We start from the raw sequence: 922,746 nt of genomic DNA, 5'->3' as shown, positions 1-922,746 counted from the left end.
TGGGAAAAAAGATCAAAAATAGTACAGGTATCCGAAAAGTGACATTGGAACTTGGAAATAACTCCCCGAATATTGTTCATAAAGATGTTGCCGATTTAGACCGGGCTGTACAGCTTTGCGTTACAAGAGGGGTGTCTAATGCCGGACAGGCATGTATTTCCGTTCAGCGTGTTTATGTTCATCAAGATATTTATGATGCTTTCGTGGAAAAAGCGATTCAATTAGCAGCATCATTGAAGGTTGGAGATCCAAGAGATCCACAAACCGATGTGGGGCCATTGATTTCTGAAAATGAGGCCGTTCGTGTGGAAGAATGGTTGAAGGAAGCGCGCGAAAAAGGGGCAACTGTCTATGGGGGAGAAAGAGTTGGTTCTGTCATTCACCCAGCGATTGTCACGAATGTTTCCAATGATATGAAGGTTGTTTGCGAAGAAGTATTTGCCCCTGTTATTGGGATTACTTCATATGAAGAAATTGAAGACGCCTTTAAGATGGCAAATGATACACCATACGGTCTTCAAGCAGGTGTGTTCACGACCAATCTTACTATTGCCATGGATGCAAGCCATCAATTAAATTTTGGCGGAGTGATTATCAATGATGTGTCCACCTACCGTGCGGATGTCATGCCGTATGGCGGGATTAAGAATAGTGGAGTTGGAAAAGAGGGTCCCCATTATGCTATTCAAGAAATGACAGACGAACGAATTATTGTGATTAATCTATAAGTATATGTTTTGAATTTGCCGGTTCGAAGCTAGACACGGATTTCATTATTGGGTTAGGCGGCGGAATTAGTATTGATTTAGCAAAAGTAACAAAAGGGAGCCATCGGTGGGGCTCCTCTTCCCTTTAGCAGGAAAAATCTTCACTCTGGGTAAAAGGAAGGCGGTTGGATTTCCCTTTAGGAGGAAAAATCGGCTCAGATGGTAAAAGGAAGGCGGTTGGTTTTCAAAATGGAAAGGAAGTACTGATAGGTAACTTTTCAGGAGTCATCCTTTCTTGAGCTACAAATGCGATTAAAGGGGGAAGGTATATGGATATAGTAATTCAAAGTGATTTCGCCCATGCAAATTTGGATGAAATGAAGGAAGTGTATGCTTCTGTTGGATGGACCAAACATACAAATGAGATTATCAGACAAGTTTTCGAGGCTAGTAATATTATAGCTTTAGTGAAAGTTAATGGAAGAATTATTGGGATTGGCAGAGGGATGACCGATGGCGTTTTTAATGCCGCCATTTATGATGTCGTGGTTCATCGGGATTTTCAAGGGCAGGGAATCGCTAAGAAAATGATGGAGTTTTTGCTTGATAAACTAAGTCATGTTTCCTGTGTACATTTAATCTCAACAACTGGGAATGAAGGGTTTTATCGACAACTAGGATTAAAAAAGCTGAAAACTGGAATGGCAAGGTATATAAATCCAAGACTAAGTGATGAGTATCTGGAGTGATTTATAAAAGGAAATTAGAGCACAAGAACCGTCCCCATGCACCTTTAGTAAAATATGAAAAAGGGAGGTTGCTAATATGGAAAATTATTTCGTGATTTCTAGCACCCCCTCTACTCCTGAATGGAAAGCTATTTTCACTTCAATTCTTAACCATTGCGACCAGTTTGAAGTGGTTTACCCTGATGCAGAATTTGATCGAGACAATCCTTTAATGGGCGGAAAGTTAGAATTTGAAAAATTGGATGGGACTGTTGTTAAACCATGGGAGGGAATGGAGAACAGTGTAAGTATGTTGGGGAAGCTGACGAGTGTTTCTAGGAGGATATTTTACACATTAGAGGAACCTTCTTTTATGGGGTATATACCCGAACTTTGGTGCTTCAAGTTATTTAAAAATGGCACCTTATTTCTTTCAGTTCAGGATTTCACTGTCTGCCTTTTGGAGCATCATCAGGAGATGATTTCATTATTTCAATATAAAGGAATAAGCATGGATATTTTTTTTGAATAATAGCAAGGATGAGATCATGGTGTGTTATTCTTTTAAAAAAGAAAAACCATGTAAGTGCAACTAATGAGCAAAATAGGCTACACAATCGCATTTGATTCACATAAAATAAAGCAAATTTTAGTTCTGGGGTTGGAAATAATGGAACATCCAAAGAATAAAGGCAATACCAGAAAGGATTCCACCGAGAAAAAAAGCAAGCAAATTTCACGGCTGGAAAAAGAGGTTGCATTAGGGCTTTGGATTCAAGTAATAGGCCAAATCATTGAAATAAAAGGTTTATCAGGGCTTTTGCATATGGAGGAAGATGCTAATACAATGGGTGAACAACAAATACTAACGGGGGTTTGGATTAAGGCGATTGGACAAATATTAGAGGCTGTTTCTGTATCAAGCCAAATAGGAGAAACAGATTTAATCAAACTGCTCCAAGAACAAAAACTCGCCATTACAGGAGATTTGCTTGTGGCAATTGGGTCAGCTTATGAAGTAATTGGAGGAATTCATGTGCTTGAAGAGGAAACAGACAAAATCCCTCGTATAGTTCCATAAAGAATACATGCGCTAGAGAGAAGGCGGAGTTGCGATGGTAACTCTTTTTTTGGTTGAGCGATTAATGAATCACATCAAAAACCTAGCTTTTCAGGCTAGGCTTTAGCATTATTCACCTTTTTCGAAAAGATCATAACAATTTTAAAAATCTATTCCGCCAGTCCTCTGCCAGTTCATTAACGGTTAATATTTTTTCAATCGATGCTTTATCTTGTTTTTGGTGAAAAAGAATTTGGGTGGCGAAAGAAACGGATATTCCTTTGGCGTGTTTTTCCACAAGCGTTATGTCCGAATCAAGATTAATCGCTCCTTCTTCCAATACCCGAAAAAAGTAACCGGTTAGCGTCGTTTCAACCACCTTCTTTAGTAACTCATTTTCCTGATTATAATGGGAGATGGTTATACAAGGTACCCTTCCTTGTGTTACTTGTACAATGGTATCGCCTATTTTATAGATATCACCAATGCAAACCTGTTCTTCCACCATTCCTGTGGCTGTTATATTTTCTCCGAAAGCAGGTAGAATAAGTTCTCTTTGAAAGAACTCTTCCCAGTAAGAATAATGTTCAAATGGATATATACATACTGCCCGGTCAGGCCCTCCGTGAAACTTGTGGTTGGCTACATCATCACCAACAAAGCCTAATTTTTTCAACTCAACAGCTTGTACAGTTGATTTTCCTATTGAGGAAATTTCTTTTTTATTGTTCCATTCAAATTCCCTCGGTTTTCCAACAGCTAAATTTATAATTTTTCTGTCCAATTAGAATGTCCTCCTCTTCCATAGAACTCTTTAAACGAATATTACTTGTATTATAATAGTGCTGCTTGAAAAGGTATATTACTTTTACACACAATGGGGCCATACTTATTATGATTTGACCCTACTTTTTGGGGTAAATTTTTAACATCCCATAACTTAGAGATTTAGTAAGTAGTTTATGTGGAAAAGATATACTAAGGGAAATTCCTTCTTTAAATTAGGCCATTTATTTATTTTTTGAAAGGATGTATTGAATTTCTTGACATACTATAGGGGGGTATAGTAAATTGTGAATATGGAGGTGGGGCTGGATGGATGAAAAAATGAATGATGTTTGTCATCTTTCAAATGAAAGAAAGAGTCATCATTCCGATCAAGTAAAGAAAAACTTGGTTACTCGTTTAAATCGAATTGAAGGTCAAATTCGTGGAATAAAAGGTTTAATTGAAAAAGATACTTATTGTGATGATGTAATTACGCAAATTTCAGCTACACAATCTGCTTTAAACAGTGTGGCAAAAATTCTTCTAGAAGGACATTTAAAAACCTGTGTATTGGAACGAATTAACGAGGGTGATACAGAAGTTTTAGATGAAGTTCTTTTAACAATAGAAAAATTAATGAAAAAATAGGAGTGATTATTTATGGAAAAGAATACTTTAAAGGTTACTGGAATGTCGTGTGGTCATTGTGTCAATTCCATTGAAGGCAGTGTTGGAAAACTTGATGGGGTGAATTCTGTGAAGGTTCATTTAACAGAAGGAACAGTCGATGTTGAATTTAACCCTGCTGAAGTAACCTTAAGCAAGATTAAAGAAACGATTGACGACCAAGGCTATGATGTTGAATAGGATGTTAAAGATAACGTGCGCCTAAAAGCACGTTATCTTTAACAATAAAATATACCCCCTACCCGTATGAAAGAGGTGGATCGTAATGAGTAATGACATAAAAGAGACAACTTTACAAATAACTGGAATGACCTGTGCGGCATGTGCCACAAGAATTGAAAAAGGACTTAAAAAAATGGAGGGTGTGAAAGAGGCCAATGTTAATTTAGCACTTGAAAAGTCCACTCTAAAATTTGATCCGGAAGTGGTATCTGAACAGGATTTCCAAAAGAAAATTAAGGATTTGGGCTATGACGTTGTAAAGGAAAAAGTGGAATTTGAGATAGCAGGAATGACCTGTGCAGCTTGTGCAAATAGAATTGAAAAACGATTAAACAAATTAGATGGTGTTGAAAAAGCGCCAGTCAACTTCGCGTTAGAAACAGTCCTGGTGGAGTATAATCCAGAACAGGTCTCTGTCTCTGAAATGAAGGAATCTATTAAAAAGCTAGGGTACAGCCTTGAACAAAAGAAAGAACATGCAGGTGAACACGTTGACCATCGTCAAAAGGAAATAGAAAAGCAGCAAGGAAAGTTTATTTTCAGTCTGATTTTGTCATTCCCTTTATTGTGGGCGATGGTTAGCCACTTTGAATTTACCCAGTTTATTTGGCTGCCAGACATGTTAATGAATCCTTGGGTTCAATTAGCTCTGGCAACACCCGTACAATTTGTCGTTGGTAAACAGTTCTATGTGGGGGCTTATAAGGCGTTAAGGAATAAGAGTGCAAATATGGATGTGCTTGTTGCACTTGGTACATCTGCTGCCTATTTTTATAGTTTATATTTAAGTATTAGCTCGATTGGCTCCGGCGCTCACATGGTCGAACTCTACTATGAAACAAGTGCTGTTTTGATTACTTTAATTCTATTAGGGAAACTGTTTGAAGCAAAGGCTAAAGGACGTTCGTCTGAGGCGATTAAGAAGTTAATGGGACTACAGGCGAAAAATGCAACCGTTTTTCGAGATGGCCAAGAGATGATGATCCCTATCGAAGACGTTTTAAAAGGGGATATTGTTTATGTAAAACCTGGTGAAAAAGTGCCGGTTGACGGCGAAATTGTAGAAGGCAGGTCAGCCGTTGATGAATCCATGTTAACGGGTGAAAGTATTCCAATGGATAAAACGATTGGAGATACCGTGATTGGTTCAACGATTAATAAAAATGGTTTCCTGAAAATGAAAGCAACAAAAGTTGGCAAAGAGACAGCTCTAGCTCAGATTATTAAGGTGGTTGAAGAAGCACAAGGTTCTAAAGCCCCGATCCAACGTTTAGCTGACGTGATTTCAGGAATATTTGTACCGATCGTTGTAGGAATTGCCATTGTTACTTTCCTTGTATGGTATTTCGCTGTTAATCCTGGTGATTTTGCAGGTGCTCTTGAGAAATTTATCGCGGTATTAGTGATCGCTTGTCCTTGTGCACTTGGTTTGGCAACACCAACCTCGATTATGGCGGGAAGCGGTCGTGCGGCTGAATTTGGGATTTTATTTAAAGGCGGGGAGCACCTTGAAACCACCCATCGCTTAGATACGATTATTCTTGATAAAACAGGTACGGTTACAAATGGTAAGCCATCTTTAACTGATGTTATTTTAGCAGAAGGCGTGAACGAAAGTGAATTTCTAACCCTGGTTGGTACAGCTGAAAGAAACTCGGAACATCCGCTTGCAGAGGCAATTGTGGAAGGTATTAAGGAAAAAGGAATGAACCTAGGGTCATCTGATACCTTTGAAGCGATTCCTGGTTTTGGTATTCAGTCAACGGTGAATAGTAAGCAGTTATTAATCGGGACACGCAGACTGATGGCAAAATATAGTGTCCATGTTCAGGCTGTACTAGCCAATATGGAGAACTTAGAAAAACAAGGAAAAACAGCTATGTTAGTAGCCATTGATGGGAAATATGCAGGTATGGTTGCCGTTGCCGATACCATTAAGGACACATCTAAGGAAGCCATTGCCCGATTACACAAAATGGGCTTAGAAGTTGTCATGATTACCGGGGATAATACCCAAACCGCTAAAGCCATTGCTGATCAAGTAGGAATTAAGAATGTCATAGCGGAAGTATTGCCAGAAGGTAAGGCGGAAGAAGTGAAAAAGCTGCAGCAACAAGGCAAAAAAGTAGCCATGGTTGGAGATGGAATTAATGATGCTCCGGCACTAGCGACAGCTGATATCGGTATGGCAATTGGTACAGGTACCGATGTGGCCATGGAAGCAGCCGATATTACCCTTATTCGTGGTGAATTAACGAGTATTGCGGACGCCATCTTTATGAGTAAGAAGACAATCACCAATATTAAGCAAAATCTTTTCTGGGCCCTTGCCTATAACGTTATTGGAATTCCAATTGCAGCATCCGGTTTCTTAGCACCATGGTTAGCTGGTGCAGCCATGGCATTTAGTTCGGTATCGGTTGTTCTCAATGCACTCAGACTTCAGAGAATTAGGTTAAAGGGTTAATTTTGGAGGTGTTTATATGAAGAAAAGCATAATGATTTGGGCTGTTTCAGCTATCGCTTATCTAGGGATCGTCATTGCTGGTTATAGTGTGTATGCAAGTGCTAATCCTAAATCGGCGGATAATCATACAACTGCTGAACAGGGGATAGAAAGCATGAATCCTCAACATGGTGATCAAGAGCATGAGAATCAGGATGCAAACACCACAAGCGAGGTTACACCAAAAGTATCCTATGCAAATGGAGAAATCACAATTGAGTTAAAAGATAAAAATAATCATGCTCCAGAGCTGGCAGTTTCTCATGATAAATATATGCATTTGATTGTCGTGAGCTCTGACTTAAAAGAGTACCATCATTTACATCCAGAACAAAAGGGCGAAGGAACCTATCAAGTGAAGGCAAATTTAGCAGATCATTCTTATAAAGCTTTTGTTGATATTCAGCCTAAAGGGCTTCACTATGCGATAAGCCCTATTGAGTTTCAGGTTGGTGAAGCCCAACATCCACACGGAGGTAACAAACTCGTTCCAGATACCGATTTCGCCAAGACCATTAATGGTCAAACGGTTGAATTAACCACTCGTTCATTCGAGGTTAACAAAGAGGTTGCCCTTCATTTTGATGTAAAGGGTGAGACACCTGAAGAGTATTTAGGTGCACTAGGGCATGTCGTCATCCTGGATGAAGCAGGAGAGAGATTTATCCATGTCCACCCAGTATCAAATGATCAAACTGTATTTGAAACACAATTTGATAAGCCGGGTATTTATAAGCTTTGGGCTGAATTCAAGTTTCACGGGCAGGTCAATGCCTATCCATTTATTATCGAAGTTAAATAACAAAAAATTTGAAGGGGATCAAAATGGCAAAAGTCTAACAAGAACTATATACAAATGGATAGATAAAGGGGAGAAAGAAATATGGATAATGGGCTAAAAAAAATTAAGATCGCCGTCAACGGAGGAATAGGATTTGGGGCAAAACTTAATTCAAAACAGCTTGTGATGCTTTCAAAATATATGAATGAAGATGAAGAGCTTGAATTAACCACTTTTCAGCAACTGTATATAGAAATCCCGGAAGATAAAAAAGAAGAAATCCAAGAAGAATTTCAAAAGGTTGGATTAGCTTGTTATCCGGTCGGTAACTTTGTAAAGAGCCTGAAAACCTGTAATTTTTGCAAAGGGGAAATAGTAGAAGGGATGCCGGTGGCAAAAGAGTTAAATCGCCGTATAGCAGGAAAACCTGTACCGTTTACCCTGAAGGTTGCTTATACAGGGTGTCCTATCGGTACCGCTGAACCCATGCTAAGCGACATAGGTGTGATGAAAGTTAGAGACCATTACAATTTATATGTTGGAGGAAATCCAAAAGGGAAAGACGCTGAGGTTGGGTCCTTATTAATGGAAAATCTAACTCCACAATATTCTTGCCACAAATTACTCTCTTAAACTAAATTAATCTTAAACTAAATTAATCTTAAACTATTAACTAACGTGCAAGTGTAAAGGAACGGGATCGCTGCGGCGATCTTTTTTTGATCAGTGAAAATAGTGCTTCCTTAAAAAGGGATACCTCTTGTTCAACAGCGGGCAGGATAGTTCAAGAAGGACAAATGAAAGGCTTTGTAGAAATGAATAAAGTAATAGATCGAAATAATCGTTAAAGAGGTATAACAATGACAGTTTCATTGACCCCCCTTGCTAGGGATGAACAGCACATTCTTCAGAATTTATATTCCCTTTATCTACATGATCTTTCAGAGTTTACTGAGAGTTTAGACCTATCCCCTGATGGTTCTTTCAAATTTGATTCTTTTGAAATCATATGGGAGAGGAAAGGAATCACTCCCTATTTTCTAGAAAAAGATAATGCGATTGCAGGGTTTTTATTACTTTTAGAAAGACCTTTTTTAAAAAAAGAATATGATTACAGTATCAATGATATTTTTATATTGAAGAAATATAGAAGAAAAGGGATTGCAAGAACCCTATTAAAAGAATTATTTAATCAAAAAAAAGGAAAATATGTGGTTGTTGAATTAATAAAGAATGAATCGGCTGTTTCCTTTTGGAAAAATCTTTTCAGTGAACTTCATATAGACTATGAGGAAGAACAGAAAATGATGGACAATGAAGCATGCTTGGTTCAATCCTTTCAAACGTAAATGTGCTGCTTGGTTAATTTTTCAGGTAAGAGAGGAACCAATAAGGTTCAATATATTTATAGTGAGGAGTATTAAATGAAATGAATTCCATAAACAAAAGCTACTTCACTATTGAGTGTAAGGATGTCCTTTTGCAAGAATTTAAGATTGAGGATTTAGATGATTTCCATGCATTAACTTGGCAGCCTGAAATATATGAATTTTTACCGGGCTGGAACGTATCTAAGGAACTTCGTGAAGACTGGTTCCTACATTTTGAAATCCCTGAGAACCAAGAGTTTCTAAAGGCTGTATCTGAGAAAAGGGACGTGGGAGAACTCAGATTAAGATTAGGAATCATTTTAAAAGAGACGGGGAAATTTATTGGCTGGTGTTGTACGGGAATAAAGGCTGAATTACCTCCTCCAAATCGAGAAATTGTTTACGGGATTTCCAATGAGTATAGGGGAAAAGGTTATACCACTCAAGCAGTTCAAGGATTACTTACATTTTTGTTTCAACACACGAACATTGAGGTTATTAATGCGATAGCATTAGAACGTAACCTTCCCTCTAATAGAGTCATCCAAAAATCTGGGTTTAACTTTCAAAATAAAATCCAACTAGAAAACGAAACCTATGATTCTTATAAATTGACGAAGAATGATTGGGTTACAAGAAGGTAGTGTTACAACCATAATGGTAAAAGGGGGTTAATAAATTGAACTATAAAACTTCAAACGAATTCTTTAACTGCCTAAATTTTCACGACTGCCCAGCTGATAAGATCATAATTGAAAAAGAAACGATCAGTTTTGATTTTGAATATGTCTATGTTTCCGAAAAGCATCCCCTAAACCCCTATGGTGTAGCAAAATCAACAGGGAGATCCAGACTTACATTTAATGGTGTAATAGATAGTCATGTGGTGATTTACTTTTCTGAGGGGTTAGAAAAACAAGTGCCAATAACAGATTTAGAAAAAATGGAGTTTCTAGAAGTGGTACAGAAACCATCTGAAAATTACTACACTTTTGAAATACGTGGTATCGGTTTTAGAACAAATGATTTTTGTAAAGTTGAAATAAAGGCAAATAGTTTTACATTACAATGGAATGAACTAACAAAGGATGCGTGGTATGTTGGCTGGAATGAAATAGCTGAATCCTTTTTCAAAAATAACCAGTCTGCTGACGGGGACAAGAGGTAAAAATCGGGATGGCCGCGGCGATTCCTTTTTTTATTGCACGAACGGGCAGTTTAGTTGAACAAGGGATTCAGAGGAATAACGTCGAAATATTAGGTAATGTTGCAAATTGGTGTTTTTTGTAAGGGGGACTTTATGGGAATTTTTATTTATTTTTTCATCTTAACTGTGTTGGTAGCTTCAATATTATTTTTTATCTCTAAAAACGAACAACGTCCCAAATTACGAAGGGTTAAATTATTTTATGATGCTGAAGATAAAGGTATAGCTATGTACCTCGTTATAACAATTGTTTCGACTATAGCCTTATTTTGGTTGATTCTAATGAAATTATAAAAAATGCAATCTAATAAATGAAGCTCCTATTTTTGGAGTGTGCTAGTCAAAAAGGATATAGTTAGAAAACAAGAAATATTTATCTAATAGAAAACAAACTATGACCTTTTAATTGAATTGAGGTGGAATATGAAGAAAGAATGGATGTGGAGATTGTTGGTTCTTTCTGTTTTTTTTATAATTACTATTTGAGCAAAACAAAAGGCTTATTAAACTACGGGTTTGACTATCTAGGAAGGATTTTAGCACATTCTTATTATTTTGCAATTTTGGAAAATGACGAAAAAGACGAATCAGTTGTACCAAAAGTAATAAAGCTAATGAGGAGTTATTCTTGATTTTTGAGTAGCCAACAATTAAAAAAATGGAAAAAGATGCTGCTAGGATACATGAGGATGGAAATATTGGACTTGCTAATATAAGTTATGTATCAGACCCAGACTACTTCAAAAAGGGGATATTATCGTTCAGTATGTAGGGGAAAATAAAGTGATTTTAAATCAATTTGAAGAAATATTTGGAGATCAATTTGCTGGTCGCTAATTTTTATAGGATATTGTAACGTTGTACTTAAAGTAACGGGGGCGTTAGTTTAATAAGGAATGAGGAAAAGAGACCTCATATAAGAGTTCTCTTTTCTTTTGCACAAAAATCAACATTATCGTTTAACAGAGCCTAAATATTAAAAGGCTAATGTTTGTAGAGTGTTATACATAATGGCCATTCTAAAGAGAGCTTGAAATGTTAACAAACGCTAATCTTATTTCTGTACGTTTTGATTGATTTTCGCAAGAACTTTTTCCAAAAGGGAGAGTTCTTCTTTCGTTATCCCGTTGCAGACCGTCTCATTAAACTTTTCAATGATGGGAAGGACTTCCTCACCTAATTTCTTTCCCATTTCAGTCAGATAAAGACGTACGGAACGACGGTCATCTTTACAATTCATTCTATTTACAAGTCCTTTTTTTTCAAGACTAAACGCCATTCTCGTGATATTTGTTTTATCCTTATTAAGAAATTCTGCCAGTTGGTTTTGCATTAAGCCTTCTTTTTCCCACAGCAGCATCATAATTAAATTTTGTTCAGGGGCTAGATGATAGGGCTCCAATTGGGCCTTTATATAATTCGTTAGATTGAGATCGGTTTGATGAAGTTTAATACTAATAAAATCCTGAAAAGATAAATTCAATGGATTCACACGCCTTATTTCAATAGTTGCTATACAAACTAGTTTAGTTGAAGATTCTGCAAGATACAATCAGTATGGACCATTTATTTCAGTAAATAAGATGAATTTGTGAAGTGAAGCATTTTATTTGACCCAATAAATCATTTTGAGTATAGTTGTTGGGTCAACAGTTGCTATAGCAACTGTATGAATAAATCTATTAAATAAAAAAGGGGATCATTAAAATGGGAGAAAAACAAGTAGTTATTGATGCCATTATTAATGGCGATAAAGTAAAATCAGAAAAACAAGCACCTCGTGAAAATCCAACACGCCCAAATGAGATTGTTGGATTTGCACCAGTAAATACAAGGGAAGATGCCATTCGTGCAATCGATGCGGCTCATGATGCATTTTCAAGTTGGACTCAAACATCCATTGAAGAACGAGTGGAACGAATGAGAAAAGCAATTCAAAAAATCAAAGATCAAACAACAGAAATCGCTAAATTGTTATCAAGAGAACACGGTAAACCTCTTTATGATGCAATGGGTGAAATTGGTGTTTCATTAGCTTGGATGGAATTTGCTTGCGACAATGCGGTTGAAGTATTAAAAGACGAAGTTCAGGAACATGAAAGTGGAAAAACGATTATTGCCAGAGATGGCCTTGGCGTGGTTGCAGCGATTACACCTTGGAACTATCCATTGTCACTTTCTACTATCAAAATAGCACCTGCGCTATTAGCAGGAAACACCATGGTCTTAAAGCCAAGTCCATTAGCACCATTAGCTGTCAGCAAAGTAGTTGAAATTGTTGCAGAAGAGTTTCCAAACGGTGTTCTCAACCTTGTTCATGGTGAAAGTGAAGTGGGTGTAGAATTAACTTCTAATCCAAAAGTAGCCAAGATCGCCTTTACAGGTGGAACTCAAACTGCGAAACATATCATGAAAGCTGCAGCTGACACCATCAAAAACATGACACTGGAATTAGGCGGTAACGATGCGGCGGTTATTTTAGAAGATTTCGATGTGAACGATGAAAGAGCGATGCGTCGTCTAGTAATCTCTAATTTCTTAACAGCTGGCCAAATTTGTATGATTGCAAAACGAGTATACGTTCATCGTGCTATTTATGATCAGTTTGTTGAAAAATATATTGAAGCAGCCAATAAATGGATTCGAGTCGGAGATCCATTTAATAAAGATGTAACCATTGGGCCTGTAAACAATCGTAGACAAGTTGAATATGTTCAAAGCTTAATTGATGATGCGGAAAGTAAAGGTGCTAAAGTCATCAAATTAGGTAAAGTTTTGGATGAGGACGTATTTAATACAGGCTATTTCATGCAGCCAACACTTGTTTTAGGCGCAGATTACAACGATCGAATCGTTGTAGAAGAGCAATTTGGACCAACTCTTCCAATTCTACCTTTTGATGATGATCAACACGCGATTTCACTAGTGAACGACAGCATCTATGGATTGACAAGCTCTGTTTGGGGCAAGGAAGAACATGCCATTAAGGTAGCGAAACAGATTCAGGCTGGAACAACAATGATTAATACCGCAGCTGTTCAAGGTCTAGATGTACGCTTCCCATTTGGTGGAGTGAAACAATCCGGTATTGGCCGCGAATATGGTAAGGAAGGCCTTCTTGCTTACACTGATACACATGTTATCAATATCCCTAAAAAAGGGGAATTAGTGTATATTCCTGAATAATAAGAGGCAATCGATAAACCCAGTAAATTCATTTTACTGGGTTATTTTTTTTTAGAGAGACTTAAATAATAAGAAAAGGCAATTCATTAACAAAACAATAAGAACGAATCGTTATCTTGGTAACCCATTTTCGTTAAAGGTTTTACTTATTCAATTATCGGGGTGATTCTTCATTTGATGAGGTCGCTTTGAAAAAGATTGTAAATTGTTGTACTTATACTAACGAGCAGTTTAGTTCAATAAGGAAAGGTTAAAAAAGGATAAAGCAGGTGCAATATCGGAGTTTAAATTAAATGCCAACAAGTTTATACCCAAAATATAAGTAGAGGAGAAAAAATTATAATGTTTCAGCTTGAGTTATATAATGCTATATGGTTATTTGTAGTAATATTTATGATTCATGATTTTGAGGAAATTATAGCTGTTGAAAAATGGGCGAAAAGAACGGAAAGTAGAATAACAGGTAACAGTAAATGGATAAGCAAAAAGATTTGGCAATTTTGGAACGTTAATTCTTATTCCTTTGCGAAGAGAGATGTTTTTATATTCTTGCAATGTCTATTATTACCTTCATTAAAATTCAAAACTTAGAAAGTTCATGGAGTTCGATTTTGTATCTATCATTCTTGATATTTGTATTAATACACAATGTAGTCCACGTCTGATTGCTGCGGCAATCTTTTTTGTTATTCAGCTATGACAGGCTAATTTAAGAAGGAAATGAAATTAACGAAAAAGAATAATAAAAGAATTATTAATATTGCGGGAGGGTCGAAATGATTGAAGCAGCTATATTTGATTTAGATGGAACATTGTTGAATAGAGATAAATCAGTTGAAATATTCATAAATGCACAATATGACAGATTAAATAAATTAGTACGTCATATTCCAAGAGAGAAGTATGTAAAAAGATTTATTGAATTAGACCATCGTGGGTATGTATGGAAAGATAAGGTGTACCAACAATTAGTAGATGAATTTGGGATTACTGATATAACCTGGGAAGAACTACTTCATGATTATATTTGTGAGTTTAAAAATAATTGCGTACCTTTTCCTAATCTTATAGAAATGTTAGATGAATTAAAAGGAAGGGGCTGTAGATTAGGAATCATTACAAATGGAAAAGGGCATTTTCAGATGGATAATATAAAGGCACTAGGTATTGAGAAGTACTTTGACACGATTTTGGTTTCTGAATGGGAACGAATAAAAAAACCTAATCCAGAAATATTTAAAAGAGTCTTGGAACAGCTTAATGTTTCACCTAATCAAAGCATATTTGTTGGGGACCATCCTGTAAATGATGTGAAAGCTGCTCAAAATGTCGGGATGATAGGGATTTGGAAAAAGGATTATCAATGGAGTACAGTGGAAGCTGACTTTATAATTGATGATTTAGCCGAATTACCTTTGTTTATAGATAAATACCAGCAAACCCCAATATTGAATCTTTTTGAACTACCATGAAAGTTAACTAATGGGGGCTGTAATTTCACTACCAATGGATAATTTCGGTAGTCCGCTTTTATTTGCGTTAGGTTTTATAGTAGTTATAAAATTCATTTTTAGGGGATGAATGAATTTGTTTGAGACAGAAAGAAGTTATATAAATACCTTTCAAAAATCGGACTTTGAAGATGTTAAAAAACTATATGTCAATCAGGAAGTGAGAAAATTTCTAGGTGGTATACTCCAAGAAGATTCCATTAGAGTAGCATTAAACCAAATGCTTCAATTAAGTGATGAATCATATTACTGGGTTATTAGAGAAAAACTCACAGCTGATTTTATTGGTTTAGTTTCTCTTGACCCGCATCACGATGGCAATTACCTCGAAATCTCATATCAGTTTTTACCGAATTGGTGGGGAGCAGGTTATGCTACTGAAGTAGTTCAAGAAATTATTAACTTTGCCTTTAAGGAATTGAACCTTTCAAAAGTAATTGCAGAAACTCAAACTGCCAATATTTCCTCCTGTAAACTATTGGAAAAATTAAGAATGGAATTAGAAAAAACAATTATCAGATTTGGAGCCGAGCAAGCCATTTATTCAATCCAATCATCATAGCTATAATCAATGGTGTCTCATAATCAGGAGTCTAAAGAAGAAATTCAATCAGATTTTGCTTTATTACTTGCAAGTACAGAAAAAAAAATCTTGATATATTGCTCGGCATTGGGTGCACAATGTCCACACCGACAACGAGATGTTTAACGGAAATAATTAATTTGTTAGAATTGGAACAACAGTAAAAAAGTGGGGTGTATTTATGGCAACATTTGAGGACTTTTTGAAATTGGATATCCGTGTTGGTACTGTTATTAAAGCAGACCTTTTCCCGGAAGCACGAAAACCTGCAATAAAATTAGAAATTGACTTTGGGGAAATTGGCATTAAACATTCCTCGGCTCAAATTACACGAAGATATAAACCCGAACAACTTATTGGTAGTCAAGTGGTTGCAGTAGTAAACTTTCCACCAAGACGTATTGCAGGTTTTAAATCTGAGGTATTGGTAATTGGAGGTGTCCCAGAAGAAGGTGATGTAGTACTTTTAAAACCAGATGGACCTGTAAAAAATGGAACACCAATAGCGTAGAAATTCAAAAACAACCTAATTTTATGAGTAGTTCTTGTTGGACTGTTTAGCTGGGAGAATACAATCGAAGAATAACCCCCCTTTTTACAAAGGATGAATGCATTTTGTTATTTCATTTGGTTTTAACCTTATTCTTTTGATATCAATGACCTGCCATTCTATGGTTTTTTCATTACTAAAAGTGATCGTTACTAAATCATGCGGGGGGCTGTGGGCGCCTTCGAATGTTGTTACCTGCACGGTGACATTAAATAAGTAACTGCCTGTTGGAAGCTGTGTAATTTTGGTTATTTTCCCACACATATTTTGTTTGATTTCGCCATATTGCTTCTTCAATTCCTGCTGAATGGAGGGATAAAGCATGATGAAAATCAAGTCATCCCGCAACTTTACATCATTATTAATGGTTTCAGCTTTAACGGGCGAATAAGTGAAGAGGGTGAAACAGGAAATAAATAGGAAAAGGCTTTTTCTCATAAGAATCCTCCACTTTAAGTTTCTCTTATCATTAACAAGTTAAGAAGTTCTTATTAAGCTGACAGACAGCGACCATCATTTTTCGTGTTGTGCAAACGAACAGTTAGCTGAACAAGAATAATCGTAAATGATCTTTCCAAAACTAAAAGTAGAGTTTAGGAAAAATAAGGAGGTCACCCATTTGGTTTTTTTGGGAATAAGAAATTTTTACGATGAAACAACGTGTCATGTAAGAGAGGACTTTTTTTGTGTAGGAATATCAATATTATGAGGAGATATCATTTTGTTATTCTAGTCATCATTGGATGTTTAATTACCTCATCCAATCAAATGGCTGAAGCAAAGAATACTACCAATCAACGGGTTTCTTTTTTTGAACAATTAATGACGCACTCATTAAAGCATGATGAGGTGCAAGACATTACAATTGAAAATGACTCTGGGCAGCAGCGTGTATTCAGTATTAACGATGGTTTTCAAGAGCGTGTACTTAGAAAAGTGGTACACTGGCTTAATCACTCCAGCCGAATAAATGGAACAATCGAGGATTCTTTCGCTCATCCATCTAATAAATTGACGTTAAAAATGGCAAATAACGAAGTGATTACCATTGAACCTGCCTATACGTGTGTAGCTGACAAAAAACGCAAAACCTGCACGGCTATAGATGGAGAAGTAATCGTTTCGGAAAATAGTCAAAAAATCCGATTAAAGTCACAATCACTTTATGATTGGCTCGTAGTGGGGTGGAGAAAAGAAGTGAACGGACCTACTAAAGAAGAGTTGCTTGAAGAAGCATTGTATACACGTTATTTAAATCATTTAGGTCCAGCTTATTCGGAGTTTTTCATGTGTCCTAAAATTAGAATTGAACCCATTGATGGGGATCCGAGGAGACATCTGATTTTTGCCAGTGCCTTAAACTATTCAGGACACCATGGCAGCGATTATGACAAACTTACCTTTTCTGTAAGCGATTCTAACCTAACTGGGTTACAAGTGACAAATGTAAAAGTAAAGAAACATATTTCGCAAGAGGAAAGCCAAAAACAATGCCAAACATTTGATTAAATATCATTTATACAAAGGAAGAATGGTAAGTCTTCTTCAGCTTAGGGGCGCTGCGGCAGCCCTTTTTTGTTGAACTTTTCTAGGTGAAAGCACATTTTTATGTGAACAAGCTTATAGGTGAATAACCAAAGAATATGATAATTTGAAAATAAATTATAAGGGAGCCCATTTTTATGTATCCTACTCATTTAAATTTGTATTATAACAGTCCGTATGGTCAAGATGCTTATCTTTCTGAAATCCCATATTATGTAGATTACTATTCTCCCCAAGATCCAAGACAATTTGGAGGGCATCAGCCTCCGACAGCACCGCCGCCTGGGCATCATGATCCAGAAGCTGGACCGCCAACATCGCCGCCGCCATCTGCTGTTCCTCAACAGATGCACCAAGCAGAAGCATTTGCAGTAGACCCAGGCAGTATGGTCAGATGTTTACACAGATACACGTATGTATGGCTAAGAGGTTTTGAACAATTCTGGTTTTACCCAACATTCATTGGTCGGAACTCGGTTTCAGGGTATCGCTGGACTGGACGGAGATGGGTTAATTTCGGAATTAGCCTAAGACAAATTCAATCCTTTACTTGCGTTTAATCAAATTTTCAAGATGCAAAATTTCACTTACAATAAAGTGTATAAGCTTAAAATCCGGCTGCCATCTTGGTGGCTTTTTCTTATTGTACTACCATGAAAAGACGGTAAAATGGAACCTTTTTTTGGAAAAGTTGTAAGTATGGTTAATAGATGAAAATGGGGTGAAAGCAGATGAAAAGAGCAGTCATTTAAAACTTGTTGGATTATCCTCTGTATTTGTTTTCTGATTCAACAAATTTTTGGTGATAGTTTTCTATCTTTTATTTTTACTGCTATTGGTTTTTTACTTTCGCCACATATGCAATAGCTATTTTAATAAAAGAGGAGGAATAACGAAAAGGACAATATATACTCAATATAAAATTAAAATGGACTGCGGAGGCCTTTTTCAATAGGCAGCCAAAAATTCTATCAAGTGTCAGACACCAGCACCCCTAACAGTTCCCTGCATGATTTTTTATTTATTCCATTTATTGTAAATATAGAGGAATTCTTTTCTTGTGTGCCGAAATAAACATAAGAGCCACTATTTAAGGATGAAAGCGGGAATTTGTATGCTGAAAAAATGGTCTTTAGCCTTATTAATTATGGTAATTGGTTTCCTCTATATTTTATACATAACTGTACAGCAACAACAGACGTTTGGCTTTGGTGACAAACTATCTAATAGCGGTTATGATAGCCATATTTCCTATTTTTCCAGGATCAATTCTGATATTCTCCGTTTTATTCTTCTCCAATCTGAGGGTGCATTCGAGCTCGGCCCGGCTGGAATTGATTATTATAAAAGCAGTGTGGAAAATATGATTCTAACCGTGCAACAATTAACTGATGAGACGGAACAGACGTCAGTTCCAAAGCCGTACAAACAGGCACATAAGGACTTGTTGCGAGCTTATCAAAATTTCCTTGACGCAGTAACTGTTTATCAAAAGGACTTAAACAAAGATGGTATTACCACTTCAAATATAAAGGGTGTAATCTCCGCTTACCCGCAAATTACAATAGCTTCGGAAAAGTGGTATACCGTTTATAAAAAGAGAGGAGCGGCACCGCGGATTCCCGATAATAGTCAATTTACAGTTCTAGGAAACTTGCAGGACCGGATGTTGTATATAGACAGCACACAAACCCGTATAGAAGGGAACTTGGGCATGATTAAGTCCACTCTTCTTCCGTGGGTCGATAAAAAAGAGTATGATGGCGTATATAAAATGCAGAGTAACTTGGTTCATCATCTTCCAAAGGTAATTTTCTATATGGAAATCATAAAAGTTCCGGAATCTTATTCGACCGCACATCAACACCTTCTTAGTGCCTTAGAAAATTTTCATCATTTAATAAAAGATACCCAATATCAACAAATTAACGATGAATATCTAGAAAAGTTAAAAGGTAGTTATGAGGATATTGAGAAAGCTTGGGAAGAGTGGAAGTTAGTAAAAGTGCCTGTGGCCGCCACTTAGATTGTTTTGAGATTGACTTTACACTGGTGAGTACTGCCAGTGTAGAAGGTGAAGTCGGTTTTCCTACAAAGGAAACCATCAGCCATACCAACAAACATAATACTTCATCAGAACTTTATGATCCGTTCGGTGCATTAAAGCCAAATAAAAAAAGCCCTAAAACAAGGGCTCTTTATTTTTAAAAAATTTAGTTGGATGCTTTTAATTAATAAAAGCAAGTAGCTCCAATGATAATTAACAAAATAAACAACACAACGATTAAGGCAAAACCTCCGCCATAACCAAAGCCGCCGCCGTAACCGTAGCCACCGCAGCCACAGCCGCCAAATCCGCCGCCAAATCCTCCGTAACCGAACATAAGTATCCCCCCTTTCATTAGAATTATTTAATTTTTAATAAAATCCGCCGCCGTATCCTCCACCCATAAAGGACGCTCCAATTATTATAAGCAGGATAAACAATACAACTACTAACGCGAAACCTCCGCCGGCTCCTACACCATCCATTTAATAACCTCCTTTACATCTATTCCATACAAAATATGATTAAATCCAAAAGATGTCAGGGCTCTTGCGAAATAGAAAAAGCCCAATCTTTACTATTAGAGAAAAAATCATTACGCGAAACCGCATTATATAGCTGAAGATGACTACTTAATGCAAAAGTGCTTAGTTAAAATAAAAATAAAAATAAAAATTAATATTAAATGGCTTAACCACCTTGGTTCTTCATATTAGACGGATGCATAATATACAAGGTAGCCGCTAAAAGACCATATCCAAGCAATAGACTTTCACCTTAACAGGGATAGTTTCAATCAAGAAAAGCCCTAGGAAGATGATATTATCCCCTTTAAGTAGACAGTGTAAAAAGCCCGCTAATAACGTGGGAATGATACACTACTACTTGGAGGGGATTTTTTATGGCAAAAAAGGGGACGAAATTTCAATCCTATACAGAAGAATTTAAACGTTTAGCAATTGAAAGATATATTAATGGTGATGGTAGTTACCAAACTCTTTCTGAGGAGTTGGGATTACGAAGCCCAACCCAATTAAAAACTTGGGTAAGAAAGTTTGAGGAAGGCAATCAACTTACCGATCAAAGGGGAAAAACTTCTACTGATAACCCCCTTAAAGGGCGACAAAAAACAAAGTTCAAAAATGTAGAAGAAGAACGTGATTACTATAAGGCTCAGGTTGAATACTTAAAAAAGCAGTATCCAAATCTTCACGGGGAGGTGAAATCAGAAAATCAATAAGGTTTGAGATTATACATGAGCTAAAAGGTATATACCCCATTACCTGGTTAACTGAAATTGCTGAAGTGCAGAGATCTGGCTATTACAAATGGGTAAAAACCATTGAGATTCGTGAAAAGAAAAAGGAAAAGGATCAGGGGTTAATGGATCTAATGCTTTCCATCCACCTCAAACATAAGGAATATGGCTATCCTAGAATGGTAGTAGCCCTGAAGGAGGAAGGATTTGAGGTAAACCATAAGAAGGTTTACCGTTTAATGAAGGAGATGGAAATTCAGTCGGTAATAAGAAAGAAATGGAGATACTTTGGTAAAAAAGGTTCCAAAGTGTTCCCTAACTTGGTTAACAGGGAATTTAAAGAGAGAAAAGAAAATGAAGTCCTAGTAACAGACATAACTTACATACCTTTCCAAAACCGTTTTTATTACCTATCAGTTATTCAGGATCTATATAATAATGAAATTGTTTCTTGGAAGTTATCAGACAGGAATAACATGAAACTGGTATTGGATACTGTGGAGGACCTAAATAAAAAAAGAATCGTGCACGGAACCATTCTCCATTCGGATCAAGGATTCCAGTACACGTCTAAGAAATACAACAAACGATTAAATAAATATGGCATTAAGGGCAGCCACTCTCGCAAAGGAAACTGCCTAGATAACGCCTGTGTTGAATCGTTCTTTTCCCACTTTAAAACAGAAATGTTGTATCAAACCGATTGTAAAACAGAGGAAGAATTAATACAAGCAATAGAGACATTTATGTATGAGTACAATTATAAGAGATTCCAAAAACGACTAAACCACCGTGCTCCAGTTGAATATCGGATCACGATGGCTGCATAGTCTTTTTTAGAGCTGTCTACTTGACGGGTGTAAGTCCAAAGAAAGGGCTTTTTTTAGGTTCTTCTTAGAAACAAATTACTGCTCCGTCCATAATTGATACGAATTAATCTTTGGGATTAAGTTAGGCTAAATGGAGTCTGAAAATTTGGAATGGGTTAACTAATCTTCTAATTCCAACTTAAAGGATATTTTTGGATATGTTAAAATGATTTGAGCAATGCCTTTTTAGGATGGGAGTTGTAAGTATGAAGAAAATTTTTATTTCAGTGGCGGTATTTGTTGTTTTATTATTCGGAATGTCTGCTTGTAGCCATTCATCTAAGGATGTTACATCAACTAAAAATCAATCGGAAAGTACATCAGTTGAAAGCAGCAACTCGCAGGCAGAAGATAATTCAGAGCAAGCTAATGATACAGACAAAAAAGCTTCGACAGATCTAACTAATGAAACAAAAGAAAATGAAAATGTTCGGGAAGATAATCCAACCAATAAAGTAACAAAAATAGTGGGAAAAAGAGAGTTTCTAGCAAGATTAGATAACATCCAAAAAGAACTTGATGCCTTACCGGAAAAACAGGATTCAGATAAAGGTGTAACAAACGCTATGAAAAACTACTACGGAAGGTCTTACGAAATGTATGACCAAGCATTAAATGAGATTTATTCTTTACTAAGGAAAGAGTTATCACCAGAGACAATGAAGGGCTTAAAAACCGAACAAATTAAATGGATCGAACAGAAAGAAGATTTAGCAAATAAAGAAAGACTCAAATATAATGGGGGGACTTTTGAAAATGTCGCCTATTATATGTCTTTATATGAATCAACAAAGGGAAGATGCTATGATTTAGTGAACCAATATATGACAGATTAAAAGATAAAAATACATGTGAGTGAACTGGTTGCAAAACAATGGCAGCCTTTTTTTTAATTAAAATACTGAAGGCCCGGCTGCCATTACGGTGGCCATTTTTTATTGAACTAAAGAGTACTAGGGTACTTAGGAGGCTTTATTAAGATAGTTGATGTGAATGAAGGGAAATGTCGGTAATTAGAGAAATATAAATAAGGAAAGAGTATTGAAAGACAATGAATTTTTTGAGATGGAGAAGCCATTCTGTCTAAATGGCTCTCTTGAGGCACTTTATCGATAAAATTATTAATACTTGTATAGGAGGATATCGTATGACTTGAGGGAATATTTATAAGATATTCGTAAGTATTCTAAAACCACGGCTGCCAGCAGAACCGGCAGCCTGTCGCTTAAGTGAAAAATAGTAATCCTTTTTCTTAGAGAGAAATTGAATATAAATTATATCCATCCAAAATTTAGGAGGAAAACATATGTGGAAGGAATTTGTCAGTTCTATTTCTCAGGAATATCACTTTAAATCCCCTGCAACAAAGTTTGAAATTGCTCAAATTCAAAAAGAATTAAATATTGAATTACCAGAAGAATTATGTGCCTTATTTAATGAAACAAATGGTGTGTTTGACAACTGGAATTGTCCTTTAATTTGGTCAACTTCTCAAATTATAAAGGACAATCTATTTTTTAGGGATTTTGAGGATTATAGAGATATTTTTATGCCATTTGATCATCTTTTCTTTTTTTCAGACGCTGGTAATGGAGATTTATTTTGTTATGCCATTTTAAAAAACGGGACCATTGAAAAAAGCGATATTTATGTTTGGAATCACGAGGATGATAGTCGAACCTGGGTAGCAGCCTCATTAAAACATTTTATTGAAGGTTGGATTACTGGTAAGATTGGTGTTTAGTTGGTTGTTGGAGGAAATTAATAAATGATAAAAAATGTAGGTACTGAAGAGGCGATTAAAAGATGGGATGCCTTTGCAGATAAATATTCAAAAAATCATACCGAACAAGGAGACCTTCATAAAGAAGTTTTTTTAAACCCCACTCTATTGTGCTACTGTGAGACCTACTAGTGAAACATCTAATTAACTAATATGAGCAGTTTGTGAAGTTAAAAGCTCGAAATATACAAAATTAAATAAATAGGTGGGGTATTGTGAATTTAAAGTGTTTAGCTTCAAATATATCAAAAGTGTATATCCGGAACCCAAAGGTTGAAGCTGTGTTACTTGGAGGTTCTGTTTCTCGCAACTGGAATGACGAGTATTCCGACATTGAGTTATTTGTACTTTGGAAAGAAGGTCCAACAGAAGAGGATAGGAAAGTCTCCATTAACTCAGTTAATGGAAGGATTATAGATTTTCATCCTTATGAGGAAGAGGAATGGTCAGAAACTTATTTGACTAACGGTGTTAAATTAGAAATAAGCAACTTTTTGACTTCAACTATTCAAAATATAATTAATGATGTGATTATAGAATTTGATACAGATTTAGATAAACAATGTCTTGTAGCAGCAGTTAATGATGGTATTCCACTTTATGGAGAAGAATTATTAAGTCAACTTAAGAAAAAAGTTGAGATTTATCCAAAAGAATTAAGTGTAGGAATGATAAGAGATCACCTCTACCTTGGTAACCGATGGAATAACCGAGAAGCTTTACTAAATCGGGAAGATTGGTTGATGCTTTATAAAGTAATAGTCTCTGTACAAACAAATCTTATGGGAATACTCTTTGGTTTAAATCGATTATATGTACATCATCCAGCTTTTAAATGGCAAAAACATTCTTTAGATGCTATGGAAATTATCCCAATAAACACATTTAATCGCTTTTCATCTATATTGATTAACCATCCTAAAGAAAGCGTGAGTGAATTGGAGAATATTATACAAGAGGTTTATGAACTAATAAGAACAGAGTACCCATCATTAGATTTTTCCGGAATTATTGAAAAATCACTTTTTTTAAGACCGAAAAATAATTAAAAATAATCGAATGGTTTTTATTAAACAAATAGGAGGCGTTTCTGTTTAATGCGGAAACAAGAAATAATCTTCATATCTCTATAATCCGAAGTTTGTGAAGAAATGTACTTAAACAAACGGATGCTTTTGTTCAATAAGAAGTCGAAGCAGCGACTTTTTTTTGTTTAACTAACGGTGCAGGTTAGTTTAAGGTTAGTAACCAAAAAATAAGGTAAACGTCAAATAATTAGGGGGAGTGTTGCGATATAAAAAATCTAATTGTTATCATCTTATTGTTTGGGTTTATCTTAGTTGGATGTGGTTTAGAGAAAAAGACATTGCCTGAATTTTATAGCAAAGACTTTGGCGATGTATCTAAGATAGTTATAGTAAATGGAAGCACAGGAAATCATAAGACAATTGGTGAAAAAGCTGTTATTGAGGAATTCTTTGATAAGATAATGAATGTAGAGTTCATTCCAGAAAAAAATCAAGAAGAAAGAAAAGGTTGGAGTTATTCAATTAGGCTTTATCAAGATAACCAAAAAACTTTTGAATTTGAACTAACAAAAGTTAATGGAAACTATTATTATACAAAACCAGATATTTATCCAATTGTTGATGATTTTTATGAAAAAATTACTGTTCCAGAAAAATAAAAGTTAATTTTCCCTTTTTCAACTAAACCAGCTAATAGTAAGTTAATATTTTCCAATAAAAGGTTTTGTTGTATTTAGTTAGATTTAGGCCCCACATTATATATCTAAAAAAGTGGAATATAGGTGAAAAATATGAGTAAGATTATTAAATATTACAATCAATTTGATGAGTGGGGAAGACTTGAACGTGAACCAATTGAATTCCAAGTAAATTGGCATTATATAAAAAAATATATGCCCCAAACAGGGTACGTTCTTGATAATGGTGCTGGACCAGGAAAATATTCAATGGAACTTGCTAAAGATGGTTATAAGGTAACACTGACCGATTTAACACCAAGATTAGTTGAAATGGCAAAGGACAAAGCAAAAGAACTCGATTTAGAAGGACAATTTGAAGGATTTTATGCAGCGGATGCCAGAGAACTTAATATGATTGAAGATGAACAGTTCGACTCATCATTAATGCTTGGTCCTATGTACCATTTGCAGGAAGAATATGACCGTATTAAGGCAGTTAAAGAATTAAAAAGAGTGACTAAAAATGGTGGACTGGTTTTTGTTGCCTTTATGCCTAGAATTAGACACGTACTTACATCGCTCTTATCTCCAGATAATTGGAAGCCAAACAATAATATGGATACCATTTTTCAATTTTCTCAATCAGGTTGCTTTAATCACACAGATGAAGGACGTTTTACAGGTGCGTATTATTTTAATATAGAAGACATCAAACCGTTTATGGAAGTAAACGGATTTGAAACTTTAGAGTTAATAGGTTCCAATGTAGGAGCGATATTAAATAATGATAGTTGGGATTACTGGAGAGACAAAGGTGAACAAGAAGTAAAAAAAATAATTGATTTAATTAAAGAAAAAGCAACAGACCCTTATATTCTTGGTATTTCAACTCACTTGCTTTACATTGGTAGGAAAAAGTAAACCTAATATCATTTCATTATGTTCAAGTAGAGTGCGATGTCTTTAACAAGCCATCGCCTTTTTCGGTTTGATTAACCCAGCAGATTGTGAAGTATTGTACTTAAAGTAACGGGTGCGAGAGTTAAACAAATGATCGCTGCGGCAGTCTTTTTCTTGTTGTGCTATCGGGCAGGTAACTTGAAGAAGGATTTTTTAAGGAAATGGTGAATATCATATTTTGAAGGGGTGATTGCAGTGGAGTAAGTGATTTTTATAATCTTGGTTAAATACTTTGAAGAAAGGGATTTATAACTATGAATACAAAACTAATAATAGTAGAAGGTTTACCTGGATTTGGAAAATCAACCACTGCAAAGCTAATAAATGAAATTCTTAACCAAAATAAAATTGAAGTTGAACTATTTTTAGAGGGAAATTTGAACCACCCAGCCGACTATGATGGTGTATCTTGTTTTAATAAATTTGAATTCGATAGATTATTATCTAACAGTGGAGATTTTAAAGAAGTACTTCTTAAAAGAGTTCTAAAAAAAGGAAGCAATTATTTATTACCATATAGAAAGATAAAAAATGAGTTTGGCGACCAGTTTTTGGACGAATTATTTAACACTATTTTTAAAAACGATATATATGAATTACCATTCGATAAAAATGTTGAATTAATTGCTGACAAATGGAATGACTTTGCTGAAATCGCTCTAGAAGGTAATAAGGTTTATATCTTTGAATGTTGTTTCATACAAAATCCATTAACTATTGGGATGATTAAATATGGTGTACAAAAAGAAAAAATAATAAACTATGTCATGAAGGTTGCAAAAATTATAGAGAATTTAAATCCAATGTTATTGTATGTAGAACAAGATAATCTTGAATTTTCATTTAGGAAGGCATTAAAAGAAAGAACTCCAGAATGGTCCACAGGAATTGTCGACTATTACACTAACCAAGGCTATGGGAAAGAATATAACCATTCAGGTGTAGAAGGAGCGATAAAAGTTCTTGAAGCTAGAAGGAATTTAGAGTTAGAAATATTCGATATGTTAAAAATGAAAAAAGAAAAAATCAACAATACAAAATATGAAATTGACTCATATAGGTCTAAGTTAAAAGATAAGTTAGCATTACAAATGGTAAAATAGCTTTTTAAATAGCGTTCTTTTATTAAAGACCCTAGCTGCCCATTGAGGCAGCATTTTTCTTATTGCACTATCATGAAAATAAACTTCTCTAACTCCGAAAAAAGACAATAACAAAGAAGGACGATTGAAATCATATTTAGTATGCATAGGGTGTTTCATTTTTTATTGATTTCCTCCTTTTACATAATAAGTAATTTGATCGTGAAAAATAAGAAAAAAAAGCATGGGGGTAAATTCTATTGGCTCCAACAAATCCTTTAAGCGCATCAGAAGCGGGAACACTTTGGTTAACTTACCAAGAAAAAACACTGATTCTTAGGATGTTAGAATATTTCTTTGAAAAGGCAGATGACCCAAGGGCTAAAAATATTACAGGTGGTTTGTGGGAATCACTGAATTCGTATATTTTAGAGATGGAAAAGATATTTCAAGACCAAGGAATGGTGAAACCTGTTGGATTCACAAAAGAAGATGTCAACTTAGAAGCACCAAAGTTGTATGACAATGGGTTTGATATTATGTTTGTCCGTATTTTAAAAAAAGTTAGTATGGGGATGTACACCATGAATATGAATATGGCTTACAACAACCAAATGATTAAGCTTTATGAGGGGCTTACTTCTACCACTCAAAGAGTTTATTTGTTAGCCACTCAATATTTGCTTGAAAAAGGTATTCTATCTCTTCCACCAAAATCGACCATGCCAAAGTCAACGGAGTTTATTAAAAATAAAAGTTACATGAGTGGATTGAACCCATTTGATTCTAAAAGGGCTTTGAATGACCTAGAACTGGGGATACTTCATCACGCAATAGAGTCAAATAATATTGGATTGCAGCTTATTACAGGATTTGCTCAATGTTCAAGGACCAAAGAGGTTAAAGAATACTTTGTAAAAGGAATAGAACTTTGTAAGAAGCAAATAAGAACATTTCAAGAAATTCTTTTAGAAAGCAATGTTCAGTTTTCCTCTACTTTGGGAAGTACGGTAACCACTTCAACCATTCCCCCATTTTCTGAAAAACTCATGATGCATTGTGTCTACCTTCTAAATGGGTTCTGTATGGTAGGGAGTAGTTTTGGAACATTTTTTACATTAAGAAATGACATATCTTTAAAAACTGCCTTAATTGCAAAGGATATTTATTTCTACGGCGATGAAGGAATTAAAATTAAGATTAAACAAGGATGGTTTGAAGAACCACCACAAACGGAGGATCGGGCTCAAATCATTAAAAATAATCAATAAATTTTATTTTAAAAAAATAATAATAGAAGGCCACTGATTTTTATCAGTGGCTCTTTGTGTGTTTAATGGAAGACCCTCTTACGATTAACTATTTATTCAACCACGGTGGATTTCCAGTTACTTAATTCCATTAATAATTCGTGGACAATGTGTTGTTCAAAATCTTTTGGCTTATCCAAAAGTATCCCTCTTTTTGATGCAACTGCAATTATTAGTCCTAATTCATAGTACATATTTTTAGAAACTAATCCTTTTGAAATCATTTTTTTCATTTCATAATAAAATTGAATCAAAAAATCACTTGGTAATTTTTCATACAAAGACATTTTCGGAAACACCCACTATTCCTACTGTATTAATAGGAATAATATCAAGTAAAACTGAAATTGAAAAGAGTTTTTCGCCAGATTCATAAATTTGTCATTTAATTTACAAATACTTATGACAATAAAGCTTTCTTTTTCTGTAAGGGATCCTAACCGGGTTGAAACATACACAGTTTCAATTGCAATCAATTCCATCATCTTTTCGTATAGAAAAACTTATTAAGAAACATGCACTAGAAAAAATATAAATCATATATAGGTGATATCCCGTTTAAATGGTTGAGGAGGATATCATGAAACCTATGCTGCCTATTGAAAAATATTTCGGAAAGTTTGAACTAGTTTATGCATTTAATGGGGCAATGCCTACAGGTGTTACTGTTTCAGAAACTGGCCGTATTTTCATTTGCTTTCCGAAATGGGGAGACGATGTTAAATTTACGGTGGCGGAAATTGTTGAGGATAAATTGCAGCCTTATCCTAATTTACAAACCAATCTGGTTAACCCTGAGAATATCACCATGACTTTTATCAGTGTCCAGAGTGTAGTTGCTGATGGAAGGGGAACGCTTTGGGTATTAGATACTGCGGCACCCAATTTTTCTGAACCTATTAAAGGTGGGGCAAAATTAGTCGCTGTTGATTTAAAAACCAATACAATTAGAAGAGTATATACCTTTACAGAAGATGTTGTCCTGCCAACAACTTACCTGAATGATGTCCGATTTGATTTTCGTGTTGGAACTGCAGGTTATGCCTATATAACGGATTCTTCTTCCAAAGGACCAGGGGCTATTATCGTCGTAGATTTAGAAAATGGAATTGCGTTTAGACGGTTAAATGGAGCAAATTCAACTTCACCCGATCCCTATTTTATACCGAAAGTAGAAGGTCAAATTTTAATGAATCGAAACAAAGACGGTTCAACTTCTCCGTTTAGATTGGCGTCTGATAGTCTTGCGATTTCTCCCGATGGAAAGATATTATATTTTGCTCCACTAACCAGTCGTCATTTGTTCTCAATCTCAACAGAAGCCCTAAGAGACAGAACGATACCGGACGTGGATTTACCTTATCATGTGGAGTATTGGGGAGAAAAAGGTGCGTCTGATGGAATGATCACCGATGCAAAGGGAATTGTTTATGCTGGAGATTATGAAAACAACAGTATCCGTAAAATATTGCCAAATGGCATAATGGAAACTATCGCACATGATCCGAGAATTTTGTGGCCGGATACTTTTTCAATTGGTTCGGATCAATATTTGTATGTCATTGTGAACCAATTACATCGCCAGCCTAGATTTCATTATGGAAAAGACTTACGACAGAAACCTTATAGTTTACTTCGTATCAAAATTGATGAATTTCCTGCTCCTACCTTTTCATAATAAAAATAGTCAATTAATTGTTTTCATTATATAGTGTAAAACAAACACTAGTAAGCAAGAAGTATTAACTTGATTTACTTCTGCAAAATAAACTCAAAATGGTTTAATAGGAACAGTTTAATTTGGTGAGTGTTAAACTGTTCCTAGGAATTTATAATGTCGGTAAGTTCAATGCTGTATTGATATTATTTAAATCTAAATTGATTTGTTCGTTTGTATCCCAAGCATAGTACCATCCTTTTTCTGCCATATATAAGGATATTTGTTCATGCATATCAAGAGCTTCCATTAAATGGCGAGTGAGCATTTCTTTAATTTCCGGCGTTCCTGCTTCCGTAACTGCCATGGCATAATTTCTAACTCCACTTTTAGCTGATATGAGTAGATCCATTGCAACCACTTGATCCGATAGTCCGTCCATGCCAGTTAAAGTTTCAATGATTGGATTCATGTTCATTCATCTCCTAATTTACTGCTTAGCGTTGGAAAGGATAGAAGCATATTCTTGTAATTGTCTCGTAGATACATCAATGTCTTGCTGCATAATATTTTTTAATAGCTGATCCGTAACTAACGCTTTCATCGTTTTGGATTTAGTTAAACAAGTGGTCTTAAATGCAGCCATCTCATGGACCTCAAGAACTTCATGTAAGGCGTAGTTCATTTTTCATATCTCCTTCCTCAGGGTTTCAACACGACTTTTATACAATCATCCATTTTTGTGTCAAAAATCTCATAGCCACGCTTTGCTTCACTAAGTGGAAGTACATGACTTACGACATCTCCTGGATCAATTTTTCCTGTCGAAACTAATTCAAACATATATGGCATATAGTGAATCACAGGTGCTTGCCCAGAGCGGATATTGATATTTCGCTGCATAATATCTCCAAGAGGGAAACCATTATATCTTCCGCCGTACACGCCAGTAACTTGAATTGTCCCGCCTTTACGCACTGCTTGTGAAGCCATGATAAACGCACTTAATGCACCGCCTTGAAGCTTCATTCCGCTCGCAAGGAACTCCATATCAGTCATTTTACCGTCCATACCAACTGCATCAATGACAACATCCGCACCTCCTTTGGTGATTTCCTTCAGGTAACTTCCTACATTCTCATGGTCCTCAAAGTTAACAATTTCTACTTTGTTGGTGCGCTTGGCGTGCTGCAGGCGATAATTGACATAATCAACGGCAATGACTCGCTTTGCCCCTTTTAGCCAACAGAATTTTTGAGCAAAAAGACCAACCGGACCACAGCCAAAAACAATAACGGTATCTCCATCCTTTACGCCTGCATTGTCAACAGTCCAAAAACCAGTAGTCATCGCATCGGCAATAACTGTTAACTTTTCATCTGGTTCTTCACAAGTCTCTGGTATTTTGAAATGAGTAAAGTTGGCAAATGGCACTCTTAAATATTCAGCTTGCCCACCTGGATAGCCCCCCGTCGTACCAGAATATCCGAAATAGGCACCCATATCACCATTATCATTAGAATTATCACATTGGCTTTCCAAATGGTTTTTACAAAAAAAGCATTCACCGCATGCTATATTAAAGGGAATAATTACGCGATCTCCCTTTTTTAGTTTAGTCACACCTGGACCAACCTCTTCGACAATTCCCATTGGTTCATGACCAATGACATAGTTTTCTTGCAGGTTAGGAATCATGCCATGAATTAAATGTAAATCAGACCCACATATAGCGGTACTCGTTACTTTAATAATCATGTCATCTGGTTTTTCAATCTTTGGATCTGGAACTTCTTTGACTACAACATTTTTAATACCTTGATATGTTACTGCCTTCATTGGTTACAGCCTCCAGTGTTAGTGTTCATCAGGTGTCCGGTCAAACATACCTTTTCTATTGGTCTCAACAGGGAATAGATTCATTTTGCCAATCATCAATGTATTGTTGGCAGAGAGTTGATCTAGTTTATACTGTTCACTTAGTTCGTATGGGTGGAACCATTTTTTACTAATCATTAGGTCTGTAATTTCTTGGTGCATGGCAATCCCTTGCATTAACTGGTTTCGTAAGACGGTTCTAACATCAGGTGATGCAGACTCCGTTAATGCGACAGCAATATTGCGCACACCTTCTTTGGCACGAAGAAGTAAATCCATCGCAAATGTGGTATCTGCTAGCTCTGGTACGTGTAGCGCGTTTATAGGGTCTAAATAGTCCTGGTTCAATGAATTTGCCTCCTATTCAATTTATTATTGGTGTTGGCCGGTTTTGAGGAACTGGAGCTTCAAAAGGTGCGCGTTGATAAATTGCCTGTAATTCTCCAAGTGCTTGCATGGATTGTTCAACATCTTTTTGCATCAATGCTCTTAAATCATGATCAAATACGAGTCCTTGCATTAGTTTTGATTTCGCTAAGCAAAGGGTTTTGAAATTAATTACTTCATGTAGATCCAATGACTCATGATCGGCTAATTTTTGAATGTCCATTTTTGGTCCCCTCCTTATTGACTTAAACAAAGGTATTTTTCCAAATTTACAATAAATCATTCATTAAAAGTTTTTTAAGATAGGAAAAACGCTCATTAAATGGCTGGATTTATATAATGTAGAGAATATTTCAAAAAAAATGATTGTAATGAGTTAAGGATTATAAACACCTTATAGATGAAAGAATAACAAACAAGAAAGAGGGTGTTTGCTATCTTTATTCTATTTTTTCTAACAGTGATAATTGTCCTAATAGTAGCTTTTTGTGTAAAAAGGAGAAAGACCAGGCATGAATTGTTTGCGAGCGTATTATTTGCTTTAATGATGAATTTTGTGTCGGATTTATATCTTGATGTTAAATACCATCTTTATTGGTATTTTGATAAAAAGGAGGTTGATTGGGCGTATTTAATTGTTGCCATGGGACAGGTAGGAGTATTATATATTATTGTTAATTACTTTCCGAGTAACGCTGCTACAATTAGAAAATTAATATATGCCCTGGTCTGTACAGGAATTCTTGTTTTGCTTGAATTATATACTGTAAAAATTGAGGTATTACATTATGGTAAATGGAATCCTTGGTATTCCGCAGCAGTGTATTTTGTGTCATTACAGTTTCTTTATTTTGTATTAAAATACATACAGGATAGTAGAGAGGTTAGTGAAAAAAACGAAATAATTTAGCAAAATTTCCTATGAGAAAAAAGAGTGAGAAATGCCATAAATAAAATTATTTCTCAATCAAATCTACTTTTTCTGTAAGGGATTCTAACCTAACCGGGTTACAAGTTAATGAATTCATGTACATTGCAATCATTTACACAACAGATATTCGAGAATTTCTCCCTTTGGAAGATGATAATTTTGGACTTGGAATTTTATTATTACCCTTAACACTTGTCATGTGGATTATTTTTATGGTTTCAAATTTATCGGTGTCTTAAACAGGAAGAAGGAAGGAGTTTAAATATAGAGTCATATTTTTTCTGATCTCCAGTTTTGGTCTTTTTTAAATTCTAAAGTTTAGTTGAATGAGGAATCAAACCATTATTTTTTAATAAAATTGAATATTCTGAAACAATATACAGCTGATACCGTCTATTATTAAGGGGGGATTCCTAAATGCTTAAAAAAGCATTGGTTCTTATGTTGTTAATAATTTATCCATTAACACTTGTGGGCTGTACTAAGGTTTCCAATAATAATGAAGAAACAGTAAATAACCATCAGGACAAGAGAAACCGAGCACAGAATTGGAATGAAAGTTCTTTTTTTAAAGCTGGTAATTATACTTTAATTGGTGAAAAAGGACGTTTAGGTTTTATTTATGATGATAATGATGTCCTTAGATTTTATCCAAATAAAACCCAAAAATATATGTGGCATTTTTGGGGAAAAGATAAAGAGTTTGAAGGAAAACTAAAGGTTGTCGCCACACACGAAAATGATGGGGAACAAATAACTGTGTTAGAAGGTGTAGATCTGGGTGGACCCAATAATGGCGCAGACCGACACATCCCATCCAATATGTCCCTGCCTAAGAGCGGAATGTGGAAGTTAGATGCTTATATTGGAGAGACACTATTTGGAACTGTATTCATTAAGGTTCATACGAAATAAAAAGGCATTTTGAACTATTGAATCAATAAAAATGATGAAAAATACCATTAAAAGATAATTTTATCACCTAGTAAATTTCGCTATAATGCAATGTAAAGGGGGTGCTTATAGTTGGATAATCACTTAAGAATATCTGGTACTTCTTCCACTCATGCAAAGCCTAGTATTGGAAAGGCGATACTTTGTATGGGGCGAAACATTTATCTTTATCGCTAAACAAGCTTTCTAATATTTTGGCTTTGCACCTTATTTTTTCAAAATCAAAATAAGGAGCGGGCAAAATTGAACTATATTAATGCCAACAAAGTTCTACCAGAACAGCTAATTGTAGAAATACAAAAGTATGTCCAAGGGGAAACTCTTTACATTCCCAAGCCGGAAACGGAGCATTTGAAATGGGGAACCGTAAGTGGTGGGAGACGGAGCCTTGATCGCCGTAATGACACCATTAGAGATTCTTTTAGTAGTGGCAGCAGTATCCAGCAACTGGCTGAGGAATATTACCTATCAACTGAAACCATTAAGAAAATTGTTTATTCACATAAAAAGTAAGCGAACAGCACTGTTGAATATCTTTCAAACAGTGCTGTTTTTATGTAAAAAACGTTTCTAAATCATTTTATCCATTTTGCGGGTTTGCGGCATGGTTTAAAATATAAGGATAAGAGTTGGGAGTAAAATGATTGGAGATATATATGATGACCGAAAAATTTATTAGGAATGAACAGTTGAATTTTATCAGAAAACAGATTGCTTTAATTAAGGACAGCACCAAAAAGAACGTACCTCAGAACGTTTTGGCCGCTGTGATCGAGTTAGCTAATGCTAAAATCTTGGAGCAATTCCCAACGGTATCAAGGGAACAACAAGAAATGCTGGATCTTTCCGGACTGAAAACTGATAAAGAGTATGAGCACTATATAAACCATCTCTCGGACTATTTGCTGCCCTTTCCAAAAATCACTGAGCAGCAACTGAAAAAAATGTTTCCCAAGCATAAAAAATTGAAATTGCCTGATTTATCCACTTTAGACCACAACCAGTTGACCTATTTAAGCTGGAATGACCTAGGCTATAATAAAAAATTTATCGTATATGAGCTAGAGGGAAAAATGGTTGGCATTGAATGTGAATTTGCGCCCACTAATAAAAAAAATTTTTGTTCCTTTTGTAATAGTTTTGGTGAGGTGGCCCATTTTTCCACGGTAACCAAAGCGAAAAAATCTAAAAATCCGGATTATTACAAGTCTATCGGTAATCTTATTTGTGTCGACAGCAGCGAATGCAATAAAAAAATAACGAATGTTGACTATGTAACTACTTTTCTAAAAGATGCACTAGCAAAATGAGGACTTCAGATGGTACTTAACATCAGGGTATAGTTATTGAACCTAGGCTGTCATATTGGCAGTCTTTTTTAGTGCCGAAAAGCGCATTTTAGTTAGACCCCTTATGTCCAATTTGAACCAAATTCAGAAAAAAAGCAAAGGTGAAATTTCTTTACCCTGCTCAGAACATTTAACTATTACAGGCCATTAAAACATTACCATCTAAATCTTTGAAGTTAAAATAGGCAAAATCACCAATACGCTCGATTTCTTTCACAACGATTATTCCTTTGTTCTTAATAAACTGGTACGCTTCATCAATATCTTGGACGAAGAAGTTAAATAAAACGTTATCTGAGGGATTCAATTTAAAGCTTGGGTCAAATGTGTGATCATCTAGGGTAAGGCCAGTTTCTGAAGTTACAGGGACATTGTAAACAGGAGAGTCGACTAAGTCTTTATTAAAGGGTAATCCAAGTAGATCATTGTACCATTCTGCGGATTTTTTTAAATCACTAACATGGATAAATACATTATTTACCTTACATGCAATTGGTGAGACAGTTGATTTCATAAACATTCCACCTTTTTAATTTCTGTATATTAACCATTCAACAGTAATTAAAAATAACCTTTTAAAATTCTAAAGTTTATGTCGTTTTTTACAGCTGTTGTGACAATGTACTTTAGCAACGGGTCAGTTTAGTTAAGTAAATATTTAAGTAATTTGCTAGAATAGGAACAACAAATTTTATGAGCAGTTCTTGTTGGACTAAAACAGCTAATAGCGTTTTTGCTTGGTTCACATAATTAGGCAACATTCTTATATAAGAGTTGTTGCCTGGATAGATTGCCAGGAAGGATTTGGGCACTTTATTGGTGAATTCCTTTAGTGTATGGACGAGGCATTTTTTACAACCATAGATTTTACGAACAGGCAGCCTTTCTTTACTAAAAACGAATTCTCGGAGAGTAGGGGCAAAATGAGATTTGAAAATAAGGTAGCGATCATCACCGGCGGAACGTCGGGAATTGGGCTGGCGGTTGCGCAATCCCTCATGGAAGAAGGAGCGAAGGTAGTCATTGCAGGAAGAAGTCGCCCTAAAGGTGAAGAAGCATTATCCAGATTAAAACAAATCCATCCAGATGTTCTATTTGTTCCAGTTGATGTCAGCAAGTCCAGTGAAGTGGAAAACATGGTACATACAGCCGTAACCACCTTCGGAAAGCTGGATTTCGCCTTCAATAACGCAGGCAATTCCGAAGGAAAACCCGCTCTCACCCATGAATTCAGCGAAGAGGACTTTGACCATATGATGGGTGTTACAATCAAAGGCGTTTGGCTGTGCATGAAATACGAGCTTCGGGCGATGCTTCAGAATGGGGCAGGTGCAATCGTCAATACTTCTTCGCTGGATGCTTTGCTCAGTTCCCCTGGAACTACTGCTTACGCAGCGGGGAAAAGCGGCATCAATACGCTATCTAGGTGCGTAGCCCAAGAGTATGGCAGCCAGGGAATAAGAGTCAATACTCTTACTCCTGGAGCATTTAGGACCCCGATGATTGAAAGGAAGTTTGCCGGCTTATCGGCAGAAGACGCAATAAGATTAGAGGCCAAATATAACAATTTGAATGCTTTAGGAAGAATTGGCAACCCAGAGGAAGCAGCAGCTGTTGTCACATGGCTGCTCTCTGATGAAGCTTCTTACATTACCGGGCAAAATATCATCGCAGATGGCGGAGTGAATTTTGTTAATTGAGGATTATTGAAGAAGTGGTAGATATAAGGGGACTATAGATTGATAGGATTTAATACTGGCGGTCCCCTTTGTGTCCCTTAAAAGGATCTGGCATGTGCTAAAAAACTCCATATGCCCATATTCTCCCGATAATACGCCAGCCGGTCCTCCAGCGTCTCGGTATGAAACTTAAACTTATGACCATCCGGATCCAGGAAATACACCGAATGCTTATCCCGGCCGTGGCGCTCCCGCCCTGGCAGGATTTCCACTCCCACCAAATTCAGCCGACTATCCCGCCAAACTCTGCCTCATCCACCGAAAACGCCACATGCGTATACGACTCCCGGATATCATTGCGTTGGATTCATATTATTTTCTCCTCCTCCTAGAAATACATATTAGTCGGTAACCCCTAACGCTCCTTGTAATCTCATAGGTTCGCTTGTTAAACGGGATCATGGTCCCAACCAGCCTTAATCATGTTTATACAAGCAGGGGGGTGAACAGTTTAGCTGACGAGATCTAGTCCCACGGGGGCTTTAGTTTAAGAAGGGATTGCTGCGGCGATCTTTTTTTGTCAGTAAAGAAAGGTTATTCCTTACATGTATAGAATAAGTAGTTATATTTGTTAAGGTGGTGTTTTGATGCTTCAACATGAATATGGATGGGTTCGACAAACTAGAGGAACCCTGTTAGATTTTTGTGGGAAATTAGATCCTCATCATTTTACCCTTCCAAATGGATTCGGTTGGCAAAGTGTAAGAGACACATTGGTTCATATAACTGATTGCTATGTTGCATGGCTTGGCTCATTTGTTTTATTGAAGACGAAAAAACCACTTACTCCAAAGGAAGAAATACAAAACCTCAGTTTAGAGCAAATAATAGCACGATTTGAACAAGTGGATTCAATTGTAAATGAATTATTAGAACAACATGGACATAATTTAAACGTGCTAATGGAGAGAGAAATCCCTTGGAGAGAAGCACCTGAACTATTATCTATTACTCCATCTAAATTGCTAATGCATACCATCACTCACGAGTTTCATCACAAGGGACAAATAGTAGCCATGCTCCGTCAGATGGGCTATGAGCCGCCAAATACAGATGTATTAGGAACAGAGGATTAACTTATTCAAGAAGTAATTTGGGCGATGTTTAAATGACATTGCCTTTTTAGTTGAAAAAGTTGGTGAAGTACCGTACTTAAAGGGTGGGTTACTTGAAGATCCGGCGGCCAATAGGGCAGCCATTTTTTATTGAACTCAAAGTAGCAAGTTACTTAGGAGGCTTTATTAAGATAGTTGAAGAATAATATATAAAGAAATAGATAAAGGGGTGGAAGGAATGAAACATAACTTGGTTGCACTTTCGATTTTTTGTTTGGCAGTGAGTATCGTTATAGGCTGTCGGTTTATTTCTGACAGTTTAAGCGAAAAGAAAAACTCTCCTACAAAAGAGACTCAAAAACAGCTGCTAACAAAGACAGAGGTAGCCCATTACTTAGGGATAAGTCCAAAGGAAGTTCAAAAGTTAACGGAAATACCCAATGGGGAAACCAGTTTTACGAGTGAAATCCCACATATAAAAATTGATCAAAAAGATTATTATCCTAAAAAGGCAATAGACAAATGGCTTCTAAACACAGAACTTATTGTTGTTCCGTAATGAGCTGGAACTTTAATGTTTATGGGGTATGTTGTTTTTTTTTCGGTATCCAGTTACATAACCAACTAACGGTTAGAATAAATAGCTGAAAAAGAGCACCCTTAGTGCTTTTTTTATTTGTGGTCAATCGTCCCTAAGTCTTGCCCATCTTTCATATAGACGGGCTCCAAATTTCTCTCTGAGTGTACTATATAGTGTAAGTCAGACTATGTCTTCATGCATTAGAAAGGAAGTGTAAAAAATGGTAAATGCCTTACCGATGTCAAATGCCTTACCAAATGCACTACCCAATGCCTTACCAAATGTGTTGCCAAATGCCTTACCAAACGCCTTGCCTAACGTCTTACCGATTACTCCTCTTCCCCAGCCAGTGTCTTACTGCTATGCAGCTCCTGTTTATGCTGATTGTTTTCCTGTACATGGGTGCGGTGAATTTATCCTCATCGTAGTGTTGTTTATTTTATTAATCGTTGTGGGTGCAGTTTGTTTCTGTTAATAGATGTCACTGAGGAGAATTACTTCGGTTTTTTTAAAACTAAGATTGTGAAATGATAAAACTTAAATTTCGGGTGCATTACTGGAACAAAGGTAATGCCTCTTTCTTTTTGAAGGGTCGAGCAAAAATGACCCTTAGCTAACGCATATATTGAATTCCCCAACTTCTCATTGAGGCAATAATAGGAGATCACTTTTTCCCTTGCTCAGTAAGAGAATATTCTACCTTCTTGGTGCTGTATCTTCTACGTATCGCTCTACAATACCATTTGCTTCGAGTTCCCTTAGTTGTAAAGTCAACATCCTTTGAAATACCTGGTATGAGTCTTTTAAGCTCATTAAACCGGACAGAATGATTCGATAGAATATCAATCATATTCCTTTCCATTTTCCACCAATAATGTGTAACGTTATTTCGATCGGACAAGCTTTTTTTACTTCTGTACTACATGCTCCAAAACCAAGGTCCTAGTTGTTTTTTTTACATTAAGTCTTACCACTGTTTAATTCAACTTTCATGAGTATTTGCCCCAATGAAGCAAAACAACTGGAATATGATATAATAATTGGAAAAAACATACAGTGACTTTCGTAAGAAAAAATAGGAGTGTTAAGGGGAAAAGAGAAATGAAAAAAGGAAGAATAGTAGCGTGGGTTGGCTTACTCTTATTGGTAGTAGGATTATATATTCAAATTTTTTTATCAACTCATTGGTTTATCATCGGCATAATCATTGCCTTCTCTGGGTGCCTTTTAAACGGCATTTGCTTATATCTGCCTCATTCAAATGGCGGTGGAGGAGTAAAACTCAAAATAATCAATGTCTTAGGCTGGGTAATTTTTATAACTTGGAGTATAAGTGTGTACTTTTTTAAAGAAGAACTATCTTTCATTACGACTGGGTTTGGTGCACTAATTTGTTTAACTATTAGTATGACGTTAATACCCTATAAAGGTAAGAAAGAATTAGACAAACATTAAATCATCATGTATAAACTTTTTTAATAACAGAAGATTATAAAAACTACTTCTAGTAAGACCTTGTAATGTAATAAAATGGAATCAAGGACTCATTAGTGGGGGATGAGTATGTGTTTCTTTAATAAAGAAGAGATTTATATTGGATATTCAGTGGAAGAATTATCAAAGGTCAGAGGAATTTTAGAAAGTAAGGGTTGGAAGCATGGGTACGCATGGGGACGGTTCTCGTGAATGAAAATCAACTCTAGGAGAATCACAAATAAACGAATAAGGAAGTTGAGAATGATGAGTAGTGAAATTGATGTGATGATAGAAGGGCAATTTCCGTTAGCAGCAACCTTGACCATCCCAGCTGGAGAAAGTAAGAAATTTCCTTTAGTGGTGATGGTCCATGGAAGTGGACCGATCGATCGAGATGCGAATGCTAAAGGAATGCCGATGAATATATTTAAGGAATTAAGTGAGGTAGTGGCGGCAGAGGGGTTTGCGAGTATTCGTTATGATAAAAGGGGCGTCGGAGCGAGTAAAGGGGACTATTATGAAATGGGTGTGTACGATTTAATTGACGATGCCCAAGCGGTACTAGAATTTGCTAAAAGTCATCCAAACATAGACTCTGAAAATGTGATTTTACTAGGACACAGTGAAGGCTGTATTATCGCACCATTCGTCTATGAAAAAGTTCCAGTAGATGGAATCATTCTGCTTGCGGGAATAGCTGAGCCCTTAGCTGTTACAATGGAATGGCAGCGTGAGGAAATGATGAAGGATTTACGATCAATAAAAGGATTCCAAGGATGGCTGCTTCGATTATTAAAGGTAGATAAAAAAATTACCAAAATGAATGATGATTTAATGAAGCGGCTGCAAGCATCGGATGAGCCGGTTATTAAGTATAAAGGGAAAAAAATTAACGCGAAATGGAATCGAGAGACTGTCCAATTTGATGTATCACAACCATTGCAAAAGGTCACTTGTCCTGTTCTGGCCATTACGGGAACAAAGGATGTCAACGTAAGGGTCAGCGATTTAGAAAAAATCAAAGCTCTTGTTCCGGGTCCCTGTGAAACTCATATTATTCAAGATATGACACACATGCTTCGTAAAACCGATGTAGAATACAGCATGAGCAAAATCATGAATAATAATAAAAAGTCACTTAAAAATCCAATCGATGCTGAATTAAAAGATTACCTTATTGGCTGGTTAAGAAGCTGGAAGAATAGTAAGGTTACCATCTGAGACAGTGGGTGCATGGGGACGGTTCTCATGCACCATTTTACATAGGGCAGGTCTTCAATTGACATACTTTTTAGGCATATGTTGGGATTACTTCAAGATTGGGGCGCGTTGGGAAGGTTGCATTTTCCTATAGGAGAATAATGTAAAAGACCCGGGAGCAACATACACTCTCCGGGTCTTATATTCATTTATATTATTACTTTAAATTTAGAGCAGGAAAACCGTCCCCATGATCTATTTGAGCTTATTTAACCTGGCAATTATTTCGTCGGTTACTTCTTTTGTTGTGAATTTTCCGCCGATATCTGGTGTTAGGAAGCCGTCATTGGTTACGCTTTCGACCACATTTAGTAGGGCAGTTCCTAGTTCATTTTCGCCGTAGTGGTCCAGCATCATTTTGGCGGTCCAGATTTGGCCGATTGGGTTGGCAATTCCTTTACCAAAAATATCTGGTGCTGAGCCATGAACGGGTTCAAACATGGATGGATACTTACCATTTACGTTGATATTGGCGGCTGGGGCGATGCCGATGCTGCCCATGATTGCGGCACCTAAATCGGTTAGAATATCTCCAAATAGATTGCTGGCTACGATGACATCAAATCTTTCCGGCTGTGTGACAAAGAAGGCGGATAGCGCATCGATATGCTGTTGATCCGTGCTGATGTCCGGATAATCCTTGGAGACATCTTGGAACACGCTGTCCCAGAAAGGCATAGAAAAGACAATTCCATTTGATTTGGTCGCGCTGGTTACATGTCCTCTCCGCTTGGCTGCTAGGTCAAAGGCGTAGCGCATCGCACGTTCCGTTCCTCTTCTGGAAAAAACAGCATTTTGAATCGCTAGCTCATCTTCACCGTTGTAGATTTTTCCACCGATTGAGCTGTATTCACCCTCACTGTTTTCCCGTACCACAATCAGGTCAAAGTCTTTCGGATTTAAGAGGGGAGATTTGACCCCTTTGAGCATTTTCGCCGGGCGGATATTGATCACTTGTTCAAACTCACGGCGAATTTTGATTAACAGACCCCATAAAGAAACATGGTCAGGAACCAAATCTAGGTTGCCGACGGCTCCTAGGAAAATGCTATCAAAGTCTTTCAATATATCAAGACCGTCTTTTGGCATCATTTCATCATGTTCTAGGTAGTATTCACAGCTCCATGGAAATTCCGTAAATTCAAATTTTAACCCGCCATGTACATCCGATATTGTATGTAGAACATCGATCGCAGCCGGTACGACCTCTTTACCAATTCCATCCCCAGGGATTGCCGCAATTTTTAATGTTTTCATCGTGTCTTCCTCCTATGTCAATGCTGATTTTTTTAAAAAGACCTAGTAATCTAGTTAACTAAACATTCTTAACAAAATGACCGCTAATACAACTGTTGTGGCTCCGCCAATTCTTGTCGATACTTGGGCAAATGGCATTAATTCCATCCGATTGGAAGCAGTTAAGATGGCGATGTCACCCGTTCCGCCTAAGCCGCTATGGCAGGTTGTCACAAGGGAAGCTTCTACTGGATACATTTTCATCAGTTTTCCAATATAAAAACCGGATACGGACATACATACAACAGATGCCACACAAATGCTGACAAAGCCGATGCTAAAGGTTGAAACTAAATTGCCCCAATTCATATAAACCGTACCAAGTCCAACCATTACCGCATAGGTAAGCATGCCGCTGGCAATCTTATATAATTGCTTTACTCCATCTTCTAAATGCTTTGGCAATAATTTAAAATATTTTACAAGTGCTGCTGTGAAGATCATGATAATGGCACCAGGAATTCCAATGTATGGGCTTACAAGAGTACCGAAAACAAAGAGTGTACAGGCGAGAAGCAATCCCGCACCAAGAAGTTTTACATCGTATGATTTATTCTCTTCTTTATCAGCATTAAGGATGTCAGCATCATCACCGGCTTTGACCAGCTGGCCATTTCCCGTAAGATGTGGTTTCTTTTGTCCCATACGTGCTAAAATCCCAGCTGTAATAACAGCGGTCACATTTCCGATCATCGCTGCGGGCACCAGCTGAGCAATCAGCGTATCTTGGGAAACCTTGATGACTTCGGAATATCCTAAAGATAACGGCAAAATTCCTTCGCCAATGCCGCCAGCTATGATAGGAACGATCACATTGAAAAATGATTTATATGGCGTGTATCCGAATAATAAACCGACTAGGATTCCACCGGCTATAGCGGCAAGTGTTCCGACAATTAATGGAACAAACATACTGACAAATCCCTTGATCATAACCTTCCGATTCATTCCCAGAATACTTCCGCACACTAAAATTGCGATAAATAAATACAAGAAGTTGGAAGTTTTCATTAGCATGGTAATCGATTCAACCGCATTTTGATTTAACCAGCCGTAATACACCATGGCAGAAGGAATAAATAAAGTAAGAATGGCAGGTCCGCCTACGTTCTTTAATCCAGGAATGGACGCTCCGATGATTGAAAGCACAAATCCCATTACCGTGATAAGAGCAAATCCACCGATCAAATCTTTAGGCAAAACTCCCTTTGCCGCTGCGAAAAAAATGATCGCTGCCAAAACGATGTAGATGGGTACTGGTATTTCGTTAATACGATACCCTATCATTTTTGCAAATAAATTTTTGTTCGGATCCTGCTTATTGTAACCGTTAACATTTTTTCCCTCAATGATCTCTTTGGCAATAGCCATGTAATTCACTTCCTTTTTTAATTTTACTACAGACCTATCATAGTTTTCTTTTTTTAATAGTTTAAGTTTTTGTAAGTTTTATAATTGTTTTGTAATTAAAGTAAGCGCTTTAATGCTAAAATTAATAGTATATTGGGTTAAAACGCATCTACATGGAGGATTACTAGATGGAAGGTTTGCTGAATCGAATTCGACACCAAAAATTGCAAACGAAAATAACTCTATTAATATGTAGTGTAATTGTCATCGTGCTGTTTACATTAAATACCATGATCAGCAGTAAAATTGCTGCGATTACGACAGAACATATCGAAGAAAATGCCTTTGGGATTGCCCACATTATCGCTGATACGCCATTGGTCATTGACGGTTTAAAAAATCCTTCCAAAAGCGGGGAAATTCAAGACTTTGCAAAAACTATCATGAAATCGGCTCACATTGATATTGTTGTTGTGGCTGATATAAATGGGGTCAGGCTTTCCCATCCAAATGAGGCGAGGATCGGGAAAAAAATAGTCGGCAATGATTATTATCGAGCATTAAAAGGTGCGGAGTATGCTTCCTTCGCAACAGGAACGTTAGGGAAAAATTTGCGAGTGTTTGTCCCCATTTATGATGATCAGACCGGGGAGCAAATCGGGATTGTTTTAGTAGGAAAGCTGCTCAATACCGTGAATCAAAATATTCAGCATAGTAAGGAAGCCATCTACCCGGGTATCATGATTGGGTTGTTAATCGGTATCATTGGCGCTGTTATTTTAGCGAAGAGTATTAAGAAAACGATGTTTAATCTAGAACCTTCTGAAATTGCGAAACTATTGGAAGAAAGAAGTGCGATGCTTAACTCCGTTAGGGAAGGCGTGGTGGCCATCGATACGGATTCCCAGATTACCTTGGTAAGTGATGAGGCAGAAAGGATTTTTCAAAGGGCCGGCATTGCCAATCCACTTGGCGGCCTGGCGGATGAGAGTATCCCCAATACGAGGCTGGATGAGGTTTTAAAAACTGGACAGGCGATTTATGACAAGGAACAGGATCTTAACGGTATCACGATCTTAACGAGCCGGGTCCCGATTGTTGTGAATGGGAAAGTGGTCGGCGCCTTAGCTACCTTTCGCGACAAAACGGAAATTAGTCTGCTGGCGGAACAACTGACAGGCGTAAAACAATATGCCAACGCCCTCAGGGCCCAAACCCATGAATATAAAAATAAACTACATATCATTCTCGGAATGCTTCATATGAAGGCGTATGATAAGCTTTCTGATTATATCAACTACATTGCCCATATGTACCAGGAGCAAATTGGCTTTTTAGTCAGCCGGATTAAAGACCCGGTACTCGCCGGATTTATTTTAGGCAAGATGAGTTATGCCAGAGAGAATAATATGAAGCTGCAGTTGACGGAGGATAGTTACATTCCGGAACCAGTCGACCCTGATTTAACGAATGAGCTCGTCACCATCCTCGGCAATCTCGTGCAGAATGCGATTGAAGCATCCAAAGACTCAAAGGAAAAGACCGTCGTCATGACGCTTTTATACGAGGAGGGTTCGTTGACCATCGAAATAAATGACAGCGGACCTGGGATTAGCGAAGAGCAGAAAGACAAAATTTTTACATTCGGTTACTCCACAAAGGGAAAAAACCGGGGCATAGGGCTTCATTTGGTTCAAGAAAGTGTGGACCGATTGGGCGGGCAAATCGAAATTTTTTCGGAATTAGGGAAAGGAACAGTATTTTCCACGATTCTACCTTATAAGAGCAAGGATGATCAGTGATGATTAATGTCTTAATTGTTGAAGATGACCCGATGGTAATTGAATTTAACAAACGGTACTTGAATCAGGTGGAGGGATTTAAATTGGCGGCCGTCACCCGTTCCTTTGAAGACGCGGTAAAGGTATTAAAAAATAAGGAAATCCACTTAATCTTATTAGATATTTACATGCCTGGTTTAAGCGGTCTGGAATTATTGTCGCAAATAAGATCGGCCGGTGGAGAAGTGGATGTCATTATTGTATCGGCCGCCAGCGACATTCAAACAATCAAAAAGGCCTTACAATATGGTGCCGTTGATTATTTGATCAAACCTTTTGAGTTTGAACGCTTCCAATCGGCGCTTACGGCGTATCGACAACGGCAAGACCTCATTAATCAAAAAGGAAACGGTGGGATTAGCCAATCAGAGCTGGATCGGCTCATCCTCCATAACCAAGAATTAGATTCCGTTTCCTCAGAGCTTCCAAAAGGATTAGATAAAAATACGCTCAAACGAATTTGGGGGCAAATTATCGAGATGCAGGATTACGAGTTTTCCACCAGCGAAATTGCCAGACATGTGGGGATATCGCGCGTTTCGATGAGGAAATATCTCGAATTCCTGCAGGAAATCGGCTCGTTAAAGATGAGAATGGATTATGGTTCGGTGGGAAGACCTATCTATAAGTATAAACATTTGAGTGTTGAAAAAGATGGAATTGATCAGTATTTATAGCTATAAGAACCGAGGAAAAGTCCTTCATGAAGTGGGTGAAGAACAAAACAGAGCGAGCGCGCGGGGATGGTTCCATGCGGCTTTCATGCCTTGGTGGAACAGCTCCTTTTCTCTTTTTCAGGAAAATACAGCTCGCATGGTAAAAGGAAGGGGGCTGCATTACCCTTTAGGAGGAAAAAACAGTTGAAATGGTAAAAGGAAGAGGGTTGCATTACCCTTTAGGAGAAAAAATAGGTTCACATGGTAAAAGGAAGGGGGCTGCATTATCCCTTTTCGAGAATTATTTAAAAAAACCCGGTGTAGTTTACACACACCGGGGCTAATATTCTATCACGTTTTCAACTGACGTCTTTCTGCTAACTTATGGCCATGACCACTCCGGCAATGACCGGCGTTAAGACCATCGCACATTTTAACACCATTTGTGGAGCCACTCTTGTAAACTTAGCCCCAATATACGAGCCAATCATCGTACCTGCGACCACTTCGACTAACAAAGTAAAGTCTAAATATCCCTGAGTGTAATATCCGGCTCCCCCCGCTAAGGCAATGGGTAAAATCACAAGCATGGTGGTGCCAACCGAAATGGTAAGCGGCAGGCCCATAATCATTAATAACCCAATTTGAATGAAAGGGGTTGAACCAATTCCAAATGTCCCTGACAATAATCCTGTCACGACTCCGATCATCGCCGCTTTTTTTATCGAAAAATGAAGGGGTGCGCCAGATTCACGCGTGAGGTTCATTTTTTGCACCATAAATAAACGGACGATTAAGATGACGGCAGAGAGAAATAACATGCCTGCTGTTAACCAGTGCAACGATTGTACCGGAATGATACCGGCAATCTTGGAACCTATATAAGATGCAGCTGCCCCAAATATCCCTACGCACAGCCCCGTTTTTACCGAAACATTTCCTTGCCGAAAATGGCTGTAGGCCCCCGATAATGATGTAAATACCATCGCGGCCAGTGAGGTACCCAAAGCCACATGAATCGGCACCCCAAATACAACAGTTAAAAGGGCAATAATAAAGCCGGACCCGCCTGCCCCGACAAATCCCAATAATAAACCCAATGCCAACATCGTAAGTGCAATTGCCAAGCTAAAGCCCTCCCCGCCAAACTCCATTAAACAAACTTTTCTAGTAATATCTATATCTTAGTATAATCGGCCATCGTTTCATATATTTTGTAAATAAAGAAAGTGGTGCATGGGGCGGTTCTCGTGCACCATTTTACTCTAAGAGATTAAATTGATTTTAAAAGTAGCGCATCGTGGAGCCATCTACTTGTTCCCTTATAATGTATACTCAAGACGGTTGCATTTCCCTATAGGAGAATAACTAAAGACCCGGAAGCAACGTACACTCTCCGGGCCTTTTATTCTTTCCTATTAACAAAAAATACTTCAATTTAGAGCAGGAGAACCGTCCCCATGATCTACCCATGATCTATTTGGACTTCTGTTGTCTGAAAAAACTGTGGTAAATATTCTTTATGTGCTTCAAGCATTTCATCTAAAATTATTTTTCCAAGTTGATCGGAAGGAACAAGCGGATTGATGGTCATCGCTGTAAGTGCGGTCGCATAATCACCTGTTACAGCAGCATCAATGGCCAATCTTTCAAATGATTTGATTTGTTGAACTAGACCGTTTACAGCTACAGGGAGTTCACCCATTGTAATCGGTTTAGGACCATCTTTTGTGATGACACAACTGATTTCAACTGCAGAGTCATATGGAATACCAGCGATAGCCCCTCTGTTTTTGGTATTAACAGGTTGGATATCGCGCTTATCCGTATAAATAGAAGTAATTAATCGAACTGCCGCATCACTGTAATAAGCCCCGCCACGTTGTTCTAATTGAGGTGGCTTAATCGCAAGATTTGGATCTTTGTAAAGTTCGAATAACTCCGCTTCTAATTCTTTCACTACCTCTGCACGTGTTCTGCCTGTAGCGAATTCCTCTAATTCTTTCTTCAGCATGTCTCCCGTTTTGTAATAGTATTGGTGGTAAGGGCACGTTAACACATTTAAACCTTTAATAAATTCTGGCTCCCATCCCATACCGTCAATGTTTTTCACAAAGCTTGAATTTTGTGGATTTGTCATCATATCCATCACTTCTTCTTTTACACTCTTACCGTCTAGGTAAATGTCTAAGCCGTATACCATATGGTTTAAACCTGCAAAATCAATGCGTACACGGGAATGATCCACGTTTAATAATTTTGCAATTCCCATTTCGAGACCGATTGGCACATTACATAATCCAACCACTTTTTCAAATTTACCATAACGGAGAACGGCTTCCGTTACCATTCCAGCTGGGTTTGCAAAGTTAACTAAAAAGGCATCCGGGCACAGTTCTTTCATGTCTTCAACGATAGAAAGGATAACCGGTACAGTACGCAATGCTTTAAAAAGTCCACCAGGTCCGTTTGTTTCTTGCCCGATCACCCCATGACTTAAAGGAATTCTTTCGTCCTTTGCACGAGCATCCAATAAACCGACACGAAGTTGTGTTGTGACGAAGTCTGCATCCTTTAATGCCTCACGGCGATCGAGTGTCAAGTGAATGTCAATGGGTACACCGGCTTTTTCCACCATTCGTTTTGCTAAATTACCCACGATGTTTAACTTTTCTTCTCCAGCTGGAATGTCCACAAGCCATAGTTCACTAACCGGCAGTTCATCATATCTTTTAATGAAACCTTCTACTAGTTCAGGTGTATAACTAGATCCCCCGCCAATCGTTACAATTTTAATGCCTTTCTTCATCGTCTTATCCCTCCGTTTATGGATAAACTTTCATAAAGTTCAACAAATTCTGTGGCTAAATCCTTTACGGTGATTGCGTTCATTAAATGATCCTGAGCATGAATCATTAAAAGCGAGAGTTCTGTTCTTTCCCCTCTGATTTCATTTTGGATAAGCGAAGTTTGGATATGATGGGCCTCATTCAAAGCATTACTCGCCTCATTTAATTTCGCACGAGCTTCTAAAAAATCCCCTTGCTTCGCTGCGGCGATTGCTTCCATGGCAGAGCTTTTTCCGTTTCCGCCGTGTAAAATCACCTGGAATACAATTTCCTCCAGATTTATCATGATTTACTCCTCCTGTAGTTAAAATAGAGGTCCTTTTCTTTACTAGTCTAATTCCTCAAAATCTAAGAATGATAGATTTTGAGGAACAGCCCTCTTCTGTTAGATGATTGCTTTTTTATTCGGTTCAGCAGCAAGTTCCATTTCTTCTTTTGTTTTAATTTTATCCCATAGTTTAAAGAATGGTATATAAAGTAATAAATCAAGGCAGATACTTACTATCTGCATAATAGCACCTGAAATGTGCCCGCCTGTTGCCAAGAATCCTGAAATAATAGGCGGTGTTGTCCATGGAACAGCTGCGACTGTTTTAGCAACAAGTCCTGTATCCATTCCGATATAGGCGGCAATCACATTCACAATTGGTGCAAGGAAAAATGGGATGAATAATAAAGGATTCATCACAATGGGTGTACCAAAAATGACAGGTTCGTTGATCATAAACAGTCCTGCAGGAAAAGATAGTTTTCCTAACTGTTTTAATTGTTTACTTTTTGACGCTATCATAAATAATAATACCAGTGCAATTGTCCCACCTGTACCACCGATTGTTACAAAGCTTCCATAGAACTCATTTGTGAAAATGGCTGTAGGTTCTTGATGATGAGCAAAAGCCGCTGCATTATCGCCTGTTGCTTTTAACCAAATTGGACTCATGATCGTCCCAACGATATTGTCCCCATGAAGTCCTAAGACCCAGAATAAGCTGATTAAGAATACGACAACGATTTGTCCGGCTAAATTTCCTGTTAAAGCACTAAGAGGTTCTGTTAAAACAGCTGCTACCACATCATGTAAACTTGCAGCACTTGTTATGCCAGCTTCATATAGATAATCGATTAAGAGACGGCCCCCCCATGTAATGGCTACAACGATAAATCCTGGTATTAAGGCAACAAATGACTTACTTACTGCTGGTGGTACACCATCAGGCATTTTAATGACAATGTTTTTCTTAAGAACAAAGCGATACACTTCGGTTGCAAAAATACCTATGATAATCGCAACAAATATACCGGCACTTCCCATATACATAGTAGGAATAACATCACCTACTATATACGTATGCTTTGAACCATCCGGAGTAAACACGGTTGTGAAGGGTGTGGCAATCAAGAATGCACACAATGCGATCACACCTGAGTTAACAGCATCGACCTTGTATCTTTCAGCCAAACGGTAGGCCACACCAAATGCCGTAATCAATCCCATCATTCCAAAGGTTGCAGCCTGCGGTATTAATAGTTTTGCACGAACCGATTCGCTTGTGATTAAATACTGGCGGTTTGGGTCATCTCCAAAGTATGGCAAGAAGGCAATAATTAAAAAGAAAGAACCGATGATAATCATAGGCATGGATAACGTAATTCCATCCCTTAAGGCCTGCAAATGTTTTTGTGCCCCAAGCTTTGCCGCAACCGGCATAAAGTGTTTCTCTAAAAAATTTAAAAAGCGGTTCATTTAGGTCCACCCCTTATTATTTAGTTAAACCAACAGCAAATTTTACGACTTCTGCCCCATTCATCATCCCGTAGTGAACAGAATTGATGGAATCAACCGGTATTCCTTTTTCTTCGCCTAATTTTTTGAATTGAGAAAGTAAATAACGAACTTGAGGTCCTAATAATAATACATCCGCTTCGTCAATATGATTTTTTACATCATCTGCACTAACAGCCCATATTTTCCCTTCAAGTCCTTGTTCCTTTGCGTACGTTTCCATTTTTGTTACCAATAAACTTGTACTCATTCCTGCTGCACAACATAATAAGATATTCATTATGGAAATCCCCCTAAAATGTTTTAAGAGATGAGCGTTAGAAAAAAATCTGTAGCAAACGATAGGTTTGCTCTCTCTTGTAATTTGAATTCTACTATTAAAGCGCTTTCATTTGTACGCACTCTTTTTCCGTTGCTCAAAGGAAATGATTATTTGGACTTTGCTGAAAATTCTTGGTAAAAGGATGGGAACCCTTCAAGAGAGAATAGAAGTGTGATAAGATTTTATATTAGGAAAATATTATTTTTCATTGGGAAGGGAGGATTTGCATGCTTCATCCTCGGACGACTTCTATATTACGGGAATTATTGAAAGCGGAAACATTTGTAACGAGTGAGTATTTAGCCCAAGTCCTAACTGTAACTTCCAGAACTATCAGGAGTGATATGAAAGAGCTGGAAGCCATTGTGGCAAATTACGGTGCGACAATTAAATCAATTAGAGGAACTGGATACCAGTTAGAAATACATGATGACCAAACCTTCCGTCAACTGCTGATGGGAATAATAGAGCAAGAGAAAGAAAAATATGATGAAATTCCGACACTGCCGGAAGATCGCGTCCGCTATATTATGCGTCGGCTTTTGCTAGCCGAGGAATATTGTAAGCTTGATGATATTGCTGATGAATTATTTATTAGCCGATCGACCTTGCAAAACGATTTAAAAATCGTAAAAAACATTTTTCATCGATATGGAATTACACTGGATAAACGCCCGAATTTTGGTCTTAAGGTAAGGGGGGACGAGTTCAAACTGCGTTTGTGCATTTCCGACCATCTCTTTGAAGAATTTACGAATGAACTGGAACTCACGGAAACCGATCTGCCGATTTACACAAAGGAAGACTTGATTATTATTCGAACCGTTATCGTCAACCAAATTAACACAAACCAGATTAGTTTGTCGGATATTGGTTTGAATAACCTCATTATTCATATCGCCATCGCCGCACATCGTATCAAAAGCGGGAAATATGTGACCTTACATTGTGACGATTTACTTGAACTAAAAAAGGAAAAACATTATCAAGTGGCAGAGAAAATAGTAAAAGAATTCGAAAGAGAATTAAAGGTTCGCTTTCCTGAGCAGGAAGTAGCCTATATGACCATTCATTTGCTTGGGACAAAGATGGCCACAGAGATGCACATACATGAAAGTACCATTCATGGGTTCATGGATATAAAAATTGATACAGTTGTAAAGAAAATCCTCAAGATCATTGACCATGAACTTAACCTGGGGATACAAGAGGACAAGGAATTGTATGTGGCGATCTGTTTGCATTTGAAGCCGGCTATTCATCGTTTTCACTTTGGCATTAATTTGCCGAATCCTCTCCTTGAGGACATTAAATCCAGTTATCCCGTTGCTTTTCAAGCGGCCGTGATTGCTGGAGCTGTTTTGAAACAGGACTTGAAAATAGATATAAACGAAAACGAAATGGGGTACTTGGCCTTACACTTTGGGGCTGCCATTGAAAATGCCAAAAGAGGTGAAAAACCAAAAAGGTGTTTAATCGTTTGTGCATCAGGAGTGGGAAGTGCACGGTTATTAGCATCAAAAATTCGCTCAAAGTTCGGTGACAAGATAGAAGTCATTGGTACAACTGATTATTACAAACTTAATCAAATTTCCTTACATGCCATTGATTTCATCGTCAGTACCATCCCGATTCATCTGCCAATCCCTGTTATTCAGGTTCATACTATATTAGGCGGAGGAGATTTTGAAAAAATCGAGTCGATTCTAACACGACGAGATCATCAGAATATGCCATTTATAAAAGAAGAGTTGGTGTTTCTTCAACAGTCTTTTGAAACAAGGGATGAAGTTTTGGGCTTTTTAGCTAAACAGCTTCAATCTTTGCGACTGGTGGATGACCACTTTTTAGAAAGTGTTCAGGCCAGAGAAAAACTATCACCCACAAGCTATGGGAATTTTGTTGCCATTCCACATCCTGTCACACCACAGACTGCAAACACCTTTTGGGCGATTTGCACCTTAAAGAATGCAATAGACTGGGGCGGGAAAAGAGTTCAATTCATTTGCTTGTTAAGTGTGGAGAAGAATAGCGGAAATGATTTGCAAAATATGTATGATCATTTAATTGAACTCGTAGATGATAGCCAAGTGGTGCAGCAATTCATTAAATGCAAAACCTATAAAGAATTTGAAGCCATCTTCTCTAGTAAATATAAAAATCTTCTTTTGCCCTAAGCGGGGAGTCCGGGAGGAAAAGGATGAATATTTTATTATGTTGTTGCGCAGGAATGTCTACCAGCCTATTAGTTTCTAAAATGAAGAAAAGTGCCTTAGAACAGAAGCTTGATTATCGAATCTGGGCCATTCCAATTGAAGCCGTTAGCAGGGAAATTGACCAAGCAGATGTTTTGCTTCTCGGCCCGCATGTTCGATATTTGTACAACGAATTTAAGCAGTTAGGTGAAAAAAAGGGGATACCCGTAGCTGTCATTGATATGGCACACTATGGGACTTTTAATGGGGCAGACGTATTGAAAGTAGCAGAAGAACTTTATAAGGGAAAAGACAGGATCAGTCAATGAGATTCTGTCTTTTCTTTTTTCATGCCCCGAACCTTTTATATGTAGGATCAGTCATTTCCTTTGTTCATAGGAAAAAGGATGAATGTAAATAAATGCCCAGTTACAATATAATATATTTAGCCTATAAAGAATTGAAAATAGAGTAAAAGGAATGGACTGATAATAAAAATGAAAAATAAGTTTTTTAGTAAGGTGAAGGATAGGGGAGTATTTATTTGGAAAATCCCTTCATTTCCAAGTCTATTTCTTATTAACTTTATATTTGGGCTCTCGTCATCATTTTTTGTTCCCTTTTCGTCTCTTTTCGGGCTTGATGAAGCAAAAATGAGCAACGTTGGGTTTGGAATTTTTATGACGATAACAGCCTTGGGCGGAGTAATGATTAGCAGCTATCTAGCTAGATTATCGGATATGAATACCAGCCGAAAAAGGTTGTTGATTCTAACTTCCGCTTCAGGTGTAATAGGCTATTCACTTTATGCATTCTTAAGAAATTATTACGCCTTATCCTTTACGGGTTTCTTTATTTTGGGTATTACGGCTGCGGCGATTCCGCAATTATGGGCATATGCTCGGGATGCGCTCAAACATGCCAATATTCCGAATGAAGAAACTCCATTTATTATGAATATTTTTCGAATGTTCTTTGCCCTCTCTTGGACTGCGGGGCCGGCTTTGGGATCAGTGCTGTTGATGAAAACAGGTTTTAAGGGCCTATTTTTATTTGTGGCAGCAGGCTATTTTCTTGCACTTCTGACCATTATTTTTTTATTAAAGGATATTTCAAAACCACAGTTATCGGTTGACAAACCACCTTTGATGAAAGGATATATAAAAAGGCCGTATATTTTTGGCTATCTTGCCGCAGCATTTATGCTTTCAACGGCAACATCCATCCACTTTCTGAACGTCCCGCAATTTGTTACAAAGGTATTGCATGGGACTGAAATGGATGTAGGGATGATATTTAGTGTCCCTCCCATTTTTGAGGTTCCCTTTATGATTCTTGTGGGGGTACTGGCAACAAAAATGAATAATGCCAATCTAATTAGGTTTGGCTTTACACTTGCCTTACTATACTTCTTATCGTTTGGCTTTGTCAGGGCACCGTGGCAAATCTACCCTATTCAGATTTTAAGTGCTGCCCAAGTCTCTATTACAGCGGGAATCGCTATTTCATATTTTCAAGATCTTATACCGGAGGCTCCGGGAATGGCCACTACTCTTTACATGAATACAACCCAAATCGGGTCTACGCTGGGTTACATGCTATTCGGCATCATCTCAGAAGCAGTCAGCTATAGAAATGTTATTTCGATATATACGGTTATTGCTGGCATCGGGCTGTTATTTCTGCTCCTGTTTGGAAAAAGGAAAAAACAGACAGTGGGGACGGTTCTCATGCATCATTCGGATTGAGTATAAGAAGAAAGACTATGGAGCGGTTCTTGTGCATCATTTCGGATAGAGTAAGAAGCACAGCTGCTTTATTCTCTCGACAATCTTTTTAAGCATACCGAAGGGTCATTCCAGGATTGGTGCGGGCTAAGGTTTATTCTAATCAAACGTTTGAGTAGTGTTGAAAGATTGGAAGATTTGTAGAACTGTCTAATATAGCCAAGTTGTTTATGTGGAGATGTAATATGTAAAGCTTAATTTAACTTCTATTAAAAACGATTCGGACACCGAATCGTTTTTTTGTTTTCGTTAATTAGTCAGATTAATTTCTACCTGGGTTCTGTTTGATAAAATAAATAACCAGTTAAACGGAACCTTTTCGCATCTATACAATAATGGGATGCTATTAATTAATCATTTTCTATCAAATTTAGAGCGTAAGACCCTCCCCATGTGTCACGTTTGACACATTTTCTTACATGGATTATTTTCCCTTTTCGTTGAAAAGCAATGTTTTAGGTTTTATAATAGAATAACAGTTTAAATTTTTAAATTATTTTGAAAATTAAAATTGAATGTAGTTGTAGTACCAAATACTGAAGGGAGTGTAGTGAATGTCAACGACCATTGCAAAAGAAAATGCAGTATTGAACATGTCTCCAAAAAATATCCCCGTTCTTCGCGTACAAAATGGGAGTACCGTGGTGTTTGAAACATTAGATTGTTTTAGCAATCAGATTCAGCGTGAGGATCAGCCATTTAGTTCCGTCGGCTGGGATCAAATTAATCCGGCAACAGGCCCTTTATTTGTAGAGGGAGCAGAACCTGGGGATACGTTAAAGGTGGAAATTCTTGATATTAAAATTGAGGACAAAGGTGTCATGACCACAGCCCCTAAGCATGGTGTCTTGGGAGACATCGTGAAAGGAGAAACCACAAAAATCATTCGGATTGAGGAAGGTAAAGTACTGTTTAATGATAAAATACATATTCCTATCAAACCCATGATTGGTGTTATTGGCACTGCCCCAGCCCAAGAAGACATACCAACCGGAACACCTGGTGAGCATGGGGGTAACATGGACTGTAAAAAAATCATCAAGGGTTCTACCCTCTACTTGCCTGTAAATGTCCCAGGAGCTTTACTATCAATGGGTGATTTGCATGCCGTGATGGCAGATGGAGAAATCGTCATTTGCGGGCTCGAGATTCCTGGAGAAGTAACCGTTAAAGTAACAGTTGTCAAAGACAGCAATCTTCCGCTGCCCTTGCTCGTAAGCGAAGGGAAGTTAATAGCGATCGCTTCTGCTCAAACGCTGGATGAAGCTGCAAAAAATGCAACTATTCATATGCACCAATTCTTAGTGGAGGAGTTAAAAATAGAAGTGGATGAAGCAGGTATGCTATTGTCGCTCATTGGCGATTTAGCTATTTGTCAAATCGTGGATCCCCTTATGACCGCTAGAATGGAGCTGCCAGAGTGGGTGTTAGAGAAGTATGAATACAAATTGAAATAATGGAGTTGACCCTATGTTAAACCGAGTATTAGGCAAATGGCTTCTGATGTTTACTGGTTATGCAACGGTCGTAGCCTCTGGTTTTATGATCGGAGTGGGCGGTGCCGCCAATGAAGCTGGGGCACTGTCGATTGTTTCTTACTGGTTGTTTGGTGGAGTCGCAACTTTCGCTACAGCTTTCGTCTTTTCTGAACTGGCCACAATGTTCCCTAAGTGTGGTGGTGTTTGGGAGTACACAAAGCAATCCTTTGGGGACGACCATCCTCTTTCCTTTATGGTTGGGTGGATCTATTGGTTTGCCCTTCTATTTGGCTTAAATGTAGAGTTAGTTTCAGTTGGTATTTACGTTCATGAATTATTACCGGTCATCCCACAGTGGGTGGGTGCCTTAGCAACGTCTGTTGTGTTTGTTCTTCTTAACCTAATTGGAGTACGGTTATCCACCATTATTGAGGCTGGATTCGGTGTGATTTTGATATTATCATCCGCGTTCTTTATTTTACTAGGATTAGGACATTTGGATCTTGGCCTGTTCCAAGATTTTGCACCAAACGGAACAATCGAGCCCCTATTAAAAACCCTTCCGTTTGTCGTGATTGCGTTTTGTGGCTTTGAAGTAGTGGCTACTCTTGCAGAGGAATCCAAGAATCCGGAGAAAGACATTCCAAAAGCATTAATTGGGGCAGCCAGCTTTTTAACCATCCTATTTGGCGGCTTTGCCACCATTCTATTTGGAATTCTACCTGCTGCAGAACTGGCAACAGAGGCACCGTTAATTAAAGCGGGAGGGATGATTTTCGGAGGAATCGGAACTCTGTGGCTGGCAATTCAAAGCTTTACAGGTTCTATGAGTACGGTAAACGGCGGTGTTATGGGTCAAACGCGGGTTTTATATGCAATGGCTAGAGAAGGTTGGTTTAGTAAAGCATTTGCCAAAGTAGACGTAAAAAGTAATGTACCAAAGGGCTCTTTATACTTTACCGCAGGTTCCATGATCATTGTATCTCTTCTTCCAACCATTACAGAAAAAGCATGGGTCTGGGCGGGATTCTTGGGAGTATTTGGATATGCATTAACCTATATCGTTGCGTGCTTCCTCGTTATGTATTTAAGGAAAAAGTACCCTGACATGAAGCGTCCTTATAAAGTTCCTTTTTATCCGTTTACCCCTATCATTGGGATTGTCCTCTATTTATTGGCGATTATTTATTCAGGAATGAACATCATCCTGGTCGGTGTCATCTGGTGTTTGGTGGGTGTTGCCTACTATTACCTTTTTGGGATCCGCTCTCGAAAGAACTATTTATCTATAAACCGCGATCAGAACAGCCTCAATTTATAGTGTGGCGTGGGGACGGTTCTCGTGCTCCAACTTTCATAGTGCACGAGAACACCCCTACTTTACTTTTCGTCACTCTTTTTAAGCTTTGGTTTGATTCAGAACACCCGAAGTGATTTCGAGCCAGCTGAGTCCGAATAAGCCCTATAAAAAAGAAGAGTGCACTTTTGCATACACTCTACACTCTTCTCATGAGATGGTAGCTCGAGAATGAATGGCCATTTACTAAGTAGAGCGCCTATTTTTACGTTAATGCATGGGCTTTTCCCACGCACCGCTTACTTCTACGCCAGTTTCCTTTGCTGCTTTTTCTAGTTCGAGGATTTCCTGGGCTGTCAACTGGACTTCGGCTGCTTTTACAGCATCCTCAATATGGGAGATTTTCGTCACACCAATAATCGGTACGGTCCCTTTTGCAATCGCCCAAGCCGTAGCAATTTGTGCAGTTGAAGCATCGTGTTTGCTGCCGATTTCCCTCATTACTTCAGTTAAGCCTTCGATCTTGGCAAGCACGTCTGAATTAAATGCCTCGCCTCTTCTGGTGCCGCTTGGCAAAGGGTTTTTCGAATTGTATTTGTCAGTTAATGCACCTTGTTCCAACACCATATAAGAAAAGAATACCATATTATTTTCATTGCAGTAATCAATAATTCCGGCCTCTTCTGATGACCGGTAAAGCAAGCTGTAATGGTTTTGGACAGCTGAAATTTTCAGCCCTTCTTCCGCCAGGATGCTAGCTGCCAATTTAATTTCGTTCAGATTATGATTGGAGACACCTACATGTTTTACTTTTCCACTTTTCATTAAAGGGATTAGTTTTGGTGTCCATCTTTTCACATCTTCCGGGCTGTGGATCCAATAAATATCAGCATGATCGACGTCGAGCCGGTTTAGGCTTCCGGTCAAAAATTCCTCAACCGCGTTGTCATTGTCTCCCGCCATTCGTGGAGTGAATTTAGTGGAAATTAGCACATCATTCCGGCCTTTAATGAAATTCCCCAAAATGTTCTCTGAAGCGTTCATCCCATATACCGCCGCTGTATCCCATAAATTGAATCCAGCATCCATTGCCGCGTCAAATACCGGCTTTAAGTCCGTTTCTGAAATATAATTTCCAAAAACCTTATCCCCGCCGTTTGCCCCGGTGCCCCATGACCATGTACCAAGAGCGACCGGAGGAATCGTCATATTCTGCAATTTTACCATTTTCATTCGAATTACCCCTTTCTACATTTTAAAATGGCTATCCTCATTTTAATTTACCCTAAATTGGTTTGCTCCAATATTAGAGAGAATGTACTTACCAACCCCTATATTATCGCTAACATTTTCCTTTTAGCAAACAGGACGAATTGTTCAGGTATCTTGTTGATGCTAGGTTAAGCTTAAGAAACACGCGGTTTCATGTATGTAAAAAAACACGTCTTGTGAAAGTAAAAACTAGAAGCATCTGATTCAAGTGAGGGGAGTAGCTTTTTGCAGTATTTTAGAGCAGAAGAACCGTCCCCATGACCCACCGTGTCGAAGGATGACTGATAAAAGTCGAATAACTACTATTGACAACTGGGCTAAATTATTTTTTAATTAACATGCGAGGTTAGAAAATTCAGAAGATTTTGAAATGTTCACATAGTGAACACGATGTTCGGTTATCGGTCAATTTTAGAAGGACGGAGACAAACTCATAAGCTTAGAGTTTGGGTAAGATTATGTTCACATAGTGAACACTCCGTTCGCATAACGGTTAATTACCTTTTGACCACCACAATAAAGGCAAGAAAATGATTGTTCAGATGATGAAAACCAATCAGGAGGTGATAAATTTGGATTCTTATATGCTGCAAACACTATCAAACGCGATTGATGTGATTAATGTTTTTGAATCGGAACCAAAACCATTAAGCATTCAGGATATTGTCCGGAATACAAAGATGAATCGAACTTCCGTATATAGGATTTTATATACGCTTAGATCAAAGGGCATTCTCGAGATGGATGAAAATACCGGAAAGTATAGTTTAGGCATTAAAATGGTTCAATTATCTTCACTGGTGTTGCAAAGGTTGGACATTAGGCAAATTGCCAGGCCGTATCTTGAAAAGTTATGGAAAGAAAGTAATGAAACCATTCACCTTGTTGTTATGAATGAAAAGAATGCTATTTTTATCGATAAATTAGAAACGAGAAATACGATTTTTATGGGATCACATATCGGCTGGGTTGCCCCTCTTTATAGTACGGCGTCCGGAAAGATGCTATTAAGCTATCAAACTGAAGAATTTATAAACGATTACTTGGAAGCGATTACAATTATCCCTTATACGTATAAGACCATTACGGATAAACATGATTTCAAACATAACTTAAGACTTATTAGGGAAAAGGGATATTCTTTCGACAATGAAGAGATGGTCGAAGGATTGAAATGTATTGCCGTCCCTATCACAAATGCGGGTGGAAAAATAGTTGCTGCTCTTAGTATTTCCGGTCCTACCAGCAGGATGAGTATCAAACAGGATCAGATAATCGACATGATGTTTGAATATGCATCCATGATTTCACATGAGGTGTCAAAAAGTTCAGAGATGTTTATTGGCTCGTAAAGGTTGAATTATTTTTAAAAATAAGGAGGATAAGGGATGGAAAATCAGACTTATGAGTTAGTTCGTAGAATTGGAGAAAATGGTGAATTAGTGGATGAGAGTAAACTAGAATTGTCTGATGGTGAACTTCGTGAATTATACCAAAAGATGTTGAGTGCCAGACTATTTGATGAACGGGCGTTCCGATTGCAGCGTCAGGGTAGGATTGGTACTTATCCCCCGTTTAGCGGACAGGAAGCCGCCCAAGTTGGAAGTACTTTTCTATTAGAAAAAGGAGATTGGTTATTTCCATATGGGCGCGATTTAGCTGCTTGTTTTACTTTCGGAAAAGATATGAAAGGGGCTCTCCTCTACGCAATGGGACACAAGGATGGAAGCAAAGTGCCACAGGATGTAAATATTTTCCCTTTAGCGATCATGATTCCTCCGCAAATTCCCCAAGCAGTTGGAGCGGCTTGGGCAAGTAAATTAAAAGGAGAAGACCGGGTCGCATTGACGACCTTTGGAGATGGAGCTACCTCCAAAGGAGACTTTCATGAAGGACTTAACATGGCGGCTGTGTTAAAGGCACCTGTCGTTTTCCTTTGTCAAAACAATAAGTGGGCGATAAGTGTTCCGATTGAAAAGCAAATGGCTACCGATACGATTGCTCAAAAAGCAATTGCCTATGGAATGAAGGGTGTCAGAGTCGATGGAAATGATGTGTTAGCCGTTTACGATGCAACAAAAGAGGCCATTATTCGTGCCCGCAATGGGGAAGGTCCTACTTTGATTGAAGCGGTTACCTACCGTGTCGGCCCGCATACTACCTCGGATGACCCGACAAGATATCGAGAAGAGTCAACGGCTGAAGAATGGCGTACGAAGAGAGATCCGATTCAGTTGTTTAAGAGCTTCCTTATCAAACGGGGAATTTGGTCTGAACAGGAGGAAGCACAAGTAGTCGAAGTCATGAAAAACGAGATTAATCAGGCTGTAAAGGAGGCAGAGGCCGCCGCGAAAACAACCATTTCAGATATTTTTGAGCATGTGTATGAAACACTAACACCAGATTTAGTCTTGCAAAAAGAAGAAGTAGAAACCAATTTATTCGTAAAAAAATAAGGGGGAATCGAAATGGCACTAAAAACAATTGTTCAGGCAGTGAATGAAGCAATGGATCAGGTGATGGGACAAGATCCATCCGTCATGGTTCTCGGACTTGACGTTGGCACGAACGGAGGAGTTTTTCGAGCCACTGAAAAACTGCTCGAAAAGCATGGGGAAAATAGAGTCATCGATACACCACTTGCTGAATCAGCGATCATCGGCTCCGCTATCGGGCTTGCCGTTAATGGATTTAAACCAATAGTAGAATTGCAGTTTATGGGTTTTATCTATTCGGCTATGGATCAAATTTGTTCCCAAGCAGCGAGGACGCGTTTCCGCTCAGGCGGAAGATTTACTGTACCGATGGTGATTCGTGGCCCATTTGGCGGTGGTGTTCATGCCCTTGAGCTTCACTGCGACAGCTATGAAGCCTTTTTTACCCACACGCCAGGATTGAAGGTTGTGATCCCGAGCAGTCCGTATGATGCGAAAGGGTTATTAATAGCAGCGGTGAAAGACCCAGATCCAGTCATCTTCTTTGAACCAATGAAAATCTACCGATCCATCAAGGAAGAAGTACCTGATGAAATGTATGAAATTCCACTCGGCAAAGCAAATGTTGTCAGAGAAGGAGAAGATATTACCATTATTAGCTGGGGAGCCCCTGTTCCAATTGCTGTGAAAACAGCAGAAAAGCTGGAAAAGGAGAAGGGTTTATCGATTGAAGTGGTTGATTTACGAACGCTAGTACCATTTGATACAGAAACCGTTATGAACTCTGTTCGGAAAACGGGACGTGTGATTGTGATGCATGAAGCTGTTAAAACGGGCGGATTTGGTGCTGAAGTGGCCGCAAGAGTGATGGAAGAGGCTTTTACATACCTCGAATGTCCAGTTGAAAGAGTAACCGGATTTGATACGCCATACCCGTTCCCACAGGTTGAATTTGAATGGATGCCAAATGAAAACAGGCTGATCCATGCAGTCGATAAAGTACTAACCTATTAAAATCATAGGGGGGATTTTTGGATGATATATGAATTTAAATTACCTGATGTGGGTGAAGGAATTGCGGAAGGTGAAATTGTAAAATGGTTTGTCAGTACGGGCGAGGCGATTGAAGAGGATCAGCCTATTGCTGAAATTCAAACAGATAAGGCGGTGGTTGAAATCACCTCGCCAGTCAGCGGTAACGTGAAACAAATCTTTTTTCAAGAAGGCGAGATTGCTCAGGTAAACTCAGTCATTATCAGTTTTCAAACAGCCAATACCACGGGAGGCAGTTTACAAGAACCACCAAATCAAAACAAGCCAGAAATAAGTCAAAGTCAAAATGAGAACGAGCAAGCGCAAACGAGTAGTAAACAGAAGAAAAGCCGAGCGATTGCGACCCCAACGGTCCGGAGAATTGCTCGTGAATTAAATATTGATCTTTCACTTGTCAGTCCTAGTGGTAAAAATGGCAGGGTAATGGAAGAAGATGTAAGGCGGTTTAAGGAACAACAGGAGCAAATGGTTCAATCGGAACAGGTAACAGCACAGAAACAAGCTTCAGCAACAATAGAATTCATCAGTAGTCCACCAACACCACAAATTCCACAGCACAATGAGATGACGACCATTGAACGTGTTCCATTAAGGGGTTTAAGGCGCAGCATCTCTAAGAAAATGACTCAGTCCACTCAAATTGCAGCTCAATCCACCATCGTTGAAGAAATTGACGTAACGCAGCTAGTAGCCCTTCGTAAACAGATGTCAGTCAATGCCAAAGAAAAAGGTGTTCACCTAACCTATCTGCCGTTTATTATGAAGGCTGTCGTATCGGCTTTGAAGGAATTTCCCTACTTAAATTCCTCTATTGATGAAGAGACAGAAGAAATTTTGGTTAAGAGCCACTATAACATTGGGATTGCAACGGATACATCAAAAGGCCTTACTGTTCCCGTTATCAAAAAGCCAGACCAGAAGAATCTGCTTGAGATCGCTAAAGAAATCACGACACTCTCTGAAAAGGCCAGGAATCATCGATTATTAGTGGATGAATTGACAGGCGGAACGTTTACGATTTCCAATATTGGTTCTACCGGTGTGGGGTTATTTGGCACTCCGATTATCAATTATCCAGAGGCAGCCATTCTCGGAATCCATCGTATTCAGAAGAAGCCTGTTGTAACGGAAGCTGAAGAGATCGTAATCCGTGACATAATGGGGGTAAGTTTAAGCTTTGACCACCGATTAATAGATGGTGCTATGGCGTCCTACTTTTTAAAACATATCATTACCTACTTAGAGAGTCCGAATTTATTGTTTATGGAAATGGTCTAACCGATTATTACGATATTAAAAGGAGGATAACAAATTGTTGAAAAAGTCAATTGGATTGTTGATGATGGTGCTATTGCTGCTGACCGCTGCTTGTAGTAATTCCGCAAAACCAACTGCTGTAAAGGAAGCAGAAAAAGGTTCGGGAAAAACGGAAAGTACCTCGGGAGGAGATGTCATTAAAATCGGCTTTATCTCTGATGCCACCGGGCTTGCATCTTCTCAAGGGAAACCAGAAATGGATACAGCTGAATATTTAGAGAAAAAAATTAATGATGATGGCGGCATTAGCGGTAAAAAAGTAGAGTTTGTTAAATATGATTCTGAAAGTGATGAAACAACAGCGGTTCTTGGAATGAAAAAACTAATTAATGAAAAGGTTTCCATTGTGGTTGGCGGCACCATTACGGGAAGCAGTCTAGCCATGCTGGAAATCGCCCAAAAGGAAAAAGTACCTTATATCTCAATGGCAGCAGGTTCTGATATTGTCAAACCAGTAAAGGAATATGTATTTAAAACGGTCCACAACAGTGACCTCATGATCGAACAAACCCTAAAGAGTCTAAAGGAAAGCAATATTAAAAAAGTAGCTTGGATGCACATAAATGATGCATATGGCGAGGATGGTTATAACCACTTCAAAGAGCTGGCTCCTAAATATGGAGTTGAAATCATCGCAAAAGAAACATTTGAAGGCAGTGATACAAGTGTGACACCGCAGCTTTCTAAGATTAAATTAACAAAACCAGATGCTGTCGTCGTTTGGACCCGACCGCCATCCGGCTCCGTTGTTTCGAAGGATTTTAAGCAATTAGGTTTTAAAGTACCTTTAGTACACAGCTATGGTATGGCGAACCAAGCGTATCTTGACCAAGCAGGAAATGTAGCGGATGGCAATTTGTTAGCTAGCGGCAAAATACTAGTTTCCAATACACTTCCAGACAGTGATCCTCAGAAAAAGATCATAGAGGATTTTATCAAGGATCATAAAGAAAAGTTAGGGTACTCCCCTACAAACTTCTCAGGTTATTCTTATGACGGAATTATGCTTGCTACGGAAGCCATCAAAAAGGCAGGTACAGACCGAGATGCGATTAGAGATTATCTAGAGAATAATATTAAAGACTTTGTCGGAGTTACAGGAGTGTACAATATCACGCCTGAAGACCATAGCGGATTAAGCATGGATTCGATTGTCATGATAGAAGTTAAAAATGGCAAATGGACTTTATATAACAAATAGAAAAGTGAAGCAAATGTGTACATGCGGCTGGTTGGTTATTCCAGCCGCATAGACTCTTAAGCGAGGTGTCAAAACATTGGAATATGCATCTTTTATTGTCCAGCTTTTAATTGGCGGTTTAACCATAGGCAGTATCTATGCACTGATCGCCATCGGTTTCGTCATCACCTTTAATGTTACGGGTGTCCTCAATTTAGCGCAGGGTGAATTCGCTATGATCGGCGGTTTGACGGCCACTTCACTGATTGCAGCTGGCTTTTCTTACCCGTTAACATTCGTTTTAGCTATCTTGATTACGATGGTCGTCGGTGCTTTATTTGAACGGACGTCGATTCACCCAGCGCGAAATGCTTCTCCTCTCACACTGATTATTATCACGATTGGGGCATCGATTGTTCTTCGTGGTATCGCCTTATTAATCTGGGGATCCAATCCTCATAGCATGCCTCCGTTAGACAATGGAGAACCCGTCCAAATATTTCAGGCCTTCATCTTGAGACAAAGCATTTGGGCTGTTGTCATCTGTTTAATTATGGTGGTTTTAATGTATTTCTTCTTTTATAAAACGTACTGGGGTAAAACCCTGCGGGCCTGCGTGATCAATCGGCTGGCCGCCAGGGTGATGGGAATTAAACCTACTAAAATGTCATTCTATACCTTGTCCATTAGTGCAGGGCTTGGTGCCTTAGCGGGAATCATTACCACACCGATTACAGGTGCTACCTATGAGATGGGTTTGATGCTGGGCTTGAAAGCGTTCGTAGCTGCAGCGATTGGCGGTTTGACGAATGCTCCAGCCGCGATTGCCGGCGGTTTTCTGATTGGAATAATTGAATCGCTAAGTGCGGGGTTAATCTCATCTGGTTATAAAGATGCGATTATTTTCACTTTGTTAATTATCGTGCTGATTTTTTTACCGAACGGTATTTTTTCAAAATCGTCCGGAAAACGGGTTTAAAGGGGAGACTTACATGAATGCCTTCGCAAGCAAATTAGGGAATTGGCGCATTGCGGCCTTCGTTTTTGTATTAATCGTACTGCCAATCGTGTTTCGAAGTCCATATATTACGAGTGTCCTTGTGATTATTGGTCTTTACGCCATAGTTGCGATGGGATTAGGGCTTCTGCTTGGGTTTACAGGTCAAATATCGATTTCTCAGGCAGCCTTCTATGGGATTGGGGCTTATACATCAGCAATATTAACGGTCACTTACGGTGTTTCTCCTTGGATTGCCATTGTAGCAGGCTGTGTCATTTCAGCCATTGTGGCTCTAATTATTGGATGGCCAACCTTAAAATTAGAGGAAAATTATTTGGCGCTCGCGACACTTGGATTTGGCTTTATCGTTTATATCACTTTTATGCAGATGGTCGAACTCACCGGAGGTCCATCTGGCATCAGACATATCCCGCAATTGTCCCTCGGTTTTATCACGTTTGATACAGATCTTAAATACTATTACTTAGTTTGGGTTGTGGCATTAGGACTATTATTTTTCTCAGCAAAGCTTGTCCGCTCAAGGGTGGGGAGGGCACTCAGGGCGATTCGCGGCAGTGAAATAGCGGCCCAGTCCGTCGGCATTCATCCAGCGAAGTATAAGGTGAAAGTCTTCATGCTGAGCGCTGTATTTGCTTCGATTGCTGGCAGTTTATATGCCCATTATGTCTCATTTATCAGCCCCTCTCCTTTTTATGTCACGGCATCGATCAATTTCGTCATCATCGCCGTCATTGGGGGTCTAACGAATATTTGGGGCGGGCTCGTTGGCGCAGCTGTTATTACTTCTTTAGGTGAATTGGTCCGGGAGGTAGTACCACTGTTTATTCCTAACGCTGGCAGTGAATACGAGATGATTTTATTTGGAGTGATTTTAGTTGTAACGATGATTTTTATGCCTCAAGGTTTATCAGTAGGGGTGAAGGACGGTTGGATGAAATGGTCTGGCCGAAGGAACCAGATTAAGCACGTGAAGGAAGGAGAAATACACAGTGAAAAAGCCATTGCTCGGGATCTCTAACCTTACCAAACAATTTGGCGGTGTGACCGCCGTCAATAAGGTCAACTTTGACGTATTTTCAAATGAAATTGTCGCGGTGATTGGACCAAACGGAGCTGGAAAGACCACTCTGTTTAATATGATTACCTCGATCATCCCAGCCAGTCAGGGGGACATTACCTTTAAAGAGGAATCGATTACGAGGAGAAAAACTCATGAGGTGGCCAAGAGAGGGATTACCAGAACCTTTCAGAATCTGCAAATTTTCAACGATATGACAGTAGTTGAAAACGTGATGGTTGGTTACCACACCCGAACGAAAAGTGGTTTTTTTGCCGGAGGGTTTGGGCTTTCCCGTGCTAAAAAGGATAACCAGCTGGCCTATGAGAAAGCGGTAGAGGCTTTGGAGCTGGTCGGGCTGAAAGAACGGAAAGATGAGCTCGCGATGAATCTCCCCTACGGATTGCAAAGGTTAGTTGAAATTGCCCGTTCTATCGTGATGGAACCAAACCTTGTCTTATTAGATGAACCCATGGCCGGCTTAAACCAAAAGGAATCGATTGAGCTTGTGCGCATTATTCTTCGCCTGAGAAAAAGAGGCTATACCTTTTTGTTAGTGGAACACGATATGGAAATGGTCATGGGAATAGCTGATCGAATCATCGTAGTTGAAAATGGCGTTAAAATTGCGGAGGGAACTCCTGAAGAGATCCAGCGAGATCCTGTCGTTATCGCTGCCTATTTAGGAGAGGAGGCAATCGTACATGCTTAGTGTCCAGAATCTTCATACCTATCACGGTCGTATTCATGTCTTAAAAGGGATTAGTTTTCATGTGAACAAAGGAGAAATGCTCGCGATTATCGGGGCAAACGGAGCAGGTAAAAGTACTCTTTTAGGGACATTATCGGGCATCTATCAGCCGCACCAAGGGGCTGTCCGCTTAGAAGATAAAGATATTACTACTATGCCCATCGAAGAAACAGTCCAGCAAGGGATGGTTTTAGTTCCTGAGCGCCGGCAAATATTCGATGCATTAACCGTATATGAAAACTTGATGCTGGGTGCTTTCCATCGCTATCGGAAGGATAAGAAAAAATTGAAATATGATGTAGAAGAAGTCCTGGAAATCTTTCCACGCTTGAAAGAAATGGTTACTCGATTGGGAGGAAACCTAAGCGGTGGTGAACAGCAAATGCTCGCTATTGGCAGAGGCCTGATGGCGAAACCGAAAATCATGTTACTAGATGAACCATCCCTTGGCCTAGCCCCTTTAATTGTTCAGGATATCATGGAAGTACTGGCAAACTTACGAAAATCAACGGATGCGACGATTATCTTAGTGGAACAAAATGCAAAGGCTGCCATGAAAGTTTCCGATCGTACCTGTGTCATCGAACGGGGACAGATTGCTTTAACCGGAAATTCAAAGGAAATGCTCGAAGACAAAAGGGTAGCATCCTTATATTTGGGTGGAGGCTCAACTGACTTCAAGGCGATTAAAGAGGAAATATTCGCAGAACAATGATTATTTTTCCAATCAACTGACAGGCGGTGTGAAAATGAAAATAAGTATTCTAGGCGGTGCGGGGACATTAGGGGCAACAACTGCTTTTGTCCTTGCCCAGCAAAATCTAGTCGATGAAATTTGTTTGATTGATCTAAAAGAAAATGTCGCAGCAAGCCATAAAATGGATCTTGAACAAGCGATTGCGGAACTTTCCACTACAAAAATTACGAGCGGTGACTTTTCCTTATTAAGGGGAACGGATATTGTCATCAATACAGTTGGTATTCCTGAGAAGCAGGTTGCCTCCCGAATGGACTATTTGGAAGGCAATTATAAAATTATCCAGCAAATAGCTGCTTATTTAAATCAGTACACCACAAATCCAATTATCATTACAGCTACGAATCCTCTAGATATTATTAATTCACTACTCCAGCGCACCGTCCATATCGACCCTAACAGAATCATTGGTTTCTCACTGAATGATACCTTCCGCTTTCGCTGGGCTCTATCCCGGGTTCTCCATCAACCAATTGAGGCAATTGATGCCATTGTGTTAGGAGAGCATGGGGAGGAACAAGTACCGATCTTCAGCCATATTTTTGTGGAGCACAACCCTGTTAGTTTAACGGAAGAGCAAAAACTTCAAGTTCAACAAATAATTAAGAATTGGTTTGCTGAGTATCAATCCCTTAATTCAGGAAGAACCTCAGGCTGGCTTTCTTCTATTAATATAGCGCGAATTGTTAAAGCAATCGTAAATGATACAAAAGAATGTATCCCTTGTTCGGCGATTGGAGCGGACGGTATTTCGATTGGTCAGCCTGTCATTATTGGCAGAAATGGAATCGAAAGAATTCACGAATTTTCGATAGCAGAAGAGGAACAATCAGAGTTTAACAGAATTAAAGAAAAAATTAACAACCAAGTAAACGAGCTGCTTCAAGCTCAAGGGAGCAGCCTATGACTGAACAATTAACGTTTGCGATTATTGGTGCCGGTGCCATGGGCTGCAGGTTTGGAGCCCAGCTTTTAGAAGCAGGTTATCCTGTCACCCTTTATGATGTTTGGCAAGAGCATGTTAACGCCATTCAAAATAAGGGATTGAAAGTAAAACGAGGCAGTGAAGAAAAGACGATCATCATTGAGGCCTATGTGGAGCCTCAAGTAGACCAAGTCTATGACGTGTTAATTATTTTTACCAAGGCGCAATATACGGAGAAGGCACTGAACAAATATTCTTCATTAATTTCGCCTAACACCCATATTTTGACGTTGCAAAATGGACTTGGCAATAAAGAGTCGATTGCCAATTACGTCGGTTTAGATCGGATTATTGTTGGGACAACTACATACAGCAGTGATTTGTTTGGACCAGGGGTAATTGAAATTGGCGGATCGGGAGAGACCTTAATCACCGAGTTGCGAGGAACTTCTCAAGCTGTGGTTTTAAAGGTAGAAGAAGCGCTGAATAAAGCCTCATTACATACACGCATCTCTACTAACACGATGATTGCTGTATGGGAAAAATTAGCCTTTAACGCTGCCATCAATTCCGTAACGGCCTTAACACGATTAACCACAGGGCAGGTTGGAAACCATCCACTTGGTATTCAGATGCTAAGAAACATCGTCGAGGAAGTAGGCAATGTGGCCAGGTACCTTGATATAGAGATAAACGAGGAAAGTGTCATGAATAAATTGCGCGACGTATCGACACCAGATCAAGCAGGAGACCATTACCCGTCGATGGCTCAAGATTTAATGAAGAAAAAGAAAACGGAAATTGAAGCGATTAATGGCGCGATCATTAGAGAGGCAGAAAAATGTCAAATGCACGTTCCGTATAATCAGTCTGTTTATAACATGATTAAAATGCTAGAAGACTATCATGTGCCGCAGCAAACGAATAGATTGGAACAGAAAATTTAACTGGAGGTAACAAGATGGTTGTGGGAGAGGTAGCAATCGAAGTTGATTTACTGATTATTGGCGGCGGCCCCGGCGGTTATGTCGCTGCGATCCGTGCGTCGCAACTAGGGAAAACGGTGACACTCGTTGAAAAGGAAGATCTGGGCGGTGTGTGCCTGAATAAAGGCTGCATACCTTCGAAAACATTAATATCGGCCGCAGATCGCTATCAATCGATTCGCCAGGGATGCGAGCTGGGATTTGAGGTAGAGGGTGTGACGGTTAACTTCTCCAAGGTCCAAAGCTATAAGGAGAATATTGTAAAAAAACTAACGGATGGCGTCTCAGGTCTTCTAAAGGGAAATAAGGTAGAAGTCATAAAAGGTGAGGCCTTTTTTATTAATAAAAATGAAGTAAGAGTACTTAATGGATATGAGAGTAATCGATTTCGGTTTACTGATTGTATCATTGCAACGGGGTCACGGCCGGTTGAAATCCCGGGAATCCCATTTGGTTCACGGATTATCTCATCAACAGAAGCACTTAATTTGCAGGACATCCCACAGAGCCTTGCTGTGATTGGCGGGGGTTACATTGGTGTAGAGCTTAGCCAAGCTTACGCCAAATTCGGTACGAAAGTAACCATTTTAGAAGCACAGCCAGCCATTTTGCCTCAATTTGATAAACGCTTCGTTCAGCTTGTGAAACGGAATATGAAAAAGGAACATATCGATATTATCACAAACGCTAAGGTCACTGATACGGAACAATCTGAAAATGAGGTCACCATTTTATATGAGGTAAATGGTATCAATCACCAGATCACAGCGGATTATTTATTAGTAACAGCGGGAAGAAGACCGAACACCGATGAAATCGGTCTAGAAGTCCTTGATATTCATGTAGACGGGAAAGGTTTTATTAAGGTAGATGAACAATGCCGAACAAGTGAACCAGGGATTTTTGCGATAGGAGATATTGTTGCCGGACCTGCGTTAGCCCATAAAGCTTCATTTGAAGGGAAAGTTGCGGCGGAAGTGATTTGCGGATTGCCGAGCGCAGTCGACTACCAGGCGATCCCATTAGTTGTATTCTCTGATCCGGAAATTGCCGCGGTAGGTTTTTCAGAAGAAGCCGCAAAAAATGAACAATATGAAGTTGAAGTGGGCAAATTTTCTTTTTCCGCTAACGGCCGGGCTCTTTCCATGGGTGCCGCAGAGGGGTTTATGACCATTGTGGCCGAAAAGGAAACGGGGGTCATTTTGGGAGCTGAGATCGTTGGACATGGCGTGTCCGAGTTAATTGCAGAAATTGGTTTTGCGATAGAAATGGGCGGAACGGTCCGAGATATTAGTTCCACCATACATGCACACCCAACACTAGCGGAAGTGATAGTGGAAACAGCTGAAGCCACTTCAGGCAGAGGGATTCATTCACTAGCACAGACGACTCTTGCTCGCTGACAAAAGGCGTCCTCCATTTTAACTAAAGTTATATAGTAAGTAAAAGCGCAGAGTCTCTGTGCTTTTTTTTGTGGTATTCCAGCAAAAAGCAACTTAAAAGCAGATGCCTAAAGGAAAACGCACTCCTCTCATACTGAAGAGGTATTTCCTCACGTCACTTTAGAGCAAAAGAACCGTCCCTATGCATCTTTTAAAAGGAAAAATATAACAATCAGTAGAATAGTTATATAGAAGAAGGGGGAGCTTATGAGAAGATATTTATTGTTTGGGGTAATAGTGGTTATAGCAGCATTAGCAGCTTTTTCAGGTTATAAACAGGTGATGGAAGCGAAAGAGAGGAAGAGGGACTTAGTACACTTAAACTACATTCCTACTGTTCGTGTAGGCGGGCAACAGTTAGAAATCTATGAATATGGCCAGTGCAAAGAGAGTTCCAATAAAGAAGATAAGACGAATATAGGCCCAAGTCCCATTCGTCCAAGTGCTGCTATAGGTCCAAGTTCTTGTGACAGTGTAACAGAGGAAGAAGCATTGAAAGGAAAAACAGCAGTATCATTTGATAAAGAGTCTGTCCTAACTTTAAAAAATAAAATGCCTTCTGGCGAGCTCGAATCCAAAGAGGGCCCTGCCAATGGAGTTAGAAGGATCGTAAGCGGCAGCTATACAAAAGATGGCAAGAGTCTGGGGCCAAGTGATATAAAACCTACTTTCAAGGACATGAAGGATGAATATCTCGAGACAGTTATACTGCCTAAAGAACCTGGTTACTTTGTAGGCAGTATAACCATCAATACTCCCTCAGGAGACAAATATTATGTATATCACTTTTATTTTATTTGAGATTTAGAGAGGGTGATGGAAGCATGTTAAAGGTCATAAACCTGAAGAAAAGAGGCTTTCCCACTTTAGTTTTACTAATTATTTGTTTTGCATTTACATACCAAAAGCCAATATTGGCAACTGAGAAAGCCATAGGTCGTGCAGCTTTGTGTTTGCAATCTCCATCAAAAAGATTAGGAATAGAAGCCGTGGTTATGAATTGGGAAAATATTAAAGCGGAGAAATTTTCCATTGATAAAAAAAGTGGTTTTTTTAATCAGATCACTAATCAACGTGAGTTGAATGTAACACTGAAAACCAAAAATGGCGAAGAACGTACCGTTAGGATGGACGCGTATACTGGAAGGTGCCTTGAAGTGACTGGTCCATTAAATTAATTTTGAATGTTTAATTTTTTTTGCTGAAGATTACAGTAATTTCCAAAAGAACAGCAAGTAATGTTAAATTTCAAGGGATAATCTAAACCAGACTACTCAACATCTTGAACAAATCGGTGTACCTCTTGAGAAGGAACAAGAGAGTAGTGAAATTGGAAAAAGGTTGAAGACCCTAATGGTAGAATGATTGAGTTATGGGAAAAATAAACGAATTGTAATTATTCATATTTTGTTGAAACGGGAGCGATTCTTCAATAAGAAGGATCGTTTTTTCATATTCAGGGAACATGCAGTGTAGTCCAATACTAGAGGAATTCTACAGAAAATGTTGAATTATAGTATGTTGACCTAAATTTATATGAGGATAAATCACTAGATTCAAGGATTGGAGGAAAAAAATGAGGCAAGAACAATTCAACATTTATGAAAAAAAAATAAAGGGAGGAGATGGTGAAAGTAAACAAGGAAGACATTTTAAAGGATGGGATATAGCCGTTTGGATTACTCCTATTCCTATTTTAGGCTATGGTATTACGTTTTCATATGAGTGGGGTGTTTCTCATTTTTATAAATACCCCTCTTCATTTATTAGTTTGGACCCTACGATCATAGCAAGAAATAGCCTGATTTTAATCTTGTTTCCGCTATTTATTTTAATTTTTCCTGAGATCTATCATTTATTTGATCGCTTTACATCAAAAGCAGCTGATAAAATTCTTAAACGCAAACGTGAAAGTAGAGAACGATCAGCAGATGTAGACAGAATTCTTAGTAGTGGCATTATTTTTTTCTTACTAGTTGGCTTGTCGGCTTCAAGTCTTGGAAAGTTCTTGGGATTTTATTTTGATCGTATTTTACAATCTACTCCATTAGATAAGAAACACATAAGTATGTTATCTAGAGCATTTGAAGGCATAAATATATTGGTTGTGATATTCTCCATCTTCATTTTGTTTTTGGGCTGGCGCTTCATTTTTAAAAAGAAAAATTATATCGTTGGGATGTCTATACTTCTGTTTTTTCTTTTAACATTTCCCTACTTTTCCGGATTTGCTAGTTCGGTTAGTAAATCTTCCTATTATGTGATTGAGGGAGATAAGGAAACTTATGTCGTATTGGATTTCGTGAATGATCATATGCTGATCGCTCCTCTTGACGTAAAAAACGGCACCATCACACCAGAATATTCTTTAATTGAAACGAGTACGGTGTTCGAACCACAGGATGAGAAAGATGGGGAACAATTAACCTTTAATCTGGTTAAGACAGGGCCCTTATCAATAGGAAAAGTAGAAACTATTAGAATAGCGAAACCATTATCTGGTGTTGACAAGCCCCCATTCGAGATTGATTTTTCTTTTTAAAGTAGTGCTAACGGTTCCAGTTTTGTTAAAGAATGGAATTTGACTAGAAATAAGAAATTCAAATTTGTTTTTCACACAAAAAAAGCCATTTGTGATTATTTAAAAAGGATCACAAATGGCTTTATTTTTAGAATAACCCGGCTTCCCTTGCGGCAGAAATACTATTTCTAGCAAACTCTTCCGCTGACATGCCAACATTCTCCCAATGAATATACATTAACCGTGGATTTTCAAACAGCCAATGGTTATGAAAAGCTGTTACGATAAGCCTTCTTTTCCTTAAAGCTGCAATAAATCGATTAAGTTCTCTTTGGAGAACTACCGATTCACCAAGATTTAAACCATTATTTTCAAAGGATAACATAAACGGAAGTGCAAGTGGTGAACGTGTGCGGCGGCCTAAAATCGTAGCATTAATATTTCGCAGCCGCATGACCGTACAAACAGGAGCTGCTGAGATAACCTCGCCGCCGATAATATCTGCCAGTCGCTGGCATGTGGAGGTGGATATATCCCTAACCTGACCATGATGATTACTTGTCATTCGTTCGCTTGACTCCTGTCCCATAAGGTTTGAACTAGATTCCATTTCGAAATCCATCTGATTGCTAACCCTTCTGTTAGACTGATGCCCAGTTGTTCTTGAGCTGGATTCAACTTCTACATCCATCTGATTTTCCTCTAAAAGGCTTGGATCGTTATCGCGATTAACAAATCTGAACATATTATTAAAAACGTCTCTTCTTTCCATTAAAAATCACCTCCTTGTTTCTAATCTAATAAGCTGCAGTTTTAGAAAAAGCCTGCTTCTTTTGCTGCTTCAAAACTATTCCTTGCAAACTCAAATGGATCTCCAACGTTCTCCCAATGCATATACATTAACCGTGGCTTTTCAAACAGCCAGTGGTTATGGAAAGCAGTTACGATAAGGCCTCTTCTTTGTAATGCAGACATCAAAGCATTAGCTTCTCTTTGAAGGAGTACAGTTTCCCCAAGATTAAGGGTTCTTCCTCTTACATTGTTTTCAAAGGAAAGGGCAAATGGAAGGGCTAAGGGGGATTCGGTGCGGCGGCCTAAAATCGTAGCATTAATATTTCGCAGTCGCTGAACGACACATGCTGGTGTTGATGCGATGACCACACCCCCGATAATATCGGCTAATTGTTGGCAGGTTGACGTGTTGATTCCACCAACAGAATTACTGTTACTACTTCTCCTTGCAGGCCGCCATACACCAGGTGTACTTGATCCCATTTCATTTTGAAAATTATTTCTTTCCAAATCTATCACCTCCTTGTCCACTGTTCACTTATCAGTTTATTCAGGGAAATTGGACAAGAATAGACGAATCTCAAGTAACAAAAGCCCATTTTCATGTTTTGTTGAGTGATTTAATTATGTGGGGTGACAAAACTATGAAATAAGACTAAATGATTCTTCAGCCGCCAAACTTAAAAGTAGACTTGAAGCAAAAGAAGAAAATGAAATTCCTTTAATTCATAGCAACACAACTTTTCCTTCTTAAGTGATATCATAGACAAGGGAAACCGAACTACATGTAACTTTTTAGAAAATTATGTCGATTTTGTAAGGAGTTGCGTTATAATAGTAGGTATTAAAATAACTTTGGAGGTTTAAAGTGATGAAGCAAAGAATGTTAAGTATGCTGGCGGTCGTTTTGACGCTTGTGCTGGTGCTTGCTGGCTGCGGGCAGCAGGAGGATAAGGGAAGCAAGTCTTCAGGTACGGGGAAGAAGTCTGCTGAAGAGGTTTCTGTTAATATTGGAATGTTAAAGTTAACGAGTTCCGCTCCACTATTTATAGCAATGGACAAGGGATTTTTTAAAGAAGAGGGCATTAAAACGAATATCAAATGGTTTGAGGCGGCTCAGCCCATCGCTGTTGCTACAGCAGGAGGAAGTGTCGATGTGGGCGCCACCGGTATTTCCGCTAGTCTTTACAATATGGTAGCGGGCGGGCAGAAACTTTGGATTGTCGCCGATAAAGGCCGTGAAGCGAAAGGGTTCTCATCGTCAGCCTTGCTCGTGCCAAAGGATTCAGATGTTAGCTCTCCAAAAGACTTAAAAGGGAAGAAAATTGGGATTACCCAAACCGGTTCTACTTTTCACTATATGGCCGGCAGAATTTTAGAAAATCATGGTCTTTCATTAAAAGACGTTCAATTGGTACCACTTAACAGCATTAAAGGGTTGATGGAAGCTTTGAATAGTAAGCAAGTAGATGCGGTTATTTTAAATGAGCCGAATATTTCTACGGTTGTTCAAGAAGGCTATGGAAAAGTGATCACCCAAGTGGGGGATGAAATGGATTACCAAACTTCCGGCGTCTTCTACTCACCAAAGTTTGCTGAAAATAAAGATGCGGCCGTCCGCTTTTTAAAGGCTTATGCAAAGGCTACTCGTTACTACTATGATGCCGTATTAACTACAAAAGACGGGAAAGTTGTGCCAGGTGAGAACTACGATGAAGTAGTGAATATTATCGCCAAATATGTAGACCAAGATCCAGAGTTGATTAAAAAGGGTCTTCCATATATGGATCCAGACGGCAAACTGCTGGAATCTGACATTCAAACCCAAATTGATTGGTATGCAAAGGAAAAACTGATTGATAAAGCCATCGATGCAAAAGAGATTGTCAATACAAAATTGCTTGAGGATGCACTGAAATAGCAGTAAGGAAGTGACTACATGAGAGTCGTCATTGAGAATGTAGAAAAACGATTCGCGGATAAGAAAAAAAATGAAGTAACAGCACTGAAGAATATTAATTTTTCGATTGAGGAACAAGAGTTTGTGGTACTGGTTGGACCAAGCGGCTGTGGCAAATCAACCCTGCTGAATATTGTCGGAGGATTGCTGTCGCCCAGCCAGGGTGAAGTCTATTTTGAAGGCGGGCAGGAAAAGGAGCCCTCGTTAGGGATTGTGTTTCAAGAAATTGCCCTCCTGCCATGGCGCACGGTTTATCAGAATGTCATTTATGGTTTAGAGGAAAGAGGGATGAGCAAAAAGGAATGTCAAGAAATCGGTCAGCGATATATTGATATGGTGGGGCTCACCGGTTTTGAAAAGTCTTATCCCAAACAGCTTTCCGGCGGGATGAAGCAGCGGGCAGGGATTGCCCGGGCTCTCGCGGTAGAACCTGACTTGCTTCTGATGGACGAGCCGTTTTCGGCATTGGATGCGCAGACACGTACGATTATGCAGGAAGAATTACTAACCATTTGGAATCGGACGAAATTAAGTACGCTTTATGTTACCCATAATATTCAAGAAGCCGTGTACTTGGCGGACCGAGTGATTGTTCTGTCGCGGCATCCCGGTGAAATCAAAGAGATTATCAAGATTGACCTGCCGAGAATGGGTCGTGATCAAGAACAATATCGCCAGCAATTCGAGCGATACGCAGACCAGATTTGGAATTTAATCCGTCACGACGCTCAAGCTGCATTAAAGGAGGCGTAAGAGATGGAAAAAACAACAAAGAAGGTTATCAAAAATCGTGTTGCCTTCCTAGAGCAAAAAATTCCAGGTTATGTTTCGGTTGCGGGGATTATTGCTTTGCTGCTCATCTGGGAGCTGGTCTGCCGCTTACAAATCGTGCCACCGCTATTTTTGCCGGCGCCATCCGCGATTATTATGGATGGCTGGGAAATGATTAGCAGCGGGGAATTGTTTAAAAACTTAGTAGCGAGCTTGTATCGGATCCTGGGAGGCTATGTGATTGGTGCCGTATTGGGGATTCTTGTCGGGCTTATGCTTGGGTTTTCTAAATGGGCGGATGCGGTGTTTACACCAATTGTGTATTCGATCTATCCGATTCCAAAAATTGCTCTATTGCCGTTGATTATTCTTTGGTTTGGGATTGGCGAAATGCCAAAAGTGGCGATCATCGCACTTGGGGTATTTTTCCCAGTATTAATTAATACTTTCTCCGGAGTGAAAAGTGTCGACCCGATTCTGATTAAAGCCGCAGTAACCTTTGGATCCAATCATGTCAACGTGATTCGCAAGGTTATTTTACCTGGGGCACTTCCTACCATATTTGCCGGATTAAAACTGGCAGCCGGCACAGCCCTTCTGCTGCTTGTCTCAGCGGAAATGATTGCGGCCCAATATGGAATTGGCGCCATGGTCCTGCACTACGGTAACCTTATGATCACCACCAAACTAATGGCCGGCGTCCTCCTCCTATCACTATTGGGATTACTATTCAATCGGGGACTGCAATGGCTCGAACGCGTCTTGATTCCTTGGAAGTAGGGTGCATGGGGGTGGTTCTCGTGCTCCTCTTTGAGGTAGCGTTGGAAGTTTTGCAAATGAAAAGGCATAACTAGCAGATAAGAGCTAGTTATGCCTTTTATGGTTTCGGAATAGAAAGCCCCAGGTGGTGCAAGGTCGTTGCATTACCCTTTAAGAGGTAAAAGGGGTCATCTTGGTAAATATTGCGAATCTCGGTTAGGGGGATAAAACATAACATCCGAATACATTTATTCCAGCAATAAAATCGTGACTGCTTCAACAAAATAATTCCACCGTATTGTGAGGAAACTGCGATTAGGAATAAAATTATGTATTATTCCATTTGTTCTATACTTTGTTGCACAATTGCCACCATATCATCTTCAGCACCAAGACTAAAGTTAAAAATAACACCTTGTCCCCCACCAGCACCAATTGCTGAAATAAAAATATTACTGTTATGACCGACTACAGTAAGGCTCAAACTTGCTCTGTTTCCATTTCTCATAAAATATTTATCATAAACTCGAACGGCTATTTTAGTATCTCCAATAGTGTAGTTGCTTTCATCAACTAAATTCATACTTATTCCACTATTACCTATATCGTTTTGTAAATGATTTACCACTTCCTCAAATTGACCAATCATAGTCTTTTCATATTTTGCCATAATTAACTCATCCTCCCCTATAGTAATTATTTCGTTAAATTCGTTTTTTACTATTTTTGTCCCCTTGAAGAAAACCGGATTATTAGTAAAACCTATATTTGTAGAATTCCAAACATCATATCTTGGCTATAATGCTTTTATACCAAGTTAGTAAAAATTCCTTTCGATCTGATTCATATCGTTTTTATTTTTAAATTTTTTAAGAGTTAAGATGGTTAATATTCCAAACAATATAATGATCCAAAAAAGATACATCTTCGTATAAAGACTCGGTATAGAGTAGTAATTGGGAAAGAACTGATAACGGGTAAAACCAAGCATGTTAAGAACACTAATTGCTAAGTAATAGGCAAATTTTACCCCAATTGCGATTTCCAAACTATTAGTTTTAGCTGTTATATACGATAGAAGGATTCCTATAACAATATAACTTAACCCCGTATAAACAGGTTCCATGAGATATGGGTCGACATAAATAAGCAGCCCGCCATTAATGAGACCCACAACAATGGAAAGTACAATCTTGTTATTGGTCATTGAGCCAATCCACTGCATCAAGTAACCTCTTAAAAAGAGCTCTTCCATCAAGGTTTGGATAGGTAAAAAGATGATTAATAATCCGGATACCTTTAAAAAGAGCTCGATGGTAAGTCTATTTAACTTATAATCACTTGGAAATAGTAAGTAATCAAAAAAGGTTGTTACACACATTGCCAATAGTAAAATCAAAAATCCCCACCCGATCTTACCCCAATGTACTTTTTTATGGGGGGTGATTAGGGTAATCACACTTCTCCTATGAATCAGCAGCATAACCAACGCAATTCCAATTAAACAAAAAACATTATAAAATTGTAAAAAGGAATAGTTAATATAGGGATTGAACGAAATAGCTTGGCCTACATCAGAACTATAAAAACTAGCGGCACTCCCGTCATGTTCCACATACCACTTGTAGACTTGTACAGATAATTCATCACTTAGTACTACAACAATCAGTAATAGAAAAAAGGAAATAATATAATTCCACCATTTATTAATACCCTTATTTAGTTTGAAAAAATTTTCCTCCAAAAGTTATTCACCTCAACAATTCAAACTACTAAAAAATAATATTCGTGATTATTTGTCAAAACACCTTCTATTGGGCGGGGGTTAAGACACTTTTGTGAAAGGCGTTGCATTTCCCTTTACAAGTGATAATCGTCTTTCAAGGTAAATGGGAGGTGGTTCCATTACCCTTCAATAAAAAAACCGCCTCACAGGGTAAAAGGAAAGGCGTTGCATTACCCTTTAGAAGAAAAAACCGCCTCACAAGGTAAAAGGAAAGGAGTGCATTACCCTTTAGAAGAAAAAAATGCCCCACAAGGTAAAAGGAAAGGAGTTGCATTACCCTTTAGAAGAAAAAACCGCCTCACAAGGTAAAAGGAAAGGCGTTGCATTACCCTTTAGAAGAGAAAACCGCCTCACAAGGTAAAAGGAAAGGCGTTGCATTACCGTTTAGAAGAAAAAACCGCCTCTCAAAGTAAATGCAAAGCCGCTTCGTTCCCTTAAACTAGGAAGATTCCAATGATCTGAACGGATAAAAAAAGGCCGGGCGCATTTTTCGCCCGGTTTAGCTTACTCATTATCGTGTTGCCCAACTCACATCGGACAAGTTCCAGCTGCTTAATGAAGGCTCATGACGCGATGGATGACTTTTGTTTCTAATTCGGACACCTGATGATCGTCTCTTTCCCGCGGCCGCTTGATGGTTACGTTGAGGTCCATTGCGATTTTGCCCTTTTCTAGCAGTAAGACCCGGTCTGCCAAAGAGATAGCCTCAGATACATCATGGGTGACAAGAAATGCGGTAAATTGATGTTCTTTCCAAAGATTTAAAATTAATTGGTGCATTTCTAGTCGGGTAAAGGCATCCAGCGCCCCTAATGGTTCGTCTAATAATAGCAGCTGCGGCTTGCTAATGAGGGCCCGGGCCAGGGAGACCCGCTGCTTTTGCCCGCCTGACAAGACGTGCGGCCATTCATTTTCCCGGCCTTTCAGCCCGACTTGTTCAAGCATGGCTGTTGCTTGTTGTTTCTTTTCCAACTTGGATAAGGATCCTTTGTCTTTTAAGCCAATCTCGACATTTTCCACAACGGTTAACCATGGTAAAAGCCTGGATTCCTGGAACATGACCCGTACCTCAGGATTGATTCCTTTTATCGTTTGGTTATTGAGGTTGATTTCCCCTGTCGTCGGCTCATCAAGCCCTGCTAATAAGCGAAGGAAGGTACTTTTTCCACAGCCGCTGCGCCCCACAATCGAAATAAATTCACCTTGTTGTACCGATAAGTCCAGCTGCTCTAACACCTGAACACTGCCAAATGATTTCGAAATCTTCGACACCTGGAGACCTGCTCTTTGTTCCATTTCTTTCACCTCTTTTTTGCATAGCTTGGATGCCATTTTAACGTTTTTTCTTCGATAAACTTGGCTAAGACATCTGCCAGTTTTCCAAGTAAGGCATAAATAATAATACTTAATATGATGACATCTGTTTTCATAAATTCACGCGCGTTCATCGCCATGTAGCCAATTCCAGAATCCGAAGCAATCGTTTCCGCCACAATTAATGTTAACCACATTAGTCCTAAGGCATAACGAAGACCAACGAAAATGGATGGGAGTGCCCCCGGCAGGATGATTTTTCGAAAAAGCTCCCAAGAACTAAGGCCGTACACTCTTCCCATTTCAATTAAACCGCGGTCCACCGTACGAATGCCATGGTAGGTGTTCACATAAATGGGAAATAACACCCCGAGCGAGACCAAGAAGATTTTGGCCGTCTCACCAATGCCTAACCCAATAATAACCAGCGGTATTAAGGCCAAATGGGGGACATTCCGAATCATTTGAATCGTTGAATCAAAGAATTTACCTGCGAATGGGAACAATCCATTGATTAGCCCAAGGATGAAGCCAATGCCTCCTCCTATGAGTAGACCGACAAGAGCACGGTACGTACTAATTCCTAAATGGTAGAATAGGATGCCGGATTGAATCAGTTCAATTCCCGTTTGCACAATGACAGTAGGTGCCGGGAACAAACGGGAAGGAATCCATTCATTACTAGAAGTAATTTGCCATAAAATAATAAGAGATAGCGGTAGAATCCAAGGCAGTATCCCTTCAATTCTCGTATTATTCTTCTTTATCATTTCTATCACCTATTTAAGACTTTCTGGGAACCATTTTGGATCTTTCGTGATCATATCTGAAACGGAAATCTCTTTTTCTATTAGACCCTCTTGTAAAAATGTATCAGCGATGTCTTGCTGTTCTGCTGCCACGTCATCGGTAATTTCTTGTACTCCGTATGTTCTGCGGTCCACTGTTTTTTGTAGCGCTTCTACTGGAATGCCAAGGGCATCCGCCAGCATTTTGGCAAGTTCTGTCTTATTATTATTTGCCCATTCATCTGATTTGTTCAATTCTTCTAAAATAGTTTTTAATACGTCACTATGATTCTTTGAAAAATCTTCTGATGCAAAATAATAGGTTCTGTTGTTGGTAAACCCCGTTCCATCCAGTAAGATCTTTGGACTGATATCCTTTTCTAATACGGCTAGGAAGGGATCCCAAAACCCTAACGCATCGACACGTTTTGATTCGAATGCTGCTCTGCCTTCAGATGCGTCTTTCACATAGGCAAATTCAACATCTTTCGTCGTGAGACCCTCTTTTTGCAAAGCCTTCATTAACAAATAGTGTGAATTCCAGCCCTTCCCGATGGCGATCTTTTTCCCCTTCAAATCAGCAGCTGTTTTGATTTTTGAGTCTTTTTGGACAATAATTGCTAGACCCTCTGGATTTGGATGTTCAGAAGCCACATACACTAACGGCATCCCTGATGCTTGTGCAAAAACAGCATTGGCATCTGCCGCATGACCAAAGTCAATATTGTTGGTGTTTAAGGCTTCAAGTAAGGCGCCGCCAGTGGCAAGCTCAACCCACTCAATTTTGATATTTTGTTTTTCTAAGGCTTTATCTAAATTTCCTCGTGATTTAAGGATATGTAGAGCATTCCCTTTTTGAAATCCTATTTTAACCGTTTCAACGGTATTAGAGGACTTTGTTTCTTCTTTCTTCGTCCCTGATGCGGAATTTGTCTTTGCATTACATGCTGCAAGTGCAAAGAGCATGAATATTCCTAGTAATACAACTAACCCCTTTTTCATTGTTACTTCCCCCTGTTTTTTAAATTAGAAAATTTTAACTATCCCAAAAATTATAAATTATTACAATCCTTTAAGTCAAATGAGTTTAATCGGTTTTATGCAGTAAATCTTTATCCATTCAGTGGATTAATGTTGACAATATAGGTGGGAATTATTAAAATTTAAAAAAATAAGAAAATTTAATTTTTACTGAAAGTGAGTGAATGAATTGACGAATCAACTGAAGAATACTCAACTGAGCTATGGGCAGAAGGATGCGCCGATCAAGGTGGAAGTGTTCTTGAATTTAACCTGTCCGTATTGCGCGACATTTTTTGGGATGGCCGAAGATGTTTTACAGGAGTACATAGAGAATGGGCAAATAGAATATATTGTGAAACATTATGACAAGCCTAGAGAGATGCTGTTGAACGGGACGTTAATCAATCTTTTCCTAGATTACGAGAATCCTGCACGTGTAAGAGAAATCCTAAAAGAGTTATTTGCCACCCAAGGACAATGGGATCAATTGACCAATCAAGAGATTAAACAGCTATTAGAAGAAAAATATCAATTAAAAGAAGAACCACAAAATACAGAAATTAGCTTAGGCGTAACCGCAGAGGCAATCCAAAGAGGGGTAAAAATGGTGCCGACTGTTTTTATCAACAACAAAGAATATCAATATCCTAAAGAAATTACCGCAGATGAACTAAAAGCAGAAATCGAAGCCGTGCTTGTGTGAGGGTGCATGGGGACGGTTCTCATGCGTCAATTTGCAAAGCGAAAATTTAGAGCAAAAGAACCGTCCCCATGTATTATCTTGTTACTTATTCTTTGCTTCATGGTAAAGAGCAACAATAATATCAATGTTATTATCTATAAAGTTCAGCCGTTCTCTTGAAACCTGTGACCACTCGCTTGATAAATGGCTTGCTGAGAGGATATGTCTAATACTAAATGTATAGGTGTGATGCAATTCTGAAATCACATAGCTAATGCCAGCAAGATGTTCCTTGCTCACAATGTTTTCTATATCCTGTTTTAACCACTCTGGTGCCACCGTAACGGATTTCTTTAACAGTTGTTCATATTCTTCATTAAACATGACTTCTCCTCCACATATAAGTTTTCATCATTTTTTTAATCATACAGCATCTACGGTAAATCTGCTAATAATGTAGATATTAGAGATACAGGGTAATTTTCGTTAATCAAACGAGGAGCGTTTTGCAATAAGCAGGAACTCTTTTTCACTATCACTAAAGAGCCAGAATCGTTGAGAAATTGATATTATGTCACCAATTAATTTATACTTGAAGGGGAGTATTTGGAAGGAGTAGATTGATCATGGAAAAGATAGTACCATTCTTAATGTTTCAAGATGGCAAGGCAGAAGAAGCGATGAATTATTACACATCGCTGATTGAGGATTCTCAAATTACAAGTATTGTTCGATACGGGGCTAATGAATCTGGGGATGAGGGCACTGTCATGCAGGCTGCGTTTACCTTAAAAGGGCAAGAGTTTATGTGCATTGATAGTAATGTAAAACATCAGTTTTCTTTTACCCCATCGTTCTCCCTATTTGTTACGTGTGATACGGAAGAAGAACTTGACCATCTCTTTCAGAAACTCAGTGAAGGCGGGCAAGTTCTTATGCCTTTGGGTCATTATGGTTTTAGTAAAAAGTTCGGTTGGTTAAATGACAGCTATGGAGTTTCGTGGCAATTGAATCTGCCAAACTAATTAAAACCCATCATAAAATACATAATTGTCCCGCTAACGAGCAAATAGAGATTCATCCTTAAACGTTTGTTAAATAATCTTATCTACTATTGTCTGCCATACAAATTATCATATTGTATGGTTTTTTTGTGCGTGTTATGATGATTCAAACTAGTTGGAATAGTGGGATAACTTACCTCAGAAAGGCGGTACCATTTTGTTAGAAAATAAAGCGTTAGACGCTCACTCCGCAAGGTTACAAAGCTATATAAGTTCTTCAGAAAAACAAAAATTATTATACAAACGTACCTTACTTGTTGTCAGTATTTCACAAATTTTAGGCGGGGCAGGGTTAGCAGCAGGCGTGACGGTAGGTGCACTTCTTGCACAGCAAATGCTTGGTACGGAGGCGTTTGCCGGACTTCCTTCGAGTTTACTTACTCTCGGGTCGGCCGGAGCGGCTTTGTTTGTTGGGAGACTTTCTCAACGCCACGGTCGTCGGATAGGTTTATCAGCGGGTTTTATGATAGGCGGGCTTGGAGCCATAGGGGTCATCATAGCAGCTATTATCAATAGTGTGATCTTGTTATTTGCTTCCCTGCTTGTTTATGGGGCAGGGTCAGCCACCAATTTACAAGCTCGTTATGCGGGTACAGACTTAGCGAATCGTAAACAGCGGGCGACTGCTATTAGTATTACGCTGGTTTTTACCACATTTGGTGCCGTTGCAGGTCCCAATTTAGTAAATGTGATGGGGAATTTCGCTTCTTCTATTGATATTCCATCACTTGCCGGTCCTTTCATTTTAGGAGCAGCAGCCTATATCTTAGCAGGTGCTGTCCTTTTCATTCTCCTTCGTCCAGATCCATTGGTTATAGCTAGAACAATTGAAGCGGCCAACCATGAACTTAGTGATAAAGGACATTCGACCACTACCGAACAAGTAGAAAACAAAAGAGGCATCATCGTGGGTGCGACAATTATGGTTCTTACCCAAATTGTCATGGTTGCTATTATGACCATGACGCCCGTTCATATGATGCATCATGGACATAGTTTGGGTGCAGTAGGTCTTGTGATTGGCTTTCATATCGGTGCCATGTATCTCCCTTCACTCGTGACAGGTGTCCTCGTTGATAAGCTGGGGCGTACGGTGATGGCGATTGCTTCTGGAACTACGTTACTTCTAGCAGGTTTACTATCTGCCTTGGCACCAGGGGATTCAATGGTTTTTATGGTCATTGCTCTTTCGTTACTTGGATTAGGCTGGAATTTTGGCTTGATCAGTGGGACAGCTCTAATTGTTGATTCAACTGAAACTGCCACACGGGCTAAAACTCAAGGTACAGTAGATGTTTTCATTGCATTGTCAGGAGCTGCTGGCGGAGCATTGTCGGGAGTGATTGTAGCCGGTACAAGTTATCCAACCTTATCACTTGTGGGAGGGATTCTATCCTTATTATTAGTCCCAGTGGTGATATGGTCTCGTGGAGGTAAAAAATAAGACAACTAGTTTTAGAAAGTATTTTTCAAGATTTTACGTGAAATAAATAGGGCGATTATTCAATGTGAGCAGTCGCCTTTTACTAAAGAGGGAAGCTGAATAAGAAAACCTGATAAAGATGTTCACAAGACAGAGGGGGCAGTACTGAATAACGGTAATGCTTTTACTTATTGAAGTAACGAGCAGATTAGTTGAAGGAAGAAACATATTAATCTGAGTCTTAAATGTATTTGTAAACGTATTATCTTTAAAAGGGGGAGTGTTGTAATGTCAAAAAATAATAACAAGACAATATCCATTGTTTTTTTAAGTTTAATGTTGTTAATGTCAGGATTTTTAATAGGAGCTTGCTCAAAGGCTGATGCAGAAGACACAAATAAACAAGCAATTAAAAAAGTTCTTGAGCATCAGTTTACGGGTCCCAATAAGGAGTTTATGGAACTAATATGGAATCCTAAATATAGGACTGTTGTGAATAATAAAGAAGAGAACAAAGAGTTTGACAAGTATGTAGCAGAGGTATACGGACCTTACTTTTCAGATTCTGGGCTCAGTTCCTTCATAGATACATTTGGTACTCAATACCCAACTTTTGCTTACTACACTGGTTATAAGTTAAGCTTTAAGGGTGTCACGGTTGAGCAAAGTGAGAAAATTCCATATCGTTATACCTTCATAGCAAAGGTCGGTTATCAGAAAAATGGAGACGAAGAAAAAACTGCAAATGTAGAAGGTGAAGTGATCTTCTCTACAAAAGAAGAAGGAAAAATCGGGCGATTCGAATACGGAGACGACGACGGTTTGTCGGATATATTGAGAAAATGAGCAATTGAACAATGACTTTGTTTTTCACGATCGGGTGCCTTAGTGTGAAAATCCAAAAAAGAGCTTAGAGACATTTTCATCACCTCATTAGAGGCATACTACCCTTTTTTCCAACTTTTATTCAAGAACTAGAGCCAGCAAGGCCTATTATATCAACGGTTCCATCCTTACCGTTCAATTCTTTACAAAATCCAATACCCCATTTCACGAACTGCCATATCAGTATTCGCCATTGATTTGAAAAAAAAAGGGGGTGTAACAGTTATGGATTATTTCAATCCCGAATTGTTACACCCCTTTACGTTCCATGTCCACAATCTTCGTTAATGATTAATCTTCTTCTCGTAACAGAAGGGCCTCCTTCGCCATCACCGCAAGTTCGATTCTTTCAAGGGTTTTGCAATAATTATTTACAATCTCTCCATTCAAATCGACTTCTGCATGAATATAATCGAGAACATGCCAATCCTCAAACCAATCTCCGCTCTTCGCATCTTCATGAGGGGTATTTGGCCAAGCGTATTTTAAAGGCGGGCTGTACAGCCGCTGGGCGCCCTTTCTCAACACGCAATTCTTGACCCGTCGTTTATAAAGGGAACGAGGGAAAGATTCATTTACATCATTAAACAAATCAGGCCAATAATCTTTCCGTGAGCCCGTATGAGGGTGTTCATGCGCCCACTTCAAAACCCCCGCCAGAATCTTTTCACGCTCAAAAAGGATGGAATACAATTTTTTTCCGAATAATATTCTTTCCTGGAGCGAGGTGAATTGCCGTGAGGTGGCGCCGATAAGTGAAGTTTTCTCCTTTCTTTCCTCTTCACAGTAGGGAAAAAGAATGTTATTGAGTCGCAAAAAATCATACATTTTGAAGCTGACTGTACCGGTTACGGTATTTTTGAAATGATTATTTTGAATCAATTTTTTTTCCAAATAGCTTTGTTCATTGATCACCGTCGCAATTGCCAATGTATAGCTATCCCCGCTGTACCAGAAATAACGCCACAACGTCTCCATGAAGGTAGAAGTGGACAAGTGAGGTAAAAGGTGGAACATTTCTTGACTGCACCTCACACTTAGGTCATAAACCAAAAATTGGGGATACACATCTTGAAAAATCAACCAGCTGCCGCGTTCTAAAAAGGAAAAAAAAGCTTTCTGATCTCTTTCAGGCAGAAGCTTTGTCAGCAATTCCCCTTTTAAATCAGTCATGTTCCAACCAACGTTTCGCGATACCATATGTCCGAGAAGGGCCCAATGTATTTCAGGGTGCTTAAGGTAAAACTGAAAATAAGCTCGCGTCCGTTCTACATTGTTTTGGTTAAGTTGTCTCGTCTGTCCTCTTATTAGGTAAATATATTGTTTATCTTTTTCTGATAAAGAGGGCAGCAGGCCGGAGGATTTCTTTTTCATTTTTTTTTTCAATTCTTTTTTTACATCTGAGAAAGAGTCCAGCAAAAACGGCATCACCCTTTATCAAAGTTTCTGTTGACTGTCTCGGTCTCCCATCAAAGATGCATATTCATATTGCTTACGGAATATGAATACAAAGAAGAATTTCGGGGGAGAGGATGGGTAATATGAGGCATCGGGTATATATGGAGATGAACAGAATCGCGAATCAGTTTGCCGAGGACCAATCAGCGGACGGCGCCTGGCATTATCCATTCGAGACCGGGGTTGCAACAGACTGTAGTATGATTATCTTATTACGGACATTGGAGATAAATGACGAGGAGTTCATAAAAGAATTGGTGAAACGTATCGCTGGAAAACAGCAGGAAGATGGGTCATGGAAGCTATTTCATGATGAGGAAAAAGGGAATCTGACAGCAACGGTGGAAGCCTATTATGCCCTTCTTTATTCTGGTTACCGGGACCTGAAGGACCGGGAAATTCAGGCGGCAAGAAGGTTTATTATGGAAGGCGGAGGGGCAGCGGAAGTTCATATGTTTTTGAAAATCATGTTGGCCGTAACAGGACAATGTGCGTGGCCTCACTTCCCCATTAATATTGAAGTGATGCTTTTACCAGACTCCTTTCCCATCAACCTTTTTGACCTCTCCGTGTACGGAAGGGCGAACATTATCCCTTTTTTGATTCTCGCCAATACGAATTTTCGTAAGAGAACGCCTCGATCGCCCAATCTCTCCGATTTGTTTCAAAAAAAAGAAGTTCGTTTTTTTACAGAGGATGAAGCAGAAGAGGCCCGTTCGGTGATCAAATCGATTAAACAGGGGATTAAGGGTCTGAAATCCCATGTAAATCTTCGCGAATTGGCATTATATCGTGCCGAAAAATATATGCTGGACCGAATCGAACCGGACGGCACCTATTTAAATTATTTCAGCACGACTTCTCTGATGATTTTTGCCTTATTGGCGAGGGGGTATCCAACTACACATCCGGTGATTACACGTGCGGTGCAAGGTTTAAAAGCGATGACCTGCCGGATTGACGGGGAACTTCACTGCCAGTACACGACGGCTTCGGTCTGGAATACGACTTTAATCAATTATGCTCTGCAAGAATCCGGGGTTCCCTATTCATCCAACACGATTCAAAAGGCAAATGATTACATTCTCTCCCGTCAGCATCTCAAATACGGGGATTGGGTCATTCATGAGCCGAGCCTGTTACCGGGAGGCTGGGGGTTTGCGGACTTGAACACGATCCACCCAGATATTGATGATACAACAGCTGCACTGAGGGCGATACGTACTTTGGCCAAAGAGCAAGTGGAATGCCGGCAAGCATGGGATCGTGGAATAAACTGGCTCATTTCCATGCAGAACAATGATGGCGGTTGGGCGGCATTTGAAAAGAATGTGAACAAGAAAGTGTTGAACTTGTTACCGATAGAGGGTGGAAGAGATTTATTGATTGACCCGTCGACGGTTGATTTAACGGGAAGGACTTTAGAATTCTTCGGAAACTATACCGATTTGGATCAACACCATCCTATGGTGAAACGTGGGATCCGTTGGCTGTTGCGGCATCAAAATTCGGATGGTTCCTGGGTGGGGCGATGGGGCGTGTATATTTATGGCACATGGGCGGCTGTAACGGGAATGGTGGCGGTTGGGGTTTCCACGAATCACCCAGCTATTCAAAAGGCTCTAACTTGGTTGCGGGAAATTCAAAATCCTGACGGTGGGTGGGGAGAATCTTGTAAAAGTGATATCAAAAATTGTTATGTGCCGCTCTGCGAAAGTACCCGCACTCATACCGCCTGGGCCCTTGACACACTCATCTCGGCTGCAACTGAAGTTACACCTGAAATTGAAAACGGTGCAGCTTTTTTAGTGGATAGGAAAGAAAAAGATTGGACGACGACCTATCCAAAAGGAAGGGGAATGGCAGGTTCCTTTTATCTCAACTATCATTGCTATGAATATGTTTTTCCATTGATTACCCTGGCCCATTATCAAAAATTAGCTGGTGGGCAGCTCCTAACAGATTTGTCACACAAAGATGTTAACTAAGGAGTTGTCTATCAAAACTCTCTTGCGTGACCTTTAGCATACTTTTAGATCTTGTCACATAAAATGAACAAACCAAAACAGACGCTAAAATGAAATCTACCCAACGGAAAGGAGGCAGACAAAAGGTGCTAGGGGCTCTCTATCAATTTTTGGATCTTAAAACATTAATTTGGCTGTTTCCCATCATTTTTATTTTCCATGACTTAGAAGAGATTATAACCATTGAATCTTCCATGGCTGCAAATAGAGACAACCTTCCGAAAACAAACTTCGTCAAACAAACATTAAAAATGAGGGAAAAACTAGGATCGACGGCTGCCCAGCTCGCTGTTTCGGCTACATGGATCTTACTGTTTATCTCATTCACTGCATTGATGACCGCCCATTTTTCATCTAACGGTGGGGGCTTTCTTTTATTTACAGCCATTCTCAATTTATTTGTTTTGCAGGCATTCATGCATATTGTTCAAACCATCATGTTCAGGAGCTACACACCTGGCATCATAACTTCACTGTTCCTCCTTATCCCTTACTGCTTCCTTACCTATTATTTTTTAGCCGAAGATGGGCAGATGAACTGGCATTTGATATTCACCAGTCTTCCGATTAGTATGATCATGATCCTGATTTTTCTGGTTGGCAATCTTTTAGGCCGGTATTTTATTCGATAACCAATCGTTATTCCTGTACCCAGCAGCTATGTGGGTCAAGCTGTATGGGCAAAAATTTTTGTCAACCACTATCATTTTGCATGGGAGGGATGGAATGAAGATCGTTATTGCGGGTGGTTCCGGATTTATAGGACAGAAATTGACTGATCTACTTATAAGAGCAGGACATAAAATTATTATCTTAACAAGGAAAGCAAAAAAGAATTCAGGCAATGTTCGTTATGTACGATGGCTTGAAGAAGGAACTTCTCCTGAAGATGATCTTAGAGATTCCGATGTATTTATTAATTTAGCAGGGGTTTCCATAAATAATGGAAGATGGAATACCAACCATAAGAAACAAATTTATAATAGTCGGATGGCAGCAACAGATGAATTATTACGAATAATATCCCTATTACCTAGTAAACCAGCCGTATTCATCAATGCCAGTGCGATTGGCATTTATCCCACGTCAAGAAATGCTATATATACGGAAGATTCGTTAGAAACATCAAATGATTTTCTAGGTCAGACTGTATATGACTGGGAAAACAAAGCCAAACAAGTTGAAACATATGGTACCCGAACAGCGCTTATGAGATTCGGTGTTGTGCTTGGTAAGGAAGGTGGAGCACTTCCCCTAATGGTGCTGCCATATAGATTGTTAGCTGGTGGTAAAGTGGGTACGGGGGAACAATGGGTATCATGGGTTCATGTGACAGATGTTGCCCGAGCAATAGAATTTGTCATGAATCATCCCAATTTACGAGGACCAGTAAATGTCACAGCTCCCAATCCAGTTCGTATGGGGTACTTTGGTAAAACGATTAGTTCTGTTTTACATCGCCCACATTGGTTACCTGTTCCTTCCTTTGTTATGATATTAATTCTAGGACAAAAAAGTAAACTTGTTCTTGAGGGTCAACATGTTGTTCCGAAAGTGTTAAGTGAAAATGGTTTTACATTCATGTTCCCAACACTCCACTCAGCCTTAAAAGATTTACTTACAAAATAAAAGGAATAAACGTACAAGCCATCGCCTAGACTTTATTAAAGATGTCCAAACCCTTGATATATATGGCTTTGGACATTTTTTTATTAAACCATATTTTGCGTTAAGAAGGATTAACGCTTATTTTTTTGTGACTTCTTTAACATTGGAGGGGTATTAATAATTTGAGATTGTGAAGTAGTGTACATAAAGTAAAGTAGCAGGTTAGTTTAATGACAGAACTTGAAAATTGTCTTACTTCATATCCTAAAAAACTTTCTAATTAAAAAGGTGCATCACTATTGTGAATGCACCACAATGTAATAGCTAATCCCAGATACGAATTCTTGGAACGCCTGCTGTTCTTAAATAATCCAATAATTGACCAGTATGAACTGATTCATGATAGGCAACACGTAAAAGCATGTCACCCAAATCTCTTATGTACCCTGAATCAGAGCGGTCAATCTTTATATTTGCCAAGTCTTCTTCAGTAAAGGACTTGATTGTATCTATGAATTCATTTCGAAATGGTTCTGCAAATTCCAATTCTGCTCTTACAGAAGTGAATTTTCTATTTTCGAAAGGGGAGTCGAAAACAGATAAACTCCCTCTCTTTTTAATTGCCAGGTGGTAATAATGTTCGCTTTCCAATACGTGTCTAATCATTTCTATGCAATTCATTGCTTCTTCATCTGGCTTCCATTGGAGTTTTTCTTTAGGAATAGATGTCCAAACCTTAATGCTTCTTCTTCTAACTTCATTAAAGTTCAAAATAATTAAATCAATTGAGTTCAAAATAATTCCTCCTTCGATAGGCATATCATAATTATACACGAATGTACGTTCGTTCCAATATAAAAGAGGGAGATTTTACATATATTTTTGAAACAATTTATTTAACTTGCTTATTCAACTATCGACGGCGTTGATCCAAAAAGGATTAACGCTTCTATTAGAGGATAAAGGCAATGTTGATGGGGAAAGGAGGTTTCTTTTTAGCATTACCAATGTTGGAAAGAAGAAGGCAACATTACAATTTCCTAAACTTGGTTAGAATACAATTTGACGATAACAAACTTAGATAACAAAGAAATACCTTCTAGCGAAATAATAATGAAACACTTAGATTTAATCGAAAACAACAAAGACGGTAGAATATTGGTGTTAGAACATACAAGCAATCGGGACATCCGCTCTTTATCCTGCCGGAATAGGGATGGTTCGAACGTATATTAGCAAAAATCAAAATAGAGTAATCGCTACATTAGCTGTATTTGCCATCACTTCAGCAGCATTTGGACCAACGATAAGTGGATTATTAATTCAGAATGGCGGATGGCCTATTATCTTTTATGTTAACTTTCCCGTTATCATTACGTCCGCGATCCTTGCTTTAAAATATATCCCCAAAGACATAAAGTATGAGGAAAAAACATTCCAATGGGATGTGATCGGGATTATTTTGTTTGCTTCACTCATGTCTTGTTGGATGATTTTTTTACAATCATTAAAAAGTGGGTTCAATATCGGGACTTTCATTCTAGCAATTCTGATTACCTTTATATTTTATTACTATGAAAAAAAGAGAAAAGAGCCATTTATCAATGTTGGTTTTTTAACCAAAAATTTAAATATCTCCTTCATTTATGTTCAATATATTTTAGCAACCCTTGTTTTTTTCTCCATGCTTCTTTTTATGCCTACTTATTTGCAAAATGTACTCATGCTTAACTCCAAAACAGCAGGAATGATGATGCTTTCTCTTTCTGTCTTTGCCATGATGATGACGCCCATTGCAACCCGTTGGATAGAAGGAATCGGATTCAAAACGCCATTACTATTCGGGGCCATAGTTGGGATCGCAGGTGTTGGTCTACTTCTAACTTTTAATAGAACGTCCTCTTTAGTCTGGTTGTTGATAATATTAGCGATTATTGGAGTAAGTAATGGGGTACTTAGCATAGGAACACAAAACCTTCTTTACTCTATTGTTATGACAGAACAAAGTGGAATTGCTTCAGGTTTACTGATGACTTCTAGATTTATAGGGAACATCCTTGCCTCTAGTTTATACGGTGTGATGTTTGCATCTGGAATAAATGATGTGAATAAAAATTCAATGACCTTCATCTTATTAATCGTATCAGTTATTATGATTCCAGGAATCGTATTCATTACAAAGAGAAAAGCTTTAAGGAGTACCTGACTCAATTCTAGAGCGGAAGAACGTCCCCGTGCATCATACTGAAATAAGAAGGGAACCTTAGGACAGTAAAGTTGTCCTTTAGTACATTATGGAGGTTTGATAAAGTTGACTAATAGTGGAGATTCCCAAAACCAAAACTATGTTTGGCAGGATGTTTTAAAAACAGTAAAGAAGTTGGATCCTCATAAACTAGAAATTGTGAAAGCTACTTTACCGGCTGTGCAGGAGCATGGTGAAGCGATTACCAAACGGTTCTATCAACGTTTATTTGAGAGTCATCCGGAATTACAAAATGTCTTTAATATGACTCACCAAAAAACGGGACATCAACCGAGAGCTTTGGCAAATGCTGTCTATGCGGCAGCAGCTAATATAGAGGATATGAGTGCGATTATGCCTGCGTTGGAACGAATCGGGCAAAAACACCGAAGTATGCAAATCAAACCGGAACAATATCCGATTGTGGGAGAAAATCTGCTGAGAGCTATTAAGGAAATACTTGGAGATGCTGCCACCGATGAGGTCATTGATGCCTGGGCAGACGCTTATGAAGTAATTGCAGATGTGTTCATTCGTATGGAAGATAAATTATACAAAACAGCAGAAACGCAGCCAGGTGGTTGGGCTGGATTTAAAGATTTTATGATTGAACGCAAAGTAGAGGAAAGTGACGTTATTACCTCCTTTTATCTCTATCCAAAGGATGGACAGGGATTACCTCGCTTTATTCCTGGTCAATATATCACGATCCACATCAACATACCTGAGGAAAAATATATCCATCAGCGTCAGTACAGTTTATCTGACCGGCCAGGTACAGGCTATTTCCGGATTAGTGTGAAACGTGAGGACCCGAGGGATGAAGGCTTTGCTCCTGGCGTCGTGTCGAACGATCTACATAGGCTTTTTAATGAAGGAGATATACTGCCTGTTTCTGCTCCAGCTGGCGATTTCTATCTGGATATGAAGAGCGATTCTCCCGTTGTGCTCATTAGCGGCGGCGTTGGACTAACTCCATTAATGAGTATGTTGAATACGATTGTTCATGAACAATCGGACAGAAAAGTAACCTTTATCCATGCTGCCATGAATAGTAAAGTCCATGCTTTTAGGGAACATGTTGAAAACACCGCTGCCAAACATGAAAATGTAACCTCTTATGTCATTTATGAGAAACCAACCGATGAAGACAGACGAGCCAATAACTTCGATAAAGAAGGCTACATTACGTTAGAATGGCTGCAGGAAACCCTTCCTTCTAAAGAGGCTCAGTTCTACTTCTGCGGTCCAGAACCTTTTATGAAAGCCGTTAATAACGCCTTACTACAATGGGGCGTTCCATCTGAAGATATTCATTACGAATTCTTTGGAGCTTTTGGTGACTTAGAAAGCAAGTAGAGCATGGGGACGGTTCTTCTGCACCATTTTTTGCTTTGAACTCCATTTCAACTAAAGTTCATCCACCCATTTGGGTGGGTTTTTTAATGGAATAACTACTGAAATAAACCGACCACCCAAACAATCAGATACATCGGAACAGCTACAATAATCATTCCAGCAAGTAAATAGCCAATCGACCTTATTATAAGTCTAAAAATATCAGATACAGCTCCTACTAAATCATCAATAAATCTCAACAACAAAAACCCCTCCCAAAAAACGTGATAAATATATTTTAACATTATTTTCCTTTTAGAGCATAGAGCATGAATACGGTATTGAACCGGACTCATGCCAGTTTTACAATTCTTTCCTAAACCTCTTGCATTAAAAGTGTATTAAGCATATAATACAATCAAACGGGTGTATTATACACTTAATACAGGTGAGCAATGGTTTTTCGACCCTTTTTTTGCCATCAGTGTATTAACTGCGTAATACAGTAAAAATTTTTAGGAGTTGGGTCTATGGACGTGAAGTTTAACAATAGGGATCCGGTTTATGTTCAGGTGATTCGGCACTTTAAGGGACAAATTGCCACTCGGTCTTTTGAACCGGGCCAAGAGATTCCATCGCGAAGAGAACTTGCGAATCAGCTGAAGATTAATCCAAATACGGCGCAGCGTGCTTATAAAGAAATGGAGGAACAGGGATTGATTTTTACGGAGGGAAATTTGCCAAGCCGCATTACCAAGGATGAGCAAGTGTTGAAAAGGGTCCGAGAGGAATTGATTTTAGAGGCAGTCGATGCTTTCGTTCAATCCGTCCGGTCCATCAATGTCCCATTACACGAAGCATTGGATTTCGTGAAGAACGAATACGAGCGGGAAAGTCAGGAATAGGGGGGATTTAGGTGATTGAAGTAAAAAATGTAACCAAGAAATTTGGACGGAAGACCGTGTTAAATGGGGTGTCCTTTACGGCAGAAAAAGGAAAAATTACATGTTTAATTGGCATTAATGGGGTTGGGAAGACAACAATTATGAAAGCAATTATGGCCTTGACCCCGATTAATAGCGGTGAAATATTAATTAACGGAGAAAAAATTCATAAAGGAAGTTATGAAAAAATCACCTTTATCCCGGATGCGATTACGATGCTTCCGCAAATGAAAATCGGCGATGCGTTTTTGTTTATGGCTGACTTTTACGACAGTTGGAATCAGGACAGAGCCAGTGAACTGCTCCAATTTTTCAAACTAAAAGAAACTGATCGGATTTCGGAACTGTCAAAGGGCAACACCGCCAAAGTAAATTTGTTGCTCGGGTTAGCGCTGGATGTGGATTATATCCTAATGGACGAACCTTTCTCTGGAATCGATATTTTTAGCCGGGAGCAGATTGCTGAGGTATTTACAAGTCACCTCATCGAGAATCGCGGGGTCATTATCACGACACATGAAATCAATGATATTGAACATCTCATTGATAAGGTTGTGCTGCTCGATCACGGGGTTGTGATAAAAGAATTTAATACCGAAGAAGTAAGAGAGAAGGAAGGAAAATCCGTCATTGATGTAATGAGAGAGGTGTATACGGGATGAATCGTTTTTTGAAGCTTGTCAGTTTTGAGTTTAATCGCTTTTGGAAACTCTTTGTTGTATTAATGGGAGTGACGGTTCTTTCCCAAATCATGGGCGTGATTGTAGAATCGCGAAAATATATCAGTCAATCCAATCAAATGATCTATAAAGAACTCATGTCGAAGAATGAATATCTCGAACAATTTGGTACCCTGTCGTTTTCTTCTGTTGCGGAGACACTTTGGTTTATCGCGCCGATTGGGCTTTGTTTGGTTGTTTTACTGATTTATGTCTTTTTTATTTGGTATCGTGATTGGTTGGGGAAAAATACCTTCATTTATCGTTTGTTGATGCTGCCGACGGCCCGGCTTCATGTTTATTTAGCCAAGGCAGCCACGATTTTACTCTATACGGTCGGTCTTGTGGCCTTGCAGCTGGTTTTATTCCCGATTGAAAATCGTATTTTGAAAATGATGGTTCCGCAGGAGTTTCGGACAGACCTTTCCGTGTATGAAATCATTAAGATTCCCGATTTTCAGATTTTATTTCCGAATACTTTTACGGAATTTGTTCTTTATTATGGTGGTGGAATTACGGCCGTAATGATTGTATTTACAGCCATATTGTTTGAACGTTCTTATCGTCTCAAAGGGGTGTTTTATGGCCTTCTCTATAGTGCTGCGTCCGTATTCATCTTTTTACTGCCATTATTAGTGAATACTTTTATTCTAAACAATTATTTCTATCCCCTAGAGGTATTCCTTATGGAACTCGGAACTGGGATATTGGTTTTGGCTGGTGCCATTTGGACAGGAAATTTCCTCATTCAGAAAAAAGTAAGGGTTTAAGGGGGCACATACATGAAACGATATTGGAAAATCATCACGCTTAGTATCGTAACGGTACTAATTATTGGCACCTTTTATATACAATCAAGTTTGGCTGCCGTACAGAAAACAACGATTGAATTGGAAAAAGTAAGTGGGAATGAAGAGGAAGTCAATGATGTACTCCTATACGGTGACTATATGGTAGGTAACTTGAATCAATCTTTACAAATCACAAATAAGGAAACGATCAATCAAACGAACCAATCGTTGATTCAAAGATTAACCAGGGCTAGCAACGTACCCATATTTAAAAAATTGATTAAACAAAATCGAAGCTTTATGCGTGGGAAGGAAGTAAATCCTAATGCCTTTTATGAAGATGAAAAACTAGTAGCCTATGCAAACATAAAGGACCCGGACACTTTACATGCAGCTATTGATATAGACATTTTAACTAAAAAATCAAAAGAGACGACTTCTTTTCAGCTCGATGTGCCCAAAAAGGAAACATACGGTTGGATGGATGTGGTGGATGTCCAAGTCATTGATGGGGACATCAATGTGATCACTAGGGGGTTTCGGACAAAGGGTGGAAGCGAACTGAACGTCTACACCATTAACATCGCTGCACAAATGTACGTCAAGAATGAAAAGATTTATACAGCTCCTCCGGTAGAGAATGGTGGGGTAGACCTCTTCGTTATGAATGATGATAATTCTATTCAATCGGAAAAATATCTTTTATTAAAAGTGGATGTTTATGGTGAGCAACCAGCCCAAGATCATGGTGAAATGGGATCAGAGGATGGGCCGCAAGTAGTCACAAGTGAAGTCATGGTGTACGAGTTAGAAACAAATCAGTTGGAGAAAATAGAAGTGCCTGATGAAATGTTAGGATCCATTAACAATTTTGCTGCTATCAGTCAGTCTTCCATTTATATTCCATCCCATACGGAAAAGGGGATAGAAGTGAATACGTATGATATCGAAAATCAGAAATGGGGCAAAAAACTGACCGTTGATATGGTGATGGGTAAAGATGGAGAGAGTACTCCCTATATGAAACTAATAAATGATAGATTATATATTATTCAAGCAACACCAACCGGGCACACCATCCAGGTTCGCAATCTAAAAACAGGAAAATCCTTATATGAAGGAAAACTAAAAGTAAAAAATACAAATCAGGGACAAAAGGATTATCAGCTCTTCATTAATGAAATTGAAAAAATTCAGTGATAATGAACTGGGGGACTGCAGTTAAAAATCCGTGCCCAGAACTAAGGCACAACGAGCACTATTCGCTAGTTGTGCCTTTTTGCGCATAAAACTTCCGATTGTCCCCTATGAGATCCGTCCCTGTGGATTTGAATGAATTTATAGAGTAAGATTTTAAATTAGGAGGAATCTCAGGAAATCTACCACTAACGAAAAATAACCATTAATTGAATGGGAGTGATACGATTATGCCAAAAGTGTCAGATGAGCATAAGGAACTCCGGATTCAACAAATACTGCTAGCAGCCTCAGAGGTCTTCAAACGAAAAGGGTACGAACAGACAACCCTGAAGGACATTGTTGAGGAAGCAGGGATGAGCCGGGGTTGGATTTATTTATATTTTAAGGATAAAATAACGATTTTTTTTGCTTTAATAGATTATTTAGACTCACAGCAAGAGAAGCGGATCACAGCGCTGCTAAAAGAAAATAATGATTCCGCATGGGGTGTACTGCAAAGATTTTTGAAGGAGACCACCCAATCCATTGATAATCTAGAAGACAGCATAGTGCCAGCCATTTATGAATTTTGGACAACTGGGTGGAGGGATCATCAAGTGCGTGAATTCTTCGTGACGCGCTATACCCGTGTGACAGGGCTATTTATGAAATTAATTCTTAATGGTGTGGATGGAGGGGAATTCCAACCAAACCAGTCAGTGGACGAAATCGTAAAGTATATGATATCTGGAATAGACGGAATTATGCTGCATAGTTTGGCGTTTGGAGCACAGCAAATTAATGCGGAGCAGCAAATGAACCAATTGAAGAAACAGTTAATGGAAATGGTTTTTGTGAAATTAGAGAAATAATGGAAAAACATGTTGCAAAATGAACCACCTGTCATTTAAAATAAATGACAGGTGGTTCATTTATTTTCCAGGGTGGTTGGAATAGTTAGTCAGTTAACGGCCGTTTCGATATTCGTCCTTACTCTGTTTTCTATTATCTTGTTTGTGGGATGGATCGTTTTCTTTATAAAGAAAGAAGGAATCTCTGTTAAGCCGATTGTATTCGGGGCGATTCGTTCAGCAAAAAAATAATAAAGGGTGTTGAAAATGATGAATAAAGAGATTGAAGTGGTGATACAAGGACAATTTCCGTTAGCTGCGACAGTAACGATCCCAAAAGGAAGCAGTGAAAAATTTCCTTTAGTTGTAATGGTACATGGAAGTGGACCCATCGATCGAGATTCGAATGCTAAAGGAATGCCTATGAATATTTTTAAGGAATTAAGTGATCTAGCGGCTGCAGAAGGGTTTGCGAGTATTCGTTATGATAAAAGGGGAGTAGGAGCGAGTAAGGGGGACTACTATGAAATGGGCGTGTACGATTTAATCGACGATGCTCAAGCTGTCGTAGAATTTGCTAAAAACCATCCAAACATAGACTCTGAAAATGTGATTTTACTAGGACACAGTGAAGGATGTATTATCGCGCCATTCGTCTATGAAAAAGTCCCAGTAGACGGAATGATTCTGCTTGCCGGAATAGCTGAACCTTTAACAGAAACCATGAAATGGCAGCGTGAGGAAATAATGAAGGATTTACGATCAGTCAAAGGATTCCAAGGCTGGCTGCTTCGATTACTAAAGGTAGATGAAAAATTCACAAAAATGAATGATGATTTAGTAAAGGCGCTGCAAGCATCGGATAAGCCGGTTATAAAGTATAAAGGAAAAAAAATTAACGCTAAATGGAACCGGGAGACAGTACAATTTGACGTATCAAAACCGTTACAAAAGGTCACTTGTCCTGTTTTAGCTATTACGGGAACAAAGGATGTCAACGTAAAGATCAGCGATTTAGAAAAAATTAAAGCACTTGTTCCAGGCGAATGTGAAACCCATATTATTCAAGATATGACTCATATGCTTCGTAAAACAGATGTTGAATACACCATGAGCAAAATCATGAATCATAATAAAAAGTCACTTAAACAACCTATTGATTCGGAATTAAAAGATAAACTTATTGTTTGGTTAAGGAACTGGAAGAATAGACAGGGGGTTGTTTTATGACTTGGTTTACCAACTGGGCGTTACGGAACAAGGCGGCATTAGCTTTCTCTGTAATGGCCTCAATGATTTTTGGTATTTTTAGTTACACCACTATCCCAATGGAGCTGATGCCATCTGCTGATCAGCCTTACGTGACCATTTCAGTGGTTGCAAACGGGATGGATGCAGTAAGCATGGATGAACAGGTCACACAGCCAATTGAACAGGCATTGGCCGGCGTCAAAGGAAAACAAAATGTAGCAGCACAAACAGGAAATAACTTTACTCAGATGACCGTCACCTTTGATTCTGGCATGAATGTGAAAGAGGCAAAACAGCAAATTCAAGAAAGAATTTCAATGGTTAATCTTCCAAATGGCGTCATGAAGCCATACATAATCAACCTCAACACATCTGAAATTCCGATTGTAGAACTAGGTCTTACTTTTGATAAGGAAATTGGCAATAAAGAGCTAACCATCGTAGATAATGAGATTATCCCGATGTTCCAAGACCTCAAAGGAATCGGCAACGTCATCACAAACGGCGGGAGAAATCAACAAGTCATGATCAAAGTTGACCCTGCCAAATTGATGGAAGTAAATTTCCCACTTACAAAGCTTTATACACTTCTTCAAGGAAAAAATACCTCTGTTGCGGTGGGCGAACAAACGTTAAACAACGAAGCAACCAGCATTATCGTAACAGGAAAAATAGAATCTCTTGATGAACTCAAAAACATCGAGCTAAACGGTAACACCAAACTGCAGGATGTTGCAGAAGTTACCATGCAAAAAGATACCGACAGCATCACCCATTTGAACGGGAAGAATTTTATCGACGTTGTTATTCAGAAGGATTCCACCTCCAATGCCGTAACCCTTGGGAAACAAGTGGAAGACGCGGTAAAAAAAATCAACCATGACTACAAGGGAACGCTCCAAGCAACGATTGTGATGAATTTGGGGGATACAGTTCTCGATTCCATTAATTCAATGACTAGAGAAGTATTGACCGGAGCCTTATTTGCCACGCTCATTATCTGGTTATTCCTTCGCAGCCTCCGAATGACCCTGATTACGATTGTCAGCATTCCACTGTCTCTTTGTATCACCATGATTTTACTTTCCTTCTTTGGCGTTACCTTAAACATTCTCACACTCGGAGGAATTGCTGTATCGGTCGGACGGTTAGTTGACGACAGTATCGTGGTAGTTGAAAATATTTACCGAAGAAAGAAAAATAATGAACTAACCCCTAACTTTCTTGTAGAATCCGTAAAAGAAGTGGGAGCAGCCATCACATCATCTACCCTTACAACCGTGGCAGTATTCCTTCCAATGCTGATTGTTTCGGGAGGTTTACGAGATCTTGTTGCCCCGTTCGCGATTACGATTACTTGTTCACTATTATCTTCCCTGCTTGTTTCGCTGACAGTGGTACCAGCACTCAGCGCCCGCATGATGAAAAAGGTAAAGGTGAAAGAACACAAGGCAAATGCCTTCTACCCATCTGTGTTGAAATGGTCGCTTAATCATAAATGGCTTCCTATCATACTAGTAATTCTCGTAGTGGTTGGGTCTGTCGGGTTATTTGTGAGTATGCCTAAAGGGTCTGTCGACCAGAAGGATTCTGCCTATATAGCAATAGGACTCCGCTATCATAGTGGAACTCCATTTAGCGAAATGAAAGAGGGAATTTCGAAAATGGAGAGCCTTCTTTCAAATAAAGAAGGGGTAAAAACCCATATTGCCCTGGCTGGTATCAATGAGGAAGCGGCACAGTACGGCAATCTGCAAGATGCAAACGAAGTTCGATTTATGGTTTTTCCGAAAGAAGGGACCAATTCTGCCCAATTTGTGAAAGACATCCGAAAAACAAAAGAACAGTTTCCAGGTGCGGAGCTGACTGCTGACACAGCTGGTTTGTTGGGAACCAATAAAACGACTGTGTCAGTTGATGTCATAGGCAAGAATGAAGACGATATTAAAAAAGCATCTGATATCGTCAAGAAAGAAATAAGCACCATTGATGGTGTGCAAAAGGTAGAAAGCAATGATCAAAATACAAAGCCAACCGTTACGATTACGGTAAATTCAAAATTATCCAACGCACAGGAAATCGCCCAGTCCATCCATGCCATGATTAAGCCTGCTGCAATTGGCAGCATCAAAATAGATGGACGGTCCACTACCGTTAAATTGGGAGCATTAAAAGAAATCCAAACGGCGGATGATTTTAAGGATCTGCAACTTATGACCCCTGATGGGCCGGTTGCTTTATCAAGCATTGCTAAGATAGAAGAAAGTAAGCAGAAAGGAACCATCTATTCAAAAGAAAACCATCATTATCTTCAAGTAAGTGCTTCTGTTGATCCGGACAAAATGGTCGATGTGACTGGCAAGATTCAACAACAGATCGCTGCTTGGGATAAAAATCATATATTGGGAAAAGAAACAAGCGCCGAAATCACCGGTTCTGCTATGCAGTCCTCGGATGATTTAGTAGAATTGGGCAAGCTTGCCATGTTCTCAATTGGAATTGTGTTTATGATCTTGCTTGTTACTTTAAAGTCGTTCCGTGCCAGCATAGCCATTTTGATTTCCCTGCCGCTTGCTGCTATTGGTTCACTATTAGGATTGGTGATTACTCACTCCAGCATTAATATCTCTTCTGGTATCGGCATGCTGATGTTGGTTGGAATTGTTGTAACAAATGCCATTGTGCTGGTTGATCGTATCCGTCACAATGAGGATAAAATGAGTATTCGTGAAGCGATAATGGAAGCTGGAACTGTACGTCTACGGCCAATTCTTATGACAGCTCTTGCCACTGTATTTGCCATGCTTCCGCTTCTAATTACACATGAATCGGCGATGAGTTTAAATCTTGTTTCAAAGGGACTTGCAGTGGTCGTCATTTTTGGACTCATCGTGTCTACCCTGTTAACGCTGCTTGTCATTCCTACCTTTTATGAATTATTCCATTTCAGGAAGGCCAAAAAACAAAGGCTCCTTGATAACCAAGTAACAGGTACCGTAAGTCAATAAAATATTGAGTTGGTTCAATCATTCAAGTATGGCTGATTTATTCAATTGGTAAAAGGAAGGCCGTTGCATTACCCATCATGCCTTTATTTTCAACCAAAAGGGAAAAGGTTCTATGATGCCAGTATCTATATTGGCATAGGACGCGAAGCTGTAATGAATACAATTATTGGGAAAATCAGCTTGTTTTTATTGAGGAAGAGATCTACTCATTCATTTGAGTAGGTCTTTTTCTATGGGGCTGGGAACCGATCACTCTAATTTGGAATAAGTATGGGATTGGCTGCCTTGTGTTCCAATTTTGGGGTATCTTAATTTATGAGAGTTTTCAAATTTCTATTAACATAAAATATCTAAACTATTAGAATAGACTTAAAGGGTAATATTGAAGGTCGTATATGAGGATCGACAGTATTTGGACCGAATTGACATACAAGAACCTGCCACCGCTAGATAACACTGGACAACAAATTTGAATTCTTTGCTTCATACTATTGGGAGAAGTTTTTATTAAATGAAAGAGGTGAGCGAATTGACCTGGAATATTATTAGCTCTAGTAAAATAAAGGTAGACCGCTTTGAATGTTTAATTGATGAGGTCGAACTTCCAAATGGAGAGGAAAAGACTTTTTCCTATCTGAATTTTGCCAATGGAGTCTGTATCCTTCCGATTACGGAAAATCAGGAAGTCATCTGTTTAAAACAATACCGTCATGCCATCAATAGCTGGGAGTGGGAACTACCGGCCGGGATGATTGATCAAGAGGGCGCTTTACCACTTGAGGTGGCTAAAAAAGAGCTGGAGGAGGAAACTGGCTTTGTCGCTGAGCATTGGCTGGAATTAGGGAGCTTTTATCCTTCCCCCGGCTCAACAACAGAGGAAATTTTCTTATTCGCGGCCGCCAGCTTAACCCCAACCGAGCAAAAGTTAGAAAACAGCGAGCAAATAGAACTTCATTATATCAAGATGGAAGAATTGAAGGAACTGATGATCAACGGGGATTTCAAACATGGAGCGGGGCTTGCCGCTGTCTTAAGATATAAGTTTATGATGGATCGCGTTAAGGAATAAAGGTCGGAATATAGATTCTACTAGGCTTGAAGCGGAGAAAGAGACACTAAAAATGAGTCCGCGGGAATAATCGGAAACTTAGCGGGAATAATGCCCAAACCCGCGGAAAAAACCAAGAGACCCGCGGAATAAACAGATAAACCCGCGGAATCTAAAGACTCCGCGGGGACTACAATGAAGAAAAAAGATACTTCTCTCTTAAAATGGGAGGAGTTCTTTTTACATCAAATTTAAAGGGATGAGAACTGTCCCGTTTCCAACGATTTTTGCCCGATTTTTCTTTTCAGAGCAAGAAGTGTTTGTTAAGCGCTTTTTTCGTCTCCGAAAGTGGAGCCGAACTTCTCCACGATATCTGCACGCTTTTTCTGCATAATTCTTAGATAAACAGCCCCAATGATCACCCATGTGATGATAATATATGGTGCAAGGTTAAAAGGAAATTCAGGAGCCGGATAAATACTTGTGTATAGTGGAAGAGCTAATAGCAAGATTCCGATAATCGGGAAAAGCAAGTGCTTTGTTTTTGAAAACTCCTCCGGATAATTACGCTTGTAAAATATCGGAAGAGAAATAGTGACTAGCGAATAAACAATGATTAATCCCAGTGACATCATACCGCCGAGGAAATTCCAGACTCCCCATCCGCCTAACCAGATACCGACTGCGCCACCTAAGATCATGGAAAGAATGTAGTCAAATACGATTGCGTTCACAGGAACACCATTGTGGTTAGTATGACCGATAAAACGAGGTAGAATCCCTGCACGTCCCAAAGAGAACAAGTTACGTACGATAGAGGTTTGACCTGCAACTGCGTTAGCAAATACACTATTTAGTGCTGTTAAACTAATTAACCAAGCAAAATTGTTGCCCCAGAAATTACGAGCAATGGTATCGAAAGGAGAAGCATTATTTGCTAGTGCCTCCGCATCCCCGTTGAAAGCAATATCTGCAACATATGCACCTAGCACATATAGTAGACCAATCATGATGACAGAGATGGTGATTGCTCTTGGAATTGTCTTGTTGGCATTTATCGTTTCTTCACCTAAGTTAGCAGCTGCTTCAAATCCGGTGAAGGACAAGATTCCGAAAACCATTCCCAACCCAATCGACGAAAATCCGTGAGAAGCGCTTGACATCATGAATGGTTCAGCACTGTTATTACCATTAATAAGAACAGAAGCACAAAGAAGGAGAATAACGATTAGTTCTAATATTAGGAAGATCAAAGTGGTGTTGGTTGAGTGATTAACACCAAAATAAGAAAGTCCGCTGATGACTGCTCCTATGATGACAAAGAATACCACCCAAGAGATATGTACATCGAATTGGCGGCTTAAAAATTCTGACAGCATGACGCCAAATCCAGCGTAGGTAATGGGAGATATCATGGCGTAAGCGAATAGTAAAATCCAGCCTGACTTAAAGCCAGTCTTTGGACCAACACCTTTAGAGGTATAAGAAAAAGCAAAGCTTGCTCCATTTACCTTTTTTGAGAATTGAATGACACTATTGGCAATAAAAAGGACGGCAATCATTGAAATAACAAACGATAAAGGAAATGCTTTTCCAGCAGAATTGGCCGCCGGCACCATATTAAAGAAAATACTAACCGCTGGTCCCATAAATGCGGCGGATAAGGCTAATGCACCTAATAATGAAACACTATCTTTTTTTAAATGAGTTGATGGCTTTCTTTGACCCATATATATGCCTCCTTAGAGTAGTTTACGTGCTCTCTAGGTGTGACTTCATGTTGAAAGATACTTTTTTAACAGGGCTTACCATGCACCATAGTGGCTGCATGCCTCAGCAGCCCACTTGCTTCCCTGTTGCACATGGTCTTTTAGATTGTTAGCAGAATTTACTGCCGAATAAAGGAACCCGGATAGGAAGGCATCGCCTGCCCCAAGGGGGTCAACTACCTCAGAGGTGGAAATAACCGAGTTATAGGAGAAATACTCTTTGTCGTGATAGGCAATGCAGCCTTTTGATCCCCGTGTCGCCACCACATATTTTGGTCCGAAACTAGCAATCTCGTTAATCAAGTCATAAATCTGCTCCTCTGTTTGGACTGAACCGGCAGAAATAAATACATAGTCCAAATATGGCAGCAGCTCAGCCCAATACTTACGATCTTGATCGTGGTAAAAATGGCTGATATCACAGGAAAGGGGAATATGTAAATCCTTCAGTTGCTGGATTAGTTCCACCGCCTTACCTGTAAGGGATAGATGAATCAATGTAGCGTTTTTTCGCAAATACTCAAAAATAGTATCTGTCAGATAATAGGAGTTGCTGACCCCGTACTCCTCATACTTAATAACGTAATCACCATTTTCCAGCGCAATCTCCGTAAGACCTGTGCAACCATCCACCTGGGCTATATAATCTGTAAGAATCCCTTCGTCGCGAAGAGTAGAAATAATCGTATCTCCTCGTTCATCCTTTCCAACAGTTCCAATGTATAAAGCGTTTTGCCCATGTTTTACCAGGTTTGCAACTAGATTGACTACATTACCGCCTGTAAACTTCAAAGCAATTGGCGGCAAGTAATGGTCTATACAGTTATCGCCGATACCAACAATCATCATTTTCCCCCCCAAAAAAATCTTACTATGATAGCGCTATCATAGATAATTATTAATCTAAGCCTTTCTACCCCCTGTACAAGAATTTAAAATATTATGAGAGAATCTTACCAGTGGTAATATTAATTTGTCAAACATTTTTTTATTTTTAGAAATGTAAACGATTTCCATTGGAACCGGTTGTAACAAATTCTCGAAAGTAGTATGATAATAGTTATCTAAGAATTACCAATGGTAACTTACTAATATAAAAGGAATTGAACATTATATGGATAAGAATATGGATTTAGAGAAGGGCAGTTTATCACCGCCGCTATACCAGCAGTTGCAAGAAAAGATATTAAACCAATTTAAGGATCTCTCTCCGCTCACACCTATTCCTTCTGAACGGGAATTATGTGATTTGTTTGGCGTCAGCAGGCCAACTGTAAGAAGGGCATTAGAGGAACTTGAGCAGGCGGGTGAACTCGTTCGTCTTCCCGGCAAGGGGACATTTATTGCTGAAAAGAAAAAATATACTGACCATGAAATGCATTCATTTATCGGATTTCATGAGGATGCGAGCCGGCAAAATAAAAAGCCAACTTCCAGGGTACTTCAGCAAATTATTAAACCAGCACCTCCTGATGTTTCAGAAATGCTTGGGATTCCTGCTGACGCAGAAGTATTTTTATTAGAACGGTTGAGATTTGTCGACGAAGAACCAATTTGTTTAGTTAGCAGCTATATTCCATTAAATATTTGCCCTGAATTATTTCATGCGGATTTTTCCGATCTATCTTTGTATTCATTTCTTAATACATGCGGCATTACGATTCATAAGGCCAAGCGGTCAATTGAAGTGAAAAAGGCAAATATGAGGGAGTCTGTCTACCTAAACATTGAGAAGGACAGTCCCATTGTATTATTTCAGAGTCTTGGATTTACGGAGGACGGGGCTCCATTTGAATTTGTCAAATCCAGATACCCAGGATATAAGGCACGGTTTGAAAGTGAAGTCTACCGGCCTAATGAGATATAGGAACATGGCTGGATCGTTTTGATCCAGCTGTCTAATTACATTGAAAAGTTTCAGAAACTTCCCCTAGTTTAAAATTTTTGAAAAAAGTTATTGATTTTCTTTTCCCGGCCATGATATATTATGACCAGAGGTAACTTACCAATGGTAATAACCAATTTCTAATGGAGGCGAAGAATATGTTTAACTTTGATGTAGAAAGATTTTTAAAGATCCAAAATGGTGCAGTATCATTAAGAGATGGATTTGAAAAAGCCATTGATGAGGCTGTAGAAAAAGGAATCGATAACGTATTTTTCGTTGGTACAGGTGGCGCTGTTATTTTGATGGAGCCAGCTGAGTTTATTTTAAAAACCCACTCAACTCTGCCGGTATTTACAGAAATTTCATCAGAATTGATTTTGATGGATCATAACCATTTTAGCGAGAAGTCTTTAGTCATTCTGCCTTCCCTTTCCGGGACAACAAAGGAAACAGTAGAAGTAGCAAAATGGGCGAAGGAAAAAGGTGCAACCACCATCAGCCTTGTTGGCCATGCGGGGACTCCATTAGCAGAAATAACTGATTATACCTTTGTAAACTTTGCCGAAGATGATACATCGTGTGAGTCTTTTTACATCCAGTCATACTTATTGGCTTTCCGCTTAATGTACAAGCGTAATGAATTCCCTCAATACGAACAGTTTGCTGAGGAATTGAAAAACCTTCCTGAAGCATTATTAAAGGTAAAAGAAGCAACGGAAGAAAGAGCAAATGCCTTTGCATTAAAGCATCAAGACACACCTTACCACATTCTTTCCGGATCCGGAGTTGCTTGGCCACAGGTTCATTATTATGGAATGTGTATCTTAGAAGAAATGCAATGGATCAAAACACGCCCGGTTCACGCATCCCACTTCTTCCATGGTACATTAGAGCTAGTTGAGGAAGATACTAGTATTCTCGTATTTAAAGGAGAAGACAAAACACGTCCACTAACAGACAGAGTAGAGAATTTTGCGTATAATTTCTCTAAAGAAGTGACTGTGTTTGATACGAAAGATTATGAATTAGAAGGCATTTCACCAGAATTCCGCGGCTATGTATCACCAATTGTGTTTGCCACATTGCTTGAGCGTGTAAGCTGCTACTTAGAAAAATATAGAGAACACCCACTGACAACTAGAAGATATTACAAAAAGGTTCCATTTTAATAGATTAATCAGCTGAACTTGTTTGAGGATTTGGGCTCCAGGGTGCTCTGTTTAACAATTGACAGCATATTAATAAAAGAAGCAGTCAGCTTTAATCGCGACTGCTTCTTTTTCATATATATTTCGCTGACTAAAAGGACTTGGTACGCTTTTACCGGTTACGGTATATCTCGATACTGTAGGTGTAGTTATCATTTCTATAATGGTCAATCTCATAAAGCACCGGACGTCCAACTGAATCAAATATGGTCCTTTTCACCGTGAGAGTTAGATCATCTTTATTGATACCCAGGATTTCAGCATTTTCTTTGCTGGCTTTAGATGGTTCTATTATTTCTTCAGCCCGGTACAGCATGACGCCCGTTTTTTCAATTGTTGCATGTAGGGAAGAGTGAGCTAGCACATTGCTCGTAAATGATTCAGGGGCTTCTTTGACTAACCAATTCGGAATGAATGAAGTATGCATTCCAACTGGTTTTCCAGAAGCAAGCAGCCCCCTTTTAAGTAAAAATATCGTAGGGTCATTAAGATGAAGAATCGCTCTTGCCTCTTCTGATACGGCCTCAGGATTGATTTCAATAATTCGATAGCCGGCTTCCAGCCCTGCTGCTGCTGTTACTTCATTGAAACCAGAAAGCCTTGAGAGCCCCTTAATCTTGAAGGAATCCTTTATAAAAGTTCCTTTACCAGGGATTTTCTCTACCAGGCCATCCGTTTCTAAGTCTGCTAAAGCTTGGCGTATGGTGATCCGGCTGATTCCATAGATTTTCCCCAATTCTGCTTCTGATGGAATCCGGTCGCCTGCTTTTAATTCACCGCTGCGGATTTGTTCACGGAGCAGGCTGCCTAACTGCTGATAAAGCGGAATACTCGAGTTTGCGTTTATCATTTTATTTCTCCCTTACCCAAAATACTTCATTCATAAATTATACCATATCACCCTTTGACTGCGCCGTTTGTCATACCAGCTGCAATATAACGCTGTGCAAATATGAGCAGGACGGCAGCAGGAATAGATGCAAGTACGGCGGTTGCCATAACCTTATTCCAATCAGATGTGAACACGCCCATAAACGTATAAATCGAAACCGTTACAGGCTGCATGGCACTGTCTGTCATGATGGTCAAGGCAAATAAAAAGTCCCCCCAGGCAAACAAGAAAGAAAAAAGCCCAGCTGTAATGAGGGCAGACTTGGAAACCGGAAGGATGATACGGAAGAAAACTTTCCACTCACCTGCTCCATCTATACCCGCAGCTTCGATGATTTCTGCAGGAATTTTTGCCATAAAGGTCCGCAATACAAGAATATTAAACGGGATGGATAATGAACAGTCAGCCAAAATAATTCCTAGATAATTATTCGTCAGATTCAACTTATGAAAAATAACGTATAAGGCATTGGCTAAAATGACGCTAGGGACCATTTGGGTCATGAGTACACTAAACAGCATGGCCTTGGAAGAGCGAAACTTAAATTTTGCCAAGGCATATCCTGCAGGTGCAGAAATCAATAAAGATAAAATGACAGTTCCACATGCGATGATAATACTAGTCAGTATATTCGGCCCTTGCAAAGTCAATGCTTCCCTAAATGCATCGAGTGTTGGCGTTGTCGGGATAAATGATGGGGGGGAGGCAAATATTTGTTGATCTGTTTCCAATGCTGACTTCAATGTCCAATATAGTGGAAAAATCATGATGAACATCAGAATAATCCCACCGACTGTTAATAAAACCTTTTTTATTCGTTTCATTTTCATTCATTCCCCTCGCCTAATCATTTTCCTTCGTGCCATACCTCAAGTAAATCAATGAGAAGAGAAGCATAACAACCATCATGATGTTACCGACAGCAGCCCCTTGTCCGTAATTAGAATCTGTAAACGAAAGCGTGTACGAGAATGTCGAAAGGATTTGGGATGAATTTGCTGGTCCGCCTCCGGTTAAGCCTAAGACAAGGTCGAATACCTGCATGGTATAGATAAAGCCAAGCATTAGAACAATGCCAATTGTTGTGCGAAGACTAGGTAATGTGATTTTAAAAAATATTTGAAGTGGAGTAGCCCCATCAATTTTAGCAGCCTCATAGTAATCTTTTGGTATTTCCTGCAGACCGCTGTATAATAAAACAAAATTAAATGGGATCCCTGCCCAAATATTCACCATAATGATGGATATCAATGCCAGCCCCGGTGTAACCAGCCAGCCGACAGGCTCTTGAATGAGATGAAGTGATAGCAATATTTCATTCAATACACCATTTGTTTGACTTAATATCCAGCGGAACGCTGTTGCAGCGACGACCAGCGGCAGCAGCCATGGTAATAGAAGAAGGGTGCGAATCCATCCGCTTAACGGGAAACGGCGGTTGAAATAAAGCGCAAGTCCAAGTCCACAGGAAAATTGTACTAATATGGACCAAAATACAAATAGGGCAGTATTGCGGATCGTATTACCCATAACAGGATTACTCAAAACATCACTATAATTCTTGAACCCGATAAAAACTGCATTACCACGAACCATGGTTGATAATGAGTAGTTTTGAAAGCTGATTAGTAAATTGTAGGCAATTGGCAATACATAGACGAATGCTATGTAAATGATTGCTGGCAGAAGGAATGAAAAACGCAATATTTTACGTTTGTTAATTTTCCCTATCCCATGGGACATGTGAATGTTTCCTTTCATATGAGACATGTTTAATTCCTTATCGGAATAAGCCATAGTACCCCTTCCTTCATCCATAAAATCAGTACGAGGGCAGGAAAGCTTTTGCTATCCAGCCCTCCCTAATACCCTTTATTTAATTTGCTTAACCGTTTTCTGGGCTTCTTCCAACGCTTCTTTAGGAGTTTGCAGATTAGTCATAGCTGATTGAATGGCCGTCCAAAGTGCTTTTGATTTCTGTGGATAGGTTGGACCATAAGCAGATCGTGCACGTCCAGTTTTGATCAGGTCGGCATAGATCTGTAAATATGGCACGTCCTGCACAATTTGGTCGGTTGCTGAACTTAAGCCTGATAGCTGGCCCATATCTACATTTAGTTTTATCTGCTGGTCATGACCTTGGATCCAGTTTACAAAGGTCCATGAAGCATCCATTTTTTCCTTTGAACTTGACGGAATGGCCCACGCTTCTCCGCCAAGTGGTCCAATCACTGTCATCCCTTTTTCTTTTGTCGGCATTGGGACCTGCCCATATTCAAACCCTTTTGTATTATTCAGTGCAGGTGTTTCCCATGAGCCCCCAATCAGCATAGCAGCTTTGCCATCAATAAATTGCTGGACGGTGTCATCCTGCGACCAATTCAGTACTGACTTTGGAGCCACCCCTTCTTTTACAAGGCTTACCCAAAATTCAAGCGCCTCCACTGATTTTGGAGAGTCAAGACTATCAAAGTCGCCGCCGTTAGACCAAAGAATAGGCAGGAACTGCCAGGAACCTTCCTCGTTATTCATTGCCGAGAAGATAATCCCGTGAACCTTTTCGCTATTAAACTTTTTAGCAGCTGCCATTACTTCATCCCAAGTCGAAGGAGGTTCAATCCCTGCTTCTTCAAACATCTTTTTGTTGTAAATTAAAGATAAAGTATTAATGCCACTTGGAAGGGCGTAGACTTTGTCTTTATACAACCCTGTCGAGAGCGGGGCTTCTAAATATTTATCTGTTGGGACTTCTCCCAGATTATCGAATGGTTCAAGAGCCCCTGTTGCTGCTAATTTTGGGACGTCTGTATTATCCATCAATAAAATATCCGGTAAGGATTTAGTGGCTATCTGCTGTTCGATTTTCGGCATAAAAGAGGAATACGGTACATTGATTTGCTCAATTTTAATCTTTGGATGAGCCTTCATAAATTTATTAATTGATGAAGTAAGCAGGTCGGCTTGCCAGCCTGCGTAGTAGTTTACTAGTTTTAAAGTTACCACACCATCTTTATTCTCTTTCGTAGAAGTGCTGCTCGAGCACCCTGCCAACATCATCGCTAGAATCATTACAAGTAGAATAGGAATCGACAAAGCCCTTTTCAAATTTAACAACCTCCTGGTTATCATGAATTTTAATTCCATTCAACGTCTATTTCGGTCTCAGTTTATTGTAATTTTTGTTTTAGCGTATTCAATGCCTGAAGAAAGGCGGAGTCAGGGTCAGGCAAATAAGCAGGGTCAGCAAGTTCGACGGTAAGATAATTGGTATATCCGGTTTGGACTAATTCTTCCAGGTAGGAATCTAAGGGTAAATTCCCCAATCCCCAGGCTTTATGCCCGGATGGACTGCCATCAATCAAATGGATATGTTTCACATTGCCAAAGGCCTCGAAGTAATCTGTGATGGTATCCCCGGCAACGGCCATCGCCACCGTATCAATCATCCCGGTCATATGCGGGGAATCAATCTCTTCAAGCATTTTCTTGAGGAGTTTAAGGTTGGTAATGAGGTTGGTTTCAAAGGGTTGCAGCGGCTCAAGAAGTAGTGTTACTCCCAGCTTGCCGGCCTTCTCTGATAAAATCCCCAGTCCTTCACGGGAACGATTCCACGCCTCTTCCATAGGTCTTCCATAATCACCCCATCCCGAGTTTACTAGCATTAAATCAGTTCCCAATTCGGCTGTAATTTCAATATTCCGCAAAAAGTATTGAAGACTCTGCTTCCGAAGATCGTTATCGACTGCAGCAATATTAAATGGATACGTAATTTGTTCCGGTGTATAACATACAAGTTTCAGATTGCGCGACTCTATCGACCTTCGAATTGTCTTGATCTGCTCCGTGGTAGCAGTTTCGGAATATAAATGCGGAGACCCGCCATACAGCTCAACATTTTGAATGCCAAAGCGTACCATGGAGTCCAAAAAATAATCCAGAGAATACATTCGGTAATGAATATTCATACCTGCAAATTGAGAAAGTGAAATAGTCGACATAAAAAGCCTCCTCCTATTTTGAATATTTTAAAATTTCAAAAAAATAAATTGACGATTCCCCCTTTCAAATGTTATAACAGGTTATAACAAATTATAATTCCCGCAAAGATAGTTCGTCAAGAATTTTCTGAAAATTAAAATTAAGGGAGTGATAATAATTAGATTGCTTAGTCAAACAAAAATATCTTTTTGAATCAAACGCTTCTTTTTACTCTTTCTACATAGTTAGATCCTTCACCCAGACCTAGTTTTTTCCCAAGGGGGTACTTCCTCTATAAAAATATTACGCGGCCAGCGTCCGCTAAAGGAGAGAAAATTCATGATTGATATTCACACTCACCCGGTTCAGGTTGCCGACTTATATGATGGGGACCCAAACCTAACTCGAGCCGTACGCGATGTCTTTGGTTTCTATGTCTCGCCGCAGCCGCTGGAAACATTTATCCACCAATTGGACGAAGCAGGGATTGATCAAGCCGTGCTGCTGCCGGTCGATTGTACGACCACACACGGCTGCAAAGTTGTTTCTAATGAGCAAATAGTTGACTTAATAGAAAAAAGTAACCGCTTTATTGGCTTTGCATCAGTAGACCCCCGCCACCCTGATGCCCTTAAGGATCTTGAAAAGGCAGTAAAGGGTTATGGTCTTCGCGGTTTAAAATTAGATCCATCTCTGCAAGGATTTGACTTGCACGATGAGGAATATATTAATCCATTATTCCAATTATGTGAGGAGTTAGATATACCTGTCCTCCTCCATTGTGGGATGAGCTGGTCACCAATCGGCAGAGCCGAATTAGCCCGGCCAATCCTGTTGGAAAGAATCATCCATCGCTTTCCAAACCTGAAAATCATTATTGCTCATTTTGGCTGGCCTTGGGTGACAGAAGCATTAATGCTCGCCCTTAAATTTCGGAACGTCTATCTAGACACATCTATTTTGTTTAGCGGTACTCCGCCCGAATCCCTTCGTCATGTAGTCGAGAAGGAGATTGGCCTTGAAACATTTGATCGAAGCTTGCATCAACAAGTCCTATTCGGTTCCAACTATCCCCGTGTTGATCCAAAACGAGTAGTTGGGGCTGTTAAAGAACTTGGGTTCAGGAAAAGCCTTGAAAAGAAAATATTTCATGACAATGCAGTAAGACTATTGAAATTGGAGGGGTAAAAGGTATGAAGTCCATCCTTAAAACTATTGGTGTTCAAACTACGAAGGATACTGAATTTATTGATATTACAGATTTGGTAAGAACAACGGCTGAATCCTCCGGTATAGTATCGGGTGTCGTTTATGTTACAACAAAGCATACTACTACTGCGATTACGGTTAACGAAGGACTCGAGGATTTAGAGGATGATATCTCAGAAATGCTTTTCCGGCTTGTCCCAGCAGGACAGAATTATCGTCACGCACGTTTTCTTCACTCAGACGGGCAAATGGCGGTTAATGCTCCTTCCCACCTTAGAGGAGCCCTGCTGGGAATGCAGACTGCTTTTCCAATCGATAATGGAAAGATGGTAAGAGGCGGACGTCAAACAATCTATTTAGTGGAGCTGGATGGCCCCCTTTATCGAGAAATTATGATCCACATAATGGGTGAATAAATAGGAATAAGGGGGGATCCACGTGTCAAAGGTGCTATCAGGAAAGGACTTAAAGATCGCTGTTACCGGTAATCTAAACATTGACCTGATTATACGCGGGGTTAATGCTATCCCTGATTGGGGACACGAAAGGTCGGGGAAGAACTATACAGTAGTGGCATCAGGTCAGGCAGGTTATTTGGCACTAGCCTTGGGTTATCTGGGTCTGCCGCCTGTTGTAGTAGGAAACGTGGGCAATGATCAATTTGGCAGGCTGATTACGAGTGAATTGGAAGCAGCTGGAGTGGAACTTTCTTCGGTCAAAGTATCAAAAGGTGGGACGACCGGGATTACTGTTGGCTTTGTACGTGACGATGGGGAGCGGTCATTTATTTCGGATTTCTCTTGTTTGGGGGAATATGATGAAAAACTTGTAGAAAGGTATTGGTCTAGTCTCTCATCTTGTGGAGTCTTATGCCTTGTGGGACTATTTTGCCTTCCATCCTTTACCATGGATGGAGCGGTATCCATCTTCCAAAGGGCAAGAGATGAAGGTAAGTTGACCCTGCTTGATACCGGTTGGGACCCGAATAATTGGCAGCCTTCAACCATTGCTGGACTGCATAAGCTGTTGGGCGAGACCTCAATCTTTCTACCAAACTCTGATGAAGCCTTAGTTATATCGGGGGAAACCACGATTGAGGCGGCAGCCCAAACTCTAGTAAACTATGGTCCGAAGCTAGTTATTATCAAGTGTGGTGGAAGAGGTAGTTATGCACTGCATGAAGGGAGAGGGGTTTGGGTGCCTGCTTTTCCAACAGAGGTTTATGATACAGTGGGCGCAGGAGATGTCTTTAATGGCGGATTTCTCTATGGTTTTACAAAGGGCTGGGATATTGAAAAGTGCATGGCCTTTGGAAATGCTGCATCCTCTCTCTATATATCTAGGGAAGGCGGCAGGCGGTATCCACTAAATGAGGAAGTTTTTTCATTGGTAAAAAGTATAACAGTCTAAATCTCTAAAAAGAAAAAGCCGTCACCTAGTGATCGCTTTTTCTTTTTGTGGAAAAGGCCTGAGAAAACAATTGATTTCTAATTACCTGTCATGATATTTTATTACCATAGGTAATTTACCACAGGTAACTAAGGTGGAAAGCCCTTACGAAAAAAATAAATGGATTAGGGGACGACTTTCTATGATAAAAAAAATTGCAGTTTTAACAAGCGGCGGCGATTCTCCAGGAATGAATGCGGCCATTCGGGCAGTAGTGAGAAAAGGAATTTATGAGGGTTTAGAGGTTTACGGTGTAAAAAGGGGCTTCCTGGGGCTCGTTGAAGGAGACATGAAGAAATTTGAATTGGGCGATGTCGGCGATTATTTGCAGCGGGGAGGTACATTACTATATTCTGCGCGCTTCCCGGAATTTTCAGAGGAAGAGAATCAATTAAGAGCCATTTACCAGTTAGAGAAATTAGGAATTGAAGCGCTGGTCGTTATTGGTGGGGACGGCTCCTATCGTGGTGCTGAGGCCCTTACAAAAAGAGGGTTTCCTGCTATCGGGCTGCCTGGAACAATTGACAACGATATTCCTGGGACAGACTTTACCATTGGTTTTGATACGGCAATCAATACCATTCTTGATTGCCTTGACAAACTGCGGGATACCGCATCAAGCCATGAACGGACATTTATTGTAGAGGTCATGGGGAGAAATGCCGGAGACGTTGCCTTATGGACAGGGTTGGCAGGCGGGGCAGAAGCCATTCTGATTCCGGAAGAACCTTATGACATCAAGGAAATTGCTGATCGCTTGAATAAGGGAAGGGAACGTGGAAAAAAGCATAGTATCATTATTGTCGCAGAGGGAACTGGTTCTGCGTACGACGTTTCGGAGCAATTAAACCAACTAGACGATTTTCATTCTCGCGTCTCAGTCCTTGGCCATATTCAACGAGGGGGTAAGCCTACCGCACGGGATCGCACACTTGCCAGCATATTGGGCGCTAGGGCAGTAGAGTTACTGATTGAAGGAAAAAGCGGCCTGGCAGTCGGAATTGTTGATAATAAAATAACCGAAAATGGAATTATTGAAGTCCTAAAACAACCACGCAAACTTGATCGGAACTTAATTGAGCTTGCAAAGCAGTTATCCATTTAGTGAGGAAGCACCAGGAGTGACAGGAACGGCGTGTAAAATCGTCATCATGGACTCTTAGTGTCAAAGAAAGCATATATAGTGTCAAAACAACCTTGTGGAAACTAAGTGTAATTCCTGCTTAGGCAAGTAATCATGCAAGGTTTTAAAGAAAAATTGGGCGTGCCACTAAGTTGGCACGCCTTTTGCATTATAAAAGGGCAGGAATCGAAGGAGGATGATCATTTTGAAAGAAACGATGATGACCTATGTACAGGAGGAACACGAAGTATGCCAGGAAATATTAACGAACTATAAGGAAAAACTTTTTCCCTTCAAGGAATTGATGGAGGCTAATAATCCCAAAACCTGGCTGGTGCTTGCCACAGGATCCAGTGCCAATGCCATGCAGAGTGCTAAGTATTACATGGAAAAGGCAGCGGGGATTACCATCGAAATACAAGAGCCGTTCAACTTTACTCATTATGGGAAATTAAAGCCGAGTATTGATTTTATCCTTGCTGTTTCCCAATCTGGGCACAGTCATTCCACTATTGAAGCTATCAAAAAGGTCAGGGCTGAGGGACGGGTTCCAACAGCTGTCTTGACCGCAAACCTGGATAGCCCGATTACAGCGTATGGAGATTCGGCTATCGAGATTGGCTGCGGGGTTGAAAAGGTCGGCTTTGTAACCAAAGGATTTACTGCGACGGTCTTAACCTCGATGTTAATGGGCATAACCGCAGGAATAGCATTAGAGGAATTAACCGAGGCAGCGGCTGCAAAGGAAATCGAAGAGTTTGCTAGGGTAATAGAATTTATTCCGTCTGTTATTGAAAAAACGGAGAGTTTTTATCTGCAGCACGCCGAGGAACTGAATGCTATTCCACGCTTCTCCATCCTCGGCTATGGCCCGACAGTCGGTACAGCAAAAGAGGGTGAAACAAAATTTACCGAAACCATCCGTGTCCCATCGCAAGGATTTGAATTGGAAGCCTTTATGCACGGTCCCTTTTTAGAAGTGAACGAGTCGTATGGATTCATTTTTCTTCATACAAAAAGCCATCTGGCAGTCCGGTCAGGGAAATTAAAACAATATTTCCTGCCATATACGGAGCATTGCTTTACCATTTCATCCGAAGAAGAAGATTCCGATTCGAAAACCTTGTCCTTAGGGCTGGGACTAAGTGAATTAATGAGCCCATTGCTCTTGGCCATTCCGCTCCAAATTTTATCTTACAGAATTAGTGGAGGCCGGGGCATTGACCTTGGGGTTCCCGTATTTGCAGACTTCGATAAAGTTTTAGGCAGCAAGGTTTAACGTACAGCATCACCTTTAGTGTCAAAGAGGGATTAATTAGTGTCAATCCCAGTAGAAAGACAAAAGAGGCAGACCGCAGAGAATCAGGGTTTTTAAGCGGATAAAAATGAAAGCACTATCTTGGCACACTTCTTGCATCTATAAAAGATAGAAATACCAAATAAAAAAATGTCAGGAAAGGAGGAAAGGGGATGCGGCACTTTTTGCTGGCCAGTCATGGGTCCTTCGCTGATGGGATCAAGGGTTCATTAACCCTCATTATGGGAGAACAATCCAATGTCTCGACACTTTGTGCATATGTAGATAAAAATTTTGACTTGAAAAAGGCTGTTAAGGAGGTCATAGCATCCTTACCAGCAAATGAAGAATTAATCGTAATTACTGATATTTTTGGTGGAAGCGTAAACAATGAATTTATGAAACACCTTTCTGATGAACGTATTCATCTGGTGTCAGGTTTGAATTTACCATTATTGATTGAATTGGTAAGCAGCTATAACCAAGACCTGGATACTAAAACATGGTTGAAAGATGCACTTGTCAAGGGCTGTTCTTCTATCCAGTACTGTAATGAACTCATTATGTTAGCGCAATCATTAGAAGAGGAAAATTTTTAGAGGCAGGGATTGGAAATGATTAAATTATTACGAGTGGACCATCGATTATTACACGGGCAAGTTGCTTTTTCTTGGACCAATACCCTTGGCGCAGATTGCATTCTTATTGCCAATGATGATGTGGTAAACGATGAAATTCATAAAACGACCTTAAAGTTAGCAAAACCTCACGGTGTCAGACTCGTGATCAAAAATATCCAAGACTCCATTGATTCCATTCTTAGCGGGGTCACGGATAAATATAAATTGTTTATCGTGGTTGGCTCGATTGAAGATGGATATAAATTGGCAACGGCAGTGGAGGACATTACCTCGATTAACTTAGGCGGAGTAAAGGCAAAGGAGGGAACCAGGGCGATTTCGCAGACCATCAATATTTTACCGTATGAAGAAGAGTTGTTGCACAAATTGATAGATGCAAATGTAGAAGTAGAAATTCGGCAAGTGCCAACTGACAAGAAAATAAATGCAAAAAATGTTCTCAATGGTATAAAAAAATAGAACTGGGAGAGGAAAACTATGTTACTACAATCCATCCTCATCGCACTTGTAACAATGCTGGTAGTATTTGAATGGTGTTTGGGAACAAATCTATTATCACGCCCGATTGTAGCCGGGGTTTTAGTTGGTTTGGTAATGGGTGATCTTAAGACCGGTATTATTATGGGTGCTACGCTTGAGCTAGCATTTATCGGGGCGTTTACCATCGGAGCGGCTCGTCCGCCTGATACAGTGTCTGGAGGTATCTTGGGAACAGCGTTCGCCATTGCCACCGGCAAAGGACCAGATGTGGCTTTAGCCCTTGCCTTCCCGATTGCGGCCTTATTCTTGATTCTTGATAATTTGCTTACCATTTTTGTATTGCCGATGTTTGCCCGTAAAGCTGACCGGTACGCTGAGGAAGGCGATTTAAAGGGAATCGCCCGCATGCATATTATCGGAGGGATCGTGATTAAGAGTATCCCGAGGGGAATTCTGGTCGGTATCGCTTTCTATCTGGGCAGCCCGGCAATGGAATCACTTTTAAACCATATTCCAACCTTTGTGCAAACCGGCATCACCATTGCAACAGGAATCTTGCCGGCATTAGGATTTGGATTGTTGCTGCAAATGATTTTGAAAAAAGAGTTTGTGGTATACCTTCTGCTTGGATTTGCACTCTTTGCCTATTTACAAGTTCCTGTATTAGGAATTGCGATTTTCGCCGGTATTCTCGCTTACATTCTTGTCTCGATTGACAATAAATTTAGAGGAGCACATTTTAAGGAGGTTGCGGCAGATGACGAAGATTTCTGAAGAGCTTGAATCGAAGCTGACAAAAAAGGATTTACGCAGTGTTTTTTGGCGCTCGCTGGCAATGGAATGGTCATGGAATTTTGAGCGTCAGCAGCATATGGGCTTTGCCTTTTCCATGCTTCCGGTGATCAATAAGCTCTATAAGAAGAAAGAAGACCGTGCAGCAGCAGCAAAAAGACATCTGGAATTCTTTAATACCACTCCTTATCTTGCCACTCTCATTCTGGGGATTACAGCCTCGATGGAAGAAAAGAACGCCAATAACAAGGATTTTGACGCTACTTCCATCAGTAATATTAAAACAGCGTTAATGGGACCAATTGCAGGGATCGGCGATTCGTTTTTCTGGGGAACCTTAAGGGTTTTAGCCACCGGTGTGGGGACAGCCTTGGCCCTTAAAGGCAGTATCTTGGGACCGCTGTTATTTGTTTTATTATTCAATATTCCGCATTATATCATTCGATATCTTTGTACATTCGGCGGATATAAGTTTGGTACGAAATTATTACAAAATATTGAGAAGTCCGGTCTCATGTCCAACCTTACCTATGCTGCCTCCATTCTTGGTTTGATGGTGATTGGCGGGATGACGGCCAGTATGGTTACGCTGCATGTAGGGGGGAAGATAGGAAAGGGCGATGATGCCCAAAAGGTACAGCAAATTATTGATAATATCGTACCAGGAATGTTATCGCTCCTAGCGGTTGTAATCGTTTATTGGCTGTTGAAAAAAGGTGTGAAGGTGACTTATATCTTAACGGGCATTTTTGTTCTTGGCATTATCGGTGCTTGGGCTGGATTCCTTGTATAAAGTTTAGAAATATCTAGGAGGCGTAATCATGCTTAAATTTGATGAAAAAGAAATGTTGGAACGGGGAAGCCTTGTTTATGGGCTGAAGGCTGAAATTGAGAAAATAGCTGATGAAATTTCTAATGAAGGCTATGAAAATATCTTTTTTACGGCATCAGGCGGTTCAGTGGCGTTAATGCAGCCGTTTGAATATATGATTGAAACGATTTCCAATATTCCTGTTTACATGCGGATTTCGGCAGAGCTAATTTTAACTGGACATAAGCAACTTAATGAAAAGTCAATCGCGATTTTATTTTCCAAGTCCGGTGATACTCCAGAAACTATTGAGGCAGTAAAATATTTGAATGCAAGAGGGGTAAGAACAATCGGGATCGTGGGAAGCCCGAATACGCCATTAGCTGAGTTGGCGACCTACCCTATTGTCTATCATACTGATGGTAGGCCGCAGGAAATGATGCTATATATATTGGTAGCACGTCTGCTAAGGAATCATGGCGATTTTCCTGACTATGACCAATTTGTCGAGGAGCTGGGATTACTGCCAAATGCCTTGAATCAGGTACGGAAGCAGGCCGATGAAAAAGCATTAGCATATGCTGAGAAATATCAGAATGAACCTTATCAAATCTGGGTTGGCTCCGGAAATATGTGGGGCATTACCTATTCTTATTCGATGTGTGTACTGGAAGAATCCCAGTGGCTTAGAACCAAATCGGTCAGTTCCCCGGAATTTTTCCACGGCACGCTGGAACTCGTCGAAAAGGATGTCTGTGTAACCCTTTTAAAAACAGAAGGGGATACACGTCCGCTTGATGAGCGTGTCGAGAGATTTGCTGTCCAAGTTACCGATAAATTCAATGTCTTTGACACTAAGGACTATGAGCTTCCGGGAATCAGCGAGGAATTCCGTGCCTTCTTTGCCCCTCCTGTTATGTGGGCTGTGCTAGGACGAGTCAGTGTACACCTTGAACACCTTCGGAATCACCCGCTGGAAACACGTCGTTATTACAGAGTTCTTCAATACTAAAATGTTTATGGGACATCAAGTCTATTTGATGTCCCTTTTTAAAAATGACTCTGTTAAAGAACTCCCTAGCGCCGGGAGGCTCTCCGGGATGCACCGGATAGCAACAAACAAGTTTAATAGAGCTTTAAATAGAAAGGGTGTAGAATCAATGTCCATAAAAGTAATTGGATATGGTGATAATGTAGTAGATCGATATGTTAATCAAAAAATTATGTATCCAGGCGGCAATGCCCTTAACTTTGCCGTTAATGCGTCAAAGAACGGAGTCGATTCCGCTTATCTAGGCGAATTTGGCCATGATGAGGAAGGCCGATATATCCAATCGACATTAGAGAAAATTGGACTTGACCTATCCTTCTGCACTATGCCGGAAGATGCAAGAACAGAAAAGGCAAATGTTGCGTTAGAAGATGGCGACAGAACCTTCATCTCTTCGGAGCGGGGAACAAGAAGGCCTATCCATTTAAACGAGAGCGTCCTTCGCTACTTAGCCCATTTTGCCCTTATTCATTCCGGGTGTCATGCAGCAACGGAGCCCCAGCTGCCAAAGCTCGCCGGTCTTCCCATTCTTCGGTCATTTGACTTTTCGGATCCCGCCAAGTATCGGACCGATGAATATCTAAAACTAGTTGCCCCACACATCGATTTTGCTGTATTTTCTTGCTCTGGTGATCCGGAAACGGAAATAAACCGGCTGGTTGAAAGATGCACGGAACAGGGAGTATCATATATTTTAGTAACGCGTGGCAGCGAGTCGCCTTATTTTTATGCTAATAATCGGAAATATGAAGGACATGTGCAGTATTTAAGTCAAGTTAAGGATACAATGGGGGCAGGGGATGCCTATTGCACAGCCTTTATGATCAGCCTTTTACAAACGGGGTGGAACAGAGAATCGGTTCCTGGAGAAGCCCAAATCAGCGAAGCCTTTCGTACGGCAGCGGAATATTCAGCTGGAATTTGCCTGCTTGATGGTTCTTTTGGATTCGGCATTCATTATTAAGCAGGGCATATAGGTAATCTAGAAATTTGGCAACAATAGAAGCAGGTGATGAAATGTTAAAGGATGAATTGCTGGCTTATTTGTCAGAAAAAACAGCTCTTTTCCATTCTGAGCTGGATCCATCTGAGTATACGGCGGCCGAAATGTCTTCTCGATTTGATGTAAAGCGAAATACCATCAGTCATTATTTGAATCAGATGGTAGAAGAAGGAGCCGTCATCAAAATTAATACACGGCCTGTTTATTTCCTGCATCGGGCTGCATTTGAAGAAAAATACTTCACCGTATCCGAAACAATTTTTAATAGTTTCGAGCACCTTTTTTCTTTGTCGCCTAAGGGCAGGAATGATGAGGATATTTTTTCAAAATTAATTGGTTCGGAGTTCAGCCTGAAGCAGGCGATTACCCAAATTAAGACCTCAGTCTTTTATCCATCCAATGGGCTGCCCATCTTGATTGGTGGTCCGACAGGGGTTGGCAAGAGTTTTTTGGCAAGATTGATCCATCAATATAGTATAGAGAGCGGGATTCTGCCTGCTGATGCTCCTTTTGTCGATTTTAACTGTGCCCAGTACTTTAATAATCCTGAATTGCTTTCCAGCAATTTGTTCGGTTATGTGAAAGGGGCGTTTACGGGTGCGGAGAGAACGAAGGCAGGTGTGCTTGATGCAGCCGATGGCGGCATCCTCTTCCTAGATGAGGTACACCGTTTAGACAAAGAGGGGCAGGAGAAATTATTTACCTTTATGGATCAGGGGCTTTTCAGGCGAATGGGTGAAAGTGATGGCTGGCATCAGGCGAATGTCCGATTGATTTTTGCTACAACGGAAAATCTGAACCAGTATTTTCTTGAAACCTTTTTGCGGAGGATTCCGATTGTTGTCACGCTGCCGGGTCTTAATGAACGGGATGTTCGGGAGAAGCAGCAATTTATCTATCAGTTTTTATTAAATGAAAGCAAGCTTCTGGACAAAAATATTAAAATATCGAAGCGGGTTATTGATCTTTTGCAGGATTATCCGTTTACCGGTAACGTTGGCGAATTGCAAAACACGATTAAATATATCTGCGCCACCGCCTATATGAAGAAACGCAATCAAGATGTGGTTTTGATTAATTTAAAGGACCTGCCGGAAAAAATTTTAAAGGTGGCGGCCGCACTTACCGAAACGAGAATCAAGCAAAATCAGGACATCGAAATAAGGCCGGACATGAAGCTCATGCAGCTTTTTAAAAAAGATAAGCTGTTAATCGAACTGATTAGTTCCACCTATCGGCAGATTTATGGGCAGTTTGAAAAATTGAAGCTGAATAAACTGGCACACACACTATTTGAAGACTCTGTTTATCAGGAAATAAACGTCTTATTGGACAAGCTGATTTTTAACCGCAGCCAAAATGATAATGTCACCATGCAGTTTACGACAGCAAGCGTCCAGGATATTTTTCGCTATATCGAAAACAATTACCATGTGAAATTTAATGGAAACAGTATTTTTGCCATTTCCTACTTTTTATTTTATAAAGATGATGATGAATGGGCAGCGAATGAACATTATCACAATCTTCGCCATGAACTGCACCAATATGTGTTAACGCATTATCAGGAAGAATACCAATTATCCAAGCGGTTGGTCACCTTAATTGAAAGTAAAATGGATATCCATTTAACAATAGACGATGAAATTTTCCTTACTTTTTACCTGAAAAGTCTGAGGATTGATACCAGCCAGAGTCACGCGAGAGGGCTGATTTTGGCACATGGCTACGCCACGGCCAGCAGTATTTCCAATGTGGTCAATAGGATGTTGGGAATGAATATTTTTGAAGCCTTTGATATGCCGATTGACATTGATGTGAAAGAGATTTCCGAAAAAGTTATCCATTATATTGAAAATAATGATGTCTCAAAAGGCTTGGTCATTCTCGTGGATATGGGGTCCTTAACAGACATCTACTCCCATGTTAAACATCTAGTGAATTGCCCGGTTATTATCATTAATAATGTGACGACACAGATGGCCTTGCATTCAGGGGAAATGTTGATGAAAAATTTATATTTGGAAGAGGTTATGGACAATTTAAGGTCCAGGCATCAAACAGAATATCGGATAATTTATCCTGAAAAAATAAAACAGAAAGCCATTGTCATTACCTGCATGACCGGGGTTGGAACAGCAGTACAAATCCAGAAGTTGATTGAAGATAGCGTTCCTGAAGAATTGGGAATCAAAATCATTGTCCATGATTTTGAACGACTAAAAAGTAAAGAAACGATAGAGTCGTTGCACCAGCTCTATGATGTTTTAACGATTATTGGCACACATAATCCCGATGTAGAGGGGATTTCATACATTTCCTTAGAGGAATTAATTTCCGGCAAAGGCGAGGATAAATTGGAGCGGGTATTCAGGAAGGTAGTTGATCCCATCACCATCCAATTGATTAACAATAACATTGTCAGGAACTTTTCACTAAAACGAGTGATAGAGTCCCTGACCATTCTCGATTCAGATAAGGTTATTGGTCATATTGAGAAATTCATTCTCCAATTGGAACTTTTGATGAACAAGCGCCTGACTAATGATAAAAAGCTGGCCTTGCTGGTCCATTTAAGCTGTTTGGTTGAGCGCTTAATTCGCCAGGCACCGATTGAAACCTATCCAGACCTCGAAGAGTTCGAGGAAAACCAGCGGGCAACAATTGAAGTGATCAAAGGTGCGGCAAAGATAATAGAAGATATTTATAATGTGAAATTGAATTTAGCGGAAATTGGCTATATCTATAATATCTTGATTGCTGAAAGTGTCGAAGTAGATGAATTTTAAGTGGGGGTCAGACCCCCAGCCGTTTACCTCGGTAAAGTATTGGTTTCACTTTATTTCTGCTATAAGCAAATTTTGCCAGATTTCGCTAGGCATGAAGCGAAGAATGAGACACCAAAAAATGATTTCACGGGAATAATCGGAAAATCCGCGGAGACTAAAAGAGCTGTTGAGACCTTCTTACCAGCTTTTTTAGTATGCTCCTATTTTTGGATATTTATAGTCATCCATTATATGTAGAAGATTTCCTCTTAGCAGGTTGTCGGCCGCTGCACGTTGAGACAAACTATAACCACTGCCACCATTAAGTATTATTTCTAATTCATGGTCGGATAACCTTGAAACTGTTTCATATATCTTCTGAAGTATTATTCCATTTGTTCTATACTTTTTTGCACGATTGCCACCATATTATCTTCCGCACCAAGACTAAAGTTAAAAATAACACCTTGTCCCCCACCAGCGCCAATTGCTGAAATAAAAATATTACTGTTATCGCCCACTATAGTAAGGCTCAAACTGGCTCTGTTTCCATTTCTCATAAAATATTTATCATAAACTCGAACTGCTATTTTAGTATCTCCAATAGTGTAGTTGCTTTCATCAACTAATTTCATACTTATTCCGCTATTACCAATATCGTTTTGCAAATGATTAACCACATCCTCGAATTGACCAATCATTGTCTTTTCATATTTTGCCATAATAAATTTATCCTCCGTGTATTTCCTTTTAGTGGAAAAAGCTGACATCTTGGTAATCTATGGGTTCTTTTGGTTTTTATTATTACTTATATACTACTAATAATCCCATTATTACAGCTAATAAAATATATGGCATTGGTATTAATAGTATTAATAATAGAAATCCTTGAAATTGCCTTTTTGTTTTCTACTCTATAATCACAACCTCTACGCAATAAATTTATTGGAAAAAATGGAATAATTTTGGTTCTATCCCGTGCTATAATCAAAGGTGATTGTTATTTTTATAGATAGATATATGGGGGGGAATAATTGTTGCGGAAAGGTTTTACGATGAAGTTGTTTGGTTCTTCATTACTGGCGGGGTTCCTGCTGGTGTTTTTGTCTGTTCAACTGGTAGAGGCGGATTCACCAACGGTACAACTGCAAAATGTCACGATTGACAAAAATGATGCACAGGTAGGAGACACACTTCATTTATCGATGGAGGTTACTTCTAGTGGTAAAGTGGAGGAGGTCATCGCTATTTATCAACCGGATGGCTACGACAGTTCGGTGGAACAGAGAATTAGTTTGAAAAGCGATGGCAGCACCCCTTTATGGCAGGCAGATGTCCCGTTAACGGACAAGTTTGCTAAAGGGAAATGGAGAATTCGAGCTGTAAGTGTCAAGGTAGATTCCTATTATAATAATATATTTAATAGGGAAATTTTCACTTCAGATGCGGGTGCGATGGATTTAAGCAGCGGCGGATTTTCTGTTGAACAGACTGGGTATGTCCCAGAGTTAAAGAGTATTAGTATTGATAAAAATAAGGTGACGATGGGGGATTTTGTAACGCTTACGGTGGCTATTAACCCGCTTAGTCCAAGCAAAAAGGCATTGGTAGAAATTTTTTACCAATCCCCATCCAATTCAGCCTTGAATAAGAATCTTCAAGTTTATACGGATTCCTCATCTCAATTGAAGGTTTATATTAATCCGTATGATGAGACGGGAACTTGGAAAATTAGCAGGATTAAGGTAAGTGACCCTGCTACTAATAACCAAATCATTTATTATAATCAGGACCTGTCTGATAAGCCTATTGGCATGGATTTTCGTCATGCTGATTATGAGACAGTACCACCAAAAGGATGGGTGATGCTCTGGAATAAATGGTATTACTATGATCCGGTGACAGGAGAAAAGGTTGTTGGCTGGCTTGAAGATCAAGGATATTGGTATTACCTAAATGAAGACGGCGAAAGGTACAGCGGCTGGCTTGAGGAAGAAGGCTATGAGTATCTATTTGATGAGAATGGCAGGATGATTACCGGTTGGGCCTATGACGCAGAGGATGATTCCTATTATTATTTTAGTAAAGATGGGTACTTGGTGCACGGCTGGAATTTGATCGGTGGCAGATGGTATTATTTCGAGGATGATTACGGCGCATTGGTTACTAATAGCTTTATCGATTATATGGGGAAACGCTATTATATCAATGAAAATGGTAATCCTATCTCACCGGGATGGCGACTCATTGATGGTACATGGTATTATTTTACCAGCAATGGCGAAGCACTTACAGGCTGGAGATATTATAATCGTCAATGGTATTACTTAAATGATCAAGGTGAAATGCTGACCGGTTTCTATAAAGTGAAAGGCTCCATCTATTATTCTACTAGCGATGGTGCGATGCAAACAGGGTGGAAGTTGATTAATGGAAAATGGTATTACTTCACTCCGGGTAGTGGAAATGCGGCAGTGGGCTGGCTGAAGCAGGGAGGAGTCTGGTACTATCTGGATTCGAATGGGGCGATGGCTACTGGTTGGAAGCAAATCAATTATAGAAAACAGAATGGCCCAAATCATTTGTTCTGGTTTTATTTTGATAAAAGCGGTGCCATGAAAACAGGCTGGTTATACGAAAATGGCAAGTGGTATTACTTAGATGCGGATGGGACCATGGCAGTCGGGATTACAAAAATTGGCGGGGCAAGGTATTACCTTAAACCAAGTGGTGCCATGGCAGCAAACGAGTGGGCTCTATTTGGAGCATCTTATTGGTATTACTTCCTATCGTCCGGAAAAATGGCCACCGGCTGGCAAACGATCAATGGGAAGAGATATTATTTTGATTCCAATGGTGTTTGGCGGAAATAGCATATGGGGACGGTTCATTCTTGTGGTGCGAAACTAAATTCCTTTGGACTGTGAAAAGAAAAAATCGCTAACGTGATAACTCTATAGAGATTCAATATTTCGAAAAAGTCCACAAAAAAATCAAAAGTATGCTCTTCTTTGGAATGTTTAATTGCCAAATCAAACACCATAGAAGGGCATACTTTTTCAACTGACTAGACGTAATGCCTGGTGCCTGGCACCTTTATTTTGTATCATCCGTAGGGCCGATAATCCACCTCAACCTTATCTTTTTCTTGGAAAGGTGCCAGCATAAAGGCTCCTTTAAAAGCTGTATTGCCCTTATTAATTAAGTAGTGCACTTTCTTGGGTTCCACATGAACAAAATCCCCTTGTTTACATTGGAAAATCTCTTCATCAATGTGAATCTCGAGTTCCCCCTCTAATATATAGAAGTTTTCTTCCATGTAGTTGTGATAATGGGCCGTGAAATCCTGCCCTGGCTGCAGGACCACCACGCCAAAGTTCATTCGGGGTCCTCTTAGCAGGTACTTCGGGCCACTGTCCCCAAATCGGTATTCTCTCTCATTCTCGTTCAACACTGTCATGTTGCTTCACTCCCTTGATCGTAGTTTATAAGCCCGGTGCAATCCACATATGGTCGGTATATCCTTGATCTGCCAGCCCTAATTGAACTTGGTAAATGGCTTCCCATTTTTTATAAAGCTCATCATAAATGGAGCGGTTGGTTTCATTTGGTTCAAAGGTTTTTTCGAATTTGACCACTTGATTGATGGCTTCATTAAAGCTTTCATACACGCCGGCTCCTACACCGGCACAGATCGCAGCGCCCAGAGCGGTGGCTTCTTTTACAACAGGGATTTTCACCTTGCGATGGAGAACATCAGCAAGAATTTGGCACCATAAGTCACTTTTGGATGCCCCGCCGCCAAAAATAATCGTTTCTGGTGACGTATCTAAAAGACTCGAAATGATGTCCATATTGCCCCTTGTGACAAAGGCGGCGTTTTCCATAATCGCTCGATAGAAGGTGGCTTTCGTAAAGGAACTTGTAAACTTAAAGTCTATGAAACTTGGTGCGGCATGTTTCCAGGAAAAATAGTTCATTTTATCGGAGAAGGTGCAAATCATGCCATGGCAGCCTGCCGGTACGTTCAAGGCTCTTTTTTCCATTTGGCTATAAATGCTTTCCCCGCTTTCCTTCGCCAGGAAGGCTTCCAGTTCACAAAAGGTATCTCTAAACCATCGCATGATTAAGCCAGGAAAAAAGGCGATTGCTTCGTATTGCCATGTATTGGGGATGGCATGGCAGTTGACTCGCACGTTACAATCATCCTTGATGCCCACTTGGCGGGTGGTGTATTCATACTGCCAAAAGCTCCCGCCTAAGACAGCCGCATCGCCTTCGTTGATGACGCCCATACCAATACAGCCTAATTGAGCGTCGCCGCCGCCGGCTACCACGACCGTTTCCGTGCTTAATCCGCTCAGGGCGGAAAAACCTGCCGTCACTTTACTAATAATAGTTCCGCTTTCATGAACAACCGGATAAATATCATCTCTCAACCCGACTTTACTTGGAATCGCGGAGTCCCAGCTTCGATTCTTGAGATCGAACAGGCCCGTTGTGCAGCCATTGGAAGGTTCAACGGAAATCACCCCAGTCAAGCGATAGGTAATCCAGTCGTTCAGCATTGACACGTATTTCACTTTTTCATAGGTTTCGGGGATATTCTTTTTCACCCAGAGGATGCGCGGGATGGCTCCTAATGAAAAGGTCTGTCCAGAAATGCGATGGATATCGGTTTCTAGGGAATCGCTTAGTTGATACAATTGCCCAACTTCATCATTGGACCTGGAATCAACGTTGGCACAGGCCCATAGTTCTTTCCCGTTTTCATCGTAGAGGACAATAGCTTCCCGCATGCTGGTGGTGGAAATCGAGACGATGTTTGCTGGGTTGATTTTACTTTTTGCCAAAATGTCTTTGATGAGCTGGATGATGGTTTCTAAATTTTGATCAATATCAAAGTCCATCGAACCGGGATAGCGAGGGTCTTCATGATGGGTCCATTCTGATTGGGTCACACAGACTTCATTACCATATGTGTCAAACAAAATCACTCTGACACTGCCGGTTCCGGCATCAATTGCCATTAAGTATTTGTCCATTAGCACCGCTTCCTTTCATTCAATTAAACTTTTGGCCACCTCTTCGTCGGTAATTAAGACATCAATATAGCCCCCTTTTAATGCCCCGATAATCGCATCTTTCTTTTCCAATCCGCCCGCCACGGCGACCACATGGTTCAGTGATTTTAGTAGATTGATATCAGTACTCACCAGTTGTTTATGCAAGGGCAGCTCTAGTACGTTGCCGTTTTTATCATAAAATTGGCTTAATAAATCTCCGACTGCGCCCATTGATTTGAAAATTTCCATCTCCGTTGTGCTCAAATAACCTTCTTTCACAATGGTGGCCTGTTCGTTGACGGCGCCAATTCCAATAATCGTAATTGTCGAGTGAGGGATCATGTCAAAAATTTTCTTAATGGGTTTTTCCTGAATCAACTGCTTGGCAAGATGTTCGGTGGATGCTAGTAAGGGGGCCGGCATAATGTAATGGTTGAAATTGGGATTATTGTAGTAATCGGACGACGAATCTACACTTGTTGGAATATAGAACCGGACGCCTCCGGATAGGGAGACGAACGTGACTTTATACTTGGTTGGAATGGTTAATTGGCCCAAGGTTCTTGACACGGCTTGCCCATACCCAACATTAATCATCGTGTCGCTCGTAATTCTGTCTTCAATATAGTGGGCTGCAGCTTTGGTCAGACTCTCTACCCGATTTTTACTAGAGGCTGGAACAATATAAACATCTTGTAAATGGTAGCGCTGCTTGATTTTATTTTGCACATCGATGTCGACCAATTGATCCAAGTCAATTTTAAATTGGATGACATGATTGGTCTTGGCAATCTCAAGGTATTTAATCACCTTCATCCTCGATAGATGCAACGACTCGGCAATCTCGTTTTGCGTCAGTCCTTCCATGTAATACTTCCAAGCAATTTTAATAATCAAGCTAGGTTCATAGTTCATCGTCTTCACTCTCTACAGTTTATTTTTGAACAAAAATTTTATGTTAAAACGATTGTGCGACTTTTTGTATTTCTATATTGTAATCAGACAGTAATGAACAATATGCCTAGTTCATATCATTTATGAGAGAAGACCTATAAAGTGAAAACTTAAACGAATAAAATGTTTGTTTGTTAATAAATTGTCTGCATCATTAATAGACTTATAGAAAAAGTAAGCGGTTGCACAAATGGTCCGAGGGTGGTGGGGAGGATGAAAGCACCGAAGAACTTAGTGAAATTGGAGAAGATCCGAAAGTCGTTTAACCGAAACACCGTTTTAGAAGGGGTTTCATTAGAGCTAAACGAGTCCGAGGTCATCTCGATTATTGGCGGGAATGGAGCGGGAAAAAGCACGTTAATGAAAATTCTCACAGGGATCTACCAAGCGGATGATGGGCTGATTGAAGTTAATGGGGAAAAGGTCGATCATTTAAACCCGTTTGCCGCGCATGAACGAGGAATTTATTTAGTGCCGCAGGAGCCGCTGTTATTTCCGAATATGACGGTGGAACAAAACCTGACGATTGGCTTTAGGAAAGAAGTGAGAGAAGAAGCGGAAAAGCTGATTAGCGAATTGGGCTGGAGGTTGGATTTGAAGCGGTTAGCGGCAACCTTGAGTATTGCCGAACAGCAGCAGCTGGAGATTATTAAAGGGCTGTTACGCCAGTCAAAAGTGTTAATTCTTGATGAACCGACTTCGACGTTAACGTTTTCCGAAACAAAGGCGCTTTTCAAGGTGATTGAGCAGCTAAAGAATTCCGGGGTGGGCATCTTCTATATTACCCACCGACTGGATGAAGTTTTTCAAATTTCCACCCACGCCGTTATCTTACGCGATGGAAAGGTAACTTTAAAAGGTAGAATCGAAGAATTTACGAAAGATCTGTTGATTCAAGGGCTGTTGCCGGTCGGAACGGAAACAAGTAATGCTACTACTTTTAAAAAAAGAAATACCAGCCGTGATGGCGAGAAGCCAATTTTAAAAGTGGAGAATATCACCGGCGATGGATTTAGAAATATAAGTTTTGACGTGTACAAGGGGGAAGTGGTTGGTTTTGCTGGGCTTGTCGGGGCGGGCCGGACCGAGATTGCTGAAGCGATTTACGGAGTCAATCCGATTAAGAGCGGAAAGGTTAATCTGGATGGCCGGGACATTACCAATTTGTCCATCAATGAAACGGTCGACAGCGGGCTTGCATACATCCCGGAAGACCGCTTTTTGAACGGTATTTTTTCGATCAGTTCGGTCCGTAATAATATCACTTCGCAAATCATTAAGCAGCACGGTTTTTTTACAAAGAAGAAGTTGGAGGAAGATGTGGCCCAGCGGTATATTGAACGCTTGAGGATTAAGGTGAGTTCCCAAGAGGACGAGATTAAATCGCTGTCAGGCGGGAATCAGCAGAAGGCGGTGATTGCCAGGGCGTTATCGATGCATCCTAAACTGATTATCATGGATGAACCGACAAGGGGAATTGATGCTGCAGCCAGGGCTGATATCTATTCAATCATCACCGAGTTAAAAAACCAGGGCTTTTCGATTTTGCTTATTTCATCGGACTTGGAGGAAATTGAACGAATTAGTGACCGCATCTATGCGGTGTATCAAGGAACGTGCGAGGTGTGCCTGCAATTAGATGAGATTAATGCGGTTAATGTGATGAAGGCTGCGTTTGGAACCTTTGAAGGAAGTGATACGGCCCATGGTTAGGAGTGTGAGCATCCTCAAACAACGGGAATTTAGGACATTTCTATTTTTGATTTTGCTTTTTGTTGTGGTCGGTTTTATCAACTCGGACTATTTATCATGGCAAAATCTCGATAAATCGCTAAAAAGCAGTTTGCTTTACATTATTTTGGCAGTCGGGATGACCTTTGTCTTGTTAACGGGAAATTTAGATATTTCCGTCGGCGGTACGCTCGGCTTAAGTGCCGCCGTGTGTGGAACGATTCTTCGCGACGGGGGAAATGTTTTTGTAGCTGCGATTGCCGCGATTGCGATTGGCGCCTGTATTGGACTCATTAATGCCTTTGGTGTAATTAAGTTAAAAATTTCTTCCTTTATTATGACGTTAGCGATCCTCTCGATTACGAGAGTGGTCCAAGTTATTTATACGGACGGAAAATGGGTGGAAAATATCCCAGCCCATGTAAAAAAGCTTTCGAATGTAGACATCTTTGGTATCAATCTATTATCGATTATTGTGATTGTCGGGGTCATCGCCGTTCAGTTGTATTTATCTAAGAGCAGCAAGGGAAGGTATTATACGGCAATTGGCGATAACGCAGACGGCGCGATTTCGTTAGGAATCCCAGTAAAACGCTATATTGCCTATTCATTTGTCATCTCTGGTGTCTGCGCTTCGTTAGCGGGGTTCATTTTTGTGAGTCAAATTGGCTTTGTCTCCACTAATGCGGGCGCAGGGATTGAACTAACGGTCATTGCCTCGTGTGTGCTTGGGGGAGTGTCGCTGATTGGCGGAATTGGAACGGTGGTCGGGGCCGCTCTAGGGGCAATTATTTTGACCTCGATTAACTCGGCTTTGGTATTTATGAAAGTTCCTGCCTTCTGGAATGATACGATTTCGGGTTCGCTGTTAATCATCATTGTTGTAATTGATGCTTTACTTGCGTTTAAGGCCAGTAAGAAGGCGAAGAAACTCCGCTTAAATGCAAGAGTCCGGCGAAAGGAGGCGTAGACTGATATGTTAGCGAAAATCCCGAAATGGAACCTTACCTTATTCATTATCATCGTGGCGGAAATCATTGTGTTTGGGATGATTAATCCGCGCTTTTGGAACGTTACGATTCTATTAAACAGCTTTAATGATTTTATTGCGGTGGCGGTGATTGGCTTTTTTGTCACATTGGTTGTGATTACTGGAGGCATTGATATTTCGGGTGTGTCGATTATCGGGTTAACGTCTGTCATCACCGGTCTGCTTGCTCAAGAGGCGGGAATGAATATCTGGCTGGCAATTGTTTGTGCACTTGTTATCGCGGGCTTGTGCGGACTCCTTAATGGAGTTCTGATTGCTTACGCAAAAGTGCAGGCGATGGTGATCACTCTTGGCGGGATGCTTTTATATAGCGGGCTTGCGATTGTGCTGGTCGGACTGTCCGGTGTCAGTACGTATGAAGGGATATCCGGGTTTTCGGAGGAATTTAGCACAATTGCCAATGGTGAGCTCATGGGCATCCCGCATGCGGTACTACTTTTTATCATCATGTTTTTGATCGCGTATATCCTTCTGCACCGCACGCGGTACGGCCGATCCATTTATCTAACGGGCATAAATCAAAACACAGCCGAGTACTCGGGGATTGATACGAAAAAAATTATCACGAGTACCTACGTTTTATCAGGGGTGAGTGCAGGGATTGCCGGGGTCGTGTTGACTTCCTATTTAGGCAGCGCTCGAAGTGATTATGGTGCCGAGTATTTGATGCCGATTTTAACAGTTGTGGTTTTAGGAGGAACGCTCATCACGGGAGGTAAAGGAGGTGTTGTCGGGACAGCATTGGCGAGCATTATCTTGGGATTCATGCAGATAGGGCTGCAAATGGCTGGCGTTTCCACCCAGTATATTGGATTAGCTACGGGGGTCCTTCTCATCGTGTCTGTCGCATTCTTGGGAATCAATCCAGAGTTCAGATGGAAGATGAAAAAAATCTTAAACAATGGGGGTTAAGGGACAATGAGAAAATTTAAGGCTTTTAAATTAATGATAATTGTCGCCATTATGATGTTATTTGTTGCTGCGTGCAGTTCCAATGATGATGCTTCTGGGGGCGGAGGCAAAAAAGACGATAAGGACATTCAGGTTGTGTTTATTCCAAAAATGACCGGAAATGCCTTCTTTGAATCTGGTAACGACGGGGCACAGGAAATGGGCAAGAAGGCTGGCTTTAAGGTTAAGTACGATGGTGCACCGGAAGGGACGGTCGCGAATCAAGTTCAAATTATTAATAGTGCAGTTAATAGCGGTGCGGATGCGATTGCGATCTCGTCTGTTTCTTCCGATGGTTTGAACCAAGCGTTGAAAAAGGCATTGGATGCTGGTGTGAAAGTCGTTACTTGGGATTCAGATGTCGATCCTAAATATCGCTCTGTCTATGTGAACCAAGGGACACCGGAAATTTTAGGAAAAATGCTGGTGGATATGGCGGCCGAGCAAATGGATAACCCGAACGATGCAAAGAAAGTCGGCTGGTTCTATTCAAGCCCGACTGTTCCAGACCAAAACTCATGGGTTGAATATGCCAACAAATACATTAAAGAAAAATATCCAAAATGGGAAATCGTTACAACGCAATTTGGTGATGCCAATGAGCAAAAGTCACTGCAAGTCGGCAACAGCATTTTAGATTCGTATCCTGATATTGATGCGATTATTTGCCCGGACTCGACGGCACTTCCAGCGATGGCACAAGCAGCTGAAAGTAAAGGGTTAAAAGCGAATGATGTCATCATTACGGGTTTTGCTTCGCCGAATTCCATGAGGCAATTTATTGAAAACGGAACGATTACCAACCATGGCTTATGGGATGTAAAGGATCAAGGCGCCCTTGCCGTTTACGTGGCATATTGGCTGGCGAAAGGAAATAAGCTGAAAGTGGGCGAATCCATCGATGTTCCTGATATGGGTTCTGTAAAAGTTGAGCCGAACACAATTCAAGGCTACGACTATACAGCGGATGATTCCGGAATTATCGTCTTGCCTGAGCGGATTGTCTTTACGAAGGAAAATACGAAGGACTACAATTTCTAACCGATACCCCCTGGAGTTTGAAACAAAGGAGAGAGAGAAATGGCGGATACAATTGGAAACAAAAACGCAAAAGAATTTGCAGAGAATGTCCCTTTCGCAAATAATGGCAACTACCATGTCAAAGGAGCAAACCATTTAGATTGGGGAATGAAGGACCGTTTATCAAGAATTTTCAATCCTGATTCCGGGAAGACCGTCATGTTAGCATTTGATCATGGTTATTTCATGGGCCCGACTTCGGGATTGGAAAGGCTGGATTTACTGATTCCGAGATTGGCCGATTATGCGGATTGTTTAATGGGAACGAGAGGGGCAATTCGCAGCAGTGTCCCGCCAACCTTTAATAAGGCGATTGCTTTACGAGCCACCTCTGGTTCCAGTGTTCTCCAAGATGACCTCAGCCATGAATCGATGGTGGTCGATATCGAAGATGCAATTAAGATGAATGCAAGTGCGATTGCGATTCAAACCTTCATCGGCTCGGACGGACAAAAGGAAACGATTGAGGAGCTAAACCGAGCGGTTAACCTTGGCTCGCGCTACTCTATTCCGACCTTGGGGGTCGTTGCCGTGGGCAAAGAAATGGAGCGTACAACAAAATTCTTCTTGTTAGCGACCAGGATGCTGGCTGAATTTGGTGCCCAAATTGTTAAAACATATTACTGTGACGACTTTGAAAAAGTGGCTGCCGCCTGCCCAGTCCCGTTAGTCGTTGCTGGTGGCAAGAAGTTACCTGAAAAAGACGCCCTTACGCTAGCCTACAACTCTATTCAAGGCGGTGCTGCCGGTGTCGACATGGGCAGGAATATTTTTCAATCAGAATATCCGGAGCAAATGATCCAAGCGGTACGAAAAGTCGTCCATGAAGGATACACCGATCGAGAGGCCTTTGAATTTTACCAAGATGCTACACAGGGGTGATGGGTTCCCTTATTTATGAAAAGAAGAGTTGCTTCTACTTTTAAGTAGGAGCTTTTCTTTTTCAATAGTGTGGATGCCAAGGGGACGGTTCTGGTGGTTCCCTTGTGGAGTCTTTTATTGTGGGATTTTTTATGAATAGATGGAAAGGTGGAATGGTGATGGCACTTGTTTCAGCAAAAGAAATGGTATCAAAAGCATTAGCGAACGGTTACGCCGTAGGGCATTTTGATATCCACAATCTTGAATGGACACAAGCTGTTTTGGCTGCAGCGGAGGAGGAGAAGTCGCCTGTTATTTTAGGGGTGACTGAAGGGGCTGTTCGCTATTTTGGCGGTTATTCAGTTGTCGTTGATTTAGTAAAAGCGCTGTTAAAGGAAAGGGAGACCACGGTTCCGGCAGCACTCCATTTGGATCACGGATTCAGTATGGAAAGTTGTCAAAAGGCGGTCGATGCCGGATTTACTTCAGTGATGGTTGATGCCTCCCATTATCCATTGAAGGAAAATATCAGCATCACCAAACAGGTAGTGAAATATGCCCATCTACGTGGTGTCTCGGTGGAAGCGGAAGTGGGGAGTATTGGCGGGAAAGAAGATGGGGCTATGGATGCTGCAAGTCCTGTTTATGCAGCTCCTAACGATTGTGAAGAATTAGTGAACCAAACCGATGTAGACTTTCTAGCTCCGGCCTTAGGCTCCGTTCACGGTCTTTATAAAGGAGAACCAAAACTGGGTTTTACTGAAATGGAGGAAATCGCAAAACGGACGAAGGTTCCCCTAGTCTTGCATGGCAGCTCTGGTTTAGCGCCTGAACTGATAAAAAGAGCTATTTCACTTGGAACGGCCAAAATTAACGTCAATGCTGATAATCACTTGGCATTTACAAAAGCCATAAGGAACATATTAATCCGAGATTCTGAACTCTATGATGCTAGTAACTATATTGGCATAGGACGCGAAGCAGTAAAAAATACGATTATTGGGAAAATGCGCTTGTTTGGATCGGCGGGAAGGGGGTGAGAAGAGATATAGAATACTCTTGGATAAGGGGACTGTACTCTCGGATAGAATAGAAATACTCTTGGATAAGCGGAGAATACTCTCGAGAAGCAAAAATACTCTCGGATAGAATAGAAATACTCCTGAATAAGCGGAGAATACTCTCGAGAAGCCCTGTCTACAGTACTTTGTAGAGATCCAAGGCAATTGATATAAACAATAACAGCCAAGAATTACTCTTGGCTGTCCATTCAACGATCAAGTCCCTTAGCTTCCTCTATTTATTTAGAAAATCACTCGACTTTCACTTTAACTTTATCTATAGCATTGTAACCATAGCCCTTTCTGTTCCATACTGCTTCTAGGGGTTGAACATTGCCATTAGAATCAGTTGCTTTTGATAGTATCGTATACTCGCCTTTTTTGTGTGCAGTCCAAGTATAATTCCAGCGAATCCAGGCATATTTCTCAGATGAAGAACGGAGTTGACAGGTATCCCAAGTTTGACCACCATCAGTACTAATTTCTACCTTGGCAATTTGTCCTTCACCTGTCCATGCCATCCCCTTAATATCATAAACTCCTGAATGTAAGAGTTGCCGGTCTAATGGATATTGAATGGTTGAGGTAATGTTAATAGTGGTAACGGGTACATTGCCATTATCGTTTTCTTTGTTTGGGTAGTAAACGTAATCAACCACTTGAAAAGGCCCTTTAAATTCTTTGTCAATTACCATAATTTTTTTTATCCATTTGACCGAAGCCATTGCATACCATCCGGGGACAATTAGCCTGAGTGGAAATCCATGTTTAAAGGATATGGGGGCATTATTATATTCATAAGCTATAATGGTATCCGGATCAAGAGCTTTCTCTATCGGTAAACTCCTTGAGAAGTTATATACTTGATTTGAATCAGGTCTTTCCCCATGGTCATAACCCTCAAACACAATTTCTTTTGCATTTTCAAGCAAACCTGTGGACTGTAATAACGTTCTTAATGAAACACCTTTCCAGATTCCCTGACTAAGTGCACCTTTTCCCCATTGCTCGCCAAACACTTTTGGTTTAAATAACTCTCGCTTATCACCAGAACATTCTAGCACCACTTTTATGGTTTTTGAGGGCATGGAGTAGATCTCCTGTAAGGAAAAAACTCTAGGAGTCTGCACATGTCCCTCAATCGGAAGAAAATAGAAGGATGAGGCAAAGTTGGGATAAGGAAAATGATTTCTTCTATAAAATAATTTATTACTTACAATTTCCCCAGAAACAAAATGAATAGGTGTTTCTTGATTTTCAGGTACAACCGTTTTTGTAATGAGGTAAGGTCTTAAGTTGAGGTGGTTAGAATGACTCACATGACTCCCCTCCTAATCTCTGAATGGTTTATAAGATATATTGAACAATCGGATTCGGTTTATTAAAAGAGAATTCTAGCCTTTAATAATTAATATATTATGCTTTTTCTTGTTAAGTAGAATGGCTACTTTCTAAATGGGCAGCCAAGGGGTTGGTTCTGGTGGTCTGGACTAACATCTAAGCTTGATCGTGACCAAGACGAAAAAATATCTCCCTTTTTTAGTGCTCCCGAACCGTCTCCTGTGGTTCCACTGGCCTTCTTCAGTTATAATTTAACTATAGTATGGTTTATTAGGACGGTGAGTATATGGGGAAAGAAATAACGGTGGAGAACTTGGTTCAGAGGTTTTCGCTGAAGGTATTGGCCGGTGAGAGTCAATTGCAAAAAGTGATTACGCAATCACGCGTGCATCGTCCGGGTCTGGAATTTGTTGGCCATTTTGATTTTTTTCCAACAGAACGTGTACAAATTTTAGGAAGAAAAGAAATTACTTATTTACATAAGTTAAGTAAAGAGGAACGGAAAATCCGGATTGGCAATATTGTTCATTACCACCCGCCCTGTTTTATCGTCACAGCTGGTGAAGAGGGGCTTACCTATTTAAAGCACCATTGTATCGATCAAGGAATACCCTTGTTATTAACCAACCAACCTGAGATCACGTCAGAGTTTATTCCAAAGGTTGATGCCTATTTAATAAAAGAATTGGCACCAGAAATTGCGGTGCATGGCGTCTGCTTGAATGTCTCCGGCATTGGGATTCTGCTTCGCGGTCATTCAGGTGTAGGAAAAAGTGAGACGGCGCATACGTTGATCCGCCGCGGCCACCGGCTCGTAGCGGATGATATCGTGGTCCTCAAGAAGCTCAGCCCGCAAACCATTCTTGGTACTCATGATGAAAAAAATAAAGAGTTTTTAGCCCTTCGCAGTATTGGGCTGCTGAATGTGGTTCGGCTGTACGGCCGCAAGGCGTTTCAAGATGAAACCCGAATTTCTCTTGATATTCATTTAACGAAGTGGGAAAAAGATGCTTTGTATAATGATTTGGACCAGGAACTTCACTATACAGACTATATGGATGTGAAGATTCCATCCATGGAAATCCAGCTTCAGCCTGGCCGTGATGTAGCAGGTTTAATTGAGGCAGCGGCCAATAACTGGTACTTGAAGCAGCAAGGCTACAGTGCAGCAGAAGAGTTCATGAGCAGAATTGAAGCTGACCTTTCGAATTCCAATAATCGTTAGCGAGAGGGAGGAAACTCGGATGACCACTCTTTTAACCGATCACCTGGGGAGGCAAGTGACTATTTCCATTCCGCCCAAGCGGATTATCTCTATTTGTCCCGCGATCACTGAGACCCTATTTGCCTTAGGGCTTGAGAAGGAAATAGTCGGCCGCACAAAGTATTGTATTTTTCCGAAAGGGAAGGTAGAAAACGTTGCCATCGTGGGTGGAACAAAGGAAGTAAATGCGGACGCGGTACGGGCTCTCCAACCAGACCTTATAATCGCTGAAAAAGAAGAAAACACCAAAGAAATCGTGCTGGCACTTGAAAAAATTGCCCCTGTTTTCGTGATGGAGGTTCAAAAGGTTGCCGATTCCTACCGGCTGATGGAAACACTGGGAGTACTGACAAATAGAGAAGAGGCAGCTAGACACCTTATCACATCCTGTCAATCTTCCTTCCCCTCTCATACAGATAAAGACATAAATGCAGCTTATGTTATCTGGAGAAAACCCTATATGGTGGTGGGGGGAACGACTTACATCAATGATGTCCTGCACACGCTTGGGCTACATAACCCCTTCGAATCAGGGGCATCCAGGTACCCGATGGTGACCAAAGAGGAGTTGATCGAGGCCAACCTGGATGTGCTCTTACTCGCTTCCGAACCCTTTCCATATCAAGAAAAACATATCGCCGAGTTCCAATCCTTCCTGCCAGACGCCAGGATTCTCCTAGTAGATGGCGAAATGTTCTGGTATGGCGCGAAAATGCTGGAGGCAGGAGGGTATTTAGAAAACTTGAAAATAGAAATAGAGAGGAGTACCTGAATAGGGGGATAGGCCCTCCTAGTCCTCCCTTGATTCAGATACCCCAAGAGAATCTGCTCGATTCAGCCCTCTGTTCAGACACCATACGCCTTGCCCTCCATGTGCTACATCTGCTAGGAATCACTAGAAGTATTTTTAATGGTCCCGAGGTTTATACTTTTGCTCAAGATCATGCAGCCATCCCCAAAACTATAATTGGCACCAATTATGGAGGAATTGGCTGTGTGGCTGTTTTGCACCGTACCCCCGAAATTTATATTGGCATTGGTAGTAAGAGAATTCACTACAAAGTTATTAATACGAATCGAATTCGCCATGTCAATCACCGTCCTTACTGTCCATCTTATTTTAAAAAAATGAATATGATTGTCCAAATGTCTAATCATGGGTAATCATGGGGACGGTTCTCGTGTGTCAAATTATCCTCAAATAAATCCTAAACCCTACCTAGATAGTAATTTGCGTATCGCGTATGAAAGCTTCATCCGAGAGGTTATTAAAGATTTTTTAAAAATTTCTCAAACTCCCATGACGCTTGTCCAATCAATGAAGGTAATAAGGAAATATATATGATTGTAGAGTTTTTTTCCCCTCTAATATTGTAACGAATGGGAGGTGAAAAGATATGGGTTACGGTTACGGTGGCGGCTATGGCAACAACTTTGTATTAATCGTAGTATTGTTCATCCTATTAATCATTGTAGGAGCTTCTTTTATGAACTACTAAGATAGCAGGAATAAAGGGCAGGTAAAGTTTCCTGCCCTTTATTTCAGAGGAAAGGAGATGGAGCGATGGCATTCTGGGGATTTGGCGGGGGAGGCCCGTTTTTTCGCAACGATTTTAGAAGAAGAGGGTTTTTCCCAATTGAGATTGAAATTGAAATTGAGAGAAGAAGACGGATTGAAATTGAGATTGAAAGAAGAAGACGTTTTGAATTCGAAAGAGCGAGAAGAAGACGTGGCTTTTTCTAAGAAATAAAGTAAGGGTAAAGCGCGGGGACAGTTCTCATGTACCAAAAAGTGGAGCGAATCCTTATCACTCCAAAATTTTTCATGAATCATAATGAAATAAATGGCCGGATTCCACAGCGAATCCGGCCATTTATTAGCAGCATAATGAAGGGGGGATGAGGTTCTTTACTTCGTCATCCAATATGATGCAAGAGAACCGTCCCCATGCACCACGTCACCGGAGGATAAATTTCTCTATTGCGTAGGCGACTCCGTTTTCTTCGTTGGTGAGTGTTACGGTATCGCTCATTTTTTTGACTTCCGGATCTGCATTTCCCATGGCGATGGAGAGGCCGGCTGCTTGAAGCATGGGAACATCATTAAAGTTGTCTCCCATCGCGACTGTATCTTCCATTGGAATGCCGTAGTAAGCGGCAGCCGCTCTTAGGGCAACGCCTTTATTGCCATTTCGGTCCATGATCTCGATATTATAGGGACCCGAGGTTGTTGAGACCACTCCTGTGATCCTTTCCATATAAGCCGTTAGCTTGGCTTTTACTTCGTTATTTAGTGTCAGGACAAAGAATTTTTGAACAGTTAACTGGTCCGTAGCAAATAATTCATGATAATCATGAAAATATTTAATTATATCAGACTGTTGTGGCTTTTCTGTCATGCGCCTAAAGAGTTCTTCTGGAATCCCTTCCACTTTGATGGCATTTCCTTCAAGGACCTTAGCCACTCGGGCTGACCAGTCTGCCGGAACAAAGATTCCATCATTGGTATAGATTCGATAGGGAACCCATTCTTCATCTAACTTCATCACGACTTGTTCCGTGTCGTCCGCATTCATCGAAATATTTTGTATTACTTTTCCATCCAATTTAACAACGGTCCCGTTACTTCCTGCTACCGGGCAAGAGAACTCAGCTTGTTTGAGGATTTGTTCAATATCTTCAGGAGCACGTCCGGAGCAAATCATGATAACGTGGCCAGCGTTTTGCGCGTTGCGAAGGGCTTCGATATTCTCCTTCGATATCTGATTATGCAGGGACAGCAAGGTACCATCCAAGTCTATGGCTATTAGTTTCATGTTAGTCACTTCCTTCTATATACATAATAGTTATCCTTCCAATTTAATCAAATTAAATGCTTGACCACTTAAAAGCGGTCAAGCATCAGATTATCAAACTATCCAATTTTTGATAGAAAAATAAAAGCATAAGAACCGTCCCCATGCACCACACCCATGCATCACACCTTATGCCCGTTTTAATTCTAATCTTCGTGCAATCAGTGATAAGGTATAATTCACGATAAAGTACATGAATGCGACGATGACGAAAACCGGTATGACATAGGATCCATTTTGTGCGTAAATGATTTGTCCGTTGTGCAATAAATCCGGCAATGCGATGACGACAGCCAAGGATGTATCTTTAAGCAAAGAGATAAATTGACTGACAATAGGCGGGACCATTCTTCTAAGAGCTTGAGGCATGATGATATAGCGTAATGTCTGGATATAGTTCAGACCAGACGCGCGTCCTGCTTCAATCTGTCCTTTTTCGATTGAGTTTAAACCGCTTCGAATGATTTCTGATAGCATAGCCGATTCAAACACGGTCAATGCGGCGATTGCTGCGGATGTTATTTCCATCTCAATCCCGATTTCAGGTAAGGCAAAATAGGTAAAGAAAATGATCAGCAGCAATGGAAGGTTACGAATCGTCTCGACAATCACGGCCAGTACTTGTGATACAACCGGTATCCGCGCATACCTAAGCGTACCAATAAGACCGCCAATGATAAAACTGAGCACGATGGAAATGGCTGCGACCTTAAGGGTGATTCCAAATCCTTCTAGTAAAAATTTTAAATTGTCCGGTTTATAGACTTCTATGAATGGTGCTAGAAAATCCATCTCTGCACCTCCTTAATTACTTCGCGCCATGCGTTTTTCTAAATATCCAACGCAAAGACTTAATGGTACCGTTAAAATTAAATAAAATAAGGCCACAAACACATAGGTATCAAAGGTGACGTAGGTCTTTGCCGAGATTAAATCCCCCTGATACATTAAATCTCCTCCTGCAACGACTGCTAATAACGATGAATTTTTAACCAAATTGATAAATTGGTTGCCAAGAGGAGGGATGACAATCTTTATCGCCTGAGGGAGTACGACCATTCTCATCGCCTGACCATACGTTAATCCCGTCGAGCGGGCTGCTTCCATTTGCCCTTTTGGCACCGCCATAATGCCGGCACGAATCGCTTCGGCAATGAAGGCGGCTGTATAGATGGTCAGCCCAATGGTTCCTGCTGTCATCCCGCCAAAGTTTCCGGCCAAAAAAGTAAAAAATACGATAACCAGAACAGGGATATTCCGAATAAATTCAACATAGACCGTCCCGATCCAGTTAAGAGGCTTAAGTGGGGAAATTCGCATGACCGCAAGAAGGGCTCCCAAAATAAAGCTGCATAGCAAAGCTATTAAACTAGCAATAATAGTAATTTTTAATCCTTGTAAAAATAAATCCAAATTATTTGTAAGTATTGAGAAATCCAACAAACGATCTCCTCCTAATAATCAAGAGGAGCAGGGACGTACCCTTGCCCCATCCTGATGAGAAACCTGGTTTAAAAGTTAATTCTTAATCCATTTATCCTTAATTTCATCATACTTGCCTGAATCTTTTAAGCTTTTTAGTGCTTTATTCAACGCATCAACAAGCTCTTTATTTCCTTTTTTCACGGCAATTCCGTAAGGCTCTTCTGTAAATGTTCCACCAACAAGTTCATATGAAGGATCTTCATCAGCCATACCATAAAGGATGGCATCATCTGTTGTTAGAGCATCACCCTTACCAGCCTTTAAAGCTGTAAATGCTTCAGCATAGTTTTCGAATTCTAGAACGGTTGCTTCAGGAGCTTTCTCACGAATATTGATCGTAGAGGTCGAGCCTTTTACTGCAAGTACTGTGGTACCTTTTTTCAAGTCATCAATGCTCTTCACCTTGCTGCCCTTTTTCACAAGTAAGGATTGGCCGGCTTCAAAATAGACATCTGTAAAATCAACTTCTTTTTTACGTTCTTCGCTGATGGTCATGGTTGCAACAACCGCATCAACCTTCCCATTATTCAAGAGGCCAATCCTGGTTTTTGATGTAACCTCAACGTATTCCGGCTTGACATCTTTGCCAAACGCTTCTTCCGCTAGTGCTTTGGATAGATCGATATCGAATCCTTCGACCTCACCTGTAGACGGATTTTTCAATCCAAATAGACGCGTGTCGTGCTTTACCCCAAACACGATTTTCTTATCTTCCTTGATTTGAGCAAGTGCATCCTTACTTTTCTCCGTAGACGCCTTGTCTGTGCCGCAGCCGGCAAGCATAAGTGCTGCCATGGCGGTAACTAATGCTGCTTTTACAAAATTTCTTTTCTTGATCATTCCATTTCCCCCTATTAATTAGTGATTTAATATACGGCTGAGAAATAAGCGAGCCCGTTCTTCACGCGGATTCTCATAAAACTCAGTCGGAACTGCTTCTTCTAATATTCGCCCTTCATCCATAAAGACGATTCGGTCGGCAACCTCTCTAGCAAAGCCCATTTCATGCGTGACGACGACCATCGTCATGCCTTCCTTAGCGAGAGTCTTCATAACATCCAGAACCTCGCCGATCATTTCAGGATCTAGTGCTGAGGTTGGTTCATCGAAAAGCATAATCTGCGGTTTCATAGCGAGACCGCGGGCGATAGCTACACGCTGCTGCTGTCCTCCGGAAAGCTGGGAAGGATAAGAATCAGCTTTATCTAATATGCCTACCTTGTCGAGATAATGTCTGGCTGTTTCTTTTGCCTCTGTTGCCGATTGGCCTAGTACTTTCATAGGAGCAAGCGTGATATTTTCAAGCACTGTCTTGTGAGGATATAAATAAAAATGCTGAAAAACCATCCCAATATTGCGTCTAAGCTTATTAATATCTGTTTTTTTATCGGCTACGGCGATCCCATTTACGGTAAGAGTCCCATCGGAAATCGTTTCAAGATGATTGATACAGCGCAGCAAGGTACTTTTCCCTGAACCGGATGGACCAATGACCACGACTACTTCACCTTGATTGATTGTGAGATTAATATCTTTTAAGACATGAAAATCCCCATAAAACTTATTGACCTGACTAAATACAATCATGCTTGACCTCCTGATCCGAACTAATTAAATAGACAAATCCCATTTTTAGTAATTTTCCGAATATAATAAATTATATGGATATATCGTCTACTTGTCAAATCGTGACAAAGGAACTAGGAGGGTGGAGCATTGATGGGGCATGGGGAGGGTTCTCGTGTACCAAAAACAGGGTCGATAGGAGATATGGACGATTGGATCCCTGTTGAATTTGTTGAAAGTTGTATTATTGTCTGGGAAATTCTTTTACTCATTCCGACAATTCTTTTTTCACCATTACAAGAGAAAGTCTTATTTCCTTGTTATAATTATTCAATAAATAACATTTAGCTAGTTCGTTACACGACCCATAGGATTCAAAAAGACAAGGAGTGATGAAGTGATCAATCGGGTTAAAGAGAAATTGGCAGCTGCCCTGGAAGATTGGGAAATGATGAAGAAAGCTTCAGAGGATGAAAGCGAGGAATGTGCCGAACGGTTTGAGCGGCATTTTTATGAGTTTATTGATGAATTAAAGATTTGGTATCAGCATTTAGAACAACCGCCAACGACGATCGATGAGGCAGAAAATCTTATCGAAATTCGAGAAATCATTGAAAGCTTACCGGCACCGCTAGAACTCAACTTTTTTACAGAACTGGAGTTAATCATTGAGGGGGAAGAGCAGGTTCGCTACGATTAACAATGATGCAAAGGGACGGTTCTTCTGCTCCATCACACAGGATAGTGCAAGAGAACCTTCCCCATGTGGCACTAGGATCGCTCTGAGGAATTTGGTTTTTCGATGAATTTTTGAAAACCGTAGTTTAAAAGAGCTAGTGAAAATGAAATAAGAAAAAGGGTTGTAGAGGTAAACTTTTTTAGTTTATAATGACCAATTTTCTGGAAAAATGCGTTTAAGGGATATGCAAAAACTAGATCCATGATTAAATTACATAGGGCATATAGAGAGAATTTTCCATATGTAAAATGAAAGATCCACAAATTAATCGTAAAAAATGGTCCGAAGATAAAGGCTAAGGCATCGAATATCATGTATTTGGTACCGCCTTTTACTTTCCACCAATTGAAAATGGGGTTTAGCAGTGCTTCTATTAACAAAATACATGAGCAGAATAACGTAACGGGTAAATATTTTTTAAAGGATTGTTTAGGAAGAAATTTGATGACAATAGCCCACAAAATGATGGCGTTCCCTATCCTGAATAAATTTGCTATCACAATAACCATCCCTTATTTTTTATCTTAGGTTGTGATAATTGATTGATATTATTCAATTAAAAGACAGGGGGACGGTTCTCCTGCTCCATCCATTATGGATAGTGCAAGAGAACCGTCCCCGTGTTCCACCCGTGTTACATTTTCCGAGTGGGCCAGATATAGCCAATGACGGCCCCAACGACAGCCGGAAGAATCCATCCAAGGCCAAGGGCATAGAGTGGCAAATTATCTACATAAATCGCTTTTATGGATTCGAACAAAGGGACTGCCGCTCCAGGCAAGCTGCTGACCAAGGTGCTGTATCCATCGAAGAAGCTGACGCAAAACGTGAGCAACATGGATACTGCATACACACTTCGCTTATGGCCAAATAAGGAGGATGTGAGCGCGAGTAAAATCAGCACAATCGCTAACGGGTACAGTAACATTAATACCGGCACAGCGAATTGAATGATATTATTCAAGCCAAAGTTCGCGATAATAAACGATACAAGGCATAGGACGAGCACGAACATTTTATAGCTTACTTTTGGAAAGACACTATTAAAAAATTCGCTGCATGATGTAATCAGTCCGATGCTTGTTTTTAAACATGCTAGTACAATAATGATCGCCAATAAAATCGCGCCGAATGAACCGAAATAGTGCTGGGCGACTTCAGCAAAAATTAGCCCCCCATTGTCGAATGTTCCGATTGCGGTTACGCTCGATGCCCCCATATAGGTAATGAGTCCGTAAATCAGCATCATTAATGCCATCGCAAATACCCCTGATTTCCAAGTGGCCTTCGCAATTGCCTTTGGATCGGTGATGCCTTGTCCCTTAATCGCATGGATAACCACGATCCCAAACGCAAGTGAGGCAAGGGCGTCCATCGTATTGTACCCTTCTTTAAAGCCCGTGATAAAGGCCAAATTTCGATAGTCACCGGTTGGCTGAGTGAAGTGTCCCATCGGCTTGACGATCGCCGTGACAATTAAGATGAATAAAAACACTAAGAACGCCGGTGTTAAATATTTGCCGATATAGTCGATAATTTTCGCTGGATTTAATGAAAAATAATAAACGATTGCAAAAAACACAAAGCTAAAGAGTCCAAGATATAAGGTTCCGTGCGCTGGATTGATATACGGTTCAAACCCGACGACGAAAGGTACCGTGGCAGTACGTGGAATCGCGAAAAATGGTCCAATCGTTAAGTAAAGTGCCATCGCGAAGACAACGCCAAATAGTGGATGGACGCGGCCCGCTAAGTCACGCAGTCCATTACTCCCGGATAACCCAAACGCTAAAATCCCTAAAAACGGCAGGCCGATAGCGGTTACCAAAAAGCCAATTAAAGCCGGCCAAAAGTTCGTGCCCGCAAGCTGCCCCATTTGAATCGGGAAAATCAAATTCCCCGCCCCAAAGAACATCCCAAACAGCATTGTTCCAATTATGGCATAAGTAGAAAAAGATATTTTTTGTTGTTGCATTTAAGTGCTCCTTCTAAGTTGAAATGGTAGAGGGGGACGGTTCCCATGAGTTATTTTCCCCATTGAATGATTGTACTATAATTTATGGGAGATGAACATGGGGGTAGGATTTAAGGCAAGGATAAGACATACTTTTAATGGATTTTGATTGTAAAATTCAGTAATAATACATAGCTGAGTCATAATTGTAAAAGCGGAAGGGTTGCATTTACCATAGAGAGGAAAAAAGAGCTCCGAAGGTAAAAGCAAGGGGATTGCATTTACCTTAGTGAGGAAAAAGGAGCTCCGAAGGTAAAAGCGGAAGGGTTGCATTTACCTTAGTGAGGAAAAAGGAGCTCCCAGGGTAAAAGGAAGGGTCCCCCATTTACCTTAGTGAGGAAAAAAGAGCTCCCAAGGTAAAAGCGGGAAGGGTTGCATTTACGTTAGCGAGGAAAAAGGAGCTCCCAGGGTAAAAGGAAGGGTCCCCCATTTACCTTGGCGAGGAAAAAAGAGCTCCGATGGTAAAAGCAAGGGGATTGCATTTACCTTAGTGAGGAAAAAAGAGCTCCGAAGGTAAAAGGAAGGGTCCCCCATTTACCTTATAGAGGAAAAAAGAGCCCCCAAGGTAAAAGCAAAAGGGTTGCATTTACCTTAGCGAGGAAAAAGGAGCTCCGAAGGTAAAAGGAAGGGTCCCCCATTACCCAAATTAGGAAAAACACTAAGAATTAAAGCCTTCCCGCAAAAATCAGTAGTGTTTAACCAAATTAGATTGATATTTCCTACTCGAAATATCTTTGATGCCTTTGGCCAATCGATGTATAGTTTTGCATTAGGATTCTCCGTATCGCTTTTATAGACCCAACCCCCCCACACCAATCAAAAACCAAATTAGTGGTTATTTTTCGATCAGGAAATAGCAGCTTGATCTCCTCTACACACCGCAAGACCGCAGCATCCAAAGTTTCCTCGTGGCCGCAGGTTTGACAAACCATCTTCCGTTTTTTCACCATGGAAGTGATTAATGTGTCACACACTGGGCAAATACATCCCTTTTTCAGTTGATCATAATGATAAGGTGGGTATCGAGTATAGGGGGATTCGGTTTGATGGAGGGAGACTAATTGATCCGCAAGCATTTTATGGCGGTTGGTTAGTCTTGAAGGGATATTGTTTAACGTTTTCATTAGGGTTTGAAGCTGATTTGGGTGAATAATCGGCTCGTGTAATGGGGCTTGATATAAAGTGAAATTGGGGTTTACAAAGGTTACGGACCCTTCAAGCGGTAATTGGCAGCCGAGATTTTTAAGGACAAAGCGGAGAAGAGATTTCGTTCGTTTTAATTGGTCCAAAGGATTTTTTATTTCATTATTGGACGATTTTGGATAGAATTCCCCGCCATCATACCGATAATCCCCTTCAAAATATTTTATTTCATAAGGATAAATCGTTTGCTGAGAAATAATTAAGGTATCAACTTGAAAACTGGATTTATTATACTCGAGGCACAAATCATTTAAAATGTAAAAATCATTTTGCAGGTGCAACGAGGTTAATTGGTCAAAGAGCACCTCGCCCTTGTAACCTTTTGCAAGGGTGGTATAATGCTGCTTGTCCCTTATTGATAATTCCATTCGTGCGTTTAAGGAACTCAGAACCCTTAATTCCTTTGATTTCGTCCGATATTTGTAAGGCTGCATATTAAACTTCCTTTCTATTAAAATTGTCCATATTTATCTTACAAAAAGAAACATGAAAATTGTTTGAATTCTTTGTTACCATTTAAACTTGGAGGGTTTAACCCTAAATTAGGGCGGGTATGAAAGTAGGAAGAACAAAAAAGGAGGAGCTAGTATGTATGTTGCAGATGTTATGACAACCGAAGTGGATAGTTGTACTCCTGATAGTACTTGCAAAGAAGTAGCTAAAAAAATGAAAGAACTAGATGTTGGGGTTATTCCCATTTGTGAAAATGAAAAATTAGCGGGGATTGTTACCGATCGTGATTTAGTCATCAAGGGAATCGCCAATGACTTATCGGCTGATTCACCTGTTTCTGAATTACTTACAAATATTGTGGTGAAAGGTACGAAAAAAATGTCGATTGAGGAAGCGGTTGAAATTATGTCCCACGAACAGATTCGCCGCCTTCCGATCGTGGATGAATCCGAAAAATTAGTCGGAATGGTCTCGCTTGGTGATTTAGCGATCCATGACCGGTCAAGTGAAAAAGCCGGGGAAGCGCTAAAGGAAATTTCTGATCCAGTTGGACCGGTTAAATGACAACATGGGGAAGGTTCTTTCAGAAAGAACCTTCCCCATGTTTGGTTTATGCTGCTTTTCTGATGGCAACTTCCTTTTGTTTCGTTTCAGGGAAGGTAGCCACCAGGAAGATGTACAAGCTGGAGGCAGCGATAAAGAAGATCATCGCTGGTGTATAGCCGGAATGTCCTAAGATAAAGCTCCAAACGATGGTTGCGATGGTTTGGCCGGCATAGGCAATTGCCCAAAATAACCCGAACATGATTGTCAATCTTTGTGGAGTCATCCCTTTTAATTCATGGGGGAGATTCAAAAAGATTGGATATTGGATATACATCGCAAATCCCGATATGGAAATAAGGGTATAGGATAGCAGCGGAACCTTATTAGCAAAAACGATCGCAAGGGCAAATGTTCCTACCATGACAATACCAGAGAACAGAAGAATCGGCTTGCGAGCCACTCCTTTATTTCCAATTCGAATCCCTGCAAATGTACCAAGAATGCCAAACCCCGAAATTAATAGGTTCGTTACCGATCCATTTAACAAGGTATATTGATCAAAAATGGCCTTAAAGCTTACGAGCGATAATACATACAGTGTTAAAAAGGAAGCGAACGCCAGGCCATAGCGCCAGAGAAATCCGTCCTTGAGCGCATCTTTATAGCCATATTTTTCAGATTCTCCACCCGTTTCTTTTGTTTCAAAGGTCTCTGCTTTCCAAAGCCAGCCGATGAAAAATAAAATCGTTAAAGAGGCAAAAAACGTTAAGGTTAGCCGCCAGTTCACGACCATCTGCTTAGCAAAAACGGTAAATAAAACGGCTACAATAAAGGCACCGACATTATAGGCCACCGTATTAGCCGCATTAATGCGCAGTTTAACTTGTGAATTTTTGACATAGTGTGCCACGATTGGGTTCATGTAGACAATGACCATCGAACCCCCCACGGCCATGACCATTCGAGCGACGGTATAGGCCCAATAATTAGGAAGATAAATGGCGACTAGTCCCATCATCAACAGACCGATGGCGGTGCCGGCTGCTTTTTTTGGCCCTAATTTCATCAGAACAATCGCGGCTAAAATGTTGGCAAATACACGAGCGGTCGTAATCGAGTAATTCACTACTTGAGAAATAATCGGATCCACCGGGCCGCCAAAAAAGGTTTGGGTTATTTGTGGTGTCAAGGAAGAACCGGCCACCCAGTTCATGGCAAAGGTTACATAAGCCAGCCATAAAACGGCCATCATAAAATAACCTTTTTTTGTATGATTCATCGTTTTTCATCTTCTTTCAGTAGGGGTACCATAGGGACGGTTCTTATGGTTCCTTTGACACTAAGATCGTCCCTGTGGAAAGCTTAGATTACAGGCATCATTGTATTTTTTAACACAGTGACTGAGTGGTTAAATAGTTGCTTCTCGGTTTCATTCAGATCAATTTCAATGACTTCACGGATTCCGCCCCGGTTAATGACAGCAGGAACGCCGATAAACACATCTTGTTGTCCATATTGTCCATCCAGGTAGGAAGATACAGTTAAAATACAGTTTTCATTATTTAAAATGGCCTTGGTAATGCGAACGAGCGACATGCCGATTCCGTAGTACGTTGCGCCTTTTCGTTCAATAATATGGTAGGCGGCATCACGGACATTTACGAAAATGTTCTCTAAGCATTCTTTGTTCAGTTTTTCAGCTGGGAGTTCCTCAAGTCTTTCCACACCTACGGAAGCACGGCTCCAAACGGGAAGTTCTGTATCTCCGTGTTCACCAATGATATAGGCATGAACATTGCGTGTGTCCATGTTGAAATGCTGGCCAAGGGCAAAACGGAGACGTGCTGAGTCTAATACGGTACCGGAACCAATGACACGTTCCTTTGGCAGGCCGGACTCTTTCCAAGTTACATAGGTTAAAATATCAACAGGATTGGTTGCGACTAAGAAAATGCCGTCAAATCCACTCGTCATAATGTTTTTTACGATTTCTTTAAAAATTTTCGTGTTCTTTTCGACTAATTGTAGACGGGTTTCACCAGGCTTTTGAGCTAATCCTGCTGTAATGACGACTAAGTCCGCACTTGCACAATCTTCATAAGAACCACTCCATACCTTGATAGGTGAGGGTGCAAATGGAATTCCGTGATTCAGGTCCATTGCTTCGCCTTCGGATTTGGCTTCATTCACATCAATGAGAACTAACTCTTCCGCCACGCCTTGATTAATCATCGAATAAGCATAACTGCAGCCAACAGCACCTGTTCCCACTAAGACAACCCGATTTACCTTTTTATTTCTATTTTCCATGATGATAATCTCCTTTATAAATGAAGTGGAATAACTGTTTAATTTACTAACTTGACGGTGTTAGTATAACACTTACTTTGTGAAGTTTTTCACAATGGATGTGACAATAATTTGAATTGTTAAATGGAAGCCTTTACATTTTTTAGCCGATGTGTTTTGTGCTCATCACTAAGGATATAAGATCCCCTGAGTCGTGTGTTCAGCCTCTCTATCTATTAGGTTGTGGCGTAATTTCATCCTCTTTCTATTTCCGAAATGGCTAGTTTATGAATAAAGTTGGCGTTTTATTCATACTTTAGTGTGACGTCACTCTTTAGTGCAAAGGGGGAAATGAAATGCCATATAGGAAATCCATCATCGGCGGCGTTATTGCAGTTGTTATTATTGTCTTGATTTTTCTGTCAGCTACAACCGTAGCCTCGGGGAATCGAGGAGTTCTATTGCAACTAGGTGCGGTTAAACCCGTTATTTTATCAGAAGGGTTTCATTTCAAGATTCCCTTTATCCAATCCGTTCAGCAGATTGAAGTACGGGTTCAAAAGGAAGAAAGCTCCCAAACAGCAGCCTCAAAGGACCTGCAAATGGTTACGGCCACTGTGGCGGTCAACTATTCGGTTGATCCAGGGGCGGTCAATACCCTCTATCAAGAAATCGGCTTGAATTATCGTTCGAGGATCGTGGATCCCGCGATTGCTGAATCACTCAAAGCGGTGACTGCCCAGTACACAGCGGAAGAATTAATTTCGAAACGTCCGGAAGTGTCGACAAAAGTGAAGGAAATGCTGGCGGGTAAATTAACCAAGTATTATATGATTCTAGAAGACATCAATATTAAAGAGTTTGCTTTTAGCGACGAATTCAATAAAGCGATCGAATCGAAACAAACGGCTGAACAAAATGCCTTACGAGCACAGCGGGATTTAGAGCGGATTAAAATTGAAGCAGAGCAGAAGGTCGCCCAGGCGGGTGCTGAAGCAGAGGCATTAAGGCTGAAAAAACAAGAGGTTACCCCGGAGTTAATTCAATTAAAGCAAATTGAAGTGCAAGAAAAGGCGTTGGAAAAATGGGATGGCCGCCTGCCAAGTGTTACTGGCGGAGCGACGCCCTTTATTGATGTGAATGGGATTACTAAATAATAGATTATGAGGGTGCATGGTGGGCCAGACCTTTACTACTCTTTTAAGTAGGAGGGGCTGGCCCACACTCACTTTGCAAGGAAAGGCCGTGCATTTACCAAACGATCCAATTTTTCATTCAAAAGGTAAAAGGAAGGGTAGTGCATTTACCAAGCGATCCAATTTTTCGAGCAAAAGGGAAAAGGAAAGGCCGTGCATTTACCAAGCGAGCTGAGTTTTCGAGCAAAAGGTAAATGGAAGGGCAGTGCATTTACCAAACGATCCAATTTTTCGAGCAAAAGGGAAAAGGAAAGTCCATGCATTTACCAAACGAGCTAACTTTTCATTCAAAAGGGAAAAGGAAAGACGTTGCATTTACCAACCGAGACCATTCTTCCTTAAAAAGGGAAAAGGGAACAATAGGGCAGAAAGATTAAAGGGAGGATTCATTTGCTTCCTCAAGCAAATGAACCCTCCCTTTTCCAATAAGGACCCATGAGAACAGTCCCCATGGCAACTATCAAATAAACATATTAATAATCAACACCCCAGCAAGTCCAACGAGGGATGCGATGGTTACCATGACGGACCAGGTGCGGATGGTTTTGCCGATGGATAGGTTGAAGTATTCTTTGTAAATCCAGAAGCCGGCGTCGTTTACGTGGGAGAAGGTCATACTTCCTGCCCCAGTTGCGAGCACCATTAGTTCTGGGCTTACGTGTGCAGACGCTACGAGTGGTGCGGCGATACCAGCTGCGGTTAATCCGGCAACAGTTGCGGAGCCTAACACTACCCGTAAGATGGCAGCGATTAACCAAGCTAGGATTAATGGTGACATACTGGAACCAGCCATTAGATCAGCCACATATTTATCGACATGACTATCAATCAATACTTGTTTAAACGCACCGCCTGCTCCAATAATTAAGAGAATCATGGCAATACTGCTGATTGATTCTGTGATTGAGTTCATGACTTCTGGCATTTTTTTGCCGCGGTTTAAACCAAAGGTAAAGATTGCGACAACGACTGCAAGCAATAAGGCAAAACCAGGATTTCCTAAAAATTTAGCAGCAGGTAGAAGGGATGATTCCGGCATAGCGATTTCTACGACTGCTTGGAAGGCAATCAAAATAACTGGAATAAGAGCAGTAAACACGCTAATTCCGAAACCAGGCATTTCTTCCTCTTTAAAATGCTTAGGGTTAAAAAGTCCTTTTGGAATATCTACTTCTAAATCTTCTTTTTTAAACGTTTTTGTATATAATGGTCCGCTGATAAAGACCGCAGGAATGGCAATACAAATTCCGTATAATAATGTTTTTCCGATATTGGCATGATAGACATCGGCAACAGCTGTTGGTCCAGGATGCGGCGGAACAAAGCCGTGCATAGTGATTAACGCTGCAATGACGGGCATTCCGATATACAGAATCGGTACCCCGGCTTCAGCGGCAATCGTAAAGACTAATGGAATCAAGACGACGACACCGGTTTCAAAAAATAGCGCAATACCAACAATCACCGCGGTTAAAACGGCAGCGAGCTGGACTCTCTTTTTACCAAATGCTTTGATCAAAGTGGTGGCGATTCGCTGTGCGCCCCCGGAATCAGCCATCAGTTTACCGAGCATTCCCCCAAATCCAATAACCAGTACGAGATTACCAAGGGTTCCGCCCAAACCGCTTGTGACGGACGTCATGGCTTCAACTGGGGACATCCCCTCCATAACACCGACGAGCAATCCAACAATAATTAATGAGATGAAAGCGTTTAACTTGAAGACGACCATTAATAATAGCAATAGGGCTACCCCTATACAAATATAAACGATTGGCATGTTTCTCCCTCTTTCCCCTTTGAAGGTGAGGAATGCCGTAAAGGCATTCCACTTATTTACTTAAAATCTCAACAACATTTTTTAAATCGTCAACAGTTCCAACATTGCCAGGAAAAATAACATAGGACATGCCTGGATACTTACTTTCATCCCCTGTTCTCCAGACAGGAATCCCCGGTCTAATTTGACCTGCAACGGTTGCTCTTCTTACTTTCAAACCTTTTGTGCCCACATCACTTGAGGTAATTCCACCTTTTGCAACAAGGAAGTTCGGTTTTACCTGTAGTCTGGTGACGATGCTTGTCACGGCATCAGAAATCGCAACGGATAATTTTAACTCTTCTTCTTTTTTATTTTCGCCAAGGTCAAGCCGCTGTCTGCTTGTATAAACGGCAACGGTTTTACCTGAACGGATGAGTGATTCGGTTGTTTCAATCACTCGGTCGCATTCGGCTTTGAATTGCTCTGGTTGTAAAACTAAATGACTATTAAACTCGATAAATTCAATTGTCGTTAACTCTTTTAATTTTTCCAGCTGTTCAGTGGTTTTTTTCACATGAGAGCCGATAATAATTAATCCGCCATTCCCGGTTTCATCTATTATAAGTTCATCTCTTGTGAGCAATTCCTTATCACTGACACCGCCAATCACCTTTGGAAGAGCGGCAGCACTTCTAAATAAGAAGTTCTTCCCAGCGTTGAGTGCTTGAACTAAAGCAATCGTGAATACTTTTACATCGACTTCGTCGATGGCATTGACGACCACTTTATTAAAATCGTTTACTTGTAAAAGTTGTTCGGTGATCGCACCGATTTCCAAAGCTCGTAATTGCTCGAGGGAGATATATAAAGTATTTTTCGCAAGATAAGCGCCCTTTGATTTTTCCTCGATCCATTCTCCTAAATGAGAACTGGAGTAGCCGAAGGTACGGTCTTTAGCAAATTCTGTTTCCCCGGCAGGAACAAGTTCTTCACCGTATTGAACATAGTGGATATTGTTAATCGTCAAACGGCCGCCTTCTTTGAAAAATGGCAGAATGACCTCGCCATCAATTTTCAAATCAGAACCTGCCTCCACAGTGTCTTTCAAAACGGTTGTTTCTAGTGGATAGTGGCCTCTAAGTGTAGAATCGCCACGGCTAATAATCAGGAATTCACGATTTAATTTGGAAGCTACAGTTAAGATGTTAGCGGCAATCTCATGATGAGCTTTTTCGGTTTCTTCCGCTGTAAATCCCCGCGAATTCGTTAAAATGAAAAACATCGATTGTGCTTCATTAAAGCCTTGTTCGATACTTTCCACTGACCAATCTGTGAACACTGAAATATCATGAACAGTTTGGACACCGGTTGGATCATCATCAAGAACAATAATTTTTTTGTTTAAACTCTTAAGTGCGTCTCCTAGTAAGCTGTCCACCTTTTGGCAATCCACTTCAGGAAGAGTTTCTAGATAGTCGACGGATAATCTTTTTGTCTCAGTCATGATTTACGCCTTCTTTACTTCAACATTGGCAAGCTTTTCATAATAGCGAACAATGCTGCCATGGTCGTCTTTAATTTTTCCATCTACCTTTAAGGCATGGAAAATTTCAAGCAACTGGCTGGATAATGGAAGCGGTACGCCAATTTCATGTGCTGTGTCCATGACATTGGTAATGTCTTTCATGTTGATGGCAATGCTGCCGCCCGCAACGAAGTTTCTATCGAGAATCAATGGTACTTTTGCATCAAGGACAGCACTTCCAGCAAGACCGCCGCGGATGGCTTGGTACATTTTTTCAATATCAATGCCTGCCTTGGCGGCAAGAACAAGCGCTTCAGACATAGCGGCAATGTTAAGGTTTACAATAATTTGGTTAGCAAGCTTTGCGGTAACGCCGCAGCCATTGTCGCCGACTAAGGTAACGTCTTTGCCCATTCCATAAAGGACCGGTTTAACGCTTTCAAATACATTCTCTTTACCGCCGACCATAATCGCGAGTGTCCCATCAATAGCCTTTGGTTCGCCGCCGCTGACTGGGGCATCTAACATGCCAACACCTTGTTTCGCTGCTTCTGCTGCTAGCTCCCGAGAGACTTCAGGAGTGATGGAACTCATATCGATAATGACTGCACCTGCTTTTGCTCCAGCCAGGATTCCATTTTCCTTTAAGACAACTTCTTTCACATGTTTGGAGGCAGGTAACATCGTAATAATGACATCGCTGTTTGCAGCTACTTCTTTTGCTGAAGGTGCAGCTACAGCGCCCGCTTCAACGACAGTTTTGACTGCTTCTTGATTTAAATCATTGACTGTAAGACTAAACCCAGCTTTCAATAAATTTAATGCCATTGGTTTGCCCATGATTCCTAGACCGATAAAACCAACTTTTTGTTCCATGATAATTCCTCCTCGTGGGTTTGATTCCTATAATTTTAGCGATTTACTAACTGCAATCGCTTTCTGATATCGTTTACAAAAAGTATTGTACACCGTTTATATAAAATTGTATACATTTTCGTCTAATTTGTGTACGAAAAAAATTACCATTTTGGTCTTCTGTATTTTTTTTACATGAATTTTGTTAAGATAATAGCAGGTATGAAGAGATATTGAGGTGAACAGTTTGGTAGAAGGTAAGCGTTCTCGTCCTGCATCCCATCAATCCTATGAAATTCTTCGAGATAGGATTCTAAGTGGAGAACTTCCGGGTGGTACAAAAATTGTCGAGGAAAAATTAGCCGCTGAATTAGGTGTCAGTCGGACGCCAATCCGGGAATCGATTCGAAAGTTGGAGCATGAAGGACTTATTGTGAATAAACGAGTGGTAAAGCCGTCCGAAAAGGACTTGCGTAATATGTTTCAAGTACGGATGCTGCTCGAGGGCTATTCCGCTCAGTGTGCCGCTTCTTATTTAATAGAAAATGATCTTGAAGAACTGTACCGATGTGTCGAGATTGGAAAGTCAGGAACGGTCGAGCAAATCATGGAGGCGAATGCGCGCTTTCATGAAATTATCGTAGGAGCGACCAATAACCCAGTCATGATTGATATCATGGACAGGATGTCTTCGATTATTTATTTATTTCGTAAAACGGTGGTCTTTTACAACCGGCCCCATCTTATTGATGAACACGAACAAATCTATAGTGCTATTAAAGCGAGAGACGGAGTGAGTGCAGAAAAGCTCATGAAGGCTCATCTAAAAGCGGATTTAGAGTTTTGTTTGCATTTGTTGAGTTAGAGTCATGTGGAGTGCCATGGGGACGGTTCTGCCGGTTCCCCAATCATGATATTCTCAGTTTAGCACGTGCTCAGGCAACCGAAAAAAAAAGGGGGCGGGTACATTTGCTGGGTTAAGCAAATGTACCTGCCCCTTTTACGGTCTAATAGGAGCCATCAGAACCGTACCGGTGGTGCCTCAAGCCCCACTGGGCCAGAATTATATTCTAAAACTTTCTATTAACAACTTCATTGATTTTAGACCTATTTCGGATAATGAGTCTTCCTCATCTAATAAACACCATCTCATATAAACGCCGCTATAATGTTGCAGGGCGGCTACTACTAGTTCGTTGGGATTGTGTTCTGCAGAAAATTCGCCACTTTGTTGACCATTTTCGACTAAACTGAACAATATTCTATATATTTTCCGACTGCTATCCATAACAAACGGGATATCCTCTTTGCCGCTGATTTGACTGATTAAGACGACTCTTAATAACTCTTTACCGATTTCTTCCGTATAGATAAATCCCTCTTTTAAAACTTCCATTATTTTTTCATAGTTTGATAGTTTAGTTGGCAGGGTTTGAAGGACCGTTTCATAATGATCATCGATTTTCTTATAATGTTCAACGACTACTTGATCCTTCGACTTAAAGTGTGTATAGAAGGTTCCTTTGGCCGTACCTACTTCTTTTGTAATATCCGTAATTGATACATTTTCGAAACCGTTTTCAATAAATAGTTTTAAAGAAGCTTTATAAATTTTTTCTTTCGTTTGCCTGGCACTTATTTGGCGTGGTTTCAAAACATTCACCCCTAAAATATTCTGTATTTTCAAAATAATTGTATTGACTCAATTTCATTATAGATTATATAATTAAAAAAAACAATGACCGCGGTCAGTGACCATGGTCACTTGTGAGGTCTACCATCTATTTTTGGAGGTGTTAAAAATGGGAATGACATTAACTCAAAAGATTTTAGCACGCGCAGCAGGAAAAGAAATTGTCAAGCCAGGGGATGAACTAATGGTTTCGCCTGATTATGTTTTGGCTTATGATTTTCCAGGTTATACGGACCGCATTGAGAAACAGATGAAAGAAGAATTTGGATTAACAAAAGTGAAAAATCCAGAAAAGTTTGTTTTGTTTATTGACCATATGACCCCAACGATTACAGCGAAGGAAGAGGCTTTTCATGAACAAACACGGCGTTTTGCCGAAGAGCAAGGGATCACGTTGTATGAACGAAAAGGAATCGGCCACCAGCTTGCTCGTGAGCTCGGATACGCCACACCAGGATCGTTTTTATTTCATTATGACGGACATGTAAGCGCTTTAGGTGCGCTTGGAGCGTTAGCGATTGGCAATCGCCGTTATTTATTTGAAGCTTACTTTTCAGAAAAAGTAATGGTCCAAGTGCCTGGAAGTGTCAAAGTTACACTTACAGGAACTCCCCAAAAAGGTGTAACAGCAAGGGATATTTATAACTACATCCAGTCCAAAATTGGACCTGATGGGTGTTTATCAAATGTAGTAGAAATTGATGGTCCAGCTATTGCACAGTTAAGTATTGATGCCCGGGCCATTATTTGCGGTTTGGTTATGTTTGTTGGAGCTGTAAGCGCCATCATGGTGCCTGATGCACGTGTAGAAGACTATTTAAAGGATCGGGCTTTAAATGACTTTGAACTGCTAAAGCCTGATTCAGATGCACAGTATGTGGATGAATATGTAATAGATTTAACTGATTTGGAACCATTAGTGGTCCTTCCGCCATCTCCTGCCAATGTGGCGCCGCTTAGTACGGTAGTAGGAACTAGAATTGACCAGGGTTACATTGGTTCCTGTGTCGGGGGAACCATTGATGACATGAGGGTTGCGGCAGAGATTTTAAAAGGGAGGAAGGTAAATCCGCACTTTAAGTTGAATATTATTCCTTCATCCAATGAATTAATGCATCAAGCTTCTGAAGAGGGGCTTTTGTCCATCTTCCTTGAAGCTGGCGCCTTTATAGCTGCCCCAAGTTGTGATTTTTGTTTTGGACGAAGTGGGACGATTTCTGCTGGGCAAAAGGCATTATCAACAGCTACCTTGAATGTCCCTGGAAGAATGGGAAGTACGGAGGCTGATATTTTTCTAGTAAGTTCTGCCACTGTAGCCGCATCGGCAATTGACGGAGTCATCACTGACCCGAGAAAGTATATGGATTCAAATTACTTAGTGGAGACAAAGGGGTGATTCTACTTGGAAAGCATTCTTAAGGGCCGCGTCATTTGGATTTTTAATGAATCCCATTTTGATATTGATCGTGTCATAGGAATTGAGAATATTAAAGAAACCAATATTGATAATCTAGTAAAAGTCTGTATGAAACCCTATGAATCTGATTTTGTTCAAAAAGTTCAACAGGGTGATTGGATTTTGGGCGGAAGGAACTTTGGCTATGGGCACCCGCATAAACCGCCGATGCTGGTCTTACGGCATCTTGGAATCGCAGGTATTATTGCAGAATCCTTTTCCCCTGGTTTTTATCGTGGTCAAGTAGCAGATGGAGTACCACTGATTACGTGTAAAGGTATTTTGGAAAAGGTAAAACGCTTCGATCCACTTACGGTGAATTGGAAGGAATCTTATATCATCAACGAATCTACTACTGAAAAGATCTCGTATGAGCCGCTGCCAAAGTCAGATAAACACATCATTGACTTAGGCGGACATATTGCCTACCTGAAACAACGTTTTGCTAATGAACAAAAAATCGGACAATAAAAAGGGGAGCCTCATATGTCTAGTAAAGCAAATGATCTAAGAAAATTGATTAACGAAAAAGAGTTCCTTTACACAGCAGGAGCTTATGATGTTTTAAGTGCCATCATGATCGAGAATGCCGGCTTCGATGCAGTTTTTACAACAGGATTTGGGATTTCAGCCAGTGCCCTCGGTTTACCTGATGCAGAGCTTTATACAGCAACGGAAAATTTACAGGTGGTTGAGCGTATAGTGAATGCCGTAAGCGTGCCGGTTATTGCCGATGCCGATACGGGATATGGGAACGCTATAAATGTCATGCGAACGGTAAAACTGTTTGAAAAAGCAGGGGTCGCAGGAATTACTTTAGAGGATCAAGTCGTACCTAAACGGTGTCCGCTTGGTATTAACTCAAAGCCGGAACTTATTTCGCTAGAAGAAGGAGTGGCGAAGATTCGGGCAGCCGTGGATGCAAGAACGGATAAGGATTTTGTTATTATCGCTCGTACTGATGCGGAGGGAGAGGAAGCGGTTAAACGAGCAAATGCTTATATTGAGGCAGGGGCAGACTTTATCCAGCCATTATCGTATGTAAACGGCGATGAATTTGGTCTAGCGAGGTTTGGCCAAAGTGTGTCAGTTCCACTCTCGGTCCAAATGACTGTATTTGCGCCTAAGGGCTTACCTGAGGAATTACTGCGAGAAATGAATTGTAAATTTGTTCACTTTCCACTAGTCCCGCTGTTACTAGCAAGTGCTGCGGTTCAGAAAGGCTTAAGTGAACTGGTCAGCTTTAGAAAAACAAATGACATGAAAACGGAAATGATGCCGCTTAGTGAATTTAAAGAGTTGATTAAATTTAAGGAAATTGAAAGATTACAAGATCAATATCTTTCCGCATTACAAAAATAATAGCAGTATAAATTCATTTTCCAAAGGGGTATGGCGATGAAAAAATTTATCATGTCATTTCTGGTTCTTTGTTTAGTATTAATGATGGCGGCTTGTGGAGGTTCTTCTTCTACCAGTGGTTCTACTAAAGAAGGGGCAGAAAAGTCATCAACCGATTCTAAAAAGAAAGTTGTCTTAAAGTTTGCCTCACATGAAGCACCGGATGCTTTCTTCTCTAAGACAGTGACGAAGCCGTTTATGGAGCGAGTAGAGGAATTAACAGATGGTCAAGTCAAATTTGAATTTTACCCATCCCAGCAGTTAGGAAATGTGAGCGATTATCTTGATTTAACTTCCCAAGGTGTAACAGATATTGCGTTTTTTATTCCATCGTATACATCTGATAGAATGCCATACAGCAGTTCCGTTGCTGGTTTTCCTGGATTATTTACTTCTAGTAACCAAGGTACAAAGGCCTTCCATAAACTTATTCAGCAAGGGACTGTTCTTGAAACCGATTATTTAAAAAATGGTGTACGGCCATTGCTTGGATATGTGACTAATCCCTTTGATTTATTCAGTACTAAAAAGTTAGCATCATCCCCTAGTGATTTAAAGGGTCAGCAAGTAAGAAGTTCCGGAGCATTTATGAGTGAGTTAATCAAGGAGTTTGGCGGAACACCGGTTACGATTGCGACACCTGAATTATATGAAGGACTTGAAAAAGGGATTGTCGATCAAGTAGGCCAGTATTCCACTACGCTTGATTCGTTTGGATTAGGAGAATTAATTAAATATGGTACACAAGGAGTTAGTTTCGGTGCCGGAAGCTGCGGATTCATTATAAATGAAAATGTTTGGCAATCGCTTCCTAAGAACGTTCAAAAAGCCTTCCAACAAGCAGCAACAGAAGCAGCAGATAGTGGAAGTAAGGCAGATGATGATCAGAATAAAAAAATCATTGGAGAATGGTCAAAGACAATGGAAATCAAAACCCTCTCCGATGCAGAAAAGAAAGATTGGGTAAAGAAGTACGAAAAATTTAATGAAGCATGGGTTGCAGAGCAAGAGAAAAGTGGTTCGAAGATTGGGGAAGTACTAGATCAATTTAAAAAGCTAATCGCTGAACAGAAATAGTGGATAAAAGGGTATTCGTCTTGACTGGCGAATACCCTAACTAGAATAAACTAGATTTGTTCGAACATGGGGGAGTGTATCTTGTCAAAACTTTTTAATAAGGTTGATCAGATTTTGGCGTATATTGCTAGTTTTGCTTTGTTTAGTATGATGTTGCTGATCTTTATTAATGCCGTTTCTCGGTTTCTGTTCAATAAACCGATTACGGGCGTTATTGAATTTACCGGCGAATATTTAATGGTCATGGTTGTTTATCTTGCCATGAGCTTCACTCAAAAAAATGGCGGACACGTTAAAGTGGAGTTATTGCAGAAGTTTCTTTCTGTAAGAATAAAGGCCTTATTAGATATTTTAGTAAAAATCTTATCTGCCAGTATATTTGCTATTCTTACGTATACTTCTTACTTGTTATTTATTAGACATCTTCAACAGGATATTCGGTCTGTTAGTAGTCTAGCTTATCCCCTTACACCAGCCGTATTTATGATTTGTTTAGGATCCTTCATTATGTCAATCAGACTATTAATCTCTATTTTTATATCTAAAATGGACTCAAACGAAAGTCCGATAGAAGGGCCATGATTATTTTTCTAACTATACTAGAAATTTTTGCAGGGGTGAATAAGCGATGAATATATTACTGTTGACGGGGTTATTGCTCCTTCTTATCCTATTGGGTATGCCAATTGGGTTCGTTTTATTAATTATTGGAACAGTTGGGGTATGGCTGGTCTCAGGATGGGATGCATTACTGGGAATTATGGGAACAACCGCATTTCGAAGTGTCAATAGCTTTAGCTACACAACCATCCCCATGTTTATCTTAATGGCGAATTTCATCTCCAAGAGCAGGATTGCCGAGGACTTATTTGATTGTATTCTTAAATGGATTGGACACAAACCAGGCGGCGTAGGTGTGGCGACGGTATTTTCAAGTGCTGCATTTGGTACACTGTCAGGATCAAGTATTGCGGCTACTTCTATTATGTCTAAAGTGGCCATCCCCCAAATGATTAAATCCAAATATTCGGATTCCTTTTCCGCCGGTTTGGTTGCTTCCTCAAGTGGAACGCTGGCAGCACTTATTCCACCAAGCGTACCTCTCATTGTCTATGCTATTCAAACGGAAACATCAATTGGCAGTTTACTAATGTCCGGTATTCTTCCTGGATTGCTGCTTGCCTTTCTATTATGTATAGTGGTCATAGCAGCTGCCATAAAGAATAAGAGTGTGGTAGAAAGGTCAAGTTGGAGTGAGAGATTCCAATCTTTACGACATATTTGGCCGATTCTGCTATTAATTTTGGTTGTTATTGTTGCCATTTATTCCGGTATTGGGACATCCACTGAAGCTGCTGCTTTTGGAGCCTTTGGCGCTTTAGTTATTGGCCTGCTCATAAAGCGGTTAAATTTCAAGTTGGTCATAGATGCATTAATTGAAACGGTCCAACAAACTTGTGTTATTTTTGTTATTTTAATCGGTGCCACCTTGTTTTCTTATTTTATTGCCTTTAGCCGATTAGGAAACTCTTTGATCAGTTATATCGAATCGACTAATATCTCGGCAATAAGTGTCTTACTTCTCGTCATATTAATGTATTTGATTCTAGGGTTATTCTTAGATATGTTTGGGTCGATGCTCTTAACCCTTCCACTTGTCTTTCCTTTAATAACAAACCTAGGTTATGACCCATTATGGTTCGGTATCATTGTCGTACTGGTGTTAGAAATCGGCTTAGTTACTCCGCCAGTGGGCATTAATCTGTATATTACAAGTCAGCAATCCGGCATAAGCGTAAACAAAGTCTTAAAAGGATCCATACCGTTTATAGGCGTCCTCTTATTCACAGTCTTATTACTCATCCTCTTCCCAGAGATAGTCTTGTACCTGCCGTCTCGGATGTGAAGAGTTTGGGCACCATGGGAACGGTTCTGCCGCTTCCCCAATCATGATATTCACAGTTTAGCACGTCTCAGCCATGCCATCCTCGAAAAAAAGGGGGCGGGTACATTTGCTTGTTTAAGCAAATGTACCCGCCCCCTTTTCATTTAATAGAGCCATGAGAACCGTCCCCATGCACCATTATTTAATTTCCGCCTAAGTAACCATTTTTTGTTAAAAGTAAAGTGATATAATGGAATGAAAATATTGCTGCCATCTGTCGGATGATGTAGATTTTTAAGAAATTCAATTTAGTTTGATTTATACGTTAATAAGGTAATCATTTTATAGAGGTGAGAAAAATGCTGACAAGAAGCCAGGATTTAAAGAGAGCACAAAATGAAGAATCTCTACTTATCTAACTATCACGACCAACGTTGGGATTGGACACGTTCAGCGGTAACTAAGTTTAGGAGTGGTTTTAAACGCTTTGATGGTTATGGGGAAGATAAGGAACAAGTCTATATCGGTGTTTATGGACCCACTCAAGTCGGGAAAACAACCTTTATTTTAACACTATTAGGGATTGAATTTGACCGCATTCAATCATTGTCGGATGCACTGCGGGGCGGACGAGCCAAAGGAAAGTCCGCCACGATTACGTGTACCATTTTTACAAAAGCAAATGATGCCAACTTTCATATAACCTGGCCTTCAGGACAAAAGTTTTCTTGTTCGACACTTGAGCAGGTGGAGGAAGTCATGTTTCGTTTGCGAAATGGGATTTATCGAGAAGAGCCATTTTCGCATGTCCCGTTAAGGGTTGAAATTCCGGGCCATTATTTCAATCAGAGTGATATCGACCGGCGAGTTCGCGATTTAGCAATTATTGATTTACCAAGAGATGATAGTAAGGACCATAACGAGATGCATCATGTAAACCGCGTTCTAAAAGAATATCTTAGCCGCTGTAAGGTGTTCCTTATTATGGAAATCGCCAGCCAAATGACGAATCTAACCAAACTCGACAAGGAGTTTATGAAGGATTGGATGGTTCTTCCAGAGCAGTTCCGTATTTTATTAACGCGAAGTGTAACCAATGGTTCAGTGATGCAATCCATTCTAGACGGTCAGGTGTCAACGGTTGAGGAGTTCAAAACAGTTTATCGGAGCGAACTTAACCGTGTCAGCGAAATGGATGATGTCGGAACGGCTGTCTATCCGCTTGAGTTTGGTGATTCTTGGACGGATTTACAGCAAACCCAACCGGATCTTTTCCATCAAACGAATCAATGGATCCAAGCGATCTTTACTGAATTAGTCGAGGATTTAACCCAAATTGATTCGCCCGAACAAGCAATAAGAAAGATTAAATCAATGGAACGCTACATCGTGACAAAACAGCAAAAAGAAGTCGAAGCGTTGGAAGCAGAGAAGAACAAACTCGTCCAAGAACTTGAGGAACAGGAATGGATGGCTAGTCAGCTGGCGAAAAAGCTGGAAAGTGGAAAGGAAAAGATTGTGGGAATGGAAGCCGAATTAGCGACGATCGGCTCCTTTTTCGAGGTTAAAATGCCGCCCATCTTTATTCCTAGTTGGCCGGCATTACACTATGCGGAAAAAAAGGCTTCCTATTTAAGACAGCAATTTGATGCAGAAGTTGAGAATTTAAGTAAGGCGGCACAGGAGTATGTCGAGGAGTTTAATCGGTACAAGAAGAAACTATCAAGACAATATCAAGTGGACCTCCCCGTTATGACATTTCCAAACAAGCTATTTGAAACGTCTCTCTCCATTGATTATAAGCTGGATCGTTATTTTAAAGAGAGTACGTACTCAACGGATGTGACTGTCGCTGAAAGGAAGCTTGAACGTATTTTTCAAGAGTTTATCGATTATACAAAGAAAGACATCGATGAAGTTAAACAAGCTTTACATAAAAAAATGACCTTACAAAATATGATTTGTGATGAATATAAGGAACAACAAAAACAGCAGGTAATTGAAAATAGATGTCTTCAAACTAAAATGAAAGCATTAACCAAAAAAAGTGAGAAAGCCAATAAGGAATGGCAAGAAGATATCGAACGTTCACGGAAGCTAGATCTATTTTTAATGGAAGGTTTTATTGAACAATCCGCTATCTATAAAGGGCTTTTGCTTGATCAACGTACAGCCAAAACAGATAGATGGGTGATCCATCAATATTGGAATCTATTAAAAATTCAGGCCGGGAGGATCATTGACTATGAGTACTAGTACGGAAGTGAATTTTAAACAAGCGTTAAAAGACTTGCAAGAGGTTAATGATCAGCTTTTCTATGGTGAACTGAAGGGTAAGATGGAGCAGCATTTGCATCAGTTAGAGACTGAATATGCTAAAGTGGAGCACACGATGGAGGGTGCTGCGTTTAAATTAGAACGTTTCGAACAAGCAATGCATCAGTTAAATCAAACATTGGCAGAGCGCCAAAAAGAACACTATGAAACCATGGAGTCTGCGTTACAGGGCCATATTGCGAAGCAGCAGGAAATTCTTAAGGAACATTTTGAAATGAATACCCGTTGGTTGGAGCAGCAAATCAATCAGTTCAAAATACTGCTCACCACGCTGACAGACGATGTGTTTAAAAATAACCAGGAAGTAAAATCAGGCTTTAGCTATTTTGAAGCCATCATGAATGATTCGGCAAATGCTTCTCAATTACAGCATGAAATGGCTCAACAATACCTTGAGGCACTTAGAGCTCAACAAGAAGAAGCATTTGCACTAGTTCAACAAAACCAAACCGAACAAAAGCACTCCACAAAAAAATGGATGACAGCCATTGTAGTCATCCAAGTGATCTTAACAGGAGCAGTTGCTGGATTGTATTTTCTTTGATTCATGGGTGATGCAGGGGGACGGTTCTTCTGTTCTATTTTGACTGAAAAGGGTAATTTGGTCATTTGTAACCAATTGCCCTTTTTTTATAGGCTCCTCGGTCACAAATATCTTTTATTGTGACCGAGGAGCCTGCTTTTTTCTGCACACCGGTCACAAAAAAAGATTATTATGCCCGCACCCCCGAATTTCCCGCTGTACCGGTCACAAAAACCGATTATTATGCCCGCGCCCCCGAATTTCCCGCTGTACTGGTCACAAAAACCGATTATTATGCCCGCGCCCCCGAATTTCCCGCTGTACCGGTCACAAAAACCGATTCTTATGCCCGCACCCCCGGACTTCCTGCCGTACCGGTCACAATTCCCTCCATGTCCTCCTTAATGACTATAGATCATGTTCACCCGCAAAAGAAAGTAGTAATAAAGTCTCATTGTAGAGGGATGAGGTCGACAAATTTGGAGAAAAAGGTGTAAAATGGTAAACAATTGGATGTTTTATACTATTTTCATAGTGATAATGGAATAAGTCTAAATCCCGGGGTCGGAATCAAATTTTACATAACGAATAAAGAGGTTGGAAATGAACGTATTAACAGCAGCACATACGGATATTGGAAATAAAAAAGCAACCAATCAAGATAGTTATCTATTAAAAATAGCCGAAACGTCTGTTGGGACGGTTGTTTTAGCGGTCATTTGCGACGGCATGGGCGGACTATCCAAAGGGGAAGTGGCCAGTGCCAGTGTGATTAACGCTTTCTCCGATTGGTTTGAGCAGGAATTGCCCCACCAGCTAACTGCAAATCCGCTCGATGCGATTCAGTCTAGCTGGGAACGGATCGTCCAAGAACAAAACATACGGATCGCAGCCCACGGGCAGAAAGTGAACATTCAGCTTGGAACCACGCTTACCGCACTGCTTCTAATTGACGCAAAATTCTTACTAATTGGTCATGTTGGCGACACGCGGGTTTATCGGATGAATGATCAACAGATGGAAATCCTGACAGAGGACCAGACCGTCGTAGGCAGAGAGGTTAGAAGAGGTACTTTAACTCCCGAACAGGCCAAAACAGATCCGCGAAAAAATGTTCTTTTGCAATGTATTGGGGCCTCTAGAATTGTTGAACCTTCCTATGTTACAGGGCAGCCGGCTGCCGGCGAAGTATTTATGCTTTGTTCGGATGGCTTTCGCAACAAGCTGACAGACAATGAAATTTTTACACAATTCTCGCCACGTGTGTTAGTGGATGAAGCGAGGATGGAGCAAAAAGCTAAGGAATTGGTTGATCTTAATAAGCAGCGGCAGGAGACCGATAACATCACCGTCATGCTTATTAAAATTTTGTAAGGATGGGGAAATGGTTTGGCAGCGATAGGGTCTGTAATCGAAGGAAAATATGAAATACTGAAATTGATTGGAAAAGGCGGTATGTCAAAGGTGTATCTGGCCATGGACAAACGTCTGAACAAGCAGTGGGCGGTCAAAGAGATTGAAAAAAAGGCGCGCGATAAGAACAACGAGGTAGTCATTCAGAGTGCGATCGCCGAAGCCAATATGATTAAAAGGCTTGACCATCCTTCTTTGCCGCGGATTGTCGACATCTTAGATAAGGAAGACGTTATCTATGTCATCATGGACTACATCGAAGGGGAACCACTGAGCAAGATACTAGAAGAGTACGGTGCTCAGCCGCAGGATCAAGTGATTGAATGGGCGAAGCAGCTCTGTGAGGTGCTCGATTACTTACATACGAATAACCCTCCGATTATTTATCGGGATATGAAACCGGCCAATGTTATGCTGAAGCCGGATGGCAATTTAAAATTGGTAGACTTTGGGATTGCTAGAGAGTACAAAAAAGAAAACCTTGCTGACACGGTGAATTTAGGGACAAAAGGATATGCCGCACCTGAACAGTTCGGCGGCAAAGGGCAAACCGATCCTAGAACGGATGTTTATTGCCTTGGGGTCACACTCTATCACATGGTAACAGGGAAAAATCCAAGTGAGCCTCCCTACGAATTATATCCGATCAGGCATTGGAATCCTCAATTATCAGGCGGGTTGGAAAAAATCATTCAAAAATGTACACAGCTTAATCCGGAAGACCGCTATCAATCCTGTGCTGAGCTATTGTATGCTTTGAATCATTATGAAGAAGTCGATGATCTTTTTCGGGCCAAACAAAAGGCTAAGCTTCGCAACTTTAGCATTCTAGCGGGTTCGGCCCTTATCTGCCTGCTAGTCGGCATTACGGGCCAACTCATGAACATCAAGAAGACAGATGACAACTACGACCATAATATCCAGCTGGCGAAGACTGCCACAACGGATTCAAGCAGGGTGGACTATTATTTAAAGGCAATTGAGATTAAGCCTACAGTGAATGATGCCTATATTGGTTTACTTAATACGTTTAAAAATGATACGGCTTTTACCGAATCGGAAGAAGAACAATTTAGGAAAAAGATTGACGTCCATCAAATGAAGCTCCGCGAAAATCCTGATTATGCTGACCTTGCCTTTGAAGTGGGAAAAATCTATTGGTACTACTATGATTACGGAAAAACAGAAGGCAGTGACAATCAAATTACCCGGATGAAAAGTTCTGTCCAATGGTTTGAAGATGCGGTTAAGTACGGTTCTAAGACCAGCCCTTATTACGAAATGGCGGTCATTTATCGAGATATTGGCAAGTTTAATCAAGAAATTACCATGCAAATTGAAGAAGCCTCTGATAAAGGCAAATATGTTCCCTATTGGAAAAGCATCAAAAACCTCATTAAACTAGTGGATCAGAACCCTGATGAAAGTGAAATTGTAAAACTAGAACTCTATAAATTGACGATGTTTTCAGTGGAAAACTATTCGAGAAAGTTTAAATTGGATGGCGTAAAGGAAAGCGACCTTCGTGCAGTGATTGAGTCTGTGCAGCAACGTACAAACAAAATACCGAAAACGTCAGATAAAATTGAAGCCATTAAACAGGAAGTGCTCAATCGCTATGAGGTAACCCAAAGCGCCATTGATCATGCCTATAGAAGCGAATAGGGGGGAATACGTTTGGATGCAACCACTTGGCTCACCATTTCAATCATTGGGTATTCCCTTGCCGGAGTACTGTTTGTGGTCAGCGTTTATCTTTTTATAAAAATGAATATACCGGCCGTAATTGGCAACTTGACGGGCAGAACGGCAGCAAAGCAAATCCGCGAAATCCGGGAACAAACCAGTTCAGAAGGCAAGCGGCATACCCCTAGTCCGTTAGAAAGGATCACGAGGGGGCGTTCAGGCCGGCTGGGGAAAACTGGACCAACCAAGGGTCCCCAATCCATGGCGCCAGTACCAGACACTGTGTTATTAGGCAGTGAGGCGACCGAGCTGCTTGTGGAAGAGACGGATGTGTTAACGTCGCCTGTCACCGAAGAATTGTACCATGGTGATCTCGAAGAAACTACTGTATTGGATGCAACGGTAGTATTAGACAGCGAGGAACCACCGATTCCGACTGTTGCGTTTAAAATCGTGAAAGACATCAAGGTTACTCATACGAGTGAAGTGATATAAGCAAACGGCAGCTCGTTGACTAGCTGCAAATAGATGAATCAAGGGGAGAGGTAAATGATTTTTAAAAAGAAGAAATGGAAGGCAAAGCTCACGCGCGTTGTGGCAGTGGTTTTGGCCATCATGCTGGTTGCGTACAACTTCCCAGCAGGGTTGTTTACGAATGCATTTGCTGAAACAACGGCGGATACTCAGGTGATCACGACTGAGCCGGCTAACGAAAGTGAACCGCCTGTCAGCAATCCAGAAGCGCCGCCAAGTAATCCTGAAGAACCTGCTGTAAATCCTCCAGCTGCAACCCATGCGGTTACCATCATTAGTGAGGGTGAGGGGAGCGGCATCGTAAGCGTTAATGATGTAAAGTATACGGGCAAACCGCTTCAGGTAAAGGAAGGGCCCGTAACGATTAAAATGGATCCGAACGAGGATTCCGAGATCAAGTCGATTAAAATCGGTGATCAAGCTGAGAAAACTGTTTCAAAGGAAGATAAGGATGGTTACACTGAAACCATTTCATCGCTTACGGCTGATACCACGATTGTGATCGAATTTGTGTTAAAAACCTATCCGATTACCTTTGATTCCTATGAACATGGCACCATCAAGAACGATGCCGATGGTCAGGTTATTACACCTGATAAACCAAACAAAGTCAATCATGGAACAGACTATACGTTTACAGTTATTCCAGAACAGGGCTACCATGTAGCAGGGATTACGATTGATACCACCGCGATTGATTTGAAGAATGATCCGCAGGTTACGAAACAACCAGATGGCAGCTATACATACACATTCAAAAATCTAACAGACCAACATAGAGTCAAGGCAGACTTTGCGGTGAACACCTACGTCCTGACCTTTCAATACGATAGTAAGGACGGCGAAGTGAGGGATGGTTCTAATGAAACCCTTATTTCAAACGGCGGAACGGTCACGGTAAATTATGGGGCGATCCCTACTTTTAAGGTGACACCGGTAACCGGTTATCATATTCAGAGTATTACATTCGGTAAGGACTCAATTCCCTTGCCGTCCGATGTGACTACCACGACAAAAGCGCATGAATTCAAAGCGCCAAGAGAAGTGACAGAAGATCAAAAGGTAGTTGTTGTCTTTGCGATTAACACCTACAAGGTGACAGTAGCAGATCCTGATAACGGTGAAGTGACACTGGATAAGGATACCGCCGAGTACAACGGTGAAGCGACAGTCACCATCACACCTGATTATGACTATCAGGTAGAAAAGGTCATCGTGAATGGAAAAGAATTCACGGAAGGCATAAATCCGAATGATGATGGCAGTTTCACTTATACTGTAAAAAATATTACGACGGAAACCAACATCCAGGTGGTCTTAGTCAAAAGTGTCGTTTTAGACGGTTCGTGGCAGGAATACGTCACGATTAAAGCAGATTCTAGTGCCGTTGCGAAAGAACCTTATAAGCAAGGGAATAAAGAAATACGCATCTATTCCCCTAAAGCACAAGTGAGTATGATTCCGAAAGAAGGAACGTCATATAATCGTGTAAGCTATCAAAGTAATAATTTTGGAACGAAATGGAAACCAGAGCATGTCATTAGCAATCCTACTTCCATAGAAAAGATGAAGGTAAGGACTAATGGCCAGCGTCTAAGTGAACGAACAATTATTTTACCTGGTGATATCTACCTTGTATTTGATACGAAAAGTCCGGTTATAAACGACTTGAAATTGGATGGCCCCCATCCTGCTTCGGTAGATAGTAAGAATTGGTTCAGCGGCGCTGTGACCATTTCAGGCACGATTGAAAATGGCAATCAGTCGTTTGAAGACATCTCTTATGCATCTGATATTGATAAAGTTTTCTATAGTAAGGATTCTGAAGGAACAGCAACGGAGATTCCATTTGATAATAAGAAAAATGGTTTTTCCTTCACCACAGCGGATGGAGATTATCAAGGTGTTTATAAAATCTGGGCAGTGGATAAGGCCGGTAATCAATCACAAGTTCAAACTGTCTCTATTAACATCGACCAAACGAAGCCCGCGCTTGCGGATGGCAGAGCCGTTAAAGTAGAGCAAATCAACGACGATCCATGGTCTGAGTTTTTAAATGCGGTTACGTTTGGAATGTTCTTTAATAAAGGCATTAAAGTAACCGTTCAAGCGAAGGATGGTGCTTCCGGAGTTGAGAAGATCGCCTTGAATGCCATTCCAAAGCATACAGGTGATCAACCGGTTGTCCCAAAATTTCTGAGTGAATCTTTTAGTAAAGACGCAAGAACAGCTCAAGCTGAATTCTTGATTGACGAAGAAAGCTTCGAAGGAACCTTTTCGGTCGAGGTGACTGACCGTGTAGGCAATCATGACACCTATGATGTGACAAAGGATAATATCAATCCTGAAGGCAATCCATTATTCATGATAGACCGGAAAAAACCAACAGCGGAAATTACCGTTACTCCGCAAAAAGCAGAAGAACCGTATGTAACGGTTAATGAGTCTACCGGTCAAGAAACGGAATATTATCGTGATGATGTGAAATTAGATATTAAAGCGGTGGATGACCAATCAGGTGTGAAAACCGTGAAGATTGACCTCAACGGCAAGAAATACAAAGAATACGATTTTTCTAAGGGCGAGAATAAGCAAGTGAATCCAGCGATAGATTCAATTGACACTAGCACGCTCACGGAAGAGGGCCGATTATACGATTTCTCCGTTGATGTGAACGATAATGCCGGCAACAAAATCGAGAATCAAGCGAGAAAGACGGTCTATATTGATGAAAATGCGCCAATCCTTGAGGACGGCGAGGCGGTTACTTTTGAGGTAGTCAATGATACGACGATTGCGAAAGTGTTGAACTTCTTGACATTTGGTACCTTCTTCAACAAACAGATTGCCGTGAAGGTCAAAGTGAAAGACGACGCTTCGGGAATTAAGGATCTTGTACTGAAGGCCATTCCTGCTGATGAGGATGGAAAAGCACCGACGCTGGACCGTACCAGCTTTACAAAAGAAGGGTTGACAGCGGAAGCAGCGTACACCCTCGATGCTGACTATTTTAAAGGGACATTCCATGTCGAAGTGACTGACAATGTAAACAATAAGAGTGCGGAACCTTATATGGTGACTAGCGCCAATTCCAATATGAAAGCAAAAGACAGCGGCGTGGTCATGATTGAGAAGTCAGCACCTGAGGCAAGCATTCATATTACTCCGCAAACGGGTGTCACTTCTTATGTGGATGCAGCAAAGAAAGAATTTTACAGTGGCGAAGCGACCTATGATGTGGAGGTTCAAGATCCGGATTCAGGTGTCAATGCCGCTAATGTTCATGTGAATGACCAATTAATTGACGAGTACTATTTTGATGAACAAGATTCGCTACAAAGCAAACCGGACCTAACCGCGGTGAACACAAATGATGCGCGAATTAGCCGAAATGAAGATGGTTCGTACCGTATTTTTGCTGAAGTAGTCGATAATGCGGGAAATGCGAATCAAGCAGAAAGAACGATCTATATTGATGAAACGGCTCCGGAAATCACCGACTTTACGTTCACCAATCGAGAGCACAATGAAAATGCCACCGATACACTAAAAAATGCAGTCGAAAAAACGGATTATGGATTTTATTTTAAAAGTCCAATTCAGGTGACGGTAAAAGCAGTCGATCCAGATAAGGAAAATGATTTTGAAGCAACCAGTAAAGTGAAATCCATGGTGGTTTACCTGCAGGATCACGAAAATGGGAAGTTCTTCGCGGTGCTTGCCAATGGATCATTAAAAGAAATGAAGCAGTCAGAGCTTGGCAGTATTGCCCCTATCGCGACAAACAGTCTGGTTACGTTCAATGTTCCAGCGTCCTTTAAGGGACAAATTTTTGCCAAGGCAACCGATTATGTAGAAAACACGAGTGGGTTTGTCACACCGGATGGCACCGTCATCGAGGATGAAAAACAGCACGCAAAAGAATCACATATTCTGCTAGAAAAAGCGAAAACAACCTATACAGATAACAATAAATTAGAGCTTTATAACAAAGATGTAAATGTGAAGGTCACCGTGACCGATACGTATTCAGGAATTAGCGATATTGATTGGTCGGTTGTGGCGCCATATGATACGGACAAAAACCAAACAGGCCACATCACGATTAATAATGACAAAACCTATGCAGCAGGCAGCACGCCGCAAGGCTGGACGCAAACCAAGACAGATCAGAACCTTGTGACCGAGATGACCAAGACGCTTACAGTGAACCACAATAGTAATGGGATTGTCGTGAAAGTGAAGATAACCGACCGTGCAGGAAACGTAACGGAACAGGAAATGAAGTTCAGCATTGATAAAACAGCTCCGTCCATGAAGGTTACGTATGATAACAACAAGGCCGATCCAGATCACGCTGATTTTTACAAAGAAAACCGAACAGCGACGATTGTTATTACGGAGCGGAATTTCAAACCGGAAGATGTCGTCCATGTGATCACGAATACGGATGGAGCCATCCCGAATTTAGTTGGCTGGACCACATCAGCGAATGCTGGCAATCCAGATCTAACGACGCATACGGCAACGATTAAATACAGTGCGGATGGCGATTATACGTTTGATATCAGCTATAAAGATAATGCTCAAAATCCAGCACCTGCCTTTATTCAGCAGAAGTTTACTCTTGATAAAACGATCCCTGTTATCAAGGTATCGTATAGCAACAATAGCAGCTCAAACGGCAACTATTATAAAGCAGACCGAACAGCGACGATTTCGGTAACGGAGCATAACTTCGATGCAAGCCGGATTAAAGTGGCAGGCAGTGCCACCATTGACGGAAAGGCAGCAGGCTTCCCGAAAACAAGCGGGTGGACCAAACGTGGCGATGTGAACACTGCGACGATTCATTATGGAGCGGATGGCAAATATAGCTTTGACATTGATTTCACCGACATGGCCGGTAATGTCGCAGCTGATTATAAAACAGAGGAATTTTACGTAGACAAAACGGCGCCGGCGCTAGCGATTACTGGTGTGAAGGATCAATCGGCTAATAAAGGCGATGTCACTCCGGTGATTACGTATTCCGATACGAACTTCGATAAAAAGGGCGTCAGTATCAAGCTAGCTGCTGCTAATAACAAATCCGTCAAATTAGCAGGAAGCTATACGGATGTGCCGAACGGTCAGATTTATACGTATAAAAACTTTGAAAAGATTAAGCAAAATGATGATATTTATACTTTAACGGCATCGCTGGTTGACTATGCAGGCAATACCACGACGCAAACGATTCAGTTTTCAGTCAACCGCTTTGGTTCTGTCTATGTATTTGACGATGCTTTGAAAAAAATCGAAGGCAAATACGTACAGAATGAGTCGGATGTTATTGTGACCGAAACGAACGTGGACAGCTTAAAACGCGAAAGTATGAAAGTAAAGGTAACGAAAAATGGTACACCTTCTGATTTAACGGAAGGAAAAGATTTTACCGTCTCTCACAAGGGCGGCAAGGGCCAATGGAGTCAGTATACGTATGTTATTGATAAAGCATTGTTTAGTGATGATGGTAAATACACAGTAGCGTTATTCTCAGAAGACGCTGCGGGGAATATCAATGAAAATATCGATGAGACGAAAAAAGCAGAAATCTCCTTTGGAATTGATAAAACCTCTCCTGTCATCGTGCCGATTGATCTCGAAAGCGGTGAACAGTATCCAGTTGAAACAAAGCCTGTGACTTTTTCTGTCAAGGATAATCTTGTTTTAAATGGAGCAGAAATTTACCTGAATGGTAAAAAGGTAGAGTACAAGGAAGATGGCGAGAAGTATACAATTGCCATCCCTAGCTCGAACTCGAAGCAGGCCGTCAAGGTTGTCGCTGTCGATGCGGCAGGGAACGAATTGACGAAAAAAGTGGATGATATCCTCGTGTCCACGAATGTATTCGTTCGCTGGTATAACAATAAACCGGCATTTGCCGGGTCGATCGGTGGAATAGGCGGTCTTTCCATCGCTGCCGCCGCGATCGTCCTTTACCGTAAACAGAGGAGAAAAGAAGAAGAGACTGAGCGTGTAGAAGGATAATCTAAAAATCCGTTTGATTTTGCAAAATTGGCACCAAAAGCCCCTGCTATGTAGACAGAATAGCTATCTAGTGTCACATAGCAGGGGTCTTTATTGAATATAGTTGATTTATCAGCGAATTTTGAGAGTTTATCAGCGAATCTACCATTATATCAGCGCATTTCACCACTTTATCAGCGAATTTTCACTTTTATCAGCGAATCGCAAAAAGCTACAACCTAAAATACATAATAAAAACAATAGACCATAGCACATTATTAAGTGGTGCAGGGAGAGAAGGAACTTGATTTTAACACTTTTTGATAAAGGTAAAGCATTTAACCTTGTTTTACCTGAGAAAATAACCGGACGATATGTCTTATCCTCAGAGGATGCGAACGGTCACTCCATTGATTTGATGGCGATTGAAGCGGAGGACGGAAAGTGGCACCTGAAGTCCAACAAATTTGCCTACTTAAAGGGACCTGCGGACGAAAGGCCAGCCAAACTAGTGGTCGAACCGTTTCAAACCTATACGATTTATCGAGACCTTGAAAGCCCTGCGCTTTTGTATGTGGAACCATACAGTGAAGACCGAAATGAATTTACCAAACATATGGTGACCACCAATGTGGTCAAAATTGGACGCTCCAAGGAAAGCGATATTTGTTTCAACAATAAATTGGTGTCAAGTTCCCATTGCCGGATTGAGTACCATTCCCAAGGTAAGGCCGTTATTAAGGATGACAATAGTTCAAATGGTACCTATGTGAATGGAGAAAAAATTCAAGTGAAGGAACTTTCGATTGGTGATGTCATTTCCGTGATGGGATTGCGTATCATTTTTAACGGAAAATTACTTTCCTTAAATAATCCGCACCAAATGGTCTTTTTGGATCGTCACGCCTTTAAACCGGTAGCGATGAATCAGCCGATCCTGGAAGATGAAGACGATTTGGATGAGTTTTTGGTGGAAGAACCAAACAATGATTTGTTTTTCCGCTCGCCGCGCTTTAAACGTGATATTGAGAAGAGGACGATTAAGATCGATGCGCCGCCGCAGCCGAATACGTTAGAAGAAACGCCCTTGATGTTAATGCTTGGTCCATCGTTGACGATGGGGATGGGCTCGTTGTTCATGGGAATCTTTACGGTGCAGAATGTGATGCGGAGCAATGGGGATATCAGGAACGCCATCCCTACGCTGGTGATGTCCGTTAGTATGATGATCGGCACGATTCTGTGGCCGATTTTAACGAAACGGCATGAAAAGAAAAAGAAAATCGAACATGAAAAAATAAGACAAGAAAAATATAGTGCGTACCTAAAAGAAATGGAACAGGTCATTGCTGACGAGTGCCGCTATCAACGGGAGATTTTACACGAAAATCACATTTCTCTCGATCGCTGCTTAGAGCGGATTCAACAGCGAGAACGAAATTTGTGGGAACGAGTTATCGGACAAAATGATTTCTTAAAGGTACGAGTCGGGCTCGGCGATTTGCCGCTTGAGGCAGAAATCAAATATCCTGAGAAGAAATTTACCCTCCATGATGATCAGCTCCAGGATGAGCTATATCAATTGGTGGAAACACCGCCGATTTTAAAACAGGTTCCTGTTACGGTATCGCTTATGGAAGAGCGAGTCAGCGGGATTATCGGCAAACGGGAAAAAGTAATCGACTTTGTCAAAGGGATTATTTTTCAACTGGCTTCCTTACATAGTTATGATGAACTAAAAATGGTCTTTATTTATGACGAGCATGAACAAGACAGCTGGAAGTTTGCCAAATGGCTTCCCCATACGTGGGACAATGAAAAGAACATTCGCTTTATCGCCTCCTCTTCAAGCGAGGTGAAGGAGCTGTCCGCCTATTTAGAAAAAGAAATCGCCGCACGGAACGAGATTGCTGAGAGTGAGCTCGATTCGATTACCCAGCATTATGTCGTGTTTTCAATGAGTAAAGAGCTAGCCGGGAAAGCGGAGATGGTCAATTTACTGTTAAAAGAAAAGAAGAACATTGGGTTCAGCTTAATGACGCTTTACAATGAACTGGAAATGCTCCCGAAAGAATGTACGAATGTGGTTGAACTGGGTGAGTCCATTAGCAAAATCTACGATAAAGATGATATTTCAGGGACATACCAGCCCTTCCAAGCGGATATCTACTTTGATCAGGATGCGGAGGAAATGGCGGTGCAATTAGCCAACATCCAGCTGGCCTCATCTGTAGAAGCCTATACACTGCCGGACATGCTGACCTTCTTAGAAATGTTTGGTGTCGGGAAAGTCGAGCACTTGAATGCGCCGACAAGATGGAAGGAAAATAATCCAACCCTGACAATCGAGACACAGATTGGTGTGAACCAGTCGGGAGAACCATTTAAGATTGACCTGCATGAAAAATACCATGGACCGCATGGCTTGATTGCCGGGATGACGGGTTCTGGTAAAAGTGAATTTATTATGACGTTCATTCTGTCGTTAGCTGTGAACTATCATCCGGATGAAGTGGCATTTATTTTAATTGACTATAAGGGCGGAGGGATGGCCAATGCCTTCCTCAACTTACCGCATCTGGCCGGTACGATTACCAACCTGGACGGGGCGGCTGTCAAACGCTCACTCGTGTCGATTCAAAGTGAATTAAAACGGCGCCAGGCTATTTTCAGCGAAACAAGCAGGCGGTTGAATGAAAGTAATATTGATATCTATAAGTATCAAAAGCTATACCGTGAAGGGGTCGTCAAGGAGCCTTTACAGCATTTGTTTATGATTTCGGATGAGTTTGCAGAATTAAAAACGCAGCAGCCTGAATTTATGAACCAACTCGTTAGTGCCGCCCGTATTGGCCGGAGTCTCGGTGTCCATTTGATTTTGGCAACACAAAAGCCGTCTGGTGTCGTCGATGATCAAATTTGGAGTAACAGTAAGTTCCGCATCAGTTTAAAGGTGCAGGAAAAAGCGGACAGTATGGAAGTGATTAAACGTCCGGATGCTGCGGAAATCAAACAAACCGGCCGATTCTTCTTACAGGTTGGCTATAATGAATTATTTGAACTGGGTCAGTCTGCCTGGGCGGGTGCCCCTTATTATCCATCTGAAAAGAGTGAAACCACGAAAGATGATGGCATCGAGGTTATTGATAATTTAGGGCGTGTGCTCAAGTCCGCTCGAATCGATAAACGGAAAAGTAAATATAAAAATCCAACCAGTCAAATTGATGAGATTACGAAATACTTAGCGAATCTAGCAAGCCAGGAACATATTAAAGTGAAACCATTATGGTTAGAGCCTATTCCTGAGGTGATTTATCTAAACGAACTAAAGACGAAGTATCCGTCGGCAGCGAGCGATCGTTTCGAACTCAATCCAGTGATTGGCGAGGTGGACGATCCGGCCAATCAACGTCAGTTAGTGATGCGGCTGCCAATCTCTCAAGAAGGAAATACCGTCATTTACGGTGTAGCGGGCAGTGGTAAAACCACCTTCTTGACGACGCTGATTTATTCTTTAATGGAAGAACATACACCGGAAGAGGTTAATTTGTATTTGCTTGATTTCGGTTCCGAGACCTTAAATTGGTATCGTGAATCCCCGCATGTAGGCGACGTCATGTTGTCCCATGAAGGCGAGAAAATCGACAATCTGTTTAAAATGTTAAATGGTGAAATCGCGGCAAGAAAAAAACGATTCGCCCAATATGGCGGAGACTTCAGAACATACAACCAGCTGTCGGGTGCACCTGTCCCATCTATGGTGATTATGATTCATAATTACTCGGCATTTTCTGAGACGTATGAACAGTATGAGGAAATCATCTCGTATTTAACTCGGGAAGGGATTAAGTATGGCATTTACTTTGTGGTCACGGCCTTAAATACAGGGGCGATTCGCTATAAGCTGCTGCAAAACTTTAAGCAGCTGTATGTGCTTCAGTTGAATGACACGTCGGAATACTCGGGTGTTCTCGGCAATGTCGATGGCGTGTATCCATCTAAGTTTAAAGGAAGAGGTATTTTTAAAGCCGATGGTGTGTATGAATTCCAAACGGCCCATATTTCGAAAGAAGCTTCCAATCTGTATCACTTTGTCACCGACTATTCACGGAAATATCAGCAGCAATGGAACAAGAATGGGGCGAAACGTATCCCAATCTTGCCGGAAAAAGTAGATATGGAGTACCTGCAAGATGAAATCCAGTTTGGGAAGTCGAATATGATCCCAATTGGTGTGGAGAAAAACTCTTTAAGACTCGCGTCGTATGATTTTCATGGTTCTTTTGTTAACCTTGTCAGCTCGGCGACAATGGAAAACAGCTCGCGGTTTATGCAGGGACTGGCAGAAGTCATCGATTTGATGCAATCAGGTGATGAGATTATCGTGATCGACCCAGGCAGCATGTTTGACTATTCAGGCGAGCATTCTTACAAATATGTGAGTGAGCCAGCTCAATTAGAAGAAATGATTGTCTATCTATTTAATACCCTGGTTTTTCGAAACAATACCACCAAGGATGCACTGGATGAAGGCAGGGAAGCTCCGGTATTTGGGAACCTTACTTGCCTGATCCATTCGTTCAGTGAGTTACAGGGGTACCTATCGGAGGACGGAAAAGATAAATTAAAGGTCTTTTTAGAAAGAGGAAATGGTTTAAACGTGACCCTCATTCTATCGGACGCAGGCGACAAACTAAGCTCGTATTCGTATGAGAGCTGGTTCCAAAAACAAGCTTCGCTTAGTGAGGCAATCTGGGTGGGCAACGGCATAACAGACCAGTTTGCGCTAAAAATTAACAAGATTACCAACGATATGTACAAGGAAATTCCTGAAGACTTTGGTTATGTCGTCAGCAAAGGAAAAGTAAAGCTCGTCAAATTGCTGACGACATCTGTGGGTGAAGAGGGGGTACTGGAATATGCATAAGATTCTTGTCGAGATTTATAACCCTGCCAGTCATCACACGTATGATGTGTTCATTCCGATTAAAAGCAAGGTCTATGAAATTGCCTACTTGCTGGCCAATACGGCGTCTGAATTATCGCAGGGTTTCTATAAGGCAACCGAACAAACCGTCCTTTGTGACCGGGTCACGGGGCAGGTATTTGATATCAATCTGACCATTGAAGAACTTGGTTTGAAAAATGGATCGAAGCTGATGCTGCTGTAATAAGCTTGGATCCATCCTAAGCTGCCTCTAAAGGAAGGTGCATGATGAAATTAAAAAAAAGGCTACTATCTATATTTCTTCCCATCACTCTATTAATAGGAGGAACAGGCTGTATGAATGAGAAATCTTCCGAGGACAAAATCGTCAACTATTTAGAAAAAACGTATGACGAAACCTTTGAGGTAGAAACCTTCAAGGAAGGCCATTCTATTTTTAAAAATATGTATGGTTCGGATAAAGTGGTGGTTCATCCAAAAGGAGAGCCGGAGCATGTCTTTTTAGCCGGTGAAAAAAGAGACCATGAAGATGAGTATTTTGATACGTATGTATTGTCTAAATGGGGCGATGAACTGACGAAAAAGTTTGAACCAGACGTGAAAAGAATCATGCCTGGAGACTATGAATATCGCGTTCTATTATATGTTGAAGATGGAAAATATGACAGCTCGATGAAGGACTTATCGGCCCTCGATTATTTTTCAAAAAAGAATAAGGACGCACAAGTGGTGATCCAAATAGCGGCTAAAACGGCGGGTGCCCCAAATCCTGCGGAGTATTATGAGCCGGTTTATCAGCTGCTCCAGTTACTGAAGCCATTAGGTGTAGAAGCTTATGATGTTTCATTGGGGTTTGTTGATACGTCTGCAGATGTGACCGATTATATACGAACTTCCAATATTAATAATGTGCCATGGACCAATTTAGATGCAAAGGTGTATGGAACGATTTTGGTAGATAACCTTGCCAAGATTACCGAGCCAGGTCAAATCGAAGAGTATTACGAGCCGTTTAAGGAGTGATCATCCGATGTCATTGGATAACTTAAATGATGAAGAAAAAAATATCCTTCTGCAATTGTCGTACTTTGATTTACCTCAAGGACGTTATAAAGGTCTTAGTGTCGAGGAAATCTGGCAAAAAGTAAAGCGGGATCCGGACAACGGCGGCGATGCGAGACGACAAGCGTTAGAGGCGTATTTTCAATCCGACCGCTATAAAAACTCGAATCTAGCGAATGTGACGGTTACTGGCTATGAGAATAACAATCCCAATATGGGCGGCAAGTCGGAGTCAGGCTTTGTCGGTTATGCGTGGGGGGATAGTGATGGCAATGCCACTGCCGTGTTTCGCGGCAGTGAAAACCCGACGGACTGGGATCATTTTAAAACGGACTGGGTGTCGAATGGCTCGGCAGGCATTGGCAATGAAATTCAGCAGCAGGAAGAAGCGAACCGCTTTTATCAGCAATTTATTCATACTAGTAATGGTGAAAAGTTTGTCTTCGGCCATTCCAAGGGCGGAAATCTAGCATCCTATGTTTTTGTCCATAACTTAGATGATTCCCTAGGCGGTTATGTCATTAACGGTGCACCGTTATTTTGGCCTAGTTTAACACACGAGCAAAAAGAAGCCTTAAAGGGTGATAAATTTGACTTTATTGCCTACGAAGGGGATTTTGTCCATGACCTTGGCTATGCGCCTTATCTTGATAAGGTCGTCGAAATTAATAAGGATTTCTATTTAGATCCATTTTATCCGCATTATGAAACCAGTGTTGATTTTAAAGATGGCACGTTTGAAAAGGCTCACGATGGCGGCATTCATTCTGCCAGGGATTATATCGGTGAGATTTTTAAATTTGATCTTGTCTATGCGATTGAAGGGGTCAGAAAACTCTATCAAGCTGCTATTTTTTTGAAGGATGCAGCCTTGATGGTGATCCAGGCCACTTGGAAGGGCATGAAGGAAGCAGCAAACAAGGTGATTAATGGATTTGTGACGGCGTATCAAGGTTTGAAGAATGTTACTGCCAAGGCCATTAACGAGGTGAAGAATTTCTTTGATAAGGTCAAACATAAAGTGACTGGTCTCTTAAGCCGGATTGGCCATGCTTTATCGGGCGGCCATGCTGCGGTGGAGCCGTACCTCAAAGTGAATATTCAGCGGTTATTTTATTATGTGCAGAGACTGCAGGCGATCAAACGAAAGACGGCCGAACTAAATAACCGGATTGACTCTTTGTATCTGGAAGCAGGAATCTTTGGCTTGGATAATGTGTTGAAAGCCGACATTTTAACTACCTTTAACGGAACCATTAATCAAAATATCACCTATTTGAACAAAGTGGCCACTCTTTTGGAAAGTGCTGAATCAAAGCTAGTTGCAAAAGCAAGGTCGTTACATTAACCAGCTGGGGGTGCCGTATGGATCAGGATAAAGAAAAGGCTAAGGCGCTGCAGGGTAAGATTAATAGCTTGGTAGTCGATATTAATGCGATCGCTCGTGAGCTGGATGAAATTTCGAACAGCTTAGCGAGTGAGTTTAAAGGGATTGGCGCTGGCAATAGTGCTTTGAGCCTGCAAAAAGCGGCCAATAAGTACCGCAGTGTCACGCGTGAGTTAATGAAAATATAACTTTTTCGTGTGAACAGATGCACTTTAAAGGAGGTGAGAAAAATGGCAAGATCGATCACAGTAGATCCAGCGAAATTAGAATCTGCATCAGCGAAGATTGACCAACAATCCGCTGATTATGAAAGAATCTATAAGCAGCTTTTCAATGAAGTCAGTGCAATGAAGGCAGCTTGGGGCGGCGTGGATAATGTCGCGTACACAACGCAAATTGAGGGCTTCCAAGATGATTTACAAAAAATGACTCAATTAATGAAGCAGTATTCTGAGTTCTTGAAAGTAAGTGCAAAAACTTACCGTGATACTCAATCTGAAGTAGTAAACGCTGCAAAACGTTTAACGAACTAATCCTTTGAGCCATTAAACCATTCATAGTGAGGTGATATTCATGTCAGTAGAAGGAATTAAAATTTCCCTTAATGAAGTGACCAGTACAGCCAACCAAATTCGTACGTTAAACAACAATTTGGCAGCTAGATTGGAAGACATTAAGCGCGAAATGAATGCATTATCAAGTACTTGGAATTCTGATGCGTCTAATACGATTAGAAGTAACTTTAATGCGCTTCAGCCAAAGTTTGAGAATTTCCGTGAAATCGTAACGAGCTATGCTACGTTCCTTGATCAAACGGTCAATAATTATAACTCAGCAGAAGATGCGATTAATAATAATGCCAGTGCTTTTAAATAAAATGGTATCATTTCTTGGCTCTCTCCCTCTTTTTGAAGGAGGGAGCCAGGAATGATTTAAAATTGGAAAAAATGGACCCTTAATGGAGAGATAAAAAATGATTAAACATTTACATTTGAAAGCAGAAAGCTACGGAATCTCGAAGTTCTTTTTTTATCAGGTACCGGCCGAGGCTGAAATTGACAGCGAAGCATTAGAAAAGATCACTCATCTTAAAAATGCTGGATTATTGCCGTGTGCAGTATTGAAAAAAGAGGAAGAGATTTACCTTCGCTACGATGAAATTTCTGATTATACACTCGAACGGCTTTTTTTCCGTATGCTGAATAAAGAACATCTGACTACCTATCTATTAAACCTAGTGGATGGTTTAGCCAGCTTGCAAGAAAGTGGATTGAACCTTGAAAAGATCCTGCTTGATAAAAGGTTTATCTTTCTTGATCACTTTTCAAATAGATTAGTCTTTATCTTTGTGCCGATCAACCATAATATTTTTGAAAAGGTATCAATGAAGGAGTTTTTCCGAGAGTTGCTTGCATCTGTTTCGTATGATGAGACTAGTGATTTGTCGTTTTTTATCAAACTCCATAACTACCTGGCAAGTGGCCCAGAACTTAGTTTGTCAGATTTTAGGGAAGTGCTTACTGCGTTTTCGGATGCTCCGGAACCTCCTCGGAACGCGTTGGAAAGCCAGTCTGCACTGGAGAAAGTTCATTCGAATTTTTACAGCCCTGGGAAAAATTCTAGTGAAACAGCGGCTTCGCTGGATAGCGGGGTGTTAACTTCTGAATACAGCAGCCGGAAGGCAGATAAGAGAACAGGCCAAAAGCTCGAGATTGAAGAAGAGGTCCAATATAAAAGAATTACCCGAACCGAGCTCGGTGAAGGGGACTCGCTGTTGAAGGGGGCGTCCTCGATTGGCGGGGCATCGATTAATATAGTCCCCAATCATGGCAAGCAGGTACCAGAAGAGGAGAACGGCGGGACAACCGTATTGAGTGCGTTTGAAGAGCCCGTACAAGAAGGAACAACGGTGTTAGGGGCAGAGGGCCCGTCATTGTCCCAAGCCTTTTTGCTAACAGCTGATTCAAGTGAAAAAATTGTCTTAACGAAAACGGTATTTAAGCTGGGCCGGGATCCAGAACAGGCGGATTATGTCTCACAGAATCGAGCCGTCGGCCGCGTCCATGCCGAAGTAGTGGTCGAGGATGGAAACTATTATCTTATCGATAAACACTCCACCAACGGCAGCTTCTTAAACAGAAGGAAACTGATGCCAAACGAAAGGGCCAAGCTTAAACACGAAGATTGCATCAAACTGGGCAATGAAGAATTTGTGTTTAGGGTGTATTAGGGGTGCCAGGGGTGTTGCCAGGTTATCAGGGGGACGGTTCTCCTGGCTCCCTAAAAATAGAGAAAACTGCTTATGTTGGTAAGCAGTTTTTTTGTGTCTTAGGAATTAGTGGGGGGCGAGCTGATTGGAGGGTTCCCAGAACAGTCCCCATGCGCCCATGGCACCACAGGGCACCCCTCTGGTTCACTTCACGCCAATCTTGATCGCCATGTACTGTAAGGTATCGTCTCCCGATAAGATGTGGAAAATCGGGGTTACCTGTGTCTTTTTGTTCTCTTCCATATATTCAAATAGTAATTTATAAGCAATTTCAGTGTTAGTTTCGAGATGATCCACTACATTAAGAGACACTATATTCTCAATACTGAAATAACTATGAAATAACATATCGTCTAGGTTCGGTATATTGCTTTGAACGACTGGGATAAAGAATTCCACATTCATGACCTCATCAAGCGGAACGTTATTCAGAGAATAAAATAAAGGCCCATTTACGTCCACCTGAAGGGAGCCAATGTCCTTTAGAAAGTCCTCCATTGCTTCGTACATATCCTTGTAGTGAAACCGATACTTACGTGATAAAACATTCGTATATCTGATGGAGTCGGCAGGATTAATCATCTGCATTCTCCTTTACAATCGGAGCGAAGATGTCAATGATCCCCTCGCCATACACATCCAAGTAGATATTAAAAAATGGCTCCTGAAGTTCAACTTGAAACTCTTTGGCACATTCCCTGAGTATTTCATATGATTCGTCGATCTCATCGTCTAAATCGGCATGCCGCAAAACAAAACCATCTTCAAAGCTCCAAACTTCAGAAAAGCTATATGTATCATTTTCGACTAACTCAAGGGGAGCATTGACTGGCAGATAAAACGTATATTCCATTTCATCCAGGTTAGCGTCAATCTCTCGAACTTGATAAATGACCGGGCCGGTGGCGTATAAGCCATTTTTAATCACCATATTTCGTAAATCCCGTGCCCCGTTATACCAATCATTGATATGGCAGCGTGTCTTCGCACTTAAAACATTATGAAAAACTAACGGTACTCGTTTGATGTTCATTTTTTTCTTCCTCTTTCTGCTTTTGGTTTGATCCGAAATGATTCAAAGCGAAATTTACAGTGAGCCAGCAGAAGGAATTCAGGCCAAGCCATGGCAATCGCATACTGTAAAATCACACATATGAAAAGGAAAAAGTACACGCCAAGCATATTGTTGGATATCGCTTTAAAAATAGCAGTCCCCAGCATCACCGCTGCAAATATAATCGGGATGCTGATATGGGCCTTGGACGTTTGAAAATCATATAACAGCTTGCCACCCTTTTGAAACGCCCCTTTTTTCACTCTCCCGAACGCTCTGATGGTAGAAGCGATTAAGTAGACGATGCCTCCTAATAGAAGGATCAGGGCTATGTTAATGATGGTGCTAGGAGCGTTCCGATCATCACACATAAGAAAAAATACTTGATAGGCGTCAAGTGACAGTTTAAATGAAAGGAAAAGCAAAATCACGACTTGAAACCGCTGAAACTTATAGGCGAATTTATCATTGGTATACAAAATGGCAAATAATAAATGAAACAATAAGATGACTAAATCCAATCCAAGAACAAGATACCAATTGGAACTTAGCATCGGGCTTGAGCCTACTGCAAATAATACCACCACTGTCATGACGGCACTGAATACGAAGGACCCCCAAAAGAAGGCCGTAATGCCACCGGGACTCAATCGTCCGTATGCGAGCAAATCTAATTCATAAAAATCTGATTCCTTACTATTTTTTAACATGTTACTCTCCTATCCAAAAAGATGACCTAGTTTTTTCCCTATTCCGGAAACCGCATTTCCGACATTACTTATTGCATTTGCGGTGCTCTTTCCAATGTTATGTCCGATTTCCTTGGCCTTATTGAATGCAGCCTGTGTTGTTTTGATTGGGTGCTTAGCAAAATCCTTTACATGGTCAACGACACTTTCGGCAGGCGGTCCGCCAAATTTAATGGTAATCGCTGCATTGATGGCAATTCCAGCGCCCGCCCCTACAACGGTTCCGAGTGGCGGCAGGAACAGTGAGCCGATTGCGGCGCCAGCAGCCGTAGCACCAGCCCCCATGCCGACATCCACCGCTGCATCAAGTCCAAAGTTTTTAAGGTTTTCACCGGAAAATCCATCTTTAAAATTGTCTTTCGCGTCGCCCCAAACCATTAAGCCAGTTCCGAGGATACCAAGTCCTTTTCCGACCTTTGTAGCGCTGGTGGCACCTTTCCATCCAGTGAAATCATTCCACACTTTTAATTTGTCAATCGCGGTATCCTTTAAGGTCCTGCCAAAAATCTTGTATTTTTCCTCCCCGAGTTGGGAGACATATTTATTTAACTCGTCAAACTGGGTATGCAGGAATTTATTACGGTTATTTCGATAAAAGACGTTTCTCTTTTCATCATAAAGAGGAATTCCCTCGTTTGCTAACCTGTTAACAAATCTTCTCTCCCATTTGGAAGTACCGCCCAGATTTTCTTTGAGCATGTTGTAGTACTTGTAAAACCCTTGAATATTGGTTAGCTTTCCGTTTCTTACTTTTATAAAAAAAATACCATCATCCTTAAAGAGTCTAAAAGAAAGTCCTTTTTTAAACCATGTCTTCGGATCGATGGTCGCCGCCGTTAAGCCAAGCGCCACATCGCGGCCAAGTTGAATCCAATCATTTTTTCCCTCAATTTCCTTTTCAGCATCCAAGTATTGATTCGTACTCTTTTTAATAAAACTCTGTAATCTACTAAGCTGCGTTTCTATGTCAGTTAGAGTGGAATTAGCCGATCGGATTCTTCCATCAATGTTGCGGCGTGCGGAGACGCGATGATCTAAACTATACGAAGCGGAAGATAATTTAATCTTTGCATCTGACACGTTTGCAGAACATTGCCCGACCTTGGCGGCTGTATGCTCGACGGAATCAATTTTAATTTTAATCAAAGACAACTGAACAACCTCCGATTATTATTTTTGTTTATTTGGTGGTGGAATTAGCTAGATCTTTAGCCTTTGCTTCTGCTTCTGCCTTCGCTTTGGCCTCTTCCTCCGCCTTAGCCTTAGCTTCTGCTTCAGCAATTTCCCTATTAATCTCATTTGCCACAGCAGAAATGTCATGTCCCAATGTATCCAACGTAGTGGATAGTTTAGAAAGTTGATTGGTTATAGAATCCAAGCAACTGTCGACATAGGCCATTTCCTTTGCCTGCCAGTTGTTGTCTAATGCCCCTTTGATGCTCGTTAAATTTGCTTTATACGTGCGAAGCATGGAGCTGACTTCATTTATCTTTCTAAGCTCGAATTGTACATTAACGGGCCTTGTATTCAAGTGTTATCCTCCCTGCATTTATAGATTTTTATATTGTTGACAGTTTCTCAATTGTTGTCAGATATGTATCAATTAATTAACACTATTATTACTATAATAACAGATTTAACCAGTATTTTTAATATTAAAAGAGAACTTCGGAATAGGAGAAAAGACCCTAATTTTGGCTTGGAGTGTGGGGACGTTTCCCGTGATTGAAATGGAGCGTGGGGACGGTTCCTGTGATCGAAATCCTCATTCTATGACACAAGAGAACCGTCCCCATGCACCACCTTGCGCCAAATCGTTGACAGGACAAGTTCTACTATAATATTATTAAACACGGAAATAATTAAACTGTTGAACTATTAACGAGGTGAATGTTTGATGGATGAGAAGTCCCTCAAAGAGCTGGTGGATCAATATATTCATACGACTTTTTCGATTGAGAAGCATGGAGCCAATTTGATTAAAGGGCAGCTTGCAGAGGATTTAACCAATGATCAGCATTATATGCTGAGGTACATGAATAAGGTAGAGGTATGCACATCTTCAGAGCTTGCGGAAGTTTTTCATGTGAAAAAAAGCGCCATCACCGCCATTATTAATCGGCTCTGGAAAAAGGGGCTCATCGAGCGGACTCGTGATGAAAATGACCGCCGTGTCGTTTATTTGACGCTTACCGATGTCGGAAAAGCGTTATTTAATGAGACGGAGCAGCGCATTTATCAGTTAGTCGGATCGTTTATTAAACAATTTGACCAAGACGAAATTGAAGCGTTTATGAAAACATATGAAAAACTAAATCAAATGATTTTAGCTAGCCATGAATCTGCGTTGGAGGAAGAATAAATGAAAACAATCATTAAAGGAAAATGGTTTGTCTTACTCGCTTGGATTGCCATTGCCGTTGGCTTATTTCTAGTTGCGCCAAACATGGGAAACCTTGTTCATGAAAAAGGGGAAATTAAGGTTCCAAAAGGTTATTCCTCTGCATTAGCGGGAGAAATTATGAGCGAGGTCCAAGAACAGAAGAACCTGGGCGATACCGCGACCGTTGCTCTTGTTTTTCATAATGATAAAAAGTTAACGAAGAAAGAAATAGCGGAAGCCGAAAAGGCCGTGCGCGAACTGAAGGATAATAAAAAAGAGCTTGGAATTACTGAGAATTTAAATCATTTTGACCAACCAGCTCTAAAGAAACAATTGGTGTCAGATGATGGAAAAACGATTATGGTTTCTATTAAGCACACCTGGAAAGGTCAGAATGAAGAAAAGGCATTAAAAGACAAGTTTTACAAAGCGATTGATGATGTTAAGGTCGACCATTACTTTACCGGGAATTGGCTCATTAATGAAGCATTAATGACTAGCTCGCAGGAGGGCTTGAAAAAAACGGAAGGCATTACTGTCGTGTTTATTTTAGCGGTACTATTGCTTGTGTTCCGTTCGATTATCGCTCCGTTCATTCCATTAGTAACGGTTGGATTCACCTATTTAACGTCGCAATCGATTGTGGCCTTTTTGGTGGATAAATTCAACTTCCCGATTTCCAGCTATACGCAAATTTTCTTAGTCGCGGTTTTATTCGGAATTGGGACGGACTATTGTATTTTGCTGCTGAGCCGCTATAAAGAGGAGTTATCAGTACAGGAATCGATTACGGAAGCGATTATCGCGACTTACAAAAACGCAGGACGGACCGTGTTCTTTAGCGGATTAGCGGTCATGATTGGTTTTGCTGCGATTGGTTTTTCACAGTTTCAGCTATATCAATCTGCCGCCGCAGTAGCGGTTGGCGTTGCGATTCTCTTGATTGCTTTATTTACGATTGTTCCTTTCTTCATGGCAGCACTTGGTTTGAAAATTTATTGGCCATCGAAAAAGGCTGCCGAGCATAAGGACAATAAACTTTGGGGCGCTGCCGGGAGTTTCGCACTTGCCAGACCGCTTTTGGCCTTATTGATCGTGGCCATCATCTGTGTCCCATTCCTTGTTACCCATGATGGAACACTTTCATTCAACTCACTGGAAGAGGTTAGTGATGATATTCCAGCCATCAAAGGCTTCAATGCGATTGCCGACAGTTTCAGCCCTGGTGAAGCCATGTCGACACAGGTGGTCATTAAGAATGATGAAAAAATGGATTCGGTAGAATACTTGAATCTAGTAGAATCTATCTCTCAAGATTTAGAAAAAGTGAACTTAGTTGATAAAGTCCGTTCGGCCACCCGTCCGGTGGGCGAGCCGATTGAAGATTTATATGTCTCCAAACAAGCGAAAACCTTACAAGAAGGACTTGGAGAAGGCAAAGATGGTATCGACAAAATCAGTGATGGGCTGAATCAAGCTGAAAGCGAGCTGACGAAATCAGCTCCCGAATTGAAAAGTGCAACTGATGGAATTGGGGCATTGGTGTCAGGCACCAACGATCTTAAATCCGGTCTAGGTGAAATTCAAACGAACTTGGCAAAGATTGAAAATGGCATTCGCCAAGGTTCTGCCGGTTCCACTGAAATAAAAAAAGGCTTAGCTGATGCAAAAGCTGGGGCTGAACAGTTATTAGCCGGCCATCAACAGCTGTTAAAAGGCTATCAAGATATCGGCAAAAACCTCTCTGCCTTAAACAGCGGCTATCAGCAAATTGGCGGCGGCTTAGCGAATATTTCTTCGAGTCTATCGCAAATTACCGCTGAAGACTTTTCAAAAATAGAATCAGAGTACCCAGGAATTAATAATTCCCCTGAATACGGTAAAGTGAAAGGGACGGTAACTGCCGTTCAAGGGCCATTAGCAGAATTGTCGAAAACGCTCAACACGTTAAATGCCGGCTTGGCTCCACTATCTGCAGGGGTTAATAAAGCCAATGCCAGCTATGAGACTATCCTTGACAAACAAGCAGGATTATCGACAGGACTGCAGGCGATTATTGATGGAATCACTGCTCAGCAGGCAGGTCTAGACCAATTAGCGAATGGCCAAGGACAAATTGTCAGCAATTTTCCGAAAGTCACCAATGGGGTAACTGACATTAATAATGGTCAGAAGCAATTGCTTGATGGTTTCGGCGGGTTAGGCGATCAAATGAGCCAGTTAACTGACGGACTTAGTCAGAGTGCCGATGGCTTGGATCAAATTTCTGATGGATTAGGATCTGCCCAAGACTACTTATCCGGCTTATCTGTTACGTCTGCCTTCTATTTACCAGAGGAAATGTTAAAAAGTAAGGACTTTGCTCAAGTGCTTGACACGTATTTCTCACCCGATCGTAAAGTGATGACGATGGATGTTGTCTTTAAGGCAAGCCCTTATTCCAATGAGGCGATTAATCAAGTAGATAACATTAAATCGACCGTCAAAGCTGCAACGAAAGGGACAAAATTAGAAAATGCCGTGGTCGCTGTCGGCGGAATTACCAGCACGAATGCCGATTTACAATCCGTATCCAATCAGGACTATACACGGACGGTTGTTTACATGCTAATCGGGATTGCGATCATCTTAATTTTCTTATTCCGTTCAATCATTATGCCGCTTTACTTGATAGGTTCATTGGTGCTCACTTACTATACCACCATGTCTATTAATGAAGTGATCTTTACGAAGATCTTTGATTATACAGGGATCAGCTGGGCAGTGCCGTTCTTCGCCTTTGTTATTCTGATGGCACTCGGAGTAGACTATAGTATTTTCTTAATGGATCGGTTTAATGAATACAAGCAATTATCGGTGGGAGAGGCGATGTTGTTGGCGATGAAAAAGATGGGGACAGTTATCATCTCTGCCGCGATTATCTTAGGCGGAACATTTGCAGCAATGATGCCATCCGGCATGCTCTCTTTACTGCAAATTGCCTCCATTGTCTTAACCGGGCTCTTACTATACGCCTTCGTCATCTTGCCATTCTTCATCCCAGTCATGGTCAAAAACTTCGGCGAAGCCAACTGGTGGCCATTCAAACGAGCGTAGTGCATGATGCATGGGGACGGTTCTCGTGTACCCAAAATGGGATCAGCCTCACCTAGCCAAGGCACTGAATCTTATGAATACATTACGAAAAACACCTAAATGTTGATTTAGGTGTTTTTCGTTACAGGGATATAGAGGAAATTGTTAGATTCGCTGATAAATAATAAAATCCGCTGATATATTGGCAGATTCGCTGATAAAATGGAAAATCCGCTGATAAATCTCCTAAAAGCGCTGATAAAGTGTATTGATAGACAAAATTAGGGATGAAAAAGAGATGGCAACAACCCTACAGGCGAGAATAGCGAGGAGAAACTGAAAAAATCCAGCCACGTGCTGGATTTTTAAGCTTTTGCAAACAGCCAGCTGATTCCCCAAGAAATCAGCCAAACTGTGACAGGACTAAGGTAAATGAGAATTAACACTTGGGTGCGGTCAAGTCGACTAAATGTTAACAGTGAAGCCAGCAGGTCTCCTAAGAACTTTAATAGTTTTATAAAAATAAATAAAAAGAGAATGATACACACTATTGCTAAGACTAAATTTAAGTTTTTATATTGAGTTAGGTGACTTTTAAAGATGAAATCCCATGGTGAAAATATGTATTTGATTGGCATGTAAATAATAAAATAATAGATACCGGCTATGATTTTATTAATAGAGGTATAGTGGTCCCAATTTTCAAGTATTGCTTTTAATTTGTACATCAGGGAAAAAGCAAAAATAATCCCCAATAAACCGATTGAATCGTTATGATTGTCCTCTTTTCTTATATAGACTGCCATCTTTCATCCCCCGTACTTTACTAATATAGGAAAAATGCACTAATTAACTATATATTACCAAAAAGGCACAATAAATTTCCATATTATTCTAAAAATCAGTCGAACTCCATTTTAATTAGTGCATTTTATGGTAACCTCTAGAAAAAACTCCTTCCCACTTGCATGGCAAATTTATATGTGCTATTCTAATTGTGGAACCGGTTACATACGGCAAATAGAGGTGAAGCTTAAATGGTAACAATAAGGGATGTAGCCAAAAAGGCGGGAGTGTCTGTTGCTACAGTATCGCGAACATTAAATAACAAAGGCTATGTCCATGAAGATACCAGGAAGCTGATTAATGATGCGATTGAAGAACTAAATTATAAACCGAATGAAGTGGCTAGATCTTTATATAAGAAAAAATCTAGATTAATAGGCTTGTTATTGCCGGACATCCGGAATCCTTTTTTTCCTGAATTGGCTCGTGGGGTTGAGGACGAAATGCAGGAACATGATTTTAGGTTGATCATCGGCAATGCAGATGAGAAGAAAAGTAAGGAATTGGATTATATTCAAACATTTAAACAAAATAATGTAATCGGTATCATTTCATCGACAAGTCATGCAGATTTAACCCATTACGAGGATCTCTCTCTGCCGGTCGTTTTTCTTGACCGAACATCCGACCAGTTTCCTTCGGTTTATGCCGATGGTTTTAATGGCGGCAGGATCACGGCGAAAGAATTGATTGCTAGGGGATGTAAAGAAATTACCCTGCTACGCGGACCTGTTGAAGCACAAACTGCCCAGGAGCGATTTAAAGGTGCTATTGATGTTCTTTGTACGGCAAATGTTAATTTTAATGTCATTATGACGGACTCATTTGCTTTTGGAAAAGCGGAGAAATGGGCGGCAGAAATTTTTGAAAAATATCCAGAAACCGATGGTGTTATTGCCAGTAATGACGTGGTGGCAGCGGAAATCTTACATGAGGCGCTGCGTCGAGGTAAAACGATTCCCGACGAACTGCAAATCATTGGATTCGATGATATCCCGCTAAGCCGATTGCTATTTCCGCCACTATCCACCATTAGGCAGCCAGCGTATGAAATGGGAAGAGAAGCAGCCATGCTGTTAATTCGCTTAATAAATAATGAACGAGTACTAAATAAGAACATTCAATTACCTGTTGAATTTATTGAAAGACAGACAACAAGAAAGGTTGAGGAAAATGACTAAAGTTACCGTAATCGGAAGTTCTTCGATGGATTTAGTTGTGACGGCAAGAAAACGGCCCGATCAGGGTGAAACAATCTTGGGAGAGTCATTTAAAACCGTGCCTGGCGGGAAAGGTGCCAACCAAGCCGTGGCAGCAGCCCGATTAGGTGCAGAGGTCTATATGGTTGGGTGTGTCGGTGACGATGCATTCGGAGCAGACATCCTAACTAATTTTAAAAAAAATGGTGTGTTAACGACTTATGTGGAACCGGTTACACATATGGAAAGCGGAACAGCCCATATCACTTTAGCGGATGGTGACAACAGCATTATTGTGGTAAAAGGGGCAAATGATCTGGTGACACCAGCTTTTGTTGAAAAGGCACTCGATGTGATTCGTACATCGAATATTGTCTTGATTCAGCAAGAAATTCCGGAAGAGACAGTGGAGTATGTGTGTGACCTGTGCCAACAACTAAACGTCCCGTTATTATTAAATCCGGCTCCATCCAGACCGATTAGTAAAAACGTGATTGCCAATGCGGCCTATATTACCCCTAATGAACTGGAAGCGGCGGTCCTTTTTGAAGATGTAGATCTTCATGAAGCATTAGCGCAAAATCCCAACAAGTTATTTATAACGGAAGGGAAAAATGGGGTCCGCTACCATGATGGCCAAAAAGAGGTAGTTGTTCCGTCTTATACAGTAGAAGCAGTGGATACAACGGGTGCAGGAGATACCTTTAATGCGGCATTTGCCGTTGCACTTGCAGAGGAAAAGAGTTTTAAAGAAGCGGTCCGTTTTGCTAATCGAGCGGCATCTCTATCCGTCACGAAATTTGGTGCCCAAGGCGGGATGCCGACACGTGAAGAAGTAGAAAGGAGTCTGTAAAATGAAGCGTCATGGAATGTTAAACAGTGAGATATCAAAAGTTTTGAGCGACCTTGGCCATACAGATACGATCGTCATTGCCGATGCGGGGTTACCGATTCCCGATGGCGTAAAAAAAATTGATGTAGCGATTAAAGCAGGGATGCCTTCTTTTAAAGAGGTGGTCGACGCCGTGGCAGATGATATGGTGATTGAAGAAATCACGATCGCCGCAGAAATTGAAGCAGGAAATCCGCAAGTCTTAGAATATCTTCAGGAAAAGTTCGGAGATATTCCGCAACAGCAGGTTTCCCATGAAGAGTTTAAACAGCTGACAAAACAAGCAAAAGCCATCATCCGGACAGGTGAAATTACACCGTATGCCAATATTATCTTACGTTCAGGAGTATTTTTCTAATAAATAATCGGGCGATTCCGCTTTTCTACTTTGAGAATTGTCTAGCTCCATCGCCCAGCAGCTAGTGTACTTCGCTCTTCTCCCTACGATAAGTCAACATCGGATCGCTTTCGCTCTCCGTGTTTCCTTTATCTCAGTCGAAGCGCTCCAGTCCATACGCTGCTAAACGGGCGATTCCGCTTTTCTAAATAAATAGAGGTGAAAAAAATGCAAATCACGATGCAGAACATCTATAAAGCATTTGGAACCAATCAAGTATTAACCGGTGTTGATTTTGATTTACATGCCGGTGAAGTCCATGCTCTCATGGGGGAAAATGGAGCTGGAAAATCAACGATGATGAATGTGCTGACTGGCCTCCATTCTCGTGATAAAGGGACGATCAGGATTGATGGCAAGGAAACCTATTTCCAAAATCCGAAGGAAGCCGAACAAAATGGGATTACCTTTATCCATCAGGAGTTAAATATTTGGCCGGATATGACGGTGCTGGAGAACTTGTTTATTGGGAAGGAATTGAAGACTCCGTTTGGCCTTTTAAAAATGAAGGAAATGAGGGAATTGGCGAAAAGGCAGTTTGACCGTTTAGCTGTGTCGATTCCGTTGGATAAAGAGGCAGGAGCCTGCTCGGTGGGTGAGCAGCAAATGATTGAAATTGCCAAAGCCCTCATGACGGAAGCAAAAGTGATTATTATGGATGAGCCAACCGCGGCTCTGACCGAGCGGGAAATTGCTAAGCTGTTTGACGTCATTGCTTCATTAAAGAAAGATGGCGTGGCGATTGTTTATATTTCGCACCGGATGGAGGAAATCTTCGCGATTTGTGATCGGATTACGGTCATGCGTGATGGTAAAACCGTGGATACCAAAGCCATTTCGGAAACCAATTTTGATGAAGTGGTCAAAAAGATGGTAGGCCGCGAATTAACCGACCGCTATCCAAAACGTGAGCCGAAATTGGGCGAGACGGTTCTTCAGGTCAAAGGGTTAACGAAAAAGGGTGTATTTAACAGCATAGACTTTTCCGTTCGTTCGGGTGAAATTATCGGTGTCTCGGGGTTAATGGGAGCGGGCCGGACGGAAATCATGCGGGCGATCTTTGGTCTTGATTCGATTGATAGCGGGGAGATTTGGCTGGAAGGCAAGCAGGTGAAGATTACCTCACCAGATCAAGCCGTGAAATCGGGGATTGGTTTTATTACAGAAGACCGCAAAGATGAAGGGCTTATCTTAGATTTTTCCATAAAAGAAAATATCGTGTTACCGACACTTTACAGCTTTGCGCCGAAAGGCATTATTCAAGAAAAAAGTGAACTTGATTTTGTGAATATGCTGGCCAAGCGTTTAACCGTTAAAACGGAATCCGTTGAAACAAGGGTAGGCGATTTGTCTGGAGGAAATCAGCAAAAGGTCGTCATTGCGAAGTGGCTGGGAATCAGCCCGAAGGTCCTGATTTTGGACGAACCTACCAGAGGGGTAGACGTTGGTGCTAAACGGGAAATCTATCAAATCATGAATGAATTGACCGACCGGGGCGTGGCCATCATCATGGTTTCGTCAGAATTGCCGGAGGTTCTCGGGATGAGTGACCGAATCCTCGTAGTTCATGAGGGCGAAATAAGTGGAGAATTAACCAAAGAAGAAGCGACTCAGGAAAAAATTATGACATTCGCAACAGGAGGTCTGTGAGATGAAAGCAAATAATGAAACTGCTCCAGCAGGCAAAGTCTCTTTTTTAAATAACATGACGCAAAAACTTGGTCCGTTACTTGGATTAATTTGTTTGATTATCATCGTTTCCGTCTTAAATCCAAGCTTTCTAGAACCATTAAATATCTTAAACTTATTGCGGCAAGTAGCCATTAATGCGCTGATTGCGTTTGGGATGACCTTTGTTATCTTAACAGGTGGAATTGATTTATCCGTCGGTGCAATTTTAGCCTTATCGAGTGCTTTAACCGCGGGAATGATCGTTTCCGGTCTTGATCCGATTCTTGCCATTTTAGTAGGAAGTATCCTCGGTGCGGTAATGGGGATGGTCAATGGATTATTGATTACAAAGGGAAAAATGGCGCCATTTATTGCAACATTGGCAACGATGACAGCCTTCAGAGGGTTAACGCTTGTTTATACGAAAGGGAATCCGATCACAGGTCTGGGGGATAATCAGTTATTCCAATTATTCGGCCGCGGGTATTTTCTTGGAATCCCTGTTCCAGCCGTTACGATGATCATTACATTTGCTATTTTATATATCGTTCTTCATAAGACTCCGTTTGGCCGGAAAACGTATGCGATAGGCGGAAATGAAAAGGCTTCCTTAATCTCAGGGATAAAAGTACCACGGGTTAAAATCTTAATTTACAGTCTTTCCGGCTTACTTGCTGCTTTAGCGGGTGCCATTTTAACATCACGTTTGAACTCAGCACAGCCAACGGCCGGTACTTCCTACGAGCTAGATGCAATCGCCGCTGTTGTCTTGGGGGGAACCAGTCTATCCGGGGGAAAAGGAAGAATCTTTGGAACGCTGATTGGTGCGTTAATTATCGGTACGTTAAATAATGGTTTGAACCTGCTTGGTGTATCTTCATTCTATCAAATGGTTGTCAAAGGGATTGTCATTATTATCGCGGTCTTACTTGATCGGAAAAAATCAGCATAAGGAGGGGCTTACGATGAAAAAACTTTTAGTATTCTGTCTATCATTTACACTCTTATTGTTAAGTGCATGTTCGATGCAGCCGCCAGAGTGGGCGAAGCCTGCTAAAAAGGAAAATGTAAAAGATATTAAAATAGGATTATCGGTGTCTACTTTAAATAACCCATTTTTCGTTTCCTTGAAAGATGGTGTGATTAAAGAGGCTAAAGCATTGGGAATGCAAGTGAAAGTGGTGGATGCACAGAACGATTCAGCCAAGCAAATTAATGATGTAGAAGATTTAATCCAACAAGGTGTGGATATCTTGTTGATAAACCCGACTGACTCTGCCGCCATCTCCACTGCGGTTCAATCAGCCAATAACATCAATATTCCAGTTATTACGCTTGACCGTTCAGCCGATAAAGGAAAAGTCGAAGCACTCGTTGCCTCAGACAATATAAAAGGCGGCGAAATGGCAGCGAATTATATTGTCGATCAACTTGGTGAAAAAGTGCAGGTCGCTGAATTAGAAGGCGTTCCTGGTGCTTCCGCTACACGTGAAAGAGGAAAAGGATTCCACAATGTGGCCGATACGAAATTAACGGTAACCGCGAAGCAAGCCGCCGATTTTGACCGGACAAAAGGCTTAACGGTCATGGAAAACCTAATCCAGGCAAACCCTGATATTCAGGCAGTATTTGCTCATAATGATGAAATGGCTTTAGGGGCTATTGAAGCAATCAATAGTTCAGGAAAAGACATTATGGTCATTGGTTTTGACGGTAACGATGATGCCCTGAATGCGATTAAAGCAGGTAAACTCGAAGCCACAGTGGCCCAGCAGCCAATGCTCATCGGCAAACTCGCCGTAGATGCCGGCCGGGATGTCGCCCAAGGCAAAAAAGTTAAAAAAATGATCCCTGCACCGCTTAAATTAGTAACAAAAGAATGATTCACTGGGGATGGTTCTTGTGCATCACTTCATAGCTCTGGTGCCAGTCCCTCCCCGCCCTTCTTTACAACTTGACCACATTTGTTATAGGACCTCACCTGTTTTTGCAGGTGGGTTTTTTTATCCTTCTGGGACAAAGACCCCCTCTGCTTCAGTGGTCCTTGGATAAAATAAAAATAAAAAAAGACACACCATAATAGTGTGTCTAAAAGGACAACTTTTCAATTAAATCCTAAACTTTTCCAGCCCGCTATTGATGTCCTTTGTTTGTTGATAAATCGAACGATAAAGGTGATAGAGTTCATCATATCTAGCTGCTTGAAGCGGGTTCGGTTGATAGGATTTACCTTTATGTATAAAGACTTGTGCACACGCCTCTATCGATGAATACCATTGACAGCCGACTGCTGCGATCATTGCTGCCCCTAAGGCAGGTCCTTGTTCACTTTCTAGTTGGGTGACTTCTACTCTAAACACATCTGCTTGAATTTGCAGCCAGGTTTCATTTTTTGCTCCCCCTCCAATAGAGATAATCGTATTAATCGTCTTACCTGCTTGACGAAGAATGTCTAACGACTCTCTTAATGAAAAGGTAATCCCCTCGACAACAGCCCGCGTAAAATGAGCCATGTTGTGCCTGCTGTCAATGCCAATAAAGCTTCCCCGAATCAGTGAATCTGCATGTGGTGTACGTTCTCCAGTTAAATAAGGAGTAAACAGCAGTCCGCTAGAACCAGCCGGTATCTGGTCGATAGGCGCCAATAACTCATCAAAAGATTGATGGTTTGCAAAGGTGTCTTTAAACCAGGTAAGACTATGACCGGCGGCCAGTGTAACGCCCATTGCATAGAAGGTGTCTGGTTTGCTGTGGTTAAAAAAGTGTAACTGCCCGTTGAAGTCTGTGTCACGGCTCTCTTCACAGGAAAGAATGACTCCCGATGTTCCGATGCTCACCAGGGTCTCCCCCTGCGATAGAATGCCAGCACCCAGTGCTCCGCAAGCATTGTCCGCGCCGCCTGCAAACACCTTTACGGCAGTTGATAAACCACATTGATCCGCGACCTCAGGTAACAGATTCCCGACAAATGTGATGGATTCGACCAGCGGGGGGCAAAGGTTCTCAGCAATATCAAAGGTTTGTAAAATTTCGGAACTCCACTTCTTATTTAGGATATCTAGTAGGAGGGTACCCGCTGCATCAGAATAATCCATCGCCATATGGCCGGTAAAACAAAAACGCAGGTAATCCTTCGGTAAAAGGAATACGGCTGCCTTCCTGTAAATTTCTGGCTCATGGTCCATTACCCATAATAATTTTGGCAAGGTAAATCCTTCTAATGCAGGGTTCTTGGTAATTGCTAAAAGCTTATCACCTAGTGCCTCTTTTATTTGAAGGCATTGCTTGGTGGTGCGGGTATCATTCCATAAAATCGCGTTTCGCAAGACATGGTGGTTATCATCCAAAAGGACAAGCCCATGCATTTGACCAGAAAAACTAATGCCTTCCACGGTTGTTCGATCAATTCCACTTTTTTGCATCAAATCCTGAATCACCGTAATCGCTGCTGTGACCCACTGTCCCGGATCCTGTTCGTTATAACCTGATTGTGGTTGAATCAGGGGATAGGGGAGGGAGCTTTCATCACAGGTTTTTCCATTCTGATCTACCAAGATGGCTTTTACACTGCTCGTACCTAAATCAATGCCAATGACATAGTTCATTTTTGCTGCCTCCTCATTTTGAAAGAAAAGGGGGGTACGTGATTTCCAACAGCAAGGTTTGCGCCTTCAGCTGTGGGAATTCACCTTAAAAAACCTAATTAACCGTTACCCGTGTTTTGGTAAACAGCTGCGCGATGGCCAGTGAGGCGGCACCCAATACGGTGGCATCGTCGCCAAGCTCGGAGAAGTGAATTTGAAGGTCATTTTCATAATAAAGACTTGCCCGCTGTTTCACGACCTCTGTAATGGGCGTATGCAGCCACTGTGCCGCTGTCGCCATTAACCCGCCAATAATGACCATTTCCGGATTGAGAATCCGGACGAGATTGCTGATACCGATGCCGATATTTTTGCCGATTCTACCAAAAAGCTGGATGACTTGTGCCTGGCCTTCCTCAGCAAGCTGAAGGAGCATGTCCATATCCGGCTTAGATTTGCCAAATCGTTGTAAGTGCTCTGCCATTCCTTCCAGCTGTGCCGCCTGGTGTAATAGTGGACGAACGGAAGCATAATGCTGCCAGCAGCCGACATTTCCGCATTCACAAGGGGCACCATTTACATCAAATGTAGTATGGCCCGCCTCGCCGGAAAAACCAAGATGCCCTTTATACAATTCTTTATCAATCATGATACCGGTTCCAATTCCATTGTCGATACTAATATAGAGCATATTGGACGATTCCTTCCCCAGTCCGAATGCCGTTTCACCCTGTGCGCCAACGCGCGCTTCGTTATACACCACGATAGGGAGGGAAAAGTCGCGCTCTAGCATGGTTTGTAAGGGAACGTCTTTCCACTTTAGTGTTGGAGCAATCAAGACATTTCCATCATCATCAATCGTACCTGGGAATCCAATCCCAATCCCTACAACACCGTAGGGGCTTTCCGTGGCTTTTGCAAGTAAGCTTCGAATGGATTGTTTTAATGATTCATAGATTTCCGTTTGTGAGTTTGTGTGGATGGGAGTCTCATATCGTTCGATAACATTTCCTTGTAAGTCTGTTAAAATAGCTGAGATGAGATGAACTTTTAAGTTAATCCCAATCGCAAAGCCGGCCCGATTATTAAACATCAGTATAACGGGTTTGCGCCCGCCGCTGGATTCTCCTGGCCCTGTTTCGTACACATACTGACTCTCGAGTAATTCATTGACGAGATTGGAAACGGTACCTTTATTCAACCCGGTTATTTTGCACACTTCTGCACGGGAGATAGGAGAAAATTGTTTAATTGTCTCTAAAACAACGGTTTTATTTATTTCTTTTACGAGGAATTGATCACCCGTTAATGCCATCATTTCACCTTCTAACCCTTCTCAGGTATATGATTTTTCACTGATCTTGTTCTCATTATAAGTTCTCGAAAAGAATTTATCAAACTTTGTTTATCCTATGGACAAACAAAGTTTAGTTGTGTTACTATTCAGACATAAACAAACTTAGTTCATCCTTTGGAAAAACTAAGTAAGGACATTTAGCTTGTCTAAGTGGTAAGAAATTTATTTTTTTATAAAAAAAGAAAGCGCTTTTAAATGAAAATGGTAAAGGGGAGGAAGAGGTGTCCATTACATTTGGGTGTCATGGTTCAACATGGGAATTAGACTATGATAAAGAAACGGATTATTTAGAACATATCATTGGGGTTGTAAAGAAAGCCGGCTTTAAAGGAATTGATGTTCAGGTGTCATTGCTGGGAAGGTTTAAGGAAGAACCGGAACGTTTGAAGGATGTGCTTGATCAAAACGGTTTGCAGCTTGCTGCGCTGACGCTTCCCTTCAGTTGGTTAAGCCATCAGGAATCAGACCAAGAACGAAACGTGGCTGACTATTATCTGAACTATTTGAAGCATTTCCCTCAAGCTTTGCTGAATGTTGCTCCAAGGGTAGGGCCCAACCGTGAGCATTTGTTAACCAGGCAAAGGGAGATCATCCAATGTGCGAATACGCTAGCCAAGAGGGCACATGATCAAGGAATTGTTTGCTCCTTCCATCCAAGTTCGCCTCCGACTTCGTATTTTCGTACAGAAGACGATTACAGCCTGTTATTTAATGAATTAGATACCCGCTATATTGGCTACACACCGGATGCGGGCCACATTACATATGGCGGGATGAATGCTGTTGAAATTATCCAACGTTACTTGCCGATCATTAAGCATGTTCATTTTAAAGATTGCTCTAATCAACCAGAGTGGAAAACGATGGGGCAGGGAGAAATTGATTTCCCAAAAATTGTCTCAGATCTGACGAGTTATGGCTATAAGGGCTGGATTATGGTCGAGGAAGAAACAAGGGAATCGGAATCCAATCCGGACGAAGCGGTGATGAATATTGGGGGCTATGTAAGAGACCAGTTAGAGCCGATTGCAAAAGGAGTTCGATCTTGATGGGACAGGGCTTATTCATTCCATCGTTACTCATCTCGGAAGTCTATCATCCTTACAGCTTGGAAAAAGGATGTACCGCTGATTTGCTGAAACGGGTCGGTGAAGACGGCTTTTATCAAGCGGTTGAAATTGGTTATGGCTTTTCGGAAATTGAACGAAAGCAAATTTCCAACACGGCCAAGGAGCAGAAATTAACCGTTATCCAGTGGCTGACCACTCTTATTCACGAAAAAAACCTTGATTTGTCCTCAAATGAAACAAAAAAGAGGCAAGAAGCAGTCCGGCGAATCAAAGAAAGTTTATACCTTGCGGCCGAATGCGGTGCTTCAGCCATTGCTTTCATTAGCGGCCCCGATCCTGGTGTTTCCTTTAGACAGGCGGCAACAGAAAGCTTTTATCAGAGTTTGTGTGAAATCTGCGAGGAAGCCGCAACATTCAATCTAGAGGTTTTGATTGAACCGCTCGATCGCGAGGCTAACAAGAAACGCTTGTTAGGTCCAACCGATGAAGCTGTTACGTTATTTGCAAGAGTGAGGGAATCCTTCTCCAATATTGGGTTTGCATTTGATACGGCGCATGCCGCCCTTAACAGAGAAGATATATTCGCGGCATTGAACTTAGCACAATCGTATATTCGGCAAATTCACTTTTCTAATGCTGTCTTGGATCCACATGATGCTTTATATGGTGATCATCATATGCCAATCGGCAAGCCGGGATTTTTAGATATTGAATCCATCAAAGCCATTTTACAAAAAGCAGAGGATTTAGGGCTTGCCGATAATGGGATGCGTGTTGCCGTTGAAGTTCGCGGGACAACCCAGCAGGCGCTTCATGAAAATGAACGAGCAGTAAGATCAGTTCTCGAAACAGTCCTGCCTAGCGTGAAAATTTAAAACCCAATTGGTAACAAAAGGAGTTGATCAAAATGACTAATCCATTAGAAGAAATTAGCCGATCCAAATTAGTGGCGATTATTCGCAGTGATTCAACAACAGGGCTTGAGGATATTGTGAAAAGTCTTGAGGCAGGCGGAATCCGTGCTGTAGAAGTGACCATGAATACACCAGGAGCACTGAAAGGGATTGAACGGATTAAAGAGCTTTTTCCTGATATGCTGGTCGGAGCCGGGACCGTGTTAGATTCTGAGACTGCTAGACTTGCTATTCTTTCAGGGGCAAGCTATTTGCTGTCCGCGACATTAAATAAGAACACAATCGAAACAGCAAATCGCTACAACGTTCCCGTCATTCCTGGCGTTTTTACCCCAACTGAGGCATTAACGGCCTATGAATATGGGGCGAAAATGGTGAAAATCTTCCCCATTCGCACACTGGGACCATCCTATCTTTCCGATTTGAAGGGGCCTTTACCATTTATCCAAACAATGGCAGTAGGCGGTATTTCACTAGAAAATGCGGAGGATTATTTGAAAGCAGGAGCAAGTGCTCTTGGTATTGGCAGTACGCTGGTAAATGATAAGTTAGTGCAGCAAGGTGATTTTACAGAAATAGAGAGACGGGCAGCAAGGTTCGTAGAAATTGTTCGTAAAGTTCAATCACCAAATTGAATTCTGTAGAAAAGTGGTGTTGAATGTGAAGGTGATCCTCATTGATTCGGGGACGACCAATTCAAGAATCAGATTAATAGATAAAGAGTCAACCACCATCCTTGATTCTGAAAAAGTACGAGTGGGTGTTAAAGACACGGCGATTACAGGTGATAACCGAAACTTGATCTCCCAGTTGAAAATGGGAATCGAGCGGATACTCACCCATAATCAGCTCACTCCTGCAGACATCGAGTATATCGCGGCATCTGGGATGATTACGTCGAATTTGGGAGTTTACGAGGTAGCTCATATTGGAACTCCTGCAAGTGCAGACGATTTTGCTACTCATGCAAAAGTGGTCGAGCTGGAAGATTTTTTTCATATCAAATGTATTTTTATCCCAGGAATGAAAAATACGATAAACGTTGATCTTGATGATCATTTACTAGGAATTAATGATTTCGATGTGATGCGTGGTGAAGAGGTAGAATCGTTTGGTCTATTAAAACAGTTTACTGTAGCAGGTAAAGGAATGATGGTTTTACCGGGATCCCATACCAAGTTTGTCGCTGTGGATGATGACCAGTCGTTAACCTTTTGTTTATCGACATTAGGCGGTGAAACGCTTCAAGCCTTGCAAAAGCAAACAATTCTATCGGATTCCCTAGAAGAAAAACTAGTCGAGACGATTGATCCTGATATGCTGGTTAAAGGTTATGAAGCAGCAAGACAGCATGGATTGACTAGGAGTTTTTACCATATCCGTTTGCTTCATTTATTTACGGAATTAACGGCAAATCAACGGGCGAATTATCTAGTAGGGGCTGTCATTTATAATGACCTCCAAGCACTCTTTCAATTAATGAAGGAAAAGGAAGAAATGAAGTGGCTGATCATTGGCGGCTCCAATCCATTAAGGAGCGCATTTACTCAATTATTAAAATACGCCAATAAAGGATGGACGATTATTGAAGCTACTGATCAACAGGTAGATGATTCCCTAGTATTAGGGGCAATCGAAGTGGTATCCCGATACCACCATTTGTGTAAGCAGTAAATGAAAGCGTCCTCTTAAAAAATACAAATATGAGAGTAGGGAAAAATTATATGAAGAAATCTATCAAACACTTAGGAATATTCTTGGCAGCAGTATTATTGCTTGCAATGGTTGGTTGTAGTAACGATACTGCTAGTAGTTCAGGAAAAACAACTGAGAAAAAGTCAGATTTTCCAAATAAACCGATTACGTTAATTGTTCCAAGTTCTGCTGGCGGTGGAACGGATGCAACTGCCCGAGCCTTAACAGCTGATATTGATAAATATTTAGGTCAATCTGTTGGCGTTGTGAATAAGGCAGGAGGAAGTGGCTCTGTCGGAATGACGGAAGGAGCTAACGCGAAGCCGGATGGTTATACCGTTACCATGGTATTTGTGGAATTAACAATGTACAAGCATTTAGGACTTTCGCCGCTTGGACCAGATCAATTTAAGACAATTGGTTTAATTAACTTGGATCCGGCTGCCCTTACTGTTCCAAAGGATGCTCCCTATAACACATTAGAGGAATTTATTGCCTATGCAAAACAACATCCTGGCAAAGTGAAGGTTGGAAACTCTGGTACTGGATCGATTTGGCACATCGCAGCGGAAAGTCTTTCCAAAAAAGCAGGGATCAAACTAAACCATGTGCCATTTGAAGGTGCAGCCCAAGCCGTAACAGCTTTAGTGGGCGGGCATGTTGATGCGGTCACGGTCAGTCCTGCAGAGGTTAAAGCCCAGCTTGATGCTGGAAAAGTAAAGACACTTGCGGTTATGTCAGATAAACGTTCAGATATCATTCCAGATGTACCAACCTTTAAAGAGGCTGGTTTGGATGTTGACCCAGTTGGTACGTGGAGAGGTCTAACTGTTCCTAAGGATACTCCAGATGATGTTGTCGCAAAACTTGAAGATGCATTTATGAAAGCTGCGAAAGAAGAGAAATTCACAAATTTCATGAAGAACAGCGGCTTAGGCATTCAGCTTAAGGGTTCCAAAGAGTTTAAACAATTTATGGATGATAACTACAAACAATTTGGTGATATCATTGCTGAAATTGGTTTGAAAAATTAAAAGCAAGTGAAGTATACAGCTGCAGATTTTTGTAGCGAGGGGTAATAAAAAGTAAAGATTGGGTACTCCCACTCTTTACTTTTTAGGTTTTGTGAAGGGGAGTCGGGGATTCCCTAACATGCTATTAATAGGAACAACAGATGATGTAAGCAGGGGAGTGAAAAGGGATGAAAATACCAAATATAATTTGCGGTTTGTTTATCATGCTTGTTTCGGGAATCTTTTACGCACAGACTTTCTCGTTTCCAAAACTAGATTTAAATGAAATTGGACCAACGGTTATGCCGAGGATTTATTGCGGAATCTTGTTTATATTAGGTGGAATTGTTGTCATTCAAGGTCTATTAGATAAAGGCCCTAAGGAAGAAAAGGAAAATACAATGGGATATTCCGGAGCTGCCATGGGGATTGTTTTAATCTTTCTCATTTTAATCCCGGTTATCGGTTTCTATATTGCCGCAGCCCTTTTTGTTGCAGGCTTATTACTATTTTCTAAAGTTCGGAATTATATTGTCCTTATTTCGATTCCAATTGGAACGGTTTTATTTATTTACGTTTGCTTTGAAAAACTCTTAAAGGTAGCGATTCCTGTAGGATCACTATTTTCATAACCGGGGGTGAAATGAGATGAATTTATTACTAGATGGAATGGCGAATATACTTCAATGGCAAGTGTTATTTGTACTAGTCATTGGAACGGTTCTTGGAATCGCAATTGGCTCGCTGCCGGGATTGACCTCCACCATGGGAGTGGCTGTCATTTTACCTGTTACGTTTGGGATGGAACCCGTCACAGGTATTCTTTTACTCGTAGGTGTTTACTTTGGTTCGGTTTATGGTGGGTCATTAACGGCTATTTTGCTGAATACACCAGGAACCCCCGCCTCCGCAGCAACCGCTATTGATGGATATGCATTGGCAAAAAGAGGCTTGGCCCATAAAGCCTTAACGATTTCTACACTTGCTTCCGCCATTGGGGGAGTATTGAGCGTTATCGTGTTAATTTTAATCGCACCACAATTAGCCAACTTTGCCTTGAAATTTAGTGCGCCTGAATCCTTTGCCCTTGCCTTATTTGGTTTATCGATTATTTCCAGCTTGGCCGGAAAGTCAATGGTCAAAGGGATTATCACAGGCTTTTTTGGACTTTTAATTGCAACGATTGGGTTAGACCCGATGGTAGGAACGCCAAGGTTTACCTTTGATCGAATGGAATTGACCGGGGGCGTAAACTTTATTCCGGTTATGATTGGTCTGTTTGCTGCATCAGAGGCATTTAAATCAATGGAAGATATTTTCTCAGCTCAAAAGGTTACGATAAAAGTTGAAAAAGTAAAGCTGAAGTGGAGCGAATTTAAAACGTTAATTGGAACGATTCTTCGTTCATCTGGAATTGGGACCTTTATTGGGATGATTCCAGGGACGGGTGCAGATATTGCTGCTTTCGTTGCCTATAATGAAGCAAAGCGATTTTCCAAAAATAAAGATGGGTTTGGGAAAGGCGAATTAAAAGGTGTGGCGGCACCTGAATCAGCGAATAACAGTGTGACGGGTGGAGCGATGATTCCATTATTAACATTGGGGATTCCTGGAGATGCAGTTACAGCTGTTTTATTAGGAGCCTTGATGGTTCAAGGACTGCAGCCCGGTCCGATGTTGTTCCAAAACAATGGGCCGATTGTGTATACATTATTTATCGGAATGCTGTTAGCCAATCTTCTTATTGTAGTGATTGGGTTACCGGGGATTCGTTTGTTTACGAAGATTCTATATGTTCCAAAGGCCATTTTAACGCCGCTTATTTTAATTCTTTGTACGGTTGGTGCCTACTCTTTAGGGAATAGCTTCTTTGATGTAATGGTCATGTTTGTTGCCGGTGTGATTGGTTATTTCATGCAGCGCTATGATTTCCCAGCATCGCCGCTTATTCTAGGATTGATATTAGGGCCAATGATGGAAAGTAATTTACGCCGTTCCTTGGTAATGTCTGAAGGACATGTCAGCATCTTTTTCACACGGCCGATTGCTGCCTTTCTACTTATTATTGCAATTCTTACATTATTTGCCCCGCTGTATACTAAATTTTTCAAAAAGAAAAAAGATACTGATCAAGTTACAACTCTGTAAAACGAGTATGGGTGACAGTATCTTTAGATGAAGGAGTTTTTCTAAATGAAAATTCGCAGTTATGAATTGTTTCAACTTCCGCCACGTTGGCTTTTCTTGAAAATTGAAACCGATGAAGGCATTGTCGGTTGGGGTGAGCCAGTCATCGAAGGCCGGGCTTCGACGGTAAAGGCCTGTGTGGAGGAATTAATGGGCTATCTCATTGGGAAGGACCCATTACGGATTGAAGATCATTGGAATATGTTGTACCGCTCTGGATTTTATCGCGGCGGTCCAATTCTAATGAGTGCGATTGCTGGAATTGATCAGGCCCTTTGGGATATTAAGGGCAAATATTTTAATGCTCCTGTCTATCAATTATTAGGCGGGGCCTGCCGTGATTCTATTAAGGTCTATTCATGGATTGGCGGCGATCGTCCGGCTGATGTCGGCTTGGCAGCAAAGGCGGTAGTTGATGCCGGCTTTACGGCTATAAAAATGAATGCAACGGAAGAACTTCAGTACATTGATTCTTATGAAAAAGTTGATCAGGTGTTGGAACGAGTTGCCGCCATTCGTGAAGCAGTCGGCAGCTATGTGGGAATTGGGATTGATTTTCACGGCCGTGTTCATAAGCCGATGGCGAAAATCCTGGCAAAGGAATTGGAACCATTCCGGCCAATGTTCATTGAAGAACCTGTGTTAGCGGAAAATAATGAAGCTTTACGAGAAATTGCGCAGCATACGACGATCCCGATTGCGACAGGGGAGCGGATGTTTTCACGCTGGGACTTTAAGTCTGTTCTAGCAGAAGGTTCTGTCGATATCATTCAGCCTGATTTATCCCATGCAGGCGGGATTACTGAATGTAAAAAAATTGCTTCAATGGCTGAAGCCTATGATGTAGCACTCGCTCCGCATTGTCCTTTAGGACCGATTGCTCTAGCTGCATGTCTTCAAGTTGATGCCACTGCCCATAATGCTTTTATTCAGGAGCAAAGTTTGGGCATTCATTATAATCAAGGCAGTGACCTATTGGATTATATCAAGGATCCGTCCGTGTTTGAGTATAAAGATGGGTATGTCGGAATTCCGCAAGGTGCGGGGTTAGGAATTGAAATCGATGAAGAATTCGTTCGAAAACAAGCTGAAATAAGCCATGACTGGAAAAATCCTGTTTGGCGGCATAAGGATGGAAGTATTGCAGAATGGTAAAATTGTAGGAAAATAGGGTGAAGAGGCTGATTGGTTTGTACAGGGCTGGAGCACTGCACCGAAGGTTATCTTTTATGGATGAGTGTGAACCAGATGAGGTAAGCCTGCGAAACAATATCTGCCAGCTGTGAATCTCGGACGAGGGGGACTTTAAATTGAAACCGAAAGTTTTTATTGCCAAGCGTATTCCTAAAGAGGTTGAGGAGTATATTGCCCGCTATTGTGATTACAGGATGTGGGACCAGAAGGAACCAATCCCAGCGGATTTGCTCCTGAAGGAAGTGGCGGATGTGGAAGGTCTGATGACACCTAAGGGCGTCATTACGAAGGAATTTTTAGAAAAAGCGCCTCATTTAAAAATTGTCAGCAACATTGCCGTTGGGTATGATGCCTTTGATATTGAAGCGATGAAGGAACGCGGTGTCATCGGTACACACACCCCTTATGTTCTTGATGAGGCTGTGGCTGACCTGGTTTTTGGATTAATTTTATCAACGTCACGAAGGATTCCTGAATTTAATCATTTCGTGAAGGCTGGCAAGTGGGAAAAGTCCATTCATGAAACCTACTTCTATGGCCAGGATGTTCACCATGCGACATTAGGAATCATTGGCATGGGGCGGATCGGTGAGAAGGTGGCAAGAAGAGCTTCACTTGGCTTTGAAATGAATGTCTTGTATAACAGTAACAGCAGAAAGCCTCAGTTGGAGGAACAATACGGGATTGAATACAGTGAAGTGAATGATCTATTAGAGCGGGCTGATTTCGTGTTAGTGATGGTGCCATTGAATGATTCTACCTACCACTTTATGGGGGAAGAACAGTTCAATCGGATGAAATCAAATGCTATTTTTATTAATTGTTCACGGGGATCAGTAGTAGATGAAAAGGCCCTCATTCGAGCGCTGCAAGAAGGAAAAATTTCTGGAGCCGGCTTGGATGTGTTTGAGGTTGAGCCTGTCGAAAAAGACAATCCTCTCTTGAAAATGGACAACGTCGTCGTGCTTCCGCATATCGGCTCCGCAACAGATAAAACTCGATTCGATATGGCCATGAAAGCAGCCGAAAACCTTGTCGCAGGCGTTACTGGAAACATGCCAGAGAACGTTGTGCCGGAACTGCGGTGAGGTGTGGAACAGGGGTCATACCCTTCTTAAGTAGCAATAATATATGTAAGAGAAGAACTACTAGTTTCTTCTCTTTTCTTATTGTCGATCCCCTTTTCGTTAAATTCTGGATTAACGCGCAGGTGATAGACTAGCAGAATAGATATTTGCTATAATGTTTCGTAAGCAAAAAAAATCTATTAGAACTGGAGTGAACACGATGCAACTAGCAAATGCAAAAGTACAAAATGTTGACCTTGAGAACTCAACCTTTAATATCCTGCTAACATTCTCTGATACTCATAAAGCGATGTTATATTGCCGAGTAGAAGATCAACATGTTAAAGCATATAATATTGGAATTATGGACACATGCCCTTGCTGCTTTAAGCCGAATTGCCCAAGTCTATTTGCCAAGCGTCAAGAGTTATTAATTGAAGCGCAGAAATTCACCGAACTTCCTAGTGAATTGGTGACTGATGGCGTGTTAGTTACAAATTAATCATCTGAGCAAAAACAAGTTGTTCGATAAAAAAAAGACTAGATAGAAGTTCAACTTCAGTTCATTTTCCTCCTCCGCTTCGCTTAGATGGCGGGGGTGTTTTTATTGTTTAAGAAAATGAGTAGTTTGAGATAGAGCGGCAGCGTTCAAAAACATGGAATTAAAGATGGACAAATCGTAAAACTACTTAACAATGAAAATTAGATGAAATAACATGCTGAAAAATTAAGAACATTGACAGAATTCTCAATTTGATGTAGCCTAATAATATAATTTAATAGTAACCTCACTTTTTTTCAGTGAGGTAGAGGCGCGGTAGTTAACAGTCCTTAGTGGAGTTTGAGAAGCCATGATGCTAGGGAGAAGGAAGTATCGCCGAAGTTTGTAATATTCTCAGTATTACATGCTGGGTCTGCAGTGAAGAATTGCAGGACTGTCTCAATAAACGACCCAGTTTATTGAGTTGTGCTATCTCATTCGGGATAAGGGAGGACTTTAGGGCAACTTATACATATTGCGACCTTGAGTTTATCTCAAGGTCGTTTTTTGTTGTACTTTAGCTCTAACCAAATAGGAGGAGAATGAACATGAGGAAAAAGGCATCATTATTTGTAGTCACATTGCTTTCAGCTATTATTCTATTGGCCGGATGCGGGACAAGTACGAAGACAGCTTCTGGCGCATCGGATGACAATACATTTAAGGTAGGTCTCGAAGCAGGATATGCCCCGTTTAACTGGACTCAGAATGATGACTCTAATGGAGCGGTGAAAATCAAAGGCACTTCACAATATGCAGGTGGTTATGATGTGGAAGTCGCTAAAAAAATTGCCGATGGTTTAGGGAAAGAATTAGTTATTGTGAAAACCGAATGGGATGGCCTTGTTCCAGCGTTAACTTCAGGTAAAATTGATGCAATTATCGCCGGGATGTCACCAACAGCAGAACGGAAGAAAACAATCGACTTCTCGGACAACTATTATAAATCCAATTTAGTGATGGTGGTTAAAAAAGGCGGCAAGTACGACGGTGCTACTTCGATCCAAGATTTCAAGGGAGCAAAAGTGACCGCACAATTAAATACCTTCCACTATTCCGTGATTGACCAAATCAAGGGAGTAACAAAAGCAACAGCAATGGACAACTTCCCAGCGATGAGGGTGGCCTTAGAATCCGGCATCATTGATGGATACGTATCTGAACGTCCTGAAGCAGTCAGTGCTTCATCTGCTAATGATAAATTTGCGATGGTCGAATTTACAGATGGATTTAAAACATCAGAAGATGATACCGCCATTGCGGTCGGCCTTGAAAAGGATAGTAAATTAACAGACAAGATCAATGGGATTTTAAAAGAAATCTCAGAAGAAGAACGCACAAACATCATGGATGAGGCAATCAAGAATCAACCAGCGTCAAAATAATCAGGACATGAAGCCGGCTGTATTTTTTGCAGTCGGTTTTATGATGAAATAGGGGGGAGAAAGTTGAGCTTTGATTGGATAGTAAAAATTATCGCGGAAAATTGGCCGATGTTCCTTCGCGGAGCTGGCATGACGCTGGTGATTGCCCTAATTGGAACCATATTGGGTGCCATCATTGGTTTACTAGCAGGGGTGATCCGCACGATACCTGTTCCGGAACGTGGAGCTAAAAAAGTATTGCTTAAAGTGGTTAATGTTATTCTTTCTATTTATATTGAGTTTTTCCGTGGAACACCGATGATTGTTCAGGCGATGGTCATTTATTATGGTTCAGCCTTGGCTTTTAATATTGATATGAATGTTTTTGCAGCAGCGATCATTGTCGTCTCGATTAATACAGGCGCCTATATGGCGGAGATTGTCCGTGGCGGGATTGTTTCGATTGATAAAGGTCAATTCGAAGCAGCGCAGGCGATTGGGATGAATCATCTGCAAACGATGATGAATGTAGTTCTGCCACAGGTGATCCGCAATATTTTACCGGCAACAGGAAACCAATTTGTTATTAACATTAAGGATACGTCGGTACTGAATGTGATTTCCGTGTCGGAGTTGTATTTCTTAACTAAATCAGTTGCTGGAAACAACTTTAGATATTTCGAATCATTTTTCGTAGCTTGTATCATTTATTTCGTGATGACGTTTATTGTTACAAGAGTTTTGCTTTATTTTGAAAGAAAATTAGAAGGCCCGGACAACTATACGATGCTTGGTGAAGAGGACATACAGGTAACGAAATAACTGACAAAGAAGGAGGAAATCGTATGGAAAAAGTCATTGATATTCAGCATTTAAACAAATCCTTTGGAACGCATGAAGTGTTAAGAGATATTGATTTCTCCGTCAAGAAGGGAGAAGTGGTCAGTATTATTGGTTCTTCAGGTTCTGGGAAATCGACACTTCTTCGCTGTATCAATCTGTTAGAAAAGCCAAGCGGCGGCCAAATTATCTATAATGGCGAAAATATTTTAGATGATCGGCATGATTTATTCACTTACCGTCGAAAAATGGGCATGGTATTCCAACAATTTAACCTATTTAATAATCACAATGTCCTCCACAATTGTGTGGTCGGGCAAGTCAAAGTGCTAAAGCGCTCCAAGGATGAAGCGGAAAAGGTCGCGTTGAAGTATTTGAAAATTGTAGGGATGGATAAATATGTGAATGCCAAACCCAAGCAATTATCAGGCGGTCAAAAACAACGCGTGGCGATTGCTAGAGCCCTTTCCATGGAACCGGATGTCATGTTATTTGATGAACCCACCTCAGCCCTTGACCCAGAAATGGTCGGAGAAGTTCTGAAAGTTATGAAGGAACTGGCTGAACTTGGTCTGACGATGTTAATCGTGACCCATGAGATGGGATTTGCCAGGGAAGTATCCAATCGCGTAGTATTTATGGACAAGGGAGTCATTGCTGAGGAAGGCAGCCCTGAGCAGATCTTCCAACATCCAACGCAAGAGCGGACGAGGGAATTCTTAAAACGGACATTAGCGAGATAATGGGGTCAGACCTCACTTCACTAAGGCAGAGAGCTAAGTTTCTCTGCCTTTTTTATGTTAGTCAAGACGGTTTTTTATACAAGCTTTTTAGGCAAAAGGAGCGGTTTAGAACACGATTAATCAAACAATTGAGGTCAAGAAGAAGAAATAGCAGTATGGTGTAATTTAAAATAGGAACTGGTTCCTATATAGGAATTAAAATAGGGAACCAATGGGGATTACAATTTATCTCCATTTTTTTCATAATGAACTATATACACATTACCTATATGATGAAAGAAAGAGAAAACATAGGGTGCAATTCAAACCATTGTCCTATTAACTTAGGATTTATTGTTTTAAGGGGGCCGGCCGATTGATCGCCAAAGACATGTTAGTGCAGAAACAAATTGATGCTCAACGGGAAAGAATGCAGCCTAATACACTTCACGATTTTAGTATTTATTCCTTAATCTTTAATCAGCATCCGGATGCAATTTTCGCACTGGATCAACAAGGGGATTTTTTAGTTGCGAATCATAAAGTGGATGAGTTTATCGGCTATAAACCAAATGAGTTAACTGGTTCATTTCACCAATACTTGAGAGAAGATCACATAGAAAGAGTCTTTTGCCACTTTGAGCTGGCCTTAATGGGAGAACCACAAAATTATAATTGTAAGGTAATCCATAAAGAGGGACATGATGTCCATTTAAATATTACCAATATCCCGATTAAAATGAATGGCAGCATCATAGGGGTCTATGGATTCGCCAGGAATCTTACTTTGCTCGATCAAAAGGAAGCTGAATTGGTAAAAATAACGAATAACTTAAATTTAGCGCAAGAAATCGCCAAAATAGGCAGTTGGGACTATGAGACTGATACGGATTATGTTTATTGTTCTGATTCTTTTTTGAATATTTTGGGCTTAAATTGCGATGGCACTAGGGTACGTAAATATGAAGACCTTCTAAACATGATCCTTCCTGAAGATCGAACTATTTTTAACGATTTATTTCAACGGACCAAACAGTTTGGCGAGATAATGGAATTAGAATACAGAATTGAAAAACCTAATCAGGTCATGATTACTGTCCATATAAAAGCTGTTCCTAAAAAAAACTCCGCTGAAAAAATCACGCGAATCATTGGTGTACTTTATGATATTTCAGAACAGGTCATGATTGAAAACAGATTGAAGGAAAGTGAAACTCGCTTTAATACCATTGCTGAAAGTCTAGATTTAGGCATATGGTCTATGGATTACGACTCACAGGAATTGGTGTATGCCTCACCTGGACTGGACAAGCTAACTGGATACACACCAAAGGATTTACTCACAGGAGAAATGAGGTGGATCCATCTTATCCATCAAGAAGATATTCCTGCATTTGTTAAAAATCAGGAAAAGCTTCTTCAGGGAGAGAGTGTCTTTCATCAATATAGAATCATTGATGCGAATGGAGAAGTAAAATGGATTGAAGATAAAACCTTTCCGGTCCTCGATTCGAATGGTCATTTAGTAAGGCTGGATGGGGTGGTTCAGGATATAACAGATAGAAAAGGCACGGAGGATGAAATCCATTTTCTCGCGTACAATGACTATCTGACACAATTACCTAACCGGAGAATGTTTGACCAAAAGTTGGAGCAAGTGATTGCCGATTATCAAGGTCACTCCGATCGGTTTGCATTATTTTACCTGGATATGGATCGTTTCAAATTAGCCAATGATACGTTAGGACATGAAATTGGAGATAGGCTGCTTCGTAAAATAGCGAAAAGGCTGTCGGCCGTCGCAGGGAATAATGAGGTTTTTAGAATGGGCGGGGACGAATTCACGATTATCCAAACGAATCTCGACCAGAAGCATCCCGGGTTATTAGCGAAGGAAGTCATTGGTGAAATCAATCGGCCTTTTTATATTGATGGGTATGAAATACATCTTACCACCAGTATCGGTATTGGCATTTTTCCAGACGATGAGTGTTCTTTGAAAAAATTAAAAATGAATGCAGATGCGGCCCTTTACCGTGCAAAAGAATTAGGGAAGAATAATGTCCAGTTTAGTAATAAAACCTTTAATCGTGAGTCCTATAAACGGTTTCAAATGGAGAATGACCTGAGAAAGGCCCTCCTCAAACAGGAATTCGTCTTACATTACCAATCGAGAGTGGATGCTCAAACAGGAGAAATTGTAGGAGCAGAAGCGCTGATTCGTTGGAATCATCCAAAACGGGTGCTTGTTTCACCTGCAGAGTTTATCCCTGTAGCTGAGGAAACTGGTTTTATCAATGAAATGAGCGAGTGGATTGTTGAGCAAGTCTGTAAACAGCTTAGTGACTGGAGGGCAAAAGGGTATCCGCTTGTTCCAATCTCAATTAATCTTTCGGCAAAGACGTTAATGAAGGTGGATTTGGTGAAAAAAATCATGGTGATGCTAGCCGACTACTCCATTTCGCCTAGTCTTATCGAAATCGAGATTACTGAGGAATCGCTCATTAAGAATGAAGGCACAGCGATGGCTACTATTCAATCATTACGAGAGCTGGGGTTTGTAATCGCACTCGATGATTTTGGAACGGGGTATTCTTCAATCGGTTATTTGAAAAAGTTTAAGGTAGATGTGATCAAAATTGACCGCTCTTTTATAAAAGATATTCATGAAAATAATGAGGATTCAGCCATCGTCCAATCGATTATTTTGTTAGCAAAGGGTTTAGGTTTAAAGATTGTCGCCGAAGGTGTCGAGACGGAAAAACAATGGCATCTGCTACAATCTTTAAAATGCCACTATATTCAAGGTTATTTGTTTAGCAAGCCGCAGCCGGCAGAAGAGTTTGTGGGGACGCTTATTATGCCTCAAACGGCCAGCAGAGGAGTTTATTCGCTGATGGATGCGGGATTAAGTTCATGGAGTACTATAAAAGGGTAGAATGCAAATAAGGCATTCATTATCCAAAAGAATAGAAAAGAGGTTGACCCACATTCATAATGGGTCAACCTCATTTGCTATAGCAGGACTGTCTCTTTTTCTAAATAATGGTCATATAGTTCGAGACTCTCCAGAAGTTCATGCCTATATACTAACAACGCTTTTCTAACTACTTTGTTATAATGGCCGCTAGAAAGTTCTTTATTACACTCTTCCAATTCCTTGTTCTTAACGATTCTTAACTCGGTAAACATACTTTCTAAATCTCTCCCCATTTGCCCAGCCTCCAACACTATATTTTTATTATTCTATAATCAAGGATGGACAAATTTTTTATTGTTTATTCCTATTCAGTTAGCATTTATCCGTAATGATTTTATTGGTTGGACAAGTTCTTTGGGGTCTTGCCTTCACCGATGTCAATTTTATACATAAGATAAACTACAGTAAAAGCATCTGAAAGAAGGGAGTGCTAAGACGTGCCTTCCGTTATTAATTTAGGAATGATGAATATCAACTCCCTGCAGCCGAGTGCGGCCGTTTTTGTTGGGGAATCTGTTGTAACTGGAATGGATGCCAATCGTAAATACAATCTAGCCATTGGGGGTATTTATGGTGTAGGAAATGTAGTGGCAGGAAATTTAGCTAATAATGCAGATAGCTTCGAAATGATGGATGGGGTCATTTTTGATCAGGATTTCAAACCGAGTATTGGAGGAAATGCCTAGTTTTTTCGAGAGCTACTGGACGAAGACCTTTAGTATAGAAATTTTTCCAGCTCAATTACGTGCCATTTAGCGGGCAAATAATCTTTATCAGCGCATTTTGAGGATTTATCAGCGAATCAAGCAAATTATAAAAAAACAACAAACCCTTATTGAACCTGGGGTTTGTTGTTTGCTGTTTTGTGTCTTTCTTTCGACGGATGGCTGTTTAAAGAAGCAGTTGAATGGGCAAAGTTGTTGCGGTCCCCATGGATATTTCCTAATCCTTGGCTATGTTTTTTACTATTCTTGAAGTCTTCGATAAAATTGTTGCCGATGCTAAAGCACGAGGCGCTTTCAATCGTTCCAATTTTGATCGAACCGATGTGAAAGGTGGGCGATAAAATGGGGGAAGACATGAATTATTCCTCCTCCTCTGACGCTTTAATATGAATCCACCGATTATGTGTCAGCTTGTTTTCACTTCCCGTCACCGTGCCTACTGCTTCATTGATGGTGGTTTGAGCGGAAAAATGGTGCAAACGGTTCTCTTTCCCGACAAAGATTCCAGACGATGTCGACAGCTGGTCCACTGAAATCGTTCCAAGTGTAAGATCAATCATATGCGGGGCTCCTTTCATTTACTGCTATACTATTCTAAGAAATGGGCGGATGACACTATCTTTTTTTCACCATCGTGAATTCCCTAACATATGGTACAGTATTTAGAACTGCGTGGTGAGTGGGGCAATGAAACATGCTTTTCAATTTAATTTTATGGGGAATATCAATGTGCAAAACATGCAAAGGCAATCGGGGATTTTTATTGGGGAACAAAATCATGCCACCGGCTGGAGTACCCATGGGAAAGAAAATAGTGTCATAGGCAGGATTAGTGGACAGTCGAATTTACTGTTTCAAAACATCTCCATCTTAGATGATCAGGATTTTATCGATACGCCGATTGACGATCGTGATATCAATATTTCAGTGGAGAATCCTAGTCAAGAGGATCATGCGAGCTTTACGCTTGGGGCGGTCAATGTGAATTCAATGCAGCAAAATAGCTCGGTCTTTGTGGGGAAGTCCCATGTGACGGGGATGGATGCTAATGAAAAAGCGAATCATTCCCAAGGCAGTGTAATGGGAAATCTTAATCAGTTTTTGAATAATGTCAATATCAACAATGACCAAGATCTAATCGATGGGGTAATGGAAGATCAAGATATTAAGATTACCCATATCCAAAAGGAAACAGATTAATCATGACGGAAACGAAATCCTTTTTCCGTTTTGGTTATTTTTTTTTGCTCTGATTTAGCCTCAGCTGTTTCCGACATGGTCTGCTTTTTCACATTTTTCTTATCCATTTTTAAAATGACTGGGTCGGATAGGTCCTCCATGCTGCCAATATGATTACCGATAATCAGTTTTCCGCTTAATTCATCAATATCGAGATTGTCCAACCGAAATGTTATGTTTTCTAAATAATCGATTTGGACATGATCAAATTGAATATTTCTGCTTTCTTCCTTCTCTTGTTTTTGCTCGAGCAGCTCTATAATTCGATCTAATTTGGTAAGAAGAGGGTCCAGTTTATTATCTTTTTCAACCTGCTTTTTCTTTGAAAAAAAGTTAAACATAACCTCTCCCTTTCCGATGTGCCTGACACCCACCGAATTTTGTCAAAGATTGATAGAGCAAGAGGATCGCCCTGTGTCCTTCCTTTTTAGTATATTTTCACATTTACCTAATCATACCTGCCTTGGCTTCGTTTCTACCTCCGCTTCCTGTTTAAGTCATCTGACTATCCGCTCAGCCATCATAACTTTCCATTACTAACCTGATAATTTTTGTAACTATTTTCCTATATTCCTCGTCTTAAACTAAGTCTGCCGGAAATATTTGTCAGTCTTAGGTCTTAGATGAGATTACATCAACTGCCCGATGTGAGGGAGTAACTGGGAAACTTATAATAAAAAAGGTAAAAACAGACAAATAGCAAGTTTAGTAGGTTGAGAAAGTAGTTAGAATGAAAAAGGATTTAGTTTTCGGAGGGGGAGAGAAATTATGCAGTCTTGGATTAAGTTTTCTTTAAAGAATGCGGGGGTTATTTTTATTGCAATGCTGATGGTGGTCGCAGGGGGGATTTTTTCAGCTAAAACGATGAAAATGGAGTCAATGCCGAATGTCGACATTCCCTATATGATTGTGCAAGTGCCATACATAGGTGCTACACCTAAGCAGGGATTAGAGGATATAGGTAAGCCGTTAGAAGAAACGTTGTCGGGCATAAAAAAGCTCGATAATCTGTACATTGAAGCACATAGTAATTTTGTTGTCGGAATTTTGGAATTTGAGATGAGCAAGGATATGGATGAAGCGGAAAAGGATGTAACGACAGCTGTCTCGTCCATGAAGCTGCCAGATGGAGCGGAAAAACCTGAAATCCTAAAGGATGGCCCGTCGGCGATGCCAGTTTTTACATTTGCCCTGTCATCGGACAGTGCCAATCAGTCCGACCTCACAGCCTATATTAATGAAAGAATTAAGCCAGCACTAACTGGTATCGATGGGGCGGGAACGATTGATATTTCAGGTGAAACGGAAAAAGAAGTAGCGATCAAGCTCGATCCTGAAAAAATGAAATCGCACGGAATTACGTATGAGGCTGTCAAGCAAGTACTGCAAGCTCATCATTTTTCCTTTCCAGCCGGTCAAGTCAATGTTGATGATAAAACATTGAATGTTCAAGCGGACTTCAAGCTGGGGTCTGTGGAGGATGTCAAAGTCATACAAATGTTAACCCAAGGAACCGAGGGTGTTAAAAAAACAGCCATGGCGGAAATCGCTGACATTTCTTTTACCAACAAAAAGGAAACAGTCTACACACGGTTAAATGAAAAGCCGGCCGTGCTGATTGAGATGAAAGCAACTCCAGGCTCCAATACGGTCGAAGTGGTTAGTCAGGCAAAAGAAAAGCTAGATGCACTCGATCTTCCAGAAGGATTTACGTTAACGAAGTTATATGACACTTCTAAAGAAGTAAAAACGTCTGTGGATGGGATGCTGCGGGAAGTCTTGCTTGGTACCTTGTTTGCGGTCATTGTGACCTTCTTATTCCTTCGCAATATCCGGGCAACGATTGTAGCCGTTCTATCGATTCCGCTATCGATCTTAGCTTCGATGATTACATTGAAATATTTTGATTACAGCTTAAACATGATGACTCTTGCCGGGATTGCGGTCGCAGTCGGACGGGTCATTGATGACTCGATTGTCGTGATTGAAAATGTGTACCGCCGTACCTTAACAAGTCCAAAGCGTGATGAAAAAATGGTACTGACGGCCGCCAAGGAAGTAGGCGAAGCGATCACATCTTCCACACTGACGACGATTGCTGTATTTGGACCGCTGTCGTTTGTTCCAGGAATCATTGGCCGCTTTTTTGCTCCTTTCGGAATTACGGTTATTGTCGCACTTGCGTTTTCTTTGATTGTGTCGTTAACCGTCGTGCCGCTGCTCGCCAAATTATTTTTGCTGGGAATTAAACCGAAAGAAGTTAAGGAAACGATTTTTCAAAAAGCTTATAAGCATACACTATCATGGGTCTTGAATAAACGCGCCATCACGATTGGGCTGGCGCTGCTGATGTTTGTCGGCTCGCTTATACTAGTCCCGATGATTCCTAAAAACTTTTTACCGCAGGAAAAAGCTGTATCATATCGGTTAACAGGGGATTTGCCTGACGGAACCTCGTTAGAGAAGGCGAACCAACTCGCCGTTAAAATAGAAGGGATTTTAAAAGAAGAGAAGCAGATTAAACATTCTCAAACGATTGTGGATGGGGAGCATATTCGCTTTGCAATTGATTTACAGGACGGCATCTCAAAAGAGGAAACAAGTCACTTTGAAAAAAGAGTTCGAACAGAAGTGGAAAAGTTAGATCAACAAATGCAAGTGGCCTTGAGTCCGGTCGGGATTGTCGGAACAAGCGGTGTCACTCTCATTGTAGAGGGTGGGAATGCCAAGGATTTGGAAACGGCAGGGAAGCTGATTACCGATGAAATTAAAGATATCGACGGCTTAGAGAATGTCGAATCCAACCTTTCTGGGGTGAAAGAACAGCTTCAATTGGATATCAATGAGGGGAAAGCAGTGGAAAAAGGGTTAAGCCCGATTATGGTTGCTGGATTTGTCCGTGAGCTCATTTCAGGTGACCATGTGGCCGATATGCAAGTGGACGGAAAAACGACGAGTGTCCATTTGTCATTGGAGGGCGATCCGGCCCACACCATCAAGGGGATTATGAGTCAAACGATGACCAATCCAATGGGGCAGCAGGTCAGCCTCTCAGAAGTGGCCTCACTCGAAAAAGCACCGAGTCCATCAGCGTTGTATCGGTTAAATCAGCAGCCATATGTGCAGGTGAATGGCCGCATTACGACAGACAATGCCTCTGGCGTGCAGGCAGAGGTAGAGAAGCGTCTGAAATCATTGGATTTACCTGAAGGGGTTACGTATCGTTCAGAAGGGCAGGCACAGGCAATGAATGAAGGCTTCACCAATATGATGATCGCCATGGCCGTTGCCGTAGTGCTTGTGTTTATTGTCATGTTGATTACGTTTGGCAATATGGTGATGCCAATCGCGATCCTCTCATCCTTACCATTCTTATTCTCTGGGGGATTACTCGGGTTGTATGTGACCAATCAAGCCCTTGGGATGCCGGCGTTAGTTGGGTTCCTTATGTTAATCGGAATCGTCGTCACCAATGCGATTGTCTTAATGGAACGAGTGAAGCAAAATGAGAAGGCGGGCATGGAGACCAAAGCGGCTTTACTCGAAGCAGGAAAAACACGTTTGCGGCCGATTCTCATGACCGCGCTCGCTACCATTGGTGCATTGCTGCCATTAGCCTTATCGAGTGATGGCGGTCTAATCTCCCGTTCATTAGCAATTGTCGTCATATCCGGATTGTTAACGTCAACCTTACTAACATTGGTGATTGTGCCGACTACGTATCATGTGATGAAGTCGATCAAGGGGAGAATGACGAAAAAACAAAGAGATTTAGAAGTGAAAGAAGAACAAGCAAAAGTCAGACCCTTGTTAGGCTAAAATGATATAAGCAAAAAAGTTAGCGGGGAGCGAACACTCTCCGCTTTTTATTAACTCATTGGGCCTTTTTAGCTACATTTTTATAGTACCAAGGCAAAAGAAGATAGGCGAGCAGATAAAACGGGATAGAGTACCACAATTGCCACCCTTTATATTTCATAACATCAGATTGAACGAGTAAAAATTCAAGTAACAGTGACACAGCCGTCCAGATGACAATCTCGAGCCAATTAGTATCAGTCTTTTTAAAATTTAAAAATAAAATAGCGATTAAAGATGGAACAAATGTGATGAGTGACCAATCCATAAACTCAATCGCCTTCGTTGGACCAAAGTCAAATAAATCCGCCCTGACTCCCATTAGAATATGGGCAATCCAGGCGAAGTACCCAACGGCCGGAAATATAATCAACCCTTCTCTAAGGTTCAGTTGTTTTGGAAAAAAAACAATACATAACACTAGTACGATAATGAGGCCCCAAACGATTAACAACCAACACACCCCCCGAAAAGACTAAGTATTTTCAGTATCTACAATGATGTTTTATTTATGCCCGAATGGGATAAATTATTCTAACAGGGAAATCAGACCCGGTTAGACATGTCCTCATTATTAAAATCCAATCCCAATCATTTACAACAACAGGCTTAAATATACTGATAAAACAATTTATCCTTCCGCTTATAGGAGATTGGCACCATGACAATATTATTAAAAAGGGTCAAGGGATAGAAATACCAACATTTGCGGGTTGCCGATGTCGAAAAAAATCGCTAGTATTAATTAATAGAAACATGGTAAGATAGTGATTAAATACTTTATTAGAAAAACAATACACAGAAATAGATATTACTAGATAAGGAGTTGAAGTGAATGAAAAGAATAAGTTTAGCATGGCAAATTTTCATTGGACTAGTCCTTGGGATTATTGTGGGGGCTATTTTTTACGGCAATCCTCACGCGGCAGAAATTTTACAGCCATTTGGGACTATTTTTATCCGCTTAATTAAAATGATTGTAGTGCCTATTGTTATCTCAAGTATCATTGTCGGAGTTGCTGGGGTTGGCGATGTTAAGTCGCTCGGAAAACTGGGCGGAAAGACCCTGCTTTATTTTGAAATTATTACAACGATCGCTATATTTGTTGGGTTAGTAGCAGGAAATGTCTTTCATCCAGGAACAGGGGTCGATCGGACTCAATTAACCAAAACCGATATTGGCGCGTATGTAGAGACAGCGAAAACGACTGAATCTCATTCGATGGTCGATACGTTTGTCAATATTGTTCCAACTAATATTATTCAGTCAATTGCTAATGGCGATATGTTAGCGATTATTTTCTTCTCGGTTATGTTTGGACTAGGTATTGCCGCCATTGGTGAAAAGGGGACGCCGCTTGTTAACTTCTTCAAAGGAACAGCGGATGCGATGTTCTATGTTACCAACCAAATTATGAAGTTTGCTCCCATCGGTGTGTTTGCGTTAATCGGAGTGACCGTGTCTAAATTTGGTTTATCATCGCTGATTCCATTAGGTAAGTTAGTCTTGGTTGTGTATGGATCGATGATTTTCTTCATTCTAGTGGTTCTCGGTTTGACAGCGAAATTAGTTGGCTTTAATATCTTTAAGCTGTTAGCGTATTTAAAAGATGAATTATTGCTAGGTTATTCAACGGCTAGCTCGGAAACTGTTCTTCCAAAGATTATGGAAAAAATGGAGAAACTGGGCTGTCCAAAAGCAATTACATCGTTTGTTATTCCAACCGGTTATTCCTTTAACCTGGATGGGTCCACTCTATATCAAGCGATTGCGGCGCTGTTCATTGCGCAAATGTACGGTATTGATTTGAGTATCATGCATCAAATCACGTTAGTGCTCGTCTTGATGGTGACTTCTAAAGGGATTGCTGGCGTTCCGGGCGTATCTTTCGTGGTCTTGCTTGCTACGTTAGGCAGTGTCGGAATTCCTGTAGAAGGACTTGCCTTCATTGCCGGAATCGATCGAATCCTTGATATGGCCCGTACGGCTGTCAATATTGTCGGTAACTCCCTTGCTGCGATTGTCATCTCCCGGTGGGAAGGACATAATATCAAAGATGAAGCTGAAGAAATAGCTGCATAGAAAAAAATGAGGTCAGTCCTCCACTGCTAAGAAGTAAAGCAGTCGGGGGGACTGACCTTTTTTTATGATTGGAATCAAATTCTATTCAATTAGTACCATGCTTTATATATAATAAAGCTTAATAATCATAGGAGTGATGTATGAATGAATGTATGGGCAGTAGGGGCTGGTGGATTTTTTGGTGCTATTGTTCGTTATTTGGCGGGAAAGGCGCTGCCTACTCCAGCAGGATTTCCATTAGGAACGTTGTCCATCAATCTTATAGGCTGTTTGTTCCTAGCATGGTTTTTTACCATAACAACAAACCGGTGGAAGATTAACCCGAGTGTAAAGTTAGCGATTGGAACTGGATTTACTGGGGCGTTTACGACATTTTCCACCTTTTCTGTAGAAACGTTGACCTTGATCCACAATCAGGAAAATTTTCTAGCCATTCTTTATGTGCTTCTAAGCATATTAGGAGGAATTGGATTCGCCTTGTTAGGGGCAAAGCTGGCCGCTTTTCATATGTCTCGAGTGGGACAATCAAAAGGGGGCATAAAATAATGCTGCTTGTAGGTTTAGGTGGGATTTTTGGAGCAATCTCTAGATTTTTATTGGGGAAATGGATCATAGCCCAATCAGCTAAGCCGTCCCATTTCGGAACTTGGATCATTAATATAAGCGGGTCCTTTGCACTTGGACTCCTTGCGATATTACATACAGGAAAGAGTATTCCGGAATGGACTTGGCTGCTGCTCGGGACGGGTTTCCTGGGGGCGTATACGACATTTTCCACCTTCGGATATGAAACGATTCAAATGTTACATAATAATCAATTGAGGCATGCTGTCTATTATGTTTCTAGTTCCATTGTGCTAGGTGTTATTTTTGCTTGGCTTGGGTCATTGATGGGGAATGCCTTGGTTTGAGGCTGCAAGTATGAAACAAGCTGAGGCCAGCCAAAAGCTGACTAAGAGTATGACTTAATCAAGAAAAGCAGTTACCCAAGATAAAGGGTAGCTGCTTTTTCTAGATAGTTCAGGAGCGTTCCATGACAGCAAAGTAATTATCTTCATCATCGGCAAAGTTGAAGACTTTACCTGAAGGCATCGTGACCATTTCACCGACAGTGATTTGTTTATTTGTGAAGTCTTGATAGAGATTTTCTATATTATCAGTGAAAAACATTAATGAAGGGGTTCCAAGGTGTAATTCTGGTGACATTTTTGCAATGAATTCCTTGTTGTGAAGAATGATACTTGTTTCAGCACTAGGTGACGGGGCAATCTCAATCCATTTCATCCCTTGACCGTTATCTTCTTCAGAAATGACAGTAAACCCTACTTTCTCTGTCCAAAATTTTACCGCCTCATCTTGGTTGTTGACGTAAACCATTATTTGTCCCACTTGATTAATCACTTTACCTCACTCCCATTCTCTTATTGTTATGATCTTATCATAAAATTATAACATGTCCAAAAGGGGAAATACCTGTTACTCAGTGTACTCGGGAGGAAAACGCAAATAAAACCTGCAGATTCGCAAATAAAACTAGCAAAATCGCAAATAAACTTCCCAGATTCGCAAATAACCCCATTAAATTCGCAAATAAACGTTCTTTAGGGGGTTCAAGATCAAGCAAAAAAGGGTTCAAATTCCCACTGCTTTATAGCAGCGGGGATCTGAACCCTTTTAGTAGTTATGCCAATCTCATCTTAAAGTCTTGATAGCCAAATTCACGTACGACTTGGCAATCTCCGTCTTTTCCTTTGACAGCAATGGCCGGTAGTGGCATGCCGTTAAAGGTAGTATTTTTGACCATTGTATAGATGGCCATATCACCGAAAACTAAGCGATCGCCAAGTTGTAATGGCTGGTCAAAAGAGTAATCGCCAATCACATCGCCAGTTAGACAAGTTTGTCCGCCCAGACGGTAGGTAAATGGCTTCTCTCCTGACTCCCCAGAACCAAAGAGTGGCGGGCGATAAGGCATTTCCAACACATCTGGCATGTGGCAAGAAGCAGACGTATCAAGAATCGCAATATCCATTCCATTTTTCACCGTATCAAGAACTGTTGTTACCAAATAGCCGGCATTGAGGGCAACGGCTTCACCTGGCTCAAGATAGACTTCTAAGCCGTATTTCTCCTGCATTCTTTTAATGCAGCGTTCAAGGCGCGGGATATCATAATCCTCACGTGTAATATGATGGCCGCCGCCGAAATTAATCCATTCCATTTGAGAAAGCCATGGACCAAACTTTTCTTCCACAGCATTTAACGTTGTTTCTAACGCGTCAGAGTTTTGCTGACAAAGTGTATGGAAATGAAGTCCAGACACACCATCAAGCAAATCAGGACGAAAATGTTCAATGGTTACACCAAAGCGGGAACCGGGTGAACATGGATCATAAATGGCATGCCCTTCTTGGGTGGAGCATTCAGGATTGATCCGCAAGCCGACTTTTTTACCGGCTTGAAGTACTTTACCTTTAAATTTTTCCAACTGAGTGTTGGAATTAAAGATAATGTGATCACAGATCTCGACAATTTCATCCATTTCTTCTGCACGATAGGCAGCAGAAAAACAATGATTTTCTTTTCCCATTTCTTCGTAACCTAGACGAGCCTCGAATGGGCCGCTAGCAGTTGTACCGCTTAAATACTCGCCAATCAGTGGGTACAAAGAGGACATAGAGAAAGCTTTTTGGGCTAACACAATTTTACATCCAGTCCGCTTCATTACACCGTTTAGGATTCTTAAATTCTTTTCTAATAGTTCTTCGTCAACGACATAACATGGTGTAGGTAATTCTTCAAATTTCATTTTTTAGTCCACAAGCTCTGGGTCAAAGCTTTCCTTCCAAGGTAGTCCCCATTTATTCAATGCTTCCATGAATGGGTCTGGATCAAACTCTTCTATATTGTATACCCCTTTATAATCCCATGTTCCTGTCATTAACATCATTGCACCGATCATGGCTGGAACGCCAGTTGTATAAGCGACTGCTTGCGAACCAACTTCTCTGTAGCATTCTTCATGATCACAAACATTGTAAACATAGTAGGTTTTATCTTTTCCGTCTTTTTTACCACGGAAGATCACACCAATATTGGTTTTTCCTTTTGTACGTGGTCCAAGAGAAGAAGGATCAGGTAAAACAGCCTTTAAAAATTGAAGTGGAATAATTTGCTTGCCTTCATATTCAATTGGCTCAATTGAAGTCATACCAACATTTTCAAGGCATTTTAAATGTGTAAGGTAGCTTTGGCCAAATGTCATAAAGAAACGAATCCGTTTAATGCCAGGCATGTTTAAGGCAAGAGATTCAATTTCTTCGTGGTGCAATAAATACATATCTTTCTCGCCAATTTCAGGGAAATTGTAGACGCGTTTGATTTCCATTGGTTCTGTTTCGATCCATTCACCGTTCTCCCAGTAGCTGCCGTTAGCAGAGACTTCACGGATATTGATTTCAGGATTGAAGTTTGTTGCGAACGGATAGCCGTGATCGCCGGCATTACAGTCTAAAATATCGATATATTCGATTTCATCAAAATGATGTTTAAGCGCGTAAGCAGAGAATACACCTGTTACACCTGGGTCAAAACCGCTGCCTAGAAGGGCTGTAATTCCAGCTTCTTTAAAACGTTCACGGTATTCCCATTGCCATTTATATTCAAATTTCGCCGTATCTTCCGGCTCATAATTTGCTGTATCCATGTAGTTAGTTTTTGTTGCAAGACAAGCATCCATAATCGTTAAATCTTGATATGGAAGGGCTAAGTTCATGACGATATCTGGTTTTACTTCTTCTATTAAAGCAATTAACTCATCTACATTATTTGCATCCACTTGTGCAGTGGTGATTTTTGTTTTTCCGCCATCTAATTTTTCTTTTAAGGCATCACATTTGGACTTTGTCCGGCTTGCAATACAAATTTCCTCAAATACATCACTATTTTGAACACATTTGTGGATGGCTACTTGAGCGACACCGCCACAACCGATAATAAGTGCTTTTCCCATTCTCTTATCTCCCCTAACTAGTTTGATTTTTGCTAAGCGATGAGCCATTCCCATCTAACTCAGCCTTGCAGGTTGTCTGCAGGGACATGATCCCTCAAAGTGTTTTTACACAACAAAAAAAGCAAGTGCAAAACGCAAACCTGCGCACAACACTTGCTTTCGACATAATCAATATTAAAAATGAGCATATCCATGACCAAGGTCATATCAATACATCTATCATAAAAGTCAAAAGACATTATGGCAGAAAGCTCTTTAATATTCAAATATATCATTTCAGATCAGAGTCTATATAGCAAATAATTACTTTTACTACTCTTATTGACCGTTTCACAAGTTGTGTGCATATGCACTGGTTGTAAAGTAACCAACTTATAAAATTTGAGCTTTTAACTCAATCAATAAGGCAACTAAAGTTGCCAATCGGCATTTGACCCGGCTGTCCGTATGGCCATTCCTTCAATCAAGAAGTGGTCAAAAATTATCTGCTTGGAAAGACTCAAGATACATTGAATAGGCTTTCCAATTTCATGCTACTCAATATTATCAGCAAATAAATCAAATATCAATAGAAAAATTGAAATTAAATTGACGAATTTCGACGTAAATTGATTCCAGTGTTGGAAAAGGGTGTCAGGCACCCTTTACACTACATTTGCAGTGAAATAGGTGTCAGGCACCATTTGCAACACAAGTATAGTGAAATAGGTGTCAGGCACCAATTACACTATCAAAGATCAAAATATCTCCGCAGTAAGTAGGATATCCATTTGTAATGGGGGTGGCTGCGGATGTTTTCGAGTAGTCCTTTTACAATGGCAGGAGGGAATGCTTCTTCAATGAGCTGCTTCTTTAGCAGGATTAATGATTCCTTTTCGATTGAAGGTTCGTCCATTTCTTCGATCTTTTGTTCCAAACTCTCAAGAAGCTGGTCCTTTGATATGTCTTCCGTCGCCGGCTGGTTCACCATCTCAATCAGTTCTTCCGTAATAAATGGAAGGGTTGTATGTTCAACAATCAGATTAGTCTTTTCGACCAGCGATTCTGACAAAACCTCCAAATCAACCAGTACATTATAGAAGAAAAATAACTCCGAATACGCATTCATAAACGCTTTAATACAATAGAGTAAATCATATTTTGTCTGTTTCACCTTATCGCCGTATAACCGTTCAATCATATAAAGGATTGTTTTTTCATTTAAACGATTGTAGTAATGCATTTTTAAAATAAGTTCTTCATTTACAGACTGCATTTGCTCTTTGACGAAAAGCTTAGCAAAGTCCTTATGCTTATGAAAATAATGAAACATCGTGTAATAAAACTCATATAAAAGGTTATCCTCATTGTTAGTATTTCTGACTAATTGGTCAATTTCAGTGGTGATTTGCATCATAAAATGATCGATTATGGCTGAAATCAGCTCATCCTTCGACTTGAAAGAGAGGTAGAAGGCACCCTTAGATATGCCGCAATACTCTGTTATTTGCTGTATGGTAGTAGCTTCAAACCCTTGTTTAGCAAAGAGTTCTAATGCCTTCTCCATAATTAATTGTTTTTTTACCATTATTAGTAATCGCTCCTAGGGTCATATCGTTGACAAATGACTCATTAGTCATTAGTATAAGTAAATGAGCTTAATAAGTCAATTAAGGTAGGTGCGATAGTGAAAGGGTTAGTCAATTTTGTGTTAAAAAATAAATTAGCAGTATGGCTGCTAACAATTATTATTACGGTTTCTGGTATTTATTCAGGGACACGAATGAATATGGAGACCATTCCAGATATCTCGATTCCCTATCTCATGGTTATGGATGTCTACCCAGGAGCAACTCCTGAGAAAGTAATGGGAGATGTGTCCGTTCCGATTGAGAAAGCAGTGGAAGGCCTTGAAGATGTGAAGGCTGTTTACTCCAATTCCTATTCGAATATGTCCAGTCTGCAAGTCGAATATGAATACGGCATCGATATGGACGAAGCCAAACGTGCCTTACAATCGGCATTAGATAGCGTGAAATTGCCAGAGGGTGCACAAGAGCCCAAAATTACTGCCATCAGCATGAATATGATGCCGGTCGTAGCGCTCAGTGTAAGTAGTTCAAAAGAGGACATTGTCGAATTAACGTCGACGGTCCAAGATATCATACTTCCAAAAATTGAAAAGATCGACGGTGTTGCGTCTGCCACGATTACAGGTCAGCACATTGAAGAAGTGGATCTTACTTATAATCAAGCGAAATTAACGGAATTTGGATTAACCGAGGATAAAGTCAAGCAAATGATTCAAGCGAGCAATATGGCCGTTTCATTAGGACTTTACGAGTTTAAAGAGGGCGAGCAAGCCGTTTCTGTCGATGGGAAGTTCATGACCATTGATGAGTTAAAGAACATGATGATTCCAGTGACTCCATCAGCCGCACACCCAACCCCGTTTGTGAAACTTAGCGACATTGCGACCGTAGAAATGGTCGGTAAAGTCCAATCCGTATCACGGACAAACGGTGAAGATGCGATTGCAATTCAAATTGTAAAAGAACAAGATTCGAACACAGTCGATGTGGTTAACAGTGTGAAAAAGGTGATCAAAGACGAGAAAGCAAAGATTGATGGTCTTGTCATTGATGTGACCCTTGACCAAGGGAAGCCAATTCAAGAATCGGTGACCACTATGGTTGAAAAGGCCGTATTTGGCGGTTTAATTGCTGTCTTAATTATTCTGTTATTTTTACGAGACTTTAAATCTACCATTATTTCAATCGTCTCGATCCCGGTTTCGATTTTCATGGCGCTTCTTTTATTAAACTGGATGGATATTACGCTTAATATCATGACCCTTGGTGCGATTACCGTGGCCATTGGCCGGGTTATCGATGACTCGATAGTCGTGGTGGAAAATATTTATCGCCGTCTTCATTTAAAGGAAGAGAAACTAAATGGACGCGCCCTTGTCCGTGAAGCGACGATTGAAATGTTTAAACCAATTTTGTCCTCCACGTTAGTAACGGTGGCTGTATTTGCACCACTAATCTTCGTGGGTGGTATGGTCGGTGAAATGTTCAGGCCGTTTGCGTTAACCATGGCGTTTGCGCTTGGTGCTTCGTTACTTGTCGCGATTACAGTCGTGCCAGCACTATCGCATTTCTTATTTAAGAAAAAGTTATATGGTGAAAAATCAACAAAGAAACACAAAGATGTCGGGGAATTAGCGAAGTGGTACAAATGGGTCTTAGAAAAAGCCCTTAACCATAAAGTGATTACATCCCTGCTTGCGATTGTGTTATTAGCAGGAAGTTTGGCTTTAACACCATTGATCGGCTTTAGCTTCCTCGGCAGTGAAGAAGAAAAAGTGATGTATCTAACGTACACGCCAGAGGCTGGCGAATTAAAAGAGGATACGTTGAAGAATGTTCAAGCCGTTGAAGAGAAGATGTTAAAACGGGATGATATTGATATTGTTCAAGTATCTGTGACAGAAACAGGTGACCCATCCGCAGCGATGATGGGCGGCGGAGGCGGCGGTGCCTTGATGTACCTCATCTTTAATCCTGATATGGAAGACTTCCCAGAGGTCCGCACGAAAATTGAAGACTATATGAAAAATATCGGTCAATCCGGTGAATGGAAGTCACAAAACTTCACGCCAACATCCATGGCTTCGAACGAAGTAAGCTACACTTTTTACAGTGAAGATTTAGATAAACTAAATGACTCGGTCAAAATGGTTGAAAAAGTCATGCAAAAAGATGATGGCTTAAAGGATGTTACCACAACGGCAGAAGATGCTTATGTGGAGTATACATTCAAAGTAGCCCAAAATGAGCTGCTGCAGTACGGATTAACAACGGGTCAAATCGTGATGATGTTAAATCCAACGAAAACAAAAGATGTGATTACCACTGTTGAAAAAGATGGTGACTCATTAGACGTAATTGTGCAGCAAGCACAAACTGCTCAGCCAAAATCAATTGATGAGCTGTTAGCAACCCAAGTACCAACAGCGCTTGGGAAATCCATGCCGCTTTCGCAGCTTGTGAAAGTGGAAAAAGGGACAACATTAAATACTCTGGCACGCAGTAAAGGTGAATACTATGCAAGCGTAACAGGAACCATCAAAGGAAAAAATGTTTCAAAAGCAACAGCTGCTGTTGATAAAGAAATTAATAAGTTAGATTTACCAAAAGGTGTGACCATGGGTACGGCCGGTGTTCAGGCGGATATGACGGAAACCTTTACCCAGCTAGGTGTAGCCATGCTTGCGGCGATCGCGATTGTCTACTTTATCCTAGTGGTGACATTTGGTGAAGGTGTCGCACCATTCTCGATCCTGTTCAGTTTACCATTCGCAGTAATCGGTTCCTTTGTAGGCTTATTTATTGCCGGGGAGACGATTTCGGTATCGGTTATGATGGGTCTGTTGATGTTAATTGGCATTGTCGTCACGAACGCCATCGTCTTGGTCGACCGGATTATTCATATGGAACGTGATGGCTTGAAGATGCGTGATGCAATTCTTGAGGCGGGCGCCACACGACTGCGTCCAATCCTGATGACCGCAATCGCGACGGTCGGTGCCCTGATTCCATTAGCACTAGGTTCAGGCGGCGGCGGTTTAATCTCGAAAGGTCTGGGAATTACCGTTATCGGTGGTTTAATCAGCTCAACACTATTAACGTTAATTGTCGTGCCGATTGTGTATGAAGTATTATCAAAGTTATTAAAGAAAAACCGTCGAGAAATACAAGAGAATTAATCAACCAAGCCCTGCAAGGTGTTAGATCTTGCAGGACTTTTTTGTATCATGCAAATTCGAGTTTTTTTTTAAATTAGTAAAAAATGCCCTCTTAAACAGTGTAAAAGTGGAAATATGTTTGAAATCCCTTTCAAAATGACAGTTTTTGTTATAATAGAGTTAATTACCTGAACGAAGAGGGGGGATTAGGGTGAGCCGGATATTTGATCGAGTTCCTGCAACATGGCATGAGCAAATCATTAATCTATTAGCAGAACGTGTGGTCATCGTAGACCGAAATGGGATTATTTTATATATAAATGAAGGCTATTGTAAGTTTATCGGAACGACAGTGGAAGAGGCGATTAACCGTCCTGTCCAAGATGTAATCGAAAACTCACGGATGCATATCGTGGCGCAAACAGGTGAAAAAGAACTGGCCGCCCGTCAATCAATCAACGGAAGCGAGATGATTGCCAACCGCTATCCTCTATTTGAAAATGGAGAACTTGTCGGGGCGGTAGGCGATGTCATGTTCCGCAGTCCTGAAGAATGGCGGATGTATAAAACCAAAATCCAGAATCTGGTTGAAGAACTAAATTACTATCAATCAAAAGTTCAAAAGGATTTGCGGAGTAAATACAGCTTCAAGGATTTGATTGGAACCAGTCCTTCCTTTGTTAACGTAAAAAAACTGGCTGAACGGGTATCGGAAAGTCAATCCTCTGTACTGCTGATAGGGGAATCCGGTACGGGCAAGGAATTATTTGCTCATTCGATCCACCATCACAGCATGCGGGCAAACTCTCCGTTTGTGGCGATTAACTGTTCTTCTATTCCTGAGCATCTATTAGAATCGGAGCTGTTTGGCTATGAAGATGGAGCATTCACAGGGGCCAAAAAAGGCGGGAAAAAAGGGCAGTTTGAAGTGGCCAATCATGGAACGCTGTTTCTCGATGAAATAGGGGACATGCCTATGACCATGCAAAGTAAACTTTTACGGGTACTGCAGGAAAAAGAGGTGCAGCGGGTTGGCGGACAAAAGTCCATTCCGGTTGATGTTCGCATTATTGCGGCAACCCATCGGGACTTAGAGAAAATGGTCCAGGAAAGAAAGTTTCGCCAAGATTTATATTATCGCTTAAATGTCATCAAGATTGATATTCCGCCACTAAGAAAACGACTTGCAGATATTCCATTAATTGCAGCTAGTTTATTAAGAAAGTTGGGGAAGAAATTTTTCCGAAATGGGATTGAGCTTTCAGCGGAGGTCAACGAACGACTGATGCAGCATGCTTGGCCGGGAAACATTCGGGAACTTGAAAATGTGTTAGAACGGTCGATTAATGTGCTGGACGGTACCACGATTCAGCTGCATCACTTGCCGTTATATTTGCGTGACAATGGTGGTCAAGATCCAGAGGTTAGAGAGGGAGTTGAAAACGATTCAGCTGCTGCTGTCCATCCATCTCCTCAGTCTACAGACATCCTGCCATTAAAGGAAACCTTGGCGCTTGTCGAAAAGCAAGCCATACAAAATGCCCTTGCAATCACGAAGGGCAATAAAGTGGAGGCGGCCAAGCTGCTGGAAATTGGGAAAACGAGTTTTTATGATAAATGTAAGTTTTATAGTCTTAATTAATTCAGGTGCTTGGAAGCACCTGAATTTAGTTTTTTAGCCTTTTTGATCATTAAACCTTATTCAAATTGGCAATTTTACAACGACACCAAGGGTTAACACTCGTTTTGTTGGTTAAGACATTGCAGCTTTCTTGTAACCAAATCGTGATAAAGGTGTATCCATCTTTATCTTCTACTCCTCCTCTTCCAAGCAGTCAACATTGATTTTTTCCGCTTTTTCCTTGACGATTTTCTGCTCTATGTTCGGCTCGAGATAGAATAAGATGGGACTAGGATGGCGATCTCTTTCCAACGACATTTGCCATAATTGATTGGCTGCCTGCCATCTTTTATTAAAGATAGATTGCTTAGTTTCCACCATAATGGAATAGCCATTTTGCAAGTAGACTTTGGTATGAGCGCCACTTGCAGTCGTTTTTAGAATTTGTTCGGGGTTAAACCAGATGCAATCGAATTGTTCCGGTGACTTACTAGGAAATAGACAAACCCCAAGGGAATGACTAATTTTAGCTCCTCCACTTGCTCTACTTACATTAGAGTCCACAGATGTAAATGTATCACTTAATAATTGTTGGGGTGTCCTGTCCACTAAAAAGGATGACTTTCCAGCGTACACCCGGGCACAGTGCTTTCCATATCGGTCATATTCCCCCAGCATCAGAATCATCTTTTTTTCGACGTAATCGTTTTTTTGAATAATAATGGTAATCCTCTCCTTCAAATCGGAAATTTTAAAAGGCTGACCTGCTACTATTTTGGATATGAATCGCCCGATAGGGTTAATGATGACGCTTTCATTTTTATTTAAACCTTTCCCCCTAAATTTACTAAGCATTCCCACTGGCGGTAACCACAATAGTTATTTCTTTTAAAAAAAGGTAACATTTACCTTCTACTTTATTTAATAATAAATAGGCCTTTTTTGCTACGTACTATAGTATGCTAAAACGCCAATTTTCGACCAATTTCTTGACAATTACATGACAATTTTCGGAAAAATCCGCTTTTAGGCTTTTTGGCAGAAGGCTGCTGGGATAGCCGCGCAGTTTGGTATGATGGGAGAAAAGAATTTTTGAAAAGATTGGAAAAATATGAAACTAAATTTATGCTTCCTTAGTCTTAAGAGTGTTAGAAAGGAGGAAGTTAGCAGGTGCCTAAATATATTGCGGATTTTCCCTATCATTATGAAGAAATAAGTGATGAAGATAAGGCTCGTATCCTTGACGAACTAATGGATTTGTATTCTCGTAAAGTCTATTTATTAGCCTACTCCTATGTAAAAGATCAAGGGCTTGCAGAGGATATTTCGCAGGAAGTGTTTATTAAATTGTTTAAGTCTCTTCACCAGTTTAGAGGAGATGCTCAAATTTCGAGCTGGATCTATCGAATTACTGCCAATACCGCGAAGGATTTTCTGCGGTCGAAGAGTTTCAATATCCTTAAATACCCGAAGAATTTTTTTGAGAATTTATCCAAAAGTGAGGGGCCTGAGGATACTGTAATCAAACAAGACCAGCGCGAGGCGGTTTTACAAACGGTCCTAAAGCTTTCAACAAAATATCGTGAAATCATCATCCTTTACTATTTTCAAGAGGAAAAAGTCGAGGATATTGCCCACATATTAAATTTGAATGTCAACACAGTCAAGACACGACTATCAAGGGCAAGGTCTATGTTGAAGGAAAAAATAACTTCTTTTACAGGAGATGATTTACTTGAAAAACGATCTTAATGAAGTGAAAGAATATTATAATGGATACTTTGATGAAAAAATTGCTAACCGAATTAAAGAAGGCGTCCACCAACAGCTTCATCGAAAAAAACGAACCAGTCTCGGTAAAAAAATCATTTATATCAGCACAGCAGCCGCAGCGGCTTTCGCATTGTTTATCGGCCTCGCCTTTTACTCTCCTTCGGTAGCCAGCGTAGCGGCAAAGGTCCCCTTTTTAAAAATGTTGTTTGAATCAAAACCGCTTACCGAGGAACTTCACGATACTCTTACAAAAAAAGGAGTTCATTTCGATGGGGTGGGTGTTCAATATAGACCTAAAAAAGTGGTGTCGGTAAACATTCTTGGTACGAAAGGCTACGTAGAGAAGGTGACCCCGGAAGTAAAGAAGATCGTAAACAGCATCCTCCTATCAAGAGATTTGGATGCCTTTGAAGTAAAGGTTGAATCGATCGATCGGACAGTGGAACTGACCCCTGAGGAACAGAGGATCGATGATGAAACCACAAAGGTAGGAGAATTAGTTATTGGGGTGCTAAAAAGCTTCGGACAAGAAAATAATTCCTTTAGTCCGGATGTGGTGAATAAGACAATCGAATTAAATTTACCGAATACGGAAACGAGAACGGATGAGATTAAGCAAAAAGTTCAAACAGAATTAGCAGCAAATCATCACGGGGCTTATACGGTTAAAGCGAAAGTGTATAACGCCAAGAAGCGGGAACGGGAAGGCAGATGGCAGCCGCTTATCTCTACGATTGCCGAAGGAACGTTTGGAGCGAAAAAATATAAAGTAACCGGTGTGGGATACACCAACAGGTCTGCCGAATATATGACGATTACCATTAGGACATCAGCCTCCTCAACAGATGCGGATTATGAAAAGGTCATTAAGAATATTAGTGATACGATCCAAGAATTCTTAACATCCAAGGAAACGAAGGAGATTATTAAGGATGATGCCTATAGGGTGATTATTACTTCTAAAGATAAAAAGGAAACGGTGATTAGTTCGAATTAAATAGGTAGTACCTTAAACCCATCTCTCCAGGTGGGTTTTTATTTTTATATAAAGTAAATAACCTTCTACTTTGAGAAAGGTCCAGCTCCAGAGCTTGTTGGAAAAATATAGAGAACTGTAGGTAATATGATTCGTTTTTTCTTTTTTGCAATAATAGGGGTCAAAAAATGTTTATTGACCTCGAATCCTGTCAATGAAAGTGACGATTAGATGAAAGGGGGTGAGATATTGCACTTCCGCCATTTTCTTATTTCCGCTCTTATGGTCTGCGCAGCCCTGATTTTACCAGGACAGGCCTTTGCTGAAAAGAATGAGCCTAATGGAAATGCGAATTCCCATAAGGAACTGGTCCCAGTGAAGAGTTCATTAGAAAAAACCGCTGCACAGACTAACCTTCCGGCAAAAGCTGAACAGGCTAAGTCCGTGGCAAAACCAGTGGTGGTACCGGAACCTGCTAGTAAGCGTCAAAATGAGGTGAAACAGCAGATTTCCAAAGGTGTGCCTAAACAAGTCGTTTCGCCAAAACCAGCTGTCGCACCGAAAAGTTTGCCGGAGCAGGCAAACGGTAAGGGCTATGGTTTGTCTAATAGTAAAAAGACGGAGCAACCTGTAAACGCCCCTGGCCAAGAAAAAAGCGCTGCTGTACAGGAAAGTAAAAAAGAATTTGTTCAGGAATTGAAAACTACTCCTGCTAAGGACTTTTCAAAAATACCTACTGTAGAGAACAAGACGGAATCAACTAAGTTGGTAAATCGAGTGGAATCGCAAGCACAGGGTTCTGACGTATCAGTGCCAAAAAAAGTTGAGTATTCTAAACCGATTGTGACTAGGCCAGCCGAGAAAGAAAAAGTTCCTTCAAGTAAGGAAGAGATTCCGGCTGTTGACCAAGCTGTTAACCCAACGACACGTTCTAACAGTTCGGGTGGACCATCAAATGATCGTGTCAGCCAAGGACCAAACATGATAACTCCGTTGGATAAATGGTTTGAATGGAATAGATACTATGAAATCAAACTTATTCAGCCGTATCTTTCGCGGTATGCGTTTTTAAATAATCAATGGGTGAATGCTCCACCGTCACCGCCACCACAAGTAGCTCCTTTATTATAGACCGTTACTAAGCTGCAACTAGCCACGGAACACGAAAATAAAAGGAGCGAATTATAAACATGAAACATTATTTAAGCACAAATAAAATCGTAAAATCATTAGTATTGGGTGGAGCATTATCTATTGGAGTTCTTGTTGGAGGTCATTTTACTGAAGCTGCGGGCCCCGATCATGGAAAAGCGGGCCAAACTGTTCAAGTAAAAGCAGAAGTTAAGGTAAAGGTTAATGGGCATGCACAGCAAGTACAAGCCTCTAAACCTGCCGTTTCTGTAAAACCAGCGGCCCCAGTAAAGGAACAGCCACAGAAGGAAAAAGCGAGCAAATCTCAAGCAAGTGTACATGCCAGTGAAACAGCGAAAATGCATGCTAATCCAAATTCAGCGGTGCTAGGTAAAGTTGGTAAAGTTGAAGAGGAAGTAACTGAAAAAACTCCAGTTCAAGAACCTGTAGTGGAAGAGAAAGCTGAAGCTCCAGTTCAAGAACCTGTAGTTGTAGAGGCTGCGGAGGATACAACTGTAACAACTGAACCTACTGCTCCATCGACAGAGGTTGTAGATGAACCAACTGTTGACACTGAGGATGAAGGTATTGTTGAAGAAGATGAAAAAACAGCAGATGTTGAAGCTGATGCAGATACAACTGTGGTTGTTGAAGATCAAGAAGATGAAAATCAGGATGCTGACAGAGATGCTGATTCTAAAAAGATTACTATTGATCATAATGCTTTAGTGAATACAAAAGATGATGAAGATGGTGAGGCAACTGAAGAAGATACCGATACAGATAAGGATCCTAAGGTAAATCCTTCAGCAGCAAACAAAGTAAAATCACAAGCATTCGAACATGCAAGTGAAACTGCAAAAGCACATGCTGCAAAAAATTCAGCTGTTTTAGCAAGTGGGGAAGTTTCTGACGTTGAAGAGGCTCCAGTAGTAGAAGAGACTCCTGTTGTAGAGGAAACTCCAGTAGTTGAAGAAACTCCTGTAGTAGAAGAATCAGAAGCTACAGACGAAGCAACTGTTGAGGCTGATGAAACTGTAACAGGTGAAGAAGCAACTGAAGAAGAAACAGCAAAAGTTGAAAAGGTAAATCCATCTACAGCAAACAAAGTAAGATCACAAGCATTTGAACATGCAAGTGAAACTGCAAAAGCACATGCTGCAAAAAATTCAGCTGTTTTAGCAAGTGGAGAAGTTTCTGACGTTGAAGAGACTCCAGTAGTAGAAGAGACTCCTGTAGTTGAAGAAGACGAAGCAACTATTGAAGCTGAAGAGGCTGTAACAAGTGAAGAAGCAACTGTTGAAGCTGAAGAGGCTGTAACAAGTGAAGAAGCAACTGTTGAAGCTGAAGAGGCTGTAACAAGTGAAGAAACAACTGTTGAAGCTGAAGAGGCTGTAACAAGTGAAGAAGCAACTGTTGAAGCTGAAGAGGCTGTAACAAGTGAAGAAACAACTGTTGAAGCTGAAGAGGCTGTAACAGGTGAAGAAGTAACTGAAGAAGCAACAGAAGCTGTAACAGGTGAAGATGCAACTGAAGAAGAGGCAGTAAAAGTTGAAAAGGTAAATCCATCTGCAGCAAACAAAGCAAAAGCTCAAGCTAGTGTAAAAGCAAGCGAACAGGCAAAAGCACACGCTGCAGCAAACTCTGCTGTCCTAGCCGTTTCAGTGGAAACTGAGGCTGTCGTATCTGTTGAGGAAACAACATCTCCAGAAGTTACAGTTGACACAACTGTTGAAGAAGAATAATTACGTATTCTAAAAAGAAACCGAGGATTTTTCCTCGGTTTTTTTTGTTTTCCGTTTAATAATCAAGCGGGTGTTCAAATTTCCGTCAAAACATTTCTAACAAACTGTGAACATATTACCATTGTTATGTTTTTTAAGTGAAAAAATACTATATTAGTACCATAAAGAACAAATCAATATTGGAAAGGCGGAATCATTCATGTTTAATAAATTTTTAAGAGAAAATAAAATTGCTTCTTATATTCTAACAATCTTACGTGTCTATCTTGGCTACTCTTGGTTCACAGCAGGTTTAGGAAAATTAACAAGCGGCGGCTTTGACGCTTCTGGATTTTTAAAAGGAGCGATCGCTAACCCGGTCAAAGGTCCAGACGGCGCGATTGTATTTGGATGGTATGTTGATTTCTTAAAACACTTTGCATTACCAAATGTTGATATCTTCAATGTCGTTGTTCCTGTCGGTGAAACTTTAATCGGTTTAGGCTTACTCTTAGGCTGCTTAACAACTACTGCCATGTTCTTTGGTTTAGTGATGAACTTCAGCTTCTTCTTAGCAGGAACGGTATCTCACAACCCTAGAGACATTTTCTTAGGCTTTATCATCTTAACAGCAGGTTACAACGCAGGTAAAATCGGTTTAGACCATTGGGTTATTCCTTTTATTCGAAAAATCAGCAAAAAAGAAACAGGCACTGACAAACATAAATCGATAGCATAACTTAGAAAGACAAGGCGACTCGGCTTCCGAGTCGTCTTTTTTGTTGGATGAATCCTAGGATTTCCAAATTTCTGAATAGCATTAATTATTGACACAATTTGAAATTAGATATATCATTATATCAATTTTCAAATAGTTATTTCGAAGAATATTATATATAATCACATTTTACGCTGGTGTTTATTTAGAAAAAAGTATTGTGTACAAGGCTAAATACGAGTGATAGATTATAGGGAGATAACTTGGGGGACTTTTACGTTAAAATGTTAGAAAATTTCGATTAATAGTTAGGGTGGTGGAAAAGATGAAACAATCTACAAAAACATATTTAGTTGAGCGAATGTATAAAGCATCACAAGGACTTGCCAATGCTGTATTAGTAACACTGGGAATCGGCCTTTTGATTCAATCATTCGGTACATTTACAGGATGGGAAGGCTTTAATACCATTGGTACTTCTGCCCAGCTCATGCTCGCCCCGGCAATCGGAGCAGGCATTGCTTATCAGTTGGGCGGCAATACATTAGTTATTTTTAGCGCGATGGCTTGCAGTACCATTGGGGCCAATGCAATCCATATAACTGATGGAGGAGTCACCTTAGTAACGGGGCAGCCAATCAGCGCTGTCTTAGCGGCTGTTGTTGCAACCTGGGTAGGAAAACGTGTGACAGGTAAAACAAAATTAGATATGATGGCGATACCGTTTGCGGCTGTCTTAGTTGGCGGAGTGGCTGGTGTATTTTTAGCGATGGTTACGACCCCGCTGTTGCAATGGTTAAGTGCACAAATTACAGCGTCTGTTAAAGGGTATCCATTATTGGGGTCCATCGTTATTGCGCTTGTCTGGAGTATTTTTCTCATGTCGCCTGCATCATCAGCGGCGATCGCGATTGCCTTGCAGCTTGATCCTGTATCAAGTGCAGCCGCTTTAATCGGTTGTACTGCCCAGTTTGCGGGGTTTACGGCGATGTCACTTAAACAAAATGATCTTGGCGCCAATATCGCGCAATCGTTAATTACACCAAAGGTTCAATTCCCTAACTTGGTCAAGAACCCGCGGCTCGCGATTCCGCCGTTTATTTCAGCGATTATTTGCGCACCAATTGCGACGATAATCTTTGACTTCCAGGTTCCCTATCAACTAGCGGGGCTCGGTCTCAATTCCTTAATTGCTCCCATTAATATTCTAGCGAACCAAGGTCCGGTCGTTCTTGCTGTTTTTATTGCTGTTGGCGTGATTCTTCCGGTTATTATTTCACTAGCGATTTATCATGGTTTGAAGTTAAAAGGATGGGCAAAAAAGGACGATTTGCGGATGGTCATTCAATAAGCCCTCGTTCATTACCTGAATTTAAAATGATGGACTTTCGAGCTAAAACGCTGTTGAAAGCTCTAGAATAAAGAAGGAAACCACTCCACGTTCACAAAAAGCGGGGTGGTTTCCTTTTGAGTTTAAGATTATTTTACACCCATCCTAGAATCAACATAATTTTGAAAGGATACAGTTATAGAAGTTTAAAGAAAAAAATGTATATTTTCCTGTGATTACCAACTATGTATTCCTTTATTGAATTGTGAAAATAAAATCATTTCTTGGGGAATAATGTTCTTTTAGAAGAGAATTTGCGGCAATTACCTAAGAAATAGTTAATTCATCCAACTAATAGGCAGGAAATGAACGTATTTTTATAGAAGTAGTCGTTATTTGGCAAGTCATATGAAAATTAAACGCTGATGAACGAGAGACATTCTAGGCTGCAGTAATTTTCCTAAATATCGGTATACTAAGAAGATGAAAGGTAATGAGAAAGGGGTTTGAAAAATGGAATTAACGGTTAACTGGAAAGAGAAAATGGCCTTTACGGGAGTTACTCCCTCGGGGCATGAATTCACCATGGATGCGGCACCGGAAGTGGGGGGAGAAAATGCAGGTCCCCGGCCAACGGAACTGCTCTTAGAGGCAGTAGCAGGCTGCACAGGAATTGATATTATCTCCATTTTACATAAAATGCGTCTGGAGCCATCTTCTTTTCAAATGGACGTGAAAGGCGAGCGGGCCGATGATCATCCTAAGCGATTCACGACGATTAACATCCACTATGCGTTAGATGGAGAGCTGCCGGAGGACAAGGTCGTCCGTGCCATTCAATTATCGAAAGACAAATATTGTTCCGTCGCCCATTCTCTCAATTCTGAAATCACTGCCACTTACTCCATAAATGGAGTTAAAGGGGAAAAATCGCTTTAGTTTATTGAGGGAATAGAGAAAAGAGACCAAATCGTAAATTGATTTGGTCTCTTTTTTGGAGGATTTTTAACGTTTTTCAATATAGTTTACAACATCCCCAACGGTTTGAAGTGTTGCGGCAATTTTGTCACTTATTTCGACGGCAAATTCATCTTCGATTTCCATCGTCAAATTTACCATATCAAGCGAATCCGCTTCGAAGTCTTCTTTAAATGATGCGTCCGGTCTAATATTCTCCATTTTGACACCCAACTGGTCTGCAATAATAGGTTTTAATTTTTCAAATGTGGTCATGGATGCACTCTCCTAAATTTTTCGTTAGCCCTATTATAACAGTCAAATTCGGACCGTGAAATATTAAAAAATGCCAATAGGGACGGTTGTTAGTGGTTTCCACATTTATTTTTTGTACAAACCAGTTCTATATACATAGAAAAATTGAACCCATAAGTGAAGGGAGCTAGGTTGAATTTCCTTTTTAAGTATATATTTACATGAATGTCTACAACTTTTGAACGATTTTGGAGCGTTTTGATTGAACTTTAGTTTGGAGTTGTATATTATGAATTCGAAACAAGTTCAACAAGATATAACAAAAGGAGATTAATATAGATGAACGTATTAGTAGTTAAAGCAAACAACCGTCCAGCTTCTGAAGCTGTTTCAAGTAAAATGTATGAAACTTTCATGGAGAACCTAGAAGGCGTTAACGTTACCACTTACGATGTTTTTGCGGAAGATATGCCTTACTTTGGTCAGGATTTATTCAACGCCTTTGGTAAATTACAATCGGGTGAAGAATTAACAGACCTTGAACAACGTATTTTAGCAGCGAAACAAAAAGCGATGGATGCTCTTTCTGCTGCCGACCTCGTTGTGTTTGCATTCCCATTATGGAACTTAACCATCCCAGCTAAATTACAAACATTTATTGATTATGTATACGCAGCGGGCTTTGCCTTTAAATACAGCGAAACTGGTGAATTAATCAGCTTAATGCCTGAGAAAAAGGCTGTGATCTTAAGTGCGCGCGGCGGCATTTATTCCACACCTGAAGCAGCACCAATGGAAATGGCTGCGACTTATGTTAAAAATGTGTTTGGCGGCGTATTCGGTATGGAAATCGTTGATGAAGTGATTATCGAAGGTCATAATGCAGCACCTGACAAAGCTGAAGCAATTATCGCTGAAGGCTTAGCAAAAGTAGCTGAAACAGCAAAACGTTTTTCAGCTGTAAAAGCCTAAGTTTAATATTGTATTATCCCAAGCAAAGAAACGTCTAAAATCGATTCATAATCGACCTTAGACGTTTTTTTTTTGCAAAAAGAAGATGTCATTATTGGGCTGTTCAAAATTCCGTCAAAGCTTTTTAAACAAACTGTGAACTAATCACTATCCCCATGTTGTTTAAGTGGAAAAGGGATTATAGTAGAACCATAAAGAGAAAACAAAAAACGAAGGGCGGAATCATTTATGTTTAATAAATTTTTAAGAGAAAATAAAATTGCTTCTTATATTCTAACAGTCTTACGTGTCTATCTTGGTTATTCTTGGTTCACAGCAGGTTTAGGTAAATTAACAAGCGGCGGCTTTGATGCTTCTGGATTTTTAAAAGGAGCGATCGCTAACCCGGTCAAAGGTCCAGATGGCGCGATTGTATTTGGATGGTATGTTGACTTCTTAAAGCACTTTGCATTGCCAAACGTTGATATCTTTAACGTAGTCGTCCCTGTCGGTGAAACATTAATCGGTTTAGGTTTACTCTTAGGCTGCTTAACAACTACTGCGATGTTCTTTGGTCTAGTAATGAACTTCAGCTTCTTCTTAGCTGGAACAGTATCGCACAACCCTAGAGACATCTTCTTAGGCTTCATCATCTTAACAGCTGGTTACAACGCAGGTAAAATCGGTTTAGACCGTTGGGTTATTCCTTTCATTCGCAAAATCAGCAAGAAAGAAACAGGCACTGATAAATCTAAAGTGGCAGCGTAAGTAAGTTGAACACAAAGGGCGCCGGGAATCACTCCCCGGCGCTTTTTATTTTAGCAGTGGACTGACATCGTTTACAGAGACTCCTCCATAAGTAGTAGTAAATATCCTTACATGTAACAATCTTGTTATCCAAGCATTCAGTAAACTTTACAACGGCTTAATGCTGAGTTAACAATGAGGGCTTATTGTTAAAGAGGACAAAAGCAACTTTTCTGAATAAGAAAAATACTAGTTTATCTGTTTCGTAGTCGTGTATCGAATAACTTATTTCTAGGAGGATCTCAATGAATAGGAAAATGGCTAAAAAAGGTACTGCCTTCGCCTTAACACTCGCTTTAACGATTCCAGCTCTTACACCTGCGGCAGCTGCAGGAAATAAAGAAATCAAAATTGATTCAGTTAAGTTTAATGGAATGCCTGCCCCAACGACAATAGAACAAATGGTGGATACCTATTCGACTGCATCCGTCGATGTAAAATACAGTAATGGAACTGTCAAAACGTTCCCGCTTTCATACAAACGGCTGTTTAAATCAGAAGATAAGGTTGCACTTAATAAAGGTGAGTTAATTCCTGCTGGTACCCCGATTGATGTCAAAGGAAATCCAATTATGGACAATAGTGTTCCAGGAAACCCAACACCATTTGTTTCGGATGCGCCTGACTCTAACAGTTTACTAAATCCCATTGACGGAAAGCTTTACATGGTTACCCATTACGAATATCAAACCATCGATGCTGCTGGAAAATCGGCCTATGGAATAGTTCCCGCTTCCATGTCGTTAACAACATTAGATCAAGGTGGGAAAACAGGTGAGCTAAGTCCTAAAGAGGTTAAGAAAATCGATTTTTCAAGTGTGAATGGACTTTGGATTCCATGTAATGGGTCGCTTTCTCCATGGAATACTCATTTAGGTTCCGAAGAGTATGAGCCAGATGCCCGCAATTATGAATTGGATCCGAAGTCTTCAGCAAGAACTCAAGTGGAAAGCTTTTCTCAGCTGTACTTTGGCGATAAATCCGTAGCAAGCCCCTATTTCTATGGGTATGTCCCAGAAATCGAAGTAAACAAAAACGGCGATGTAAAGGTTGAGAAGCACTACAGTTTAGGCCGGTTTTCTCATGAATTAATGAAAATGATGCCTGACAACCGGACAGCTTACTTTGGTGATGATGGTGGAAATACAGGTATGTTCATGTACATAGCAGATAAGGAGAAAGATTTATCTTCCGGTACCTTATACGCTGCCAAATTTGTGCAAACAGGAACGGAAAGTGGCGGTTCCGGGGATTTACAATGGATTAAGTTAGGACATGCAAGCGATAAGGAAATTAAAGCAATTCTTGATAAGGATATTAAATTCACTAATATCTTTGAAACATCGGATACAGCACAGCCAGGTTTTAAAGCGATCAAACAATATTCTTATGGCAAAACAGAATATGTAAAACTTAAACCAGGTATGGAAAAAGCAGCCGCATTCCTTGAATCCCGCCGCTATGCAGCCTATCTTGGAGCCACTACTGAATTCAACAAAATGGAAGGTGTCACCTATAATGCAAAAGATAACAAGGTGTACATCGCGATTTCCGACCAAAGCGGCGGGATGGAAAAAGACAGCACAGGTAAAGACCCAGCCGATGATATGCAATTACCAAAAATCAAGTCTGGTGTCACTTATCAATTAGATTTACGTAAGGATCAAAAAGATAAGAATGGTAGTGGCATCTCTAGTAACTATGTTGCAACATCCATGTCAGGTTTACTAGTAGGTGAGGATCTTGCGAAAGCTGATGCTTATGGTAACACGGCAAATGTGGACAAAGTAGCCAACCCTGACAACTTGAGCTACTCAGAAGAGATGAAGACCCTATTTATCGGTGAAGACAGCGGTAAACATACCAATAACTACGTGTGGGCTTATGATGTTGATACAAAAGAGCTAACACGTATTTTATCGAACCCTGCAGGAGCGGAATCGACTGGATTATTTGCTGCAGATGATCGGAATGGCTTCTCTTATATTATGAGTAATTTCCAACATCCTGGCGATGAATTAGATGCAAAAGCGATAACTGCCGTTAATAAAGATGAGTTAAAAACAGCTATGGAAAAAGAAATAGGCATTAATAAAACAGGCGGCATCGGCTATATCAATGGACTTCCATCATTGACCAACATGCCAGATTTCATCGCCCCTGATTCTCCAACTCTTACGAAAAAGCTCATTTCTAGATCTACGATTTTAAAGGGAAAAGCTGAGCCTGGATCGACTGTCTATATGTATGCCGGTAAATATTTTGGCGGTAGAGCAGTGGCAGATAAAAATGGAAACTTCAAAATGAGAATCAGAACTCAGAAAAAAGGTTCGACAATAATTCTTTATGCCGTCGATCAGGCAGGCAATAAGAGTGAATCTACTTCTGTAAAAGTGAAATAAGAAGATATCCTGATAATTAAATCGTCGTTAACTGCTAGATTTTATTAGCAACGTAGCAATTTAGTGGTTGATTGGTTAATTGATTTAGCAATATAACCATAATGGCAATTCATCTAATGGTGCCTGACACCAATGTTCTCTGTTCAAAATTCCGTCAAAGCTTTTTAAACAAACTGTGAACTAATCACTATCCCCATGTTGTTTAAGTGGAAAAGGGATTATAGTAGAACCATAAAGAGAAAACAAAAAGTGAAGGGCGGAATCAATTATGTTTAACAAATTTTTAAGAGAAAATAAAATTGCTTCTTATATTCTAACAGTCTTACGTGTCTATCTTGGCTACTCTTGGTTTACAGCAGGTTTAGGAAAATTAACAAGCGGCGGTTTTGATGCTTCTGGATTTTTAAAAGGAGCAATCGCTAACCCAGTCAAAGGTCCAGATGGCGCAATTGTATTTGGATGGTATGTTGACTTCTTAAAACACTTTGCTTTGCCAAACGTGGATATCTTTAACGTAGTTGTCCCTGTCGGTGAAACATTAATCGGTTTAGGCTTACTCTTAGGCTGCTTAACTACAACTGCGATGTTCTTTGGTCTAGTTATGAACTTCAGCTTCTTCTTAGCTGGAACAGTATCTCACAACCCTAGAGACATCTTCTTAGGCTTCATCATCTTAACAGCTGGTTACAACGCAGGTAAAATCGGTTTAGACCGCTGGGTTATTCCTTTCATTCGCAAAATCAGCAAAAAAGAAACTGGTACTACAAAGTCAAAAGTGGCAGCATAGCTTAATAATAAACAAAAAACGTCAACCATCGCGGTTAGACGTTTTTTTATTTCAAGCTAGTTGGGGTCCAGTACCTTATATTTAAAGGGATTATTGTTTTTCCATTTCTACAACAAGGAAATGTGATGTTTCATTTGCAAAAAGAGAAATGTCTTCTTCCGCAATTTCCATGGCATCCCGTGTGTCGAGGACAATGTTATTAATGGTAGAAGTGCCTTCGATTTGAACGAGATAGGCTTGTCTTCCTTCTTGGACTGGAAAGCTGATTTCCTTGTCTTTGTCTAAAAATAAAGAGTAGATGTTCGCATCTTGATTGATTTTGATTGGTGCTTCACCCTCAACACTTGAAACCATATGGAGCCATTGATTATGTCTCTCCTCAAAATCAAAACGGTTGTCTCCATAATTAGGGGTATGCCCATTCTGGTCAGGCAGAATCCAAATTTGCAAAAACCGCAACGTTTCATCGCCGAGGTTTCGTTCACTATGATAAACACCGGTTCCTGCGCTCATGTACTGCACATGTCCACGTGTAATGGTGGAGGTGTTTCCCATGCTGTCTCCATGTGTGAGCTGTCCATTGACCACATATGAGATGATTTCCATGTTTTGATGGGGGTGCATCCCAAAACCAGTCCCAGCCTCCACTAAATCATCATTGATGACGCGTAAAACCCCAAAGTGGATGTTAGTAGGATTATAATAATCGGCAAACGAAAAATGGAATTTACTTTTCAGCCAGCCATGGTTGGCACTGCCCATATTTTTACTTTCAATTTTTCTTAACATACGATCACTCCCAAGCTTAGTATAGATAGATACGAAAAATTTTATTAGAATACTCTCCATTAGAGTGTTTTTAAAAATGAATATCTTTAATTCGAGATAATTATAGTACTTAATTTAGCATAGGTCAATTTGATTTACTTGGTTGGTCACTATATAAAATAAAAACTTGATGAAGGTAATTCGCCAGTTCAGCCATCTATGAAAGGGGGCTGATCCTCACTGCTAAAGAATTAAAGTAGTGGGGGACTGACCCTCACTATGTTGTTCAAAATTCCGTCAAAGCTTTTTAAACAAACTGTGAACTAATCACTATCCCCATGTTGTTTAAGTGGAAAAGGGATTATAGTAGAACCATAAAGAGAAAACAAAAAGTGAAGGGCGGAATCATTTATGTTTAACAAATTTTTAAGAGAAAATAAAATTGCTTCTTATATTTTAACAGTCTTACGTGTCTATCTTGGGTACTCTTGGTTTACAGCAGGTTTAGGAAAATTAACAAGCGGCGGCTTTGACGCTTCTGGATTTTTAAAAGGAGCGATCGCTAACCCAGTAAAAGGTCCAGATGGTGCAATTGTATTTGGATGGTATGTTGACTTCTTAAAACACTTTGCATTACCAAACGTTGATATCTTTAACGTAGTGGTCCCTGTCGGTGAAACTTTAATCGGTTTAGGCTTACTCTTAGGCTGCTTAACAACTACTGCCATGTTCTTTGGTCTAGTAATGAACTTCAGCTTCTTCTTAGCTGGAACAGTATCTCACAACCCTAGAGACATCTTCTTAGGCTTCATCATCTTAACTGCAGGTTACAATGCAAGTAAAATCGGTTTAGACCGTTGGGTTATTCCTTTCATTCGCAAGATTAGCAAAAAAGAAGCTGGGACTGAAAAGTCTAAAGCAACAGCATAACTGAGGTAAACAAAAGCGCCGGGGGCAGATTCCCGGCGCTTTAAAATGGTGAAAAAACGGATCCAATTCAATATTGGGTCCGTTTTTTCATGATGCGCTCAGTCAGAGAGAGAACGTACTATGGTTTTTCCTTTCAACAACAAAGAAATGGATGAAACTTTGACACTGTCAATAAAGTTCAAATGGTGCCTGACACCATGATTTAAGTGAGGGGATTGGGCAATAATTAGATAAAAGAGGTTGCGGAGGTTTCCAATGGCGGACTTAAAGTATCTAGAACCCACTGAGCTGCTTGAAAAGATTTATGCTACACTTTGTTCGGAGTATGAGGATGCCCAGCATTACAAAAGCAAGCAGGACCAAAGTGAAATAGAAGTAACAAAAAGCCGGTTAACAAAGAAGATATTTAACGAGTTTGTCGTCGACGAAGAGTATTTTTTAACGATGGATTCTAAAGTATTTAAGGAAAGATACGACTTATATGAAGGGGACTTTTTAAAGTTGATTAAAGAATGCAGTGAAAATCGGATTGACTATGAGACCTTTGTGCATATCATTGATGATCTGATTGCGAGTGCAAAGTTCCGACTCCACGCATTTGAACAGTTAACCGAGGAAATTCAACGTGTAAAAGAAGAAGTGGAAGAAGAGACAGAAGAGGAAGAGCAAGAAGAGGAATAGCCGTCGCTTATCAACATGATGAACGACGGCCTTCTTTTTATCATATTAAGCATTCAAAGCTAATTGAATCATCATTTCAATTCCAGCAGGAATCGCTGCTTCATCGATATCAAACTTTGGATGGTGGTGTAGATACTGGCTTTTTTTACTTTGCATACCGACATGAAACTTATGTTTTCCTAAACCATAGCTCCATCTGCACCCAATCTGTACCCCTGAACTCTTGTACTGTAGGCCATCTTCCCACTGCTATAAAAGTAATACCATTTTCTATCTACTTTTACCCATCCAGTTTTCATTGCACCATTACTTCCGAGAAAGTACCAACTTCCACCATCTTTAATCCAGCCAGTTGCCATAGTGCCACTATTTTTCAAATAATACCAGGCACCACCATCTTTAATCCAGCCAGTGGCCATCGCGCCATTGTTTTTCAAATAATACCAGGCACCGCCATCCTTAATCCAGCCAGTGGCCATAGCGCCATTATTTTTTAAATAATACCAAGTTCCATCTGTTTTGATCCAGCCTGTTTGCATTACTCCATATACATTTAGATAGTACCAATATTTATCGAATACCCAACCTGTCCTTTTAACCCCAGTCTTTAGGTCAAGGAAAAACCACTTATTATCTTGGAATATCCACCCTGTCTTCATAGCACCAGTAGCAGGTTCTAGGTAGTAATATTTTCCACCTTCAGAGAACCAACCTAAATTTTTTATTCCATTTGTATAATGGTAGCGCTCTCCATTTTCTGATACCCAACCAGTAAATTGGGAGGAAACAATTGTAACATAACTAATGGCACTTCTGTTTCCTGCTTGATCGATAGCAGTTACGCTCAAAACTGTTCCAATGTTATACGTGGCCGGTATATTGACTATGTATTTACCATCTGCGTTTGCTAATCCAGTACCTAAAATAGTGCCGTTAAGTGCTACTTCAATGGCAGAATTCGGTTCTGCTACTCCTGTTACCTGTGTATCATTGTCATCAATTCTATTAACTATTGGTGGAGCTGGTGGTGTAGTGTCTTGTTCGTCTAAAGCATCCCAAGCAAGACCATAAACATCATCAGTAACATAAGAACCTACGTTAAGAGCACTTATGTAATAAGTTCCTGCTGCTAGAAGGTATCCATTTGTTTGTTGATGGTCATCTAATTGTATACTATCAGCATAAATTAAATTGTCATATTGATCGTTTAAGATAAAACCGATATTTGATAACGAATCGATAGGCATTAGTCCAGAAATAGCAATGTAACTAGGTTCCTGAAGATAAATTTCATAGTAATCAACATCATAAGGTCCGAAAGTACCTAAAACGATATCTCCTTTTGGTAAAAAGTCAGCTTGGGAAATGTAGTCATTTGGTTCATATTCATAGAGATAGTTACCAGTTAGTTCTTGTGTCGTGTAGCTATTTTGAGGTTTTTGGGGATGTACTAAACCTTGAGGTAGTGGAGACTTTAACATTCTATCAATCTTAGAATTAGTAAAGCCCTCCACTTTTTCTACTTTAACATGTGTTTGATCATTTTCGAGTTGTCCTTTTGTTCCGTCATAAGGTGATTCTGCATTTGCAGTAAGACCACCAAACATTAATATTCCAGTGGACAAGGCAATAAAACTACCAATCTTTTTAATATTCACTTTTATCCTCCCTTTATAACCATTCATAAATACAGCTCATTTTAACACAGGATTCAATTTTATTCTATAAATGTAAAAAAATAACTTTTATATCTATAAGTAAGTTATTATCTATGTTAAGGTGTTATTTCTCCGTAAGTCGTAAGTATCCGTAAAGGTGGGATTAAGTTAATAGAAAAGAGATTTTAAAAATGATAGGGACTATGAAGGGAACTTTCTAAGGATGATCAAAGAATGCAGTGAAAATCGGATTGACTATGAGACCTTTGTGCATATCATTGATGATCTGATTGCGAGTGCAAAGTTCCGACTCCACGCATTTGAACAGTTAACCGAGGAAATTCAACGTGTAAAAGAAGAAGTGGAAGAAGAGACAGAAGAGGAAGAGCAAGAAGAGGAATAGCCGTCGTTTATCAACATGATGAACGACGGCCTTCTTTTTATCATATTAAGCATTCAAAGCTAATTGAATCATCATTTCAATTCCAGCAGGAATCGCTGCTTCATCGATATCAAACTTTGGATGGTGGTGTGGATACTGGCTTTTTTCACTTTGCATACCGACATTAATGAAGGCGCCAACCTTATCTTTTAGATAATACGAAAAATCCTCAGCCCCCATCACAGGTTCTCTTTCCAGAAATGCATCCTCGCCAAACGCCTTTTCAATAATATCCTTGGCAACCACACACGCCTCCGGATGATTGTACAACGGTGGAGTTCCCTCAATAAATCGGTAGTGTCCTTTTGCACCAAAGCTTGCGCACAGTGATTCTGTTAATTGTGCGGTTTTTTTGTGCATCAGTTCAGCCGCTTCAAATGTCATCGCCCGAATGGTTCCTTGCAGGGTGACTTTTTCAGGAATGACGTTATAGGAATTGCCTGCCTGCATCCCGCCAAGAGAAATAACACCCGCATGCTGCGGATTCAAATTCCTGCTGACGATTGATTGAAACGCTTGAATCAGGTGGGTTGAAATATAAATAGGGTCTATCGTTTCATGTGGATACCCCCCATGCCCGCCTTTGCCTTCAATCGTAATTTCGAAATCATCACTAGAGGCCATGGCATAACCGGGAGCAAAGCCGACTTTACCAAGCGGCATACCGGAAATGTAATGAATGCCATAGATGACATCGACGCCTTCTAGGATGCCTTCTTTAACAAGCTGCTGGGCGCCGCTAGGGGAGGCTTCCTCCGAACTTTGAAAAATCAAAACAATATTATTTTTTACAAGATGTGAGTTTTCGCTCATCCATTTGGCTGCAGCCAGCAAGGTGGCGGTATGGCCATCATGACCACAGCCATGCATCACGCCGGGTATCGTTGAAATATAGGATTTATCGCCTTCTTCATAGAGGGGAAGGGCATCCATATCGGCCCGAAGCGCAATTGTCTTCTTTCCTTCTGTTCCTTTAAAATAAGCAACCACGTTGGGTGCTGAAAACTTCGAATCTATTGGAATACCAAACTCTGTTAATTTTTCAGTTACATAGGCAGCAGTTTTAAATTCCTGCCCGGATAATTCTGGGTACATATGAAAATGGCGGCGCTGCTCGATGGTCCAAGCAATTAGATCTGAATCGATTAGTTTTGTTTGCAACATGATGACTCCCTCAACTGTAGTAGATTTAGAATTGAATTTTTATGCATATAATTGTAATTTATATTCAATTATTGTGCAACTGCAAATATTTGATTTGTTAGGAGGGTTTTTGATTTTGCGGAGGATGGGGAGCTTAAACCATTCACTTTTGTGCATTTTGGGGGAGATTTTGTGCAGATTTAGGGGATGTTTGTGCCAATTTTCAACCGTTTTGTGCCTTTTACAGAGTGTTTTGTGTTATTAACCAATTTATTCCAAAAAATAGCCACCCGGTCCTCACGTGTCATCGTGCTTACAGGGTGGCTGTTATTTTAGGCTTGCTCCTTCAATCGCTCGGGAAGGTTTTGTATCGATTGGACCACAAGATCTAGTTTTGACTCTATCCGGTAGAGTAGATAAAGGGTGACAACGATGGGGAAACCTACATCACTTATGAAGGGAATGATTTGATCCACGACTTTTCACTCCTTTCTTAGGTTTAATGGTTGAAAAAAAGAGGCCAGTTTCATAGTGAAGCCGGCCTCCCTGATATTAAGCGAGTTCATATTCCGTCACGTTGCGATCGACTACTCTTGCTCCTTTTGCTGCCACCAACTTCCCACTGGCAGTTGTAAATACATCGGAAGCAATAATCTGCGCCATCGATAATTTGACCACTTCTTCATCAACCGGCTCCTTTGGATTCTCAATTGAGATGCGGCCAGTCTTGCCAAACTCCGTAGTAAATTGCAATTCTAATGATTTAGCCATTCTATTCACCTCCCATCCCATATCCTATTTTGTTTTTTGAGTCCCCATTAGAGTCCTCTTTGGTGTCAGGCACCGCTCAAAGACAGTGTCCAATTAGGGCGTACAAGTGAACTATTCAGCAGAAAGTGCTGTGCTGTCGATACGCTCCACTTTGTTTAGTTCATCATTGCACAAAGCTGAGATAGCTTGTGCTGCTTGAAATAATTGATCAACCGTTGCTTCTTTCCTTACATTGCTGAATGATTTAGCTCGGTAAATTGCTTTTCCTTGTTCATCCATGCCAATCTCAAATACCAAACGAAGCTTTGTCCCTTCTAGTAATGAATGTGCCATTGTTGCTCACCTCCTCTCACCCTTTATATATAGTTTTTAGGGTCAAAAGGACAGGGTCATAAAAAAATTTTTTCTCTTAGGACTAACAAGCGATTTAAGCGTGCCATTCACCTTTAATGTCAATGGTGCCTGACACCAATAGTCATTCCGCTGTAGTGGTAATGGTGCCTGACACCACTGGTTGTGTTTTCTAATTTAGTTGTGCGCGTAATTTTTTGAGTGCGTACATTTTCCACTGTTTTACGGCGGATATGGTTACATGTTCGCGTTCGGCAATTTCCCTAACGGAGAGGTCGTAGATGTAGGTGTCGATTAACCAAGTTGTTTCCTTTTCCGTTAAGCCATGGCAATAAGAGAGCAGAAGCTCTTTCTCCAACAGTGTGCAAGGGTCGCCTCCGTCCAAGGTTTCCCAGTATTCATCTTTAGGGTATAAGAAACGTTCTGCATCCTTGCACCGCTTAGTCAGTTCAAGCAGAAGTTTGCCTTTAATATATGAATAAGCATAATTGGTGAAGCTGCCTTTACTCACGTTAAAGCCATTTTGTGCCTCCCACAATCCAATTAAGGCAATTTGATAGAATTCCTCCTGGTCTTGATAAATATGGAGGGAACGAGTGATTTTGTGAATCATCGGCGTATACTGTTCAACTAATCGTTCAAAGCTATCCATTTCTTGATCCTCTCGGGATCGCGCGCTTTCCTTGTTTTCCTAGGTAGCTTTACGATACCGAGAATAAGATATTTAATCGAATTGCCATTTTTCCCTTTTGAAGGAAAAAGGGATAACACATGAATAAACAGACTATTAAAAACGTTTTTTGAAGGTGTCTCCGTAAAAAACAGCCAATAATGAGATGATTTTTAATCATTTAGGTGATTTTTAAAGACTAAAAAAATATGGTCTTGCACCATTCCTTTTGGATGATATTAAATTGAATTATGCTATGCCAAAATCTAAACGATTATATGTAGCTTGAGTATAGGGTGCGATATATTTACATTGCCGTTAGTATAGGTGGAATACGATTGGAGGAGCCTTTTATGAAAACCATAATAAAAATGTACGAACATCTACATTGGGCTAACTTACGGATTGTTGAAGCATTGAAAATGAGGGGAGACCAAAGCAGCCAAGCAAAGCAATTCTTTTCCCATGTCCTGCTTGCAGAAGAGGTATGGATCCAACGATTACAAGGCGGGAACAGCCCATCTCATTCTGAAGCACTCTGGTCGGAGCTTAGTATCGAGGGGTGTTTACGGCTTCTTGAAAAAAATAATCAGCGCTTTGCTGAGTTTCTAGCAGGTTTATCTAATGATAATCTTGAACAGTTTGTAGTCTATCAAAATAGCACAGGCAGGGAGTTTTCAACATCTAAAAGAGATATTCTCACGCATGTGGCTCTGCATGGTCAATACCATCGCGGTCAAATTAATCTACTGCTTCGGGAGGAAGGCTTAGAACCGGTGAATGTGGATTTTATTACGTTTGTCAGATAAATTACCTGTCATCTATGCAGAATTAACAGGAAATTCAACAAACAGAGAGCTAGGCGGGGGAGAATTTTAAAATAAGAAAATTTCTAAACCAGTGACTTTTCAAACAGTAAACTTTAGAAAAATCATTTATGATAGTCTGTATAGTAGAAAATGAATAATGGTGCTTCTTTGAAAGGGGTATTTTATGAGTAAGCCAGGAACAAAGGCAGATTTAAGTTTATTAATTCAATCGTTTAAATCCATACTCCTAAATCTCCCTGTCCCCTGTTACATACTGGACTTAGAGGGGGGCATTAGCCTTTCAAATGAGGCAGCCACCCTGCTGACAGGCTACAAAAGGAAGAAAAAATACAAGCGGAACTTTATCTCGCTATTGGAAGATGAATCAATTGAAAGCACGATCGCTCAATTTAAAAGGACTTTACAGGGCGAGCAGGTTCAATTCCAAATTTACATTAAACATAAAAATGGGAACAAAATTCCGGTAACGGTTGTCTCCATCCCGCTTGAAATCAATGGATCGGTTCAAGGATTGTGTGGATATATTTTTAATTCAACCATACCATCTGTAGCAGATGTTTATTTGCAAACAAGTAATTGGCATAAGCATTTTAACGATATGGATATTTGTTTATGGTCTGTTGATGCAAAGTCCTTAGCGACACTGCAAATTTCATCCGCATGCAATCGTATCTTAGGGTATGAAGAAGATAAGTTTTTCGAAAATCCTATGTTATGGGAAGAACTGCTGCATCCTCAGGATAAAGGTAAAGTGTTTCAACAACTTCAGTTGGTAGAAAAGGGGCAATCAGCCAAACTTGAGTATAGGATTTGTACCCAAGATGGGGAACATAAATGGATATTTGATTATATTATTCCAGTATATGATGACGATAGTGTTGCTCCAGGTAGATTCGACCGCGTTGTCATGGACATTGATGATCGGAAAAGGGCGGAAGAGGAGTTAACGTTTTTAGCCTTTCATGACCCGTTAACAGGCTTGCCAAATCGCAGGGTATTGGATGATGAACTTCACAATGCCTTAATGGATGCGAAAAAAAATAACCTTGTTGTCGGCCTATTATTCATTGATATTGATCGCTTTAAAGATATTAATGATTCCTTAGGTCATAAAATGGGGGATCAATTAATCCAAATTGTAGCTAATCGTTTAAGAGGACATCTGCGCTCTGAGGATGTGATCTCGCGCCAGGGCGGAGATGAATTTGTTATCTTATTAAAGAATTTACCAAATGGCCAGATCATTGATGAAATGGCAGCGGGAATCAGTCAAGTATTTGCTGAACCCATCATCCTGCTTAATCATGAGTACAGAATGAGCGTTAGTATCGGGACAAGCTTTTTCCCTGACCATGGGCAAGATGCCGAAACACTTTTGATGAAGGCCGATCATGCGATGTATCTCGCAAAGGAGAATAAAACAGGAATTCAGCAGTATCAAACGGGCATGTCGACAACCCTTTCACGAAAAATGCTGCTTGAACAAAATCTTCATATGGCGGTTGAAAAGGATGAGCTTTATCTAGAATATCAGCCGATTTGTGATGTGAATGCGAAGCAGGTCATTGGCCTTGAAGCTCTGCTGCGTTGGAAGCACCCTGTACTTGGAGCTATTTCTCCAGGAGAATTTATTCAAATTGCTGAGGAATCGGATCTTATTATTAAACTTAATCATTGGGTGTTAGCAGCTGTTTGCCGGCAGAGGCGTCTGTGGGCAGATCAAGATTTACCTCCATTTTATATTTCTATTAATGTACCGGCCCGGCAAATTCACCAAAGTGATTTTATTGCAACGGTCAAAGAAATGATATATCAGTATAATTTACCGCCGCAATTTATAAAAATTGAAATAACCGAACGAACAGCGATGACGAATGTTGAAAAAACCTTGAACACCATGAGGAAGTTGCAGGAATTTGGGGTGGATTGTATTCTTGATGACTTTGGTATCGGCTATTCTTCGATTAGTTATCTTGTTCAATATCCGTTTAATACCATAAAGATTGATAAAGCGTTTGTGCAAGGCCTGAACAATAAAAATCAAAGATCCATTTGCCGGGCATTAGTGGCCATGGGGAGTAACCTTGGTATGAACGTGGTGGCTGAAGGGGTGGAAGAGCTAGAGCAATATCACTATTTATGCAGTATTGGCTGTCATAAAATGCAAGGATACTATTTTAGCAAACCCACTTCGGTTGAATTAGTGGAGAAGTTTTTCTAGATTCCATTATAATCTTCTTTTTAAAGCAATTCTTCTTTATAGAAGGGTTGCTTTTGTTTCTTCATTGCATGTTCAGACTGGTTGTCTAGAATTAGACTGTAAAAAGGGTATATGATAAGTTAGATTCAAATATTGCCTGGTACCGCGTCCTATAAAGACAAAATAGACTCGAAGTATTAGAATAAATTTTTGAACAAAAGCTAGAAGTGATAGTTTTAACTACCACATGGAGAGGATTATTTCATGAATCTAAAATCACATCTCATTTTCGGATTTATCATTAGTTTAGTTTGTGTGCTCGGCTTCTTCTTTACCACCTTGTTAATAAGTGACCATAAAATTATCGCTTTTGATAGCAAGGTAATCGGAGCCATTCAAGGACTGGAAACACCGTTGTTAACAAAAGTAATGAAATTTTTCACTTTTGTTGGTTCAGCTCCAGTAGTCATCGTCCTTAGTATCTTATTAATCATTTATCTTTATAGGGTATTACATCATCGGTTAGAATTAATTTTATTTGTTTCAGCTATTATCGGCTCGGCTATATTAAACCAAATATTGAAGCAAGTTTTTCACAGGGTGCGCCCTAATTTGCACCGCTTAATTGATATTTCAGGATACAGTTTTCCAAGTGGACATGCTATGAATGCCTTTACGGTGTATGTGATCATTTCCTTCTTGCTTTGGCGTCATATTCCAAGTAAGTGGGGAAGGAGCCTGTTAATCTTCCTAAGTACGGTCATGATCCTAGCGATTGGGACCAGCCGGATTTATTTGGGTGTCCATTTTCCTAGCGATATCATCGGTGGGTACTTAGCAAGTGGATTCTGGTCAGCAGCTGCCATTTGGTTTTTTCGATATTATCGGGAAAAACGATTTAACAAAAAATTAAAATATGTAGAATGAAAAGGTGCCTTACCCCATCAAGCGTTAGCGCTGTGTGGGGCAGGCACCTTTTTACGATCATCCTCCGCCAATAGGAAACATGATAATCACATCATCACCGTCATGTAAAACTCTATCTCTTTTTGCCCCCATTTTATTAACGAGAAAGGTAGCTTTCGTTAATAATCCTTCCTCCGATTCATCTAATTTCTCCCCAATTATATTCATCAGTTCTTCAATGGTAATGCTATTCGGCAGCTCGAGCTCTTTTTTTTCATGGGTTAAGGAGGGGATCGGAACCCCAAAGTAACTAAAATGGATAATCAAATGGCAACACTCCAGATTCCTTAGAATGAATGGGCAATTTCGGCAGCTTAAGCTCCGTATAAATCCTCGATCACTTCGTCTAAATGACCGACACGCTCTAGCATTTCTCGAGCCGGTCTTCCTGTTTCAAAGTCCCAGTTGACCGATTCAAAGAAGTTGCGGGCCAACAGTTCGGTATCAATGGAAACACCTGCAAGCGGGCCAGCACTTAAGGCCGGCTTACCAACCGCACGAGCTGAAATGGTAAGATCCGACGGCTTAATGCCTTCCCTGACATTAAAGGCGTGCCGCATGTTGAGAATCCGCAATCCTGTTGTAAATTTGTCCTCCTCTTTAAAGGCCATGCCGGTCAGGGCTTCAATATATTCACTATGAACGCCAGGCGGAGAGACCATTTCACCAAACATGCAGAGTCCTAAACTGTTCAGCACTTCGGTATGGGTAGTTAACGCTAGATCCAAATCTCCTGTTCCGCGGTAGTCATATTTATCACTGGTTTCAGCCCCTGCCATTTGCAAGCCACCCAAACCACCTTTGACATGGCGGCCCGGTGATGGGTCATATTGGTAGGTTCTAGCTAAACCTGGTGCAAACCGTGGGTCATGCATGGGCAGTTCAATTCCTGAAGCAGTTTGCAAGAACTGTGCTCCTTTACCAAACTTCTTGGCTGCATAGGCAGAACCATTAGCCAGAATTGCACCAACACCTTCACCATCGCACATTTTTTGCAGCATTGCTACGATTGCATCGCCATCTCCCCAGGTTAAATTAATGCCATCCAATTCTTCTTGGCTGAGAATGCCGTTCTCGTAACATTCCATCGCCCACGCAATCGTCATTCCGGCAGAGATCGTATCAATTCCATATTGATTACACATTTCATTACATTTTAAAATGGAAGCCGTATCATAATTCAGCAAGGTGGAGCCGAAGGCAGCAGCTGTTTCGTATTCGGGCCGGTCGGTTTTTCCAACTGGATACTTTCCGTCGTTCACTTCATACTCAGCGCCGCAGCCTAACGGACAGCGGGAACAGGCATACTTTTTCGTCTTATATTGATCCATTTCAGCTGAGCCGACTTTTTGGACATTTTCAACACCAAAATCAATGACGCCAACGCCGCCCCAGTTTTTAACCGGTGAATCGCCGCTTAGAGCAGAGGCGGGTGTGGTGCTGCCGGTGCCCATCGCACCAAAGGCCTTGCCGATTGGACTTTTTTTCATCACAGCCCCGACTCGTTTATTTAATTCTTGAATCCGTTTGGGATCAGCAACCGGAACTGTCCCGGTTCCAAAAACGGCAATCGCTTTCAATTTTTTCGATCCCATGATCGCTCCGCTGCCGCCACGTCCTGGTGCCCGGTGGCCGTCATTAATCGGGCAAGCGAGCAGCGAGACGTTTTCACCAGATCGTCCAATTGCGAGCACACGCAATTTTGGTTTTCCCGTTTCCTCTTTCAAATCTTCCCAAATTTCCTTCGTATCCCTGCCCCATAAATGTGTGGCATCTTTAATCTCCGCCTTCCCATCCGTGATCCACAGGTAGACAGGTTTTTTAGAAATCCCCGAGATAAAGACCGCGTCATAGCCAGCTTTTTTCAGTTCAGGTCCAAAATAACCGCCGGAGTTGGAATCATTCCAGCCGCCGCTGATCGGTGATTTATGGACGACGCTGTAGCGGCCGCCAAAAAAGGCATTTGTCCCATTGGAGGGTCCTGTGACGAAACCAATCATACTATCAGGACCGAGTGGATCAGCTCCTGCCGGCATCCGTTCATAGAGCACTTTTGCGCCAATTCCGTAGCCGCCGATGAAATTTGCAGCTAACTCATCCGGTAATTCCTGCTCCTCTATGATGCCTTTTGTTAAATCCACAAAAAGCAGCTTTCCAGCATATCCACCAATCATACACATTCCTCCTCTTCCTTCATCCATGCTGGGGAAGAAGGATCAGTTTTCACTAGCTTTGTAAAATCTAGGCGGTTGTTTCCTTTATCATAAATATGCAGAAGCGGGGGTTAAAATCACTAGGAATAGAGGGGAATAATAAAAAAACCCAACTCCATTGAGGAATTGGGTATTACAAATTTCGTTGTGTTAATTTACGCTGAAGCCTGTTTAATTGCTCCATCAGCTGCTGATACTCATCCCACTCAATTTGACAGGTTTGAATGGTTTCACTCAGTTTTTCAGTGATGGCGTGTTTTTGCTCATTTGCTTTCTTTTGTAAAAAAATAAACACCTTTCGTTCGTCGTCTTTGGAACGTTCTTTTCGAAGCCAGCCGTTGGTTTCCATCCTTGCAATCATAGGGGTTAACGTGCCGGTGCCAAGATTCAATTTCGCTCCCAATTCTTTGACTGTTACGCCGTCAGTCTCCCATAATGCTAATAGAACTAAATACTGCGGATAGGTTAGCCCAAAAGGCTGCAGGACTGTACTATAGAGTTTTGTAAATTCACTGGCTGTTTCATAAATGGCGAAACAAAGTTGATTTTTTAATGTGAAGAAGTCTTCCAAACGATCACCTATTCTTCATTAGGAGATGACTTTTTTGATATCATCTTCAATTTTGTTTGGTTCAGTCGTAGGAGCATAGCGTTCCACCACATGACCATTTGCATCTACTAGGAATTTTGTGAAATTCCATTTGATATTTTTCATGAGAAGGCCTTTTTTCTGTTCTTTTAAAAAGGCAAATAAAGGATCGGTATGATCGCCATTTACATCAATTTTCGCAAAGATGGGAAAGGTGACCCCATAGTTCATTTGGCAAAATTGGGTCGTTTCCTCAATATTGTCGAACTCCTGGTTATTGAATTGATCGCAAGGGAAGCCTAAAATCTCTAAGCCTTGTTCCTGATATTTTTCATATAATTCCTGCAGACCTTTAAACTGCGGAGTCAATCCACATTTGCTGGCGGTATTGACAATGAGCAGGGGTTTACCTTGGTAATCCTGTAAAGACTTCATCGTGCCGTTGGTCATTTTAACACTAAAATCATAGACAGTTGTCATCGTATTTCCTCCAATTATTTAGTGGATAGTAAGGTTGATCGTGTGCAATTTAATCGTACACGATTTAATTGAATCTGACAACTGTATTATGGTTTATTTTTTCTCCAATAACCACTTCGTAACCAATTTATTTTCTTTAACTGAGATTAAATGACCAGGCATTTTTTCAGTACCGTTTTCGATTAGGTTCAAAAGTTCTTGCTCAGAGTACTTACTGCTCATGTTTAACACAGAAGGACCAACCGCTCCTTTTAAGTCGCCGCCATGACAGGCTGAACATTTATTCCCATAAATAGTTTCTCCATCCGCTGCTTTACTAGTTTCTGCATTGGATGAACAGCCTGCTAATAATAAAAGGGATAGTCCCACCATTGCCAAAAGTTGTTTCATTTTTTATTCCTCCATAAACAATATTAGAATCAGCAAATTCCTTTCAAAGATAGTTCTCCCTTCTTTAAGAAGAATGTTTAAAAATACTGCTTCTATCACGATTATAAAGTGAATTACCTTATGAATAGTGCTTAAAACTTGAAAGTTTTCGTACAATTCCTGCAGATTTTGAAAGCATGATTACCAATCAAAAAGGCCATTACCTAAAAGATAATGACCTTGTCATCATGGCTGCACTTCTGATTCATGGACTAATTGAATGTTAAATCTATTGCCCTTTTCTCTGATTTCCCAATAGCCTGACGTATATTTGTAGATGACTGTATAAAGCTTTCCCTCAAATAACACTTCTTCTGTGTTCATTCTCTACCATCCTATCTAATAATGAAGTGATACTATATATATTCATTTACCCCATTTTTTATTAATATTTTTCGAAATTTGTCAGAATTTCATACTAATAGTCTAGGAGAAGAGAGTATGATATACATTAAGATAGGTTTTATTGTCTGACAAATAAACAAATAAGAAATCAAGGAAAAGGGAATAGTTCAGTTTTATTCCTTCTTTCGGGCAGGGGGGAGTTTCGATGAGGAGTTATCTTATCTTGGGAATGTGCGGATTATTTTTGATTCAATACTTTGTGGAGCTCGAGTGGCTTCAATTGGTGGTGGTAGGGCTATCTTTACTGGCTTTTATAGGCAGTGCCTTTAAGGCCGATCGTTTTCCACGCTGGCTCGGGCTGGTCATGATGACAGCGGGATTGGTCATTGAATGGAGAAAAGGAACAGGAGTAGAGGGGATTAGTGATGGGCTCTTCTTGATCCTGCCGTTGTTGTGCCTGCTTACGCTGGCACCTTTACTGTCGATTCCTTTACGGCTCGGAGGGTTCTTCGAATCCATCGCGGTGTTATTGCGAAATTTATTACATCAGCCCAAAAAACTGTATGCGGGGATTACCGGGACCCTGTTTTTATTAGCCCCAGTCTTGAACTTAGGTTCGGTGCGAATTATTAATGAATTCTTAGAGGAAATTAAGCTTCCATCCACGATGTCAGCGAAAAGCTATTTGGTGGGCTTTTCTACTGCTGTCATGTGGTCGCCGTATTTTGCATCCGTTTCACTCGTACTTCACTATCTAAATATTTCTTTCAAGGACTATATCCTTTATGGTATCGGCTTATCATTGCTCTCTTTATTAGTCGGAAATATTCTGTTCGCCCTTTGGGAGAAAAGGCACCCGCTTTCAGAAGGATTATCTTCAGAGGTACCGTTAGAAAAAAGGCATCGCCATCAGCTGATGAAGTTAGTATTATTTGTCGTCCTCCTGATGAGTTTTTGTTTATTTATCGAGAATTTAACGAATTGGTCGATGATTGTCATTGTTTGCCTTGTTTCAATTTTCATCCTGCTCTTGTTTGGGGTTTTCACAAAAAAATGGAAACAGTTGAAAGCGCCATTAATCGATTTTCGTGATCGGACAGTGCCGATGCTGAATAATGAAATCATGCTGTTTATGAGTGCTGGGATGCTGGCCTTCGCCATGAAAGGCACTACTGCTGCAAATGGGGTAAGTACGTTCCTCAGCTACTTGGCACAGCGGTCCTTTGTCTTATTTGCGCTTGCTGTGATGGTCATTGTCCTTAGCATTACCTATATCGGAATCCACCAGATTGCAGCGGTTGGAGCATTGGCGATGCAGTTAAATGCCGCTGAGTTAGGAATGAGTAACCTTGGACTAGCCTTGCTGCTGTTACTGACGTGGTCTATTTCCACGGCACTCAGCCCTTTCTCAGGACTCAATTTAATGGTGAGCCGCTTTGCAGGGATATCAGGGGTACAAACCGGGCTTCGGGCAAATGGGCTGCATTTGTCGATTATAGCCGTTATTGGCATTGCGATTATCTCCTTAATTGGATAAGTGTTCCTTTTCATCAAAAACAGCCTTCACCCTTGTGTGGTGAGGCTGTTTTTTCTCGTATCTTAAACTTGTCTATGACTGCATCTTATAAAGGATATACCCTGTGAACAACTGAAATAAATCGATAAAATTTTTCGGATTTTTGTTTGTTAGGATTTCAATCCTTTGTAAGCGGTAGGCTAAGCTGTTGCGATGAATATGAAGTTCGTTCGAGATCACATTCATATCGCCACTATTTCTAATATAGCACATTAGGGTTTCGATTAGTTCATGGCCCTTGGGATGCTCATTTTGTTCGATAAAAAAATCAGTCATTTCTTTAAAGACAATTTCCTTATTGGTTAAGTAATCAATAAATTTTAAATCCTGATAATAGCAACATAAAGAAGGGAGTTCCATTTTCTCGGAAATTTCAATGGCTCGTTTGGCTTCTTCAATCGACTTGGCTACATGTGTATAGCCATCACCAATTCCAATTCTTGTTTCAGTTTGCGAGATTAAACCTTCTAGTCTTTTTAAAATATCACTTTCATTTGGTACAATAAACAAAATCATGCTTGGGTTGAGTCTAAATGTAAATTCTTGGTCATGTAAAAAAGGTGATTTTGTCAACCTTCCCTTTACGATGACTGCTTTTCTAACCAGATTCAAGTTGATTCCAATCGCAGCGCCACTATTTATAAAAGCCGCATCATATTCTTCCTTTCGAAAGACCCATTGATATAAATATTCTTCTTTGATTTGTTCTTTTACCCGGCGCTCTTTAAATAAAAATTCCTGGTTGATTAATAGCTCGGAGGTAACACGAACAAGTTCAGCAAAGGGCTCAACGATGTGGGGGTCGCCACTGATCCCAATTACGCCAATCATTTGATTTCTGAAGTGAATCGGGATATTTACACCGGGTTTTGAATCCCCTTCAGAGTCATAGATACTAACCATCTTTCCGCATTCAATCGCTGATATGGCCCCTTGATGATAGGTGTCGATTCGTTTTTTATCGCCGCTGCCAATAATTAATCCCACTTCATCCATAATATTTACATTATAAGGAATGACCTTCATTACCTTTTCGGCAATCTCTTGAGCTAAAATTTTGTTTATTTTCATAGGATTAACCTCCGATTTATGAATGATAGGGAGAAATATTACTAGAATACATTGGTCGTTTGCCCAAAAAGTAATTTGTTTTATTATCTGTTTGAATAATGATTTATTTGTAAGACAATTATACAATAAAAATGTAAACGGTTACTTGAAAATTTAAAAATGTTTTTAATTTGTATGATTTATCGTAAATAAATAGTCACTTGACTTACTTCTTACAAAAAAATGGCTGCTTTGCCCCAAAAGATTTTTTGTTCAAATGACTAAAAAAATACGAATAAACTTTAGCAAACTGAACGAAGCTATTTTCTCTCTAACCGGTTACGATAAGAATGTGAAATGATTCACGAACTAACTAACCTCTCGTCAGCTAATCAAATGTTTAAAATTTGTACTAATTTTCGCAAAGTTTACATCATCATAAAGGTTATTATTAGATTACGAAGTTTGAAATAGTGTTAATCGAAATAATAGTCTTTTCATAAAAATAAACTTTGTGAGTGAATTCACAAGAAATCTATGAATGATTGGCGGGAACGGGAAAGAGCTAGGAGGAGGCAGCCAGTTTTAAACCAAATGGAGTGATACCAGGTATGTCACACGCTTGGGGCAAAACAGTAATTGAGGAAAGTGACAGGAAGAAAAGTAATCGGTTACACGACTTGCGCCATGGAACTTTAGTCTAGGAAACAGCACGAAATGCAAAAGGTAATTAGATTTAGTCGATGGTTTTTAAGATTTGGAGCTATATCATTCTATTTACTCCCTGAGAAAGGAAGAAAAAGACTATGCCATTATTATATGTTGCATTAGCAGTTGCCCTTATTTTGATTTTGATGATGCCGTTGAAAATGAATGGATTTATTGCCTTAATCGCTGCTGCCTTATTGGTTGGTTTTCTACAAGGCATGCCAATGGATAAACTCATGGATTCGATCGCAGGAGGAATTGGCGGTCAGCTCGATGACTTGATTTTGATTCTAGGCTTCGGTGCCATGTTAGGAACGATTATGGCTGATGCTGGTGCAGCACAGCGAATTGCAAATACCTTAATTGAAAAAATGGGTATCAAACGTGTTCAAATTGCCATGTTAATTGCTGCTTACATCCTTGGAATTACAATGTTTTTCGAAGTTGCTTTCGTCTTATTGATTCCATTAGTGTTCGTCGTTGCCCGTCAAACAAAGTTAAACTTACTATGGGTTGCCATCCCAACAGCAGTTGGATTATCGACTACACATAGCTTCTTGCCGCCACACCCAGGCCCTGCAGCTGTTGTAGGAGTTTTCGGTTCAAGTATGGGATTAACGTTGTTATATGGTCTTATCATTGCTATTCCGGTAGGTTCTTTTATCGCCTTGGTTTGGCCAAGACTACCGTTTGTTAAAAAGATTAACCCTACAATTCCTGAAGGGCTTATTCCAACCAAAGTATTCAAAGATGAAGAAATGCCTAGCTTTTTAGCTAGTGTTACCTCTGCACTTGTACCAGTTATCTTAATGGGTATTTCAGCGGTTTGTGAAGTTACCTTACCTGAAGAGAATAGCTTTAGACATGCAATGGAATTCTTTGGATCTGCCCCAATTGCGTTACTGATAGCGCTTGTACTGTCCTTCTACCTTCTTGGAACTAGAGTGGGCCGTTCCTTAAAAGATGTCATGAATTCTTGTTCTAATAGTGTAAAACCGATGGCGATGATTATCCTTGTAATCGGTGCCGGCGGAGCGTTTAAACAAGTGTTAGTTGACAGTGGTATTGCTGAGTATATTAAAGATATTACAGGCGGCTGGGATATTTCACCAATCATTCTTGCTTGGTTAATTGCTGCTATCTTACGTATTGCTCTTGGATCTGCAACAGTTGCTGTTATGACAGCTGCCGGTGTTGTCCTGCCAATCGCCCAATCTTCAGGTGTAAGTTTAGAATTAATGACGCTTGCTGTTACATGCGGAAGTGTTGCTTTCTCTCACGTGACAGACCCTGGTTTCTGGATGTACAAAGAATATCTCAACTTATCAGTTGGAGATGCCTTAAAAACAAGAACAACCTATACAACCGCACTCGCCATACTTGGACTGGCCGGTGTATTAATCCTAAATATGTTTGTTAGTTAATTAAAAAAATGATGAATCGGGCAGTTAATTCCTCCCATAAGATGAGTTTACTGCCCGAAAAAGTTTTATCAACATTGTCAATATGAGTGGTACAAACCTGTGTTGCTTTTTATATATATAAACTTCGGATAAACAAAACCATTTAGATTGGAGAAATAATGATGACTACAGTTGAAAAAATTGTAAATGTAACTCCCGTTGTGACGGAAATGGACGTATACCCTGTTGCAGGCCGCGATAGCATGCTCCTGAATCTTAGCGGTGCCCATGGTGCTTATTTTACAAGAAATATCGTGATCCTAAAGGATAGCAATGGAAATGTCGGTGTAGGGGAAGTTCCTGGCGGAGAAAATATCCGTAAAACACTTGAAGATGCAAAACCATTGGTGGTTGGTTCCTCTATCGGCAATTATAACAATATCTTAAATAATGTAAGAAAGACCTTTGCTGGTCGTGATACAGCAGGACGCGGATTGCAAACGTTTGACTTGCGGATTACGATCCATGCAGTTACAGCGATTGAAGCAGCCTTGCTTGATTTGTTAGGAAAACACTTAAATGTACCAGTTGCTGCACTGTTAGGGGAAGGCCAGCAGCGTGAAAAAGTAAAAACATTAGGTTACTTGTTTTACATTGGTGACCGCAATAAGACGGACCTTCCTTATTATAGTAACCCTGATTCTGATGTGGAGTGGTATAAGATCCGTCATGAAGAAGCGTTAACACCGGAAGCGGTTGTTCGTTTGGCTGAAGCATCTCAAGAGCTTTATGGCTTTAAGGATTTTAAATTAAAAGGCGGCGTTTTAGAAGGCAAAGAAGAAATTAAAGCAATTAAAGCACTAAAAGAAAGATTCCCAGATGCTAGAATTACGTTGGATCCAAACGGTGCTTGGTCACTAAGTGAAGCGGTTGAGTTATGTAAGGATATGCATGGCATTCTAACCTATGCAGAGGATCCATGTGGTGCTGAAAATGGCTATTCTGGCCGCGAAGTCATGGCAGAGTTTAGAAGACAAACAGGTCTTCCAACTGCAACGAATATGATTTCTACGGACTGGCGTCAAATGGGTCATACGATTTCCTTACAATCTGTCGATATTCCATTAGCTGATCCACATTTCTGGACCATGCAAGGTTCCGTCCGTGTTGCCCAAATGTGTCATGATTGGGGATTAACTTGGGGTTCGCACTCTAATAACCATTTTGACATTTCCCTTGCGATGTTTACACAGGTTGCTGCAGCGGCACCAGGTAACATTACAGCGATTGATACACACTGGATTTGGCAGGAAGGTACGGAGCATTTAACGAAGGAACCATACAAAATTGTTGATGGCTATTTAACCATTCCAAATAAGCCAGGCCTAGGTGTAGAAGTGGATATGGATCAAATTTTGAAGGCACATGAATTATATAATAACATGGGACTTAACTCTCGCGATGACTCCGTGGGGATGCAATTCTACATTCCAGGCTGGAAATTTGATAATAAGCGTCCTTGTCTTGTTCGATAAAATATTCATTAATAGGCACTGCCGAGTTTTTGGGCAGTGTCTTTTTATATCAAAGGGTATTATGAAGAAAGTCATACTATGGTAAAATAATAGTATTAAATCCGAGGAGACCGAAAATGACTGATTCTCCAAAAGTAAAAATAGAAACATTAAATCGTGTTACCTTATCCAAGCAGGTGATTGAAAGTATTGTCCAGCTCTTGCTAAGTGGACAGTTAAAAGCAGGAGATAAGCTTCCTACTGAAATGGAATTAATGAATATACTTGAAGTAAGCCGGCCTGTATTACGGGAGGCGCTTAGTTCACTTGAATCCCTAGGGGTTATCACACGTAAGACACGTGAAGGGACCTTCTTTAACAATAAAATCAGCAGTCACCCCTTCTCAGTGATGTTAGCTCTGGCTCACGATAATCTGCAAGCAATGGTAGAGGCGCGAATGGCATTAGAATTGGGCTTAATTACGATTGCTGCTGAAAAAATTAGTGAGGAAGAGCTGGCAAAGTTAAAAGAAACGATTGATTTTATTGCTAATAGCGAAGACGATAACTACGGTGAAGCGGATATTGAATTTCACCGCACCATTGCCTTAAGTGCAAATAATCCAATTGTTGAAGGGATGATTGATTCGTTAATCGTTACGCTTGTCAAAATTAACAGTGAAGTGAAAGTGCGGGAACGAGAACGGACTCTTCAACATCATACGGCCATTTATGAGGCATTGGTCAACAGGGATCCGTTTGAAGCATTTCATCAAATGTATTTACACTTGGATTATGTCCGACAGAAAATGGTCAATTGATGTAAAAGAAGTGCATTTCCTATTTGGAAATGCACTTCTTTTTGTTTGTTACTAAAAATTGATTATTTTAAGTTGGAGCTTAGCGAGAATTACTCCTCTGGAGATTTTCTTGCCTGAACACTTTCCGCCAGGTCTAAGACGCCCCAATCCATTGGACTCTTCCTTTTTGATTCCTGGTAGGGCTGCTTACTCGATTTCTTTGCTTCCACTCTATTTGTTTTATTTAGCTCATCATTTTTCATCTTGATACACCTCTAATATCATTTTCCATAGTGTGCCTTATCCTCGGAAATATATGTATAAAGGCTCATCGGTCTAATAATAGACCAGATGATCCTTGAATGATCCTTCTCATTTTAATAATACGGATAGCCTCCGTATGGGTATGTGGCAGGGTATGGTGCTGGTACAGGATAGGCAGCTGGATAGCCTACTGGGTATGGATACCCTCCTGCTGCAGTGGTCAGGGCGCCAGCTGTTAAGCCGCCTAATACTCCACCGATAAATGGTGATGTACCATAACCTCCGTAACCTCCATAACCGTATCCGCCGTGATGGTAGCCTCCATGATGATAGCCTCCATGATGATGCCCATCAAAATGTCCGCCGCCATGATGCCCTCCATGTCCGCCGCCATGATATCCTCCGCCGCCATGATGCCCTCCATGTCCGCCGCCATGATATCCTCCGCCGCCATGATGCCCTCCATGTCCGCCGCCGTGATGTCCTCCAAACATGCAAATTCATCTCCTTTTTAAAATTCTCGAGGTCGTTCTTCGGTATATTTTTGCAAGAAAGAATTCTACCTATCTGTAATGTATGCATGACATCTGTCCAATGAATGGGCGCTCTTTTTAGGTATTTATATAAAAAAGCCCCTTCTCAGAAATCGAGAAGGGTCTAACCTAAAAAGTACTTCCGGTGACTAGCAGGACCGCAGCTATTGCTTATAATTCCAGCTGGGCTTTTAATTCGGTTTGGACACGTTGCTTTTCTTCTGGTGAAACGAGCCCATAATAAATGTGATTAATCATTTTTCCTTGCTCTTTTAGCTCCATTTGCTGGATGGAAGTGCCAGCGTCTTTATACCCTTTTTGAATCTCATTGATTTGCTCGAAGGTAAGGTTGGTTTTTACATCTTTTTCAAGGACGGCGAAAATATCGGAAAACTTCGCTAAACTTGAGATGCTTGCTCCTTCTTTGACAACCGCTTCAATAATTTGGCGCTGTCTAGTTTGACGGCCAAAGTCCCCATTAGGGTCTTCTTTTCTCATTCTTGTGTAGCTTAAAGCCTCCGCACCGTTCAGAGTAAGTTCGCCTTTGGCAAAATGGAAGCCATCTTGGCTAAAATCCATGTCATTCACAACTCTTACGCCGCCAACAGCATCGACCATATCAGTAAATCCTTCCATATTCACCTCGATATAATAATCAATCGGAATATCGAGAAAGTTCTCTACCGTATCCATCGCCATCGGAATACCGCCAAAGGCATAGGCATGGTTAATTTTATCCTGTTTTCCTTTTCCGACGATCTCCGTTCGTGTGTCTCGTGGAATGCTCAGCATTTTCACGGAATTATTGTTAGGATTAACTGTTAAAACAATCATTGTATCCGAACGGCCCTTGTCCCCTTCTCGTTCGTCCACACCCAGCATTAAGACGGAAAAAGGTTCTTTTTCCTTAATTGCAACAGGTACCTCACGCTTATCCGATTGTTTGCGTTCGACCGGCTGATGCATAGTTTCAACGGCATTGTTAAACGATTTATATATTGAATAACCGTAAGCTCCTGCTCCAATAAACATCAAGAGGAGAATCACTGCGGTCACTTTTATCCACTTTTTCTTTTTCCCTTGTTGAGATTTCATTTGAAAACCTCCTAAAAACTTACATTTTTCAATCATGTTCTTAATAATAACAGATAACTAGATTGATTAATATGTAAAAAATATGGAAATTAAATAGGGGAATCAAATGATATGTGGAGTCCAAAAAGGTTGGATAAATGAAAAAAAGCTCTAAAGAAGAGCGTTATTTTTACTAACAATCAGCGGATAGTTTGAAAGGTCAACCTCATTTTCTTTTCCGCTCATTGGATTTTTTGATTTTCATGATTTTGGATGGGGGCTGTTTTCGTATCCATTTGATAAAACGGAGTAGTTTCTCATCGTTCCTTAGTTCAGGGAGGGTTGTTAATCGGGCAGCAATTTCCTCATTCGTATAAAGGGCGTGTATTTGCTTATGACAGGGGATACATAATTTTGCTGTTTGACCAAATGTTCCACCCATCTCTTTTGGAAGGAGATGGTGGAGAGTCGTCTCGACCATTTGTCGTCCGCAAAGTTCACATGTGTCCATCCCTTTTTCCTCCAGCTTTATTTCTCCTATTATTAACCGGACGAAGGTGTTTCATTCCGGCTTTATCAAGTCAGGAGTAGAGTGCGACCCCTATTAATCCAGACAATAAAATGACGTAGAGTGGATGCCAGCGGAGTTTTAATAGGGCAAATAACGATAATCCAAAGATAAGCAGTAAACTTACTGTATGAAAATTGAAATGCCGTGAAAATAGGTTATTGGTGATTGCAAACTTTATGGCAGCATAAATAATTAAACTTGCCACGATTGGTTTTAATCCATAAAACATGGAGTGGACAGTAGGATTATGATGCACCTTTATGAAAAAGGCTGCCACTATGACGACTAATAGGAGCGAGGGAAGTAACATACCTAATGCTGCGATGAATGCTCCCATGTAGCCCGAGGTTCCATATCCCACTAGAATGGCACAATTGGCAGCGATTGGACCAGGTGCCATCCCTGCAATTGCAATCATATCTGTTAATTTTTCCGTCGTCATCCATCCGTAATCGGTAACGGCTTTTTCAATGAGAGGAATCATTGCGTAACCTCCGCCAAACGAGGCAAACCCCATGATGAAAAATGATTTAAAAAGTTCCCACAGTACCATGATTATATTCCAGCTCCCATAAAATAATCGAGATCTTGGGTTGGATCTTTTTCCTTGTCCTGTTCCAATTCAACCGGATAGCCGAGTTTCTTTTTAATTATAATGGCGGTTATTCCTGTTACAGCTCCAAGAAAAATGGCAATAATCGGATGAATAAAGAACAGTACCGGTACCCCAATTAGCATAATGCAGCATGTGGTTTTGTCGACAATCGCCGTTTTGGCTGTCTTGATGGCAGCATACACAATAATGGCTACAATAGTAGCCCTTATCGAAACAAAGGCGGCTTCTAATTTCGGATTATCATGTATAAAAAAATAGAAGATTCCCATGCAGAGCACAATAAAGAAAGTGGGGAAGGACACGCCGATCATGGCGGCCAGTGCCCCTTTAAATCCGCCTATTCTATGACCAATAAAGGCAGCTGAATTAACAGCTACTGCGCCTGGTATAGTTTGCGATAACGCAAACACATCTGTTACGTCGTCACTGGTTAACCATTTGCGCTTTTCTATGATTTCTTTTTCAATTAACGGAATCATTGCATAGCCGCCGCCAAACGTGACAGGGCTTATTTTGAAAAAGGTCCAGAAGATTTGAACTAATAACTTCCATTGTTCTTTCAATGTCCTCACTCTTTCTATTAATATTTCATATGGGCAAGACAATCGTATCCTTGTTTGTATGATTCATTCTATCTATTAGGTTATCAAAGAATAGTGACTTGGTAAATTAGTAGAATTGGATTGGTAATAACTATTTACCAAGTCTACATAAAGCGAAATAGGTTCATTTTTTCAGAACGTGTTAAAATAAAGATAATAACTAAATTCTTATCATATAAATGGAGATATCAAATGCCAGCTCAAATTAGTAAACAAAAGCTCATCATTGGCAGTATCATCTTGTTATTTATCGTCATCGTGGGTATCGTTGTGTATTATGGCCAATTTTATAAAGAAGACTTAAACAGTTCATTACCGCTGACCATTTCTGCGAAAGCGGGCGAACAGAAACAAGAGGGTATTGCTGAAGCCCTATTAGTCCAATACTTACGGCCCTATCAAGAAACAACCACTAGTTCATGGAAGCGAATTACAAATGTGACGTATAACCAATTTCAACTTCTAGCTGGTGATGACCATCAATTTGCTGTTGGTGTCACGTTCGAGGCAAGGCTTGAAAAAGGGAAATGGTCGGCCCATCGAAACTGGGGAAAGGTGCAGGAAGATGGACGGGTCAAAGGAATTGAATGGACGTTAAGAATAAAGAGGACGGGTGAAGATGCCTATACGCTCGAACGGATTGAGAAAACGCCGGAGACTTTTACGGGATTGGATTCATTAAAAAATGTTTATCAAAAAGAAGCGGGAATTAAGGTACAAGATCCGAATAATCGCTATCAGATTGTCAATGGGGAACTGAAGGTAACGTATGATAGCGGGAAGCATTGGCAGAAGGTTCCAGCTCCGATTGAGGAGTTATTCGAAGGCGCCTACAATGGTTCCAAACAGGAATTGATTGAAGGCAGTTATGTGATTACCCCGGAACGGACAGCCTTTGTTCTGGGTGATGGTGATTCTGTACGAATTCTTCTTTCCACCGACAAAGGAAACCATTGGAGTCGTGCACCTGTTCCAAATACTCTTCCAGGGATTCGGATGCGGCTGCTAGGTTTTACTTCTGAACAGGATGGATATTTGATATTAACTGGAGATAAAACAATGAGCTGGGAAGCCAATGTTATTTTTAAAAGTAAAGATGGCGGGAAAAGCTGGGTCAAGGCTGGACAAGTAGATGAGCAAAGATTGATTACAGCGGGCGGTTTTATTAATGAAACGCTTGGATTTGTTTCATTTGGATCGCTAAATGTAATGAATCAGCCGCCGCGGCCGTCTTTGTATCGAACAACAGATGGTGGAAAGAGCTGGGCGGAAGTCGAGGTGCCCATACCACTTGAATATAAGGGGATTTTCGTCGAGGCAGAAGTGCCCACGTTTGATGGATCACAAGGAACACTGCTTGTTAATCAAGGACCAAGCGGTGATTACCAAGGCGGAAAGGTCCTTGCGAGGTACATTTCGTTGGACGAGGGGGCAACATGGACCTTTGCTACTTTAGTAGATCCTGATCAGAAAATGGAAAATTAATTAGTTACAGGTTCAAAATTGCATCCTTCAAGGACAATATATAGTAATAAAAGGAACCTATCAGCGGATTTTTCAAGTTTATCAGCGAATTTAAAGGATTTATCAGCGAATATTTGATTTTATCAGCGAATCTGGAGATTTATCAGCGAATCAAAAATAAGCGATGAAAATAACCGCTTTGGAAGGAGACACGCATGCGTTATTTATTTTTACTTATCATTCTCATCCCTGCAGCGGAAATAGGGGTATTGCTTCTATCTGGTAACACAATCGGAGTTTGGCCAACCATTGCCCTGATGATCTTAACAGGAGTCATTGGCGCCTACTTAGCAAAAAAAGAAGGTCTGGCAACGATTCGCAAAGTCCAGGAGCAGCTTAGCTATGGACAAATTCCAGGAGACGCCCTTTTAGATGGGATCTGTATTTTAGTGGGTGGAACGCTGTTGTTAACACCAGGATTTCTATCCGACATTACTGGCTTTTTCATGCTTTTTCCGCCAACTAGGAAGGTATGTAAAGTATTCATCACTCGCTACTTTAGAAAAAGGATTAATCGGGGCAATATCAAAATTATTAAATGATTAATGATTAATGAAATGAGGCTTACTGCTAAATAGCGGCGGTAAGCCTTTTTTATGTTTATTTTTACATAATCCCCCCTGTTGAAAGACAACTACACACACACTTCACCTAGAATTTACACAACTTTACAATGCATTCATACTGGTTTAACAATTCGGAATTATTCTTATACATGTAAGAAACAATCATTCGTCATAGGGGGAAATGAAGCAATGAAAAATTTGAAAAAATTAAGCCTACTTACATTATTTGCAGTGTTAATGGTATTTACAGCTGCATGTGGAGGCGGAACAACTAAAGATAAATCAGCAGAATCAGAAAAAACCTCTACTACACCAAAAACGGAAGAGAAGAAAGAACTTTCAGGGTCATTATCTGTTTCCGGATCATCTGCTATGCAGCCATTAGTTGCCGCTGCTGCTGAAGAGTTCATGGCCGAAAATCCAAATGTTGATGTTCAAGTACAAGCCGGTGGATCAGGTACAGGCTTATCACAAGTTTCAGAGGGTTCAGTTCAAATTGGTAACTCTGACGTATTTGCTGAAGAAAAAATCCCTGATAAAGCTAGCGAACTTGTTGACCATAAAGTAGCGGTTGTAGGTATGACTGCAGCGGTTAACCCTAAAGTTGGCATTAAAGATATTAAAAAAGAAGACTTAATCAAAGTATTCACTGGAAAAATCACTAACTGGAAGGAACTTGGCGGAGCAGATCAAAAAATCGTTCTTGTCAATCGCCCTGACTCTTCAGGTACTCGTGCAATCTTCAATAAATTTGCTCTTGATGGTGCAACACCTGCTGAAGGAATTACCGAAGATTCATCAAACACAGTGAAAAAGATTATTAACGAAACTGACGGTGCTGTTGGGTACCTTGCATTCTCATATTTCACTGACGATGCTGTAACACCACTTGCTATCGATGGTGTGGAACCAACAGAAGAAAATGTACAATCTGGTGAATTCCCAGTGTGGGCGTACCAACATTCCTATACAAAAGGTGAACCTAATGAATTAGCAAAAGCGTTCCTAGATTACATGATGTCAGATGAGATCCAAACCACTCTTTTAAAAGAACAAGGCTACCTGCCTGTAACAAAAATGAAAGTTGAACGTGATGTAGAAGGAAACCAAAAGGATCTTTAAAAAATAGCAAAAGGGGTCAGATCTCCACCACAACTGTGGTGAGGATCTGACCCCTTTTTTCTTTTTAAGGCCTATGCTTATTTGCCTAGCTGGAAAGCACTAGAAAAATTTACAATATTCTATCAATAGATTCACACAGGCACAATAATTAGAGGCTAACATGTTAATTGTAAGGAAAATGACAGGATGGGAGTAGATGTAAATGAAATCTCGTTTTAAAAAGAAGTCGATTCCGTTAATCGCCACCACTCTCCTCGCAACAACAGCTCTTTCAGCCCAGACGTTTCAAAGTTTAGGGCAAAACCAAAAAGCGGAAGCCAGTACCATTTCTGCGGAAAAAAAGAATGGTGCAAAGTGGCTTGCCGGTGATCATCATGTACATAGCGAATGGAGTGTTGGCTGGGACAACACGAAAAACCCACCTGAGGCGATTCGAGGTGGCGATGCGATTTACCCAATTGTAAAAAACGCGGAAAATGCAAAGAAATACGGGCTTGATTGGATGGTATCAACGGATCACGGCGGACCTAACCACTCCAAAGTAAATTTGGAGCAAGCCTACCCTGAACTGCTTAAATCGCGCCAAGCGGTACCAGACCTGCTTCAGTTTTATGGAATGGAATTTGATACACCATCTGCTGACCACAGTTCATTAATCATCCCTAAGAGTGATAATGAATCACAGACCCTGCATGGCATTGAAAGTCAGTTTAACAAGCGTGATCCTTATCCGAATGATGGCAGCCGCGATACGGAATCTAACATGATTGCCGCTCTGAATTATATGAAAGATTTGGATGAACCGCCTGTTCTTTTCGCTAATCATCCTTCTCGCTCGGCAAGCGGAGATGCAAAATGGGGGCAGGATACACCACAGGAATTCCGTAATTGGAACGATGCGGCACCGAATGTTTCGGTAGGCTTTGAAGGTGCCCCAGGACACCAGGCAGGTGCTATAAATAAGGATGGATCAATTGATCCGAATGGCGCACGCGGTGGTTACGGAAATCTGGCAGCCCCAACTATGGGCGGATTCGACCAAATGTCGGCTAAAGTCGGCGGGTTATGGGATTCCATGCTAGGGGAAGGAAGACACTGGTGGATTACCTCAACATCAGATTCCCATGTGAACTGGCGCGATGGCGGAAGTGACTTCTGGCCGGGTGAATTTTCAAAAACATACGTCAAAGCAGAAAAGAACTATACCGATATTATGGACGGGCTCCGGAACGGGAATGTGTTCGTGACAACAGGCGACCTTATCTCTGAACTGGATGTGAAGGCCCAAGCTAAAGGAAAAACCCCATGGAATGCCATTGCAAAAGGAAACACAGCTTCCATTGGGGAGACACTAACTTTACCTGGGAAAAAAGCAAGTGATGTGACGGTAACGATTCGTTTAAAGGACCCGAATGCAAAGAATTCCAATGGAGATAATCCGACTGTAAAACGTGTCGACTTAATTGTTGGCGAAGTGACTGGTAAAGTCGAAGATCGCTCATCTGCTTCTAATCCAACCACTAAAGTAGTCAAACGTTTCACAGAAAAAGATTGGAAAAAAGATGGTGACTATATCACGATCACTTATAAGCTGAAAAATGTGGATAAAGATAGTTACATTCGGTTACGCGGAACTAATACAGATCAGCTAGAGCCACAATTAGACCCTCGCGGTGAGAATCCATGGACTGATCTCTGGTTCTATTCGAACCCAATTTTTGTGAAAACGAATAAGTAGAGTAAAAGAAGGGACGAGGAACGTAAAAACTCCTCGTCCTTCGATTATGAAAGGGTGATAGTGCCCGCTAGCTGGAAAAAAAGGAGCAGGCGGGCACAATAAAGGGATGATAGTGCCCGTAAGCAGGAAAAAAAGCAGCGGGCGGGCACAATGAAGGGATGATAGTGCCCGCTAGCAGGAAAAAAAGCAACAGGTGGGCACATAAAGGGATGATAGTGCCCGCAATCAGGAAAAAAGCAGCAGGAAGGCACTGTTTTACATAATGAAAAGATTGGATGTGAATCAATTCTATGAAAAAACTAGTTACGACATGTTTACTCGGTTTGCTCGCGGTAAGCAGCCTTTTTTCTCCCGCGGCATCGGCGCATACCAATAACAGCGAGGGGTATTCCCTTATAGAAGTGAAGGATGCCACCCTCGACTACGAATTGAAAGTTGATCTTGAGGAATTAGGACATGCGCTTAATCAAGAAATGAAACAAGATGAACTAGTGGACTCTACGAAAGTACAAGACTATATTAACTCCCATATCAAGCTGTACGCTGATAGCGTGCAAATGGAAGGAACCATTAAAAAATCAGATGTCGAAATGATAGAGGATCGTCAGTTTGCAGTCATGAATATGACCTACAAACTTGAGCGTAAGCCGGAAAAACTTGTCGTGGACTATAATCTATTTCTTGACGATTCTGACCCAAGCCATGCCAATTTCGCCACGATTAGATTGAATGGCAAGCAGCAAGAAAAAATCCTCACCTATGAATCGAGGGAAGTAGAAATTGGAGAGATTAGCTTACTCCAAAACATCAAACAATTTGTCTTGCTGGGATTAGAGCATATCTTTACTGGTTATGATCATATTTTATTCGTGATTAGTTTACTATTCGGGGTAAAAACCTTCCGCCATATTATTTCATTAGTAACCGCATTTACGCTCGCACATAGTATCACCTTAGCGCTTGCTACATTAGAAATTGTCTCGCTGCCCAGCAAATTTGTAGAATCTGCCATTGCGCTCAGTATTGTTTATGTCGCCCTGATTAACATTTTTAATCGAGAGCCCAAACACCAGCCGTGGCTTGCATTTGGGTTTGGACTCATCCATGGTTTTGGCTTTGCAGGCATTCTAGCAGAGATGCGTTTAGACCGGGAATCATTAACAGCCTCGTTACTATCATTCAATCTTGGGATTGAACTCGGCCAATTAATTATCGTATCTATTGCTTTGCCGATCTTAACATGGTTCGCAAAAATGAGAAAGATGAACTGGCTGATTCCAGGCACCTCCATCGGCATTTTGAGTTTTGGTTTAATCTGGTTTATTCAGAGAGCATTTTAAAAAACAAGGGCCAGACTCCCGTTGCAGGAGACTGGCCCTTTATGGTTTATAGCGTAAAACCTATTTTCCCTAGTTGTTCTCCCTTTTCCAAACGGCGGAAGGCAGGTGCAAAATCCTCCAATGGATACATTCTGTCCATTACAGGCTTAATTTGATGTGCTTGGATGAATTCAATCATTTCTTTGTATTCTTCCCCGCTGCCCAATGAGGATCCAAACATACGATATTGCCCATAGAAAAAGTCGCGGAGATTGAAGTCAACCACATCCCCTGCAGAAGCGCCAAATGTGACAATGGTTCCGCCAGCTCTTAGCTGTTTGAGGGACTTATTAAAGGTTGCAGCCCCCACACATTCAATGACAAGATCCATTTTTTCACCATCCAGTGCTTTCTCCCAATCTTCATTACTATCGATTGCTTGATCCGCACCCAGTTTAAGGGCTTTTTGACACTTCTCCTGCGATCGGGAAGTAACGTAGACGATTGCCCCCGCAGCTTTAGCGAATTGTAATAAGAACGTAGCCACTCCGCTTCCAATCCCCGGAATCAGAACTTTCATTCCCGAGCGAATTTGACCTTGAGTAAACAAGGCCCGATAAGCAGTCAATGCCGCTAGTGAAAGGACTCCTGCTTCTTCCCAGGATAAAAATTCAGGTTTCAGGATGGCATTCTCGGCAGGAACGATCACATGCTCTGCAAACGTCCCGTGGCCGGGATGACCAACGAGTTCAATCCCCTGTGGCGGAACAGTATGTTTATCTTTCCAACCGAGACTAGGATTAATCATGACCTCATCCCCGACATCGAGGCCAACCACGCCTGCCCCGACTGCATCAATCACCCCAGCACCGTCCGAGCCGATGATAAGCGGCGGTTCTGCAGGTGTATGGCGATTGAGAACAAACAAATCACGATGATTGATTCCTGCCGCCTTTAATCGTATGCTTACCTCTCCATCGCCAGGCTGGCGTTTTTCTATTTCTCCATATGATAATCCTTCAAATCCTGTTTTGTTAGCGTGAAATAGCGCCCTCATTTGAACACTTCCCTTTCTTCGTAAGATCATCTCGAAATTAACTAATATATTTATCATACTGAATATAAGTTTATTTTAAAAGAGTTAGCCCCCGCCACATTAGAGTGTTGCTGTGAAATTAGGAATAGCTTCCTATATTATTTTTCTATTTTTATTAAAAATAAGAGGTCCTGGTGATTTACGCTGCCTCGGTTAAATAGGAGAATGAATTAGTAATTATTTGGACTGCCATACTACCGTAAGTTGGAAGAATTTTAACAGTGAGAATGAAACCATTTATTGCTATATTTAGAATTGATGTGCCTTCTCTTGGAACTGTATTTGCAGGAACTAAAGGGGTTTGGACAATAGTGGAAATACATGGCTGTCCACATGCCTTTTTATAAAATATTAAATGTTACTAGTACTACGGAATATGCAGCATAGGAGGACTTCTTTTTGACAGACCGTTTATTTATATATGATGATCAAGACCTTTTTTTAACTTTTTTGATGCTGCTCTTATTCACTATAATGGGCATATTAGTAAAAAGTTTTTATAAACGTGATTCCTTAAAAATTGAAACTAACGAACAAGACTATGATTCTCTTTTTGAACAAAATCCCGATATAGTGGCCAAATTAAGTTTAGATGGTGAGATTCTCTCGCTAAATAGAGCCTTTGAAGAAATGACGGGTTTTCAGACAGAAGAGTGGCAAGGCAAACGTTTTATTGATTTGGTCGAACCTGATTTTTATGAAATCACCTACCAACCATTTCTTCAAGCTTCACAAGGAAAGCCAGCAAAGGTGGAAAGTATCTTTATTCATAAGAATAAAGGGGCCATTGACGTGAGAATCATCAACATCCCGATTGTTCAGAATGGGCAAACTACCGGCGTTTTTGTGATTGTGAAGGATATAACTGCTAGAAACCAGGCCATTGCTGAACTTGCAGATAGGGAGAAGAAGTTGCGCTTAGTGACGGAAAATATGTCAGATATGGTCATATTGTTATCTGTAGATGGTAAGGTAAAATTTCATACCAAGGCTTTGGAGAGAGTATTTGGATATAAGGGAGAAGAACTTTCCTTACTAACTGGGGATTTAATTCACCACGAAGATCTCAATCTCGTTATAAATTCGTTTAAAATCATCGTTTCTACCAATTCCGAACAAAAATTTGAGTGCCGCATTAAACATAAAAATGGGGAGTACCTTTTTATAGAGATGCTGGGTATGCCCGTAACAAGTGATAATGATGGAGCCGAAGATCTTGTATTAGTGGCGAGAGATGTAACCCATCGCAAACAAACCGAAAAAGAATTAATCGAAAGTGAACACCGCTATCGAAGTTTAGTAGAGATGTCCCCTAAAGCGATTCTTGTTTTTCGAGAAAATCTTATTATCTATTCCAATCAAGCAGCAAGAAGCTTATTTGGTGCTTCTAATGAACAAGAATTGCTTGGAGAAAATCTGTTTGATTTGATTCATGTTGACAGTAAAGAGGAATTAATAACAAACCTTAGCAGAGTACTAAATGATGAGGATGTTCCTATTCGAGAATACAAATTTAATACGCTGGATGCCAGGACCATATTTGTAGAATCGGTTGGGGCTGTCATAATGTTTGATGGCAAGCCAGCGTTAATGGCGGTTGGAAATGATATCACAGAAAAGAAAAGCCTTCAAGAACAATTGAAAATTAATGAGCAGCGCTATAAGTCTCTATTTGATTACCATTCAGACGCCGTTTTTTCGATTGATTTAACAGGCAAGTTTACGAGTGCCAACAAGGCTTGTGAGCTATTATCCGGCTATCATATTACAGAACTAACTGAAAAGCCATTTATTGACCTTATTCATCCAGATGATTTATCTGAAGCCGTGAGGCAGTATGAATTAACCTGTAAAGAAGGCGGAAGCCAACAAAATAATAATGTTCGCATCAAGTGTAAGAGTGGAAAACTCATTAACTTGAATGTCACACTCATTCCCATTATTGTCGATGGTCAAACCGTTGGTGTATATGGTATTGGGAAAGATATCACCGAACAAAAAAGAAATCAGGAATTGATTCAGCATTTAGCCTATCATGATTACCTCACAGGGCTGCCTAATCGAAACATGTTAAATCACCTTATTTGTAATGAAATAGAGCCTAATGGCATCAACGATTTAGCCATATTATTTATTGACCTAGACAGGTTTAAAGTTATAAATGACACATTAGGGCATTCCATGGGTGATCTTCTATTAAAGGAAGTAGCTGAACGGTTAAAAGCCTCTGTCACTGAAAAAGATATGATTTTTAGGCAGGGCGGGGACGAATTTATCGTCATGTTACGTCAAGCCAATCGAGAGCGGGCCCAAACAGTTGCCACCCATATTATTGATCTTCTTTCAGCGCCTTTTACATTAAATAAAACGGAAATTTTTACGTCACCAAGCATTGGAATTAGTTTAGCTTTGGAGGATGGAGACACATTTGAAACGCTTATCAAACATGCTGACTTTGCTATGTATCAGGCGAAACAGGCTGGGAAAAAGACGTATCGCTTTTATTCCTGTATCGCCTATGTAGGAGATATGAATCCATTAATTATGGAAATGGATTTGCATAAAGCGATCGAACGAAATGAATTTACTCTTCATTATCAGCCTAAGGTCAATCTAAAAACGGGGAAAATTATCGGAGCAGAGGCCTTACTTCGATGGAACCATCCTATCTGGGGGACAGTCTCACCAACGACGTTTATTCCTATTACAGAGGAATCGGGATTAATTATCCCAATTGGAGAATGGGTACTAAGACAAGCTTGTATACAGAATAAAAACTGGCAAGAGAATGGATTTTCAAACAGTATTATTTCCGTGAATCTATCGGCACGTCAATTTACACAGCCAAGCATTGTTCAAACGGTTGAGAAGGTTTTGAATGAAACGGGTTTAGACCCGCATTATTTAGAACTAGAGATTACAGAGAGTATGACGATTGATATTGAACATACGATTTCTACATTGCACGAATTAAAGAAATTAGGTGTTCTCATCAGTATTGATGATTTTGGGACAGGTTTCAGCTCATTAAATTATTTAAAACAATTTCCAGTGGATACCTTGAAGATTGATCAGTCGTTTGTTCGGGAGCTGCAAAATAACTCAAGTGATGAGACAATCGTCAAAACAATTATTTCCATGGCTCACAATTTGCATTTGAATGTGGTTGCAGAAGGGATTGAATCAAGGGAACAGTTGGTATTTCTACAACATCATTTATGTAATGGCGGACAAGGCTATTTCTTTAGCAAACCACTTCCTGCTGACGAGTGGAATCGTGAATTTACTAGGATTGAAAAAGTAGTAGAAAATCTCGGGGTACCCGAGCGAACTCACTGAGCACATGTGGGTGGTAAGAACATAATATGAAATTTGGCATAAATTAAACTATGTTACTAAACAGTAAAGGATGTTCTGATATGTCAGGTTTTCCACTTCCAGTCAAGATTAATACCGTCAGCGGCGGCGTAGTTCAATTTGGGGGAGCTGTTTTTGTCTCTCCCAAAAGTGCCGCTAAAAGTACCTTTGGTTCAGGTTCTGCCAATACAGGTGCACAAATTATCACCTATAGCGGGATCAGTTCTACCAATTCAGCAGATGCAGACGTACTTGATCAGCCGATCCTGCATGATAATTAATAAGTGTCAGACCCCTGTCTTAGTATAGCTTTAAAGCGGCGGGGTCTGACACCTTATTTTTTATAAATGAAATGTGAAAAACATCACGTAATTTTTCTGAATATTTTCGAAAAATATGATTGACTTTGTAAGCGGTTTATTTTAGTATTTACATCAAGGAATCTAACATAGATTTATGACAGATATATGACAGATATATGTCGTATCTGTGAGTGATAGGAAATTAGTTAGAAATGAAAGGCGGGTGTGATTTTGCAGTCCAATAGAGTTCTAGCTAAATACATAGTAGAAACACCTTATCCCCTTGAATATGCGGCTGAAGTGATGGCAGGGGAACAATCAACTGGAACCTTTGTGTCAGTACCTGGAGAAACTCCTGAGTTAAAGGAAAAACACGGGGCTCAAGTGGTGGGAATCACCGAATTAGAGACGGTTAGCACACCTTCTCTGCCAGGATCACAGCTTCCAAAGGGAGTCGATTTGTCCAACGTGGAGTATCGAAGAGCAATCATCGAGCTATCGTTTCCCCTTGATAATTTTGGACCATCTTTACCGAATCTACTGTCAACGGTTGCCGGAAATCTATACGAACTTGGGGCCTTTTCTGGTTTGAGATTGATAGATTTAGAGCTGCCAAATGCATTTGCAGAAAAGTATCCTGGACCCCAATTCGGAATAAAAGGAACCAGAGAATTGAGCAGGGTAGAGGGCAGGCCGCTAATTGGCACTATTATCAAGCCAAGCATAGGTCTTCACACTGAAGAGTACCGTCCGCTTGTTAAAGAACTTGCTGAAGCCGGCATTGATTTCATTAAAGATGATGAATTATGTGCCAACCCCGCTTTTGCTCCGCTTGAACAAAGAGTTAAGGTAATCATGGAAGAAATCGAACGAGCCGCCGACCGGACCGGGAAAAAACTAATGTATGCCTTCAACATAACGGGTGATATCGATGAGCTCCGTAGGAATCATGATCTCGTTCTCCAGGCAGGCGGAACTTGTGTCATGGTCTGTGTCAATAGTGTCGGGTTAAGTGGCACCGCTTACTTACGCCAATACTCAGAGCTGCCGATTCACGGACATCGTACACAATGGGGGGCTATGTCCCGTGACCCGCTCCTCGGAATGAGCTTTACCGTTTTTCAAAAACTATGCCGGCTTGCCGGAGTTGACCATCTGCATACGAATGGCTTAAACAATAAGTTCTCAGAGAATAACGAAACCGTCGCCCAAGCGATTCGGGATAGTTTAACCCCTTTCTTAGGAGGTTATCCCATCATGCCGGTTCTCTCATCAGCTCAGTGGGCAGCAAGTGCCATTCCCACATATGAAGCGGTCCCGACGACGGACGTCATTCATTTGGCGGGCGGAGGAATTCTTGCACACCCAGATGGGATTGAAGCAGGAGTGTTGAGTATGAGGCAAGGCTGGGAAGCCGCAGTACAAGGGATCCCGTTGGAAACGTATGCGAAACGAAACCCTGAATTAAAAAAGGCAATTGAGAAATTCTCGACTACATAAGCCTGGAGGTACACACATAATGAAAGAAAATGAACTTTTACTCGCTTTTTATGGAGATGATTTCACCGGATCCACGGATGCGATGGAGGCGTTGGCTATCAGCGGGTATCGGACGGTTCTTTTTCTCGAACCGCCGAGTGACGAATTACTACAGCGGTTTGAAGGAATTAGCTGTATTGGAGTGGCAGGAACAAGCCGTGCAAAGAATTCAGCTGACATGGAAGAAGAACTTCGTCCCATATTCGAGAGCTTTGCAGAAACTGAGGCAAAGGTAATTCATTATAAGACTTGCTCCACGTTTGACTCCGCTCCTGAAGTAGGCAGTATCGGAAAAGCAATTGAAGTAGCGAGAGAGTTCTTTGGTGATAAACAAGTTATTCCCCTCCTCGTTGGGGCACCGCCATTAGGACGGTTTACGGTGTTTGGTCAGCACTTTGCCAGAATGCACGATACGGTTTATCGATTAGATCGTCACCCGGTAATGTCTAGACACCCGATTACACCGATGGGTGAAGCGGACTTGCGCCTGCACCTTGCTGAACAAACTTCTGAAAAAATTGATCTGATGAACATTTTGGAACTCGAAGGCAGCATCGAGACGGTACGGGATAGATACAAACAGAAACTAAGCGAACCAGGTGTGCTTCTCTTTGATGTCCTTGATGATGAACGTCTCCGTGTAAGCGGCCAGCTGATTTGGGAATCCGCAGAGGAAAATCATTCCTTTGTTGTCGGATCGTCTGGATTAGGCTACGCTCTTACAGCCCATTGGAAAAATGCCGGTGTGGCAGGAAGGGTTCAAGAGACTAATGAGTCCGTACCAGCAAGAAACCAAGTCTTTGCTGTGTCAGGAAGCGCTTCAATGGTCACTCAGCAACAAATTGAAGAGGCACTGGCCGATGGATTCCGTGGTATAAAAATTAGTCCCGAGCAAATCGTCCAAACGGACTCTGTTCCGCGGGATTTGCTTGATCAGGTGATTGACCTGATTAAGGAGGGAGAAAGTGTCATACTTTATACGGCAATGGGACCAGAGGATGAATCAATCGCTGCTACCCGTAAGCTTTTCAATCAGCTGGGTATTCCGGAAGTCCAATCGGGTGAGTTGATTGGACGTCAGCTTGGTAAATGGACCCGAGAAGTGATAGAGGCAACGGGGATTCGCCGCGTAATTGTCGCTGGAGGGGACACCTCTGGATTTGCTACTCGGGAAATGGGCGTATATGGATTAGAGATGCTGCTGCCTATTTCTCCAGGAGCACCGCTTTGTAAAGCCTATTCTGATGAAGGCCTCATGAATGGAATTGAAATTGCCCTAAAAGGTGGACAGTTAGGCGGCAGCCATTACTTTTCAAATGTACGAAGAGCCGCCAATGAATCCAAGCACATCAGCATTTGAATGAACTAGTCAAAATGGAAAGTAGATGGGAAAGATGGAAAGTGTAACAAAAAGGGGAACCGCTCCTCTTCTAAAAGATATAGCTTACCAGCAAATTAAAGAAAATATACTCGACGAAAAATTTCCACAAGGAAGCTTCCTATCAGAGCGGGAATTAATTGAGATTCTTCAAATGAGTAAAACGCCGATCAAGAATGCGCTGGTTCGGTTGGAAACAGAAGGATTCGTTACGATTTCTTCTAAACAAGGGATCATCATAAATGAACTATCCCTAAACCGGATTATCGATATTTATAATCTTCGAGTCGCACTGGAGACATATGTTTGTTCGCAAATTACCGGTAAATTGACAGAAGAACAGTGCCAGAAAATTGAAGAGAACCTCGATTTCACCGAAGAAATGGCGAACCAATTAGATATAAAAGGATTTACTCGTGCCGATCATGACTTTCACCTGCTGCTATGTGAAAGCTTAGGAAACCAAGAAATTCATCGTATCTTGCTGAATTATCAAGATCACTTGCAACGAATTACCTTGCTTCATTTAAAGAAGGACCCGCAAAGGATGGTGCAATTCTGGCAAGAACACGTTAACATCTACCAATCCTTAAAAAACGGCGAACAAAAAGCGAGTGAACTCATTGAGGAACACCTCCAGCAATCGAAGCAAAAACTGTTGTTTTAATCTGGTGCCTGACACCAATTGCACTGTAACGATGATGGATAGATGACAAAGGGGAGGAAGAACATTGAAAGCAGTATACGTAGAAGATGCTTATGAGGTAATTGTGAAGGAAGTGGAATTACCTCCGGTAGCGGAAAAGGATGTTTTAATTAAAGTAAAAGTTGCAGGAATTTGCGGATCCGATATCCATACTTACAAGGGGCTTCACTTATTCCGGAAGCCGCCTGTAATCATTGGTCATGAGCTTGCTGGAGAAGTAGTAAAAGTCGGAGAAGGTGTAACAAAGTTCAAAGCCGGTGACCGGGTGACGGTTGAACCACAGGTTGGCTGCGGGAGCTGTGAAGCTTGTTTAACTGGTAATGTTAACTATTGTGCACACCGAGGTGCTCCTGGATTAAATGGCTGGTATGGAACAATGGCAGAGTATTTTGCCACACCTGAACAGACCGTCTTCAAATTGCCAGATAGCATGACATTTGATCAAGGTGTTCTCGTCGAACCGTTTGCTGTAGGGGTACATGCGGTTCGTAAAGCAGACATCCAATTAGGTGATAAAGTGGCGATCCTTGGGGCAGGCCCGATTGGGCTATTGGCACTGGCTGCAGCAAAAGCAGCGGGAGCCACGACCGTTCTGGTCACTGACATTATGGATTATGCCTTGGATGGTGCTGTCAGAATGGGAGCAACCCATACATTGAACACATTGAACAAGCAGGATTGGAGTGCTGAAGCCAAGGATGCTGTTGGCGGAGACTTTGATAAAGTCCTCATCGCAGCAGGTGTTCCAGGGATTATTGATCAAGCAATCTCGTTACTTCGAAAAGGCGGCCGTTGTGTAACCATTGCCATGTTCCACGGTACGCAAACATTCGATATCGTCAATCTGCAACAGGGGGAAAAAGAAATCGTTGGCTGTATGACGTATACAAGGGAAGATACAATTGCTGCGATCGACTTACTCAACGCAGGTTCTGTAGCAGAAGATGTCATCATTACACACAAGCTTTCGTATGAAGAAGCAGCAAAAGGATTCCAATTGGTTGATAAAAAAGAAGAAGAATCCTTAAAGGTGCTTGTTGAATTTAAGTAAATGAAAACGCTTATCCAATTGTGTAAACGCTTTTTTGGACAAATAGGTTTCAAAGGGACTGGGAGAAATTTTTTACGAACAACTATTTAAGGGGGAAAATAGAATGTTGTTGAAAAAAATCGGTATTGCAGCAGCGGCGTTATCGCTAAGTTTAAGCCTTGTAGGGTGCGGGGCGAAAGATAAAGCAAGTAGTTCAGAATCTAGCAAAGCGGACAAGCCTGTTACATTAAAGCTCGGGCATATTGCTGGGGAAGAGGATCCTTGGAATTTAGGAGCGAAGAAATTTGCAGAGCTAGTAGATGAAAAAACAGATGGATCAGTAAAAATTGATGTTTATGCAAGTTCGACGCTAGGAAATGATCGTGATTTAATTGAAGGAATGCAGCTTGGATCAGTAGACTTTGCCTTAGTTGCCGGTGTTCTATCAAACTTTTATGAGCCATATTCCATCTTAGAATTACCATACTTATTCCGTGACCGTGAACATATGGAAAAAGTTTTATACGGTAAAGTAGGAGATCAATTGAAGGAAGATTTGTTAACCAATGCGCAGATCCGCGGCCTTCAATTCTGGGAGCGTACGCCGCGTCAGTTGACAGCTAATAAAAAAGTAACCAAACCATCTGATTTAGACGGAATTAAGATTCGTGTTCCTGAAATTCCAGCTTCTATCGCAGCCTGGAAAGCAATGGGGGCGACACCAACTCCGATGGCGTTTAGTGAGGTGTATTCTTCGCTGCAAACAGGCGTTATTGATGCACAGGAAAATCCACTTGCGCTAATTGAAAGTTCTAAATTGCAAGAGGTTCAAAAATACCTCATCAATACAAATCACGTTTATGGGTACGTTATGTTGACCATGAGTGATGCAACCTATAGCAAGCTGTCAAAGAACCAGCAAAAAGCAGTTGAAGAAGCAGCTAAAGAAGCTACTGAGTATGAGAACAAGATCGTTTATGAACAAGAAAAAGAATTGCTAGAAAAAGTGAAAGCCGCAGGAATGGAAGTTGTTGATATCGATACAAAACCATTCATGGAAAAAGCAAAAGCAGTTCAAAAGGAATTTGCTAATAAGTCAGAGGCAGATAAAAAGCTTTATGAGAGCATTGTGAATACAAAATAATGAGTAGACTGGAGGGTGCCAAAAGTATAACCATAGTTTTGGTACCCTCCTAAAATTCTAATCTAGTAAAGGGGAGTTACAATGCAACAAGTTGTGAAGATGGTTGACACCTTGAATAAAGCAGTGGGATTTATCCTCTCTGTGATGCTTGGCATTATGTCGATTTTAATTATAATACAAGTCATAAGCCGCTTCTTAATTCATTTTCCATTGACCTGGTCTGAGGAATTATCCCGTTATTTAATGGTGTACATTGTATTTGCTGGTGCCAGTTTGGCGATGAGACATAATCAGTTGATTTCAATTGAATTGCTTCCAGAATTAATTTCTGCAAAGAAACGAAAATTCGTCATTATACTAGTTGCCATTTTATCGATTGTATTCTTTGGTATTTTATTTTTCCAGGGAATTAGTATGTTGGAACATGTTCAGGCACAAACCTCTCCAGGTTTAGGGATTTCTATGGCTATTCCCTATGCAGCCCTGCCCATTGGTTCTCTTTTGTTAGCGCTTAACGCGTTGGCTCTAATCTTCGATTTATCCTCAAAAAAGGAGGACGCTAAATAATGGCAGTCGTGTTAATGATCTGTATGCTGATATTTTTCGCTTTGAGTGTCCCGATTGCCGTCTCAATTGGACTGGCATCCGCTATTGCACTATGGTGGGAGGGAAGTACACCTCTAATCGTACTCGTTCAACGTTCGTTTACTTCCATTGATTCGTTCCCCCTTATGGCGATCCCGTTCTTTATTCTTGCCGGAACGTTAATGGAATTTGGCGGAATCTCCAAACGTTTAATCAACTTGGCCAATGCTTTTACTGGGCATCTTCCAGGTGGTCTGGCCATAGTTACAATCGTAACAGCCATGTTCTTCTCAGCCATTTCAGGATCTAGTGCGGCCACTACAGCAGCGTTAGGAAGTATGCTAATCCCAGGGATGATTAAACGCGGCTATGATGCACGATTTGCTGGAGCAACTCAAGCGGTAGCTGGTGAATTAGGTATTATTATTCCACCGAGTATTCCGATGATTTTATACGGGGTAACGGCCTCAGTATCAATCGGTGACCTGTTTCTAGCAGGGTTTGTACCAGGAATTCTTATCGGATTTGCTCTTATTTTAACGGTTTTGGTTATTTCGAAAAAACAAGGCTATAAACGTGAACCTAAGAAAAACTTTAAAGAAAGAATGTTGGCCGTTAAGGAATCTTTTCTAGCACTATTAATGCCGGTTATCATTCTTGGCGGAATTTACGGCGGTATCTTTACACCAACTGAGGCTGCAGGTGTAGCAGTAGGGTATGCGTTCGTCGTAGGTGTATTCGTTTATAAAGAAATCAAATTAAAACAACTAGCCCAAATTTTTACCCAATCAACTGTAACGACTGCAACGATTATGTTTATCATTGCAAGTGCTGGTTTGTTTGGCTGGATTATCACACGGGCCAATGTACCGCAAATGGTCGCAGAATTCTTCATAGGTATCTCAGACAATCCGGTTATCTTCCTATTGTTAGTTAACCTATTCTTGCTTATTGTCGGAATGTTCATGGAAACCAATGCATCAATTATTATCTTAGCACCATTATTATTACCGGTAGCTACACAGCTTGGAGTCGATCCGGTTCATTTCGGTATTATTATGATTGTTAACTTAGCATTAGGTATGTGTACACCGCCATTTGGTGTTAACCTGTTTATCTCATCGCAGATTGCGAAAATCAGGCTCGATCAGATATCGAAGGGAATGTTACCATATTATGCGGTACTACTAGTCACATTACTCTTGCTTACCTTTATTCCACAGTTATCAATCGGACTTGTAAGTTTGTTTAAATAATAAAAAATAGTAGAGTTCCACATATGCTAAAGTGTGGAACTTTTCTTAGTAGATTGATTGTTTAAAGGAGTGTACGACCATGACAAAAGCAGATGTAATTAGACAAGAACTAAGGAAAACAGGAAAATATATGATGGAATACGGATTAGCTTGGGGAACTGCAGGCAATATCAGTGCCCGGACCAGCGGTGATGAATATATGATTACGGCAAGTGGGACCTATCTTGGCGAGTTGGAGGATCAAGATTTAGTCGTTTGTTCGTTAACCGGGGAGGCCGTTGCTTGGGATGTACAAAAACAGTTGGACAGCAATAAAAAGCCATCAAAGGAAACTCCCATGCATCGGGCGATTTACGAAAATCGTCCAGAAATAGGGGCTGTGCTTCATGCTTCCCCATTTTATACCACACTTGTCGCATGTTCTTCCATTGAAATTCCATCAAATTGGTTTGTCGAAACCATGTATTATTTAGAGCGAGTAGAGCGGGTAGGCTATCAACATCCGGGGACGCTCGAATTGGGAGTGGCAGTAGCAGAAAAAGCCAAAGGGGCGAATATCCTTTTACTCGAAAATCATGGTGTCTTGGTTTACGACGTAAACATTAAGGAAGCACGAATGGCACTGCAAACGTTGGAAATGGCTTGTAAAATGCTGATCACTTCTAGGTCAGCCAATATTGAAATGAACGGTCTTTCCCATTCAGTGGAGCGGGACTTCCTTGAGAATGCAGGATATAAGCCGCGTAGAGATTGGAATTTAGGATGATTTTAAAAGAAGAGTCAGGTTCATCTTTGAACCTGGCTCTTCTTTTAACTAGTCTTTCTTTTCACATATTCGGTTGTTGTACCTATTTGATTTTCAATCGATTTTGCAATAAATGAACCTGCCAATAATGCCCAGACCGGTGAACTAATATGGAAAATGGTGATATTTGACATGGCAATCACAAAGGTGAAGGCCGCACTTAGTTTCATCTCAGGTTTCGAAAAACAAACATGCAAGTTGTTGGCAAACACGCCGACAAGCGAAAATCCCACAATCATAGAAATAAACGCAGGAGGCAAGGACTGAATAAACGGGACCAGCCTCCATGCAAAGATCCCAAAGAGTAGAACGATCACTCCAGAAACCACTGCTCCTATATATCTTTTTGCTTTCGGTCCAGCCTCTTCATCCGCACAAAGGGCCGAAGCCATACCAGCCACATTTGCGGATTGTCCCCCAAAGAAGCTGGCAAGAATCGTGAAAAGTCCACTTAGAAAGATGACTTTATTGACCGGGGGCTGAAATTGTTTCTGCTGTAATGCTCCAATTCCCACCGCTGCATCGTTGCTTAAAATCATTAGGACCAGAGGAACAGAAACAGAAAGGATGCTCATAGGATTAACATCAGGAATTTGGAACTGAGGGACGAAAAAACTTGCTGATAATTTACTGTGATTTAGAGAATGAGTAATCAGCAGCAGACAAAACCCTGTAACAATAGCAATTAGCATGGGAGGGATTCGGGTCGTCCATTTACTAAAAATCAAATACGATAAAAGCGATAGGCCGCCGATTACTGCCAATTCATTTATTGAGACAATGAATGCTATCAAATACTTGGTAATCATACCTGCTAACATGGCAGCAATAATTTCTTTTGGTACTAGTGTGAGCATTTTTGAGAAAACACCCAGCAGACCGATGATTAGCATCAAAAGGCCGCCAATAAGATAGGAACCTATCAATTCATGAAAAGTAAACTGGGTGGTGACCGTTGCAAGATAGGCAACCCCAGTAAGACTATGGCCGCCGACGATGGGAATACGGTAATAAAGCGGCAGCAATATACTAAATAGGCCTCCAAACACATAGACGGCAAACATCCAGAGAATCGTTTCCCTCATCGTGAAATGACCATTGGCTGCCGCTTCCAAAATGAGAACGGTTGGGCCTGTTATAATGAGTAATCCTGAAATGAGGCCTGCTGCCGTGTTTTTTATGGTGAAATCTTTTAATGTAGCTGCAACTCCAGCCGGATTTAGCCGCATGAAAAATTTACTCATCATCTATTCTCCTTACTCTGTCCACAATGTCCTTTAACATGGAGATTTTTATTTTAAGATAATAAAAGAAGAAGTGTTTTACCTCTTCTCACCGAATTAACGACTTTGCATTACTTCATGATTTACTAGATTCCGAGGAGTACGCCCTTCAAGTGCATCGATTAGATTATCAGCGGCTAGTTCAGCCATGGTGGTTCTTGTTTTAATACTAGCACTCCCAATGTGTGGTAATGTTACGACATTTGGCAGGGTTAATAAAGGATGCGATCTATCCACTGGTTCTTGTTCAAATACATCAAGCCCGGCAGCCCAAATGGTACCGCCTGTAAGGGCCTCATAAAGGGCTGCTTCATCTACGATCCCACCGCGTGCCGTATTAATTAAAATTCCTGATTTTTTCATAAGAGAAAGTTCATTTCTTCCAATCAGCCCCCTCGTTTCAGGGGTTAACGGGGTCATTACACAGACAAAGTCAGCTTCTTGAAGTAAATTTTCAAGCGAAGTATAGGTTAATCCTAACGTTTCCTCTGCTTCAATCTTACGGCTCCGATTGTGATAGAGGATGTGCATGTCGAAACCTTTAGCCCGTTTTGCTAAGGCCTCACCAATTCTGCCAAGTCCGACAATTCCTAATGTGGCTCCATAAATATCTTGTCCTGTCAGCTGCATTGGTGACCAGGTTTGCCATTTACCACTTCGTAAATAATCGGCTGCTTCCACCACCCGTCGTGCTGTTGCCATCAGTAAAGCGAACGTTAAATCGGCTGTTGTTTCGGTTAATACACCAGGAGTATTGGTCACCATAATTCCGTGTCTTGAAGCAGCTTCGACATTTATGTTGTTAAAGCCGACTGCCATATTACTGACCACTTTTAGTCTTGGTGAACTGGCAAGCAGCTCATCATCAATCGCCTCTGTGAGCAGACAAAATAATCCATCACTTTCGGCTGACTTCTCCTCTAAAACGGACCGGGGGACGGGGATTTCCTCATTGTCCCAAATTTCGACATCGGCGACTGTTTCTATTTTTCTTAGGACGTTTTTAGGGATGGCTCTTGTAATAAACACCTTTGCTCTCATTTCAACACTCCTTCAAAAGTATTATTTTAAAAAAATAAAAGGGATGGATCGTTAGAAAAAAATTCTAGATAAAGAGTACTTTTAATTATAAGTTGTGTCAATACTCTGAATCTTTAATTTCTAACCATGTATACCCTCCAAAAAAATAAATTCCAAATTTTAGCTTGACACCTTTACTAAATATTCGTACTATTTAGTTAATTAATGAATTGTATACAATCTAGTAAAATGTATATTTTTTTAACTTTGTATTCAATTTAAAAATTAATTTAGGGAGATGAGAAAATGACGGTTGAAGAGACAATTAGTAGTTTGGTAGAGCGGGCAAAAGCGGCACAAAAAATTGTGGAGGGATACTCTCAAAGGCAGCTGGATGAATTAGCTGCCGCCATCGTTTATACATTATCACGTGAGGAACTAGCAAAAGATATTGCACAATTGGCTTTAGCCGAAACAGATATGGGTCATGAAGAATCTAAAATTAGGAAACTGACTAAAAAGCTTCCTGCCATTTTCTATCAGATCAAATCAGTAAAGACCGTTGGTGTGATTGAAAGAGATCTGGAAATGGGAATTAGAAAAATCGCCAAACCCGTTGGTGTGATTGGAGCGTTAATTCCAAGCACCAATCCAGAGGCCACCCCCATTTTTAAAGGGGTATTAAGTCTAAGGGCAAGAAATGCCATCATCTTTGCTCCCCATCCAAGAAGTAAAAGAACAACCAGCCGGGTTGTGGATATTATGAGAGAAATCCTTGAGAAAAATGGAGCCCCGAAGGATTTATTTATTTGTATTGATACTCCTTCAAAAGATATATCCCAAGAGTTAATGAAACAGTGTGACTTAACGATGGCGACAGGAAGCGCCGATATGGTGAAGGCTGCCTATAGTTCAGGTAAACCTGCTTATGGAGTAGGCGCAGGAAATGCAGTAGTGGTTATTGATGAAACAGCCGATTTAGCCGACGCAGCAGCAAAAATAAAAATGGGTAAGCTTGGCGACTACGCTTCAGGCTGCTCTGCAGAAAACTCTTTAGTGATAAAAGAAAGCGTTTACGAAGAAATGGTAAAGCTCCTGCAGCAGGAAGGCGGATATCTTGTTAATGCAGAAGAAAAAGAAAGATTGAAAGAAACGATGTGGGTAGATGGTTACCTTTCACGAGAAATTGTAGCCAAACCAGCTGCGCGAATCGCCGAAGCAGCGGGACTAACTGTACCAAGTAAGACCAAATTTATTTTGGTAGAGGAGACCGGTATCGGGAAAGAGTATCCATTTTCGGGCGAGAAGATGTCAGTAGTCTTAACGCTTTATAAGTACCATGATTTCGAGGAAGCGATTGATAAAGTAAACAAGATCACGTCCTATTCTGGCTACGGCCACTCTTGTGGTATCCATTCCCATAATGATGACCATATCATCCAGCTTGCGTTAAATACAAAAACAACAAAGGTTATTGTACGGCAGCCACATGGTGCGGCCAATAGCGGTGCCTGGTTCAATGGTTTGGCCAATACGTTCTCATTAGGATGCGGAACATGGGGCGGCAATATCGTTTCAGAAAATGTAACACAAAAGCATTATATGAATACGACCTGGGTTGCCGAGCCTATTGATCGTGATGAGGCATCTGAAGAGGAGATTTTTGGTGATTTAATCAAAAATGTTGTACTTAATTAGTTAGGAGGAGAAGGGCTTTGGGGAATTTTCATTTAGGACCGACGATTGTTGAATGTAAAACATTTGCTGAATTTATTACCCGCTTTCAGATTTCAGCAGAGGACACTATTTTTACAGAGAAATTCCTCTATGAAAGATACATGAAGGATCAGGTAGATTGCCAGTTTATTTTTCAAGATGATTATGGATTAGGGGAGCCTAGTGACCTCATTATTGATAAAATCTTGAAAGATATTCATGGTCAAAAAATGAAGAGAATCATTGGTATCGGCGGTGGGTCAATCCTTGATATTACCAAACTACTTTGTATTGAAAATGCTGCTTCCACGGAAGAAATCTTTGAGGACCATATTCCATTGGTGAGAGATAAAGAATTGATTCTGATCCCGACCACCTGTGGAACAGGCTGCGAAGTGACCTGCGTATCCGTGGTTGATATTACCAAAAGGAAGAGCAAAATTGGCAAGCGGATTGAGGCCAATTTTGCAGACTATGCTGTACTAGTCGAGGAGTTGCTCGACAGCATCCCACCAAAGGTATTTCTTTATAGCTCAGTTGATGCACTGATTCATGCATTAGAAATTTTCGTTGCAAAAACTGGAAACCCTTACAATGATGTGTTTTGTAAGGAAGCGATTAAAGTAATTATTACCCATTACAAGGATATCTTAGAGAACGGCTTGGAAAAAAGATTCGATCATATCGGTGAGTTTTTAAGAGCAAGCACGTTCGCGGGGATTGCTCTCGCGAATACTACTTGTGGAGCAGTTCATGCCTTTGCTATGCATTTTGGAAGCGCCCACCATGTCCCGCATGGCGAGTCGAATGCAAGATTTTTAATGGGAGTTTTTAATAAGTATGCTGAACTTTCCCCAACAGGTAAATTAGTAGAAGTTTCCCAGATTATTAACGAAGCATTAGGTATTAATGAAGATATTAAAGGATCATTCCTTGCCCTAGAAGAACTGATCAATCAATTAATCCCAAGAAAAAAACTGCGGGAGTATGGTGTGAAGGAAGAGGACATAGAGGTTTATGTTGATAAAGTAATCGAAACGCAGCAAAGGTTGTTAATTAATAACTTCATTGAGTTATCAAGAGAGGACTTAATTTCTATTTACCAAAGCGTTTATTGATAGCCTACTACCATACAAGGGGGATTTATATGAAGCTGAAAAAAATATTATCAACGGTAATGATCGCGGGACTAGTAATTGTTATTTCAGCATGTGGTGGCACATCATCTTCGACAGGAGGATCCGGGAGCGAAACATCCAAAGAAAAGGAAATCGTCTTTAAGTTTGGACACGTATTGGCACCAGACCATCCTTACCAATTGGGAGCAGAAAAATTTAAGGAAGTACTAGAGGCCAACGCACCCCAGCCGGTAAAAGTAGAAATCTACCACAGCGCTCAGCTAGGGAATGAGCGCGATCTTACAGAGGGATTACAACTAGGAACGATTGATATGGCCATTGCCCCTGGGACCATTTCTTCCTTTGAACCAAAAATGAAGGTATTAGATTTGCCCTATCTTTTCAAAGACAAGGAACAAGCGTATAAAGTGTTAGATGGTGAAATTGGCAAGGAGCTAGCAGCAGATCTTCCTGCAAAGGATTTAAGGCTTCTCGCCTATTGGGAAAATGGCTTCCGTCATATTACCAACAGCAAAAAGCCGATCGTGACACCTGCTGATCTTGAGGATTTAAAAATCAGGGTACCGGAGAATACCACCTATGTGGATACCTTTAAACAGTGGGATGCCAATGTAACCACGATGGCGTTTGGTGAACTATATGGTGCGCTTCAACAAAAAACGATTGATGCACAAGAAAATCCATTGGCGTTAATCTCCACCAATAAATTTTATGAAGCTCAAAAATACTTATCTTTATCCGGCCATTTCTATGGACCGGCACAAGTGCTAATTTCGGAAGCGACGTGGAAAAAGCTTTCCAAGGAAATGCAGGCAGCTGTTCAGAAAGCTGCAGAGGAAGCAAGGGATTACGAACGTCAGTTATTAGCTGATAAGGAGGCTGAATACCTTCAAAGTCTGAAGGATAAGGGCATGGTGGTAAATGAGGTAGATAAAGAAGCCTTTATGAAGGCAGCTAAACCTGTATGGGATCAATACGACAGTGAATTTGGCGACCTCATTGAAAAAATTCAAAATGTAAAGTAATGAAAAGATAGAGAAATGCCTGCATTTCTCTATCTTTTTTAGAAAGTAAATCCTTTAGGGTTGGAGGAATGAAGTTATGCAAGTACCAAAAAAAGTTAACATTATTGAAATAGGGCCACGCGATGGTTTACAAAATGAACCCACGTTTTTAGATACCGAGAAAAAGATTGAATTGATTCACCATTTGGTTGAAAGCGGCTTTAAAGAAATTGAAGCGACCTCATTTGTTCATCCCAAGTGGATTCCTAATTTGGCTGATGCGGAAAAGGTGCTGGAAGCAGTACGTCACCTTCCCGCGGACTTTTTTGCACTAGTCCCTAATGCAAGAGGCTATGAAAGAGCCGTTTCCTCAGGTGTAAACGGTGTCACCTTTGTTCTCTCTGCGACCGACTCGCATAGTAAGAAAAACCTGAATTGTACGACGGAAGACTCGATTACTCAGCTATCTTCACTTGTAGAACGGGCAGAAAAGGACGGTCTGCTTTATAGAGCTTCGGTCTCAACCGTTTTCGGCTGTCCGTTTGAAGGTAACCCAGGTCTGGATCGAATCGTTCAAATCGTTGGCCAATTAGAAAAAGCTGGATTTAGGAGAATTGGCCTTTGTGACACGATTGGGATTGCGAATCCGTATCAAGTTTTTACATGGATGAAAAGATTAATAGAGCTATTTCCAGAGATCGAATTTGAATTACACTTTCATAATACTTATGGCAGAGGACTAGCCAATGTGGTTGCAGGGCTTCAAGCAGGAGTCGTTTCGTTTGACAGCAGTATCGGTGGATTAGGCGGCTGTCCCTATGCACCTGGGGCAACAGGGAATATCTCCACAGAAGATGTGGTGAGTCTCCTGACGGAAATGAACATTTCTACTGGAATCAATCAGGAAAAAATGCTCCAAACCTCCAATATCCTCAGGAATTTTCTTAAAAAGGATTTAGACAGCCAAATTTGGCGAGTCAGTACAGCCGCTAATAAATAAAAAAATAGGTAAGGGTACTATGATTTAATCCATGAACCATTTATAATCAAAGCTAAATTAGGAAAACCATCGTTATTTCCTTATATTCATTTGAGAGGAGGTTACGCAATTGAATATAACAAAGGATGAAGAAAAGAAAATGAATTTAAACGAACAAGTTTACTTAACCATTAAAGACCAAATTATTAAAGGAGCTTTTTCTCCTGGTGAAAAATTAGTGGAAGCTAAATTAGTGAAACTATTAAATACGAGCCGTACACCGATTAGAGAAGCTCTAAGAAGGTTAGAAATGGAGGGCCTTGTTGTGTTCCGCTCCTCTCATGGAGTAGAGGTAACCAATTTCACTGAAAAAAGTATGAAGGATTTATTTGAATGTAATTCCGTTTTAGAAGGCTTGGCAGCCAGAAAAGCCGCTGAAAACATTGACGAACAAACCCTTGAATTATTAGAAGAGACGCTTTATTTATCAGGGAAATATTTTGAGAAGGGCCAGATTGATAAGGTTGTGGAAAAAAACACATTTTTTCATGATACTATTATTCAAGCGGGAAAAAATATGAGTGTCGTACAAATGATGTCACATATCCGCTCCCATGTTCTTGCATACCGATCGTTTATCAGTACGTATCAATTTCGCGACAATTTTATAGACGATCATTGGGAGATTTACCATGCCATTAAAAGTCGTAATCCTGACCATGCAGAAGAGGTCATGAGAAGACATATTTTAGAGGATCATCAAGCCATTCTCGCACAAATAGGGGATCATTTTAAAAATAAGAAAAACGAAAGCTAAAAAGCAGTGTACTCTATTAGTGAGTCAAAAACCAAAAATAGGTTCCGCCCCCGCCGCTTTAAAGTGGCGGGGGCGGAACCTATTTTTATTTAAGCTGTAAACTTTTTTCTTCGAAGTACTCTGTTGTAAGTAAGTTAAGCTCTATGGATAGCGAAATATAGTCGGAACTGGCTGGTCCTTTTTCAAGGTATAGTTCATTTAAATCGTGTCTTAAATGAATGATTTCCTTTAAGAGTTCCAAATTTTCGCTTTGAATAGTTTCTTCTTTTTGCATGCATCATACACCTCGCTAAAAATCATCTTTTCTTGATTTTGGAAAGCATGATGACCTACTTATTTGCCTCTATATGAAAGGTTGTCTTTTTATAAATGTTCCAAAACCGTACTGATAGTAACACACGAAATTACTCTTGTGAACGGTGATTTGCAAAGTAGCAATTTTCAAAAAAATGTTAAATGATAGTGATATATTAAATTTAATCCAGTCCCTATTTGATAGACTTTCGATTCATTGTTTCCGGTGGGGAAAAATGGAATTTTGATATAATATTAAGGATAAAAGTAAAAATATTATAAATCTTATCTAAAAAGAAAAAGGGTGAATGTTTGATACCGGAAACTGGCATGTTTGGATACCTACATCCTATATAGCAAAAATGCCAATTTTAAAATGACATAATCATCTAAATTTCTAGGGTTGTAGCCGGTCAGTTTGTCGAGTTTATTGAGCTTGTATTGCAACGTATTTTTATGAATGAATAAATCATCCGCGCTTTTATTAATGCTGCCATTATTTTTTCCGTAAACGTCCAGCAGCAGACTAAATTCCTGTAATTCGTCCTCAGACAAATGAGCAAGTACCTTTTGTACATATAAACTCTTATCATGTTCAGAAGTATGGTTCAAGAATAACCCCAAATCTAAATCTTTAAAATAATAGATGCCATGAGTGGAAAATAATTTTGACCAGCTGATCGTTGTCTTGGCAAACTCATAGGACTGCTTATGTGTGATAGCTTTTGTCGTAGGTAAGCCAATCCCGAAAAGCAACTCCATGTACAGGGTTTCAGATGCTTCCTTAAGCAAGCTGCGAAGACTATATTCAAGATCCCTTGAAAAGGTTTGGTCAATGATCAGGATGATTTCATCATTTTTTATCGTGTATATATTTTGCTGCTTACTCGTGAAGTATTTATCCAATAATCTATGCATTCTTTCTACTATATTTTGCGGTGACGCCTCAGATTTAACCATATTCCCCACGACAACAATTTTGGGTGAACGTAGATTAATGTCGAACATATTAGAAAAAGCCGAGCGTCCTCCCAGATCATCTGGGTTAAAAAGCAAATAATCTATGATCGACCGGTAGTTTTCTCTTAATTGAATGAAGTAGTCCTTTACCCAAGCCTCTTTAATGAGAATTTCTGTCATCTTTTTGATAATTTGTCCATATTGAGCGACTTCGTTTTTTTCTCCGGTAATCCCAATAACCCCAATCAATTCATTTTCAAAATAAATGGGCAGGTTGATCCCTTTTTTTGTCCCTTTAAATTGCTCATCTTCTTCAATGATGAGGTCTTCTTTTGTAGACATGACCCGTTTCGCCCCCTCATGGTAGGTATTAATCCGATCAGGGTCCGTGCTGGCAATCACTAGTCCAGCTGTATCCATAAAATTTAACTCTTGATTTATAATTTTTTTCATATCAGAAACAATTACTTGGGCAATCGTAGGAGAAATCTCCATCTATTATCACATTCCTTACTAAATGATGAAATAAATATGTTATCGATAATAAAAAATTCATATTTTTATACTAAAAACCCTATTACCTATACTATAGCAAAAAAACAGAAAAAAACTAAAATAGTAAGTGTGATAGATGCTTTCTTCCAAAGTAAACATCCTATCACGTAAAAGTTAATCTCTTTAAAAAGCCTCTTCTATCAGAGAGGAATAGAATAAGTAATTTGCATGAGTATTTTAGTAGGATATTAGAAAGGGGAATATAAAATGAAAGTTGGATTTATCGGTTTAGGAATTATGGGTAAACCTATGGCAAAGAATGTCGTAAAAGCTGGTTATGAGGTAACTGTTTATGATTTCAATCAAAGTTCTATTGATGAGCTTGTAGCAGTGGGTGCAAGAGCAGCTCAAAATGGTAAAGAAGTGGCTGAAAACTCAGATGTTGTGATAACGATGTTACCCAATTCTCCACATGTAAAAAGTGCTTTGTTTGCTGAGAACGGCGTGGCGGAAGGACTTTCAACTGGAAAAGCTGTTATCGATATGAGTTCTATTTCTCCAGTAGCAAGCCGTGAATTTGCAGCTGATTTAGAAAAATATGAAGTGGATTTCTTAGATGCCCCCGTTTCCGGTGGTGAACCTGGAGCGATTGCCGGCACGATTGCAGTAATGGTTGGCGGTAAAAAAGCTGTGTTTGATAAATACTATGATTTGCTTATGACAATGGCTGGTTCAGTTACGTATGTTGGTGAGGCTGGTGCAGGAAACATTACAAAATTAGCTAACCAAATGATCGTAGCGTTAAACATTGCAACAGTGAGTGAAGCATTAACGTTTGCAACGAAAGCAGGAGTCGATCCTCAATTAGTTTTTGAAGCGATCAAAGGCGGATTAGCAGGAAGCACTGTCATGAATGCGAAAGTTCCAATGATGTTAGACAGAAACTTTAAAGCTGGCTTCCGCGTAGAGTTACACATTAAAGACCTACAGAATGCTTTAGATACTTCACATGAAATTAATGCATCAATTCCATTTACATCACAAGCAATGGAAATTCTTCAAGCAATTAAAATTGATGGATATGAAAAAGAAGATCATTCAAGTATTGCAAAGTACTTTGAAAAGTTGAACAATATTACTATCGAAAGCAACAAATAGTCTACGGGTAAATAAGAGCGTTAAGAAGGTCGGTTGGGTTTCAGATAAGGAAACCCTGCCTGCCGATTCATCGATTATTCGATCATGTTAACGTCATCCTATAAACTTATTTCCCTCAATAAATAGTCCTATAGGCTGACATTTTATTATTATTATGAAAGCGCTTAACAAAAACCAACGTTTGGTAGATAACGAATCAAATCTGCATCATGGAATGGTTCGAGATTGTGAGGTATGTTTAATGAAAACTGATTTTATTAAAGGCATTATTGTCCCTATTATTACCCCTGTCGACCTTGATGAGCGTATTGATGAAGAAAAACTTCGTTTTATGGTGGACCATGTGATTGACGGCGGCGTTCATGGAATTTTAGCGTTCGGCAGTAACGGTGAGTTCTACATGTTTGAAAAGGAAGAGCTGAGACACGGCTTTGATATTATGGTTGATCAAGCAAAAGGCCGTGTCCCCGTGTTCTTTGGAATTGGCGCAATCCGTACCAAACAAGCAGTGGAGCTTGCGAAAATGGCAGAAGCTAGCGGTGCCGATGGAATTTCGATTTTACAACCGATGTTTCTAAAACCGACCTTTAATGAATTGTATGATCATTTAAAGGCTGTCGCTGATGCCGTTCCAAACACACCGGTATTACTATATAACAACCCTGGCCGAGTAGGCGGTTATACAATGACAGCGGACCTCGTTGAGAAACTTGCACGTGAAGTTGATAATATTGTCGGCATCAAAGATTCAAGCGGCGATTTTACATTATTAAGTGAGTATGTAAGACGTACGAGAGATATAGACTTTAAGGTAATGGCAGGTAAAGATACGCTTGTTTTCCCTGGGTTGTGTATTGGGACAGTCGGCAGTGTGTGTTCAACGGCCAATATGTTTGCTCCATTAGTCACCTCCATTTATGAAAAGTATATCAGCGGTGATATTTCTGGAGCCCTAGAGGCACAGTTTACCTTGAACCCAGTTCGCCTTTCGCAGGATGCTGCAAGCTTCCCTGTGGCAACAAAAGATATGGCTAATTTAATGGGCTTAGAAGTGGGGACCTCCGTTAAGCCGAGTCAAGCTTCTCAAGGACCCGTATTAGAAAATATGAAGAAACAAATGAAAGAAGCAGGCTTGCTGTAAGAATTTGACGGTTTACAAATTGGAAAAGGAAGGGGGGAAACAAGATGAAAATAGTGATTGCTTCAGATTCTTTTAAAGGCAGTGCCTCCACCATTGAAGTAGCTAATTTTATTGAAAAAGGGATTAGAACACTCGATCAAGCGGTTGACATTATCAAAATTCCTATCGCAGATGGCGGTGAAGGGACGGTAGATAGTCTCGTTATTGGCTGCAAGGGCGAATATCGGTATGTAGATGTCATCGGTCCAGCGGGAAATAAAATTAACGCCAAGTACGGACTGCTTAACAGTGACATTGCGATTATTGAAATGGCACAAGCATCGGGGCTGCATTTAGTAGATGAGGAAACAAAAAATCCGTTTGAAACGACTACGTTTGGTACAGGCGAATTAATCAAGTCGGCTCTTGACCAAGGAGCTAAGCAGATTTATGTAGGTTTGGGCGGTAGTGCCACAAATGACGGCGGGGTTGGCATGGTTCAGGCTCTAGGCGGTTCCTTTAAAGATCGAAATGGCCAGGAAGTTGGTTTTGGTGCCAATGGAGTGAAAAGCATTGAAACAATCGATTTGACTCAGTTGGATAAGCGATTAGGTGACGTACAAATCATTGCCTTATCCGATGTGACCAACCCACTTTGTGGTGAAAAAGGAGCATCCTATGTGTATGGACCGCAAAAGGGAGCGTCAGCAGATGATGTGAAAGTGCTCGACGATATTCTCTGTGAATACGGAGATAAGATCAAAGACCAATTGGGTATTGATATTGTCGATGAAGCGGGAGCAGGTGCTGCCGGCGGTTTAGGTGCGGGGTTAATGGCTTTCTGTCATGCTAAATTAGACCGGGGCATCAACAAAATCCTCGAAATTATCGACCTAGAAGGAAAACTGAAGGATGCTGACCTTGTCATTACAGGTGAGGGACGAATGGACGATCAATCCCTTAATGGAAAGGCGCCAATCGGAGTAGCCACGGTAGCGAAAAAGTACAATATTCCCGTTGTAGCCATAGTTGGCAGCGCTGATTACGACTTACATGAGGTTTATAAACATGGCATTGATTTAGTGGTAGATACAGTCATCAAACCGATGCCATTGTCAGAGGCAATAGACAATGTGGAGAAGTTAATTACGAATGCCGGTGAAACAGCTTATCGTGCCTTTTGTTTAAAAAAATAAGTACTACTTTTAGGAAAAAATAAGGAAAGGGGCTGCCGAAAAGTCAGATCACTGACATTTGGCAGCCCCTTTTTCTTTAAAGATTTTCGGCTGGTTAAATAGGTCCGTTGATTTCTGCTCCGGGCACTTCGCTTTTCGCGGGCGTGCCGGGTATTCTTTGCCGGCTCAAAAAGAAAAAGACGCCAAGCAGCACGAGCAGGCCGCCAAAAATTTGCGAGCCCATGAGACTTTCATGTAATAAAAAGAATGCCAAAATCGTTGCGCCAACGGGCTCTCCTAAAATACTCATTGAAATTGTTGTCGCATTGACATAGTTTAACAGCCAGTTATTGATGACATGGCTGACAGTAGGGACGGTAGCAAGTAAAAGGAAGATGCCCCATTCCTTAGCTGGGTAGCCGGTAACCGCCACACCTGCTACAACATTATAAATCGTCAGAATAATCGCAGCTGAGAAAAATACACAAAAGCTATAAATCCAATGCGATACTTTTTTGACAATTGATTGGCCAATCAGAAGGTAACCCACAACGGAGATTACACTGAAGAATGAAAGCAAATCCCCCATAATCGCGTCTTGACTTAAAGCGAGATCGCCCCAGCCAATCATCATGGCTCCTACAATCGCAATGCCCATGGTCAGCAGGGCTGAAGGAGTCGTTCTTTCCTTAAATAAGAAAAAGCCCCCCACTAATGAGACAATTGGCTGCAGTGCAAGAATGATGGTCGAACTAGCGACCGTTGTTAGTTTTAACGAGCCGAACCAAAGCATAAAGTGAAACGCTAAAAAAGTGCCGGAAAAAAATAAAAAGAACCAATCTTTTTTAACGATTTTTTTAAACTCCTGACGGTTTTTCCATACGATTGGTACCATTAAGATACTGGCAAACCACATCCGATACATACTCAAAATGGAGGCCGGTGCGTCAGACCATTTGACAAAAATTGCCGAAAACGAGATGGCAATGATGGAAATAGTCAGCGGCAGAGCGATGGATCTGGAACCTTCCTGTTTCATGTGCTCCTCCTATACGGTAAATTAGTAAAGTATTTGTTTTTTAAACTTCATATTTTCCCATTATACTAGTGTTTTTTCAATCTCTCAATGGAGGATCACAATAAAGTAAGTTGGAACATTCTGTACACAAGGAAATTTCCATTTTATGTGCCTGAAATAATCATTTACCATTTGGTCGTAATCATGAGTATGGTAATATTAAAAGTAAATGTAAAGGTTACATAAGGAAGGATATTCAACATGTCTTATTTTCAAAAACTTAAATATATTCTACCATGGGTGATTGTGATCCTATGGATGATGCTTATTTTTCATCTTTCCGCACAGCCTGCTGTCCATTCCGATAAGCTCAGCAGGGGAGTTACCAAGGTTGTGATCGAGACAGTTAAGCGTGTTACCTCCTCTGTAACGGATCTTAGTATGGATCGATTGGATCATATCGTTCGGAAAAATGCGCATTTCTTTATCTACTTTATGCTGGCTATCTGGGTGTTTTTTGCGTTGAGGAATAGCCGAATTTATGGATGGAAGAGCTTTTTGCTTGCCATGGGCATCTCTGTTCTTTATGCGATTTCCGATGAGATTCATCAAATATTTGTTGCTGGCAGAGGTCCACAGGCAAAAGATGTGTTGATCGACAGCACAGGGGCATTAGCAGGGATTGGCCTTTATCGAATCGGGTTAACTATCTTGAAAAAAACGAAACGTCGTCAGGGAGTCAGAACCCAATCAACGCTTCGCTAAGTTCATTTCATTCACAATAAAAAAACAGTTGCGACGCGTTGTCGGAACTGTTTTTTTATTTTATGCAGGCTGCTATTAAACTAGTGAGGTAATCTTCATTTTATGGTAGGCAATTTTTCTTTCTATTTTACTTTTTAGATTATAATCTAAACAACTATCAAGTAATAATTGATGATAATGTAATCTAAAAAAGTGCCATTCGCGTTTGGATTTTGAAATAAATACATTAATATTCATCATTCCACTCCCCTTAGTATCACAAATCGCTGGAGTCAGTATTCGGAAGCTGGCAAGCATAATCACATCAGCGTGACATTAGCCCCTAAGCTTTGCGTCACCATTTTTCAATGGTTTTGCCATTATCGTACGATTTATGGAATTGATTAAATTTAAGAATTTATAACAGGCGCTTCCGCTTTTCTAATTAATATAAGTGATTAGCAAGTATGGTGACACAAGCACTTAATAAAACAGTACCGAGCATAATATAAACATAAGTAAGCATTTTGTTTCTTTTTTTTCTTTGAATCGCTTCTTCTGGTGTGAGCCAATAGCTTTTTGACATCAATCATATCCCCTTTGTTTGATGGTAACTGGCTGGCCTTGCCAGTGCGGCAGAGGCCCCTCTAGTTTTGCGTCCTCATTTTTCAATAAGTTTGCCCTTGGTAGTGCATACATACTATTGTACATTATTCTGTTTTTAAAATGGTAATATCCACTCTGCGATTCGCTTGCCGATGCTCAAGCGTATCATTTGGGTATATAGGTTTTTGTTCCCCAAAACCAGCAAATTGTAACTTGTTGGAGGGAATTCCTTTCTGCTCGAAAAAATAAAGAACAGACAAAGCCCTGGCTGACGATAATTCCCAATTCGATTTGAACTGGCCGCCCGTGATTGGAACGTTATCCGTGTGGCCCTCGATGCTGATTGGGTTTTGCACTTGCTTAATTAAATCCAAGAGATCACCGAGAATATTAAGAGAATCTCCCTTTAGCTCGGCACTTCCTGATTCGTATAATATCACATCTTTCAACGAAAGTTTGATCCCTTTTGGTTCATCTTTTATCGTGATAACCTTATTTAACCCTCGTTTATCAATATAATTCTCAATCTGTCCCATTAAACTTTGTAATTTCTCTGTTTCTTCTTGTTTAGGTGACACTGTCTTCTGTTTTTCAGCTTCTTTAGAGATCCCTGAATTTTCTTTTAGAATCAGGCTGTTCCCTCCGCCTTTTAAAGCGGTATTCATCGAAATCGCAATTTGCTGGAGCTTCGCATTATCGATCGTCCCAGATGCAAAGAGTACGATAAACAGCGCCAATAGTAAGGTTAATAGATCCGCGTAGGGAAGTAACCAGCTTTCGTCAATATGCTCGTCGTCGTGGTTATGCGATCTCCGCTTCTTCACTGATCATTGCCTCCTGCTTCTGCTCTTGCTTTAAACGTGCCGTTGAAGGTAAATACACAGCTAGTTTTCGTTCGACTAATTTAGGTGTTAACCCATCTTGGATAGCCAGCAAGCCATCGATCATCATAACCTTGATGTCCTGTTCCTTTTTAGAAATCCGTTTTAATTTATTGGAAATCGGATGCCACAACATATATCCGGTAAAAATACCTAAAAATGTGGCGATAAAAGCGGCTGCTATCGAGTGGCCCAATTTATCCATATCCTTTAGGTTTCCTAATGCGGCAATCAAGCCGACTACCGCCCCTAAAACCCCTAAAGTCGGTGCGTATGTGCCAGCTTGGCTGAATATTAAGCTGCCCACCTTATGTCGTTCGGCCACCGCGTCTAATTCTTCGAATAAAATTTCTTCCATTTGCTTTCGGTCACTGCCGTCAATGATCATTTCCAGGCCACTTTTTAAAAAGGGATCTTGGACTGATTCAGCAATTTCTTCTAAGGCTAAGACACCTTCTGTTCGAGACACAATTGACCATTCCACCATCATGTCGATCACTTCATTTTGCGTGGGCAGCTTGGGCTCCCAAAAGGCAATTTGCAATAATTTAGGGAATTTCTTAATTTCACTAAAAGGAAAAGAAACAAGCAGGGCAGCAATGGTTCCGCCAAAAATAATTAAAAAAGCGGCCGGGTTTGCAAAGGCGTTAAGGGATACCCCTTTTAACACCATTCCAACCCCAATGGCAATAAGTGCAATGATAAGACCGATAATGGTAGTCATGAAATTCTCCTTTCCTTTTTTTTCTAGAAAACTTATAATCTCATTGTGTTGAAGTCTACAAATTTCGACAATAATATTTTCCATGATGGTGGTGTTTGGATTGAAAGTTGGTCAAGGATTTACTATCCCGAAAGAAATCTCCTTTTCCCAAAAAGAAACAAAATCAACAGAATCAACGTCTTTTCAAAACGTTTTGACCGAAAAACAAACGAGTGTTGCTAAGGAACATTTGAACTCCCTTTTGGAGGGGATTACAAAACAAGGTGAGCGGTTGAACCGGTCTCGATCATTAAAAGATCTTCATGAATATAAACGGTTAATAAAATCTTTTTTACAAGAGGTCGTAAAATACGGCCTCTCCTTAGAAGAAACGACATCCTTTTCCTCTTCGTCTAGTAGAGAACGAAAGTTAAAAGTAATAAAAGAGGTTGACACAAAATTGCTAAAACTTTCTCAAGAAATGGTTAAACGAGAAGATGAAAATATCCGTTTACTAGATAGTATAGGGGAAATAAGAGGTTTATTAGTTGACCTCTACTTGTGAGTTCCCTATTGGAGCAACAGAGGAGGGCATAATGAAAAAATTTAAAAAAGTTTTTTTCACCTGTGTGACACTTATTGCATTAATTGCCGGCGGTCTATATTACTACCAATATACGAAAACACACCCAGCCAAAGCGGAAGCCGCGACCATGGATAAACTGGCTGATCAAACGATTATGACCAACCAAATTAGCACAAATCTTAATTCAGAAAACCTAATTCAAGTGAAGTTTTCGATTGAACTAGATTCAAAGGATACGAAGAAGCAAGCCGAAAAAATCATTCCGATTATCGAAAGTGACATTATCAAAATCCTCTCGCAATCGAAAAAGGAAGATTTTAAAAATATTGATGCCTTCGAGGAAAAGGTGAAAAATCAATTAAATAAGCGATTCACCGACGGAAAAATTTCTCATGTGTATACAACGGAATTACTCATTCAGTAAAGAGGAGGGTGACTATGCTTAGAGGGATTGATACAGCAGCTTCCGGAATGATTGCCTTACAAAGGCGGCAAGAAGCGTTAACCAATAATCTCGCCAATATCGAAACACCTGGTTACAAAAAGGTAGATACGAAATTACGAGCTTTTCCCGAAGTTTTTCTCGAGAGAATTAATGATTCGAAAACGAGTCCTGTCGGAAATGCACCTGGATTTTCGTTTATTGGGTCCATGCAGCAGGGTGTTTATGCCCAAGAAAATATTTCGAGTTTTCTTCAGGGAGATTTGGTGACAACCAATAATCCGTTTGATGTAGCGATTGATGACAGAGCTTTGCCGCTCGAAAATGGACAAAAGCCGAGTGTTTTCTTTGTCGTTACCAATGCAGCCGGTGATATTCGCTACACACGGAATGGACGGTTTACAGTCGATGAAACAGGACAGCTTGTGACGCTAGAGGGGAATAAGGTGCTAAACCAGCAAGGACAACCGATTCTGGCTGATCCTTCACTAGCTTCAAGTGAGGTTTCTATTAATGCTAAGGGCGATATTATTGTGAATCCAGACGACCCGACTGCTAGACGAGTCATCGACACGATTGGATTAGTTCAAGTGCAAGATCCTAATGATTTGGTGAAAGAAGGCAATGGAGTCTTCAGATTGGATGGTCAAAAGCCGCCATTTTTGACCGAATTACCTGAAGGTGTACAGCTGCACCATAAAGTGATTGAAGGTTCAAATGTCGATCCGACGATGACCATGACCAATATGATGGAGAACGTGCGCCTTTACGAAGCAAATCAAAAAGTGCTCCAGGCTTACGACCGTTCGCTGGAGTTATTAAATTCTGTGGGAAAAGTGTAGGAGGGAATAACACATGAATAGTTCGCTTTATATTGCCACGAGTGGCTTAAACTCCTATCAAAAAAAGCTCGATACGATAGCCAATAATCTTGCCAATTCCCAAACAGCCGGATTTAAGCGAAGAGAGGCATCCTTCGAGGAAAACTTAGCGATTTCAATTGAAAACCAAAAAGCAGCGAATCGGGAAATAGGCCGGTTGACTCCAAACGGAATTCGGGTTGGTTTTGGTGTTCATATGAACGGGACGCAAATGATTTTAGATCAAGGAATGGCAAAAGCAACAGATAATCCCTTGGATTTAATGATTACGGGACAAGGCTTTTTCCAAGTGGGAAAACAGCAGGGCGGCAGCACGGAAACATTCTTCACAAGAAATGGCTCGTTTCAGCAAAGTCCAACGAACAATGGGACCTACCGCTTAGTTAACGCAGAAGGGTACTTTTTATTAGACAAAAACAACCAACCCGTCGAAATACCAAATAACAGCGATTTTTCGGTGAATGAGGCCGGAATGATTGCCAACTCTGCTCAGCAAATTGGGATTGTCGATTTTGTTAATCCTCAGAAATTAGTGAATGAAGGCGGAAATGTCTATCGCTTTACAGGAGCCGGCGCGGAAATTCTTGCTAATTCCAGCTCGACCATCCAGCAAGGAGCGATCGAATCCTCTAATGTGGACATGAGTAAAGAAGTGACTGATATGATTACCACCCAGCGTGGTTTTCAATTTAATTCAAGGTCGATTTCGTTTGCCGACCAAATGATGGGGATAGCGAATGGGATTATTAGAAGTTAAAAAAAGAGCCAACGGCTCTTTTTCCTTTTATAGTCCAGCTCCAGCGCCCTAACGGCTAGTGTCCTTCGCTCTCCGCCCTACGATAAGTCAACATCGAATCGCCTCCGGCTCTTCGTGTTTCCTTTATCTCAGTTGGAGAGCTCCAGGCCATACGCCGTTGACCAGGGCGCTTCCGCTTTTCTTATAGTACAACCTTCTCCCTGCTTTTATCCCAAAGGATTTTAAATAGTTTTTGTTCGGTCTTTTCGTCTAATCCCACAAAGTGGACGCCAAAGTCGTACAATCCGTTGTCGAGTCTTCTTCGTCTTTCGATTTTCCCCGCAAAGGAAAAAGGCTCCCCTAATTCAAAGAACAAATTTAGTTCATCCACACCTGTTAAATCTTCATACGTAATGAGTCTTATTCCAGAAATACTAATATCTCGAATCGTGCCATCGAGAATCTTGTCAGGGAAGGAAGGCACAATAAACCGGCACTTATGCTCCCATAAGCTGAGACGAAAGGCGTTTCGTCTATTTTTCTTTGGTGGCTCAACGGTATTTTTTTTCCTGAAGGTATGACGTAATAGAATAATAATTACGATTAAGACACATAATCCTGCGGCTAAATAAGTGGTAATCAATTGGAACTCCCCTCATCATTTGGTAATATTGTAAATTTACCACTATAATCCAATAATGAAAAGACTTTTAGGAGTGAACCTCTCTCCAATTAATTGGAGAGCTTCTCGTTTCTTTAAGTCGACTATTGCCGTCCTCTCCACGAAGGCTAGTTCCTAGCCCATAATAGTTTATGATGTTAATTCATTGCTCGATGGAGTATATTAATGCTTGCGTTTACATCCCTGTCACATTGGAAACCGCAAAAAGGGCAGTCATGAACTCGCTCACTCAATGGCTTGGCCACTATTTCATGACAGTTGGAGCATTCCTGACTTGTGTTTTTGGGATCCACCAACACGACACGCTTACCAGCACTTTCAGCCTTGTAAGTCGTATAGGTAATCAGTTGATTCCAACCGGCGTCACCAATGCTTTCGGACAAATGATGGTTTTTTAACATATTTTCAATTTTCAAATCTTCAAAGGCAATCACATCATATTGATTTACCAACTGCCTGCTTACTTGATGAGCATTATTCTTTCGCTGATTGGCAATGTATTCATGTTTTTTAGCCAATAACCTCACTGCTTTTTTTCGGCGGTTCGAACCTTTTTTACGTTTAGAAACGATTCGCTGAAGGCGTTTCAATTGACGTTCCGATTTTCTTAAAAATTTGGGTGAGGGAAAGAATTGACCATCTGATGTCGTAACCAGATTCTTAATTCCCAGATCCACTCCTACCATTTTTTGATTTCCTAGACACTCCTGCGGTTCTTCCTCAAAGGATAGACAAACAAAATATTTACCGTTTTTAGATACAACCGTACAGGTTTTGATCTTTCTAGTGATCTGGCGATGGAGTTTGATTCGAATATTACCGATTTTGGATAGTTTGATATAGTTTCCATGAAGAGAGAAGCCGCTTTGAGGGTAAGTGAAGCTATGATATCGATTTGAGCCTTTGAAACGGGGGAATCCTGGTTTCTTTTCCCCGTTTGTGATTCTTTGAAAAAAAGACTGAAAGGCTTTATCAAGGCGCTCAACTACATTTTGGAGAACTTGTGAATGAACGGTTTTAAATTCTGGACAAGCGGTTTTCAATGGAGGCAATTCTTTCTTTTGTGTGTAATAAGAGAGGGAAATCCCACACCTTTTATAGGCGATCAACCGCTGTTCCAAGTAAGCGTTATACAGCCTTCTGCAATACATGAGCGTTTCATCGATTTTTTGTCGCTGGTCTTTGGTCGGTTCGATGCGAAATTTGTAGGTACGCATCATAGACTTAACCGCCTTTCTTTTGGTTTTCGATATACTTTTTAATGGCCTCTTCAGAAATGGAGCCAACGGTTTCAAGATAAAAACTGCTATTCCAAAGATGTCCACCCCATAAATGCTGTTTCAGTTCAGGGAATTTCATAAACAGCTTGCGTGCGGAAATGCCTTTTAACATCTTAACGATATACGATGGGGCTACTTTGGGATGAGCCGAAGCAAATACATGGATGTGGTCCCCTTCCCCCATTTCCGCCAAAACGACTTCAAACCCTTTCTCCTTTCCGATCTCTTGAAATAGATCCGTTAGGTAATCTTCAATTTCAGCTGTAAGTACTTTTTTTCGATATTTTACGGACCAAACAATATGGTAGTTGACATTATATACACAAGTACGGGCATGTTTGATAGTGGACTTATTCATACATATAGTATACCAAAGACAGTCTATTGTTACGAATTTTAAGGGATATATTTAACAACATATAGTAATGAATTATGATAGAAAAGCTCGAGGGGTTTATTCAAGAGGGCGGACTATCATCTCTCCATTAAAATAAAGAGGATTCTCGTCTGTTTTTCCTAAACACTTCTTGGTAAAATGTCGATAATAACTAGTAGATAGACTTTGATTCGGAAAGTTGGAAATAGAAAGGGGTAGTACTGATGAAAATTAATGACTTTAGTCGATTACAAGGCCTTCAATCCTATAAAAATAACATTAGTAAAACACAGCCTCAGGATGTTAATAAAAAAGTACAAGTAGATAAGGTAGAGTTCTCTCAGGCGGCACAAGAAAAAATAAGTGTGGAAAGACAACAACGAATTCAAGCATTGAAGGAACAAATCCAAACTGGCACCTACAAAGTGGATAGTGAAAAGATTGCTGAAAAATTGCTAGTTAACTGGAGCAGAGGGACGGAAGAATGACCAGCCATGAACCGCTAAAAGCCATATTACAAGAGATGATCTTGGTATATGAAAATTTATTGGCAGTGGGGAAGGAAAAACAAGCAGCCATTATAAAGGGCGAGCCTGAAGATTTGCTGTCAATTTTCCCAAGGGAATCGGCTTTATTGAAGGAGATTAGCTGGCTGGAGGAAAAAAGACAAGCTGAAACGCTCTCCTATCAATCTCTTTCCTTGACTCAGATTATTGATAACAGTTCCTCGGTCAAAGAAAAGGAAGAGCTGTTATTCTATCAAACCAGCTTAAGAGCGAAATTAAAGGAATTAGTGGATCAGCATGAGATCAACCAACAACTGATTGAAAAATCGCTCGTTTATGTTAATAGTATGATGGCCCTATTCACGCAGCCGCAAGAACCATCTATCACCTATTCGGCTTCGAAAAATTACCCGAGAGACCATACTCAATCAAGGAGTTTCTTTGATGCTAAAGTGTAGAAACTTCAACGATACAGCAAGGAGGAAACCAAATGCGTTCTACATTTCATGGGCTTGAAATTGGAAAACGAGCCATTTTTGCCCAACAAACGGCACTGAGTGTAACCGGACATAATATCGCCAATGCCAATACAGAGGGATATACAAGGCAAAGCGCAATCACGCAAGCCACGAATCCTCTTTCCTACCCGGGTATGAATGTAGGAAACGGCCCCTTGCAGATCGGCACTGGCGTCGAAACAAAAGAAATTAATCGGATTCGCGATTCTTTTTTAGATGGACAGTTTCGCAGTCAAAATGAACAGCAAGGATATTGGAATGTAAAGCACGACACGCTTTCGAAGATAGAAGAAACACTGAATGAGCCTGGCGATAATGGAATCCAAGCCAGTTTTGATCGCTTTTGGCAATCATGGGAGGATCTTTCAAAGGAACCGGATAGTTTAGCAGCACGTGCCGCCCTGCTTTCGAATGCCAATGCCTTGACTGGCCGCTTTAATCAAGTTTCTGATTCTATGGATCATTTAAGTACCGACCTTCAAAATCAACTGACTACTAAAATGCAAGAGATGAATAATGTAACAAAGCAAGTCAGTGAATTAAATTTACAAATTGCTAAAATTACGGCAAGTGGACAGCAGCCGAATGATTTATTGGATCAACGGGATTTGCTCGTTGATCAAATTTCCAAAATGGCTGATATTCAGGTGAAGCCAGCCGCCAATGGAATGGTTGATATTTTAGTAGGACAAGAGTATGTAGTCGCCAGCGATAAAAATTACTCGGTTTCATTTGATCCTATTAGCAATCAAATTTCAGTGGGCGGGAACAGTGTTTCATTAAAATCAGGCGAAATCGCCGGAATGGTTGAATCGTTAACTCAAGATATCCCGTCCTTTATGACGAAAATCAATGAGCTTGTGGCGGTATTTAGCCGGGAAGTGAATCAAATTCATACGGATGTAAGTGCAATGAATTTAGATGACATTCAAAATCGAAAAAATGACCCGAATGCAGTACTTGACCGGATTCCTTTTTTTGTCGCAAAGGGGAGTACAAGCGATCCTAGAACGGCGGGTGAAATAACGGTTAATCCGCTTATCATTGCATCTTTAAATAAGATCGCAGCTGCTCGGCAGGCTAATGTCAGTGATGCAGGGAATGCCAATGCACTGAATAACTTAAAATTTACGAGTGTCGCTTTTGCCGGTCAATCGACATCGCTGAATAACTTCTATCGGACGATTGTGGGCGATATCGGAATTAAGACACAAGAAGCCAATCAGATGAAAAACAACTCGGAAATTTTAGTGCAGCAAGCAGAGAACAAAAGACAGTCTGTATCAGGGGTTTCGATTGATGAGGAAATGACGAATATGGTGAAATTCCAGCAATCCTATAATGCGGCCTCACGATATATTTCCGTGATGGATGAAGTGCTGGATAAGTTAATCAATGGAACTGGAAGAGTCGGAATTTAGGAGGTGAATGGAGTGCGAATAACGCAAAATATGTTAAGCACGCAGGTCGTAAGAAGTATCCAAACAAATTATCGGGCGATGAGTCGTTATCAGGAACAAATTGCCTCCGGCAAAGCCATCAATAAAGTTTCTGACGATCCTGTGAAATCGGTACAAGTGATGTCTTATCGGTCTGCGTTAACGGAAACAGAACAATTCAAACGCAATGCTGAAGATGGTTTGAATTGGCTGGACACAACAGACAGGGCACTTGATGATGTCACTCAAGTTCTGCAAAAAGTGCGGGAGCTTACGGTTCAAGGCAGCAATGGTGTGAATAATCAGGATAGCTTAGAAACGATAGCGATGGAATTAAAGTCATTAAAAGGAAATCTTGGCGAGATTGCTAACGCGAGACTGGGCGACCGCTACTTGTTTGCCGGAACTGCTACAGATACCGCACCCTTTGAAAATGGCGGGTTTGTCAGTACAAACGGTGATCCACTTTCTTGGAATGTCGGCCAGGGCATTTATATGAAGGTCAATGTCAATGGAACAGACATTTTCAATTTCCAATCGGGTGGATTAAATTTAACTGAAACAATTGATAAAATTGCAAGCGAACTTGAAGCGGGGAAGGATCCTCAGCAATATTTGAATCATTTGGATAAACAAATGGACAATCTCCTTGCTCACCGTTCTATTGTCGGCTCGAATGTGAATCAATTAGAAATGATGGTCAACCGCTTAGATCAAACTGAGCTTTCTACCAAATCCATGCTCTCGAAAACAGAAGATGCAGATTTGGCAGAGATTATTACGAACTTTACAACCCAACAAACGATTCTAAATGCAGCGTTGTCTTCCGGTGCGAGGGCCATCCAGCAAACGTTGGTGGATTTTTTACGATAAGTACTCCGAAATATTTTCGGGGTGCTTTTTTTGTTTGGGGGTTTGGTTGAGGTCCGTTGAATAATATTGGGGGATTCCGCTGATTATTTGATTAATTCCGCCGAATTAGTCTGGGATTCCGCAGATTCCCATAATAATTCCGCCAAAATTTAACAGAATCCCGCCGACTTTCAGATTTATTCCGCCAAACTCAAATCTCGCAGATCTATTGTTTAATAAAATAACTGTTTATTTAACAAATATTTATATAAAAGCTTTATTTCCTCTCTCCATTCTAGTAAAACGGTCGTTAATAAATAGTAGAAAGACAAGAAAACAAGCTATACATAAATGACTAGGAGGAAAATTAAAAATGAGAATCAATCACAACATTTCCGCATTAAATGCCTATCATCAATTAAGCTCAAACTCTGCTTCAGCATCAAAGAACTTAGAAAAATTATCTTCAGGTTTACGGATCAACCGTGCAGCTGACGATGCAACTGGTCTAGCAATCTCTGAAAAAATGAGAGCGCAAATCCGCGGCTTGGATCAAGCTTCTCGTAATGCTCAAGACGGTATCTCTTTAATCCAAACAGCTGAAGGTGCAATGAACGAAACACACAGCATCCTGCAACGTGTTCGTGAACTAGCTAACCAAGCAGCCAACGGAACTTCAACGACACAGGATAAACAAAATATCCAAACAGAGGTTAACCAACTAATCGATGAAATCGATCGTGTTGCTAGTGATACTGAATTTAACAGCTTCAAAATCCTAAATGGTGATATTTCTAAAACTGCTAAATTTGCACAGTCAACTGGCGGTGCCGTGGATAATGTAGTGGCATCTGCTACTGCTGCAGCGGGCACAACGACGGTTACTACAACTGGACCTTTAGCAGACGCCACAGCTGCCATTTGGCAAACAGGTAAACTAATGGACCACAATGGCACAACTCCTGGATCTGTTACAGGGACAACAAAATTAACAAACCTTGGTGATGGTACTAGCAACTATGGTCTCCAAGTTGGTGATGAAATTTCTCTTTCAGCCGTTGTAGGTGGAGAAGTGAAAAATTCAGTATACGTTGTAACTGCTGAAAGCACATTAGATGACTTTATGTCTTCAGTAAAAAATACATTAGGGGCTGCAGATGTATCGATGGATACAACTGGTGGTAAATTTACTGCTGACGTAGATGCGAGGGGTCTTGATCAGCCTGCATCTGCTGCAAACTCATTGGTTATTACAGGCCAATCTGGTGCTGCAAACGATATTAGCTCTATAACAATCACCGCTTCTTCTTCAGAGGGCATTGTCCGCTCTGACTTTAATAATGAAATGAACGGCGGCTATAATAAAGGATTGGAACAAATTCAGGTAGCAGGAAACAAGGATGACTATATCGCAAGTGTAGACATTAACGGTGATGGCGATGAGGTTGGTGATGGAAAGATTGCAGTTCGATCCAACTCAGTCGTTAAAGTTTCTAATCTACAATTATCCTTTAAGGACACAATTGCAGCAGGAGATGAATCTACGATTACAGTAGGCTCATCTAACAATACTGTATCTATCCATGTTGGAGCAAACTCTGGCCAAACTTTAGAAATTGGTATTAACGCAATGGATTCGGTTGCTTTAGGTCTTAAGAAGGATGGAGTCAATATCTCGCTAATGAGTGAAGTTGGTGCCGAAAATGCATTAAAAGTATTAGATGGTGCCATTAGCACTGTTTCGTCTGAACGTTCTAAATTAGGGGCTATTCAAAACCGTTTAGAGCATACCATTAATAGCTTAGGAACTTCTTCTGAAAACCTAACGGCTGCTGAATCTCGCTTAAGAGATGTTGATATGGCAAATGAAATGATGCAATTCACGAAAAATAACATCCTTTCTCAAGCTGCACAATCAATGCTTGCACAAGCTAACCAACAACCTCAAGGTGTATTACAGCTTCTTCGTGGTTAATAACTAGTTAAAAATAATTAAAAAGAAGTCTCTTTGTAAGAAGAGACTTCTTTTTAAGCTACGTATGCTTTTTTATAGAAATGTGAAGGAGGTTAAGTAAATGCGAAAAAATAAGAAGAAACTATCTTTCTTCGTTTTAATTGTTCTATTATTTCAGTTGATCTCACCAATTACTTCGGCATTGGCTGCAAGTATTCCAACTGCACCAACGAATTTGCGTTCTACTTTAGATGGAATTGATAATGTTATATTAAGATGGGATGCAGTTACGGGAGCAACGGTTTATCGAGTATATGAAATTCAAGGTGAAAATAAAGTTCAAATAACTCAAACTTCAAACCTTAATCGTTATTTTCCAACTGTAACAGAAGGCACTCATACTTATGCTGTTACTGCTGTTAACAGTGCAGGAGAGTCTTCATTTTCAACATTGATTGATGTTGTCATTAAGTATCCTAACATGCAGCCACCAAGCGGAGTAACATCTCTTATATTTAACGGTAATGATGTTTCGTTAAAGTGGAATGCCGTCGAATTTGCAAATAGCTACAAAATTTATGAAGTAAAAGATAGTCAAAGGGTTTTATTGAATACAGGGACCACAATAAGTAAATCATTTACCAATGTTACAGAGGGACAGCATACATACGAATTGACCTCTTACAATGATAAATATGGGGAATCAACTGCGAGTACTATTGTTGTAAATGTTGTGTACCCTGTTATTGCCGCGCCAGAGAACTTATCTTCCTATATTTACGATATTAATAATACTACTCTAAGCTGGAAGGAAGTTGCTTTTGCAGATTCTTATAATGTTTATCAATTAGTGGATGGCGAAAGAAAGCTTATCACCAATACAATCAATACACGCCAATATATTGCAAACCTTTCAGAAGGACAAAATGTTTATGAAGTAACTTCTTATAGTAATAGGTTTGGAGAAGGAAAAGAAGGGAGCAAAATCAATGTAACGATTGATTACCCTGAGATGCTTCCGCCGGACACTATCTCCTCCTATTTTTATAATGGGAACGATGTAATGTTAATGTGGTCTTCAGTAAAATATGCTAATAATTATCAAGTTTATCAGATTGTAGATGGTAAAAAGGAATTACTTGCAACTACAACAAGTCGGTCCTATTATATCAGCAATCTTCCTGAAGGGGATTACACATACGAGATTGTTTCGGTGAGTGACCGTTTTGGTGAGTCTGTGCCAAAGTCATACAATATAACCGTCGATTTCCCAGAAATGCAAGCACCCAGGGCTATATTAACAATGGATACAGCAACTAGTGCTATCATTAGCTGGTCATCTGTTCCTTATGCAACCGAATATGAAGTCTATAAATTAGTAAATGGAGAACCAACATTAATTGGTACTAGCACGAAAACAGGTTACTCTGTTAAGGATTTAGAACAGGGCAAACACGAATACGTGGTTCTAGCCAAATCCGATCGTTTCGGAAAATCAGCATATTCTAATGTTGTTGTGGCAGAAGTATCTCCAGCACTTCCAGCACCAAAACCAAGTGCGCCAGAAGTAAAAGGTGATTCCGTCACTTTTACCTGGGAACCTGTAAAAGAAGCAGACAAATACAATGTTTACAAAGAAGTAGACGGAGAACGTGTACTAGTTGGAACAACAACAGATCCAACCATTACAGTCGATACTCCAGAAGAACAAGGCACTCACGAGTACTTAATCGTTCCAGTTACCAAAGATGGAGTAGAATCAATTGACTATGCAACGGTTGAAGTGGAGATCAACAAACCTTCTGATGTTACAGCACCGGTTACTGCTGCTGACACCAATGGGAAATGGTCAAAAGAGGATGAATCTGTCACGCTAACTGCAACAGATGATTTAAGCGGTGTAAAGAGCACCTATTATTCTATTAACCATTCAGAATTCGTAGAAGGAACACAAGTAACAATCAACCAAGAAGGCGTAAACACTGTTTCTTTTTACAGTGTGGATAATGCTGGAAATGTTGAAGAAGTGAAAACAGTTGATGTTAAAATCGACAAAAAGGCACCGGAAACGAAGATCAATGCCGATGCGCATTGGTACAAAAACACGATTGATTTGAAACTAACAGCCGAGGATGATCTATCCGGAGTAAAAGCAAGCTATTATTCGATTGATAACGCTGCTTTTGCCGAAGGCTCAGCGTTATCAATCGAGGAACCAGGTATTCACACGGTTTCTTTCTATAGCGTGGACAATGCTGGCAATGTTGAAGAAGAAAAAACGGTTGAAGTGAAAGTTGACAAACAAGCACCAAAAACTACAGCAGATATTAAAGCTAATCATGAAGTTGAATTAACCGCAGCAGATGACCTTTCAGGAGTCCAAGCAACCTACTACTCTGTAAATGGTGCTGATTTTAAAGAAGGAACCAGCTTTGTGGTTGACCAAGAAGGTGTTAATAAAGTTACCTTCTACAGTGTCGACAAGGCCGGAAATTTTGAAGAAAATCAGACAATTCAAGTAGTTGTTGACAAAACGGCTCCAGTCACTATAAGCAACGTAAAAGATCAATGGTCCATAGAAGCAGTGAACGTTGAACTAACCGCAACGGATGATTTAAGCGGAGTAAAAACCACCTACTATTCTATTGACGGTGCTGAAAACAGCGAAGGTACAAGCTTCACTATCGAAACAGAAGGTACACATAATATTACTTTTTATAGTGTCGATAATGCTGGCAATATCGAAGAACAAAAGACAGTAGAAGTAAAAGTAGATAAATCGGCACCGGTCACAGTAAGCAATGTCGAGGATAAATGGTACACAGATGCAGCTAATGTTGAACTGACAGCAACGGATGATCTAAGCGGTGTAAAAACAACCTACTATTCTATCGACGGTGCCGAAAACAATGAAGGCACAAGCTTCACCATCGAAAAAGAGGGCACACATACGGTTACTTTTTACAGTGTCGACAATGCTGGCAATATCGAAGACAAACACACAGTAGAAATAAAAGTAGATAAAACGGCACCAGTCACTGTAAGCAATGTAAAAGATCAATGGTACACAGATGCAGTAAACGTCGAGTTGACCGCAACGGATGATTTAAGCGGCGTAAAAACAACTTACTATTCTATTGACGGTTCGGAATTCAATGAAGGCACAAGCTTTACTGTAGAACCAGAAGGCGTTCATACAGTTACTTTTTACAGTGAAGACAAGGCCGGGAATATCGAGGACAAGCAGTCTGTCAATCTAAAAACAGATAAAACAGGTCCAGTCACAGTAAGTAATGTTGAGGATCAATGGTACACAGAAGATGTGAATGTTAAGCTTACAGCAACTGATGAATTAAGCGGTGTGAAGGCAACCTACCATGCTGTCGATGGAGCAGTTCTTGCCGAAGGTACAAGCTTTACAATCACTTCAGAAGGTATCCATTCCGTGGTCTTTAATAGTGTGGATAACGCCGGTAACATGGAAGCGATTAACACAGTTCATGTAAAAGTGGATAAAACAGCACCAACGATTAAAGCCGACTTCCCAACGGAATATGCACTTGGTGCAAGTTTAGACCTTACTTATAAAGCAGCAGATAATCTATCCGGTATCAAGGAAAGTTATGTTGAAGTAAATGGAGTTAAAAACACAACTGGAAAAGTTACATTAGACAAGCCAGGCGTGAATACCATTAAAATAACAGCTATCGACAATGCGGGATTAAAAACGGTTGTGGAAAAAACAGTCTCTACCTATATCCAAGCTACCATTGAAGTGACACCAAAAGTCATCAATGGAAACAAAGGGGACTTTACAGTAAGAGCAACATTACCTAAAGGGTACAGCTTTGAAAAAGTCGACTTAGCAACAGCCACTATTAATAACGTCCATGCTCTTAACGATAGCAAGGGATTAGAAAATCAAGCCAAGAAAGGTCAATTTAAATTTGATCGGGAAGACTTTGTTTGGGATGAATCCAAAGAACTATTAGTCTTCCGCGCTATGGTGGATGGCGTTCTGGTTGTAGGAAGCACAACCGTTGATGTCATTCAAAATCAAGCACAGGGAACAAAAAAATAGTTGAATAAAAAAGAGGATGTTCCAAAAATATTTTGGGACATCCTTTTAACTCTTTTTCTTGGAAAATACTGTGGAAAAAGACGGGGTTCTGCAATAAAAAAACACCAATGCTGGTGTTTTTTTTATGCAAGGGTACCGAAGAAATTATTGACACCTTTTACCCAATTGTTATTTAACCCGGTGGGGTCATTATCCGCGCCAACTGGGGCGTATTTAGCACCGATCTTTGCAATCGTATCGATTCCCTTATCTACATAATTATGTCGTAGATTACGGGCCATATCGAAAATACTTTCCTCAACTGAAGCATACCTTCTTAGGCCATTCTTTCCCATCATTCCGGCAATATTATTTTTTTCGTTTGCTGCCGGGGAGGTACCATTCCCCGTTTCGTGCATGGCGATTGAGGCTAGCAGATTCGGGTTCATATTGTATTTTCTTCCCGCTGCAAGGAACGTTTCTCCGTGATTGCTTAATTTCCCTTTTAAATTGGAATTTAATTTCGCTGCAGGCACCTCTGAAAAATCTAAGCTCTTGGCTGATTCTAGAATATGTGAATAATCTTTTAGGTTACCAAGGACGGGAGAGAGGCCAGACATAAAACTGCTCTTTGAAAGCTGGGGTTCGGGAAGCTTAGCCGATTCCTGCTCACTTAAGACAGATTGTAAAATAGCTTGAAAAAAATCTTTGTTAGAAATTTGCTGATTTGCACTAGTCAACTTTGGTAGATTGGTCGATATAGAAAGTAGAGCTATATTTTTAAACCAGTCTGAAGATACGGGACCTATGCTCATAGTTTTAACGCTCCTGTATTATGACATCTTTTCTACTATTTTACACCTTTTCTAATATGAGGTAAATCCTATCGGAATACTTTGTTAAAATATTTTTATAACATTAATCCTTTACTTGAAAGGAGAAAAATAAGTGATTTCACCGGCCGCACTGAATCCAAGTCCACCCAAAGTTTCAGATAAAACTAGCAGTACTAAACAAGACGAGCAAACAGCCGGTTCATTCTTGGAGATATTGAATGAATTCAAACAAGAGGCGGGACAGGATTCATCTAACAATCTTATTAGCATAGTGAACAACTTGTATAAGGCATTTCATGAGCAGCCTAAGGAATCTATACCATTAGCAGGCATAGAAAATAACCAGCAAGAACAAACGGACGATGAGCAACAGACAAGAGATGATCTGCTGGCTTTTATTAGCTTCTTATTTAAACAAGACATTGATCCAGGAAGTCTTAAACAAATAGAAACAGCCTTAGATAAAATGAAACAGCAGCAGGAAACGATCAGCTTTGAAAAAATAGCTAAACTGCTCACGGAATTGGCATTGCCAGCAAAGGATGCAGACATGACTGTCCAAACAGAGAAGAAAGCGGCCGAGGATGTGCTCAAACCTACTTTCTCCTTGAAGCAAACCGAGAATACCTCAAAGCCTGATTTTGAATTTCAGCCAAAGTTTGAGGGGAAAGAAGTGGTCTTTCAATCGTTTCATTCTAACGGAACGGCTTTAGCTGCTAGTAAAGGGGAGCAGACCCCAATGCCAAAGGTGACAGTCCAACAGGTTTTCTCCGAAGTCATCGGGTTAGTCCAGAATCAAGCGAGTCTCAAAAAGGCATCTGAGTTCATTGAAGCAAAATTTTCGTTAACCCCTGAAAAGCTTGGTGATATTGATGTGCAGTTGTCGATTCATAAAGGGCAAGTGACAGCCCACTTTTCGGCTGAAACATTGCTTGGTAAAGAATCATTAGAATCGCAGATGTCTTTACTGCGTTCATCCTTGCAGCAGCAAGGACTTCAGGTCGATAAACTGGAGATATCCTTAAGCGGCGGACACGGGTTGCAGCATTCTTTTTCACAGCAGGAGGAAAAATCGCGGCAGGAACAATCACAGCAACGGTTTGCGAAAAAGAAAATCAATGTCGATGATTTTTATCAAACGCATTCGATTATTGATGACTACAAACACACTGGAACGCAAAACACGATCAATATACTCGCTTAAAAAGGGGATACCAAGATGAACTCGATTAATTCCATAAATATGACAACAGCGAACACAAAACAAACCAAGCAGCAGAACCAGATGGATAAAGACCTTTTCCTTCAAATCTTAACAACACAACTGCAAAACCAAGATCCAACCCAGCCCATGGAAGATCGCGAGATGATTGCGCAAATGGCGCAGTTTAGCACGCTGGAACAAATTTCAAATTTAAATCAAGCCTTTAATCAATTTATTAGCAGCCAACAGCTAGATATTAGCCGGTATTCTACGATGATCAACAAAGAAGTTTCCTGGGCCGATGAAATAACAGGCCAGTCCGAAAGTGGTGTTGTCAAAGGAATTATCCAAAACAATAATCAACTCTATTATCAAGTGGATGACCAAGATGTTCCTGTGGGAATGATTCATTCAGCTAAAGATATATCTACACAAAATTAAGATCAATCAGGAGGGTAACTAAATGCTACGTTCATTAAATTCAAGTGTATCGGGAATGAAAGGGTTCCAAAATAAATTAGATGTGATCGGTAACAATATTGCCAATGTGAATACGGTCGGATTCAAGAAAAGCCGGATTATGTTCCAAGATGTGCTCAGTCAAACGGTACGCAGCAGTTCAACTCCAAGTGGTAATTCAGGGGGGACTAATCCTGTCCAAATTGGCCTAGGTGTAAAAACAGCCTCTGTTGATACGATTCAGACACCGGGAAGTCCGACAACAACAAACCTTTCTTCTGATTTATATATGGATGGCAATGGGTTCTTCGTTGTTCAAACCGACAGCGGTTCGAAATATATGACGCGAGCAGGAAACTTTGACAGGGATGCGAATGGTGACCTCGTAACCCCGCAAGGATATAAGGTTCTCGGCTTTAATGCTGCGACAGACGTAGTGGAGCCGATTAACATTGATTCCAATCAGTATGTTTCCTACACGATTGATTTTAATGGAGTTGTAAGAGGGATAGCGGCAAATGGGACGACAACTGATATTGCTACAATCGGTACTGCGCTTGTATCCAATCCTGCCGGGTTGAAAAAAGTAGGCGGATCAATGTATGAATTAACAGGGAATGCTGATCGTGAAACCAATATCGATAATCTGATCAGTAAACGCCAAGATAATAATGCCGGCCAAATCGTCTCCGGTCAGCTTGAAATGTCCAATGTTGATCTTTCAGAAGAAATTACAGAAATGATTATTGCCCAGCGTGGTTTTCAAGCAAACGCTAAGGTTATTACAGTTTCAGACTCTATTTTAGAGGAACTTGTGAATTTAAAACGTTAATAGATTCATAGGGACATTTAATTAACTCTAGACCATCATTAAATCAAAGTGTTAGTATTTAAGGGGAAAGTTAACTACTTCTACGTTCCACTTTCCCTTTGAATGATTTTACGGCGGTGAGGAAAACACGATGAAACTTTATGAAAATAGCAATGACGTAAAAGTTTATGATTTTAAAAAAGCACTGCGGTTGTCCATGGAGCAAGTACGTGTCTTAACACGCATTCATGATAACTTTGCCTACCAGCTGGCATCCGCCATTTCCACGCAATTAAGGACGATTGTTCAAGTGGACGTGTTGTCCGTTAACCAGATGATCTATGAAGAGTTTATTAAACAACTTCCACCGTTCACCATTTTGAATATCTTTGAGACCCCGGAAAAGGGCCGCATGATTATGGAATTAAAGTCCCAGATGGCTTTTGCGATTATTGACCGGTTATTAGGCAGCCGGGATCTGCCTGCTTTCACTGAAGAAAAAACAACCTTAACCCAAATCGAAAATAAAATTCTCCATAAACTATTTGAAGGCTTCGTGGAAAATTTACAAAAATCATGGAAAGATTTAATGAATGTGAATTTAAAGGTGGTTGAAATTGAGACCAATCCCCAGTTTTTACAAGTAGCGATTCCCAATGAAACGGTGATTGTGATTGCTTTTAATATAAAAATTGGTGAAATATCGGAATTAATGCATATTTGCATTCCTTATATTATTTTAGAGCCATTTCTGCCCAAATTGTCGTCCTATCAATTGTTTTCAAACCGCAATAAAACCAATAGTCCAGAGGAATCCAATTTATTAAAATCAAAGCTGCAGGAGCTTGAAATTCCGGTAATCGTTGAACTAGGCCGTTCAAATGTTACGATTGAGGAATTTTTAGCGTTGAGTGTGGGTGATATCGTTCAGCTCGAGCAGCTATATGAGGAACCATTAAAAGCGATGGTTGGGAAAGACGTCAAATTCTTAGTCAAACCAGGTGTGAAAAAGACGCGTCTAGCAGCAGAAATCGAAACTGTTTTTGAAAAAGAGGGTAAAAAAGATGAGTCATGATGGGAAAATCTCACAAGAAGAATTAGCGGCATTACTAGGGGACACGAAAGAAGAAACAAAACCGTTTTTATTTAAGGATTTAGAAGAAAAACCCCCTAAAAAGGACAATGAGGAATCCGTCAATATGGATCTCTTGATGGATATTAATTTAGAAATAGTCGTTGAATTAGGGAGAACCAAAAAGAAAATAAATGAAATTTTAGAGCTTTCACAAGGTTCGATTATTGAATTGGACCGTGTCTCAGGTGAGCCGGTCGACCTCTTAATCAACGGAAAAGTAGTCGCCAAAGGTGAAGTCGTTGTCATTGACGAGTATTTTGGTATTCGGGTAACAGAAATTGTGAATAAGACAATTAACTAGTAAAAAGAAGGGCTGATTCCGCGAGAATCAGCCCTTCTTTTCATTCAACGCTTCTTCCGAAAATGTCGTTAACCATAGTAGATACTTTAAATGGTTCGGGGGATGGCAGGATGATCACAAACAATCTTCGTTTTTCTGGTTTGGCATCAGGAATCGATACCGAAACACTTGTTAAAAAATTAATGGACGCGGAAAAGGCACAACTAAATAAAGTTTTCCAAAATAAAACCAAGACAGAATGGAAAGTAGATGCCTATCGAGAGGTGAATACGAAATTCCTGGATTTACGTACTTCAATGGAAAGTCTTCGATTAGAGTCTACTTTTACCAAAAGTAAACTGACTTCATCAGATAGCAGTAAGGTAGACGTAACGCTGGCAGGCATACCGAGCAGAAGTGAGTATGTTATTTCGGCTGCCACACCGTATCAGCCGGGGACACCTTCTTCAGTAAAATTCGCTTCCACAACACTTCCCAGTGAAACAAGTGAATTAGGAGCTGGAAACGGATTTCAATTTAGCTTGAATGGAGAAACAATTGACCTGACCGCACAGGATTCGATCCGCAGCTCCATTTCAAAAATCAATGCTTTAGCTGCTAAAACAGGAGTGACAGCCAGCTATTCCAGTGGTGACCAGGCGATTGTGTTTACTTCTAAAGATGCAGCGACAACTATTAACATTGCGAATCTATCAAACCCTTCGAATATACTAAATCTGGCAGCTGGCACGGTCAATGAGACGCAGAATGACTTTCCGGCAGGAAACCTAAGTGGTGCCACTGGAAATTCAGCCGTAAAGGCCGTCGACGGTCAGGTAACCATTAACGGAACGACCCTAACGTATAAGAATAATCAGCTGACCTATGACGGGATTACGTTTACCATCAAAAACGACATCCCACCGGGTAGCAATGTCACGATTACGAAAAAGACAGATGTGGACTCGATCTTCGATACAATTAAAGGGTTTGTCGATAAATATAACGAGACCATCAAGACGCTTCACGATAAGGTGGGGGAAAAGCGGTATAAAGATTATGCCCCCTTGTTAGATGATCAGAAAACAGACATGAAGGACAAAGAAATTGAACTATGGGAAGAAAAGGCTAAGAGCGGGTTATTGCAAAGTGACCGAATCATTTCATCGGCCTTAGATAAATTACGCACCACCTTGTACTCGAATGTTCGTGATGTGGATTCGACAAAAATGAATAGTCAATTCGATTCGCTTGCTGAAATCGGGATTACCTCCAGTTCTAATTATAAAGAAAATGGGAAACTGGTTATTGATGAAACGAAGCTGCGAGCGGCAATTGAAAACAATCCCAATGAAGTGTCGTTATTATTTTCTAAAAAATACGATACCGCAAGCTCATCAAATAACACAGCAACTAATAAAGACGAATTTGCCAATAGCGGGATTGGCTGGAGGCTGTATGATCAACTGAATGAGACGATGAAGGAAATTTCCAAAACAGCTGGTACGTCCAATGATACTGTCCTTGGCAAATCATTAAGCCAGCTGGACACACAAATCGATTCCTGGCAGAAGCGATTACAAACGAAAGAAGATTATTATTGGAAGCAGTTCACGGCTATGGAGCAAGCCATTCAGAAATCTAATACCCAGAGCAGCTGGTTAACGCAGCAAATGGGCGGGTGATGATCACCATGTATGAACAAAAAGAGGCATTACTCCAGTCCTATTGCCAGCTTACAATGAAACTAGTAAACGAAATGAATTCGGACGAGACAGACCATATCCAGGCCTTACTGGACGCGAGACAAACCTGCATTGAGAAGGTAAACCAAATGGATCGAACCGCCGGACGAATTCTCTTAAATGCGGCCATTAAGGAACAGCTGTTACAACTGGTTCCTTTGGAAGAAAAGGTGAAGGAGATGTTACAGGGAGAGCAGCAAAAGGTAATCTATCAGCTCCAGGCGTTAAAAAAGGAAAAAAAGATTAAACAGTATGGGGAACCTGCCTATGGTTCCACTGGGGTTTTTTATGACAAAAGAAAATAGGGAAAAGGGGAAGATTATGTCACTTAAGAATCCGTACCAAGCATATGAGAATAATCAAGTACTATATGCCAAAGGGGAAGAACTGACACTGCTTTTATATAAAGGTGCCATTAAATTCATTGAACAGGCCAAACTAGCAATTGAAAAAAATGATCTGCCGCGAGCTAACGATCGCATTATTAGGGCTCAGAACATCATTAGTGAATTAATGGTGACCCTTAATATGGATATCGAAATCTCGAAGTCCCTGCTTCTCCTTTATGACTATTTAAAGCAAAGACTAATCGAAGCGAATATGAAAAAAGAGGTAGAAACTTTAAATGAAGTCCAAGCTATGCTGGCAGAACTGCTAGGAACTTGGGCAGAAGCGATGAAAGCTGTTAGACCTACTTAACAAGTGAATTTTTTGTTAAGTAGGTCTTTTTTCATTTTTTCCCCATTGTAATATTTGTAAGCGCAATGTAATATAATAGTATTGGTAAATTTTCGACCAATATCACCACAAAACGACATTTACAATCCGATAAAGGCAAACCTGGGGAAATCCAGTGACGCAAAGCTATAGGGGCTACGATCATGATGATCATGCCAGCCAGTTACCGAAGAGTTATAGTTTAATTTACTATGGACTATTCTTCGGAATAGTCTTTTTTTTGCTCGAAAAATGGATAAATTTACCAGTATGAAAAGGAGGTTATTTATGCTTCAAAACATTTCTGTTCTAAAGCAGGCATTGGATGCTTCTGTGCTAAGACATAATGCCATTTCTAATAATCTAGCAAATGTCAATACCCCCAATTATAAGCCGCAAAAAGTAGTTTTTGAGGAACTTCTTAAAGGAGAATTAGCTAACACTTCTTTTGAAGGAAAGCGTTCAAATGAAAAGCATATACCAATCGGAAATACAGCAACTAGAGCCTTCATTACCGAGCAGCCGGTTGTGATGCAAAATAGTGGGAATGGTGTGGATGTCGATTCTGAAATGACGGATTTGACAACCAACTCGATTTGGTATCAAACACTGAGCTATCAGCTTGGTGAAGAATTTAATCTATTAAAAACAGCGATAAAGTCAAGGTAGGGGATCGACATGTCCATGTTTCAACCACTAAATATTAGTTCTTCTGCATTAACCGCCGGGCGCCTGAAAATGGATATTATTTCTTCCAATATTGCCAATGCGACGACAACAAGAGGGAAATTGGTAAATGGGGAATGGGTACCATATCGAAGGAAGATGGTTGAGGTGGAACCAAAAGGATCAGCTCCGTTTAGTCAATATTTACAAAATGAAATGGGAGCAAATGGTGTAAAGGTCACAAAGATTGTTGAAGACCAGACACCTTTTAATCCGGTTTATGACCCAGCCAATCCCGATGCAAATACTGATGGGTACGTCATGATGCCAAACGTTGATATCACCAAAGAAATGGTCGACCTAATGAGTGCTTCACGAGCATATGAAGCCAACGTTACCGCATTTAATGTAGGAAAAACGATGTCGTTAAAGGCTTTAGATATTGGTAGATAAGGAGTTTTGCCATAATGAAAATTGATTCATTGTTAACTAACCCAGCCTCATTTTTGGATAAGCGTCCAATAGTTAATCCGGTTTCACCTGCGAAGACATCTTTTTCTGCCATGTTGGGAGAAGCTTTGCAAAGCGCTAACAATACCATTGTTCAATCAGAGAACATGTCTGAAAAAATTGCCACAGGGGAAATCAAGAATATTCATGATGTCACGATTGCTGCCCAAAAGGCAGAAATTGCTCTCCAGCTGACCACCCAAGTAAGAGATAAAGTAGTGGAATCCTATCAAGAAATCATGAGAATGCAAGTATAATGAACTGCTTAGTTTTAACACGAAAGCTGGTGAACTATGACTTATGAAAGAAAAAATTGCTGATGTTAGGGAAAAAATCGTTCAGTTTTGGAAGAATACCAGCAAGAAAAGTAAATTCTTCTACATTGGTACCTTTTTGGCGTTAATCGCGGTTTTTTGCTTTGTTTTTTTCTATCTATTAAAACCGAATTATGTACCACTTTATACTAATACTTTAAGCCAGAAAGAAATCGGTGAGATTAAAGGAGTTTTAGAAAAACAAGGGTTCACAGACTATAAGATTGCCAATAATGGTACACAAATTCTTGTTCCAAAAGAGTCTGCTCCCGACTTAATTGTCAATTTAGCCTCTGAAGGATTGCCCAAAAGCGGTCCGATTAGTTTTACAGAACAAACCCAGAACCTGAAGTTTGGCGTAACACAACAGGAATTAGACGTCATCGAACGAGAAACGATTCAGAAACAATTAGCGAATTTAATGACCAAGATTAGCGGTGTAAAAGGTGCCGAGGTTATGATTACCATGCCGCAGGACAGTGTCTTTATTCGACCAGAGAAAGAGGACAAAGCAAGTGCCTCTATCATTGTTGACTTAGAACCAGGCACGGAACTAGAACAGGGGCAGATCAAATCCCTTTACTTCTTAGCTTCCAAAAGTATTCCTAATCTACCGCAAGAAAATATTGTGATTACCGATCAATACGGTCAGCTTTTAACGCTAAATGATTCGGAGGATGAAGGTTCTTTTGTGGGGGTTGGCAGTTACGAAAGTCAAAGAAATATTAAACAAAAAGTAGAAGCTGATATTCAGCGCAGTATTCAGCAGATGCTGGGGACCATGCTAGGGAAGGATAAAGTCTACGTTCAGACCTTTGCTAAGCTGAATTTTGATAAGGTCAAAACACAGCAAAGCCTAGTGGAACCTGCCACCAAGGATCCTAAGGATGGAACAGAGCAAGGAATCGCCGTTAGTGTGGAGAAAATCAGTAAAGAATACAGCGGCAAAGGAACACCAGCTGCCGGAGGAGTAGACGGGACTGGTCAAGGCGATGTCCCGGCTTACGCCAGCAGCGGTGATGCCGGCAATAATGATTACAAGGAAACGCAGGATCGAGTCAACTACGAGGTCAATCGAATTACAAAAGAGATTGTCCAAAGTCCGTATACAATAGATGATTTAACGATCAACGTCGGGGTGGAACCTCCTAACCCAAAAAATCCAGGTTCATTAACACCGGCAACACAAGATAACATCCGCAATATCATTTCAAATGTCGTGCGAACGGCAATTGGTGCCAATACCGGAATTACAGATGCGGATATAAACAAGCGCATCACTGTATTTCCAAGAGAGTTTACAGGAAAAATGGCGGCAGCCACACCAAAGGACACTGAGTCACAAAAGCAATCTTATTTAAATTATATCTTAATCGGGCTTGCGGCTTTAGCCTTACTAGCCGGTGGAATTCTTTTAGGGAGATGGATGAAACGGAAAAAAGATGAAGATCTTGATCCATTCTCTGAATACCTAGAAGCAAAAAATATTAAGGAATTTGAAGAAGAGACAACGAAAAAGAACAACGTTCAAAATGAAATTAATCAATTAGCGGGTAAAAATACGGAGGAATTCGTTGATCTGCTGCGCTACTGGTTAAAGGACGAAAAGGAGGGGTAATATGCGCAAGTTAACGGGGCTTCAAAAAGTGGCCATCCTCTTGGTTTCATTAGGAAAAGAAGGATCATCAACGGTCTATAAACATTTGAAAGAAGACGAAATAGAATTATTAACGAAAGAAATCGCCAATCTTCAATGGATTGATTCAAAAGTGAAAGAAGAAGTTTTAGATGAATTTTATAAAATGGCTTCGGAGCGGAATGTCGTTTCCAAAGGCGGCGAACATTTTGCTAAGGATTTACTGGCTCTTTCGTTTGGTGAAGAGAAGGCCAATGAAATGCTGACTCGCACAACCGAAAAAAATCAAAAGAAGCCTTTTTACTTTGCACATAGGGCCGAACCAGTTCAGATTTTAAACCTTTTGCAATATGAAAACTCACAAACAATTGCGCTGGTATTATCCTATCTGGATGCACAGAAAGCATCAGCCATCCTGTCTGCTTTTCCACAAGAAAAGCAAACGGATATTGCCACGAAAATTGCTTTAATGGACACCGTGTCACCGGAAGTCATTCGTCAGGTTGAAGAAGTGCTGCAGGAGAAACTGGCAACCACATCCTCACAGGATTATACAGTAAATAATGGAATTGACAACATTGTCAACATCCTAACAAGTGTAGACCGTGGGACCGAAAAACATATCTTGGAATCCTTATCACAGGAAAGTCCGAGCTTGGCAGAGGAAATCAAAGGAAAGATGTTTATCTTTGAAGATATAGCTCTACTAGATCATCACTCGATTCAACGGATTCTCCGCGATGTCGACAGCGAAGACTTGTATTTAGCTTTAAAAATTGCCAGTGAGGATTTAAAAGAAGTCATTTATAAAAACATCTCGAAAAGACGGGCAGAATTACTTGAAGAACAAGGCAAATACGATCAGCCTGTCCGCCTGAAGGAAGCAGAGGAAGCACAGGGCCGTATCGTAAGAATTGTCCGTAAGTTAGAAGAAGAGGGCTCCATCATGATTGAGAGGAGAGGTGGAGAGGCTGTTGTCGTCTAAGATTGTTAAATCAACATCGCTCCCACCTGTCATTGATAGCAAACTTTTCCTGTCAATAAAGAGAGGAAATGTCGATCCAGCTCATTCCGCGCAAAACGATCAAACAACCGAAGAACTTTTACAACAGGCGGAAGAGCAAGCGGCTGCGATTCTGAAGAATGCACAGGAACAAAGCTCACTTGAAAAGGAAAAAGCAGCAATGGAGCTTGAAAACTGGACACGTGCCCAGCAAGAAAAGGTAACCCAAGAGCTGGAAGAAATCAAACGTCAAGGGTGGAACGAAGGTTACGCTCAAGGGCTGCAGGAGGCAGAAAAGGAATACACCGCTAAAATCGAATTGGCAAAAGAGATATTAGAAAAGGCTTATAAAGAGAAAAAGGAAATTATTCAAGAATCGGAACCATTTGTCATCGAATTATCGGTGCAAATTGCCGCTAAAATAATTCAAGAAGAATTATCAACAAAACCAGACATACTGATTGGCATGATTAAACAAAATCTGGTCTATTCCAATGAACGCTCTACGATTTCGATTTGTGTCAGTCCAGACGATTATTCATTTGTTCAAAACCAACGGACACAGTTACTAGAATCGTTGGAAGGTCAAATCGAAGTGAAAATTTTACCAGAGCACTCGATCGAAAAAGGCGGCTGTGTGATCCGCACTTCGTATGGAAGTATTGACGCCCGCATTGATGTCCAGCTAAAAGAAATTAAGCAAGCATTGCTGAAAACCTTAGAGGATGATTTGTATGAAGAAAATGCTGGAGATTGATAAGTATTTACAAACGTTGCAGACCATTAACCCGATCAAGATTAATGGAAAAGTCACACAGGTCATCGGTCTCACGATTGAGTCACAAGGTCCAGACGTAAGGATGGGGGATGTTTGTCAAATCTATCCGTCTAGTCATGAACCTCCTTTAGAGGCAGAGGTGGTCGGCTTTAAAGGGAATCGAGTTCTGTTAATGCCATTAGGAGAAATTGTTTCAATTGGCCCAGGCTGTGAGGTTGTTGCTACAGGGAAACCATTGACCGTGAAAGTAGGTATGGAGCTTTTAGGGAAGGTTTTAGACGGTTTAGGCAAGCCGATGGATGAAAGTCCACTGCCGTCAGGATTAATCGAGGTTGTGACCAACAACAATCCCCCCAATCCCTTGAAACGGCCTAGAATCTATCAGCCCTTGAATGTGGGGGTCCGTTCGATTGATGGGCTGTTAACGATTGGCAGAGGGCAGCGGGTCGGCATCTTTGCGGGAAGCGGCGTCGGAAAAAGTACGTTACTTGGCATGATTGCACGGAACACGAGTGCGGATGTTAATGTAATTGGACTGATTGGAGAACGGGGCAGAGAAGTGCTTGATTTTATCGAAAGAGACTTAGGGAAAGAAGGGTTGGAAAAATCAGTTGTGGTGGTGGCTACCAGTGATCAGCCTGCCTTAGTTAGGATCAAGGGCGCAGTGATCGCGACCACGATTGCTGAATTTTTTAGAGATCAAGGCTTGAGTGTCAATCTGATGATTGATTCGGTCACCCGTTTCGCGATGGCGCAAAGAGAAATTGGCCTCGCGATTGGTGAACCGCCCACGACAAAGGGATATACGCCTTCCGTTTTCGCGATGCTGCCCAAGCTGTTAGAGCGGGCAGGGACAGGGCCGAAGGGAGAAATTACTGCCCTTTATACGGTCTTAGTCGACGGTGACGATATGAATGAACCAATTGCTGATACAGTTAGAGGGATTTTGGATGGACACATAGTGTTAGATCGAAAATTAGCTCAGCTTGGGCACTTCCCTTCGATTAACATCTTAAATAGTGTTAGCCGTGTTATGAAGGACATTTCGACTCCTGAACATCTTCATGCCGCGCAGACTATCAAGCAATACATGGCCGTTTATCAAGAAGCTGAGGATTTAATTAAAATTGGGGCCTATAAACAGGGGACAAACCCGGAAATTGATTTATCGATTAAGTATAAGGGTTGGATTGATAACTTCTTAAAGCAAGGAGTCAATGAACCATCCCACTTAGAACATTCCATACAAACAATGATTCAGCAATTTGGGGAGATGGTTAAATGAGTTTTCAATTTCGCTTTGAAAAAATCGTAACGATGAAAGAGAAAGAAACAAAATCGGCCTTTCATGAAATGAATGTGATTAAAACCATTAAAGAAACAGCCGAACATCAATTGCTTGAATTGGTAGAGAAAAAAGACCGTTATATCCAAGACTATCAGACGATGATGCGGAACTCGTTAAGCATAACCGACATACAGGAACGAGAGCAATATATCCATTTTCTAACTAAGCAAATTGAGCGACTCGGAAAAAAGGTCTGCGAGCTCAGCAAAGAGTTTACCATGAAAAAAAATCTGTTAGTAGCTAAAAACCAGGAAGAAAAGGTGTGGAGTACCTGGAGGGAAAAATCCCTCGAGGAATATACTGCAAGAATAAATAAGGAAGAACAGAATCAATTAGATGAGATGGCCGTGCTTCGCTATTATCACAATAAAAACTAGAGTAAGAAAGAGTGCATCCAAACATGAATGAGAAGCAATCAAAAAGGATTCAAACTGTCCAATTTGCCCCATTATCAGAGGGGATAAAATCCTCCAATCCAAGTAAAGAATTAAACTCGATCGATGATGTGAATCTCCAACTCATTGTTGAACTCGGCAAAACCAATATGAAGGTTAGGGACATTCTAAAAATTAAACCAGGAGTCATTATCTCAGTAGATAAGTTAGCAGGGGAACATGTGGATGTTGTCATCAACGGGTCAGCTGTCGCGGAAGCAGAAGTAGTCGTCGTCGATGAGAAATTTGCGATTCGCATCACCGATATTGTCTCGAAACAAGAACGAGAAGAAAGAATGAACGATTAGGGGTGAGAGTGTGAAGACCGGTCAACTAGGAATAAAAATCTCCCTCGCATTGGCCATCGTTTTACTGTTTTCTTTCATTCCACATCATCACGCGGCCTTTGCGAAGGAAGGGAACACGGTTTACGATGCCTATCAGAATGATCAAGGGCAGACCAATTCGGATGCCAAGCAAACCACATCAGGTGAAAGTAGTTCACTGGTACCGCAGGTAATGAAATTTATTTTCTCATTTGCTGCGATTATTATTCTATTACTCTTGTGTTTGAAATTTCTGAAGGCGAAATCGAAGCACATCGATTCAAAAGGACCCTTTTACACAATTGGCGGTCACTCGTTAGGCGGCAATCGTTCTCTGCAATTAATGATGATCGGGAAAACTTTATATATCTTAGGAGTCGGCAATGAAGTCCAGCTGCTTCGAACAATCGATCCAGGGGAAGAACAGGATTCCATTTTACAATCCCTCGTTGTGGAAACGGCAAGTAAGCATAAGCCGCGCTTCCCTTCCTTTAAAAAGAAACCAACCGAGGATTGGGAACAAACCTTTGCTTCGCAAATGAATCAGGTTCATCCAACCAGTATTCCAATCAACAAGCTTAAAGACTAATAAAAATGGCGGGAATTAAGTTGCTAAAAAAAATATGTTTGATTTTACCTTTTCTATTCATAAGCTTTCATGAAGTTAGTTATGCGGCCTTCGATGCCTCTATCCCTGGGGTGAATTTAAGCTCTGAACCAGGAGGAGTGGCCACCTCGATTAAAATCATGCTTCTCTTAACTGTTCTATCTGTGGCACCAGCGATTCTGCTGCTGATGACATCGTTTACGAGAATTGTGATTGTGTTATCGTTTGTTCGCACCTCGTTAGGCACACAGCAAATGCCGCCTAACCAAGTCATCATTGGTTTGTCCCTGTTCCTTACCATGTTTATAATGGGGCCGGTTATTTCAGATATCAACAAGGAGGCCTATCAGCCGTTTATAGATGGAAAGATGACGCAGGAGCAAGCGTTTGATACAGCAAGCAAACCAATCAAGGAATTTATGGCAAAACACACCAGGGAAAAGGACTTAAATTTATTTCTTGATTATTCTAATCAGAAAAAGCCGAAAACAATCGATGATATTCCCTTGCATGTGTTAGTTCCAGCTTATTCGATCAGTGAGTTAAAGACCGCTTTTCAAATGGGATTTATGATTTTTCTCCCTTTTCTGATCATCGATATGATCGTATCCAGCATTTTAATGGCGATGGGCATGATGATGCTGCCGCCTGTACTGATCAGCTTGCCATTTAAAATATTGCTATTTATTTTAGTCGATGGCTGGCATTTGATTGTTAAATCGTTACTCACCAGTTTTTAAATAAGAGAGGTACCATCATGACACCGGAAATGGTTATCGAAATATCAAAGCAAAGTGTGTATATAACAGGCCTAGTGGCTGCACCCATTTTAGTAATTGCTTTAGCAGTTGGCTTGATTATTAGTATTTTTCAATCTGTTACCCAAATCCAAGAGCAAACTCTCGTGTTTGTTCCGAAAATCATCGCCGTTTTTATTGGCCTATTGGTCTTTGGACCTTGGATGTTAAGGCAGTTATTAAACTTTACGGAAAACATCTTTGGCAATTTGTCTCAGTTTGTTGGGTAGCCCATTGTGATGGAATGGTTAAATGAATTGCCTGTATTTCTACTTATTTTGGTTCGGATTTCTTGTTTTTTTATCACAGCACCTATTTTTATGTCGAGATCCATTCCAATACCTTTTAAAATAGGACTCTCTTTTTTCCTAGCTGTGATTGTCACTATTTTAACCGGTCAAGAAAGTATGACTGCCTTCTCAGCCGCATATGTGATCCTTGTTATGAAGGAAGCGATTGTCGGTCTAGGTTTAGGCTTCATTGCTTCGATCATGTTTTATGCGATTCAGCTAGCCGGCACCTTGATCGATTTGCAGAGTGGTTTTGCAATGGGGGCGGTATTCGACCCGCAATCAGGTACAAACGTTAATTTAACAGGAAGGCTAAAAAATGCCATTGCCACCTTGTTTCTATTTTCGCTTGATGGACATCATTTACTCATTCAGGGTGTACTGGAAAGCTATCAATGGGTACCGGTAAATGCACTTGTGCCTGCCTTAATCGATGGCAGAATGTCTTCGGTTTTACTTGAAACGTTTAAAAACTCGTTTATCATTGCCTTTTTACTAGCAGCGCCGATTGTATTTACCTTATTTTTAGTGGATTTGGTACTGGGTATTATCGGAAAAACATCACCGCAAATCAATCTGATGGTAGTCGGCTTTTCAGTGAAAATTGGCGTATATTATCTTGTATTATTATTAGCACTGCCTGGCTTTTTCCTGCTGCTCCATCGTTTGTTTGCCAATATGTTCGATGCAATCAGTCAGATGATTCGCATGATGGGAGCATCTTTATGAGGGAAAATCAGCCATTTTTACTTCAACTAGATTTACAATTTTTCGCTGGAGAAAAAACAGAAAAGGCGACGCCTCAGAAAAGACGGGAAACAAGGAAAAAAGGTCAAGTAGCCAAAAGTATCGAGGTATCGTCTTCCTTCATGCTGCTATCGTTTTTTATGTTTCTGCTCTTTTATGGAAAATATTTTGGGACGAATATTCTCGTTTTGATTCGCGATCTTTTTACTTCCTATCTATTACTTGATTTAACGGAGGCAAGTACACACAAACTGTTTTTCGATCTAACGGTACTTACCATTAAACTCGTTTTGCCCATTCTGCTCCTCTTGTTTGTGGTCGGATTATTGGCAAATTATTTACAAATTGGCTTTTTGTTTACAACGGAAAATTTGAAATTTGATTTTAAAAAGGTCAACCCACTTGAAGGAGCGAAACGGATTTTTTCGATGAGGTCGATTGTCGACTTGCTTAAAAATGTCTTGAAAATCGTCCTGATTGGCTGGACAGCCTACTTTTTATTAAACAAAGAGATCGGGACCTTTTTGCAGCTTACCCAAATGGGCATTACACAAATCATTGAATTTCTCTTTAATGTCATTATCAAAATTGGCATATCTACTTCTGCTGTGTATGTCGTTTTAGGTGCAGCCGATTTTCTCTATCAAAAATATGATCATGAGAAGAAAATGAAGATGTCATTACAAGAAATAAAGGATGAACATAAGAAAAGCGAAGGTGACCCTTTGGTAAAGGGGAAAATCAAAGAATTACAAAGAGCGATGTCGCTAAACAGAATGATGTCTGATGTGCCAAACGCAGATGTCATCATTACCAATCCAACCCACTATGCGATTGCCATTTCTTATGATGCCAATGATGGAAAGGCACCGGTAGTCATTGCAAAGGGTGTTGACTTTATGGCCCAAAAAATCAAAGAAATCGCCAAAGCACATGGCATCATATTAACCGAAAATAGGCCTTTAGCCAGGGCTTTATATGCCAATGTGGAGATTGGCCAAGAAATTCCTGAGGAATTGTTTAAAGCAGTCGCTGAGATCCTCGCCTATGTTTATCGCTTAAAAGGAAAATTCTAAGTCTTTCAGGGAATAAGGTGGAAAAATGAAGTTAAAAGAAATTTCCGTATTACTTGCTGTTTTACTCATCGTTGTCATGATGGTCATCCCATTGCCTACGATTCTATTAGATATTTTACTCATTATAAATATCTCACTATCGATTACGATCTTGCTCGTTGGGATGAATACAAAGGAACCGTTAGATTTCTCCATTTTTCCGTCTTTATTGCTGTTAACGACACTCTTTCGCTTAGCGTTAAATGTATCCACCACCCGTTCCATCCTTTCAAATGGGGATGCTGGACATGTGGTCGCAACCTTTGGGGAGTTTGTCATCGGCGGGAATCCCGTCATTGGGTTTATCATCTTTCTAATCCTCGTGATTATTCAATTCTTGGTTATTACGAAGGGATCAGAACGGGTCGCCGAAGTCGCAGCACGGTTTACCTTAGATGCCATGCCCGGTAAGCAAATGAGTATCGATGCCGATTTAAATGCCGGTCTTATTAGTGAAAAAGATGCACGAGCTCGAAGGGAAAAGGTATCGCATGAAGCTGATTTTTACGGGGCCATGGATGGTGCCAGCAAGTTCGTAAAAGGCGATGCCATTGCCGGAATTATCATTTTGTTCATCAATGTCATCGGCGGTTTCATCATTGGAATGACGATGATGGGGATGGATTTTGCCTCGGCAGCGAATACCTTTACCTTGCTGTCTGTCGGGGATGGGCTGGTAAGTCAAATACCGGCACTGTTAATTTCAACCGCAACAGGAATTATTGTGACAAGAGCAGCCTCTGATGGCAGCTTAGGCGATGACTTAACTCGGCAATTATTTGCCTATCCAAAGTTAATTTATGTTGTGGCTGGCTGTATTGCCTTATTTGGCTTAGTTACGCCAATTGGAATTTTATTAACATGGAGTATTGCTGGTCTGCTCATATTTGCAGCCTATAAAATGCAAAAAGCAAAAGATAAAGAGGCAGAAGAATTAGAAGAACTTCCAGATCTGCCTGTTACAGAAGAGAATAGTCCCGAAAATGTGCTGAATCTGCTTCAAGTGGATTCGTTGGAATTTGAATTTGGATTAGGCCTGATTCCATTAGCAGATGCCACGCAGGGCGGGGATATTTTAGACCGAGTGATTGCTATTAGAAAACAAATTGCCCTTGAATTAGGGTTAGTCATCCCAATCATCCGGATTCGAGACAATGTTAATTTAGAGTCGAATGCTTACGTGATTAAGCTAAAAGGAAATGAGATCGCCAGGGGGGAGATTTTCCTCAATCATTACCTGATGCTTGTACCGGAGGAGGAAGACCATGGCATCATGGGAATTGAAACAGTCGAACCAACCTTTGGTCTCCCGGCTTTATGGATTAACGATGAGATGAAACGAAAAGCCGAAATTTTTGGCTATACCGTTGTCGACGCCACCTCCGTCATCACGACTCATTTGGCCGAGACCATCAAACGGTTTGCCCACGAGATTTTAGGCAGGGAAGAAACGAAACAACTGATTGAAAAAGTGAAGGAATCGTCTCCTTCTATTATAGAAGAACTAGTTCCATCGTTATTATCAGTGGGACAGATTCAAAAAGTATTGCAGAAGCTGTTAAAAGAGAAAGTCTCCATCCGCAGTCTGTCTGTTATCCTAGAAACCCTTGCCGATTGGGCTGTGTTCACAAAAAATCCTGATTACCTGACCGAATATGTGAGACAGAGCCTATCAAGGCAGATTACCCAGCAATTAACGGTTGGAAAAATGATTCAAGTGGTAACAGTGAATGCTCAGGTGGAAAAAGTTATCAGTGAAAACCTTCAAGAAACGGAACAAGGGATTTATCTTACCCTAGATCCACAAACGATTCAGCAATTGGTCATGGCCCTGAATGATACCATTCAGCAGGTGGTCAGGGTGGGAATCCAGCCGATTATCATGACCTCACCGACAATTCGCATGTATATGAAGCAGATTGTGGAACGGATAAACGAAGATATCCCTGTCATTTCGTTTAACGAATTAGAATCAGATGTAGAAGTTCAGAATATCGGCGTTGTTCATTTTCAAGATGGAGTGGTTCCTGCATGAAGATTAAAAGATATATCGTAGATAGCTTACCGCAAGCCGTTCAGCAGATTCGGCTGGAACTAGGCGAATCTGCTGTCATACTCAATACGAAGGAAACGAAAACAGGCGGGTTTCTCGGTCTGTTTAAACGGAAGCAGCTGGAAGTGATTGCAGCCTCAGAGGCCACTGAGCCAAAGGCCGTCGCTCCCGCTGCGGATGTTGAGGTCAAAAGGGAACCGGGAGAATCGGAAGTTCTGCAACGCCTCGACCAGATGGAGCAGCTCCTTGGGAGGTTTGTTAAACTTCAACACCCCTTGCCGCCGCAAATTCCTTCCACATTAGCTAAATGGCAAAAACAGCTTATAGACCAAGAGGTCGATGAGGAAGTCGTTCAATATATTCTTAAAAAGATTAGTGCTCAATACCCGGTTATCGACCAGCTAACAGATGACGAAGTGGCGGATATCATTCTGCGTACGTTAACGAAGCTTTTTCAAGATGGCATCGCCCCAGAAGGATTAGATCCCAATGCGACGTTGATCACACTCATCGGTCCGACAGGAGTCGGCAAAACAACTACGATTGCGAAGCTTGCCTCCAGACAGGTGTTATTTCAGCGAAAGAAGGTTGGCTTTTTAACAGCTGACACCTTTCGGATTGCGGCGATTGAGCAGCTCAAGACCTATGCCACTATTTTAAATATCCCGATTGAGGTCGTCGAGAGTCCTGACCAGCTTTCCCAATCGTTGCTGAATTTAAAGAATTGTCAAATGATCTTTATGGATAGCGCTGGCCGAAATTATCTCGAAGAGCAATATATCGGAGAAATCAATGAGTTTTTGTCTCAAGCCTTAAAGCAAGAAAATCATCTGGTCCTCAGTATGACCTCCAGGTGGAAGGATATGAAGCAAATTGTTGATAAAATGAAATCCGTTCAGATTGATCGAGTGATTCTAACAAAGTGGGATGAAAGCACCTGTTACGGGGCCGCCCTTAATCTCGTATATCACTATCCATACCCATTATCGTTTATTAGTTTGGGACAAGGGGTCCCCGAAGACATCATGTTGGCAAATGCGGATTATATGGCTAAAAAGATCATGGGAGTAGATGAAGATGAAACAGGATCAAGCACAAAAGCTGCGAGAATTGTATCAGCGATTTAATGATGATCAACACGAAAAAAAGACGAAGGTTGTCTCGATTACAAGCGGAAAGGGGGGAGTTGGCAAATCTAATTTTGCCGTAAACTTTGCCCTTAGCCTGATAGAATCAGGTCAAAAGGTGGTCTTGATTGATCTGGATATTGGCATGGCTAACCTGGAAATTTTATTAGGAATGAATCCAGCCTATCATCTGATAGATATGGTGAATAATAAAAAAACCATTTGGGATGTGATCGAAACTGGGCCCAATGGATTAGAACTTATCTCCGGGGGGAGCAGCTTTACGGAAATCTTAGATTTAAGTGATCAAGACACCGACTATTTATTTTCGGAGCTTGGAAAACTGCAGGGCTATGCCGATATTGTTTTGTTCGATACAGGTGCAGGCCTTTCAAAAGAATCACAGCGGTGCCACTTAGCAGCCGATGAAATTATATTGGTGACAACACCAGAGCCAACAGCGATTACCGATGCTTATTCCGTGATTAAAATATTGCATCACCAAGATGCCAGCCTAAATGTCCGTTTGGTGGTGAACCGAGTGGCCAACTCTAAGGAAGGAATAGCGATTGCCAATAGAGTGCGCTTAGTAACAAAAAAGTTTTTAGAAAAAGAGATTGATATTCTTGGATTTATTCCCAATGATGCGCTTGTATTTCAAGCTGTCCTGGCCCAAATGCCTTTTTTATTGAAATATCCCAAATCTCAAGCGGCAAAATGGATGAAGGACATTGTCAAGATCTATTTAAATGTTGAAACAAAAAGCAATCCGATTTCTGGAATTAAAGGGTTTATCCAAAAGATTTCCGGATTTGCAAAAATATAGTTAGGATACAGTCTCAATAGAAGGAGGGGGAACGTTTTTGAGTCAACAGTTGGAAGAAAAGATGTTTGATCAATATCTGCCATTAGTCAAAAAAATAGTTAAAAATATGAAGAGAAATCTTCCACATCATGTGGAAGAAGATGAACTCCTGTCGTTTGGAATGCTGGGCTTATTAGATGCCTTTCGTAAATATGACAAGAAAGAAAATGTGAAATTTGAAACGTATGCTACCCAAAGAATACGTGGCGAAATTTATGATGGCCTTCGCCGACTCGACCCCCTGCCGAGGACGTTAAGAAAAAAGGAAAAAGAGGTCAGGCATGCCTTTCAATTTTTAGAGCAGCATTTATTTAGACAACCCAGCATCAAGGAAGTTAGTGATTATTTACAAATAAGTGAAACCGAATGTAAGGAAATTATGGTGCAAGCTTCATTTGAAAAACAAGAGTCGTTAAATGAACCGATTGAGAACAACGGCGAGAGTCAATTAAAGATAGAATTAATTTCGGATCCTTCTATCATGGAGCAATCGACGATTGTCGAGGAGAAAGAGCAGAAACAATACTTAATGTCGCTCATTGATGAACTGCCTGAGCGAGAAAGAATCATTCTTTCACTAATTTATAATGAAAATTTAAGTATGAGTGAAGTGGGAGAGGTTTTAGGCCTTCATAAATCAAGAATCTCACAGCTCCATTCTAAAATCCTACAAAAGTTGAAAAAGGTTATGGAAAAAGAAATCATATGATGGGGAGGGTGTCTCGTGAGACATCCTCCCTATTTTTGGGTAAACGATTATAGGAAAAAGGTCGTTATTAAAAAAGTAGACTTTAACGAGCAGTAATCTGTAATCTTTGATTATTTAAGGGGTATAGGCAATGACATTAAAGCAAGTAAAATTGACTCCAATACAAGAAAAGGCAAATATGATTCAGCAGTCTTCCTATCGAATTAACATCAAGTATCCTTTTGAATCGGAGATGACGCTGATTAATCCGCAAGAAATAGTAGTGGAAACGGACAATACGCTAGTGTGTATAGAAAATATTGGTCCAGGCGGGTTGAGGTTTTTATCTAATCTACAATTAGAAGAGGACCAAGAGCTGATTTATTCTATCGAATCAGCCATTCTTGAAGAAATGATTCATCTCCCTGGAGAAATTATCTGGAGTCAAGAATTGTCTGCCGGCTTATACCAATATGGTGTTCAGTTTCATTTACCAGAAACCTCCCGAACGTTTGTCACTGACCTCCTAAATGACTATTTAGAGAAGTACTTTAGCCGGGCAGAATGGTAGTTTTCCTCCACCATTTTCAGAACCACTCATAAAGTATAGAAGTCTTTTGTATTTTTTTGGCATGAAGTTTGGTAATATAAATATAGTTTGTGCTCAAAAAAAAGGAGAGATTAAATCAATGGCAATTTTAGTAACGGGCGGTGCCGGTTATATTGGCAGTCATACATGTGTTGAGTTGCTTAAGGCTGGCCACGAGGTTATTATCCTTGACAATTATTCAAATAGTAAGCCTGAATCTTTGCAGAGAGTGAAGGAGCTTTCAGGTAAAGACTTTACGTTTTATGAAGTAGATTTACTTGACCGTGATGAGCTCGACAGAGTGTTTGCTGAAAATGAAATCGATGCAGTCATTCATTTTGCCGGGTTAAAAGCCGTGGGGGAATCTGTCTCGATACCACTACATTATTATCAAAATAATATTACAGGGACGCTCATTCTTTGTGAGGTCATGAAAAAATATGACGTAAAGAAGCTAGTGTTCAGTTCTTCAGCGACGGTATACGGCATGCCTGACCGGGTGCCGATTTCAGAAGATTTTCCGCTAAGTGCAACGAATCCATATGGCCGGACAAAGCTTTTTATTGAAGAGATTTTACGCGATTTATATGTTGCCGACCAGGACTGGAGTATTGCCTTGCTCCGCTATTTTAATCCGATTGGGGCCCATGAAAGCGGCCGGATCGGTGAGGACCCAAATGGAATTCCCAACAATTTAATGCCGTTTATTACGCAGGTTGCGGTTGGCAAATTGAAAGAATTGCAAGTGTTTGGAAATGACTACCCAACCGTTGATGGTTCAGGGGTAAGGGACTATATCCATGTCGTCGACCTTGCGCTGGGCCATTTAAAAGCACTTGAGAAAGTCCTGTCTGCAAAGGGTGTAGAAGCTTATAATCTTGGAACGGGTACAGGTTATAGTGTATTAGAAATTGTCGAGGCGTTTGAAAAGGCATCAGGCGAGCACGTTCCTTTTAAAATTGTTGATAGACGACCTGGCGATGTTGCCATTTGCTATGCCGACCCGTCAAAGGCGAAAAACGAGTTAAATTGGGAGGCTACCAGAGGAATTGCCGAAATGTGCCGCGATTCTTGGAAATGGCAAAAAAATAATCCAAACGGGTATGGTTCAGACCCAAACTCCGCTAATTAGGGGGATATCCATGCCGAAAATGAAAGAAGTCCTAACACCGTTTAAGCTGCTAGGTATTAAATATTTTAAAGACGAGGAAGGTCTTTATTATAAAAAAGTAGGGGGCGGTCACCGTAAACCGGTGAAAAAGCCTTTCTGGAAAAGAAAAATGATGAAGCTAGGAATACCGTTGGTCATTCTTGTCATTCTTGGTTTTGCCGGCTACAAGATTGGCATGAATATGGTATCAGATAAAGTGGTCAATGAGCTGTCATCACAAATTCCTGAGAAAGATATCCAAGAATTATTAAAGGACCCTTCCATTCAGCAAGTGATTGAAGATGAAGTGGGAGCTGACAAAAAACAAGAGGTTCTTGAAAAATATGCGGTAGCAGCTACTAGCCATGGCGAAACAAATTCAACTGTGACTAACAACGAAACCCAGAAACCTGTAACAGTAAATGAAGAAAGCAATAAGGTTAAAACTAACACAGCGAGCCAACCAGCTTCTGAACAAAGTAAGTCAAGTTTACGTTTTGAATCAAGAGAAGATGTGCTAAAGTTTTTATTAACAAAATTTTCAATGGGTGAGCTAACCGATTTAGCGAAAAAGGCAAACGGCGGGATTACAGCAGAAGAAAAAAAACAAGTGAAAGAGATTGTTTTGAATCGACTTACAAAAGAAGAGTATGATGCCGTGAAAGTGTATTCCATCCTTGAATTAAGTAAGCAACCCAATTAAAATTAATGAGGGAACCAAATAAAACTTGGTTCCTTTTATTTATTTCAAGGAGAGTTATTTGAATTTTCATGCTATTATAAAGTAAATGACCTTTAGGAAAAGGGGTTTGCTATGAATATTCTAGTAACGGGCGGCGCAGGGTTTATTGGTAGTAACTTTATCCGTTATATCCTAAAAAAATATCCTGATTATAAAATTGTGAATTACGATTTGTTAACGTATGCCGGCACTTTGGAGAACTTAGCTGATATACAAGGGAATAAGCATTATGCTTTTGTGCACGGGAACATTATGAACGGTGAGTTGGTCCGGCATGTCGTGGCATCCCATCAAATTGATACAATCGTGAATTTTGCCGCGGAATCACATGTAGATCGGAGTATTTTACATCCTGGAGTGTTTGTGCAAACGAATGTGGTCGGCACGCAAACATTACTGGATGTGGCCAATGAATTTGGAATTCAAAAGTTTGTCCAAATCTCTACGGATGAAGTATATGGATCACTTGGGGAAACAGGCTATTTTTCTGAAGAATCACCGCTTTCGCCGAATAGTCCGTATGCTTCAAGTAAAGCGGGAGCGGATTTGCTTGTGCTGTCTTATTTCAGAACGTTTGGCTTAGATGTGAATATATCTCGTTGTTCTAATAATTATGGTCCGTATCAAAATCAGGAAAAATTAATCCCATTAATGATTACCCATGCTTTAGAAGGAAAACGGCTGCCGATTTATGGTGATGGCGGTAACATTCGCGATTGGATTCATGTTGAAGATCATTGCAAGGGTATTGATTTGGTGATTCATTATGGACGGGCTGGCGAGATTTATAATATTGGCGGAGATAATGAATGGACCAATAATGAAATTGTCCATCTTATCATTGAAAAATTAGGTGTATCAAAGAAATTAATTGAATACGTTCCTGACCGGCTCGGGCATGATTATCGCTATGCCAGTGATCCGATTAAAATCATGTCGGAATTAGGCTGGCAGCAGGAATATGAGTTTGAGACAGGAATTACGGAAACGATTGAATGGTATCGTGAGAATGCAAGCTGGTGGAAGAATGGGAAAAGAGTAAGGTCATGAGTTAGTGTGTTCCCCACAGGTGTAGTTTTTTTAGGATGGCTTTACGGGAGGAACCATGTTCATCTGCTTATTGGCATAGATCGCCTCAATTTCAGCAGATTGCAATAAGGCTTTTATATCTGTGGCCCGCAGCCGCATCGCTACCCCATTAAAAGCAGCTGTATATGTGTGGGTGACGGCATAAGGAATTTGCTCACTGTCTAAGTATTTTTTTATATCAGCCCGAAAGCGTTGATGACTTTTTTTTACATCTTGTTCAGCTTGTTCCAGTGTTAACGGAATCCCTTGAGTTTTTGCCCATTCAACAGCGGCTCGTGCTGGTTTGGTACGAAAATGAATGAGGATGGTAATTTCTTGATCGCTCGTTAAATCAATTTTCGGATCAATCATGATTTGGTTAGTGGCCATTGTCACAACTCCCTTATTTGGTTTTTCTATTTCGCTGGGGGGCTTTGGAAAAATAAATGCAGCGATTCCGATGGTTCCGATTAGTAGAACAATGCAAGTTAGGACTTGCTTTTTTTGCCTAAACATATCTAACCACCCTTTTTATTCAAAATGGTCCCAGGTGGTCCGTGTACACCTGGGACTTGTTTTGTTGGTTAAAGTGACTCAGCTTTAACTGTATGGCTGTCAGCATGAACCCCTTTTGAAGCAATAAAGTGTTTAATGCGTTTTAGAGCTTCTTGCAGTTCCTCCATCGAGGTGGCGTAGGAACAGCGAATGTAGCCTTCGCCGCTTTCGCCAAAGACATGACCTGGAACCACTGCCACTTTTTCCTGCCTTAACAATTCTTCGGCAAATTGTTCAGAGCTCAAGCCAGTCGACCGGATGGAAGGAAAGACATAAAAGGCGCCGCCAGGAGTATGACACTCAAGCCCCATTTGATTGAGTGTTTGCACGACATAATTTCGTCTCCGGCGATAGCTGTTCCGCATCGATTCCACTTCGTGATAAGTATTGCGAAGGGCTTCAATGGCACCGTGTTGGAGCATGTGAGGTGCACACATGGTCGTATATTGGTGGATTTTTAACATCACTTCTACAAATTCTCTAGGACCAGCAAGAAAGCCTAAGCGCCAGCCTGTCATCGCAAACCCCTTTGAAAAACCGTTTATTAAGATCGTCCGCTCGTACATTCCATCAATGGAAGCCATGCTGCTAAATTCTTCATCATAAGATAATTCAGCATAAATTTCATCGGAAACGACCAGTAAGTCATGTTTTTTGATGACTTCAGCAATCTCAACCAGTTCAGTTTTTGTTAACATACTGCCAGTTGGATTGTTTGGCGAACATAAAAGAATAGCTTTTGTTTTATCGGTAATAGCGGCTTCGATTTGTCTGGCTGTAACTTTAAAGCCGTTATCTGGTGAAGTGGCAACTGGCACAGGTGTCCCGCCAGCGCAGGCGACTAATGGGCCATAGGAGACGAAGGCCGGTTCAACGATCAAAACTTCCTCGCCTTGGTTTAACATGGCGCGAAAGGCAAGGTCAATCGCTTGGCTTGCACCGATGGTCACAATAATTTGATTACTTGGGTTATATTGAACCCCAAATCGATTAGATAGATAGTTGGTAATTTCTTCTCGTAATTCTAAGAGACCGGCGTTGGCTGTATAGGATGTAAAGCCTTGTTCGATTGAAAGAATAGTGGCTTCGCGAATACTCCAGGGTGTGACAAAGTCTGGTTCACCAACACCTAATGAAATGACGCCCTCCATACTGGCTGCCAAATCAAAAAACTTCCTAATCCCCGAGGGATGCAGTTCTTTTGCTGTTTGGGAAAGGTAGTGTGAGATCTCATGTTTCATGGTGTAACCACCATCCTGCGATCTTTATCATCGGTCCCATTGTTAAAACTTACGCCGTCATGTTTGTATTTTTTTAACATGAAATGAGTGGTGGTCGAAATTACATTCTCAATCGTTGATAATTTTTCCGAAACAAACTGAGCGATTTCATTCATGGTTTTACCTTCAACCGTAATCGACAAATCGTAAGCCCCTGACATTAAATATAAAGAAGTTACCTCAGGAAAACGGCTTATTCTTTGGGCAACCTCATCAAATCCGACCCCACGCTTTGGTGTGACTTTCACGTCAATCATTGCATTGACATTTTCTTGTCCCTCGACTTTGCTCCAGTCAATTAGGGTTGGATAGCTCATTATTATGTTGCCTTGCTCTAATTTTTCAATGGTAGCTGTAACGGTTTCCTCTGAGCACATCGCCATCAAAGCGATGGATTCAACCGGTAGTTTATGATTTTCTTCAATGATTTTTAAAATTTCAATTTCCTCACTGCTTAGCTGCATCTGGGCGGCCTCCTCAACAATATTCGCTTGCCTATTGATGATTTTAATCCTATTTGCAGTGTCTGTCACGTGATGTGGGAGAATTTTTTGTATTGTTCTGAAAAAACCGAAGGGAAAGATACCTTTTTTATTGTAACTGGGGACAGTGAGAGAGCTGCGCGTGGTAATTGTGCCCATGACTGAGAAAAAAGAGGTGTGGCGGTCATAAAAAAAGGTAATTGTGCCCGTGAGCGTGAAAAAAGAGTAACTACGGTCAAAAAAAGTAATCAGGACTCAGCGTGGCAGTGCCACAGCACGTGCATTAACCAAGTGAGCGAATTTCCTCTGCAAAAGGGAAAAGGAACGGCCGTGCATTAACCAAGTGAGCAAATTTTTTCTGCAAAGGGGAAAAGGAACACAAAAAAATCCCCACACTGGGAACTATGAAACTCTCATAATTCCCAACATAGGGCAAAAAGTATGCAATTCACAACAGTTACTCTTTCTTTACGGCTTCCGCTAATAAATCAACAATATGAACCGCCCGCATTTTTGAGGACAAGCCCTCCCGCTCTATGCCGAGCTGCATCTGTAACAAGCAGCCAGGATTGGCTGTGACAATCGTCGTCGCGTGGGTCGCTTTTGCTTGCGTCATTTTATAGTCAAGCATGACCATCGACGACTCTGATTCCACAATATTATAGATTCCCGCTGAACCACAGCAACGGTCGGCATCCTTCATTTCTTGAAAATGAACACCTTGTATCGCATTTAAAAGAGTCCTAGGGGCAGAAGCCGTTTTCATCACATTGCGAAGATGGCACGAATCCTGATAGGTAATCACCTGTGGCGGAAGCTCTAACTCTACCTTTTTATGAAAATCAATCGCTGCTAAAATCTCGGAAATGTCTTTGATCTTCTCTTTAAAGGCCTTCGCACGGTCCCGCCAAGCAGGATCATCCTTCAATAAATGATCATAATCAATTAAAAAGGCTCCGCAGCCGCCGGCATTGGTAATAATAAAATCTGCATCTAAATCTTCAAAGGCAGCAATATTTCGTTTGGCCAGCTCCTTTGCCGCGTCCTTTTCGCCGCTGTGACCATGTAGCGCCCCGCAGCAAGCCTGGTTTTTCGGAATGACAATTTCACAGCCTGCTAACTGAAGCAGCTTCATCGTCGCATCGTTTGTTTTCATGAACATCGTATCCATTAAACAGCCGCTGAAAAAAGCAACCCTGTGCACCTTTTCCACCGCAGAAACCGCTGGTAAAAATTCAGGACGATTCTTCATCTCTTTCATGGTTGGCACTTGAGGTAATACTTTTTCCATTGTTTTTAAACTTGCAGGCAACAGCCCTAAGAACCCAATTTTTCGAGCAATCGTTTGAATTCCGGAACGCTGGTAAAAACCAAGCAGACCGACTGTTTGCCGCATCCGACTTTGATGAGGAAACAACCCTTCAAACACGGTTTTTCTTACGGCCCTGACTGGCAATGAATGTTTCTTATTTTGATTAATAAAATCACGGGCGTCTTCTAATAAATGCCCATAATTCACACCGGATGGGCAGACGGGTTCACAGGCCCGGCAGCCAAGGCAGAGGTCAAGTGAACGCTCGAAATCTTCATCAGGTTCAATCAGTCCGTCGACGACAGCCTTCATTAAGGCAATTCTGCCCCGCGGCGAATGGGACTCCTTATAACCTGATTCGATATAGGTGGGGCAGGTCGGCAGGCAAAAGCCGCAGCGCATACAGTTTAATAATTCGTCCTCGTTCATTCGTGCTTTAAATTGTGCTTGAATTTTTTCTTGTTCAGCCACGGTTGTCATCTTGTCACCACCACGCGTTTCTTGCTGTCTTTCGCAAACACTTTCCCCGGATTCATAATGTTATTCGGGTCAAAGGCCATCTTAATTCCTTGCATCGCTGCGATTCCTTCTTTTTTCAGCTTCCATTCAAGATATGGGGCCTTCATCGCGCCGACTCCGTGTTCACCGGTAATCGTCCCGCCTAATTCAATTGCTCTTTCAAAAATCTCGGCGAATGCTTTTTCAACGCGTTCCATCTCTTCATGATTTCTCGCATCAGTTGCACAGGTTGGGTGAAGATTGCCATCGCCTGCGTGACCAAACGTACATATCGTCAATTGATATTTTTCGGTAATTTCGTTGATCGCTTTGACCATATTGGCAATTTCTGAACGTGGAACAGTCGCATCTTCAAGAATCGTCGTCGGCTTCAAGCGGGCAATCGCAGACAAAGCCGTACGCCTTGCAGTTGTTAAGGCATTGGCATCTTCTTCAGTAGCAGCAATTTGGATGGAGACCGCTTGTTCTTGCTTACATACTTCCGCAATCTTTTGAATATCCCGTTCGACCACCTCGCGAGGACCGTCCTGCTCTATTAACAGGACCGCCTGAACATCAGTAGGCAGGCCGATTTGCGCAAATTCCTCGACTACCTTTAAGGTCGACTGGTCCAAGAACTCCAGTGTGACGGGAATTATTTTATTGGCAATAATTTTTGAAACCGATTTAGCTGCCGCGTTGAGATCTTGGTAGAGTGCCAGCATTGTCTTCCTAGTTTCTGGCATCGGAATTAATTTAAGCGTCGCTTCCGTAATGACACAGAGCGTCCCTTCAGAGCCAACAAACAGACGAGTTAAATCATAACCAGCCACATCTTTGGCCAGCTTGCCTCCGGTACGGATGATATCACCATTCGGCAAAACCACTTCGAGGGCAATCACATAATCACGTGTGACACCATATTTGAGACCACGCAAGCCTCCTGAGTTTTCATTGATATTGCCTCCAATGGTGGAGATCTTCATCGAACTTGGATCGGGAGGATAGAACAACCCTCTCTCCTCAACCGCATGAATCAAATCAAGTGTAATCACACCAGGCTGAACGGTAATAGTGAGATTTTCCTCATCTATTTCGATGATTTTGTTCATATGTTTAAAAAGAAGAACAACGCCGCCCTCGGTCGGACATGTGCCGCCGCAAAGATTGGTGCCAGAACCTCTTGGTACAATGGGCACCTTATATTCGTTACAAACCATTAAAATCTGGGCAACTTCTTCTTTTGTACGCGGACTCACCACTGCATCCGGCATCGATTGAAAATTTGGTGTGGCATCGTATGAGTAAACTAAGCGCTCCGTTTGGGAATCAGCAAAGTTGTCTTTGGTTACAATGGATATCAGTTTTTCTTTTACTTCTGGTAAAAGCATTATGTTTCCCCCATTCCTGCCAGTAATTGATTTTAGTAAAAAAGACTTCGCTTGGACAAAGCGCAGCTTTGACTATGCAAACGCTTTAAAAATAGTATAAAGGACTTTGCAAGAAAATTGTTTTGAAATATTATTTCATAAAACATATAATAATTATAAAATATTAATTCAAAAGGAGCAATAAAATTGAAATATCAATTATTAGCGACTGATTTGGATGGGACATTGTTGAATGCAAACAAAGAGATTGATATAGAAACCATTGAAGCTATCCATGAATACCGAAAAAGAGGTGGAAGGGTTGTGATTTGCAGCGGGCGTTCACCGCTTTCAACCCAATGGATTGCAAAAACTATTGGACTAGAGGGAGAGCCGATCATTGCGTACAACGGTGCTTTCTTATTGGATGAAAATGGCGAAATCAGCCAGCAGGCTAATTTTCAGCATGAATCCCTCCTAGCTTTTTGGGAATTATGTGAGGCAAACGGAATTTATGCTCATTTTTATGAGGGCGATACACTCCTGGTTCCAGCCGTCAATAAATGGAATGAACAATGGATTGAAAATAATATTTTATCCCTAGAGCAAACAGGTGGCACAAGCAGCGACTGTGAAGTGTTTCGCGGCAAATGCCAGGTCAAAGTTGTGGAGAATTTTTACGACTATTTTAAAAAAAATCAGCCGATGATTTCGAAAATCGCTGTTTTTGATGATGACGGAAAGCTGTCTGATTTTTCAAGGATGATTGCGGATTATGTAGGGGATATGGAGATTAGCAGCAGTTTGAATTTCCTTAATTTAGAAATATCACCAAGTGGCGTGACTAAGGCAGCGACACTTTTGAAGCTCACCGAAAAATTGGCTATCCCAATCGAACAAACCGCTGCCATCGGTGATAACTATAATGATGCGCTAATGCTTTCTGTGGCGGGGCTTGGTATCGCAATGGGAAATGCTCCAGAACCGGTCAAAGAGCTAGCGGACCGGGTGACGGGGATGAATAGTGATGCAGGAGTTGCCGAGGCGATTAGACGATATTTACTAGAATAATGATAGGAAGTTTTAACTATTATTTTAAAATGATATTTTAAAATTTATATAAAAATATTGAATTACTATTTCATTCGGACTATAATAAATTTACAGTAACCGTTTACACCTTAGAAATACGAAGCAGGAGGACAACGATACGATGAAAGAAAATCTGGAATTACTAACAACTGAGTCACGAAATGAACGTTCCATGCAAATAGATACAGCGAATCCTCAAGATATTTTGCGGATTATGAATGAACAGGACCAACTGGTGGCGCTAGCGGTAAAAGAAGTCTTACCCGATGTGGAAGCAGCCGTACAGTTTGTCTTTCAATCCTTTCAAAAAGGCGGGCGTCTCATTTATTTAGGTGCCGGAACAAGCGGGAGATTAGGGGTATTGGATGCGGTTGAATGCCCGCCCACCTTCAGCACCGATCCAGAAATGGTTCAAGGGCTTATTGCAGGTGGAGAAGGAGCATTCTTAAAAGCGGTTGAAGGGGCCGAGGATGATCCGGAACTCGGGGTCAGCGATTTGAAAGGATTGGAATTAAATGAAAATGATACCGTGATCGGCATCGCCGCCAGCGGCCGCACACCTTATGTGATTGGAGCGCTCCGCTATGCACGAAGCATTGGCGCAAAAACGGTCGCACTTTCATGTAATAAAAATGCGGCGATTAGCAAAGTGGCCGATCAAAGCATTGAAGTCATCGTCGGTCCTGAAGTATTAACGGGTTCTACTCGGTTGAAGGCAGGCACTGCTCATAAGATGATTTTGAATATGATTTCGACGTCCTCGATGATTCTTATAGGGAAGGCTTATGAAAACTTAATGGTTGATGTCCATGTAAGCAATCAAAAGTTGAAGGAACGAGCAATCGGCATCATCCGGAAAATCACCGGGGCTTCCTATCAACAGGCGTTGGAAACATTAGAAAAAGCGGACTTGCAAGTCAAGACAGCGATTGTCATGATCAAAACAAGTACTTCTAAACAGGAAGCAGAAAAACTGTTAACTGAAGCGAATGGATATGTGAAAAAGGCGATTGAACGTGCCGAAGGTTGATTGAGATGAAAAGGTGGTTTTAGGCGTGGCAGCAGGCGGTTTAAAAATGATTCAAAATATGCTTGAACAGCTTCCAACATCAGAGCGGAAAATTGCCCAATTTATCCTGGAAAATCCGCAAGGCGTGTTAAACAGTACGGTCAGTGAAATCGGAACCCAAGCCAAAACTAGTGGCGCAGCCGTTATCAGACTGTGTAAGTCACTGGGACTAACTGGATTTCAAGATTTAAAGGTAAGAATTGCTGGCGATTTAGTAAAACCTGCCGAACAAGGGTATCGTGATATCGAACCAGGAGAGTCCTTTTACTCGATTGTTCAAAAGACAACCAGCAATAGTATCCAGAGCATCCGTGATTCTGAGGAAATCATTAATTATGATGAATTGAAACGGGCTGTTCATACCTTATCACCTGCTCAAAATGTTCACCTTTTTGGTATTGGTGCTTCTAACATCATTGCCAAGGATGCCCAGCAGAAATTGCTGCGCATTCATAAAAATGCAACCGCTTTTACGGATACACATCTGGTTGCGGCGTTAATTGCCAATGCCAGTAAAGAGGATGTGGTGTTCGGCATCTCTCACTCTGGAGAGACTGATGAGGTCATTAAGGTGATGACATTGGCGAAAGAGCGCGGAGTAAAAACGATCAGTTTAACGAAATATGGTCAGTCTACCGTCTCGTCCATAGCGGATATCAAGCTGTTTACTTCTTATTCTGGGGAGGCACCGTTTCGAAGTGCTGCCACCTCATCGCGGCTTGCGCAATTATACATGATCGATATTTTATTTTTGGCGATGGCAACCGTTCAATATGATCAAACCATTCATTCCATTGATCAAACAAGGGAAGCCATTCGGTTTATTAAGGAAGGAAAATAAACTTTCGGGGGGTGATGTGAACAACGTACCATTCAAATTTTTCCTAAACCATACTGTCTTGGGGAATCGTTCACGTTAAAAAAGAGAATAAACAACGGAGAGAAGGGGAATTAACATGGCTGGAGATAGCAAAAGATTAGCCGAAGAAATTCTGAAACAATTAGGCGGTCCCGGAAATGTAAGCAATTACACACATTGTATGACGAGGCTTCGCGTGACACCGAAGGATGAGTCAATTGTCGACAAGGCTGCCATTAAGAAAATAGATGGGGTCATTGGATTTGTGGAAGCTGACACCTTACAAATTATCCTTGGACCTGGAAAGGTAAATACCGTAACCGATGAGTTTGGTAAGTTAGTAGATGCTGGAGGCGGCATTAATTTAAAAGAAATGGCGGCCAGCAATAAAGCCGAAATCAATAAAAAGAACGCGACTCCATTTAAGCTGTTTTTACGAAAAATCGCAAGTATCTTCATTCCATTAATCCCAGCCCTTGTGGCATCTGGTTTAATTACAGGGATTACCAAAGCGATTATCCAAGCAGGCTGGATGGCAGGCGATTCTCAGCTTGCAACGATTCTTTCTGTTATTGGCGGCGGATTATTTGGTTACCTTGGTATTTTAGTTGGTACCAATGCCGCGAAGGAGTTTGGCGGATCGCCAGCACTTGGTGCAATTGCCGGTATCTTAATCATTAACCCTGCTGTTGCAGGCATTAAATTGTTTGATACAGCATTGCTTCCTGGACGCGGCGGTTTAATCGGTGTTTTATTTGCTGCTATTTTCATTGCTTTAGTTGAAAAACGAGTTCGTCGTTATGTTCCACAATCACTTGATTTATTTATTACCCCAACGGTTGCTTTATTGATTACTGGTATTGTTACTTATGTTGTATTTATGCCGCTTGGTGGTTTTGTATCAGATGTGATTACAAAAGGTTTAACTTCATTGCTTGATATGGGTGGTGTTGTGGCTGGATTTGTCCTTGGGGCAACGTTCCTTCCACTTGTGGTAACTGGCCTGCATCAAGGCTTAACACCAATTCACCTTGAACTTATTAATACATTAGGTAATGACCCGCTTCTGCCTATCTTGGCAATGGGTGGTGCTGCACAAGTTGGTGCTGCGTTTGCGATTTACTTTAAAACAAAGAAAAAGGGCTTAAAAAGAGCGATTGGCGGGGGTCTTCCAGCAGGAATCCTTGGAATCGGAGAGCCGCTTATTTTCGGTGTTACCCTTCCATTAGGCCGTCCATTCTTAACTGCTTGTTTAGGAGCAGGTGTCGGCGGTGCTTTCCAAGCAGCTTTCCATGTAGCAACAATTGCAGTAGGCGTATCTGGTTTACCACTTGCCTTCTTAGTTGTCACAGGCCAAGTTTTACTTTATCTAGTTGGCGTATTGGTTGCTTATGCAGCAGGTTTTGCGTTTACGTATTTGTTCGGTTTCAAAGATGAGATGGCTGGTGAGTTTGATTGATCGGTATTTCCTTCTATTTAAACGATCCGTTAGCTGAGGCTCGGATTGCTTTGGCAGGAAAACAGGGGGTGAAGCGGGCTTTTACCTCGCTTCACATTCCTGAAGAATCCGGGGATTTAGCGAATCGTGCGAAAACATTGCTGCAAACAGCTAAAGAGTGTGGGATAGACGTGTATGCAGATGTATCGGCTAGAACACCAGGTCATTTAGGATTGACTAGTTTGTCTGATTTAAAATCGTTAGGGGTTATGGGACTCCGGCTGGATGACTTTTTTGACCATGATACAATTTTGAGCCTGGCAAACGAATTTAAACTTGCGCTGAATGCGAGCATTTTGTTTGAGGATGAGATCGTTGCCTTGCTTGATGGCGGGTTAAAACCTAATCAGCTGATTGCTTGGCACAATTTTTACCCTAGGCGTGAAACAGGATTATCGGAAGCATTTTTTGATAACCAAAATGAACTTTTTAAACGGCTGGGAATTCCGGTAAGTGCGTATATTCCAGGCGATGGAGAAAAACGTGCTCCACTGTTCGAGGGGCTGCCAACCTTGGAATCCCATCGCCATGTCGATCCATTTCTCGCTGCGCTGGAATTAAATCGTGCGGGTGTGGAGGATATCTATATTGGCGATCCGGAGGTAAGTGAAGAGCTGCTGACAAGATTAATAGAGTTTGACCAGCACGGGCGTGTTTCTATCCGAATCGAAGGGTTTCAAGCAGGGGAGTACCGTCTCCGTCCTGACTTTTCACGGGATGTGTTAAGATTGATGGATACAAGGAGTACTAAACCTGTTTTTCCTGACAATACCGATATCCGTTCAATGGGAACCATTACACGAGATAATGACCGGTATGGGCGATATCGGGGGGAAGTCCAAATCATGCTTAATGACTTGCCCGCAGATGACCGCGTCAATGTGGTAGGCAGAGTCGTGGAGGAAGATCTGCCACTTCTAACCCTTCTCAAACCAGGTCAAAAAATTAATTTAATTCACGTTTAACTAAACTGCCTCATCAAGTGATGGGGCAGTTTTTTGTCTGTTCTTTATGAGAAGCTTTTTGTATTTCCTATCATAAATAAACGTTAGCCATTGTGTTGAAAGTAGAAATGGTGTCAGGCACTTTTTGATAGGGAAATATTTACAATCTATAACCTTATTAAAACCAAATATTGTAAAAATTATTTAATAGTGTAAAAAGTCTGTAATATTTATAGAATTATATAGAATTGTGGGAAGATTAATTATAAACTATTAATAGTATTATATACCTAATGGAAAGAGAGGGAATACTTAGAAATACTGGAATTTCACACCTAGACTAACCTTACATTTTTTACAACTTTATGGAATTGGGGGGAAATATCTGTGAATCAAGTTTTCAATAAGTCAAAAAAGTGGCTTAGCATGGTTTTGACAGCGGTTGTGCTGTTAGCAATGGTATTGCCACTAAACGCAAGTGCACTCTCAGAGCCAGTTTCATTGGCTAAGTGGGATTTTAGTAGTGCAACAAATAAATTAGCTGTAACATCTGGAATTTCTGCAAATACTGATAAAGTGTTGTCTGCAACAGGTGCTACAATTTCGGCAACTTATGTAGGTGGCCCTACAACAGGAAGCCAAGTTCCAAATGCTACTCCTTGGACAGCAAATCCGTCATTCTGGAAAGTATCTATTTCCACAAAAGGCTATCAAAATATTACCTTATCATCCAAACAATATAGCTCAAAAACAGGACCGAGAGATTTCAAGGTTCAATATAGTTTAGATGGCACTACATGGGTGGATGTTCCAAATGCTGCCGTAACTCTGGCTGACAACTGGACCGCTGGAGTATTAACAAATGCGGCATTACCAAAAGAAGCAAATGATCAGAACCTAGTCCAGGTAAGATGGATTAAAACTTCTGAGATAGCAGCTAATGGTACTGCACTTGCATCTACAGGTACCAGCCGCATCGGCGAAATCGAATTCAAAGGCGAAGTCCTTACAGCTCAAGAACCACAGCCAGATCCTGGTGCAGTTGCCGGTCAAGGGAAACTAGTATCGGGTGATGAACCTCTAGCAAACATCACTTTCAGTCTCAAAGATACTACTACGAGTCAATGGCATGATTTCACCTCAGATGCAAACGGCGTATTTTCTCACAATCTAGCAGATGGTACCTATAAAATTGAAGGTGTCTGGGTCGCACCTAAATGGTATCCGCTTGGCAAAACCATTACGATTAAAAACGGTTTAGTCGATGGATTACATGAACTCAAAATTGATGCATTAGATCCTGCTGAAGGTACATGGAACCTAACAGGTGCAGTTAAAAATGGCACACAAGCATTGTCTAATCTTACATTTAGTGTACATACCACGGATGGTAAGTGGTATGATGCAACAACTGACAAAAACGGTAAATTCAACTTTAAACTAGCAGATGGCAGCTACCAAGTGGATGGTATTTGGGATGCTGCAGCTAAGAAATGGTTTGAGCTCAATCAAGCATTCACCATGAAGGATGGGAAACTTGTCGGGGCAGCAGAATTACAGATTAATATTGCTGGTGTATTCAATGTTACTGGAACAGTAACAAAAGGAACATCACCATTAGCAAATACTGTCTTCAGTCTTCATACAAAAACAGGGGAAGCAGTATGGTATGACGCAAAAACAGATGCAAACGGAAACTATGAATTAAAATTACCAAATGGCACTTACACAATCGAAGGAATTTGGGACAGTGCCGCAGGAAAATGGTACGAGCTTAAGAAAGACTTCACCGTTAATGGTTTATTACAATTAAACCTTGACGTGTTAAAAGATGGAACTGGCGTTGTGTCACCAAACGTTACCGGGGTAGTAAAGAAAGGAAATACAGTACTTCCGAACGTGACTTTTAGTGTTCATACGACAACTGGTGAAGAAAAATGGTATGACATCACTACAGATGCTAACGGTGTCTATAGCACAACATTACCAAACGGAAGCTACAAGCTGGAGGGTATTTGGGTCAGTGCAGAAAACCACTGGTACGTTCAGCCAAAAGAATTTACAGTGAACGGAACATTGGAATTAAACATTGATGTTTTAGCAAACCAGCCAGCTGAAAAATTCACATTGAATATCATGCATACGAATGACACGCATGCAAACATTGATAATGTGGCGAAGAAAATGACAGCCATTAAATCCGTAAGGGCAGCTAAACCAGATGCTTTATTACTTGATGCTGGAGACGTATTCTCTGGAACTTTGTATTTCAATGAGTATAAAGGTTTAGCAGACTTAGAGTTTATGGAATTAGCTGGCTACGACGCAATGACGTTTGGAAACCACGAATTTGACATGGGTACAGGCGTATTGGCTGACTTTGTTAAAGAAGCGGACTTCCCATTTGTCAGTGCGAACGTAAACTTTACAAAAGATGCAAATTTACAATCACGTTTCCATAATGACTTGACAACAGATAACCCTGTTGGCGGTGAAATTTACAACGGAATTGTAAAAGTTGTTAATGGTGAAAAGATCGGTATTTTTGGCTTAACAACTGCTGAAACTCCTACCATTTCAAGTCCGGGTGCAGGAGTAGACTTTGAAAACTATATTCAAGAAGCACAAAAATCGGTTGATTCCTTTAAAGCACAAGGTGTTAACAAAATTGTGTTACTCTCACACCTCGGTTATGATGACTCTCTAACTTGGGACAATGATTTAGAATTAGCGAAACAAGTAGAAGGTATTGACGTAATTGTTGGCGGTCATACCCATACAAAGCTTGATGCGCCTGTATTTGATAAAACTGGCGATGAGCCAACTGCCATCGTCCAAGCGAACGAATACAATAAATATCTAGGAACACTAGATGTAACATTTGATGCAGCAGGTAAAGTAATCGTTCCAGAAACTACTGGAAAACTACTTGATATTGCTACGTATGCAGATGATGAAGCTACAGCTCAAATCTTAAACACAAAATATAAGCCTGCTATTGATGCGAAGAAGAATACAGTCGTTGGTACTGCAGCTGTTCCATTAGTAGGCGGAAATCCACCAGCACGTGTTGGTGAAACCAACCTTGGTAACTTTGTGGCTGATGGAATGCTGGCAAAAGCAAAAACAATTAACGCTGACACACTAATTGCTTTCCAAAACGGCGGCGGTGTTCGTGTAACGCTACCTGCTGGAAATATTACCTTAGCAGATGTATTTAAAGTATTGCCATTTGGGAATGCACTAGGAATCATGGACTTAAAAGGTGATGAAATTAAATCGGCCCTAGAATACAGTGTAAAAGATGCTCCAGCTGCATTCGGAGGATTCTTACAAGTATCTGGTTTGAAATTCACTTATGACAGTTCAAAACCAGTTGGCTCAAAAGTTCAAACGATTGAAGTAAAAGGAAAAGATGGCAGTTACACTGCATTAGACCTTACGAAGAATTATTATGTTGCTACAAATATCTTTACAGCTAAAGGCGGCGACGGCTTCACGATGTTTGCGAAAGCTTACGCAGAAGGCCGTGTGAGTGAACCAGGATTTGTGGATTGGGAAATGTTCAATGACTATATTGCAGCACAACCAAATAAAACTGTTAATCCTCAAGTCGAAGGACGGATCATTAACGTTGCGCCACAAACTGTTCCAGCTGCATCATTCAGCGGAACGGCAAGTGCTCCAAAGGTCTATTTTGGAAATGTAGTCGTTGATGTTACAGGTGTTGCAAAACTTGAGTATGCAACAGTAAAAGGTAATCTTACTTTAAAAGGCAACACCGGTGTTGAGCTTTCAAACGTAACAGTTGAAGGTGACACCAATTTTGAAGATTAATTAAAAGGGTCGATTCCTCCAGCAATTTTACTGGGGGAATCGATTTCTAAATCCAAGCTCCAAATATTTACCCACTTCAGGAGGTGCAAGTATTTGTCTAGGAAAAATAAAAAACGATTGAATATTTTGCTTGCTGCTATTATGCTCGTAAGTTTGGTCATCCCAAATTTCTATGTGAATAGGGCAATCGCAGCAACAAAAGCCACGGATTTGTTTATTTCTGAATATATTGAAGGAACAAGCTTCAACAAAGCACTTGAGCTTTATAATGGTACAGGTGCTCCAGTTAAATTAAGTGAATACTCACTTGAACATTATAGTAACGGGGCATCAACTACCACATTTAAAATGTCTCTATCAAGTGATCCTCAAGCGACTCTAGCAGACGGTAAGACATTTGTCATTTCACGCAGTGATGCTGATGCCGCTATCGTGGCTAAAACAGACTTATTAGATGCAAATAAATCTGTCATTAACTGGAATGGTGATGACGCCGTTGTGTTAAAACATAATGGAACCATCATTGATGTAATTGGTCAAGTGGGTGTCGACCCGGGTACAGCATGGGGAACCACTGTTAAAACTATGGACCAGACAATTGTACGAAAAAGCTCCATTACAACTGGCGACAACAATCCCAATGATGCATTTGATCCAGCAGTCGAATGGGATAGCTTGGGACTAAATAATTTTACAAATCTCGGTACCCACACCATGAACGGTGGAACGACACCAGTAGAAACAAAAGCAGCTAACGTAACAGCGTCCCCTGCAGCAGGTGCTGTAGCAGCTGGAACAGCAGTTACACTAGCAACTGCAACAGCAGAGGCTAAAATTCACTACACAACTGATGGCACAGAACCAATCGCAACAAGCACAGAATATTCCTCACCAATTGTTATCAATGCAGATACAACCATCAAGGCCATTGCCGTAAAAGCTGGCTTAGAAAACAGTGATGTCACAGCTTTTGCTTATTCCGTTTTACAAGCCAACACGATTGCGGCAGTAAGAGCGATGGCCTTACAATCCAATGTTCAAACAAGCGGCGTGGTTACAGCAGTATTAGGAAGAGCCATCTACTTCCAAGATGCCACAGCCGGTATTGTTGCCTACACACCTACTGACAGCACAACCATTCAACCAGGCGATCAAATAACCGTTTCAGGTAAATTAACCGAATACTCCACCTTACTTGAAATTGAAGCAAATCATGAAAATATTGTTGCTACAGGTAAAGGGGCAGTTCCAGCCGCTGAACTTTTGAAGGCAGCTGATCTGCAGGAAAGCAAAGAAGCCAAACTAGTAAAGGTTAGAAATGTGACAGTTGGTGCTTTCTCAGGGGGCAACTATACGGCAACAGATGCTGATGGGACAAGCTTCCAAATTCGTCCGCCAAGCTCCACCATGCTGACAACTGGAACAACTTATGAAGAAATTACCGGAGTACTAAGCGCATTCAACGGAGTTTATCAACTAATTCCGCGTAATGAAGGCGATATTATTCAAGATTCGAGCATTGTACAAGCTGTGGTAGCTGCTCCAGGAGCTGGCATGGTGAATGCAGGTACCCCTGTTTCTTTAACAACAGGTACAGCGGGTGCGACGATTCATTATACTGTGGATGGCAGTGTACCTACGACGGCCAGCCCTGTCTATTCGCAGCCAATTGTTATTAATAAAGCTACAACGATTAAAGCAGTTGCTGTAAAAGCAGGCATGACGAATAGTCCAGTGGCGACATTCGATTATGTCATCCAAGACGGTGCTGTTCATATTTATGATATTCAAGGCAAAACGCACAACTCCATCTTTACTGGTAAAACGGTAACCGATGTAGAGGGTGTTGTTACGTATATCGATGGAACAAGCCGTTTCTTTATCCAAGACCTTCAAGGCGATGGAGACCCTTCTACTTCAGATGGTATCTTAGTATTTAAATCCAGCCATGGTGTTGCGATTGGTGACCGTGTGAAAGTAACTGGTAAGGTTTCTGAATATTATGGTGAAGGTTATGCTGAGAAAGCTGACACTGACTTAACGATTACGGAGCTCGAAGCAACCACCATAACGAAAAATGGTACGGCTCCACTGCCCGCTCCAATAAAGCTTGGTGTGGACAGAGTTGCACCACAAGAGATCATTGATAATGATCAATTTGCTACCTTCGACCCCCAAGAAGATGCAATTGACTTCTGGGAAAGTCTTGAAGGCATGTATGTTCAAGTCGATGACGGAAAAGTGATTGCGCTGCAAAAGGATGGTTTAGTCTGGGTTGTGCCAAAAAATTATCCAACGAATGTGAATCCTGGCGGGTTAAGGATTACGGCGACTGATACGAATCCGGACCGAATCGCTGTTGATGTACGAAATGGTTCGACTGCCAACAAATCCTACCGTGCAAAAATGGGTGATTATTTTACCGGAGCGATTAAAGGTGTTGTGAACTATGGCTACAGTAACTTTAAAGTAATGACACAAGAACCAACACTGCCAAAACTAACAGAAACACCAATAGTCCGCCCAGCTACAAAGATTACACCTGCTGTGGATAAGTTAACCATTGGAACGTATAATGTTGAGAACTTCTCAACAACAACACCGGATGATAAAGTTTCAAAGATTGCTGATGCAATTGTCAACAAGATGAAAAATCCAGACATTATTGGATTAAATGAAATTCAAGATAACAACGGTGAAACCGATAATGGTACTGTTGATGGGACACAAAGTGCTCAAAAAATTATTGATAAGATTAAAACACTAGGTGGACCAACTTATCAATATACCGAAGTGGCACCAATTAATAATCAAGATGGAGGCGCACCAGGCGGTAACATTCGTGTAGCGTTCCTTTACAATAAAGATCGTGTATCCTTAACAGCAGGAGCACCAAAAGGAAACTCAACACAAGAAGTAGGCTTTGAAAATGGCAAACTTACCTTAAACCCTGGCCGCATCGATCCAACTAATGCTGCATTTTCATCAAGCCGTAAGCCTTTAGCTGCACAGTTTGATTTCCAAGGTCAAAGTGTCATCGTTGTAGCCAACCACTTTAACTCAAAAGGCGGAGATCAACCATTATTCGGAAAAACGCAGCCGCCTGTTTTAAGCAGTGAAATTCAACGTCATAAGATTGCAGCGATTGTTAATAACTTTGTGAAACAAGTAAAAGCAAAAGACGCAAATGCCAATGTCGTGTTACTTGGCGATTTCAACGATTTTGAATTTACAAAAACATTAGAAATCGCAAAAGGGAAAGAATTAACCAACATGGTTGATTTCGTACCTGAAAATGAGCGTTATAATTATTCGTATCAAGGTAACGCCCAAGAATTAGATCAGATTCTGGTGACCAACAATATGGTGCCGAATACATCGGTTGATATTTTACACATCAACTCTGGCTTTATGGAAGTCCATGGCCGGGCAAGTGACCATGACCCAGTCATTATCCAAACACAATTAAAGGCAGCAGCCGGTGGAGAAATTTTACCGCCTGTCCCGGCACCTGAAAATACAAAAGTTTACAACCTAAACGGATTCAAAACGAAGAAATTAACTGTAAACAATGCAGCTGCTGATATTACGCTTGATGCTGCTTCTGTAATCACTGAAGGGATTGTAGTAAAAAGTTCTTACGCTAAGCTAAAAGGCGAAGGATTAAAGAATACTATTATTACTCTTAGCCCAATAGCTTCGGGAGCAGTTATTGATTTTGGCGGTGTGACAGTGAAGGAAGTAATCATTGATAACGCCAATATCAGTCAAATTAGAGGTATCGAAAAGGTTCAAAAATGGACAGTAAAAGACGGAGTCGATCCATCTGCCATCAAATTCACGAACGTGGATGGCCTTGTACTTCCATCACCAGTCACAGCACCTAAGGTGAATCAGGCACCTGTTGTCGCGATACCACAGCAAAATGTTTCAACAACAGTCGGTACACCTATTTCCGTTAATTTAAGTGGTCTTTTTGTAGACCCAGACGGTGATGCTTTAACGTACACAGCAACAGTAGGAACAGTTCAGGGCACAACCCTTTCTATTCCTACCCCATTAGAAAGTACGTTCACGGTAACGGTAACAGCAAGTGACGGTGAGAAAATGGTCAGCACTTCCTTTATCGTAACCGTTACAGCGGCACCAGCTAATAATGTGGAAGCTTATTACCAAGCTGCTGCAGGAAAAACGGGTGCAGCTCTAAAACTAGCGTTACACAATATCATTAAATCTCAATCAAAGTTAACGTATGCCCAAGTAACTGAAGCATTGAAAAAGACCGATGAGGATCCGAATAATTCTAACAATGTAATCCTGCTTTACACAGGACGTTCTCAAGCAAAAACAACCTTTGGATCAGGAGTAAATGACTGGAATCGTGAGCATGTATGGGCAAAGTCACACGGTGACTTTGGAACAAGCGTTGGTCCTGGAACAGATATCCATCATTTACGTCCAACCGATGCCTCCGTAAACAGCACACGCGGCCATTTGGACTTTGATAACGGTGGAAAATCTCAAGGTGAATGTGCAGATTGTTACTATGACGGTGATTCATTTGAGCCGCCAAATCGTGTCAAAGGCGATATCGCTAGAATGCTCATGTATATGGATGTTCGTTATGAAGGTGATGGCGGCGAGCTCAACCTTGAGTTAGCGGATAAAGTCAATACCTATCCAACACCATTCCATGGCAAAAAATCCGTCTTGCTTCAGTGGAGCAAAATGGACCCGCCAGATGCATTTGAAAAGCACAGAAATGACGTCATTCAATCGATCCAAGGAAACCGCAATCCATTCATCGACCACCCAGAATGGGCAGACTCGATTTGGCCTGCGAGCTAATTCTAAAATAATAAGAAGCACCTGTATTCTACTTTGTACAGGTGCTTTTCATTTGAAATGGTAGACGGATATTCTAAGAGACTGTTGATGTAAGAATGTTCAAAGTTTATAATCTAGTTAGATATAATATGTTAATAGGGGGAACTAGAGTGCAGCGTCGTTATAGCAAAGTTATATTCGTTTTTATGTTATCTTTTGCATTAATTAGTTTAAGCGGCTGTTTTGGAAAAGATCAGGATCCATCTGCAGGTGACAAAAAGGCCGTTGCAACCGAGGGCACTAATAAACAATCTAAAAAGAATGCAGATACTAAAAAAGAGGACAAGACAAATCAGAGTACGGAGCAAGATAAAACAGCAACAAAAAGCGCTGCAACAGATAAAACATCGACGAAAAGCGCTGTAACGGATAAAGGTTCCCAAAGTACTACTACTGCCGAGAGTCAGTCGTCGCAAACTGTTAATAAGGCAGACACACCATCCACCCAAAATGCGAAAACTGGAGAGAAATCGACACCTAGCACCAATCCTGGGAAAACAGCTGCACCAAGCACCAATCCTGCTAAGGTAGAAAATGTGGGAGAAAAAGAGATTACGGACTTTGTCTTAAAAAATACGCGGATTGTACAAATTTCAAATATAAGTAAACGCACCAATGAAAAACACCCAGATTTAGGACCGTTTTTTGTGGTCAGAGGGATTGACTTAAGAGGTGAGGTAAGCGAAGCCTGGGTTAAAGATATGAAAATTTTTGAAATGGTAACACAACCAAATAATTAATATATAAATGAAACGATATAACTTAAAATTATATCGTTTTTTTTTATCTCTATACGTTATATATGATATTGTAGTGATATTTTTGATGTGGTTTTTATTTTTCAAATGAAAACGTCTCCACAATTCAGATCGTCCTAACTTTATTTCATTTTAGAGTATAATAGTAGAATGGAAATAAGCGTAGCAGGAGTCGATATTTTTGAAAAAACAAGATAGCAGGTATAGATGGGTTGTTTTTGCAGCGGTTTTAGTTACATATTTATTAATCGTGAGTCAGCGAACAGCACCGGGATTAATTTCCGATCAACTGATGAAAGATTTTGGGCTTACTGCCGCGACAATCGGAATGCTGACGAGTGTTCAGTTTTTGGCCTATGCAGGGTTGCAGATTCCCGTTGGCATTTTATCAGATCGTTTTGGCCCCAATCATTTCTTGGTTTTGGGGGCACTTTTTAATGGGGTGGGTACGGTCATTTATAGCTTGGCGCCGAATGAATCCTTCCTTCTCTTAGCAAGATTACTAGTAGGGGTCGGCGATGCGACCATCTGGGTCAATTTAGTCCTTATTTTAAGCCAATGGTTTAAAGTAAGAGAATTCATGGGACTACTTGGCATGGCAGGAATGTCGGGAAGCCTGGGGTTCCTGTTGGCGACGGTGCCATTTTCTGCTTGGATTTCACTGTCAGGCTGGAGAGAACCTTTCTTTGTAATAGGTATTTTATTATGTCTGTGCTCTGTTCTTCTCTACTATGTACTTGAAAGAAAACCGAAGCAATTATTTAAAAATAATCAGACAAGTCTTGTTAAGCAAAAGGAAAAGAGAGAAAAGACCATCGTTGTTTTGCGAAGGGTGTTCTCTAGCCGCCAAGCATGGGCAACGTTTTTTTGCCATTTCGGTGTGGTCGGTACGTATGTAGGTTTTATTGGTTCATGGTCTGTTCCCTATGGAATGCATGTGTATGGAATGACACGATCGGGTGCTAGTCAGCTCATTATGATTGGCCTGATGGGAGCGTTAGTTGGGTCGCCGCTGATCAGTTGGATGTCCAATCGAGTGAAATCGATTAAACGCTTTTTTATTATTATTCATTTGTTTGTTTTTTTAAGCTGGACAGGGTTTCTTTTCTTTAGCGGAAAGCCTCCTTACTTTATGCTTGTTATGATCTTTTTATTAATTGGTGCCGGAAATGGTGCTGCCTCATTAACCTTTGCCGTAATCCGCCAGTCTTTTGATATGAAAGAAGTTGGGGTCGTGTCGGGTTTTGCCAATACAGGGGGATTTTTAAGTGCAGTCCTTCTGCCAAGCGTGTTTGGCAGGGTGTTAGATCACTTTCATACAGCATCTGCGAGTGTCGGCTATCTGTATGGATTCATGATTCCTGTCTTATTTACGCTGTTGGGGTTGATGGGCGGAATCATGATTAAGGAAAAGCGTCAGGAAGAAAAGCAGAGAAGTGAATTGCCAGTATAAATGGAAAAGACATTAATAGGACCCTTTCGCTGTGGAGCGGAAGGGTCCTTTTGATTTAGCTTAATGTTGTAGAAAAGCGAGTTGTATAAAGAATAAAACAGCAAAGATATACAGCAAGGGATGGATTTCACGCCATTTCCCTTTTGTTATTTTTAAAAGCGGATAGCTGATGAAGCCGAGGGCAATTCCTGTTGATATGCTCGAAGTGAGCGGCATACTTAGGACAGTTAGGAATGCAGGGAAGGCCTCATCCAGTTCATTCCAATGGATTTTGGCGATACTGCCCATCATCAAGCTGCCCACAATTATCAACGCAGGTGCTGTAATTGCTGCAATCCCGGAAACGGCACTCACAAGTGGTCCAAAAAAGGCTGAGATGAGAAATAAAGCGCCAACAGTCAGGGAGGTTAGGCCTGTCCGGCCACCAACAGCGACTCCTGATGTTGATTCTATGAAAGCTGTCGTGGGGCTTGTCCCAAACATGGAGCCGACCACTGTCGCAAGTGAATCGGATAGTAAGGCCTGGCGCGCTCGGGGCAATTTATCACCCTTCATTAATCCTGCTTGATTGGCCACCCCAATCATGGTGCCAGTGGTGTCAAAAATGGTGACAAGGATAAAAGAAAATACAACCGCATAAAGACTGTGCTGCACCACCTCAGACAATGCTGTGATGGGATTGGCAATGAGAAGTCCCTCTGGAAGGGAAGGCAAGGCCATTACACCTTTATCAAAAGATAGTTGATTGGTAAAATAGGCAACGATTCCGGTTATAATCATGCCAAAAAATAAAGCTCCATTGACTCTAAGTGCCATTAAGATCAGTGTTACCGCCAACCCAATGATAGCTAAAACGGCTTCAGGGGAATGCAGGTCTCCTAATCCGACAAGATTAGTAGGGTGGGCAGTAATAATTTTGGTTTGACGCAGACCAATAAAAGCAATAAATAAACCAATCCCAGCGGTGATCCCGTGTTTTAGGTTGTCGGGAATGGCTTCAATTAATTTTTCTCTAAAAGGGGTTAATGATAAGATAACGAAAATAATCCCTGCAATAAAAACTGCAGCAAAGGCAGTTTGGTAGGAAATGCCATGGCCGCCGACGACAGAATAGGCAAAGTAGGCGTTTAACCCCATTCCTGGTGCAATGGCGATGGGATAGTTGGCAAACAGCGCCATCCAAAGGGTACCCACCAAAGCAGCAATAATGGTGGCAGAAAATACTTGTTCAAAGGGAACGCCGGCATCCGCAAGTATGACAGGGTTGACGACGACAATATAGACCATGGTAAAAAAGGTCGTGATTCCTGCCAGAACTTCCGTTTTGGTATTCGTTTGATTTTCTTTGAGTTTAAACATAAAATTTCCTCCAAAACACGAACATTTTTTAAAAGACTTTTCTATAATATTCGTTTTTAAGTAATGTTTCAATAGATAATTTTATTTTTCCCCTTTTTGTCACTTTCTACGCTATCCTTGATTGGCGTACAAATGAGGACCATAATGGTTCTGGAAAACGAGAAAAAGTCCTTCATGAAGGTGATGAAAGACTATAATAATGAAGGAAAATGATGTGTGAAAGGTATCAGGCGGATAAAAACAATCGCTTGCAAAAACTGGATTATAAAGACTTTTCCTGCTTGCGGACAATAATGAGACTGCCCACGCCGGCTAAAAGAATGCCGATTGTATCGATCCCGATATCAAATAATCTGCCATCACGTGTGAAAAATAACTGCAGAAGCTCGGTTAGGGCGGCATAAGAAATGGCGATGATTAGGGTTGATAGCTTAGAGTGAAACCTTGCCTGCAGCAGAATGGTGAGAATAAAAAAGGCGCTAAGATGGCCAAGTTTCTGCAGCAAAAAATGTGGGCTAAGTTCAGCAGGCAAGGGTGAAAATAACTTTGAGGGATCCGGCTGTCCATCCCACTGAAATTGGATCATACCCGATTCCATCAAACTAGTAAAATCAGCTGTACAGGTAAAAATAAAGATTGCTCCAGCCCAAAGTATAATCAATAATACTCTCATAATTATGGTCCCCTCCTAGTTATCATTCTGAGCGAATCTTGGTTGTTTTAAACCCCCTTTCAAGAGGGTTTTAAGGACAAGGAGGCAGCATTCTATACTAAAGCTAGGATATTTAAACTATTGAGTGATTGCTTATATTTTATAAATCTAGTTAGGCATTAATTGGTAAACATCTTTGATAGGCTGTTTTTTTTTCAATAGTGTTATAATAGGAAAGGTTTATGAAATTCTAGCTAAGGGGAGAGGAATATGATTCTTGTCGTTGGCGGAGCTGGTTACATTGGTAGTCATCTCGTTAGGGAATTAGTAGAAAAAGAAGAAGTTGTCGTGCTAGATAACCTGTCCACGGGACATCGTGATGCTGTTGACAGCCGGGCTATTTTTGTACAAGGGGATCTTGGGAATATAGACGATTTAATAATGGTCTTTAGAAGTTATCCGATCAAAGCAGTCATGCATTTTGCTGCATTCAGTTTGGTTGGAGAGTCCGTTGTTGACCCTTTGAAATATTACTATAATAATGTTTCTTCTACCGTAAACTTATTAAAAGTGATGATGAAATTTAAGGTGAAGAACTTTATTTTCTCCTCTACTGCCGCTACATATGGAATTCCTAATGTGGAAATGATAGATGAAACGAGCGCCACCACACCGATTAACCCTTATGGCCGCTCAAAATTGATGGTGGAACAAATTTTGGCTGATACAGCAAAATCCGATGGGTTAAAATATGTGGTACTTCGCTACTTTAATGCGGCTGGTGCCCATGAATCTGCTGTGATTGGCGAAAGTCATGATCCAGAAACTCATTTAATTCCAATCGTTCTCCAGCAGCTGCTAGGGCAGCGCAAAAAGGTGGCCATCTTTGGTTCTGATTATGAAACTGCTGATGGGACTTGCATTCGCGACTATATCCATGTTACAGACTTAGCTCATGCCCATATCTTAGCACTTGAGGCTTTGTTAACAGGAAAGAAAACAGCAGAGACTTATAATCTTGGCAATGGGCGTGGATACTCGGTAAAGGAAGTCATTGAAACCTGTGAAAAAGTAACCGGTTTAAAGGCAAATGTAGAAATGGCAGACCGCCGTGCAGGTGACCCGGCAAGGCTTGTAGCGTCTTCAAACAAGATATATTCCGAATTAGGCTGGAAAGCGGAGTGCGAGTTAGAGAAAATAATCGCAGATGCCTGGCAATGGCATCAGCATCAAAAATATTAATACTGATAAGATGCAATGCCTCCATCATAGGGCATTGCTTCTTTTTTTGTCGTGAGGATTGCGGATATTCAGGGCGTCTTTTACCGCTTTGATGCAAGTATAATGATGATTGATGGTTTAAGTGGTTTGGGTTACACTTAAAAAGTCAAAACAGTTTGTTTTAATTGATGAGGTGGGCATGTATGGAAGTGTTGGATAATGGGGAAAAAAGCGAAACATCAACGATAGAAATCCTCAATGAACGCCTTAATTTAACCTTAGCTTTTAGTAAGAGATATCATATGTCAGCAGCAGTTTGTTACTTGAGGACACAGTTTCCATTGGACTTAGTCAAACAAAAGGGTCCTGAGATAGAGACTGTGCTGGTTAGAAAAATTGTGACGAGGCTAAAAAGAGCTATTAGGGATATCGATACTGTCATACAGGTAAATCATAGTGACTTTGTGATCGTCATCGCTGATATTACCGAACATGATTGCCGTGTGATTTGTGAGCGGATTTTGGGATCCATTGCAGAAGAGTATACCGTAAACTTTTACAATGTGGCGATTAGCAGCAATATGGGAATTTGTATGTACCCTTATGGAGCGGAGGAGTCACAAAAGTTAATCAACCTTGCAAAAGTACAAATGTATGAAGCCGAAAGGGACCGCGACAATCGGTATTTATTTTATACAGGGGACTTAAATCAAAGTGCTTACCGAAGAATGTTGATAGAGAACGATCTTCCCTATGCGCTCAAGAAAGGGCAGTTATATATTCAGCACCAGCCGCAATTTCATTTGGAAAAAAGAGAAATCGTCGGCAGTGAAGCTTTAATCCGCTGGAGTCATCCGAGTTTAGGGGAGATTGCCCCGGGAGAATTTATTAACCACGCAGAGGCCGCCGGCGTTATTAATAGCTTGTTTTTTTGGACATTTGAAGAGGTTTGTAAGAATATGGTAAGCAGGCGAGATCTGCAAAAGAAATACTCGATTAATATTTCCGTTAATCAGCTCTTACTTGACCAACTAGTAGACGAAGTGACCAATATTCTTTCGCACTACTCTGTGTCAGCCGCCCAAATTACGTTGGAAATTACCGAGAACATTGAGATTTACACAGGGAAGAAAGTATATGAGCAGCTGCGGGCATTAAAAGAATTAGGCTTTACGATTGCTCTAGACGACTTTGGAAATGGTTATTTCTCATTTACTGACTTTTTAAAGCTGCCAATCGATTATCTTAAACTTGACCGTAATTTTGTGTCTAGTTTAATGAAAAACAAGAGCCATGTGAGTGTTATTGAACCGATTATTCAAATGGCCCATAACTTGGGTTTACAGGTGATCATTGAAGGAATCGAAGACGAGGCGCAATTCATGGAATGGGCAAATTTAAATTGTGATATTATTCAGGGCTATTTTGTTGGTAAACCGATATCCTTCGAAGAGTATACACAGTCCATAGCAGATATTGAACAAAGACTCGGCTGCTGAATAAACTGATAACATGTTGTTCTTTAGAGATGATTACATATAGTGTTTTTTTTAAGGAGTATTTTAGTCAATGAACAAAACATGCAAAGACCTTTTAAATATTCTGATCGGTGCCCTTATATTTGCGGTTGGTGTAAATTATTTTACGATACCCAATCACCTGTCGGAAGGCGGGATTTTAGGGATCACGATTATTACTTATTATTTATTTCATTGGTCACCCGGGATTGTTAACTTTGTATTAAATGCAGCACTCCTAGCGGTGGGTTTTAAATTTTTTGAAAAAAGAACGTTTGTGTATACATTAGTATCCATTGCAGCCAGTTCAGGGTTTTTATTTATCACAGAGGATTTGGGCAGGCAACTCACCAATGATACACTATTAGCCTCTCTGTTTGCAGGATTGCTGGTTGGGGCCGGATTGGGAATGATTTTCCGCGCTGGTGGAACATCGGGAGGCTCAACGATTCTCGCCCGGCTGGCGAATCAATTGCTGGGCTGGAGCATTGGAAAAGCGATGCTGATCATTGATATTGTCGTCGTCGTAGGCTCTGTTCCGATCATTGGTTTGGAAAAAGCGATGTATACGTTACTAATCGTCTATGTCGGGGCAAAAGCGATTGATTTCATTGTTGAAGGGTTGGATGAGAGGGTAGCCGTAATAATTATCTCTAATTCTCCTGTACTAGTATTGGACAATATTACCAAAAAGATGTCGCGGGGCTTAACCATTCTAGATGGACGCGGCGGTTACACGGGGGCCAATAAAGAAGTGCTCTATATTGTCATTAATAAACAAGAAATCGTCCAGTTGAAAACAGTCATTCACGAGATCGATGATCATGCCTATGTCACCGTCCATAACGTCCACGAAATGATGGGGAAGGGATACAAGGCAGTATAGACCGTGGTGTCAGGCACCATTACCACTTCTTTCGAAGTGCAAATGGTGCCTGACACCAATAAATAAATATAGGGAGAGAATCAATATGCCTAATGTTGTTACTGCCACTCCTCTTGCAGAGAGATTTGAGGCTGCATTTAATCGGATTCATAAATGTTTACTTAAACTAGTTCGTAATGCAAGAAGTGATGGGTTTAAATCGCTATTAGACAGCGGTAATTCCCATGCTCTCATTCGAACACATCGCCATGATCTCTATCAATATGCTAAACTTCGCAATGCTCTTGTTCATGAAAAAATAAAAGAACAATATTATATTGCCGAACCAAATGTGGAAGTGGTTGAAAATATTGAGAGGATTGCCGAAGAATTTGAAAAACCAAAAATGGTGCTATCGATTGCCAGTTCTCCTGTTCTTTATTATAAGGAAACCACCCCATTAAAAGATATCTTAAAAGTAGTGGATCGACTATCCTATACCATTTTTCCTATTTATGATGCTACTGGTACGTTTAAATGGCTATTGACATCAGAAGGAATCATTCGCTGGATTTCTAGGCAGCCGTTAACCTCTATTTCAATTGAACAGTTATGCGTGCAAGACTTGCGAGTACATGAAAAACCGCATGAAGTGGTGTATATAAAGAGAGAAACGGATATATATGAGGTAGAGGGAATTTTTGAAGACTACTTTTTAGACCATAAGAAGTTAGAAGCTGTGATTATCACTGAAAATGGAAAACCAAGTGAGAGGCCGCTTGGCATCATTACTTCTTGGGACTTGGTGGAAATTGATGCGTTAGACCAACAGTTGGAAAGTTAAGGGCTAGGTTACTAAACTGATTTTTTCATCTTCTTTAAGCAGTTGGTGGAATGGTTCTTTTTAAATGGGCGTATGATATAATAATTTTGTTTATTGTGTAGATCATTAGAGTAAAATAAACTAATGTGACGAAATACATATTAATTTATGGAATGACTAAAAGGAGAGACTGTTGTGAAAAAGGTACGTAAGGCTATTATTCCGGCAGCTGGGTTAGGAACAAGGTTTTTACCGGCAACTAAAGCAATGCCCAAAGAGATGCTTCCGATCGTAGATAAGCCAACAATACAATATATTGTGGAAGAAGCTATTGCCTCAGGGATTGAGGATATCATTATCGTAACTGGTAAAGGAAAACGCTCTATCGAGGACCATTTTGATTTTGCACCGGAGCTTGAGAAAAATTTAATGGAAAAAGAAAAATGGGATTTATTAGAGAAGGTGAACTATACATCCAACCTCGCTGATATTCATTATATCCGTCAAAAAGAACCAAAAGGATTGGGCCATGCCGTTTGGTGTGCCCGTAACTTCATTGGCGATGAGCCATTTGCTGTCCTTTTAGGCGATGATATTGTTCAAAGTGAAACTCCATGTTTACGGCAGCTTATTGATCAGTATGAAACAACGTTTTCTTCGATTATTGGTGTTCAGCATGTTCCTGAAAATGAAACACACCGCTATGGAATTGTGGATCCAATTGATCAAGAAGGCCGTCGATACCAAGTTAAAAACTTTGTTGAAAAGCCAAAGCCGGGAACCGCTCCATCTAATTTAGCGATTATGGGCAGGTATATTTTAACTCCAGAGATTTTTGGATTCTTAGATGCGCAGGAGGCAGGGGCTGGCGGTGAAATCCAGCTAACGGATGCCATTCATAAACTAAATCAGATTCAACGCGTTTTTGCCTACAATTTTGAAGGGAAACGTTATGATGTAGGCGAGAAAATCGGATTTGTTAAAACCACCATTGAGTTTGCTCTCCAGAACGAAGAAATTCATGATGATCTTCTTCAATTCCTAAAAGAACTCATCGCCCAAGACGAAAAGGAAACCAACACCCAACAAGTGTAAATGGTGTCAGGCACCACACTAGGCACCAGCCAAAAGAAAAGCCCTGCCTGACTGGACGGTTGTCCGGTTTGGCGGGGCTTTTCTTGTTTTATTCTGGTTATCGATTGAAAAATTTTGTTACTCCGTTGAGTAAACCGGTGCAAATTTGATTTTGATAGCTGTTACTGATAAGCTTTGCTCTTTCGGCAGCGTTTGAAATGAAACCTATTTCCACCAATACAGCTGGAGATTGATTGCCTCTGATAACTCTAAAGCTCTCATCCTTTAACCCTCTTGAGTCTGCTCCGGTTGATTTGATGATCGCATCTTGCAGGTAGGAAGCGAGTTGTTTGCTTTCTGCAGGCATGACACCATCGACAGAATTGTAATAGGTCTCGATTCCATCTGCACTGCCACTTGTCGAAGAATTCACGTGAATACTGATAAATGCATCCGGTTTGATTTGATTCGAAATTTTCACACGGTCATCTAACGAAACAAATACGTCAGTGCTCCTTGTTAAATAGACAGTATAACCATTCTTTCTAAGAAGGTCAGCAAATTTCAAGGTAACTTGTAAATTGATATTTTTCTCATAGATGCCGCCGCTGCTTGCACCACCATCATAACCGCCATGCCCTGCATCAAGAACGATGGTCTTAGTTGCAGAATCCTTGGATTTTACATATGGATTCCATACACCATTGGATTCTAAATAGTAATCCACTCCGTCTACGGTAATCCATCCAGTCAACATGACTCCGTTGGCATCGGAATAGTACCATTCGTTATTGATCTTATACCATCCGGTTTGCATACTGCCAGATTGATTAAAGTAATACCAATGTCCATCCAACTGAAGCCAGCCCGTTTGCATAGCACCGCTGGAATTTAAATAATAGCGAAGGTTTTTATCCTGAAGCCATCCTGTTTGCATTTCGCCATTGTTGTTTGAAAAGTACCACTTACCGCCATCCAAGAACCAATTGGTTTTTAGTGAGGAATCTGTATTGGCATAATACCAAATATTATTAAGCTTAAACCAGCCGTTTTGTTGAAGCCGTCCCGACTCATTAGCGTAATACCTTTTCGAGTCGAGCGTTAAAAAGTTTCCGGTAAAGAGGACGCCATCTGGACCAAAGTAGTAATTCCCCCCACTTATGGAGACGATACCGGTTGCTAATGCCCCACCACTAGTGAAATAATACTTCTTTCCATCTTCCAAAAACCAACCTGTTTGCATAGCTCCGTTGGGAGGATTCAAATAATACTTCTTCCCATTGTCAGTTAACCAGCCAGTTTGAATGATTCCTTCAGTATTTGAAAAATACCATAACCCATTAACAAGTGCCCACCCTGCAGTCAGAATGCCATTGGCATTAAATAAATATTTATTTCCTTCAATGTCGAAAGGGCCCGTTGCCGCTGCGCCTTCTGCTTGGAAGTAATACTTGTTTCCATTCACATCCTGCCACAGTTTTTCTTGCATAACACCTACATTATTAAAATAGTAAATTTTCGAACCAACGGTTAAAAGCCCAGTTGCCCTTTCCCCGCTTGGTTGGAAATAATACCAATTGTTATCTAATTTTAGCCAACCCGTTTGCATCGCTCCGCTGGTATCAAGATAATACACTTTTCCACCTTGATTTAACCATCCGGTTAGCATGGCTCCATTTGATTGCAAGTAGTACCATTTCCCCTTTGAAAGGAGCCAGCCAGTTTTCATTGCCCCACTCGCATCAAGGTAATACCATTTTCCAGCGTCGTATACCCAACCCGTCTGCATAATTCCGTTGGCATTCATGTAATACCATTTGCTTCCTGTGTAAATCCAACCGGTTGCAGTGGAGTTATTTTGGTAGAAATACCAATTTCCGTTTTGTTTTGCCCATCCTGATGTAAGTGCATAAGAATGAGAGCTGCCAAAGCCAAGTCCCATTAACAATGTAAAGATTGATAAAATAATTAATTTCCTTTTCAATGCAAATTCCCTTTCCCCATCTTTTTCGCTAATTCTATAGAGTCGGTGCAACCTTCTTAAGCGGCTATTATTCTTCCTCTACTATTTTCTCTCCTCCTTCAGTTGGATTTTTAAGATGTTTTGTCAATCTTTGGGAACACCCTAAATGTTTAGTTTTATATTAAACTCTAAATTGGCATCTGTGAAGTAAAAATCGACAATATTCTTCCTATATTAGAAGAAATACGTAATTTATCCTGGTTTCTGTGTAGAAGTAAGAAGGTTTCCCGGGGAATAAGGGGTTTTTTGAGGAATTTTGAATGATATGATCTGTAGGCTCGCCACCAAAACACTAATAATCTAACTAACTCATAGAATATATTTAGAAAAATTATTAGGAGGTAAAGCTATGTACCCATTTACAAATTATTATGATGCCTTATATAGACAGACCAATACGTTAGTTAGTGATATTGAAAAAGCAATTAATGGTGAGTATAGTGCCATTGAATGTTATGCCAGACTAGCTAATTTAGCCCGCAATCAAAAGGAGCGAGAGCAAATCCTTGAGATACGTCAGGATGAAATTAACCATTATCAAAAATTTGTACAGATTTATCATACCTTAACGGGGGGGCCGCCCCAGCCAAAACTCAATGAAGAGTGCCCCAATGTTTACGTGAAGGGGCTGGAAACGGCATTAGAGGATGAGCAGAAAACGGTCGATTTTTATCTTGAAATTGCTGATAAGGCAACCGATCCATATGTAAAAGAAGTTTTCAACAGGGCTGCTAAGGATGAACAAAATCATGCTGTTTGGTTTCTGTATTATTTTACAAAAGACAAATAGTTCTTTACGCAAAAATAAATGCCCCCAGCGAAAGGGGACATTTATCATTTATTGCTAGTGGGAGAGTGGAGGGGTTAATCGCTGCTTTCGCCTGAGTCTCCACCACTCTCATAGTCCGAGTCGTTGTCATAAGAGGACTCGTCAGATCGGGCTTGAACATAATGGTCACTATGGGAACTGCCTTTTTCTTTGTTTAAACTTGGAAATATTAAGAAGGCAAGAATGATTAGGATTGTACCAAAGAATTCCTGTGTCCCAAAAATGAGATAGATTCCGTACACAAGTAGGAGAACCCCTATTACTCGTTGAATCAGTCGGATACTCTTCAGAGACATCCCCCCCTAAATAAAAATTTGCTTAGTAAATAAATATTACGACCTATAGCTTTTTATACATTTAGGATGATGTTCGTGCTTGTATGTTTTACAGGACATGCCAACGTTTGAATGCCTGGGCATACTCACTCTACAAGCCAAAACCCCTCATGAACATTTTGTTACATATTAAGAGATTACCAACATAAAGAGGAATTATTTGTATAATGGAAGGAAGTAATGATTTGGTGCCTGACACCCTATTACATATTAGCAGCATCGAAACCATTTCTATACTAATTATATGATTAAAAAGGAGTGATTGATTTTGGCACGGAATAATCGTATCTGGTTTGAAGGTGCTAAGTTCCATGTGACGAGCAGAGGAATTAGAAAAAGTTCCTTGTTTTTTGAGGACGAAGACTATGAACAGTATCTGGAGTTAATTGATGAAACAAAAGCAAGGTATCCTTTTTTTCTCCACACGTATTGTTTAATGACGAACCATACACACCTCCAACTTGAAACCCTGCAAACCCCTCTCAGTACCATCATGAAACATCTCCATACAAAATACGCGAAATACTTCAATAAAAAATATCAGTTCTCTGGGCATGTGTTTGAGAAACGGTATGGTGATGTATTGCTCAATTCGAAAGAATATGAGCTCGATGTGAGCAAATATATTCATTTAAATCCTGTTGTGGCAGGTATGGTGGCTACCCCAGAAGAGTATACGTGGAGCAGCTATCGGACTTACCTATATGGCGAGGTGAACCCCCATATTGACCCACATCTCATTCTTTCTTACTTTCCTGAACCACCACTCTACTATTATCAACAATATATAAACGCCTTACCAACGGATAAATTTTTCTGGGAAAACGGCAAAATTTCAAAGCTAGAAGGAGAGTGGTTTCCATGTGGGCACGAGTAACAAGTATTGGCTTAAAGGGGATGGAAGGCTACTTGGTCAATGTAGAGGTAGGGACGTACGTGGGAAATGATTCATTTAAAATCGTTGGGCTCCCTGATAGAGCTGTAAAAGAATCGAAGGAAAGGATTGTTGCAGCACTTGGTTCATTGGGATATATGCTCTCAGGAAACAAGGTAATTATTAGTCTTTCACCGGTCGATCAAAAGAAAATGGGAGCCATGTTTGATTTTTCTATGGCGGTTGGCCTGTTGATTAGTTTACATGAGTTAGAAGTGGTAATACCTAAAGAAACGGGGTTTCTTGGAGCATTATCTTTAGATGGTTCCGTCCAGCCTGTTGAAGGAATGCTGGCGGCGGTGATTGCTGCAAAAAGACTCGGAATTCGGAAACTTTATATTCCTTATGATAACCAATTTCCCGATGTCGATTTCGTAGGTTTAGAAATTATCTATGTGTCTTCATTAAAGGATGTTATCGGACACTTGACAGGCCAATGGAACCCTTCACCCATAAAAAGACAAGCGTTTGAAGGGAATAGCGAGAGGTTGGAGTATTTAGATTTTCAGGAAATTATTGGTCATAGTGGTGCAAAACATGCCCTAGAGGTAGCAGCGGCAGGGGAACATCACGTATTGCTGACCGGTCCTCCCGGCTGTGGTAAAAGTTTATTAGCTGAGAGTTTTCCATCGATTCTTCCTCCCTTAACAAAGGAGGCTCACCTTGAGATTCTAAGTTTGTACCAGTTAAGTAGAAATGCCTTGAAACAAAGTCATTTTCCTCCCTTTCGAAATCCTCATCACTCGGCTTCCGGTGTAGCAATTATTGGCGGTGGTCAATTTCCCAAGCCCGGCGAAATTCCTTGGCACATCGGGGAGTGCTCTTCCTTGATGAATTTGGGGAGTTTCCAAAAAAGACCTTAGATATGTTGCGTCAGCCCCTTGAAAATGGATTTATTACAATTAGTAGGACGAATGCGGTAATTACCTATCCTGCCTCTTTTCTATTGGTGGGTGCAATGAATCCCTGCCCATGCGGATATGCTGGCTCGAATGCCCATTATTGTACCTGTTCACCCAAGCAAATCCTCACATACCAAAATAAATTATCAGGACCATTGCGGGATCGTTTTGATATTAATCTTTCCTTAAGACCGGTTAATTTAGAGGCTGAGACCAAACTGAGCAAGGGGGAGCCATCTAGCATCATACAGGAAAGAGTAAAGCAATCAAGAGAGAGGCAATATGAGCGGTATGGAAGGGAAATATGTAATAGCCGAGTTCCCTATGATGCTCTTTTGAAGACTAGTCGATTAGAGAGTACACAATTGTCATCCTTGCAGCAACATGCGATGAAGCAAAACTGGAGCAACCGTACCCAAATAAAAATCATCCGCCTTGCCCGCACCATCTCAGGCCTGCAAGCAAGCCCCTCCATCAGTGACCAAAGCATACAGGAAGCCATCAAATTGAATGGTGTCAGGCACCAATTGTCATCTCCAGATAGTAGAAATGGTGTCAGGCACCCGTTATTTTGTTAGTCTTTCTTTGATATTTTCAGAGTGTGCTAGGTAAAGGATGAGAATGAGACAAGTTACAGTTAGGCAGCTTCCCCAGTCATACTGCTGGATTAATAGAAATACGGGGATGAGGAGGAATGCCCCTAGTCCAGAAAAAGTGAAGCTATTTGTAAAGGGGAAGAGGAGGAGAAATCCAAGAATCACCACGAGTATAAGCAGTGGTTGAAAGAGGATCATCCCGCCGATAAAGGTAGAAATTCCTTTTCCTCCTTGAAACTTCAAGGTAATGGGCTTGATATGTCCTACAATAGCTATTCCTAGACCAATCAATTGCACGGTCTCAGAGAATTGAAAATAGCGGGCTATCGATATGACAAGAGCTCCTTTTAAGGCATCTCCTAGAAAAATAATCACAAATGCCTTTTTTCCATAAAGACGCCCAGCGTTACGCGCTCCGACATTTCTACTCCCTTGAACGCGTATATCATGATGATAGAAAGCTTTTGAGACAAGGAATCCAAACATAATACATCCAATCAAATAAGCTAAAATCAGATAAAGATAAATCATTAGGCACACATCCTAGCTTTATATTTATAAAAATTCAACGACCTTCCATTATTTTGAAGGGAATAGGATTGGATTTCAAATGATATTTAAATGGAATTCAGGAAGGATGAACGAAATGGAAAAAGACAGAGGGTCCTGTGATTTCTCTGTCTTATAATTATTGTAACATTTTAGTGCTATATAAATAATAGAAGACTCAATGCCATGACGGCCATCCCGCCGATTAGGCCATAGATGGATAAATGGGCCTCATCGTATCGTTTCGCGGCAGGCAGTAACTCATCCAATGAGATGAACACCATAATCCCTGCAACGGCAGCAAAGATAATACCAAACATAATTTCATTTAAGAAGGGCATTAAGAAAAGATAAGCGGCTAAAGCCCCAATCGGCTCTGACAATCCAGATAAGAAGGAAAGTTTAAAGGCTCTTTTCTTATCTCCAGTAGCGAAGTAGACTGGAACGGAAACAGCAATCCCTTCAGGAATATTATGAATCGCAATGGCCACGGCGATTGCGACACCAAGAGCAGGGTCTTGGAGAGCAGAGGTGAAGGTTGCGATTCCCTCAGGAAAGTTATGAATGCCAATCGCAAGGGCTGTAAAGGTACCCATTTTCAATAAATCAGCTTGTTTGCCCTTACCGCCGGGAGCATTCATATCTTCTACTGTTTTCAATTCATGCGGATTACTTTGCTTGGGAATAAATTTATCAATGCTGGCAATCAAGAGCATGCCTCCGAAGAAGCCGCAGACAGTGAGCCAGTTTCCCGGCACCGTCCCCAATGCGTTTACAAGAGCAACTTTGGCCTTAACAAAGATTTCAATCATGGACACATAAATCATAACTCCAGCGGAAAATCCCAAGGTGATCGATAAAAACTTTGTATTGGTATGGGAGGTGAAAAACGCAAGAATGCTGCCAATTCCAGTTGCAAGGCCTGCAAATAATGTTAGTCCAAACGCTAATAGCAGATTTTCAGTCACCATTGCATCGCTCCTTTACGGAAATGAACTCATCAGCATTTCCTTATCACTCATGACTTTTCGATTTAGTTATACTTTATATGCATTCATCCAGAAATGTTTCCACAAACAAACATTTTCCTAAGTTTGTAAAGCCCAATAAAAAACTAAAGGGATGCAGATTAAGAACTGCATCCCAGTTGAAAATAGTAGAATTGGTGTCAGGCACCATTTCTACTGCCTGCAGCTTGAAAAGATTTTATTCTTTTTCCTCGTCTTTTTTCTGTTTTTGCTGGTGTTCTTGGAGTGCGAGGAGGATGTCTTGGACATCGATTTTCCCATCTTTGTTTAAATCTGCCAGCGTAGTTTCAGGAGCTGCTGATGGTGGTGGTGAAGATCCTGGAGCGCCCGGAGTGCCCGGAGTGCCCGGAGCCGCTGCCGCAACTGCCGGTTGTTTTGGTCTAAAGGTAAAGGTAAAAACGAGCAGTACGATAATGAGCAATCCGGAAACCCCATCCACGATAAAGAAGATGGTAGAGTAATCAGACCATAAAGTTTTGCTGCTGCCCATTTTTTTCTCTGAATTAGAGATATATTGTTTAATCTCGGAATGATTCGGATAAATCCGTTGAACTGCTTCGAATTTTTCTAAGGCATGCTTATAGTATCCGCCCCAATACAATTCAAGGCCTTCTTGATACAGTTTATCTGTCTCACTCTTTGTGTTCCTCACACCAGCCTGGTTCACAAATTCCTTAACTGTATTTACAGGTACAGCAAAGTTAAAACCTTGGACCTCCTGGCCATTAACGGTGTCACCTCTAAAGGTGAGCAGCCCGATAATTTGACCTTTTTCGTTAATAACCGGTCCACCGCTGTTGCCATGTGTAGCAGCTGCATTAATTTGAATAACCGGGCTTCCTTGGTCTGTTTTTTTCGATGTGGCCGATATTTGCCCGGCATTCATGGAAGAAACTAGGGATGAATCAGGTGATAACAGGTCAGAATCGGCAGCTGCAGGGTAACCGCTCACCCAAATGTTATCCTGGTTTTGGATATTATCGGAATTTCCAAGCGGTAAGGTAGGCAGGTTTTTCCCTTCTATTTTTAGTACCGAGACATCCTTTCCTTCATTAATTGGAGCGCCGTAGCTTTTCACCTCGCCATCAAGGACATCCCCACTAGGTAAAACAACCTTCAATACCTTATCAATGGCTGTATATTGCGTATAAGTGACCATATACTGATGAGCTGTTTCATAGTCAACTTTAAAATAATCCGCGATGATCGTTACAAGTTGTTCAAAGGCGGCATTGGCAATGTCTTCGTCTTTCATTTGCGTTGCTTCTACCACATGTGCGTTGGTGACGATATAGCCATCCGAGCTAATGATGGCACCTGACCCAGAGCCCCCGACTACCGATTGATTGTTTAATTGATCTAATATGGCGATAACCTCAGGATCGTTGGGATTGTTAAACCGCCAGCTGACAACAGCATAATCCACGATTCGAACGACCGCCGGTTTCGTAAATTCGGCTAGCTTTTGTGCTTGCGCAATTTTCCCTTCAACTGGTTTTAAATTTATTAAAAAGAACGAAGCAACGATTACTGCGATAAGGATTAAGCTGAGCGGTATGGTAAAAAGGGCCCTTTTCTTCAAAATATAATTCACCTCTTAAATGATTTTGCAATTCACTCTGCAATATATTCCAGCGAGGTTAAAAGGCACTTTGTACATGTGTAATCTTACGTAACAGTTTGATAACAATTTAATGGCAGACCTATGGGTTACCAGCTTTGGACTATATTGATTCGTGCATGCGGGTCCTCCATAAAAAATCCCATCCTCAAATGAGAACAGGATCCACAGTTGTTATGAAAGATTACCTTTCGCGGGATTACCATCTGAATCTTTCCCAATGTTTCCATCCTTAATGACCGTTCCGTTTTCTGAATCCTCTGGAGCTGGAGGTGTAGAAGGGAGTCCGCCATCATCTGCTGGATCTTCTTCTGTGGGAGTGTCCTCCACTAGTAACGCCCCATCATTACCAAAAGTGTATTCTTTCCCTTCAATGTTTTGGACTCCTGTGACCATAACCCCGCTGTCATTGAGGTAGTAGGTTTTCCCGCGATCTGTAATCCAGCCCACAGCCATCTCACCGGTAGGATTTAGAAAATACCATTGCGAATTTTCCTGCAACCAGCCAATAACCATTGCGCCGTTTTTAGCGAGGAAATACCTTTTCCCAGCCACTTCTACCCAGCCGGTCTGCATCACTCCATCGGGATTGAGGTAGTACCATTTATTATTGTCCAACACCCAGCCGGTCTGCATGGATCCATCACGATTAAGAAAATACCATTTACTATTGACGTTTACCCAGCCGATCTGCATGATTCCATCCGGATTGAGAAAATACCATTTATTATTGTCTAACACCCAGCCAGTCTGCATGACCCCATCGGGATTAAGGAAATACCATTTATTATTCACTTTTACCCAGCCCGTCTGCATGGCGCCATTCGATTGGAGGTAATACCATTTATTATTGACTTTCAGCCAGCCTGTCTGCATGGCACCATCGGGATTGAGGAAATACCATTGATTGTTGACTTTCAGCCAGCTGGTTTGCATCGCGCCGTCGGCATTAAGGTAATACCACTTATTCTTGTAACTTACCCAGCCGGTCACCATAACGCCGCTGGAATCAAGATAATACCATTTATTATTGACTTTCACCCAGCCGGTTTGTTTACTGCCATTCTTATAGAAGAACCATTGGTTGTTATTTTTTACCCAGCCATCACTAATCAAAGTGTGATTTTGATTTTTGCAGCGGCTGATAAAATGGTCCCATTGCGGCAATAAATTTCTCGGACAATTCTTACCCGTCCAATGCTTATGAGGCACAATAAAATCACTTGATATGTTAAAGCGATTCATTAAATATTGAACGACTTCAACTGTATTCGATACGGTCTGTTGATAATTTCCGTCTGCATTCACACACATCTCAATATGAATAGATGTTCGGTTGCCGGGCCCGTTTCGTCCGTCACCTGCGGCCCATGCCACTTCATCAAATGGAATAGATTGAATGATTTGGTGGTCATCGACTGATAGATGCCAAGAGGCTGTCCGGTCATTTCCCCGCTGTTGCAACCTTGCATGCGCCGCTGCATCTGCCCCCCTGCTGGTATTATCCGTTTCATGGATGGTAATGTATTTTGGTACTAATTTCAGCCCAGGGCGGGTACTTGTATTTGATGCAGGAATGAGTCGTTGAATAATATTCATGGCTTATCCCCTCCTATATATATTATTTATGCTTATAAGGGGCAAAGGGTTAGGGAATAGGCTTAATTCAGGTCTTTTTTCCTGTTTTCTTTTTAAAAAAATAACAATGTGATACAGTGGAAATAATCTTGATTACAATGATTGCTCAGCAAGGAGTTCCGGTTATTGCTTTTTGCATTATCAAATATTTGTTATCATTGGTAGTGGGTTTTTGTAATTGAACATAATTAAAGTTACATCTCATTATGTACTGCACGTGCAATAAGTTGTTCATTTGTTTATAGAAGGAACCATACTATAATGATAGTAACTAGAATACTTGGAGGTCTTTATGGAGAATCAGTTGAAGGTCATGACCGTGTTCGGAACAAGACCGGAAGCCATTAAAATGGCACCATTAGTAAAGGAATTAGAAAAATATCCAGATCAAATTCAATCTATCGTTACCGTAACGGCTCAACACCGTGAAATGCTTGACCAGGTTTTAAATATCTTTGAAATTACGCCGGATTATGACTTAAATATAATGAAGGCAAGACAATCGTTAATTGATGTAACAACAAGGAGTCTAGAGGGATTAAATCAAGTGCTAGCGGAAGTCAAACCTGATATTGTGCTGGTTCATGGAGATACGACGACTACTTTTGTAGCTAGTTTAGCAGCATTTTATCATTCAATTCCAATTGGACATGTCGAGGCAGGTCTTCGGACTCATAATAAATATTCGCCATATCCTGAAGAAATGAATCGCCAGCTTACCGGTGTTTTGGCGGATCTTCATTTTTCGCCAACTATCCAATCTAAGCAGAATCTCCTAGTGGAAAATAAAAAGGAAGCTTCAATTTTTATCACGGGGAATACGGCCATTGATGCTTTAAATACAACAGTAAAAGAGTCTTATGACCATCCGGTTTTAGAGAAGCTTGGGGATGATCGCTTAATTTTAATGACAGCGCACCGCCGTGAGAATACGGGAGAGCCAATGGAGCACATGTTCCGGGCGATTCGCCGCGTAGTGGAAAAACATGAAGATGTTCAAGTTGTTTACCCTGTGCATATGAATCCAGTTGTTCGGGAAATTGCTAATCGAATCTTGGGACACAATGATAGAATTCATCTGATTGAGCCGTTAGATGTGATTGATTTCCATAACTTTGCCTCGAGAGCCTATTTAATTTTAACAGATTCAGGCGGCGTTCAAGAGGAGGCTCCGTCACTAGGTGTTCCAGTTCTAGTCCTTCGCGATACCACTGAGCGTCCGGAAGGAATTGAAGCAGGCACATTAAAACTAGCCGGGACAGATGAGGAGACCATTTTTGGTCTTGCTGATGAACTGCTTTCTGAAAAAGAGGCGCATGACAAAATGGCGAAAGCCTCAAACCCATATGGAGATGGTTTCGCCTCCAAACGAATTGTCGAAGCAATTCTCTATCACTTCCAGAAACGGGAAGAAAGACCTGCAGACTTCGGCGCAAACTAAAACTTAGTTTCATTATACCGGTAAAAAGATGTAAAAAGGTGTCAGGCACCATTCATGTACAAATGTACACATGCAATGGACACTGGCTGCTGCCCCTGGATGGCTGTTACTCTATCAATAGATTGCACCCCTCTTGTCTGTTAGATGACAAGGGGGTTTGTTTGTTCATAACGTTATATGGGAGGTCAGGTCATGAAATTAAAGAAAATTCATCATATCGCTGTGATTTGCTCGGATTATCGTTTAGCAAAGGATTTTTATGTAAGAATTTTGGGACTCACACCAATAAGGGAAATCTATCGCGCGGAAAGGGATTCCTATAAGCTAGATTTGGCAGTTGGCGGTCAGTACCAAATTGAGTTATTTTCATTCCCAAACCCGCCTGTACGGCCAAGTTACCCTGAAGCAGCGGGCTTACGTCATCTTGCCTTTGAAGTAGAAGATATTGAGGAGGCGGTACAAGACTTGCAAAAACACAATGTAACGGTAGAACCAATCCGAATAGATCCAGTAACCAATAAGCAATTTACGTTCTTTGCTGATCCCGATGGACTACCGATTGAAATTTATGAGCGATGAGGAACTCAAGATTAGCTAAAGTTGATTTGAACGAACATTGGAAAATGGGGCCGACTCATTTTCTTTTTTTATTTTACTAGAAGTATATTCAACAGCTTAACTATATTATTTCCTTTTTCTTACTTTAAATCTATATTTCTGTAATATTAAAAAAATTTGTTAAAATCTAGGACGGTTCATAGTATAATATTACTACTGTCTGATAATTTAGAAAAATCAATATTAGACATGAAGGCTTACTACTTGATTGATAGATTACTAGGGGGTGGCGACTAGGGGGCTCGGCTTTAGTAAATAAAAAGGGGAGAGGGGTTTTGACAGTTGAAGAATAAACAAAAACAGAAATTATTTAGTAGTTTCTTAGTTTTGACCATGATCTTTACATTGTTGTTTCCAAGTCTAGGGGCAGCTGCTCAAGGAACTGAAAATACATCGACTAAAGAACAGTTGAGCAGCTCAGCTCTAACACAAATGAAGACTTTGATTGCACAGCAAAAGGCTGGCTTAGGTAAAGGTGCGGTTTTACACAAGGATCTCCAAAACCTAAGTGGGGATGAAGAGGTATCGGTGATTGTAGAATTATCTGAATACTCAGTATCTTTGGTAAAGGGAATTAATAAAGTGGCTGGTAAAAATACTTCCAAATCAGAAGAAAAAACCATCCAGCAAAAGGTTGTTTCCCAGCAGCAAAAATTTAAATCCAGCCTAAGTTCAAAAGGGATTAATGCAAAGGTTGGGCATACTTATCATTACACTTTCAATGGTATGGCGCTTAAAATAAAAGCCAGCCAAGTGGAAGATCTACTTTCTATTGAAGGGGTTAAATTAGTAGAACCGGATGTAGAAAAACATGCACTGGGCAAAGAAGTTCCTGGTGATGAAAAGAACGCTGCGATGAATACGAGCAGTCCGTTCTTAGATGTTCCCTCTGTATGGGGACTAGGGTATCAAGGACAGGGAGTTAAAGTAGCGGTTCTCGATACGGGGATTGATTATAATCATCCTGAATTTGAAGGCGTTTATAAAGGTGGATATAACTTTATCGATCAATCGAACCCAGCCAACTATGCCCGTAATAGAGCAGCGGATGATCCATATGAAACCACTCCATTGGATCGACCGGCAGGCAAAGCCGAATTTGATTCTAACGGCAGTTCATTCTACACTGAGCACGGTACGCACGTAGCAGGTACGATTGCGGCTCAAGGCAATAATCCATTTGGGATTAAAGGACTAGCTCCAAAGGTTGAGTTATACGCCTATCGTGTATTAGGTGCCTATGGAAGCGGGGCAAACTCTGGAATCATCGCTGCTATTGATAAAGCAGCACAAGAGGGGATGGATATTATCAACCTATCATTAGGTGGATCAAATAATAGCCAAACCTCTGCAGATGCGATTGCTATTAACAATGCTGCATTAGCAGGTGTGACGGCAGTTATTGCAACAGGTAATGACGGTCCAAACCGTGGAACCATTGGCAGCCCAGGGGTAGCAGCATTTGCGATTTCTGTTGCCAACTCGACTGTTCCTGAAAAAACAATGAAGGGACAAGCCAATGTAACAGTTGAAGGGGCAGCACCAACTGCCTATAATATGGATTTAATGGGCTGGAAGTTCGGTACTGAACCTGGCCAAACATTGAATGGTACGTATGATCTTGTAGCAGTACCAGGTCTAGGAGAACAAAAGGACTTCACTGGTTTAGATGTGAAGGGAAAAGTAGCCTTGATCTCACGTGGTACGATTCCATTTGTTGATAAAATTGCCAATGCTAAAAAAGCTGGTGCGGTGGCTACCATTATTCATAATAATACGGGCACTACACCTGCAGGAGTTTTCCTTGGTGACTCCTTCCAATTCCTACCGACTTTTGATTTGTCAACAACAGATGGAAATGCATTACGAGCGTCACTAGCCACGAAGAAAGCGACTGTGACATTCAGTAACTTCACCACAGCAAAAACTGCCGGTGACGAAATTAATAGTTCAAGCTCACGCGGACCAGCTAATCCAAATTTCGATCTGAAGCCAGATGTTTCTGCGCCAGGAACGAATATTATGTCATCTGTTCCTGCTTATGGCAAGGATTACCCAGAAGCAAGTTACACTGAAGCATATGATCGTTTTACAGGTACAAGTATGGCGACACCACACGTTGCCGGTATTGCTGCCCTATTAAAATCAGAGCATCCTGATTGGACGCCGTTTGATATTAAAGTAGCAATCTCCAATACTGCGAAACAACTTGATGTGACGAAGTATGATGTATTCTCACAAGGGCCAGGTCGTGTACAGCCGCTGCAGGCCGCCACAACTGAGGCTTTAGCCTATTCGCTTGATAAGACAAGTTTTTCTAGTAAAGTCTATGATAACATCAAAGGAACTGTCACATTTGGAAATGTAGTCACAAGTACGACTACAGCTTCAAAAGTAACAAAGGATATTACTGTAAAAAATCTCACAGGTAATGCCAGTGATTACACTGTCTCTGTACAAGTGACCAAAGCGGCAACAGGTGCTTTGGCAGGTGCAAATGTCACTGTGGACCAATCCAGCTTTACATTAGCTGCTTCCGGTGAAAATGCCTTAAAAGTTACCCTAAATGTCCCAGTAGGTGCAGGTACAACAGGAAACGAAATGTTAGGTTATATTCACATTACCAATGGTAAAACGAAATTAATTTTACCTTTTGCGGCAAACTTTGCACCGCCTACTGGAATAAAGAGCTATACGATTGATAATTCGGATATCTCTCCAAATGGTGATGGCAAGCTGGACAGCACAACCGTCCGTTATGAATTCCATAATGCGCAAAGAAAGACGTATATTGAACTTTGGGATGCCTTGAATCCTGAAGGAGGCGCCTTCGGTGACGGGTATGTTGGCTATCTAGTAAATTCAGCCTCCACGACAGTTGGGCCAAAAACAGTTGCCTTTAATGGAAGCTACACCGATTGGGGTACTGGAAAAAAAGTAAATGCCCCAGATGGTGTTTACACAATTGACTTAACGACATTAAATGCAGCCAATACAGCGGTTGTAGCTTATGATTGGCTTGGACCTATTTTTGTAAAAACTACAGCTCCAAAAATCAAAGCTGATGATACTTTAACGACAAAGACTGCAAACCTTGATGTTTCAGGCAGCGTGGAGGACTCCTATATCACTTGGAAACCAGCTGTTGAAGAAGTGTTCGGTGAGGAATTTGATGTGAACTCGAAGCTTCATGCTTCCTACGAATTAACCAACAGCAAGGGTGCAAAGCAAGACGGCGCAACGCCAATCACACTTGGCCAAGACGGTACCTTTAAGGTAGCATTAAGCGGCTTAACACTTGGTGAAAATAAAGTGAAATTGACCGTTGTTGATGAAGGTAAAAACAGTGTGGAAAAAGAAATCATGGTAAATTTTGTCGATTCAGATGCACCAGTCACTACTGCGAAAGTGACGGGAACTGAGGGTACAAATGGCTGGTATACCTCTAATGCTTCCGTTGAATTAACAGCGCAAGACGCTGGTACAGGTGTTCAATCTACAGAATATAAATTAAATGATGGTGAGTGGATAGCCTACTCTCAAGCCATTGCAGTAACGACTGCTGGATTAACAAAAGTGTCATTCCGCAGTACAGATTACGCTGGTAACGTGGAAGAAACTCAATCACTAACCGTAAAAGTTGATAAAAATGCACCAGTTACAACGGCAAAAGTAACGGGAAATGCTGGTGATAATAATTTCTATACGTCAGATGTCACAATTGAGTTATCTTCTGCAGATACGACTTCAGGTGTGAAGGTTACTCAATTCCGTGTAGACGGAGGCGAGTGGACAGATTATACGTCTGTGCTTAAGTTGACTACAGATGGAACCTTTAAGGTGGAATACCGCAGTGTTGATAATGCTGGAAACACAGAAGCTGTGCAGTCCAAAGAGGTTAAAATTGATAAGACTGCTCCAGTCGTAACGGGTGTTGAAAATCATGGCGTTTACAATCAACCTGTAACGATTACGTTTAACGAAGGAATTGCGGCAATCGATGGCTATTTATTTAAGAGCGGCGATGTTGTAAAAATTGATGGAAAGTATAAATTAGTCGTAAAAGACAACGCCGGTAACGTAACCACAGTCCAATTCACTGTGGACCAAACGGCACCAGTTGTAAGCGGCGTTGAGAACAATGGTGTTTACAATAAAGGAGTAAAAGTTACTTTTAATGACGGAACGGCTACACTGAATGGAAATCCATTTAAAAGTGGAGACGTTGTCAACAAGGATGGCTCCTATACTCTAGTCGTAACAGACCAGGCTGGGAACACGACAACGGTTAACTTCACGATTGACCAAAAAGCTCCGGTGGTGAGCGGAGTTAAAAATGGTCAAAAGTCAGTCCAAGGTGTCACGATTACTTTTAATGAAGGAACAGCTACTTTAAATGGAGCAGGCTTTAAGAGTGGTTCAACAGTTAAGGCAGATGGAAGCTATACATTGGTAGTTACCGATGCCGCAGGAAATCAGACAACGGTCAAGTTTTCTATAACTGGCGGCTGGGAGAAGGAAGCTGGTTTCTGGTATTTCTACAAAAACAGCGATAAATTAACAGGCTGGGTTAAAGATGCAAATACTTGGTATTTCCTAGATCAAACAGGAAAAATGCTAACCGGCTGGGTTAAGGACAAGAATACATGGTATTACTTAAATCAATCAGGCGCTATGACGACTGGCTGGCAATATGTTAATAATAAGTGGTACTATTTGAGCACAAGCGGTGCAATGAAAACAGGCTGGGCATTTGTTGATGGTAATTGGTATTACCTAAACAATTCCGGTGATATGGCCGTTGGCTGGAAACAAGTGGGCAATAAGTGGTACTACTTAAATACATCCGGTCAAATGTTATCCAATACCGTCGTGGGCGGCTACAAACTTGGCAAAGACGGCGCGTGGATTAAATAGACTATTAATGAAATTCTAATGGCAAAAAAATGGTGAAGAGGCAGGTGATCGCTGGAAAGAACAGCTGTGCCAAGCACTCTCGCGAATAACCAAAAGTGGCAGAGAGGAGGTCATCCTTTCTGCCACTTTTTTTGTTTCTACTTTCACAAACGGTGCCTGACACCAATAACACCATTGTCACCATCCGCAGCCTGCAAACAATAATAAAAAATACGTCTCAGGTCCTAGAATTCTTTCGGTTTGTGGTCTATGGCAGGCAGGAGTTTTTTCGTGTATTGTGGAAGTAATAAATGGAAATTATTTTCTTTTACGAGGTTTTTTTCAACTTTATGAAACATTCCTATACTATTTCTCGTATGAATAGATAGTTACTTAAGTCAGGAGTCGATTGATTATGAACCCGATTTTGTCATTTATTATTCGCTCGTTTGTCGCCGTACCGATTACCGTGCTTACTTGGCTGATCTGCTATATTCCATTGGATTTCACTTTTTGGGGGGCCGCCCTCATTGCCCTGTTTGGTGGATTTCTTACCCATGTGGTCCTGGCAATCGCGATGAACACCAGCTATTTAAGAAAACACCAGCTAACAAGAAAAGAATACCGCTACATAAAGAAAAACCTAGCGGAAGCCAAACAGAAAATCAATCGTTTGAATAAAAGCATCTTCAAAATACGTGATATTGCTTCTGTTAAACAAAGAATTGACATTAACAGGATTATTAAAAAGATCCATAAGATGACCATGAAGGAACCGAAGCGATTTTACCAAGCCGAGGAATTTTATTTTTCTCATTTGGACTCTATTGTCGAACTAACTGAGAAATACAGTTTCCTTTCGTCACAACCGAAGCAAAACAGCGAAATGGGTCAGTCTCTGATAGAAACACGCAGAACCTTAAACGAAATGACTAAGGTATTGGAAGAGGATTTGTATCATGTGATATCCGATGATCTGGATACATTAAATTTTGAAATTGATGTCGCAAAGCATACGCTTAAAAAGAAAAAAGAGGCTAAATTCCCTGAAGAAAATAGGTGGCTAAAATGAGTGAAAACAATAATCCCGTTCAACTGAACAAAGGTGGAAATTTATTAGATGATATGCTTGCTGATCCATTTGGTGAACATGTGGAACCGGCTAAAAGCCCAGTAACACAAACAGGCGAGGTACGGCCGGTTAAGTTAATTGATGTGATTCCCGAGGAAAACCGCGCGAAGGCCTATCAGTTAGCTGAACAAATTGATCCCACTAACCACCAGGCGATGATTGCCTACGGTACCCAAGCACAAGGAAAGCTGTTATCATTCTCGCATACAATGCTAGAGCATGTTCAGAAACAAGATGTTGGCGAAATAGGCGATATCATCAATGATTTAATGAAGCGGTTAAATGATGTCAATCCGGATGAATTAAAGGATGGTAAGCCATCCTTGTTTGCACGTATGTTTGGAAAAATCTCCGGCTCCCTCCAAGAAGTCCTTTCAAAATATCAAAAAACAGGGGCGCAAATTGACCGGATTAGTGTGAAACTCGACCGCAGTAAAAACGTACTTTTATCTGATATCAAGTTACTTGAACAGCTGTACGAAACCAATAAAGAATATTTTCACGCCCTTAATATTTACATTGCAGCTGGAGAAATCAAGTTGGAAGAGATGCAGACTAAGACCATTCCTGAACTGAAAAAAGCTGCTCAAACAACCAATGATCAAATGAAGTTCCAAGAGGTCAATGATATGATCCAATTTGCTGACCGTCTAGATAAGCGTCTGCATGATTTGAAACTAAGCCGGGAAATCACGATTCAAAGTGCACCGCAAATCCGCTTGATTCAAAACACAAACCAAGCACTTGTGGAAAAGATTCAATCCTCAATCATGACGGCTATTCCATTATGGAAAAACCAAGTGGCCATCGCGCTGACCTTAATTCGCCAGCGCCATGCGGTGGAGGCACAGAAACAAGTATCGAAGACAACAAATGAGCTCTTATTGAAGAATGCAGAAATGTTAAAAACGAATACGATTGAGACGGCAAAAGAAAATGAACGCGGCCTCGTCGATATTGAAACATTAAAGAAAACACAGGAAAGTTTAATTTCTACATTAGAAGAAACGATGCGGATTCAAGAAGAAGGCCGTCACAAACGCCGCCTCGCCGAGCAGGAATTAGTGAACATGGAAAACGACCTGCGCCTAAAACTTCTAGAAATAAAAGGGAAATAAAAAAGCGTGCAGATTGGTGAATTCCAAAGCTTAAGTCTAGGACAATGCCAATCCAGCTTCTATTGAACCAAAAAGGGACGACCTTGCTGCCTATTGTGGCGGCAAGGTCGTCCTTCTTTTATGTTGTAGCATTCAGTAGCCAACTTGGGAATAGTGTAAAGGGTGTCAGGCACCATTTCTACTATCTTTTATTTGTTTTGTTTACTTGGATGGTTTCGAGGTATTCCTCGAGGGTGATGTCCCGGCTCATGATCTGTTTGGCGATGGTTTTTCCTACGTATCGGAGGTGCCATGGTTCGTATTGGTATCCGGTGATGGCGTCTTTTCCTTTTGGATAGCGAATGATAAATCCGTATTTAGCTGCATGATTCTGGAGCCATTCAGCCTCTTCTGTCCCTTCGAAACACTCCTCGGCTGCACATGTCCCGTCGCCACCGGTTACATCAATGGCGAGGCCTGTTTCATGTTCACTTGTTCCCGGTATGGCACTATAGGTACTAGCCAATTTGTAGCCATCAACCGTAACATAATGATTAAACAATGCTTTTTGAGCGGAATGGGAGCGGTACGCAGATACCCCGAGCAGATCCACTCCATCCCGCTTAGCTGCAGCAAATAATGTTTCAATCGCCTCAGCCGCCTTCATCCGCAGCTTTCTCTTCTCGGAGTTCTCTTTAAAAATAAATGGGATGTCCGGATCGATCAAATCCTTGGGTTCATAACTCTCAGGTAATTTATTTACCTTATTCACCAAAACAGGAATCACTTCAGGATGGGAGACTACGTGAATGCTAGTTTCAGTTCGCACCTTTTTAATACTTTTACTTAAACTAGCGGTCTTATCAGCCTGAAGATTTGGAGAAAGATTGGCTCTAATTCCATCGTCGTGGGCAAAATGATTTTGCCACCCACATCCAGCTAACGAGAATGTAAGTATGATGATCCAGCAGCTAAGTAAACACACTCTTGACATAGTTAACTTCCTTTTTTTAAAGATTCTTTATCTATCTATTAGGATAGACACGTTTCAGGACTTTAAAACATGGAGAAAAATAATCCTAAAACAAGTAAAAAAATAGGTTTTCAATTAAAAAAAGAGGGTAAACACTACTAATAAGATTCTGGGTCGATTGACACTTTTCTTTTATTCATTGGTTGCTTATATTTTTTATAAACACATAAATCGTATCGAAACGGCAAAGCCATTGAAAAATGGTGACGCAAAACTAAAGGGGCTAAGGTTTAAAAACGATGCTCGCCAGTTACCGAACACGACTAACTCCTGCGATTTATGTTAAAGCCACATTTGAGGAGGTTTTTCATGTGTTAAAAATGTTAATGAAGGGTAAATATTATTATCATGTGTTTCAATACCGCCACAATGAACTTTTGCAGCAGGATTGTTTGTGTGAAGATTTGCGAATGAAGTTAAAGGTGAAGGCTACCTATCATAGCAGTAAAGCAGTTGAAATGGGTCTAAGAATGTAATCGTTATAAGTTTATAAAGGAAAATGCCTAGGTTATACAAGTAACCTAGGCATTTTCGCATTCATGTATGTTAGTATCAAATTTTTGGACAAAGTTACAATTTGAACAGGCTCGTCCAATCAATTTTTTCGTCTCCTGATGTACATAATAGATCTCTTCTAACCCACAGACAGGGCACTCAATAATATGGAAAATTTGACGTTCTCCCAGCACGGCATCTAACAATAATTCAAAGTACACCAGCTCGTCCCCCCATCAATCATTTCATAAAAAGCATAGCAAATGTAAAAAGTAAAAATAGAAGAAAGTTGTCGGTTGATATAAGAATGTTTTCGACATAAAACTTGTGTTACTGGTTAAGATAAAAGGAAAAGGTGGGTCATTTATGAAAAATAATGTGGATGAAACGAGCGAAGGATTAAATCAAATCTTTGAAATAATAAATGCTAAGGGAGATGTCGGGGAACTGAAAGAGATTGTGGAACCTAACACCCAGTCCAACCCATCTAATTCGGACATGCCTAAATAGCAAAAAATTGGACCTAGAACTTTACTTCTAGGTTCTTTTTATGAAGAAATGTGGAAAAGTTGTGGGTAATTCACTGCTGATTGGGGATTACTTGATAATAAATGTGGACAATTTTAGTAAATGTGTGGATAAGTAGTTTACTAATAGAAAACCCTTTCCGAAACCTCAAGTTATCCATAATAACTGTTAATAAACTTGTGGATAACACTAAAAAACTGTTAGTAACTTAATAAATTATGTGGATAACACTGTGAATTAATCAATCAAGGAAAGAAAAAGACTAGGTCTTTTGAAACGACGCGAGTGACCATTTTAAAAAATAATCATAAAGTCATAATCCTTTTTACCTGAAAAATGAGAATATTTAACTGTATTAGGCTTTTGGTGGTATATACAACTATACCTTAATTCTTATATGCTTTTAATAGGTTGTAAGCGCTTTTCAACATCATACATAAAAAACCGCCTACAATTTAATTCTAACCATCATATAAGGAGGAATTATGAAAAGGAAAACGATGATCATTACGACGGTTTGCACGTTTATGGTCGGTGCATCAAGTGTGTTTGCGAATAGTGACGCGCCGATAAGTCCAACGATTGAAGTAAAAGAAAAACACAATTCTTTCTCATCACAGAAACCACACCCAGTATTTACATGGAATTCGACCAAAATTCCTGTTACTAGTGTGCTTCATCCCAGCTCTGCTAGAGGGGCAGGAATGGTAGACGCCCCGCTTCAGCAAATTGACACGATTATGAATAACTACATTTCCCAAAATCTTTTTCCTGGTGCTGTCGCTTTTGTCGCAAGGGGCGGGAAAGTGGTTAAACAAACCGCCTATGGCCATTCAGCCCTCTATACTGATGGTAAGTTTACGGAAATGGAAAACCCAATTGCGATGCAAGAGGATACGATCTTTGACCTTGCATCAATCAGTAAAATTTTCACTTCGGTTGCGGCCATGCAGCTGTTTGAACAAGGACTATTTAAACTTGATGACCCGGTTTCGAAGTATATTCCTGAATTTGCTGCTAACGGAAAAGAACAGGTTACGATCCGCCAATTACTAACCCACACATCAGGATTTACATCATGGATTCCGTTATATTCCCAAGGAAGCTCCCGGGAAGCTCGTTTGCAGCTCGTATTTAAACAAGGATTAGCTCACCCGCCAGGCACGAATTATGAATATAGCGACTTAAATATGATTACAGTTGGAGCATTGGTTGAGAGGTTATCCGGTCAGCGTCAAGATGAATATGTAAAAGAACATATTACGGACCCATTAGGAATGAGGGACACCATGTATAACCCGCCGGCATCCTTGAAAGAGCGGATTGCTGCGACGGAGTATCAGTCAACGCCAAACCGCGGTCTAGTTTGGGGCCAAGTACATGATGAAAATGCCTGGTCACTTGACGGTGTAGCCGGACATGCCGGTGTTTTCTCAACGGCCGAAGACTTAGCGAAGCTGGCCCACATTTTCATCAATGACGGAAAGTATGGCGGAAAAAGCATTCTGAAGCCGGAAACTGTCAAACTATTACTTGAGAATCAAAACCAAGCCTTCCCTGGTGATGACCACGGACTTGGCTGGGAACTTGGACAAGGCTGGTACATGGATGCATTATCTGAAGGAACCTATTCATTTGGACATACTGGTTACACGGGAACGTCCATTGTCGTGAGTCCTAATAACAAAACCATTGCCATTCTATTAACCAACCGCGTTCATCCAAGCCGGAATATGGGCTCAATTAATGAGCCAAGAAGATTGTTTGCACGGCAGGTCGCTGATGCCATTCCTGTTTCGATCCCTCGCGGTGACTCCGCTTGGTTTGCAGGGTATGGTGATAAGCTCAACAGAGTTATGGAAAGTGACCTTAACCTAAAAGAGGACACAGCATTATCATTCTCCACTTGGCACATGATTGAATATGAATGGGATTTTGGCCGGGTAGAAGCATTAATCGACGGCACTTGGAAGGAATTGGACAAGTTTACTGGAACAAGCGACGGCTGGGAGAATATCAACCTGACTATTCCAAAAGAGGCGTCCAAGCTTCGGTTTGTTTATAAAACCGATGGAACGACCAACAGCCGCGGCTGGTATGTGCTGAATCCAAAACTGGGTACAGAAAAACTATCATTTACCCAAAATGAGTGGCAGTTAAGAGATTATTAATTTTTTTATAAAAAAGGGGAGAAGAGCATGAGGAAGATTGTTAAGGCATTAATGACATCGTTTTTGGCAGTGGCACTCTTGATTACGGGCGTTCCTTTTAGTCAAGCTTCAGCCGCAGCAAAAGTCAATGATTTGGTGATTGACCTAAATGTACCTCAAGTCACAAGAGACGTTCAGGATCAAAAACTTCAACTAAACGCTTTGCATGTGTATGAGGATGGTCAATTTAAGCTGGCATCCGAGGATTTAACTTGGAAATCGTCCAATAAAAACGTAGCTTCTGTCAATCAAACCGGGGAAGTTACATTATCCGGGCATAATGGAAAAACTTTTATTAAAGTCAGCGATGGCAGAAATTCTGACCGCATTGCAATTCAGTATAAAGGAAATCAAGACAAGGTCTTGGTTGAAAAAGAAACAGGTGCACGCTATGACTTGATTGGCATGGCGATTAAGCAGATGTCTATGGAAGAAAAGGTTGGACAAATGCTTATGCCGGACTTCCGCACTTGGAAGGGTAAAAACGTTACGGAAATGAATTCCGAAATTGCCCAGCTTGTCAAAGATTATCATTTGGGAGGCGTGATTCTGTTTCGTGAGAACACCGTCACAGCCGACCAAACAGCCAAGCTGGTCAGTGCTTATCAAGACGCTGCTGAAAAATACGGAATGTTGATTTCGATAGACCAAGAGGGCGGAATCGTCACACGTCTTCAAACTGGAACTAATTTTCCTGGCAATATGGCTCTTGGGGCAACTCGATCCGAAGAGCAGGCGGAAAAGGTAGGAAAAGCCATTGGGGAAGAGCTAAATTCACTTGGCATTAACATGAACTTTGGTCCGGTACTGGATACAAACAATAATCCAGATAACCCGGTCATTGCGGTTCGTTCCTTTAGTGAGGATCCAGAGCTAGTCGCAACATTAGGAAAAGCCTATATTAAGGGGCTTCAAGAAACAGGGACAGCATCAACGGCGAAGCATTTTCCAGGTCATGGTGATACAGCGGTTGATTCACACGTAGGACTGCCAGAAGTACCGCATGATATTGATCGTCTGAAAAAAGTAGAATTATATCCATTCCAACAAGCAATGGATGCTGGCATTGATGCCGTCATGACAGCACATGTTACATTCCCGAAAATCGATGGCACCAAAGCAATTTCAAAAAAGGATGGAACAGAAATTGCCATTCCAGCCACGTTATCTCATAAAGTAATCACGGGTCTTATGCGTGAAGAAATGGGCTATAAAGGAGTCATTGTAACGGATGCCATGAACATGGGCGCCATTGCTGATCATTTTGGGGCCGTTGATGCCGCCATTCGTGCCGTTCAAGCAGGAGCCGATGTTCTATTAATGCCAGTGGGCATTGTTGAAGTTGCCAATGGATTATATGATGCCGTTAACAAAGGGGACATTTCGATTGAACGAGTGAACCAATCTGTGGAGCGGATTTTAACACTAAAATTAAACCGGACCATTATGAAGCCTGAGGCAGGTCAGAGTCTGGATGAGAAAGTAGCCAATGCGCTTAAAGTAGTAGGTTCAGCTGAACATAAACAAGTGGAGAAAGAAGCAGCAGCGAAATCTATCACACTTGTCAAAAATAGCGGTGTCCTGCCGTTGAATGCGGCGAAGGGTGATAAGATTGCTGTCGTAGGGTATGCGAACTATTATGTCGATTCCCTCGTGGCTGAGGTCAAAAAACATCATGATAACGTTACTTATATTAATACGCAAACAAAGCTGACTGCTGCCCAATTGAATCAAATTAAAGATGCTAAATATATCATTGTAGGAACCTATACTTCCAGCGTTTCCGGAAGAGCACCAAGCGCAGGTCAAATGGTGATGACCAACCAATTGATCGAGGAACTAAATGCACCGGTGATTGCGGTTGGCATCAGAAATCCGTATGATGTCATGTCCTATCCAAATGTGGATGCGGCCCTCGTTCAGTATAGCTTCAATCCGGCTAGCTTTGAAGCATCCGTTAATACAATTTTTGGCGAAAATAACCCAACTGGCAAGCTGCCAGTCACGATCTACAACCATGATGGCAGTGTATTATATGGATTTGGACATGGACTAGGATTTTAAATCAAGATTTGGACGGATTATTCAAAAAAATGAGGGAGGGGTATTGATGAAAAAAAAGTGGCTCAGTGGTGTGCTTGTGTTACTGCTTGTCCTTTCAAGCGTCACAGCAGCAGTAGCTAAGAACAATAATGAAAAGAAAAGTGGGAAACTGCGGTTAGGTGTGGAAGTTTTACTAAAGGATCGAATTGATTTAATTAAAGGGAAACGAGTAGGATTAATTACCAACCCTACTGGTGTTGATCAAGAACTTACTAGCATCGTAGATTTGCTGAGTACTAACCCGAATTTCAAGCTTACAGCATTATATGGACCAGAACATGGTGTCCGCGGCAGCGCTCCAGCGGGTTCATATGTGGAGTCCTATATTGATGAAAAAACAGGTGTTCCAGTTTACAGTCTTTATGGAGCAACTAAAAAACCAACACCTGAAATGTTAACTAATGTGGATGTCTTGTTATTTGATATTCAAGATGTCGGAACGCGTTATTACACGTATATTTACACAATGGCCTTAGCCATGGAAGCAGCGAAAGAGAATAACATCCCGATTATCGTGCTGGACCGTCCGAATCCTATCAGCGGGGCCAAGGTAGAGGGCCCAATCTTAGAGGATAAATATTCTTCCTTCGTTGGTGAATTCCCGATTCCTGTCCGCCATGGGATGACGGTTGGCGAATTAGCCCAGTTATTTAATAAGGAATTTAATATTGGCGCTGATTTAACGGTTGTTAAAATGGAAGGCTGGAAACGCAGCATGTATTACGATGACGCTGATTTACAATTCGTAATGCCGTCACCGAACATGCCAACTTTAGATACCGCATTAGTTTATCCTGGTGCCTGCTTAATTGAAGGAACCAATGTTTCTGAAGGACGCGGAACGACCAAACCATTTGAATTGATTGGTGCACCGTTTATCAATGGTGATAACCTGGCAGCGAAATTGAATGCTTACCACTTACCAGGGGTAACCTTCCGCGCCGCTTCGTTCATACCGTCAACATCGAAGTTTACCAACCAATTAAGCAATGGGATTCAAATTCATGTCACGAATCGCAACTCCTTTAAGTCGTTCGAGACCGGACTGTATATTGTAAAAACGATTCATGATATGTATCCAGACAAATTCCAGTTCCGTGCACCAAACAGTGCAGGCATTTCCTTCTTCGATAACCTAGTTGGCAACGGCTCCATCCGCGCCGGCATCGAAGCAGGCAAATCAGTCGAAGAAATGAAAGCTGATTGGCAGCCAGCACTAGACAAATTTATGGATGTCCGTGAAAACTATCTTCTTTATTAACAGTGACTTTAATGGTGCCTGACACCAAAAGTGTACATCTGTATTTCTAGGGTGGACAATGCGCTGCGTGTCTGGCTAGCAGAATCAATGAAGGGACCTTCCAATCGGGAGGTCTCTTTTTTATGCCTTCCTTCGGTTTAAATCACCATCAAAATGACATTTGTCACCTTAGAATGGTGACAATGCTTACTAAAAATGAACTCCACCGCATCATACAATAAAAGCAAGAAAGCAGGAGGTGTTCGCAAGATGAAAGAAATTTTATCAATTAAGAACGTGACAAAGTCATTTCAACATAAAACCGCAGTTCAAGAAGTTTCATTTTCGATAACAAGAGGTGAGATCGTAGCGATTCTCGGACCGAATGGGGCAGGAAAAACAACGACGATCTCGATGATTTTAGGGTTGCTCAAGCCAACAGCAGGTGAGATTCTGTTATTTAACCAACCACCCCATGAAAAACAAGTCCGGGAAAGAATCGGCGCCATGCTTCAAGAAGTCAGTGTTATGCCCGGCTTAAAGGTTCGCGAAATTCTTGAGCTTATCAGCAGCTATTACCGGCAGCCACTTAACATGGAAGAACTGATCAAGCTAACTGGTCTAACGGAGCAAGATCTAAAAACTAGGGCGGAAAAATTATCAGGCGGACAAAAACGGCGCTTAAGTTTTGCCTTGGCACTAGTGGGAAATCCGGAACTAATTATTTTAGACGAACCAACTGTTGGAATGGATATTACGTCACGGAATCGCTTCTGGGAAACCATCCATCATTTGGCTGACCAAGGTAAAACGATTATCTTCTCGACCCATTATTTGCAGGAAGCCGATGATGCTGCCAATCGAATTTTACTTTTTAAAGATGGCTCGATTGTGGCCGATGGAACGCCGGCTCAAATCAAGGCGCAAATTTCGAAGCAGTCAGTGTCCTTTATCGTTGACCCGGATAGGTCGTTAGAAAACCTCTATCTCCACAGCGAGATTGATGATATTTATCGAAAAAATAACCGTGTTTATGTCCAGACAAATAATACCGACCGTGTATTAGAACTACTTTTTCAAGAAAAAATGGGTGCCCGTGATATCCAAATCGAACATGGGAAATTAGAAGAAGCGTTTGAGCAGCTAACAAGCGGCACAAAGGAGGCTATATAAAATGAACACCTTTAAAATGCAATGTAAATATGAAATCATCAGGGTCTTGCGGAATCGCTATTTTGTCTTTTGGTCGTTGGTGATGCCGATTATCTTCTATTATATATTTACTAATTTAGTGAATTCTGATGTGCCGAACAAGGCGGAGTGGCAGGCCCACTATCTTATGTCGATGACCGTATTTAGTGTCATGGGATCATCAATGATGACGTTGGGGATTCGCATGGTACAGGAGCGCTCTCAAGGATGGTCCACCTATATCCGGATCACCCCGCTTTCTGACACAGTTTATTTTGCCGCGCAAATGATTGGTCAAAGCGCGATACATCTCCTTTCCATAACGGTTATTTTCATCGCCGGTGCACTGATTAATGATGTATCACTAGCCGCAGCCGAATGGGTGATGAGCGGCATTTGGATTCTGCTCGGCTCCCTGCCATTCCTCGCCATTGGAACGGTTATCGGGATGATGAAAAAAGTAGAAACGGCTGCAGGAGTTAGCAATGTGATTTATATGGTTTTAGCTGTATCGGGGGGATTGTGGATGCCGCTTGAGGTGATGCCAAAAATGATGCAATCCATTGGCAAATGGCTTCCTTCTTATAATTTTGGTAACGGTGCGTGGGAGATTGTCCGCGGCAACATGCCTGATTGGAAAAATATTCTGATTTTAATATCTTATCTGGCCGTATTCATGCTACTATCGAAATATATTAGGAGAAAAATAGAAGTGGCGTGATGCAATGTGAAATGGTCGGTCTTTCCTAGACAATTTGGATTTTTCCCCTTTATCTTTCTCATCTATATAGGGTTTCCGATTTTCTATTTAACGAAAGAAACAGGGTTGAAACAGCTGTTAGGCTATGGGATGGTTTTGCTCTTTTTAATCACCTACCGGCAGCTTTATTTTTCGATGGGAAAAAGAACTTTCACCTATTGGTTAGCATTACAACTGGCGATTGTGTTTATTTTCAGTCTGTTTTACCATTTAAACTACACGTTTATGGGATTTTTCCCGGCAAACTTCATTGGCTGGTATCGCAATAAAACAGCATTTAGACGAGGGTTGTTCTGTTTAACCGTCATCGAAATCCTCCCGTTCATCGTCCATATCATGCGTACGAAAATGTTTTTTACGCCAGGAGAACTGATTTATTTCGTCCCATTCCTCATCATTATGTTGATTTCGCCGTTCGGTATCCGATCAATGAATCGCCGTATGGAGTTGGAAAAGGAACTTGACCAAGCCAATCAGAAAATTGAAGAGTTGGTTAAGCGTGAGGAGCGGGTGCGGATTGCCCGGGACCTCCATGATACGCTTGGTCATACCCTTTCTCTTTTAACATTAAAAAGTCAGCTTGTGCAGCGGTTAACAACGGTTGACCCCGAACGGGCCCGGCTCGAAGCAAAGGAAATGGAAGTCACTTCTCGTGCAGCACTCAAGCAAGTTCGTGAGCTCGTGACAGATATGCGGGCGGCCACCATAGCGGAAGAACTTCTGCAGGTTCAGCAAATTTTACGTGCTGCCGGTATTACTTATCAATACGATGGAGATATGAATTTTTCTAGTGTTTCACCATTTACACAAAATCTAATCGGGATGTGTGTACGAGAGGCAATAACGAATGTTGTCAAACACAGCCGTTCCACCCATTGTTCGATTTCAATCAAAATATTATCTGAAAAAATGATGATTGTGGTTCGCGACGATGGCATGGGGGTACCGAAGAATCAGCTTTTTGGTAATGGTTTAAAGGGGATCGGGGAAAGGCTTGCATTGATTGAAGGCGAGCTGACCCTTTCCAATCATAACGGTGCAGTGTTAGAAATGTCAGTGCCGATTATTCAAAAGGCAGGGGGGACTGCGGTATGATCAAATTATTCATTGCGGAAGATCAACGAATGTTATTAGGTGCGCTTGGCTCTCTGCTTGATTTAGAGCCAGATATGAAGGTAATCGGCCAGGCGATGAACGGGAAAGAGGCGCTGGATACCATTCTTTCACTTGAACCAGATGTTTGTTTGATGGATATTGAAATGCCGGGGATGAACGGACTTGAGGTAGCAGAGGAGCTTACTCGCAAGTCAGCATCCTGTAAAGTCATTATTTTAACAACGTTTGCGCGTCCGGGCTATTTTGAGCGGGCTGTCAAGATTGGCGTGCACGGCTATTTGCTGAAAGATGGGGAAATTGATGAGTTGGCCGATGCGATTCGAAAGGTGGTGGCGGGGAAACGAGTGTTCAGCCCGGAACTCGCCTTTAACGTGATTCGCGAGGAAAATCCATTGACACCGAAAGAACAAGAGATTCTAAGATTAGCAGCCATAGGGCGAACGACGAAAGAAATCACTTCTGAACTCTACCTATCATCTGGCACCGTCCGTAACTACATCTCCGAAATCATCCACAAACTTGATGCCAAAAACAGAACCGAAGCCGCCAGCATCGCCGAGAAAAAGGGGTGGCTCTAGGTAGGTGTCAGGCACCATTACATACATTACGGTAGTGGAAATGGTGTCAGGCACCATGAAAATAATAAAATTTTGAGGTCCCATTTTAGTGGGGCCTTTTTTGTTTCTAAAAAGGAAAATTCCTATATTCATTCATGCCCCCTTAAAGTCCGCCGCTCTATCCCTGCTGGATCACGACTCATTTAGCGCCCTTTCTAGGATGGACAACCTTCCTCTCCAACCGTTTAGGAATAAATTAATACTAGTTCACAAGGAGGGAAGGACATGGTACGAAAGGCAATTATTCCTGCCGCTGGATATGGAACAAGAACTTTACCTATTACAAAGGTTTTGCCAAAAGAGATGCTGCCAATTTGCGGGAGGCCTGCAATTGACTACCTTGTCGAAGAGGCAATTAAGTCAGGTATCGAGCAAATTTTAATAGTAGTATCAAGGTCAAAGAACATGATTCTCGATTATTATGATCGATCAGTGGATCTAGAAAACTATTTAGAAGAAAAAGGGAAACAACATTTACTAAAAGAAATTGAGCTTCCAAATGTCCATTTTCAATATGTTCGACAATCATATGCACGCGGCTTAGGAGAGGCCATTTTGCTTGGCAAACATTTTGTGGGCAATGAACCTTTCGCTGTCATGCTTCCCGATGAAATTATTTTGTCCGACCAGCAGCCGCCATTACATCAATTGATCGAACAGTTTAAGAAGCAAAAGGGGAATGTGGTCGGAGTTAAAGAAATGGATCCGTCTTTGTTAGCAAACTATGGTGTGATTGAACCTGAAGTGCTAACGAATAAGGCATACATCATCAAAGATATCGTTGAAAAACCGCAGGAATCACCGCCGTCGAATTTGGCTGTGGTCGGAAGATATATTTTTGAACCAGAAATTTTTCGCTATCTGGAAACCATCAAACCTGGAGTGGCAGGAGAAATTCAACTGACAGATGCGATAAAGGCGATGGCCAAGGATTATACAAGCTATGGAATGGAGATTGAGGGGCAAAGCTTTGATATAGCGAAAAGCTCGGAGTATGTCAAATTGATTAATTATCTGTGTGGACCTAACTAAGGGGGATGAAACAAAGTGAAAATTTTGATCGTCGGCACAGGGTATGTGGGGACGACGACTGGCCTTATTTTTTGTGAAATGGGCCACCAGGTAACAGGGTTAGATCTTGATTCTAACAAAATTAAAGCCTTGCAAGCAGGGAAACTCCATTTCTTTGAACCCGGCCTGGAAGAATTACTTAGCAAGCACGTCGAAGCCCAGACTATCACGTTTACACAAAAAACAGAAGAAGCTGTAAAAGAGAATGATGTTATTTTTATATGCGTTGGCACTCCACAGGATATGGATGGAAGTGCAGATCTCACTTATGTAAAAAATGTGGCTGAATCCATCGGTGCCTTTATGAATCGCTATAAAGTTATTGTAACGAAAAGTACGGTGCCAGTAGGGACAGCAGAGTTAGTGACAGGCTGGATCAACGCGAAGCAAAATACCCCCATCCCGTTTGATGTTGTCAGTAATCCTGAATTTCTCCGGGAAGGTTCAGCCCTTCACGACGCCTTGAACCCTGATCGAATTGTGATTGGAACCACTAGTCCAACAGCTCGAAAAATCATGCGAGAGTTATACGAGAATTTTACCTGTCCTATAATTGAAACCAATCCTAAAGCCTCCGAAATGATCAAGTATGCTGCAAATTCCTATCTTGCTACAAAAATCTCCTTTATTAACGAATTAGCAAGGGTTTGTGATGAATTAAACATCAATGTAAATGATGTTTCAACGGGGATGGGGTTCGATCACCGAATTGGACCGTATTTCCTCCGTGCTGGAATGGGATACGGAGGTTCCTGTTTTCCAAAGGACGTCAATGCATTAATCAAAACAGCCAAGGACCTTGGGAAGTCACTTTCCATTTTGGAAAATGTTGTGAAGGTGAATGCAGAACAGTCACTTTATTTAATAGAGAAAATGAAAGCAGCGTTTGGCGGTCATTTGAAAAATAAGACCGTTGCTGTCCTCGGATTAGCTTTTAAAGCCAATACTGATGATATAAGGGAGTCGCCTAGCCTGCGTTTAATTGAACAGTTGCGAAAAGAACAAGTGCAAATTAAGGCGCATGACCCTATCGTAAAATTGGGGGCCGCATATCAATATAAGACAATTGAAGAAACCGTTACGGAGGCGGATGCGATTGTGCTTTGCACGGATTGGGCTGACTATCGAAATCTCAACTGGGCCAAACTAAAACCGTTACTTACCATGCCATTTATTATTGATGGAAGAAATGTGTTAGATAAAGGGAAACTCGAAGATATAGGATTTCATTATATAGGAATTTCCAATCATTAACGGACGAAAAAAAGAGCTCGAATGTGAGCTCTTTTATTTTTGCGATTGCAACACTAATTGCAGACCCAAGCCAATATAAATAGTTCCGACTACTTTACCTTGCCAACGGGCAAACTTGCTATTTTGTTTAGAAAATAACTTTTCTCCAATCGAACTAGTAATGAATGCTAGGAGTGTGGTATACATTATGCTCATTAAGACAAAGGTGAGTCCTAGAATTAATAACTGATAAACAACTGGAGTCCCGTCATTCTTAACAAATTGTGGTAAGAAGGCTAGGAAAAATAGAGCCGTTTTCGGGTTTAATAACTCGATTAATAAGGCCTGTCGAAAGGACACGACAGAAGTAGTCTGTTTTGTTTTAGGCACCGTTTGTTTTTTTGATTTTTCCAAAAGTGACTTGATTCCTAGAAAAATTAAATAAGCAGCACCTAAATACTTTATAATTTCAAATGCAAGTGAGGATGTCATTAAAACAGCGGAGAGTCCAAGAACAGCTGCTATTGTATGAATGAAATCGCCGACGGCAATCCCAACACCCGTAATAATCCCTGCTCTTCGGCCGCCTTTAGCCGTTTGCGTAACGGTTAATAGGACGGCTGGTCCGGGGATTACAAACAAAACCAATACAACTAATATAAATGAAAGCATTTATCTCTCTCCTAGGAAAAAGTATTAGCACTATTTTATCATACTATTTTGAATATTGCTTAGGTAATAACGGAAGATAAATTTGTTAGGGTATAAACAGTAAAGAATACTATTCTCATAATAATTGTTGACATTCCTATTTGAGGGTGATAATATATAAAAGCTGTCACCGAAACTATTAACCTTTTAAAAATAAATGTTAAATAGTTATTGACAAAGATAATGGTAATTTGATATAATTTAAAAGTTGTCTCATCAAATTGTTCTTTGAAAACTAAACAAACAAAAACGTCAACAAACAATAATATTAGTTTCGTATGAAACTAAGCCAACGTAACATTTATGAGCTAATCAACTCATCTTCATTGGAGAGTTTGATCCTGGCTCAGGACGAACGCTGGCGGCGTGCCTAATACATGCAAGTCGAGCGGACTTTCAAAAGCTTGCTTTTGAAAGTTAGCGGCGGACGGGTGAGTAACACGTGGGCAACCTGCCTGTAAGACTGGGATAACATCGGGAAACCGATGCTAATACCGGATAATCCTTTTCCTCTCATGAGGAAAAGCTGAAAGTCGGTTTACGCTGACACTTACAGATGGGCCCGCGGCGCATTAGCTAGTTGGTGAGGTAACGGCTCACCAAGGCGACGATGCGTAGCCGACCTGAGAGGGTGATCGGCCACACTGGGACTGAGACACGGCCCAGACTCCTACGGGAGGCAGCAGTAGGGAATCTTCCACAATGGACGAAAGTCTGATGGAGCAACGCCGCGTGAGCGATGAAGGCCTTCGGGTCGTAAAGCTCTGTTGTTAGGGAAGAACAAGTACCGGAGTAACTGCCGGTACCTTGACGGTACCTAACCAGAAAGCCACGGCTAACTACGTGCCAGCAGCCGCGGTAATACGTAGGTGGCAAGCGTTGTCCGGAATTATTGGGCGTAAAGCGCGCGCAGGCGGTCCTTTAAGTCTGATGTGAAAGCCCACGGCTCAACCGTGGAGGGTCATTGGAAACTGGGGGACTTGAGTGCAGAAGAGGAAAGCGGAATTCCACGTGTAGCGGTGAAATGCGTAGAGATGTGGAGGAACACCAGTGGCGAAGGCGGCTTTCTGGTCTGTAACTGACGCTGAGGCGCGAAAGCGTGGGGAGCAAACAGGATTAGATACCCTGGTAGTCCACGCCGTAAACGATGAGTGCTAAGTGTTAGGGGGTTTCCGCCCCTTAGTGCTGCAGCTAACGCATTAAGCACTCCGCCTGGGGAGTACGGCCGCAAGGCTGAAACTCAAAGGAATTGACGGGGGCCCGCACAAGCGGTGGAGCATGTGGTTTAATTCGAAGCAACGCGAAGAACCTTACCAGGTCTTGACATCCTCTGACACTCCTAGAGATAGGACGTTCCCCTTCGGGGGACAGAGTGACAGGTGGTGCATGGTTGTCGTCAGCTCGTGTCGTGAGATGTTGGGTTAAGTCCCGCAACGAGCGCAACCCTTGTTCTTAGTTGCCAGCATTCAGTTGGGCACTCTAAGGAGACTGCCGGTGACAAACCGGAGGAAGGTGGGGATGACGTCAAATCATCATGCCCCTTATGACCTGGGCTACACACGTGCTACAATGGATGGTACAAAGGGCAGCAAAGCCGCGAGGCCTAGCCAATCCCATAAAACCATTCTCAGTTCGGATTGTAGGCTGCAACTCGCCTACATGAAGCCGGAATCGCTAGTAATCGCGGATCAGCATGCCGCGGTGAATACGTTCCCGGGCCTTGTACACACCGCCCGTCACACCACGAGAGTTTGTAACACCCGAAGTCGGTGGGGTAACCGTAAGGAGCCAGCCGCCTAAGGTGGGACAGATGATTGGGGTGAAGTCGTAACAAGGTAGCCGTATCGGAAGGTGCGGCTGGATCACCTCCTTTCTAAGGAATATGCAGTCCTTGTGGACTGATAAAAGTTGACCGCTTTTTGTTTGTTTAGTTTTGAGGGAGCAATTCTCTCAATGCACAACATTCGTTCTTTGAAAACTAGATAATCGTAAGAAGAAGCAAGAAAACATCGAGTAATCGCCATTTTAGTTTTCTCTCTTAAGTAATTAAGAGAAATAACCTTTTAGGTTAAGTTAGAAAGGGCGCACGGTGAATGCCTTGGCACTAGGAGCCGATGAAGGACGGGACTAACACCGATATGCTTCGGGGAGCTGTAAGTAAGCTTTGATCCGGAGATTTCCGAATGGGGGAACCCACTGCTCGTAATGGAGCAGTATCTTTACCTGAATACATAGGGTATTGATGGCATACCCGGGGAACTGAAACATCTAAGTACCCGGAGGAAGAGAAAGCAAACGCGATTCCCTGAGTAGCGGCGAGCGAAACGGGACATAGCCCAAACCAAGAGGCTTGCCTCTTGGGGTTGTAGGACACTCAACATGGAGTTACAAAGGAACGGGGTAAATGAAGCGATCTGGAAAGGTCCGTCATAGAAGGTAAAAACCCTGTAGTTGAAACTTCGTTCCCTCCTGAGTGGATCCTGAGTACGGCCGGACACGAGAAATCCGGTCGGAAGCAGGGAGGACCATCTCCCAAGGCTAAATACTCCCTAGTGACCGATAGTGAACCAGTACCGTGAGGGAAAGGTGAAAAGCACCCCGGAAGGGGAGTGAAATAGTTCCTGAAACCGTGTGCCTACAAGTAGTCAGAGCCCGTTCATGGGTGATGGCGTGCCTTTTGTAGAATGAACCGGCGAGTTACGATCCCATGCAAGGTTAAGTTGAAGAGACGGAGCCGCAGCGAAAGCGAGTCTGAATAGGGCGAATGAGTATGTGGTCGTAGACCCGAAACCAGGTGATCTACCCATGTCCAGGGTGAAGTCCAGGTAACACTGGATGGAGGCCCGAACCCACGCACGTTGAAAAGTGCGGGGATGAGGTGTGGGTAGCGGAGAAATTCCAATCGAACTTGGAGATAGCTGGTTCTCTCCGAAATAGCTTTAGGGCTAGCCTCACGTAGTAAGAGTCTTGGAGGTAGAGCACTGTTTGGACTAGGGGCCCTCATCGGGTTACCGAATTCAGACAAACTCCGAATGCCAAAGACTTATCCGTGGGAGTCAGACTGCGAGTGATAAGATCCGTAGTCAAAAGGGAAACAGCCCAGACCACCAGCTAAGGTCCCAAAGTATACGTTAAGTGGAAAAGGATGTGGAGTTGCTTAGACAACCAGGATGTTGGCTTAGAAGCAGCCACCATTTAAAGAGTGCGTAATAGCTCACTGGTCGAGTGACTCTGCGCCGAAAATGTACCGGGGCTAAACGTATCACCGAAGCTGTGGATTGACACCATCAGGTGTCAGTGGTAGGAGAGCGTTCTAAGGGCGTTGAAGCTAGACCGTAAGGACTGGTGGAGCGCTTAGAAGTGAGAATGCCGGTATGAGTAGCGAAAGATGAGTGAGAATCTCATCCACCGAATGCCTAAGGTTTCCTGAGGAAGGCTCGTCCGCTCAGGGTTAGTCGGGACCTAAGCCGAGGCCGAAAGGCGTAGGCGATGGACAACAGGTTGATATTCCTGTACCACCTCTTTATCGTTTGAGTGATGGGGGGACGCAGGAGGATAGGGTAAGCGCGCTGTTGGATATGCGCGTCTAAGCAGTTAGGCTGGTGAATAGGAAAATCCGTTCACCGTGAAGGCTGAGCTGTGACAGCGAGGGAAATTTAGTACCGAAGTTCCTGATTCCACACTGCCAAGAAAAGCCTCTAGCGAGATAAAAGGTGCCCGTACCGCAAACCGACACAGGTAGGCGAGGAGAGAATCCTAAGGTGAGCGAGAGAACTCTCGTTAAGGAACTCGGCAAAATGACCCCGTAACTTCGGGAGAAGGGGTGCTCTTTGAGGTTCATAGCCTCGAAGAGCCGCAGTGAATAGGCCCAGGCGACTGTTTAGCAAAAACACAGGTCTCTGCGAAGCCGCAAGGCGAAGTATAGGGGCTGACGCCTGCCCGGTGCTGGAAGGTTAAGAGGAGGGGTTAGCGCAAGCGAAGCTCTGAATCGAAGCCCCAGTAAACGGCGGCCGTAACTATAACGGTCCTAAGGTAGCGAAATTCCTTGTCGGGTAAGTTCCGACCCGCACGAAAGGCGTAACGATCTGGGCACTGTCTCAACGAGAGACTCGGTGAAATTATAGTACCTGTGAAGATGCAGGTTACCCGCGACAGGACGGAAAGACCCCGTGGAGCTTTACTGTAGCCTGATATTGAATTTTGGTACAGCTTGTACAGGATAGGTAGGAGCCTGAGAAGCCGGAGCGCTAGCTTCGGTGGAGGCGTCGGTGGGATACTACCCTGGCTGTATTGAAATTCTAACCCGCACCCCTTATCGGGGTGGGAGACAGTGTCAGGTGGGCAGTTTGACTGGGGCGGTCGCCTCCTAAAGAGTAACGGAGGCGCCCAAAGGTTCCCTCAGAATGGTTGGAAATCATTCGTAGAGTGTAAAGGCACAAGGGAGCTTGACTGCGAGACCTACAAGTCGAGCAGGGACGAAAGTCGGGCTTAGTGATCCGGTGGTTCCGCATGGAAGGGCCATCGCTCAACGGATAAAAGCTACCCCGGGGATAACAGGCTTATCTCCCCCAAGAGTCCACATCGACGGGGAGGTTTGGCACCTCGATGTCGGCTCATCGCATCCTGGGGCTGTAGTCGGTCCCAAGGGTTGGGCTGTTCGCCCATTAAAGCGGTACGCGAGCTGGGTTCAGAACGTCGTGAGACAGTTCGGTCCCTATCCGTCGTGGGCGCAGGAAATTTGAGAGGAGCTGTCCTTAGTACGAGAGGACCGGGATGGACGCACCGCTGGTGTACCAGTTGTCTTGCCAAAGGCATCGCTGGGTAGCTATGTGCGGACGGGATAAGTGCTGAAAGCATCTAAGCATGAAGCCCCCCTCAAGATGAGATTTCCCATAGCGTCAAGCTAGTAAGAACCCTGAAAGATGATCAGGTTGATAGGTCAGAGGTGGAAGCGTGGCGACATGTGGAGCTGACTGATACTAATCGTTCGAGGACTTAACCAAGAAAAGCGGAAGCGTCCGCTTAGCAACGTATGGCCTGGAGGGCTTTGACTGAGATAAAGGAAACACGAAGAGCGATAGCGATTCGATGTTGACTTATCGTAGGGAAAAGACCGAAAGACACTAGTTGCTGGACGCTGGAGCTGGACAATGATTACTCGTTTTACAAACTTCTTCTGCATTATCTAGTTTTGAGGGAATGAACCTCTAAATAAATAGTCTGGTAATTAAGGCGAGAAGGTCACACCCGTTCCCATACCGAACACGGAAGTTAAGCTTCTCAGCGCCGATGGTAGTTGGGACACGCGTCCCTGTGAGAGTAGGACGTTGCCAGGCACGAAGAAGGACAGCTAAAATTAGCTGCCCTTTTTTGTTGTTTAAAAAAGTAATTAATCTGGGTTCTGTTTATTTCATGAAAATAACTGACTTGCAGCTAAAAGAACTTCGGCTCCGCTTAAGGAGGGTTAACCTTTTTAAATAACCAAGCATATTCTAAACATAAAGTAGTGGTCAAGTTATAAGTAAACTTCAGTACTTATCTAACGGCCTTAAAATAGAATTGCATTAAGGGGTGTATTTTTTGAAGGCTCATTTTAGCTTTGTCATGCTTTGCTATAACAACTGGAATATGACCAAACAAGCTGTTACTTCTTTAATTGATTCACTCGACGCAATCCATCAGGAAAAAGGCATTGAGCTTATTATGGTTGATAATGGATCGACAGATGAAACGCCAAATGGAATTAATCAAGTAAAGGAGGAGTACGAAAATGATCTGCTCCATATTAACTATGTACGATTAGAACCTAATATGGGTTATACACCTGGCATTAATGCAGGGTTAGCGAAAGCTCAAGGGGAGATTATATCTATATTAAATAATGATCTCATTTTTCCGCCGGGATGGTTTAATGGATTGGTGGAAGTCCTCGAAGGGAACGCTGAAATCGGATTGGCCGCGCCTTTTTTATCTTATAGTTCGGGCATACAAAACATGAACAAACAATTTTCCTCCTTTGAAGAAATGAAAGTGTATGCGGCTGAATTAGTAGAAAATGAGGTATCCAGTTATCTCTTTACTCAGCGCGTGATCGGAGCTTGTATGGTATTTAAACGAGAAGTGATTGAGAAGACTGGTGGAAATGATATTTGGTTTGGTTTAGGTCAATTCGATGATGATGACTGGTGCCTTCGGACAATGATTTCAGGTTATAAAATTGTCGTTGTTGGGAAATCCTTTGTTCAACATATTGGTACAGTCACCTATAGTCAACAATCCACATTACTGAATGCCACCTACTTCACTAATGGAGCTAAAATGCAAAAAAAATGGGGAAATTATTGGGAACCAACTTTTTTGGATACCGTTAAATATTCTAGAGAAAATCATTATTTTCCGACAAAAAAGGAAGACTTTAACCCGATAATGTCCCCGCCATTTGGTAAAGGAAGGAACTATAGCAGAAATTTAATGGTAGCCGATTGGACTCATCCATTTTCAAAATGGCCGGAAAAATTAAAAACTGCACTTGACAATTGTTCTGGGAAAAGTAATCAAATCTACCTTTGGATACCTAAGGAATATTATTCGCTTTCTGAAGTCTTAAACGGGATTACCAATCAAATCGGTTCCTCTGCAGCAGCAAAGCTAAATATTATCTATAATACTGTCTCTCCAAGTGATTATCTTCGCTTTCTTCATTTCTTTGATGCTATTTATACGGTTGAAGAAGATTTTATTAATCGATATATGGTGTCGCTAGCTGAAATTCCCTCCATCTAATCACCCAATTGCGTCGTTCTACAAACGACGCTGTTTTATTTAAATAAATGGGACGATTGTTTAACCCGTTTATGTTAAATATCCATATACTACCAAAGGGATAAATGACTTTTCTTTAAAAATTCTTAGATTCACAGTCAGCAGCCAGCTCAATTTTATGATATGGATCAGTTTGGAGGAGAATCATGAAAGTCGTCATATTAGCCGGAGGATTTGGTACAAGAATTAGTGAGGAAACACACTTAAAGCCAAAGCCGATGATAGAAATTGGTGAAAAGCCGATTTTATGGCACATTATGAAACTATACTCAAGTTACGGTTTTAATGACTTTATTATCTGTTTAGGGTACAAGAGTCATGTTATCAAAGAATACTTTTCAAACTATTTCTTATATAACTCTGATGTAACGTTTGATTTTCAACAGGAAAATAAATGTATTTTCCATCAGCACACAGCAGAACCATGGAAGGTCACGTTAGTGGAAACGGGTTTACGTTCATTAACAGGCGGCCGAATTAAGAGAGTTCAAAGGTATGTGGGAGATGAGCCTTTTATGTTGACTTATGGCGACGGAGTCAGTGATGTAAATATAAAAGACTTAGTTGATTTTCACCGCTCCCACGGAAAACTGGCTACGGTTACAGCTACGCAGCCTCAAGGAAGATTTGGAGCATTATCCCTTTCTTCTAACCACCAAGTTGAGAAGTTTGAGGAGAAAATTCAAGGGGATGGCGGCTGGATTAACGCTGGATTTTTTGTACTGGAACCAGAAGTTTTTAATTATATTCAAAATGGTGATCAAACCATATTTGAACTAGACCCATTAGAAAATCTTGCAAAAGATGGGCAATTAATGGCATTTAAGCATATGGGTTTTTGGCATCCAATGGACACATTACGAGATAAAAAGTATTTAGAAGGGCTCTGGAAATCAGGGAATGCTCCTTGGAAAAAGTAACAGTCTAGTAATGGCTCTCTATTTATCATTCTACAAAGGCGGAGGTGACATTATGAAAATACTAATCACTGGTTCCACGGGTTTTCTTGGAGGTCATTTAACAAAAGCGTTAGTACAGGCTGGGCATGAGGTGATTATTCTCAAGAGGAGCTATTCCAATACGTGGAGAATTGCAAAGATTTTACCTAATTTAACCGTATTTAATATCGATCATTGCCCACTTGAGCAGCCTTTTTTAGAGTGTGGACCAATCGATGTCGTGATCCACTCGGCAACCAAGTATGACAGAAATGGGGAACAAGCTTCACAACTGCTTGATTCGAATGTCTCCTTCCCTCTGAAATTGTTGGAAACAGCTAGTTTGTTTCGGACGGAAATATTTATCAATACAGATTCTTTTATTCACAAAAATAATGCCGGTTATAAACATTTAGCTGGTTACGCGTTAACCAAAAAACAATTTCTCGAATGGGGAAAAGAGTTTAGTTTATTAAACAAGATTCATTTTATCAATATGAGATTAGAGCATATATATGGTTCTTTTGATAACGAAAGTAAATTTACTACCCATATTATCAAGAGTTGTTTGAATCATGTTAGCAAGCTGCCGCTTACACAAGGAAATCAAAAGAGAGATTTTATCCATGTCAATGATGTGGTATCCGCCTACTTGCTATTAATAAAGCAACGGGTGGAAAATCTCTCGTGGTATCAGGAATATGAAATAGGTACTGGAAAGGTGGCTTCTATAAGGGAGTTTGTAGAAATGGTTCATCAAAAATCACAATCCCGAACCAAACTTCATTTCGGTGCCCTTCCACACCGTGAACATGAACTAATGGAATCAAAGGCAAACATCGAACCATTAAAGCAATTAGGATGGGTCAGTCAAATCAATCTTGAAAAAGGTATTGAGTTAGTATTAGCTGATGAAAAAAATAGACTAAAAGCCTAGTTTTCGAGAACAAAAAAATAAGGTGGATAAAAAATGGACCTTTCTGCTAAAAACACGATTTACCATATAGATCTTCTGTATATCCTGCAGCATCTTAGTGACGAAGAAAAGGAAAAACTTAAGGATAGCACTATTTTGGTAACGGGATGCGCTGGCTTCTTAGGGTATTATTTACTGTCATTTTTATCAGATTATGCGGAGGAATTATCGATAAAGAAGATTATTGGAATGGACAATTTTAAACTAGGGAAGCCGAGGTGGATTACGGACTTATCCCAATTGAATGACAAGATGGAACTATATACGTTTGATATAACGGAATTTTCGCTTTTTGATACGGAAAAAATAACCGAGGTAGATTATATTATCCACATGGCTTCTATTGCCTCCCCAACCTTTTATCGAAAATATCCCCTTGAAACCGTTGATGCTAATATATGGGGGTTAAGAGCCTTACTAGATTTTTATAAAAATAAACCAATTAAAGGGTTTTTATTTTTTTCGAGTAGTGAGGTGTATGGTGACCCATTCCCGGAGTATATTCCCACCACCGAAGATTATCGAGGAAATACTGCGGTCATTGGGCCACGGGCCTGCTATGATGAATCTAAACGATTCGGTGAGACACTCTCCTATTTATATGCTGAAAAATACCATATGCCCATTTCGATTGTCAGACCTTTTAATAATTATGGACCTGGAATGAGACTGAATGATAAACGATTGCCAGCTGACTTTGCGAAAGCGGTTGTTGAAAATAAGAATATGATTATTCACTCCGATGGGACCCCGACACGGACCTTTTGTTATGTGACAGATGCAATTATTGGCTATTTAAAAGCTTTATTATATGAACCATTTGATTATTTTAATATAGGAATAGATAAACCCGAGATATCCATAAAAGAAATGGCTGAAATTTATCAACAAGCAGGTTCTGCTATTTTTAATTATCATCAATCAATAGAATTTATCCAATCTGAGGAGCAAAGTTATTTAACCCATAACCCTTCAAGAAGATGTCCCGATATTTCCAAGGCCAAAACCCTGTTACATTACTCTCCTTCGATATCTGTCACAGAAGGTATCGCGCGCTTTTTGACTTTTCTAAAAGAAAAAGGAGAAATTTATTGACCACGGTCATGGGTGTATTATTTGAATTCAGTCCTTCTCGAAGATCGTATAACGCAAAGAAGGGACACTGTTTTCAGTTTCCCTTCTTTGCGTTATTTTTATGTTGACTTACTGATTTTCTGATATCTCTGATGGTTCCTCTTGAATAGCTTCTTTTTTCTCATTAAATTGATATGTTATCATGCTCGGTTCCATCAGCGATTCTAAATATTGCTTGTTATGAAGAATACTAGGATGGTCTGGAAGAAAACCTCTAGCAATCTCATTGTGCAGATAGGCTTGGGAATGATTTTCTAATTGTGAGTAACAAACGCATAATTGCAAATGGGGAAGCCATGTCCAACAAGCATGGTTGATCATCCCCATATTGGCATCCGGCTTATCGAGCTGTGTGGCAATCCGGTACCAAACGAGTGCTTTCTCTGGCTGGTTCCTTTGAAGGTACATATATCCTAACCGACAGCAAAAATCTGCCCGTGGTGTGTCATATTCAAATGATTTTAGAATGTAGTAAAGCTCATTTTCTTGATTATTGATGGAATGAAAACAATCGGCAAGCCGTCCGCAGGTGGAAATGTTGTCTTCGACCCATCCTCTTTTAGTGGCTAGAAATTTTTTATAGTATTTGATGGCTTCTTTTATTTTTTGGTGGTCATACAATTCGTTTGCGTAGTAATACATGTCTCTGGGTGAGAATTTCTCGCCGCGTTTACGGCGGGTATCATAGATTCGGAGATTTCGATCGGAATCATGTTCCAAACTGTCATGTGTTACGGCTATCTCGCTATGAAAGATATTCCCCCATACTTCAAGGTATTCGTGGACGGCCCCATGCCATTTAAAGTTATTTTCTCTTTTGACAAGCCGATTACGCCGTAAACTAGAAGTGACATTTCCATTTCCATCAAACGCAAGGTGATAATGCATGGTCACTGAATCGATAGAAGAATCCAGTGTCTCTTTTAAAGTTAAAAATTTTTGTTGGTCTTCTACCATGAAAACATCGTCAGCATCCAGCCATAAAATGTAGTCCATTGTGGCATGACTAAAGGCAAAATTGCGGGCTGCGGCAAAGTCGTCAATCCACTTAAAGTCAATAACCTTTTCTGTGTATTTTGAAACAATCTCTTTTGTTTGATCAGTTGAACCAGTATCTACGATGACGATCTCATCAACAATATGTTTTACAGAATCTAAACATCGCCCTATGATGTCTTCCTCATTTTTAACAATCATGCAAAGGCTAATGGTAATCAAAATTTATGACGCTCCTTTAACAATCATTTTTCTACTGTTAAGCTATGAAAAAGAACAGACTATGGTGTGTACAATCTTTAAAATAGGATACATAGGATCAATCGTATCGAAATTGCAGTAAAGTTGAATGGAGCAAAAAAGGATGTCCCAAAAGTAAACTTCCGGGACATCCTATCAATATCTTACTCAACTGCTAAATAGAACGGTTGCAGCTGCACCTAGACTTAATGCGCCTGGTCCTTTAGTAACAAGAACCGTTAACAAATCACATGGAAGAACTGTAAAAGGATTTCCTGTTGAAGTTGCACAACAAGAACCCTCTGGCACTGTGGCTGATATACCGGTATCTATAACAGTCTGAGCGGTACCGCAGCCTCTAATAATGAGAATGGTTGCTGTTGTAGCATTATTAGCTGGTACACGTGTATTAAAGATCATGCTTGTAATGGTGGTGAGTGTTGGAATGACGACAGTATCTCGTAAGATATTATTTGGAGTAGAGGTACCAAGCCCAAATGTTTGGTTATCATTAATTGATTGGTCGGTAGCTAAATAAACCGTTCTGCCTCCTGGTCCAGTAGCGCCGGTTCCGCCAGTCGCGCCAGTCGCGCCAGTCGCGCCGGTAGCACCAGTAGCACCGGTAGCACCAGTAGCACCAGTAGCACCAGTAGCACCAGTAGCACCAGTAGCACCAGTAGCACCAGTAGCACCAGTAGCACCAGTAGCACCAGTAGCACCAGTCGCGCCAGTAGCACCAGTCGCACCAGTAGCACCAGTTCCGCCAGTCGCGCCAGTCGCACCAGTTCCGCCAGTCGCGCCAGTAGCACCAGTTCCGCCAGTCGCGCCAGTAGCACCAGTAGCACCAGTCGCGCCAGTAGCACCAGTAGCACCAGTTCCGCCAGTCGCACCAGTCGCGCCAGTAGCACCAGTAGCACCAGTCGCGCCAGTAGCACCAGTAGCACCAGTAGCACCAGTAGCACCAGTAGCACCAGTAGCACCAGTAGCACCAGTCGCGCCAGTAGCACCAGTAGCACCAGTAGCACCAGTTCCGCCAGTCGCGCCAGTCGCACCAGTAGGTCCAGTAGCACCAGTCGCACCAGTTCCGCCAGTCGCGCCAGTAGCACCAGTAGCACCAGTCGCGCCAGTAGCACCAGTCGCACCAGTCGCGCCAGTCGCGCCAGTAGCACCAGTAGCACCGGTAGCGCCAGTAGCACCAGTCGCGCCAGTCGCACCAGTAGCACCAGTAGCCCCCGTAGGTCCCGTCGCACCAGTAGGTCCAGTAGCCCCGGTAGCACCCGTAGCGCCAGTCGCACCTTGAGCTCCATTGACGATTACTTTAACATTTTGGGAGACTTTGCATTGACAATCTTTCTTTCCGCATTCGGAGCATTTGTGCTCTTTATGACAATTACATTTCTTCATCTTTTCACCACATTCGGAGCATTTGTGCTCTTTATGACAATTACATTTCTTCATCTTTTCGCCGCATTCGGAGCATTTTTCCTTCTCGTGGCACTTACACTTTTTCATCTTTTCGCCACACTGGAAACATTTCTCTTTCTTCTTTTTATCTTTACTCAAATTATTTTCAACTCCTTTCCTTTAGCTCTTGTATCTTATGAAACAAGCATTATAGGAGTTTGGACAGGTATCACGAGAATTGCCTAATTAAAAAAATTACTTTACTAATGCTAAACAATAACTTTTAGTAACAATCAATTTAAAATTAAATCATTGGTTGACAATTGTAATAGGTGGTGTTAATATATAAAAGCTGTCACCGAGACTATTAATCTTTTAAAAATAAATGTTAAATAGTTGTTGACAGTGATGATGATATTTTGATATAATTTAAAAGTTGTCTCATTAAATTGTTCTTTGAAAACTAAACAAACAAAAACGTCAACAAACAATAATATTAGTTTCGTATGAAACTAAGCCAACGTAACATTTATGAGCTAATCAACTCATCTTTATTGGAGAGTTTGATCCTGGCTCAGGACGAACGCTGGCGGCGTGCCTAATACATGCAAGTCGAGCGGACTTTCAAAAGCTTGCTTTTGAAAGTTAGCGGCGGACGGGTGAGTAACACGTGGGCAACCTGCCTGTAAGACTGGGATAACATCGGGAAACCGATGCTAATACCGGATAATCCTTTTCCTCTCATGAGGAAAAGCTGAAAGTCGGTTTACGCTGACACTTACAGATGGGCCCGCGGCGCATTAGCTAGTTGGTGAGGTAACGGCTCACCAAGGCGACGATGCGTAGCCGACCTGAGAGGGTGATCGGCCACACTGGGACTGAGACACGGCCCAGACTCCTACGGGAGGCAGCAGTAGGGAATCTTCCACAATGGACGAAAGTCTGATGGAGCAACGCCGCGTGAGCGATGAAGGCCTTCGGGTCGTAAAGCTCTGTTGTTAGGGAAGAACAAGTACCGGAGTAACTGCCGGTACCTTGACGGTACCTAACCAGAAAGCCACGGCTAACTACGTGCCAGCAGCCGCGGTAATACGTAGGTGGCAAGCGTTGTCCGGAATTATTGGGCGTAAAGCGCGCGCAGGCGGTCCTTTAAGTCTGATGTGAAAGCCCACGGCTCAACCGTGGAGGGTCATTGGAAACTGGGGGACTTGAGTGCAGAAGAGGAAAGCGGAATTCCACGTGTAGCGGTGAAATGCGTAGAGATGTGGAGGAACACCAGTGGCGAAGGCGGCTTTCTGGTCTGTAACTGACGCTGAGGCGCGAAAGCGTGGGGAGCAAACAGGATTAGATACCCTGGTAGTCCACGCCGTAAACGATGAGTGCTAAGTGTTAGGGGGTTTCCGCCCCTTAGTGCTGCAGCTAACGCATTAAGCACTCCGCCTGGGGAGTACGGCCGCAAGGCTGAAACTCAAAGGAATTGACGGGGGCCCGCACAAGCGGTGGAGCATGTGGTTTAATTCGAAGCAACGCGAAGAACCTTACCAGGTCTTGACATCCTCTGACACTCCTAGAGATAGGACGTTCCCCTTCGGGGGACAGAGTGACAGGTGGTGCATGGTTGTCGTCAGCTCGTGTCGTGAGATGTTGGGTTAAGTCCCGCAACGAGCGCAACCCTTGTTCTTAGTTGCCAGCATTTAGTTGGGCACTCTAAGGAGACTGCCGGTGACAAACCGGAGGAAGGTGGGGATGACGTCAAATCATCATGCCCCTTATGACCTGGGCTACACACGTGCTACAATGGATGGTACAAAGGGCAGCAAAGCCGCGAGGCCTAGCCAATCCCATAAAACCATTCTCAGTTCGGATTGTAGGCTGCAACTCGCCTACATGAAGCCGGAATCGCTAGTAATCGCGGATCAGCATGCCGCGGTGAATACGTTCCCGGGCCTTGTACACACCGCCCGTCACACCACGAGAGTTTGTAACACCCGAAGTCGGTGGGGTAACCGCAAGGAGCCAGCCGCCTAAGGTGGGACAGATGATTGGGGTGAAGTCGTAACAAGGTAGCCGTATCGGAAGGTGCGGCTGGATCACCTCCTTTCTAAGGAATATGCAGTCCTTGTGGACTGATAAAAGTTGACCGCTTTTTGTTTGTTTAGTTTTGAGGGAGCAATTCTCTCAATGCACAACATTCGTTCTTTGAAAACTAGATAATCGTAAGAAGAAGCAAGAAAACATCGAGTAATCGCCATTTTAGTTTTCTCTCTTAAGTAATTAAGAGAAATAACCTTTTAGGTTAAGTTAGAAAGGGCGCACGGTGAATGCCTTGGCACTAGGAGCCGATGAAGGACGGGACTAACACCGATATGCTTCGGGGAGCTGTAAGTAAGCTTTGATCCGGAGATTTCCGAATGGGGGAACCCACTGCTCGTAATGGAGCAGTATCTTTACCTGAATACATAGGGTATTGATGGCATACCCGGGGAACTGAAACATCTAAGTACCCGGAGGAAGAGAAAGCAAACGCGATTCCCTGAGTAGCGGCGAGCGAAACGGGACATAGCCCAAACCAAGAGGCTTGCCTCTTGGGGTTGTAGGACACTCAACATGGAGTTACAAAGGAACGGGGTAAATGAAGCGATCTGGAAAGGTCCGTCATAGAAGGTAAAAACCCTGTAGTTGAAACTTCGTTCCCTCCTGAGTGGATCCTGAGTACGGCCGGACACGAGAAATCCGGTCGGAAGCAGGGAGGACCATCTCCCAAGGCTAAATACTCCCTAGTGACCGATAGTGAACCAGTACCGTGAGGGAAAGGTGAAAAGCACCCCGGAAGGGGAGTGAAATAGTTCCTGAAACCGTGTGCCTACAAGTAGTCAGAGCCCGTTCATGGGTGATGGCGTGCCTTTTGTAGAATGAACCGGCGAGTTACGATCCCATGCAAGGTTAAGTTGAAAAGACGGAGCCGCAGCGAAAGCGAGTCTGAATAGGGCGAATGAGTATGTGGTCGTAGACCCGAAACCAGGTGATCTACCCATGTCCAGGGTGAAGTCCAGGTAACACTGGATGGAGGCCCGAACCCACGCACGTTGAAAAGTGCGGGGATGAGGTGTGGGTAGCGGAGAAATTCCAATCGAACTTGGAGATAGCTGGTTCTCTCCGAAATAGCTTTAGGGCTAGCCTCACGTAGTAAGAGTCTTGGAGGTAGAGCACTGTTTGGACTAGGGGCCCTCATCGGGTTACCGAATTCAGACAAACTCCGAATGCCAAAGACTTATCCGTGGGAGTCAGACTGCGAGTGATAAGATCCGTAGTCAAAAGGGAAACAGCCCAGACCACCAGCTAAGGTCCCAAAGTATACGTTAAGTGGAAAAGGATGTGGAGTTGCTTAGACAACCAGGATGTTGGCTTAGAAGCAGCCACCATTTAAAGAGTGCGTAATAGCTCACTGGTCGAGTGACTCTGCGCCGAAAATGTACCGGGGCTAAACGTATCACCGAAGCTGTGGATTGACACCATCAGGTGTCAGTGGTAGGAGAGCGTTCTAAGGGCGTTGAAGCTAGACCGTAAGGACTGGTGGAGCGCTTAGAAGTGAGAATGCCGGTATGAGTAGCGAAAGATGAGTGAGAATCTCATCCACCGAATGCCTAAGGTTTCCTGAGGAAGGCTCGTCCGCTCAGGGTTAGTCGGGACCTAAGCCGAGGCCGAAAGGCGTAGGCGATGGACAACAGGTTGATATTCCTGTACCACCTCTTTATCGTTTGAGTGATGGGGGGACGCAGGAGGATAGGGTAAGCGCGCTGTTGGATATGCGCGTCTAAGCAGTTAGGCTGGTGAATAGGAAAATCCGTTCACCGTGAAGGCTGAGCTGTGACAGCGAGGGAAATTTAGTACCGAAGTTCCTGATTCCACACTGCCAAGAAAAGCCTCTAGCGAGATAAAAGGTGCCCGTACCGCAAACCGACACAGGTAGGCGAGGAGAGAATCCTAAGGTGAGCGAGAGAACTCTCGTTAAGGAACTCGGCAAAATGACCCCGTAACTTCGGGAGAAGGGGTGCTCTTTGAGGTTCATAGCCTCGAAGAGCCGCAGTGAATAGGCCCAGGCGACTGTTTAGCAAAAACACAGGTCTCTGCGAAGCCGCAAGGCGAAGTATAGGGGCTGACGCCTGCCCGGTGCTGGAAGGTTAAGAGGAGGGGTTAGCGCAAGCGAAGCTCTGAATCGAAGCCCCAGTAAACGGCGGCCGTAACTATAACGGTCCTAAGGTAGCGAAATTCCTTGTCGGGTAAGTTCCGACCCGCACGAAAGGCGTAACGATCTGGGCACTGTCTCAACGAGAGACTCGGTGAAATTATAGTACCTGTGAAGATGCAGGTTACCCGCGACAGGACGGAAAGACCCCGTGGAGCTTTACTGTAGCCTGATATTGAATTTTGGTACAGCTTGTACAGGATAGGTAGGAGCCTGAGAAGCCGGAGCGCTAGCTTCGGTGGAGGCGTCGGTGGGATACTACCCTGGCTGTATTGAAATTCTAACCCGCACCCCTTATCGGGGTGGGAGACAGTGTCAGGTGGGCAGTTTGACTGGGGCGGTCGCCTCCTAAAGAGTAACGGAGGCGCCCAAAGGTTCCCTCAGAATGGTTGGAAATCATTCGTAGAGTGTAAAGGCACAAGGGAGCTTGACTGCGAGACCTACAAGTCGAGCAGGGACGAAAGTCGGGCTTAGTGATCCGGTGGTTCCGCATGGAAGGGCCATCGCTCAACGGATAAAAGCTACCCCGGGGATAACAGGCTTATCTCCCCCAAGAGTCCACATCGACGGGGAGGTTTGGCACCTCGATGTCGGCTCATCGCATCCTGGGGCTGTAGTCGGTCCCAAGGGTTGGGCTGTTCGCCCATTAAAGCGGTACGCGAGCTGGGTTCAGAACGTCGTGAGACAGTTCGGTCCCTATCCGTCGTGGGCGCAGGAAATTTGAGAGGAGCTGTCCTTAGTACGAGAGGACCGGGATGGACGCACCGCTGGTGTACCAGTTGTCTTGCCAAAGGCATCGCTGGGTAGCTATGTGCGGACGGGATAAGTGCTGAAAGCATCTAAGCATGAAGCCCCCCTCAAGATGAGATTTCCCATAGCGTCAAGCTAGTAAGAACCCTGAAAGATGATCAGGTTGATAGGTCAGAGGTGGAAGCGTGGCGACATGTGGAGCTGACTGATACTAATCGTTCGAGGACTTAACCAAACGAAAAGCGGAAGCGTCCGCCTAGCAACGTATGGCCTGGAGGACTTTGACTGAGATAAAGGAAACACGAAGAGCGTAAGCGATTCGATGTTGACTTATCGTAGGGAGAAGACCGAAGGACACTAGTTGCTGGACGCTGGAGCTGGACAATGATTACTCTTGTTTACAAACTTCTTCTGCATTATCTAGTTTTGAGGGAATGAACCTCTAATTAAATAGTCTGGTAATTAAGGCGAGAAGGTCACACCCGTTCCCATACCGAACACGGAAGTTAAGCTTCTCAGCGCCGATGGTAGTTGGGACACGCGTCCCTGTGAGAGTAGGACGTTGCCAGGCACGAAGAAGGACAGCTAAAATTAGCTGCCCTTTTTTGTTTCATTGTTAAATTCAATATTGCTTTTTTAATGAAGAAAGAGGGATAAATTGATTGAAGATGCCAATGGTTGTGACCTTCCCCAATCCTACTTCAGTAAAATCTGTTTTATAAATAGAGAATACAACATAATCAGAATTAGTTGTCCCAGCATCAAAAATGGATTTTCCGGCAAGGGAGAGAAGTCCTTTTTCTAATAAATTGGACGATTGCTCCATTGTTTTGTAATTTATCCAATCAATATATTCCCCGCGTCCAGGATTTGTAGCTGACAAGACCACGATTATGAAAATTGACAAAAAGAGAGAAAAAAACCGCTTCATGTTTCCGAACTCCTATCCAATATATAAAATTTTTAAAAATACACATATGGCTTGTACATTTATATTTAACTTCCATCAAGGGAATCACCAAAAGGGATGAAAAATAGGAATACCAACAATATTCTGATGATATTTATCTGTCGATATGATAAATTATTACTATTATATTCTTATAATTGTTAGGGTAAACATGGTTCATGGCTACAATAAATAAATTTAAGGAGTTTATTTTGTGAAGAGAAAATGGAAGTGGGTGCTTGGTTGTTTTTTATTCCTGCTTTTTTTAAATGGGCTTGGAATATTAGCGGTTACGATTTTAAATAAATAGGTAAAACTCTACGGCAGGGAATGATGGTATGACAACAAACTTAACAGAGCCAATTTCAATAAGGTACCTGTTTGCGATGCTCATTGTAACCATTGGGGCGGAAATCCTTCTCTATTTAACCCGCTACAGCGAGATGGCAAGTACACTCTATGATGCGATGATGGTGTCATCTTTTTTTATTGGCTGGAGACTCCATGCTCGGCTCCGCAGTTCGGACGGGCGGAAAACAAAACGGCAGCTAATCTTACAGTTTACGGGAAGCTTCTTAATTTTCTTTCTTGGAAGTACCATCATTAATATTTATTCTACTCACACATTCCGTGATTTTAACAGTGATTATGAACAATACGTACAAGAATATACCAATATGCAGATCGCTGAGGACTATGGGGAGGGAGGAACCTTCGAAAAATCCGTTCCAACCTTTTTTGAAAGAGTCGATATGATTAGCTTTGATTTATATACGGATACCCTTGCAGGCTTGGAAGAAGTATGGCGGCTCGCATATATAATTCTCCTGCTCGTTATGTTTAAAAAAATATTTCCACGGCGATGGGAAAGCGGAAGAAGAGACATCTTCTTGATGCTCGCGTTGTTTTTCACTTCGGTTCTTTTTGGTGTTGATCACACATTAGATACAAAGCAGCCCTGGGCGATTCGCATAGGTGCCATTGTTACCTTCGCTAATATGGGATTATTGTTTGGATTGATTTTATTATGGACGCGGAATTTATGGGTAACTGTTCTTGTCCATGCCCTTTACGATATCACGGCCACCCTATCATGGTATTATTTTAATTATGCAGTTGAACTCTTTGCTATAGTTATTTTGGTGGTCCATATGATTCTGTTTACACTTGAAAAAGTAAACGAGAAAAGGCTGAAGCAGAATTTACCTTCAACAGAGCTGGTGCAAGCGGCAGAATGAATAGAAAAAGAGGTTCCTAATGAGGACCTCTTTTTTCAATGTTAACTAAAATTTAATAGTGATATGATTTTCCATTCACCCAATATTGAACCGACCCATCAACATCCAAAACATACCTAATTTTTTCTTGTTCGAGTGAAAGTAGTAAACTTTCTGCAGCCAGTTCCTTCTTTATATTTAGTTCGATTACTTTCTTATTTAATGTAATGGCGTTAAGATCCTTTTTTGAAGAAAGATAGGTCAGAATCTCTTGTTGCTTCTTCAACACATCCAGCATATCTAGTTTGTGATTCTTCATGCTCGAAGGGGCAGTTAATTTAGAAAGTTGATTTAACAGCTTGGCTTGTTCGCGGCTCATTTGTGAGACACTTGCTGTCCTATTTTCCATACAATCGTTTAGCAGCCGCTCACTGCGTTTAGTATATTGTTGTTCCTTAGCTAAATAGGTAACAATTTTTTCTGAGTTAGGGGTTAATAACCTAACGAAAATCAAGGAACTAATGATTAGTAATAGAATGATTCCGATCGGTAGAAGAATCCGCTTTCTTATAGGAAATTGCTGACGAGGCGTAACGGCTATAGCATCAGGGCAGATTAGGGCGTTTGTATGCAATTCTTCTAGTTCCTGTTTGACTTTTTGTTGGGCAGGAGTCAACATCTGCAGCCCTCCGTTAATGGTAAAATAGTCATAAACTATTACTATACTACTATAAAATGTGATAAAAAAACTATTTTTCTAAAAAATATTATAAAGTAATTGCACGCATTATACATAATTTTTGCAGTGTGCTTCGCCAAAATGACCGCAAAAAAGAGACTGAGAATCTATCAGTCTCTTAAAAATAGACGTTTGCGGGGTCGGTTCCAAACTTTAATATACGTTTCCCCCTCCATAGAGCGAAACACCTTGATTCCGATTAGTTTTAGAGGAGTGAAAATTTCCTTCATATGCAAGAGGGGCATACACTCAACCTCCAAATTAGTAGTAGTAAGTCTACTATACCGTAACCGTAAAGGGGTGAACATCAGATTATGTCGATAAAAAATGACAAAATTCGAACATAGGGAACGCAAAAGGAGCAAAATTTCCCGAGAAACGAAGAATATTGTCTGAATATTCTCACTAAATTTTCATTTAATCTACTGGAGAAAATTAACAAGTAAGAGAGAAAAAGATAGAATCAATCTTACATTTTTTTTAAGTTGGCTCTATTTATTTTCTAAGATAATGATAATTTTATATAAAAAGTTGATTTGCAGCCAAAAAATGCGGGAAAAACGACCTAAATTCTACATTTTTTGAAAAAGTAGCTTCTTAGGTAAATAAGCTCATAACTTGATTAAAGCGATAAAGTGAGAAAACAGTAAAACCTATAATTGTCGAATAGTGCGAAAATTTTTCCTTCGATTTTCGAATATTCTCTTGCCTTTACTAGACTAAAATACTATTATTATAATTGTATATTCAGACTTTTCGCACTAGGTGGAAAAGTGTTTATACTAGTTTTATTAGTCTATTACTTTATTTTTTAGAAAAAAGGGGGAAATAAGTAAATGAGTAAAAAGAAACATAACAAGAAACAAAAAATTGCTACATACGCATTAGCATCTGCACTGGTTTTGTCAAACTTTGCTGTCATTTCACCAGTTTCTGCAGCTTACAAGCCAGGTGACTTGGATTCGAAGCTTCAACAATTAAAACAATATCAATCAGCAAAGCAATCATTAAAATCACTAGATTCAAAGTCAAAGAGTGCAAAGTCCAATTTAAAAGCTACTGATAAGGTTCGTGTAATCGTAGAAGTAGATGGTCAAACACCTGTTGAATACGCAACAAAACAAGGTAAGCTATATAAAGAATTATCAGAAGATAAAAAATCTTCCCTCGCTTTTAAGGCAGAAAGCCAACAAAGCTCTGTTAAAGATAAGATTAGGAGTAAAGGCGTTAAGATGTCCTATAAACACCAATATTCTACTGCATTCAACGGCTTCAGCGGTGAAGTTGAATTTGGTGATGTAGCAAAGATTGAAGGAATCGCAGGGGTTAAAAAGGTTTATATTTCCAATGAATATAACCGTCCTGTTATTGAACCAAATATGAAAACAAGTCATAACTTTATCCAATCGCGTGATACCTGGTCCGATTCAGGATTTAAGGGTGAGGGCATGATTGTTTCCGTTATCGATACGGGTGTGGATCCTTCACACCGCGACTTTAAATTAACGGATAACGCTAGCGAAGAATTATCTAAAGACGAAGTTGGAAAACTTGTTTCCGATAGCGGCTTAAAAGGGAAATTCTATACAGATAAAGTTCCTTATGGATATAACTATTTTGACCAAAACAACACCATTCTTGATTTAGGACCTGAAGCAAGCATGCACGGTATGCACGTTGCCGGGACAGTTGCTGCTAACGGTGACGAAGCAAATGGCGGCATTAAAGGGGTAGCACCAGAAGCACAAGTATTGGCGATGAAGGTGTTCAGTAATGATCCGAACTTCCCTTCCACCACGTCTGATATTTACTTAGCTGCAATTGATGATTCCATTAAACTTGGCGCAGATGTTTTAAACATGAGCCTTGGTTCAACTGCTTCTTTCTATGATGAAGACAGTGCAGAGGATCTTGCTATCCAACGGGCTACAGCAAACGGCATTGTTTGCGCAGTATCTGCTGGTAACTCAGATCATTTAGGATATGGCTGGGATGATCCTTATTTGAAAAACCCAGATATCGGTGTAGTAGGGGCACCTGGACTTAACCCGGATACAATCTCAGTAGCCGCGTCAGGCAATGAAGCATACTTGTATCAACATGCTATTACCCTAGAAGGAAATGAAGGATTTACAAGCCTTGGTTATGGTATTGATGATTGGACACAGTTCATGGCTGATCACGGCGGGAAAATTGAACTTGCCAAAATTGATGGTATGGGCGGAAGTGTGGATGACTTTAAAGGCGTAGATGTAAAAGGAAAAGTTGTGGTTGTACCACGTGGCGGAGGCGTAGCATTTGCTGACAAAACTAAAAACGCAGCAGCTGCTGGTGCAATCGGTATTATCGTTTGGAATGCATCAAATGGCTTTTTCTATGAGGACCAAGGCGGTTGGGAAATTCCGTTTATGCATATTTCCAAAGCGGAAGGTGAAAGTCTTCTTGCGGCAATGGCTGCAGGTCAAACCACCCTTAAAGTTTCACAAACAGATAAAACCGACAGTCCTGAAATGGGCCGGATGACAGATTTCACTTCATGGGGAACCACACCATCCCTTGAAATGAAACCAGAAATTACAGCACCAGGTGGAAATATTTATTCTACTGTCAATAATGATAAATACGAACTGATGAGTGGAACTTCAATGGCATCACCGCATGTAGCTGGTGGATCTGCTCTCGTGCAGGAATACTTACAGTCAGATAAACGCTTCAAGGATCTATCTGTTGCGGAAAGAACCAAATTAACAAAAGTATTGTTAATGAATACAGCTAAAGTAATCTATGATGTTGAAGGACAACCGTTCTCACCACGCCGTCAAGGTGCAGGAATGATGCAAACCCATTCTGCTGTTACAACACCAGTGTACGTTGTAAATAAAGCAAATGGACAAGCAAAAGCAGAGTTGAAGGACTTCCAATCAAAACAATTTGCAATGACATTTACAGCAAAAAATATTTCTGACAAAGATGCAACGTATGCAGTGGATACAAGTGTCCTAACAGATACGTTCTATCAATATAAAGAAACCACACCAGATTATAATGCCTTAATCGCTGGTGACATGGAAGGCGCGAAAGTGGACGCACCTAAAACTGTTACTGTACCTGCCGGCAAATCGGTTGATTTCACCGTAAAGGTTGATTTAACGAATGCGAAAATTCCAGGTTATGATTTAGATGGAGAAAAAGTATTACGTGATCTGAAACAAGATATCTTTGTTGAAGGTTCTGTCAATCTTAAAGCAGCTGATGAAAAAACGCCTAATCTAACCGTTCCATATGTTGGGTTCTATGGCAAGTGGGACAATCCTTCTATCCTAGACGGCTTTAAGGATCTAGGAGAAGACCGTTTCTTCGATCCAGATGGAACATTTGCAATTCCTGATGCAAATGGAAAGCCAGTATATCCGAATACCACTGATATGTTAGTGGATGATTGGTTTATGACACCAGTCCCTGAAAAGAATCTTTGGACTATTTCACCAAACGGCGACGGGTACAGTGAAGACATTAATGCTTTCCCATCCTTCTTAAGAAATGCTTCCGAGGTTCAATTCAATATCTTGGATAAAGATGAAAAATTACTCCGCCGTGTGAAAACAGAAACTTCTGTGCGGAAGAACTTCTTCAATTCAGGAACTGGTTCCTATTATAACTATGAATCAGATCGAGTATGGGATGGTAAAATCGGCGGCAAAACAGTTCAAGATGGATTATATTATTATGAAATTAAATCGGTAATCGATTATGCAGGTGCAAAATGGCAATCTAAGAAAGTTCCTGTTTTAGTTGATACAACAGCACCTAAAGTGGAAGCAAGCTTTGACCCTGCGACAGGAGCCGTAAACTGGAAAACCACTGAAGATGGTTCAGGTGTTGAATTATACGGAATCTTTGTCAATGGCAAACTTGCCGACGTTATTGAAGACGGTAAGGCTAATTCTTATGTTATTAAGAACGCGCCTGAAAAAGCGGTTGTGGAAGTACTTGCTATTGACTATGCACAAAATGCTGCTTCTGATACAGCGGCAATCGGTGATGTTGAACTGCCAATTGTATTTGTAGATGAAAATACACCAGCTGCCTATGGTGCATATAAGACAAGAGAAATACCTGTAAAAGGTTATGTAACTGATGATTCGGGTCTGAAATACGTAAAGGTTGCTGGAAAAGAAGTTGAACTGAAAAAAGATGAAAAAGGTAATTTAGCATTCTCGACAACAGTGAAATTTGAAAAAGACGGATTACAAAATTTTATAGTGGAAGCTGTTGACCATGCTAACAAATCGTTCTCGATTGCTCGTTATGTGTACATTGATACGACAAAAGGCGAAATCAATGTAACTGCTCCAGAAAGAGTAGATGCTAAGGTTGATAAAGTGACAATCGATGTGAATTTAAAGGATAACATGAGCTATCTCAATCTCTTCGTTGGGGATAATAATGTTTACAAAAAATCAACCGACAGCGAAGTGGAAATGCAGAGACCGATCAGCCAAAATGTGAAGGTTGACCTTCCATTAGCACTCGGTGAAAACAAATTTACGCTGAAACTTGTCGACTTAGCTGGAAACGAAACAACCAAGGAAGTGGTCATCAATCGTAAAGACGCGGATGTTAAACCACAACCACAGCCAGCGGTGAAAAATGGCTGGAAGCTTGAAAATAATTCTTGGTACTACTACAACAAGGATGTAAAGGCAACAGGCTGGCTTCAAGACGGCAAGGAATGGTATTACCTCAAGAGTGATGGCAAAATGGCAACTGGCTGGGTTATGGATAAAGGCGTTTGGTATTATTTGAAGGACTCTGGTAAAATGGCAACCGGCTGGGTATTGTATAAAAATCAATGGTACTACTTAGCTAAATCCGGCGCCATGAAAACAGGCTGGTTATTAGAAGGTAACAAATGGTACTACTTAAATGCTAATGGCGACATGGCAACAGGCTGGAAGTATGTGAATGGTAAATGGTATTACCTATATAAATCCGGCGTTATGGCTGCCAACACAACTGTTGAGGGCTATAAATTAGGTAAGGATGGAGCTTGGATCAAATAAGATCCTCTTCAAATGAGAAAGGAAGGCGGACAGATGCCATCTGTCCGCCTTTCTTTCGGAAAAAATAAACTTTAAGATGCAAGTAAAAATCAAATCAATTAGTTGTGAAAAAGTAATAGAAGACTATGTCGAAAACTGCGAAAACTATTTATCTATTTTTCTCGAAATGATATTGACCATTACTAGGAAAAAAGGCTAGTATTATATTTGTATAGTTCTGACTATTCTACTAATTTAAAAAAGAAAGTTATTACTATATTTATATGAAATGCGACATAAAAAAGGGGGCTATTCAGAAGTGAGTAAAAAGAATTATTCAAAGAAGCGTAAAATAACTACATACGCATTAGCATCGGCATTAGTGCTTTCAAACCTTGGTTTGATTTCACAAGTGTCTGCTGCGACCTATAAACCGGGTGACCTTGAATCTAAGATTAAACAGATTAAACAGTTAGAAACAGCGAATAAGTTTGCTGCAACAGACTCTAGCAAAATTAAGACAAAAGCTGATTTAAAAGCTACTGATAAGGTCCGTGTTATTGTTGAGGTAGAGGGACAAACACCACTTGAATACGCGACAAAACAGGGGCAATTATATAAAGAATTATCGAAAGATAAAATATCCTCTCTTACCGCTAAAGTAGCAAGCCAACAAAATTCCGTCAAAGATAAAATTAAAGCTAAGGGAATTAACGTTAATTACAAACTGCAATTTTCAACGGCATTTAACGGATTCAGTGGTGAGGTTAGCTATGGAGATGTAGAAAAGATTGAGTCTATCGCAGGGGTAAAGAATGTTTATCTAGCAAATGAATATTTACGTCCTGAAGCAGTGCCGGAAATGAAAACAAGTCATAACTTTATCCAATCTCGTGAAACATGGGCCGATACTGGATTTAAAGGAGAAGGAATGGTCGTCTCCATTATTGACACAGGTATTGATCCAACACATAAAGACTTTACATTAACAGACAAGACAAAGGAAGACCTAACTACCGATAAAGTGAGTAAACTTGTAAAAGATAATAGCCTTAAAGGTAAGTTCTATACCGACAAGGTTCCATACGGCTATAACTATTATGATTTAAATGATACGATTATTGATCTAACCTCAAGCATGCATGGTATGCACGTTGCTGGAACAGTTACAGCAAATGGTGATGAAAGTACTGGAGGTATTAAAGGGGTTGCACCTGAATCACAGGTTTTGGCTATGAAGGTATTTAGTAATGACCCTCTTTACCCAGCTACATGGTCCGACGTTTACCTTGTCGCGATTGATGATTCGATCAAACTTGGTGCCGATGTGTTAAATATGAGCCTAGGGGACGTCGCGTCGTTTTACAACGAAAATGCAGCTGAAGATTTAGCGATTCAACGGGCTGTTGAAAATGGAATTGTTTGTGCCGTAGCCGCGGGGAACTCCGGTCATATTGGATATGGATTAAGCAATGGTACACCGCTTGCACAAAACCCTGATATCGGTACGGTTGGTGCTCCATCCATCAATCCGGATGCTCTATCGGTTGCAGCTTCTAACAATGGGGTAGCCTTATACAAGCATACTCTTAACTTAGCAGGGCTTGATTCTTTTAATAGTAATGGTTTCGGTGCTGATGACTGGACACAGCTGGCTAAGGAGCATGGCGGTAATCTTGAACTTATCAGTTTAGGAGGAAAACTTGGTTCTGCGGAGGATTATCAAGGCCTTGATGTAAAAGGGAAAGTAGTTGTATTACCTCGTGGAACAGTTTCTTTTGCAGATAAAGCGAAATTTGCGTTTGAAGCGGGTGCTGCAGGTGTCATTTGTTACAATAACGATTCGGCCATCTCTACTAATCAAGGAAACTTTGAAATTCCGTTCATGATGATCGAAAAAGCGGATGGTGCCGCACTTGAAGCAGCCATTCTGGCAGGCAATAAAACCTTAAATGTTAAATCCGAAGTCTTACAAACGTCAACTGTAGGAAAAATGACCACATTTACCTCGTGGGGAACCACTCCGTCTCTTGAGTTGAAACCAGAAATTACTGCTCCAGGCGGAAGTATTTACTCTACGTTGAATGGTGATAAATATGGTACTAAGAGCGGTACTTCAATGGCCACACCGCATGTTGCCGGCGGGTCAGCATTAGTCCAGCAATACCTGCAAGGGGATAAGCGTTTTGCGCAGCTTTCGGTTGGAGACCGTACAAAACTAGCAAAAGTCTTATTAATGAATACAGCCAAAGTCATTAATGATGTTGATGGTCATCCGTTTTCTCCTCGCCGTGAAGGTGCAGGAATGATGCAAACCCATTCTGCTGTGACCACACCTGTATATGTTGTCAACAAGGCAACAGGTGAAGCAAAGGTAGAATTGAAGGATTTCCAAACGAAGAAGTTTGACATGACATTCACGGCGAAAAACATTTCCGATAAGGATGTTACCTATAAAGTGGACACAACCGTATTAACGGATACCATCAAACAACAGGTCAAAGAAGGTGCACCAGATCTTAATGGTCTTGCTACGGGTGACTTAGAAGGTGCAAAAGTGTCGGCACCAGATACCGTTACAGTTCCTGCCGGAAAATCAGCCGACTTTACTGTAAAAGTAGACTTCTCTGATGCTAAGATTCCTGGAATTGATAAAACAGGGAAGAAGATTTTACTTGATCTGAAAGAAGATATTTTTGTAGAAGGATCTGTTAATTTAATAAGTGGGGATGAAAATACTCCTAATCTTACTGTTCCATATGTTGGCTTCTATGGAAAATGGGATCGCCCGCAAATTATTGATGGTTTTAAAGATCTTGGTGAAACAAATTATTATGATTTAACGACGATTAGAACATATGGAAGCAAAGCACACAACATGTTAACAAATAATGATAAAGACTTCTTGGATGTGGTGCCGGGCAAGAAATTCTATCCGCTGTCACCAAATGGTGATGGAAAGATCGATAATATCAATGTTCTTCCATCCTTCCTTCGCGGAGCAGAAGAAGTTCAATTTAACATCTTGGACAAAGATGGCAATTTCCTCCGCCGGATGAAGGCGGAAGCGCAAGTCATTAAAAGTGCTTACGATGGCGGGAATGGCAGTGCAGCATCTCAAAAGGCAGACCGCATATGGGACGGAAAAGTAAAGGGTCAGACTGTAAAGGATGGTTTGTACTATTACGAAATCAAATCCGTTGTCAGCTATAAAGGTGCTGAGTGGCAATCTAAGAAGATTCCGGTCTATGTTGATACAACCGCTCCAAAGGTAACAGCAACCTATGATCCAACTCAATCAATTGTATCTTGGAATGCAGCAGATGAAGGTACGGGCGTTAAACAATATAGTATTTTTGTCGATGGAGTGCTGGCAGGGACAGTTGATGGTAATACTAATTCTTATCAACTCGTCAATGCCCCTAAAAAAGCCATCGTCGAAGTGGTTGCACAGGACTATGCGGATAACTTTGGGGATGATACCGCCGCAATCGGCGATGTAACGCTTCCGAAAATTTACCTTGATGATTTCAGTCCTGAACCATATGTGGGTTACAATACTTATGAGATTCCTGTGAAAGGCTATGTAACGGAAGATCTTGGATTAAAATCGCTGAAAGTAAATGGCAAAGAAGTTGCAACTACGAAGGATGCGAAGGGAAATCTTGCTTTTGAAACAAAAGTTACGTTTGAACAAGATGGTCTTGCTGACGTAATCATTGAAGCAACAGACCATTCAAACAAGACATTCTCCATCTCACGTAAAGTCTTTTTGGATAAAACAAAACCAGTTATTAATGTGTCGGCACCAGAAAGAGTAGACAAGAATGTTGACAAAGTTACTTTAAATGTTAATTTACAAGATAACTTCCACTATTTAAAATTCTATACGGATGAAAATCAAGAGTTTGAAACTCCTTTCATCAGTCCAGTTGATTACTTGGCTCCAATTAACAAGAATCACCAAGTAACGGTTTCGCTGGCTGAAGGTGAAAACAAAGTAACCCTAAGAGCAGTGGACTTTGCAGGCAATGAAACAACCAAAGAAGTAATCATCAACCGTAAAGATGCCGAAGTCAAACCGCAACCACAACCACAGCCAGCGGTGAAAAATGGCTGGAAGCTTGAAAATAATTCTTGGTACTACTACAACAAGGATGTAAAGGTAACAGGCTGGCTTCAAGACGGCAAGGAATGGTATTACCTCAAGAGTGATGGCAAAATGGCAACAGGCTGGATAAATGATAAAGGCACTTGGTATTATTTGAAGGATTCCGGTAAAATGGCAACCGGCTGGGTATTGTATAAAAATCAATGGTACTACTTAGCTAAATCCGGTGCGATGAAGACTGGCTGGTTATTGGAAGGTAACAAATGGTATTATCTCAATGCTGACGGCGACATGGCAACTGGCTGGAAGTATGTGAATGGTAAATGGTATTACCTATATAAATCCGGCGTTATGGCTGCCAACACAACTGTTGAAGGCTATAAGCTAGGTAAGGACGGAGCTTGGATTAAATAGAATTCAATATCTAGAAGCAAAGAGGATGACCCTTTGGGGACATCCTCTTTCGTTTTGTAAACATAGTGACTATTTACCTAGTATTATCTAAAATCTACCATTCAATATATTGGAAAGAAATAGATTGACCAAAGGGGTCATACTCTACTAAAATTGGAGTAGCATTTAGATTTTTTCTACAATTCTGGCAAGTACCTACAAGACTGGAATAATTTAAGTGTGCTAGTTACTTAGAGGGGGAACGTTAAGAAATGAGTCTTAAGTCATGGAAAAAGAAAAAGAAAATCTCTACCTATGTGCTGGCCTCTGCTTTGGTTTTAGCAAACCTTGGTTATGTGGCTCCAGCAGCAGCAGCAACCCAAACACCAACAGCAAAAAAAGATTATGCATCCATGGTGAACCAGTTTAAACAGCAGCTTAAAGTGAATGATCGAAAAAAGCTAAGTGAAACCCTGAAAAATAAATATAAAGCGATTGACAATGTAAGAGTCATTGTCGAAGTAGAAGGTCAAACTCCTGTTGAAGTGGCAACTCAGCAAGGGAAACTTTATAAGGACTTAGCAAAAAGTACAATAGATGCCACCATGGCAAAGCTTGAAAAGCAACAGCAAACCGTTAAAGAAAAAATCAAAAGTAACGGTGTCAAACTAAAATATAAAAACCACTTCTCAACAGCATTTAATGGTTTTAGTGCAGAAGTAGCTTTTGGAGACCTAGCCAAGCTTGAGAATGTGGCTGGTGTTAAAAAGGTTTATTTGGCCAATGAATATAAGAGGCCGGTAAAACCAGATTTAAAAACAAGTAAATCATTTGTACAAGCACCCCAAACCTGGGCAGATGCTGGGTTAAAAGGGGAAGGAATGATTGTTGCCGTTATCGATACTGGTGTTGACCCGAATCATAAGGATTTTGTATTATCTGATGATTCATCGGCTGAACTATCTGAGGAAGATGTCGACCAAATTGTTGAAACAGAGGGGTTAAAGGGTAAGTTTTTTACGGAAAAGGTTCCGTACGGCTATAATTATTTTGACCAAAATGACACAATCATCGATAAAGGATTTGAAACCGGGATGCATGGAATGCATGTAGCCGGAATCGTTGCCGCAAACGGTGATGAAGAAGACGGAGGTGTCAAAGGGGTAGCCCCAGAAGCACAGGTTTTAGCCATGAAGGTGTTTAGCAATGATCCGCTTTTTGGGGTTACTTGGTCTGACGTTTACCTTGCTGCCATTGATGATTCCATCAAGCTTGGGGCAGATGTGTTAAATATGAGCCTTGGGGAAGTGGCTTCCTTTTATTCCAAAGACAGTGCCGAAGATTTAGCCATTACAAGAGCTACCCAAAATGGAATTGTGTGTTCCATGTCTGCCGGAAATTCAGGAACAATTGGATTCGGTTGGGACAATCCTTTCTATAAAAATCCAGATATAGGAGTTGTGGAAGCACCAGGATTAAATCCAGCAGGAATCTCGGTTGCTGCCGCTAAAAATTTGTCCACCCTCTATCAGCATGCTATTAGTGTTGAAGGAGTTACGGCGGTTGGCTACGGTAAAGACGATTGGTCCACATTAACAGCAGAAAATGAAGATTTACAGCTTGTAAGTCTCAATGGTGCGGTTGGTTACCCTGAAGATTATGAAGAGGTTGATGTCATTGGCAAGGTTGTCCTCGTAAAACGCGGTGAACTATCATTGGCTGATAAGGCATTAATTGCTGCCGAAGCGGGTGCTACTGGAATCATTGTCTATGATGATGGTGAGTCTTTTTATAAAGATCAAGGCAGCTTTGACCTGCCGTTTATGTTAATCTCTGAAAAAGAAGGCGAGTCACTGGAAGCAGCCATCTTAGAGGGGCATACGAAGTTAACTATTACCCAACTAGAAAAGCAACAAGATCCTGAAACTGGTAAAATGACAGAGTTTTCTTCTTGGGGAACAACGCCAGGACTAGAATTAAAACCAGAAATCACGGCGCCGGGTGGAAACATTACGTCAACATTGAATGATGATCAATATGGTGAATACAGCGGTACCTCCATGGCGGCGCCGCATGTAGCAGGTGGTGCTGCACTTGTCCAGCAATATCTGCAAAAGGATAATCGCTTTAAAGGCCTTTCTGTCAGTGAGCGCACCCAATTAGCGAAAACGTTATTAATGAATACTGCAAAAGTTATCGATGATACGAATGGGCAGCCATACTCACCGCGCCTTCAAGGTGCCGGGATGATGCAAATCTTCAATGCTGTGAAAACACCGGTATATGTCGTAAATAAGAGTAATGGCCAAGCGAAAGTAGAATTAAAAGATTTTACGTCTAAAAGCTTTGAAATGATGCTTACCGCTAAAAACGTTTCAACGAATGATGTCACATTTACAGTTAAAACAGATGTTTTAGCAGATACACGCAAGCAAAATAATGAAGGTGAAGACCGTAATGCTTTAATCGCTGGTAATTTACAAGGCGCTGTTGTCAATGGTCCGACAACCGTTACAATTCCAGCTGGGAAGACAAAGGATATCACCATCAAGGTAGATATTAGTCAGGCAAAGGTGCCAGCTATCGATGGCAACGGGCAAAAGACTATGGTTGACCTTAAGGAAGATATGTTTGTGGAAGGCTTTGTCAGATTAGAGGATGCCGATAAACAGGTAACAGGCAAAAAGGAACTCAGCCCTGATTTAACCGTTCCATATGTAGGCTTTTATGGCAAATGGGACCGTCCATCGATTCTTGATGGTTTCAAAGATTTCGAGGAATCCCGCTACTTTAATCTTAACGGAATGTTTGATTATGAAGATGAAGAGGGAAATCAAGTAGAGGTTCCTGTACATGATATGCTGTCAGATGATTGGTTTACAGCTCCCGTGCCTGAAAAGGGATTTTATGCAATCTCTCCAAACGGTGACTGGCTCATGGATGACATCAATGTATTGCCAGCATTTTTACGAAATGCGGCTGAAGCCCAATTTAATATTCTAGATGAAAATAAACAATTGCTTCGTCGTGTAAAATTAGAAAAAAATGTAACCAAAAGCTATTTTGATGATGGTTTTGGAATACCGTTCTCTTATAATTATGACCGGGCCTGGGATGGTACAATCAAAGGAAAACCTGTTAAAGATGGATTGTATTATTACCAAGTAAAATCAGTGATTGATTATAAGGGCGCAGGATATCAAACAAAGAATATCCCAGTATTAGTCGACACAGTTTCACCGCAGGTAACAGCAAGCTTTGATCCAGAAACGTCAGTTGTCAGCTGGGATACAGTCGAGGAAGGGTCAGGAGTTCTCTCCTACGCGATTTTTGTGAACGGGGAGTTAGTTGGAGAAACAACTGGAGATGAAAATAGCTTTGAATTATCGGATGTCTCAGAAGGAAGCCTTGTCGATGTTATTGCAGTTGACTATGCTTATAATTTTGGCGGAGATACAGCTGCAGTGGGTGAAGTAGAAGATGGAGATCCTATTATTATCGTTGATCCGTTCTCCACTATGCCATACGGAGCTTACAATGCAAAAGAAGTTCCAGTGACTGGATTTGTTATTGAAGATTTGGGATTAAATTCCTTAACCGTTAATGGTAAAGAAGTAAACTTTACCCATTCAGGTGCTGGGATGTACAGCTTTGCAACTAAGGCAACGTTTACTAAGGATGGCTTCTACGATATTATTGTCAAGGCTGTTGATAAATCCAACAATACGTCTTCGATTTCTCGAAAGGTATTTATTGATTCCACTGCACCAGTGATTAATGTGGCTGCACCAAAGCTTGTAGCCGATAAAGTAGATGAAGTGACATTAAAGCTTAACTTAAGAGACAACTATAATTATCTATCATTATTTGTGGATGATAATCACGAATATGAAAAACCAATTGTTGGTCCCGTTGATGTTCTGAAACCTGCTAATGATAGTGTGGAAGTAAAAGTTCAACTAAATCGCGGTATTAACAAATTTACCTTAAAGCTTCGTGACCTTGCCGGCAATGAAACCGTGAAAGAATTGGTAATCAACCGTGCCGATGTCACAGGCTGGAAGTTTGAAGATGGCTCTTGGTATTACTATAACAAGAGTGTCAAAGCGACGAACTGGTTGAAGGATCACCAGCTATGGTATTACTTAGAAAAAGACGGAAAAATGAAAACAGGTTGGTTAAAAGATAAAAATAAGTGGTACTTCTTAACAAAGAGTGGAGCCATGGCAGAAAACCAATGGGTACAAGACCATAATAAGTGGTATTACCTTGGAAAAGATGGTGTGATGCAGACAGGCTGGATTCAATTAGCTGGAAAGTGGTACTATCTGAACACAAGCGGGGACATGGCGACAGGCTGGATTCAATTAGCTGGAAAATGGTATTATCTAAAAGCGGATGGCCAGATGGAAACAGGCTGGAAGTTATTGGGGGGTAAATGGTATTACCTATACAGCTCTGGTCAACTCGCAGTGAATACAACCATTTCTGGTTATAAAGTGAATCAAAACGGCGCTTGGATTAAATAATAGACTCATAAATGATAAACTAAAAGGCGAACAGATTATTCTGTTCGCCATTTTTACGTGACTAGTGAATTGTTAATTCTGACAAATGGAAATATATAGTAAAAATAGTAAAATCGACATATATTTCAATTTTTTGTTGAAAAATTATATATAAATGAGAGAATAAAAGAGAAGTATACAATTTTTTAAGGGGGAATTGTTTTAATTTAATGCTTTTTTGGATTGTTAAGAAAGGTAAAATAGGAAGGCAAAGCTTAATTAGAGAGCTGTTTTACTTTATTTCCCATACCTAAAGATAAGGCAGTTTAGTATAATTATAATAGGCTTTTAGTATTATTACTATTTTAAACTTCGGAAGTAAATAAAATATTTAAAAAAAAATAGATAGATAGTTATTTTTATGGGAGGGTAAATATTGAAGAAAAAACGTGTCACTGCTTTTGTCCTAGCGACAATGTTGTTTTCTACAACAGCTTCAGGAGTCACTGCGGCAGGAACATATACATGGAAGTATCAAAATAATCAATGGTACTACTTAACTTCTGCAGGAAAGCCTGTAACAGGTTGGGTACTGGATAATAATAAATGGTATTTTTTAGATAGCAAGGGAATCATGAAGACTGGCTGGCTGTTAGACAAAGGTCGGTGGTATTACTTAGAAAAAAGTGGTGCAATGAAAACCGGCTGGTTATTAGATAAAAATAAGTGGTATTTCTTAGATCCAAGCGGAGTGATGAAAACCGGCTGGTTATTAAATGGCGGTAAATGGTATTACCTCGATAAAAGTGGGGTAATGAAAACGGGCTGGCTGTTGGACAATAATAAATGGTACTTCCTAGACTCAAGTGGAGCTATGAAAACCGGCTGGATCATAGATGGTAGTCTAAAATATTACCTAAATTCAGGCGGTGACATGGTAACAGGACAAAAATTCATTGATGGAAAACCTTATGTTTTTGCCACATCAGGAGCTTTAAGTAATACACCAATCATTGGACTGTTTCAAGATGGAAACATCATCATGTATTTTGATGCAAACGGTGAAAAGCACCAAGGCTGGCTAACTTTAGGGACTGCTAAATATTACTTTACCCAAGATGGTTTAGCTCTAAACGGCTGGTATACAGAAAATGATAAAAAATATTACTTTGGCCAGGATGGCAAGATGCAAGTTGGCTTGATTACGGATGCTGGGAAACGTTATTACCTCGGATCCGATGGCGTGATGCAAATAAATAAATTTGCAGCAATAGGCACTAAGACGTACTATTTCGGTGCTGATGGAACAGCTCAAAGCGGCTGGGTAATAGATAATGGTCTACATTATTATTTTTCAACTAGTGGTGAAATGCAAACGGGCTGGGTATTTGATGCTAATAAGTGGTATTTTCTTAACAGTAATGGTACGATGGCAACCGGCTGGATCTATAGTGGCTCAAAATGGTACTATTTGAACGATTCAGGTGTGATGCAGACCGGCTGGTTAACGGATAATGGGGCTGCCTATTATTTAAATAAAGGCGGGGACATGGCGGTTGGCTGGGTATACCTGGGTGTAAATTGGTACTATTTTGCAGAAAATGGAAAAATGGTGACTGGAGAACAAGTGATTGGCGGGAAAACGTATAACTTCTTTGATAACGGGGTTTGGAACCCAGGTCCAGTAACGAAAACGACTACCTATAACGTTACGCTTAGTCAAATGCTCGGACTAGAGATGAAGAAAAGCCCGCAAACTGATAAATATAAATATAGTAAAGCTTATGTAAGCAGTGAGTATATCTTAGTTAATGCTAATGACCCCACAAAGGGTGTAGTAGTGTCCACGACACCACTAAATGTTCGTGAAGATACGAATAATACCTCATTTGCTTTCGGGGCAATTAAGCCAGGTTCAGAGGTACAAATCGTAGCGACTGTCGGAACTTGGTATGAAATTAAGTATGACACTTGGAGAAATGCCAAAGAGCAAGATGTAGCATATTATTTGAATCCAAAAACGTTTAGTGCAACTAGTACTGAATATTTTCAATTCCTTCTTTTAAATAAAAGTGCAGGAACTACTGCTGCCGATTTAAATGCTAAAACATTGGCTGGCAAAGGAATTTTGGAGGGAAAAGCAGCTGCATTTCTACAGGCAAGCAAACAGTATAATATCAATGAGATTTATCTGATTTCGCATGCTTTACTCGAAACCGGAAATGGAAAATCAGCACTTGCCCAAGGGATTGAAGTGACAGAGGTAGATGGTAAACCATTAGATAAACCGGTTAAAGTGTATAATATGTATGGGATTGGTGCGATTGACAGCTGTCCAAATACATGTGGAGCACAAACGGCTTATAAAAAAGGCTGGTTTACACCGGAAGCTGCCATCATTGGCGGTGCTGAATTTATCGGCGCTGGTTATATTAATGCGTCCACACCTCAAAATACCCTTTATAAAATGCGCTGGAATCCATTAAATACTAGTCATCAATACGCTACCGATATTGGCTGGGCGGTAAAGCAGACAAGTAATATTAAAAAGATCTATGACTCTTTAAGTTCCTACACATTATACTTTGATGTATCTACGTACAATTAATGAAAAAGGACTGTGCATTTTAATGCTCAGTCTTTTTTTTTGAATTTTTTTGCCTAGCGGGGAAATTTTTGTCAGTATTCGACAATCTTTTGTTTACAGAAGGTTACGGTTGCGTTAAAATAATAACACATTCAAAAATTGAATATATCGGAGGCTCATAATGGCGCAACAAGAATTTCAATTGCTTGAAGCAATTAATAAAAATGCAAATATAAATCAAAAAAGACTAGCTGAATTATGTAGTATTTCCATTGGAAAGGTAAATTATTTAATTCATGACTTAACACTTGAAGACTATATTTATAGTGAAAAAAAGGGGAGAAATATCAGTTATTTTTTAACTAAAAAAGGACTTGATTTCTTACATAGCGGAATTGAAGCCTACAACGATAAAAAGGTTAATATCCACCAAGAGCCAAAAAAAGATATTAAGCAAGCTGTTATTTTAGCTGCGGGAGCAAGAAAGGACTTTGATAAACCAGCAGGTTTAATGGATATCGGCGGTACAACCTTGTTAAAGAGAAATATTGATATTTTACAGGGACACGGTATCAATCATATTGTCATTGTAACAGGTTATCAACGTGAGGCATTCCAAGAGCATCCTGAATTTACCCAATTGCAATATGTTCACAATCCTAAATACAAATGGACAGGGTCAATGGCTTCTCTGGCTTTGGCATTTGATTATATAAACGACGACTTTCTTCTGGTGGAAGATGATATTCTCATTGAAGAGCGGGCCATTAAAGAAATCCTTTCCCAACCGCAGCGAGATTGTATTCTTATTAGTAATGAGAGTGGATCTGGTGACGAGTCATTCGTTGAAATTAAAAATGGCTACCTTCATAAAATTTCCAAGGACATTCATCAATTTAACCGAATAGACGGGGAAATGATCGGAATCAGTAAACTATCCTACGAAGTATATTCAAAAATGATCAGTGACTTTCAAACAAAAAATAATAATCCTTACCTTCATTATGAATATATGCTGTTGGATATCTCACGGCATTATAACATTGGCTATCTAAAAATGCATACGCTTATGTGGGGAGAAATCGATAATTGGCAGCATTTTACGACCGTAAAAGAAAAGACCTATCCAATGTTAAAACGAAAGGAAGCTGAATTTCTCGAAGGCCTTATTAAAGGTCATATAATGGATGCACTTAACCTTGACTATGAAGACATCGAGGGAATTCAGCCATTTGGCGGTATGACGAATAAGAATTATAAAGTAGATATTAAGGGAAAAGAATATGTACTCCGGATCCCTGGTGCGGGAACTGAAACCATGATTAACCGCAAAGAAGAAAAATATAATGTTTCGCTTGTAAGCCAGCTTGGTCTTGATACTGAACTACTCTATTTTAATGAAGAAACAGGTGTGAAAATAGCGGAATTGATCCCTGGGGCAGAAACATTAAATAGTAAAATCTGTAAGCGTCAGGATTACATGGAGCTGATTACGGCTAATTTTAGAAAACTTCACACGTCTAATTTGCAAATGGCGAACCACTTTGACGTGTTTGAGAGAATGGGCTATTATGAGCAGCTGATGAAGGAAGTAAATGGTCAACCATATGAACCTTATGATGAAGTGAAAGAACAAATTCAGAACTTGAAGGAAATTTATCAAGCAATGAATATTCAGCAAACTCCATGTCATATTGACCCGATTCCTGAGAATATGGTCATGAGCAAGGATGGGCATCTCTATTTCATTGATTGGGAATATAGCGGCATGAATGACCCGATGTGGGACTTAGCAGCACATTCGTTGGAAAGCGGATTTTCTCCTGAAGAGGAAGAATTGCTGTTAATGCTTTATTTAAAACAAGATGAGGTCCCTGTGGAAATTCACCAACGGGTTTTAATGAATAAAATTTTTCAAGATTTTCTCTGGAGTATTTGGACTGTTATTAAAGAGGCAAAGGGTGAAGACTTTGGCACCTACGGTATCGACCGTTTTAATAGATGTAGAGAACATTTAAATCATGACCTAATTAGGGAGATGACACATGTATACTAAAAATAAAGGCCTTTATTTCGGATTGATCTCTGGGTTTACTTGGGCACTTGACACCGTTCTAATAGGAGTCGTATTGTCCAAGGCCTTATTTGTTTCATCAGATCAGGTAATTTTCTTAGCTCCATTAGTAAGTACATTTTTCCACGATCTGTTATCTAGTTTATGGATGATGCTTTACATGACAATAAGAGGGGAATTTAAGGTTCCATTTAAAAAGTTAGCAACCCGAAGCGGCCGGTTTGTGGTTCTGGGTTCCTTATTGGGCGGACCAATTGGAATGACCGGGTATGTCCTTGCCGTGAAGTATTTAGGAGCATCGTTGTCCGCGTCCATTTCAGCTGTTTACCCTGCGATTGGGGCCTTCTTCGCTTTTGTATTGCTAAAAGATCGATTAACAATTAAAAATTGGATTGGTTTATTTATTAGTATTTTGTTTATTTTTCTATTAGGCTTTGCGGGAGGAGAGCCGTCACCAAGTTACATTCTAGGCTTCCTCTTTATTCTATTATGTATTTTTGGCTGGGGAATGGAGTGTGTCATTCTTGCGTACGGAATGAAGGATGATGAAATTACGCCAGAACAATCTTTGCAAATCCGGCAGTTGGTTTCAGCCGTGACTTACGGTATTCTTATTTTACCTATTTTCAAGGCCTATCCGCTTGTTGGAGAAGTATTTCAAAGCAGTCAGTTCTTCTTGATTGCCGTCATTGCTTTGTCAGGAACAGTTTCCTATGTGTTCTACTACAAAGCCATTTACACACTTGGCCCAACCAGGGCAATGGCTCTAAATATTTCCTATTCAGCCTGGGCGATTTTCTTAAGCTTTATCATTCTGGGCACTCCAATTACTGCAAAAGTGGCTTTCTTTAGTATCATGATTTTAGTGGGCTCAATTATTACGGTTGCCAGCCCGGATGAACTAAAGTGGATTAAGCTTCGCAAAGGCAGAACAGTTTAATCCATCATAATTTCAATGGAAGACTTTCAAAAAAATAAATAAGCTGTTATTTTAACTAAAGTTAAACGGACGCTGCGGTGTCCGTTTTTTTAGCGACTTAGAAGAGTATCCCTGATACTGAAAATGATTCTTTGTTTAGATTTTTACTTTTACACATCAATCATTGATTTACCTGTGGAAACGATTAGAAATTATGGTAATCTATTAGTGAGAGTTTTGAATAACAGATAGGAAGCAGAGGGGAGAAATAGTTGAAAAATAGAATAATTAGTAGTCTCTTAATGTCACTTTTATTTCTAGGAATCTTATATGGAGGATCTACACTAAAGGCACACGCCGCAGAACAAATACAGTGGAGTGTGACTTCGGTTAATTTACCTGTCTATGGGAGTTTTGAAGAATTATCAGATTATCAGATTCATAGCAAAACGAATCACTTGGCAGAACTATCTTTTGACGACAAGGTCATTATCTTAAGTGAAAAAGACTATGCAGCAAAAATCAGCGCGAAAGATGGCCAAGTGGTAGGCTGGGTTCATCGTGCTTACTTGAGCCGTAATATTACCGACCAAACATGGTTAGTGAAGAAAGGAAGAAATCTGCGGGACTTTCCCGATGGTTCAAAACCAGTTACCGGCTATCTTAATGACAACGCTAAGGTGCATGTCTTAGAGGTATCACCTGATAAAAAATATTACAAAATTGAAACAGTAGATGAAACAAAGAAACAAGGCTGGGTATATAACTGGTATCTTGAAAATGAAACATATATGAGCATTAATGGGGGCAGTAATGTCATCCCATATGAATTTGGCAGAGAAGGAACGACAACAACAAGCCTTTCCATTTTTACCCCGCTAAACACAAAAACGACTATAACAGCCAATGCTATTAACCAGTTCATTAACTATAAAACCAACTGGGGAAATACATTTATGACAGGAATGGGCGCGGCGTATATCGAAGCACAAAACAAGTCGGGCTTAAACGCCTCATACCTTTTAGCCCATTCCGGCTTAGAAACAAAGTGGGGGGATTCGTCAATTGTTAAAGCCAAGAGAAATTACTATGGCCTTAATGCAAACGACATTCAACCGCTTGATGATGCCTATGATTATGCATCAAAAAAAGATGGAATTGTAAATGGCGCAAGCTTTATTAATCAAACGTATGTGAATAGAGATAAGCTGATGCCAAACTCACTTACCCCTTATCAACAGCCAACACTGGATAATATGAGGTTTAATGCTAACTATCATGAATACTCAACAGATGAGGCATGGGCAAGTAAGATTTCACAGATTACAAAGGAAATTACTACATTTACATCTGCAACTGGCTGGAAAACCTGGAGCGGTAAGTGGTACTACTTCAATCCAGACTGGACCGTAAAAACGGGCTGGCTCCAGTATTCAGGAAAATGGTATTACATGGATCAATCTGGAGTCATGAAAACCGGTTGGCAATTGGTGAATGGTAAGTGGTACTTCCTCAACCATGATGGAGATATGAAAACCGGCTGGTTATATACAGGCGGGAAATGGTATTTCCTCAACCCTGACGGTGATATGAAAACGGGCTGGCTTTATACCGGTGGGAAGTGGTATTTCCTTGACAACAGCGGAGCTATGAAGACCGGCTGGGTATACACTGGGTATAAGTGGTACTATCTAGATAACAGTGGTGCCATGAAGACGGGCTGGGTACTAGTTAATAATAAGTGGTATTATCTCTATAGTGACGGTCATATGGCGGCCAATACAACAATTGGCGGGTATCGCTTAGGAAAAGACGGCGCTATGCTTTAATCCTAATAAACAGAAATCACCCTTTAATAGAAGGGTGATTTTTTTCTTTAAAACTAGTAAATAATATCAATAACCAAATTTCAGAAAATGAAACATTGGGTATGGTCAAAAGCCTAAGGCAGGATTCGACAATTGCTAGTCCTATCTAGCTAGGAGAAATAGAATAGATGGTAACAACATGCTACATCGAAGGAAATAGTTCTTTACTTTATATGGGGTTGGCACACACGACAATATACCTACTTTTCCCCCTTTTTACAGAAAAGTCTTATAAAAAAGTCGAATAAGGTCAGTTTTTGAAACACTCCTGTAATACTATTAATAAATAACTGTAACTAAAAAAAGGAAACTTTTATGAGATACTAGGTTTAACAGAAAAAGAGAGAAGAAGAAACAGGGAGGATATCATGAAGAAGGTTGTTATCAGTGGTTTACTATCATGTTCTTTACTCTTCGGTGGGTTAATCGGAGGACAACATAAAGCAGAAGCATCTACCTTTGGAGACAAAGTGACAGATATAGCATTAGATTATATAGGGGTTCCATATGTTTGGGGAGGAACAACTCCAAGTGGATTTGATTGCTCGGGTTATACGAGTTTTACATATAAGAAAGCGGGGGTTTCATTACCTCGTACCGCTGCCGATCAATACACTAAAGGACAAGCTGTTTCTAAGAGTAATTTACAAGAAGGCGATTTGGTTTTCTTTAGTACTTATAAAGCAGGGGCTTCACATGTTGGGATTTATTTAGAAAACAATAAGTTTGTTCATGCTTCATCGAATGGTGTAAAAGTTAGCTCGCTAACTGAATCATATTATGCAAATACGTATATCGGTTCAAAACGCATAGGCAATACTAGCAATGGCTGGGTTTTATCCAATAATGCATGGTATTTCTACAAGAATGATGTTATGCAAAAGGATTGGATCCTAGACGGGAATAAGTGGTATTATCTTGATGCCAACGGTAAGATGAAAACGGGTTGGTTAATGTGGAAAAATAACTGGTATTACCTAAATGGCAGTGGTGCAATGGCAACGGGCTGGGTATATACTTGGGGCAAGTGGTACTACCTTGATGCAAGTGGTGTTATGAAGACTGGCTGGGTATCTGTTGGCGGCAAATGGTATTACCTTTATGCAGATGGTGCCATGGCAAGTAATACGACTGTTGAGGGTTTTAAAGTTGGCAGCAACGGTGCTTGGATTCAGTAATAATAGAGATAATAAAGCGAAGCCATCCGGTGGCTTCGCTTTTCTTTTACAAATAATACCAATGACTTTTACAAAGATAAACTCTCTTAAGAAGATAAGTTAATGATATATTAAGATAGGTGTTTTATTATGAAAAGTTGTATACTTTATTTTGTCGTGTATAAACATGCGTTGGAAAGGATGTATTAGGAAATGAAGGCGTTAAAACAGCTTGGTAGAAACATGAGTTCTTCTAAAGGCGGTATACTTTTACTATTACTCACAACCTTACTATTTACACTTTTTACAGAATTAATCTTAGAAGCCGTACATAGAGGATCAATTGGGTCCTTTTTTGAATGGACAAGGGAGAGTACGTTTTCCTTTGGAATCACCTATTTATTTTTACTTTTCCTCTTAGGATCCCTGCTCTTTTTACCTAATTTTCTCTTTATTCCCGTCATTATTATTGAAGTAGTCTTTTGGTTCATTGTTGCGTTTGGAAGCAAAATAAAATTTCAGCTAAGAGGGGAATATTTTACACCGGCTGATTTGACTGTCCTTAACGAGGGTGCCGATATATCAAAGTTAATCAAGGGAATGTTTGATTGGAAATTAATAATTGGTATTGTGGTAATGATAGTCATCCTTCTTATATTTTGTTATTTCTTTATTAAAAATAAAAAGAAGGTATCATTTCTTAGCCGAGTGATCGTATCAATCGTTTCCATGATTTGTTTCTGGCAAATTCTATCACATCCCTTGTTATTCAGTGCCAGAAGTTTTAATAAACAGGTGCAGACAGTGGAAAGTTATCAAAAGTTTGGCTTTATTGCAGGCTATTTAACCTTATGGGACAAGGCAAATAAGGAACAACCTACAAATTATAATAAGCAGGAGGTTAACCGGATTGTTGCTGACTTAAACAAAACAAAGCAAAAGGATGAAGTAGATCCAAATTTCAAACCTAATGTCATCGTTGTGCTGGCAGAGGCCGTGTGGGATCCAACATTACTAAAAAATGTCACCTTCAAAGAGGATCCGATTCCCTATTTCCGCTCTTTAATGGAAACAAAATCATCCGGTGTCATGCTGTCCCATATTTTTGGTGGAGGCACATTTAATTCAGAAATGGAAATCATGACAGGTTTGTCTACTAGGTTCACGCCAGAAGAAATATACTATAATCAGATTAATCGCCCGATTGATTCTTTAGCGTATCAGTTTAAAAATCAAGGATACCACACAACGGCTGTTCATGATTTTAAAAATTGGTTTTATGGACGCAATCGGATTTATGAACAAATTGGATTCGAAAAATTTATACCGATGGAGTACTTTAACAATCCTAAATATATTGGTCCATTTATTGATGACCGTGTCCTTATGAATAAGGCATTAGATGAGCTAAAGCAAACGAAAGGGCCGGATTTCCTAAATGTTGTGACTGTTACTACCCATGGTCCTTATAATGACGAACGCTATGAAAAAATGCCGACCCTTTCTACGGATTTAACAGGTTTAAATTGGTATATCCTAAATTTATATGCCAACCTATTAAAGGAATTTGATGCTTCAATGAAAGTGTTGATTGAAGGTGTAGAGAAGATGGACGAGCCAACCATGGTAGTGGTCTATGGTGACCATTTGCCGCTATTAGGGGAGGACTATGGTGTCTATCGTGAAGCAGGTTATTTTAATGGTGACTTAAATAATTATGAAGAATATAAAAAAATGTATCAGACACCATTGCTTGTCTGGGATAATTACAGCGACCCTGCAGACAAAGAAGAGTTGCGGATGACACCTAACTTTATAGGATCCTATATTTTAGCGCATGCAAAAAAGGAAATGTCACCGATTTTTCAAATGAATCGTAATCTATACTTAAGTGGGACAACAGTTATTCCGAAGAGTAACTTCTATGCCCAGGAACACGTAAATCCGAAGACCTTAACCGACTATCAATTACTGCAATATGACGCATTAAAAGGAAGGCAGTATAGTTACAAGGATTTAGGGATAAAGCCTGCCCCTAATTATCGATTAGGTGACGGTCAAATGAAGTTAGACTCTGTCAAGGTAAATAAAGATAAAGATGGTTCTTACAGGCTCGACCTGTATGGTCAATACCTGGTTGCCAATGCCAAGGTTTATATTGATGGAAAAGCGAACAATATAAAATTTATTAATGAAGGCCATTTAACAGCTAAAATTGCTAAAGGTGATTTAAAGGATACTAAAACACATACAATCAGCGTAAAACTGTATGACGCCGAGGGAAACACTCTTCTATCTGAAACCAATTCTAAGAAAATTACAGTGAAATAATAAAAAGAGGCGAAATTGCCTCTTTTTATTTTGTTTTGTGAATAGTTCAAACTCCCGTTTGCAATAGGAAACAATATTTTCATATTGTATTCTAGTTAATTTAGGTTTAAAATATTGGAAGAAACTTGGGGATTTTTAAATTGTTGGGTTAGGAGAGAATATATGCATAGAAATAAGATAAAGTTTCTGACGATCTTATCGATGGTATTGATAGTTTGTTTGAAACCATTGAGCATCGCTCATGCTGAGGAGCCGGTTAGTACAAATAACAAACCGCTTTTACAATTTCCGGTACTGAGTGATATTCATCTTGGCGGCGAGTATGAGAAGGGGAACTTAGTTAGGGCACTTAATGATATGAAGACGATATCCCAAGACTATAAGGCTTTAGTATTACTAGGCGATATGACGGGCTATGGGCTGGAGTCTCAATACGATGAAGTTAATAGAATAGTAGATTTAAATGGAATCAAAAATGCAGAAAAAATTTTTGCAATAGGAAACCATGAATATTTTGATGGTGTGTATACACCAGGATTTAACCCTGAAATCTACCAGCATAGATTTATAGAAAAGACAGGCATGCCAGCCCTGTATTTTGATAAGTGGGTGGAGGGCTATCATTTTATTACGTTGGGTTCTGAGGGATTCCCTGATGATGGTGACGACCACGCTTTGCTTTCTGACAAGCAATACCGGTGGCTGCAATATACACTAGACGAAGATACTGACCCTGCAAAGCCTGTTTTTGTCTTCCTTCATCAACCCATTGATAACACGGTTTATGGCAGTGAAGACTGGGGAGCAGGGTTTAACGACGATAGGTTGTTTAATATTCTGAAACAATATCCACAGGTTATTTTCTTTTCAGGGCACTCGCATTATTTACTAAACCATCAAAGAACGATTTACCAGAATGGCTTTACGATGGTAAATGCGGGCTCCGTTGCCTACGGATGGACTGATACTGGGTATGCTGCTACATCACAGGGATTGCTGGTAAATGTATATTCGGACCATGTTGAGATTAGAGCTAGAGAATTTACTAATCATACGGATATTCAATCCTTCTCGGTAAAAACACCATATGTGAAGAGCTATGGTGAAACGGATAGACCATTTTTTAAACCTGGTTCAAATGTAACTATTGATAAAAACAGTAGTGGCGAACAGGTTACTTTGTCATTTGATGCGGCAATAGACCAGTCGAACATCGACCACTATAATATCATCCAAGATGGGCAAATGGTATATACAAATTATGTTAATCTTTTAGATAACAAGACAACTGGGAAGCAGACACTGGAAATCAAAAATTTGACCCCGAATACGAAGTATAATTGGGTTATTTCGGCAGTTGATGCCTGGAAAAATAAATCATTAAATACCCTTAAAGTTTCCTTTACTACACCTGAATTGAATGGGTGGAAAAAGGTTGACGGAAAGTGGTTATTCAATGAAAATGGTAAACCGGTCACAGGCTGGAAGCAGATTGCTGGAAAGTGGTATGCATTTGATCAAGATGGGTGGATGATTACGGGCTGGTACACCATTGGTACGCTTAAATATTATCTAAATCCTGACGGTGATATGCAGGTCGGTATAAAGGAAATAGATGGAAGAAGCTATTATTTCGGTACGGACGGTTCACTCAAAACGAAAAAGGGATGGCTTTTTGATAATAATAAATGGTACTTTTTAGATAATGAAGGCACCCCAAAGATGGGCTGGGTTCTGGATGGAGGGAAATGGTACTATATAAAATCCACCGGAATGGTCACAGGCTGGTTTAAAGATGGTCGGGACTGGTACTTCCTTAATAGCAGTGGTGCCATGCAGACAGGCTGGATCTCTTCGAGTGGTTATTGGTATTTCCTAAGTAACAGCGGCGCAATGAAAACAAATTGGGTCTATACAGGAAATAAATGGTACTTTATGGCGTCTAGTGGAGAAATGAAAACAGGCTGGATTCTTGATAAAAACAAATGGTATTTTCTAAATAATAGTGGTGCCATGGTCATAGGCTGGTCCAATATCGGAGGGAAATGGTATTATTTTAACTCCGATGGTTCGATGAAATAAGATAAACAAACACACCCGTTCAGTGTAAGAACGGGTGTGTTTTTATCTTATTTTTTTTTCCGTCGTAATAGCTTATCTATAAATATGTGAAGAACTTCGTCTTTTGTGATAAATAAAATGCCTGCATATACGATCACATTGACAACAATCAGGATAATAAATAAATAAACTGTGTTTGATATAAATAACCGAATCCCATATGAAATCGGGATAAAAAGGAGTGAGTAAAACAAATACTTGAGCTTGGAATATTGAAATAAATTATAGTTCACGCCGATATATTTTCTAATAAAAATATACTGTAAAACAATTAACAAACCAGTCGCCAAAGTAGTCGTAAAAATGGCTGTTACAGGAGTGAAGATATCTAATTTTAAAAATATGAAGTTCAGTACGAAGTTCACAAAGCCGCAAAGGAAAATAAGCTTTACAAGTGTATTTTCCCGTTTCTTAACGTAAATAATTTGGTTAGCAAAAATGGATTCAATTCCAACAGTAATCATATAAATGGAGAAAACAGCTAAAACAGGACCTGCTGGTTCAAATTCATGGCCTCCATAGATCACTACCCCCATATCAGAAATAATCAACATTCCGATTGCTGCAGGAAACAGTGCCGCAAAATAAACCTTCGATATCGTATTTAGCAAATTGATATAAGAGTCCTCATCGTCATTACCTGATAAAAAAGAGAGGCGGGGAATGGTTACACTAATGACACTTAAAATCAGCGAGTTAATAATTCCTGTAATTTGCTGGGCCATGCCATAATAGGAAACAACCTTTTTATTTACATAGGTTCCTAACATAATTCGATCCAATTGAGTATATAGGATATTGGCATTTGAGAATATAACAACTAAAATCAACGGCCGTATGTGTTCGCGGATGGTAACATTTTTAAAATTAAACTTAATTTTTCTTTTAATATAAAAGAAGCTGACGATATTATTTAGGAATGTTGACAGCATTAATAGAAACGCATACTGTTTAAAGTCATGGGAGTTATGGACTATTAAGAATAACAGTACGACATAAATCACCCTGATAATAATCGCTTTTATGGTAATAAAATCAAAATTTTCGAGGGCTTCATTAACCCAATCGCCATGGAAGAGATTGACTAATAGGCTAAGTCCAAAAATAAGCATCACGGGATAGATTTTATCATCACCGAAGCCAAGATATGAAAAAATAAAAAAGACAATGGCAGCCGTAATACTTGTGACAAAGGTAATGCTGAACATACTAGTAAACAACTTACTGAGCTCTTCCTTATTCTCTTTCACACGGCTAATTTCCCGTAGTCCATACTGATGAACACCAAAGGTAGCAAAGATAAAGAAGTAGTTATAAATGGTTTCCGAATAGTTGACCAAACCCATAGAGGAATCCCCTAAGGATCGATAAACATATGGTCCGATGATAACAGGCAGAACTAAATTAAAAAAATTAAGGATAAATTTATAAAAAATATTTCTCGCAATTGATTTTTCCATAGTAAACCTTTCCTTCAGGGAGAGAACTTCACATAGCAGTCCTTTTTTTATTCCGAGAATCCTAAATTATAATAATGAATTTGTCTATCCTCTTCATCGGGAATTTTCATATAATCCCCATATACATTTTTTAAATAATGATCCGGATTTTTGGGAATAGTAAACTCCCGGCCCTCAAATAGGCCAGTTTTTAACGGAAAAATCTCATCATAATCAAAATAGGCAAACCCATAAAAAGGAGTTTCCAAGCCATAGGTGATCGTTTTCGTTTTTTTATTGAAGGGGCTATAAAGGTTATATAATTTTAATCGATTTAAAACAAAGCGGACAACCGGCATGGGTCCGTCTATAACCTTTGGATAGTAAATTCTTGACAGACGATTAAATAATCGGCCTGGTAAACTTAGCTGACCTCTTTCAGGAACATAATCAAATGGGAAAAAATCAATTGAAATACCTTGGTGGCTTACTCCATCATAATCTACCCATTTAAAGTCTTCTAGGTACATTACCTTTAACCAATTATGCTTTCCATGTGTATTGAGGCGATAGGTTTCCACCTTATAAATGTCAGGAAGACTGGACTTAACCACTTTTTTGAACCGATTATAGTCCTTTCTCAGCATGCCAACATCAATATCATCATCCCAAGGAATGAAGCCTCCATGTCGAACAGTGCCAAGGAGGGTGCCGTCTGATAAAAAGTAAGGTATATTATTTTCTTCACAAATGGTTTTGATGGTTTCCATCATCTCAATTAAGACTTTTTTAACTTCATTTAAAGAATCTCTATTGTTGCTTGTATCTATCATTTTTGTTTAACTCCTCTATGTGTTTCCTTTAGAAGGATTATTGTTATTTTGATTGAAATTATGGGGTATTATACCAGCCATTATAGGATAACGATTAAAATCCCACGACTATTATTCCATAATCAGTAAACAAATTCAATTTTATTACCTTAAAGTTCAAAGAACTTTATCTTTTTATCACAGATCTGAGCTGTCTATATGAACCAGGATTAACGGTTAGCAGAGTAAACATAATTCTATCTGTTAGGGAAAGCCCTTTATAGGTTAGTACGTGAAGAAACTCTCGCCTAATCTCTTTCTGAAAGCGTTGAATGACTTGTCGATCATTAAAAGTACTGGCCATTGCTTGGCGGAGTAAATTGTAACTGTTAATGGCTGATCTTTTCCGGATCACAGAAACTAATTGTGGGTATCTAGTTTTAACTAACTCTTCTACTTTATTATGTGCATCAATCACTGATACTTTCTTGGCATGAAATTTCATATTAATGGCACCTGTATCATTGACGGCATAATGGTATTTAGGGACGGGTGAATAAATAATCCGTTCACTTTGGATAATAACACGACATAAAAACAACATATCTTCACCGATTACCAGGCTAGTGTTAAATTGAATCTGTTGATCCTTAATGAGCTTGCGCTTAAATAGTTTATTCCAAATACTAGCGCCCAGAGAAAAATAGTTTATGTCTAAACACCTTTCAATGGCAATATCTTGGGACAGAATTTGTGGTTGACTATCTGAAGTTAGTGTCGGATCGATATCATTATTCACGTAATAACCACACATCGCCAAATCTGCTTTATTGGTATTGGCCAAGTCTACTAAATATGCATACATATCAGATTCAAGCCAATCATCACTATCAACAAAACCTATGTAATCACCACTTGCCTTATCGATTCCTAAATTACGTGCCGCTGCCACACCGCTATTGGGTTGATGATATACGTTTACCCGGTCATCTTTCCTTGCATATTCGTCACAAATTGCACCGCTTGTGTCGGTTGATCCATCATTTACTAAGATGATTTCTAAATTTTTATATGATTGATTTAGAATACTGTCAATACATTTTGAAAGATAACGTTCAACATTGTATACGGGAACAATAATACTTACTTTTGGTTCCATTTCTCACTTGTTCCTTCCTTTGGAAAATTAATTATCAATTAAAATTTCAATTTGAGCCATGATATGATTAATATTAAAAAAGCTTTTTCGCTGTTCAGACAGAAGTTCGTATTTTTTTCGTTCATCTGAATTTAGTAATAACTGTTTTAATCCTTCATATAGCCCTGTCTCAGAGTTTTCAACAATCATCCCATACTTTCCGTCTTCGAGTAACTCCACCGGACCGCTGCAGCGCGTACTTAAGACAGGTTTTCCCAAAATTAAAGCCTCGGCGACCACTAATGGTAAACCTTCCGCCCTAGACGAACTGACATAGATATCTGCGGCCTTGACAAATTTATAGGGATTGGTTTGGAAACCAAGAAACTGTACACTGTTTGTTATCTCTAATTGCTGAGCCAACTGTTGCAAGTTTTCTTTTTCTTCCCCTTCACCAATTAGCACCAGATCATGGTCGATTCCTTCTTTGATTAATTGGGCATGAATTTTTATTAATCGATCATATCCTTTCTGGATAATAAATCTTCCAACAGAAATAACCGTTAATTTATTGTTGACAATCAGTTCTTCGCTAGACTTTCTAATGATCTCCTCGGCATCAATTGGATTATATATGACGGTTAAATTTTCATGAATAGCGAGGGTTTTTTCAAATCCTTTTTGGGCATCATTTGAGACAAAAACAATCTGGTTGAATTTTTTATATTGTCTTTGTTCCTCCTCGTCTCCCCGATAATAATGAACGGTCCAGTGATAATTAGATAAATCCGTATGAACCCAGGCTAATTTTTTGGAAAGGGGATTGGTGGATCCGGAAATTATTTTGGTGGTTGTCCCTTCTAAAAATGCAATTTCAATATCAAATGTATCTTTAACGTATTTTTTATACAATCGCTCAGCTGGCATGTATTTAACCCATTTATAAATCAATCGCCTAGCAAGGTTGCTTGTTGGACCAAAAACAGATCGGATTTCCACATGACTTGGAACCTCGTTTAAATGAACTCCTTCTTTGAATAAAAGTAATAAGGTAATTTGATACTTATCTTTATTAAGATGCTTTAATAGGTTAAGCAGGACTTTTTCAGCTCCGCCCCCGCCTAAATTATCGATAGCAATTAGTATTTTTTTCATCGGCCGGCCCTTTCTTTTTCAAATAAGTAAAGAGACCCCCCATTTGAACCCTTTAACAGGGGAAAAACATCTTTCATTTAGAGGGTCTCTATTTTTATATATTTAGGAATGGCTGGACTGCTTTTTACTTAAGTAGTGGTAAGCAAATCCGAGCGTAAGGAAGTAATACATCATAAATACATCGTTTTCTAAAATATTATACACAACCCCACTTGTAACGCCGCCAATTAGGAAGAACATAAGCAATGGGGAGAATGGGTAGCCTTTGCGGAGTGCCCAGGTTATTTTAAACAAAGCAAACACGAACAATGCAATTAGTAATGTTCCAATGATTCCCGTTTCAGCTAAGATTTGAATGTATTGATTATCCGAATAGAAATTCCACCCAATTCCATACTGCTTGTATATAGGTGAGGAGTATGTTTGTGTTGCAGCTCCTCCGAAAGTAGCAAAGCCATAACCCATGATGGGGCGGTCTTTAAATACTTCAATTGATTTTTTTACATAAAAAACTCGTCCATCTTGTGTACTGAGTTCCACATTCTCCTCAGAAAAAGCACCGGAAAAACGATTTAATCCATTCTCGGTTTTGGAGTTATTCGGTGACTTATTTGGATTTTTAGCCACTTGACCAGGTGTATTTTCATCCGCCATTTTTTCTTCTACTAAATTGGTTAAGCTAGTCACGGCAAAAAACAAAACCCCTGCCGTTAAACCAATGAGGAAAAGTTCTTTAAAGTGGCTTATCTTTCGGTTAACGAGTATATAAATGACTAAGAAGGCAACTAGGGCTAGTACAGCACCTCTTGAGTAGGTCAGCAGGAATACACAGAAAATTAATGTCATGCCAGCGTAAATCAGCCATTTGTATTTTCCGCTGATGTTGTTCAATAAATAAATACTTATCATAAATGAAATAAGTAAGTAAAGTCCCAGTTCATTCGGCCCGCCGATTAAACCATACACGCGCGATTTATTGGTTATGGCTAACTCAATATCTTGCCAAGCCTGAGGGAGCCAAACGGTCCGGACTGAAATCTTCTCCACAATACCCTGGATCGATAATATTATCGCCATGATAAAGGTCACGAGTGCAAAATCGTAAACATCTTTTTGATTTACCTTCATTCTCCTAACGATATAGTAAAGGATAAAGAACAATAAAAAGGCACGGACCTGCATGACAATCGCGGGAATTGTGACCCCCGTCATGAGTGCAGAAACAGAGCCAACTACCATGAATAGGATATAGGATATTTCAAGCAGGTTAAGTTGAAATAATCGCCGAATTTGATGGCGGTGATCCCAAATAACTTTAAATAGAAGGACGAGAATGAGGATATCGCCAATAAATTTAAAGCCCGTGTTATAAACGATTAAAAATGGGCGGATGGGAATGCCGATGATCAGAAATAGAATGGCAAGTTTTTCATCAAAAAAGACGACTGTTGCTAATAACAGACACACAACCATGCCTACATATTGATTAGAAAAAAATAATCCCACGATAATCAGTAAAGTACCTAATAAAAGCGAATAAAATCTGTTAAAAATAAAGTTCATTCTTTACTACCTCAATTTTTAGAATTTGGACTGTTTTGATGCGTTCGCTTATTCGTAAACAGCCAATGTTTGCTTTAACATTTTATCAAAAGTAAGATTTTTTAAGAAAAATTCTTTGCCGTTCTTAGCTAATTTGGATGACAAAACCTCGTTCTCCAACAAAACGCTAATCGTTTCTGCCAAAGCAGGGACGTCCCCATACGAAACCAGCATCCCCGTTTCATTATGTCTGATTACTTCCGGCAGGCCGCCTACATTGGTTGAAATGACCGGTTTTTCGAATGCTAATGCCTCAATGGCAACAAAAGGAAAAGCCTCGTTTTCGGATGGAAGGACTATCACATCACTGTTAATATACTCGGTATCCATAGTATTAACGAAACCCTTAAAAATAATATTGGATTCCAGTTTTAAATGATTGGCCAACTCGACGAGTTCTTGTTTTAAAATGCCGTCCCCAATAATATGCAGCTTCCAATTCAAGTTGGGACGTTTAGTTTTTAATAGGGCTAAGCTTTCAAATAGAAACCTATGCCCTTTCTCAGGACTTAAACGTCCAATCACCGAAATAATTTTTTCTTGAACTGCTTCTTTTTTCGATAAGTCGATATGAGGATTTTTAATACCATTATATATTACCGTTAATTTATCTTTAGAGACACCCTTTTGTAAAAGTTCCTGTTTCATGAATTCGGCAACAGGAATAATTCTATGATTTAATTTTGTCATAAAGCGATTCGTCACTTTAATAACAGAAGACATGGGCACATTGACATGATAAGTCCAGACGACCTTCACTCTAGCTCCTAGCATTTTAGCAAGAAGGGCAATATAATTTTCTCTTAAAAATTGTGCATGGATACAGCTGACACTTTCTTTTTGTGCAATCTTTTTAATTTCTGATGCGGCAGTCGTATCAAACGGACCACGCATAGTGACTTGATAGATGGGAACCCCTAGTGCTTTAAATTTATTTAAAAATGGTCCTTCTTCGGAATAGACAAAAACACAGCGGTCCTTGCCGAGATGTGACATTAAATTTAAAACGTATTTTTCTGTTCCACCATCGCCCGTGTAATTTAGAATATACATGATTTTTTTCATCGTCAGTTCCCATTCCTCATTTTTCTAAAGTTGGATGTTTTTCCGCTATTATTCTTCAACAGTTTATCGTTTTAAAGTATATTTTACTGGGATTACAACGTCAAGTTAACAAATACTACTAATAAAGCTATTTGTCATAAATTATTTGATAGAATATAATTGAATTTCGGAAGCTGATGGTCTAAAAATGGCCATACAAAATGATTAACCTTTTATTATGTGGAGATGAAATTAATGGCATCAAATAATATTAACATATTAAAGTTGAGTTTTGATAATATAACTAAAAATGAACTGCTAAAAAAATTAGAGAAGTCTGTTAAGGAACAACAAAAAACCTTTGTTGTAACAGCTAACCCTGAAATCGTGATGTACGCTAACCAAGAGAGTGAGTACCATTCCATCGTGCAAAGTGCAGATTACGTAATTGCGGATGGAATAGGCGTCATCATAGGATCAAAAATATTAGGAACACCACTTCCTGAAAGGATTGCTGGATACGATTTATTAGTAGAACTGCTGAAAACAGGAAGTGAAAAAGGATGGTCTGCATATTTTTTAGGGGCTAAAAAAGAGGTAATTGACAAGGCCGTTGAAAATATAAAATCTGCCTATCCAGGCTTACAAGTAACGGGCTGGCATGATGGATATTTTAAGGAGTCTTCAGAAATTACCAATGAAATACGGGCAAAACAGCCTGACCTAATTTTTGCAGCTTTAGGTTTTCCACGTCAGGAAAAATGGATTTCCGAACACATTAGAGAATTTGAAAAAGGAATTTTCATGGGGGTGGGTGGAAGCTTCGATGTCCTTGCTGGAACTGTCAAACGCGCACCAGTCATATGGCAAAAAATGAATTTAGAATGGTTATACCGGTTAATTAAGCAGCCGAGCCGTTGGAAGAGAATGCTCGCTTTACCTTTATTTATGCTGAAAATCATCAATGAAAAATTCACTGGGAAGAATAAGGGGCGGGAAGAATGAAAGTGTTGCACTTAAATGCTGGCGCTGAAACCGGGGGCGGAATGGTACATATTCTCTCCTTATTAAACGGGCTCAACCGGGAGGAATTTGTACTGGGACTGTTAGAAAAAGGTGTGATGGAAGAAAAGGCACATGCAGCCGGGATTCATACCGTCACATTTGAACAATCCTCCAGATATGATCTAACTGTTCTTTCCAAAATGATTTCCTATATAAAGACCGAAAAAATTGATATTCTTCATACACATGGGGCAAGAGCAAATCTGTATGGCTATTTTTTGAAAAAGTTTACATCGGTAACGTGGATGACAACTGTGCACAGTGATCCAAGAAATGACTTTCTTGGGAGAGGGATAAAGGGAAAAGTATTTACTAAACTAAATTTAGCTGTTTTAAAAAAACCGGACCATTATTTTGCCATCTCGAAGCGATTTACGGAAATGCTCGTAAGCTTTGGGGTAAAACCCAATAAAATTACCACTATTTTTAATGGAATTGACTTCAGCCAACCCGTTGAAAAGAAATTATGCAGAGAAGACATAAACCTATCTATTAATGATTTCATTATTGTCATGGTGGCCCGGTTTGATCCCGTGAAACGTCATGCACTTGCCATTGAGGCAGTAGAAGAAGTTATCAAGCATCATCCCGAGGTACAACTGCTATTAATAGGGGATGGACCGATTCGAGCCGAAATCCAACAGCTGATAAAAGAAAAAAATCTTGAAGAGCATGTGCATCTCTTAGGGCACAGGGAAGATGTCGACCTATTTTACCATATCGCAGACATTACATTGCTTACTTCCCAAACAGAAAGCTTTCCACTTGTTTTATTGGAGTCAGGGAGGGCCAATACTCCAGTCATCACTACTGATGTGGGCGGGGTTCGTGACATGATTCCAAACGAATCTTTCGGATTTATTGTGGACGAGTCGGAACTTGTTTCTTCTATTGAAATAGCAGTTAACATGAAGAAAACCGGACAATTAGCTAAGATGGGCCATCAATTTCATCATTATGTTTCACAACATTATTCGATTGAGTCCTTTATTAACAGTATTTACGAAACCTATAAGTTATATCAAGGGTGACGTCACATACTGTAATGCAATAAAATAGGCTAAACTCTTCAGATTCTTGGGAGTTTAGCCTTTTTTTACATCCCATTATTCTAGGGAGTAACGTTTTTAATGGTACTTTCGGTTTTTAATTGACTGATATGAAAGTTAATAATTTGCTTTTTAAAGTTCTCAAGCTTGGCATTATATTCTGCTTCGGATTGAACCGGTTTATAAGCAGCCATATAATCAATCAACCATTTATTGATAAACTCATAATAATGTACTTGATCCCCTTGATAATTGCCAATATTAAAGGTTATTTCTTGAAAGTCCTGAAAATCATAGAGTTCAATATTTGGATACTGACGCGTTAGCTCAAACACTTCCTTTTTAAACTTCAATCGTTCTGTTAAATAGTCCGGATTTTTTTTATAAAAGCTAACATGATTGTATACCGGGTAGGGTGCATAGAACAAAGTAAACGTAGTATTTGGATACTTTTTGGCAAGCGGAATTACATTTTCCTTAAACGACTGCAGCAGAACATCTGACTTTTCAAAACTAGGCAGGTCTGTTGGCTTGACAGCATTTAGAGCATCCTTAACATAATCAATGGTTTCAACACGGGCAACCTGTCCAAATTTATAAAGACTTTCAATGTCGCGAAAATTCGCATCCCCTTTTTTATTGTTTAATAAATTTTTATAAAGAATATTAACAGAATAGGAGCTAAATAAATAACGGATATCATTGATTTTTGATTCATCATACATATACGTTGGAAAGTCACTAGGCGGTCCCATAACCCAATCAGGGTCTCCAGCAAAGGAGTAATAATTCAACTCCCAAATAACGCGCTTTAAGTTAGGTTTATCGCGTAGAGCTAATTCTGCTGCCATTTCCTGTTCCTTTGCCGTGGAAGCTGGTAAAGAAGCATTAAAGGTCTTTTCACCGAGCTGTTTATTGGCATAGCTTTCGCGAAAATTACGCCCCATAGAGGTGGCTGTGAAAATGGTATCGTACTCCTGGGTGTTAATTAAACCAGGCATTTGATACCGCTCTGTTGCGATATATTGAGGGGTGTAAAGCTTAGATTTTCGATAGAGAAATAAAGGGTCGATGAAGTACATAATCACCGAGACAAGTATAATCAATACTGAGGCCATAAGGGCAACTGCAGCGAGAAATCTTTTATAAGACATATGGAAACTCCTTAGAATTGGAAGTATAGGAATTCACTGACCCTTGTTAAGTACAATAAGGATACAACAACCATGATACTAACAAAAGCAGCCAAGCGATAGCTTGGTCTAAACTGTTCCAAGCGCTCAATCGAGTTCTTGGTAAATAAAACAATCACAAGCATTAATATAAATAGTAAACAAGATTTTAAATCAAAATAATATGGGATCGGAAATAAATGAGTTCCGAAATGTTCATTTACAAAAGCACTGATACCTTCCGGGAAATGCAATGCTGTAAGATTAAACATTTTTGTTAGCATTATTTTTGCTGTATTAATATCTGGCGAGCGGAATATCACCCAAGCGAGATGGACAAAAAGAAACGTAAGGAACCAGGCAACAATCTTTGGAAGTTTGAGGTGAAGCCCTTTCCAAAAACGATGAATAACGACAGCGATGCCATGTAAAATCCCCCAAATGATAAACGTCCAGCCGGCTCCATGCCAAATTCCACTAACAAAGAAAATAAAAAAGAGATTAAAATAGGTCCTTAGTTTGCCCTTCCTGTTTCCACCCATTGGAATATATAAATAATTTGTGAAAAAACGGCCCAGCGTCATATGCCATCTTCGCCAAAAGTCCTGGATATCTAGGGATTTATAAGGTGAATAAAAGTTAACCGGTAATTTAATGTTAAACAACAACCCTAAACCAATTGCCATATCACAATAACCGCTAAAGTCAAAATAAAGTTGAAAGGTATAGGCTAGGGTGGTAATCCAGCTATCATATAGGGTTAACGCACTAATATTTGTGTAACCTTGGTTAGCCCAGCCTGCTAATGTATCGGCAATGATGACCTTTTTAAAAAGACCAATCGCAAATATATAGAGGCCAGACGAAAGATTATGTCCTTTTAATTTATAATTGGAGCCATCCCTGAGCTGATTAATGATTTCCCTATGGTGAACAATTGGCCCTGCAATTAAATGGGGAAAAAAGGTTACAAAAAATGCATAGTCCAGCAAGGTATATTCTTTTGTACCTTCACGATAGGTATCAACCAAATACATAATTTGCTGAAAGGTAAAAAAGCTAATTGCCAATGGAAGCGCCAATTGCAACAATGGAATATCCATTCCGAAAACCGAGTTCACGTTTGAGATAAAGAAATCAGAGTACTTATAGTACCCTAGCAGCCCAATATTAAAAAGAACCCCTACTGTTAGAACTGCCTTTTTTAATCGTAATCCATTGATTTTGTTCAAAAGGGTTGCCACCGTGAAGTTAATGGCAATGGATGATAGGATAATCGGCAAGTACTTAATATTCCAATAGCTGTAAAAATACAAATTAGCCAAAATAAAAAAGATTTTAGCGATATTTTTGTTTTTTAGGGTCAAAAGCAGGTAGTATCCTGCGAACACTATTGGAAGGAAAGCGAAAATGAATATGTATGAATTGAATAACAAATTTCTACCTCCTAAAGATGATAAAACAACCAAGATATTATAACATAATGAAGGTTTTACATACATATTGTCGAAAATGTATTGAATGCTGCCTATATGATAAAAAAAAGGACGAATTTGTAACTTTTGGATTGTGTTTTCCGTCGAAAAAAGTGGTATATTAATAAGGATATATATTAAATAGGATCAGTGAAAATAATAATTTACTAGAAATGCCATTAAATACGGGTTTCTTCATTACATCTATAATATTTGATGATTCGAATTATATTAAATATTTAGAGAACAATGGGATTATTAAAATCTATATTCAATAGACTGCAGCTGTGTTATAATCCACATGGAATGATGGTTAATATACATGGAAATTGTTGGGTTTAAAAAACTATATTAGTTGTGTACGTAAATGATTGTTAAATAGATAACTAACTTACCAGTAGCCGAGTGAGGTTACTAATTTTTGCCTGTTTCTTATGAATGGGCTTATCGTTATGGGAGGAACACAATGATTTATATCACCTTGATAGTATGCTTTTTCAGTTCAATACTTCTTACTCCTTTAGTAAAAAAACTGGCCTTCATAGTTGGGGCAACGGATAAACCAAATTACCGAAAAGTGCATCAGAAAATAATGCCGCGGCTTGGCGGGTTAGCAATTTATATAAGTTTTATTATCGGCCTACTGGTCCTTCATCCAGGGGCTCCGTATGCTGCACAGATTGTCATAGGAAGTATCATAATCATTATTACCGGGATTTTGGATGATATCTATGAACTTTCCGCAAAGGTTAAATTTATTGCTCAAATTTCAGCAGCATCAGTGGTTGTCATTTGGGGCGGTGTTCATGTTCAATTTATTAACCTGCCATTTGGCGGTCATGTTGAGTTTGGCTATTTAAGTATTCCATTGACAATTATTTGGATTGTTGGTATTACCAATGCCATTAATCTAATTGATGGATTAGATGGCTTGGCAGCAGGTGTGTCGTCAATCGCTTTAATAACCATTTCTGGGATGGCGATTATTATGGGGGACGGATACGTAACAGCTGTTGCTTCCATTGTACTAGCTAGTACTCTAGGCTTCTTATTTTATAATTTTCATCCAGCAAAGATTTTTATGGGCGATACGGGAGCTTTATTCCTTGGATACATGATTTCGGTATTGTCATTACTTGGTTTTAAGAATGTAACAATCATTTCTTTTATCGTTCCAATTATCATTCTTGGTGTTCCAATTTCTGATACATTTTTTGCCATCCTTCGCCGGATCGTCAATAAAAAGCCTTTATCTGCACCTGATAAATCACATTTGCATCACTGTTTACTACGCTCAGGTTTTACGCATCGGCAGACCGTGCTGATTATTTATGCGATGGCAGCCTTCTTCGGACTTGCAGCAATCATTTTTTCTCAAGCAAAACTTTTGGGCGGCTTCTTCTTTATTGTAGTCCTATTGATAATGATTGAGCTTTTCGCCGAAATGATTGGCTTAGTAGGGAAGAATTATCGTCCATTAATCAAAATGATGCGTATGCTAATGGTTACATCAGTACGTAATAGATAAACATAATACAGCGAGCTTGACCGTATCGGTCAGGCTCTTTTTATTGGATGAACAAAATCAGTAACCAAAGTGATATTGAAAATTAGTGAGTTTTCTATTGTTTAAATAAGGAATACTATTAGAGGGGTATACTTTATGAAAAAATTTATTAAATTCGGGGTTGTCGGTTTAATCAACACGCTCATTACAATAGGCTGCTTCACTCTTCTTGTTCATGTGGGGATAAACTATCTTGCCGCTAATATCATTGCCTATGTACTAGGTATGATCAATAGCTTTTTTTGGAATAAAACCTGGGTGTTTCAGATCAAGTCAGGTGATTTTACACTGATATTAAAATTTATCATCGTCAATCTAATCACACTGGGGATTAATACAGTTTGCTTATATCTATTTGTTACCCCATTAAAGCTCCATCCCTCTTTTGCGCAACTGTTCGCAACTGGTATTGGTCTTGTCATAAATTTCAGCTTAAACAAAAGATGGACGTTTCATCAATGATTAGGAGTGAAGCGGCCATGCTGTTAAGGAGCAGAAAAAAACCATATCATGTTGGTGATATGGTTTAGTGGAGAATAGTAAAATTATTTGTTGGATGAGGTTAAAGACTCGGTATTTTCTGAATCCGTGTCTGAACTGTTTGTATCTGTATCATTTCGGCTGGCCGGTGCTGAATTGGAATCAGCTTCCAAATGATTTTTCAAGATTGTTTTAGTTTCTTCAAGCGATTGTTCATCAAGCTTATAATAATAGATTTTATTTATATATGCATCGTCACCCTTAAGACTTAAGGTTTCAATGTTTAAGCCAGTGCCTGTGAGGCCATAATCAATTAACGATTTCATATCATTAAACGACATATTGGTTTGCATATTGTTTCCAACAGCCTCGATAATGTCAGTGTGTTTTGAGAATGATTGTAAAGAAAGTGCCTTTTTCATTAGTGCTTTAATAATTTCCTGCTGCCTCATCCCCCTCATGACGTCGGTATCATGATGTCTTGTTCTTGCAAGTGCCAACGCCTCTTCACCGTTCAACGTCTGCATACCTGGTTTCAAATTAATTGCGTTTGGATGGTCTTCTGAATCCTGTTCAGATAAAGCGTAAGGAACATTCACTTCGATTCCATCTAAGGCATTCACTACGTCCATGAATGCATAAAAGTTTACTTTTACATAATAGTCAATCGGAATATCGAGAAGCTCCTGGACAGTTTCAATCGTCATTTTTGGACCACCGAAGGCATGGGCGTGAGTAATTTTATCCCTCTTATTTTTCCCCGGGATATAAACATAAGAATCACGCGGAATGCTTAACAGCTTGACCGATTTTTCTTTTTTGTTAAAAGTAGCAACTAAAAGGGCATCCGATCGTATGGCCTCACCGTATTGTTTGGCCCGGCTTTTGCTTTCATCAACTCCAATAAGGAGAATGGAGATATTGTCCAAATCAGGGTTCACCTGTACAGTTCGTTTGGAAACGGCTTTAACCGGTTTATACGATTTATTAACGACTGATTCCGCTTTATTTAATATGAAGGTCGCATAGGCTGCTCCACTTAGTGCCACGATTAAAAAGGGAACGAGGATCCACATAAAGATTCGTTTTTTATTCCCTCTTTTCTTTTGTTTTCTTCGAGTTGAACGTTGCAGTTCAGACATATCATTTCTCCTTTTATATAATTAATCAGGTTTATTCAATTCGACAATCAAAGCTAGCTTTCATTTTACCTTTTTTTAGTCGTCTCGTAAATTGAATTTTTATGTCGAAATCTGTAAATCTATTGATTTGCCTCATTCTACAATTCTCGTAACCTGCCTCTTAATACTAGACGTCTCATAGCTTAAGGTTGTTACAAACGTTTTATTACAAAATTATTAATTTTTATTAATTATTATAGAAATAAGAGAATGATAATTTAGAATACATTTACTATTTGGTATGTGTGGAAACTTAACAATTTTTTTACAAAAAAGACTATTATTCTATTAAAAAAGTTAGTAGAATAGTCTTGCAATACAAAAAAGTTTGTCGAAGGGCGGTAAAAGTGTGAAGAGACAGATAAAAAGAAGCATGAAACGACGTATGCTGAGTAGTTCTCTGGCGGTAGCGTTAGCACTTACAACAGTTCCATTGAATATTTTTCCTCAATCTGCAAAAGCTGCTGAAACGGGAAACACTGCAACACTTCGTATCTTAGAAACTACGGACTTGCATTCCAATGTAATGCCGTATGATTATTTCAAAGACGCTGAAGTAACAAATTATGGTTTAGCGAAAACGGCAACATTAATTAAGGCGGCTAGAGAAGAAGTTAAAAACTCTATGCTTTTTGATGCAGGTGACACAATTCAAGGGACTCCCTTAGCAAGTTATGTAGCGAAAGTGAAAAGACTAGGTGCAGATGAAACACACCCAATCTATAAAGCAATGAACTCGCTCAATTATGATGCAGGTATTGTGGGTAACCATGAATTCAATTATGGGCTAGATTACTTAGCAGATGTTCAACAAGAAGTGAAATTTCCAATTGTAAACGCTAACATCTATAAGGATGATCATGATACTAATCCTGATAATGATGTAAACTATTTTACTCCTTACCAATTAATAGACAAAGAGATTGTTGATGCTGCAGGTAATAAGTCAACTATTAAAGTTGGGGTTATTGGTTTTGCACCACCGCAAATTATGCAGTGGGACAAAGACAACCTAACAGGTAATGTCATAACAAAAGATATAAAGAAACAAGCAGAGAAATTCATCCCTGAAATGAAGGCAAAGGGTGCTGACGTGATTGTTGCCATTGCACACTCTGGCTGTGATATTACTGAAGAAAACCAAGATAAAGCAGAAAATGCTGTTTATGATTTAACAAAGGTACCTGGTATCGATGCCATGTTATTTGGACATGCTCACTTGAATTTCCCTGGTGATGCATCATTTAATAAAGTAAATAATATTGATAATACGAATGGCAAAATTAATGGTGTACAGGCTGTTGAAGCTGGATTCTGGGGAAATAACCTCGGCGTTCTTGATTTAGCTCTTGTAAAGGATGCAAACGGCAAGTGGACGGTTGATAAGACCAATTCAAAATCGGTTAACCGGCCAGTTGATGCTAAAACGGCTTTAGACCAAACTATTGTGGATGGTGTAAAGGCTGTCCATGAAGAAACACTTGCTTATGTACGCGGGAAAATTGGCACAACTGAGATACCAATGCATACGTTCTTTACTCGGGTAATGGATGATGCCTCTACACAAATTGTCAATGAAGCCCAAATGGATTTTGTTAAAAAGGCCATTGCCAAAACGGAATATAAAGATTATCCTGTTCTTTCTGCGGCAGCTCCTTTCAAAGGCGGTCGTGGGGGTGTAGCAGATTACACCAATATTTCTAAAGGTGATGTGACAATTAAAAGTGCTGCAGACCTTTATTTGTTTGATAATACGCTAAAAGGTTTAGAAGTTACTGGCGACCAAGTAAAGAGATGGATTGAGAAAACAGCAGAACAGTATAACCAAATCGACCCAAAAGTTGAAGGAAATCAACAATTGGTAAATGAGAATGATGCTATCCGTCCATATAACTTTGATGTTATTGACGGCGTTAAATACGAAATTGATGTTACAAAGCCAATAGGTCAACGTGTTATCAACTTAACGATGATGGATGGCACACCTGTTGATCCAGCACAAAAATTCATTATTGCGACAAACAACTACCGTGCAGGTGGCAGCGGCGGTTTGGCAGAATTAAAGGATGCAAAAGTTGTTGTAGATCCGCAACTTGAAAACCGTCAAATCCTAATGGATTATATTAGTGAAAAAGGTACTATCAATGCCGTTCCAGATAACAACTGGAGAATTGCCCCTACTGTTGGCAAAGCGAAACTAGTATTCCATGCAGCTCCAGATGCACTAAACTACCTTGGGCAACAACCAGATGTAAAAAATCTTGGTGCGTCCACAACCAGAACTGGTTATAACTTATTTGAATTAGATCAAAACGTACATGTCCAATTATTAGGAATCAACGACTTCCACGGTCAATTAGATTATTCTACTAAGGTATCTAACCGTGATGTCGGTGGTATTGAATATTTAGCAGCTTATTTAAAACAAAGAGAAGCAACAAACCCTGCTAATACATTAATGGTCCAAGCTGGGGATTTAGTAGGCGCAAGCCGTCCGGTTTCCGCTTTATTACAAGATGAGCCAACCGTTCGCTTTATGAAAGAAATCGGCATGGACGTTGGTACAATCGGTAACCATGAATTTGATGAAGGCGTAGAAGAAATGAAACGTTTAATCTATGGTGGTAAACATCCGAAAACAGAAGCAAAGTATGGCGAATTTGAAGGCGCTAAGTTTGACTATGTTGTCGCTAACGTTGTCGATGAGAAAACAAATGAAACAATTTTACCTCCATACGCGATTAAAGAAGTAGATGGCGTTAAGATTGGTTTCATCGGTGTTGTAACAACGGAGACACCAAGTATTGTAACAGCAAGCGGTGTTGCAGGTGTTAAATTCACCGATGAGATTGAAGCAATTAATAAATATACGGCAGAATTAAAAGCTAAAGGTGTTAAGTCAATTGTCGTACTTGCCCATGATCCAGGTACTTCTGCAACAGATGGTACGAATCCGACTGGTAAAGTTGTCGATATTGCGAAAGCGATTGACCCAGAAGTTGACGTGGTTTACGGAGCACATGACCATAAATACTTGAACTCAAAAATCGTGGATAACTCAGGCAAGGAAAAATTATTAGTACAATCCTATTCTTATGGTACGGCTTTCTCTGATGTTGACCTTACCATTGACCCTGTAACAAAAGATATTGTTACAAAAACAGCTGAGGTGGCTTCAACATTTAAAGATAGCATTACACCTGATGCAAAAATTAAAGCAGAGCTTGATGAATACAAAGCCGAAATTGCTCCAATTATTGGACAAGTGGTTGGTAAATCTGCTGTTGCATTAACACGTACACAAACTGCTGCTGGTGAGTCCTCTTTAGGAAACTTAATTGCAGATGCCATGCAAGCTCAAACAAATGCCGATTTTGCGTTTATGAACTCTGGCGGTATTCGTGACGATCTTAAAAAAGGTACGATTACATGGGGCGACTTATTTGCCATCCAGCCTTTTGGTAACGATGTTGTTACATTGAAAATTACTGGTGCGCAGGTAAGAACCTTATTAAATCAGCAATTTGCAGCTGACAGAAATCGCATTATGTCCATTTCTGGCTTAACTTATACTTGGGATAATAAATATGAATTAGGCAAAAAAGTAGTGGATATTTTCTTGCCAAATGGAGAAAAAATTAATCCTGATGCTACCTACACTGTTGCAGTTAATAACTTTATGGCTGACGGCGGCGATGGATATGTAGTTCTTAAAGAAGGTAAAGATCGTACTGTTTTAAAAACAGATTTAGACACTTTAATTGATTATGTTAAAGCTCAGTCAAGACCAATTTATGCTGAAGTGGAAGGACGGATCACTGTCCTTGATACAACTGCACCAGCAGCACCACAAGTAGATGCTGTAAACGAAGTGGCTACAAAAGTTACTGGTAAAACAGAGGCGGCTGCAAAAGTAGAAGTAAAAGCTGGCAATACTGTACTTGGAACTGCAACTGCTGGTACTGATGGAACATTTACTGTAACAATTGCCGCTCAAAAAGCAGGAACAGAACTTACAGTGACAGCAACTGATGCTGCTGGAAACGTTAGTGTGGCATCTAAAGTAACTGTTAAAGATGGGGTTGCACCTACTGCTCCTGAAGTGGATGGAGTAACAAACTTTGATACTTATTTAACTGGAATTGCAGAACCAGGTTCTTCAATAGAAGTTAAAGTGGGTAACACGGTTTTAGGTACAGATGTGGCAGATGAGGATGGATTCTTCTTCGTAGAATTTGATGCGCTTGATGTAGGCACTAAAATTACGGTAACTGCTAAAGATGCAGAAGGAAACATTAGTAAAGCCACTACAGTAACGGTAGAACAATATACAGGCTGGTACGAGGATGAAGATGGCTACCACTATATTAATCCAAAAACCGGTATTGAATTAACAAACAATTGGTTACAAGAAGATGGCTTATGGTACCACTTCAATGCTAAAGGAATCATGGAAACTGGCTGGGTTCTAGTAAATGGTAAGTGGTATTTCTTAAGCACAGAAGATGAAACGATTGGTGAAATGCAAACTGGCTGGTTCCAAGAAAAAGGTAAGACATACTACCTTGACCAAGTTAATGGAGATATGAAAGTTAACTGGGCGAAAGTAGATGGAAAATGGTACTACTTTAACAAGTCTGGTGCGATGGCAACTGGCTGGGTTAAAGATAATAACAAGTGGTATTTCCTTAATGCAACTGGTGCGATGGTAACTGGTTGGGTTAAAGATGGTAAAACTTGGTACTTCCTTGATAATTCTGGTGCAATGAAAACCGGTTGGGTAAAAGTAAATAACAAATGGTATTTCCTTGCAAAATCTGGTGCTATGCAAACTGGCTGGGTATTGGATAGTGGTAAATGGTACTACTTATATAGTGATGGCAGCATGGCAGCAAACACGAAGATCGGCACATATAAGCTAGGTAAAGATGGAGCATGGATTAAGTAAAACATTTTCAAAAAGAGGTAGTTCTTCGGAATTATCTCTTTTTTTCCGTTTTTTACTATCCTCAATTTGTTTTCTTTTCTTTTTAATGGACAAACTGATTAACAAGGAGGATGTCTAATGCTTTATCTTACCTTGATAGTATGTTTTCTGGTCTCCATTATTATGACTCCCTTAATAAAAAAATTAGCGTTTGTCATTGGTGCTACAGACCGGCCGAATCAACGAAAAGTTCATCAAGCGATTATGCCGAGGCTCGGAGGTTTAGCCATATTTATCAGCTTTATCGTAGGAATTTTCCTGTTAAGACCCGAAAACACTTACTCCTTTGGCATCATGATTGGCTGTTTTATTATTGTCATCACTGGCTTTCTGGACGATTTAATCGAATTACCGGCAAAGTATAAGCTTCTTGGTCAAGTAGCTGCGGCCTGTAGTGTGGTGTTTTTAGGGGATTTGCAAATGGTCTTTATTAATCTTCCGTTTGGTGGACAACTCCAGTTTGGTTTTTTGAGCATCCCTTTTACTATGATTTGGATTGTAGGTATAACGAATGCTATTAACCTAATTGATGGTCTAGATGGATTGGCCGCGGGGGTTTCCTCCATTGCATTAATCACCATTACAGGCATGGCTCTTATTCAAGGGAATCTCTATGTGGTTGCTGTTGCATCCATTGTTTTGGCATGCACACTTGGATTCTTAATTTATAATTTCCATCCTGCCAGTATCTTTATGGGAGACACAGGAGCTCTTTTTTTGGGCTTCATTATTTCTGTACTCTCCTTGCTTGGTTTTAAGAATGTTACTTTTATTTCTTTTGTTATTCCAGTCATTATACTTGGTGTACCCATTTCTGATACGCTTTTCGCTATTATTAGGAGAATTATAAATAAACAGCCCTTATCTGCACCTGACAAGTCCCATCTCCATCATTGTATGCTGCGAATGGGTTATTCTCACCGCCAGACAGTTCTGCTGATTTATGCCTTGGCCGCTTTTTTTGGACTTGTCGCAGTGATTTATTCCCAGGCCAGAATCGGTGGTGCCCTTGTCTTAATTGGAATTGTTGTTCTCCTCATTGAGATCATTGCTGAAAAAATTGGATTAATGGGGAAGGACCACCGTCCATTGTTAAACATGTTTCGAACACTAAAAATGAATGCTGTGAAAAATCGCTCTTAAGGCGAAATGCACAAATAATTGGTCAAGCTGAAGACATGCTGCTATAGCCATAGTGAAAGGGACTCATTATCCTGAGTCCCTTTCTACATTTTTTTCCCAATTGTCCTATAGCTAGTTCCAGCTTATAATCAACAGCAAGAATAACATTATTATCAAAGGAAGTCTTCTTCAAGATAGACTATGTTTCCTTTTGCCATTTGGCATTGGCCGTTTGTCAGCTCCACCATCCAGTTCATGAATGTTAGGACATGACTTTCATTCACAAATGTCTCGACTTCAACCGTATCTAAGTAGTGAATTTCTTTTATTTTATAAGTGGAGGCGCGCAGTTCTTTTTCAATTTTCCCAAGCCAAGTATAGTCAATTTTGACATGAATGATTTGCATAAGCTTTCTTTCAACTAGGCCCACTGCGTCTAAACCCTCCGATGTAGCTTTACCATAAGCACGGATCAGCCCGCCTGCTCCTAATTTAATGCCGCCAAAGTAGCGGGTAATAACAACAGCCGTGTCCTTCAACTTTCTTTTTTTTAACACCTCCAGAATGGGAACGCCCGCGGTTCCACTTGGTTCACCGTCATCATTTGCTTTTTGGATTTGATCGTGTTCGCCAATAAGATAGGCAGAACAGTTATGTGTCGCATCCCAATGAAGTTTTTTAATGGTTGAAATAAATTCCTGTGCTTGCTGTTCTGTTTCAGCCCTTGTAATATGGGCAATAAATCGGGACCTTTGGATGGAAATTTCATGTTCACCAGTCTTTTTTACTGTGAGATATTGTTGCAGCATGTGTAACTCCTTTCTATTGTGTAAGTAATAAACAATCTTTAAAAAAATATTGTTGTAATATACCTTTAATATCGTAGTAACGTTCGAATGATATAATAGTAATAGTTCATCAAGCTCTTACAGGTGTATAGTGAAAAGGATGAAATACTATTATTATACTACTTTTCTCCCTTGAACAAGGTCTTTTAGAGTGTTTAGGTTAGCCATTTGATACAATTCAAGTTAAAATATGTTAATGGGCCTAAAGGGAAAAACCCTGGAGGGAATGTAATGAATATGAAACAGGTTAATGTGAAATCAATTGATGTAATTCGTGAAGAAATGATTGAAATGGTTACATGCAGTAAAAGTGATATTTTCCTAATTGGTGAACAATGCCGTCAAGATTATGTGAATATGACCAATGAATTGGAAAATATTAAACAAATGATGTCTAAGCTTATTGATGAGGGGGTCAAGCTCGAGAGCCAGGTATATCAAGCTCGATTGATGCTATCAGAGGTAAGTATGAATTTTAAAAGTTATACGGAGGAAGAGGTACGGGAGGCTTATGAAAAGGCTCATCAGCTTCAAATGGATCTCTCGATCAACTGGCAGTATAAGAAACAACTCTTAGAAAAAAGAAATGATCTTGAACGAAGGCTTCTCGCTTTAGATGAAACCATTGACCGTGCCGACCAATTAATCTCCCAAATATCTGTGGTAATGAATTATTTGATGAGTGATTTAAAACAAGTTGGTGAAGTGTTACAAAATGCGAAGGCTAAAGAGGACTTTGGCCTGAAAATTATTGAAGCGCAAGAAGAGGAGCGGAAGCGGCTTTCACGGGAGATTCACGATGGTCCAGCGCAAATGATGGCCAATGTGATCATGCGCTCGGATTTAATTGAACGTGTTTACCGGGAACAAGGGCCGGAAGAAGCATTTTCAGAGATTCATAGTTATAAGAAAATGGTCCGGGCCGCTCTTTATGAGGTGAGAAGAATTATCTATGACCTTCGTCCAATGGCATTAGATGATTTAGGTCTTGTTCCGACCCTCAGAAAATACTTACAAACAATCGAGGAATATCATAACCACTCAAGAATTGAGTTTGTGAATATTGGCCTAGAGTGCCGGCTTCCTGCTAAGTACGAAGTAGCATTGTTCCGGATGATTCAGGAGTCAGTGCAGAATGCCCTCAAACATGCGGATGCCTGTGAAATCAAAGTTATATTAGAAATCACTAAGGCAGCCATTAACGTGACAATCAAAGATAACGGAATTGGATTTGATATTACGCAAAAGAAACCGGAGTCTTTTGGAATGATTGGAATGAGGGAACGTGTGGATTTGCTTGATGGGGAAATCATCTATGATTCTAAAATCGGCAAAGGAACCACTGTATTGATCCGTGTTCCATTAACAGACTAATTAATAACTGATAATAAAAATTGATTTTGAAGGAATAGGGGGCTTAAAAATGACTACGAAAATTGTCATTATTGATGATCACCAACTTTTTAGAGAAGGCGTAAAGAGAATACTAGAATTTGAAAAATCGTTCCAAGTGGTGGCGGAAGGCGATGATGGCAGCGATGCATTAGGCCTTGTCCAAGAGTACGAACCAGATGTGGTGATTATGGATATCAACATGCCACAAGTAAATGGTGTTGAGGCTACTCGCGAGCTTGTCGAACAATACCCGAATACAAAAGTTATCATTTTATCCATTCATGATGATGAGAATTATGTCACTCATGCCTTAAAAACAGGGGCACAGGGTTATTTGTTAAAAGAAATGGATGCGGATGCTTTAATTGAAGCAGTTCGCGTTGTCGCGGATGGCGGCTCCTACTTACACCCTAAAGTGACTCACAACTTAGTAAATGAATATCGCAAATTAGCAACATCTGTTGCTCATGGTGGAAGCGGCTATGTTCAAACAGTTGAAATTCGCCGTCCATTACATCTGTTAACCAGACGTGAGTGTGAAGTATTGCAAATGCTTGCTGATGGAAAAAGTAACCGTGGAATCGGGGAATCTTTATTTATCAGTGAAAAGACCGTCAAAAACCACGTTAGTAACATTTTACAAAAAATGAATGTGAACGACCGTACCCAAGCTGTCGTTAGTGCAATAAAAAATGGCTGGGTGGAAGTAAAATAATTTTGGAAACTGAAAACACGCCAATAGGGTGTGTTTTTTTTGCTTTATGCAGGGCTGTATGGCTGATTTTCGAAAATTGAAACTACTGTGTTTTATATAATATACCCAAAAATTTCTCTTTTAATATTTTCTATATTATTGTAAGATATTAGAGGTTATTTACTGGAATTCCAGAATATGAGAGAAAAATTGGGGGAAGAAAAGTGGGGAAAAGGAAGTTTAAGAGAGTTGCAAGCATTGCGCTTGCCTCAGTACTTTCAATTAGTAATATAAGCTTTTTAACGACAAAAGCCAAAGCTGAAACATCTAGTCCTAATGTGGATAACCATGTTATTTTTCAAAGCTTTAGCTTATATCAGCCTTATGATAGTAACATGTACAGAGAATTGTCTAATAAGGGTGATTATTTTAATGAACTAGGTGTAACTGACATTTGGTTACCCCCTGCATACCGTTCATTTGATATGGCTCGATATATGGAAGGTTATGCTATTACTGACCGATATGACTTAGGTGAGTTTAATCAAGGCCCAAATGGCTCAAAAGCAACAAAATATGGTACAAGTGATGAATTGAAAGAAATGATTAATACCCTTCATGACAAAGGATTAAAGCTGCAGTTGGATTTAGTCCCTAACCAAATGATGGGCTTACCAAATCGTGAGGCTGTTTATGTAAAACGAACAGATGACAGTGGTAATCTATTCAGTAACACCTATACAACCGGTCAAAAATCTACGACAACAGCCAATATTTATTTAGCTTATACTAAGGGCGGCGGCCAGGGGCAAGCTAAATACGGTTACATCAAAGAATGGAATAAAGACTACTTTAACGGTACCTCCCTCCAAAATCAGGGATTAGGACGTGTAATGACCGATGATAAAGGTACACCATACCGTTTCATTGCACCAGGGAATGTTAACAACTATTTACCAGCTTGGTTACAAGAAGCTGCCGATGCCAATAAAATTAACACTGTAGATGGCTATCTAGCTGTTGATGGATGGTATGCTGCAAAAGATGCTGCTACTACTGATCAATATTGGAAGCCAATGATTATTAATTATTCTAAGGACAAAGGTTACTTACCATTCATGGCTAAAAATGGATTTGATTCCATGGATGCCATTATTAATGGTGATAATGGGAAAATTGCGGGACTAACGAATCAATACATTGCCTCACAACCTTCATATGGCTATGGTTCTGAGGAAAAATCAAATATGAATGATAATTCTGGTATTGATAATTTAGACCAGTTCTTATTTGTTGATAAAAGTGGTAATCCACTCCATTCCATTAACAATACATTAAATAATGCGCATGAGTTTTTAGTAGGTAATGATATTGATAACTCCAATCCAGAAGTCCAAAAGGAACAAAAACATTGGATGGACTGGCTCTTGACCACATACAATTTTGATGGATTTAGAATCGATGCCGCTAGTCACTATGATAAAAAAATATTACTTGAAGAAACGGCAGTTAAAAAAGACCATTTTGGTGACGATCAGGCAAACCATTTAAGTTATATTGAATCCTATTTAGCATCTCAAAATACTGGCAGCGCTCAGCTTGTAATGGATGCAAATTTATTCACTGCATTAACAAATTCCTTAGGGAAAGCAAACAAACAATCGCTTACTACACTTGCTACAAACTCAACAGTTGTTCGTTCTGGTTCCGGTACAACTGCTACAACTCCAAACTGGTCATTTGTTAATAATCATGACCAAGAAAAAAACCGTGTTAATCAAATAATGCTAGATTTATATGGAATTAAATCATTTCAAAAATATGGAACAAGCACGCCAAAATCGTTTGAAGCAATATATGATAAAGAAACTGAACAAAAAGCATTAACCATTTATAATACGGATATGGAAAAAGCAGACAAGCAATATGCTCCATCTAATGTCCCTAGTCAATATGCGTACGTATTAACAAATAAGGATACGGTTCCAACTGTATTTTATGGTGATATGTTTAAAACAGATGCTGCTTACATGTCACAGCCAACTATTTACAACGATGTCATTACAAAGCTTTTGAAGGTTCGTAAACAATATGCATACGGAGATCAACATGTTTCGTATTATACTTCAAACACTTCTTCTAAAGCGGGTCAAGATGTTATTGCCAGCGTTAGATATGGTAATGACCGTAATACAGGGGTAGCAACTATTATAGGAAACAACTCAAAGACGAACACAACGATTAAAGTAAAAGTGGGGGCAGAACATGCTAATCAAGTCTTTGTTGATGCAACTGGATACAACTCTGAAAAGCTTGTAGCCAATACGCAAGGTATTTTGACTGTCCCAGTTAAAGGAACAAAAAATGCCCTTGTTAATGGATATCTTGGCGTTTGGACACCTACAAGTGAAACAGCAGGCTGGACGCTTGAAGGTAATACCTGGAAATACTTAGACCCTAATAAAAATGCATTTGCCACTGATTGGGCAAAAATCGATAGTGAGTGGTACTTCTTTACACAAGAAGGCATTATGAAGGAAAGCACTTGGATCCTTTCGAACAACAAGTGGTACTATCTTGCTGATTCAGGTGTAATGAAAACAGGCTGGATATTGGATAAGAAAAAATGGTACTTCCTAGAAGATTCCGGTGCGATGAAAACGGGCTGGGTATTAGACAAAAATAAATGGTACTTCCTTGACGGTTCTGGTGCAATGAAAACAGGCTGGGTGTTAGACAAGAACAAATGGTACTTCCTTGACGGCTCTGGTGCAATGAAAACAGGCTGGGTATTAGATAAGAATAAATGGTACTTCCTTGACGGTTCTGGTGCAATGAAAACAGGCTGGGTATACACCGGAAACAAGTGGTACTTCTTGTATAATAATGGAATCATGGCAGCCAATACAAAAATAGGTAAATATAGAATTGGTAGAGACGGTGCATGGATTCAATAATCCTGCGATTTTATGAGGTGACTCCAAAGGGAGTTGCCTCTTTTTAATTTGAATGAGTAATGCAAATTCAGTCTATTTCATATAGAATAATAAATAGATAATCTATTGAAGAAAAATAACAAGGATGGTATACCATAATGAAAACGGCAATTGTCACGGATAGCACCGCGTACATACCGAAAGAATTACGAGAAAAATGGAATATACATATGATCCCGTTACACGTCATATTCGGGAATGAAGTTTATCAAGAAGAAATCGATCTAACCGCGGGTGAGTTTTATGAAGAGGTTAGAACAAAAGAACTGCCGACCACCTCTCAGCCGCCGATTGGGCAATTTGTTGAGCTATTTGAACGGCTTTCTGTAGACTACGATGCTGTTATTAGTATTCACCTTTCAAGCGGAATCAGCGGTACGTTTCAAGGTGCCGTCACAGCTGGTTCAATGGTTGAAGGCATTAAAGTTTATCCATTTGATTCGGAAATCAGCTGCATGGTGCAGGGCTTTTATGCCATTGAGGCGGCTAAAATGGCACTAGAAGAGGAGGACCCTGTTTCCATTGTGAGTCAGCTGAATGAGTTAAAAAAAACAGCCCGCGCCTATTTCATGGTCGATGATTTAACCCATTTGCAGAGAGGTGGTCGTCTTTCTAGTGCTCAAGCCATTATAGGCAGCTTATTGCAGGTGAAACCCTTGTTGCATTTTGAAAACAAGGTGATTGTTCCTTTTGAAAAGATCCGCACCCGAAAAAAAGCAATGAAACGAATTGTCGACCTGCTTGGGGAGGATGGAATTAGCGGTGGTGAGTTTCAAGCAGTCATTATTCATGCTAACCGTGAGGAAGAGGCGGAAGAGTGGCGTAAGGAACTGTCTGTTATGTATCCAAATGTAGAATTCTCAATTGGTTACTTCGGGGCTGTCATCGGTACCCACCTGGGTGAAGGGGCAATGGGGATGGGCTGGATGAGAAAATAAGATACCTTTTTGGCCATTTCGGTTTGTGTGTGGACCGAGATGGTTTTTTTATTTGGTATTAGCTATTTAAAAAGACCAGTTCGCGGAAATAATCGGAAACTGCGCGGGAAAAACATAAAAGTTCACGGGAATAATTCCAAACCCCGTGGGAAAACCACCAAAGTCTGCGGTATAAACAGAAAATCCCGCGGGAATCCAGCTTGGAAGGCGGACGTTAAACCATGCTAAGCAAGGAGAGAAAAAAAGTAACTAAAAAGATGAGTTAGCGGGAATAATCGGCAACTCCGCGGGAATATCGTACAGATTCGCGGGAATAATCTCAAACTCTGCGGGAAAACCACAAAGGTTCGCGGAATAAACTCCTAATCCCGCGGGAATCTGGTTACGAAATGGAACCATCTAAAAATCAGTGATAAAAAGAGTAAAATATTTTTAAAAAAATGTAGGAATTACTCGATTTATTGTCGAATTTTTTATTCAGTAAAGGAGTGATGAAGCATTGTTGATAAAAGAATTATCCATTCCTCAAAGACTCTTATTGTCCGAAATCCTAAGAAAATATTTAAGGCACGGTCATCCTAAATACCCAGAACTTGAAAAGGATATTGCAAAAAGATGGGCAGGATTTTGGGGCGAAAGGGCCCTAGCTAACTATTGTACAGAACTTTCTCAAGAAAAGTACTTGATATTCCACGATCTCCAACTTCAGCTAAATGACATCCTTTTTCAGATTGATACCCTTCTTATCTCCCAACACTCTATCATCATCATCGAAGCCAAAAATATCATTGGTACCTTGTATTTTGACAATGTATTTAACCAGCTGCTTCGGACCCATGCGGACGGCACTGAGGAATCCTTTGAGGACCCACGCGTTCAATGCCGAAGACTTCAATCACTACTAAGAAGATTTCTTGTCAAGCATGGACTTAATTTACTACCAATTGACTATCTTGTTTTTTTCAAAAGTGCAAACAAAACCATTCTAAAAAGCACGCTTGGTGTCGAAACTGATTTTAATAGAGTATGTAAAGCAAGGGATATTTTTAATAAGATTGAGGAATGTGAAAGACGTTTTTCTAAAGTGAAAGTTGACAACAATAAAATGAATGAGATTGGAAATTTACTTATCAGCCAGCATAGTCCACAACCCATTAATATTTTAATAGAATATAGTGTTTTAGAAAAAGATCTTGTAATGGGGGTCCAGTGCCCAAATATAAAATGCTTTTTCATCCCCATGAATTACCAAAGAGGTAAATGGATGTGCCCTAAATGTTTTACAACTTCAAAAGATGGCCATATTGACTTTCTTCATGACTATTTCTTGTTGATAAAACCGACACTGACAAATCAAGAATGCCAGACCATCCTACATCTTCCAACAAAAAATATTACTCAAAAGTTTTTATTTTCCCTTAACCTGCCGACCTCCGGACATACAAAAAATCGATTATATCATCAGTGGCCCAATCATAATAATTACTTGCTAATGGAAGAAAAACTTCTCAAACAAAACAATAACCAAAGAAGGTGAGAAAATGCGTTTTATCCTAAAAGAAGGAATCCTACTACCAACCAGTACAGCAGAAAATTCTCTCCCCATCACAAAAATCCCCTCCATCCCCCAGCCTCCGCTCAACCCCCATTTTACCTATAATCACGATCTCCAGCAGCTCCTCATCGGTAAACAGCTTCTCCTTGAAGAAATTCCATATAAAATAGATGAAATACAAAATCATTATCAAAATGGATATATAACGTACCGGAAGGGAATAGATTACAACGGGAAACAGCCGGTGTGCACTAGATGCGGGAATAAAGATCCACAGTTACTTGCCAGCTTCCCATGTTTTCGATGTGGGGAAATATGCCTTTACTGCCGTAAGTGCATGATGATGGGACGGATCAGTGAATGTACTCCGCTGCTGGGTTGGAGCGGTCCGGCCCCTGACACTAAACTTCCAGCCAAGATTATGGCATGGGAAGGAACACTTTCCGATGGGCAAAAGGTGGCATCTGAGAGTGTTGTGACCTCAATAGAACAAAATCGAGAGCATCTGGTTTGGGCGGTTTGCGGGGCAGGAAAAACCGAAGTCCTTTTTGCAGGAATTAAGGCAGCACTTGCGGCAAAGAAAAGAATCTGTATCGCCACACCAAGAACAGATGTAGTCTTAGAATTAACTCCTAGATTGAAAGCCGCCTTTCCCAATATTCCCGTTGCTTCCCTGTACGGTGGTAGTGAGGACCGACACCATTATGCACCACTCACCATTACTACTACACACCAACTGCTGCGATTTTACCATGCCTTCGATGCCATTATCTTAGATGAGGTCGATGCCTTTCCTTTTACAGTGGAGGAAGCCCTCCACCATGCGGTAACCCAGGCTCGCAAAACGACATCGGCGATGATTTACTTGACAGCGACCCCTAATGAAAAGTGGCAAAGAGAATGTAAAAACGGGAAAAGAGCCTTTACAACCATCCCCGCCAGATTTCACCGTCATCCCTTACCAGTGCCTGAATTTATTTGGTGTGGCAATTGGCAAAAGCAGCTTCACAAAAATAAACTGCCGCAAAATGTCATCGCATGGATCACGACTAGAATACAAGCCAATAAACAGGCTTTAGTCTTTTTTCCACACATCCCATTAATGGAAAAGGCCCTCACCATCCTTCACCGTCTAAATCCAAACTTTGAAGCAGTCCATGCTGAAGATCCTGAGCGAAAAGATAAAGTTTTAAAAATGCGATTAAATGAAATTCCTATTCTATTAACAACAACAATCCTCGAGCGAGGGGTAACCTTTCCTAATATCGACGTGGCAGTGGTAGGAGCGGAAGATTCTATTTTTACCGAAAGTGCACTTGTCCAAATTGCCGGGAGGGCCGGAAGAAGTAAGGACTATCCTGAAGGGGCAGTCACCTTTTTTCATTATGGAAAAACAGAAGACATGCTAAAGGCACGCAGGCAAATTATTGCAATGAATACGGAAGGTCTTAAAAAGGGTTTACTTGATTAAGGGGGCGCTAAATGGTTCTAGTTCAGCAAGACCGTTGCTTATACTGTAATAACGTGATTCAATCTAAATTAGGGTGGAGAGCACTCCTCTCCCTCGAAAAGATCCCCTGCCTTTGCCCAATTTGTGAAGGAAGGCTTGAAAAAATTGAAGGGCGTACATGTCGAATTTGCAGTAAACCATTTCACCTTTTGGACGAAAAGTTTCACGATGGCGATTTGTGCCATGATTGTTTCCGCTGGGAGGATGATCAAAGGTGGGGAGGAACACTTGAAAAAAATCAATCCATGTTCCGCTACAATGACTTTTTGAAAGAATTGATTGCCAAATATAAATTTCGCGGTGATTATGTATTGGCTAAAGTATTTTCAGAGACTATAAAAATAAAGCTAACGGAAATGGCTCCGGATCTCCTTGTGCCAATTCCATTGAGCGAAGAACGGCTTTATGAGCGCGGATTTAATCAGGCCAAAGCGCTGATAACAGAGGCTGGTTTTTCCCCTACAGAAATTCTCTCGAGAATTCACTCAGAAAAACAATCGAAGAAGTCTAGGTCAGAGCGAATCCATCTTCCACAAGTTTTTAACTTAAGTCCCGACTGTAACATAGTAGGGAAAAGGATTGTGTTGGTCGATGATATTTACACAACGGGCTCAACTCTAAGGCATGCTGCCCGGCTTTTAAAAGAATCTGGAGCAGTTAGCATCCATTCATTAACCATTGCGAGATAGTGAAGGCGGGGAAAATAAATACCCGCCTCCTTCAAAGAGAATTAAAACCGCATCCGAAGTGCCTTTTGTGCATTTTCGATGTCATGACCAAGCAGGTGTCCTAAATCGTATGCTGGGTAGTAACCATGTTTATACATATAATTAAAAACTCTCTCATGTCCGTGGATTGCGCCCGTTAATTGAATAGTAAAGGTTTTCCGCAAGGCAGGTGTCGCCGTTTCAGTAATCGCAACAGCAAGATTTCGGACCAAAGTTTTCGACAGGGCCAGTAAATCGGCAGCGAAAAAGCCTATATCTTCGCGCACATCTTCCTCTTCCCTCGCTTGGTAGCCTTGGGCGGAGGGATAATATTTTAGAAGTTCCTTTAGGTTTCCTTCAAGGTCGTGAATACATTTCCGATAAAGTTCCTTTAACTCTGGCTCTGTTACTTTATTAATCGACATTTTAAGTTTCATAAGACCCACGGATTGGAAGGCTACTAACTCATGTAATTCCAGTGTTTCATGCCAAGCAAGCTTTTTTCGTTCTTCATGTTCCATGTTATTGATCCTCCTTATTTCACATCCATGTAACATATTCTGTGAGCATTTTAGTGGCAAATTGTCCCTTCAAATAATACAATGTAAGTGAATAACCATTCATTTTATTATTACCTGCCGATCAATGTCAAAGGTGGTGTCAAACATTTTCCCTATTTACCCATTGTTTTTGTCAATAAATCGACAAAATATTTATTAAGATTTAGCAGGATTATCAAAGGGTAAAATAGAAATGTAATACATAGCCTTAACAAAAGGAGGAGTCCACATGAAATACAACGTACGTGGCGAAAACATTGAGGTAACTCCAGCAATTAGAGAGTACTTAGAAAAGAAAATATCTAAATTGGAGCGCTATTTTACAGAAACCCTTGATGCAAAGGTAAATGTGAATTTAAAATTCAATCAGGATAAAACTTCAAAGGTGGAGGTAACAATTCCACTGCCACAATTGGTTTTACGTGCAGAGGAAGCAAACGCCGATATGTATGCTGCTATCGACTTAATTACCGATAAACTTGAGCGTCAAATCCGTAAACATAAAACAAAGGTTAACCGGAAATTCCGGGAAAAGGGAGAGTCCCCTGTTACATTTGCTACTACTGAAAGTTCAGAAACTCCAGATTTGGTTGAAGACGATCTTGAATTAGTTCGTACAAAGCGTTTTGATTTGAAGCCAATGGACAATGAAGAAGCCATCCTACAAATGAACATGTTGGGTCATAGCTTCTATGTATTTACCAATTCAGATACTAACCGTACCAATGTTGTTTATAAACGGAAAGATGGCCGCTACGGCTTAATTGAAACACATTAATCGAAATAGAACGCTGATCCAGTTCGCTGGGTCAGCGTTTTTTATGGTTTCATATATTATTTTAATATACTATAATCTGAATCTTCTATATAATGTATGTACAACTAAATTACACAAAAGGAGGTTGACTCATGACATTTTCAATCATAGGTTATGACCCAATTGAAAAAGAATGGGGAATTGCCGTACAATCCAAATTTTTAGGGGTGGGTTCTGTTGTTCCTTGGGCTAAGGCAGGGGTAGGGGCTGTTGCCACCCAATCCTATGCGAACACCGCTTATGGCCCAAAAGGCTTGGAATTAATGGCTCAAGGAAAGTCTGCATATGAAACGTTAGAGTTGTTACTTGCCGATGATCCTGATCGAGATATGCGGCAAGTCGGGCTCATTGACGCAGCTGGGAATGCCGCAACCTTTACAGGCAAGGAATGCTATAACTGGGCAGGCGGTCTTACGGGACCTTACTTTGCTGCGCAGGGAAATATTTTAGTGGACGAAAAGACCGTTGAAGCAATGGCAAAATTATTTGAAAAGACGGAAGGTACACTTGCGGCTAAACTTCTTGCCGCATTAGATGCTGGTCAAGAAGCGGGCGGTGACAGCCGTGGGAAACAATCGGCCGCTCTTTATGTGGTAAAAGAAAAGGGGGGTTACGGTGGCTTTAACGATCGCTATGTTGACCTCCGTGTCGACGACCATCCAGACCCTATCAAGGAGCTGATTCGACTTTATCAGCTGCAACAATTATACTTCGCTCCATCAAAACCTGAGAAAGTAATCGCACTCGAAGGGGATATTAAGGATAATGTCGTCCATCATTTAACAAGACTAGGGTATCTTTCAAGAAAAGTACTAAGTGATGAAAGCATTTATCAAGCTCTTACTGCGTTCATTCATACAGAGAACTTTGAAATGCGAGAGCAGAAAACAGGTTGGATTGACCTAGATGTGCTTCAATTTATGAAACAAAGATAAGCTTCAAGTTCACTGGCTAATTGTTAAGGTAAATAAAGGAAAGCTGCTTCGGATAAACGGAGCAGCTTTCTTTTTGATTATGTTGATTATCTTTCAAATTTAAGGGTAAATTACCAGAGACATTACTATTTTCTATCATTTGAAAGGAGCACAGTAGATGAAACGTCTATGGGTCATATTTTTGTTTTTAGTAGTCATCATCGCTGCCTGTAGTGGCAATAACGCTGAATCTCCAGCTAAAAAACAAAAAGAAGAGGTTAAAAAAACAAATTATAGTGCGGAGCAGCTCATGAAGTATTCCGGAAAAGCAGCGCCGAACTTTTCTGCAAAGGAACTAACGGCACCCCCATCAGGCGATTGGGTAACGAACGGTGGAAGTGTCTATAATGGCAGGTATTCTCCGTTAGCCAAAATCGATTCTACAAACGTATCGAAATTAAAGGGTGAGTGGGTTACTAGTCTGGGCTCAGGTAAGGAATTTAAATATTCTGGTGAAGCTACACCACTTGTATATGATGGGGTTATGTTCACGATTACTGGAGCAAATGATGTCTCAGCCCTTGATGCAAAAACGGGAAAAATTATTTGGCAGTATCACCCAAAGGTTGCTGATAAGCTGGATACCGTGTGTTGCGGCTGGACAAGCCGTGGTGTTGCACTCGGGAATGGTAAGGTATATGTAGGTCTCTTAGATGCACGCTTGGTCGCTCTGGACCAAAAAACGGGGAAAGTTGAATGGGAAACACAAGTGGCTGATTGGAAGAAAGGCTACACCATTACAAGTGCGCCTCTTTTTTATAATGGGAAAGTTTATACGGGCGTGGCCGGTGGTGAATATGGGATAAGAGGCCGTTTAACGGCTTTTGATGCTAAGTCTGGGAAAGAACTATGGAAATCCTATTCGATACCTGGTTCTGGAGAAAAAGGGAATGAAACTTGGCCGAAAGATAAAGAGTCATGGAAAACTGGCGGGGCACCAGTATGGCAAACACCAGCTGTTGACCCAGAATTAGGATTGATTTATTTCGCAACAGGAAATGCTTCACCCGACCTTGATGGAAGCAATCGGGAGGGTGATAATTTATATACGGATTCAATCCTAGCTGTGGATGCAGACACAGGAAAATATAAATGGCACTTTCAAGAAGTGCATCATGATATTTGGGATTTAGACCCAGCTAACCCAGTCGTATTATTTGATGTGAAGATGAATGGGGAAATGAAGAAAGGTCTTGCCCAAGCAGGTAAAACAGGCTGGGTGTATATATTGGATCGAACCAATGGTAAACCATTGGTTGGAATTGAAGAAAAACCTGTAGCCCAAGATGATCGGCAAAAAACTTCACCTACCCAGCCTATTCCTATTGGTGATGCATTTGTGCCGCAAAAGGTAACTGAGGAAGATGTTAAACGTGACTTACCGGCTGAGTTTAAAGGTCAAATAGGAAGTATTTTTACTCCATTTTGGGACAAGCCTATGACCTTAAAACCGTCACCTCAAGGTGGAGCTAACTGGCCGCCATCTGCTTATAATCCAGATACTGAATACTTTTATGTTTTAGGGAATGACAATTACTTTTCGTTTGCCCATTACGGAGACGAAAAAGAGACTCAATACAAAGAAGGTAAGGAATATATCGGCAGTATTTGGCAGCCGGTCTCAAAAGCACCACAGCGTGGTACAGTGACGGCGATCGACATTAAAACGAATAAAATAGTTTGGCAAAAGAAGTGGGATTCCATTGCCTATAGTGGAATTTTAACGACAAAAGGCAATTTGGTGTTCACTGGACACAACGATGGCCGGATTATTGCTTACGATGCTAAGAATGGAAATCAATTATGGGAATTCCAAATGGATGCAGGTGCCAATGCCCCTCCGATTACGTATGAAGTCGATGGTAAGCAATATATTGCCATTTACTCAGCTGGTAATACTCTCGCCGGAACAAAGCATGGGGATAAAATCTATACCTTTTCTTTAGAAGGTACGTATGCATCCTTAAACGAAATTACGCAAGAAAAGATTAATTCTACCTCTCAAGATGATGATGGTCAGGATGATTCAGGTAAACAAGGAAATAAAAAGGAAACGGATAATAAGAAGAATAACGTGTCAGCCGTGGATCACGGTAAAGAATTATATGAAGGTAATTGCTTAGCCTGCCATGGTGCTGGAGGCAGCGGGGGGCACAATGGTCCAAACTTAAAGACAAGTGATATTGCTAAGAATCATGACCAATTAATTACACAAATCAAAAATGGTAAAGGTGCGATGCCTGGTTTTGGCAACACGTTAACCGATGATGAAATAAACGATTTAGCAGAATATATTAAAGCGAAAATTGCAAATGGCGGGGATTAAAAGATATTCATTAATAGTAAAGGACTGGGTTATTGTAACCCAGTCCTTTTACTTAAACCGTTATTTCCCTGCACCACAGCAGTTCTTATACTTTTTACCGCTGCCGCAAATACATGGGTCATTACGACCTACATCAATTTGTTTTACTTTAGGCTTTTGCTTCACCGGTTCACCGTCATCTTTTGGATTCACCGCTTGGCCTTTTGCAACCTCTTGGCGCTCAAGGTTATTGCGGATTTCTGCCTTCATGATATACATGGCCGTTTCATCCTCAATGGATTGAACCATAGCTTCAAACATCGCAAAACCTTCATGCTGGTATTCACGAAGCGGATCAATTTGTCCATATGCACGTAAATGAATCCCTTGACGAAGCTGGTCCATTGCATCGATATGGTCAGTCCACTTGGAGTCAACTGCTCTTAATGTAACCACTTTTTCAAATTCACGCATTTGTTCAGGGAAAAGGATTTGCTCTTTCTCTTCATAGCGCTCTTTCACTTTGGCAAAAATGGTTTCCACAATTTCATCCGGATCCTTGCCCTTTAGGGTTTCAATGGTAATGTCACCTTCAAGTAAAAGAGTGGCATTTACATATTCCACAATGGCTTGTAGATTCCATTCTTCCTCATCCTCGTGACGAGAAGCATGTGCTTCCACATTCCGTTCAATCGAATTTAGAATCATTTTCTGAACAATTTCTTTAAGGTCTTCAGATTCTAATACTTCATCACGTTGAGAGTAGATAATTTCACGCTGTTGACGAAGAACGTCATCATATTGGAGCAACTGTTTCCGGGCGTCAAAGTTGTTGCCCTCAACGCGTTTTTGCGCTGATTCAACCGCACGGGAAACCATTTTGCTTTGAATAGGCTGAGTATCATCCATTCCAAGCTTTTGCATCATAGCCTTCATGTTGTCAGAGCCAAAACGGCGCATCAATTCATCTTCCATGGATAAGTAGAATTGGGTAACACCAGGGTCCCCTTGACGTCCAGAACGTCCGCGGAGCTGGTTGTCAATCCGTCTGCTTTCGTGACGCTCGGTACCAATAACAGCTAAACCGCCAAGTTCTATAACACCTTCGCCAAGTTTAATATCCGTACCACGACCGGCCATGTTCGTCGCAATGGTAACTGCGCCCTTTTGGCCTGCTTCAGCAATGATCTCCGCTTCACGTTCGTGATTCTTCGCGTTTAAGACATTGTGATGAATCCGTTTTTTGAAAAGGTAGGTTGAAATAAGTTCTGATGTTTCAATCGCTACTGTACCAACAAGGACAGGCTGTCCCTTTTGATTGCGTTCAGCAATATCTTCGACCACTGCACGGAACTTGCCATTCATGGTGGAATAAATTAAATCTGGATGGTCTTCACGGGCAATTGGTTTATTGGTTGGAATGACGATAACATTCATATTATAAATATTACGGAATTCCTCTTCTTCTGTTTTCGCTGTACCAGTCATACCTGCTAGTTTTTCATACATACGGAAGTAGTTTTGGAACGTAATCGTTGCCATTGTCATACTTTCATTCTGTACTTCGAGACCTTCTTTGGCTTCAATTGCTTGGTGCAAGCCCTCACTATAGCGGCGGCCCTTCATTAAACGACCTGTAAATTGGTCAACAATCACAATTTCGCCCTCTTGGACCACATAGTCCACATCAAGGTGCATGCTGACATTTGCTTTTAACGCCTGATTGATATGATGGTTCAAGGTAACATGTTCCATGTCAAAAAGGTTTTCAATCCCGAAAGCTTTTTCAGCCTTGCTAATCCCTTCTTCTGTCAACATGACGCCTTTTGTTTTCTCATCATAGGTATAATCCGTATCTTTTTTGAGCATTTTTACAAACGCATTCGCTTGAATATAAAGGACAGCCGATTTTTGGGCTGAACCTGAAATAATTAATGGTGTACGTGCTTCATCAATTAAAATTGAGTCCACTTCATCAATGACCGCATAAAAAAGCGGCTTTTGAACTTTTTGCTCTTTATATAAGACCATGTTGTCACGAAGGTAGTCAAAGCCAAATTCGTTGTTTGTACCATAAGTAATATCACAGGCATATGCAGCTTGCTTTTCATCCTTGTCCATACTGTTCAAATTTAAGCCGACTGTTAGTCCTAAGAATTGATACAATTCACCCATCTCAGATGCGTCACGGCTTGCCAAGTATTCGTTGACTGTAACAACATGAACCCCTTTACCGGAAAGTGCATTTAAGTAAACTGGCATCGTGGCAGTTAAGGTTTTCCCTTCACCAGTCTTCATTTCTGAAATATTTCCTTCATGGAGCGAAATACCGCCCATTAGCTGAACATGATATGGATATAAGCCAAGCACTCGGCGAGCACCTTCACGGACAACCGCAAATGCTTCAACCAACAGATCATCCAAGGTTTCACCCTGTTGATAACGGGCCTTGAACTCCTCTGTTTTTTCACGAAGCTGATCATCTGTCAGCCTTTCCGTTTCGGCTGCAAGTGCATCAATTTTAACTGCAAGCTTGTCCAAACGCTTAAGTTCGCGTTTATTTAAATCAAAAACTTTATTTAAAATCCCCATTTATGATGAACGCTCCTTTTTATCGAGACTCAAAATCATTAATTTCATTACAAAAATTCATATCTAATTATTTGCTAATTTCCCTCTACATCTTACCATTTCCTCTATACAGTGACAACATTGACAGGTTGAATTGTCATTCTACTATTATATATCAACTGACATGCAGTGTTCTAATAACCTGCTAGGAAAGTTTCGAATTTTCGTCAATTTTGACAGAGTGATGGCAGGACCGTGAGAATCACTTTCAACTGTCATAGGTTTATCTTAAAACATGAATAAAATTTGTATAATATATAATATTTTTGTATAAAAATTAATTTATGACTTTGTTAACACTGTGCTTATAGTAATAATTTATTCTTGAAATAACAACGTTTGTATGTTGTTTTTAGGATAAAATGTGAAGTTTATTCGCATGCAAAAATATTCACAAATTGTACATTGGAATATACTCTTCCAATGTTAGATACTACCTTTAGAGAGGTTAATATGGAAAATAAATAGATAAAGAATCCAAAATGGGAAGGGTGAGTTAAGTGGCCATTTGGGGGAAAAAGAAAAACAAAGAGATAGATCCCGAAACAAGAGAAAATAAAAAAAAGGTTGGCCTGATTCGCAGACTTTGGCAAAAATTTAGAGGAATAGATTGGAAAAATCCAGTAAACCGCTGGAAATTATTATTCGCTTCACTTGTAGGCTGTATTGTTCTATTTGGAGGCGGATATGGAGTCATCTCCTTTACGAACTCGCCAACCTTCTGCTCAAGCTGTCATGAAATGGCACCAGAGTATTCAACGTATACGGCTAGTGCTCATAACCAGATTACATGTGTCCAGTGTCATATTAAACCGGGTACGATCAATATGCTGACACATAAAGTCAAGTCGCTTAAGGAAGTGTATTACCACGTTACTGGTGTACCTGAACAAATTGTTCAGACGGAAGAAGAGGCCGTTTCCAACGAAAACTGCTTACAATGTCACTCCAAGAACCGTCTTGTTACAGCTTCAGGTGACTTGAAGGTAAACCATAAAGGACATATTGAAGAAGGAATTCCTTGTATTACTTGTCACGCTGGAGTTGTTCACGCCAAGATGGCAACACGTGGTATCAACACGGAAGAGGTTCGTGGTAAGTGGACAAAAGAGAGTGCAGAGAAATTAATGGAAGAAAAGTACTTACGACCAAACATGGGAACATGTATTGATTGTCACGATCAAGTTAATAACGGTGTAAAACCTTGGAAGGAAGCAGCTTACAACGTTCCGCCAAATCCAGAAGAGGTTGAGAAAAAATTAGATGAAAACAAAAAGGCAGCAACGGATGAAGCAACCACAGAGGCTACCACTGTAGCAACAAACGAATCAGAAAAAACAGAAGCCGAAACTCTAGAAGCTCATGATAAAAAGACGCAAGATATCATTTTACAAGCAATTGGAAAGCAACAAAAGGATGTAAAACTCTCAATGTCCTGTGAAACTTGTCATAAAAAGGTTAAAGTTCCGAAGAGCCATAAGGTGGAAGGCTGGAATGGAAATCATGGCGGGACAGCTATTCAAGAGTTAGACAAGTGCGTTAACTGTCACCAAGATTCTAAATGGGCAAGAGAAATACCTAAAGAAGATATTATCTCTTTACTTAAAATGAGGGAAACAAAAACAAAATATGTTCCAAACGTTACAGTCGTAAAAGATCAAACACGAATCAATCAATTCTGTAGCGCCTGCCATGCAGATCGTCCAGCAGGACACGGAAATAGTGACCAATGGTTAACAGGCCACGCATCCAAAGCATTATCGGCTGAGCAAAAATCAGAATGCTTCGTCTGTCACGATCGTGAAAAACCAGTTGAAGGTTCAACAAATGTAAAAGCACCAACAGATGTTTATTGCCAATACTGTCACAGAACCGGCTTTAAATCAGATGTAAAAGACTAAGTAAACAAGAAGGAGGGTCGCTAATATGGATGAAGAGCACGAACAAGAGCTGCCGACCCCTCCCCCATTTCGCTATAAAGGAAACGAGTTTCGCTATAAGTTATTCAAATATGCGACTTTAACTGTGTTGTTTCTAGCTATCTTCTTCGGTCTTAGCTTCGTTGGGCTAGAAACAACATCCAGCTCAGAATTTTGCGCATCCTGTCATGAGATGAAGCCTCAGTACTTTACATGGAAAGCTTCCTCTCATAGTGAGGTAGCTTGTGAAAGCTGTCATATTGGGTCGGGAGCAGAGAACTACGTAAAAGCGAAAGGAAGCGGAATTAAAGAAGTATACAAAAAGCAAACAGATACCTATCTGGCACCAATTAAAATGCCGAACCTGATACCTGATTCAGCTTGCGAATCCTGTCATAATATGAAAAACCGAAAAGTTACTCCTTCTGGGGATATCATCATACCTCACAGCAAACATAAGACGGAAGGGATTAAATGTGTACAGTGTCATAGCGGTACTGCTCACGGGGAAATATCTGATCGAAAGGTAACTTATAAGAGTGATTATGGAAAATGGGATGAAAAGCTAGGCACCATATTAATGAGTGATAAGAAGTTTACTAGTCCGCAAATGGATACTTGCATGGAGTGTCATGAAGCAAGGAAGGCAACATTGGAATGTAGTGCTTGTCATGAAACATCAATGGTTCCTAAATCTCATAAAACACAAACTTTTAAATCAGGCGGACATGGCAAAATACAACCATCTGAATTGAAAAAATGTGAGCAATGCCATTCCTATATGTCCAGTGAAAAGTATGACTTATTTAAGGAAGACCCAAGCTATACTAAATTTTTAAATAATGAAACTACTACTAATACTAATAATGTTTCAGTTTCACAATATGCAAAAACAAACACATTCTGTAAAGAATGTCACGGAAAAAGGCCAGAGAGCCATAAAATTGCTTCTTTTGAGATGAAACATGGCAGTATATCAAAAGATACAGAAAAGTGTTTTGTTTGCCATTCTAACCGGAATACAAGTGATTCACCTGTAACAACGGTTCAATGTGCTTCCTGTCATCCGAGTTCTCACAAGGATAGATTTAAGGATAAACACCCATTCAAATTACCTGAAAATCAAAAATACGAAAAATCTTGTTTAAAATGTCACGTTGAAAAAACGTGCTCGAAATGCCATAAGTCAAATATAAACGATAAAGCTAAAGAATAGATTCCGAGAGGGGATTTACCATGGAAGCAGAAAAAGTACCTCAGGAAGTAGAGGAAAGAGCAACCAAGAAGAAGCCTAAGACTTTTAAAAAGAAAACTGGGATCCTGTTATTGTTACTCACATTAGTTATTACCGTTGGGACAGGATATGCTCTCGGGCGCTTCTATTTTTGGAATAGTATTGATATGAAACGAGTAAATGAGCAGTTAGATTATTATAAAGAAGCGGTAAGAAAAGATCCTTCCAATTTAGAAAACCGAATCGTTCTCGGGTATACCTATTACTTAAAAGGTGACCATGATGAAGCGATTAAACAGTTCGATAATGTATTAGAGAAAGACAAGAATAATTATGATGCACGTTACAACATGGGTTTAGTTTATATATCTGAAGAACGATATAATGAAGCGCTTATTGAATTTGAAAAAGCTGTCAAAATCGCTCCTAAAGACTATAAGGGCTATGTACAAATAGGAATCGCCTATCGTGGCTTAAAAGAGTACGATAAGGCGACCAAGTCACTTGAACAAGCCAATAAACTGGCTCCAACCAATGCCGACATCATTTATCAAATTGGGATGGTAGCAGAAGCAGAAGGAAAATATGCAGATGCGATCACCATATATAAAGATGCACTACAATATGATCCATTGTATAAGGATGCAATCGATGCATTAGATAGACTAAAAGATAAAGACACAAAGGCTGAAGGTGAATAACGATGAAAAGACGTAATGTGTATATCGGTATGGCACTCATTGCTATAGCTACGGCAGCAGTTTTTACCTTCCTTTTTCTAAATAATACAAAAGCAGTTGATACAGGTCTGTTAAAAGTTATTAAACCAAACGGGGCACCAAACTACAGCCAAGCGCTTACTGGTGATTTTAATAAGCCTTTTAGTAAGCCTATGGATGTAACTGCTAATAGTTCGTTTACGTATGTATCAGATACAAATAATAAACGTGTACTTGCGTTCGATGTCGGGGGCAACCTGTTGTTCGCATTTGGTGAGGACGGAACTGGCAAGGGGCAATTTAAATTTCCTTATGGAATCGCTACTGACGACAAGGGGAGAGTATTTGTTGCCGATTTATATAATGGAAAAATTTCAATATTTGATGAAAAAGGAAAATTTATTGATTACTTTGCAAACAAAGTAATGACTAGTAAAAATATTGCCGCACCAGCTTCACTGAGAATTATTGATAAAAAAGTATACATGACCGATATTAAAACAAATAAAGCTTATGTGTTTGACTTAAAGGGAAAGTTGCTACTTGAAGTCGGGAAGCCAGGTACGAAGGACGGCGAACTTAACTCACCCAATGGCATTACAGCTGATGATGAAGGCAATATTTATGTTGTCGATACTGCCAACCAGCGTGTAGAGATTTTTGATAAAACAGGCAAATTTCAAAAGATTATTAATGGTTCAAATAACGGCAAGGGGGAATCAATCTTTGTCAACCCAAGGGGAATTGGCATTGATAGCCGTGGCATCATGTATGTTGTCAGTAACTTGACCCACCTCGTTTATGGTTTTGACAAGGATGGTAAGAAAGTATTTGAATTTGGCGGTATGGGGGAAAACAACGGGCAATTCTCACTGCCCAACGGCTTATTCATCGACAAAAATGACAATGTTTATATTACGGATACACTAAATATCAGGGTTCAAATCTTTAAATAACAGTATCAAGTTTGCCAGAACATTAATGAACTAGTTTAATAATTTCCTTACATTTAAGGGGGTGGTATAGAAACTTACAGTCATAGGGTTTTTCAGAGTATATAAAACAAAAAAGAGAGAAAAAAGAGAGATTTATTTGGGAGGTTTCAAGAATGAGAAAGTTTAGCTTTAGCTTACTTTTTGCGATCATGCTGCTTGGCATCTTTGCATCCGCTGCATCCGCGGAACAGACAATGACTCCAGGTCAAAAAGGGGCATCTATTACCAACGCAAACGAAACTGGTAAAGGTGTTGACGGTGCAACAGACGGTTCTGAACATGATAATGTTGTTAAAGCCTTATCTGGTCAAAACGTTCACACTTCTTACCAAAACAACACTAACTCTTGTGCAAGCTGTCACCAAACACACACTGCAAAAGGCGACTCATTGCTATTTTCAGACAGCGTTTATAACACTTGTACTGCATGCCATGATGGTACTTTAGGCTTTGCTAACGTATTCGCTAGCGGCGAAACTGCTAAAATGACTGGGGCGGGTACTTTCGGTGGTACTCACGGCGCTTCTCAGCACCAAGCTAACGATGCAATAAAAATCAGTGCTGCACCAGGTGGAAATCACACTGATGGTTCAAAAGCTTATGGAAAAGACTGGGGCGAAAACTTCAACTGTGCAAGCTGTCACGCACCACACGGATCTTACTCTGACCGTTTACTTGCATACAATCCAAACGGAATTGCTTCAATGCCAGCTTCTCAAGGCGGTATGCAATTAGAAAACGTTCCAGTAGTTACTACATTACCAACAGTTGATGCTGCTGCTCCTGCTGTAGTATTATACCGTACTACAGATGCTACTTCTGGTGTTGTAACTGTTGCTCAATATAACAAAGGTGCTTCTGCCTATACAAAATCTGAAGCTCCATGGTTATATGGCTATGACAACCGTACAGACGGTAAGACTTACTGGTCCCGTTTAATGAAAGATGCTACTACTGTTGCTGCCTACGGTTCAACAGCTGGTGTATATTTCGATTACGAACATGCTCAAGCATATTCCACAACTGATGCAGGTAAAACAGCATTAAATAATGCTACTACAGGTTTCCTTGCTCGTCCTGTAGTTGTTAAAATGGAAAAAGAAGAAGCTACGCACTCAATCAATCAGGCTGCTTACTTCGGCGGATCAACTGTAGCTAAAATGGGCGTCTCTGAACAAAAATTGAAAGACCTTGGATATACTGTAAAAGCTGATGGCACAGTAACAGGTATTGGTGTTGCAATGTCCAAGTTCTGTGCGGCTTGTCACACTGATTACCTTACTGCTTCAGGAACTAAATCAACTCACTTCGAAGCTGAAAATGCAGCATACCGCCACAGCACAAACAGCGACTCTTACACTTGCGTACGTTGTCACTATGGTCACGGTACTGATGCTTACATCATGAAAGATTCTCTTGGACGTACAATTGCTGACTTACAAAACGCAACAATCATGTCGAAAACTGGTGAAGCAGTTAAGACTGCTGACGAAGCTTTAAACTACATGCAGGACAACAACGCTTCTTCGGCTCTTAAGAAATTCACTAACATGTCAGTATGTTGGGCATGTCATAACAGCTCTCACGCTGAATCAATTAAGAACACTGAGCGTCGTGCTGATCACCCAGTTGGAATGCCAACTGGCTATTAATAAAATAAGCTAACAATTAGCAGCAACTAATTATTAGCTCAAGATTAAATGATCTGAAGTAAGGTGTTATGCTTTGGCATAACACCTTATTTATTTGACAATATAGTAACATTTTGTTCACTAAATTGTCAAAGTTAACACTTTACAAATAGAAGCTTTTTGATTCGGAATATCTAATAAATAATAGAGCCTCTAATTCACATTTTTACAATTGATATATGAATATTTATTGAATATTTTCCCCTTCCTCTAGTACCTTCCAACCAATAGGAATAAAATAAATATATAAAACATCATTTTGACACTGCATAAATAGTAGAAACGAGGGGTGCTAAATGAATATAAGAGGACTCCTGCATAAAACAAAGCTGCTTGCTCTAGTGACACTTGTTTTATGTATTCAAATATTTGGATCCTATCAAATATCGGGAATAACCGTTGTAAAAGCGGAAGGGACTGGAGCAGAACCGAAACTAACTATAGCATCACCTAAATCCGAAGACTACTTAAACACAGGTAGTATAACCATATCGGGTACAGTTGAAAGTAATGCCCCAGGTATGAAAGTCAACCTGTTGAATGGTACTGAGCCAATAGGTACGCCCTATGAAGTAACCGGAAATAGCTGGAGTATTCCAGATGTTATTTTACCGGAAGGAACATTTAATATTATTGCTAATCTTGTAGATACTGAAGGGATAATTGTTGCCTCCACGTCTATAAACAATCTTACTATTGACCTTAAACCGCCCGCCATTAAATTTGTGAACTTAGTTGAAGGTGCATTTTCAAAATCTCGTTCAATTGAGTTATCAACCGATTCAGATGCAACTGTGCAAATTTGTATGGGTAGCTGTGAAGCTACTTCTGGTACATGGGTAACTGTTCCAAAAGATAGTAATGGGAAATGGATTTATACTAACCCACAGATGGGAGAGGGTACTCAAACCGTTACGGTAAGAGCGATAGACCGTGCAGGGAATGAAGGAGCACCACAACCTATAACTTTTACGTTAGATACATTACGGCCCAATATTATCATGAGCAGCATTGTTCCTACTTACACAGAGGATATGACGCAAGTGTCAATAAGAACGGAAATAAAATTTAGGGTGTCTGATGCCAATATATTAAAGGAATCAGAAATTGACAAAAGTATTAAAGTTACAAGTAATGGTAAGGATGTTCCAGGAGAAGTTAAATATAATCCGGACACAAAAGAAATCTCATTTATACCAACAGTTAGACCCTTTTCATTGAGTACAAAATATAATGTTTTTATTAGCCCATTGGGAGTGATTGATGCTGCTGGAAATAGTGCTTTTCCCCGATTTTGGTCATTTACAACAGAAAGTGCGCCACCAAATATCGATGAAAAAAGTGGGCAAAAGTATTATGAAGTAGATTACAACGGAATAGATGGGGAAAAGGTTCACCGGGAAAGTCCACATGCCGTTTATGCAAACAATGTGAATGTATGTGCCAATTGCCATAGTACACATAAGGCCAGTAATCCAAACCTATTAGAGCAGAAAAGGAATAATGAAAATGGCAAGACTGATACGCTTGTCGATGACTATTGCATGGCCTGTCATGACGGAACAGTTGCCCCAATGCCGGAAAATAGCCAAGCCACACACAAGCATTCGGCAGCAATTGATATTTCCGGAAAACCAAGCGGCAGTTCCTGTGCAAGCTGTCATAATCCACATATAGAGCAATCAGATGAGAATCTTAATTTAGCACAGGATCATATTGTTTATACGCATGATTCTGCTATTAAAAAGGACAATAAGCCTGTTGGTACAATTAGCAGCAAAGAACAACTATGTGAGTCATGCCATGAATCAGGTCTTAGTGCATTAGTGGCCAAACCTGATGTAGACGTAGAGTATCGTGTTTTCCAATATAAGAAAAATATTAGTGCAGTCGGAATCTATGAAGATTATGATCTATGTCTCCGTTGTCATAATTTAAAAACTAAAAATAAATATAATAAAATTGCTGATATCGCAAGCTTTTACGGTAACCTGACCGAAGAAATCAAGAAAGATTTCGAAACAAGTAATTCTGGATTATCCTTCTCTGATAGGCAGATATCTGAAGCTGAGAAACAATTTTCCAGTCATATTATTAAGGCGCAAGATGGAAGCCCTCTTGCTGGGCACATTCCATGTGCAGAGTGTCATGATACACACGGATCTGCCAATATAAAACAATTAAATGAAAAGTTGGGGCATGAGAATATACAGTCCTATAAAGCAGAAGATAGTGATACAAAAATTGTTAATGTGACAACTGATGGCAAGGATCAAGAGTTTAAAATATTATCAGATGATAAAGAGAGAGTGTTCTGTCAAGCATGTCATAACGGCACAACAGCTATTTATGGAGTTACTGGTCAAAAGTACGATCCTGACCGTAACGAACATAAGCTTTATCCCAATAAGGCTTGCTCCTACTGTCATGGTAGAGGCACAAATGACGCCGAAAGAGCCTTAGATGCTGCCCATGCACCAAAGAAAGGAATTGTACCATAAAACTAAAATCGGGAGGACTACTCTCGATTTTTTTTTGTTGATTAATATCCCATTTTTATGAATATCAATACTCATGGTGATCTTGATGAATTTCAGTTTGTTTATACACCACATGGCTCCACACCAAACGTCAAGTATCAAGCAAAAACTATTGATCTTAACATCCCAATCAGGGTAAAAGATAACCGGGAAACGAATGACTGCATCATTTGCCATCATCCTAGGTCTCAGATAAAAGGGTACGAAGGAATTCTTACAATCCCAAGCCGATTCCTCAATAACCACGACATCCACCTCATTAGAACTACGATAATTCCTGCACCAAGTGTCATGCTCAGTCACTGACGCACGAACATGCCAGAGATGACCGAACCGATAAAGATGGAAATTTGATTACCTGAACACTTGCTACCAAAGTACGGATACCAAGGTATCTCAAGCTATCAAGGATAAAGAGCCATCCTGTTCCGCTTGCCACGGCAATACGTTAACCCTTGAACATAAAAAAAGGGAAATCAATGCTAGTGAAAAATCTATAGTGAAATGATTTTTTTATGAGAGGCGTGACCAATTTTCTATAATATTCGTAGTTTCTTAAGATTGTATTAGTTTCAAGTTTAGTAGTATAATATACCTATAATAAAATTGGTATATTTTTACAATATGTAATATAAAAACATTAATAATAGTAAAAACGTAGAATAAGTTAGGATTGGGCCCTTTATTGAAAGGAGCTCAATCCTTTTTAGAGTTGATAAATTTGGAAATGTATATGTAAGTTTATTTTTTAAGAAAAAAGGGGATTTCCATGGTTTTTTTTAAAGGGAAGCAAGATATTCAATTAGAAAAGGAGTTTGGCCGGGATAATTCAGAGAATACAGGTAGAAAAAGAAAAGCTAAAAACCCAGCCAAACGTTGGAAGCTACTTGTAGCAGTTCTAACCACATTTTTCGCCATCCTAGGTTTACTATATGGGGCGATTAGCTATACCTCAACATTGTCCTTCTGTTCAACTTGTCACGAAATGGCACCAGAACATGTTACTTTTCAGGCAAGTGCTCACAATCAAATAAAATGTATACAATGTCATATAAAACCAGGTACAAAAAATTTAGTCATAAAAAAAGTGCAATCACTAAAATATGTTTATTCACATATTGTTGGGCCACCTAATGGGATAGTTCCCTCAGTTACTGTATCAAATGAGAACTGCGAGCAGTGTCATTCGAGAAATCGCTTGGTTACTGCAACTGGTGATTTAATTGTCAATCATGAAGGTCATGTTGAAGAAGGAATACCTTGCATCACATGTCATAGAGGTGTGACGCACGCGAAAATTGTCGAGCGTGGAATTAATGATTCATCTACGTATATTTACTGGACAAAAGAAAATGCAAAAAAGCTAATGGGTGAAAAAAACGTTAAACCAAATATGGGCACCTGTATTGACTGTCATGTCCAGGTTAATCAAGGCAAAAAGCCATGGAAGGATACGGCCTATAGCCTGCCAATTATTAATCCTAGGAACCAGGAAGAAAAAAAAGCTGGTGTGAACTACAATGAAACTCCAGAAATGAAAGCAGGGGTGTGGGAAAGAGAATTACCCGAAATTAAACAAAAGACTGTTCTCGATGCCATGGGTAAACTGCAAACCGATGTAAAGATTTCAATGGAATGCTTTACATGCCATCAAAAGATCAAAACACCTGAAAATCATGATAGTCATAACTGGACACAACGCCATGGTGAATTTGCAGTAAAAGAATTGGATAAATGTTTCAAATGCCATCAAGATTCTTTATGGATAAAAGAGCTCGATAAACAAAATATAAAAAAATTATTAACGGAAACCAAAAAGAAAGTAACCTATAAGCAAAACATAATTACCGCAGTAAAAGAATCCAGAAAAAATTATTTTTGCAGCAAATGTCATGCCTATAGCCCGGCAAACCACCAGGATCGCCAAACATGGTTATATGATGCTCACCGACGGAATTCCGGGACACCGGAAGAAAGAAGAAAATGCTTTGTCTGCCATGATAATGAAAAGCCGAATGAGAAAGGAGGAAATGCTCCTTCAGATGTTTACTGTGAGTTCTGCCATACCGGTGAATTCACAGGTGAACCAAGTCTTTAAGGAATTAGGGCAATTTATTTAAAATAGGATAATAAAAAGAGAGGGAAAAGGAATTATTGATAGACCAATGTCTAGGTATGGAGCCCTTGCCTCTCATCCTCATTATCTAAAAGAATACTCCCGTACTTCGGCATCATTTCAAAATAGCCCTTTTTTGTATCACCAACGGCAAACAAATACATATTCTCCTCTTTTAACAGGGGAGATTTTTCGTAAGAAAGGAGATAGAATTTATCTCATGAGAACAATCCCTTCTATAGATATCTGTCTCCATTATATCTCCTGTGGAAATTGTTGTTTCATTCATCATGTGAATCTTTATAGAACTTAAAAACTCCAGTGAGGCTGTAAAAAGCCCACTGGGGTTACTTATATTATTTATTCTTCAACCATTCCCCAAGCCCCTCAATCTTCCTCCACAAATGCAAATGCATATCCGCATATACAATAGCCTCATTTTCATCGCCAAAGCCATAATAGTCAGGTGGATAGGCGGGGAGACGCTTTTTACCGGTTAGATAGGAGATGACATATTTGTTTTCCTTTTTGGCAGCTTTTAAGAGCAAATCAGCTTTTTTCGTAAACCCATGTTGGTATAGCTCGAGTAAAAGTTTATTGTATGAATCCTGTGCTGAATCTTCCTCAAACTGTTGAAGCAATTCTCCTGCTTTCTTAAACTCACCTAAGTCGGCATAGGCAACAAATAAGGAGTACCGTACCCCTTGGTTATCCATCGGATTTAACTCAAGCAATTCTTCGTATTGCATGATGGCATCGGTTATTTTTCCTAACTGTGATAGTGCCTCGGCATAATGGAGTCTAGCCCGCATGTACGGTCTTGTTTCCAATAAGCCCCAGAAGTAGCCCTTGTTTTCCTTGAAAAAGGTTTTGCCAAGATCCTTTTCGCCGACCTTAATTCCTTTTTCATAAAGTAAAATGGCTTCTTCGAGACTTTTGGTTTTTTCGGCAAGAATGACATAGGCATCCACGCAATTAGGATTCAATTTTAAGGCCTCTTCCGCACACTTATAGCGTTGCGCGCCTTCCGATTGCATCGCATCATAGATTAAGTTTCGAGCCCGCTCCTCGTCACGTCTAGAAATTTTACGAACTGTTTTTTTAACAGGTTTTTCTTGGCTTGGAAGTGTCGTCACACTTGCCTCTAAAGTATCTGCCTTCCCGGCTGTTGTTTCTTTGTTTTTAGGAAATTCAATAATTGCAGCTTTTTCTGGATGTGGCAACACGGTAGGCGGATTAACCTCATAAACTAGCCCGAGTAATTCAGCAATTTCCTCAGACAGTACGTATTCAAGCTCTAACACAATTGATGAAATACTTGTGGCAGATACACCGTATTGCTTGGCCAATGCCTTTTGCGTAACCACTTCATCCATCGGAGCAATCGTTGACAGCAAATAATGAAGGGCAGCAGCATAAAGAGATGGTTTTTGGATTCGCTTTGGCCTTTTTTGACAAAAATTAAGCCAGAGAATCACACCTGTATCCACGATTGGCGGTGGAACAAGCAATTCCATCTTTTCTTTAAAGAGATCAGCGACTTCTTTATAGATTGGTGCAGGCCAGTCCAATTCTTCAACATCTAACAGGCCGCCAAGTAAAGGAATCTCACTAAGGACTTCCATAAAGAAATCGGTTAAATACTCTTCGGGCGAATCGTAATCCGCTTCAAGACTACTATCTTCTATGAAGGAAAAGGCTTGTTCCGGATTGAGGTCTGGTAATTCAAACGGCGTTGGAAAAAAGACAAAATTTTGTTCGTATGGCAGGAGAATTCCCATAAAGAAAGAACCTTCTTCCAACTTGACGGGGACATTGGCTATGACTGTATTCAGAGTCTCTTTTGAGAAACCATCTTCCACAATTAGCTTATTGTCTTTCACACTTATGATTGTTCCCGCAATGGTCCGTCCTAGCGTCCAAGTTTGTAAAATTTGTTTTATTTTAGGACGTTTCATTCTTGATATTTCAGTCTTAATAAATTTTTCAACGATTGTATCACCATCATCCAAGCCTTCAAAAAGGGTAAACCAGATCGCGTGAACTAGTTTGTAAAATTCTAGTTCCTGCTCATTTTGAATGTCGATCATTTCCAAAAGAGATTCAAAATCTTCCTGAACATCCTGACCAAAATGATAGTAAGCAAATTGAAGAAGTTGTTTTTGCAGCTCATCAATTTCATGGTCAAGAATTTCGGTGATGGATACAGCTTCACTTGCACCACAACACTTTTTGTACTTTTTTCCACTCCCACATGGACAAGGGGCATTACGGTCTATTTTCTCCATCTCATTTTGCTCCTTTTATTCATTTATCTATTTCGCTAAGTCTCAAGGTGAAGACCAAAAGATTTTTAAGTATGTATATGACAATAATAAAAAAGAACCCAATCCTACTTTATACTTATTTAATAGTACCATTTTTAACAGATTGAAATATATAAATACTTGGGAAATTTGATTGAATTTATGTGAAAGTTTTAGATGTTGCATCACGATTTTAATGGCCGGCAGATGGAAACAGGGGGGATATTTGTGTAAATATGATTCCACTTTGGATTTTAGGCATTGTTCACGCTATAATGGATAGGGTACTTAAGTAAGTGATGAGAATAAACTATTATAAATGTGATTATAGAGGTGAAGGTTATGGAATTAGCAGAAATTCGTAATGAACTTGAGAAATCAGCTAAGAAATTAGCGGACTTTAGGGGGTCTCTTTGACCTTGAAAATAAAGAAGCCAGAATTGCCGAACTAGATGATGAGATGCTGCATCCTGATTTTTGGAATAATCAAGAGAAGGCACAGATGGTCATTAGTGAAGCAAATGGTTTGAAAGACCAGGTAAATGAGTTTACGGAGTTAAACGACTCTTATGAAAATCTGGAATTGACCTATGAATTGGTAAAAGAAGAAGACGATGAAGAGTTGCGGATGGAACTGGAAGCAGAGATTCAACAATTAACTAACCGATTGGAAGAGTTCGAGCTGCAGCTCCTTTTAAGCGAGGAATATGACAAAAATAATGCCATCCTAGAACTTCACCCTGGTGCAGGTGGAACGGAATCTCAAGACTGGGGCTCCATGCTGCTCAGGATGTATACCCGCTGGGCCGAGAAAAGAGGCTTTAAGGTTGAGACGCTTGATTATCTTCCAGGTGATGAAGCGGGCATTAAGAGTGTGACGCTCTCTATAAAGGGTCATAATGCGTATGGCTATTTGAAAGCTGAAAAGGGTGTTCACCGGCTTGTGCGGATTTCACCATTCGATGCATCAGGCCGCCGTCATACTTCGTTTGTCTCATGTGAGGTTATGCCGGAATTTAATGAAGAAATTCATGTAGAGGTACGTAATGAGGATTTAAAAATTGATACGTACCGTGCGACAGGAGCAGGTGGACAGCACATTAACACGACAGATTCGGCAGTTCGGATTACGCACATTCCAACTGGAGTGGTCGTCACATGCCAAGCGGAACGTTCGCAAATCAAAAACCGCGAGGCAGCGATGAAAATGTTGAAATCCAAGCTGTATCAATTGGAAATCGAGCGGCAGGAGCAGGAATTGTTGGAAATCCGCGGCGAACAAAAGGAAATTGGCTGGGGAAGCCAAATCCGTTCGTATGTGTTCCATCCTTATTCGATGGTAAAAGACCACCGGACCAATACCGAGAGTGGTAATGTTCAAGCAGTTATGGATGGAGATTTAGATCAATTTATTAATGCCTACTTGCGTTCACGAATTTCATAATTATTAGTAATGAGCCCTTGCCGAAACCGTCGGCAAGGGCATTTATTTTGCCAATGGTGTGAATCCGTGGAAAACCTGCGCTTTCGGCTGATAAGGAGTTGGAATCAGGTACATAAAAAACAATCTGTTTATGAAAACTAGACGTAAACCAAAGAAGTAGATTTTACCACGTCATCGCGGCAATTGACTGTCATTTACACTGTAATTTTCCCATGCTATACTCACTTTCGGTTATCGGAAAACATATTTCCAGATTGAACATTAGAGGAGATAGCAAGTATGAATGTATTAAACAAATTAACCCTAACCTATCCAAAGACAAGAATCGCCGTCGATTACATTTTTGTTTTAATTGGTGCGGCTATCATTGGATTAACATTTAATGTCTTTCTGCTTCCCAACCAAGTAGCGTCTGGGGGAGTAAGCGGGATTAGTACGATCTTAAAATCAGTGCTTGGGTGGGAACCAGCCTATGTTCAATGGGCCTTTAATATTCCCCTATTTATTGCCGGGGTCATTTTATTAGGAAAACATTTTGGAGTCAAAACGCTTGTAGGTACCATTTTCTTACCCTTTGTGGTTTTTTTAACAAAAGATTGGGAACCGTGGACGAATGATGCCTTGCTTGGCGCTTTATTCGGAGGAATTGGTGTGGGGGCAGGACTTGGAATTGTCTTTAGAGGCAATGCCTCAACGGGCGGAACCGACCTTGCTGCTCAGATTATTAATAAATATACAGGCTTTACACTAGGCAGATGTGTTGTCATGATTGATGGATTAATTGTCCTTTGGGCCGCTATTGTGTTTGATATTGAAAAGGGATTGTATGCACTCATTGCCCTTTATGTCACTAGCAAAACCATTGACCTCATTCAAGTGGGCTTTGGCCGGTCTAAGATGGCGATGATTATTACGAATAAACAAGAAGAAGTTCGTGAAGGAATATTGAATAAAATTGACCGTGGTGTGACAAAACTATCTGCATATGGTGGTTTTACTGACCATGAACGACCTGTTTTAATGTGCGTGGTAGATCAAACGGAGTTCACAAAATTGAAACAATTGGTTAAAACAATTGATTCATCTGCATTTGTTATTGTAATGGATGCGGCTGAGGTACTCGGTGAGGGTTTCAAACGTGCATAATGTTGGTATAATAAACCATGGATGGAATTATATTCTGAAGGGGGTATTGGAATGAAGAAAAAGCTTCTAACATTTTTACTAGGAACTTCCCTAGTAATGGGGCTTGCTGCTTGTGGAGGCGGTAACGACAAGGATACAACAAAAGATACTGGGAATGGGAACGGGAACGGTGCAACTGAAACGGCCGATGCTGGCGATGCTCAAAAGATTTACGACCAAAAGTGTTCGAGTTGTCATGGCGGAGACCTTAAAGGGGCAGTAGGACCTAATTTAACACAAGTTGGTTCGAAATACTCTAAAGATGAAATTCTCGACATTCTTAAAAATGGTAAATCAGGCGGTATGCCGGCTAACTTAGTATCAGGTGACGATGCTAATACCATTGCCGACTGGCTTGCGGCTAAAAAATAATTTAAACCAAACGCTTTGTTATTAAAAATAGCAAAGCGTTTTTTATTTTCGCAAAAAAGGGATGAACATACCCCGTGACATGCGAATTTTGACGAAAATTGTCATTTTATGTATTCTTTGAAAAGAAACTGTAATATTTTTACCGCTTTTTTTAGCATAGTATGATGTTATAATGTAGCTATGCGAAATTATGCACATACTATTTGTTATTTTCGTCCATTTTGCAAATAAACGAAGATTATTGTCGAAACCATTCGAAATAACTTTGACTATAGGTGATAATTATATGATAGAACTACAAGAAGTGTATAAGAAGTACCCGAATGGCGTTACAGCTATTAACGGAATAGACGTCCGAATTAATCAGGGCGAATTTGTTTATGTCGTGGGACCAAGTGGAGCAGGGAAATCGACCTTTATTAAAATGATGTACCGTGAGGAAATACCCTCTTCAGGTACGATCACATTAAACGGAGTCAATCTCGCAAAGTTAAAAATGAAAAAGGTTCCTATTTTTAGAAGGAATCTTGGTGTTGTTTTCCAAGACTTTAAATTGCTTCCATCTAAGACAGTCTATGAAAACGTCGCTTTTGCTCTTGAGGTTATTGAAGCTCAGCCCAAAGTTATTAAAAAAAGGGTTATGGAGGTTCTCGAACTTGTTGGTTTAAAACATAAAATTAAGATGCTGCCTACAGAACTTTCCGGTGGTGAGCAGCAGCGTGTTTCTATTGCCCGCTCTATTGTCAACTCACCGAAAGTGGTGATTGCCGACGAGCCCACAGGTAACCTTGACCCTGAGACTTCATGGGAAATTATGAATATATTTGAAGAGATTAATGCAAGAGGAACTACGATTGTAATGGCGACTCATAACAGGGAAATAGTCAACAAATTAAAGCATCGCGTCATTGCCATTGAAGGCGGAAAGATTGTTCGTGATGAGCAAAGAGGTGAGTACGGTTATGAAAATTAGAACAGTTGGCCGTCATGCCCGTGAAAGCTTAAAGAGTATTAAAAGAAATGGCTGGATGACATTTGCATCCGTTAGTGCGGTTACCGTTACGTTAATTTTAGTCGGCGTCTTTTTTGTTATTATGATGAATCTTAACCGAGTAGCTGAAACAATTGAAGAAGATGTTGAAATCCGTGTCCACATCGATGTGGCTGCAAATAAGGAAAATCAACAATCCTTAAAAAGTGAAATAGAAAAAATTCCTCAAGTGAAAAGTGTCGTATTTTCACCTAAAAAGGACGAATTAGATAATCTAGTAAAAAGTCTTGGTGAGGATGGGAAAGCTTTTAAACTATTTGAACAGGATAATCCGCTAAACGATGTTTTTATTGTCAAAACGAAAAATCCGGCTGACACGATGAAAGTAGCTAAACAGATTCAAAAAGCCAATTATGTAGCAAAAGTAAAATACGGGGCAGGCAAGGTTGAAAAACTATTTAAGTTTATCAATGCGAGTCGTAATGTTGGAGTCGTCCTGATCATTGGCTTATTCTTTACCGCTATTTTCTTAATCTCGAATACGATTAAAATTACGATTATTGCTAGACGTAGAGAAATTAAGATTATGAGATTAGTAGGGGCGACGAATAACTTTATACGCTGGCCGTTCTTTTTAGAAGGTTTGTGGCTTGGAATAATGGGTTCAATTTTACCAATTGTCCTTATTTCAATTGCCTACTATCGTGCCTATGATTATCTAGGTCCTAAGCTTGAGGGGACATTTATTAAGGTATTGCCAGTTAATCCATTTGTCTATCAAGTATCCGGAATTTTGATTTTAATGGGCGCACTAATAGGTGTATGGGGCAGTGTTATGTCAGTACGAAAGTTTTTAAAAGTATAATTTTTTCAGGAAGGACGGCATGATGTCCTTCCTGAATTATTGAGTTTATCTATACATATAGAGAGGGAGGAGACAAATCGGAAATGAGAAAAACCATCATTACACTTGCCACTGTTGCAACGGTGGGACTGGGGTCGATTTTTGGGGGAGCTTCTATTAAAACGGAAGCAGAGTCAATCTCAAGTTTGAAAGGTGAACAAAAAGAAATTAAAGAAAAGCGTTCTAATTTAAATTCGACTATTAATCAAGCAAATGAAAAAATTACTAATCTCCAAAACCAGCAGGCAGATGTAAAGAGTGAAATGCAACGACTGGATAATGCTATTACGGACGCGACGAATAAAATAAATGAAAAAAAGACTAAAATTGAAAAGACTAGAGTTGAGATTACTAAACTTCAAGAAGAAATTAAGATCATTATGGAGCGAATAGAGAAGCGTAATGAATTATTAAAGGAACGTGCCCGCAGTTATCAAGAAACAGGGGGTATGGTTAATTATTTAGATGTTTTAATGGGGTCTACCAGCTTTAGTGATTTCATTGGCCGTGCGAATGCTGTGGCAACCATTGTAGAAGCAGACCAGGAAATTTTAAAAAAGCAAGAAGCTGACAAATTGGAACTAGAAGAAAAACAAGCGCAAGTAAAAAATGATTTGGCAAGTTTAGAAAAGATGGTTTCGGATTTAGAAAAAATGAATCAGCAATTAAGTGCACAAAAAGCCGAAAAAGATAAACTTTTGGCAAGCTTAAAAGTTGAGGAAGAAAAAGAACATGACCATGCCATGAGTTTACAAGAGCAAGAGGAAGCTTTGGCTGCACAAGAAATAGCGGTTCAACAAGCTCTTAAGATGGAACAAGAACGTCAAGCAGCGGCAGCAAAGGCAGCAGCAGCAGCAAAGGCAGCCGCGGCAAAGGCAAACACAGCAAAGGCAAACACTAGTTCAGCGGCAAGTTCACATTCAACAAGTGGGCCAGCTCCTCAGGTATCAAGTGGTTCATTTACAAGACCGACTGTTGGACCTGTAACGTCTGGATTTGGCTACAGGGATTATGACCATAGTTTCCATAATGGAATAGACTTTGGACAAGCATCCAGTGCGGATGCGATCGTGGCCGCGGCTGATGGGATCGTCTTCAGGTCGTATCAATCCTCTTCTTATGGAGAATGTATCATGATTACCTCGGTTGTTAATGGCCAAATCTATACGACTGTATATGCACATATGGTACAAGGCAGCAGATTAGTCCAAGCGGGAGACCGGGTGACGAAGGGTCAACGTATTGGTACGAAAGGCGCAACAGGACAGGCTGGCGGTGTTCATCTCCACTTTGAACTCCATAAAGGTGAATGGAATGCCAGCAAATCCAATAAAATAAATCCAGCTGGAATTATTCCAGGTGTATAAGCGGAAAGGAAGAGGCCTAGCCTCTTCCTTTTTTGTATGGTGAATGGAGCGAAAATATTGCCTGCTGTATAAAAAGAGATATGGCTTATTAATCATAACTAGTCCACCTCCTACATATAAGTTAATAATCGGGCAGGAAATTGCAGCCCTTGAATAAAAATTGAAAGGACAGGCATTTATTACTTGAGGAGGACCTAGGATGAATCGTAAATGGATTGCCCTGTTAATGACAGGTTCACTGCTTACGGGTGTGGGTGGAACCTATGCTGGAATGACCTATCTTGATAAAAAAGAGGCTGCTTCCATTCCCAAGGAGACGGTAGTCCCTAACCAAAATAATTCTAATGAAGATACAGTTGAGCTAGATAAGGTAGAACAGGCCTACGATCTTATAAAGAGTCGCTATGTGGAAAAAGTAGACGAGGACCAGCTGGTCGAAGGGGCCATCCAAGGGATGCTTTCTGTCTTAAAAGATCCATATTCCGTATATATGGATAAGGAAACAGCGAAGCAATTTACGCAAGCTCTGGAATCTTCATTTGAAGGAATTGGGGCAGAGGTTGGGATGGTAGATGGAAAAATTGTCATTGTCTCGCCATTTAAAAACTCACCTGCTGAAAAAGCGGGGATTAAACCGAATGATCAAATTTTAAAGGTAGACGGGAAGAGTGTCGAAGGATTGGACTTGAATAAAGCCACGCTCAAAATTCGTGGGAAAAAGGGAACCACCGTCCAATTAGAAATTGCTAGAAAAGGGTTAAAGGAACCCATATCGATTGATGTAAAGCGGGATGAGATTCCGCTGGAGACCGTTCATGCCTCAATTAAGAAGCAGGATGGCAAAAAGATTGGCTATCTGGAAATCACTTCGTTTGCAGAAGACACGGCTGCTGACTTTAAGAAGGAGCTAAAAGCGTTAGAGAATGATCATATTAAAGGCTTGGTCCTCGATGTGCGCGGCAATCCTGGTGGATTTTTAGATAGTGTCGGTGAAATTCTTAAAGAATTTATCCCGAAGGATAAGCCATATGTGCAAATCCAACAGCGTAATGGGGAAAAACAGCGTTATTTCTCAACCCTTTCCAAGAAAAAAGAGTATCCTGTCCTAGTTCTTATCAATAAAGGCAGTGCCTCAGCATCCGAAATATTGGCAGGCTCTCTACAGGAAGCGGCAGGTTACCAATTGGTCGGAGAAACAACCTTCGGAAAAGGAACTGTCCAGCAGGCCATCTCCATGGGCGATGGCAGCAATATTAAGCTGACATTAGCCAAGTGGCTGACCCCTGGAGGGAATTGGATTCATAAAAAAGGGATTAAACCTGATGTCTCCGTCAAGCAGCCGGCCATCTTTGAAACCCATCCGATCCAAGTAGAAAAACCTCTTGTTGAGGATATGAATAATGAACAGGTGAAAAATGCGCAAGAGATTTTAAAAGGATTGGGATATGCACCGGGACGGACAGACGGTTACTATAGTAAAGAAACAACCGTAGCTGTGAAGGGCTTCCAACAGGAAAATGACTTACAGACAACAGGCAAAATCGACACCAAGACTGCTGCTAAACTTGAAGAAGCGGCCGTAAAGGAAATGAAAAAAGGAAAAAATGATTTACAGCTAAAAATGGCATTAAAGTTACTTTCAAAATAAACAAAGACAGAGGCACCCGCCTCTGTCTTTGTTTTGCTATCATCCTATAAGACTTGAAAAATCCTTCGCTGATTGTGGTTTCACTTATACGGCTAATTTGGTAGAATAATCTGTAAGGGATTTTTACATAATCATTTACTAGAAATATTAATAGAGGCAGGTGGCAGGAAATGGTTGAATCATGGCTTGTGGAACTTTTAAAAGGGACAGGCAGGTTATTTCTTCATCCTGTTTTATACTATCTTGTTTTCCTTGCGGGGATTTTTGGCGTTATGAGGGTAAAACGGGAACGGAAGAATTTTCATATTCGAGCGCATGACGCTTATTTTGAACTTCGGCAGTTATTTCCGCTTGGAATTTTGATAGGGTTATGTCTATCTATTGTAATTGTTGCGGCAGGAATCGCCGTTCCTTTTGCTGTGATTCCTCTTATTGCAGGATTTACCTTACTATGGTCTCTGACAACAAACCTAAGGTTTATATCACCGGCCTACACATTAACAGCGGCATTTTTTACTATTATTATCATGGCGGAGGTTAACTGGTTGCCGCCATTCTTTTCAAAGGCGTTTGATGCCATTGGTGATAAAATCTATCCTTCCATTGTTGTCATCCTAGGTCTGTTGTTAATAGCAGAGGGCTTGCTTATTTTTATAAATGGAAGCAAAGGATCTTCTCCGAAGCTAACGAAAAGCAAGCGCGGTCAAAATGTCGGCGTTCATGAAGTAAGACGACTGTGGATGGTGCCGTTGTTTTTACTCATCCCAGGGGATGTGCTGCAGCTTCCAATCGATTGGTGGCCGGTCTTCCATTTGGGAGCAGAAAAATATTCGCTTTTGCTTGTTCCATTTTCGGTTGGATTCCAGCAGCAGGTGAAAGGAATGCTGCCGAGGGATGCCATTCAACTTCAAGGCCGGAGGGTAATGGTACTTGGTGTGTTCATTTCCCTCCTTTCGATTATAGGATTGTGGTATCCGTTAAGTTCCATTATCGTTGCCGCTTTTGCTGTAATTGCTAGAGAATTATTAGCATTGATTGCTTTTATGAAAGATGATAGTTTGCCGTTCTACTTTTCTAAGAAGAATCAAGGTTTAATGATCATAGGGATTATCCCAGAATCACCTGCTAGTAAAATGGGACTTCAGGTGGGAGAAATCATTACAAAAGCGAATGGTGTAAAGGTTCAGGATGAAGAAACTTTCTATGAGGCCCTCCAAAAAAATCGGGCCCATTGTAAGCTCGAAGTCCTCGACACAAACGGAGAGATTCGCTTTGTCCAACGAGCTCTCTTTGAAGGCGACCATTACGAACTCGGCGTATTATTTGTATTAGATGAAAGAAAATATGATGATGAAAAAATTGGATAATGGTGCCTGACACCCTTTATACTATAGACCACTTAGCTTAGTTAGCTAGGTGGCTTTTTACTGTTTTATAAAGCCTTATAAAAAAATATAGACTTATTATGTTGACAAAGTGCGAAGAATATTATATTATTATCTCGAATTAAGAATAAATAAATTTGAAATACTCATCTTAGAGATTCTCAATGCAAAGGTGGTGCAAATAATGGGATTTTTAAATAAATTATTTGGTAAAACGCAAACACAAACACAAGAGGAGGAAAAGACAATGACAAAATTAAACATTGGTATTATTTTAGGAAGTACACGTCAAGGACGCGTTAGTCCACAAGTAGGGGAATGGGTTAAAGGTATTGCTGACCAACGCGGCGATGCTAATTATGAAATCGTTGATATTGCTGATTTTAACTTACCATTCTTAGGCACAACTGATGGTACAGAACCAGGAATCGCTGCATGGAATGAAAAACTTGCAAGCTTAGATGGATTCGTATTCGTTGTTCAAGAATACAATCACAGCATCACTGGCGCATTAAAAAATGCCCTTGACTTTGCACGTGAAGCATGGAATGACAAAGCAGCAGGTATTGTAAGCTATGGTTCTACAGGCGGTGCTCGTGCAGCAGAACATTTACGCGGCATTATGGGTGAATTGAAAATTGCAGATGTTCGTACACATCCAACATTATCTTTATTCACTGACTTTGAAAACGGCAGTGTTTTCAAACCAGCTGAATTGCACCTTACCAATGTAAATGCAATGCTTGATGAAGTGAATGCTTGGAGCAAAGCATTAAAAACAATTAGATAATCTGTTGTATAAGGGGGATTCGTTTCGAATCTCCTCTTTTTTGTTTCAGCGGTTTAAGTTTACTTTACGTGTATGGTTAAAATGGTGCCTGACACCACTCAAATGCCTATCATGCATAAGTTCAACTACCCCTCTATCTTCACCTAACGGCTCGCCAATCGGCGAGTTTTCTTTATTTATATAAGGAATGCTTTGGTATATTTCCGACCCAGTCAGCCAATCCTAAAGTGGGAAATTTCATTTATGAATGATGAAAGGTGGTTTAGCCATGTTTTTTAGCTTATTGAAAGGTATTGAATTTCAACCTTTAGAAATTCTTACTATTGAGGGAGCTGCGTCCATCGTTTTTTATTTTACGGTGTATTCGTTCGTTGGCTGGCTGCTGGAGAATAGTTATAGCTACTTCACGAAACGAATATTTTTTAAAGAGAATTTTTTGTTTGGTCCATTTAAACCTATGTATGGAATTGCTCCAGTGCTTTTGGTGTATTTAATTTCACCAAAAGCAAACTGGTTAACGATCATCCTCCTTTGCTTATTTATTCCAACTATCGTTGAATATTTAAGCGGGGCACTATTGCAGAAATTATTCCAAAAACAATGGTGGGATTATAGTGATACCCCGATGCAGCTCCATGGACATATTTGTTTGCCTTTCTCCATTTGCTGGGGATTCCTATCCCTTACATGTTTAAAATGGATCCACCCTGGAGTAGCTGTTATGTATGGAACAATCGAACCATTTTGGGCTTGGATCTGGTCAGTGATCGGACTTTACTTCCTAGCCGATCTCGTCCTAGCGATCCGCAAGCACTCCCTGCAGGACCTCGTAACAGAAGAACCAACGAATCCCATTCAATAATAGTAGAAATGGTGCCTGACACCCTTTCTAATAAAAGCACTCCTTCTATAGTAAGAAGGGGTGCTTTGTGTTATTTCTAGAAAAGATTAAAATTACATTAAAACAGGAAAAATAGCCAGAAATCATGCTAAATTGAAGGGGAAGGTTTTTAGGGCAGAATGATAGAATGAAGATTCTCCATGATAAAGGGGCAGCAAAAGGAGGGCCTTATAATGGCACACCGTATTTTGGTTGTTGAAGATGAAAAACAGATTGCAAAGATTTTAAAGATAGAACTTGAGTATGAAGGATATGAGGTAGTAGTTGCCTTTGATGGGAAAGCTGGCTTACAGGCGGCCTTAAATGAAAAACTCGATTTAATTTTATTAGATGTGATGTTACCAGAAATGAATGGCATTGAGGTTTTAAGGAAAGTTCGAATAGAAAATACGCTTATCCCAGTCTTGTTATTAACAGCCCGAAACATGACGATGGATAAGGTAGCAGGATTGGATCAAGGTGCCAATGATTATATTACCAAGCCATTTGAAATGGAGGAATTATTGGCACGAGTCCGTTCCTGTCTTCGGCAGAATTCTATTGCCGTCAAAGCTTCACAAGAGGAAGACACTATTTTATCCTTCCGGGATTTAACTGTTAATCTTGATACAAGAGAGGTCATGAGAGATGGAGTGTCCATTTCGCTAACCCCTAAAGAATTTGATTTGCTTGTGTATTTGTTATCCAATAAAAATAGAATCGTTACCAGGGATAATATTTTGTTTCATGTATGGGGATATGAATATGAAGGAGAAACCAATGTAATAGATGTGTTTATCAGACATCTAAGAAAGAAAGTTGAAGAAGGTTTTAATGAAACACCGATTATTCAGACTGTAAGGGGAATTGGTTATACCGTAAAGGAGAATTAAACAGATGAAAATTACCACAAAAATAAATCTCATTACTTCCGCTTGGGTACTTTGTGTATTACTTGCCGTTAATGCGGTCGTCTTTTTTTCCTTTATGAAAATTACGGTCAATATGGAAGATAATCAGTTGTTTCAAAAGGCGAATAATGTGATAAAAGAAATGAATAAGCATGATTCTCAAACAGCTATTAAGGAGGAATTAACCCCTTACTTAACAACTCATTCGTTTATCCGTAAGGTTCAGCCTAATTCCAAAATTGCGCACCAACTAACGAATGATCGGCAATTAGCAAAGAAAGTAAAAGCAAAATTCACTGCTAAAAAAGAAACGGAGAGGCGCACGATTAGTCTTAATCACCAAGAAGAACAAATTGCGATTGTGAGGGTTCCCATCAAATCGGACGGTCAGGTGGTTGGAACATTAGAAATTGGCGAAAAATTAGTCGGCTTGGAATTAGGAAAGGACTTATTGCTTTTTCTGCTTGCTTTGTGCACGGCTTTAGGAGCGATAATATCCCTTCTTGGCGGCAGATGGTTATCCAATTTTATCATGAGGCCAATCTCGAACATGATCAATACCATGGAGGATATCGAACGAAGCGGAATCCCGAAAAAAATTATCATCCAACATGATACAAAGGATGAACTGCAAAAATTGGCCGTTACCTTTAATCGTATGATCGGAAGATTAGAAAAAAATATCGAAAAACAACGGCAATTTATCTCAGATGCCTCCCATGAATTAAAAACACCGCTAACCGTAATTAAAAGTTATGCAGATCACTTATTAAGACGGGGGATTCGAAATGAAACGGATGCACTTGAAGCAATTGAGTCCATACATTCCGAAGCAACACGAATTCAAATCATGACCGAAAGATTTCTTGATTTAGCAGATACGGAATCTGGCAGTCACTTAGAAATGAAATCGATCAACTTAGTTACTTTATGTCAGAACATCATCAAACAGTTGAAAAGTGCCTATAAGAGGGAGATTGATCTCCAATATAATGGTGCTGCTATTTCTGTGACAGGAGATGAGTTGAAACTAAAACAGGCCATTATCATTTTAATCGATAATGCCATTAAATATAGCACAGACAAGATTGAGGTTTATCTAAATTCTAATGAGCAATTCACTGTTATAAAAGTAAAGGATTTTGGGATTGGTATTCCTGCCCATGAAATTGAAAATATTTTTGAGCGTTTTTATCGGGTGGACAAGGCTAGAAGCCGTGAAACAGGTGGAACGGGACTGGGGTTGTCGATTGCTAAAAATATCATGAAGCAGCATCATGGGGAAATCAAAGTGAAAAGTACGGAAGGTGTTGGCACTGAGGTAGAATTATTTTTACCGAATGAAAAGTTGAAAAGAAATGACGTTTGAGTGATCATCAAACTATTCGTAATATGTTTTATTTTTTTACCAATAGCAGTTCTTATTTATGCGATTTTACCTAATGCCCTGATTCAGTTGAGGGAGTCAGGAAAAAATTAATTTAGGGTATTTACATAAACAAGAGCTTGTTTTTGCACTTTATTCAAGAAAGGGGACAGACCATGACAAATCTGACGGCATACATTGATCAATATGGGTATCTTGTCCTTTTTGGTGCTCTTTTACTCGAATTAATAGCGGTCCCCTTACCGGGTGAAGTCTTGATGAGCTACAGTGGATTTTTAGTATTTCAAGGCCATTTAAATTGGCTGTTAAGTATTTTAGTTGCGGGAATTGGGGCCTGCATGGGGATGACCATATCTTATTGGATCGGTTTTAAATTAGGTACGCCATTTTTTGATAAGTATGGTCATCGCTTTCATTTGGGGCCGGATAAGATTGAGAAAACGTCCCAATGGTTTAGCAAGCATGGAAATAAGGTACTGATTATTGCCTACTTTATTCCTGGGGTTCGACATATCACTGGTTACTTTTCAGGGATTACTAGGATCACGTTCCGCAGGTTTGCCCTGTTTGCCTATAGCGGGGCATTTTTATGGGTAACAGTGTTTATTACGCTGGGAAAAATATTAGGTCCGCAATGGGAACAATTTCATCAATCTATTAAAAAATACCTCCTTATTGGAGGAATCATTGCAGCTGTCTTATTGATTGCTCTTTATATTTATAAAAAGTACAAATACGAAATGGAAGGTGGAGCTGTAAAGTTATTGAATTTTACGTTGAACGTGTTTCATTCGCGAAAAAAGGTGGGGCTTTTACTTGGTATTACAGCTGCTTCCACGTTAGGACTAATCATTCTAATGATTGGAATGGTCCAAGATTTTCTAGGTGGAGAGTTTTCGGACTTTAATGAAATTGTCAGTGTGCTCGTACCATTAACGTTTAATAAGAGCTGGGAAGGAACAATGAATCTCTTCTTTTTCATGGGTTCTAGAAAATTTCTCTGGGTACTTATTATCTTTGGCGTTTCTTGGATTTTCTGGAGAGGTCGGGACAGACTGCTTGAATGGCTGTCTCTTGGGCTGGTGGCTGGCGGTGGGGAGCTTTATGAGGAAACGTTGAGAATCGTTTTTCATAAGCTCTCACCGATCTCTCGATCGCTCATCGATCAGCTGTTATATACATTTCCTAGTGAGCAAATGCTTATGACAATCGTTATTTATGGATTTATCGTATTTATCGTCGTTCGTCATGCAAAAAGGATTTGGGTTCACACCATGGTACCGATCACCGTTCTGGTTCTTTTAACCTTCATCGCCGTGAGTCGTGTGTATTTTAATGTGGAGATTCCTAGTGATGTTGCGGCAGGCTATGTGTTTGGAGGCGTGTGGCTCGGAATAAATATCCTTCTCCTCGAGATTTTTAGATTATTGAAAAGCATTGAAACGGGGTTACTAAAGCCTTCCAATTCATAATGAGTATTAGGAAAATGTGAATATGTACCTGTCTGATGAAGAGCCATGCGGTTCTTCTTTTTTATTTAGGTTAATGGAGCTTTTTACCTCTAATTTTATGGCAAAATCATTGACACTCAAACGACTGTTTGAATATGATATAATCAAATAAACATTTGAATGAAGTTGGTGAAAAGATGAAAGAACAAGATGTTTGCGAGATTCCTTGTGCAGTCGATGAGAAAGTGGCACGAGTTCAACAGCAGCTTAAAAAAGACAATATTGTTTCTGTAACTAAGCTTTTTAAAGCATTATCTGATGAAACCCGCATGAAAATTGCCTATGCGCTGACATTAGAAGAGGAGCTCTGCGTTTGTGATGTAGCCAATATTGTAGGGGCAACGACAGCGACTGCCTCCCACCATCTGCGCCATTTGAAAGGCCTTGGCCTAGCAAAATATCGAAAGGTCGGAAAACTCGTTTATTACTCACTCGATGATGATCATGTGAAACAACTCATTCACATTGCCTTTACGCACCAGAAGGAGCTAGTCGGGCGAGAGTAAGCCATTAAATAGAAGGGTAAAAGAATTAAAAGAGGATATCCTTTTACTGTCCAGACAGCATGAATGGAATAAAACTTAAGAGAAAAACTAAACGTAATCGGAATTTTTCCGATTTAGAATCAGATAAATAGAAAGCGATTTTAACAAGAGAGCTTGGGGGGATAAACATGGGTCACCATCACCATCATGGCCACTCACATGGCCATTCACACGGTCATTCACATACAAGTAATAAAAAAGCATTATTAAGTTCTTTCATATTAATAGCCTTGTTTATGGTTATTGAAGTGATTGGCGGAATCCTAACAAACAGTTTAGCGTTATTATCTGACGCAGGACATATGCTGAGTGATGCAGCAGCCCTTGGCTTAAGCTATTACGCGATTAAGCTTGGTGAGAAAAAGGTGTCACAGGAAAAAACGTATGGCTACAAACGATTTGAAATTATTGCAGCAGCATTGAATGGGTTAACGCTGATTGTCATTTCTGTTTATATTTTTTATGAAGCCATTCAGCGCTTTTTCGCTCCACCAGAGGTGCAAAGTACGGGAATGCTGCTGATTTCTGTGATCGGTTTGGTGGTTAATATAATCGCAGCATGGATATTAATGAAAGGTGATAAGGACGAAAACTTAAATATCCGAAGTGCCTTTTTACATGTTATTGGTGACATGCTAGGTTCTGTTGGTGCGATTATTGCTGCGCTCCTCATTATGTTTTTCGGCTGGGGTATTGCAGACCCGATTGCCAGCGTTATCGTGGCACTATTAATTTTGGTCAGCGGATTCCGTGTGGCAAAGGATTCCTTCCATATCCTAATGGAGGGTGCACCAACACAGATTGATATAAAAGAAGTCAAAGAGGCATTAAGGAAAATCCCTTTGGTGAAGGAAGTGCATGACCTCCACATTTGGACGATTACTTCTGGTTATCCCGTATTAAGCTGTCATCTTTCTATTTCGGATGAAGCGATTCACGATGAGATTCTGTCACAGTCACAGCGTATTCTTCATGATGATTTCCACATTGAGCACAGCACCATCCAAGTAGAAAAACAAACCAACGGCTGCCCAAGTCCGCACGGAACATGTAACTAATTGGGTGTGCGTTTCGTTTGGGTGCCTGACACCCAAACTACATATCTGAAGATAATTATAGTGTGAAAACAGTAATTGGTGCCTGACACCAGCCTATTGGACATTTCCAGTAGGTTTTTTTGTGCATTTTTCTTTATCTCTATCGATTGTTTGGTAAAATGTTCATGGTTAGTTAAAAATAATAGGAACATGGTTTAGGAGGAGGAACACTGTTGAAAAAGACAGTTGATCCAATGGACAAGCGTTTTAAGATTGCCCATCGGGAAGCAATAATTGGAGTAATCCTTGTTATCATTAATTTTATCTTGTGGTATGGTTTCGGATATGGACTTGGTTCAGATAAAGTGGAGAATTATTCGTACATATTTGGTTTACCAGCGTGGTTCTTTTACAGCTGTATCGTCGGTTCCCTCGTTATGTTGTTTCTCGTCATCTTTACAGTAAAGGTACTTTTTAAAGATGTGCCCTTTGAATTGGAAGAGGAGGAAAACAAGTGAACTGGGCTGTTATAACACCATTGATTATTTTCTTACTTATCATCTTCACTGTGGGTCTTTGGTCCAACAAACATGTCATCAAATCGAGTTCCTTTCTAGAGGAGTATTTTCTAGGGGAGCGGCAAATGGGCGGGTTCATCCTCGCGATGACGATGGTAGCGACCTATGGCAGTGCAAGCAGTTTTATCGGCGGACCAGGGGTTGCTTATACCCAGGGACTGGGATGGGTGTTCTTGGCCATGGCACAGCTGGCAACGGGGTATTTCACCTTAATGGTGCTAGGTAAGAAATTTGCGATTGTGGCACGGCAATACAAGGCTATTACCTTAATTGATTTTCTAAAAGAGCGTTATCAAAGTAAAACGGTTGTGATCTTATCTGCGGCAAGTATCATCATATTTCTTTTTTCATCGATGACGGCCCAATGGATCGGCGGGGCTCGGCTTGTAGAATCGCTTACAGGCTTGCATTATACAACCGCATTATTCATCTTTGCCTTTTCTGTCCTTGTTTTTGTTATTGTCGGCGGCTTTCGTGCTGTAGCATTAACAGACGCCGTACAAGGGGTCGTGATGTTTATGGGAACCTTGATTCTCCTAATTGCGACCATTAAAGCTGGAGGAGGAATTCCAAAGATTATTTCTGATTTAGCAGCCGAAAATCCCAACTTAATCAGTCCCTTTGGAGCTGAGCGCACTTTAACACCTTCCTATGTATCATCGTATTGGATTTTAGTTGGAGTGGGTGTTGTCGGTCTGCCTCAGATTACGGTCCGGGCCATGTCTTATAAAAATTCAAGGGCGATGCATAGTGCAATCATTATTGGGACCATTGTTGTCGGATTCATCATGCTCGGAATGCATTTAATTGGTGTGTTCGCTAGACCAGTTCTTCCAGGTGTGAAAATCGGTGATACGGTAATGCCGTTATTGTCGATGAAGGTGCTGCCGCCCTATGTGGCTGGAATTGTTCTCGCCGCTCCCATGGCAGCCATCATGTCGACCGTGGATGCTTTACTCATCTTGGTGAGCTCTGCCCTTGTAAAGGATGTTTATTTAAATTACATCAAGCCGAACGCAAAAGATAACCAGGTGAAAAAGATTAGTTTTAGTGTCACCGCCATAATTGGGATTTTTGTCATTATCCTGGCGTTAAGTCCGCCTGATTTAATTGTGTGGCTAAATCTATTCTCGTTTGGCGGCCTGGAATCTGTCTTTATTTGGCCAGTCATTTTAGGTCTATATTGGAGCAAGGGAAACAAGTACGGAGCCATCACGGCCATGATAGTCGGGATGGGATCATATATTCTCCTCGATCGTTTTCATCCCAATGCCTTTGGGTTTCATACGGTCATCATGCCGATCATTCTTTCATTTTTAGCATTTATACTAGTCAGTCTCCTTTCTCAGCAGAAGGCAGCGGACCATTTAATCAAGCTTGAGGAATAAGCATAGAGTTTTTAGTTGCAATTTTGCTAGTAAATTTTTAAAATGAATTAACAGAATTAAATGGAATGAGGTGAACCCATTGTTTGAGGTAATTAGGATATTTTCGGCACTGATTATGCCTGGTTTACTAGTATTACTATTTTCACGGGTCACTTATAATCGCTTCATCGGACTTGTTTTAACCGTTGCGCTCATTGCTGCATCTGTCTATAAAGGGTACACCGACACATTTTATCTTATTGTCATTGATGCCTTCTCGCTTACCGCTGGGTTCTGGCTCGCTGCCAAAATGAAACCGCGAGCAGTTAAACATAGCTAAAATTGTGAAGCTTGTCCATTAAGTTGGACAGGCTTTTTTTATAAGATCACCAGAATGAATTCTTGGAAACTTATGTAGCAGCCTGTCTCCAGTGTACAGAGGCTGGAACCTTCTACTTTTTTAAATAAATCGAATACTAGTTCGCATATTGGTGGTTTGTTTTTGGGGGAATGTGGTAGAATGTTAATATGTATTTTTAGCGAATCCACTTTCCAGCACCAAACCGGCACTCATTAGCTGTGGAGTGATTTTTTTTATGGGAGGAAATGAATTGTGATGGACCAATTTGAATTAGTTTCAAAGTACTCGCCACAAGGTGACCAGCCTGAAGCCATTCGTCAATTAGTTGAAGGGATTAAGGAGAACAAGCGTTATCAAACCCTTCTTGGTGCCACAGGAACGGGGAAAACATTTACTGTATCAAACGTGATAAAAGAAATAAATAAACCGACCCTTGTCATTGCCCACAACAAAACGTTGGCCGGACAGCTCTACAGTGAGTTTAAAGAATTTTTCCCAAATAATGCGGTTGAGTATTTTGTTAGTTACTATGATTACTATCAGCCGGAAGCGTACGTGCCTCAAACTGATACCTTTATTGAAAAAGATGCGAGCATCAATGATGAGATTGATAAACTACGGCACTCAGCGACATCTTCTTTATTTGAGCGGAAAGATGTCATCATTATCGCGAGTGTGTCTTGTATATATGGACTCGGTTCGCCGGAAGAATACCGCGAGATGGTATTATCCCTCCGCACTGGCATGGAAATCGAACGCAATCAGCTGCTCCATCGATTAATTGATATCCAATATGAACGAAATGATATTGACTTTAAACGGGGAACGTTCCGCGTTCGCGGCGATGTCGTCGAAATTTTCCCTGTTTCCCGCGACGAACATTGCGTAAGGGTGGAATTCTTCGGTGATGAAATTGACAGGATTCGTGAGGTTGATGCTCTTACAGGAGAAATCATCGGCGAGCGTTCCCATATTGCCATTTTCCCGGCCTCCCACTTCGTTACAAGAGAAGAGAAAATGCGTCTTGCCATCGAGAATATTGAAAAGGAACTCGAGGAGCGACTTGCAGAACTTAGGGCTGAAGATAAACTGCTGGAAGCCCAGCGGATTGAACAGCGGACACGTTATGACTTAGAAATGATGCGGGAAATGGGCTTTTGCTCAGGAATTGAAAACTACTCCCGGCATCTAACACTGAGACCACCAGGTTCAACACCCTATACTCTGCTTGATTACTTTCCTGAGGACTTCCTGCTGATTGTCGATGAGTCACATGTTACCCTGCCGCAAGTAAGGGGTATGTTTAATGGTGACAAAGCGCGGAAGCAAGTGTTAGTCGATCACGGCTTTCGCTTGCCATCCGCACTCGATAACCGCCCGCTCACTTTTGATGAATTTGAAAAGCATATTCATAATGCCATTTTCGTGTCTGCTACACCAGGACCATTTGAGCTTGAGCATACGCCAGAGATGATTGAGCAAATCATTCGTCCAACAGGTTTACTAGATCCGACAATTGAAATCCGTCCGATCGAAGGCCAAATTGATGATTTGATTGGTGAAATACAAGAGCGTGTGAAGAAAAATGAACGTGTATTGATTACCACCCTTACCAAAAAAATGTCAGAGGATCTCACCGATTATCTGAAAGAAATCGGAATAAAAGTGCAATATTTGCATTCAGAGGTCAAAACATTAGAGCGGATTGAAATTATACGCGAGCTTCGCCTTGGTAAATACGATGTGCTAGTTGGTATTAACCTGCTCCGGGAAGGACTCGATATTCCCGAGGTTTCGTTAATTACGATTCTTGATGCTGATAAAGAAGGCTTCCTGCGGTCGGAACGTTCCTTAATTCAAACGATAGGCCGGGCTGCCAGAAATGCTAACGGTCATGTTATTATGTATGCTGATAAAATCACCCATTCAATGGAACTTGCGATTAGTGAGACAAAGCGGCGCCGTGCCATTCAGGAAGAATATAATCGGAAACACGGCATTACGCCAATGACAATTCAAAAGGAAATCCGTGACGTGATTCGCGCTACACATGCTGCTGAGGATCAGGAAGAATACAAACCAACGGCTTCCTTCGGCAAGATGTCGAAGAAGGAAAAAGAAAAATTAATCATGACAATGGAAAAAGAAATGAAAGCCGAAGCAAAGGCACTAAACTTCGAACGTGCTGCTGAGCTTCGTGATTTATTATTGGAATTGAAAGCGGAAGGATGACGAATAGATGGCAATAGATAAGCTGATTGTGAAAGGCGCGCGTGCCAACAATTTGAAAAATGTAGATGTCACCATTCCGAGAGATAAGCTTGTGGTTTTGACAGGACTTTCTGGTTCAGGTAAGTCCTCGCTCGCTTTTGATACGATTTATGCAGAAGGACAGCGGCGTTATGTCGAGTCCCTGTCTGCTTATGCCCGGCAGTTCCTAGGACAAATGGATAAACCAGATGTGGATGCCATTGAAGGATTATCACCAGCTATTGCCATAGATCAAAAAACGACAAGCCGGAACCCGCGTTCAACGGTCGGGACGGTAACAGAAATCTATGATTATTTACGTTTATTGTATGCGAGGATCGGACATCCAACCTGTCCGATTCACCATATTGAAATCTCTTCGCAGACAATTGAGCAAATGGTAGACAGAATTCTTGACTACCCAGAACGGACGAAAATGCAAATCCTTGCACCCATTATATCCGGTCGTAAAGGCGCGCATGTGAAGGTATTGGAGGATATTAAAAAACAGGGCTTTGTTCGTGTGCGGGTAGATGGAGAAATGCTTGACCTCAGTGAAGAGATAGAACTTGAAAAAAATAAAAAGCATTCCATTGAAGTGGTCATAGACCGAATTGTTGTAAAAGACGGCATTTCGGCTAGAATTTCCGATTCACTCGAGACTGCTCTGAAACTGGGTGAAGGAAAAGTAATCGTCGATGTGATGGGCGAGGAAGAGCTATTATTTAGTGAAAATCATGCATGTCCTATTTGTGGTTTTTCAATTGGCGAACTTGAACCGCGAATGTTTTCCTTCAACAGTCCATTTGGTGCCTGCCCTGAATGTGACGGGCTCGGTTCCAAGCTGGAAGTCGATCTTGACTTGGTTATTCCCAATAAGGATTTGACGTTAAAACAACATGCAATTGCACCATGGGAACCAACCAGTTCTCAATATTATCCCCAGCTGTTAGAGGCTGTTTGTAACCATTATGGGATTGATATGGATATTCCGGTTAAGGATATACCCGACCACCTGCTTGATAAAGTCCTCTATGGTTCAGGAAAAGATAAAATCTACTTCCGTTATGAGAATGATTTCGGCCAAATACGGGATGGAAATATTCAATTTGAAGGCGTCATGCGCAATGTCGAGCGCCGCTATAAAGAGACAAGCTCTGACTATATCCGTGAACAAATGCAAAAATACATGGCTGAGATGCCGTGTCCAACCTGTAAAGGTGACCGTTTGAAAAAAGAAACCCTAGCCGTATTAATTAATGGCCAGCATATTGCCGAAGTGACTGACCTTTCGATTATCGAAGCCCAGCAATTTTTCGCACAATTAAAGCTTTCAGAAAAAGAAATGCAAATTGCCAAGTTGATTTTTCAAGAAATCAGAGAACGCCTCGGCTTCTTGGTTAATGTGGGCTTAGACTACTTAACACTCAGCCGGACAGCGGGAACCCTTTCAGGCGGTGAAGCTCAGCGGATCCGTTTGGCCACGCAAATCGGATCGCGCCTAACGGGTGTCTTATATATTTTGGATGAACCGTCGATTGGTTTACATCAACGCGATAATGACCGCTTAATTGGAGCATTAAAAACCATGCGCGATATTGGTAATACCTTAATTGTAGTTGAGCATGATGAAGATACCATGCTTGCTGCCGATTATTTAATTGATGTCGGCCCTGGTGCAGGTGTGCATGGCGGGGAAATTATTTCAGCCGGTACACCTGAACAAGTGATGGCTGACCCGAATTCGCTAACCGGTCAATATTTATCCGGAAAAAAATTTATCCCGCTTCCACTAGAGCGCAGAAAGCCGGATGGCCGTTTTGTTGAAATCAAGGGTGCTTCCGAAAACAATTTAAAAAATGTGAATGTGAAGTTTCCGCTTGGAGTGTTTGTTGCGGTTACTGGTGTGTCAGGTTCTGGGAAGAGTTCACTTGTAAATGAGATTCTTAATAAAGCGTTAGCGCAAAAGCTCAATCGTGCTAAAACAAAGCCAGGGGCACACAAGAGTATCAAGGGGATCGATTTGTTAGAGAAGGTGATTGATATTGACCAATCGCCAATCGGCAGAACACCGCGCTCCAATCCAGCTACCTATACAGGTGTGTTTGATGATGTTCGTGATTTATTTGCCTCCACAAATGAAGCGAAGGTACGCGGTTATAAAAAAGGCCGGTTCAGCTTTAATGTGAAGGGCGGCCGATGTGAGGCCTGCCGCGGCGATGGAATCCTCAAAATTGAAATGCACTTTTTGCCAGACGTCTATGTACCGTGCGAAGTCTGCCATGGCAAACGGTATAATCGTGAAACTCTGGAAGTGAAATATAAAGGGAAAAGTATTGCGGATATCCTCGATATGACGGTTGAAGCAGCGGTTGAATTTTTCGAAAACGTTCCAAGAATCAGACGTAAGCTGCAGACGATTTTGGATGTCGGTCTGGGCTATATCAAACTAGGCCAGCCGGCAACAACCTTATCAGGAGGCGAAGCCCAGCGTGTAAAACTTGCGTCTGAGCTGCACCGCCGCTCGAATGGGAAATCATTCTATATTTTAGATGAACCGACAACTGGTCTCCATGTCGATGATATTGCCCGCTTACTGGGTGTACTGCAGCGCTTGGTGGATAATGGCGATACGGTTCTTGTGATCGAGCATAATCTAGATGTGATTAAGGCGGCCGATTACCTGATTGATCTTGGACCTGAAGGGGGCGACAAAGGTGGAACGATTGTTGCGACCGGAACACCTGAGAAAATCGCTGAAACCCCAGATTCCTATACGGGCAGGTACCTTAAGCCAATCCTAGAGCGTGACCGTTTGCGGATGAAACAACAAATAGAAGAGAATAGTACCGTAAAAGCATAAGATATTTTTAGAAGAGCCATAATCAGCAGGGCTGCCTGTTGATTGGGGCTCTTTTTATATGGTTGTCGGAATAATTCCAAACTCTCCGGGAATACAGGAATAAGAAGACTGCTAACCTTTTCTTTTAGATTTATAGAAACCTTTTTGCCTCCTATTCGTACATAAAGGATAGAGGTGATGATCCAAATGGAAACACGAAAGGTTTTATCAAGTTTATGCTACTTTAGTATTTTTTTCGCTGGGTTTCTTTTTCCGCTGGCCGTCTATTTTGCAACTGGTGATGAAAAGACAAAAAGGAATGCCAAGAGTGCCTTATTGTCTCACTTAATTCCACTGATTCCGACCCCGCTGCTTGCATGGGCTGTATTTTATGATTTTGCCAATATGGAAAACCAAGTTCCCGTCCTTACGATTGTTAGCATCGGTGCTCTTGTTATCCTTTGGATCATAATCGTGATCTGGAATATTATCAAAGGCGTAAAGGTACTAACAGCAGAATAAGCTTTATAATAGAAACTATTTAAACTGAGGTGGAAAAGCATGAATGAGGAAAGAAAACGGATTTTACAAATGGTCGAAGAGGGAAAGTTAAAGGCTGGCGAGGCGTTGGCGCTACTCGATGAATTAGAGAAAGCACAGAAGACGATGGAACAAAAGCAGGAAGAAATTGTCCAAGAATTATCAACTGCCGTTCAATTTGAGGAAACAAAAAAGGAAGAACCGTTCCAAGCGAAATATCAATCAACCAAGGATAAGATTTTTGACTTTGTCGATTCAGCTTTGAAAAAAATTAAGGATTTTGATTTCGACTTGAACTTTGGCCAATCCGTTGATATCTCGCATATCTTCCACCAAGGTGACGTGGATGTAAAAAACATCGACATTGATGTAGCGAACGGTAACGTAAAACTTGCCGTATGGGAGCAGCCGGATGTAAGAATTGAGTGCCAGGCAAAAGTATATCGGGTTGAGAATCAGGACCAAGCACGGCAAAACTTTCTACGGGATGTTATTTTTCAAGTAGACCAACAGAAATTACGGTTTGCCACACAGCAAAAATGGATGAAGGTCGAAGCGATCCTCTATGTGCCGAAAACACAGTATGACCGGATAAGGATTCGAATGTTTAATGGGTCCGTTACTGGGGAAGAAATGAACGTAGAAGATTTACGAGTGAAAACAGCGAACGGCAAAATTGCCCTTGACCGACTGAATGGGAAAAAGGCAGAGGTGGAAACAGCAAACGGAAAAATCAAGGTGGCTGGAAGTCAATTCAATGAAATCGAAACGGAAACGATTAATGGCGCCATCCAGCTTGATGGTGAGTTTAAAAAGGTAGAAATGCAGTCGTTTAACGGCAATATCAGTTTAAATCTGCGTGGAAACCATTCTGAGTTGATTCAAGCAAAAGCGACGACGGGCGGGATTGACTTATTCATCCCAGAAGGAACACCTATTAATGGGGAACTTAAAACAAACCTGGGCGGCTTTAATGTCAACTTTGTTGGTGTCCAAGTGCTCGAGGAGAAGAGTGAAATGGTCCAAAAATCACTCCGGTTCCAATCTGTCAATCATCCAGAGAAAATGATGAAAATCTATGCTGATACAAAAACAGGTTCCATTACGATTAACAAAACACGAGAAGAATAAGCAGGAGACCTCAACCGATGAGATGGCTAATTGGATGTTTGATTAATGCGGTTTTATTTATGGCTCTGGCAGGCTATTTTCATGAAAGCTTTCAACTCAATGGATTTATGGCCGCACTTCAGGCGAGCATTTTATTATCCATTTTAAATGTACTGGTGCGTCCGCTCCTTATCTTATTTACTTTGCCGGTAACCATTTTGACGATGGGGCTGTTTTTATTTGTCATAAATGCGCTTACGCTTGAGCTGACGGATTATTTGATGGGGGCTGCTTTTGAAATTAACGGATTTGGCATGGCAGTTTTTTTCGCGGTACTCATGTCACTTGTGAATGTAATCATTCAAAAAACATTGTTGGAACCATCTAAAAAGGCAAAAAAATAGCGCAAAAGGTGCACACCGGTCCTGATGGTGTGCACCTTTTCTGTTTTTGAATAACTTCCGTTTGGTTCTTGATAAAAAAATGCTAAAATAGGAGGTATGAAATCATCAATTCTAATTTTCTAAAAAATGAGGAGGAAAATTTTTGCCAAAAGTTCGTACCAAAGATATATTGGAGAAATTTCAGCTAGAATTAATCAGCGGGGAAGAAGGAATTAACCGCCCGATTACAATGAGTGATATATCACGGCCAGGAATTGAAATAGCAGGTTATTTTGAATTTTATCCAGCCGAGCGAATACAGTTACTAGGAAAAACTGAATTGTCCTTTTTTCAAGAACTATCTCCGAGTGATCGAATGTCACGCATGGAACGATTATGCACCGATGTGACCCCGGCTATTATTGTGACAAGGGATATTGACGTTCCAGTTGAGTTAATTGAAGCATCAGAACGGGAAGCGGTGCCTGTGTTAAGAACCAGCATGGTTACGACTAGGTTCTCTAGCCGTTTGACAAACTTTTTAGAAAGTAAGCTGGCACCAACAACGGCTGTTCATGGTGTGTTAGTGGATGTGTATGGCATTGGTGTTTTAATTACCGGAAAAAGCGGTGTAGGTAAAAGTGAAACGGCACTGGAATTGGTTAAGCGCGGCCACCGGCTGGTAGCAGATGACTGCGTCGAGATTCGGCAAGAGGATCAGGATACACTAGTCGGAACCTCACCTGACTTAATCGAGCATTTGTTGGAAATCCGCGGTTTAGGAATTATTAATGTTATGACCTTGTTTGGTGCAGGTGCTGTGCGCAGTAATAAACGAATCACACTTGTCATGAATCTAGAAATTTGGGATTCTAAAAAACAATATGACCGCCTTGGTCTAGATGAAGAGAAAATGAAGATTATTGACACAGAGGTAACCAAACTGACGGTCCCTGTTCGCCCAGGCCGGAACCTCGCTGTTATTATTGAAGTGGCGGCCATGAATTATCGATTAAAACGAATGGGCGTGAATGCAGCCCAGCAATTTACAGATCGTCTTTCAGATGTGATTGAAGACGCCGATCATGAGGATATGTAAGGAGAGAAAAGAGAGATGAATGAGACAATTCAGCCGCTTAACCCGATTGCCTTTTCACTTGGTCCCATTGACGTGCATTGGTATGGGATTATTATCGGATCGGGTCTGGCACTTGCCCTGTATCTTGCGATTAGGGAAGGCCGCCGGAGAGGACTGCCGCAGGATACATTTGCCGATTTAATGCTTTGGGCCATTCCCATTGCGATTATTTCTGCCCGGATTTATTATGTCATTTTTGAATGGAAGTATTATGCGAATCACGTGGCAGATATCCCTAAAATTTGGAATGGCGGAATTGCCATTCACGGAGCTTTAATTGGTTCTGTACTAACTGCTTATGTGTTTTCAAAAAAGAGGGGAATCTCTTTCTGGAAAATTGCTGATATTGCAGCACCAAGCATCATCCTTGGACAAGCCATTGGCCGCTGGGGGAATTTTATGAACCAGGAAGCCCATGGCGGTGAGGTAACACGGTCTTTTCTAGAGAACTTACACTTACCTGATTTTATCATCAACCAAATGTATATTAACGGTACCTATTATCATCCTACCTTTTTATATGAATCCATATGGGACTTTGCCGGCTTTATCTTGTTAATGTTGTTGCGCCGTGTAAATTTCCGCCGCGGCGAATTGTTCCTTTCTTATGTCATTTGGTATTCGATCGGCCGCTTTTTCGTCGAGGGATTAAGGACGGACAGCTTGATGCTGGGAAGCCTGAGAATGGCACAAACCATTTCCATTGCGCTTATTATTGGGGCATTGGCAATTCTCATCTATCGCCGTGTCAAGCAACAGTCAGTAGCGCATTATTTAGATCAAACTAATTAACGTTAATAAAAATAACTTTACAGATGTTCAAAGAAGGGGAATGGGGAAATGCTATTTAACTCCTTAAAAAAGGGGTTACTGGTTGGTTTAAAGACAACTTGGACCTTGGGGAAAGTAATTTTTCCGGTAACCCTTATCGTGGCGGTATTACAATACACGCCTGTACTGCCATGGGTAATGAAACTGATTTCTCCATTGATGGAAATGCTCGGGTTGCCTGGAGATGCGGCCATTCCGCTTGTATTGGGCAATTTTCTTAATCTCTATGCAGCAATTGGTGCCATCTTAACGCTTGATTTTTCAGTCAAGGAAGTCTTTATTTTAGCGGTGATGCTGTCATTTTCACATAATTTATTCATCGAATCTGGCGTTGCTATGAGAGCGGGTGTGAAACTGTGGGTTGTCCTTGTGACGAGACCAGGGCTCGCTCTCCTTTCTGCAATAGTGATTAACCTTATCTGGCATGGAGGCGGGGAAAACGCCCACTATGGTTTGGTTCAATCTAGTGCCGAGCAGGCTGGCAGCATGATGGGGATTCTACTTAATGCGATTCAAAAGGCGGGGCTTGGAATTCTCCAACTAGCGATGATTGTAATTCCACTCATGATTGTGATCCAAATTTTAAAAGACTTACATTGGCTCAACAAATTTTCAAAAACAATGGCCCCTATTACAAAAACCCTGGGCATGAAGGAGAATACCTCAACGACGATGGCTGCGGGATTATTATTCGGTCTTGCCTATGGTGCCGGGGTTATGATCCAAGCGGTGAAAGAAGATGGAGTTAGCAAAAAGGATATCACCCTAGCATTTATTTTTCTCATGGCCTGCCATGCTGTTGTAGAAGATACATTAATTTTTATCCCGCTGGGTATCCCAGTGCTGCCACTGTTTTTAATCAGGCTGGGCGTTGCGATAGTATTGACCTTAGTTGTCGGTACCATTTGGAAAAGATCTGGACTAATAAAAAGGAAGGAAGCCACCTATGACTAACAACATAACAACCGTACTTTTTGATTTAGATGGTACCTTGATTGATACAAATGAACTAATCATTTCCACCTATTTACATACGCTCGAAAAGTATTATCCAAGCAAATACCAGCGAGAGGATGTCCTCCCTTTTCTTGGACCGACTCTTCACGAGGCCTTTGACAGTATTGATCCTGAACGGGTAGAGGAATTAGTCACAGAATATCGGGCCTTTAACATTGCCAAACATGATGAGCTTGTCAAGGAATTCCCTCATGTATCGGAAACCATTCAGACGTTGAAGGAGCGGGGCTATAAGCTTGGGGTGGTTACTACGAAACGAATCGACGTAACGTTGAAGGGTTTACGTTTAATGAATCTGGAGCGCTTTTTTGGAGTGATCGTGGCTTATGAACATGTAAAAAAGACGAAGCCGGATCCAGAGCCTATTTTTAATGCGTTAGAACAATTGGGATCTTCCGCTTCTGAAACCATCATGGTAGGCGACAATTTCCATGATATTTTAGCTGGAAAAAATGCTGGTACTTTGACGGCAGGCGTGGCCTGGTCGATTAAAGGCCGGGAGTATGTAGCAAGTTATGAACCTGACTATATGTTGGAAACCATGGCTGACTTATTAACAGTTCTCGGAGAGTGAGAAACATGAGAAATACGACCCGCATCCCTGTTGAAGGGGCGAATTCGTTATGGCATGTGTACAAAACGGTGCCATTCTGGAAGGTTGTAAAAAATTTTATTGTTATTCAGTTAGCTCGATACACCCCCTTTTTAGGGATGAAGAATTGGCTATATCGGGTGTTTTTAGGGCTTAAGGTCGGGAACCAAACGTCTTTTGCCTTAATGGTCATGCTGGACGTCATGTTTCCGGAGAAAATCAGTGTCGGCAGCAATACGGTCATCGGCTATAATACGACTATTCTTGCTCATGAGTATTTAATAAAAGAATATCGGCTTGGGCCTGTTACAATTGGCAGTGAAGTAATGATTGGTGCAAACTCGACCATTCTTCCTGGAGTGACGATTGGTGATGGGGCGATTGTGTCTGCTGGTACGCTTGTCCATAAGGATGTACCAGCAGGGGCATTCGTGGGTGGAAACCCGATGCGGATGATTTATACGAAGGAAGAAATGGCCGAGCGTTGGGCGGATGACCCGATTTATGGTGTGAGTAGTAAAGTAACATGAGCCTGGTTGGATAACCGGGTTTTTTACTAGAATAAATTAACGGAATTATTAAAACTTACAAAAAAATAATACATAACTGGCAAACAGCCGCCACTTTTTAATTGACGGATAATGCCACAAGGAGTAAACTACAACTATTAACTTTATCTCTCTAATATATTAGCAGACTAAAGCAAATGGAAGATGGTGAATATGTTGAGTCACTTGTTTATGTTTGAAAAACCATTAGGAATGCGGGATACGCTGCCAGAACTTTTTGAGAAAAAGCACCATGTTCGTTCCTTAATGGCAGATACGATGAAACTATGGGGCTATCAATTTATTGAAACACCCACACTTGAATACTATGAAACCGTTGGAGCGGCCTCTGCGATTGCGGATCCGCAGCTTTTTAAATTACTCGACAAAGAAGGGCATACGCTCGTACTTCGGCCTGATATGACCGCGCCAATTGCACGAGTAGCTGCATCAAAACTTTTAAATGAGGACCTTCCCGTCAGGTTAGCCTACTCAGCTAATGTATTTCGTGCCCAGCAGCGTGAGGGCGGCCGTCCAGCAGAATTCGAACAAATTGGGATTGAATGCTTGAATGAGGAATCTATCTCCTGTGATGGAGAGGTCATTGCCTTATTGATCTCCTCATTAAAAAAGGCAGGATTGCAACAATTCCAAGTCTCGATTGGACATGTTGGCTTTGTGCAGGAATTATTTGTGCAAATTCTTGGAACGAACGGCAGGGCAACAGCCTTACGGAAATACTTATTTGAGAAAAATTATGTTGGATACCGTGAGCACGTAAACTCACTGCAGTTATCCTCCATTGATAAGCAAAGATTATTGCAGCTATTAGAATTAAGAGGCGGGGTTGAGGTGATCAGCCAAGCCCTCGCGATTATTGAAAATGACAAAGGCAAGCAAGCCTTACAGGAATTGAAAGAACTGTGGGAAGTTATTAGGGATTATGGTGTCGAGGAAAATGTGAAATTTGATTTTACCATCGTTAGTCATATGAGTTATTATTCAGGTATTTTATTTGAGGCCTATGCGGGCAATGTTGGCTTTCCAATTGGAAATGGCGGCCGCTATAGTTTAATTGAGAAGTTCGGAAAGATTGCGAGCGCCACTGGCTTTGCCGTTCGGGTTGACATGCTGCTGGAGGCACTCGGGGGCGGACAACTAGAAAATACCACACATTGCATTTTCTTCAGTCAAGAGCGGCGTAAGGAAGCCTTCCAACTCGCTGAAAGCATGCATGAGCAAGGAAAAAAGGCCGTTCTTCAAGATATCACCGGTGTAAAAAATCTTGATGCTTTTACAAAACGGTTTTTCGATACTACGTATTTAATTGGAGGCCGCGCTAATGAGTAATGTATTAACAATTGCGATGCCAAAGGGACGGATTTTTATAGAGGCATTGGAACTACTCCGTAAAGCAGGTTATCAGCTGCCGCCAGAATTTGATGATTCACGGAAATTGATTATTGATGTACCTGAGGAAGGTTTGCGGTTTATTTTAGCAAAGCCAATGGATGTGGCTACATATGTGGAGCACGGCGTTGCCGATGTCGGTATTGCCGGAAAGGACGTATTACTTGAGGAAGAGCGCGATGTCTACGAACTCCTTGACCTGAAAATCAGCTACTGCTATTTGGCCGTTGCTGGACTTCCAAATACAAAAATGAACGATGTGGCCCCGAGAGTTGCCACTAAATATCCTCATGTTGCCGAGGCTTATTTCCGTGAACAAGGGGAACAGGTGGAAATTATTAAATTAAATGGTTCCATTGAGCTGGCTCCGATTATCGGATTATCTGACCGAATTGTCGATATTGTTTCAACCGGCCGGACGTTGAAGGAAAATGGACTCGTGGAATATGAACGAATCAAAGACGTGACATCCCGTTTTATCGTAAATCCTGTCAGTTACCGTATCAAGGATCAACAAATCGATGAAATGGTGAAACGCCTTAGCGAAGTAGTGTAAGGGGGTTTTTACATATGAAAATACTAAAAGTAAAGGAACTAGTTTCCATCAAGCGTTCCATTGAAGCGGGTACGAACGAGCAACTCACGATTGTAAAAAATATCATTACCGAAATTCGCCAGCGCGGTGACCAGGCATTAAGGGAGTTTACGGAACAATTTGATCGGGTTAATTTAGCGTCTTTTTCTGTTACCAATCAGGAAATGGATGCAGCATATGGAAATGTAGATGACGAATATATCAAGATTGTTCGTGAAGCTGCGGAAAACATTCGCAATTTTCATGAGAAACAGCTCCGGCCTTCTTGGATGACAACCGAAGAGAATGGGACCATTCTTGGTCAAAAAATAACCCCGCTCGATTCAGTGGGGGTATATGTACCAGGCGGGACAGCCGCCTATCCATCATCGGTATTAATGAATGTAATTCCCGCAAAAGTTGCTGGAGTTAAACGAATTGTCATGGTGTCTCCGCCAGGCAGTGATGGAAGTCTACCAGCCGCAGTGCTCGTGGCAGCAAAGGAAGCAGGCGTCGAAGAAATTTATAAAGCAGGCGGTGCCCAAGCGATAGCAGCCCTCGCCTATGGAACAGAATCAATTGCTGCTGTTGATAAAATTACGGGTCCAGGAAACATCTTTGTGGCTTTGGCCAAACGGGAAGTATTCGGTGATGTCGATATTGATATGATTGCCGGTCCAAGTGAGATTGCTATTTTAGCAGATGAAACAGCCCGGGCAGACGAAGTGGCGGCAGACCTGCTATCACAGGCCGAGCATGACCCGCGTGCCTGCAGTGTGTTAGTAACACCGTCGGCTGCCTTAGCAGAAGCCGTGTCCCAAGAAGTTGAAAAACAACTGGCGGTTTTACCTCGTAAAGAAATTGCATCCCGCTCAATTGCCGACTACGGTGCAATATATGTGACGTCTGATATCGAAGAAGCAGTTGAAACCGTAAATCAATTAGCACCTGAACACCTTGAAGTCATCACTGCCAATCCAATGGAGTTACTTGGGAAAATCCGGCATGCTGGCGCCATTTTTATTGGCCGCTATAGTTCAGAACCAGTGGGCGATTATTTTGCCGGACCGAACCATGTCCTGCCGACAAACGGAACTGCGCGCTTCTCAAGTCCACTGAATGTAGATGATTTTCAAAAGAAATCAAGTGTGGTTATATATAGTGAAAAAGCTTTAAAAGACAATGGAGCAAAAATTGCGAAATTCGCCCGGCTGGAAGGGCTTGAAGCACATGCTCGTGCGATCGAAACTAGATTGAACAATGATAACTTGTAAAGCTGCTAGAGGACAAAATTAATTGACGGAGGTTCCATTTATGGAAAGAGTAGCAAGCATAGAACGGAATACCAATGAAACAAAAATAAAACTATCCTTAGATATTGATGGGGATGGCCAATCCAATCTCGAAACCGGTGTCCCTTTTCTGACCCATATGCTCGATCTATTCGCAAAACACGGGCAGTTCAACCTTACCGTGGATGCAAAAGGCGATACAGAGGTAGATGATCACCATACTACTGAAGATATCGGGATCTGTTTAGGCCAGACACTTCGTGAAGCATTAGGAGACAAACGTGGCATAAAACGGTACGGGAATGCTTTTGTACCCATGGATGAGGCATTAGCACAAGTTGTCGTGGACCTCAGCAACCGTCCGCATCTTGAAATGCGTGCAGAATTCCCAAGCCAAAAGGTTGGAACGTTTGATACAGAGCTTGTCCATGAATTTCTTTGGAAACTTGCGTTGGAAGCACGAATGAACCTCCACGTGATTGTTCATTATGGCCACAATACACACCATATGATTGAAGCCGTGTTTAAAGCATTGGCAAGAGCACTTGACGAAGCAACGACCATTGACCCGCGCATCAAAGGTGTACCCTCAACAAAAGGAATGCTCTAACTTGGTGCCTGACACCAATAGTACATTAGACACTATGAAAACAGTAGTACCAAATAACGGGCGGCGACAGGCATCGCCCGCCAGGAGGGGTGACAGATACATGATTGGCATTGTGGATTATGGCATGGGAAATCTCTTTAGTGTTAGCAAGGCGCTTGAACGGCTGGGTGCTGATTATTTCATTTCTGCTGAGAAAACCAAGCTGCTTCAGGCAGACGCCTTAATTCTTCCAGGAGTTGGCTCTTTCCGCGATGCAATGGAACGCTTACCGGTAGATACAATCAAAGAATTTGCAGCAACAGGAAAACCGCTTCTTGGTATTTGTCTCGGCATGCAGCTTTTGTTTGAAAATAGTGAAGAAAATGGTCCAACCCAAGGGCTGGGATTGTTGCCAGGGAATGTCCGACGGTTCCCAGGTACAACCAAAGAAGGCAAAGCCTACAAGGTTCCCCACATGGGCTGGAACCTGCTTGAATTTGTAAAGGAGTCACCAATCCTCAAAAATCTAAATGAGGATTACGTTTATTTCGTTCATTCCTATTATGTAGACGCAGAAAATTCGGAGGTACTCCTGGCTAAAGCTGATTACCACGAAAAGGTATCCGCAGTGGTTGGAAAAGATAATGTTTTTGGGATGCAATTTCACCCTGAAAAAAGCAGCAAGCTTGGAATGGCATTACTAGATAACTTTTTACAGATGGTTGAGGAAAGCAGGGTGGTCCAATGAGCTTAACCATATATCCAGCCATTGATATGCGTGGCGGTAATTGCGTTCGTCTTCTGCAAGGCGACTATGACAAAGAAACCATTTATGGCAATTCCCCTTTTGATATGGCAAGAAGTTTTGCCGCGGATGGCGCAGAATGGATCCATATGGTAGACCTGGATGGCGCCAAGGATGGCAAGCGGGTGAATGACCGGTTTGTAATAGAAGCCGCGCAAAAATTAAAGGCTAAAATTCAAATTGGCGGTGGGATTCGAACAGAAGAAGACATTCACCATTATCTTGAACAAGGTGTCAACCGCGTTATCATTGGCAGCATCGCTGTTTCCAAACCCGACTTTGCGATAGAAATGATTAAAAAGTATGGCGGACAAATTGCTGTTGGAATTGATGCAAAAGATGGCTATGTCGCCACACATGGCTGGCTGGATACCTCAACCGTTAAAGCTACTGAGCTTGGCAAACGCTTTGCTGATGCAGGTGCAGAGACATTTATTTTTACAGATATAGCTACTGATGGAACACTAGCAGGCCCTAATATTGAAGCTGTATATGAAATGGCAGAGGTTACGGGGAGAAATGTAATTGCCTCTGGCGGGGTAAGCAGTCTTGCCGATTTACAGGCAATTGCAGCAAAAGGAATCAGGGGAGCGATTGTGGGAAAGGCCCTTTACGAAAACCGGTTTACCCTAAAGCAGGCCCTGGAAGAGGTGGGATTATCATGACCTTAACGAAGCGGATTATCCCCTGCCTGGATGTAAAAGAGGGCCGGGTTGTCAAAGGTATCCAATTTGTTCAGCTTCGCGATGCGGGTGACCCGGTGGAACTTGCAAGATTTTATGATGAACAAGGTGCAGACGAGCTAGTGTTCCTTGATATTTCCGCATCTGTCGAGGGCAGGAAAACAATGGTGGAGGTCGTCAAGGCAGTTGCTTCCGAGCTAGCGATTCCGTTTACGGTTGGCGGAGGAATCAATGCATTGGAAGACATGAAGAGAATTCTAAGAGCCGGTGCTGACAAAGTCTCGCTTAATACGGCGGCTGTTTTGAATCCCAATCTGATTAAGGAAGGTGCCGGTTACTTTGGCTCCCAATGCATTGTGGTCGCCATTGATGCAAAGTTTGATCCGGAAATCGGGACTTGGCGCGTCTTTACCCATGGCGGCCGGACACCTACCGATAAAAAAGTGGTAGAGTGGGCAGTAGACGCAGCCGAATTGGGTGCGGGTGAAATTTTATTAACTAGTATGGATAGTGACGGCGAGAAAAATGGTTTCGACCTTGCCTTGACGAAGGCAGTAAGTGAAGCCGTGACCATTCCCGTTATCGCTTCAGGCGGTGCAGGAAATTCGGAACATTTTGCAGAGGCATTTTTGGAAGGAAAAGCCGATGCCGCCTTAGCTGCCTCCATTTTTCATTACAAAGAAACGTCTGTCCACGAAGTAAAAGGATATTTACGAGAAAAAGGAGTGAGCATACGATGAATGTTCGATTTGACGAAAAGGGACTAGTCCCTGCCATTGTTCAAGATGCTGGAACGAAAGAAGTGTTAACACTTGCTTATATGAACGAGGAATCTCTGAAGAAAACACTGGAAACCGGAGAAACGTGGTTTTACAGCCGCTCTCGCCAGGAATTATGGCATAAGGGAGAGACCAGCGGAAATACACAAACAGTTGTCAGTGTAAACTATGATTGTGACCAAGATGCGTTATTGGTTCTTGTTTATCCTAAAGGTCCTGCCTGTCACACAGGAGCAGTCAGCTGTTTTTCTGAACGAGTTTTCGAGGGTTCAAACTTGGGAGATTATCAGATCCTGCAGTCACTTGAAAAAGTCATTTTGCAGCGTGAGAAGGAACGCCCAGAAGGTGCCTATACAACCTACCTTTTTGAAAAAGGCGTCGATAAAATTTTGAAAAAAGTTGGTGAAGAGGCGGCTGAAGTCATCATTGCAGCGAAAAATCGAAGTCATGAGGAGCTTAAGTGGGAAGCTGCTGATTTGCTCTACCACCTCCAGGTATTGCTGGTGGAACAAGAACTGCCATTCAAAGAGGTTTTACGTACACTTGAGCAAAGACACAAAGACCGGTCCTAATGGGGACCGGTTTTATTTTTGAACGGAGGAAGCTTTTTTCTGAGAGATTCTACAAAAAAACGAGTTATTCTACAAAAACGAGGATGGATTCTACAAAAAAACGAGTTATTCTACAAAAACGAGGATGGATTCTACAAAAATAAGAGTTATTCTACAAAGTCAGAGAAGAATTCTACAATTAATGTAAATCGGCTATATGAAATTCTCTTTTTACGATTCCTTCTCGAACACGCCTTTATGTGGTATAATGCATAAGTTATGTTAAAAAATATGGAGGACCTCATGGTGAAAGACGCGAAGGCGAGAATTCAAAAGGGAAAACTATTGTCATTTGTTCCTACGGGGGAATATTATTTCACGAAGGGTTTAAAGGCATACCATCGACGTGATTTTATAAAAGCTAAAAAATATCTTGGACGAGCGATTCAGCTTGAGCCGGGTGAACCGATGATTACATGCCAGTTGGCCATTGTGTCAACAGAACTGGGTGAGTTTGAAAATTCCAACCGACTCTTGCATCATGTCCTTGAAGAGCTTGATCCTGATATGGCAGAATGCCATTACTTTCTAGCAAATAATTATGCCCATTTGGGATTTTTTAAAGATGCATACCATCATAGCAAGCTCTATTTACAGCTGGACCCAGAAGGCGATTTTTCGGAAGACGCAGAGGATCTGCTGGATGTACTCTCGTTGGAGTCTGATGAATTTGACGAGGAACCTTATGAGCAGGATGATTTAATTTTTAAACAAGAGCAAGCTCGCGAACTTTTGGAATCTGGTTATTTTCCTAAAGCAATCGAGTTATTAAAAGATGTCGTACAGGAATATCCAGAGTACTGGTCTGCTTACAACAATCTGGCCCTCGCTTACTTTTATTTAGGAAAAGTGGAAAAAGCGGAAGCGATTTTAGATGATGTGTTGGTGCGGAATCCTGGAAATCTTCATGCTCTTTGTAATAGACTTGTCTTTGCTCATTATCAAGGGCAGACGAATAGTGTCAACGGAATGCTTCAATCATTGAAAAAAATTCAACCCCTGCTAAGTGAGCATCAATTTAAGTTAGGTGCTACATTTGCATTAGTGGGAGAGTATGAGCTGGCTTATACATGGTTGAAGAGATTATATAAACATGGCTATGACGGGGATGGCCCATTTTATTATTGGCTTTCTTACGCAGCTTACTACACCGGACACGAAAATTTTGCGAAAAACATGTGGAAAATGGTCCTTGAATACACGCCTGACAAAGATGGGTCAGAACCGTGGAATTTCGAAAATACGCCGGCCAAGGGCTTTGAAAGCCTAACCGGATCGATTTTTCAAAAACTTGAAAGTGACTATGTGGAAGAGCGGTTATTTGCACTGTTCTTGACCACCGTTTCAAGTAAAAAAGAAGAAATCATAACTTCGAAAAGGCTCGTTCAAAATCAGAAATTCACGAAGTTGGAAAAAGAATATATCTCCTTAATCAGATTAGGGAAACCGACACCGGCCGCTGCTGCTCAAGAAATTGCTGAGATTTTTTATGAAAATCACCAGCCGATTGATGTAAAAGAGTCCGGATTGTACCTGATGTGGTTTTCCGTGTTTGTTGAGGTCTGCAAAGCAGGTGTCGTTTTGAAAAATAAGCGCGCTTGGGCGGGGGCTGTTGAGTATGTATGGCATAAGCTCCGCAGTGAAAAAGTTTCACAGCAGGAAGTAGCGGAGTTATATGGCATCTCAACTGCCACTCTTGGTAAATATGTGAAGCTAGTCAATAGTTTTTTGCAATAGTCCATGTGCCTTAATATGAGCAGATTTTTGGACTATAAAGCGATTGTTTTATACGATTAAGTAGGGAATACTAATACTTAATCGTATTTTTTTATATGATAAAGCGAAAGCGGGTTACCGCTGTTAAAAGGGAGTGACAACATGTCTGAAGAAAAAATTTATGATGTGATCATTGCTGGGGCTGGTCCGGCAGGAATGACAGCAGCTGTTTATACATCAAGAGCAAATCTTTCAACACTTATGATTGAGCGTGGTATGCCAGGCGGGCAGATGGCCAATACGGAGGATGTTGAGAACTATCCAGGGTTTGATAGTATTTTAGGTCCAGATTTATCAACAAAGATGTTTGAACATGCGAAAAAATTCGGCGCCGAATATGCATATGGCGATATTAAAGAAATTGTTGACCATGGTGATTACAAATTGATAACCGCTGGGTCAAAACAATATAAAGCCTACTCGGTTATCATTACAACAGGTGCAGAGTATAAGAAGCTCGGTGTTCCAGGTGAAAAAGAGCTTGGTGGACGCGGTGTGTCCTATTGTGCTGTTTGTGATGGAGCGTTTTTCAAAACAAAAGAATTGTTTGTCATTGGCGGCGGCGATTCTGCAGTAGAAGAGGGCGTTTATTTAACACGCTTTGCATCAAAGGTGACAATCGTTCACAGACGCGATCAACTGCGGGCCCAAAAAATTCTTCAAGACCGTGCCTTTGCTAATGAAAAGGTGGATTTTATCTGGAATCATACCGTGAAATCTATTAATAATAAAGACGGTAAAGTAGGAAGCGTCACACTTGTTTCAACAGAAAATGGGGAAGAACGGGAATTACCAGCAGATGGAGTCTTTATATACGTAGGAATGGTACCACTTTCTAAACCATTTGAAAATCTAGGGATTACCAATCAAAACGGCTATATTGAAACCAATGACCGGATGGAAACAAAGGTCCCAGGTATTTTTGCTGCAGGTGACATTCGTGAAAAAACACTTCGTCAAATTGTGACAGCTACAGGCGACGGAAGTATTGCCGCCCAAAGTGCCCAGCATTTTGTTGAAGAACTTAAAGAGGAAATGAAATTAAAGAACTAATCGGTTTCTGAAAAGCTGCACTATAAAGGAATTTGTGAATGATTACTTTACAAAAAAGTAACTCTGTTTTAATTCTCCTGTAACAGTAGTGAAATAAAAATAAGGTAATATAAGGGTAATTGACCCCCTTTAAAATAAATACCTTTTTTGCACAGGCTCAGTAGCTTGTGCTATTTTTTTTGAATGGGAGTAAAAAAGGCCGGATTAGCAGAAATAATTAACAGAAATATCAATTTTGTATTCATTGTGACTGTTTCCTAAAAATAGTATAATGAAATGAATATATGAATTGTCTGGCTGATATTCAGCAAGTGTTTAGAAATAGGCACTTATGCTTCATTAAGAAGGTGAAAACAATGCAGCGGGTTACTAATTGTGTATTGATAAGAAATAATCAAATATTATTGCTACAGAAACCGCGTCGCGGCTGGTGGGTTGCTCCAGGAGGGAAAATGGAGCCAGGCGAATCAGTTCGTGATTCTTGCATCCGGGAATATCGTGAGGAAACGGGGATTTATTTGAAAAATCCACAATTAAAGGGAATTTTCACCATGATTATGAAAGAAAGCGATGAGCTTTTATCAGAATGGATGATGTTTACCTTTGTTGCTACCGATTCAGATGGTGTCGATTTAGAGGAATCTGAAGAAGGAAAGTTAGCTTGGCAGTCAATAGACCAAATAAAAGCCTTGCCTATGGCCGCAGGAGATTTACATATCCTTGATTATATGGTTCATGGCAAAGGGATTATTTACGGCACTTTTACTTATACAAGTGATTTTCAACTGATTAGTTATCGATTAGATCCAAGTTAATCGGCTAGGAAAGAAATAAATGGGGGGAAATGAAATGAGTACTGGTTCGACAAGTGAAATTCAGATGGTCATTATTACCGGAATGTCCGGGGCTGGAAAAACTGTCGCTATTCAAAGTTTTGAAGATCTAGGATTCTTCTGTGTCGATAATTTGCCTCCAACACTGCTTCCAAAATTCCTTGAACTTATGAAGGAATCGGGGAATAAGATGAATAAAGTGGCACTTGTGATGGACTTACGCGGAAGAGAGTTTTTTGATCATCTTTTTAAGGCATTAGATGAATTGGCCGAAACATCATGGCTAACACCGCAAATATTATTTTTAGATGCAGATGATGCAACGTTAGTACGGAGATATAAGGAAACAAGACGATCACATCCGCTGGCACAGTCGGCCTCCCCCCTAGAAGGAATTACACTGGAACGGGAACTGTTAGAAGAGTTAAAAGGACGCGCCCAGTTAATTTATAACACTTCACAAATGAAACCGCGGGAGTTACGTGAAAAAATATTAACCGAATTTACGGCAAATAAACAATTAATCTTTACTGTCAATGTCATGTCATTTGGTTTTAAATATGGGATTCCAATCGATGCCGATCTTGTTTTTGATGTCCGCTTCTTGCCAAATCCTCACTATATTGATCATATGAGGCCAAAAACAGGTTTGGATGAAGAGGTTTCGAGTTACGTTTTAAAATGGAATGAAACGCAAAAGTTTTTGGAAAAAGTAACTGACCTGCTTACCTTTATGCTTCCCCATTATAAAAGGGAAGGTAAAGCACAGCTCGTTATTGCAATTGGATGTACGGGCGGGCAGCATCGGTCGGTTACATTAGCGGAATATATTGGCCGCTTTTTCCAAAAAGATTATAAGACGATTGTTTCTCATCGTGACATTGAGAGGAGAAAGGATAAAACAACATGAGAGAGTTAGGACAGCCACGAATTGTCGTCATTGGCGGCGGAACAGGATTACCCGTGTTATTGCGCGGATTAAAACAATATCCTGTTGATATTACTGCCATTGTGACAGTTGCGGATGACGGAGGCAGCTCAGGGCGCTTGCGTGAGGATTTACATATTCCTCCACCAGGCGACATTCGTAATGTATTGGCATCATTGTCAGATGTTGAACCGCTTGTTGAAGAAATGTTCCAACATCGATTTAAGACCTCGAATGAACTTTCTGGGCATTCACTAGGCAATCTTATTCTAGCAGCCATGACGTCGATTACGGGGAATTTTGTCCATGCCATCCAAGAAATGAGTAAAATCTTAAATGTCCGAGGGAAGGTACTCCCTGCTGCCAATCAAAGCGTCATTTTGCATGCTGAGATGGAAGACGGTGCCATTGTGTCAGGGGAATCTAAAATTCCTTACTCGGGTAAAAGAATTAAAAGAGTTTTTTTAACTTCCAAAAATCATATACGTCCCTTACCGGAGACGATTCAAGCGATTCGTCAGGCTGATTTAATTATTATTGGTCCAGGAAGTTTGTATACAAGTATACTGCCGAACCTTTTGGTTCCTCGTTTAGGGGATGAGGTTTGTCACTCCCATGCAAAAAAGGTTTATATTTGCAATTTGATGACCCAGGCAGGAGAAACCCATGGCTTTACGGCAAGCGATCATGTGAAGGCAATCTATGATCACATGAACTGTGCCTTTATTAATACCATTCTTGTGAATAATGAAGAAATTCCGCCGGATATTCAGCTCCGGTATAATGAAGAATTGGCCGACCCTGTGCAGTATGATATGCCGCAACTTTCCGAGCTTGGGCTTGAAGTGGTTCATGCCGATATTGCCTATCAGGAAAATGGGGCATTAAGGCATGATCCCAAAAAGGTAGCAAATATTTTATATAATTTGCTGATTACTGAAACCAAAAAGCGTTATGAATCGTAGATGGTAGTAGACTTCATAAATAATGTAATTAAGTTGGCGTAGTTATGGATAATTTTTAAAAATAATGCAATGAAAGTTTATTTAATCGAATACTTGTGTTCAAAAAGGTGGTGAGGGGATGTCTTTCGCTTCAGAGACAAAAAAGGAATTAACTAACTTGGAAGTGAAAACTTGCTGCATTCAATCCGAACTATCGGCGTTGATTCGCATGAACGGTTCCCTTTCCTTTTCTAATCGAAAGTTAATTGTCGATATACAAACAGAAAATGCTGCAATTGCCAGAAGAATTTATACATTACTAAAAAAGAGTTACGATGTGCAAGTGGAGCTGCTTGTTCGGAAGAAGATGCGCCTGAAGAAAAATAATGTCTATATTGTGCGTTTAAATGACCAGGCCAAAAAAATTCTTGAAGATACAAAAATATTAGGGGAAGGATTTACCTTCATTCATGACATTTCCCCAGACCTAATAAAGAAGAAGTGTTGTAAGCGTTCTTATCTGCGCGGAGCATTTCTTGCTGGTGGATCTGTCAACAACCCTGAAACTTCTTCTTATCATTTAGAAATTGCCTCGTTATATAAAGAACATAATGATTCTTTATGCGAGTTGATGAATACATTTGGACTAAATAGTAAAACGCTTGAGCGTAAAAAAGGGTTTATTACGTACTTAAAGGAAGCAGAGAAAATTACGGAGTTTTTAAATATTATTGGTGCTCACAATGCCTTGCTTCGCTTTGAAGATGTTCGTATTCTTCGAGACATGAGGAACTCTGTTAACCGCCTTGTAAACTGTGAGACCGCTAATCTCAATAAAACCATTAGTGCTTCGATCAGGCAGGTGGAAAACATTCGCTTCATTAATTCTTCCGTTGGTTTGCAAATTTTACCTGATAAACTGAGAGAAATTGCCGAACTTCGCGTCCAATATCCTGATGTCACACTAAAAGAGTTAGGGGAAATGGTATCAGGGGGGACGATTAGCAAGTCAGGGATTAATCATCGCTTACGAAAAATTGATGAGATTGCGGATAAACTGCGTACAGGAGAATTAACAGCAAAACAATCATAGTTTGTGAAATAATGAATAAATTAGAATCATGCCTATAGAGAATTTACCTGAGGAGGAATTTTACATGTTGGTTAAAGAAATAGAAGTAAAATTGAAAACTGGTCTTCAAGCACGACCTGCGGCACTTTTTGTGCAGGAAGCAAACCGATTTTCTGCAGATGTTTTTCTTGAAAAGGATGGAAAAAAAGTTAATGCGAAGAGTATTATGGGACTTATGAGTCTGGCGGTGGGCTCCGGAGTCGTTATTAATATTATTGCTGACGGCGATGATGAAGAAAATGCCATCAGCGTTTTATCGGATTTCATTCAGAACGAACATTAATCAGAAAGGGTTTGGCTTCAATAGAAGCTGGATCCTTTTTTTAGTTATAATTCAGATTAAACGCTGGGTAGAAGAACGGGTTGGCGGAATAAATGGGAAAGTCCGCGGAATTAATTCAAAAGTTGGCGGGAATAAGTGGAAAATCCGCGGAATTAATCTAAAAAGTGGCGAAAAAAACTGAAAAGTCGGCGGATCCAACCCTAAATGTCCATAAAAAAAGCAACCGGCCACAAAGCCGATTGCTTTTACAACTTACTTTTTCTCTGCATTTTCAGTTGGTTTACGAGTAATAATGCTGTCAATCAAGCCATATTCTTTCGCTCTTTCAGCTGTCATGAAATTGTCGCGGTCTGTATCTCTGCTAATAACTTCTAGCGATTGACCAGTGCGCTCTGCAATAATTCCATTTAATTTTTCACGAAGGAAAAGAATACGCTTAGCTGCAATTTCAATTTCTGTAGCTTGACCTTGAGCGCCGCCTAGTGGCTGGTGAATCATTACTTCAGCATTTGGAAGTGCATAGCGTTTTCCTTTTTGTCCAGCTGTAAGCAGGAATGCACCCATTGAAGCCGCCATACCGATACATACGGTTGATACATCTGCTTTTATGTACTGCATGGTATCATAAATGGCCATTCCGGCTGTTATGCTTCCGCCTGGGCTGTTGATATAAAGAGTTATATCTTTTTCAGGATTTTCCGCTTCAAGGAACAATAATTGTGCTACAATGCTGTTAGCCACATTGTCATCGATGGCGCTTCCTAACATAATAATCCGGTCTTTTAACAGACGGGAGTAAATGTCATAGGCTCTTTCGCCGCGGTTTGTTTGTTCAATAACTGTAGGAATCAAATTCATTTTTCTTCCTCCTTTGATTAGAAAAGGTAAAAGCTTATGTACTTGTATCATACACTGATGGTCAATAAAGGTCAAACATATTGACTTTTAAAAAGTTCGACATCTTTCCCTAAATAAGCATAACCATTTTATCCGACTTTAAAACCTATTCTTTACTTGCAATCAAGAAGGATATAACATATAATAGAAAAGTCGCAAATATACATGCGCTCGTGGTGCAACGGATAGCACGTAAGCCTCCGAAGCTTAAAATGTGAGTTCGATTCTCGCCGAGCGCATCAATAAAGGCCACCTGTTTTCTTATAAACGGGTGGTCTTTTCTTTTTCTTCCATCTACTAAAGTGTATTCCAAATTCTTCACACGAATCTCTCTTCATCGTGTAAAATAGGAGCAGGAGGAGATTCGGATGGACGTAAAGCCAGGGTTATGGCAACAGCAAACGTTAAAATTAGCAATGACGCAGGAGTTATCTCAGGCTATTGCCTTGTTGCAATACTCAGCCCAGGAGCTCACAGCGTTTTTAGAAGATAAAGCACTGGAGAATCCCTTATTACAAATTGAAAATGTGAATGTCAAGCCAATGAATCCTCTAATGGACCGGAACCGACGGAAACATCAAAAGACGGAAAAGGATTGGATTGAGCAAATCGCTGACAAACCATTTTCATTGGAAGAGTACTTACTTTCACAATTAAAAATAACTAACTTATCGGATGAGCAATTAACTGTGATTCATTACCTTATTCATAGTTTAGATGAAAACGGTTACTTTTTAGGTGACATACAGGAACTAGCACTGAAGCTTCAAGTGGACGAAGAGGTAGTAGAAGAATGTCTTGCAGTGATTCAAACATTAGAACCAGCTGGGATTGGGGCAAGGAATCTCCAAGAGTGCCTGCTGATGCAAATCTATTATAAAAATCCAGACAATGAATTGGCGCAAAAAATTATCGCCGATTACTTCGTCCCATTTGCTGAAAAGAAGTGGAAACAAATTTCGAAAGAACTACGGATCACACTTAAAGAGATCCAAGATGTATTTGATGATATCCAGCTGCTTAATCCAAAACCAACAGCTAACTTGCAAAAGGAAGCGACATCCTACATTATTCCTGATGCAATTGTAGAACATACAGCGGAGGGACTGTCGGTCCGGATGTTTGATGATACCTACCCAAGGATAAGCTTTAATGAACAGTATTATAAGAAGTTTAACAATCAAGATACTCATGTTAACCGTTTTTTGCAAGATAAAGTTCAGGATTACCAATGGATCTTAAAAAGCATCGAGCAGCGGAAAGAGACACTAACGAAGGTAGTTACTAAGATTATAGAAAAGCAGCCGGCGTTTTTTCAAAAAGGGGTGCAATCTTTAGTCCCGATGACAATGAAGGAGATTGCTGCAGAATTGGATATACATGAATCAACGGTGAGCAGGGCAGTAAGAGAAAAATATGTGCAAACCCCCATTGGTACGTATGCTCTAAAAACATTTTTCACTAGTACAATTCAGACCGTATCGGAGGATGAAACCACGTCTTCCACGCAAGTGAAAAATGAAATAAATAAATTAGTTGATCAAGAGAACAAGGAGAAGCCGCTGTCTGACCAAGAAATTGTGGAACAATTGAAGCAGCAAAAGGGAATCGTTGTTTCTAGAAGGACGATAGCTAAATACCGCGACCAGTTAGGGATTCCGTCCTCTGCAAAGCGGAAGCGGTTCAAATGACGCTTGCATAACCAAGTGATAAAATGGATTTAAACAAGGATTAAGGAAAGGAATAAACGGATGACAGAGACCAAGACCATTACTTTATACACCCGAAATGGCTGCCCTTTGTGTGACAAAGCAAAAGCAACGCTGCTTGAATTAAAAAACAACTTTGATTTTGAGTTAAAGGAACTGGATATTCAGCAGAGTGACGAGTTAACGGAACGTTATGGATTAATGATACCAGTCGTTCACATCAATGGCGAAGAGGTTGGATTCGGCTATATTGACAAATTTGACATAAGTAATCGTTTGCAAGAAAAATTTCTAAGTAAATAAGTTGAAATCAATTTTCACTCCTGTTACAATGTAATCGTACTAGGGGTGATTTTTTTTAGCGTAGGTGGGACATAATATGTCTATGGTGGACATTTTTTGACCAACTACATATAATAAAGGAGCATGCGAAACGTGCAGTCATTCATTGATATCCAAAAAAGATTATTACCCGACCTTCTTCTTGTCTTACAAAAAAGATATTCTATCCTTCGTTACATCGGTTTTATGCAGCCGGTAGGGAGAAGGAGTTTAGCTGTTAGTCTTGGGTTTACTGAAAGAATTCTTCGTAGTGAAGTAGATTTCCTTAAAGAGCAAAATCTTATTTATATCAATAATATTGGAATGAGTTTAACTTCTGAAGGGAAAAATTTACTAGAGGATTTGGAAGGTTTAATGCGAGAGCTAAAGGGTATTGATGTAATGGAAATGGAATTAAAACACCGGCTTGGCATCAAGAAGGTAATCATCGTACCAGGTGATAGTGATGAATCACCAATGGTTAAAGGTGAGTTGGGCAAAGCGACTGCCATTTGCATGAAAAAACTTCTAGAGGGAAAAAATATTATCGCTGTAACGGGTGGCTCAACCATGGCCGCTGTGGCGGAAAGATTAACACCTTCGACTACGGATAAGGAACTTTTATTTGTCCCAGCTCGAGGCGGAGTTGGTGAGGATGTCGATAATCAAGCAAACACGATTTGCTCGAATATGGCCAAAAATACCGACTCAAAACATCGTGTCTTCTATGTTCCAGATCAGGTTAGTTCAGAAATTTATGAGTCCTTAATCAGAGAGCCTGATATTCATGAAGTTTTAAATTTAATTCAGTCAGCTAGCATGGTTATCCATGGAATTGGAGATGCTATCACAATGGCTGAACGGCGAAAGACGAACCCTGAAATTAAGCGGAAGCTTGAAGAGGGGAAGGCTGTTGGCGAAGCTTTTGGTTATTATTTTAATGAACAAGGCGAGATCGTTCATAAGGTGCTTACGATTGGATTACAACTGGAAGACTTGACACATATCCCTCATGTACTTGCTGTCGCAGGCGGAGCATCAAAGGCAAAGGCCATTAAAGCATATTTAAAACAAGCACCATCATCAACTGTACTTATTACAGATGAAGGGGTAGCAAAGAGGTTATTGAAAGGGTAAATCCTTTTTAAATAAATTTATCTTTACCTAATTAAAGGAGGAAATTAATCATGACAGTAAAAGTTGGTATTAATGGATTTGGACGTATTGGTCGTAACGTGTTTCGTGCGGCTTTAAACAATAGCAATATCGAGATCGTTGCAATTAACGATTTAACAGATGCAAACATGCTTGCACACCTTTTAAAATATGATACAGTTCACGGAACTCTTTCAGAAGACGTAACTGTTGACGGTGAATACCTAGTTGTTGGCGGACAAAAAGTAAAAGTTATCGCTGAACGCGATCCAGCACAACTTGGCTGGGGCAACCTTGGCGTAGATGTAGTTGTAGAATCAACTGGCCGCTTCACAAAGCGTGAAGATGCAGCAAAACACCTTGAAGCAGGTGCGAAAAAAGTTATCATCTCTGCTCCAGCAACTAACGAAGATATTACAATCGTTATGGGTGTTAACGAAGAGAAATACGATGCAGCTAACCACCACGTTTTATCAAACGCTTCTTGTACAACAAACTGTTTAGCACCATTTGCTAAAGTATTAAATGATACTTTCGGCATCAAACGCGGTATGATGACAACAGTTCACTCATACACAAATGACCAACAAATCCTTGACTTACCACACAAGGACTACCGTCGTGCACGTGCAGCAGCTGAGAACATGATCCCAACTTCAACTGGTGCAGCTAAAGCCGTTGCTCTTGTATTACCAGAACTTAAAGGTAAATTAAATGGTATGGCAATGCGTGTTCCAACTCCAAACGTATCTGTTGTGGACTTAGTTGCTGAATTAGAAAAAGATGTAACAGCTGATGAAGTTAATTCAGCATTAAAAGCTGCTGCTGAAGGTCCATTAAAAGGTATCTTAGCTTACAGCGATCTTCCATTAGTATCTAGCGATTACAATGGTGCTACTGTTTCTTCAACTGTTGATGGTTTATCTACAATGGTTCTTGAAGGAAACATGGTTAAAGTATTATCTTGGTATGACAACGAAGTTGGTTACTCTAACCGTGTTGTTGACCTTGTAGATTACATTGCTTCAAAAGGACTTTAATTGATAGCAGTTATTCTTAACAATCTATAATCATGCATGGTATTCCAAAGGGGAGCGGGGAGGATTCCCCCTCCTTTTTTATTGTAAAAAGCCAAAATAGATGGAGGTCCTTTACATGAATAAGAAAACACTTAAAGATATCGATGTAAAAGGAAAACGCGTATTTTGCCGGGTGGATTTTAACGTCCCAATGCAGGATGGAAAAATCACTGATGAAACGCGGATTCGTGCTGCCTTACCAACCATTCAATACTTAATGGAACAAGGGGCAAAAGTTATTTTAGCCAGCCATTTTGGCCGTCCAAAAGGGAAAGTCGTTGAAGAAATGCGGTTAACTCCAGTTGGAGTAAGACTTTCTGATCTTCTTGGTAAAGACGTGAAAAAAGCTGATGAGGCATATGGTGATTCTGTTAAGGCATTAATTGCTGAAATGAATGAAGGCGATGTCCTTCTTCTTGAAAACGTGCGCTTCTATCCTGGAGAAGAAAAGAATGATCCAGAATTAGCTAAAGCATTTGCGGAACTTGCTGATGTGTATGTTAATGATGCCTTTGGAGCAGCACACCGTGCCCATGCTTCAACGGAAGGAATCGCCCATAATTTACCTGCTGTATCCGGCTTCTTAATGGAAAAAGAACTTGATGTTCTTGGTAAAGCACTTTCTAATCCAGAACGTCCTTTTACAGCGATCATTGGTGGTGCGAAGGTAAAGGACAAAATTGGCGTTATCGAAAACCTTCTTGAGCTTGTAGATAACCTCATTATTGGCGGTGGACTTGCTTATACCTTTGTAAAAGCACAAGGTCATGAAATTGGAAAGTCCTTGCTTGAAGAAGATAAGATTGATTTGGCAAAATCCTTTATGGAAAAAGCAAAACAAAAAGGTGTTAATTTCTACATGCCGGTCGACGCAGTCATTGCGGATGATTTCTCTGCAGATGCTAATTCTAAAGTGGTCGCAATTGAAGAAATCCCATCTGATTGGGAAGCACTTGATATTGGTCCAAAGACAGCTGAGATTTATCGCGAAGTGATTCAAAAATCAAAACTTGTTATTTGGAATGGACCTATGGGTGTATTTGAAATTGATAAGTTTGCTGGAGGCACAAAAGCTGTAGCTGAAGCACTTGCACAATCAGAAGGTACATACTCAGTGATCGGCGGCGGAGACTCAGCAGCAGCAGTTGAAAAGTTCAATTTGGCTGATAAAATGAGCCATATCTCTACAGGCGGAGGCGCTTCTCTAGAGTTTATGGAAGGTAAAGCACTTCCAGGGGTTGTCGCATTAAACGATAAATAATGGACAATGTATGAACCTTTCCTAACAATGCTGGCTAGGATAGAAAAGATTATATAAAATAAAAACAATTGCAATAAAACGTACTAAGAAAGGATGTGTCACCATGCGTAAACCAATTATTGCAGGTAACTGGAAAATGAACAAAACTCTTTCCGAAGCGAAAAGTTTTGCAGAGGAAGTAAAAGGGCTTGTTCCTTCTTCCGATAAGATGGAATCTGTTATTTGCGCACCTGCATTATTTTTACAAAGCCTTGTTGAAGTAACACAGGACAGTGAGGTAAAAGTTGGTGCTCAAAATATGCACTTTGAGGAAAGCGGTGCTTTTACTGGGGAAATCAGCCCGAAAGCTCTTGCTGACCTAGGAGTTCAATATGTTATTATTGGACATTCTGAACGTCGTGAAATGTTTAATGAAACGGATGAGTCTGTTAACAAAAAGGCGATTACTGCATTTAAATACAATTTAACTCCAATTGTTTGCTGTGGAGAAACGTTAGAACAGCGTGAAAACGGTGAAACCAATCAATTAGTGGGCAATCAAGTAGCTAAAGCATTGGCAGGTCTAACTGAAGATCAAGTAAAACAAACAGTAATTGCTTATGAACCAATTTGGGCTATCGGCACTGGTAAATCATCGACATCTCAAGATGCAAACGAAGTCTGTGCCCATATCCGCCAAGTGGTTGCGCAGCAATTCTCTCAAGATGTTGCCGATGTTGTAAGAATTCAATACGGCGGCAGCGTGAAACCAGAAAACATTAAAGAATATATGGCACAGCCTGATATTGATGGTGCATTAGTAGGCGGAGCAAGCCTTGAAGCACAATCTTTCTTAAAGTTACTGGAGGCAGGACAGTATGAGTAAATCTCCAGTTGCATTAATCATCCTTGATGGTTTTGGCTGCAGGAATGAAACAAAAGGGAATGCTGTTGCACACGCGAAAAAGCCAAACTTTGACCGGTTATGGAGCACCTATCCACATTCTCATTTAACCGCATCAGGTGAGGCGGTTGGACTGCCTGAAGGCCAAATGGGTAACTCAGAGGTTGGTCACTTAAATATTGGTGCCGGCCGGATTGTTTACCAAAGCTTAACCCGTGTAAATATTGCTATTCGTGAAGGTGAATTTGAAAAAAATGAAACCTTTACAGGAGCAATGGAACATGTAAAAAAACATGGGACTGCCCTTCATTTATTTGGCTTATTGTCTGATGGGGGCGTTCACAGTCACATTCAGCATATGTTTGCCCTGCTGAAACTTGCTAAAGAAGAAGGCGTAGAAAAAGTATATATCCATGCCTTCTTAGATGGGCGGGATGTTGGTCCTAAAACAGCAGAGACATATATTCAACAGACACTGGACAAAATGAAGGAATATGGCGTGGGTGAATTCGCAACCATTTCCGGCCGTTATTACTCTATGGACCGCGATAAGCGCTGGGAACGCGTTGAAAAATCCTATCGTTCCATGGTGTACGGCGAAGGACCATCTTATTCGAACCCATTAGATGTTGTAAAAGATTCTTATGAGCATGGAATTTTTGACGAATTCGTTTTACCATCTGTTATTACAAAAGAAGATGGGCAGCCAGTGGCAACGATTCAAGATAATGATGCTGTCATCTTTTATAATTTCCGACCTGACCGTGCCATTCAAATTTCTAATACATTCACAAACGAAGATTTCCGTGATTTTGACCGCGGACCTAAGCATCCAAAGCATCTATTCTTTGTCTGCTTAACACACTTTAGTGAATCAGTAGACGGATATGTTGCTTTTAAACCAACAAACTTGGATAATACGTTAGGTGAAGTATTATCACAAAATAATTTGAAACAGCTTCGAATTGCCGAAACGGAAAAGTATCCGCATGTAACGTTCTTTATGAGCGGTGGCCGTGAAGCCAAATTCCCTGGAGAAGAACGAATTTTAATTAATTCTCCTAAGGTTGCTACCTATGACCTTCAGCCTGAAATGAGCGCATATGAAGTAACCGAGGCATTACTCAATGAAATTAAAAATGATAAATTTGATTGCATTTTGTTAAACTTCGCTAATCCAGATATGGTTGGACACTCAGGTATGTTAGAGCCAACGATCAAAGCCATTGAAACGGTCGATGAATGTTTAGGTAAAATTGTTGACTTAATCCTTGAAAAGGGCGGAGCAGCCATTGTGACGGCTGACCATGGTAATGCCGATGAAGTGGTCACCCTTGAAGGTACACCAATGACAGCACATACGACGAACCCTGTTCCTGTTATTGTAACGAAACAAGGTGTAGAACTCCGTGAAGGCGGAATTCTTGGCGATTTAGCGCCAACCATTTTAGACTTGTTAAACGTTGAAAAACCAGCCGAAATGACTGGTACTTCATTAATAAAATAATTTATTTTTAAGGAGAGAAATTAAATGCCATATATTATTGATGTATACGCTCGTGAAGTATTAGATTCCCGTGGTAACCCTACAATTGAAGTTGAAGTAACTACAGAATCAGGTGCATTTGGCCGCGCTTTAGTTCCAAGTGGTGCTTCTACTGGTGAATACGAAGCAGTTGAGCTTCGTGACGGTGATAAAGGACGTTACCTTGGAAAAGGTGTACAAAAAGCCGTTGAAAATGTAAATACCATTATTGCTCCACACCTTGTGGGTGAAGAATTCAGCGTTCTTGATCAAGTAGCCGTAGATAATGCATTGATTGAATTAGATGGTACTGAAAACAAAGGAAAATTAGGCGCAAATGCGATACTAGGTGTTTCTTTAGCGGTTGCACGTGCAGCAGCTGAATATGTTGGACTTCCTTTATATCAATACCTTGGCGGGGTTAACGCAAAACAACTTCCAGTACCAATGATGAACATTGTGAATGGCGGCGAACATGCCGACAACAACGTAGACATTCAAGAATTCATGATCATGCCTGTAGGTGCACCAAGCTTTAAAGAAGCACTTCGTATGGGTGCTGAAATTTTCCACACGTTAAAAACAGTTCTTAAAGGCAAAGGCCTTAACACAGCTGTAGGTGACGAAGGCGGTTTCGCTCCAAACTTAGGCTCTAACGAAGAAGCCCTTCAAACGATTGTAGAAGCTATCGAAAAAGCTGGCTACAAGCCTGGCCAAGAAGTATTTTTAGCAATGGATGCAGCATCTTCTGAGTTCTACAACAAAGAAGACGGCAAATACCATCTTGCTGGCGAAGGTGTTGTTAAGACTTCAGCAGAAATGGTTGACTGGTACGAAGAACTTTCTTCTAAATACCCAATCATCTCAATTGAAGACGGCTTAGATGAAAACGACTGGGAAGGCCACAAATTATTAACAGAGCGCCTTGGCAAAAAAGTTCAATTAGTGGGCGATGACTTGTTCGTAACAAATACTAAGAAACTTGCTGAAGGTATTGAAAAAGGAATCGGTAACTCCATCCTAATCAAAGTTAACCAAATCGGTACGTTAACTGAAACCTTAGATGCAATCGAAATGGCAAAACGTGCTGGCTATACAGCTGTTGTTTCCCACCGTTCTGGTGAAACAGAAGATAACACAATTGCAGACATCGCTGTCGCAACAAATGCTGGTCAAATTAAGACAGGTGCGCCATCTCGTACAGATCGTGTGGCTAAATACAACCAATTGCTTCGCATTGAAGACCAATTAGGCGAAACAAGCCAATACAACGGACTTAAATCTTTCTATAACTTGAAAAAATAATTTTTCAAATATCTAATGGAAACCTCTGACTATGTGGCAATACCACTTGGCCAGGGGTTTTTTATTTCCCGAGAGCCGTCACAATAACGACTATTGTCTAAAGGGAAATAATATGTTAAATTTAATATACTGTGAATTGTACGTCTAACAGGAGGTGGCTTACATGCATGCATTTGTCGTAACATTATTAGTGATCGTAAGTATTGGTCTGATTGCGGTTGTTTTGCTTCAATCGGGTAAAAGCGCTGGATTATCTGGTGCCATTTCAGGTGGTGCTGAATCATTATTCGGTAAGCAAAAAGCACGAGGAATTGACTTAATCTTACACCGCATTACAGTGGTATTATCGGTATTATTCTTTATTCTTGCACTTGCTGTTACTTATTTTAAAATTTAATTTCTACAATCTGAACCTGGCATAAAGCCGGGTTTTTTATTTTTAAAGAAAACACCACAAGTCTTTTTTCTGGAATGTTCACCTCAACAATGCTTAAACTAAAATGAGTGAATTGAAATAAAAGGAGTTTTTAAGATGAAAGTTGCACCACCCAAACCATTTACCTTTGAGGGAGGAAAACGAGCGGTCTTGCTGCTTCACGGATTTACCGGCAACTCGGCCGATGTCCGTATGCTAGGACGCTTCTTAGAAAAAAAGGGCTATACCTGTCATGCCCCTCACTATAAAGGACATGGAGTGCCGCCTGAAGAGCTTGTCCACACCGGCCCAGAGGACTGGTGGAAGGATGTCATGGATGGGTATAATTTTTTAAAAAATAAAGGACATGAAGAAATTGCTGTTGCTGGTTTGTCACTTGGCGGCGTATTTTCTTTAAAATTGGGATACACTGTACCTATAAAGGGTATTGTACCTATGTGTGCCCCGATGTATATAAAAAGTGAAGAGGTTATGTACCAAGGAGTTCTTGAGTATGCTCGCGAATATAAAAGACACGAAGGAAAAACAACCGAGCAGATAGAATTGGAAATGAATGAGTTTCAAAAGACACCGATGAATACGTTAAAAGCACTGCAACAATTAATAGCAGACGTTCGTGAAAATGTAGACATGATCTATGCGCCAACTTTTGTCGTTCAGGCTAGGCATGACAAAATGATTAATACCGAAAGTGCAAACATTATTTTTAACGAAATTGAGTCAGTCCAAAAGGATATTAAATGGTATGAAGAATCAAGTCATGTAATTACATTAGATAAAGAACGTAATCAATTACATGAAGATGTCTTTACCTTTTTAGAAAAATTGGATTGGCACGATTAATATAACACCCACTAAGGAGGGATATGCTTGGAGGATAGCATTCAAAAGCATATTGATAAGCTTTTGCAATATATGAGAGATGAGGCTTATAAACCATTAACCGTTCAGGAGTTAGAAGCCGCATTTGGAATTCAGGACTCTGGGGACTTTAAAGAGTTTGTTAAAGCGCTTGTCCAAATGGAAGAAAAGGGACTTGTTGTTCGAACCCGCAGCAACCGCTACGGTCTGCCGCAAAAAATGAACTTAATCCGTGGTAAGTTGATTGGTCATGCAAAAGGATTTGCGTTTGTGGTACCAGATGAACCTGGAATGGATGATATTTTTATTCCGCCAAATGAAACCAATACAGCCATGCATGGTGATATCGTTTTAGCACGTGTATCTTCCGAATCATCTGGAACTCGCCGTGAAGGCAGCATTATTCGGATCATTGAACGAGGCGTTCAACAAGTCGTTGGGACGTATGTCGAGAGCAAAAGTTTTGGTTTTGTCATCCCAGATGATAAAAAGTTTGCTAATGATATTTTTATTCCGAAAGCTGCTTCAAAAGGGGCAGTTGAAGGGCATAAGGTAGTCGTCAAGTTGATCACATATCCGGAGGGACGTAAAAGTGCTGAAGGTGAAGTAATTGAAATTCTTGGGCATAAAAACGACCCAGGTGTGGACATTCTCTCTATTATACATAAGCACGGTTTGCCGATGGCTTTTCCTGATGATGTATTAAAGCAAGCGAATGAAACACCAGATACGATAGATGAGAGTGAATTAGCCAATCGTCGCGACTTACGAAATGAGACAATTGTGACCATCGACGGGGCTGATGCGAAAGACCTTGATGATGCAGTTACTGTAACAAAACTAGACAATGGAAACTATAAACTTGGTGTCCATATAGCTGACGTCAGCTATTATGTAAAAGAAGGTACACCCATTGATGTCGAGGCAGAGGAAAGGGCCACCAGTGTTTATTTGGTAGACCGAGTTATTCCGATGATTCCCCATCGTTTATCAAACGGAATTTGTTCCTTAAATCCAAGGGTGGACCGTCTCGTTCTGTCATGTGAAATGGAAATTTCTCCAGAGGGGACAGTGGTTTCTCACGAAATTTTCCAGAGCGTCATTAAAACAACGGAGCGGATGACGTACTATGATGTGAATCGGATTTTAACGGATAAGGATGAAGAAACTCGCGCCCGATATGAGTCACTTGTCCCGATGTTTGAAATGATGGAAGAGCTTGCCGCTATACTCCGTAACAAGCGGATGAAGCGAGGGGCCATCGATTTTGATTTTAAAGAATCAAAGGTACTGGTTGATGAGGAAGGAAAGCCAACCGATGTTGTTATTCGCGAGCGTTCGGTCGCGGAGAAATTAATTGAGGAGTTTATGCTCGCAGCCAATGAAACCGTTGCGGAGCATTTCCACTGGCTCGAAGTACCGTTTATTTACCGGATTCACGAAGATCCAAAAGAAGATAAATTACGGCGATTCTTCGAATTTATCACGAACTTTGGTTATATTGTGAAAGGGACTGCCAATGATGTGCACCCTCGAGCCCTTCAAGAAATCATTGAAGAGGTGCAAGGTAAACCAGAAGAAATGGTGATTTCTACAGTCATGCTGCGCTCCATGCAGCAAGCAAAATATTACCCTGAAAGCCTTGGGCACTTTGGGTTAGCAACAGAGTTTTATACCCATTTCACATCGCCAATTCGCCGCTATCCTGATACGATTGTTCATCGTTTAATCCGCACCTATTTAATTGAAGGAAAGCTTGATGAAGCGACCAGGGAAAAATGGAATGCCCGTTTACCGGAAATTGCTGATCATTCTTCGAAAATGGAGCGCCGCTCGGTCGATGCTGAACGCGAAACCGATGACTTGAAGAAAGCAGAGTACATGGAGGATAAGATTGGCGTCGAGTATGACGGGATTATCAGCTCGGTTACCAACTTTGGTATGTTTGTAGAACTGCCTAATACGATTGAAGGACTTGTCCATGTCAGCTATATGACTGATGATTATTACCGTTATGATGAGCGCCATCTTGCGATGATTGGCGAACGGACCGGTAATGTGTATCGGATTGGTGATGAAATTACGGTTCGAGTGGTTAAAGTTAATAAAGACGAACGTTCAATTGACTTTGAAATTGTCGGCATGAAAGGGACACGCCGTGAGAGACCAGAGACATCGAGGGTTTTTAACACGGGCAGCACGACCCATAAGCCGCGTCGAAACAAACAAGGCAGCGATCAAAAACAAGGCCGGAATCGCAATGGTCAAAAGTCGGAAACAGGCGGTACTTCTCAAGGTGCTAAACCTAAAAAGAAACGAAAATTTTACGATAACGTTCCAAAAAACAAAAGTAACAAGCGGAAAAATAAATAACAAACGGAGGAGGCTCTGCCAAAGGGCCTCTTTTCATTTATATCCAGCTCCAGGTCAATACGCTGCTGACCAGGGCGCTTACGCTTTTCATTGTATAGGATAATGGATTCTGCTAAAATAAGTCCATAGAGTTGAGGTGAAACAAATGCCAAAAGGTTTAGGAAAAGTAGTCGCCCAAAACAAAAAGGCTTACCATGACTATTTTATTGAAGAAACATACGAAGCAGGAATTGTTCTTCAGGGTACAGAAATTAAATCAATTCGTGCCGGGAAGGTCAATTTGAAGGATGCTTATGCACGAGTTCAAAATGGGGAAGCGGTTCTGTTTGGGATGCATGTAAGTCCTTATGAACAGGGAAACATTTTTAATCACGATCCATTGCGAACAAGGAAGTTGCTGCTTCATAAACGTGAAATCAATAAACTGCTCGGGGAAACAAAAGAAGCAGGTTATGCAATAGTGCCATTAAAACTTTATTTAAAAAATGGCTTCTGTAAGGTTTTAATTGGGTTAGCAAAGGGTAAAAAGAATTATGATAAGCGCGAATCACTCAAGCAGAAAGAAGCGAAGCGTGAGATTGAGCGGGCTTTTCGTGATCGTCAAAAGATGTAATTGGAAATTATTTTACAAATAATTACAATTGAAAAGTATGCAAAGTGTGTTATAATAAGTTTGTCGCTAAGTTAAGCGGCTGAAACTTTTGCTCTTACATTCATGGAGCAATCCTAACGTCTGATGCTAAATCTTTAAGTAGATTTACGCTCATTTTATATGGGGACGCTACGGATTCGACAGGGGTAGTTTGAGCTTAGGTTGCGAGTCGAGGGGATCGGCCTCGTTAAAACGTCAAAGCCATAACTGGCAAAACTAACAACAACTTAGCTTTCGCAGCTTAATAACTGCATAGCTGTTCGCCCCTCCATCGCCTATGTGGTAGGGTAGCGGACTCACTCTTAGTAGGCTACGCCGGAGTCCACCGCCTGAGGACGAAGGAAGAGAATAACCAGGCTAGCTGACCGGACGCCGGTCGATAGGCAAAAGGCTCAGCGAAACGCCAATATATCGACTACACTCGTAGATGCTTAAGTGCCGATATCTTTGGACGCGGGTTCGATTAGTAATTTAGTCGCCTTGTGTGGTAACACACAAGTGAAAATCTGGCTTTATCGGTGAAACCTACGTCACATAATTGTGATAAGGCAATGCCGAGCGGTATGTGGAGTAATCCAACAGCCGTGTATCGACTTATAGGCTGCCATATTTTATGGTAGTACTAGGATGCAGAACTTCTACCTTGATGTGGTAAATTTATGTTCCGCATAAAACGCCAGAGGGCCTGTTTTAAAAACAGGTTCAAGATATAGTCAGTGCCATGACGAAAGCATGGAAACGCACGTCCCGCCGTCTCCACCATACATAGGTGGATAACAAGACCAGCAGAAATGTTGGTCTTTTTTATATACATATTTATATGCTTACATTGAAAACCCCCTCACTGGCAAATTTTCAGTGAGGGGGTTTCCGCTATGCAAGAACAGGTGCACCCTTTAGGGTAATAACTGTACCAGCCTTGCCATCTATCGCATTAAAAGCCTGGTCTAAGGAGGTAATAATGGTTTTCCGTTCTGTGCTCGTTGTGGCAAAGTTGATGGCTGCTTGAACTTTAGGAAGCATACTCCCCGCCGCAAAATGGCCGCTTCTGATATACGCCTGCAGTTCCTCTATACTTATATCTTCTAATTTTTTTTGGGTTGGTTTATTAAAATCAATATAGACATTGTCAACAGCAGTAAGAATAATTAAGGCATCGGCATCGACTAATTCAGCCAGCTTTTGCGAAGCAAAATCTTTATCAATTACTGCCTCGACGCCAAGTAAACCGTTGTCTGTTTCAATGACAGGAATACCCCCGCCGCCTACAGAAATTACAATGTTTCCTTGCTCAACAAGGGAATTAATTACCGAATGCTCACGAATGCTGACGGGTTGAGGGGATGGAACAACCCGGCGCCAGCCCCGGCCAGCATCTTCCTTAAAGATCATCTCCGTTTCAGCCATCAATTTGGTTGCTTCCTCTTCGTGGTAAAAAGGTCCAATTGGTTTTGTTGGATTCAAGAAGGCAGGGTCATTTGGGTCAACCACAACACGGGTGACAACGGTCACGACATTTTTCTCCATTCCGCGTTCTTTCAACACCTTATCCATCGCGTTTTGCATCCAATACCCAATCATGCCTTGGCTCATCGCACCACAAGTATCAAGCGGCATAGCTGGATTTTTAACAGAATCACAAGCGGCCTGCTGTAATAATATATTTCCCACTTGCGGACCATTGCCATGGGAGATAATAATATCAATCCCTTTTTCAATAAAGTCCACCAGCTGCCTGGCAGTCTTTTCAAGTGCTAGCTGCTGCGCATGTGCTGTTGCATCACCTGATTGAATTGCATTGCCGCCTAACGCTATCACTATTTTTTGTTTTTTCATCTATGAATCGCCCTCTTTTTGGCTAATTTTTTGTTGGTTTAAAGTGGTTTATTCCGCTTTTCTAATTCATTATCGTTGCAATGCTCATAATTACCATAACGATTACCGATAGCACTACTACTAACTTCCAAACATGTTTTAAGTACGTGCTATATGGAATCCGTGCAATGGCAAGGGCGCCCATAATTACAGCGCTTGTTGGGGTAATCAAATTAACAACTCCGGAAGCACTTTGATAGGCGGTAATCACTAAATCTCTGCCCACCCCAGCAAAGTCGGCTAATGGTGCCATAATTGGCATAGATAATGTCGCCAGTCCAGATGTGGAAGGAACAAGGAAGGATAATGGCAAGTAGAAAAGGAAAGAGATGTTCGTAAATAGAACAGATCCCATATTTTCTAACATACCTTCGCCCCAGTGAAGGACAGTGGCTGTCATACCGCCAGCATCCATGACAACAGTAATCCCGCGTGAAATTCCTATAATCAGGGCAACGCCCAATAAATCACGTGCTCCATTTACGAATGTACTAGTAAACTCTAATTCTCCCATTCTGTAAATGATGGCAATAATGATTGAAGATGTTAAAAACAGCATTGTTAATTCGCCAAACCACCAGTCACCCAGCGGCATGATACTGCCCAGTAATTTACCAATGAATGGAACCTTTCCGACTGCATTTGTCATATCTTCAAAAAGAGTAATATTAAATTTATAAGCCCATGGGATTACCCCTAAAATCATCACGACGAAGGTTAACCCAAACACCCAAAGGACGGCTTTATGACGGCCAGTAAATTTCACTTCTTCAGTTGATTGAGTTAAAAAATGCTGCTCATTTTCCACTTTCATATTGGCAATTAATGATTTAGATGAATCATCTTTTACCTTTTTCGCATAGCGCATGACAAACCAGATGGTCACGATTAACGTTGCAACAAGGATGATAAGGCGAAGTCCCATCCCATCACCAATCGAAACGCCGGCAAATCCGGAGGCAATACCGGTTGCAAACGGGTTAACCGTTGAACCTAAACATCCGATCCCTGCTCCGAGCGCGATAATCGAAACGGCTGTTAAAGCATCATACCCAGCTGCAATTAACACAGGAATCAGGATAGGATAGAAAGCAATGGTTTCTTCTGCCATCCCATAGGTTGAACCGCCAATGGCAAAAAGAACCATTAAGATGGGGATCAGCCACTGCTCTCGGCCTTTTAATTTTCGAATCACGCGGGTGATCCCTGCATCAATAGCACCCGTTTTCATAACCACACCAAGGAAACCGCCAATCACTAGAACGAATAACGCGATATCTTTGGCATCAAAGAATCCATTAATTGGAGCGTTGAGGACTTCCCATAATCCTTGTGGTGTTTGTTTAGCTTCTGCGAGTTGTTGGTACGTTCCGGCTACAGGAATTTGTTGGTCGGTTGCTTTATCAACAATGGTATCGTAATGACCACCTGGAATAACCCAGGTTAAGGCAGCAATAACAACAATAATCATAAATAACAATGTATAAGCGCTTGGCATCGTCAACTTTTTCATAAAAATTCCCCCATAAGTTATAGATAAAATCTATCGGGTTAATTGGTAGATGGCTTTTGCATAAATAAGCATGGCTTTAAACATTTGCTCTAATTCGATGTGCTCATTTGGCTGATGTTCTGTTTTTGTCTGTTTGGGAAAAATAGCACCAAATGCTACGAAGTTGTCCATGGCTCTTGCATATGTGGCTCCACCGGAAGAGATTGGTTCTGAAACCAAATCACCGGTTACCTCTTGGTAGACAGACATTAATGTTTGAATTAAAAAGTGGTCTTTTGGTACATAGATTGATTTTAGATAATCAAATTCTTTATAGGCGAGGCCATACTTCTTTGCTGCATGTGAAAGGGTATCAACAATGACCTGTTTATCCACAGTCACAGGAATGCGGATATCTATAGATAGCCTTTCGACTTCTTCCGTTAACTCAATTTTTCCCACATTGAACTTCAATTTACCTGAAACGTCATCCTCAAGTTCACCAAAAATTTTTACAGCAAACGGATCTTCGTTGATGAAATCCGTAACGAAATCAATGGCTTTAGACGTGTAACCAACTTTCTTCAATCCCATTACCAAACGGTTAATCGCATTTATTCCTTTTTCCGTTACTTGAGCATGAACAGCCTTTCCAATAACAACGATTTCATTTTCAGTTGTGACAAAGGAGAATCCTAACTCATTCAAGGCAGCTTTTAACTCTTGTTTCCCTCCTGAATATGAAGCGGTGTCAGGCACCGCATTGAATGAATTGCCAGCTCTGATTCGGAGGTCAGATTCATTTTTCCCTTCTAATTGCACCTGCAGTAAACCTTTTTCGGCATACACGAGCGGAAAGACAGAGTCAGGGGCAAAGCCCATGCTTGGAATCTCTTCCAGTTCGCAATAGTGATTCATACAGCGCCATAATGTTTCTTCATCTGTGCCAAAAATAAATCGAACTCTCTTAGGAAAAGAAACGCCTAGATTCATTAAAGCTTTGACAGCAAAGAGTGCGGCAAGTGTCGGGCCTTTGTCATCTTGGGTTCCTCGGCCATACATGTTTCCATCCTTGATTATTCCTTGAAATGGAGGGGTATTCCACTCTTCACTACTGCCTGCCGGAACGACGTCAAGATGTCCAAGGATACCAATCATTTCAGTCCCGTCCCCAATTTCAGCGTAGCCGTAATAGCCTTTTGGGTCATAATACGTCTGAAACCCCAGTTGTTGGCAAATCACGAGTGTTTTTCGAAGGGCTAAGTCTATATTCTTTCCAAATGGACCATCACTCTCATTTTCATTAATTACACTAGGAATTTCGATTAACTGCATCAATGCTTGATGATAATCGTTTTCTATTTTTCGAAGTTCTGATAATAAAGCTTCGGTGATGTTGTCCATGCTAAACCTCCGTCATTTCTGGTTATTTAGTTAAATGATCTTACAGTGCCCGTCGAAGGAAGAAGATCAGTCAAACGGGACCTGTGAACCTCTCATAGTGCCCGTCAAAGGAAGAAATTCAGTCAAACGGGACCTGTGAACCTCTCATAGTGCCCGTCGAAGGAAGAAGATCAGTCAAACGGGACCTGTGAACCTTTCATAGTGCCCGTCGAAGGAAGAAGATCAGTCAAACGGGAACTGTGAACCTCTCATAGTGCCCGTCGAAGGAAGAAGATCAGTCAAACGGGACCTGTGAACCTTTCATAGTGCCCGTCGAAGGAAGAAGATCAGTCAAACGGGACCTGTGAACCTCTCATAGTGCCCGTCGAAGGTAGAATATCAGTCAAACGGGACCTGTGAACCTCTTACAGTGCCCGTCGAAGGAAAAATTTAGCTCCAACGGGCACTTTGAACTTCTAAAGGAAAGTCATTTACTCTATATGCCCCAGCGTTGCTGCCATCACAGCTTTAATCGTGTGCATTCTGTTTTCTGCTTGATCAAACACTTTGGAATGTTCGCTGCGGAATACCTCATCGGTTACTTCCATTTCGGCAAGCCCATGTTTCTCATAAATGTCTCTGCCGTAAAGCGTTTCTTGGTCATGGAAGGCTGGCAGGCAGTGAAGGAAAATCATTTTGTCGTTGCCTGTTTTATTCACCAAATCCATCGTTACTTGATATGGAGAGAGAAGGGCAATTCTTTCCGCAAACTTCGATTCTTCTCCCATGGATACCCATACATCTGTATAAATAACGTCTGCCCCAGCAACACCTTCTGCGACATCGGCTGTAACTGTTACACGACCACCTGATTGCATTGCTAAATTTTGTGCCAATTCTACAATTTCAGGGGCAGGGAACAAAGATTCTGGCGCGCAAATGCGAACATCCATCCCAACTAGTGCTCCGCCAACTAACAGGCTGTTAGCCACATTATTTCTACCGTCGCCAACATAGACAAATTTAATTCCTTCCAGACGGCCAAAGTTTTCCTTCACGGTTAAGAAATCGGCGAGAGTTTGGGTTGGATGCCATAAATCGGTTAAGCCGTTCCAAACCGGAACACCAGAATGTTCTGCTAACATTTCTACCTTTTTGTGTTCAAAACCGCGGAATTCAATGCCATCAAACATCCGGCCTAACACCTTGGCAGTATCTACAATCGATTCTTTTTTGCCCAGTTGGATATCGTCTTTTCCTAAATATTCAGGGTGTGCGCCAAGATCGACACATGCAACCGTGAAAGCGCAGCGCGTGCGAGTAGAAGGTTTTTCAAATAGTAAGGCGATGTTTTTCCCTTCTAAATAACGGTGAGGAATTCCGTGTTTCTTCTCATCTTTTAATCGCATCGCTAAATCTATTAAATAAACAAACTCTTCCTTTGAAAAATCTTTTTCACAAAGAAAGCTTTTTCCATAAAAATTAGGGGCAGTCATTAACATTGTTATCATTCTCCTTATTATTAGTTAGATTTGTTATCTACAAATTTTTTAAATCTTCTCGAACAATCGGCATGCTCATGCAGCGTGGGCCCCCACGGCCCCGTGACAACTCTGAACTTTGAATTTCAATTACTTCGATTCCATGCTGACGTAATAAATCATTGGAGATATAATTTCGGTCATAGGTGACCACGACACCCGGGGCAATCGCTAAGGTATTAGAACCATCATTCCATTGCTCACGGGAAGCCGCGATTTCATCCCCGCCTCCGCATGGGATTAAGATTAACTCGCTAAGATGTAAAACATCCTTTAACGTTTCTTGAAGATTGGTGCGATGTGTGATGTTGACATGTTCATCATCGAACCCTTTTTCAAGAATGTAGATATTCATATTGCCTTGAGGTCCTTGGATTTCAGGATGGATCGTAAACTTATCGTAATCGACCATGGTAAAGACTGTATCTAGATGCATGAAAGCTCGGCATTTTGGAATTTCAACTGCTACTACTTTTTTAATAGAGCTTTGTCTTCTAAATAAGTTAAGGGCTAGCTTTTCAATGGCACGAGCAGAAGTACGCGCTGAAACACCTATTGCAATGACTTCATCACTCAGAACAAGTTCATCACCGCCTTCAATCGAAAAGCCGAAGTCACGGTCGAGCCAGACAGGCACATCATGACCGGCGAAGCGCGGATGATAGTTCATAATGTATTGCATGAATAACGATTCGCGGCGCCGGGCGGGTTCACGCATTCTGTTAATCGACAACCCGTTTCCAATGCTTGCAGCTGGGTCTCTCGTAAAATAAAGATTGGGCATTGGGTCTAGGTAAAAAGGATAGTGGTCTTCCATAAATTCATAGAGATGCGATTTTTTCTCTGGTTCGATCTCTCTTTTAAGGATTCCACTCATTACTTTGTCAACCATGTCTGCGGTAGAAAAAGAGAGTAAGTACTCTTTTAACACCTTTGCTGCCCCGTTGACATTGGCCTTGCTTTCTCGTAAAATATCATCAACAAATTGTTTTTTTATGTCTACATTGCTTAAGGTTTCAACAACCAATTTTTCGAGGTATAGAACTTCTATGCCTCGGTTTTTTAATGTTTCGGCAAAATAATCATGCTCTCTTTGGATAATTGGTAAATAAGGAATATCATCGAATAAAAGTCTTTGTAAGTATTCAGGTGTTAGATTTTCAACTTCCTTTCCTGGCCGTTTTAATAGAACCGTTCGTAACGTACCGATTTCAGAAGTAACATGGATCGGGTGCTTTAATTTTGCAGGGACTTCCCGTTGCGAAGTGAGTTCAGCAATACTGTTCATCCTTTTTCCTCCTCTTTCCTAAATATCCTTGCTACACCTTCATTCTACGCAATGTAAGCCTTTTCTTTTGTAAGATCCCTTACAAACAAAATGTAATAATCTTAACGTTTTTTTGTCGAGTCCATAAATTAAATCGTATAAATATGTATAGATTCATACAAAGGGTTCAGATTCAAAGGTAGAAGCTTGAATAATAGTTGGATGTCATATTATGTTCACAGATAAAGTTCTAAAATTATGAAAATTCATAACGGTCAATCAAAAAAGCTGACTCACTAGAGCCAGCTTTTTGGTCTTAACTATATTTCTTTAAAATAATCGGGATAATGAAACCTAATTTTTTTAGCAGTATTGGAAATGATTTTTTCTCTCTTTAATTGGTTGATTAAGAGACTAACGGTTTCCCTCGTTGTCCCTGAGATTTTAGCAATGTGGGCTGCAGTCAGAGGGCAGGGAATAACGATTTCTGTACCATCCCGCACACCTAAATCATCCATTAAATATTGCAGGGAATGCAGCACGCGTTCTTGCGCATTGGGAATAAGGATTCGCTGTACACGTTTCTGATGAAGATTCAGAATTTCTGAGAGTTTATTAATAATAAACAGTAATTGCTTTGGCTTTGTTTTTAGGAGTTCCTCTAGGACATGGGTTTGGATAAAGTATAAATGCACGTCAGTAACGGCTATCGCTGTATCCTGGTAAATCTGATCCTGAAAAATTCCTCCATAAGGGAACATTTGATTTTTTTTAATGAAATCTAAATAGAGCATACTGCCTTCTTCACTAGCGCGTTCATACATAACATAGCCATCAAGTAAAAAAAAGATTTTATCCCGCGGGTCTCCCTGCATAAAGAGACATTGGTTCTTTTTGTAGCTTCTAAAATAAAAATGAGGTAGATAGGATTGTAATGTTTTTGTGGTTATGTAAGAAAAAACATCAAATTGCTGTAAATCAGCAAGCACATCCATTTTTATCACATTTGAGTTGAGCACCATGGTCTCTCCTTTCCGTGTGAATGGTATTGAATATTAATCTTGAAGTAGATCAATTTGCTGCTTGATTCTTTCAGACTCTTCAGGGGAACGGCAGATAATTAAACAGGTATCATTTCCGCAAATGGTTCCCGCTTTACCTTCTAGTTCAATGGAATCAAGCAGTGCCCCAAAAGCATGGGCATGTCCAGGCAGTGTCTTAATAATCACAAAATAGTTAATAACCTCCATACTAATAAGAGCATCCCGCAATTTATGGCGAAGCTTTTCAGATATGACATACTCCTGATCCATTTTAAAACTATACTTTAAGCTGCCATCCTTTGAGGGAACCTTGATCAGTTTAAGCTCACGGATGTCTCTTGAGATCGTTGCCTGGGTTACCTGTAAGCCGCTATCGGTAAGCCATTGTCCAAGTTCTTCCTGTGTCTTAATCTCTTGCTCAGAGATCAATTTCGAAATCGTTTGCAATCTCATCTCTTTATTCATATGGCAAACTCACTTTCTATAAGATTCCTCATTACCATCATATTGCCAATGACGCTTAAATGGTATGTATAAATCGTGAACTTACCAAATATCAAGGTTTAAGTTTGCAGGCATCCTTTTGTCAAGAATTAAAATGAAAAAATTAGCAAAAAAAGATTCCCCCCAAAAAGAGAAATCCAGTTAAAAGCATAGTAAAAATAGAGATGCAACGGCTCAAGCTAAGACATAGCCGTGCAGCAAAGAAAGCACAGTAAGAAATAGGAGACTGCTAAAGATTGATACTGGCCATTTGAGATATCGGTTAGGAATGAATGAAAATAAAAATGAACTCAATAGACTGAACCAGGTGATTACCATTACAATAAGTAAACTATCGATCACATAAAACGACAGTTTTCCCCAATAGGTCAACACTCCAAGGATGCTGCATAGTAACAGTGGTATAAGCAAATCTTTTACATGCATGACGACTGGTTCATTTTTTGAATCAATCACTTTTGTTGAAAGCAATGGGTAAAGGAAATATGGCAGGGCAAAACCAAAACAAATGCCTGTTATCAATCTTCTGATATTATTGCTCTCAAATAAATGGGCGTAGGATCCAGCACCATCCAACATCATTGAACTCATACATAATAAAAGGAAAAAACTGACCTTAATCGATGGAATCGTCAGGGGTTTGTTTCGTTTGAAAAAAAACAAATAGGCTAGTGTGGAAGAAATACCCAGGTAAATACCAGTATCCCGGGCACACACGGAAAGTGTTTGGCCCGAGATTTGGAGTGAACGATCTATAAGTTGATGGCAAATGGCTTTTCCAAAGAAATGTAGTAGATATAAAGTCAACGAACATCACTCCAATAATCATGAACCCAATTCATTTAAATGAATTGGGTTTTTACTTTTTAAATAAATATAAAGGGCGCTTCCGCTTTTCTTAGTAGCCCGACATAAAAGGTGCAAAGGAGAAGGCGGAAAGTGCAAACCAACAGATACAGCTTAATACGGTGACACCGATGGCAATTATTAAACAGTTTTTTCCTACGGCTTTCTTTTCAGGATCCTGATCATTCATCCAAATAATTCCTAAAATAAGTCCAACAATAGGGATAAGGATTGATAAAATGTAGAATAATGCTTTTTGACCACCTGACATAAATTTCACCTCCATTTATATACAGGACAACACAAAACAGGAAAAAGGAAAATCTCATACAATGATATGTATGACATTCCATAAAAGATTTTGCCTGTCCTGCCTTTTGAAATTTCTGAATTATTTTTTTTGGTAACCACCATTTTTAGGTGATTATTGGTATAATAGATTGGTAAAAAGTTGTAAATTTTCCAATCGAAAAACAGAAATATTTGTCTATACTTGTCAAAGTAACTGATTTAATAGTTTTGTAATATTTTTAATAAATTTGTAACAAATGGGCGGGTAAATCGTCTATAATAAAAAAAGGAAAAAACATCAAAGAGGGTATGTACCATGGGGAACCGAAAAAACGGGTGGTCTAAAGGGGCATTAATCGTTATTATTGCGATTGGATTCTTGTTTGCAGGAATAATTGTGAGCAATTATTTTCAGGCCAATGCGGCAAGTAAACCTATTAATCATCAAAAAAATGAATCTATCAATCGGGCGTATGCGAAAGGTCTTGCCCCAGAGACCATAAAGAGAGACACAAAGGATTTAAATCAGGAAAAAGAAATAATCCAGCAACAGCAGGAGAAAGCTAAACAGTGGGTGAATAAGCAAGACCGTGAGAATAGCAAAGGGCAAACAGCTGCCACAGAGCCCGACGTGCAGCAACCTGCCGCGAATGATCCAGAATCACCACAACCACAAACTAAGGAGCCAGATCAGAGTCAGCCTAATCAAACGACTACTCAGCCGGCTAACGCTGCCTCTGGTGCAAAGAAAACGATTTATTTAACTTTTGATGATGGGCCATCGGCATATTCCGGTGAAATTATCGCCAATTTAGAAAAATATCATTATAAAGCAACCTTTTTTATGATTGACGGTAATATTCGCAAGTATCCTGAAGCAGTAAAATTAATGGTTCAGTCTGGTGAGACGGTAGGTCTCCATAGTGTTTCACATAATCCAAAGATTTTTTATGCGTCAGCGGATTCAATTATTGCTGAATTAACGCAAAATCGGAACACCTTGAAAGAAATATCAGGGGTTGATTCCTATATTATGAGAACACCGTATGGCAGTGTGCCACATATGACAGCCGAGTATAGACAGGCGGTTCATGATCAAGGATATTTGATGTGGGATTGGAATATTGACAGCAGAGACTGGGATTATAGAGATGCCAGGTATGTCAATAGTGTTAAAGAACAGTTAAACAGAATGGCCAACCATAATGGGCCGATTATTATACTATTGCACGAAAGAAAAGAAACCTTAGCTAATTTGCCACAGCTCCTAGATTACCTAACTAGTCAAGGATTTGAAGGCAAAGCGATCGATAGCTCCATGCCCCCATTTCAATTTAAAAATTAAAAACAATCTATTACGGACAAAATAGATATATGTTTGATATAATTAGTCTGTATTCAAAATATTTTCTAATCTTTTACTAGTAAATTAATGGGGTTTGATAATTACCTATGATAAATAAACTATTGCAGAGCAGCGGATTTAAAAGGATATCTATTTTTGTATTTATTGCGCTTATTTTATATGCGATGAGATCCATGATTAATTTGATTTTACTTACCTTTATATTTACTTTTTTAATGGACCGTCTTGTTCAATTTATTGAGAAGAAGATTCCGCTTAATCGTAAATTGATTGTGGTCATTTCATATGCATGTATTGTTGGTTTACTGTCGTATTGTTTAGTCATGTATCTGCCGATGATTGTTGGGGAAATTACCGCACTCATCAAGCAGCTAACCGCTTTTTACACATCCAAGCATGACAATATTATTTTAAATTATTTGGTTAGTCGAATAGAGGAAGTTCAGATCTCAAGTTATTTGGAACAAGGTTTCACGTTTTTAATTAAGTACTTCACTGATATAAGCAGTATTACGTTACAAGTATTACTTGCGTTGTTGCTTAGCATCTTTTGCTTATTAGAAAAACCACGGTTAATTGAATTTACAAAGAAATTTAGAACAAGCAAAATTTCTTCTATCTATGTAGAAATTGAATTTTTTGCTCATAAGTTTGTAGGAACATTTGGAAAAGTAATTGAGGCTCAACTAATCATTGCCTTAGTAAACTGTACGCTTACAACTATTTTTCTATGGTTATTGGATTTTCCACAGCTTGGCGGGCTGTCGATTATGATTTTCATATTAGGTTTAATCCCTGTTGCAGGGGTAATTATTTCCTTAATCCCGCTCATTATCATCGCCTACAGTATTGGCGGCATGATTAAGGTGTTGTATGTGGCAATTGCGATTGCGATTATTCATGGGATTGAGGCTTATATCTTAAATCCTAATTTAATGAGTTCAAAGACAAATCTGCCTGTTTTCTATACATTCATTGTCTTGATATTCTCTGAGCACTTTTTTGGTGTTTGGGGTTTAATTATTGGTATTCCAGTGTTTGTCTTCCTATTGGACGTTTTAGAAGTGACGGATAGTAAAAAAGTTTAATGAAAAAGCCCATCCAATGGGCTTTTTTTGTTATTCTAAAAGTAAATAGAAAACAAGGAGAATGTTACGGATGAGCGAATGCAAATTAAACCACTCGAAGGAAGATGTAAAAAAGAAATACGAATCTCAGGAGACCTTTTTACCTGAAGAAATGAAGATACTCTTCAATTATTTTTTTGAAAAGGATCATACACAGGAGCTCTTAAATGAAGTGTTTCATCTTTTGAAGAAATACGATTTGGCATCTGAGGATGAACAAAATGAAAGAAATAAACGTTTATACAGTGTCTTGAAACGCGCGTAATGAACATGCTACATGAGGGGGCCGGGGGTTATTGCTCGTGGCCTTCACTGTTAGAAAATACTTTCATGAAATAAGTAATTTTAGAAAATATTAATGAAAAGCGATCTAATTTTATAAAGAGAAGAGGATTCGATGGGAGAAATAGTACAATTATTAAAACGTGGAAATAAATCTGCCCTGCTTGCAGCTGTGATTAATACGATTATTTCGGTCATAAAGGGCGTTGCCTTTATGTTCACAGGTAATGTCGCGATGTTTGCCGAAACCATGCACAGTCTTGGAGATGCGGCCAATCAGTTCTTTGTCTTTGTCGGTTCGGCCTTAAGTAAGAAGGCACCAACGGAAAAGTATCCGAACGGCTTTGGGCGGTTAGTAAACCTTGTGCTCCTTGGGGCGGTTTTAATTGTTGGCATTATGGCTTTTGAAACAATAAAAGAAGGATACCATCATATTATCCACCCCACAAAATCGGGAGGATTTTTGATTAATATTAGTGTTTTAGTTGTGGCTACCCTTCTTGAAATGTTTGTTTTATTCAAAGCAATGAAAGAAATATTACATGAGGTTGAGGTCGAAGCAAGCGGATTTAATGTATTTTTTAAAAGCTTAGCTAATTTGGGGAAAGCAAAACCAGCCACAAAGCTTGTATTTTTGGAGGATTCTGTAGCCACCTTAGGCGGATTATTAGCTATTATTGCTGTTGTCATTGCCCACTACACAGATTTTCATCAATTAGAGGGAATTGCCTCCGTCCTTATCGGTGCAATGATGTTCTTTGTAGTAGGGAAGGTCTTTTTAGATAATGCTGCCGGGGTAATCGGAATAGCGGATGAGGAAATGGAAAGCCGCATTGGTTTGTTGGTAATGAATGATCCTGATGTAAAGGATATTCAAGACATTACCGTCATCAAAGAAGGCGAAGACCTGCATGTAGAATTAGAAATTGAAATAGACCCAACGATGACGGTTGCTGAAGCTGATGATATTAAAGACCGTCTTGAGGAAAGAATCATGGCTGAAAAGGGAGTTGTTGATGTTACGATTGAGATTGATGAAGAAGATGATGTCATGACGTGGCAAGTATCGAAAAAAGAAGAGGTAACAAAGAAATAATGGAATAGATATGCATGACTACTGTTAAACATATTCTAGGTTCGCGGAGATTTCCGCGAACCTTTTTGCACCTAAGAAGGAGTAAACTTATTCCCATGGTTTATGGATGGTAAGAATATTGGCTAGTTCTTTACTGCTTTTTCGATGTTCCTTACGTTTTTCTGCCCGTTCTTTACCCGTTTCATAAAGCTTTTTCTCTTCCTCTGTTTCGGGAATAATCCCAGGAACCTTGGTTGGTTTTCCATGTTCATCTAAAGCTACAAAGGTTAAAAAGGCTGTAACAGCAATTTTTCGATCACCAGAAATTAGATTTTCGGCAATTACTTTGACGAAGATTTCCATTGATGAAGTCCCTGTTGAAGAGACAAAGGTTTCAATACAAACGGAATCCTTTGGTGTGATAGGGCTAAGGAAATCTACCGAATCAATTGAGGCCGTGACACATTCTGCTCGAGAATGTCTTGTTGCTGAAATTGATGCGATCATATCAATATCACTGATTAACTTTCCACCAAATAAGGTGTTATGGTTATTCACATCATTAGGAAAAATCCTGCTTGTTCTCACTACTCTTGATTCATTACACGTTTTTGCATTCATCAGAATTCCTCCTGTTGTTTTTAATATTTTGTCCAATATCGTCATTTTGTTCCTTGGATTTAGTTAAAATGTGACAAATGTGGTACATTACATTTATATCAATTTTTGGTGAGGAGGTAAATAAATGAGTTTACAAGCGCAAATTATGAAGGAGTTACATATTTCTCCAACCATTCAACCACAACAGGAAATTCGGAAGCGAATTGATTTTTTAAAAAATTATCTGCTAATTACAAAAGCAAAGGGCTTTGTCTTAGGAATCAGCGGCGGTCAGGACTCGACACTAGCTGGGCGGCTTGCCCAAATCGCAGTGGAGGAACTGCGAAAGGAAGGAAAAGAAGCCCTATTTGTTGCTGTGCGGCTTCCATATGGCATCCAACAGGATGAGGAAGATGCCAAACTTGCATTAGCATTTATACGTGCAGACCGGGAAGAGGTTTTTAATATTCAAGGGGCAGTAGACGAAGTTCAATCGGAGTATAACAGCAGTATTAAAGGTGAGCCTTTAAGTGACTATCATAAAGGGAATGTAAAGGCGAGAATGAGAATGATTGCTCAATATGCAATTGGCGGTATGGAAGGGCTGCTTGTCATAGGGACCGATCATGCAGCTGAAGCTGTAACGGGTTTTTACACCAAATACGGGGATGGCGGTGCCGACGTTCTTCCGCTCACTGGCCTAACCAAAAGACAGGGCAAAGCTCTCCTTAAAGAGCTTGGAGCAGACGGGCGCCTTTATTTAAAGGTACCAACAGCCGACTTACTTGACCAAAAACCAGGGCAGGCAGATGAAACCGAATTAGGAATTACTTATGATGAATTGGATGATTATTTAGAAGGAAAAACTGTCTCTGAAGAGATTGCAGAGAAGGTCGAAAAACGCTACATGGTGACTGAACATAAGCGGAGACTTCCGGCCAGCATGTTTGATGAATGGTGGAAGTAATTTGAGGGGAGGGACTGTCAGATAGATGGCAGTCTCTTATATTTTTACATCTCAATTGGTATGGTAATTTTTATCAAAAAATTCATAAAAACGCTACAACTAAACTCGTTTCCCTTCATAAACAGACTTTATAATGAAAATAAATACCTGTGATGGGAGGATGCATGAATGAAATTAACGGAAACTAAATTTCTAATGTTTTCAGTGTTAGCTATTTTCTTCCTAATGGCCATCCATTTATACCAGTCACAAATCATTTCCTTCTACAACCCTGCAAATTATATTGGATTTCATACACTTTTGGAAAGTTTTAGCATCTCCATTTCGGCAGCAATCTTCCTCTACGGGTTAAAGAGTTATGGTACAACTCATTCCGCTAAGATGCTCCTGTTATCCTATACATTTTTCTTGATAGGAACTCTTGATATGTTTCATTCATTATCCTATAAAGGAATGCCGTATTTTTTTACAGACAGCTCGGTTTCAAAAGCTACTTGGTTTTGGGTATCAGCCAGAATTGTACAATCTATTTTTATTCTAGTCTTTATCATTTTTCCTGATAAAAAGTTGAAGAGAGATTTTCGTTTATTGATTTTTCTAGCAGGTATCATCTCAGCTGCTATCATTTTGTTTATCATTATTTGCTATGGAAAAAGCCTGCCCGTCCTTGTCGTGGAAGGAAAAGGGACAACAATTTTAAAAAATGGACTTGAATATGCCATCAGCTTTATTCAATTTATCTCTTTGGTTGTTACCCTATACCAATACTCCGGAGAAAAACGTGAAGCAAAATTGTCATTGGCTCTAGCTTTTGTTTTCTTACTTTTATCAGAACTTGTCTTTACCATTTATCAGAGTGTCTTTGATCTTGACAATTTTACAGGACACATTTTTAAAGCGATCGGATTTTACTTTATTTTGAAAAGTTATTACTTTCCTGATCAAGAGAAGGTAAAAAGTGAACAAGATAGTTCGCAGAGGTTTAAGGGATTGCCTGGGTTTATTTTTACAGCGGATAAACAAGGAGGCGAATTTATCCTTACACATAGTGAGGGGGAATTACTTGAGAAGATGGGGATCAATCATCAGGAATTGACCGGTGAACCAATCTCAGAGGTGTTTTCACCCAATAATAGAACTTTAAATGAATATTGCCGTTTAGCGGTCAGCCTGCAGGAGAGTATCCGGTTTGAAATCAATTTCAAAGGAAAAACCTTCCTTATTTCCATTAAACCATTATTGGAAGAGGACGAAAAAACAGTTATAATTGGTATGGTCATAGATATGACTGGAGTGGATCCAGGTATTGTTCCCCGAAACACTCTGCAGGAAGAAAAGAAAACTTTTCATAAAATAGTCATGTAATCAATGGTTGATTGATTGCATTTTTTTTTGACTTTTTTTATTGTTACTACTTTTGTGAGATAGAAATTTCCATTGACATAAATTGACGTAGAACTTATATTTAGTAAGGTTGATTTATAATTATGCATACTGAATTTAGAACATAATACTATCTTAATATAACTTCATCTTAGAGGGGGGTACTCTGTGGGAAATTCAAATAAGTTAGGATTGTGGGTATTAACAGCCCTTGTAATTGGAAATATGATTGGCTCGGGAATTTTTATGCTGCCACGCTCATTATCAGAAGCGGCAAGTCCAGCAGGTGTAATCGCTGCATGGCTAGTAACAGGTTTTGGGGTTTTAACTTTGGCCCTTGTCTTTGGAAACCTTGCGACACGGAAACCAAACTTAACAGGTGGACCACAGATTTATGCTAAAGAATTATTTAAACCAGGTTCACATGCCTCCACATTATCTGGGTTTATGTCAACATGGGGTTACTGGGTTGGAAATCTATCAGGAAATGTGGCCCTGATTACAACCTTCGCTAGCTATTTATCGACATTTTTCCCCATTTTGACAAGCCGAGCAGAGTGGTTCACAGTGGGAGGCTTCACCGTTCAGGTCGGCAATGGACTTAGTTTCCTAGTGTGCAGCTTGTTACTATGGGGTACTCACTTTATTATCCTGCTTGGCATGGAAAGTGCAGGGAAAATAAACTTTGCTGCAACTGCAGCTAAAGTGGCCGGATTTGTTTTATTTATTGTGATTGGCTTATTTGCCTTTCAAAAAAGTAATATTCTTCCGTTTATGGCACCCAGAATGGATGAGTCGGGTCATGCGATTGGTATTATGAGCCAAATAAAAGGGGCAGCCGTTAATACATTATGGGCGTTCATTGGCGTTGAATCGGCTATGGTGTTTGCCTCTCGTGCAAGAAGAAAAATTGATGTAAAACGGGCAACGATTCTTGGATTATTTATTGCACTTGGTATCTATGTTGGTATTAGTACACTCGTGATGGGAATGTTAGATCAAAACACACTCATTCATTCAGATAAACCGTTAATTGATGCCATTCAATCCGTTTTAGGACCTATTGGTGGAAAACTATTAGCTGGTATTGGATTGATTAGTATATTTGGATCAGCAATTGGCTGGATCATGTTAAGTGCGGAAGTTCCTTATCAAGCAGCAAAACAAGGAGTGTTTCTTCCTGCTTTCTTAAAAGAAAATAAGAAAGGCCTGCCATTGTTTTCGCTGATTGTCTCAAATGGTATTGGTCAACTATTCATTTTTTCTATTGTTTCAAAGTCTATTTCCGGTGCATTTGATTTTGTCATTGTGATCGCAACGTTAGCTTATTTAGTACCGTATCTAATTTCATCTGTTTATCAGCTGAAATTAGTTGTCACAGGTGATACCTATAATGGTGTAAAAGCAAGAGTGACGGATGGAATTGTTGCTCTAGTGGCAACCATTTATTCCATTTGGGTCATTATTGCAGGTACGGCAGATATAAAAACATTCACTTGGGGAATGATTTTACTGGCGAGCGGAATCCTTTTTTACAAACCAATATTAACAAAAAGAAGAATGGCAGCAAAAGCAGAAGCAAAAAGGGCATTATCCGCTTAACCTATCAGATTAGCTGATAGGTTTTTTTTGTTGAAGTCAGTTTCATTGGGGTATACATGATTATGTACTGGCTGGGTAAGATAATCGTAAATGGCTTAAATGAGGCAATAATTAATAGGGGGATTGAAAAATGAAGAAACTTACGATGCTTTTTGTTCTCTTACTAAGCTTTATGTTGATAGTGTCTGCATGTGGGAAAGATGATGAGAAGGCCAAGAAAGAGGATGAAAAGAGAGCTGCCAACACGAAAAGTGCGGATAACAAAGGCAAAGATAACCAAGATTTATTAAAAAAGATTCAAGACGATGGAAAAATAACCATCGGGACTGAAGGAACTTATTCTCCGTTTACCTTTCATGATACGAGCGGAAATCTAACTGGATTTGATGTTGATTTAGCAAAAGAAATCGCGAAACGACTTAATGTTAAAGCAGATTTCAAAGAAACGCAGTGGGATGCCATATTTGCAGGACTAGATGCCAAACGTTTTGATATGATAGCAAACGAAGTAGGAATACGTCCAGACCGTCAGAAAAAATACGATTTTTCCGATCCATATATAACCTCAGCGGGTGTTCTCATTGTTCATAAGGATAATGACAGGGTGAAAAAGTTTGAAGATATTAAGGGGTTAAATGCAGGTCAATCGTTGACCAGTAACTATGGTGAAACAGCAAAAAAATATGGAGCTAATATTGTAGGTGTAGAAGGCTTCCAGCAAGCCGTTGAGCTGCTTGCACAAAAACGGGTGGATGTAACCATTAACGACAGACTTACTTATCTAGACTATAAAAAGCGGAAGCCAGATGCGCCGATTAAGGTGGCTGCGACTGCTAATGATGCTGCCTCGAGTGGATTTATGTTTAGAAAGAATAGTGATACGCTAGTGGATGCCGTGAATAAAGCATTAAAAGATATTGTCGACGATGGCACTTATAAAAAAATCTCTGAGAAATGGTTTGGTGAAGATGTACTTAAATAGTATTTTTACTGATCCAGATAGAACTGCGAAATTAATGGATATTGCAAAGAGTTCCCTTCAGCCGCTGCTGGAGGGGGCTGTTTTTTATACAATCCCATTGACTTTGATTACATTTGTCATTGGCCTAATATTGGCAATTCTTACGGCCTTAGCTCGTATTTCTCAGGTGAAAATCTTTGAAATCATCGCTAGAATATATGTTTCGGCGATTCGTGGGACACCATTATTAGTGCAGTTATTTATTATTTTTTACGGCTTGCCCAATCTTGGCGTGACACTAGATCCATACATCTCTGCAGTGATTGGCTTTTCATTGAGTGTTGGAGCATATGCTTCAGAAATTATCAGAGCGGCCATTATATCGACGCCAAAAGGGCAGTGGGAGGCGGGGTATTCGATTGGTATGACCTATTCTCAAGTATTAAGAAGAATTATACTTCCACAAGCGGCAAGGGTGTCAATTCCGCCTTTATCAAATTCGTTTATCAGTCTTGTAAAAGATACCTCATTAGCCTCTTTAGTATTGGTAACGGAAATGTTTCGCCGTGCTCAGGAGATTGCTGCAGCGAATTATGAATTTTTATTGGTGTATTCAGAAGTAGCACTCATTTATTGGGTCATTTGCTTTTTCCTTTCCGTTATTCAAGGGTACTTGGAAAAGAGACTAGACCGCTATGGGTCCTAATTGGCGAAAGGAGTGTTACGATGATTTCAATTAATGGCTTATATAAGCAATTCGGACAGTTAGAGGTTTTAAAAGGGATTGATTTAAACGTAGAAAAGGGGAAAGTGGTAGTGATTATCGGGCCATCCGGTTCTGGGAAGACCACCATGCTTCGCTGTTTAAATGTGCTCGAAACACCTACGAAGGGGATTATATCGATTGAAGGTAATAGTCTTGATTTTTCAAAACCTGTTCCGAAAAAGAATATTGCTTCCTTTCGCCGCTTAACCGGGATGGTATTTCAAAGCTACAATTTATTCCCTCATAAAACTGCCTTAGAAAATGTGCTGGAAGGTCCGCTTGTTGTTAAAAGGGAGAATAAAGAAGCTGCCCGCCAAAAAGGACAAGCCCTTTTAGAGAAGGTGGGGCTTGGGGATAAACAAGACTATTTTCCTGCCCAGCTTTCAGGCGGCCAGCAGCAACGTGTTGGGATAGCTCGAGCTTTAGCAATGGAACCTGCGGTTATGCTGTTTGATGAACCAACCTCTGCGCTTGATCCAGAACTTGTGGGTGATGTATTGACAGTCATGAAGGATTTAGCCGCAGAAGGAATGACGATGATTGTGGTTACCCATGAAATGCGCTTTGCTCGTGAGGCCGCCGATGAGGTAATTTTTATGGATCAAGGTGTTATAGTCGAGAAAAATATCCCAGATGAAATATTCACCAATCCAAAAGAAGAACGGACAAAGAAGTTTTTGAATATGATTCAGTAAGGTGCTGTAGCGTAGATGGCTATGGCACTTTTTATTTGCCTGCTAACCGCCGATTGCAGTTTCTCGCGGATAGAAGATAGTTATCCGCCGAATGGAGCATGCTATCCGCCGATTGGAAAGGGTTATCCACTGATTGGGGCGCGTTATCCGCCGATTGGCGCACGAAAACAAGAAATATTAAATATTCACAGACTCTTCTTAAATACATAAAAGGAAATAGTCGATTTATGTAGAAAACATATCTATACACAGTAAATTTTTAGAAAAAAGGTGAAACTTTCCCATAACTTAAACGTATGTAAGTTAAGTACATTGGAAGGGGTCGATGCAGATGGATGAGGAGTGGTGGAAATCAGAAATGGAAATAACCCTTTTAAATTGAACAAAAAGGATTGATGCACATGGAACCATTTAGCATTCCTTTAGAGACGATTTATTTATACGGCCTTATTATTTCAGGTGTTTTAACGGTTTTATATGTCCTATTTGCGGATGTATTTCATTTTCATGGAGCAGGAGACGGGCTGGATTTCCTTAATCCTGTTTTAATTTTTGCTTTTCTAACTGTTTTATCCGCAAGCGGCTATCTGTTTGAAAGGCTGTCATCTTTGCATTATTTACTTATTTTAGGAATCTCAGCAATTGCTGCATTTATACTGGTTACACTCCTAAATGTCTTTGTACTCGTGCCATTATCTGCTGCGGAAGAGTCACTTGTCTACAAAGAATCAGATTTACAAGGCCGTATTGGAAAGGTCATTACTTCGATTCCAGCTGATGGATTTGGCGAGGTAATGATTGACAGTACAAGTGGACGAATCGCCAAACCAGCGTCAAGCTTTGATGGAGATTCTATTCCTAATGGCACAAGCGTGCTTGTGGTTCAAGTCAAAAATGGTGTTCTTGAAGTGACGGTACATCATCAATTAGAGAGTTATCTATAAAAGGGGGTTTAAAAAATGGAGTTCAGCATTATTTGGGTTGTTATTGGAATTGTTGCACTTATTCTACTTGCGCTAATCGGTGTGTTTATTACAAAGTATAGAACTGCCGGTCCAGATGAGGCACTGATTGTAACAGGAAGCTTTCTAGGAAACGGAAATGTCCATGTGGACGAGGCTGGAAATAAAATTAAGATTATCCGCGGAGGCGGAAGTTTTATTTTACCTGTATTTCAACAAGCTAAACCGCTCAGCTTACTATCTAGTAAACTAGAAGTAACAACACCTGAAGTATATACGGAGCAGGGTGTACCGGTTATGGCTGACGGTGTCGCTATTATCAAAATCGGCGGTTCGATTAGTGAAATTGCCACAGCAGCAGAACAGTTCCTTGGAAAGCCGAAGGAAGATCGTGAGAATGAAGCAAGAGAAGTACTTGAAGGTCATTTACGCTCTATCCTTGGTTCGATGACGGTGGAAGAAATTTATAAAAATCGTGATAAATTTTCACAAGAAGTTCAGCGGGTGGCTTCTCAAGATTTAGCGAAAATGGGTTTAGTGATTGTTTCTTTCACCATCAAAGATGTCCGCGATAAAAACGGTTATCTGGATTCGCTTGGAAAACCGCGGATTGCACAAGTTAAAAGGGACGCTGATATTGCGACTGCAGAAGCGGAAAAAGAAACACGGATCAAAAAAGCAGAGGCTGCTAAGGAAGCGAAGCGCAATGAATTAGAGCGGGCAACGGAAATTGCAGAGGCAGAAAAAGTCAATCAGTTGAAAGTCGCTGAATTCCGCCGTGAACAAGATATTGCCAAGGCCCGTGCTGACCAAGCCTATGATCTTGAGACTGCAAGATCCAAGCAGGATGTCATGGAACAAGAAATGCAAATTAAGATTATTGAACGGCAAAAACAAATTGAGTTAGAAGAGAAAGAAATTCAACGCCGCGAACGTCAATATGATTCCGAAGTAAAGAAAAAGGCTGATGCTGACCGTTATTCTGTAGAACAATCCGCAGAGGCAAACAAGGCAAAAGAAATCGCTGAAGCAGAGGCAAATAAGTACCGGATTGAAGCAATGGCTAAGGCTGAAGCAGAACGCATTCGTCTTGATGGTCTGGCAAAAGCGGAGGCGCAAAAGGCACAAGGGTCTTCAGAGGCGGAAATTATCCGCTTAAAAGGTTTGGCTGAAGCAGAAGCGAAGGAAAAAATTGCGGAAGCCTTTGAACAATTTGGTCAGGCAGCAATCCTCGATATGATTATCAAAATGCTTCCTGAATATGCGAAACAAATAGCTGCCCCATTAGCTAATATCGATAAAATTACGGTAGTGGATACAGGCGGCGGTACGGGAGCAAATGGCGGCGCCAATAAAATCACCGGTTATGCGACTAACTTAATGGCCAGTCTCCAAGAGTCATTAAAGGCCTCAAGTGGGATTGATGTTAAGGAATTAATTGAAAACTACTCTGGTAAAGCCAATGTGAGAAGAAGTATTGAAGAATTAACTGACGAGGTTAAAAAGAAAATCGAATAACCTCAAAAAGTCCTTATCGGTAACGGTAAGGGCTTTTTTATTCGTCGAAACAATGAATAAAGGGGTTATTAAGGCGGACAAATCTATTTTTTAAAAAAATTTTATAGGTAAATAGAATTAAATTTCGAAATTCGAAATATAAGAGTTTTTGTAGAATGGTGAAAATTTAGAATTCTTACTAAGTAATTTATCCTATAAATAGTGATACATATCTCGGTTTCAATGGGAATTAAGGATAATTATCCTACTTAATTATAAAATAAATAGTATTTTTTTATTATTTTGGTAAAATTTACAACTACTAAAATACCTGTTAAAATCGATTTCAGACTCTTCAGAAGTATTTGAAGCATCTAATCTACTTTATAGGGGGTTTACATAGTGAAGAAGAATAGTAGGTTAAAAGTATTATCCAGTGTTGCAGCTTCTACCTTAGTAGCTACGACATTATTCGCAGGAACCTTTGCTGGGACAAAAGCCATACCGGTTTCAGCGAAAACAGTTAGTGCCGTAGAATCTGCGCCACTTGATTTGAATATTGTGGATCAGGACAGGCTGGCAAAGGCATTGCAGGAAAGAGGTCTAATTTCTAAGAATGCTAGTAAAGAAGAAGTAACAAAGGCGGTAAAGGATTATATCAAAAAGAAGCAAGGTGAAAAGCCTGGCAAAACAGATAAAGCTCTTACAAAAGAACAAAAAGAGTTTGATAAAAAGGCTAAGGATTTTGTGACAAAGCAAAAGGACAAGCTTACTAAGCAGCTTGAAAAAGGTCACGAAAACTTTAAAAAGGGTAAACCAACTGGTGCTGTAAAAGTAGACTCTGCTAAACAAGCTGGCTATAACGGCAGTGTTCGTGAAGATAAAGTATTAGTTCTATTAGTAGAATATGCTGATTTAAAGCACAACAATGTAGAACAAGAAGCCGGATATATGTATGCTGACGACTTCAATAAACAGCATTATGAGAAGATGTTGTTTGGCGATGAGGATTTCACCCTCTTCAACGGCGACAAGATTAAAACATTCAAACAGTATTATGAAGAGCAATCAGGCGGCAGTTATACAGTCGATGGTACTGTATCTGATTGGTTAACAGTGCCTGGCAAGGCTGCTGAATATGGCGGCGACAGTGCAAGTGGTCATGATAATGCTCCAGGAACAAAAGGCGCGCGCGGTCTTGTTAAAGATGCCTTAAATGCAGCGGTCGCTTCAGGTATGAACCTAGCAGATTATGATCAATTTGACTTATACGACATGGATGGCGACGGCAATCAAAATGAGCCGGATGGTTTGGTTGACCACTTGATGGTTCTACATGCTGGAGTTGGACAAGAAGCCGGCGGCGGAGTTGTTGGTGATGATGCCATTTGGTCACATCGTTGGACATTAAATGGTGTTTATCCGGTTGCCAACACCACTGCTTCTGTAGATTACTGGGGCGGCAAAATGGCAGCTTATGATTATACTGTTGAGCCAGAAGACGGAGCTGTTGGTGTGTTTGCTCACGAATATGGCCATGATTTAGGCGCACCGGATGAGTATGATACACAATATACTGGCCATGGTGATACTGTTGAACAATGGTCAATCATGAGCGGCGGAAGCTGGAGTGGTAATATTGCTGGTACCCAGCCACCAAGCTTCTCTCCACAAGTCAAAGAATTCTACCAAAAGACAATCGGCGGTAACTGGGCAAATATTACCGAGGTAAACTACGATGATATCGACAAAAGTGGTTTAGCTGCCGTAATCGATCAAAGTGTGACAAAATCTAAAAATCCTGGAATTGTGAAGGTAAACCTTCCTAATAAGAAGGTACCTGGAATTGCTCCAGCATTTGGTGCAAAGTACTATTACAGTACAAAAGGTGATGACCTTGATACAATAATGGAAACACCAGTCTTTGATTTAACAAATGCAGCTTCTGCAACATTTGATTACAAACAATATTATAAAGTTGAGACAGATTACGATTATCTTTACGTTAAAGCTGTTACTGCAGATGGTAAGAGTGTACTCCTTGATACGCTTGGAGATGATAACACTGATGGTGGTGACTTTGAAACTTCAAAAGGTCAATGGGAAGATAAGTCTTTAGACTTAACTCAATTCGCCGGCCAAAAAGTGAAGTTAGTATTTGAATATGTAACAGACGGTGGTCTTGCGCCTGAAGGATTCGCTCTTGATAACCTTCAATTAACAGTTGATGGCAACGTTACTTTCTCTGACGATGCAGAAGGAACACCAAAAGTAACATTAGATGGATTTGAAGTATCTGACGGCTTCATCAACAAGCCGCACTACTACTACCTAGAGTGGAGAAACTACGCTGGTTCGGATACAGCTTTACAATTCTCACGCGGTGTTAAGTATAATACTGGTTTAGTAGTTTGGTATGGTGACGATACGTTTACAGATAACTGGACAGGAGTTCATCCGGGTGAAGGGTTCCTAAGTGTTGTAGATGCACATCCAGAGGCTATTATCGGTACGTTAGCTGGCAAACCATCTATTAATCAAAGTGTAAGATACCAGGTCGCAGATGCAGCGTTCTCATTGGACAAGTCACCTGCATGGTATATTGATTCACCATCACGCGGAATCTATGATTACAAAGGCCTTCCGGGCGTAACGACCTTTGATTCAACGAAAACTTATATTAACAAAGAAATTCCTGATGCCGGAGTAAAAGTTCCGTCACAGTATCCAATTAAGTTCCAAGTCGTTGGCGAAGCAAAAGACAACACGGCTGGTGCTGTTTGGATCCACAAATAAGAAGGTTAAAAGACATCGGGCCTGCCCGGTGTCTTTTTATGCTCCTATACAAAAAAAGTGGGTGTCCCGACGATCGGGCACCCTTGTTATATAAAAAAGAGAGATTAAATTTGGGATGAGTGAAATGGTCTTTTTAACCAAGTACTGCATCTAATCGATAACATAAACTTGGGAGTTTTTCATGTTATCTTCAACTACAGTTACATCTTAGCGGGAAAGATTGAAGATGTTATGAAGAAGTTGTGGTGAATTTGTGAAGTTACAAAAATCACAGACCTATGATGGTATATTAATGGTATGGGGAGTGATTCTTTATGAAGATTTTAATAGTAGACGATGAACGTAGAATAATAGAAGTTCTCGAAGCCTATTTAGAACGAGAAGGCTATGAAATTCATTGTGCCGATAATGGAATAGATGCCTTAAAAAAGGCGAAAACAATCAGCCCTGACCTAATTATCCTCGACCTCATGCTTCCTGACATTTCTGGTGAAGAGGTTTGCCGGTTAGTGAGGAAAGACTCCGAAGTACCGATTCTTATGCTGACAGCCAAATCCGCTGAGGATGACCGGATTAATGGAATTGTCATGGGGGCGGATGATTACTTAACCAAGCCCTTTAGCCCAAGAGAAGTGGTCGTCCGTGTTCAGGCCATATTAAGACGCGTGAAGAAAACGGAAAAAGTGGAGCGCCTCGAATTTAATGGAAAAAAACTAGTCATAGATTTGATAAAGAAAGAAGTAGCGGCAAATGGAGAGTATATCACCTTAACCCCAATTGAATATAAACTGTTAACCAATATGGCTGTTAACCCTGGGCGTGTTTACAGCCGAATGGATTTGTTAGAAAAGATCCAGGACGAAGGTGTTTATTATGAGGGCTACGAACGAAGTGTCGATACACATATTAAAAACCTCCGCAAAAAAATCGAAATGGATTCACGACAACCAGATTTTATCGTGACTGTTTTCGGAATGGGCTATAAATTTGGAGGGGTACTAGATGCTGCAAACGCTCCGGTCTAAAATACTTTTTTATTTGGTGCTCATCTCGATGATCGGGATATTGATTGTCAGTTTTTTTATCCAATATGGTTTTGAGGAAAGTTTTAATAGTTATTTAGATCGGAATCGTGAAAAAAAGATTGACCGAATTATTACGGAAATTGAGAAGGATTACAAAAAAAATGGCCATTTTACGAGTGACCCCGTGTTTGGGCTTTTGCACGAGCATGCGATGACCGATCAGCTTTATTTTCAATTGTATGATCGCTTCGGCCAAATTCAAATGGATTCCTCCAACATTCGTGGCATGTTAAATAGCTTCGGTCTGACGGAACCGGAGCCCGATGGGGAAGAATGGCACAACAAAACGTACACGCTAAAAGTTGATAATGCCATTATTGGCCAACTTGTAGCCATTTATCCAGACGGCTTAATTGATGATGAATATACCTTTATTCAAACGATTCAATTGTATATTTTAGCGGCAGTTTGTTTAACCATCCTATTAGCGATTGTGTTTAGTATGGTTTTTTCAAAGAAACTGACCGCTGGATTTAAAAAGCTTTCCTTTGCAGCCGGTGAATTGCAACAGCATAATCTTGATATCCGTATTCCCTTATCAGGTTTACCGACTGAGGTAAAGCAGATTGCCATCTCTTTTAATAAGCTGGCTGAATCGCTATCCAAGGAGGAAATGCTCCGAAAACAATTTACAGGTGATCTGGCCCATGAATTGCGAACACCGCTTGCAACCTTGAGAAGTCAAATCGAAGCCTTTCAGGATGGGATTTGGGAGCCGACCCCACAGCGTTTGCAGGTAAGTCATGAAGAGCTTATGCGCTTAGTCCGCCTGGTAAACGAATTAGAAAAACTGCTTGCAGCCGAGAACCCGCAAATCCGGCTTGAGAAGATAGAGATGGAAGCAGGTAGTGTGCTAGCGGCACTATGGGAAATGTTTTTGCCATTGTTTAAAGAGAAGGGGGTAGGTCTTCAAATTGAAGAACTGACGACGGAGGAATTCTTTCTAGCTGATAAGGATCGCTTGATGCAAGTTTTATCCAACGTTCTTAATAATGCCTTGAAATATACATCTGAAGGGAAGAAAGTCACGATTTCGGTGGTGAAGGAAAAAGAAGGGTATGTTGGTTTTAAGATTCAAGATGAAGGTTCAGGCATGAAAGAAGAAGATATCCCTCATATTTTTGAACGGTTCTATCGTGGTGACAAATCACGTGACCGTAAAACAGGTGGTGCCGGTATCGGTCTCTCGATTGTAAAGGCATTAATGGAGGCACATAACGGAGTTGTTAAGGTGAAAAGTAAGTTAAATAAAGGAACCATCATTACCTTGTGGTTTCCCCAGGAAGAATAAAGGCCGCTTCAGTCTGGACTTACACCCGTCAAGTAGACAGCTCTAAAAAAGACTATGCAGCCATCGTGATCCGATATTCAACTGGAGCACGGTGGTTTAGTCGTTTTTGGAATCTCTTATAATTGTACTCATACATAAATGTCTCTATTGCTTGTATTAATTCTTCCTCTGTTTTACAATCGGTTTGATACAACATTTCTGTTTTAAAGTGGGAAAAGAACGATTCAACACAGGCGTTATCTAGGCAGTTTCCTTTGCGAGAGTGGCTGCCCTTAATGCCATATTTATTTAATCGTTTGTTGTATTTCTTAGACGTGTACTGGAATCCTTGATCCGAATGGAGAATGGTTCCGTGCACGATTCTTTTTTTATTTAGGTCCTCCACAGTATCCAATACCAGTTTCATGTTATTCCTGTCTGATAACTTCCAAGAAACAATTTCATTATTATATAGATCCTGAATAACTGATAGGTAATAAAAACGGTTTTGGAAAGGTATGTAAGTTATGTCTGTTACTAGGACTTCATTTTCTTTTCTCTCTTTAAATTCCCTGTTAACCAAGTTAGGGAACACTTTGGAACCTTTTTTACCAAAGTATCTCCATTTCTTTCTTATTACCGACTGAATTTCCATCTCCTTCATTAAACGGTAAACCTTCTTATGGTTTACCTCAAATCCTTCCTCCTTCAGGGCTACTACCATTCTAGGATAGCCATATTCCTTATGTTTGAGGTGGATGGAAAGCATTAGATCCATTAACCCCTGATCCTTTTCCTTTTTCTTTTCACGAATCTCAATGGTTTTTACCCATTTGTAATAGCCAGATCTCTGCACTTCAGCAATTTCAGTTAACCAGGTAATGGGGTATATACCTTTTAGCTCATGTATAATCTCAAACCTTATTGATTTTCTGATTTCACCTCCCCGTGAAGATTTGGATACTGCTTTTTTAAGTATTCAACCTGAGCCTTATAGTAATCACGTTCTTCTTCTACATTTTTGAACTTTGTTTTTTGTCGCCCTTTAAGGGGGTTATCAGTAGAAGTTTTTCCCCTTTGATCGGTAAGTTGATTGCCTTCCTCAAACTTTCTTACCCAAGTTTTTAATTGGGTTGGGCTACGTAATCCCAACTCCTCAGAAAGAGTTTGGTAACTACCATCACCATTAATATATCTTTCAATTGCTAAACGTTTAAATTCTTCTGTATAGGATTGAAATTTCGTCCCCTTTTTTGCCATAAAAAATCCCCTCCAAGTAGTAGTGTATCATTCCCACGTTATTAGCGGGCTTTTTACACTGTCTACTTAAAGGGGATAATATCAGTCGAACGGCCTTTTTTTGCAGCTATTATAGTAAATCCTTTATACTATAAATATTTCCACTTTCAAGATCTTTGTTTAGAACAAGGTCGACTAAAGCATTGGCTACGACATCTGCTTTTACTAACAGGTTCTTTTCCTTAAATTCTTTGAATCTCTCCAGCTCTTTAAAAGCATCCTTTGACGAAGACCTAATGGTTTCTTGCATTTCGGTATCCATCACACCTGGGCTGAAGGCAATAATTTTATTATTTGTTTTCATTTCTGCCTGCTCAAGGGCCGCTGTTTGCGTAAACATATTTAACCCAGCTTTGGAACTGCAATAAACACTCCAGCCCTCATAGGAGTTGACGGCTGCCCCTGAAGTAACATTAATGACCGTTACCTTTGTGTTTGGTAATTGAGCCTTGTTAAAAAATAAATTGGTTATAAGGATGGGTGCAATTAAATTTACTTGGAAGTTCCGAATGACAGGCGCTTGCTCCAGCATGCCGACTGTCTGAATTGGCTCTATGACTCCAGCATTATTAAAAATAAGCAGTTCATTTGGATTCTTTTGAAGGATATAGTGGACGATCACCATAAAAACTTCTTGTATTTCGTTTTCTAATGAAAGGTTACAGGAAAAATATTTATAGTCGATCCCTTTTTCAATTGCCAGCTGCTTCACTTCTTCATTCTCTGTACGGGATACAGAAACGACACCAACCTGCTCATGGATAAGGCGCTTCGCAATGGCTTTACCTAAGCCTTTTGATGCCCCGGTAATGATTGCATAATTCATGTAAAACTCCCCCTGAAAGCTAGTTTGATTCTTACCTTTTTCTCTTAAAACTAATTGTAATCGTCACGGAAATATTAAGCAAATAGATAAGAAAAGCGGAAGCGTCCTGGTCAGCGGCGTATGGCCTGGAGCGCTCCAACCGAGATAAAGGAAACACGAAGAGCCGGAGGCGATTCGATGTTGACTTATCGTAGGGCGGAGAGCGAAGGACACTAGCCGCTAGGGCGCTGGAGCTGGACATTTTTCAAAGCTGAAATTTATAAATTCTTATAGATAAAAAAAGCAGCTCCTAAAAGGAACTGCATCAACGTGCCAGGGGATAGAATTTCTTCCACTCGTTTAGGAAGGATTGAGTGGAAGAATTGGGATGTTCCAGGACCTGAGGGGTAGGTCCCGCTTGCATTACCTCACCATTAACAATAATGGCGAGGCGATTGGTAAGATAATTAATTTCCATTAAATCATGGCTGACAAACACAGCTGTGGTATGGGAATCCTCAATAATCTGCTTGAAATCTTCCATTAATCTAATTTTGGTTGGAAAGTCCAAAGCAGAAAAAGGTTCATCGAGAAAAAGGATTTCTGGCTCGACAATCATCGCCCGAGCCAAGTTGACTCTTTGGGCCTCACCGCCGGATAAATATAAGGCATTTTTTTTTGCTAAATGGCTAATGCCAAATAGGTTCATCCAATGAGCTACTTTTTCTTTCATTATCTGTTTAGGAACTTTTCTTAATTGGAGGCCAATCGCAATGTTGTGTGATACCGTTCCATCTAATAGCAACGCTTGCTGTAAAGCGATGGAGAACTTTCTTCGTAACCCCAGCGGAGCATTTCCTTTAGGGATCAATTGACCTCGATATAGAATCTCGCCGCATGTTTGATTCTCAAGAAAAGACAGCATTTTTAGAAGTGTGCTTTTACCAGCGCCATTAGGACCCATAATACCAAGGAATTCACCAGCAAAAACATGAAAATCGGCTATTGTAAGAATCTGTTTATTCTGGGCGGTATAAGTAAGTTCTTTCACCTGTATTAACGATTTCATGTAATCTGCCTCCTTTGCTGTAAATAGGTTAAGGCCGCCGTAATCAATAGGGCAACGGTTAGTAGAATAAAAGATAGGGCGAGGGCTATATCAAAATTTCCTTTTGAAACCTCCATCACAATTGTAGTGGTTAATATACGGGTGTCTCCTTGTATATTCCCGCCGACCATCATCGCAGCCCCGACTTCAGCTATTACCCGGCCAAATCCAGCCATAATTGCTGCTAAAATAGCGATTTTTAATTGTTTAATAAGAATCCATAAAGTCTGAACTCTGGTTGCCCCGAGTGCCTTAATTTGCAATAGCATTTTATCACTAATTTGTTGAAAGGCTGTACAGGTCAGGCTTGTTACAATCGGCAAACTAACTAAAATTTGTGCTAAAACAATCGCTGTTGGTGAATAAAGCAGGGTTAAGTCACCTAATGGACCTGAGCGCCATAATAACATCGTAATCCACAGTCCGGCCACAACGGGCGGCAGCCCTAATCCGATATTGATAAAGATTAATAGCAGCCTGCGGCCTTTGAATCTAGTTAATCCAAGTACTATTCCCAGTGGCAGACCAATAAGAGTACTAAACAGAATGGAAATAAGACAGACTTTCAGTGTCAGCCAGGTAATCGCATAAATCTCTGGATCACCAGATATGATCATCTCAAACGCCTTTTTTAATCCATCAAGAAGTAGTTCCATTTGCATGCCTCCAGAAATCCATAAGAAGTATGAGACAGGAAAGAGTCTCTTATTGAGTCGTCTTTCCTGCCGGCTTAAAAATTATTCTGTGTATTTAACGAATAAGGATTGTCCATATTCTTTCTTACCAAAGTTTTCGATCACATCTTGTGTTTTTGGATCAATCATAAATTTTACAAATTTTTCAGCATCTTTACTATTCACTTTATCATGTTTTTCAGGATTTACTTCCATAACATGATAAATATTCATTAAATCTTTGCCGCCTTCCACAACAATTTGAAGAGTATCTAAATTTTTCTCTTGTGCAAGCCATGTAGCACGGTCAGTCAGGACATAACCCTTTTTCTCTGCTGCAACTTGTAACGTTTGTCCCATCCCTTGGCCTGTTGATACATACCATTCGCCTTCAGGCTTGATTGTAAGTGCAGTCCAAATGGCCTTTTCCTTCTTATCTGTACCTGAATCATCACCACGGGAGATGAAAGTTGACTTGGAATCAGCTAATTTTTTGAACGCTGCTGAGATATCATCACCGCTAACACCTGCTGGATTTTCCTTTGGTCCAACTAACACAAAATCGTTGTACATAACACGTTTGTAGTTAATGGCATCGCCGGCATCGACAACGGCTTTTTCCGATGCAGGTGCGTGGACTAGAAGGGCATCTGCTTCACCTTTTGTACCCATTTCCAATGCTTGTCCTGTACCAACTGCAACAGTTTTAACCTTTACATTATTTTCTTTTTCAAACATAGGAATGAGCACATCGAGTAAGCCGCTGTCTTGTGTACTAGTAGTTGTAGCTAGAATCATGGATGTTGGTTCTGCTTTAGGTGCAGGCTTTTTTTCTTTAGCTGCTGTTGATGTATCTTTTGTGTTGGATGTTCCGCAGGCTGATAAAACGATAAGCATTAAGGCAAATAGGGCAATTAATAAACGATTTTTCTTCATACAAGTTCCTCCGATTGACTAGTTTGATAGGTGATTTTTCCTAAATCTTGAATCGAATAGCCTTCTAAATCTGTAAGACTATTTTTGAAGCTAGGAGATTGCAAATAATGAATCAACTCTACTAACCGCTGTTTGTTTTCAGGAGTAAAACGGAAGACAAGATCAAAATTTTCTTTCGCGACCGGGATGAAATCAAGCCCTAAATGGCTGGCTGCTGATTGAATTCCAAAGGTAACATCGGCGAGCCCTCGGCTTATAAAGGAAGCGGCTGATAAATGGTTCCATTCCTCATTGCCATAGCCATTAATTTGATTTGGGTCAATCCCGTAACTAGAAAGCTTTGAGTCTAGTAAGAACCTGGTACCTGCTCCTTTTTGGCGGTTAATAAACTGAACATCCTTTCTAATGAGGTCCGGAAAATCATGAATCTTCTTTGGATTGCCCTTGGCTACAATAAACCCTTGTTCTCTTTCAGCCAAGCGGGTGACCAAAATAGATTCATACACAAAGAGCTGATGGATAAAAGGCAAATTATACTCTTGTGAAATCGGATCTAATAAATGAATCGCGGCAATATCACTCTGTCCTCGGTAAAGCATCATAAGTCCTTCGAGACTGCCAATAAAAGAAGGTTGAATTTGAAGATTTAAAGAGCTTCCTGCTTTTTTGGCAAAATGTTCGACAAGAAAGTCATGACTGCCGGAAAGACGAATGGGTGTCGTGTTCATGGCTGGGGGACTCATTTGCTCAGGACTCTTCTTGGCTGGTGCTTTCATGCTCTCCTTATATCGCTCGAGCTCAGCCTCCTCTATTCTCATTTTGTTTCCGATTTTAAAGGCTTGTAATTCACCCCGTTTAATCATTTCATAAACAGTATGTTTAGAAATTTGAAAAATCTGCGCAACTTCATCGGCAGTATACGTCTTTTCTTCCATCGTTCACCCTCCTTTTTCCAGTTTCATTTTATAAAAAGAATAGCATAATAGAAGTGACTTTTGTTAAGTTTTGTTAAGTTTCATTTGGTTTTGTTTAGTAATGTCATGATTTGTTCAAAACTATTAAGATGTTTTCACAATTATTTCAAATAGTTCACTTATTGTTCAAAAGTGAGCAAGGAAGTTTGGTGTACTATAATAATAGAAGAAAAATTTGGGCCTAAAGGGAAGGGATGTACATGTCAAAGCTTTTGTATATTACAGCAAATCCAAAAAATGATATTAAATTATCAAAAGGGATGCAAATTGGAGAAGTATTCTTAGAGGAGTTTAAAGCAGCCAAGCCTGATGTCGAGATTGAGCGCTGGCACTTGTATGATATGGATATTCCTGAAATCGATATGGACCTATTGTATGGACGGGCAAAATTATCATTTATGGGGTATACAAAAGAGCAGTTATCAGAGGCAGAGCGTACAAAACTAGAAAAAATGCATGACCTGGCTGACAGATTTATTGATGCTGATTACTATGTATTTGTCACACCAATTTGGAATTTAGGTGCACCATCCATTTTGAAGAAATTTATTGATAACTTGTTTATTGTTGAAAAAACCTTTACGAATACGGAGGCAGGTCCTAAAGGGCTTCTTACTGGCAGAAAGGCGATTCATATTCAAACCCGCGGCGGTATCTATTCTACTGGCCCAATGGTGGAATTCGAAATGGGCGATCGCTATTTACAAAAAGTATTCCAATTCCTCGGTTTTGAAAGCTTGGAGACCGTTGTTGCAGAAGGTATGGATCATTTTCCAAAAATGATTCCAGAGATTATGGCAAAAGCAAAAGAACAGGCAGCTGAAGCAGCAAAAGAAATGGCGAAAGAAACCGTTACAATGAAATAAAAAAAATGCGGCACGCACATGAGTCACATTAGATTGTCGAGAAAGGGTATTTTTCTCGGCAATTTTTTTATTTTGCCCGAAATTAAAAAACCAACTTTCACTAAATTTTGATATTTGAGCCTACCAAAAAATTTAGTGTACTTAGCCAAGCATTAACAGGATTTTATCCTTGTTATTAATAGGTTTAGTTAAAACCTTATTGATAGCACCTGTTGATTGGAACGGAAGGCGCGAAGACTCCTGCGGGAGTACGGGGCAGGGGAGACCCCGCAGGAGCAAAGCGACGAGGAGGCTCCCCGGCACGCCCGCGGAAAGCGAAGCGCCTGGAGCGCAAATCAACAGACTTATTTAAATATTAATAAATGAATTTAATAAAATAGGCTGTCGAAGGTTTTTCGACAGCCTATTACGACTACCACATGAGTCGCAATTTTCTTTATTAGAATTTCCCTGTAAATTGAAAGAACAAAACGAGGATTCCAAGTGCCCATACATAAATAGCAAACGGTTTTAGAGAATGATTTTTCAAATAACCAATCATCCATTTGACCGCGACATAGCCGAAGACAGCAGAGGCGATAATGCCAACAAGCAGCGCTGATAAAGAGATTTCCTCGCCTTGTCCGCCAAGTAAGTCCTTCGTTTGTAGCCCAATTGCACCAGCAATAGCCGGGGTGGATAAGAGAAACGAAAAGTAGGCTGCTGTTTCACGATCTAATTTTCTCCAAAGAGCGGCTACAATCGTCATACCCGAGCGTGAAATAGCAGGCATAATCGCAACCGCTTGAAAGGTCCCGATGATTAACGCATCCTTATAACCGATATCCTCCATTTTTTTATAACCATTTTTTGCCGAATCAGCAAGCCAGAGGAATAATCCCGTAATTAAAAACTCCCAGCCAATCGTTACCCCAGTTTTCGAGATTTCATCAATATAGTCTTTAAAAGCAAGACCAAAAATAACGGCAGGAATCGTCCCAACAATCAATAAAAACGTTAATTTGCTAAACGGATTCTTAATGATCTTAATAAATTCATCTTTATAAAAAACAAACACAGCAAGCAGGGTCCCCACGTGAAGCATAGTATCAAGCAAAAGACCTGCTTCCTGGAGACCAAATAAGTTTCTTCCTAAATAAAGATGTCCTGTACTACTAATTGGCAAAAATTCTGTTAAACCTTGAATAATTCCGAGGATAAAGGCTTCTAGTTTCGTTAACATATGTTCCCTCTCATTCTATAATATTCATAAGCCTGTACAGATAAATCATATGCAAAACACTTCTATTTCATGAAATTCTTCTTTATTTTAGGATTAATTTACCAAACGGGTCAATGAAAATATGGATAGCCAAACAAATTAAGTGCAAACCTTCTGCTTTCTCCCATAAAATAGGAATATAGTCTTTCGAGAGGGGATATATGTTTGGAAACTAAACACCTGTTTTTTAATACGGCGATTGGAGTTACAAAACCAGAAAATATTCGAAACAAGGAGCAGGCCTGTCCTTTTTGCGAAAGAGATCAGCTTACCGACCTCATCGCTGTTGACGGTCCAATCATTCTTTTGAAAAATAAATACCCTGTATTGGAAAATGCCTATCAAACTGTGTTAATCGAGACCGATGATTGCCATGCTGATATTTCCACCTATTCTCCAGAACATTTACATCGGTTGATTCACTTTGGAATAAAACATTGGTTAGAGATGGAGCAAACCGGCAGCTATCGCTCGGTTATCTTTTTCAAAAATCATGGTCCATTGTCAGGAGGGACTTTATCCCATCCCCATATGCAGATTGTCGGGTTACACGATATCGATTATAAAGAACAGGTTTCTATAGAAATGTTTAAGGGAATCGTGCTGGCAAAAGACGGTGATGTTCAGTTTACGCTGTCAACTAAACCGCGGGTAGGGTTTTATGAATTTAATGTAGAAATGCCTGATTCCGGCTACCAGGAGAAGTTTTCGGAATATATGCAGGTGGCGGTTCACTACATCCTAAATCATTTTCCCTTCAAGGCAACCAGCTATAATATATTTTTTCATCATATTAATGATAAAATTTATGCGAAAATTGTGTCACGATTTATTACGACCCCGCTTTATATCGGATACGGCATCCCCCAAGTCCCGAATAATCTGGAATGGATGGCCGGACAGGTCAAACAAATTTATTTTCAGGGTATGTAAATAAAACCATTAACAGGTTATAAGTTGAGATTTACATGTTTTCAAAATATAATGGAGGAATGGACAAGTTTTAATAAGGTGGAACCGATATGACTTCAAACAACAACAAAACTTCTAAACTCGACTATAATCTTGTTTTTATATTAATGTTACTCTTTCTTGCGAGTTGTTTAGCAATCTATAGTGCCCAGGCGAGTGGGCAATACAAAGAAAACTTTCTTATTAAGCAAATTGTTTGGTATGCTGTGGGCGCTGGTATTATTGGAGCCGTCATGACGTTGGATTCCGATCAATTACGGAAGCTAACCTGGTATGCCTATGGGTTTGGAATTTTTCTTTTAGGCTTTTTAATTGTGGCACCAGCAAGTATTGCTCCGGTCATTAATGGAGCGAAAAACTGGTTTGTGCTTCCTGGAATTGGTTCCTTGCAGCCATCAGAATTTGTTAAAATATTTATTATTCTTGCTCTATCACGAGTCATTGATCAACATCATTTAAAAAATCAACTAAAGACTCTCCAATCCGATTTTTGGCTTTTAATCAAGATGGCGATGGTTACATTTGCCCCGTTAGTACTGATTATTAAACAAGATTTAGGAACGTCACTCGTATTTCTTGCCATATTAATTGGCATGATTTTTATTTCCGGTGTTTCGTGGAAATTGCTTATGCCGATATTTACCGTGGGGATTGCGTTGATCGGAACAATTTTTTACTTTGTCCTTTGGCACCCGGAAATTTTAGAAAAATATTTAGGTGTGGGTGAATATCAGCTGCGCCGGATATATTCATGGCTGGATCCCTATAGTTATCAAGGCACTGATGCCTATCAGTTAACCAAATCCTTGCTTGCAATCGGCTCAGGTCAAACGGGAGGCAAGGGGTTTGGAAATCGCGAAGTATATTTACCAGAAAGCCAAACAGACTTTATTTTTAGTGTCGTGGGCGAGGAGTATGGCTTTATTGGGGCCAGCGTGTTAATCAGTTTGTTTTTCTTGTTAATTTACCATATTACGAAGGTTGGCATGGAGACCAAAAATAATTTTTATACGTATATCTGTGTTGGCGTGATCAGCATGATTACGTTCCACGTGTTTCAGAATATCGGGATGACCATCGGCGTTCTGCCTATCACTGGGATTCCACTGCCATTTATCAGCTATGGCGGTAGCGCACTAATGGGGAATATGCTGGCATTGGGGCTAATCTTTTCGATTCGTTATCATTATAAAAAGTACATGTTTTCAACAACGGCATAGTGGAGGAAAAGGGCAGCGAATCGTTGCTCTTTTTTTGCTGTTTTAGGGCGGAGTATAAAGCGATACGATGCGCCGAAATATAGAAAGAGGCAAAAATAAAAGGATAATTTTTTTTTGAAAATGTTAGTTTAGCGGAAATAAAAGAGAAGTACGCGGGATTAATTGAAAAGTTGGCGGGATTCCGGACAAAATCCGCGGGAATAATTGCAGAGTCCGCGGGAAAAATCCGAAAGTCCGCGGGAATAATCAAACAACCCATCGTACCCGAATCGAATCGATACCCCGAAAACGTAAAAAGACCGCCATTAAAAGGCGGTCTAAAAGATTACTTTTTCAAAAAGATCTTTTCGATATCATCTAGCATCAGGTTGGCAGCGAGTACACCACCGGCTGTATTCCAAATCGTATCACTAACTTTATGAACTTCCCCTTTTTTGGCTACCTCGAGATTCTTGAATAATGGATCCGCTATCCATTCCTTCTCTAATTCCGATCCTTTGTTATCCCCTGTTTCATAAGTAAAATAGAAGAGAATATCTCCTTCCATCGCTGGAATTCGTTCCTTCGTAACGTTTCGTTCGGCAAAATCATCTACATTTTGACTTTCTGGGCGGGCAAAACCAAGGTCATTTAAAATAACGCCTGAGAAAGTATCTTTATGATATATACGGACTTCTCCAGCCATAAAACGCACCATGGAGACTTTCATATTCTTTTTATCACCGAGTTTTTCTTTGATGTCGGCAATCCTGGCATCATACTTTTGAATAACTTCATTACCTTTGTCTACTTTATTAAGCGCCTTTGCATATAAATGGAAGTTTTCCTTCCAATCACCGCGAAGTGTTTCGGCAAAAACGGTTGGAGCAATTGCACTTAATTGCTCATAGATTTTTTCTTGACGCATTTTATTACCAATTATTAAGTCAGGTTTTAAAGCGGCAATTGCTTCCACATTTACTTCACTTTCAACCCCAACTACTTTTACATCCTTCATTTTAGCAGCGATGTGTTCATACCAAGGATCACCTGTAAAGGATTGAACGGCCCCGACAGGAGTAACTCCCATTGCTAAAAGTGCTTCCGTTCCTTCATTTGTGAGAATCACGACTCGTTTTGGGGTCCCCTTAATAGTAGTAGAGCCCATTGCATGTTCAACCGTATAGCTTTTTTCAGCCGTTGTCTTGGGAGTGTCAGTCTTTTCAGTGGTTTTCTCATCCGTACCACCGCAAGCGGCTAATAAAAAAATAGCCATAATGGAGATAATAGAGAGAAGAGATTTTGTTGTTTTCATGTGTTTATGTATCCTCCTTTTTAATTGCAATTGATAATCATTTTCATTGTTAACTTTATCATAAAGTGAGGGAAAGTAAGCTGTCAACAGTTAATTGAAAATGATTTTCAAAGTCATTGACAATCATTATCAATTGGAGATAGACTTAACTTAATAAATTATAATAACAAGTAGAAGGGTTTCAAACAAATGCTGTTAAAAAGTACACCATTAAAATGGGTTGGTTTGATTAGTGCCGTGTTAATCATGATCTTGTTAATGGCTGCCAGTGTTATTTTTGGCTATACAGATACAAGTCTGAAAACGGCTAGAGATGCCTATATGAATTATAATGGCTCAAACGAACATATTATTATTCAAACTGTTCGAATGCCAAGAGCATTAATTGCTTCTGCAGTCGGGGCAAGCCTAGCGATAGCCGGAACCCTCATGCAAACCTTAACCAAAAACCCATTGGCATCTCCAGGAATTTTTGGAATTAATGCAGGAGCTAGTTTTGCGGTGGTCGCAGCGGTCACTTTATTTTCAGTAAACGATTTACAAGCATTCAATGGCCTCGCTTTTTTAGGTGCAGCAGTTGCTGCCATTAGTGTTTATGGGATCGGCTCTTTTGGCCGGGAAGGTCTCACACCAATGAAACTCACGTTAGCCGGTGCGGCCATCTCGGCGATGTTTTCTTCTTTTACCCAGGGATTATTGGTGATTGATGAAGCAGCTTTAGAACAAGTCCTGTTTTGGCTTGCGGGTTCAGTCCAAGGGAGAAAGCTGGAAACACTAGTTTCTGTCCTCCCCTATATAGGAGTTGGCTGGATAGGTGCCGTTATAATAGCTGGAAAAATGAATATCCTGTCCATGGGGGAAGATGTCGCAAAAGGCCTCGGTTTAAACACTGGTTTTGTTAAAATTGCCATTGGTGTGATTGTCATTCTATTAGCAGGTGGTTCGGTAGCAGTGGCCGGACCGATTGGTTTTGTTGGAATCGTCATTCCCCACATTACAAGGTCTATTATTGGCATTGATCACCGCTGGGTCATTCCACTATCAGGTATACTCGGTGCAATCCTATTATTAGCAGCTGATATTGCAGCAAGATATATTTTAATGCCATCAGAGGTGCCAGTTGGTGTAATGACAGCCATTATTGGAACTCCATTCTTTATTTACATTGCAAGAAGGGGGTTCAATGGCCGATGAGCAAATACAAAAACGTTCGTCTTTTTAACAGCAAGGTGTCCTTTTTAATCGATCAAAAAGCATCACTTGTTTTCGCCATCTTGCTTATCGTTACATTTATAGTTTTTGTCATCAGCACGGGGATAGGAGATATGAAAATAAACCCGCTCACGGTTGTAAAAGTTTTATTTGGCGGCGGTCCTGAGATGGAAAAATTGATCATTACCTCTTTTCGCTTACCAAGAATTATAGTTGCCTTGATGGTCGGTATTTCTTTAGCTGTAGCGGGTGGGATTTTACAAGGAATGATTCGCAATCCCTTAGCTTCACCGGATGTGCTTGGAATAACCGGAGGAGCTGCCGTTGCCGTTGTTGGTTTTTTAGCCTTCTTTAGTGATAAAAACAATGCCCTAACCGTCAGTATTGCATGGTTACCGTTGGCTGCATTTTTAGGTGCAGGAGTTGTGGCTTTAGTTGTGTATATCCTTGCCTGGAAAAATGGCGTTTCCCCGATAAGACTTGTGTTGATTGGAATTGGAATTTCTACCTTAATGCAGGCTTTCACCACTTTAATGATGATCATGGGGCCGATTTATCAGGCAAGTCAAGCGAATATTTGGATTACAGGTACGGTGTATGGCTCCAATTGGAAAAATGTTGCGACGTTGGTGCCTTGGACTGTTACGTTCCTAATTATTGCCTTAATAGCCGCCCGAACGATTAACATTCAAGAACTGGGTGACGAGGTTGCCACTGGATTAGGCTCGCGTGTGCAAAAACAACGATTTGTGTTGTTAATGATTAGTACCGCCTTGATTGGCAGTTCGGTTGCTTTTGCAGGCGGCATTGGCTTTGTCGGTTTAATGGCCCCGCACATGGCAAGAAGGCTAGTGGGTTCTTCCTTTGGAGCTCTGTTGCCAACATCAGCATTATTGGGCGGAATTCTTGTTATGATTGCTGATTTAATTGGTCGAACAATGTTTTCACCATTAGAAATACCTGCGGGAGTGTTTACAGCAGGGATAGGGGCGCCATACTTTATTTATTTACTTTTCAAAACAAGAAACATGTAATAAAAAAGGAGCTGTCACAAGATGAATGCGATTGAAACGAAAAATTTATCCCTTGCTTATGGGGAAAATCTAATCATAAATGAGTTGGATTTAAAAATCCCAAAGGGTGAAATCACCGTTTTTATTGGGGGGAATGGCTGTGGAAAATCAACTCTCCTTCGTTCAATCGCTCGCCTCTTAAAGCCAAAGTCAGGAGACGTTTTACTTGAAGGGAAAGCAATTGCTAAGCTTTCTACCAAGGAAATTGCGAAAAAGATGGCCATTTTGCCACAGTCACCAACCGCACCAGAAGGGCTTACGGTCCTTCAACTTGTAAAACAAGGTCGTTATCCCCATCAAACATGGTTAAAACAATGGTCGGAGGAAGATGAAAAAAAAGTTCAGGATGCCCTAAAGGCAACTCGGTTGGAGCCATTTAAGGAAAGAACGGTCGATTCCCTGTCAGGCGGTCAAAGACAGCGTGCCTGGATCGCCATGACCCTGGCACAGGATACGGAGTTTATCCTATTGGATGAACCAACAACCTATTTGGATATGACTCATCAAATCGAGATTCTCGATTTACTATTTGAATTAAATGAAATGAAAAATAGAACGGTTGTCATGGTGCTTCATGACCTTAACCTTGCCTGTCGGTATGCACATAATGTGGTGGCGATTAAAGATCAAAAGGTATATTCCCAAGGGAAACCAGAGCAAGTGATTAGTCGCAGCCTGGTCAACCATGTGTTTGGCATGGACTGTGAAGTGACGATCGATCCGTTATTTGGGACACCACTTTGTATCCCTTATGGTAAAGGTAGAAGGATTCTCGATAAGGGGGTCGCTGCGAATGGGTAAATTGACAAAACAAGAGCTTCTTCAATTAGAGAAATACCGGTTCCATTCATCGTTAGAGAATTCATTTTATCCTGCTGATTTGATTGATGTAACAAACCTGAAGGCCTTTTTAAATAAATTAGCTGTTGCTATTGGAGCCCCTAATCACAAGGTTACGGCATCTATTTTTATCAAACGTTATGCCTTCTTAGCGGTCATATCACTTTATGCAATGACAGCTTGGAATAAAAAGCTTAATATGTCCTTGGATAATGTAACAATGGAGAAGGCTGAACGGGGGAAAAGTTGGCTTCCTGCTTTCACTTTAGGAGATATCACGGTACAGGACTGGGATGGGACAAATCGAAGTGCATGGCGGGATGGTGTTTTACAAGATCTTTTTACCAAGAATATTAACCCAATCATTTCACAATTGGAGAAAACAGTTGGTATACATAAGAAGATCTTGTGGGAAAATATCGCTGTCTACATATTCTGGTTATACGAATCTGAATTGAAAGATTGCGAGAATAATAATCTTACCGATGATTTCCGCTACCTCCTGTTTGATGCGGAAGGAGCCACTTTTGGAGATTATAATCTGAATCCGTTGCAAAAATACTATGCTGAAAAAACCTATATAGAAGAATATAATGAAGCAGTAAGAATAAGAAAGACTTGTTGCTTTTCTTATCAGCTGCCGGCTGGTAAGCGCTGCAAAACATGTCCATGTACTCATTTAGCCAAAGATGGAGGGTGCCAAGTTGGAGAAGATATTTGCGGATCAGTTCGAAGCTTTGCTTGAAAAATACAGTGAGTTATTAGTTGGGGAAACCAACGGTGAGACAAAAGAAAAGGTGAAGACCTGGGCGTTGTATACCCATATTGCTAAATCAATGCCGGCCTTAGCGAAGCATTGGAATACCCATTACCCTGATGGGAAGGAAGAAATGAAGCAGATTATTAACGAAATCAAACAACTGAACGAGCAGCATCGAAAATCCGTGCAGTAATAATGCAAGGCCATGCATGACGCATGGCCTTGCATTATTGTTTACATGTTATCTGTAGAGTTATCATTAGACTTTGCTTTTTCATTAATATTTGTCATATCATTTTCCTCTGAGAATTCAGTAGCATAGCTTTGCTGCCCATAACTTTGACGATTGCTATTTGTCTCTGTCTGGGTCTCATTGGAGGATTTAAATAATAGTGGGATGCAAGCTAAACCACTTAACCCTACAAGAGAATAAATAATTCTAGATAAAACCGAAGTTTGGCCGCCAAAAATAGCAGCAACTAAATCAAATCTAAAAAAACCAATTAGTCCCCAGTTAATAGCCCCAATTATAACCAAGGCCAATGCAATACGATGTAAAGCTCTCATAAACTTTAACCTCCACAATTATTATTTCTAAAATTGATTCTAATTAAGGTAGAATCGTTTATATTTTGTGTAAACCGTATGGATTTCATACAAGGATGGAATCACAATTTTTTATGGGCTTTTATTTGATAAAAAAAAACAGGCTGATTTACTCAGCCTGCCTTGCTATCGTTTGTACTGATTATTTTGGCTGTTTTTTTTGTCTAAGTGCGCCTCTTCATTTCCAGGTCCGCCATTTCCCTTCACACTAGCTGCGCTGACGCCTGCTTTTGAAGGGTTTTTTTTCATCTTTGCCATTGTTATCACCTCACGTTTTAGGATGCCCAGCTCCAAGAATTTATGTAAGGGAAAATAAAGATTCAAAAAAAATTCAAAATTCCGCTTTTATTTATTGCACAAATTTTCGAAATATTTTATAGTAATTAGTAACGGAACTCATTCAAAAGCAAATTTTTTTTGACATAAAAATGAATGAGTGTTCATTCAAAGATTGAAGGGGGAGACAATGTTGAACCAACTAATTAAAAAAGCTGCTGTACTAGGGTCCGGTGTCATGGGCTCAGGCATCGCTGCCCACTTAGCAAATATCGGAATTCCAACCTTACTGCTGGATATTGTGCCAAGGGAATTAACAAAAGATGAAGAAGCAAAAGGACTAACATTAACAGACAAGCAAGTACGTAATCGTATTAGTGCAACAAACATTCAAAAATTATTGAAGCAAAAGCCTGCCCCGCTGACAGCCAAAAAGAACCTTGCACTAATTGAAGCAGGCAATCTTGAAGATGATTTAGTCAAATTGAAAGATGTAGACTGGGTCATTGAAGTCGTTGTTGAAAATCTTAACGTTAAGAAGCAAGTGTTTGAAAAAGTAGATCAATACCGCAAACCAGGCAGTATTATCAGCTCAAATACTTCCGGAATTTCAGTGGAGGCAATGGCGGAAGGTCGTTCTGAAGATTTTAAGAAGCATTTCTTAGGAACCCACTTCTTTAACCCGCCGCGTTATCTTAAACTGCTTGAAGTGATTCCAACACAATATACGTCCGCAGAAGTCCTTTCATTCATGAAAACTTTTGGCGAGGATGTCCTCGGAAAAGGTGTTGTTCAAGCAAAAGATACGCCTAACTTTATTGCTAACCGCATTGGAACATATGGCCTGCTCGTGACGGTTAGAGAAATGTTAAAAGCTGGCTTAAGTGTAGGGGAAGTTGATTCCATTACTGGTCCCTTAATCGGACGTGCAAAAAGTGCTACGTTCCGTACTCTTGATGTAGTGGGGTTAGATACCTTCTATCATGTTGCTGGAAACGTATATGAACAAGTGGAAGGAAAAGAAAAAGAAGTGTTTGAAGTACCTGCCTTTTTAAAAGCAATGGTGGAAAAAGGCTGGTTAGGAAGCAAGTCCGGGCAAGGTTTCTTTTTGAAAAAAGGAAAAGAAATTCTTGAACTAGATCCAACTACGTTAGAGTATGGACCGCGTAAAAAGTTATCTACAGCTTCCATCGAGTTGGCCAAACAGGAAAAAGGAACAGCGAATAAATTGAAAGCGCTTGTATATGCGAAAGATCAAGCAGGACAATTCCTTTGGAACACGTTTACGGAATCATTTGTGTACTCTGCGCAGCTTTTAGGCGAAATTGCTGATGATATAGTCGCAATCGACCGGGCTATGAAATGGGGCTTTGGCTGGGAAATGGGTCCGTTTGAAGCATGGGATGCCATTGGCGTTGAAAAATCAGTCCAAAAGATGAAAGAAGCCGGTATAGAAGTGCCAGCATGGGTAACCGATATGCTGGAAAAGGGTCACTCGTCTTTCTATATTGAGGAAAATGGTGAATCGTTCTTCTATCATAACGGTCAATATCGACTCGTGGAATACAATCCAAAAGTGATTGACTTGAAAAAAATGAAAAAGCAAAAGGGTGTTATTAAAAAGAATAGCGGCGCAAGTCTAATTGATCTTGGTGATGGCGTTGCACTGTTAGAATTCCATTCACCTAATAATGCAATTGGTCTTGATATTGTGCAAATGATTAACTTCGCGGTGGATGAAGTTGAAAAGAACTTTAAAGGTCTTGTTATCGGTAATCAAGGCAAAAATTTCTGTGTCGGTGCAAACTTGGCGATGATGCTAATGGAAGTACAAGATGATAATATTTACGAACTTGATATGATCGTTCGTCATCTCCACAGTGCCCTTCTAAAAGTTAAATACAGTTCTAAGCCAGTAGTTGCTGCACCATTCGGGATGACTCTTGGCGGTGGAGCAGAAGTTTGTCTGCCTGCAGCACACATTCAAGCATCAGCTGAAACCTACATGGGACTTGTCGAAGTGGGTGTCGGCTTACTGCCAGGCGGCGGCGGTAATAAAGAACTGTATATGAAGCATTTAGAAAATCTGCCAAACGGTGTCCCATTTGATTTGCAAAATGTGGCTAATAAAGTGTTTGAAACAATTGCTACAGCAAAGGTTTCGACATCGGCGGAAGAAGCGCGCGAAAACAACTTCCTAGATGCATCAGATGGCATCAGTTTTAATAGTGACCACTTAATTTATGATGCAAAGCAAGCCGTTCTAGCCCTACATGAATCTGGATACAAACCAAAACCTCGCCGCAAAGTGCCAGTTGTCGGTGAAACAGGCTACGCTACTCTCTTACTCGGTGCAGAAGCAATGCGATTATCCGGCTATATTTCAGAGCATGATTTAAAAATTGCCAAGAGAATTGCATATGTTATTGCCGGCGGAAAAGTACCATTCGGGACAGAAGTGGATGAGCAATACTTATTAGATTTAGAAAGAGAGGCATTCCTCAGTCTGATTGCCGAACCAAAATCACAGCAGCGCATGCAGCATATGCTTGTGAAAGGTAAACCGTTACGGAACTAATTTCGATAGATTACTATAATTTGAATGAAAGTGAGGGAACTTGCATGAGAGAAGCGGTAATTGTGGCCGGAGCTCGGACCCCGGTAGGTAAAGCAAAGAAAGGAACGCTTGCCCATGTTCGTCCTGATGACTTGGGCGCGTTGGTAGTAAGAGAGACATTAAAACGTGCGGGAAATTATGAAGGCAATATCGATGACTTAATTATTGGCTGTGCGATGCCAGAAGCTGAACAAGGAAACAACATGGCCCGGAATATTGGAGCATTAGCAGGACTTCCTTATACAGTACCTGCCATAACAGTCAATCGTTTCTGTTCTTCAGGCCTGCAGGCGATTGCTTATGCAGCCCAAGGAATTATGCTCGGGCATACCGATACAGCGATTGCTGGCGGAGCAGAATCGATGAGCATGATCCCAATGATGGGGCATGTGGTACGTCCCAATATTAAACTGGCGGAAACGGCACCCCAATATTACATGGGAATGGGCCATACAGCTGAACAAGTGGCGCAAAAGTATGGAATATCCCGCGAAGATCAAGATGCATTTGCCGTGAGAAGTCATCAACGCGCGGCAAAAGCGATTGCAGAAGGTAAATTTGTAGACGAAATTGTTCCAGTAGATGTGACCATCCGTACAGTTGGTCAAGACAATAAACTTGTTGAAAAGTCCATTCAATTTTCACAAGACGAAGGTGTTCGCCCTGAAACAAATATCCAAACCCTTGCGAAACTTCGTCCTGCCTTCTCCGTTACTGGTTCGGTGACAGCAGGCAATGCTTCGCAAACAAGTGACGGTGCTGCGGCTGTGATGGTAATGGACCGAGAAAAGGCAGAATCGCTTGGTCTGAAACCACTGGCAAAATTCCGATCCTTTGCTGTGGGCGGGGTACCGCCAGAAATTATGGGGGTTGGTCCGGTTGTAGCCATTCCAAAAGCCGTTAAGCTTGCCGGATTAGAGTTATCTGATATCAACTTGTTCGAATTAAATGAAGCTTTTGCTTCCCAATCCCTTCAAGTTATTCGCGAACTTGGTCTTAATGAGGAAATTGTCAACGTAAATGGCGGTGCGATTGCTCTTGGACATCCGCTTGGCTGTACAGGTGCTAAATTAACATTATCACTCATTCACGAATTAAAACGCAGAAACCAGCAATTTGGTGTAGTTACCATGTGTATCGGCGGCGGGATGGGTGCTGCTGGAGTATTTGAACTACTTTAAAAAAAGACAAGGGGCGATCAAATAAGCCCCTCTAAAAAAGATTAGGAGGAATTTTTAATGACAGAAACGAAAAAGATTGTTAATGGTGGAAGCTTTTTAATCGAGGATCTTTCATTCGAAAATATCTTTACACCAGAAGATTTCACGGAAGAACATTTAATGATTGCCCAAACGGCAGAAGATTTTGTTGAAAAAGAAGTAGCACCACAACTTGAGCACTTAGAAAACCATGAATTCGATCGTACCGTTAAACTTTTGAAAAAAATGGGCGAACTTGGTTTATTAGCGGTTGATGTTCCAGAAGAGTTTGAAGGCTTAGGATTAGATAAAGTAACCTCATCGGTTATTACGGAAAAAATGGCGCGTGCAGGCGGGTTCTCATTATCCTATGGCGCACACGTGGGGATTGGGTCTTTGCCAATTGTATTATTCGGTAATGACGATCAAAAGAAAAAGTATTTACCAGCGCTTGCTTCAGGTGAAAAATTGGCCGCTTATGCGTTAACAGAGCCAGGTTCTGGTTCCGATGCCCTTGGCGCCAGAACAACCGCAAGATTAAACGAAGCTGGTACTCATTATATTCTTAATGGCGAAAAGCAATGGATCACCAATGCCGGATTTGCTGATGTATTTGTTGTCTATGCAAAGGTGGATGGCGAGCACTTCACAGCCTTCATCGTAGAGAGGGAGTTCCCAGGTGTGTCTACTGGTGCTGAGGAAAAGAAAATGGGGATTAAGAGCTCATCCACACGTACCCTTATCTTAGAAGATGTGGCTGTACCAGTTGAAAACTTATTAGGTGAATTTGGTAAGGGGCATGTAATTGCCTTCAATATCCTTAATATTGGACGTTACAAATTGGCTGTTGGTGGTGTCGGCGGTTCTAAGAGTGCCTTTGAGATGACTGTTAAATATGCAAATGGACGTAAGCAGTTTAAAACACCAATTTCACAATTCAATTTAACAAAAGAAAAGTTTGGAACAATGGCGGCGAAAATTTATGCAGCGGAAAGTTCTGTTTACCGTACGATTGGTTTGTATGAAGAAAACCAAGGTAAATTATCGACCGAGGAAGCAAAAGATCTTAAAAAATTGGCCAATTCCATTGCTGAATATGCTATTGAATGTTCAGTAAATAAATTTTTTGCCAGTGAAGTATTATCCTATGTAGTGGATGAAGGCGTTCAAATTCATGGCGGCTATGGCTTCATGCAGGAATATCCAATTGAGAGAGCTTATCGTGATGCCCGTATTAATCGTATTTTTGAAGGAACTAATGAAATTAATCGTCTCCTTGTGCCAGGAACGCTTGTGAAAAAGGCGCTAAAAGGCGAACTTCCACTATTTCAAAAAGCAATGGCACTTCAAGAGGAATTAATGATGCTAATGCCAGAAGAGCCTGGTGACGAGCCGTTAGCGCAAGAAAAATATTTAGTGAAAAATGCGAAAAAAATTGCTTTACTTGCTGCGGGCTTAGCGGCTCAAAAATTTGGCAAAGCACTTGAAAGCGAGCAAGAAGTTTTAGCGAACATTGCTGATCTTGTTTCCAATGTGTATGCAATGGAATCTGTCGTATTACGGACGGAAAAGGCTATTGCCAAAGACGGTGTAGAAAAGAGTAAGCAAAAACTTCTTTATACACAAATCTTCTGTCAGGAAGCCTTTAATGAAATTGAAGCAACTGCAAAAGAATCACTTGTAGCAATTGAAAAAGGGGATACCCTTCGGATGATGTTGACCTCGCTTCGAAAATTTACTCGTCATACTCCAATCAATGTAATTGCGAAGAAACGAGAAGCTGCAGATGTAGTTATTGAAGCTGAACGTTATATTGTGTAAAGGAATGTGCTCCCTCCTCTTTTGGAGGGGGCTTTTCTTTTTAAAATTAGCGAAATTTAAGAAGGGTTTTTACGAAATTAGTCGAATTATTTCTAGGGGAAGCTTTTTAGCCTCCATGTTAGGATTTTCAAAGGCGTTATGGTAATATTTGATTGACGCGTTTACAATTTTGGTAAAAGGCGGTGAAACAATGTCTCTGACTTTTTACTGGTATCCGAAATGTGGTACATGCCGTAATGCAAAGAAATGGCTGGATGCTCATCAACTTTCGTATCAAGAAGTACATATTGTCGAAAATCCACCGACACACAAAGAATTGCAGGACTTTTATCAAAAAAGCGGCTTGGAATTAAAGAAGTTTTTTAATACAAGTGGCTTAAAATATCGAGAATTAGGGATAAAGGATAAAATGAAAACTGCAACCGAAGAGGAACTGCTAGAATTGCTGGCATCTGATGGAATGTTGATTAAAAGACCCATTTTAACAGATGGGGAGCGGGTCACAGTAGGCTTTAAAGAAGAAGAGTATGAAAAAATGTGGCTATAGCCATACTTCTTTATTCAATTATGGAAATCGAATGACTTCGATGATAGATTTAGAAAAAACAATGGAGGGTTTAGCAAATGAGTATACCAAAAGACTTACGTTATTCTGAAGAACACGAATGGGTTAAAGTTGAAGGAGAAAGAGTCCGCGTTGGGATTACGGACTTTGCACAACATGAATTAGGAGACATCGTGTTCGTTGAACTCCCTGAAGTGGGTACAGAAGTATCGGCTGACGACCCATTTGGCAGCGTTGAATCTGTTAAAACGGTATCGGAACTATATGCACCAGTTAGTGGTAAAGTAGTGGAAATTAATGAAGATTTAAGTGACAGTCCTGAATTTGTTAATGAATCACCATATGAAAAGGCTTGGATGATTGTTATTGAGCCATCTGACTTAAGCGAGTTAGAGAAATTGATGACTCCAGAACAATACGAAGAAATGACAAAAGAAGACTAATGTTGCAAAGCACCCGACAATCGGGTGCTTTTTCTCTTAAATTTCCACTCTTTTTCTTCTACTTTCCAGGAGAGACTAATACTAAATATATAAAGAGGGTGGAAATATGACGTTAAAACAGCAAAAGATCGATGTAACGGACCGTGTAGTTGGCAAGTTGAAAAATGGAGAAATAGAATTATTTCTCGAAAATTCCTCAATCGGAAAAATTAAACTTTCGGAAAACATTCAGGTTGACTTAAATCCACAGTTTGAAGCGGAACAACAAAAGATTTATCAACAAGTAACTGTTACGGAACAGCCTGATGCTAAGTATACTGATTGCGATGATGGCGGCTGGTGCTAATGGCTTAGGCCGAGCAAATTCCTATTTCTTAGCTGACAATAATGATATAGTTAACATACTAAGAAGAAGGCACACGTAATCGATATTTTAGAATATGTTAACATAAACTAACTTTTTTATTACAGGTGATGGATATGAATGACTCGTATGTTGACAAAGTTCTTATTGTCGAAGGAAAATCGGATAAAAATAAGGTAAAAAATATTGTGAAGGAACCCGTTGAAATTATTTGTACCAATGGAACAATTAGTCATACCAAATTAGAAGAACTAATTGAGTTTCTTGAGGATAAGGATGTTTATATCCTTGTCGATGCAGATGCATCTGGTGAGAAGCTCCGCAAACAATTCAAACGGGAATTCCCACAAGCTGAACATCTGTATATAGACCGGATGTATCGCGAAGTCGCAACCGCACCTGTACACCATCTAGCGACTGTCCTTTTAGGGGCTAATATTGATGTTCACACAGAGTATTTAGAAATGAGTTAATGTATATGAATGAATGGAAACGAACAGAATTAACAACCTTTCTCGATCTTCATGAAAGCGGCCTAGTCTATTTTTATACCCCTCTATGCGGCACCTGCCAAGTAGCGTCGCGGATGCTGCAAGTCGTAGAGGAGCTTGTAGATCTTAAAATGGGAAAAATGAACCTAAATTTTTATCCTGATTTGGCTAAGGATTTTGCGGTTGAAAGTGTACCTTGTCTATTGTTTGTGAAAAACGGCACGGTGCAGGAAACCATATACGCTTTTCATTCAGTTCCTTACTTGTTGGGGAAAATAAAACAGTATTTAGGGTGAAGCAGATGCGAGCGGGCGTCTGCTTTTTCTGCTAATAAAGCATTGTGAGGAGATGACAGTGCCTGTGGAGCCTCCAAAAAGAGGAGCGGGGGAACTGTGAAGAGTGCACAGTGCCCGTGGAGCCTCCAAAAAGAGAAGTACGGGAACTGTGAAGAGTCGACAGTGCCCGTGGAGCCTCCAAAAAGAGAAGTACGGGAACTGTGAAGAGTCGACAGTGCCCGTGGAGCTTACCAAAAGAGAAACACGGGAACTGTGAAGAGTGCATAGTTCTAAATGAATCAAAAACAATCTTATTCACTTTGAAATTAAAATAATGCCCTAATCTTGTCGTTTAATCCTTTCTAAAAATTGGTATTCTTTCTTCCCGATATAACTAAAATTCCTCATTAGCACCCTCCTAATCGTCTTTTCCGACTTAATTACCCCACACCAATCCTGCACCTTATTCGTAGTAATCCTTTCATCCGTAAATAATAATTTTAGCTCCTCAACAGCTCGTAATATAGCTGTATCCACTAATTCTTCATGCCCACATGGATCACAAATTAATTTCTTATCCTCCACATGTACCGTAAAGGAGTGGCAGTCGGCGCAAGTTATTCCTTTTCTTAACGAACTGTAGTTATATTCAGGTCTTTTGAAATCGATATTAATCTGGTGCGAAGAAACTAATTTATTTGCTAAACTCTTGTGGCGCCCAGTTAAAGTGGATGGTCTATCGTTTATTCTTTTCATAAACCTAGGAAGTTGATTTGGATAAAGAATGGGTTTATTCTGAGGGGCTTGATATAAGGTAAACTCGGGGTTAATAAACACAACATACGGTTCAATGGAGATTCGGTTTCCAATTTTATGGAGCAACTGCCGCAACAAGGATTCACTTCGTTCTAGTTGTAAGAGTGGGTTATTTATTTCCTTTTTTGTAACCATGTGATAGAATCGACCATTTTCAAAGAAATAATCACCTTCAAAATTCTTCACTTCAAACAGGTATAGTGGCTCTTGGGAAATCAGCACCGAATCTAGTTGGAATTTCGCCCCACTTGTCTCTAGGCGCAAATCATTTACAATCAAACTTTGACATCGAAGCTTCTCTGTTAAAGAATCAAACATCACCTCACCTTCAAACCCCTTTACGAGATTATAATAGCGCTGTTTCCACTCTTCCTCTAACACCATGTGTTTGTTTAAAACTCTTAACATTCTAATTTCATCAGACTCAGTTCTTGGTTTATAAAACATATTTCACCTCCTACTCTATTTTATTAAAAAGGGATAGATCTCCGAAGATGAATATTTGAATACTTTTTGACAAAAATTTCTATCTTTTGACCAGGAGCTGTCGAGCAACAGAATGTGGATACACCTTATCTATTTATCCAACAAACCTCATAATCCGACATATTTCTCAGGAAATTTCCAAAAGACCAAAAGAATTGTCGAGCGGTTTATTGGAGGATTCCCTCATATACTGCGGAATTACTACAATATAAAATGTAGACCGGAGTGGTAGGGATGATAGAATTAGTTGAAAATTTTATAGAAAAATTCTACGAAGCAGGACATGTACTTTCATTAATCCAACAGGCTGATGTGAGGGTCACCATAAAATGCGAGCTGGAAACAGTTCAATTAGAAATTAAACACGGCTCCATCAGTATTCTGCAAAATCATGAAGTTCCACAGGGCAATTACGAAATCCGAGGAAACAAGCAGGCCATGAAACAACTGTTTGAAGGAACGAGTAGACTGCGGGATTTAGAACATCGAGGTCAGCTAAGCATAGCTATGCCGCTTAGAATTACCCTATTGCTAGAATCCCTCTTCTTTTTAACAAAAGCACAGCAAAATTTCGCAAAAGTAATTTAATCAAAGGTATTGACTCGGAATTAAACTTACTGTATTGTTTATTTAAAATATTCAATCAATTGCAACAAATGAATGACATATTCATATCAAGAGCGGCGGAGGGACTGGCCCTTTGAAGCCCGGCAACCGGTTTGAAACACGGTGCTAATTCCAGCAGAGCTAAACACTCTGAGCGATAAGAAGAGCGCACCCCCTCTTCTTAAAGAAGTGGGGGTTATTTCATAAAAGGGAGGAACGAATGTAATGGCAGAAAATCAAAAGAAATATCGCTTTGAAACTTTGAGTGTTCATGGAGGGTTGTCACCAGATCCTGTTACGGGTGCCCGGGCAGTACCAATTTATCAAAATAATGCTTATCAGTTTAAAAATACAGAACATGCGGCCAACTTATTTAGCTTAGCAGAGCCGGGCTACATATACACGAGGATTCATAATCCGACGACCACTGTTTTTGAAGACCGAGTAGCATTATTAGAAGGGGGAGTTGGAGCTTTAGCTGTTGCCAGCGGGATGGCTGCGATTACCCTAGCGATTTTAAACGTTGCTGAAGCTGGTGACGAGATTGTCTCTGCCTCCAATCTATATGGCGGCACCTATAATTTATTGGCCGTTACCTTACCGAAATACGGCATCAATGTAAAATTTGTCGATGCTGAAAATCCGGAAAACTTCCGGGCTGCTATTACCGAAAAAACGAAAGCAGTCTTTGCAGAAACCATCGGAAACCCAAGCTTACGGGTACTCGATATTGAGAAAGTAGCCAATATTGCTCATGAAGCTGGTGTTCCGCTTATTATTGATAATACATTTGCAACACCATACCTGTGCAGACCAATTGAACATGGGGCTGATATTGTTGTCCACTCTGCAACAAAATGGCTTTTAGGGAATGGAACATCAACGGGGGGAGTTATTGTGGATGGCGGTCATTTTGATTGGAATTCCCCTAAATTCCCTGGCTTTACGACACCTGATGAGAGCTATCATGGTCTTGTCTATGCAGAGGCATTAGGCGCTGTTGCTTATATTATTAAAGCACGGGTTCAATTATTACGTGATTTAGGTCCTGCTTTAAGTCCGCAAAATGCCTTCCAGTTTACACTAGGACTGGAAACTCTGCATGTACGGATGAAGGAGCATGTAGCCAATACAAAGGAAGTGGTTGAGTATTTATTAAACCACCCTGCGGTTGAATGGGTCTCTTACCCTGGCCATGCCTCGCACCCTGATAATGAATTAGCCAAAAAGTATTTACCAAAAGGTGCAGGGTCCATGGTAGTGTTTGGAATAAAAGGTGGAAAAGAAGCAGGAGCAAAACTCATCAATTCGTTATCACTTTGGGCACATGTGGCAAATGTTGGGGATGCCAAGAGTTTGATTATCCATCCCGCAAGTACGACCCACCAGCAGTTGGATGCCGATGGGCTTAAAGCAGCCGGGGTAGGAGAAGATTTAATCCGTCTCTCAATTGGAATTGAAAATGTAGAGGATCTCATTGATGACCTCGAAACAGCGATAGAAGCAGCAACAGGTTTAGCTTCATTGAAGGCTAAGGCCTAGGTTTTCCTTCATACATTTATTCGAAAAATGAAGGATTTTTCGTTGACACCTCTTTTTATTAGTGATACGATAATTTTCGTACTATAATTTACTCAAATAATTTAACGTGTTAATTGAATATAAAATGCTGTTTACTCTTATCAAGAGAGGTGGAGGGATGTGCCCGATGAAGCCCGGCAACCGTCAATATTATTATTGAAATGGTGCCAATTCACACAAAGCGTCAGCTTTGGGAGATGGGAGAAAGGATTGTTTTTTTGATGCCTTTCTGCCTCTGCAGAAAGGCATTTTATTTTTCAAAAATAGTAGAATCATTTCCGTTATACAGTCAAACCCTATATTCAAAGAATCTTTCTAAAATTAGGTATTCTAGATAAAAAGTAGGTGAACTAAGTGATTTCAATTAAAAATGCCAGAAAGATATTCCCTACCACAAAAGGTGAACTGAAAGCTGTCGATGATGTAAACCTTGAAATACAAGATGGCGAAATCTTTGGTGTAATTGGTTATAGTGGTGCTGGGAAGAGTACCTTAATCAGAATGCTGAATGGACTGGAACTGCCGACAGAGGGAAGTATTACGGTCGCGGGCCGTGTTATCTCTAAAATTAGGGGAGCGGAACTGCGGAAGGCACGTCAGGAAATCAGCATGATTTTTCAACATTTTAACTTACTTTGGTCCCGAACAGTTAGTCAAAATATTGCCTTTCCGCTTGAAATTGCTGGTGTGAAAGGGCCGCAACGAAAGAAAAAAGTGGCAGAGCTGATTAAGCTGGTTGGTTTAGAAGGACGAGAAAATGCCTATCCCTCAGAGTTGAGCGGCGGGCAAAAGCAAAGGGTAGGAATCGCAAGGGCACTAGCAAATAATCCCAAAGTATTGCTTTGCGATGAAGCAACATCCGCTCTTGATCCGCAAACAACGGATTCTATTTTGGAATTACTGGTCGATATTAATAAGCGCCTCGGCTTAACGATTGTCTTGATTACACATGAAATGCATGTGATTCGAAAAATCTGTCACCGTGTCGCTGTGATGGAAAGCGGTAAGGTAGTGGAACTTGGATCGGTGCTGGATGTTTTTAAAAATCCGCAGCAGCCCATCACGAAACGGTTTGTGCAACAAGTATCGGAACCGGAAGAAACAAAGGAAGCTGCCCAACACCTGTTGGAGCAATATCCTTCAGGACAGATTGTTCAACTAACCTTTATTGGCAAGTCAGCCGAGCAGCCGCTGATTACGAACCTAATCAGGCAGAATAATGTGACCGTTAATATCCTACAAGGGAAGATTTCACAAACCCAAAACGGCTCATATGGTTCCTTATTCATCCACATCGATGGGGATGAAAAGGAAGTAATCGAAGCTGTTGATTACATTCGTTCCCAGCAGGTTGGAGTGGAGGTGGTCACAAATGATTAAACACTATTTACCAAACGTCGATTGGCTGATTATGTGGGAAGAAACAAAAAACACTATTTATATGACGGGGATATCGGTTATTGCTACATTTATTCTTGGTATTATCCTTGGACTAATTCTATTTCTAACCTCAAAAGGGAATCTGTGGGAAAATAAACCGGTTAATACGATTATTGGGGCAATTGTTAATATCTTCCGCTCAATACCGTTTATTATCCTCATTGTATTGTTAATCCCATTCACAACGTTCTTAATTGGAACTATGATTGGCGAAGATGCAGCATTACCAGCGCTAATCATTGGTGCGGCTCCGTTTTACGCTAGAATGGTCGAAATTGGCCTGCGGGAAATTAATAAAGGTGTCATTGAAGCAGCCAGGTCGATGGGGGCAACAACCGGAACAATAATTTGGAAGGTGTTGCTGCCAGAATCCATGCCTGCACTTATTTCTGGGATTACCGTTACGGCGATTTCATTAGTAGGCTTCACGGCAATGGCGGGTGCGATTGGGGCCGGCGGTTTAGGGAATCTCGCTTACAACTATGGATTCCAACGCGGTCAAAATGACGTAACATTAATTGCTACTGTCATCATTTTACTAATAGTATTTGTGATTCAAGTCATAGGTGATTTTATCACTTCAAAATTAGATAAACGATAAAAGGAGAGGTCAACATGAAAAAATGGTTAACATTACTTTTAGCATTAACATTAGTATTAGCATTAGGTGCTTGTGGGAAATCAGAAGATAAAACAGAAGGTACTAGTGAAAAAAGCAATACAACAGAATTAGTAGTTGGAGCTTCAACCGTACCCCATGCTGAAATTCTTGAAAAGGCAAAACCAATTTTAAAAGAAAAAGGCATTAATTTAACTATTAAAACATTCACTGACTATGTATTACCTAACAAAGCATTAGAATCAAAAGAATTAGATGCAAACTATTTTCAGCATATCCCATACCTTGAATCTCAAAATAAAGAATTTGGTTATGGATTCGTCAATGCCGGCGGTATTCACATTGAGCCAATTGGTGTGTATTCTAAGAAATACAAAAAATTAAGCGACCTTCCAGAAGGAGCCCACTTAATCATGAGCAACTCTGTCGCTGACCATGGACGTCTGTTATCCTTACTTGAAAAAGAAGGCCTCATCAAATTAAAAGATGGCATTGATAAAACAAAAGCTGAGATCAAAGATATTGTTGACAATCCAAAGAAATTAAACTTTGACGCAGACTACGAAGCAAAACTTTTACCTCAAATTTATAACAATGGTGAAGGCGACGCCGTGTTAATCAATTCAAACTATGCGATTGATGGCGGTTTGAATCCTGTTAAAGATTCAATCGCAATTGAAGACAAAGAATCACCATATGTGAACGTGATTGCTGTCCGTAAAGGTGACGAAAATAAAGAAGCAATTAAAACACTAGTAGAAGTTCTTCACTCAAAAGAAATTCAAGATTTCATCCTTGAAAAATATAAAGGTGCGGTTGTTCCAGTATCGGAGTAATATTAAATAGGTAGAAGTAAAAAAAGTCAGTGATTCGGTCACTGGCTTTTTCCTATATCTTGCGGGGGTTATTCATACATGAAAGAGGTCGAATGGGTAAAAATAGAAAGGGTTTTACGCTTTAATATTGTTGGAAATGAAGCAAAAAATGAGGTATCATTTTATTCAGGTGCTTTTTTAATTTATTTTAAATAAAACTGATTTTCACTAAAATTATGTTTTCTATTCTCATTTAGCACTTGCTTATTGAAAATACCCCTATGTTTTTACTGTTTAGGAGTTGCTTATACATTTCATTTGTTATAAGATTGTAATGAGAATAAAATGAGAATATAGGATCTCGACCTACTAGGTCTACAAGATACAACACTTTCTTTTCGGAGGTATTTAATATGGCTGGATCAACTTTAACGATCAAAGATTTACATGTAGCAATTGATGGGAAAGAAATTTTAAAGGGTGTAAACCTTGAGATAAAAGGTGGCGAAATCCACGCGATCATGGGACCAAATGGTACTGGTAAATCTACTTTATCATCTGCTATTATGGGACATCCAAAATATGAAGTAACAAGCGGTACGATTGAATTAGATGGACAAAATGTCCTTGAAATGGAAGTTGATGAACGCGCTCGCGCCGGTCTATTCTTAGCGATGCAATATCCAAGTGAGATTAACGGCGTTACCAATGCCGATTTTTTACGTTCAGCCATTAATAGCCGTTTAGGCGAAGGCAATGAAATTTCTCTTATGAAATTCATTCGTAAAATGGATAAGCAAATGGAGTTCCTTGAAATGGACCTTGATATGGCACAGCGTTATTTAAACGAAGGCTTCTCCGGCGGTGAGAAAAAACGGAATGAGATTTTGCAATTAATGATGTTGGAACCAAAAATTGCGATTCTTGATGAAATTGACTCCGGACTTGATATTGATGCACTAAAAGTTGTATCAAAAGGAATTAATGAAATGCGCGGCGGAGAGTTCGGCTGCTTAATTATCACCCACTATCAACGTCTGTTAAACTATATTACTCCTGACCATGTGCATGTAATGATGCAAGGCCGTGTTGTGAAATCCGGCGGACCAGAACTTGCACAGCGCTTAGAAGCGGAAGGTTATGAAGGGCTTAAGAAAGAGCTTGGAATTGAAGATGAAACAGTAGAGCAAGAAGCGTAAGCGTTAGTTAGGAGGATTACCATGACAACTGAAACAAAATTACCATTTGATAAGGGTTTTCTTAGCTCATTCTCAAAGGAGATGAGCGAGCCTGCTTGGTTTGAAAAGCTTCGACTCACGGCATTAGAGCAATTCAATGAACTGCCGATGCCTAAACCAGATAAAACGAAAATTGATAAATGGAACTTTGTTAATTTTCTTAAGCATACGGTAACGAGTGCTCCTTATGCTTCAATTGCTGAACTTCCTGAAGAAGTAAAAGCGCTTGTAGATGTCGATGCTAAAGAGCAAAATTTATATATCCAGCGGAATCAAACTCCTGCATTACTGACATTATCAGACAATCTTAAGAAACAGGGAGTTATTTTTACTGATATTTTTACTGCACTTAAAGAGCATGGGGATATTATTAAAAAATATTACATGACACAAGCCATTAATGCCGATGAACACCGTCTAACGGCCCTTCATACAGCGCTTGTAAATGGTGGGGTATTCTTATATGTTCCAAAAAACGTGGAAATCACTGAACCAATTCAAGCTGTCTTTGTTCAGGATGATGCTGAAGCTAATTTATTTAATCACGTTTTAGTGGTTGCAGAAGATAATAGCTCCGTCACATATGTCGAAAACTACATTTCCACAGTGGAAACATCCGATACACTAGCAAATATTTTGACAGAAGTGATTGCAAACACGAATGCAAGAGTTCAATATGGTGCAGTCGACCACCTTGCTAAAGGTGTAACAACCTATGTAAACCGCCGCGGTGTAGCCGGAAGAGACGCTGCAATTGAGTGGGCGCTTGGGCTTATGAACGAAGGAAACACGATCTCAGACAATACCACAAACTTAATTGGGGATGGTTCTTCAGGAGATACCAAAACGGTTGTGGTTGGACGTGGAGATCAAACAGAGAACTTTACCACTCAAGTGGTTCATTTTGGAAAAAATACACAAGGTAATATTTTGAACCATGGTGTTGTGAAGGAAAGTGCTACTTTAATCTTTAATGGAATTGGTAAAATTGAACATGGGGCATCTAAATCGGATGCAGAACAAACATCACGGGTGTTAATGCTTAGTGAGAAAGCTCGCGGTGATGCCAACCCAGCCTTGCTAATTGATGAAGATGATGTAATGGCAGGACACGCGGCTTCTGTTGGCCGTGTTGACCCCGTTCAGCTTTACTATTTAATGAGCCGAGGTATTCCGCAGGTAGAGGCTGAGCGTCTAGTCATCCATGGATTTTTAGCACCAGTAGTAAATCAGCTTCCAATTGAAAAAGTGAAGCAGCAATTAACTGAAGTGATTGAAAGGAAAGTACGCTAATGAATATCCAAGATATTCGTAACCAGTTTCCAATCCTTAATCAAGACGTTAATGGGCACCCCTTGGTATACTTGGATAGTTCGGCAACATCTCAAAAGCCCATCCAAGTAATTGAGACGGTTGAAAAATACTATCGCGAAATTAATTCCAATGTTCATCGTGGTGTGCATACATTAGGAACAAAAGCTACTGATGCATACGAAGGGGCACGGGAAAAGGTTCGTAAATTTATCAATGCGAAATCAATCCAAGAAGTGATTTTTACCAGAGGAACAACGACTTCTATAAACACAGTGGCAGCAAGCTATGCTGCGGCAAATTTAAACGAGGGCGATGAAATCGTCATTACTTATATGGAGCACCACAGTAATATTATTCCTTGGCAGCAAGTAGCCAAACGGACAGGTGCACAATTAAAATATATTCAGCTCCAAGAAGATGGAACTATCTCATTAGATGAAGTCAGAGCAACGGTTACCTCTAAAACGAAGATTGTCTCCGTTGTCCAGGTGTCTAATGTCCTTGGTGTCATCAATCCTGTAAAGGAAATCGCTCAGATTGCCCATGAGAATGGCGCTATCATGGTAGTGGATGGAGCACAAAGTGCACCACACATGAAAATAGATGTTCAAGACCTTGATTGTGATTTTCTAGCTTTTTCCGGACATAAAATGTGTGGTCCTACCGGTATTGGGGTACTTTATGGAAAGAAACACTTGCTTGAAAACATGGAGCCGATTGAATTTGGCGGTGAAATGATCGATTTCGTTCATTTGTATGAATCAACTTGGAAAGAGCTCCCGTGGAAGTTTGAGGCGGGTACTCCAATCATTGCTGGTGCAATTGGACTTGGTGCGGCCATTGACTTTTTAAATGAAATTGGCCTCGACAATATTGCAGAGCATGATCATAAACTTGCTGCCTATGCGTTAGAAAAAATGTCAGCTGTTGACGGTATGTCTATTTATGGTCCACTCGACCCGGCCAAACGGACGGGAATGGTCACCTTCAATATTACGGATGTTCATCCCCATGATGTGGCCACTGTATTGGATGCTGAAGGGATTGCCGTACGGGCTGGACACCATTGTGCACAACCGTTGATGAAATGGCTAAACGTTTCGGCAACAGCGCGTGCAAGCTTTTATTTATATAATACTGAAGAGGATATTGATAAACTCGTTGAAGGGCTTGTCAAAACAAAGGAGTATTTCAGCGATGTCTTCTAATAATTTAGATCAACTTTACCGACGCGTCATCATGGATCACTATAAAAAGCCTCGTAATCGCGGCATTTTAGAAAATGGCAGTCATACTATTAATATGAATAACCCAACTTGCGGTGACCGGATCCAATTAACATTTAACGTAGAAGATGGAATTGTGAAGGATGCCATGTTTGAAGGGGAAGGCTGTTCCATTTCCATGTCATCTGCCTCAATGATGACCCAAGCGATTAAAGGAAAAAAGGTTGAAGATGCAATTAAGTTATCAGAAATATTTTCTGACATGATGTTAGGAAAAGAGCACGATGATTCCATTGATTTAGGGGATATTGAAGCACTACAGGGTGTTTCAAAATTTCCAGCTAGAATTAAATGCGCCACATTAGCGTGGAAGGCAATGGAAAAGGGATTGAAAGAAGAGGAACAACAGTAAAATTGAAAAAGCGGGTAGAGAGATCTCAATCTCTTTAGTGCCCTTGCTCAAAGCGATGCAAAGCATGGGCACAAACGCTTTTCAAATAAGGAGGAATACGACGATGGCGAAAAAAATGCCTGAGATCGGTGATTATAAATATGGCTTTGCCGATAAAGACGTTTCCATATTCCGTTCAAAACGTGGTTTAACACGTGAAATTGTGGAAGAAATATCAAAAATGAAAAATGAACCACAGTGGATGCTGGATTTCCGCTTAAAGTCATTAGACATTTTTTATAGTAAACCAATGCCACAATGGGGCGGGGACCTGAATTCATTGAACTTCGACGAAATCACTTACTATGTGAAACCATCTGAGAAGTCCGAAAAATCTTGGGATGAAGTACCTGAAGAAATTAAGGCAACATTTGATAAGCTAGGCATTCCTGAAGCGGAACAAAAATATCTTGCTGGGGTGTCTGCACAATATGAATCAGAGGTTGTTTACCACAATATGAAGGAAGACCTTGAAGCACTTGGAATCGTATTTAAGGATACAGATTCTGCTTTAAGAGAGAATGAAGACATTTTCCGCGAGCATTTTGGAAAAACTATTCCACCAACAGATAACAAGTTTGCTGCCTTGAATTCTGCTGTATGGTCTGGCGGTTCATTCATATATGTTCCAAAAGGTGTGAAAGTTGATACACCTCTCCAAGCCTATTTCCGGATTAACTCTGAAAACATGGGCCAATTTGAGCGTACTTTAATCATTGTGGATGAAGGCGCGTCTGTACATTATGTTGAAGGCTGTACGGCACCGGTTTATACAACCAACTCACTCCACAGTGCTGTTGTTGAAATTGTTATTAAGAAGGATGCCTACTGCCGTTATACAACGATTCAAAACTGGGCGAACAACGTGTATAACCTTGTAACGAAACGTGCGGTTTGTGAGGCAAACGCGACAATGGAATGGATTGATGGAAACATTGGTTCTAAATTAACGATGAAATATCCTGCTGTTATCTTAAAAGGTGAAGGCGCACGCGGAATGACTTTATCCATTGCCATTGCAGGTACTGGTCAGCATCAGGATGCTGGAGCAAAAATGATCCATTTAGCTCCTAATACCTCTTCCACCATTGTATCTAAGTCGATTGCGAAGCATGGCGGTAAGGTAACCTACCGCGGCCAGGTTCATTTTGGCCGGAAAGCCGATGGAGCTCGTTCTAATATCGAGTGTGATACTTTGATTATGGATAACCAATCAACTTCGGATACGATACCATACAACGAGATTTTGAACGATAATATCTCATTGGAACACGAAGCAAAGGTATCGAAAGTATCTGAAGAGCAGCTTTTCTACTTGATGAGCCGCGGTATTTCAGAGCAAGAAGCAACTGAAATGATCGTTATGGGCTTTATCGAGCCATTTACAAAAGAATTACCAATGGAATATGCCGTTGAAATGAACCGTCTCATCAAGTTCGAGATGGAAGGTTCAATCGGTTAATAAGATATTAAATTGTACCCGCATGCTGTGATGGCTTGCGGGTATTTTATATTGATAGGCGAGTTTTTTTGAGGAAACTCAATGATATAAAATGCTATTATTAGGTACGGAGGTGAATGTTTTGATCTATATTGGCCTAACCGGCTGGGGCGACCATGACAGCTTGTACCCGGGTCCTATTTCTTCAAGGGATAAATTAAAGGAATATGCAGGTCATTTTCCAACAGTGGAAGTCGACACAGCTTTTTATGCGATCCAACCGAAACGTAATGCCGAGAAGTGGGTCAAGGAAACGCCAGAGACCTTTCAGTTCATCGTAAAAGCATATCAAGGAATGACCGGACATCAACGTGGTGAAATACCCTTTGACTCCAAACAAGCCATGTTTCAGGCCTTTAAAGACTCCTTGGAGCCGTACATAGAAAAAGGGAAATTAGCGATGGTCTTGTTCCAATTTCCGCCCTGGTTTGCTTGTGTGCGGGAAAATGTCGATTATTTAAGATGGTGCAGGACTGTTATGGGTGATATTCCATGTGCTCTCGAATTTAGGCATCAATCATGGTTCCTGCCTGCCTATCGTCAACAAACCCTCGATTTTATGAAGACTGAAAAGTGGATTCATAGTATTTGTGATGAGCCGCAATCGGGGGAAGGGTCTGTGCCGACGGTATTACAAACAACCGATACAGATAAGGTTCTTGTAAGATTTCATGGACGCAATGTTCATGGCTGGCAGAAGCGGACGGCCGAGAATTGGCGTGAGGTTCGATATCTGTATCGATATAATTCCCGTGAACTTCAGGAGTGGGCTACTTACATAAAAGAATTAGTTCAGGAGAGTAAAGATGTGTACCTCCTGTTTAATAATAATTCTGGAGGGGATGCGGCAGATAATGCCAAGGAAATGATTAATCTCCTGCAAATAGAGTATAAAGGGCTTGCCCCTAGGCAGCTTGATTTATTTTAATAAAGTCTATTCTAGACATATAGAAAGGTGAAACACCTATGGAATGGGTTATTTTAATTGTAATAGGGATTGCGGCAAGTTCGGTGGGTTCGTTGATTGGAATGGGGGGAGGAATTATTGTAGTTCCTGCCCTGCTGTACTTAGGGACATTATCAACATTTAATCATCTTACTCCTCAGATTGTGGTGGGGACTTCACTGTTTACGATGATTTTTACTGGTTTGTCTTCAACTTTAGCTTATATGAAGCATAAAACAGTTGATTATGAAAGTGGATTGATTTTTCTAATCGGAAGCGGTCCTGGGAGTATCTTAGGCGCTTGGGTAACGGAGAAGTTAGCGTTAGACTCGTTTAATTTGTATTTTGGGCTGTTTATGCTCTTAGTTTCGGCTGTATTGGTGATCAAAGATAAATTAAAGCCGCTTCCCTACAGGAAAGAAAAGGGGATTGTCCGCACGTTTACCGATAATAGCGGGACAACCTTTGAGTATGGTTTTAATCCTATATTAGGTGTAATCATTGCCTTCGTTGTCGGCTTTTTATCAGGGATTTTTGGAATTGGCGGCGGATCGCTGATGGTTCCAACGATGATTTTATTATTCTTTTTCCCTCCGCATGTGGCCACAGCCACTTCGATGTTTATGATTCTGCCCACTTCGATTTTAAGCTCGATCACACATATTGCTTTAGGTAATGTAAATTGGCTTTATGCACTGGCACTAATACCTGGGGCCTGGATGGGGGCAAAAATCGGGGTATTTTTAAACACCAAATTAAAAAGTAAAACAATTGTGTTCATTATTAGGACAATCTTAGTGATTGTTGGAGTTCGGTTAATTTATCAAGGAATGGCAGGGTAAAATAAGCATATGGAAACAATTCAAATTTATCATACAAATGATCTTCACAGTCACTTAGAAAATTGGCCAAGAATTCAGCAGTTCCTAAAAAATGAATTAGAGAAGTCCAAAGAAATGGGGGACGATGTTTTTCTTTTTGATATTGGGGATTTCATTGACCGTTGGCACCCATTGACTGAAGCGACAAAGGGACTTGGGAATATTGATCTTTTGAATGAGAGTCATTATACAGCAGTCACGATAGGGAATAATGAAGGCATTAACCTCCCGCATCAAGATTTGAATCACCTTTACGACGATGCCGATTTTGATGTGATTCTTGCCAATTTATATAACAGCAATGGAAGTTATCCTGAATGGGTAAAACCATATAAGATTTATTTTACAAAAAAGGGAACTCGTGTTGCGGTTATCGGTCTTACGGCAAATTTTTCACGTTTATATGAATTGCTAGGCTGGAAACTGACGGATCCGTTAGTAGAGCTGCAAAAGGTGATGGAATTAGTAAGGCAAGAAGCGGACGTCATTATCTTACTATCCCATCTTGGCATTCGTGATGATGAACAAATTGCTGCCCAATTCCCTGACATTGATGTAATCTTAGGCGCCCACACCCATCACTTCCTTGAAAGAGGAAAACTAGTCAATCACACTCTTCTGGGGGCAGCCGGAAAGTATGGCTATTATGTGGGTCAAATGACCCTCCACCTAGAAGGCAAAAAGGTTATTAGGAAAGAAGCCGTTCTATACGACACAAAGGAGATTTACTCTCCAACAAACGAGCTGGAGCAAGTCAATCATTATATAACGGAGGGCAAGAAATTATTAAGCCAGCATGTGACTACCCTTAGTGAGCCATTGGTACACAGCGCATTTCGAGAAACAAATTTTTCCCTTTTGTTATGCAGGTCATTAAGACAATGGTGCCAGGCCGATTGTGCGATGATTAATGCGGGTCTACTGTTGGGGACATTATCGGGCAAAGTGACCGAGTATGATGTGCTGTCTGTTTGTCCACACCCGATTAATCCTTGTTTAGTAGAACTGACGGGAAGAGAACTCCAAAGTATCATCGAGCAATCCACAGACGAAGCCCTACACAATAGGGAAATAAAAGGTCTCGGTTTTAGAGGTACGGTTTTAGGAATTTTTGTTTATGATGGTATTTGTTTTGAAGAAAATCGAATTTTGATTAATGACCATGAAGTAGAGGATGATCGGAACTACACACTTGCCCTACCGGATATGTTTACGTTTGGACATTTTTTCCAGGATGTTTTGCCATTAAAAGAAAAGAATTATTTTCTGCCAGAATTCCTACGTGACCTGTTAAAATGGAAACTAAAGAGCACTAATTAGCCTGTCACACTATCTTTCCTACAATCATAATGTGATTAGTAAGGAAAGGAGTGTAGAACCTTGATTGAACTTAAACCAGTCGAAATTAATGGCCATACCTTCTTGGCTGTTACGGTGTTATTACCCAAAACCACATTATTAGCGGTGACTAGTGATAAAGGATATATTATGTGCGGCGCGTTAGATATAGGCTTGTTAAATGAAAAATTAAAGGACCGCAAAATTATAGCTGGCCGGGCTGTCGGGGTCAGAACGATTGAACAGCTTCTCAATGCCCCGTTAGAGTCAGTAACATGGGAGGCTGAGGAATTAGGCATCTCACAGGGCATGATCGGGAAAGATGCATTGCTAAAAATGGTATAAAAGCTTGCTGATATAGCAGGCTTTTTTTATTTGTTCTTTTCTAAAAGTTTTTTGCTATTTTAGATTCGCTGATAAAATTGAAAATACGCTGATATATTGTTAAATTCGCTGATATTTCAGATTAACCTGCTAATTGCCGCTCTCTACTTCGGAATACCTTGACTCTTACTGGAGTTTACGGTTTTTTATGGGCTAGACCATCTTTTCAGCGCATACATATAGCATGAAGGGGTGATTCTTTTGGCAAAGTTTCGCAGAAGGTTACGAAAGCGAGGGCCGCTGCCTTTCCGTTATGTGATGCTGTTATCATTTGTTTTTTTTCTGCTATCAACTGCTGTTGGGATATGGGTCGTTAATAAAGGACTCGAGCCAAACTTAATGAGATATGCTGAATCGGAGACGCGTAATATTGCCTCCATTGTCATCAACCGAGCGGTAACTAAGCGGACCACCAATGTGGGGGAAAATAATCAAGTCATAAAAATCTCGCCCGGCAGCAATGGAAAAGGACAAAATGCTCAATTGAATACGGATTTAATCAACCGGGTATTGGCTGAAACAACTGCCCAGATTCAAAAGAACTTAAAAACGGCGAAGAAGGGTGATATTGCCTCATTAGAAACAGATGTGGAGATTGAAACAGAGGATACCGGCAAAGAGGATGGAATTGTCTGGTATGTGCCGTTGGGGCAGGCAACCAATATCTCATTATTGGGGAATATTGGTCCTAAAATTCCAGTTAAATTTCATGCCATCGGTGAAGTGGAGCCAGATGTGCATATTGATACGAAAGAAATGGGCATCAATAATACGTGGGTGCAGGTTTCGGTTGAAATAGAAGTTTCGGTGCAAATTATTACCCCTTTTGCGACAAAAATTACGAAGCTGAAACAAAGTATTCCGGTAGGTGGTTCACTGGTTGAAGGTGAGGTTCCCCAATTTTATAACAGTGGAGGGGGGATTACCCCATCGATTCAGGTTCCTGAAAAGAAAACGGAAACTAAAAAGTCAGGAGATTAAACAAAGATGTCCCAAAATACTGTGTCAGACCTCTGGAAATAAAGATCCTTGCGGGAGGTCCGACCCATTTGGGACATCCTCTATTTTTTCTTTTTCATATAAAACCGTTCAATTCGCTTCCATTTTGCTAAATGAGGGTATGGATCAAAGGACCATTCTGTCACTCCATTATCTTTGTACATCCCATAATGTAAATGAGGTGGGAATTTCCCTGAGGTCCCTGGCGGCCCGTATCCGGAGCTTCCTACTCCACCGATGACCATCCCTGGTTCTACCACTTGTCCTACCTTCAAATCCTTCGCAAAACCGCTAAGATGGGCTAAATAATGATAGGTATTATTAATGTCACGAATACCGATTCTCCATCCGCCGAACTTGTTCCAGCCTTTCATTTCGATAATGCCATAATTCGTTGCGCGAACCGGTACACCGTAACCCGCAAAGATATCAGTACCTTCGTGGATTCTTCTTCCGCCCCAGCCTCGTGCATCGCCCCAAGTACTTCTATAGCTATGATTACTATATAAAGGGACAGGGAAAACTTGCTTATCTAAATCAAGCCGTCCAAAATGGCGGTAAATTTTGGCTTTTCCCGCTATAATACTAACAGTTTTATCGCGATGATAGTAATTCCATAAGCCAATTTTTAAATTTTCCGGATCAACTCCGTAAGAAAGAAGATAATTTGCAAAAGCATATAATACATCCTCGTCGCTCTTTCGGCTTGCCTTGCCATCACCATTTCCATCCACGCCCATCCCATTAAAAAACTGAATAACGGCAGGGTTTTCTTCTGATGGATTAGGGTTGGTTAACCCAGACCATTTTTCAGGGCTAAAATAAATCCCGGTTATACTATCCGGTTTTGGCAAATCTCTGCGAACTTGCCGGATACTTCTTTCATATTGATCAATGGCCGCTAAATAATACCAAGGAATTTGCGTAACCGTTTCAACCTTTTTATAGAGTTTCATCCTTTCCTGATAGGGATCAGGTACTTCTTCTGCATGAGCATCCCTGACAGACAATGTGGACATAAAGAGTATAAGGATAGTTCCAATAATTAAAACAGCCCGCATCAGGAATCCTCCTTCCAATTAATGTACAAGATTAGTGTGTGATTATTAGACTTTTTCATAATGGTTAATAATTGGAAATCAAAAGAACAGTATTTGTGATGAGTAATGGACAAATATCAATAATTGAATTGCTATTATTTCTAGTGTAGTATGATATAGGAACAAAGAAACACACTTATCATGCATAAAAGGATTTTTAAGGAGTGTTAAAATGAGCAAGAATGAAGAAATTTTACGAAAGCCTGAATGGCTAAAAATAAAGCTTAATACCAATGAGTCCTATACAGGTCTTAAAAAAATGATGCGGGAAAAAAATCTACATACAGTATGTGAAGAAGCAAGATGTCCTAATATTCACGAATGCTGGGCGCAAAGACGTACAGCAACATTTATGATTTTAGGTGATACATGTACCCGTGCATGCCGCTTCTGTGCAGTCAAAACAGGGCTTCCAACGGAACTAGATTGGCAAGAACCAGAAAGAGTAGCAGACTCCGTTCAATTGATGAACTTAAAGCATGTGGTTGTAACAGCAGTAGCAAGGGACGATCTAAAAGATGGCGGGGCAGCCGTATTTGCTGAAACCGTTCGGGCCATCCGCCGTAAAAATCCGTTTACAAGTATAGAAGTACTTCCATCGGATATGGGCGGCAAAGAAGAGAATCTAAAAATGCTCATGGATGCTAAGCCAGATATTTTAAATCATAATATTGAGACCGTTAAAAGGTTAACACCGAGAGTTAGAGCACGGGCTAAATATGATCGTTCCCTTGAGTTCTTGCGCCGTGCAAAAGAAATGCAGCCAAGTATTCCAACTAAATCGAGCTTAATGATTGGCCTTGGTGAAACAAAAGAAGAAATAGTGGAAGTCATGGATGACCTGAGAGCCAATAACGTCGATATCATGACGATAGGCCAATATTTACAGCCTACTAAGAATCACTTGAAAGTGGTTAAGTACTATAGTCCTGACGAATTTAAAGAATTTCAGGAAATCGCAATCAGTAAAGGGTTTAGCCATTGTGAGGCTGGACCGCTTGTTAGGTCCTCTTATCATGCGGATGAACAAGTAAATGCAGCAGCCAAACATAAGCAATTATTAGGTGAAAAAGAAGCAAAAGAAGCCTAACAAAAAAGAGTTCTGCCAATTGGCAAGAACTCTTTTTACTTATTTGGAAGCATCATTTGTATTTTTCATATTACCTGTATTATTAGGGTTGTTTTTCTTATTTGGATTAATGATATTATCTGTATCAAAATCGTCAGGTGTAAGGCCGTTTTCGTCTTCAACCGCATTAATTTTTGCTCCTTGAGGAGACTTTTGCATCCGCTTAATAACATCATTCACCGCTGAACGAGCGTTCCTGCTTGTCGAATCATAATTCGCAAGGTTTTCAACATCGCGCCTTAATGCTTTATTATCTGTGACATACACATGGAAATACCTAGGGACCACTGACATCGCGGTCTTTTTAACTTGGTCAGCGGTTAAATTCCGATCCTCTGAATCCGTATTATAGGCAATTAAAACTTCTTGATCGGTAACAAGGGTGGACACGTCATGTACATTTGGGATGTTGGTGCTGAATTTACTAATGATATTTGCTGCCTGTTCCCGGTCAAAGGCAGTATAACCATTATTTGCCGTATTATCATTCATCAAAGGACTCTTTTGATGGCGGACAAAACCATAAGTTTTAGTTTCATCCCGAATTTTACGGCCCGCTCCTTCATTGTAGAGTTCATGGCGTTTATTATTGACATTAATGGTGTTGCCGCTCTCTTCATAGACATCCCGATTTGAAGTATCCTTAGAACATCCGCTTAAGGCAGTAATCGTACATAATCCTGCGATGACGAGTAATTTTTTCAATTTAAACACCTCCTTTTATTAGAATAGCCAAAGGGAGGATTTATTTGCTTAGCAATTGATGGGGAATCGGTTATAATGAGTAATAGGTATTTGCTGGTTAAATGAGGTGAAAAGCATGATTGTAATGAACAATACTGTATATGAAATTTTACAGGAATATCGAGACGGCTATAACGAAGAAGCCTTTAAGGCTAGGTATAGCGATATTTTAGCGAGGTATGATTATATTGTTGGCGATTGGGGATATGGTCAGCTTCGCCTAAAGGGATTTTTTGATGATCAAAACCAAAAGGCTACGTTTGATACAAAAATTAGTACACTGAGTGAGTACCTTTATGAATACTGCAATTTTGGCTGTGCCTACTTTGTGTTAAAAAAGGTTAAAAAATGAGAAGGATGTCCAGATAAAGTGTTAGACCGCTAAACCCCATTGCGCTGCTTAATTAATAAGCATAATGGGGTTGAAGTGAGCAGTCAACCTTATCGGACATCCTTTTTTATAAATACTCAAGGCCATACGCCGCTGACTTAGGGCGCTTCCGCTTTTCTTGAATTACCCCTCTGTATAAGGGGGCTGAACATCTGTATCCGGTTCATCATGGGGGGGATGTGCACCCTCCATTTGCCTTGGCAGCCCCTGATGCAGGGATTTAAATTCATAGTTAAAATTACTATAATAACGTTGCCCTTCCTGCCATGGGGTGCTTTTATTTTGTACTGGCTCGTCCATTCGTATAGGAGAACCATAAGGACCCTCAGGAAATTCTTGGGCGGTAAGAAAATTTTGTTGTTTTTCAACTGTTGATAATTCCGTATATTTTTCTGCATCCTTTTTTCCCATGTTTTCACTCCTTTAGCCATTAGTATGGCGAGCAGAAGGAGAATCATGTAAGACGAAAATTAGACGATTTCCGCCAAAAAGGATTGAAGTTCTCTGGCATCTTCCTCATTTAATTGAAAGGCAAACTCCAAATAACCCTCTTCTTCTAAATCATCTGGACCAATGATGGCAAATCGGTTTCCTTGCATGTCAAGAATCAAACTCTTTCCATAATGACGGTTTGTTTGAATAATAGCTAAATCAAAGCGTTGGTTTTCGCCAACAAAACTGACAAATCTTGTCTTGGTATCTTCTGTATCATCGTATAAGTAAAAGCGTTCACTCATGCAATAGTCTCCTTCATGTTCGTAACTGTTTTTTCTATCTTCTCTATAGTATCAAATTCTTGTTGAGGATGGGAGAATAGTTTTCAGAAGAATTCAAACGATAAAATACGAACGACTTTCATTATGGTACAATAGAAAAGAAACTACATAGTAAGTATAACAAGGGGAAGTGGTGCCAGATGTATTTTGTTGACAGAGAAAAAATTGAAGCCATGTTATTATACTTAGAAAAACAACTTGCTCTATTCTTAAGTCAAAAAGAGTGGTCAACACCACTTGGACAAGCAGCGCTAGAGCGCATATGCCAGATGATGATCGAGTCTGTACTAGATGTGGGAAATGCCATGATTGATGGTTTTATCATGCGTGACCCGGGCAGTTATGATGATATAATCGATATTTTAATCGATGAAAAGGTGATTTCTGCTGGGAAGGGTGCACATTTAAAAATTCTGATTCAGCTTCGTAAAAAACTCGTACAGGACTACATAGATATTGACCATCAAGAACTACAGGAACAATTTACAAACTATCAACAGGACTTGGTTGAGTTTGCCAAAGATGTTCGTGACTATCTTGCATATGAATTGGGGCCAGTCTCAGCGTTTAAAAACTAATGTTTAAAGGCCGTTTATACGGTCTCTTTTTCTTTTTGGGAATGATACTACTAGGAGGGATCAGCAGATGAAAAAATATAAAGGCTATTTAATTGATCTAGATGGGACGATGTATAAAGGAACTGAGCGGATTGAGGCTGCTTCTGATTTTGTGAAAAAACTTCAAGAGAATGGCATTCCATATTTATTTGTTACTAATAATTCCTCAAGGACACCCGCACAAGTGGCTGAAAAATTAAACGGCTTTGATATCCCAGCAGAAGAAAAGCTTGTATTTACGACAAGTCAAGCAACTGCTAACTACATTTATGAACAGAAAAAGGATGCTTCGGTTTTTGTGATTGGGGAAGAGGGCCTTCAAACTGCGATTAAAGAAAAAGGATTACCATTTGCGGAAGAGGATGCTGATTTTGTGGTAATTGGGATTGACAGGGCCATAAGTTATGAAAAATTGTCGATTGCTTGTTTGGCGGTACGAAATGGTGCCACCTTTATCTCGACAAATGGTGATGTTGCCATTCCAACAGAGAGAGGGCTGCTGCCAGGGAATGGGTCATTAACCGCAGTCATAACGGTATCTACCCAAACTAACCCCATTTTTATCGGTAAGCCTGAATCAATCATTATGGAACAGGCCTTAAAAGTATTAGGCACCCCCAAGGATGAAACGCTGATGGTTGGCGATTATTATGATACTGATATTTTAGCGGGAATGAATGCGGGAATGGATACATTATTGGTACATACCGGGGTCACAACGAAGGAAATGCTGACTAATTATGACCGAAAGCCAACCTATACGGTAGATACACTGGACCAATGGGAGTTTTAATTGACAGAAAAGGATGGAAGTAATTTTCCATCCTTTTTAGCATGCCTTTTTTATCTTTTTTATTCTTCTTCTTCCTCTTCTGCATGTGCGGCCCGATGTGCCAGTCTGCTTGATGCTGCAGCAGCAATAGCCCCGACAATATCATCTAAGAAGGTATGACATTCACCGGTTGATTTATCATTTAGGTGAGCTAAAATTCCTGGTTTTAACTTATCAATATACCCATAATTCGTAAAACCAATCGATCCGTAGACGTTCACAATGGAAAAAGCTAATATCTCATCTACACCATATAGGCTCTCGTCGGTTCCAATGATGGATTGGAGCGGCTCTTCAAGCAATCCCTTTTCGGCCAGCATATCAAGCTGTATACCCGTTAAAATTGCATTTTGTACCTCTCGCTTTGAAAGGACACGTTCAACGTTGGCCAAACAATCTTCCATTTTTAAGTTTTTATGATACTTTTCCTGTAAAAAGAAAACTAAATCGGCTATGTCTTGAATTTTAACTCCTCGTTCCTGAAGCCATCTGCGTGCAGTATCCTCGGTTAGATCCACTTTTTTGTCGTCGGCCATTTCTTGATCACCTTTTCCTTGAATTTTCACTATATATATACTCTTTTTCCTTATATTATGCAATGATAACACAAAATAAGTACACTAAAATATTATCCTTTCCTGCTTGAATCATTCTATTCCAGCTTTAAAAACAACAAGTTTTTTAAAGCAAAACATATACTTATGGTAAGAATGGGATGGAGACGAGGTGCTGTGATGCTTCAGAAAATGCTGAAGGAACAATATGGAATATCGGTGGATGAATATGTCAAGTTAGATATGTATGAGGCCTTAAGGGGAAATGGCTGGCTTTATTTAATCTCTAATCCAGCGGGTAAAAAAGAAGAGGATCTGACAGAACTTGAAAAAATTGCCGAGCATCTAAGAAATTATGGTGATCAAAATGTCCCGATTTTTTTACCTTCTAAAGAGGGTCATCTTATCACTTCTTGGGAAAAAAATAACTATTGTGTTTTAGCGAATCAACAGATGGAAGAACAGCAGCGAAAAATAAAATTAGGCCGAAAGCTTGCGAGGTTTCATGAGCGGGGACGAAGAGTTCCATTTCAAATCGAAAGATCAAGCCGGATAGGTCAATGGAAATCATTGTGGGAAAAGCGTCTGGAACAAATGGAGAATGTCTGGAATGGTCTTTTATTTCAAACACCTGAAGATGAATTTGAACGAATGTTTATTGATTCCTTTCCCTATTATCTAGGTTTAACGGAGAACGCGATTCAATATTTAGTCGATACTGAGCTAGATGACGAACCGATAGAAACCGACAGCGGGACCGTCTGCCATGAGCGGTTTACAAACAAATCATGGGGGCCTCACAGCCATTATACAATCAAAAATCCATTTGATTGGGTTTTTGATCATCGAAGCCGTGATTTAGCGGAGTGGACGAGGGAGCGGTATTTCCGTAATATCCAGACATATGACGTGGCAGTTAGGCAATTCTTTGAGGAATATCAAAGTATTGCACCATTGTCCACGTTCTCTTGGCGCTTATTATATGCACGGTTGATCTTCCCACTTCACTATTTTGATTGTGTGGAGACGTATTATATCACTCGGTCAGAACAAGAAAAAAAGGTGTTGGAAGAGAGGCTTAGTAAAATAATAAGACAATCAAATGAATATGAACGGTTTTTAGCTAGCTTTTTTCAAATAGCAGGAGCACCCATAAAACCCATGAACATTCCACAGTTGGAATGGCTTTTCTAAGAATTTTGAATACTTATGGGGAAATTTGTCATATTCTTATGGTAAAATAAGAACAAACAATCAAGGATGTGACATAATTAGATGAAGCCCTATATTTATATTACAAGAAAGCTTCCTGATGAAATTGTGGAACCATTGCAGCAGCAATATAATGTTAACATGTGGAAGTATGATGATACCCCAGTCCCTAAAGAGGTGCTGCTTTCAGAGGTTAAGAAAGCGGATGCACTATTATCTGTTCTAGCAGACCCTATCGATGAGAGTATTCTGACGGCAGGAAAGAAATTAAAAGTTGTAGCAAACCTGGCTGTTGGCTTTGATAATATTGATTTACAAGTAGCAAGCAGGGAAGGGATTGCAGTCTGCAATACGCCAGATGTCTTAACCGACACTACAGCAGATTTAACGTTTGGCCTATTAATGGCAACTGCCCGCAGAATTGTCGAAGCTGCTGAATTTGTGAAAGAAGGAAAATGGGTTAGCTGGAGCCCGCTTTTGTTAGCAGGACAGGATATTCATCATAAAACACTTGGTATTGTGGGCATGGGGAATATCGGCGAAACAGTTGCAAAAAGAGCAACTGGCTTTGATATGAATATTCTTTATCATAACCGTTCGAGAAAGCCAAAGGTAGAACAGCAGTTAGGCGCCAACTATGCTGCTTTTGATGAACTGGTAGAAAACTCTGATTTTATTGTCTGCTTAACCCCACTTACACCTGAAACAAAGAACATGTTTACACGTGAAGTATTTAAACGAATGAAGCAATCTGCTATTTTCATCAATGCTTCTAGAGGTCCGGTTGTTGATGAACAGGCATTATATGATGCTCTTGTAACGGGTGAGATTGCTGGAGCAGGTCTTGATGTATTTGCGAAAGAACCAATCAGCCCAGACCATCCGTTAGTATCACTTCCCAATGTAGTTGCACTGCCACATATCGGCAGCTCCAGCATGGAGACGAGAACAACCATGATGAAACTCTGTTTTGAAAACATGGAAAGAGTACTTAAGGGAGAAGAGCCAAAGACATTGGTGAATAAAGATTGGACCCCTCTAGTGAAAGCATAACAAAGATAAAAAAGCGATTGCCATAATTGGCAATCGCTGATTAATTATAGGTAAGCATTTTGTTTAGAAAACTTGTTCAACTTCCACAATACCAGGAACCTCTTCTAAAAGGGCTCTTTCAATACCGGCTTTTAATGTGATCGTTGAGCTTGGGCAGCTGCCGCATGCCCCTAATAAACGAAGCTTTACAATGCCTTCCTCTACATCTACTAATTCACAATCCCCGCCATCGCGAAGAAGAAATGGACGCAATTTATCTAATACTTCTTGAACTTGCTCAAACATTTCTTGTTCTTCCATGTTTATCGACTCCTTTCGTACTTATATTATAATGTCAATGGTGGTAAAAATCCATTCTCAGAAATTAGGAAAATACACAAATTCAAACATTTTTTTAGTTTTTATGGTAGAAATAAAGTAAAATAAATTAAACAATAAAGAGGAATGATTTAATGAATAGTAATGAAGTAGAAATAGTTCTATTTGGTGCCGAAGTATTATGTCCAAGCTGCGTTAACTTGCCGTCTTCCAAAGAAACCTTTGAATGGCTGGAGGCTGCGATTGCTAGAAAATTTCCTGATCAACCCTTTAAGATGACATACGTTGATATTTATGAGCCTGTTGGGGATCACGATAAGGTCGATTTTGCTAGGAAAGTCATCGAAGAGGATTTATTTTACCCGGTAGTAGTGGTTAAAGGGAAAATTGTTGGCGAAGGAAATCCGCGTTTAAAAACAATTTTTTCAGAATTAGAGAAGCTTGGATATAAAGCCTAATAAACAAAAGGATGTCCCTAAATAGCTGGACATCCTTCTTTTTTTCGTAGATAGGAAAGCATAAACTTTCCTATCATGATTAGTAAACAATGCCTCTGTCTTAGCCTAACGGCAAGTTTTCTTTATCAGCCTTTATGCCACTTGTACATCCACAAGACACCTGATTTTAACAGGCGGGCCACTCTTCCGGTAATCGCACGATCAGCCATCATCCCGAAACCATGTTTTTTCCCTAACGAGCCAAGAATTCCTTTTAATTTGATGGCTGGGAATGAAGCAGGAGGCTGTTCACCTTTCCACCGGCTTTTTAGCACTTCTACTATTTGCTCTGCTTGTCCCTCCGCTAATTGGGCGCTGGGAGCATGCGGGAGGCTCGCACAATCGCCAAGAATAAAGATGTGTTCATCATGGGGTAAATGGTGAAGAGGAGTAATGATCAGCCTGCCCATCCGATCTTTTTCACCGTCCATATTACGGACAATCTGATTCGCTTGAATTCCTGCTGTCCAAACGATTACATCACACTCTATCTGCTGATCATGATTAAACAAACGATTCTCTTCCACCTTGGTGATGTTGGAGTTATTGACAATCTCAACATTATTCTTATCAAACCAATTCTCCACATATTTGCTTAATCGTTCTGGGAAGGATGAGAGAATATGGTTGCCGCGGTCAAATAACTTAATGTTAAGGTCTCCTCGGCTTTCACTTAACTCACTTGCTAATTCCACGCCGCTTAAACCTGCGCCGACAATCCCGACAACCGAGCCTGGACCAAGATTATTCAAGACAGAGTAGGTGCGGCGTGCTTTTTCAATGCTTTGGATACTGTAAGTAAATTCCTCGGCGCCAGGGACGTCATGGTACTTGTCTTCACAGCCCAGACCAATAATCAAATCGTCGTACGCAATCGGTTCAGCATCTTTTATAATAATTTGTTGTTCGGTTGTATGAATGTCAATTACTTCCCCGTATTTTACGTTTAAGCGGGGATGGTCAGGAAAGGCCACGCGTATTTCCTTGTCAGAGATGGTTCCTGCCGCTAATGCGTAATACTCCGTTTTTAAACAATGGTACGGGACTCGATCAACAAGTGTAATGGTAACATCTTCAGGTAAATGGTTTGGAAGAATTTCATTTAAAATCTTCATTCCCCCATATCCTCCACCGAGAATGACTAGGTTTTTCATGTTAATTTCCCCTTTAATCATCTAAATTCTTCATAAGCTAATATATAATATTGAAATAATATTCTGCATCTTTACCACATACGAGTATAACTAAAATATGTCTAAATAACAACATTTTTCATGACGTTATTGACATACGCTATCAGAACATGGTAATTGACGAGTTAGGTTAAATAGAGTAGGATATTTAGTTGTGGAGAGGTGAAAACAGTGTTCAAGCCCATCATTGAATTTTGTATTAGCAACTTAGCAAATGGTGCTCAAACGGCCCTTGAAAAATTACAAAAAGATCCTAATTTGGATATTATTGAATATGGGTGTCTTGGGTACTGTGGGAAATGTGCCATGGGTCTATATGCGCTCGTTAATGGAGACGTTGTTACAGGGAACAGTCCTGATGAGCTGGTTGACAATATTTATCAATATTTGGATGAAAATCCGATGTTTTAAAATAGGGAGCATTGATGCTCCTTTTTATATATTTTCATATATTAAATTAGTGGACTTAATCAGTTGAGTCTTTGTTCTTAAGTATTTATACTTAATGAAAAGGATACTGTAAAAGGGGGAGTAAGGATGAGCAAAGAATTAGTTATTTTAACGGAAGCGGCTTCACTGCACATAAAAGAAATGATGAAGCATAATGAAGAAGAAGGTGCTCTTTTACGGGTTAGTGTAAAGGGCGGCGGATGCAGCGGTTTGTCGTATGGGATGGGTTTTGATCATGAAATCCAGGAAGGTGATTTTCAGTTCGAGCAGCATGGAATTCAAGTTCTTGTGGATAAAGAAAGCGCGCCTATATTACAAGGTACAAAAATTGATTATAAAGAGTCAATGATGGGCGGCGGATTTACGATTGATAATCCAAATGCGATTGCATCATGCGGATGCGGATCTTCGTTCCGGACAGCAACGGCTTCAGGTACACCGGAAGAATGTTAATAATACAAGCCTTCTCGATCGTTAACGTTGAAAAACATAACGATCAAGAAGGCTTTTTTATGTTTGTTCTTTCAAACACTATCCATTGCAGTTAAATAAGAAAACTAAATCCCCCAAGCTTCTTTTAATAATCCTATTCCTAAATCAATTTCTTTTTCTGATAAGCCTCCAAAGCCTAGTAAGACCCGAGACCCGCTACAACCTTTGGAATCGTGATAGTACATTGATAATGGGTAGACTTTTACATCAAAATTCAGGGCATTTTTTATTAATTGCTCTTCATCCATCCTATTTTTTACTTCCAAAACTATATGAAGACCAGAATTTTCTCCTATTATTTGTACTTTGTCGCCTAAATAATTTTTAATAGATTCCATTAATGCAGCATGCTTTTTGCGGTAGAGTGTTCTCATTTTATTTAAATGGCTTTGCCAATACCCTTCATTCATAAATCGGTAAAGGGTATCTTGATGAAGTCGTGAAGCAGTCTGCTTATAAACGGTAAAGTGGTCTAGATATTTCTTTAGCAGCATCGGAGGCAAAACCATATAACTAATACGAATAGATGGTATTAAAGATTTGGAAAATGTCCCCAAATAGATTACACGTCCTTGTTGATCTAACCCCTGCAATGAGGGAATTGGCTTGCCTTTATATCGATATTCCCCGTCATAATCATCTTCAATGATATAACCATTCTTTTCTTCTGCCCATTTTAACAGTTCCATTCGGCGTGATATCGGCATTACCATCCCATAAGGGAATTGATGAGATGGAGTCACATAAACAACGCTGGCACTGCTGTTATTAAGTTGCAGGATATTAATCCCTTTTTCATCAAGCGGTATAAAAATCGTATCGGCACCAAAATCTTGTAAAACAGTTCTTGTTCGATGAAATCCAGGATTCTCCATTGCATATGTTTGGCTTTTTCCCATTAATAAACTCAATAATCCTATAAGAACCTGAGTACCTGCCCCAATAATAATTTGATGGGCTGAACATTTCACACCTCTGGAAGCAAATAAATACCTCGAAATCTGTTCTCGAAGTAACCATTCTCCTTGTGGCTTTCCATTAAAGAACAACTCCCCGTGATCTTGATACAAGGAGTGAATGGTTAACTTTCGCCATGTAGCATATGGAAAGGATTCTAAATCAACTTTACCCGAATTAAAATCAACTTTTACACTTTTTTGTTGAGGCTCTCTGATTGACTCCATTTGATTTGGAACTACTTGGCTGGAAAGGATGTCGTCTTCAAATGTTGTTACAAATAGTCCTTTACGAGGTTTACTTTCTAAATAACCTTCCGCACATAACTGGTCGTAGGCTGACTGAATTGTATTTAAACTTAAACTAAGATAATTGGATAAATTCCTTTTTGACGGTAATTTCTCTTTGGGCTTTATTCTTCCTGATAATATCTCTTCTTTTATGTAGCTCGCTAACTGTAAATACAATGGTTTATCACTTTTATCATTCAAAACAGGTGTTATTTCAATCATATTTTTCCCCCAGACGGTTTCTGGAACCATTAAAATTATCAAATCTGGCACTTTTGATTATACCAGATTGTGATTAAATAGTGGTTAAAGGAACCTTAGAAGGAGATGGGGATAAATGGCAAGTAAAATAATAAAGGAATTGAAAAATCAGCAGGAGTGGAAAGAAGCATTTTCAGTGATGAAACAACTGCGGACTCATTTAGATGCGGCTGGTTTTCTTGAATTAGTTGAGGAAGCAGTGGAAAAGGAAGGTTATAAATTAGCAGCCTTATATGAAAATGAAAAAATTGTTGCTGTAACAGGATTTATGCCAATGATTACATTATATAATGGAAAGTTCATTTGGATCTGCGATTTAGTTACTGATTCAGAAAATCGTTCGAAAGGTTATGGCAAGTCACTTTTAATTTATGTTCATCAATGGGCAAAGGAAAACGGCTATAGTATCGTCTCACTCTCATCAGGATTACAGCGGGTAAATGCTCATCGTTTTTATGAAGATAAGATGGAATATGATAAAGTTAGCTATGTTTTTTTGAAGCAAATTTGAAATCAGCAAAAGGCGCCCACAAGGACGCCTTTACTACTTTTTTACTTATTAAACATAGAAGAACTATGAAGCGGTTGTACTTTTGCTTTTGGATCAATGTAGGATTTGGCATTATTAACGGCAGTTGGTGCTTCACCAAATCCGCAGGCAATTAATTTAACTTTTCCATCGTAAGAACAAATGTCCCCGGCCGCATAAATTCCAGGTGTATTCGTTTCCATCTTTGAATTCACAACAATCGCGTTCTTTTCAATTTCAAGGCCCCATTCTTTAATTGGACCAAGCGAAGAAACAAATCCGTAATTACAAATCACAGCATCAACGTCAAGTGTTTCTGTTTCATCCCCGTTTGCTGCTTTTAACACAACCTGCTTAATCCCGTCCTCATCGCCGATTAATTCAGCAGGAACAAATGGAGTTTTGACATCCACCTTTGAATTATAGAGATTCTCAACACTATGTTCATGGGCACGGAATTTATCCCGGCGGTGAACAATTGTCACTTTTTCAGCAATGGGTTCAAGCATTAAAGCCCAGTCAACTGCAGAATCCCCGCCTCCAAAGACCACAACCTTTTGACCAGCGAATTGGTTTAAATCTTCTATAAAATAATAAAGGTTTTTCTTCTCATATTGTGCGGCACTTTCAAGCTCTAACCGACGAGGTTGGAAGGCCCCGTTTCCTGCAGTAATAATGATCGTCTTAGAATAATGTACTTCATTATTGGTTGTTAATTTGAAAATTCCATCCTCTTGCTTTTCTAACTTTTCAACAGATTGCTCCAGAACTACTGTTGGTTCGAATTTAGCCATCTGTTCTTTTAGATTATTTATCAATTCTTGTGCGCGGATTTTTGGAAAACCAGCAACATCATAAATATACTTTTCTGGATATAGGGCTGACAATTGACCGCCAAGCTGCGGCAAGCTCTCTATAATTTTTACTGAGGCTTGTCTCATTCCCCCGTAAAAGGCCGTAAATAGACCGGTAGGACCGCCACCGATGATCGTAATGTCATAAACTTTTTGATTTTCTTGCACTCCGTATCCCCCCAACTAGTAGTAACAAACTCCACTCATTATAATATCATAAAACCAAAAATCCTCACACCTTAAGGTCAAATATTCACATGAGGTTTCAATTTTATACACCTATAAAATTGAAACCGTTTTAGTAAATTTTTTCAAGTAAATCCCTTGATAATAGTGAGAAAGTAGCATAAGATGGATTGTGGATATATTGTTAATATTTTGTGACAAACTAAGTACATTTTTGTGAATGACTAGAATTTTCTAAATTCCTATGTACTTACGGTTACATCTTTTTCTTTGTTCTTATCTGTGAATAATATCACAATCAATTTTTTGATATTTAAATAAAAATAGTCTAAGCAGTGGAAGATAAGGGAAAAGAGAAAAAAAAACTATAAAGGTGGAAGTGATCACTTTGAGAAAACCTAAAGTTGTTATTCTCGGTGCAGGTTATGGCGGACTTCTTACAACAGTTCGTTTGCAAAAATTAATTGGAGTAAATGAAGCGGATATAATCCTAGTAAATAAAAATGATTACCATTATGAAACAACATGGTTACATGAGGCTTCTGCAGGTACTCTTCATCATGACAAGGTTCGCTATGATATTCGTGATGTAATTGATCGCAGTAAGGTTGACTTTGTTCAAGATTCTGTAGTTGAAATAAATAAAGAAGAAAAGAAAGTCATATTAGAAAAAGGCGAAGTCAACTATGACTACCTTGTGATTGCCCTTGGCGGTGAACCAGAAACATTTGGTATTAAAGGATTAAACGAATATGCATTTGGAATTACAAATGTAAATTCCTCTCGTCAATTGCGTGAGCATATTGAATATCAATTTGCTACGTATAATATGGAAGAAGAGAAGAATGACAATCGCTTATCGATTATTGTTGGCGGTGCTGGATTTACGGGTATTGAATTCCTAGGGGAATTAACAAACCGTATTCCTAAATTATGCCAAGAGTACGATGTGGATTTCCATAAAGTAAAAATTATTTGTGTAGAAGCAGCCCCTACGGTATTGCCTGGTTTTGATCCAGAATTAGTAAATTATGCTGTTTCAGTCCTTGAACGGAGAGGCGTAGAATTTTTAATTGGTACTGCCATTAAGGAAGCTACACCAGACGGGATTTTTGTAGCCAAGGGCGATGCAGAACCATATGAAATTAAGGCTGGCACTGTTGTGTGGGCAGCTGGGGTACGCGGTAATGCAGTCATTGAAAAATCCGGCTTTGAAGCAATGAGAGGCCGTGTGAAGGTACAACCAGATTTACGTGTACCTGGTTTTGACGATGTCTTTATTATTGGCGACAGCTCACTTGTCATAAATGAAGAAATCAATCGTCCATATCCTCCAACTGCGCAAATTGCCATGCAGCAAGGTGAGGTCGTGGCTAAAAATATTGCCGCATTAATCCGTAATAAAATGGACCTCGAAACCTTTACATTTGATAATAAAGGAACGGTTTGCTCACTTGGTGAAGATGACGCAATTGGTGTTGTTTTTGGTAAGAAAATCACCGGTGGTAAAGCAGCCTTTATGAAAAAAGTCGTCGATAATCGTGCTCTTTTCATGATTGGCGGCGTAAGTATGGTATTGAAAAAGGGTAAATTTAACTTATTTTAATAAATAAGTGATTTTATCTAACGAAATTATATTATTTTTTAAAGTGGGACAGAGAGATCTGTCCCTTTTTGTTATTATGGAATAAACAGAGGGGGCAGAGAGATGAGCAGTCGGGAGAAAAGAGGAAAGGTTTGGCTGGCGGTTTCAGGTTTAGTCAAGTCCAGTGATGGTCAATGGCTGGTAGTAAAGAAAAGATATGGCGGTTTAATGGGGAAATGGTCCTTGCCTGCAGGATTTGTAGACGAAGGAGAAACAGCTGATGAAGCGGTAATTAGAGAGGTCAAAGAGGAAACAGGTATTGATTGTAAGGTCTTAGGTCTGGTTGGGTTAAGAACAGGGGTAATAACAGAAGAAATTAGCGATAATTTACTCGTTTTCTTACTTGAACCGATTGGGGAAAAAACGGTCGTTCATCAGGAAAAGGAGCTTTACCAGGCTTGTTTTATGGCACCCGAAGAATTGATTCACGAAAAGGATGCATCAGTACTATTACAATATATACTCTCTCAACAGTTCTTATCAATTAAGCCAGGAAATGATCAAATTGACCCGGGAAAGCAATTTGGCTATACAGCATATAAATTATTTTTCTAATTATTCAAAATATTAAGTAACATGTTGGATTTGAAAGAAAACTATGCATGTATCCGCTTTCTTTAACCGATTTTCAATAATCTAGCCCTTTTCTTTTAATAGAATTTTTGATATATTATCAGAAAATTAAGTTAATTAGAAAAGGGGCTGATCGAGTTGACGGTAAAAAGCGATGTTAAAAATTGTGATTATTGTTCGGGACAAGGATATTTTCAATTAGTTTTAGGCGGCTCAGAAACATGTGCTTGCTGTGGCGGAACCGGCAAGAAAAAAGAATAATGGTAAAATAGGATTGCCTCTACGATTCGTTCGAGAGGCCATCTTTATGCCTCCTGAAAAAGCAAAAATGAAAATTAATTTGTTTCTATTGACTCCCTTTTCGACATTCAGTACACTAAATGTTGATGTATAAAGGGGGAATCTCTGGTGCAGATGAGCATTGTTGTCTTAATCATCTCGATTGTGCTATTTTTTGTCTTATTTTTTGGAATAGGATTTATTTTAAATATGCTCCTAAGAATGTCCTGGGTGATGGCAATTATCTACCCTCTAGTGGCAATTTTGATTGTAGATAAAGTGGAATTTAGTGATTACTTTACAAATACTAGCATGGCCTTTCAGAAACTGTGGTCACGGTTTGGCACTCTTGCAACGGCAGATATCCTAATTTTAATTAGCGGTTTATTAGGGGCGATTGCAGCGGGCTTGACTATTAAGCAATTACGAAAACATGGATATCAAATGTTTTAAGACTTTTGCCTAAGGTAAAAGTCTTTTTTTATGTTTTTTCTAACCTCCTTTTGTATATTTCCCTTCACTTTGGGAATGAATATTTTGGGAGGAGTGAAAAATTCAATGAATAAAATGAAAAATTGGATAAGGCGCTTTTTTATGACAGGATTGTTCCTTCTAGCATTAGGCGCGACCTTCCAATCGATATCTGGTGTAAAGGCTACATCACTGATTAATCAGTTTGTATCAACGATGTCAGTTAATGATCCTGTTTCTGGGACAACACCTCCATTATTAGAAGATGCCTTTGACTGGTCCAAGTACCCTAAACATACAGTTACCGCAACTGGCTATACGGCAGGAATTGAATCGACAGGAAAAAGCCAAGGTCATCCTGAATATGGGATTACTTACTCAGGAGTAAAAGTAAAGCGCGATTTATTTTCCACAGTGGCAGCAGATCTAAACGTCTTTCCGATTGGGACCATTCTGTTTATCCCTGGATATGGATACGGTGTTGTAGCAGATAAGGGTGGAGCTATTAAAGGAAATGAATTAGATCTTTATTATGAAACCGTTGCGGATGTTTATAATAAGTGGGGTAAAAAGAAGGTTGAAGTGTACATCGTTCAAAAAGGAAATGGGACGCTTACTGAGGAGCAATTGCAAACCTTGAATGAAGATAAAGCACTGCAGGTTTTTCGTCAGCAGTATATTAGTTCAGAAAAAAGATAACCCAATAACTGGTGAGATTGCGCAGGCCTTGTGCCTGCTTTTTACATTTAGTTACAAAACACTACCTTCTCATGATACGATCAATGTATAAAAAGATGTGAGGGGGAGCCATTTTATGAATGAGTACCCAATCGAATACTATGAGTTTTTTGTTAGTTTCAATGAAGGTGATTATTACACGTGCCACGATCTTCTAGAAGAAATGTGGATGACCGATAAGGATAATCTTTTCTTAAAGGGTTTGCTGCAGATGAGTGTGGCGATTTATCATTATGAATATGGGAATGTTAAAGGAGCAAGAATCATGATGAAGACGGCCTATGATTATTTGCAAACCTATCGTCCTAAGTTCTGGGGTCTTGACCTAGAAAGGGTCTACCCCTTTATTGAAACTTGTTTAGTTATTTTTCCAGACGAAATAGACCGTGTTCCATTTGAACAAGTGAAGGACCTGCCTAAACTGCCTCAACTTTTATTGTATCTAGAAGATGATTAGATTCTCGAAATAAATACTTCTTTTCGATATAATGTAGAAGAAGAATAATACGGAGGTGAAGGAAATGTTTCATGTAAAAAAAGAATTAGATCTCACGTCAGCACATGAAGGCTTGGTAATCGGTCTATTTGATAAACCAGAAAAATTTTCAGGTGCGTTGGCAGAACTAGATACACAGTTTGAAGGACAGCTTACAGAGCTTGTTAAATCTGGTGATTTATCTGCTAAACTAAAAAACATTAATAAAGTACATAGCTTTGGGAAAGTCGGAGCAAAACGAATTTGGTTTGTTGGATTAGGAAAGGAAAAGGAGATATCCTTTGATAAGCTTGAAAAGGCCTTTGGCAAGCTCTTTAAAGAGGTAAGGGACAGTAAGCTTGAGGAAGCTGCTATCTATTTAGATTCATTCACTACAGAGGAACTGGACAGCTTAGAGGCTGCCAATGCATTAAGTGAAGCGTTCACCCTAGCAACATATCAATTTGACGGCTATCGGCAAAAATCGAATGAGCCAGAAAAAAGACTTGAGAATATTACTGTTTATTGCGATGCCGCGGATGTAGAAGAGATTCAAGCATCTTTGAAAGTTGGGTATGCATTTGGGAAAGGGACCAACTCAGCCCGTACACTTGTTAACATCCCAGGTAATTTATTGACGGCTAAAGATTTAGCTCAATATGCAGCAGATCTCGGTGTCAAATATGATTTCGAAGTGGAAATCCTTGATAAAGAAGAAATTGAAAAATTAGGTATGGGGGCCTTCCTCGCTGTGAACCAGGGATCAGTTGAGCCGCCGAAAATGATTGTTTTAAAATATCAAGGTAAAGAGGAATGGACGGATGTAATTGGTCTTGTTGGAAAAGGGATTACCTTTGATACGGGCGGTTATTCGATCAAAACAAAAGCAGGCATCGTTGGAATGAAAACCGATATGGGTGGAGCAGCTGCTGTTCTAGGAGCAATGGAAATTATCGGCGAAACTAGACCAGAGCAAAATGTGGTTGCGGTCATTCCTTCCACCGATAATATGATTAGTGGCGGCGCCTTTAAGCCGGATGATGTGATTACATCGATGAGTGGTAAAACCATTGAAGTATTAAATACGGATGCAGAAGGGCGCCTAGTTTTGGCAGATGCCGTAACGTATGCGAAACATCATGGTGCTAATTATTTGGTTGATGTAGCGACCTTAACAGGTGGTGTCATCACTGCACTTGGCTTACATACTACCGGTGCTATGACAAACCATGATGCGTTATATGAACAAGTCTTGGAGGCGTCAGTTGAAGCTGGGGAACAGATGTGGCTGCTGCCATTATTTGAAACGGAAAAGGAACGGGTCAGAACTAGTAAAGTGGCCGATTTAAATAATTCTCCTGGAAGCGAGGGACATGCTCTCGTTGCGGGTGCGTTTATTGGAGAATTTGCTGAAGGAACACCATGGGTACATTTAGATATAGCCGGAACAGCTACTTCTTCAAAGGCATATGACCTGGGACCTGCAGGTGCAACCGGTGTCATGACACGAACCCTAGCCTTATTTGTAGAACGGTTTGAACCCATTGGTAAATAATTTAATTAAATAATGAATTTGAAAGACGTGTGAACTCTTACGCGTCTTTTTTGCTGGACTTGGATTAGGATTATGCAGTGGCCTCCATGTACCGTGTAGGTTGGGGTATTGCCGGTCGGATAGTGGGAAAAGTCCAGAGTGCCCGTGAAGGTTGAAAAAGGTGCTGACCGGGCACTGTGAATAGCTCAGAGTGAGTGCCCGTGAAGGTTGAAAAAGGTGCTGACCGGGCACTGTGAATAGCTCAGAGTGCCCGTGAAGGTTGAAAAAGGTGCTGACCGGGCACTGTGAATAGCTCAGAGTGCCCGTAAAGGTTGAAAAAGGTGCTGACCGGGCACTGTGGAGAGCTCAGAGTGCCCGTGAAGGTTGAAAAAGGTGCTGACCGGGCACTGTGAATAGCTCAGAGTGCCCGTGAAGGTTGAAAAAGGTGCTGACCGGGCACTGTGGAGAGCTCAGAGTGCCCGTGAAGGTTGAAAAAGGTGCTGACCGGGCACTGTGAATAGCTCAGAGTGCCCATGAAGGTTGAAAAAGGTACTGGTCGGGCACTGTGGAGAGCTCAGAGTGCCCATGAAGGTAAAAAAAGTTACCAGACGGGCATTGTGAAGAGCCGAGAGTGAAAGTCCCTTAACTTTTAGCCCACTCCAAACCCCTCCTTTTCGCATATGAAATAGTGTAGGCAAGTATCGTAGAAAAAGGAGGTAATAAGGTATGTATCCTTATCGAAGCCCGTACCCGGTTCAAGATCAACGTTTTATTGGACTTGGTTGGCCATTAGCAATAGGTGGACTTAGCTTTCTTGGAGGTTTACTTGGAGGTGGAATAGGCGCTTCATTTGGTGCTCGACCATTTTACGGCGGTTTTCCAGGCTACGGCTATCCGCCAATGGGCTACCCACCAATCGGTTATCCACCAATGGGTTACCCAGGTTTTTATTAATACTCATGTTAAAAACAGCTCTCGTGGCTGTTTTTTTGATTAGAAATTATATAGATTAGAGGAATAACTACAGATTATGGAGAATAGTTAGAATGGAAAAGATTACATACTGGAGGGGAAAATATGGATATCATTAAAAATACCTTAGTGGAAGCACTTGGAATTGAAATTACCCATATAGAAGAAGGCAAGGTCATTGCAACCATGCCAGTCGATCATCGCACAAAACAGCCCATTGGATTGCTTCATGGCGGCGCCTCCGTCGCATTAGCCGAAACGGTTGCCAGTTTAGGAGCTTATGAGCTGTGTGACAAAGAAACTGAAGTCGTTGCAGGATTAGAAATCAATGCTAACCATGTCCGTTCAAAAACGGAAGGAGTTGTGAAGGCGGTAGGAACGGTATTGCATCAAGGCAAAACTACTATGGTTTGGGATATCAAGATTACAGATGAACAAGACCGTCTTATCTGTGTCTCACGGTGCACTATGGCCGTCATTAAACTGAAAAAATAAAAGAATGGATGAAATTCCATTCTTTTTTGTTATCATTGTACAAAAATTTAAAAAATTCCTAAAGAGTTCGTGTTATAATGTTATATATAAAAAAAATAGAAAAAAAGCACAATTTTTTGTACAGGTTTCTTTATATAATGGTAGTAGGAGACAAAAAAAGGTGGTGAAAAAAATGAGAACTAGGCGGCAATATTTATTTATCGATTTTGAATTCACAATGCCTGAACGAAATGTTCGAATGAAAGATTTTTTCGCGGAAATTATTGAGGTTGGAATTGTGGCAGTTGTGGATGATCAGATGACGGAACAATTCTCCTCCTATGTTACGCCATTAAAGTTCCCTAAACTATCCGATCGCTGCAAATCATTCTTACATATTTCGCAGCAACAAGTTGACAAAGGTCTGTCCATTTATGAACTTGTGAAAAAACTGGAGGAATTCAATCACGAACAAGTTGAAACAACCATTGTGACTTGGGGGAATATGGATATGAAGGTCCTTCGGCAGAATTGTTTAATGGCGGGAGTGGCATTCCCATTTAATGGAGCCGAATTAGATTTGTCGATGGAATATAAACGATTCTTTGGTGATCAAAATCAAACAGGTCTTTGGAAAGCGGTACAAGAATATGGAAAAGAAGGAACTGGGAAACATCATCGCGCCCTGGACGATGCCTTAACTACGTATAATATATTCAAACTAGTTGAAAAGGATAAACGTTATTTAGAAAAGCCAAAACCAACAACCATTGGCGACCGGATTGATTTTTCAAAATTATTAAATGAATTTGCATAAAAGGCCAAATCATTCAAACTGATTTGGCCTTTATTAAACTTCTGCTAAAATTTATAAACCTTTTCTAACGATTCCAGTGCTTTTAAGCTCATTTCAGACCAGCTGGAAGTGGAGCCTGCTAATTCTATTTTCATACTGGCTACCGCTTCTTTTAAGGATTCTTGATAATCCGGTACCTCGTTTTCAAAAGGCTTAACCATTTGTTTGGGAATATTGGTTTGCTCCCTAAAGCTTAAGGCCTTTCTTTCATGAAAAATTTGCACATTTGCGTCTTTAGGATGGTGCAGGTCCCCTTGCATCGGGTGTTTAATCACAGCCAATACCCTTATGAGATAATGCTGCGGCCGCACTTCCGTGATTTCCCCAATATATTTCCCTGTTTTATAGATCCCTGTTACAATCGTGCCAATCTCCAATTCTGCCAAAGAAAACACTCCTAATTTTATTTTCTATCTTGATTCTTCCCTTCCATTATGACTAAATTAAAAACATAGTGCAAAAGAAAATCATATCGTTTAAAGTGAAAAAATGGAGGAATGATATATGAGAAAGAAATTAACTGGATTGTTTATGATACTAACTCTTGTTTTTTTATTGGCAGCTTGTGGGACAAGCTCCAAAAATGAAGAAGCAAAATCAACAACCAAAACAACAGAGCCGAAAACAGAACAAAAGGAAGGAGACCAACAAGTGAGCAAAGACGGTTATCCTCAACTATCCACAGAGGTTGCTGAAAACGAGAAACTCGTGGAAATGGAAACATCTATGGGGACGATTAAAATTAAGTTATTCCCTAAATATGCACCAAAAGCTGTGGAAAACTTTGTGAAGCACAGCGAAGAGGGCTATTACGATGGTTTGATTTTTCACCGAGTGATTAAAGACTTCATGATACAAGGTGGAGACCCAAGCGGGAACGGTACTGGCGGGGAGAGTATCTGGGGTAAACCGTTTGAAGATGAATTCTCCAATAATTTATTTAATCTTCGCGGGGCCTTGTCAATGGCGAATGCCGGGGCCAATACCAATGGCAGCCAGTTCTTTATTGTTCAAAGTCCATCGGTCGACCCGTCCATGAAAGAGGAATTGGACAAGGCTGGTTACCCAAAAGAAATTATTGACGCTTATGGCAAAAACGGTGGAACACCATGGCTGGATCATCGTCATACGGTTTTTGGCCAAGTCATTGAGGGAATGGATATTGTCGATAAAATTGCTGCTACTCCAGTAGGTGCACAAGATAAACCGGAAAAAGATGTCACGATCAAAGACATAAAGATTGTAAAATAAAGCAAGATGTTCTATTGGTGAGAAATGTTTTTTATTGCTATAATATTGAATAGCAAAGTTCCTTTAATAGAAAAGGGGAAGAAAAAATGTTTCAACCACTAGTATTATCCTTGTTCTTATACTTTCCTGAAGATAAAACAGAATATATTCCGGCTGCCATTACTTGTATTATCTTTTTAATTGGCGCTTTACTTACGATGAGAGTAATCATTAAAGTTTCTAAAAGAGAAGCCGAAAAGGCTAAAAAACTTGAGGAACAAATAAAAAATAATCAACATACCCAAAGGAACAGTTAATAGCTGTTCCTTTTTGTATGGAAATAGAAAAACTGGAGGCCCTCACCCTCTGGTCTTAAAGAATAGCTCCAAACCTGTTTGCCCATACTAATGGCAAATTGTTTCAATTTGGGGGAGTACATATGAAAAAAAGCTGGATGCTGATTCCGCTTCTCTTGCTTACTGGATGCATGGAAAAGGAAATAAAAAAGGTAGATGTCGATATGTATAATGCGTCAGGGGATACGCTTGGAACTGTAACAGTAGCTGAACAAGCCAGTGGGGTGAAATTAACAGTAGATTTAAAGGGACTGCCTGCTGGGGAACACGCCATTCATATCCATGAGGCAGGAAAATGTGAGGCACCTGACTTTAAAACGGCAGGAAACCATTTTAATCCAGAAAAAAAGGAACATGGACTATTACACCCTAAAGGTGCACATGCAGGTGATTTGCCAAATTTAATTGTGGAAGATGATGGATCAGTGAAAGCTGATCTTATTGCACCTAATGTAACCTTAAAAGAAGGTAAAACATCGCTTTTTACAAAGGAAGGCACTACAATTGTGATTACCGAAAACAAAGATGATGGAATGACACAGCCTGCAGGGGATTCAGGAAAACGAATTGCCTGTGGTGAGATAGCAAAGGATAAAAAGGCAGGTCAGAAAAAGGCACAGGATGAAAAAAAATAAATGGAAAAGCTATTCTCCATCGAGAATGGCTTTTATTGTGTAAAAAAATTTAATTGCCCTAGGTATTCATCTAAGCTTATCCAAAAAGTGGACATACACTGTAGGGATAATGTAAGGAGGAGATTAATATGGAAAAAAGACAATTTGGCGGATTTCCTGGACAAATGATGGGAGGATACCAGCAGCCAGGCTATCCACAAATGGGAGGGTATCAACACGGCTATCCACAAATGGGAGGATATCAACAGGGATACCCACAAATGGGAGGATATCAACATGGCTACCCACAAATGGGAGGATACCATCACGGCTACCCACAAATGGGCGGACATCAACATGGCTACCCACAAATGGGAGGATACCAGCATGGCTATCCACAAATGATGGGTGGTCAGCAACAAATGGGCTCCCAGCAAGGAATGAGCGGTTTCCCACAAGGTCAACGGAAAAAAAATAAATAAATGGTTTAACGCAAAGAACCTGTTCCTTTTATTTGTAAAAGTAACAGGTTTTTTTCTCTTGATTTCATTTCCATATTTTAAGACAATGTGTTCAACACATAAAAATGGGAGTGGACGTGCCATAATGAACAAACTTTATTATCAAGACCCCTATATTCAATCTTTTACAGCTCAAGTAATGAAGCAGGAAAAAGACGAGGCTGGAAATACATATGTTGTTTTGAATCAGACCGCTTTTTATCCAACTGGGGGAGGACAGCCCAATGATACAGGTTGGATAGAGGATAAAAAAGTGATCAATGTGGAAGAAATCAATGGGGAGATCCGCCATTACCTTGAAAGTCCCTTAGCAGGTGACTTGGTGGAAGTAAAAGGAAAAATTGATTGGGAGAGACGGTTTGATCATATGCAGCAGCATGCCGGACAGCACATTTTATCAGCTGCTTTCGAACAATTATTTAATTATCATACTGTTGGTTTTCATTTGAGTGTGGAAAACTTAACAATTGATTTAGAGACAGAACAACTTACTGAGTACGAAGTAGAGCAAGCAGAACAGTTGGCGAATAAAATGATCTTGGAGAACCGGCCAATTGAGGTGAAATGGGTGACCGAGGAGGAATTGTCCCATTATCCTTTAAGAAAAGAGACGAAGGTAAAGGAAGATATTCGACTCGTCATCATTCCTGATTTTGATTATAATGGCTGCGGAGGTACCCATCCAAAATCTGCTGGAGAAGTTTGTGCCATTAAAGTATTGGATTGGGAGAAACAAAAGAAGAAAGTCCGCTTGCAATTTGTATGTGGAAACCGTGTGCTTAAAAAACTGGGGGAAAAGCAAAAGACACTGCTTAGCTTAACGAAGCACCTCAATGCTCCAGAAAAAGAGATAGAACAAGCGGTAATAAAGCTTTTGGAAAATAAAAAGCGATTGGAAAAGGAACTAGAAGAGGCAAAAGATAACCTTCTGCAATTCGAAGCAAAGTCCTTAGTGGTGAAGAATGATTTTCTTGTAGCAGAAATTTTTCAAAACCGGACGGTTCAGGAACTGCAAAAGTTAGCCCGGCTAGTCACCATGGCTAATAACAATGTACTCGTTTTATTTGTATCTGAGATTGAAAGCCGAGTACAGTTAGTGTTCGCTAGAGGAACTGCTAGGACGGAAAATATGAAAAAGCTAATAGGGGAAATTCTTCCGGTAATTAATGGAAAGGGTGGAGGGAATGAATCAATTGCCCAAGGCGGTGGAGACAAGACTTTAGCTACAGACCAAATCTTAAACCAATTGTTAGCTCGTATTCAGGAAGGAAAGCTTTATTCGGTATAATCATAAAAATAATAGGAGAAATAAATATGCGAAAAGAGATTGAAACTAATTTGCAATATGTGGATATTCTAAATGAATGGGATCCCTTTGAGTTAAAAAATGGCAGCTACGAAACAGAAATTGCCGATATTATTCAGGCGGTACATGAACTAAATAATCCAACTAAACTGGCGGAGAGAATTCAAAGTATCTATGAGTTTTCTTTTGAAAAAGTGATTCCGATCGAAGCATGTCTGCAAATGGCTGAGGAATTATTGATTATAAAAGCAAACCAAGCTTGCTCTATTTAACAGAAAAAAAAGGACAACCCATAATAGGTGTCCTCTCAAAAAGGGGGGAATACTAGAAAGCTTATAAATTAAGGTTTTCCAGTACTTCCATTTTATATACATGCAAAAATAAAAAAACGGTACATATTACCGCTTTTGTAATATTCAATATAGGGGAAACTTATTTGTGCAGTGATGAGGATGTTGTATGAACTTGGTTTTGGTTTATTAACTCTGACGTAGGGATATCTAATACAGTAGACAATTTAAGGATGGTCTGGTTACTTGGAAATTGTTCTCCCGATTCATATTTTTCAATCGTTCGAGTTCCTACTCTTATCTTTTGAGCCAATTCCTCTTGGGTGATTTTTAGCAGTTCTCGAGCTGATTTAATTCTTTGACCAATCGAATTCATACCGTTCACCTCGTTAGAATAGATTATTCCTCACTGTTAGTATAGCATGGTAATTATTTCCCGCCCTTTTCCTTTTTGAACATTATGTTAAGGTTTTAATCAAAAGTTTAGACGATTCCTTTAATCCAAAAAGGTTTTTTGATAATAAGTGTTTTTTGTGGTATAATCTTATAATGCGTATATAGACGATAAAATAATTATTAACTTAGGAGTGTTTACATGACAGAAAAAATTGAAGCTGGCAGTATTTTAACAGGAAAGGTTACTGGAATTCAACCATATGGAGCGTTTGTTGCACTTGATGAAAATACTCAAGGCCTCGTCCACATTTCTGAAATCACGCACGGATATGTAAAAGATATAAATGACCATCTCAAGGTTGGAGATGAAGTCAAAGTAAAAGTATTATCTGTCGATGAAAGTGCAGGGAAAATTGGTCTTTCGATTCGCGCAACTGAAGAAGCACCAGTACAACAGGCAGCTAAACCAAAGAAACCACGGAAACGTGTGGCAGCAGCCATTATTCCTGATGCAGAAGGACAACAAGGATTTAATACATTGAAAGATAAACTACAAGAGTGGATTGACCAATCTCAACGAGATGATTTAATTAAGAAGTAATCCATTTAAAGCCTAGGACCAGCTATTTGTCATGCTGGACTAGGCTTTTTTTTATAGAATTAATTTTGCGGCAGGGGAAAAACGAATTTACCTATTAAAAGTGCGAAGGTGAATAATTCTTTAAAAATAAAAATTGAAAAGGTGTTCATTCTTTTTTCTGGCTCGGCTACAATAGAATTATCAATACATAATTTAAATTGAAATGGAATGGAGGAAGGGTTCATGCAAAACAATACGAATACGAGTGAATTAATTGAAAAGACAGAGAAATATGGTGCACATAATTATCATCCTCTGCCAATTGTGATTTCACGTGCTGAAGGTGTATGGGTAGAAGACCCTGAAGGGAATAAATATATGGATATGCTTAGTGCATACTCCGCTCTTAATCAAGGTCACCGCCATCCAAAAATTATTCAAGCATTAAAGGATCAGGCAGAAAAAGTCACGTTAACTTCACGTGCTTTTCATAATGACCAGCTTGGACCGTGGTATGAAAAGGTTTGTCAATTAACAAACAAAGAAATGGTACTGCCGATGAACACCGGGGCAGAGGCAGTTGAGACAGCAGTGAAGGCTGCCCGCCGCTGGAGTTATGACGTTAAGGGCTTAGCTGAAGACCAAGCAGAAATTATCGCTTGTATTGGCAATTTTCATGGCAGGACCATGACCGCTGTTTCCCTTTCTTCTGATGCTGAATATAAAAGAGGATTTGGTCCGATGCTGCCGGGCATAAAGCTTATACCGTATGGTGATTTAGAGGCATTAAAAACGGCTATTACACCAAATACAGCTGCCTTTTTAATTGAGCCAATCCAAGGCGAAGCAGGGATTATTATTCCACCGGAGGGCTTTATTAAGTCAGCCTATGATGTGTGTAAGGAAAATAATGTCCTCTTTATTGCAGATGAAATACAAGCAGGCTTGGCCCGTACAGGAAAAATGTTTGCCTGTGAATGGGAAGGCATTGAGCCTGATATGTATATTTTAGGCAAAGCCCTTGGCGGTGGTGTGTTCCCTATCTCATGTGTAGTCGCCAGTAAAGAGATTCTAGGTGTATTCAACCCCGGGTCCCACGGATCAACCTTCGGCGGTAATCCGATGGCATGTGCAGTGTCAATCGCTGCACTGGATGTTCTTGTGGATGAAAAGCTTGCGGAAAGGTCCTTAGATCTAGGCAAATATTTCATGGCTAAATTAAAAGAAATAAAGAATCCGATGATTAAAGAAGTCCGTGGACGTGGACTGTTTATTGGAATGGAATTAACAGAACCGGCCCGTAAATATTGTGAGCAATTAAAAGAGTATGGGTTATTATGTAAAGAAACGCATGACATGGTGATTCGTTTTGCTCCGCCTCTTGTTATTACAAAAGAAGAATTAGATTGGGCAATTGAAAGAATTAACAAGGTGCTTGGGTAAATTGGAAAAAACTAGAGGTGCTGAAATGGGGACTACTGCTGATGGAGATGGAAGGGACAAAGAAAACTTAAGTCTGCTAACATCCACACAGATTGTAATTCATGATGCCTTAAAAAAACTTGGATATAACATGGATATGTACCATCTTTTGGAGGAACCATTGCGAACTATTACAGTCAGAATTCCTGTCCGAATGGATGATGGTTCAATAAAAGTTTTTAAAGGGTTCCGTTCACAGCATATTGATGCGGTTGGTCCAACGATGGGTGGTATTCGTTTCCACCCTAAAGTGAATGAAGAGGAAATAAAGGCATTAGCTATGTGGATGAGCCTAAAATGCGGAATCGCTGATTTGCCGTTTGGCGGTGGAAAAGGCGGTGTCATTTGTAACCCCCGCACCCTTTCGTTTGGTGAACTGGAACGGTTAAGTCGCGGCTATGTTCGGGCAATCAGTCAGATGGTTGGGCCAACGAAAGATATTCCAGGGCCAGATATGTATACCAATTCACAGGTGATGGCGTGGATGTTAGATGAGTATAGTCGACTCCGAAAGCACGACTCCCCAAGCTTCATTACAGGAAAGCCGCTTGTGTTAGGCGGATCTGAGGGACGAGAAAGAGCGGGAGCAAAGGGAGTTACTATCTGTATTGAAGAAGCTGTTAAAAAGCGCGGCTTTTCAATCAAAGGGGCTCGTGTGATCATTCAGGGATTTGGAAACGCTGGGAGCTATATTGCAAAGTTTTTATTTGATGAAGGGGCCACAATTGTTGGGATATCGGATGTATATGGAGCCTTATATGATCCAGATGGATTAAATATCAATTATCTCCTAGATCGACGGGATAGCTTTGGGACAGTCACAACTTTATTTGAAGGTACAATAACAAATGAAGAATTGCTTCTAAAAGATTGTGACATTTTAGTACCTGCAGCGATAGCCAACCAAATCACCGCAGAAATTGCCCATAATATTAAAGCGAGTATTGTGGTAGAAGCAGCGAATGGTCCTACCACACTCGAGGCGACCACTATCCTCTCAGAGCGTGATATCTTGCTTGTGCCTGATGTCTTGGCAGGAGCTGGTGGTGTTACCGTATCATATTTTGAATGGGTACAAAACAATCAGGGCTATTATTGGGATGCCGAAGAAATAGAAAGTAAATTAAATGAAAGGCTTGTAAAATCCTTTCATGCAATTTATAACCTTGCACAAACGAGCAAAGTGAATATGCGATTAGCGGCTTACATGGTGGGGGTAAAGGCATTAGCAGAAGCGTCATTGTTTAGAGGCTGGGTATAACGGGAATTCCTTGCATTATAGTGCAAGGAATTTCTTTTTTTGTAAAGACTAAAACTAGCCATTTGCAAAAAAGACCATTATAACTAATAATGTAGTATGGAAAAGGAAGGTGTTTTATTATGCAAAATTTTACATTTCACAATCCAACAAAGCTAATTTTTGGAAAAGATCAGCTTGAGCAATTAAAAACGGAAATTCCTCAATATGGAAAAAAAGTATTGCTCGTTTATGGAGGTGGCAGCATTAAGCGCAGCGGTTTATACGAGAAAGTCACATCTCAATTAGAGGAAATGGGTGCTGAAGTATTTGAACTTTCAGGAGTAGAACCTAATCCACGAATCTCAACGGCGCGAAAAGGCGTGGAGATTTGTAAGCAAGAGGGGATAGAATTTCTTCTCGCGGTTGGCGGGGGAAGTGTAATCGATTGTACAAAGCTTATTGCTGCAGGGGCCAAATATGATGGTGACGCTTGGGACATCGTAATTAAAAAAGCTCTTCCAACTGAAGCGCTCCCTTTTGGGACAGTCCTAACACTTGCTGCGACCGGGTCTGAAATGAACGCAGGTTCTGTTATTACAAATTGGGAAACCAATGAAAAATATGGTTGGGGAAGTCCTGTGACATTTCCAAAATTCTCAATCTTAGATCCTGTTAATACATATACCGTTCCTAAAAATCAAACCATTTATGGAATGGTTGATATGATGTCACATGTTCTCGAACATTATTTCCATCTTGAGGAGCATACTGATTTTCAGGATCGTATGTGTGAATCCTTACTGATAACTGTAATGGAGACAGCCCCTAAATTACTTAGTGATCTTGAAAATTATGAACATCGTGCCACGATTCTTTATGGTGGAACTATGGCTCTGAATGGTGTATTAAATATGGGGTATGGCGGCGATTGGGCTACCCATAATTTAGAACACGCCGTGTCGGCTGTTTATGATATTCCACATGGCGGCGGTTTGGCGATTTTATTCCCACACTGGATGGAGCATAATTTGCATATCAAACCTGAACGCTTTAAACAGCTGGCTGTTAGAGTGTTTGGTGTAGATCCTGAAGGTAAGAGTGCCGAAGAAGCAGGGTTGGAAGGGATTCGCAAACTCCGCGAATTTTGGAATAGCATTGAGGCGCCTTCCCGTTTAGCTGACTATGATATTGATGACAGCAAACTCGACTTAATGGCTGACCGCGCTATGGCAAACGGTGAGTTTGGTAATTTTGCTAAATTAAAACGTGAAGATGTTTTAGCCATTTACCGGGCTTCATTATAAATAATAAATAAATTTAAAATGGGTGCGTTTACATGCTCTATGCTTCCTTGAAAATCTGTCCATCTTTGGGTAAAGTGATTAGTGAAAATAAAAAAATGGAGGATCATACATGACACACGTGCGTTTTGATTACTCGAAAGCTCTTAATTTTTTTGGTGAACATGAACTTACATATTTACGTGATGCTGTAAAAGTGGCCCACCATTCTCTTCACGAGGGTACTGGTGCAGGCAGTGACTTTTTAGGCTGGGTTGAATTACCAACCAACTATGACAAGGAAGAATTTTCTCGTATCCAAAAATCAGCTGAGAAAATAAAATCAGATTCTGATATTCTTCTTGTAATCGGAATTGGTGGTTCTTATCTTGGTGCTAAGGCAGCCATTGAAATGTTGTCCCATAGTTTTTACAATGCCCTTCCGAAAGAAAAACGCAAAACTCCACAAGTCATCTTTGTCGGAAATAGCATTAGTTCCTCTTATATGAGAGATGTCATCGATCTTCTTGATGGTAAGGATTTCTCTGTTAATGTAATATCCAAATCAGGGACCACCACTGAGCCAGCCATTGCTTTCCGGATTTTCCGTAAGCTCCTTGAAGAAAAATACGGTGTAGAAGAAGCAAGAAAAAGAATTTATGCAACAACTGACAAAGCTAGAGGGGCCCTAAAAACGTTAGCAACTGAAGAAGGTTATGAATCCTTTGTTATTCCTGACGATGTTGGCGGACGTTATTCCGTACTAACAGCCGTGGGCTTACTGCCAATTGCCGTTTGCGGTGCCGATATTGTTAAGATGATGGAAGGGGCTGCAAAGGCTCAAGAAGATTACAGCCATTCTGAACTGGAAGATAATGCGGCCTACCAATATGCAGTTGTCAGAAATGTCCTTTATAATAAAGGAAAAACAATTGAAATGCTGATTAATTATGAGCCAGGTCTTCAATATTTTTCTGAATGGTGGAAGCAGCTGTTTGGTGAAAGTGAAGGAAAAGATCAAAAAGGTATTTATCCATCTTCCGCAAACTTCTCAACAGACCTTCACTCACTTGGACAATATGTTCAAGAGGGGCGCCGTGATTTGTTTGAAACCATCATTAAAGTGGAAAAACCGCGCCATGAGTTAAAAATTGAAGCTATTGAAAATGATTTAGATGGTTTGAACTACTTAGCAGGACAAACTGTTGATTTTGTTAACAACAAGGCCTTCCAAGGAACCATGCTGGCTCATACAGACGGCGGTGTACCGAACTTAATCGTTACCATTCCAGAAATGGACGAGTATACATTCGGCTACCTTGTCTATTTCTTTGAAAAAGCTTGTGCCATGAGCGGTTACCTTCTAGGTGTGAATCCTTTTGACCAACCGGGTGTAGAAGCTTATAAAGTAAATATGTTTGCCTTGCTCGGTAAGCCAGGATATGAAGAAAAGAAAGCAGAACTTGAAAAAAGGTTATAAGAAAAGCGGAAGCGCCCTGGTCAGCGGCGTATGGCCTGGAGCGCTCCAACTGAGATAAAGGAAACACGAAGAGCGTTAGCGATTCGATGTTGACTTATCGTAGGGCGGAGAGCGAAGGACACTAGCCGCTAGGGCGCTGGAGCTGGACATTTCTCAAAGACAAAACTTTTAAATTCTTATATATTAATAAAGAGTGCTGATGCTATTTGTTGCATCAGCACTCTTTTGTTTGGAGAAACTAACCCCATCGCTATTTAAAAAGGGGGTAATGTGAATGATTGAAATACCATCCAAAGTCGAAGGGAAACAGTTTGATTTGTACAAGCTTGAACAAAAGTTAAAACCAATCGGGTATTCAATTGGCGGGAACTGGGATTATGATCATGGTGCATTTGATTATAAATTGAATGATGAAGGCAGCTATCAGTTTTTAAGGGTGCCATTCACGGCTGTAGAAGGTCAGCTGGATGTTAGAAATTGTACCGTTTCGATAGGAAGGCCATATATGCTAGCACATGAATATGAGTCAAATAATGATGTACAGGGAGAAACGGGGAACTTCTCTGCATCCTTTAATCAATTTCAGGAGCCAACCAATAAAGATGCCAACGTCCCCCATCAATATATTGATAAAGGGAAGGCATTAGTGGCAGACCTAGAGACAATTCTATTAACATAAGTTTTATCTAAAGGTCAGAAGCCGATCATCTTCTTGAAGTTCAAATGTATGGGAGGGGTTCAGAAAAGTTTCCTCTCCTCTTTTAATACCAATAAGCAGTGAACCAGTGTTTAATAATTCATAGCCTATTTCGTTGAACGTCCTTCCTATGTCTTCTTCTTTTACGCTGATGGAGGAAAGTCTATTCTCCTGCAGTTGATGAATAAGGCTTGATAATAAGCCGTCACTGTTGGAATGAAGACTGTTAATCATAAACACACTCGTCAATTTATTCGATTGAATGACTTCATCGGCACCAGCTCTTTTTGCATTAATGACTTGCTCAGCGGTCAAAATTTCCACAATGCATTTTACCTTTGGACAAATCCCTTTAATGGTCAGTAAGGTTAAAATGCTATTCATATCTGCTTGGAGTTCATCATTTCCACGGTCTGCTGTAATTAAAACCTTTTCAGCATGTGCAATATCACTTTTTACAATCGTTTCATCCACATGCCCCTTTCCTTGGATAAAGTGGACAAATCTTGATTTTACTGGATTAACTTCTAGAGTTTCATCAATTAAAACAATCATCTGTTGAGAATTTGCTGTTGTTAATTTATGAATAAGCTCTTTCGATCGTTCATTCCAGCCTATAATGATGATATGGCCGGTCCCTTTAAAAGGCATTCTTCCTTCAGAAAGGGCGTCTTGCTTCGTTACAGCAGTTGCTGCTAATGTACCAAAATAGGTGGAAACAAAGCCAACTCCAAATAAAATTAAAATTAATGCGGTAATCCTGCCTAAAAAAGAATGGGGAACATAATCTCCATAGCCAACAGTCGAGGCAGTTATAATTGCCCACCAGATGCCATCAAAAATAGTTGGAAATGTTTGCGGTTCTAAAAAATGTATAGAAACTCCAAATGAAAGAAATACAAGTAATGCAATCACTAGGATACGCAGTAGCAGCGGTAAGCGCAGAAAGCTAATATAGATTCTGTTAGACATAATTAGATCAGCACCTCTTTTCTCATACTACCATTATGGTCAAAAGTAAGACATCCCATAATTTTCACTAATATTTATATGGGTCTAAATTCACAAAAGTTTCGCACTTTTTTATAATTACTACTTGTTTTCTTCTTTAGAAACTATTAAATTATGGTTAATAACATGGATACAGTTACAACAGGAAAGAGGGATGGCGCATGCAAACTGGTAAAAATTCAATACTATCCAGTATCGAAAAGACAAGATTAGAAATGATCAATTTAGCCCATCTATATGGGTACAGCAATCCAAATGTTGTTCAATGCAGCCAGAAACTCGATCTATTACTAAATGTTTATCAAAGTAATCTTATAAAGAATTAGCATATTAAAACCTTCCGGCATATGTCCGGAAGGTTTTTTCTATGGTAATTGATTAAATTTCCATTTGTTTCATTGGAGGAAAAGGAATAATTTTCATTCCAAAAGTAAAATTTAAAACGGATGACTCTTTTGATAAGGAATACGAGGTGTAGCATTGTGTTTACTAAAACAATGAACGAGCGAAGATTTATCCTTTTCGCTTTACTTATTCTAGCGATCTATCTCTCTCCATTATTTATTTTGCAGGAAAATGCCCACATTCGGGTTCATGATAATTTAGATTCCAATTTGGCATGGTATAAGGTATTAGCAAAAAGTGGAGAAATGTTTGGCGGAGTTAATGCCGTCATACCACAAATCATCAATGGTCAATTGTCGAGAAATGCCTTCGGGACAGAATACAGTTTAATTGTCTGGTTGTATGCTAAATTCCCCACTATGATCGCCTATGGGTTAAGCCAAGCACTGACAAGAGTGGTTGCTTTTTTTGGAATGTATTTATTGTTAAAGAAGCATTTCCTCACTGGTGAAAAATGGCTCACCATACAAATAGGCTGTGCACTTGCCTTTGCGTTAACCCCTTTTTGGCCATCAGGGATGCTAAGTACATTGGGGATGCCGCTGGCACTTTGGGCTTTTCTCAACATCCGTAATGGGGAGGATAGTTGGAAGGAGTATTTGATACTCACCTTAATGCCTTTGTACGCGAGTATTGTCTTAGGATTTTTCTTCTTTTTAAGCGCGATAGGGATTGTCTGGCTTTGGGATGTGTTAAGAGGGAAGGGCTGGAATCTTCGCTTTTTGTTCGCGATTGGGTATATGACAGGGATATTTATGCTGGTGGAGTATCGGCTTGTCTATTCATTTTTGTTTTCAACGGAACCGAATAGCCGTGATGAATATTTTCATGCTCACCTGCCTTTTTGGCGAGCTGTCCGCCTGTTTTTCAAGAATTATTTGCTTGGACATACCCATGTGATGACAGTCCATACTTTAATCATCGTACCTGCTACCTTTATGGCTATCTACATGGTTTTTTCAAAAAAACTTTGGCAGCAGGAAAAACTTTTTGTATTTTTATTTGGTCTAAATATTTTTTTATCATTGTGGTATGCATTTTGGTTTTATGAAGGCTGGCTGCCTATAACGAAGCTTTTTCATTTTATGGATACGTTTAATTTCGCTCGCTACCATTTTTTAAGACCGCTTGTGATTTATGCCAGTTTTGCCTTGGCGTTAAAAATCCTCACCATGCAAGGAATTGGATGGCGAAAAATCGCAACAGGGTTGTGTTTTGCCCAAGTCCTATTTTTGGGGGTATGGAATGATGAGATTATCTATAAAGATAAACCTACGGTCAAAGAGTTTTTCGCTGAGGATCTGTTTACCGAGGTAAAAGATTATATTGGTCTTAAGCCGGAGGAATACCGTGTCGCGAGTATTGGAATTCATCCTGCTATCTCTCAATATAACGGTTTTTACACCATTGATACCTATAACAATTTTTATCCATTAACCTATAAACATCAATTTAGAAAAATTATCGAAAAGGAATTAGCAAAAAACAAATCAATTCAAAAATATTATGACAAGTGGGGCGGCCGCTGTTATCTTTTTACAGCACAACTTGGGAAAAGATATATGCTTAAAAAGGATTCTAAACGCCATTTAAAAAGTTTAGAACTGAATACACAAGTTTTTAAAGAGATGGGCGGGCGATATATATTTTCAGCCATTCCCATCGATAATGCCGCGCAAAATCAACTATTATTAGAAAAGGTATTCGCCTCGAAAACATCAGCATGGAAAATTTACTTATATAAAACATTGTAGACACCGGAGGTTAAGCAGATGAGGGAACCAGTCCTTACGATTGTTGTGCCATGTTATAACGAGGAAGAGGTATTGCCAGAGACCATTAACCAGCTTCAGGGATTATTAGCGAGGCTGATTGAGGAGACACTTGTATCAAAGCATAGCAAAATCCTGTTTGTTGATGATGGCAGTAAGGATAGGACCTGGGAATTGATTTATAAAGAAGGCTTAGAAAATGAATATGTTCGTGGTTTAAAATTATCAAGAAATGCCGGTCACCAAAATGCCTTACTGGCAGGATTGTTCGCAGCAAAGGAACAATCAGATTGTGTCGTATCTATCGATGCTGACCTTCAGGATGATCCCAATGTCATTCGTGAATTCATTATAAAGTTTCAAGAAGGTTATGATATTGTTTACGGTGTTCGAGATGGCCGCGATTCAGATACATGGTTTAAAAGAAGTACTGCTCAGGGATTTTATAAGCTTATGAAAAAAATGGGAGTTGAACTGGTATATAATCATGCAGACTTCCGGTTAATGAGTAACAAAGCACTGAACGAATTAGAACGCTTTAGGGAGGTTAATTTATTTTTAAGAGGAATTGTTCCACTACTAGGATTTCATTCGGAAGTCGTCTATTACAACCGGCTCGAAAGGCAGGCAGGTGAAACGAAGTATCCTCTAAAAAAAATGCTTGCCTTTGCCTTTGACGGGATAACTTCCTTTTCTGTTACCCCAATACGCCTTGTTTTAGTGTTAGGTTTCGTATCCTTCTTTATGAGCCTTGTATTTGGAGGTTATTTCTTAACTCTAAAGTTTTTAGGAAATACAGAAATTGGCTGGACTTCATTAATTACATCCATCTGGTTAATTGGCGGACTTCAGTTGATTGCCATTGGATTAATTGGTGAGTATATAGGGAAAATCTATAAAGAATCAAAGCATCGGCCCAAGTATATTGTGGAAATTGATACATTTAATCTATTGGCATCTAAGAGCCATCTTATCAATCAAGGGAGAGAAGATGAAGTATTAAATAGTGAAATGAGAACGATATCTGAAAAAAGAGAGTTTTCCTAAATGAATAGGAAAACTCTCTTTTTTGTACAGCTGGAGCAAATGGGTTCGTGTTTTGTTAGTTAAAACTCATTTTTGTTTTTAGTGGTACAAACCCTTTCTTCTGAATAGAAATTAAGTAGACAGGCTTAAACCTTATGTTGGGAGAGATACGGATGAACATGTTTTTGAGCTATATATTGTTAGGATTATCGCTGGCCGCCCCCATTGGACCTATCAACGCAGCACAGATTGACCGAGGGATTCGTAATGGATTTATGCATGCATGGTTAATTGGGGTTGGTGCGGTAGTAGCAGACGGAATTTACATGCTTGTTGTTTATATAGGAGTAGTCCAATTTCTAGAAACAGCCTTTATGCAAACATTTTTGTGGCTTTTTGGCTGTTTTATCCTGATGTATACAGGCATTGAAACCTTTATGAATGCAGGGAAAATTCATTTAGCACAATCAAGAGACAAGGAACCATTGATAAAGTCATTTTTTTCTGGATTCTTTATGTCAATCTCGAACCCATTAACGATACTGTTTTGGTTAGGAATTTACGGCTCTATCTTAGCAAAAACCGCTGCCACTTATAACACCGGTCAATTAGTGCTCTACAGTAGTGCTATATTTATTGGGCTGTTAACTTGGGATATTGCGATGGCGAGCGTTGCGAGCGGCTTTAGGAGGTTTTTAACCACCAACCTGCTTGTTGTCATTTCCTTTATATCAGGTCTCTCCTTAATAGGCTTTGGCCTCTACTTTGGCGTGCAAGCATATCATAATTTATTCAGCTGAGAGAACTTGTTAAATAGCAGGATATTTAATGGATAATTATGACTATTCTTGAAATTTGGTTGACAGATAAAACACTTTCCTATTAATATTATGTAATATAAACGATATTAAATAAAACATAATGTTATTTAACGTAAATTTATCATACTAGGATAGGAGAGGAATCATGAACCTTATTGCTCAAAGAAGTGAATTGATAGAGGTGGCAAAGGGAATTCGCCCTGCTGATTTATATGTTAAGGGTGGAACGGTTATTAATGTTTATTCAGGTGAACTATTGCAACAAAATATTGCGGTTTATAAGGATTGCATTGCCTATATTGGTACGAGTGAGGCATCCATTGGTGAACATACGAAAGTAATAAATGCAGAGGGAAAGTATGTATCACCAGGGTTTATTGAAGCACATGCGCATCCATGGGTGTTGTACAATCCGGTAAGTATGACCGAAAAGGTTTTACCATTAGGGACCACCACTACCGTGAACGATAATTTATTCTTTTATTTACATATGGGAGCAAAAGGATTTAAAGAAATGGTTAATGATTTGAAACCATTACCTGGAAATTTTTTATGGTTGGTCCGGCTTGTATCCCAAGCGGATTATCCAGGTGAACGGGAGTGGTATAACCATAAGGATATTAGGGACTTGCTTGAACTAGATGAGGTGGTAGGATCAGCAGAAGTAACACGCTGGCCATTATTATATAATGGCGATCCATTTTTACTTGATACCATGGATTATATCAAGAAATTAGGCAAGCTCTCCGACGGTCATACGGCAGGTTGTTCCTATGAAAAATTGAATGCTGTGGTTGCTTCAGGTGTGACGGCATGCCATGAAGCGATTACGGCAAAAGAAGCCTTTGACCGCCTCCGGTTAGGGATGTGGACAACACTCAGAAATAGCTCACTTCGCCCGGATTTACAGGAAATTATTAAACTAATCACCGAGGGAAATGTAAGTACCAACAGAATTCTTATGACAACAGACGGTCCTCACCCTTCCTTTATTGATAATGAAGGATTTGTGGATGGACTTGTAAGGCAGGCTGTTGAACTGGGTGTTCCAGTCATGAATGCGATTCAAATGGTTACCATCAATGCCGCAACATATCTAAGAATGGATGAGTATATCGGCGGCCTAGCTCCAGGAAGAAAGGCAGATATCCTGCTTTTACCTGATTTGATTGATTTCCGCCCAGATCTTGTCATCGCTTCTGGGGAGATTGCAGCCGAAAAAGGAGCGTTAACTGCTTCATTGCCTGACATAGAATGGAATAAATATATTGTTCGTAACCCATTCGCGTTCCCTAAATCACTATTAGAAAATAGCAATCTATTTCGCTATCCACATCAAACAGATAGGAATCCTGTCCCAGTCGTTTATTTTAAAAGTAACGTGATTACCCAAAGGAAAGATACGATGCTGTCATCAGTCAATGGTTATGCTGATCTATCTGGACATGAAGGGCTTGTACAGGCAGCCTTAATTGATCGGAATGGTGACTGGGTATCCAAGGGGATTTTGGAACGGTTTGCGGTGAATCTGGATGGGATGGCCTCAACTTATAATACAACGACAGAGCTGTTAGTAGTCGGCCGAAATCCTGAAGCTATGTCTAAAGCAGCAGCAAGGGTCTATGACATGGGGGGAGGCATCGTGATTGTAGATGGCGATGAAGTGATTGTAGAAATTCCTCTGCCATTTACAGGAATGATGACAACGAATCCTTCCTTTGATACGGCGGTGGAGTATCATGAACGATTGTTATCTGCCTTGCAGGAACGTGGATTTCCGTTCCATGATATTCTCTATACTTTACTTTTTTTAACCTGTGACTTTCTTCCAGGCCTTCGTTTGGTCCCTTTTGGGTTGTTTGAGGTAAAGACTGATGAAATCTTGTTACCCTCTGCTCCAATAGGAACACTGAGCTATCCGATTAAAAATTAAAACTATGAAACAAAACAAAATGATCATGCCCTTGACAGCATGATCATTTTTTCTACTTTTCAATAACATGATATCGCCATATACCCTGAATAAGTTCCTTTTGGACTCTCCCATGTGCCTCTAAATAATCTAAATGACCGATAATTTCCGACATAACGAGTGAAAATTGCTCATAATAGGTGTTTTTATAATACAACTGGGCCATTTCACTTGCGGTTGAACTGCCAGATTCGATTAACTGGATCAGCCTTGCAGCTTTTGCTTTGATTCTTTCGAGACGTTTTAACATTAATGCATTTGGCTGGTCAATCATGGTTCCATGACCTGGAAGAACGAGATTTACATTTAAGGCTAAACATCTGGTTAAGGAGTCTGTATGCTGCAAGAGAGTAGGGATTCTGTTCCCATGTTCATCGGGTTCTACAAGCGCATTGCTGGAAATATGCTCAATCAATAAATCACCGCCAAAGAGCCAGTTATTCTTCTTATCATAGAGGGCAATCTGGTCGGGTGCATGTCCAGGCACTTCAACAACTTGAAAATGGAGCAGCCGGTCATCGACAATTTCGATGACATCACTTTGTATAGCATTCTGTTTATTGCGTCTTATTGCCTCTCTTAAATAAGAAACTTGCTTTTCTCCTTCCACTCCACAACCCATTTCCTTATAAAGTTGGGAGAAAAATTCTACTCTCAGGTCAAGGAAAAGGGGATCTCTTTTTAAGCGAGGGATAGAATCAGAATGGGAGAAAACCGGAATAGGATGTTCAGCAGTAATCCGATTAACTAATCCTATATGATCGATATGGTGATGCGTCAGAATAATTTTAGTTAAATCCTGTAGTGAAAATCCATACTTCGTCAATGTACTGAGTAAACCGTTCCAACATTCTTCATTATTCCATCCAGCATCCACTAACGAAAGCGAATCGTCCTTCTTTATTAAAAAGAAGTTTACACTCTTTAATGATGAGCGATCAGGAATGATGATGGGGAATACCTCACAGCCTGTTTTCTTTAATGGTTCCAATATATACACCTCGCAAAGAATAAGTCATTGCTTTATTTTTCTAATATTTTGAAATTAATCTGTATTATAGCAATCTATTGATTTACTCGCAATATATCCGTTATAAGTATTTGAAACGGTTGTCATAAAACAATAATATGAATAGGTAAATGGTATGTTTTTACTACGATGGTGTTAAAAATATGAATTTTTAAGAATAAGAGAGAAAAGTAAAGAAAATGCGAGGAAAAAGCAATTTTAATCCTGTAAACAGCTTGTTTTGGAGTATTGCAAATAGTTAAAATATTGTATATATTATGAAATAACAACGATAGAAATAAAATCGTAATAACAATTTCGAGGAGGATGTAAAAATGACAGCAGTAACAGAAACTAAAAACCTTACGGTGAAAAAATTAGATGGTGTAGCAGAGGTACATATTCATGTTAATAAAACCAATGCTTATGACTTGGAATATTACCGTGAGTTAAACGCCGCTATTGATGACATTCGTTTTGACAGCGATATTAAAGTAGCAGTTTTAATGAGTGATATGCCAAAGTTCTTCTCAGCAGGTGCGAATATTAATTTCTTAAAAGCCGCAGAGCCGCGCTTTAAAACACAATTTTGCTTATTTTGTAATGAAACGTTAGATAAAATTGCCCGTTCCCCACAAATCTGGATTGCTTGTTTAGAAGGTCACACTGTTGGTGGTGGTTTAGAAATGGCTCTAGCTTGTGACTTACGTTTTATGGGTGACAATGCTGGAAAGATTGGTCTTCCGGAGGTTTCACTAGGAGTGCTGGCAGGAACTGGCGGAACACAACGTTTAGCCCGTCAAGTTGGTCATTCTAAAGCATTAGATTTGAATATAACGGGAGAGACATTAACGCCACAAGAAGCATTAGACATTAGATTAGTCGATCGTATTTTCCCACAAGAGGAAACAAGAGCTAAAACATTAGAATATGCCAATAAGATTGCTAACAGTGCAACCTATGCTGCATCCAATATTAAACTATCAATTATGAATGGAAAAGAAATGCCATTAAATGTTGCGATTCGCTATGAAGGTGAACTACAAAACCTATTATTCCGTTCACAAGATGCAAAAGAAGGATTAAGCGCATTTGTTGAAAAACGCGAAGCTAATTGGACAGGTCAGTAATATAAAAAATGGCGATATCGACTAGCGATATCGCCATTTTAAACAAATAAACAGGTATAGCGGAAAAAGCGAGGGGACGACAAGTGCGATCAAATGAGCTTGATGTGTTAGTCAACTGGGGAGATACAGATAAAGCTGGAATTGTGTATTATCCAAATTTTTTTAAATGGTTTGATATAGCCGGGCATCAATTTTTCCGAAGCTGTGATTTAGCACCAGCAAAACTGGAAGAAGAGCGGGGCATTATTGTTCCGTTACTCGATGTTCAATGTACCTTTGAAAAATCCTTACTTTACGATGATCTTATAACAATTCATAGCGAAGTGGAAGAAATTAACCGAAAAACGATTAAATTGAGACATATTGTCTATAGAGATGGGATTCGGGTTGCCAATGGGTACGAATTACGGGGATGGGTTCAGCAAACTGCCGAAGGTATTAAAGCTGTCTTAATTCCAGATGATGTTAAATCCATTCTTAGTGAAAAAATTCATACAAAAGCAGATAAAAATAGATCAAGGTTTAATGCATAACAGAAGGCGTTCCTCTATAATATAGATATCTCTTTAGATAAGACAATTAATGCAATTACTATAAGATACTGGATGGTGGCAGCAATGAAGCCGAGATCGTTAATGTTTACTCTATATGGAGAGTACATTCAATATTATGGAGGAGAAATCTGGGTAGGAAGTTTAATACAGTTAATGAGTGCCTTTGGTATTTCAGAATCCTCAGTTCGTGGGGCCATTTTGAGAATGGTCCAGAAGAATTTATTGCAAGTAAGGAAAAAAGGAAATAAAAGCTATTACTCTATTACGGAAAAGGGCAGTCGAAGAGTCGATGATGGAGTAAAACGGGTATATGCGGCTCCCCAGCCAGCTTGGGATGGCAAGTGGCGAATACTGAGCTATTCATTTCCTGAGGAGAAAAGGGAGCTGCGGAATGAAATCCGACAAGAGCTTACCTGGACAGGTTTCGGAATGATTTCAAATAGTACGTGGATTAGTCCCAACCCGCTGGAAAACCAAGTGATGGAAATGATTAAAAACTATCAAATTGAAGAAAATACGATTTTATTTAGTTCCTCTGATATGCTATCACATACAAGTGAAGAAATTATTCAAAGGGGTTGGAACCTGGAACAGGTTGCTGATAATTACAATCAATTTATGAATAAGTACTCTTCGGAATTTGAAGCATTGCGTGAAAAGGCGTTAACGAATACATTAACGGACGAAGAGTGCTTTATTAAAAGAACGTCGATTGTTCATGAATACCGAAAGTTTCTATTTCAAGACCCTGGCTTTCCACGTGACCTCCTTCCTGAAGATTGGGCAGGTACAAAGGCTAGAGAACTATTTTGGAATATTCATCAATTAATTTCAATCCCTTCCATCCGCTATTTTGAATCAATTTTCGAAGGGGCTCCTGATCAGGATATAAAACCAATACGTGATAAGGCGATCAATCCTTTTAAAGAAGTTTATGTGTAACGCGCGTTAAGAAATAATAGTCTTCTATCGGAGGGGTATATTAAATTGCAAAACGTTGACTTAAAAGTAGAAAATCATTTAGCTGTCGTAACCATTAATCGTCCTGAACAATTAAATTGCTTTGATTATGAGTCGCTTGCCCAGTTAGAAGAAATAGTAGATAGTATTAAATTGGAGAAGGACATAAGAGTTGTTATTATTACGGGAGCAGGGGAAAAGGCATTTAGTGCAGGAGCGGATTTGCGGGAAAGACGAACCCTCAATGAAAAAGAAGTCCGTAGAAATGTTTCAATGATCCGTGATGTTTTCACAAAGATAGAAGAATTACCGCAGCCAACCATTGCTGCTGTTAATGGGTATGCACTTGGCGGCGGGCTGGAGCTTGCCTTAGTTTGTGATTTTAGAATTGCGGTTAAAGAAGCTGCGATGGGTTTAACGGAAGTCAGCTGGGGAATTATCCCGGGTGCTGGCGGTACACAGCGCTTAAGCCGGCTGATTGGACCTTCAAGGGCTAAAGAATTGATATTAACGGCTAGAAAGATTGATGCCTTTCAGGCATTTGAATTAGGTCTGGTCAATAAAGTGGTGGAACGCAGTCAGTTATTACCATCATCTATAGAATTAGCGGAGGAAATACTGAAAAATGCACCACTGGCCGTAACGCAAGCCAAATTTGCAATCAATTACGGGGGTAGTGTGGATTTAAAAACAGGGATTGCGATCGAAACAAAGGCATATGAGGTAATCATTCCAACGAAAGATCGGATTGAGGCACTAGAAGCATTCAAGGAAAAACGCAAACCCAATTTTAAAGGGGAATAGGAAGAATTTTTGATCTTTACCATCTAACTCAATAAGAGTAAGCAGCGATGCCTTTAAAAGGTGTCGTTTTTTTTATTAAATTTAATTCTAATTATGTTTTTAATATTAACAACATAAAAACGTAATAAATATATTGACAGATAATTTAAAATACTCTATATTATCTTATATAAACGATAAAATAAAAAACGTAATAAGGTGAGGCGATAAAATGAGTCAGGCTGAAATATTAATCGATAAGATTCAAAAAGGATTTATGCTTGAATGTAAAGAGGATATGAATGATGAGTATCTTCGGGCCTTAAAACAGACGTTAACCATTGTTGGTGACACAGAATTATTAAGCGTTCCCCCACTATTAACCGTATATAATGAAGCCCCAAATCTCAATTATAAGATAACAGCACTTGCTGTTATTCAAGATGAGATTGGTCACGCGCATATTGCCTATCGCTTATTAGAAGACCTTGGTGAAAACATCGAAGAACTTCTATATGACCGTCCTGCAAATCGGTGGAAAAATCCTTATGCTTTTGATTTTAAATTAGACAATTGGATTGAGCTTGGTGTCTTTAATGGACTTTTTGATCGTTCTGGCTACACGCTATTAGGTGACGCCTATCAACACACATCTTATGGGCCATGGAAACGTGCACTCGTAAAGGTAGATAAGGAGGAACTTTTTCATCTGCGTAATGGTGAAATTATCATGAAGGCAGGTATGAAGAATCCAGACACAGCAAAACAAGTTCAAGAAGCAGTCGACTGGATGTTTTTAATGGCTTTAGAATTTTTCGGAGTTGCTGATAATCTTAAGAGTCGTTCAGCACAATTAGATTATAAGCTGAAAGGTAAAACGAACGATGAGCTAAGACAAAAATGGCTGTCAACAGCGGTTCCATTTTGTGAATCGATTGGTGTAAAGGTACCAGCTCACTTTGATGAGGCAGAAGGAAAATATGTGATTGATGTACCGTTCCCATGCAAATTTGATGTAGAGAATAAAAAATGGCTGCTTGATCAACCAGACACTTGGCAGGGAGTCATAGAACGCTTTAAAAAACGCGGCCCGCAAAATCAAGAGTTTGTTAATAGAATTCAAAAAGGGTACCACGAACTTGAAGAGCTTCGTGCAGAGGAGGTTAGTTAAATGCAAACCGTAGAGACGGAAAAATATTGGGATGCGTTGACAGAGGTGATGGATCCAGAATTTCCTATCAGTGTGGTTGATATGGGGTTGATCTATGAAATTACTAAAGTAGAAGAAGGAAAACTTTCCGTAAGGATGACCTATACATCAACAGGGTGTGGCTGCATGCAGTGGATTGAAAACGATATCAAAGAGCGGCTGCTAAAGGAAGAAGATATTAATGAAGTTGATATTGAAGTAGTATGGAGTCCGCCATGGACTGTTAATAATTTAAGTGCGAAAGGAAAAGAAAAACTCAGAACATGGGGTGTTAGTTCATGACTAAACAAAAACAAGAATATCTTCTCTTTACTCGGATAAAGCGAGGCGATGATTTGATTCAAGTTGGTTCCTTTCAAGCGGAGACTGATGAACTGGCAAAGGTTTATGCACAATATATTTATGATGAAGAAGACTGGGTCGAAATGCAAGTTGTCAGGAAAGATGCATTAATCGTGGTACGCCTTCCAGAACCACTATTTGAAAAAGAGGGTGTAAATTAATATGAAAATAGTAAACAATTTATCTCTTGTTAAATTAGCTGAAACAATCGCAGATAATAAATTAATTTTAGGTGACCGCCTAGTTGAAATAGGGATCAGCGGTCCTAATTTAGAAGCTACTCTTTCTTCTATTGCGATGGCTCAAGCAGAACTTGGTCATGCAAGGCTCTTGTATAGATGGGCAAATGAATTGCAAGGCTTAAACGCCAGCAAAGTTGAAATTAAAGCTCAGACAGGAAAGGCGTTTTCATCTGTTGTGCTAACATCCAATTGGGTGGGCTTAATTGCTAGTGTTTATGCTGTTAATGTTGCTGTGGATCTTGTGATAAAAGCATTAATGAAAGCGAACCATCCAGACTTAAATACTCCTTTTAGCAAAATGTTGAAAGAACAAGAGGAACATCTGCTTTACTCTAAGAGTTGGTGTAAACAATTGCTTAACGATAAAGGCGCGGTTCCTAAAACATTCACCCTTGAATTAGAAAAAGTTGCAGAAGAAGCATCACAATGGTTAAAGAATATTGAAAATGATAAACAGCTGCTTTTTGAAAATATTATCTTGGAGAATAGTAATCTTGCAAACGTATACAAAGAGATTATCCAAAAACTGACCACTCTTGGGGATGTCCAACATGTCTAATGAGACGTCGACTATTCAATGTTCATTTTGTTCTTCAGATAATGTAGAAAAAATCTCCGCATTTGGGACAGCTCAATTAGTAAGGCAATATTATTGTAACAATTGTCGCACTGTCTTTGAATATATCCGCTGGCAAGCATCAGAGTCAAATAATGAGAGGTGTCAGACTGCTAATGAAGGAAATTGATAAAATCGGGATAGTTGGTTCTGGAACGATGGGGGCAGGTATTGCTCAGCTTATTATTCAGAACGGATATACCGTGATTATTTACGATATCGATCTTCAAACCGTAAATAGGGCTAAATCAGGGATTGAATCACGGTTGGACCGATTAGTTGAAAAAAAACGAGTAAATGCTGCTGAAGCCATACAAATGAAAGAGAGATTACACATAACGGCAGATTTAGCTGACCTTTATGATTGTCAGCTTGTGATTGAAGCAGCACCTGAAAATATGGAAATCAAGAGAACCATTTTTAGAAAATTAGAAGAGGTTTGCTCTGAAGATGCGATATTGGCTACGAATACCTCATCACTTTCGATTACGGAAATTTCGGGGCAGATTCAGTCACCAAAAAGGGTGGCCGGCTTTCATTTCTTTAATCCAGCTCCGCTCATGCCGTTAGTAGAGGTGATCTGCGGATTAAAAACAGCTCCGGAAACAGTCAGTACCCTGGTGGAGTTTGCAAAGAGGATCAATAAAAGTCCAGTGGTTTGTAAAGATACCCCTGGTTTTATTGTTAATCGAGTAGCACGTCCATTTTACGGTGAAGCCTTAAAAATTATGAACGATCAAGTAGCTACGGTGGAACAAATAGACCGCATTATGAAAAAAGCAGGGAATTTTAAAATGGGTCCATTTGAACTCCAGGATTTAATCGGTATTGATATCAACTTTGCAGTAACTAAATCCGTACACAGCAGTTTTAACGGTGAGACACGTTTTCGTCCCCATTATGTTCAAGAGCGTATGGTGCAAGCTGGCAGTCTGGGAAGAAAAACGAAGGGAGGGTTCTTTTCGTATGACACCTAAAGGAATTGTCGTCATAGGTGAAAATTTGTTAGCAAAAGAGCTCGTGCATTCTCTTCAGAAACATGGATTTAATGATATCGCGTTAAATGAATACAAAACAGTTAATGCCATCGAGGTTGTAATTGAAACTAGTAATCTCGATTTAGAACAAAAGAAGAGGAATTTAAGAGAGATTGAGGCACATGTATCTCCTGAAACATTGATTTTATCTACGACTCTTGCCTTAACAGCTACTGAAACAGCATCTTGGCTGTTATATCCTGAAAGGCTGATTGGATTTGGAGCCTTTTCCAATTTCAAAGAAGGCAAATTAATTGAAATAGCTGCTGCGTTACAATCCGATTTAAATTATTTAGAAGTGGCAAAGGAATTGTTTTTCAGTATTGGCCAGGAAACAGAAGTGGTTCAAGATGAAGTCGGTCTTGTCTTTCCGCGAATTCTTTCGATGATTATTAATGAAGCGGCCTTTTCAACCATTGAAGGGATTGCAACCATGGAAGACATTGATGAAGCAATGAAAAAAGGTACCAATTATCCGCTGGGACCGTTAGAATGGGCTGAAAAAATTGGCATTGATGATGTGTATGCCGTCTTAAGCGGGTTGCACCGACAATTTGGTGAAGAAAGATACCGTCCTGCGCCTCTCATTCGCAAGCTTGTTCAAGCAAACTGGATAGGAGGAGAGACAGGAAAAGGCTTTTATTACTATCAAAATCGTAATGTTAAGGAGTATTCCATATGAGGGAAGCAGTTATTATTGATGCCGTCCGTACACCAATTGGGAAAGTGAATGGCGCCTTAACAAATGTAAGAGCAGATGATTTAGCCGGCCATGTGATGAAACACCTTTTAGGAAGAGTAAAAATGGATCCAGCTTTAATAGAAGACGTTTACTTCGGTTGTACAAATCAAGCAGGGGAAGATAATCGAAATGTAGCTAGAATGGGCTTACTATTAGCGGGAATTCCTGAATCAGTAGCAGGTGTGACGGTGAATCGCTTATGCGGTTCTGGATTGGATGCGGTGAATCAAGCATCTGCCGCTATAAAGGCGGGGCTGGGAGACGTTTTTATCGCCGGTGGAACGGAGAATATGACTAGGGCACCATATGTCATGATGAAACCGCACTTGTCAAATCCAAGAAGTAATCAAAATCTATATGATACAACCATTGGCTGGCGCCTTGTTAATCCCAGCCTGGCGAAGGTTTATCCTCCAATTAGCTTAGGGGAAACTGCGGAAAATGTTGCTGAAAGGTATAACATTTCCAGGGAAGAACAGGATGAACTGGCACTTAGCAGTCAGTTAAAAGCAGCAAGTGCAATTGAAAGTGGACGATTCCTTGATGAAATTATTTCAATTGGAATTCCACAAAAAAAAGGGGAAGCGATTATTTTTCATACGGATGAACATGTTCGGCCCTCTACCACATGGGAGGCGCTGGCGAAGCTGAAACCTGTATTTAAAGAGGGCGGGACCGTAACAGCTGGAAACTCATCCGGTATTAATGATGGAGCAAGTGCCCTGTTAATTATGGAAAAAGAACTAGCAGAAAAGCTTGGTTTACAACCATTAGCCCGTATTGTCTCTTCTGCCGTGGCAGGTGTTGACCCAGCTTTTATGGGAATCGGCCCTGTTCCTGCAACAAGAAAGGCTCTAAAAAGAGCGGGATTATCCATTGATGACCTGGATTTAATTGAAATCAATGAAGCATTTGCTGCCCAATCAGTAGCATGTATCAAAGAACTTGGGTTCGACATCAATAAAGTTAACGTCAATGGTGGAGCAATCGCACTTGGCCATCCGCTAGGCTGCAGCGGGGCAAGAATAGTAACCACACTAGTGCATGAAATGCAAAAAAGAGATTGCCGTTATGGTCTAGCAACTATGTGTATTGGGGTGGGCCAAGGAATATCAACCATAATCGAAAAAATATAAAGGGGTTAAAGTAATGTTAAAAACAACGACATTGAAGGAAGAGTACCAGCTATTCATTAATGGTGAATACTCAAATAGCAGCAATAACCAATTTTTTGAAACTCATAATCCTGCCACGGGAGAAGTAATCGCTAGGGTTGCTAAAGCAACAAAGGAAGATGTGGACCGTACCGTGGATGCAGCTAGGAAAGCATTCGATTCTGGTAAGTGGCCAAAGCTCACGCCGGCAAGACGGGCTCGTGTTCTGAATAAAATAGCGGATATTATGAGACAACGCTTCAATGAGCTTGTTGAGGCAGAGGTATTGAATACTGGGAAAACAGTTGCAGCTGCCCAGGGGCAAATTGGTCAGGCAATTGAGGACTTTGAATTTTATGCTGCAGCCATTACTACTCATGCTGGACGCACAAACCCGGTGCCAAATGGTTTCTTCAACTATACGGTTAAAGAACCTGTCGGGGTGTGTGCTCAGATTGTCCCTTGGAATTATCCATTAATGATGGCTGCCTGGAAAGTCGCTCCAGCTTTAGCTGCAGGCTGCACCATTATTTTAAAGCCGGCAAGTTATACTCCGATTACAGCGTTCATGCTGGCCGATATTTGTCATGAAGCTGGAGTTCCTGCAGGCGTGGTCAATGTATTAACAGGAAGCGGTTCAGAAATAGGTCCTTATTTAACAGAACATCAAGGCGTTGATAAAGTCGCGTTTACAGGTGAAACCGAAACAGGAAAAGACATTATGGCACGGGCATCGAAAACACTTAAACGTGTAACACTTGAGCTTGGCGGCAAGTCACCTAGTATCATATTTGATGATTGTGATCTAGAAGCAGCCGTAGCTGGGTCGATTTATGGGATTTTTTACAATTCCGGTCAATCATGTGAAGCCAGGTCACGAATCTTTGTTCAGGAAAATGTCTATGATGAATTTTTGACAAGATTCATTGAAAAGGCAAGGAAGCTAAAAGTTGGTGACCCATTTAACAAGGAAACGCACATGGGTGCATTAATTTCCAAAAGCCATGAACAGACAGTCGATGGCTACGTTAAGCTAGCGATTGAAGAAGGCGGAGAAATTTTATTTGGCGGAAGCCGCCCAGAAGGCGCAGAGTTTGAAAACGGCTTTTGGTATCAACCGACGATTATCGGAAATGTCACAAATGATATGAGAATTGCACAAGAAGAAGTCTTTGGACCAGTAGTAGTAGTGATGAAGTTTAAAGATGAAGCAGAGGTATTAAAACAAGCAAACGATTCTATTTTTGGATTGGGATCTGCTGTATGGACAAAAGACAATGGAAAAGCCCATCGAGTGGCTGCCGGAATCCGTGCGGGTATTGTGATGGTAAATAGTCCGATTTCGGCCTTCCCAGGCACACCTTTTGGCGGCTATAAACAATCAGGCTTCGGCAGAGAGTTATGTATTGAGACTCTTGATTTATATACAGAAACGAAGAGTGTTGTCTCTTATATTGGAGCTAAACCACTTAATATTTTCGGAATTTAATGAAAAATTAATAAACTTAATGGAGGAATTCAGATGACACAAGTCAAATTAGATACGAAGACGTTAACAGTAAAAAAGGAAAATGGAATAGCTGAGGTTCATATTCATGTGAACAAAACAAATGCCTATGACTTAGAATACTACAAGGAATTAAATGCGGCGATTGATGATATTCGCTTTGATAGCGATATTAAAGTAGCTGTGTTAATGAGCGATATGCCTAAATTCTTCTCTGCTGGAGCCAATATTAATTTTCTAAAAGCAGCAGAGCCTCGCTTCAAAACTCAATTTTGCTTGTTCTGTAATGAAACCTTAGATAAAATTGCCCGTTCACCACAAATTTGGATTGCTTGCCTTGAAGGGCATACAGTTGGCGGTGGACTTGAAATGGCGTTAGCTTGTGATCTTCGCTTTATGGGCGATCAGGCAGGTAAGATTGGTCTTCCTGAAATCACGCTTGGTGTACTAGCTGGCACTGGCGGTACGCAGCGTTTAGCACGCCAAGTAGGTCATTCTAAAGCCCTCGACTTGAACTTGACAGGGGAAACATTGTCACCACAAGAAGCATTAAATATTAAATTAGTTGACCGTGTTTTCCCGCAGGAAGAAACACGTGCCAAAACGTTAGAGTATGCTAGAAAGATTGCTGATAGTGCCACATATGCTGCATCGAACATCAAGCTTTCCATTATGAATGGAAAGGAAATGCCTTTAAATGCAGCAATCCGTTATGAGGGTGAATTACAAAATCTATTATTCCGTTCTCAAGATGCAAAAGAAGGATTAAGTGCCTTTATTGAAAAACGCCCTGCAGAATGGTCTGGTCAGTAATTCACAATTGAGGGCTGACTAAGCAATTTAGTCAGACCCTATTTTTTCTATTAAACATAACCCTTCTAGAATCGGCAAAAGGATTTACCTTGTTAAACGAGTTCCAATTTCCTATTGGGGGTTAAAGCATGCAAGAATCTGTTCAAGAGTTAAGAGGAGTAAAAGAGTTTTATAACAGTGCTAATGTTTTTTTAGAACGAAATATTGAAAAAGGTTTTGCTAATAAGGTGGCCATTTACAGTGAAGATGATCAGGTCACCTATCAAGATATCCTTTTTAGGGCGAATAAATTTGGTAACGCTCTCAAAGGAATTGGGATAGAAAGGGAAAATCGCATCCTGCAGGTTGTTTATGATTCTCCTGAATTTATTTATTCCTTTTTCGGGGCTGTTAAAATTGGTGCAGTTCCAATCCCTGTAAATACCGCTATGAAGCCACAAGACTATGAATACTTTCTCAATCACAGCCGTGCGAAAGTATTATTGATACAAGAAGAAATATGGAACGACATAAAGGAAAACAGAGACCGCTTTATTTTTCTGAAGGATGTTATTGTCATTTCAGAGAAGGGCTATCGTGATGCAGATGGTATTGATTATTATGAGTTTATTAATCCAGCCTCAGCGGAATTGGAGGCAGAACGAACTAATTCAGAGGACCCTGCATTTTGGTTATATAGCTCAGGAAGCACGGGTAATCCAAAGGGTGCCGTCCACATTCAGCGGAGTATGGAAGTAGCTTGTAAAAACTATGCTCAAAATATCCTTAAAATCAATGAAAATGACCGAACATTTTCGGCATCCAAACTATACTTTGCATACGGGCTTGGTAATGGGATGTACTTCCCATTAGGTGCAGGCGGTTCGACGATTGTGTCAAAAGGACGCCCAACCCCAGAAAATATCTTTTCTGTTATTGAAAAGCAGAAGCCTACTATCTTTTTTGGCGTTCCGACGTTATATGGTTCCTTGATTCAATATGTTGAAAAGACAGGTGTTATTCCCGATCTTTCATCAGTCAGAATTTGTGTGTCCGCAGGTGAGGCATTGCCAGCCACTTTTATTCAAAAGTGGAAAGAGTTATTTAATATTGATATTTTAGATGGAATTGGTTCAACCGAAGCCTTACATATTTTTCTCTCTAATAATATGGGGGAAATTAAGGCAGGAAGCACGGGAAAGGTTGTACCGGGCTATAAAGCGAGAATATTAAATGAAGAATCAAGGCCGGTCGCTGTAAACGAGATCGGTGACCTTGTCATTAAAGGTGATAGTGTAACAGTGGGTTACTTTTGTAACTTAGCAGAAAATCAAAGCAAATTCCACGGGGAGTGGATGTATACAGGTGATAAATATTATCAGGATGAAGAAGGATACTTTTGGTATTGCGGTCGTTCAGATGATATGTTGAAGGTGGGGGGGATTTGGGTTTCCCCAATTGAAATCGAGTCGACACTGATTAGGCATGAAAAGGTGTCTGAGGTGGCGGTTGTCGGTGAGAAAAATGAGAATAATCTAGTTTATCCAAAGGCTTTTATTGTATTAAGAGATGGAATTGAACCTACCGAGGCCTTAAAGGAAGAGTTCAAGCTGTTTGTAAAACAAAACCTAGCTCCCTATAAATACCCTCGAGTTGTTGAATTCATCTCAGAATTGCCTAAAACGACAACAGGTAAAGTGCAGCGGTTTAGGTTAAAACAAGTATAAAACGAAACTAAAAAGTAGCCAGTTTTTTAACTGGCTATTTTTTAGTTTTAGTAATATGTACCTAAAAATAAATATGAAATAAAAACTATGGTATTAAAAACGTAATTTTATTATCTAGAATTATTATTATTCACTAATCCTTGTTTACCCGCCATCACCATTGTTATCTTTATCTTGTATTTTAGCGAGAGTCGACTTAATCCTGGGGATTTAGTAGTCATTCTTGATTAACAAATTATTATTTGAATAGAATATAAGGTTTTATTTGAGTTAAATCTTATTACGATTTTTTTATTGAAGTAAAAAAATGATATTGTAAATAAACGAGGTAGGCAATATAATAATGGTAGAAATGTTCTAAATATTTCAAAAAAGAATGGGGGTTAATTTTTTGTTTTGGAAGCGTTAACAAAAAAACGGGGGGTAACTATGAAAAATTTTAAAAGAAGTGGATCAATCTTAATTCTATTAGTCCTATTACTTTCGGCTTGTAGTGGCGGGGCCATAAGTACTACCACATCAAAAGAGAAAACAAAAGAAAAAAACACTGACAATACTCCTATTAAAATTGGGGCTTTGCTCCCTGCAACAGGTGTTTACGCATCCTTAGGTGAAAACCTTCTAAATGGGATGAACCTATACTTTGAACAACAAAACTATGAAGTAGCTGGGAAAAAAATTGAGATCATTAATGAAGATACTGAGGCGGACCCACAGGTAGCGTTACGTAAACTTAGAAAACTAACTGATCAAGATCAAATTGATATTTTAACGGGGCCGGTTAGTACAGCGGTTGCTTATGCCATCCGTGATGAAGTAGATAGCAAAAAACTCCCTTTCTTAGATTCCCACGCCGGAGGGAATGATCTTACAAGAGCAAAGCGGAGCAATTATATTTACCGCTCATCGTTTAGTTCATGGCAAATTGGTCATTCAATGGGTGAATGGGCATACAAAAACATCGGCAAGAAAATTTATGTTACTGCTGCTGATTATGCATTCGGTCATGAGGTCGCAGAAGCTTTTAAAGAAGCGTACACAAAAGCCGGAGGGCAAATTGCTGGCGAGGTTTATCCGCCACTTGGAAACAATGACTTCTCTTCCTACCTAGGCAAAATGAATCTAGACGGTATTGATGGGATTTACGCTTTCTATGCGGGCAGTGATGCAGTTAGATTTGTTCAGCAATATGAGCAATATGGATTAAAAGGAAAAATTCCACTAATTGGTTCAGGCTGGCTTACTGCTGAAGATGTAAGACCACAGCAAGGTAATTCACCAGATGGAATTAAAGCTTCTATCTTCTGGGATTATAGTGTGGATACGAAAGAAAATAAGGCGTTTATCGAGGCATATGAGAAAAAATACAATAAACGTCCAAGTATTGAATCTGCAGAGGGATACGATGCGGCCATGATCATTGCAGAAGCTATTAAAAAATTGAAGGGCGATGTCAGTGATCCTGATAAAATAATTGAAGCGATTTCTTCTATTGAAATTACCAGTCCAAGAGGACCGATTAAGTTTGATAAAGAAACACACAATGTCATTCAAAATCTTTATATAGTTGAAACTGGTATTGTGAATGGAAAGACAGAGAATAAAGTAATTGATACGATTCCTCAAGTCGTTGATCCAGGAAAATAACATTATTTACACGACCTAGGGTTAGGGTACGATGGATTTACAATAAGCAGATTGAAAGAGGCAAGAATTCCTTTGCCTCTTTCTTTTAAAAACAAGAGGAATCATTAGGATAAGGGGGTTAAACATTTGAGTGCCTTACTTTTGCAACTGATGAATGGGCTAAGTTATGGATTTTTACTATTTATCATTACAAGTGGGATTACGATTGTATTTGGAATTCTGGGCGTGTTAAACCTGGCACATGGATCCATGTATGTATTAGGTTCTTATGTGGGATACTCGCTCATCATGAAGGCAGGATTACCGTTTTGGGTAGCCTTAATGGCGGTACCGCTAATTATTGCCATCATCGGATTAGTTCTGGAAATGGTAATGCTCAGGCCAACATATAAGCTGGGACACCTTTCACAGGTACTATTAACGTTTGGATTAGCGTATATTTTTCACGATGTTTTTTCGATGTTGTGGGGGAAAAATATTCTAGTAGTTAACCCTCCAGAATCACTTAACATGTCAGTCGAAATTTTAGGAAATGCCATTCCTGCCTACCGTGTCGCGTTAATAGGGATTGGGATTGCGATGGCAATTTTCTTGTGGTATACCCAGGAAAAAACAAAATGGGGTGCTGTCATCAGGGCTGGCTTGTCCGATAAAGAGATGGTAGGGGGATTAGGCGTTAACATTCAGTTTGTTTTTACTTGTGTATTTTTCCTAGGAAGTTTAATGGCAGGCCTGGGTGGTGTTCTTGGTTCTCCTATCCTAGGGGTTTTTCCAGGAATGGAGTTTCAAATTCTTATTCTATCTCTAGTCGTTCTTGTAGTTGGCGGGCTTGGCTCCGTAACAGGCACCTTTTTTGCTAGTTTGCTAGTTGGTTTTGTTGAAACCTTCAGCCGCTATTTCGTACCAGAATTAAGCCTAATTATTACGTTCGCCCTAATGGCATTGGTACTAGTCATCCGTCCGCAAGGTCTAACCGGCAGGAGGGTGGTGTAATGAGAAAGGGATTAATAAAAGGTATACTACTATTTTTACTAATGGCATTTGTTCCATTCTTTTTATCTATTTATTACGTCAATATTTTATCGGAAATACTCATTCTTAGTATCTTTGCCGTAAGTTTAAATATCCTCGTTGGGCAGACAGGATTGGTCTCACTAGGTCATGCTGCTTTCTTTGGTGCTGGTGCATACGCAACTGGATTAGCTGCATTAAAGTTTAGTACCAATATTTTTGTTACGATTGGGATTGGTCTTGTGTTTGCCTTTTTACTGGCTTTAATTATTGGCTTACTCTCAACAAAAGCACATGGCTTTTACTTTTTAATGCTGACACTAGCCTGTTCGCAGATTTTTTACTCGATAGTATATCAATGGACAGATGTCACCGGGGGTTCGAATGGATTATCCGGAATTGCTCCGCTAGATGTAATAGCTGGTTTTCGCCTGTCTAATCAAGTGTTTGTCTATTATTTTATTGTGTTGGTTATAACGATTCTACTCTTCCTTTTGAGCCGCTTCTTACATTCTCCATTAGGTTCTGTTTTTATTGGGATTAAAGAGAATGAAGAACGGATGAAATCGATTGGATATAATACGTCGTTATATAAGAACATCAGCTTTTTAATTGCCGGAACAATTGGTGGTTTAGCGGGAGGCTTGTATGTTGTTTTTAACGGTTTTATCTCTCCTACTGATGTTTATTGGACGGCATCTGGATCGGTATTAATTATGGTTTTAATTGGCGGGGTCGGGACACTATGGGGTCCGGTGATTGGAGCTGCCTTCATTGTTATTTTAGAAACCATAATTAGTTCGTATACGGAAAATTGGATGATGATTATTGGAGCGGCCTTCATACTTTTTGTTATCTTTGCTCCTAATGGAATTGTTGGAATTTACAATAGTGCAAAAGAGAAAGTATTCAGTCGGCAAAAGACTAAGACTGAGCATGAAGAACCAAATATAATACCAATTCAGCAGCAAACTAAAATGGATGGATAGGTGAAGACTATGGAGAAGGAACGAATTCTTTCGCTAAAAGGCCTTTCAAAACATTTTGGCGGAGTTAAGGTAATTGAAGATATTACAGTAGAAGTCACAGCCGGAGAAAAAATCGGGTTGATTGGGCCAAATGGTGCTGGAAAATCTACTTTATTTAATATGATCGCTGGTGATTTAGAACCCTCAGGCGGTACGATTAGCTATTTTGATGAGTTGATTAACCGTCTGCCCAATTATCAAAGGACTGAAAGAGGGATTGTAAGGACCTTTCAAAAAAATAATTTAATGATGGGTCTAACAGTGAAAGAAAATCTTCTGCTTGTTTTACAGCGAATCAATAAGAAACATACTCAATGGTGGAAACAGGCCAATAAGAAGAATTATCCAGCCCTTTTTGAAGAGGTAGAAAAACTTCTTCAGGAGTGGGGATTACAAGCATACAGCCATAAAAAGGTTCAAGATTTATCGTATGGTGTACAACGGCAAATTGAGATTATTATGGCGATTGCTGGAAAACCTAAATTACTATTATTAGACGAACCAACTGCAGGTATGTCCCAAGTGGAAACGGATCAAATCATTGCCTTAATCAATAAATTATCCTCAGATATTACAATTATGATGATTGAACATGACATTGAGGTATTATTTGGCAACATGGACCGTGTGATTGTTCTGCATGCCGGGACGTTAATTGCAGATGGACGTCCTGAAGAGGTCAGGGAAAATCCACACGTAAAAGAAATCTACATGGGAAAGGAGGAATTGACTAATGCTTAGCTTGAAGGAAGTTCATAGTTATTATGGAGCAAGCCATGTCCTTCACGGGGTTAATCTTGAGGTGAAAAAAGGCAGTGTAGTGACGCTTCTTGGAAGAAATGGGATGGGCAAAACAACCACTATTCATTCAATCATTGGCTTTATTAATAAAAAAGAAGGCCAAATATTGCTGGAAGGTGAAAATGTAATCAAACTAAAAAGCCATCAAATAGCTAAAAAGGGCATAGGGATTGTTCCACAGGGAAGGAGGATTTTTACGAACTTAACCGTTCATGAAAATTTAACTGTTTTTGCCAATCATCACCATGGCGATTGGACGTTAGATCGGATTTTTGACCTTTTCCCCCGACTGAAGGAACGAGAAAAGACCCATGCCGGTAACTTGAGCGGTGGAGAACAATCAATGTTATCGATTGGCCGGGCATTAATGAGAAATCCAAAGATTCTCCTTTTGGATGAACCAACTGAAGGATTATCGCCTTTAATGGTCGGAGAAGTAATGGAGGTCCTATTGAAATTAAAAGAAGCGGGAATGTCAATGCTTTTAGTAGAACAAAACATTGCCACAGCTTTAAGTATTGCAGATGATGTCTATATCCTAAATAAGGGTGAAATTGTCTACCATGATCACCCTGATGAATTACGGAAGAATATGAATATTGCTTACCACCATTTGGCTATTAGCTAGTTTTTTCGCTACATAAGATCACTAGGTAATAGGCAATGTCTAACAGCCCTTCATAGAACCAATTATAGAAAGTCTAATTCTATCCCTGTATTTTTTACTCTTTAGTTTCAGATCAGGAGGGATTATGTGATCGATAAAGCTAGAATAGCTCTTAATGATAATCAAGTTGAGTTACTGCAACAAAGTCTTGAATATCTTCATACAATCCAAGATTGGCAGCTTTTAACCCAAGCCATTGTGGTTGAGGGTGTGAAGCAAGTTGGGGGCGGGAAGGGCCTGTTCCTTGTGTATGACTTTAGTTTAAAGCAATTGATTCCCCATGCAAGTCTTAACCTGGATAATCGCGAGAAAAAGAGTTTCTTAGGAATGACAAAAAAGGTATTGGAAAGAAAAATATCTCAAAAATATTTTAAAGAAAACACCACGTATTTTTTCCCCATCACAAGGCAGCATGAAGTTTCTAGTGTCTTAGTTATCGAACCCAAACAGGAGGAAAATTTATTAAGAGAACAGATTAATTTGATTATTATCTTTATGCAATCTGTCTCGGTTATTCTTGAAAATTCCCGTCTATTTTTAATTATGCAGAGGAAATCAAAAAGTCTCACCTATATAAACCAATTGCATCACCTTCTCAATCAATATTCATATCAAGAGATATTAGCTGAAATAGTTGATAAAGTAGGGGAACTTCTCCAATCCCAAATGGCTGGGATCATGCTTTTTGACCCAAATAAAAATGAATTGGCTCTGCAAAAACCTGCCTTTGGAGTTTGGGAGGATGAAATTATTCAACAATACAGAGTACCCATGAGTGAAAATAGCAATGCAAAGTATGTATTTCTTACAGGTACTCCAACGATTACTCTAGATGCAAAATTAGATAAAAGATATAATCAGGAATTTATCGAATTATTTAATGCAACTACGTTAGTTACGGTACCATTAGTTGTTGATAACAAGAGGATTGGTATTATTCATGCTATCAATAAAAAACAAGGCTATTTTACACAGGATGATCTGAATTTACTGCTGGAAATTTCAGACCAATTGGGTGTAATTCTAAAAGCAGCTCTTCAAATGGCTTCCAGTGGAAAAGAGAATTATAAACGATTAGAGATTGAAGGATATTTACTAAATCAGCTTTTTGATTCATTTATCAATATGAATGAAGAAAAAGTACAGGAAACCACGGATATTATGAATACACTTGGTATTTCATATACTCCTCGTATTTGTATACTTAAAATTGGCTTTTATAGAAAAGGTTTCTTGGTAAGTGATCCAGTGAAAAAGAATGTTAATTACCTTCTCTCAGAAATAAAAAACAGATGGAAGAATTCGTGTGCTATTTATCGGGAAGAAACAATTGTCGTTTTTCTTTCACATGAAACGGAAGTAGAATTAATACAGGCGGTAAAACAAATACAGGATATTTTGCAAAAAAAAATAAACAACAATGTATCAGACATCGAAGTATATATTGGGATTGGCGAATCCAAAGATTCTGTTAAATTTGTCGGTGAATCGTATCTACAGGCAGGTCAAATTCTCTCGGTTTTACCATCTATAAAATTAATTGGTCCCGTCGGTTATTTTCCTGCTTGTGGAATATGGACCTTATTGTCTAGTATTTCGACCAATGATTCAAAATTAGCAGCCGCTTATATCAATCTATATTTAAACAAGCTTAATAAATTAAAAGATTCAAACGTAATGAAGGATACTTTACAAGTTTATTTAAAGCATAATGGACATATAAAAAAGACAGCTGAGGAGTTATTTATTCACCAGAATACTTTAAAATATCGTATGGAGAAGATTTTAGAGACAACTGGTTTTGACCTTACGGATTCCGAAGTCCGACTAAATTTAAATTTAGCACTTAGATTGGAGTACATGCTTCAAGAGCTAAATGGTTAGAGAATGTATCATATATGATCATTCTTTTTTTTGTGGATTTGAGCCAAAAAATTGTGGCAAATATGTGTACATTTTGTGAATGACCAACATGGTAATGTTAGTTAAGCAGATTTATAATAAAGTTGCAAAGTTCAAAATTTTAAGAATAGTATTAAAAAAAGAAGGAGGCCACCATGCTTTCCTACAAAAGTTCCGTGGAGTCACAATTACCAAAAGACAGATTACTAGAATTACAGGAAGAAAAGTTGAGAAAACAAGTTCAATATGTCTATCAAAATTCCCCTATGTATGCAGCAAAATTTAATGATGCTGGGTTACATCCCCTAGATATTCAAACCTTAAATGACCTAGAGAAGATCCCTTTCACAGAAAAATGGGAAATAAGAAAAAGTCAAGAAAGCACTTCGGAGTTAGGCTTACATCAATGTTCGAATTCTGAGAGTATCATTAGAATTCATTCGTCTTCTGGAACTACGGGAAAACCCACCTATGTCGGAATAACAAAACATGATAATGAGATTTGGACAGACATTGTATCTCGTGTTTATTATACAGCGGGAATACGTCCTCAACATAAAGTAATTTTTGCCATGGGATTATCTTTTTTCGTTGGCGGACTGCCTTTAAAAGATGGGATTGAACGTCTGGGTGCCACCTTTATACCAATTGGAACGGGGGCTTCAGACCGTCTTGTGACAACCGCATTAAACTTAAAACCTGATGTCCTGTTATGTACACCTTCCTATGCTAATTATCTTGCTGACTATGTTAGGTCTATAGGTATGGACCCAAAAGAGCTTGGATTTAAAATCATTGGAACAGGCGGCGAACCAGGCGGCGGCTTGCTAGAAGTTCGGCAAAAGATTGAACAAGATTGGGGTGCACGGGTATTTGAAGCAATGGGGAATGCAGACATGGCACCAGTGCTTTTCTCTGAATGCCCTGCTGGTGATGGCATGCACTTCGTTGCAGCGGATTATGTCATATGTGAGCTCATCGATCCCGATACAGGTAAAGTAAAACCAATTGAAAATGGAAGTACAGGTGAGCTTGTTTATACGTCCATTGATCGTGAGTGTGTCCCATTATTACGATTCCGGACTAGGGATTTAATTTCCATTAAAACCGAAGCTTGTTCTTGTGGACATGAAGGATTCCGGATTCGCTGTATTGGAAGAACAGATGATATGCTGATCATTCGAGGAGTTAATGTCTTCCCATCTGCTATAAAAGATGTGGTTAGCAGTTTTTATCCACAGACAACTGGCGAAATTCAAATCGTTCTATATCAACCAGGACCAGCTGTAGAACCACCATTAGAGGTACAAGTAGAGTACGGTCCGACCGTAGTAAAGGAAGAGTTAATTGGGTTAAAGAAAGAACTGGAAGAACAATTGAGAGCTAAACTCTTATTTCGAGCTAATGTTTCTTTAGTTCCAAATTCAACATTACCTCGATTTGAAATGAAAACAAAGTATGTAAAAGAAGTTTATTAAACTTTGGGAGGGTTATTTATGGCTCAGTACACTGTCGATATTGATACAGGCGGTACATTTACAGATGGATTTTTTTCATATGGAAACCAATTTGAAGTGGTAAAAGTTGATACAACCCCACATGACCTAACTGTTTGTTTCAACAATTGCATTAATGAGGGAGCTAAACGTTTTGGGTTTAAAAATGTAGGCGATTTCCTTAAAAAAACCAAAACGATTCGCTTATCAACTACTGTGGGCACAAACTCATTGATTCAGCGTACAGGACCAAAATTAGGAATCATTGTGACGAAAGGGAATGAAAAATCCCTTTATCAAGATGGTCCTAATCCAATTTTAAACTATTTAATTCAACCTGAACTCGTTGTTTCAATTGATGAAAAAGTATCAGAAACAGGTGAAATCATCAAGCACGTTGATGAGGAAGATGTTAAGGCAGCTACAAAAAAGCTTTTGGAACTTGGAACAAGAGTGATTATTGTAAGCTTTGAAAATGCACATATTAACAATGAAAATGAAAAATTAGTTAAAAAGATCATCCAAGAGGATTTTCCTAAGCATTACTTAGGAACAAAACCGATCCAATTAGGCAGTGAGATTAGCTCTCGTTCTGATAATGCTGTTCGAACAAACGCCGCAATTGTAAACGCTTACCTACACCGTGATATGGTTAAATACTTGTACAAAGCTGATGAAGGAATGCGTCAAAAAGGGTATACAAAACCCCTCTTAATTGCACATGCAAACGGCGGTGTTGCCCGTGTAGCTAAAACAAAAGCATTGGATACTTACAACTCTGGACCTGCCGCTGGATTAATGGGGACAAAGTACATTGGAGCCATATATGGATTAGAAAATATTATGTCTGTTGATGTCGGAGGAACGAGTACCGATGTCGGGTTAATTTCTGGAGGAGAGCTTACCTTCGATACGGAATCTAAGATTGCTGGAATTCCCGTACATGCTCCATTAATCCATGTTCTCTCTGTTGGAGGCGGCGGTGGTTCCATTGCAAAACCAACCCCTGATGGAAAAATTCAATTAGGGCCTGAAAGTGCCGGTGCAGTACCTGGACCTGCGTGTTTTGACCTGGGTGGTACAAAACCAACAGTAACAGATGCATGTGTAGTCTTAGGATTAGTAGATCCAGAATATTTCCTAGGTGGTACGAAGAAAATCTCCAAACAAAAAGCGATTGAAGCTATTAATAAATGGATCGCTACTCCGTTAAATATTTCAAATGAAGAAGCAGCAACGTTGATAATTGATAGAATTGAGCAAATTGGTGCCGATACATTACAGGAACTTGCATCAGAGCGAGGAAAAGACATAAGAGAGTTTAAGCTATTCTCATTTGGGGGTGGAGGCGGACTTTTCTCAGGAGGAATGGCATTAAAAAGTGGAATCAAAAATGTCTATTCATTCCCGTTTAGCTCTGTGTTTAGTGCCTTTGGTTTATCCACTGCTGATATTTCTCATAACTATCAAGAACGCTTAGACTATTTCTATCGTAATAATCAAAACATTGATGACCTCATCGAAACCGCAAATGTACACCTAGATAAAATGAAAAAGCTTTCTCATCGTGATATGAGAGGAGAAGGATTTACTCCTGAATCGATTCATTTTGAAGTAGCGATAGAGGCTGTTTCGATAGATAGTAAAACCAGAAATATCTTTTCCTTGTCTACCGAGTATCTTCAAAAAAATAAAGCCGACCAGCTGCAAACGATGTTGCAAGATATTGCGATTCAATTAAAATCGGACCAATTTATCATTGAATTTATTCGTTTGAATAGTTATGTGAGCGTATCCCATTTTTCATTACCTACGCTTGAGGTCGAAACTACTAATCCGGTTCCAAAGTCTAGTAGAAATATTTATTGGAAGAATCGTTTTATCGACACCCCTATTTTTGATATAGAAAAATTAAGACCTGGCCACGTGATAAATGGACCTGCCGTTTTAGAAAGTTCCAACACGACGATTGTCGTTCCTGTCGGTGCGAAATTTAAGATGGACCAACATCTAAATGGTGTAATGGAGGTATAAACATGCGAAGAAAAATTACCGAGTACATTGATTTGGATTTAGATAAAGAGGTTTGGGTGTGTAATAAATGCGATCAGGAATTGAATTCAGCAAAAGAAAATTTTAAACTTGGATGTCTGATTTATGATCGCGACCCAAGTGAGATACATCAGCCCCATCTCGAGGGCGAGCATACATTTTCTCCGGATCCGAACTGGGTTCGTTTAGTGGAGTTTTACTGCCCTAGCTGTGGTACTTTAGTGGAAACAGAAATTTTAGCCCCGGGCCACCCAATCACTCATGATATTGAATTAGATATTAATGATGTAAGAAACCGAGCTATACAGGAAGTAGAAGAAAAAGAGAAACAAGCATTTAAAAGGGCGTAGGGGAGGAAAAGACATGTCAGCTAAAATGAGAGCTACAATTGATATTGATATCGGCGGGACGTTTACAGACTGTTTTATACGATACGGGCAGCAATCCATTATTGCTAAAAGCCCTACAACTGGCTATGACTTGTCGGTGGGCTTTATTAAAGCCATCGAAAATGGGGCCGACTTGCTTGATTTCTCCATTGACGAACTGTTAGAAGAGACCGATGTGATTCGCTATTCGACAACCGTTGCAATGAATAAATTGATTGAACAAAAAGGTCCAAAGCTTGGATTTATTACAACCGAAGGCTATGAAGATATGCTTTATATCGGAAAAGGAAGCCAATGGGCGGACGGGATCAGCACATTGGAATCCCGTAAAATATCCGAAGTCGATAAACCTAATCCATTGATTCCTAGAGAACATGTTGTTGGTGCTAAAGAAAGAATTGATTATACAGGAAAAATTATCCGCCCCTTAGATGAAGAGGATTTTAAAAATAAATTACAGTACTTGGTGGATCAAGGAGTAATGGGATTTGTGGTCTCAACCTTGTTCTCCTTTAAGAATCCAGTCCATGAAAAAAGAATTAAGGAGCTAATAGAAGAAGAATACCCAGAGTATTACCTAGGTAATATGCCAGTTGTTCTTTCAAGTGAGGTATTGCCTAAGCGCTATGAATACAGCAGGTCGAACGTAGCGATTTTGAATGCATATCTTCACCAGGCTATGGCAGAAGAACTGTCTAATATTGGGGATGAACTGCGTGACATGGGTTATAAAAACTCCTTACTAATGGTCCATAATACAGGAGGAATGGCGGAAGTTTTCCGTACTTCAGCCGTCAATACGTATAATGGCGGTCCAGTTGCCGGAATCATTGGCAGCAATGAAATTGGAAAAGTATATGATTATCAAAATATTGTTGTTGCCGATATGGGCGGAACCAGTTTTGATATTGGACTTGTCGTCGATGGTGAAACAAGTATTTATCAATTTAAGCCAGTCATTGATCGTTGGCTTGTTGATATGACCATGCTCGAAAGTAAATCGATTGGAACTGGCGGGGGATCGATTGCTTGGATTAATCATGACTTAGGCGGCCGATTAGAGGTAGGGCCGAAAAGTGCGGGAAGCTTCCCGGGACCTGTTGCCTATGATCAGGGCGGTACAGAGCCAACCGTAACAGATGCGGATCTCCTGCTAGGATATTTAAATCCGGATTATTTCCATGGTGGAAATTTATCCTTAAATTTAGAAAAGGCAAAGAGAGCGATTGAAGAGAAAATAGCCAAACCATTAGGCGTTGATGTGTATGAGGCTGCCTATTTAATAAAAAAAGTTTGTGATGGTAACATGGCCAATATCATTCAAAAGGAAACAGCGCTTCAAGGAAATGATCCAAAAGACTTTGTCTTATTTGCATTAGGCGGTGGCGGTCCCGTTCATGGTGCTGGATTTGGGTTCGATGCAGATATTCCGAAAACTGTCATATTACAGCAATCCCCAGTATTTTGTGCCTTTTCCTCATCTATGATGGATGTCATGCACATTTATGAACAGTCAAAACATATTATTCTGCTTCAGCCGGGCACGAAGGAATTTTTAACGGATTATGAATCATTTAATTCAACCGTTAGGGAGCTGCAATCGAAAGCCATTCGAGATATTAAAGGTGAGGGCTTTAAAGAAGAAGAAATCCAATATGTGTTGGAGTTAGATATGAAATATGGAGGGCAGCTAAATATCAAGCGCACCCAATCGCCATCGCTTTTTATTACTTGTCCTGAAGATGTTCAAAATTTATGGGATAGTTTTACAGAGGATTACTCTAATGCGTACAGCCCGATTGCAGTATATCCTGAAGGCGGAGTTGAAATTGAAAACATTGTCCTTAAGGCAATTGTTCCTCAGGAAAAATATAGTTTCAATCGTAATGAATATGAAGGTGAAAATCCTATTGCGGCAATCAAAGGTTCCCGTCATGCCTACTGGCCGGAATTAGGCGGTTTTGTTGAAACACCAGTCTATCAATTAGAAGAGTTGAAAAATGGAAATAAAATTGAAGGACCTGCATTAATTGAATCGCCACATACAACTGTAGTTTTACCGCCAAATGCAGACTATACCGTAGACCAATATTTAAATGGTGTGATTGAAAAGAAAATGGTTGAGGGGGTACTCGCATGATCGATTTCGAAATAAATGAACGAATCCATCCAGAGCCAATAGATGACTTCGAAACAGCATGTTTAGAAACTTTAAAGTTCGGAGAATACGAAATTTATAGTGAAAAGTTAAATCAGCTCGTGCTAGAAGCAAAAGAAGTCCTAACCAAAATTGGGATTTCCAGCATGCTGCACTCCGGTGATATCATTGTAGGATTGTATACAGCAAAGGGTGACCTTGTTGCCGCCTATTGTGGGGTTTACTTACATGCCGTTACCACGCAGATTGCCATAAAATATATATTAAAGCATTATAAAGATGATCCTACGATCGGTGTAAAAGAAGGCGATATCTTCTATGCAAACGAAGCCTTGTATGGTGGTGTTCATAATCCTGACCAAGTAGCCGTTATGCCCATTTTCCATAATGGAGAGCTAATCGCGTGGTCCGCTGCAGCCGTGCATCAACCGGAGACTGGTGCGATTGAACCAGGCGGGATGCCTGTAACCGCCAAATCTCGTTCCGATGAAGGGATGAAACTTCCACCAATTAAAATTGGTGAAAACTACGTGATTCGTAATGACATGTTAAACATGATGGCAAACATGGTATCGAGGGCCCCACGGATGCAAATCGTTGATACAAAAGCCCGCGTTGCCGCATGTGATCGTCTGCGTGTCAGAGTCCAACAACTGATTGAGAAAAAAGGAGTAGAGCTAGTTGTTGGCGTGATGAGAAAAATGCTGATTGTGGCAGAAGATGGAGCTAGAAATCGTATCTCTAGCTGGCAAGATGGAGTTTATCGTTCCGTTTCCTTTATGGATACAATAGGTGTCAGTGATTCTATTTTACGATGTGTGCTGACTTTAACAAAGAAGGGCGATACACTTACCTTTGATTTTACTGGTTCCTCACCTGAAAATAATGGTTCGTTTAATAGCTTTTTACACATCGTCCGTGCACATATAGCTATCTATTTGTTTGGGGTGCCATTTGCGGATCTCCCAACATCGTCCGGTATTTTTTCGCCAATCAAGGTCATTGTTCCACAAGGCACTTTTTTAAATGCAAACGTTGACGCTTCAGTAGCCAACTCACCGGTTACCAATAGCTGTACATTATCGACTGTTTCAAATGCAATGTCCAAATTATTTTATGCAAGTGGTGCAAAGGAATTAACAACGGCAGGGTTTGGTGTCGGGGGCTGTGCGATTGTTATTGCAGGAATGAACCAATGGGGTGTTCCTTTTGCTGATATGCTTGCCAATGCCCTCAACAGTGAAGGCGGAGGAGCCCGTAGTAACCGTGATGGAAATAATTCATTTGGTTTTCCTTGGGGCTGGTGGGGTAAAGCGCCAGATGTAGAAGATATGGAAAATGAGCAGCCGCATGTCCATTTATTCTTCAAGCACTGGAAAGATTCAGGAGGATTTGGAAAATATCGAGGAGGGGCAGGGACAAATGTAGCCTGGGCTGTTCATAAAGTTCCCTATCTCATATATCAATCGATCATTAAAAATCATAAAGTACCAACCGTTCAGGGGCTATTTGGCGGGTATCCGCCAGCTTCGCATCCAGGTATTAAAATCGTTAAGGCAAATTATTTTGAAAAAATGGCCAAAGGTGATAAGAATCTACCAACAAATGTGACGGAATTGATTGAAGATAGAAGCATTGAAGGTGAATATATTGTCGAGCGAGCCATTCGTGGTGCTGCGCCAGTTATGGAAGGCGACATTTTCGTTGGTAACTCCCTTGGCGGCGGCGGGTATGGTGATGTGCTTGATCGGGACCCACATAGTGTTGTCAAGGATTTAAAGGATGAATTGATCTCCGATTGGGTTGCCAAAAATATTTATAAAATCGTTTATGATCCAGAAACTTTGACCTTGGACGAAGAAAAAACAAACCAAGCTCGAAGGTCTGAACGAGTGTCTCGCCTAGCCCGCGGCAAACGTTATGATGAATTTATGAAGGAATGGTCTACAAAGCAGCCGCCGGAAGAAGCGTTAACATACTATGGAAAATGGCCTACAGCTGAACCTACACGACAAATTGTTCGTATGTAATCAGTAGTCCGCACAAAAGGAGGTTCGAAAATGAATCGTAAAGAGCTAGTACAGAAATTATTTAAGGGTCGAGTAATTCCTCGGCCTCCTTTTATTCCTTTAGTCGGAACATACCTTACAAAGGTAAGTCAAGTTTCCGTCAAGGAGTTATTGACTGATTCAAGTGTCTTGTCTTCGGCTATCGTCAATACTCAGCAATTACTAGAGTATGACGCTTTAACATTACCCGTTGATCCTACTCTAGAAGCGGAAGCTTTCGGTGCTGCCGTTCATTGGGAAGATGGTCAAATGCCTTCTGTCAAAGAATATCTTCCTATGACGGCAACACTGGATGCCAAAGATATTATTGAGCGGGGGAGAATTCCGATTCTAATGGAGACCGTAACAAGACTAGTAAAGGTAAATGGTAAAAATTATCCCATCATTGCAACAGTTACCGGTCCACTCACTATACTGAAAAGTTTATATGGGGATGATGTTTTTAATCAGAGTATGGAAAGTATTGAGAATAAGTTGGAAGCCGTTACACAGGGACTTATTCAATTGTGTAAAAGTTTTGGGGACGAAAAGGTGGACGGAGTTATTATTAATGAAGAGGTTCGTCACAATTTATTCATGACTGAAGAACTTAGTCGCTGTTATAAACCGATTTTTAATGTGATAAAATATTATAATATCTTTGGAATTTTAAAAGTGCCAACATCCATAAATGAACTGAATAATGCCGATTTACCTAATTGCATTATTACGTCGAACTCATTAATTTCCAACTCTTCAAAAATAAAAACAAAGGGTATAGCATTAGATGAGTCATATTGGAAACAAGAAATAGATCTATCGGAGCTCGCATTCATGTGGAATTCAAACAATAAAAAAAGATTATTTTTTTCTACTAGTCAACCGCTAGAACTAAACTTAAATTTAGCGGATTTGCAAAACAAGGTATCTGTACTATGTAATCAAGAGACTTGGACATGACTTAATTAGTCGTTCAGTAAAAAGAGGCTTGACTCGGGCTGGCATTGAAATGCTTATACCAGAGTCAGCCTATTTTTATGCTGATTACTATGCTGTTGGCCAAGGCTTCAGTACTTTTTTCTTAGACTTTTTCTTTTCTTTGTTCGTTTTTAACTGAATAATTAAAGTAATGATCCCGATGACTCCAATAAACGCTAAGCTAATAAAAAAGCCGGGTCTGCTTGTTTTATGAAAAAGGGTTCCACTGACAGCGATTAAAATAAACAGGGCACCAATCGAATACATGATCTTTTCTTTCGTCTTTAGCTCCAAGATTTTCCTGGAGGAGGCAAGAATAAATAGCCAATTGTAAAGAAGCATTAATCCGGCTGCTGTTGTGACCCACTCATAAATTTGATCTGGCAATACCAATGCCGATACAATGGAGGCAGTAATACCAAGTATGGTGATCAATAGTGCAGCTAGTGGGACCTTTAATTTTCCCTTTTTTGAAAAACATGCCGGTGCATCGCCTTCCTTTCCCAGCGTAACCAGCACACTTGTTACGCCATATAAGGAGGCTGTCATTGTCGAAAAGCCTGCAATAATTAAAGCTGCATTAAAAAAATGCGGGACAAAGGCAAGATGGTAAGTATCTAGTGCTACCACAAACGTACTTTCCTTTGTGTTAAATTTATTCCAAGACACCATCATGACAGCAAGACCAATTGAAAGTACATAAATAAACATTAGTGTAAACAGCATCACTTTTCCTGCTTTTGGTGCTTCGCTTGGATTTTTTAATTTAGTCGCCATTAATCCTAATATTTCAATTCCGCCGAAGGCGTAGAAGGCAAAAATTACGGACGACCACAACCCAATAAGTCCATGAGGAAGGAGTTCCTTTTGACTATTCGGAAATTGGATAGGACGGTCACCATCAATGACCCCAAAAATGGCTAGAAAAGCAATCACGACAAACATTAATATCGCTGAAATTTTTAAGATAGCGAGAATATTTTCAAGTTTGTTTAACACCTTAACCCCAATCAAAATAACCATTAATCCTAATGCAGCATAGATCGCGGTAAAAATCCATAAAGGGACGTTTGGAAACCAAAAACGAGAAAAAATGGACAGTGCTGTTAGTTGGCTTCCCATAATTAGTACCTCTGAGGACCAGTATACCCAGCCGCTGCTGAAGCCAGCCCACTTTCCAAATGCCTTCTTCGCATAAGACCTGAAACCACCTTGTAAAGGCTCTTGAGAGGTCATTTTGGAGAGAGCATCATAGACAAAATAAGTACCGAGGGCGGCGATAATAAACGCTAATAAAACAGCCGGTCCTGTCATTTTGATCGCTAGACCAGAGCCAAGGAAAAAACCTGTCCCAATTGTACAGCCCACTCCAAATAAAGAAAGCTGCCACCATTTCATATTGTTTTTTTCTTTTGCTCCAGATTTGGATTTACCCATCGTGATTCTCCTTTGCTTCCATCATACAAATGATAAAAAAAGGTTAAAGAACGACCCTCAACCTTTTTCATTTCACTTTAATGTTTTGTTGAAAAAGGATGTATCTTAAATATCTCTCCCCGTAGCACCGGGTGATTTGTCAGTAATACTTTGATTATTATATTGTTCGTCATTTAAACCGGGTTTTTCTTCTTGTGTACCACCTAAATAAATCCCTTTATGATCCTTTTGAGCTTTTCTAAATCTGTCAAAGTTTTCATTAACCACTTCGTTCCCTCTTTTCTTCAAAGTTTCATATCCTTAAGATACTCGCCTGCGCAATTCTTATACAGATAAATCATCTGTACGCTTTGGCAATGAATTAGTTGAAATTAAATTTTGGTTACATAATCCACCACGTAAAAATTGAGAATAAAAAGGAAAGATAAATACAGAACATAAAAATGGTGAAATAGATTCTAGGGTAATCCACTATGAAAGGGGTTATTACATGTTATCGACACAGCAATTAGCTGAGTTAAGGTTACAATTGTTGCAGGAGAAGAATGATGTAGAAGAGCGGTTAGATCAAAATGATCATTTTGGTTTTGAGCGAGGTCATTATCATGAGTCAATGGGGGAATTATCTAGTTATGATAATCATCCTGCAGATGAAGCAACCGACCTTTATGAACGCGAGAAAGATAATGCCCTGCTTGAACACTACAAATTGGAACTGGGCAATATCAATCGGGCTTTAGCGGCAATGGAAAATGGAACATATGGGAATTGTGAAATATGTGGAAAGGAAATTCCGTTAGAACGATTAGAGGCCTTGCCGAATACAACTTATTGCATTGAACACAGCCCGGACCAAGTCACCTCACACGATCGACCGATTGAAGAAGGCGTATTAATGCCGCCATTTGGTAAATTTGATATGGATAATAAAGATGAAAATGTGGCATTCGATGCAGAGGATTCCTGGCAGGCCGTGGCTGAATGGGGTACATCCGACGGGCCGTCAGACCTTGCCTTTCCTAAAGATCATTATAATGATGTTTATAATGAGTCAGAGGAACCCATTGGGTACGTAGAGGAATATGAAAATTTTGTTGGAACAGATATTTATGGTAAAAATATTACAGTTTACCCAAATTCTCAGCATGAAAAATACGAGGATGCTCTTGATGAAGAAGGAATTATGACCAGCTTTGGTGATTTGCCAGCGTTTGAACACGATCCCTATGTCGAAGATGATAAATGACGAAGAAAAAGAAAACAGCTTTCAGGTGAGAGCTGTTTTCCTTCTTCTTATTCTTCAAAGCCTTTTTGGGGAATCTTAATATCTTCTCCGTTTACATCATCAATGACAGCGCCTATTTCACCTTCAGTGTACGCATCGCTTACTTGTTCATGGGAAGTTGCAATCCCCTTGGAAAGATCGTCACTTTCAAGGTAGTAACTAGGGTGATAAAAACTTCCGGCAAGTTCTTTCTTTGGATTTGCTTTCTTATGTTCCATTAATAATTCCTCCCTTTTGGAAATGATGGTACAACGGTATTTTTTTCTTATTGCAGAGTAATTACTCCTAAAAAATAAAACTTTGAAAGGTGTGTTAATCATGAATAAAAAAGATGAGTTTCCAACAAGAGAAGAACTAGATGAGGCTTTTCACTACCTTCACGATCAAATTAACTTGATCTCAATTGTTGAAGAAATAGAAATGATTAAGAAAGAAAAAGAAGAACATGAAGAATAACATTTAACATTTTTAGTAAAATAAATTCCCTTTGTATTCTTTTGTTGCCTGCATGCAAATTTGCTTGATTTAGGAAAGATTTTTTCTCTAGACCCATCAACGTTTCATTTGATATGATTTGTTAGGTTTATCAGATTCAATGTTGCACTTGTGCACTAGACTGCTGTCACCGCTAAAGAACGGAGCCAAGATAGTGCACGTTAATTTTCAAAGGTGGTTTCAAAAATGGAAATGAGAGAAACGTTGGCTAAAAAAGTAGCTTGGATTAGTGTAATCAGTAATATCATCCTTACGTTAGGGAAAATCATTATTGGCTGGCTTGGACATAGTGATGGCGTATTTGCCGATGGAATACACTCGGCAGCAGATGTCTTTGCCTCGGTTATTGTATTATTAGTTATTAAAATTGCGAATAAACCAGCAGATAAAGAGCACCCATATGGACACGGGAAAGCTGAGGTCATTGTGTCGGAAATTATTGGGATTTTACTCTTGCTTGTTGCAGTTTATGTTGCCTACGAGGGAGTAAGTGGTCTGTTTCATGAAGTGGAATCACCAAGTTTCTTGGCTATGGGGGTGGCTCTATTTTCGTTTGCTGCAAAGATTGTTTTATATAGAAGCTCCTTAAAAGTGGCCAATCAAAATAATAGCAAGGCAATAGAAGCGATTGCTTTCGACCACAAAGCTGATATTGTCGCATCAATAGCCGCCGCTATTGGGGTGCTTATTTCTATTTTAGGAGAACGTTTGGATGTTCCTTCCTTACTTTACGGTGATAAGGTTGCCAGTATATTTGTGGCCTATTTAATTTTTAAAATTGCGAAGGAAATGTTAACCGAAGCCTTTGATATTTTACTTGAACGCAATATTAAAGGAGAGACATTAAAAGAGTACATAGCCATTATCCAGGGGTTTCCAGAAATAAAGCGGATTGACCGGATAAGGGCAAGAGAACTAGGTCATTACGTTTTAGTTGATCTACGAATTTCGGTTGATCATTCTAAGACCATCAAGCAAGGGCATGATCTTTCAAAATTAATCAAACGTGCACTCATTGACAAATTTGATAATATTAATGAAGTATTAATTCATTTAAATCCTTATTTTCCTGAAGACAAATAATTTCCTGAAAAAACTCCTTTGTACTTTTACGGATTTCGGTTTATGATAGGATAGGATATAAAACGATGAGGGAGTTGATATTTTTGAGTTATTCCGTAGACCCTGACCCAAGTAGTCGGGGGGAAGTCAATATGATCTTTGTATGGATGGAATTGAATATCAAGAATATCAACTCTATAAAAGGATGTTGGCTTCCTCGAACAAAGTAAGTGAGGAGGTTATTGTATGTTAGAGATTTTTAAAAGCACCGAGACAAGGGTTTTAGAAAAGGTCGAGGTAGTTACAAAAGGCTGCTGGGTTAATATGTACGCACCCACTGCAGAAGAAATTAACAAGGTTTCAAATGATGCCCAAGTGGATGTTGATATTATAAAAGATGCATTGGATGATGAAGAACGTCCGAGGATTGAACGAGATGATGGCCGAATTTACATCATCGTTGACTTTCCATATATTGTCCATGATGAAACAGGCCTCACCCTTTATGAAACCATACCAATTGGTATTATCTTAACGGAAGACAATGTGATTACTGTTTCTTTAAAGGATTCCCCGATCATTGAAGAATTCCGAAAAAATCGCTTGAAGGAATTCTACACGTTTAAAAAAACGCGTTTCGCTCTACAAATCTTGTTCATGATTTCTTCTTATTATCTTCGCTACTTAAAGCAAATTAATAAGAAAACGAATGAAATTGAACGTGAAGTTCATCAATCCTTAAAAAATAAAGAGCTCTATGCCTTTTTAGCATTGGAAAAAAGTTTAGTTTACTTTACGACTTCATTAAAATCAAATAAAGTTGTCCTCGATAAGATTTTACGCTTTAACTATTTAAAAATGTATGATGAAGACAAAGATTTACTCGAAGACGTAATCATTGAAATTACTCAGGCAATTGAAATGGCGGAAACCTACCGCTCCATCTTGTCAGGAATGATGAACGCTTTTGCTTCCATTATTTCTAATAACTTGAACATTGTTATGAAATTTTTAACATCGATTACGATTATTCTGTCATTTCCCACAATGGTGGCGAGTTTTTATGGAATGAACGTTGATATTCCATTCCAGCATGCTACGCATTCCTATGCAATTCCATTAATCATCTCAGCATTTTTAACGAGTTTAACAGCGTTTGTTTTTTGGAAAAAGAAATATTTCTAGATTACCAGTCTTTTTATAGGCTGGTTTTTTAATGTCTTTCATAGTTAAAGACTCTTCTCATTAAATTTTATAAATAACTTTCGCCATTTTTTTATAGATTTCTAAAAATTTTCCCAACTTTTCTTGGCCTTTTTCCTCTCTTTTAGTCTGAGGTTTTTTAATGTAAACTATTCTACCTCTTTGGAATTATCAGATAAATACTGTTAGAAACAAGTTATTTATAGTAAAATGGTAAAAAAAGAGAGGCAAGCTGGTGACATTATGGAATTCGGAGCGCTAATTAAATTCTATCGGACCCAAAGAGGGATCACACAAACGGAACTAGCGAAAGGAATTTGCTCTGTCCCGCATTTAAGTAAGATTGAAAACAATTCAAAGGAAGCCAATGAAGAGACGGTTTCGCTGTTATTAGAACGGCTAAGTATTAGCTTGGAGGAAATGGAAGAAAAGGAAGAAGAAATTAAGATAATTTTAAGAGAACTTAATGGTAAAATCAATTTTTATTTAAAGGATGAAATTGATGATACGTACCAAAAATTAATAAATATTGAACATTTAATACCTTTCTCTAAACATATTTATATTTGCGAGCTGTATAAATATAGATATCTTTTATTTAAAAGATTATTTGTAGAAGCAGAGTCTCAAAGAGACTTATTATCTAAGCAAAAGAAAAATTTTTCCCAACATGAAGACTATTTATTTCGATACTACAATGCGATATTCTTAATTTTAAAAGGTCAGTATAAAAATGCAGATGATATATTAGATACCCTATATACAGAAAATGATCAAGAACAGACTAGTGGTGAATTTCTTTATCATCGATCGCTAGTAAAAAGCTTTCTTGAACAATCAGGTCATGCTATCCATTTTGGAAACATGGCACTGCAAATATTTATGAATCAGCATAATTTCATACGAATTCTCCATACGCTTATGCTATTAGGAATAAATTACACCCATTCTAATATATATGAAGAAGCACAGAGTTGTTTTCAACATTCAATCCGCAATGCAGAATTATTGAAAGAAGACAAACTTCTTCCGCAAATATACCATAATATGGGTTACTTACAAAATAAAATAGGAAATGTCCAAGAAGCCCTATTCTATTATGAAAAGAGTTTATCTTTACAGCCCAGCCATAATCAAGATTATCTCATTACTTTATTCGATATGGGAGATCTCTATTATCGTTTACAATCAACTGAAAAAGCGAGAGAGAGTTTTCAAGAAGTTAATTCATTATCAAAGGAACTAGGTATCAAAAAGTTTAAACTTTTGACTGAATTTTATCTGCTCCATATGGTTTCTCCGGGCAAAGCCTTCAAATTTTTAGAATTGAAAGTAGTTCCGTACCTTGAGGATGCAAATGAGCATGCAGATGACCTTAACCGTTTTTATAAAATGCTTGCTGACTATTACAACCAAAAGGGAAATGTTATTATTGCTTTTAAATATTTAAATAAAATTACTTAGGGGGTTAATTTTTATGAAAAAGTTATTTATCTTATTATCATCAATCACATTAGTGACTCTCATTGCAACAACACAAGTGAATGGAAAGCAAAAGACATATGCTGATGCAGCTAATTCCAGTAGTTATGAACAAAGCAATTACCCAATTCATCCACCAGTAGGATAATAGTAAAAAAATCCCTGATAATCAGGGATTTTTTTTTGTTTATTGGCATGCTATTTCAAAAGAAGGCAGACAATAGTAAATACTTTTATAAAGCACTCTAGAGGAGATTGTTTGATGGTACTATTGGATGAATTTGAGAAGGATAAACAAATTTGCATGCATTTTGAGGATGATCGAGATCGATTTAAAGGGGCGGTGGTACCGCCTATTTTTCAAAATACCTTATTTACTTACCAATCCTTCGAGGAGTTGGTTGAGGCCGTAAAGGCCGAAGACCACCATTATGTCTATGGGAGAGGAACAAACCCTACTGTTGAAATTGTTGAGGAGAAAATAGCGGCGCTAGAACGAGGTGAGGCATGTAAAACCTTTGCCACTGGCATGGCAGCAATTAGTGCCGCTATGATCAATAGTGTACAAAGTGGGGACCATATCCTGTGTGTAGGAAATTTATATTATTCAACTATGGAGCTATTGAAATATTTGAGTAAGTTTCATGTGAGTCATTCAGTGGTATACTCAACCAAACCAGAAGATATTCAGGACGCTCTACAAGCAAATACAACATTAATCGTTTTGGAGAGCCCCACAGATTTAGTATTTCGAATAGTAGATCTTGAGGGAATAGCGAAACTAGCTAAATCAAAGGGGATCCGGACCATGATTGATAATACATGGTCAACACCGTTATTTCAAAAACCAATCACCTGGGGGATTGATATTGTTGTCCATTCAGCCTCAAAGTATTTGGGCGGCCATAGTGATGTACTTGGTGGAGTTCTAATTACGAGCAGAAAGATCATGGAGACTATTTTTAACAAAAATTACTTACTAATGGGCGCTGCCATGCCTCCTTCTGAAGCATCCCTATTGCTGCGGGGTATTAGGACTTTACCATTACGTATGCGAGCACATCAAGAAAATGCCTTAGCCGTAGCAAACTATTTGCAAAAGCATCCAAAGGTAGCAGTGGTTCATTACCCGGGATTAGAGTCCCATCCTGATTATCAACTGGGAAAAAAACAGCTATCAGGCTATAGCGGCCTAATGAGCATGGAGTTAAAGGAAGCCAATTTTAAATCTGTAAAAAAAGTGATTAACAAATTGAGGACATTTAAAATAGGGGTATCTTGGGGTTCGTTTGAAAGTCTTGTTTTATCTCCTAACCTTGGAAATAATGAGGAGAAACTGCTGAACGAGTACATTAGCCCAGGGACCATTCGACTGGCAGTTGGTCTAGAGGATATAAATGTCCTGTTAAATGATTTAGAACATTCCTTACTGGAATGACAGAAAATAACAATGACGGAAGGTGAGCAGGATGAATAGTAATGAAAAAAATCAAAACCATGTTGAGGATGAATGGGAGAAAAAAGTTTTTAAAGACTTATATGGAGTCGATCCTGAAATGAGTTTGCAAACAGCTCAGTTTGCAACAACTGAAAATCCTCTATTAACCGAGTATTATCATGAAAGAAATGAAGAAGAAGAGTAAGGCTAATTTGCAAATAGTTTTTAAAAGGAATGGGTAATCTAGACTTATGTGTTTTTAATTTGGAAAGAGGTCAAGGAGGACAAAATGAAATCATTTGTTGTTGGTTTTCATCAAGAAGATAATGTTGACAGCATGCAAATACAAAAATTAAACCAAGAGGAGTTTGGGAAAGCCACTGAAGGCGGAACACGGCATTTATTTGAACTCGATACGAATATTGGTCTTTTTGTTTTTTTTGATGCGGCAGACGAAGACGGAAACCTATCGTATATGGTATTGCAATATGAAGAGGACAATGAAGACCCTATAGGCTGCTATTCATTCCAGTTAAAGGACTTTTATGAGTTTATGGCGCTTTTCCTTAATGATATGGATTTTGATGAAGAGTCAGAGGGGGAAGAAGAAGAATATGGATCAATCCATCATTTGGCGCACCTTCTCTTTCATATTGTTGAAGAGGGCAAGGATCTAGAAGTGTAAATAGGTTATATGAAAAGGCACTGGATAAAATTTTGTCCAGTGCCTCTCTTTTTAGCCTTTTGCCGGTTTTTTACTTACTTCAACACGTGCTTTACCCATAAAGAAAATTGTGATTGCAATTAATGTTATCGGAACTAACGTCAGCAAAAAAGTATGGGTAATCGAATCTGACATCGAATGAACAATTTTACTTAATATAAAATCAGGTATTTTCAAGCGTTCTTCCGGTTGGAAAATTTGGCGTGGATCGCCCATTTTAAAATTTCCTGCCCCCTGCATCCCGCTAAAAGCCTCTTTAAGCTTATCGGCAAACAGATTAGTTTGCAGTGTACCGTAAATAGTTACCCCGAGAGTCATTCCAAATGACCGTAGAAAGGAATTGGTGGAGTTTGCTGTTCCTCGGAATTGTGGCTCCAAATTATGCATCGAGGCGGTTGGCAATAAAGAAAATGAAAAACCAACCCCAAATCCAACTAAAATCATATAAATGGTTAGAAATGACCGGGCCGTATCAACTGTCATGTTACCAAGGAAGTACATTCCCACTGCGTAAGATACTACTGAAATAAACATTAAATTTCGGTATGAGGTTTTCGTTAAGAAAATACCTCCAATCGAACTTCCAGCTACCGAACCTAACATCATGGGCATTAAGATTAAGCCTGCATTTTTGGCAGAACCACCATAAACAGCTTGAACAAAAATCGGGATAAAAACGGTTAAAATAATAAAAGTGCCACCGTATAGAAAGGACAAAATTTGTGAGGCAGCAAACAAACGTCTTTTAAACAGCCAAAGTGGCAAAATGGGCTCGGCAGCCTTTATTTCTGCAATGAAAAAGGCAATAAAGAAAACAAAGAAACTGGTAAATAGGCTGATGATTTGAACAGAATTCCAAGCGAATTCTTTCCCGCCTAGTTCGAGAGCGAACATCAAGCTAACCACAGAAATGACGAGCGTAATCGCACCTAGATAATCAATCTTTTGCTTAGAATGCTGTAGGGATTCATGATAATAACGAGTGATTAATATAATGGAAATAATGCCAATCGGTACGTTTACATAAAAAACCCAGTGCCAGCTAATATAATCAGTGATGTACGCACCTAGTAAAGGACCGAGTACGCTAGAGGCGCCAAAAACAGCGCCGAGCAGGCCAGTCATTTTTCCACGACTTTCTGGTGGGAAAATATCAAACACAATGGTAAAGGCAATCGGCATAAGGGCACCGCCGCCAATACCTTGAATGGCCCGAAAAATACTTAACTGCACGATGGTTTGGGCAATCCCGCAAAGGGCTGAACCAATAAGGAATACAATTAAGCCAAACATGAAAAAACGCTTCCTGCCATACATATCAGAGAGTTTCCCAAAGATTGGCATCCCTGCCATAACTGCTACCATGTAAGCAGAAGTTACCCAAATAAATTTGTCAAAGCCGCCAAGATCTGCGACAATCGTCCCCATAGCGGTGGCGACAATGGTATTATCCATTGCTGACATTAGAATGGCTAATAGCAGTCCAGTAACTACAAGCTTAAGATTATTATCCGTTTCGGTCATAAACTATCTCCTTAAAATTGCTGAAATGTTAATATGGTTACAGAAACCCCTTTACCTCCATTCCAAGTTTTTAGTAGTGATGGAAAAATTTATCTCAATAAATAAGATAATGCAATTCTAAAAGGTAGGCCGAATAGTTGTCAACAAATAGTTAAAATGAAAAAGAGACTCCGATTGGAGTCTCTTTTTCATTTTAATGGGCTTTGCCTAGGCTTTTAAAACATCATGGTCAACATAGCGTTCACCGTTAATTTCACTAATCACATTGATGGCTACTTTTGCACCATCACCAGCGGTTACTATCGTATGTACACTCACACCCGCTATTGTACCTGCACCCCAAATTCCGTCAATATTCGTCTTACCTGCTGCATCCACGTCGAGGATCGTTTTCACTCTTGGCTCCGTGCCAGGTTTTGTAGTTAGGCCAACCTTTTCAGCAAGGTCTGCAAGGAAACCAGTTGCAATAATTACATGTTTTGCTTCGTATGTTTGATCATTTGCTTCTACCTTAAATCCACCGTCTGCTTTAGTAATATTGGTAACAGTTGCTTGGACCAACTCAGCACCAAACTTACTTGCTTGCTTCTTACCAATTTCAACAAGGTCAGGTCCGGAGATTTCTGAAACACCATAATGATTTTCAACCCAAGCACGTTTTGTTACGGTTTTATCATTATCGATCACCAATGTTTTCTTTCCAGCTTTCGCTGTAAATAAAGCAGCACTTGCTCCGGCAGGCCCTGCGCCAACTATTAAAACATCAAACATATTCATACCTCCAATTTAATAAAATATTCTACAGAAAAATCTTAGCTCTTTTAACAACATTTGTAAAAGGAATTGCTTACATTCTTATGATTTACCTCTTGAGCACAAATCAAAACAGATTCATTATAAATATAAGAAAAAGAACCATCAATCCTATGAAGGAAATGATGATTCTTTGGTTTAAAACTATTATTAGTTTTAAATTTCTTGCATGCTTGCTTGTTGTTGACTTTTGGCTTTTATAACGGATTGGCGCTTCTTTGTATGAAGGAAGTAATATAGAACTGCCCCAATTAAAATATAGAAGGAACAAAAGAAATATAATGTACTATAATCCATTTTTACAGCAATGATTCCAACGATAAAAGAGCCAAGAGCAATGCCTGTATCATAGATGGATAAAAAGGTAGCAGTAGCAACACCTCTTCTTCGTGGCTCGGCATCTTGAATAGCAATGGTTTGGAAGGTAGGAAAAAGAGTTCCCCAGCCTAATCCAATCATTCCTGCTGAAATTAGGAATGTAATAGCACTGTTACTTTGGCTTAAAATGAACATCCCAATAGCAAAAAGAATAATACATGGAAAGCTAATCACATTTGGTCCGTATTGATCCAGCCATTTCCCTGTAAATGGTCTTGAAGCCAATAATACAATGGCATAGACGACGAAGAATAGACTGGCGACGTTTGCTAAGTGAATTTCATTTGCATAAATAGAAACAAATGAAAGGAGCGCAGAATATACAATCGCTAAAAAGCTTCCAACGATCGAAATAGGAACCGCACTAGCCTCGAAAAGGCTGCTAAATGAAAAAGATGAAACAACATCAAGTTGCGACGGTTGTTCAAATTTAGGTTGTTTTACACTGAGGCCTGTTAGCAATGAACCAATCGCTACAATGACACCAAGGATAAACAAAATTTGAGAGCCCCACTGCTGGATGGCCAATAAACCGATAAAAGGACCTATTACCATTGCCATATTAGTGGATAAAACAAAATAGCCCATTCCTTCCCCTCTGCGAGAGGATGGTATTAAATCAGCTACAATGGTACCAACCGCTGTAGTAGCCATACCAAAACCAATCCCATGTAGTAAGCGGATGACAAGAAAACCACTAATTGTTCGTGGGAAGAAATATAAAAGGGAGGCGCCTGCAAACAGAATTAGAGCAGTTAGCAGTACCTTTTTATTCCCAGCTCGTTCTAGCCACTGGCCGGCAAGCGGACGGGAAACGATGGCGGAAAGCAAGAATACAGTTGTCATCAGACCAGCAACGGAAGAACTTGTATGTAATTCATCCAGTGCATAGGATGGCAATGTAACGAGTAAAATGTAAAATGTTAAAAATAGAAAGAAATTACTTAAGGAAATACTAATAAAATCCTTTGTCCAAAGTTTGGTTTTATTCATGTAATGCACCCTTTGTTATAAAATTTGCTGTAACCAAGTATGTTGAAGTATAAGGAGCTGCTCTTGTGAACTTACAGGAAATTGTTTCAGTAAGTCCTGATTGACAGTATTAACGATTTTTTCCCACTGTGAATATTCCTTTAATGCAGCTTCTGTTAATTGCACGTGTTTTTCCCTTTTGTCTTTACCTGGAAGCTGAATGACATATCCCTGTTTAACTAGACGTTGAATCGTCCGCGTTAATGGCGGAGCTTCTACAAATAGATAATCACAAAGTTCTTTTTGTGTTAGGGATCCTTTGTTTTTTAGGACGAAGATGACAGCCCACTGGGCACTATATAATCCTGTAGGTTTTAATGCTTCATTAAGTTTGTTGGTAAGATGTCGTGATAGCTGATGAAGAGTATGAAATAATTCGTGGCTATTCATTGTATGCTCCATTTGGTTAATTAGTTACCTAGGTAACTATAGTGGTTTTAGTGGAAAATGTCAAGGAGAGTTCACAATTTAAAGGAAGTATCAAGGTTTAGCGGGAAGAAACGAAAAAGTCCTCAAACATTCATTAAACAAAAAAACTCCGCGGAATCTGTAGTTCCGCGGAATAACTCATCTCAATACATTAAAATACCTTGCCTCTGGATGGGCAAAAACAATCGCTGAAACCGATGCTTCTGGTTCCATCATGCAGCCGTCGGTTAACTGAATGCCAATTTCTTCAGGTTGAATTAACTTAAATAGCTTTTTCTGGTCCTCAAGTTCTGGGCATGCGGGATAACCAAAAGAAAAACGCTGTCCTTGGTAATGGGCCGCAAAACGGTCTTGCATGCTAAAATCAAGCTGATCGGGGAAGCCCCAACGATCGCGCATTTGGCGGTGAATCAATTCGGCAAAGCCTTCTGCTGTTTCCAGTGCAAGCGATTGAAGGGCATGGCTTTCTAAAAAGCGTCCTTCTGCTTTTAATTGATCAGCTTTTTCTCGAATCCCTCTTCCAGCTGTAACCGTGAAGAATCCAACATAATCCTTCACACCGCTGTCAACGGATTTAAGAAAATCAGCTAAACAAAGATTTGGTGCTGATTCCTGACGTGGAAAATCGAAGGTTTCAATTAGTTGTTCAGGATTCTCAGGATTAAAAATAAGGACTTTGCTTCCATCAGATTGAGCTGGGAAAAATTGATAAACAGCTGCAGGGGTAATCCAATTGTTTGTGCTGGCATCTGCAAGTAATTGGTCAACGACCTCTTTTACTTTTACCGCTTTTTCATCTTTTTCAGCCAATAACTTTGCAATTTTTCCTTTTACACCAAGATGGTGACCTAATAACATTTGCATATTGATATACGGTTCAATATGAGAAAGGGAGTAGGTCTTTAAAATATGCCTTTTCGTATCCATTGGCGTAAAGACAGGAACTTGTGTCGATACCGCAGGCTTGTGCTTAACAGCAACAGAACTAGTCGAGCGGCGCTCAAACTCTCTTGGGGTCGCAGCAGCTGCTAACTTTTCCTGTTTTTCAGTTAATAATTTCTCCACTTCTTCTTCTGAGTTCAATAAATTAGCAATAGCAAGACCGTTCATTGCATCTTTTGCGTAAAGAACAAGACCGTCATATTCTTTTGCTATTTTTGTATCAGTAAACTTTCGAGAAAGTGCCGCACCACCCACTAAAATTGGAATGGCGATGCCAGCCTCCTTCATATCCTGGGCGGTTAGCACCATTTGTTGGGCGCTTTTTACCAATAAACCAGATAATCCGACCATGTCTGGTTTTTCTCTTTGAATGGCTTGAATAAGGTCTGTCGGATTCACTTTGATTCCTAAATCAATTACTTGATAGCCATTATTACTAAGGATAATATCGACAAGATTTTTTCCGATATCATGCACATCACCTTTGACTGTGGCCAGGATTACTTTTCCTTTTGAAGCAGAAACGTCACCTTTTTCCATGTGCGGTTCTAAAAAGGATACAGCGGCTTTCATGACTTCTGCACTTTGCAGGACTTCGGCCACAATTAACTGATTTTCATTAAAGAGCCGGCCGACTTCTTTCATACCCTCCATTAAGGGTCCATTGATGATATCAAGGGGGGCAGGGTAGGCAGAAAGTGCTTTTTCTAAATCAGGAAGCAACCCTTCTTTTGTCCCTTCAATCACATAATAAGCAAGCCTTTCTGCAAGTGTCATATTAGGAATGGCTGATTTTGCTTCTTTCTTTTTTCCACGATAAAATTCTGTAAATGTCGCAAGGGTTTCATCAGTAGTATTGAATAACAAAGCCTCTGCCAATTGAATTTCCTCTTTGGAAATAGAGGCAAACCGCTCTAGTTTTTCCGTATTCACAATCGCATAGTCTAGGCCAGCCTGTGTACAATGATAGAGGAAGACCGAATTTAATATTTCTCTACCAACAGGCGGCAGCCCAAACGAGACATTGCTTATCCCAAGAATCGTTTGAACTTCTGGAAGCTGTTCCTTAATTAACTTGATTCCTTCAACGGTTGCTTTCGCGGACCCAATGTATTGCTCATCCCCAGTTCCAACAGGAAAAACGAGCGGGTCAAAGATAAGGTCCTGAGGGTTAATCCCGTATTTTTTTACTAATAAATGATAGGAACGTTTGGCTATTTCCAGTTTTCGCTCGGCTGTAACGCCCATACCTTCCTCGTCAATTGTCCCGACCACAACAGCGGCACCGTAGCGGTGAATTAACGGAACAATTGCTTGAAAACGTTCTTCGCCGTCCTCCAGATTAATCGAATTGATAATCGCCTTACCTTGAGAATATTTGAGTGCCCTTTCAATTACTTTCTCATCGGTTGAGTCAATCACTAAAGGAACCTTGACTTTCTTAACAACCTCTTTAATAAAATTCTCCATATCAATGAGTTCATCACGATCAGGATCAGCCAGGCAAATATCAATGACATGGGCACCGCCTTTAACTTGAGCGCGTGCTACTTCTGAAGCCTCTTCAAATTTTCCTTCAGTAATTAATCGTTTGAATTTCCGTGAACCAATGACATTTGTTCGTTCTCCGACCATAATGGGTCTTAAGGTAGGATCATCATAAACGAATGGCTCAATACCGGAAACCATATGGGCACTTGATGATTTAATCTCCCTTGGTGCAAATTGTTTCATCGCCTCAGAAATGGCTTTAATATGTGCGGGTGTTGTCCCACAGCAGCCGCCAACAATATTAAGCCAGCCATGTGCAGCAAAGTCAGAAAGCTTTTTGGCTAATGTTTCAGGTGTTTCATGGTAATGACCTTCCTCATCCGGCAAACCGGCATTTGGATAACAGCTCACCGCAGTGCCAGCAAGGTTTGCTAATGAACGGACATGATCCTGCATAAATTCTGGACCTGTCGCACAATTTAGACCGACAGCAACCGGATTCATATGTTCGATTGAAATGTAGAACGATTCAATCGGCTGTCCTGCAAGAGTTGTCCCCATTGGTTCAATTGTGCCTGAAATAAAGAGCGGCAATGTTTTACCGGTTTTTTCAAAAGCATTTTGAATCCCAACAAAGCCTGCTTTAACATTGAGCATATCTTGGCTTGTTTCAAGCAGGAGCAAGTCGGCACCACCGTCAATTAGTCCGATTGCTTGTTCTTCATATGAGGCAGAGAGCTCATCGAAGGTAGTTCCTCCAGTGACACTTAATGTTTTCGTTGTTGGACCCATCGAACCAGCTACATACCGTGGCCATTCTTCAGTAGAGAATTTCATCGCTTCCTTCACTGCAATCATGGCAGCGATTTTATTAATTTCATAGGCTTTATATCCTAATTCATATTCATCAAGGACAATACTTGTAGCACCAAAGGTATTTGTTTCGATAATATCAGCGCCGGCTTCTAAATATTTACGATGGATGTTGGCAATCACAGCAGGTGCAGTTAAATTTAGGTGTTCGTTACAGCCTTCATATAACTCACCGCCAAAATCCTCCGCTGTAAGATCTGCATCCTGTATCATCGTTCCCATCGCACCGTCCATGACAAGAATCCGCTTTTTTAGTTGATCAGTAAATGGTGTTCTCGGCATAGCTGTTCCCCCTCATTTTACTAGCCCGCTGTCTGGCATATAGAGCCAGTTCAGTGGTTAATTCATAGCGTAAAAATGGTGTGATTAAATAAATTCCATTGAATAAATCTAATGCTGCATCAATTAAAGATTTTGTTATATCAATCCCCAGCCGGGCCGCTTCAAGTTTGTTGTCCTGTAAGTTTGCCATTTGATTTCGAATCGAGTCAGCAATTTTAATACCCGGTACTTCATTATGAAGGAATTCAGCGTTTTTACTGCTAGTTAATGGCATTAGGCCAATATAGATTGGGGTATTCAGATGTTTCGTATTTTCATAGACTTCCATTAATTTTTCTTCTGAAAATACAGGCTGCGAAATAAAATAATCGGCACCGTATTGAATCTTTTTCTCTAATCGTTTAACCGCCTTCTCGACCGAGCGGACATTCGGATTAAAGGCTGCGGCAATACTGAAGGCTGTTTTTTGTCCTAAGTCTTTCCCGGAAAAAGATAACCCCTCATTTAACTGCTTTATCATTTGAATCAGTTCGAAAGAGGATACATCGTAGACAGAAGATGCGCCTGGAAAATCGCCCACTCTTGCTGGATCACCAGTAATAGCCAGTACATCGTTCAAGCCCAGTGTGTGCAGACCCATCAAGTGAGATTGCAGGCCAATAATATTTCGGTCTCGGCAGGCAATATGGATAAGCGGCCGCATGTTGAGTTCTGATTTAAGCAAATATCCCAGCGATTCATTAGAAATTCTTACAGTGGCAAGGGAGTTATCTGCTAAGGTAATCGAATCAATACCTGCGTCTTTTAAGGATTTTGCGCCTTCGAAAAATTTGGATGTGTCTAGCTTTCTAGGTGGGTCCAATTCTACAATGACGGACGGTCTTTCTTTTACGATATCTTGCAAAGGAGTAAACTCCCTTTTAGGTGGTTGAGACTCGACGGATATCCTTTTTGGTGCTAGTTTGATAACCTTTTCAGAAACGGGTGAACTATTCTTTAGTTCAGAAGCAAAAGCTTGGATATGTGCTGGTGTGGTACCACAGCAGCCGCCGAGTAACCGAACACCTTCCTGACGAAAGCGTTGAGCTGATTTTTTAAAATAATCAGCGTCGCCTTCATAATGAAATTTACCATCCGTATAGGTTGGAAGACTAGCATTTGGATAGGCTGATAGAAATGCGTGTGATGGTAATTCAATTTGTTCCAATGCTAGTAACATGTGATGTGGGCCAAGCCGGCAATTAAGACCAACCACATCTGCCCCTAATCCTTCCAGTCTCTTTAAGGCATCATTAACGGGAGTTTGATTCTGCAAAACACCAGGCTCGGAAAGGGATAGCTGGGCAATAATGGGCAGCTTCGTTTCCTTTCTGGCAATGGTAAGAACAGTTTCAAGTTCCTCCATATCGTAAAAGGTTTCCAGTAATAATCCATCAACGCCTTCTAAGAGGAGACAATACAACTGCTCACGGAAGCTGCGTTTTATTTCTTCTATTGTAATAGAATTCGTTTTAATGCCACGGTTACCGCCCATTGTGCCGAGCACAAAAGCGTTATGTTGGGCGGCTTGTTTAGCAAGGCGGACAGCCGCACTATTGATTTCCTTTACTGAATCTTCCAATCCATACCGTTGCAGCTTTAAATAGTTGGCTGCATAGGAATTGGTTTGAATAACATCTGCGCCAGCATCAATATAGGCTCGATGGATATTTTGAATTTGCTCCGGCTGCGAGAGATTTAATTCCTCAGAGCATGAATCAACACCGAAAGAATAGAGAAGGGTACCAATGGCACCATCAGCAATTAAAATTTGATTTTTTAATTTTTCTAAAAAGCTCATGCTTATTCTCCCTGATGTAAAACTAAATGTTTTTCACGAACCTGCTCAAGCGCTTGTGAAAAATCCTTGATTAAATCTTCTGGATTTTCCAGTCCCACTGATAAGCGGACAAGGCCATCCGTAATTCCGCGCTCTTCACGTTCTGCGGGTGACATGGCGGCATGGGACATTTTTGCTGGATAAGAAAGGATGGATTCTACTGCACCTAAACTTACCGCAAAAACAGGGATTTCTACATTAGCTATAAAGGTGCGAAGGGCATCTTCGGTAGCTAATTCAAAGGATAAAACAGCTCCCGGACCATCTGCTTGTTCTTTCTGAATTTGATATTGCGGGTGGCTTTCCAGCCCTGGGTAATGAACCTTTTCTACAAGGGGATGTGCATCTAAAAATTCTGCTATTTTTATCGCTGATTTTTGTGATTGCTCCAGGCGAACACTCAGCGTCTTGATTCCCCTTAATACAAGCCAGGCATCTTGAACACCCAAGATAGCTCCAAAGCTATTTTGTAGGAATCCTAATCGTTTAGCCAACTCTTCATCTTTAACAACGGCAAGTCCGGCTACGACATCACTATGGCCAGCCAAAAATTTTGTTGCGCTATGAAGGACAACATCTGCCCCCAGTGCCAACGGCTTTTGGTGGTAGGGAGTAAGGAATGTATTATCAACAAATGTTAATGCACCGATCTCTATCGCAATTTCGCTAATCGCTCTAATATCTGTTACTTTCATTAAAGGATTTGACGGTGTTTCCACATAAAATGCTTTAGTATTTGGCTGAATCGCTGCTTTTACTTCCTCTAAATTGGTCATATCGACAAAGGTATGTTCAATCCCAAGTCTCGAAAGAACTTGAGTGACCATTCGGAATGTACCGCCATACACATCCTCGGTAATCACAATATGGTCACCAGAGGATAGAAGCAGGAAGGCTGTGGAAATGGCTGCCATCCCTGATGCAAAGGCAAACCCTTTAATTCCACCCTCAAGCTCTGCAATCACATCTTCAAGTGCTTCCCGGGTTGGATTTAAACTACGGCCATAATCATACTTTCCGAACTGATCGAAATCAGCTTGATGAAATGTAGATGCATGCTGAATTGGTACACTAACAGCCCCAGTAATAGGATCAATCTTGTGCTTATTATGAAGAAGCCTGGTTTCAAAACTATATTTTTCGTATGCCATTATGCAATCACTCCTTCTTTAATTCTGGCAAAAGCCTGTTGTAAATCTTCAATAATATCTTGTGCATCTTCAATTCCCACGGAGAATCGCAATAAACGGTTATCAACGCCTGCTTGAGTACGAATTTCTTCAGGAATATCTGCATGTGTCTGAGTAGCCGGATAGGTAATAAAGCTTTCTGTTCCGCCTAAACTTTCTGCAAAACAAATCAGCTGTAAACCTTGTAAGAATGGATTTACCCATGTTTCGTCTTGAACCCTAAAGGAAACCATTCCGCCTTTTCCTGGGTAAAGCACATCTGCAACGGCGTCATGTTGAGTAAGGAATTCGACAATATCCTTTGCATTTTTTTCATGTCTTTCCATTCGAAGCGACAAAGTTTTCATCCCGCGCATTAATAACCAAGAATCAAAAGGACTTAGAACTGCACCGGCACCGTTATGATGGAAGGCCAATGCTTCACAAAGTTCCTTTCCTGTTGCAGCCACAAGTCCAGCGAGGACATCATTATGACCTCCTAAATATTTCGTTCCGCTATGAATGACAATATCCGCCCCAAGTGCAATTGGCTTTTGTAGTAGTGGTGTATAAAATGTGTTATCTACTATTAACAATAGGCTATGTTTTTTAGCAATCTCAGAAACCGCTGCAATATCTGATTCCTGCATCAACGGATTGGTTGGTGTCTCTAAGAAAATAGCCTTAGTATCTGGCGTTATTTTCTTTTCAATTTCTTCTGGACAACAGGTATTGACATATTGAGTTTTCAAGCCCCATTTTTTATAGCCTTTTTCTAAGAGACGGTATGTACCACCGTATAAATCATCACTTACAATCCATTCGTCTCCAGATTCAAATAATGCAAGAATAAGCTGGATGGCTGCCATCCCTGAGCTACAAGCAAAACCTTGATCTGCACCCTCTAAATCAGCAATCGTTTTTTCAAGGAGCTGTCGAGTGGGGTTCCCTGTTCGACTATAATCAAAACCTGTTGATTGCCCAATTCCTGCATGCCTGTAGGCTGTTGAAAAATAAACAGGCGGATTAACCGCGCCTGTAGCTGTTTCACTACGGTTTCCTATTTGTGCTAATTTCGTATCAATTTTGTACATGACGGACACTCCTTGTTCAATTAAGTATGGGACTGTATTGTTGTCTAACTTTAGTGCTGTAGGGTACTAAAGCTTTCATATAAAGAAAAAAAGTCTTCTATAAGAAGAAGACTTTTTGTTAACACGACAAAGTATCATTCTTCTTATCTTGCAAACGAAATTTGCAGGACTTAGCACCTTTTCAATGAAAAGAAACATTGAAGGTTGCTGAGGCGTCTCAGGGCCATTCCCTCAACCTCTCTTGATAAGAAATCAATATTTAGATTATTTATAAAATTTACTACAAATTAGCTATTGTGTCAATCTGTTTTTACGACTGATTCAATTTTTATAAAAGGAGAACTTTCTTCGATTCTTAGACATGTAAGAATTTAACACAAACAGGGTAGGGAACAACAATATCTGATTGAATTAAAGTGAGTTTCCCTGTGTTTTCATCCCGCGCATATAAAACAAGATTGCTCGATTCTTGATTGGAAGCAACTACAAATTTTTCAGTTGGGTCAAGTGAAAAATCACGTGGCCAATCACCTTCTGTGGAAGTATGATCAATAAAGGTTAACTCACCTGAGTCTTGATTTACGCTGAAGAGAGCGATGCTGTTGTGACCGCGATTGCCAGCATAAACAAATCTTCCATCAGAAGAAATATGAATCGCACTGCCTTGATTATTTTCTTTAAAATCGTCAGGCAATGTAGAGATATATTGAATTTCTGTAAAATGGCCATTTTCCGGATGGTAAGATAAAACAATTACTTCAGAGCTGAACTCTGTCATGATATAAGCGATTTTGCCATTTGGATGGAAGACAAGATGTCTTGGGCCGCTTCCCGCTTTCAATGGTAAAAGATTTACCTTAGTAAGAGTACCATCCTCTTCCACTGAATAGGTAATTAGAGCATCAATTCCTAATTCACACACGGCAAGATACTTTTCATCAGGTGTCAGATCAGAATAATGAGTGTGAGGCTTTTCCTGCCTTGGGTCTGGGCCGGATCCTTCATGCTCCCTGATGGAGGCATAAGGTAAGACTGAGCCGTCCTCTTGGTTAATAAGATGGGATTGCACAAGACCTTTATGGTAGTTGGCCCCAAACACAAACCGATTGTTGCTGTCCACACTAACATAACAAGGTGGTGCCCCCTCTATTAATTGGCTGTTAATGGCGGTCAGGCTGCCCGATTCCTCAATAGAGAAAGCAGCAATACCTCCAGCATTCCCTTCTTTAATAACTGAATAAAGGTAACGGTTATCTGAACTGATTGATACATATGTTGGATTCCCAAGCTCTGCTGCGACGCTTACGTCCTTAATCCTTTTCTCCTGTGTATCAAGGGTGAAGGAATAGATGCCCTTACTGTCGCCTTTTGTATATGTTCCGATAAAACCTTTGAATTCATTATTTGTTGTCATATATCTACGCTCCTCATTAAAATTTCTACCTGTTATTGTATCAAAACTATTTCATATTTACTCAAGAGTTTGCTTGAAATATGTAAGATATGTCGATTTTTACTAATAAAAATGGATGATAAAAGGTTTTGTTTGCAATCTTAAGTAAGTTAAGTAATATTTAATGTAATACTTCAAATTAAAGGGGTTTGATTATGGCAAAGAATAAAAAAAATACAAAAAGCCAACCACAATCTTCATCAAAGTTCGTTTTTTGGGTGATTGGTTTGGTTGCGGTTTGCGTTTTGGCGCTTATTTTATTCGGAAATCTATCTAAAGAACAGGAAAAGAAAGAATCAACGGGGGTTAAAATAAACTATAATAATCAACCATTCTTAGGTGAGGAGTCTGCACCTGTTTCAATCATAGAATTCGGTGATTATAAATGTCCAAACTGTAAAAACTTTTCCGAACAGGTCGTGCCGACCATTCAAAAAGAGCTGGTTGATACTGGGAAGGCCAAGTTTTACTTTATGAATGATGCTTTTATAAATGTGGATTCAACCCGATCTGCTAAATTTGCAGAATCTGTTTTTCAAGAGCTGGGGAACGAAACTTTCTGGAAGTTCCATGATCGTCTTTTCGCCTTGCAGCCAGCTGAACGAGAAAAGGAAAAAATGGATATTTTTACTGAGGACTTCTTAACTAAGACATTAAAAGAAGTGGCTAGTGAGGCAGATGTGAAGAAGGTTGTCGAAAATTTCCGAGCTGAAAGGTCCAAAAAGGCATTTGATCAGGATATGGAGTATGCCGGAAAACTTGGTGTTACGGGTACCCCAACTATTTTCGTAAATGGTAAGTTATTTGAAGGACAAACCATTGATGACTTAAAAGATATGGTAGAGAAAGCGGCGAAGTAGAATGAATAAACCATTATTACTCTCCTGGGTGGCCGCGATTATTGCCACACTTGGCAGTTTATATTTTAGTGAAGTGATGCATTTTATTCCCTGCACCCTTTGCTGGTACCAAAGAATCTTTATGTATCCTCTAGCCATCATTTTAGGGATTGCCGTTTATCGTAATGATAAGGGAATTTACAGGTATGTATTGCCATTGTCGATCATTGGGATGCTCATCTCCGGGTATCATACGGTACTACAAAAAATCCCCTATTTACAGCAATTTGAAATGTGTACGACCGGTGTGCCATGTTCTAAAGATTACATAAATTGGCTGGGTTTTATCACGATTCCGTTGTTGGCATTTGTTGCATTTACGATTATTACAGTGAGCTTGGTTATAATTGCGCGGAACGACAAAGAAGAAGAATAAACGTTATAAAAGTGTATAAGAAAGAGCGGTGAACCAATTGGGTTTACCGCTCTTTCTTTTGCTATGTTGAAGCTGATAGGGTAACGATTAGTACATGCTGCCCATAAAAGAAGCTCCAACAATAATTAAAAGAATAAACAACACAACGATTAAAGCAAAACCGTTATTGTTATTGTGTCTGCCGTCTGACATACTATTCACCTCCTCTTTAAATTCATTACAATTTATGCAAAAGCTGATGGATCTGAAAGGGACAAGTGTTTAGTATAGAAAAAAATAGTAAAAAAAGCGGAGCATTTCCAGGTAAAGATGACCTTTTAGTGTCAAAAAATCGCCATATGTACATTTGGTGAAAGGTATAGTTAGTATGAAAAGTATGATGTATCCTACAAGGGAGAGGTGAGTGATCAATGATGAATCATGGAAAAATTTTTGGCACGACAAGTATCGGTGAAAGAGGCCAGGTGGTGATACCGTCTGAAGCAAGAGAGGAATTAGGCATTAAAGCAGGAGAAAAATTTGTCGTGTTTGGGGATGCCAGGAAAGGTACGGTGATTCTTGTTAAATCAGAGATTATGAATAAGTTTGCTAATTTCTTTTTTAATAAGTCAAAGAGATTCGATAAAATCGCTAAAGAGATTTTTGAAAAAACAGAGGCGGAAGTAGAAACGGAAGAGGATCAAGAGTGAATTAAATCTCTATAGAGGAATAAGATACATACCACGCAGGCTTGTCCAGTGGAGTGGTTATGAAAGGGGAGGACAAGAATGCGTGAGATGACACGCTTACTGTTAAACAAGAGATTTCGAAAAACATTTTTTATGTTCATCGTTTTTTTTATCCAATTTTGGTGGCTGGGTAAAGTAAAGAAATTTATACATAAAGAAAAGGCCGCAGAAAAGTATAAGGCAGCCTACACATCTCAAGCCAATAAGTTTGCCAAACTGGCCGTTGAATTGGGTGGCTTAATTATCAAGCTTGGCCAGTTTGTCAGTTCAAGGGTGGATATCCTGCCAAAAGAATATACGGATATCTTATCGGAACTACAGGATTCTGTGGCGCCCGTTCCTTCAGAACAAGCCATTAGCAGAATAGAGGTAGAAATGTCAGGGAAGGTTTCTGATCTGTTTGACGCCTTTGATCAAAATCCAATTGCGGCAGCATCATTGGGCCAAGTTCATCAAGCGACTCTGAAAACCGGTGAAAGTGTGGCCGTTAAAGTAATGCGTCCAGGAATTGAAACAACTGTTTCATTGGATTTAGCAACATTAAAAGTACTGATTGCTCTAGCTGGCCGCTTCACAAAGGCAGGAAAGTTTGTTGATTTAAAGGATGTATATCAAGAGTTTGAGGAAGTCATTACAGACGAACTTGACTATATGATAGAAGCCAACAATATCGAAGCCTTTCAAGCATCGTTCAGCGACTTCCCAGGGGTCACTACCCCAAAGGTCTATAGGGAATTTACGACAAGTAAGGTACTTGTCATGGAATTCATCGAGGGTGTAAAAATTAACGAGATTGATCAATTAACAGGAGCTTCCATCAATCAGAAGAAAGTGGCATCTATCCTGTATTTATCTTATTTAAAGCAGCTGATGGAGGATGGTGTCTTTCATGCCGACCCTCATCCGGGTAACTTATTAGTGAAACATGATGGTACAATCGCTTATATTGATTTTGGCATGGTTGGAACGATTTCTAATAACATGAAGGAAAATATGGTCAAGCTTGCCATGTCCATCTACCTGAAAGATGCCGGGGGGATTGTCGATGCCTTTGATGATCTTGGTTTTTTAAGAAAACAAGCTGACAAACAAGCCTTAATAAAGAATGTGAGTATCATCCTGTCCGGTTTTTCTGAAAAAGGGTTTAACGTAGATAAGTTAAATAACCAAGGTTTTCTGGAGGAATTACGAGAATTTCTTTACGAGCAGCCCTTTCAAATACCATCGCGAACAACATTTCTAGGGAAGGCTATCATGACGGTATTTAGCATATGCAATGGCTTAGATAAGGAATTCGATATAGTAGTCAATACAAAACCCTATGTGGAAGATATTATAGGGAGTGATTCCATCAATTCTGCTAAAGATACGGTAATAGATCAAGTTAAAAATACGATATTAAAAGTCATTCCAACCTCCCGAAAGTTAATAACGTTGGTTGATCAGCTAGAATCTGGGGAAATTCGCATTCAACCCTCGAAAGCTTTCGAAAAGAATATCCTTGAACAGCAAGCTTTTCAAACAAGCAAAATAGTCTTGGCTGTATTTGGAGCCGGTTTACTAATTTCCGGCTCACAAATTCTCCTCCAACATAATTGGATTGGAATATTGTTGATGGTGGGCGGCGGTTTACTGACGCTTTCACAAGCAGGGAAAAGATCTGCTAAAAGAAGAAGAAGACCCCATCCAAAACCGACTTTTATGAAAAAGTAAGGAATAGGTTATTTATAGTTAAAAAGAGGCAGATCCCACTCTTCAGGGGTCTGCCTCTTTGCATAAGCTCTAGTGCATAAGGCGCTAGGGCTTTTCTTAATTCATGGCATCATATACGGACTTGGTTTGTTTATTCACGCCATACCAGCCCCATGTGGCAGTATGACCTTCGCCAGTAGCAGGATTATCCACTACAAATTCATACACATGAATCACGTAATCACCATTATCAGCATCATGATCATATACCACTTTTATGTTTTGTCCGGATTCAATATTTAGGTGTTTTTTTACAAGCTCCTCAGCTTGCTCGTGTGTTAGAGCGTAATTTGCTGTCTCTTGCTTTTGTTTTTCTTTTACTTTTTCCTCTTCTTCTAGTTTCTGTTTCGCTTGCTCTTCTTCAAACTGCTGCTGTTTAGCTTGTTCAGCTGCTTTTTTCTTTTCCGTTGTTTCGGCAAGGAATGTAGATGCATCTTTGGCAATGGTTTCAATCGCATCTATTTCTGGTAAATCAGGTGTTGCTGCTATTTCTTTGAATACGGCGGCAGCTTCATCATATTGATTTTCAGCTAACAGCGTTTTCCCTTTGACCATTTTTTCCTTCATCGTATCAGAAACTGTTTTCGCCTTTTGAATTTCTGAAAGTAGTGAATTAGCTTGTTTAATAATTTTTTTATCTACTCCTTCAACAGCCTTCCCCTTTAATAATTTCTTTATGGAGTAGATAGCGGATTCAAAATTTCCCTCTTTATAAAGTGTTTCGCTTTCCTGTAGAGATTGAGCAATATGAAGATAATTTTGTGCCTCGTCGGTTTCTTTCTCTTCTAAAGCATTTTCAAATGTATTAATCGCCTGTTCATAGTTCCCCTTAAGGAGAGCTGTTTTTCCAGCATCAAAGCTTTCGGTATAGGCTTTAGGCGTACACGCTGAAAGGATCAGTGCAGTTAGGACAATAAGAGTAAATCTTTTCATATAATCCCCCCCAAATTAATCCTTGTGTTAAGGATTGTATGTTTCTTAAAATTGTACAGTTTCCGACAGATTCTGACAATAGGATTCAAATATAAAAAGGACACCAGCCTGATGAGAGTGCAGGCGGTGCCCCTTGTTAACATATTAGTATAACGCAGTTTTAATACCAGATCTACATCTTCCTATATTGATTTTCCAAGGAATGCACTTAACATCCAGACATGTTTTTCTAAACCGGAATGTATGGCTAAAAGCATATCCCCAGTTGTTTCATCATTTACTTCTTCAGCCAAGCTCATTCCTTCTTTTAATTCACCAATAATAATGGAAAAGTCATTAATGACAGTTTGAACCATTTCTTCTGCAGATTCACTGCCGGCTGCTTCTTTAATGGATGAAAGCTCTAAAGATTCCTTCATAGTGGCAACTGGTCTTCCGCCAATGGCCAGCAATCGTTCGGCAAGTTCATCGACATTCGTTCCTGCTTCATTATAAAATTCCTCAAATTTTGCATGCAATGTGAAAAATTGTCCGCCTTTTACGTACCAATGATAGTTATGTAATTTTGTATACAAAACAGACCAATTTGCAATTTGCTTGTTAAGTACGCTGACTAATTGATTTTCCATGTAAAAGCCTCCTATTTTATGTATTCAATAATATTATCACCTATGACTTAAAGAAAATTCTGTATCAAATGTTGTAATTTGTTGTCAATTTAGTGAAGCTTTTGCTTTAAAAGTAGTGATTATTTTATTACACCCCTGCAACAACCTGTAATATTGAAACCTTAACTATCCATCGATTCCATTTTTTAGGGAAGGTTGAATATATGGTTGGTTTTTCCATTTGGTAGAGAAATGCTTTTATAATAGGCAGGATCTTAGTAATATAGTTATTGCTAAATATTGGGTAATGAATTGGAATGTTACAACTGATAGCCTTAATAGTAGAGAAACCAACTACAGGAGGTAATAAAAAATGAATAAACTTAAAAAACTAGTGATGGCAACAGGTTTAATTTTATCAATGTCAGCATTTACGTTAAATGGTACAACTGAAGCGGCAACTACTACCCATAAGGTACAATCTGGTGAGACTTATTGGAAAATTGCGACGAAATTTGGTGTTCCAGTTTATAATTTAATGAAAGCAAACAATGCATCAAGCGATATGTTATATGCAGGTCAGAATCTAGTAATCCCTAATTCTACTATTTCTGCTGCTGATAAGGAATTAATGGCACGTCTTGTTCGTGCAGAGGCAGTCGGCGAACCATATGCCGGTAAGGTTGCTGTAGCGACTGTCATTTTGAATCGAGTAGCAAGTCCTGATTTTCCTAATTCGATAAGAGAAGTTATTTATCAAATTTCAAACGGACATTATGCATTTACTCCTGTCCAAAATGGACAAATCAATCAACCAGCTGATGCCGCATCTAGGCAAGCTGTAAATGAAGCTATAGCTTTTAAAGGTCAAGGAAATGGGTCATTATTCTTTTACAATCCAAAAACAGCGGTAAGCCAGTGGATTACATCACGTCATGTAACTGTGACGATCGGTAATCACCGTTTTGCAAAGTAATTACTACCAAAGAATAGTATAGCCTTAATCTAAAAAGCAGTGAATTCCAAATTTTGGACTTTCACTGCTTTTTTTTGTTAATAAATTTAATTCTTTTCTAAGTAGGATTACTTACAATTTAATAGAATTAATCTATTAATTAGAAATATATTAGTTAAAGCTTGGCTAAACAAAACAGAAAATTATCAAAATGAAACAAAAAATGATTTAGGGAGGAAAAGAGGATGAATTTTTCTTTAACAGAAGAGCAGAAAAGTGTGAGAAAGGTAGTTAGGACCTTCGTTGACCGTGAAATTATTCCCTATATTAAAGAATGGGATGAAAAAGGCCACTTTGAAACGAGCATCCTTAAACGGCTTGCCGACTTACAACTTATGGGTGTATGCATCCCGGAAGAGTATGGCGGGGTAGGAATGGATTACAACACATTGGCCATAGTTTGTGAAGAATTGGAACGCGGTGACACTGCCTTCCGTACGGCGGTATCGGTTCATACGGGTTTAAATAGTATGACCATCCTCCAATGGGGGACTGAAGAACAGAAACAAAAATATCTTGTCCCACAAGCAAGGGGAGAAAAGGTTGGTGCTTTTGGGCTTACTGAGCCCAATGCCGGTTCAGATGTGGCGGCAATGGAAACGACTGCTGTAAAAGAAGGCGATTATTATATATTAAATGGTTCAAAGACGTGGATCTCTCTCTGTGACGTGGCTGATCATTTCTTGATTTTTGCCAAAACAGACACGAGTGCCAAGCATCATGGTATTTCCTGTTTTATTGTTGAACGATCCTTTGAGGGAGTTTCCTCAAAGGCCATTAAAGGAAAACTCGGTATCCGTGCAGGAAACACGGGTGAGGTATTTTTAGATCAAGTAAGAGTCCCAGCAGAGAATTTGTTGGGATACGAAGGCGAGGGCTTTAAGATTGCCATGTCGGCCCTTGATAATGGACGCTTTACGGTTGCAGCTGGCGCATGTGGAACGATTATGGCTTCGCTCGAAGCCAGTGTTAAGTATTGCGAGCAGCGAAAAACGTTTGGTAAGGAAATTGGCAAGCATCAGCTAGTCCAGCAAATGATAGCAAAAATGTCTGCGAACCTAGAGATTTCTCGATTATTGGTTTTTAAAGCGGGATGGTTAAAAAATCATGGTAAACGCAATACGCAAGAGACGTCGTTGGCAAAATGGATATCCTGTGATGCTGCCTTGGAGGCAGCCAATGATGCGGTCCAAATCCACGGGGCTTATGGCTTTTCTAATGAATTTCCTGTTGAGCGCTATTTGCGAAATGCCAAAGCACCTGTCATTTATGAGGGCACAAGGGAGATTCATACTATTATGCAAGGAGAATATGCTCTTGGATATCGTGAAGATAAGCCATTACGTAAAATGCTCCCTGCTTGGCCATTTAAAGAAAGTCTGATTAAAGGCTAGGTGTGCCAAAGCACATGTAATACCATAAATGCCCTGAATGCAGCGGTAAAAGACTATATGGACAATATGTGACTGCTGATAAATAAATATACTTCATATTTTTGGACGTGCTGTGTTACGATAAAGTATAAAAGCAGTCTGGAAAATGGGGGAGAGAAGTTGAATAAAACGATTTTGTTTGATGTGGACGGAGTACTTTTAAGTGAAGAGCATTATTTTGATGCGTCAGCATTAACCGTTTGGGAAATGCTGATTAGCCCAAATTACCTGGGACTGAACCCAGAACAATTTAAAACAGACTATAGCGAGGCAGAGATTAACAAAATTAGGGGGCTTGTATTCGAAAACGATCAAGTTCTTAAGTTTATGAAATCACGCGGTCTAAATGCCAACTGGGATATGATTTATTTATCCTTCAGCCATCAATTGATTCACCTGTTATCACAAATTAAAGAGTCGGAATTGGAAAATATAAACAAGTGGTGTCAGGCACCAATGAATATTGAAGCATTGCAAGAGATGGGAAAAGTGTTAAATCACTATCAGGTTAAGATAGACTTTAGTTTGTTTGTAAAGGAGTTTGCTCCATCTGATGCGACGAAACAGGAATTGTTTAGTTATTTGAATGTGCTGGCGAAGGAAAAGCTTGGGGTGGAAACTTCCATTTTCAATAAAGGTGTGCTCTGGTCTATCTGCGAGCATGTAAGTCAGGAATGGTATGTAGGTGATGAGAATGTTCTTGCGTCTACGGGGAGGCCCTCTGTTCAAACCGGTAAAAAGGGCTTTTTGGCAAATGAAACGACATTAGCTCCTATGGAGGAAATAGGTAAACTCTTTGAATTTCTTACCTCAGCTGGATTTACGATTGGAATCGGCACAGGCAGGCCGAAATTAGAAACCATTCAGCCATTTCAGCATTTAAAGTGGATTCAATATTTTGATGTGAACAGAATCATAACGGCTGATGAGGTATTAATGGCCGAGCAGGAGCTTACAGTACCAAAATCACTATCTAAGCCTCATCCTTTTACTTATATTATGGGTCTAAAAGGGAAGGAAACATCGGTAAAGGACTGTTTACAAACACCGCTGCCAATCGACAGGGGAGAAGAGGTTCTTGTTGTCGGCGATTCTTTGGCAGATTTATTGGCAGCAAGACAACTGGGCTGTGAATTCGCTGCCGTATTAACTGGTTTATCTGGGAAAGATGCACGAGCTGATTTTGAAAAACATGGTGCCGATTATATTCTTGATTCTGTTATAGATTTAAAAGGAATCTTATAATCAAGGTTAGGTTGTTTTCATGTTAAGAATGGAGCAAAGGGCTGCCACAAATGGCAGCCTTTTTTCTATCCACACGAAAAGCCTTAAGCCTTTCTCTCTCCTTTCATCTTTCTTTTTAGAAGGGAACTTTTCAAGCGAAATATTAACCTTTTAAAACGCAATAGTAAACGTTTACAATAAAAAATAGGATAGTAATCTATTGTAAAAAAATAAATAGAGTCATATAATGTCTACAATAGGAAAACAATTGTACGCTCCAAACGGACAATTATGGGAGGGGAATTCATGAAAGCCATTTCCATTGGTCTTTTAGGTTTAGGCACAGTAGGTTCAGGTGTGGTTAAAATTATTGAAAAAAATCAAGATAAATTAATCCACCAGGTGGGGTGTCCGGTCGTTATCAAAAAGATTCTTGTTCAAAACATAAACAAGAATAGACCGGTATTTATAGATTCAAAAATGTTAACATCTAATGCTGATGATATCCTTTTTGATAAGGAAATTGATGTAGTGATTGAGGTAATGGGTGGGGTTCAAAATACAAAAGAGTATTTGTTAACAGCTCTTCGTCAAGGAAAACATGTTGTTACAGCAAATAAAGATCTAATGGCTTTGCATGGGTCGGAACTGTTAACGGTTGCCTCAGAACATGGCTGTGATTTATTTTATGAAGCGAGTGTTGCAGGAGGTATCCCTATTTTAAGAGGGTTAGTCGATGGTCTTGCCTCTGATAGAATTACCCAAATGATGGGGATTGTCAATGGAACAACCAATTATATATTAACAAAAATGAGCGATGAAGGCCGCTCCTATGAAGAAGTTTTGAAAGAAGCACAGGTGCTCGGTTTTGCGGAAGCAGATCCTACCTCTGATGTAGAAGGATTAGATGCAGCCAGAAAAATGACAATCCTCGCTACATTAGGTTTTTCCATGCATATTGATTTGGATGATGTGAAGGTGAGTGGTATTTCTTCCGTAACAGAGGAAGACTTGCGCTACGGGAAACAATTAGGCTATACGATGAAACTCATCGGTTTCGCACATAGGGAAGGTGAGAAGGTAGAAGTAAGTGTTGCCCCTACTTTTCTTTCTAATAATCATCCGCTAGCCTCTGTACAAAATGAGTATAATGCTGTCTATGTTTATGGGGAAGCTGTGGGGGAAACGATGTTTTATGGTCCTGGTGCAGGAAGCATGCCGACCGCTACCGCAGTCGTTTCAGACCTGGTTGGTGTGATTAAAAATTTAAGACTTGGTGTGAATGGACGAAGTGCAGTGACACCGCAATATCCGAAGATGTTAAAGGATAACGAAGAAAAGTTTTCAAAATACTTTCTACGGATTCATGTTCAAGATGAGGTAGGTGTCTTCGCCGATATTACGGCCATTTTTGCAAAATATGGGGTTAGCTTTGAGAAAATACTACAGTTGCCGATTAAGAAACGGGAGACATCGGAAATTGTACTGGTCACACATAAGGCTTCGTTAACGAATTATGATAAAATTTTATTAGAATTATATGATCTACATGCAGTAAAAGAAATAAAGAGTGCATATAGAGTGGTGAGGAAATCATTATGAGATGGCCAGGATTATTAGAAACCTATAAAGAATTTTTACCGGTTAATGGGTCAACCCCCAAACTAACATTAAATGAGGGGAATACTCCACTTATAAAGCTTGAGCGGCTTTCAAAAGAATGGGGTGTTGAACTTTATGTAAAAATGGAAGGGGCCAATCCAACCGGTTCGTTCAAAGATCGTGGCATGGTCATGGCTGTAGCGAAAGCAGTGGAATCAGGAAGTAAAACGGTTATCTGTGCCTCAACTGGAAATACTTCCGCAGCCGCAGCCGCCTATGCAGCACGAGCGGGATTAAACTGTATCATCGTTATTCCTGAAGGAAAGATTGCTCTTGGCAAACTGGCTCAAGCCATGATGTATGGTGCAGAGATTATTTCGATTGAAGGGAATTTTGATCAAGCCCTTAAGATGGTACGCAATATTAGTGAAGAGGAACCGATTACGCTCGTTAATTCTGTAAATCCATATCGGTTGGAAGGACAAAAGACAGCAGCATTTGAGGTTTGTGATCAACTAGGGGATGCACCGGATATTTTAGCCATCCCTGTAGGGAACGCGGGAAATATTAGTGCCTATTGGAAAGGATTTAAGGAATTTACTGAAAAAAAAGGCAATAGCTTACCACGTATGTTCGGTTATGAAGCGGCAGGGGCGGCAGCTCTTGTTCATAATCGGGTTTTTGAACATCCTGAAACCATCGCTACAGCAATTCGGATCGGCAATCCGGCTAGCTGGGACCTAGCCGTTTCCGCCGTAGAGGAATCAGATGGTTTGTTTGATGAAGTCAGTGATGAAGAAATTGTAGCAGCATATAAAAAAATAGCCTCTACCGAAGGGGTATTTGCTGAACCGGCTTCTTGTGCGTCACTTGCGGGTGTGTATAAGAGTATTCAAAAAGGAAAAATAGTAAAAGGTACAAAGATTGTTGCGGTGTTGACAGGAAATGGCTTAAAGGATCCAGATACTGCAATTCAAAGCAGTTTAGTTAATCCTATCCATTTGCCAAATGATGAAAGGGCAGTGACAGATCATATTCGAGGAGTTGTCCGAGTATGATTCATGACCGTTTTATGATTAAAGTACCTGCAAGTACAGCTAATCTTGGACCTGGCTTCGATTCAATGGGACTAGCACTTGATTTGTATCTGACGTTGGAAATAGAGGAAAGTAAGCAATGGAATGTTTATTCTACTAGTAAGGAATTGAAGGATTTTCCAAGTGATGAGACTAATTTTATCTGTCAAGTGGCCTTAAAAACAGCTGAACACTATGGGGTTGAATTACATCCTTGTAATATCAAGATGGATAGTGATATTCCATTAGCAAGAGGGCTTGGCTCCAGTGCATCTGCAATTGTTGCGGGGATTGAACTTGCAGACACCGTTGGTGGATTACACTTAACAAAACAAGAAAAGCTTTTTGAAGCTACAAAATGGGAAGGTCATCCAGATAATGTAGGTGCATCAATCTATGGTGGACTCGTAGTCGGCTGTTATCAACAAAATGATGTCGATATGTTAGCATTTACTGATCTTCCAATAGAGGTAGTGGTTGTCATCCCGCAAGAAATCTTATTGACGAAAGCAGCTCGGGATGTTTTACCTGAGGTTTATTCTAGACAGGATGCGGTTCAAGCATCGTCTACCGCTAATCTTTTAATTGCTGCTTTATTAAGTCAAAACTGGATGTTAGCCGGTAAAATGATGGAAATGGATGTTTTTCACCAACCATTTCGAAAGCCTTTAATCGGTTCGTATCAAGAAATTGAAGATTTGGCGAAAGTTAATGGAGCGTTTGGGGTAGCATTAAGCGGGGCGGGGCCAACGATGATCTGTTTTACTGAAAAAGGAAAAGGGCAGCACCTTGCAAAGGTCTTGGAGGATGGTTTTCCTGCTATGACAGCAAAGAAACTTTCGATTGACTATACTGGGAGCAGTGTTATTGAATTAGTAAAATAATAATAATCAAAAAAGGGGTGAAATCTTTTTTCATCCCTTTTAGCTTTATATGTTAGGTCCTTTTCTTTTTAATGGACAACGATGTACCACTCCATCTTACCCTTTAATCCCTTGTAACCATTCCTGATAACATTCATCACAAAGGGCCTCATCTCTTTCCTCATTTAAGGAAACAAATGGAACATAATGCATCTGCTTTTCTTCAATATCGGAAGTGCAATAAAAGCATTTTTCAGGCATAGTCATCCTCCTTAATATTTTGTACTTATACATAGTTTTTCTCGTCCGAACTATTTATTACTAAGAAAAAATTTCCATCTATAATAAATTCTTTGTACAATAATACGGTCATGCCGGCAAACGAATAATCGATACACTATGAAAAGTTAGTGTTTTGTACTGTATTTTTCAATGTTATATGATAGAAGAAGTACATAAATTGAATGGAGGAGACAATGATGGATTTTTCCAATAAGGTGGTTATTGTGACAGGTGCAGCCAACGGAATTGGCCGAGGCGTAGCCAGTGCTTATGCAGGAAAGGGGGCAAAGGTAGTTATAGCTGATCTGGATAGTGATTCAGGTAAAATGGCTGCTGAAGAAATGAAAAAAACTGGTGGAGAAGTTCTTTTTGTACAAACAGATGTGAGGAAGGAAGGTGACATACTCCATTTATTTGAAGTAACCAAACAGACCTTTGGTAAAATTGATATCTTAATCAATAATGCAGGCATAGGCGTGTTTAAATCCCCTTATGAATTAACGATTGAAGAGTGGGATGATGTGATCAATACGAATTTGCGGAGTGTCTTTCTTTGCTCCCGTGAAGCAGCTAAAATGATGCGAGAACTTGAAAATGGGGGATCTATTGTGAACATCGCTTCAACCCGCGCCCTCATGTCAGAGCCGAACTCAGAAGCATATGGAGCATCAAAAGGGGGAATAGTCGCGATCACCCATGCACTTGCCGCTTCATTGAGTAAAGACGAAATTACCGTAAATGCCATCTCACCAGGTTGGATTCATAATGGTGAAGACTCACAATTAAGCGAAGCAGACCATAGACAGCATTTTTCTAATCGGGTCGGCAAACCAAGTGATATTGCCCGGGCCTGTCTTTACTTAACGGACCAAGAAAATAATTTTGTCACCGGGATTAATTTAGTCGTAGACGGTGGGATGACACGAAAAATGATATATGTGGAATAACATACCCATAATATTTACAATATGGTAAAATAGTGTAAATATTGTGGAAATAGGAAGGAGGACAAAAAGTGAAGCTGCCGATTATTCAAACAAAACTTCGCATTCCTGCTGTAAAGGACGACTTTATCAGACGGGCAAAGCTTACACAGAAATTGAAAAAGATACCTGAATATCCGCTGACAATTATTCATTCCGGGGCAGGTTTTGGAAAGAGTACGGCACTTGCTTTGTTTATGAGGGATGAAAAGCTTCCAGGCTGTTGGTACTCCATCTCTTCGATGGATGACGACATCCTTCCCTTCCTCTCCTATATTGTTCATGCCTTGGAAAAAGTTGTTCCTTCTTTTGGAACGGAACTATCTGCTTATATAAATACAATTGATCGATATATTCGTGAAGAGGAATTAAGCATCTTATGTTCTCTTTTTGTTAATGAAGTTCTCGAGACTAATACTGAGGTTACGTTAATCCTCGATGATTTCCATCAAATCGAACATTCCTATACGATTAATAGTTGGATGGAAAAATTGCTTGAACACATCCCTTCCAATTTACATATTGTGATTTCGAGCCGCAGCCGCCCAGGATGGAAGCATCTCACAAAAATGAAGGTTTGTGGACAGCTTTTAGAACTAACAAGACAGGATTTAATTTTAACGATGGAAGAAATGGAGCTGTTATTAACAGACTTATATGGATTAAATCTAGAACCAGACTATTTACAATCTATCTATCAATTGACTGAAGGATGGATTATCGCCTTATGCATGATTGCCACGCAAATCCCGTTACAAAAGGATATTTCTACACTTTTACACCATTCCTCACAGTCACTGCAGGACTTTTTTCAATATTTAGTGATGGAAGTCTTTTCAAAGCAGCCGCCCATCATTCAGCAATTCCTTGAACAAACATCTATATTTGAAGAAATAGAAGAAGAGATTTGTGATGAAGTAATCGGGTTACAAGGAGCTTCTAGTATGTTAGAGCAATTAAAAGACCGAAATCTATTTATTCAAAAAGTGGGATTAACCCATTATCGTTATCATGCATTATTTAAAGAGTTTCTTGAAGATACTTTTCAAAAAAGTAATCCAAATCATTATGTATCACTTCATGAAAAATGTGCGCGTTATTTTGAAAAAAGACAGTTGTGGGAGGAAGCCCTTCACCATTATAAGAAAATTCAGCTCCATAAGGCGGTTGCCTCCATTTTACACGAGAATGGGATCAGGATGCTTGAAAGTGGGAAATTAGAAAGCTTATATGATCAATTAGTGCTTCTACCCGATGCGGAGATGGAATTGTACTATCTTCTTTGGTATTTGAAAGCAGAAATTTATCGTTACCGCTCACAATACAAGGAAGCAGAGGCTTGTTATGATAAGGCTTTTCGGGGTGCTGAGATAAAACAAGATGATCTAGGCATGAGCCTGTCATTAGAGGGGAAAGCCAAAATATATCTTGACACTATTCAGCCGCAGCATGCTGAAAAACTGTTAGTAGAAGCTATTTCCTACCGCGAGAAATATCCAGGGGGAGTTGAAGGGAAAGGGAAACTATACCAATTACTATCTGAAAATCTATTAAACTCTGGAAAAGCTTCTGAGGCTGAAAAATGGATTCGTAAAACAAAGGATGCCAAGGTTCGTGATCTTGATGGGAATTTAGAAGCTAGATTATATTTACGAACAGGTCGATTTGAAGATGCTAAAAAGGTTCTTTTAATAAAAAAAGAAGAGATTAAAGATACTGCCGAAACCACACTGCCGCAGGCACACAGAGAGACAGATTTATTACTATCTCTAATTGAAGCCTTTACAGGTAACGGTTTAAAAGCAAAGGAGCTTGCCCAAGCAGGTATTCAGCAGGGGATATGTGCAAAATCCCCGTTTGTTGAGGCATGCGGCTGGATCCGCATGGGCCACGCAGTGCAAATTCTGAATAAATATGATTCACAGTTAGCCGAAAATTGCTATCAAACGGCATTAGAAATTATGGGCCAGCTCAATGTTGACAGAGGTAAGGCTGAGCCATTGATGGGACTTTGTATTTTATATGGGACAAGGGGAGAACTTGAACGTGCGTTAGAAGTTGGAAGGAAGGCGCTTCTAGAAACTGAAAAGGTGCATGACGTCTGGCTTTCAGCCTTAATTACGCTGTGCATGGGGATTACGTGCATTTACAATGAACGACCCCAGAAGGCACTCGATTTCTTGAATAAAACCGATTCCCTTTTTTACCATTGTGAAGACTCGTTTGGAAAAATGCTTAGCAAGTTTTGGCTTTCCTATCTTTATTTTTTAGAAAAAAAACAAGATGTATTTAGGGAATGCATAAATGAATGTTTGGATCTCATTCAAATCCACGAGTATGAGTTCTTCTTTCATCATCGTTCTGTTTTCAGTCCAAGGGATTTACAAGTATTTGTGCCAATGTTAATAGAGTGTATAAAGGAGGAAGTTCACCCTTCATATGCTGCTAAAATTCTCGACTCCATGGGGATTACCACCTATGATGCCCATCCCGGTTATTCGCTTCGTGTTCAAACTTTGGGACAGTTCAAACTATGGCTTGGTGAGAAAGAGGTTGGAGACAGAGATTGGCAAAGAGAAAAGGCAAAGGAACTATTTCAATTGTTGATTACATCCAATGATTTAATGGCCAAAGAAGAAATTATCCAAACTTTGTGGTCCTATCAAGATAAAAAAAGTGCGGATCGTGATTTTAAAGTGGCTCTGAATAGTCTTCATCATGTTCTTGAGCCATTGCGTAAGCCGCGAGCTGCTCCATTTTTTGTCATCCGGGATGGAATGTTTTATGGGTTAAATCCACAGGCAAGAATCGAAGTAGATACTGTTCAATTTCAAGAGTTCATTCAAATGGGCTTAAATGAAACCAATCAAGAAAAGGTGATATCTTTCCTTGAAAGAGGATTGGCACTATATCTCGGAGACTATCTGCCAGATCGCCGGTATGATGATTGGTGTATTAGTAAAAGAGAGAGCATGCTTGTATATTTCTTACGAGGTGCTGAAAAGATGGCGCAATTAATGGTGCGCCGTGAACAATATGATCTTACGATTAATTGGTGCGAGAAAATTTTGGAACGTGATCGAACCTGGGAAGAAGCCTACCGCTTACTGATGTATTGTTATTATCGAAAAAATAATCGTCCACAAGCAATGAAGTGGTATCAAAAATGTACAGAGGTCCTGGAGGAAGAATTGGGTGTATCGCCGCTAGAACCTACAAAACATATGTACACAATGATTACCGAATCAGAAAGTATAATGAATTCCATTGAGCAGCCCTAAAACTTGGGGCTGTTTTTTTGTAACTCCCCTGTAACTGCCTTCTCCTATCCTAAGATCAACGCATGGCAAGTTTTACAATCACATTTTTTAAGGGGGAAAAAGAGTGAAGGGGTACCGTAGTAGATGGGCATTATTAGGTTTACTTATTTTTATGATGTTGTTCGCAAGCGCTTGTAGTTCTGACAAATCATCATCAGCGCCAAAGGAGACTGGTGAAAAGAAAACGGAAAATAAAGAGCCGGTGAAAATTGGTGTGCTTGCCTCCAAGACGGGTGCACTAGAAGCTTACGGTAAACAAACATTAAGAGGGTTTGAGCTCGGGCTTGATTATGCAACAGACGGAAAGATGGAAGTTGCCGGAAGAAAAATAGAATTCATTGTAGAAGATACGGAAACCAAGCCGGAAGTAGCCGTTCAAAAAGCAACCAAGCTATTAGAAGAAGATAAGGTTGATTTTCTGGTTGGATCCTCCAGTTCTGCCGACACGTTGGCAGTCTTGCCATTAGCAGAGGAATACCAAAAGGTAATGGTGGTGGAACCAGCTGCGGCTGATAGTATTACAGGTTCAGAGTTTAATAAGTATATTTTCCATTCAGCACGTAACTCTTCACAGGATGCAGTTGCTGGTGCAGCGGCCATTGCCAAAAAAGGAGTGAAAATTGCGACCCTTGCACCGGATTATTCCTTTGGCCGTGACGGAGTCGCCGCCTTTAAGGAAGCGGCGAAGAAGCTTGGCGCTGAAATTGTGAAGGAAGAATATGCAGATCCTGCTGCGACAGATTTTACGTCGAACATTCAAAAAATCGTTGATGCCAAGCCTGATTACTTATTTGTCGTTTGGGCAGGCGCCAACTCGCCATGGAAACAGCTTTCAGATATGAAGGTTCAAGAAAAAGGAATCAAGATTTCAACAGGAGCCCCGGATATTGCTGCCTTATCAACTATGGAACCGTTAATTGGTATGGAAGGGTTTACGGTCTATTATCATGACCTGCCGAAAAATAAAATTAACGACTGGCTTGTAACTGAGCATAAAAAGCGATTCAACGGTGATGTTCCAGATTTATTTACACCTGGCGGTATGAGCGCTGCCATTTCTATTGTAGAAGCATTAAAGAAAACAAACGGAAATGCAGATGCAGATAAATTAATTGAAAAAATGGAAGGCATGAGCTTTGATACTCCAAAAGGTAAAATGACGTATCGCCCTGAGGATCATCAGGCCTTGCAAACCTTGTATGCAATTAAATTAGTAAAGAAAGATGGCGTGCCATACCCAGTGCCAGTTCTTATTAGGGAATTGTCTCCTGATGAAACAGCACCACCGATACGCAATAAGTAATAACTTTAACTCCAAAACCAAAGATGAGGGTTGGACCGAATGAAACATGGTCACCCTCTTCCTTATTTATAAACGCTAACAATCTAGGTGGTGAAACGAATGACTACACTTATTGAAACGAATGGTTTATCGATTACATTTGGCGGTCATACGGCGGTGGATTCTGTTAGTATTTCCGTTCCAGAAAAACACTTTAAGTCCATTATCGGGCCCAATGGGGCTGGAAAAACAACCTTTTTTAATCTCTTAAGCGGCCAGCTAACACCCACAAAAGGGAGTATCTATTTTCGGGGAAAAGATATTACGAAGTTTTCTTCCACAAACCGCACACGAGCGGGGATCGGCCGTTCTTTTCAAATTACAAATGTATTTCCCAATTTAACGGTATTAGAAAACGTTAGGTTAGCCGTGCAATCGCAAGCAGGAATTCGTTACCAGATGCTGTTTCATCATAAGAAATATCGTGCCTTTGAAGAAAAGGCATTAGAATGGCTCAAGCTAGTTCTCTTAGATGATAAAAAGGAGTCATTGGCGATTAATCTGGCTCATGGTGAAAAACGGAAACTTGAAATCGCGATGCTGCTTGCACTTGAGACAGAGATTCTTTTACTAGATGAGCCGACAGCAGGGATGTCTCTCGAAGAAGTTCCAGCTATTTTAGAAGTGATAAGAAAAATAAAAGAACAAGGAAACCGCACGATTATCCTGATTGAACACAAGATGGATATGATTTTGGACTTATCAGATTCGGTAATGGTTTTATTTAATGGGAGGTTATTGGCTGATGGTTCACCAGAAGAAATCATGAAAAATGAAACTGTTCAGTCTGCCTATTTAGGAGGTCATTTTGATGAACGACCTGTTGAAACTTGATAATGTGGAGACCCATATTGGTCAATATCATATCCTTCAAGGTGTTTCTTTTGAAGTGAAAAAAGGCGAAGTAACCGTGCTGCTGGGAAGAAACGGCGCTGGAAAGACAACAACCTTACGGACCATTATGGGCCTAAATTCTGCTTCAAAAGGAACGATTACGTTTAAAGGTGAAACGATCCAGTCATTGCCAACCTATTCGATTGCGAATAAGGGAATCGGTTATGTTCCTGAGGATCAGGGGATTTTTGGAGGATTAACAGTCGAAGAAAATATGAAAGTTGCCATTCAAAAGGAGAATGATGAAACCGCTAAACGAATGGATTGGATTTTAGATTTGTTCCCGGATTTGAAGAAGTTTTGGAAGAAACCTGGCGGGCTGTTAAGCGGTGGACAAAAACAAATGCTTTCTATTGCGCGAGCGTATGTTAATGAAAATGAACTGTTGTTAATTGATGAACCAAGTAAAGGGCTGGCCCCGATTGTGGTGGAAAAGGTCATGGAATCGATTCTACAAATGAAAGATCAAACCACGATTGTGTTGGTGGAACAAAATTTCATGATGGCGAGCACGATTGGAGATTGTTTTTACATTATTGATGATGGAAGAACGGTCAGTCATGGCACCATGAAGCAATTAAAAGAAGATGAAGAAATGAAACGAAAATATTTAGGGATTGCCTAAGAAAGGGGGAACCTCTTAGTGGATTTGATGATCAATTTAACGCTGAATGGGTTGGCAACAGGCATGCTTATCTTTTTACTAGCAGCTGGTTTAACGCTCATATTCGGTTTAATGGATGTACTGAATTTTGCACATGGCGGCTTATTTGCCTGGGGAGCATACAGTGGACTTTGGATTTATGGGAAAACTGGCAGCTTTGTAATTGGAATTATTGGCGCCGTTCTAACAGGATTTCTGCTAGGCATCCTAACGGAAAAGTGGATTATTAAACCTGTTTATGGAAATCATGTGCAACAAATTTTAATTACCCTTGGTCTTATGCTGGTATTATCTGAAATGCTCAAGGTGATATGGGGGCCCAATCAGATTACCGCCTCACCCCCTGATTATTTAAAGGGAAGCTGGGAAATTGGTGATGTAATCATTATTAAGTATCGAGCCTTTATCATTTTAGTGGGCTTCCTCATTTTTGCAGGTGTCCAATTTGTCCTGAAAAAAACAAAAATCGGCCTTGTTGTTCAAGCAGGTGTAATGAATAAAGAAATGGTTCAAGCCCTTGGCATCAATATTCAAAAGGTATTTATGTTTGTATTTATGATTGGTGCTGGGATGGCCGCACTTGGTGGTATGCTGCTTGGTCCTTATTCCGGGGTCATACATGCCGGGATGGGGATGGAGTTCGCCATTTTAGCATTTATTGTGGTGGTAATAGGAGGAATGGGCAATTTTAAAGGCTCAGTTTTAGCTGCTATTTTAGTGGGCCTATCTGGTTCCTTTATGGCTTACTATGTTCCAGATTTATCATTAGCCGTTAATATGCTCCTCATGGCGATTGTATTAATTATTCGACCGCAGGGTTTATTTGGAGCGAAGGGGTGAGGATATGAGGTTTATTCAAGGTAATCGAATGACAGCCATTCTATTAGTCATCTCGGCATTTCTGCTCCTTTTGCCATTTGTGTATGAATCAAGAAATCTCTTAATCTTGCTAACACAAATATTTGTGTTCTCTATTTTTGCAATGAGTTATGACTTGTTATTAGGTTTTACTGGAATAGTTTCCTTTGGACATGCGATGTTTTTTGGAATTGGTGCCTATTCCATGGGTATCTTTATGAAGCAATTTGAACCGACCATGTTCTATTTTTTATTAGCAGTGCTAACAACAATAGCACTTACGGCACTGGTAAGTTTTATCGTCGGTTTGTTGACACTTCGTCTAAAAAGCCATTTTTATGCAATGCTAACCTTGTCATTATCCGGTCTATTCCTTGTCTTAGCTGAAAAGTGGCGGACAATGACCTATGGAAATGATGGATTCACTTTTCGTGTACCTGACCAATTTATCGACCGGACTAATTTTTATTTACTTTGTTTACTCTCTATGGTGGCCGTTTTTCTTATCCTAAAGCGATTTACCAATTCCCCGCTTGGCAAGGTACTCCAAGCCATTAGGGAAAACGAGCAGCGAACAGAATCGTTGGGATTTCAGGTGCTGCATTATAAAATTGCCGCGAGTGTACTTTCCGGCGTCTTAGCTGGCGTGGCGGGAATTTTATATGCGATTTCTCTTCGATTTGTTAATACTAGTGTGTTTTCAATGGATCTCACGATAGATGCTTTATTAATTACGATTATTGGCGGAGTGGGAACATTGATTGGTGCTATTATTGGTGCCGGGTTAATTGAATTTGCTCATGATTGGTTGACACAACTAGCTAAGGAACATGTGATATTTGAACGCTGGATTATTTTCTTTGGGATTATTTATATTTTAGTTGTTATGTTTTTCCCAAAAGGGATTGTCGGGACATTGAGCACCTTATCATGGAAACGTAAAAAACAGCATTCCGTCAAAAAAGAAGAAAAAGTGGCGGGATAGAAGGAGGAACTAATGGATATCAATCAAATTGCCTCCTTCGTTGTCCGTTTTCAATTAGCCGCCGTTGAGAGAGACACTGGTAGAAAACAATGGAGAATCAAGGTAACGCATGTTCAAGAGGACAGGGAAACGTTATTTGAGTCGATTGAAGAAGCAATGAATTTTATGAAGGAAATGGCAGAAGAAGCTTAGATGAGTAGGTGATTGAATGCAAATTGGAATTCTCAGTATAGGTACCTATTTACCCGAAGAATTTGTCACTGGTAAAGAAATAGCACAACTGGCAGGGATCCCTGAACTAGTTGTCGAAGAAAAAATGGGCATTAAGAAAAAACATATTCCCGGTTCTGGGGACCATACTTGTGAAATGGGGATTAAGGCCGCCAAACAAGCAATTATTAAAGCGGGAATTGACCCGCTTGAAATTGATTTGGTGATTTATATTGGCGAGGAGCATAAGGAGTATCCGCTTTGGACGGCGGGAATAAAACTTCAAGAAGAAGTCGGAGCTTTAAATGCCTGGGCGTTTGATGTCGCGTTACGATGTGGAACAACGGTTATGGCTTTAAAAGTTGCTAAATATATGATGATGGCAGACCCTGATATTCGTACAGTTCTGCTAGCAGGCGGGTATCGAAATGTCGATTTCATTGATTACGAGAATCCGAGGACTAGGTTTATGTATAATCTAGCTGCTGGCGGGGGTGCCATACTTTTAAGAAAAGGATATAACGAAAATCTTTTATTAGAAACGGAACTGATCACAGATGGTTCTTTTTCAGAAGATGTGGTCGTTGTTTCCGGTGGAACAAAGAATCCGATTACGATAGAGGCTATTGAACAGCGGTTAAATAAGCTGGATGTGCTCGATCCAGAGGGGATGAAACAACGATTAGAACAGAAATCAATGGATAACTTTTTAAAAGTGATTCGTAATTCTGTCAAAAAAAGCGGCTATCGGGAAGAAGATATTTCCTATTTGGCTATTCTTCACATGAAAAAGTCAGCCCATGAATATGTTTTAAAGGAATTAGGTTTGTCCGAAAATCAATCTATTTATCTTGAAGAGTATGGCCACATTGGGCAAATTGATCAAATCTTGTCATTGGAACTGGCCTTAGAAGCGGGAAAAGTGAAAGATGGCGACATCGTAGTGTTTGTTAGTGCGGGGATCGGTTATGCATGGGGAGCTGCAACCATTAAATGGGGAAAGGGTGTTTAATATGGTTAACATACTTATGAAGGAAGTCCTTCTATCGAATGGGGAAACACTTGCCTACAGAGAAAGGGATGGCGGGGAAATAAAGGTGTTATTAATTCACGGAAATATGACCTCATCCAAGCATTGGGATCTTGTTCTGGATCATATGGATCCTAAATATAAGCTCTATGCAGTGGATTTACGCGGCTTTGGAGGCTCCACATATAACAAGCTTATTATGTCAATAAAGGATTTTTCAGACGATGTAAAACTGTTTGTTGATGAAATTGGGTTAAAAGACTTTGCCATGGTTGGCTGGTCAACAGGTGGGGCAGTTTCGATGCAATTTGTTGCAGATTATCCCGGCTACTGTAATAAATTGATTTTAGTAGAATCAGAGTCAACGAGGGGCTACCCATTCGATGGAATGTTACATGCCAATGATGAGCCGAGGCGATTTACAACACATGAGGAGATTAAACAAGATATAGGTAAAACACTTCCGGTCCAAACAGCCTACGATACTAATAATACTGAATTATTAAAGCTCATCTGGAATTCTGTTATTTATACGCATAATCAGCCTTCACCTGAACATTATGATGAGTATGTTCAAGATATGAGAACCCAGCGGAACATAGCTGAAGTACATCATGCAAATAACACATTCAATATCAGCCATTACCATAATGGACTTGTGGATGGAACAGGTCAAGTGGACGATATTACTATCCCAGTACTGGTATTACAGGGAGACCGAGATTTGGTGGTAACGGCAGAAATGGCTAAAGAAATCGTAGAAGACTTGGGGGAAAAAGCAAAGTTCGTCGAACTAAAGAATTGTGGGCATTCCCCGTTGGTAGATGACCTGGCGCAATTATTAACCGCGATGACACAATTTTTGGAGGATGGGGAACAGAAATGAGATTACAAAGTAAAGTGGCTATTATCACTGGGTCAGCCAGTGGAATTGGATTGAAGGCTGCAGAAGTATTTGCTAGAGAAGGCGCAAAGGTTGCTATGGCTGACTTTAATGTGGAACAAGGAGAAAAACGTGCTCATGAATTACGAGAAAAAGGTTATGAGATTACTTTTTTCCAAGTAGATGTTGCTGACCGTGTCAGTGTAGATGGAATGGTGGAAAAAGTGCGTGAAACCTTTGGAAACATTGATATCCTAATTAACAATGCTGGGATTACAAGGGATGCAATGTTGTCAAAGATGTCGGTTGAGGACTTCCAAAAGGTGCTCGATGTTAACCTAACAGGAGTGTTTCATTGTACACAAGCGGTATTACCATCGATGCTTGAAAGGGGAAAAGGAAAAATTATTAGTACGTCCTCTGTCACAGGAGTGTATGGAAATGTTGGTCAGACGAATTATGCGGCAACAAAAGCGGGCGTAATTGGGATGACGAAAACTTGGGCAAAGGAACTTGGACGAAAAGGAATAAACGTCAATGCGGTGGTACCTGGGTTTATTGAAACTGGGATGACGGCTAAGGTTCCTGATAAAGTCCTTGATCAAATGAAGAGTATGGTCCCATTAGCCCGCTTAGGGAAGCCGGAGGATATTGCGAACGCCTATTTATTTCTTGCTTCTGATGAATCGAATTACATTAATGGGACAGTGCTTCATGTTGATGGCGGAATCATGATGTGATAGTAAAAGCGACCTTTCGGGTCGTTTTTTATTATTACCAGAATTTACGAGTTTGGGGTACTCCAAAACAAGTTCGGACAGGCCGAGGAGAAACAAGCATGATCGTGTCCGAAGTGAAGCTAAGTTCGGACAGGTCAGGGGGAAACAAGGACGAATGTGTCCGAAGTGGAGCAAAGTTCGGAAGGTCAGAGAGAAACAAGCATACCCGTGTCCGAAGTGGAGCAAAGTTCGGACAGGTCAAGGGGAAAATAGCATGGTCGTGTCCGAAGTGGAACTAAGTTCAGACAAGTCAGGGGGAGAAAGCACGATCGTGTCGGAAGTGGAGCAAAGTTCGGACAGGTCAAGGGGAAACAAGCATGGTCGTGTCCGAAGTGGAGCCTATGTTCGGACAGGTCAAGGGGAAACAAGCACGATAGTGTCCGAAGTGGAGCAAAGTTCGGACAGGTCAAGGGGAAACAAGCACGATAGTGTCCGAAGTGGAGCAAAGTTCGGACAGGTCAAGGGGAAACAAGCACGATAGTGTCCGAAGTGGAGCAAAGTTCGGACAGGTCAAGGAGAAACAAGCACGATCGTGTCGGAAGTGGAGCTAAGTTCGGACAGGTCAAGGGGAAACTGGCATGGTCGTGTCCGAAGTGGAGCAAAGTTCGGACAGGTCAAGGAGAAACAAGCACGATCGTGTCCGAAGTGGAGCAAAGTTCGGACAGGTCAAGGGGAAACAAGCACGATAGTGTCCGAAGTGGAGCAAAGTTCGGACAGGTCAAGGAGAAACAAGCACGATCGTGTCCGAAGTGGAGCAAAGTTCGGACAGGTCAGGGGGAAACAAGCACAATCGTGTCCGAAGTGGAGCGAAGTTCGGACAGTCAGAGGGAGAAAAGCACCCATCGTTGTCCGAAGTGGAACTAAGTTCGGACAGGTCAAGGGGAAACAAGCACAATCGTGTCCGAAGTGGAGCGAAGTTCGGACAGTCAGAGGGAGAAAAGCACGATCGTTGTCCGAAGTGGAGCAAAGTTCGGACAGTCAGAGGGAGAAAAGCACGATCGTTGTCCGAAGTGGAACTAAGTTCGGACAGGTCAAGGGGAAACAAGCACGGTCGTGTCCGAAGTGGAGCCAATGTTCGGTCAGGTCAAGGAGAAACCTTTTCTTGGTTGGCGATTGTCAATAAACTCTATAGACTCCCCTGAATTTGTGACGGTCGTTAATAAGCCTTATAAAAGAAACTTTGCTAACTAGATGCAATAACTAGCAAGTTATTAGTTTGTAACTTCCTTGTAACCGAATCTCAGTAAAATGATTCCATCTAGTAGTGAAGGAGCGATTGTTCGGTGAGGTGGGAACTGGATTGGCTGGAAAATAGAGCAAGAGTATCTCCGAAAAAAGAGGCGATTATAGAAGAAGACACGAACAAATCCTGGACATTTGAAGGTTTAAATAATAGGGCAAAATCGCTTGCCAGCTGGCTTCAAGCCTGCGGCATTAAAAAAGGCGATCGGATTGCTATACTATCACCCAACCATATTAGCTATTTCGATGTATTGTTTGCCTGCAGTAAAATTGGGGCCATCTTTGTTCCCCTAAATTGGCGCTTATCCGTGCATGAAATAAAGGAAATATTGGGGGATTGCACACCAGCCCTTTTAGGAATTCATCAGGAATTTAAAGACTTGTATCAACCCCTAACTAATTTTAGCTTAAGTTCCTTTTTAATAGGAGATGACGGTTATGAAGAACTGGTTTCCTATCCACTTGATGATAGTTTCAGTGGACAGCTGCTTGAAACCGACCCACTGGCAATCATTTACACAGGCGGGACAACTGGTAAGCCAAAAGGTGTCGTATTAAGCCATCAATCCATTATGTGGAATGCCATTAATACCATTTTAAGCTGGGGTTTAACCAGTGAGGATATTACAATCAACTACATGCCAATGTTCCATACGGGCGGGTTAAATGCTTTGAGTATTCCCATTCTCATGATAGGAGGAACCGTTGTAATTGGAGAGATATTTACTGGACAAAAAGCGGTGCACTCCCTTAATCATTATCGCTGCACCATCATTCTCCTTGTCCCGACCATGTATCATATGTTGATACAATTAGATGAATTTCAGCATACCAGTTTTCCGTTTATGAAAATATTCCTCTCTGGAGCCGCTCCCTGTCCTTTGCCAATATACGAAGCATTTCAAAACAAGGGGCTTTCCTTTAAGGAGGGATATGGACTGTCAGAGGCAGGGCCGAATAATTTTTACATTAGTCCGGAAGATGCACAAGTCAGACGTGGATCTGTTGGCAAGCCAATGCTGTTTAACTCGATAAAGTTAGTAAAATCTGATGGGAGCGAGGCGAAGCCGGGCGAGGTCGGAGAATTATTAATTAATGGAAAACATTCTTTTTCATTTTATTGGAATAACGAACGGGCTACAAAGGAAACGGTCATGGATGGCTGGATTCATACGGGGGATCTTGCGAAAAGGGATGAAGCTGGCTTTTATTATATTGTCGGACGAAAAAAGGATATGATCATAACGGGAGGGGAGAATGTTTATCCACTTGAAGTAGAGCATTGGCTAGCGGCACACCCTGCTATTGATGAAGTGGCCGTAATCGGATTTCCTGAAGAAAAATGGGGTGAATTGGTTGTAGCGTTCATAACCTTAATGGATAACACAAACATACAAGATGAAGAATTTAAGATATATTGCGGGGTAAAACTAGGCAAGTACAAGATCCCGAAAAAATTCATTCGTTTAAAGGAAATGCCCAAAACGCATGTAGGAAAAATCGATAAAAAAAAGTTAAAAGAAATCGGAACTCGCATATAAAAGGGGAGAACAAAAGGTTCTCCCCTTTTACATTTTTATTTACTCCTCAAAATTATATGGAAACTTTACGCCCTTTAAGATACCAGATAATTGTGAAGTGGCCGATGAAAACCTCGTGTTAAAAGCAGATGTCAAGTTAAAGTAAATCAGTCGCACCTTCTATGAAAATCTTAGCTACAATCGATTGCGTTTTGTTCTTATTGTAGACAAGATAAAAATACCTTTCAACATCAAAACCCTCGATGTTATACATCCTAAGCATATGATTATTTACATATTCGTTCGCAGCAACTTCTGAAATGATGGAAATCCCCACATTCTGTATGACAAATTGAATTAAGCTCTGTCCATCCTCAATATAGGAAATGATGTTTAATTTATCTTTTGCTATTTTATGTTTTTTCAGGAACCGCTCTAGTAAGGCATTTGTTCCAGAATCAGAATTCCTCATAATAAAAGGGAAAGCTAACAGATTTTGAATGGATACAGGTTCTATTAATTCAACTTCGTTTGAGGTAACTAGAACTAATTTCTCCTTCATTAAAGGAATATAGCAAAGTTTATCGTCATCAAATTTTTGACCTAATATCCCCATATCAACAGATCCATTCAATACCCTTTCCGCAACAATTCTTGAAGAGAACTGGTTAATATGAAAGGTTACATCAGGATATTGTTGTCTAAATTGTTTAACCATTTTAGGTATCATAAATTGTCCTGGAACAGAACTTGTTGCAATTCGAATCATTCCTTGAAGCTCTGTCATCCCTTGCTTTAAATCGAGCAGTGCTTGATCTTTTAGGAGTAATAGCTGAAGAGCCCACTGATACAAACGTTCTCCTTGTGGAGTAAGGATACTTTCCCTGCCAACACGATCAAACAGTTTCATCCCCAGCATTTTCTCGAGGCCTTGTATATGGGAACTGACAGTAGATTGACTTAAAAAGATATCTTCTGCTGCTTTAGAAAAACTTTTATGCTCCACTACTTTCGTAAATACATACAGTTGATGCAAATCCACAGAAAATCTTCTCCTTTGTATATATATAATCGATTAATACTCATTGAAAAAACAACTATAATAATTTTAGTTTACCATAAAAAAGAATGAACTAATTTTACGACAAAAATAAAGAAGGAGTGGCAGTCACTCCTTCAGGCTATCTATTCAAAGCTATATTTTCATGTGAAAGGCAATGGTCCAATATCCAAGGCCATTTTCCGTGCCCTGAATCAGTATTTATATGCCCGGCATTTGGTAAAACAATCGAAGGAAAAGCAAGCTTTAAGTAGTTTTTCGCATCCTCCATATTACAATATGGATCATTTGATGAGTGGACAAATAATGAAGCTTCTGCTGCTTTATTTAGATGTTTTTCCAATAATGGTACAGGATAAAAGGATTTTGCTTCTGTAAGAACAACAGATGGAGATGGCGGTGCAACGAGGATCGCTTGCTTGACAGTCCTCTTTGGGTGACTCGCTGCATAATGAAGCCATAGGAAGCATCCTAAACTATGGGTAATTACTGTAAGTTGAGAACCAGCTGGAATGGTTTGGATTGCCTCCGTTAATTCTTCCAGCCAAACCTTTTTATTTGGTGATTGGAACTGTGAAAAAGTTGGGTAACAAACATGATAATTTCTTTTTGTTAATTCTTGAGCTAACCATGTTTGCCAATGATCTGGTCCACTGCCGCCTAATCCATGAATGATGAGAAAACTTTGTTGGTTCATCATACCCCTCCATTTGTTTATTTAAACTATTCCGATTGATTAAGTTGGTTTTATCGAAATTATAAGGCTTTTAAATGGAAAAGGCAACACTGTTGTCAGATTTCTCTTAGTTTTTTCAAATATTAACAATGTATATTTGCAATTGTTTCGATAAACTATCAATATTAGTGAATAGGTTATTTGGAAGGTAGGGGTTTATTTGACAGACTTTTTAACATTAGGTATTTCAGAAACTTTAGTGGAACAATTACGTGGTTATGGGATTGCAAAACCAACACCCATCCAAGAGCAAGCCATTCCCTTTGTCATGAAGGGGAACGATGTAATTGCACAAGCGCAAACGGGTACTGGGAAAACATTTGCCTTTATTTTGCCAATCCTTGAAAAAATTGATCGAGAAGCAACGCATGTTCAGGCATTAATTGTCACACCTACGAGAGAATTAGCACTGCAAATTACGGAAGAAGTAGAAAAGTTAGTTGCTAATATGGAGGGGATAGCTGTTTTAGCAGTTTATGGGGGACAAGATGTCGCGAAACAGTTAAAAAAATTAAAAAGGAATCCGCAAATTGTGGTGGGGACACCTGGCCGGTTGTTAGATCATATCAGGAGAGAAACGATAAGATTATCGGAAGTATCTTTCTTAGTTTTAGATGAGGCCGACCAAATGCTTCATATTGGGTTTCTAGGTGAAGTAGAAGATATTATTAGGGAAACACCTGAGTACCGACAAACGATGTTATTCTCTGCAACGATGCCGCCGGAAATTCGGAAACTAGCAGCAAAACATATGGATCAACCAGAATACATTCAAGTAGAAAAAACACAAGGTCCTGCTGAAAATGTCAAGCAAATGGCTATCCATACCACTGATCGGGCAAAGCAAGCAACGCTGATTCAATTAGTAGAAGAACATCGCCCTTTTTTAGCTGTTATTTTTTGCCGGACGAAACGAAGAGTTAGTAAACTATATGACGGTTTAAAAGCTCAAGGGTACTCTTGCGATGAATTGCATGGAGATTTATCACAGTCCAAACGAGAACAAGTCATGAAACGCTTTCGAGATGCGGAGATCCAACTATTGATTGCCACAGATGTGGCTGCAAGGGGGCTGGATGTTGAGGGTGTAACCCATGTATATAACTATGATATTCCTCAAGACGCTGAGAGCTATATCCATCGAATTGGTCGAACAGGCAGGGCAGGAATGACGGGATTGGCTCTTACGTTATACACTACTTCCGATCAACCCACACTAGAATTAATCGAAAAAGACCTTAAAATTTCGATAAAAAAACAGAACTTGGATAACGCCAACAATGAAAAAGACCACTATAAAGGGCGTACTCATTTTCAAAAAGAAGAGCGTAGTGCTGGTACTAGAGATACCCATAAATACAACAAAGTTCAAAGAACGGGCAGGAGTAAAACCGAAAATAGGGCTGAGGGTCAAAACAAGCCTGAACGGAAAGAGAATTCAAGAAAAAAGGGGGCAACTTCATCAGTTGAGCGGGGAAAACAACAAACCTTTACTAAAGGAAAACACACTACTTCAAGTTCATTGACTAGAAGTAATTCAAAGAGGGGTTCAGGCAGAAAAAAATAAATAAAAAAATGGAACTGAGGAAATATCAGTTCCATTTTTTATATTAGCGAATTCCTATCCCAGTGTTAGATTTAACAAGAACTTCTTCATATTTCTTCACATCAGCTTTTTGGCTGGAGAAGATCGTACCCAGATAACCGGCTAAAAATCCCAAAGGAATCGAAACAATCCCTGGGGTTGTATATGGGAAGAGTGGGTTCCCTACAAAAATAGCTTTTCCGACTTCAGGACTGAAGACATTCGGACTAATAAGGACTAAACCAATGGCAGAGATAAGTCCCACTACCATCGCCCAAACAGCTCCCGTTGTATTAAACCGTTTCCAATAAATCGTGTAAATAATGACAGGTAAGTTCGCACTTGCTGCTACTGCAAAGGCAAGTGATACAAGGAATGCAACATTCAGGGTTTGTGCACCTAAAGCAAGAATAATGGATATGACAGAGACGCCAATTGCAGCCCAGCGTGCCATGCTAACCTGTTGTTTCTCGGTTGCCTTCCCTTTACGAAGAATTTCATTATAGAAATCGTGTGCAACTGCAGATGCAGAGGTCAAAACAAGTCCAGCGACAACTGCAAGAATGGTGGCAAAAGCTACAGCTGAAATAAAGGCAAACAACATATTACCACCAATCGCTTGTGCTAAAAGAGGTGCCGCCATATTTCCGGCAGGATTAGCAGCTACAATTTCAGAGTTTCCAACAAAAGCTGCCGCACCGAAGCCAAGGAAAATAGTCATCACATAGAAAATCCCAATAATCCATGTCGCGTAAACAACAGAAGAACGCGCTGTTTTCGCATCCTTTACGGTAAAGAAGCGGACAAGAATATGTGGCAGGCCAGCAGTACCCAAGACTAGTCCCATATTCAAGGATATAGTATCAAGGCCTATTTTGTATTTAACACCTGGATTTAAAAAGGCTTCTTTCAAAGGTGTTGCTGTTTTCATTTGCGCAAACATATCCGTAATACTCCAATTAAACTTAGCAAAAACAATAATTGAAATTAATAATGTACCACCCATTAAAAGGACGGCTTTAATAATCTGGACCCAGCTTGTTGCATGCATCCCGCCAAAAATAACATAGACGGTCATTAACACCCCGACAATCAAAACAGAAGTAGTATATTCTAAACCTAATAATAATTTTATAAGAGCACCTGCTCCAACAAGCTGGGCGATCATATAAAAGATGGAGATAGCCACTGTATTCATTGCAGCAAATCCCCGAATTTTTTTTGCATCGAAGCGGGCAGCAATCATATCAGCAAAAGTATACTTTCCTAAATTGCGGAGCGGTTCAGCGACTAAATAAAGAACAACTAAATAGGCAACAAGGAAGCCAATGCTGTAAAAAAATCCATCAAACCCTGTTAATGCTACAGCACCAGCAATTCCTAGGAAGGAAGCTGCCGACATATAATCTCCAGCAATGGCCATTCCATTTTGCCATCCTGTCAGACCTCCGCCTGCTGTATAAAATTCACTTGCATTTTTTGTTTTCTTAGAAGCGTAATAAGTAATAACTAAGGTTACCAGAACAATGCCCAGGAACATAATAAAAGCGGGAGTATTCATTGGCGATTCCCCCCTTCTTCAACCACCTGATTTGCTAATTCATCAAATCTAGCTGCCTTTTTTGAATAAAGCATACACAAACCCCAAGTCATAATGAATTGTAGAAAAGCAAAAACCCATGCCCAAGTAATACTGCCAATAAATTTATGATTTAAAATGGTTGTATAAGAAGTAAGGATGGGCAGCGCAAAATAAAAACAAAAAAAGAAGATGGTGATTGGGATAATAAACTTTTTCTTTTCGGAGAGTAATGTTTGAAATGATGACGAGTTAACAATGGAACTGTAATCGCTTTCAGAATTAAGTTTAGTCTTCCGAGCCTCCATTGGAAGCTTCCCCCTTTCATTAAAAAGAACTCTTAAAACATTTGGAAAAAATATTAGTGTGGGTCATTGGTTGAAGAAAAAAATTACTGTGGCAGAATGATATCTAACTTAGGTTTATATTATCTTTATATATCACCTCTAATACAGATTATTCTAAAATTTCAAAAAATGAATCTACTGCTTATTATAGTAATAGGGTAATAAAATACGCAAGAAAAATTTCTAAAAACAGGAAAATTTACCTAATGATGTATAAAAGAGGACATAAAAAAAGAAAATCACTGCATCGCAATGATTTTCAAGTATGGAGACTATCGGGATCGAACCGACGACCTCTTGCATGCCATGCAAGCGCTCTCCCAGCTGAGCTAAGCCCCCAGTATTATTGGTACAAGAGAAATTATATCTGGATTATAAAAATCTTGCAAGAGAAAATTTTTATAAACAGGATAATATTTTGCTATTACCCTTATCCAATACTTTCAATTTCTACTTTTTGTACACCATCTATCGCCGAAACAGCAGCATAAACTTCTGTAGTTTTATCTCGATAATCAACAGCCACTAATATTTGAACTAGATGATCTCCATTATCTAAATCCTTTATTCGGAGCCTGCGAATAATATACTTTTTTTCTATTAAAAATGAAATAGTAGTTTCAATTTGTCTTTGGTCTCTTATAAAAAGTTGGAGATTGATTTCTTTTTCTCTTAACTGTTTGGGTCCAATAATCTTCATAAGAAAAGGGATAAATTCAACACTAATAATAAGTAAAGCAACTCCAGCAAAAGCTTCTATATAAAAACCTGCACCAACGGCAATACCTATGCCTGCAGCCCCCCAAATCATGGCAGCTGTAGTTAAGCCTGAAATACTGTCGTTTCCTCTTCTTAATATTACACCTGCACCTAAAAAGCCAATTCCAGATACAATCTGAGCTGCTAGACGCAGTGGATCCATTGTAATTTTCACATCATCCGAGGTTGGGAACATATAGGCAGATTGTATGGAAACAATCGTTAACAAACAACTGACAACAGATATAACAAGACTTGTTTTAAGGCCAACTGGCTTTCTCTTTAATTCACGTTCAAGACCAATAATCAGTCCGAAAACTGCAGAAATTCCTAGTTTGATTAATATATCAATGTCTGCATTACTCATCTCATTTCACTTCCAATACAAGTGTCATTGTTAACTGAAGGTTTTTTTATTGAATAGAAATATCTTACAATGAAAATGAAATCAAGGAAATATTCTTTTTCATTTATTCTTAAAACATAAAAGAATGGAAGAACTTAATTTTAATGGATATAAATTAAAAAAGCTATTCTCTTATTAGATATACAGTTCAAGGTTATTTTATGAGTATAAGAAATAAAGTTTGCCTTATTAAATATAAAAAGTTTAAAAATTATATTGCAATCATTAATCTATCATGGTATATTAATACCTGTCCTCAGCGAGCGGTAAACAACTTAAAATAAATTTTAAAAAGTTGTTGACACTAAGTTGAGAAACATGATATATTAGTGAAGTCGCTTTTGGGCGATTGAGTAAATGTTCTTTGAAAACTAAACAAACAAAAACGTCAACAAACAATAATATTAGTTTCGTATGAAACTAAGCCAACGTAACAAAATGAGCTAAATCAACTTTCTCGGAGAGTTTGATCCTGGCTCAGGACGAACGCTGGCGGCGTGCCTAATACATGCAAGTCGAGCGAATCTTGAGGAGCTTGCTTCTCAAGATTAGCGGCGGACGGGTGAGTAACACGTGGGCAACCTGCCTGTAAGACTGGGATAACATCGGGAAACCGATGCTAATACCGGATAATCCTTTTCCTCTCATGAGGAAAAGCTGAAAGTCGGTTTACGCTGACACTTACAGATGGGCCCGCGGCGCATTAGCTAGTTGGTGAGGTAACGGCTCACCAAGGCGACGATGCGTAGCCGACCTGAGAGGGTGATCGGCCACACTGGGACTGAGACACGGCCCAGACTCCTACGGGAGGCAGCAGTAGGGAATCTTCCACAATGGACGAAAGTCTGATGGAGCAACGCCGCGTGAGCGATGAAGGCCTTCGGGTCGTAAAGCTCTGTTGTTAGGGAAGAACAAGTACCGGAGTAACTGCCGGTACCTTGACGGTACCTAACCAGAAAGCCACGGCTAACTACGTGCCAGCAGCCGCGGTAATACGTAGGTGGCAAGCGTTGTCCGGAATTATTGGGCGTAAAGCGCGCGCAGGCGGTCCTTTAAGTCTGATGTGAAAGCCCACGGCTCAACCGTGGAGGGTCATTGGAAACTGGGGGACTTGAGTGCAGAAGAGGAAAGCGGAATTCCACGTGTAGCGGTGAAATGCGTAGAGATGTGGAGGAACACCAGTGGCGAAGGCGGCTTTCTGGTCTGTAACTGACGCTGAGGCGCGAAAGCGTGGGGAGCAAACAGGATTAGATACCCTGGTAGTCCACGCCGTAAACGATGAGTGCTAAGTGTTAGGGGGTTTCCGCCCCTTAGTGCTGCAGCTAACGCATTAAGCACTCCGCCTGGGGAGTACGGCCGCAAGGCTGAAACTCAAAGGAATTGACGGGGGCCCGCACAAGCGGTGGAGCATGTGGTTTAATTCGAAGCAACGCGAAGAACCTTACCAGGTCTTGACATCCTCTGACACTCCTAGAGATAGGAATTTCCCCTTCGGGGGACAGAGTGACAGGTGGTGCATGGTTGTCGTCAGCTCGTGTCGTGAGATGTTGGGTTAAGTCCCGCAACGAGCGCAACCCTTGTTCTTAGTTGCCAGCATTTAGTTGGGCACTCTAAGGAGACTGCCGGTGACAAACCGGAGGAAGGTGGGGATGACGTCAAATCATCATGCCCCTTATGACCTGGGCTACACACGTGCTACAATGGATGGTACAAAGGGCAGCAAAGCCGCGAGGCCTAGCCAATCCCATAAAACCATTCTCAGTTCGGATTGTAGGCTGCAACTCGCCTACATGAAGCCGGAATCGCTAGTAATCGCGGATCAGCATGCCGCGGTGAATACGTTCCCGGGCCTTGTACACACCGCCCGTCACACCACGAGAGTTTGTAACACCCGAAGTCGGTGGGGTAACCGCAAGGAGCCAGCCGCCTAAGGTGGGACAGATGATTGGGGTGAAGTCGTAACAAGGTAGCCGTATCGGAAGGTGCGGCTGGATCACCTCCTTTCTAAGGAATATGCAGTCCTTGTGGACTGATAAAAGTTGACCGCTTTTTGTTTGTTTAGTTTTGAGGGAGCAATTCTCTCAATGCACAACATTCGTTCTTTGAAAACTAGATAATCGTAAGAAGAAGCAAGAAAACATCGAGTAATCGCCATTTTAGTTTTCTCTCTTAAGTAATTAAGAGAAATAACCTTTTAGGTTAAGTTAGAAAGGGCGCACGGTGAATGCCTTGGCACTAGGAGCCGATGAAGGACGGGACTAACACCGATATGCTTCGGGGAGCTGTAAGTAAGCTTTGATCCGGAGATTTCCGAATGGGGGAACCCACTGCTCGTAATGGAGCAGTATCTTTACCTGAATACATAGGGTATTGATGGCATACCCGGGGAACTGAAACATCTAAGTACCCGGAGGAAGAGAAAGCAAACGCGATTCCCTGAGTAGCGGCGAGCGAAACGGGACATAGCCCAAACCAAGAGGCTTGCCTCTTGGGGTTGTAGGACACTCAACATGGAGTTACAAAGGAACGGGGTAAATGAAGCGATCTGGAAAGGTCCGTCATAGAAGGTAAAAACCCTGTAGTTGAAACTTCGTTCCCTCCTGAGTGGATCCTGAGTACGGCCGGACACGAGAAATCCGGTCGGAAGCAGGGAGGACCATCTCCCAAGGCTAAATACTCCCTAGTGACCGATAGTGAACCAGTACCGTGAGGGAAAGGTGAAAAGCACCCCGGAAGGGGAGTGAAATAGTTCCTGAAACCGTGTGCCTACAAGTAGTCAGAGCCCGTTCATGGGTGATGGCGTGCCTTTTGTAGAATGAACCGGCGAGTTACGATCCCATGCAAGGTTAAGTTGAAGAGACGGAGCCGCAGCGAAAGCGAGTCTGAATAGGGCGAATGAGTATGTGGTCGTAGACCCGAAACCAGGTGATCTACCCATGTCCAGGGTGAAGTCCAGGTAACACTGGATGGAGGCCCGAACCCACGCACGTTGAAAAGTGCGGGGATGAGGTGTGGGTAGCGGAGAAATTCCAATCGAACTTGGAGATAGCTGGTTCTCTCCGAAATAGCTTTAGGGCTAGCCTCACGTAGTAAGAGTCTTGGAGGTAGAGCACTGTTTGGACTAGGGGCCCTCATCGGGTTACCGAATTCAGACAAACTCCGAATGCCAAAGACTTATCCGTGGGAGTCAGACTGCGAGTGATAAGATCCGTAGTCAAAAGGGAAACAGCCCAGACCACCAGCTAAGGTCCCAAAGTATACGTTAAGTGGAAAAGGATGTGGAGTTGCTTAGACAACCAGGATGTTGGCTTAGAAGCAGCCACCATTTAAAGAGTGCGTAATAGCTCACTGGTCGAGTGACTCTGCGCCGAAAATGTACCGGGGCTAAACGTATCACCGAAGCTGTGGATTGACACCATCAGGTGTCAGTGGTAGGAGAGCGTTCTAAGGGCGTTGAAGCTAGACCGTAAGGACTGGTGGAGCGCTTAGAAGTGAGAATGCCGGTATGAGTAGCGAAAGATGAGTGAGAATCTCATCCACCGAATGCCTAAGGTTTCCTGAGGAAGGCTCGTCCGCTCAGGGTTAGTCGGGACCTAAGCCGAGGCCGAAAGGCGTAGGCGATGGACAACAGGTTGATATTCCTGTACCACCTCTTTATCGTTTGAGTGATGGGGGGACGCAGGAGGATAGGGTAAGCGCGCTGTTGGATATGCGCGTCTAAGCAGTTAGGCTGGTGAATAGGAAAATCCGTTCACCGTGAAGGCTGAGCTGTGACAGCGAGGGAAATTTAGTACCGAAGTTCCTGATTCCACACTGCCAAGAAAAGCCTCTAGCGAGATAAAAGGTGCCCGTACCGCAAACCGACACAGGTAGGCGAGGAGAGAATCCTAAGGTGAGCGAGAGAACTCTCGTTAAGGAACTCGGCAAAATGACCCCGTAACTTCGGGAGAAGGGGTGCTCTTTGAGGTTCATAGCCTCGAAGAGCCGCAGTGAATAGGCCCAGGCGACTGTTTAGCAAAAACACAGGTCTCTGCGAAGCCGCAAGGCGAAGTATAGGGGCTGACGCCTGCCCGGTGCTGGAAGGTTAAGAGGAGGGGTTAGCGCAAGCGAAGCTCTGAATCGAAGCCCCAGTAAACGGCGGCCGTAACTATAACGGTCCTAAGGTAGCGAAATTCCTTGTCGGGTAAGTTCCGACCCGCACGAAAGGCGTAACGATCTGGGCACTGTCTCAACGAGAGACTCGGTGAAATTATAGTACCTGTGAAGATGCAGGTTACCCGCGACAGGACGGAAAGACCCCGTGGAGCTTTACTGTAGCCTGATATTGAATTTTGGTACAGCTTGTACAGGATAGGTAGGAGCCTGAGAAGCCGGAGCGCTAGCTTCGGTGGAGGCGTCGGTGGGATACTACCCTGGCTGTATTGAAATTCTAACCCGCACCCCTTATCGGGGTGGGAGACAGTGTCAGGTGGGCAGTTTGACTGGGGCGGTCGCCTCCTAAAGAGTAACGGAGGCGCCCAAAGGTTCCCTCAGAATGGTTGGAAATCATTCGTAGAGTGTAAAGGCACAAGGGAGCTTGACTGCGAGACCTACAAGTCGAGCAGGGACGAAAGTCGGGCTTAGTGATCCGGTGGTTCCGCATGGAAGGGCCATCGCTCAACGGATAAAAGCTACCCCGGGGATAACAGGCTTATCTCCCCCAAGAGTCCACATCGACGGGGAGGTTTGGCACCTCGATGTCGGCTCATCGCATCCTGGGGCTGTAGTCGGTCCCAAGGGTTGGGCTGTTCGCCCATTAAAGCGGTACGCGAGCTGGGTTCAGAACGTCGTGAGACAGTTCGGTCCCTATCCGTCGTGGGCGCAGGAAATTTGAGAGGAGCTGTCCTTAGTACGAGAGGACCGGGATGGACGCACCGCTGGTGTACCAGTTGTCTTGCCAAAGGCATCGCTGGGTAGCTATGTGCGGACGGGATAAGTGCTGAAAGCATCTAAGCATGAAGCCCCCCTCAAGATGAGATTTCCCATAGCGTCAAGCTAGTAAGAACCCTGAAAGATGATCAGGTTGATAGGTCAGAGGTGGAAGCGTGGCGACATGTGGAGCTGACTGATACTAATCGTTCGAGGACTTAACCATTTATATTAGGTGAACTCGATTTTTAAACTTCTTCTGCATTATCTAGTTTTGAGGGAATGAAAAATTTTTAATTTCCTCTTGAAAAATATCAAAAAGACATTATAATAAAATAGTGTCGAATAAATGGTCTGGCAATTATGGCGAGAAGGTCACACCCGTTCCCATACCGAACACGGAAGTTAAGCTTCTCAGCGCCAATGGTAGTTGGGACATGCGTCCCTGTGAGAGTAGGACGTTGCCAGGCAATATATGGAGGATTAGCTCAGCTGGGAGAGCATCTGCCTTACAAGCAGAGGGTCGGCGGTTCGATCCCGTCATCCTCCACCATATATTATTCCAAATTATTATTTGCCGGGGTAGCTCAATTGGTAGAGCAACTGACTTGTAATCAGTAGGTTGGGGGTTCAATTCCTCTCGCCGGCACCACTATACGAGCCATTAGCTCAGTTGGTAGAGCATCTGACTTTTAATCAGAGGGTCGAAGGTTCGAGTCCTTCATGGCTCACCATTTAAATGAATATGCGGGTGTGGCGGAATTGGCAGACGCACCAGACTTAGGATCTGGCGCCGCAAGGCGTGGGGGTTCGACTCCCTTCACCCGCATCATTTAATTTCTTATATGCGGAAGTAGTTCAGTGGTAGAACATCACCTTGCCAAGGTGGGGGTCGCGGGTTCGAATCCCGTCTTCCGCTCCATTAATGCCGGGGTGGCGGAACTGGCAGACGCACAGGACTTAAAATCCTGCGGTAGGTGACTACCGTACCGGTTCGATTCCGGTCCTCGGCACCATTACAACAAATTCATATGCGCCCTTAGCTCAGCTGGATAGAGTGTTTGACTACGAATCAAAAGGTCGGGAGTTCGAATCTCTCAGGGCGCATTATTTCGGGAAGTAGCTCAGCTTGGTAGAGCACTTGGTTTGGGACCAAGGGGTCGCAGGTTCGAATCCTGTCTTCCCGACCATCTCCTTTTCAAATGGGGTCTTAGCTCAGCTGGGAGAGCGCCTGCTTTGCACGCAGGAGGTCAGGGGTTCGATCCCCCTAGACTCCACCAAAATTTAAATTTGAATATTTGGCGGTGTAGCTCAGCTGGCTAGAGCGTACGGTTCATACCCGTAAGGTCGGGGGTTCGATCCCCTCCGCCGCTACCAATATCATTTAAAAGTACTTCAACTTGGACCTTTAGCTCAGCTGGTTAGAGCAGACGGCTCATAACCGTCCGGTCGTAGGTTCGAGTCCTACAAGGTCCACCATGAAACTTTATATTACACACGGAGGAATACCCAAGTCTGGCTGAAGGGATCGGTCTTGAAAACCGACAGGCGGGTAACACCGCGCGGGGGTTCGAATCCCTCTTCCTCCTCCATAATTTTTATGCCTTTTATTGTCGCGGGGTGGAGCAACGAGCATTGCTTCAGTGAATAATCTGCGAGTTGTGTCAATCGAATCGCTGCTTGAATTAGCTTACTGAGATTGATACAGTCCATGCAAGCTTGGAGCATAGATTCACCGAATTATTTATTATTGTCGCGGGGTGGAGCAGTCTGGTAGCTCGTCGGGCTCATAACCCGAAGGTCACAGGTTCAAATCCTGTCCCCGCAATACGGTCTGGTAGTTCAGTTGGTTAGAATGCCTGCCTGTCACGCAGGAGGTCGCGGGTTCGAGTCCCGTCCAGACCGCCACTAAGTGTGGCTCAGTAGCTCAGTCGGTAGAGCAAAGGACTGAAAATCCTTGTGTCGGCGGTTCGATTCCGTCCTGAGCCACCATTTTTAATTGAATATATTCTTATGGCGGCTGTGGCGAAGTGGTTAACGCACCTGATTGTGGTTCAGGCATTCGTGGGTTCGATTCCCATCAGCCGCCCCTTTTAAAAATTATTATGCGGGTGTAGTTTACTGGTAAAACCTCAGCCTTCCAAGCTGATGTAGTGGGTTCGATTCCCATCACCCGCTCCAATTGGGGCCTATAGCTCAGCTGGTTAGAGCGCACGCCTGATAAGCGTGAGGTCGATGGTTCGAGTCCATTTAGGCCCACCATTTTAATGTTCCGCAGTAGCTCAGTGGTAGAGCTATCGGCTGTTAACCGATCGGTCGTAGGTTCGAGTCCTACCTGCGGAGCCAATTATGGGGAAGTACTCAAGTGGCTGAAGAGGCGCCCCTGCTAAGGGTGTAGGTCGGGTGACCGGCGCGAGGGTTCAAATCCCTCCTTCTCCGCCATAAATATAATCGGCCCCTTGGTCAAGCGGTTAAGACACCTCCCTTTCACGGAGGTAACACGGGTTCGAGTCCCGTAGGGGTCATAGATAAAAACTGATAACATACTGTTATCAGTTTTTTTGTATGCAATTTTTTATGAAAAGACAGATGGTGTCAGTAGAATATAAATACGCTTTTGATTTGAGATAAAATTAAGTCTTCCAAAACCTTCATTTCCTTTCCTGCAAAAGGCAGCATAAAAGATTAAATTTATTATATTAAAATAATATTTAACTGGTTATCTTCTCTTTAAAAATGATTGATACCGCTTACATTTGCCTCGTTTACAATGTATATCACCCAACTAAATTATTAATAAATAAATAACTTTTTTGACCTTAATTTTATAAAATTTTATAAAAAACTTGATAAAATTCTGTCATATATTGACGAGATTTTTGTCGTTTTGTGTTTAATTATGCTGAAAAAGGGTAAACAGTATCATCTTACATCAATTGTTGTCGGAAAAGATAAAAAAGTTTTTTGAGGCTTATGCTTCATTTGCACTTATAATTGTTCAAAGAAATACATATTTTCATTGAGGATGAGGAGAGCCATGACTGTGAATACGTTATACCCAACCGATTATCAGCTGCATTTGTTCCATGAAGGCAGCTTTTACCAGAGTCATCAGCTTTTTGGCGCTCATATTTTTAAGAATTCCGATCAAGTGTATACAAGGTTTTGTGTGTGGGCTCCAAATGCTTATCAAGTGAGGCTTACAGGCGATCTTAATAACTGGAATGGTGAAGGATATGAACTACAGAAAGTAAATGATGAGGGAGTTTGGGCGATTATAATTAATCAGGATCTTACCGGAACCATTTATAAGTATGAAATTATTACACATTTCGGTGAAAAGCTCCTTAAGGCAGATCCATTTGCCTTTTACTCGGAAGTCAGACCCCAAACAGCATCGATTGTCTATTCCAATGAGGAATATGACTGGCAAGATGATCATTGGATGAAGCGAAGAGAAAGAAAAAACATTTTATCGGAACCAGCAGTCATTTATGAAGTCCATCTTGGTTCGTGGAAAAAGCATCTAGACGGCAGCTACTTCACCTATAGGGAATTGGTGTTAGAACTTATACCCTACGTACTTGAACATGGGTTTACTCATATAGAGTTGTTACCACTCGTTGAGCATCCGCTCGACGCCTCTTGGGGATATCAAGGAACAGGTTACTTTTCCGTTACCTCAAGGTATGGGAATCCAGATGACTTTAAATATTTTGTGGACCAATGTCACCAGAATGGAATTGGTGTCATTTTAGATTGGGTTCCAGGGCATTATTGCAAAGATGCTCATGGACTATATCGATTTGATGGTACGCATATTTATTCTTATACCCATGCTGCGGATCGGGAAAATGCAGTCTGGGGCACCGCCAATTTTGATTTAGGAAAAGGGGAGGTGCAAAGCTTCCTCATTTCAAATGCACTCTATTGGATCGACTATTTCCATATTGATGGCTTCCGAATGGACGCTGTTGCGAACATTATTTATTGGCCAGATGCAACAAATGGCAAACGGGAAAACCCATTTGGAATCAACTTTTTAAAAAAATTAAATAAAGAAGTTCATGAATACGATCCACATTTTTTAATGATAGGAGAAGATTCTACTGAATTTCCTCATGTAACAACACCTGTTTACTACGGTGGTCTTGGTTTTGATTATAAGTGGAATATGGGTTGGATGAATGACATGCTTGAATATATGGAAACTCCCCCCTACTTAAGGTCGAAAGTCCATTCAAAGGTCACTTTTTCTCTTTTATATGCTTTTTTAGAAAACTTTATGCTGCCGTTTTCCCATGATGAAGTGGTGCATGGGAAAAAGTCATTGCTGGATAAGATGCCAGGACATTATTGGGAAAAGTTTGCCCAGCTAAGGTTGTTACTCGGTTATATGTTTGCCCATCCAGGAAAGAAATTATTATTTATGGGGTTTGAACTAGGACAGTTTGCTGAATGGAAGGACAAGGAACAGCTGGATTGGAACTTACTGGAATATGACATGCATCGAGATTTAAATTCATATGTAAAAGTATTAGTCAAACTGTATAAACGCTCAAAGGCTTTATATGAATTGGATCATCTGCAGGACGGATTTGAATGGATTGATGTCAACAATAGTACGCAATCCATATTCTCTTTCATTCGGAAAGGGAAAAAGGAAGAAGATAATTTAATCATAATTTGTAACTTTACGGGTGTAAGCTACCCCCTTTATAAGATAGGGGTTCCTAAACCATGTGAATATCGTGAAATTTTTAATAGTGATGACATAGAATTCGGAGGATCTGGGGTAATAAATAAGAAAACTATACTGGCTGAAAATGAGCCCTTTCATAATCAATCATGCTCACTTGAAATGAGTATCGCTCCATTTGGATTTCAAATCTTACGACCGGTTAAAAAACGAAAGGAGAGAAAAGGGAATGGGAAAGAAAAAGTGCGTCGCCATGCTATTAGCAGGAGGGAAAGGTAGCAGACTTAATTCGCTGACTAGGGACTTAGCGAAACCAGCCGTACCTTTTGGAGGAAAGTACCGAATTATTGACTTTACATTAAGCAATTGCGCAAATTCTGGCATTGATACAGTGGGGGTATTAACCCAGTACCAGCCACTTGTGTTAAATTCTTATATTGGGATTGGTAGTGCGTGGGACCTTGACCGTAAGGATGGAGGGGTTACGGTTCTTCCTCCATATAGTGAGTCATCGGAAGTAAAATGGTATACCGGAACTGCAAGTGCGATTTATCAAAACTTAAATTATCTTAAACAATATCAACCAGAGTATGTATTAATTCTATCAGGTGATCATATTTACAAAATGAATTACGAAAGTATGCTGGAATATCATATAGAAAAGAGAGCAGATGTAACGATTTCCTTAATAGAAGTTCCCTGGGTTGAGGCAAGTCGCTTTGGCATTATGAATACAAACGAAGAAATGAGAGTAGTAGAATTCGAGGAAAAGCCAGCCAATCCGAAAAATAACCTCGCTTCTATGGGGATTTATATCTTTAGTTGGAATGTATTGAAAGAATATTTAGAAATGGATGATCGGGATCCTAACTCAAGCCATGACTTTGGAAAAGATGTCATTCCTATGCTTTTAGAGGAAAATAAAAAATTATTTGCTTATCCTTATAAAGGGTATTGGAAAGATGTTGGAACGGTTCAGAGTCTTTGGGAAGCAAATATGGATTTATTAGACGAGAATTGTGAATTAAATTTATTTGAACATGATTGGAGAATTTACTCAGTAAATCCTAATCAGCCTCCACAATATATTTCTTCGGAAGCATGTGTAAAGGAATCACTCATTAATGAGGGCTGTACCATTGAGGGGGAAATAGACAAATCTGTCCTATTCCAAGGTGTGTCAGTCGGAAAGAATAGCATAATTAAGGAATCCGTCATCATGCCGGATGCAACCATTGGTGAAAATTGTTTGATTGAAAAAGCCATTGTACCATGTGATGTAATTGTACCCGATGGAACAGTGATTCAGTCTTTTGATGATGAAATAATTCTGGTGACGGAAGAAATGTTAGCCGGGCTATTTCCAGCGTATTAGATTAATAGTTAATAAACTATAGTTGACGAAGATTTAAGCTATTTTTATAGAATGACAGGAGGAATTTGATTGAAAAGGGAGTTTTTAGGTGTCATAGATGCCACGACCTATCACGAGGATTTGGAAGATTTATTAGTACATCGATCACTAGCTGCGCTGCCTTTTGCGGGTCGGTACCGTCTAATTGATTTTGTGTTATCAAACATGGTGAACTCGGGTATACGGAGTGTGGCCATTTTTCCAAAGATGCAGTACCGCTCTTTAATGGATCATCTTGGGTCCGGGAAAAATTGGGATTTGAACCGGAAACGGGATGGACTTTTCTTTTTCCCTTCCCCAATTGTTGATCATGATGGCAAGCGGATTGGTTCGTTTGAGCACTTTGCTGCTAATATGGATTATTTTTATCGAAGCACCCAAGAGTATGCGATTATCGCCAATTGTTATACGATTTTTAATATGGACTTTAGACCGATATTAAACTGGCACAGTAAAGAAAACTGCGACATTACCGAAATCCATCACCATGATGGAACTTCGATGGAAATGTATCTGATTAAAACATCCCTATTGATTAAATTGATTGAAACTAGGCATGAAACAGGGTATACGTGTATGAAAGATGTTGTCACTGATCTTCATAATCCATATTTGAAATGTCACTATGATTACAACGGTTATGCCGTCATGATAGATTCGATTGAAAACTACTTTTCAACCAGCATGAAGTTACTGGAATCAGACATCTGGAAACAATTATTTTTAAAAGAGCAGCCCATCTTCACGAAAGTAAAGGATGAACCGCCAACCAACTATCTAAAAGGGTCATCTGTTAAAAATGCAATGGTCGCTAATGGATGTATGATTAGTGGTACGGTGGAAAATAGTATTGTCTCTCGAGGTGTGAAAATTGGCAAAGGGGCAGTCATTAAGAACTGTATTATTATGCAAAAGTGTCAGATTGAAGAAAACTGTTATTTAGATTCGGTTATTTTAGACAAAGATGTAAAGGTAGAAGCTGGAACTCGTTTAACAGGTTCAGCACATGCCCCTTATGTCATTCGCAAAGGAACGAAACAAGGAGCGTTGATGAACTCGTGAAAATATTATTTGCTGTTTCGGAATGTGGGCCCTTTGCAAAGTCTGGAGGACTTGCTGATGTTGCAGGTTCCCTTCCCAAAGAACTAAAAAGCTTAGGTACAGATATAAGAGTGATCCTTCCTAAATATGGAACGATTTCACAAAAATATAAACAAAAAATGAAAAAGGTAAAGGAATTTACTGTCTCCGTTGGTTGGAGGAATCAGTATTGTGGTATTGAGGAACTGTCCTATCAAGGCATTACCTATTATTTTGTCGATAATGAATACTATTTCAAACGGGAAAATTTATATGGATATTTTGATGATGGGGAAAGGTTTGCCTATTTTAATCGGGCAATCCTTGAAACTATTAGTCAATTGGACTTTTTTCCTGATGTTCTCCACTGTCATGATTGGCATACTGCCATGATTCCCTACTTACTGAGAACAGAGTATTACAAGAAAAAGGGATATGATTTGATTCGGACGGTATTTACCATTCATAACCTACAATTTCAAGGGATATTCCCAAAAGAGGTTTTAGGGGATTTGTTAGGAATGGATTATAAATCCTTTCACACAGGCCATTTGGAGTTTTTCGGCAATGTGAATTTTATGAAAGGCGCCCTTGTAGCAGCAGACAAAATTACAACGGTGAGCCCAACCTATAAAGAGGAAATACAAACGGCCGTTTACGGTGAAAAACTAGACGGATTATTACGGGAGAGAAAAGAAGACCTTATCGGAATATTAAATGGAATAGATGAAGACTTTTATAATCCGGCGATTGACCCCTTAATTTATCAAACCTACAAATCCGATAGTATTTCGAAAAAAGCCATTAATAAAAGAGAAATTCAAAAAAGATTCGGATTACCGCAAAGTGCGGACACACCTTTACTTGTCATGATTTCACGACTAACCAGGCAAAAAGGACTTGACTTAGTAAAATGTGTCCTTCGTGAAATCTTGCAAGAGGATATTCAGGTCATCATCCTTGGTACAGGTGATTTAGAGTATGAAGAACATTTTAGGCAAGCCGGTCGAGTTTATCCGGAAAAGTTAAAGGTGCATACTGGTTTTGATGAGGAACTAGCTCATAAACTGTATGCGGCAGCAGACTTATTTTTAATGCCGTCTCAATTTGAGCCATGCGGTCTTGGCCAGCTAATTGCGATGAAATATGGTGCAATCCCGATCGTCCGTGAAACGGGAGGTTTAAACGATACCGTGACGGCCTATAATGAATTTACTGGTGAAGGAAATGGCTTCTCCTTCCGAAACTTTAATGCACATGATATGCTCTATACCATTCAAAGAGCACTTGGTTTTTACCATAAGCCTGAGGTATGGAACTCAATTGTAAATCAGGCAATGGGAATGGATTATAGCTGGGCCCAATCCGCATTTAGTTATAACCAGCTTTATGCAGGGCTGGTCTCAAGGAGTGAAACGCATGTTTTCTAATAAGTCACAGTTTAAAAAGACCTTTCTAAAAAGGCTTGAGATGCTTTGTGGGAAGAGTTTTTCTGAAAGTTCCCCAAGGGACCAGTATCAAACGCTTGGCAGCATGATTCGGGAATATGTTAGTAATGATTGGATTGCAACGAACGAGCGATATCTTGCCGCCGAAGGAAAGCAGGTTTACTATCTCTCGATTGAATACTTATTAGGAAAATTGTTAAGGCAAAATATAATCAATTTAGGTATAGAAGAAACCGTACAAGTTGGTCTTCAGGAATTAGGTATTGATTTAGATGAACTAGAAGAATTAGAGGCGGATGCAGGTTTAGGAAATGGCGGCTTAGGAAGATTAGCCGCTTGTTTTCTGGATTCACTTGCATCTCTAAATTTACCAGGTCATGGTCATGGGATTCGTTACAAGCATGGATTGTTTGAGCAAAAAATTGTGGATGGCTATCAAGTAGAACTACCAGAGCAATGGCTGAGGAGCGGCAATGTTTGGGAAATACGAAAACTCGATAGTGCCGTTAAAATTCCCTTCTGGGGTAAGGTAGAAGGAAAGAAGGAAAATGGCCGACTTGTCTTTCATCATCTAAATGCCGAAACCGTTACTGCCGTTCCACATGATATGCCTGTAATTGGTTATAAATCCAATACGGTCAACACGCTTAGGCTTTGGAATGCCGAGCCTTCGCAATTTCCTTTCCATGCGGATATCTTGAAATATAAACGGGAAACAGAATCCATTTCGGAGTTCTTATATCCTGATGATACTCATGATGAGGGGAAAATACTGAGGCTGAAACAGCAGTATTTTTTAGTATCCGCCAGTATCCAATCTATTTTAAGAACTTATCGTAAACAGCATGCCAGCCTAAGTCACCTTCATGAACAGGTATGTATTCATATTAATGATACACATCCCGTATTAGCGATTCCAGAACTGATGAGAATTCTTATTGATGATGAAGGGTTTGAGTGGGAGCAGGCCTGGCATATTACGAAACATACAATTTCCTACACTAATCATACCACGTTATCTGAAGCACTTGAGAAATGGCCGATTCATATTTTCCGTCCGTTACTTCCGAGAATCTATATGATCGTAGAAGAGATTAATGAGCGGTTTTGCAAGGAACTATGGGAGCAGACTCCAGGTGATTGGGAGAGAATTGCCAACCTTGCAATCCTAGCGGATAATTATGTGAAGATGGCTCATTTAGCAATTGTCGGCAGCTTTAGTGTGAATGGTGTAGCTAAGCTACATACGGAGATCTTGAAGACAAGAGAAATGAATCAATTTTATCAACTGTTTCCTGAGAAATTTAATAATAAAACGAACGGAATCGCCTACCGACGCTGGTTATTAAAAGCTAATCCTAAATTATCTTCCTTGATAACGGACTCAATTGGATCGGATTGGACCTATTCAGCAACACAACTGACACAGTTACTTAAATACCAGAACGATTCCGCCTTTTTAGAGCAACTGTTCAAGATGAAAAATGAAAATAAACAACGACTTGCTGAGATTATATTGGATAAAACAGGTGTGGCTGTTAATACGCATGCAATTTTTGACGTACAGGTAAAAAGGCTCCATGCCTATAAGCGTCAGCTTTTAAATGTTTTACACATTATGCATTTATATAACCGAATTAAAGAGGATTCAAACTATACCATTGTTCCAAGGGTGTTTATTTTTGGAGCAAAAGCTTCGCCAGGGTATTATTATGCAAAAAAAATCATTAAATTAATTAACACTGTTGCCGAAAAAATTAACCACGACCCCCAAGTCGGTGATAAAATGAAGGTTATTTTCCTTGAAAATTATCGTGTTTCATTAGCAGAAAAAATCTTCCCTGCCTCAGATGTGAGTGAACAGATATCTACCGCAAGTAAAGAGGCATCCGGGACAGGTAATATGAAGTTTATGATCAATGGTGCCCTAACCGTAGGTACTCTTGACGGGGCAAATATAGAAATTCAAGAATTAGTAGGGGATTCCAATATCTTTACGTTTGGATTAACAGCCGAAGAAGTTCTTCATTATTATCAGCATGGCGGCTATCATTCGCTCGAATATTATCATCATGATTATCGAATTAGGCAGGTAGTCGATCAGCTGGTCAATGGATTTTTTCCTGGTGTTCACAACGAATTTGAGCCGATTTTTGATTCTTTATTGCAAGAAAATGATCAATATTTTGTTCTAAAGGATTTTGCCTCTTATGCAGACATCCAACAGTCGATTGGAGAAATATATACAGATAAGTTACAATGGCAAAAAATGAGTTTAACCAATATTGCCCATGCTGGTTATTTTTCTAGTGACCGAACGGTTCAGGAGTATGCGGATGGAATATGGGGAATTAAGTCCTTTAAATAAAAAAACTTCTGCCGGCACGGCAGAAGTTTTTTTATTATGAAGTAAAGTGTCCGATAAAAATTCCGATGGCAAGTAAGAATCCGAAGATGGTATTTGTTTGTGCAGTTGCAATCATGGCTGGCGCCATCTTGATAGGAACATTATTTTTCATAAAACCTTTGATTGCTTTCAAGGCTTTTGGAGCACTTAGGATGACAAGGGCTGTCCATAATGGAGCTACTCCACTAATAATTAATCCTAAAACCCATAGATAAGATAAGGCGAACATACCTGCTAATACATAAATGGCTTTGTTTTTTCCTAATAAAATCGCAACTGTTTTTCGGCCATTTTCCTTATCTCCATCTAGATCACGAATGTTGTTAGACATCATAATCATTCCAACCAAAATCATACTAGGAACCGAGATAAGAATGCTGGTACTATCAACCGTACCTGTTTGAATGAAAAACGAAATGAGAATAATCAACATCCCCATAAAGAAACCGGATAGAAGTTCTCCAAATGGTGTATAAGCAATTGGGACAGGTCCGCCAGTATAAAAATAACCAACAGCCATACAAACGAGTCCCACAACAGCTAACCACCAGCTACTGTTCGAACAAATATAAATTCCTAATAATAAAGCTATAAAGTAAAAACCAAATGCAAGATTGATGACGGTTTTGGGTTTAATTCCATCACGTACAATGGTTCCCCCAATTCCAACAGAGTGTTCAGTGTCAAGTCCGCGTTTGAAGTCGAAATATTCGTTAAACATATTAGTTGCTGCTTGAATTAACATACTGGCAATCAGCATTGCTGCAAAGAGTCCAAAATGAAATTGATCGTGCCCAAGGGCTAATGCTGTACCAAGTAAAACCGGTACAAACGACGCCGTTAGTGTATGAGGACGAGTCATTTTCCACCAAACTTGAAAGCCCTGATTAGATTCAACAGCAGGTTTTGTATTTTGTTGTAACTTTGTCTCCATACTGTTTTCTCCCCCTTAATAATAATTTCTCTCTATAAATTAGTACATTACAATTCTTTTAGGATTTTTATGCCCAACCATAAGTGTATGGAATTCCAAGATTCGTGTCAATTGATTTTTACTTTCAGAACTAGAAGATAATACCTGCTCGACTAAGAAGGAACCTTAGTGGGAAAATACAAAGAATGAAACTATGTTTAAAACTTAGTAACGTGTTTTGATATATAATAAGGAATAAAACAGGATAGGTAGTGACAAGTATTATTGACTTCATTACAATAGGAGTAGTATCTTAAAATAAGCTTATAAATGAATGGATAACAGTCATTTCGGCTGTTTTGGAGGGATTTGTTTGGTTACCATTCAAGAAACGGAAATAAAGGAAAGAGGCCTTTTGGCTGTTAGTCGTGTGAAAGAACTAGGAAGACCTATTTTAATTAGCGAAGTCCATAAAATAGACAAAATTAATCCTTTATCATTTTTTAAGGCAGGACAAGACAGATATTCTGGAGAACGATTTTTTTGGAAAGACCCAACAGGTGAGATTGTCCTAATTGGGCTTGGCATTTCAAAGCAAATTCAGTCGGATCAGGCTACTGACCGCTTTTTTCATGTTGAAATGGAGTGGAAGAGTTTTTTAAAGGACAGTTTAATTTTTGATCCATATGGGGTGAATGGCGTTGGCCCTTTGATGTTTGGTGGATTTTCTTTTGATCCAGTTAAAGAGAAAACCGAACTCTGGTCCAAATTTGCAGATTCATTATTCCATATACCTAAATATTTATTGAGTATCATTGACGGTGAGGCTTTCTTTACTACGAATATAGTTCTTACCCCTCACGATGATGTAACTTTATTTAGTGTGGTTAATGAAGAAAGAAGACAACTCTTACAGTCACTAAAGCAGAATAACCCATCACAAACCGCTTCTTTAGTAAATACGATTGAAATAGCTCCTGAACGGTGGAAACAGGCTGTTGAAGAAGTTGTGAAGGATGTAACAAGTGGTCCGTTAAAGAAGGTAGTCCTTGCACGGGAACTCAGGTTAGTATTTAATAATGTGGTCGAGGCTGAGACGGTTCTTGAGAATCTGTATAGCCAACAACCGGCTAGTTTTATTTTTGCTTTTGAATCGAATGGTGACTGTTTTATTGGAGCGTCACCGGAAAGACTAATAAAGAAGCAGGGAACTGAGGTCTATTCTACCTGTTTAGCAGGCTCTATTTCACGAGGAAGAACAGACGAGGAAGACCAGGTGCTCGGTCAAACCTTGTTAAACGATCAAAAAAACCTAATTGAACACGGTTTTGTGGTTGAAATGATTAAAGAAGCATTAGAGGAATCCTGTGAGGAGATGATCCTTCCAGAAAAGCCACAATTAATGAAAATGAGAGATATTCAGCATCTATATACACCTGTAATCGGAAAATGCAGGGAAAATACGTCATTACTTCGGCTAGTTGAAAAACTTCATCCTACTCCTGCTCTTGGCGGACTGCCTAAACAAGATGCGGTTGAAAGGATTAGACATGCAGAAGAGCTTGATCGAGGTTTTTATGCCGCACCGCTTGGCTGGATAGATTATAACCAAAATGGTGAATTTGCTGTATCTATTCGCTCTGGACTTATTCAGGGGAATGAGGCCTCATTATTTGCTGGGTGTGGCGTGGTGGCAGATTCCAATGCTGAAAGTGAATATGTAGAAACAAGTTTGAAGTTTAGACCGATGCTTCGAGCGCTTGGGGGAAATTAATATGAATCATCAAGAATCATTAACAGCCTATATTGCAGCCTTTGTTTCAGAACTTGTGTTAGCAGGTGTAACAGACGTGATCGTCAGCCCTGGTTCAAGATCCACTCCGATGGCGATGGTAATGGCTGAGCATCCAGATTTAAAAGTCCATATTCATGTGGATGAACGGTCAGCTGCTTTCTTTGGTTTAGGAATGGCAAAGGCAAAGAATAGCCCGGTCGCGATTTTATGTACGTCAGGTACTGCTGCTGCAAACTATTTTCCAGCAATAGTGGAGGCACGATATGCACGGGTTCCCTTATTGGTGCTGACGGCAGACAGACCTCATGAATTAAGAGATGTGGGAGCTCCTCAAGCCATTGATCAAATTCGTTTATATGGTCAGCATGTAAAATGGTTTGCTGAAATGTCTTTACCAGAAAAAAGTAATGAAATCCTTCGCTACGCTAGAACTTCTTGTGCTCGTGCCGTAGCAATCGCGACTCAAGCACCATCAGGTCCTGTCCACTTGAATTTTCCGTTTAGGGAACCGCTGATTCCTAAATTGGATGACGCCTTGTTTCAGCTATCTGAAAGGCCCAAAGGATATGTTAAGGTGCACAATGGTGAGCTAGTAGTACATGATGCAGAGCTTCAGAATATTGCAGCAAGATTAAGAGAAAAAGGTAAAGGAATTATTGTTTGTGGAAATATTGCGGATAAGCAATTTGCAGAAGCTGTAACAAAGCTTTCAAAGAAGTTGAAGTATCCTATTTTGGCCGATCCACTCTCTCAATTAAGAAGTGGAAACCATGATCCAGAAAATATCATTGAAACGTATGATACTTTTTTAAGGAATGCTGACGCTAAGACTTTCCTTAAACCAGATGTTATCATTCGCTTTGGAGCGATGCCTGTTTCTAAAGCGTTAACCATATTTTTAAAAGAAAACCCTACTGCTGATCAATTTGTCGTGGATGGAGGAGGGGGCTGGCGTGATCCGGCTTCATTAACCACAGATATGATTTTTTGCAATGAAACCATTTTTTGTGAAAAACTGCTAACTTATCTGGAAAGTAATCCTTCAGCCCAGTATTTAGAGTATTGGAAAAGGGTCAATCAACTTACCACTGAAGGGCTGATGTCTCTCCGTGATGTGACCGAATTAAGTGAAGGGAAATTATTTTATCAACTAGCTGATATGCTGCCTGAGGGAGCTACATTGTTTGTCGGAAATAGTATGCCGATTCGCGATCTGGATAGCTTTTTCCTTAAAAATTATAAATCCATTAAAGTAATGGCTAATAGGGGTGCTAATGGCATCGATGGCACGGTTTCAACGGCTCTTGGTGCAGCCATGTACTCTAACCCCTTGTATCTGGTTTTAGGGGATTTAACCTTCTTCCACGACTTAAATGGTCTAATCGCAGCAAAGCTTTACAATATAGATATCCGGATTATTCTTGTGAACAATAATGGCGGAGGGATCTTTTCGTTTCTTCCACAATCAGAACATCCAAAGAATTTTGAACTATTATTTGGTACTCCATTAAATATAGAATTTGAACATGCGGTAAGAATGTTTAATGGAAATTTCACTAAAATAAAAAATTGGGATCATTTTGCTGGTGAATTAAAAGCGAGCAAGGACAGACCGGGAATCCATGTTTATGAAGTTGTAACAAATCGCGACATAAATCGAGATGAGCATCGTCAATTATGGAGTACTGTTTCCCAGGAAATATCAAAATTCGTCAAGAGTGAAAACAAATGGAACTGAATGTTGACGGAATTCATTACCATCTGAATATCAGTGGAAGCGGATTTCCTCTCGTCCTATTACATGGATTTACGGGGGATTTGACCACTTGGGATGATTATTTGGTCAGGTGGGGTCATCACTCCACCCTCGCTGCCCTTGATATTATAGGACATGGAAAAACCGAGTCACCTAACAATCTTAAGCGTTACCAAATTGAATCGGTAGCAAATGACATAGCATTTATGCTTGACGAATTAGGGATTACCCAAGTTGATGTGCTCGGCTATTCAATGGGTGGCCGACTTGCACTCACCTTTGCCTGTCTTTTTCCAAATAGGGTCCGCAAGTTAATTTTAGAAAGTGCCTCGCCTGGATTAGGAATAGACGAAGAACGAAACCTTCGACGCATAAAGGACGGGGAATTAGCGAAGTTTATTCAAGTACATGGAATCCAATCCTTTGTGGATTATTGGGAAGAGATACCCTTATTTCATTCCATGAAATCCCTCCCTGAAAGAATTAAGGGAAAGGTCAGAGAACAAAGGCTGAGAAATGTTCCACACGGTCTTACAAACAGTTTACTCGGAATGGGGACTGGCAGCCAGCCTTCTTGGTGGAGTCTGTTAGATGATCTATCCTGTGAAGTGCTGATCATTACGGGGGATAAGGACCTAAAGTTTTGTGGAATTGCCGAAAAGATGTTAAAAAAGCTAAAAAAAGGCTCATGGAGTATAATTGACAATAGTGGTCATACAATTCATGTGGAACAGCCTGAAAAATTTGGTACAATAGTAAGTGACTTTTTAATTTCTAACTAGGGAGGTTTTTCATTTGACAGTAGAATGGGTTCCAAAACGTAAATATGATGAAATACTTTATGAAACTTATAATGGGATTGCCAAGATCACCATTAACCGTCCACATGTACATAATGCCTTTACACCAAAAACGGTAAGTGAGTTAATTGATGCTTTTGCCTATGCGCGTGATGATTCAGAAGTAGGGGTCATCGTATTAACAGGTGCAGGCGATAAGGCATTTTGTTCAGGCGGAGACCAAAAGGTAAGAGGCCATGGCGGCTATGTTGGTGAGGACCAAATTCCACGTTTAAACGTTCTAGACTTGCAGCGTTTAATTCGAGTTATACCAAAGCCAGTAGTTGCAATGGTGAAAGGGTACGCTATTGGCGGCGGCCATGTTTTACATATAGTTTGTGACTTAACGATTGCAGCTGATAATGCGATTTTTGGACAAACAGGTCCGAAGGTAGGAAGTTTTGACGCTGGTTATGGCTCAGGCTACTTAGCTAGGATTGTTGGTCATAAAAAAGCTCGTGAAATTTGGTACTTATGCCGTCAATACAATGCACAAGAAGCTCTTGATATGGGCTTAGTTAACACAGTTGTACCATTAGAGCAAGTGGAAGAGGAAACCATTAAATGGTGTGAAGAAATGCTTGAGAAAAGTCCAATGGCTCTTCGGTTCTTGAAAGCAGCCTTTAATGCAGATACCGATGGCTTAGCGGGTATTCAACAATTTGCAGGAGATGCAACCTTGTTGTACTATACAACTGATGAGGCAAAAGAAGGCCGCGATGCTTTTAAAGAAAAACGGAAGCCTGACTTCGGTCAATTCCCACGTTTCCCTTGATCGTTAGGACTTGCAGCTTGATGGTTTCCATCAGGCTGTTTTTATATTGAAAGAAGGTGCTCATTTGGTTAATGAAATCATGCCAAATTTTTTAATAAAGCGGACTTTCCTAACGCCAGATAGGACGGCTATTTACTTTCAAGACCAGACCTTAACCTTTAAACAACTCTATCACCGTTCTGTTACGACATGCGGGCAGCTCCAAGCTCTTGGGGCTCAAAAAGATGATTTTGTGGGTGTCTTATTAAAAAATCATCTGGATACTGTGGTAATTCTGTTTGCTCTTCAGTTATTAGGCGCTAAAGCAGTTCTACTAAATAACCGTTTAACTCCAACAGAACTAGTTTGGCAATTGAAGGATGCTCAAGCAGAGTATCTAATTTATGAGGACTCTTTTAAGGAAACTGAAGAGGTTATCCAACAACAAATGCTTTCACTGGATACAACTTCGAAAGAGAAACTTTTTCGAATGGAATCAGAGCAAGCTGTTATTCAGGATGAAATAAATCTTTCAGATATATGTACTATTATGTATACCTCAGGTACCACGGGTAACCCAAAAGGTGTTATACATACATTTGGAAACCACTGGTGGAGCTCAATTGGATCCGCATTAAATTTAGGAACCATTGAAAGTGATAGCTGGTTATGTGCTGTACCACTTTTCCATATTAGTGGCTACTCCATTCTAATGAGAAGTGTAATTTATGGGATGCCGATCGTTATTCATGAAAAATTTGACGCAGAGCGGACAATAAAAGACATTATTGACAAGCAAGTTACCATTATGTCTGTCGTCGGAACTATGTTGACTGGAATTGTAGAATCACTGGAGAATAGACGGCTGCCTAACACGTTTCGCTGTATGCTGTTAGGGGGCGGCCCCGCACCATTGCCGTTATTAAATGCATGTGTGGAAAAAGAAATCCCCGTATTTCAATCGTATGGGATGACAGAAACCTCCTCCCAAATTGTTACACTCTCACAAGAAGACAGTCTAAGAAAATTAGGTTCTGCTGGGAAACCTTTGTTTCCATCTGAAATAAAGATTGTCCTAGAAAATGGGCAGCAAGCACCAATTGGTGTTGCTGGTGAAATTCTAGTAAAAGGCCCTAATGTGACACCAGGTTATTTAAACCGTCCAGAAGTTACAGAGGAAAAAATTCATGATGGCTGGTTATCCACAGGCGATATTGGCTATTTAGACGATCAAGGGTTTTTATACGTGCTTGATCGTCGGTCTGATTTGATTATTTCAGGCGGTGAAAATATTTATCCTGCGCAAATTGAAGAGGTATTGTTAGCCCATCCTGATGTGTTAGAGGCAGGAGTTACTGGCATTGAAGATAGTAAATGGGGGCAAGTACCGGTTGCCTTTGTTGTGAAAAAGAAGTGGGCAGATGTTAATGAGGAAGAGCTAAGGGGATTTTGCCTAAACCATTTAGCCAAATACAAAGTACCAAAAGACATATATTTCACAGACAGATTGCCCAGAAATGCTGCTAAAAAATTGCTGAGGCGAAAATTGCGAGAGTGGGTGAATGGCGATGAAAATCGCAACGGTTGAGCTAATTGTTATTCAGATGCCATTAAGATCACCGTTTATCACGCATTTAGGGGCTGTTAAAGACCGAGAAGGTATTATTGTTAAGGTAACCAATTCTGATGGACTATCTGGATTCGGAGAAGGGGTTGCCTTTTCAACACCTTGGTATACAGAAGAAACGGTTACGACAAGTTTACACATGCTGACGGATATTTTAATCCCCATATTGCAAAACCATCCAATAAACCATCCTACAGAGGTCTCAGAACTTTTTCAGTCGGTTCGAAGAAATAATATGGCAAAGGCAGCTATAGAAACAGCAATTTGGGATTTATATGCTAAAGAACAGTCAGAACCACTTTCCAAAGTACTCGGCGGCACACGTCCTTTGATTGCCTCTGGTGTTGTGGTGGCAACAGATTCTACCGAAAAAGCACTGCAGCAAATTGAACAATATCTTGAGGGTGGATATCAACGCATCAAAGTAAAGATTAATCCCAATCAAGATTATAACTTTTTAAAAGAAATCCGCAGGTATTATCCAGATCTCCCCATCATGGCAGATGCTAATTCAGCCTACACACTAAATGACGTGGATCAATTGAAAGCATTAGATGAATTTAATTTAATGATGATCGAGCAGCCGCTTGGACATGATGATCTACTCGAACATGCTGTCCTGCAAAAAGACCTGGAAACCCCCATTTGTTTAGATGAAAGTATTGTTAGTTTTGAGGACGCTAGAAAGGCGATTGAGTTTGGAAGTTGTCAGGTTATTAATATTAAAGTAGGCCGTGTTGGTGGACTTCAAGAAGCGAAAAAAATTCATGATTATTGCTTTAATAGAGGTATCCCTGTTTGGTGTGGAGGAATGATTGAGTTTGGTATTTCCCGTGCCCATAATATTGCGCTAGCATCATTGCCAGGGTTTACTATACCGGGAGATATATCGGCTTCTACTCGTTTTTGGGAGGAAGATATCATTTCACCGGAAGTAGTGGTCGAAAATGGATTTATCACGGTCCCGACTTCTCCTGGTATCGGGTTCAGTATTAATGAAAAAAGGCTACAGGCGACAGTATTGAGGAAAAGTAAAATAATATTTTAGTGTTAAAAGAAAGGTGAACCTGTTTAGAACAGGCTCACCTTTTCCTTATGTTTATGATAGTTCCCCGTTCGGTTCAAATGTTTTACAATCGGTTTCCTTACTTGTATCAGCCGTTTCACCTGTATGGCTGACAACATAAATTCGATCAGCGCTGCATTTATTACCATTTGCCCAAAACGAACAATTATTTACTTCACATAAAACATCTTGTGCCATTGTTGTATCACTCCTTTTAAATTTTAGGGATACACAAATAGTTTTTGATAATTGATAAAGAAACATGCTCGTAAGGAAATGGGAATTACTTTCTTGAATTGGCGGCTTTTCGTTGTCTTAAGTATCGTTTATCATTCATAAATAGGCTCCAAAAGTAAATAAAACCAGGAAACAAAATTGCAAACCCAAAAATGTAGGTAATAAAAATGGCCCGGAAAGAATTTGGGTCCGTAAAAGCGGAATGAATCGTAACTTCGGGATAAACAATATAAGGCAAATGGGCCCTCCCATATACATAACTGGCAATTAAATATTGGATGGTGATAGCAATGACAGATAAGCGGGGCCATCCTTTCGTTTCTGTTTTTGATGAAGGCAGCCATAAACCCAATCCGCCAATCAGGAAACAGGCTAGTGATACCCATAAAAGCGGGAGGTTCCTCAACATTTTATCGTAAATCCAAGCAGCTTCAGCTTTTAAGGTAAACATGATTAGGAAAGCCATTAATAAGGAAATGGGGCCAATAAATATTGCATCCCTTCGGTAGACGCGATAGGCCTCGAAGTCCTCCGATGCTTTTGAATAATCAGCTAATAACAGTGATGATAGGAATAATGTACTTGAAATCGCAAATCCGAAAAAGGCATATTCATTTTTACTCGTAAAAAGTCCTAGTAAATCAAGCGTTTGACGGTTAGAAGAAAAATCGACATAAACCCCATGTGTAATCGGCAGAACACTAATCAATAATCCCGGAATGACTATTCCACAAATTCCTGATATGTAGGTTAAAGGTTTTTTATATTCCTCTGCTATATTTGAGAAGACAAGAAAAGCACTGCGTAAAGAAAGTAATAACAGAATTAAACTACCCGGTATCAAGAGAATGGTTCCGAGAGTGTAGGCACCTCTTGGAAAAAGACTATACACAGCTATAACAAGTGCGACAATAAATGTATTTGTTACCTCCCATGTCGGGGAAAGATAACGATTGGCGATATTCGTTGCATTTCCGTTTTTACGATTAATGTAGAACATAGACCAAAATCCAGCGCCAAAATCCATTGTTGCCATAACCGCATAAATGAAAACAAATCCCCAAAGTACTGTAATCGCAAGATAAACATCTAACATTTCGTTCCACCTCTTTAAGAATTTGAACTAAACAGTGGTACACCTTTTTGGTCGGCACGGTTTAGATCATCAACAACTGAATTTTTCTTAAAATAATATCGAAGCACGAACAGGACAGAGAGTCCTAAAATCATATATACACCCGCAAATAATATAAATAACACTCCTAGATTGGTTGAGGTGGTAACCGAATCTTTTGTCGAAAGAACGTGATAAATAGTCCACGGCTGCCTGCCTGTGCATGCGAAAATCCAGCCAAATTCAATTCCTAAAATCGCCAAAGGGCCAGAGATGACATACAACCACATTAACCATTTTGGAAAATGTTCTTTTTTGAAAAATTTTTTTAAAAAAAGACCGAGAAAAGAAATGAGAATTAATAAGGATCCAATCCCGACCATTCCATTAAATAGGGTATGGATAAATAGTGGCGGCCATTCGTCTTTAGGAAAGTCGTGTAAACCCTTGACAACAGTGTCAAAGCGATTTCCAGATAAAAAGCTTAGTGCCCAGGGAACTTCAATTCCCCATTTTACCGTTTCTGATTGTTTATCTGTGTACCCGCCAATTGTGAGAGGAGCATAGGATTGTGTTTCAAATAAACCTTCTGCTGCCGCAAGCTTTTCGGGTTGATATTTATGCAGGTATTGGGCGGATTCATGACCGTTAACAGCTGTTAGCAGGGAAAAGATTCCCCCAACTATGAGGCTTAACAGTAATGCTTTTTGATGAAAACGATAAACCCTTGAAGCAATATCTGCTTTTAGCATCTTGTAGGCTGAGACGGTAGCGACAATAAATGCCCCTGTCGTATAAGCAGATAGTGCTACATGACCTGCAGTGACAAAAAAGCTAGGATTAAAAAAAGCGGCCCATGGGTCAACATCGACAATCTCCCCGTTTATGATCTTAAAGCCAGCCGGGGTGCCCTCAAAAGCATGGACATTTGTAATTAAGACAGCAGAGCCCATTGCTCCAAGTGCTACGAGCAGCAGGCTGGCGACTCTCATCCAGGGGGCAATCCGTTCGGCGGCATAAACATAAATGGACATAAATAAGGCTTCAATAAAGAAGGCATATATCTCAATTTGAAAGGGTAATGCCATTACTTTTCCAATTACCTCCATAAAACCTGGCCATAATAATGACAATTGAACACCAGCAATCGTACCTGTAGGAATTCCTACTCCTAGCAGGACAGCGAAAGCCTTTGTCCATCTTTTGGCCATAACCACATATTCGATATCCTTTGTTTTTTGATAAAGGAGCTCTGCCGTTAAAATCATAAATGGTAAGCCAACCCCTATCGTAGCGAAAATAATGTGAAACCCCATTGTTGTTCCAAATAAACTTCTGGCAATTACCAAATCATCCATGCAATTCTTCCTTTCTATAAAAACTCATGGACTTATTGTTTACATGTTATGGGGTATTATGTAATTTTTACCTAACTCATTTAAATATAGTAAAAAAAGCCCTCCGAACTTTCGGAAGGCTTTGCATATCATGACTAATCATTTAATGCGGTTTTTAATGTTTTCAAATTACCTTGCATTAAAGAAAAATAAGTTTCTTTGTTTTTAATGTCATTACTGGATAAAATAGCTAGGTTATGAATAGGCAGTGCCCTTGCACCAATTTCCTTTTGCACGACCTTGCCTAATTTAGATTGAACATTTTGTTCGAAAAGAATATAGTGAAGGCCCTCACGGTCAGCAGTAGAAATGATCTTTTCTAATTCTTTTTGAGTTGGTTCATTAGAAGTTGAAAGTCCAGAAATACTAATTTGTTCGATACCATAACGGTTTTCCCAATAACCGAAAGCAGCATGTGTTACAATAATTTTTTTATGTTTGGCATTGGTAATGGTCTCTGTAAATTGTTTATTTAAATGATCCAGATCTGTTGCAAGTTTTTGATAATTTTCCTTGAAGACTTCTTTATTTTGCGGCTGTTTTTTTACTAACGCATCACGAATAACTGCAGCCATTTCTTTTGAATAGATGGGATCCAGCCAAACATGTGGGTTTACATCCCCATGGTCATCGGCCTTATCTGCTCCAGACTGATTATCCTTTGGCAATTGGAACTGATCAGCAACCGGTATCAATTGAACATCTTCGTTCTTTAAAGTTCCTTTTGCCTTTTCAACAAAGCCTTCTAATCCAAGGCCAATGTAGAAAAATAAGTCTGAATCAGCTAAATTCATCATATCCTTTTGAGATGGTTCAAAAGTATGTTCATCCGCACCAGGAGGATATATCGTATCTACATTGACATATTTTCCGCCAATACGCTCTGTAAAATATTGCAATGGAAATACAGTAGTATAAATGGTTAATTGATCTTTATTTTTTCGGGTCTCGACTTTACCATTAGAACATGCAGACAGAATGAGGGTTAATGGTATAAGGAATGAAAGGATAAGGTTGAGTTTTTTCATAATGACTCCTTATAATTTATGAAAATCGGATTAATTACGATTTAAAATCAAAAAAAATTTTTAATGAGATATTGGACTTAATACGGAACGATTCCGATTTCCTTATGTATCTTACAAAAAAAATAGCATAAATGCAAGTATAATATTTGTTACAATCATAGCATATTATGTATTCTTATATAGAAGGGTGGAATTATGTTGAGTCATTCAATATTAACCAATATTTTAGAGTACAATCAAAGATTTGTTGAAAATCACGAATATGAACAGTATGAAACAACAAAATTTCCTAAAAAGAAAATGGTCATTCTCACTTGTATGGATACACGGTTATTGGAATTATTGCCAAAAGCCTTAAACTTGGGAAATGGTGATGCAAAAATAATTAAAGACGCAGGGGCACTTGTTTCCCATCCATTTGGAAGTGTAATGAGAAGCATTTTAATTGCGATATATCAGTTAAAGGCTCAAGAAGTGTTGGTTATAGCCCATTATGATTGTGGGATGAGCGGACTAAAAGCGGAGCCTGTGATTGAAAGTATGAAAGAACGAGGAGTATCTGAAGAGACGTTAAACACCCTTACATATTCTGGAATCAATATTCAACAATGGCTTCATGGGTTTGATAACGTAACGGAAAGCGTTAAGCACAGCGTAGGAATTATAAAAAATCATCCATTAATGCCTGAAGGAGTCCCTGTGCATGGTTTGGTCATCGACCCTAAGACAGGAAAGCTTGATCTAATTGTGGATGGTTATAAGATTTAATGCTCTTTTTTTTCAGGAACAGGGTCAACGCCGCCAGGGTGAAAAGGGTGACATTTTGATATTCTCTTAAGGGTCAGCCAGCCGCCTTTTAGAGCACCGAAACGTTGAACTGCTTCTAATCCATATTGCGAACAAGTAGGATAGAATCGACAGGTTGGTGGTTTTAATGGGGAAATGGCCACTTGATAAAAACGAATAAAAGAAATAAATATTTTCTTAAACATGGGTAATCTCCTTTCATCATTTCTTACACGATATCATAAATTTAAATAAACGTCTAAGCTGTTAACTATACCTATGGCGTTGAAAGCTGTCGGGGTTTATTATTAAAGCAGATCTTTAAATAATGAAATTAAAAAATTCCTATTCTAAAATGAATAGGAATTTTTATTCTTTAGTGCCTTCTTGTTCTTGTTTCTTCTCTTGGTCAATATATGGATTTTCTTCTAATGAATCAACTGTATGTTTATAGGTGTAGGCTTTTGAAGTAGTAAGAACAGCTAAAAGTAAAACAACGATGACAATTATAACACTAACAATTAATACAATATACATTTGTCCCTCTCCCTTTCTCCTACATTGTAACATGAGAATGCCTTTTCTTATGAAGAAAGTTTTTAAAAAACCTCATGATTTGCCCGCAAAAAAAGGAAGCTTTTTCGCTTCCCTGATTTATTGGCTGTTGCCGATTTCCAAAGGTATGTACAATCAATGAATATTTCTAGGATAATAAGTATGTGTACGGTGCTGTCCGTACTCTTCTTGAGCAAATTTTCCCTTCAGGCTTTCAATAAGGTAAAGCCCCATTAAATCGTATAATTCTTGTTTATCCATTTCTTGTATTAGGGCAAGAAGATCTTCATGTGACATTTCTTCTAAAAAGGCAAACGTCAGCATGTCAATATCCTCTTCATCACCGGTTAGCTTATTCCGATACATGGCATATAATTCATCGACTAATTTCATTTAAACACCTCCTGTTTAATATTTTTCCTTACTTTCATACTTATTGATTTCCCATAAAAGAGTAAAATCATCCCTCCCTTTTTATTTTGAATTAACTGAAAAATCTGTTTTCTTGATTGTATGATTATTATATCGTATCTATTTCTAAAAAATGAGTCGAATTGTGAAAAAGAATAAATTTTATCTATTTGAACATTACTAAACAGTAAAAGGGGTTGAAGTAATGAACCAGCAGAAGAAGACCTACTATATAGATATTGGAACCGGTCATATATCAAGAAGTGCTACAGACTCGACTTGGAGCTATAAAATTCAAGCTGACGATGAAGAAATTACTCAATTACGTGAGCTTTTTGATCAAAACTATTCGACAGAATGGAAAAATTTTTTTAGAGCACATGTCCCATATGTTCAATATCATTATGACAGAGAGAACGATGCTTATGATAGTACTATTCAACAAGTGTATGGTATGTTGTATAAACTAGGTGATGAAGAAGCTAAAAACCATATCGATAGTATGAATATATTGCCTAAGCATGAATAATCAGTTCAAGGGGAGTCCTAAGGTTTAGGAATTCTCCTTTTTTTATTATAATTATATCATTAAAGAAAAAAACGGGGCGGTATTTAATGATACAATTTGTAGACCAAAATGGAAACAACGTCGAACTTATTTTTACTCCCAATACCTTTAAAGAAAAATCCATGCATGTGTTTGTTATATGCCAATATGAAGATAATTGGTTTTTAACAAATCATAAAACACGCGGTCTGGAATTTCCCGGTGGAAAAGTAGAAATGGGTGAATCACTTGAAGCAGCAGCCAGACGAGAAACCTTTGAGGAAACAGGTGCAATCCTTGGTCATTTAAAATGCATTGCCGAGTACAAAGTATATGACAATATGGGTTCATTCGTAAAGACTGTTTTTTGGGGAAGAGTAGTTAGGTTGGAAAAAACCGATAACTATTTTGAAACAAATGGCCCCGTTGCTTTTAAAGGTGATCTTTTGCAACGGCGTTTTGGGAAGGAATTTAGCTTTATCATGAAAGATCAGGTCATCGAGGAGTGCATCAAATACATCCAATTTCAAACATGAAAAAGAATAGCAGAAATCAACCTATTCCGCTATTCTTTGATAAGTTTTTTCTCTAATAACTCAACAAGCTGGTACATAATGGTTGCAATTACGGCAATGACTAACAGGGATAAGAAAACAAGCGTGAAATTAAAGACTTGAAAACCGTAAATAATCATGTATCCAAGTCCGCGGGATGATACAAGAAATTCCCCTACAATGACACCAACCCATGATAACCCAACATTCACCTTCAAGGTTGAGATAATGGTTGGGAAACAAGCAGGCAGGATCGCCTCTTTAAAACATTGAAGACGCGTTGCCCCAAAGGTTTGCAAGACTTTTAAATAATTCGGATCGACCTCTTTAAAGGCGGTATAAACCACAATAGTCGTAATAATTACGGAGATGATGGCACCCATTGCAATGATGGACGGATACCCAGGGCTCAAAGCCACTATTAGAACAGGTCCAAGTGCAACTTTTGGCATGGCATTTAAGATGACCAAATAAGGGTCGAGAACTTTCGAAATCATTGGTGACCACCAAAGGATCGCTGCTAGTATGGTTCCAAGTAATGTACCTAAAATGAAGCCAAGAATTGTTTCGGTCATGGTAACACCCAAATTGGTTAGTAATGACCCATCGTGGATTTTCTCTAAAAATAAATGCCATATTTTTGATGGTGAACTAAAAATTAACGGATCAATCCATTGCTGTTGACTTGATATTTCCCAGCTTGAGAAAAAGACAATGAAAATAATCATTTGATAAAAACGAACCCATCTCCGTTCAACTTTTAACGAATAAAGATAATTTTTATGAAGGAGGTCCAGCTTATGCTTCTCCTGGCTCAAGAGACTCCATCTCCTTCCAAATTGTTTGAAAGATGCTTTGAAAAACTTCGTGGTTCCTTGCTTCAAATGGAGACAACCTTTTTAACTCTTCTGGCATGGTAAAAGTTTTATAAATCCTGCCAGGACTGGGTGACAATAAAAAGATCCGGTCGCTCATCGCAATAGCTTCGCCGATATCGTGAGTCACGAGAATAGCTGTTTTTCCAAATTCATCTAAAATTTTTGAAACTAAATCCTCAAGTCTTAGTTTAGTTTGATAATCGAGAGCGGAAAAAGGCTCATCCAGCATTAATAGTTTAGGCTCAGTAGCTAGTGTTCGTACGAGAGCTACCCGTTGTCTCATGCCGCCAGACAACTGCCGGGGAAGTTGTTTTTCCACTCCCGATAAACCAATTTGATTTAAAAGACTGAGCACTGCCGTTTTTGTTTTCTGATTAAGCTGCTTGGATAGTTTTAGACCCATGAAAATATTCTCTTCGATTGTTTTCCAAGGAAACAAATAATCCTGTTGGAGCATATAGCCGATCTGGTTTTTCGCGGTTGTTACAGGATTATTTTCTAACAAAACAGATCCTTGGGTGGGTTTAAGTAAACTTGATAGGATAGAAAGTAGGGTTGTTTTACCACAGCCACTGGGGCCGAGGAGGGAAACAAACTCTCCCTCTTCAACCGCAAGTGTTATATCGGAGAGGGCCGTGGTGGCAGAGGCTTTCGTAAAATAAGTATGGTGGATGTGTTGAACTTGTAAAAAGCTCATGAAAACGGCCTCCCTTTCCTATTATTTTTTAATAACCTTTTCAGCGACTTCTGTGTTTACAAGTGTTTTGTGATCTACTTCTTTAGGCAATTCGCCTGCTTCTTGCATGATGTTTTGCAGATTGTTCCATTCTTCTTCATCCAGGATAGGATCGGTTGCAAACGAACCTTGACTCTTATAACGCTCCACCACAGTGGTCATGATATCTAAATCGGTATCAGGAAAATAGGGTTCTACAGCCTTGGCAATTTCCGCGGCACTGTGTGTTTGCACCCATTGTTGTGCTTTATAAATAGCTCTAGTAAATTTTTCGATGGTGCCCTTGTTTTTCTTCATGTAGCTTTCTTTAGCCATAAAGGTTGTATAGGGAACATGGCCTGATTCTTTTCCGAAAGAAGCGACAATATGACCTTTACCTTCTTTTTCAAAAATACTTGCGGTTGGTTCAAATAATTGAACGAAATCCCCTGTACCGGAAGCAAAAGCATTTGCGACATTGGCAAAATCAATGTTTTGAATTAAATTAAGGTCATTATGAGGGTCAATGCCATGTTTCTTTAATACAAACTCACCAACCATTTGCGGCATGCCGCCTTTACGTTGGCCTAAGAATGTTTTACCTTTTAACAGATCCCACGTGAAATCATCAATTTTTTCTCTTGCAACCAAGAATGTGCCATCAGTCTGCGTTAATTGGGCAAAGTTGATGACCGGATCATTTGCACCTTGGGCATGAACATAAATAGACGTCTCTGAGCCAACAAGGGCAACGTCAGCACCGCCTGAAATTAACGTGGTCATTGTTTTGTCTCCGCCGGGGGTAGTCGTAACGGTCACGTCCAAGCCTTCAGCCTTGAAAAACCCTTTAGCGAGAGCAACATACTGTGGAGCATAAAAAATGGAACGGGTAACTTCAGCAATTCGAACCTTTTCTAATTTTTTTGTCTTTGTTGTAGAATCATTGTTACAAGCTACTAAAGAGAACATCAGAATACTAATGAGAAGAAAGGAGAAACTGATTTTTAATGATTTCTTCATGAATGGAACCTCCTTATTTACCTTAAAAAATCTGGGCTAATTGCCTAAAATATCGTATGTAGGGAAGTAAAATGTGTGAATACCTAGACCATAAATTTTTACAAAAATATAACAAGGGGGAAATGGCAGTGGAGATACATAACGGAAGTATTTTGGAAATCAATCGTTTTCCCTCTCCTAATCCAAACGTCGAATTATCGATTATTACCTATCTTTCCAATGGGTTAAGGGTGAAAGGATTGCTAGCAGCGCCTTTACATGAAGGAACGATGGATGGGTTCCTTTATTTACGCGGCGGAATAAAAAATGTTGGGAAAGTACGGCCAGCGCGAATTGCACAATTTGCCTCTGAGGGATTTATTGTTTTCGCTCCTTACTATCGTGGTAATCAAGGTGGTGAGGGAAATGAGGATTTCGCTGGGGAAGATCGTGAAGATGCCTATGCAGCCTATTTATTGTTACAATCATTGCCGATGGTTAGGGATATCCATGTTTTTGGTTTTTCTCGAGGTGGTGTAATGGCATTGTGGACCGGCATTAACTTTCCAGATGCCGCTTCGGTTGTCACTTGGGGAGGTGTAAGTGACATGACCTTAACCTATAAAGAGCGAAAAGATTTACGGAGAATGATGAAAAGGGTCATTGGCGGGACGCCAGAGAAGTATCCAGAACGTTATAAGGAAAGAACTGCCCTGTATGAACTTGAAAGAATAAATGCACCGGTTCTGATCATTCATGGGGTCAAAGATGAAAATGTCTCCGTGGAACATGCCTACAGACTTGAAAGAAGGCTTAGGTCATTAGATAAACAGGTAGAGTGTTGGTATTTTGATGAGTTTACCCATTACTTTCCCCCGGTATTAAATAGAAAAATTGTCCATGATTTATCAATGTGGATGAAAAACCAGAGCAAAAGATGGTAATATATAGTTAATATAAGCAGAGGAGCGGATTTTAAAGTGGGTATGCCTCTTGAATTAAATACTATGATTGTGACAAAGGGCAGGGAAAATCGGGTAGAAGAGAATCTTTTTGTGCTTGTAAAGGAAGGATATAGACTTTACCCGATTGAAATTCCAATTGAGGTTAGAAAAACAATGGATAGTGATTCAAATGGAATTGCTTTAATTAAAAAAGTGGAGTGGCAACAAAGCACAACTACCATTACCTATGAATTAGTTTCATTAAATTCAACGAACTGAGTAAGCAGTTGAAATCCTGAATTTATTTCACTCCAATTAAAAACGCACACGAGAATAAAATCTCTTGTGCGTTTGTTTTTGATAATTTTTAAGCTATAGGCCCGCCTTTTTCTTCAATTTCAGCCGATACATCGGTGAATTTTTTGAAGTTTTCACGGAATTTTGCTGATAGTTCTTTTGCCTTTTTCATATACGCCTCTGAATCTGCCCATGTTTTATTCGGTAGAAGCACCTCATCAGGAACACCTGCTATATGAAGAGGAATATTTAAGCCGAAAATGTCATCTTTAACGGTTTCGACATGGTTTAATTCACCCTCGAGCGCTGCTTGAACCATTGCCCGTGTATAGGAAAGTTTCATTCTGCTTCCCACTCCGTATTCTCCGCCGGTCCACCCCGTATTAACCAAAAAGACATTGGCGTTATGTTCAAGTATTTTTTCTCCCAGCATATCCGCATATCGAGTCGCAGGGAGCGGCAGGAATGGAGCACCAAAGCAAGTGGAAAAAGTTGCTTGAGGTGATGTGACTCCTCGTTCAGTACCGGCCAGTTTAGAAGTATATCCGCTTAAAAAGTGATACATTGCCTGTTCTTTTGTTAATTTCGCGATTGGAGGCAATACTCCGAAGGCATCAGCCGTTAAAAAAACGATTGTATTTGGATGCCCAGCAATACTTGGCTGAATGATATTATCAATGGCTTCCATTGGATATGCAGCTCTAGTATTTTCTGTTAATTCACCATCGTCATAATCTGGGATTCTTGATTCAGGATTAATCGTGACATTTTCAAGTACCGTTCCGAAACGAATAGCATCAAAAATTTGCGGTTCTTTTTCTCGTGAAAGATTGATACATTTAGCGTAGCAGCCCCCCTCCATATTAAAGACCCCGTTGGAGGACCAGCCATGTTCATCATCGCCGATAAGACGGCGGTTGGCATCAGCTGAAAGGGTGGTTTTTCCTGTTCCAGACAAACCAAAGAATAAGGCAACATCGCCTTCAAGACCGACATTTGCGGAACAATGCATCGGGAAAATATTATTTTCCGGTAATAAGTAATTCATGACAGAAAAAATGGATTTTTTCATTTCACCCGCATATTCCGTCCCGCCAATTAAAACAATCCTGCGTTCAAAAGAGATGATAATAAAGGTTTCAGAGTTTGTACCATCAGTGGAGGGATCAGCCTTAAAATTTGGTGCGGAAATAACTGTAAACCCTGCCTCATGTGTGAGTAATTCGTCTTCTGTTGGCCGAATGAATAACTGTTGTACGAATAGATTGTGCCATGCATACTCATTTATTATCTGGATGGGCAAACGGGACTTTTTATCTGCACCGGCAAAGCCTTTAAATACAAAAATTTCCTCTTGTAGTTTTAAGTGATCAAGAACTTTATGATACAGGTTTGTAAAAATTTCTTCAGAAATAGGTTGATTCGTCCCCCAGGCAATTTTATCCTTAGTGGTTTCCTCAAGGACAATAAATTTGTCTTGTGGTGATCGGCCTGTGTATTTACCAGTAGAAACACTGACAGCCCCTGTTGAAGTTAGTGTACCCTCATTGCGGCTAAGGATCCTTTCAACAAGTTGTGGAACTGATAATTGTACTTGAACATTAGCATCTTGCAACAGTTGTTTTAATTCATTGGGAATATGAACAGAATTCATTTACTGAAACCTTCCTTTATCCATGTTTTATGTTTATTATGCTAAATAGTATAACACATTTTGTTAATTATTCTATACTATTCTGAAAATTCAACAAAAGTTATTGCTTTTATTGTAGGGATTAGGTCTTGTAATATTAGGTATTATATATATATAGGAAGAAAAATAGATTGCTCAAAGGATTTTGTTGGAAAAATTCCATTGACATTGCTCGATAAGGTAGGTTATGATTTACCCTTGAACGGATACTCTCTTATCCCGAGCTGGTGGAGGGACAGACCCAATGAAACCCAGCAACCTGCACACGAAAAATAGATGGATCAAAGAAAATTTTTCGGGCAAAGGTGCTAAATCTGAAGCAAGGCAAGTCCTTGAACGATAAGAGTGAAAGGCACGCAAAACTTTTGCTATCAACCTTTCCTCAAAATGGAAAGGTTTTTTTGTATTTTAGCATAAATTTTTCGTGCTACATAATCGCTGCTATTTATTCCATCGTTTAAATTTTCTATGGGATTTCTTCACGAATATGGTTTAACTAATAATAATCCCATGTTTATTTCATACTACTAAGGGAATGAGTTCCGTATCAACTCGAGGTTAAATGGCAAGGTTGTTATTATCTCATACATATAACCTCACCTTATTCAAAAATAAAGGAGGAATTCAGATGTCAACAAAACGTCGTTTGTTCACTTCTGAATCAGTTACTGAAGGTCATCCCGACAAGATCTGTGACCAAATTTCTGATTCCATTTTAGATGCTATTCTTGCAAAAGATGCTAACGCTCGTGTGGCTGCAGAAACTTCTGTAACCACAGGTTTAGTATTAGTTGCTGGAGAAATCACTACATCTACTTACGTTGATATCCCCAAAATTGTTCGTGAAACCATAAAAGGGATCGGCTATAATCGTGCAAAGTACGGCTTCGACTCCGAAACTTGTGCGGTTTTAACCTCCATTGATGAACAATCACCAGATATTGCAGCGGGCGTTAACCAGGCGCTAGAGGCACGTGAAGGCCACATGTCTGAGGAGGAAATTGAGGCAATTGGTGCAGGGGACCAAGGTTTAATGTTTGGATTTGCTTGTAATGAAACAAAAGAACTTATGCCACTGCCCATTTCACTTGCACATAAGCTTGCCCGCCGCTTAACAGAAGTGCGGAAAGAAGATATATTACCATACCTTCGTCCAGATGGAAAAACCCAAGTAACAGTTGAATATGATGAAAATGATAAACCAGTTCGGATTGATACCATCGTTATTTCAACACAGCACCATCCAGAAGTTACTCTAGAACAGATACAACGAAATGTTAAGGAATATGTTATTAATCCAGTGGTTCCTCAAGAACTAATCGATGAAAATACAAAATATTTTATTAATCCAACAGGACGTTTTGTTATCGGAGGACCACAAGGAGATGCCGGCTTAACAGGCCGGAAAATTATTGTTGATACGTATGGCGGCTATGCACGTCATGGCGGCGGCGCTTTCTCTGGAAAGGATCCTACCAAAGTTGACCGTTCAGCGGCATATGCAGCTCGTTATGTAGCAAAAAATATTGTCGCAGCAGGACTTGCTGAAAAGGTAGAAGTTCAGCTTGCTTATGCGATTGGTGTTGCACGACCGGTCTCCATTTCAGTTGATACTTTTGGTACAGGTAAAGTAAGCGAGGATCAATTGGTTGATTTAGTTAGTGAAAATTTTGATCTTCGCCCAGCCGGAATTATTAAAATGCTGGATCTTCGCCGCCCCATCTACAAAAAAACAGCGGCTTACGGTCACTTTGGACGTACAGATGTTGATCTTCCATGGGAACGCACAGATAAAGCAGACACTTTACGTCAGCAAGCCAACCTTTAATTAACGGAAGCGTGATGATGGAAAACGGAGTTGCATTTCAAGATGTAACTCCGTTTTTTATTTTTCGTCAGTATTAGCGTAGTATGGAATACAATGTTTAAGTAGGTCTATAGAAGTGAAAACTGTAATTACATGAAATTTCCTACTGTTCGGTGTGCAAATTTGACTGTTTTAGTGGTAGTATTAGAGAGGTGTTTTTTTAAAAGACCTTTTAATTTAAATTGGAGTAGGTGAGGTACATAATGTGTGGTTTTATCGGTTGTGTACACGACATAACACAAAACTATAGTGAAGAACAAAAACAGCAGTTTAAAAAAATGAACGATATAATTACCCATCGCGGACCAGATGATGATGGCTTTTATTATGATGACCATATTCAATTTGGTTTTCGCCGCTTAAGTATTATTGATATTGAGAGCGGTCACCAGCCGCTTACGTATGAAAATGAGCGCTATTGGATTATCTTTAATGGTGAAATTTACAACTATGTGGAGCTTCGTGAAGAATTGCTCAAAGAAGGATTATCATTCGCGACAAGTTCTGATACAGAAGTGATTATTGCCTTATATAGTCATATGAAAGAAAAGGCAGTTGAAAAACTGCGCGGAATGTTTGCCTTCGTCATTTGGGATAAACAAGAACAAACGCTGTATGGTGCTCGTGACCCATTTGGAATTAAACCCTTCTTTTATTTTGAAGATGGCGACCGAACATTTTTTGGTTCTGAAAAGAAAAGCATTTTGCTTGCGTTAGAAAATGATGTGTTGAATTATGATTCCTTACAGCATTATTTAACTTATCAATTTGTCCCTGAACCATTTACCTTATCAGAGGGAATTAATAAGCTTGAACCTGGTCATTTTTTCACAAAAAAGATTGGCTCTAAAATGGAAATTAAAAAGTATTGGAAGGCACATTTTAACCCTGTCCATAAATCAGAAGAAGACTTTATTAAAGAGATTAAGGATGTCTTATATGATTCTGTTGAAAAACATATGCGCAGTGATGTTCCGGTAGGTTCATTCCTATCAGGCGGAATTGATTCTTCGATTATTGCCTCCATTGCAAAAGAATATCACCCAGCAATTAAAACTTTCTCCGTTGGATTTGAGCGCAATGGCTTCAGTGAAATAGATGTAGCCAAAGAAACCGCAGATAAGCTTGGTGTAGAAAATATCAGTTATGTGATTACACCGGAAGAATATATGAAGGAAGTTCCTAAAATTATGTGGCATATGGATGATCCACTTGCGGATCCTGCATGTGTTCCGCTCTACTTTGTTGCGCGGGAAGCTCGTAAACACGTAACAGTTGTTCTTTCGGGTGAAGGTGCCGATGAATTATTCGGCGGCTACAATATTTACCGTGAACCACAATCATTAGAAGTGTTTAATAAAATTCCTAGAGTGGGTAAAGTCCTTTTAAAAGGAATTGCTAACATGATGCCAGAAGGGATGAAGGGTAAGAGCTTTATTGAGCGTGGTATCACACCTATGGAGGATCGTTATATAGGTAATGCCAAAATGTTCACAGAAGAAGAAAAGCGTGATCTGTTAAACGTCTACCGTGAAGGATTAGATTATACGGATATTACTAAACCGCTTTATCAAGAATCCCGCGGCTATGACCCGGTTGACCGTATGCAGTATATTGATATCCATACCTGGATGCGCGGTGATATTTTACTCAAGGCTGACCGAGTTACCATGGCACATTCATTAGAGTTGCGGGTGCCGTTCCTTGATAAAGAAGTATTTGAAGTAGCTTCAAGAATTCCAACAAGCATGAAGACGGCGAATGGAACGACCAAGTATATTTTACGTAAAGCGGCAGAAGGGATTGTTCCTTCCCATGTCCTTGACCGTAAGAAACTTGGGTTCCCTGTACCTATTCGTCACTGGTTAAAGAATGAAATGAACGATTGGGCGAAAACCATTATCCGTGAAAGTAACACAGACCACTTAATTAATAAAACGTACGTATTGCGCTTGCTTGAAGACCATTGTCAAGGTAAAGCTGATAACAGCAGAAAAATCTGGACGGTTCTTATGTTTATGGTTTGGCATCAAGTGTACGTAGAAGATGTCTATTCTTTTCAACGGGATTATGCACTTCAAAAGGAATTGCAAACCCTGAAACATTAAATTAGGAGAGCACCCATACTCATTAAAGTTTGGGTGCTTTTCTTTATCAGAGAAGAATATAAAATTTGACTTGGAGAATTGTCCAGCACCAGGACGCTTCCGCTTTTCTTAAGATTGCAGGGATTTATAATATTGGCCCTTCTCGGCATATTCTGTATAAATGCGGGTCATATCTTCTTTATCTTCTGCCGTTAATTCTCTAATAACTTTCGCAGGTCTGCCAAATGCTAAGGTATTAGGGGGGATTTTTTTTCCTTGGGGAACTAAACTGCCTGCGCCAATAAAGGCACCTTCACCAATTTCGGCATTATCAAGAATAATGGACCCCATTCCGATTAATGCTCTTTTCCTAATGGTACAGCTATGGAGAATTACCTGGTGGCCAATGGTTACTTCGTCTTCTAAAATTAGCGGGTTATTAGGACTTTGGTGTAAGATAGAATTGTCTTGGATATTAACTTTATTGCCTATCCTCGTGAGGGCAACATCACCACGTATAACGGAATTAAACCAGACACTAGAGTGTTCACCAATTTCAACATCACCCGTGATGGTTACATAATCGGCAATAAATGCAGTTTTAGCTATTAAAGGATATTTGTCTTTATAAGGGTAAATCATAGCGTTCGCTCCTTTTTGGGTGGATACTTCTATTTTAACGAGAATCTGTTAAGGTTTTCAAAGTATTCAACTTTTTCTTAAAAAACTTTAAATTTAACTGTAGCTAATAACTTATTCTAGGGGGAAAAAATATGTGGAAGTGGGAAGCAGAAGGGGATGCTAAGGCGGTAATTGTAATTGTTCACGGGGCAATGGAGCACCATGGCAGATATGGGTGGCTCATTGAAATGTGGCGGTTAGCTGGCTTTCATGTCATTATGGCTGACCTTCCAGGTCAAGGGATGACAACGAGGGCCAATCGAGGTCATATTGATTCCTTTGATGACTACATCATCGAGGTAAAAGATTGGATTCAAGCAGCATATCGCTATAACTTACCCGTATTTTTGTTAGGTCATAGTATGGGTGGATTAATTTCAATCCGCTTGCTTCAAGAGGAACAATTAAATATTGCAGGTGTCATTCTTTCCTCGCCATGTTTAGGACTTGTCCATACCCCATCTAAATTTCTAAATACACTGTCACATCTCTTAAATGTTATTTATCCTTCCTTAAGGATGGACTCGGGTTTAACGGTTCAAATGGCTACAAGAAACGAAGATGTCCGTGAAGCTGATGCGAATGATACTCTTTACGTGACAAAGGTTTCTGTCAGGTGGTATCGTGAACTTGTGGATGCTATGAAACAGGCATTCGAAGAACTCGAAAAAACACAAGACATCCCTATGCTTGTCATGCAGGGCGGAGAAGACAAAATCGTGAATAAACGTACTGTGAAAGAATGGTTCAATTATGTGCCATTATCTGAAAAGCGATTTAAGGAATGGCCAAAATGTTATCATGAAATTTTTAATGAGCCAGAACGTGAAGAAGTATTTGAATATGCAAAGGACTTTGTTCACAGCCAATTAAAAGCGCTCGGATATATTATATAGAAAGGTTGTTGTTTCCATGATGCCAATCACCCTAATGTCTAGGGTCTATCGCAAGATACTTCCAGCAGTCCATCAAGAATTGGCTTATTGGAGAAGCCGGGCTGAAAATATCCCTAATGTAGAGCTTAGAAAACAAGCCCTCGCTAGTATTGACATGAAAACCTTCCACTGTGAAGGTGGTGCAATCCTTGCTCTAACAGCTAAAGATGATTATCTAAAGGCAATAAAGTTTATTGTCGCTTATCAGACTATCAGTGATTATCTAGATAATCTCTGTGACCGCAGTACATCACTTGATCCAAATGATTTTGCAGCCCTTCACGAAGCTATTTCTGATGCACTTGTTTTAGAGGCTGAAGAGAAAAATTATTACCGGCTCCGTGATGACCAAGATGATCATGGGTATTTACATGATTTATCAGAAACCTGTCGTCAAGTTTTAAGGGAAATGGATCATTATGATAAGATTAAAAATTATCTTCTTGAACTTTGCAGCTATTACTGTGATTTACAAATTAACAAACATGTAGTAAAAGAAGAGCGGGTTCCAAGGCTAGAACAATGGTTCCGCCGTTATCAGGAAGTGTTACCTGAAATGGAGTGGTATGAATTTTCAGCATGCTCAGGTTCTACACTAGGGATATTTTGTTTAATATCCTATGCAATGCGGGACGATTTTCAAGTAAGCGATGCCGAAAATATTCGCAAAGGGTACTTTCCGTATATTCAAGGACTTCATATCCTATTAGATTATTTTATTGATCAAGAAGAAGACATTGCTGGAGGGGATTTAAATTTCTGCTCCTATTATAAAAGTGAGGAAACCCTTTTTAATCGTTTAAAATATTTTGTTAGCCAAGCAGACCGGCACACTGAATACCTTCCACATAAGAGATTCCATCAGCTAATCAATCGCGGATTATTAGGGATTTATTTATCTGATAAAAAAGTACGCAAACAAAAGAATGTCCGAAAGCTGGCAAAGGAAATTATTAAATCTGGAGGTTGGATCAGTTATTTCTTTTATTTTAATGGACTTGCCTATCGGTCATTCCAAAAAAATGTACCGGCCTTTGTAACACGATTAATGGCAAAGTAAAAAAGAATGTCCCAAAACAAATTGGGACATCCTTTAACGTTTTTCTATAGCAACGATAAATGGCGGGTTATTCTTTTGATTAATAAATTGATATTGCAAAACATGGGCTGTCTTTTGATCCATTTCCTGGCAGAATTTTAATAAGGAATCTCGTTCAATTATACCTTGTTCGTGTCCGTGATAAATCACCAGCACAATAATTCCTTCTGGCATCATAATTTCTAGTAATTGCTTAATGGCAGCAATAGTTGTCTCAGGTCGGGTTACAATCCTTTTATCACCGCCGGGGAGGTATCCAAGGTTAAAGATCGCCCCCGTAATTTTCCCATGGTCAACTGTAGGAATCTTTTCTAAAAGTTGTTCGTGTCCGTCATGAAAAAGAGTAACACGCTTTTCTAATTTTTGCTCTATTAGCCGCGCCATACTAACTTCAACCGCCTCTTTTTGGACGTCAAACCCATAAACCTTTCCTGTTTCACCCACAAGTTCTGCCAAAAATACGGTATCATGCCCATTTCCGAGCGTTGCATCCACAACCACATCACCCGTTTTAACCACTTTTTCAAGTAAACTTTTAGCAAATGGAAGAATGCGTTCTATTTTCATTAGATCTTCCTCACAGTACTTTCAAAAAATTTACCTTGCCAACTGTTTCTTCGTTTTAATTCGGCATCAATGGAATTTAATACTTCCCACTTATTGACACTCCACATCGGACCAACCATCAAATCAATGGGACCGTCTCCAGTAATACGATGAATAACCATTTCTGGTGGTAAGATTTCTAATTGGTCGCATACTAAGTTGACATAGTCTTCTTGGGTCAGAAATTCGAGCAAGCCCTTCTCATATTGCTTGACCATAGGGGTTCCTTTTAGCAAATGGAGCAAGTGAATCTTAATTCCTTGCACATCCAGCTTGGCTACTTGACGAGCAGTTTCCATCATCATGTCATACGATTCAAGGGGCAGCCCGTTAATAATGTGCGAACAAATCCGTATTCCATGTTTTCTTAACTTGTTGACACCGTCCATGTAGCATTGAAAATCATGGGCACGATTGATGAGTTGTGCTGTCCGTTCATGAACGGTTTGAAGTCCGAGTTCGACCCATAAGTAGGTGCGCTCGTTTAATTCTGCTAAATACTCAACAACATCATCAGGTAAGCAATCAGGACGGGTAGCAATTGATAAACCCACCACATCATCTTGCTTTAGAACTGTTTCATATTTCTCACGCAAAACCCCTACTGGTGCATGGGTATTCGTAAACGCTTGAAAGTAGGCCATATACTTGCCATCTTTCCATTTTGTATGCATTTTGGTTTTAATCTCATTAAATTGCGTTTCCAATGTTTCGACACGATTGCCGGCGAAATCCCCAGATCCAGCTGCACTGCAAAATGTACAGCCTCCATGTGCCACGGAACCATCACGATTCGGACAGTCAAAACCGCCGTCTAAAGCAACTTTAAATACTTTATGACCAAAGTGCTGACGGAGATGGTAATTCCATGTATGGTATCGTTTATCGTCAGAAGCATAAAGAAAAGGTTTAGTCTGAAGCATTCAGAAAACCTCCTTAATTTATAAATTAGCGCCTCTAATTTTATCACTAAGTATTATGCATATCCATCTGTAATTATTTCAATCTGATTGGTAACAATTATCGATCGGATTGGGTTATAGGAAAAAAAATGGTGAACACAATAAGAAATGAAGCAGTATGTGCTTCAAATGAGTTTATTATGTTATTGTGCGACAACATGAAGGGGGTTCTTACAATGGCTACTCGCGACTCAATGGATATGTTAATGCAGCAAGTAGAGGACACTATTCGCTATGCGGAGGAACAATACAAACAAAGCAGCCTTCAAGAGCATTATAATGACGATGACTATACAAATGCACTCCAACAACTAGAAAGTACGTATCAAGATATAGCCAAGATGGCTCATAGTGCTAATTCGCAGCAGCGGGAACAACTTCATCGAATGAGGCTCCTGGTTCAGCAAATTCAGAATTCGATGATTATAGAAACACATTAAGAGGAGGAGAACCATTTTGAAAAAACGTTCAAAAAAACAAAATCCTGAGCAAAAGACTCGAAATGGTGTCAATAGTCAAGATCTGGAACTTGGCCAGGACATGGATGTAGTGAAACAAGCTAAAAAGAAATATGAACAATCTGGCGGACAGCCTGTAAAATCTAAAATGCACCAAGAAAAAGGACAATCTTCCTAACAGTGTTGTTTAAGATCTCTCAACGTCTTGTTGAGGGATTTTTTTATGGAAAAATATTTTTGTTAAAATGAGGACTTTTCGTTATAAAACTGCACTAAAACCCTCTAAAAATCAATTTTAGAATAAAACCATCATGAAAATAGAGGAAAAAACTCGTTCACACTTTAGAAACAACTACGATTTAATTTGTGACGTCGGTCACAGAATGGGTTTATTTTTAATGGTTTAAATAAGGTAGTGAATATGAAGTCTCACTCTAAAACCGCCACTTTTTGTTAGGGACAATACTTTGACCTAACTCTTTTTTATAAACTTCTGTGATCATTTTCACATTTTATCCATATTTATTCGAGACATTTATTGAATCTCTGCGCTAGAGTCCATAATCGATGATAAAGGGACTATGTTCAAACAAGAAAAGAAAAAAATAATGCAACACAGTATAAGCGGTTTCAATTAGGTATTTAATTTGGGATTAAAGTTCCTACACGGACTTTAATATAAAAAAAGAGAGAAAAAATATTTATGGGAGGTGAAGAAATGTTCAAAAAGCTTCTTAAGATGAACAAAAAGTTTTTAATTGTGTTGGCCCTGCTGATTGGAGTATTTTTATCGTTTTCCGCAGTTAAAACAATGGCTTACCTGGATTCACCTGGTTTTTGTCAAAACTGTCATACGATGAAAAACGTTTATACGTCATTCATGGATTCAACGCATGCGGAATTACAGTGTAATGATTGCCATTTACCACACAAGAGTGAGGTAGGGAAATTATTTTTCAAAGGCCGCGCTGGAATGACTCATGTGTATTACAACTCATTAGGTACAGATGATATCCCTAATGTGATTGAAGCGACAGACCGAACAATGAAGGTAATCAATGAGAACTGTATCTCCTGTCATAAGAGTACGATTACCAATGTCTCACATGATGCAAAAGACAGCTGTGTTTCCTGTCACAAAACAGTACCACATGGGAAAGGCTTTAAAGATGATCATTATAATAAGCCACCTAAGTCAGGAGAACTATTAGAAAATAAGGGAGGATTTTAAGAATGGGAAGGTTTCGATATGGGGCATTTGTTCTACTGCTTGTATTGCTGGTAGTGATAACTGGCTGCAGTAAAGATACCAGTGAAAAAACAGCATCCGCAGTGAGCAAACAGACAACCGGCCTATCAGCCGATGAAATTAGTAATGAAGCATTCAAGGACTTATTTCCGCTTCAATATAATAGCTATAAGAAAAATGAAAAGATGGAAGATACGACTTACGGAGGTTCAGTAAAACGCAGTAAATATGAAGTGGATAAAGAACCGTTGTTACCAATTCTCTTTAATGGTTATGGATTTGCAACCGAGTATAACGAAGAACGCGGTCATACTTATGCGTTAGAGGATATTCGTAACATAAAACGGATCACCGATAAATCAGTAGGTTCCTGTTATACATGTAAATCCACGGCTGTTCCAAAAATGATCGAAGAAATGGGCGATGATTACTGGGGAGCTAATTTTAACAAAGATATCTGGCCAAAAGGGGAAGCTATGGGCCACTCACCGATTGGCTGTTCTGATTGTCATGATCCGAAAACAATGGATCTTCGCGTAACACGTCCAAGCTTTTATAAGGCTTTGGAAGCGAAAGGTGTGGATACTTCAAATCCAACCAAAAATGATATGCGCAACTATGTTTGCGGACAGTGTCACGTTGAGTATTATTTTGCAGCAGATAACAGTGAAGTAACATTCCCGTGGACCAAAGGATTTAAACCAGAAGAAATGTATGAATACTATAAAACCATTGCCAAGGAGCAAGGCTTTGAAAAAGACTGGGTTAGCAATATTTCTGGGACCCCTATGTTAAAAGCACAGCATCCTGAATATGAGACCCATTCCTCAGGCACACATGGAAAAGCTAACGTCTCTTGTGCTGATTGCCATATGCCTTATGAGCGTGTTGATGGAAAAAGAAAAATTTCTTCACACTGGTGGACTTCACCATTAAAGACGATGCAGACTTCCTGCGGTCAGTGTCACGGTGATCGTGATTTAGATAAATTAAAAGAGCGTGTTCTTGAAACGCAAGAAGCAAATGTCAGTGCTATGCATGATGCACAGGATGTATCCACATCCTCACACTATTATGTAAATAAAATGATTACTTCTAGTGTAAGCCCAGATAAAATCAAACAAGCACAAGAATATGTTCGCCAAGGCCAATGGTATTGGGATATTGTCGCTGCTGAAAACTCTGCTGGCTTCCATAATCCTCAAGGATCGATGGACTCACTAAGGATTTCAATGGAAGCTTCCAATAAAGCCATTCGTCTTGCTACTGAAGAGCTTGTGAAAAAAGGCGTTAATATGGACGAGTTGGATCTGGAAATTGAAAAAGTGAAAAAAGCAGTCCTGGATGAGAAAGATAACGAAAAGAAAAAGGATAAGGCTGTAAACAGTTATTTCCCTGCCCAAGCACCTGCTGCCCCAGCGGTGCCAAAAAAATAGACCCTTTCCACATAGGTTCTTATTCGTCCCGCCAAGAAGGAATAAGATGGGAAAGAGCCAAAAAACACGACTGAAAACACTGTTTCTATCAGAGGAACAGTGTTTTCTTCTGCTTATTGTGCCAAATAAGTGGTCGACTGTCAATTCAACGGTTGCTTACAGGTTGATTGGCGGAATTAAAGTCGGCGGAACCACCTTCCAAGTTAGCTGAATCCTCGAACAATAAAATTGGTAAACGAAAATCATTGCGAGTTACCACCTAATGGAATACAATAAATCTTTGGAAATTGAATTAGTTTTTATAGTAAAGGAGCGTTTTTCATGCCGCGTGCCTTATGGCTTTTAATTATTGGGATGGCAGTGAATACAATTGGCTCTTCTTTTTTATGGCCTTTAAATACAATTTACATTCACGATCATTTAGGAAGGTCCCTATCAGTTGCCGGTATTGTCCTTATGCTTAATTCGGGGGCAAATGTCATCGGAAACCTTTATGGCGGTCATTTATTTGATAAAATCGGCGGCTATAAATCTATTATTTGGGGGATTGGTATTTCCCTTTTAGCCCTCATCGGTTTATCTATCTGGCATGACTGGCCGCAATATGTTATTTTTCTTACGCTTTCTGGCTTCGGAACAGGTCTTATTTTTCCTGCCATGTATGCCATGGCAGGATCGGTTTGGAAAGAGGGAGGACGTAAATCATTTAATGCCCTTTATGTAGCTCAAAATGTAGGGGTTGCGATTGGGGCATCACTCGGGGGCATAGTTGCAGATTATTCATTCCAATTGATCTTCCTTGCTAATACGATCATGTATGTAATCTTTTTATTTATTGCAGTTTTTGGATATAAAGGGATTAACGTTGAACCAATCATACTAGAGTATAACGATAAAGACTCCAATACGATAAACACCAGCAATATCAATTTACGTGCTCTTCTCATTCTTTGTGGCGGCTATTTGCTTTGTTGGGTTTCCTATAGTCAGTGGACAACAACAATCGCTTCTTATACTCAGGACATCAATATTTCTCTAACACAATACAGTTTATTATGGACGTTCAACGGTGCGATTATTGTCCTTGGACAGCCGCTTTTAAACGGATTTTTGAAGCTTCTATCCACATCACTTAAACTGCAAATAATTATCGGAATTGGTATTTTCATTGTGTCATTTCTTATTGCAGGAAAGGCTGACTCCTTTTCAGGCTTCTTAGTGGCAATGATCATCCTTACGATTGGGGAGATGTTTATCTGGCCAGCCGTACCAACCGTTGCATTCGATCTAGCACCAAAGGGACGGGAAGGATTTTATCAAGGTATTGTAAACAGCACGGCTACCGGTGGAAGGATGATTGGTCCATTATTGGGTGGCTTAATAGTCGATATGTCTAACATATCCGCTTTATTTATCGTTTTAATAGGATTATTCCTGTTAGCCGTCGTAACAACCCTATTGTATGACCGAGGTCTAAAAAATAAGTTGGTGTCAGGCACCATCCGTGGACAATTATAGTGTTTTGTCCGTGTGGAATGGACAAAGGAGGCTCTCCTTTGTCCTTTGTCATATATAAGAATTTTTAAGTTTTGACTTTGAGAATTGTCCAGCTCCAGCGCCCTAACGGCTAGTGTCCTTCGCTCTCCGCCCTACGATAAGTCAACATCGAATCGCCTCCGGCTCTTCGTGTTTCCTTTATCTCAGTTGGAGCGCTCCAGGCCATACGCCGCTGACCAGGGCGCTTCCGCTTTTCTCATTTTTGGAGACAGGCGGAGCACCACAAAAACCTGTGTTTAAAAGGGAAGTATTTTGTCCATAATGAAATTAGGCGTTTGTTTGCTTGCATAGTGGCTGAAAATTTAATACAATAACCGTAATACTTTATATTAAAAAAACAGTGATCAGGAGTAGTAATGATCCATACTCGAAAGATAGAGAGTTGACGGCTGGTGCAAGTCAACCGGGTACATCATGAACTCGCCTATGAGTTGCAAGCATGAAATGGTAGTAATGTTTGCCGTTTTCCGCGTTAAGGATGAATGAAGCGAGTGTTAACAACACTAATGTGGGTGGTACCGCGGGAAGATACATACAATCCTCTCGTCCCTTTTTGGGATGAGGGGTTTTTATTATGCTTAGGAGGAAAAGTTATGAGCTTTAATCATCAACAAATTGAGCAGAAGTGGCAAAGGGTTTGGGAAAATGAAAAAACGTTTAAAACAAGCGAGGAATATGATAAGCGGAAGTTCTATGCTTTAGATATGTTTCCCTATCCATCTGGAGCCGGACTCCATGTTGGACACCCTGAAGGCTATACAGCTACCGATATTCTTTCACGTTTAAAAAGAATGCAAGGTTATAATGTTCTCCATCCAATGGGCTGGGATGCATTTGGATTACCTGCAGAACAATATGCATTAGATACCGGAAATGACCCTGCAGAATTTACCAAACACAATATTGATACATTCCGCAGACAAATTAAATCATTAGGCTTTTCCTATGATTGGGATCGTGAAGTCAATACAACGGACCCGGAATACTATAAATGGACGCAGTGGATTTTCTTAAAGCTTTGGGAAAAAGGGCTTGCTTATATTGATGAAGTAGCCGTAAACTGGTGTCCTGCTCTCGGAACCGTTTTAGCAAATGAAGAGGTTATTGACGGGAAGAGCGAGCGCGGCGGCCATCCAGTTGAGCGACGTCCGATGAAACAATGGATGTTAAGAATCACAGCTTATGGTGACCGATTACTAGAAGACCTAGAAGAGTTGGATTGGCCGGAAAGCTTGAAGGAAATGCAGCGCAACTGGATTGGCCGTTCTGAAGGAGCAGAAGTAACCTTCGCGATTGATGGACATGATGAAACTTTTACTGTTTTCACAACTCGTCCGGACACATTATTCGGTGCCACTTATGCCGTTCTTGCTCCTGAACATTCTTTCGTTGATAAAATTACGACAGCAGAACAACGTGCAGCTGTTGATGCCTATTTAGATAAAGTAAAAATGAAAAGCGATCTTGAACGCACAGACTTAGCCAAGGAGAAAACAGGTGTATTTACTGGCGCTTATGCCATTAACCCAGTAAATGGTGAAAAAATGCCGATTTGGATTGCTGACTATGTCCTTGTCAGTTACGGAACTGGTGCCATTATGGCTGTTCCAGCTCACGATGAACGTGACCATGAGTTTGCAAAACAATTCCATTTATCCATCAAACCAGTGGTTGCAGGTGGCGATGTAGAGAAAGAAGCTTACACAGGTGATGGAGAACATATTAACTCCGAGTTTTTAAATGGGTTAAATAAAGAAGAGGCCATTTCTCAAATGATTTCCTGGTTAGAAGAAAAAGGGATTGGAACAAAAAAAGTAACCTATCGTTTACGTGACTGGTTATTCAGCCGCCAGCGCTATTGGGGCGAGCCAATTCCAATTATTCATTGGGAAGATGGGACGATGACCGCCGTTCCTGAAGAGGAGCTTCCATTGACATTACCAAAAACGACAGACATTAAACCATCCGGTACAGGTGAATCACCGCTTGCTAACATCGAGGATTGGGTAAATGTCGTTGATCCAGAAACAGGTAAAAAGGGCCGTCGCGAAACAAATACGATGCCACAATGGGCAGGCAGCTGCTGGTACTATTTACGATATATTGATCCGAAAAATGATGAAGCATTAGCATCAAAAGAGAAATTAAATCATTGGCTTCCTGTTGATATTTATATTGGCGGTGCCGAACATGCCGTGCTTCACTTGTTATACGCTCGCTTCTGGCATAAGTTTTTATATGATATCGGTGTGGTGCCGACGAAAGAACCATTCCAAAAGCTTTTCAACCAAGGAATGATTCTTGGCGAAGGTAATGAAAAAATGAGTAAATCAAAAGGAAATGTGGTAAATCCTGATGATATTATCGAAAGTCATGGTGCCGATACCCTTCGTTTATATGAAATGTTTATGGGCCCGCTTGATGCATCAATTGCCTGGTCAACAAATGGCTTAGACGGATCCCGCCGTTTCTTAGATCGAATATGGCGTTTATTAGTGGAAGAGGATGGTTCATTAAGTCCAAAAATCAAAGTAACGGAAGATGCTGCAGGTTTGGAAAAAGTTTATCATCAAACCGTTAAAAAGGTAACTGAAGATTACGAGGGCTTGAGATTTAATACAGCTATTTCTCAAATGATGGTATTCATCAATGAGGCCTACAAAGCAACCGTCCTTCCAAAGGATTATATTGAAGGCTTTGTTAAATTGCTTGCGCCTATTTGCCCGCATATTACCGAAGAACTTTGGGAAAAGCTTGGTCACAGTGGAACTATTTCTTACGAAGCATGGCCTGCCTATGATGAAGCAAAATTAGTCGACGAAGAAGTGGAAATTGTTATTCAAGTCAATGGTAAGGTAAAAACAAAGTTGATGGTACCTAATGATGCAAGCAAGGAAGCATTGGAAGGAATCGCAATGGATGATGACCGTGTGAAAGAGCAAATTGAAGGAAAAACTGTACGTAAGGTAATAACTGTACCTGGTAAATTGGTGAATATTGTAGCAAACTAAACAGATAGCTCCAGCGTCTTGGTGCTGGAGCTATCTGTAAAAATAGAACATTCTTCTGCAAATCCAGGGGATGTTTTTTGAAAGGATGAGTGGGATGGAAGAAATTCAAACAATTACACCCGAAGAGTTAGAAAAAAAGCTTGAGGCAGGGGAAAAACTTGAGCTTGTCGATGTAAGAGAAAATGAAGAAGTAGTATTCGGGATGATCCCAGGGGCTAAGCATATCCGCATGGGGGATATTCCTGCTAACCTTGACTATTTTGACAAGGATAAAGAATATATATTTATTTGCCGCTCAAGTGGCCGCAGTGGGAATGTTTGTCACTACATGCAAGAGCAAGGATATAAAGTCCGCAACATGGTTGGCGGAATGCTCGCTTGGACTGGTGAAACAGAATACGTTGAATAACCGATTCCAAACTGGAATCGGTTTTTTTTTGAAACTGTGGAACTACAGAAAGTCGATGTTTATCCTCCTTGCAGTCTCCTGATATTGATAGGTAAACATTAGGTACCACCTGTGGTTGTATCAAATCCTCGGTTATGTCCGGATGGGCGGCCGCCACGACTGAATTGATCCTGCTGACCGCTATCACTAAAGTCCTGTCCGCCATTGTCAAAGCTATTATTTGAATATTGATCATTCTGATTAAATTGTGAAGAATTGTCACCGCTCATGGAATCGTCAAATCCTTGACCTTGTTTGGGAACACCCTGAGAACCTAAACGATCTTGTGATTGTGTATTTGTATTATTTTCTTCAGGGAAGCCCTGATTAGATACCATTTGATTGTTAGTCTTGTCCCCATTTGATAATCCAAGATAGGAAACCATTCCAGCAACGAGAGCTAAGCTGCCAAAGCTGACTCCCCATGAAATTTTTTGCTTTTTATCCATAAATATTACTCCCTTCATTTATGACCTCAAAACGAGTTTACAAGTCCTAACTTAAAATAACCTTAACTTTAAAAGAAGCTAATTTTAAAAATTCAGAATAAAGGACATAATGGTAGTAAAAAAGAAAGGGAGATTCTAAGTGATACAGGTAAAATTGTTTGACCGAGAGCATGAGAAGGATTTAGAAAAGGAAATGAATCGCTTTTTAAAAGGAATCGATGAAAAAAGTCTATATGATATCAAGTATAATGTAGCTGCAATAACAGAGGATGAAGAAGAAGAACAGATATATTGCTTTACAGCCATGATTATTTATAGGGCCTGACGTTTGTCAGACCCTATTCTTAGTGTTAAGAGCAGCGTTTGTTCCAGCTAATCGGCCTGTTACGAGCGCAGAGGTAATATTATATCCGCCAGTGTAGCCGTGGATATCCAAGATTTCACCGCAAAAATAAAGTCCGCCCATTAATTTTGAGGCCATAGTCTGTGGTTCAATCTCTTTAACGGTGACTCCGCCGCCTGTGACAAATGCCTTATCAAGTGGCAGGGTGCCATTCACTTGAATCGGGAAGTGCTTACAGCTTTTTGCAAAAGCTCGGATTTTTTCATTAGTAATAGTTCCACCTTGCTCAGCAGAGTCAATGCCATTATAGTCAAATAGAAAAAGGAGATAACGTTCAGGGACAAGACCTTTTAAAGTGTTTTTAATACTTTTTTTCGGCTCACTTTTTACGAGTTTCACTATTCCTTGAAAAAACTCTTCTTCGGTTTGATCTGGGATGACATCGAGGCTCATCGTCACTTCAGTTAACTTCCACTTTTTCAACGCTTTTACCACAAACTGACTGCAGCGAAGCACAGCAGGACCGCTAAGGCCAAAGTGTGTAAAAAGCATATCCATCCGGTGGGTAATAATCGGTTTGCCCTTAGGATTTAACACACTGACATTAATGTCTCGTAAAGCTAAACCTTGCAGGGTTTTATTTTTAATAAAAGGCTCACTAGAGGTGACAGGGACTTCAGTGGGAAACAATTCCGTAATCGTATGTCCAGCTTTTTCTGCCCAGGCATATCCGTCACCAGTTGATCCAGTATGGGGGACGGATTTACCGCCGACAGCAATCACAATCGATTTTGCTGTAAAGCGTTGACCATCTTTTAATACCACACCGGAAACCTGTCCGTCTTCATACAGGACATCTGCCACAGGACTATTTTTATAAACCTTTACACGAAGTTTCTCTAATTGTTCTAAGAGCGCATCAACTACAGATTGTGCTTTATTAGACACAGGAAACATCCGTCCATGATCCTCTTCTTTCAAGGCAATCCCGAGTTTTTCAAAAAAGCGAATAATATCTTCATTACTAAAAATCGAAAAGGCACTATATAGAAACTTACCGTTCCCAGGGAGGTGCTTAATAATTTCTTCAACTGGCAGACGGTTCGTTACATTGCAGCGACCGCCGCCAGATATAGCAAGCTTACGGCCAAGCTTTTCCCCTTTATCGATTAAAAGTACCTTTGCCCCTTTTTCACCGGCAGCAATCGCAGCCATTAAGCCGGAAGGTCCGCCGCCAATCACAATTACATCGTAATCCATATATCCACCAACTTTTAAGTATTCACTTCATTATACAAAACTTGTGAAAATAAAACGAATGCTGCGGAATTTTTAATGAAAATAAGTCTGTTGTTAGTAGCATCGGAGGAAAAGAAGTTGTAAACTACTAATAGTGTGCAAAAAGCGTCGAATATTCTTTAGGAAACCACGAATATTTTTCTTCGGGTAGGAAGGGATTTTATGCAGTCAAAGCTTTTAAGAGGAACCTTTATATTAACTCTTGGAACATTACTTTCCAAGGTGATTGGCTTAATTTACGTTATTCCGTTTTATCAAATTGTCGGGAAAGAAGGGACTCAACTTTATTCCTATTCATACGTCCCCTATACAATTTTCATTAGTATCGCTACAGCAGGTGTACCGCTAGCCGTTTCAAAATTCATTGCAAAATATAATGCTTTAGAAGAGTATGCCGTTGGAAGAAAATTGTTTAAGTCTGGCATTGTGGTTATGTTAAGTACAGGTATTGCAGCGTTTTTAGTGATGTATTTAGCTGCCCCTTTGCTAGCGGAAATGAGTCATTCAGATGAAAAACAGTTAGATTCCATTATAACAGTTATTCGGGCTGTTAGTTTTGCTTTAATACTAGTTCCCTTTATGAGCTTAATCAGGGGATACTTTCAAGGACATCAGTCAATGGGGCCATCTGCTGCTTCTCAGGTAGTGGAACAAATCGTTCGGATTATGTTTACATTAGTTGGAGCATATGTTGTTTTGAAATTTCTAGATGGGTCCATTGTGACAGCAGTTAGCGTAGCTACATTTGCAGCCTTTATTGGGGCGATTGGCGGCTTGTTCGTCTTATTTTGGTATTGGTATAAAAGAAAACCTCATTTAGACCAGCTGTTAGAGCATGATAAAGGGACACTGCATGTTTCACTGAAGGAAATCTATAAAGAAATTTTTATTTACGCAGCCCCATTTGTTTTCGTGGGGATTGCTAATCCATTGTTTCAATTCATTGACCAATTTACCTTAACTCGGGCCATGGTAGAAATGGGTGTGTCAGAAAAATTGGCAGATACCGCTTTTGGTATCCTGAATTTTGAGTCCCATAAGATAGTCATTATACCCGTTTCATTAGCAACTGCCTTTTCATTAACCCTAGTGCCAAGCATTACGAAGGCATTTGTAGAAAATGATCGAAAAAACCTAAACCGTCAATTAAATCAGACCTTCCAAGTTCTATTATTTTTAACATTGCCAGCGGCAATCGGTCTTTCCTTATTGGCAGAACCTGTTTATACTGCATTTTATGAACATGACCCACTAGGTACACAAGTATTAAGTGCATATGCTCCAGTAGCGATTTTGTTTTCTCTTTATTCTGTTACTGCTGCTATTTTACAGGGAATTAATGAACAGCGTTTTACTATTTTAAGTTTACTAGTGGGACTATTGATAAAGCTTTCCATCAATATACCTTTAATTAAAATGTTTGAAACGAAAGGGGCCGTTCTAGCAACAGCACTTGGGTATACGGCAGCAATCCTCATTAACCTAATCGTAATTAAAACTTATTCGAAATATCCTTTTCGATTGGTTTGGAGGAGAAGTTTATTAATCGTTATATTTGGGGGATTAATGTGGGCAGGTACTGAGATCATGTATAAAATCTTACGATTATTCCTTTCTCCTGCATCTAAAATGGAATCAGTCTTGATGATTATTCTATGTGCTGTTGTCGGAGCTTCCATATATTTTTACCTCGGTATTAAATCAGGGCTTGTCAGTCGCTTATTTGGAGATAGAGTTGAGCGGTTATTGACAAAATTAAAGCTGCCACGAAGGAGGAAAAGCGTTGAGAATTGATAAGATGTTAGCAAACCTTGGTTATGGCAGCCGTAAGGAAGTTAAGCAGCTTCTCAAAAGTGGTGCGGTCAAAGTAGATGATGTTGTGGTGAAGGATGCCAAGCAACAGGTTAATGAGAAAACCCAAATAGTTACATTAAATGGTGAGACGATAGAATACAAAGAGTTTATCTATCTAATGATGAATAAGCCGCAAGGGGTACTATCTGCAACTGAAGATAGCGCCACTGAAACAGTCATTGACTTATTGGAGCTCGAAGACCAGGTATATGAGCCGTTTCCAGTCGGCAGATTGGACAAGGATACGGAAGGTTTACTTTTGATCACCAATGATGGGCAATTGGCTCATCGGTTACTTGCTCCAAAAAAACATGTACCGAAAACGTATTTTGCCGTGATTGACGGAGAAGTAACTGAAGCGGATGTTAACGCCTTTGCTCATGGGGTAACTCTAGATGATGGGTACGAAACAAAGCCTGGTGAACTGACGATTATAAAGTCTGGGATTCACTCTGATATTGAATTAACAATTACTGAAGGAAAATTTCATCAAGTAAAAAGAATGTTTGAAGCCGTTGGAAAAAGGGTCGTTTACCTTAAACGAATTTCCATGGGACCACTTCCGTTAGATGAAACTCTCGAGCTAGGTGAATATCGGGAATTATCGGATGAAGAAATGGAGTTACTGAGAAATTATCAAGTGAAATAAGAACAAACAAAACGGACAAGGCAGCTGCCTTGTCCGTTTTGTTTGTTTGTGGAATTATGCTTGTAAAAACGATTGTAACATCCAGTTATGTTTATTTAGTTTACCAACTAAATCTAAAAACATATCGCTGGTCACTTCGTCATTGTTTTGTTCGGCAACTTCCATCCCCGTTTTTAATTCATCGATTATTAATGAGAAATCTTTAATAATAGTTTGAACCATTTCTTCGGCGGTTAATTTTTCGTTTGTTTCTTCAATGGTTGCTAGTTGAAGATATTCTTTTAATGTTGAAATAGGCTGGCCGCCAATCATTAACAATTGTTCTGCCAATTCATCAATAGTGGCTGCTGCCCCTTCATATAGTTCTTCAAATTTTCCGTGTAAGGTAAAAAAGTGAGGTCCTTTTACATACCAGTGAAAACGATGTAATTTTGTGTACAATACATTCCAGTTGGCAATTTGTTGGTTTAATACTTGTGCTAATGTCATTGACCATTCCTCCTAATTTCTAATTTATTTAATTATAACATATACTAAATAAAAGTAAATATTAAATTATAATTATTATAAATAAGAAATTGTAAGGGCGTATTTATGCTGTAATTCTTCAAGTTCATTCCCAAAGAATTTTTATCAAAAATAAGTAACGAGTTAGCACAATGGGTATCTTATTAATATTTACTATGGATTGATAGGGGGAAATATCATGAAATTGACTCATGAACAAGCAATTGAATTGCATGGTTTTAACAATCTTACAAAGTCATTAGCTTTTAATATGTACGATATTTGTTATACAAGAACTAAGGAAGAACGTGAAGCCTATTTAAAATATATTGATGAACAATACAGTGCGGAAAGGCTTCAAAAGATATTAGTCCATGTTTCTGATATCATTGGAGCACATGTCCTAAATGTGGCCAGCCAGGATTTTGAACCTGCAGGAGCGAGCGTGACGCTGTTGGTATCAGAGGGACCAGTTGCTAATGTTCCATCTGAATCATTTGAGGAATCTCCTGGACCGCTTCCAGAATCCGTTGTCATGCAATTAGATAAGAGTCATATTACAGTTCATACATATCCAGAATTTCATCCTGACGAAGGAATCAGTACATTTAGAGCTGATATCGATGTCTCAACCTGTGGAGAAATTTCGCCGCTGAAGGCCCTGCATTATTTAATTCGCTCATTTGAAACGGATGTAATGACGATTGATTACCGGGTGCGTGGATTTACAAGGGATAAAACCGGACACAAGTTATTCATTGATCATGAAATAAACTCTATTCAAAATTACATCCCAGAAGATGTGGGTGAATTATTCGATATGATTGATGTGAATGTTTATCAGGAACATATTTTCCACACAAAATGCAAACTGCGGGAATTTGATTTAAATAACTATTTGTTTGGCTATACAAAAGATAAGCTAACACCGGATGAACATATTGAAATAACGGAGAGGTTAAAGATAGAAATGGATGAAATTTTTTATGGGAAAAATATTGTCTAAAAGGTAAAAATAGACTCTTTATGTGTTCCTGCAAGGTCCTAATCGACTGAACCTCTAGAAAAAAAGGACGGACGGTAGAATAGAGTGGTTCTAATCGCCCGAACCGCAAGAAAGAAAGGGGAACGGTAGCATAGAGCGTCTCTAATCGCCTGAACCTCTAGAAAAAAAGGACGGACGGTAGAATAGAGGGGTTCTAATCGCCCGAATCCCAAGAATGAAAGGGGGAATGGGAGCATAGAGTGTCTCTAATCGCCTGAACCTCTAGAAAAAAAGGACGGACGGTAGATTAGAAGGTCTCTAATCGCCCGAACCGCTAGAAAAAAAGGGGAACGGTAGCATAGAGGGTCTCTAATCGCCCGAACCGCTAGAAAAAAAGGGGAACGGTAGAATAGAGGGGTTCTAATCGCCCGAACCGCTAGAAAAAAAGGATGAACGGGAGCATAGAGGGTCTCTAATCGCCCGATCCGCTAGAAAAAAAGGATGAACGGGAGCATAGAGGGTCTCTAATCGCCCGAATCCCAAGAATAAAAAGGGGAACGGTAGCATAGAGGGTCTCTAATCGCCCGAACCGCAAGAATAAAAGGGGGAACGGGAGCATAGAGCGTCTTTAATCGCCCGAACCGCTTTAAAAAAAGGACGGACGGTAGAATAGAGGGTTTCTAATCAACCAAACCTCTCAAAAAAAGAGAAATAGAGGATTCAATCCTAGAGAGCATATTTGACTAGCTTATCCCATACATTGAATTGAAAAGATGTAGGGGGGATGTCTATGCAATTTTACTATGGACAACAAATGCCATTACGTATTTTAGATGAGGCAGAATTTTGGAAGCACCAAGAGGAAGAACACACGGTAGTCATTAGAGAGTTGGTTACAGGACTTGAACCAGAATTCGTCGATGCCTTGAAAAAGTGGGAGGAAGCTCTTGGTAATACTCATCAGCAGGTTGTTCGTTTTATTGAATCTGTCATCAGATCTGGGACACAGGTATCCAATCAATTATATCAACAAGTATTACAGCTCGTTTTCTATTGCTTGCAGGAAAGTCAGGCATTTATTCAGCTATGTGAGCAGATTAAAACACAAAGTGCTGCTGTGAGTAGTAATCAGACAGCAAAAGTAGTGCTAAATCATATTATCAGAGAGTCTGAGTACTTTATTGGAATTGCCCAGGCCTTGTTATCCAGCGGGCAAGGAACTGGACAATAAGCTTTCTTATCAGAAATTCTGAATGAAAATAAACTATGGCGGTGCCTTACTAGTGGAGGTTACCGTTTTTCTTTTTTTAAAGAATACTTGACATGAAACCAAATGGTGTCATATAATTTTAACATGAAACCAAATGGTTACATATAAAAACCAAACTAATTCTAGGAGGCTATTAGAGTGGCAAATGAATCACAAGCAACATTAGAGGATATTAAATATACAGTCGTTTATCATGCACCAATTACTAAAGTATGGGATGCAGTCGCAACAGCAGAAGGACTTAGTGCATGGTTCATGCCGAATGATCTGGAGCCTATAGAGGGCCATGAATTTCACATTAATGCAGGACAATTTGGTATGTCACCGTGTAAAGTTACCCATGTTGATCCACCAAACCGTCTATCTTTTAATTGGGGCAAAGATTGGACACTTACTTTTGAATTAAAAGACCTAGAAGATAAAACAGAGTTAACCTTAATTCATGGGGGCTGGGATGCTGATAAGGTTACTGAATTTGGCCAGCCTCATACACCAATTCGTCAAAACATGAATCAGGGCTGGGCAGGTCTTGTGAAAAAATTACAAGGGTACGTTGAGGCATAAATGGGTGCTTCCTCAGCAAAACATGATGTTTTTCAAGCCATTGCTGACCCTACTCGTCGGAGTTTATTAAAACTTCTTAGTAATCAAGAAATGCCAGTTACAGCGATTAGTGAACAGTTTCCGATTAGCCGTACTGCCGTTTCAAAACATTTGAAGGTTTTATCAGAAGCAGGATTGGTAAAGGAGCGGAAAGTCGGCAGAGAAACACGTTATAAGCTAGAGCCAGAACCCTTATTTGAATTAAAAGATTGGCTTCAATATTTTGAGTTGTTTTGGAAAAACAAGCTGGGAGCACTTAAGCTTTTCGTAGAGTCCGATGTTGACCAAGAAAGTAAAGGACAGCGTCCAAGCTTTGATCAAAACAAAAAGTGATATCCAATAATGGATATCACTTTTTGTTTGTTCACAACGCTTTTTTATTTATAAAAGAAAGGATAATTAAAACACCTATAGTAACGATACTTACGATTGAACCAATCATATTATTGGGATTTAACAAAAATCCAATAAAAATGATGCTTAAGGACACAATCGCAAAAATGGTTGTAATTGGGAACCATTTTACCCTGAATTTTGGTTGCTTTTTGTAAAATGGTCGTAGTTTTAACTGTGCAGCACAAATAGCAATCCAGATAATCATTACGGTAAAACCAGGGATGGTCATCAGATAGCCAATGACTTGACTAGGTGTTAAGTAGGCTAAATAAACACCAGCTATAATGCATACACTTGTAATCATAATTCCAATATAAGGGATGCCTTTTTTTGATATTTTTGCTAATCCCTTAGGGGCAACACCGCTTTGTGCCATCGAAAACAATGTTCTTGAAGTAGCATAAATTCCTGAGTTGGCCGCCGAAAGTACAGCCGTTAACAGAACAAAGTTCATAATATGAGCGGCCCCAGGTAATCCTGTGGTACTAAAAACTTGAACAAATGGGCTATCCTCACCAGTAACTTGATTCCAAGGCATAAGACCACAAATGATAAGAATCGGTAAAATATAAAAAATAATTACACGCCAGACAGCGCCTTTTATGATTTGAGGTAAGACCCGTTCAGCATCCTTAGTTTCAGTAACAGCAACGCCAATTAATTCTGCACCACCATATGAAAACATGACAACTAAAAAGGCACTGAAAGTCCCTCCTAATCCGTGTGGGAAAAAACCACCATGTGCTGTATAGTTTGCAAGCGGATCATGGATATTGCTGGGAATGATCCCAAACAAAAGTAAAAACCCTAAAATGATAAAAGCAATTAAAGCAATAATTTTTATTCCAGCAAACCAAAATTCAAGTTCACCGTAATATTTTACTTGAAATAAATTGATTCCGATGATCAGGATTGCACAAATTAAACTTAACAACCACAATGGTATAGAAGAAAACCAAAATTGTAGAAAACTCCCCGCTGCTAATAATTCAACAACAGTTACTATAATCCAATTAATCCAGTATAACCACCCGACTAGAAAAGAAACTTGAAACCCAAAAGCTTTATTGACTAAATGCTGTACATTTAAATTTGGATGGGCTAGTGCCATTTCCCCTAATGAAGCCATGATGATAAATAACAAAATTCCGCCAATTAAATAAGCAATGATTACGCTTGGCCCGGCGATACTGAGTGTGTCGGAACTGCCTTTAAAGATTCCCGTTCCAATCATTCCTGCCAAGGCAATAAATTGGACATGTCTCGGCAATAACCCTTTTTGTAAGTCTTGTTGTTTTTTCTCCATGCTGCCCCTACCTACTTTTATATTTACCTTGACGCTTTTAAGCGCTAAAATATTTTATCCTAATATATCATAATTATAATAACAGTCCAATAGAGATAAGATAATTATTCTTTTCAAGATAAAAATAAAATAATTTTTTTGCCTAAAGGAAACTTTTTTGGGTTTGGTGAATATTATAAATGAAAAGAGGAGTTGAGATCGCATGCTAGTAAGCCCTCGATTACAACGGAGGATTTTTCTTTATTCTTTTGTGTTTAAAAAACTGGGTATCCTATCGGAACATGAGTATAATCAAATAACTACTTTTTCACCATTACCTAAAAATAAATACCTTAATAAATAAAAAGCATGCGAAACTTCGCATGCTTTTTATGACGCTCATTATATTTTTGTATTTGTTTTAAGATGACATCTTTACTTTTTTCTGTGTAGTAGTCCATTTTCCACGGCTTGGGCTGATGACCAAGTCATTATAGGCCAAGACATTTAAATCTCGTTGTATGGTGCGAGGAGTGATACCAAATTCCTCTACAAGTTCCTGAGTCGTGACAGTGCCGTTATTGCGAATAAACATGTAGATACATTTGATGCGGTTTAACATCCGGTTAGTCGAAGGTTTCAAAGAACCACTCCCTATCCTAATTTCAAACCTATGGCTTAATCCCTCTACCGACAGCCTGTTTGAAGATTACTCTTCAAGAATATGTAGTTTTCTTTTCCGCGCAGACATCTCCTTTTTATGGAATGTTACTATGGATACTTTTTGTATAAATCTAACTTTATTGTACCCATAATTTTTGAAAATTTCTACCAATATAGTTAACTTTACAAAATATTCACATGTAAATCATGGAAAATGTTCGTTTTTCGCCCTCCTTAAATTATTTTATACTATATGGTATGGGGGAATCCATGGAGTTTATGATAAGTTTTTTGAATTTTTAGTAAAAATACTTAAACTACTTATGTATAACTTGTATGAATGGAATTCTGAAATTGCTTTGATATTTGTAAAAATGATAATGTTAAAGATGTATATTAAGGAACCAGAGAGCAGCACTAGTATTTTTAAATTAGATGGGAGAGAGAACATGAAATTTGCAATCTTAAATGGAAAAATGCTTAACCGTTCGGAGGCAAAGGTGGATATTGAAGACCGAGGCTACCAATTTGGCGATGGTGTGTATGAGGTCATCCGTGTCTATAATGGTAAACTATTTACATTACATGAACACTTGAATCGCTTTGAAAAGAGCGCAGAAAATATTGGCATTGCTCTTCCTTATTCTGAGGAGGATTTAATCGAGTTATTAGAAGGTCTAGTAGTCAAAAATAACCTTCAAATTGGAACCGTCTACCTGCAACTGACAAGGGGAGTGGCACCTCGAAATCATGCCTTCCCAGTACCCGAGGTGACACCAACTCTTGTAGCCTATACGAAGGAAGTCCCAAGGCCAATAGAGAATTTACAAATTGGGGTAAAAACAATCCTAACTGAGGATATTCGCTGGTTAAGATGTGATATTAAGAGCTTAAATTTGCTGCCTAATTTATTAGCAAAGCAAAAAGCAGCTAATAAGAAGTGTTTTGAAGCCATTCAATACCGAGACAGACATATTACAGAAGGGAGTTCATCGAATGTTTTTATTGTAAAGAATGGTGAAATCATCACCCATCCTTCAACCCCTTTAATCTTAAAAGGCATAACAAAGGATGTAATTTTTCAAGCCTGCTTAAAAAACAATCTATCATTTGTGGAAAGACCTTTTACAATAGATGAGCTTGTAGACGCCGATGAAGTATTTATGTCTAGTACAACGGCTGAGGTCATGTCGATTGTTGAAATAGATGAAAAAAAGGTGAATAACGGTAAACCCGGACCCATCACAAAACAATTACAGGAACTATTTGAAAAAGAAATCGAAAAACAATGCGGCCCCCTGCAAGTTAAAATTTTACTTTAAAAAAAGTATTAAAAATAGATGTTGATTTTCAGCACGTTGATTGGAGCGGAAGGCGCGAAGACTCCTGCGGGAGTACGGGGCTGGTGAGACCCCACAGGCGCTTTAGCGCCGAGGAGGCTCACCGGCACGCCCGCGGAAAGCGAAGCGCCTGGAGCGGAAATCAACATTTAAGATTAACAGAGCCTTAATAAAAAGACGTGGTACAGAAAACTTGGTACCGCGTCTTTTTAAACTCATTTTACATAAAATGAACAAAGAAAATATCCGCTGACTCTTGCTTTTCTTTTACATACATTTTGGAGAAAATAAACTAAAATGAAAAAAAGGACTGATTGAGATATGGAGCAACGACCACACTTTTTCTTTGCCGTAAGAATTCCAGAAGAAACGAAATTCATTATGAAAAAACATATTGAAACACTAAAAGAAATGATCCCATTTAGCCGCTGGGTGGACTATCAAGATTTGCATATTACCCTCGCGTTTTTGGGCTCAGCAGAACCTGAGAAGCTGTTAGCAGCAGAAAATAATGTGCAAGAGGCATTAATCGATACAAAAAGAATCCAGTTAATAATAAATCAATTAGGGACATTTGGAAGGGAAGAGTCACCCCGTGTGTTCTGGGCAGATACAGAGGAAAGTGATAACTTGAAAGCCCTTCGAAGTAAGGTATTTTCCGCATGTACACAAGCTGGATTTCAACTGGAAACTAGACCGTTTCGCCCGCATATTACGTTAGCTAGAAAGTGGAAAGGGCAGGGACCCTTTCAAAAGGAACAATTAGAGATTTGGAATAAACTGCAACCCACGCCATTAATTTTTGAAGTAAAAGATGTCGTTGTGTATCAAACACACCTTAATCAAACACCAAAATATGAAGCGGTAACAATTTTTCCATTACAATCATAGAAATTATAGTCAAGGGCTGATTTTATGAAAACTTTATACTTTATTGTGAATCCAAAAGCAAGAAATGGCTACTGTCTTAAAATATGGGAAAAGATAGAACGGCAATTAAAGGCTGAGAACATAACCTATCTTGCTTTTTTTACTGAGTATGCTGGACACGCTAAACAGCTGGCCAGACGGCTTGCCGAAAAGAACTTAGAGGAAACATTATTGATTGCTGTTGGCGGGGATGGAACCATCCACGAAGTGATGAATGGCATCGTAAATGACAAACATATTACACTCGGATTTATCCCTGGCGGCTCAGGAAATGACTTTTCAAGAGGGTTCGAAATTCCCAATGACCCGGAGGAAGCATTAAAAGTTATTCTTCGCTTAAGGAAAAAGCACGGGCTGCCAATTGATATTGGGAAAATAACCATGCAGGAAACAATTGAGCACTTTTTTATTAACAATATGGGTGTAGGGTTTGATGCGATCATTTCCTATGAGGTAAACCTTTCACGGATGAAGGCATTATTAAATAAGTTTTCTTTAGGCAGGCTGGTGTATGTTTATTTTTTATTAAAAAATGTATTTACATTTAAAAAAGCAACAATTGATTTATCAATTGACGGAAAAAAGCATATATTTGAACAAACATGGTTTGTTACCGTTTCCAACCAACCGTATTATGGGGGTGGGATGAAGATAGCCCCAGCTGCCGAGCCGGATGATGGGCTTTTTGATATAACGGTTGTCCATCAATTATCAAGGTTGAAGTTGCTGCTAGTCTTTATTAGTGTTTTTTGGGGGAAGCATATCCACTTTAAAGAAGTGAAAACGTTTAAAGGGAGAGAAATATCTATTCATTCACCTGCTGCACAATACGTCCACGCCGATGGGGAATATATTGGACATACGCCACTTACCATTTACCTTCAAAGGAAAGCATTGGCCATTTTAACTAGAAAACCCGCTAAGGAAGAAGTTGATTTGAAGGAGAGGAATTCGAATGAGTTCAGTTGACAGAAAATTTTTCGCGTACTTGGACGAAATGAATATCATTACGATTCTTCTTCCCCTTTCATATCATCATGGGCTGTCATCTTTTTTCACTTTGACATCGGAAGCTGTGAAGAAACCACTGCAAATCATTGAAAAAATAAAAATAGAACATAATCAAAAATATGTTTGTCAGTTTGAAGGGGAAATCTTTTTTGAAAAGAAATATTGGATTCTCGACGAGTACGGAGGGAAAACCGATTTACAAATCGGAGCGGTTATTCGGACCGATGCCTTTGATGATAAATTTTATTATGAGGGAAATGACCTCGGTGTAACATATGCTGATGGGGAAACAATCTTTAAGCTATGGGCTCCAACTGCCACAGCAGTAAAATTAAAGTTACGTCCTCCATCTAGTGAGTATTCAGAAATAATTAAAATGAAGCGGGAAAAACGAGGTATTTGGTCGGTACGTTTTAACCGTAATTTGGAATCCTATCAATATAGTTTTCTTGTCCTGGTTAATGAGGAATGGAGCGAGGCCGTCGATCCATATGTGAAGGCTGTGACGGCTAATGGAGAGTTGGGAGTGGTTGTAAGACTGGATAATCACGTAAGACCAAGGACGAAATTACCTCCATTAGAAAGTCCTACTGATGCCATTATTTATGAAACCCATATTAGAGATTTTTCTATCCATCAAAACAGCGGTATTAAACATAAAGGGCTTTATCTTGGTGCTGGAGAGATGAACACAAAAGGGAAGGATGGCGAGGCAACGGGTTTATCGTATGTAAAAGAATTAGGAATTACCCATATTGAATTTCTGCCTTTTCATGATTATGCCGGTGTAAATGAATTATCTCCCCACAATGATTACAATTGGGGCTATAATCCGCTCCATTTCAATGCTCCTGAGGGAAGCTATGCTACAGATCCTTCCAATCCATATGCTCGAATTAACGAGTTAAAAAGTCTCGTTGATCAGATTCATAGTATTGGCCTTCGCGTCATCATGGATGCCGTATATAATCACGTTTACATTCGTGAAACATCTTCTTTTGAAAAAGTGGTCCCAGGTTATTATTTTCGGCATAATGAGATGGGGTTACCATCAAATGGAACTGGGGTTGGCAATGATATCGCTTCAGAACGAAAAATGGTGAGAAAGTTTATTGTGGACTCAATTCGATATTGGATGGAGGAGTATCATATTGATGGTTTCCGTTTTGATCTTATGGGCATTTTAGATGTAGAAACCATGAATGAGGTAAGGAAAACGTGTGATAGTATTGCAACTGACACACTCATAATTGGCGAGGGTTGGAACCTTAACACACCACTTCCAGCTTCACAAAAGTCAACGATTGCCAATCAAGCAAAGCTCCCACAGATTGCCCATTTTAATGATGAATTTCGTGACACGATTAAGGGCAGCACGTTTAATTTGTTTGATAAAGGCTTTGCTATTGGGAATGAACATAACTTGGATGCAGCTTTGGAGGTCATAACAGGCAGTGTGGGATTTACCAAAAAGGGTGGGCAACTTTTTAATCAACCTTCACAAACAGTAAATTATGTAGAATGTCATGATAACCATACACTTTGGGATAAGCTTCAGGCTTGTTACCCTGCCTTGGATGAGGAGATGCGAATGAAATACCATCGACTTGCTACAGGTATTGTCTTATTATCTCAGGGAATACCATTTCTCCATAGCGGACAGGAATTTTTTCGCAGTAAGCATGGAGATGGCAATAGCTATCGTTCGCCAGATCCTATTAATCGTCTTGATTGGGAAAGGAAAATCAACTATAAAGATAATGTGGCATATATTAAGGGGCTTATTAAAATTCGAAAAACACTATCTTGTTTTCGTATGAGAACGACGGAGGAAATTCTACACAATATTAAGACGCTGCCACTAGTTCCTCCATTACTTGGTTGTTTATTATTCTCACGTGATGATGAGGTTGTTTTCATCATTAATCCCACTGCAAAAGAACAAATGATTCATCTTCCAAGTGGAGAATGGTCAGTATTGGCCAATCAAAAGGCAGCGGGAATTTCTCCCACTAAAGTGGTGATATCGGGTCAAATGACGATAGAACCTATTTCCTTAAATGTTTTGCTAAAAAAATAGTTTTTCAAGATGACTTGACGGCAAAAGGCAATAGGAGCTAAAATTTATTAAGATGGCTATTGTGTGCAATGGTTTCAATAGCTTTTTTTTTATTTTCAAAATAACTATATGTATAGTTGTAATTAGACAAGCCTATGAGAAAAAGGTATTACCTCTTTATATATGGAAATAACCGCATTAGAACGGCATAAATTGAAGGTGAGCAATTTTGGAACATTTACTAGGACAAGAGTGGGAAATTACACCAGCTGGAGGCAAAACAGGAGAAGCCTTTTATGCAGAATATGAAGATCAACGGCTTTTTTTAAAGCGAAATTCCTCTCCATTCCTTGCAGTATTATCGGCAGAAGGTATCGTCCCAAAGCTTGTTTGGACAAAACGATTGGAAAATGGAGATGTAATAACAGCTCAGCAATGGCTTCCTGGCAGAGAGTTAAAGCCCTCAGAAATGAACCAAGAAAATGTTGCAAGATTGCTTAAAAAGATTCACTGTTCTGAGCCTATGCTTGGAATGCTAAGTCGAATCGAGCATTCACCATTAAATCCTGAGCCTATTTTACAATCAGTGGTCAATGAGTTAGATGAACAAGTTCTTTCGTTACCAGAATCACAAAAGGCAATGGTTTTCCTACGGAAGGAAGCACAACATGTTTCTTGTGATGAGAAGGTCGTTTGCCATGGAGATGTCAATCATAACAACTGGCTGCTAGCTGAAGACAACCAGTTGTATTTAATTGATTGGGATGGGGCCATGATTGCCGATCCGGCCATTGACCTCGGTCTGCTGCTTTATTGGTACATACCAGAAGATAAATGGCAGGACTGGCTTACCATGTACGATAAAGAGCTTACTGATCACTTAAAACTAAGAATGAAATGGTATGTAACCATTCAAACTTTGTCCTCCATTCAATGGTACAAAAATAAAAACCGTTTTGAAGAAATGAATAAATGGATTCACTTTTTAAAGGAAATCCTGTAACTTACGAGAAATGATCGATATCGTTCACCCATTGAGAGAGGTTTTCTTGATTGGTTAATATATGTTGGTCCAAATCAGCTGTTTGAGCACCGTTTTGGCTGTAATGATAAACTTCTTGTAAAATGCTTTTTACATTTTGGTCGACTTGTGTGTTGACCATCAGGGATTTAATTAATCGTTCTAATTGTTCACATTCAGCAACCGATCCACAACAATCTGATTGATGATTATTTAAAATATCTTTTAGTAAGGTGACTTGATCACCATGACTTAATGGCATAAAAACACACCCTTTCTAATGGCAATAGTAAAAAAGGAATTCATAGTTAGGGTGTGGATTCTTTTTTTTGTTTATTCATGATCTTAATTACCAAATCTTTTAACTTGTTAAGGGTAGAAGTACGTGGTATGTTTTGAACAATAATTTTTTTTTAGGAGTGTCATAAATGAGGGTTAGGAATAAACCTTGGGCCAAGGACAAAATAGAGCAGTATCCACAATATGTTGTCGCAAATCCTGAACAATATAAAGGGAAATGGCCCCAAGTATTTGAACAAAATCAACCGATTCATATTGAGGTGGGTACCGGGAAAGGCCAATTCATCACCGGAATGGCCAAGGCGAATCCGACCATTAATTATATAGGAATTGAAGTATACGATAGTGTGATTATTACTGCCTTGGACCGTTTGATTGAAGCTGATTTACCAAACCTTAAGCTTTTACACGTAAATGCAAACGAGATCACTAAGTACTTTAATAAAAATGAAGTGGATCGGATCTATTTGAATTTTTCCGACCCATGGCCGAAGTCCAAACATGAAAAAAGAAGGTTAACTTATAAAAATTTCCTAAAATCGTATGAGGAAATTATGGTAGACGGTGGAGAAATTCATTTTAAAACAGACAATCAAGGCTTGTTTGAGTATTCCTTAAGGAGTTTTTCAGAGTACGGATTGTTATTAAAATATGTTAGCCTTGATCTTCACAACAGTGATTATGAAGGAAACATTATGACAGAGTATGAAGAAAAGTTTTCAGAAAAGGGCAGCCGTATTTATCGCTGTGAAGTAAAATACCAAAACAACTTGTAGGACAGCTCATTAAGAGCTGTTCTTTTTTGTTTTTCTAAATAGTGCGACAATGTTAAAATATAGAAAAAGCGATTAGGGGGATGAATGGTGGAAACATTAAAAATTGGGGACGTGTCTTTAACATGGTTATCGGGGGGGATTACAAATCTTGATGGCGGTGCTATGTTTGGCGTTGTTCCAAAAGGCTTATGGTCAAAAAAATACCCGGTAAATGAAAAAAATCAAATTGAATTACCAACAGACCCTATTTTAATTCAAATGAATGGTAAATATTTTTTGGTTGAAACTGGCTTAGGAAAAGGGAAATTAACCGAAAAGCAATTAAGAAATTATGGTGTAACCAAAGAGTCCGAAGTAGAGCAATCATTAGAGAAAGTAGGAATAACTGCTAACGATATTGATTATGTCCTCATGACACATTTACATTTTGATCATGCGTCAGGTTTGACCAAACTAGTTGAGGGCCAGTATGTTTCCACTTTCCCTAATGCTAAAATCATAACTTCACAAGTAGAATGGGATGAAATGCGTAATCCTAATATTCGTTCGAAAAATACATATTGGAAAGAAAACTGGGAAGCAATTGAAACACAGGTGATTCCGTTTGAAGGAACTTGGAGCTTAGGAGCGCTTACGATGATTCATACGGGAGGACATAGTGATGGACATTCTATTCTAATCGTTGAGGATGGGGATGAAATGTCGGTTCATATGGCCGATCTTATGGCGACACATGCACACCAAAATGTGTTATGGGTTATGGCCTATGATGATTACCCTATGACTTCCATAACCGCAAAGGAAAAATGGTTTCCACATGGAGTAGCAAAAAATGCATGGTTTACCTTTTATCATGATGCTTTTTATCGGGCAGTTAAATTCGATTCAGATGGAAAAAATATTGTTGAGAGCATTAAAAGGGAAAGATAAGCCAAAAATAGCCGTATCACACGCTGATACGGCATTTTTTGTGATCATATCTTGCTTAGATCTGAACAACGTCTAATAATGTTCCAGTTTGGGCATCGGCAATAAACTCAAATTGTTGATTTCCCTCGCCGCTATTTTTGGAAATACCCCCTTTATAGACTTGATAGGTTATATGATGTTTTTCATACGGCTCCGCCACCATATGTATCCATGAGCCGCTAATTGGCCCGTATTGCTTATATTGTTTTTTTACTGATTCTAATACCTTTTCAGGTGAGACATGTGTATTTTGGCTTATAATCTCTTTTGTCACATATCCGCCAACTAATCCGACCGCAGCACCTAAGAAAAATGATTTCCAGTTCATTTATACACCTCCTAAAAATGGAAAAGATTACTTTCAAGCATCTCTTCTCAGTATATCGTATTTATTAGCAGGAAGGTATTATTACAGATAATGAAATGAATTGTTGGTAACAGCTGCAATATTTATGTAATATTAACTCATATACATATATCAGAAAATAAAAAGGAGTAGTAAAAATGAATGAACAAACATTAAAACTTTTTCAAACCTTAACAGAACTGCCAGGAGCATCGGGAAACGAGCATTTAGTCAGGAATTTTATGAGGGAACAATTATCACCATACTCTGATGAAATCATTCAAGATAAATTAGGCAGCATCTTTGGTGTGAAAAAGGGAAATGGCCAAGGCCCAACCGTTATGGTGGCAGGCCACATGGATGAAGTAGGATTTATGGTTACTTCCATTACTGAAAATGGGATGATCCGGTTTCAAACACTAGGGGGTTGGTGGAGTCAAGTTCTACTTGCTCAACGAGTCCAAATCATGACAAAGAATGGTCCGATTATTGGGGTGATTGGGTCCATTCCCCCACATCTTTTAGATGATGCGAAAAAAAATAAACCGATGGATATTAAAAATATGTTGATTGATATTGGTGCAGATGACCGAGAGGATGCCGAACGGATTGGTATTAAGCCAGGCCAAGCCATTCTGCCTATTTGTCCATTTACCCCAATGGCCAATGAGAAGAAGATCTTAGCAAAAGCTTGGGATAACCGGTACGGCTGTGGATTAGCGATTGAACTACTTCAAGAGCTTAAAGATGAAACATTACCTAATATTTTGTATTCGGGTGCAACAGTCCAGGAAGAGGTTGGCTTACGTGGTGCTCAAACCGCTGCCAATATGATTAATCCAGATATCTTCTTTGCCCTTGATGCTAGTCCTGCCAATGATATGACCGGGGATAAACAAGAGTTTGGTCAATTAGGGAAAGGCACCTTGCTGCGGATCTTTGACCGAACGATGGTAACACATCGTGGTATGCGCGAATTTGTGTTGGATACAGCTGAAACACATCATATTCCATATCAATACTTCATTTCACAGGGCGGAACGGATGCTGGCAAGGTTCATTTATCCAATGAGGGTGTGCCGAGTGCTGTCATCGGTATTTGTTCACGATACATTCATACACATGCTTCTATGATTCATATTGATGATTATGCTGCAGCAAAAGAATTATTAGTGAAACTTGTTAAAGCAAGTGATCAATCAACGGTTGACACGATTAAATCTAACAGTTAATCAAGCAGGAGGAGGCATAATTTTGCCTCCTTTTGTTTGTGAAAGGAGAAAGATTATGAAGGTTATAATTGGAACCAAGAACCCTGCGAAAATCTCAGCAGTAAAAAATAGTTTTACTCAAGAAAATATAGAGTTTATTTCCCTTGATATCCCTTCAGGTGTTCAAGCTCAGCCGTTTTCTGATGAAGAAACGATTCAAGGTGCAATCAATCGGGCCGTTGGGGCGCTAAATCAGGGGAATGGTGACATTGGGATTGGCCTGGAAGGCGGAGTGCAGGAAACAAGCCATGGATTGCTTCTTTGTAACTGGGGAGCACTTGCTTCAAGGGATAGGGAGCCGTTTATAGCTGGGGGGGCAAGAGTGCTCCTTCCTAAGGAAATCGCTGTTAGGCTGAGAGCGGGAGAAGAGCTGGGTCCAGTGATGGATGAATATGCAAAAATGAAAAATGTAAGGAAACATGAAGGGGCAATTGGAATATTTACAAATGGAATGATAAACCGAGTCGATATGTTTACCCATGTTACAAAATTATTAGTGGGACAATATAGCTATTACTAAACCCATTAAGCATATAAATCTCACTTTTGTTTTCAAAGATTTTGATTTGGATATGATAAAAAACGAGGTCTAAGAATAGAAAGAAGCATATCATTGGACTGAAAATCTTTGGGACTGTTATGATTTAAACAAAGTTATGAAAACAAGTTCCAACGGAGGCGGGAATTTTGAAAAATTTAGAGTCAATTGAACAATTTGAACAGCTTCGCGATCAAGGGAAAACAATTTTTATGTTTTCAGCTGCCTGGTGCGGTGATTGCCGTTTTATTGAACCAGTACTACCAGAAATAGAAGCCAAATTTGCAGAATATACCTTTATTCATGTTGATCGTGATCAATTTATTGATTTGTGTCAGCAGGTAGACGTATATGGTATCCCAAGTTTTATCGCTTATGAAAGCGGAAGGGAACTGGGTCGGTTCGTAAGTAAAGACCGTAAAACTCAAGAGGAAATCGAAACGTTTATTTCAGAGTTAAAATAAAAATTGTCCCAGCCCTCTCTCCTTTGAGATGAGGGTTTTTTCATGTAAAATAGACTAAACAGCTTTATTGAAATGGTGGGTTTAATATGAAAATGGATAGTAAACAAATGCGGAGTGAGTTAGAAGCACGCTTGGCTGGAAACGACAAATTAATATCCTATGACCGTGAACGGGATCAACTTCGGTTTGAAAGTAAACTAACTGGAAAAGGAATAACGGTTTCCTTACCAGGGATTATTGCAAAATGGCAGGTTGAGAAGGAAAAAGCGATTGAAGAAATTGTCTACTATGTCCAAGAAGGTTTACGTGCTATGGAAGAGCCGGTTGAGTTAAAAGACCATGAAAAAAAAATCTTTCCTGTTATTCGTTCTGCTTCTTTTCCAATGGAAGCTGAAGAAGGTGTGCGTTTTTTGATGGAAGACCATACGGCGGAAACAAGGATTTATTATGCATATGACATGGGTAAAACATATAGACTGATTGATGAACATATTATGGAAAAAGAGGGGTGGAAGGAGAACAGAATTAAAGAAATTGCCCTGTTTAATGCAAGGTCGCTTTCTACTCCATTAAAAGAGGATCAAGTTGCTGGGAATACCTTTTATTTTTTGAACACGAATGATGGTTATGATGCAAGCAGGATTTTAAACAAGGGGTTTCTAAATGAAATCGAGAAGAGCATGACAGGAACGATGGTACTTGCGGTTCCGCATCAAGATGTGTTAATTATTGGTGATATTCAAAATTCAACCGGTTATGATGTCCTTGCTCAAATGGCCATGAGCTTTTTTGCAAACGGACGAGTGCCAATTACGGCATTGTCATTTTTATATGAAAATGGGGAATTAGAACCAATTTTTATTCTTGGAAAAAACAAATAAAAAGATGGAGAAAGAGGATCACATATGGAAGTGGTCTTTTTTCGTGATAACCTTCCTAATGTATCCAATTCGAACATATTTCGACTCATTCTTTAGATTTGTGTCGAAAAAATAATAAATACTGATAAAATAGAATGATAGATGAACAAGAAAGAGTGATAGTTTTGACGTGGATCCAAAACTTTTTTCAAAAGTTAAAAAAAGACAATGAGGAAGGGGATTACAACGATTACCTTATACATAAGCAGCCGGAACACCTTCCGTCAGTTAGTCAAATAGATAGTTTGAAGGATATAGATGCAAGAATCTCTTATCAATATCCTAAAAGCGGTAATCTTCCTTCTCGAACTCATAATGTCATTCAAAAGACAAAACCAGATTCATTACGTCCCAATCGATCTGTTAAACTTGCTGAGAAGCGAAGAAAAGTTGAAAACCAAGACGTTCCTCCTGTTAGTCCTAGTACTACAGAGGCAGCGCATATACAAAAAGAAATTCCTAAAAACAAAAGTGAGCCTAAGTCCAGAGTTCGCGGGCGGTTTCAACCAACTGAAATACCTTCGCCAGTTTTTGGATTTAATAGGCCGAAAAAGTCGGCTGTCATCGTCGAACATGAATTAAGCCACTTTTTAGAGGAGGACTTTGATAACAGGATTGACCCAATCATGGAGATTGAGCAAGTTATTCCTGAACCAGAGAAAGCAATTTCAGTTGGAGATGGGGAGGCAGTTATTGTTAATGAAATAACCGACAGCCCTATCCAAGAAGAACCCGCAGTGATAGAAGTCAATGAAACAGAAATGGTGGAAACTCTTCATGGAACAAGCCCATCACTATCTCATGAGGTTCCTAAAATCTTACTGACAGAACAGGTGAGGGAAACTTTAGTTGAACCGGAACCCGTACAAAAATTCAACTTAGAACCAAATGTGACGTTAGAAACAAACCTGGCCGCTGAAACAGAACTAGAACCTGAAAATAAGCTAGAACCAGTGGTGAAACTACTAACAGATGATGAGGTCATAAGCGAAACAATACCCGAACCTGAAGCAGAGAAGCCAGCCCCAAAACGGGCACACTTACCATTTAATGTGATGATGCTGAAACAAGATAAACAAAAATGGGAAGAAAAGAAGAAAATACGCGAACAAGAACCTGAGCTGAAGCCGATTGAGACAAAAACTCCAGAAAAAGTGGTTCGGTTGGAGGAAAAAGCCACCAGGCTGATAGACCAAGCTGATGATACCTATATCCTGCCAAATTCTACTTTGTTAAACCCGCCTGTAATAGTGGATAGTGATACAGCTTGGATAAACGGGCAAAAAGAGCTTTTAAATGTGACCTTACAAAACTTTAATGTAGGGGCAAGTGTGGTTAATGTCACACAAGGTCCGTCGGTTACTCGCTTCGAAGTCCAGCCGGAGCCGGGAGTTAAGGTAAATAAGATAACTAATTTAAGCGATGATATCAAGTTAAGTCTTGCAGCAAGGGACATCCGGATTGAAGCGCCTATTCCAGGTAAACATACTATTGGAATTGAAGTTCCAAATCAGAAATCCAGACCTGTTTTTATCAACGAAATTATCAGCAACAGTGCTTTCACTGAAGCAGCTTCACCATTAACAGCTGTGCTGGGACTTGATATTGCCGGTAAACCAATCGTGACTGATTTGAAAAAAATGCCGCACGGCTTAATTGCAGGTGCAACGGGATCAGGGAAGAGTGTATGTATTAACTCTATTTTGATTAGTCTGTTATATAAGGCCCGTCCAGAAGATCTAAAATTGTTGCTTATTGACCCCAAAATGGTCGAACTCGCTCCTTATAATCGAATCCCACACTTGGTAAGCCCGGTTATAACGGATGTGAAAGCAGCAACTGCATCTTTAAAATGGGCTGTGGATGAAATGGAACGACGCTACGAATTATTTGCCCATACTGGTGTTCGTGATATTAATCGCTTTAACGAATTGGCCATGCAGCATAAACGCTATTCTGATAAATTACCGTTTATTGTGATTGTAATTGATGAATTGGCAGATTTAATGATGATGTCGCCAGCAGATGTCGAAGAAGCGATTTGCCGGATTGCTCAGAAAGCCAGGGCTTGTGGGATTCATCTTATTGTTGCAACCCAAAGACCATCTGTTGATGTCATCACTGGCTTAATTAAAGCAAATATTCCAACAAGAATTGCCTTTTCTGTTTCGTCCCAAGTGGATTCGCGCACAATAATTGATATAAGTGGTGCAGAAAAGCTGCTTGGCCGAGGCGATATGTTATTTTTAGAAAACGGCTCATCCAAACCTGTCCGTTTACAAGGAACGTTTGTATCAGATGAAGAAATAGATCTTGTCGTTTCGCATGTAAGAGAACAAAGGGAGCCTGAATATTTATTTGAGCAAGAGGAATTGTTAAAAAAGGCACAGGTAATCGAAGAAGAGGATGAACTTTTCTATGAGGCGTGTGAATTTATTATTGACCATGGCGGTGCCTCTACTTCTAGTCTGCAGCGTCGTTTTAAGATTGGCTATAATCGAGCAGCAAGATTAATGGATATGCTGGAGCAAAACAGTTACATTACTAGTGCAAATGGAAGCAAACCACGCGAAGTATTAATAACAGAAGCTGATTTACTAACTTTACAAGACTAACATGATTGTAAGGGTGGATTTCTTAATATATAGAGCAAATTACAAATGTCATCGCCACAAATAGTTTTTATTACTGAACAGTGCTATAATAGTGAAATGATTTCTTAAAATACTTAATAAAACAACGTGTGCTTTTTTACTATTGGTTAGCAAAGCGCCTTGGTGCAAGAGAATCTTGGCTCAAGTCTGCTTCTGCTTTTCTATTAGCAAATACAGACAGATGTCATATAATGTTTAACAGTATTACGTTGGTTGGAGGTTCTTCTATGACTATTTACCATTTTGTAGGTATAAAGGGGTCTGGAATGAGTGCATTAGCACAAGTTCTTCACGATATGAAATATGAGGTGCAAGGCTCCGATGTCGAAAAGCGCTTTTTTACACAACTGGCCCTTGAACAATCAGGGATTAAGATTCTTCCTTTTCAAAAGGAAAATATCAAGCCAGGAATGACAATTATTGCAGGAAATGCTTTTCCCGACACACATGAAGAAATTCAAGAGGCTATGAAGCTGGGGCTTCCTATCATTCGATATCATCGCTTCTTAGGTGACTTTATGCAAAATTTTACCAGCGTTGCCATAACAGGAGCACATGGAAAAACGTCAACAACAGGGCTGCTTGCACATGTAATCGAAGGAGCAAAGCCAACGTCCTTTTTAATTGGTGACGGAACTGGGAAAGGGACAAAAGGGGCTGAGTATTTTGTATTCGAAGCATGTGAATATAAACGGCACTTTTTATCCTACTATCCTGACTATGCGATCATGACAAACATTGATTTTGATCATCCTGATTATTTTGCCAATATTGACGATGTTTTTTCAGCCTTTCAAGAAATGGCCGTTCAGGTAAAAAAAGGCATATTCGCATATGGTGATGACGAACAGCTTCAGAAAATTCAGGCAAAAGTCCCTGTGCTTTTTTATGGGTTTGGTGAGGAAAATGACTATCAGGCGAAAAACCTTGTGAAAACAACAACGGGAACAAGCTTCGATGTCTTTATTCGTAATACATTCTATGATACATTTTCTATCCCGACTTTTGGTAACCATAGTGTATTGAATGCATTGGCTGTCATTGGTTTATGTCATTATGAGGAAATGAATGTGGAATTAGTGAAAGAGCGTTTGCTAACTTTTCAAGGTGTTAAAAGGAGATTCTCAGAAAAAAGAGCGGGTTCTCAAATTTTAATTGATGATTATGCCCATCATCCGACTGAAATTAAAGCAACCATTGAGGCGGCAAAGCAAAAGTACCCTGATCGAAAAATTGTTGCTGTATTCCAGCCACATACTTTTACAAGGACACAGGCTTTTTTAGAAGACTTTGCTGAAAGCTTACGTCAGGCTGATAAAACCTTTTTGTGTGAAATCTTCGGTTCGGCAAGAGAGAATCACGGTAAGCTGTCAATAGAAGATTTACAGGAAAAAATTGAGGGATCTGAAATTCTTACGGAAGAAAATACTTCGGTATTAACTCAGTATGATAACAGTGTCATTATTTTTATGGGCGCTGGAGATATCCAAAAATTCCAAGATTCTTATGAAAAACAATTGATTCAATAATAAAAAGGATGCCAGCCTTAAATGTTGGCATCCTTTTTTCATTATTTAAGGTTTTCAGGGTTTAATTGTTTTAATTCTGGAATGACAAAAAGTCCATCTTTTCTAATTAGTACATCATCAAAATATATTTCCCCGCCACCGTACTCAGGACGTTGAATATTAACCATATCCCAATGAATATTGGAATGGTTACCATTAAAGGCATCATCATAACATTGTCCAGGAGTGAAGTGAAAGCTGCCGGCTATTTTCTCATCAAACAAAATGTCCTGCATTGGGTTGAGAATAAATGGATTGACCCCAATGGCGAATTCACCCACATACCGTGCTCCCTCATCCGTATCAAAAATCTTGTTGATTCGTTCAGAAGCATTTGAAACAGCCTCGATGATCTTTCCATCTTTGAATGTCAGCTTAACATTTTCAAATGTAAAACCTTGGTATGGTGATGGTGTGTTATAGGTAATCACACCATTGACAGATTCACGTACAGGAGCGGTGTATACTTCACCATCAGGAATGTTTAATCTGCCAGCACACTTAATCGCTGGAATATCCTTAATAGAGAAAGTTAGATCGGTACCAGGTCCGGTGAGGCGGACTTTATCAGTTCGGTCCATTAGTTCCTTGAGACTATCCATCGCCTTATCCATTTTCCCATAATCAAGGTTACAAACATCAAAATAAAAGTTCTCAAACGCCTCTGTACTCATTTTGGCCAACTGAGCCATGGATGAAGTTGGATATCTAAGCACAACCCATTTCGTTTTTGGAACTCGGATATCACGATGAACCTTCTTGCCAATCGTATTACCGTGGATTTTCATCTTATCGTCTGGAACATCTGCTTGTTCACTGATGTTATCACCAGAACGAAGGCCTATGTATGCGTCCATTTTGCTCATGACATTTGCTTCAAAATCTGCCATCATACTAAATTGTTCTTCCTGTGCCCCCATTAATAAAGAGCGGTCCACCTGATGATCTTTAATAAGAACAAATGGATAACCACCCGCGGCGTATGCTTCTTTTACAAGTGCTGTCACCAGCTCACGCTGTAGTCCAAAATTTTCAATTAGGACCTTTTCACCCTGCTGAAGCTGTACCGAGTAGTTAATTAAATTTTTTGCAAGTTTTTCAATACGTGGATCTTTCACAGTAACGCCCCCAACGAAATAAATAAAGTTCCTCTCTATTGTACCCGAATATAATTAGAAAGTTGAACCAACAGTGTAATCAGCGGTAATATTTTTATGCAAATAGCAGGAAAACAAGACAAAAATAGGGAAGTAGTATAAGATAATTAGCGAGGTTTATATCTGTATTGGATAGGATATACATAGTGATAGTTAAAAGTGGAGGTGCAGCATGCAAATTATTTTATACTTAAGCGCAGCATTGGTAGCAATTGCATTTTTTGTACTTGTTATCTACTTATCAAAAACGCTCAAATCACTTCAAGTGACACTTACAAGCGTTTCAGAAACATTAACGGGACTAGAAAAACAATTGAATGGTGTTACAACAGAAACTACCTTACTTTTACAAAAGACTAATGCTTTGGCTGAAGATATTCAACAGAAATCTGAAAGCTTAAATAGTGTAGTGGCAGCAGTAAAGGATGTAGGTACGACAGTTACTAAATTTAATGGAACACTGCAGACGATAACTAATTCCGTTGATCAGCAAGTCGAGGAAAGTAAAGAGAAAATCTCGCAAATTGTCCAATGGGGGAACGTACTTCTTGATTTAAAGGATAAGTGGGCTGCTAGAAAACAAACAAAAACGGAAGTTAACGCAATGGAAAGACAAAGAGTAAGATCACATTAAAAAAGAGGGAGGAAACACTGATGTCCAATAGAGAATATGAATCAAGAGAAACCAATCAAAGTCAAAATGAAGAGAGTTCCAATTCCTTTATATTAGGAGCAATAATTGGAGGTATGGTTGGCGCTGCAGCAGCAATGCTTTTGGCACCTAAGTCTGGTAAAGAACTTCGCGATACCTTAAGCAGCCAAGCTGAGACAATCATGGATCGAACAGAGCAAATTCGTGAAAATGTAATGACTAAAAGCAATGAATTAGTGTCTAAAACGTCTTCACTTTCACAAGGACTTGTTCAACAATCCTCTGAATTACTTAATAAAGTTAAAGGGAAAGCTGCTATGCAGGATGAAGGGGAAAAGAATTCGGAATCATCCTACATATCTATCCCAAATTCATCAGAAGCCTCATCTAATAAAAAAACTATTAAAGTGAAACCATTGGACAGTACAGAAATCAGGAAAAAGCTAGAGGAAACTCAAAAAGCGTTTGACGCTGAAGAAAGTAAGGTCAAATTATAATCAAACATTATTTATTTGTGATAAGAACGGTGAAGTGTTAAAATTACTTCACCGTTTATTATTTGTTGTCTAGCCCCAGCGCCATACAAGGTGCTCGCGCTTTTCGAACTGGAGGGTATAAGAATGCTTGAAAAAATTGAATCTATCGAACAATTTGATGAGGTATTAAAAAATGAAAGTAAATTTTATCTTCTGAAGCACAGTTTAACATGTCCAATTAGCCATGCGGCCTACAAGGAATATGAAAAATATGCAAATGAGAATAAAAATGTTCCAACCTATTTTTTAGCAGTTCAAGATTCACGACCATTATCAAATGAAATAGCGGAAAGATTTCAGATTAAACACGAATCACCTCAAGCCATTCTTTTTTCAAACGGTGAACCAGCATGGAATGCAACTCACTGGAAAATAACGAACCGGTCTTTAACAAGTGCCAGCGGGGATAATCAATAAATGCCAAAATGAAAGGGGATGAAGTGATCATCTCCTTTTATTCACATTGTGAGATAAAATACATATATTATTTTAACGTAAATTTTACTTTAATGCTTAAAAGCGTTTAATTAATAAAGAAAAAGTAGATGACAAAGCAATTTATTTCAGCTATAATTAGCCTAATTATTGAAATATTATAAAATTTAATCTTGTAGTACTTGAAGAAATCCTAGAAAAAACACTTAATACTTTTGGACAAATGTGATTTTAAAAAAGAAAGGATGGTTTATAATGAGCAATAAGGATTTAGATCAATTAAGGCTGCGTGTCGACGAACTTAACTTAGAACTACTAAAGCTAATTAATGAAAGAGCACAGATTGTGCAAGAGATTGGACGAGTTAAGGGAAATCAAGGGGTATACCGCTACGATCCAGTTCGTGAAAGAAAAATGCTTGAAGTGATTAAAGAACATAATGATGGACCATTTGAAAATTCTATAATTGATCATTTGTTCAAGGAAATTTTTAAAGCAGGATTAGATTTGCAAAAGGATGATCACGAAAAGGCATTGCTTGTATCAAGGAAGAAGAAGCCTGAAGATACCATTGTTTCATTAAAAGGGGAAAATATTGGGGACGGAAAACAACACTTCGTTTTTGGCCCTTGTTCTGTCGAGTCCTATGAGCAAGTAGCAACGGTAGCAAAAGCAATGAAGGAAAAAGGCCTAAAGCTTCTCCGCGGCGGTGCTTATAAACCAAGAACATCACCATATGATTTCCAAGGCCTTGGAGTTGAAGGCTTAAAAATTTTAAAACGTGTCGCTGACGAATTCGATATGGCTGTTATTAGTGAAATTGTTAATCCATCGGATATTGAAATGGCATGTGATTATATTGACGTCATTCAAATTGGTGCCCGTAATATGCAGAACTTCGAATTGTTAAAAGCTGCTGGTGCTGTAAACAAGCCTGTTTTATTAAAACGAGGAATCTCAGCAACAATAGAAGAGTTTATCAATGCAGCAGAATACATTATGTCGCAAGGAAACGGACAAATCATCCTTTGTGAGCGTGGTATTCGAACATATGAACGAGCTACAAGAAATACACTAGATATTTCCGCAGTTCCAATTCTTAAACAAGAAACCCACTTACCTGTAATGGTAGATGTTACGCATTCCACTGGTAGAAGAGATTTATTGCTTCCTTGTGCGAAGGCCGCTATAGCAATTGGTGCTGATGGAGTTATGGCTGAAGTACATCCTGATCCAGCCGTTGCTTTATCGGATGCACAACAGCAAATGGACCTTAACCAGTTTGATACATTCTATAATGAATTGCTTGCTTCTAAATTTGTCAGAATTTAATCAATTGCAGCGAAACCTCCTGTCAAAGCAGGAGGTTTTTTACGAATTACAAACATTTTCGAAAAAATATTGACAAATGCAATTGCGGCTTTTTATTAGTTGTCGTATGATTAAATACATATAAAGATTGTATATTATCTCACAATCAAATATAGATGATTAGTTTTTTGCAAACAGATGTAAAATAAAGAAAACAATGTACGTTTTAGGAGAGTGTTATAAGTGAATATCACCATTTATGATGTTGCAAGAGAAGCCAATGTTTCAATGGCAACGGTTTCCCGCGTTGTCAATGGGAATCCGAATGTAAAACCGGTAACCCGGAAAAAAGTATTAGAGGTAATTGAAAGATTAGGTTATCGCCCAAATGCTGTAGCTAGAGGTTTAGCTAGTAAAAAGACTACAACAGTGGGAGTAATTATTCCTGATATTTCTAATATCTTTTTTGCGGAATTAGCTCGTGGAATAGAAGATATTGCCACCATGTATAAATACAATATCATTCTAAGTAATTCTGACCAAAATAAGGACAAGGAATTACATCTTCTTAATACCATGCTTGGAAAACAAGTGGATGGACTTGTTTTCATGGGTGGAAACATTACTGCCAGTCATGTAGAAGAATTTCAAAAATCACCGGTACCAATTGTTTTAGCAGGTTCTATTGAAGAGTCAGGTCAAATACCTTCAGTCAATATTGATTATGAAGAAGCGGTTTATGACTCGATTAAGGAATTCATCGGTAAAGGTCATAAAAATATTGCTTTTGTCGTAGGTCCGCTTCATGAGCCTAAAAATGCACAGAAGAAACTTAAGGGCTACCAACGTGCACTTGTAGAAGCAGGATTACCGTATAATGAAGAGTTTGTAGTTGAAGGCGATTATACGTACGACTCTGGCATAGAAGCGTTTGAAAAATTGCTGGAAAGTGCGGAGCGGCCAACTGCGATTTTAGTGGGTTCAGATGAAATGGCACTCGGAGTAGTTCATGGTGCCGAAGATAAAGGCTTTAAGATACCTGAAGATTTTGAGGTCATCACATCTGATAATACAAGGCTGTCATTAATGGTCCGTCCTCAGCTTACGACGATTGTACAGCCATTGTATGATATTGGTGCAGTAGCAATGCGCTTATTAACCAAATTAATGAACAAGGAAAAAACCGATGAACATATTGTGGTATTACCACATCGAATTGAACACCGCCAATCAACAAAGTAAGATAAAGCGAAAGCGCCCATTTAGCGAGTACACCAGCCGTTGGGCGCTGGAGTGATAATTCTCCAAGTTGAGTACTTATTTTTATATTCCAAAAAGGGCTGCAATATTGCAGCCCTTTTAAATAGATTCGGTCTTTTTATGATTTCTAATGGGATATAGGGCTTTTTCAAGGGTAAGTAAATTTTTTTCCGTAATTTCAGCTTTCCTTGGAATTGGTGTATACAAGTGGAAAGGGTCGTCCCATTCCTTTGGTAAGGTGACAGGCGAACTTTTCTGCCACTCATTTATCCACGACTCGGGTAATTCACCGTAGCAATTTGAGTTTTCTGTCATCTCAAGCCAAATGAATGCCCATGCCCGTGGAACCACTCTCCAAATGTCATATCCCCCTCCGCCAACAGCAATCCACTTCCCATTACAGTATTGGTGAGCCATTTCATGAGCAAGCTTTGGTATTTCACGATAAATTTTCATGGTTGATGATAGGTGGGTTAATGGATCCAAATAATGAGAGTCCGCACCATTTTGGGTTAAAATGACATCAGGTTTAAAGTATTCAGCTACTTCTTTAAAAGATTGTGTATAAGCTTCCAGCCATGATTCATCTTCGGTAAAGGCATCTACAGGAATATTGAAAGAATAGCCGTAGCCAGCCCCCTGACCTCTCTCATTAATATTACCTGTGCCTGGAAACAAATATCTTCCTGTTTCATGAATAGAAAGTGTGCAAACATTGGGATCATCATAGAAAGACCATTGAACACCGTCACCATGATGGGCATCCGTATCAACATATAAGACACGGGCATTGTATTTTTCCTGTATGTATTTAATAGCAACAGAGCTGTCATTATAAACGCAAAATCCGGATGCTTTACCTCGAAAGCCGTGATGCAATCCACCACCAAGATGCAGGGAATGAAGCACCTTTCCAGTCATTACTTGATCCACTGCTGTTAAAGTGCCACCTACTAGTAAAGAACTCGCTTCATGCATATGAGGGAATATGGGTGTATCTTCTGTCCCTAAACCATAGTTTTCGGCAATTTCTTTTTGAAGTTTCCCTTCACCCGCTTTTTTTACGGCGTCAATGTAACTTGGGTCATGAATAAGGGCTAACTCTGCTTCTGATGCCATCTTTGGTGGAATGATCTCTTCAGGAGATAATGCACCAATTTTAGTTAACAAGTCCACGGTTAACTTTAGGCGTAATTGATCAAACGGATGATTATGACTGAATTTATACCTCAGCAGGTCTTCTGAATAAACAAAGGAACAACGATCTCTCATACGTTTATCCCCGGTAAATTCGGCCAAAGGACATCATATCCGGCTTGTTTAAGACTATGAATAAGTGAAGTTGGATTCATTGTCTGGACTCTGAGGACAATAATTTTAAAATGGTCATCGATTTTATCCGGATAAACGAGAACACTAAGTATATTTGCATTTTTATTTTTTATAATCGTCGTGATATCACTTAACTTCCCTGAAAGATTAGGAACTCTAATTTCAATTTGAGAACCTGGCTGATGCGCTCCAGTGAGCTCAACCATTGTTCTTAATAAATCTGTTTCGGTTACAATTCCGACTAACTTTCGATCTTGAATGATGGGGATGCAGCTAATCTTGTGTTCATAAAATAGACCGGCCACCTCTTCTACAAAATCGAGAGGGTGTCCTGTGATGACATTTTTCTCCATGATGGTGTCCAATGATTGTCTTAAATCTTCAGGATGCTCATTTGCATGAAAGATGGATGGAGTGGCATCCCTAATTTTTGCAACAGTTACGAGACCAACAAGATGCCCATCTCGATTAACAATAGGGATGTGACGAATTTTTCTAGTTTCCATTAAGGCCATAGCATCTGCAATGGTATTGGCTGGTAATAGTGAAGCAACATCTGTTTTCATGATTTCCTCTATTATCATAAAAAATCACCCTCTATCCTTAGGAAGATTCAATTGTCTAGTTTGGATCAAGCGTCAATTAATACATAAATCGATTCATAAATCGTAACCGATCAAATTTTTGAATGGACTCCATGTCTACTCTTTTCCCCATCCTTGCCATTAAACAGTTGGCGGGGTGAGAGCAAATTTCAGGGTCATCCGTTGCATACCATTCAAGACCGCCCGCACTCATCATCTTTTCCATAACTTTTCGATAATCCCAGACATTTAATTTGGTGCCCTTTAAGTCCCAATGCCAATAGTATTCAGTAGTCATCGTGATATAATCTTCCATGGCATCATCCATCATCGAAACAATTAAAAGGTTCTTACCAACAGCACAGCCTCTAAATTGTGGGATTACTTCGATGGCTCCTAATTCAATTAAATTATCCATTTTTCCTTCTGACCAGCGTTCAAGTGGATCAGGATAAAGATAGGTCACATAGCCAACGATTGTGTTTCTATTTCTTGCAATAATAATTCTTCCTTCCGGCAGTTCAGCAATTCCAACCAAAGCTTTATGCTGTTGAACAGGAGGACGGAAGGCAACAAGATCTTCATGAAACTCATAGTCTGCTAATATATCAGAGGAAATTGGGCCTTCAATAATTAAATTTCCATGGGGAGTTTTTAATTGTTTTGCATTGTAAGTCTTTTTATGCTCCATACGGTCACCTACCTGAAAGAGGGTTGTGTATCAACTCTATTATACATAAAATCTATCGAGAAAAAGGAATTTTACAAAATTTTCTGGTTATAATCAGAGGAAAAATCTATTAAATAAAATTTTTAAAATTGTGAATAGTTCATACTTGTACTATAATATTCTCATACGAGCGAGAAGGGGAGATGGAATGATGAAAGTGGAAGCGCTGCCAGTTGTACAAGGGGAGTATAACTTAAGCAATTATGAAGAAATGTATAAGCAATTTGACTGGAAGACTACAGAAAAGGAATTTTCATGGAGTGAAACAGGGCTAGTTAACCTGGCTTATGAAGCAATTGACCGCCATGTGGAAACATTTCGAAAGAATAAAGTAGCCCTTTACTATCGTGATGGTTCCAGGGATGAGAAGTACACCTTTAAGGAAATGAAGGAATTGTCCAATAAAGCAGGGAACGTCCTAAAAAGTTATGGGGATGTAGAAAAGGGTGACCGCGTCTTTATTTTTATGCCGCGTTCGCCAGAACTTTATTTTACTGTTTTAGGTGCAATCAAGGTCGGCGCCATTGTGGGACCATTATTTGAAGCCTTCATGGAAGGAGCAGTTAGAGATAGACTTCAAGACAGTGAAGCTAAAGTTTTAGTCACTACACCTGAATTGTTAGACCGAGTTCCTGTACAAGATTTGCCTGCACTAAAGCATATTTTCCTTGTTGGTCATAACGTAACCGAGCAAGATCGATGCATAGACTTTTTAGATAAGTTTTCATCAGCCAGTAAAGACCTCAAAATTGAATGGGTGGAACGAACAGATGGGCTAATTCTGCATTACACCTCTGGCTCTACAGGAAAGCCTAAAGGAGTCTTGCATGTACATAATGCAATGATTCAACATTATCAAACAGCAAAATGGGTCCTTGATTTAAAAGAGGATGATGTATATTGGTGTACAGCTGACCCAGGCTGGGTAACGGGAACTTCATACGGCATTTTTGGCCCATGGTTAACGGGAACGGCAAACGTAATTATTGGGGGCCGTTTTAGTCCAGAATCATGGTATCAAATGATCGAAGACTTTGGAGTCACAGTTTGGTATAGTGCACCAACCGCTTTCAGGATGTTAATGGGCGCAGGTGATGAACTTGTGAAGAAATTTGATTTAAGCAGCCTTCGTCATGTTCTTAGTGTGGGTGAACCGCTGAACCCTGAAGTTGTTAAATGGGGGGCAAAGGTATTTAATAAGCGGATCCATGATAACTGGTGGATGACGGAAACAGGTGCCCAGCTAATAAGTAATTATCCTTGTATGGAAATTAAACCAGGTTCAATGGGGAAACCAATTCCAGGGGTTACAGCTGCGATTGTTGATAATCAAGGGGTTGAATTGCCTCCTTATCGAATGGGGAATTTGGCCATAAAAAAGGGCTGGCCATCGATGATGCATACGATATGGAATAATCAAGAAAAATATGAATCTTACTTTATGCCAGGTGATTGGTATGTATCCGGTGACTCAGCGTATATGGATGAGGATGGTTATTTCTGGTTCCAAGGCCGTGTGGATGATGTAATCATGACTTCAGGAGAACGCGTGGGACCCTTCGAAGTGGAAAGCAAGCTTGTGGAGCATCCTGCAGTGGCAGAAGCCGGAGTAATTGGAAAGCCTGACCCTGTTCGCGGGGAAATCATTAAAGCCTTTATCGCCTTACGTGACGGCTACGAAGCCTCAGAGGAATTAAAGGAAGAAATTAGATTGTTTGTGAAAAAAGGTCTGGCTGCCCATGCGGCCCCACGGGAAATTGATTTTCGGGAAAAATTACCAAAAACCCGTAGTGGTAAAATCATGCGGCGTGTCTTGAAGGCATGGGAACTTAATTTGCCAACAGGTGATCTGTCTACAATGGAAGATTAAATTATAAGAAAGAAAGCCGCACCGATAATGGTGCGGCTTCTCTTATGGGGTTGGTGTTGTAGTTGGAGGTGGGACGACCACCGATCCGACTTCGACAAGATTAGAGGGTGCTGATTCATTTCCGGCAATATCAACAGCCGTTACATAAAACGCTCCGCTGCTGGCTGTAAAAGAGAGACTTGAGCCACTGCGGATGCTGGCGACCTTAGAGGAACCTCCTGTATAAACCCGGTAACCAACAACATCCTTATCTGGAGAGGCAGACCAAGCTAATGTGCTACCTGTTACGGTTAAGCTGACACCATCAGGATTCTTGCCGTTATCCCCCATTTTAGCTGTAGGCACAAGAATTTTCCCCCAACGTTCTTTTTTAGGTATCAACTGACTGTAATTTTTAAAATTATTTCCAACCATTCGAGTGATAAAGTCGGGATTTAAAATTAAACCAGATTGGGCAAACTCCGCTGGAGTGGAATCCAAGGCTAAATATTTTTTATCCCCAACAGTAACAAACTTTCCTTCAATTAAACTATCATCTGCTTTTGTTGGTACATCATTCACATTAAAATAATCGCTTTCGATTAAACCAGCTTTAGTACATGCTGCAGATGGCAGCATGCCGGAAACAGCGCAATAGGAGCGTTTCACAATTCCTTCTGGCATTTGAAAGGTTTCTTTGGGTGCGACTAAGTCTGGCTTGATCGAATAGGCGGCATTGATTAGTTCAGCCCACAGGTTATTTGTACGCTGACTATAGGACATACCAGAAGTCTTTAGTGATTTCGGTGTATCATAACCCGTCCAAATACCAAAGGTGACATTTGGGTTAGTTGCAACAAACCAAGAATCAATATACTGATTTCCCGTTCCGGTTTTGCCGGCCCAATCAGCCTTAAATTTTAATTTACTATTCACGCCTGCAGCCGTCCCCATTTTAATAACATCACGCATCATGTCAAGTGTTAAAAAAGCTGTTTGCGGCTTGAAAACATCAACAGGTTTTACTTCGTGCTGATAAATAATCTTTCCGTCTTTATCAGTAATGCTGTCGATCAGATATGCGTCAATAAACTTGCCGTTGTTTGCGAACGTACTGAAGGCATTTGTATTTTCTTCAATTGTCACTCCCTTTTCCAATGATCCAATCGCGGTTGAAGGGTTTTCAAAGTCTGGCTTTATAAGTGACGTAAATCCCATTTTTTCGAGATACTTAGCTGGTTGTTGACCTAAAATGTCTTTGTATAATTTCACAGCAGGTACGTTATAAGATTTAGCTAAAGCATATCTAGCTGAAACGATGCCGCTGTACCGCAAATCATAGTTTCGCGGCCATGGCTTTGCTTTACCTGCTAAATATAATTCAACGTCAGGCAGAGGTGTTCCTGGTGCTGCTTTGCCTAATTCAATCGCTGGTCCATAAACGAGGAGTGGTTTCATCGTAGAACCATTTTGTCTTATAGCACTGGTTGCATGGTTGAGCTGTTGATTGTCATAATTTCGACCAGCCACAAAGCTAATAATTTTCCCTGTTTTATTCTCAATCAGTTCAGCCCCTACCTCGACAGGCTCCATGACGGTAATCTTCTCCCCAGTTTCTGGATCTTCTTTTTCCTGGGCTTTATTGGGTCCATAATATTGATAATTATCTTTTACCACTTGCATGGCATCATAAATATCTTTATTGATGGTGGTGTTAATCTTGTAGCCGTTTTGATGTAAATCATGGTCTGCTAATATTTTGTATTTATAATATAGATTGTCATCATTTTTTATGTCCTTTTCTGTGTACCCGTCTTTTTGGGCTAGGACAGCGGTGAGCACTTCAATGGAGCGTTTTTCAATTTCAAACGTAAGCCAAGGATATTTTTCAAGTGGATTTGCAACAGGCTTTGTAAAGTCCTTCGTGATATCATAGGCCGATGCTTCAGCATATTGCTGTTGATTGATGTATCCACCATCAAACATTCTCTTTAGAACAGTCTTCATCCGTGTTAGACCAGGTTCAAGATTATTCTTGACCGTTCCTTCTCTTGTGAAAGGTGTATAACCAAACGGGCTTTGTGGAAGACCTGCGATAAAGGCAGCCTGTGGAAGGGTTAGTTCACTAGCGTTTTTTCCGAAGATTCCTTTTGCAGCAGCTTGTACACCGGCAATGTTTTGTCCAGAAGCATTTCTGCCAAATGTTGATACATTAAGGTAGGCCTCAAGTATTTCCTTTTTGTTGAAGAACTTCTCTAAACGGAGTGCTAATAGAATCTCATTAGCCTTCCTTTGAAACGAAACTTCGTTTGTTAGAATTTGATTTTTTATTAATTGCTGGGTTAATGTACTTCCCCCCGATTGAACCGCAGAATTTGTCACTTCTTGAAAGAGAGCACGAAAAACGGCCTTTGGAACAACACCTTTATGCTGATAAAAGTATTCGTCTTCTGTTGCAATCACTGCATTAGTCAAATCCTTTGAGACTTGATCAAGTTTGACCTCTTCACGGACAAGGTCTGATCGCAGCCTGCCAAGATAAACCTGATCGGCAAAGTATAAATCCGATGTTTCAGTATAGTTATATATATCCTTTTTCATACTTTCATACGAGCGGACTGGTTCATCTTTCACAAGTGAGGCAAAATAGCCGGCACCCACCCCTGTAGCAAATGAACCACCTAGTATGACTACAGTCATGACAAGGAGGAATAAATTCCAAACGACTTGATAGGTAATTCGTGCACCTTTTACCGTTTTTTTATGGGTAAACAAGTTCAGTATGGATTTTGCTTTTTCTATCCACGCTTGCATTTTTTCATTCATTCAATGCATCACCTCAATATAAAATCCCTTACATTATAGCATATAGAAGGGGAAAAACTGACAACCTTCTACATTTTTCTGAAATTTCCAGTTCGGGTTTGACAGTTGAAGAGAAATATGTTAAAAAAAGCTATAGTAATTTTTATAATATAAAGCTGTGAAGGGAATCAACTGTAGTTCTTCTGTCCCTGTTTAAAGAGAGCCAGCGGTGGTGAAAGCTGGCACACATAGAAGAACGAATTACATCCTAGAGCTTTTTCTGTGAAAACAACCGTGACTAGCAGAAAACGGATTGAACCGTTAAATTTTTTGAGTTGGAGGATTTTTTCCTCAAGCTGGGTGGTACCGCGTAATTTACGTCCCTGCATTTTTGCAGGGACGTTTTTGTTTTTATTTTCAAAGGAGGATTATGATGGATTTATTACAGGATTTAGCATGGAGAGGGATTATATACCAGCAATCAGATGAAGAAGGATTACAAGAACTATTAAGCAGCCAGAAAATTTCTCTTTACTGTGGGGCTGATCCAACAGCTGACAGTTTACATATTGGCCACTTAGTACCGTTTTTAACACTTAGAAGATTTCAGCAGCATGGACACCGTCCTATCGTTCTAGTTGGCGGGGCAACAGGTTTAATTGGTGATCCAAGTGGAAAAAGTGAAGAACGTAATCTGCAAACCCTTGAAGCAGTACAAAAGAACGTAGAAGGGATTAAGAAACAGCTTGCCTCGATTTTTAACTTTGAAGGTGAAAATGGTGCAGTTATGGTGAACAACTATGATTGGGCAGGTTCTATGGATATTGTGTCGTTTTTACGTGATATTGGTAAACATATTGGGGTTAATTACATGCTTGCAAAAGATACTATTGCATCGAGACTTGAAACAGGTATTTCTTTTACTGAATTTACCTACACCATTTTACAAGCAATGGATTTTAATCACTTATATGAGCATCATGATTGTAAATTGCAAGTTGGCGGGAGTGACCAGTGGGGCAATATTACATCTGGATTGGAATTAATCCGGAAAATGCAGCCAGAAGGCGCAAAAGCGTATGGCTTAACCATTCCACTTGTAACGAAAGCAGATGGAACAAAGTTTGGTAAAACAGCAGGTGGAGCTGTTTGGCTTGATGCCGAGAAGACAACGCCTTATGAGTTCTACCAGTTCTGGATTAATACCGCTGATGCTGATGTTGTCAAATACTTAAAGCTTTTCACGTTCCTGTCTCATGAAGAAATTGACGAATTAGCAAGATCTGTGGAGGATGAGCCACACCTTCGTAAAGCTCAAAAGGCATTAGCGGAAGAGATGACCCGGTTAATCCATGGCGAAGAATCACTGCAACAGGCAATTAAAATTTCACAGGCGTTATTTAGCGGTGATGTCAAAAATCTTTCGGCTGCTGAGATTAAGCAGGGCTTCAAAGATGTACCTTCCTTTCATGCAAGTGAAGCAGAAGGAAACTTAGTGGAGTTACTCGTTGCTGCCAATATCTCTCCATCAAAGCGCCAGGCGCGTGAAGATATCACAAATGGTGCTGTTACCATAAACGGTGAAAAAATAACGGATACGAATTATGCTTTACAGGAAAGTGATCGGATTGAAGGTCAGTTTACCATTGTGAGAAGAGGTAAAAAGAAATATACGCTAATTAAATATTAAAGATTTTAAGGGCTTTGAACTTTTCAAAGCCTTTTTTTATGGAACAAAAAAACAGAAAAAACCCTCGTACCAAAATTGGTACGAGGGTTTTAGAACGATTAACGTGAGTAGAACTCGACGATAAGTGTTTCGTTAATTTCAGCAGGTAATTCAGAACGCTCTGGTAAGCGAGTGAAAGTACCTTCTAATTTGTCTGCGTCAAAAGTTAAGAAATCAGGTACGAAGTTATTAACTTCAACTGCTTCTTTCACAACATCAAGATTGCGTGACTTTTCACGAAGGCTGATTGTTTGACCAGCTTTTAAACGGTATGATGGGATATCTACACGAGTACCATCAACTAAGATATGACCATGGTTTACTAATTGACGAGCTGCACGACGAGTGCGAGCAAGACCTAAACGGTAAACAACGTTGTCAAGACGTGATTCAAGAAGAATCATGAAGTTTTCACCGTGTACGCCGCTTAATTTGCCAGCTCTATCGAATAGATTACGGAATTGACGCTCAGTTACGCCATACATATGACGAAGCTTTTGCTTCTCTTGTAATTGTAATCCGTATTCAGAAAGCTTTTTGCGTTGGTTTGGACCATGTTGTCCAGGAGCGTAAGGACGCTTTTCTAATTCTTTACCCGTACCGCTTAGAGAAATTCCAAGACGACGAGAGATTTTCCAGCTTGAGCCAGTATAACGAGCCATGAATGACTCCTCCTTCGTGTTTTTATTTTGGTAAAATAAAAACCGTTATGAGACTCTTAAACAGCCATTTTGTTTTCATGTACCTTCGCCCTAGCAGCAGAGGGTTACGAGATACACCATCAAATATTGAGGAACAAAATGAGACTATTAAAGTGAACACATTAGGCTGCACTATTTTACACAAGGAGTATTATATAATTTTTATTCATGGTAAGTCAAGTTTATTTTATGATTTAAGAATAACCATAAATTATTTCAACTGGATTCCAAAAAAAGCGATGTTCCAAATGGCTCTGCCACTTTGGGACATACTTTTTTCTACTTATATGTATTCCAGTAAAATGGCTGCAAATTCTTCAAGATTTTGCTGGTCAAGTTCATCAAAGCGATTCTTCTCTGGGGAATCAATATCTAATACACCCAATAGTTTTTCTCCTTTTATGAGCGGAATGACAATTTCAGATTGTGATGCAGCATCGCAAGCAATATGACCCGGGAATTGATGAACGTCTGCAACCAGCATTGTTTCTCTATTTAAGGCTGCAGTGCCACACACCCCTTTTCCGACTGGAATCCGCACACAAGCAGGTAAGCCTTGAAATGGCCCAAGAACTAATTCTTCATTTGTATCCATTAAATAAAATCCTACCCAGTTAATTCGATCTAGGCATTGGTTTAGAAGGGCAGAGGCATTACTGAAATTAGCAATTTGGTTTTTCTCATCTTGAAGAAGTGCCCGTAATTGCTTTTTAACAAGCTGATAATTTTCTTCACGACTTCCGGTATACATTTCGACGTTAAACATGTTATTTCACCTTTTTCTCTAAAGTTTTATTAACTATGATAGCAAAATTAGAAGAAAATGAGCAGACTTTGTCGATATTTTCTTAAAGGAATCTCCGATGATACAAAGAATCATTATGTATGGGGATACCTGAAGGGGGAGAAGAAATGAAAAAGGATGCAAAAGAAGCAATTATAAAGGCCGCAATTTCGTTGTTTAATGCAAATGGTTATTCGGGAACTTCAATTAGAGATATTGCCAGTTTAGCAAAAGTAAATACAGCTACGATTGCCTACCATTTTAATAATAAACAAGGTCTGCTGGAATATTGCTTTATGCATTTTTTTGAACACTATATGAGCAAGATTGAAGAAGCCTATCTCTCCATCGATCGAGGTGCAAAAGAATGCCTAAAGAAGATCGTTGCTGATATCCTCCATTATCAATGTGAGAATATATATTTAACCAATTTTATATACAGGGAAATGTCCATGGATTCGCAGATCGTCAGGGAAATTATGTCCACCTATTCTCTAAAAGAAAAATATTATTTCCAAAAGATTTTCGAGAGAGGTTTTGAATGGGAGGAATTTCAGCCCCATTCCATCCCTTATTTAATTATTCAACTTAAGGGCTTGATTATGATGCCATTTATGAATACTCAATATATGAGAGAAGTATTGTACATTTTTCCTAACGAGCCATTTTTCGAACAAAAGTATTTAAAAGATATTTATTCATGGATTGATAAAACTTTATGCTTGGATGTACCACAAAAAAAAGGTGCAGTGATTAAATAGCGGCGACGCTATTTTTTATTTTACAAAAAAATTGAAAATTATCGTCAAAAATTGTCGTTTACATGGTATCATAAAAGCATTGAATCGAACATGAAATGATAATTTATTTTTTATATAGATGGACTAATTAAACTTCAAAGTATGATGTTGTTTGAAATAGGGGGCTTACTTGTGAAATATTTCATTGGCTTTTTCATCCTGTTACTAGCCTTATTTGTATTGGGATATTTAATAAAGAAACGTTATTTTAAAGAGATGGATCGATTGGAAGCTTGGAAAATCGACCTAATGAATCGACCAATACTAGATGAGATGGCAAAGGTGAAACAGTTAAATATGACAGGCCAGACAGAAGAACTATTCGAACATTGGCGGAGCGGTTGGGATGACGTCGTGACCGTAAAGCTCCCTGATTTGGAGGAAATGCTTTTCGATGCAGAAGAGTACATAGACCGGTACCGTTTCAAAAAAGCGAAAGAGGTTCAAGACGCGATTGCTTCCAAATTGCAGGAAATAGAAGATCAGATTAAAAAAATACTGGAAGAGCTACATGAACTTGTCGGCAGTGAAGAAAAAAATAGAGTGGAAATTGAACTGCTTAAAGAACAATATAGGGAATTAAAGAAAATGCTTTTGGCTCACCGCCATAGTTTTGGAAATGCCGAAAAGCATTTAGAAACACAGCTTAAGGATATAACACAAAAGTTCCATGATTTTGATGAAAAAACAGAGCTTGGTAATTATTTAGAAGCGCGGGAAATTGTTCTGCATATACAAGATCGATTAGATACCATCAAACATGATATGGAATTAATACCCCAGCTTTTAATTGAATGTCAATCACTGCTTCCAAATCAGTTATCTGATTGCTTAGAAGGTTATCGTGAAATGAATGAGCAGGGTTATTATTTAGATCACATCAATGTGGAGAGTGAAATAAAGCGGTTGGAAGAAAAACTGGCTGAAAATTTAGTATTAATTGAAGCAAGTGATTGTGACAAGGCTGAAGAAGGCATTAAAGAGGTAAAAGAACGAATCGATATCGTTTTTGATCTTCTGGAAAAAGAGGTTCATGCGAAGCATTTTGTTAATAAAAACGAAAAGGCAGCATTTGAACAACTTTCATTCGCACAAACTGAAAACAAAAGCCTTTCCAATGAAGTGATGCAGGTTCAGCAAAGCTACCAACTCTCTGATGATGATTTTGAAACACAAAGGCAGCTGGAGAAGGAACTCTCGACAGTGTACAAACATTATGAAATTCTAGTTGAAAAATTAAAACTTAATGAGACCGCGCAAACCGCACTTTGTGATGAATTAAATACTATTAAAGAACAACTTGATTTTATCTCTGAGGGACAGCAAGCCTTCGCTCTTAAACTCCAGGCTTTAAGAAAAGATGAGCTTGAAGCAAGAGAAACAGTGAAGGAATTGACCAAAAAGGTTGGCGAAGCCGTGCGCCTCGTGAAGAAAAATAATGTTCCAGGACTGCCTGCGGATTATCATTATTTACTGGAAGATACGAACGAAAGTATACAAAATGTTCGCTACCAACTAGAGGAAAAGCCACTTAACATTGCTGCCCTTAATGAATACTTAGAAATGGCTGTTTTAACGGTTGAAAAGCTCGTGAGCACAACATATGAATTAATTGAGAATGTTACTCTCGCAGAGAGAGCCATTCAATATGGGAATCGTTATCGCAGTCATTATCCATCCGTTGCTAAACGATTAACAGAAGCAGAAAATGCTTTTAGACAATATGATTATGAAGAGGCATTAGAGCAAGTGGCAGCATCGCTTGAGGGAATTGATCCAGAAGCTTTAAAGAAAATAAAGGCAACAATAGCAGCAGAGTAAGATGTGACAAACTGATTCAACTTGAATCGGTTTGTTTTTTTTATCTGATTCTTATCGGACAAAGTTCAGCTGCCCTAGGCTTGCCTAATCAGAACTTTTCTTTAATATTCTTCGGTTTGTATGATAAGATTGATAATTGTAAGTGAATGGTACGGAGGAAAAATAATGATTTATTTTGATAATAGTGCAACAACAAAACCATATAAAGAAGTAATAGATTCATTTGTCAGTGTTTCAAGCCAATATTATGGAAATCCGTCCTCCCTCCATAGTATGGGAGGGCAGGCTGAAAGGCTGTTATCTCAGGCAAGGGGACAGGTTGCAAACCTCTTAAAGGTAAAACCTGCGGAAATCTATTTTACCTCAGGAGGTACTGAAAGTAATAATATTGCGATAAAAGGTGCCGCTAACATAAACAAAAGAAAAGGAATGCACATTATTACATCAAGTGTGGAGCATGCCTCTGTACATGCTGTGATGGAACAATTAGAGCGGGATGGATTTGACATAACTTATTTGCCTGTAGATGAAAATGGGAGAGTAAGTCCGGCTGATGTTGAGAAAGCCATCCAGAATGATACGATTTTGATTTCCATCATGCTGGTGAATAATGAAGTTGGTACAATCCAGCCCATTAGAGAAATAGGGGAATTATTAAAAAAACATCCATCGATTGTTTTTCATGTAGATACCATTCAGGCAGTTGGGAAAATACCTCTAAATCTATACAATAATAGGGTAAATCTTTGCTCTCTTTCGGCACATAAATTTCATGGCTTAAAGGGAACAGGGGCCCTTTTTATTCGGGAAGGGACAAGAATTGATCCACTTTTTCTAGGTGGCAACCAAGAGCAAAAGATGCGCAGCGGTACGGAAAATGTAGCAGGAGCCGTTGCGATGGCAAAGGCACTGAGGATGACAATGGTCAAGAGCGAGGCAGGTATAGAAAAACTGATGAATATTACATCCATTTTGAGGGACGGAATATCTGAATTAGATGGTGTTCAAATTCATACGCCTTCTGAAGGATCAGCACCTCACATTTTAAACTTTTCTGTAAGTGGGATAAAATCAGAGGTGCTAATCCATGCACTTGAACAGGTTGGAATTTTTGTATCAACTACGAGTGCTTGTTCTTCTAAGAAAAAATCACCTAGTAAGACTTTGCTTGCGATGGGTGTTCCTGAACATTCAGCTGAGAGTGCCATTAGAATAAGTCTATCGTTTGATAATACAGAAGAAGAAGCAAGAACAGCTGTCGCAGCAATAAAGAAGGCTGTAATTCAATTACGAAAGGTTATGAAATGAATGAAATATGACCGAATACTTATACGTTATGGTGAAATATCAACAAAAGGGAGAAATCGCCATAAATTTGTTGAGAAGCTTAAAAACAGCGTTAGAATAGCTCTTACCTCTTTTCCAAACATTAAAATCCAAGCAAGTCGTGATCGGATGTATGTGTTATTAAATGGGGAAAATGGGCTTGAGATAATAAATAAATTAAAGCATATATTTGGGATTCAGTCATTTAGTCCAGCTATAAAGGTTGAAAAAGATTTAGAAATGTTAAAACAAGCTTCGTTTGAATTAGTTCGCTCCCTTTATAAAGAGGGTCAAACATTTAAGGTTACTCCAAAACGATCTGACAAGACATTTATGTTGGATACAGATGGAATTAATCAAGCAATTGGCGGCCATTTATTGCAAAACATTCCGGGAATGAAGGTGGATGTGAAAAAGCCAGATATTAATTTACGCATAGAAGTAAGAAAAGAAGCAATTTATTTGTCATGTGAAATCATTAAAGGGGCCGGCGGTCTTCCCATTGGTTCCGGGGGAAAAGCATTACTCATGCTATCTGGTGGAATTGACAGCCCTGTTGCCGGATATTTGACAATGAAACGTGGGTTGGAAATTGAGGCGGTTCACTTTTTCAGTCCGCCCTTTACAAGTGAACGTTCCAAGGAAAAAGTGGTTGATTTAACTAAAAAGCTGGCTGAGATTTACGGCAGCTCCATTAAGCTTCATATTGTTCCTTTTACAGACATTCAGCAAGCCGTTCGTGAACAAATTCCAGAAAACTACTCCATGACATCAACAAGAAGAATGATGTTGCGAATTGCGGATGAAATTAGGAAAATGCAAGAAGGTCTTGCCATAATTACTGGTGAAAGCATTGGTCAAGTTGCAAGCCAGACGTTAGAAAGCATGTATGCCATTAATGATGTGACGAATACACCTATTTTACGTCCGTTGATTACAATGGACAAAACCGATATAATCAAAATCGCCAAAGAAATAGATACTCTTGAAATTTCAAATAGGCCTTTCGAAGATTGCTGTACGATCTTTGTGCCGGCTTCACCAAAAACCAAGCCAAAACGGGAAAAAGTTCAGCATTACGAAAGTTACTTTGATTTTGAACCAATGATACAAGAAGCAGTTCAGAAGATAGAGACCTTGGTCATTAAGCCTGGCGAGGAACATCATTCAGAATTTCATTCATTATTTTAGAAACAAAATATTAATTTTCTGTGAACAATTACCAATTGGATTATAGAATGAACCTTATCGTTATTACACATTCTATACTCACAAGGAGGTGATATCACATGGCAAGCAACAACTCAAATCAATTATTAGTTCCTGGTGTTGAACAAGCTCTTAACCAAATGAAACAAGAAATTGCTTCAGAATTTGGTGTAAACCTTGGTGCAGACACTACTTCACGTGCTAACGGATCTGTTGGTGGTGAAATCACTAAGCGTCTCGTTTCATTAGCTCAACAACAAATGAGCGGATTTACTCGTTAATAAAAAATAAATACGATGGCTACAGAGAGTGTGGAGGGTTTCCTCCCACTCTCTTTTTGATTTGCACAGGAATAGATTCTCACGATAGAGTTTTTGTTTCCGTTTTGAGAAAAAAGGTTTATAATTGGTATCAGGTACTAATAGTAAATATTAATTTTTAATTTATTCTGTTAAATGAATCACTTGAGGGGGAGAGTTATGAAACGGGAAGATTTAATTGCACCAGAAAGATATAATCTAGTGACTGAAATGGAGCGGTTTGCAAAAAATCCGCAAAGAATAGCATTAAAGTGGGAAAATGAGATTGGTGAAACAAAGCAAGTAACATATGAGCACTTAATGAGACAGGTCAACCAGGCCGCTAATGTATTGACCCAGCATGGGTTAACCCAAGGTGATGTTGTTCTTGTGATTGTCCCACGGCTTATTGAGGCATACATCATATATTTGGCTGCATTAAAAGCAGGTATGGTTGTTATTCCAAGCTCTGAAATGTTAAAGGAAAAAGATTTACAGTACCGTATTTCTCATGGAGATGTAAAGGGTGTAATCAGCTATTATCCTTACGTTGATCAGTTTGCGCATATAACGGAAACTCAGCCACTAGTTAAATTTACATTTGGTGCATTAGAAGAAGGCTGGAGTCATTTAGATGCGGAAATGAAAAATGCTAGTGAGCAATTTGAGATGGCTGATACCCATAGAGAGGATATGGCATTTTTGTCTTATACCTCTGGAACAACAGGAAATCCAAAAGGTGTTGTTCATACACATGGGTGGGCGTTTGCTCATTTAAAAACAGCCGCAGCAAAGTGGCTTTGCATTGAAGAGGGCGATACCGTGTGGGCAACAGCTGGTCCTGGCTGGCAAAAATGGATATGGAGTCCTTTCTTATCCGTTCTTGGCTCGGGTGGAACAGGCCTAGTCTACCATGGGAAATTTGAACCGAAAAAATATTTAAGCTTGCTGCAGAAATATGATGTGAATGTTCTATGTTGTACACCAACAGAATATCGCTTAATGGCGAAGGTGGACAATCTAGACGAATACCAATTATCAAACCTTCATAGTGCTGTTTCTGCAGGGGAACCGTTAAATCGTGAGGTAATTGATATATTTAGAAAACACTTTGATATTGATGTCCGCGATGGTTATGGGCAAACGGAAAATACCTTACTTGTTGGAGTAACCAAAGGGATGAAATTGAAGCCAGGTTCGATGGGCAAACCTACACCGGGAAATAGAGTAGAAATTATTAATGATGAAGGCCAGGTGTGTTCTGTTGGCGAGGTGGGCGATATTGCCGTCCATGTTGAAACACCAGCCTTATTTAAAGAATATTATAAAGACCCTGAAAGAACGGCTATGCAGTTCCGTGGAGATTATTATGTGACGGGCGATAAAGCAAAAATGGATGAAGAAGGGTATTTTTGGTTTGAAGGACGTGGAGATGATATTATCATCAGTTCGGGCTATACGATTGGGCCATTTGAAGTTGAAGATGCATTGGTAAAACATTCATCTGTAAAAGAATGTGCCGTGGTTGCGAGCCCCGATGAAATTCGCGGCTTTGTAGTGAAAGCCTTTGTTGTATTACAAGAGGGTGTGGATGCTCAAGATCCAGATTTAACGAAAAAATTGCAGGATCATGTAAAGACACTAACGGCTCCATATAAATATCCAAGGAAAATCGAGTTTGTGACAGACCTTCCAAAAACAACTTCAGGAAAAATCCGAAGAATCGAACTGCGTCAAAAAGAAATGGAGTCACAGAAGCAAATTTAATAATGATGAAACCTAAAGCAGGCGGTATCTACCGTCTGCTTTTTATGTGGCAAATAGTCTAGTGTAAAATAATTCCCCTAAATGAAATGTTTCGCGGTATAATAGAATTTATTTCGAAACTAGAAAGAATAGAGGTTTAAGGGGAAATATGAAACAGACAGAAGTTAAGCTGGGAGCCATTCATGCTGGCTTTTCCTATTTTATTTGGGGTTTATTGCCGATTTATTGGAAACTTGTAGATAATGTGAATGCAAAGGAGATTCTGGCAAACCGTGTTTTTTGGTCGTTTATTTTTATGATAGCTGTACTTCTTTTTACGAGAAAGTGGGGTTTATTTGTCTATACTTTAAAAGATTTTGCTCACAACAAAAAACAATTGTATGCTCTTGCGATTGCTTCGTTTATAATAAGCGCGAATTGGTTTATATATATTTGGGCAGTTAATAGTGGTCATATGATTGAAGCAAGCCTTGGCTATTATATTAATCCACTTATAAGTATTTTATTAGGTGTCATTGTCCTTAAGGAAAAATTAACTATATACCAATTTGTTTCCTTCCTTTTAGCGGGTGTTGGGGTATTGATTTTGACCGTTTCTCATGGCTCATTTCCATGGATTGCTATATCACTTGCATTAACTTTTGGTCTATATGGGTTAGCAAAAAAACTAATTAATGTTGATTCTGCCGTTGGATTAACCTTGGAAACCCTTGTAGTATCACCATTCGCTCTTATTTATCTGGTTATCTTGCTTTTTAATAACTCCAATTCCTTTTTTACAGCAAGTATGAAGACTAATTTATTGTTAATAGGTGCTGGAGTAGCGACTGCTGTGCCGCTTCTTTATTTCGCAAAAGGAGCGCAAAAAATCCCACTTTCTTTACTTGGTTTCTTGCAATATATTGCACCAACTCTAACCCTAATTCTTGGTGTTTTTGTTTACCAAGAACATTTTACAAAGGTACAACTTTTATCCTTTATCTTTATCTGGTCGGCTCTAACAATTTACTCACTTTCAAAGACTAAACTATTTACGGCAAGCAAAAAATCTACAAAGGAAAAAAGTGTAACCTTATAATACAAAACAAACCTTATCCCGTGATAGGATAAGGTTTTGTTTTGTATTAAAGGAACGTTCTCTTCACTTTATCCCAGAAAGAGTTGTCTCTTAATTTTAATGTTTTCACTTTTTTATCACTTATCTTGATTTCTATATTCCCAACATGACGAATACTTAAGGCCTCATTATCCATCCCCATTGTCGGATGGTCATTGCCTTCAGAGATGACCTTAAGCGTTAAGGTCCGCTCACTTCCCAGAATAAACGATGCACCGAGTGTACGGTAACGACTCGTATTAAGGGAGGCTACCTCGCTTACTTGCATGCAGGAAAGAAGCGGGTCAACGATTGCCCCATTTACTGATTTGTTATAAGCAGTACTTCCGGTTGGGGTAGCGACAATTAAACCATCTCCGCGGAAAGTCTCTAAGTGAAGCTGATCAACAAAGACATCAATAACAAGTGTTTTAATAATAGCAGAGCGGATACTGAATTCATTTAAGCATGTAAACGTACTCTGACCATCCACCGTCACGTCTATTGTCGGATATCTGCGAACCTCTACTTGCTCACTCGTGGTGATCGCCTCAATCAATTTTGATGTATCATCGAGTCGAAAATCACAATACATGCTTAAACTATTATTTATGGAGATCCCCATGTATAAACAATCCTCACGAAAACCTGTTTTTCTGACTGCTTGTAAAAAGGTTCCATCATCGCCGACGCTGGTAATAATATTTGCTTTACGATAATCCTCCACGATGGTAAACCCATACCGATTCGCTAAATCCCTAAGCGGTGCTGTTTTCGATAACATATCAGCATCCCGTTTATGATAAAAATAAATATTACGTCTAATCTCCATTTCAGCATCCCCTTTTAAAAGACTAAAAATATCAACCATTATATCCCATTGTACAGGTTTCTTTGCTAAAATAATAAATGTCTGAAATTAGTTTAGCATTTTTTTGAAACAATATAAAAGCAGGACGTCTAAAATTACATGATAGGTAGGGGGAAAACACTTGAATGGAAAGAGATGGGCCGCTTTGGGGATTGCTGCGGCATTATTTTTTATTTCAATCGTTATAAATTTTCTATCTGCATTTGCTTTCAAAGGAATTGAAACAGATGTAACCAATTTTATGGGTGCAACTGATCAGCCTTTTACTGAGGAGGTTGTTAAAGATGGCAGTGAGTTAAAAAAAATTGTCATCCTTGATGTCGATGGGGTCATTCAAGACACAGGTGACGGTGGCTCACTGCTGCAAAGCACTGGCTATAATCATCAGGATTTTTTGAAGAAGTTAAACTATATTCAAGAAGATGATTCTGTAAAAGGGGTTATTATCAGAGTGAATTCACCTGGCGGCGGAGTAGTAGAAAGTGCCGAAATTCATGATAAACTGGTTGATCTTCAAAAAAATAGTAAAAAACCTGTATACATTTCGATGGGCTCAATGGCGGCATCTGGAGGTTATTATATCTCAACTGCAGCAAAAAGGATCTATGCTAGTCCTGAAACATTAACAGGTTCTCTTGGTGTCATTATGGAAGGATATAATTATAAGGGATTAGCAGATAAATACGGTGTTGATTTTGTCACGATTAAAAGCGGTAAATATAAAGATATTATGAGCCCTACAAGAGAAATGACAGCTGAAGAACGGCAAATATTACAAAGAATGATTGATAATTCCTATGAGGGGTTTGTCAAAGTCATTTCTGAAGGCCGCCATATGAGTATCGACCAAGTTAAACAGATTGCTGATGGACGGGTGTATGATGGGCGGCAAGCAAAAGAAATTAATCTAATTGATGATTTCGGCTACTTAGAGGATGTCATTAAGCAAATGAAAAAGCAGGAGAAATTATCGGGTGCAAAGGTAGTCCGTTATTCTGATGATCTTGGTTTTGGTTCATTGTTTAAATTACAGGCATCAAAATTATTGAGCGAAAATGTTGAAATGGCTGGACTCATGAAAATACTTTCTAAACCCAATTCGCCGCGTCTCATGTATTTGTATGCGGAATAGGGAGGGAATACTAGCAAATGGAACCAAATGATTATCAAAATAACGGTGAACGAGAACATTCAATGGCTGAAATATCGTCCCCTCAAGTGCAAACTCAAAGAACAGTGATTCAGGAGCAGCCCGTTCGTTATGCAGGATTTTGGATGCGTTTTTGGGCCTACCTGCTTGATTTAGTGGTAATTGGCAGTATTGAGCGCATCGTAGTTAAACCATTATTTCGGTTACTCGATATTTCCTTGTCTGAATTTAATATGTTTGCTCCCATTTCGATTGCTTCTGCTATCATTTTCTATGTATATTTTGTTTTAATGACAAAATATTTTAATCAAACTCTTGGAAAGATGGTATTTGGTTTAAAAGTCATTGATCTGAAAAGGGATCAATTGACTTGGGGGACCATTCTATTTCGGGAGTGGATTGGCCGATTTATTTCCGCAACAATCATGATTGGCTATCTTATTGTCGCCTTTTTACCCAAAAAGCAGGGATTGCACGATCTCTTCACGGATACCACAGTCGTCCATGTAGAGCGATAACATAAAGCAATAAACCTATCAACATTAAGTTGATAGGTTTATTTTTTTCCATAAAGGCGAATAATAATGGGCTGAAAGGATGTGTACAAATTGTTTTGGCTGATCCTCTTCTTAGTGATTCTTATGTTCTTATTAATCTTATTTATCCTTACTAAAATAACGATTTTTGTAAATTATTATCATCATAATGATAATGATGATTTGAAGGTAGAATTTAGAATTTGGTTTGGAATAATTAGATACAAAATAAATGTACCTTTAATAAAAATTGATGATAATTCTCCAAGTGTGGTTGTAAAAAGTCATTCACATCTAGGGGAAAAAGCGGATGAAAACCCACAGCAAACAGTCAATCAATTTACACACAAAGATCTAGTATCCAGGTTTGAAAATAGTAAAGAGATGCTAAAAAAAGTGGTCAATTTGAATGTAATTGTTAGAAAGTTGCTGCAAAGGGTCACTATTAAAAAATTTGAATGGCAAACGCTTATCGGTCTTGGTGACGCTGCCCATACAGGAATGATAACGGGGGCTTTATGGGCAATCAAAGGAGGAATAATAGGAATCCTAAGTCATTATTTTCGTTTGAAAGAAATGCCTGTTGTTGCGATTACACCTCATTTCCAAGCTGCCGTCATACAATCACGAGTTTCATGTATTTTTCAGTTTCGAATCGGGTATGCTATTCTCGCAGGATTAAAGCTGATCAAATTCTGGAAGGGCGGAAAACCGCACATCAAAAGAAAGAACGATTATAGTGAAAAAACTAAAACCGTTTGAAAGAGGAGGCAATAACCATGTCTGACCATCCAATTCAAGGTTTGATGACAACGGCAATGGAAAGCTTAAAAGAAATGATTGATGTTAATACGATTATTGGCGACCCTGTTGAAACGCCTGACGGTAGTGTAATTTTAACAGTATCAAAGGTCGGTTTTGGGTTTGCTGCTGGCGGCAGTGAATTTAAGGTTGATGGTTCTCAGTCACAGGGCCAAGACAAGGGACAATCAAGTCATCCATTTGGAGGAGGAAGCGGCGGCGGTGTTTCCATTACTCCAATTGCTTTTTTAATAGTGAACTCCCAAGGTGTCAAAATGCTTCATTTAGACGAGAGCACCCATTTATATGAAAAGATCTTAGAGCTTGCACCGCAGGCGGTTGATAAAATCCAGCAAATGTTCTCGAAGAAAGATGAGGGTAAACAGCAGCAATCACAACAAAAACACGAATCACAACAGCAACAGCAGCCAAAAGTTGATCTTGAATTATAAAATAGAGAGTTAATCTTCCTGGAGGAGGGTTAACTTTTTTCTTGGCTGAATAAAAGGGTTCTTAATTTTCACAATTCAATTTATTGCAAAATGGCTTCTGAAAAGATATATTTACACTGTACATAAAGCACATAACCGTTACACTTAGTGAAGCGGTAGCTTTTAAATGACAAAGGAGGATGTTAGAAATGGCAAACGTTACATTTAAAGGTAATGCAGTAACTTTACTAGGCAATGAAGTAAAAGTAGGGGATCAAGCTCCCAATTTCACTGTTCTTGCAAATGATTTATCAGAAGTAACACTAAACGATACAAAGGGGCAAGTTCGCTTAATCACTTCCGTACCTTCATTAGATACTGGAGTATGTGATGCAGAAACACGCCGTTTTAATGAAGAAGCAAATAGTTTAGGTAATGTGAAAATTTTAACAGTTAGTGTGGACTTACCATTTGCTCAAAAACGCTGGTGTGCAGCAGCTGGAATCGAAAATGTGCAAACAGTATCCGATCACCGCGATCTTTCCTTTGGAGAAGCATATGGAGTCGCTATCCAAGAATTAAGACTATTAGCTCGAGCCGTGTTCGTTGTTGACTCAAGTGATAAAGTTGTTTATGTGGAATATGTTAGTGAAGCTACTAACCACCCTGACTATGAAGCAGCATTAGAAGCTGCAAGAAATGCAAAATAAATAGTAATTAAAGGCCTCGGCATAATTGCGAGGCCTTTATACTTGTTTAAGAAATAAATAATCGTATAAAATGAGTAAGGAAATTTAGTAAGGGAGGAGAACGATGAAAATTTCTCCGGTTGAACAACTTTTTACATTATTCAATGAAACAGCACTTATATTACAAGAGGAATTATCCTGCAGTTTCCTCGAGGCACTTGCCGAAACAGGGGAGAATTTATTTCAAGGGGCCATACTCCAAAATGAATTAAGTGAGTTAACAGTAAAACGATTAAAGAAACAATATGAAGAGATCGGAAGGCTTGACTATTCGAATGAGGAAATACGTAAAGCTTATCAGCTTGTTATCTTAAAAGGCATGAAGGAAAATGTGCAGCCCAACCATCAAATGACGCCGGATACAGTTGGAATGTTAATGGGTTATTTAGTCGAAAGGTTTATAAAACAGTCATCATTCCGTTTGCTAGACCTTGCTGTCGGGACAGGAAATTTATTAACCACCGTACTAAATCATATAAACAAAGAAATCACCTCTATTGGAGTGGAAATTGACGATTTACTCATTAAGCTTGCCTATATTAATGCTAATTTACAAGGTCATCCCATTCAATTCTTTAATCAGGATAGCTTAGAGCCGTTATTTATTGAACCAGTAGACGCTGTGATAGCAGATTTACCAATTGGTTACTATCCAAATGACGTGCGAGCAGCAGACTATCAACTTATGGCGCAGGAAGGACACTCGTATTCGCATCATTTGTTCATTGAACAGAGTGTTCGAAATACTGTTCCAGGGGGATATTTGTTTCTCCTCGTTCCCAATGGCCTCTTTGAAAGTGATCAGGCAGCCCAGCTTCATGAATTTATTAAAGAAAATCTCTTTATTCAAGGACTTCTTCAATTACCAACCAGTATGTTTAAGAGCAAGGGGTCAGCAAAGAGTATTTTAATTTTGCAAAAAACGGGTGAAGATGTCCGGCCTCCAAAGCAAGCATTACTAGTTAATTTACCGAGTCTTTCCAATGCATTCGAGGTAGATAAGATTTTAACTAAAATGGAAAAATGGTTTCAAGAAAACAAAGGATAAAACTGGGTTACTTCTCCGGTTTTATCCTTTTTTTTTGGAAATAAAGATAAGGAATTTTGTGAAAATATGAACATTTTGATTGGAAACGTTATCATAAAAATAATCCCTTGTAATGACTTATAAACAGTGAGTAAACTAAGAAATGAGGGAAATAAATAGTGGTGGTTTGCACAAAATAGTGTTGTACTACAAAAAATTATTTAAATTATAGTTGTTATATAAAAGGAGAGTTTTACTAAATGCCAAAAATTATTGCCATTAATGCAGGTAGTTCTTCCTTGAAGTTTCAATTGTTTGAAATGCCAAGTGAAGAAGTTATTACAAAAGGTCTAATTGAAAGAATTGGCCTGAAAGATTCAGTTTTTAATATTACCGTGGACGGAAAAAAGGTTCAGGAAATTAGTGATATTCCAGACCATGAAGTTGCTGTAAAGATGCTTTTAGATAAATTAACTACTCTTGGTATTATTAAGTCATTAAATGAAATTGAAGGAATTGGCCATCGTGTTGTACACGGAGGAGAAACGTTTAATGATTCAGCTGTCATCAATGAGGCAGTTTTAAATAAAATCGAAGAATTATCAGAACTAGCTCCACTGCATAATCCTGCCAACCTTACAGGAATTAAAGCTTTTATGAGTGTACTTCCAAACGTACCAGCAGTCGCTGTTTTTGATACGGCATTTCATCAAACGATGCCAGAAAGTTCTTTCTTATATAGCCTACCGTATGAATACTATAAAGATTATGGTATTCGTAAATACGGTTTCCATGGAACAAGCCACAAATATGTATCCCAACGTGCTGCTGAAATGTTAGGACGTCCTGTTGAGCAGCTTCGGTTAATTTCTTGCCACCTAGGAAATGGAGCAAGTATTGCAGCGATCGAAGGTGGAAAATCCATTGATACCTCCATGGGCTTTACACCACTTGCAGGGGTAACAATGGGGACTCGCTCTGGAAATATAGACCCTGCTTTAATTCCATATATCATGGAAAAGACAGGAAAAAATGCTGATGAAGTGCTAGAAGTTTTAAACAAAAAGAGCGGTATGTTAGCAGTTTCTGGCTTTTCAAGTGATTTGAGAGATATTGAAGTGGAATCAAATAAGGGAAATGAACGGGCTCAATTAGCATTAGATGTATTTGCCAACCGTATTCATAAATATGTTGGTTCTTATGCGGCCCGCATGAATGGTGTAGATGCGATTATTTTCACAGCAGGTATCGGTGAAAATAGTGATACAATTAGAGCAAGTGTATTAAAAGGTCTTGAATTTATGGGTGTTTATTGGGATCCAGCTTTAAACAAAGTAAGAGGTGAGGAAGCATTTATTAACTATCCTCATTCACCAGTAAAAGTCATGATTATTCCAACTAATGAAGAAGTCATGATTGCTCGTGACGTCTTAAGATTAGCTAAATAATAGTAAAGAAAGCAAAAGCTATTTAAATGGCTTTTGCTTTTTTTTTGACAATTTCTTTGTGATATACTTGAATAGAGAGTGTGAAGGAGGGGTATTGATGCCATTGACAGAACGGGAAACAATTGTAATGAATGGAATTCGGTTATGGGAACAAAACTTGTTAGATTATGAAGCCAATGACTTTCAATTAACATATGAAAAATATTTGGAACGTTCTTTTTCATTATTGCCAAATAAGGTACAAAAGCAATTTTTTTCGGTAATTGATAATTGGCTATTTCATTTACATAGTTTCATTCAAGGCTCGCAACTCCAAATGGATGCAAAGGGACGGATTCTTTCATCAGGGAGGATTTTTCGTTCAGATTTAGAAACAATAACAGACTTAAAGAAATTGGACATTGACCAATTACAATACATAGCAGAACAGCAAATAGCCAGACATCGGTTTTATTCTTTTACTCAAGGCGGACTTGCAGGAACGGGCGGCATGCTGCTGCTGGGTACAGATATCCCAGCAATGGCTGTCATTAATTTAAGAGTTGTCCAATTAATAGCAATGACCTATGGTTTTGAAATTAATACTCCATTTGAAATGATGACATCATTAAAAGTCTTTCATATCGCAACATTGCCGCCGCGAATTCAAAAAGAGGGATGGACATCCTTAATGGCTGAATTAGAGGGAAATGGTGAGTTTTACTTTTATGAGGGCAAAGATGAAATCACGGATATCACATGGCTTGAACAACCTGTTCAACAAATATTAAAAGCAATGGTGATTGCATTGTTTAGAAGAAAGGTAATTCAGGGAATTCCATTGGTCAGTATGGCCGTCGGAGCAAGTGTTAATTATCAATTAACACGAAAAGTAACCGAATTTGCCCATAAGTATTATCAGCTTCGCTATCTAAAAGAAAAAGAGGAGATTTAGGATGAGCACGCAAGAACATAAGAAAGAAGCACCAAAGACGGTGAAATGTAAGGTCATTACTGTTAGTGATACTCGGGATCAAGTAACTGACAAAAGTGGCAGACTTATGATTGAGATGCTAGAGGGAGCTGGACATACCGTTGCAGACTACTGTATTGTGAAGGATGAGGGACAGCCTATTTATGATGAAATACTAAAAGGCTGTGAGCGAGAGGATATTGATGTGATTCTGACAAATGGCGGTACAGGAATCGCTAAACGAGATGTAACTATTGAGACTGTCCAAAGTATGCTGGATAAAGAAATTATTGGCTTTGGTGAATTGTTCAGGATGTTAAGCTTTCAAGAAGATATCGGGTCAGCTGCAATTCTTTCTAGAGCAATTGCCGGGGTAGTTAAAGATAAAGCAGTATTCTCCACTCCTGGCTCCTCTGGTGCAGTTAAACTGGCGATGAATAAATTAATCCTCCCCGAGATCGGGCATGTTGTAAGGGAAATTAAAAAGGACTTATAAAATAGAAGCATGTCCTAAAACAAAGTGCCCAGACCCCTCAAAAACTTTTATATGATAAATTGAAGTTAAGCGAAGGGTCAGACCCTTTGTAACATACTCGTTACTGATGCTGTTTTGTAGTAAGAGTTTGATTCGAACGGTACCATAGCCATAAGTCATTGATAATGGAAGCAAGGTCGGCTATCTCTGAATTCAATTGACATGAACGAGGAAAGTCACTTTCATCAGAAAGCTGGGCCTGTTTTTGATTTATCTCTTGTTCGAGTTCAGCTATTCGGTCAGGAATAGAACCACGGATTTGTTCCCAATGATATAAAATATACTGTTGTGTCTCCTGACTGTGCTCATCCCAATCAAAAGTTAAATCCGGAACTAAAATTCCGAGCCGTTTATTAAAAATAAAATGATCAATCATTTCGCTGCCTCCATGCTTAGATATTGTTTTTATTTTACTATAGATTCGTAAATAGGTCATGAATAATTAGTAGGGGAAAGAAAAAGCACGGAGCATGGGCTCCGTGCTTTAATATTTTAAAGTTATTCGGCGTCTTTTTCCGTACGGACAATGAGTACATCACATGGGGCATACCGAGTAATATGTTCTGAAACACTTCCGATAAAAAATCTTTCCACAACGTTCATTCCTGTTGCCCCACAGAGGATTAAATCTACTTTGTGCTTTTTGGCCAAATCTCTAGGAATTCTTATTTTAGGAGAGCCGAATTCAATTTCGTATTGAACATCTGTTAATCCTGCCTCGACAGCTTGTTTTTGGTAATTTTCTAACATATCTTTTGCCAGTTTTTCGGCCCTATCACCAATGACCGTGTCGTAAGCTTCTATTAATGCAAATGACCTTGTGTCGATCACATGAACTAACAACAGGCGAGCATGATTCCGTTTAGCAATTTCTACACCCTTTTGAAATGCCCAATCAGCCTCTTTTGATCCATCAATTGCGACTAAAATATTTTGATATTTGAGTCCCATGATTATCATCTCCTTGCCTTTATTATACAATATTTAACAAGGAATAACTGTTGCAATTTTTCGAACAATAATGGAGTAACTTACATTGAAAGGGGATCTGATAGGTGATGAAACTGGATCCAAATAAGAAATATTCTTTTGAATTTAACGATCATGGTGTAAATGAAGTAAGTCAACAAATAATGAACTCCTACAACAGTGGTTTTATCGGAGAAGGAACTGCTCTTGCAGATAGCGATGATTTTGCCGCAGTAGAGGAATAAAGGTTTATATTATTTTTAGGGCTGTCTACTTGGGGCAGCCCTTTTTATATGTAGAGAAGGACTGGTACTAGTCATCTATCCTTAAAAATAATGAGCCTAAGGGCGTTAACCCAAGAACTTTCCTCCCAATGGCATATTCTTTATTGTGCCGTTCAATTAGAAATGAGGAGGAAGAACATGAATACAGTCATGCCGACTAACATGGATGTACAATATGGAATTAACCCAGAGGATGAAAGGCTTCACCATGGCTTTGGTCATTTTGGCGGCGGTTTTGGGCACTTTGGAGGATTTGGCCGTCCAGGATTTGGGTTTGGAGGATTCGGACGCCCTGGATTCGGATTTGGAGGATTTGGCCGTCCGGGATTTGGCTTTGGGGGATTTGGACGCCCGTTTGGGTTCGGTTTTGGTAGACCATTTGGTTTTGGATTAGGATTTGGATTACCATTTTTAGGTGGGTTAGCTGCAGGCGCGTTACTAACAGCTCCTTATTATGGATATGGTTATGGTTTTGGATATCCATATTACGGATATCCATATTACGGCTATCCATATTATCCTTGGTATTAACCCTTTGAGAGCTTTGCCTATTGTGGTAAAGCTCATATTTGTCTGGTGGGGATAATATTGGTTCAAACCTTATTGAATTATGGGTACATTTTCCAAAATTGTGGATATATTAGTATTATCAGTACTTTCTTATGAAAAACAAATGGAGGGAATTACATTGCGGATTGGGGTACCTAAAGAGATAAAAAATAATGAAAACCGGGTAGCAATGACACCATCCGGAGTCGTAAACCTTGTAAAATTCGGCCATCAGGTCATAATCGAGAAGGGAGCTGGAGCGGGCTCCGGTTTTTTGGATGATGATTATCGTTCTGCAGGGGCAACGGTAGTAGAAACAGCAAGGGAAGTATGGTCAATGGATATGGTCATGAAGGTAAAAGAACCATTGCCTAGCGAATATCAATATTTCCGTGAAGGGTTGATTTTATTTACATATTTACATTTAGCGCCTGAACCGGAATTAACCAAAGCATTAATTGATCATAAAGTAGCAGGGATTGCTTATGAAACCGTTCAATTAGCAAATAAAAGTCTGCCCTTGTTGACCCCAATGAGTGAGGTTGCCGGGAGGATGGCTCCACAAATTGGTGCACAATTTTTAGAAAAAGTCCATGGCGGTAAGGGGATTCTTCTTTCAGGTGTTCCAGGTGTGCAAAGAGGAATAGTGACCATTATAGGCGGCGGGGTTGCAGGAACAAATGCAGCAAAAATGGCGATTGGACTTGGCGCAAAAGTAACCATTTTAGATGTTAATCCAGAACGTCTTCGTCAATTAGATGATATTTTTGGAACCGATATTACCACCTTAATGTCTAATCCCTACAATATTGCCGAAGCGGTCAAAGACTCCGACTTAATTATTGGAGCAGTTCTGATTCCAGGTGCAAAGGCACCAAAGCTCGTGACGGAAGAAATGATTCAGGCGATGAAGCCGGGTAGTGTCGTTGTCGATATCGCCATCGACCAGGGCGGGATTTTTGAAACCACTGACAGAATTACCACACATGACCATCCGACCTATGTAAAGCATGGTGTTGTTCATTATGCTGTTGCCAATATGCCAGGTGCTGTACCAAGGACATCAACCATTGCTTTAACCAATGTGACAGTTCCATATGCCGTTCAAATCGCAAATAAAGGCCTTCGAAAAGCATGTATTGAAAATGAAGCACTACTAAAAGGGATTAATACACTTGAAGGCTTTGTAACATATCAGGCCGTCGCAGAAGCACATGGCCTGAATTTCTCAGATGCAAAGTCGTTATTAGGAAAATAAAAAAAGAAGAGGGCTGCCCTCTTCTTTTTTTACAATAGAAAACCAGCTGCAAAGAGCTGGTTTAAAATACTAATATGCAGCCGCATTTGCCGTAGTAAGATAAGAAAGTTTTAAACCACCACTCCTCAAAGTGGGTGTTTTCAGAAACCTTTCTGCATGTCCTCCATGTCATATAGACAGAGGCTTGTCATTCCGGTTTCGATGTTTAAACTCCCTATTACAGCTTAAAGGTTAAAACTTTATTATGGATACGTACAACGCAGCTTGTATTAGTATAATACACCAAATCCTCGTCGAGTTCAATGTAAAAAAACTCCAGATTACTTATTTTATGATTTGAAGTTCTTTCGGAAATTTGGTTAATATTTTAGCCCCATCCGCAGTAATATAAATGTCGTCCTCAATCCGGACACCAGCAACGTCTGGTACATATATACCTGGTTCAATTGTATAGACCATACCTTCTTCAAGCAACAGCTGATTAGTCTCAGTTAAGGATGGGTACTCATGAACACTGATGCCGAGACCATGTCCTAAGCGGTGTGGAAAATATTCGCCATACCCTGCGTCAGAAATAACTCTGCGTGCCGTGAGGTCAACTTCAGCCGCACTAACCCCAGGCTTACTTGCCTCAATGGCAGCAAGTTGAGCTTTTAATACAGTCTCATAGATTTCTCTTTGTTTGTCATTAATATCCCCATATGCAACTGTTCTTGTGATATCCGAGCAATAGCGGTCAACCACTACACCTAAATCAAATAGGACGAGATCACCTTTATGAATCTTCGTTTCCCCCGGGTTGCCGTGAGGGGAAGCAGCATTTGCACCAGTTAACACCATGGTTGAGAACGACATTTCCGTTACGCCCTTTTGTTTAAGAGCGTACTCTAAGGCATTTAGGACCTCAAGCTCTGTCTTGCCCTCTTTAATTTCACTAGCACCGAATTCAACTGCATAATCCGCAAGTGCACATGCCTCTTCGATGATTTTCAATTCATTCGCATCTTTAATCATTCGAAGCATACGTAATTTTTCCTCAGCAGAAACAAAGGATGCATTTGGGAATAACCTTAAAAGTTGTTCGTACCGCTCCACATTCATATGTTCTTTCTCAATCGCTGCCTTTGTAACACGCTTATTTCGCTTCGTAATCGCTTGTAATACCATCTCCCATGGATCATCGATGTCACTATAGCCAATTGTTTCATAATTCCAGCCTGAGCGTTTTGCATCGTGTACCTCCATTGCCGGGCAGATTAGAAACGGCTCTTCTTCTTGAAAAACAGCAAGACCAAGCAATCTTTCATGCGGGTCGGTATAATAACCGCTCAAATAAAATACATTTTCTGTAGAAGTCAGAAAACTTACTTCAATATTGTTTTCCTTCATCCATGTTTGCAACTTTACCAATCGTTGATTCATGTGCAGGGAGCCCCCTTTATATAATTAAAACCAAATTGAGAGTATCAATAATATGAAAAAATGTAAACTATCACACCTTAGTGTGAACTAAAATGGGAGTGTTATGGGTATAAATGTAGAAGGAATTATTAAATTTATATGGAAGTACATAGTATGACAATCTGAGAGGAGTTAGTTTAAATGAAAGTATCTTATCATGGACATTCTGTAGTTCAAATTCACACGCAAGGCAAAACCATTCTAATTGATCCTTTTATCACCGGTAACCAATTAACTGACTTAAAAGTGGATGATGTAAAACCTGATGTGATTATCCTTTCCCACGGGCATAACGACCATGTTGGTGATACAGTGGAGCTGGCTAAAAAGCACAATGCCTTAGTGGTTGGCAATGCAGACCTTACCACATTCCTCAGTTGGCATGGAGTTAAAACCCATGGAATGAATATCGGAGGATCTTTTCAATTTGATTTTGGAACAGTTAAATTGACACAAGCCTTTCATGGCTCAGGTTATGTTACCGATAAGAATGAAATTATTTATTGTGGAATGCCGACAGGGATTTTGTTCAGTAATGAAGGCAAGACCATTTATCATGCCGGCGATACAGGACTGTTTTCTGACATGAAATTGATTGGCGAACGCCATCCGATTGATGTGGCCTTTTTACCAATAGGCGATAATTTTACGATGGGTCCAGAGGATGCGGCATATGCAGCTAAATGGTTAATGGCCAAGACGGTTGTTCCGATTCACTTCAACACATTCCCGCCAATTAAACAGGATCCGTACAAATTTATTGAGAGGCTTGAAGAGAAAAATGGAAAAGTGCTGGCTCCGGGTGAATATATAGAAATTTAGATGTTCATAGTGATACAAATACTTTTTCTCCTCCATTATGCATAAAGATGAAACAAGCAGTTCATTGCAGTATTTAAGGGAGGAAAAAAATTTGAAGAAGAACAGATATTTACTTTGCTTGCTGCTGTGCGGTTTTATGCTTTATTTTGCGGTCCCGCGATTATCAATTAATCTGGATGGAGCTCAAGGGTTGTTTTCAGTCGCATGGCTAGTGTTTGCCTTGTTCGTGATTGCGGGAAATTTGACGGGGCTTCTTTATAGTCCTAAAAAACATGTTTCAAAAATCCATGCGAAGCAATTAAAGAAAAAGTCGCGTTCTTATTACTGATTAATAAACAACAATGTGAGAATCCGCATTGAATCAAGGCTTTTAACCCTCTATAATGGAACTTAGATATAATTCAGGTTAATATGTGACCGGGTGAATTGGAATTCAAACATAAAAGGGTGAAGGTCTTGGCTACAAAGCATGAACAAATTTTGCAATACATTGATGGACTTCCGATTGGGGAAAAAATATCAGTGCGGCAAATCGCCAAGGCGATGACCGTAAGTGAAGGTACGGCCTATCGGGCGATTAAAGAAGCCGAAAATAAAGGGTATGTTAGTACAATTGAAAGAGTAGGCACGATAAGAATTGAACGGAAAAAGAAAGAAAATATTGAAAAGCTAACATTTGCCGAAGTTGTTAATATTGTGGATGGGCAAGTTCTAGGCGGAAGGACGGGTTTGCATAAAACCCTCAATAAATTTGTCATTGGTGCCATGAAACTTGAAGCCATGATGCGGTACACAGAAGCTGGGAACCTGTTAATTGTCGGAAATAGGACACAAGCACATGAACTAGCTTTAAAAGCAGGAGCCTCCGTACTGATTACGGGTGGATTTGATGCAGAAGAACATATTAAAAAGCTTGCAGATAAACTAGAAATACCTGTCATCTCCACAAGTTATGATACATTTACTGTGGCAACGATGATTAACCGAGCTATTTACGACCAATTAATCAAAAAGGAAATTATTCTAGTTGAAGATATTTTAACACCACTTGCTAATACCTTTTATTTAAAAACAACAGATACAGTATCCAAATGGCATGAGTTTAATCAAAAAACAGCTCACAGCCGCTATCCCGTTGTAGATCAAAATTTAAAAATTCAAGGTATGGTCACAAGCAAGGATATATTGGGCCAAAATTTAGAAACTCCAATTGAAAAAATTATGACCAAACATCCGATGACTGTTAATGGTAAGTCGAGTGTAGCCTCCACCGCACATACGATGGTCTGGGAAGGGATAGAAGTTCTCCCGGTTGCAGATGATTCCAATCGATTAGAAGGGATTATCAGCCGTCAAGATGTGTTGAAGGCACTGCAAATGAATCAACGTCAGCCACAAGTGGGGGAAACGATTGATGATATTGTTACAAATCAATTAGTGCTAATGCAGGGAAAGTCTAAGGGAGAAGAGGTCTACACCTGCGAAGTAACACCGCAAATGACAAACCAGCTTGGAACCATCTCCTATGGTGTATTCACCACTATTGTCGCGGATGCAGCCAATCGGATTTTGCGAAGCTATAAAAAAGGTGACTTAGTTGTTGAAAACATGACCATCTACTTTTTTAAACCGGTACAAATGGAAAGTAAATTAGAAATATACCCTAAAGTACTGGAAGTTGGACGCAAGTTTGGTAAAGTGGATGTAGAAGTTTTTAATGAGGGGATTCTAGTTGGTAAAGCGATGATGATGTGTCAGCTGCTTGATAGAAGTTAAAAGCGGCAAGCACTTGTGCAGCCGAAGTACATTGACGCTTGCACTGAATCTAGATTGTAATCAATAAAATTAAGCCGCTTCCTATTAGTGGAGCGGCTTAATTTTATTTTTGGGCATCGAAACTATTGGCTTCCTCAATGGCAAATGGAAGGTAATGTTTATATTTTTTAAAACCAATCCAGCTGAATACGGCACCATAAATAGTAAAAATTGCTGCAATAATGTATGATGTGCTGGTTTCAGAAATGAAGATTAGGTGATTAACACCAAATAAACAAACAAAAAGGCCCAAGGCAATATTAGATTTTGCTGAAAGCCATTTCTTTTCAACTTGACGGTTGCTTCTAATGTATTTTGTTTTATAAAATAAATAAAAAGCAAATGAAATAACGACTAAGACAACTAGTACAAACATAATAGGTCCTCCAAGTTCTAAAAATCTTCTATTATTTTAACGTGTATTTTAAAAAAAAGCCATTATTGGTTCTTTAAGGAGCATTGTCCATGATTGATCAAATTTTAACAGCAATTGAACAATACGAAACCATTATCGTTCATCGTCACGTCCGTCCCGATCCAGATGCTTATGGGTCGCAGGGTGGATTGGTTGCGATTTTACAAGAATCATATCCTGAAAAAAATATCTATGCTGTGGGTCAGGAGGAGCCAACCTTAAATTTCATGCGCAGACTTGATTGTATTGAAGATGAAGTCTATAAAGGAGCTTTGGTTATTGTTTGTGATACGGCTAATGCAGAGAGAATTTGTGATAAACGTTATACATTGGGAGAAAAACTTATAAAAATTGATCATCATCCCAATGAAGATCCTTATGGAGATTTATTATGGGTGGATACTACGGCAAGCTCATGCAGTGAAATGATTTATGAATTTTACTTAAATGGTAAAGATAAAGGTTTAAAAATGAATGATGAAGCAGCAAGACTTTTATTTGGAGGGATTGTTGGGGATACGGGAAGATTTCTTTATCCTAGTTCAACAGAAAAAACTTTTGCTTATGCTGGGGAGTTAATTCACTACAATTTTTCCCGCACTGAACTGTTCAACCGTATGTATGAGCTTGACCCAAAGATCATAAAATTACAGGGCTATATTCTTCAAAATTTTGAGCTTCAGTCAAATGGTGTAGCTTTTGTAAAAATTACCAAGGATTTATTAACGAAATATGATGCAAGGCCTGCAGAAGCCTCTTTACTAGTAAGTACATTAGGTGATGTGAAAGGAATCCTTGCATGGGTCTTTTTCATTGAGGAAGATCATCAAATTCGCGTGCGTCTTCGTTCAAAGGGACCAATTATCAATGGAGTGGCTAAAAATTTTAATGGCGGCGGCCATCCACTAGCTTCTGGGGCATCCATTTATTCATGGGATGAAGTGCCGAATGTCATAAAGGAACTAAACGAAGTTTGTGAAAACTATCTAAAGTAACGTAAATTCTTTCTAAAAAGAGAAAACGGCCCAACTGTGGGCCGTTTACTCAAAGCTAATTTCTAATTGAATCGTTAAGTTGGTATAAATAATCATTTCTTTGACGTTTAATTTGTATCTTTTATCATTGATTTTTACTGGTTTGTGTTCAATGATTTTCTTTAGCAAATCCTTGCTTTTATATACAGTCTCTAAATCCTTCGCCAGCATCATACTGATGTCATCACGAACAGAGTTTTCTGTCTCAAGGACACTTAAAGAGTCTAGTTTATATTTTTCTGAGTTGATAATTTTAATATTAATCTTCTGAACCGTCAGTTGTTCAATATTCCGCTTGTTCAATAGTTTATATTCTTCCTGCCATATCTTTTTCTCATTATTTAGGTCAACGATATCCTCTTGCTGCTTCCTGATTAATTCCGTATTCTCCTCCTGAAAAACACCGTAAATATATAAAAAGATACACCAGCTTACCGCACCGCCAACAGCCATTCCTGCAAAAAAACGCTGCCTCCCAGGTCTTCGATACAATGAGGGGACTCTCATGATGAAATATGCTCCTGGGTAAGCCAGTTAATGATGAGTGCTCCTGTCTGGGCGCCGCCTAAGGCAGAGAGAATTAATAATAATTGTTTGAATAAATCCTTGGTATCCGCATTAAATAAGCCCCTTTCAAACGTGTAAACCGCATCAAATGTTCCGCCGATAGCAGAGACAATTGCCCAAATTCGCAGCGCTGAGGACAAACGGTAGACGGTAGTAAGTGGTGGTTGTCCGGTTAAAAATGAGGCAATTCCACCAATTAAGGAACCGCCAAGGACAACTCCTAATGCAATAAAGTAGCTCTCAATAAAAGCCGGGAAAAAACCGATTTCTTTCATACCTTTAACCGCCCTCATACACAGGATTAAATACCTTCATTTCCATATATATGGACAAAGGGTCATGATTATGTTTTGGAAGTTAGTATTATGTAATGATCTCGCCTTAGCTGATGTCCAAAAAAATAAGAACATATTTTCCTTTTTTGGCGTTAACCACTATAATAAATAATAGATATTAAGTTTAAGGAACGGTGTGACGCTATGTCTTTTATTCACCTTCACGTATATAGTGCTTATAGTTTGCTGACAAGTACGGCATCTGTCTCAGAGTTAGTAACAAATGCAAAAAGAAAAGGTTTTTCTAGCCTTGCCTTAACAGACAGAAATGTCATGTACGGAACAATTGAATTTTATAAGCAATGTAAAAAGAATCATGTAAATCCGATTATTGGATTAACGGTTGATGTAGAAAGTGAACATTCCCCGAATGAAGCCTTTCCACTTGTTTTATTGGCGGAAAATGAGAATGGCTATAGAAATCTATTGAAAATATCCAGTGCAGTTCAAACGAAGGTTGATAATGGCATCCCATTTAAATGGTTAAAACATTATTCGGAGGGACTAATTGCGATTACGCCTGGAATAGAAGGGGAAATTGAACAATCGCTTTTAAACGGTCATGATGAATTAGCTAAAAACCTAATTAACAAACATAAAACAGTCTTCGGACATGGTAATTTTTATCTTTCTATTCAAAATCATCAACTTGAACAAGAGAAGAAACTATTGAGGATGCTGCCTACCATTTCAAAAGAGGTGAATGTGCCTCTTGTTGCAACCAATAGGGTTCATTACCTAGAGAAAGAAGATACATTTGCACATGAATGTTTATTGGCCATTAAGAATGGCGATAAATTGCAAGACGACGATAGGGAAAGACTAGAAAGCGATCAGTTTTATTTAAAAACGGCTGCGGAAATGGTCGAGTGTTTTTCGGAAATCCCTGAAGCACTAGAAAACACTCTTATGATCGCTAAGAGATGTAACATCAATATCGACCTTAATAAGACGTATTTGCCTACATACCCAACCGAAAATGGATTGGCGGCGGAGGATTATCTTGAGGGTTTATGTCAAAAAGGTCTGCGTGAACGCTTTTCTAATCCAGGCCAGGAATATTTTGACCGCTTGTCGTTTGAATTAACAGTAATCAAGCGGATGAAGTTTAGTAATTACTTTTTAATTGTTTGGGATTTTATGAGATATGCACGGGAAAGAGGGATTTTAACTGGTCCTGGGCGCGGGTCGGCGGCCGGTTCGCTGGTTGCCTATGTTTTATATATTACCGATGTGGATCCCATTCATCATAATCTTTTGTTTGAACGTTTCTTAAATCCTGAACGGGTTTCAATGCCTGATATTGATATTGACTTTCCAGATAACCGTCGTGATGAAGTCATTGAATATGTCGCTCAGAAATATGGGGAATTGCATGTCGCTCAAATTGTCACCTTTGGTACTCTTGCAGCAAAAGCTGCCTTAAGAGATGTAGGGAAGGCCTTTGGGTTAAATACAAAAGAGCTTGAGTATTTATCGAGGCAGATACCGCCCCGAATAGGGATTAACCTTCAATCGGCTTATAATGAATCCGAGTCGCTTAAAAGGTTTATTGAGGAATCACCGCTTAATCGCAAGCTTTTTGATACAGCATTAAGGCTCGAAGGTATGCCCCGCCATACCTCCACCCATGCTGCTGGTGTGGTTATTAGTGAGAAACCTCTTGTGGATTTAATTCCAATCCAACGCGGATCGAACCATATCTACTTAACGCAGTATTCAATGGAACACCTTGAAGAGATTGGGTTACTTAAAATGGATTTCCTTGGTCTCAGAAACCTGACACTTCTTGACAACATCCTGTCTTCCATTCATCGGTCTACTGGAAGGGAAGTAGATATTAAACAAATTTCTTTAGAAGATTCAAAGACATTTGATTTATTAGCCAGGGGTGAAACAACAGGTATTTTCCAACTTGAATCAGAGGGGATGCGGAAGGTATTAACACGATTAAAACCGTCTAGATTTGAGGATATTGTGGCAGTAAATGCCTTGTATCGTCCCGGTCCTATGGAGAACATTCCGCTCTTTATTGACCGTAAACATGGCAGAAAACCTGTTGACTATCCTCACCCAGATTTGGAGCCAATCCTTAGAGATACATATGGCGTCATAGTCTACCAAGAGCAGATTATGCAAATTGCTTCAAAAATGGCGGGATTCTCACTTGGTGAAGCAGACTTGCTGCGAAGGGCAGTTGGCAAAAAGCATAAGGAAGCACTCGATCAAGAGCGCACACATTTTGTACAAGGTGCCTTGAAAAAGGGATATAAGCAAGAACTTGCTAACGAAATATATGATTTAATTGTCCGTTTTGCTAACTATGGATTTAATCGCAGCCATGCGGTTGCCTATAGTATGATTGCTTATCAACTAGCCTTTTTAAAAGCTAATTTTCCAGTCCATTTTATGGCAGGATTGTTAACTTCGGCAATTGGAAATGATACGAAAATTGCTCAATACATTATGGAAGCAAAGCAGAAGGATATCTCGATTTTACCACCGTCGATTAATTATAGCGCCTACTCCTTTCAAGCAGATGCATCCGGAGCGATCCGTTATAGCTTGGCTGCGATTAGAAGTGTGGGTGCTACAGTTTTAAGGGAGATTTTTCGTGCAAGGAAACCAAGGAAATTTAATGATTTATTTGACTTTTGTATTAGAGTGTCCTCAAAAATAATTAACCGAAAAACACTGGAATACCTTGTCCATTCAGGGTGTTTTGATGAATTTGGTGAAGATCGTGCTGTGCTGCTGGCGAGTCTTGATGTTGCAATCGAGCATGCTCAAATCTTTAAACCAGATGATTCCAACCAATTTGCCTTATTCGACGATGAGATGATTCCAAAACCGAAATATGTTCAAGTTGACCCTATAGATCTTGAAAATAAGCTGTTCTTCGAAAAAGAGGCACTTGGCTTTTACCTATCTGACCATCCTATATCGATTTATGAAAAAAAACTTAAACGAAGCGGCGCCTATTTGTTGTATCAACTTAAGAATAACCATAAAAGAGTTTCTTCTGGTGTTTATATTTCTGCAGTGAAATCAATTAGAACTAAAAAAGGGGATTCAATGGCATTTTTAACAATAAGTGATGCAAGCGGCGAAATGGAGGCCGTTGTCTTTCCGAATGTTTATAAAAGAGTTCAATCCTTCATACGTCAGGGGAATTTTGTCCTCGTACAGGGAAACATGGAAGAACGTGAAGGAAAACTACAGTTTATTGTCCAACAGGTATCTGATTTGGAAGGCTGGTTAAAAACAATCGCTGAAAAACACCCCATGTTGTATTTGCAAATAACAACTGATCAGCAGGACGAGGAAATCTTACAAAAAATACATCAAATAATCAGGGGAAATAGAGGGAATTCAGAGGTGATTTTGCATTACGAGGTGAGTCATAAAACCATCAAATTGGGGACCGAAAATAATGTCCATCCCAGCCCAGAAGTGCTGTCACAATTAAGAAAACTTCTCGGTTCAAAAAATGTTGTTCTTAAAGATTAATTCTTTACAACTTTTGAAGATATGTTATAGTGGTAAAGAGACTAGCGTGGTCTGACCACTATTGCAACTATGATATTTATTAAATTAATTATAAAAAATATAGAAAGTTGTTTAGCTCTGTGCCTTGGTGATCTGGAATAAACCATTCAAACGAGAAGGTTAAAGAACAAACTTCTTGTTGCTTGCCTTATGCTAGTCACTCTGGACAAGGGGCTTTTAGCTTTTCTAATGGAGGGGTGAAAGTTTTGACTTTAAGAGAAGAAGCATTACATATGCACCGAATTAATAAAGGAAAGTTAGAGTCGAAATCCAAAGTGCCAGTTCGAAATGCACATGATTTAAGTTTGGCCTATTCACCAGGTGTGGCAGAGCCATGTAAGGATATCTATGAGAAACCAGAAACAGTTTATGAATATACCATGAAGGGAAATATGGTTGCAGTTGTTTCAGATGGTACGGCTGTCTTAGGACTTGGTAATATCGGACCTGAAGCTGCACTTCCTGTCATGGAAGGAAAGGCTGTTCTTTTTAAAAGCTTTGCTGGAGTAGATGCGTTTCCAATCTGTTTAAATACTACCGATGTAGACAAAATTGTTGAAACGGTAAAATTATTGGAACCAACTTTTGGCGGAGTAAATCTTGAAGATATTGCTGCTCCCAATTGTTTTGTGATTGAGGAACGATTGAAGAAGGAAGCAAATATACCTATTTTTCATGATGATCAACACGGTACAGCCATCGTTACGGTTGCCGGTCTTGTAAATGCACTTAAACTTATTGGAAAGAAAATGACAGAAATAAAAGTGGTTGCCAGCGGAGCAGGTGCAGCGGGTATTGCCATCATCAAACTTTTATATAGCTATGGTGTTAGAGACATTATTATGTGTGATACAAAGGGTGCCATCTATGAAGGCAGACCGCAAGGTATGAACACTGTAAAAGCCGAAGTGGCTAAGTTTACTAATCGTGATAACTTGACAGGCAGTCTTGCCGATGTCATTAAAGGAGCCGATGTCTTTATCGGCGTATCGGTTGCTGGAGCTCTAACAAAAGAAATGGTTGAGTCAATGAATTCTGATTCGATAATTTTTGCTATGGCCAATCCAGATCCAGAAATTATGCCCGATGATGCAAAGGCAGCAGGGGCAAAAGTTGTAGGAACTGGCCGTTCTGATTTTCCTAATCAAGTAAATAATGTCCTCGCTTTTCCTGGAATCTTCCGTGGTGCACTTGATGTTCGTGCAACCCATATCAACGAAAAAATGAAAGTAGCTGCTGTGGAAGCAATTGCTGGATTAATTAGTGAGGAAGAGCTTAATGCTGACTATGTAATTCCAGCACCATTTGACCCAAGGGTAGCTCCAAATGTGGCGGCTGCTGTGGCGAAAGCGGCAATGGAAACAGGTGTAGCCCGCATTAAGGTAGACCCTGAAGATGTGAAGGAAAAAACGCAGAGACTCGCGATTATTGGCAAAAGTGAGTGATTAGGTAAGTGACCAATACTAAAGTATATTTAGAAATAGTAAAACAATTAAGAGAAATTATTACCTTAGATGGATTAAAAACTGGAGATAAAATCCCTTCAGAACGGGAATTGTCAGAGCGCCTGAATTTTGGGCGCTCTTCCGTTCGGGAAGCACTAAGGGCATTAGAATTGCTGGGTTTAATCGAAACTAGACGAGGCGAAGGAACGTATATCCGGGATTTTCGCGGCCACCAGCTTGTCGAGCTTCTTAGTACATTTATTTTGCAGGATAATAAAGCAAAATACGATGTACTTGAAACAAAAAATTATATTGAGATGGATTGCCTTCGCTTAGCCCTTCAAAATGTGGATAATCAGCAGGTAGAGAGTATAAAAGATTGGGTTAAAAAAGCAGACAACTTTTCAGATGATAAGTTTTTTCAGCAAATTATTGTAATTGCGGATAACCACTTGTTCTTAAGGATTTGGTCGATCTTAAAGGAATATTATTATTCACTTGAGGCTAATCGAGTAGTTTACAAGCGGGAGGACTATTTCAATTTGTTACAGGCCTTAGCAGAGAAGGATATGGCAAAAACACTATCTGCCTATTGTAAACTTCGAAATTTGTCTGACTTTAACGACAAATACTAACAGATTTTGAATTTTTTTTATTTTATAGTGGTTTTATACAAGCCCTGGGGGAAAGGGTATTTTTTATTCTGTTAGTGGTCTGACCACTTTTGAAGGAAAAGGTATGAAGTGAAGACGGGATAGAAAGACTGCTAAATAGTAAAAGATGGATATTCTTGCCGTTTGGCAAGTCGCGTTACATTAGGGAGGTTTTAATTTTGGCGCTTAAAGATCTTTTTACAAAGAATCAACCAAAAAAGAAAAAGTATGCAACGATTCCCACAGAAACTGCTAAAAATGATGTTCCAGAAGGAATTATGACAAAATGCCCTTCATGCAAAAAAATAATGTATACAAAAGAATTATTAAAAAATAATAAGGTCTGCTTGCATTGTGAGTTTCACTTTCAAATGAGTGCACAAGAGAGAATAGACAGTTTTATTGATGAAGGCAGTTTTGTTGAATTAAATGAAGAAATGATTTCAACTAATCCACTTAATTTCCCAGATTACCTCGAGAAATTAGAAAAGGACAAGCAAAAAAGTAAGTTAAATGAGGCTGTTGTAACTGGAATGGGGACTGTGAATGGTCATAAGATCGTTTTGGCCATTATGGATGCCTCGTTCCGAATGGGCAGTATGGGCTCAGTAGTGGGTGAAAAAATAACGTTGGCAATTGAAAAAGCCGATGAACTTTCACTGCCCTTTATCATCTTTACTGCCTCAGGCGGCGCAAGAATGCAAGAAGGCGCGATTAGTTTAATGCAGATGGCAAAAACAAGTGTTGCACTAAAAAGGTTTAGTAATAATGGCGGGTTAATTATTTCAATCATGACCCATCCGACAACAGGCGGAGTATCGGCTAGTTTCGCTTCTTTAGGTGATTATAACTTTGCTGAACCTGGGGCTTTAATTGCTTTTGCTGGAAGGAGAGTCATTGAACAATCCATTCGTGAAGAATTACCTGAGGATTTTCAAACAGCTGAATTCCTTTTAAAACATGGTCAGTTAGACGCGATTATTGCACGCACTGACTTAGTTGATAAAATCACAAATCTCTTAGAAATTCATCAACCTGGAGGTGAACTCGAGTGGCAGGAGAATTAGAATTTGAACGTCCAATTGTGGAATTAAGAAACAAAATCAGCGAATTAAAAGAGTTCACAAAAACAGCAGATGTTGATTTAAGTTCGGAAATTAAAAAATTAGAAGTTAGACTTCAAAAGTTAGAAAAGGATATATATGAAAATATAAAACCATGGGATCGAGTGCAAATTGCCCGTCTTGCAAATAGACCAACAACACTTGATTATATCTCCTTCCTATTTGAAGGATTCTTTGAATGCCATGGTGATCGAACTTTTGGGGATGACGAGGCAATTGTTGGTGGTGTTGCCAAATTCAAAGGTTTACCGGTTACAGTCATCGGACACCAACGTGGAAAGGATACAAAAGAGAATATTCGCAGGAATTTTGGGATGCCTCATCCTGAAGGCTATCGAAAAGCTTTACGACTTATGAAGCAGGCCGATAAGTTTAACCGCCCCATTATTTGTTTTATCGATACAAAAGGCGCTTACCCTGGAAAAGCTGCCGAAGAACGCGGTCAAAGTGAAGCGATTGCCCGAAATCTTTTTGAAATGGCAGGTCTTAAAGTACCCGTTATTTGTATTGTAATTGGTGAAGGCGGCAGTGGCGGTGCCCTTGCTCTAGGAGTGGGGAACCGAATTTATATGCTTGAAAACTCAACTTACTCCGTTATTTCTCCTGAAGGGGCGGCTGCTATATTGTGGAAGGATGCTGCCCTTGCTAAAAATGCAGCAGAAACAATGAAAATAACTGCCCCAGACTTAAAGGAGCTAGGAATAATAGACGATATCATTCCTGAAATAAGAGGTGGAGCACATAAGGATGTTAAAAAGCAGGCTGAAGAAATAGAAAAGGTTCTTAAAGCATCCCTTCAACAGCTTCTTAAACTATCAGAAGATGCATTAATTGCTGATCGTTATAATCGATTCAGGAGTATTGGCGAATATACTGTTATGAATGATTATATTGGGGTAAATTAGGAATCGTGCTCATTCTTGAGCACGATTTTTCTATTTTTTTCGTTCACAAATTTTTCACGAAAAATACTAAAAAAAGTAAAAGATAACGGTTGCAAGGCAATATAGAGCGCTTACAGTTCACTAATTATTCCGTCTATTGTAATTACTAACATCAATCGGTTGTTAAGGGGATTTCTTCATGTTATTTTATAAATATTCGTAAGTTTTATGTTAATAATAAAAGGGTAGTTGTGTAATGGCTATTGTCTTATTTACTGATGAAATCGTACATAAGCTTTTGATTCTAAGATTGAGGTGATATACATGAAAAAAATAGGTGTACTAACAAGCGGCGGAGATTCCCCAGGGATGAACCCTGCTATTCGCGCGGTTGTCCGTAAAGCAATTTTTCATAATTTAGAGGTTTATGGGATTTATGGCGGGTATACAGGATTAATGTCCGGAAATATAAAAAAACTTGAACTCGGTTCCGTGGGTGATATTATTCACCGTGGCGGTACTATGCTGCAGTCTGCGCGTTGTCCAGAGTTCAAAACAAGAGAAGGACAGCTCAAAGGGATTGAGCAATTAAAAGCCCATGGTATTGAAGGACTTGTAGTAATTGGCGGGGACGGTTCTTATCGTGGAGCCAAGGCCTTAACAGAGCTTGGATATCCTTGCGTAGGTGTTCCTGGAACCATTGATAATGATATACCTGGGACTGAGCAGACCATTGGATTTGACACTGCCTTGAACACTGTTATTAATGCACTGGATAAGATCCGGGATACGGCGACATCCCATGAAAGAACATTTGTCATTGAAGTAATGGGACGAGATGCAGGAGATATCGCTCTTTGGGCAGGACTTGCAGGTGGAGCCGAAACAATCTTGATTCCTGAAGAAAACTATGAAATGAAGGATATTGCGGCCCGACTTTTAAAAGGGAAAGAACGTGGGAAGAAGCACAGTATTATTGTTGTAGCAGAAGGTGTTTGCAGTGGGGTTGAGTTTGCTAAACAATTGCAAGAAGCCACTAACTTTGATACACGCGTTTCTGTATTAGGTCATATTCAACGCGGGGGATCACCTACCGCTGCCGATAGAGTACTTGCCAGCCGTTTAGGAGCTAGAGCAGTAGAACTGTTGATTGAAGGTAAAGGCGGCCGTGCAGTAGGAATCGAAAAAAATCAGTTAGTAGATTACGATATCATTGAGGCTCTTCAGAGAAAACATACATTAGATCTTAACCTATTCAATTTATCCAAGGAATTATCCATTTAAGATTTAGCAATACTCTTTTTTATAATTTAGGAGGAAAAAAGCATGCTACGTAAAACAAAAATCGTTTGTACCATAGGTCCTGCAAGTGAGAGTGTAGAAAAGCTAACTCAATTAATAAACGCTGGAATGAACGTTTCCAGATTAAACTTTTCTCACGGTGATTTCGAGGAACATGGTGCCCGGATTCAAAATATCCGTGAAGCAGCAAAGCAAACAGGTAAAACCGTTGCCATCCTGCTTGATACTAAAGGACCAGAAATTCGAACAAATAATATGCAAAACGGTGCAATTGAATTGACATCTGGCGAAAATATTATTATTTCCATGACTGAAGTAGAAGGAAACACTGATAAATTTTCAGTGACATACCCTGGGTTAATTGATGATGTCCATGTAGGTTCAAAAATTCTATTAGATGATGGATTAATTGGTCTTGAAGTAACGGGAATTAATAAAACTGCGAATGAAATTCATACAAAAATATTAAACAGTGGTACCCTAAAAAATAAAAAAGGTGTTAACGTTCCAGGTGTATCCGTAAATCTTCCAGGTATTACGGAGAAGGATACAAATGATATTCTTTTTGGAATAGAACAAGGGATTGATTTCATTGCCGCATCTTTTGTCCGCCGGGCAAAGGACGTTCTAGAAATTCGTCAATTATTAGAAGATAACAATGCTACACATATCCATATTATTCCTAAAATTGAGAACCAAGAAGGCGTTGATAACATCGATGAAATTCTTGAAGTCTCTGATGGATTAATGGTGGCTCGTGGAGACCTTGGTGTGGAAATCCCAGCTGAAGAGGTACCACTCGTTCAAAAGATGTTAATTAAAAAATGCAATGCCCTTGGAAAACCAGTTATTACTGCTACACAAATGCTTGATTCTATGCAGCGAAATCCAAGACCGACTCGTGCGGAAGCAAGTGATGTAGCCAATGCCATCTTTGACGGAACAGATGCTATTATGCTTTCTGGTGAAACAGCAGCGGGTCAATACCCAGTGGAAGCAGTTCAGACCATGCATAATATTGCTTCAAGAGCTGAATCAGCATTAGATCATAAAGAAATCTTATCAAGCCGCAGCAAAGATACCGAACACAACATTACGGATGCAATTGGTCAATCTGTTGCCCATACTGCTATTAACCTTGAAGTTAAATCGATTATTACGCCAACTGAGAGTGGACATACGGCAAGAATGATTTCTAAGTATCGTCCAGAAGCCTCCATCGTTGCTGTTACCTCCAACGAACATGTTTGCCGTCGTTTGCAGCTTGTCTGGGGTGTTTATCCACAACTTGGACGGGTAGCAACCACAACAGATGAAATGCTTGAGGATGCTGTGGATGAAAGCTTAAAGAGCGGGCTAGTCAAACATGGAGATTTAGTTGTGATTACCGCTGGTGTTCCTGTTGGTGAATCAGGTACAACAAACATGATGAAGATTCATGTTGTCGGCGATATCATTACAAAGGCACAAGGCATAGGCCGCAGATCTGCTTTTGGAAAGGTTGTTATTGCCCGCAATGCACAAGAGGCCTTAGACAAAGTTAAACCTGGCTCTATTCTTGTTACAATTGGATCTGATCGTGAAATGGTACCGGCAATTGAAAAATGTGCTGCACTTATCACGCAAGAAGGCGGTTTAACAAGCCATGCAGCAGTTGTAGGTCTAAACTTGAGCATTCCAGTAATCGTCGGAGTTGACCGAGCCTTAGAATTATTTACAGAAGGTCAAGAAATTACAGTCGATGCAAATAGAGGTATTATCTATAATGGACATGCAAGTGTTCTATAATTAAGAAAAGCGCAAGCGCCCTGGTCAGCAGAAACTGCTAGGGCGCTGGAGCTGGACATTTCTTAAAGTCAAAATTTATTTGTCAAAAATAAACGTCAGCATCCGTTAGGAGCTGACGTTTTATTATGCCTCTTTTCCTTTTATAAAGGTCCAAACATCATGGAAAACATTTGCGCGATAAAGAGTACTGATGATGACGAGGGTAACAGGACCGACAATTAATCCTAAAAAACCAATTAATTTAAAACCTACAAATAAGGCAATTAGTGTTGCCAATGGATCAAGCCCTATATTTGATGAAAGAATCTTTGGCTCCATAATTTGCCGTTGAACAAGGACAATAAGATATAGAACACCTAATCCAATTGCCAGGGCTGTATTGCCGCTGATAGCAGCGTAAATAATCCAAGGAACAAACACAGCACCTGTACCAAGGTATGGAATAATGTCAACTATCCCAGTTGCTAAAGCAATTGTAATGGCATAATCTACTCTAAGTATTAGTAAGCCAATTAAAATAATAACGGTTGTAATGGAGATAAGTGTAAGTTGTGCTTTAATAAATCCAAATAAGGCCTTTTTTAAGTCGACAAACACAGATTTACTGCTTGTCTTTGCTTTCTCAGGTAAAAGTTTTCCTCCTATTGCTGATAACCGGTACCAATCCTTACTAATAAAAAAGGTTGCCAATAAGGAAAAAATAAGGACAGTCGCCGCATTGGGAAACCAAGACAAGATATTTGGGATATTTCCAAATAGATTCTTAATAAAAGTTCCAACCGTTGTTCCCACATTCGTCCCGACATTTTGGATATTGCCGATTATGGTATCCTTTTGACCAGCATCCAGTTTATTAAATACACTAGTTAATTGATTGTATAGTGGAATGATTTGAGCAGTGAAATAATCTTCAATATAAGTAATCAGAGTATCAAGGTGAGCTGGAACAACCGTAGCTAAATAGGCGGTTCCAGAGACAATTTCCGCTACTAAGAGTGTAATTAACCCTGCAAATAAGGCAAAAATAAAGATTAAAGAAATGAATACAGCAAGTCCACGAGGCATTTTTGCCTTTTTCTCAAGAAAGTCAACAAGTGGATTAATCATAAAAGCAATGATCAACCCAATTAAAAAAGGATAGGTAATCTTAGACAAAAAATAAAATGTATAGAGTACTAACACAACTGCCGCTATAACCAGAACAAATCGTATAGTTCGGTATATGTACTTGGGATTCAAAAGCAGACCTCCTTGAGAACAATTGGTAGTTTTAGTTTACCATTTTATGTATGAAAGAGCATGATTTTTCCTAAATGATTTATTCTTGAAAAATATTACTTGCACTACATGGAATAATTGAACCATGTTTTCATAAAAAAGTGGGTATAGTAATATATTTCAGTCGTTTTTTAATACTATGTTAATATAATTTGGAAAGGGTGGGTGAAACGGATGGTAAGTCAATCATTATTGTTCCTTTTACTTTTGCTCGTCATTGGCTTTATTGCTAAAAATAGTTCGTTAATGGTTGCGATTGCAGTTCTCCTCGTGCTGAAGGTCGGAGGCTTGGATGCAAAGGCTTTCTCCTTTTTGCAATCCAAAGGAATAAATTGGGGTGTAACGATTATCACCATTGCCGTTTTGGCACCGATTGCCAGTGGTGAAATAGGATTCAAGGACTTAACCGGTGCATTTAAAACACCAACTGCTTGGATAGCTCTACTATCTGGGATTCTCGTAGCTTTATTGGCAAAGGGGGGTGTGAAGCTGCTCGCTGAAGATCCTCATATAACAACTGCACTTGTTCTGGGTACAATATTATCTGTTTCCATTTTTAAAGGTGTAGCTGTTGGACCATTAATTGGTGCGGGTATTGCCTATACTGCAATGAAATTTTTTGATTTTTTCAGTTAGATTTTTTGTAAAATAATATTTTTTTGAATTTTTCAGCGTCTTTTCATTCACAAAAATCTGATAATTGTTTATAATAGGCTTGTAAGCGTATCCTTTTTTTACATAAAACATATATTTATGCTTAATTACTTTGTAAAATAATTAATTCATTGGTAATGAAAGGCATAAACATTATTTGTGCAGATTCCGAGCAAACGCTCAGTTAATCTAAGGGGATAGATCAGTAGAGTAGAAGTACAGCCACGCTCGGGCCAGCTTTATGCCAATTCTTCCAATTAATCATCTTGGACATTTAATCAGTACTGTTAGTAAAGCAGGATTATTTGCGGGTAAGAAAATATAACTTTCCTATCTAGCATAAGAGTAATGGATGCCACTGTCATTTGCCCTGGGGCTGGACAGTCGGTAAGTTATCAGTTTAAAGGAGTAATGGGGAAAATTAGAAGGAGAAGGAGAGATTTTCTATGACAGTAACACGCGGTCTTGAAGGGGTAGTGGCAACAACATCATCCATCAGTTCAATTATTGATGACACGCTAACATATGTTGGTTACGACATCGATGATTTAGCAGTAAATGCTAGCTTCGAAGAGGTAATCTATTTATTATGGCATCGTCAATTACCAAATGTTGAGCAACTAGCTGAATTGAAAAAACAATTAGCTGAGAATTCAGCTTTACCCCCTGAAGTAATTGAGCATTTTAAAATGTATCCCATTAAAACTGTTCACCCAATGGCAGCTCTTCGTTCAGCTGTTTCGTTATTAGGGCTCTATGACGAGGAAGCTGACTTGATGGATCCAGAAGCAAACTATCGCAAAGCAGTTCGACTCCAAGCAAAGATGCCAGCAATCGTGACAACCTTTGCTCGCATTCGTAAAGGACTTGAACCGATTCCACCAAGGCAGGATTTAAACTTTGCAGCAAACTTCCTTTACATGTTAACCGGTAAAGAACCTGAGCCGATTGCGGTAGAAGCGATCAATAAGGCACTAGTATTACATGCGGATCATGAATTAAATGCCTCTACATTTACAGCACGTGTATGTGTAGCGACATTATCGGATGTATATTCTGGTATAACTTCTGCTATTGGTGCTTTAAAAGGTCCTTTGCATGGTGGTGCAAATGAAGCAGTAATGAAAATGCTCAAAGAAATTGGTACACTAGAAAATGTGGAGCCATATGTACGCGGCAAGCTCAGCAACAAAGAAAAGATCATGGGCTTTGGTCACAGGGTATATCGTGGTGGCGACCCTCGTGCAAAGCACTTAAAAGAAATGTCTAAAAAACTAACAGAATTAACTGGTGAACCACATTGGTTTGATATGTCGGTTGCAATTGAGAAAATCGTTACAGGCGAAAAGAAATTACCGCCAAATGTTGATTTTTATTCAGCATCTGTTTATCATAGCTTAGGAATTGACCATGATTTGATGACACCAATCTTTGCGGTAAGCCGTGTTTCAGGTTGGCTGGCACATATTTTGGAACAATATGAAAACAATCGGTTAATCCGTCCTCGTGCTGAATACACAGGACCAGGCATGCAAAAGTATGTTCCAATCGAGCAAAGAGATTAATATTTTACTTTTTTCTAAAAAATTGATTCAATAGTATTGAATGAAAAGGTTAGAGGTTACACTCTCTAACCTTTGATTCAGTCTTTGAAATATAAAGGAAGGCAGAAGGGACTGTTTACGGTACTGGAGCTGGACAACGAACAAAGGTTAAAGCTTTTATACATAACAGGAGGGGAAAACACAATGCAAGGTGAAAAAATCACGGTTACAAATGGTGTACTAAATGTACCTAACAATCCAATTATCCCATTTATTGAAGGAGACGGTATCGGACCTGATATTTGGGCTGCTTCTGAGAGAGTTTTAAATGCAGCGGTAGAAAAAGCTTATAAAGGCGAGCGCAAAATTGTATGGAAAGAAGTTTTAGCCGGTGAAAAAGCTTTTAACCAAACTGGTGAATGGCTTCCAAAGGAAACACTTGATGTCATTAATGAATATTTGCTTGCTATCAAAGGTCCATTAACTACTCCTGTTGGCGGTGGAATTCGTTCATTGAACGTTGCACTGCGTCAAGAGTTAGATTTGTTTGTATGTTTACGTCCTGTAAGATGGTTTGAAGGAGTTCCTTCACCAGTTAAGCGTCCGCAAGATACAGATATGGTAATCTTCCGTGAAAACACTGAAGACATCTATGCTGGGATTGAATATGAAAAAGGCACAGATGCTGCTAAAAAAGTAATCGACTTCCTGCAAAATGAAATGGGCGTTACAAAAATTAGATTCCCTGAAACATCAGGTATTGGAATTAAGCCAGTATCTGAAGAAGGAACGACCCGTCTTGTACGTGCTGCCATTAACTATGCAATCAAAGAAGGCCGCAAATCCGTTACACTCGTGCATAAAGGAAATATCATGAAGTTCACAGAAGGCGCGTTCAAAAACTGGGGCTATGAGCTTGCTGAAAAGGAATTTGGCGATAAAGTCTTTACATGGGCACAATACGATCGCATTAAAGCTGAGCAAGGCACAGAAGCGGCTAACAAGGCGCAATCCGATGCAGAGGCAGCAGGTAAAATCATCGTTAAAGATGCAATCGCTGATATTTTCTTACAACAAATCCTTACTCGTCCACGTGAGTTTGATGTTGTTGCAACAATGAATCTAAACGGTGACTTCATTTCTGATGCACTTGCAGCACAAGTTGGCGGTATTGGAATTGCTCCAGGAGCTAACATCAACTATGAAACAGGACATGCTATTTTTGAAGCAACACATGGTACTGCACCTAAATATGCAGGCCTCGATAAAGTAAACCCATCATCTGTTATTTTATCCGGTGTTTTATTACTTGAGCACTTAGGCTGGAATGAAGCGGCTGCTATGGTCATAAAATCAGTTGAGAAAACAATTGCCTCTAAAGTAGTAACGTACGACTTTGCTCGTTTAATGGAAGGTGCAACGGAAGTAAAAACTTCAGAGTTTGGTGACGAATTAATCAAAAATATGGAGTAATTTTTTCAAGGGTACGGATGGAATTTTTCGCATGATAAATACGGAAAAGGGGAGAATCATAATGTCATTAAAACGTAAAAAAGTTTCTGTGATTGGCGGCGGATTCACAGGTGCTACAACCGCATTTTTACTTGCACAAAAGGAACTTGGAGATGTTGTTTTAGTTGATATCGCACCAATGGAAAACCCTACAAAAGGTAAAGCCTTAGATATGCTTGAAGCAAGCCCTGTACAAGGGTTTGATGCAAATATTACGGGTACAGCGAACTACGAGGATACACGTGATTCTGATATCGTAGTCATTACTGCTGGAATTGCTCGTAAACCAGGCATGAGCCGTGATGATTTAGTGCAAACCAATCAAAAAGTTATGAAAAGCGTGACCCAAGAGATTGTAAAATATTCTCCTAACTGTACAATAGTTGTTTTAACAAATCCAGTTGACGCTATGACTTATACGGTCTTCAAAGAGTCTGGCTTTCCTAAAAACCGTGTAATCGGTCAGTCCGGTGTTCTTGATACTGCTCGTTTCCGTACATTCGTTGCCCAAGAATTAAATCTTTCTGTAAAAGACGTTACTGGCTTTGTTCTCGGTGGACATGGTGATGATATGGTTCCACTTGTACGTTACTCCTATGCTGGCGGTATACCGTTACAAACATTGATTTCTAAAGACCGCTTAGAAGCAATTGTTGAACGTACGAGAAAGGGCGGCGGTGAGATCGTTAACCTTCTTGGTAACGGTAGTGCTTATTATGCACCTGCAGCTTCCTTAGTTGAAATGTGTGAAGCCATCCTTAAAGACCAACGCCGTGTATTACCTACCATTGCATACCTTGAAGGGGAGTTTGGTTACGAAGGTATTTACCTTGGTGTTCCGACAATCCTCGGTGCAAATGGAATTGAAAAAGTCATTGAATTAGATTTAACTGCAGAGGAAAAAGCTGCCTTAGATAAATCTGTAGAATCGGTTCGCAGTGTTATGCAGGTTCTAGCATAAGGATAAACTGTAAAATTCGGGGTCACGTGCTGTCCCCGAATTTTCTCTATATTTATATGAAATCGTTTACATAGGAGGCGCGATAAAATGATTTTAGGCAAAAAAAGGAAATTAGGAAGAGGAATTGAAGAAATCCAGGTTGGTGAAAAATTATCATTATCTGAAGTGATTGAAGATAAGGATCTTCTCCTCTATCTAGGTTTAACCGATGATGCCAACCCTCTTTATATCCAGCATGACTATGCATCACAAACTCCGTTTGAAAAACCGATTGTGCCAAGTGTAATGTTAACAGGCATAATTACCTCAGCTATTTCAAAATATTTACCTGGTCCAGGCAGTCACATTTTAAGTCAAGAAATTGAGTTTCTTAAGCCTGTCTATCATTATGCTTCTGTGGAGTTTTTACTTGAAGTAATCGACGTTCAACCTACTGCTGGTTATGTGGTGATTCGTGCAGTGGGAACGAATGAGAAAAATGAGACGGTCATTACAGGTAAGGTCAAAGTATGTCCCCCATTTCCGTTAGAAGATATCCATGGGAAGGTTTTGGATAATTTTTGATAGTGAATATATGAGACATATAAGGGGAAAGTCGTTTGAAGATTGCCCCACTGTCCTTAGAGAGCGGTCATGAGGACAGGGTAGGTAAGTAAAGAGGAAACCCAGTCCTCATGGAGCGTTCATGAGGACCGGAACCATGAGAATAGAGGTAACCCAGTCCTCATGGAGCATTCATGAGGACCGGAACCATGAGAATAGAGGTAACCCAGTCCTCACGGAGCGTTCATGAGGACAAGAACCGTAAGAAAAGAGGCAGCTCAGTCCTCATGGAGCGTTCATGAGGACAAGAACCGTAAGAAAAGAGGGAGCTCAGTCCTCATGGAGCGTTTATGAGAACAATCCCTTAGTTAATGCATAATCAAATTAGAGCCTAATCAATGATTAACATAATATGAATACTTTCCATGGCCATTTCTACTGAAGTTTTTTGCTAATACCCTATTGATCGTCTTCTTCGACACCACTCCGCCACACCACTCATGGACACAGTTAGTCGTAATTCTCTTTTCTGGGAACAATAACTTTATTTCATCCACACCACGTAAAACGGCAGACTCTATTTCCTCCTGATGCTCACAATCTTCACACTTTATTTTTCCGTTACACGCTAAAAAGGCGGACAATGATCTGCACTTTTCACAACTGTTTCCTTTCCGTAAGGTCTGAAAATCATAAGCAGGAACCTTGATATAGGGAAAATCAATCTGATGTAAAGAAACTAGTTTGTCTGCAAGTTTTTTATTGCGATTGTTTAACTTGGACGGCAACGTATTTAATTTTTCCATAAATTGAGTGAGCTGTGTGGAATAAATGATGGGCATATCTAAGGGAGTTTGATATAGGGTAAACTTGGGGTTAATAAAGACAACATAGGCTTCAATAGGGATCTTATATCCTAGACTTTGAAGCAATTGGCGGAGGAGGGATTTGTTCCTTTTCAGCTGAACGAGAGGATTTTTAATCTCCTTCCCATAAAGAGTCTCGAATTTGTCGTCTTCAGCAAAATAACAATAGTCACCTTCAGAGTTCTTGACATCGAAATAGTAAAATACATCTTGAAAAATAAGAGAAGAATCAAGTTGAAACCGAGTGTTATTAATTTCAAGCAGTAAATCATTTAAAATATAGCACTCACTTAAAAGTTTCTCTGTTAATAAATCAAACTGTACTTCCCCTTCAAATCCTTTTTCTTGGTATAAATAATACTTTTTTTCCTCTGGAGTAAATTCCATTCGCGCATTTAGTATCCTTAGGATTTTTAATAAAACAGTTTCTGTCCTAGGTTTGTATGCCATGCTCCACATTCTTTCTTAATATATATTTTACAAAAAATTTACGAAGGAAGGCTTGACTAATTTGTTAATGTTTCTATTTTTTGGGGTCAGCCCATAAAACTAGAAATACCCCGGTTCTTATAGATATAATGAGATTATCAAGTTAAAGTGGGGGTTCAGAAATGAAAAATAAAGTCCTTGTTGTTGATGATGAACAGTCAATTGTGACATTACTTCAGTATAATTTGGAACAGGCCGGATACGAGGTTATTACTGCAATGGATGGGGAAGAGGGAAAACGACTAGCGGAAACTGAGTCACCAGATATGCTTGTTTTGGACTTGATGCTGCCAAAATTGGATGGTATGGAGGTCTGCAAACAGCTGCGTAAAGATAATATTATGACCCCTATTTTAATGTTAACAGCAAAAGATGATGAATTGGATAAAATATTAGGACTCGAGTTAGGCGCAGATGATTATATGATCAAGCCCTTTAGTCCACGCGAGGTTATTGCACGTGTCAAGGCAATATTAAGGAGAACACAGGCACAAAATGAAACCGTAATAGAGGAGGACCAAGCTGGTGGGCAAATTGAAATTGGACAGCTAACGATCTCTCCTGAAAAATATGAGGCAGGTTTTAAAGGAAATCTCCTCGAGCTGACTTTAAAGGAGTTCGAATTACTCCTATTCCTAGCTCAAAATAAGGGCCGCGTCTTAACGCGTGATCAATTACTTAGCGCAGTTTGGAATTATGACTTTGCTGGCGATACTAGAATTGTCGATGTACACATATCCCATCTTAGGGAAAAAATCGAAGAAGATACAAAGAGGCCTGTGTATATAAAAACAATCCGTGGTTTGGGTTACAAACTGGAGGAGCCTAAGGGAGAATGACAAAGTTCCGCAAAAGGCTATTTATAGGACTAATTTTTTTTATTACCATTATCTTAGTGGGATTAGGAATAATTCTAGGGCAGTTTTTCAAATATGATATCCTAGATTCGCTTAATGAACGAATCAAAATAGAAATTTGGTGGCTCTTCTCGATTGGTTTTGGAACGGCCATTGTGGTTACCGTTTTGTTGTGGTTACGGATTTACTCTAGATATACAAAACCAATTAAAGCAGCAACAGAAGTTGCTATAGAACTTGCGCATGGAAACTATCGTGCGAGAACAAAGGTCGGTCGATTAGATGATGCTGGCTTGTTAGGGTCTTCGATTAATTTATTGGCGGAGAATCTCCAGGAACTAACCAAAGCACATGATATGCAGCAAGATCGATTGGGAGCACTAATTGAAAATATGGGAGCGGGTTTAATCTTAATAGATAGCCGTGGATTTATTAATCTGATTAATAAAGGTTATATCGATATTTTTCATGTTAATTCAAAAGAATACCTGAATAAACAATATTACGAGGTTATTGAACATGGGGAGATTTGTCAGCTCATTGCTGAAGTATTTCGAACCGAACAAAAGGTCAGTAAACAATTACTCATTCCATTATCGATTGAGAGAAAATATTTTATTGTTTACGGTGTTCCAATTATTGGCGTAAATAATGTTTGGAAAGGTGTACTACTTGTTTTTCATGATATTACAGAAATAAAAAAGCTTGAACAAATGCGCAAAGATTTTGTGGCCAATGTTTCTCATGAATTAAAAACCCCGGTCACATCGATTAAAGGTTTTACCGAGACACTATTGGATGGAGCCATGAATAATAAAGAAACGTTAGAATCCTTCCTTTCGATTATTTTAAAAGAAAGCGATCGGCTTCAATCCCTAATACATGATCTTTTGGAGTTATCTAAGATTGAACAACATGGTTTCCAATTGAACATGCAGGAAATAAATGTACGAATGCTCCTTGAGGATGTCATAAACCTCCTGTGCCGTAAAGCTGAGGACAAAAACATCCACCTCGAATTCATTTGTAAAGAGGAAAAAGTTTTAATAAAAGCTGATTTTGACCGTTTAAAACAAGTTTTTATTAACTTGATTAGCAATGCCATCACGTATACACCGGCAGGCGGGAATGTAAAAATCATCCTCATTGACTATGAGGGGAAAATTCGGATTCATGTGAAAGATACTGGGGTAGGAATAAGAAAAGAAGAAATTCCACGCATTTTCGAACGATTTTATCGGATAGACCGGGCAAGAAGCCGTCACTCTGGTGGAACGGGTCTCGGGTTAGCCATCGTAAAACATTTAATTGAAGCTCATCAAGGGACGATTCATGTTAAAAGTAAAGTCGGTGAAGGAAGCGATTTTATTATTGAACTAAAGAAATAATGGAATTGGATGGTGAAAAAATGGAAAAGAAAAAGCTTGTTTTGATAGATGGAAATAGTATTGCCTATCGTGCCTTTTTTGCACTCCCTCTACTTAATAATGAAAAAGGTATACATACGAATGCTGTTTATGGCTTTACAATGATGCTGATGAAAATTTTGGAAGATGAAAAGCCAACCCATATGCTGGTTGCTTTTGATGCGGGGAAAACGACCTTTCGTCATAAAACCTTTGGAGAGTATAAAGGCGGTCGGCAAAAAACGCCGCCAGAGCTGTCAGAGCAATTTCCTTTCATTCGGGAACTGTTAGATGCCTATGGAATTTCAAGATATGAACTTGAAAATTATGAAGCTGACGATATTATCGGAACTCTTTCATTAACAGCTGAAAAGGATGGCTTTGAAGTTAAAGTAATCTCTGGTGATAAAGACTTAACCCAGCTGTCTTCCCCTACCACCACTGTCGGGATCACCCGAAAAGGGATTACGGATATTGAAGAGTATACACCAGAGCACGTAGCTGAGAAATATGGTCTTACCCCAGAGCAAATCATTGATATGAAAGGTCTAATGGGGGATCAATCAGATAATATTCCTGGGGTGCCAGGTGTTGGGGAAAAGACTGCGATTAAGCTGCTAAAAGAATTTACAACATTAGAAAATTTAATACAATCGATTGATCAAGTTAGTGGGAACAAATTAAAGGAGAAATTAGCTGAATTTAAAGATCAAGCAATAATGAGTAAACAACTAGCAACCATTGAACGACAAGCGCCCGTTGACGTGAATCTGGACACGATCGAATATGAGGGATTTACGAGAGAAAGA

The 922,746-nt window shown here is 40.1% G+C and carries 850 protein-coding genes, 23 tRNA genes, 9 rRNA genes, 2 other RNA genes, 5 pseudogenes, 9 riboswitches and 2 other annotated features (2 of these 900 cut by a window edge); of the genes and pseudogenes, 648 read left to right on the top strand and 241 right to left on the bottom strand.

All coding sequences use genetic code 11. The features are described from left to right. The 4 genes from AC4E8C_RS22465 to AC4E8C_RS22450 form a co-directional block, all read left to right on the top strand. Positions 1–728, top strand: the 3' portion of a protein-coding gene (locus AC4E8C_RS22465) for an aldehyde dehydrogenase family protein (RefSeq protein ID WP_490208847.1). The gene continues 712 nt to the left of window position 1, outside the view; only the last 728 of its 1,440 coding nucleotides appear in the window; its start codon lies off the left edge, out of view; its stop codon occupies positions 726–728. A gap of 308 nt (positions 729–1,036) precedes the next feature. After that, positions 1,037–1,456: a GNAT family N-acetyltransferase gene (locus AC4E8C_RS22460; protein WP_490208846.1), complete on the top strand. Its 420-nt coding sequence runs from the start codon at positions 1,037–1,039 to the stop codon at positions 1,454–1,456. A 76-nt stretch (positions 1,457–1,532) separates the two neighbouring features. Then, the gene (locus tag AC4E8C_RS22455) at positions 1,533–1,967 is read left to right on the top strand and encodes a hypothetical protein (RefSeq protein ID WP_490208845.1); all 435 of its coding nucleotides are present in this window, start codon (positions 1,533–1,535) and stop codon (positions 1,965–1,967) included. A 138-nt stretch (positions 1,968–2,105) separates the two neighbouring features. Continuing rightward, complete coding sequence (locus tag AC4E8C_RS22450; protein WP_490208844.1) at positions 2,106–2,516, top strand: hypothetical protein; 411 nt, start codon at positions 2,106–2,108, stop codon at positions 2,514–2,516. 130 nt (positions 2,517–2,646) lie between these two features. Here AC4E8C_RS22450 and AC4E8C_RS22445 read toward each other — a convergent pair whose 3' ends face one another. Then, a complete protein-coding gene (locus AC4E8C_RS22445) occupies positions 2,647–3,279 on the bottom strand; it encodes an MOSC domain-containing protein (protein ID WP_490208843.1) in 633 nt (210 codons plus the stop codon). 311 nt (positions 3,280–3,590) lie between these two features. Between AC4E8C_RS22445 and AC4E8C_RS22440 the strand changes: the two genes are divergently transcribed. The 8 genes from AC4E8C_RS22440 to AC4E8C_RS22405 all read left to right on the top strand — a co-directional run bounded on the left by AC4E8C_RS22440 (position 3,591) and on the right by AC4E8C_RS22405 (position 9,997). Further along, complete coding sequence (locus AC4E8C_RS22440; RefSeq protein WP_490208842.1) at positions 3,591–3,911, top strand: metal-sensitive transcriptional regulator; 321 nt, start codon at positions 3,591–3,593, stop codon at positions 3,909–3,911. Between the two features lie 12 nt (positions 3,912–3,923). Beyond that, positions 3,924–4,130, top strand: coding sequence for a copper chaperone CopZ (copZ, locus tag AC4E8C_RS22435; RefSeq protein WP_490208841.1), 207 nt, complete (start codon positions 3,924–3,926; stop codon positions 4,128–4,130). A gap of 85 nt (positions 4,131–4,215) precedes the next feature. Further along, positions 4,216–6,639, top strand: coding sequence for a heavy metal translocating P-type ATPase (locus AC4E8C_RS22430; RefSeq protein ID WP_490208840.1), 2,424 nt, complete (start codon positions 4,216–4,218; stop codon positions 6,637–6,639). A gap of 16 nt (positions 6,640–6,655) precedes the next feature. Then, positions 6,656–7,480 (top strand): DUF8832 domain-containing protein, encoded by an 825-nt coding sequence (locus AC4E8C_RS22425; protein WP_490208839.1) that lies wholly within the window; start codon positions 6,656–6,658, stop codon positions 7,478–7,480. Between the two features lie 81 nt (positions 7,481–7,561). Then, positions 7,562–8,092 (top strand): nitrite reductase, encoded by a 531-nt coding sequence (locus AC4E8C_RS22420; RefSeq protein WP_490208838.1) that lies wholly within the window; start codon positions 7,562–7,564, stop codon positions 8,090–8,092. 227 nt (positions 8,093–8,319) lie between these two features. Continuing rightward, entirely contained in the window at positions 8,320–8,808 is a 489-nt protein-coding gene (locus AC4E8C_RS22415; protein ID WP_490208837.1) for a GNAT family N-acetyltransferase, read from the top strand. Positions 8,809–8,888: 80 nt separating this feature from the next. After that, entirely contained in the window at positions 8,889–9,473 is a 585-nt protein-coding gene (locus tag AC4E8C_RS22410) for a GNAT family N-acetyltransferase (protein ID WP_490208836.1), read from the top strand. Positions 9,474–9,508: 35 nt separating this feature from the next. Next, positions 9,509–9,997, top strand: coding sequence for a hypothetical protein (locus AC4E8C_RS22405; RefSeq protein WP_490208835.1), 489 nt, complete (start codon positions 9,509–9,511; stop codon positions 9,995–9,997). A gap of 1,093 nt (positions 9,998–11,090) precedes the next feature. Here the strand turns inward: AC4E8C_RS22405 and AC4E8C_RS22400 are convergent. Then, a complete protein-coding gene (locus AC4E8C_RS22400; protein ID WP_490208834.1) occupies positions 11,091–11,528 on the bottom strand; it encodes a MarR family winged helix-turn-helix transcriptional regulator in 438 nt (145 codons plus the stop codon). Between the two features lie 215 nt (positions 11,529–11,743). Here AC4E8C_RS22400 and AC4E8C_RS22395 point away from each other — a divergent pair, with 215 nt between their 5' ends. The 5 genes from AC4E8C_RS22395 (at position 11,744) to csaA (ending at position 15,827) form a co-directional block, all read left to right on the top strand. After that, on the top strand, positions 11,744–13,222 hold the full coding sequence (locus AC4E8C_RS22395) for an aldehyde dehydrogenase family protein (RefSeq protein ID WP_490208833.1): 1,479 nt from the start codon (positions 11,744–11,746) through the stop codon (positions 13,220–13,222). A gap of 342 nt (positions 13,223–13,564) precedes the next feature. After that, complete coding sequence (locus AC4E8C_RS22390; protein ID WP_490208832.1) at positions 13,565–13,813, top strand: HXXEE domain-containing protein; 249 nt, start codon at positions 13,565–13,567, stop codon at positions 13,811–13,813. Positions 13,814–13,998: 185 nt separating this feature from the next. After that, complete coding sequence (locus AC4E8C_RS22385) at positions 13,999–14,694, top strand: HAD family hydrolase (protein ID WP_490208831.1); 696 nt, start codon at positions 13,999–14,001, stop codon at positions 14,692–14,694. Positions 14,695–14,803: 109 nt separating this feature from the next. Then, on the top strand, positions 14,804–15,295 hold the full coding sequence (locus AC4E8C_RS22380; protein ID WP_490208830.1) for a GNAT family N-acetyltransferase: 492 nt from the start codon (positions 14,804–14,806) through the stop codon (positions 15,293–15,295). A gap of 202 nt (positions 15,296–15,497) precedes the next feature. Continuing rightward, positions 15,498–15,827 (top strand): chaperone CsaA, encoded by a 330-nt coding sequence (gene csaA, locus AC4E8C_RS22375; RefSeq protein WP_490208829.1) that lies wholly within the window; start codon positions 15,498–15,500, stop codon positions 15,825–15,827. Between the two features lie 84 nt (positions 15,828–15,911). Here csaA and AC4E8C_RS22370 read toward each other — a convergent pair whose 3' ends face one another. Next, positions 15,912–16,304 (bottom strand): DUF3888 domain-containing protein, encoded by a 393-nt coding sequence (locus AC4E8C_RS22370; protein WP_490208828.1) that lies wholly within the window; start codon positions 16,302–16,304, stop codon positions 15,912–15,914. A 267-nt stretch (positions 16,305–16,571) separates the two neighbouring features. Between AC4E8C_RS22370 and AC4E8C_RS22365 the strand changes: the two genes are divergently transcribed. From AC4E8C_RS22365 to AC4E8C_RS22350, 4 genes are all read left to right on the top strand, one after another. Continuing rightward, the gene (locus AC4E8C_RS22365; protein WP_490208827.1) at positions 16,572–17,375 is read left to right on the top strand and encodes a hypothetical protein; all 804 of its coding nucleotides are present in this window, start codon (positions 16,572–16,574) and stop codon (positions 17,373–17,375) included. A gap of 173 nt (positions 17,376–17,548) precedes the next feature. Beyond that, on the top strand, positions 17,549–17,971 hold the full coding sequence (locus AC4E8C_RS22360) for a hypothetical protein (RefSeq protein WP_490208826.1): 423 nt from the start codon (positions 17,549–17,551) through the stop codon (positions 17,969–17,971). Between the two features lie 554 nt (positions 17,972–18,525). Then, positions 18,526–19,437 (top strand): hypothetical protein, encoded by a 912-nt coding sequence (locus AC4E8C_RS22355; RefSeq protein WP_490208825.1) that lies wholly within the window; start codon positions 18,526–18,528, stop codon positions 19,435–19,437. Next, positions 19,392–19,619, top strand: a complete 228-nt coding sequence (locus tag AC4E8C_RS22350) for a hypothetical protein (RefSeq protein ID WP_490208824.1) — start codon at positions 19,392–19,394, stop codon at positions 19,617–19,619. The genes AC4E8C_RS22355 and AC4E8C_RS22350 overlap by 46 nt, the downstream gene beginning before the upstream one ends. A gap of 23 nt (positions 19,620–19,642) precedes the next feature. Here the strand turns inward: AC4E8C_RS22350 and AC4E8C_RS22345 are convergent, their stop codons facing one another. Together AC4E8C_RS22345 and AC4E8C_RS22340 are read right to left on the bottom strand one after the other, a co-directional pair. Further along, positions 19,643–19,795 (bottom strand): YjcZ family sporulation protein, encoded by a 153-nt coding sequence (locus tag AC4E8C_RS22345; RefSeq protein WP_402957794.1) that lies wholly within the window; start codon positions 19,793–19,795, stop codon positions 19,643–19,645. A 34-nt stretch (positions 19,796–19,829) separates the two neighbouring features. Continuing rightward, positions 19,830–19,943 carry a YjcZ family sporulation protein gene (locus tag AC4E8C_RS22340; RefSeq protein WP_205178538.1) on the bottom strand — a complete coding sequence of 38 codons (114 nt, stop codon included), beginning with the start codon at positions 19,941–19,943 and terminating at the stop codon, positions 19,830–19,832. Between the two features lie 416 nt (positions 19,944–20,359). Here AC4E8C_RS22340 and AC4E8C_RS22335 point away from each other — a divergent pair, with 416 nt between their 5' ends. The 10 genes from AC4E8C_RS22335 (at position 20,360) to AC4E8C_RS22290 (ending at position 28,389) form a co-directional block, all read left to right on the top strand. Continuing rightward, on the top strand, positions 20,360–20,698 hold the full coding sequence (locus tag AC4E8C_RS22335) for a transposase (protein ID WP_490207782.1): 339 nt from the start codon (positions 20,360–20,362) through the stop codon (positions 20,696–20,698). Continuing rightward, entirely contained in the window at positions 20,641–21,546 is a 906-nt protein-coding gene (locus AC4E8C_RS22330; protein ID WP_490212454.1) for an IS3 family transposase, read from the top strand. Before AC4E8C_RS22335 ends, AC4E8C_RS22330 begins: the two co-directional genes overlap by 58 nt. A gap of 245 nt (positions 21,547–21,791) precedes the next feature. Then, entirely contained in the window at positions 21,792–22,421 is a 630-nt protein-coding gene (locus AC4E8C_RS22325; protein ID WP_490208823.1) for a lysozyme inhibitor LprI family protein, read from the top strand. A 470-nt stretch (positions 22,422–22,891) separates the two neighbouring features. Next, positions 22,892–23,329 carry an SMI1/KNR4 family protein gene (locus AC4E8C_RS22320; protein ID WP_490208822.1) on the top strand — a complete coding sequence of 146 codons (438 nt, stop codon included), beginning with the start codon at positions 22,892–22,894 and terminating at the stop codon, positions 23,327–23,329. A 24-nt stretch (positions 23,330–23,353) separates the two neighbouring features. Beyond that, positions 23,354–23,500 (top strand): hypothetical protein, encoded by a 147-nt coding sequence (locus AC4E8C_RS22315; RefSeq protein ID WP_490208821.1) that lies wholly within the window; start codon positions 23,354–23,356, stop codon positions 23,498–23,500. An 83-nt stretch (positions 23,501–23,583) separates the two neighbouring features. Continuing rightward, the gene (locus AC4E8C_RS22310) at positions 23,584–24,417 is read left to right on the top strand and encodes a DUF4037 domain-containing protein (RefSeq protein WP_490208820.1); all 834 of its coding nucleotides are present in this window, start codon (positions 23,584–23,586) and stop codon (positions 24,415–24,417) included. A 317-nt stretch (positions 24,418–24,734) separates the two neighbouring features. After that, on the top strand, positions 24,735–25,055 hold the full coding sequence (locus AC4E8C_RS22305) for a hypothetical protein (RefSeq protein ID WP_490208819.1): 321 nt from the start codon (positions 24,735–24,737) through the stop codon (positions 25,053–25,055). 132 nt (positions 25,056–25,187) lie between these two features. Beyond that, the gene (locus AC4E8C_RS22300; RefSeq protein ID WP_490208818.1) at positions 25,188–25,997 is read left to right on the top strand and encodes a class I SAM-dependent methyltransferase; all 810 of its coding nucleotides are present in this window, start codon (positions 25,188–25,190) and stop codon (positions 25,995–25,997) included. 293 nt (positions 25,998–26,290) lie between these two features. After that, a complete protein-coding gene (locus AC4E8C_RS22295) occupies positions 26,291–27,139 on the top strand; it encodes a hypothetical protein (RefSeq protein ID WP_490208817.1) in 849 nt (282 codons plus the stop codon). 239 nt (positions 27,140–27,378) lie between these two features. After that, a complete protein-coding gene (locus tag AC4E8C_RS22290) occupies positions 27,379–28,389 on the top strand; it encodes a DUF3231 family protein (protein WP_490208816.1) in 1,011 nt (336 codons plus the stop codon). Positions 28,390–28,481: 92 nt separating this feature from the next. On the opposite strand, the gene AC4E8C_RS22285 is transcribed toward AC4E8C_RS22290, so the two are convergent. Further along, positions 28,482–28,715, bottom strand: a complete 234-nt coding sequence (locus AC4E8C_RS22285) for a hypothetical protein (protein WP_490208815.1) — start codon at positions 28,713–28,715, stop codon at positions 28,482–28,484. Positions 28,716–29,008: 293 nt separating this feature from the next. Here AC4E8C_RS22285 and AC4E8C_RS22280 point away from each other — a divergent pair, with 293 nt between their 5' ends. Beyond that, positions 29,009–30,106 carry an L-dopachrome tautomerase-related protein gene (locus AC4E8C_RS22280; RefSeq protein ID WP_490208814.1) on the top strand — a complete coding sequence of 366 codons (1,098 nt, stop codon included), beginning with the start codon at positions 29,009–29,011 and terminating at the stop codon, positions 30,104–30,106. A 151-nt stretch (positions 30,107–30,257) separates the two neighbouring features. Here AC4E8C_RS22280 and AC4E8C_RS22275 read toward each other — a convergent pair whose 3' ends face one another. The 5 genes from AC4E8C_RS22275 to AC4E8C_RS22255 are packed head-to-tail and all read right to left on the bottom strand — an operon-like array spanning position 30,258 to position 32,573. Next, positions 30,258–30,557, bottom strand: coding sequence for a spore coat protein (locus AC4E8C_RS22275; protein ID WP_490212629.1), 300 nt, complete (start codon positions 30,555–30,557; stop codon positions 30,258–30,260). 18 nt (positions 30,558–30,575) lie between these two features. Then, the gene (locus tag AC4E8C_RS22270; RefSeq protein ID WP_490208813.1) at positions 30,576–30,770 is read right to left on the bottom strand and encodes a hypothetical protein; all 195 of its coding nucleotides are present in this window, start codon (positions 30,768–30,770) and stop codon (positions 30,576–30,578) included. A gap of 17 nt (positions 30,771–30,787) precedes the next feature. After that, the gene (locus tag AC4E8C_RS22265; RefSeq protein ID WP_490208812.1) at positions 30,788–31,924 is read right to left on the bottom strand and encodes a zinc-dependent alcohol dehydrogenase; all 1,137 of its coding nucleotides are present in this window, start codon (positions 31,922–31,924) and stop codon (positions 30,788–30,790) included. An 18-nt stretch (positions 31,925–31,942) separates the two neighbouring features. Further along, complete coding sequence (locus tag AC4E8C_RS22260) at positions 31,943–32,311, bottom strand: spore coat protein (RefSeq protein WP_490208811.1); 369 nt, start codon at positions 32,309–32,311, stop codon at positions 31,943–31,945. Between the two features lie 16 nt (positions 32,312–32,327). Then, positions 32,328–32,573, bottom strand: a complete 246-nt coding sequence (locus AC4E8C_RS22255; RefSeq protein ID WP_024030851.1) for a hypothetical protein — start codon at positions 32,571–32,573, stop codon at positions 32,328–32,330. 204 nt (positions 32,574–32,777) lie between these two features. Between AC4E8C_RS22255 and AC4E8C_RS22250 the strand changes: the two genes are divergently transcribed. From AC4E8C_RS22250 to AC4E8C_RS22235, 4 genes are all read left to right on the top strand, one after another. Then, positions 32,778–33,260, top strand: a complete 483-nt coding sequence (locus AC4E8C_RS22250; protein ID WP_490208810.1) for a CBO0543 family protein — start codon at positions 32,778–32,780, stop codon at positions 33,258–33,260. 438 nt (positions 33,261–33,698) lie between these two features. Beyond that, the gene (locus tag AC4E8C_RS22245; RefSeq protein WP_490208809.1) at positions 33,699–34,196 is read left to right on the top strand and encodes a DUF4871 domain-containing protein; all 498 of its coding nucleotides are present in this window, start codon (positions 33,699–33,701) and stop codon (positions 34,194–34,196) included. 282 nt (positions 34,197–34,478) lie between these two features. Then, a complete protein-coding gene (locus AC4E8C_RS22240; RefSeq protein WP_490208808.1) occupies positions 34,479–34,748 on the top strand; it encodes a CD3324 family protein in 270 nt (89 codons plus the stop codon). 143 nt (positions 34,749–34,891) lie between these two features. Next, a complete protein-coding gene (locus AC4E8C_RS22235) occupies positions 34,892–35,545 on the top strand; it encodes a FusB/FusC family EF-G-binding protein (protein WP_490208807.1) in 654 nt (217 codons plus the stop codon). A 169-nt stretch (positions 35,546–35,714) separates the two neighbouring features. On the opposite strand, the gene AC4E8C_RS22230 is transcribed toward AC4E8C_RS22235, so the two are convergent. Further along, the gene (locus AC4E8C_RS22230) at positions 35,715–36,098 is read right to left on the bottom strand and encodes a VOC family protein (RefSeq protein WP_490208806.1); all 384 of its coding nucleotides are present in this window, start codon (positions 36,096–36,098) and stop codon (positions 35,715–35,717) included. Positions 36,099–36,507: 409 nt separating this feature from the next. Between AC4E8C_RS22230 and AC4E8C_RS22225 the strand changes: the two genes are divergently transcribed. Further along, the gene (locus tag AC4E8C_RS22225; RefSeq protein WP_490208805.1) at positions 36,508–37,284 is read left to right on the top strand and encodes an SDR family NAD(P)-dependent oxidoreductase; all 777 of its coding nucleotides are present in this window, start codon (positions 36,508–36,510) and stop codon (positions 37,282–37,284) included. A 99-nt stretch (positions 37,285–37,383) separates the two neighbouring features. Here the strand turns inward: AC4E8C_RS22225 and AC4E8C_RS22220 are convergent. Further along, a pseudogene (locus tag AC4E8C_RS22220) lies at positions 37,384–37,630 on the bottom strand (VOC family protein); the annotation flags it as partial. Between the two features lie 280 nt (positions 37,631–37,910). Between AC4E8C_RS22220 and AC4E8C_RS22215 the strand changes: the two are divergent. From AC4E8C_RS22215 to AC4E8C_RS22205, 3 genes are all read left to right on the top strand, one after another. Continuing rightward, positions 37,911–38,399 carry a DinB family protein gene (locus AC4E8C_RS22215; protein ID WP_490208804.1) on the top strand — a complete coding sequence of 163 codons (489 nt, stop codon included), beginning with the start codon at positions 37,911–37,913 and terminating at the stop codon, positions 38,397–38,399. 217 nt (positions 38,400–38,616) lie between these two features. Further along, complete coding sequence (locus tag AC4E8C_RS22210; protein WP_490208803.1) at positions 38,617–38,937, top strand: helix-turn-helix domain-containing protein; 321 nt, start codon at positions 38,617–38,619, stop codon at positions 38,935–38,937. Positions 38,938–39,178: 241 nt separating this feature from the next. After that, positions 39,179–39,433 (top strand): YjcZ family sporulation protein, encoded by a 255-nt coding sequence (locus tag AC4E8C_RS22205; RefSeq protein WP_490208802.1) that lies wholly within the window; start codon positions 39,179–39,181, stop codon positions 39,431–39,433. 221 nt (positions 39,434–39,654) lie between these two features. Here the strand turns inward: AC4E8C_RS22205 and AC4E8C_RS22200 are convergent. Both AC4E8C_RS22200 and AC4E8C_RS22195 read right to left on the bottom strand, forming a co-directional pair. Next, positions 39,655–39,708 (bottom strand): annotated as a pseudogene (locus AC4E8C_RS22200) (hypothetical protein); the annotation flags it as partial. Beyond that, positions 39,689–39,808: pseudogene (locus AC4E8C_RS22195) on the bottom strand (hypothetical protein); the annotation flags it as partial. The pseudogenes AC4E8C_RS22200 and AC4E8C_RS22195, both read right to left, overlap by 20 nt. A gap of 251 nt (positions 39,809–40,059) precedes the next feature. Between AC4E8C_RS22195 and AC4E8C_RS22190 the strand changes: the two are divergent. The 3 genes from AC4E8C_RS22190 (at position 40,060) to AC4E8C_RS22180 (ending at position 41,655) form a co-directional block, all read left to right on the top strand. Next, positions 40,060–40,413 (top strand): hypothetical protein, encoded by a 354-nt coding sequence (locus tag AC4E8C_RS22190; RefSeq protein ID WP_490208801.1) that lies wholly within the window; start codon positions 40,060–40,062, stop codon positions 40,411–40,413. 108 nt (positions 40,414–40,521) lie between these two features. Further along, a complete protein-coding gene (locus AC4E8C_RS22185; protein ID WP_490208800.1) occupies positions 40,522–40,644 on the top strand; it encodes a hypothetical protein in 123 nt (40 codons plus the stop codon). 51 nt (positions 40,645–40,695) lie between these two features. Further along, complete coding sequence (locus tag AC4E8C_RS22180) at positions 40,696–41,655, top strand: alpha/beta hydrolase family protein (RefSeq protein WP_490208799.1); 960 nt, start codon at positions 40,696–40,698, stop codon at positions 41,653–41,655. Positions 41,656–41,889: 234 nt separating this feature from the next. Here AC4E8C_RS22180 and AC4E8C_RS22175 read toward each other — a convergent pair whose 3' ends face one another. Together AC4E8C_RS22175 and AC4E8C_RS22170 are read right to left on the bottom strand one after the other, a co-directional pair. Continuing rightward, positions 41,890–42,951 (bottom strand): tartrate dehydrogenase, encoded by a 1,062-nt coding sequence (locus tag AC4E8C_RS22175; RefSeq protein ID WP_490208798.1) that lies wholly within the window; start codon positions 42,949–42,951, stop codon positions 41,890–41,892. Between the two features lie 54 nt (positions 42,952–43,005). After that, complete coding sequence (locus AC4E8C_RS22170; protein ID WP_490208797.1) at positions 43,006–44,361, bottom strand: 2-hydroxycarboxylate transporter family protein; 1,356 nt, start codon at positions 44,359–44,361, stop codon at positions 43,006–43,008. 167 nt (positions 44,362–44,528) lie between these two features. On the opposite strand from AC4E8C_RS22170, the gene dcuS reads away from it, so the two are divergent. After that, a complete protein-coding gene (dcuS, locus tag AC4E8C_RS22165; protein WP_490208796.1) occupies positions 44,529–46,142 on the top strand; it encodes a DcuS/MalK family sensor histidine kinase in 1,614 nt (537 codons plus the stop codon). Continuing rightward, entirely contained in the window at positions 46,142–46,858 is a 717-nt protein-coding gene (locus tag AC4E8C_RS22160) for a response regulator (RefSeq protein ID WP_490208795.1), read from the top strand. The genes dcuS and AC4E8C_RS22160 overlap by 1 nt, the downstream gene beginning before the upstream one ends. A 356-nt stretch (positions 46,859–47,214) precedes the next feature. Here the strand turns inward: AC4E8C_RS22160 and AC4E8C_RS22155 are convergent, their stop codons facing one another. From AC4E8C_RS22155 to AC4E8C_RS22135, 5 genes are all read right to left on the bottom strand, one after another. Beyond that, positions 47,215–47,964, bottom strand: coding sequence for a sulfite exporter TauE/SafE family protein (locus tag AC4E8C_RS22155; RefSeq protein ID WP_490208794.1), 750 nt, complete (start codon positions 47,962–47,964; stop codon positions 47,215–47,217). Positions 47,965–48,302: 338 nt separating this feature from the next. After that, the gene (locus tag AC4E8C_RS22150; protein ID WP_490208793.1) at positions 48,303–49,646 is read right to left on the bottom strand and encodes a 6-phospho-beta-glucosidase; all 1,344 of its coding nucleotides are present in this window, start codon (positions 49,644–49,646) and stop codon (positions 48,303–48,305) included. Further along, positions 49,643–49,972, bottom strand: a complete 330-nt coding sequence (locus AC4E8C_RS22145) for a PTS sugar transporter subunit IIA (protein ID WP_490208792.1) — start codon at positions 49,970–49,972, stop codon at positions 49,643–49,645. Before AC4E8C_RS22145 ends, AC4E8C_RS22150 begins: the two co-directional genes overlap by 4 nt. A gap of 99 nt (positions 49,973–50,071) precedes the next feature. Continuing rightward, positions 50,072–51,430, bottom strand: coding sequence for a PTS cellobiose transporter subunit IIC (gene celB / locus AC4E8C_RS22140; protein WP_490208791.1), 1,359 nt, complete (start codon positions 51,428–51,430; stop codon positions 50,072–50,074). Positions 51,431–51,446: 16 nt separating this feature from the next. Continuing rightward, positions 51,447–51,749 (bottom strand): PTS sugar transporter subunit IIB, encoded by a 303-nt coding sequence (locus AC4E8C_RS22135; RefSeq protein ID WP_490208790.1) that lies wholly within the window; start codon positions 51,747–51,749, stop codon positions 51,447–51,449. Positions 51,750–52,018: 269 nt separating this feature from the next. Between AC4E8C_RS22135 and AC4E8C_RS22130 the strand changes: the two genes are divergently transcribed. From AC4E8C_RS22130 to AC4E8C_RS22110, 5 genes are all read left to right on the top strand, one after another. Beyond that, complete coding sequence (locus AC4E8C_RS22130) at positions 52,019–53,968, top strand: BglG family transcription antiterminator (protein ID WP_490208789.1); 1,950 nt, start codon at positions 52,019–52,021, stop codon at positions 53,966–53,968. Positions 53,969–53,991: 23 nt separating this feature from the next. Then, positions 53,992–54,315 (top strand): PTS sugar transporter subunit IIB, encoded by a 324-nt coding sequence (locus tag AC4E8C_RS22125; RefSeq protein WP_490208788.1) that lies wholly within the window; start codon positions 53,992–53,994, stop codon positions 54,313–54,315. 168 nt (positions 54,316–54,483) lie between these two features. Beyond that, on the top strand, positions 54,484–55,734 hold the full coding sequence (locus AC4E8C_RS22120; RefSeq protein ID WP_490208787.1) for a sugar efflux transporter: 1,251 nt from the start codon (positions 54,484–54,486) through the stop codon (positions 55,732–55,734). 593 nt (positions 55,735–56,327) lie between these two features. Next, positions 56,328–57,230 carry an acetamidase/formamidase family protein gene (locus AC4E8C_RS22115; RefSeq protein ID WP_490208786.1) on the top strand — a complete coding sequence of 301 codons (903 nt, stop codon included), beginning with the start codon at positions 56,328–56,330 and terminating at the stop codon, positions 57,228–57,230. 13 nt (positions 57,231–57,243) lie between these two features. After that, a complete protein-coding gene (locus AC4E8C_RS22110) occupies positions 57,244–58,572 on the top strand; it encodes an APC family permease (RefSeq protein ID WP_490208785.1) in 1,329 nt (442 codons plus the stop codon). Between the two features lie 246 nt (positions 58,573–58,818). Here the strand turns inward: AC4E8C_RS22110 and AC4E8C_RS22105 are convergent, their stop codons facing one another. Next, entirely contained in the window at positions 58,819–59,781 is a 963-nt protein-coding gene (locus AC4E8C_RS22105) for an aldo/keto reductase (protein WP_490208784.1), read from the bottom strand. A 611-nt stretch (positions 59,782–60,392) separates the two neighbouring features. Between AC4E8C_RS22105 and AC4E8C_RS22100 the strand changes: the two genes are divergently transcribed. The 16 genes and pseudogenes from AC4E8C_RS22100 to AC4E8C_RS22025 all read left to right on the top strand — a co-directional run bounded on the left by AC4E8C_RS22100 (position 60,393) and on the right by AC4E8C_RS22025 (position 75,286). After that, entirely contained in the window at positions 60,393–61,172 is a 780-nt protein-coding gene (locus AC4E8C_RS22100; RefSeq protein WP_490208783.1) for an IclR family transcriptional regulator, read from the top strand. A 36-nt stretch (positions 61,173–61,208) separates the two neighbouring features. Continuing rightward, positions 61,209–62,276, top strand: coding sequence for a pyruvate dehydrogenase (acetyl-transferring) E1 component subunit alpha (gene pdhA / locus AC4E8C_RS22095; protein WP_490208782.1), 1,068 nt, complete (start codon positions 61,209–61,211; stop codon positions 62,274–62,276). A 12-nt stretch (positions 62,277–62,288) separates the two neighbouring features. Continuing rightward, positions 62,289–63,269 (top strand): alpha-ketoacid dehydrogenase subunit beta, encoded by a 981-nt coding sequence (locus AC4E8C_RS22090; RefSeq protein WP_490208781.1) that lies wholly within the window; start codon positions 62,289–62,291, stop codon positions 63,267–63,269. A gap of 21 nt (positions 63,270–63,290) precedes the next feature. Beyond that, a complete protein-coding gene (locus AC4E8C_RS22085; protein ID WP_490208780.1) occupies positions 63,291–64,586 on the top strand; it encodes a dihydrolipoamide acetyltransferase family protein in 1,296 nt (431 codons plus the stop codon). A 34-nt stretch (positions 64,587–64,620) separates the two neighbouring features. Beyond that, entirely contained in the window at positions 64,621–65,826 is a 1,206-nt protein-coding gene (locus tag AC4E8C_RS22080; RefSeq protein WP_490208779.1) for an ABC transporter substrate-binding protein, read from the top strand. Between the two features lie 76 nt (positions 65,827–65,902). Next, positions 65,903–66,784: a branched-chain amino acid ABC transporter permease gene (locus AC4E8C_RS22075; protein ID WP_490208778.1), complete on the top strand. Its 882-nt coding sequence runs from the start codon at positions 65,903–65,905 to the stop codon at positions 66,782–66,784. Positions 66,785–66,797: 13 nt separating this feature from the next. Beyond that, positions 66,798–67,844: a branched-chain amino acid ABC transporter permease gene (locus tag AC4E8C_RS22070; RefSeq protein WP_490208777.1), complete on the top strand. Its 1,047-nt coding sequence runs from the start codon at positions 66,798–66,800 to the stop codon at positions 67,842–67,844. Next, complete coding sequence (locus tag AC4E8C_RS22065; RefSeq protein ID WP_490208776.1) at positions 67,816–68,595, top strand: ABC transporter ATP-binding protein; 780 nt, start codon at positions 67,816–67,818, stop codon at positions 68,593–68,595. The genes AC4E8C_RS22070 and AC4E8C_RS22065 overlap by 29 nt, the downstream gene beginning before the upstream one ends. Further along, entirely contained in the window at positions 68,588–69,349 is a 762-nt protein-coding gene (locus tag AC4E8C_RS22060; protein ID WP_490208775.1) for an ABC transporter ATP-binding protein, read from the top strand. Before AC4E8C_RS22065 ends, AC4E8C_RS22060 begins: the two co-directional genes overlap by 8 nt. A gap of 34 nt (positions 69,350–69,383) precedes the next feature. Beyond that, positions 69,384–70,298 carry a malate dehydrogenase gene (locus AC4E8C_RS22055; RefSeq protein ID WP_490208774.1) on the top strand — a complete coding sequence of 305 codons (915 nt, stop codon included), beginning with the start codon at positions 69,384–69,386 and terminating at the stop codon, positions 70,296–70,298. Beyond that, positions 70,295–71,263 carry a ketopantoate reductase family protein gene (locus AC4E8C_RS22050; RefSeq protein ID WP_490208773.1) on the top strand — a complete coding sequence of 323 codons (969 nt, stop codon included), beginning with the start codon at positions 70,295–70,297 and terminating at the stop codon, positions 71,261–71,263. Before AC4E8C_RS22055 ends, AC4E8C_RS22050 begins: the two co-directional genes overlap by 4 nt. A gap of 14 nt (positions 71,264–71,277) precedes the next feature. Next, positions 71,278–72,705 (top strand): dihydrolipoyl dehydrogenase, encoded by a 1,428-nt coding sequence (gene lpdA, locus AC4E8C_RS22045; protein ID WP_490208772.1) that lies wholly within the window; start codon positions 71,278–71,280, stop codon positions 72,703–72,705. A 246-nt stretch (positions 72,706–72,951) separates the two neighbouring features. Beyond that, positions 72,952–73,545 carry a hypothetical protein gene (locus tag AC4E8C_RS22040; protein ID WP_490208771.1) on the top strand — a complete coding sequence of 198 codons (594 nt, stop codon included), beginning with the start codon at positions 72,952–72,954 and terminating at the stop codon, positions 73,543–73,545. Positions 73,546–73,568: 23 nt separating this feature from the next. After that, the gene (locus AC4E8C_RS22035) at positions 73,569–73,922 is read left to right on the top strand and encodes a hypothetical protein (RefSeq protein ID WP_490208770.1); all 354 of its coding nucleotides are present in this window, start codon (positions 73,569–73,571) and stop codon (positions 73,920–73,922) included. Between the two features lie 39 nt (positions 73,923–73,961). Continuing rightward, positions 73,962–74,129, top strand: a pseudogene (locus AC4E8C_RS22030) (VOC family protein); the annotation flags it as partial. A 191-nt stretch (positions 74,130–74,320) separates the two neighbouring features. Next, on the top strand, positions 74,321–75,286 hold the full coding sequence (locus AC4E8C_RS22025; RefSeq protein WP_490208769.1) for a hypothetical protein: 966 nt from the start codon (positions 74,321–74,323) through the stop codon (positions 75,284–75,286). A gap of 127 nt (positions 75,287–75,413) precedes the next feature. Here AC4E8C_RS22025 and AC4E8C_RS22020 read toward each other — a convergent pair whose 3' ends face one another. Together AC4E8C_RS22020 and AC4E8C_RS22015 are read right to left on the bottom strand one after the other, a co-directional pair. Further along, on the bottom strand, positions 75,414–76,037 hold the full coding sequence (locus AC4E8C_RS22020) for a DUF1259 domain-containing protein (protein WP_490208768.1): 624 nt from the start codon (positions 76,035–76,037) through the stop codon (positions 75,414–75,416). Positions 76,038–76,078: 41 nt separating this feature from the next. Continuing rightward, the gene (locus AC4E8C_RS22015) at positions 76,079–76,567 is read right to left on the bottom strand and encodes a DUF1259 domain-containing protein (protein ID WP_490208767.1); all 489 of its coding nucleotides are present in this window, start codon (positions 76,565–76,567) and stop codon (positions 76,079–76,081) included. A 361-nt stretch (positions 76,568–76,928) separates the two neighbouring features. Between AC4E8C_RS22015 and AC4E8C_RS22010 the strand changes: the two genes are divergently transcribed. The 3 genes from AC4E8C_RS22010 to AC4E8C_RS22000 are packed head-to-tail and all read left to right on the top strand — an operon-like array spanning position 76,929 to position 79,568. Continuing rightward, on the top strand, positions 76,929–77,978 hold the full coding sequence (locus AC4E8C_RS22010) for an ABC transporter substrate-binding protein (RefSeq protein WP_490208766.1): 1,050 nt from the start codon (positions 76,929–76,931) through the stop codon (positions 77,976–77,978). A gap of 18 nt (positions 77,979–77,996) precedes the next feature. Continuing rightward, positions 77,997–78,770 carry an ABC transporter ATP-binding protein gene (locus AC4E8C_RS22005; RefSeq protein ID WP_490208765.1) on the top strand — a complete coding sequence of 258 codons (774 nt, stop codon included), beginning with the start codon at positions 77,997–77,999 and terminating at the stop codon, positions 78,768–78,770. Between the two features lie 3 nt (positions 78,771–78,773). Further along, on the top strand, positions 78,774–79,568 hold the full coding sequence (locus AC4E8C_RS22000) for an ABC transporter permease (protein ID WP_490208764.1): 795 nt from the start codon (positions 78,774–78,776) through the stop codon (positions 79,566–79,568). Between the two features lie 313 nt (positions 79,569–79,881). Here AC4E8C_RS22000 and AC4E8C_RS21995 read toward each other — a convergent pair whose 3' ends face one another. The 5 genes from AC4E8C_RS21995 to AC4E8C_RS21975 all read right to left on the bottom strand — a co-directional run bounded on the left by AC4E8C_RS21995 (position 79,882) and on the right by AC4E8C_RS21975 (position 84,437). After that, complete coding sequence (locus tag AC4E8C_RS21995) at positions 79,882–80,217, bottom strand: DUF6054 family protein (RefSeq protein WP_490208763.1); 336 nt, start codon at positions 80,215–80,217, stop codon at positions 79,882–79,884. 147 nt (positions 80,218–80,364) lie between these two features. Continuing rightward, positions 80,365–81,291 carry a CPBP family intramembrane glutamic endopeptidase gene (locus AC4E8C_RS21990; protein ID WP_490208762.1) on the bottom strand — a complete coding sequence of 309 codons (927 nt, stop codon included), beginning with the start codon at positions 81,289–81,291 and terminating at the stop codon, positions 80,365–80,367. 594 nt (positions 81,292–81,885) lie between these two features. Beyond that, complete coding sequence (locus AC4E8C_RS21985; RefSeq protein WP_490208761.1) at positions 81,886–82,629, bottom strand: ABC transporter ATP-binding protein; 744 nt, start codon at positions 82,627–82,629, stop codon at positions 81,886–81,888. Between the two features lie 5 nt (positions 82,630–82,634). Beyond that, the gene (gene ssuC, locus AC4E8C_RS21980) at positions 82,635–83,417 is read right to left on the bottom strand and encodes an aliphatic sulfonate ABC transporter permease SsuC (protein ID WP_490208760.1); all 783 of its coding nucleotides are present in this window, start codon (positions 83,415–83,417) and stop codon (positions 82,635–82,637) included. A 9-nt stretch (positions 83,418–83,426) separates the two neighbouring features. Next, a complete protein-coding gene (locus tag AC4E8C_RS21975; RefSeq protein ID WP_490208759.1) occupies positions 83,427–84,437 on the bottom strand; it encodes a sulfonate ABC transporter substrate-binding protein in 1,011 nt (336 codons plus the stop codon). A gap of 208 nt (positions 84,438–84,645) precedes the next feature. Here AC4E8C_RS21975 and AC4E8C_RS21970 point away from each other — a divergent pair, with 208 nt between their 5' ends. Continuing rightward, positions 84,646–85,161, top strand: a complete 516-nt coding sequence (locus AC4E8C_RS21970; protein ID WP_490208758.1) for a thioredoxin domain-containing protein — start codon at positions 84,646–84,648, stop codon at positions 85,159–85,161. Between the two features lie 81 nt (positions 85,162–85,242). Here the strand turns inward: AC4E8C_RS21970 and AC4E8C_RS21965 are convergent, their stop codons facing one another. After that, a complete protein-coding gene (locus AC4E8C_RS21965) occupies positions 85,243–85,524 on the bottom strand; it encodes a hypothetical protein (protein WP_490208757.1) in 282 nt (93 codons plus the stop codon). A gap of 242 nt (positions 85,525–85,766) precedes the next feature. Between AC4E8C_RS21965 and AC4E8C_RS21960 the strand changes: the two genes are divergently transcribed. The 3 genes from AC4E8C_RS21960 (at position 85,767) to AC4E8C_RS21950 (ending at position 88,473) form a co-directional block, all read left to right on the top strand. Beyond that, on the top strand, positions 85,767–86,165 hold the full coding sequence (locus tag AC4E8C_RS21960) for a VOC family protein (RefSeq protein WP_490208756.1): 399 nt from the start codon (positions 85,767–85,769) through the stop codon (positions 86,163–86,165). 196 nt (positions 86,166–86,361) lie between these two features. Further along, positions 86,362–87,648 carry an MFS transporter gene (locus tag AC4E8C_RS21955; RefSeq protein WP_490208755.1) on the top strand — a complete coding sequence of 429 codons (1,287 nt, stop codon included), beginning with the start codon at positions 86,362–86,364 and terminating at the stop codon, positions 87,646–87,648. Positions 87,649–87,915: 267 nt separating this feature from the next. After that, entirely contained in the window at positions 87,916–88,473 is a 558-nt protein-coding gene (locus tag AC4E8C_RS21950; RefSeq protein ID WP_490208754.1) for a hypothetical protein, read from the top strand. 330 nt (positions 88,474–88,803) lie between these two features. Here AC4E8C_RS21950 and AC4E8C_RS21945 read toward each other — a convergent pair whose 3' ends face one another. Continuing rightward, positions 88,804–89,940: a DUF2515 family protein gene (locus tag AC4E8C_RS21945; RefSeq protein WP_490208753.1), complete on the bottom strand. Its 1,137-nt coding sequence runs from the start codon at positions 89,938–89,940 to the stop codon at positions 88,804–88,806. A 113-nt stretch (positions 89,941–90,053) separates the two neighbouring features. On the opposite strand from AC4E8C_RS21945, the gene shc reads away from it, so the two are divergent. The 3 genes from shc (at position 90,054) to AC4E8C_RS21930 (ending at position 93,626) form a co-directional block, all read left to right on the top strand. Beyond that, entirely contained in the window at positions 90,054–91,958 is a 1,905-nt protein-coding gene (gene shc / locus AC4E8C_RS21940) for a squalene--hopene cyclase (RefSeq protein WP_490208752.1), read from the top strand. Between the two features lie 89 nt (positions 91,959–92,047). Beyond that, the gene (locus tag AC4E8C_RS21935; protein ID WP_490208751.1) at positions 92,048–92,629 is read left to right on the top strand and encodes an HXXEE domain-containing protein; all 582 of its coding nucleotides are present in this window, start codon (positions 92,048–92,050) and stop codon (positions 92,627–92,629) included. A 94-nt stretch (positions 92,630–92,723) separates the two neighbouring features. Further along, a complete protein-coding gene (locus AC4E8C_RS21930; protein WP_490208750.1) occupies positions 92,724–93,626 on the top strand; it encodes a TIGR01777 family oxidoreductase in 903 nt (300 codons plus the stop codon). 303 nt (positions 93,627–93,929) lie between these two features. On the opposite strand, the gene AC4E8C_RS21925 is transcribed toward AC4E8C_RS21930, so the two are convergent. Continuing rightward, positions 93,930–94,400 (bottom strand): DinB family protein, encoded by a 471-nt coding sequence (locus AC4E8C_RS21925; protein WP_490208749.1) that lies wholly within the window; start codon positions 94,398–94,400, stop codon positions 93,930–93,932. 376 nt (positions 94,401–94,776) lie between these two features. Here AC4E8C_RS21925 and AC4E8C_RS21920 point away from each other — a divergent pair, with 376 nt between their 5' ends. Both AC4E8C_RS21920 and hmpA read left to right on the top strand, forming a co-directional pair. Beyond that, a complete protein-coding gene (locus tag AC4E8C_RS21920; protein WP_490212628.1) occupies positions 94,777–95,811 on the top strand; it encodes an MFS transporter in 1,035 nt (344 codons plus the stop codon). Between the two features lie 105 nt (positions 95,812–95,916). Then, positions 95,917–97,209 (top strand): NO-inducible flavohemoprotein, encoded by a 1,293-nt coding sequence (hmpA, locus tag AC4E8C_RS21915; protein ID WP_490208748.1) that lies wholly within the window; start codon positions 95,917–95,919, stop codon positions 97,207–97,209. Between the two features lie 95 nt (positions 97,210–97,304). Here hmpA and AC4E8C_RS21910 read toward each other — a convergent pair whose 3' ends face one another. Next, positions 97,305–97,451 (bottom strand): hypothetical protein, encoded by a 147-nt coding sequence (locus tag AC4E8C_RS21910; protein ID WP_490208747.1) that lies wholly within the window; start codon positions 97,449–97,451, stop codon positions 97,305–97,307. Positions 97,452–97,718: 267 nt separating this feature from the next. On the opposite strand from AC4E8C_RS21910, the gene AC4E8C_RS21905 reads away from it, so the two are divergent. The 8 genes from AC4E8C_RS21905 (at position 97,719) to AC4E8C_RS21870 (ending at position 107,000) form a co-directional block, all read left to right on the top strand. Next, positions 97,719–98,093, top strand: coding sequence for a GntR family transcriptional regulator (locus AC4E8C_RS21905; RefSeq protein WP_490208746.1), 375 nt, complete (start codon positions 97,719–97,721; stop codon positions 98,091–98,093). 11 nt (positions 98,094–98,104) lie between these two features. Continuing rightward, a complete protein-coding gene (locus tag AC4E8C_RS21900; protein ID WP_490208745.1) occupies positions 98,105–98,794 on the top strand; it encodes an ABC transporter ATP-binding protein in 690 nt (229 codons plus the stop codon). Continuing rightward, positions 98,791–99,621 carry a hypothetical protein gene (locus AC4E8C_RS21895; protein WP_490208744.1) on the top strand — a complete coding sequence of 277 codons (831 nt, stop codon included), beginning with the start codon at positions 98,791–98,793 and terminating at the stop codon, positions 99,619–99,621. Before AC4E8C_RS21900 ends, AC4E8C_RS21895 begins: the two co-directional genes overlap by 4 nt. A 12-nt stretch (positions 99,622–99,633) precedes the next feature. Continuing rightward, entirely contained in the window at positions 99,634–100,842 is a 1,209-nt protein-coding gene (locus tag AC4E8C_RS21890; protein WP_490208743.1) for a hypothetical protein, read from the top strand. 227 nt (positions 100,843–101,069) lie between these two features. Continuing rightward, complete coding sequence (locus tag AC4E8C_RS21885; protein WP_490208742.1) at positions 101,070–101,693, top strand: TetR/AcrR family transcriptional regulator; 624 nt, start codon at positions 101,070–101,072, stop codon at positions 101,691–101,693. A gap of 246 nt (positions 101,694–101,939) precedes the next feature. Next, complete coding sequence (locus tag AC4E8C_RS21880) at positions 101,940–102,902, top strand: alpha/beta hydrolase family protein (protein WP_490208741.1); 963 nt, start codon at positions 101,940–101,942, stop codon at positions 102,900–102,902. After that, a complete protein-coding gene (locus AC4E8C_RS21875) occupies positions 102,899–105,931 on the top strand; it encodes an efflux RND transporter permease subunit (protein WP_490208740.1) in 3,033 nt (1,010 codons plus the stop codon). Before AC4E8C_RS21880 ends, AC4E8C_RS21875 begins: the two co-directional genes overlap by 4 nt. A gap of 520 nt (positions 105,932–106,451) precedes the next feature. Next, positions 106,452–107,000 carry an NUDIX domain-containing protein gene (locus AC4E8C_RS21870; protein WP_490212627.1) on the top strand — a complete coding sequence of 183 codons (549 nt, stop codon included), beginning with the start codon at positions 106,452–106,454 and terminating at the stop codon, positions 106,998–107,000. A 302-nt stretch (positions 107,001–107,302) separates the two neighbouring features. Here the strand turns inward: AC4E8C_RS21870 and AC4E8C_RS21865 are convergent, their stop codons facing one another. Both AC4E8C_RS21865 and AC4E8C_RS21860 read right to left on the bottom strand, forming a co-directional pair. Then, entirely contained in the window at positions 107,303–108,709 is a 1,407-nt protein-coding gene (locus tag AC4E8C_RS21865) for an APC family permease (protein WP_490208739.1), read from the bottom strand. 75 nt (positions 108,710–108,784) lie between these two features. Next, positions 108,785–109,597: a PfkB family carbohydrate kinase gene (locus AC4E8C_RS21860; protein ID WP_490208738.1), complete on the bottom strand. Its 813-nt coding sequence runs from the start codon at positions 109,595–109,597 to the stop codon at positions 108,785–108,787. Between the two features lie 265 nt (positions 109,598–109,862). On the opposite strand from AC4E8C_RS21860, the gene AC4E8C_RS21855 reads away from it, so the two are divergent. Together AC4E8C_RS21855 and AC4E8C_RS21850 are read left to right on the top strand one after the other, a co-directional pair. Further along, entirely contained in the window at positions 109,863–110,615 is a 753-nt protein-coding gene (locus AC4E8C_RS21855) for a GntR family transcriptional regulator (RefSeq protein WP_490208737.1), read from the top strand. Between the two features lie 176 nt (positions 110,616–110,791). Next, entirely contained in the window at positions 110,792–111,805 is a 1,014-nt protein-coding gene (locus AC4E8C_RS21850) for an SIS domain-containing protein (protein WP_490208736.1), read from the top strand. Positions 111,806–111,956: 151 nt separating this feature from the next. Here the strand turns inward: AC4E8C_RS21850 and AC4E8C_RS21845 are convergent, their stop codons facing one another. From AC4E8C_RS21845 to AC4E8C_RS21825, 5 genes are all read right to left on the bottom strand, one after another. Beyond that, positions 111,957–112,694 (bottom strand): GntR family transcriptional regulator, encoded by a 738-nt coding sequence (locus AC4E8C_RS21845; RefSeq protein ID WP_490208735.1) that lies wholly within the window; start codon positions 112,692–112,694, stop codon positions 111,957–111,959. Between the two features lie 47 nt (positions 112,695–112,741). Then, positions 112,742–113,560: a carbohydrate ABC transporter permease gene (locus tag AC4E8C_RS21840; protein ID WP_490208734.1), complete on the bottom strand. Its 819-nt coding sequence runs from the start codon at positions 113,558–113,560 to the stop codon at positions 112,742–112,744. A 19-nt stretch (positions 113,561–113,579) separates the two neighbouring features. Next, the gene (locus tag AC4E8C_RS21835) at positions 113,580–114,533 is read right to left on the bottom strand and encodes a carbohydrate ABC transporter permease (protein WP_490208733.1); all 954 of its coding nucleotides are present in this window, start codon (positions 114,531–114,533) and stop codon (positions 113,580–113,582) included. Between the two features lie 75 nt (positions 114,534–114,608). Continuing rightward, the gene (locus AC4E8C_RS21830; protein WP_490208732.1) at positions 114,609–115,841 is read right to left on the bottom strand and encodes an ABC transporter substrate-binding protein; all 1,233 of its coding nucleotides are present in this window, start codon (positions 115,839–115,841) and stop codon (positions 114,609–114,611) included. 62 nt (positions 115,842–115,903) lie between these two features. Next, on the bottom strand, positions 115,904–116,734 hold the full coding sequence (locus tag AC4E8C_RS21825) for a sugar phosphate isomerase/epimerase family protein (RefSeq protein ID WP_490208731.1): 831 nt from the start codon (positions 116,732–116,734) through the stop codon (positions 115,904–115,906). 319 nt (positions 116,735–117,053) lie between these two features. Between AC4E8C_RS21825 and AC4E8C_RS21820 the strand changes: the two genes are divergently transcribed. The 12 genes from AC4E8C_RS21820 to AC4E8C_RS21765 all read left to right on the top strand — a co-directional run bounded on the left by AC4E8C_RS21820 (position 117,054) and on the right by AC4E8C_RS21765 (position 129,359). Continuing rightward, positions 117,054–117,902 (top strand): amidohydrolase family protein, encoded by an 849-nt coding sequence (locus tag AC4E8C_RS21820; protein WP_490208730.1) that lies wholly within the window; start codon positions 117,054–117,056, stop codon positions 117,900–117,902. A gap of 5 nt (positions 117,903–117,907) precedes the next feature. Continuing rightward, positions 117,908–118,339: a secondary thiamine-phosphate synthase enzyme YjbQ gene (locus tag AC4E8C_RS21815; protein WP_490208729.1), complete on the top strand. Its 432-nt coding sequence runs from the start codon at positions 117,908–117,910 to the stop codon at positions 118,337–118,339. Positions 118,340–118,361: 22 nt separating this feature from the next. Beyond that, positions 118,362–119,333 carry a carbohydrate kinase family protein gene (locus tag AC4E8C_RS21810; protein ID WP_490208728.1) on the top strand — a complete coding sequence of 324 codons (972 nt, stop codon included), beginning with the start codon at positions 118,362–118,364 and terminating at the stop codon, positions 119,331–119,333. Between the two features lie 184 nt (positions 119,334–119,517). After that, positions 119,518–120,477, top strand: a complete 960-nt coding sequence (gene pfkA / locus AC4E8C_RS21805; RefSeq protein WP_490212626.1) for a 6-phosphofructokinase — start codon at positions 119,518–119,520, stop codon at positions 120,475–120,477. A 223-nt stretch (positions 120,478–120,700) separates the two neighbouring features. Continuing rightward, a complete protein-coding gene (locus AC4E8C_RS21800) occupies positions 120,701–121,774 on the top strand; it encodes an SIS domain-containing protein (protein WP_490208727.1) in 1,074 nt (357 codons plus the stop codon). A 191-nt stretch (positions 121,775–121,965) separates the two neighbouring features. Then, a complete protein-coding gene (locus AC4E8C_RS21795) occupies positions 121,966–122,391 on the top strand; it encodes a PTS sugar transporter subunit IIA (protein WP_490208726.1) in 426 nt (141 codons plus the stop codon). Positions 122,392–122,406: 15 nt separating this feature from the next. Then, the gene (locus tag AC4E8C_RS21790; protein WP_490208725.1) at positions 122,407–122,892 is read left to right on the top strand and encodes a PTS sugar transporter subunit IIB; all 486 of its coding nucleotides are present in this window, start codon (positions 122,407–122,409) and stop codon (positions 122,890–122,892) included. Positions 122,893–122,910: 18 nt separating this feature from the next. Further along, a complete protein-coding gene (locus AC4E8C_RS21785) occupies positions 122,911–123,687 on the top strand; it encodes a PTS mannose/fructose/sorbose/N-acetylgalactosamine transporter subunit IIC (protein ID WP_490208724.1) in 777 nt (258 codons plus the stop codon). After that, complete coding sequence (locus AC4E8C_RS21780; RefSeq protein ID WP_490208723.1) at positions 123,671–124,498, top strand: PTS system mannose/fructose/sorbose family transporter subunit IID; 828 nt, start codon at positions 123,671–123,673, stop codon at positions 124,496–124,498. The genes AC4E8C_RS21785 and AC4E8C_RS21780 overlap by 17 nt, the downstream gene beginning before the upstream one ends. 28 nt (positions 124,499–124,526) lie before the next feature. Continuing rightward, entirely contained in the window at positions 124,527–125,528 is a 1,002-nt protein-coding gene (locus AC4E8C_RS21775) for an SIS domain-containing protein (protein ID WP_490208722.1), read from the top strand. A gap of 148 nt (positions 125,529–125,676) precedes the next feature. After that, the gene (locus AC4E8C_RS21770; RefSeq protein ID WP_490208721.1) at positions 125,677–126,531 is read left to right on the top strand and encodes a PfkB family carbohydrate kinase; all 855 of its coding nucleotides are present in this window, start codon (positions 125,677–125,679) and stop codon (positions 126,529–126,531) included. A 26-nt stretch (positions 126,532–126,557) separates the two neighbouring features. Next, positions 126,558–129,359 carry a sigma-54-dependent transcriptional regulator gene (locus AC4E8C_RS21765; protein WP_490208720.1) on the top strand — a complete coding sequence of 934 codons (2,802 nt, stop codon included), beginning with the start codon at positions 126,558–126,560 and terminating at the stop codon, positions 129,357–129,359. A gap of 365 nt (positions 129,360–129,724) precedes the next feature. Here AC4E8C_RS21765 and AC4E8C_RS21760 read toward each other — a convergent pair whose 3' ends face one another. Next, positions 129,725–130,060 (bottom strand): DUF6054 family protein, encoded by a 336-nt coding sequence (locus AC4E8C_RS21760; RefSeq protein WP_490208719.1) that lies wholly within the window; start codon positions 130,058–130,060, stop codon positions 129,725–129,727. A gap of 315 nt (positions 130,061–130,375) precedes the next feature. On the opposite strand from AC4E8C_RS21760, the gene AC4E8C_RS21755 reads away from it, so the two are divergent. After that, entirely contained in the window at positions 130,376–132,211 is a 1,836-nt protein-coding gene (locus tag AC4E8C_RS21755; protein ID WP_490208718.1) for an N-acetylmuramoyl-L-alanine amidase family protein, read from the top strand. A 233-nt stretch (positions 132,212–132,444) separates the two neighbouring features. Here the strand turns inward: AC4E8C_RS21755 and AC4E8C_RS21750 are convergent, their stop codons facing one another. Genes AC4E8C_RS21750 through AC4E8C_RS21740 form a run of 3 tightly spaced genes read right to left on the bottom strand, consistent with a single transcriptional unit; the run spans position 132,445 to position 135,319 of the window. After that, positions 132,445–132,798, bottom strand: coding sequence for a cupin domain-containing protein (locus AC4E8C_RS21750; protein ID WP_490208717.1), 354 nt, complete (start codon positions 132,796–132,798; stop codon positions 132,445–132,447). Positions 132,799–132,823: 25 nt separating this feature from the next. Continuing rightward, a complete protein-coding gene (gene lsrK / locus AC4E8C_RS21745) occupies positions 132,824–134,383 on the bottom strand; it encodes an autoinducer-2 kinase (RefSeq protein ID WP_490208716.1) in 1,560 nt (519 codons plus the stop codon). 15 nt (positions 134,384–134,398) lie between these two features. Then, positions 134,399–135,319 carry a sugar-binding transcriptional regulator gene (locus AC4E8C_RS21740; protein WP_490208715.1) on the bottom strand — a complete coding sequence of 307 codons (921 nt, stop codon included), beginning with the start codon at positions 135,317–135,319 and terminating at the stop codon, positions 134,399–134,401. Positions 135,320–135,571: 252 nt separating this feature from the next. On the opposite strand from AC4E8C_RS21740, the gene AC4E8C_RS21735 reads away from it, so the two are divergent. The 6 genes from AC4E8C_RS21735 (at position 135,572) to fba (ending at position 142,072) form a co-directional block, all read left to right on the top strand. Further along, complete coding sequence (locus tag AC4E8C_RS21735; RefSeq protein WP_490208714.1) at positions 135,572–137,071, top strand: sugar ABC transporter ATP-binding protein; 1,500 nt, start codon at positions 135,572–135,574, stop codon at positions 137,069–137,071. Positions 137,072–137,117: 46 nt separating this feature from the next. Further along, positions 137,118–138,059, top strand: coding sequence for an ABC transporter permease subunit (locus AC4E8C_RS21730; protein WP_490208713.1), 942 nt, complete (start codon positions 137,118–137,120; stop codon positions 138,057–138,059). A gap of 6 nt (positions 138,060–138,065) precedes the next feature. After that, the gene (locus tag AC4E8C_RS21725) at positions 138,066–139,052 is read left to right on the top strand and encodes an ABC transporter permease (RefSeq protein ID WP_490208712.1); all 987 of its coding nucleotides are present in this window, start codon (positions 138,066–138,068) and stop codon (positions 139,050–139,052) included. A gap of 6 nt (positions 139,053–139,058) precedes the next feature. After that, positions 139,059–140,132 carry an autoinducer 2 ABC transporter substrate-binding protein LsrB gene (gene lsrB, locus AC4E8C_RS21720; RefSeq protein WP_490208711.1) on the top strand — a complete coding sequence of 358 codons (1,074 nt, stop codon included), beginning with the start codon at positions 139,059–139,061 and terminating at the stop codon, positions 140,130–140,132. Between the two features lie 39 nt (positions 140,133–140,171). Then, positions 140,172–141,053 (top strand): 3-hydroxy-5-phosphonooxypentane-2,4-dione thiolase, encoded by an 882-nt coding sequence (gene lsrF, locus AC4E8C_RS21715; RefSeq protein ID WP_490208710.1) that lies wholly within the window; start codon positions 140,172–140,174, stop codon positions 141,051–141,053. Positions 141,054–141,211: 158 nt separating this feature from the next. Further along, on the top strand, positions 141,212–142,072 hold the full coding sequence (fba, locus tag AC4E8C_RS21710) for a class II fructose-1,6-bisphosphate aldolase (RefSeq protein ID WP_490212625.1): 861 nt from the start codon (positions 141,212–141,214) through the stop codon (positions 142,070–142,072). 272 nt (positions 142,073–142,344) lie between these two features. Here fba and AC4E8C_RS21705 read toward each other — a convergent pair whose 3' ends face one another. After that, on the bottom strand, positions 142,345–143,412 hold the full coding sequence (locus tag AC4E8C_RS21705; protein WP_490208709.1) for a sulfite oxidase: 1,068 nt from the start codon (positions 143,410–143,412) through the stop codon (positions 142,345–142,347). A gap of 308 nt (positions 143,413–143,720) precedes the next feature. On the opposite strand from AC4E8C_RS21705, the gene hprK (AC4E8C_RS21700) reads away from it, so the two are divergent. Beyond that, positions 143,721–144,659, top strand: coding sequence for an HPr(Ser) kinase/phosphatase (hprK, locus tag AC4E8C_RS21700; protein ID WP_490208708.1), 939 nt, complete (start codon positions 143,721–143,723; stop codon positions 144,657–144,659). Between the two features lie 19 nt (positions 144,660–144,678). Continuing rightward, on the top strand, positions 144,679–145,470 hold the full coding sequence (locus AC4E8C_RS21695; RefSeq protein ID WP_490208707.1) for an ABC transporter substrate-binding protein: 792 nt from the start codon (positions 144,679–144,681) through the stop codon (positions 145,468–145,470). Between the two features lie 113 nt (positions 145,471–145,583). Here the strand turns inward: AC4E8C_RS21695 and AC4E8C_RS21690 are convergent, their stop codons facing one another. Continuing rightward, complete coding sequence (locus tag AC4E8C_RS21690; protein WP_490208706.1) at positions 145,584–145,787, bottom strand: spore germination protein; 204 nt, start codon at positions 145,785–145,787, stop codon at positions 145,584–145,586. Positions 145,788–146,095: 308 nt separating this feature from the next. On the opposite strand from AC4E8C_RS21690, the gene AC4E8C_RS21685 reads away from it, so the two are divergent. Then, positions 146,096–146,197, top strand: a complete 102-nt coding sequence (locus tag AC4E8C_RS21685) for a YjcZ family sporulation protein (RefSeq protein WP_490208705.1) — start codon at positions 146,096–146,098, stop codon at positions 146,195–146,197. 65 nt (positions 146,198–146,262) lie between these two features. Further along, positions 146,263–146,442 carry a hypothetical protein gene (locus AC4E8C_RS21680; RefSeq protein WP_490208704.1) on the top strand — a complete coding sequence of 60 codons (180 nt, stop codon included), beginning with the start codon at positions 146,263–146,265 and terminating at the stop codon, positions 146,440–146,442. 214 nt (positions 146,443–146,656) lie between these two features. Here the strand turns inward: AC4E8C_RS21680 and AC4E8C_RS21675 are convergent, their stop codons facing one another. The 5 genes from AC4E8C_RS21675 to AC4E8C_RS21655 all read right to left on the bottom strand — a co-directional run bounded on the left by AC4E8C_RS21675 (position 146,657) and on the right by AC4E8C_RS21655 (position 150,625). Further along, positions 146,657–147,514, bottom strand: coding sequence for a Cof-type HAD-IIB family hydrolase (locus AC4E8C_RS21675; protein ID WP_490208703.1), 858 nt, complete (start codon positions 147,512–147,514; stop codon positions 146,657–146,659). A gap of 168 nt (positions 147,515–147,682) precedes the next feature. Then, positions 147,683–148,345 carry an amino acid ABC transporter permease gene (locus AC4E8C_RS21670; RefSeq protein WP_490208702.1) on the bottom strand — a complete coding sequence of 221 codons (663 nt, stop codon included), beginning with the start codon at positions 148,343–148,345 and terminating at the stop codon, positions 147,683–147,685. 12 nt (positions 148,346–148,357) lie between these two features. Further along, positions 148,358–148,996, bottom strand: coding sequence for an amino acid ABC transporter permease (locus tag AC4E8C_RS21665; RefSeq protein WP_490208701.1), 639 nt, complete (start codon positions 148,994–148,996; stop codon positions 148,358–148,360). 75 nt (positions 148,997–149,071) lie between these two features. After that, positions 149,072–149,878 (bottom strand): transporter substrate-binding domain-containing protein, encoded by an 807-nt coding sequence (locus AC4E8C_RS21660; RefSeq protein WP_490208700.1) that lies wholly within the window; start codon positions 149,876–149,878, stop codon positions 149,072–149,074. 18 nt (positions 149,879–149,896) lie between these two features. Next, positions 149,897–150,625, bottom strand: coding sequence for an amino acid ABC transporter ATP-binding protein (locus AC4E8C_RS21655; RefSeq protein ID WP_490208699.1), 729 nt, complete (start codon positions 150,623–150,625; stop codon positions 149,897–149,899). Between the two features lie 132 nt (positions 150,626–150,757). Between AC4E8C_RS21655 and AC4E8C_RS21650 the strand changes: the two genes are divergently transcribed. Next, positions 150,758–150,952: a hypothetical protein gene (locus AC4E8C_RS21650; protein ID WP_490208698.1), complete on the top strand. Its 195-nt coding sequence runs from the start codon at positions 150,758–150,760 to the stop codon at positions 150,950–150,952. Between the two features lie 49 nt (positions 150,953–151,001). Continuing rightward, entirely contained in the window at positions 151,002–151,304 is a 303-nt protein-coding gene (locus tag AC4E8C_RS21645; RefSeq protein WP_490208697.1) for a hypothetical protein, read from the top strand. Between the two features lie 673 nt (positions 151,305–151,977). Here the strand turns inward: AC4E8C_RS21645 and brnQ are convergent. Next, a complete protein-coding gene (gene brnQ, locus AC4E8C_RS21640) occupies positions 151,978–153,318 on the bottom strand; it encodes a branched-chain amino acid transport system II carrier protein (protein ID WP_490208696.1) in 1,341 nt (446 codons plus the stop codon). Between the two features lie 758 nt (positions 153,319–154,076). Beyond that, positions 154,077–154,994 (bottom strand): nuclease-related domain-containing protein, encoded by a 918-nt coding sequence (locus AC4E8C_RS21635; protein WP_490208695.1) that lies wholly within the window; start codon positions 154,992–154,994, stop codon positions 154,077–154,079. A gap of 154 nt (positions 154,995–155,148) precedes the next feature. On the opposite strand from AC4E8C_RS21635, the gene AC4E8C_RS21630 reads away from it, so the two are divergent. Next, positions 155,149–155,577: a CBS domain-containing protein gene (locus AC4E8C_RS21630; RefSeq protein ID WP_490208694.1), complete on the top strand. Its 429-nt coding sequence runs from the start codon at positions 155,149–155,151 to the stop codon at positions 155,575–155,577. Positions 155,578–155,623: 46 nt separating this feature from the next. Here the strand turns inward: AC4E8C_RS21630 and AC4E8C_RS21625 are convergent, their stop codons facing one another. Then, positions 155,624–156,838 (bottom strand): MFS transporter, encoded by a 1,215-nt coding sequence (locus AC4E8C_RS21625; protein WP_490208693.1) that lies wholly within the window; start codon positions 156,836–156,838, stop codon positions 155,624–155,626. Between the two features lie 83 nt (positions 156,839–156,921). Then, complete coding sequence (locus tag AC4E8C_RS21620) at positions 156,922–157,869, bottom strand: L-lactate dehydrogenase (RefSeq protein ID WP_490208692.1); 948 nt, start codon at positions 157,867–157,869, stop codon at positions 156,922–156,924. Between the two features lie 335 nt (positions 157,870–158,204). On the opposite strand from AC4E8C_RS21620, the gene AC4E8C_RS21615 reads away from it, so the two are divergent. Continuing rightward, positions 158,205–159,005 (top strand): prohibitin family protein, encoded by an 801-nt coding sequence (locus AC4E8C_RS21615; protein ID WP_490208691.1) that lies wholly within the window; start codon positions 158,205–158,207, stop codon positions 159,003–159,005. 499 nt (positions 159,006–159,504) lie between these two features. Here the strand turns inward: AC4E8C_RS21615 and AC4E8C_RS21610 are convergent, their stop codons facing one another. The 3 genes from AC4E8C_RS21610 to garR (AC4E8C_RS21600) are packed head-to-tail and all read right to left on the bottom strand — an operon-like array spanning position 159,505 to position 163,207. Next, a complete protein-coding gene (locus AC4E8C_RS21610; RefSeq protein WP_490208690.1) occupies positions 159,505–160,824 on the bottom strand; it encodes a gluconate:H+ symporter in 1,320 nt (439 codons plus the stop codon). A 52-nt stretch (positions 160,825–160,876) separates the two neighbouring features. Then, positions 160,877–162,310 (bottom strand): four-carbon acid sugar kinase family protein, encoded by a 1,434-nt coding sequence (locus tag AC4E8C_RS21605; RefSeq protein WP_490208689.1) that lies wholly within the window; start codon positions 162,308–162,310, stop codon positions 160,877–160,879. A 3-nt stretch (positions 162,311–162,313) separates the two neighbouring features. Next, on the bottom strand, positions 162,314–163,207 hold the full coding sequence (gene garR, locus AC4E8C_RS21600) for a 2-hydroxy-3-oxopropionate reductase (protein ID WP_490208688.1): 894 nt from the start codon (positions 163,205–163,207) through the stop codon (positions 162,314–162,316). Positions 163,208–163,433: 226 nt separating this feature from the next. Here garR (AC4E8C_RS21600) and AC4E8C_RS21595 point away from each other — a divergent pair, with 226 nt between their 5' ends. After that, positions 163,434–164,051, top strand: a complete 618-nt coding sequence (locus AC4E8C_RS21595; RefSeq protein ID WP_490212624.1) for a GntR family transcriptional regulator — start codon at positions 163,434–163,436, stop codon at positions 164,049–164,051. 198 nt (positions 164,052–164,249) lie between these two features. Here AC4E8C_RS21595 and AC4E8C_RS21590 read toward each other — a convergent pair whose 3' ends face one another. Further along, positions 164,250–164,840 carry a TetR/AcrR family transcriptional regulator gene (locus tag AC4E8C_RS21590; protein ID WP_490208687.1) on the bottom strand — a complete coding sequence of 197 codons (591 nt, stop codon included), beginning with the start codon at positions 164,838–164,840 and terminating at the stop codon, positions 164,250–164,252. 148 nt (positions 164,841–164,988) lie between these two features. On the opposite strand from AC4E8C_RS21590, the gene AC4E8C_RS21585 reads away from it, so the two are divergent. From AC4E8C_RS21585 to AC4E8C_RS21490, 20 genes are all read left to right on the top strand, one after another. After that, a complete protein-coding gene (locus AC4E8C_RS21585; RefSeq protein ID WP_490208686.1) occupies positions 164,989–166,275 on the top strand; it encodes a 3-isopropylmalate dehydratase large subunit in 1,287 nt (428 codons plus the stop codon). A gap of 6 nt (positions 166,276–166,281) precedes the next feature. Beyond that, positions 166,282–166,806, top strand: coding sequence for a 3-isopropylmalate dehydratase small subunit (locus tag AC4E8C_RS21580; protein WP_490208685.1), 525 nt, complete (start codon positions 166,282–166,284; stop codon positions 166,804–166,806). Positions 166,807–166,821: 15 nt separating this feature from the next. Continuing rightward, positions 166,822–167,697: an isocitrate lyase/PEP mutase family protein gene (locus AC4E8C_RS21575; RefSeq protein WP_490208684.1), complete on the top strand. Its 876-nt coding sequence runs from the start codon at positions 166,822–166,824 to the stop codon at positions 167,695–167,697. A gap of 36 nt (positions 167,698–167,733) precedes the next feature. Further along, entirely contained in the window at positions 167,734–168,813 is a 1,080-nt protein-coding gene (gene dctP, locus AC4E8C_RS21570) for a TRAP transporter substrate-binding protein DctP (RefSeq protein ID WP_490208683.1), read from the top strand. 81 nt (positions 168,814–168,894) lie between these two features. Continuing rightward, entirely contained in the window at positions 168,895–169,395 is a 501-nt protein-coding gene (locus AC4E8C_RS21565; RefSeq protein WP_490208682.1) for a TRAP transporter small permease, read from the top strand. A gap of 46 nt (positions 169,396–169,441) precedes the next feature. Further along, positions 169,442–170,719 (top strand): TRAP transporter large permease, encoded by a 1,278-nt coding sequence (locus AC4E8C_RS21560; RefSeq protein WP_490208681.1) that lies wholly within the window; start codon positions 169,442–169,444, stop codon positions 170,717–170,719. 375 nt (positions 170,720–171,094) lie between these two features. Further along, entirely contained in the window at positions 171,095–172,954 is a 1,860-nt protein-coding gene (locus AC4E8C_RS21555) for a hypothetical protein (protein ID WP_490208680.1), read from the top strand. Then, on the top strand, positions 172,944–173,579 hold the full coding sequence (locus tag AC4E8C_RS21550; protein ID WP_490208679.1) for a hypothetical protein: 636 nt from the start codon (positions 172,944–172,946) through the stop codon (positions 173,577–173,579). Before AC4E8C_RS21555 ends, AC4E8C_RS21550 begins: the two co-directional genes overlap by 11 nt. A 582-nt stretch (positions 173,580–174,161) precedes the next feature. Continuing rightward, positions 174,162–174,932: a PP2C family protein-serine/threonine phosphatase gene (locus AC4E8C_RS21545; RefSeq protein WP_490208678.1), complete on the top strand. Its 771-nt coding sequence runs from the start codon at positions 174,162–174,164 to the stop codon at positions 174,930–174,932. A gap of 15 nt (positions 174,933–174,947) precedes the next feature. Further along, positions 174,948–176,636 (top strand): protein kinase domain-containing protein, encoded by a 1,689-nt coding sequence (locus tag AC4E8C_RS21540; protein ID WP_490208677.1) that lies wholly within the window; start codon positions 174,948–174,950, stop codon positions 176,634–176,636. Positions 176,637–176,648: 12 nt separating this feature from the next. Then, entirely contained in the window at positions 176,649–177,152 is a 504-nt protein-coding gene (locus AC4E8C_RS21535; RefSeq protein ID WP_490208676.1) for a hypothetical protein, read from the top strand. A gap of 54 nt (positions 177,153–177,206) precedes the next feature. Continuing rightward, positions 177,207–183,224 (top strand): Ig-like domain-containing protein, encoded by a 6,018-nt coding sequence (locus tag AC4E8C_RS21530; protein WP_490208675.1) that lies wholly within the window; start codon positions 177,207–177,209, stop codon positions 183,222–183,224. Positions 183,225–183,507: 283 nt separating this feature from the next. Continuing rightward, a complete protein-coding gene (essC, locus tag AC4E8C_RS21525; RefSeq protein ID WP_490208674.1) occupies positions 183,508–188,130 on the top strand; it encodes a type VII secretion protein EssC in 4,623 nt (1,540 codons plus the stop codon). After that, on the top strand, positions 188,123–188,374 hold the full coding sequence (locus AC4E8C_RS21520; protein WP_490208673.1) for a ubiquitin family protein: 252 nt from the start codon (positions 188,123–188,125) through the stop codon (positions 188,372–188,374). The genes essC and AC4E8C_RS21520 overlap by 8 nt, the downstream gene beginning before the upstream one ends. A 113-nt stretch (positions 188,375–188,487) precedes the next feature. Beyond that, positions 188,488–189,174, top strand: a complete 687-nt coding sequence (locus AC4E8C_RS21515) for a hypothetical protein (protein WP_490208672.1) — start codon at positions 188,488–188,490, stop codon at positions 189,172–189,174. Between the two features lie 7 nt (positions 189,175–189,181). Further along, positions 189,182–190,561, top strand: a complete 1,380-nt coding sequence (locus AC4E8C_RS21510; RefSeq protein WP_490208671.1) for an Mbeg1-like protein — start codon at positions 189,182–189,184, stop codon at positions 190,559–190,561. Positions 190,562–190,578: 17 nt separating this feature from the next. Continuing rightward, positions 190,579–190,788 (top strand): hypothetical protein, encoded by a 210-nt coding sequence (locus AC4E8C_RS21505; RefSeq protein ID WP_490208670.1) that lies wholly within the window; start codon positions 190,579–190,581, stop codon positions 190,786–190,788. Between the two features lie 42 nt (positions 190,789–190,830). Further along, positions 190,831–191,133: a WXG100 family type VII secretion target gene (locus AC4E8C_RS21500; protein WP_490208669.1), complete on the top strand. Its 303-nt coding sequence runs from the start codon at positions 190,831–190,833 to the stop codon at positions 191,131–191,133. Between the two features lie 40 nt (positions 191,134–191,173). Next, on the top strand, positions 191,174–191,476 hold the full coding sequence (locus tag AC4E8C_RS21495; RefSeq protein ID WP_490208668.1) for a pore-forming ESAT-6 family protein: 303 nt from the start codon (positions 191,174–191,176) through the stop codon (positions 191,474–191,476). 97 nt (positions 191,477–191,573) lie between these two features. Next, positions 191,574–192,830 carry an FHA domain-containing protein gene (locus AC4E8C_RS21490; RefSeq protein ID WP_490208667.1) on the top strand — a complete coding sequence of 419 codons (1,257 nt, stop codon included), beginning with the start codon at positions 191,574–191,576 and terminating at the stop codon, positions 192,828–192,830. 183 nt (positions 192,831–193,013) lie between these two features. Here the strand turns inward: AC4E8C_RS21490 and AC4E8C_RS21485 are convergent, their stop codons facing one another. Genes AC4E8C_RS21485 through AC4E8C_RS21465 form a run of 5 tightly spaced genes read right to left on the bottom strand, consistent with a single transcriptional unit; the run spans position 193,014 to position 196,203 of the window. Then, entirely contained in the window at positions 193,014–193,451 is a 438-nt protein-coding gene (locus tag AC4E8C_RS21485; protein ID WP_490208666.1) for a DUF5085 family protein, read from the bottom strand. After that, positions 193,444–193,902, bottom strand: a complete 459-nt coding sequence (locus AC4E8C_RS21480; protein WP_490208665.1) for a DUF5085 family protein — start codon at positions 193,900–193,902, stop codon at positions 193,444–193,446. Before AC4E8C_RS21480 ends, AC4E8C_RS21485 begins: the two co-directional genes overlap by 8 nt. Further along, positions 193,899–194,633 (bottom strand): hypothetical protein, encoded by a 735-nt coding sequence (locus tag AC4E8C_RS21475; protein ID WP_490208664.1) that lies wholly within the window; start codon positions 194,631–194,633, stop codon positions 193,899–193,901. Before AC4E8C_RS21475 ends, AC4E8C_RS21480 begins: the two co-directional genes overlap by 4 nt. Positions 194,634–194,642: 9 nt before the next feature. Then, complete coding sequence (locus tag AC4E8C_RS21470) at positions 194,643–195,824, bottom strand: hypothetical protein (protein WP_490208663.1); 1,182 nt, start codon at positions 195,822–195,824, stop codon at positions 194,643–194,645. A gap of 28 nt (positions 195,825–195,852) precedes the next feature. Beyond that, complete coding sequence (locus AC4E8C_RS21465) at positions 195,853–196,203, bottom strand: hypothetical protein (RefSeq protein ID WP_490208662.1); 351 nt, start codon at positions 196,201–196,203, stop codon at positions 195,853–195,855. A 366-nt stretch (positions 196,204–196,569) separates the two neighbouring features. Here AC4E8C_RS21465 and AC4E8C_RS21460 point away from each other — a divergent pair, with 366 nt between their 5' ends. Both AC4E8C_RS21460 and AC4E8C_RS21455 read left to right on the top strand, forming a co-directional pair. Then, the gene (locus AC4E8C_RS21460; protein ID WP_490208661.1) at positions 196,570–197,034 is read left to right on the top strand and encodes a MarR family winged helix-turn-helix transcriptional regulator; all 465 of its coding nucleotides are present in this window, start codon (positions 196,570–196,572) and stop codon (positions 197,032–197,034) included. Beyond that, on the top strand, positions 197,035–200,151 hold the full coding sequence (locus tag AC4E8C_RS21455) for an MMPL family transporter (RefSeq protein WP_490208660.1): 3,117 nt from the start codon (positions 197,035–197,037) through the stop codon (positions 200,149–200,151). Positions 200,152–200,495: 344 nt separating this feature from the next. Here AC4E8C_RS21455 and AC4E8C_RS21450 read toward each other — a convergent pair whose 3' ends face one another. Next, complete coding sequence (locus tag AC4E8C_RS21450; protein ID WP_490208659.1) at positions 200,496–200,936, bottom strand: hypothetical protein; 441 nt, start codon at positions 200,934–200,936, stop codon at positions 200,496–200,498. A gap of 231 nt (positions 200,937–201,167) precedes the next feature. On the opposite strand from AC4E8C_RS21450, the gene AC4E8C_RS21445 reads away from it, so the two are divergent. The 6 genes from AC4E8C_RS21445 to rbsB all read left to right on the top strand — a co-directional run bounded on the left by AC4E8C_RS21445 (position 201,168) and on the right by rbsB (position 207,018). After that, positions 201,168–202,157: a LacI family DNA-binding transcriptional regulator gene (locus tag AC4E8C_RS21445; protein ID WP_490208658.1), complete on the top strand. Its 990-nt coding sequence runs from the start codon at positions 201,168–201,170 to the stop codon at positions 202,155–202,157. Further along, positions 202,150–203,028, top strand: coding sequence for a ribokinase (gene rbsK, locus AC4E8C_RS21440; RefSeq protein ID WP_490208657.1), 879 nt, complete (start codon positions 202,150–202,152; stop codon positions 203,026–203,028). Before AC4E8C_RS21445 ends, rbsK begins: the two co-directional genes overlap by 8 nt. A 1-nt stretch (position 203,029) precedes the next feature. Next, positions 203,030–203,425, top strand: coding sequence for a D-ribose pyranase (gene rbsD / locus AC4E8C_RS21435; protein ID WP_490208656.1), 396 nt, complete (start codon positions 203,030–203,032; stop codon positions 203,423–203,425). A 207-nt stretch (positions 203,426–203,632) separates the two neighbouring features. Then, positions 203,633–205,114, top strand: coding sequence for a sugar ABC transporter ATP-binding protein (locus tag AC4E8C_RS21430; protein WP_490208655.1), 1,482 nt, complete (start codon positions 203,633–203,635; stop codon positions 205,112–205,114). Between the two features lies 1 nt (position 205,115). After that, positions 205,116–206,087 carry a ribose ABC transporter permease RbsC gene (rbsC, locus tag AC4E8C_RS21425; RefSeq protein WP_490208654.1) on the top strand — a complete coding sequence of 324 codons (972 nt, stop codon included), beginning with the start codon at positions 205,116–205,118 and terminating at the stop codon, positions 206,085–206,087. A gap of 13 nt (positions 206,088–206,100) precedes the next feature. Further along, on the top strand, positions 206,101–207,018 hold the full coding sequence (gene rbsB, locus AC4E8C_RS21420; RefSeq protein ID WP_490208653.1) for a ribose ABC transporter substrate-binding protein RbsB: 918 nt from the start codon (positions 206,101–206,103) through the stop codon (positions 207,016–207,018). A gap of 225 nt (positions 207,019–207,243) precedes the next feature. Here rbsB and xylB read toward each other — a convergent pair whose 3' ends face one another. After that, the gene (xylB, locus tag AC4E8C_RS21415) at positions 207,244–208,740 is read right to left on the bottom strand and encodes a xylulokinase (RefSeq protein WP_490208652.1); all 1,497 of its coding nucleotides are present in this window, start codon (positions 208,738–208,740) and stop codon (positions 207,244–207,246) included. 94 nt (positions 208,741–208,834) lie between these two features. Beyond that, a complete protein-coding gene (locus AC4E8C_RS21410) occupies positions 208,835–210,037 on the bottom strand; it encodes an ROK family protein (protein WP_490208651.1) in 1,203 nt (400 codons plus the stop codon). 260 nt (positions 210,038–210,297) lie between these two features. Between AC4E8C_RS21410 and AC4E8C_RS21405 the strand changes: the two genes are divergently transcribed. The 14 genes from AC4E8C_RS21405 (at position 210,298) to AC4E8C_RS21340 (ending at position 225,621) form a co-directional block, all read left to right on the top strand. Beyond that, entirely contained in the window at positions 210,298–211,125 is an 828-nt protein-coding gene (locus AC4E8C_RS21405; protein WP_490208650.1) for a sugar phosphate isomerase/epimerase family protein, read from the top strand. Next, positions 211,125–212,021, top strand: coding sequence for a sugar phosphate isomerase/epimerase family protein (locus AC4E8C_RS21400; protein ID WP_490208649.1), 897 nt, complete (start codon positions 211,125–211,127; stop codon positions 212,019–212,021). Before AC4E8C_RS21405 ends, AC4E8C_RS21400 begins: the two co-directional genes overlap by 1 nt. A 32-nt stretch (positions 212,022–212,053) precedes the next feature. Beyond that, positions 212,054–212,695: a bifunctional 4-hydroxy-2-oxoglutarate aldolase/2-dehydro-3-deoxy-phosphogluconate aldolase gene (locus AC4E8C_RS21395; protein ID WP_490208648.1), complete on the top strand. Its 642-nt coding sequence runs from the start codon at positions 212,054–212,056 to the stop codon at positions 212,693–212,695. Between the two features lie 25 nt (positions 212,696–212,720). Next, the gene (locus tag AC4E8C_RS21390; RefSeq protein ID WP_490208647.1) at positions 212,721–213,734 is read left to right on the top strand and encodes a 2-dehydro-3-deoxygalactonokinase; all 1,014 of its coding nucleotides are present in this window, start codon (positions 212,721–212,723) and stop codon (positions 213,732–213,734) included. A gap of 50 nt (positions 213,735–213,784) precedes the next feature. Continuing rightward, entirely contained in the window at positions 213,785–214,789 is a 1,005-nt protein-coding gene (locus AC4E8C_RS21385; RefSeq protein ID WP_490208646.1) for a Bug family tripartite tricarboxylate transporter substrate binding protein, read from the top strand. 167 nt (positions 214,790–214,956) lie between these two features. Next, positions 214,957–215,400, top strand: coding sequence for a tripartite tricarboxylate transporter TctB family protein (locus AC4E8C_RS21380; protein WP_490208645.1), 444 nt, complete (start codon positions 214,957–214,959; stop codon positions 215,398–215,400). Between the two features lie 16 nt (positions 215,401–215,416). Beyond that, on the top strand, positions 215,417–216,916 hold the full coding sequence (locus AC4E8C_RS21375) for a tripartite tricarboxylate transporter permease (RefSeq protein WP_490208644.1): 1,500 nt from the start codon (positions 215,417–215,419) through the stop codon (positions 216,914–216,916). Positions 216,917–216,961: 45 nt separating this feature from the next. After that, complete coding sequence (gene dgoD / locus AC4E8C_RS21370; RefSeq protein WP_490208643.1) at positions 216,962–218,110, top strand: galactonate dehydratase; 1,149 nt, start codon at positions 216,962–216,964, stop codon at positions 218,108–218,110. Between the two features lie 155 nt (positions 218,111–218,265). Then, positions 218,266–219,237 carry a 2-hydroxyacid dehydrogenase gene (locus tag AC4E8C_RS21365; protein WP_490208642.1) on the top strand — a complete coding sequence of 324 codons (972 nt, stop codon included), beginning with the start codon at positions 218,266–218,268 and terminating at the stop codon, positions 219,235–219,237. A 199-nt stretch (positions 219,238–219,436) separates the two neighbouring features. Beyond that, complete coding sequence (locus tag AC4E8C_RS21360; protein ID WP_490208641.1) at positions 219,437–219,718, top strand: hypothetical protein; 282 nt, start codon at positions 219,437–219,439, stop codon at positions 219,716–219,718. 297 nt (positions 219,719–220,015) lie between these two features. Continuing rightward, positions 220,016–220,197: riboswitch (Lysine riboswitch) on the top strand. Positions 220,198–220,305: 108 nt separating this feature from the next. Further along, positions 220,306–221,142, top strand: a complete 837-nt coding sequence (locus tag AC4E8C_RS21355; RefSeq protein ID WP_490208640.1) for a transporter substrate-binding domain-containing protein — start codon at positions 220,306–220,308, stop codon at positions 221,140–221,142. Positions 221,143–221,205: 63 nt separating this feature from the next. Next, positions 221,206–221,943, top strand: a complete 738-nt coding sequence (locus tag AC4E8C_RS21350; protein WP_490208639.1) for an amino acid ABC transporter permease — start codon at positions 221,206–221,208, stop codon at positions 221,941–221,943. Positions 221,944–221,966: 23 nt separating this feature from the next. Continuing rightward, a complete protein-coding gene (locus AC4E8C_RS21345) occupies positions 221,967–222,704 on the top strand; it encodes an amino acid ABC transporter ATP-binding protein (RefSeq protein WP_490208638.1) in 738 nt (245 codons plus the stop codon). Positions 222,705–223,059: 355 nt separating this feature from the next. Then, positions 223,060–225,621 (top strand): sensor domain-containing protein, encoded by a 2,562-nt coding sequence (locus AC4E8C_RS21340; protein ID WP_490208637.1) that lies wholly within the window; start codon positions 223,060–223,062, stop codon positions 225,619–225,621. Positions 225,622–225,698: 77 nt separating this feature from the next. Here AC4E8C_RS21340 and AC4E8C_RS21335 read toward each other — a convergent pair whose 3' ends face one another. Beyond that, on the bottom strand, positions 225,699–225,896 hold the full coding sequence (locus AC4E8C_RS21335; RefSeq protein ID WP_490208636.1) for a hypothetical protein: 198 nt from the start codon (positions 225,894–225,896) through the stop codon (positions 225,699–225,701). 204 nt (positions 225,897–226,100) lie between these two features. Here AC4E8C_RS21335 and AC4E8C_RS21330 point away from each other — a divergent pair, with 204 nt between their 5' ends. Beyond that, entirely contained in the window at positions 226,101–226,349 is a 249-nt protein-coding gene (locus AC4E8C_RS21330; RefSeq protein ID WP_490208635.1) for a hypothetical protein, read from the top strand. Positions 226,350–226,495: 146 nt separating this feature from the next. Here AC4E8C_RS21330 and AC4E8C_RS21325 read toward each other — a convergent pair whose 3' ends face one another. Beyond that, a complete protein-coding gene (locus tag AC4E8C_RS21325) occupies positions 226,496–226,744 on the bottom strand; it encodes a hypothetical protein (RefSeq protein ID WP_490208634.1) in 249 nt (82 codons plus the stop codon). A 3-nt stretch (positions 226,745–226,747) separates the two neighbouring features. Beyond that, a complete protein-coding gene (locus AC4E8C_RS21320; RefSeq protein ID WP_490208633.1) occupies positions 226,748–226,948 on the bottom strand; it encodes a hypothetical protein in 201 nt (66 codons plus the stop codon). 127 nt (positions 226,949–227,075) lie between these two features. Between AC4E8C_RS21320 and AC4E8C_RS21315 the strand changes: the two genes are divergently transcribed. After that, positions 227,076–227,588 carry a hypothetical protein gene (locus AC4E8C_RS21315; protein WP_490208632.1) on the top strand — a complete coding sequence of 171 codons (513 nt, stop codon included), beginning with the start codon at positions 227,076–227,078 and terminating at the stop codon, positions 227,586–227,588. On the opposite strand, the gene AC4E8C_RS21310 is transcribed toward AC4E8C_RS21315, so the two are convergent. Then, entirely contained in the window at positions 227,585–227,968 is a 384-nt protein-coding gene (locus AC4E8C_RS21310; protein ID WP_490208631.1) for a hypothetical protein, read from the bottom strand. The two genes, AC4E8C_RS21315 and AC4E8C_RS21310, sit on opposite strands and share 4 nt — an antisense overlap. A gap of 427 nt (positions 227,969–228,395) precedes the next feature. Here AC4E8C_RS21310 and AC4E8C_RS21305 point away from each other — a divergent pair, with 427 nt between their 5' ends. Then, positions 228,396–231,446: an efflux RND transporter permease subunit gene (locus AC4E8C_RS21305; RefSeq protein ID WP_490208630.1), complete on the top strand. Its 3,051-nt coding sequence runs from the start codon at positions 228,396–228,398 to the stop codon at positions 231,444–231,446. Between the two features lie 55 nt (positions 231,447–231,501). Here the strand turns inward: AC4E8C_RS21305 and AC4E8C_RS21300 are convergent, their stop codons facing one another. Then, a complete protein-coding gene (locus AC4E8C_RS21300; RefSeq protein WP_490208629.1) occupies positions 231,502–231,939 on the bottom strand; it encodes a hypothetical protein in 438 nt (145 codons plus the stop codon). 381 nt (positions 231,940–232,320) lie between these two features. On the opposite strand from AC4E8C_RS21300, the gene AC4E8C_RS21295 reads away from it, so the two are divergent. The 3 genes from AC4E8C_RS21295 (at position 232,321) to crcB (AC4E8C_RS21285) (ending at position 234,479) form a co-directional block, all read left to right on the top strand. Beyond that, positions 232,321–233,568 carry a cation:dicarboxylate symporter family transporter gene (locus tag AC4E8C_RS21295; RefSeq protein WP_490208628.1) on the top strand — a complete coding sequence of 416 codons (1,248 nt, stop codon included), beginning with the start codon at positions 232,321–232,323 and terminating at the stop codon, positions 233,566–233,568. A gap of 144 nt (positions 233,569–233,712) precedes the next feature. Further along, on the top strand, positions 233,713–234,114 hold the full coding sequence (gene crcB, locus AC4E8C_RS21290) for a fluoride efflux transporter CrcB (RefSeq protein WP_490208627.1): 402 nt from the start codon (positions 233,713–233,715) through the stop codon (positions 234,112–234,114). After that, complete coding sequence (crcB, locus tag AC4E8C_RS21285) at positions 234,114–234,479, top strand: fluoride efflux transporter CrcB (RefSeq protein WP_490208626.1); 366 nt, start codon at positions 234,114–234,116, stop codon at positions 234,477–234,479. Before crcB (AC4E8C_RS21290) ends, crcB (AC4E8C_RS21285) begins: the two co-directional genes overlap by 1 nt. Before the next feature lie 109 nt (positions 234,480–234,588). Here the strand turns inward: crcB (AC4E8C_RS21285) and AC4E8C_RS21280 are convergent, their stop codons facing one another. The 4 genes from AC4E8C_RS21280 to AC4E8C_RS21265 form a co-directional block, all read right to left on the bottom strand. Next, a complete protein-coding gene (locus tag AC4E8C_RS21280; RefSeq protein ID WP_490208625.1) occupies positions 234,589–234,969 on the bottom strand; it encodes a VOC family protein in 381 nt (126 codons plus the stop codon). A 280-nt stretch (positions 234,970–235,249) separates the two neighbouring features. Then, the gene (gene nspC, locus AC4E8C_RS21275; RefSeq protein ID WP_490208624.1) at positions 235,250–236,377 is read right to left on the bottom strand and encodes a carboxynorspermidine decarboxylase; all 1,128 of its coding nucleotides are present in this window, start codon (positions 236,375–236,377) and stop codon (positions 235,250–235,252) included. Between the two features lie 3 nt (positions 236,378–236,380). Continuing rightward, positions 236,381–237,580, bottom strand: coding sequence for a saccharopine dehydrogenase family protein (locus AC4E8C_RS21270; RefSeq protein ID WP_490208623.1), 1,200 nt, complete (start codon positions 237,578–237,580; stop codon positions 236,381–236,383). Between the two features lie 730 nt (positions 237,581–238,310). Next, positions 238,311–239,147: a TetR/AcrR family transcriptional regulator gene (locus tag AC4E8C_RS21265; RefSeq protein ID WP_490208622.1), complete on the bottom strand. Its 837-nt coding sequence runs from the start codon at positions 239,145–239,147 to the stop codon at positions 238,311–238,313. A gap of 99 nt (positions 239,148–239,246) precedes the next feature. Here AC4E8C_RS21265 and AC4E8C_RS21260 point away from each other — a divergent pair, with 99 nt between their 5' ends. Together AC4E8C_RS21260 and AC4E8C_RS21255 are read left to right on the top strand one after the other, a co-directional pair. Continuing rightward, positions 239,247–242,330 (top strand): efflux RND transporter permease subunit, encoded by a 3,084-nt coding sequence (locus AC4E8C_RS21260; protein WP_490208621.1) that lies wholly within the window; start codon positions 239,247–239,249, stop codon positions 242,328–242,330. Positions 242,331–242,520: 190 nt separating this feature from the next. After that, positions 242,521–243,951: a sigma-54 interaction domain-containing protein gene (locus AC4E8C_RS21255; protein ID WP_490208620.1), complete on the top strand. Its 1,431-nt coding sequence runs from the start codon at positions 242,521–242,523 to the stop codon at positions 243,949–243,951. Positions 243,952–244,122: 171 nt separating this feature from the next. On the opposite strand, the gene AC4E8C_RS21250 is transcribed toward AC4E8C_RS21255, so the two are convergent. Further along, positions 244,123–244,785 carry a competence protein ComK gene (locus AC4E8C_RS21250; RefSeq protein ID WP_490212623.1) on the bottom strand — a complete coding sequence of 221 codons (663 nt, stop codon included), beginning with the start codon at positions 244,783–244,785 and terminating at the stop codon, positions 244,123–244,125. Between the two features lie 315 nt (positions 244,786–245,100). On the opposite strand from AC4E8C_RS21250, the gene AC4E8C_RS21245 reads away from it, so the two are divergent. The 7 genes from AC4E8C_RS21245 (at position 245,101) to AC4E8C_RS21215 (ending at position 252,521) form a co-directional block, all read left to right on the top strand. After that, positions 245,101–245,682 carry a sigma-70 family RNA polymerase sigma factor gene (locus AC4E8C_RS21245; RefSeq protein ID WP_490208619.1) on the top strand — a complete coding sequence of 194 codons (582 nt, stop codon included), beginning with the start codon at positions 245,101–245,103 and terminating at the stop codon, positions 245,680–245,682. After that, a complete protein-coding gene (locus tag AC4E8C_RS21240; protein ID WP_490208618.1) occupies positions 245,666–246,700 on the top strand; it encodes a hypothetical protein in 1,035 nt (344 codons plus the stop codon). The genes AC4E8C_RS21245 and AC4E8C_RS21240 overlap by 17 nt, the downstream gene beginning before the upstream one ends. A 228-nt stretch (positions 246,701–246,928) precedes the next feature. Then, positions 246,929–247,810, top strand: coding sequence for a hypothetical protein (locus AC4E8C_RS21235; protein ID WP_490208617.1), 882 nt, complete (start codon positions 246,929–246,931; stop codon positions 247,808–247,810). Between the two features lie 59 nt (positions 247,811–247,869). Further along, the gene (locus AC4E8C_RS21230; RefSeq protein ID WP_490208616.1) at positions 247,870–249,555 is read left to right on the top strand and encodes a hypothetical protein; all 1,686 of its coding nucleotides are present in this window, start codon (positions 247,870–247,872) and stop codon (positions 249,553–249,555) included. 199 nt (positions 249,556–249,754) lie between these two features. Next, positions 249,755–250,273, top strand: coding sequence for a DoxX family membrane protein (locus AC4E8C_RS21225; RefSeq protein ID WP_490208615.1), 519 nt, complete (start codon positions 249,755–249,757; stop codon positions 250,271–250,273). Between the two features lie 304 nt (positions 250,274–250,577). Continuing rightward, positions 250,578–251,603: a PTS sugar transporter subunit IIC gene (locus tag AC4E8C_RS21220; RefSeq protein WP_490208614.1), complete on the top strand. Its 1,026-nt coding sequence runs from the start codon at positions 250,578–250,580 to the stop codon at positions 251,601–251,603. Between the two features lie 492 nt (positions 251,604–252,095). Beyond that, entirely contained in the window at positions 252,096–252,521 is a 426-nt protein-coding gene (locus AC4E8C_RS21215) for an OsmC family protein (protein WP_490208613.1), read from the top strand. 66 nt (positions 252,522–252,587) lie between these two features. On the opposite strand, the gene acpP is transcribed toward AC4E8C_RS21215, so the two are convergent. Further along, positions 252,588–252,815 carry an acyl carrier protein gene (gene acpP / locus AC4E8C_RS21210; RefSeq protein ID WP_490208612.1) on the bottom strand — a complete coding sequence of 76 codons (228 nt, stop codon included), beginning with the start codon at positions 252,813–252,815 and terminating at the stop codon, positions 252,588–252,590. 318 nt (positions 252,816–253,133) lie between these two features. Here acpP and AC4E8C_RS21205 point away from each other — a divergent pair, with 318 nt between their 5' ends. The 4 genes from AC4E8C_RS21205 (at position 253,134) to AC4E8C_RS21190 (ending at position 257,741) form a co-directional block, all read left to right on the top strand. Beyond that, on the top strand, positions 253,134–253,766 hold the full coding sequence (locus AC4E8C_RS21205; protein WP_490208611.1) for an FMN-dependent NADH-azoreductase: 633 nt from the start codon (positions 253,134–253,136) through the stop codon (positions 253,764–253,766). Positions 253,767–253,994: 228 nt separating this feature from the next. After that, positions 253,995–254,513 (top strand): DoxX family membrane protein, encoded by a 519-nt coding sequence (locus AC4E8C_RS21200; RefSeq protein WP_490208610.1) that lies wholly within the window; start codon positions 253,995–253,997, stop codon positions 254,511–254,513. Between the two features lie 284 nt (positions 254,514–254,797). Continuing rightward, positions 254,798–256,954: a PhoX family protein gene (locus AC4E8C_RS21195; RefSeq protein ID WP_490208609.1), complete on the top strand. Its 2,157-nt coding sequence runs from the start codon at positions 254,798–254,800 to the stop codon at positions 256,952–256,954. Between the two features lie 268 nt (positions 256,955–257,222). After that, positions 257,223–257,741 carry a DoxX family membrane protein gene (locus tag AC4E8C_RS21190; protein WP_490208608.1) on the top strand — a complete coding sequence of 173 codons (519 nt, stop codon included), beginning with the start codon at positions 257,223–257,225 and terminating at the stop codon, positions 257,739–257,741. Positions 257,742–257,831: 90 nt separating this feature from the next. Here the strand turns inward: AC4E8C_RS21190 and AC4E8C_RS21185 are convergent, their stop codons facing one another. Continuing rightward, positions 257,832–258,530, bottom strand: a complete 699-nt coding sequence (locus AC4E8C_RS21185; protein WP_490208607.1) for a pirin family protein — start codon at positions 258,528–258,530, stop codon at positions 257,832–257,834. 390 nt (positions 258,531–258,920) lie between these two features. Here AC4E8C_RS21185 and AC4E8C_RS21180 point away from each other — a divergent pair, with 390 nt between their 5' ends. Both AC4E8C_RS21180 and AC4E8C_RS21175 read left to right on the top strand, forming a co-directional pair. Then, the gene (locus AC4E8C_RS21180) at positions 258,921–259,439 is read left to right on the top strand and encodes a DoxX family membrane protein (RefSeq protein WP_490208606.1); all 519 of its coding nucleotides are present in this window, start codon (positions 258,921–258,923) and stop codon (positions 259,437–259,439) included. Positions 259,440–259,694: 255 nt separating this feature from the next. Continuing rightward, entirely contained in the window at positions 259,695–260,120 is a 426-nt protein-coding gene (locus tag AC4E8C_RS21175) for a hypothetical protein (RefSeq protein ID WP_490208605.1), read from the top strand. A gap of 179 nt (positions 260,121–260,299) precedes the next feature. On the opposite strand, the gene AC4E8C_RS21170 is transcribed toward AC4E8C_RS21175, so the two are convergent. Further along, positions 260,300–261,778, bottom strand: coding sequence for an Ig-like domain-containing protein (locus AC4E8C_RS21170; protein ID WP_490208604.1), 1,479 nt, complete (start codon positions 261,776–261,778; stop codon positions 260,300–260,302). A gap of 223 nt (positions 261,779–262,001) precedes the next feature. Between AC4E8C_RS21170 and AC4E8C_RS21165 the strand changes: the two genes are divergently transcribed. Then, positions 262,002–262,181, top strand: coding sequence for a hypothetical protein (locus AC4E8C_RS21165; RefSeq protein ID WP_490208603.1), 180 nt, complete (start codon positions 262,002–262,004; stop codon positions 262,179–262,181). A 45-nt stretch (positions 262,182–262,226) separates the two neighbouring features. Here the strand turns inward: AC4E8C_RS21165 and AC4E8C_RS21160 are convergent, their stop codons facing one another. The 5 genes from AC4E8C_RS21160 to AC4E8C_RS21140 all read right to left on the bottom strand — a co-directional run bounded on the left by AC4E8C_RS21160 (position 262,227) and on the right by AC4E8C_RS21140 (position 265,137). Next, positions 262,227–263,384, bottom strand: coding sequence for a M20 metallopeptidase family protein (locus AC4E8C_RS21160; protein ID WP_490208602.1), 1,158 nt, complete (start codon positions 263,382–263,384; stop codon positions 262,227–262,229). 311 nt (positions 263,385–263,695) lie between these two features. Beyond that, positions 263,696–263,839: a YvrJ family protein gene (locus AC4E8C_RS21155; protein WP_490208601.1), complete on the bottom strand. Its 144-nt coding sequence runs from the start codon at positions 263,837–263,839 to the stop codon at positions 263,696–263,698. 76 nt (positions 263,840–263,915) lie between these two features. Next, a complete protein-coding gene (locus tag AC4E8C_RS21150) occupies positions 263,916–264,134 on the bottom strand; it encodes a DUF2922 domain-containing protein (protein WP_490208600.1) in 219 nt (72 codons plus the stop codon). A gap of 111 nt (positions 264,135–264,245) precedes the next feature. Continuing rightward, positions 264,246–264,467: a DUF1659 domain-containing protein gene (locus AC4E8C_RS21145; protein ID WP_490208599.1), complete on the bottom strand. Its 222-nt coding sequence runs from the start codon at positions 264,465–264,467 to the stop codon at positions 264,246–264,248. Positions 264,468–264,657: 190 nt separating this feature from the next. After that, positions 264,658–265,137 (bottom strand): sigma-70 family RNA polymerase sigma factor, encoded by a 480-nt coding sequence (locus AC4E8C_RS21140; RefSeq protein ID WP_490208598.1) that lies wholly within the window; start codon positions 265,135–265,137, stop codon positions 264,658–264,660. Positions 265,138–265,508: 371 nt separating this feature from the next. On the opposite strand from AC4E8C_RS21140, the gene AC4E8C_RS21135 reads away from it, so the two are divergent. The 3 genes from AC4E8C_RS21135 to AC4E8C_RS21125 all read left to right on the top strand — a co-directional run bounded on the left by AC4E8C_RS21135 (position 265,509) and on the right by AC4E8C_RS21125 (position 269,112). Next, positions 265,509–265,964: a DinB family protein gene (locus tag AC4E8C_RS21135; protein WP_490208597.1), complete on the top strand. Its 456-nt coding sequence runs from the start codon at positions 265,509–265,511 to the stop codon at positions 265,962–265,964. A 184-nt stretch (positions 265,965–266,148) separates the two neighbouring features. Beyond that, positions 266,149–268,206 carry an EAL domain-containing protein gene (locus AC4E8C_RS21130; protein ID WP_490208596.1) on the top strand — a complete coding sequence of 686 codons (2,058 nt, stop codon included), beginning with the start codon at positions 266,149–266,151 and terminating at the stop codon, positions 268,204–268,206. A gap of 243 nt (positions 268,207–268,449) precedes the next feature. Beyond that, the gene (locus AC4E8C_RS21125; protein WP_490208595.1) at positions 268,450–269,112 is read left to right on the top strand and encodes a phosphatase PAP2 family protein; all 663 of its coding nucleotides are present in this window, start codon (positions 268,450–268,452) and stop codon (positions 269,110–269,112) included. 57 nt (positions 269,113–269,169) lie between these two features. On the opposite strand, the gene AC4E8C_RS21120 is transcribed toward AC4E8C_RS21125, so the two are convergent. The 6 genes from AC4E8C_RS21120 to AC4E8C_RS21095 all read right to left on the bottom strand — a co-directional run bounded on the left by AC4E8C_RS21120 (position 269,170) and on the right by AC4E8C_RS21095 (position 273,186). Continuing rightward, the gene (locus tag AC4E8C_RS21120) at positions 269,170–269,418 is read right to left on the bottom strand and encodes a MoaD/ThiS family protein (RefSeq protein WP_490208594.1); all 249 of its coding nucleotides are present in this window, start codon (positions 269,416–269,418) and stop codon (positions 269,170–269,172) included. Between the two features lie 47 nt (positions 269,419–269,465). Further along, complete coding sequence (locus AC4E8C_RS21115) at positions 269,466–271,325, bottom strand: aldehyde ferredoxin oxidoreductase family protein (protein ID WP_490208593.1); 1,860 nt, start codon at positions 271,323–271,325, stop codon at positions 269,466–269,468. A gap of 172 nt (positions 271,326–271,497) precedes the next feature. Continuing rightward, positions 271,498–271,935 (bottom strand): MarR family winged helix-turn-helix transcriptional regulator, encoded by a 438-nt coding sequence (locus AC4E8C_RS21110; RefSeq protein ID WP_490208592.1) that lies wholly within the window; start codon positions 271,933–271,935, stop codon positions 271,498–271,500. An 18-nt stretch (positions 271,936–271,953) separates the two neighbouring features. Beyond that, positions 271,954–272,433, bottom strand: coding sequence for a glutathione peroxidase (locus AC4E8C_RS21105; RefSeq protein ID WP_490208591.1), 480 nt, complete (start codon positions 272,431–272,433; stop codon positions 271,954–271,956). A gap of 93 nt (positions 272,434–272,526) precedes the next feature. Continuing rightward, on the bottom strand, positions 272,527–272,823 hold the full coding sequence (locus tag AC4E8C_RS21100; protein WP_490208590.1) for a c-type cytochrome: 297 nt from the start codon (positions 272,821–272,823) through the stop codon (positions 272,527–272,529). Between the two features lie 225 nt (positions 272,824–273,048). Further along, entirely contained in the window at positions 273,049–273,186 is a 138-nt protein-coding gene (locus tag AC4E8C_RS21095) for a hypothetical protein (RefSeq protein ID WP_490208589.1), read from the bottom strand. A gap of 226 nt (positions 273,187–273,412) precedes the next feature. Between AC4E8C_RS21095 and AC4E8C_RS21090 the strand changes: the two genes are divergently transcribed. Continuing rightward, complete coding sequence (locus AC4E8C_RS21090) at positions 273,413–274,744, top strand: hypothetical protein (protein ID WP_490208588.1); 1,332 nt, start codon at positions 273,413–273,415, stop codon at positions 274,742–274,744. Positions 274,745–274,816: 72 nt separating this feature from the next. Here AC4E8C_RS21090 and AC4E8C_RS21085 read toward each other — a convergent pair whose 3' ends face one another. Beyond that, a complete protein-coding gene (locus AC4E8C_RS21085; RefSeq protein WP_490208587.1) occupies positions 274,817–275,854 on the bottom strand; it encodes a CdaR family transcriptional regulator in 1,038 nt (345 codons plus the stop codon). A gap of 785 nt (positions 275,855–276,639) precedes the next feature. On the opposite strand from AC4E8C_RS21085, the gene AC4E8C_RS21080 reads away from it, so the two are divergent. The 3 genes from AC4E8C_RS21080 (at position 276,640) to AC4E8C_RS21070 (ending at position 280,279) form a co-directional block, all read left to right on the top strand. Then, positions 276,640–277,965, top strand: a complete 1,326-nt coding sequence (locus tag AC4E8C_RS21080; protein ID WP_490208586.1) for a gluconate:H+ symporter — start codon at positions 276,640–276,642, stop codon at positions 277,963–277,965. A gap of 158 nt (positions 277,966–278,123) precedes the next feature. Then, the gene (gene gudD / locus AC4E8C_RS21075) at positions 278,124–279,479 is read left to right on the top strand and encodes a glucarate dehydratase (RefSeq protein ID WP_490208585.1); all 1,356 of its coding nucleotides are present in this window, start codon (positions 278,124–278,126) and stop codon (positions 279,477–279,479) included. Positions 279,480–279,595: 116 nt separating this feature from the next. After that, positions 279,596–280,279 (top strand): FadR/GntR family transcriptional regulator, encoded by a 684-nt coding sequence (locus tag AC4E8C_RS21070; protein WP_490208584.1) that lies wholly within the window; start codon positions 279,596–279,598, stop codon positions 280,277–280,279. Between the two features lie 89 nt (positions 280,280–280,368). On the opposite strand, the gene AC4E8C_RS21065 is transcribed toward AC4E8C_RS21070, so the two are convergent. The 6 genes from AC4E8C_RS21065 to AC4E8C_RS21040 all read right to left on the bottom strand — a co-directional run bounded on the left by AC4E8C_RS21065 (position 280,369) and on the right by AC4E8C_RS21040 (position 283,888). Beyond that, the gene (locus AC4E8C_RS21065) at positions 280,369–280,521 is read right to left on the bottom strand and encodes a hypothetical protein (protein WP_490208583.1); all 153 of its coding nucleotides are present in this window, start codon (positions 280,519–280,521) and stop codon (positions 280,369–280,371) included. Positions 280,522–280,635: 114 nt separating this feature from the next. Continuing rightward, on the bottom strand, positions 280,636–281,016 hold the full coding sequence (locus tag AC4E8C_RS21060) for a hypothetical protein (RefSeq protein ID WP_490208582.1): 381 nt from the start codon (positions 281,014–281,016) through the stop codon (positions 280,636–280,638). Positions 281,017–281,226: 210 nt separating this feature from the next. Next, positions 281,227–282,150, bottom strand: a complete 924-nt coding sequence (gene tagU / locus AC4E8C_RS21055; RefSeq protein ID WP_490208581.1) for a polyisoprenyl-teichoic acid--peptidoglycan teichoic acid transferase TagU — start codon at positions 282,148–282,150, stop codon at positions 281,227–281,229. A 205-nt stretch (positions 282,151–282,355) separates the two neighbouring features. Beyond that, positions 282,356–282,640: an HNH nuclease-like protein HlpB gene (hlpB, locus tag AC4E8C_RS21050; protein ID WP_490208580.1), complete on the bottom strand. Its 285-nt coding sequence runs from the start codon at positions 282,638–282,640 to the stop codon at positions 282,356–282,358. A 70-nt stretch (positions 282,641–282,710) separates the two neighbouring features. Beyond that, positions 282,711–283,253, bottom strand: coding sequence for a chromate transporter (locus tag AC4E8C_RS21045; RefSeq protein WP_490208579.1), 543 nt, complete (start codon positions 283,251–283,253; stop codon positions 282,711–282,713). Positions 283,254–283,255: 2 nt separating this feature from the next. After that, entirely contained in the window at positions 283,256–283,888 is a 633-nt protein-coding gene (locus AC4E8C_RS21040; RefSeq protein ID WP_490212622.1) for a chromate transporter, read from the bottom strand. Positions 283,889–284,110: 222 nt separating this feature from the next. Here AC4E8C_RS21040 and AC4E8C_RS21035 point away from each other — a divergent pair, with 222 nt between their 5' ends. The 5 genes from AC4E8C_RS21035 (at position 284,111) to AC4E8C_RS21015 (ending at position 290,208) form a co-directional block, all read left to right on the top strand. Beyond that, positions 284,111–285,403 (top strand): WD40/YVTN/BNR-like repeat-containing protein, encoded by a 1,293-nt coding sequence (locus AC4E8C_RS21035; RefSeq protein ID WP_490208578.1) that lies wholly within the window; start codon positions 284,111–284,113, stop codon positions 285,401–285,403. 194 nt (positions 285,404–285,597) lie between these two features. Next, entirely contained in the window at positions 285,598–285,984 is a 387-nt protein-coding gene (locus tag AC4E8C_RS21030; RefSeq protein ID WP_490208577.1) for an FxsA family protein, read from the top strand. Positions 285,985–286,197: 213 nt separating this feature from the next. Then, entirely contained in the window at positions 286,198–287,130 is a 933-nt protein-coding gene (locus AC4E8C_RS21025) for a phosphate ABC transporter substrate-binding protein (protein ID WP_490208576.1), read from the top strand. Between the two features lie 202 nt (positions 287,131–287,332). Further along, positions 287,333–288,868 carry a CehA/McbA family metallohydrolase domain-containing protein gene (locus tag AC4E8C_RS21020; protein WP_490208575.1) on the top strand — a complete coding sequence of 512 codons (1,536 nt, stop codon included), beginning with the start codon at positions 287,333–287,335 and terminating at the stop codon, positions 288,866–288,868. A 290-nt stretch (positions 288,869–289,158) separates the two neighbouring features. Then, a complete protein-coding gene (locus AC4E8C_RS21015) occupies positions 289,159–290,208 on the top strand; it encodes a HupE/UreJ family protein (RefSeq protein WP_490208574.1) in 1,050 nt (349 codons plus the stop codon). A gap of 46 nt (positions 290,209–290,254) precedes the next feature. Here AC4E8C_RS21015 and AC4E8C_RS21010 read toward each other — a convergent pair whose 3' ends face one another. Continuing rightward, entirely contained in the window at positions 290,255–291,244 is a 990-nt protein-coding gene (locus AC4E8C_RS21010) for a zinc-binding dehydrogenase (protein WP_490208573.1), read from the bottom strand. Between the two features lie 260 nt (positions 291,245–291,504). Here AC4E8C_RS21010 and AC4E8C_RS21005 point away from each other — a divergent pair, with 260 nt between their 5' ends. The 11 genes from AC4E8C_RS21005 (at position 291,505) to AC4E8C_RS20955 (ending at position 303,346) form a co-directional block, all read left to right on the top strand. Further along, positions 291,505–291,630 (top strand): hypothetical protein, encoded by a 126-nt coding sequence (locus AC4E8C_RS21005; protein ID WP_490208572.1) that lies wholly within the window; start codon positions 291,505–291,507, stop codon positions 291,628–291,630. A gap of 52 nt (positions 291,631–291,682) precedes the next feature. After that, positions 291,683–294,622 carry a sensor domain-containing protein gene (locus AC4E8C_RS21000; RefSeq protein WP_490208571.1) on the top strand — a complete coding sequence of 980 codons (2,940 nt, stop codon included), beginning with the start codon at positions 291,683–291,685 and terminating at the stop codon, positions 294,620–294,622. A gap of 80 nt (positions 294,623–294,702) precedes the next feature. Then, positions 294,703–294,921 carry a spore germination protein gene (locus AC4E8C_RS20995; protein WP_490208570.1) on the top strand — a complete coding sequence of 73 codons (219 nt, stop codon included), beginning with the start codon at positions 294,703–294,705 and terminating at the stop codon, positions 294,919–294,921. A 252-nt stretch (positions 294,922–295,173) separates the two neighbouring features. Further along, positions 295,174–296,442: a ribulose-bisphosphate carboxylase large subunit family protein gene (locus tag AC4E8C_RS20990; protein WP_490208569.1), complete on the top strand. Its 1,269-nt coding sequence runs from the start codon at positions 295,174–295,176 to the stop codon at positions 296,440–296,442. 19 nt (positions 296,443–296,461) lie between these two features. Beyond that, on the top strand, positions 296,462–297,841 hold the full coding sequence (locus AC4E8C_RS20985; protein WP_490208568.1) for a four-carbon acid sugar kinase family protein: 1,380 nt from the start codon (positions 296,462–296,464) through the stop codon (positions 297,839–297,841). A gap of 34 nt (positions 297,842–297,875) precedes the next feature. Next, entirely contained in the window at positions 297,876–298,526 is a 651-nt protein-coding gene (locus tag AC4E8C_RS20980) for a GntR family transcriptional regulator (RefSeq protein ID WP_490208567.1), read from the top strand. Between the two features lie 64 nt (positions 298,527–298,590). Further along, on the top strand, positions 298,591–299,616 hold the full coding sequence (locus tag AC4E8C_RS20975) for a zinc-dependent alcohol dehydrogenase (RefSeq protein WP_490208566.1): 1,026 nt from the start codon (positions 298,591–298,593) through the stop codon (positions 299,614–299,616). 103 nt (positions 299,617–299,719) lie between these two features. After that, the gene (locus AC4E8C_RS20970; protein ID WP_490208565.1) at positions 299,720–300,739 is read left to right on the top strand and encodes a TRAP transporter substrate-binding protein; all 1,020 of its coding nucleotides are present in this window, start codon (positions 299,720–299,722) and stop codon (positions 300,737–300,739) included. Positions 300,740–300,820: 81 nt separating this feature from the next. Further along, entirely contained in the window at positions 300,821–301,306 is a 486-nt protein-coding gene (locus tag AC4E8C_RS20965; protein ID WP_490208564.1) for a TRAP transporter small permease, read from the top strand. Continuing rightward, positions 301,306–302,580 (top strand): TRAP transporter large permease, encoded by a 1,275-nt coding sequence (locus AC4E8C_RS20960; RefSeq protein WP_490208563.1) that lies wholly within the window; start codon positions 301,306–301,308, stop codon positions 302,578–302,580. Before AC4E8C_RS20965 ends, AC4E8C_RS20960 begins: the two co-directional genes overlap by 1 nt. Positions 302,581–302,659: 79 nt before the next feature. Beyond that, the gene (locus AC4E8C_RS20955; RefSeq protein ID WP_490208562.1) at positions 302,660–303,346 is read left to right on the top strand and encodes a class II aldolase/adducin family protein; all 687 of its coding nucleotides are present in this window, start codon (positions 302,660–302,662) and stop codon (positions 303,344–303,346) included. A gap of 44 nt (positions 303,347–303,390) precedes the next feature. Here the strand turns inward: AC4E8C_RS20955 and AC4E8C_RS20950 are convergent, their stop codons facing one another. Further along, positions 303,391–304,632 (bottom strand): benzoate/H(+) symporter BenE family transporter, encoded by a 1,242-nt coding sequence (locus AC4E8C_RS20950; protein ID WP_490208561.1) that lies wholly within the window; start codon positions 304,630–304,632, stop codon positions 303,391–303,393. Positions 304,633–304,725: 93 nt separating this feature from the next. Further along, a complete protein-coding gene (locus AC4E8C_RS20945; protein WP_490208560.1) occupies positions 304,726–305,709 on the bottom strand; it encodes a 2-hydroxyacid dehydrogenase in 984 nt (327 codons plus the stop codon). A gap of 285 nt (positions 305,710–305,994) precedes the next feature. Between AC4E8C_RS20945 and AC4E8C_RS20940 the strand changes: the two genes are divergently transcribed. The 5 genes from AC4E8C_RS20940 (at position 305,995) to AC4E8C_RS20920 (ending at position 311,343) form a co-directional block, all read left to right on the top strand. Then, a complete protein-coding gene (locus tag AC4E8C_RS20940; protein ID WP_490208559.1) occupies positions 305,995–307,386 on the top strand; it encodes an aldehyde dehydrogenase family protein in 1,392 nt (463 codons plus the stop codon). Positions 307,387–307,403: 17 nt separating this feature from the next. Continuing rightward, the gene (locus AC4E8C_RS20935; RefSeq protein WP_490208558.1) at positions 307,404–308,522 is read left to right on the top strand and encodes an iron-containing alcohol dehydrogenase; all 1,119 of its coding nucleotides are present in this window, start codon (positions 307,404–307,406) and stop codon (positions 308,520–308,522) included. Positions 308,523–308,551: 29 nt separating this feature from the next. Beyond that, on the top strand, positions 308,552–309,568 hold the full coding sequence (locus AC4E8C_RS20930; RefSeq protein ID WP_490208557.1) for a TRAP transporter substrate-binding protein: 1,017 nt from the start codon (positions 308,552–308,554) through the stop codon (positions 309,566–309,568). A gap of 76 nt (positions 309,569–309,644) precedes the next feature. After that, positions 309,645–310,547: a hydroxymethylglutaryl-CoA lyase gene (locus tag AC4E8C_RS20925; protein ID WP_490208556.1), complete on the top strand. Its 903-nt coding sequence runs from the start codon at positions 309,645–309,647 to the stop codon at positions 310,545–310,547. Positions 310,548–310,656: 109 nt separating this feature from the next. Further along, entirely contained in the window at positions 310,657–311,343 is a 687-nt protein-coding gene (locus AC4E8C_RS20920) for a GntR family transcriptional regulator (RefSeq protein ID WP_490208555.1), read from the top strand. An 85-nt stretch (positions 311,344–311,428) separates the two neighbouring features. On the opposite strand, the gene AC4E8C_RS20915 is transcribed toward AC4E8C_RS20920, so the two are convergent. Beyond that, a complete protein-coding gene (locus AC4E8C_RS20915) occupies positions 311,429–311,617 on the bottom strand; it encodes a hypothetical protein (RefSeq protein ID WP_490208554.1) in 189 nt (62 codons plus the stop codon). Positions 311,618–311,979: 362 nt separating this feature from the next. After that, on the bottom strand, positions 311,980–313,092 hold the full coding sequence (locus AC4E8C_RS20910) for a CdaR family transcriptional regulator (protein ID WP_490208553.1): 1,113 nt from the start codon (positions 313,090–313,092) through the stop codon (positions 311,980–311,982). Between the two features lie 267 nt (positions 313,093–313,359). On the opposite strand from AC4E8C_RS20910, the gene garR (AC4E8C_RS20905) reads away from it, so the two are divergent. The 3 genes from garR (AC4E8C_RS20905) to AC4E8C_RS20895 all read left to right on the top strand — a co-directional run bounded on the left by garR (AC4E8C_RS20905) (position 313,360) and on the right by AC4E8C_RS20895 (position 316,566). After that, positions 313,360–314,250, top strand: a complete 891-nt coding sequence (garR, locus tag AC4E8C_RS20905) for a 2-hydroxy-3-oxopropionate reductase (protein ID WP_490208552.1) — start codon at positions 313,360–313,362, stop codon at positions 314,248–314,250. Between the two features lie 241 nt (positions 314,251–314,491). Beyond that, complete coding sequence (locus AC4E8C_RS20900) at positions 314,492–315,391, top strand: dihydrodipicolinate synthase family protein (protein WP_490208551.1); 900 nt, start codon at positions 314,492–314,494, stop codon at positions 315,389–315,391. Between the two features lie 44 nt (positions 315,392–315,435). Then, positions 315,436–316,566 carry a glycerate kinase gene (locus tag AC4E8C_RS20895; protein WP_490208550.1) on the top strand — a complete coding sequence of 377 codons (1,131 nt, stop codon included), beginning with the start codon at positions 315,436–315,438 and terminating at the stop codon, positions 316,564–316,566. A 94-nt stretch (positions 316,567–316,660) separates the two neighbouring features. Here AC4E8C_RS20895 and AC4E8C_RS20890 read toward each other — a convergent pair whose 3' ends face one another. Then, on the bottom strand, positions 316,661–317,584 hold the full coding sequence (locus AC4E8C_RS20890; protein WP_490208549.1) for a DMT family transporter: 924 nt from the start codon (positions 317,582–317,584) through the stop codon (positions 316,661–316,663). Positions 317,585–317,824: 240 nt separating this feature from the next. Between AC4E8C_RS20890 and AC4E8C_RS20885 the strand changes: the two genes are divergently transcribed. Next, a complete protein-coding gene (locus tag AC4E8C_RS20885) occupies positions 317,825–318,328 on the top strand; it encodes a VanZ family protein (RefSeq protein ID WP_490208548.1) in 504 nt (167 codons plus the stop codon). A 278-nt stretch (positions 318,329–318,606) separates the two neighbouring features. Next, a riboswitch (cyclic di-GMP riboswitch) is annotated at positions 318,607–318,696 on the bottom strand. Positions 318,697–318,752: 56 nt separating this feature from the next. Here the strand turns inward: AC4E8C_RS20885 and AC4E8C_RS20880 are convergent. The 3 genes from AC4E8C_RS20880 to motA all read right to left on the bottom strand — a co-directional run bounded on the left by AC4E8C_RS20880 (position 318,753) and on the right by motA (position 320,518). After that, entirely contained in the window at positions 318,753–318,893 is a 141-nt protein-coding gene (locus AC4E8C_RS20880) for a hypothetical protein (protein WP_490208547.1), read from the bottom strand. 20 nt (positions 318,894–318,913) lie between these two features. Further along, positions 318,914–318,999, bottom strand: a riboswitch (cyclic di-GMP riboswitch). 18 nt (positions 319,000–319,017) lie between these two features. Next, positions 319,018–319,737 (bottom strand): OmpA family protein, encoded by a 720-nt coding sequence (locus AC4E8C_RS20875; RefSeq protein WP_490208546.1) that lies wholly within the window; start codon positions 319,735–319,737, stop codon positions 319,018–319,020. Further along, on the bottom strand, positions 319,715–320,518 hold the full coding sequence (gene motA, locus AC4E8C_RS20870) for a flagellar motor stator protein MotA (protein ID WP_490208545.1): 804 nt from the start codon (positions 320,516–320,518) through the stop codon (positions 319,715–319,717). Before motA ends, AC4E8C_RS20875 begins: the two co-directional genes overlap by 23 nt. 100 nt (positions 320,519–320,618) lie before the next feature. Here motA and AC4E8C_RS20865 point away from each other — a divergent pair, with 100 nt between their 5' ends. Genes AC4E8C_RS20865 through AC4E8C_RS20850 form a run of 4 tightly spaced genes read left to right on the top strand, consistent with a single transcriptional unit; the run spans position 320,619 to position 323,163 of the window. Continuing rightward, on the top strand, positions 320,619–321,062 hold the full coding sequence (locus AC4E8C_RS20865) for a YaaR family protein (protein ID WP_490208544.1): 444 nt from the start codon (positions 320,619–320,621) through the stop codon (positions 321,060–321,062). A gap of 31 nt (positions 321,063–321,093) precedes the next feature. Further along, positions 321,094–321,507 (top strand): flagellar basal body-associated FliL family protein, encoded by a 414-nt coding sequence (locus tag AC4E8C_RS20860; protein ID WP_490208543.1) that lies wholly within the window; start codon positions 321,094–321,096, stop codon positions 321,505–321,507. A gap of 14 nt (positions 321,508–321,521) precedes the next feature. After that, entirely contained in the window at positions 321,522–322,367 is an 846-nt protein-coding gene (locus tag AC4E8C_RS20855) for a flagellar hook-basal body protein (RefSeq protein ID WP_490208542.1), read from the top strand. Positions 322,368–322,380: 13 nt separating this feature from the next. Then, the gene (locus AC4E8C_RS20850; protein ID WP_490208541.1) at positions 322,381–323,163 is read left to right on the top strand and encodes a flagellar hook-basal body protein; all 783 of its coding nucleotides are present in this window, start codon (positions 322,381–322,383) and stop codon (positions 323,161–323,163) included. Positions 323,164–323,344: 181 nt separating this feature from the next. Here AC4E8C_RS20850 and AC4E8C_RS20845 read toward each other — a convergent pair whose 3' ends face one another. The 3 genes from AC4E8C_RS20845 to tnpA all read right to left on the bottom strand — a co-directional run bounded on the left by AC4E8C_RS20845 (position 323,345) and on the right by tnpA (position 325,462). After that, entirely contained in the window at positions 323,345–323,785 is a 441-nt protein-coding gene (locus AC4E8C_RS20845; RefSeq protein WP_490208540.1) for a PilZ domain-containing protein, read from the bottom strand. A gap of 176 nt (positions 323,786–323,961) precedes the next feature. Further along, positions 323,962–325,044, bottom strand: coding sequence for an RNA-guided endonuclease InsQ/TnpB family protein (locus AC4E8C_RS20840; RefSeq protein ID WP_490208539.1), 1,083 nt, complete (start codon positions 325,042–325,044; stop codon positions 323,962–323,964). Between the two features lie 4 nt (positions 325,045–325,048). Further along, on the bottom strand, positions 325,049–325,462 hold the full coding sequence (tnpA, locus tag AC4E8C_RS20835; protein ID WP_490208538.1) for an IS200/IS605 family transposase: 414 nt from the start codon (positions 325,460–325,462) through the stop codon (positions 325,049–325,051). A 242-nt stretch (positions 325,463–325,704) separates the two neighbouring features. Between tnpA and flgM the strand changes: the two genes are divergently transcribed. The 6 genes from flgM (at position 325,705) to AC4E8C_RS20805 (ending at position 334,830) form a co-directional block, all read left to right on the top strand. Continuing rightward, the gene (gene flgM / locus AC4E8C_RS20830) at positions 325,705–325,968 is read left to right on the top strand and encodes a flagellar biosynthesis anti-sigma factor FlgM (protein WP_490208537.1); all 264 of its coding nucleotides are present in this window, start codon (positions 325,705–325,707) and stop codon (positions 325,966–325,968) included. Beyond that, positions 325,965–326,444 (top strand): flagellar protein FlgN, encoded by a 480-nt coding sequence (locus AC4E8C_RS20825; RefSeq protein ID WP_490208536.1) that lies wholly within the window; start codon positions 325,965–325,967, stop codon positions 326,442–326,444. Before flgM ends, AC4E8C_RS20825 begins: the two co-directional genes overlap by 4 nt. Before the next feature lie 32 nt (positions 326,445–326,476). Next, entirely contained in the window at positions 326,477–327,925 is a 1,449-nt protein-coding gene (gene flgK, locus AC4E8C_RS20820) for a flagellar hook-associated protein FlgK (protein WP_490208535.1), read from the top strand. A gap of 12 nt (positions 327,926–327,937) precedes the next feature. Further along, the gene (gene flgL / locus AC4E8C_RS20815; RefSeq protein ID WP_490208534.1) at positions 327,938–328,816 is read left to right on the top strand and encodes a flagellar hook-associated protein FlgL; all 879 of its coding nucleotides are present in this window, start codon (positions 327,938–327,940) and stop codon (positions 328,814–328,816) included. A gap of 352 nt (positions 328,817–329,168) precedes the next feature. Continuing rightward, positions 329,169–330,770 carry a flagellin N-terminal helical domain-containing protein gene (locus tag AC4E8C_RS20810; protein WP_490208533.1) on the top strand — a complete coding sequence of 534 codons (1,602 nt, stop codon included), beginning with the start codon at positions 329,169–329,171 and terminating at the stop codon, positions 330,768–330,770. A 100-nt stretch (positions 330,771–330,870) separates the two neighbouring features. Then, on the top strand, positions 330,871–334,830 hold the full coding sequence (locus AC4E8C_RS20805) for an OmpL47-type beta-barrel domain-containing protein (RefSeq protein WP_490208532.1): 3,960 nt from the start codon (positions 330,871–330,873) through the stop codon (positions 334,828–334,830). A 122-nt stretch (positions 334,831–334,952) separates the two neighbouring features. On the opposite strand, the gene AC4E8C_RS20800 is transcribed toward AC4E8C_RS20805, so the two are convergent. Next, positions 334,953–335,624 carry a glucosaminidase domain-containing protein gene (locus AC4E8C_RS20800; RefSeq protein WP_490208531.1) on the bottom strand — a complete coding sequence of 224 codons (672 nt, stop codon included), beginning with the start codon at positions 335,622–335,624 and terminating at the stop codon, positions 334,953–334,955. A 133-nt stretch (positions 335,625–335,757) separates the two neighbouring features. Here AC4E8C_RS20800 and AC4E8C_RS20795 point away from each other — a divergent pair, with 133 nt between their 5' ends. The 30 genes from AC4E8C_RS20795 (at position 335,758) to rfbB (ending at position 360,831) form a co-directional block, all read left to right on the top strand. Further along, positions 335,758–336,849, top strand: a complete 1,092-nt coding sequence (locus tag AC4E8C_RS20795) for a flagellar hook-length control protein FliK (protein ID WP_490208530.1) — start codon at positions 335,758–335,760, stop codon at positions 336,847–336,849. A gap of 15 nt (positions 336,850–336,864) precedes the next feature. Beyond that, positions 336,865–337,290, top strand: a complete 426-nt coding sequence (locus tag AC4E8C_RS20790) for a flagellar hook capping FlgD N-terminal domain-containing protein (protein WP_490208529.1) — start codon at positions 336,865–336,867, stop codon at positions 337,288–337,290. A gap of 22 nt (positions 337,291–337,312) precedes the next feature. Beyond that, a complete protein-coding gene (locus tag AC4E8C_RS20785; RefSeq protein WP_490208528.1) occupies positions 337,313–338,140 on the top strand; it encodes a flagellar hook-basal body complex protein in 828 nt (275 codons plus the stop codon). Between the two features lie 130 nt (positions 338,141–338,270). Beyond that, positions 338,271–339,194, top strand: coding sequence for a flagellar motor switch protein FliM (gene fliM, locus AC4E8C_RS20780; protein ID WP_490208527.1), 924 nt, complete (start codon positions 338,271–338,273; stop codon positions 339,192–339,194). Beyond that, complete coding sequence (fliN, locus tag AC4E8C_RS20775; protein ID WP_490208526.1) at positions 339,184–339,555, top strand: flagellar motor switch protein FliN; 372 nt, start codon at positions 339,184–339,186, stop codon at positions 339,553–339,555. Before fliM ends, fliN (AC4E8C_RS20775) begins: the two co-directional genes overlap by 11 nt. A gap of 110 nt (positions 339,556–339,665) precedes the next feature. Beyond that, the gene (fliD, locus tag AC4E8C_RS20770) at positions 339,666–341,219 is read left to right on the top strand and encodes a flagellar filament capping protein FliD (RefSeq protein WP_490208525.1); all 1,554 of its coding nucleotides are present in this window, start codon (positions 339,666–339,668) and stop codon (positions 341,217–341,219) included. A gap of 8 nt (positions 341,220–341,227) precedes the next feature. Continuing rightward, positions 341,228–341,584 (top strand): hypothetical protein, encoded by a 357-nt coding sequence (locus AC4E8C_RS20765; RefSeq protein ID WP_490208524.1) that lies wholly within the window; start codon positions 341,228–341,230, stop codon positions 341,582–341,584. After that, on the top strand, positions 341,568–341,978 hold the full coding sequence (gene fliS, locus AC4E8C_RS20760) for a flagellar export chaperone FliS (protein ID WP_490208523.1): 411 nt from the start codon (positions 341,568–341,570) through the stop codon (positions 341,976–341,978). The genes AC4E8C_RS20765 and fliS overlap by 17 nt, the downstream gene beginning before the upstream one ends. Before the next feature lie 124 nt (positions 341,979–342,102). Continuing rightward, a riboswitch (cyclic di-GMP riboswitch) is annotated at positions 342,103–342,188 on the top strand. 96 nt (positions 342,189–342,284) lie between these two features. Beyond that, positions 342,285–342,665: a flagellar basal body rod protein FlgB gene (flgB, locus tag AC4E8C_RS20755; protein WP_490208522.1), complete on the top strand. Its 381-nt coding sequence runs from the start codon at positions 342,285–342,287 to the stop codon at positions 342,663–342,665. A 9-nt stretch (positions 342,666–342,674) separates the two neighbouring features. Then, entirely contained in the window at positions 342,675–343,115 is a 441-nt protein-coding gene (gene flgC, locus AC4E8C_RS20750) for a flagellar basal body rod protein FlgC (protein ID WP_490208521.1), read from the top strand. Positions 343,116–343,129: 14 nt separating this feature from the next. Next, positions 343,130–343,429 (top strand): flagellar hook-basal body complex protein FliE, encoded by a 300-nt coding sequence (gene fliE, locus AC4E8C_RS20745; protein WP_490208520.1) that lies wholly within the window; start codon positions 343,130–343,132, stop codon positions 343,427–343,429. Positions 343,430–343,472: 43 nt separating this feature from the next. Next, positions 343,473–345,104 (top strand): flagellar basal-body MS-ring/collar protein FliF, encoded by a 1,632-nt coding sequence (gene fliF, locus AC4E8C_RS20740; protein ID WP_490208519.1) that lies wholly within the window; start codon positions 343,473–343,475, stop codon positions 345,102–345,104. 1 nt (position 345,105) lies between these two features. After that, the gene (gene fliG, locus AC4E8C_RS20735; protein ID WP_490208518.1) at positions 345,106–346,107 is read left to right on the top strand and encodes a flagellar motor switch protein FliG; all 1,002 of its coding nucleotides are present in this window, start codon (positions 345,106–345,108) and stop codon (positions 346,105–346,107) included. After that, a complete protein-coding gene (locus AC4E8C_RS20730; RefSeq protein WP_490208517.1) occupies positions 346,097–346,882 on the top strand; it encodes a FliH/SctL family protein in 786 nt (261 codons plus the stop codon). Before fliG ends, AC4E8C_RS20730 begins: the two co-directional genes overlap by 11 nt. After that, positions 346,860–348,188: a flagellar protein export ATPase FliI gene (gene fliI, locus AC4E8C_RS20725; RefSeq protein WP_490208516.1), complete on the top strand. Its 1,329-nt coding sequence runs from the start codon at positions 346,860–346,862 to the stop codon at positions 348,186–348,188. Before AC4E8C_RS20730 ends, fliI begins: the two co-directional genes overlap by 23 nt. Then, positions 348,185–348,628 carry a flagellar export protein FliJ gene (gene fliJ / locus AC4E8C_RS20720; RefSeq protein WP_490208515.1) on the top strand — a complete coding sequence of 148 codons (444 nt, stop codon included), beginning with the start codon at positions 348,185–348,187 and terminating at the stop codon, positions 348,626–348,628. Before fliI ends, fliJ begins: the two co-directional genes overlap by 4 nt. Before the next feature lie 23 nt (positions 348,629–348,651). Continuing rightward, positions 348,652–348,993: a flagellar motor switch protein FliN gene (fliN, locus tag AC4E8C_RS20715; RefSeq protein ID WP_490208514.1), complete on the top strand. Its 342-nt coding sequence runs from the start codon at positions 348,652–348,654 to the stop codon at positions 348,991–348,993. 10 nt (positions 348,994–349,003) lie between these two features. Further along, positions 349,004–349,600, top strand: coding sequence for a flagellar biosynthetic protein FliO (locus tag AC4E8C_RS20710; protein ID WP_490208513.1), 597 nt, complete (start codon positions 349,004–349,006; stop codon positions 349,598–349,600). 20 nt (positions 349,601–349,620) lie between these two features. Further along, entirely contained in the window at positions 349,621–350,358 is a 738-nt protein-coding gene (gene fliP / locus AC4E8C_RS20705; RefSeq protein ID WP_490208512.1) for a flagellar type III secretion system pore protein FliP, read from the top strand. 17 nt (positions 350,359–350,375) lie between these two features. Beyond that, a complete protein-coding gene (gene fliQ / locus AC4E8C_RS20700) occupies positions 350,376–350,645 on the top strand; it encodes a flagellar biosynthesis protein FliQ (RefSeq protein ID WP_490208511.1) in 270 nt (89 codons plus the stop codon). Between the two features lie 9 nt (positions 350,646–350,654). Further along, positions 350,655–351,434 carry a flagellar biosynthetic protein FliR gene (fliR, locus tag AC4E8C_RS20695; protein ID WP_490208510.1) on the top strand — a complete coding sequence of 260 codons (780 nt, stop codon included), beginning with the start codon at positions 350,655–350,657 and terminating at the stop codon, positions 351,432–351,434. Beyond that, positions 351,431–352,528 (top strand): flagellar biosynthesis protein FlhB, encoded by a 1,098-nt coding sequence (gene flhB / locus AC4E8C_RS20690; protein ID WP_490208509.1) that lies wholly within the window; start codon positions 351,431–351,433, stop codon positions 352,526–352,528. The genes fliR and flhB overlap by 4 nt, the downstream gene beginning before the upstream one ends. Positions 352,529–352,553: 25 nt before the next feature. Continuing rightward, entirely contained in the window at positions 352,554–354,602 is a 2,049-nt protein-coding gene (gene flhA / locus AC4E8C_RS20685; protein ID WP_490208508.1) for a flagellar biosynthesis protein FlhA, read from the top strand. After that, positions 354,599–355,747: a flagellar biosynthesis protein FlhF gene (locus tag AC4E8C_RS20680; RefSeq protein WP_490208507.1), complete on the top strand. Its 1,149-nt coding sequence runs from the start codon at positions 354,599–354,601 to the stop codon at positions 355,745–355,747. The genes flhA and AC4E8C_RS20680 overlap by 4 nt, the downstream gene beginning before the upstream one ends. Further along, a complete protein-coding gene (locus tag AC4E8C_RS20675; RefSeq protein WP_490208506.1) occupies positions 355,698–356,573 on the top strand; it encodes a MinD/ParA family protein in 876 nt (291 codons plus the stop codon). The genes AC4E8C_RS20680 and AC4E8C_RS20675 overlap by 50 nt, the downstream gene beginning before the upstream one ends. Positions 356,574–356,610: 37 nt before the next feature. After that, the gene (locus AC4E8C_RS20670; protein WP_490208505.1) at positions 356,611–357,321 is read left to right on the top strand and encodes a sigma-70 family RNA polymerase sigma factor; all 711 of its coding nucleotides are present in this window, start codon (positions 356,611–356,613) and stop codon (positions 357,319–357,321) included. A gap of 130 nt (positions 357,322–357,451) precedes the next feature. Continuing rightward, a complete protein-coding gene (locus AC4E8C_RS20665; protein WP_490208504.1) occupies positions 357,452–357,871 on the top strand; it encodes a PilZ domain-containing protein in 420 nt (139 codons plus the stop codon). Positions 357,872–357,989: 118 nt separating this feature from the next. Further along, positions 357,990–359,021: a UDP-glucose 4-epimerase GalE gene (gene galE, locus AC4E8C_RS20660; protein ID WP_490208503.1), complete on the top strand. Its 1,032-nt coding sequence runs from the start codon at positions 357,990–357,992 to the stop codon at positions 359,019–359,021. A 10-nt stretch (positions 359,022–359,031) separates the two neighbouring features. Next, positions 359,032–359,742, top strand: coding sequence for a hypothetical protein (locus AC4E8C_RS20655; RefSeq protein WP_490208502.1), 711 nt, complete (start codon positions 359,032–359,034; stop codon positions 359,740–359,742). Positions 359,743–359,853: 111 nt separating this feature from the next. Next, the gene (gene rfbB / locus AC4E8C_RS20650; protein ID WP_490208501.1) at positions 359,854–360,831 is read left to right on the top strand and encodes a dTDP-glucose 4,6-dehydratase; all 978 of its coding nucleotides are present in this window, start codon (positions 359,854–359,856) and stop codon (positions 360,829–360,831) included. A gap of 30 nt (positions 360,832–360,861) precedes the next feature. Here rfbB and AC4E8C_RS20645 read toward each other — a convergent pair whose 3' ends face one another. From AC4E8C_RS20645 to glcD, 5 genes are all read right to left on the bottom strand, one after another. Then, positions 360,862–361,365, bottom strand: coding sequence for a protease inhibitor I9 family protein (locus AC4E8C_RS20645; protein WP_490208500.1), 504 nt, complete (start codon positions 361,363–361,365; stop codon positions 360,862–360,864). Positions 361,366–361,433: 68 nt separating this feature from the next. Beyond that, entirely contained in the window at positions 361,434–362,645 is a 1,212-nt protein-coding gene (locus AC4E8C_RS20640) for an aminotransferase (RefSeq protein WP_490208499.1), read from the bottom strand. After that, the gene (locus AC4E8C_RS20635; protein WP_490208498.1) at positions 362,642–363,148 is read right to left on the bottom strand and encodes an Lrp/AsnC family transcriptional regulator; all 507 of its coding nucleotides are present in this window, start codon (positions 363,146–363,148) and stop codon (positions 362,642–362,644) included. The genes AC4E8C_RS20640 and AC4E8C_RS20635 overlap by 4 nt, the downstream gene beginning before the upstream one ends. Before the next feature lie 475 nt (positions 363,149–363,623). Then, a complete protein-coding gene (locus AC4E8C_RS20630; protein WP_490208497.1) occupies positions 363,624–364,958 on the bottom strand; it encodes a (Fe-S)-binding protein in 1,335 nt (444 codons plus the stop codon). Next, positions 364,955–366,367 (bottom strand): glycolate oxidase subunit GlcD, encoded by a 1,413-nt coding sequence (gene glcD, locus AC4E8C_RS20625; protein WP_490208496.1) that lies wholly within the window; start codon positions 366,365–366,367, stop codon positions 364,955–364,957. The genes AC4E8C_RS20630 and glcD overlap by 4 nt, the downstream gene beginning before the upstream one ends. Positions 366,368–366,553: 186 nt before the next feature. On the opposite strand from glcD, the gene AC4E8C_RS20620 reads away from it, so the two are divergent. From AC4E8C_RS20620 to AC4E8C_RS20580, 9 genes are all read left to right on the top strand, one after another. Beyond that, on the top strand, positions 366,554–367,417 hold the full coding sequence (locus AC4E8C_RS20620) for an HAD family hydrolase (RefSeq protein ID WP_490208495.1): 864 nt from the start codon (positions 366,554–366,556) through the stop codon (positions 367,415–367,417). Between the two features lie 142 nt (positions 367,418–367,559). Then, positions 367,560–368,468, top strand: a complete 909-nt coding sequence (gene murQ, locus AC4E8C_RS20615; RefSeq protein WP_490208494.1) for an N-acetylmuramic acid 6-phosphate etherase — start codon at positions 367,560–367,562, stop codon at positions 368,466–368,468. Between the two features lie 25 nt (positions 368,469–368,493). Continuing rightward, positions 368,494–369,348, top strand: a complete 855-nt coding sequence (locus AC4E8C_RS20610; protein ID WP_490208493.1) for a MurR/RpiR family transcriptional regulator — start codon at positions 368,494–368,496, stop codon at positions 369,346–369,348. A gap of 109 nt (positions 369,349–369,457) precedes the next feature. Next, entirely contained in the window at positions 369,458–370,825 is a 1,368-nt protein-coding gene (locus tag AC4E8C_RS20605) for a PTS transporter subunit EIIC (protein WP_490212621.1), read from the top strand. Next, positions 370,822–371,829 (top strand): MupG family TIM beta-alpha barrel fold protein, encoded by a 1,008-nt coding sequence (locus AC4E8C_RS20600; RefSeq protein ID WP_490208492.1) that lies wholly within the window; start codon positions 370,822–370,824, stop codon positions 371,827–371,829. Before AC4E8C_RS20605 ends, AC4E8C_RS20600 begins: the two co-directional genes overlap by 4 nt. A 366-nt stretch (positions 371,830–372,195) precedes the next feature. Further along, the gene (locus AC4E8C_RS20595; RefSeq protein ID WP_490208491.1) at positions 372,196–375,645 is read left to right on the top strand and encodes a 5'-nucleotidase C-terminal domain-containing protein; all 3,450 of its coding nucleotides are present in this window, start codon (positions 372,196–372,198) and stop codon (positions 375,643–375,645) included. A gap of 93 nt (positions 375,646–375,738) precedes the next feature. Beyond that, complete coding sequence (locus AC4E8C_RS20590; protein ID WP_490208490.1) at positions 375,739–380,493, top strand: endonuclease; 4,755 nt, start codon at positions 375,739–375,741, stop codon at positions 380,491–380,493. 149 nt (positions 380,494–380,642) lie between these two features. Continuing rightward, positions 380,643–381,272, top strand: a complete 630-nt coding sequence (locus AC4E8C_RS20585; protein ID WP_490208489.1) for a hypothetical protein — start codon at positions 380,643–380,645, stop codon at positions 381,270–381,272. Between the two features lie 199 nt (positions 381,273–381,471). Continuing rightward, positions 381,472–382,743, top strand: a complete 1,272-nt coding sequence (locus AC4E8C_RS20580; protein ID WP_490208488.1) for an MFS transporter — start codon at positions 381,472–381,474, stop codon at positions 382,741–382,743. 60 nt (positions 382,744–382,803) lie between these two features. On the opposite strand, the gene AC4E8C_RS20575 is transcribed toward AC4E8C_RS20580, so the two are convergent. Then, complete coding sequence (locus tag AC4E8C_RS20575; RefSeq protein WP_490208487.1) at positions 382,804–384,102, bottom strand: NCS2 family permease; 1,299 nt, start codon at positions 384,100–384,102, stop codon at positions 382,804–382,806. Positions 384,103–384,364: 262 nt separating this feature from the next. Then, the gene (locus AC4E8C_RS20570) at positions 384,365–384,775 is read right to left on the bottom strand and encodes a VanZ family protein (protein WP_490208486.1); all 411 of its coding nucleotides are present in this window, start codon (positions 384,773–384,775) and stop codon (positions 384,365–384,367) included. Between the two features lie 249 nt (positions 384,776–385,024). Between AC4E8C_RS20570 and galE (AC4E8C_RS20565) the strand changes: the two genes are divergently transcribed. From galE (AC4E8C_RS20565) to galU, 5 genes are all read left to right on the top strand, one after another. Continuing rightward, positions 385,025–385,996 (top strand): UDP-glucose 4-epimerase GalE, encoded by a 972-nt coding sequence (galE, locus tag AC4E8C_RS20565; protein WP_490208485.1) that lies wholly within the window; start codon positions 385,025–385,027, stop codon positions 385,994–385,996. Positions 385,997–386,178: 182 nt separating this feature from the next. Next, positions 386,179–387,474, top strand: a complete 1,296-nt coding sequence (locus AC4E8C_RS20560) for a putative bifunctional diguanylate cyclase/phosphodiesterase (protein WP_490208484.1) — start codon at positions 386,179–386,181, stop codon at positions 387,472–387,474. 70 nt (positions 387,475–387,544) lie between these two features. Continuing rightward, entirely contained in the window at positions 387,545–388,378 is an 834-nt protein-coding gene (locus AC4E8C_RS20555) for a YitT family protein (RefSeq protein WP_490208483.1), read from the top strand. Between the two features lie 85 nt (positions 388,379–388,463). After that, positions 388,464–389,201 carry a CBS domain-containing protein gene (locus tag AC4E8C_RS20550; RefSeq protein WP_490208482.1) on the top strand — a complete coding sequence of 246 codons (738 nt, stop codon included), beginning with the start codon at positions 388,464–388,466 and terminating at the stop codon, positions 389,199–389,201. A gap of 174 nt (positions 389,202–389,375) precedes the next feature. After that, positions 389,376–390,275 (top strand): UTP--glucose-1-phosphate uridylyltransferase GalU, encoded by a 900-nt coding sequence (galU, locus tag AC4E8C_RS20545; RefSeq protein WP_490208481.1) that lies wholly within the window; start codon positions 389,376–389,378, stop codon positions 390,273–390,275. Between the two features lie 97 nt (positions 390,276–390,372). On the opposite strand, the gene AC4E8C_RS20540 is transcribed toward galU, so the two are convergent. Further along, entirely contained in the window at positions 390,373–392,238 is a 1,866-nt protein-coding gene (locus AC4E8C_RS20540; protein ID WP_490208480.1) for an N-acetylmuramoyl-L-alanine amidase family protein, read from the bottom strand. A 388-nt stretch (positions 392,239–392,626) separates the two neighbouring features. Here AC4E8C_RS20540 and AC4E8C_RS20535 point away from each other — a divergent pair, with 388 nt between their 5' ends. Then, a complete protein-coding gene (locus tag AC4E8C_RS20535; protein WP_490208479.1) occupies positions 392,627–393,067 on the top strand; it encodes a ferritin-like domain-containing protein in 441 nt (146 codons plus the stop codon). Between the two features lie 74 nt (positions 393,068–393,141). On the opposite strand, the gene AC4E8C_RS20530 is transcribed toward AC4E8C_RS20535, so the two are convergent. Further along, entirely contained in the window at positions 393,142–393,402 is a 261-nt protein-coding gene (locus AC4E8C_RS20530) for a hypothetical protein (protein ID WP_490208478.1), read from the bottom strand. 307 nt (positions 393,403–393,709) lie between these two features. Between AC4E8C_RS20530 and AC4E8C_RS20525 the strand changes: the two genes are divergently transcribed. The 3 genes and pseudogenes from AC4E8C_RS20525 to AC4E8C_RS20515 all read left to right on the top strand — a co-directional run bounded on the left by AC4E8C_RS20525 (position 393,710) and on the right by AC4E8C_RS20515 (position 395,855). Next, positions 393,710–394,318, top strand: coding sequence for a transposase (locus AC4E8C_RS20525; RefSeq protein ID WP_490208477.1), 609 nt, complete (start codon positions 393,710–393,712; stop codon positions 394,316–394,318). Then, positions 394,303–395,417 (top strand): annotated as a pseudogene (locus AC4E8C_RS20520) (YifB family Mg chelatase-like AAA ATPase); the annotation flags it as partial. The gene AC4E8C_RS20525 and the pseudogene AC4E8C_RS20520, both read left to right, overlap by 16 nt. Positions 395,418–395,432: 15 nt before the next feature. After that, a complete protein-coding gene (locus tag AC4E8C_RS20515; protein ID WP_490212620.1) occupies positions 395,433–395,855 on the top strand; it encodes a magnesium chelatase subunit ChlI family protein in 423 nt (140 codons plus the stop codon). Here the strand turns inward: AC4E8C_RS20515 and AC4E8C_RS20510 are convergent. The 4 genes from AC4E8C_RS20510 to AC4E8C_RS20495 all read right to left on the bottom strand — a co-directional run bounded on the left by AC4E8C_RS20510 (position 395,844) and on the right by AC4E8C_RS20495 (position 400,670). After that, positions 395,844–396,404, bottom strand: a complete 561-nt coding sequence (locus tag AC4E8C_RS20510; RefSeq protein WP_490208476.1) for a glycerol-3-phosphate acyltransferase — start codon at positions 396,402–396,404, stop codon at positions 395,844–395,846. The genes AC4E8C_RS20515 and AC4E8C_RS20510 overlap by 12 nt on opposite strands. 176 nt (positions 396,405–396,580) lie before the next feature. After that, positions 396,581–397,393 carry a zinc transporter ZupT gene (zupT, locus tag AC4E8C_RS20505; RefSeq protein WP_490208475.1) on the bottom strand — a complete coding sequence of 271 codons (813 nt, stop codon included), beginning with the start codon at positions 397,391–397,393 and terminating at the stop codon, positions 396,581–396,583. Positions 397,394–397,628: 235 nt separating this feature from the next. Further along, positions 397,629–399,032: a S1C family serine protease gene (locus AC4E8C_RS20500; RefSeq protein WP_490208474.1), complete on the bottom strand. Its 1,404-nt coding sequence runs from the start codon at positions 399,030–399,032 to the stop codon at positions 397,629–397,631. A 213-nt stretch (positions 399,033–399,245) separates the two neighbouring features. Further along, positions 399,246–400,670: a peptidoglycan recognition protein family protein gene (locus AC4E8C_RS20495; protein ID WP_490208473.1), complete on the bottom strand. Its 1,425-nt coding sequence runs from the start codon at positions 400,668–400,670 to the stop codon at positions 399,246–399,248. 331 nt (positions 400,671–401,001) lie between these two features. Here AC4E8C_RS20495 and wecB point away from each other — a divergent pair, with 331 nt between their 5' ends. The 5 genes from wecB (at position 401,002) to AC4E8C_RS20470 (ending at position 409,914) form a co-directional block, all read left to right on the top strand. Further along, positions 401,002–402,150, top strand: coding sequence for a non-hydrolyzing UDP-N-acetylglucosamine 2-epimerase (gene wecB, locus AC4E8C_RS20490; protein WP_490208472.1), 1,149 nt, complete (start codon positions 401,002–401,004; stop codon positions 402,148–402,150). Positions 402,151–402,342: 192 nt separating this feature from the next. Then, a complete protein-coding gene (gene gloA2, locus AC4E8C_RS20485; RefSeq protein ID WP_490208471.1) occupies positions 402,343–402,729 on the top strand; it encodes an SMU1112c/YaeR family gloxylase I-like metalloprotein in 387 nt (128 codons plus the stop codon). A gap of 321 nt (positions 402,730–403,050) precedes the next feature. Then, positions 403,051–407,685: a S8 family serine peptidase gene (locus AC4E8C_RS20480; RefSeq protein ID WP_490208470.1), complete on the top strand. Its 4,635-nt coding sequence runs from the start codon at positions 403,051–403,053 to the stop codon at positions 407,683–407,685. Between the two features lie 394 nt (positions 407,686–408,079). Then, a complete protein-coding gene (locus AC4E8C_RS20475) occupies positions 408,080–408,736 on the top strand; it encodes a 5-bromo-4-chloroindolyl phosphate hydrolysis family protein (RefSeq protein WP_490208469.1) in 657 nt (218 codons plus the stop codon). Then, positions 408,733–409,914 (top strand): toxic anion resistance protein, encoded by a 1,182-nt coding sequence (locus tag AC4E8C_RS20470; RefSeq protein ID WP_490208468.1) that lies wholly within the window; start codon positions 408,733–408,735, stop codon positions 409,912–409,914. Before AC4E8C_RS20475 ends, AC4E8C_RS20470 begins: the two co-directional genes overlap by 4 nt. A gap of 181 nt (positions 409,915–410,095) precedes the next feature. Here AC4E8C_RS20470 and AC4E8C_RS20465 read toward each other — a convergent pair whose 3' ends face one another. After that, complete coding sequence (locus AC4E8C_RS20465; RefSeq protein ID WP_490208467.1) at positions 410,096–410,887, bottom strand: M15 family metallopeptidase; 792 nt, start codon at positions 410,885–410,887, stop codon at positions 410,096–410,098. Between the two features lie 212 nt (positions 410,888–411,099). Beyond that, a riboswitch (cyclic di-GMP riboswitch) is annotated at positions 411,100–411,184 on the top strand. Between the two features lie 53 nt (positions 411,185–411,237). Between AC4E8C_RS20465 and AC4E8C_RS20460 the strand changes: the two genes are divergently transcribed. The 11 genes from AC4E8C_RS20460 (at position 411,238) to AC4E8C_RS20410 (ending at position 423,511) form a co-directional block, all read left to right on the top strand. Further along, on the top strand, positions 411,238–411,402 hold the full coding sequence (locus AC4E8C_RS20460) for a hypothetical protein (protein ID WP_490208466.1): 165 nt from the start codon (positions 411,238–411,240) through the stop codon (positions 411,400–411,402). Between the two features lie 385 nt (positions 411,403–411,787). Next, a complete protein-coding gene (locus AC4E8C_RS20455) occupies positions 411,788–411,931 on the top strand; it encodes a hypothetical protein (RefSeq protein ID WP_490208465.1) in 144 nt (47 codons plus the stop codon). A gap of 503 nt (positions 411,932–412,434) precedes the next feature. After that, entirely contained in the window at positions 412,435–414,120 is a 1,686-nt protein-coding gene (locus AC4E8C_RS20450; protein ID WP_490208464.1) for a serine hydrolase domain-containing protein, read from the top strand. A gap of 27 nt (positions 414,121–414,147) precedes the next feature. Continuing rightward, positions 414,148–416,223, top strand: coding sequence for a glycoside hydrolase family 3 protein (locus AC4E8C_RS20445; RefSeq protein ID WP_490208463.1), 2,076 nt, complete (start codon positions 414,148–414,150; stop codon positions 416,221–416,223). Positions 416,224–416,269: 46 nt separating this feature from the next. Continuing rightward, positions 416,270–417,523 (top strand): exo-beta-N-acetylmuramidase NamZ family protein, encoded by a 1,254-nt coding sequence (locus AC4E8C_RS20440; RefSeq protein WP_490208462.1) that lies wholly within the window; start codon positions 416,270–416,272, stop codon positions 417,521–417,523. A gap of 249 nt (positions 417,524–417,772) precedes the next feature. Beyond that, entirely contained in the window at positions 417,773–418,675 is a 903-nt protein-coding gene (locus tag AC4E8C_RS20435) for an ABC transporter ATP-binding protein (RefSeq protein WP_490208461.1), read from the top strand. Position 418,676: 1 nt separating this feature from the next. Beyond that, positions 418,677–419,414, top strand: a complete 738-nt coding sequence (locus AC4E8C_RS20430) for an ABC transporter permease (protein ID WP_490208460.1) — start codon at positions 418,677–418,679, stop codon at positions 419,412–419,414. 6 nt (positions 419,415–419,420) lie between these two features. Beyond that, complete coding sequence (locus AC4E8C_RS20425) at positions 419,421–420,548, top strand: sensor histidine kinase (protein ID WP_490208459.1); 1,128 nt, start codon at positions 419,421–419,423, stop codon at positions 420,546–420,548. Continuing rightward, complete coding sequence (locus AC4E8C_RS20420; protein WP_490208458.1) at positions 420,545–421,147, top strand: response regulator transcription factor; 603 nt, start codon at positions 420,545–420,547, stop codon at positions 421,145–421,147. Before AC4E8C_RS20425 ends, AC4E8C_RS20420 begins: the two co-directional genes overlap by 4 nt. 264 nt (positions 421,148–421,411) lie before the next feature. After that, on the top strand, positions 421,412–422,218 hold the full coding sequence (locus AC4E8C_RS20415; protein WP_490208457.1) for a UTP--glucose-1-phosphate uridylyltransferase: 807 nt from the start codon (positions 421,412–421,414) through the stop codon (positions 422,216–422,218). A 15-nt stretch (positions 422,219–422,233) separates the two neighbouring features. After that, entirely contained in the window at positions 422,234–423,511 is a 1,278-nt protein-coding gene (locus AC4E8C_RS20410) for a UDP-glucose dehydrogenase family protein (protein ID WP_490208456.1), read from the top strand. Between the two features lie 33 nt (positions 423,512–423,544). On the opposite strand, the gene AC4E8C_RS20405 is transcribed toward AC4E8C_RS20410, so the two are convergent. Beyond that, positions 423,545–424,162 (bottom strand): LysE family translocator, encoded by a 618-nt coding sequence (locus tag AC4E8C_RS20405; RefSeq protein WP_490208455.1) that lies wholly within the window; start codon positions 424,160–424,162, stop codon positions 423,545–423,547. 362 nt (positions 424,163–424,524) lie between these two features. Here AC4E8C_RS20405 and AC4E8C_RS20400 point away from each other — a divergent pair. The 7 genes from AC4E8C_RS20400 (at position 424,525) to AC4E8C_RS20370 (ending at position 434,032) form a co-directional block, all read left to right on the top strand. Then, positions 424,525–426,074 (top strand): 16S ribosomal RNA (locus AC4E8C_RS20400). Positions 426,075–426,267: 193 nt separating this feature from the next. Beyond that, a 23S ribosomal RNA gene (locus AC4E8C_RS20395) occupies positions 426,268–429,204 on the top strand. A 216-nt stretch (positions 429,205–429,420) separates the two neighbouring features. Continuing rightward, positions 429,421–429,537, top strand: a 5S ribosomal RNA gene (gene rrf, locus AC4E8C_RS20390). The 16S, 23S and 5S rRNA genes sit together here, the layout of an rRNA operon. A gap of 244 nt (positions 429,538–429,781) precedes the next feature. After that, entirely contained in the window at positions 429,782–430,984 is a 1,203-nt protein-coding gene (locus tag AC4E8C_RS20385) for a glycosyltransferase family 2 protein (RefSeq protein WP_490208454.1), read from the top strand. Between the two features lie 185 nt (positions 430,985–431,169). After that, positions 431,170–431,943: a glucose-1-phosphate cytidylyltransferase gene (rfbF, locus tag AC4E8C_RS20380; protein ID WP_490208453.1), complete on the top strand. Its 774-nt coding sequence runs from the start codon at positions 431,170–431,172 to the stop codon at positions 431,941–431,943. 52 nt (positions 431,944–431,995) lie between these two features. Next, positions 431,996–432,898 carry an NAD-dependent epimerase/dehydratase family protein gene (locus AC4E8C_RS20375; RefSeq protein WP_490208452.1) on the top strand — a complete coding sequence of 301 codons (903 nt, stop codon included), beginning with the start codon at positions 431,996–431,998 and terminating at the stop codon, positions 432,896–432,898. 33 nt (positions 432,899–432,931) lie between these two features. Next, positions 432,932–434,032, top strand: coding sequence for an NAD-dependent epimerase/dehydratase family protein (locus tag AC4E8C_RS20370; protein WP_490208451.1), 1,101 nt, complete (start codon positions 432,932–432,934; stop codon positions 434,030–434,032). Positions 434,033–434,140: 108 nt separating this feature from the next. Here the strand turns inward: AC4E8C_RS20370 and AC4E8C_RS20365 are convergent, their stop codons facing one another. Next, on the bottom strand, positions 434,141–435,289 hold the full coding sequence (locus tag AC4E8C_RS20365; RefSeq protein ID WP_490208450.1) for a tetratricopeptide repeat-containing glycosyltransferase family 2 protein: 1,149 nt from the start codon (positions 435,287–435,289) through the stop codon (positions 434,141–434,143). A gap of 186 nt (positions 435,290–435,475) precedes the next feature. Next, complete coding sequence (locus AC4E8C_RS20360) at positions 435,476–436,711, bottom strand: hypothetical protein (protein WP_490208449.1); 1,236 nt, start codon at positions 436,709–436,711, stop codon at positions 435,476–435,478. A 551-nt stretch (positions 436,712–437,262) separates the two neighbouring features. Here AC4E8C_RS20360 and AC4E8C_RS20355 point away from each other — a divergent pair. The 3 genes from AC4E8C_RS20355 (at position 437,263) to rrf (AC4E8C_RS20345) (ending at position 442,278) form a co-directional block, all read left to right on the top strand. Continuing rightward, a 16S ribosomal RNA gene (locus AC4E8C_RS20355) occupies positions 437,263–438,812 on the top strand. Positions 438,813–439,005: 193 nt separating this feature from the next. Then, positions 439,006–441,942, top strand: a 23S ribosomal RNA gene (locus AC4E8C_RS20350). 219 nt (positions 441,943–442,161) lie between these two features. Continuing rightward, positions 442,162–442,278, top strand: a 5S ribosomal RNA gene (gene rrf / locus AC4E8C_RS20345). A gap of 51 nt (positions 442,279–442,329) precedes the next feature. Here rrf (AC4E8C_RS20345) and AC4E8C_RS20340 read toward each other — a convergent pair. Beyond that, positions 442,330–442,638: a DUF4359 domain-containing protein gene (locus AC4E8C_RS20340; protein ID WP_490208448.1), complete on the bottom strand. Its 309-nt coding sequence runs from the start codon at positions 442,636–442,638 to the stop codon at positions 442,330–442,332. A 356-nt stretch (positions 442,639–442,994) separates the two neighbouring features. Between AC4E8C_RS20340 and AC4E8C_RS20335 the strand changes: the two genes are divergently transcribed. Then, a complete protein-coding gene (locus AC4E8C_RS20335; protein ID WP_490208447.1) occupies positions 442,995–443,894 on the top strand; it encodes a CPBP family glutamic-type intramembrane protease in 900 nt (299 codons plus the stop codon). A gap of 52 nt (positions 443,895–443,946) precedes the next feature. Here AC4E8C_RS20335 and AC4E8C_RS20330 read toward each other — a convergent pair whose 3' ends face one another. After that, positions 443,947–444,552, bottom strand: a complete 606-nt coding sequence (locus AC4E8C_RS20330) for a hypothetical protein (RefSeq protein ID WP_490208446.1) — start codon at positions 444,550–444,552, stop codon at positions 443,947–443,949. Between the two features lie 896 nt (positions 444,553–445,448). On the opposite strand from AC4E8C_RS20330, the gene AC4E8C_RS20325 reads away from it, so the two are divergent. From AC4E8C_RS20325 to AC4E8C_RS20280, 10 genes are all read left to right on the top strand, one after another. Continuing rightward, a complete protein-coding gene (locus AC4E8C_RS20325; protein ID WP_490208445.1) occupies positions 445,449–449,675 on the top strand; it encodes a S8 family serine peptidase in 4,227 nt (1,408 codons plus the stop codon). Between the two features lie 298 nt (positions 449,676–449,973). Next, the gene (locus AC4E8C_RS20320; protein ID WP_490208444.1) at positions 449,974–454,179 is read left to right on the top strand and encodes a S8 family serine peptidase; all 4,206 of its coding nucleotides are present in this window, start codon (positions 449,974–449,976) and stop codon (positions 454,177–454,179) included. 251 nt (positions 454,180–454,430) lie between these two features. Continuing rightward, a complete protein-coding gene (locus tag AC4E8C_RS20315; RefSeq protein ID WP_490208443.1) occupies positions 454,431–458,687 on the top strand; it encodes a S8 family serine peptidase in 4,257 nt (1,418 codons plus the stop codon). A 415-nt stretch (positions 458,688–459,102) separates the two neighbouring features. Continuing rightward, complete coding sequence (locus AC4E8C_RS20310) at positions 459,103–461,274, top strand: glucosaminidase domain-containing protein (RefSeq protein ID WP_490208442.1); 2,172 nt, start codon at positions 459,103–459,105, stop codon at positions 461,272–461,274. 160 nt (positions 461,275–461,434) lie between these two features. Next, a complete protein-coding gene (locus tag AC4E8C_RS20305; RefSeq protein ID WP_490208441.1) occupies positions 461,435–463,309 on the top strand; it encodes a phosphotransferase in 1,875 nt (624 codons plus the stop codon). Then, positions 463,299–464,267, top strand: a complete 969-nt coding sequence (locus tag AC4E8C_RS20300; RefSeq protein WP_490208440.1) for a DMT family transporter — start codon at positions 463,299–463,301, stop codon at positions 464,265–464,267. Before AC4E8C_RS20305 ends, AC4E8C_RS20300 begins: the two co-directional genes overlap by 11 nt. Before the next feature lie 251 nt (positions 464,268–464,518). Then, the gene (locus tag AC4E8C_RS20295; protein ID WP_490208439.1) at positions 464,519–466,075 is read left to right on the top strand and encodes a glucosaminidase domain-containing protein; all 1,557 of its coding nucleotides are present in this window, start codon (positions 464,519–464,521) and stop codon (positions 466,073–466,075) included. Between the two features lie 407 nt (positions 466,076–466,482). Further along, positions 466,483–467,292, top strand: coding sequence for a C40 family peptidase (locus tag AC4E8C_RS20290; RefSeq protein ID WP_490208438.1), 810 nt, complete (start codon positions 466,483–466,485; stop codon positions 467,290–467,292). A 192-nt stretch (positions 467,293–467,484) separates the two neighbouring features. Next, a complete protein-coding gene (locus AC4E8C_RS20285) occupies positions 467,485–469,602 on the top strand; it encodes an LTA synthase family protein (protein WP_490208437.1) in 2,118 nt (705 codons plus the stop codon). Between the two features lie 162 nt (positions 469,603–469,764). Then, complete coding sequence (locus AC4E8C_RS20280; RefSeq protein WP_490208436.1) at positions 469,765–471,684, top strand: metallophosphoesterase; 1,920 nt, start codon at positions 469,765–469,767, stop codon at positions 471,682–471,684. 47 nt (positions 471,685–471,731) lie between these two features. Here the strand turns inward: AC4E8C_RS20280 and AC4E8C_RS20275 are convergent, their stop codons facing one another. From AC4E8C_RS20275 to AC4E8C_RS20250, 6 genes are all read right to left on the bottom strand, one after another. Beyond that, the gene (locus AC4E8C_RS20275; protein WP_490208435.1) at positions 471,732–473,183 is read right to left on the bottom strand and encodes a flippase; all 1,452 of its coding nucleotides are present in this window, start codon (positions 473,181–473,183) and stop codon (positions 471,732–471,734) included. A gap of 47 nt (positions 473,184–473,230) precedes the next feature. Continuing rightward, a complete protein-coding gene (locus AC4E8C_RS20270) occupies positions 473,231–473,995 on the bottom strand; it encodes a LicD family protein (protein ID WP_490208434.1) in 765 nt (254 codons plus the stop codon). A gap of 166 nt (positions 473,996–474,161) precedes the next feature. Beyond that, positions 474,162–475,133 carry a glycosyltransferase gene (locus AC4E8C_RS20265; RefSeq protein WP_490208433.1) on the bottom strand — a complete coding sequence of 324 codons (972 nt, stop codon included), beginning with the start codon at positions 475,131–475,133 and terminating at the stop codon, positions 474,162–474,164. A 27-nt stretch (positions 475,134–475,160) separates the two neighbouring features. After that, positions 475,161–476,267, bottom strand: a complete 1,107-nt coding sequence (locus AC4E8C_RS20260; RefSeq protein WP_490208432.1) for a glycosyltransferase — start codon at positions 476,265–476,267, stop codon at positions 475,161–475,163. Positions 476,268–476,369: 102 nt separating this feature from the next. After that, positions 476,370–477,830, bottom strand: a complete 1,461-nt coding sequence (locus tag AC4E8C_RS20255) for an O-antigen ligase family protein (protein WP_490208431.1) — start codon at positions 477,828–477,830, stop codon at positions 476,370–476,372. A 48-nt stretch (positions 477,831–477,878) separates the two neighbouring features. After that, positions 477,879–478,934 carry a glycosyltransferase family 4 protein gene (locus AC4E8C_RS20250; RefSeq protein ID WP_490208430.1) on the bottom strand — a complete coding sequence of 352 codons (1,056 nt, stop codon included), beginning with the start codon at positions 478,932–478,934 and terminating at the stop codon, positions 477,879–477,881. 234 nt (positions 478,935–479,168) lie between these two features. On the opposite strand from AC4E8C_RS20250, the gene AC4E8C_RS20245 reads away from it, so the two are divergent. After that, entirely contained in the window at positions 479,169–479,918 is a 750-nt protein-coding gene (locus AC4E8C_RS20245) for a WecB/TagA/CpsF family glycosyltransferase (RefSeq protein ID WP_490208429.1), read from the top strand. Beyond that, positions 479,915–481,009, top strand: a complete 1,095-nt coding sequence (locus tag AC4E8C_RS20240) for a glycosyltransferase (protein WP_490208428.1) — start codon at positions 479,915–479,917, stop codon at positions 481,007–481,009. Before AC4E8C_RS20245 ends, AC4E8C_RS20240 begins: the two co-directional genes overlap by 4 nt. A gap of 80 nt (positions 481,010–481,089) precedes the next feature. Here AC4E8C_RS20240 and AC4E8C_RS20235 read toward each other — a convergent pair whose 3' ends face one another. Both AC4E8C_RS20235 and AC4E8C_RS20230 read right to left on the bottom strand, forming a co-directional pair. Next, positions 481,090–482,181 (bottom strand): hypothetical protein, encoded by a 1,092-nt coding sequence (locus tag AC4E8C_RS20235; protein WP_490208427.1) that lies wholly within the window; start codon positions 482,179–482,181, stop codon positions 481,090–481,092. A gap of 11 nt (positions 482,182–482,192) precedes the next feature. Further along, positions 482,193–483,635, bottom strand: coding sequence for an MBOAT family O-acyltransferase (locus AC4E8C_RS20230; protein ID WP_490208426.1), 1,443 nt, complete (start codon positions 483,633–483,635; stop codon positions 482,193–482,195). 505 nt (positions 483,636–484,140) lie between these two features. On the opposite strand from AC4E8C_RS20230, the gene AC4E8C_RS20225 reads away from it, so the two are divergent. Together AC4E8C_RS20225 and AC4E8C_RS20220 are read left to right on the top strand one after the other, a co-directional pair. Next, entirely contained in the window at positions 484,141–485,202 is a 1,062-nt protein-coding gene (locus tag AC4E8C_RS20225; protein ID WP_490208425.1) for a glycosyltransferase family 4 protein, read from the top strand. A 135-nt stretch (positions 485,203–485,337) separates the two neighbouring features. Continuing rightward, the gene (locus AC4E8C_RS20220; RefSeq protein WP_490208424.1) at positions 485,338–485,703 is read left to right on the top strand and encodes a GtrA family protein; all 366 of its coding nucleotides are present in this window, start codon (positions 485,338–485,340) and stop codon (positions 485,701–485,703) included. An 83-nt stretch (positions 485,704–485,786) separates the two neighbouring features. Here AC4E8C_RS20220 and AC4E8C_RS20215 read toward each other — a convergent pair whose 3' ends face one another. Beyond that, entirely contained in the window at positions 485,787–486,863 is a 1,077-nt protein-coding gene (locus AC4E8C_RS20215; protein WP_490208423.1) for an LCP family glycopolymer transferase, read from the bottom strand. Positions 486,864–487,275: 412 nt separating this feature from the next. On the opposite strand from AC4E8C_RS20215, the gene AC4E8C_RS20210 reads away from it, so the two are divergent. Then, complete coding sequence (locus AC4E8C_RS20210) at positions 487,276–491,850, top strand: bifunctional 2',3'-cyclic-nucleotide 2'-phosphodiesterase/3'-nucleotidase (protein WP_490212619.1); 4,575 nt, start codon at positions 487,276–487,278, stop codon at positions 491,848–491,850. Positions 491,851–491,967: 117 nt separating this feature from the next. Further along, the gene (locus AC4E8C_RS20205; protein ID WP_490208422.1) at positions 491,968–493,032 is read left to right on the top strand and encodes a glycosyltransferase family 4 protein; all 1,065 of its coding nucleotides are present in this window, start codon (positions 491,968–491,970) and stop codon (positions 493,030–493,032) included. A gap of 152 nt (positions 493,033–493,184) precedes the next feature. Here AC4E8C_RS20205 and AC4E8C_RS20200 read toward each other — a convergent pair whose 3' ends face one another. After that, positions 493,185–493,820 carry a YigZ family protein gene (locus AC4E8C_RS20200; RefSeq protein ID WP_490208421.1) on the bottom strand — a complete coding sequence of 212 codons (636 nt, stop codon included), beginning with the start codon at positions 493,818–493,820 and terminating at the stop codon, positions 493,185–493,187. A 270-nt stretch (positions 493,821–494,090) separates the two neighbouring features. Here AC4E8C_RS20200 and AC4E8C_RS20195 point away from each other — a divergent pair, with 270 nt between their 5' ends. From AC4E8C_RS20195 to AC4E8C_RS20165, 7 genes are all read left to right on the top strand, one after another. Further along, complete coding sequence (locus AC4E8C_RS20195) at positions 494,091–495,233, top strand: sensor histidine kinase (RefSeq protein ID WP_490208420.1); 1,143 nt, start codon at positions 494,091–494,093, stop codon at positions 495,231–495,233. Positions 495,234–495,282: 49 nt separating this feature from the next. Continuing rightward, a complete protein-coding gene (locus AC4E8C_RS20190; RefSeq protein WP_490208419.1) occupies positions 495,283–495,969 on the top strand; it encodes a response regulator transcription factor in 687 nt (228 codons plus the stop codon). Positions 495,970–496,172: 203 nt separating this feature from the next. Beyond that, on the top strand, positions 496,173–498,905 hold the full coding sequence (locus AC4E8C_RS20185) for a glycoside hydrolase family 70 protein (protein WP_490208418.1): 2,733 nt from the start codon (positions 496,173–496,175) through the stop codon (positions 498,903–498,905). Between the two features lie 137 nt (positions 498,906–499,042). After that, entirely contained in the window at positions 499,043–499,882 is an 840-nt protein-coding gene (locus AC4E8C_RS20180; protein ID WP_490208417.1) for a DegV family protein, read from the top strand. Between the two features lie 499 nt (positions 499,883–500,381). Beyond that, the gene (locus tag AC4E8C_RS20175; RefSeq protein WP_490208416.1) at positions 500,382–501,419 is read left to right on the top strand and encodes an NERD domain-containing protein; all 1,038 of its coding nucleotides are present in this window, start codon (positions 500,382–500,384) and stop codon (positions 501,417–501,419) included. Positions 501,420–501,423: 4 nt separating this feature from the next. Further along, the gene (locus tag AC4E8C_RS20170) at positions 501,424–502,908 is read left to right on the top strand and encodes an ATP-dependent helicase ComFA (RefSeq protein ID WP_490208415.1); all 1,485 of its coding nucleotides are present in this window, start codon (positions 501,424–501,426) and stop codon (positions 502,906–502,908) included. Positions 502,909–502,919: 11 nt separating this feature from the next. Next, a complete protein-coding gene (locus AC4E8C_RS20165; protein ID WP_490208414.1) occupies positions 502,920–503,636 on the top strand; it encodes a ComF family protein in 717 nt (238 codons plus the stop codon). 41 nt (positions 503,637–503,677) lie between these two features. Here AC4E8C_RS20165 and AC4E8C_RS20160 read toward each other — a convergent pair whose 3' ends face one another. After that, complete coding sequence (locus AC4E8C_RS20160; protein WP_490208413.1) at positions 503,678–504,175, bottom strand: spore coat protein; 498 nt, start codon at positions 504,173–504,175, stop codon at positions 503,678–503,680. Positions 504,176–504,443: 268 nt separating this feature from the next. On the opposite strand from AC4E8C_RS20160, the gene hpf reads away from it, so the two are divergent. The 3 genes from hpf (at position 504,444) to AC4E8C_RS20145 (ending at position 508,331) form a co-directional block, all read left to right on the top strand. Then, positions 504,444–504,992: a ribosome hibernation-promoting factor, HPF/YfiA family gene (gene hpf, locus AC4E8C_RS20155; RefSeq protein ID WP_490208412.1), complete on the top strand. Its 549-nt coding sequence runs from the start codon at positions 504,444–504,446 to the stop codon at positions 504,990–504,992. 131 nt (positions 504,993–505,123) lie between these two features. Further along, positions 505,124–505,966 (top strand): DUF1028 domain-containing protein, encoded by an 843-nt coding sequence (locus tag AC4E8C_RS20150; RefSeq protein ID WP_490208411.1) that lies wholly within the window; start codon positions 505,124–505,126, stop codon positions 505,964–505,966. Positions 505,967–506,123: 157 nt separating this feature from the next. Next, positions 506,124–508,331, top strand: coding sequence for an outer membrane protein assembly factor BamB family protein (locus AC4E8C_RS20145; protein WP_490208410.1), 2,208 nt, complete (start codon positions 506,124–506,126; stop codon positions 508,329–508,331). Positions 508,332–508,391: 60 nt separating this feature from the next. Here the strand turns inward: AC4E8C_RS20145 and secA are convergent, their stop codons facing one another. Next, positions 508,392–510,902, bottom strand: coding sequence for a preprotein translocase subunit SecA (gene secA / locus AC4E8C_RS20140; RefSeq protein WP_490208409.1), 2,511 nt, complete (start codon positions 510,900–510,902; stop codon positions 508,392–508,394). Between the two features lie 539 nt (positions 510,903–511,441). On the opposite strand from secA, the gene AC4E8C_RS20135 reads away from it, so the two are divergent. From AC4E8C_RS20135 to AC4E8C_RS20105, 7 genes are all read left to right on the top strand, one after another. Further along, positions 511,442–512,842, top strand: a complete 1,401-nt coding sequence (locus tag AC4E8C_RS20135) for a cytochrome c3 family protein (protein WP_490208408.1) — start codon at positions 511,442–511,444, stop codon at positions 512,840–512,842. A 25-nt stretch (positions 512,843–512,867) separates the two neighbouring features. After that, positions 512,868–514,076 carry a cytochrome c3 family protein gene (locus tag AC4E8C_RS20130; protein ID WP_490208407.1) on the top strand — a complete coding sequence of 403 codons (1,209 nt, stop codon included), beginning with the start codon at positions 512,868–512,870 and terminating at the stop codon, positions 514,074–514,076. A 20-nt stretch (positions 514,077–514,096) separates the two neighbouring features. After that, on the top strand, positions 514,097–514,795 hold the full coding sequence (locus tag AC4E8C_RS20125) for a tetratricopeptide repeat protein (protein ID WP_490208406.1): 699 nt from the start codon (positions 514,097–514,099) through the stop codon (positions 514,793–514,795). 2 nt (positions 514,796–514,797) lie between these two features. Beyond that, positions 514,798–515,769, top strand: coding sequence for a 6-bladed beta-propeller (locus AC4E8C_RS20120; protein WP_490208405.1), 972 nt, complete (start codon positions 514,798–514,800; stop codon positions 515,767–515,769). A 152-nt stretch (positions 515,770–515,921) separates the two neighbouring features. After that, positions 515,922–517,460 (top strand): cytochrome c3 family protein, encoded by a 1,539-nt coding sequence (locus AC4E8C_RS20115; protein WP_490208404.1) that lies wholly within the window; start codon positions 515,922–515,924, stop codon positions 517,458–517,460. 335 nt (positions 517,461–517,795) lie between these two features. Then, a complete protein-coding gene (locus AC4E8C_RS20110) occupies positions 517,796–520,000 on the top strand; it encodes an Ig-like domain-containing protein (RefSeq protein WP_490208403.1) in 2,205 nt (734 codons plus the stop codon). 808 nt (positions 520,001–520,808) lie between these two features. Beyond that, complete coding sequence (locus tag AC4E8C_RS20105; protein WP_490208402.1) at positions 520,809–522,137, top strand: cytochrome c3 family protein; 1,329 nt, start codon at positions 520,809–520,811, stop codon at positions 522,135–522,137. A 374-nt stretch (positions 522,138–522,511) separates the two neighbouring features. On the opposite strand, the gene AC4E8C_RS20100 is transcribed toward AC4E8C_RS20105, so the two are convergent. After that, positions 522,512–524,443 (bottom strand): SEC-C metal-binding domain-containing protein, encoded by a 1,932-nt coding sequence (locus tag AC4E8C_RS20100; protein ID WP_490208401.1) that lies wholly within the window; start codon positions 524,441–524,443, stop codon positions 522,512–522,514. Between the two features lie 360 nt (positions 524,444–524,803). Here AC4E8C_RS20100 and prfB point away from each other — a divergent pair. From prfB to AC4E8C_RS19885, 43 genes are all read left to right on the top strand, one after another. Continuing rightward, a protein-coding gene (gene prfB, locus AC4E8C_RS20095) for a peptide chain release factor 2 (RefSeq protein WP_490208400.1) occupies positions 524,804–525,905 on the top strand; the annotation gives its coding sequence in 2 pieces (ribosomal slippage) (positions 524,804–524,875 and positions 524,877–525,905; 1,101 coding nt in all). Between the two features lie 279 nt (positions 525,906–526,184). Beyond that, entirely contained in the window at positions 526,185–527,051 is an 867-nt protein-coding gene (locus AC4E8C_RS20090; protein WP_490208399.1) for a YitT family protein, read from the top strand. A 51-nt stretch (positions 527,052–527,102) separates the two neighbouring features. After that, positions 527,103–527,462, top strand: coding sequence for a cytochrome c551 (gene cccB / locus AC4E8C_RS20085; RefSeq protein ID WP_490208398.1), 360 nt, complete (start codon positions 527,103–527,105; stop codon positions 527,460–527,462). Between the two features lie 286 nt (positions 527,463–527,748). Further along, positions 527,749–528,435, top strand: coding sequence for a cell division ATP-binding protein FtsE (gene ftsE, locus AC4E8C_RS20080; RefSeq protein WP_490208397.1), 687 nt, complete (start codon positions 527,749–527,751; stop codon positions 528,433–528,435). Beyond that, a complete protein-coding gene (gene ftsX / locus AC4E8C_RS20075; RefSeq protein WP_490208396.1) occupies positions 528,425–529,318 on the top strand; it encodes a permease-like cell division protein FtsX in 894 nt (297 codons plus the stop codon). Before ftsE ends, ftsX begins: the two co-directional genes overlap by 11 nt. 83 nt (positions 529,319–529,401) lie before the next feature. Beyond that, positions 529,402–530,724: a murein hydrolase activator EnvC family protein gene (locus AC4E8C_RS20070; protein WP_490208395.1), complete on the top strand. Its 1,323-nt coding sequence runs from the start codon at positions 529,402–529,404 to the stop codon at positions 530,722–530,724. Positions 530,725–530,923: 199 nt separating this feature from the next. After that, positions 530,924–532,372, top strand: a complete 1,449-nt coding sequence (locus AC4E8C_RS20065; protein WP_490208394.1) for a S41 family peptidase — start codon at positions 530,924–530,926, stop codon at positions 532,370–532,372. A gap of 170 nt (positions 532,373–532,542) precedes the next feature. Further along, complete coding sequence (locus tag AC4E8C_RS20060) at positions 532,543–533,739, top strand: PDZ domain-containing protein (protein WP_490208393.1); 1,197 nt, start codon at positions 532,543–532,545, stop codon at positions 533,737–533,739. A 202-nt stretch (positions 533,740–533,941) separates the two neighbouring features. After that, positions 533,942–534,547 (top strand): NADPH-dependent FMN reductase, encoded by a 606-nt coding sequence (locus AC4E8C_RS20055; RefSeq protein ID WP_490208392.1) that lies wholly within the window; start codon positions 533,942–533,944, stop codon positions 534,545–534,547. 268 nt (positions 534,548–534,815) lie between these two features. Continuing rightward, the gene (locus tag AC4E8C_RS20050) at positions 534,816–535,409 is read left to right on the top strand and encodes a putative ABC transporter permease (protein ID WP_490208391.1); all 594 of its coding nucleotides are present in this window, start codon (positions 534,816–534,818) and stop codon (positions 535,407–535,409) included. A 212-nt stretch (positions 535,410–535,621) separates the two neighbouring features. Beyond that, positions 535,622–536,320, top strand: a complete 699-nt coding sequence (locus AC4E8C_RS20045; protein WP_490208390.1) for a response regulator transcription factor — start codon at positions 535,622–535,624, stop codon at positions 536,318–536,320. Positions 536,321–536,324: 4 nt separating this feature from the next. Then, positions 536,325–537,707 (top strand): sensor histidine kinase, encoded by a 1,383-nt coding sequence (locus tag AC4E8C_RS20040; RefSeq protein ID WP_490208389.1) that lies wholly within the window; start codon positions 536,325–536,327, stop codon positions 537,705–537,707. Between the two features lie 173 nt (positions 537,708–537,880). After that, positions 537,881–539,197: a VTT domain-containing protein gene (locus AC4E8C_RS20035; protein WP_490208388.1), complete on the top strand. Its 1,317-nt coding sequence runs from the start codon at positions 537,881–537,883 to the stop codon at positions 539,195–539,197. Positions 539,198–539,373: 176 nt separating this feature from the next. Then, positions 539,374–539,742, top strand: coding sequence for an ArsR/SmtB family transcription factor (locus AC4E8C_RS20030; protein WP_490212618.1), 369 nt, complete (start codon positions 539,374–539,376; stop codon positions 539,740–539,742). Between the two features lie 167 nt (positions 539,743–539,909). After that, positions 539,910–540,839 carry a cation diffusion facilitator family transporter gene (locus AC4E8C_RS20025; protein WP_490208387.1) on the top strand — a complete coding sequence of 310 codons (930 nt, stop codon included), beginning with the start codon at positions 539,910–539,912 and terminating at the stop codon, positions 540,837–540,839. Positions 540,840–541,051: 212 nt separating this feature from the next. Beyond that, positions 541,052–541,336 carry a YhdT family protein gene (locus AC4E8C_RS20020; protein ID WP_490208386.1) on the top strand — a complete coding sequence of 95 codons (285 nt, stop codon included), beginning with the start codon at positions 541,052–541,054 and terminating at the stop codon, positions 541,334–541,336. Beyond that, positions 541,333–542,784 (top strand): sodium/pantothenate symporter, encoded by a 1,452-nt coding sequence (panF, locus tag AC4E8C_RS20015; protein WP_490208385.1) that lies wholly within the window; start codon positions 541,333–541,335, stop codon positions 542,782–542,784. The genes AC4E8C_RS20020 and panF overlap by 4 nt, the downstream gene beginning before the upstream one ends. A 79-nt stretch (positions 542,785–542,863) precedes the next feature. Continuing rightward, positions 542,864–543,103 (top strand): CsbA family protein, encoded by a 240-nt coding sequence (locus AC4E8C_RS20010; RefSeq protein ID WP_490208384.1) that lies wholly within the window; start codon positions 542,864–542,866, stop codon positions 543,101–543,103. Positions 543,104–543,376: 273 nt separating this feature from the next. Then, entirely contained in the window at positions 543,377–545,356 is a 1,980-nt protein-coding gene (uvrB, locus tag AC4E8C_RS20005; protein ID WP_490208383.1) for an excinuclease ABC subunit UvrB, read from the top strand. A 7-nt stretch (positions 545,357–545,363) separates the two neighbouring features. Then, positions 545,364–548,237, top strand: a complete 2,874-nt coding sequence (gene uvrA / locus AC4E8C_RS20000) for an excinuclease ABC subunit UvrA (RefSeq protein ID WP_490208382.1) — start codon at positions 545,364–545,366, stop codon at positions 548,235–548,237. A 186-nt stretch (positions 548,238–548,423) separates the two neighbouring features. Further along, complete coding sequence (locus AC4E8C_RS19995; RefSeq protein WP_490208381.1) at positions 548,424–548,738, top strand: magnetosome magnetite crystal formation protein family; 315 nt, start codon at positions 548,424–548,426, stop codon at positions 548,736–548,738. Between the two features lie 39 nt (positions 548,739–548,777). After that, positions 548,778–549,887, top strand: coding sequence for a DUF4097 family beta strand repeat-containing protein (locus AC4E8C_RS19990; protein WP_490208380.1), 1,110 nt, complete (start codon positions 548,778–548,780; stop codon positions 549,885–549,887). A 17-nt stretch (positions 549,888–549,904) separates the two neighbouring features. Beyond that, positions 549,905–550,270, top strand: a complete 366-nt coding sequence (locus AC4E8C_RS19985) for a phage holin family protein (RefSeq protein WP_490208379.1) — start codon at positions 549,905–549,907, stop codon at positions 550,268–550,270. A 142-nt stretch (positions 550,271–550,412) separates the two neighbouring features. Then, positions 550,413–551,348, top strand: a complete 936-nt coding sequence (hprK, locus tag AC4E8C_RS19980) for an HPr(Ser) kinase/phosphatase (protein ID WP_490208378.1) — start codon at positions 550,413–550,415, stop codon at positions 551,346–551,348. A 15-nt stretch (positions 551,349–551,363) separates the two neighbouring features. Further along, positions 551,364–552,179 carry a prolipoprotein diacylglyceryl transferase gene (gene lgt, locus AC4E8C_RS19975; RefSeq protein WP_490208377.1) on the top strand — a complete coding sequence of 272 codons (816 nt, stop codon included), beginning with the start codon at positions 551,364–551,366 and terminating at the stop codon, positions 552,177–552,179. A 48-nt stretch (positions 552,180–552,227) separates the two neighbouring features. Continuing rightward, entirely contained in the window at positions 552,228–553,172 is a 945-nt protein-coding gene (locus tag AC4E8C_RS19970) for a nucleoside recognition domain-containing protein (protein WP_490208376.1), read from the top strand. After that, positions 553,165–553,809 (top strand): pyrophosphatase PpaX, encoded by a 645-nt coding sequence (gene ppaX, locus AC4E8C_RS19965; RefSeq protein WP_490208375.1) that lies wholly within the window; start codon positions 553,165–553,167, stop codon positions 553,807–553,809. Before AC4E8C_RS19970 ends, ppaX begins: the two co-directional genes overlap by 8 nt. Before the next feature lie 5 nt (positions 553,810–553,814). Continuing rightward, positions 553,815–554,357 (top strand): acyltransferase, encoded by a 543-nt coding sequence (locus AC4E8C_RS19960; RefSeq protein WP_490208374.1) that lies wholly within the window; start codon positions 553,815–553,817, stop codon positions 554,355–554,357. A 192-nt stretch (positions 554,358–554,549) separates the two neighbouring features. Next, positions 554,550–555,725, top strand: a complete 1,176-nt coding sequence (locus AC4E8C_RS19955) for an ATP phosphoribosyltransferase regulatory subunit (protein WP_490208373.1) — start codon at positions 554,550–554,552, stop codon at positions 555,723–555,725. Continuing rightward, complete coding sequence (gene hisG, locus AC4E8C_RS19950; RefSeq protein ID WP_490208372.1) at positions 555,718–556,341, top strand: ATP phosphoribosyltransferase; 624 nt, start codon at positions 555,718–555,720, stop codon at positions 556,339–556,341. Before AC4E8C_RS19955 ends, hisG begins: the two co-directional genes overlap by 8 nt. 14 nt (positions 556,342–556,355) lie before the next feature. After that, the gene (gene hisD, locus AC4E8C_RS19945; protein WP_490208371.1) at positions 556,356–557,633 is read left to right on the top strand and encodes a histidinol dehydrogenase; all 1,278 of its coding nucleotides are present in this window, start codon (positions 556,356–556,358) and stop codon (positions 557,631–557,633) included. A gap of 40 nt (positions 557,634–557,673) precedes the next feature. Then, positions 557,674–558,261: an imidazoleglycerol-phosphate dehydratase HisB gene (gene hisB, locus AC4E8C_RS19940; RefSeq protein ID WP_490208370.1), complete on the top strand. Its 588-nt coding sequence runs from the start codon at positions 557,674–557,676 to the stop codon at positions 558,259–558,261. Between the two features lie 100 nt (positions 558,262–558,361). Then, a complete protein-coding gene (gene hisH / locus AC4E8C_RS19935; protein ID WP_490208369.1) occupies positions 558,362–558,988 on the top strand; it encodes an imidazole glycerol phosphate synthase subunit HisH in 627 nt (208 codons plus the stop codon). Next, positions 558,985–559,710 (top strand): 1-(5-phosphoribosyl)-5-[(5-phosphoribosylamino)methylideneamino]imidazole-4-carboxamide isomerase, encoded by a 726-nt coding sequence (gene hisA, locus AC4E8C_RS19930; protein ID WP_490208368.1) that lies wholly within the window; start codon positions 558,985–558,987, stop codon positions 559,708–559,710. Before hisH ends, hisA begins: the two co-directional genes overlap by 4 nt. After that, positions 559,707–560,468, top strand: coding sequence for an imidazole glycerol phosphate synthase subunit HisF (hisF, locus tag AC4E8C_RS19925; protein ID WP_490208367.1), 762 nt, complete (start codon positions 559,707–559,709; stop codon positions 560,466–560,468). The genes hisA and hisF overlap by 4 nt, the downstream gene beginning before the upstream one ends. Further along, complete coding sequence (gene hisIE / locus AC4E8C_RS19920) at positions 560,465–561,079, top strand: bifunctional phosphoribosyl-AMP cyclohydrolase/phosphoribosyl-ATP diphosphatase HisIE (RefSeq protein ID WP_490208366.1); 615 nt, start codon at positions 560,465–560,467, stop codon at positions 561,077–561,079. Before hisF ends, hisIE begins: the two co-directional genes overlap by 4 nt. A 282-nt stretch (positions 561,080–561,361) precedes the next feature. Beyond that, on the top strand, positions 561,362–562,855 hold the full coding sequence (locus tag AC4E8C_RS19915; protein WP_490208365.1) for a tetratricopeptide repeat protein: 1,494 nt from the start codon (positions 561,362–561,364) through the stop codon (positions 562,853–562,855). 141 nt (positions 562,856–562,996) lie between these two features. Continuing rightward, complete coding sequence (gene trxB, locus AC4E8C_RS19910) at positions 562,997–563,947, top strand: thioredoxin-disulfide reductase (protein ID WP_490208364.1); 951 nt, start codon at positions 562,997–562,999, stop codon at positions 563,945–563,947. A 356-nt stretch (positions 563,948–564,303) separates the two neighbouring features. Then, a complete protein-coding gene (locus AC4E8C_RS19905; RefSeq protein WP_490208363.1) occupies positions 564,304–564,762 on the top strand; it encodes an NUDIX hydrolase in 459 nt (152 codons plus the stop codon). 34 nt (positions 564,763–564,796) lie between these two features. Continuing rightward, positions 564,797–565,690 carry an RNase adapter RapZ gene (rapZ, locus tag AC4E8C_RS19900; protein ID WP_490208362.1) on the top strand — a complete coding sequence of 298 codons (894 nt, stop codon included), beginning with the start codon at positions 564,797–564,799 and terminating at the stop codon, positions 565,688–565,690. Next, a complete protein-coding gene (locus AC4E8C_RS19895) occupies positions 565,687–566,673 on the top strand; it encodes a gluconeogenesis factor YvcK family protein (protein WP_490208361.1) in 987 nt (328 codons plus the stop codon). The genes rapZ and AC4E8C_RS19895 overlap by 4 nt, the downstream gene beginning before the upstream one ends. Before the next feature lie 118 nt (positions 566,674–566,791). Then, entirely contained in the window at positions 566,792–567,745 is a 954-nt protein-coding gene (whiA, locus tag AC4E8C_RS19890) for a DNA-binding protein WhiA (RefSeq protein WP_490208360.1), read from the top strand. A 64-nt stretch (positions 567,746–567,809) separates the two neighbouring features. Beyond that, a complete protein-coding gene (locus AC4E8C_RS19885) occupies positions 567,810–568,067 on the top strand; it encodes an HPr family phosphocarrier protein (RefSeq protein ID WP_490208359.1) in 258 nt (85 codons plus the stop codon). A gap of 252 nt (positions 568,068–568,319) precedes the next feature. Here the strand turns inward: AC4E8C_RS19885 and clpP are convergent, their stop codons facing one another. Next, positions 568,320–568,925 carry an ATP-dependent Clp endopeptidase proteolytic subunit ClpP gene (clpP, locus tag AC4E8C_RS19880; RefSeq protein WP_490208358.1) on the bottom strand — a complete coding sequence of 202 codons (606 nt, stop codon included), beginning with the start codon at positions 568,923–568,925 and terminating at the stop codon, positions 568,320–568,322. A gap of 206 nt (positions 568,926–569,131) precedes the next feature. Between clpP and AC4E8C_RS19875 the strand changes: the two genes are divergently transcribed. From AC4E8C_RS19875 to ssrA, 14 genes are all read left to right on the top strand, one after another. Beyond that, a tRNA-Arg gene (locus tag AC4E8C_RS19875) sits at positions 569,132–569,203 on the top strand. A 129-nt stretch (positions 569,204–569,332) separates the two neighbouring features. Beyond that, positions 569,333–570,655, top strand: coding sequence for an RNA polymerase factor sigma-54 (gene rpoN, locus AC4E8C_RS19870; RefSeq protein ID WP_490208357.1), 1,323 nt, complete (start codon positions 569,333–569,335; stop codon positions 570,653–570,655). A 60-nt stretch (positions 570,656–570,715) separates the two neighbouring features. After that, the gene (locus AC4E8C_RS19865; RefSeq protein WP_490208356.1) at positions 570,716–570,976 is read left to right on the top strand and encodes a glutaredoxin family protein; all 261 of its coding nucleotides are present in this window, start codon (positions 570,716–570,718) and stop codon (positions 570,974–570,976) included. 132 nt (positions 570,977–571,108) lie between these two features. Beyond that, positions 571,109–572,131, top strand: coding sequence for a sugar-binding transcriptional regulator (locus AC4E8C_RS19860; protein ID WP_490208355.1), 1,023 nt, complete (start codon positions 571,109–571,111; stop codon positions 572,129–572,131). A 50-nt stretch (positions 572,132–572,181) separates the two neighbouring features. Further along, complete coding sequence (gene gap / locus AC4E8C_RS19855) at positions 572,182–573,189, top strand: type I glyceraldehyde-3-phosphate dehydrogenase (RefSeq protein WP_490208354.1); 1,008 nt, start codon at positions 572,182–572,184, stop codon at positions 573,187–573,189. A gap of 115 nt (positions 573,190–573,304) precedes the next feature. Next, positions 573,305–574,489, top strand: a complete 1,185-nt coding sequence (locus AC4E8C_RS19850) for a phosphoglycerate kinase (protein WP_490208353.1) — start codon at positions 573,305–573,307, stop codon at positions 574,487–574,489. 103 nt (positions 574,490–574,592) lie between these two features. Beyond that, complete coding sequence (gene tpiA, locus AC4E8C_RS19845) at positions 574,593–575,354, top strand: triose-phosphate isomerase (protein ID WP_490208352.1); 762 nt, start codon at positions 574,593–574,595, stop codon at positions 575,352–575,354. Continuing rightward, positions 575,347–576,879, top strand: a complete 1,533-nt coding sequence (gene gpmI / locus AC4E8C_RS19840; protein ID WP_490208351.1) for a 2,3-bisphosphoglycerate-independent phosphoglycerate mutase — start codon at positions 575,347–575,349, stop codon at positions 576,877–576,879. Before tpiA ends, gpmI begins: the two co-directional genes overlap by 8 nt. 24 nt (positions 576,880–576,903) lie before the next feature. Beyond that, positions 576,904–578,202: a phosphopyruvate hydratase gene (gene eno / locus AC4E8C_RS19835; RefSeq protein ID WP_490208350.1), complete on the top strand. Its 1,299-nt coding sequence runs from the start codon at positions 576,904–576,906 to the stop codon at positions 578,200–578,202. A 163-nt stretch (positions 578,203–578,365) separates the two neighbouring features. Continuing rightward, a complete protein-coding gene (gene secG, locus AC4E8C_RS19830) occupies positions 578,366–578,599 on the top strand; it encodes a preprotein translocase subunit SecG (protein ID WP_490208349.1) in 234 nt (77 codons plus the stop codon). 135 nt (positions 578,600–578,734) lie between these two features. Beyond that, on the top strand, positions 578,735–579,481 hold the full coding sequence (locus tag AC4E8C_RS19825; protein ID WP_490208348.1) for an alpha/beta hydrolase: 747 nt from the start codon (positions 578,735–578,737) through the stop codon (positions 579,479–579,481). 27 nt (positions 579,482–579,508) lie between these two features. Then, positions 579,509–581,872 (top strand): ribonuclease R, encoded by a 2,364-nt coding sequence (gene rnr, locus AC4E8C_RS19820; RefSeq protein ID WP_490208347.1) that lies wholly within the window; start codon positions 579,509–579,511, stop codon positions 581,870–581,872. Positions 581,873–582,017: 145 nt separating this feature from the next. Beyond that, on the top strand, positions 582,018–582,485 hold the full coding sequence (gene smpB, locus AC4E8C_RS19815; RefSeq protein WP_490208346.1) for an SsrA-binding protein SmpB: 468 nt from the start codon (positions 582,018–582,020) through the stop codon (positions 582,483–582,485). A 169-nt stretch (positions 582,486–582,654) separates the two neighbouring features. Beyond that, positions 582,655–582,990, top strand: a transfer-messenger RNA (tmRNA) gene (ssrA, locus tag AC4E8C_RS19810). A gap of 407 nt (positions 582,991–583,397) precedes the next feature. Here ssrA and arcC read toward each other — a convergent pair. From arcC to AC4E8C_RS19765, 9 genes are all read right to left on the bottom strand, one after another. Continuing rightward, on the bottom strand, positions 583,398–584,360 hold the full coding sequence (gene arcC / locus AC4E8C_RS19805) for a carbamate kinase (protein ID WP_490208345.1): 963 nt from the start codon (positions 584,358–584,360) through the stop codon (positions 583,398–583,400). 61 nt (positions 584,361–584,421) lie between these two features. Further along, positions 584,422–585,912, bottom strand: a complete 1,491-nt coding sequence (locus AC4E8C_RS19800) for a YfcC family protein (RefSeq protein ID WP_490208344.1) — start codon at positions 585,910–585,912, stop codon at positions 584,422–584,424. A 30-nt stretch (positions 585,913–585,942) separates the two neighbouring features. Further along, the gene (locus AC4E8C_RS19795; RefSeq protein WP_490208343.1) at positions 585,943–587,295 is read right to left on the bottom strand and encodes a M20 family metallopeptidase; all 1,353 of its coding nucleotides are present in this window, start codon (positions 587,293–587,295) and stop codon (positions 585,943–585,945) included. A 470-nt stretch (positions 587,296–587,765) separates the two neighbouring features. Then, positions 587,766–588,776 (bottom strand): ornithine carbamoyltransferase, encoded by a 1,011-nt coding sequence (gene argF, locus AC4E8C_RS19790; RefSeq protein WP_490208342.1) that lies wholly within the window; start codon positions 588,774–588,776, stop codon positions 587,766–587,768. Between the two features lie 37 nt (positions 588,777–588,813). Continuing rightward, entirely contained in the window at positions 588,814–590,103 is a 1,290-nt protein-coding gene (arcA, locus tag AC4E8C_RS19785) for an arginine deiminase (protein WP_490208341.1), read from the bottom strand. A gap of 299 nt (positions 590,104–590,402) precedes the next feature. Next, the gene (locus AC4E8C_RS19780) at positions 590,403–591,104 is read right to left on the bottom strand and encodes a Crp/Fnr family transcriptional regulator (protein ID WP_490208340.1); all 702 of its coding nucleotides are present in this window, start codon (positions 591,102–591,104) and stop codon (positions 590,403–590,405) included. A gap of 33 nt (positions 591,105–591,137) precedes the next feature. After that, complete coding sequence (gene argR, locus AC4E8C_RS19775; RefSeq protein ID WP_490208339.1) at positions 591,138–591,590, bottom strand: arginine repressor; 453 nt, start codon at positions 591,588–591,590, stop codon at positions 591,138–591,140. A gap of 213 nt (positions 591,591–591,803) precedes the next feature. Further along, positions 591,804–592,436 (bottom strand): DUF2085 domain-containing protein, encoded by a 633-nt coding sequence (locus tag AC4E8C_RS19770; RefSeq protein WP_490208338.1) that lies wholly within the window; start codon positions 592,434–592,436, stop codon positions 591,804–591,806. Between the two features lie 91 nt (positions 592,437–592,527). Next, entirely contained in the window at positions 592,528–592,746 is a 219-nt protein-coding gene (locus tag AC4E8C_RS19765; protein ID WP_490208337.1) for a hypothetical protein, read from the bottom strand. A 336-nt stretch (positions 592,747–593,082) separates the two neighbouring features. Here AC4E8C_RS19765 and AC4E8C_RS19760 point away from each other — a divergent pair, with 336 nt between their 5' ends. The 4 genes from AC4E8C_RS19760 to AC4E8C_RS19745 all read left to right on the top strand — a co-directional run bounded on the left by AC4E8C_RS19760 (position 593,083) and on the right by AC4E8C_RS19745 (position 596,637). Further along, positions 593,083–594,111 (top strand): polysaccharide deacetylase family protein, encoded by a 1,029-nt coding sequence (locus tag AC4E8C_RS19760; protein ID WP_490208336.1) that lies wholly within the window; start codon positions 593,083–593,085, stop codon positions 594,109–594,111. Between the two features lie 107 nt (positions 594,112–594,218). Beyond that, on the top strand, positions 594,219–595,220 hold the full coding sequence (locus AC4E8C_RS19755; protein ID WP_490208335.1) for an AI-2E family transporter: 1,002 nt from the start codon (positions 594,219–594,221) through the stop codon (positions 595,218–595,220). A 70-nt stretch (positions 595,221–595,290) separates the two neighbouring features. Next, a complete protein-coding gene (locus AC4E8C_RS19750) occupies positions 595,291–595,524 on the top strand; it encodes a hypothetical protein (protein ID WP_490208334.1) in 234 nt (77 codons plus the stop codon). Positions 595,525–595,656: 132 nt separating this feature from the next. Next, the gene (locus tag AC4E8C_RS19745; protein WP_490208333.1) at positions 595,657–596,637 is read left to right on the top strand and encodes a cation diffusion facilitator family transporter; all 981 of its coding nucleotides are present in this window, start codon (positions 595,657–595,659) and stop codon (positions 596,635–596,637) included. A gap of 87 nt (positions 596,638–596,724) precedes the next feature. Here the strand turns inward: AC4E8C_RS19745 and AC4E8C_RS19740 are convergent, their stop codons facing one another. Beyond that, positions 596,725–597,237, bottom strand: a complete 513-nt coding sequence (locus AC4E8C_RS19740) for an acyl-CoA thioesterase (protein ID WP_490208332.1) — start codon at positions 597,235–597,237, stop codon at positions 596,725–596,727. Positions 597,238–597,361: 124 nt separating this feature from the next. Here AC4E8C_RS19740 and nadE point away from each other — a divergent pair, with 124 nt between their 5' ends. From nadE to AC4E8C_RS19680, 12 genes are all read left to right on the top strand, one after another. Further along, positions 597,362–598,183, top strand: a complete 822-nt coding sequence (gene nadE, locus AC4E8C_RS19735; protein ID WP_490208331.1) for an NAD(+) synthase — start codon at positions 597,362–597,364, stop codon at positions 598,181–598,183. Between the two features lie 168 nt (positions 598,184–598,351). Further along, positions 598,352–599,548: a membrane-associated sensor domain-containing protein gene (locus AC4E8C_RS19730; protein WP_490208330.1), complete on the top strand. Its 1,197-nt coding sequence runs from the start codon at positions 598,352–598,354 to the stop codon at positions 599,546–599,548. 186 nt (positions 599,549–599,734) lie between these two features. Beyond that, entirely contained in the window at positions 599,735–601,168 is a 1,434-nt protein-coding gene (locus AC4E8C_RS19725; RefSeq protein ID WP_490208329.1) for an amino acid permease, read from the top strand. Between the two features lie 130 nt (positions 601,169–601,298). Next, positions 601,299–602,150: an amino acid ABC transporter substrate-binding protein gene (locus AC4E8C_RS19720; protein ID WP_490208328.1), complete on the top strand. Its 852-nt coding sequence runs from the start codon at positions 601,299–601,301 to the stop codon at positions 602,148–602,150. Further along, positions 602,137–602,835, top strand: coding sequence for an amino acid ABC transporter permease (locus tag AC4E8C_RS19715; RefSeq protein ID WP_490208327.1), 699 nt, complete (start codon positions 602,137–602,139; stop codon positions 602,833–602,835). Before AC4E8C_RS19720 ends, AC4E8C_RS19715 begins: the two co-directional genes overlap by 14 nt. A gap of 20 nt (positions 602,836–602,855) precedes the next feature. After that, positions 602,856–603,590, top strand: a complete 735-nt coding sequence (locus tag AC4E8C_RS19710) for an amino acid ABC transporter ATP-binding protein (protein ID WP_490208326.1) — start codon at positions 602,856–602,858, stop codon at positions 603,588–603,590. Positions 603,591–603,605: 15 nt separating this feature from the next. Beyond that, positions 603,606–603,800, top strand: a complete 195-nt coding sequence (locus tag AC4E8C_RS19705; RefSeq protein WP_490208325.1) for a hypothetical protein — start codon at positions 603,606–603,608, stop codon at positions 603,798–603,800. A gap of 191 nt (positions 603,801–603,991) precedes the next feature. Continuing rightward, complete coding sequence (locus AC4E8C_RS19700; protein WP_490208324.1) at positions 603,992–604,534, top strand: NfeD family protein; 543 nt, start codon at positions 603,992–603,994, stop codon at positions 604,532–604,534. A gap of 15 nt (positions 604,535–604,549) precedes the next feature. Further along, a complete protein-coding gene (gene floT, locus AC4E8C_RS19695) occupies positions 604,550–606,070 on the top strand; it encodes a flotillin lipid rafts scaffold protein FloT (protein WP_490208323.1) in 1,521 nt (506 codons plus the stop codon). Positions 606,071–606,451: 381 nt separating this feature from the next. Further along, positions 606,452–608,845 carry an immune inhibitor A domain-containing protein gene (locus tag AC4E8C_RS19690; protein ID WP_490208322.1) on the top strand — a complete coding sequence of 798 codons (2,394 nt, stop codon included), beginning with the start codon at positions 606,452–606,454 and terminating at the stop codon, positions 608,843–608,845. A gap of 314 nt (positions 608,846–609,159) precedes the next feature. Next, entirely contained in the window at positions 609,160–609,870 is a 711-nt protein-coding gene (locus AC4E8C_RS19685; RefSeq protein WP_490208321.1) for a response regulator transcription factor, read from the top strand. Further along, on the top strand, positions 609,848–611,221 hold the full coding sequence (locus tag AC4E8C_RS19680) for a sensor histidine kinase (RefSeq protein WP_490208320.1): 1,374 nt from the start codon (positions 609,848–609,850) through the stop codon (positions 611,219–611,221). The genes AC4E8C_RS19685 and AC4E8C_RS19680 overlap by 23 nt, the downstream gene beginning before the upstream one ends. A 52-nt stretch (positions 611,222–611,273) precedes the next feature. Here AC4E8C_RS19680 and AC4E8C_RS19675 read toward each other — a convergent pair whose 3' ends face one another. From AC4E8C_RS19675 to AC4E8C_RS19645, 7 genes are all read right to left on the bottom strand, one after another. After that, entirely contained in the window at positions 611,274–612,125 is an 852-nt protein-coding gene (locus tag AC4E8C_RS19675) for an IS3 family transposase (RefSeq protein ID WP_490212510.1), read from the bottom strand. After that, the gene (locus AC4E8C_RS19670; protein ID WP_490207782.1) at positions 612,122–612,460 is read right to left on the bottom strand and encodes a transposase; all 339 of its coding nucleotides are present in this window, start codon (positions 612,458–612,460) and stop codon (positions 612,122–612,124) included. The genes AC4E8C_RS19675 and AC4E8C_RS19670 overlap by 4 nt, the downstream gene beginning before the upstream one ends. 109 nt (positions 612,461–612,569) lie before the next feature. After that, complete coding sequence (locus tag AC4E8C_RS19665; RefSeq protein ID WP_490208319.1) at positions 612,570–613,325, bottom strand: (S)-benzoin forming benzil reductase; 756 nt, start codon at positions 613,323–613,325, stop codon at positions 612,570–612,572. A 304-nt stretch (positions 613,326–613,629) separates the two neighbouring features. Then, positions 613,630–614,373, bottom strand: a complete 744-nt coding sequence (locus AC4E8C_RS19660; RefSeq protein ID WP_490208318.1) for an ATP-binding cassette domain-containing protein — start codon at positions 614,371–614,373, stop codon at positions 613,630–613,632. Further along, complete coding sequence (locus AC4E8C_RS19655) at positions 614,370–615,068, bottom strand: ABC transporter permease (RefSeq protein WP_490208317.1); 699 nt, start codon at positions 615,066–615,068, stop codon at positions 614,370–614,372. The genes AC4E8C_RS19660 and AC4E8C_RS19655 overlap by 4 nt, the downstream gene beginning before the upstream one ends. 81 nt (positions 615,069–615,149) lie before the next feature. Beyond that, positions 615,150–616,022, bottom strand: coding sequence for an ABC transporter substrate-binding protein (locus AC4E8C_RS19650; RefSeq protein WP_490208316.1), 873 nt, complete (start codon positions 616,020–616,022; stop codon positions 615,150–615,152). After that, positions 616,019–616,957, bottom strand: a complete 939-nt coding sequence (locus AC4E8C_RS19645; protein WP_490208315.1) for a helix-turn-helix transcriptional regulator — start codon at positions 616,955–616,957, stop codon at positions 616,019–616,021. The genes AC4E8C_RS19650 and AC4E8C_RS19645 overlap by 4 nt, the downstream gene beginning before the upstream one ends. 239 nt (positions 616,958–617,196) lie before the next feature. Between AC4E8C_RS19645 and AC4E8C_RS19640 the strand changes: the two genes are divergently transcribed. After that, positions 617,197–617,862: an FMN-dependent NADH-azoreductase gene (locus tag AC4E8C_RS19640; protein ID WP_490208314.1), complete on the top strand. Its 666-nt coding sequence runs from the start codon at positions 617,197–617,199 to the stop codon at positions 617,860–617,862. A gap of 439 nt (positions 617,863–618,301) precedes the next feature. Here the strand turns inward: AC4E8C_RS19640 and AC4E8C_RS19635 are convergent, their stop codons facing one another. After that, complete coding sequence (locus AC4E8C_RS19635; protein ID WP_490208313.1) at positions 618,302–619,084, bottom strand: undecaprenyl-diphosphate phosphatase; 783 nt, start codon at positions 619,082–619,084, stop codon at positions 618,302–618,304. Between the two features lie 204 nt (positions 619,085–619,288). Here AC4E8C_RS19635 and AC4E8C_RS19630 point away from each other — a divergent pair, with 204 nt between their 5' ends. Further along, positions 619,289–620,056, top strand: coding sequence for a DUF4931 domain-containing protein (locus tag AC4E8C_RS19630; protein ID WP_490208312.1), 768 nt, complete (start codon positions 619,289–619,291; stop codon positions 620,054–620,056). Positions 620,057–620,145: 89 nt separating this feature from the next. Then, complete coding sequence (locus tag AC4E8C_RS19625) at positions 620,146–621,315, top strand: FtsW/RodA/SpoVE family cell cycle protein (protein WP_490208311.1); 1,170 nt, start codon at positions 620,146–620,148, stop codon at positions 621,313–621,315. A gap of 325 nt (positions 621,316–621,640) precedes the next feature. Here the strand turns inward: AC4E8C_RS19625 and AC4E8C_RS19620 are convergent, their stop codons facing one another. Beyond that, on the bottom strand, positions 621,641–622,609 hold the full coding sequence (locus AC4E8C_RS19620; protein WP_490208310.1) for an ABC transporter substrate-binding protein: 969 nt from the start codon (positions 622,607–622,609) through the stop codon (positions 621,641–621,643). A gap of 189 nt (positions 622,610–622,798) precedes the next feature. Here AC4E8C_RS19620 and AC4E8C_RS19615 point away from each other — a divergent pair, with 189 nt between their 5' ends. The 5 genes from AC4E8C_RS19615 to AC4E8C_RS19595 are packed head-to-tail and all read left to right on the top strand — an operon-like array spanning position 622,799 to position 626,687. Beyond that, positions 622,799–623,803 (top strand): FecCD family ABC transporter permease, encoded by a 1,005-nt coding sequence (locus AC4E8C_RS19615; protein ID WP_490208309.1) that lies wholly within the window; start codon positions 622,799–622,801, stop codon positions 623,801–623,803. Further along, positions 623,800–624,855 carry a FecCD family ABC transporter permease gene (locus AC4E8C_RS19610; protein WP_490208308.1) on the top strand — a complete coding sequence of 352 codons (1,056 nt, stop codon included), beginning with the start codon at positions 623,800–623,802 and terminating at the stop codon, positions 624,853–624,855. The genes AC4E8C_RS19615 and AC4E8C_RS19610 overlap by 4 nt, the downstream gene beginning before the upstream one ends. 21 nt (positions 624,856–624,876) lie before the next feature. Next, entirely contained in the window at positions 624,877–625,695 is an 819-nt protein-coding gene (locus AC4E8C_RS19605; RefSeq protein ID WP_490208307.1) for an ABC transporter ATP-binding protein, read from the top strand. Further along, complete coding sequence (gene fhuF / locus AC4E8C_RS19600; protein ID WP_490208306.1) at positions 625,688–626,479, top strand: siderophore-iron reductase FhuF; 792 nt, start codon at positions 625,688–625,690, stop codon at positions 626,477–626,479. The genes AC4E8C_RS19605 and fhuF overlap by 8 nt, the downstream gene beginning before the upstream one ends. Continuing rightward, positions 626,439–626,687 carry a DUF2573 family protein gene (locus AC4E8C_RS19595; RefSeq protein ID WP_490208305.1) on the top strand — a complete coding sequence of 83 codons (249 nt, stop codon included), beginning with the start codon at positions 626,439–626,441 and terminating at the stop codon, positions 626,685–626,687. The genes fhuF and AC4E8C_RS19595 overlap by 41 nt, the downstream gene beginning before the upstream one ends. Before the next feature lie 41 nt (positions 626,688–626,728). Here the strand turns inward: AC4E8C_RS19595 and AC4E8C_RS19590 are convergent, their stop codons facing one another. Continuing rightward, positions 626,729–627,061, bottom strand: a complete 333-nt coding sequence (locus AC4E8C_RS19590; protein WP_490208304.1) for a DUF378 domain-containing protein — start codon at positions 627,059–627,061, stop codon at positions 626,729–626,731. A 165-nt stretch (positions 627,062–627,226) separates the two neighbouring features. Then, positions 627,227–627,358 (bottom strand): YuzL family protein, encoded by a 132-nt coding sequence (locus AC4E8C_RS19585; protein WP_149871499.1) that lies wholly within the window; start codon positions 627,356–627,358, stop codon positions 627,227–627,229. A gap of 208 nt (positions 627,359–627,566) precedes the next feature. Between AC4E8C_RS19585 and AC4E8C_RS19580 the strand changes: the two genes are divergently transcribed. The 8 genes from AC4E8C_RS19580 to AC4E8C_RS19545 all read left to right on the top strand — a co-directional run bounded on the left by AC4E8C_RS19580 (position 627,567) and on the right by AC4E8C_RS19545 (position 635,172). Further along, positions 627,567–629,954 (top strand): 3-hydroxyacyl-CoA dehydrogenase/enoyl-CoA hydratase family protein, encoded by a 2,388-nt coding sequence (locus AC4E8C_RS19580; protein WP_490208303.1) that lies wholly within the window; start codon positions 627,567–627,569, stop codon positions 629,952–629,954. Positions 629,955–629,998: 44 nt separating this feature from the next. Then, on the top strand, positions 629,999–631,174 hold the full coding sequence (locus AC4E8C_RS19575; protein ID WP_490208302.1) for an acetyl-CoA C-acetyltransferase: 1,176 nt from the start codon (positions 629,999–630,001) through the stop codon (positions 631,172–631,174). 57 nt (positions 631,175–631,231) lie between these two features. Continuing rightward, positions 631,232–633,013: an acyl-CoA dehydrogenase FadE gene (locus tag AC4E8C_RS19570; RefSeq protein ID WP_490208301.1), complete on the top strand. Its 1,782-nt coding sequence runs from the start codon at positions 631,232–631,234 to the stop codon at positions 633,011–633,013. 190 nt (positions 633,014–633,203) lie between these two features. Next, a complete protein-coding gene (locus AC4E8C_RS19565; RefSeq protein WP_490208300.1) occupies positions 633,204–633,560 on the top strand; it encodes an arsenate reductase family protein in 357 nt (118 codons plus the stop codon). Positions 633,561–633,637: 77 nt separating this feature from the next. After that, positions 633,638–634,021, top strand: coding sequence for a glycine cleavage system protein GcvH (gene gcvH, locus AC4E8C_RS19560; protein WP_490208299.1), 384 nt, complete (start codon positions 633,638–633,640; stop codon positions 634,019–634,021). A 106-nt stretch (positions 634,022–634,127) separates the two neighbouring features. After that, on the top strand, positions 634,128–634,367 hold the full coding sequence (locus AC4E8C_RS19555) for a YusG family protein (RefSeq protein WP_490208298.1): 240 nt from the start codon (positions 634,128–634,130) through the stop codon (positions 634,365–634,367). 134 nt (positions 634,368–634,501) lie between these two features. Beyond that, a complete protein-coding gene (locus AC4E8C_RS19550; RefSeq protein ID WP_490208297.1) occupies positions 634,502–634,858 on the top strand; it encodes a toprim domain-containing protein in 357 nt (118 codons plus the stop codon). Positions 634,859–634,863: 5 nt separating this feature from the next. Beyond that, positions 634,864–635,172 carry a thioredoxin family protein gene (locus AC4E8C_RS19545; RefSeq protein ID WP_490208296.1) on the top strand — a complete coding sequence of 103 codons (309 nt, stop codon included), beginning with the start codon at positions 634,864–634,866 and terminating at the stop codon, positions 635,170–635,172. A 318-nt stretch (positions 635,173–635,490) separates the two neighbouring features. Here the strand turns inward: AC4E8C_RS19545 and AC4E8C_RS19540 are convergent, their stop codons facing one another. Continuing rightward, positions 635,491–636,414 (bottom strand): nuclease-related domain-containing protein, encoded by a 924-nt coding sequence (locus AC4E8C_RS19540; protein ID WP_490208295.1) that lies wholly within the window; start codon positions 636,412–636,414, stop codon positions 635,491–635,493. 273 nt (positions 636,415–636,687) lie between these two features. On the opposite strand from AC4E8C_RS19540, the gene AC4E8C_RS19535 reads away from it, so the two are divergent. The 15 genes from AC4E8C_RS19535 to yunB all read left to right on the top strand — a co-directional run bounded on the left by AC4E8C_RS19535 (position 636,688) and on the right by yunB (position 651,774). Next, positions 636,688–637,041, top strand: coding sequence for a hypothetical protein (locus AC4E8C_RS19535; RefSeq protein ID WP_490208294.1), 354 nt, complete (start codon positions 636,688–636,690; stop codon positions 637,039–637,041). An 80-nt stretch (positions 637,042–637,121) separates the two neighbouring features. Beyond that, positions 637,122–637,223: riboswitch (SAM riboswitch) on the top strand. 61 nt (positions 637,224–637,284) lie between these two features. Next, positions 637,285–638,601: an O-acetylhomoserine aminocarboxypropyltransferase/cysteine synthase family protein gene (locus AC4E8C_RS19530; RefSeq protein WP_490208293.1), complete on the top strand. Its 1,317-nt coding sequence runs from the start codon at positions 637,285–637,287 to the stop codon at positions 638,599–638,601. Positions 638,602–638,735: 134 nt separating this feature from the next. Beyond that, positions 638,736–638,844, top strand: a riboswitch (SAM riboswitch). 150 nt (positions 638,845–638,994) lie between these two features. After that, on the top strand, positions 638,995–640,020 hold the full coding sequence (locus tag AC4E8C_RS19525) for a methionine ABC transporter ATP-binding protein (RefSeq protein WP_490208292.1): 1,026 nt from the start codon (positions 638,995–638,997) through the stop codon (positions 640,018–640,020). Beyond that, positions 640,013–640,681, top strand: coding sequence for a methionine ABC transporter permease (locus AC4E8C_RS19520; protein ID WP_490208291.1), 669 nt, complete (start codon positions 640,013–640,015; stop codon positions 640,679–640,681). Before AC4E8C_RS19525 ends, AC4E8C_RS19520 begins: the two co-directional genes overlap by 8 nt. Positions 640,682–640,695: 14 nt before the next feature. Next, positions 640,696–641,535 carry a MetQ/NlpA family ABC transporter substrate-binding protein gene (locus AC4E8C_RS19515; RefSeq protein WP_490208290.1) on the top strand — a complete coding sequence of 280 codons (840 nt, stop codon included), beginning with the start codon at positions 640,696–640,698 and terminating at the stop codon, positions 641,533–641,535. A gap of 392 nt (positions 641,536–641,927) precedes the next feature. Then, positions 641,928–642,713 carry a Fe-S cluster assembly ATPase SufC gene (gene sufC / locus AC4E8C_RS19510; protein WP_490208289.1) on the top strand — a complete coding sequence of 262 codons (786 nt, stop codon included), beginning with the start codon at positions 641,928–641,930 and terminating at the stop codon, positions 642,711–642,713. Between the two features lie 21 nt (positions 642,714–642,734). After that, on the top strand, positions 642,735–644,045 hold the full coding sequence (sufD, locus tag AC4E8C_RS19505) for a Fe-S cluster assembly protein SufD (protein WP_490208288.1): 1,311 nt from the start codon (positions 642,735–642,737) through the stop codon (positions 644,043–644,045). Then, entirely contained in the window at positions 644,045–645,274 is a 1,230-nt protein-coding gene (locus AC4E8C_RS19500) for a cysteine desulfurase (RefSeq protein ID WP_490208287.1), read from the top strand. Before sufD ends, AC4E8C_RS19500 begins: the two co-directional genes overlap by 1 nt. Next, positions 645,264–645,704 carry a Fe-S cluster assembly sulfur transfer protein SufU gene (gene sufU, locus AC4E8C_RS19495; protein ID WP_490208286.1) on the top strand — a complete coding sequence of 147 codons (441 nt, stop codon included), beginning with the start codon at positions 645,264–645,266 and terminating at the stop codon, positions 645,702–645,704. Before AC4E8C_RS19500 ends, sufU begins: the two co-directional genes overlap by 11 nt. A gap of 103 nt (positions 645,705–645,807) precedes the next feature. Beyond that, positions 645,808–647,205, top strand: a complete 1,398-nt coding sequence (gene sufB / locus AC4E8C_RS19490) for a Fe-S cluster assembly protein SufB (RefSeq protein WP_490208285.1) — start codon at positions 645,808–645,810, stop codon at positions 647,203–647,205. 121 nt (positions 647,206–647,326) lie between these two features. Beyond that, on the top strand, positions 647,327–648,172 hold the full coding sequence (locus AC4E8C_RS19485) for a DUF72 domain-containing protein (RefSeq protein ID WP_490208284.1): 846 nt from the start codon (positions 647,327–647,329) through the stop codon (positions 648,170–648,172). A gap of 38 nt (positions 648,173–648,210) precedes the next feature. Next, entirely contained in the window at positions 648,211–649,032 is an 822-nt protein-coding gene (locus tag AC4E8C_RS19480) for a sulfite exporter TauE/SafE family protein (RefSeq protein ID WP_490208283.1), read from the top strand. 9 nt (positions 649,033–649,041) lie between these two features. Then, on the top strand, positions 649,042–650,391 hold the full coding sequence (locus tag AC4E8C_RS19475) for a bifunctional metallophosphatase/5'-nucleotidase (protein WP_490208282.1): 1,350 nt from the start codon (positions 649,042–649,044) through the stop codon (positions 650,389–650,391). 60 nt (positions 650,392–650,451) lie between these two features. Beyond that, positions 650,452–650,754 carry a YunC family protein gene (locus tag AC4E8C_RS19470; protein WP_490208281.1) on the top strand — a complete coding sequence of 101 codons (303 nt, stop codon included), beginning with the start codon at positions 650,452–650,454 and terminating at the stop codon, positions 650,752–650,754. A 231-nt stretch (positions 650,755–650,985) separates the two neighbouring features. Then, positions 650,986–651,774, top strand: coding sequence for a sporulation protein YunB (gene yunB, locus AC4E8C_RS19465; protein WP_490208280.1), 789 nt, complete (start codon positions 650,986–650,988; stop codon positions 651,772–651,774). Positions 651,775–651,854: 80 nt separating this feature from the next. Here the strand turns inward: yunB and AC4E8C_RS19460 are convergent, their stop codons facing one another. Next, the gene (locus AC4E8C_RS19460) at positions 651,855–652,853 is read right to left on the bottom strand and encodes a M23 family metallopeptidase (RefSeq protein ID WP_490208279.1); all 999 of its coding nucleotides are present in this window, start codon (positions 652,851–652,853) and stop codon (positions 651,855–651,857) included. A gap of 211 nt (positions 652,854–653,064) precedes the next feature. On the opposite strand from AC4E8C_RS19460, the gene lipA reads away from it, so the two are divergent. Next, the gene (gene lipA, locus AC4E8C_RS19455; RefSeq protein ID WP_490208278.1) at positions 653,065–653,982 is read left to right on the top strand and encodes a lipoyl synthase; all 918 of its coding nucleotides are present in this window, start codon (positions 653,065–653,067) and stop codon (positions 653,980–653,982) included. 39 nt (positions 653,983–654,021) lie between these two features. Here the strand turns inward: lipA and AC4E8C_RS19450 are convergent, their stop codons facing one another. Next, positions 654,022–654,726: a YhcN/YlaJ family sporulation lipoprotein gene (locus tag AC4E8C_RS19450; protein ID WP_490208277.1), complete on the bottom strand. Its 705-nt coding sequence runs from the start codon at positions 654,724–654,726 to the stop codon at positions 654,022–654,024. Between the two features lie 115 nt (positions 654,727–654,841). Between AC4E8C_RS19450 and AC4E8C_RS19445 the strand changes: the two genes are divergently transcribed. Further along, positions 654,842–655,117: a YutD family protein gene (locus tag AC4E8C_RS19445; RefSeq protein ID WP_490208276.1), complete on the top strand. Its 276-nt coding sequence runs from the start codon at positions 654,842–654,844 to the stop codon at positions 655,115–655,117. 162 nt (positions 655,118–655,279) lie between these two features. On the opposite strand, the gene AC4E8C_RS19440 is transcribed toward AC4E8C_RS19445, so the two are convergent. Together AC4E8C_RS19440 and AC4E8C_RS19435 are read right to left on the bottom strand one after the other, a co-directional pair. Then, entirely contained in the window at positions 655,280–655,567 is a 288-nt protein-coding gene (locus AC4E8C_RS19440) for a cytosolic protein (protein ID WP_490208275.1), read from the bottom strand. Between the two features lie 59 nt (positions 655,568–655,626). Then, positions 655,627–655,893, bottom strand: a complete 267-nt coding sequence (locus AC4E8C_RS19435; RefSeq protein WP_490208274.1) for a DUF3055 domain-containing protein — start codon at positions 655,891–655,893, stop codon at positions 655,627–655,629. Positions 655,894–656,072: 179 nt separating this feature from the next. Here AC4E8C_RS19435 and AC4E8C_RS19430 point away from each other — a divergent pair, with 179 nt between their 5' ends. Then, a complete protein-coding gene (locus AC4E8C_RS19430; RefSeq protein ID WP_490208273.1) occupies positions 656,073–656,510 on the top strand; it encodes a DUF86 domain-containing protein in 438 nt (145 codons plus the stop codon). A 67-nt stretch (positions 656,511–656,577) separates the two neighbouring features. Continuing rightward, complete coding sequence (locus AC4E8C_RS19425) at positions 656,578–657,342, top strand: TIGR01457 family HAD-type hydrolase (protein ID WP_490208272.1); 765 nt, start codon at positions 656,578–656,580, stop codon at positions 657,340–657,342. A gap of 59 nt (positions 657,343–657,401) precedes the next feature. Here AC4E8C_RS19425 and AC4E8C_RS19420 read toward each other — a convergent pair whose 3' ends face one another. Beyond that, positions 657,402–657,917 (bottom strand): phosphatidylglycerophosphatase A family protein, encoded by a 516-nt coding sequence (locus AC4E8C_RS19420; RefSeq protein WP_490212617.1) that lies wholly within the window; start codon positions 657,915–657,917, stop codon positions 657,402–657,404. A gap of 198 nt (positions 657,918–658,115) precedes the next feature. Here AC4E8C_RS19420 and yutH point away from each other — a divergent pair, with 198 nt between their 5' ends. Next, complete coding sequence (yutH, locus tag AC4E8C_RS19415) at positions 658,116–659,129, top strand: spore coat putative kinase YutH (RefSeq protein ID WP_490212616.1); 1,014 nt, start codon at positions 658,116–658,118, stop codon at positions 659,127–659,129. Positions 659,130–659,210: 81 nt separating this feature from the next. Next, on the top strand, positions 659,211–660,200 hold the full coding sequence (locus tag AC4E8C_RS19410; protein WP_490208271.1) for a 2-hydroxyacid dehydrogenase: 990 nt from the start codon (positions 659,211–659,213) through the stop codon (positions 660,198–660,200). 63 nt (positions 660,201–660,263) lie between these two features. Here AC4E8C_RS19410 and AC4E8C_RS19405 read toward each other — a convergent pair whose 3' ends face one another. Beyond that, positions 660,264–660,500 carry a NifU family protein gene (locus AC4E8C_RS19405; RefSeq protein WP_488328222.1) on the bottom strand — a complete coding sequence of 79 codons (237 nt, stop codon included), beginning with the start codon at positions 660,498–660,500 and terminating at the stop codon, positions 660,264–660,266. A gap of 152 nt (positions 660,501–660,652) precedes the next feature. Here AC4E8C_RS19405 and AC4E8C_RS19400 point away from each other — a divergent pair, with 152 nt between their 5' ends. After that, on the top strand, positions 660,653–660,976 hold the full coding sequence (locus AC4E8C_RS19400) for a YuzD family protein (protein WP_490208270.1): 324 nt from the start codon (positions 660,653–660,655) through the stop codon (positions 660,974–660,976). A 125-nt stretch (positions 660,977–661,101) separates the two neighbouring features. On the opposite strand, the gene AC4E8C_RS19395 is transcribed toward AC4E8C_RS19400, so the two are convergent. Further along, positions 661,102–662,169 carry an NAD(P)/FAD-dependent oxidoreductase gene (locus tag AC4E8C_RS19395; RefSeq protein ID WP_490208269.1) on the bottom strand — a complete coding sequence of 356 codons (1,068 nt, stop codon included), beginning with the start codon at positions 662,167–662,169 and terminating at the stop codon, positions 661,102–661,104. Positions 662,170–662,379: 210 nt separating this feature from the next. Here AC4E8C_RS19395 and AC4E8C_RS19390 point away from each other — a divergent pair, with 210 nt between their 5' ends. Beyond that, positions 662,380–662,619 (top strand): YuzB family protein, encoded by a 240-nt coding sequence (locus tag AC4E8C_RS19390; RefSeq protein WP_490208268.1) that lies wholly within the window; start codon positions 662,380–662,382, stop codon positions 662,617–662,619. Positions 662,620–662,745: 126 nt separating this feature from the next. Next, complete coding sequence (locus tag AC4E8C_RS19385) at positions 662,746–663,111, top strand: HesB/IscA family protein (RefSeq protein ID WP_490208267.1); 366 nt, start codon at positions 662,746–662,748, stop codon at positions 663,109–663,111. Between the two features lie 104 nt (positions 663,112–663,215). Here the strand turns inward: AC4E8C_RS19385 and pdxR are convergent, their stop codons facing one another. Then, positions 663,216–664,619 (bottom strand): MocR-like pyridoxine biosynthesis transcription factor PdxR, encoded by a 1,404-nt coding sequence (gene pdxR, locus AC4E8C_RS19380; protein ID WP_490208266.1) that lies wholly within the window; start codon positions 664,617–664,619, stop codon positions 663,216–663,218. Positions 664,620–664,734: 115 nt separating this feature from the next. On the opposite strand from pdxR, the gene AC4E8C_RS19375 reads away from it, so the two are divergent. Continuing rightward, complete coding sequence (locus AC4E8C_RS19375) at positions 664,735–665,169, top strand: GNAT family N-acetyltransferase (RefSeq protein WP_490208265.1); 435 nt, start codon at positions 664,735–664,737, stop codon at positions 665,167–665,169. A 41-nt stretch (positions 665,170–665,210) separates the two neighbouring features. Here the strand turns inward: AC4E8C_RS19375 and AC4E8C_RS19370 are convergent, their stop codons facing one another. Next, positions 665,211–666,209 (bottom strand): NAD(P)/FAD-dependent oxidoreductase, encoded by a 999-nt coding sequence (locus AC4E8C_RS19370; RefSeq protein WP_490208264.1) that lies wholly within the window; start codon positions 666,207–666,209, stop codon positions 665,211–665,213. A gap of 397 nt (positions 666,210–666,606) precedes the next feature. Between AC4E8C_RS19370 and AC4E8C_RS19365 the strand changes: the two genes are divergently transcribed. From AC4E8C_RS19365 to kapD, 10 genes are all read left to right on the top strand, one after another. Beyond that, a complete protein-coding gene (locus AC4E8C_RS19365) occupies positions 666,607–667,833 on the top strand; it encodes an NAD(P)/FAD-dependent oxidoreductase (protein ID WP_490208263.1) in 1,227 nt (408 codons plus the stop codon). A 102-nt stretch (positions 667,834–667,935) separates the two neighbouring features. Then, complete coding sequence (locus AC4E8C_RS19360) at positions 667,936–668,427, top strand: NUDIX domain-containing protein (RefSeq protein WP_490208262.1); 492 nt, start codon at positions 667,936–667,938, stop codon at positions 668,425–668,427. Positions 668,428–668,577: 150 nt separating this feature from the next. Next, a complete protein-coding gene (locus AC4E8C_RS19355; protein ID WP_490212615.1) occupies positions 668,578–668,706 on the top strand; it encodes a YuiA family protein in 129 nt (42 codons plus the stop codon). A gap of 147 nt (positions 668,707–668,853) precedes the next feature. Then, positions 668,854–669,177, top strand: a complete 324-nt coding sequence (locus AC4E8C_RS19350) for a YuiB family protein (protein WP_490208261.1) — start codon at positions 668,854–668,856, stop codon at positions 669,175–669,177. Positions 669,178–669,282: 105 nt separating this feature from the next. After that, positions 669,283–669,894, top strand: coding sequence for a 3D domain-containing protein (locus AC4E8C_RS19345; RefSeq protein ID WP_490208260.1), 612 nt, complete (start codon positions 669,283–669,285; stop codon positions 669,892–669,894). A 115-nt stretch (positions 669,895–670,009) separates the two neighbouring features. Then, a complete protein-coding gene (locus AC4E8C_RS19340) occupies positions 670,010–670,390 on the top strand; it encodes a DUF309 domain-containing protein (RefSeq protein ID WP_490208259.1) in 381 nt (126 codons plus the stop codon). Positions 670,391–670,454: 64 nt separating this feature from the next. Next, a complete protein-coding gene (locus AC4E8C_RS19335) occupies positions 670,455–671,963 on the top strand; it encodes a leucyl aminopeptidase (RefSeq protein WP_490208258.1) in 1,509 nt (502 codons plus the stop codon). A 705-nt stretch (positions 671,964–672,668) separates the two neighbouring features. Further along, positions 672,669–672,896, top strand: coding sequence for a hypothetical protein (locus tag AC4E8C_RS19330; protein ID WP_490208257.1), 228 nt, complete (start codon positions 672,669–672,671; stop codon positions 672,894–672,896). Between the two features lie 123 nt (positions 672,897–673,019). Next, positions 673,020–673,409, top strand: a complete 390-nt coding sequence (locus tag AC4E8C_RS19325; protein ID WP_490208256.1) for a hotdog fold thioesterase — start codon at positions 673,020–673,022, stop codon at positions 673,407–673,409. A gap of 172 nt (positions 673,410–673,581) precedes the next feature. Continuing rightward, positions 673,582–674,205 carry a 3'-5' exonuclease KapD gene (gene kapD, locus AC4E8C_RS19320; protein WP_490208255.1) on the top strand — a complete coding sequence of 208 codons (624 nt, stop codon included), beginning with the start codon at positions 673,582–673,584 and terminating at the stop codon, positions 674,203–674,205. Positions 674,206–674,249: 44 nt separating this feature from the next. On the opposite strand, the gene kapB is transcribed toward kapD, so the two are convergent. Then, positions 674,250–674,630, bottom strand: a complete 381-nt coding sequence (gene kapB / locus AC4E8C_RS19315; RefSeq protein ID WP_490208254.1) for a kinase-associated lipoprotein KapB — start codon at positions 674,628–674,630, stop codon at positions 674,250–674,252. A 118-nt stretch (positions 674,631–674,748) separates the two neighbouring features. Between kapB and AC4E8C_RS19310 the strand changes: the two genes are divergently transcribed. The 6 genes from AC4E8C_RS19310 to AC4E8C_RS19285 all read left to right on the top strand — a co-directional run bounded on the left by AC4E8C_RS19310 (position 674,749) and on the right by AC4E8C_RS19285 (position 678,543). Further along, entirely contained in the window at positions 674,749–675,495 is a 747-nt protein-coding gene (locus tag AC4E8C_RS19310; protein ID WP_490208253.1) for a peptidylprolyl isomerase, read from the top strand. An 86-nt stretch (positions 675,496–675,581) separates the two neighbouring features. Continuing rightward, positions 675,582–675,791 (top strand): hypothetical protein, encoded by a 210-nt coding sequence (locus tag AC4E8C_RS19305; RefSeq protein ID WP_490208252.1) that lies wholly within the window; start codon positions 675,582–675,584, stop codon positions 675,789–675,791. Positions 675,792–675,913: 122 nt separating this feature from the next. Continuing rightward, a complete protein-coding gene (locus AC4E8C_RS19300) occupies positions 675,914–676,465 on the top strand; it encodes a superoxide dismutase family protein (protein ID WP_490208251.1) in 552 nt (183 codons plus the stop codon). Positions 676,466–676,593: 128 nt separating this feature from the next. Further along, complete coding sequence (locus tag AC4E8C_RS19295) at positions 676,594–676,926, top strand: hypothetical protein (RefSeq protein ID WP_490208250.1); 333 nt, start codon at positions 676,594–676,596, stop codon at positions 676,924–676,926. 124 nt (positions 676,927–677,050) lie between these two features. Next, positions 677,051–678,253, top strand: coding sequence for an alanyl-tRNA editing protein (locus tag AC4E8C_RS19290; protein WP_490208249.1), 1,203 nt, complete (start codon positions 677,051–677,053; stop codon positions 678,251–678,253). A 26-nt stretch (positions 678,254–678,279) separates the two neighbouring features. Next, entirely contained in the window at positions 678,280–678,543 is a 264-nt protein-coding gene (locus AC4E8C_RS19285) for a DUF1871 family protein (RefSeq protein WP_490208248.1), read from the top strand. A gap of 160 nt (positions 678,544–678,703) precedes the next feature. Here the strand turns inward: AC4E8C_RS19285 and AC4E8C_RS19280 are convergent, their stop codons facing one another. Then, entirely contained in the window at positions 678,704–678,937 is a 234-nt protein-coding gene (locus tag AC4E8C_RS19280) for a helix-turn-helix domain-containing protein (protein ID WP_490208247.1), read from the bottom strand. A gap of 219 nt (positions 678,938–679,156) precedes the next feature. On the opposite strand from AC4E8C_RS19280, the gene yugI reads away from it, so the two are divergent. The 6 genes from yugI to AC4E8C_RS19250 all read left to right on the top strand — a co-directional run bounded on the left by yugI (position 679,157) and on the right by AC4E8C_RS19250 (position 685,698). Further along, positions 679,157–679,558 carry a S1 domain-containing post-transcriptional regulator GSP13 gene (gene yugI / locus AC4E8C_RS19275; protein WP_490208246.1) on the top strand — a complete coding sequence of 134 codons (402 nt, stop codon included), beginning with the start codon at positions 679,157–679,159 and terminating at the stop codon, positions 679,556–679,558. A gap of 222 nt (positions 679,559–679,780) precedes the next feature. Then, positions 679,781–680,980 carry an ornithine--oxo-acid transaminase gene (locus AC4E8C_RS19270; RefSeq protein ID WP_490208245.1) on the top strand — a complete coding sequence of 400 codons (1,200 nt, stop codon included), beginning with the start codon at positions 679,781–679,783 and terminating at the stop codon, positions 680,978–680,980. Positions 680,981–681,005: 25 nt separating this feature from the next. Further along, a complete protein-coding gene (locus AC4E8C_RS19265) occupies positions 681,006–682,280 on the top strand; it encodes a Glu/Leu/Phe/Val family dehydrogenase (protein WP_490212614.1) in 1,275 nt (424 codons plus the stop codon). Positions 682,281–682,399: 119 nt separating this feature from the next. After that, positions 682,400–683,563, top strand: coding sequence for an iron-containing alcohol dehydrogenase (locus AC4E8C_RS19260; protein WP_490208244.1), 1,164 nt, complete (start codon positions 682,400–682,402; stop codon positions 683,561–683,563). Positions 683,564–683,672: 109 nt separating this feature from the next. Beyond that, entirely contained in the window at positions 683,673–685,019 is a 1,347-nt protein-coding gene (locus tag AC4E8C_RS19255; protein ID WP_490208243.1) for a glucose-6-phosphate isomerase, read from the top strand. 274 nt (positions 685,020–685,293) lie between these two features. Further along, on the top strand, positions 685,294–685,698 hold the full coding sequence (locus tag AC4E8C_RS19250; RefSeq protein WP_490208242.1) for a YugN-like family protein: 405 nt from the start codon (positions 685,294–685,296) through the stop codon (positions 685,696–685,698). Positions 685,699–685,701: 3 nt separating this feature from the next. On the opposite strand, the gene AC4E8C_RS19245 is transcribed toward AC4E8C_RS19250, so the two are convergent. Further along, entirely contained in the window at positions 685,702–686,688 is a 987-nt protein-coding gene (locus AC4E8C_RS19245) for a potassium channel family protein (protein WP_490208241.1), read from the bottom strand. A 200-nt stretch (positions 686,689–686,888) separates the two neighbouring features. Between AC4E8C_RS19245 and AC4E8C_RS19240 the strand changes: the two genes are divergently transcribed. From AC4E8C_RS19240 to AC4E8C_RS19220, 5 genes are all read left to right on the top strand, one after another. Next, complete coding sequence (locus AC4E8C_RS19240; RefSeq protein WP_490208240.1) at positions 686,889–687,053, top strand: Spo0E family sporulation regulatory protein-aspartic acid phosphatase; 165 nt, start codon at positions 686,889–686,891, stop codon at positions 687,051–687,053. Between the two features lie 171 nt (positions 687,054–687,224). Further along, positions 687,225–688,886, top strand: a complete 1,662-nt coding sequence (locus AC4E8C_RS19235) for a DUF6044 family protein (RefSeq protein WP_490212613.1) — start codon at positions 687,225–687,227, stop codon at positions 688,884–688,886. A gap of 18 nt (positions 688,887–688,904) precedes the next feature. Then, positions 688,905–689,951 carry a glycosyltransferase family 2 protein gene (locus AC4E8C_RS19230; RefSeq protein WP_490208239.1) on the top strand — a complete coding sequence of 349 codons (1,047 nt, stop codon included), beginning with the start codon at positions 688,905–688,907 and terminating at the stop codon, positions 689,949–689,951. 152 nt (positions 689,952–690,103) lie between these two features. Further along, entirely contained in the window at positions 690,104–690,730 is a 627-nt protein-coding gene (locus AC4E8C_RS19225; protein ID WP_490208238.1) for a LysE family translocator, read from the top strand. A gap of 166 nt (positions 690,731–690,896) precedes the next feature. After that, positions 690,897–692,684 (top strand): adenine deaminase C-terminal domain-containing protein, encoded by a 1,788-nt coding sequence (locus AC4E8C_RS19220; RefSeq protein WP_490208237.1) that lies wholly within the window; start codon positions 690,897–690,899, stop codon positions 692,682–692,684. Positions 692,685–692,736: 52 nt separating this feature from the next. On the opposite strand, the gene AC4E8C_RS19215 is transcribed toward AC4E8C_RS19220, so the two are convergent. Beyond that, positions 692,737–693,723, bottom strand: coding sequence for an MBL fold metallo-hydrolase (locus AC4E8C_RS19215; RefSeq protein ID WP_490208236.1), 987 nt, complete (start codon positions 693,721–693,723; stop codon positions 692,737–692,739). A gap of 344 nt (positions 693,724–694,067) precedes the next feature. On the opposite strand from AC4E8C_RS19215, the gene AC4E8C_RS19210 reads away from it, so the two are divergent. The 27 genes from AC4E8C_RS19210 to AC4E8C_RS19080 all read left to right on the top strand — a co-directional run bounded on the left by AC4E8C_RS19210 (position 694,068) and on the right by AC4E8C_RS19080 (position 722,687). Next, entirely contained in the window at positions 694,068–694,862 is a 795-nt protein-coding gene (locus tag AC4E8C_RS19210; protein WP_490208235.1) for an enoyl-CoA hydratase/isomerase family protein, read from the top strand. 83 nt (positions 694,863–694,945) lie between these two features. Then, a complete protein-coding gene (locus AC4E8C_RS19205; RefSeq protein WP_490208234.1) occupies positions 694,946–695,395 on the top strand; it encodes an acyl-CoA thioesterase in 450 nt (149 codons plus the stop codon). Between the two features lie 84 nt (positions 695,396–695,479). Further along, positions 695,480–696,358 (top strand): phenylacetic acid degradation operon negative regulatory protein PaaX, encoded by an 879-nt coding sequence (paaX, locus tag AC4E8C_RS19200; RefSeq protein ID WP_490208233.1) that lies wholly within the window; start codon positions 695,480–695,482, stop codon positions 696,356–696,358. A 45-nt stretch (positions 696,359–696,403) separates the two neighbouring features. Next, on the top strand, positions 696,404–697,180 hold the full coding sequence (locus AC4E8C_RS19195; protein WP_490208232.1) for an enoyl-CoA hydratase-related protein: 777 nt from the start codon (positions 696,404–696,406) through the stop codon (positions 697,178–697,180). 211 nt (positions 697,181–697,391) lie between these two features. Then, the gene (locus AC4E8C_RS19190) at positions 697,392–698,330 is read left to right on the top strand and encodes a Phenylacetic acid catabolic protein (protein WP_490208231.1); all 939 of its coding nucleotides are present in this window, start codon (positions 697,392–697,394) and stop codon (positions 698,328–698,330) included. Then, entirely contained in the window at positions 698,331–698,651 is a 321-nt protein-coding gene (locus AC4E8C_RS19185; protein WP_490208230.1) for a metal-sulfur cluster assembly factor, read from the top strand. After that, positions 698,648–698,872: a hypothetical protein gene (locus AC4E8C_RS19180; RefSeq protein WP_490208229.1), complete on the top strand. Its 225-nt coding sequence runs from the start codon at positions 698,648–698,650 to the stop codon at positions 698,870–698,872. Before AC4E8C_RS19185 ends, AC4E8C_RS19180 begins: the two co-directional genes overlap by 4 nt. Position 698,873: 1 nt before the next feature. Beyond that, positions 698,874–699,512: a Phenylacetic acid catabolic protein gene (locus AC4E8C_RS19175; RefSeq protein ID WP_490208228.1), complete on the top strand. Its 639-nt coding sequence runs from the start codon at positions 698,874–698,876 to the stop codon at positions 699,510–699,512. Beyond that, positions 699,496–699,699, top strand: a complete 204-nt coding sequence (locus tag AC4E8C_RS19170; protein WP_490208227.1) for a PaaD-like zinc ribbon domain-containing protein — start codon at positions 699,496–699,498, stop codon at positions 699,697–699,699. Before AC4E8C_RS19175 ends, AC4E8C_RS19170 begins: the two co-directional genes overlap by 17 nt. Next, positions 699,686–700,546 carry a 3-hydroxyacyl-CoA dehydrogenase NAD-binding domain-containing protein gene (locus AC4E8C_RS19165; protein WP_490208226.1) on the top strand — a complete coding sequence of 287 codons (861 nt, stop codon included), beginning with the start codon at positions 699,686–699,688 and terminating at the stop codon, positions 700,544–700,546. The genes AC4E8C_RS19170 and AC4E8C_RS19165 overlap by 14 nt, the downstream gene beginning before the upstream one ends. Beyond that, entirely contained in the window at positions 700,536–701,288 is a 753-nt protein-coding gene (locus tag AC4E8C_RS19160) for a 3-hydroxyacyl-CoA dehydrogenase family protein (RefSeq protein WP_490208225.1), read from the top strand. Before AC4E8C_RS19165 ends, AC4E8C_RS19160 begins: the two co-directional genes overlap by 11 nt. Then, entirely contained in the window at positions 701,285–702,484 is a 1,200-nt protein-coding gene (locus AC4E8C_RS19155) for a thiolase family protein (protein ID WP_490208224.1), read from the top strand. Before AC4E8C_RS19160 ends, AC4E8C_RS19155 begins: the two co-directional genes overlap by 4 nt. 13 nt (positions 702,485–702,497) lie before the next feature. Next, entirely contained in the window at positions 702,498–703,991 is a 1,494-nt protein-coding gene (locus AC4E8C_RS19150) for an aldehyde dehydrogenase family protein (protein WP_490208223.1), read from the top strand. 33 nt (positions 703,992–704,024) lie between these two features. After that, positions 704,025–704,822: an enoyl-CoA hydratase/isomerase family protein gene (locus AC4E8C_RS19145; protein ID WP_490208222.1), complete on the top strand. Its 798-nt coding sequence runs from the start codon at positions 704,025–704,027 to the stop codon at positions 704,820–704,822. A 128-nt stretch (positions 704,823–704,950) separates the two neighbouring features. Continuing rightward, positions 704,951–706,528 (top strand): benzoate-CoA ligase family protein, encoded by a 1,578-nt coding sequence (locus tag AC4E8C_RS19140; protein WP_490208221.1) that lies wholly within the window; start codon positions 704,951–704,953, stop codon positions 706,526–706,528. A 429-nt stretch (positions 706,529–706,957) separates the two neighbouring features. After that, on the top strand, positions 706,958–708,175 hold the full coding sequence (locus AC4E8C_RS19135) for an ABC transporter substrate-binding protein (protein WP_490208220.1): 1,218 nt from the start codon (positions 706,958–706,960) through the stop codon (positions 708,173–708,175). Between the two features lie 126 nt (positions 708,176–708,301). Beyond that, positions 708,302–709,168 (top strand): branched-chain amino acid ABC transporter permease, encoded by an 867-nt coding sequence (locus tag AC4E8C_RS19130; RefSeq protein WP_490208219.1) that lies wholly within the window; start codon positions 708,302–708,304, stop codon positions 709,166–709,168. Further along, a complete protein-coding gene (locus AC4E8C_RS19125) occupies positions 709,168–710,175 on the top strand; it encodes a branched-chain amino acid ABC transporter permease (RefSeq protein WP_490208218.1) in 1,008 nt (335 codons plus the stop codon). Before AC4E8C_RS19130 ends, AC4E8C_RS19125 begins: the two co-directional genes overlap by 1 nt. Positions 710,176–710,184: 9 nt before the next feature. Next, a complete protein-coding gene (locus AC4E8C_RS19120; RefSeq protein ID WP_490208217.1) occupies positions 710,185–710,955 on the top strand; it encodes an ABC transporter ATP-binding protein in 771 nt (256 codons plus the stop codon). After that, on the top strand, positions 710,948–711,643 hold the full coding sequence (locus tag AC4E8C_RS19115; RefSeq protein ID WP_490208216.1) for an ABC transporter ATP-binding protein: 696 nt from the start codon (positions 710,948–710,950) through the stop codon (positions 711,641–711,643). Before AC4E8C_RS19120 ends, AC4E8C_RS19115 begins: the two co-directional genes overlap by 8 nt. A 126-nt stretch (positions 711,644–711,769) precedes the next feature. Further along, positions 711,770–713,566, top strand: coding sequence for a helix-turn-helix domain-containing protein (locus tag AC4E8C_RS19110; protein ID WP_490208215.1), 1,797 nt, complete (start codon positions 711,770–711,772; stop codon positions 713,564–713,566). Positions 713,567–713,739: 173 nt separating this feature from the next. After that, positions 713,740–715,062, top strand: coding sequence for a phenylacetate--CoA ligase family protein (locus tag AC4E8C_RS19105; protein ID WP_490208214.1), 1,323 nt, complete (start codon positions 713,740–713,742; stop codon positions 715,060–715,062). 18 nt (positions 715,063–715,080) lie between these two features. Then, the gene (locus tag AC4E8C_RS19100) at positions 715,081–717,114 is read left to right on the top strand and encodes a hydantoinase/oxoprolinase family protein (RefSeq protein WP_490208213.1); all 2,034 of its coding nucleotides are present in this window, start codon (positions 715,081–715,083) and stop codon (positions 717,112–717,114) included. A 2-nt stretch (positions 717,115–717,116) separates the two neighbouring features. Beyond that, positions 717,117–717,482 carry an acetone carboxylase subunit gamma gene (locus AC4E8C_RS19095; RefSeq protein ID WP_490208212.1) on the top strand — a complete coding sequence of 122 codons (366 nt, stop codon included), beginning with the start codon at positions 717,117–717,119 and terminating at the stop codon, positions 717,480–717,482. Positions 717,483–717,495: 13 nt separating this feature from the next. Continuing rightward, positions 717,496–719,661, top strand: a complete 2,166-nt coding sequence (locus AC4E8C_RS19090) for a hydantoinase/oxoprolinase family protein (RefSeq protein WP_490208211.1) — start codon at positions 717,496–717,498, stop codon at positions 719,659–719,661. After that, positions 719,658–721,709 (top strand): hydantoinase B/oxoprolinase family protein, encoded by a 2,052-nt coding sequence (locus tag AC4E8C_RS19085; protein WP_490208210.1) that lies wholly within the window; start codon positions 719,658–719,660, stop codon positions 721,707–721,709. Before AC4E8C_RS19090 ends, AC4E8C_RS19085 begins: the two co-directional genes overlap by 4 nt. A gap of 30 nt (positions 721,710–721,739) precedes the next feature. Next, a complete protein-coding gene (locus AC4E8C_RS19080) occupies positions 721,740–722,687 on the top strand; it encodes a uroporphyrinogen decarboxylase family protein (RefSeq protein WP_490208209.1) in 948 nt (315 codons plus the stop codon). 87 nt (positions 722,688–722,774) lie between these two features. On the opposite strand, the gene AC4E8C_RS19075 is transcribed toward AC4E8C_RS19080, so the two are convergent. Beyond that, on the bottom strand, positions 722,775–724,142 hold the full coding sequence (locus AC4E8C_RS19075; protein WP_490208208.1) for an amino acid permease: 1,368 nt from the start codon (positions 724,140–724,142) through the stop codon (positions 722,775–722,777). Between the two features lie 105 nt (positions 724,143–724,247). Then, positions 724,248–724,409 (bottom strand): hypothetical protein, encoded by a 162-nt coding sequence (locus tag AC4E8C_RS19070; RefSeq protein WP_490208207.1) that lies wholly within the window; start codon positions 724,407–724,409, stop codon positions 724,248–724,250. 223 nt (positions 724,410–724,632) lie between these two features. On the opposite strand from AC4E8C_RS19070, the gene AC4E8C_RS19065 reads away from it, so the two are divergent. Next, positions 724,633–725,388 (top strand): yteA family sporulation protein, encoded by a 756-nt coding sequence (locus AC4E8C_RS19065; protein WP_490208206.1) that lies wholly within the window; start codon positions 724,633–724,635, stop codon positions 725,386–725,388. A gap of 47 nt (positions 725,389–725,435) precedes the next feature. Here AC4E8C_RS19065 and AC4E8C_RS19060 read toward each other — a convergent pair whose 3' ends face one another. Continuing rightward, positions 725,436–725,645 carry a YozQ family protein gene (locus tag AC4E8C_RS19060; protein ID WP_490208205.1) on the bottom strand — a complete coding sequence of 70 codons (210 nt, stop codon included), beginning with the start codon at positions 725,643–725,645 and terminating at the stop codon, positions 725,436–725,438. Between the two features lie 100 nt (positions 725,646–725,745). On the opposite strand from AC4E8C_RS19060, the gene AC4E8C_RS19055 reads away from it, so the two are divergent. The 8 genes from AC4E8C_RS19055 to AC4E8C_RS19020 all read left to right on the top strand — a co-directional run bounded on the left by AC4E8C_RS19055 (position 725,746) and on the right by AC4E8C_RS19020 (position 731,792). Further along, positions 725,746–725,883, top strand: a complete 138-nt coding sequence (locus AC4E8C_RS19055) for a hypothetical protein (RefSeq protein WP_490208204.1) — start codon at positions 725,746–725,748, stop codon at positions 725,881–725,883. Between the two features lie 225 nt (positions 725,884–726,108). Continuing rightward, a complete protein-coding gene (locus tag AC4E8C_RS19050; RefSeq protein ID WP_490208203.1) occupies positions 726,109–727,005 on the top strand; it encodes a cation diffusion facilitator family transporter in 897 nt (298 codons plus the stop codon). A gap of 225 nt (positions 727,006–727,230) precedes the next feature. Beyond that, on the top strand, positions 727,231–728,169 hold the full coding sequence (locus tag AC4E8C_RS19045; protein ID WP_490208202.1) for a magnesium transporter CorA family protein: 939 nt from the start codon (positions 727,231–727,233) through the stop codon (positions 728,167–728,169). 261 nt (positions 728,170–728,430) lie between these two features. Next, positions 728,431–729,651 (top strand): tetratricopeptide repeat protein, encoded by a 1,221-nt coding sequence (locus tag AC4E8C_RS19040; protein WP_490208201.1) that lies wholly within the window; start codon positions 728,431–728,433, stop codon positions 729,649–729,651. A 13-nt stretch (positions 729,652–729,664) separates the two neighbouring features. After that, the gene (locus tag AC4E8C_RS19035; protein ID WP_490208200.1) at positions 729,665–729,817 is read left to right on the top strand and encodes a hypothetical protein; all 153 of its coding nucleotides are present in this window, start codon (positions 729,665–729,667) and stop codon (positions 729,815–729,817) included. Between the two features lie 114 nt (positions 729,818–729,931). Further along, positions 729,932–731,107, top strand: a complete 1,176-nt coding sequence (locus tag AC4E8C_RS19030; protein ID WP_490208199.1) for a trans-sulfuration enzyme family protein — start codon at positions 729,932–729,934, stop codon at positions 731,105–731,107. 31 nt (positions 731,108–731,138) lie between these two features. Next, on the top strand, positions 731,139–731,312 hold the full coding sequence (locus AC4E8C_RS19025; RefSeq protein WP_490208198.1) for a hypothetical protein: 174 nt from the start codon (positions 731,139–731,141) through the stop codon (positions 731,310–731,312). Positions 731,313–731,396: 84 nt separating this feature from the next. Further along, positions 731,397–731,792 carry a cytosolic protein gene (locus AC4E8C_RS19020; RefSeq protein ID WP_490208197.1) on the top strand — a complete coding sequence of 132 codons (396 nt, stop codon included), beginning with the start codon at positions 731,397–731,399 and terminating at the stop codon, positions 731,790–731,792. Positions 731,793–731,843: 51 nt separating this feature from the next. Here the strand turns inward: AC4E8C_RS19020 and AC4E8C_RS19015 are convergent, their stop codons facing one another. The 9 genes from AC4E8C_RS19015 to AC4E8C_RS18975 all read right to left on the bottom strand — a co-directional run bounded on the left by AC4E8C_RS19015 (position 731,844) and on the right by AC4E8C_RS18975 (position 745,151). Next, a complete protein-coding gene (locus tag AC4E8C_RS19015) occupies positions 731,844–733,355 on the bottom strand; it encodes an MDR family MFS transporter (RefSeq protein ID WP_490208196.1) in 1,512 nt (503 codons plus the stop codon). 207 nt (positions 733,356–733,562) lie between these two features. Next, positions 733,563–734,126, bottom strand: coding sequence for an FAD-dependent oxidoreductase (locus AC4E8C_RS19010; protein ID WP_490208195.1), 564 nt, complete (start codon positions 734,124–734,126; stop codon positions 733,563–733,565). A 198-nt stretch (positions 734,127–734,324) separates the two neighbouring features. Next, the gene (locus AC4E8C_RS19005; RefSeq protein WP_490208194.1) at positions 734,325–735,539 is read right to left on the bottom strand and encodes an MFS transporter; all 1,215 of its coding nucleotides are present in this window, start codon (positions 735,537–735,539) and stop codon (positions 734,325–734,327) included. A gap of 15 nt (positions 735,540–735,554) precedes the next feature. Then, complete coding sequence (locus tag AC4E8C_RS19000) at positions 735,555–735,968, bottom strand: MarR family winged helix-turn-helix transcriptional regulator (RefSeq protein ID WP_490208193.1); 414 nt, start codon at positions 735,966–735,968, stop codon at positions 735,555–735,557. Positions 735,969–736,145: 177 nt separating this feature from the next. Continuing rightward, positions 736,146–739,595 (bottom strand): methionine synthase, encoded by a 3,450-nt coding sequence (gene metH / locus AC4E8C_RS18995; RefSeq protein WP_490208192.1) that lies wholly within the window; start codon positions 739,593–739,595, stop codon positions 736,146–736,148. Further along, a complete protein-coding gene (locus AC4E8C_RS18990; protein WP_490208191.1) occupies positions 739,573–741,435 on the bottom strand; it encodes a bifunctional homocysteine S-methyltransferase/methylenetetrahydrofolate reductase in 1,863 nt (620 codons plus the stop codon). Before AC4E8C_RS18990 ends, metH begins: the two co-directional genes overlap by 23 nt. 2 nt (positions 741,436–741,437) lie before the next feature. Beyond that, positions 741,438–742,625, bottom strand: a complete 1,188-nt coding sequence (metC, locus tag AC4E8C_RS18985) for a cystathionine beta-lyase (protein WP_490208190.1) — start codon at positions 742,623–742,625, stop codon at positions 741,438–741,440. Beyond that, entirely contained in the window at positions 742,625–743,737 is a 1,113-nt protein-coding gene (locus tag AC4E8C_RS18980) for a methionine biosynthesis PLP-dependent protein (protein ID WP_490208189.1), read from the bottom strand. The genes metC and AC4E8C_RS18980 overlap by 1 nt, the downstream gene beginning before the upstream one ends. 140 nt (positions 743,738–743,877) lie before the next feature. Continuing rightward, positions 743,878–743,988: riboswitch (SAM riboswitch) on the bottom strand. Between the two features lie 104 nt (positions 743,989–744,092). Beyond that, positions 744,093–745,151 carry a lactonase family protein gene (locus AC4E8C_RS18975; protein WP_490208188.1) on the bottom strand — a complete coding sequence of 353 codons (1,059 nt, stop codon included), beginning with the start codon at positions 745,149–745,151 and terminating at the stop codon, positions 744,093–744,095. A gap of 194 nt (positions 745,152–745,345) precedes the next feature. Here AC4E8C_RS18975 and AC4E8C_RS18970 point away from each other — a divergent pair, with 194 nt between their 5' ends. Together AC4E8C_RS18970 and AC4E8C_RS18965 are read left to right on the top strand one after the other, a co-directional pair. Then, the gene (locus AC4E8C_RS18970; RefSeq protein ID WP_490208187.1) at positions 745,346–746,050 is read left to right on the top strand and encodes a DsbA family protein; all 705 of its coding nucleotides are present in this window, start codon (positions 745,346–745,348) and stop codon (positions 746,048–746,050) included. 1 nt (position 746,051) lies between these two features. Then, complete coding sequence (locus tag AC4E8C_RS18965) at positions 746,052–746,465, top strand: disulfide oxidoreductase (RefSeq protein ID WP_490208186.1); 414 nt, start codon at positions 746,052–746,054, stop codon at positions 746,463–746,465. A gap of 87 nt (positions 746,466–746,552) precedes the next feature. Here AC4E8C_RS18965 and AC4E8C_RS18960 read toward each other — a convergent pair whose 3' ends face one another. Continuing rightward, complete coding sequence (locus AC4E8C_RS18960; protein ID WP_490208185.1) at positions 746,553–746,657, bottom strand: YjcZ family sporulation protein; 105 nt, start codon at positions 746,655–746,657, stop codon at positions 746,553–746,555. Positions 746,658–746,875: 218 nt separating this feature from the next. Here AC4E8C_RS18960 and AC4E8C_RS18955 point away from each other — a divergent pair, with 218 nt between their 5' ends. Then, positions 746,876–747,154, top strand: coding sequence for an AbrB/MazE/SpoVT family DNA-binding domain-containing protein (locus tag AC4E8C_RS18955; protein WP_490208184.1), 279 nt, complete (start codon positions 746,876–746,878; stop codon positions 747,152–747,154). Between the two features lie 78 nt (positions 747,155–747,232). Beyond that, positions 747,233–748,906, top strand: a complete 1,674-nt coding sequence (locus tag AC4E8C_RS18950; RefSeq protein ID WP_490208183.1) for an ABC1 kinase family protein — start codon at positions 747,233–747,235, stop codon at positions 748,904–748,906. A gap of 96 nt (positions 748,907–749,002) precedes the next feature. On the opposite strand, the gene AC4E8C_RS18945 is transcribed toward AC4E8C_RS18950, so the two are convergent. Further along, positions 749,003–749,878: a hypothetical protein gene (locus AC4E8C_RS18945; protein ID WP_490208182.1), complete on the bottom strand. Its 876-nt coding sequence runs from the start codon at positions 749,876–749,878 to the stop codon at positions 749,003–749,005. Positions 749,879–750,060: 182 nt separating this feature from the next. Then, complete coding sequence (locus tag AC4E8C_RS18940; protein ID WP_490208181.1) at positions 750,061–750,507, bottom strand: Dps family protein; 447 nt, start codon at positions 750,505–750,507, stop codon at positions 750,061–750,063. A 352-nt stretch (positions 750,508–750,859) separates the two neighbouring features. Here AC4E8C_RS18940 and AC4E8C_RS18935 point away from each other — a divergent pair, with 352 nt between their 5' ends. The 6 genes from AC4E8C_RS18935 to thrB all read left to right on the top strand — a co-directional run bounded on the left by AC4E8C_RS18935 (position 750,860) and on the right by thrB (position 757,720). Then, positions 750,860–751,462 carry a cell wall hydrolase gene (locus AC4E8C_RS18935; protein ID WP_490208180.1) on the top strand — a complete coding sequence of 201 codons (603 nt, stop codon included), beginning with the start codon at positions 750,860–750,862 and terminating at the stop codon, positions 751,460–751,462. 224 nt (positions 751,463–751,686) lie between these two features. After that, positions 751,687–752,895 (top strand): acyl-CoA dehydrogenase family protein, encoded by a 1,209-nt coding sequence (locus AC4E8C_RS18930; RefSeq protein WP_490208179.1) that lies wholly within the window; start codon positions 751,687–751,689, stop codon positions 752,893–752,895. A gap of 159 nt (positions 752,896–753,054) precedes the next feature. Continuing rightward, positions 753,055–754,179 carry an HAD family hydrolase gene (locus AC4E8C_RS18925; protein ID WP_490208178.1) on the top strand — a complete coding sequence of 375 codons (1,125 nt, stop codon included), beginning with the start codon at positions 753,055–753,057 and terminating at the stop codon, positions 754,177–754,179. Between the two features lie 285 nt (positions 754,180–754,464). Continuing rightward, positions 754,465–755,760, top strand: coding sequence for a homoserine dehydrogenase (locus AC4E8C_RS18920; protein WP_490208177.1), 1,296 nt, complete (start codon positions 754,465–754,467; stop codon positions 755,758–755,760). Continuing rightward, positions 755,757–756,818, top strand: coding sequence for a threonine synthase (thrC, locus tag AC4E8C_RS18915; protein ID WP_490208176.1), 1,062 nt, complete (start codon positions 755,757–755,759; stop codon positions 756,816–756,818). Before AC4E8C_RS18920 ends, thrC begins: the two co-directional genes overlap by 4 nt. Continuing rightward, positions 756,815–757,720: a homoserine kinase gene (thrB, locus tag AC4E8C_RS18910; protein ID WP_490208175.1), complete on the top strand. Its 906-nt coding sequence runs from the start codon at positions 756,815–756,817 to the stop codon at positions 757,718–757,720. Before thrC ends, thrB begins: the two co-directional genes overlap by 4 nt. A 96-nt stretch (positions 757,721–757,816) precedes the next feature. On the opposite strand, the gene AC4E8C_RS18905 is transcribed toward thrB, so the two are convergent. Next, positions 757,817–757,960, bottom strand: coding sequence for a hypothetical protein (locus AC4E8C_RS18905; protein ID WP_490208174.1), 144 nt, complete (start codon positions 757,958–757,960; stop codon positions 757,817–757,819). A gap of 218 nt (positions 757,961–758,178) precedes the next feature. Here AC4E8C_RS18905 and AC4E8C_RS18900 point away from each other — a divergent pair, with 218 nt between their 5' ends. The 13 genes from AC4E8C_RS18900 (at position 758,179) to AC4E8C_RS18840 (ending at position 772,712) form a co-directional block, all read left to right on the top strand. Beyond that, positions 758,179–758,928 carry a glucose 1-dehydrogenase gene (locus tag AC4E8C_RS18900; protein WP_490212612.1) on the top strand — a complete coding sequence of 250 codons (750 nt, stop codon included), beginning with the start codon at positions 758,179–758,181 and terminating at the stop codon, positions 758,926–758,928. Positions 758,929–758,996: 68 nt separating this feature from the next. Next, positions 758,997–762,245: a winged helix-turn-helix domain-containing protein gene (locus AC4E8C_RS18895; protein ID WP_490208173.1), complete on the top strand. Its 3,249-nt coding sequence runs from the start codon at positions 758,997–758,999 to the stop codon at positions 762,243–762,245. A gap of 151 nt (positions 762,246–762,396) precedes the next feature. Then, positions 762,397–763,587 (top strand): substrate-binding domain-containing protein, encoded by a 1,191-nt coding sequence (locus AC4E8C_RS18890; RefSeq protein WP_490212611.1) that lies wholly within the window; start codon positions 762,397–762,399, stop codon positions 763,585–763,587. A 99-nt stretch (positions 763,588–763,686) separates the two neighbouring features. After that, positions 763,687–764,460: an ABC transporter ATP-binding protein gene (locus tag AC4E8C_RS18885; protein WP_490208172.1), complete on the top strand. Its 774-nt coding sequence runs from the start codon at positions 763,687–763,689 to the stop codon at positions 764,458–764,460. After that, positions 764,438–765,145 carry an ABC transporter ATP-binding protein gene (locus tag AC4E8C_RS18880; RefSeq protein WP_490208171.1) on the top strand — a complete coding sequence of 236 codons (708 nt, stop codon included), beginning with the start codon at positions 764,438–764,440 and terminating at the stop codon, positions 765,143–765,145. The genes AC4E8C_RS18885 and AC4E8C_RS18880 overlap by 23 nt, the downstream gene beginning before the upstream one ends. 18 nt (positions 765,146–765,163) lie before the next feature. Beyond that, positions 765,164–766,024, top strand: coding sequence for a branched-chain amino acid ABC transporter permease (locus AC4E8C_RS18875; RefSeq protein ID WP_490208170.1), 861 nt, complete (start codon positions 765,164–765,166; stop codon positions 766,022–766,024). A 4-nt stretch (positions 766,025–766,028) separates the two neighbouring features. Next, positions 766,029–767,027, top strand: a complete 999-nt coding sequence (locus AC4E8C_RS18870; RefSeq protein WP_490208169.1) for a branched-chain amino acid ABC transporter permease — start codon at positions 766,029–766,031, stop codon at positions 767,025–767,027. A 12-nt stretch (positions 767,028–767,039) separates the two neighbouring features. Continuing rightward, entirely contained in the window at positions 767,040–767,219 is a 180-nt protein-coding gene (locus AC4E8C_RS18865) for a hypothetical protein (RefSeq protein WP_490208168.1), read from the top strand. Positions 767,220–767,235: 16 nt separating this feature from the next. Continuing rightward, positions 767,236–768,249 (top strand): 3-oxoacyl-ACP synthase, encoded by a 1,014-nt coding sequence (locus AC4E8C_RS18860; RefSeq protein ID WP_490208167.1) that lies wholly within the window; start codon positions 767,236–767,238, stop codon positions 768,247–768,249. Position 768,250: 1 nt separating this feature from the next. Further along, positions 768,251–769,153 (top strand): intracellular short-chain-length polyhydroxyalkanoate depolymerase, encoded by a 903-nt coding sequence (gene phaZ, locus AC4E8C_RS18855; protein WP_490208166.1) that lies wholly within the window; start codon positions 768,251–768,253, stop codon positions 769,151–769,153. Then, the gene (fabG, locus tag AC4E8C_RS18850; protein ID WP_490208165.1) at positions 769,150–769,890 is read left to right on the top strand and encodes a 3-oxoacyl-ACP reductase FabG; all 741 of its coding nucleotides are present in this window, start codon (positions 769,150–769,152) and stop codon (positions 769,888–769,890) included. Before phaZ ends, fabG begins: the two co-directional genes overlap by 4 nt. 154 nt (positions 769,891–770,044) lie before the next feature. Continuing rightward, on the top strand, positions 770,045–770,410 hold the full coding sequence (locus AC4E8C_RS18845) for a hypothetical protein (RefSeq protein WP_490208164.1): 366 nt from the start codon (positions 770,045–770,047) through the stop codon (positions 770,408–770,410). Between the two features lie 802 nt (positions 770,411–771,212). Next, entirely contained in the window at positions 771,213–772,712 is a 1,500-nt protein-coding gene (locus AC4E8C_RS18840) for an acyl-CoA synthetase (RefSeq protein ID WP_490208163.1), read from the top strand. Between the two features lie 136 nt (positions 772,713–772,848). Here AC4E8C_RS18840 and AC4E8C_RS18835 read toward each other — a convergent pair whose 3' ends face one another. Both AC4E8C_RS18835 and AC4E8C_RS18830 read right to left on the bottom strand, forming a co-directional pair. Next, the gene (locus AC4E8C_RS18835) at positions 772,849–773,733 is read right to left on the bottom strand and encodes a selenium metabolism-associated LysR family transcriptional regulator (RefSeq protein WP_490208162.1); all 885 of its coding nucleotides are present in this window, start codon (positions 773,731–773,733) and stop codon (positions 772,849–772,851) included. 139 nt (positions 773,734–773,872) lie between these two features. Then, positions 773,873–774,451 carry an RBBP9/YdeN family alpha/beta hydrolase gene (locus AC4E8C_RS18830; RefSeq protein WP_490208161.1) on the bottom strand — a complete coding sequence of 193 codons (579 nt, stop codon included), beginning with the start codon at positions 774,449–774,451 and terminating at the stop codon, positions 773,873–773,875. Between the two features lie 196 nt (positions 774,452–774,647). On the opposite strand from AC4E8C_RS18830, the gene AC4E8C_RS18825 reads away from it, so the two are divergent. Next, positions 774,648–776,054: a DEAD/DEAH box helicase gene (locus tag AC4E8C_RS18825; RefSeq protein WP_490208160.1), complete on the top strand. Its 1,407-nt coding sequence runs from the start codon at positions 774,648–774,650 to the stop codon at positions 776,052–776,054. A gap of 43 nt (positions 776,055–776,097) precedes the next feature. On the opposite strand, the gene AC4E8C_RS18820 is transcribed toward AC4E8C_RS18825, so the two are convergent. From AC4E8C_RS18820 to AC4E8C_RS18805, 4 genes are all read right to left on the bottom strand, one after another. Beyond that, positions 776,098–777,633 (bottom strand): solute symporter family protein, encoded by a 1,536-nt coding sequence (locus tag AC4E8C_RS18820; RefSeq protein WP_490208159.1) that lies wholly within the window; start codon positions 777,631–777,633, stop codon positions 776,098–776,100. After that, entirely contained in the window at positions 777,630–777,959 is a 330-nt protein-coding gene (locus tag AC4E8C_RS18815) for a DUF485 domain-containing protein (RefSeq protein WP_490208158.1), read from the bottom strand. The genes AC4E8C_RS18820 and AC4E8C_RS18815 overlap by 4 nt, the downstream gene beginning before the upstream one ends. 305 nt (positions 777,960–778,264) lie before the next feature. Next, positions 778,265–778,337, bottom strand: a tRNA-Ala gene (locus AC4E8C_RS18810). Between the two features lie 91 nt (positions 778,338–778,428). Beyond that, positions 778,429–779,124 (bottom strand): MgtC/SapB family protein, encoded by a 696-nt coding sequence (locus tag AC4E8C_RS18805; protein WP_490208157.1) that lies wholly within the window; start codon positions 779,122–779,124, stop codon positions 778,429–778,431. A 493-nt stretch (positions 779,125–779,617) separates the two neighbouring features. Between AC4E8C_RS18805 and AC4E8C_RS18800 the strand changes: the two genes are divergently transcribed. The 29 genes from AC4E8C_RS18800 (at position 779,618) to AC4E8C_RS18660 (ending at position 795,080) form a co-directional block, all read left to right on the top strand. Next, positions 779,618–781,167, top strand: a 16S ribosomal RNA gene (locus tag AC4E8C_RS18800). A gap of 193 nt (positions 781,168–781,360) precedes the next feature. Further along, positions 781,361–784,297: ribosomal RNA gene (locus AC4E8C_RS18795) — 23S ribosomal RNA — on the top strand. A gap of 127 nt (positions 784,298–784,424) precedes the next feature. Continuing rightward, positions 784,425–784,541: ribosomal RNA gene (gene rrf / locus AC4E8C_RS18790) — 5S ribosomal RNA — on the top strand. Positions 784,542–784,548: 7 nt separating this feature from the next. After that, positions 784,549–784,624, top strand: a tRNA-Val gene (locus AC4E8C_RS18785). Between the two features lie 23 nt (positions 784,625–784,647). Continuing rightward, positions 784,648–784,723, top strand: a tRNA-Thr gene (locus AC4E8C_RS18780). Between the two features lie 6 nt (positions 784,724–784,729). Beyond that, positions 784,730–784,805, top strand: a tRNA-Lys gene (locus AC4E8C_RS18775). A gap of 13 nt (positions 784,806–784,818) precedes the next feature. Next, positions 784,819–784,900, top strand: a tRNA-Leu gene (locus AC4E8C_RS18770). Positions 784,901–784,918: 18 nt separating this feature from the next. Then, positions 784,919–784,993, top strand: a tRNA-Gly gene (locus AC4E8C_RS18765). A gap of 5 nt (positions 784,994–784,998) precedes the next feature. Continuing rightward, a tRNA-Leu gene (locus AC4E8C_RS18760) sits at positions 784,999–785,087 on the top strand. Between the two features lie 17 nt (positions 785,088–785,104). Next, positions 785,105–785,178 (top strand) — tRNA-Arg (locus AC4E8C_RS18755). A 6-nt stretch (positions 785,179–785,184) separates the two neighbouring features. Further along, positions 785,185–785,261 (top strand) — tRNA-Pro (locus tag AC4E8C_RS18750). Between the two features lie 14 nt (positions 785,262–785,275). Beyond that, positions 785,276–785,351, top strand: a tRNA-Ala gene (locus tag AC4E8C_RS18745). A gap of 20 nt (positions 785,352–785,371) precedes the next feature. Beyond that, positions 785,372–785,448, top strand: a tRNA-Met gene (locus AC4E8C_RS18740). Between the two features lie 25 nt (positions 785,449–785,473). Further along, positions 785,474–785,550, top strand: a tRNA-Ile gene (locus tag AC4E8C_RS18735). 20 nt (positions 785,551–785,570) lie between these two features. Then, positions 785,571–785,663, top strand: a tRNA-Ser gene (locus AC4E8C_RS18730). Between the two features lie 162 nt (positions 785,664–785,825). Next, positions 785,826–785,899, top strand: a tRNA-Met gene (locus AC4E8C_RS18725). Between the two features lie 3 nt (positions 785,900–785,902). Next, a tRNA-Asp gene (locus AC4E8C_RS18720) sits at positions 785,903–785,979 on the top strand. 8 nt (positions 785,980–785,987) lie between these two features. Beyond that, a tRNA-Phe gene (locus tag AC4E8C_RS18715) sits at positions 785,988–786,063 on the top strand. A gap of 24 nt (positions 786,064–786,087) precedes the next feature. Then, a tRNA-His gene (locus AC4E8C_RS18710) sits at positions 786,088–786,160 on the top strand. A gap of 18 nt (positions 786,161–786,178) precedes the next feature. Continuing rightward, a tRNA-Gly gene (locus AC4E8C_RS18705) sits at positions 786,179–786,252 on the top strand. A gap of 4 nt (positions 786,253–786,256) precedes the next feature. Continuing rightward, positions 786,257–786,333: transfer RNA gene (locus AC4E8C_RS18700), tRNA-Ile, on the top strand. A gap of 9 nt (positions 786,334–786,342) precedes the next feature. After that, positions 786,343–786,417, top strand: a tRNA-Asn gene (locus tag AC4E8C_RS18695). A 5-nt stretch (positions 786,418–786,422) separates the two neighbouring features. After that, positions 786,423–786,513, top strand: a tRNA-Ser gene (locus tag AC4E8C_RS18690). A gap of 11 nt (positions 786,514–786,524) precedes the next feature. Next, positions 786,525–786,596: transfer RNA gene (locus AC4E8C_RS18685), tRNA-Glu, on the top strand. 512 nt (positions 786,597–787,108) lie between these two features. Further along, positions 787,109–789,049, top strand: coding sequence for a 1,4-alpha-glucan branching protein GlgB (gene glgB / locus AC4E8C_RS18680; protein ID WP_490208156.1), 1,941 nt, complete (start codon positions 787,109–787,111; stop codon positions 789,047–789,049). Beyond that, positions 789,000–790,145, top strand: a complete 1,146-nt coding sequence (locus AC4E8C_RS18675) for a glucose-1-phosphate adenylyltransferase (protein WP_490208155.1) — start codon at positions 789,000–789,002, stop codon at positions 790,143–790,145. Before glgB ends, AC4E8C_RS18675 begins: the two co-directional genes overlap by 50 nt. A gap of 69 nt (positions 790,146–790,214) precedes the next feature. Beyond that, positions 790,215–791,246: a GlgC family sugar phosphate nucleotidyltransferase gene (locus tag AC4E8C_RS18670; protein ID WP_490208154.1), complete on the top strand. Its 1,032-nt coding sequence runs from the start codon at positions 790,215–790,217 to the stop codon at positions 791,244–791,246. Beyond that, the gene (gene glgA, locus AC4E8C_RS18665) at positions 791,243–792,694 is read left to right on the top strand and encodes a glycogen synthase GlgA (protein WP_490208153.1); all 1,452 of its coding nucleotides are present in this window, start codon (positions 791,243–791,245) and stop codon (positions 792,692–792,694) included. Before AC4E8C_RS18670 ends, glgA begins: the two co-directional genes overlap by 4 nt. Next, positions 792,684–795,080 carry a glycogen/starch/alpha-glucan phosphorylase gene (locus AC4E8C_RS18660; RefSeq protein WP_490208152.1) on the top strand — a complete coding sequence of 799 codons (2,397 nt, stop codon included), beginning with the start codon at positions 792,684–792,686 and terminating at the stop codon, positions 795,078–795,080. Before glgA ends, AC4E8C_RS18660 begins: the two co-directional genes overlap by 11 nt. 34 nt (positions 795,081–795,114) lie before the next feature. Here AC4E8C_RS18660 and AC4E8C_RS18655 read toward each other — a convergent pair whose 3' ends face one another. Next, positions 795,115–796,053 (bottom strand): 1,4-dihydroxy-2-naphthoate polyprenyltransferase, encoded by a 939-nt coding sequence (locus tag AC4E8C_RS18655; protein WP_490208151.1) that lies wholly within the window; start codon positions 796,051–796,053, stop codon positions 795,115–795,117. Between the two features lie 352 nt (positions 796,054–796,405). Between AC4E8C_RS18655 and AC4E8C_RS18650 the strand changes: the two genes are divergently transcribed. The 6 genes from AC4E8C_RS18650 to menC all read left to right on the top strand — a co-directional run bounded on the left by AC4E8C_RS18650 (position 796,406) and on the right by menC (position 803,851). Next, on the top strand, positions 796,406–797,806 hold the full coding sequence (locus AC4E8C_RS18650) for an isochorismate synthase (protein WP_490208150.1): 1,401 nt from the start codon (positions 796,406–796,408) through the stop codon (positions 797,804–797,806). 1 nt (position 797,807) lies between these two features. Beyond that, entirely contained in the window at positions 797,808–799,565 is a 1,758-nt protein-coding gene (gene menD / locus AC4E8C_RS18645) for a 2-succinyl-5-enolpyruvyl-6-hydroxy-3-cyclohexene-1-carboxylic-acid synthase (protein ID WP_490208149.1), read from the top strand. Then, a complete protein-coding gene (menH, locus tag AC4E8C_RS18640; protein WP_490208148.1) occupies positions 799,556–800,365 on the top strand; it encodes a 2-succinyl-6-hydroxy-2,4-cyclohexadiene-1-carboxylate synthase in 810 nt (269 codons plus the stop codon). Before menD ends, menH begins: the two co-directional genes overlap by 10 nt. A 13-nt stretch (positions 800,366–800,378) precedes the next feature. Beyond that, positions 800,379–801,197, top strand: a complete 819-nt coding sequence (menB, locus tag AC4E8C_RS18635) for a 1,4-dihydroxy-2-naphthoyl-CoA synthase (RefSeq protein WP_490208147.1) — start codon at positions 800,379–800,381, stop codon at positions 801,195–801,197. A 79-nt stretch (positions 801,198–801,276) separates the two neighbouring features. Then, positions 801,277–802,764 (top strand): o-succinylbenzoate--CoA ligase, encoded by a 1,488-nt coding sequence (locus tag AC4E8C_RS18630; protein ID WP_490212610.1) that lies wholly within the window; start codon positions 801,277–801,279, stop codon positions 802,762–802,764. After that, on the top strand, positions 802,745–803,851 hold the full coding sequence (gene menC, locus AC4E8C_RS18625) for an o-succinylbenzoate synthase (protein ID WP_490212609.1): 1,107 nt from the start codon (positions 802,745–802,747) through the stop codon (positions 803,849–803,851). Before AC4E8C_RS18630 ends, menC begins: the two co-directional genes overlap by 20 nt. 51 nt (positions 803,852–803,902) lie before the next feature. On the opposite strand, the gene AC4E8C_RS18620 is transcribed toward menC, so the two are convergent. The 4 genes from AC4E8C_RS18620 to AC4E8C_RS18605 all read right to left on the bottom strand — a co-directional run bounded on the left by AC4E8C_RS18620 (position 803,903) and on the right by AC4E8C_RS18605 (position 807,645). After that, the gene (locus AC4E8C_RS18620) at positions 803,903–804,067 is read right to left on the bottom strand and encodes a DUF1540 domain-containing protein (protein WP_490208146.1); all 165 of its coding nucleotides are present in this window, start codon (positions 804,065–804,067) and stop codon (positions 803,903–803,905) included. Positions 804,068–804,152: 85 nt separating this feature from the next. Further along, entirely contained in the window at positions 804,153–805,202 is a 1,050-nt protein-coding gene (locus AC4E8C_RS18615) for a cytochrome d ubiquinol oxidase subunit II (RefSeq protein ID WP_490208145.1), read from the bottom strand. 14 nt (positions 805,203–805,216) lie between these two features. Then, complete coding sequence (locus AC4E8C_RS18610) at positions 805,217–806,578, bottom strand: cytochrome ubiquinol oxidase subunit I (protein WP_490208144.1); 1,362 nt, start codon at positions 806,576–806,578, stop codon at positions 805,217–805,219. Between the two features lie 134 nt (positions 806,579–806,712). Then, on the bottom strand, positions 806,713–807,645 hold the full coding sequence (locus tag AC4E8C_RS18605) for a metal ABC transporter solute-binding protein, Zn/Mn family (protein ID WP_490208143.1): 933 nt from the start codon (positions 807,643–807,645) through the stop codon (positions 806,713–806,715). Positions 807,646–807,840: 195 nt separating this feature from the next. On the opposite strand from AC4E8C_RS18605, the gene AC4E8C_RS18600 reads away from it, so the two are divergent. Next, positions 807,841–808,413 carry a beta-class carbonic anhydrase gene (locus AC4E8C_RS18600; RefSeq protein ID WP_490208142.1) on the top strand — a complete coding sequence of 191 codons (573 nt, stop codon included), beginning with the start codon at positions 807,841–807,843 and terminating at the stop codon, positions 808,411–808,413. Here AC4E8C_RS18600 and yidD read toward each other — a convergent pair. The 3 genes from yidD to AC4E8C_RS18585 form a co-directional block, all read right to left on the bottom strand. Then, complete coding sequence (gene yidD, locus AC4E8C_RS18595; RefSeq protein WP_490208141.1) at positions 808,410–808,637, bottom strand: membrane protein insertion efficiency factor YidD; 228 nt, start codon at positions 808,635–808,637, stop codon at positions 808,410–808,412. The genes AC4E8C_RS18600 and yidD overlap by 4 nt on opposite strands. A 163-nt stretch (positions 808,638–808,800) precedes the next feature. After that, positions 808,801–809,001 (bottom strand): YtzI protein, encoded by a 201-nt coding sequence (ytzI, locus tag AC4E8C_RS18590; protein ID WP_490208140.1) that lies wholly within the window; start codon positions 808,999–809,001, stop codon positions 808,801–808,803. Positions 809,002–809,121: 120 nt separating this feature from the next. Then, positions 809,122–809,379, bottom strand: coding sequence for a DUF6154 family protein (locus tag AC4E8C_RS18585; RefSeq protein ID WP_098531965.1), 258 nt, complete (start codon positions 809,377–809,379; stop codon positions 809,122–809,124). A gap of 223 nt (positions 809,380–809,602) precedes the next feature. On the opposite strand from AC4E8C_RS18585, the gene AC4E8C_RS18580 reads away from it, so the two are divergent. Then, the gene (locus tag AC4E8C_RS18580; RefSeq protein ID WP_490208139.1) at positions 809,603–809,926 is read left to right on the top strand and encodes a hydrolase; all 324 of its coding nucleotides are present in this window, start codon (positions 809,603–809,605) and stop codon (positions 809,924–809,926) included. An 86-nt stretch (positions 809,927–810,012) separates the two neighbouring features. Then, positions 810,013–810,480 carry an RNA deprotection pyrophosphohydrolase gene (gene ytkD / locus AC4E8C_RS18575; RefSeq protein ID WP_490208138.1) on the top strand — a complete coding sequence of 156 codons (468 nt, stop codon included), beginning with the start codon at positions 810,013–810,015 and terminating at the stop codon, positions 810,478–810,480. Positions 810,481–810,509: 29 nt separating this feature from the next. Here the strand turns inward: ytkD and AC4E8C_RS18570 are convergent, their stop codons facing one another. The 3 genes from AC4E8C_RS18570 to AC4E8C_RS18560 are packed head-to-tail and all read right to left on the bottom strand — an operon-like array spanning position 810,510 to position 813,111. Continuing rightward, positions 810,510–811,316: an ABC transporter permease gene (locus tag AC4E8C_RS18570; protein ID WP_490208137.1), complete on the bottom strand. Its 807-nt coding sequence runs from the start codon at positions 811,314–811,316 to the stop codon at positions 810,510–810,512. Then, positions 811,297–812,073, bottom strand: a complete 777-nt coding sequence (locus tag AC4E8C_RS18565; RefSeq protein ID WP_490208136.1) for an ABC transporter ATP-binding protein — start codon at positions 812,071–812,073, stop codon at positions 811,297–811,299. The genes AC4E8C_RS18570 and AC4E8C_RS18565 overlap by 20 nt, the downstream gene beginning before the upstream one ends. 21 nt (positions 812,074–812,094) lie before the next feature. Continuing rightward, positions 812,095–813,111 carry an ABC transporter substrate-binding protein gene (locus AC4E8C_RS18560; RefSeq protein WP_490208135.1) on the bottom strand — a complete coding sequence of 339 codons (1,017 nt, stop codon included), beginning with the start codon at positions 813,109–813,111 and terminating at the stop codon, positions 812,095–812,097. Positions 813,112–813,233: 122 nt separating this feature from the next. Between AC4E8C_RS18560 and AC4E8C_RS18555 the strand changes: the two genes are divergently transcribed. Further along, the gene (locus AC4E8C_RS18555; protein WP_490208134.1) at positions 813,234–814,034 is read left to right on the top strand and encodes an alpha/beta hydrolase family protein; all 801 of its coding nucleotides are present in this window, start codon (positions 813,234–813,236) and stop codon (positions 814,032–814,034) included. Between the two features lie 36 nt (positions 814,035–814,070). After that, the gene (locus tag AC4E8C_RS18550; RefSeq protein WP_490208133.1) at positions 814,071–814,313 is read left to right on the top strand and encodes a DUF2584 domain-containing protein; all 243 of its coding nucleotides are present in this window, start codon (positions 814,071–814,073) and stop codon (positions 814,311–814,313) included. Between the two features lie 88 nt (positions 814,314–814,401). On the opposite strand, the gene pckA is transcribed toward AC4E8C_RS18550, so the two are convergent. Further along, the gene (gene pckA / locus AC4E8C_RS18545) at positions 814,402–815,985 is read right to left on the bottom strand and encodes a phosphoenolpyruvate carboxykinase (ATP) (RefSeq protein ID WP_490208132.1); all 1,584 of its coding nucleotides are present in this window, start codon (positions 815,983–815,985) and stop codon (positions 814,402–814,404) included. A gap of 250 nt (positions 815,986–816,235) precedes the next feature. After that, positions 816,236–816,370: riboswitch (SAM riboswitch) on the top strand. A gap of 282 nt (positions 816,371–816,652) precedes the next feature. Here pckA and metK point away from each other — a divergent pair. Together metK and asnB are read left to right on the top strand one after the other, a co-directional pair. After that, positions 816,653–817,852 carry a methionine adenosyltransferase gene (gene metK, locus AC4E8C_RS18540; protein WP_490208131.1) on the top strand — a complete coding sequence of 400 codons (1,200 nt, stop codon included), beginning with the start codon at positions 816,653–816,655 and terminating at the stop codon, positions 817,850–817,852. Between the two features lie 242 nt (positions 817,853–818,094). Then, a complete protein-coding gene (gene asnB, locus AC4E8C_RS18535; RefSeq protein ID WP_490208130.1) occupies positions 818,095–819,999 on the top strand; it encodes an asparagine synthase (glutamine-hydrolyzing) in 1,905 nt (634 codons plus the stop codon). A gap of 108 nt (positions 820,000–820,107) precedes the next feature. On the opposite strand, the gene AC4E8C_RS18530 is transcribed toward asnB, so the two are convergent. Continuing rightward, entirely contained in the window at positions 820,108–820,620 is a 513-nt protein-coding gene (locus tag AC4E8C_RS18530; RefSeq protein ID WP_490208129.1) for a gamma carbonic anhydrase, read from the bottom strand. Between the two features lie 131 nt (positions 820,621–820,751). Here AC4E8C_RS18530 and AC4E8C_RS18525 point away from each other — a divergent pair, with 131 nt between their 5' ends. Together AC4E8C_RS18525 and AC4E8C_RS18520 are read left to right on the top strand one after the other, a co-directional pair. Next, positions 820,752–821,555 (top strand): alpha/beta hydrolase, encoded by an 804-nt coding sequence (locus tag AC4E8C_RS18525; RefSeq protein ID WP_490208128.1) that lies wholly within the window; start codon positions 820,752–820,754, stop codon positions 821,553–821,555. Positions 821,556–821,571: 16 nt separating this feature from the next. Continuing rightward, positions 821,572–822,654, top strand: coding sequence for a tetraprenyl-beta-curcumene synthase family protein (locus AC4E8C_RS18520; protein WP_490208127.1), 1,083 nt, complete (start codon positions 821,572–821,574; stop codon positions 822,652–822,654). A gap of 33 nt (positions 822,655–822,687) precedes the next feature. On the opposite strand, the gene mnmM is transcribed toward AC4E8C_RS18520, so the two are convergent. Both mnmM and mnmL read right to left on the bottom strand, forming a co-directional pair. Next, positions 822,688–823,260 (bottom strand): tRNA 5-(aminomethyl)-2-thiouridylate-methyltransferase MnmM, encoded by a 573-nt coding sequence (gene mnmM, locus AC4E8C_RS18515; protein ID WP_490208126.1) that lies wholly within the window; start codon positions 823,258–823,260, stop codon positions 822,688–822,690. After that, positions 823,260–824,222 (bottom strand): tRNA modification radical SAM protein MnmL/YtqA, encoded by a 963-nt coding sequence (mnmL, locus tag AC4E8C_RS18510; RefSeq protein ID WP_490208125.1) that lies wholly within the window; start codon positions 824,220–824,222, stop codon positions 823,260–823,262. The genes mnmM and mnmL overlap by 1 nt, the downstream gene beginning before the upstream one ends. 215 nt (positions 824,223–824,437) lie before the next feature. Between mnmL and AC4E8C_RS18505 the strand changes: the two genes are divergently transcribed. The 8 genes from AC4E8C_RS18505 (at position 824,438) to AC4E8C_RS18470 (ending at position 832,381) form a co-directional block, all read left to right on the top strand. Beyond that, on the top strand, positions 824,438–824,701 hold the full coding sequence (locus tag AC4E8C_RS18505) for a YtzC family protein (RefSeq protein ID WP_490208124.1): 264 nt from the start codon (positions 824,438–824,440) through the stop codon (positions 824,699–824,701). A 16-nt stretch (positions 824,702–824,717) separates the two neighbouring features. Continuing rightward, positions 824,718–824,897 (top strand): glycogen biosynthesis protein GlgD, encoded by a 180-nt coding sequence (locus AC4E8C_RS18500; RefSeq protein WP_490208123.1) that lies wholly within the window; start codon positions 824,718–824,720, stop codon positions 824,895–824,897. Positions 824,898–825,437: 540 nt separating this feature from the next. After that, the gene (locus AC4E8C_RS18495) at positions 825,438–825,950 is read left to right on the top strand and encodes a NapC/NirT family cytochrome c (protein ID WP_490208122.1); all 513 of its coding nucleotides are present in this window, start codon (positions 825,438–825,440) and stop codon (positions 825,948–825,950) included. A gap of 2 nt (positions 825,951–825,952) precedes the next feature. Next, entirely contained in the window at positions 825,953–827,404 is a 1,452-nt protein-coding gene (locus AC4E8C_RS18490; protein ID WP_490208121.1) for an ammonia-forming cytochrome c nitrite reductase subunit c552, read from the top strand. Between the two features lie 46 nt (positions 827,405–827,450). After that, positions 827,451–827,615: a hypothetical protein gene (locus AC4E8C_RS18485; RefSeq protein ID WP_490208120.1), complete on the top strand. Its 165-nt coding sequence runs from the start codon at positions 827,451–827,453 to the stop codon at positions 827,613–827,615. A gap of 110 nt (positions 827,616–827,725) precedes the next feature. Further along, positions 827,726–828,922, top strand: a complete 1,197-nt coding sequence (locus AC4E8C_RS18480; RefSeq protein ID WP_490208119.1) for an MDR family MFS transporter — start codon at positions 827,726–827,728, stop codon at positions 828,920–828,922. A 370-nt stretch (positions 828,923–829,292) separates the two neighbouring features. Beyond that, positions 829,293–829,515, top strand: a binding site (T-box leader). Between the two features lie 39 nt (positions 829,516–829,554). Then, on the top strand, positions 829,555–831,972 hold the full coding sequence (gene leuS / locus AC4E8C_RS18475) for a leucine--tRNA ligase (RefSeq protein ID WP_490208118.1): 2,418 nt from the start codon (positions 829,555–829,557) through the stop codon (positions 831,970–831,972). Between the two features lie 94 nt (positions 831,973–832,066). Beyond that, positions 832,067–832,381 carry a rhodanese-like domain-containing protein gene (locus AC4E8C_RS18470; protein WP_490208117.1) on the top strand — a complete coding sequence of 105 codons (315 nt, stop codon included), beginning with the start codon at positions 832,067–832,069 and terminating at the stop codon, positions 832,379–832,381. Between the two features lie 98 nt (positions 832,382–832,479). Here the strand turns inward: AC4E8C_RS18470 and AC4E8C_RS18465 are convergent, their stop codons facing one another. After that, the gene (locus AC4E8C_RS18465) at positions 832,480–832,869 is read right to left on the bottom strand and encodes a hypothetical protein (RefSeq protein ID WP_490208116.1); all 390 of its coding nucleotides are present in this window, start codon (positions 832,867–832,869) and stop codon (positions 832,480–832,482) included. A gap of 139 nt (positions 832,870–833,008) precedes the next feature. On the opposite strand from AC4E8C_RS18465, the gene AC4E8C_RS18460 reads away from it, so the two are divergent. Beyond that, positions 833,009–833,194, top strand: a complete 186-nt coding sequence (locus AC4E8C_RS18460) for a sporulation protein Cse60 (RefSeq protein ID WP_490208115.1) — start codon at positions 833,009–833,011, stop codon at positions 833,192–833,194. 6 nt (positions 833,195–833,200) lie between these two features. Here the strand turns inward: AC4E8C_RS18460 and AC4E8C_RS18455 are convergent, their stop codons facing one another. After that, a complete protein-coding gene (locus tag AC4E8C_RS18455) occupies positions 833,201–834,472 on the bottom strand; it encodes a BaiN/RdsA family NAD(P)/FAD-dependent oxidoreductase (protein ID WP_490208114.1) in 1,272 nt (423 codons plus the stop codon). Positions 834,473–834,673: 201 nt separating this feature from the next. Between AC4E8C_RS18455 and AC4E8C_RS18450 the strand changes: the two genes are divergently transcribed. Beyond that, positions 834,674–836,305 (top strand): putative polysaccharide biosynthesis protein, encoded by a 1,632-nt coding sequence (locus AC4E8C_RS18450; RefSeq protein WP_490208113.1) that lies wholly within the window; start codon positions 834,674–834,676, stop codon positions 836,303–836,305. Next, a complete protein-coding gene (locus tag AC4E8C_RS18445; RefSeq protein WP_490208112.1) occupies positions 836,295–837,014 on the top strand; it encodes a pseudouridine synthase in 720 nt (239 codons plus the stop codon). Before AC4E8C_RS18450 ends, AC4E8C_RS18445 begins: the two co-directional genes overlap by 11 nt. A 54-nt stretch (positions 837,015–837,068) precedes the next feature. Here AC4E8C_RS18445 and AC4E8C_RS18440 read toward each other — a convergent pair whose 3' ends face one another. Beyond that, on the bottom strand, positions 837,069–837,503 hold the full coding sequence (locus tag AC4E8C_RS18440) for a Dps family protein (RefSeq protein ID WP_490208111.1): 435 nt from the start codon (positions 837,501–837,503) through the stop codon (positions 837,069–837,071). Between the two features lie 217 nt (positions 837,504–837,720). On the opposite strand from AC4E8C_RS18440, the gene speD reads away from it, so the two are divergent. The 4 genes from speD to AC4E8C_RS18420 all read left to right on the top strand — a co-directional run bounded on the left by speD (position 837,721) and on the right by AC4E8C_RS18420 (position 840,712). Next, positions 837,721–838,527: an adenosylmethionine decarboxylase gene (gene speD, locus AC4E8C_RS18435; protein ID WP_490208110.1), complete on the top strand. Its 807-nt coding sequence runs from the start codon at positions 837,721–837,723 to the stop codon at positions 838,525–838,527. A 769-nt stretch (positions 838,528–839,296) separates the two neighbouring features. Beyond that, positions 839,297–839,737 carry a DUF2935 domain-containing protein gene (locus AC4E8C_RS18430; RefSeq protein ID WP_490208109.1) on the top strand — a complete coding sequence of 147 codons (441 nt, stop codon included), beginning with the start codon at positions 839,297–839,299 and terminating at the stop codon, positions 839,735–839,737. 177 nt (positions 839,738–839,914) lie between these two features. Continuing rightward, positions 839,915–840,340, top strand: coding sequence for an SRPBCC family protein (locus tag AC4E8C_RS18425; RefSeq protein ID WP_490208108.1), 426 nt, complete (start codon positions 839,915–839,917; stop codon positions 840,338–840,340). After that, positions 840,341–840,712: an ArsR/SmtB family transcription factor gene (locus AC4E8C_RS18420; RefSeq protein ID WP_490208107.1), complete on the top strand. Its 372-nt coding sequence runs from the start codon at positions 840,341–840,343 to the stop codon at positions 840,710–840,712. A gap of 31 nt (positions 840,713–840,743) precedes the next feature. On the opposite strand, the gene AC4E8C_RS18415 is transcribed toward AC4E8C_RS18420, so the two are convergent. After that, positions 840,744–842,081: an amino acid permease gene (locus AC4E8C_RS18415; RefSeq protein WP_490208106.1), complete on the bottom strand. Its 1,338-nt coding sequence runs from the start codon at positions 842,079–842,081 to the stop codon at positions 840,744–840,746. Positions 842,082–842,481: 400 nt separating this feature from the next. Then, positions 842,482–842,703 (bottom strand): DeoR family transcriptional regulator, encoded by a 222-nt coding sequence (locus AC4E8C_RS18410; RefSeq protein WP_007086548.1) that lies wholly within the window; start codon positions 842,701–842,703, stop codon positions 842,482–842,484. Between the two features lie 469 nt (positions 842,704–843,172). Between AC4E8C_RS18410 and dat the strand changes: the two genes are divergently transcribed. The 5 genes from dat to AC4E8C_RS18385 all read left to right on the top strand — a co-directional run bounded on the left by dat (position 843,173) and on the right by AC4E8C_RS18385 (position 849,066). Beyond that, the gene (dat, locus tag AC4E8C_RS18405) at positions 843,173–844,045 is read left to right on the top strand and encodes a D-amino-acid transaminase (protein ID WP_490208105.1); all 873 of its coding nucleotides are present in this window, start codon (positions 843,173–843,175) and stop codon (positions 844,043–844,045) included. Between the two features lie 339 nt (positions 844,046–844,384). Beyond that, complete coding sequence (thpR, locus tag AC4E8C_RS18400; RefSeq protein ID WP_490208104.1) at positions 844,385–844,954, top strand: RNA 2',3'-cyclic phosphodiesterase; 570 nt, start codon at positions 844,385–844,387, stop codon at positions 844,952–844,954. 24 nt (positions 844,955–844,978) lie between these two features. Further along, on the top strand, positions 844,979–845,962 hold the full coding sequence (locus AC4E8C_RS18395) for a diacylglycerol/lipid kinase family protein (RefSeq protein WP_490208103.1): 984 nt from the start codon (positions 844,979–844,981) through the stop codon (positions 845,960–845,962). After that, the gene (gene pulA / locus AC4E8C_RS18390; RefSeq protein ID WP_490208102.1) at positions 845,949–848,084 is read left to right on the top strand and encodes a type I pullulanase; all 2,136 of its coding nucleotides are present in this window, start codon (positions 845,949–845,951) and stop codon (positions 848,082–848,084) included. The genes AC4E8C_RS18395 and pulA overlap by 14 nt, the downstream gene beginning before the upstream one ends. 208 nt (positions 848,085–848,292) lie before the next feature. Further along, positions 848,293–849,066, top strand: coding sequence for a phosphotransferase (locus AC4E8C_RS18385; protein ID WP_490208101.1), 774 nt, complete (start codon positions 848,293–848,295; stop codon positions 849,064–849,066). A 1-nt stretch (position 849,067) separates the two neighbouring features. Here AC4E8C_RS18385 and AC4E8C_RS18380 read toward each other — a convergent pair whose 3' ends face one another. Further along, positions 849,068–849,346, bottom strand: a complete 279-nt coding sequence (locus AC4E8C_RS18380) for a YtzH-like family protein (RefSeq protein WP_490208100.1) — start codon at positions 849,344–849,346, stop codon at positions 849,068–849,070. Positions 849,347–849,512: 166 nt separating this feature from the next. Here AC4E8C_RS18380 and trmB point away from each other — a divergent pair, with 166 nt between their 5' ends. Both trmB and AC4E8C_RS18370 read left to right on the top strand, forming a co-directional pair. Next, on the top strand, positions 849,513–850,160 hold the full coding sequence (trmB, locus tag AC4E8C_RS18375) for a tRNA (guanosine(46)-N7)-methyltransferase TrmB (RefSeq protein ID WP_490208099.1): 648 nt from the start codon (positions 849,513–849,515) through the stop codon (positions 850,158–850,160). Positions 850,161–850,247: 87 nt separating this feature from the next. After that, positions 850,248–851,090: a YtnP family quorum-quenching lactonase gene (locus AC4E8C_RS18370; RefSeq protein ID WP_490212608.1), complete on the top strand. Its 843-nt coding sequence runs from the start codon at positions 850,248–850,250 to the stop codon at positions 851,088–851,090. A 55-nt stretch (positions 851,091–851,145) separates the two neighbouring features. Here the strand turns inward: AC4E8C_RS18370 and AC4E8C_RS18365 are convergent, their stop codons facing one another. Beyond that, positions 851,146–851,457: a PepSY domain-containing protein gene (locus tag AC4E8C_RS18365; protein ID WP_490208098.1), complete on the bottom strand. Its 312-nt coding sequence runs from the start codon at positions 851,455–851,457 to the stop codon at positions 851,146–851,148. 176 nt (positions 851,458–851,633) lie between these two features. On the opposite strand from AC4E8C_RS18365, the gene AC4E8C_RS18360 reads away from it, so the two are divergent. The 6 genes from AC4E8C_RS18360 (at position 851,634) to murC (ending at position 858,851) form a co-directional block, all read left to right on the top strand. Next, a complete protein-coding gene (locus tag AC4E8C_RS18360; RefSeq protein WP_490208097.1) occupies positions 851,634–852,707 on the top strand; it encodes a M42 family metallopeptidase in 1,074 nt (357 codons plus the stop codon). Between the two features lie 55 nt (positions 852,708–852,762). Next, positions 852,763–853,266 (top strand): DUF84 family protein, encoded by a 504-nt coding sequence (locus tag AC4E8C_RS18355; protein ID WP_490208096.1) that lies wholly within the window; start codon positions 852,763–852,765, stop codon positions 853,264–853,266. A 167-nt stretch (positions 853,267–853,433) separates the two neighbouring features. Continuing rightward, complete coding sequence (locus AC4E8C_RS18350; protein ID WP_490208095.1) at positions 853,434–853,748, top strand: thioredoxin family protein; 315 nt, start codon at positions 853,434–853,436, stop codon at positions 853,746–853,748. Positions 853,749–853,840: 92 nt separating this feature from the next. Continuing rightward, positions 853,841–854,629 (top strand): DUF1444 domain-containing protein, encoded by a 789-nt coding sequence (locus AC4E8C_RS18345; RefSeq protein ID WP_490212607.1) that lies wholly within the window; start codon positions 853,841–853,843, stop codon positions 854,627–854,629. 164 nt (positions 854,630–854,793) lie between these two features. After that, the gene (locus tag AC4E8C_RS18340; RefSeq protein WP_490208094.1) at positions 854,794–857,283 is read left to right on the top strand and encodes a DNA translocase FtsK; all 2,490 of its coding nucleotides are present in this window, start codon (positions 854,794–854,796) and stop codon (positions 857,281–857,283) included. A 266-nt stretch (positions 857,284–857,549) separates the two neighbouring features. Beyond that, entirely contained in the window at positions 857,550–858,851 is a 1,302-nt protein-coding gene (gene murC, locus AC4E8C_RS18335) for a UDP-N-acetylmuramate--L-alanine ligase (protein WP_490208093.1), read from the top strand. A gap of 41 nt (positions 858,852–858,892) precedes the next feature. On the opposite strand, the gene AC4E8C_RS18330 is transcribed toward murC, so the two are convergent. Continuing rightward, positions 858,893–860,008: an aminopeptidase gene (locus AC4E8C_RS18330; protein ID WP_490208092.1), complete on the bottom strand. Its 1,116-nt coding sequence runs from the start codon at positions 860,006–860,008 to the stop codon at positions 858,893–858,895. A gap of 211 nt (positions 860,009–860,219) precedes the next feature. Here AC4E8C_RS18330 and AC4E8C_RS18325 point away from each other — a divergent pair, with 211 nt between their 5' ends. The 5 genes from AC4E8C_RS18325 to ccpA all read left to right on the top strand — a co-directional run bounded on the left by AC4E8C_RS18325 (position 860,220) and on the right by ccpA (position 864,223). Beyond that, positions 860,220–860,681, top strand: coding sequence for a DUF948 domain-containing protein (locus AC4E8C_RS18325; protein ID WP_490208091.1), 462 nt, complete (start codon positions 860,220–860,222; stop codon positions 860,679–860,681). 20 nt (positions 860,682–860,701) lie between these two features. Continuing rightward, entirely contained in the window at positions 860,702–861,196 is a 495-nt protein-coding gene (locus tag AC4E8C_RS18320) for a YtxH domain-containing protein (RefSeq protein ID WP_490208090.1), read from the top strand. Positions 861,197–861,319: 123 nt separating this feature from the next. After that, the gene (ytxJ, locus tag AC4E8C_RS18315; protein ID WP_490208089.1) at positions 861,320–861,652 is read left to right on the top strand and encodes a bacillithiol system redox-active protein YtxJ; all 333 of its coding nucleotides are present in this window, start codon (positions 861,320–861,322) and stop codon (positions 861,650–861,652) included. A gap of 273 nt (positions 861,653–861,925) precedes the next feature. Beyond that, positions 861,926–863,002 (top strand): bifunctional 3-deoxy-7-phosphoheptulonate synthase/chorismate mutase, encoded by a 1,077-nt coding sequence (locus AC4E8C_RS18310; protein ID WP_490208088.1) that lies wholly within the window; start codon positions 861,926–861,928, stop codon positions 863,000–863,002. A 222-nt stretch (positions 863,003–863,224) separates the two neighbouring features. Continuing rightward, positions 863,225–864,223: a catabolite control protein A gene (gene ccpA / locus AC4E8C_RS18305; protein WP_490208087.1), complete on the top strand. Its 999-nt coding sequence runs from the start codon at positions 863,225–863,227 to the stop codon at positions 864,221–864,223. A 117-nt stretch (positions 864,224–864,340) separates the two neighbouring features. Here the strand turns inward: ccpA and AC4E8C_RS18300 are convergent, their stop codons facing one another. Genes AC4E8C_RS18300 through AC4E8C_RS18290 form a run of 3 tightly spaced genes read right to left on the bottom strand, consistent with a single transcriptional unit; the run spans position 864,341 to position 866,848 of the window. Further along, complete coding sequence (locus tag AC4E8C_RS18300) at positions 864,341–865,513, bottom strand: acetoin utilization protein AcuC (protein ID WP_490208086.1); 1,173 nt, start codon at positions 865,511–865,513, stop codon at positions 864,341–864,343. After that, positions 865,510–866,157: an acetoin utilization AcuB family protein gene (locus AC4E8C_RS18295; protein ID WP_490208085.1), complete on the bottom strand. Its 648-nt coding sequence runs from the start codon at positions 866,155–866,157 to the stop codon at positions 865,510–865,512. Before AC4E8C_RS18295 ends, AC4E8C_RS18300 begins: the two co-directional genes overlap by 4 nt. Before the next feature lie 58 nt (positions 866,158–866,215). Further along, the gene (locus AC4E8C_RS18290; RefSeq protein ID WP_490208084.1) at positions 866,216–866,848 is read right to left on the bottom strand and encodes a GNAT family N-acetyltransferase; all 633 of its coding nucleotides are present in this window, start codon (positions 866,846–866,848) and stop codon (positions 866,216–866,218) included. A gap of 190 nt (positions 866,849–867,038) precedes the next feature. On the opposite strand from AC4E8C_RS18290, the gene acsA reads away from it, so the two are divergent. Continuing rightward, positions 867,039–868,757 carry an acetate--CoA ligase gene (acsA, locus tag AC4E8C_RS18285; protein WP_490212606.1) on the top strand — a complete coding sequence of 573 codons (1,719 nt, stop codon included), beginning with the start codon at positions 867,039–867,041 and terminating at the stop codon, positions 868,755–868,757. Between the two features lie 42 nt (positions 868,758–868,799). On the opposite strand, the gene AC4E8C_RS18280 is transcribed toward acsA, so the two are convergent. Continuing rightward, positions 868,800–871,562, bottom strand: coding sequence for a transglycosylase domain-containing protein (locus AC4E8C_RS18280; protein ID WP_490208083.1), 2,763 nt, complete (start codon positions 871,560–871,562; stop codon positions 868,800–868,802). 148 nt (positions 871,563–871,710) lie between these two features. After that, positions 871,711–871,929, top strand: a binding site (T-box leader). Positions 871,930–871,974: 45 nt separating this feature from the next. On the opposite strand from AC4E8C_RS18280, the gene tyrS reads away from it, so the two are divergent. Beyond that, positions 871,975–873,231, top strand: a complete 1,257-nt coding sequence (tyrS, locus tag AC4E8C_RS18275; RefSeq protein WP_490212605.1) for a tyrosine--tRNA ligase — start codon at positions 871,975–871,977, stop codon at positions 873,229–873,231. A gap of 98 nt (positions 873,232–873,329) precedes the next feature. Here tyrS and rpsD read toward each other — a convergent pair whose 3' ends face one another. After that, positions 873,330–873,932 (bottom strand): 30S ribosomal protein S4, encoded by a 603-nt coding sequence (gene rpsD / locus AC4E8C_RS18270; protein WP_490208082.1) that lies wholly within the window; start codon positions 873,930–873,932, stop codon positions 873,330–873,332. A gap of 322 nt (positions 873,933–874,254) precedes the next feature. Continuing rightward, a complete protein-coding gene (locus tag AC4E8C_RS18265) occupies positions 874,255–874,737 on the bottom strand; it encodes a GAF domain-containing protein (protein WP_490208081.1) in 483 nt (160 codons plus the stop codon). A gap of 146 nt (positions 874,738–874,883) precedes the next feature. On the opposite strand from AC4E8C_RS18265, the gene refZ reads away from it, so the two are divergent. From refZ to rarD, 7 genes are all read left to right on the top strand, one after another. Then, positions 874,884–875,516, top strand: coding sequence for a forespore capture DNA-binding protein RefZ (gene refZ, locus AC4E8C_RS18260; RefSeq protein ID WP_490208080.1), 633 nt, complete (start codon positions 874,884–874,886; stop codon positions 875,514–875,516). A 171-nt stretch (positions 875,517–875,687) separates the two neighbouring features. Next, positions 875,688–877,376, top strand: a complete 1,689-nt coding sequence (gene ezrA, locus AC4E8C_RS18255) for a septation ring formation regulator EzrA (RefSeq protein WP_490208079.1) — start codon at positions 875,688–875,690, stop codon at positions 877,374–877,376. Positions 877,377–877,541: 165 nt separating this feature from the next. Next, the gene (locus AC4E8C_RS18250) at positions 877,542–878,684 is read left to right on the top strand and encodes a cysteine desulfurase family protein (protein WP_490208078.1); all 1,143 of its coding nucleotides are present in this window, start codon (positions 877,542–877,544) and stop codon (positions 878,682–878,684) included. Beyond that, complete coding sequence (thiI, locus tag AC4E8C_RS18245; RefSeq protein ID WP_490208077.1) at positions 878,685–879,893, top strand: tRNA uracil 4-sulfurtransferase ThiI; 1,209 nt, start codon at positions 878,685–878,687, stop codon at positions 879,891–879,893. Positions 879,894–879,991: 98 nt separating this feature from the next. Beyond that, on the top strand, positions 879,992–880,192 hold the full coding sequence (locus AC4E8C_RS18240) for an alpha/beta-type small acid-soluble spore protein (RefSeq protein WP_490208076.1): 201 nt from the start codon (positions 879,992–879,994) through the stop codon (positions 880,190–880,192). Between the two features lie 198 nt (positions 880,193–880,390). Further along, positions 880,391–881,977, top strand: coding sequence for an acyl-CoA synthetase MbcS (gene mbcS / locus AC4E8C_RS18235; protein WP_490208075.1), 1,587 nt, complete (start codon positions 880,391–880,393; stop codon positions 881,975–881,977). A 148-nt stretch (positions 881,978–882,125) separates the two neighbouring features. Further along, complete coding sequence (gene rarD, locus AC4E8C_RS18230; RefSeq protein ID WP_490208074.1) at positions 882,126–883,055, top strand: EamA family transporter RarD; 930 nt, start codon at positions 882,126–882,128, stop codon at positions 883,053–883,055. 46 nt (positions 883,056–883,101) lie between these two features. Here the strand turns inward: rarD and AC4E8C_RS18225 are convergent, their stop codons facing one another. Next, complete coding sequence (locus AC4E8C_RS18225; protein WP_490208073.1) at positions 883,102–883,905, bottom strand: NAD kinase; 804 nt, start codon at positions 883,903–883,905, stop codon at positions 883,102–883,104. Positions 883,906–884,065: 160 nt separating this feature from the next. Between AC4E8C_RS18225 and sppA the strand changes: the two genes are divergently transcribed. The 9 genes from sppA (at position 884,066) to AC4E8C_RS18180 (ending at position 891,534) form a co-directional block, all read left to right on the top strand. Then, positions 884,066–885,076 carry a signal peptide peptidase SppA gene (gene sppA, locus AC4E8C_RS18220; RefSeq protein ID WP_490208072.1) on the top strand — a complete coding sequence of 337 codons (1,011 nt, stop codon included), beginning with the start codon at positions 884,066–884,068 and terminating at the stop codon, positions 885,074–885,076. 62 nt (positions 885,077–885,138) lie between these two features. Then, complete coding sequence (locus tag AC4E8C_RS18215) at positions 885,139–885,612, top strand: RDD family protein (RefSeq protein ID WP_490212604.1); 474 nt, start codon at positions 885,139–885,141, stop codon at positions 885,610–885,612. Between the two features lie 90 nt (positions 885,613–885,702). Next, positions 885,703–886,392, top strand: a complete 690-nt coding sequence (locus AC4E8C_RS18210) for a DUF2953 domain-containing protein (RefSeq protein WP_490208071.1) — start codon at positions 885,703–885,705, stop codon at positions 886,390–886,392. Between the two features lie 17 nt (positions 886,393–886,409). Beyond that, positions 886,410–886,883: a GerW family sporulation protein gene (gene ytfJ / locus AC4E8C_RS18205; RefSeq protein WP_490208070.1), complete on the top strand. Its 474-nt coding sequence runs from the start codon at positions 886,410–886,412 to the stop codon at positions 886,881–886,883. A gap of 188 nt (positions 886,884–887,071) precedes the next feature. Continuing rightward, positions 887,072–887,572 (top strand): thiol peroxidase, encoded by a 501-nt coding sequence (tpx, locus tag AC4E8C_RS18200; protein ID WP_490208069.1) that lies wholly within the window; start codon positions 887,072–887,074, stop codon positions 887,570–887,572. Between the two features lie 103 nt (positions 887,573–887,675). After that, the gene (locus AC4E8C_RS18195; protein WP_490208068.1) at positions 887,676–888,659 is read left to right on the top strand and encodes a class I SAM-dependent methyltransferase; all 984 of its coding nucleotides are present in this window, start codon (positions 887,676–887,678) and stop codon (positions 888,657–888,659) included. 239 nt (positions 888,660–888,898) lie between these two features. Then, positions 888,899–890,086 carry an acetate kinase gene (locus tag AC4E8C_RS18190; RefSeq protein ID WP_490208067.1) on the top strand — a complete coding sequence of 396 codons (1,188 nt, stop codon included), beginning with the start codon at positions 888,899–888,901 and terminating at the stop codon, positions 890,084–890,086. Positions 890,087–890,183: 97 nt separating this feature from the next. Further along, complete coding sequence (locus AC4E8C_RS18185; RefSeq protein ID WP_490208066.1) at positions 890,184–891,020, top strand: EcsC family protein; 837 nt, start codon at positions 890,184–890,186, stop codon at positions 891,018–891,020. Position 891,021: 1 nt separating this feature from the next. After that, entirely contained in the window at positions 891,022–891,534 is a 513-nt protein-coding gene (locus AC4E8C_RS18180; protein ID WP_490208065.1) for a MogA/MoaB family molybdenum cofactor biosynthesis protein, read from the top strand. A gap of 100 nt (positions 891,535–891,634) precedes the next feature. Here the strand turns inward: AC4E8C_RS18180 and AC4E8C_RS18175 are convergent, their stop codons facing one another. Together AC4E8C_RS18175 and AC4E8C_RS18170 are read right to left on the bottom strand one after the other, a co-directional pair. After that, positions 891,635–891,949 (bottom strand): ABC transporter C-terminal domain-containing protein, encoded by a 315-nt coding sequence (locus AC4E8C_RS18175; protein WP_490208064.1) that lies wholly within the window; start codon positions 891,947–891,949, stop codon positions 891,635–891,637. 122 nt (positions 891,950–892,071) lie between these two features. Beyond that, positions 892,072–892,524, bottom strand: a complete 453-nt coding sequence (locus AC4E8C_RS18170; protein WP_490208063.1) for a universal stress protein — start codon at positions 892,522–892,524, stop codon at positions 892,072–892,074. A gap of 104 nt (positions 892,525–892,628) precedes the next feature. Here AC4E8C_RS18170 and AC4E8C_RS18165 point away from each other — a divergent pair, with 104 nt between their 5' ends. The 3 genes from AC4E8C_RS18165 (at position 892,629) to ald (ending at position 894,633) form a co-directional block, all read left to right on the top strand. Beyond that, positions 892,629–892,787, top strand: coding sequence for a hypothetical protein (locus AC4E8C_RS18165; RefSeq protein ID WP_490208062.1), 159 nt, complete (start codon positions 892,629–892,631; stop codon positions 892,785–892,787). Between the two features lie 201 nt (positions 892,788–892,988). After that, the gene (locus AC4E8C_RS18160) at positions 892,989–893,357 is read left to right on the top strand and encodes a hypothetical protein (RefSeq protein ID WP_490212603.1); all 369 of its coding nucleotides are present in this window, start codon (positions 892,989–892,991) and stop codon (positions 893,355–893,357) included. A 157-nt stretch (positions 893,358–893,514) separates the two neighbouring features. After that, on the top strand, positions 893,515–894,633 hold the full coding sequence (gene ald / locus AC4E8C_RS18155) for an alanine dehydrogenase (protein ID WP_490208061.1): 1,119 nt from the start codon (positions 893,515–893,517) through the stop codon (positions 894,631–894,633). A 73-nt stretch (positions 894,634–894,706) separates the two neighbouring features. Here ald and ssrS read toward each other — a convergent pair. Together ssrS and AC4E8C_RS18145 are read right to left on the bottom strand one after the other, a co-directional pair. Beyond that, positions 894,707–894,902, bottom strand: a non-coding RNA gene (ssrS, locus tag AC4E8C_RS18150) — 6S RNA. Between the two features lie 55 nt (positions 894,903–894,957). Continuing rightward, positions 894,958–896,055 carry a M24 family metallopeptidase gene (locus tag AC4E8C_RS18145; RefSeq protein WP_490208060.1) on the bottom strand — a complete coding sequence of 366 codons (1,098 nt, stop codon included), beginning with the start codon at positions 896,053–896,055 and terminating at the stop codon, positions 894,958–894,960. 180 nt (positions 896,056–896,235) lie between these two features. Between AC4E8C_RS18145 and AC4E8C_RS18140 the strand changes: the two genes are divergently transcribed. From AC4E8C_RS18140 to AC4E8C_RS18130, 3 genes are all read left to right on the top strand, one after another. After that, a complete protein-coding gene (locus tag AC4E8C_RS18140; RefSeq protein ID WP_490208059.1) occupies positions 896,236–896,916 on the top strand; it encodes a metal-dependent hydrolase in 681 nt (226 codons plus the stop codon). Positions 896,917–897,007: 91 nt separating this feature from the next. Continuing rightward, a complete protein-coding gene (locus AC4E8C_RS18135) occupies positions 897,008–897,244 on the top strand; it encodes a hypothetical protein (protein ID WP_490208058.1) in 237 nt (78 codons plus the stop codon). Between the two features lie 128 nt (positions 897,245–897,372). Then, the gene (locus AC4E8C_RS18130; RefSeq protein WP_490208057.1) at positions 897,373–898,692 is read left to right on the top strand and encodes a DRTGG domain-containing protein; all 1,320 of its coding nucleotides are present in this window, start codon (positions 897,373–897,375) and stop codon (positions 898,690–898,692) included. A 103-nt stretch (positions 898,693–898,795) separates the two neighbouring features. Here AC4E8C_RS18130 and AC4E8C_RS18125 read toward each other — a convergent pair whose 3' ends face one another. Then, positions 898,796–899,107: a YtpI family protein gene (locus tag AC4E8C_RS18125; protein WP_490208056.1), complete on the bottom strand. Its 312-nt coding sequence runs from the start codon at positions 899,105–899,107 to the stop codon at positions 898,796–898,798. Between the two features lie 89 nt (positions 899,108–899,196). Between AC4E8C_RS18125 and AC4E8C_RS18120 the strand changes: the two genes are divergently transcribed. Beyond that, positions 899,197–900,141, top strand: a complete 945-nt coding sequence (locus tag AC4E8C_RS18120) for a DHH family phosphoesterase (RefSeq protein WP_490208055.1) — start codon at positions 899,197–899,199, stop codon at positions 900,139–900,141. 45 nt (positions 900,142–900,186) lie between these two features. Here the strand turns inward: AC4E8C_RS18120 and ytrI are convergent, their stop codons facing one another. Then, positions 900,187–900,687 (bottom strand): sporulation membrane protein YtrI, encoded by a 501-nt coding sequence (gene ytrI, locus AC4E8C_RS18115; protein ID WP_490208054.1) that lies wholly within the window; start codon positions 900,685–900,687, stop codon positions 900,187–900,189. Beyond that, positions 900,684–901,022 (bottom strand): sporulation membrane protein YtrH, encoded by a 339-nt coding sequence (gene ytrH / locus AC4E8C_RS18110; RefSeq protein ID WP_160723983.1) that lies wholly within the window; start codon positions 901,020–901,022, stop codon positions 900,684–900,686. The genes ytrI and ytrH overlap by 4 nt, the downstream gene beginning before the upstream one ends. A gap of 204 nt (positions 901,023–901,226) precedes the next feature. Here ytrH and dnaE point away from each other — a divergent pair, with 204 nt between their 5' ends. The 7 genes from dnaE (at position 901,227) to pyk (ending at position 911,827) form a co-directional block, all read left to right on the top strand. Continuing rightward, a complete protein-coding gene (gene dnaE / locus AC4E8C_RS18105; RefSeq protein ID WP_490208053.1) occupies positions 901,227–904,592 on the top strand; it encodes a DNA polymerase III subunit alpha in 3,366 nt (1,121 codons plus the stop codon). A 245-nt stretch (positions 904,593–904,837) separates the two neighbouring features. Then, positions 904,838–906,076: an NADP-dependent malic enzyme gene (gene ystJ / locus AC4E8C_RS18100; protein WP_490208052.1), complete on the top strand. Its 1,239-nt coding sequence runs from the start codon at positions 904,838–904,840 to the stop codon at positions 906,074–906,076. A gap of 8 nt (positions 906,077–906,084) precedes the next feature. Continuing rightward, a complete protein-coding gene (locus tag AC4E8C_RS18095; protein WP_490208051.1) occupies positions 906,085–906,711 on the top strand; it encodes a FadR/GntR family transcriptional regulator in 627 nt (208 codons plus the stop codon). A gap of 197 nt (positions 906,712–906,908) precedes the next feature. Next, positions 906,909–907,796, top strand: a complete 888-nt coding sequence (accD, locus tag AC4E8C_RS18090) for an acetyl-CoA carboxylase, carboxyltransferase subunit beta (RefSeq protein ID WP_490208050.1) — start codon at positions 906,909–906,911, stop codon at positions 907,794–907,796. Continuing rightward, positions 907,781–908,758, top strand: a complete 978-nt coding sequence (accA, locus tag AC4E8C_RS18085; RefSeq protein ID WP_490208049.1) for an acetyl-CoA carboxylase carboxyl transferase subunit alpha — start codon at positions 907,781–907,783, stop codon at positions 908,756–908,758. Before accD ends, accA begins: the two co-directional genes overlap by 16 nt. A 303-nt stretch (positions 908,759–909,061) precedes the next feature. Continuing rightward, positions 909,062–910,021 (top strand): 6-phosphofructokinase, encoded by a 960-nt coding sequence (gene pfkA, locus AC4E8C_RS18080; protein WP_490208048.1) that lies wholly within the window; start codon positions 909,062–909,064, stop codon positions 910,019–910,021. Between the two features lie 42 nt (positions 910,022–910,063). Beyond that, positions 910,064–911,827: a pyruvate kinase gene (gene pyk / locus AC4E8C_RS18075; RefSeq protein ID WP_490208047.1), complete on the top strand. Its 1,764-nt coding sequence runs from the start codon at positions 910,064–910,066 to the stop codon at positions 911,825–911,827. A 123-nt stretch (positions 911,828–911,950) separates the two neighbouring features. Here pyk and ytvI read toward each other — a convergent pair whose 3' ends face one another. Then, complete coding sequence (ytvI, locus tag AC4E8C_RS18070; protein WP_490208046.1) at positions 911,951–913,066, bottom strand: sporulation integral membrane protein YtvI; 1,116 nt, start codon at positions 913,064–913,066, stop codon at positions 911,951–911,953. A 213-nt stretch (positions 913,067–913,279) separates the two neighbouring features. Between ytvI and AC4E8C_RS18065 the strand changes: the two genes are divergently transcribed. From AC4E8C_RS18065 to AC4E8C_RS18045, 5 genes are all read left to right on the top strand, one after another. After that, on the top strand, positions 913,280–913,741 hold the full coding sequence (locus AC4E8C_RS18065; protein ID WP_490208045.1) for a DUF441 domain-containing protein: 462 nt from the start codon (positions 913,280–913,282) through the stop codon (positions 913,739–913,741). A 464-nt stretch (positions 913,742–914,205) separates the two neighbouring features. Next, complete coding sequence (gene citZ / locus AC4E8C_RS18060) at positions 914,206–915,324, top strand: citrate synthase (protein WP_490208044.1); 1,119 nt, start codon at positions 914,206–914,208, stop codon at positions 915,322–915,324. Between the two features lie 183 nt (positions 915,325–915,507). Continuing rightward, positions 915,508–916,776, top strand: coding sequence for an NADP-dependent isocitrate dehydrogenase (gene icd, locus AC4E8C_RS18055; protein ID WP_490208043.1), 1,269 nt, complete (start codon positions 915,508–915,510; stop codon positions 916,774–916,776). 61 nt (positions 916,777–916,837) lie between these two features. Then, a complete protein-coding gene (gene mdh / locus AC4E8C_RS18050) occupies positions 916,838–917,776 on the top strand; it encodes a malate dehydrogenase (protein WP_490208042.1) in 939 nt (312 codons plus the stop codon). 87 nt (positions 917,777–917,863) lie between these two features. Continuing rightward, the gene (locus AC4E8C_RS18045) at positions 917,864–918,340 is read left to right on the top strand and encodes a MaoC/PaaZ C-terminal domain-containing protein (protein WP_490208041.1); all 477 of its coding nucleotides are present in this window, start codon (positions 917,864–917,866) and stop codon (positions 918,338–918,340) included. Positions 918,341–918,714: 374 nt separating this feature from the next. Here AC4E8C_RS18045 and AC4E8C_RS18040 read toward each other — a convergent pair whose 3' ends face one another. Continuing rightward, entirely contained in the window at positions 918,715–919,635 is a 921-nt protein-coding gene (locus tag AC4E8C_RS18040) for a nuclease-related domain-containing protein (protein WP_490208040.1), read from the bottom strand. A gap of 161 nt (positions 919,636–919,796) precedes the next feature. Between AC4E8C_RS18040 and AC4E8C_RS18035 the strand changes: the two genes are divergently transcribed. The 3 genes in view from AC4E8C_RS18035 to polA are tightly spaced (at most 20 nt apart) and all read left to right on the top strand, a layout consistent with a single transcriptional unit that may run on beyond the window. After that, complete coding sequence (locus AC4E8C_RS18035; protein ID WP_490208039.1) at positions 919,797–920,513, top strand: winged helix-turn-helix domain-containing protein; 717 nt, start codon at positions 919,797–919,799, stop codon at positions 920,511–920,513. Further along, positions 920,510–921,919: a two-component system histidine kinase PnpS gene (pnpS, locus tag AC4E8C_RS18030; protein WP_490208038.1), complete on the top strand. Its 1,410-nt coding sequence runs from the start codon at positions 920,510–920,512 to the stop codon at positions 921,917–921,919. Before AC4E8C_RS18035 ends, pnpS begins: the two co-directional genes overlap by 4 nt. Before the next feature lie 20 nt (positions 921,920–921,939). Then, positions 921,940–922,746, top strand: the start of a protein-coding gene (polA, locus tag AC4E8C_RS18025) for a DNA polymerase I (RefSeq protein ID WP_490208037.1). The gene runs 1,830 nt beyond the window's last position; 807 of the gene's 2,637 nt are visible here — the first part of the coding sequence; its start codon is at positions 921,940–921,942; its stop codon lies off the right edge, out of view.

It is taken from the genome of Neobacillus sp. SRL179 (assembly GCF_984799095.1).
Note: the sequence above shows the minus strand (reverse complement) of the source record. Positions and strands in the feature narration are given on the sequence as shown.

Coding starts and splice junctions, on each gene's coding strand:
- AC4E8C_RS20645 (WP_490208500.1), bottom strand. CDS start 361,365: ATGTTTAGGCAAAAAAAGCAAGTCCTAACTTGCATTGTTCTACTAATC.
- AC4E8C_RS18900 (WP_490212612.1), top strand. CDS start 758,179: ATGGATTTTTCCAATAAGGTGGTTATTGTGACAGGTGCAGCCAACGGA.
- AC4E8C_RS20335 (WP_490208447.1), top strand. CDS start 442,995: ATGACAACAAACTTAACAGAGCCAATTTCAATAAGGTACCTGTTTGCG.
- AC4E8C_RS21490 (WP_490208667.1), top strand. CDS start 191,574: ATGATTAAACATTTACATTTGAAAGCAGAAAGCTACGGAATCTCGAAG.
- AC4E8C_RS21115 (WP_490208593.1), bottom strand. CDS start 271,325: ATGATTGGTGGATATGCTGGAAAGCTGCTTTTTGTGGATTTAACAAAA.
- AC4E8C_RS20840 (WP_490208539.1), bottom strand. CDS start 325,044: ATGATGCGTACCTACAAATTTCGCATCGAACCGACCAAAGACCAGCGA.
- AC4E8C_RS21685 (WP_490208705.1), top strand. CDS start 146,096: ATGGGTTACGGTTACGGTGGCGGCTATGGCAACAACTTTGTATTAATC.
- dctP (WP_490208683.1), top strand. CDS start 167,734: ATGAAAAAATTTATCATGTCATTTCTGGTTCTTTGTTTAGTATTAATG.
- AC4E8C_RS22085 (WP_490208780.1), top strand. CDS start 63,291: ATGATATATGAATTTAAATTACCTGATGTGGGTGAAGGAATTGCGGAA.
- AC4E8C_RS22055 (WP_490208774.1), top strand. CDS start 69,384: ATGAAAATAAGTATTCTAGGCGGTGCGGGGACATTAGGGGCAACAACT.
- AC4E8C_RS19140 (WP_490208221.1), top strand. CDS start 704,951: ATGCAAGAATCTGTTCAAGAGTTAAGAGGAGTAAAAGAGTTTTATAAC.
- AC4E8C_RS19280 (WP_490208247.1), bottom strand. CDS start 678,937: ATGAATTCGATTGGTCAAAGAATTAAATCAGCTCGAGAACTGCTAAAA.
- AC4E8C_RS19410 (WP_490208271.1), top strand. CDS start 659,211: ATGAAGCCCTATATTTATATTACAAGAAAGCTTCCTGATGAAATTGTG.
- lpdA (WP_490208772.1), top strand. CDS start 71,278: ATGGTTGTGGGAGAGGTAGCAATCGAAGTTGATTTACTGATTATTGGC.
- AC4E8C_RS20765 (WP_490208524.1), top strand. CDS start 341,228: ATGTATGAACAAAAAGAGGCATTACTCCAGTCCTATTGCCAGCTTACA.
- AC4E8C_RS20150 (WP_490208411.1), top strand. CDS start 505,124: ATGACATTTTCAATCATAGGTTATGACCCAATTGAAAAAGAATGGGGA.
- AC4E8C_RS20405 (WP_490208455.1), bottom strand. CDS start 424,162: ATGCTTTCATTTATATTAGTTGTATTGGTTTTGTTTGTAATCCCCGGA.
- AC4E8C_RS20790 (WP_490208529.1), top strand. CDS start 336,865: ATGAACTCGATTAATTCCATAAATATGACAACAGCGAACACAAAACAA.
- AC4E8C_RS22035 (WP_490208770.1), top strand. CDS start 73,569: ATGTTAAAGGTCATAAACCTGAAGAAAAGAGGCTTTCCCACTTTAGTT.
- AC4E8C_RS20535 (WP_490208479.1), top strand. CDS start 392,627: ATGTACCCATTTACAAATTATTATGATGCCTTATATAGACAGACCAAT.
- AC4E8C_RS19795 (WP_490208343.1), bottom strand. CDS start 587,295: ATGGACAACATCACCGAAGCTTTATTATCAGAACTTCGAAAAATAGAA.
- AC4E8C_RS18955 (WP_490208184.1), top strand. CDS start 746,876: ATGATGAATCATGGAAAAATTTTTGGCACGACAAGTATCGGTGAAAGA.
- AC4E8C_RS21105 (WP_490208591.1), bottom strand. CDS start 272,433: ATGACAACTGTCTATGATTTTAGTGTTAAAATGACCAACGGCACGATG.
- pdxR (WP_490208266.1), bottom strand. CDS start 664,619: ATGATTGAAATAACACCTGTTTTGAATGATAAAAGTGATAAACCATTG.
- AC4E8C_RS21820 (WP_490208730.1), top strand. CDS start 117,054: ATGATTGATATTCACACTCACCCGGTTCAGGTTGCCGACTTATATGAT.
- AC4E8C_RS20205 (WP_490208422.1), top strand. CDS start 491,968: ATGCTTTATCTTACCTTGATAGTATGTTTTCTGGTCTCCATTATTATG.
- AC4E8C_RS20190 (WP_490208419.1), top strand. CDS start 495,283: ATGACTACGAAAATTGTCATTATTGATGATCACCAACTTTTTAGAGAA.
- AC4E8C_RS20455 (WP_490208465.1), top strand. CDS start 411,788: ATGAAAAATAATGTGGATGAAACGAGCGAAGGATTAAATCAAATCTTT.
- AC4E8C_RS19220 (WP_490208237.1), top strand. CDS start 690,897: ATGAACCTTATTGCTCAAAGAAGTGAATTGATAGAGGTGGCAAAGGGA.
- AC4E8C_RS20260 (WP_490208432.1), bottom strand. CDS start 476,267: ATGAAAAAAATACTAATTGCTATCGATAATTTAGGCGGGGGCGGAGCT.
- menC (WP_490212609.1), top strand. CDS start 802,745: ATGAAAATCGCAACGGTTGAGCTAATTGTTATTCAGATGCCATTAAGA.
- AC4E8C_RS21930 (WP_490208750.1), top strand. CDS start 92,724: ATGAAGATCGTTATTGCGGGTGGTTCCGGATTTATAGGACAGAAATTG.
- AC4E8C_RS21530 (WP_490208675.1), top strand. CDS start 177,207: ATGATTTTTAAAAAGAAGAAATGGAAGGCAAAGCTCACGCGCGTTGTG.
- AC4E8C_RS21975 (WP_490208759.1), bottom strand. CDS start 84,437: ATGAAAAAGGGGTTAGTTGTATTACTAGGAATATTCATGCTCTTTGCA.
- citZ (WP_490208044.1), top strand. CDS start 914,206: ATGACAGTAACACGCGGTCTTGAAGGGGTAGTGGCAACAACATCATCC.
- fliG (WP_490208518.1), top strand. CDS start 345,106: ATGCGCAAGTTAACGGGGCTTCAAAAAGTGGCCATCCTCTTGGTTTCA.
- yidD (WP_490208141.1), bottom strand. CDS start 808,637: ATGTTTAAGAAAATATTTATTTCTTTTATTCGTTTTTATCAAGTGGCC.
- AC4E8C_RS19580 (WP_490208303.1), top strand. CDS start 627,567: ATGTTGAACCAACTAATTAAAAAAGCTGCTGTACTAGGGTCCGGTGTC.
- AC4E8C_RS18160 (WP_490212603.1), top strand. CDS start 892,989: ATGGATGTACAATATGGAATTAACCCAGAGGATGAAAGGCTTCACCAT.
- AC4E8C_RS21945 (WP_490208753.1), bottom strand. CDS start 89,940: ATGCCGTTTTTGCTGGACTCTTTCTCAGATGTAAAAAAAGAATTGAAA.
- AC4E8C_RS19340 (WP_490208259.1), top strand. CDS start 670,010: ATGAATGAGTACCCAATCGAATACTATGAGTTTTTTGTTAGTTTCAAT.
- AC4E8C_RS20445 (WP_490208463.1), top strand. CDS start 414,148: ATGAGGAAGATTGTTAAGGCATTAATGACATCGTTTTTGGCAGTGGCA.
- AC4E8C_RS20805 (WP_490208532.1), top strand. CDS start 330,871: ATGCGAAAAAATAAGAAGAAACTATCTTTCTTCGTTTTAATTGTTCTA.
- galE (WP_490208503.1), top strand. CDS start 357,990: ATGGCAATTTTAGTAACGGGCGGTGCCGGTTATATTGGCAGTCATACA.
- AC4E8C_RS19375 (WP_490208265.1), top strand. CDS start 664,735: ATGGCAAGTAAAATAATAAAGGAATTGAAAAATCAGCAGGAGTGGAAA.
- AC4E8C_RS21760 (WP_490208719.1), bottom strand. CDS start 130,060: ATGGCAAAATATGAAAAGACAATGATTGGTCAATTCGAGGATGTGGTT.
- AC4E8C_RS21780 (WP_490208723.1), top strand. CDS start 123,671: ATGACGAAGATTTCTGAAGAGCTTGAATCGAAGCTGACAAAAAAGGAT.
- nadE (WP_490208331.1), top strand. CDS start 597,362: ATGAGTTTACAAGCGCAAATTATGAAGGAGTTACATATTTCTCCAACC.
- AC4E8C_RS20890 (WP_490208549.1), bottom strand. CDS start 317,584: ATGAAACAGGAAGGTTCCAGATCCATCGCTCTGCCGCTGACTATTTCC.
- AC4E8C_RS22275 (WP_490212629.1), bottom strand. CDS start 30,557: ATGAATCCAATCATTGAAACTTTAACTGGCATGGACGGACTATCGGAT.
- AC4E8C_RS21750 (WP_490208717.1), bottom strand. CDS start 132,798: ATGACAGTGTTGAACGAGAATGAGAGAGAATACCGATTTGGGGACAGT.
- AC4E8C_RS20370 (WP_490208451.1), top strand. CDS start 432,932: ATGGACCTTTCTGCTAAAAACACGATTTACCATATAGATCTTCTGTAT.
- AC4E8C_RS22430 (WP_490208840.1), top strand. CDS start 4,216: ATGAGTAATGACATAAAAGAGACAACTTTACAAATAACTGGAATGACC.
- AC4E8C_RS18490 (WP_490208121.1), top strand. CDS start 825,953: ATGGGAAGGTTTCGATATGGGGCATTTGTTCTACTGCTTGTATTGCTG.
- AC4E8C_RS22455 (WP_490208845.1), top strand. CDS start 1,533: ATGGAAAATTATTTCGTGATTTCTAGCACCCCCTCTACTCCTGAATGG.
- AC4E8C_RS22355 (WP_490208825.1), top strand. CDS start 18,526: ATGCTGAAAAAATGGTCTTTAGCCTTATTAATTATGGTAATTGGTTTC.
- AC4E8C_RS18190 (WP_490208067.1), top strand. CDS start 888,899: ATGCCAAAAATTATTGCCATTAATGCAGGTAGTTCTTCCTTGAAGTTT.
- AC4E8C_RS19030 (WP_490208199.1), top strand. CDS start 729,932: ATGGTACTATTGGATGAATTTGAGAAGGATAAACAAATTTGCATGCAT.
- AC4E8C_RS22205 (WP_490208802.1), top strand. CDS start 39,179: ATGGTAAATGCCTTACCGATGTCAAATGCCTTACCAAATGCACTACCC.
- AC4E8C_RS21185 (WP_490208607.1), bottom strand. CDS start 258,530: ATGTTAAGAAAAATTGAAAGTAAAAATATGGGCAGTGCCAACCATGGC.
- fliS (WP_490208523.1), top strand. CDS start 341,568: ATGACAAAAGAAAATAGGGAAAAGGGGAAGATTATGTCACTTAAGAAT.
- AC4E8C_RS20995 (WP_490208570.1), top strand. CDS start 294,703: ATGTCAGGTTTTCCACTTCCAGTCAAGATTAATACCGTCAGCGGCGGC.
- AC4E8C_RS22105 (WP_490208784.1), bottom strand. CDS start 59,781: ATGAAAATGGTAAAATTGCAGAATATGACGATTCCTCCGGTCGCTCTT.
- thpR (WP_490208104.1), top strand. CDS start 844,385: ATGGAGCAACGACCACACTTTTTCTTTGCCGTAAGAATTCCAGAAGAA.
- AC4E8C_RS19420 (WP_490212617.1), bottom strand. CDS start 657,917: ATGGCCGACGACAAAAAAGTGGATCTAACCGAGGATACTGCACGCAGA.
- AC4E8C_RS19885 (WP_490208359.1), top strand. CDS start 567,810: ATGTTGGTTAAAGAAATAGAAGTAAAATTGAAAACTGGTCTTCAAGCA.
- AC4E8C_RS21135 (WP_490208597.1), top strand. CDS start 265,509: ATGAAAACCATAATAAAAATGTACGAACATCTACATTGGGCTAACTTA.
- AC4E8C_RS19000 (WP_490208193.1), bottom strand. CDS start 735,968: ATGAATAGCCACGAATTATTTCATACTCTTCATCAGCTATCACGACAT.
- AC4E8C_RS19300 (WP_490208251.1), top strand. CDS start 675,914: ATGAAAAAAAGCTGGATGCTGATTCCGCTTCTCTTGCTTACTGGATGC.
- flgK (WP_490208535.1), top strand. CDS start 326,477: ATGCGTTCTACATTTCATGGGCTTGAAATTGGAAAACGAGCCATTTTT.
- AC4E8C_RS21965 (WP_490208757.1), bottom strand. CDS start 85,524: ATGTTTAATGAAGAATATGAACAACTGTTAAAGAAATCCGTTACGGTG.
- AC4E8C_RS19020 (WP_490208197.1), top strand. CDS start 731,397: ATGAAATCATTTGTTGTTGGTTTTCATCAAGAAGATAATGTTGACAGC.
- AC4E8C_RS21215 (WP_490208613.1), top strand. CDS start 252,096: ATGGAATTAACGGTTAACTGGAAAGAGAAAATGGCCTTTACGGGAGTT.
- trxB (WP_490208364.1), top strand. CDS start 562,997: ATGTCTGAAGAAAAAATTTATGATGTGATCATTGCTGGGGCTGGTCCG.
- AC4E8C_RS19610 (WP_490208308.1), top strand. CDS start 623,800: ATGAGCAAATACAAAAACGTTCGTCTTTTTAACAGCAAGGTGTCCTTT.
- AC4E8C_RS20940 (WP_490208559.1), top strand. CDS start 305,995: ATGACGGTTGAAGAGACAATTAGTAGTTTGGTAGAGCGGGCAAAAGCG.
- AC4E8C_RS22460 (WP_490208846.1), top strand. CDS start 1,037: ATGGATATAGTAATTCAAAGTGATTTCGCCCATGCAAATTTGGATGAA.
- AC4E8C_RS19150 (WP_490208223.1), top strand. CDS start 702,498: ATGTTAAAAACAACGACATTGAAGGAAGAGTACCAGCTATTCATTAAT.
- AC4E8C_RS21740 (WP_490208715.1), bottom strand. CDS start 135,319: ATGAACTATGAACCTAGCTTGATTATTAAAATTGCTTGGAAGTATTAC.
- sufB (WP_490208285.1), top strand. CDS start 645,808: ATGGCGAAAAAAATGCCTGAGATCGGTGATTATAAATATGGCTTTGCC.
- AC4E8C_RS20970 (WP_490208565.1), top strand. CDS start 299,720: ATGTTGTTGAAAAAAATCGGTATTGCAGCAGCGGCGTTATCGCTAAGT.
- lsrF (WP_490208710.1), top strand. CDS start 140,172: ATGGCGGATACAATTGGAAACAAAAACGCAAAAGAATTTGCAGAGAAT.
- AC4E8C_RS20665 (WP_490208504.1), top strand. CDS start 357,452: ATGACATTAAAGCAAGTAAAATTGACTCCAATACAAGAAAAGGCAAAT.
- AC4E8C_RS18610 (WP_490208144.1), bottom strand. CDS start 806,578: ATGGATGATTTGGTAATTGCCAGAAGTTTATTTGGAACAACAATGGGG.
- AC4E8C_RS19335 (WP_490208258.1), top strand. CDS start 670,455: ATGTTTCATGTAAAAAAAGAATTAGATCTCACGTCAGCACATGAAGGC.
- AC4E8C_RS18990 (WP_490208191.1), bottom strand. CDS start 741,435: ATGAGCTTTTTAGAAAAATTAAAAAATCAAATTTTAATTGCTGATGGT.
- flgC (WP_490208521.1), top strand. CDS start 342,675: ATGTCCATGTTTCAACCACTAAATATTAGTTCTTCTGCATTAACCGCC.
- AC4E8C_RS19575 (WP_490208302.1), top strand. CDS start 629,999: ATGAGAGAAGCGGTAATTGTGGCCGGAGCTCGGACCCCGGTAGGTAAA.
- AC4E8C_RS21835 (WP_490208733.1), bottom strand. CDS start 114,533: ATGGCTTATTCCGATAAGGAATTAAACATGTCTCATATGAAAGGAAAC.
- AC4E8C_RS22110 (WP_490208785.1), top strand. CDS start 57,244: ATGTTAAACCGAGTATTAGGCAAATGGCTTCTGATGTTTACTGGTTAT.
- AC4E8C_RS19345 (WP_490208260.1), top strand. CDS start 669,283: ATGAATAAAATGAAAAATTGGATAAGGCGCTTTTTTATGACAGGATTG.
- AC4E8C_RS22135 (WP_490208790.1), bottom strand. CDS start 51,749: ATGAATATCTTATTATGTTGTGCAGCAGGAATGAGTACAAGTTTATTG.
- AC4E8C_RS22345 (WP_402957794.1), bottom strand. CDS start 19,795: ATGTTCGGTTACGGAGGATTTGGCGGCGGATTTGGCGGCTGTGGCTGC.
- AC4E8C_RS18560 (WP_490208135.1), bottom strand. CDS start 813,111: ATGAAGAAATCATTAAAAATCAGTTTCTCCTTTCTTCTCATTAGTATT.
- AC4E8C_RS20290 (WP_490208438.1), top strand. CDS start 466,483: ATGAAGAAGGTTGTTATCAGTGGTTTACTATCATGTTCTTTACTCTTC.
- trmB (WP_490208099.1), top strand. CDS start 849,513: ATGAGGGTTAGGAATAAACCTTGGGCCAAGGACAAAATAGAGCAGTAT.
- AC4E8C_RS19700 (WP_490208324.1), top strand. CDS start 603,992: ATGGAACCATTTAGCATTCCTTTAGAGACGATTTATTTATACGGCCTT.
- AC4E8C_RS18295 (WP_490208085.1), bottom strand. CDS start 866,157: ATGATAATAGAGGAAATCATGAAAACAGATGTTGCTTCACTATTACCA.
- lgt (WP_490208377.1), top strand. CDS start 551,364: ATGAATGAGACAATTCAGCCGCTTAACCCGATTGCCTTTTCACTTGGT.
- AC4E8C_RS19565 (WP_490208300.1), top strand. CDS start 633,204: ATGTCTCTGACTTTTTACTGGTATCCGAAATGTGGTACATGCCGTAAT.
- AC4E8C_RS18310 (WP_490208088.1), top strand. CDS start 861,926: ATGAGCAATAAGGATTTAGATCAATTAAGGCTGCGTGTCGACGAACTT.
- AC4E8C_RS21265 (WP_490208622.1), bottom strand. CDS start 239,147: ATGGTAAAAAAACAATTAATTATGGAGAAGGCATTAGAACTCTTTGCT.
- AC4E8C_RS21855 (WP_490208737.1), top strand. CDS start 109,863: ATGGATAAGAATATGGATTTAGAGAAGGGCAGTTTATCACCGCCGCTA.
- AC4E8C_RS22130 (WP_490208789.1), top strand. CDS start 52,019: ATGCTTCATCCTCGGACGACTTCTATATTACGGGAATTATTGAAAGCG.
- rfbF (WP_490208453.1), top strand. CDS start 431,170: ATGAAAGTCGTCATATTAGCCGGAGGATTTGGTACAAGAATTAGTGAG.
- AC4E8C_RS18175 (WP_490208064.1), bottom strand. CDS start 891,949: ATGATTGATCATTTTATTTTTAATAAACGGCTCGGAATTTTAGTTCCG.
- flhA (WP_490208508.1), top strand. CDS start 352,554: ATGAAGTTAAAAGAAATTTCCGTATTACTTGCTGTTTTACTCATCGTT.
- argR (WP_490208339.1), bottom strand. CDS start 591,590: ATGAATAAAGAGATGAGATTGCAAACGATTTCGAAATTGATCTCTGAG.
- AC4E8C_RS21375 (WP_490208644.1), top strand. CDS start 215,417: ATGAATTTATTACTAGATGGAATGGCGAATATACTTCAATGGCAAGTG.
- AC4E8C_RS20475 (WP_490208469.1), top strand. CDS start 408,080: ATGAACCCGATTTTGTCATTTATTATTCGCTCGTTTGTCGCCGTACCG.
- AC4E8C_RS19165 (WP_490208226.1), top strand. CDS start 699,686: ATGAAGGAAATTGATAAAATCGGGATAGTTGGTTCTGGAACGATGGGG.
- AC4E8C_RS18180 (WP_490208065.1), top strand. CDS start 891,022: ATGAGCACGCAAGAACATAAGAAAGAAGCACCAAAGACGGTGAAATGT.
- AC4E8C_RS20950 (WP_490208561.1), bottom strand. CDS start 304,632: ATGATGAGTAAATTTTTCATGCGGCTAAATCCGGCTGGAGTTGCAGCT.
- AC4E8C_RS18415 (WP_490208106.1), bottom strand. CDS start 842,081: ATGGAGAAAAAACAACAAGACTTACAAAAAGGGTTATTGCCGAGACAT.
- AC4E8C_RS19270 (WP_490208245.1), top strand. CDS start 679,781: ATGCAAAACAATACGAATACGAGTGAATTAATTGAAAAGACAGAGAAA.
- AC4E8C_RS18120 (WP_490208055.1), top strand. CDS start 899,197: ATGATTGATCAAATTTTAACAGCAATTGAACAATACGAAACCATTATC.
- csaA (WP_490208829.1), top strand. CDS start 15,498: ATGGCAACATTTGAGGACTTTTTGAAATTGGATATCCGTGTTGGTACT.
- AC4E8C_RS21060 (WP_490208582.1), bottom strand. CDS start 281,016: ATGTTTGGAGGACATCACGGCGGCGGACATGGAGGGCATCATGGCGGC.
- AC4E8C_RS20240 (WP_490208428.1), top strand. CDS start 479,915: ATGAAAGTGTTGCACTTAAATGCTGGCGCTGAAACCGGGGGCGGAATG.
- fliM (WP_490208527.1), top strand. CDS start 338,271: ATGAAACTTTATGAAAATAGCAATGACGTAAAAGTTTATGATTTTAAA.
- AC4E8C_RS19360 (WP_490208262.1), top strand. CDS start 667,936: ATGAGCAGTCGGGAGAAAAGAGGAAAGGTTTGGCTGGCGGTTTCAGGT.
- metK (WP_490208131.1), top strand. CDS start 816,653: ATGTCAACAAAACGTCGTTTGTTCACTTCTGAATCAGTTACTGAAGGT.
- AC4E8C_RS22185 (WP_490208800.1), top strand. CDS start 40,522: ATGTGTTTCTTTAATAAAGAAGAGATTTATATTGGATATTCAGTGGAA.
- leuS (WP_490208118.1), top strand. CDS start 829,555: ATGAGCTTTAATCATCAACAAATTGAGCAGAAGTGGCAAAGGGTTTGG.
- AC4E8C_RS22255 (WP_024030851.1), bottom strand. CDS start 32,573: ATGGACATTCAAAAATTAGCCGATCATGAGTCATTGGATCTACATGAA.
- ssuC (WP_490208760.1), bottom strand. CDS start 83,417: ATGATAAAGAAGAATAATACGAGAATTGAAGGGATACTGCCTTGGATT.
- AC4E8C_RS22365 (WP_490208827.1), top strand. CDS start 16,572: ATGAGGAGATATCATTTTGTTATTCTAGTCATCATTGGATGTTTAATT.
- AC4E8C_RS22270 (WP_490208813.1), bottom strand. CDS start 30,770: ATGAACTACGCCTTACATGAAGTTCTTGAGGTCCATGAGATGGCTGCA.
- AC4E8C_RS20325 (WP_490208445.1), top strand. CDS start 445,449: ATGAGTAAAAAGAAACATAACAAGAAACAAAAAATTGCTACATACGCA.
- AC4E8C_RS19905 (WP_490208363.1), top strand. CDS start 564,304: ATGCAGCGGGTTACTAATTGTGTATTGATAAGAAATAATCAAATATTA.
- clpP (WP_490208358.1), bottom strand. CDS start 568,925: ATGAATTTGATTCCTACAGTTATTGAACAAACAAACCGCGGCGAAAGA.
- AC4E8C_RS21575 (WP_490208684.1), top strand. CDS start 166,822: ATGTCTAGTAAAGCAAATGATCTAAGAAAATTGATTAACGAAAAAGAG.
- AC4E8C_RS18040 (WP_490208040.1), bottom strand. CDS start 919,635: ATGGCATACAAACCTAGGACAGAAACTGTTTTATTAAAAATCCTAAGG.
- lipA (WP_490208278.1), top strand. CDS start 653,065: ATGAGCAAGAATGAAGAAATTTTACGAAAGCCTGAATGGCTAAAAATA.
- crcB (WP_490208627.1), top strand. CDS start 233,713: ATGAATGTATGGGCAGTAGGGGCTGGTGGATTTTTTGGTGCTATTGTT.
- AC4E8C_RS21335 (WP_490208636.1), bottom strand. CDS start 225,896: ATGGGGAGAGATTTAGAAAGTATGTTTACCGAGTTAAGAATCGTTAAG.
- AC4E8C_RS21045 (WP_490208579.1), bottom strand. CDS start 283,253: ATGGTACTGTGGGAACTTTTTAAATCATTTTTCATCATGGGGTTTGCC.
- AC4E8C_RS20065 (WP_490208394.1), top strand. CDS start 530,924: ATGAATCGTAAATGGATTGCCCTGTTAATGACAGGTTCACTGCTTACG.
- AC4E8C_RS22125 (WP_490208788.1), top strand. CDS start 53,992: ATGAATATTTTATTATGTTGTTGCGCAGGAATGTCTACCAGCCTATTA.
- ftsX (WP_490208396.1), top strand. CDS start 528,425: ATGAAAATTAGAACAGTTGGCCGTCATGCCCGTGAAAGCTTAAAGAGT.
- icd (WP_490208043.1), top strand. CDS start 915,508: ATGCAAGGTGAAAAAATCACGGTTACAAATGGTGTACTAAATGTACCT.
- AC4E8C_RS18225 (WP_490208073.1), bottom strand. CDS start 883,905: ATGGAGATTAGACGTAATATTTATTTTTATCATAAACGGGATGCTGAT.
- AC4E8C_RS18290 (WP_490208084.1), bottom strand. CDS start 866,848: ATGGAGCATAAAAAGACTTACAATGCAAAACAATTAAAAACTCCCCAT.
- AC4E8C_RS21085 (WP_490208587.1), bottom strand. CDS start 275,854: ATGAAAATAAACAAAATTTTAGCTCAAGAGATTGCCGAAAAGGTAATG.
- AC4E8C_RS21630 (WP_490208694.1), top strand. CDS start 155,149: ATGTATGTTGCAGATGTTATGACAACCGAAGTGGATAGTTGTACTCCT.
- refZ (WP_490208080.1), top strand. CDS start 874,884: ATGAAAAAGGATGCAAAAGAAGCAATTATAAAGGCCGCAATTTCGTTG.
- xylB (WP_490208652.1), bottom strand. CDS start 208,740: ATGAACTATGTCATTGGCATTGATTTAGGTACGAGCAGTGTAAAAGCC.
- AC4E8C_RS21725 (WP_490208712.1), top strand. CDS start 138,066: ATGTTAGCGAAAATCCCGAAATGGAACCTTACCTTATTCATTATCATC.
- AC4E8C_RS22010 (WP_490208766.1), top strand. CDS start 76,929: ATGAAGCAAAGAATGTTAAGTATGCTGGCGGTCGTTTTGACGCTTGTG.
- AC4E8C_RS18065 (WP_490208045.1), top strand. CDS start 913,280: ATGGTAAGTCAATCATTATTGTTCCTTTTACTTTTGCTCGTCATTGGC.
- tpx (WP_490208069.1), top strand. CDS start 887,072: ATGGCAAACGTTACATTTAAAGGTAATGCAGTAACTTTACTAGGCAAT.
- AC4E8C_RS18265 (WP_490208081.1), bottom strand. CDS start 874,737: ATGTTTAACGTCGAAATGTATACCGGAAGTCGTGAAGAAAATTATCAG.
- AC4E8C_RS18845 (WP_490208164.1), top strand. CDS start 770,045: ATGTGTCCGAAGTGGAGCAAAGTTCGGAAGGTCAGAGAGAAACAAGCA.
- fhuF (WP_490208306.1), top strand. CDS start 625,688: ATGGGTAAATTGACAAAACAAGAGCTTCTTCAATTAGAGAAATACCGG.
- AC4E8C_RS20640 (WP_490208499.1), bottom strand. CDS start 362,645: ATGAAACATGAGATCTCACACTACCTTTCCCAAACAGCAAAAGAACTG.
- AC4E8C_RS20440 (WP_490208462.1), top strand. CDS start 416,270: ATGAAAAAAAAGTGGCTCAGTGGTGTGCTTGTGTTACTGCTTGTCCTT.
- AC4E8C_RS22060 (WP_490208775.1), top strand. CDS start 68,588: ATGCTTAGTGTCCAGAATCTTCATACCTATCACGGTCGTATTCATGTC.
- AC4E8C_RS19985 (WP_490208379.1), top strand. CDS start 549,905: ATGAGATGGCTAATTGGATGTTTGATTAATGCGGTTTTATTTATGGCT.
- AC4E8C_RS20045 (WP_490208390.1), top strand. CDS start 535,622: ATGGCACACCGTATTTTGGTTGTTGAAGATGAAAAACAGATTGCAAAG.
- AC4E8C_RS21875 (WP_490208740.1), top strand. CDS start 102,899: ATGACTTGGTTTACCAACTGGGCGTTACGGAACAAGGCGGCATTAGCT.
- AC4E8C_RS21690 (WP_490208706.1), bottom strand. CDS start 145,787: ATGGCGAATTCGATTCGTATTAATAACTTTGTAGTGAATTCTCTTACT.
- AC4E8C_RS19475 (WP_490208282.1), top strand. CDS start 649,042: ATGGAAACAATTCAAATTTATCATACAAATGATCTTCACAGTCACTTA.
- yugI (WP_490208246.1), top strand. CDS start 679,157: ATGACAGAAAAAATTGAAGCTGGCAGTATTTTAACAGGAAAGGTTACT.
- AC4E8C_RS22150 (WP_490208793.1), bottom strand. CDS start 49,646: ATGAAGAAAGGCATTAAAATTGTAACGATTGGCGGGGGATCTAGTTAT.
- AC4E8C_RS18185 (WP_490208066.1), top strand. CDS start 890,184: ATGCCATTGACAGAACGGGAAACAATTGTAATGAATGGAATTCGGTTA.
- pdhA (WP_490208782.1), top strand. CDS start 61,209: ATGGAAAATCAGACTTATGAGTTAGTTCGTAGAATTGGAGAAAATGGT.
- AC4E8C_RS19295 (WP_490208250.1), top strand. CDS start 676,594: ATGGAAAAAAGACAATTTGGCGGATTTCCTGGACAAATGATGGGAGGA.
- AC4E8C_RS21995 (WP_490208763.1), bottom strand. CDS start 80,217: ATGGCAAAATATGAAAAGACTATGATTGGTCAATTTGAGGAAGTGGTA.
- AC4E8C_RS19440 (WP_490208275.1), bottom strand. CDS start 655,567: ATGGGAAAAAAGGATGCAGAAAAATATACGGAATTATCAACAGTTGAA.
- AC4E8C_RS18655 (WP_490208151.1), bottom strand. CDS start 796,053: ATGGAGACAAAGTTACAACAAAATACAAAACCTGCTGTTGAATCTAAT.
- AC4E8C_RS18195 (WP_490208068.1), top strand. CDS start 887,676: ATGAAAATTTCTCCGGTTGAACAACTTTTTACATTATTCAATGAAACA.
- AC4E8C_RS21100 (WP_490208590.1), bottom strand. CDS start 272,823: ATGAAACAACTTTTGGCAATGGTGGGACTATCCCTTTTATTATTAGCA.
- AC4E8C_RS19550 (WP_490208297.1), top strand. CDS start 634,502: ATGAATGACTCGTATGTTGACAAAGTTCTTATTGTCGAAGGAAAATCG.
- AC4E8C_RS18440 (WP_490208111.1), bottom strand. CDS start 837,503: ATGACATTAGCACAAGTATTAAACCAACAAATTGCCAACTGGAATGTA.
- pulA (WP_490208102.1), top strand. CDS start 845,949: ATGAGTTCAGTTGACAGAAAATTTTTCGCGTACTTGGACGAAATGAAT.
- AC4E8C_RS22000 (WP_490208764.1), top strand. CDS start 78,774: ATGGAAAAAACAACAAAGAAGGTTATCAAAAATCGTGTTGCCTTCCTA.
- menH (WP_490208148.1), top strand. CDS start 799,556: ATGGAACTGAATGTTGACGGAATTCATTACCATCTGAATATCAGTGGA.
- AC4E8C_RS20235 (WP_490208427.1), bottom strand. CDS start 482,181: ATGTCTTATAAAAGATTTCTCGCTGCAGTTGCCCTTATGGCCTCAGTA.
- AC4E8C_RS19255 (WP_490208243.1), top strand. CDS start 683,673: ATGACACACGTGCGTTTTGATTACTCGAAAGCTCTTAATTTTTTTGGT.
- AC4E8C_RS18465 (WP_490208116.1), bottom strand. CDS start 832,869: ATGGATAAAAAGCAAAAAATTTCATGGGGAGTCAGCTTTGGCAGCTTA.
- AC4E8C_RS20100 (WP_490208401.1), bottom strand. CDS start 524,443: ATGGAGAAAATAGACCGTAATGCCCCTTGTCCATGTGGGAGTGGAAAA.
- AC4E8C_RS20800 (WP_490208531.1), bottom strand. CDS start 335,624: ATGAGCATAGGTCCCGTATCTTCAGACTGGTTTAAAAATATAGCTCTA.
- AC4E8C_RS19555 (WP_490208298.1), top strand. CDS start 634,128: ATGACGTTAAAACAGCAAAAGATCGATGTAACGGACCGTGTAGTTGGC.
- AC4E8C_RS18215 (WP_490212604.1), top strand. CDS start 885,139: ATGGCTGAAATATCGTCCCCTCAAGTGCAAACTCAAAGAACAGTGATT.
- hlpB (WP_490208580.1), bottom strand. CDS start 282,640: ATGGACACATGTGAACTTTGCGGACGACAAATGGTCGAGACGACTCTC.
- wecB (WP_490208472.1), top strand. CDS start 401,002: ATGGAGAATCAGTTGAAGGTCATGACCGTGTTCGGAACAAGACCGGAA.
- murQ (WP_490208494.1), top strand. CDS start 367,560: ATGAAAGAAAATCTGGAATTACTAACAACTGAGTCACGAAATGAACGT.
- AC4E8C_RS19680 (WP_490208320.1), top strand. CDS start 609,848: ATGCTGCAAACGCTCCGGTCTAAAATACTTTTTTATTTGGTGCTCATC.
- AC4E8C_RS21960 (WP_490208756.1), top strand. CDS start 85,767: ATGGAAAAGATAGTACCATTCTTAATGTTTCAAGATGGCAAGGCAGAA.
- dcuS (WP_490208796.1), top strand. CDS start 44,529: ATGGAAGGTTTGCTGAATCGAATTCGACACCAAAAATTGCAAACGAAA.
- AC4E8C_RS21225 (WP_490208615.1), top strand. CDS start 249,755: ATGTTTAATAAATTTTTAAGAGAAAATAAAATTGCTTCTTATATTCTA.
- AC4E8C_RS19400 (WP_490208270.1), top strand. CDS start 660,653: ATGAATAGTAATGAAGTAGAAATAGTTCTATTTGGTGCCGAAGTATTA.
- AC4E8C_RS22225 (WP_490208805.1), top strand. CDS start 36,508: ATGAGATTTGAAAATAAGGTAGCGATCATCACCGGCGGAACGTCGGGA.
- AC4E8C_RS19915 (WP_490208365.1), top strand. CDS start 561,362: ATGGTGAAAGACGCGAAGGCGAGAATTCAAAAGGGAAAACTATTGTCA.
- AC4E8C_RS18870 (WP_490208169.1), top strand. CDS start 766,029: ATGAGGTTTATTCAAGGTAATCGAATGACAGCCATTCTATTAGTCATC.
- AC4E8C_RS20420 (WP_490208458.1), top strand. CDS start 420,545: ATGATCAAATTATTCATTGCGGAAGATCAACGAATGTTATTAGGTGCG.
- AC4E8C_RS19780 (WP_490208340.1), bottom strand. CDS start 591,104: ATGGTGCTCAACTCAAATGTGATAAAAATGGATGTGCTTGCTGATTTA.
- AC4E8C_RS20530 (WP_490208478.1), bottom strand. CDS start 393,402: ATGTCTCTGAAGAGTATCCGACTGATTCAACGAGTAATAGGGGTTCTC.
- floT (WP_490208323.1), top strand. CDS start 604,550: ATGGAGTTCAGCATTATTTGGGTTGTTATTGGAATTGTTGCACTTATT.
- AC4E8C_RS20245 (WP_490208429.1), top strand. CDS start 479,169: ATGGCATCAAATAATATTAACATATTAAAGTTGAGTTTTGATAATATA.
- AC4E8C_RS22210 (WP_490208803.1), top strand. CDS start 38,617: ATGAAACATAACTTGGTTGCACTTTCGATTTTTTGTTTGGCAGTGAGT.
- AC4E8C_RS20040 (WP_490208389.1), top strand. CDS start 536,325: ATGAAAATTACCACAAAAATAAATCTCATTACTTCCGCTTGGGTACTT.
- menD (WP_490208149.1), top strand. CDS start 797,808: ATGAATCATCAAGAATCATTAACAGCCTATATTGCAGCCTTTGTTTCA.
- AC4E8C_RS18935 (WP_490208180.1), top strand. CDS start 750,860: ATGAATAAACTTAAAAAACTAGTGATGGCAACAGGTTTAATTTTATCA.
- AC4E8C_RS20560 (WP_490208484.1), top strand. CDS start 386,179: ATGGAAGTGTTGGATAATGGGGAAAAAAGCGAAACATCAACGATAGAA.
- AC4E8C_RS18470 (WP_490208117.1), top strand. CDS start 832,067: ATGGAAGAAATTCAAACAATTACACCCGAAGAGTTAGAAAAAAAGCTT.
- AC4E8C_RS19190 (WP_490208231.1), top strand. CDS start 697,392: ATGAGTCAGGCTGAAATATTAATCGATAAGATTCAAAAAGGATTTATG.
- AC4E8C_RS18860 (WP_490208167.1), top strand. CDS start 767,236: ATGCAAATTGGAATTCTCAGTATAGGTACCTATTTACCCGAAGAATTT.
- kapD (WP_490208255.1), top strand. CDS start 673,582: ATGAGAACTAGGCGGCAATATTTATTTATCGATTTTGAATTCACAATG.
- ytxJ (WP_490208089.1), top strand. CDS start 861,320: ATGCTTGAAAAAATTGAATCTATCGAACAATTTGATGAGGTATTAAAA.
- AC4E8C_RS19185 (WP_490208230.1), top strand. CDS start 698,331: ATGCAAACCGTAGAGACGGAAAAATATTGGGATGCGTTGACAGAGGTG.
- AC4E8C_RS19535 (WP_490208294.1), top strand. CDS start 636,688: ATGATAGAATTAGTTGAAAATTTTATAGAAAAATTCTACGAAGCAGGA.
- AC4E8C_RS19660 (WP_490208318.1), bottom strand. CDS start 614,373: ATGAAATCGTTAATACAGGTGAAAGAACTTACTTATACCGCCCAGAAT.
- AC4E8C_RS19960 (WP_490208374.1), top strand. CDS start 553,815: ATGAGAAATACGACCCGCATCCCTGTTGAAGGGGCGAATTCGTTATGG.
- AC4E8C_RS21070 (WP_490208584.1), top strand. CDS start 279,596: ATGACTGATTCTCCAAAAGTAAAAATAGAAACATTAAATCGTGTTACC.
- pyk (WP_490208047.1), top strand. CDS start 910,064: ATGCTACGTAAAACAAAAATCGTTTGTACCATAGGTCCTGCAAGTGAG.
- brnQ (WP_490208696.1), bottom strand. CDS start 153,318: ATGCAACAACAAAAAATATCTTTTTCTACTTATGCCATAATTGGAACA.
- AC4E8C_RS22090 (WP_490208781.1), top strand. CDS start 62,289: ATGGCACTAAAAACAATTGTTCAGGCAGTGAATGAAGCAATGGATCAG.
- AC4E8C_RS18395 (WP_490208103.1), top strand. CDS start 844,979: ATGAAAACTTTATACTTTATTGTGAATCCAAAAGCAAGAAATGGCTAC.
- AC4E8C_RS21360 (WP_490208641.1), top strand. CDS start 219,437: ATGCAACTAGCAAATGCAAAAGTACAAAATGTTGACCTTGAGAACTCA.
- AC4E8C_RS18905 (WP_490208174.1), bottom strand. CDS start 757,960: ATGCCTGAAAAATGCTTTTATTGCACTTCCGATATTGAAGAAAAGCAG.
- AC4E8C_RS21560 (WP_490208681.1), top strand. CDS start 169,442: ATGAATATATTACTGTTGACGGGGTTATTGCTCCTTCTTATCCTATTG.
- AC4E8C_RS20955 (WP_490208562.1), top strand. CDS start 302,660: ATGACAAAAGCAGATGTAATTAGACAAGAACTAAGGAAAACAGGAAAA.
- AC4E8C_RS22415 (WP_490208837.1), top strand. CDS start 8,320: ATGACAGTTTCATTGACCCCCCTTGCTAGGGATGAACAGCACATTCTT.
- AC4E8C_RS21815 (WP_490208729.1), top strand. CDS start 117,908: ATGAAGTCCATCCTTAAAACTATTGGTGTTCAAACTACGAAGGATACT.
- AC4E8C_RS22450 (WP_490208844.1), top strand. CDS start 2,106: ATGGAACATCCAAAGAATAAAGGCAATACCAGAAAGGATTCCACCGAG.
- AC4E8C_RS22410 (WP_490208836.1), top strand. CDS start 8,889: ATGAATTCCATAAACAAAAGCTACTTCACTATTGAGTGTAAGGATGTC.
- AC4E8C_RS20170 (WP_490208415.1), top strand. CDS start 501,424: ATGCGTTTTATCCTAAAAGAAGGAATCCTACTACCAACCAGTACAGCA.
- AC4E8C_RS21445 (WP_490208658.1), top strand. CDS start 201,168: ATGGTAACAATAAGGGATGTAGCCAAAAAGGCGGGAGTGTCTGTTGCT.
- AC4E8C_RS21315 (WP_490208632.1), top strand. CDS start 227,076: ATGAAACATGCTTTTCAATTTAATTTTATGGGGAATATCAATGTGCAA.
- AC4E8C_RS22340 (WP_205178538.1), bottom strand. CDS start 19,943: ATGGATGGTGTAGGAGCCGGCGGAGGTTTCGCGTTAGTAGTTGTATTG.
- AC4E8C_RS19445 (WP_490208276.1), top strand. CDS start 654,842: ATGATTGTAATGAACAATACTGTATATGAAATTTTACAGGAATATCGA.
- AC4E8C_RS18280 (WP_490208083.1), bottom strand. CDS start 871,562: ATGAATGAAAAAATGCAAGCGTGGATAGAAAAAGCAAAATCCATACTG.
- AC4E8C_RS21295 (WP_490208628.1), top strand. CDS start 232,321: ATGAAAAGAATAAGTTTAGCATGGCAAATTTTCATTGGACTAGTCCTT.
- AC4E8C_RS21325 (WP_490208634.1), bottom strand. CDS start 226,744: ATGTCTTCCCCCATTTTATCGCCCACCTTTCACATCGGTTCGATCAAA.
- AC4E8C_RS21025 (WP_490208576.1), top strand. CDS start 286,198: ATGAAAAATTTGAAAAAATTAAGCCTACTTACATTATTTGCAGTGTTA.
- AC4E8C_RS18300 (WP_490208086.1), bottom strand. CDS start 865,513: ATGAGAGATCGTTGTTCCTTTGTTTATTCAGAAGACCTGCTGAGGTAT.
- AC4E8C_RS18615 (WP_490208145.1), bottom strand. CDS start 805,202: ATGTTAGATGTTTATCTTGCGATTACAGTACTTTGGGGATTTGTTTTC.
- AC4E8C_RS20415 (WP_490208457.1), top strand. CDS start 421,412: ATGGTACGAAAGGCAATTATTCCTGCCGCTGGATATGGAACAAGAACT.
- AC4E8C_RS19590 (WP_490208304.1), bottom strand. CDS start 627,061: ATGAGAGCTTTACATCGTATTGCATTGGCCTTGGTTATAATTGGGGCT.
- AC4E8C_RS18620 (WP_490208146.1), bottom strand. CDS start 804,067: ATGGCACAAGATGTTTTATGTGAAGTAAATAATTGTTCGTTTTGGGCA.
- AC4E8C_RS21515 (WP_490208672.1), top strand. CDS start 188,488: ATGAATGAGAAATCTTCCGAGGACAAAATCGTCAACTATTTAGAAAAA.
- AC4E8C_RS21035 (WP_490208578.1), top strand. CDS start 284,111: ATGCCAGCTCAAATTAGTAAACAAAAGCTCATCATTGGCAGTATCATC.
- AC4E8C_RS21785 (WP_490208724.1), top strand. CDS start 122,911: ATGTTACTACAATCCATCCTCATCGCACTTGTAACAATGCTGGTAGTA.
- rbsD (WP_490208656.1), top strand. CDS start 203,030: ATGAAGCGTCATGGAATGTTAAACAGTGAGATATCAAAAGTTTTGAGC.
- AC4E8C_RS22120 (WP_490208787.1), top strand. CDS start 54,484: ATGAAAAATAAGTTTTTTAGTAAGGTGAAGGATAGGGGAGTATTTATT.
- AC4E8C_RS20220 (WP_490208424.1), top strand. CDS start 485,338: ATGAAAAAATTTATTAAATTCGGGGTTGTCGGTTTAATCAACACGCTC.
- AC4E8C_RS20025 (WP_490208387.1), top strand. CDS start 539,910: ATGGGTCACCATCACCATCATGGCCACTCACATGGCCATTCACACGGT.
- AC4E8C_RS19155 (WP_490208224.1), top strand. CDS start 701,285: ATGAGGGAAGCAGTTATTATTGATGCCGTCCGTACACCAATTGGGAAA.
- AC4E8C_RS20360 (WP_490208449.1), bottom strand. CDS start 436,711: ATGAAGAAATGTAATTGTCATAAAGAGCACAAATGCTCCGAATGCGGA.
- AC4E8C_RS20145 (WP_490208410.1), top strand. CDS start 506,124: ATGAAACGTCTATGGGTCATATTTTTGTTTTTAGTAGTCATCATCGCT.
- AC4E8C_RS22050 (WP_490208773.1), top strand. CDS start 70,295: ATGACTGAACAATTAACGTTTGCGATTATTGGTGCCGGTGCCATGGGC.
- AC4E8C_RS18555 (WP_490208134.1), top strand. CDS start 813,234: ATGGCAGTGGAGATACATAACGGAAGTATTTTGGAAATCAATCGTTTT.
- AC4E8C_RS21250 (WP_490212623.1), bottom strand. CDS start 244,785: ATGCTTAGTAAATTTAGGGGGAAAGGTTTAAATAAAAATGAAAGCGTC.
- AC4E8C_RS20270 (WP_490208434.1), bottom strand. CDS start 473,995: ATGATAGATACAAGCAACAATAGAGATTCTTTAAATGAAGTTAAAAAA.
- AC4E8C_RS19075 (WP_490208208.1), bottom strand. CDS start 724,142: ATGGGTAAATCCAAATCTGGAGCAAAAGAAAAAAACAATATGAAATGG.
- AC4E8C_RS20255 (WP_490208431.1), bottom strand. CDS start 477,830: ATGAACTTTATTTTTAACAGATTTTATTCGCTTTTATTAGGTACTTTA.
- ytrH (WP_160723983.1), bottom strand. CDS start 901,022: ATGAAAGAAATCGGTTTTTTCCCGGCTTTTATTGAGAGCTACTTTATT.
- AC4E8C_RS21145 (WP_490208599.1), bottom strand. CDS start 264,467: ATGGCACATTCATTACTAGAAGGGACAAAGCTTCGTTTGGTATTTGAG.
- AC4E8C_RS18880 (WP_490208171.1), top strand. CDS start 764,438: ATGAACGACCTGTTGAAACTTGATAATGTGGAGACCCATATTGGTCAA.
- acpP (WP_490208612.1), bottom strand. CDS start 252,815: ATGACCACATTTGAAAAATTAAAACCTATTATTGCAGACCAGTTGGGT.
- pckA (WP_490208132.1), bottom strand. CDS start 815,985: ATGAATTCTGTTCATATTCCCAATGAATTAAAACAACTGTTGCAAGAT.
- AC4E8C_RS19515 (WP_490208290.1), top strand. CDS start 640,696: ATGAAAAAATGGTTAACATTACTTTTAGCATTAACATTAGTATTAGCA.
- AC4E8C_RS21860 (WP_490208738.1), bottom strand. CDS start 109,597: ATGATGATTGTTGGTATCGGCGATAACTGTATAGACCATTACTTGCCG.
- AC4E8C_RS21655 (WP_490208699.1), bottom strand. CDS start 150,625: ATGATTGTATTTAGTCAGGTCAATAAGTTTTATGGGGATTTTCATGTC.
- AC4E8C_RS18480 (WP_490208119.1), top strand. CDS start 827,726: ATGCCGCGTGCCTTATGGCTTTTAATTATTGGGATGGCAGTGAATACA.
- AC4E8C_RS18450 (WP_490208113.1), top strand. CDS start 834,674: ATGCAGTCAAAGCTTTTAAGAGGAACCTTTATATTAACTCTTGGAACA.
- AC4E8C_RS22320 (WP_490208822.1), top strand. CDS start 22,892: ATGTGGAAGGAATTTGTCAGTTCTATTTCTCAGGAATATCACTTTAAA.
- AC4E8C_RS18505 (WP_490208124.1), top strand. CDS start 824,438: ATGGCTACTCGCGACTCAATGGATATGTTAATGCAGCAAGTAGAGGAC.
- AC4E8C_RS19750 (WP_490208334.1), top strand. CDS start 595,291: ATGAGCGAATGCAAATTAAACCACTCGAAGGAAGATGTAAAAAAGAAA.
- AC4E8C_RS19305 (WP_490208252.1), top strand. CDS start 675,582: ATGTTTCAACCACTAGTATTATCCTTGTTCTTATACTTTCCTGAAGAT.
- lsrB (WP_490208711.1), top strand. CDS start 139,059: ATGAGAAAATTTAAGGCTTTTAAATTAATGATAATTGTCGCCATTATG.
- AC4E8C_RS20985 (WP_490208568.1), top strand. CDS start 296,462: ATGAAAGAAAATGAACTTTTACTCGCTTTTTATGGAGATGATTTCACC.
- AC4E8C_RS21090 (WP_490208588.1), top strand. CDS start 273,413: ATGAGGAGTTATCTTATCTTGGGAATGTGCGGATTATTTTTGATTCAA.
- AC4E8C_RS22145 (WP_490208792.1), bottom strand. CDS start 49,972: ATGATAAATCTGGAGGAAATTGTATTCCAGGTGATTTTACACGGCGGA.
- AC4E8C_RS21395 (WP_490208648.1), top strand. CDS start 212,054: ATGACTAATCCATTAGAAGAAATTAGCCGATCCAAATTAGTGGCGATT.
- AC4E8C_RS19120 (WP_490208217.1), top strand. CDS start 710,185: ATGGAGAAGGAACGAATTCTTTCGCTAAAAGGCCTTTCAAAACATTTT.
- AC4E8C_RS18455 (WP_490208114.1), bottom strand. CDS start 834,472: ATGGATTACGATGTAATTGTGATTGGCGGCGGACCTTCCGGCTTAATG.
- galE (WP_490208485.1), top strand. CDS start 385,025: ATGATTCTTGTCGTTGGCGGAGCTGGTTACATTGGTAGTCATCTCGTT.
- metC (WP_490208190.1), bottom strand. CDS start 742,625: ATGGCATACGAAAAATATAGTTTTGAAACCAGGCTTCTTCATAATAAG.
- rfbB (WP_490208501.1), top strand. CDS start 359,854: ATGAATATTCTAGTAACGGGCGGCGCAGGGTTTATTGGTAGTAACTTT.
- gloA2 (WP_490208471.1), top strand. CDS start 402,343: ATGAAATTAAAGAAAATTCATCATATCGCTGTGATTTGCTCGGATTAT.
- AC4E8C_RS20090 (WP_490208399.1), top strand. CDS start 526,185: ATGAATGTATTAAACAAATTAACCCTAACCTATCCAAAGACAAGAATC.
- AC4E8C_RS21505 (WP_490208670.1), top strand. CDS start 190,579: ATGGATCAGGATAAAGAAAAGGCTAAGGCGCTGCAGGGTAAGATTAAT.
- AC4E8C_RS18240 (WP_490208076.1), top strand. CDS start 879,992: ATGGCAAGCAACAACTCAAATCAATTATTAGTTCCTGGTGTTGAACAA.
- AC4E8C_RS19100 (WP_490208213.1), top strand. CDS start 715,081: ATGGCTCAGTACACTGTCGATATTGATACAGGCGGTACATTTACAGAT.
- AC4E8C_RS21605 (WP_490208689.1), bottom strand. CDS start 162,310: ATGACTGAGACAAAAAGATTATCCGTCGACTATCTAGAAACTCTTCCT.
- AC4E8C_RS19290 (WP_490208249.1), top strand. CDS start 677,051: ATGAACAAACTTTATTATCAAGACCCCTATATTCAATCTTTTACAGCT.
- cccB (WP_490208398.1), top strand. CDS start 527,103: ATGAAGAAAAAGCTTCTAACATTTTTACTAGGAACTTCCCTAGTAATG.
- AC4E8C_RS20210 (WP_490212619.1), top strand. CDS start 487,276: ATGAAACGACGTATGCTGAGTAGTTCTCTGGCGGTAGCGTTAGCACTT.
- AC4E8C_RS22020 (WP_490208768.1), bottom strand. CDS start 76,037: ATGGAAAGAAGAGACGTTTTTAATAATATGTTCAGATTTGTTAATCGC.
- AC4E8C_RS18920 (WP_490208177.1), top strand. CDS start 754,465: ATGAAAGCCATTTCCATTGGTCTTTTAGGTTTAGGCACAGTAGGTTCA.
- rbsC (WP_490208654.1), top strand. CDS start 205,116: ATGAAAGCAAATAATGAAACTGCTCCAGCAGGCAAAGTCTCTTTTTTA.
- AC4E8C_RS20860 (WP_490208543.1), top strand. CDS start 321,094: ATGAAAAAATTTAAAAAAGTTTTTTTCACCTGTGTGACACTTATTGCA.
- AC4E8C_RS21380 (WP_490208645.1), top strand. CDS start 214,957: ATGAAAATACCAAATATAATTTGCGGTTTGTTTATCATGCTTGTTTCG.
- fliN (WP_490208514.1), top strand. CDS start 348,652: ATGAATGAGAAGCAATCAAAAAGGATTCAAACTGTCCAATTTGCCCCA.
- AC4E8C_RS20200 (WP_490208421.1), bottom strand. CDS start 493,820: ATGCTGCAACAATATCTCACAGTAAAAAAGACTGGTGAACATGAAATT.
- AC4E8C_RS22325 (WP_490208823.1), top strand. CDS start 21,792: ATGAAGAAAATTTTTATTTCAGTGGCGGTATTTGTTGTTTTATTATTC.
- AC4E8C_RS20465 (WP_490208467.1), bottom strand. CDS start 410,887: ATGTCAAGAGTGTGTTTACTTAGCTGCTGGATCATCATACTTACATTC.
- AC4E8C_RS22170 (WP_490208797.1), bottom strand. CDS start 44,361: ATGGCTATTGCCAAAGAGATCATTGAGGGAAAAAATGTTAACGGTTAC.
- AC4E8C_RS19240 (WP_490208240.1), top strand. CDS start 686,889: ATGCAAACTGGTAAAAATTCAATACTATCCAGTATCGAAAAGACAAGA.
- AC4E8C_RS18980 (WP_490208189.1), bottom strand. CDS start 743,737: ATGTACAAAATTGATACGAAATTAGCACAAATAGGAAACCGTAGTGAA.
- AC4E8C_RS21790 (WP_490208725.1), top strand. CDS start 122,407: ATGATTAAATTATTACGAGTGGACCATCGATTATTACACGGGCAAGTT.
- AC4E8C_RS19285 (WP_490208248.1), top strand. CDS start 678,280: ATGCGAAAAGAGATTGAAACTAATTTGCAATATGTGGATATTCTAAAT.
- AC4E8C_RS21865 (WP_490208739.1), bottom strand. CDS start 108,709: ATGGGTCAAAGAAAGCCATCAACTCATTTAAAAAAAGATAGTGTTTCA.
- AC4E8C_RS18365 (WP_490208098.1), bottom strand. CDS start 851,457: ATGAACTGGAAATCATTTTTCTTAGGTGCTGCGGTCGGATTAGTTGGC.
- AC4E8C_RS22425 (WP_490208839.1), top strand. CDS start 6,656: ATGAAGAAAAGCATAATGATTTGGGCTGTTTCAGCTATCGCTTATCTA.
- AC4E8C_RS20855 (WP_490208542.1), top strand. CDS start 321,522: ATGCTTAGAGGGATTGATACAGCAGCTTCCGGAATGATTGCCTTACAA.
- AC4E8C_RS21610 (WP_490208690.1), bottom strand. CDS start 160,824: ATGCCAATCGTTTATATTTGTATAGGGGTAGCCCTATTGCTATTATTA.
- AC4E8C_RS21635 (WP_490208695.1), bottom strand. CDS start 154,994: ATGCAGCCTTACAAATATCGGACGAAATCAAAGGAATTAAGGGTTCTG.
- AC4E8C_RS20630 (WP_490208497.1), bottom strand. CDS start 364,958: ATGACAACCGTGGCTGAACAAGAAAAAATTCAAGCACAATTTAAAGCA.
- AC4E8C_RS19085 (WP_490208210.1), top strand. CDS start 719,658: ATGATCGATTTCGAAATAAATGAACGAATCCATCCAGAGCCAATAGAT.
- AC4E8C_RS20510 (WP_490208476.1), bottom strand. CDS start 396,404: ATGATTTATCTTTATCTGATTTTAGCTTATTTGATTGGATGTATTATG.
- gap (WP_490208354.1), top strand. CDS start 572,182: ATGACAGTAAAAGTTGGTATTAATGGATTTGGACGTATTGGTCGTAAC.
- AC4E8C_RS20960 (WP_490208563.1), top strand. CDS start 301,306: ATGGCAGTCGTGTTAATGATCTGTATGCTGATATTTTTCGCTTTGAGT.
- AC4E8C_RS19010 (WP_490208195.1), bottom strand. CDS start 734,126: ATGTTTGATGTTTTAATAGTTGGCGCAGGGCCTGCCGGAGCAAGTGCT.
- AC4E8C_RS19265 (WP_490212614.1), top strand. CDS start 681,006: ATGGGGACTACTGCTGATGGAGATGGAAGGGACAAAGAAAACTTAAGT.
- AC4E8C_RS21430 (WP_490208655.1), top strand. CDS start 203,633: ATGCAAATCACGATGCAGAACATCTATAAAGCATTTGGAACCAATCAA.
- AC4E8C_RS22440 (WP_490208842.1), top strand. CDS start 3,591: ATGGATGAAAAAATGAATGATGTTTGTCATCTTTCAAATGAAAGAAAG.
- AC4E8C_RS21985 (WP_490208761.1), bottom strand. CDS start 82,629: ATGGAACAAAGAGCAGGTCTCCAGGTGTCGAAGATTTCGAAATCATTT.
- paaX (WP_490208233.1), top strand. CDS start 695,480: ATGAAGCCGAGATCGTTAATGTTTACTCTATATGGAGAGTACATTCAA.
- AC4E8C_RS22370 (WP_490208828.1), bottom strand. CDS start 16,304: ATGAGAAAAAGCCTTTTCCTATTTATTTCCTGTTTCACCCTCTTCACT.
- AC4E8C_RS19545 (WP_490208296.1), top strand. CDS start 634,864: ATGAATGAATGGAAACGAACAGAATTAACAACCTTTCTCGATCTTCAT.
- AC4E8C_RS19430 (WP_490208273.1), top strand. CDS start 656,073: ATGTATTTTGTTGACAGAGAAAAAATTGAAGCCATGTTATTATACTTA.
- AC4E8C_RS20060 (WP_490208393.1), top strand. CDS start 532,543: ATGGTTGAATCATGGCTTGTGGAACTTTTAAAAGGGACAGGCAGGTTA.
- AC4E8C_RS18360 (WP_490208097.1), top strand. CDS start 851,634: ATGAATGAACAAACATTAAAACTTTTTCAAACCTTAACAGAACTGCCA.
- AC4E8C_RS21220 (WP_490208614.1), top strand. CDS start 250,578: ATGAAACAATCTACAAAAACATATTTAGTTGAGCGAATGTATAAAGCA.
- AC4E8C_RS21885 (WP_490208742.1), top strand. CDS start 101,070: ATGCCAAAAGTGTCAGATGAGCATAAGGAACTCCGGATTCAACAAATA.
- AC4E8C_RS18565 (WP_490208136.1), bottom strand. CDS start 812,073: ATGAGCTTTTTACAAGTTCAACACATCCACCATACTTATTTTACGAAA.
- AC4E8C_RS19850 (WP_490208353.1), top strand. CDS start 573,305: ATGAATAAGAAAACACTTAAAGATATCGATGTAAAAGGAAAACGCGTA.
- AC4E8C_RS19125 (WP_490208218.1), top strand. CDS start 709,168: ATGAGAAAGGGATTAATAAAAGGTATACTACTATTTTTACTAATGGCA.
- thiI (WP_490208077.1), top strand. CDS start 878,685: ATGAAATATGACCGAATACTTATACGTTATGGTGAAATATCAACAAAA.
- AC4E8C_RS18125 (WP_490208056.1), bottom strand. CDS start 899,107: ATGTTTGTACTAGTTGTCTTAGTCGTTATTTCATTTGCTTTTTATTTA.
- AC4E8C_RS18580 (WP_490208139.1), top strand. CDS start 809,603: ATGAACCAGCAGAAGAAGACCTACTATATAGATATTGGAACCGGTCAT.
- zupT (WP_490208475.1), bottom strand. CDS start 397,393: ATGGTGACTGAAAATCTGCTATTAGCGTTTGGACTAACATTATTTGCA.
- AC4E8C_RS22295 (WP_490208817.1), top strand. CDS start 26,291: ATGAATACAAAACTAATAATAGTAGAAGGTTTACCTGGATTTGGAAAA.
- metH (WP_490208192.1), bottom strand. CDS start 739,595: ATGCCGAGAACACCATTTACTGATCAACTAAAAAAGCGGATTCTTGTC.
- AC4E8C_RS21520 (WP_490208673.1), top strand. CDS start 188,123: ATGCATAAGATTCTTGTCGAGATTTATAACCCTGCCAGTCATCACACG.
- AC4E8C_RS20635 (WP_490208498.1), bottom strand. CDS start 363,148: ATGCAGCTAAGCAGTGAGGAAATTGAAATTTTAAAAATCATTGAAGAA.
- hisH (WP_490208369.1), top strand. CDS start 558,362: ATGATTGGCATTGTGGATTATGGCATGGGAAATCTCTTTAGTGTTAGC.
- AC4E8C_RS21080 (WP_490208586.1), top strand. CDS start 276,640: ATGCCATTATTATATGTTGCATTAGCAGTTGCCCTTATTTTGATTTTG.
- AC4E8C_RS21230 (WP_490208616.1), top strand. CDS start 247,870: ATGAAACATTATTTAAGCACAAATAAAATCGTAAAATCATTAGTATTG.
- AC4E8C_RS21160 (WP_490208602.1), bottom strand. CDS start 263,384: ATGTTGCAAACAAAACTAATCGATTCAGATCTAATTGCTTGGACCATC.
- AC4E8C_RS21385 (WP_490208646.1), top strand. CDS start 213,785: ATGAAGAAATCTATCAAACACTTAGGAATATTCTTGGCAGCAGTATTA.
- AC4E8C_RS21550 (WP_490208679.1), top strand. CDS start 172,944: ATGAGTACTAGTACGGAAGTGAATTTTAAACAAGCGTTAAAAGACTTG.
- AC4E8C_RS20675 (WP_490208506.1), top strand. CDS start 355,698: ATGAAACAGGATCAAGCACAAAAGCTGCGAGAATTGTATCAGCGATTT.
- AC4E8C_RS20435 (WP_490208461.1), top strand. CDS start 417,773: ATGAAAGAAATTTTATCAATTAAGAACGTGACAAAGTCATTTCAACAT.
- AC4E8C_RS19685 (WP_490208321.1), top strand. CDS start 609,160: ATGAAGATTTTAATAGTAGACGATGAACGTAGAATAATAGAAGTTCTC.
- gudD (WP_490208585.1), top strand. CDS start 278,124: ATGATGACTACAGTTGAAAAAATTGTAAATGTAACTCCCGTTGTGACG.
- AC4E8C_RS19310 (WP_490208253.1), top strand. CDS start 674,749: ATGAGAAAGAAATTAACTGGATTGTTTATGATACTAACTCTTGTTTTT.
- AC4E8C_RS19755 (WP_490208335.1), top strand. CDS start 594,219: ATGATAAATAAACTATTGCAGAGCAGCGGATTTAAAAGGATATCTATT.
- AC4E8C_RS18345 (WP_490212607.1), top strand. CDS start 853,841: ATGGATAGTAAACAAATGCGGAGTGAGTTAGAAGCACGCTTGGCTGGA.
- fliI (WP_490208516.1), top strand. CDS start 346,860: ATGAAGAAAATGCTGGAGATTGATAAGTATTTACAAACGTTGCAGACC.
- AC4E8C_RS19970 (WP_490208376.1), top strand. CDS start 552,228: ATGCTATTTAACTCCTTAAAAAAGGGGTTACTGGTTGGTTTAAAGACA.
- AC4E8C_RS18045 (WP_490208041.1), top strand. CDS start 917,864: ATGATTTTAGGCAAAAAAAGGAAATTAGGAAGAGGAATTGAAGAAATC.
- AC4E8C_RS22190 (WP_490208801.1), top strand. CDS start 40,060: ATGAAAAAAGGAAGAATAGTAGCGTGGGTTGGCTTACTCTTATTGGTA.
- AC4E8C_RS19160 (WP_490208225.1), top strand. CDS start 700,536: ATGACACCTAAAGGAATTGTCGTCATAGGTGAAAATTTGTTAGCAAAA.
- AC4E8C_RS19705 (WP_490208325.1), top strand. CDS start 603,606: ATGGCTATGGCACTTTTTATTTGCCTGCTAACCGCCGATTGCAGTTTC.
- AC4E8C_RS20110 (WP_490208403.1), top strand. CDS start 517,796: ATGAATATAAGAGGACTCCTGCATAAAACAAAGCTGCTTGCTCTAGTG.
- AC4E8C_RS20285 (WP_490208437.1), top strand. CDS start 467,485: ATGAAGGCGTTAAAACAGCTTGGTAGAAACATGAGTTCTTCTAAAGGC.
- AC4E8C_RS20570 (WP_490208486.1), bottom strand. CDS start 384,775: ATGAGAGTATTATTGATTATACTTTGGGCTGGAGCAATCTTTATTTTT.
- AC4E8C_RS21935 (WP_490208751.1), top strand. CDS start 92,048: ATGAAATCTACCCAACGGAAAGGAGGCAGACAAAAGGTGCTAGGGGCT.
- AC4E8C_RS21455 (WP_490208660.1), top strand. CDS start 197,035: ATGAAAACAATCATTAAAGGAAAATGGTTTGTCTTACTCGCTTGGATT.
- smpB (WP_490208346.1), top strand. CDS start 582,018: ATGCCAAAAGGTTTAGGAAAAGTAGTCGCCCAAAACAAAAAGGCTTAC.
- AC4E8C_RS18865 (WP_490208168.1), top strand. CDS start 767,040: ATGGATATCAATCAAATTGCCTCCTTCGTTGTCCGTTTTCAATTAGCC.
- AC4E8C_RS19245 (WP_490208241.1), bottom strand. CDS start 686,688: ATGTCTAACAGAATCTATATTAGCTTTCTGCGCTTACCGCTGCTACTG.
- AC4E8C_RS21735 (WP_490208714.1), top strand. CDS start 135,572: ATGAAAGCACCGAAGAACTTAGTGAAATTGGAGAAGATCCGAAAGTCG.
- AC4E8C_RS19520 (WP_490208291.1), top strand. CDS start 640,013: ATGATTAAACACTATTTACCAAACGTCGATTGGCTGATTATGTGGGAA.
- AC4E8C_RS18940 (WP_490208181.1), bottom strand. CDS start 750,507: ATGGAAAATCAATTAGTCAGCGTACTTAACAAGCAAATTGCAAATTGG.
- fliN (WP_490208526.1), top strand. CDS start 339,184: ATGAGTCATGATGGGAAAATCTCACAAGAAGAATTAGCGGCATTACTA.
- AC4E8C_RS22385 (WP_490208831.1), top strand. CDS start 13,999: ATGATTGAAGCAGCTATATTTGATTTAGATGGAACATTGTTGAATAGA.
- whiA (WP_490208360.1), top strand. CDS start 566,792: ATGTCTTTCGCTTCAGAGACAAAAAAGGAATTAACTAACTTGGAAGTG.
- hprK (WP_490208708.1), top strand. CDS start 143,721: ATGGGGAAAGAAATAACGGTGGAGAACTTGGTTCAGAGGTTTTCGCTG.
- AC4E8C_RS18525 (WP_490208128.1), top strand. CDS start 820,752: ATGTGGAAGTGGGAAGCAGAAGGGGATGCTAAGGCGGTAATTGTAATT.
- AC4E8C_RS20265 (WP_490208433.1), bottom strand. CDS start 475,133: ATGGAACCAAAAGTAAGTATTATTGTTCCCGTATACAATGTTGAACGT.
- fliE (WP_490208520.1), top strand. CDS start 343,130: ATGAAAATTGATTCATTGTTAACTAACCCAGCCTCATTTTTGGATAAG.
- AC4E8C_RS22315 (WP_490208821.1), top strand. CDS start 23,354: ATGATAAAAAATGTAGGTACTGAAGAGGCGATTAAAAGATGGGATGCC.
- AC4E8C_RS18355 (WP_490208096.1), top strand. CDS start 852,763: ATGAAGGTTATAATTGGAACCAAGAACCCTGCGAAAATCTCAGCAGTA.
- AC4E8C_RS19570 (WP_490208301.1), top strand. CDS start 631,232: ATGACAGAAACGAAAAAGATTGTTAATGGTGGAAGCTTTTTAATCGAG.
- AC4E8C_RS19605 (WP_490208307.1), top strand. CDS start 624,877: ATGAATGCGATTGAAACGAAAAATTTATCCCTTGCTTATGGGGAAAAT.
- fba (WP_490212625.1), top strand. CDS start 141,212: ATGGCACTTGTTTCAGCAAAAGAAATGGTATCAAAAGCATTAGCGAAC.
- AC4E8C_RS18950 (WP_490208183.1), top strand. CDS start 747,233: ATGCGTGAGATGACACGCTTACTGTTAAACAAGAGATTTCGAAAAACA.
- AC4E8C_RS18830 (WP_490208161.1), bottom strand. CDS start 774,451: ATGATGAACCAACAAAGTTTTCTCATCATTCATGGATTAGGCGGCAGT.
- pnpS (WP_490208038.1), top strand. CDS start 920,510: ATGACAAAGTTCCGCAAAAGGCTATTTATAGGACTAATTTTTTTTATT.
- AC4E8C_RS22235 (WP_490208807.1), top strand. CDS start 34,892: ATGATGACCGAAAAATTTATTAGGAATGAACAGTTGAATTTTATCAGA.
- AC4E8C_RS21770 (WP_490208721.1), top strand. CDS start 125,677: ATGTCCATAAAAGTAATTGGATATGGTGATAATGTAGTAGATCGATAT.
- AC4E8C_RS22265 (WP_490208812.1), bottom strand. CDS start 31,924: ATGAAGGCAGTAACATATCAAGGTATTAAAAATGTTGTAGTCAAAGAA.
- AC4E8C_RS21510 (WP_490208671.1), top strand. CDS start 189,182: ATGTCATTGGATAACTTAAATGATGAAGAAAAAAATATCCTTCTGCAA.
- eno (WP_490208350.1), top strand. CDS start 576,904: ATGCCATATATTATTGATGTATACGCTCGTGAAGTATTAGATTCCCGT.
- AC4E8C_RS20655 (WP_490208502.1), top strand. CDS start 359,032: ATGCCGAAAATGAAAGAAGTCCTAACACCGTTTAAGCTGCTAGGTATT.
- AC4E8C_RS20980 (WP_490208567.1), top strand. CDS start 297,876: ATGGAAAGTGTAACAAAAAGGGGAACCGCTCCTCTTCTAAAAGATATA.
- AC4E8C_RS19720 (WP_490208328.1), top strand. CDS start 601,299: ATGAAGAAACTTACGATGCTTTTTGTTCTCTTACTAAGCTTTATGTTG.
- fabG (WP_490208165.1), top strand. CDS start 769,150: ATGAGATTACAAAGTAAAGTGGCTATTATCACTGGGTCAGCCAGTGGA.
- gcvH (WP_490208299.1), top strand. CDS start 633,638: ATGAGTATACCAAAAGACTTACGTTATTCTGAAGAACACGAATGGGTT.
- AC4E8C_RS21615 (WP_490208691.1), top strand. CDS start 158,205: ATGCCATATAGGAAATCCATCATCGGCGGCGTTATTGCAGTTGTTATT.
- arcA (WP_490208341.1), bottom strand. CDS start 590,103: ATGAACAGTATTGCTGAACTCACTTCGCAACGGGAAGTCCCTGCAAAA.
- AC4E8C_RS18945 (WP_490208182.1), bottom strand. CDS start 749,878: ATGAAAAGATTTACTCTTATTGTCCTAACTGCACTGATCCTTTCAGCG.
- AC4E8C_RS20105 (WP_490208402.1), top strand. CDS start 520,809: ATGGTTTTTTTTAAAGGGAAGCAAGATATTCAATTAGAAAAGGAGTTT.
- AC4E8C_RS21840 (WP_490208734.1), bottom strand. CDS start 113,560: ATGAAACGAATAAAAAAGGTTTTATTAACAGTCGGTGGGATTATTCTG.
- mnmL (WP_490208125.1), bottom strand. CDS start 824,222: ATGCTTCAGACTAAACCTTTTCTTTATGCTTCTGACGATAAACGATAC.
- hpf (WP_490208412.1), top strand. CDS start 504,444: ATGAAATACAACGTACGTGGCGAAAACATTGAGGTAACTCCAGCAATT.
- AC4E8C_RS18820 (WP_490208159.1), bottom strand. CDS start 777,633: ATGAATACTCCCGCTTTTATTATGTTCCTGGGCATTGTTCTGGTAACC.
- ytrI (WP_490208054.1), bottom strand. CDS start 900,687: ATGAGAGTCCCCTCATTGTATCGAAGACCTGGGAGGCAGCGTTTTTTT.
- AC4E8C_RS19250 (WP_490208242.1), top strand. CDS start 685,294: ATGATTGAAATACCATCCAAAGTCGAAGGGAAACAGTTTGATTTGTAC.
- AC4E8C_RS21065 (WP_490208583.1), bottom strand. CDS start 280,521: ATGAAAAATGATGAGCTAAATAAAACAAATAGAGTGGAAGCAAAGAAA.
- AC4E8C_RS18605 (WP_490208143.1), bottom strand. CDS start 807,645: ATGAAAAAACTCAACCTTATCCTTTCATTCCTTATACCATTAACCCTC.
- AC4E8C_RS21680 (WP_490208704.1), top strand. CDS start 146,263: ATGGCATTCTGGGGATTTGGCGGGGGAGGCCCGTTTTTTCGCAACGAT.
- AC4E8C_RS20850 (WP_490208541.1), top strand. CDS start 322,381: ATGAATAGTTCGCTTTATATTGCCACGAGTGGCTTAAACTCCTATCAA.
- tyrS (WP_490212605.1), top strand. CDS start 871,975: ATGGATTTATTACAGGATTTAGCATGGAGAGGGATTATATACCAGCAA.
- AC4E8C_RS20470 (WP_490208468.1), top strand. CDS start 408,733: ATGAGTGAAAACAATAATCCCGTTCAACTGAACAAAGGTGGAAATTTA.
- AC4E8C_RS19740 (WP_490208332.1), bottom strand. CDS start 597,237: ATGAATGCAAAAACGTGTAATGAATCAAGAGTAGTGAGAACAAGCAGG.
- AC4E8C_RS20305 (WP_490208441.1), top strand. CDS start 461,435: ATGGCGCAACAAGAATTTCAATTGCTTGAAGCAATTAATAAAAATGCA.
- AC4E8C_RS19500 (WP_490208287.1), top strand. CDS start 644,045: ATGAATATCCAAGATATTCGTAACCAGTTTCCAATCCTTAATCAAGAC.
- tpiA (WP_490208352.1), top strand. CDS start 574,593: ATGCGTAAACCAATTATTGCAGGTAACTGGAAAATGAACAAAACTCTT.
- AC4E8C_RS19670 (WP_490207782.1), bottom strand. CDS start 612,460: ATGGCAAAAAAGGGGACGAAATTTCAATCCTATACAGAAGAATTTAAA.
- ytzI (WP_490208140.1), bottom strand. CDS start 809,001: ATGTTACAATGTAGGAGAAAGGGAGAGGGACAAATGTATATTGTATTA.
- AC4E8C_RS19425 (WP_490208272.1), top strand. CDS start 656,578: ATGAAAAAATATAAAGGCTATTTAATTGATCTAGATGGGACGATGTAT.
- AC4E8C_RS19865 (WP_490208356.1), top strand. CDS start 570,716: ATGACAGAGACCAAGACCATTACTTTATACACCCGAAATGGCTGCCCT.
- AC4E8C_RS19480 (WP_490208283.1), top strand. CDS start 648,211: ATGGAATGGGTTATTTTAATTGTAATAGGGATTGCGGCAAGTTCGGTG.
- AC4E8C_RS19330 (WP_490208257.1), top strand. CDS start 672,669: ATGTATCCTTATCGAAGCCCGTACCCGGTTCAAGATCAACGTTTTATT.
- AC4E8C_RS22285 (WP_490208815.1), bottom strand. CDS start 28,715: ATGTCTTTGTATGAAAAATTACCAAGTGATTTTTTGATTCAATTTTAT.
- AC4E8C_RS21310 (WP_490208631.1), bottom strand. CDS start 227,968: ATGTTTAACTTTTTTTCAAAGAAAAAGCAGGTTGAAAAAGATAATAAA.
- AC4E8C_RS20575 (WP_490208487.1), bottom strand. CDS start 384,102: ATGTTTAAACTCAAAGAAAATCAAACGAATACCAAAACGGAAGTTCTG.
- AC4E8C_RS20915 (WP_490208554.1), bottom strand. CDS start 311,617: ATGCAAAAAGAAGAAACTATTCAAAGCGAAAATTTGGAACTCTTAAAG.
- AC4E8C_RS22420 (WP_490208838.1), top strand. CDS start 7,562: ATGGATAATGGGCTAAAAAAAATTAAGATCGCCGTCAACGGAGGAATA.
- ytkD (WP_490208138.1), top strand. CDS start 810,013: ATGATACAATTTGTAGACCAAAATGGAAACAACGTCGAACTTATTTTT.
- AC4E8C_RS19625 (WP_490208311.1), top strand. CDS start 620,146: ATGACTTCAAACAACAACAAAACTTCTAAACTCGACTATAATCTTGTT.
- AC4E8C_RS20330 (WP_490208446.1), bottom strand. CDS start 444,552: ATGTTGACTCCTGCCCAACAAAAAGTCAAACAGGAACTAGAAGAATTG.
- dgoD (WP_490208643.1), top strand. CDS start 216,962: ATGAAAATTCGCAGTTATGAATTGTTTCAACTTCCGCCACGTTGGCTT.
- hisF (WP_490208367.1), top strand. CDS start 559,707: ATGACCTTAACGAAGCGGATTATCCCCTGCCTGGATGTAAAAGAGGGC.
- rarD (WP_490208074.1), top strand. CDS start 882,126: ATGAAACAGACAGAAGTTAAGCTGGGAGCCATTCATGCTGGCTTTTCC.
- pfkA (WP_490208048.1), top strand. CDS start 909,062: ATGAAAAAAATAGGTGTACTAACAAGCGGCGGAGATTCCCCAGGGATG.
- AC4E8C_RS19260 (WP_490208244.1), top strand. CDS start 682,400: ATGCAAAATTTTACATTTCACAATCCAACAAAGCTAATTTTTGGAAAA.
- AC4E8C_RS21270 (WP_490208623.1), bottom strand. CDS start 237,580: ATGGGAAAAGCACTTATTATCGGTTGTGGCGGTGTCGCTCAAGTAGCC.
- AC4E8C_RS22300 (WP_490208818.1), top strand. CDS start 25,188: ATGAGTAAGATTATTAAATATTACAATCAATTTGATGAGTGGGGAAGA.
- garR (WP_490208552.1), top strand. CDS start 313,360: ATGAAAGTTGGATTTATCGGTTTAGGAATTATGGGTAAACCTATGGCA.
- AC4E8C_RS21475 (WP_490208664.1), bottom strand. CDS start 194,633: ATGTTAAAAAATAGTAAGGAATCAGATTTTTATGAATTAGATTTGCTC.
- AC4E8C_RS21545 (WP_490208678.1), top strand. CDS start 174,162: ATGAACGTATTAACAGCAGCACATACGGATATTGGAAATAAAAAAGCA.
- AC4E8C_RS19065 (WP_490208206.1), top strand. CDS start 724,633: ATGTTATCGACACAGCAATTAGCTGAGTTAAGGTTACAATTGTTGCAG.
- AC4E8C_RS21555 (WP_490208680.1), top strand. CDS start 171,095: ATGAAGAATCTCTACTTATCTAACTATCACGACCAACGTTGGGATTGG.
- AC4E8C_RS21165 (WP_490208603.1), top strand. CDS start 262,002: ATGATCAAAGAATGCAGTGAAAATCGGATTGACTATGAGACCTTTGTG.
- tnpA (WP_490208538.1), bottom strand. CDS start 325,462: ATGAATAAGTCCACTATCAAACATGCCCGTACTTGTGTATATAATGTC.
- AC4E8C_RS19325 (WP_490208256.1), top strand. CDS start 673,020: ATGGATATCATTAAAAATACCTTAGTGGAAGCACTTGGAATTGAAATT.
- AC4E8C_RS21140 (WP_490208598.1), bottom strand. CDS start 265,137: ATGGATAGCTTTGAACGATTAGTTGAACAGTATACGCCGATGATTCAC.
- AC4E8C_RS21495 (WP_490208668.1), top strand. CDS start 191,174: ATGTCAGTAGAAGGAATTAAAATTTCCCTTAATGAAGTGACCAGTACA.
- AC4E8C_RS22335 (WP_490207782.1), top strand. CDS start 20,360: ATGGCAAAAAAGGGGACGAAATTTCAATCCTATACAGAAGAATTTAAA.
- AC4E8C_RS19730 (WP_490208330.1), top strand. CDS start 598,352: ATGAAATTAACGGAAACTAAATTTCTAATGTTTTCAGTGTTAGCTATT.
- AC4E8C_RS21895 (WP_490208744.1), top strand. CDS start 98,791: ATGAATCGTTTTTTGAAGCTTGTCAGTTTTGAGTTTAATCGCTTTTGG.
- AC4E8C_RS22115 (WP_490208786.1), top strand. CDS start 56,328: ATGTCAACGACCATTGCAAAAGAAAATGCAGTATTGAACATGTCTCCA.
- AC4E8C_RS18630 (WP_490212610.1), top strand. CDS start 801,277: ATGCCAAATTTTTTAATAAAGCGGACTTTCCTAACGCCAGATAGGACG.
- AC4E8C_RS18250 (WP_490208078.1), top strand. CDS start 877,542: ATGATTTATTTTGATAATAGTGCAACAACAAAACCATATAAAGAAGTA.
- AC4E8C_RS19710 (WP_490208326.1), top strand. CDS start 602,856: ATGATTTCAATTAATGGCTTATATAAGCAATTCGGACAGTTAGAGGTT.
- AC4E8C_RS22180 (WP_490208799.1), top strand. CDS start 40,696: ATGATGAGTAGTGAAATTGATGTGATGATAGAAGGGCAATTTCCGTTA.
- AC4E8C_RS20885 (WP_490208548.1), top strand. CDS start 317,825: ATGTCTTATTTTCAAAAACTTAAATATATTCTACCATGGGTGATTGTG.
- AC4E8C_RS19745 (WP_490208333.1), top strand. CDS start 595,657: ATGGGAGAAATAGTACAATTATTAAAACGTGGAAATAAATCTGCCCTG.
- AC4E8C_RS18140 (WP_490208059.1), top strand. CDS start 896,236: ATGAAAGTATCTTATCATGGACATTCTGTAGTTCAAATTCACACGCAA.
- phaZ (WP_490208166.1), top strand. CDS start 768,251: ATGGTTAACATACTTATGAAGGAAGTCCTTCTATCGAATGGGGAAACA.
- AC4E8C_RS19765 (WP_490208337.1), bottom strand. CDS start 592,746: ATGTCAGGTGGTCAAAAAGCATTATTCTACATTTTATCAATCCTTATC.
- mnmM (WP_490208126.1), bottom strand. CDS start 823,260: ATGAAAATAGAACGCATTCTTCCATTTGCTAAAAGTTTACTTGAAAAA.
- AC4E8C_RS18960 (WP_490208185.1), bottom strand. CDS start 746,657: ATGTCAGACGGCAGACACAATAACAATAACGGTTTTGCTTTAATCGTT.
- AC4E8C_RS22390 (WP_490208832.1), top strand. CDS start 13,565: ATGTTTCAGCTTGAGTTATATAATGCTATATGGTTATTTGTAGTAATA.
- flgM (WP_490208537.1), top strand. CDS start 325,705: ATGAAAATTAATGACTTTAGTCGATTACAAGGCCTTCAATCCTATAAA.
- AC4E8C_RS21095 (WP_490208589.1), bottom strand. CDS start 273,186: ATGAACACAGAAGAAGTGTTATTTGAGGGAAAGCTTTATACAGTCATC.
- AC4E8C_RS19760 (WP_490208336.1), top strand. CDS start 593,083: ATGGGGAACCGAAAAAACGGGTGGTCTAAAGGGGCATTAATCGTTATT.
- AC4E8C_RS20070 (WP_490208395.1), top strand. CDS start 529,402: ATGAGAAAAACCATCATTACACTTGCCACTGTTGCAACGGTGGGACTG.
- AC4E8C_RS22245 (WP_490208809.1), top strand. CDS start 33,699: ATGCTTAAAAAAGCATTGGTTCTTATGTTGTTAATAATTTATCCATTA.
- AC4E8C_RS19060 (WP_490208205.1), bottom strand. CDS start 725,645: ATGGAACATAAGAAAGCAAATCCAAAGAAAGAACTTGCCGGAAGTTTT.
- AC4E8C_RS21650 (WP_490208698.1), top strand. CDS start 150,758: ATGGGGCATGGGGAGGGTTCTCGTGTACCAAAAACAGGGTCGATAGGA.
- AC4E8C_RS18520 (WP_490208127.1), top strand. CDS start 821,572: ATGATGCCAATCACCCTAATGTCTAGGGTCTATCGCAAGATACTTCCA.
- speD (WP_490208110.1), top strand. CDS start 837,721: ATGAAATTGACTCATGAACAAGCAATTGAATTGCATGGTTTTAACAAT.
- AC4E8C_RS21150 (WP_490208600.1), bottom strand. CDS start 264,134: ATGGCTAAATCATTAGAATTGCAATTTACTACGGAGTTTGGCAAGACT.
- AC4E8C_RS20555 (WP_490208483.1), top strand. CDS start 387,545: ATGAACAAAACATGCAAAGACCTTTTAAATATTCTGATCGGTGCCCTT.
- rbsK (WP_490208657.1), top strand. CDS start 202,150: ATGACTAAAGTTACCGTAATCGGAAGTTCTTCGATGGATTTAGTTGTG.
- AC4E8C_RS19025 (WP_490208198.1), top strand. CDS start 731,139: ATGAATAGTAATGAAAAAAATCAAAACCATGTTGAGGATGAATGGGAG.
- hisA (WP_490208368.1), top strand. CDS start 558,985: ATGAGCTTAACCATATATCCAGCCATTGATATGCGTGGCGGTAATTGC.
- AC4E8C_RS18420 (WP_490208107.1), top strand. CDS start 840,341: ATGGGTGCTTCCTCAGCAAAACATGATGTTTTTCAAGCCATTGCTGAC.
- nspC (WP_490208624.1), bottom strand. CDS start 236,377: ATGAAATTTGAAGAATTACCTACACCATGTTATGTCGTTGACGAAGAA.
- AC4E8C_RS18325 (WP_490208091.1), top strand. CDS start 860,220: ATGCAAATTATTTTATACTTAAGCGCAGCATTGGTAGCAATTGCATTT.
- AC4E8C_RS18495 (WP_490208122.1), top strand. CDS start 825,438: ATGTTCAAAAAGCTTCTTAAGATGAACAAAAAGTTTTTAATTGTGTTG.
- AC4E8C_RS21485 (WP_490208666.1), bottom strand. CDS start 193,451: ATGATTAATCCTGCCGACTCCATCAGATATACGAATGTTTTATCACGT.
- rapZ (WP_490208362.1), top strand. CDS start 564,797: ATGAGTACTGGTTCGACAAGTGAAATTCAGATGGTCATTATTACCGGA.
- AC4E8C_RS19825 (WP_490208348.1), top strand. CDS start 578,735: ATGAAAGTTGCACCACCCAAACCATTTACCTTTGAGGGAGGAAAACGA.
- AC4E8C_RS20825 (WP_490208536.1), top strand. CDS start 325,965: ATGACCAGCCATGAACCGCTAAAAGCCATATTACAAGAGATGATCTTG.
- AC4E8C_RS19895 (WP_490208361.1), top strand. CDS start 565,687: ATGAGAGAGTTAGGACAGCCACGAATTGTCGTCATTGGCGGCGGAACA.
- AC4E8C_RS19665 (WP_490208319.1), bottom strand. CDS start 613,325: ATGAATTATGCAATCATTACCGGGGCATCAAAAGGCTTAGGTAAAGCC.
- AC4E8C_RS21175 (WP_490208605.1), top strand. CDS start 259,695: ATGGCGGACTTAAAGTATCTAGAACCCACTGAGCTGCTTGAAAAGATT.
- AC4E8C_RS18320 (WP_490208090.1), top strand. CDS start 860,702: ATGTCCAATAGAGAATATGAATCAAGAGAAACCAATCAAAGTCAAAAT.
- AC4E8C_RS20450 (WP_490208464.1), top strand. CDS start 412,435: ATGAAAAGGAAAACGATGATCATTACGACGGTTTGCACGTTTATGGTC.
- AC4E8C_RS20495 (WP_490208473.1), bottom strand. CDS start 400,670: ATGAATATTATTCAACGACTCATTCCTGCATCAAATACAAGTACCCGC.
- AC4E8C_RS21410 (WP_490208651.1), bottom strand. CDS start 210,037: ATGATGGCATTAACGGGTGATCAATTCCTCGTAAAAGAAATAAATAAA.
- AC4E8C_RS19045 (WP_490208202.1), top strand. CDS start 727,231: ATGTTAGAGATTTTTAAAAGCACCGAGACAAGGGTTTTAGAAAAGGTC.
- AC4E8C_RS21180 (WP_490208606.1), top strand. CDS start 258,921: ATGTTTAACAAATTTTTAAGAGAAAATAAAATTGCTTCTTATATTTTA.
- fliQ (WP_490208511.1), top strand. CDS start 350,376: ATGACACCGGAAATGGTTATCGAAATATCAAAGCAAAGTGTGTATATA.
- AC4E8C_RS20130 (WP_490208407.1), top strand. CDS start 512,868: ATGGATGAAGAGCACGAACAAGAGCTGCCGACCCCTCCCCCATTTCGC.
- thrC (WP_490208176.1), top strand. CDS start 755,757: ATGAGATGGCCAGGATTATTAGAAACCTATAAAGAATTTTTACCGGTT.
- AC4E8C_RS20680 (WP_490208507.1), top strand. CDS start 354,599: ATGAAGATTAAAAGATATATCGTAGATAGCTTACCGCAAGCCGTTCAG.
- AC4E8C_RS20340 (WP_490208448.1), bottom strand. CDS start 442,638: ATGAAGCGGTTTTTTTCTCTCTTTTTGTCAATTTTCATAATCGTGGTC.
- AC4E8C_RS20250 (WP_490208430.1), bottom strand. CDS start 478,934: ATGAAAAAAATCATGTATATTCTAAATTACACGGGCGATGGTGGAACA.
- AC4E8C_RS20900 (WP_490208551.1), top strand. CDS start 314,492: ATGAAAACTGATTTTATTAAAGGCATTATTGTCCCTATTATTACCCCT.
- hisD (WP_490208371.1), top strand. CDS start 556,356: ATGAAAATACTAAAAGTAAAGGAACTAGTTTCCATCAAGCGTTCCATT.
- rpoN (WP_490208357.1), top strand. CDS start 569,333: ATGGACGTAAAGCCAGGGTTATGGCAACAGCAAACGTTAAAATTAGCA.
- AC4E8C_RS22280 (WP_490208814.1), top strand. CDS start 29,009: ATGAAACCTATGCTGCCTATTGAAAAATATTTCGGAAAGTTTGAACTA.
- AC4E8C_RS22360 (WP_490208826.1), top strand. CDS start 17,549: ATGTATCCTACTCATTTAAATTTGTATTATAACAGTCCGTATGGTCAA.
- AC4E8C_RS19645 (WP_490208315.1), bottom strand. CDS start 616,957: ATGGAAGAAAAGACGTATACTGCCGATGAAGTTGCGCAGATTTTTCAA.
- AC4E8C_RS18430 (WP_490208109.1), top strand. CDS start 839,297: ATGCAATTTTACTATGGACAACAAATGCCATTACGTATTTTAGATGAG.
- AC4E8C_RS20930 (WP_490208557.1), top strand. CDS start 308,552: ATGAAGCTGAAAAAAATATTATCAACGGTAATGATCGCGGGACTAGTA.
- AC4E8C_RS20280 (WP_490208436.1), top strand. CDS start 469,765: ATGCATAGAAATAAGATAAAGTTTCTGACGATCTTATCGATGGTATTG.
- AC4E8C_RS19095 (WP_490208212.1), top strand. CDS start 717,117: ATGCGAAGAAAAATTACCGAGTACATTGATTTGGATTTAGATAAAGAG.
- hisIE (WP_490208366.1), top strand. CDS start 560,465: ATGAATGTTCGATTTGACGAAAAGGGACTAGTCCCTGCCATTGTTCAA.
- rbsB (WP_490208653.1), top strand. CDS start 206,101: ATGAAAAAACTTTTAGTATTCTGTCTATCATTTACACTCTTATTGTTA.
- AC4E8C_RS20550 (WP_490208482.1), top strand. CDS start 388,464: ATGCCTAATGTTGTTACTGCCACTCCTCTTGCAGAGAGATTTGAGGCT.
- secG (WP_490208349.1), top strand. CDS start 578,366: ATGCATGCATTTGTCGTAACATTATTAGTGATCGTAAGTATTGGTCTG.
- AC4E8C_RS21400 (WP_490208649.1), top strand. CDS start 211,125: ATGGGACAGGGCTTATTCATTCCATCGTTACTCATCTCGGAAGTCTAT.
- AC4E8C_RS20275 (WP_490208435.1), bottom strand. CDS start 473,183: ATGGAAAAATCAATTGCGAGAAATATTTTTTATAAATTTATCCTTAAT.
- fliR (WP_490208510.1), top strand. CDS start 350,655: ATGGAATGGTTAAATGAATTGCCTGTATTTCTACTTATTTTGGTTCGG.
- AC4E8C_RS20195 (WP_490208420.1), top strand. CDS start 494,091: ATGAATATGAAACAGGTTAATGTGAAATCAATTGATGTAATTCGTGAA.
- fliJ (WP_490208515.1), top strand. CDS start 348,185: ATGAGTTTTCAATTTCGCTTTGAAAAAATCGTAACGATGAAAGAGAAA.
- AC4E8C_RS19530 (WP_490208293.1), top strand. CDS start 637,285: ATGGCAGAAAATCAAAAGAAATATCGCTTTGAAACTTTGAGTGTTCAT.
- AC4E8C_RS20165 (WP_490208414.1), top strand. CDS start 502,920: ATGGTTCTAGTTCAGCAAGACCGTTGCTTATACTGTAATAACGTGATT.
- AC4E8C_RS19035 (WP_490208200.1), top strand. CDS start 729,665: ATGAAAAAGTTATTTATCTTATTATCATCAATCACATTAGTGACTCTC.
- AC4E8C_RS20300 (WP_490208440.1), top strand. CDS start 463,299: ATGTATACTAAAAATAAAGGCCTTTATTTCGGATTGATCTCTGGGTTT.
- AC4E8C_RS21200 (WP_490208610.1), top strand. CDS start 253,995: ATGTTTAATAAATTTTTAAGAGAAAATAAAATTGCTTCTTATATTCTA.
- AC4E8C_RS18675 (WP_490208155.1), top strand. CDS start 789,000: ATGGGAAAGAAAAAGTGCGTCGCCATGCTATTAGCAGGAGGGAAAGGT.
- AC4E8C_RS20945 (WP_490208560.1), bottom strand. CDS start 305,709: ATGAGAGCAAAGGTGTTTATTACAAGAGCCATCCCTAAAAACGTCCTA.
- AC4E8C_RS19650 (WP_490208316.1), bottom strand. CDS start 616,022: ATGAAGAAAAATCGTTTATTAATTGCCCTATTTGCCTTAATGCTTATC.
- AC4E8C_RS22175 (WP_490208798.1), bottom strand. CDS start 42,951: ATGAAAACATTAAAAATTGCGGCAATCCCTGGGGATGGAATTGGTAAA.
- AC4E8C_RS19715 (WP_490208327.1), top strand. CDS start 602,137: ATGTACTTAAATAGTATTTTTACTGATCCAGATAGAACTGCGAAATTA.
- lsrK (WP_490208716.1), bottom strand. CDS start 134,383: ATGGACAAATACTTAATGGCAATTGATGCCGGAACCGGCAGTGTCAGA.
- AC4E8C_RS19655 (WP_490208317.1), bottom strand. CDS start 615,068: ATGGAACTACTTCTTGATGGATTAAAAAAGGCGTTTGAGATGATCATA.
- AC4E8C_RS21675 (WP_490208703.1), bottom strand. CDS start 147,514: ATGAAACTAATAGCCATAGACTTGGATGGTACCTTGCTGTCCCTGCAT.
- AC4E8C_RS19135 (WP_490208220.1), top strand. CDS start 706,958: ATGAAAAATTTTAAAAGAAGTGGATCAATCTTAATTCTATTAGTCCTA.
- AC4E8C_RS20925 (WP_490208556.1), top strand. CDS start 309,645: ATGCAAGTACCAAAAAAAGTTAACATTATTGAAATAGGGCCACGCGAT.
- dnaE (WP_490208053.1), top strand. CDS start 901,227: ATGTCTTTTATTCACCTTCACGTATATAGTGCTTATAGTTTGCTGACA.
- AC4E8C_RS19635 (WP_490208313.1), bottom strand. CDS start 619,084: ATGTTAACGAAACTAGAAGCCTTTATCCTCGGAATTATTCAAGGTTTA.
- AC4E8C_RS20030 (WP_490212618.1), top strand. CDS start 539,374: ATGAAAGAACAAGATGTTTGCGAGATTCCTTGTGCAGTCGATGAGAAA.
- hisB (WP_490208370.1), top strand. CDS start 557,674: ATGGAAAGAGTAGCAAGCATAGAACGGAATACCAATGAAACAAAAATA.
- AC4E8C_RS20215 (WP_490208423.1), bottom strand. CDS start 486,863: ATGTCTGAACTGCAACGTTCAACTCGAAGAAAACAAAAGAAAAGAGGG.
- AC4E8C_RS21695 (WP_490208707.1), top strand. CDS start 144,679: ATGACCACTCTTTTAACCGATCACCTGGGGAGGCAAGTGACTATTTCC.
- AC4E8C_RS21620 (WP_490208692.1), bottom strand. CDS start 157,869: ATGGAAAATAGAAATAAAAAGGTAAATCGGGTTGTCTTAGTGGGAACA.
- AC4E8C_RS19105 (WP_490208214.1), top strand. CDS start 713,740: ATGCTTTCCTACAAAAGTTCCGTGGAGTCACAATTACCAAAAGACAGA.
- AC4E8C_RS20315 (WP_490208443.1), top strand. CDS start 454,431: ATGAGTCTTAAGTCATGGAAAAAGAAAAAGAAAATCTCTACCTATGTG.
- AC4E8C_RS20035 (WP_490208388.1), top strand. CDS start 537,881: ATGACAAATCTGACGGCATACATTGATCAATATGGGTATCTTGTCCTT.
- AC4E8C_RS21890 (WP_490208743.1), top strand. CDS start 99,634: ATGAAACGATATTGGAAAATCATCACGCTTAGTATCGTAACGGTACTA.
- argF (WP_490208342.1), bottom strand. CDS start 588,776: ATGTTAATGACTGCCCCTAATTTTTATGGAAAAAGCTTTCTTTGTGAA.
- AC4E8C_RS20115 (WP_490208404.1), top strand. CDS start 515,922: ATGAGAAAGTTTAGCTTTAGCTTACTTTTTGCGATCATGCTGCTTGGC.
- AC4E8C_RS19055 (WP_490208204.1), top strand. CDS start 725,746: ATGAATAAAAAAGATGAGTTTCCAACAAGAGAAGAACTAGATGAGGCT.
- AC4E8C_RS20785 (WP_490208528.1), top strand. CDS start 337,313: ATGCTACGTTCATTAAATTCAAGTGTATCGGGAATGAAAGGGTTCCAA.
- AC4E8C_RS21320 (WP_490208633.1), bottom strand. CDS start 226,948: ATGATTGATCTTACACTTGGAACGATTTCAGTGGACCAGCTGTCGACA.
- AC4E8C_RS21950 (WP_490208754.1), top strand. CDS start 87,916: ATGTCAAAAAATAATAACAAGACAATATCCATTGTTTTTTTAAGTTTA.
- AC4E8C_RS21015 (WP_490208574.1), top strand. CDS start 289,159: ATGAAAAAACTAGTTACGACATGTTTACTCGGTTTGCTCGCGGTAAGC.
- AC4E8C_RS20430 (WP_490208460.1), top strand. CDS start 418,677: ATGAACACCTTTAAAATGCAATGTAAATATGAAATCATCAGGGTCTTG.
- ftsE (WP_490208397.1), top strand. CDS start 527,749: ATGATAGAACTACAAGAAGTGTATAAGAAGTACCCGAATGGCGTTACA.
- AC4E8C_RS20965 (WP_490208564.1), top strand. CDS start 300,821: ATGCAACAAGTTGTGAAGATGGTTGACACCTTGAATAAAGCAGTGGGA.
- AC4E8C_RS19395 (WP_490208269.1), bottom strand. CDS start 662,169: ATGAAAAACCTAGTCATTCTCGGTGGAGGATATGGGGGAATGAAGATT.
- garR (WP_490208688.1), bottom strand. CDS start 163,207: ATGGAACAAAAAGTTGGTTTTATCGGTCTAGGAATCATGGGCAAACCA.
- AC4E8C_RS21460 (WP_490208661.1), top strand. CDS start 196,570: ATGGATGAGAAGTCCCTCAAAGAGCTGGTGGATCAATATATTCATACG.
- AC4E8C_RS19015 (WP_490208196.1), bottom strand. CDS start 733,355: ATGACCGAAACGGATAATAATCTTAAGCTTGTAGTTACTGGACTGCTA.
- fliF (WP_490208519.1), top strand. CDS start 343,473: ATGAAAGAAAAAATTGCTGATGTTAGGGAAAAAATCGTTCAGTTTTGG.
- AC4E8C_RS20050 (WP_490208391.1), top strand. CDS start 534,816: ATGTTTTTTAGCTTATTGAAAGGTATTGAATTTCAACCTTTAGAAATT.
- celB (WP_490208791.1), bottom strand. CDS start 51,430: ATGAACCGCTTTTTAAATTTTTTAGAGAAACACTTTATGCCGGTTGCG.
- AC4E8C_RS19080 (WP_490208209.1), top strand. CDS start 721,740: ATGAATCGTAAAGAGCTAGTACAGAAATTATTTAAGGGTCGAGTAATT.
- sufD (WP_490208288.1), top strand. CDS start 642,735: ATGACAACTGAAACAAAATTACCATTTGATAAGGGTTTTCTTAGCTCA.
- dat (WP_490208105.1), top strand. CDS start 843,173: ATGAAATTTGCAATCTTAAATGGAAAAATGCTTAACCGTTCGGAGGCA.
- glcD (WP_490208496.1), bottom strand. CDS start 366,367: ATGCTTTTACCAGAAGTAAAAGAAAAACTGATATCCATTGTAACCAAA.
- mdh (WP_490208042.1), top strand. CDS start 916,838: ATGTCATTAAAACGTAAAAAAGTTTCTGTGATTGGCGGCGGATTCACA.
- AC4E8C_RS21850 (WP_490208736.1), top strand. CDS start 110,792: ATGTTTAACTTTGATGTAGAAAGATTTTTAAAGATCCAAAATGGTGCA.
- AC4E8C_RS19210 (WP_490208235.1), top strand. CDS start 694,068: ATGACAGCAGTAACAGAAACTAAAAACCTTACGGTGAAAAAATTAGAT.
- AC4E8C_RS22380 (WP_490208830.1), top strand. CDS start 14,804: ATGAATTTGTTTGAGACAGAAAGAAGTTATATAAATACCTTTCAAAAA.
- AC4E8C_RS20810 (WP_490208533.1), top strand. CDS start 329,169: ATGAGAATCAATCACAACATTTCCGCATTAAATGCCTATCATCAATTA.
- AC4E8C_RS21500 (WP_490208669.1), top strand. CDS start 190,831: ATGGCAAGATCGATCACAGTAGATCCAGCGAAATTAGAATCTGCATCA.
- AC4E8C_RS18930 (WP_490208179.1), top strand. CDS start 751,687: ATGAATTTTTCTTTAACAGAAGAGCAGAAAAGTGTGAGAAAGGTAGTT.
- AC4E8C_RS21845 (WP_490208735.1), bottom strand. CDS start 112,694: ATGATAAACGCAAACTCGAGTATTCCGCTTTATCAGCAGTTAGGCAGC.
- AC4E8C_RS19090 (WP_490208211.1), top strand. CDS start 717,496: ATGTCAGCTAAAATGAGAGCTACAATTGATATTGATATCGGCGGGACG.
- AC4E8C_RS18970 (WP_490208187.1), top strand. CDS start 745,346: ATGGCAAAGAATAAAAAAAATACAAAAAGCCAACCACAATCTTCATCA.
- AC4E8C_RS21450 (WP_490208659.1), bottom strand. CDS start 200,936: ATGGCAGTCTATATAAGAAAAGAGGACAATCATAACGATTCAATCGGT.
- AC4E8C_RS21480 (WP_490208665.1), bottom strand. CDS start 193,902: ATGAACATCAAACGAGTACCGTTAGTTTTTCATAATGTTTTAAGTGCG.
- AC4E8C_RS19230 (WP_490208239.1), top strand. CDS start 688,905: ATGAGGGAACCAGTCCTTACGATTGTTGTGCCATGTTATAACGAGGAA.
- AC4E8C_RS18660 (WP_490208152.1), top strand. CDS start 792,684: ATGTTTTCTAATAAGTCACAGTTTAAAAAGACCTTTCTAAAAAGGCTT.
- AC4E8C_RS19235 (WP_490212613.1), top strand. CDS start 687,225: ATGAACGAGCGAAGATTTATCCTTTTCGCTTTACTTATTCTAGCGATC.
- AC4E8C_RS18145 (WP_490208060.1), bottom strand. CDS start 896,055: ATGAATCAACGATTGGTAAAGTTGCAAACATGGATGAAGGAAAACAAT.
- ytfJ (WP_490208070.1), top strand. CDS start 886,410: ATGTCTGACCATCCAATTCAAGGTTTGATGACAACGGCAATGGAAAGC.
- AC4E8C_RS19170 (WP_490208227.1), top strand. CDS start 699,496: ATGTCCAACATGTCTAATGAGACGTCGACTATTCAATGTTCATTTTGT.
- AC4E8C_RS19180 (WP_490208229.1), top strand. CDS start 698,648: ATGACTAAACAAAAACAAGAATATCTTCTCTTTACTCGGATAAAGCGA.
- sufU (WP_490208286.1), top strand. CDS start 645,264: ATGTCTTCTAATAATTTAGATCAACTTTACCGACGCGTCATCATGGAT.
- AC4E8C_RS22395 (WP_490208833.1), top strand. CDS start 11,744: ATGGGAGAAAAACAAGTAGTTATTGATGCCATTATTAATGGCGATAAA.
- AC4E8C_RS22005 (WP_490208765.1), top strand. CDS start 77,997: ATGAGAGTCGTCATTGAGAATGTAGAAAAACGATTCGCGGATAAGAAA.
- AC4E8C_RS18600 (WP_490208142.1), top strand. CDS start 807,841: ATGTTGAGTCATTCAATATTAACCAATATTTTAGAGTACAATCAAAGA.
- AC4E8C_RS20895 (WP_490208550.1), top strand. CDS start 315,436: ATGAAAATAGTGATTGCTTCAGATTCTTTTAAAGGCAGTGCCTCCACC.
- AC4E8C_RS20880 (WP_490208547.1), bottom strand. CDS start 318,893: ATGTCAAAAAGCTATTGGCTCACACCAGAAGAAGCGATTCAAAGAAAA.
- AC4E8C_RS19145 (WP_490208222.1), top strand. CDS start 704,025: ATGACACAAGTCAAATTAGATACGAAGACGTTAACAGTAAAAAAGGAA.
- AC4E8C_RS19405 (WP_488328222.1), bottom strand. CDS start 660,500: ATGGAAGAACAAGAAATGTTTGAGCAAGTTCAAGAAGTATTAGATAAA.
- yutH (WP_490212616.1), top strand. CDS start 658,116: ATGCTTCAGAAAATGCTGAAGGAACAATATGGAATATCGGTGGATGAA.
- AC4E8C_RS21660 (WP_490208700.1), bottom strand. CDS start 149,878: ATGATCAAGAAAAGAAATTTTGTAAAAGCAGCATTAGTTACCGCCATG.
- AC4E8C_RS21585 (WP_490208686.1), top strand. CDS start 164,989: ATGGGAATGACATTAACTCAAAAGATTTTAGCACGCGCAGCAGGAAAA.
- AC4E8C_RS18585 (WP_098531965.1), bottom strand. CDS start 809,379: ATGAAATTAGTCGATGAATTATATGCCATGTATCGGAATAAGCTAACC.
- AC4E8C_RS19225 (WP_490208238.1), top strand. CDS start 690,104: ATGAACATGTTTTTGAGCTATATATTGTTAGGATTATCGCTGGCCGCC.
- AC4E8C_RS18530 (WP_490208129.1), bottom strand. CDS start 820,620: ATGATTTACCCTTATAAAGACAAATATCCTTTAATAGCTAAAACTGCA.
- AC4E8C_RS20910 (WP_490208553.1), bottom strand. CDS start 313,092: ATGGAGATTTCTCCTACGATTGCCCAAGTAATTGTTTCTGATATGAAA.
- AC4E8C_RS19620 (WP_490208310.1), bottom strand. CDS start 622,609: ATGAAAACAACAAAATCTCTTCTCTCTATTATCTCCATTATGGCTATT.
- AC4E8C_RS18380 (WP_490208100.1), bottom strand. CDS start 849,346: ATGCCATTAAGTCATGGTGATCAAGTCACCTTACTAAAAGATATTTTA.
- ppaX (WP_490208375.1), top strand. CDS start 553,165: ATGACTAACAACATAACAACCGTACTTTTTGATTTAGATGGTACCTTG.
- AC4E8C_RS19640 (WP_490208314.1), top strand. CDS start 617,197: ATGTCAAAGCTTTTGTATATTACAGCAAATCCAAAAAATGATATTAAA.
- AC4E8C_RS21020 (WP_490208575.1), top strand. CDS start 287,333: ATGAAATCTCGTTTTAAAAAGAAGTCGATTCCGTTAATCGCCACCACT.
- AC4E8C_RS19955 (WP_490208373.1), top strand. CDS start 554,550: ATGTTGAGTCACTTGTTTATGTTTGAAAAACCATTAGGAATGCGGGAT.
- AC4E8C_RS21195 (WP_490208609.1), top strand. CDS start 254,798: ATGAATAGGAAAATGGCTAAAAAAGGTACTGCCTTCGCCTTAACACTC.
- AC4E8C_RS21030 (WP_490208577.1), top strand. CDS start 285,598: ATGCGTTATTTATTTTTACTTATCATTCTCATCCCTGCAGCGGAAATA.
- AC4E8C_RS19540 (WP_490208295.1), bottom strand. CDS start 636,414: ATGTTTTATAAACCAAGAACTGAGTCTGATGAAATTAGAATGTTAAGA.
- AC4E8C_RS21670 (WP_490208702.1), bottom strand. CDS start 148,345: ATGGATTTTCTAGCACCATTCATAGAAGTCTATAAACCGGACAATTTA.
- AC4E8C_RS21775 (WP_490208722.1), top strand. CDS start 124,527: ATGCTTAAATTTGATGAAAAAGAAATGTTGGAACGGGGAAGCCTTGTT.
- AC4E8C_RS18485 (WP_490208120.1), top strand. CDS start 827,451: ATGGGAAAGAGCCAAAAAACACGACTGAAAACACTGTTTCTATCAGAG.
- mbcS (WP_490208075.1), top strand. CDS start 880,391: ATGAAACGGGAAGATTTAATTGCACCAGAAAGATATAATCTAGTGACT.
- AC4E8C_RS18975 (WP_490208188.1), bottom strand. CDS start 745,151: ATGACAACAAATAATGAATTCAAAGGTTTTATCGGAACATATACAAAA.
- AC4E8C_RS19585 (WP_149871499.1), bottom strand. CDS start 627,358: ATGGCAAAGATGAAAAAAAACCCTTCAAAAGCAGGCGTCAGCGCAGCT.
- glgB (WP_490208156.1), top strand. CDS start 787,109: ATGACTGTGAATACGTTATACCCAACCGATTATCAGCTGCATTTGTTC.
- uvrA (WP_490208382.1), top strand. CDS start 545,364: ATGGCAATAGATAAGCTGATTGTGAAAGGCGCGCGTGCCAACAATTTG.
- AC4E8C_RS18885 (WP_490208172.1), top strand. CDS start 763,687: ATGACTACACTTATTGAAACGAATGGTTTATCGATTACATTTGGCGGT.
- AC4E8C_RS20055 (WP_490208392.1), top strand. CDS start 533,942: ATGGGATTTTTAAATAAATTATTTGGTAAAACGCAAACACAAACACAA.
- AC4E8C_RS20125 (WP_490208406.1), top strand. CDS start 514,097: ATGGAAGCAGAAAAAGTACCTCAGGAAGTAGAGGAAAGAGCAACCAAG.
- AC4E8C_RS21825 (WP_490208731.1), bottom strand. CDS start 116,734: ATGTCGACTATTTCACTTTCTCAATTTGCAGGTATGAATATTCATTAC.
- AC4E8C_RS18965 (WP_490208186.1), top strand. CDS start 746,052: ATGAATAAACCATTATTACTCTCCTGGGTGGCCGCGATTATTGCCACA.
- AC4E8C_RS21190 (WP_490208608.1), top strand. CDS start 257,223: ATGTTTAACAAATTTTTAAGAGAAAATAAAATTGCTTCTTATATTCTA.
- AC4E8C_RS21010 (WP_490208573.1), bottom strand. CDS start 291,244: ATGAGGGCGCTATTTCACGCTAACAAAACAGGATTTGAAGGATTATCA.
- AC4E8C_RS19995 (WP_490208381.1), top strand. CDS start 548,424: ATGGAAACACGAAAGGTTTTATCAAGTTTATGCTACTTTAGTATTTTT.
- AC4E8C_RS21345 (WP_490208638.1), top strand. CDS start 221,967: ATGGAAAAAGTCATTGATATTCAGCATTTAAACAAATCCTTTGGAACG.
- AC4E8C_RS21305 (WP_490208630.1), top strand. CDS start 228,396: ATGCAGTCTTGGATTAAGTTTTCTTTAAAGAATGCGGGGGTTATTTTT.
- AC4E8C_RS19050 (WP_490208203.1), top strand. CDS start 726,109: ATGGAAATGAGAGAAACGTTGGCTAAAAAAGTAGCTTGGATTAGTGTA.
- AC4E8C_RS18815 (WP_490208158.1), bottom strand. CDS start 777,959: ATGGAGGCTCGGAAGACTAAACTTAATTCTGAAAGCGATTACAGTTCC.
- AC4E8C_RS22215 (WP_490208804.1), top strand. CDS start 37,911: ATGCTTCAACATGAATATGGATGGGTTCGACAAACTAGAGGAACCCTG.
- AC4E8C_RS20160 (WP_490208413.1), bottom strand. CDS start 504,175: ATGGAACATGAAGAACGAAAAAAGCTTGCTTGGCATGAAACACTGGAA.
- AC4E8C_RS20180 (WP_490208417.1), top strand. CDS start 499,043: ATGAAAACGGCAATTGTCACGGATAGCACCGCGTACATACCGAAAGAA.
- AC4E8C_RS20375 (WP_490208452.1), top strand. CDS start 431,996: ATGAAAATACTAATCACTGGTTCCACGGGTTTTCTTGGAGGTCATTTA.
- motA (WP_490208545.1), bottom strand. CDS start 320,518: ATGACTACCATTATCGGTCTTATCATTGCACTTATTGCCATTGGGGTT.
- shc (WP_490208752.1), top strand. CDS start 90,054: ATGAGGCATCGGGTATATATGGAGATGAACAGAATCGCGAATCAGTTT.
- AC4E8C_RS19115 (WP_490208216.1), top strand. CDS start 710,948: ATGCTTAGCTTGAAGGAAGTTCATAGTTATTATGGAGCAAGCCATGTC.
- AC4E8C_RS20120 (WP_490208405.1), top strand. CDS start 514,798: ATGAAAAGACGTAATGTGTATATCGGTATGGCACTCATTGCTATAGCT.
- AC4E8C_RS18035 (WP_490208039.1), top strand. CDS start 919,797: ATGAAAAATAAAGTCCTTGTTGTTGATGATGAACAGTCAATTGTGACA.
- copZ (WP_490208841.1), top strand. CDS start 3,924: ATGGAAAAGAATACTTTAAAGGTTACTGGAATGTCGTGTGGTCATTGT.
- arcC (WP_490208345.1), bottom strand. CDS start 584,360: ATGAAAAAACAAAAAATAGTGATAGCGTTAGGCGGCAATGCAATTCAA.
- AC4E8C_RS21355 (WP_490208640.1), top strand. CDS start 220,306: ATGAGGAAAAAGGCATCATTATTTGTAGTCACATTGCTTTCAGCTATT.
- flhB (WP_490208509.1), top strand. CDS start 351,431: ATGAGGGAAAATCAGCCATTTTTACTTCAACTAGATTTACAATTTTTC.
- AC4E8C_RS19005 (WP_490208194.1), bottom strand. CDS start 735,539: ATGAATAAAACCAAACTTTGGACAAAGGATTTTATTAGTATTTCCTTA.
- AC4E8C_RS22040 (WP_490208771.1), top strand. CDS start 72,952: ATGAGAAGATATTTATTGTTTGGGGTAATAGTGGTTATAGCAGCATTA.
- AC4E8C_RS22160 (WP_490208795.1), top strand. CDS start 46,142: ATGATTAATGTCTTAATTGTTGAAGATGACCCGATGGTAATTGAATTT.
- secA (WP_490208409.1), bottom strand. CDS start 510,902: ATGGGGATTTTAAATAAAGTTTTTGATTTAAATAAACGCGAACTTAAG.
- AC4E8C_RS20225 (WP_490208425.1), top strand. CDS start 484,141: ATGATTTATATCACCTTGATAGTATGCTTTTTCAGTTCAATACTTCTT.
- AC4E8C_RS19435 (WP_490208274.1), bottom strand. CDS start 655,893: ATGAGTGAACGCTTTTACTTATACGATGATACAGAAGATACCAAGACA.
- gpmI (WP_490208351.1), top strand. CDS start 575,347: ATGAGTAAATCTCCAGTTGCATTAATCATCCTTGATGGTTTTGGCTGC.
- murC (WP_490208093.1), top strand. CDS start 857,550: ATGACTATTTACCATTTTGTAGGTATAAAGGGGTCTGGAATGAGTGCA.
- crcB (WP_490208626.1), top strand. CDS start 234,114: ATGCTGCTTGTAGGTTTAGGTGGGATTTTTGGAGCAATCTCTAGATTT.
- AC4E8C_RS19800 (WP_490208344.1), bottom strand. CDS start 585,912: ATGAAAAAGTTGACGATGCCAAGCGCTTATACATTGTTATTTATGATT.
- AC4E8C_RS19615 (WP_490208309.1), top strand. CDS start 622,799: ATGCTGTTAAAAAGTACACCATTAAAATGGGTTGGTTTGATTAGTGCC.
- AC4E8C_RS21625 (WP_490208693.1), bottom strand. CDS start 156,838: ATGAATCATACAAAAAAAGGTTATTTTATGATGGCCGTTTTATGGCTG.
- flgB (WP_490208522.1), top strand. CDS start 342,285: ATGCTTCAAAACATTTCTGTTCTAAAGCAGGCATTGGATGCTTCTGTG.
- AC4E8C_RS22025 (WP_490208769.1), top strand. CDS start 74,321: ATGAGGCAAGAACAATTCAACATTTATGAAAAAAAAATAAAGGGAGGA.
- fliD (WP_490208525.1), top strand. CDS start 339,666: ATGATCACAAACAATCTTCGTTTTTCTGGTTTGGCATCAGGAATCGAT.
- AC4E8C_RS21795 (WP_490208726.1), top strand. CDS start 121,966: ATGCGGCACTTTTTGCTGGCCAGTCATGGGTCCTTCGCTGATGGGATC.
- AC4E8C_RS19175 (WP_490208228.1), top strand. CDS start 698,874: ATGAAAATAGTAAACAATTTATCTCTTGTTAAATTAGCTGAAACAATC.
- AC4E8C_RS21205 (WP_490208611.1), top strand. CDS start 253,134: ATGAACGTATTAGTAGTTAAAGCAAACAACCGTCCAGCTTCTGAAGCT.
- AC4E8C_RS18805 (WP_490208157.1), bottom strand. CDS start 779,124: ATGAGTAATGCAGACATTGATATATTAATCAAACTAGGAATTTCTGCA.
- AC4E8C_RS21880 (WP_490208741.1), top strand. CDS start 101,940: ATGATGAATAAAGAGATTGAAGTGGTGATACAAGGACAATTTCCGTTA.
- AC4E8C_RS22070 (WP_490208777.1), top strand. CDS start 66,798: ATGAATGCCTTCGCAAGCAAATTAGGGAATTGGCGCATTGCGGCCTTC.
- AC4E8C_RS19990 (WP_490208380.1), top strand. CDS start 548,778: ATGAATGAGGAAAGAAAACGGATTTTACAAATGGTCGAAGAGGGAAAG.
- thrB (WP_490208175.1), top strand. CDS start 756,815: ATGATTCATGACCGTTTTATGATTAAAGTACCTGCAAGTACAGCTAAT.
- AC4E8C_RS22230 (WP_490208806.1), bottom strand. CDS start 36,098: ATGAAATCAACTGTCTCACCAATTGCATGTAAGGTAAATAATGTATTT.
- acsA (WP_490212606.1), top strand. CDS start 867,039: ATGAAAGTGGAAGCGCTGCCAGTTGTACAAGGGGAGTATAACTTAAGC.
- AC4E8C_RS21130 (WP_490208596.1), top strand. CDS start 266,149: ATGAGTAAGCCAGGAACAAAGGCAGATTTAAGTTTATTAATTCAATCG.
- hisG (WP_490208372.1), top strand. CDS start 555,718: ATGAGTAATGTATTAACAATTGCGATGCCAAAGGGACGGATTTTTATA.
- sufC (WP_490208289.1), top strand. CDS start 641,928: ATGGCTGGATCAACTTTAACGATCAAAGATTTACATGTAGCAATTGAT.
- AC4E8C_RS21125 (WP_490208595.1), top strand. CDS start 268,450: ATGAATCTAAAATCACATCTCATTTTCGGATTTATCATTAGTTTAGTT.
- tagU (WP_490208581.1), bottom strand. CDS start 282,150: ATGAAATCTCAACAAGGGAAAAAGAAAAAGTGGATAAAAGTGACCGCA.
- AC4E8C_RS19385 (WP_490208267.1), top strand. CDS start 662,746: ATGAGCAAAGAATTAGTTATTTTAACGGAAGCGGCTTCACTGCACATA.
- AC4E8C_RS18890 (WP_490212611.1), top strand. CDS start 762,397: ATGATGTTGTTCGCAAGCGCTTGTAGTTCTGACAAATCATCATCAGCG.
- AC4E8C_RS19040 (WP_490208201.1), top strand. CDS start 728,431: ATGGAATTCGGAGCGCTAATTAAATTCTATCGGACCCAAAGAGGGATC.
- AC4E8C_RS19460 (WP_490208279.1), bottom strand. CDS start 652,853: ATGCGGGCTGTTTTAATTATTGGAACTATCCTTATACTCTTTATGTCC.
- AC4E8C_RS21905 (WP_490208746.1), top strand. CDS start 97,719: ATGGACGTGAAGTTTAACAATAGGGATCCGGTTTATGTTCAGGTGATT.
- asnB (WP_490208130.1), top strand. CDS start 818,095: ATGTGTGGTTTTATCGGTTGTGTACACGACATAACACAAAACTATAGT.
- AC4E8C_RS18170 (WP_490208063.1), bottom strand. CDS start 892,524: ATGGGACTCAAATATCAAAATATTTTAGTCGCAATTGATGGATCAAAA.
- rpsD (WP_490208082.1), bottom strand. CDS start 873,932: ATGGCTCGTTATACTGGCTCAAGCTGGAAAATCTCTCGTCGTCTTGGA.